Source organism: Streptomyces sp. JLBG701 (genome assembly GCF_058544905.1).
This window is the reverse complement of the sequence record NZ_CM178588.1, coordinates 2885413-3791535: the sequence shown is the minus strand read 5'-3', so window position 1 is coordinate 3791535 and position 906123 is coordinate 2885413. Positions and strand designations below refer to the sequence as shown.

816 protein-coding genes, 5 tRNA genes, 1 other RNA gene, 19 pseudogenes and 2 riboswitches (1 of these 843 only partly in view) are annotated in these 906123 nt (G+C 69.7%); of the genes and pseudogenes, 396 read left to right on the top strand and 445 right to left on the bottom strand.

Annotation, left to right across the window (positions count from 1 at the left end):
* Positions 1 to 44: 44 nt before the first annotated feature.
* Genes AC5DRG_RS17410 through AC5DRG_RS17400 form a run of 3 tightly spaced genes read left to right on the top strand, consistent with a single transcriptional unit; the run spans position 45 to position 3607 of the window.
* Positions 45 to 1571 (top strand): amino acid adenylation domain-containing protein, encoded by a 1527-nt coding sequence (locus AC5DRG_RS17410; RefSeq protein ID WP_491811433.1) that lies wholly within the window; start codon positions 45 to 47, stop codon positions 1569 to 1571.
* Complete coding sequence (locus AC5DRG_RS17405) at positions 1568 to 2815, top strand: ferredoxin reductase domain-containing protein (RefSeq protein WP_491811432.1); 1248 nt, start codon at positions 1568 to 1570, stop codon at positions 2813 to 2815. Before AC5DRG_RS17410 ends, AC5DRG_RS17405 begins: the two co-directional genes overlap by 4 nt.
* 24 nt (positions 2816 to 2839) lie before the next feature.
* Positions 2840 to 3607, top strand: coding sequence for an enoyl-CoA hydratase-related protein (locus AC5DRG_RS17400; RefSeq protein ID WP_491811431.1), 768 nt, complete (start codon positions 2840 to 2842; stop codon positions 3605 to 3607).
* Here AC5DRG_RS17400 and AC5DRG_RS17395 read toward each other — a convergent pair.
* A complete protein-coding gene (locus tag AC5DRG_RS17395; protein ID WP_491811430.1) occupies positions 3594 to 4298 on the bottom strand; it encodes a SanA/YdcF family protein in 705 nt (234 codons plus the stop codon). The genes AC5DRG_RS17400 and AC5DRG_RS17395 overlap by 14 nt on opposite strands.
* A 213-nt stretch (positions 4299 to 4511) precedes the next feature.
* Here AC5DRG_RS17395 and AC5DRG_RS17390 point away from each other — a divergent pair, with 213 nt between their 5' ends.
* From AC5DRG_RS17390 to AC5DRG_RS17370, 5 genes are all read left to right on the top strand, one after another.
* The gene (locus AC5DRG_RS17390) at positions 4512 to 5381 is read left to right on the top strand and encodes a sirohydrochlorin chelatase (RefSeq protein ID WP_491811429.1); all 870 of its coding nucleotides are present in this window, start codon (positions 4512 to 4514) and stop codon (positions 5379 to 5381) included.
* Between the two features lie 142 nt (positions 5382 to 5523).
* Entirely contained in the window at positions 5524 to 6798 is a 1275-nt protein-coding gene (locus AC5DRG_RS17385; RefSeq protein ID WP_491811428.1) for a deoxyguanosinetriphosphate triphosphohydrolase, read from the top strand.
* 176 nt (positions 6799 to 6974) lie between these two features.
* Positions 6975 to 8240 (top strand): NAD(P)/FAD-dependent oxidoreductase, encoded by a 1266-nt coding sequence (locus tag AC5DRG_RS17380; protein ID WP_491811427.1) that lies wholly within the window; start codon positions 6975 to 6977, stop codon positions 8238 to 8240.
* Between the two features lie 151 nt (positions 8241 to 8391).
* Positions 8392 to 10293, top strand: a complete 1902-nt coding sequence (gene dnaG / locus AC5DRG_RS17375; RefSeq protein ID WP_491811426.1) for a DNA primase — start codon at positions 8392 to 8394, stop codon at positions 10291 to 10293.
* Between the two features lie 104 nt (positions 10294 to 10397).
* Entirely contained in the window at positions 10398 to 11699 is a 1302-nt protein-coding gene (locus AC5DRG_RS17370) for an RNA polymerase sigma factor (RefSeq protein WP_491811425.1), read from the top strand.
* 74 nt (positions 11700 to 11773) lie between these two features.
* Here AC5DRG_RS17370 and AC5DRG_RS17365 read toward each other — a convergent pair whose 3' ends face one another.
* The 4 genes from AC5DRG_RS17365 to AC5DRG_RS17350 all read right to left on the bottom strand — a co-directional run bounded on the left by AC5DRG_RS17365 (position 11774) and on the right by AC5DRG_RS17350 (position 17411).
* Complete coding sequence (locus tag AC5DRG_RS17365; protein WP_491811424.1) at positions 11774 to 13729, bottom strand: ABC transporter ATP-binding protein; 1956 nt, start codon at positions 13727 to 13729, stop codon at positions 11774 to 11776.
* Positions 13729 to 15462, bottom strand: coding sequence for an ABC transporter ATP-binding protein (locus tag AC5DRG_RS17360; RefSeq protein WP_491811423.1), 1734 nt, complete (start codon positions 15460 to 15462; stop codon positions 13729 to 13731). The genes AC5DRG_RS17365 and AC5DRG_RS17360 overlap by 1 nt, the downstream gene beginning before the upstream one ends.
* Before the next feature lie 135 nt (positions 15463 to 15597).
* The gene (locus tag AC5DRG_RS17355; RefSeq protein ID WP_491811422.1) at positions 15598 to 17055 is read right to left on the bottom strand and encodes a xylulokinase; all 1458 of its coding nucleotides are present in this window, start codon (positions 17053 to 17055) and stop codon (positions 15598 to 15600) included.
* Positions 17056 to 17105: 50 nt separating this feature from the next.
* Complete coding sequence (locus AC5DRG_RS17350; protein WP_491811421.1) at positions 17106 to 17411, bottom strand: YtxH domain-containing protein; 306 nt, start codon at positions 17409 to 17411, stop codon at positions 17106 to 17108.
* A 136-nt stretch (positions 17412 to 17547) separates the two neighbouring features.
* On the opposite strand from AC5DRG_RS17350, the gene AC5DRG_RS17345 reads away from it, so the two are divergent.
* The 3 genes from AC5DRG_RS17345 (at position 17548) to AC5DRG_RS17335 (ending at position 17943) form a co-directional block, all read left to right on the top strand.
* Positions 17548 to 17620, top strand: a tRNA-Asn gene (locus AC5DRG_RS17345).
* Positions 17621 to 17626: 6 nt separating this feature from the next.
* Positions 17627 to 17699: transfer RNA gene (locus AC5DRG_RS17340), tRNA-Asn, on the top strand.
* Positions 17700 to 17866: 167 nt separating this feature from the next.
* Positions 17867 to 17943, top strand: a tRNA-Ile gene (locus tag AC5DRG_RS17335).
* A 219-nt stretch (positions 17944 to 18162) separates the two neighbouring features.
* On the opposite strand, the gene AC5DRG_RS17330 is transcribed toward AC5DRG_RS17335, so the two are convergent.
* Positions 18163 to 18366: a hypothetical protein gene (locus AC5DRG_RS17330; protein ID WP_491811420.1), complete on the bottom strand. Its 204-nt coding sequence runs from the start codon at positions 18364 to 18366 to the stop codon at positions 18163 to 18165.
* Positions 18363 to 18758 (bottom strand): DUF6415 family natural product biosynthesis protein, encoded by a 396-nt coding sequence (locus AC5DRG_RS17325; RefSeq protein WP_491811419.1) that lies wholly within the window; start codon positions 18756 to 18758, stop codon positions 18363 to 18365. Before AC5DRG_RS17325 ends, AC5DRG_RS17330 begins: the two co-directional genes overlap by 4 nt.
* 231 nt (positions 18759 to 18989) lie before the next feature.
* Between AC5DRG_RS17325 and AC5DRG_RS17320 the strand changes: the two genes are divergently transcribed.
* Genes AC5DRG_RS17320 through AC5DRG_RS17310 form a run of 3 tightly spaced genes read left to right on the top strand, consistent with a single transcriptional unit; the run spans position 18990 to position 20628 of the window.
* A complete protein-coding gene (locus tag AC5DRG_RS17320; RefSeq protein ID WP_491811418.1) occupies positions 18990 to 19250 on the top strand; it encodes a hypothetical protein in 261 nt (86 codons plus the stop codon).
* Entirely contained in the window at positions 19222 to 19749 is a 528-nt protein-coding gene (locus AC5DRG_RS17315) for a DUF6879 family protein (RefSeq protein WP_491811417.1), read from the top strand. The genes AC5DRG_RS17320 and AC5DRG_RS17315 overlap by 29 nt, the downstream gene beginning before the upstream one ends.
* Positions 19750 to 19773: 24 nt before the next feature.
* Positions 19774 to 20628: a helix-turn-helix domain-containing protein gene (locus AC5DRG_RS17310; protein WP_491811416.1), complete on the top strand. Its 855-nt coding sequence runs from the start codon at positions 19774 to 19776 to the stop codon at positions 20626 to 20628.
* A 69-nt stretch (positions 20629 to 20697) separates the two neighbouring features.
* On the opposite strand, the gene AC5DRG_RS17305 is transcribed toward AC5DRG_RS17310, so the two are convergent.
* The 23 genes from AC5DRG_RS17305 to AC5DRG_RS17195 form a co-directional block, all read right to left on the bottom strand.
* Complete coding sequence (locus tag AC5DRG_RS17305) at positions 20698 to 20904, bottom strand: hypothetical protein (RefSeq protein ID WP_491811415.1); 207 nt, start codon at positions 20902 to 20904, stop codon at positions 20698 to 20700.
* 11 nt (positions 20905 to 20915) lie between these two features.
* Positions 20916 to 22247 (bottom strand): hypothetical protein, encoded by a 1332-nt coding sequence (locus tag AC5DRG_RS17300; protein ID WP_491811414.1) that lies wholly within the window; start codon positions 22245 to 22247, stop codon positions 20916 to 20918.
* A gap of 12 nt (positions 22248 to 22259) precedes the next feature.
* Positions 22260 to 22523 carry a hypothetical protein gene (locus AC5DRG_RS17295; RefSeq protein ID WP_491811413.1) on the bottom strand — a complete coding sequence of 88 codons (264 nt, stop codon included), beginning with the start codon at positions 22521 to 22523 and terminating at the stop codon, positions 22260 to 22262.
* Positions 22520 to 22708, bottom strand: a complete 189-nt coding sequence (locus AC5DRG_RS17290) for a hypothetical protein (RefSeq protein WP_491811412.1) — start codon at positions 22706 to 22708, stop codon at positions 22520 to 22522. The genes AC5DRG_RS17295 and AC5DRG_RS17290 overlap by 4 nt, the downstream gene beginning before the upstream one ends.
* Positions 22709 to 22710: 2 nt before the next feature.
* On the bottom strand, positions 22711 to 23448 hold the full coding sequence (locus AC5DRG_RS17285; RefSeq protein ID WP_491811411.1) for a peptidoglycan recognition protein family protein: 738 nt from the start codon (positions 23446 to 23448) through the stop codon (positions 22711 to 22713).
* 90 nt (positions 23449 to 23538) lie between these two features.
* The gene (locus AC5DRG_RS17280; RefSeq protein WP_491811410.1) at positions 23539 to 23940 is read right to left on the bottom strand and encodes a hypothetical protein; all 402 of its coding nucleotides are present in this window, start codon (positions 23938 to 23940) and stop codon (positions 23539 to 23541) included.
* Positions 23941 to 23949: 9 nt separating this feature from the next.
* Positions 23950 to 27369, bottom strand: a complete 3420-nt coding sequence (locus AC5DRG_RS17275; protein ID WP_491811409.1) for a hypothetical protein — start codon at positions 27367 to 27369, stop codon at positions 23950 to 23952.
* Position 27370: 1 nt separating this feature from the next.
* Positions 27371 to 29479, bottom strand: coding sequence for a phage tail tape measure protein (locus AC5DRG_RS17270; protein WP_491811408.1), 2109 nt, complete (start codon positions 29477 to 29479; stop codon positions 27371 to 27373).
* 25 nt (positions 29480 to 29504) lie between these two features.
* On the bottom strand, positions 29505 to 29660 hold the full coding sequence (locus AC5DRG_RS17265) for a hypothetical protein (protein ID WP_491811407.1): 156 nt from the start codon (positions 29658 to 29660) through the stop codon (positions 29505 to 29507).
* Positions 29657 to 30067, bottom strand: a complete 411-nt coding sequence (locus AC5DRG_RS17260) for a hypothetical protein (RefSeq protein ID WP_491811406.1) — start codon at positions 30065 to 30067, stop codon at positions 29657 to 29659. Before AC5DRG_RS17260 ends, AC5DRG_RS17265 begins: the two co-directional genes overlap by 4 nt.
* 13 nt (positions 30068 to 30080) lie before the next feature.
* Positions 30081 to 30590, bottom strand: a complete 510-nt coding sequence (locus tag AC5DRG_RS17255; RefSeq protein WP_491811405.1) for a hypothetical protein — start codon at positions 30588 to 30590, stop codon at positions 30081 to 30083.
* Positions 30590 to 30991, bottom strand: coding sequence for a phage tail tube protein (locus AC5DRG_RS17250; protein WP_491813064.1), 402 nt, complete (start codon positions 30989 to 30991; stop codon positions 30590 to 30592). The genes AC5DRG_RS17255 and AC5DRG_RS17250 overlap by 1 nt, the downstream gene beginning before the upstream one ends.
* 72 nt (positions 30992 to 31063) lie before the next feature.
* The gene (locus tag AC5DRG_RS17245) at positions 31064 to 31801 is read right to left on the bottom strand and encodes a hypothetical protein (RefSeq protein ID WP_491811404.1); all 738 of its coding nucleotides are present in this window, start codon (positions 31799 to 31801) and stop codon (positions 31064 to 31066) included.
* Positions 31794 to 31991: a hypothetical protein gene (locus AC5DRG_RS17240; protein ID WP_491811403.1), complete on the bottom strand. Its 198-nt coding sequence runs from the start codon at positions 31989 to 31991 to the stop codon at positions 31794 to 31796. Before AC5DRG_RS17240 ends, AC5DRG_RS17245 begins: the two co-directional genes overlap by 8 nt.
* Positions 31991 to 32440 carry a hypothetical protein gene (locus AC5DRG_RS17235; RefSeq protein WP_491811402.1) on the bottom strand — a complete coding sequence of 150 codons (450 nt, stop codon included), beginning with the start codon at positions 32438 to 32440 and terminating at the stop codon, positions 31991 to 31993. Before AC5DRG_RS17235 ends, AC5DRG_RS17240 begins: the two co-directional genes overlap by 1 nt.
* Positions 32441 to 32449: 9 nt before the next feature.
* Positions 32450 to 33046, bottom strand: a complete 597-nt coding sequence (locus AC5DRG_RS17230) for a head-tail connector protein (RefSeq protein ID WP_491811401.1) — start codon at positions 33044 to 33046, stop codon at positions 32450 to 32452.
* A 1-nt stretch (position 33047) separates the two neighbouring features.
* The gene (locus AC5DRG_RS17225; RefSeq protein ID WP_491811400.1) at positions 33048 to 33254 is read right to left on the bottom strand and encodes a hypothetical protein; all 207 of its coding nucleotides are present in this window, start codon (positions 33252 to 33254) and stop codon (positions 33048 to 33050) included.
* Positions 33255 to 33264: 10 nt separating this feature from the next.
* Positions 33265 to 33459 carry a hypothetical protein gene (locus AC5DRG_RS17220; RefSeq protein ID WP_491811399.1) on the bottom strand — a complete coding sequence of 65 codons (195 nt, stop codon included), beginning with the start codon at positions 33457 to 33459 and terminating at the stop codon, positions 33265 to 33267.
* 69 nt (positions 33460 to 33528) lie between these two features.
* Entirely contained in the window at positions 33529 to 34917 is a 1389-nt protein-coding gene (locus AC5DRG_RS17215) for a hypothetical protein (protein WP_491811398.1), read from the bottom strand.
* A 137-nt stretch (positions 34918 to 35054) separates the two neighbouring features.
* On the bottom strand, positions 35055 to 35729 hold the full coding sequence (locus AC5DRG_RS17210) for an HK97 family phage prohead protease (protein ID WP_491811397.1): 675 nt from the start codon (positions 35727 to 35729) through the stop codon (positions 35055 to 35057).
* Positions 35726 to 36940 carry a phage portal protein gene (locus AC5DRG_RS17205; protein WP_491811396.1) on the bottom strand — a complete coding sequence of 405 codons (1215 nt, stop codon included), beginning with the start codon at positions 36938 to 36940 and terminating at the stop codon, positions 35726 to 35728. Before AC5DRG_RS17205 ends, AC5DRG_RS17210 begins: the two co-directional genes overlap by 4 nt.
* 12 nt (positions 36941 to 36952) lie before the next feature.
* Positions 36953 to 38515 carry a terminase large subunit domain-containing protein gene (locus AC5DRG_RS17200; RefSeq protein WP_491811395.1) on the bottom strand — a complete coding sequence of 521 codons (1563 nt, stop codon included), beginning with the start codon at positions 38513 to 38515 and terminating at the stop codon, positions 36953 to 36955.
* Complete coding sequence (locus tag AC5DRG_RS17195; protein WP_355212442.1) at positions 38478 to 38753, bottom strand: hypothetical protein; 276 nt, start codon at positions 38751 to 38753, stop codon at positions 38478 to 38480. Before AC5DRG_RS17195 ends, AC5DRG_RS17200 begins: the two co-directional genes overlap by 38 nt.
* Positions 38754 to 38932: 179 nt before the next feature.
* Here AC5DRG_RS17195 and AC5DRG_RS17190 point away from each other — a divergent pair, with 179 nt between their 5' ends.
* Entirely contained in the window at positions 38933 to 39229 is a 297-nt protein-coding gene (locus tag AC5DRG_RS17190) for a hypothetical protein (RefSeq protein WP_491811394.1), read from the top strand.
* 11 nt (positions 39230 to 39240) lie between these two features.
* On the opposite strand, the gene AC5DRG_RS17185 is transcribed toward AC5DRG_RS17190, so the two are convergent.
* From AC5DRG_RS17185 to AC5DRG_RS17095, 19 genes are all read right to left on the bottom strand, one after another.
* Positions 39241 to 39534 (bottom strand): HNH endonuclease, encoded by a 294-nt coding sequence (locus AC5DRG_RS17185; protein ID WP_491811393.1) that lies wholly within the window; start codon positions 39532 to 39534, stop codon positions 39241 to 39243.
* A 182-nt stretch (positions 39535 to 39716) separates the two neighbouring features.
* A complete protein-coding gene (locus AC5DRG_RS17180) occupies positions 39717 to 39917 on the bottom strand; it encodes a hypothetical protein (RefSeq protein WP_491811392.1) in 201 nt (66 codons plus the stop codon).
* 165 nt (positions 39918 to 40082) lie between these two features.
* The gene (locus AC5DRG_RS17175) at positions 40083 to 42155 is read right to left on the bottom strand and encodes a cell division protein FtsK (RefSeq protein ID WP_491811391.1); all 2073 of its coding nucleotides are present in this window, start codon (positions 42153 to 42155) and stop codon (positions 40083 to 40085) included.
* Positions 42152 to 42487, bottom strand: coding sequence for a hypothetical protein (locus AC5DRG_RS17170; protein WP_491811390.1), 336 nt, complete (start codon positions 42485 to 42487; stop codon positions 42152 to 42154). The genes AC5DRG_RS17175 and AC5DRG_RS17170 overlap by 4 nt, the downstream gene beginning before the upstream one ends.
* Entirely contained in the window at positions 42484 to 42642 is a 159-nt protein-coding gene (locus AC5DRG_RS17165; RefSeq protein ID WP_491811389.1) for a hypothetical protein, read from the bottom strand. The genes AC5DRG_RS17170 and AC5DRG_RS17165 overlap by 4 nt, the downstream gene beginning before the upstream one ends.
* Positions 42639 to 43298 (bottom strand): helix-turn-helix domain-containing protein, encoded by a 660-nt coding sequence (locus AC5DRG_RS17160; RefSeq protein WP_491811388.1) that lies wholly within the window; start codon positions 43296 to 43298, stop codon positions 42639 to 42641. The genes AC5DRG_RS17165 and AC5DRG_RS17160 overlap by 4 nt, the downstream gene beginning before the upstream one ends.
* Positions 43295 to 43654 carry a DUF6907 domain-containing protein gene (locus tag AC5DRG_RS17155; protein ID WP_491811387.1) on the bottom strand — a complete coding sequence of 120 codons (360 nt, stop codon included), beginning with the start codon at positions 43652 to 43654 and terminating at the stop codon, positions 43295 to 43297. The genes AC5DRG_RS17160 and AC5DRG_RS17155 overlap by 4 nt, the downstream gene beginning before the upstream one ends.
* Positions 43651 to 44010 carry a hypothetical protein gene (locus AC5DRG_RS17150; protein ID WP_491811386.1) on the bottom strand — a complete coding sequence of 120 codons (360 nt, stop codon included), beginning with the start codon at positions 44008 to 44010 and terminating at the stop codon, positions 43651 to 43653. The genes AC5DRG_RS17155 and AC5DRG_RS17150 overlap by 4 nt, the downstream gene beginning before the upstream one ends.
* Positions 44011 to 44098: 88 nt before the next feature.
* A complete protein-coding gene (locus tag AC5DRG_RS17145; protein WP_491811385.1) occupies positions 44099 to 44752 on the bottom strand; it encodes a hypothetical protein in 654 nt (217 codons plus the stop codon).
* Positions 44749 to 44994 (bottom strand): hypothetical protein, encoded by a 246-nt coding sequence (locus AC5DRG_RS17140; protein ID WP_491811384.1) that lies wholly within the window; start codon positions 44992 to 44994, stop codon positions 44749 to 44751. The genes AC5DRG_RS17145 and AC5DRG_RS17140 overlap by 4 nt, the downstream gene beginning before the upstream one ends.
* A 17-nt stretch (positions 44995 to 45011) precedes the next feature.
* Positions 45012 to 45533 (bottom strand): single-stranded DNA-binding protein, encoded by a 522-nt coding sequence (locus AC5DRG_RS17135; protein WP_491811383.1) that lies wholly within the window; start codon positions 45531 to 45533, stop codon positions 45012 to 45014.
* The gene (locus tag AC5DRG_RS17130) at positions 45526 to 45786 is read right to left on the bottom strand and encodes a hypothetical protein (protein ID WP_491811382.1); all 261 of its coding nucleotides are present in this window, start codon (positions 45784 to 45786) and stop codon (positions 45526 to 45528) included. Before AC5DRG_RS17130 ends, AC5DRG_RS17135 begins: the two co-directional genes overlap by 8 nt.
* Before the next feature lie 311 nt (positions 45787 to 46097).
* Positions 46098 to 47186 (bottom strand): AAA family ATPase, encoded by a 1089-nt coding sequence (locus AC5DRG_RS17125; protein WP_491811381.1) that lies wholly within the window; start codon positions 47184 to 47186, stop codon positions 46098 to 46100.
* 62 nt (positions 47187 to 47248) lie between these two features.
* Complete coding sequence (locus tag AC5DRG_RS17120) at positions 47249 to 48217, bottom strand: bifunctional DNA primase/polymerase (RefSeq protein ID WP_491811380.1); 969 nt, start codon at positions 48215 to 48217, stop codon at positions 47249 to 47251.
* A gap of 79 nt (positions 48218 to 48296) precedes the next feature.
* Positions 48297 to 48554, bottom strand: coding sequence for a hypothetical protein (locus tag AC5DRG_RS17115; RefSeq protein WP_491811379.1), 258 nt, complete (start codon positions 48552 to 48554; stop codon positions 48297 to 48299).
* Positions 48551 to 49048 carry a hypothetical protein gene (locus AC5DRG_RS17110; protein WP_491811378.1) on the bottom strand — a complete coding sequence of 166 codons (498 nt, stop codon included), beginning with the start codon at positions 49046 to 49048 and terminating at the stop codon, positions 48551 to 48553. The genes AC5DRG_RS17115 and AC5DRG_RS17110 overlap by 4 nt, the downstream gene beginning before the upstream one ends.
* A complete protein-coding gene (locus tag AC5DRG_RS17105; RefSeq protein ID WP_491811377.1) occupies positions 49045 to 49590 on the bottom strand; it encodes a DUF6907 domain-containing protein in 546 nt (181 codons plus the stop codon). The genes AC5DRG_RS17110 and AC5DRG_RS17105 overlap by 4 nt, the downstream gene beginning before the upstream one ends.
* 22 nt (positions 49591 to 49612) lie before the next feature.
* Positions 49613 to 49906 carry a helix-turn-helix domain-containing protein gene (locus AC5DRG_RS17100; protein WP_491811376.1) on the bottom strand — a complete coding sequence of 98 codons (294 nt, stop codon included), beginning with the start codon at positions 49904 to 49906 and terminating at the stop codon, positions 49613 to 49615.
* Positions 49903 to 50133, bottom strand: a complete 231-nt coding sequence (locus AC5DRG_RS17095) for a helix-turn-helix domain-containing protein (protein WP_491811375.1) — start codon at positions 50131 to 50133, stop codon at positions 49903 to 49905. The genes AC5DRG_RS17100 and AC5DRG_RS17095 overlap by 4 nt, the downstream gene beginning before the upstream one ends.
* Positions 50134 to 50285: 152 nt before the next feature.
* On the opposite strand from AC5DRG_RS17095, the gene AC5DRG_RS17090 reads away from it, so the two are divergent.
* The 3 genes from AC5DRG_RS17090 to AC5DRG_RS17080 all read left to right on the top strand — a co-directional run bounded on the left by AC5DRG_RS17090 (position 50286) and on the right by AC5DRG_RS17080 (position 53367).
* Complete coding sequence (locus AC5DRG_RS17090; RefSeq protein WP_491811374.1) at positions 50286 to 50720, top strand: helix-turn-helix domain-containing protein; 435 nt, start codon at positions 50286 to 50288, stop codon at positions 50718 to 50720.
* A 140-nt stretch (positions 50721 to 50860) separates the two neighbouring features.
* On the top strand, positions 50861 to 51274 hold the full coding sequence (locus AC5DRG_RS17085) for a hypothetical protein (RefSeq protein ID WP_491811373.1): 414 nt from the start codon (positions 50861 to 50863) through the stop codon (positions 51272 to 51274).
* A 533-nt stretch (positions 51275 to 51807) separates the two neighbouring features.
* The gene (locus tag AC5DRG_RS17080) at positions 51808 to 53367 is read left to right on the top strand and encodes a site-specific integrase (RefSeq protein WP_491811372.1); all 1560 of its coding nucleotides are present in this window, start codon (positions 51808 to 51810) and stop codon (positions 53365 to 53367) included.
* 1071 nt (positions 53368 to 54438) lie between these two features.
* On the opposite strand, the gene AC5DRG_RS17075 is transcribed toward AC5DRG_RS17080, so the two are convergent.
* The 3 genes from AC5DRG_RS17075 to AC5DRG_RS17065 form a co-directional block, all read right to left on the bottom strand.
* Positions 54439 to 59637, bottom strand: coding sequence for a tetratricopeptide repeat protein (locus tag AC5DRG_RS17075; RefSeq protein WP_491811371.1), 5199 nt, complete (start codon positions 59635 to 59637; stop codon positions 54439 to 54441).
* Positions 59634 to 61073, bottom strand: coding sequence for a lipase family alpha/beta hydrolase (locus tag AC5DRG_RS17070; protein WP_491811370.1), 1440 nt, complete (start codon positions 61071 to 61073; stop codon positions 59634 to 59636). Before AC5DRG_RS17070 ends, AC5DRG_RS17075 begins: the two co-directional genes overlap by 4 nt.
* 359 nt (positions 61074 to 61432) lie before the next feature.
* Positions 61433 to 61645 carry a hypothetical protein gene (locus AC5DRG_RS17065; protein ID WP_491811369.1) on the bottom strand — a complete coding sequence of 71 codons (213 nt, stop codon included), beginning with the start codon at positions 61643 to 61645 and terminating at the stop codon, positions 61433 to 61435.
* A 135-nt stretch (positions 61646 to 61780) separates the two neighbouring features.
* Between AC5DRG_RS17065 and AC5DRG_RS17060 the strand changes: the two genes are divergently transcribed.
* Together AC5DRG_RS17060 and AC5DRG_RS17055 are read left to right on the top strand one after the other, a co-directional pair.
* The gene (locus AC5DRG_RS17060) at positions 61781 to 64696 is read left to right on the top strand and encodes an NACHT domain-containing protein (RefSeq protein WP_491811368.1); all 2916 of its coding nucleotides are present in this window, start codon (positions 61781 to 61783) and stop codon (positions 64694 to 64696) included.
* A 723-nt stretch (positions 64697 to 65419) separates the two neighbouring features.
* A complete protein-coding gene (locus AC5DRG_RS17055) occupies positions 65420 to 65674 on the top strand; it encodes a hypothetical protein (RefSeq protein ID WP_491811367.1) in 255 nt (84 codons plus the stop codon).
* 309 nt (positions 65675 to 65983) lie between these two features.
* Here the strand turns inward: AC5DRG_RS17055 and AC5DRG_RS17050 are convergent, their stop codons facing one another.
* Complete coding sequence (locus tag AC5DRG_RS17050; protein WP_491811366.1) at positions 65984 to 66316, bottom strand: metal-sensitive transcriptional regulator; 333 nt, start codon at positions 66314 to 66316, stop codon at positions 65984 to 65986.
* Positions 66313 to 69153, bottom strand: a complete 2841-nt coding sequence (locus AC5DRG_RS17045; protein WP_491811365.1) for a heavy metal translocating P-type ATPase — start codon at positions 69151 to 69153, stop codon at positions 66313 to 66315. Before AC5DRG_RS17045 ends, AC5DRG_RS17050 begins: the two co-directional genes overlap by 4 nt.
* Before the next feature lie 200 nt (positions 69154 to 69353).
* Here AC5DRG_RS17045 and AC5DRG_RS17040 point away from each other — a divergent pair, with 200 nt between their 5' ends.
* From AC5DRG_RS17040 to AC5DRG_RS17025, 4 genes are read left to right on the top strand one after another with little or no spacing between them, the layout of a single operon-like run.
* The gene (locus tag AC5DRG_RS17040; protein ID WP_491811364.1) at positions 69354 to 69626 is read left to right on the top strand and encodes an SHOCT domain-containing protein; all 273 of its coding nucleotides are present in this window, start codon (positions 69354 to 69356) and stop codon (positions 69624 to 69626) included.
* Between the two features lie 52 nt (positions 69627 to 69678).
* Positions 69679 to 69924, top strand: coding sequence for a DUF2933 domain-containing protein (locus AC5DRG_RS17035; protein ID WP_491811363.1), 246 nt, complete (start codon positions 69679 to 69681; stop codon positions 69922 to 69924).
* Positions 69925 to 69954: 30 nt separating this feature from the next.
* Entirely contained in the window at positions 69955 to 70236 is a 282-nt protein-coding gene (locus tag AC5DRG_RS17030) for a hypothetical protein (RefSeq protein WP_491811362.1), read from the top strand.
* Between the two features lie 59 nt (positions 70237 to 70295).
* Positions 70296 to 70691, top strand: coding sequence for a methyltransferase family protein (locus AC5DRG_RS17025; protein WP_491811361.1), 396 nt, complete (start codon positions 70296 to 70298; stop codon positions 70689 to 70691).
* A gap of 219 nt (positions 70692 to 70910) precedes the next feature.
* On the opposite strand, the pseudogene AC5DRG_RS17020 reads toward AC5DRG_RS17025, so the two are convergent.
* The 5 genes and pseudogenes from AC5DRG_RS17020 to AC5DRG_RS17000 form a co-directional block, all read right to left on the bottom strand.
* A pseudogene (locus AC5DRG_RS17020) lies at positions 70911 to 71009 on the bottom strand (DUF4396 domain-containing protein); the annotation flags it as partial.
* A 475-nt stretch (positions 71010 to 71484) separates the two neighbouring features.
* On the bottom strand, positions 71485 to 72354 hold the full coding sequence (locus tag AC5DRG_RS17015) for a F510_1955 family glycosylhydrolase (RefSeq protein WP_491811360.1): 870 nt from the start codon (positions 72352 to 72354) through the stop codon (positions 71485 to 71487).
* A gap of 32 nt (positions 72355 to 72386) precedes the next feature.
* Positions 72387 to 73412, bottom strand: a complete 1026-nt coding sequence (locus AC5DRG_RS17010) for a C40 family peptidase (RefSeq protein WP_491811359.1) — start codon at positions 73410 to 73412, stop codon at positions 72387 to 72389.
* Between the two features lie 160 nt (positions 73413 to 73572).
* Positions 73573 to 74484: a M56 family metallopeptidase gene (locus AC5DRG_RS17005; RefSeq protein WP_491811358.1), complete on the bottom strand. Its 912-nt coding sequence runs from the start codon at positions 74482 to 74484 to the stop codon at positions 73573 to 73575.
* Positions 74481 to 74849, bottom strand: a complete 369-nt coding sequence (locus AC5DRG_RS17000) for a BlaI/MecI/CopY family transcriptional regulator (protein WP_491811357.1) — start codon at positions 74847 to 74849, stop codon at positions 74481 to 74483. The genes AC5DRG_RS17005 and AC5DRG_RS17000 overlap by 4 nt, the downstream gene beginning before the upstream one ends.
* 179 nt (positions 74850 to 75028) lie before the next feature.
* Here AC5DRG_RS17000 and AC5DRG_RS16995 point away from each other — a divergent pair, with 179 nt between their 5' ends.
* From AC5DRG_RS16995 to AC5DRG_RS16970, 6 genes are all read left to right on the top strand, one after another.
* Positions 75029 to 75451 (top strand): DUF6153 family protein, encoded by a 423-nt coding sequence (locus AC5DRG_RS16995; RefSeq protein ID WP_491811356.1) that lies wholly within the window; start codon positions 75029 to 75031, stop codon positions 75449 to 75451.
* 87 nt (positions 75452 to 75538) lie between these two features.
* A complete protein-coding gene (locus tag AC5DRG_RS16990) occupies positions 75539 to 76180 on the top strand; it encodes a DUF305 domain-containing protein (RefSeq protein ID WP_491811355.1) in 642 nt (213 codons plus the stop codon).
* A 223-nt stretch (positions 76181 to 76403) separates the two neighbouring features.
* Positions 76404 to 76883 (top strand): hypothetical protein, encoded by a 480-nt coding sequence (locus AC5DRG_RS16985; protein ID WP_491811354.1) that lies wholly within the window; start codon positions 76404 to 76406, stop codon positions 76881 to 76883.
* Positions 76884 to 77028: 145 nt separating this feature from the next.
* Positions 77029 to 77460, top strand: coding sequence for a hypothetical protein (locus AC5DRG_RS16980; RefSeq protein WP_491811353.1), 432 nt, complete (start codon positions 77029 to 77031; stop codon positions 77458 to 77460).
* A gap of 106 nt (positions 77461 to 77566) precedes the next feature.
* Complete coding sequence (locus AC5DRG_RS16975) at positions 77567 to 78679, top strand: PLP-dependent cysteine synthase family protein (RefSeq protein WP_491811352.1); 1113 nt, start codon at positions 77567 to 77569, stop codon at positions 78677 to 78679.
* Positions 78676 to 79974 carry an MDR family MFS transporter gene (locus AC5DRG_RS16970; protein ID WP_491811351.1) on the top strand — a complete coding sequence of 433 codons (1299 nt, stop codon included), beginning with the start codon at positions 78676 to 78678 and terminating at the stop codon, positions 79972 to 79974. Before AC5DRG_RS16975 ends, AC5DRG_RS16970 begins: the two co-directional genes overlap by 4 nt.
* A 33-nt stretch (positions 79975 to 80007) precedes the next feature.
* On the opposite strand, the gene AC5DRG_RS16965 is transcribed toward AC5DRG_RS16970, so the two are convergent.
* From AC5DRG_RS16965 to AC5DRG_RS16925, 9 genes are all read right to left on the bottom strand, one after another.
* A complete protein-coding gene (locus AC5DRG_RS16965; protein ID WP_491811350.1) occupies positions 80008 to 80307 on the bottom strand; it encodes a hypothetical protein in 300 nt (99 codons plus the stop codon).
* Positions 80308 to 80583: 276 nt separating this feature from the next.
* Positions 80584 to 81573, bottom strand: a complete 990-nt coding sequence (locus tag AC5DRG_RS16960) for a zinc-dependent alcohol dehydrogenase family protein (protein ID WP_491811349.1) — start codon at positions 81571 to 81573, stop codon at positions 80584 to 80586.
* Positions 81570 to 82457, bottom strand: a complete 888-nt coding sequence (locus tag AC5DRG_RS16955) for a carbohydrate ABC transporter permease (RefSeq protein ID WP_491811348.1) — start codon at positions 82455 to 82457, stop codon at positions 81570 to 81572. The genes AC5DRG_RS16960 and AC5DRG_RS16955 overlap by 4 nt, the downstream gene beginning before the upstream one ends.
* Positions 82454 to 83419, bottom strand: coding sequence for a carbohydrate ABC transporter permease (locus tag AC5DRG_RS16950; RefSeq protein WP_491811347.1), 966 nt, complete (start codon positions 83417 to 83419; stop codon positions 82454 to 82456). The genes AC5DRG_RS16955 and AC5DRG_RS16950 overlap by 4 nt, the downstream gene beginning before the upstream one ends.
* 86 nt (positions 83420 to 83505) lie before the next feature.
* The gene (locus AC5DRG_RS16945; protein ID WP_491811346.1) at positions 83506 to 84879 is read right to left on the bottom strand and encodes an ABC transporter substrate-binding protein; all 1374 of its coding nucleotides are present in this window, start codon (positions 84877 to 84879) and stop codon (positions 83506 to 83508) included.
* A gap of 97 nt (positions 84880 to 84976) precedes the next feature.
* Positions 84977 to 85738 carry a DeoR/GlpR family DNA-binding transcription regulator gene (locus AC5DRG_RS16940; RefSeq protein WP_491811345.1) on the bottom strand — a complete coding sequence of 254 codons (762 nt, stop codon included), beginning with the start codon at positions 85736 to 85738 and terminating at the stop codon, positions 84977 to 84979.
* Between the two features lie 726 nt (positions 85739 to 86464).
* A complete protein-coding gene (locus AC5DRG_RS16935) occupies positions 86465 to 86989 on the bottom strand; it encodes a hypothetical protein (RefSeq protein ID WP_491811344.1) in 525 nt (174 codons plus the stop codon).
* A gap of 178 nt (positions 86990 to 87167) precedes the next feature.
* Positions 87168 to 87575, bottom strand: coding sequence for a DUF1304 domain-containing protein (locus AC5DRG_RS16930; RefSeq protein WP_491811343.1), 408 nt, complete (start codon positions 87573 to 87575; stop codon positions 87168 to 87170).
* Positions 87572 to 88030, bottom strand: a complete 459-nt coding sequence (locus AC5DRG_RS16925; RefSeq protein ID WP_491811342.1) for a cupin domain-containing protein — start codon at positions 88028 to 88030, stop codon at positions 87572 to 87574. Before AC5DRG_RS16925 ends, AC5DRG_RS16930 begins: the two co-directional genes overlap by 4 nt.
* Positions 88031 to 88116: 86 nt before the next feature.
* Here AC5DRG_RS16925 and AC5DRG_RS16920 point away from each other — a divergent pair, with 86 nt between their 5' ends.
* A complete protein-coding gene (locus AC5DRG_RS16920; RefSeq protein ID WP_491811341.1) occupies positions 88117 to 89193 on the top strand; it encodes a helix-turn-helix transcriptional regulator in 1077 nt (358 codons plus the stop codon).
* A 390-nt stretch (positions 89194 to 89583) separates the two neighbouring features.
* Here AC5DRG_RS16920 and AC5DRG_RS16915 read toward each other — a convergent pair whose 3' ends face one another.
* Entirely contained in the window at positions 89584 to 89862 is a 279-nt protein-coding gene (locus tag AC5DRG_RS16915) for an Atu4866 domain-containing protein (RefSeq protein ID WP_491811340.1), read from the bottom strand.
* Positions 89863 to 90212: 350 nt separating this feature from the next.
* Between AC5DRG_RS16915 and AC5DRG_RS16910 the strand changes: the two genes are divergently transcribed.
* The 4 genes from AC5DRG_RS16910 to AC5DRG_RS16895 all read left to right on the top strand — a co-directional run bounded on the left by AC5DRG_RS16910 (position 90213) and on the right by AC5DRG_RS16895 (position 94397).
* Positions 90213 to 90971, top strand: a complete 759-nt coding sequence (locus AC5DRG_RS16910; protein WP_491811339.1) for an Atu4866 domain-containing protein — start codon at positions 90213 to 90215, stop codon at positions 90969 to 90971.
* Between the two features lie 136 nt (positions 90972 to 91107).
* Positions 91108 to 92499, top strand: coding sequence for an amidohydrolase family protein (locus tag AC5DRG_RS16905; RefSeq protein ID WP_491811338.1), 1392 nt, complete (start codon positions 91108 to 91110; stop codon positions 92497 to 92499).
* 134 nt (positions 92500 to 92633) lie between these two features.
* Positions 92634 to 93881, top strand: coding sequence for an MFS transporter (locus AC5DRG_RS16900; RefSeq protein ID WP_491811337.1), 1248 nt, complete (start codon positions 92634 to 92636; stop codon positions 93879 to 93881).
* Positions 93882 to 93962: 81 nt separating this feature from the next.
* Positions 93963 to 94397 carry a carboxymuconolactone decarboxylase family protein gene (locus tag AC5DRG_RS16895; protein ID WP_491811336.1) on the top strand — a complete coding sequence of 145 codons (435 nt, stop codon included), beginning with the start codon at positions 93963 to 93965 and terminating at the stop codon, positions 94395 to 94397.
* Between the two features lie 252 nt (positions 94398 to 94649).
* Here the strand turns inward: AC5DRG_RS16895 and AC5DRG_RS16890 are convergent, their stop codons facing one another.
* Positions 94650 to 94883 carry a hypothetical protein gene (locus AC5DRG_RS16890; RefSeq protein ID WP_491811335.1) on the bottom strand — a complete coding sequence of 78 codons (234 nt, stop codon included), beginning with the start codon at positions 94881 to 94883 and terminating at the stop codon, positions 94650 to 94652.
* Positions 94884 to 94967: 84 nt separating this feature from the next.
* Between AC5DRG_RS16890 and AC5DRG_RS16885 the strand changes: the two genes are divergently transcribed.
* Positions 94968 to 95228 (top strand): hypothetical protein, encoded by a 261-nt coding sequence (locus tag AC5DRG_RS16885; RefSeq protein WP_491811334.1) that lies wholly within the window; start codon positions 94968 to 94970, stop codon positions 95226 to 95228.
* Here AC5DRG_RS16885 and AC5DRG_RS16880 read toward each other — a convergent pair.
* Positions 95205 to 95258 carry a hypothetical protein gene (locus AC5DRG_RS16880; protein ID WP_491813063.1) on the bottom strand — a complete coding sequence of 18 codons (54 nt, stop codon included), beginning with the start codon at positions 95256 to 95258 and terminating at the stop codon, positions 95205 to 95207. The genes AC5DRG_RS16885 and AC5DRG_RS16880 overlap by 24 nt on opposite strands.
* On the opposite strand from AC5DRG_RS16880, the gene AC5DRG_RS16875 reads away from it, so the two are divergent.
* A complete protein-coding gene (locus AC5DRG_RS16875; protein WP_491811333.1) occupies positions 95244 to 95510 on the top strand; it encodes a hypothetical protein in 267 nt (88 codons plus the stop codon). The two genes, AC5DRG_RS16880 and AC5DRG_RS16875, sit on opposite strands and share 15 nt — an antisense overlap.
* Before the next feature lie 146 nt (positions 95511 to 95656).
* On the opposite strand, the gene AC5DRG_RS16870 is transcribed toward AC5DRG_RS16875, so the two are convergent.
* The 3 genes from AC5DRG_RS16870 to AC5DRG_RS16860 form a co-directional block, all read right to left on the bottom strand.
* The gene (locus AC5DRG_RS16870) at positions 95657 to 96439 is read right to left on the bottom strand and encodes an SDR family oxidoreductase (protein ID WP_491811332.1); all 783 of its coding nucleotides are present in this window, start codon (positions 96437 to 96439) and stop codon (positions 95657 to 95659) included.
* 143 nt (positions 96440 to 96582) lie between these two features.
* The gene (locus tag AC5DRG_RS16865; protein WP_491811331.1) at positions 96583 to 97422 is read right to left on the bottom strand and encodes an SDR family NAD(P)-dependent oxidoreductase; all 840 of its coding nucleotides are present in this window, start codon (positions 97420 to 97422) and stop codon (positions 96583 to 96585) included.
* A 282-nt stretch (positions 97423 to 97704) separates the two neighbouring features.
* On the bottom strand, positions 97705 to 98580 hold the full coding sequence (locus AC5DRG_RS16860) for a helix-turn-helix transcriptional regulator (protein WP_491811330.1): 876 nt from the start codon (positions 98578 to 98580) through the stop codon (positions 97705 to 97707).
* Between the two features lie 233 nt (positions 98581 to 98813).
* Between AC5DRG_RS16860 and AC5DRG_RS16855 the strand changes: the two genes are divergently transcribed.
* The 6 genes from AC5DRG_RS16855 (at position 98814) to AC5DRG_RS16830 (ending at position 104556) form a co-directional block, all read left to right on the top strand.
* Positions 98814 to 99686, top strand: coding sequence for a helix-turn-helix transcriptional regulator (locus AC5DRG_RS16855; protein ID WP_491811329.1), 873 nt, complete (start codon positions 98814 to 98816; stop codon positions 99684 to 99686).
* 33 nt (positions 99687 to 99719) lie between these two features.
* Positions 99720 to 100001 carry a DUF6907 domain-containing protein gene (locus AC5DRG_RS16850; RefSeq protein WP_491813062.1) on the top strand — a complete coding sequence of 94 codons (282 nt, stop codon included), beginning with the start codon at positions 99720 to 99722 and terminating at the stop codon, positions 99999 to 100001.
* Between the two features lie 146 nt (positions 100002 to 100147).
* Complete coding sequence (locus tag AC5DRG_RS16845) at positions 100148 to 100279, top strand: hypothetical protein (RefSeq protein WP_491811328.1); 132 nt, start codon at positions 100148 to 100150, stop codon at positions 100277 to 100279.
* A 435-nt stretch (positions 100280 to 100714) separates the two neighbouring features.
* Positions 100715 to 101356 (top strand): (2Fe-2S)-binding protein, encoded by a 642-nt coding sequence (locus tag AC5DRG_RS16840; RefSeq protein WP_491811327.1) that lies wholly within the window; start codon positions 100715 to 100717, stop codon positions 101354 to 101356.
* A gap of 6 nt (positions 101357 to 101362) precedes the next feature.
* Positions 101363 to 102346, top strand: coding sequence for an FAD binding domain-containing protein (locus tag AC5DRG_RS16835; protein ID WP_491811326.1), 984 nt, complete (start codon positions 101363 to 101365; stop codon positions 102344 to 102346).
* On the top strand, positions 102343 to 104556 hold the full coding sequence (locus tag AC5DRG_RS16830) for a xanthine dehydrogenase family protein molybdopterin-binding subunit (protein WP_491811325.1): 2214 nt from the start codon (positions 102343 to 102345) through the stop codon (positions 104554 to 104556). The genes AC5DRG_RS16835 and AC5DRG_RS16830 overlap by 4 nt, the downstream gene beginning before the upstream one ends.
* Here AC5DRG_RS16830 and AC5DRG_RS16825 read toward each other — a convergent pair.
* Entirely contained in the window at positions 104534 to 105937 is a 1404-nt protein-coding gene (locus AC5DRG_RS16825; protein WP_491811324.1) for an MFS transporter, read from the bottom strand. The two genes, AC5DRG_RS16830 and AC5DRG_RS16825, sit on opposite strands and share 23 nt — an antisense overlap.
* 201 nt (positions 105938 to 106138) lie before the next feature.
* On the opposite strand from AC5DRG_RS16825, the gene AC5DRG_RS16820 reads away from it, so the two are divergent.
* Together AC5DRG_RS16820 and AC5DRG_RS16815 are read left to right on the top strand one after the other, a co-directional pair.
* Positions 106139 to 107020, top strand: coding sequence for an aldo/keto reductase (locus tag AC5DRG_RS16820; protein WP_491811323.1), 882 nt, complete (start codon positions 106139 to 106141; stop codon positions 107018 to 107020).
* A 94-nt stretch (positions 107021 to 107114) separates the two neighbouring features.
* Positions 107115 to 107924 (top strand): SDR family oxidoreductase, encoded by an 810-nt coding sequence (locus AC5DRG_RS16815; RefSeq protein ID WP_491811322.1) that lies wholly within the window; start codon positions 107115 to 107117, stop codon positions 107922 to 107924.
* A 25-nt stretch (positions 107925 to 107949) separates the two neighbouring features.
* Here AC5DRG_RS16815 and AC5DRG_RS16810 read toward each other — a convergent pair whose 3' ends face one another.
* Both AC5DRG_RS16810 and AC5DRG_RS16805 read right to left on the bottom strand, forming a co-directional pair.
* Complete coding sequence (locus AC5DRG_RS16810; RefSeq protein WP_491811321.1) at positions 107950 to 108579, bottom strand: flavodoxin; 630 nt, start codon at positions 108577 to 108579, stop codon at positions 107950 to 107952.
* Positions 108580 to 108683: 104 nt separating this feature from the next.
* Positions 108684 to 109535, bottom strand: coding sequence for an aldo/keto reductase (locus AC5DRG_RS16805; RefSeq protein WP_491811320.1), 852 nt, complete (start codon positions 109533 to 109535; stop codon positions 108684 to 108686).
* A 232-nt stretch (positions 109536 to 109767) separates the two neighbouring features.
* Between AC5DRG_RS16805 and AC5DRG_RS16800 the strand changes: the two genes are divergently transcribed.
* Positions 109768 to 109947, top strand: coding sequence for a hypothetical protein (locus tag AC5DRG_RS16800; RefSeq protein ID WP_491811319.1), 180 nt, complete (start codon positions 109768 to 109770; stop codon positions 109945 to 109947).
* Positions 109948 to 109951: 4 nt separating this feature from the next.
* Entirely contained in the window at positions 109952 to 110893 is a 942-nt protein-coding gene (locus AC5DRG_RS16795; RefSeq protein ID WP_491811318.1) for a helix-turn-helix transcriptional regulator, read from the top strand.
* A 30-nt stretch (positions 110894 to 110923) separates the two neighbouring features.
* Here the strand turns inward: AC5DRG_RS16795 and AC5DRG_RS16790 are convergent, their stop codons facing one another.
* On the bottom strand, positions 110924 to 111961 hold the full coding sequence (locus AC5DRG_RS16790) for a LacI family DNA-binding transcriptional regulator (RefSeq protein ID WP_491811317.1): 1038 nt from the start codon (positions 111959 to 111961) through the stop codon (positions 110924 to 110926).
* Between the two features lie 290 nt (positions 111962 to 112251).
* Between AC5DRG_RS16790 and AC5DRG_RS16785 the strand changes: the two genes are divergently transcribed.
* The 4 genes from AC5DRG_RS16785 (at position 112252) to AC5DRG_RS16770 (ending at position 118461) form a co-directional block, all read left to right on the top strand.
* Entirely contained in the window at positions 112252 to 113148 is an 897-nt protein-coding gene (locus tag AC5DRG_RS16785) for a carbohydrate ABC transporter permease (protein ID WP_491811316.1), read from the top strand.
* Positions 113145 to 113966, top strand: coding sequence for a carbohydrate ABC transporter permease (locus AC5DRG_RS16780; RefSeq protein ID WP_491811315.1), 822 nt, complete (start codon positions 113145 to 113147; stop codon positions 113964 to 113966). Before AC5DRG_RS16785 ends, AC5DRG_RS16780 begins: the two co-directional genes overlap by 4 nt.
* 55 nt (positions 113967 to 114021) lie before the next feature.
* Positions 114022 to 115287: an ABC transporter substrate-binding protein gene (locus AC5DRG_RS16775; protein WP_491811314.1), complete on the top strand. Its 1266-nt coding sequence runs from the start codon at positions 114022 to 114024 to the stop codon at positions 115285 to 115287.
* Positions 115288 to 115377: 90 nt separating this feature from the next.
* Entirely contained in the window at positions 115378 to 118461 is a 3084-nt protein-coding gene (locus tag AC5DRG_RS16770; protein ID WP_491813061.1) for a family 78 glycoside hydrolase catalytic domain, read from the top strand.
* An 8-nt stretch (positions 118462 to 118469) separates the two neighbouring features.
* Here the strand turns inward: AC5DRG_RS16770 and AC5DRG_RS16765 are convergent, their stop codons facing one another.
* Entirely contained in the window at positions 118470 to 118721 is a 252-nt protein-coding gene (locus AC5DRG_RS16765; RefSeq protein ID WP_491811313.1) for a helix-turn-helix domain-containing protein, read from the bottom strand.
* A 37-nt stretch (positions 118722 to 118758) separates the two neighbouring features.
* Here AC5DRG_RS16765 and AC5DRG_RS16760 point away from each other — a divergent pair.
* Positions 118759 to 119352, top strand: a pseudogene (locus tag AC5DRG_RS16760) (acyl-CoA dehydrogenase family protein); the annotation flags it as partial.
* A 30-nt stretch (positions 119353 to 119382) separates the two neighbouring features.
* On the opposite strand, the gene AC5DRG_RS16755 reads toward AC5DRG_RS16760, so the two are convergent.
* The 4 genes from AC5DRG_RS16755 to AC5DRG_RS16740 form a co-directional block, all read right to left on the bottom strand.
* Positions 119383 to 119553 carry a hypothetical protein gene (locus AC5DRG_RS16755; protein ID WP_491811312.1) on the bottom strand — a complete coding sequence of 57 codons (171 nt, stop codon included), beginning with the start codon at positions 119551 to 119553 and terminating at the stop codon, positions 119383 to 119385.
* A gap of 33 nt (positions 119554 to 119586) precedes the next feature.
* Positions 119587 to 119943, bottom strand: a complete 357-nt coding sequence (locus AC5DRG_RS16750) for a PRC-barrel domain-containing protein (protein WP_491811310.1) — start codon at positions 119941 to 119943, stop codon at positions 119587 to 119589.
* Between the two features lie 121 nt (positions 119944 to 120064).
* Positions 120065 to 121183 carry a fatty acid desaturase family protein gene (locus AC5DRG_RS16745; protein WP_491811309.1) on the bottom strand — a complete coding sequence of 373 codons (1119 nt, stop codon included), beginning with the start codon at positions 121181 to 121183 and terminating at the stop codon, positions 120065 to 120067.
* A gap of 19 nt (positions 121184 to 121202) precedes the next feature.
* Positions 121203 to 122285: a ferredoxin reductase gene (locus AC5DRG_RS16740; protein WP_491811308.1), complete on the bottom strand. Its 1083-nt coding sequence runs from the start codon at positions 122283 to 122285 to the stop codon at positions 121203 to 121205.
* Positions 122286 to 122691: 406 nt separating this feature from the next.
* Between AC5DRG_RS16740 and AC5DRG_RS16735 the strand changes: the two genes are divergently transcribed.
* Entirely contained in the window at positions 122692 to 122970 is a 279-nt protein-coding gene (locus AC5DRG_RS16735) for a hypothetical protein (protein ID WP_491811307.1), read from the top strand.
* A gap of 17 nt (positions 122971 to 122987) precedes the next feature.
* Positions 122988 to 123320, top strand: coding sequence for an ANTAR domain-containing protein (locus AC5DRG_RS16730; RefSeq protein ID WP_491811306.1), 333 nt, complete (start codon positions 122988 to 122990; stop codon positions 123318 to 123320).
* Between the two features lie 157 nt (positions 123321 to 123477).
* Here the strand turns inward: AC5DRG_RS16730 and AC5DRG_RS16725 are convergent, their stop codons facing one another.
* Positions 123478 to 124077: a hypothetical protein gene (locus AC5DRG_RS16725; protein WP_491811305.1), complete on the bottom strand. Its 600-nt coding sequence runs from the start codon at positions 124075 to 124077 to the stop codon at positions 123478 to 123480.
* Between the two features lie 386 nt (positions 124078 to 124463).
* On the opposite strand from AC5DRG_RS16725, the gene AC5DRG_RS16720 reads away from it, so the two are divergent.
* Positions 124464 to 125288: a SigB/SigF/SigG family RNA polymerase sigma factor gene (locus AC5DRG_RS16720; protein ID WP_491811304.1), complete on the top strand. Its 825-nt coding sequence runs from the start codon at positions 124464 to 124466 to the stop codon at positions 125286 to 125288.
* A gap of 50 nt (positions 125289 to 125338) precedes the next feature.
* On the opposite strand, the gene AC5DRG_RS16715 is transcribed toward AC5DRG_RS16720, so the two are convergent.
* The 12 genes from AC5DRG_RS16715 to AC5DRG_RS16660 all read right to left on the bottom strand — a co-directional run bounded on the left by AC5DRG_RS16715 (position 125339) and on the right by AC5DRG_RS16660 (position 135822).
* The gene (locus AC5DRG_RS16715; RefSeq protein ID WP_491811303.1) at positions 125339 to 126055 is read right to left on the bottom strand and encodes a GAF and ANTAR domain-containing protein; all 717 of its coding nucleotides are present in this window, start codon (positions 126053 to 126055) and stop codon (positions 125339 to 125341) included.
* A gap of 78 nt (positions 126056 to 126133) precedes the next feature.
* Entirely contained in the window at positions 126134 to 126913 is a 780-nt protein-coding gene (locus tag AC5DRG_RS16710; RefSeq protein ID WP_491811302.1) for a GAF and ANTAR domain-containing protein, read from the bottom strand.
* Positions 126910 to 127491: a hypothetical protein gene (locus AC5DRG_RS16705; RefSeq protein ID WP_491811301.1), complete on the bottom strand. Its 582-nt coding sequence runs from the start codon at positions 127489 to 127491 to the stop codon at positions 126910 to 126912. The genes AC5DRG_RS16710 and AC5DRG_RS16705 overlap by 4 nt, the downstream gene beginning before the upstream one ends.
* Before the next feature lie 311 nt (positions 127492 to 127802).
* Positions 127803 to 129215 carry a dihydropyrimidinase gene (gene hydA, locus AC5DRG_RS16700; protein ID WP_491811300.1) on the bottom strand — a complete coding sequence of 471 codons (1413 nt, stop codon included), beginning with the start codon at positions 129213 to 129215 and terminating at the stop codon, positions 127803 to 127805.
* A gap of 41 nt (positions 129216 to 129256) precedes the next feature.
* Positions 129257 to 129640 carry an allophanate hydrolase-related protein gene (locus tag AC5DRG_RS16695; RefSeq protein WP_491811299.1) on the bottom strand — a complete coding sequence of 128 codons (384 nt, stop codon included), beginning with the start codon at positions 129638 to 129640 and terminating at the stop codon, positions 129257 to 129259.
* On the bottom strand, positions 129637 to 130812 hold the full coding sequence (locus AC5DRG_RS16690; RefSeq protein ID WP_491811298.1) for an NAD(P)/FAD-dependent oxidoreductase: 1176 nt from the start codon (positions 130810 to 130812) through the stop codon (positions 129637 to 129639). Before AC5DRG_RS16690 ends, AC5DRG_RS16695 begins: the two co-directional genes overlap by 4 nt.
* Complete coding sequence (locus AC5DRG_RS16685; protein ID WP_491811297.1) at positions 130809 to 132188, bottom strand: FAD-dependent oxidoreductase; 1380 nt, start codon at positions 132186 to 132188, stop codon at positions 130809 to 130811. Before AC5DRG_RS16685 ends, AC5DRG_RS16690 begins: the two co-directional genes overlap by 4 nt.
* Complete coding sequence (locus tag AC5DRG_RS16680; RefSeq protein ID WP_491811296.1) at positions 132181 to 132453, bottom strand: (2Fe-2S)-binding protein; 273 nt, start codon at positions 132451 to 132453, stop codon at positions 132181 to 132183. Before AC5DRG_RS16680 ends, AC5DRG_RS16685 begins: the two co-directional genes overlap by 8 nt.
* Positions 132454 to 132488: 35 nt before the next feature.
* Positions 132489 to 133244, bottom strand: coding sequence for an amino acid ABC transporter ATP-binding protein (locus AC5DRG_RS16675; RefSeq protein WP_491811295.1), 756 nt, complete (start codon positions 133242 to 133244; stop codon positions 132489 to 132491).
* Positions 133241 to 133969 (bottom strand): amino acid ABC transporter permease, encoded by a 729-nt coding sequence (locus AC5DRG_RS16670; RefSeq protein ID WP_491811294.1) that lies wholly within the window; start codon positions 133967 to 133969, stop codon positions 133241 to 133243. The genes AC5DRG_RS16675 and AC5DRG_RS16670 overlap by 4 nt, the downstream gene beginning before the upstream one ends.
* Positions 133970 to 133988: 19 nt before the next feature.
* Positions 133989 to 134864 (bottom strand): ABC transporter substrate-binding protein, encoded by an 876-nt coding sequence (locus AC5DRG_RS16665; protein ID WP_491811293.1) that lies wholly within the window; start codon positions 134862 to 134864, stop codon positions 133989 to 133991.
* A 7-nt stretch (positions 134865 to 134871) separates the two neighbouring features.
* On the bottom strand, positions 134872 to 135822 hold the full coding sequence (locus tag AC5DRG_RS16660) for a dihydrodipicolinate synthase family protein (protein WP_491811292.1): 951 nt from the start codon (positions 135820 to 135822) through the stop codon (positions 134872 to 134874).
* A gap of 212 nt (positions 135823 to 136034) precedes the next feature.
* Here AC5DRG_RS16660 and AC5DRG_RS16655 point away from each other — a divergent pair, with 212 nt between their 5' ends.
* On the top strand, positions 136035 to 137072 hold the full coding sequence (locus tag AC5DRG_RS16655; protein WP_491811291.1) for a LacI family DNA-binding transcriptional regulator: 1038 nt from the start codon (positions 136035 to 136037) through the stop codon (positions 137070 to 137072).
* A 44-nt stretch (positions 137073 to 137116) separates the two neighbouring features.
* Here AC5DRG_RS16655 and AC5DRG_RS16650 read toward each other — a convergent pair whose 3' ends face one another.
* From AC5DRG_RS16650 to AC5DRG_RS16620, 7 genes are all read right to left on the bottom strand, one after another.
* Entirely contained in the window at positions 137117 to 137854 is a 738-nt protein-coding gene (locus tag AC5DRG_RS16650) for an HAD family hydrolase (protein ID WP_491811290.1), read from the bottom strand.
* The gene (locus AC5DRG_RS16645; protein WP_491811289.1) at positions 137851 to 138702 is read right to left on the bottom strand and encodes a DeoR/GlpR family DNA-binding transcription regulator; all 852 of its coding nucleotides are present in this window, start codon (positions 138700 to 138702) and stop codon (positions 137851 to 137853) included. The genes AC5DRG_RS16650 and AC5DRG_RS16645 overlap by 4 nt, the downstream gene beginning before the upstream one ends.
* Positions 138703 to 138784: 82 nt before the next feature.
* Entirely contained in the window at positions 138785 to 139819 is a 1035-nt protein-coding gene (locus AC5DRG_RS16640; RefSeq protein WP_491811288.1) for a zinc-dependent alcohol dehydrogenase, read from the bottom strand.
* Positions 139820 to 139956: 137 nt separating this feature from the next.
* Complete coding sequence (locus AC5DRG_RS16635; RefSeq protein WP_491811287.1) at positions 139957 to 140844, bottom strand: carbohydrate ABC transporter permease; 888 nt, start codon at positions 140842 to 140844, stop codon at positions 139957 to 139959.
* Positions 140841 to 141800 (bottom strand): carbohydrate ABC transporter permease, encoded by a 960-nt coding sequence (locus tag AC5DRG_RS16630; RefSeq protein ID WP_491811286.1) that lies wholly within the window; start codon positions 141798 to 141800, stop codon positions 140841 to 140843. Before AC5DRG_RS16630 ends, AC5DRG_RS16635 begins: the two co-directional genes overlap by 4 nt.
* Positions 141801 to 141879: 79 nt before the next feature.
* Positions 141880 to 143232 (bottom strand): ABC transporter substrate-binding protein, encoded by a 1353-nt coding sequence (locus AC5DRG_RS16625; RefSeq protein ID WP_491811285.1) that lies wholly within the window; start codon positions 143230 to 143232, stop codon positions 141880 to 141882.
* A 164-nt stretch (positions 143233 to 143396) separates the two neighbouring features.
* A complete protein-coding gene (locus AC5DRG_RS16620; protein WP_491811284.1) occupies positions 143397 to 144908 on the bottom strand; it encodes an FGGY-family carbohydrate kinase in 1512 nt (503 codons plus the stop codon).
* A gap of 176 nt (positions 144909 to 145084) precedes the next feature.
* On the opposite strand from AC5DRG_RS16620, the gene AC5DRG_RS16615 reads away from it, so the two are divergent.
* A complete protein-coding gene (locus AC5DRG_RS16615) occupies positions 145085 to 146032 on the top strand; it encodes an NADP-dependent oxidoreductase (protein ID WP_491811283.1) in 948 nt (315 codons plus the stop codon).
* A gap of 38 nt (positions 146033 to 146070) precedes the next feature.
* A complete protein-coding gene (locus AC5DRG_RS16610) occupies positions 146071 to 146850 on the top strand; it encodes a dioxygenase family protein (RefSeq protein WP_491811282.1) in 780 nt (259 codons plus the stop codon).
* Positions 146851 to 146856: 6 nt separating this feature from the next.
* On the opposite strand, the gene AC5DRG_RS16605 is transcribed toward AC5DRG_RS16610, so the two are convergent.
* Positions 146857 to 147339 carry a MarR family winged helix-turn-helix transcriptional regulator gene (locus AC5DRG_RS16605; protein ID WP_491811281.1) on the bottom strand — a complete coding sequence of 161 codons (483 nt, stop codon included), beginning with the start codon at positions 147337 to 147339 and terminating at the stop codon, positions 146857 to 146859.
* 47 nt (positions 147340 to 147386) lie between these two features.
* On the opposite strand from AC5DRG_RS16605, the gene AC5DRG_RS16600 reads away from it, so the two are divergent.
* The 6 genes and pseudogenes from AC5DRG_RS16600 to AC5DRG_RS16575 all read left to right on the top strand — a co-directional run bounded on the left by AC5DRG_RS16600 (position 147387) and on the right by AC5DRG_RS16575 (position 152618).
* The gene (locus tag AC5DRG_RS16600; RefSeq protein WP_491811280.1) at positions 147387 to 148049 is read left to right on the top strand and encodes a hypothetical protein; all 663 of its coding nucleotides are present in this window, start codon (positions 147387 to 147389) and stop codon (positions 148047 to 148049) included.
* Positions 148050 to 148390: 341 nt separating this feature from the next.
* Positions 148391 to 148555 (top strand): hypothetical protein, encoded by a 165-nt coding sequence (locus AC5DRG_RS16595; RefSeq protein WP_491811278.1) that lies wholly within the window; start codon positions 148391 to 148393, stop codon positions 148553 to 148555.
* A 149-nt stretch (positions 148556 to 148704) separates the two neighbouring features.
* Positions 148705 to 148917: pseudogene (locus tag AC5DRG_RS16590) on the top strand (substrate-binding domain-containing protein); the annotation flags it as partial.
* Positions 148918 to 149146: 229 nt separating this feature from the next.
* Positions 149147 to 151291 (top strand): molybdopterin-containing oxidoreductase family protein, encoded by a 2145-nt coding sequence (locus AC5DRG_RS16585; protein WP_491811277.1) that lies wholly within the window; start codon positions 149147 to 149149, stop codon positions 151289 to 151291.
* A 3-nt stretch (positions 151292 to 151294) separates the two neighbouring features.
* Positions 151295 to 151621, top strand: a complete 327-nt coding sequence (fdxA, locus tag AC5DRG_RS16580; RefSeq protein ID WP_491811276.1) for a ferredoxin — start codon at positions 151295 to 151297, stop codon at positions 151619 to 151621.
* A complete protein-coding gene (locus tag AC5DRG_RS16575) occupies positions 151611 to 152618 on the top strand; it encodes an NAD(P)/FAD-dependent oxidoreductase (protein WP_491811275.1) in 1008 nt (335 codons plus the stop codon). Before fdxA ends, AC5DRG_RS16575 begins: the two co-directional genes overlap by 11 nt.
* A gap of 197 nt (positions 152619 to 152815) precedes the next feature.
* On the opposite strand, the gene AC5DRG_RS16570 is transcribed toward AC5DRG_RS16575, so the two are convergent.
* A complete protein-coding gene (locus tag AC5DRG_RS16570; RefSeq protein ID WP_491811274.1) occupies positions 152816 to 153775 on the bottom strand; it encodes a helix-turn-helix domain-containing protein in 960 nt (319 codons plus the stop codon).
* A gap of 252 nt (positions 153776 to 154027) precedes the next feature.
* Between AC5DRG_RS16570 and AC5DRG_RS16565 the strand changes: the two genes are divergently transcribed.
* Genes AC5DRG_RS16565 through AC5DRG_RS16550 form a run of 4 tightly spaced genes read left to right on the top strand, consistent with a single transcriptional unit; the run spans position 154028 to position 156331 of the window.
* The gene (locus AC5DRG_RS16565) at positions 154028 to 154522 is read left to right on the top strand and encodes a molybdenum cofactor biosynthesis protein MoaE (protein WP_491811273.1); all 495 of its coding nucleotides are present in this window, start codon (positions 154028 to 154030) and stop codon (positions 154520 to 154522) included.
* Positions 154522 to 155535, top strand: a complete 1014-nt coding sequence (gene moaA / locus AC5DRG_RS16560; RefSeq protein WP_491811272.1) for a GTP 3',8-cyclase MoaA — start codon at positions 154522 to 154524, stop codon at positions 155533 to 155535. Before AC5DRG_RS16565 ends, moaA begins: the two co-directional genes overlap by 1 nt.
* Positions 155536 to 155560: 25 nt before the next feature.
* Positions 155561 to 155806 carry a MoaD/ThiS family protein gene (locus AC5DRG_RS16555; protein ID WP_491811271.1) on the top strand — a complete coding sequence of 82 codons (246 nt, stop codon included), beginning with the start codon at positions 155561 to 155563 and terminating at the stop codon, positions 155804 to 155806.
* Positions 155807 to 155827: 21 nt separating this feature from the next.
* The gene (locus AC5DRG_RS16550) at positions 155828 to 156331 is read left to right on the top strand and encodes a CBS domain-containing protein (RefSeq protein WP_491811270.1); all 504 of its coding nucleotides are present in this window, start codon (positions 155828 to 155830) and stop codon (positions 156329 to 156331) included.
* On the opposite strand, the gene AC5DRG_RS16545 is transcribed toward AC5DRG_RS16550, so the two are convergent.
* Together AC5DRG_RS16545 and AC5DRG_RS16540 are read right to left on the bottom strand one after the other, a co-directional pair.
* Positions 156259 to 157095, bottom strand: a complete 837-nt coding sequence (locus AC5DRG_RS16545) for an SAM-dependent methyltransferase (RefSeq protein WP_491811269.1) — start codon at positions 157093 to 157095, stop codon at positions 156259 to 156261. The genes AC5DRG_RS16550 and AC5DRG_RS16545 overlap by 73 nt on opposite strands.
* Before the next feature lie 88 nt (positions 157096 to 157183).
* Entirely contained in the window at positions 157184 to 158032 is an 849-nt protein-coding gene (locus AC5DRG_RS16540; RefSeq protein WP_491811268.1) for a DUF1932 domain-containing protein, read from the bottom strand.
* A gap of 149 nt (positions 158033 to 158181) precedes the next feature.
* On the opposite strand from AC5DRG_RS16540, the gene AC5DRG_RS16535 reads away from it, so the two are divergent.
* The gene (locus tag AC5DRG_RS16535) at positions 158182 to 159084 is read left to right on the top strand and encodes a DUF6424 family protein (RefSeq protein WP_491811267.1); all 903 of its coding nucleotides are present in this window, start codon (positions 158182 to 158184) and stop codon (positions 159082 to 159084) included.
* 55 nt (positions 159085 to 159139) lie between these two features.
* Positions 159140 to 160026, top strand: a pseudogene (locus tag AC5DRG_RS16530) (phospholipase effector Tle1 domain-containing protein).
* Between the two features lie 267 nt (positions 160027 to 160293).
* Here AC5DRG_RS16530 and AC5DRG_RS16525 read toward each other — a convergent pair.
* A complete protein-coding gene (locus tag AC5DRG_RS16525; RefSeq protein WP_491811266.1) occupies positions 160294 to 161028 on the bottom strand; it encodes an ANTAR domain-containing response regulator in 735 nt (244 codons plus the stop codon).
* Between the two features lie 134 nt (positions 161029 to 161162).
* On the opposite strand from AC5DRG_RS16525, the gene AC5DRG_RS16520 reads away from it, so the two are divergent.
* From AC5DRG_RS16520 to AC5DRG_RS16505, 4 genes are all read left to right on the top strand, one after another.
* A complete protein-coding gene (locus AC5DRG_RS16520; RefSeq protein WP_491811265.1) occupies positions 161163 to 161633 on the top strand; it encodes a DUF5990 family protein in 471 nt (156 codons plus the stop codon).
* Between the two features lie 55 nt (positions 161634 to 161688).
* Positions 161689 to 162366 carry a response regulator transcription factor gene (locus AC5DRG_RS16515; protein WP_491811264.1) on the top strand — a complete coding sequence of 226 codons (678 nt, stop codon included), beginning with the start codon at positions 161689 to 161691 and terminating at the stop codon, positions 162364 to 162366.
* Positions 162356 to 163603, top strand: a complete 1248-nt coding sequence (locus tag AC5DRG_RS16510) for a sensor histidine kinase (RefSeq protein WP_491811263.1) — start codon at positions 162356 to 162358, stop codon at positions 163601 to 163603. Before AC5DRG_RS16515 ends, AC5DRG_RS16510 begins: the two co-directional genes overlap by 11 nt.
* A 92-nt stretch (positions 163604 to 163695) precedes the next feature.
* Entirely contained in the window at positions 163696 to 165024 is a 1329-nt protein-coding gene (locus AC5DRG_RS16505; protein WP_491811262.1) for a hypothetical protein, read from the top strand.
* Between the two features lie 11 nt (positions 165025 to 165035).
* Here the strand turns inward: AC5DRG_RS16505 and AC5DRG_RS16500 are convergent.
* The 10 genes and pseudogenes from AC5DRG_RS16500 to AC5DRG_RS16455 all read right to left on the bottom strand — a co-directional run.
* Positions 165036 to 165270, bottom strand: a pseudogene (locus tag AC5DRG_RS16500) (histidine kinase); the annotation flags it as partial.
* A gap of 42 nt (positions 165271 to 165312) precedes the next feature.
* Positions 165313 to 166350 carry a rod shape-determining protein gene (locus AC5DRG_RS16495; protein ID WP_491811261.1) on the bottom strand — a complete coding sequence of 346 codons (1038 nt, stop codon included), beginning with the start codon at positions 166348 to 166350 and terminating at the stop codon, positions 165313 to 165315.
* A 191-nt stretch (positions 166351 to 166541) separates the two neighbouring features.
* Positions 166542 to 171248, bottom strand: a complete 4707-nt coding sequence (locus AC5DRG_RS16490) for an SAV_2336 N-terminal domain-related protein (protein ID WP_491811260.1) — start codon at positions 171246 to 171248, stop codon at positions 166542 to 166544.
* Positions 171238 to 172290, bottom strand: coding sequence for an AAA family ATPase (locus tag AC5DRG_RS16485; protein ID WP_491811259.1), 1053 nt, complete (start codon positions 172288 to 172290; stop codon positions 171238 to 171240). Before AC5DRG_RS16485 ends, AC5DRG_RS16490 begins: the two co-directional genes overlap by 11 nt.
* A 49-nt stretch (positions 172291 to 172339) precedes the next feature.
* On the bottom strand, positions 172340 to 174052 hold the full coding sequence (locus AC5DRG_RS16480; RefSeq protein WP_491811258.1) for a VMAP-C domain-containing protein: 1713 nt from the start codon (positions 174050 to 174052) through the stop codon (positions 172340 to 172342).
* Positions 174049 to 174402 carry a CU044_2847 family protein gene (locus AC5DRG_RS16475; RefSeq protein WP_491811257.1) on the bottom strand — a complete coding sequence of 118 codons (354 nt, stop codon included), beginning with the start codon at positions 174400 to 174402 and terminating at the stop codon, positions 174049 to 174051. Before AC5DRG_RS16475 ends, AC5DRG_RS16480 begins: the two co-directional genes overlap by 4 nt.
* Before the next feature lie 144 nt (positions 174403 to 174546).
* Positions 174547 to 175911 carry a carboxyl transferase domain-containing protein gene (locus tag AC5DRG_RS16470; RefSeq protein ID WP_491811256.1) on the bottom strand — a complete coding sequence of 455 codons (1365 nt, stop codon included), beginning with the start codon at positions 175909 to 175911 and terminating at the stop codon, positions 174547 to 174549.
* Entirely contained in the window at positions 175904 to 177367 is a 1464-nt protein-coding gene (locus AC5DRG_RS16465; protein ID WP_491811255.1) for an acyl-CoA synthetase, read from the bottom strand. Before AC5DRG_RS16465 ends, AC5DRG_RS16470 begins: the two co-directional genes overlap by 8 nt.
* Before the next feature lie 84 nt (positions 177368 to 177451).
* Positions 177452 to 178819, bottom strand: a complete 1368-nt coding sequence (locus AC5DRG_RS16460; RefSeq protein WP_491811254.1) for an SLC13 family permease — start codon at positions 178817 to 178819, stop codon at positions 177452 to 177454.
* Positions 178820 to 178964: 145 nt separating this feature from the next.
* On the bottom strand, positions 178965 to 180032 hold the full coding sequence (locus AC5DRG_RS16455; RefSeq protein ID WP_491811253.1) for a MerR family transcriptional regulator: 1068 nt from the start codon (positions 180030 to 180032) through the stop codon (positions 178965 to 178967).
* Positions 180033 to 180180: 148 nt separating this feature from the next.
* Between AC5DRG_RS16455 and AC5DRG_RS16450 the strand changes: the two genes are divergently transcribed.
* Positions 180181 to 181053, top strand: a complete 873-nt coding sequence (locus tag AC5DRG_RS16450) for an ATP-grasp domain-containing protein (RefSeq protein ID WP_491811252.1) — start codon at positions 180181 to 180183, stop codon at positions 181051 to 181053.
* A gap of 6 nt (positions 181054 to 181059) precedes the next feature.
* Here AC5DRG_RS16450 and AC5DRG_RS16445 read toward each other — a convergent pair whose 3' ends face one another.
* On the bottom strand, positions 181060 to 181791 hold the full coding sequence (locus AC5DRG_RS16445) for a MerR family transcriptional regulator (protein ID WP_491811251.1): 732 nt from the start codon (positions 181789 to 181791) through the stop codon (positions 181060 to 181062).
* Positions 181792 to 181845: 54 nt separating this feature from the next.
* Here AC5DRG_RS16445 and AC5DRG_RS16440 point away from each other — a divergent pair, with 54 nt between their 5' ends.
* The gene (locus AC5DRG_RS16440) at positions 181846 to 182130 is read left to right on the top strand and encodes a hypothetical protein (protein WP_491811250.1); all 285 of its coding nucleotides are present in this window, start codon (positions 181846 to 181848) and stop codon (positions 182128 to 182130) included.
* 129 nt (positions 182131 to 182259) lie between these two features.
* Here the strand turns inward: AC5DRG_RS16440 and AC5DRG_RS16435 are convergent, their stop codons facing one another.
* The 8 genes from AC5DRG_RS16435 to pgfA (AC5DRG_RS16400) all read right to left on the bottom strand — a co-directional run bounded on the left by AC5DRG_RS16435 (position 182260) and on the right by pgfA (AC5DRG_RS16400) (position 192938).
* Positions 182260 to 182826: a hypothetical protein gene (locus AC5DRG_RS16435; protein ID WP_491811249.1), complete on the bottom strand. Its 567-nt coding sequence runs from the start codon at positions 182824 to 182826 to the stop codon at positions 182260 to 182262.
* Positions 182827 to 182874: 48 nt separating this feature from the next.
* Positions 182875 to 183114, bottom strand: coding sequence for a Trm112 family protein (locus tag AC5DRG_RS16430; protein WP_491811248.1), 240 nt, complete (start codon positions 183112 to 183114; stop codon positions 182875 to 182877).
* The gene (locus AC5DRG_RS16425) at positions 183111 to 184028 is read right to left on the bottom strand and encodes a DMT family transporter (protein ID WP_491811247.1); all 918 of its coding nucleotides are present in this window, start codon (positions 184026 to 184028) and stop codon (positions 183111 to 183113) included. The genes AC5DRG_RS16430 and AC5DRG_RS16425 overlap by 4 nt, the downstream gene beginning before the upstream one ends.
* A 44-nt stretch (positions 184029 to 184072) precedes the next feature.
* Positions 184073 to 185401 carry a condensation protein gene (locus AC5DRG_RS16420; protein ID WP_491811246.1) on the bottom strand — a complete coding sequence of 443 codons (1329 nt, stop codon included), beginning with the start codon at positions 185399 to 185401 and terminating at the stop codon, positions 184073 to 184075.
* Complete coding sequence (locus AC5DRG_RS16415; protein WP_491813060.1) at positions 185398 to 189858, bottom strand: DUF3367 domain-containing protein; 4461 nt, start codon at positions 189856 to 189858, stop codon at positions 185398 to 185400. The genes AC5DRG_RS16420 and AC5DRG_RS16415 overlap by 4 nt, the downstream gene beginning before the upstream one ends.
* Positions 189855 to 190604: a class I SAM-dependent methyltransferase gene (locus AC5DRG_RS16410; protein ID WP_491811245.1), complete on the bottom strand. Its 750-nt coding sequence runs from the start codon at positions 190602 to 190604 to the stop codon at positions 189855 to 189857. The genes AC5DRG_RS16415 and AC5DRG_RS16410 overlap by 4 nt, the downstream gene beginning before the upstream one ends.
* On the bottom strand, positions 190601 to 191755 hold the full coding sequence (locus AC5DRG_RS16405) for a glycosyltransferase family 4 protein (RefSeq protein ID WP_491811244.1): 1155 nt from the start codon (positions 191753 to 191755) through the stop codon (positions 190601 to 190603). The genes AC5DRG_RS16410 and AC5DRG_RS16405 overlap by 4 nt, the downstream gene beginning before the upstream one ends.
* Positions 191756 to 191948: 193 nt before the next feature.
* The gene (gene pgfA, locus AC5DRG_RS16400) at positions 191949 to 192938 is read right to left on the bottom strand and encodes a cell envelope lipid trafficking protein PgfA (RefSeq protein WP_491811243.1); all 990 of its coding nucleotides are present in this window, start codon (positions 192936 to 192938) and stop codon (positions 191949 to 191951) included.
* A gap of 183 nt (positions 192939 to 193121) precedes the next feature.
* On the opposite strand from pgfA (AC5DRG_RS16400), the gene AC5DRG_RS16395 reads away from it, so the two are divergent.
* Entirely contained in the window at positions 193122 to 193274 is a 153-nt protein-coding gene (locus tag AC5DRG_RS16395; RefSeq protein ID WP_491811242.1) for a hypothetical protein, read from the top strand.
* A 3-nt stretch (positions 193275 to 193277) separates the two neighbouring features.
* Positions 193278 to 194519 (top strand): PucR-like N-terminal domain-containing protein, encoded by a 1242-nt coding sequence (locus tag AC5DRG_RS16390; RefSeq protein WP_491811241.1) that lies wholly within the window; start codon positions 193278 to 193280, stop codon positions 194517 to 194519.
* A gap of 77 nt (positions 194520 to 194596) precedes the next feature.
* Here the strand turns inward: AC5DRG_RS16390 and AC5DRG_RS16385 are convergent, their stop codons facing one another.
* The 5 genes from AC5DRG_RS16385 to AC5DRG_RS16365 all read right to left on the bottom strand — a co-directional run bounded on the left by AC5DRG_RS16385 (position 194597) and on the right by AC5DRG_RS16365 (position 204074).
* A complete protein-coding gene (locus tag AC5DRG_RS16385; RefSeq protein WP_491811240.1) occupies positions 194597 to 194791 on the bottom strand; it encodes an amidohydrolase family protein in 195 nt (64 codons plus the stop codon).
* On the bottom strand, positions 194788 to 195507 hold the full coding sequence (locus AC5DRG_RS16380; RefSeq protein ID WP_491811239.1) for an Lrp/AsnC family transcriptional regulator: 720 nt from the start codon (positions 195505 to 195507) through the stop codon (positions 194788 to 194790). Before AC5DRG_RS16380 ends, AC5DRG_RS16385 begins: the two co-directional genes overlap by 4 nt.
* A gap of 45 nt (positions 195508 to 195552) precedes the next feature.
* Complete coding sequence (locus tag AC5DRG_RS16375; protein WP_491811238.1) at positions 195553 to 196743, bottom strand: esterase/lipase family protein; 1191 nt, start codon at positions 196741 to 196743, stop codon at positions 195553 to 195555.
* A 187-nt stretch (positions 196744 to 196930) separates the two neighbouring features.
* Positions 196931 to 201907, bottom strand: a complete 4977-nt coding sequence (locus AC5DRG_RS16370; protein WP_491811237.1) for a tetratricopeptide repeat protein — start codon at positions 201905 to 201907, stop codon at positions 196931 to 196933.
* Between the two features lie 118 nt (positions 201908 to 202025).
* A complete protein-coding gene (locus AC5DRG_RS16365; RefSeq protein WP_491811236.1) occupies positions 202026 to 204074 on the bottom strand; it encodes a TerD family protein in 2049 nt (682 codons plus the stop codon).
* 296 nt (positions 204075 to 204370) lie between these two features.
* Here AC5DRG_RS16365 and AC5DRG_RS16360 point away from each other — a divergent pair, with 296 nt between their 5' ends.
* Entirely contained in the window at positions 204371 to 205144 is a 774-nt protein-coding gene (locus AC5DRG_RS16360) for an IclR family transcriptional regulator (protein WP_491811235.1), read from the top strand.
* On the top strand, positions 205141 to 205998 hold the full coding sequence (locus tag AC5DRG_RS16355) for an SMP-30/gluconolactonase/LRE family protein (RefSeq protein ID WP_491811234.1): 858 nt from the start codon (positions 205141 to 205143) through the stop codon (positions 205996 to 205998). Before AC5DRG_RS16360 ends, AC5DRG_RS16355 begins: the two co-directional genes overlap by 4 nt.
* 9 nt (positions 205999 to 206007) lie before the next feature.
* On the opposite strand, the gene AC5DRG_RS16350 is transcribed toward AC5DRG_RS16355, so the two are convergent.
* The 4 genes from AC5DRG_RS16350 to AC5DRG_RS16335 form a co-directional block, all read right to left on the bottom strand.
* Entirely contained in the window at positions 206008 to 207438 is a 1431-nt protein-coding gene (locus tag AC5DRG_RS16350) for an FAD-dependent oxidoreductase (RefSeq protein WP_491811233.1), read from the bottom strand.
* Between the two features lie 80 nt (positions 207439 to 207518).
* Complete coding sequence (locus AC5DRG_RS16345; RefSeq protein WP_491811232.1) at positions 207519 to 208694, bottom strand: MAB_1171c family putative transporter; 1176 nt, start codon at positions 208692 to 208694, stop codon at positions 207519 to 207521.
* A complete protein-coding gene (locus tag AC5DRG_RS16340; RefSeq protein WP_491811231.1) occupies positions 208691 to 209881 on the bottom strand; it encodes an MAB_1171c family putative transporter in 1191 nt (396 codons plus the stop codon). The genes AC5DRG_RS16345 and AC5DRG_RS16340 overlap by 4 nt, the downstream gene beginning before the upstream one ends.
* The gene (locus AC5DRG_RS16335; RefSeq protein WP_491813059.1) at positions 209878 to 210396 is read right to left on the bottom strand and encodes a toxin; all 519 of its coding nucleotides are present in this window, start codon (positions 210394 to 210396) and stop codon (positions 209878 to 209880) included. Before AC5DRG_RS16335 ends, AC5DRG_RS16340 begins: the two co-directional genes overlap by 4 nt.
* A 303-nt stretch (positions 210397 to 210699) precedes the next feature.
* Here AC5DRG_RS16335 and AC5DRG_RS16330 point away from each other — a divergent pair, with 303 nt between their 5' ends.
* From AC5DRG_RS16330 to arfA, 5 genes are all read left to right on the top strand, one after another.
* Positions 210700 to 212055: an extracellular solute-binding protein gene (locus AC5DRG_RS16330; RefSeq protein ID WP_491811230.1), complete on the top strand. Its 1356-nt coding sequence runs from the start codon at positions 210700 to 210702 to the stop codon at positions 212053 to 212055.
* Positions 212052 to 212990, top strand: a complete 939-nt coding sequence (locus AC5DRG_RS16325) for a carbohydrate ABC transporter permease (RefSeq protein ID WP_491811229.1) — start codon at positions 212052 to 212054, stop codon at positions 212988 to 212990. Before AC5DRG_RS16330 ends, AC5DRG_RS16325 begins: the two co-directional genes overlap by 4 nt.
* Complete coding sequence (locus AC5DRG_RS16320; RefSeq protein WP_491811228.1) at positions 212987 to 213859, top strand: carbohydrate ABC transporter permease; 873 nt, start codon at positions 212987 to 212989, stop codon at positions 213857 to 213859. Before AC5DRG_RS16325 ends, AC5DRG_RS16320 begins: the two co-directional genes overlap by 4 nt.
* On the top strand, positions 213856 to 214827 hold the full coding sequence (locus tag AC5DRG_RS16315) for an arabinan endo-1,5-alpha-L-arabinosidase (RefSeq protein WP_491811227.1): 972 nt from the start codon (positions 213856 to 213858) through the stop codon (positions 214825 to 214827). The genes AC5DRG_RS16320 and AC5DRG_RS16315 overlap by 4 nt, the downstream gene beginning before the upstream one ends.
* Positions 214828 to 214918: 91 nt before the next feature.
* Positions 214919 to 216436 (top strand): arabinosylfuranosidase ArfA, encoded by a 1518-nt coding sequence (gene arfA / locus AC5DRG_RS16310; protein WP_491811226.1) that lies wholly within the window; start codon positions 214919 to 214921, stop codon positions 216434 to 216436.
* A 10-nt stretch (positions 216437 to 216446) separates the two neighbouring features.
* Here the strand turns inward: arfA and AC5DRG_RS16305 are convergent, their stop codons facing one another.
* Positions 216447 to 219425, bottom strand: a complete 2979-nt coding sequence (locus AC5DRG_RS16305) for a beta-galactosidase (RefSeq protein ID WP_491811225.1) — start codon at positions 219423 to 219425, stop codon at positions 216447 to 216449.
* Positions 219426 to 219512: 87 nt separating this feature from the next.
* Between AC5DRG_RS16305 and AC5DRG_RS16300 the strand changes: the two genes are divergently transcribed.
* Positions 219513 to 219971: an RrF2 family transcriptional regulator gene (locus tag AC5DRG_RS16300; protein ID WP_491811224.1), complete on the top strand. Its 459-nt coding sequence runs from the start codon at positions 219513 to 219515 to the stop codon at positions 219969 to 219971.
* Positions 219972 to 219995: 24 nt separating this feature from the next.
* On the opposite strand, the gene AC5DRG_RS16295 is transcribed toward AC5DRG_RS16300, so the two are convergent.
* Positions 219996 to 220517, bottom strand: coding sequence for a toxin (locus AC5DRG_RS16295; RefSeq protein WP_491811223.1), 522 nt, complete (start codon positions 220515 to 220517; stop codon positions 219996 to 219998).
* Between the two features lie 235 nt (positions 220518 to 220752).
* Here AC5DRG_RS16295 and AC5DRG_RS16290 point away from each other — a divergent pair, with 235 nt between their 5' ends.
* Positions 220753 to 221673: a sulfite exporter TauE/SafE family protein gene (locus tag AC5DRG_RS16290; protein ID WP_491811222.1), complete on the top strand. Its 921-nt coding sequence runs from the start codon at positions 220753 to 220755 to the stop codon at positions 221671 to 221673.
* A gap of 185 nt (positions 221674 to 221858) precedes the next feature.
* Here AC5DRG_RS16290 and AC5DRG_RS16285 read toward each other — a convergent pair whose 3' ends face one another.
* The 3 genes from AC5DRG_RS16285 to AC5DRG_RS16275 all read right to left on the bottom strand — a co-directional run bounded on the left by AC5DRG_RS16285 (position 221859) and on the right by AC5DRG_RS16275 (position 227454).
* A complete protein-coding gene (locus AC5DRG_RS16285; protein ID WP_491811221.1) occupies positions 221859 to 222725 on the bottom strand; it encodes an intradiol ring-cleavage dioxygenase in 867 nt (288 codons plus the stop codon).
* Between the two features lie 920 nt (positions 222726 to 223645).
* A complete protein-coding gene (locus tag AC5DRG_RS16280) occupies positions 223646 to 224200 on the bottom strand; it encodes an RICIN domain-containing protein (protein WP_491811220.1) in 555 nt (184 codons plus the stop codon).
* A 335-nt stretch (positions 224201 to 224535) separates the two neighbouring features.
* Complete coding sequence (locus AC5DRG_RS16275) at positions 224536 to 227454, bottom strand: AAA family ATPase (protein ID WP_491811219.1); 2919 nt, start codon at positions 227452 to 227454, stop codon at positions 224536 to 224538.
* Positions 227455 to 227595: 141 nt separating this feature from the next.
* On the opposite strand from AC5DRG_RS16275, the gene AC5DRG_RS16270 reads away from it, so the two are divergent.
* Positions 227596 to 230361: a helix-turn-helix transcriptional regulator gene (locus tag AC5DRG_RS16270; RefSeq protein WP_491811218.1), complete on the top strand. Its 2766-nt coding sequence runs from the start codon at positions 227596 to 227598 to the stop codon at positions 230359 to 230361.
* A 228-nt stretch (positions 230362 to 230589) separates the two neighbouring features.
* Here the strand turns inward: AC5DRG_RS16270 and AC5DRG_RS16265 are convergent, their stop codons facing one another.
* Together AC5DRG_RS16265 and AC5DRG_RS16260 are read right to left on the bottom strand one after the other, a co-directional pair.
* Positions 230590 to 230775: a DUF397 domain-containing protein gene (locus AC5DRG_RS16265; protein ID WP_491811217.1), complete on the bottom strand. Its 186-nt coding sequence runs from the start codon at positions 230773 to 230775 to the stop codon at positions 230590 to 230592.
* On the bottom strand, positions 230772 to 231608 hold the full coding sequence (locus AC5DRG_RS16260; RefSeq protein ID WP_491813058.1) for a helix-turn-helix domain-containing protein: 837 nt from the start codon (positions 231606 to 231608) through the stop codon (positions 230772 to 230774). Before AC5DRG_RS16260 ends, AC5DRG_RS16265 begins: the two co-directional genes overlap by 4 nt.
* Positions 231609 to 231737: 129 nt before the next feature.
* On the opposite strand from AC5DRG_RS16260, the gene AC5DRG_RS16255 reads away from it, so the two are divergent.
* Entirely contained in the window at positions 231738 to 232235 is a 498-nt protein-coding gene (locus AC5DRG_RS16255) for an ATP-binding protein (protein ID WP_491811216.1), read from the top strand.
* Here the strand turns inward: AC5DRG_RS16255 and AC5DRG_RS16250 are convergent.
* The 3 genes from AC5DRG_RS16250 to AC5DRG_RS16240 form a co-directional block, all read right to left on the bottom strand.
* Complete coding sequence (locus tag AC5DRG_RS16250) at positions 232208 to 234064, bottom strand: caspase, EACC1-associated type (RefSeq protein ID WP_491811215.1); 1857 nt, start codon at positions 234062 to 234064, stop codon at positions 232208 to 232210. The two genes, AC5DRG_RS16255 and AC5DRG_RS16250, sit on opposite strands and share 28 nt — an antisense overlap.
* On the bottom strand, positions 234061 to 234486 hold the full coding sequence (locus AC5DRG_RS16245; RefSeq protein ID WP_491811214.1) for an effector-associated constant component EACC1: 426 nt from the start codon (positions 234484 to 234486) through the stop codon (positions 234061 to 234063). Before AC5DRG_RS16245 ends, AC5DRG_RS16250 begins: the two co-directional genes overlap by 4 nt.
* A 153-nt stretch (positions 234487 to 234639) precedes the next feature.
* Entirely contained in the window at positions 234640 to 235434 is a 795-nt protein-coding gene (locus tag AC5DRG_RS16240; protein WP_491811213.1) for an intradiol ring-cleavage dioxygenase, read from the bottom strand.
* Positions 235435 to 235624: 190 nt separating this feature from the next.
* Between AC5DRG_RS16240 and AC5DRG_RS16235 the strand changes: the two genes are divergently transcribed.
* The 3 genes from AC5DRG_RS16235 (at position 235625) to AC5DRG_RS16225 (ending at position 239583) form a co-directional block, all read left to right on the top strand.
* Entirely contained in the window at positions 235625 to 237001 is a 1377-nt protein-coding gene (locus AC5DRG_RS16235) for a DUF3500 domain-containing protein (protein WP_491811212.1), read from the top strand.
* Positions 237002 to 237190: 189 nt separating this feature from the next.
* A complete protein-coding gene (locus tag AC5DRG_RS16230; protein ID WP_491811211.1) occupies positions 237191 to 238177 on the top strand; it encodes an arabinan endo-1,5-alpha-L-arabinosidase in 987 nt (328 codons plus the stop codon).
* Positions 238159 to 239583, top strand: a complete 1425-nt coding sequence (locus AC5DRG_RS16225) for a family 43 glycosylhydrolase (protein WP_491811210.1) — start codon at positions 238159 to 238161, stop codon at positions 239581 to 239583. Before AC5DRG_RS16230 ends, AC5DRG_RS16225 begins: the two co-directional genes overlap by 19 nt.
* Before the next feature lie 86 nt (positions 239584 to 239669).
* Here the strand turns inward: AC5DRG_RS16225 and AC5DRG_RS16220 are convergent, their stop codons facing one another.
* The 8 genes from AC5DRG_RS16220 to AC5DRG_RS16185 form a co-directional block, all read right to left on the bottom strand.
* The gene (locus AC5DRG_RS16220; RefSeq protein WP_491811209.1) at positions 239670 to 241223 is read right to left on the bottom strand and encodes a pyridoxal phosphate-dependent aminotransferase; all 1554 of its coding nucleotides are present in this window, start codon (positions 241221 to 241223) and stop codon (positions 239670 to 239672) included.
* Between the two features lie 197 nt (positions 241224 to 241420).
* Positions 241421 to 242569, bottom strand: a complete 1149-nt coding sequence (locus AC5DRG_RS16215) for an aldose epimerase family protein (RefSeq protein ID WP_491811208.1) — start codon at positions 242567 to 242569, stop codon at positions 241421 to 241423.
* Positions 242570 to 242704: 135 nt separating this feature from the next.
* Positions 242705 to 243952 carry a multiple monosaccharide ABC transporter permease gene (gene mmsB, locus AC5DRG_RS16210; protein WP_491811207.1) on the bottom strand — a complete coding sequence of 416 codons (1248 nt, stop codon included), beginning with the start codon at positions 243950 to 243952 and terminating at the stop codon, positions 242705 to 242707.
* Positions 243949 to 245499, bottom strand: coding sequence for a multiple monosaccharide ABC transporter ATP-binding protein (gene mmsA / locus AC5DRG_RS16205; RefSeq protein ID WP_491811206.1), 1551 nt, complete (start codon positions 245497 to 245499; stop codon positions 243949 to 243951). Before mmsA ends, mmsB begins: the two co-directional genes overlap by 4 nt.
* Before the next feature lie 42 nt (positions 245500 to 245541).
* Positions 245542 to 246651, bottom strand: a complete 1110-nt coding sequence (chvE, locus tag AC5DRG_RS16200) for a multiple monosaccharide ABC transporter substrate-binding protein (RefSeq protein ID WP_491811205.1) — start codon at positions 246649 to 246651, stop codon at positions 245542 to 245544.
* A 59-nt stretch (positions 246652 to 246710) separates the two neighbouring features.
* Positions 246711 to 247688, bottom strand: coding sequence for a hypothetical protein (locus tag AC5DRG_RS16195; RefSeq protein WP_491811204.1), 978 nt, complete (start codon positions 247686 to 247688; stop codon positions 246711 to 246713).
* 120 nt (positions 247689 to 247808) lie between these two features.
* The gene (locus AC5DRG_RS16190) at positions 247809 to 248813 is read right to left on the bottom strand and encodes a zinc-dependent alcohol dehydrogenase (protein WP_491811203.1); all 1005 of its coding nucleotides are present in this window, start codon (positions 248811 to 248813) and stop codon (positions 247809 to 247811) included.
* On the bottom strand, positions 248810 to 249967 hold the full coding sequence (locus AC5DRG_RS16185) for a mandelate racemase/muconate lactonizing enzyme family protein (RefSeq protein ID WP_491811202.1): 1158 nt from the start codon (positions 249965 to 249967) through the stop codon (positions 248810 to 248812). The genes AC5DRG_RS16190 and AC5DRG_RS16185 overlap by 4 nt, the downstream gene beginning before the upstream one ends.
* A gap of 269 nt (positions 249968 to 250236) precedes the next feature.
* Between AC5DRG_RS16185 and AC5DRG_RS16180 the strand changes: the two genes are divergently transcribed.
* Positions 250237 to 251028 carry an SCO2400 family protein gene (locus AC5DRG_RS16180; protein WP_491811201.1) on the top strand — a complete coding sequence of 264 codons (792 nt, stop codon included), beginning with the start codon at positions 250237 to 250239 and terminating at the stop codon, positions 251026 to 251028.
* A 65-nt stretch (positions 251029 to 251093) separates the two neighbouring features.
* The gene (locus AC5DRG_RS16175) at positions 251094 to 251483 is read left to right on the top strand and encodes a DUF6281 family protein (RefSeq protein WP_491811200.1); all 390 of its coding nucleotides are present in this window, start codon (positions 251094 to 251096) and stop codon (positions 251481 to 251483) included.
* A 42-nt stretch (positions 251484 to 251525) separates the two neighbouring features.
* Here the strand turns inward: AC5DRG_RS16175 and AC5DRG_RS16170 are convergent, their stop codons facing one another.
* Positions 251526 to 251969 (bottom strand): MarR family winged helix-turn-helix transcriptional regulator, encoded by a 444-nt coding sequence (locus tag AC5DRG_RS16170; RefSeq protein WP_491811199.1) that lies wholly within the window; start codon positions 251967 to 251969, stop codon positions 251526 to 251528.
* Positions 251970 to 252089: 120 nt separating this feature from the next.
* On the opposite strand from AC5DRG_RS16170, the gene AC5DRG_RS16165 reads away from it, so the two are divergent.
* A complete protein-coding gene (locus AC5DRG_RS16165; RefSeq protein WP_491811198.1) occupies positions 252090 to 253088 on the top strand; it encodes an NADP-dependent oxidoreductase in 999 nt (332 codons plus the stop codon).
* A 269-nt stretch (positions 253089 to 253357) separates the two neighbouring features.
* Here the strand turns inward: AC5DRG_RS16165 and AC5DRG_RS16160 are convergent, their stop codons facing one another.
* Positions 253358 to 254512 (bottom strand): serine hydrolase domain-containing protein, encoded by a 1155-nt coding sequence (locus AC5DRG_RS16160; RefSeq protein ID WP_491811197.1) that lies wholly within the window; start codon positions 254510 to 254512, stop codon positions 253358 to 253360.
* Positions 254513 to 254522: 10 nt separating this feature from the next.
* Positions 254523 to 257117: a M14 family zinc carboxypeptidase gene (locus AC5DRG_RS16155; RefSeq protein ID WP_491811196.1), complete on the bottom strand. Its 2595-nt coding sequence runs from the start codon at positions 257115 to 257117 to the stop codon at positions 254523 to 254525.
* 183 nt (positions 257118 to 257300) lie between these two features.
* Here AC5DRG_RS16155 and AC5DRG_RS16150 point away from each other — a divergent pair, with 183 nt between their 5' ends.
* Positions 257301 to 258164, top strand: coding sequence for a hypothetical protein (locus AC5DRG_RS16150; protein ID WP_491811195.1), 864 nt, complete (start codon positions 257301 to 257303; stop codon positions 258162 to 258164).
* Between the two features lie 23 nt (positions 258165 to 258187).
* Positions 258188 to 258985: an EI24 domain-containing protein gene (locus tag AC5DRG_RS16145; protein ID WP_491811194.1), complete on the top strand. Its 798-nt coding sequence runs from the start codon at positions 258188 to 258190 to the stop codon at positions 258983 to 258985.
* 69 nt (positions 258986 to 259054) lie between these two features.
* On the opposite strand, the gene AC5DRG_RS16140 is transcribed toward AC5DRG_RS16145, so the two are convergent.
* Complete coding sequence (locus AC5DRG_RS16140) at positions 259055 to 260311, bottom strand: pyroglutamyl-peptidase I (protein ID WP_491811193.1); 1257 nt, start codon at positions 260309 to 260311, stop codon at positions 259055 to 259057.
* Between the two features lie 200 nt (positions 260312 to 260511).
* Positions 260512 to 261120 carry a TetR/AcrR family transcriptional regulator gene (locus tag AC5DRG_RS16135; RefSeq protein ID WP_491811192.1) on the bottom strand — a complete coding sequence of 203 codons (609 nt, stop codon included), beginning with the start codon at positions 261118 to 261120 and terminating at the stop codon, positions 260512 to 260514.
* Between the two features lie 125 nt (positions 261121 to 261245).
* Between AC5DRG_RS16135 and AC5DRG_RS16130 the strand changes: the two genes are divergently transcribed.
* Positions 261246 to 263666: a beta-glucosidase family protein gene (locus AC5DRG_RS16130; RefSeq protein ID WP_491811191.1), complete on the top strand. Its 2421-nt coding sequence runs from the start codon at positions 261246 to 261248 to the stop codon at positions 263664 to 263666.
* An 83-nt stretch (positions 263667 to 263749) separates the two neighbouring features.
* Here AC5DRG_RS16130 and AC5DRG_RS16125 read toward each other — a convergent pair whose 3' ends face one another.
* Together AC5DRG_RS16125 and AC5DRG_RS16120 are read right to left on the bottom strand one after the other, a co-directional pair.
* Entirely contained in the window at positions 263750 to 264727 is a 978-nt protein-coding gene (locus AC5DRG_RS16125; protein ID WP_491811190.1) for an aldose epimerase family protein, read from the bottom strand.
* Between the two features lie 15 nt (positions 264728 to 264742).
* Positions 264743 to 265642 (bottom strand): SGNH/GDSL hydrolase family protein, encoded by a 900-nt coding sequence (locus AC5DRG_RS16120; protein ID WP_491811189.1) that lies wholly within the window; start codon positions 265640 to 265642, stop codon positions 264743 to 264745.
* A gap of 212 nt (positions 265643 to 265854) precedes the next feature.
* Between AC5DRG_RS16120 and AC5DRG_RS16115 the strand changes: the two genes are divergently transcribed.
* Positions 265855 to 266349, top strand: a complete 495-nt coding sequence (locus tag AC5DRG_RS16115) for a DUF3145 domain-containing protein (RefSeq protein WP_491811188.1) — start codon at positions 265855 to 265857, stop codon at positions 266347 to 266349.
* A gap of 127 nt (positions 266350 to 266476) precedes the next feature.
* Here AC5DRG_RS16115 and AC5DRG_RS16110 read toward each other — a convergent pair whose 3' ends face one another.
* The 5 genes from AC5DRG_RS16110 to AC5DRG_RS16090 form a co-directional block, all read right to left on the bottom strand.
* The gene (locus tag AC5DRG_RS16110) at positions 266477 to 267748 is read right to left on the bottom strand and encodes a beta-ketoacyl-[acyl-carrier-protein] synthase family protein (RefSeq protein WP_491811187.1); all 1272 of its coding nucleotides are present in this window, start codon (positions 267746 to 267748) and stop codon (positions 266477 to 266479) included.
* 113 nt (positions 267749 to 267861) lie between these two features.
* Positions 267862 to 268110, bottom strand: coding sequence for an acyl carrier protein (locus AC5DRG_RS16105; RefSeq protein ID WP_019067091.1), 249 nt, complete (start codon positions 268108 to 268110; stop codon positions 267862 to 267864).
* A gap of 80 nt (positions 268111 to 268190) precedes the next feature.
* The gene (locus AC5DRG_RS16100) at positions 268191 to 269222 is read right to left on the bottom strand and encodes a ketoacyl-ACP synthase III (protein ID WP_491811186.1); all 1032 of its coding nucleotides are present in this window, start codon (positions 269220 to 269222) and stop codon (positions 268191 to 268193) included.
* Between the two features lie 22 nt (positions 269223 to 269244).
* Positions 269245 to 270171: an ACP S-malonyltransferase gene (locus AC5DRG_RS16095; protein ID WP_491811185.1), complete on the bottom strand. Its 927-nt coding sequence runs from the start codon at positions 270169 to 270171 to the stop codon at positions 269245 to 269247.
* An 89-nt stretch (positions 270172 to 270260) separates the two neighbouring features.
* Entirely contained in the window at positions 270261 to 271466 is a 1206-nt protein-coding gene (locus AC5DRG_RS16090) for a PucR family transcriptional regulator (RefSeq protein WP_491811184.1), read from the bottom strand.
* Positions 271467 to 271837: 371 nt separating this feature from the next.
* On the opposite strand from AC5DRG_RS16090, the gene AC5DRG_RS16085 reads away from it, so the two are divergent.
* Positions 271838 to 272488, top strand: a complete 651-nt coding sequence (locus AC5DRG_RS16085) for a pirin family protein (protein ID WP_491813057.1) — start codon at positions 271838 to 271840, stop codon at positions 272486 to 272488.
* On the opposite strand, the gene AC5DRG_RS16080 is transcribed toward AC5DRG_RS16085, so the two are convergent.
* Together AC5DRG_RS16080 and AC5DRG_RS16075 are read right to left on the bottom strand one after the other, a co-directional pair.
* Positions 272485 to 273306 carry a serine hydrolase domain-containing protein gene (locus tag AC5DRG_RS16080; RefSeq protein WP_491813056.1) on the bottom strand — a complete coding sequence of 274 codons (822 nt, stop codon included), beginning with the start codon at positions 273304 to 273306 and terminating at the stop codon, positions 272485 to 272487. The genes AC5DRG_RS16085 and AC5DRG_RS16080 overlap by 4 nt on opposite strands.
* A gap of 25 nt (positions 273307 to 273331) precedes the next feature.
* Positions 273332 to 273802 carry a GNAT family N-acetyltransferase gene (locus AC5DRG_RS16075; RefSeq protein WP_491811183.1) on the bottom strand — a complete coding sequence of 157 codons (471 nt, stop codon included), beginning with the start codon at positions 273800 to 273802 and terminating at the stop codon, positions 273332 to 273334.
* A gap of 97 nt (positions 273803 to 273899) precedes the next feature.
* On the opposite strand from AC5DRG_RS16075, the gene AC5DRG_RS16070 reads away from it, so the two are divergent.
* Positions 273900 to 274367: a MerR family transcriptional regulator gene (locus AC5DRG_RS16070; RefSeq protein ID WP_491813055.1), complete on the top strand. Its 468-nt coding sequence runs from the start codon at positions 273900 to 273902 to the stop codon at positions 274365 to 274367.
* Positions 274368 to 274449: 82 nt separating this feature from the next.
* Here AC5DRG_RS16070 and AC5DRG_RS16065 read toward each other — a convergent pair whose 3' ends face one another.
* The 3 genes from AC5DRG_RS16065 to AC5DRG_RS16055 all read right to left on the bottom strand — a co-directional run bounded on the left by AC5DRG_RS16065 (position 274450) and on the right by AC5DRG_RS16055 (position 277295).
* Positions 274450 to 275310, bottom strand: a complete 861-nt coding sequence (locus tag AC5DRG_RS16065) for a DUF4429 domain-containing protein (RefSeq protein WP_491811182.1) — start codon at positions 275308 to 275310, stop codon at positions 274450 to 274452.
* Between the two features lie 58 nt (positions 275311 to 275368).
* On the bottom strand, positions 275369 to 276586 hold the full coding sequence (locus AC5DRG_RS16060) for an alpha/beta hydrolase (protein ID WP_491811181.1): 1218 nt from the start codon (positions 276584 to 276586) through the stop codon (positions 275369 to 275371).
* An 82-nt stretch (positions 276587 to 276668) separates the two neighbouring features.
* Complete coding sequence (locus AC5DRG_RS16055) at positions 276669 to 277295, bottom strand: TetR family transcriptional regulator (RefSeq protein ID WP_491811180.1); 627 nt, start codon at positions 277293 to 277295, stop codon at positions 276669 to 276671.
* Between the two features lie 67 nt (positions 277296 to 277362).
* On the opposite strand from AC5DRG_RS16055, the gene AC5DRG_RS16050 reads away from it, so the two are divergent.
* Positions 277363 to 278979 carry an MFS transporter gene (locus AC5DRG_RS16050; protein WP_491811179.1) on the top strand — a complete coding sequence of 539 codons (1617 nt, stop codon included), beginning with the start codon at positions 277363 to 277365 and terminating at the stop codon, positions 278977 to 278979.
* Between the two features lie 286 nt (positions 278980 to 279265).
* The gene (locus AC5DRG_RS16045; protein ID WP_491811178.1) at positions 279266 to 279532 is read left to right on the top strand and encodes a small hydrophobic protein; all 267 of its coding nucleotides are present in this window, start codon (positions 279266 to 279268) and stop codon (positions 279530 to 279532) included.
* A gap of 6 nt (positions 279533 to 279538) precedes the next feature.
* Here the strand turns inward: AC5DRG_RS16045 and AC5DRG_RS16040 are convergent, their stop codons facing one another.
* The gene (locus tag AC5DRG_RS16040) at positions 279539 to 280309 is read right to left on the bottom strand and encodes a potassium channel family protein (RefSeq protein WP_491811177.1); all 771 of its coding nucleotides are present in this window, start codon (positions 280307 to 280309) and stop codon (positions 279539 to 279541) included.
* 162 nt (positions 280310 to 280471) lie between these two features.
* Entirely contained in the window at positions 280472 to 283204 is a 2733-nt protein-coding gene (gene aceE, locus AC5DRG_RS16035; RefSeq protein ID WP_491811176.1) for a pyruvate dehydrogenase (acetyl-transferring), homodimeric type, read from the bottom strand.
* Positions 283205 to 283594: 390 nt separating this feature from the next.
* Here aceE (AC5DRG_RS16035) and AC5DRG_RS16030 point away from each other — a divergent pair, with 390 nt between their 5' ends.
* From AC5DRG_RS16030 to AC5DRG_RS16005, 6 genes are all read left to right on the top strand, one after another.
* Positions 283595 to 284032, top strand: coding sequence for a DUF3052 domain-containing protein (locus AC5DRG_RS16030; RefSeq protein WP_491811175.1), 438 nt, complete (start codon positions 283595 to 283597; stop codon positions 284030 to 284032).
* Positions 284033 to 284149: 117 nt separating this feature from the next.
* The gene (locus tag AC5DRG_RS16025) at positions 284150 to 284608 is read left to right on the top strand and encodes a peroxiredoxin (RefSeq protein WP_491811174.1); all 459 of its coding nucleotides are present in this window, start codon (positions 284150 to 284152) and stop codon (positions 284606 to 284608) included.
* Between the two features lie 113 nt (positions 284609 to 284721).
* Positions 284722 to 285297, top strand: coding sequence for a calcium homeostasis/redox stress adaptation protein (locus AC5DRG_RS16020; RefSeq protein WP_491811173.1), 576 nt, complete (start codon positions 284722 to 284724; stop codon positions 285295 to 285297).
* A 105-nt stretch (positions 285298 to 285402) separates the two neighbouring features.
* Positions 285403 to 285978, top strand: a complete 576-nt coding sequence (locus tag AC5DRG_RS16015; protein WP_491811172.1) for a TerD family protein — start codon at positions 285403 to 285405, stop codon at positions 285976 to 285978.
* A 145-nt stretch (positions 285979 to 286123) separates the two neighbouring features.
* Positions 286124 to 287266: a DUF475 domain-containing protein gene (locus AC5DRG_RS16010; protein WP_491811171.1), complete on the top strand. Its 1143-nt coding sequence runs from the start codon at positions 286124 to 286126 to the stop codon at positions 287264 to 287266.
* A gap of 104 nt (positions 287267 to 287370) precedes the next feature.
* Entirely contained in the window at positions 287371 to 288108 is a 738-nt protein-coding gene (locus tag AC5DRG_RS16005; RefSeq protein ID WP_491813054.1) for a TerD family protein, read from the top strand.
* A 44-nt stretch (positions 288109 to 288152) separates the two neighbouring features.
* Here the strand turns inward: AC5DRG_RS16005 and AC5DRG_RS16000 are convergent, their stop codons facing one another.
* The gene (locus AC5DRG_RS16000) at positions 288153 to 288959 is read right to left on the bottom strand and encodes a TerD family protein (RefSeq protein WP_491811170.1); all 807 of its coding nucleotides are present in this window, start codon (positions 288957 to 288959) and stop codon (positions 288153 to 288155) included.
* Positions 288960 to 289178: 219 nt separating this feature from the next.
* Between AC5DRG_RS16000 and AC5DRG_RS15995 the strand changes: the two genes are divergently transcribed.
* Genes AC5DRG_RS15995 through AC5DRG_RS15985 form a run of 3 tightly spaced genes read left to right on the top strand, consistent with a single transcriptional unit; the run spans position 289179 to position 293702 of the window.
* Complete coding sequence (locus tag AC5DRG_RS15995; protein ID WP_491811169.1) at positions 289179 to 290345, top strand: HpcH/HpaI aldolase/citrate lyase family protein; 1167 nt, start codon at positions 289179 to 289181, stop codon at positions 290343 to 290345.
* A gap of 40 nt (positions 290346 to 290385) precedes the next feature.
* Positions 290386 to 292890, top strand: a complete 2505-nt coding sequence (locus tag AC5DRG_RS15990) for a phosphoribosyltransferase (RefSeq protein WP_491811168.1) — start codon at positions 290386 to 290388, stop codon at positions 292888 to 292890.
* A complete protein-coding gene (locus AC5DRG_RS15985) occupies positions 292890 to 293702 on the top strand; it encodes an HAD family hydrolase (RefSeq protein WP_491811167.1) in 813 nt (270 codons plus the stop codon). Before AC5DRG_RS15990 ends, AC5DRG_RS15985 begins: the two co-directional genes overlap by 1 nt.
* 82 nt (positions 293703 to 293784) lie before the next feature.
* On the opposite strand, the gene AC5DRG_RS15980 is transcribed toward AC5DRG_RS15985, so the two are convergent.
* From AC5DRG_RS15980 to AC5DRG_RS15970, 3 genes are all read right to left on the bottom strand, one after another.
* The gene (locus AC5DRG_RS15980) at positions 293785 to 294012 is read right to left on the bottom strand and encodes an FmdB family zinc ribbon protein (RefSeq protein WP_491811166.1); all 228 of its coding nucleotides are present in this window, start codon (positions 294010 to 294012) and stop codon (positions 293785 to 293787) included.
* A gap of 60 nt (positions 294013 to 294072) precedes the next feature.
* On the bottom strand, positions 294073 to 295485 hold the full coding sequence (locus tag AC5DRG_RS15975) for a hypothetical protein (RefSeq protein ID WP_491811165.1): 1413 nt from the start codon (positions 295483 to 295485) through the stop codon (positions 294073 to 294075).
* A 75-nt stretch (positions 295486 to 295560) separates the two neighbouring features.
* Positions 295561 to 296337: a DUF4097 family beta strand repeat-containing protein gene (locus AC5DRG_RS15970; protein ID WP_491811164.1), complete on the bottom strand. Its 777-nt coding sequence runs from the start codon at positions 296335 to 296337 to the stop codon at positions 295561 to 295563.
* Positions 296338 to 296528: 191 nt separating this feature from the next.
* Between AC5DRG_RS15970 and AC5DRG_RS15965 the strand changes: the two genes are divergently transcribed.
* Positions 296529 to 296603 (top strand) — tRNA-Val (locus AC5DRG_RS15965).
* Between the two features lie 66 nt (positions 296604 to 296669).
* Here AC5DRG_RS15965 and kilB read toward each other — a convergent pair.
* The 6 genes and pseudogenes from kilB to AC5DRG_RS15935 form a co-directional block, all read right to left on the bottom strand.
* A complete protein-coding gene (kilB, locus tag AC5DRG_RS15960) occupies positions 296670 to 297146 on the bottom strand; it encodes a plasmid transfer protein KilB (RefSeq protein ID WP_491811163.1) in 477 nt (158 codons plus the stop codon).
* Between the two features lie 81 nt (positions 297147 to 297227).
* Positions 297228 to 297623 (bottom strand): nuclear transport factor 2 family protein, encoded by a 396-nt coding sequence (locus tag AC5DRG_RS15955; protein WP_491813053.1) that lies wholly within the window; start codon positions 297621 to 297623, stop codon positions 297228 to 297230.
* 60 nt (positions 297624 to 297683) lie between these two features.
* The gene (locus tag AC5DRG_RS15950; protein WP_491811162.1) at positions 297684 to 298028 is read right to left on the bottom strand and encodes a DUF8825 domain-containing protein; all 345 of its coding nucleotides are present in this window, start codon (positions 298026 to 298028) and stop codon (positions 297684 to 297686) included.
* Positions 298029 to 298134: 106 nt separating this feature from the next.
* On the bottom strand, positions 298135 to 298575 hold the full coding sequence (locus AC5DRG_RS15945; protein ID WP_491811161.1) for a VOC family protein: 441 nt from the start codon (positions 298573 to 298575) through the stop codon (positions 298135 to 298137).
* Between the two features lie 16 nt (positions 298576 to 298591).
* Positions 298592 to 298945: pseudogene (locus tag AC5DRG_RS15940) on the bottom strand (beta-eliminating lyase-related protein); the annotation flags it as partial.
* A gap of 53 nt (positions 298946 to 298998) precedes the next feature.
* Complete coding sequence (locus tag AC5DRG_RS15935; RefSeq protein WP_491811160.1) at positions 298999 to 299574, bottom strand: helix-turn-helix domain-containing protein; 576 nt, start codon at positions 299572 to 299574, stop codon at positions 298999 to 299001.
* Positions 299575 to 299709: 135 nt separating this feature from the next.
* Between AC5DRG_RS15935 and AC5DRG_RS15930 the strand changes: the two genes are divergently transcribed.
* Entirely contained in the window at positions 299710 to 300543 is an 834-nt protein-coding gene (locus tag AC5DRG_RS15930; protein ID WP_491811159.1) for a chitosanase, read from the top strand.
* A gap of 70 nt (positions 300544 to 300613) precedes the next feature.
* Here AC5DRG_RS15930 and AC5DRG_RS15925 read toward each other — a convergent pair whose 3' ends face one another.
* Both AC5DRG_RS15925 and AC5DRG_RS15920 read right to left on the bottom strand, forming a co-directional pair.
* Entirely contained in the window at positions 300614 to 301366 is a 753-nt protein-coding gene (locus AC5DRG_RS15925) for a YqjF family protein (RefSeq protein WP_491811158.1), read from the bottom strand.
* Positions 301367 to 301431: 65 nt separating this feature from the next.
* Positions 301432 to 302361 carry a ketopantoate reductase family protein gene (locus AC5DRG_RS15920; protein ID WP_491811157.1) on the bottom strand — a complete coding sequence of 310 codons (930 nt, stop codon included), beginning with the start codon at positions 302359 to 302361 and terminating at the stop codon, positions 301432 to 301434.
* A gap of 90 nt (positions 302362 to 302451) precedes the next feature.
* On the opposite strand from AC5DRG_RS15920, the gene AC5DRG_RS15915 reads away from it, so the two are divergent.
* Positions 302452 to 302676: a DUF2277 domain-containing protein gene (locus tag AC5DRG_RS15915; RefSeq protein ID WP_491811156.1), complete on the top strand. Its 225-nt coding sequence runs from the start codon at positions 302452 to 302454 to the stop codon at positions 302674 to 302676.
* 86 nt (positions 302677 to 302762) lie between these two features.
* Here the strand turns inward: AC5DRG_RS15915 and AC5DRG_RS15910 are convergent, their stop codons facing one another.
* The 5 genes from AC5DRG_RS15910 to AC5DRG_RS15890 all read right to left on the bottom strand — a co-directional run bounded on the left by AC5DRG_RS15910 (position 302763) and on the right by AC5DRG_RS15890 (position 308671).
* On the bottom strand, positions 302763 to 303374 hold the full coding sequence (locus tag AC5DRG_RS15910) for a DedA family protein (protein ID WP_491811155.1): 612 nt from the start codon (positions 303372 to 303374) through the stop codon (positions 302763 to 302765).
* A gap of 295 nt (positions 303375 to 303669) precedes the next feature.
* Positions 303670 to 304125, bottom strand: a complete 456-nt coding sequence (locus tag AC5DRG_RS15905) for a DoxX family protein (RefSeq protein ID WP_491811154.1) — start codon at positions 304123 to 304125, stop codon at positions 303670 to 303672.
* A gap of 85 nt (positions 304126 to 304210) precedes the next feature.
* Positions 304211 to 306217, bottom strand: a complete 2007-nt coding sequence (locus tag AC5DRG_RS15900) for an FAD/NAD(P)-binding protein (RefSeq protein ID WP_491811153.1) — start codon at positions 306215 to 306217, stop codon at positions 304211 to 304213.
* Between the two features lie 63 nt (positions 306218 to 306280).
* Positions 306281 to 307921, bottom strand: a complete 1641-nt coding sequence (locus AC5DRG_RS15895) for a DUF7800 domain-containing protein (RefSeq protein WP_491811152.1) — start codon at positions 307919 to 307921, stop codon at positions 306281 to 306283.
* A 105-nt stretch (positions 307922 to 308026) separates the two neighbouring features.
* Positions 308027 to 308671: an HNH endonuclease family protein gene (locus tag AC5DRG_RS15890; RefSeq protein ID WP_491811151.1), complete on the bottom strand. Its 645-nt coding sequence runs from the start codon at positions 308669 to 308671 to the stop codon at positions 308027 to 308029.
* A gap of 344 nt (positions 308672 to 309015) precedes the next feature.
* On the opposite strand from AC5DRG_RS15890, the gene AC5DRG_RS15885 reads away from it, so the two are divergent.
* Both AC5DRG_RS15885 and AC5DRG_RS15880 read left to right on the top strand, forming a co-directional pair.
* Positions 309016 to 309603, top strand: a complete 588-nt coding sequence (locus AC5DRG_RS15885) for a TMEM165/GDT1 family protein (RefSeq protein WP_491811150.1) — start codon at positions 309016 to 309018, stop codon at positions 309601 to 309603.
* 162 nt (positions 309604 to 309765) lie between these two features.
* The gene (locus AC5DRG_RS15880; RefSeq protein ID WP_491811149.1) at positions 309766 to 310425 is read left to right on the top strand and encodes an HAD family hydrolase; all 660 of its coding nucleotides are present in this window, start codon (positions 309766 to 309768) and stop codon (positions 310423 to 310425) included.
* A 99-nt stretch (positions 310426 to 310524) separates the two neighbouring features.
* Here the strand turns inward: AC5DRG_RS15880 and AC5DRG_RS15875 are convergent, their stop codons facing one another.
* Entirely contained in the window at positions 310525 to 311457 is a 933-nt protein-coding gene (locus tag AC5DRG_RS15875; RefSeq protein WP_491811148.1) for a peptidoglycan-binding domain-containing protein, read from the bottom strand.
* Between the two features lie 169 nt (positions 311458 to 311626).
* Between AC5DRG_RS15875 and AC5DRG_RS15870 the strand changes: the two genes are divergently transcribed.
* The gene (locus AC5DRG_RS15870) at positions 311627 to 313696 is read left to right on the top strand and encodes an MDR family MFS transporter (RefSeq protein ID WP_491811147.1); all 2070 of its coding nucleotides are present in this window, start codon (positions 311627 to 311629) and stop codon (positions 313694 to 313696) included.
* Here AC5DRG_RS15870 and AC5DRG_RS15865 read toward each other — a convergent pair.
* Positions 313689 to 314180, bottom strand: a complete 492-nt coding sequence (locus AC5DRG_RS15865; RefSeq protein WP_491811146.1) for a GNAT family N-acetyltransferase — start codon at positions 314178 to 314180, stop codon at positions 313689 to 313691. The two genes, AC5DRG_RS15870 and AC5DRG_RS15865, sit on opposite strands and share 8 nt — an antisense overlap.
* Before the next feature lie 134 nt (positions 314181 to 314314).
* Between AC5DRG_RS15865 and AC5DRG_RS15860 the strand changes: the two genes are divergently transcribed.
* Positions 314315 to 315079, top strand: coding sequence for a hypothetical protein (locus tag AC5DRG_RS15860; protein WP_491811145.1), 765 nt, complete (start codon positions 314315 to 314317; stop codon positions 315077 to 315079).
* 5 nt (positions 315080 to 315084) lie between these two features.
* A complete protein-coding gene (locus AC5DRG_RS15855) occupies positions 315085 to 315429 on the top strand; it encodes a hypothetical protein (protein ID WP_491811144.1) in 345 nt (114 codons plus the stop codon).
* A 15-nt stretch (positions 315430 to 315444) separates the two neighbouring features.
* Here AC5DRG_RS15855 and AC5DRG_RS15850 read toward each other — a convergent pair whose 3' ends face one another.
* Positions 315445 to 315858, bottom strand: a complete 414-nt coding sequence (locus tag AC5DRG_RS15850) for a DnaJ family domain-containing protein (protein WP_491811143.1) — start codon at positions 315856 to 315858, stop codon at positions 315445 to 315447.
* 99 nt (positions 315859 to 315957) lie between these two features.
* On the opposite strand from AC5DRG_RS15850, the gene AC5DRG_RS15845 reads away from it, so the two are divergent.
* Complete coding sequence (locus tag AC5DRG_RS15845; RefSeq protein WP_491811142.1) at positions 315958 to 316350, top strand: hypothetical protein; 393 nt, start codon at positions 315958 to 315960, stop codon at positions 316348 to 316350.
* Between the two features lie 34 nt (positions 316351 to 316384).
* Here the strand turns inward: AC5DRG_RS15845 and AC5DRG_RS15840 are convergent, their stop codons facing one another.
* Both AC5DRG_RS15840 and AC5DRG_RS15835 read right to left on the bottom strand, forming a co-directional pair.
* Positions 316385 to 317056, bottom strand: coding sequence for an O-methyltransferase (locus AC5DRG_RS15840; protein ID WP_491811141.1), 672 nt, complete (start codon positions 317054 to 317056; stop codon positions 316385 to 316387).
* Between the two features lie 112 nt (positions 317057 to 317168).
* Complete coding sequence (locus AC5DRG_RS15835; protein ID WP_491811140.1) at positions 317169 to 318308, bottom strand: DUF2330 domain-containing protein; 1140 nt, start codon at positions 318306 to 318308, stop codon at positions 317169 to 317171.
* A 349-nt stretch (positions 318309 to 318657) separates the two neighbouring features.
* On the opposite strand from AC5DRG_RS15835, the gene AC5DRG_RS15830 reads away from it, so the two are divergent.
* The 5 genes from AC5DRG_RS15830 (at position 318658) to AC5DRG_RS15810 (ending at position 325797) form a co-directional block, all read left to right on the top strand.
* Positions 318658 to 320712 (top strand): bifunctional glycosyltransferase 87/phosphatase PAP2 family protein, encoded by a 2055-nt coding sequence (locus tag AC5DRG_RS15830; protein ID WP_491811139.1) that lies wholly within the window; start codon positions 318658 to 318660, stop codon positions 320710 to 320712.
* Positions 320713 to 320836: 124 nt separating this feature from the next.
* Entirely contained in the window at positions 320837 to 321637 is an 801-nt protein-coding gene (locus AC5DRG_RS15825) for a hemerythrin domain-containing protein (RefSeq protein WP_491811138.1), read from the top strand.
* A gap of 68 nt (positions 321638 to 321705) precedes the next feature.
* On the top strand, positions 321706 to 324264 hold the full coding sequence (locus tag AC5DRG_RS15820) for an AfsR/SARP family transcriptional regulator (RefSeq protein ID WP_491811137.1): 2559 nt from the start codon (positions 321706 to 321708) through the stop codon (positions 324262 to 324264).
* Positions 324265 to 324403: 139 nt separating this feature from the next.
* On the top strand, positions 324404 to 325261 hold the full coding sequence (locus AC5DRG_RS15815; RefSeq protein WP_491811136.1) for an LLM class flavin-dependent oxidoreductase: 858 nt from the start codon (positions 324404 to 324406) through the stop codon (positions 325259 to 325261).
* Between the two features lie 110 nt (positions 325262 to 325371).
* The gene (locus tag AC5DRG_RS15810; protein ID WP_491811135.1) at positions 325372 to 325797 is read left to right on the top strand and encodes a nuclear transport factor 2 family protein; all 426 of its coding nucleotides are present in this window, start codon (positions 325372 to 325374) and stop codon (positions 325795 to 325797) included.
* A gap of 43 nt (positions 325798 to 325840) precedes the next feature.
* Here AC5DRG_RS15810 and AC5DRG_RS15805 read toward each other — a convergent pair whose 3' ends face one another.
* Positions 325841 to 326317 carry a hypothetical protein gene (locus AC5DRG_RS15805; RefSeq protein WP_491811134.1) on the bottom strand — a complete coding sequence of 159 codons (477 nt, stop codon included), beginning with the start codon at positions 326315 to 326317 and terminating at the stop codon, positions 325841 to 325843.
* Between the two features lie 275 nt (positions 326318 to 326592).
* On the opposite strand from AC5DRG_RS15805, the gene AC5DRG_RS15800 reads away from it, so the two are divergent.
* Positions 326593 to 327249, top strand: a complete 657-nt coding sequence (locus tag AC5DRG_RS15800; protein WP_491811133.1) for a DUF1707 SHOCT-like domain-containing protein — start codon at positions 326593 to 326595, stop codon at positions 327247 to 327249.
* A 68-nt stretch (positions 327250 to 327317) separates the two neighbouring features.
* Here AC5DRG_RS15800 and AC5DRG_RS15795 read toward each other — a convergent pair whose 3' ends face one another.
* Entirely contained in the window at positions 327318 to 328361 is a 1044-nt protein-coding gene (locus AC5DRG_RS15795) for a S66 family peptidase (RefSeq protein WP_491811132.1), read from the bottom strand.
* Between the two features lie 121 nt (positions 328362 to 328482).
* On the opposite strand from AC5DRG_RS15795, the gene AC5DRG_RS15790 reads away from it, so the two are divergent.
* Positions 328483 to 328665, top strand: coding sequence for a DUF397 domain-containing protein (locus AC5DRG_RS15790; protein WP_491811131.1), 183 nt, complete (start codon positions 328483 to 328485; stop codon positions 328663 to 328665).
* Here AC5DRG_RS15790 and AC5DRG_RS15785 read toward each other — a convergent pair.
* Both AC5DRG_RS15785 and AC5DRG_RS15780 read right to left on the bottom strand, forming a co-directional pair.
* Positions 328649 to 328897 carry a hypothetical protein gene (locus AC5DRG_RS15785; protein ID WP_491811130.1) on the bottom strand — a complete coding sequence of 83 codons (249 nt, stop codon included), beginning with the start codon at positions 328895 to 328897 and terminating at the stop codon, positions 328649 to 328651. The genes AC5DRG_RS15790 and AC5DRG_RS15785 overlap by 17 nt on opposite strands.
* A gap of 79 nt (positions 328898 to 328976) precedes the next feature.
* Positions 328977 to 330146, bottom strand: a complete 1170-nt coding sequence (locus tag AC5DRG_RS15780; RefSeq protein ID WP_491811129.1) for a steroid 3-ketoacyl-CoA thiolase — start codon at positions 330144 to 330146, stop codon at positions 328977 to 328979.
* Between the two features lie 294 nt (positions 330147 to 330440).
* On the opposite strand from AC5DRG_RS15780, the gene AC5DRG_RS15775 reads away from it, so the two are divergent.
* Positions 330441 to 331676, top strand: coding sequence for a cytochrome P450 (locus AC5DRG_RS15775; protein WP_491811128.1), 1236 nt, complete (start codon positions 330441 to 330443; stop codon positions 331674 to 331676).
* 127 nt (positions 331677 to 331803) lie between these two features.
* Here AC5DRG_RS15775 and AC5DRG_RS15770 read toward each other — a convergent pair whose 3' ends face one another.
* The 8 genes from AC5DRG_RS15770 to AC5DRG_RS15735 form a co-directional block, all read right to left on the bottom strand.
* Positions 331804 to 332835: a medium chain dehydrogenase/reductase family protein gene (locus tag AC5DRG_RS15770; protein WP_491811127.1), complete on the bottom strand. Its 1032-nt coding sequence runs from the start codon at positions 332833 to 332835 to the stop codon at positions 331804 to 331806.
* A gap of 146 nt (positions 332836 to 332981) precedes the next feature.
* Positions 332982 to 333665, bottom strand: a complete 684-nt coding sequence (locus tag AC5DRG_RS15765; protein WP_491811126.1) for a YoaK family protein — start codon at positions 333663 to 333665, stop codon at positions 332982 to 332984.
* A gap of 92 nt (positions 333666 to 333757) precedes the next feature.
* Positions 333758 to 334180, bottom strand: a complete 423-nt coding sequence (locus AC5DRG_RS15760; RefSeq protein ID WP_491811125.1) for an aggregation-promoting factor C-terminal-like domain-containing protein — start codon at positions 334178 to 334180, stop codon at positions 333758 to 333760.
* Between the two features lie 316 nt (positions 334181 to 334496).
* Positions 334497 to 335306 (bottom strand): ECF transporter S component, encoded by an 810-nt coding sequence (locus tag AC5DRG_RS15755; RefSeq protein WP_491811124.1) that lies wholly within the window; start codon positions 335304 to 335306, stop codon positions 334497 to 334499.
* Positions 335303 to 336907, bottom strand: coding sequence for an ABC transporter ATP-binding protein (locus AC5DRG_RS15750; RefSeq protein ID WP_491811123.1), 1605 nt, complete (start codon positions 336905 to 336907; stop codon positions 335303 to 335305). The genes AC5DRG_RS15755 and AC5DRG_RS15750 overlap by 4 nt, the downstream gene beginning before the upstream one ends.
* Positions 336904 to 337980 (bottom strand): CbiQ family ECF transporter T component, encoded by a 1077-nt coding sequence (locus AC5DRG_RS15745; RefSeq protein ID WP_491811122.1) that lies wholly within the window; start codon positions 337978 to 337980, stop codon positions 336904 to 336906. Before AC5DRG_RS15745 ends, AC5DRG_RS15750 begins: the two co-directional genes overlap by 4 nt.
* On the bottom strand, positions 337970 to 338596 hold the full coding sequence (locus AC5DRG_RS15740; RefSeq protein WP_491813052.1) for an SCO2322 family protein: 627 nt from the start codon (positions 338594 to 338596) through the stop codon (positions 337970 to 337972). Before AC5DRG_RS15740 ends, AC5DRG_RS15745 begins: the two co-directional genes overlap by 11 nt.
* Positions 338596 to 339801, bottom strand: coding sequence for an SCO2321 family membrane protein (locus tag AC5DRG_RS15735; RefSeq protein WP_491811121.1), 1206 nt, complete (start codon positions 339799 to 339801; stop codon positions 338596 to 338598). The genes AC5DRG_RS15740 and AC5DRG_RS15735 overlap by 1 nt, the downstream gene beginning before the upstream one ends.
* A gap of 295 nt (positions 339802 to 340096) precedes the next feature.
* Here AC5DRG_RS15735 and AC5DRG_RS15730 point away from each other — a divergent pair, with 295 nt between their 5' ends.
* Positions 340097 to 340768, top strand: a complete 672-nt coding sequence (locus AC5DRG_RS15730) for a phosphotransferase (RefSeq protein ID WP_491811120.1) — start codon at positions 340097 to 340099, stop codon at positions 340766 to 340768.
* Between the two features lie 64 nt (positions 340769 to 340832).
* Here AC5DRG_RS15730 and AC5DRG_RS15725 read toward each other — a convergent pair whose 3' ends face one another.
* The gene (locus AC5DRG_RS15725) at positions 340833 to 341861 is read right to left on the bottom strand and encodes a Strvi_7410 family MBL fold metallo-hydrolase (RefSeq protein WP_491811119.1); all 1029 of its coding nucleotides are present in this window, start codon (positions 341859 to 341861) and stop codon (positions 340833 to 340835) included.
* A gap of 201 nt (positions 341862 to 342062) precedes the next feature.
* On the opposite strand from AC5DRG_RS15725, the gene AC5DRG_RS15720 reads away from it, so the two are divergent.
* Both AC5DRG_RS15720 and AC5DRG_RS15715 read left to right on the top strand, forming a co-directional pair.
* Positions 342063 to 343520, top strand: coding sequence for an aldehyde dehydrogenase (locus AC5DRG_RS15720; RefSeq protein ID WP_491811118.1), 1458 nt, complete (start codon positions 342063 to 342065; stop codon positions 343518 to 343520).
* 3 nt (positions 343521 to 343523) lie between these two features.
* Positions 343524 to 343757 carry a ferredoxin gene (locus tag AC5DRG_RS15715; protein WP_491811117.1) on the top strand — a complete coding sequence of 78 codons (234 nt, stop codon included), beginning with the start codon at positions 343524 to 343526 and terminating at the stop codon, positions 343755 to 343757.
* Between the two features lie 276 nt (positions 343758 to 344033).
* Here the strand turns inward: AC5DRG_RS15715 and AC5DRG_RS15710 are convergent, their stop codons facing one another.
* Positions 344034 to 344663 carry a TetR family transcriptional regulator gene (locus tag AC5DRG_RS15710; RefSeq protein ID WP_491811116.1) on the bottom strand — a complete coding sequence of 210 codons (630 nt, stop codon included), beginning with the start codon at positions 344661 to 344663 and terminating at the stop codon, positions 344034 to 344036.
* Between the two features lie 216 nt (positions 344664 to 344879).
* Here AC5DRG_RS15710 and AC5DRG_RS15705 point away from each other — a divergent pair, with 216 nt between their 5' ends.
* The 3 genes from AC5DRG_RS15705 to AC5DRG_RS15695 are packed head-to-tail and all read left to right on the top strand — an operon-like array spanning position 344880 to position 348117.
* Positions 344880 to 346304, top strand: coding sequence for a glycosyltransferase family 4 protein (locus tag AC5DRG_RS15705; RefSeq protein ID WP_491811115.1), 1425 nt, complete (start codon positions 344880 to 344882; stop codon positions 346302 to 346304).
* The gene (locus AC5DRG_RS15700) at positions 346298 to 347050 is read left to right on the top strand and encodes a class I SAM-dependent methyltransferase (protein ID WP_491811114.1); all 753 of its coding nucleotides are present in this window, start codon (positions 346298 to 346300) and stop codon (positions 347048 to 347050) included. The genes AC5DRG_RS15705 and AC5DRG_RS15700 overlap by 7 nt, the downstream gene beginning before the upstream one ends.
* Positions 347047 to 348117, top strand: a complete 1071-nt coding sequence (locus tag AC5DRG_RS15695) for a prenyltransferase/squalene oxidase repeat-containing protein (protein ID WP_491811113.1) — start codon at positions 347047 to 347049, stop codon at positions 348115 to 348117. Before AC5DRG_RS15700 ends, AC5DRG_RS15695 begins: the two co-directional genes overlap by 4 nt.
* A gap of 37 nt (positions 348118 to 348154) precedes the next feature.
* Here the strand turns inward: AC5DRG_RS15695 and AC5DRG_RS15690 are convergent, their stop codons facing one another.
* The 6 genes from AC5DRG_RS15690 to AC5DRG_RS15665 all read right to left on the bottom strand — a co-directional run bounded on the left by AC5DRG_RS15690 (position 348155) and on the right by AC5DRG_RS15665 (position 354280).
* On the bottom strand, positions 348155 to 348442 hold the full coding sequence (locus AC5DRG_RS15690; RefSeq protein WP_491811112.1) for a hypothetical protein: 288 nt from the start codon (positions 348440 to 348442) through the stop codon (positions 348155 to 348157).
* A gap of 45 nt (positions 348443 to 348487) precedes the next feature.
* On the bottom strand, positions 348488 to 349498 hold the full coding sequence (locus tag AC5DRG_RS15685) for an LLM class F420-dependent oxidoreductase (RefSeq protein WP_491811111.1): 1011 nt from the start codon (positions 349496 to 349498) through the stop codon (positions 348488 to 348490).
* Positions 349499 to 349605: 107 nt separating this feature from the next.
* Positions 349606 to 350415 carry a hypothetical protein gene (locus AC5DRG_RS15680; protein ID WP_491811110.1) on the bottom strand — a complete coding sequence of 270 codons (810 nt, stop codon included), beginning with the start codon at positions 350413 to 350415 and terminating at the stop codon, positions 349606 to 349608.
* A 155-nt stretch (positions 350416 to 350570) separates the two neighbouring features.
* Positions 350571 to 351527, bottom strand: coding sequence for an N-acetylmuramoyl-L-alanine amidase (locus AC5DRG_RS15675; protein ID WP_491811109.1), 957 nt, complete (start codon positions 351525 to 351527; stop codon positions 350571 to 350573).
* A gap of 209 nt (positions 351528 to 351736) precedes the next feature.
* Complete coding sequence (locus tag AC5DRG_RS15670; RefSeq protein WP_491811108.1) at positions 351737 to 352390, bottom strand: class I SAM-dependent methyltransferase; 654 nt, start codon at positions 352388 to 352390, stop codon at positions 351737 to 351739.
* Between the two features lie 150 nt (positions 352391 to 352540).
* Positions 352541 to 354280, bottom strand: a complete 1740-nt coding sequence (locus AC5DRG_RS15665) for an MFS transporter (RefSeq protein WP_491811107.1) — start codon at positions 354278 to 354280, stop codon at positions 352541 to 352543.
* A 184-nt stretch (positions 354281 to 354464) separates the two neighbouring features.
* On the opposite strand from AC5DRG_RS15665, the gene AC5DRG_RS15660 reads away from it, so the two are divergent.
* The 4 genes from AC5DRG_RS15660 (at position 354465) to AC5DRG_RS15645 (ending at position 358376) form a co-directional block, all read left to right on the top strand.
* Positions 354465 to 355670 carry a lipid-transfer protein gene (locus tag AC5DRG_RS15660; RefSeq protein ID WP_491811106.1) on the top strand — a complete coding sequence of 402 codons (1206 nt, stop codon included), beginning with the start codon at positions 354465 to 354467 and terminating at the stop codon, positions 355668 to 355670.
* A 180-nt stretch (positions 355671 to 355850) separates the two neighbouring features.
* Entirely contained in the window at positions 355851 to 356618 is a 768-nt protein-coding gene (locus AC5DRG_RS15655; RefSeq protein WP_491811105.1) for an SDR family oxidoreductase, read from the top strand.
* A 213-nt stretch (positions 356619 to 356831) separates the two neighbouring features.
* On the top strand, positions 356832 to 357584 hold the full coding sequence (locus tag AC5DRG_RS15650) for a class I SAM-dependent methyltransferase (protein WP_491811104.1): 753 nt from the start codon (positions 356832 to 356834) through the stop codon (positions 357582 to 357584).
* Between the two features lie 9 nt (positions 357585 to 357593).
* Positions 357594 to 358376 carry an SDR family NAD(P)-dependent oxidoreductase gene (locus AC5DRG_RS15645; RefSeq protein ID WP_491811103.1) on the top strand — a complete coding sequence of 261 codons (783 nt, stop codon included), beginning with the start codon at positions 357594 to 357596 and terminating at the stop codon, positions 358374 to 358376.
* Between the two features lie 20 nt (positions 358377 to 358396).
* On the opposite strand, the gene AC5DRG_RS15640 is transcribed toward AC5DRG_RS15645, so the two are convergent.
* Both AC5DRG_RS15640 and AC5DRG_RS15635 read right to left on the bottom strand, forming a co-directional pair.
* Positions 358397 to 359029 carry a response regulator gene (locus AC5DRG_RS15640; RefSeq protein ID WP_491813051.1) on the bottom strand — a complete coding sequence of 211 codons (633 nt, stop codon included), beginning with the start codon at positions 359027 to 359029 and terminating at the stop codon, positions 358397 to 358399.
* Positions 359030 to 359177: 148 nt separating this feature from the next.
* A complete protein-coding gene (locus tag AC5DRG_RS15635; RefSeq protein WP_491811102.1) occupies positions 359178 to 360425 on the bottom strand; it encodes a sensor histidine kinase in 1248 nt (415 codons plus the stop codon).
* 287 nt (positions 360426 to 360712) lie between these two features.
* On the opposite strand from AC5DRG_RS15635, the gene AC5DRG_RS15630 reads away from it, so the two are divergent.
* From AC5DRG_RS15630 to AC5DRG_RS15620, 3 genes are read left to right on the top strand one after another with little or no spacing between them, the layout of a single operon-like run.
* Entirely contained in the window at positions 360713 to 361612 is a 900-nt protein-coding gene (locus tag AC5DRG_RS15630) for a MaoC/PaaZ C-terminal domain-containing protein (protein ID WP_491811101.1), read from the top strand.
* A 36-nt stretch (positions 361613 to 361648) separates the two neighbouring features.
* On the top strand, positions 361649 to 362725 hold the full coding sequence (locus tag AC5DRG_RS15625; protein ID WP_491811100.1) for a Zn-dependent alcohol dehydrogenase: 1077 nt from the start codon (positions 361649 to 361651) through the stop codon (positions 362723 to 362725).
* Between the two features lie 45 nt (positions 362726 to 362770).
* The gene (locus tag AC5DRG_RS15620) at positions 362771 to 363715 is read left to right on the top strand and encodes a 3-oxoacyl-ACP reductase (RefSeq protein ID WP_491811099.1); all 945 of its coding nucleotides are present in this window, start codon (positions 362771 to 362773) and stop codon (positions 363713 to 363715) included.
* 112 nt (positions 363716 to 363827) lie between these two features.
* On the opposite strand, the gene AC5DRG_RS15615 is transcribed toward AC5DRG_RS15620, so the two are convergent.
* Together AC5DRG_RS15615 and AC5DRG_RS15610 are read right to left on the bottom strand one after the other, a co-directional pair.
* The gene (locus tag AC5DRG_RS15615) at positions 363828 to 363992 is read right to left on the bottom strand and encodes a hypothetical protein (RefSeq protein WP_491811098.1); all 165 of its coding nucleotides are present in this window, start codon (positions 363990 to 363992) and stop codon (positions 363828 to 363830) included.
* Between the two features lie 131 nt (positions 363993 to 364123).
* Positions 364124 to 365515, bottom strand: coding sequence for a hypothetical protein (locus AC5DRG_RS15610; RefSeq protein ID WP_491811097.1), 1392 nt, complete (start codon positions 365513 to 365515; stop codon positions 364124 to 364126).
* 199 nt (positions 365516 to 365714) lie between these two features.
* Between AC5DRG_RS15610 and AC5DRG_RS15605 the strand changes: the two genes are divergently transcribed.
* From AC5DRG_RS15605 to AC5DRG_RS15595, 3 genes are read left to right on the top strand one after another with little or no spacing between them, the layout of a single operon-like run.
* Positions 365715 to 366584: a Nif3-like dinuclear metal center hexameric protein gene (locus AC5DRG_RS15605; protein ID WP_491811096.1), complete on the top strand. Its 870-nt coding sequence runs from the start codon at positions 365715 to 365717 to the stop codon at positions 366582 to 366584.
* Positions 366581 to 367324, top strand: a complete 744-nt coding sequence (locus AC5DRG_RS15600) for a zinc ribbon domain-containing protein (RefSeq protein WP_491813050.1) — start codon at positions 366581 to 366583, stop codon at positions 367322 to 367324. The genes AC5DRG_RS15605 and AC5DRG_RS15600 overlap by 4 nt, the downstream gene beginning before the upstream one ends.
* Positions 367325 to 367336: 12 nt before the next feature.
* Positions 367337 to 368536, top strand: coding sequence for a bifunctional RNase H/acid phosphatase (locus AC5DRG_RS15595; protein ID WP_491811095.1), 1200 nt, complete (start codon positions 367337 to 367339; stop codon positions 368534 to 368536).
* Here the strand turns inward: AC5DRG_RS15595 and eda are convergent.
* Positions 368511 to 369152, bottom strand: coding sequence for a bifunctional 4-hydroxy-2-oxoglutarate aldolase/2-dehydro-3-deoxy-phosphogluconate aldolase (gene eda, locus AC5DRG_RS15590; RefSeq protein WP_491811094.1), 642 nt, complete (start codon positions 369150 to 369152; stop codon positions 368511 to 368513). The genes AC5DRG_RS15595 and eda overlap by 26 nt on opposite strands.
* A gap of 75 nt (positions 369153 to 369227) precedes the next feature.
* The gene (gene yaaA / locus AC5DRG_RS15585; RefSeq protein ID WP_491811093.1) at positions 369228 to 370010 is read right to left on the bottom strand and encodes a peroxide stress protein YaaA; all 783 of its coding nucleotides are present in this window, start codon (positions 370008 to 370010) and stop codon (positions 369228 to 369230) included.
* A gap of 163 nt (positions 370011 to 370173) precedes the next feature.
* Here yaaA and AC5DRG_RS15580 point away from each other — a divergent pair, with 163 nt between their 5' ends.
* Positions 370174 to 371604 (top strand): RNB domain-containing ribonuclease, encoded by a 1431-nt coding sequence (locus tag AC5DRG_RS15580; RefSeq protein ID WP_491811092.1) that lies wholly within the window; start codon positions 370174 to 370176, stop codon positions 371602 to 371604.
* Here the strand turns inward: AC5DRG_RS15580 and AC5DRG_RS15575 are convergent.
* Complete coding sequence (locus AC5DRG_RS15575) at positions 371555 to 372178, bottom strand: hypothetical protein (RefSeq protein WP_491811091.1); 624 nt, start codon at positions 372176 to 372178, stop codon at positions 371555 to 371557. The two genes, AC5DRG_RS15580 and AC5DRG_RS15575, sit on opposite strands and share 50 nt — an antisense overlap.
* Positions 372175 to 372942: a MerR family transcriptional regulator gene (locus tag AC5DRG_RS15570; protein WP_491811090.1), complete on the bottom strand. Its 768-nt coding sequence runs from the start codon at positions 372940 to 372942 to the stop codon at positions 372175 to 372177. The genes AC5DRG_RS15575 and AC5DRG_RS15570 overlap by 4 nt, the downstream gene beginning before the upstream one ends.
* Before the next feature lie 98 nt (positions 372943 to 373040).
* Between AC5DRG_RS15570 and AC5DRG_RS15565 the strand changes: the two genes are divergently transcribed.
* The 5 genes and pseudogenes from AC5DRG_RS15565 (at position 373041) to rnpB (ending at position 376158) form a co-directional block, all read left to right on the top strand.
* On the top strand, positions 373041 to 373454 hold the full coding sequence (locus tag AC5DRG_RS15565; RefSeq protein ID WP_491811089.1) for a DUF4260 family protein: 414 nt from the start codon (positions 373041 to 373043) through the stop codon (positions 373452 to 373454).
* The gene (locus tag AC5DRG_RS15560; protein WP_491811088.1) at positions 373447 to 373971 is read left to right on the top strand and encodes a TetR/AcrR family transcriptional regulator; all 525 of its coding nucleotides are present in this window, start codon (positions 373447 to 373449) and stop codon (positions 373969 to 373971) included. The genes AC5DRG_RS15565 and AC5DRG_RS15560 overlap by 8 nt, the downstream gene beginning before the upstream one ends.
* A gap of 22 nt (positions 373972 to 373993) precedes the next feature.
* Positions 373994 to 374821 carry an AraC family transcriptional regulator gene (locus AC5DRG_RS15555; protein WP_491811087.1) on the top strand — a complete coding sequence of 276 codons (828 nt, stop codon included), beginning with the start codon at positions 373994 to 373996 and terminating at the stop codon, positions 374819 to 374821.
* A gap of 19 nt (positions 374822 to 374840) precedes the next feature.
* A pseudogene (locus AC5DRG_RS15550) lies at positions 374841 to 375623 on the top strand (DMT family transporter); the annotation flags it as partial.
* Between the two features lie 133 nt (positions 375624 to 375756).
* An RNA gene (gene rnpB / locus AC5DRG_RS15545) (RNase P RNA component class A) lies at positions 375757 to 376158 on the top strand.
* A 414-nt stretch (positions 376159 to 376572) separates the two neighbouring features.
* On the opposite strand, the gene AC5DRG_RS15540 is transcribed toward rnpB, so the two are convergent.
* Positions 376573 to 376827 carry a hypothetical protein gene (locus AC5DRG_RS15540; RefSeq protein ID WP_491811086.1) on the bottom strand — a complete coding sequence of 85 codons (255 nt, stop codon included), beginning with the start codon at positions 376825 to 376827 and terminating at the stop codon, positions 376573 to 376575.
* A 595-nt stretch (positions 376828 to 377422) separates the two neighbouring features.
* Between AC5DRG_RS15540 and AC5DRG_RS15535 the strand changes: the two genes are divergently transcribed.
* Positions 377423 to 379642, top strand: a complete 2220-nt coding sequence (locus AC5DRG_RS15535) for a hypothetical protein (protein ID WP_491811085.1) — start codon at positions 377423 to 377425, stop codon at positions 379640 to 379642.
* 252 nt (positions 379643 to 379894) lie between these two features.
* On the opposite strand, the gene AC5DRG_RS15530 is transcribed toward AC5DRG_RS15535, so the two are convergent.
* The 12 genes and pseudogenes from AC5DRG_RS15530 to AC5DRG_RS15475 all read right to left on the bottom strand — a co-directional run bounded on the left by AC5DRG_RS15530 (position 379895) and on the right by AC5DRG_RS15475 (position 396904).
* Positions 379895 to 380239, bottom strand: coding sequence for a restriction endonuclease (locus tag AC5DRG_RS15530; RefSeq protein WP_491811084.1), 345 nt, complete (start codon positions 380237 to 380239; stop codon positions 379895 to 379897).
* A gap of 530 nt (positions 380240 to 380769) precedes the next feature.
* Positions 380770 to 380979: a hypothetical protein gene (locus tag AC5DRG_RS15525; RefSeq protein WP_491811083.1), complete on the bottom strand. Its 210-nt coding sequence runs from the start codon at positions 380977 to 380979 to the stop codon at positions 380770 to 380772.
* A 64-nt stretch (positions 380980 to 381043) separates the two neighbouring features.
* Positions 381044 to 381523 (bottom strand): annotated as a pseudogene (locus tag AC5DRG_RS15520) (transposase); the annotation flags it as partial.
* Positions 381524 to 381530: 7 nt separating this feature from the next.
* Positions 381531 to 383615 (bottom strand): ISAzo13 family transposase, encoded by a 2085-nt coding sequence (locus tag AC5DRG_RS15515; protein WP_491811082.1) that lies wholly within the window; start codon positions 383613 to 383615, stop codon positions 381531 to 381533.
* A 55-nt stretch (positions 383616 to 383670) separates the two neighbouring features.
* A pseudogene (locus AC5DRG_RS15510) lies at positions 383671 to 384438 on the bottom strand (IS256 family transposase); the annotation flags it as partial.
* A 303-nt stretch (positions 384439 to 384741) separates the two neighbouring features.
* Positions 384742 to 386679, bottom strand: coding sequence for a DUF2357 domain-containing protein (locus AC5DRG_RS15505; RefSeq protein ID WP_491811081.1), 1938 nt, complete (start codon positions 386677 to 386679; stop codon positions 384742 to 384744).
* A complete protein-coding gene (locus tag AC5DRG_RS15500) occupies positions 386676 to 388889 on the bottom strand; it encodes a hypothetical protein (protein ID WP_491811080.1) in 2214 nt (737 codons plus the stop codon). The genes AC5DRG_RS15505 and AC5DRG_RS15500 overlap by 4 nt, the downstream gene beginning before the upstream one ends.
* 162 nt (positions 388890 to 389051) lie before the next feature.
* Positions 389052 to 390398: a hypothetical protein gene (locus tag AC5DRG_RS15495; protein WP_491811079.1), complete on the bottom strand. Its 1347-nt coding sequence runs from the start codon at positions 390396 to 390398 to the stop codon at positions 389052 to 389054.
* A 76-nt stretch (positions 390399 to 390474) separates the two neighbouring features.
* Positions 390475 to 393852, bottom strand: coding sequence for a DEAD/DEAH box helicase (locus AC5DRG_RS15490; RefSeq protein WP_491811078.1), 3378 nt, complete (start codon positions 393850 to 393852; stop codon positions 390475 to 390477).
* Between the two features lie 27 nt (positions 393853 to 393879).
* Positions 393880 to 395298, bottom strand: a complete 1419-nt coding sequence (locus tag AC5DRG_RS15485; protein WP_491811077.1) for a protein kinase domain-containing protein — start codon at positions 395296 to 395298, stop codon at positions 393880 to 393882.
* Positions 395299 to 395330: 32 nt separating this feature from the next.
* Positions 395331 to 395987 (bottom strand): vWA domain-containing protein, encoded by a 657-nt coding sequence (locus AC5DRG_RS15480; protein WP_491811076.1) that lies wholly within the window; start codon positions 395985 to 395987, stop codon positions 395331 to 395333.
* 178 nt (positions 395988 to 396165) lie between these two features.
* Positions 396166 to 396904, bottom strand: a pseudogene (locus AC5DRG_RS15475) (transposase).
* 253 nt (positions 396905 to 397157) lie between these two features.
* Between AC5DRG_RS15475 and AC5DRG_RS15470 the strand changes: the two are divergent.
* The 4 genes from AC5DRG_RS15470 (at position 397158) to AC5DRG_RS15455 (ending at position 403520) form a co-directional block, all read left to right on the top strand.
* Complete coding sequence (locus AC5DRG_RS15470) at positions 397158 to 398651, top strand: IS110 family RNA-guided transposase (protein WP_491813049.1); 1494 nt, start codon at positions 397158 to 397160, stop codon at positions 398649 to 398651.
* 45 nt (positions 398652 to 398696) lie between these two features.
* The gene (locus tag AC5DRG_RS15465) at positions 398697 to 398966 is read left to right on the top strand and encodes a hypothetical protein (protein WP_491811075.1); all 270 of its coding nucleotides are present in this window, start codon (positions 398697 to 398699) and stop codon (positions 398964 to 398966) included.
* A 348-nt stretch (positions 398967 to 399314) separates the two neighbouring features.
* Positions 399315 to 401225, top strand: coding sequence for a DNA/RNA helicase domain-containing protein (locus tag AC5DRG_RS15460; protein ID WP_491811074.1), 1911 nt, complete (start codon positions 399315 to 399317; stop codon positions 401223 to 401225).
* Between the two features lie 177 nt (positions 401226 to 401402).
* A complete protein-coding gene (locus tag AC5DRG_RS15455) occupies positions 401403 to 403520 on the top strand; it encodes a DUF2075 domain-containing protein (RefSeq protein WP_491813048.1) in 2118 nt (705 codons plus the stop codon).
* A 52-nt stretch (positions 403521 to 403572) separates the two neighbouring features.
* Here AC5DRG_RS15455 and AC5DRG_RS15450 read toward each other — a convergent pair whose 3' ends face one another.
* Positions 403573 to 403701 carry a DUF6408 family protein gene (locus tag AC5DRG_RS15450; protein ID WP_406267034.1) on the bottom strand — a complete coding sequence of 43 codons (129 nt, stop codon included), beginning with the start codon at positions 403699 to 403701 and terminating at the stop codon, positions 403573 to 403575.
* A 506-nt stretch (positions 403702 to 404207) separates the two neighbouring features.
* Between AC5DRG_RS15450 and pglW the strand changes: the two genes are divergently transcribed.
* Positions 404208 to 408917, top strand: coding sequence for a BREX system serine/threonine kinase PglW (gene pglW / locus AC5DRG_RS15445; RefSeq protein ID WP_491811073.1), 4710 nt, complete (start codon positions 404208 to 404210; stop codon positions 408915 to 408917).
* Positions 408914 to 412519 carry a BREX-2 system adenine-specific DNA-methyltransferase PglX gene (pglX, locus tag AC5DRG_RS15440; protein WP_491811072.1) on the top strand — a complete coding sequence of 1202 codons (3606 nt, stop codon included), beginning with the start codon at positions 408914 to 408916 and terminating at the stop codon, positions 412517 to 412519. Before pglW ends, pglX begins: the two co-directional genes overlap by 4 nt.
* On the opposite strand, the gene AC5DRG_RS15435 is transcribed toward pglX, so the two are convergent.
* Positions 412446 to 413030, bottom strand: coding sequence for an ATP-binding protein (locus AC5DRG_RS15435; protein ID WP_491813047.1), 585 nt, complete (start codon positions 413028 to 413030; stop codon positions 412446 to 412448). The two genes, pglX and AC5DRG_RS15435, sit on opposite strands and share 74 nt — an antisense overlap.
* Before the next feature lie 206 nt (positions 413031 to 413236).
* On the opposite strand from AC5DRG_RS15435, the gene AC5DRG_RS15430 reads away from it, so the two are divergent.
* From AC5DRG_RS15430 to AC5DRG_RS15420, 3 genes are all read left to right on the top strand, one after another.
* Entirely contained in the window at positions 413237 to 414067 is an 831-nt protein-coding gene (locus AC5DRG_RS15430) for a helix-turn-helix domain-containing protein (protein WP_491811071.1), read from the top strand.
* Positions 414064 to 414267 (top strand): DUF397 domain-containing protein, encoded by a 204-nt coding sequence (locus tag AC5DRG_RS15425; RefSeq protein ID WP_491811070.1) that lies wholly within the window; start codon positions 414064 to 414066, stop codon positions 414265 to 414267. The genes AC5DRG_RS15430 and AC5DRG_RS15425 overlap by 4 nt, the downstream gene beginning before the upstream one ends.
* A gap of 307 nt (positions 414268 to 414574) precedes the next feature.
* Positions 414575 to 415450: a hypothetical protein gene (locus AC5DRG_RS15420; protein WP_491811069.1), complete on the top strand. Its 876-nt coding sequence runs from the start codon at positions 414575 to 414577 to the stop codon at positions 415448 to 415450.
* A gap of 116 nt (positions 415451 to 415566) precedes the next feature.
* Here the strand turns inward: AC5DRG_RS15420 and AC5DRG_RS15415 are convergent, their stop codons facing one another.
* Complete coding sequence (locus tag AC5DRG_RS15415) at positions 415567 to 416205, bottom strand: DUF6879 family protein (RefSeq protein ID WP_491811068.1); 639 nt, start codon at positions 416203 to 416205, stop codon at positions 415567 to 415569.
* Positions 416198 to 416467 carry a hypothetical protein gene (locus tag AC5DRG_RS15410; protein ID WP_491811067.1) on the bottom strand — a complete coding sequence of 90 codons (270 nt, stop codon included), beginning with the start codon at positions 416465 to 416467 and terminating at the stop codon, positions 416198 to 416200. Before AC5DRG_RS15410 ends, AC5DRG_RS15415 begins: the two co-directional genes overlap by 8 nt.
* 228 nt (positions 416468 to 416695) lie before the next feature.
* Between AC5DRG_RS15410 and AC5DRG_RS15405 the strand changes: the two genes are divergently transcribed.
* The 4 genes from AC5DRG_RS15405 to pglZ all read left to right on the top strand — a co-directional run bounded on the left by AC5DRG_RS15405 (position 416696) and on the right by pglZ (position 426405).
* Positions 416696 to 417109: a hypothetical protein gene (locus tag AC5DRG_RS15405; protein ID WP_491813046.1), complete on the top strand. Its 414-nt coding sequence runs from the start codon at positions 416696 to 416698 to the stop codon at positions 417107 to 417109.
* A complete protein-coding gene (locus AC5DRG_RS15400; protein ID WP_491811066.1) occupies positions 417106 to 419244 on the top strand; it encodes a tetratricopeptide repeat protein in 2139 nt (712 codons plus the stop codon). Before AC5DRG_RS15405 ends, AC5DRG_RS15400 begins: the two co-directional genes overlap by 4 nt.
* Before the next feature lie 379 nt (positions 419245 to 419623).
* Positions 419624 to 423502: a BREX-2 system ATPase PglY gene (gene pglY / locus AC5DRG_RS15395; RefSeq protein WP_491811065.1), complete on the top strand. Its 3879-nt coding sequence runs from the start codon at positions 419624 to 419626 to the stop codon at positions 423500 to 423502.
* Positions 423499 to 426405 (top strand): BREX-2 system phosphatase PglZ, encoded by a 2907-nt coding sequence (gene pglZ / locus AC5DRG_RS15390; RefSeq protein WP_491811064.1) that lies wholly within the window; start codon positions 423499 to 423501, stop codon positions 426403 to 426405. The genes pglY and pglZ overlap by 4 nt, the downstream gene beginning before the upstream one ends.
* Before the next feature lie 47 nt (positions 426406 to 426452).
* On the opposite strand, the gene AC5DRG_RS15385 is transcribed toward pglZ, so the two are convergent.
* Complete coding sequence (locus AC5DRG_RS15385; RefSeq protein ID WP_491811063.1) at positions 426453 to 427499, bottom strand: CBS domain-containing protein; 1047 nt, start codon at positions 427497 to 427499, stop codon at positions 426453 to 426455.
* On the bottom strand, positions 427496 to 429313 hold the full coding sequence (locus AC5DRG_RS15380; RefSeq protein ID WP_491811062.1) for a GmrSD restriction endonuclease domain-containing protein: 1818 nt from the start codon (positions 429311 to 429313) through the stop codon (positions 427496 to 427498). The genes AC5DRG_RS15385 and AC5DRG_RS15380 overlap by 4 nt, the downstream gene beginning before the upstream one ends.
* Positions 429314 to 429450: 137 nt before the next feature.
* Here AC5DRG_RS15380 and brxD point away from each other — a divergent pair, with 137 nt between their 5' ends.
* The 3 genes from brxD (at position 429451) to AC5DRG_RS15365 (ending at position 434414) form a co-directional block, all read left to right on the top strand.
* Positions 429451 to 430800 (top strand): BREX system ATP-binding protein BrxD, encoded by a 1350-nt coding sequence (brxD, locus tag AC5DRG_RS15375; RefSeq protein ID WP_491811061.1) that lies wholly within the window; start codon positions 429451 to 429453, stop codon positions 430798 to 430800.
* Positions 430800 to 432998, top strand: a complete 2199-nt coding sequence (locus tag AC5DRG_RS15370) for a DEAD/DEAH box helicase (protein ID WP_491811060.1) — start codon at positions 430800 to 430802, stop codon at positions 432996 to 432998. Before brxD ends, AC5DRG_RS15370 begins: the two co-directional genes overlap by 1 nt.
* A 786-nt stretch (positions 432999 to 433784) precedes the next feature.
* Positions 433785 to 434414 (top strand): hypothetical protein, encoded by a 630-nt coding sequence (locus AC5DRG_RS15365; RefSeq protein ID WP_491811059.1) that lies wholly within the window; start codon positions 433785 to 433787, stop codon positions 434412 to 434414.
* On the opposite strand, the gene AC5DRG_RS15360 is transcribed toward AC5DRG_RS15365, so the two are convergent.
* Positions 434390 to 435544, bottom strand: coding sequence for a hypothetical protein (locus AC5DRG_RS15360; protein ID WP_491811058.1), 1155 nt, complete (start codon positions 435542 to 435544; stop codon positions 434390 to 434392). The genes AC5DRG_RS15365 and AC5DRG_RS15360 overlap by 25 nt on opposite strands.
* Positions 435545 to 436153: 609 nt before the next feature.
* Between AC5DRG_RS15360 and AC5DRG_RS15355 the strand changes: the two genes are divergently transcribed.
* The gene (locus AC5DRG_RS15355) at positions 436154 to 436909 is read left to right on the top strand and encodes an SDR family NAD(P)-dependent oxidoreductase (protein WP_491811057.1); all 756 of its coding nucleotides are present in this window, start codon (positions 436154 to 436156) and stop codon (positions 436907 to 436909) included.
* Between the two features lie 41 nt (positions 436910 to 436950).
* On the opposite strand, the gene AC5DRG_RS15350 is transcribed toward AC5DRG_RS15355, so the two are convergent.
* Entirely contained in the window at positions 436951 to 437787 is an 837-nt protein-coding gene (locus AC5DRG_RS15350; protein ID WP_491811056.1) for an IclR family transcriptional regulator, read from the bottom strand.
* A 130-nt stretch (positions 437788 to 437917) separates the two neighbouring features.
* Between AC5DRG_RS15350 and AC5DRG_RS15345 the strand changes: the two genes are divergently transcribed.
* The 3 genes from AC5DRG_RS15345 to AC5DRG_RS15335 are packed head-to-tail and all read left to right on the top strand — an operon-like array spanning position 437918 to position 440294.
* Positions 437918 to 438583 (top strand): carboxymuconolactone decarboxylase family protein, encoded by a 666-nt coding sequence (locus tag AC5DRG_RS15345; RefSeq protein ID WP_491811055.1) that lies wholly within the window; start codon positions 437918 to 437920, stop codon positions 438581 to 438583.
* The gene (locus AC5DRG_RS15340) at positions 438580 to 439452 is read left to right on the top strand and encodes a fumarylacetoacetate hydrolase family protein (RefSeq protein WP_491811054.1); all 873 of its coding nucleotides are present in this window, start codon (positions 438580 to 438582) and stop codon (positions 439450 to 439452) included. The genes AC5DRG_RS15345 and AC5DRG_RS15340 overlap by 4 nt, the downstream gene beginning before the upstream one ends.
* Positions 439449 to 440294: a fumarylacetoacetate hydrolase family protein gene (locus tag AC5DRG_RS15335; protein ID WP_491811053.1), complete on the top strand. Its 846-nt coding sequence runs from the start codon at positions 439449 to 439451 to the stop codon at positions 440292 to 440294. Before AC5DRG_RS15340 ends, AC5DRG_RS15335 begins: the two co-directional genes overlap by 4 nt.
* 107 nt (positions 440295 to 440401) lie before the next feature.
* Here AC5DRG_RS15335 and AC5DRG_RS15330 read toward each other — a convergent pair whose 3' ends face one another.
* Entirely contained in the window at positions 440402 to 441199 is a 798-nt protein-coding gene (locus AC5DRG_RS15330) for an SDR family NAD(P)-dependent oxidoreductase (RefSeq protein WP_491811052.1), read from the bottom strand.
* Positions 441200 to 441388: 189 nt separating this feature from the next.
* On the opposite strand from AC5DRG_RS15330, the gene AC5DRG_RS15325 reads away from it, so the two are divergent.
* From AC5DRG_RS15325 to AC5DRG_RS15315, 3 genes are all read left to right on the top strand, one after another.
* The gene (locus tag AC5DRG_RS15325; RefSeq protein WP_491811051.1) at positions 441389 to 442687 is read left to right on the top strand and encodes an MFS transporter; all 1299 of its coding nucleotides are present in this window, start codon (positions 441389 to 441391) and stop codon (positions 442685 to 442687) included.
* Positions 442688 to 442879: 192 nt separating this feature from the next.
* Positions 442880 to 444154: a DUF3500 domain-containing protein gene (locus AC5DRG_RS15320; RefSeq protein ID WP_491811050.1), complete on the top strand. Its 1275-nt coding sequence runs from the start codon at positions 442880 to 442882 to the stop codon at positions 444152 to 444154.
* Entirely contained in the window at positions 444151 to 445554 is a 1404-nt protein-coding gene (locus tag AC5DRG_RS15315) for a HupE/UreJ family protein (protein ID WP_491811049.1), read from the top strand. The genes AC5DRG_RS15320 and AC5DRG_RS15315 overlap by 4 nt, the downstream gene beginning before the upstream one ends.
* Positions 445555 to 445578: 24 nt before the next feature.
* Here AC5DRG_RS15315 and cysC read toward each other — a convergent pair whose 3' ends face one another.
* The 4 genes from cysC to AC5DRG_RS15295 all read right to left on the bottom strand — a co-directional run bounded on the left by cysC (position 445579) and on the right by AC5DRG_RS15295 (position 447966).
* Complete coding sequence (gene cysC, locus AC5DRG_RS15310; protein ID WP_491811048.1) at positions 445579 to 446139, bottom strand: adenylyl-sulfate kinase; 561 nt, start codon at positions 446137 to 446139, stop codon at positions 445579 to 445581.
* A gap of 194 nt (positions 446140 to 446333) precedes the next feature.
* On the bottom strand, positions 446334 to 446966 hold the full coding sequence (locus tag AC5DRG_RS15305; RefSeq protein WP_491811047.1) for an NAD(P)-dependent oxidoreductase: 633 nt from the start codon (positions 446964 to 446966) through the stop codon (positions 446334 to 446336).
* Between the two features lie 15 nt (positions 446967 to 446981).
* Entirely contained in the window at positions 446982 to 447350 is a 369-nt protein-coding gene (locus AC5DRG_RS15300; protein ID WP_491811046.1) for a MazG-like family protein, read from the bottom strand.
* 40 nt (positions 447351 to 447390) lie between these two features.
* On the bottom strand, positions 447391 to 447966 hold the full coding sequence (locus tag AC5DRG_RS15295; RefSeq protein WP_491811045.1) for a DoxX family protein: 576 nt from the start codon (positions 447964 to 447966) through the stop codon (positions 447391 to 447393).
* 152 nt (positions 447967 to 448118) lie between these two features.
* Between AC5DRG_RS15295 and AC5DRG_RS15290 the strand changes: the two genes are divergently transcribed.
* The gene (locus AC5DRG_RS15290) at positions 448119 to 448445 is read left to right on the top strand and encodes a nuclear transport factor 2 family protein (protein ID WP_491811044.1); all 327 of its coding nucleotides are present in this window, start codon (positions 448119 to 448121) and stop codon (positions 448443 to 448445) included.
* An 87-nt stretch (positions 448446 to 448532) separates the two neighbouring features.
* Positions 448533 to 449522, top strand: a complete 990-nt coding sequence (locus AC5DRG_RS15285; protein WP_491811043.1) for an aldo/keto reductase — start codon at positions 448533 to 448535, stop codon at positions 449520 to 449522.
* Between the two features lie 64 nt (positions 449523 to 449586).
* On the opposite strand, the gene AC5DRG_RS15280 is transcribed toward AC5DRG_RS15285, so the two are convergent.
* Both AC5DRG_RS15280 and AC5DRG_RS15275 read right to left on the bottom strand, forming a co-directional pair.
* Positions 449587 to 450306, bottom strand: coding sequence for an ABC transporter ATP-binding protein (locus AC5DRG_RS15280; protein ID WP_491811042.1), 720 nt, complete (start codon positions 450304 to 450306; stop codon positions 449587 to 449589).
* A gap of 88 nt (positions 450307 to 450394) precedes the next feature.
* Positions 450395 to 451864, bottom strand: coding sequence for an ABC transporter permease (locus tag AC5DRG_RS15275; RefSeq protein ID WP_491811041.1), 1470 nt, complete (start codon positions 451862 to 451864; stop codon positions 450395 to 450397).
* A gap of 319 nt (positions 451865 to 452183) precedes the next feature.
* On the opposite strand from AC5DRG_RS15275, the gene AC5DRG_RS15270 reads away from it, so the two are divergent.
* Positions 452184 to 453320 carry a D-alanyl-D-alanine carboxypeptidase family protein gene (locus AC5DRG_RS15270; RefSeq protein WP_491811040.1) on the top strand — a complete coding sequence of 379 codons (1137 nt, stop codon included), beginning with the start codon at positions 452184 to 452186 and terminating at the stop codon, positions 453318 to 453320.
* A gap of 245 nt (positions 453321 to 453565) precedes the next feature.
* Here AC5DRG_RS15270 and AC5DRG_RS15265 read toward each other — a convergent pair whose 3' ends face one another.
* From AC5DRG_RS15265 to AC5DRG_RS15250, 4 genes are all read right to left on the bottom strand, one after another.
* The gene (locus tag AC5DRG_RS15265) at positions 453566 to 454345 is read right to left on the bottom strand and encodes an SDR family oxidoreductase (protein ID WP_491811039.1); all 780 of its coding nucleotides are present in this window, start codon (positions 454343 to 454345) and stop codon (positions 453566 to 453568) included.
* A 49-nt stretch (positions 454346 to 454394) separates the two neighbouring features.
* Positions 454395 to 454943 carry a GNAT family N-acetyltransferase gene (locus AC5DRG_RS15260; RefSeq protein WP_491811038.1) on the bottom strand — a complete coding sequence of 183 codons (549 nt, stop codon included), beginning with the start codon at positions 454941 to 454943 and terminating at the stop codon, positions 454395 to 454397.
* 287 nt (positions 454944 to 455230) lie between these two features.
* Positions 455231 to 455476, bottom strand: a complete 246-nt coding sequence (locus AC5DRG_RS15255; protein ID WP_491811037.1) for a hypothetical protein — start codon at positions 455474 to 455476, stop codon at positions 455231 to 455233.
* On the bottom strand, positions 455431 to 455667 hold the full coding sequence (locus tag AC5DRG_RS15250) for a hypothetical protein (RefSeq protein ID WP_491811036.1): 237 nt from the start codon (positions 455665 to 455667) through the stop codon (positions 455431 to 455433). The genes AC5DRG_RS15255 and AC5DRG_RS15250 overlap by 46 nt, the downstream gene beginning before the upstream one ends.
* A 154-nt stretch (positions 455668 to 455821) precedes the next feature.
* On the opposite strand from AC5DRG_RS15250, the gene AC5DRG_RS15245 reads away from it, so the two are divergent.
* Entirely contained in the window at positions 455822 to 456991 is a 1170-nt protein-coding gene (locus AC5DRG_RS15245) for a helix-turn-helix domain-containing protein (RefSeq protein WP_491811035.1), read from the top strand.
* Between the two features lie 66 nt (positions 456992 to 457057).
* Here the strand turns inward: AC5DRG_RS15245 and AC5DRG_RS15240 are convergent, their stop codons facing one another.
* Positions 457058 to 457291 (bottom strand): hypothetical protein, encoded by a 234-nt coding sequence (locus AC5DRG_RS15240; protein ID WP_491811034.1) that lies wholly within the window; start codon positions 457289 to 457291, stop codon positions 457058 to 457060.
* A gap of 494 nt (positions 457292 to 457785) precedes the next feature.
* On the opposite strand from AC5DRG_RS15240, the gene AC5DRG_RS15235 reads away from it, so the two are divergent.
* Positions 457786 to 458847: a DUF6777 domain-containing protein gene (locus tag AC5DRG_RS15235; RefSeq protein ID WP_491811033.1), complete on the top strand. Its 1062-nt coding sequence runs from the start codon at positions 457786 to 457788 to the stop codon at positions 458845 to 458847.
* 24 nt (positions 458848 to 458871) lie between these two features.
* Here AC5DRG_RS15235 and AC5DRG_RS15230 read toward each other — a convergent pair whose 3' ends face one another.
* Positions 458872 to 459399, bottom strand: coding sequence for a GNAT family N-acetyltransferase (locus tag AC5DRG_RS15230; protein WP_491813045.1), 528 nt, complete (start codon positions 459397 to 459399; stop codon positions 458872 to 458874).
* 88 nt (positions 459400 to 459487) lie between these two features.
* Here AC5DRG_RS15230 and AC5DRG_RS15225 point away from each other — a divergent pair.
* The 3 genes and pseudogenes from AC5DRG_RS15225 to AC5DRG_RS15215 all read left to right on the top strand — a co-directional run.
* Positions 459488 to 459637: pseudogene (locus AC5DRG_RS15225) on the top strand (IS5/IS1182 family transposase); the annotation flags it as partial.
* Between the two features lie 160 nt (positions 459638 to 459797).
* Positions 459798 to 461489 (top strand): ISAzo13 family transposase, encoded by a 1692-nt coding sequence (locus AC5DRG_RS15220; protein WP_491811032.1) that lies wholly within the window; start codon positions 459798 to 459800, stop codon positions 461487 to 461489.
* Positions 461490 to 461578: 89 nt separating this feature from the next.
* The gene (locus AC5DRG_RS15215; RefSeq protein ID WP_491813044.1) at positions 461579 to 462391 is read left to right on the top strand and encodes an IS5 family transposase; all 813 of its coding nucleotides are present in this window, start codon (positions 461579 to 461581) and stop codon (positions 462389 to 462391) included.
* Here the strand turns inward: AC5DRG_RS15215 and AC5DRG_RS15210 are convergent.
* Positions 462388 to 462768, bottom strand: a complete 381-nt coding sequence (locus AC5DRG_RS15210; RefSeq protein WP_491811031.1) for a VOC family protein — start codon at positions 462766 to 462768, stop codon at positions 462388 to 462390. The genes AC5DRG_RS15215 and AC5DRG_RS15210 overlap by 4 nt on opposite strands.
* A gap of 203 nt (positions 462769 to 462971) precedes the next feature.
* Positions 462972 to 463970: a Gfo/Idh/MocA family protein gene (locus AC5DRG_RS15205; protein ID WP_491811030.1), complete on the bottom strand. Its 999-nt coding sequence runs from the start codon at positions 463968 to 463970 to the stop codon at positions 462972 to 462974.
* Positions 463971 to 464058: 88 nt separating this feature from the next.
* Between AC5DRG_RS15205 and AC5DRG_RS15200 the strand changes: the two genes are divergently transcribed.
* The 4 genes from AC5DRG_RS15200 to AC5DRG_RS15185 all read left to right on the top strand — a co-directional run bounded on the left by AC5DRG_RS15200 (position 464059) and on the right by AC5DRG_RS15185 (position 468642).
* Complete coding sequence (locus tag AC5DRG_RS15200) at positions 464059 to 465369, top strand: multidrug effflux MFS transporter (RefSeq protein WP_491811029.1); 1311 nt, start codon at positions 464059 to 464061, stop codon at positions 465367 to 465369.
* Positions 465321 to 466508, top strand: coding sequence for a serine hydrolase domain-containing protein (locus AC5DRG_RS15195; protein WP_491811028.1), 1188 nt, complete (start codon positions 465321 to 465323; stop codon positions 466506 to 466508). Before AC5DRG_RS15200 ends, AC5DRG_RS15195 begins: the two co-directional genes overlap by 49 nt.
* A 253-nt stretch (positions 466509 to 466761) precedes the next feature.
* Positions 466762 to 467760 carry a small ribosomal subunit Rsm22 family protein gene (locus AC5DRG_RS15190; protein WP_491811027.1) on the top strand — a complete coding sequence of 333 codons (999 nt, stop codon included), beginning with the start codon at positions 466762 to 466764 and terminating at the stop codon, positions 467758 to 467760.
* Between the two features lie 144 nt (positions 467761 to 467904).
* Positions 467905 to 468642, top strand: coding sequence for a bifunctional DNA primase/polymerase (locus AC5DRG_RS15185; protein WP_491811026.1), 738 nt, complete (start codon positions 467905 to 467907; stop codon positions 468640 to 468642).
* A 30-nt stretch (positions 468643 to 468672) separates the two neighbouring features.
* On the opposite strand, the gene AC5DRG_RS15180 is transcribed toward AC5DRG_RS15185, so the two are convergent.
* From AC5DRG_RS15180 to AC5DRG_RS15150, 7 genes are all read right to left on the bottom strand, one after another.
* Complete coding sequence (locus tag AC5DRG_RS15180; RefSeq protein ID WP_491811025.1) at positions 468673 to 469680, bottom strand: SCO2278 family lipoprotein; 1008 nt, start codon at positions 469678 to 469680, stop codon at positions 468673 to 468675.
* The gene (gene efeU / locus AC5DRG_RS15175) at positions 469631 to 470512 is read right to left on the bottom strand and encodes an iron uptake transporter permease EfeU (protein ID WP_491811024.1); all 882 of its coding nucleotides are present in this window, start codon (positions 470510 to 470512) and stop codon (positions 469631 to 469633) included. The genes AC5DRG_RS15180 and efeU overlap by 50 nt, the downstream gene beginning before the upstream one ends.
* 4 nt (positions 470513 to 470516) lie before the next feature.
* Positions 470517 to 471791: an iron uptake transporter deferrochelatase/peroxidase subunit gene (efeB, locus tag AC5DRG_RS15170; protein ID WP_491811023.1), complete on the bottom strand. Its 1275-nt coding sequence runs from the start codon at positions 471789 to 471791 to the stop codon at positions 470517 to 470519.
* 12 nt (positions 471792 to 471803) lie between these two features.
* A complete protein-coding gene (gene efeO / locus AC5DRG_RS15165) occupies positions 471804 to 472943 on the bottom strand; it encodes an iron uptake system protein EfeO (protein ID WP_491811022.1) in 1140 nt (379 codons plus the stop codon).
* 218 nt (positions 472944 to 473161) lie between these two features.
* Positions 473162 to 473980 (bottom strand): heme ABC transporter ATP-binding protein, encoded by an 819-nt coding sequence (locus AC5DRG_RS15160; protein WP_491811021.1) that lies wholly within the window; start codon positions 473978 to 473980, stop codon positions 473162 to 473164.
* Between the two features lie 101 nt (positions 473981 to 474081).
* The gene (locus AC5DRG_RS15155) at positions 474082 to 475170 is read right to left on the bottom strand and encodes a FecCD family ABC transporter permease (RefSeq protein WP_491811020.1); all 1089 of its coding nucleotides are present in this window, start codon (positions 475168 to 475170) and stop codon (positions 474082 to 474084) included.
* Entirely contained in the window at positions 475167 to 476171 is a 1005-nt protein-coding gene (locus tag AC5DRG_RS15150; protein WP_491811019.1) for a heme/hemin ABC transporter substrate-binding protein, read from the bottom strand. Before AC5DRG_RS15150 ends, AC5DRG_RS15155 begins: the two co-directional genes overlap by 4 nt.
* A gap of 111 nt (positions 476172 to 476282) precedes the next feature.
* On the opposite strand from AC5DRG_RS15150, the gene AC5DRG_RS15145 reads away from it, so the two are divergent.
* From AC5DRG_RS15145 to AC5DRG_RS15135, 3 genes are read left to right on the top strand one after another with little or no spacing between them, the layout of a single operon-like run.
* Positions 476283 to 477692, top strand: coding sequence for an HtaA domain-containing protein (locus AC5DRG_RS15145; protein WP_491811018.1), 1410 nt, complete (start codon positions 476283 to 476285; stop codon positions 477690 to 477692).
* Positions 477693 to 477722: 30 nt separating this feature from the next.
* Positions 477723 to 479222: an HtaA domain-containing protein gene (locus AC5DRG_RS15140; RefSeq protein ID WP_491811017.1), complete on the top strand. Its 1500-nt coding sequence runs from the start codon at positions 477723 to 477725 to the stop codon at positions 479220 to 479222.
* Positions 479223 to 479252: 30 nt separating this feature from the next.
* Positions 479253 to 479897 carry a PhzF family phenazine biosynthesis protein gene (locus AC5DRG_RS15135; RefSeq protein ID WP_491811016.1) on the top strand — a complete coding sequence of 215 codons (645 nt, stop codon included), beginning with the start codon at positions 479253 to 479255 and terminating at the stop codon, positions 479895 to 479897.
* A gap of 145 nt (positions 479898 to 480042) precedes the next feature.
* Here the strand turns inward: AC5DRG_RS15135 and AC5DRG_RS15130 are convergent, their stop codons facing one another.
* Together AC5DRG_RS15130 and map are read right to left on the bottom strand one after the other, a co-directional pair.
* Entirely contained in the window at positions 480043 to 480690 is a 648-nt protein-coding gene (locus AC5DRG_RS15130) for a biliverdin-producing heme oxygenase (protein WP_491811015.1), read from the bottom strand.
* 151 nt (positions 480691 to 480841) lie between these two features.
* The gene (map, locus tag AC5DRG_RS15125; protein ID WP_491811014.1) at positions 480842 to 481699 is read right to left on the bottom strand and encodes a type I methionyl aminopeptidase; all 858 of its coding nucleotides are present in this window, start codon (positions 481697 to 481699) and stop codon (positions 480842 to 480844) included.
* Positions 481700 to 481759: 60 nt separating this feature from the next.
* Here map and AC5DRG_RS15120 point away from each other — a divergent pair, with 60 nt between their 5' ends.
* A complete protein-coding gene (locus AC5DRG_RS15120; RefSeq protein ID WP_491811013.1) occupies positions 481760 to 481990 on the top strand; it encodes a hypothetical protein in 231 nt (76 codons plus the stop codon).
* Position 481991: 1 nt separating this feature from the next.
* On the opposite strand, the gene AC5DRG_RS15115 is transcribed toward AC5DRG_RS15120, so the two are convergent.
* Both AC5DRG_RS15115 and AC5DRG_RS15110 read right to left on the bottom strand, forming a co-directional pair.
* The gene (locus AC5DRG_RS15115) at positions 481992 to 483299 is read right to left on the bottom strand and encodes an MFS transporter (protein ID WP_491811012.1); all 1308 of its coding nucleotides are present in this window, start codon (positions 483297 to 483299) and stop codon (positions 481992 to 481994) included.
* Positions 483300 to 483372: 73 nt separating this feature from the next.
* Positions 483373 to 483975: a hypothetical protein gene (locus AC5DRG_RS15110; RefSeq protein ID WP_491811011.1), complete on the bottom strand. Its 603-nt coding sequence runs from the start codon at positions 483973 to 483975 to the stop codon at positions 483373 to 483375.
* Positions 483976 to 484055: 80 nt separating this feature from the next.
* Between AC5DRG_RS15110 and AC5DRG_RS15105 the strand changes: the two genes are divergently transcribed.
* The 3 genes from AC5DRG_RS15105 (at position 484056) to AC5DRG_RS15095 (ending at position 486154) form a co-directional block, all read left to right on the top strand.
* Positions 484056 to 485129: a sialidase family protein gene (locus AC5DRG_RS15105; protein WP_491811010.1), complete on the top strand. Its 1074-nt coding sequence runs from the start codon at positions 484056 to 484058 to the stop codon at positions 485127 to 485129.
* Between the two features lie 38 nt (positions 485130 to 485167).
* Complete coding sequence (gene npdG, locus AC5DRG_RS15100) at positions 485168 to 485881, top strand: NADPH-dependent F420 reductase (RefSeq protein ID WP_491811009.1); 714 nt, start codon at positions 485168 to 485170, stop codon at positions 485879 to 485881.
* Positions 485882 to 485950: 69 nt separating this feature from the next.
* A complete protein-coding gene (locus AC5DRG_RS15095; protein WP_491811008.1) occupies positions 485951 to 486154 on the top strand; it encodes a hypothetical protein in 204 nt (67 codons plus the stop codon).
* On the opposite strand, the gene AC5DRG_RS15090 is transcribed toward AC5DRG_RS15095, so the two are convergent.
* A complete protein-coding gene (locus AC5DRG_RS15090; protein WP_491811007.1) occupies positions 486139 to 486906 on the bottom strand; it encodes a site-2 protease family protein in 768 nt (255 codons plus the stop codon). The two genes, AC5DRG_RS15095 and AC5DRG_RS15090, sit on opposite strands and share 16 nt — an antisense overlap.
* 167 nt (positions 486907 to 487073) lie before the next feature.
* Between AC5DRG_RS15090 and AC5DRG_RS15085 the strand changes: the two genes are divergently transcribed.
* Positions 487074 to 490367 (top strand): ATP-binding protein, encoded by a 3294-nt coding sequence (locus AC5DRG_RS15085; RefSeq protein WP_491811006.1) that lies wholly within the window; start codon positions 487074 to 487076, stop codon positions 490365 to 490367.
* 24 nt (positions 490368 to 490391) lie between these two features.
* Here AC5DRG_RS15085 and AC5DRG_RS15080 read toward each other — a convergent pair whose 3' ends face one another.
* The 3 genes from AC5DRG_RS15080 to AC5DRG_RS15070 all read right to left on the bottom strand — a co-directional run bounded on the left by AC5DRG_RS15080 (position 490392) and on the right by AC5DRG_RS15070 (position 493398).
* Positions 490392 to 491219 (bottom strand): ABC transporter permease, encoded by an 828-nt coding sequence (locus AC5DRG_RS15080; protein WP_491811005.1) that lies wholly within the window; start codon positions 491217 to 491219, stop codon positions 490392 to 490394.
* On the bottom strand, positions 491216 to 492235 hold the full coding sequence (locus AC5DRG_RS15075; RefSeq protein ID WP_491811004.1) for an ATP-binding cassette domain-containing protein: 1020 nt from the start codon (positions 492233 to 492235) through the stop codon (positions 491216 to 491218). Before AC5DRG_RS15075 ends, AC5DRG_RS15080 begins: the two co-directional genes overlap by 4 nt.
* 353 nt (positions 492236 to 492588) lie before the next feature.
* Positions 492589 to 493398: an alpha/beta fold hydrolase gene (locus tag AC5DRG_RS15070; RefSeq protein ID WP_491811003.1), complete on the bottom strand. Its 810-nt coding sequence runs from the start codon at positions 493396 to 493398 to the stop codon at positions 492589 to 492591.
* A gap of 363 nt (positions 493399 to 493761) precedes the next feature.
* Here AC5DRG_RS15070 and AC5DRG_RS15065 point away from each other — a divergent pair, with 363 nt between their 5' ends.
* The 5 genes from AC5DRG_RS15065 to AC5DRG_RS15045 all read left to right on the top strand — a co-directional run bounded on the left by AC5DRG_RS15065 (position 493762) and on the right by AC5DRG_RS15045 (position 499148).
* Positions 493762 to 494016 (top strand): SPASM domain-containing protein, encoded by a 255-nt coding sequence (locus tag AC5DRG_RS15065; protein WP_491811002.1) that lies wholly within the window; start codon positions 493762 to 493764, stop codon positions 494014 to 494016.
* Positions 494017 to 494074: 58 nt separating this feature from the next.
* Positions 494075 to 494710, top strand: coding sequence for a protein kinase (locus tag AC5DRG_RS15060; RefSeq protein WP_491811001.1), 636 nt, complete (start codon positions 494075 to 494077; stop codon positions 494708 to 494710).
* Positions 494711 to 494896: 186 nt separating this feature from the next.
* Positions 494897 to 497113: an MMPL family transporter gene (locus AC5DRG_RS15055; RefSeq protein WP_491811000.1), complete on the top strand. Its 2217-nt coding sequence runs from the start codon at positions 494897 to 494899 to the stop codon at positions 497111 to 497113.
* A 116-nt stretch (positions 497114 to 497229) separates the two neighbouring features.
* The gene (locus AC5DRG_RS15050) at positions 497230 to 498408 is read left to right on the top strand and encodes a sensor histidine kinase (protein WP_491810999.1); all 1179 of its coding nucleotides are present in this window, start codon (positions 497230 to 497232) and stop codon (positions 498406 to 498408) included.
* A 47-nt stretch (positions 498409 to 498455) separates the two neighbouring features.
* A complete protein-coding gene (locus tag AC5DRG_RS15045) occupies positions 498456 to 499148 on the top strand; it encodes a response regulator transcription factor (protein ID WP_491810998.1) in 693 nt (230 codons plus the stop codon).
* Between the two features lie 67 nt (positions 499149 to 499215).
* On the opposite strand, the gene AC5DRG_RS15040 is transcribed toward AC5DRG_RS15045, so the two are convergent.
* The 5 genes from AC5DRG_RS15040 to AC5DRG_RS15020 form a co-directional block, all read right to left on the bottom strand.
* The gene (locus AC5DRG_RS15040; protein ID WP_491810997.1) at positions 499216 to 500553 is read right to left on the bottom strand and encodes a sialidase family protein; all 1338 of its coding nucleotides are present in this window, start codon (positions 500551 to 500553) and stop codon (positions 499216 to 499218) included.
* 238 nt (positions 500554 to 500791) lie between these two features.
* A complete protein-coding gene (locus AC5DRG_RS15035) occupies positions 500792 to 502015 on the bottom strand; it encodes an MFS transporter (protein ID WP_491810996.1) in 1224 nt (407 codons plus the stop codon).
* A 112-nt stretch (positions 502016 to 502127) separates the two neighbouring features.
* Positions 502128 to 503180, bottom strand: coding sequence for an endonuclease/exonuclease/phosphatase family protein (locus AC5DRG_RS15030; RefSeq protein ID WP_491810995.1), 1053 nt, complete (start codon positions 503178 to 503180; stop codon positions 502128 to 502130).
* Positions 503181 to 503360: 180 nt separating this feature from the next.
* Entirely contained in the window at positions 503361 to 503990 is a 630-nt protein-coding gene (locus tag AC5DRG_RS15025) for a TetR/AcrR family transcriptional regulator (RefSeq protein WP_491810994.1), read from the bottom strand.
* Positions 503991 to 504056: 66 nt separating this feature from the next.
* Positions 504057 to 505640, bottom strand: a complete 1584-nt coding sequence (locus AC5DRG_RS15020; RefSeq protein ID WP_491810993.1) for an MFS transporter — start codon at positions 505638 to 505640, stop codon at positions 504057 to 504059.
* 208 nt (positions 505641 to 505848) lie between these two features.
* On the opposite strand from AC5DRG_RS15020, the gene panB reads away from it, so the two are divergent.
* Positions 505849 to 506718 (top strand): 3-methyl-2-oxobutanoate hydroxymethyltransferase, encoded by an 870-nt coding sequence (panB, locus tag AC5DRG_RS15015; RefSeq protein WP_491810992.1) that lies wholly within the window; start codon positions 505849 to 505851, stop codon positions 506716 to 506718.
* A gap of 102 nt (positions 506719 to 506820) precedes the next feature.
* On the opposite strand, the gene AC5DRG_RS15010 is transcribed toward panB, so the two are convergent.
* The 6 genes and pseudogenes from AC5DRG_RS15010 to AC5DRG_RS14985 all read right to left on the bottom strand — a co-directional run bounded on the left by AC5DRG_RS15010 (position 506821) and on the right by AC5DRG_RS14985 (position 513454).
* A complete protein-coding gene (locus tag AC5DRG_RS15010; protein WP_491813043.1) occupies positions 506821 to 507690 on the bottom strand; it encodes a hypothetical protein in 870 nt (289 codons plus the stop codon).
* A gap of 27 nt (positions 507691 to 507717) precedes the next feature.
* Positions 507718 to 508032 (bottom strand): annotated as a pseudogene (locus AC5DRG_RS15005) (cellulose binding domain-containing protein); the annotation flags it as partial.
* A gap of 182 nt (positions 508033 to 508214) precedes the next feature.
* Positions 508215 to 509969 carry an NAD+ synthase gene (locus AC5DRG_RS15000; RefSeq protein WP_491810991.1) on the bottom strand — a complete coding sequence of 585 codons (1755 nt, stop codon included), beginning with the start codon at positions 509967 to 509969 and terminating at the stop codon, positions 508215 to 508217.
* 79 nt (positions 509970 to 510048) lie between these two features.
* The gene (locus tag AC5DRG_RS14995; RefSeq protein WP_491810990.1) at positions 510049 to 511989 is read right to left on the bottom strand and encodes a S53 family peptidase; all 1941 of its coding nucleotides are present in this window, start codon (positions 511987 to 511989) and stop codon (positions 510049 to 510051) included.
* Positions 511990 to 512171: 182 nt separating this feature from the next.
* Positions 512172 to 512795, bottom strand: coding sequence for a DUF305 domain-containing protein (locus AC5DRG_RS14990; RefSeq protein ID WP_491810989.1), 624 nt, complete (start codon positions 512793 to 512795; stop codon positions 512172 to 512174).
* Complete coding sequence (locus AC5DRG_RS14985) at positions 512792 to 513454, bottom strand: thioredoxin-like domain-containing protein (protein ID WP_491810988.1); 663 nt, start codon at positions 513452 to 513454, stop codon at positions 512792 to 512794. Before AC5DRG_RS14985 ends, AC5DRG_RS14990 begins: the two co-directional genes overlap by 4 nt.
* 335 nt (positions 513455 to 513789) lie before the next feature.
* On the opposite strand from AC5DRG_RS14985, the gene AC5DRG_RS14980 reads away from it, so the two are divergent.
* Entirely contained in the window at positions 513790 to 515151 is a 1362-nt protein-coding gene (locus AC5DRG_RS14980) for a glutamine synthetase family protein (RefSeq protein WP_491810987.1), read from the top strand.
* Between the two features lie 52 nt (positions 515152 to 515203).
* Here the strand turns inward: AC5DRG_RS14980 and AC5DRG_RS14975 are convergent, their stop codons facing one another.
* Together AC5DRG_RS14975 and AC5DRG_RS14970 are read right to left on the bottom strand one after the other, a co-directional pair.
* Positions 515204 to 515644, bottom strand: a complete 441-nt coding sequence (locus AC5DRG_RS14975) for a VOC family protein (RefSeq protein WP_491810986.1) — start codon at positions 515642 to 515644, stop codon at positions 515204 to 515206.
* A gap of 34 nt (positions 515645 to 515678) precedes the next feature.
* Complete coding sequence (locus AC5DRG_RS14970; RefSeq protein WP_491810985.1) at positions 515679 to 516194, bottom strand: pyridoxamine 5'-phosphate oxidase family protein; 516 nt, start codon at positions 516192 to 516194, stop codon at positions 515679 to 515681.
* 146 nt (positions 516195 to 516340) lie between these two features.
* Between AC5DRG_RS14970 and AC5DRG_RS14965 the strand changes: the two genes are divergently transcribed.
* Positions 516341 to 519337 carry a bifunctional [glutamine synthetase] adenylyltransferase/[glutamine synthetase]-adenylyl-L-tyrosine phosphorylase gene (locus AC5DRG_RS14965; RefSeq protein WP_491810984.1) on the top strand — a complete coding sequence of 999 codons (2997 nt, stop codon included), beginning with the start codon at positions 516341 to 516343 and terminating at the stop codon, positions 519335 to 519337.
* Here the strand turns inward: AC5DRG_RS14965 and AC5DRG_RS14960 are convergent.
* Positions 519288 to 520238 (bottom strand): phosphatase PAP2 family protein, encoded by a 951-nt coding sequence (locus AC5DRG_RS14960; protein WP_491810983.1) that lies wholly within the window; start codon positions 520236 to 520238, stop codon positions 519288 to 519290. The two genes, AC5DRG_RS14965 and AC5DRG_RS14960, sit on opposite strands and share 50 nt — an antisense overlap.
* Positions 520239 to 520368: 130 nt before the next feature.
* Positions 520369 to 521403, bottom strand: a complete 1035-nt coding sequence (locus tag AC5DRG_RS14955; RefSeq protein ID WP_491810982.1) for a LacI family DNA-binding transcriptional regulator — start codon at positions 521401 to 521403, stop codon at positions 520369 to 520371.
* Between the two features lie 398 nt (positions 521404 to 521801).
* Between AC5DRG_RS14955 and AC5DRG_RS14950 the strand changes: the two genes are divergently transcribed.
* From AC5DRG_RS14950 to AC5DRG_RS14915, 8 genes and pseudogenes are all read left to right on the top strand, one after another.
* Positions 521802 to 523070: an extracellular solute-binding protein gene (locus AC5DRG_RS14950; protein ID WP_491810981.1), complete on the top strand. Its 1269-nt coding sequence runs from the start codon at positions 521802 to 521804 to the stop codon at positions 523068 to 523070.
* 140 nt (positions 523071 to 523210) lie between these two features.
* A complete protein-coding gene (locus AC5DRG_RS14945) occupies positions 523211 to 524215 on the top strand; it encodes a carbohydrate ABC transporter permease (RefSeq protein ID WP_491810980.1) in 1005 nt (334 codons plus the stop codon).
* A 13-nt stretch (positions 524216 to 524228) separates the two neighbouring features.
* A complete protein-coding gene (locus AC5DRG_RS14940; RefSeq protein WP_491810979.1) occupies positions 524229 to 525137 on the top strand; it encodes a sugar ABC transporter permease in 909 nt (302 codons plus the stop codon).
* Positions 525138 to 525308: 171 nt separating this feature from the next.
* Positions 525309 to 526997, top strand: a complete 1689-nt coding sequence (locus AC5DRG_RS14935) for a glycoside hydrolase family 13 protein (RefSeq protein ID WP_491810978.1) — start codon at positions 525309 to 525311, stop codon at positions 526995 to 526997.
* Positions 526998 to 527131: 134 nt separating this feature from the next.
* The gene (locus tag AC5DRG_RS14930; RefSeq protein ID WP_491810977.1) at positions 527132 to 527512 is read left to right on the top strand and encodes a hypothetical protein; all 381 of its coding nucleotides are present in this window, start codon (positions 527132 to 527134) and stop codon (positions 527510 to 527512) included.
* 343 nt (positions 527513 to 527855) lie between these two features.
* A pseudogene (locus AC5DRG_RS14925) lies at positions 527856 to 528131 on the top strand (Imm21 family immunity protein); the annotation flags it as partial.
* Complete coding sequence (locus AC5DRG_RS14920) at positions 528115 to 528480, top strand: Imm21 family immunity protein (protein WP_491810976.1); 366 nt, start codon at positions 528115 to 528117, stop codon at positions 528478 to 528480. The pseudogene AC5DRG_RS14925 and the gene AC5DRG_RS14920, both read left to right, overlap by 17 nt.
* Positions 528481 to 528713: 233 nt before the next feature.
* Positions 528714 to 529559, top strand: coding sequence for a tetratricopeptide repeat protein (locus AC5DRG_RS14915; RefSeq protein ID WP_491813042.1), 846 nt, complete (start codon positions 528714 to 528716; stop codon positions 529557 to 529559).
* A 134-nt stretch (positions 529560 to 529693) separates the two neighbouring features.
* Here AC5DRG_RS14915 and AC5DRG_RS14910 read toward each other — a convergent pair whose 3' ends face one another.
* Positions 529694 to 530971 carry an RNA-guided endonuclease InsQ/TnpB family protein gene (locus tag AC5DRG_RS14910; RefSeq protein WP_491810975.1) on the bottom strand — a complete coding sequence of 426 codons (1278 nt, stop codon included), beginning with the start codon at positions 530969 to 530971 and terminating at the stop codon, positions 529694 to 529696.
* A 132-nt stretch (positions 530972 to 531103) separates the two neighbouring features.
* The gene (locus AC5DRG_RS14905; RefSeq protein ID WP_491810974.1) at positions 531104 to 533173 is read right to left on the bottom strand and encodes a carbohydrate-binding module family 20 domain-containing protein; all 2070 of its coding nucleotides are present in this window, start codon (positions 533171 to 533173) and stop codon (positions 531104 to 531106) included.
* Positions 533174 to 533375: 202 nt separating this feature from the next.
* Here AC5DRG_RS14905 and AC5DRG_RS14900 point away from each other — a divergent pair, with 202 nt between their 5' ends.
* The 4 genes from AC5DRG_RS14900 to AC5DRG_RS14885 all read left to right on the top strand — a co-directional run bounded on the left by AC5DRG_RS14900 (position 533376) and on the right by AC5DRG_RS14885 (position 542442).
* Positions 533376 to 534761, top strand: a complete 1386-nt coding sequence (locus AC5DRG_RS14900; protein WP_491810973.1) for an alpha-amylase — start codon at positions 533376 to 533378, stop codon at positions 534759 to 534761.
* A gap of 182 nt (positions 534762 to 534943) precedes the next feature.
* Positions 534944 to 540358, top strand: coding sequence for a pullulanase-type alpha-1,6-glucosidase (gene pulA / locus AC5DRG_RS14895; protein WP_491810972.1), 5415 nt, complete (start codon positions 534944 to 534946; stop codon positions 540356 to 540358).
* 70 nt (positions 540359 to 540428) lie between these two features.
* Entirely contained in the window at positions 540429 to 542051 is a 1623-nt protein-coding gene (locus AC5DRG_RS14890; protein ID WP_491813041.1) for a SpoIIE family protein phosphatase, read from the top strand.
* A 34-nt stretch (positions 542052 to 542085) separates the two neighbouring features.
* Positions 542086 to 542442, top strand: coding sequence for a 5-carboxymethyl-2-hydroxymuconate Delta-isomerase (locus tag AC5DRG_RS14885; RefSeq protein ID WP_491810971.1), 357 nt, complete (start codon positions 542086 to 542088; stop codon positions 542440 to 542442).
* Between the two features lie 12 nt (positions 542443 to 542454).
* On the opposite strand, the gene AC5DRG_RS14880 is transcribed toward AC5DRG_RS14885, so the two are convergent.
* From AC5DRG_RS14880 to AC5DRG_RS14870, 3 genes are all read right to left on the bottom strand, one after another.
* A complete protein-coding gene (locus tag AC5DRG_RS14880; RefSeq protein ID WP_491810970.1) occupies positions 542455 to 543186 on the bottom strand; it encodes a TetR/AcrR family transcriptional regulator in 732 nt (243 codons plus the stop codon).
* 69 nt (positions 543187 to 543255) lie between these two features.
* Positions 543256 to 545178 (bottom strand): hypothetical protein, encoded by a 1923-nt coding sequence (locus AC5DRG_RS14875; RefSeq protein WP_491810969.1) that lies wholly within the window; start codon positions 545176 to 545178, stop codon positions 543256 to 543258.
* Positions 545179 to 545227: 49 nt separating this feature from the next.
* Positions 545228 to 545758, bottom strand: a complete 531-nt coding sequence (locus tag AC5DRG_RS14870; protein ID WP_491810968.1) for a tetratricopeptide repeat protein — start codon at positions 545756 to 545758, stop codon at positions 545228 to 545230.
* Between the two features lie 126 nt (positions 545759 to 545884).
* Between AC5DRG_RS14870 and AC5DRG_RS14865 the strand changes: the two genes are divergently transcribed.
* A complete protein-coding gene (locus AC5DRG_RS14865) occupies positions 545885 to 546313 on the top strand; it encodes a hypothetical protein (RefSeq protein ID WP_491810967.1) in 429 nt (142 codons plus the stop codon).
* A 77-nt stretch (positions 546314 to 546390) separates the two neighbouring features.
* Here the strand turns inward: AC5DRG_RS14865 and AC5DRG_RS14860 are convergent, their stop codons facing one another.
* The 8 genes from AC5DRG_RS14860 to AC5DRG_RS14825 form a co-directional block, all read right to left on the bottom strand.
* Positions 546391 to 547935: a DUF1996 domain-containing protein gene (locus AC5DRG_RS14860; RefSeq protein ID WP_491810966.1), complete on the bottom strand. Its 1545-nt coding sequence runs from the start codon at positions 547933 to 547935 to the stop codon at positions 546391 to 546393.
* Positions 547936 to 548150: 215 nt separating this feature from the next.
* Positions 548151 to 548789 carry a sensor domain-containing protein gene (locus AC5DRG_RS14855; protein ID WP_491810965.1) on the bottom strand — a complete coding sequence of 213 codons (639 nt, stop codon included), beginning with the start codon at positions 548787 to 548789 and terminating at the stop codon, positions 548151 to 548153.
* Positions 548790 to 548922: 133 nt separating this feature from the next.
* Entirely contained in the window at positions 548923 to 549501 is a 579-nt protein-coding gene (locus AC5DRG_RS14850) for a winged helix-turn-helix domain-containing protein (RefSeq protein ID WP_491810964.1), read from the bottom strand.
* A gap of 78 nt (positions 549502 to 549579) precedes the next feature.
* Positions 549580 to 549702, bottom strand: a complete 123-nt coding sequence (locus tag AC5DRG_RS14845) for a hypothetical protein (RefSeq protein ID WP_401663465.1) — start codon at positions 549700 to 549702, stop codon at positions 549580 to 549582.
* Positions 549703 to 549858: 156 nt separating this feature from the next.
* Entirely contained in the window at positions 549859 to 550887 is a 1029-nt protein-coding gene (gene glnII, locus AC5DRG_RS14840; protein ID WP_491810963.1) for a glutamine synthetase, read from the bottom strand.
* Between the two features lie 479 nt (positions 550888 to 551366).
* Complete coding sequence (locus AC5DRG_RS14835) at positions 551367 to 552014, bottom strand: RlpA-like double-psi beta-barrel domain-containing protein (protein WP_491810962.1); 648 nt, start codon at positions 552012 to 552014, stop codon at positions 551367 to 551369.
* A 97-nt stretch (positions 552015 to 552111) separates the two neighbouring features.
* Complete coding sequence (locus AC5DRG_RS14830; RefSeq protein ID WP_491810961.1) at positions 552112 to 552894, bottom strand: hypothetical protein; 783 nt, start codon at positions 552892 to 552894, stop codon at positions 552112 to 552114.
* A 58-nt stretch (positions 552895 to 552952) separates the two neighbouring features.
* Positions 552953 to 553312 carry an arsenate reductase family protein gene (locus tag AC5DRG_RS14825; RefSeq protein WP_491810960.1) on the bottom strand — a complete coding sequence of 120 codons (360 nt, stop codon included), beginning with the start codon at positions 553310 to 553312 and terminating at the stop codon, positions 552953 to 552955.
* A 169-nt stretch (positions 553313 to 553481) separates the two neighbouring features.
* Between AC5DRG_RS14825 and AC5DRG_RS14820 the strand changes: the two genes are divergently transcribed.
* Positions 553482 to 553796, top strand: coding sequence for a hypothetical protein (locus AC5DRG_RS14820; protein WP_491810959.1), 315 nt, complete (start codon positions 553482 to 553484; stop codon positions 553794 to 553796).
* 162 nt (positions 553797 to 553958) lie between these two features.
* On the opposite strand, the gene AC5DRG_RS14815 is transcribed toward AC5DRG_RS14820, so the two are convergent.
* Complete coding sequence (locus AC5DRG_RS14815; RefSeq protein WP_491810958.1) at positions 553959 to 555149, bottom strand: winged helix DNA-binding domain-containing protein; 1191 nt, start codon at positions 555147 to 555149, stop codon at positions 553959 to 553961.
* Between the two features lie 353 nt (positions 555150 to 555502).
* Between AC5DRG_RS14815 and AC5DRG_RS14810 the strand changes: the two genes are divergently transcribed.
* Entirely contained in the window at positions 555503 to 556843 is a 1341-nt protein-coding gene (locus tag AC5DRG_RS14810; protein WP_491810957.1) for a DUF2252 domain-containing protein, read from the top strand.
* A 318-nt stretch (positions 556844 to 557161) separates the two neighbouring features.
* Positions 557162 to 557455 (top strand): hypothetical protein, encoded by a 294-nt coding sequence (locus AC5DRG_RS14805; protein ID WP_491810956.1) that lies wholly within the window; start codon positions 557162 to 557164, stop codon positions 557453 to 557455.
* Positions 557456 to 557477: 22 nt separating this feature from the next.
* Here the strand turns inward: AC5DRG_RS14805 and pspAB are convergent, their stop codons facing one another.
* The 4 genes from pspAB to glnA all read right to left on the bottom strand — a co-directional run bounded on the left by pspAB (position 557478) and on the right by glnA (position 560895).
* Positions 557478 to 558062: a PspA-associated protein PspAB gene (pspAB, locus tag AC5DRG_RS14800; RefSeq protein WP_491810955.1), complete on the bottom strand. Its 585-nt coding sequence runs from the start codon at positions 558060 to 558062 to the stop codon at positions 557478 to 557480.
* A 2-nt stretch (positions 558063 to 558064) separates the two neighbouring features.
* The gene (htpX, locus tag AC5DRG_RS14795) at positions 558065 to 558985 is read right to left on the bottom strand and encodes a zinc metalloprotease HtpX (protein ID WP_491810954.1); all 921 of its coding nucleotides are present in this window, start codon (positions 558983 to 558985) and stop codon (positions 558065 to 558067) included.
* A 117-nt stretch (positions 558986 to 559102) separates the two neighbouring features.
* Positions 559103 to 559360: an SCO2583/SCO2584 N-terminal domain-containing protein gene (locus tag AC5DRG_RS14790; RefSeq protein WP_491810953.1), complete on the bottom strand. Its 258-nt coding sequence runs from the start codon at positions 559358 to 559360 to the stop codon at positions 559103 to 559105.
* Between the two features lie 125 nt (positions 559361 to 559485).
* Positions 559486 to 560895 (bottom strand): type I glutamate--ammonia ligase, encoded by a 1410-nt coding sequence (gene glnA / locus AC5DRG_RS14785; protein ID WP_491810952.1) that lies wholly within the window; start codon positions 560893 to 560895, stop codon positions 559486 to 559488.
* A 210-nt stretch (positions 560896 to 561105) separates the two neighbouring features.
* On the opposite strand from glnA, the gene AC5DRG_RS14780 reads away from it, so the two are divergent.
* From AC5DRG_RS14780 to AC5DRG_RS14770, 3 genes are all read left to right on the top strand, one after another.
* On the top strand, positions 561106 to 561573 hold the full coding sequence (locus AC5DRG_RS14780; RefSeq protein WP_491810951.1) for an RDD family protein: 468 nt from the start codon (positions 561106 to 561108) through the stop codon (positions 561571 to 561573).
* 451 nt (positions 561574 to 562024) lie between these two features.
* On the top strand, positions 562025 to 563086 hold the full coding sequence (locus tag AC5DRG_RS14775; RefSeq protein WP_491810950.1) for a right-handed parallel beta-helix repeat-containing protein: 1062 nt from the start codon (positions 562025 to 562027) through the stop codon (positions 563084 to 563086).
* A gap of 50 nt (positions 563087 to 563136) precedes the next feature.
* Entirely contained in the window at positions 563137 to 564171 is a 1035-nt protein-coding gene (locus tag AC5DRG_RS14770; protein ID WP_491810949.1) for a methyltransferase, read from the top strand.
* 91 nt (positions 564172 to 564262) lie between these two features.
* Here AC5DRG_RS14770 and AC5DRG_RS14765 read toward each other — a convergent pair whose 3' ends face one another.
* From AC5DRG_RS14765 to AC5DRG_RS14735, 7 genes are all read right to left on the bottom strand, one after another.
* Positions 564263 to 564595 (bottom strand): TcmI family type II polyketide cyclase, encoded by a 333-nt coding sequence (locus AC5DRG_RS14765; protein ID WP_491810948.1) that lies wholly within the window; start codon positions 564593 to 564595, stop codon positions 564263 to 564265.
* A gap of 24 nt (positions 564596 to 564619) precedes the next feature.
* On the bottom strand, positions 564620 to 565099 hold the full coding sequence (locus AC5DRG_RS14760; RefSeq protein WP_491810947.1) for an SRPBCC family protein: 480 nt from the start codon (positions 565097 to 565099) through the stop codon (positions 564620 to 564622).
* A 1-nt stretch (position 565100) separates the two neighbouring features.
* Positions 565101 to 565358 carry a phosphopantetheine-binding protein gene (locus AC5DRG_RS14755; RefSeq protein ID WP_491810946.1) on the bottom strand — a complete coding sequence of 86 codons (258 nt, stop codon included), beginning with the start codon at positions 565356 to 565358 and terminating at the stop codon, positions 565101 to 565103.
* Positions 565359 to 565384: 26 nt separating this feature from the next.
* Positions 565385 to 566635 carry a beta-ketoacyl synthase N-terminal-like domain-containing protein gene (locus tag AC5DRG_RS14750; RefSeq protein ID WP_491810945.1) on the bottom strand — a complete coding sequence of 417 codons (1251 nt, stop codon included), beginning with the start codon at positions 566633 to 566635 and terminating at the stop codon, positions 565385 to 565387.
* Positions 566632 to 567900, bottom strand: a complete 1269-nt coding sequence (locus AC5DRG_RS14745) for a beta-ketoacyl-[acyl-carrier-protein] synthase family protein (protein ID WP_491810944.1) — start codon at positions 567898 to 567900, stop codon at positions 566632 to 566634. Before AC5DRG_RS14745 ends, AC5DRG_RS14750 begins: the two co-directional genes overlap by 4 nt.
* Positions 567897 to 568379, bottom strand: a complete 483-nt coding sequence (locus AC5DRG_RS14740; RefSeq protein ID WP_491810943.1) for a cupin domain-containing protein — start codon at positions 568377 to 568379, stop codon at positions 567897 to 567899. The genes AC5DRG_RS14745 and AC5DRG_RS14740 overlap by 4 nt, the downstream gene beginning before the upstream one ends.
* A 67-nt stretch (positions 568380 to 568446) precedes the next feature.
* Positions 568447 to 569562 (bottom strand): SchA/CurD-like domain-containing protein, encoded by a 1116-nt coding sequence (locus AC5DRG_RS14735; protein WP_491810942.1) that lies wholly within the window; start codon positions 569560 to 569562, stop codon positions 568447 to 568449.
* 234 nt (positions 569563 to 569796) lie between these two features.
* On the opposite strand from AC5DRG_RS14735, the gene AC5DRG_RS14730 reads away from it, so the two are divergent.
* The 3 genes from AC5DRG_RS14730 (at position 569797) to AC5DRG_RS14720 (ending at position 573616) form a co-directional block, all read left to right on the top strand.
* Positions 569797 to 571455: an FAD-dependent oxidoreductase gene (locus tag AC5DRG_RS14730; protein WP_491810941.1), complete on the top strand. Its 1659-nt coding sequence runs from the start codon at positions 569797 to 569799 to the stop codon at positions 571453 to 571455.
* A 727-nt stretch (positions 571456 to 572182) separates the two neighbouring features.
* Positions 572183 to 572824 (top strand): hypothetical protein, encoded by a 642-nt coding sequence (locus tag AC5DRG_RS14725; RefSeq protein ID WP_491810940.1) that lies wholly within the window; start codon positions 572183 to 572185, stop codon positions 572822 to 572824.
* A 111-nt stretch (positions 572825 to 572935) separates the two neighbouring features.
* The gene (locus tag AC5DRG_RS14720) at positions 572936 to 573616 is read left to right on the top strand and encodes a class F sortase (RefSeq protein WP_491810939.1); all 681 of its coding nucleotides are present in this window, start codon (positions 572936 to 572938) and stop codon (positions 573614 to 573616) included.
* A gap of 85 nt (positions 573617 to 573701) precedes the next feature.
* Here the strand turns inward: AC5DRG_RS14720 and AC5DRG_RS14715 are convergent, their stop codons facing one another.
* From AC5DRG_RS14715 to lipB, 4 genes are all read right to left on the bottom strand, one after another.
* Positions 573702 to 574409, bottom strand: a complete 708-nt coding sequence (locus tag AC5DRG_RS14715) for a DUF4191 domain-containing protein (RefSeq protein ID WP_491810938.1) — start codon at positions 574407 to 574409, stop codon at positions 573702 to 573704.
* Between the two features lie 68 nt (positions 574410 to 574477).
* Complete coding sequence (locus AC5DRG_RS14710; protein WP_491810937.1) at positions 574478 to 574678, bottom strand: SCO2195 family GlnR-regulated protein; 201 nt, start codon at positions 574676 to 574678, stop codon at positions 574478 to 574480.
* Between the two features lie 282 nt (positions 574679 to 574960).
* Entirely contained in the window at positions 574961 to 575926 is a 966-nt protein-coding gene (gene lipA, locus AC5DRG_RS14705; RefSeq protein WP_491810936.1) for a lipoyl synthase, read from the bottom strand.
* A gap of 117 nt (positions 575927 to 576043) precedes the next feature.
* Positions 576044 to 576841, bottom strand: a complete 798-nt coding sequence (gene lipB / locus AC5DRG_RS14700) for a lipoyl(octanoyl) transferase LipB (protein WP_491810935.1) — start codon at positions 576839 to 576841, stop codon at positions 576044 to 576046.
* A 239-nt stretch (positions 576842 to 577080) separates the two neighbouring features.
* On the opposite strand from lipB, the gene AC5DRG_RS14695 reads away from it, so the two are divergent.
* Complete coding sequence (locus AC5DRG_RS14695) at positions 577081 to 578517, top strand: NsdA family TPR-like regulatory protein (protein ID WP_491810934.1); 1437 nt, start codon at positions 577081 to 577083, stop codon at positions 578515 to 578517.
* 6 nt (positions 578518 to 578523) lie between these two features.
* Here AC5DRG_RS14695 and AC5DRG_RS14690 read toward each other — a convergent pair whose 3' ends face one another.
* The gene (locus AC5DRG_RS14690; RefSeq protein WP_491810933.1) at positions 578524 to 579894 is read right to left on the bottom strand and encodes an NAD(P)/FAD-dependent oxidoreductase; all 1371 of its coding nucleotides are present in this window, start codon (positions 579892 to 579894) and stop codon (positions 578524 to 578526) included.
* A gap of 159 nt (positions 579895 to 580053) precedes the next feature.
* A complete protein-coding gene (locus tag AC5DRG_RS14685; protein ID WP_491810932.1) occupies positions 580054 to 580950 on the bottom strand; it encodes a TIGR01777 family oxidoreductase in 897 nt (298 codons plus the stop codon).
* A gap of 59 nt (positions 580951 to 581009) precedes the next feature.
* On the opposite strand from AC5DRG_RS14685, the gene AC5DRG_RS14680 reads away from it, so the two are divergent.
* Positions 581010 to 581510 carry a GNAT family N-acetyltransferase gene (locus tag AC5DRG_RS14680; protein WP_491810931.1) on the top strand — a complete coding sequence of 167 codons (501 nt, stop codon included), beginning with the start codon at positions 581010 to 581012 and terminating at the stop codon, positions 581508 to 581510.
* Positions 581511 to 581535: 25 nt separating this feature from the next.
* On the opposite strand, the gene AC5DRG_RS14675 is transcribed toward AC5DRG_RS14680, so the two are convergent.
* A complete protein-coding gene (locus AC5DRG_RS14675; protein WP_491810930.1) occupies positions 581536 to 582729 on the bottom strand; it encodes a MarP family serine protease in 1194 nt (397 codons plus the stop codon).
* A 279-nt stretch (positions 582730 to 583008) separates the two neighbouring features.
* On the opposite strand from AC5DRG_RS14675, the gene AC5DRG_RS14670 reads away from it, so the two are divergent.
* Entirely contained in the window at positions 583009 to 583746 is a 738-nt protein-coding gene (locus AC5DRG_RS14670) for a peptidoglycan recognition protein family protein (RefSeq protein WP_491813040.1), read from the top strand.
* A gap of 18 nt (positions 583747 to 583764) precedes the next feature.
* Here the strand turns inward: AC5DRG_RS14670 and AC5DRG_RS14665 are convergent, their stop codons facing one another.
* Both AC5DRG_RS14665 and AC5DRG_RS14660 read right to left on the bottom strand, forming a co-directional pair.
* Positions 583765 to 584901, bottom strand: coding sequence for a lipid II:glycine glycyltransferase FemX (locus AC5DRG_RS14665; RefSeq protein WP_491810929.1), 1137 nt, complete (start codon positions 584899 to 584901; stop codon positions 583765 to 583767).
* A gap of 55 nt (positions 584902 to 584956) precedes the next feature.
* Positions 584957 to 585358, bottom strand: coding sequence for an ATP-binding protein (locus AC5DRG_RS14660; protein WP_491810928.1), 402 nt, complete (start codon positions 585356 to 585358; stop codon positions 584957 to 584959).
* A gap of 83 nt (positions 585359 to 585441) precedes the next feature.
* On the opposite strand from AC5DRG_RS14660, the gene AC5DRG_RS14655 reads away from it, so the two are divergent.
* Genes AC5DRG_RS14655 through AC5DRG_RS14645 form a run of 3 tightly spaced genes read left to right on the top strand, consistent with a single transcriptional unit; the run spans position 585442 to position 586742 of the window.
* Entirely contained in the window at positions 585442 to 586254 is an 813-nt protein-coding gene (locus AC5DRG_RS14655; RefSeq protein WP_491810927.1) for a helix-turn-helix domain-containing protein, read from the top strand.
* Positions 586251 to 586466, top strand: a complete 216-nt coding sequence (locus tag AC5DRG_RS14650) for a DUF397 domain-containing protein (RefSeq protein WP_491810926.1) — start codon at positions 586251 to 586253, stop codon at positions 586464 to 586466. The genes AC5DRG_RS14655 and AC5DRG_RS14650 overlap by 4 nt, the downstream gene beginning before the upstream one ends.
* Before the next feature lie 57 nt (positions 586467 to 586523).
* Positions 586524 to 586742, top strand: a complete 219-nt coding sequence (locus AC5DRG_RS14645) for a hypothetical protein (RefSeq protein WP_491810925.1) — start codon at positions 586524 to 586526, stop codon at positions 586740 to 586742.
* A 3-nt stretch (positions 586743 to 586745) separates the two neighbouring features.
* On the opposite strand, the gene AC5DRG_RS14640 is transcribed toward AC5DRG_RS14645, so the two are convergent.
* From AC5DRG_RS14640 to AC5DRG_RS14625, 4 genes are all read right to left on the bottom strand, one after another.
* Positions 586746 to 587264, bottom strand: a complete 519-nt coding sequence (locus AC5DRG_RS14640; protein WP_491813039.1) for a DUF4240 domain-containing protein — start codon at positions 587262 to 587264, stop codon at positions 586746 to 586748.
* A gap of 107 nt (positions 587265 to 587371) precedes the next feature.
* The gene (locus AC5DRG_RS14635; protein WP_491810924.1) at positions 587372 to 588346 is read right to left on the bottom strand and encodes a helix-turn-helix transcriptional regulator; all 975 of its coding nucleotides are present in this window, start codon (positions 588344 to 588346) and stop codon (positions 587372 to 587374) included.
* A 147-nt stretch (positions 588347 to 588493) separates the two neighbouring features.
* On the bottom strand, positions 588494 to 591196 hold the full coding sequence (gene aceE / locus AC5DRG_RS14630) for a pyruvate dehydrogenase (acetyl-transferring), homodimeric type (protein ID WP_491810923.1): 2703 nt from the start codon (positions 591194 to 591196) through the stop codon (positions 588494 to 588496).
* Positions 591197 to 591453: 257 nt separating this feature from the next.
* Positions 591454 to 592077, bottom strand: coding sequence for a GntR family transcriptional regulator (locus tag AC5DRG_RS14625; protein WP_491810922.1), 624 nt, complete (start codon positions 592075 to 592077; stop codon positions 591454 to 591456).
* A gap of 256 nt (positions 592078 to 592333) precedes the next feature.
* On the opposite strand from AC5DRG_RS14625, the gene AC5DRG_RS14620 reads away from it, so the two are divergent.
* Complete coding sequence (locus AC5DRG_RS14620) at positions 592334 to 593056, top strand: hypothetical protein (protein ID WP_491810921.1); 723 nt, start codon at positions 592334 to 592336, stop codon at positions 593054 to 593056.
* A 73-nt stretch (positions 593057 to 593129) separates the two neighbouring features.
* On the opposite strand, the gene sucB is transcribed toward AC5DRG_RS14620, so the two are convergent.
* The 4 genes from sucB to AC5DRG_RS14600 all read right to left on the bottom strand — a co-directional run bounded on the left by sucB (position 593130) and on the right by AC5DRG_RS14600 (position 599484).
* A complete protein-coding gene (gene sucB / locus AC5DRG_RS14615) occupies positions 593130 to 594908 on the bottom strand; it encodes a 2-oxoglutarate dehydrogenase, E2 component, dihydrolipoamide succinyltransferase (RefSeq protein ID WP_491810920.1) in 1779 nt (592 codons plus the stop codon).
* Positions 594909 to 594968: 60 nt separating this feature from the next.
* Positions 594969 to 596357 (bottom strand): dihydrolipoyl dehydrogenase, encoded by a 1389-nt coding sequence (gene lpdA / locus AC5DRG_RS14610; protein WP_491810919.1) that lies wholly within the window; start codon positions 596355 to 596357, stop codon positions 594969 to 594971.
* 312 nt (positions 596358 to 596669) lie between these two features.
* The gene (locus AC5DRG_RS14605; protein ID WP_491810918.1) at positions 596670 to 598199 is read right to left on the bottom strand and encodes a leucyl aminopeptidase; all 1530 of its coding nucleotides are present in this window, start codon (positions 598197 to 598199) and stop codon (positions 596670 to 596672) included.
* Between the two features lie 502 nt (positions 598200 to 598701).
* A complete protein-coding gene (locus tag AC5DRG_RS14600; protein WP_491810917.1) occupies positions 598702 to 599484 on the bottom strand; it encodes an adenosylcobinamide-GDP ribazoletransferase in 783 nt (260 codons plus the stop codon).
* A gap of 60 nt (positions 599485 to 599544) precedes the next feature.
* On the opposite strand from AC5DRG_RS14600, the gene AC5DRG_RS14595 reads away from it, so the two are divergent.
* On the top strand, positions 599545 to 600282 hold the full coding sequence (locus AC5DRG_RS14595; RefSeq protein ID WP_491810916.1) for a hypothetical protein: 738 nt from the start codon (positions 599545 to 599547) through the stop codon (positions 600280 to 600282).
* On the opposite strand, the gene AC5DRG_RS14590 is transcribed toward AC5DRG_RS14595, so the two are convergent.
* The 3 genes from AC5DRG_RS14590 to cobT all read right to left on the bottom strand — a co-directional run bounded on the left by AC5DRG_RS14590 (position 600279) and on the right by cobT (position 603891).
* Positions 600279 to 600950, bottom strand: a complete 672-nt coding sequence (locus AC5DRG_RS14590) for a hypothetical protein (RefSeq protein ID WP_491810915.1) — start codon at positions 600948 to 600950, stop codon at positions 600279 to 600281. The genes AC5DRG_RS14595 and AC5DRG_RS14590 overlap by 4 nt on opposite strands.
* Positions 600947 to 602713 (bottom strand): phosphatidylglycerol lysyltransferase domain-containing protein, encoded by a 1767-nt coding sequence (locus tag AC5DRG_RS14585; RefSeq protein WP_491810914.1) that lies wholly within the window; start codon positions 602711 to 602713, stop codon positions 600947 to 600949. The genes AC5DRG_RS14590 and AC5DRG_RS14585 overlap by 4 nt, the downstream gene beginning before the upstream one ends.
* 68 nt (positions 602714 to 602781) lie before the next feature.
* Positions 602782 to 603891, bottom strand: coding sequence for a nicotinate-nucleotide--dimethylbenzimidazole phosphoribosyltransferase (gene cobT / locus AC5DRG_RS14580; protein WP_491810912.1), 1110 nt, complete (start codon positions 603889 to 603891; stop codon positions 602782 to 602784).
* A 138-nt stretch (positions 603892 to 604029) separates the two neighbouring features.
* Here cobT and AC5DRG_RS14575 point away from each other — a divergent pair, with 138 nt between their 5' ends.
* The gene (locus AC5DRG_RS14575; RefSeq protein WP_491810911.1) at positions 604030 to 604605 is read left to right on the top strand and encodes a methyltransferase domain-containing protein; all 576 of its coding nucleotides are present in this window, start codon (positions 604030 to 604032) and stop codon (positions 604603 to 604605) included.
* Between the two features lie 22 nt (positions 604606 to 604627).
* On the opposite strand, the gene AC5DRG_RS14570 is transcribed toward AC5DRG_RS14575, so the two are convergent.
* On the bottom strand, positions 604628 to 605830 hold the full coding sequence (locus tag AC5DRG_RS14570; RefSeq protein ID WP_491810909.1) for a bifunctional adenosylcobinamide kinase/adenosylcobinamide-phosphate guanylyltransferase: 1203 nt from the start codon (positions 605828 to 605830) through the stop codon (positions 604628 to 604630).
* Between the two features lie 113 nt (positions 605831 to 605943).
* Between AC5DRG_RS14570 and AC5DRG_RS14565 the strand changes: the two genes are divergently transcribed.
* Positions 605944 to 606174, top strand: a complete 231-nt coding sequence (locus AC5DRG_RS14565; RefSeq protein ID WP_491810907.1) for a hypothetical protein — start codon at positions 605944 to 605946, stop codon at positions 606172 to 606174.
* Between the two features lie 105 nt (positions 606175 to 606279).
* Here AC5DRG_RS14565 and AC5DRG_RS14560 read toward each other — a convergent pair whose 3' ends face one another.
* On the bottom strand, positions 606280 to 606981 hold the full coding sequence (locus AC5DRG_RS14560; RefSeq protein ID WP_491810905.1) for a class I SAM-dependent methyltransferase: 702 nt from the start codon (positions 606979 to 606981) through the stop codon (positions 606280 to 606282).
* Positions 606982 to 607064: 83 nt separating this feature from the next.
* Positions 607065 to 607736, bottom strand: coding sequence for a DUF3043 domain-containing protein (locus AC5DRG_RS14555; RefSeq protein ID WP_491810903.1), 672 nt, complete (start codon positions 607734 to 607736; stop codon positions 607065 to 607067).
* Positions 607737 to 607959: 223 nt separating this feature from the next.
* Here AC5DRG_RS14555 and AC5DRG_RS14550 point away from each other — a divergent pair, with 223 nt between their 5' ends.
* The 6 genes from AC5DRG_RS14550 (at position 607960) to AC5DRG_RS14525 (ending at position 616756) form a co-directional block, all read left to right on the top strand.
* Complete coding sequence (locus AC5DRG_RS14550) at positions 607960 to 608763, top strand: PspA/IM30 family protein (protein WP_491810901.1); 804 nt, start codon at positions 607960 to 607962, stop codon at positions 608761 to 608763.
* Between the two features lie 21 nt (positions 608764 to 608784).
* Positions 608785 to 609063: a PspA-associated protein PspAA gene (gene pspAA / locus AC5DRG_RS14545; RefSeq protein WP_491810899.1), complete on the top strand. Its 279-nt coding sequence runs from the start codon at positions 608785 to 608787 to the stop codon at positions 609061 to 609063.
* A 198-nt stretch (positions 609064 to 609261) separates the two neighbouring features.
* Positions 609262 to 610485 (top strand): sensor histidine kinase, encoded by a 1224-nt coding sequence (locus AC5DRG_RS14540; protein ID WP_491810898.1) that lies wholly within the window; start codon positions 609262 to 609264, stop codon positions 610483 to 610485.
* A complete protein-coding gene (locus AC5DRG_RS14535; protein ID WP_491810896.1) occupies positions 610482 to 611165 on the top strand; it encodes a response regulator in 684 nt (227 codons plus the stop codon). Before AC5DRG_RS14540 ends, AC5DRG_RS14535 begins: the two co-directional genes overlap by 4 nt.
* Before the next feature lie 289 nt (positions 611166 to 611454).
* Positions 611455 to 614382, top strand: a complete 2928-nt coding sequence (locus AC5DRG_RS14530) for an efflux RND transporter permease subunit (protein ID WP_491810893.1) — start codon at positions 611455 to 611457, stop codon at positions 614380 to 614382.
* Positions 614383 to 614500: 118 nt separating this feature from the next.
* The gene (locus tag AC5DRG_RS14525; protein ID WP_491810891.1) at positions 614501 to 616756 is read left to right on the top strand and encodes a protein kinase domain-containing protein; all 2256 of its coding nucleotides are present in this window, start codon (positions 614501 to 614503) and stop codon (positions 616754 to 616756) included.
* A 16-nt stretch (positions 616757 to 616772) separates the two neighbouring features.
* Here the strand turns inward: AC5DRG_RS14525 and nadA are convergent, their stop codons facing one another.
* Complete coding sequence (gene nadA, locus AC5DRG_RS14520) at positions 616773 to 617957, bottom strand: quinolinate synthase NadA (protein WP_491810890.1); 1185 nt, start codon at positions 617955 to 617957, stop codon at positions 616773 to 616775.
* A 284-nt stretch (positions 617958 to 618241) separates the two neighbouring features.
* On the opposite strand from nadA, the gene erpA reads away from it, so the two are divergent.
* On the top strand, positions 618242 to 618598 hold the full coding sequence (gene erpA, locus AC5DRG_RS14515; RefSeq protein WP_491810888.1) for an iron-sulfur cluster insertion protein ErpA: 357 nt from the start codon (positions 618242 to 618244) through the stop codon (positions 618596 to 618598).
* An 87-nt stretch (positions 618599 to 618685) separates the two neighbouring features.
* Here erpA and AC5DRG_RS14510 read toward each other — a convergent pair whose 3' ends face one another.
* Together AC5DRG_RS14510 and AC5DRG_RS14505 are read right to left on the bottom strand one after the other, a co-directional pair.
* Positions 618686 to 620554 (bottom strand): hypothetical protein, encoded by a 1869-nt coding sequence (locus tag AC5DRG_RS14510; RefSeq protein WP_491810886.1) that lies wholly within the window; start codon positions 620552 to 620554, stop codon positions 618686 to 618688.
* A 145-nt stretch (positions 620555 to 620699) separates the two neighbouring features.
* Complete coding sequence (locus AC5DRG_RS14505; protein ID WP_491810884.1) at positions 620700 to 620909, bottom strand: hypothetical protein; 210 nt, start codon at positions 620907 to 620909, stop codon at positions 620700 to 620702.
* Positions 620910 to 621048: 139 nt separating this feature from the next.
* Here AC5DRG_RS14505 and AC5DRG_RS14500 point away from each other — a divergent pair, with 139 nt between their 5' ends.
* Complete coding sequence (locus AC5DRG_RS14500) at positions 621049 to 622023, top strand: carbohydrate kinase family protein (protein ID WP_491810882.1); 975 nt, start codon at positions 621049 to 621051, stop codon at positions 622021 to 622023.
* An 84-nt stretch (positions 622024 to 622107) separates the two neighbouring features.
* Here AC5DRG_RS14500 and AC5DRG_RS14495 read toward each other — a convergent pair whose 3' ends face one another.
* Entirely contained in the window at positions 622108 to 623484 is a 1377-nt protein-coding gene (locus AC5DRG_RS14495) for a cysteine desulfurase/sulfurtransferase TusA family protein (RefSeq protein ID WP_491810880.1), read from the bottom strand.
* Between the two features lie 286 nt (positions 623485 to 623770).
* Here AC5DRG_RS14495 and ctaC point away from each other — a divergent pair, with 286 nt between their 5' ends.
* From ctaC to AC5DRG_RS14475, 4 genes are all read left to right on the top strand, one after another.
* Positions 623771 to 624730, top strand: coding sequence for an aa3-type cytochrome oxidase subunit II (gene ctaC, locus AC5DRG_RS14490; RefSeq protein WP_491810879.1), 960 nt, complete (start codon positions 623771 to 623773; stop codon positions 624728 to 624730).
* Positions 624727 to 626463, top strand: a complete 1737-nt coding sequence (gene ctaD / locus AC5DRG_RS14485) for an aa3-type cytochrome oxidase subunit I (protein WP_491810877.1) — start codon at positions 624727 to 624729, stop codon at positions 626461 to 626463. Before ctaC ends, ctaD begins: the two co-directional genes overlap by 4 nt.
* Entirely contained in the window at positions 626460 to 626858 is a 399-nt protein-coding gene (locus AC5DRG_RS14480; protein ID WP_491810875.1) for a cytochrome c oxidase subunit 4, read from the top strand. Before ctaD ends, AC5DRG_RS14480 begins: the two co-directional genes overlap by 4 nt.
* A 130-nt stretch (positions 626859 to 626988) precedes the next feature.
* Complete coding sequence (locus AC5DRG_RS14475; protein WP_491810873.1) at positions 626989 to 628344, top strand: L,D-transpeptidase; 1356 nt, start codon at positions 626989 to 626991, stop codon at positions 628342 to 628344.
* 19 nt (positions 628345 to 628363) lie between these two features.
* On the opposite strand, the gene AC5DRG_RS14470 is transcribed toward AC5DRG_RS14475, so the two are convergent.
* Positions 628364 to 628768, bottom strand: a complete 405-nt coding sequence (locus tag AC5DRG_RS14470; protein WP_491810871.1) for a response regulator — start codon at positions 628766 to 628768, stop codon at positions 628364 to 628366.
* A 190-nt stretch (positions 628769 to 628958) separates the two neighbouring features.
* Between AC5DRG_RS14470 and ctaE the strand changes: the two genes are divergently transcribed.
* From ctaE to AC5DRG_RS14440, 6 genes are all read left to right on the top strand, one after another.
* A complete protein-coding gene (gene ctaE / locus AC5DRG_RS14465; protein WP_491810869.1) occupies positions 628959 to 629579 on the top strand; it encodes an aa3-type cytochrome oxidase subunit III in 621 nt (206 codons plus the stop codon).
* Between the two features lie 67 nt (positions 629580 to 629646).
* Positions 629647 to 630459, top strand: coding sequence for a cytochrome bc1 complex diheme cytochrome c subunit (gene qcrC, locus AC5DRG_RS14460; protein WP_491810867.1), 813 nt, complete (start codon positions 629647 to 629649; stop codon positions 630457 to 630459).
* On the top strand, positions 630456 to 631511 hold the full coding sequence (gene qcrA / locus AC5DRG_RS14455) for a cytochrome bc1 complex Rieske iron-sulfur subunit (protein WP_491810865.1): 1056 nt from the start codon (positions 630456 to 630458) through the stop codon (positions 631509 to 631511). The genes qcrC and qcrA overlap by 4 nt, the downstream gene beginning before the upstream one ends.
* A complete protein-coding gene (qcrB, locus tag AC5DRG_RS14450) occupies positions 631508 to 633145 on the top strand; it encodes a cytochrome bc1 complex cytochrome b subunit (RefSeq protein ID WP_491810863.1) in 1638 nt (545 codons plus the stop codon). The genes qcrA and qcrB (AC5DRG_RS14450) overlap by 4 nt, the downstream gene beginning before the upstream one ends.
* Before the next feature lie 124 nt (positions 633146 to 633269).
* Entirely contained in the window at positions 633270 to 634334 is a 1065-nt protein-coding gene (trpD, locus tag AC5DRG_RS14445) for an anthranilate phosphoribosyltransferase (protein WP_491810861.1), read from the top strand.
* 76 nt (positions 634335 to 634410) lie between these two features.
* Positions 634411 to 634527: riboswitch (SAM riboswitch) on the top strand.
* Positions 634528 to 634654: 127 nt separating this feature from the next.
* The gene (locus AC5DRG_RS14440) at positions 634655 to 636016 is read left to right on the top strand and encodes an aminotransferase class V-fold PLP-dependent enzyme (RefSeq protein ID WP_491810859.1); all 1362 of its coding nucleotides are present in this window, start codon (positions 634655 to 634657) and stop codon (positions 636014 to 636016) included.
* Between the two features lie 49 nt (positions 636017 to 636065).
* Here the strand turns inward: AC5DRG_RS14440 and AC5DRG_RS14435 are convergent, their stop codons facing one another.
* Positions 636066 to 636347 carry an Lrp/AsnC family transcriptional regulator gene (locus AC5DRG_RS14435; protein WP_491810858.1) on the bottom strand — a complete coding sequence of 94 codons (282 nt, stop codon included), beginning with the start codon at positions 636345 to 636347 and terminating at the stop codon, positions 636066 to 636068.
* A 159-nt stretch (positions 636348 to 636506) separates the two neighbouring features.
* Positions 636507 to 637247 (bottom strand): rhomboid family intramembrane serine protease, encoded by a 741-nt coding sequence (locus tag AC5DRG_RS14430; protein WP_491810856.1) that lies wholly within the window; start codon positions 637245 to 637247, stop codon positions 636507 to 636509.
* A gap of 165 nt (positions 637248 to 637412) precedes the next feature.
* Between AC5DRG_RS14430 and AC5DRG_RS14425 the strand changes: the two genes are divergently transcribed.
* From AC5DRG_RS14425 to AC5DRG_RS14405, 5 genes are all read left to right on the top strand, one after another.
* The gene (locus AC5DRG_RS14425) at positions 637413 to 637652 is read left to right on the top strand and encodes a hypothetical protein (RefSeq protein WP_123988646.1); all 240 of its coding nucleotides are present in this window, start codon (positions 637413 to 637415) and stop codon (positions 637650 to 637652) included.
* Between the two features lie 33 nt (positions 637653 to 637685).
* Positions 637686 to 639029, top strand: coding sequence for an NYN domain-containing protein (locus AC5DRG_RS14420; protein ID WP_491810854.1), 1344 nt, complete (start codon positions 637686 to 637688; stop codon positions 639027 to 639029).
* 209 nt (positions 639030 to 639238) lie between these two features.
* On the top strand, positions 639239 to 640267 hold the full coding sequence (locus AC5DRG_RS14415; protein WP_491813038.1) for a C40 family peptidase: 1029 nt from the start codon (positions 639239 to 639241) through the stop codon (positions 640265 to 640267).
* 234 nt (positions 640268 to 640501) lie between these two features.
* A complete protein-coding gene (locus tag AC5DRG_RS14410; RefSeq protein WP_491810852.1) occupies positions 640502 to 641512 on the top strand; it encodes a C40 family peptidase in 1011 nt (336 codons plus the stop codon).
* 33 nt (positions 641513 to 641545) lie between these two features.
* Complete coding sequence (locus AC5DRG_RS14405) at positions 641546 to 642736, top strand: hypothetical protein (protein ID WP_491810850.1); 1191 nt, start codon at positions 641546 to 641548, stop codon at positions 642734 to 642736.
* 39 nt (positions 642737 to 642775) lie between these two features.
* Here AC5DRG_RS14405 and AC5DRG_RS14400 read toward each other — a convergent pair whose 3' ends face one another.
* A complete protein-coding gene (locus AC5DRG_RS14400; RefSeq protein ID WP_491810848.1) occupies positions 642776 to 644008 on the bottom strand; it encodes a glycosyltransferase 87 family protein in 1233 nt (410 codons plus the stop codon).
* Positions 644009 to 644219: 211 nt separating this feature from the next.
* Here AC5DRG_RS14400 and AC5DRG_RS14395 point away from each other — a divergent pair, with 211 nt between their 5' ends.
* Entirely contained in the window at positions 644220 to 645362 is a 1143-nt protein-coding gene (locus tag AC5DRG_RS14395) for a glycosyltransferase family 4 protein (protein ID WP_491810846.1), read from the top strand.
* Between the two features lie 110 nt (positions 645363 to 645472).
* On the opposite strand, the gene AC5DRG_RS14390 is transcribed toward AC5DRG_RS14395, so the two are convergent.
* Positions 645473 to 647269 (bottom strand): AMP-dependent synthetase/ligase, encoded by a 1797-nt coding sequence (locus AC5DRG_RS14390; RefSeq protein ID WP_491810845.1) that lies wholly within the window; start codon positions 647267 to 647269, stop codon positions 645473 to 645475.
* 338 nt (positions 647270 to 647607) lie between these two features.
* Here AC5DRG_RS14390 and AC5DRG_RS14385 point away from each other — a divergent pair, with 338 nt between their 5' ends.
* The 6 genes from AC5DRG_RS14385 (at position 647608) to AC5DRG_RS14360 (ending at position 652733) form a co-directional block, all read left to right on the top strand.
* Entirely contained in the window at positions 647608 to 648363 is a 756-nt protein-coding gene (locus tag AC5DRG_RS14385) for a metallophosphoesterase family protein (RefSeq protein ID WP_491813037.1), read from the top strand.
* A gap of 127 nt (positions 648364 to 648490) precedes the next feature.
* Positions 648491 to 648934 carry an SRPBCC family protein gene (locus AC5DRG_RS14380; RefSeq protein WP_491810843.1) on the top strand — a complete coding sequence of 148 codons (444 nt, stop codon included), beginning with the start codon at positions 648491 to 648493 and terminating at the stop codon, positions 648932 to 648934.
* A gap of 174 nt (positions 648935 to 649108) precedes the next feature.
* Positions 649109 to 650278 (top strand): ArsA family ATPase, encoded by a 1170-nt coding sequence (locus tag AC5DRG_RS14375; protein WP_491810842.1) that lies wholly within the window; start codon positions 649109 to 649111, stop codon positions 650276 to 650278.
* 57 nt (positions 650279 to 650335) lie between these two features.
* The gene (locus AC5DRG_RS14370; protein ID WP_491810840.1) at positions 650336 to 650833 is read left to right on the top strand and encodes a DUF5304 domain-containing protein; all 498 of its coding nucleotides are present in this window, start codon (positions 650336 to 650338) and stop codon (positions 650831 to 650833) included.
* A gap of 114 nt (positions 650834 to 650947) precedes the next feature.
* Complete coding sequence (locus AC5DRG_RS14365; protein ID WP_491810838.1) at positions 650948 to 651901, top strand: ROK family glucokinase; 954 nt, start codon at positions 650948 to 650950, stop codon at positions 651899 to 651901.
* Positions 651902 to 651977: 76 nt separating this feature from the next.
* Positions 651978 to 652733 carry an endonuclease/exonuclease/phosphatase family protein gene (locus AC5DRG_RS14360; RefSeq protein ID WP_491810836.1) on the top strand — a complete coding sequence of 252 codons (756 nt, stop codon included), beginning with the start codon at positions 651978 to 651980 and terminating at the stop codon, positions 652731 to 652733.
* Between the two features lie 13 nt (positions 652734 to 652746).
* On the opposite strand, the gene AC5DRG_RS14355 is transcribed toward AC5DRG_RS14360, so the two are convergent.
* Together AC5DRG_RS14355 and AC5DRG_RS14350 are read right to left on the bottom strand one after the other, a co-directional pair.
* Entirely contained in the window at positions 652747 to 653379 is a 633-nt protein-coding gene (locus AC5DRG_RS14355; RefSeq protein ID WP_491810834.1) for a hypothetical protein, read from the bottom strand.
* Positions 653372 to 654151, bottom strand: a complete 780-nt coding sequence (locus tag AC5DRG_RS14350; RefSeq protein WP_491810833.1) for an alpha/beta hydrolase — start codon at positions 654149 to 654151, stop codon at positions 653372 to 653374. The genes AC5DRG_RS14355 and AC5DRG_RS14350 overlap by 8 nt, the downstream gene beginning before the upstream one ends.
* 133 nt (positions 654152 to 654284) lie before the next feature.
* Here AC5DRG_RS14350 and AC5DRG_RS14345 point away from each other — a divergent pair, with 133 nt between their 5' ends.
* From AC5DRG_RS14345 to AC5DRG_RS14325, 5 genes are all read left to right on the top strand, one after another.
* Positions 654285 to 655031, top strand: a complete 747-nt coding sequence (locus tag AC5DRG_RS14345; protein WP_491810831.1) for a lysophospholipid acyltransferase family protein — start codon at positions 654285 to 654287, stop codon at positions 655029 to 655031.
* Between the two features lie 156 nt (positions 655032 to 655187).
* A complete protein-coding gene (gene macS, locus AC5DRG_RS14340; protein ID WP_491810829.1) occupies positions 655188 to 656411 on the top strand; it encodes a MacS family sensor histidine kinase in 1224 nt (407 codons plus the stop codon).
* The gene (locus tag AC5DRG_RS14335; protein WP_491810827.1) at positions 656408 to 657085 is read left to right on the top strand and encodes a response regulator; all 678 of its coding nucleotides are present in this window, start codon (positions 656408 to 656410) and stop codon (positions 657083 to 657085) included. Before macS ends, AC5DRG_RS14335 begins: the two co-directional genes overlap by 4 nt.
* A gap of 109 nt (positions 657086 to 657194) precedes the next feature.
* Positions 657195 to 658223, top strand: a complete 1029-nt coding sequence (locus tag AC5DRG_RS14330) for a 6-phosphofructokinase (protein ID WP_491810825.1) — start codon at positions 657195 to 657197, stop codon at positions 658221 to 658223.
* 175 nt (positions 658224 to 658398) lie between these two features.
* Positions 658399 to 659394: a 2-hydroxyacid dehydrogenase gene (locus AC5DRG_RS14325; RefSeq protein WP_491810824.1), complete on the top strand. Its 996-nt coding sequence runs from the start codon at positions 658399 to 658401 to the stop codon at positions 659392 to 659394.
* Here the strand turns inward: AC5DRG_RS14325 and AC5DRG_RS14320 are convergent.
* Together AC5DRG_RS14320 and AC5DRG_RS14315 are read right to left on the bottom strand one after the other, a co-directional pair.
* Complete coding sequence (locus AC5DRG_RS14320; protein ID WP_491810822.1) at positions 659346 to 661289, bottom strand: anthranilate synthase family protein; 1944 nt, start codon at positions 661287 to 661289, stop codon at positions 659346 to 659348. The two genes, AC5DRG_RS14325 and AC5DRG_RS14320, sit on opposite strands and share 49 nt — an antisense overlap.
* Before the next feature lie 94 nt (positions 661290 to 661383).
* A complete protein-coding gene (locus tag AC5DRG_RS14315) occupies positions 661384 to 661440 on the bottom strand; it encodes a trp operon leader peptide (protein WP_071528813.1) in 57 nt (18 codons plus the stop codon).
* Between the two features lie 96 nt (positions 661441 to 661536).
* Here AC5DRG_RS14315 and AC5DRG_RS14310 point away from each other — a divergent pair, with 96 nt between their 5' ends.
* Both AC5DRG_RS14310 and AC5DRG_RS14305 read left to right on the top strand, forming a co-directional pair.
* Positions 661537 to 662889: a class II 3-deoxy-7-phosphoheptulonate synthase gene (locus AC5DRG_RS14310; RefSeq protein WP_491810820.1), complete on the top strand. Its 1353-nt coding sequence runs from the start codon at positions 661537 to 661539 to the stop codon at positions 662887 to 662889.
* Between the two features lie 152 nt (positions 662890 to 663041).
* A complete protein-coding gene (locus AC5DRG_RS14305) occupies positions 663042 to 663284 on the top strand; it encodes a (2Fe-2S)-binding protein (protein WP_491810818.1) in 243 nt (80 codons plus the stop codon).
* Between the two features lie 18 nt (positions 663285 to 663302).
* Here the strand turns inward: AC5DRG_RS14305 and bfr are convergent, their stop codons facing one another.
* Positions 663303 to 663779 carry a bacterioferritin gene (bfr, locus tag AC5DRG_RS14300; protein ID WP_491810816.1) on the bottom strand — a complete coding sequence of 159 codons (477 nt, stop codon included), beginning with the start codon at positions 663777 to 663779 and terminating at the stop codon, positions 663303 to 663305.
* A 174-nt stretch (positions 663780 to 663953) separates the two neighbouring features.
* Between bfr and AC5DRG_RS14295 the strand changes: the two genes are divergently transcribed.
* The gene (locus tag AC5DRG_RS14295) at positions 663954 to 664586 is read left to right on the top strand and encodes a sulfite oxidase-like oxidoreductase (protein ID WP_491810815.1); all 633 of its coding nucleotides are present in this window, start codon (positions 663954 to 663956) and stop codon (positions 664584 to 664586) included.
* A gap of 15 nt (positions 664587 to 664601) precedes the next feature.
* Here AC5DRG_RS14295 and AC5DRG_RS14290 read toward each other — a convergent pair whose 3' ends face one another.
* The 6 genes from AC5DRG_RS14290 to thiO form a co-directional block, all read right to left on the bottom strand.
* Positions 664602 to 665081, bottom strand: coding sequence for a DUF4396 domain-containing protein (locus AC5DRG_RS14290; protein ID WP_491810813.1), 480 nt, complete (start codon positions 665079 to 665081; stop codon positions 664602 to 664604).
* Positions 665082 to 665177: 96 nt separating this feature from the next.
* A complete protein-coding gene (locus AC5DRG_RS14285) occupies positions 665178 to 666047 on the bottom strand; it encodes a deoxyribonuclease IV (RefSeq protein ID WP_491810811.1) in 870 nt (289 codons plus the stop codon).
* An 86-nt stretch (positions 666048 to 666133) separates the two neighbouring features.
* Positions 666134 to 668065 (bottom strand): Stk1 family PASTA domain-containing Ser/Thr kinase, encoded by a 1932-nt coding sequence (gene pknB, locus AC5DRG_RS14280; protein WP_491810809.1) that lies wholly within the window; start codon positions 668063 to 668065, stop codon positions 666134 to 666136.
* Between the two features lie 220 nt (positions 668066 to 668285).
* Positions 668286 to 669080: a thiazole synthase gene (locus AC5DRG_RS14275; protein WP_491810807.1), complete on the bottom strand. Its 795-nt coding sequence runs from the start codon at positions 669078 to 669080 to the stop codon at positions 668286 to 668288.
* A gap of 3 nt (positions 669081 to 669083) precedes the next feature.
* Positions 669084 to 669284, bottom strand: coding sequence for a sulfur carrier protein ThiS (gene thiS, locus AC5DRG_RS14270; RefSeq protein WP_491810805.1), 201 nt, complete (start codon positions 669282 to 669284; stop codon positions 669084 to 669086).
* Positions 669281 to 670438 carry a glycine oxidase ThiO gene (thiO, locus tag AC5DRG_RS14265; RefSeq protein ID WP_491810804.1) on the bottom strand — a complete coding sequence of 386 codons (1158 nt, stop codon included), beginning with the start codon at positions 670436 to 670438 and terminating at the stop codon, positions 669281 to 669283. Before thiO ends, thiS begins: the two co-directional genes overlap by 4 nt.
* A riboswitch (TPP riboswitch) is annotated at positions 670436 to 670547 on the bottom strand. Its footprint overlaps the gene before it by 3 nt.
* A 52-nt stretch (positions 670548 to 670599) precedes the next feature.
* Between thiO and AC5DRG_RS14260 the strand changes: the two genes are divergently transcribed.
* From AC5DRG_RS14260 to AC5DRG_RS14235, 6 genes are all read left to right on the top strand, one after another.
* Entirely contained in the window at positions 670600 to 670941 is a 342-nt protein-coding gene (locus AC5DRG_RS14260) for an avidin-fold protein (RefSeq protein WP_491810802.1), read from the top strand.
* A gap of 77 nt (positions 670942 to 671018) precedes the next feature.
* Entirely contained in the window at positions 671019 to 672251 is a 1233-nt protein-coding gene (locus tag AC5DRG_RS14255) for an NAD(P)/FAD-dependent oxidoreductase (RefSeq protein WP_491810801.1), read from the top strand.
* Between the two features lie 65 nt (positions 672252 to 672316).
* The gene (locus tag AC5DRG_RS14250) at positions 672317 to 672688 is read left to right on the top strand and encodes an Rv2175c family DNA-binding protein (RefSeq protein ID WP_491810799.1); all 372 of its coding nucleotides are present in this window, start codon (positions 672317 to 672319) and stop codon (positions 672686 to 672688) included.
* An 83-nt stretch (positions 672689 to 672771) separates the two neighbouring features.
* On the top strand, positions 672772 to 673425 hold the full coding sequence (gene thiE, locus AC5DRG_RS14245; protein WP_491810798.1) for a thiamine phosphate synthase: 654 nt from the start codon (positions 672772 to 672774) through the stop codon (positions 673423 to 673425).
* Positions 673426 to 673535: 110 nt separating this feature from the next.
* Entirely contained in the window at positions 673536 to 674459 is a 924-nt protein-coding gene (gene metF, locus AC5DRG_RS14240) for a methylenetetrahydrofolate reductase [NAD(P)H] (protein WP_491810797.1), read from the top strand.
* A gap of 56 nt (positions 674460 to 674515) precedes the next feature.
* Positions 674516 to 675517 carry an SCO2102 family sporulation regulator gene (locus tag AC5DRG_RS14235; protein WP_491810795.1) on the top strand — a complete coding sequence of 334 codons (1002 nt, stop codon included), beginning with the start codon at positions 674516 to 674518 and terminating at the stop codon, positions 675515 to 675517.
* 23 nt (positions 675518 to 675540) lie between these two features.
* Here the strand turns inward: AC5DRG_RS14235 and AC5DRG_RS14230 are convergent, their stop codons facing one another.
* The 5 genes from AC5DRG_RS14230 to AC5DRG_RS14210 all read right to left on the bottom strand — a co-directional run bounded on the left by AC5DRG_RS14230 (position 675541) and on the right by AC5DRG_RS14210 (position 681548).
* Positions 675541 to 677052, bottom strand: a complete 1512-nt coding sequence (locus tag AC5DRG_RS14230; RefSeq protein ID WP_491810793.1) for a phytoene desaturase family protein — start codon at positions 677050 to 677052, stop codon at positions 675541 to 675543.
* A 45-nt stretch (positions 677053 to 677097) separates the two neighbouring features.
* The gene (locus tag AC5DRG_RS14225) at positions 677098 to 677712 is read right to left on the bottom strand and encodes a DUF4126 domain-containing protein (RefSeq protein WP_491810791.1); all 615 of its coding nucleotides are present in this window, start codon (positions 677710 to 677712) and stop codon (positions 677098 to 677100) included.
* A gap of 395 nt (positions 677713 to 678107) precedes the next feature.
* The gene (locus AC5DRG_RS14220; RefSeq protein ID WP_491810789.1) at positions 678108 to 678737 is read right to left on the bottom strand and encodes a TetR/AcrR family transcriptional regulator; all 630 of its coding nucleotides are present in this window, start codon (positions 678735 to 678737) and stop codon (positions 678108 to 678110) included.
* A 62-nt stretch (positions 678738 to 678799) separates the two neighbouring features.
* Positions 678800 to 680884, bottom strand: a complete 2085-nt coding sequence (locus AC5DRG_RS14215; protein ID WP_491810787.1) for a YhgE/Pip family protein — start codon at positions 680882 to 680884, stop codon at positions 678800 to 678802.
* The gene (locus AC5DRG_RS14210; RefSeq protein WP_491810786.1) at positions 680856 to 681548 is read right to left on the bottom strand and encodes an ATP-binding cassette domain-containing protein; all 693 of its coding nucleotides are present in this window, start codon (positions 681546 to 681548) and stop codon (positions 680856 to 680858) included. Before AC5DRG_RS14210 ends, AC5DRG_RS14215 begins: the two co-directional genes overlap by 29 nt.
* 170 nt (positions 681549 to 681718) lie before the next feature.
* On the opposite strand from AC5DRG_RS14210, the gene AC5DRG_RS14205 reads away from it, so the two are divergent.
* From AC5DRG_RS14205 to AC5DRG_RS14195, 3 genes are all read left to right on the top strand, one after another.
* Positions 681719 to 682282 carry an SAV_6107 family HEPN domain-containing protein gene (locus AC5DRG_RS14205; RefSeq protein WP_491810784.1) on the top strand — a complete coding sequence of 188 codons (564 nt, stop codon included), beginning with the start codon at positions 681719 to 681721 and terminating at the stop codon, positions 682280 to 682282.
* 196 nt (positions 682283 to 682478) lie between these two features.
* Complete coding sequence (locus AC5DRG_RS14200) at positions 682479 to 683249, top strand: methyltransferase (protein WP_491810783.1); 771 nt, start codon at positions 682479 to 682481, stop codon at positions 683247 to 683249.
* A 276-nt stretch (positions 683250 to 683525) separates the two neighbouring features.
* The gene (locus tag AC5DRG_RS14195; protein WP_491810781.1) at positions 683526 to 683930 is read left to right on the top strand and encodes an SCO2097 family morphological protein; all 405 of its coding nucleotides are present in this window, start codon (positions 683526 to 683528) and stop codon (positions 683928 to 683930) included.
* Between the two features lie 120 nt (positions 683931 to 684050).
* On the opposite strand, the gene AC5DRG_RS14190 is transcribed toward AC5DRG_RS14195, so the two are convergent.
* The 4 genes from AC5DRG_RS14190 to AC5DRG_RS14175 all read right to left on the bottom strand — a co-directional run bounded on the left by AC5DRG_RS14190 (position 684051) and on the right by AC5DRG_RS14175 (position 689621).
* Positions 684051 to 686432 carry a transglutaminase TgpA family protein gene (locus AC5DRG_RS14190; protein WP_491810779.1) on the bottom strand — a complete coding sequence of 794 codons (2382 nt, stop codon included), beginning with the start codon at positions 686430 to 686432 and terminating at the stop codon, positions 684051 to 684053.
* The gene (locus AC5DRG_RS14185) at positions 686429 to 687793 is read right to left on the bottom strand and encodes a DUF58 domain-containing protein (RefSeq protein ID WP_491810777.1); all 1365 of its coding nucleotides are present in this window, start codon (positions 687791 to 687793) and stop codon (positions 686429 to 686431) included. Before AC5DRG_RS14185 ends, AC5DRG_RS14190 begins: the two co-directional genes overlap by 4 nt.
* Positions 687793 to 688836, bottom strand: coding sequence for an AAA family ATPase (locus AC5DRG_RS14180; protein ID WP_491810775.1), 1044 nt, complete (start codon positions 688834 to 688836; stop codon positions 687793 to 687795). Before AC5DRG_RS14180 ends, AC5DRG_RS14185 begins: the two co-directional genes overlap by 1 nt.
* Before the next feature lie 236 nt (positions 688837 to 689072).
* Complete coding sequence (locus tag AC5DRG_RS14175; protein WP_491810773.1) at positions 689073 to 689621, bottom strand: beta-class carbonic anhydrase; 549 nt, start codon at positions 689619 to 689621, stop codon at positions 689073 to 689075.
* Between the two features lie 345 nt (positions 689622 to 689966).
* Between AC5DRG_RS14175 and rsmH the strand changes: the two genes are divergently transcribed.
* From rsmH to AC5DRG_RS14095, 16 genes are all read left to right on the top strand, one after another.
* Positions 689967 to 690923 carry a 16S rRNA (cytosine(1402)-N(4))-methyltransferase RsmH gene (gene rsmH, locus AC5DRG_RS14170; RefSeq protein ID WP_491810771.1) on the top strand — a complete coding sequence of 319 codons (957 nt, stop codon included), beginning with the start codon at positions 689967 to 689969 and terminating at the stop codon, positions 690921 to 690923.
* Positions 690924 to 691092: 169 nt separating this feature from the next.
* Positions 691093 to 691668 (top strand): cell division protein FtsL, encoded by a 576-nt coding sequence (ftsL, locus tag AC5DRG_RS14165; protein ID WP_491810769.1) that lies wholly within the window; start codon positions 691093 to 691095, stop codon positions 691666 to 691668.
* A 5-nt stretch (positions 691669 to 691673) separates the two neighbouring features.
* Positions 691674 to 693623: a peptidoglycan D,D-transpeptidase FtsI family protein gene (locus AC5DRG_RS14160; RefSeq protein WP_491810768.1), complete on the top strand. Its 1950-nt coding sequence runs from the start codon at positions 691674 to 691676 to the stop codon at positions 693621 to 693623.
* Positions 693624 to 693798: 175 nt separating this feature from the next.
* Positions 693799 to 695319, top strand: coding sequence for a UDP-N-acetylmuramoyl-L-alanyl-D-glutamate--2,6-diaminopimelate ligase (locus tag AC5DRG_RS14155; protein ID WP_491813036.1), 1521 nt, complete (start codon positions 693799 to 693801; stop codon positions 695317 to 695319).
* A 4-nt stretch (positions 695320 to 695323) separates the two neighbouring features.
* Positions 695324 to 696730, top strand: a complete 1407-nt coding sequence (locus AC5DRG_RS14150) for a UDP-N-acetylmuramoyl-tripeptide--D-alanyl-D-alanine ligase (protein ID WP_491810766.1) — start codon at positions 695324 to 695326, stop codon at positions 696728 to 696730.
* Entirely contained in the window at positions 696730 to 697800 is a 1071-nt protein-coding gene (mraY, locus tag AC5DRG_RS14145) for a phospho-N-acetylmuramoyl-pentapeptide-transferase (protein WP_491813035.1), read from the top strand. The genes AC5DRG_RS14150 and mraY overlap by 1 nt, the downstream gene beginning before the upstream one ends.
* Complete coding sequence (gene murD, locus AC5DRG_RS14140; protein ID WP_491810764.1) at positions 697782 to 699206, top strand: UDP-N-acetylmuramoyl-L-alanine--D-glutamate ligase; 1425 nt, start codon at positions 697782 to 697784, stop codon at positions 699204 to 699206. Before mraY ends, murD begins: the two co-directional genes overlap by 19 nt.
* 190 nt (positions 699207 to 699396) lie before the next feature.
* Positions 699397 to 700752: a putative lipid II flippase FtsW gene (ftsW, locus tag AC5DRG_RS14135; RefSeq protein ID WP_491810762.1), complete on the top strand. Its 1356-nt coding sequence runs from the start codon at positions 699397 to 699399 to the stop codon at positions 700750 to 700752.
* A 6-nt stretch (positions 700753 to 700758) separates the two neighbouring features.
* Positions 700759 to 701856: an undecaprenyldiphospho-muramoylpentapeptide beta-N-acetylglucosaminyltransferase gene (gene murG / locus AC5DRG_RS14130; RefSeq protein ID WP_491810760.1), complete on the top strand. Its 1098-nt coding sequence runs from the start codon at positions 700759 to 700761 to the stop codon at positions 701854 to 701856.
* A gap of 25 nt (positions 701857 to 701881) precedes the next feature.
* Positions 701882 to 702682 carry a cell division protein FtsQ/DivIB gene (locus AC5DRG_RS14125; RefSeq protein WP_491810758.1) on the top strand — a complete coding sequence of 267 codons (801 nt, stop codon included), beginning with the start codon at positions 701882 to 701884 and terminating at the stop codon, positions 702680 to 702682.
* Positions 702683 to 702960: 278 nt separating this feature from the next.
* Positions 702961 to 704148, top strand: a complete 1188-nt coding sequence (gene ftsZ, locus AC5DRG_RS14120) for a cell division protein FtsZ (RefSeq protein WP_491810756.1) — start codon at positions 702961 to 702963, stop codon at positions 704146 to 704148.
* Positions 704145 to 704876: a peptidoglycan editing factor PgeF gene (gene pgeF, locus AC5DRG_RS14115; RefSeq protein ID WP_491810754.1), complete on the top strand. Its 732-nt coding sequence runs from the start codon at positions 704145 to 704147 to the stop codon at positions 704874 to 704876. The genes ftsZ and pgeF overlap by 4 nt, the downstream gene beginning before the upstream one ends.
* A 6-nt stretch (positions 704877 to 704882) precedes the next feature.
* Positions 704883 to 705602, top strand: a complete 720-nt coding sequence (locus AC5DRG_RS14110) for a YggS family pyridoxal phosphate-dependent enzyme (protein ID WP_491810753.1) — start codon at positions 704883 to 704885, stop codon at positions 705600 to 705602.
* 129 nt (positions 705603 to 705731) lie between these two features.
* Positions 705732 to 706373: a cell division protein SepF gene (locus AC5DRG_RS14105; protein WP_491810751.1), complete on the top strand. Its 642-nt coding sequence runs from the start codon at positions 705732 to 705734 to the stop codon at positions 706371 to 706373.
* A gap of 72 nt (positions 706374 to 706445) precedes the next feature.
* Positions 706446 to 706730 carry a YggT family protein gene (locus AC5DRG_RS14100; protein ID WP_030596379.1) on the top strand — a complete coding sequence of 95 codons (285 nt, stop codon included), beginning with the start codon at positions 706446 to 706448 and terminating at the stop codon, positions 706728 to 706730.
* 46 nt (positions 706731 to 706776) lie between these two features.
* A complete protein-coding gene (locus AC5DRG_RS14095) occupies positions 706777 to 707964 on the top strand; it encodes a DivIVA domain-containing protein (protein ID WP_491810748.1) in 1188 nt (395 codons plus the stop codon).
* 159 nt (positions 707965 to 708123) lie between these two features.
* On the opposite strand, the gene ileS is transcribed toward AC5DRG_RS14095, so the two are convergent.
* Complete coding sequence (gene ileS, locus AC5DRG_RS14090; RefSeq protein ID WP_491810746.1) at positions 708124 to 711270, bottom strand: isoleucine--tRNA ligase; 3147 nt, start codon at positions 711268 to 711270, stop codon at positions 708124 to 708126.
* A gap of 604 nt (positions 711271 to 711874) precedes the next feature.
* Here ileS and AC5DRG_RS14085 point away from each other — a divergent pair.
* The 5 genes from AC5DRG_RS14085 to AC5DRG_RS14065 all read left to right on the top strand — a co-directional run bounded on the left by AC5DRG_RS14085 (position 711875) and on the right by AC5DRG_RS14065 (position 716614).
* On the top strand, positions 711875 to 712834 hold the full coding sequence (locus tag AC5DRG_RS14085; protein ID WP_491810745.1) for a TraR/DksA family transcriptional regulator: 960 nt from the start codon (positions 711875 to 711877) through the stop codon (positions 712832 to 712834).
* 60 nt (positions 712835 to 712894) lie between these two features.
* On the top strand, positions 712895 to 713467 hold the full coding sequence (lspA, locus tag AC5DRG_RS14080) for a signal peptidase II (RefSeq protein ID WP_491810743.1): 573 nt from the start codon (positions 712895 to 712897) through the stop codon (positions 713465 to 713467).
* 61 nt (positions 713468 to 713528) lie between these two features.
* Positions 713529 to 714473, top strand: coding sequence for an RluA family pseudouridine synthase (locus tag AC5DRG_RS14075; protein ID WP_491810742.1), 945 nt, complete (start codon positions 713529 to 713531; stop codon positions 714471 to 714473).
* Positions 714470 to 714937: a GNAT family N-acetyltransferase gene (locus AC5DRG_RS14070; RefSeq protein ID WP_491810740.1), complete on the top strand. Its 468-nt coding sequence runs from the start codon at positions 714470 to 714472 to the stop codon at positions 714935 to 714937. Before AC5DRG_RS14075 ends, AC5DRG_RS14070 begins: the two co-directional genes overlap by 4 nt.
* Positions 714938 to 715027: 90 nt before the next feature.
* The gene (locus tag AC5DRG_RS14065; RefSeq protein ID WP_491810739.1) at positions 715028 to 716614 is read left to right on the top strand and encodes a Na+/H+ antiporter; all 1587 of its coding nucleotides are present in this window, start codon (positions 715028 to 715030) and stop codon (positions 716612 to 716614) included.
* 128 nt (positions 716615 to 716742) lie between these two features.
* On the opposite strand, the gene AC5DRG_RS14060 is transcribed toward AC5DRG_RS14065, so the two are convergent.
* Positions 716743 to 717849 carry a mechanosensitive ion channel family protein gene (locus AC5DRG_RS14060; RefSeq protein ID WP_491813034.1) on the bottom strand — a complete coding sequence of 369 codons (1107 nt, stop codon included), beginning with the start codon at positions 717847 to 717849 and terminating at the stop codon, positions 716743 to 716745.
* Between the two features lie 100 nt (positions 717850 to 717949).
* On the opposite strand from AC5DRG_RS14060, the gene AC5DRG_RS14055 reads away from it, so the two are divergent.
* Positions 717950 to 718519, top strand: coding sequence for a dienelactone hydrolase family protein (locus AC5DRG_RS14055; RefSeq protein WP_491810737.1), 570 nt, complete (start codon positions 717950 to 717952; stop codon positions 718517 to 718519).
* Between the two features lie 20 nt (positions 718520 to 718539).
* Here AC5DRG_RS14055 and AC5DRG_RS14050 read toward each other — a convergent pair whose 3' ends face one another.
* From AC5DRG_RS14050 to AC5DRG_RS14035, 4 genes are all read right to left on the bottom strand, one after another.
* Positions 718540 to 720198 (bottom strand): alkaline phosphatase D family protein, encoded by a 1659-nt coding sequence (locus tag AC5DRG_RS14050; protein WP_491810735.1) that lies wholly within the window; start codon positions 720196 to 720198, stop codon positions 718540 to 718542.
* A 170-nt stretch (positions 720199 to 720368) separates the two neighbouring features.
* The gene (locus AC5DRG_RS14045) at positions 720369 to 721181 is read right to left on the bottom strand and encodes a thioredoxin domain-containing protein (RefSeq protein WP_491810733.1); all 813 of its coding nucleotides are present in this window, start codon (positions 721179 to 721181) and stop codon (positions 720369 to 720371) included.
* Between the two features lie 90 nt (positions 721182 to 721271).
* A complete protein-coding gene (locus AC5DRG_RS14040; protein WP_491810731.1) occupies positions 721272 to 721964 on the bottom strand; it encodes a hypothetical protein in 693 nt (230 codons plus the stop codon).
* A gap of 67 nt (positions 721965 to 722031) precedes the next feature.
* On the bottom strand, positions 722032 to 723357 hold the full coding sequence (locus AC5DRG_RS14035) for a DUF2252 domain-containing protein (protein ID WP_491810729.1): 1326 nt from the start codon (positions 723355 to 723357) through the stop codon (positions 722032 to 722034).
* 254 nt (positions 723358 to 723611) lie between these two features.
* Between AC5DRG_RS14035 and dnaE the strand changes: the two genes are divergently transcribed.
* Positions 723612 to 727151 carry a DNA polymerase III subunit alpha gene (dnaE, locus tag AC5DRG_RS14030; RefSeq protein WP_491810727.1) on the top strand — a complete coding sequence of 1180 codons (3540 nt, stop codon included), beginning with the start codon at positions 723612 to 723614 and terminating at the stop codon, positions 727149 to 727151.
* Between the two features lie 99 nt (positions 727152 to 727250).
* On the opposite strand, the gene AC5DRG_RS14025 is transcribed toward dnaE, so the two are convergent.
* Positions 727251 to 727430, bottom strand: a complete 180-nt coding sequence (locus tag AC5DRG_RS14025) for a hypothetical protein (RefSeq protein ID WP_491810725.1) — start codon at positions 727428 to 727430, stop codon at positions 727251 to 727253.
* A 223-nt stretch (positions 727431 to 727653) separates the two neighbouring features.
* Between AC5DRG_RS14025 and AC5DRG_RS14020 the strand changes: the two genes are divergently transcribed.
* From AC5DRG_RS14020 to AC5DRG_RS14005, 4 genes are all read left to right on the top strand, one after another.
* Positions 727654 to 728868, top strand: a complete 1215-nt coding sequence (locus AC5DRG_RS14020) for an NYN domain-containing protein (RefSeq protein ID WP_491810723.1) — start codon at positions 727654 to 727656, stop codon at positions 728866 to 728868.
* A gap of 190 nt (positions 728869 to 729058) precedes the next feature.
* On the top strand, positions 729059 to 730030 hold the full coding sequence (locus AC5DRG_RS14015) for an ABC transporter ATP-binding protein (protein ID WP_491810721.1): 972 nt from the start codon (positions 729059 to 729061) through the stop codon (positions 730028 to 730030).
* Between the two features lie 73 nt (positions 730031 to 730103).
* Positions 730104 to 730925: an ABC transporter permease gene (locus AC5DRG_RS14010; RefSeq protein ID WP_491810719.1), complete on the top strand. Its 822-nt coding sequence runs from the start codon at positions 730104 to 730106 to the stop codon at positions 730923 to 730925.
* Between the two features lie 34 nt (positions 730926 to 730959).
* Positions 730960 to 731670 (top strand): AAA family ATPase, encoded by a 711-nt coding sequence (locus tag AC5DRG_RS14005; RefSeq protein ID WP_491810717.1) that lies wholly within the window; start codon positions 730960 to 730962, stop codon positions 731668 to 731670.
* 250 nt (positions 731671 to 731920) lie between these two features.
* On the opposite strand, the gene ybaK is transcribed toward AC5DRG_RS14005, so the two are convergent.
* The 4 genes from ybaK to AC5DRG_RS13985 all read right to left on the bottom strand — a co-directional run bounded on the left by ybaK (position 731921) and on the right by AC5DRG_RS13985 (position 735938).
* Entirely contained in the window at positions 731921 to 732421 is a 501-nt protein-coding gene (ybaK, locus tag AC5DRG_RS14000; protein ID WP_491810715.1) for a Cys-tRNA(Pro) deacylase, read from the bottom strand.
* 20 nt (positions 732422 to 732441) lie between these two features.
* Complete coding sequence (locus AC5DRG_RS13995) at positions 732442 to 733182, bottom strand: LON peptidase substrate-binding domain-containing protein (protein ID WP_491810714.1); 741 nt, start codon at positions 733180 to 733182, stop codon at positions 732442 to 732444.
* 11 nt (positions 733183 to 733193) lie between these two features.
* Positions 733194 to 734228, bottom strand: a complete 1035-nt coding sequence (locus AC5DRG_RS13990; RefSeq protein WP_491810712.1) for a hypothetical protein — start codon at positions 734226 to 734228, stop codon at positions 733194 to 733196.
* 129 nt (positions 734229 to 734357) lie between these two features.
* Entirely contained in the window at positions 734358 to 735938 is a 1581-nt protein-coding gene (locus tag AC5DRG_RS13985; RefSeq protein ID WP_491810710.1) for an oxidoreductase, read from the bottom strand.
* A 186-nt stretch (positions 735939 to 736124) separates the two neighbouring features.
* Between AC5DRG_RS13985 and hisD the strand changes: the two genes are divergently transcribed.
* The 10 genes from hisD (at position 736125) to AC5DRG_RS13935 (ending at position 743866) form a co-directional block, all read left to right on the top strand.
* Entirely contained in the window at positions 736125 to 737471 is a 1347-nt protein-coding gene (hisD, locus tag AC5DRG_RS13980; RefSeq protein WP_491810708.1) for a histidinol dehydrogenase, read from the top strand.
* Entirely contained in the window at positions 737468 to 738589 is a 1122-nt protein-coding gene (locus AC5DRG_RS13975) for a histidinol-phosphate transaminase (RefSeq protein WP_491810706.1), read from the top strand. Before hisD ends, AC5DRG_RS13975 begins: the two co-directional genes overlap by 4 nt.
* Positions 738586 to 739179: an imidazoleglycerol-phosphate dehydratase HisB gene (hisB, locus tag AC5DRG_RS13970; RefSeq protein WP_491810704.1), complete on the top strand. Its 594-nt coding sequence runs from the start codon at positions 738586 to 738588 to the stop codon at positions 739177 to 739179. The genes AC5DRG_RS13975 and hisB overlap by 4 nt, the downstream gene beginning before the upstream one ends.
* Before the next feature lie 2 nt (positions 739180 to 739181).
* Positions 739182 to 739346 carry a hypothetical protein gene (locus AC5DRG_RS13965; RefSeq protein WP_491810702.1) on the top strand — a complete coding sequence of 55 codons (165 nt, stop codon included), beginning with the start codon at positions 739182 to 739184 and terminating at the stop codon, positions 739344 to 739346.
* Complete coding sequence (hisH, locus tag AC5DRG_RS13960; RefSeq protein ID WP_491810700.1) at positions 739337 to 739984, top strand: imidazole glycerol phosphate synthase subunit HisH; 648 nt, start codon at positions 739337 to 739339, stop codon at positions 739982 to 739984. Before AC5DRG_RS13965 ends, hisH begins: the two co-directional genes overlap by 10 nt.
* On the top strand, positions 739981 to 740706 hold the full coding sequence (priA, locus tag AC5DRG_RS13955) for a bifunctional 1-(5-phosphoribosyl)-5-((5-phosphoribosylamino)methylideneamino)imidazole-4-carboxamide isomerase/phosphoribosylanthranilate isomerase PriA (protein ID WP_491810698.1): 726 nt from the start codon (positions 739981 to 739983) through the stop codon (positions 740704 to 740706). The genes hisH and priA overlap by 4 nt, the downstream gene beginning before the upstream one ends.
* Positions 740703 to 741095, top strand: coding sequence for a RidA family protein (locus AC5DRG_RS13950; protein ID WP_491810697.1), 393 nt, complete (start codon positions 740703 to 740705; stop codon positions 741093 to 741095). The genes priA and AC5DRG_RS13950 overlap by 4 nt, the downstream gene beginning before the upstream one ends.
* Before the next feature lie 41 nt (positions 741096 to 741136).
* The gene (gene hisF, locus AC5DRG_RS13945) at positions 741137 to 741892 is read left to right on the top strand and encodes an imidazole glycerol phosphate synthase subunit HisF (RefSeq protein WP_491810695.1); all 756 of its coding nucleotides are present in this window, start codon (positions 741137 to 741139) and stop codon (positions 741890 to 741892) included.
* 122 nt (positions 741893 to 742014) lie between these two features.
* On the top strand, positions 742015 to 742602 hold the full coding sequence (locus AC5DRG_RS13940; RefSeq protein ID WP_491810693.1) for an ArsR/SmtB family transcription factor: 588 nt from the start codon (positions 742015 to 742017) through the stop codon (positions 742600 to 742602).
* Positions 742603 to 742615: 13 nt separating this feature from the next.
* Positions 742616 to 743866: an MFS transporter gene (locus tag AC5DRG_RS13935; RefSeq protein ID WP_491810691.1), complete on the top strand. Its 1251-nt coding sequence runs from the start codon at positions 742616 to 742618 to the stop codon at positions 743864 to 743866.
* 27 nt (positions 743867 to 743893) lie between these two features.
* On the opposite strand, the gene AC5DRG_RS13930 is transcribed toward AC5DRG_RS13935, so the two are convergent.
* A complete protein-coding gene (locus AC5DRG_RS13930) occupies positions 743894 to 744529 on the bottom strand; it encodes a TIGR03085 family metal-binding protein (protein WP_491810689.1) in 636 nt (211 codons plus the stop codon).
* Positions 744530 to 744612: 83 nt separating this feature from the next.
* Between AC5DRG_RS13930 and hisI the strand changes: the two genes are divergently transcribed.
* The 11 genes from hisI (at position 744613) to lgt (ending at position 753398) form a co-directional block, all read left to right on the top strand.
* Positions 744613 to 745005, top strand: a complete 393-nt coding sequence (gene hisI / locus AC5DRG_RS13925; protein ID WP_491810687.1) for a phosphoribosyl-AMP cyclohydrolase — start codon at positions 744613 to 744615, stop codon at positions 745003 to 745005.
* Positions 745006 to 745016: 11 nt separating this feature from the next.
* Positions 745017 to 746495, top strand: a complete 1479-nt coding sequence (locus AC5DRG_RS13920) for an anthranilate synthase component I (RefSeq protein WP_491810685.1) — start codon at positions 745017 to 745019, stop codon at positions 746493 to 746495.
* Positions 746496 to 746566: 71 nt separating this feature from the next.
* Entirely contained in the window at positions 746567 to 747205 is a 639-nt protein-coding gene (locus tag AC5DRG_RS13915) for a TIGR02234 family membrane protein (protein WP_491810683.1), read from the top strand.
* A 107-nt stretch (positions 747206 to 747312) separates the two neighbouring features.
* A complete protein-coding gene (locus AC5DRG_RS13910; protein WP_491810681.1) occupies positions 747313 to 747555 on the top strand; it encodes an HGxxPAAW family protein in 243 nt (80 codons plus the stop codon).
* Between the two features lie 87 nt (positions 747556 to 747642).
* Complete coding sequence (locus AC5DRG_RS13905) at positions 747643 to 748080, top strand: DUF2752 domain-containing protein (RefSeq protein WP_491810679.1); 438 nt, start codon at positions 747643 to 747645, stop codon at positions 748078 to 748080.
* Positions 748081 to 748218: 138 nt separating this feature from the next.
* Positions 748219 to 749028: an indole-3-glycerol phosphate synthase TrpC gene (trpC, locus tag AC5DRG_RS13900; RefSeq protein WP_491810677.1), complete on the top strand. Its 810-nt coding sequence runs from the start codon at positions 748219 to 748221 to the stop codon at positions 749026 to 749028.
* Between the two features lie 22 nt (positions 749029 to 749050).
* Positions 749051 to 749284: a tryptophan biosynthesis modulator TrpM gene (trpM, locus tag AC5DRG_RS13895; RefSeq protein WP_491810675.1), complete on the top strand. Its 234-nt coding sequence runs from the start codon at positions 749051 to 749053 to the stop codon at positions 749282 to 749284.
* Between the two features lie 84 nt (positions 749285 to 749368).
* Entirely contained in the window at positions 749369 to 750661 is a 1293-nt protein-coding gene (gene trpB, locus AC5DRG_RS13890) for a tryptophan synthase subunit beta (RefSeq protein WP_491810674.1), read from the top strand.
* Positions 750658 to 751476, top strand: coding sequence for a tryptophan synthase subunit alpha (gene trpA, locus AC5DRG_RS13885; protein ID WP_491810672.1), 819 nt, complete (start codon positions 750658 to 750660; stop codon positions 751474 to 751476). The genes trpB and trpA overlap by 4 nt, the downstream gene beginning before the upstream one ends.
* 100 nt (positions 751477 to 751576) lie before the next feature.
* The gene (locus AC5DRG_RS13880; protein ID WP_491810671.1) at positions 751577 to 752353 is read left to right on the top strand and encodes a DsbA family protein; all 777 of its coding nucleotides are present in this window, start codon (positions 751577 to 751579) and stop codon (positions 752351 to 752353) included.
* Between the two features lie 76 nt (positions 752354 to 752429).
* Complete coding sequence (gene lgt / locus AC5DRG_RS13875; RefSeq protein ID WP_491810669.1) at positions 752430 to 753398, top strand: prolipoprotein diacylglyceryl transferase; 969 nt, start codon at positions 752430 to 752432, stop codon at positions 753396 to 753398.
* A 154-nt stretch (positions 753399 to 753552) separates the two neighbouring features.
* On the opposite strand, the gene AC5DRG_RS13870 is transcribed toward lgt, so the two are convergent.
* The 7 genes from AC5DRG_RS13870 to AC5DRG_RS13840 are packed head-to-tail and all read right to left on the bottom strand — an operon-like array spanning position 753553 to position 761601.
* On the bottom strand, positions 753553 to 754362 hold the full coding sequence (locus tag AC5DRG_RS13870; RefSeq protein WP_491810668.1) for an HpcH/HpaI aldolase/citrate lyase family protein: 810 nt from the start codon (positions 754360 to 754362) through the stop codon (positions 753553 to 753555).
* Complete coding sequence (locus AC5DRG_RS13865; RefSeq protein ID WP_491810667.1) at positions 754359 to 755585, bottom strand: CaiB/BaiF CoA transferase family protein; 1227 nt, start codon at positions 755583 to 755585, stop codon at positions 754359 to 754361. The genes AC5DRG_RS13870 and AC5DRG_RS13865 overlap by 4 nt, the downstream gene beginning before the upstream one ends.
* Positions 755582 to 756475, bottom strand: coding sequence for a ribokinase (gene rbsK / locus AC5DRG_RS13860; protein WP_491810666.1), 894 nt, complete (start codon positions 756473 to 756475; stop codon positions 755582 to 755584). Before rbsK ends, AC5DRG_RS13865 begins: the two co-directional genes overlap by 4 nt.
* Positions 756472 to 757866, bottom strand: coding sequence for an ADP-ribosylglycohydrolase family protein (locus tag AC5DRG_RS13855; protein ID WP_491810665.1), 1395 nt, complete (start codon positions 757864 to 757866; stop codon positions 756472 to 756474). The genes rbsK and AC5DRG_RS13855 overlap by 4 nt, the downstream gene beginning before the upstream one ends.
* Complete coding sequence (locus AC5DRG_RS13850; RefSeq protein WP_491810663.1) at positions 757854 to 759029, bottom strand: ADP-ribosylglycohydrolase family protein; 1176 nt, start codon at positions 759027 to 759029, stop codon at positions 757854 to 757856. Before AC5DRG_RS13850 ends, AC5DRG_RS13855 begins: the two co-directional genes overlap by 13 nt.
* A gap of 8 nt (positions 759030 to 759037) precedes the next feature.
* Positions 759038 to 760498 carry an ADP-ribosylglycohydrolase family protein gene (locus AC5DRG_RS13845; RefSeq protein WP_491810662.1) on the bottom strand — a complete coding sequence of 487 codons (1461 nt, stop codon included), beginning with the start codon at positions 760496 to 760498 and terminating at the stop codon, positions 759038 to 759040.
* Positions 760495 to 761601, bottom strand: a complete 1107-nt coding sequence (locus AC5DRG_RS13840) for an ADP-ribosylglycohydrolase family protein (protein ID WP_491810660.1) — start codon at positions 761599 to 761601, stop codon at positions 760495 to 760497. The genes AC5DRG_RS13845 and AC5DRG_RS13840 overlap by 4 nt, the downstream gene beginning before the upstream one ends.
* A 273-nt stretch (positions 761602 to 761874) precedes the next feature.
* Here AC5DRG_RS13840 and AC5DRG_RS13835 point away from each other — a divergent pair, with 273 nt between their 5' ends.
* From AC5DRG_RS13835 to AC5DRG_RS13825, 3 genes are all read left to right on the top strand, one after another.
* Positions 761875 to 762606: a VIT1/CCC1 transporter family protein gene (locus AC5DRG_RS13835; RefSeq protein WP_491810658.1), complete on the top strand. Its 732-nt coding sequence runs from the start codon at positions 761875 to 761877 to the stop codon at positions 762604 to 762606.
* 368 nt (positions 762607 to 762974) lie between these two features.
* Positions 762975 to 767567 (top strand): glutamate synthase large subunit, encoded by a 4593-nt coding sequence (gltB, locus tag AC5DRG_RS13830; RefSeq protein ID WP_491810656.1) that lies wholly within the window; start codon positions 762975 to 762977, stop codon positions 767565 to 767567.
* The gene (locus AC5DRG_RS13825) at positions 767560 to 769020 is read left to right on the top strand and encodes a glutamate synthase subunit beta (RefSeq protein WP_491810654.1); all 1461 of its coding nucleotides are present in this window, start codon (positions 767560 to 767562) and stop codon (positions 769018 to 769020) included. The genes gltB and AC5DRG_RS13825 overlap by 8 nt, the downstream gene beginning before the upstream one ends.
* Positions 769021 to 769139: 119 nt before the next feature.
* Here AC5DRG_RS13825 and AC5DRG_RS13820 read toward each other — a convergent pair whose 3' ends face one another.
* Genes AC5DRG_RS13820 through AC5DRG_RS13810 form a run of 3 tightly spaced genes read right to left on the bottom strand, consistent with a single transcriptional unit; the run spans position 769140 to position 776363 of the window.
* Positions 769140 to 770180 carry an ABC transporter ATP-binding protein gene (locus AC5DRG_RS13820; RefSeq protein ID WP_491810652.1) on the bottom strand — a complete coding sequence of 347 codons (1041 nt, stop codon included), beginning with the start codon at positions 770178 to 770180 and terminating at the stop codon, positions 769140 to 769142.
* Positions 770177 to 772951: an ABC transporter permease gene (locus AC5DRG_RS13815; RefSeq protein WP_491810650.1), complete on the bottom strand. Its 2775-nt coding sequence runs from the start codon at positions 772949 to 772951 to the stop codon at positions 770177 to 770179. Before AC5DRG_RS13815 ends, AC5DRG_RS13820 begins: the two co-directional genes overlap by 4 nt.
* Position 772952: 1 nt before the next feature.
* On the bottom strand, positions 772953 to 776363 hold the full coding sequence (locus AC5DRG_RS13810) for an FtsX-like permease family protein (RefSeq protein ID WP_491810649.1): 3411 nt from the start codon (positions 776361 to 776363) through the stop codon (positions 772953 to 772955).
* Between the two features lie 154 nt (positions 776364 to 776517).
* Between AC5DRG_RS13810 and AC5DRG_RS13805 the strand changes: the two genes are divergently transcribed.
* On the top strand, positions 776518 to 777249 hold the full coding sequence (locus AC5DRG_RS13805) for an ABC transporter ATP-binding protein (RefSeq protein ID WP_491810647.1): 732 nt from the start codon (positions 776518 to 776520) through the stop codon (positions 777247 to 777249).
* 21 nt (positions 777250 to 777270) lie between these two features.
* On the opposite strand, the pseudogene AC5DRG_RS13800 reads toward AC5DRG_RS13805, so the two are convergent.
* A pseudogene (locus tag AC5DRG_RS13800) lies at positions 777271 to 778177 on the bottom strand (rhomboid family intramembrane serine protease).
* Positions 778178 to 778394: 217 nt separating this feature from the next.
* Here AC5DRG_RS13800 and qcrB (AC5DRG_RS13795) point away from each other — a divergent pair.
* A complete protein-coding gene (gene qcrB / locus AC5DRG_RS13795; RefSeq protein ID WP_491810645.1) occupies positions 778395 to 780056 on the top strand; it encodes a cytochrome bc1 complex cytochrome b subunit in 1662 nt (553 codons plus the stop codon).
* On the opposite strand, the gene AC5DRG_RS13790 is transcribed toward qcrB (AC5DRG_RS13795), so the two are convergent.
* Together AC5DRG_RS13790 and AC5DRG_RS13785 are read right to left on the bottom strand one after the other, a co-directional pair.
* Positions 780034 to 780993: an acyl-CoA dehydrogenase family protein gene (locus tag AC5DRG_RS13790; RefSeq protein ID WP_491810643.1), complete on the bottom strand. Its 960-nt coding sequence runs from the start codon at positions 780991 to 780993 to the stop codon at positions 780034 to 780036. The genes qcrB (AC5DRG_RS13795) and AC5DRG_RS13790 overlap by 23 nt on opposite strands.
* On the bottom strand, positions 780993 to 782135 hold the full coding sequence (locus AC5DRG_RS13785; protein WP_491813033.1) for an acyl-CoA dehydrogenase family protein: 1143 nt from the start codon (positions 782133 to 782135) through the stop codon (positions 780993 to 780995). The genes AC5DRG_RS13790 and AC5DRG_RS13785 overlap by 1 nt, the downstream gene beginning before the upstream one ends.
* 61 nt (positions 782136 to 782196) lie before the next feature.
* Here AC5DRG_RS13785 and AC5DRG_RS13780 point away from each other — a divergent pair, with 61 nt between their 5' ends.
* From AC5DRG_RS13780 to AC5DRG_RS13770, 3 genes are read left to right on the top strand one after another with little or no spacing between them, the layout of a single operon-like run.
* Positions 782197 to 782988: an SDR family oxidoreductase gene (locus tag AC5DRG_RS13780; RefSeq protein WP_491810641.1), complete on the top strand. Its 792-nt coding sequence runs from the start codon at positions 782197 to 782199 to the stop codon at positions 782986 to 782988.
* A 22-nt stretch (positions 782989 to 783010) separates the two neighbouring features.
* Positions 783011 to 783622, top strand: a complete 612-nt coding sequence (locus AC5DRG_RS13775) for a TetR/AcrR family transcriptional regulator (protein ID WP_491810639.1) — start codon at positions 783011 to 783013, stop codon at positions 783620 to 783622.
* A 40-nt stretch (positions 783623 to 783662) separates the two neighbouring features.
* Entirely contained in the window at positions 783663 to 784820 is a 1158-nt protein-coding gene (locus AC5DRG_RS13770; RefSeq protein WP_491810637.1) for an acetyl-CoA C-acetyltransferase, read from the top strand.
* 21 nt (positions 784821 to 784841) lie between these two features.
* On the opposite strand, the gene AC5DRG_RS13765 is transcribed toward AC5DRG_RS13770, so the two are convergent.
* From AC5DRG_RS13765 to AC5DRG_RS13750, 4 genes are read right to left on the bottom strand one after another with little or no spacing between them, the layout of a single operon-like run.
* Positions 784842 to 785900 (bottom strand): NAD(P)H-dependent flavin oxidoreductase, encoded by a 1059-nt coding sequence (locus AC5DRG_RS13765; protein ID WP_491810635.1) that lies wholly within the window; start codon positions 785898 to 785900, stop codon positions 784842 to 784844.
* On the bottom strand, positions 785900 to 786703 hold the full coding sequence (locus AC5DRG_RS13760) for a CoA-transferase subunit beta (protein WP_491810633.1): 804 nt from the start codon (positions 786701 to 786703) through the stop codon (positions 785900 to 785902). The genes AC5DRG_RS13765 and AC5DRG_RS13760 overlap by 1 nt, the downstream gene beginning before the upstream one ends.
* The gene (locus AC5DRG_RS13755) at positions 786700 to 787551 is read right to left on the bottom strand and encodes a CoA transferase subunit A (RefSeq protein WP_491810631.1); all 852 of its coding nucleotides are present in this window, start codon (positions 787549 to 787551) and stop codon (positions 786700 to 786702) included. The genes AC5DRG_RS13760 and AC5DRG_RS13755 overlap by 4 nt, the downstream gene beginning before the upstream one ends.
* Positions 787552 to 788325: an enoyl-CoA hydratase family protein gene (locus tag AC5DRG_RS13750; RefSeq protein ID WP_491810629.1), complete on the bottom strand. Its 774-nt coding sequence runs from the start codon at positions 788323 to 788325 to the stop codon at positions 787552 to 787554.
* Positions 788326 to 788449: 124 nt separating this feature from the next.
* Between AC5DRG_RS13750 and AC5DRG_RS13745 the strand changes: the two genes are divergently transcribed.
* On the top strand, positions 788450 to 789229 hold the full coding sequence (locus AC5DRG_RS13745) for an SDR family oxidoreductase (protein WP_491810627.1): 780 nt from the start codon (positions 788450 to 788452) through the stop codon (positions 789227 to 789229).
* A gap of 13 nt (positions 789230 to 789242) precedes the next feature.
* Positions 789243 to 790160 (top strand): SDR family oxidoreductase, encoded by a 918-nt coding sequence (locus AC5DRG_RS13740; protein ID WP_491810625.1) that lies wholly within the window; start codon positions 789243 to 789245, stop codon positions 790158 to 790160.
* A gap of 169 nt (positions 790161 to 790329) precedes the next feature.
* Here AC5DRG_RS13740 and AC5DRG_RS13735 read toward each other — a convergent pair whose 3' ends face one another.
* A complete protein-coding gene (locus AC5DRG_RS13735) occupies positions 790330 to 791217 on the bottom strand; it encodes a hypothetical protein (protein WP_491810623.1) in 888 nt (295 codons plus the stop codon).
* 174 nt (positions 791218 to 791391) lie between these two features.
* Here AC5DRG_RS13735 and AC5DRG_RS13730 point away from each other — a divergent pair, with 174 nt between their 5' ends.
* Positions 791392 to 792186 (top strand): S1 family peptidase, encoded by a 795-nt coding sequence (locus tag AC5DRG_RS13730; RefSeq protein ID WP_491810622.1) that lies wholly within the window; start codon positions 791392 to 791394, stop codon positions 792184 to 792186.
* Between the two features lie 80 nt (positions 792187 to 792266).
* Here the strand turns inward: AC5DRG_RS13730 and AC5DRG_RS13725 are convergent, their stop codons facing one another.
* Positions 792267 to 794024, bottom strand: a complete 1758-nt coding sequence (locus AC5DRG_RS13725) for a glycoside hydrolase family 35 protein (RefSeq protein ID WP_491810620.1) — start codon at positions 794022 to 794024, stop codon at positions 792267 to 792269.
* Positions 794025 to 794113: 89 nt separating this feature from the next.
* On the opposite strand from AC5DRG_RS13725, the gene AC5DRG_RS13720 reads away from it, so the two are divergent.
* From AC5DRG_RS13720 to AC5DRG_RS13695, 6 genes are all read left to right on the top strand, one after another.
* A complete protein-coding gene (locus AC5DRG_RS13720) occupies positions 794114 to 795001 on the top strand; it encodes a helix-turn-helix domain-containing protein (RefSeq protein ID WP_491810618.1) in 888 nt (295 codons plus the stop codon).
* Positions 795002 to 795068: 67 nt separating this feature from the next.
* Positions 795069 to 795419: a chorismate mutase gene (locus tag AC5DRG_RS13715; RefSeq protein ID WP_491810616.1), complete on the top strand. Its 351-nt coding sequence runs from the start codon at positions 795069 to 795071 to the stop codon at positions 795417 to 795419.
* A 140-nt stretch (positions 795420 to 795559) separates the two neighbouring features.
* On the top strand, positions 795560 to 796129 hold the full coding sequence (locus AC5DRG_RS13710; RefSeq protein WP_491810614.1) for a response regulator: 570 nt from the start codon (positions 795560 to 795562) through the stop codon (positions 796127 to 796129).
* A gap of 62 nt (positions 796130 to 796191) precedes the next feature.
* Complete coding sequence (gene pepN / locus AC5DRG_RS13705) at positions 796192 to 798708, top strand: aminopeptidase N (RefSeq protein WP_491810612.1); 2517 nt, start codon at positions 796192 to 796194, stop codon at positions 798706 to 798708.
* A gap of 316 nt (positions 798709 to 799024) precedes the next feature.
* The gene (locus AC5DRG_RS13700; RefSeq protein ID WP_491810610.1) at positions 799025 to 800380 is read left to right on the top strand and encodes a pyridoxal phosphate-dependent decarboxylase family protein; all 1356 of its coding nucleotides are present in this window, start codon (positions 799025 to 799027) and stop codon (positions 800378 to 800380) included.
* The gene (locus AC5DRG_RS13695; RefSeq protein WP_491810608.1) at positions 800377 to 801831 is read left to right on the top strand and encodes a lysine N(6)-hydroxylase/L-ornithine N(5)-oxygenase family protein; all 1455 of its coding nucleotides are present in this window, start codon (positions 800377 to 800379) and stop codon (positions 801829 to 801831) included. The genes AC5DRG_RS13700 and AC5DRG_RS13695 overlap by 4 nt, the downstream gene beginning before the upstream one ends.
* A gap of 97 nt (positions 801832 to 801928) precedes the next feature.
* Here the strand turns inward: AC5DRG_RS13695 and AC5DRG_RS13690 are convergent, their stop codons facing one another.
* Positions 801929 to 803734, bottom strand: coding sequence for a bifunctional metallophosphatase/5'-nucleotidase (locus tag AC5DRG_RS13690; RefSeq protein ID WP_491810606.1), 1806 nt, complete (start codon positions 803732 to 803734; stop codon positions 801929 to 801931).
* Between the two features lie 138 nt (positions 803735 to 803872).
* On the opposite strand from AC5DRG_RS13690, the gene AC5DRG_RS13685 reads away from it, so the two are divergent.
* Both AC5DRG_RS13685 and pyk read left to right on the top strand, forming a co-directional pair.
* Entirely contained in the window at positions 803873 to 804580 is a 708-nt protein-coding gene (locus tag AC5DRG_RS13685; protein WP_491810604.1) for an SIMPL domain-containing protein, read from the top strand.
* A gap of 133 nt (positions 804581 to 804713) precedes the next feature.
* Entirely contained in the window at positions 804714 to 806150 is a 1437-nt protein-coding gene (gene pyk, locus AC5DRG_RS13680) for a pyruvate kinase (protein ID WP_491810602.1), read from the top strand.
* 1 nt (position 806151) lies between these two features.
* Here the strand turns inward: pyk and AC5DRG_RS13675 are convergent, their stop codons facing one another.
* The 5 genes and pseudogenes from AC5DRG_RS13675 to AC5DRG_RS13655 form a co-directional block, all read right to left on the bottom strand.
* Positions 806152 to 806793: an alkyl sulfatase dimerization domain-containing protein gene (locus tag AC5DRG_RS13675; RefSeq protein WP_491810600.1), complete on the bottom strand. Its 642-nt coding sequence runs from the start codon at positions 806791 to 806793 to the stop codon at positions 806152 to 806154.
* Between the two features lie 472 nt (positions 806794 to 807265).
* Positions 807266 to 807313 (bottom strand): annotated as a pseudogene (locus tag AC5DRG_RS13670) (hypothetical protein); the annotation flags it as partial.
* 200 nt (positions 807314 to 807513) lie between these two features.
* Positions 807514 to 807648, bottom strand: coding sequence for a hypothetical protein (locus AC5DRG_RS13665; protein ID WP_491810598.1), 135 nt, complete (start codon positions 807646 to 807648; stop codon positions 807514 to 807516).
* A gap of 106 nt (positions 807649 to 807754) precedes the next feature.
* Positions 807755 to 808534, bottom strand: a complete 780-nt coding sequence (locus AC5DRG_RS13660) for a helix-turn-helix domain-containing protein (protein ID WP_491810596.1) — start codon at positions 808532 to 808534, stop codon at positions 807755 to 807757.
* 87 nt (positions 808535 to 808621) lie between these two features.
* A tRNA-Leu gene (locus AC5DRG_RS13655) sits at positions 808622 to 808705 on the bottom strand.
* A 103-nt stretch (positions 808706 to 808808) separates the two neighbouring features.
* Between AC5DRG_RS13655 and AC5DRG_RS13650 the strand changes: the two genes are divergently transcribed.
* Positions 808809 to 809465, top strand: a complete 657-nt coding sequence (locus AC5DRG_RS13650) for an ANTAR domain-containing response regulator (RefSeq protein ID WP_491810594.1) — start codon at positions 808809 to 808811, stop codon at positions 809463 to 809465.
* Between the two features lie 83 nt (positions 809466 to 809548).
* Here AC5DRG_RS13650 and AC5DRG_RS13645 read toward each other — a convergent pair whose 3' ends face one another.
* From AC5DRG_RS13645 to AC5DRG_RS13610, 8 genes are all read right to left on the bottom strand, one after another.
* Positions 809549 to 810265, bottom strand: coding sequence for an ABC transporter ATP-binding protein (locus AC5DRG_RS13645; RefSeq protein ID WP_491810592.1), 717 nt, complete (start codon positions 810263 to 810265; stop codon positions 809549 to 809551).
* Positions 810262 to 811137: an ABC transporter ATP-binding protein gene (locus tag AC5DRG_RS13640; protein WP_491810590.1), complete on the bottom strand. Its 876-nt coding sequence runs from the start codon at positions 811135 to 811137 to the stop codon at positions 810262 to 810264. The genes AC5DRG_RS13645 and AC5DRG_RS13640 overlap by 4 nt, the downstream gene beginning before the upstream one ends.
* A gap of 5 nt (positions 811138 to 811142) precedes the next feature.
* Positions 811143 to 813011, bottom strand: coding sequence for a branched-chain amino acid ABC transporter permease (locus AC5DRG_RS13635; RefSeq protein ID WP_491813031.1), 1869 nt, complete (start codon positions 813009 to 813011; stop codon positions 811143 to 811145).
* Positions 813012 to 813016: 5 nt separating this feature from the next.
* On the bottom strand, positions 813017 to 813946 hold the full coding sequence (locus tag AC5DRG_RS13630) for a branched-chain amino acid ABC transporter permease (protein WP_491810588.1): 930 nt from the start codon (positions 813944 to 813946) through the stop codon (positions 813017 to 813019).
* Positions 813947 to 814109: 163 nt separating this feature from the next.
* The gene (locus tag AC5DRG_RS13625; RefSeq protein ID WP_491810586.1) at positions 814110 to 815330 is read right to left on the bottom strand and encodes a branched-chain amino acid ABC transporter substrate-binding protein; all 1221 of its coding nucleotides are present in this window, start codon (positions 815328 to 815330) and stop codon (positions 814110 to 814112) included.
* 275 nt (positions 815331 to 815605) lie between these two features.
* The gene (locus AC5DRG_RS13620; RefSeq protein ID WP_491810584.1) at positions 815606 to 816223 is read right to left on the bottom strand and encodes a hypothetical protein; all 618 of its coding nucleotides are present in this window, start codon (positions 816221 to 816223) and stop codon (positions 815606 to 815608) included.
* 58 nt (positions 816224 to 816281) lie between these two features.
* The gene (locus tag AC5DRG_RS13615) at positions 816282 to 816770 is read right to left on the bottom strand and encodes a PaaI family thioesterase (RefSeq protein ID WP_491810583.1); all 489 of its coding nucleotides are present in this window, start codon (positions 816768 to 816770) and stop codon (positions 816282 to 816284) included.
* A gap of 57 nt (positions 816771 to 816827) precedes the next feature.
* Positions 816828 to 819107, bottom strand: a complete 2280-nt coding sequence (locus AC5DRG_RS13610) for an FdhF/YdeP family oxidoreductase (RefSeq protein WP_491810581.1) — start codon at positions 819105 to 819107, stop codon at positions 816828 to 816830.
* Positions 819108 to 819396: 289 nt separating this feature from the next.
* On the opposite strand from AC5DRG_RS13610, the gene polA reads away from it, so the two are divergent.
* Complete coding sequence (gene polA / locus AC5DRG_RS13605) at positions 819397 to 822123, top strand: DNA polymerase I (RefSeq protein WP_491810579.1); 2727 nt, start codon at positions 819397 to 819399, stop codon at positions 822121 to 822123.
* A 494-nt stretch (positions 822124 to 822617) separates the two neighbouring features.
* Positions 822618 to 823046 (top strand): hypothetical protein, encoded by a 429-nt coding sequence (locus AC5DRG_RS13600; RefSeq protein WP_491810577.1) that lies wholly within the window; start codon positions 822618 to 822620, stop codon positions 823044 to 823046.
* Here the strand turns inward: AC5DRG_RS13600 and AC5DRG_RS13595 are convergent.
* Positions 822952 to 823821, bottom strand: a complete 870-nt coding sequence (locus tag AC5DRG_RS13595) for a DUF4184 family protein (RefSeq protein WP_491810575.1) — start codon at positions 823819 to 823821, stop codon at positions 822952 to 822954. The genes AC5DRG_RS13600 and AC5DRG_RS13595 overlap by 95 nt on opposite strands.
* A gap of 259 nt (positions 823822 to 824080) precedes the next feature.
* Here AC5DRG_RS13595 and AC5DRG_RS13590 point away from each other — a divergent pair, with 259 nt between their 5' ends.
* The 3 genes from AC5DRG_RS13590 to pgfA (AC5DRG_RS13580) all read left to right on the top strand — a co-directional run bounded on the left by AC5DRG_RS13590 (position 824081) and on the right by pgfA (AC5DRG_RS13580) (position 827091).
* Positions 824081 to 825790, top strand: coding sequence for a lytic transglycosylase domain-containing protein (locus AC5DRG_RS13590; RefSeq protein WP_491810573.1), 1710 nt, complete (start codon positions 824081 to 824083; stop codon positions 825788 to 825790).
* A 144-nt stretch (positions 825791 to 825934) separates the two neighbouring features.
* The gene (locus AC5DRG_RS13585; RefSeq protein ID WP_491810571.1) at positions 825935 to 826069 is read left to right on the top strand and encodes an SPW_0924 family protein; all 135 of its coding nucleotides are present in this window, start codon (positions 825935 to 825937) and stop codon (positions 826067 to 826069) included.
* A 32-nt stretch (positions 826070 to 826101) separates the two neighbouring features.
* Positions 826102 to 827091: a cell envelope lipid trafficking protein PgfA gene (gene pgfA, locus AC5DRG_RS13580; RefSeq protein WP_491810569.1), complete on the top strand. Its 990-nt coding sequence runs from the start codon at positions 826102 to 826104 to the stop codon at positions 827089 to 827091.
* Here the strand turns inward: pgfA (AC5DRG_RS13580) and hrpB are convergent.
* Together hrpB and AC5DRG_RS13570 are read right to left on the bottom strand one after the other, a co-directional pair.
* A complete protein-coding gene (gene hrpB, locus AC5DRG_RS13575) occupies positions 827081 to 829618 on the bottom strand; it encodes an ATP-dependent helicase HrpB (protein WP_491810567.1) in 2538 nt (845 codons plus the stop codon). The two genes, pgfA (AC5DRG_RS13580) and hrpB, sit on opposite strands and share 11 nt — an antisense overlap.
* 40 nt (positions 829619 to 829658) lie before the next feature.
* A complete protein-coding gene (locus AC5DRG_RS13570) occupies positions 829659 to 830537 on the bottom strand; it encodes a class I SAM-dependent methyltransferase (protein WP_491810566.1) in 879 nt (292 codons plus the stop codon).
* 337 nt (positions 830538 to 830874) lie between these two features.
* On the opposite strand from AC5DRG_RS13570, the gene rpsA reads away from it, so the two are divergent.
* The 5 genes from rpsA (at position 830875) to AC5DRG_RS13545 (ending at position 836464) form a co-directional block, all read left to right on the top strand.
* Entirely contained in the window at positions 830875 to 832374 is a 1500-nt protein-coding gene (gene rpsA / locus AC5DRG_RS13565; RefSeq protein WP_491810564.1) for a 30S ribosomal protein S1, read from the top strand.
* 338 nt (positions 832375 to 832712) lie between these two features.
* A complete protein-coding gene (locus tag AC5DRG_RS13560) occupies positions 832713 to 834239 on the top strand; it encodes a flavin monoamine oxidase family protein (protein WP_491813030.1) in 1527 nt (508 codons plus the stop codon).
* Positions 834240 to 834366: 127 nt separating this feature from the next.
* Entirely contained in the window at positions 834367 to 835305 is a 939-nt protein-coding gene (locus AC5DRG_RS13555; protein ID WP_491810562.1) for a PAC2 family protein, read from the top strand.
* A gap of 90 nt (positions 835306 to 835395) precedes the next feature.
* A complete protein-coding gene (coaE, locus tag AC5DRG_RS13550; protein ID WP_491810561.1) occupies positions 835396 to 836001 on the top strand; it encodes a dephospho-CoA kinase in 606 nt (201 codons plus the stop codon).
* 82 nt (positions 836002 to 836083) lie between these two features.
* On the top strand, positions 836084 to 836464 hold the full coding sequence (locus AC5DRG_RS13545; protein WP_491810559.1) for a tetratricopeptide repeat protein: 381 nt from the start codon (positions 836084 to 836086) through the stop codon (positions 836462 to 836464).
* Between the two features lie 45 nt (positions 836465 to 836509).
* Here AC5DRG_RS13545 and AC5DRG_RS13540 read toward each other — a convergent pair whose 3' ends face one another.
* Positions 836510 to 836785, bottom strand: a complete 276-nt coding sequence (locus AC5DRG_RS13540; RefSeq protein WP_491810557.1) for a DUF6343 family protein — start codon at positions 836783 to 836785, stop codon at positions 836510 to 836512.
* 112 nt (positions 836786 to 836897) lie between these two features.
* On the opposite strand from AC5DRG_RS13540, the gene AC5DRG_RS13535 reads away from it, so the two are divergent.
* The gene (locus AC5DRG_RS13535; protein WP_491810555.1) at positions 836898 to 837815 is read left to right on the top strand and encodes an acyltransferase domain-containing protein; all 918 of its coding nucleotides are present in this window, start codon (positions 836898 to 836900) and stop codon (positions 837813 to 837815) included.
* A 134-nt stretch (positions 837816 to 837949) separates the two neighbouring features.
* Positions 837950 to 838381: a DoxX family protein gene (locus tag AC5DRG_RS13530; RefSeq protein WP_491810554.1), complete on the top strand. Its 432-nt coding sequence runs from the start codon at positions 837950 to 837952 to the stop codon at positions 838379 to 838381.
* 76 nt (positions 838382 to 838457) lie between these two features.
* Here the strand turns inward: AC5DRG_RS13530 and AC5DRG_RS13525 are convergent, their stop codons facing one another.
* Positions 838458 to 838976, bottom strand: a complete 519-nt coding sequence (locus AC5DRG_RS13525; RefSeq protein WP_491810552.1) for an RNA-binding S4 domain-containing protein — start codon at positions 838974 to 838976, stop codon at positions 838458 to 838460.
* Between the two features lie 79 nt (positions 838977 to 839055).
* Between AC5DRG_RS13525 and AC5DRG_RS13520 the strand changes: the two genes are divergently transcribed.
* The 3 genes from AC5DRG_RS13520 (at position 839056) to AC5DRG_RS13510 (ending at position 842055) form a co-directional block, all read left to right on the top strand.
* On the top strand, positions 839056 to 839751 hold the full coding sequence (locus AC5DRG_RS13520; protein ID WP_491810550.1) for a uracil-DNA glycosylase: 696 nt from the start codon (positions 839056 to 839058) through the stop codon (positions 839749 to 839751).
* A gap of 18 nt (positions 839752 to 839769) precedes the next feature.
* On the top strand, positions 839770 to 840732 hold the full coding sequence (gene pip / locus AC5DRG_RS13515; protein WP_491810548.1) for a prolyl aminopeptidase: 963 nt from the start codon (positions 839770 to 839772) through the stop codon (positions 840730 to 840732).
* 327 nt (positions 840733 to 841059) lie between these two features.
* Complete coding sequence (locus AC5DRG_RS13510) at positions 841060 to 842055, top strand: glycoside hydrolase family 6 protein (RefSeq protein WP_491810546.1); 996 nt, start codon at positions 841060 to 841062, stop codon at positions 842053 to 842055.
* A 2-nt stretch (positions 842056 to 842057) separates the two neighbouring features.
* Here AC5DRG_RS13510 and AC5DRG_RS13505 read toward each other — a convergent pair whose 3' ends face one another.
* Entirely contained in the window at positions 842058 to 842480 is a 423-nt protein-coding gene (locus AC5DRG_RS13505; protein WP_491810545.1) for a RidA family protein, read from the bottom strand.
* Positions 842481 to 842520: 40 nt separating this feature from the next.
* Positions 842521 to 843468, bottom strand: coding sequence for a GNAT family N-acetyltransferase (locus AC5DRG_RS13500; RefSeq protein ID WP_491810543.1), 948 nt, complete (start codon positions 843466 to 843468; stop codon positions 842521 to 842523).
* 129 nt (positions 843469 to 843597) lie between these two features.
* On the opposite strand from AC5DRG_RS13500, the gene AC5DRG_RS13495 reads away from it, so the two are divergent.
* Positions 843598 to 844359 (top strand): nucleotidyltransferase domain-containing protein, encoded by a 762-nt coding sequence (locus AC5DRG_RS13495; protein WP_491810541.1) that lies wholly within the window; start codon positions 843598 to 843600, stop codon positions 844357 to 844359.
* A 35-nt stretch (positions 844360 to 844394) separates the two neighbouring features.
* On the opposite strand, the gene AC5DRG_RS13490 is transcribed toward AC5DRG_RS13495, so the two are convergent.
* Positions 844395 to 844607 (bottom strand): hypothetical protein, encoded by a 213-nt coding sequence (locus AC5DRG_RS13490; protein ID WP_491810539.1) that lies wholly within the window; start codon positions 844605 to 844607, stop codon positions 844395 to 844397.
* A gap of 177 nt (positions 844608 to 844784) precedes the next feature.
* On the opposite strand from AC5DRG_RS13490, the gene AC5DRG_RS13485 reads away from it, so the two are divergent.
* Both AC5DRG_RS13485 and AC5DRG_RS13480 read left to right on the top strand, forming a co-directional pair.
* Positions 844785 to 845516, top strand: coding sequence for a DUF7873 family protein (locus AC5DRG_RS13485; RefSeq protein ID WP_491810538.1), 732 nt, complete (start codon positions 844785 to 844787; stop codon positions 845514 to 845516).
* A 511-nt stretch (positions 845517 to 846027) separates the two neighbouring features.
* Positions 846028 to 847887: an FUSC family protein gene (locus AC5DRG_RS13480; protein WP_491810536.1), complete on the top strand. Its 1860-nt coding sequence runs from the start codon at positions 846028 to 846030 to the stop codon at positions 847885 to 847887.
* 44 nt (positions 847888 to 847931) lie between these two features.
* Here the strand turns inward: AC5DRG_RS13480 and AC5DRG_RS13475 are convergent, their stop codons facing one another.
* Complete coding sequence (locus AC5DRG_RS13475; protein ID WP_491810535.1) at positions 847932 to 848882, bottom strand: endonuclease/exonuclease/phosphatase family protein; 951 nt, start codon at positions 848880 to 848882, stop codon at positions 847932 to 847934.
* A gap of 132 nt (positions 848883 to 849014) precedes the next feature.
* Between AC5DRG_RS13475 and AC5DRG_RS13470 the strand changes: the two genes are divergently transcribed.
* From AC5DRG_RS13470 to AC5DRG_RS13460, 3 genes are all read left to right on the top strand, one after another.
* Positions 849015 to 850394 (top strand): amidohydrolase, encoded by a 1380-nt coding sequence (locus AC5DRG_RS13470; RefSeq protein ID WP_491810533.1) that lies wholly within the window; start codon positions 849015 to 849017, stop codon positions 850392 to 850394.
* Positions 850395 to 850491: 97 nt separating this feature from the next.
* Complete coding sequence (locus tag AC5DRG_RS13465; protein ID WP_491810531.1) at positions 850492 to 851181, top strand: DUF899 domain-containing protein; 690 nt, start codon at positions 850492 to 850494, stop codon at positions 851179 to 851181.
* Positions 851182 to 851336: 155 nt separating this feature from the next.
* Positions 851337 to 851519, top strand: coding sequence for a DUF8839 family protein (locus tag AC5DRG_RS13460; protein ID WP_491810530.1), 183 nt, complete (start codon positions 851337 to 851339; stop codon positions 851517 to 851519).
* Positions 851520 to 851521: 2 nt separating this feature from the next.
* Here AC5DRG_RS13460 and AC5DRG_RS13455 read toward each other — a convergent pair.
* From AC5DRG_RS13455 to AC5DRG_RS13445, 3 genes and pseudogenes are all read right to left on the bottom strand, one after another.
* Positions 851522 to 853382, bottom strand: a pseudogene (locus AC5DRG_RS13455) (ABC transporter ATP-binding protein).
* Between the two features lie 306 nt (positions 853383 to 853688).
* Complete coding sequence (locus AC5DRG_RS13450) at positions 853689 to 854123, bottom strand: hypothetical protein (RefSeq protein ID WP_491810528.1); 435 nt, start codon at positions 854121 to 854123, stop codon at positions 853689 to 853691.
* On the bottom strand, positions 854120 to 854773 hold the full coding sequence (locus tag AC5DRG_RS13445; RefSeq protein WP_491810526.1) for an ATP-binding protein: 654 nt from the start codon (positions 854771 to 854773) through the stop codon (positions 854120 to 854122). Before AC5DRG_RS13445 ends, AC5DRG_RS13450 begins: the two co-directional genes overlap by 4 nt.
* A gap of 255 nt (positions 854774 to 855028) precedes the next feature.
* Here AC5DRG_RS13445 and AC5DRG_RS13440 point away from each other — a divergent pair, with 255 nt between their 5' ends.
* The 3 genes from AC5DRG_RS13440 to AC5DRG_RS13430 all read left to right on the top strand — a co-directional run bounded on the left by AC5DRG_RS13440 (position 855029) and on the right by AC5DRG_RS13430 (position 857045).
* The gene (locus AC5DRG_RS13440; protein WP_491810524.1) at positions 855029 to 855889 is read left to right on the top strand and encodes a Sco1979 family transcriptional regulator; all 861 of its coding nucleotides are present in this window, start codon (positions 855029 to 855031) and stop codon (positions 855887 to 855889) included.
* Positions 855890 to 856144: a DUF397 domain-containing protein gene (locus AC5DRG_RS13435; protein ID WP_491810522.1), complete on the top strand. Its 255-nt coding sequence runs from the start codon at positions 855890 to 855892 to the stop codon at positions 856142 to 856144.
* Positions 856145 to 856241: 97 nt separating this feature from the next.
* Entirely contained in the window at positions 856242 to 857045 is an 804-nt protein-coding gene (locus AC5DRG_RS13430) for an SAM-dependent methyltransferase (protein WP_491810521.1), read from the top strand.
* 39 nt (positions 857046 to 857084) lie between these two features.
* Here AC5DRG_RS13430 and AC5DRG_RS13425 read toward each other — a convergent pair whose 3' ends face one another.
* From AC5DRG_RS13425 to AC5DRG_RS13410, 4 genes and pseudogenes are all read right to left on the bottom strand, one after another.
* Complete coding sequence (locus AC5DRG_RS13425; RefSeq protein ID WP_491810519.1) at positions 857085 to 857789, bottom strand: protein-tyrosine phosphatase family protein; 705 nt, start codon at positions 857787 to 857789, stop codon at positions 857085 to 857087.
* A gap of 113 nt (positions 857790 to 857902) precedes the next feature.
* Positions 857903 to 858814 carry a hypothetical protein gene (locus tag AC5DRG_RS13420; protein WP_491810517.1) on the bottom strand — a complete coding sequence of 304 codons (912 nt, stop codon included), beginning with the start codon at positions 858812 to 858814 and terminating at the stop codon, positions 857903 to 857905.
* Positions 858811 to 860967: a PEP/pyruvate-binding domain-containing protein gene (locus tag AC5DRG_RS13415; protein WP_491810516.1), complete on the bottom strand. Its 2157-nt coding sequence runs from the start codon at positions 860965 to 860967 to the stop codon at positions 858811 to 858813. The genes AC5DRG_RS13420 and AC5DRG_RS13415 overlap by 4 nt, the downstream gene beginning before the upstream one ends.
* A gap of 271 nt (positions 860968 to 861238) precedes the next feature.
* Positions 861239 to 862492, bottom strand: a pseudogene (locus AC5DRG_RS13410) (aminotransferase-like domain-containing protein).
* 83 nt (positions 862493 to 862575) lie between these two features.
* Between AC5DRG_RS13410 and AC5DRG_RS13405 the strand changes: the two are divergent.
* Positions 862576 to 862707 (top strand): annotated as a pseudogene (locus tag AC5DRG_RS13405) (carboxymuconolactone decarboxylase family protein); the annotation flags it as partial.
* Positions 862708 to 862729: 22 nt separating this feature from the next.
* Here AC5DRG_RS13405 and AC5DRG_RS13400 read toward each other — a convergent pair.
* The 3 genes from AC5DRG_RS13400 to AC5DRG_RS13390 all read right to left on the bottom strand — a co-directional run bounded on the left by AC5DRG_RS13400 (position 862730) and on the right by AC5DRG_RS13390 (position 865708).
* Complete coding sequence (locus AC5DRG_RS13400) at positions 862730 to 864217, bottom strand: glutamate synthase subunit beta (protein ID WP_491810514.1); 1488 nt, start codon at positions 864215 to 864217, stop codon at positions 862730 to 862732.
* A 102-nt stretch (positions 864218 to 864319) separates the two neighbouring features.
* On the bottom strand, positions 864320 to 864799 hold the full coding sequence (locus tag AC5DRG_RS13395) for an anthrone oxygenase family protein (protein WP_491810512.1): 480 nt from the start codon (positions 864797 to 864799) through the stop codon (positions 864320 to 864322).
* Between the two features lie 213 nt (positions 864800 to 865012).
* A complete protein-coding gene (locus AC5DRG_RS13390; RefSeq protein WP_491810511.1) occupies positions 865013 to 865708 on the bottom strand; it encodes a DUF2293 domain-containing protein in 696 nt (231 codons plus the stop codon).
* A gap of 76 nt (positions 865709 to 865784) precedes the next feature.
* Between AC5DRG_RS13390 and AC5DRG_RS13385 the strand changes: the two genes are divergently transcribed.
* The 3 genes from AC5DRG_RS13385 to AC5DRG_RS13375 all read left to right on the top strand — a co-directional run bounded on the left by AC5DRG_RS13385 (position 865785) and on the right by AC5DRG_RS13375 (position 867501).
* The gene (locus AC5DRG_RS13385; protein WP_491810510.1) at positions 865785 to 866426 is read left to right on the top strand and encodes a nucleoside/nucleotide kinase family protein; all 642 of its coding nucleotides are present in this window, start codon (positions 865785 to 865787) and stop codon (positions 866424 to 866426) included.
* A gap of 153 nt (positions 866427 to 866579) precedes the next feature.
* Positions 866580 to 866951, top strand: coding sequence for a PPOX class F420-dependent oxidoreductase (locus AC5DRG_RS13380; RefSeq protein ID WP_491810508.1), 372 nt, complete (start codon positions 866580 to 866582; stop codon positions 866949 to 866951).
* A gap of 121 nt (positions 866952 to 867072) precedes the next feature.
* Positions 867073 to 867501, top strand: coding sequence for a CBS domain-containing protein (locus AC5DRG_RS13375; RefSeq protein WP_491810507.1), 429 nt, complete (start codon positions 867073 to 867075; stop codon positions 867499 to 867501).
* A gap of 93 nt (positions 867502 to 867594) precedes the next feature.
* On the opposite strand, the gene AC5DRG_RS13370 is transcribed toward AC5DRG_RS13375, so the two are convergent.
* Positions 867595 to 868722 carry a magnesium and cobalt transport protein CorA gene (locus tag AC5DRG_RS13370; protein WP_491810505.1) on the bottom strand — a complete coding sequence of 376 codons (1128 nt, stop codon included), beginning with the start codon at positions 868720 to 868722 and terminating at the stop codon, positions 867595 to 867597.
* A 268-nt stretch (positions 868723 to 868990) separates the two neighbouring features.
* Between AC5DRG_RS13370 and AC5DRG_RS13365 the strand changes: the two genes are divergently transcribed.
* The gene (locus AC5DRG_RS13365; RefSeq protein WP_491810503.1) at positions 868991 to 869785 is read left to right on the top strand and encodes a methyltransferase; all 795 of its coding nucleotides are present in this window, start codon (positions 868991 to 868993) and stop codon (positions 869783 to 869785) included.
* A gap of 34 nt (positions 869786 to 869819) precedes the next feature.
* On the opposite strand, the gene AC5DRG_RS13360 is transcribed toward AC5DRG_RS13365, so the two are convergent.
* Positions 869820 to 870734: a carbohydrate kinase family protein gene (locus tag AC5DRG_RS13360; protein WP_491810502.1), complete on the bottom strand. Its 915-nt coding sequence runs from the start codon at positions 870732 to 870734 to the stop codon at positions 869820 to 869822.
* Positions 870731 to 871639, bottom strand: a complete 909-nt coding sequence (locus AC5DRG_RS13355) for a pseudouridine-5'-phosphate glycosidase (RefSeq protein WP_491810501.1) — start codon at positions 871637 to 871639, stop codon at positions 870731 to 870733. Before AC5DRG_RS13355 ends, AC5DRG_RS13360 begins: the two co-directional genes overlap by 4 nt.
* Positions 871640 to 871738: 99 nt before the next feature.
* On the opposite strand from AC5DRG_RS13355, the gene AC5DRG_RS13350 reads away from it, so the two are divergent.
* Complete coding sequence (locus AC5DRG_RS13350; RefSeq protein ID WP_491810499.1) at positions 871739 to 872167, top strand: VOC family protein; 429 nt, start codon at positions 871739 to 871741, stop codon at positions 872165 to 872167.
* Positions 872168 to 872236: 69 nt separating this feature from the next.
* Here AC5DRG_RS13350 and fdhA read toward each other — a convergent pair whose 3' ends face one another.
* Complete coding sequence (gene fdhA / locus AC5DRG_RS13345) at positions 872237 to 873469, bottom strand: formaldehyde dehydrogenase, glutathione-independent (protein WP_491810497.1); 1233 nt, start codon at positions 873467 to 873469, stop codon at positions 872237 to 872239.
* A gap of 341 nt (positions 873470 to 873810) precedes the next feature.
* Positions 873811 to 874371, bottom strand: coding sequence for a methylated-DNA--[protein]-cysteine S-methyltransferase (locus AC5DRG_RS13340; RefSeq protein WP_491810495.1), 561 nt, complete (start codon positions 874369 to 874371; stop codon positions 873811 to 873813).
* 343 nt (positions 874372 to 874714) lie between these two features.
* Here AC5DRG_RS13340 and AC5DRG_RS13335 point away from each other — a divergent pair, with 343 nt between their 5' ends.
* The 7 genes and pseudogenes from AC5DRG_RS13335 to AC5DRG_RS13305 all read left to right on the top strand — a co-directional run bounded on the left by AC5DRG_RS13335 (position 874715) and on the right by AC5DRG_RS13305 (position 883218).
* Positions 874715 to 875584, top strand: coding sequence for an MHYT domain-containing protein (locus AC5DRG_RS13335; protein ID WP_491810493.1), 870 nt, complete (start codon positions 874715 to 874717; stop codon positions 875582 to 875584).
* A gap of 40 nt (positions 875585 to 875624) precedes the next feature.
* Complete coding sequence (gene uvrB / locus AC5DRG_RS13330; protein ID WP_491810491.1) at positions 875625 to 877754, top strand: excinuclease ABC subunit UvrB; 2130 nt, start codon at positions 875625 to 875627, stop codon at positions 877752 to 877754.
* A gap of 160 nt (positions 877755 to 877914) precedes the next feature.
* Complete coding sequence (locus AC5DRG_RS13325; RefSeq protein WP_491810489.1) at positions 877915 to 878493, top strand: TerD family protein; 579 nt, start codon at positions 877915 to 877917, stop codon at positions 878491 to 878493.
* A 50-nt stretch (positions 878494 to 878543) separates the two neighbouring features.
* Positions 878544 to 880598: a TerD family protein gene (locus AC5DRG_RS13320; protein WP_491810487.1), complete on the top strand. Its 2055-nt coding sequence runs from the start codon at positions 878544 to 878546 to the stop codon at positions 880596 to 880598.
* 222 nt (positions 880599 to 880820) lie between these two features.
* Entirely contained in the window at positions 880821 to 881822 is a 1002-nt protein-coding gene (locus AC5DRG_RS13315) for a TerC/Alx family metal homeostasis membrane protein (RefSeq protein WP_491810485.1), read from the top strand.
* A gap of 131 nt (positions 881823 to 881953) precedes the next feature.
* Entirely contained in the window at positions 881954 to 882256 is a 303-nt protein-coding gene (locus tag AC5DRG_RS13310) for a hypothetical protein (RefSeq protein WP_491810484.1), read from the top strand.
* A gap of 70 nt (positions 882257 to 882326) precedes the next feature.
* Positions 882327 to 883218 (top strand): annotated as a pseudogene (locus AC5DRG_RS13305) (calcium:cation antiporter).
* Positions 883219 to 883292: 74 nt separating this feature from the next.
* Here AC5DRG_RS13305 and AC5DRG_RS13300 read toward each other — a convergent pair.
* Positions 883293 to 884564, bottom strand: coding sequence for an MFS transporter (locus AC5DRG_RS13300; protein ID WP_491810482.1), 1272 nt, complete (start codon positions 884562 to 884564; stop codon positions 883293 to 883295).
* Between the two features lie 174 nt (positions 884565 to 884738).
* Between AC5DRG_RS13300 and aroQ the strand changes: the two genes are divergently transcribed.
* Entirely contained in the window at positions 884739 to 885212 is a 474-nt protein-coding gene (gene aroQ / locus AC5DRG_RS13295) for a type II 3-dehydroquinate dehydratase (protein WP_491810480.1), read from the top strand.
* Between the two features lie 25 nt (positions 885213 to 885237).
* On the opposite strand, the gene AC5DRG_RS13290 is transcribed toward aroQ, so the two are convergent.
* The 5 genes from AC5DRG_RS13290 to AC5DRG_RS13270 all read right to left on the bottom strand — a co-directional run bounded on the left by AC5DRG_RS13290 (position 885238) and on the right by AC5DRG_RS13270 (position 889626).
* Positions 885238 to 886005, bottom strand: a complete 768-nt coding sequence (locus AC5DRG_RS13290; protein ID WP_491810478.1) for an amino acid ABC transporter ATP-binding protein — start codon at positions 886003 to 886005, stop codon at positions 885238 to 885240.
* Positions 886002 to 886919: an amino acid ABC transporter permease gene (locus tag AC5DRG_RS13285; RefSeq protein ID WP_491810476.1), complete on the bottom strand. Its 918-nt coding sequence runs from the start codon at positions 886917 to 886919 to the stop codon at positions 886002 to 886004. Before AC5DRG_RS13285 ends, AC5DRG_RS13290 begins: the two co-directional genes overlap by 4 nt.
* On the bottom strand, positions 886916 to 887800 hold the full coding sequence (locus tag AC5DRG_RS13280; RefSeq protein WP_491810474.1) for an ABC transporter substrate-binding protein: 885 nt from the start codon (positions 887798 to 887800) through the stop codon (positions 886916 to 886918). The genes AC5DRG_RS13285 and AC5DRG_RS13280 overlap by 4 nt, the downstream gene beginning before the upstream one ends.
* A gap of 418 nt (positions 887801 to 888218) precedes the next feature.
* Positions 888219 to 888875 carry an MBL fold metallo-hydrolase gene (locus AC5DRG_RS13275; protein ID WP_491810472.1) on the bottom strand — a complete coding sequence of 219 codons (657 nt, stop codon included), beginning with the start codon at positions 888873 to 888875 and terminating at the stop codon, positions 888219 to 888221.
* A 64-nt stretch (positions 888876 to 888939) separates the two neighbouring features.
* Positions 888940 to 889626 (bottom strand): maleylpyruvate isomerase family mycothiol-dependent enzyme, encoded by a 687-nt coding sequence (locus tag AC5DRG_RS13270; protein ID WP_491810470.1) that lies wholly within the window; start codon positions 889624 to 889626, stop codon positions 888940 to 888942.
* Between the two features lie 224 nt (positions 889627 to 889850).
* Here AC5DRG_RS13270 and uvrA point away from each other — a divergent pair, with 224 nt between their 5' ends.
* The gene (gene uvrA / locus AC5DRG_RS13265; protein ID WP_491810468.1) at positions 889851 to 892859 is read left to right on the top strand and encodes an excinuclease ABC subunit UvrA; all 3009 of its coding nucleotides are present in this window, start codon (positions 889851 to 889853) and stop codon (positions 892857 to 892859) included.
* A gap of 168 nt (positions 892860 to 893027) precedes the next feature.
* On the opposite strand, the gene AC5DRG_RS13260 is transcribed toward uvrA, so the two are convergent.
* The 4 genes from AC5DRG_RS13260 to AC5DRG_RS13245 form a co-directional block, all read right to left on the bottom strand.
* Positions 893028 to 893939, bottom strand: a complete 912-nt coding sequence (locus AC5DRG_RS13260; RefSeq protein ID WP_491810466.1) for a carbohydrate kinase family protein — start codon at positions 893937 to 893939, stop codon at positions 893028 to 893030.
* Entirely contained in the window at positions 893936 to 895012 is a 1077-nt protein-coding gene (locus AC5DRG_RS13255; protein ID WP_491810465.1) for a LacI family DNA-binding transcriptional regulator, read from the bottom strand. Before AC5DRG_RS13255 ends, AC5DRG_RS13260 begins: the two co-directional genes overlap by 4 nt.
* A gap of 127 nt (positions 895013 to 895139) precedes the next feature.
* The gene (locus AC5DRG_RS13250; protein ID WP_491810463.1) at positions 895140 to 896093 is read right to left on the bottom strand and encodes a hypothetical protein; all 954 of its coding nucleotides are present in this window, start codon (positions 896091 to 896093) and stop codon (positions 895140 to 895142) included.
* 310 nt (positions 896094 to 896403) lie between these two features.
* Positions 896404 to 896778, bottom strand: a complete 375-nt coding sequence (locus AC5DRG_RS13245) for a response regulator (protein WP_491810461.1) — start codon at positions 896776 to 896778, stop codon at positions 896404 to 896406.
* 85 nt (positions 896779 to 896863) lie between these two features.
* Here AC5DRG_RS13245 and AC5DRG_RS13240 point away from each other — a divergent pair, with 85 nt between their 5' ends.
* The 7 genes from AC5DRG_RS13240 to gap all read left to right on the top strand — a co-directional run.
* The gene (locus tag AC5DRG_RS13240; RefSeq protein WP_491810459.1) at positions 896864 to 897268 is read left to right on the top strand and encodes a hypothetical protein; all 405 of its coding nucleotides are present in this window, start codon (positions 896864 to 896866) and stop codon (positions 897266 to 897268) included.
* A complete protein-coding gene (gene uvrC / locus AC5DRG_RS13235; protein WP_491810457.1) occupies positions 897178 to 899223 on the top strand; it encodes an excinuclease ABC subunit UvrC in 2046 nt (681 codons plus the stop codon). The genes AC5DRG_RS13240 and uvrC overlap by 91 nt, the downstream gene beginning before the upstream one ends.
* A complete protein-coding gene (rapZ, locus tag AC5DRG_RS13230) occupies positions 899220 to 900224 on the top strand; it encodes an RNase adapter RapZ (RefSeq protein WP_491810455.1) in 1005 nt (334 codons plus the stop codon). The genes uvrC and rapZ overlap by 4 nt, the downstream gene beginning before the upstream one ends.
* Positions 900221 to 901288: a gluconeogenesis factor YvcK family protein gene (locus AC5DRG_RS13225; RefSeq protein WP_491810453.1), complete on the top strand. Its 1068-nt coding sequence runs from the start codon at positions 900221 to 900223 to the stop codon at positions 901286 to 901288. Before rapZ ends, AC5DRG_RS13225 begins: the two co-directional genes overlap by 4 nt.
* Positions 901279 to 902265, top strand: coding sequence for a DNA-binding protein WhiA (whiA, locus tag AC5DRG_RS13220; RefSeq protein ID WP_491810451.1), 987 nt, complete (start codon positions 901279 to 901281; stop codon positions 902263 to 902265). Before AC5DRG_RS13225 ends, whiA begins: the two co-directional genes overlap by 10 nt.
* Positions 902266 to 902419: 154 nt before the next feature.
* Positions 902420 to 905374, top strand: coding sequence for a M14 family metallopeptidase (locus AC5DRG_RS13215; RefSeq protein WP_491810449.1), 2955 nt, complete (start codon positions 902420 to 902422; stop codon positions 905372 to 905374).
* A gap of 225 nt (positions 905375 to 905599) precedes the next feature.
* Positions 905600 to 906123, top strand: the 5' portion of a protein-coding gene (gene gap / locus AC5DRG_RS13210; RefSeq protein ID WP_491810447.1) for a type I glyceraldehyde-3-phosphate dehydrogenase. Its footprint extends 487 nt past the window's final position; only the first 524 of its 1011 coding nucleotides appear in the window; the start codon lies at positions 905600 to 905602; its stop codon lies beyond the right edge, outside the window.

Sequence of the window (906123 nt, the reverse complement as noted above, 5' to 3'; positions counted from 1 at the left end):
ACCAGGCAAACCGTCATTCGAAACAGCCAGGAGGACCCCCCACCATGCCCCTGCGCCACTTAACCCCACGTGACCAGCGCCTTTTCTGGCAGTACGGCCGCGGCCCGACCGTCCCCGTCCCGGATCCGCTCGTCCACCGCGCCGTCGAACGGCGCGCCACGGCCACCCCGCATGCCATCGCCGCCGAACACCGGGGTGCGAAGATCACCTACGGCGAGCTCAACCGCTACGCCGACGCCCTCGCCGCCCGCCTCGTCCGGGAGGGCGTACGCCCCGGCGACCACGTCGGTCTCTTCGTCCGCCGCTCGATCCCGATGCTCGTCGGCCTCCTCGGCACCCTGAAGGCGGGCGCCGCCTACGTCCCCCAGGACATCGGCCTCGCTCCCCGCACCCAGCTCGCGCACGTCGTCCACACTGCCCGGACCCGGGTGATCCTGACCCAGCGCGAGTACGCGTCCCGCGTCCCCCTGCCCAAGGGCCACCGGCTGATCGCGCTGGACGAGCCGATGCCGATGCCGTACGGGCGGCACCCGGCGTTCGGCGTCGGCCCCGACGACGGCTGCTACGTCCTGTTCACCTCCGGCACCACCGGCCGCCCCAACGGCGTGAAGGTCACCCACCGCAACGTCGCCAACATCCTGCTCACCGAACCCGGCGCCCTCGGCATCCGGCCCGGCGACCGGGTGGCCCAACTCCTCAACATCGCCTTCGACATGGCCGCCTGGGAGATCCTCGGCTGCCTCGCCCACGGCGGCACCCTCGTCATCCGCGGCAAGGACATCACCGCCGCGGCCCGCACCGTCGACGTCCTGATCGCCACCCCGACCGTCCTGTCCGCGATCGACCCGGCCGCCTGCCCGCACGTACGGACCGTGGCCGTGGCCGGCGAGCCCTGCCCGCGCCCGCTCGCCGACCGGTGGGCGCGCCGGGCCGCCTTCCACAACTGCTGCGGCCCGACCGAGACGACGATCGTCAACACGATGCGCCGCCATGATCCGAGCGACCCACTGCTGACCATCGGCCGCCCGACCCCCAACAACACCGTCTACGTCCTGGACGCCGATCGCCGTCCGCTCCCCATCGGCGAGGTCGGCGAGATGTGGGCGGGCGGCGACTGCGTCTCGGCCGGCTACCTCGCCAACGCGCCCCTGAACAACGAGCGTTACGCCCCCGACCCCTTCCTCGGCGACGGCCACCGCATGTTCCGCACCCGCGACCTCGGCCGCTGGACCCCGGACGGCGAACTCGAACACCTCGGCCGCACCGACGACCAGGTCAAGGTGCGCGGCTTCCGCGTCGAACTCGACTCCGTCTCCTCGGTGTTGGAGTCCGTCGAGGGCTGCGCGCGTGCCGTTACGCTCAAGCGGGACGCGCGTAGCCTCGTGTCCTTCGTCTGCCCGGCGGACGTCGACCCGCAGCGGGCGCGCGACGCGGTGGCGGCCGTACTGCCGTACTACTGCGTCCCCGAGGACGTCCTGCCGCTGACAACTCTCCCCGAGACGGACCGCGGCAAGATAGACAAGGCGGCGCTGCTGCGGCTGGCCGAGGAGCGCGTGGCGGTGGCCCGATGACGACGGCACCCGCGCGGCGGACGACCGACCTCCCGCCGCTCATGTCCCCGGCGCGACGACTCCTGAAGCACCCGCGGCTGATGCACCACAACCGGCTGGCGGCGCTCGTGATCGTCGCCAACCTGCTCTTCCTGTACGTCAGTTGGTGGCCGTCCGCGCCCACGCTCGCGCACGCGTCCCTGGCCAACCTCGCCCTCGCCGTCCTGGTCCGCCAGCAGTACGTGATCAACCTCTTCTTCCGGCTGGCGACTTCGGCGCCGACGAGCTGGCCGCTGAAGCTCCGCTGGACGCTCGGCAAGGTCTACCACTTCGGTGGACTGCACGTGGGCGGGGCGCTGGCGGGGTCGGCGTGGTTCCTGGCACTCACGCTCACCGGGGCCAACGGGCTCCTGGCCGTGGTGAGTTGGACCCTGGTCGCGCTCCTCGCCCTCATCGTCGTCACCGCCCTGCCCCTCTTCCGCTCCCGCCACCACGACCACTTCGAGAAGATCCACCGTTTCGGCGGCTGGAGCGCTCTCGCCCTCTTCTGGGCGCACACCCTGCTGTCCGCCCCGGGCCCGGTCCCGATCGCGGTGCTCGCGACCGTCACCTTCAGCGTGGCCCTTCCCTGGCTACGACTCCGCAAGGTCGACGTCCGCGTCGAACGCCCGTCCCCGCACGTGGTGTTGGCCCGCTTCAACCACGGCGAGACCCCCTTCGCGGGTTCCTCGACCGCGATCAGCCGCAGCCCACTGAAGGAATGGCACTCCTTCGCCAACGTCCCCTCCCCGGGCGAGCCGGGCTTCCGCCTCACCATCTCCCGAGCGGGCGACTGGACGGGCGAGTTCATCGACGACCTGCCCCGGCAGGTCTGGGTGAAGGGCATCACGACAGCGGGAGTCGCCAACATCGAGACCCTCTTCAAGAAGGTGGTCTACGTCGCGACAGGCAGCGGCATCGGCCCCTGCCTGCCCCATCTCCTGGCCGCAGAGGTCCCGTCCCGCCTGGTCTGGGCCACCAGGGACCCCCGTACGACCTACGGCGACGCGCTCGTCGACGAGATCCTCGCCGTCCAGCCGCACGCCCTGGTCTGGGACACCTCCCGCGACGGCAAGCCCGACATGGTGCGGCTCGCGTATGACGCGTACCGCGACTTCGGGGCCGAGGCGGTGATCTGCATCTCCAACAAGAAGCTGACCTGGCAGGTGGTGCACGGCCTGGAACGACGCGGGATTCCGGCGTACGGCGCGATCTGGGACTCGTAACTCTCCGGACTGGAAGGGAAGTCGATGAACACCATCAAGATGGAACGCCACGGCGGCGTGGTGACGGTCCGACTGCACCGCCCGCACGTCCTGAACGCGTTGAGCGGGGAGCTACTGACCGAACTCCTCGACGCTCTGCGCCCGTTGGACGCTGACCCCGAGGTCGGCTGCTTCGTCGTCACGGGCTCGGACAAGGTCTTCGCGGCCGGTGCCGACATCAAGGAGATGAGGGGGAGGACGGCCGCCGAGATGGCGGCGGAGGACTACTTCTCGGCTTGGGAGGAGTTCGCCGATCTCCGCACCCCGAAGATCGCGGCCGTCAACGGCCATGCCCTGGGCGGCGGTTGCGAGCTGGCGATGATGTGCGACCTCGTCATCGCGGGGGAGTCGGCGGTCTTCGGCCAGCCGGAGATCAAGCTGGGCGTGATCCCCGGCATAGGCGGCACCCAGCGTCTGCCCCGCCTGGTAGGCCGGGCCAAGGCGATGGACCTCGTCCTCACCGGCCGCACGATGGACGCACGGGAGGCGGAGAGCGCCGGCCTGGTCTCCCGGGTGGTCCCCGACGAACGGGTCCTGGGAGAGGCCCTGGAGGCGGCCCAGACGATCGCCTCGTACGGCCGCGCGGCAATACGGGCGGCCCGCGAGTGCGTCGACCACGCCCTGGAAACGGGCCTGCGGGACGGCATCCGCTTCGAACGCCGCGTGTTCCACGCCCTGTTCGCGACGGAGGACCAGAAGGAGGGCATGACGGCGTTCCTGGAGAAACGAAAGCCCCGCTTCACCGGCCGCTAGCGAGAGCCCGGGTCACCCCCGGTTCCTTCGGCCCCAGGAACCGGGGGTCCGGCTCGAACACCGCGTCCAGTGCCGCCTTGCCGGCCGCGAAGATCTCCCGGACGCCGCCGTAGTACCAGGTGACGTCATGCCGGGCGTCCACGCCGACGCCGTACGACTCCACCCCCGCCGCCTGACACAGCGCGACCGCTCGCCGGATGTGGAAGCCCTGGCTGATCAGCACGGCCCGGTCCACACCGAAGATCTTCTTGGCGCGGACGCAGGAGTCCCAGGTGTCGAACCCGGCGTAGTCGCTGACGATCCGCCCGTCGGGGACGCCCCGTTCGGTCAGGTAGGCGCGCATCGCGTCGGGCTCGTCGTAGTCCTCGCGGCTGTTGTCGCCGGTGACGAGGACGACCTGGATACGCCCGTCCCGATACAACTCGGCCGCCGCGTCGAGCCGGTTCGCGAGATACGGGGACGGCTCGTCGTTCCACAGGCCCGCGCCGAAGACGACGGCGACCTCGGTGCGGGGAGCGTCCGCCGTGGTGCGCAGCCGGTCGCCCGTGACGGCGTACATCCAGGTCGCCGGAAGCAGCGCCAGCACGCACCCGGCCATCACGGCCTGCACCAGCCGCCGCTGCCCGGCACGCGTGCGTGGCGGATGCGGCATCCGTGACAGACACGGTCTGCGGAGTATCGGGTGACGCATCTGGACGGGCCCTCCCCGGTCGGCGTTCGACAAGCAGAGACGTATTGTCAGGCCGCCCGGTTCGCCGCGAGCCACGTGACCAGCTTCACCCCGCATCACGAAACCGCAGGTCACAACACCTCACACACCCCTGGTACCCCACCGTGAACCCCCCGAAAAGACCCGTCATTCCTGTGCAATGGGACGGCAACGTCCCGCGGCGACCATCGGTGCATGACGGCGTCGAACCCTCTTCGCGACGAGTCCCAGACCGACCTCGACAGTACGGCGCACATCATGAACCGGATCAGCACCCAGCTCTCCAGCCAGCTCAGCCTGGTCTCGCGCAACGGCACGCGGCGCCCCGAGCCGCCCGCGCTGGTCCTCGTGGCGCACGGCAGCCGCGACCCGCGCACCCTGCGCACGGTCCGCACGCTCGTGGAGCGCGTCCGCGAGCTGCGCCCCGGCCTGCCCGTGCACCTGGGCCACATCGAGCTGAACGCGCCCCTGCTGCCGGACACGCTCGCCTCCCTGGGAGACCGCGAGGTGATCCTCGTCCCGCTGCTCCTCAGTCGCGGCTACCACGTCAAGCGCGACATCCCCGAGATGGCCGCCGCGACCCGGGTACGCGCACGAGTGGCCGCTCCACTGGGCCCCCACCCCCTCCTCGTGGAGACCCTGTACGCCCGACTGGTCGAGGCCGGCTGGCGCACCCGTATGGACGAGGCGACGCGCAGGAAGAGCGCGGTGGTCCTGGCGGCGGCGGGCTCCCGCGACCCGGCATCGAAGGTCGACACCGGCCGCACGGCCCACCTCCTCTCGGAGCGCCTCGGCGTCCCGGTGGTCCCCGCCTACGCGACAACGGCGGCCCCGACGGTCCCGGACGCCATCCACGCCCTGACCGAGAGGGGCCGCACAAGGGTGGCCGTAGCCTCCTACTTCACAGCCCCCGGCCGCTTCGCCACGGAGTGCGCGGAGGCGGCCCCGTGGATCGCCTCGGCCCCCTTGGGCACCCACCCGGCAATGGCAAGCCTGGTACTACACCGCTACGACCAGACCCTGGCAACCCCGGCGAGCATGGAGCCCACACTGGCCTCGGCATAAAAATCGCAGGCAAGGGCCGACATACCCAGGGGCGCGGGGAACTGCGCGACCAGTCCCCACCGGCCCGCAGTCGCCAAATCACAGAACCCAGCAGACACATAGGCGCACCCCAAATGTCAGTACCTGCGCTTACTGTCGTGACATGGAAGGCACCGCACCCCTCACCAGCTACACCCCGACGTCAGTCGAACGCTGGGCGACAGAGCCAGACAAACGCCCAGGCCGCACAGCCTTCCAACGCGACCGCGCACGCGTACTGCATTCATCAGCCCTACGCAGACTCGCCGGCAAGACCCAAGTAGTAACCCCCGGCACCCGCAGCCACGCCTGGGACGCCAGCCCCCGCACCCGCCTCACCCACTCCCTGGAATGCGCCCAGGTAGGCCGAGAACTCGGCGCAGCCCTCGGCTGCGACCCCGACCTGGTGGAGGCGGCCTGCCTCTCCCACGACCTCGGTCACCCCCCCTTTGGTCACAACGGCGAACAGGCACTGAACGAATTCGCCCAGGACTGCGGCGGCTTCGAGGGCAACGCCCAGTCCCTGAGGCTCCTCACCCGCATCGAACCCAAACGGTTCACCCCGGAGGGTTCGGTCGGCCTCAACCTCACCCGAGCCACCCTCGACGCCGCCACCAAGTACCCCTGGCCAAGAGGAGCCCACCCCACCAACCCGGAGTCGAAGAAGTTCGGGGTCTACGACGACGACCGCCCGGTCTTCGACTGGGTCCGCGAGGGCGCCCCCGGCACACGCACGTGCTTCGAGGCCCAGGTCATGGACTGGTCCGACGACGTGGCGTACTCGGTGCACGACGTGGAGGACGGCCTGCACGCCGGCCACATCGACCCCAACTACCTGCACGCCGAGCCGGAGCGCCAGGAGATCTTCAAGGTCGCCATCGGCCGCTACGTCCCCGCGGACACGGCCCCCGACGAACTCGCCGAGGCTCTCGACCGGCTCCAGAACCAGCCGTGGTGGCCGCACGGCTACGACGGCTCGGCCGTCGCCCAGGCCCGCCTCAAGGACGCCACCAGCCAGCTCATCGGCCGCTTCTGCCTGGCCGCGGAGGCCGCCACGCGCGAGGCGTACGGCACCGGCCGCCTCACCCTGTACGCGGCCGAACTGGTCGTCCCGCGCGAGGCCCGCATGGAGTGCGCGGTCCTCAAGGCGGTCGCCGACCGGTACGTCATGCAGCGCGCCGAGCAGGAGCGGATCCGCGCCGACCAACGGATCGTCGTCGCCGAACTCGCCGAGGCGTTCACGACCCGCGCCCCGGACGGCCTCGACCCCCAGTTCCGCGCCCTGTTCGACAAGGCCCCCGACGACCGCGCCCGCAAGCGCGTGATCGTCGACCAGATCGCATCGCTCACGGACGCCTCGGCACGCTCGCTGCACGACCGGCTGACGGGACGCTCGTGAAACTGACACGGCACATATGACACTGGCGGTGGCACGAATGGAGCTGACGGTGCGCTAGTGAACATGGGTCAGCTCGAATGTGACCCTCCGTGGCCTGATCGGGCCACACCCTCTTCCCGCATCACGCTGCGTGCGGGACGCTCCAATGTGGCGGCACCCTTACGAGGAGGCATCAAGTGGTCGACGCGGACCAGACATTCGTCATCGTGGGAGGCGGACTCGCCGGCGCGAAGGCGGCCGAGACGCTCCGGACGGAGGGCTTCACCGGGCGCGTGATACTGATCTGCGACGAACGCGACCACCCGTACGAGCGCCCGCCCCTCTCCAAGGGCTATCTGCTGGGCAAGGAGGAACGCGACAGCGTCTTCGTGCACGAGCCCGCCTGGTACGCGCGCAACGACATCGAGCTGCACCTCGGCCAGACCGTCGACGCGCTCGACCGCACGGCCAAGACGGTCCGCTTCGGCGACGACGGCACCCTCGTCCACTACGACAAGCTGCTGATCGCGACCGGCGCCGAACCCCGCCGCCTCGACATCCCCGGCACCGACCTCGCAGGCGTCCACCACCTGCGCCGCCTCGCTCACGCCGAGCGCCTCAAGGGCGTGCTGGCCGCCCTGGGCCGCGACAACGGCCACCTCGTGATCGCCGGCGCCGGCTGGATCGGCCTGGAGGTCGCGGCGGCGGCCCGCGAGTACGGCGCCGAGGTCACGGTCGTAGAACCGGAACCGACGCCGCTGCACGGGGTCCTCGGTCCCGAGCTCGGCAACATCTTCGCGGAACTCCACCGTGAGCACGGTGTCCGCTTCCACTTCGGCGGCCGGCTGACCGAGATCGTCGGCCAGGACGGCATGGTCCTCGCCGCCCGCACGGACGACGGCGAGGAACACCCCGCGCACGACGTCCTCGCCGCGATCGGCGCCGCCCCGCGCACGGGGCTCGCCGAGGCGGCCGGCCTGGAGCTCGCCGACCGCGCCCACGGCGGCGGCATCGCGGTGGACGTCCAGTTGCGCACCTCCGACCCGGACATCTACGCCGCCGGAGACGTGGCCGCCTTCCCGCACCCCCTCTACGGCACCCGGCTGCGCGTCGAACACTGGGCGAACGCCCTCAACGGCGGCCCGGCGGCGGCCCGCGCCATGCTCGGCAAGGACGTCACCTACGACCGCGTGCCCTACTTCTTCTCCGACCAGTACGACATGGGGATGGAGTACTCCGGCTGGGCGCCCCCGGGGTCGTACGACGAAGTGGTGATCCGGGGTGATGCCGGCAAGCGGGAGTTCATCGCCTTCTGGGTGAAGGAGGGCCGGGTGCTGGCCGGGATGAATGTGAATGTGTGGGACGTCACAGAGCCCATCCAGCAGCTGATCCGCTCCAAGGCACAGGTGGACACGGAGGCACTTGCGGACCCGCACGTTCCGCTGGACAGCCTGGTCCCGTGACCCGACGAGGGCGATCGACTGTCACCCCGTCCCCGGCCGCAATTCCCGGGGACGCTGTATCCCATTGCCGCTGCGCGGCGGGCCGGACCCCCGGCAGAGGGGTCGGTCACCTCGCCCCATGACTGTCAGTCCTGCCCCGTAGAATCACCGCGTGGCAGGACGGATCAACGACGAGGACGTGAAGGCGGTACGGGACGCGGTCCCGATCGACGCCGTGGTGTCCGAGTACCTCCAGCTGCGCAACGCGGGCGGCGGAAACCTGAAAGGTCTCTGTCCCTTCCACGACGAGAAGTCGCCGTCCTTCCAGGTCAGCCCCAGCAAGGGTCTCTTCCACTGCTTCGGCTGCCAGGAGGGCGGCGACACCATCACGTTCGTGATGAAGGTCGACCACCTCACGTTCTCGGAGTCGGTCGAGCGCCTGGCCGCCCAGGCCGGCATCACCCTGCGGTACGAGGAGGGCGGGTACAACCCGGCCCACCAGCGCGGCGAGCGCATCCGCCTGGTCGAGGCCCACAAGATCGCCGCCGACTGGTACGTCGAGCAGCTCGCCACCAGCCCCGAGGCCGACGCGGGCCGCAAGTTCCTGGCCGAGCGCGGCTTCGACCAGTCCGCCGCCGAGCACTTCTCCGTCGGCTACAGCCCCCAGGGCTGGGACCACCTCACCCGCTACCTCCGCGGCAAGGGCTTCACCGACAAGGAGCTGCTCCTCTCCGGCATCTCCCAGGAGGGCCGCCGCGGCCCCATCGACCGCTTCCGCGGCCGCCTGATGTGGCCGATCCGCGACATCGGCGGCGAGGTCGTCGGCTTCGGCGCCCGCAAGCTGTACGAGTCGGACAACGGCCCGAAGTACCTCAACACGCCCGAGACGGCGATCTACAAGAAGTCCCAGGTCCTCTACGGCATCGACCTCGCGAAGAAGGACATCGCCAAGTCGAGCCGCGCGGTCGTCGTCGAGGGCTACACGGACGTCATGGCCTGCCACCTCGCCGGTGTGACGACCGCGATCGCCACCTGCGGCACGGCCTTCGGCGGCGATCACATCAAGATCCTCCGCCGCCTGCTGATGGACAACGGCTCGGCCCGTGTGATCTTCACCTTCGACGGCGACGCGGCCGGCCAGAAGGCGGCCCTGCGCGCCTTCGAAGACGACCAGAAGTTCGCCGCCGAGACGTACATCGCGATCGCCCCCGACAACATGGACCCCTGCGACCTGCGCCTCGCCCAGGGCGACGAGGCGGTCGCCGACCTGGTCCAACCCCGCACCCCGCTCTTCGAGTTCGCGCTCCGTCAGATCGTCGCGCGCTACGACCTGGAGACCCCGGCGGGCCGCGCGTCCGCCCTCGACGAGGCCGCCCCGGTCGTCGCCCGCATCAAGAACAGCGGCGCCCAGCACGAGGTCGCCGTCCAGCTCGCGGGCATGCTCGGCATCCTCGACACCCAGTTCGTGGTCAAGCGGGTGGCCCAGCTGGCCCGTTGGGCCCGCGACCGCGGCGGCCAGGGCCCGGCCCCCGCGCGCGGCGCCCAGCAGTACGACAGCGCCCCCCGCGCCACCGCACCGGGCGGCCCGGCGCTGAACCTCCGCAACCCCGTCTACGCCACTGAGCGCGAACTCCTCAAACTCGCCCTCCAGCGCCCCGAGTTGGTCTCCCCGGCCTTCGACGCGTACGGCGTCGACGAGTTCACCGCCGCGCCCTACGCCGCCGTCCGCCAGACGATCATGGACGCGGGCGGCGCCGAGTACGGCGTCCAGGACGGGCAGGAGTATCTGGTCAGGGTCCGTGAGGCGGCCCCCGACAACACGGTCCGCGCGATGGTCACCGAGCTGGCCGTCGAGGCGATCATGCGCCGCACGGTCGACGAGGTCTACGCGGGCGATCAGCTCGTCATGGTCCGCCGCCGCGCGGTCGACCGCCGCATCCAGGAGGTCCAGGGCACCCTCGCCCGCGCGGGCGCCCAGGGAGACCCGGCTCAGCTGGCCGCCGTACAGAACGAGTTGTGGGTACTCCAGCAGTACGGGCAGGCGCTGCGGGAGCGCGGAGCCGCAGCTCTGTAGGCGTGTCGGGTCCGTCAGGGTAACCACCCGGTCACGGACCGGACTCAAAAAGTCACCGCACGCCCCTCGTGGCGGCTATGTGTCGTACTCCACACTGGGTTCCGGTGCCTGAGTCCTCGGAGCGCGGCCGATCCGTCCCCAGCGGGTCCCACACCCCCGCGGTTCCGCTCATCGCGTACGGGACGGACAGCGGCGAGGCCGTCGACTCCGCTCCCGAAACAGCGCTGCCGCTCACTTCAGCAGCGATCATCCTGGAGGTCGCCCCCGTGCAGACCCAGACCCTCAACAAAACCGACATCGGTACGGACACGACGGAGCCGGACGCGGAGACCGACGTTCTCGCGGCCGTGCCCCCACAGAGCCGCGCCGCGCGCCACCCCGAGACGGCGGAGCCGGACAGCCCGCCCGACCTCGACGAACCGCCGGCCGAAGCGGTCGACACCGTGGAGGCCCCCGAGCCCGTGGCACTGCCCCGCAGCCGCACCGACTCCGGCGCCCCGTCCTCGGACCTGTTCCGCCAGTACCTGCGTGAGATCGGCCGCATCCCCCTGCTCACGGCGGCCGAGGAGGTCGAACTCGCCCGCCGCGTCGAGGCCGGCCTGTTCGCAGAAGAGAAGCTCAGCGGCGCCACCGACCTGGACAGCCAACTCGCCCTGGACCTGGACAAACTGGTCGTCATGGGCCGCATGGCCAAGCGCCGCCTCATCGAGGCCAACCTGCGGCTCGTCGTCTCGGTCGCCAAGAGGTACGTCGGCCGCGGCCTGACCATGCTCGATCTCGTCCAGGAGGGAAACCTGGGCCTGATCAGGGCCGTCGAGAAGTTCGACTACGCCCGCGGCTACAAGTTCTCCACGTACGCCACCTGGTGGATCCGCCAGGCCATGTCCCGCGCCCTCGCCGACCAGGCCCGCACGATCCGAGTCCCGGTCCACGTGGTCGAGTTGATCAACCGCGTCGTCCGGGTCCAGCGCCGCATGCTCCAGGAGCGCGGCTACGAGCCCACCCCGGAAGAGGTGGCCGCCCATCTCGACCTCGCGCCAGAGCGCGTCAGCGAGGTCCTGCGCCTCGCCCAGGAGCCCGTCTCCCTGCACGCCCCGGTGGGCGAGGAGGACGACGTGGCCCTCGGCGACCTCATAGAGGACGGCGACGCGACGAGCCCGGTGGAATCGGCGGCGTTCCTGCTCCTCAGGGAACACCTGGAGGCGGTCCTGTCGACACTGGGGGAGCGGGAGCGGAAGGTCGTACAACTGCGTTACGGCCTGGCCGACGGCCGCCCCCGCACGCTGGAGGAGATAGGCCGCATCTTCGGGGTGACGCGGGAACGGATCCGCCAGATCGAGTCGAAGACCCTGAACAAGCTGCGGGATCACGCATTCGCGGATCAGCTCAGGGGCTATTTGGATTGACGTCGGCCGCGGCTGAGTGGGGGCTGGTCGCGCAGTTCCCCGCGCCCCTAGGTGGGCTCAGCCGCGGCAACTTCTCAGTCCACCTCGGCTACCGCCTGCGCGAACTGCGCCTTGTACAGCCGCGCGTACGCCCCGTCGGCAGCCAACAGCTCGGCGTGCGCGCCCTGTTCGACGATCGACCCGTTCTCCATTACCAGAATCGTGTCCGCATCCCGAATCGTCGACAGCCGGTGTGCGATCACGAACGACGTACGCCCGTGCGCCAGTTTCGCCATCGCCTTCTGAATGAGCACCTCGGTCCGCGTGTCCACGGAACTCGTCGCCTCGTCGAGGACCAGTATCACCGGGTCGGACAGGAACGCCCGAGCGATGGTGATGAGCTGCTTCTCACCGGCGGAGACACCTGTGCCCTCGTCGTCGATCACGGTGTCGTAGCCGTCGGGCAGCGTACGGACGAACCGGTCGGCGTGGGCGGCCCGTGCGGCCTCCTCGATCTCCCCCCGCGTGACCTCACGGGAGGCCCCGTACGCGATGTTCTCGGCGATCGTGCCGCCGAAGAGCCAGGTGTCCTGGAGCACCATGCCGATCCCGGAACGGAGTTCGTCCCGGGACATCTTCGCGATGTCGACGCCGTCGAGGGTGATGCGCCCGCCGGAGACCTCGTAGAACCGCATGAGGAGGTTGACCAGCGTGGTCTTGCCGGCGCCGGTCGGGCCGACGATCGCGACGGTGTGCCCGGGTTCGGCCTTCAGGGAGAGGTTCTCGATGAGCGGCTTCTCGGGGTCGTAGCGGAAGGAGATGTTCTCCAGCTCCACCCGCCCGCGCGGCTTCTCCAGTTGCACACCCCCCGCCGGCGCGTCCGCGCTCTCGCTCGGCAGGGGATCCGGCTCCTGCTCCTCCGCGTCCAGGAGTTCGAAGATCCGCTCGGCCGAGGCCACGCCCGACTGCACCAGGTTCGCCATCGACGCGACCTGCGTCAGCGGCATCGAGAACTGGCGCGAGTACTGGACGAAGGCCTGCACATCGCCGATGGACAGGGCGCCGGACGCGACGCGCAGTCCGCCGACGACCGCGACCAGCACGTAGTTGATGTTCGACACGAACATCATCAGCGGCTGCATGACCCCGCTGTTGAACTGGGCCTTGAACCCGGCCTCGTACAGCGCGTCGTTCTGCTCGGCGAACAGCTTCGCCGACTCCTCCTGCCGCCCGAACACCTTCACCAGCGTGTGCCCGGTGTACATCTCCTCGACGTGCGCGTTGAGCTTGCCGGTCGAGCGCCACTGCTGCACGAAGTGCGGCTGCGACCGCTTGCCGACGCGCTTGGCGACGCCGAAGGAGAGCGGCACGGTCACCAGCGCCACGAGCGCCAGCACCCACGACACCCAGAACATCATCGCCAGGACACCGATGATGGTGAGGAGCGAGTTGATGAGCTGCCCCATCGACTGCTGGAGCGTCTGCCCGATGTTGTCGATGTCGTTGGTGGCGCGGCTGAGCACTTCCCCTCGCTGCCGCTTGTCGAAGTACGACAGGGGCAGGCGCGACAGCTTCGTCTGGAGGTCCTCCCGCATCCGGAACATGGTCCGGTTGACGGCCCGGTTGACCAGCCGGGTCGCGATCCCCATCAGCAGCCCCGCCACCAGGAACACGACGAGCGCGAGTAGCAGGATGTTCCCGACGGCGCCGAAGTCGACACCCTGGCCCGGGGTGAAGTCCGTGCTGCGGAGCATGTCGGCGATTGAGCCGTCGCCCCGCTCCCGCATGGACGCGAGCGCCTCTTCCTTGGTGACCCCGGCCGGCAGCTGCCGCCCGATGATGCCCGCGAACACCAGGTCGGTGGCGTTGCCGAGGATCTTCGGCCCTACGACGTTGAGGCCGACGCTCACGACGACGCAGGCCAGCAGCAGACCGAGGGTGAGGCGCTCGGGCCTGAACTGTGCGAGCAGTCGCTTGCCCGACACCTTGAAGTCCATCGAATGATGGTCGGGGCCGGTCCCGGCCATCATCCGCCCCATGGGCCCGGCCATCAGGCAGCCTCCGCTTCTGTGAGTTGGGAGAGCACGATCTCCCGATAGGTCTCGTTGTCCGCCATCAACTCGTGATGGCGGCCGGTCCCCACGACCCGCCCCTCGTCGAGTACGACGATCCGGTCGGCGTCCCTGATGGTCGCCACCCGCTGGGCGACGATCACGACGGTCGCCTCGGCGGTCTCCAGGGTGAGCGCCGCACGCAGGGCCGCGTCGGTCGCGTAGTCCAGCGCGGAGAAGGAGTCGTCGAAGAGATAGATCTCCGGGCGCTGGACGAGCGTACGGGCGATGGCGAGCCGCTGCCGCTGACCGCCGGAGACGTTGGTGCCGCCCTGGGAGATGGGGGAGTCGAGGCCGTTCTCCAGCCCCTCCACGAAGCCCTTGGCCTGCGCCACCTCCAGCGCGTGCCACAGCTCCTCGTCGCTCGCGTCCGGATTGCCGTACCGCAGATTGGTCGCCACCGTCCCGGCGAACAGGTACGGCTTCTGCGGGACGAGCCCGACGGTCTTCGCGAGCAGCGTCGGTTCGATGGTCGCGACGTCGATCCCGTCGACGAGCACCTCGCCCTCGGTGGTGTCGAACAGCCTCGGCACCAGCCCCAGCAGGGTGGACTTGCCGCTGCCGGTCGATCCGATGACAGCGGTGGTCTCGCCGGGCCGGGCCACCAGGTCGATGGTCCTGAGCACCGGTTCCTCGGCACCCGGGTAGCGGAACCCGGCGCCCCGGATCTCCAGATGACCGTGCCGGCGCAGCTCCACGACGGGCGCCGTCGGCGGCACGACACTGCTCTCGGTGTCCAGGACCTCCTGGATGCGCTCGGCGCACACCTCCGCGCGCGGCACCATCATGAACATGAAGGTGGCCATCATCACGGACATCACGATCTGCATCAGATAGGCGAGGAACGCGGTCAGATCGCCGATCTGCATCTGGCCGCTGTCGATGCGATGGGCGCCGAACCACACCACCGCGATCGATGACAGGTTCACCACCGTCATCACCATCGGGAACATCAGCGCGAGCAGCCGCCCGGTGGCCAGCGACATGTCGGTGAGCTCGGTGTTCGACTTCCGGAAGCGTGTCTGCTCGTACTCGTCCCGGACGAACGCGCGGATCACCCGGTTGCCGGTGATCTGCTCGCGCAGCACCCGGTTCACCGTGTCGAGCCGCACCTGCATCGTCCGGAACAGCGGCCGCAGCCGCCGGATGATCCAGGTCACGCAGATGCCCATCACCGGCACCACGGCGACCAGCACCCCGGACAGCGGCACGTCCAGGCCGAGGGCCAGGATGATGCCGCCCACACACATGATCGGCGCCGACACCAGCAGGGTGAACGTCATCAGGGCCAGCATCTGGACCTGCTGGACGTCATTGGTGGTGCGGGTGATCAGCGAGGGCGCGCCGAACTGGCCGACCTCCCGCGCCGAGAAGGACTGCACCCGGTCGAAGACGTCGGCCCGGATGTCCCGCCCGAGCGCCGCCGCGGTCCGTGCGCCGTAGTAGACGGCACCGATGTTGCAGACGACCTGGGCCAGCGAGATCCCGACCATCAGGGCGCCGAAACTGAGGATGTATCCGGTGTCACCCTTCACGACACCGTTGTCGATGATGTGCGCGTTGAGAGTGGGCAGGTAGAGGGTGGCGCAGGTCTGCAGGAACTGCAGCAGCACCAGCAACGCGATGGGTTTTCGGTAGGGCCTGAGGTAGGCCCTCAGAAGTCGTATGAGCACGCGGGATCTCTCGGTGTCGGCGACAAGGGTGGGTGCACCACCCCCCATCGTCGAACACTCCCCCCGCGTTACCTCAACCGATTAACCCAAGAGCGGTCCAAGAAAGGACGAGTTGTCCGTCGTTGGCCCTAAGACTCAGCCCCGAAACGCCCCCGGATGGGTCTGCTCCCGCACCGACACGTACTGCTGGCGCACCGCCTGCCCCATCGCCAGTTCCTCGCCGGGCTCCAGGACCTGGGCGACCGGGCCCTGCCAGGCCGGCGGGATGCGCGGGTCGAGCGTGCCCTGGGTCACGCCCAGCGCCCAGGCGGCCTGCCGGGCGGCGCCGATGGCCGCGTAGTCGGCGGGCTGGGGTACGACGACCTGCACCCCGAAGATCGCGGGCGCGGCGGCCTGCACGGCGGGCAGCTCGGCGGCCGGCCCGAGCAGGAAGAGCCGCCGTACGTCGACGCCCCGCCCGCGCAGCACGTCCAGCGCGTCGGCGAGCCCGCACAGCATGCCCTCGAACGAGGCCCGCGCCAGATGCTCGGCCCTCATCGACTCCCGCCGCAGCCCCGACAGGGTCCCGGCGGTGTGCGGCAGGTTCGGCGTCCGCTCACCCTCCAAATAGGGCAGGAACACGAGCCCGTGGGCCCCCGGCGTCGACTTCATCGCCAGCTCGGACAGGCTCTCCAGATCGGGCAGCCCGAGCAGCTCGGTGGCGCCGCGCAGGGTCCGTACGGCATTGAGTGTGGTGACGACGGGCAGGTGCATGCCCGTCGCATCGGCGAGGGAGGTGATCATCCCGGTCTGGTCGACCAGTGCCTCGGTGTGTACGGCCATCACGGACCCGGAGGCGCCGAGCGACACGACCGCGTCACCGAGCCCGATCCCAAGGCCGAAGGCCGCGGCCATGGTCTCGCCGGTCCCGGCGGAGATCAGCAGCCCCTCCGGTGTCGTACCGGCCGCGTCGGACGGTCCGATCACCTCGGGCAGCATGGCCTGGTGGCCGAGCGCGAGCTCGACGAGCTCGGGCCGGTAGCCGCCGGTGGCGGCGGACCAGTACCCGGTCCCGGAGGCCCCGCCCCGGTCCGTGGTCCGGCGCACCGGCCGCCCGAGGAGCTGCCACACCAGCCAGTCGTGCGCCTGCATGAGGACGGCGGCGCGCTGGGCGTTGTCGGGCTCGGTCTTGGCGAGCCAGCGGAGCTTGGCGACGGGCTGCGGGGCCTGCGGTACGCACCCCACGGCCTGCGCCCACGCCTCACGCCCGCCGAGCGCGTCGATCAGATCGGCCGCCGCGACCTGCGCCCGCTTGTCACCGCCGACCATCGCGGGCCGCACGGTGTTGCCCTGCGAGTCCAGCGGCACGACCGAGTTCTGCTGCGCGGACACCCCGATGGCCTGCACACCTTCGAGCAGCCCCCCGCCGGCGGCTTCCCCCAGCGACAGCAGCCAGGCCTGTGGATCGACATCGGAAGGCCGTCCCCCGCCACCCTCGGAGCCCTCCATCGGATGCGGCGCATAACCCTGCCGCAGCACGGCTCCCGTGTCCGCGTCGCAGACAACGATTCGAGTGAAATCGGGCGAACTGTCCAACCCGGCGACTATCCCCATGGCGAAAATTCTGCCGTACGCGGGAAGGTGGGCGCGCCGGTCCGCATCCGCTAGGTGTTGCTGGTGCCCCAGTCGTCCTCGCCGGAGCCGTTGGTGTTGCGCTCGCGCAGGGACCTCACGCGGTCCGCGACCGAGTCCGGCATCCGGTCGCCGACCTTCTCACTGACCACGTGATACGCCTTGCCGGCGAACTGGCGCCCCTGCTGTGCCGCGGACTCCGCGGTGTTGCGGACGGCCGGGTTCTGCGCGACCTGACGAGCGGACTTCTTCAACTGCTCGTAGCGCTCGCGTCCGGCCCGTGTGCCCAGCACGTAACCCAGAGCGAGTCCGACGACGAACGTGAGCCGGTAGCGCATGGCGGCCACCCTTCCTGGTCGGGCACGGGGGAACCGATTGGCGGAGCACCCCCCTGCTTGCGCTAATGTATGTGTCGCAGCGAACGAGCGCCCCCTGGCGAATACCCAGGTAGGTACGATCGATGCAACGAGGCATTCCTCCGTAGCTCAATTGGCAGAGCAGCCGGCTGTTAACCGGCAGGTTACTGGTTCGAGTCCAGTCGGGGGAGCTTCGATCTTCCGTAGCTCAATTGGCAGAGCAGCCGGCTGTTAACCGGCAGGTTACTGGTTCGAGTCCAGTCGGGAGAGCAGGCTGAAGAGGACCCCGATGGGGTCCTTTTTCATGCCCCGAGGAACCGCCCCGCCCACGGCGTAGTCCTCAAGGTCATGCGAGGCCGACCACTCGAAGCAGGAGATCGTATGAGCGGCTATGCTGCGGCAGACGGCGCGCACACATGTACGCGACACGCCGCTATGGGGCGGTAGCTCAGCCGGTTAGAGCAGCGGACTCATAATCCGTCGGCCGTGGGTTCGAGTCCCACCCGCCCCACCATTCCGGCTTTGGTGCAGGAACGTTTTCACCTGCGGAAGCATGCCAGCCCCTCACGTCAGCGAGGGGCTGTTGTCGTCTCCGGTGATCGTTAGCTCAGTCGAAGCTCAACCGAAGTGCAGACGATCAAGACATGGAGCGGCCCCGGTCGCGACGCGCTACGACCGGGGCCAAGAGGCCGCCCGCCCCCAGGAGTTCACGGGGTGCGAGGGCGGGCGGGGTTCAGGAGGTACGGCGCGCCGCTCGGACGCGGGCGAGGATGCGCAGCGGGGTGACATCCGGCAGCACCAGGTCGGCGTGCTCGCGGTGCGCGTACACCGTCCAGCCGGGGCCGCTCATGCTTTCCTCGCGCCACAGGGCGACCGCGTCGCCCGGGTCGGTGATCAGCCCGTCGCAGTAGCGGCACACGTGCAGGGCCGAGGTCACGACGTGGCCCCGACGAGGCCCTCGTGGTGGTCGCACAGGGCACCCAGGACACGGGCGAGTCTGCGCGCGTGGGCTACGCGCCCGCCCAGCCCGGAGCGGGGTTCCTCCGTCAGCTTCCGCCGCGCCTCTCCTACGCACGCGAGCGCGCAGAAGCGCGGGATGCTGCTCTTGGGAAGCTTCAGCGTCGTCCGCGAGACCTCGATGACCATCAGCTCGATGTGCCCTCGCATCTGGAGGGTGAGCGTGTCGAGCTCGTCGCCGGAGGGCGGCAGGGCTTCCGGGGCGTCGTCCGGTCCGATCAGGCACCCCACGGCCGCGCGCATCACCTCGATGTCGGGCGGGGCCTGATCCTGCTCTTCGGTGGCCGGCGGATGGGTGGTATTTGTTGCCATGTCGGCGCTCCTCAGCAGCGTTGGCCACGCCCCGGGAGGCTGTCACCTCGCCGGGGTCTTGTCGTAACTGCCGACGCTAGGAGCGTGACGTGCGGCACAGCTAGCAATGTGCAGAACTGTGCAACGCACCCACCCTGTAGAGGAGCGTTGGCGGATTCGCACCCTTGACCCTGAGGTCGCTGGGCGTGACGGTATTGCAGAAGACTGCACAACACATCGAGGGAGACAGCCGTGGCACTGCAGTTCATCGGTATCGACCCGAACACCGGCGACGACGAGAGCCCTACAGTCTGGGTCGACCAAGAGAAGCAGGAACTCGTACTCCAGGGCTGGAAGCCCGCCGCCGAACTCGAAGCGGAGTGCGCAGAGTTCACCGTCCCAGGCCACGCGGTGGGCATCCCGGAGCACGAGGCCGTGATCCGTATCCCCGCCAGGATGGTGCCGATGATCAGGGAGGCGTGCGATGCCGTCGAGCGTGCCGACGTTCGCTGAACTCATCGCAGGCTGTACCCACTCGGCGGTGCACCTGGAGATGCGCGACGTCTACTCGGTCGACAAAGAGCGGCAGCAGTTCGACGCGTGGCGCCAGGGATTCCGCCACGACCCGGCGGACCGGGCGTCCTGGTGGCGGCCGTGGCTCGACATGGTCCAGGAGACCGTTGCCCGCGGCGTTGCTGTACGGCGTGCCCGGATCGTGTCCGAGCCCGTCAGCGAATACATCCGCTTCGAGCACTCCGGCACCTTCACGAACGTCGCCGCGGGCGAAGAGGTGCGGTGGCTGCCCCGTCGGCGCGCATCCGACATCCCGCTGCCGGGCAACGACTTCTGGCTCTTCGACAACCGCCTGATCCGGTGGAATCACTTCACTGGCGACGGCGGGTCTGCAGGCCAGGAGCTTTCCGACGATCCTGCCGCCGCCAAGCTGTGTGCCACCGCATTCGACGAGGTGTGGGCCAGGGCCGTCCCTCACGACCAGTACGAGATCCACTAGCAGGAAGCGCCGGTAAGCCAGCTCATGCCCGTCTCCCCATCCTCGTCCGCCCAGGCCGCGCGCGCAGCTGTCGCCGAGCGGCTGCGCGGCCTCCGCAAAGAGGCAGGACTGACGATTACCGAGCTGGCAGACCGGTGCGGCTGGCACCACTCCAAGACGTCCCGCATCGAGAACTCGATCACCGCCCCCACCACCAACGACATCCGCCAGTGGTGCGCTGCCACCGGAGCAAAGTCCCAGGCGCAGGACATCGTCGTGCAGTCGGTGAACGCCGAGTCGATGTACAGGGAGTGGCGCCATCAAACCCGCAGGGGCCTGACCGAGCTGCAGCAGAACACCGGCAAGCTCTTCCGCACCACCGACCTGTTCCGCGTGTACTCGTCCACGCTCGTCCCCGGTCTCCTGCAGACCGAGGGCTACGCGGCCGGTGTCCTCGGCGCGGCGGCCCGTTTCCGTCAGCTCCCTGACGACGACAGCACCGAAGCCGCGCGCGCCCGGGTCGAGCGCTCGCGCATCATCCACGACCCCGGCCGCCGCTTCGTCCTGCTCATCGAAGAGCCGGTTCTGTACTGCCAGATTGCCGACGTCGACGCCATGGCGGCGCAGCTCGGCTACCTCCTCACCGCTGGCGCGATCTCCACGGTGTCCCTCGGCATCATCCCGGCAGCCGCGAGCCTGCGTTCTCAGTGGCCGCGCGAGACCTTCCACGTGTACGACGACAAGCTCGTGTCCGTCGAGTTGGTCTCCGCCAGGGTGCGGATCAATCAGCCCTCCGAAATCGAGCTGTACATCCGGGCGTTCGAGGAACTCCGCAGCATGGCCGTGTACGGGGCTGAGGCGCGCGCCCTGATCCTCAAGGCCATCGAGGCGCTGCACTGATCGCGGGCATGACGAAACGCCCCCAACCACGGCCGTGGTGGCCGTGGTTGGGGGCGTCGCCGTTGGTGGTCAGGCGGGGATGAGGCTGATCTGCGCTGGCGTGACCTCCAACCGCATCCCGTGCTTGTCGAGGACCTGCTGCAGCTCGGCCGCACAGGCCTCCATGCGGGCCTGCTGCTCCTGCGCGATGAGCGCACGAGCCGCCGACAGCGGGTCTCCCGGTGCCGAGGCGGACGGGCCACCCTCGACGAGTTGCTCCGGGTCGTGATTGTGCATTGGGTCCCCTCTCAGGCCAGTCCGATCGTGGTGATTGCGCCCGACGGGCCGCGCCATTTCAGCGCCCCGCCCTCGGCGTACAGCACGCCGCCGCCCGTCGGGTTGGATGCCGGAACGGTGTTGGCGTTACCGACCGCGATGACGCCCACGCCGCCGCCCAGGGACGTGCTGTTGAGACTGAGGCTGGACACGGTCGACGAGGAACGCCGGGCCACCAGGCCGGGCCCGAGGGTGACGTTGCCGGTGGACCGAGAGATGACCACCGGGGAATCGATGTACGTCCCCGTGTCGTCGTACCGGCGGATGTGGAAGTTCGTGCCGGCGTTCGCCCCGGCCTCGGTCTCGTTCGTGGCCCGCAGGATCCACCGCTGACCGGACGTGGCCCGGTCCGAGCTGATGGACAGCAGGACGTCCTTGTTGAAGGTGTCGTTGCCGCCGACCCGCAGCACGCCGGACGAGGCGCGCACCGAGAAGTCCGCCAGGTTCGTGCGGATGTTGGTGACCGCCACACCGATGGTGCCGGGGCTGTTCTCCTGGTCTATGAACGGGATCTCAAGGCGGCCCTGCAGCGCGCCGGTTACATCCGGGACCTCGACTTCCCAGTGCCCGTGAATCGACCCGTGGTCGTTGGCCTCGTAGTGCGCGCCGGTCCAGCACCATGGCTTCGCGCTGGAGCCGGCCGTCCAGTCGCGGTTGCCGTCGTAGTTCGCTGCCGTACCGGACTGCGGTCCGTACCAGGCCGTCATGGCCTTGGCGTCCTTCCGCATCAGGAAGTTGCGGATGGTCTCCCCGAACCCGTAGGTACTGGCCCGCTGGTACGAGTACAGGGCGAGCCGGCCGGTGGAGTCGGTGCCGGTGCCGTTGTCCTCGCCGCCGCCGAACGACGAACCCAGCAGCAGGGCCGCGTTGTTCGAGCCGACGAGGTTGCCCTTGGGCAGGTCGTCGTAGGAGGCTGCGCCGGTGGTGTTGATGACGAGCGGCGCGCCCTGGACGCCCTCGATCGGGTCGGGCACCACGATGTCCGCAAGAACGACGGACGGCGCTGCCTTGGGCAGGCTGATGTATCGCACCCAGTGCGGCGCGTTGGAGAACGACGCAGTGACCGTGTACGTCCAGCCGGTTGGTGACATGCCGGTTGCGTCGGTCGCGACCAGCGTCACGGAGAAGTCGCCGTCGACGACCTGGGTTTCAGCCCTGCCGCCGAGGATGACGTCGTCCTCGCCGATCGTCACCAGGTCGGGGCCGGTGAAGATGAGCCGCCCCTGGATCGGTGTCCCATCGGGCAAGGTCAGGGGCTCTCCGGCCGTGACCGTGACGGTCTCCACGCCTGCGGGCAGAGGCATGCCGTCCTCCTCTCAGCGGGCGAACAGGGCGATCGCGCCCGTCGCGGCGCCAGCCACACCGGCGAGGACGCCGATCGTGGGCATGGGCCAGCGGGCGCGTTCGAGGGTGCGGATCCTGAGCTCGTGGTCCTGGAGATCGCCGCGGATGTCCTTCGCCTCGTCGAGGAAGCTGTCCACCTTGGACTCGATGCGGCCGACCGTCTGAGCCAGGTCCCTCACCTCCTGGTACATCTGGGCCGTACTGATGTACACCCCGGGGTCCGGCGGCGTCGTCATCTACCTGCCTCGCCCGCCTGCCGGTTGGGGACGGCGTAGGTGATGCCCCAGGCGCCGAGCACGGCGAGCACGATGGTGACGCCCTCACCGGTGGTCAGGACGCTGTCCTGTACGGCCGTGACGGCGGCGGTGGCGCCGGCCGCGAGCCCGGCGACGATGGACTTGGCGATGCTGGAGATGCGCATGGTCAGGACTCCTTGGTGTTCGCGGCGAGCAGCTGGTTGACGAGGTCGGTGAGCGCGTCGACCTTCTTCTCGACGCGGCCCAGCGCGATGTGCGGGGCACGGATCTGCGCGGCGGCAGTCCACGTCTCGTTGGTGTCGCCCTTCTGGACCGGGTGCTTCCACACCTGCTCGGCGGCGAGCTCAGCGATCTCTGCGGCAGTCACGGCCACGGGGAGTTCCTCCTTGGGCGGGGTGGGCTTGGCCGTGGCGCGGGCGACGATGCCCGGGAACACGACCGTCGTGAACTGGGTGATGCGCGCGGGCCCGGGGCAGGCGTGCGCGTTGGGGTTCCACGCGTCGAACTGCTTGTGCCAGCCGAACCCGGGATCGTCCGCCGTCCGGCACAGGCGCAACGGGATGCCGTGCGTCTGGTGCAGCCACACGCCGAGCTTGATGAGCTGCTCGACCTGCGCGTCCGTCCACGCGTCGGAGGCCGCCGTGTTCGACGCGGTCTCGATGGACACGGCGCCGGTACCGTCCGCGCGCCGGTTGGCGGCGGCGTTGGCGTCGGCGCGGGTCTCGGTGCCGATGAACTGGGCGAGGTCGCCCTCATAGCCGAGCCCGAAGTGGGATTCCAGGTTGGTGGAGTCGCGCCAGTACTCGTAGGCGCGCTTCGCCGTCCACGGCGCGGCGAGCGAGTGGACGATGAACTGCGTCGGCTTGATGGCCGGCTGGGAGTCGGACTCCGGCTGCAGTTCCATGCGTGTAGCGCCGGGATACCAGGCCATCGGGCCTCCAGACATGAGAAAGGCCCCGGCCGGCAGGCACGGGGCTGGCGGGGGTGGGGCGGGTCAGGCGTTCTCGCTGATCCAGACCGCGGTCACCCGCAGGTTCCGCCCGTTGGTCAGGTCGTCGAGGATGGAACGCAGGGTGATCTGCCCAGACGTTCCGATGGTGCATTCACCGTCGATCGTCCCGTCGCCGAAGACTTCGTTGATGACCTCCGGTGGACGCCATCCGGACGGCAGCGTGCACATGGCGGTGTCGGCGAGATTGCCGCCCGGTGTGATGGCCACCGTGGTCCCGGTGTACGTACACACCACGTGGATGGTGGTGATCCCGTTGACCTTGCGGCCGGAGAAGGAGCTCACGCTGAAGTCGGTGGCAGCCGTCAGACCGGACGAGGTCGAGTCGTCCAGCGAGTTGTCGTTGAGCCGGTCGGCCGTGACCGTCATGCCCGCGAGAAAGCGCACCGGTCCTCCTCACATCGCCACGTAGGCGGGGTTGGCCAGGCTGATGGGCTGGCCGGTCGAATGTGTCTTGCTCACGCCGTTGACGCTGCGGGTCACGGTGAAGGTCTGCGGGTTGAGCATGGCGAGGTTGTCGTAGGACACCGTGACGGGCAGCGTGTTCGTGTTCGCCGAGCCAAGGATGGAACGCGTCCCGATCGACCCGGCGGCCGTCAGGGAGGTGTCGGTGACCGAGGCCTGCCACGCCACCGGCTCCGGTCCGCCCGTGTCCCACACCTTGGCGCGCAGCGTGGAGCCGATGACCTGGAAACGGATGCGGTTGTACGTGCCGGCCGCATGCGTGTAGGGCACGGTGACCGACGCGAGGTCGGTCTGTGCGCCGGCCACCCGCTTCTGGAGGACGAGCGTGATCGTCTGGTTGGTGTTGAGGGCGGCCCGGGCGTAGTAGAGGTTGTTGGTGTCCGTGTAGCGGGCGAGCAGGCCCACGTACTCCGGGTTGCCCAATGCCAGGGCGCTGGTGGCCACGTCCACGATCACGTCGACGTCCGCCGACGGGGCTGGGATCACGGTGTGCCGTGAGGCGTTGACCGAGGTCAGACTGTGCGTGCCCACACTGCCGTTCACGGCATACTCCGAGGCCGTCCCGCCCGCGGTGGTCCACGTCCCGCCGACGGTTGCCGTCCCCCAGCCGTTCGACACGGTCCGGGTGAAGGTGTCCCGCACGGCGCTGTCGCAGGCGGTCACCCGCATGATCTCCCCGCCGGTGCGGACGTCGAAGGGGAAGTCGCTCGGGTAGGTGGGTGAGTCGACCCACCGGTACAGGCCGGTGGTGAACACGTCCACCCCGGTCTCCGAGGCGTCCAGGGCCTCCGCGAGCCGGCAGCCGCCGGTGTCGGCCTTGCTGCTGCCGACCACCAGGGCCGTCCACGGCTCGCCGGGCACGCAGTTGAAGGTGATCAGCCAGGCGTCCGGTCCGGCCTCCTCTGTGTAGCCGACCACCAGGACGTCGACGTCGTCGGGCCCGTGGTCCGCCGGCAGATCAGTCAGGCGGATCTTGTCTCCGACGTCGACGCGCAGGATGTCGTCGATCAGCGCGTAGACGCGCGCGTTGGCCAGGTTCAGCGTGATGCGGGCGTAGCGCACCCCGGCATACGTGCCCAGGTGTACCCGCATTCCGGCCACCTGGCGGGCCTGGTCGTCCGTGTGAAGGCTGTAGGTGTAGGCGCGGTCGTAGCGGCCCACCCCGCCGTCCTCAGGGGCCAGGACGGACAGCTCGCCTTCCTCCAGTACTTCCCGGGCCGGGACTGAGCCGTACTCGCGCTGCACCGTGACGTCGTTCTCGGTGAGCTTGTCGTCGTCGACGGGCTTGAAGGGCGGCGAGATGAGCCCGGCTGAGAAGTCCAGGGTGAGCCCGGGCGTCTGGTTCCACAGCGTGGACTGGCCCCGGTGGATCACCTCGGCGCCGTCGCGCCGGTCCAACAGGTAGCCAAAGTTGGTCCGGTTGGCCTCGTTCAGCAGCTCCAGAAGCTTCTTCGGCCCCTGGATGCCCATCGGCCGCTGGAACTCGCCCTCGCCGGCCACAGATGCCGTGTAGCCCGCCTCGGCGGCCAGGCGCACGATGCGGTCCCCGGCCAGCTCGCCCTGGAAGCCGGTGGCCGCGTCCCAGAACTCAGCCGCGGTGGGCCCGGTGCCGTCCCAGTAGGTGACGTAGCCGAGCTGCTGGTCGCCGCCCGGGATGCCGCCACCGGTGAGGAGAGCCCAGTTGTAGGTCACGTGGTGCAGTGCCTTGACCACGATGCTGGTCAGCGTGCCGGTGGCCTTCTGGACGCCGTCCACGTAGATCGTCCACACGGAGTCTGTGGCCCCGGGGTCGACCGAGAAGCGGACGTGGTGCATGGCCCCGTCGTAGATCCCGACGTTCGTCACCGAGGTCAGCAGCGAGGACGAGGACGAGCTGTCGCCCTTGGACACACGGAAGATCGTGATGTCGTTGTCCGGGGTGGACAGCGACAGCTGGAAGTAGACCTGCGGGTCGGCGTCGTCGCCGCGGCCGCGGTCGCGGATCTCGAACACGCCGGTGTTGCCGGGGGCCTGGCTGCGGTACAGGAAGTCCACCGACCAGGCATCCGCCGCGGACGTGCTGTTCGCCATGCCGCCCGTGATGACACCGCCGGTCTCTCCCTTGAAGGTGATGACCGGTTCCATCCAGTCGACCAGGGTCCCGCTTCCCCACGCGGGCAGGTCGGTGCCCAGGGACAGCGGAAGGGACACGGTCATCGACTGCCGCCCGAACAGGGGCCTCCCCTCGGCTGCCTCCTGGCTGTCGGTGAGCGGCCAGCAGGCCAGGGGGGAGGCGACCTTGAGGAACCTGAGCAGGGCCGAATCCTGCGGTTTGTTGCCCGCGTCCATGCGGCGCATGATCCCCGAGGGGGTGACGCTGACGTAGTTGTCGTTGAGGGAGAGGTCCCGGGTGGGCGGCCAGGCGGGCACCTCCCCGGACAGGCGGATGTGCTTGTTGCTGAAGACGGCGCTGCCCTGCTTCGTCCACGTCAGGCCCGTAGCGTCGACGAACGATGTGCCGCCCGCGACGGCCGCGCTGGTCTTCATGTTGACCTTGGTGGTGGTGCCGTCCAGCAGCTTCAGCGCGTAGACGTTGCCACGCAGCCGGTTCAGCACGCCGCCGGACGGCAGCGCGTTGAACGAGGTACCGTGCCCGATCTCCAGCGCGGCGGTGCCGGCGAACACGCTGGTGGTTCCCGTCCCGACGATGGGGTTCCCGAGCAGGTGCCATTCGGTGTCGTCAACCGTGCGCCCGGTGTAGAAGCGCAACTCGTAGCCGCCCGCCCCGTTGTTGATGTCCAAGGTCACGCGCAGCGTGAGGCGTTGGCCGTGGTACGCCTTCAGTTCCTCGGTGCACGTCTGGTTGATGCGGCTGGCCAGGGTGCCGTCCGGCGACCAGATGAGCAGGGGGAAACCGTTCTCGATCTCCAGGGCCCAGCAGTCGTTGGCGCTGGGCACGTACCGCAGGGCCAGCATCTGCGACTCGGACCAGTCCTCAAGGGCCACATCGAGGCGCAGGTCGAAGTCCCCGCTCACGTCCAGCGCGGCCGCGTCCGGAGTTTCCAGGGCGTCGCTGCCCAGCCCGCCGGCCATGACCGCCCACGGCGAGCCGACCGTGTACCCGTACCGCATCGGCGTGTTGCGGCCGATCAGGTTGTACAGGGGCGAGGTGGGGTTGCGCGGGGCGTACCGGTTGTCGCGGCTGTCCAGGTCGCATGAGCCTGCTGTCGGCTCCGCGGCCGACGAGGACTCGGAGCTGAGTCCCCGGGTGATCGTCACCGCGGACGTGGCGACCCGCATGTCGTCGGTGACGGTGCTCCAGGCGCCGCTGTAGAACAGCTCGCCCCACACCGGCGGCGGCAGGTTCGGCATGTCATCCCTCCGCGAACTTGATCACGTCACCGCCCGCTTGCGTGCGGACCATCCCTTGGAACCACTCCCGGAACCCCCGGTCGTTCCCGTTGATCTGGAGCACCAGGGGCGGTTGGCTGCGCGTCGCGCCGAGGGCGGCAGCCGCCCCTGCGAACGGGCTCAGGCCCGTGCTGATGGGGCCGGTGGGCCGGTAGGCGGCCGGGTTGATGAGGCCGCGGACGGCGTCGTCGACGACGCTCGCGTTGTCCTCGACGCCCATGGCGATACCGGCGGGGAACCAGTGGCCGATCTCGTCCGCGGCGAGCTTGGACGGGGATCCGATGTGCAGGAAGTCCTTGACCGGGTCGACGATGTTGTTGCTGGCGAAGTTGGAGATCTGCGACCACAGCCAGCCGCCGGCCGCCGAGATGCCGTCCCACAGGCCGTACACGAAGTCCAGGCCCATGTTGTAGAAGCGGTAGGCCTGCCCGCCGATGGCGTCGATCAGACGGCCGGGCAGGCCGGCCATCCACACGGTCAGGGAGACAGCCCGGTTGACGGCGGCGTCCTTCATGGACTGGAAGGCGTCCCAGGCGAGTTTCGCCACGGCGACGTGCAGCCCGATCAGGGCGTCCCACGCCCGCCCGGGCAGACCGCCCAGCCAGGTCACCATCTCCGTCAGCTTCGTGACCGCCCAGTCCTTGGCGGCCCCGAACCAGCCCGCGAACTTCCCCGGCAGTGTGCCGAACCAGCCGAACGCGTCGGACAGCCACGCCACGGTGGCAGAGAACGCGGTGGTGATGGCGCCCCACACGGTTGACCAAATGGTCTGGAACCAGGTGGTCTTCGTGGCGATGATCACGATGGCGGCGACCAGGGCGACGATGCCAACGATGATCCACGTCACCGGGGAGGCGGCGAGGGCGGCGTTCCACAGCCATTGCACGCCGGTGGCGATCGTCGTAGCCGCGGACCATGCGGTCTGCGCGGCGGTCCACACGATCATGCCGCCCTTGATCAGCATCACGGCGGCGGCGACCCCGGCGAGGGTGTAGGCGAGCGGCTCGAACACACCCGCGTTGTCCGTGGCGAACCCCACCAGGACGCCGGAGACGTCGGCCAGCTTCTGGACGGCCGTGCGCTTGAACGACTCCAGGGCGGCGGCCGGGTTGTCGCCGACGGTCTCGGCCATCTTGTCGGCGGCCCCGCCGACCTCGCCCAGCGCGGCCACGGCATTGGAGGGATCCAATGCGAAGAGGGCTTGACCAAGGTCTTCTGCCTGGGTCCCGAACAGGGCGACCGCGGCGGCCTCCCGCTCAACGGGGTCTTCGATTGCCCGCAGCTTGTCGAGCGTCAGGTCAAGGGCATCGGTCGCCGAGGCACCACCCTTGCCGATCTTCGCGGCCATGTCGCCGGCGGACAGGCCGATCGCGTCGAACCCGGCCTTAGTCGTCTCCGAGCCGTCGATCGCCCGGATAGAGAACTCCTTGATCGAGTCCGCGACGATGTCGGCGTCGCGGGCGCCCGCCTTGAGGCCCTGGGTGAGCAGGCCCGTGGCCGTCTGCCCGTCCAAGCCGAACTTGCGGAACTGGGTGCCGTACTCGCCCATCGTGTCCAGCAGGTCATCGGCCTTGTTGGCGCCGGTCTGGAATCCCCGGGTGAGGATGTCGAACGCCTCGTCGGCATCCTTGGCCAGGCCGGTTCGGATCATCTGCCCGACCGCCGCGGTGGTGGGCCCGACCTCCTGCCCGAACGTCTCCGAGAGCGCGAGGGCCTTGGTGGTGACGCCCTCCAGGCCGCCCTCGGCATCGGAGACGTCACCGATGTTCTGGTACACGCCTGTGATGGCGGCGTTCACGGTCTCAGTCGAGTCGCCCCACGCGGCCGCGTACACGGCGGCGGACACCTTGGACAGCTGCGCCGCCTCGGCAGGACCGACACCGAGCTGGGCAGCCATCTTGTCCGAGGCCGCCGACATGTCCAGCGACGCCGCCACGCCCACCCCGAGGCCGGCGGCGACGCCCGCACTGATGCCCGCGGCCGCGGTGTCGAACTTCTCGCGGACGTTTTGCAGGGTCTCGGTGGCCCGGTCGCGGGCGACCAGGTTGAACACGAGTGAGGTATCGCTCATCCCGCCCCCTGTGATCAGGGGGCGGTCAACGCCCCTGCTTCAACTTCTCGTTGGCTTCCTGCTGCGCCTTGATGTAGCCGTCCACCCAGTTCAGGTAGGCGTCCGTCTCTTCGACGGTGAGGGTGTCCCAGTCCCTGCCGACGATGCCGAGCAGGTGGGCCGCGTCACCGAGTCGCCTCATCCGGCGATCGGCAGACTCGCTTTTCCCTCCTCCTCCGGATCCTCGAAGGCTTCAGCGATCTCCTCGTCGAGCTTCTCCAGCACGGCCGCCAACTGGTCGGCGGGGACCGTCTCGACAACCTTCTCCCGCATCAGCAACAGCTCGCCCCTGGAGTGCTCCAGGGTCAGCTCATCCCACGCGAAGGCGACGTCGTCGTAGCGGGTCTTGGGGTGCTCGCGCTTCAGGAAGACGTACAGCAGCGCACGACGGCACAGGCTGTTGCCCTTGAGGACGCGGGTGGTGAACTCGGCGAAGTCGTAGCCCGTGCGGCGCTCGATGTCCTCCCGCTCGGGGGTCAGCAGTTTCTTCGGGTTGTACTTCCACCGCTGCGGCTCGTCGCTGCCCTCGGGCTTGTAGACCAGGTACACGGCTGCTCGCTTCCTATCCGGCCCGGGACGCGATGCGCCGGGCCATGTCTTCCATGGCCTGTTCAGCGGCCTGCCTGTAGATCCCCTCGCGCCCCTGGAAGGCTCGGTCGAACCACTCCAGCTTTCCGCGCTGGTGGACCCAGTTCTCCCGGTCGCCCCACACGGGGTGACGCCAGCCGGACGCGCGGTTCGTGCGCTTGGGCGCGTTGGGGAAACCCCTGATGTTCTTGGTCTTGAACGCCTTCACGCGGGCCCCGGACCAGCGGCCGCCCAGCTTGACCTCGGGCCGGATCTTCCGGGCGATCGAGGTACGCAGTGCCGGCGTCGCGCCGTGCAGCGACACCATGGCCATGATGGAGCTCTTGGCCTGCACCGCCCCGGGCTTGAGCGCCTCGCGCATGTTCTTCGCGAGGTCCTTGCGCAGGGCCTTGCCGTCCTCCTCGGCGCGGATGGCGCGCACCAGGGCGTCCAGTCCCTCGATGCTTTCTACGCCGAGGGAGAACGGCGGCCCGCCGCCGGCCATCAGGCCGTCGCTCGGGTCACGGCTCCCGAGGTGGGGAAGCCCAGCGACACGGTGGCCTCGTCGCCGACCGACCCGGTGATCGGGTTCCAGCCGTTGATCAGGATGCTCCCGGTGTACTTCGGGTTGGAGGTGCCGACCGCGGCCTGGTCGGCGCGCACCTCGAACGGCACGACCGTGCCCAGCAGCGGCCACATGATGGCGTCCAGCTGGGCGGCGGCGAAGTCCTGGAGGAACTCGCAGCCGAGCTCGGCGGACTTCAGGCCGCCGATGACTTCCTTCCAGCCCAGCGAGGTGTAGACCGTGACGTCTTTCTCCTCTACCTCGACCGCAAGTTCGGCCTTCTTGGTGAAGGCGTTCAGGACGTTGGCGTTGATCGACAGGTACTCGGCAAGCAGAACCATCTTGGGCACGGCGGGCCCCCTTTCAGGCAAGCCGGAGGGCCCGCGGACGGGCCGTTGGGGTGGTGGGTGGTGCTACTGGATGCCGAGCGTGGCGACGAACATGAACGACGGCGTGGTGCCGGAGATCGTCCAGTTCACCTTGAACCACGAGTCGGTGATGGCCGTGCCATCGGTGCGCAGGATCTGCGCGCCCATCGCTGTCGCAGCGTTGAACGTCAGCCGAGTCGTCGGCGAGGAGAACGTGTTGTCCGGGCTGGAGTTCACCACGACCGTGAGACTCGGGGTCGTCCCTGCCACGGACAGCACGTGCAGCGCGGCGTATAGCCGCTTACCTGCGGGCACGGCCCCGAGCTGCAGCCCAGACCCGTTACCGGAGGCAGTACGGGCCGTGCCGGGCGGGTGCGCGAACTGGCCGCGCACCAGAGGCCACGACGACTTCGCGCTGCCCGTCCAGGGGGCGACCTCGCCGACCTCGCCGAACAGCTTGTAGTCCGAGCGCATGGCGTTCGTCAGGTACGCCAGGCTGCCCACGGCCGCACTGTTGTTGGCGCTGATGGACCAGGGGCCCACCCCGCCCAGCTGGGACCAGGACCCGTCATCGACCTTCGACGGGTCGCCGGCCTCCCACTGCCCCTCGCCGGAGATCTCGGCCTTCGCGATGCCGCCCACGACCTCCTTGTAGCCGGAGGAGCCGTAGTTCGTGGCCGCCTTGGCTTCGACCTCGGAGGACAGCTCGATCTTGTTGGAGTTGCCGGTGAGGTCGACGGCGACCGCGAACGCGCGGACGTTGAGCAGGACGGACTTAGCCATCGTCGCCTCCCTTCGGCCGGGTCTTACGGGTGGGCTTGGGCGGGGTGTCGACGACTTCCTCGGCGACGCCGGAGGCGACCAGGTGCGCGGCCTGAGCGGTCGGCAGGTCGATCTCGTCCCCCTCGGCAGGCCACGGCTCGCCGCACAACAGGGCACCCTCGGGGGCCCCTTGCAGGATGCGCAGTCTCATCAGGTGCTCCCACTTCCGATGACCTTGATGGCGAACTCGGCGCCCAGGTACGTGGATCCCGCATGCTCGAACCAGCGGTAGCTCTGAACACGGACAACATGAAGATCGTCCGCGAGGCCACCAAGCGCGAGTTCGCCAGGCGCGCCGCGGGCCACCTCGATGGCTTGCTTCAGCGACGCCTGCCCGGCCCCTGAAACCAGCATGTCCACCAGGCGTTGCGACGCCTTGTCATCGGACCGGCTGGCCATGACGCGAGCCGTCACCATCAGCTCGTCCAGCCCACGGCCCATGACTCGGTCGTAGGTGACATCGACTTCACCCACGTAGAAACACGGCGTCGTGATGGCGTCGGGAAGGTACCCCGTACACACGAGCTTCCCGATGCCAGCGGGCAGCACGACCGCGCGGGCGGCATCGGCGATGGCCTCGCGTACCAGGGAGATCTGCACGGCAGCCTCCTATCCGAAGCCGGGAAGGATGTACGGCTCGATCAGCGCCCACACGTCAGGGTCCCGGCGGGACAGATTCCGCACGCCCCACTCGGCCGAGCCGATGATCCCCTCGGGGGAGTCCTTGCGCTTGTACAGCCGTGAGGCCTGGATCATCGCGGCTTCGGCGATGTCGTCCGGGACGGCCGGCCAGCCGAACCGGGCGGTCACCCGCAGGCGCGTTGTCGCGATGCCCCACGTTCCGAGAGGGCGCAACAGGCCGGTGATCGGCTTGCCGTCGACCAGGGCGTTGTCGGGGTTCGTCTCGTAGCCGGTGACGGCCGCCCAGGACGTGCCTGATCCGGTCTCGACGACCAGGCCGGTCGTGCTGCCGATGTCGTCGACGAGGAACAGATCGCCGTCGTCCTCACGCACGATGCGGCCGCGCGGGTTGAACGTCCGCTGCACGGCCGTCGCGTCGAGCCAGAAACGGCGGCCGGTGGTCTTGTCGATACTCCTGGACGCGGACCGGCGAGCCCGGTCCAGCAGCGCATCCCGGGTGGTGTCGTCGGCCTGGATGCCGAGCTGGACCTTCAGGTCCTCAAGGGTGACGTACTCGTTGGCCACGTCACGCCTTCTCTGTGCTCCGCGTCCGGCGGCCCTTCGGCGGCGTCGAACGCGACACGGGCGCGCTGGTCTTCTCGTCGGCTGGCGGCTCGTAGCCGCGCAGCTTCAGCTGCTCGTCGACTTGGGCGACACGGTCGTCCATGCCGCGCCCGACGTAGCCCGCGCGCTCGCGCAGCAGGGCAGCGACCATCAGGTCCTCGGTAGTCATTGGGGCTCCCCTACGTGAGTCGCTGGATGTCGATGACGTTGGACCAAGGCATCAGGACGCCGTCCCACGCCACACCCTGCGGAAGCAGTTCCACGTCGGCTCGGTTCAAGGAGCCGCTGTTTCCGCCAGAGACCAGGCCCACCTGCACTGTGCTGGTCGCCGCCCACCAGGACGGATAGGCCACTGTTTCGATGACGCACGCCATGGGCGTGTCCCTCCTCGTGGGGTGTCCGCGCGGACATCCGGCCTCCGCGCGGACACCAGGTGATCCGGCTTACAGGCCGGTGAACGTCGGCGCGATCAGCCCGGTGCCCGCGATCTTCCGGGCGTGGGCGTAGCGGGCGTGGGTGTACGCGAAGTAGCCGTACACGACCATCAGGACACCGAGGCTTGCGACCTTGGTCTGCTCCGCCCGGATGTACATCGGGGCGTTCGGGTCCTCCCACAGGTGGCACTCCTGGCGGTCCACGAGGTAGATCTCGTCCTCCGTGCCGGCGCCGAGCGTCGTGGCGATGTTGTTGTCGACGATGACCGGGGTGCCGTTGGGCAGGACACCGCGCACGCCGCTGCCGTACACCGTCGCGTAGTTGGCGCCCAGGGTCTGCGCCACGATGCCCGGCTGGGTGATCACGGGCCAGGTGGACGCCATCGCGTTCTGCATCCAGTACCAGCGGCGCGAGTGCATGACCGCGATGTTGTCGCCGGTCGCCATGTCGAGCAGTGCCGCCTCGACACCCGACAGACCCTCGATGACCTTCGGGTACAGCTCCGCGACGGTCGGCGTGGCGTCGGTGTAGGCGACGGCGGTGGCCACGTTGGTCAGGCCGTTGGTGGCCTGGTTGAGCAGCGTGGAGTCCAGGGTCGTCGCGTACCGCCGGAACAGGTCGTCCAGGACCACCGGCTCGACGCCGGCGCCGCGCTCGATGGCCTGCCGGGACAGCGTCTGCTGGCCCGCGTTGGTCTGCACGGAGACGGGCAGCAGCGTGTCGTCGATGTCCGTCTCGGAGACGGCGGTGTTCTCCGACGCCTGCAGCGCCACGCTCGTCGAGGTGGTGATGCGGGAGATGTTGACCGTCATGCCCTGCGCGGGCAGGTCGTGCGGGCGGCACGAGTCCGCGAACGGGCGCCGCGCGGCCGCGGCCGGGGCGTACAGGTCGGTCAGGTACTGCGGCACGACCAGGCCGGAGAATGCGCCCGTTCCGGCCGCGCGCTCCAGCTGGTCGCCGCGCTCGACGCGCTCCTCCTGCATGTGCCGGCCGAGCCGCTCGCGCGCGTCGTAGTCGCCCATGAAGGCGGCCGCGACGTCCCGCTCGAACGCGGCGCCGCGCCGGTCCTGGTCGGGCCGGTAGGTGCGCTCCTCGGCGCCCACGCGGTGTACCCGGTCGTAGGCCGGGGCGCGGTTGGCGGCAGGGGTGTTGCGCGCGGACAGGGCGGCGATCTCGTCCTCGCGGGCCTGCTCGGCGAGCAGCTCATCGAGGGCGCCCTGGCGGCGGGTGACTTCGGCGTCGGCGGCGTCGCGGGTGGAGACCCGCGCGGTGACGGCCTCCTCGGTCAGGTCGGGGTCGGAGCGGAGCGCGACCAGCGCGTCCTGCTCCTGCTGTCGGGTGGTGATCGCCGTGTCCAGCGCGGTGCGCGCCTGGGCGATCAGTTCGGCGAGCGTCAAGGCTCGGCCCTCCTTGGTCGGTTGAGTCCAGACGCCCCGGTCCAGGACAGACGGCCACCCGAGGCATGGCGCCGGGCGGGCTCGTGCGCGCAGAGCGCAGGGCAGATATCCCGCCGGACGGCGGGAAGTTCAGGGGGTCAGCGGGCGAGCGCGATCTCAAGCAGCGCCCGGGCCCGGCTGTTCACCGGCGCGGCCGCGGGCTGCCGCAGGCTCGCGCCGGTGTGAGGGTTCGCGCCGTAGCCGACGATGGCGACGTCGCCGCGGTGGATGTCGTAGCGGTTGATGCGGTACTCGGTGTAGTCCGGGGACCACTGGCCCGCCTCGATGCGGAACGCGAACGACATCTCGTCGACCAGCCCGGAGCGCAGCTTCGGCGCGATGTACGCGACGTCGTAGTCCGCCGGGTCCAATTGCGGGGCGCGCACCGACAGGCCGTTCGCGTCCTCGGTGAGGAACAGCGTGCCGGTGGTCGTGCGGGCCAGGCGACGCAGCTGGTCGTGACCGAGGACGAGGGGCACGTCGAGGTCGGCGCGGGCGAGCGAGTCGGCACCCGCGCCCTCGGAGACGATCTCCGTGTACGGGCCGAACATGTCCCACATCTCGTAGGCCTGCTCGTACACGGTGGCGTGCCCGAGGAACTCCAGGCCGCCGCCGTCCCCGGCCTCGCGGACCTCGACGCCGGACAGCGTGGCGCGCACCGTGGCCCGGGAGCCGGTCTGCTCGGCGCACCTGCGCTGCGAGGGGCGGTCGGCGCGCTGGCGTACCTGCTGGGCTCGGGCCGCCGCGGCGGCGGCGAGCGCGGGTGTGGTCATGACGTAGCTCCCGGTACGGCGGTCGTGGGCTGGGCGGGGACGGACCGTGAGCCGAAGAGCCGGTCGAACTCACCGAGCTGGTCCTCGGTGAAGGGCGGCAGGTTGTCCAGCGCCCGGGCCTCGGACGGGGCGAGGGTCCGGTTGGTGATGCGCGCGCCGATCGTGCGGGCGCGGGCCTCGGGATCCATGCGCAGCAGCGCATCGGTGTTCAGCTTCACGAACCGCGGACCGGACACCAGCTTCCGGCTGAACGCGTCCTCGCGGCGGCCCACGGCCGGACCCAAATTCATAATCAGAAACTGAAGGTTGCGCTGCGTCATGTTGGCGTAGGTGATGCTGCTGCCCGACACGGCGGCGTCGATCAGGTCGCCCGGGCAACCGAAGAAACGGGCGATGTCACTGGCCCCGAACTGGCGGGCCTCCAGGAACGAGGACTGCGAAGCGACAGCCTGGATCGGCTTGTACTCCCAGTCCACGCCGTGCACGAACAAGCCACTGGACTCGACGGCCGCCTGGAACTGCTCCCGGGCGATACGCGCCTGCTCCTTGTCCACGGTCTTGGACGTGTTCTTCAGCTCGGCCATCGGCACGGCGCCGGCGGCGAACCAGTCGCGGGCGAACTGCTGCGCGGACAGCGTCTCTTCGATCGTCCACGCGGCATAGGCGACGGGGGACAGACCGAGGGGGAAACCGGCGACGGTGTACTGCTTCTCGTGCCAGACCTCCCACGGCTCGTACTCCTTGCCGTTGATGATGAACTTCGTGATCGTCGGCCCGTTCCCGCGGATCGTGACCGCCCCCAGCTCGACGAGGTCGATCCGCCCGGGCAGGCCGCGCCCGTCCGGCCCGATGACCCCGGACCGTTCGGTGATCAGGCCGAAGCAGTTCCCGCCGCGGTCCAGGTCGAACTCGGTGGAGTACATCCACTCCTTGATGCCGACCTCCATGCCGCCGGGCGCGACCAGGACGGGAGGCTTGGGCACCTCGACCTGGATGCCGGTGACGTACCGGTAGACGTCGATCGGGAACGTGGACATCAGGTCGGCCCGCAGCCGCAGGCACGCCCACACCGCGGAGTTCCGCAGCGCCGTGTCGTTGGTGACGTGCACCCGACTGCTGCGCCGCTCGCGCGCCTGGACGAGCAGATCCTCAGCAGACGTGATCTGCGCGTCCCGGGTGAACATCCGCCTCAGCCGCGACCCGACACCCACGGTGGCCCCCTCTCACGCGAACGAGTCCGCGATGTCGTAGTCGTCGATCACGTGAGGGCCCCGGATCAGCAGCGCCCACCGGGCGAACGTCGCCGCGCAGAACGGGCTGATCTCGGTCAGGGAGTTGGTGCGGTCCAGCGTCCAGGCGTCGCCGTTGCGGCGCGTCCTGGCCCCGTTGACGGCGGCCGTGAACGGCACCTGGTCAAGGTGCCGGACCGTGCCCTGGTTCATCGCGTCGGCCATCTGCCCGCACGCCTCGATGATGTCGCCGCTCCGCATCACGGCCAGGTCGCCGCGCTCCGGATGCTCCTTGTCCTTGGGCACGTCGATGCCCGCGGCAACGAGGTCGTCGATGAGGGAACTTGCCGGCGCCCCGTGCGCGGCGATCGCCACGGCCACCGGATTCCACAGCTTGTGCAGCCGTGCCACCGCGGGCACCACCCAGTCCGTACCGGGCCGGTACGCCACGACCTCCAAGTGCACCCGGCCGTCCGGGCGCAGCGAGGCGGCGCTGATCGCTGCACGCTTCCGGTCCTGCGACACGTCGATAGCCAGGGCCACGCTCGACGCCACCGGCTTACTGGCCTTGTCGACCAGCCCGGGCCACTTGCCCTTCGGCACGTTCGGGTCCGTCGGCGGCGTGGGCTTCCGGGTGCGGTTCAGGTACGCCCGGTCGAACTCGGCCGGGTCCATCTTCTCCAGCTCGGCGGCGATGATCTCCTCGGTCACCGTGTAGCCGAGCGCGGGCAGCGTCGCCCGCCACGTCGCCGGATCCGCTCGGTCCATGTATTCCGGGGCGAACCACTCGAAGTACGCAGCCCGCGGCCGGGGAGCGTTCGGGTCCTCGGCGAGCGCGGCGAACAGGGCCTCGATCAGGGCACGTCCCCGCTCGCGCTTCTTGTTCAGCCACACCGACTTCGTGGTGCCGCCGGCCGACGCCCACCACAGCTGAGCCATCGGACGCGTCAGCATGGCCGGGCTGAACGCCTGCTCCAGCCGGTCATCCTCATGGGCGAACGCCTCGTCGATGAGGCCCATGTCCAGCGGCGGACCGTGCCCGGCTTTCTCTGTGTTCGCGGTGATACCCATACGCGATCGGGTGCGGCCCCACAGGATGGCTTCGTTGCCGTTCGACTTCCGGATGCGCGCCATACGGGCCAGCTGGGAAGTGACGATCTTCTCCCAGAACTCGTCTTCCCACCGCTGCCGCGCCATGCCCCGGGTCTGCGCGGCGTAGACGATGTTCTGCCGGGGCCAGGCGTTCGCTCGGTGCACCTGGGCGCCGAGGTACAGCTCCGTTTTGCCCTGCTGGCGGGAGACGCTGACGCCGTTCTCCCGGTGCGCCAGGAAGCCGGTGTCGGGGTCGATCTCCAGCGCCACGTCGCTCACGTACTTCTGCCACGGCATCGGCGGCGCGCCGAGCTTAGTCATCACCTTCCACAGCTTCGGCCCCAGCGACGGCCGGTCCGGATGCCGCGGCGTCCCCCAGCGCGGCGGGCAGGTGAGCCCGTACCGCTCGTACAGATCCTCGGCGAACTCAGTCGGGGGAAGCCAGATCTCCGAGGTCGTCGTCATCGTCAGCGGCCCGCCCCTCCAGCAACTGGGCGAGCGTCTGCCGCAACTCGCGGGTCAACTGGGGGAGCAGCCGGTCCTCCTGGGACACTGGCTCTCCGCACGTCTCGCACTGAGCGGTCGCCGCAGCGTCGATCCGGCCGGCCAGCGTGTACGCCAGCTCGGACAGCGACGGCTCGACACCGACCAGGTCGCCGAGCTGCTCGACGTCGCTGCGCACGGCGTCCTCGACCGAGCCCATGGCGCCCCCCTTCCATGATCATCTGGGCGCCATTGGCCCGGAGGGAGAAAAATAAAAGCTGGGCGCGGGGTTGCGATATGTCCGATTTCTAAAAACCCCAGGAGATCCCGGGTCGGATCGGCCGATTCCCTGGGTCGTGAGGGCTTGTGCGCCTGCCGCGTTGCTCTACCGTCCGGACCATGGAGCAGAGCGACGAGGGCGCGCGGTCCACCCCGATACGGGACGAGGCCGAGTTGGCGCAGGAGGTCCGAGCCACTCTCTTGGAGTCGGTCAGGAAGGCCGCGGAGGCGGGTGACGGGCCGACTGCCCACCAGCTCGCGTGCGCATACGAGGCTTTGGCACGGCGTCGGCCAGCCGAAGGTCACTGCCATCCCGTCAACTCGCAGGAGAACGAGCTCGACGTCACTGTGGATCCGGAGGATCCCGACTTCGTCGCGAGTGAGTTGGAGGACCTCTCTGAGGCCGCTCGCCCGTAGACGCATCCTCCCTACGGGCCGGCGAACCAGTCGACTGACGTGACGAGTTGGACGACCTCAGACAGTGGTCTGTTGCCCTTCTCGCTGTTGCACTTGCGGAGGCAGACGGGGCAGCCGTTCACGCCGTGGATGGGTGCCGCGTTGTCGGGGTCGAGGCGGGCGCCGCCCTTGCTGACGGGGATGACGTGGTCGGCGGTGTCGGCTGCGCCGTGGCCGCAGACGATGCAGACGTCGGATGTGGCGAGGGTGCGGGCGCGTAGTTGTCGCCATTGGTAGCTGGTGAGTTCGCTGCGGTCGGTTGCCACGTCACCCCCTGGACACGGCGAAGCCCCCGGCCGGGGGGATGTGGCCGAGGGCTTCGTCGTGCGTTTGAGGGCGGCGACCGTCACTGTCGAGTGTCACGGATGTGTTCCGTGGAGCATGCCGCCCGTGCCCGTCTGGGGGCACAGTTGTTCACCGAGATCGTGACATGCGCCCTGACCTGCGGTCAAGCCGCCTTGGTGGTGCGCCTGTCGGCGGCGAGCGCGGCGACGGCCTGGACGGCGTACCAGGGTTGCCGTGGGCTGCCACCGGAGCGGGTGAGGTGGCCGCGTTGGACGAGCTTGCGGACGCCGTCGAGGGTGATGCCGAGCTGCTGCGCGGTCTGGTGGGCGGTGAGGTGGCCGGGGCGGATGTTGAGCGACTCCATGGCCCCATGATGCGGTAGGGAGGGAGGCGGCGCGGGGGAGGCACAAGCGCCGTTTGCGGGGTCCTGACGAGACCTGGCAACTTGCCTCCCTTGCCTCCCTGACTGGCCATTTGCGCAGGTCATGTACAGGGAGGCAGGGTAGGGAGGCGGGTAGGGAGAACTCCCTCAGTCTTCGGTGCCTCCCTCGTCGTCGAGGTCGTCGTCGCGGGCGGCGATGGCGTCGAGGATGCGGTCGAGGCTGACGTGCATCTTGCCGCCGGTCTTGTAGTCGCCGTGCCCGGCGTCGTCGAGGACGCTCTTGAGGTCCCGGAACGACCAGCTGCCGTAGACGACCGGGTTGCGGTCCTGAAGCCCGTGCAGGACATCCTGCGTCCGCATCCGGGGCTCGTGTCCGAGGACGGCCGCGATGTCGGCGAGCGGGTCGACCACATCGAACGTCGGGGCGTCCGCGGGCCCGGTGCCCTCGTACAGGGCCATCGCCCGCTCGACGACCGGGGTCACCTCGTCGATGCCCTTCTCGGGGTCACGCTGGACGTAGTGGGCTCGGATGATCTCGAACGGCTTGCTGGTGAACCCGTAGGTGACCGCGGTACCGACGTCCTGCCCGGGAACGAGCTCGGTGGCCCGGATGCCGGCCTTGTACTTGCCGGAGCCGAGCAGGCCGTCGTTGGCGACCTGGTCGCCGACCGCGAACGCGACACGGTGCGAGGTGTTGCGGGTGACGTCGCGCGGGATGCTGTCGGCGGTCGGGGAGACGGTGACCCAGATGAGGGTGATGCCCACCTTGCGGGCCTTCTTCATGACGCGGATGGCCAGCTCAGCGGCTTCCTTGCCGTACTCCTTGCTCATGAACAGTTCGTGGCACTCGTCGAACACGACGACCTTCGGTCGCATCCGCGGGTCCTTCATGGCCAGTTCGCGGGTGAGCTTGGTCGACTCGCCGCCCAGTTCTTCCAGCAGCTTGCCTCGGGTGGTGACCTCGGTGGCCAGGCTGCGCAGGGCGTCGAGGGCGTCCCGCAGTTCCTCGGGGTCGTCGCCCTTGACCAGGTGCCGCAGGCGCGGCCGCAGCGGGTCGTAGTCGACGTTCGCGGCCATCACGTACACCTCGGCGATGACGAGCGGGTCGAGGATCGCGCCGAGCAGCAGCGAGACGACGATGGACGTCTTGCCGGAGCCCATGATGCCGCCGACGATCCAGTTCGCGGCCATGAGCTTGCCGATGATGGGGTCGCCGCGCTGGGAGACGGCGACGGGTACGCCCTTGAAGTAGTCGGTGGTGCCCTCGTGGAGCAGGGGCCAGTCGGGCACGACGCCGTTCAGTGAGCCTTGGTCGGCGACCCACAGGTCGAGGACGCCGGGCTGGTTGGGTGGTTCGGTGGGCCAGGTTTCGACGGGCTTGCGCATGAGGTTGTGGGCGAGGACGTTCTTCTTGGCGTTGACCATTTCGACGGTGACGCCGAGCGGCAGCTGGAGCTGTGTGTGGTAGCCGTTGCCGAGGCGCACGGTGGGCTGCACCCAACGGGGCTGCCAGCCTTCCTTGATGGCCGCGTTGAGCTGCGGGATCGACAGTTTGCCCAGGGCTCGGAGGATGGCGTTCTCGTCGGGCAGTACGTCCAGGTCGCCCGTGTCTGCGGGCAGTGCCCAGGTGGGGGCGGTCTTCTGGTTCTTGCCGACCGCCCAGGCGCCGGCCAGGGCGAGCAGGGGCAGCGAGTACAGGAGCGGGTCCCAGATGACGCTGATCAGGAACGCCAGCCATGCCACCAGCTGGATCACGGCGTCGAGTGGGGCGAGGACGTCGGAGACGTCGTGGTTGTGCCAGGCGATCAGGATGCCCAGTACGAGCAGCGCGGCGGTGCTGGCCACGATGGTCGTGAACAGGGCCTTCGGGAGGTTGATGGCCATCTGGAGGAGGTCCATGCGGCGCTTGTGGCGGGCGAAGCGGTAGGCGTACTGGCGCTGCTCCCACTTCTGCACCATCTCCTCGTTGCCGGACGCTTCGGCGATGCGCATCATCCGGGCGTGCAGCGCTGTGGTGCGGGCCTCCCACGCGCGGCGGGTGAGGATGCGGGTGCCGCCCCAGATGTAGGCGCCGTGGCGGACGAGGACGCGGTAGGCGGGGTTCTGGCGGGCGTCGACGACGATGCGGCGGATCCCTTGGAGACGCGTGGACGCTCCGGCGTCGTCGGCGGGACGGGGCGCGTCCTGGGCGTCCTTGGTGAGGTTGACGGTGTCGCTCATCGGCGGCCTCCGCGGAAGTCGCGCCACATGGAGCGCAGGATGAGCAGGCAGGCGGTGGCGCACACGCCGCCGATGGCGACGGCGGTCATGGCCACGGCGAACGCCAACGCGAGGGCGCAGGCGACGCAGCCGCCGACGATGGCGAGGCCGCCGATGGTGAGCCACTTCCGCGCGTCGAACTGCTGTGGCGGCGTGTGCTGGCAGGCCTGGGGCTGCGGCTGGGTGGCGGTGAGCTTGGCGAGTTCGACGGCTGCGAGCGCGACCTGGACGGCGGCGCTGTTGGTCGCGGCCTCTCTCGCCGCGGCCTCCGCTTTGTCGAGGGCGTCGCTCATGCCGTCCACCCCCGGATGCGGCGGGCGATGGCCGGACGGAGTGCGACTCCGGCGGCGAACGCGACGACAACCGGGTTGGCGGTCAGGCCGAGGACGAGGGCGGGGCACAGCACCCACAGCAGGCCGAGGAGCGCGCCGGTCAGGATCCACTTCATCGGGCCACCCCCTCGGGGAGGGCGTCCGGGTGGAAGAGGTTGTGTCCGCGGGGTGTCTTGCCGTGGACTTCGAGCGTCCCGTTGGCGACCCAGCTGCGGATGGTGGATGGGTCGACGCCGTACCGCTCGGCGACGTCCTTGGACGTGAGGAGACGCGGGGCGTCCTCGTCGTCCTGGCCCGTCCCGGGCGGGAGTTCGGGCGTCTCGGGGGCGTCCTGCTCGTCGACGCGGTCGAGGCTGACCTCGGCGGCCGGCTGGACGGTCGGCGTCTGCTCGGGGACGGGCGGGACGTTATTCGTCTGCATAACGTCCCGTGGCGTGTGCCGGGCGAGCGCGTGCGTCCTCCACAGCGCCACGGGGACGAGCAGCGAGACGACGGCGACGAGGTTGAGGGACACCTTGACGACACCCGCGTCGAGGGCGTGCGCGCAGACCTGGGCGGCGCCCATGAGGGCGAGGGACAGGAACACGTCGAGCGGCCGGAACCACTTCAACGCGGCGACGACGTAGCAGTCGATCGAGATCGGCAGCATGACGGCGATGGGCGGCGCGCCGCCGAGGCGGCGGGCGAGCTCGTACTCGGCGATGGCCGTGTAGCTGAGGCCGGCGGCGGTGGAGGCGCGGCGGATCCACACGCGGGAGTTGTCGGTGCTCACTGGCCACCTCCGGCCAGGAGCGCGGTCAGCTGGTCGGCGAGGTCGCGGAGCCGGTCGGCGTGCGTGTCGAGGGCCGCCGCGAGGTCGTACAGGCCCACGGGGTCGAGGGTCTGGCCGAGCAGGCTGACCGAGACGCCGATACCGCCTCCGGGGAGTTCGGCGTACGGGGACTGTACGAGGCTGGCGTCGCCGATGGTGTGGCCGTGGAAGGCGAGGGTGATGTCGGGGCCGCTGTGGAGGATGTCGGCGCGGTAGCCGTTCGGCTCGTGGTCGCTGCGGCACCAGGTGGGGCAGGTGACGGTGACGTCGCCGTGGTCGAGGGTGCGGACCGTGACGGTGCGGGGCTCGGTGCTCACTTGCCCTCACCTCGCTCGTCGGCGAGGAATGCGGCGACTGCGGGGAACTGGGCGTCGACGGACCGGCGTACGGCTTCCTGCTCGTCGACAGGCTCGGCGCCGAGGGCGCGCAGCAGGATCCGCAGGGACTCGGCGAGGCCGCCGTGGGCCTGGGCGTAGGCGTAGATGTCGTAGCCGCTGGGGTCGCCGTAGGTGGTGAGCATGTACTGGCCGACGCGGATCGCGACGGCGAGGTCGCTGGGCTCGGCGAGCACGGAACTTGCGGGCGCGTCAGGGCGCGCGAAATGATCGGCCACAGCCGTCTCCTTGGTGATGTCAGGGAGTTCGGTCAGGCCCTCGTTCGGTGTTACCAGCACCGGCGGGGGCCGTTTTTTATGCGGTTGTACGGGCTAGCTTGACACAAGATCTGATGGTTCGTATAGGTCTGTTACGGAATCAGCGCGTTCAACTCGCTTGCGTCTGGGGCGCGTTGTGAGAGTCCTGGTCCGTCCAGGTGTCGGACGCGAGCGCGAGCCACGACTCGGGCGGGTAGGCGGTGTTGCACCACCGGCACTCGACCTTGGCGGTGCCCTGCGGGACGCGCAGGACGGCGCCGCACACGGTGCCGTCCTCGAAGACGGCCGGGCACGTCCCGAGCCGCAGCGACGGGACGGGCGGGTTCACGATCGAGGCGACGTCACGTTCGAGGCCGCGGATCTCTTCGGCGAACGCGCCGGCCATCGGCCAACTCGCCGCGATCCAGTCGAGGTTGATGGACAGGGCGCGCGCAGCGACGGCTACGCGTCGATCGGTGTTGCCCGCGATGGCCGGCTGTCCCCATCCGCGGTCTGCCTGCATGGCGCTGCGCCAGTCCTCCAGGACGCCGACGATGCCGCCAGGCCCGCGGAGGTTGAACGCGGGCTCGGCGATCGGCATCGGTGCCACGGCGGGCCGTGTGCGGCCGAGTTCGGGGCGGCGGCCGCCGGGGTGGAGGAACGCGGCGAGAGCGTCGTACAGGCGCGGGACACGGTCGAGACGCTGGGCGGTGCCGAGCGTGCAGCCGGGGCAGAGGTAGCCGTGTTCCAGGTCGCGCTCGCACAGGCCACAGGACGCGGTCACGACGCCGTCTTTGTTTCCGTCAGGCTGACGGACGCAACCGTGTCCGTCTCGGTCACGGCTGCGGGGGACACGTTGTCCCTCTCAACGCGGGCTCGTGCGGCTTCGAGCATGGCTTCGGCGGCGCGTGCGGCCTTGCGGTCGCGGCGGTCGTCGAGGAGTCCGAAGAGGATCTGGAGGAGCAGCATGAAGTACATGCCGATCGCGGCGCCGATGGCCAGCAGCTGGATTTCCTTGTCGGTCATGGCCGTGTCCTTCCGGGTCAGAACGGGGGCTGCTCGGGGTGGCCGGCCGGGGCTGCGGCGGGCTGCTGCTGTCCGCCGCCCCATCCGCCGCCCTGGGGCTGGCCGTTGGCGGGCTGCGCGGTGGCCCACGGGTCCTCATTACCCGTCTGGGTATTGGCGCGCTGTCCGCCGCCCGCCGGGTTCTTCTCGACCTTCGCCGTGGCCCGGGCCAGGCTCGGGCCGACTTCGTCGACGTCGAGCTCGTACACCGTGCGCTTGACGCCCTCGCGGTCCTCGTAGCTGCGCTGCTTCAGGCGGCCTTGGACGATGACGCGGACACCCTTGGCGAGGGACTCGGCGACGTTCTCGCCGAGCTTGCGCCACACCGAGCAGGTGAGGAACAGGCTCTCGCCGTCCTTCCACTCGTTGGTCTGCTTGTCGAAGGTGCGCGGGGTGGAGGCGATACGGAACTTGGCGACAGCGACGCCGGACGGGGTGAAGCGGAGTTCAGGGTCGTCGACCAAATTCCCCACCACAGTGATCACGGTCTCGTTAGCCACGGGTCGTCTCCTTCTGCTGGCTGGTCTGCGTGATGCGGATGTCCGACTCGTCGTCGGTGAGTTCGAGCCGGATGTCTCCGGCGGCGAAGAGGCTGTAGAGGCCGGCCGAGACCTTCCATTCGCGGACGTGGTCGGCGACCAGTTCGGCGCGTCGGATGGCCTCGGCCTTCGGGAGGCCGTCGGGTCCGGCCTGCTCGACGACCGAGCGAAGGACGAGGGCGAGGTCTTCGGTGGTGAGGATGTCGTCGTCCACGGGGGCTCCCTGTGGTTTGTGTGGTCTGTGCGGCGTCCGTCCCACCCCCTAAAGGGGGTGTGGGACGCACACTGACGGGTGAGTCCCGGGATGCACTGGGACTCACTGGGACGCACTGAGGTTTTTGGGTGTTCGCGCAGGTCAGAGCGATATCTAGTGCGTCCCGGGTTTTCTCCTGACGGGCCATCAGGTAGCGGTAGGTGCATCCCAAGATCGTGGACGCACTGAAAACCGGCCCTGAGCTGGGCAGATGTGCGAGCCCCGTATTGCCCACCGTGCCGCTCGGGACGCACTGGGACTCACTGACCGCACTATTCATCTGAGGCCCCATCAGGAATCCGGTGGAGCGTCGCTCGCGCAGGACCGGGCTCGGTCACCAGGCGTCCGGCGTCCACGAGCGCGGCCATGGCCCGCCGGACCTCCGCCTGCTTGCCCGGCACCCGCTCGATGATTTCCCGACCCGACAGAGGGTGCTTGGCGCCCTTGATGGCGCGCAGGATCCGCGGCTTCAGCGCATCGACGCGGGCCTGCTCCTCCGCCTCCCTCTGTGCCTCCGGGTCTACGTCCTCCGGCCGCTGAATCGGCGCGTACAGGCGCCCCTCGGCGAAGTCCTCGCCGTGGGACACGAGCACGAGGTCTGCGTACCAGTGCAACGCGCCCTTCGACCCCGGCAGGGCGTGCCGCCGGATCTGGCCGGGGCGGTCCTTGGCGATCCGGATCCGGGACCGCCCGGTGACACCGATCCCGAATGGAGTGATCGGCTCGACCATGTACATCACGCCGGACAAGCCGTTGAGCTTGTGGACGCCGCCAAGGCTGTATCGGCCGCGGGCCTCGTTGTTCTTGACGACATGGTCCAGCGTCACCGCGGCCGCGTTCAGCTTGGTGAAGGGCCGCAGCAGGCGCTGCCCGAACTTCGCGATGTCGGTGTTGTCCTTCAGCTCCAGGCCGAACATCGACATGCCCTCGGTCACGCCGTCCGCGATCGCCAGGGTCGGCTTGACCTGAGCCACGGCGGCCATGAACGTCGCCCTGTCAGCGGCGTCCGGTGCGGCCTCCGGGCGCACGTAGTGGAACTTCTCCCGGATGTCGTCCGGGGTGGCGCCCAACAGCAGGAGACGGCTCACCACGCCGCCGGCGTCGTCCTCGAAGTCCATGTAGACGACGTGGTTGCCGCGCGTCATCTCGACCGCGCAGCCGAGCAGGGCGAGCCACGTCTTGCCGCCCTCGGACTCGCCCGCGACGCTGTTCATCTTGCCGGGGTAAAAGAGGCCGACGCCGTCATCCCGGCAGCCGACGGTCGGCTGCGCGGGCTTGTACGTGCCGTCGAGGACCGATTCGAGGTCGGTGAACTTCCAACCGGTGCTCTCCTTCTCCTCCTTCTGTTCCTCGTCGGGCATGGGCGGCACGGTCTCCGCCCACGGATCCTCATCTGCCGATGTTCCCGGCTCGGCGTAGGTCGTCACGCCGCGCCCCGCCGGGCGACGTAGTCGAAGGCGGTCTGGATGGCGTCGCGGATCTCGTATTCGCCGCGGTCGGCAGCGCGGCCGGCGGGCTCGATCGCCGCGTACACCTCGGCTTCGCTGCACAGTCCCTCGGCGACGAGGTGGGCGGCGGCCGTCGTCACGGTGCACAGCACCTTGTGCCGCTGCCCCGTCTCGGCGTGCGCCAGTTCGGCGGCGAGGTCGTCGAGGCTCTTCCTTCGCCCGTTGCTATCCCGCTTGGGTCCGCGGTAGATGGGGCGGGGCGCGGGCGGCTTGGGCATGTGCCCGGTGCCTTCGAGGTGGTGCAGCAGCCAGGCCGGGGCGGGCGCGGGATCGACGATGTCGCCGAGGCGCCGGTACTCTCCGGTCTTCGTGGCGCTGGTCGGAGCGATGATGTAGCTCCCGGCGGCGCGGATGTCGATGTTCCAGCCGAACTCGCCCTCCGACTTGTTCACCGTGACCCCATCGGGCAGCTGCCAGTACAGGTGCACGCCCCCGGACGGGGTGAGCACGGAGAGGGTGTCGCCCGGGAACGGCTGCTCGTACCGCTCCAGGCAGACAGCGAAGACGTCACGGCCGTCGTTGACTCCGGGCAGGTTGTACGGGGCCGGGACGGCATCCCCGTCCTTGTTCGTGTCGAGGTCGACGACGACCAGCCGCGCGAGCTCGGTGTTGATCCCGAGGTTCATCTCGGGGAAGCGGCGGAACCAGTCGCGCACCCGGTCCTCGTCGGTGGTGGCGCTGTAGAAGCTGTGGCAGTAGTCCGCGGGGTGCGGGCAGTCGTCGACGCCTTGGTGCGACACGTAGTCGGGTGACTTCCTGCTGCACAGACCGCAGTGCCGCAGCGGCTCCTTGGCGCCGGGGCTGAGGGGGAAGATGGGCCAGCCGCGAGTGATGAACGCGCGTGCGGCGCGCATTCTGCGGATGGCTCCGGTGTTGCTGTTCACGAACGGCTCTCTTCTACGAGCAGCGGCCAGTTGGTTCGTGGCGGGGCGGGCGCACCCCCAGCGCGCCCGCCCCGAGGGGCTATGCCGTACTTCGCTTCGTGCGGGCGACCTTCTCGGCCTCGGCGGTGATGCGCGTGCACCAGTTGCGGGCCGCGGTGAAGACGCACACCGGGCTCGGCTGCTGCTCCAAGTCGTGCCGGATGGAGTCGAGGACCATCTCGTGCAGGGCCCGCTCCGTGGCGCGCTGTACGTACTGCTCGGCGTCGTCGCCAGTTCGCGCGGCGGCGTCAGGGTCGACGGGGCCCACTGGCCACTGGCCGGGGCGGCGCTCGGTCACAGCCGTCCCCCGTCCGTATGGAGCGGAGCGCCTCCGCGGGCGATCCACGCGACCTCCTGCTCGTCGGTCCGGTCCGGGAGCGTGAGCCAGGTACGGGCCCAGTTCCCATCAGGGAGACGGACAGGCGGTGGGTAGCCCCATGAGGCGGCCAGCGCTTCGACCGGGACCATGGTGGCGTTCCACTTCCCGAGGGCGTCGGTGAAGACCCACAGGTCCGTGACTTCCTGGATCGCGGTGGCGGCGTCCCTGTAGACCTCGCGGTGCTTGCGGCTGAGGTGAGCGACTCCGGCGAGTGACTCGATGGCGAGGCAGGCGTCGCCCCAGTGGCGGCCGCGGGCGTCTTCGAAGAACGCCTTCACGCGGACGTCGCCGAGGAGATAGGTGGGGCCGTCGAGGCCGAGCCACCGCGTGCCGGTTTCGGCGACGAACTGGGCGCGCTCGGCCTGGTTGAAGGCGTGCAGGGCGGCGTCGAGCTTCTGCTTGTGGTCGCTCATGCTCGCGCTCCCGCCCTCTCGGCGCGGGCCTGCTGCATGAGAGTGAGGACCTGGTCCATGACCTCCTGCGGGTCGGAGCCATCTCCGATCTGGTCGAGGACGATGTCGAGGATCTCCGCCCACGGCCCGTCAGCGTTGGCGCGGGCCTCCCGGATCCGGTACAGCGCGAGGGCGGCCGCCGTCTGGTCGGCGAGGTCATCCAGGTCGTCGGCGAACTTCCGCAGCTGTGCCGCCTTCTCGTGAGCCTGGTCCGGGGTGAGCGACTCGCTCATGAACCCGATGTGCGGTGTGCTCGCGGAGCAGTGCGTGAACTCGGCCCAGATCTCCGGGTCTTCCGGGAAGGAGTCGCTGGGGACGGTGATGGCGTCGCCGCCGTGGTCGAAGTGGCGGCCGTTCTCGTCGGCCTGGTCGCCGTCCTCGCCGTCCTGGGTGGTGCACAGGTCCGGGTACAGGTGGCACGGGGTGGGCTCGTCGTGCTCGCGGGCGCCGTCGGCGCGCTGGTCTCTCGGGTCCGGCGTCGCCTCTGGGATTACGCTGGTCATGAGCGTGCTCTCTTCTACTTGATCAGGTGGTTGCGGTAGTGCGCTCGGCAAGCGGCGTCGGTGTTCCAGCACCGGCGCCGTCGCCGTTCTCCTCGGTCAGGCCGAGGTAGTTCAGGACGTCGATCTTGCGGACGCGGAGCTGGCGGCCCACGGGGATTACGGGGATCGGCGTGGCCCCTTCCTTGATCATCTGGGCGACGGTGGTCTTACCGACGTCGCAGAGGCGCATCAAGGTCTCGTAGGCCGGGGACATCGCGGGCAGCGCCCGCACGTCCTCGTGGGAGAACGCCGGCAGACGGGACTGGATCGTGGTCATGCCGCCCCGCTCTCGATGTCGCGGTCGATCAGTTCGTCGATGCTCAGCTCGTAGGCCGTAGCCAGAGTGAGCAGGGTGTCGGCGGCGGGCTTGGCGATACCGCGACGCAGGCGGGACAGGGTGGACTGTGCGACCCCGGTGCGCTTCCAGATGGCGTAGCTGGTGTGGTCGCCCTTCGCCGCCGCCGCTGAGTGCAGGCGGTCCACGCGAAGGCGGTAGTCGGACATGGGACATCTCCTTGCTCGGTAGGTAGTACCTGCCGATGTAGAAAACGTACGCCTTCTACTGCCCCTGGCGCAAGTAACTGCCTGCCTCGGTAGCTAAGACGGTCTTGCTGCCGGGGTAGGCGCATCCTTACTTGCGCGCTAGCATGTAAGGCATGCCTGACCATGACGAACTGAGGACGGAGCAGTTCGCTGCGTATGTCCGAGAAGCTGCTCGCCGGGCCGGCTATGACATCGACTCACCGCGCGGCGGTGGGAAGACCGCCCTGGCCCGCGATACCGGCATGTCCCCGTCATCGGTGGGACGCATGATCGCCGGTAAAGCCATGCCGGATCCCGGATACCTAGAGCCGCTTGCGCAAGCCCTGCGGGTGCCACTGCCCGAGCTGTTGGTGCTGTCGGGTCTGATCTCCCGGGATGTCCTCACCGAGCAGCAGCCGCCGCGGGCGTTGTCGCCCAGGGAGGCTGCTGCCGACTTGGGTATCAAGGACCCGGCGAAGGTGGAACTCTTCGAGACGATGGTGCGTGCGCTACTAACGGATCAGAACCTCGGGTCAGGTGGCCACGGCAGTGAAAGTGGGGTCGCGTGAGTAGGGGGCGCCATCGGGGCCGTGCGTATTGGGGGGTCTTCCCGCCTACGGGTCGGAACTTTGCCTTCCTGGCATACGACATAGCTGCCATTGCGTTCCGTTGCTTCGCCACAGGAATCTTTATTCTCGGCCTGGTCGGCGTGGTATTGATCGCAGTCGACATTCCGGATGGCCTGTGGCACGCAGTTTGGGCGGCTTTCTCTATGGCGGGCACCCTGTTCGCCGTAGGTCTCGGGATTGCGCGCTACCACAGGTCAGCCCTTCAGTACTCCAAGGCCCATCAGGCCAACGAATGGCTCCGGGTAGTGCACGAGCTCCGTATCGAGCGGCTGGTCCAGCGCGAGCAGTTCCTCATGAGCAGCATCACCCAACTTCATGATCACTTTGAAGAAGAGAAGGCCGCATTGCAGGAGATCCGCGAAGAGCGGATAGCCCAGGAGAGGATGGTGGGATTCGTTGACGGCATCCAGAAGTCTCCTGAGATGATGGCCTATCTAGCGAATCCTCGAAATCGGCTGCGCGTAGTGCCAAGCCCTGACGAGGAATCTGCCTGACTGGGGAGGCATAGGTGCCCGCATCTCGCCGCGCTGGCGGCATCAGCAAACGGTGTGAGTGCCGCAGCTCAGCGGGTAGGTGCTTCCGCCCCGGAAGCGTAAGCCCGAGATTCCGGCAGACCCGCGAGGCGAAGCGCCCGGCCTCGCGTATCCCGCTCGGCACGAGCAAGGTCAGAGAAACGAAAGAGCTGTCGTCTCTTCTCGTCGAGGCCTGCGGGGGCGAGGTGCCCGCGGGCTACCCACGAGCGGATCGTACGGACGCTGACAGGTGGCGCGTCTGGCAGCCACAGGCTGCGCCACCACGCGACAAGCTCTGCCGCCTCCGCCACCGTGTACCAGTCTTGGACCACTCTGCTCTCTGCCATGGAACCCTCCCAGGAACGACGAAACCCCCCGGCGTCGCCGAGGGGTTGAGTGAACACACGTGTGGTGCTGGCAAGCAGTATGCGCTAGCCAATCAATTCCGTCCAGTGCCGGACTGTGACGCTGGATAGCAGGCAGGGCCTCTCGGGCCCGAACGAGAGAGGTACGTCATGCCCACGTCTCGTCGAGCTGGTGGTATCTCGAAGCGGTGTGAGTGCCGCGGTACGGACGGGAAGCGGCTCGGGACGGCATGCCCACAACTGTCGAAGCGCAGCCACGGCAAGCACCGCGTCAGCCAGGAACTACCCGAGGACGCCAACGGGCATCGCCGCCGCTTCCAGCGCACCGGCTACGCCGACTCCAAGGACGCGACGAAGGACCTCGACCGCATCCGCGCCATCCTCGACCTCGCCGGGGACGACGAGGACGGGCTACGCCGCGTCGGCGACCTGCTCGCCGAACTCCAGCAGACGCGCGGCCCGATCCCCGAACCGACCGAGGTGTCCCGCAAGCTCGGCGTCGGCGTGCCCCTCGACGGGAAGATGACCCTCACCGAGTGGCTCGACACCTGGGTCGCGTCGAAGAAGACCAAGGGCACCACCACCGACGGCTACAAGAGCCACATCCGGGTCCACCTCAAGCCGGGCCTCGGCCACTACCGGCTCGACAAGCTCACCGTGGCCCACTGCCAGGAGTTCTTCGACGCCTTCGACGAGGCCAACGAGACGATCGCCGCGGAGAACCAGGCCCGGCGCGAGCAGGAAGCCCGAGCGAAGTGGGGCAAGAACTCCCGCCCGCCGGCCGCTGAGTCAGCCCGGCTCGCGGTCGAGCGGGAGAAGCTGGCCGCGATGCCCCCGTACCGGCTTGTCACCGGCCCCGCGACGAAGCAGCGCATACGGGCGACGCTGCGCACCGCGTTGAACGCGGCGATCCGGCGGCAGCTCATTACCTTCAACCCGGCCTCCCACCTGGAGCTCGCATCCGGTAAGCGGCCCAAGGCGGTGCTGTGGTCGGAGCAGCATGTCGAGCACTGGCGGATGACGGGGGAGAAGCCGTCGGCGGTGATGGTGTGGACGCCGCCGCAGATCGGAGCGTTCCTCGACGAGGCTGAGAACAGCAGGCTGTACGCGCTGTTCCACCTGGTCGCGTTCCGGGGCCTGCGTCGCGGCGAGGCAGTCGGCCAGGACTGGCGGGACGTCGATCTCGACGGGCACGCCATCACGATCGCCAAGTCCATCGTCGTGCGGCAGTGGACGCCGGAGGAAGGTGTCCCGAAGACGGACGGCAGCGCGGCCACGATCGCCCTCGACAGTCTCAACGTGGCCGTCCTGCGAGAGCACAAGGCCCGCCAGCCGGCGGAGCGGGACGCCTGGAACGAGCACGCGGCCCGGGAGCGCGCCAAGGGTAAAAAGGTCGCCGACTGGACGGGCACCGGCAAGGCGTTCGTCGACGAGGACGGCACCTGGCTGCACCCCGAAAAGGTGTCCGACGAGTTCCGCCGCATCTGCCGTCGGGCAGACCTGCCGCCGATCAACCTGCGGGACCTGAGGCACTGTGCGGCGACGCTGATCCATGCGGGCGGGGGAGACCTGCATGCGATCAAGGAGACGCTGCGGCACGACGACATCCGGCTGACGTCCAACACGTACACGAGCCTGTTGAAGGAAGTCGACCTGGAGATCGCGGAGAAGGCCGCGCTTGTCGTGCCGCGGGCGCGGAAGGCGGGGTGAGGGCCGGGCCCGCGCTGCCGGGTCCGGCCCTCGTGAGTCCGCTCCACGCGCAGCCAGCAGCATGGGTTAGGGACGCCTCCACGGTACGGTCCGGGACTGACAACGGGCCGTCGGGGGCGTACCGTTGAGGAGACGAGACAAGGCCTCCGACCTGCGGGTCGGGGGCCTTTCTGCTCAGCCGCTGCTCAACCGAATGCCCCGGAAGTAGCCGATCGAAGACGGCACGGGACGGCACGACGGAGGGGTCGGGGCGCTTGAGGCTGGCCGCATGACCAGCAGTTATCGGCAGTGCCCGTCAGGGGGCGACATAGGGCGGAATTAGGCGTATCAATACCGCCGTAGACTCATAATCCGTCGGCCGTGGGTTCGAGTCCCACCCGCCCCACTTGTGCAGAGCTGTGACCTGCGGAAACGTTCATTTTTGGGTGTCGGATCGTCAACTTTGCTTGAACGGACTGGATCCGCTGCTCGCGAGTTTGAGGCGCGGTGCAGCTCGGGGAGCAGGGGACTTCTCTGACCTGCGACGATGCGAGCGATTGTGGCTGTCGTCGACTGTCTGCGCCGCGTCTCTCGGGCTTCATTTCAAGATCGTGAGGCCATGTTGAGGCCGAAGGGTCTCGGTAAAGGCGTGTAACTGACTCCGCTGCGCCCGTTCTGGGGTGCTCTGGCAGCAGGTTCCGTGTGTGGGGTTCGGCGCTGCTGAACCGAGCAAGATCTCGTTCGAGACGCTGCTCGTCGAAGGACCGGTATGCAACGGTCATCTGACGGGAGTGCTGCACCGGAAACGGCCCGTACTGAAAAACGGCCCCGATGGAGCACCGTGACCTTGTAGTGCTCCGCCGGCTGGAGACCGAGGCCGGGGGTACTGGGTGATGCACCCTCTGATCCAACCGAGCGTGCGGTGGCTCCGTGTACCCCAGGGCGTCATCTCGCGGGTGGCTGCCGGAGCTGGGCTGTGTATGTTCGGCCAGACCTGCCATCGCCCAGCGTGCGCTATCCGCCGGCGGAAGGGCGAGCCGCGCTCAGCTGCGGGTCGGTACGGGGTTGGGGCTGCGGGGTGTGGGTGCCTTGTCAGGAGTTGTCGTCGGGGTCGATGAGGGCGGCGAGCTCAGTTGCGGAAGCGAGTTCGTGATCGTGCTCGGCCAGGGTGCGCAGGCGGATGGCGTAGGCGCGGCGCTGGATGGGCGTGCCGCGCTGGGCGATCAGGTCTGCGAGACGGCGGGCTTGGCCGCTGTGGCCGTCAGCCGTGCTTATGACCGTTGCGAAGAGTGCTCCAGTGATGCCTGTCAGCGGGCGTTCGTGGGCATACAGGATGCTGCGCAGACGCGGGATGTCTCCTTGGTCCATGGCGTGGAAAGCCTGTTCGGTGGATGTCTCTTGGTCGGTGACGATCTCATACACCTCGTCAAGGGGCAGTTGCTCAGCGAGCTGGAGAATGGCCAGGTGTCGGCGTGCCTCAGGGGCGTCGCTGCCGACGAGGAGGGCCTGGATCTCTTGTGTGCGTAGGGCGCACTCATGCCGATCGATGAAGTTCTTGGAGTCCGTCCACGTCGGGGTGTTGACCCATGTTTCGAGGAGAAGGCGTGCTTCGTGCTCACGCTGGCCACGCTCGAGGACGGTGATAAAACTCTGTGCCTCGGCTTCAGCCAGGAAATCGATGAGGGTGTTGATGTGCGGGTCGTCCGGAAATAGGGCTGCCGTCAAGTGGAGGTAGTGCCGGAAGTCAGAGTGTTGGAGTTTGCCACTATGCGCGTCTAGAAATGCTTTGATTCTGGGCCAGTCGGAAGCTTGGGCCCACTGATTAAGCAGTTCTAGGAAGTCGTCGGGTAGAGGATGGGTGGCCCAGTTGGGAAGTTGTGGGTCGTTGATGCTGTAGCGGATCACGATGTTGCGGATTTGGTGCCGTGTGCGGCGTAGCAGATGCGGGCTACCGGTCTGGGCCGCCCGGCTTGCCTGGATGAGTTGCCTGAGGGCGCAATCGGTACCAACATTTTCGGCCAGATACTCGGCGTAATGGGAGCGGAGTTCCGCCTGCGCGAGGACATTTTCCTCCAAGGTGGCTGCGGCGTCTTCCCAAGCGGCAGTGATCGCGCTCGCATCGCTCTGTCGGCTTGCGAGGTTGTTGAGGGAGGCGGCGAGGTGGGGGAGGAAGCTGGTGGGGTTGTTTTTGACGAGGGTGCGGTAGTGGTTGACGGCTTCGGTGTTGGAGGCGAGTGCAGCGGTCAGGTTTCCGGTTTCGCTCTGTCGGCTTGCGAGGTTGTTGAGGGAGGCGGCGAGGTGGGGGAGGAAGCTGGTGGGGTTGTTTTTGACGAGGGTGCGGTAGTGGTTGACGGCTTCGGTGCTGGAGGCGAGTGCAGCGGTCAGGTTTCCGGTTTCGCTCTGTCGGCTTGCGAGATTGTTGAGGGAGCTGGCCAGCGCGGGGAGATGGACGGCAGCATTTTCCTCGGACAAGGCGCGTCGAATCTCGACGGCCTTGGTAATGGAGGCGAGTGCTCCCTCAGAATCCTTCCTGTGGGTCAGTAGGGTTGCGAAGTCATGTAGGGAGCTTGCCAGGTTGGGGAGATGGGCGCCGGAGTTGGTCTTGGCGAGTGCCTGGTCGATCGTCAGAGCTTCCATGGCGGAATCCATTGCGCTGTCCAAGTCTCCAATTTCGCTTTGACGGTTGGAGAGGTTGCTTAGCGAGCTGGCCAGGCTGGGAAGATAGGCCCCTGGGTAGGTTCGAGCTAGCGTGCGGTTGATGTGGACGGCCTCGACGATGGGCGCGACTGAACCAGCAAGATCGCCGTTCATGGCCTGCATGACCGAGAGATTGTTGAGGGACATGGCTAGGTCGGCAAGGAACGCCTTGGGATTTGCTGTCGCAAGATCCCTGCGGATTGCTACAGCCTCAGTGATAGAGGCCAAGGCCTCCGCGTGAATTCCGGCGTTGTCTTGAAATGCGGCAAGACTGTTGAGCGACATCGCGAGGTCTGGGAGAAAGGTTGCGGACTGTGTTTCGATCAGCAGTCGGTAATAGTCGACGGCCTGCATTATTGAAGTGAGAGCCCCTGAGTGATCTCCGGTTTCGTTTTGGCAGCGCGCATAGTTGGCCAGTGCCATGGCGAGGTCGGGGAGGAAGGCTTCTGGGTGCGCCTTGGCCAGTAGCTGATAGTGGTGGACGGCTTGATTTGCTGAGATGAGTGCACCCGTGCTGTCGCCAACCTGGCTCTGCCGATTTGACAGGTTGTTTAGGGAAGATGCAAGGCCAGGAAGGAACGCTTTTTGGTTAGTTTCAGCGAGTTCGCGTCGGATATCGACGGCTTCTTCTGCGCTAGATAGTGCCCCCGCAGCGTTCCCAAACTGGCTCTGACACTCGGAAAGCCTCTTGAGGGAACTGGCGAGTTCGGGCAAGTGTGCGACCGGATTTATTTCCGCCAATTCGCGCTGTATTCTCGCGCTCTGATCAGCCGATGCGAGTGCACCTTCGTGATCTCCTACGTTTCCCTGCAGGGTCGATAGGTTATTGAGGGTGGAAGCGAAGCGGGGAAGGAAGGTAGCGGGGTTAATTACGGAGAGATCCCAGAAGTGATCGACGGCTTCTGTGATGGAAGCGAGGGCCCCGCCGGGGTCTCCAGTTTTACTTTGTTGAGCCGAGAGGTTGTTGAGGGAGGCTGCCAGGTCGGGGAGAATCTCAGTCGGACTATTTTTAAACAGTTTGCGATAGATCTCCACTGCTTCTGCGCTGGAGGCCAGTGCTCTCTTGTGGTCTCCAAGGTCGCTCTGTGACCCGCCCAAGTTGTTGAGAGTGGTTGCCAGTCCGGCGAGATGCATGCCTGAATCGGCCTGAGCCAAGGTTCGACGGATCTCTACCGCTTCTTCAACAGTGGCCAGCGACCTCTCACGCTCGCCGAGCGTACGTTGCAGCACGGAGAGGTTACTGAGAACCATGGCGAGGTCGGGTAGGTGCGTGCCTGGGTCGGCCTGGGCCAATGTTCGACGGATTTCTACCGCCTCCTTAACGGAGGCCAGTGCTCCCTTGTGGTCTCCGAGATCGCTCTGCGCCCCGCAAAGGATGTTGAGCGACGCTGCGAGTTCGGGGAGATGCGTAACCGGGTCGGCCTTGACCAAGGCTCGGCGGATCTCCACCGCTTCTCTTACAGTGGCTATCGCCCTGTCATAATCTCCGATGTTGGCCTGGCGTTGACCGAGACGCTGGAGCAGTTCCGCGAGGTCTGCGGGCGCGGGGTTGACGGAGGAACGGAGTTCGGTCAGACGTCGAGACTCTGCCTGCAGTCCGAGTTGGGGCAGTCCCACTGACATGAAAGGGATGGCCTGGGAGAGGCCATCGAGCCATGCCGGTGCCGGATTAGCGTCGATCAGTTGGCAGAGCGCGGCCAGAGCACTGCCGCTCTGTTCGCTCGCGACTCGGAGAACATGTAGCCAGCGGTCCGGCTCGCCCTCAATCCAGGCGGCTATCAGATTGGCGGCTGTGCCGGGGTTGGCCGAAGCGGCGCGGTTAAGCTGGCGCAGCGCCTCCAGCAGTGGCTCCGGTTCCAGACCGTCCAAGGCACGGTTGAGGAGGTTGGGGTCATCATGCAATTCACGCAGGGCCAGATGATCCGCGATCGGGTCCGGGCGCAGAACGAGTGCTTCGCCTGGGCCTGGCTGCAGACACGCAGTGAGCGTGGCGCGGATGGCCTCGCGCCACTGGGCGGCGTCGGCGAGTTCTTCTACCGCGCGGAGTGCGGCGATCGTCTGAATATGGGTCGTTGGGGCACGCAGTGTCAGGCAGGCCACAGCACGGCTGAGTACTTTTATGGGAGCGTCCGCCGTGTTACCGATCACCTGCTGATAGGTCTGCGCCCAGTAGCCGCGTTCATGGTCGAGGACTTCCTCATACAACTCCTCTCGGCTGTTGGGGAGTTTGCCGGAGCTGCGGGAGGCGAGGTAGGCCAGCAGGATGTAGTCCAGGGTGGTCCACTCCACAGGTGTTGCCCTCTCGGCTGCCGATACATCGACAGAGCCGGGTTCCTCGACGAATGCCTCGACGGCCCGGCGGAAGAGCGCGGAGCCGTCGGGGTGCTCGGGCGGTAGTTCCAAGGGGGCTAGTTCGCGGCAGAGGTGTCCGTCGCGCTCCCAGGCCCGGCGCAGGTTGGTGAGCCATTGGCCGGCGGCGGAGCGGGCGGTCATCACCAAGACGGCGGGGGTGGCGCCGCGTTCGGTGCGGCGTTTGAGGATGGTCAGCAGGCGCTGGGCGTCGGCGGGGCGGGCTTCGGCGTAGTCGAGGACGATGAGGGTGGGGGAGACAACGGCTCCGAGCCAGTCGTCTCCGTCGGTGCTCTCGCGCAGGTAGCCGGTGTACCAGCCCTCGCAGGTGTCCAGTTGGTGTGCGAGTTCGAGGGCGAGGCGGGTCTTGCCGGCGCCGCCGACGCCGTGGATGAGCGTGATGCCGGTGTAGGGTCCCTCGGCGATCGTGCGGCAGAAGTGGGTGAGGACGGTCAGTTCGTCGCGGGCCTGGAAGGGCACCACTGCGTGCTCGGCCTTGAGGACTTCCAGCGGCCGGTGCACGCGTGGATCCAGTTCCACGTATGGGCTGCGCAGCGGTTCATCTTGGGGCCTGTTGGCGGGTGTGTGAGTGTCCTGGGCGCGCCAGACGCGGCCTATATCAACCGCTAGACGCCAGTTCCACGTAGTGGCGTAGTCGGCCCCGGCGCGGACTGTATCGGCAAAAGACGCTCGGGCGCCCAGGATTGGGCTGGTGGGCAGAGGGTGGGCGATACCGACTGGGTCCAGCAGCAGCAAGGGGCGTGGGCGTCCGCCGATGTCCTGCTGGACCAGGTCCAGCCAGTCCTCCGGCGGGGCGGACCACACATCCGCGTCCGGCACCTGGGGACCGTCGGGAGGCGGATCGCCGACCCACACGCCCAGGAGAGCGTGGGCGGCTCTCCCGGTCTCGGGTGGGTCGAGAATCAGGACGAGTGGGTGCAGGCCGGCGTGGAGGCAGGCTCCGGCCATGATCAGGGTCAGGTCCAGGCAGGTGGCGTGCTTGGGGGACCAGAGGACTTCGCCGGGGTCCCGGATGACCTGGCGGTCGGGTTCGTCGGAGGGTGCCTCGTGGGAGTAGGTGATCCCGGCAGCGGCCAGGGCCTCGTACACGGTCCGGACTTGAGCGATCCGGCTGCTGGCAGGCGGCCCGGGTAGGCGCACCAGTGCGGCGACCTCGTCGGGTAGAACGTACTTGGCGAGCGCGGCGGGCTCGCCCTCCATCGACCAGCGGGGCCAGATACTCACGGGGCAACCACCGCCACCGTGTCGGAGGCGTTCAGTTCGCCGATGCCGGGCACTTCCTGCACCGCCACCTCGATGTCGTATAACCCGGCTGGTTTCCCGGGGAGTTGGGTGACGTAACTGCCTGAGGCCTCGTCCCAGTCCAGCCGGACCTCTGCGACCGGTGTGCGACGGCCTTCCGTCGGGCGGAGGGTTGCCCACAGGGCGAGGGAGGCCGGGGTAGCGGACACCTCGTCGGGCAGGTGGTCGCCCCGCAGCCGTACCCGCAGCGGAACGGGCTCTCCCGTGGCGTGGAGTTCGTCCAGGTCCAGGCCGAGTGCGGTGTCCCGTTCGTTGCCGCGAGCGGCCATCAACGTCTTCCTGGTCTCATAGTCCTGGGCGAGACCGGGGATCCACTTGGCGGAGGCGATCGGCCCGTGCCGGTCGCGGGTCCGCCAGTCGCGGGTGGTGTCGTGCCCACTCATCTCCACCGGGACGGCCGAGAGCGCCGGGACCGTGCCGTCTCCGTGGTCCTCATCCCATCCCTCAAGGTCCAGCCAGGTGGGGAGATCCTTGTTGACGGTGAGTTTGTGGCCGTCCCAGGTGGCGGAGCCTGCGGTGCCGTGGCTCCAGCCCAGCCGCGGTACGACCTGCGGCTCCGCCCCCGTGCGGGGCATTGTCTTCCAGGCCTGCTCGATGTCCTGATGCAACGCGAAGCCCGCCTCCGCCAACTTGCCCACTTCCGGCAGAGGTAGGTCGTGGGGGTAGCGGGCCGTGTCGGCTGTGGTGTCCCAGATCATGGGGTAGCGGGGCAGCAGCTCCGCCACCGACGGCCACGTCCGCAGCAGGTCGCTCGCCCCGTCCAGCCGCATGCCCGCCACGCGGACGCCGTTGGCCAGCAGTTGCAGGGCTTTGGGGGCGCCGCGATGCGGGGTGCCCAGGGTCACCAGCGCGCGGCACAGCGGCCAGCCTCCCAGCGGGCCCAGCCAGTACCGGGCCACCAGCCCGCCCATCGAATGGGCCAGCACCACCACCCGGCCGGCCCGTTCGGAGGGGCTGAGGTCCTTCAGCCGCTCGTGGACGTCCGCAGCCAGAAGCTTCGCGGCATGTCCGATGCCGAGACGGAAGTCGTAGGGAAACAGGACCACGTTCGCCTGCGGGTTGCGGTGATCGGGGTGCCCCATATCCGTCACCACACCCGGCAGGGCCTGCAGCCCCGCCCACAGACGTTCGTAACCCGGGACCACCGTCCAGCCCGGCAGCAGCCGCTTCGAACGGATCAGGCCTGTCGGCCTGAGCGGCTCATCCACAGCCAGTCGATCCGAACGCCACAGCAGGCCTGCGATGTCACCGAACCCCGCATCCCACACCGTCTTGGCGGCCTTCCCGCCCGCCTCCGGCCGCTCCAGCACGCTGCCACCGATCCCCGGCAGCACATACACCAGATGCTTGCGTTCCATCCCCCGCCCCCCGCTCTTCCGCTCGGACACCCCGAGCCCATCCCACACCCCGGCTTCATCCACCAAGGTTCATTCCGCGCTCTCATCACGACTGCGGTCGATCGCAGTGGGCTGTCAATGGGGAACGGACCGAACAGCAAGGGGAGTTCAGGGCTTATCACGCATCTGAGCGACGCAGGAACACTCTGTGGATAATTAGCCCAAATGGGTGGCGCTCCAGTGCGGTGTAGGGCGACCACGAGCTGTCCGCGACGGTTCCGCCTCACGCGCTAGCTTCGTACCGAGTCAGCGTCCAAGCTACGGCGGCCGTTGTCCCTCCGTGGCCTCTCTCGGAGAGGTGGCCAGCGTATGCGGCTCGGCTAGGTCAGAGTGCTGACCACCAGCGCGAGCAGGGCTGCGAGCAGAGTGAGTGTGCTGCCGAAGGCAACTCCGGAACGCAACAGCGCGGCTGGGAGGGAAGCGCCGTCCCATCGGGCGAGAAGGGCGGCAGTGACGGCGGCCAGGAGGGCAAGAAGGGCGGCGGCGAACAGTGCGAGAGCCAGTAGCACGAGGTGTATCGGCGAGGCAGGCATGAGGGTTCTTCCGTTTCCGTCTATTGGGTGGGTGACGTAAAGGGAAGATGGTCGAAGTCGCGTACAGCGGCGTTCGGTTGGACAAACATGAACGGGCCTGAACAACAGCGACGGCGCTGTGTGGGGGAGGGGCCGGTGGCGAGTGAGGACCAGCGGGAGGCGCTGGCGGAGTTGAAGGAGCGGCTGCGGCGCCTGCGGGTGCAGCGGCGGTTGTCGATGACCGCGCTGCCCAGACGGGCCGGTCTGGGGCGTACCACAGTCAGCCAGGCGCTGAACGGGGCGAGCGTACCCAGCGATGCAACCGTAGCCGCGCTCGCCTCGGCGCTGGGCGCCGACCCCGAACCGCTGCTGCGCCTTCGGACCCGTGCTCTGCCGCCTAGCGAGCCTGCGCCGACAGTGGGGGATACGGGCGCCAGACCGGGAGCTGACGGGCAGTTTGAGGGCTGGTACCGGCAGTATGTGGAGCGCCAGTACGGGAAGTTGTCAGTGATCGGGCTGGATCTGTCGCGGCCGGACCGCGCCTGCTGGCCGCTGGATGCCGCCTATCTCAGCTTGGAGCTCGCCACACCCGCTCATGGCCTCGTCTCGATCGTGAACCAGAGCACGATGGGCGCGGGCCCTGATGGCGGGGTGGAGGTGCGGGTGGAGCGGGCCGAGCAGGCCCTGGCGGGACGTGGGCGGATCCTGGTGCGGGGGCTGGCCGGCAGTGGCAAGACCACTCTGCTGCAGTGGCTCGCGGTCTCCACCGCCCGCCGCAGCCTGCCGCCCGAGCTCGCCCACCTTGAGAACTGCCTGCCATTCGTCCTGCCCCTGCGGACACTGGTACGTCGCGGCGAACTTCCCTCCCCGGACGAATACCTGACCGCGACCAGCTGCCCGCGCGCAAGCGCCCAATCGCCCGGCTGGGCCGACCGCGTTCTGCTTGACGGCCGCGGTCTGCTGCTTATCGACGGCTTGGACGAAGTACCGCAGGCGCAGCGGGCGCAGACCCGGCAGTGGCTGCGCGACCTGCTCGCCGCCTACCCGCACGCCGCTTACCTGGTTACCACCCGGCCTTCAGCGGTGCCCGAGGGCTGGCTTGCCGACAGCGACTTCACCGAACTCACCGTACGTCCGATGAACACCAAGGATGTGGCGGTGTTCGTCACCCGCTGGCACACCGCAGCCGCTGCCAACAACACCAGCATGCAGGAAAGCGCGGGCCTGGCAGTCCTGGAAGAGGAACTGAAGGACACGGTGCGCTCCCAGCGCGACCTGGCACGCTTGACCACCACCCCGCTGTTGTGTGCCCTGGTCTGTGCCCTGCACCGCGACCGGCGCGGCCATCTGCCCCACGGTCGCATGGAGTTGTACGAGGCCGCCCTGTCGATGTTGCTGCACCGGCGCGACCGCGAACGAGACATCGACGCCCCTGAAGGCATCTCCCTCACCGAGCACCAGAGCATTCAGCTCCTGCAGCGCCTGGCCTACTGGCTCATCCGTAACGGGCAGACCGAGCTCGACCACGACACCGCCCGTGCCCAGATCGACGATGCCCTGCCGCACATGCCCCGTATCGCCCAGCAGGCCAACGCCGACGAAGTCCTCACCCACCTCCTCGCCCGCTCGGGACTGCTGCGCCAGCCCACCGCCGACACCATCGACTTCGTCCACCGCACCTTCCAGGACTACCTTGGAGCCAAAGCCGCCATCGAAGCCCGCGACATCCCCCTCCTGGTTCGCCACGCCCACGACGACCAGTGGGAAGACGTCCTGCGTATGGCCGTCGCCCATGCCCGCCCCCACGAACGCACCAGCCTGCTCCGCCGTTTGATCGCCCGCGGCGACCGCACCCTGAAATACCGCACCCGGCTGCACCTGCTGGCCACCGCCTGCCTCGAACACGCCACCGAACTCGACCCTGCCATTCGCCAAGATGTCCAGCAGCGCACCGCTGCCCTCCTGCCGCCTCGCAGCTTTGATGAAGCCCAGGCCCTGGCTGCTGTCGGCCCGGTAATCCTTGACCTCCTTCCTGGCCCTGAGGGTCTTGAAGACGACGAAGCCGAGGCAGTTGTACGCACCGCCGGCTGCATCGGCGGTGACGCTGCCCTCACCGTCATGAAGAAGTTCCGCACCAGTACCAGCAACAACGTGAAGATGGCATTGGAAGGAAACTGGGACAACTTCGACGCTGAGGACTACGCCCGCGAAGTCCTCACCCACATCCCCAGCCTCCGGCATGTGAGAGTGCACTCAACTGAACAACTCAGTGCACTACGAACCCTGCCCACTCCAGAGAGTTTCGGATTCGACGGCGATTTCACGAGCCGTGACATCGCAGACTCAGTCCCGCCGGAAAAAATTCAGAGCCTACAGATCTCGAACAACTCAGTGCTACGAAACCTGGACTTCCTTCGGTCCTACACGTCCCTGACGTACTTCAGCCTCAACAACTGCCCCAACAGCACAGACCTCACCCCCCTCGCCGACACAGCCGTCACGAGCCTCTACCTCTTCGACGGGACAGAGCGTGTCGAGAGCCTCCATGCCTTGACCAAGCTGCAGCACCTGGGCCTCAACATGAAACTCGCGCACAGCGGACTTCAAACGCTGCCCGTCACCGCAGATCTCCACAGTCTGATGCTTGGACATGCAGCATGCAGCGACGTGAGTACTCTGGCAGGGGTCACCCGCTGGCCCAGCCTTACCACCCTGAACCTGTGCGGGCCCTTGGATCTTTCTCACGCATCTTCGTTAGCTGAGCTCAATTACCTCATGCTTCAAGGTGATGCTGGCCTGTACATGCTCGATCAACTTCCTGCTAACCCACAGATCCAGCGCCTGTTCCTGGGGACGTGGAAAGAAGATGACGACCTCACCATCGTGCCCAGGACGCTCCCCAATCTCACGAAGCTAGAAATCATGTGTCAAGGCACGCACCGACAGGTCGATCTAGCCCCCTTACGCGGTCTGGCAGACCTCGCCATCAACGTCATCGATGCACGCGAAGTCCTCGGCGCAGAACACTTCCCACCCGGCACCGTCACTCGCAGACCCCGTCCCCGCAGTTGAGAGGGTGCCGTGGACGCAGGGGGAGTCGATACCTCTGACAGCGGCCTCGGCATCGAGGCCAGGTCCGTGCCGCTGGGGATGCCCATTCCCCCGCATTGAACTGGGCCATGCAATTTGCCCTGGTGTAGTCAGTCGCCAGTCGGTAGCTTGTTCGAAGATTCCTGGCTGATGACAACGGACACAGAGGCTCCTCCCTGACGTCAGGGGCGGAGCCTCTGCACGTCGGAAGGGGAATCCGCTGCGCGTGGGTTCGATTTCCGTCCTTGAGCTGGCGCGATCGTCCGCTATCTCGTCGGCGCGATCTTGCCGGGCCTCATTGAGGCCGAGTTGAGGCCGCAAGGACAGGAACAGACTGACAAGGGCTGAGGAGCACCCACATGGATAGCCCCATCTGACCTGCGAAAACGTCAAGGATGAGCGTTGATCGGCAAGGACCGCCAAGATCCTCAAAGGACTCATAATCCGTCGGCCGTGGGTTCGAGTCCCACCCGCCCCACCAGCCACGCCATCTGACCTGCGGAAACGTCACTTCGGTGGCCCTGAGTGAGGCTCAGCTGTTGGAGGTTACGCAGCGGAGCCGAAAAGCAAGATCCAGTGGACGCTCAGTGGACGCGAGGAAACGGAGACGGGTCGCAGGAAGTCGCGCGGCCTGACCGGAGGCTCGTCGGGCGCCCATCTCGCAATACAACGCAGGCGGCTGTCGTTTGGTTGTGGACGACGGCCGTGCCCCGGTCGGTGAGGCCGGGCTTCCTTGCTGTGGCGCTGAGTTGGCCGAGCGCGGTGGTGCTGAAGTCGGTGGCGTGCACGGTGAAGCCATTGCGGGCGAAGAACAGCGTGCCCTTGCTGCCCGGCGCCGAGTTCGAGGACCGTGTGGGCGTCGGCGGCGCCCTTGACCCGCATGGCGGCGGCGGCCACGGCCAGTTGGTGCCCGCATCGGCAGATCCCCCGGTGAGCGCCCGCAGGAGCTCTGCTACTTGAGCTCGGGCGCCCGGCGTGCCGGTATGGCCGGAGGCCGGGGTCGCGGCGTAAGGCATGGATGTTCGTGTTCTTCTTCATCTTGCTCACCGCCCCGTAAGCCCACGGTCTGCGCCGGCCGTCGAAGTTCCTGTTTCTGCCACCCTCCCTCCGTCGTGAGCGGTAGGACACGGGCCGGTCGTACCCGATGGGCGGGTCGACCGGCCTCGCCTTGGGGCGAAGGGGGGCGGACGTCCGGTCGTATGAGGAGGGCCAAAGAGGCGTGGCAGGCGCCAGACCGCCATCGTTCTGTGGGGAGCAGAGGTCGGCACGTCACACACGCAGTGTGTGACGCAGGATGTCGGCGAGTTCGTCGAACTTCTCCTCGGCCGTGCCGGGGCCGCTGCGTGCGGCGTCGGTGACGCAGCCTCGTATGTGGTCGTCGAGGAGACCGAGGGCGACTTCTTGGAGCGCGTGTGTGGCGGCGCTGATCTGGGTGATGACGTCCATGCAGTAGCGGTCGTCGGTGATCATGCGGGAGATGCCGCGGATCTGGCCTTCGATCTTGTCCAGGCGGGCCAGGTGGTCGGCCTTGTGGTCGGCGTAACCGGGTGCCTGAGGTGGCCGGCCTCGGGTGTGGCTGTTTCGGGCCGGGGCGGTGGTCACCGGGGTTCGCCTCCTTCGTGATGACGGCCGGGAGCGTGGGTGCGGTAGCGGTCGGGGGCCGCATCGAACGCGGCGGCGCACTGGGCTGAGCAGAAGTAGCGGGTGCCGGTGTCGGTCCGGCGCTGTTCGGGGGCGGTGGCCTCGTCGACGGGCATACCGCACACCGGATCCACGGCCTGATCATCCTGATCATCGCTGTCGCGCCGAAGCTCATGGGCTGCGGATGCGGCGTGGTGGTGCGGCTGGGGCCCGGCGGCTGCCGTGTCGCCGGCCCGGTCGGCTGCGGACTCGACACGGGGCTGGACGCGTGCGGGGTGGACGGGCGGCAGCGGCCGGGTGTGCCAGCGGCGCAGCCGGGAGGCGTTGGTGACGACGGACAGCGAGGACAGCGCCATCGCGGCGGCGGCAATGATGGGGCTCAGCCGGATGCCCCACAGCGGGTAGAGGGCGCCGGCGGCCAGGGGGATGCCGACGGCGTTGTAGACCAGGGCGAAGAACAGATTCTGGCGGATGTTGCGCATCGTGGCGCGGGAGAGCCGGATGGCGGTGACGACGCCGCCGAGGGAACCGGAGATGAGGGTGATGTCGGCGGCCTCGATGGCGACGTCGGTGCCGGTGCCGATCGCGAGGCCGACATCGGCGGCGGCCAGGGCGGGGGCGTCGTTGATGCCGTCACCGACCATGCCGACGGTGCGACCCTCGCCCTGCAGACGACGGACCTCGTCGGCCTTGTGCTCGGGCAGCACCTCGGCCAGCACCCGGTCCACGCCGACCTGGGCGGCGATCGCCGCGGCCGTGCGGGCGTTGTCGCCGGTGATGATGACGACCTCGATGCCCAGGTGCTGCAGGGCGGCGATGGCGGCGGCGGAGTCGTCCTTGACGGTGTCGGCGACGGCCAGCACACCGGAGGGACGTCCGTCGACGGCGACGAGCACGGGGGTCTTGCCCTCACCCGAGCAGGCGGCCGCCACGGGGACGAGGGCGGTGGTGTCGATGCCGACGTCGCCGAGGAGCCGGGTGGTGCCGATCAGGACGGCGTGTCCGTCGACGGTGGCCTGGACGCCCTTGCCGGTGACCGAGGCGAAGCCGGTCGCGGTGGGCCAGGTCAGACCTCGTTCGCGGATGCCCGCGATGATGGCCCGGGCGAGCGGGTGTTCGCTGTCGGCCTCGGCGGCCGCCACCAGCCGCAGCATCTCCGCTTCGTCGATGCCGTCGGTCGTGTGGACGTCGGTCGTGTGGACGTCGGTCAGGACCGGTTTGCCCTCGGTGACGGTGCCGGTCTTGTCCAGCACCACGGTGTCGAGCTTGTCCGCGGTCTCCAGGGCTTCGGCGGAGCGGATCAGGATGCCGGCCTGGGCGCCCTTGCCCGTACCCACCATCACCGACAGCGGAGTGGCCAGCCCGAGCGCGCACGGGCAGGCGATGATCAGTACCGCGACCGCGGAGACCAGCGCGAGGGTCAGCGCGGGGGACGGGCCGACGGTGAACCAGAGGGCGAAGGTGCCGATCGCGATCGCGATGACCGCGGGCACGAAGTAGGCGGAGACCGCGTCGGCGAGCCGCTGGATGGGGGCCTTGGAGGCCTGGGCCTGCTGCACGAGGCGGATGATCTGGGCCAGCATCGTGTCGGCGCCGACCTTGGCCGCCCGTACCCGCAGGGATCCGGTGCCGTTGACGGTGGCGCCGATGACCGTGTCCCCGGCGTGCTTGGTGACCGGCATCGGCTCGCCGGTGACCATCGACTCGTCGACCGCGGAGGAGCCGGAGAGAACCTCGGCGTCGACGGGGATCTTCTCGCCGGGCCGGATGACCAGTTCGTCGCCGACCACGACGTCCTCGATGGGGATCTCGGTCTCGGTGCCGTGGCGCACCACGCGGGCGGTGCGGGCCTGCAGTCCCAGCAGGGCGCGGATGGCCTCGCCGGTGCCGGCCTTCGCGCGCGCTTCCAGCAGCCGTCCGAGCAGGATCAGGGTCAGGATGACGCCGACGGCCTCGAAGTAGACCTCGCGCACGTTCTCGGGCAGCAGACCGGGGGCGAGGGTGACCAGCAGGCTGTAGCCGTAGGCGGCACTCGTACCCAGGGTGATCAAGGAGTTCATGTCGGCCGCGCGGTGGCGCAGGGTCAGCCACCCCGTCACATGGATCGGCCACCCCGTGTAGAACATCACCGGCGTGATCAGCGCCAGCTGCAGCCAGTGATTCAGCATCCAACCGGGCACCCAGTCGGCCCCGAACAGTTCGTGCGCCATCACCACGAACAGCACTGGGGCGGTGAGCACCGCGCCCACCAGCACCCTGCGGGTGAGGTCCTTGATCTCCGCCTGCCGCTCGGAGGCGTCCGCAGCCTCCGCGTCGGCCGCGGTCCGCTCCTCCCCGGCTGCCGGTCCGCCCGTCGCCTGTGCCGCGGTCGCGGCGGTGGTGCCGTGGTCGTCGGGGGAGGGCGGGGCCGTCGTGGATCCGTCAGCGGGCTCGACCAGCAGCGTGCCATGGATCATGTTCATGCCGCAGGCGAAGCCGTAGGAGCCCGGCCGTTCGGGGGCGAGCCGTACCGTGGTGCGGGTGTGGGCGGGCAGGCCCGCGCCGACCCTGAGATCGGGGAAGACCACGCGGGAGGTGCACTCCCCGGACTCCTGCCGGTCGAAGACCAACTCCACCGGCGTGCCCTGGCGGACCTTGATCAGATCGGGGCGGTAGCCGCCCCGCACCGTGACTTCCACCCGCTGCACTCCGCCCACCACGCGGGCGGCACCGGCACGGCGCGGTCCGAAGAAGAACCATCCCAGCGCGGCGATCAAGCCTGCGGCGACCAGGACGACGACGACATCGATGGCACCCATGAGTTGCTCGCCTCCTTGCTGCGTGCTCCTCCAGCCTCCGTCCCGACTACCCCCACCCGGTAGGGGCTTAATGGCCCACCCGTCAGGACCGTCCGGCCCCAGACCACCGCACCCAGGCAGGGGCACGATGCACGTAAGGAGAAAGCTCCTCCGGGCGCGACCTCAGGGTCCGCCCCGATCACCGAGGCAGGTGAGTGGCGATGCTCTGGTACGACCACGACCTCACCGGGTGGGGCTGGTTCGCAATGTCAACCAGCATGATCCTCTTCTGGGCGCTGATCATCACCGCGGCCGTTCTGCTCTTCCGCGCGGCGAACCGGCCCCACGAGCACACCCACACCCCCGCCGCGCCGGCACCTCTGCCCACACCCGAGCAGATCCTCGGTGACCGGTTCGCCCGCGGGGAGATCGACGAAGACGAGTACGGGCGCCGTCTGAACGCTCTGCGCACCGGCCCTGTCACCAAACCCTGAACTGCCGACCGCACCTGGTTGCGGTCCATCCCTCCGCTGAAGGAGGCGTGTGATGAACACGCGCAACTACGGCCAGTACGCGATTGCCGTCGCGATCGTCTTGGTCGGTGTCCTGGCTCTCGGCATGCCGCTGGCCACTCTCATCTGGCTCGCCCTCGTGGCCGCCTGCCCGCTGATGATGTTCTTCATGATGCGCGGCATGCACGGCCAGGACATGCACGGCGGTCACGACCGTGAGACCCGGGACGAGGATCCACTGCACAAGCACGACCACCACACCGGGCCCGGGCGGGCCTGACCGCCCAGGCCCGGGCAGGGGGTGCGTGCCGTGGCCGCTGTCATCGCCTCGCTGGCCGGGGTGCTGATCCTGGCGGGCATCGTCTACGACACTGCCCGCCTGATCACCCCCGACGAGCCACGCTGCCCGTCTCTTGCCCGCCTTCGGGGGCGACGCGCCGCCCTCCAAGTCGCGGAGAACTGGTGCGTGGGCCTACGCCTGCACCACCGCATCGACGCGGTCACCTACCAGCACCGCATGAGTGCCATCGCCCACGGACGGCGGCGCGCCGAAGCCCGATCCGGTACCCGTATGGGAGGACGTCATGACTGACGCGGCATACGGCCTGTGGCCGCTGGTGGTACTCAACACCCCAACGGGACTGGCGCGCGATGGGCGCCTACAGTGCGTTTTTGGTCGCGTTGTTCACCGAGATGTACGGCATTCCGCTGACCGTCTACCTGCTGGGCAGCTGGCTCGGCTCCCCGTTCCCGCTGCTGCGTGACACGCACGCCGGCGGCCCTTACGCCTGGGTGCGCCACCCGCGGTACGACGGCTTCCTGCTCATCATGGTCGGGTTCCTCCTGCAGTGGCCCACCATCCCCACCCTGGTCATGTTCCCGATCCTGGTGTACGTGTACGCCCGGCCGGCCCGCAGCGAGGAACACGAGGTCGCCGCACGGTTCGGTGAGCAGTGGGCTGCCTACGCCCGACTCACCCCGGCGTTCTGGCCCCGGTTGCGCCACTGGGCGGAGCGCGCGGCCCGGCCGCCCGAAGGCGACCGGTGATGACGGCCTGCCGGTTCAGGCCGGGCTCGTCAGAACGTCCGTGTCCACCATGAGGGTCGGGCTCGATCTCGTCATGCGCCGCGTGCTCGGCCCGCTGACCATCTCCACCGTGCTCGTGACGGCCGTCGTGCTTCTCACTCGAAGCATGGCTCGCCCGGCCGCACAGTACGGAACGTGGGGCCCCGGGGCCATTAGAGCGCGCGCAGGTCGGATCGGCTGTCAGTGACAGGCGTGGACGACGGCGTGGCCCTTGCCCCGGCCGATCATCCACTTGTTCACGGGCGTGGTGATCAGGAACGCGAACAGCGCACCGCCCACGCCCAGTGAGGGACCCGCCGCCGGTCAACGGCCCGATCCTGCGGTGCATCCCGGCATGCCGCGCTGGGCCGAGATCCTCTCGATAGCCGCCGCCCTCCTCGTGGCGTTGGTGCTCATGCACGCGCTCGGCTGCGGCATGGGTAACCACTGATCGCGATGGCCATGAACCCTCGTCTCCGCAAGATCGCGCTCACCGCGCACGTCACCTCGTCTCGCGGTGGAGCCGCTTGTTCAGCGCTGGGGACATCGCGGGGGCTGTTCCGGCACGACTGGGTCCGGTTCAAGCTGCTGATCGACATCGTCGCTAGCGCTACGGGTGGCGCAAGCAGCAGGAGTCGCGAGCGGGGAGCGTTCGGCGGTCCGGGACGACCGGGCGGCCGGTGTGGGTGTCGGGCCTGTGTCTTCGCCTGACCGTCCGACTGTCCGGTGACTGCCCTTCACGCAAGGGCAGTTGACCCTCTCCCGATTGCCGCCTTCACGAGGCGAGGGGCGCGAGCTCGGTGAAGGTCTTTCCGCCGTCGACGGATTCGTACACGCCGTCCTGCGTCGCGGCGAGAACGTGCTCGGCGTCCACCGCGGTCAACGCCTGGGGCTGTCCGCCGGGCACGGTCGTGAGCTGCTTCCACGTCCTGCCGCCGTCCGCGCTGCCGCTCAGCTTCCCGGACGGGTCGATGCCGAACAGGGACTTCTCCGCGGGCCAGGACAGGAAGGCCTGGACCTGCCCGGATCCCTTGCCGAAGCTGCGGCCGCCGTCGGTGCTGGTCGCGACGCCGTCGGCCGTGGTGGCCAGCAGCTTGTCCCCGGCCGGGCTCACCGCGAGGTCGAGCGCCTCCAGCGTCGCCCGGTCCTCCCAGCTCTTCAGATCGCTGCTCACCCTGATGCGTCCGCCCTCGTATCCGTAGACGGTTCCCTTGGCCGAGTCCAGTGAATGGAAGTCGGCCTCTCCGGACAGCGACCGGGACGTCCATGTGCGACCCGCGTCCTTGGTCTCGATGAGGCCGACGTTCCCGGGACGGTCGCTGCCCTCGGCGCCGTGCCCGCTGGCGACGAAAGTGTTCTCGCCGGTCACGGTGAACCCCATGAAGTCGTCTCGGCTGTCGCCGACGAGCTTCGGCTTCTCGCCCTTGGCCACGGTGTGGACGCCGGTATGGGTGGCGACGTACACGCGTCCGTCGGCGGGATCGACACCCAGACCGTGCACATGGGAGAGCATCCCCGACGAGTCCGAAGCATCTGCCGCCATGTCCGTGCCCGCGGAGCCTCCACCGCAGGCGGCGAGGGACAGGGACGCGATCGAGGCGCCCACGACGGCGAGCAGCTTACGGACGGCCGAACGTGCGGTCACTGAAGTTCCTTGAGTGATACGGGTGTTGGTGCTCAGGGCCGGGACGCGGCGAAGAACGGCATGGAGTCCAGCGGGACGATCTCGATGTTCTTGCCGGTGCGCGGCGCGTGGATGGCCTTGCCGTCGCCGACGTACATGCCGTTGTGCTGGTTGTCGTTGTACCAGTAGATGATGTCGCCCGGCTGCAGGTCCGACTTGGACACCTTGCGGCCCGCGTCGTACATCTGCTTGACGGTACGGGGCAGGGAGACGCCCGCCGAGCGCCAGGCGGCTCCGACGAGTCCTGAGCAGTCGTAGGAGTTGGGGCCGGTCGAACCCCACTCGTAGGGCTTGCCGAGCTGGGCGTACGCGAACTCGATGGCGGTCTTGGCGCGACCGCTGGCGGGGCCGTTGTAGGAGGCGGGGGAGTCGCTGGCGCCCGAGGAGGCGTCGTCCTGCTCCTGGGCGGCCTCCATCCTGGCGCGCTGCTCGGCGGTCAGGCTGTTGAGGAGCTTGCGGGCCTTGGTGAGCTTGCCCTGGACCTCGTCCTTCTTCGCGGCGGCCTGGGCGCGCGTCTCCTCCAGGGACTCCAGACGTTTCTGGGCGTCCTCCCGCTCCTGGGTGAGTTCGCGCTGCTTGGCCTGCATCGCGCGCAGGGCGTCGGCCTGCCGGCTGCTCGTGCGGTCGAGCATCTCGGCCTGGTCGAGATAATCGTCCGGGTCGCCGGAAAGAAAGAGCTCCACGCTCGGGTCGATGCCGCCGCTGCGGTACTGCGCGGCCGCCAACGGGCCTATCTTCTCCCGCAGTTCGTTGACCTCCTGCTGCTTGCGGGCCAGCCGGTCCCGCGCGGCGTCGACCTCGCCCTGCAGCTTCTTCTGCTGCTCGCTGATGGCGTTGAACTCCTCGGTGGGAGCCTCGGCCTCCTCGTAGAGCTGCTCGACCTGCTTGCGCACCTCGTCCACCGTGGGCTCGGGGGCCGCCTGGCTCTGCGTCGGCAGGAGGCTGACGGCGCCGGCGGCCATCCCGAGGGTGGCTATCCGGGCTCGGCTGGGCGGCTTCGGCCGACGGTGGGTTCCCATCGTGGGGTGAACTCCTCTGCGCGGTCTGTGTAGCAGGCGACGGGCTCTGGCGGCCGTCGTACCGGCGCCAGGGCGCCGACCATCAAGCACGTTAGAACTTAGTAGCTTCGTAGTTCGTGTCGCAAGCGAGTCCGAGTCACGGGCGTCTCACACGAATCGCTCAGCCGAGCCCGGGCGGGCAGGCGACCAGCAGCGGCAGCAGCGGAACCGCCACGGCCAGGGCGGCGACGGAACCCCACAGGGCGGGGTGGGGTGCCTTGCGCGGACCCAGGACTCGCTGCAGCCGGATGAGGACGGTGTGGCCGCCCGCGGCGAACGCACCCTTCGGGGTGCGGGCCGCGGCCATCTCGTACATGGCGGTGGCCAGCACCTGGTCGGAGTGCCGGCGCAGGGCGCGGTCGTCCGCGATCATCTCCAGCAGCAGTGCCGTCTGCTCCCGGGCGTGGCGGGCCAGCGGGAGGCGGCGGAACACCGAGTGGAAGGCCTCCACGGCGGCCAGGACCAGGTGGTGGCGGCCCGCGATGTGGGCCTGCTCGTGCTCCAGTACGGCACCGAGCTGCCCCGGTGTCAGCTCGCGCACGGCCGCGTCGCTGACCACGACCCTGGGCCGGCGGCCGGGCAGACAGTACGCGGCGGGGACGGCGTACGGCAGGACGGTGGCGCTCAGCCGGGCCGAGTGGCGGCCCACCAGGTCGAGCGTCTCCCGGTGTTCCGTCCGCGCCCGGCGGGCGCGCGTCACGTGGAAGGCGAAACTGGCCGCCAGGGCGATCGCGATGGCGGCGGGCACGCCGACGGCCAGCCGGTCCGCTGTGCTGGGGTCGGGCCTGCCCTCACCCACATCGAGCCCACAGGAGTGCAGCAGGCCCACCAGCCCCGCGTGCAGGTGCTCGGTCGGCATGGCCAGGTTGTACGCGGTGAGCGCGACCCCGATCGAGAAGGAGACCGCGAGGGCGTGCCACACGGCGACGGCCAGGGCGGGCGCCCGGTGCGGCCATCGAGCCCGCAGTATCACGTGCGGGGCGACGACACCCACCATGGCCGTGTAGCCGACCAGGGCGGGGGCCGCGTTCACGGCTTCGCCTGTCGTCCGACGCTCCGCAGGGCCTTGCGCAAGGCTGCCACCTCTGCCTCGGACATGTTCTCGACGAAGTGGACCAGCGCGGCCGGCCGGTCCTTGCTCTCTCCCAGGCCGTCCTCCATGAGCGTGGCGGCGTACGCCTCTCGGCTGCGTACGGGGGAGTAGAGCCAGGCTCGCCCCTGCTTGCCGCGCAGCAGCCAGCCCTTGCCGTACAGGATGTTGGTGACGGTCATCACCGTGGTGTACGCGACCGGTCGGGTCTTGTTTATGTCGTCGACGACCTCGCGCACCGTGGCCGGACGGTTCCACGTCCAGAAGCGGTCCATGATCTCCGCCTCGAGATCCCCCAGCCGTCGCATGGGCCTGACTCCTTTTTCGCCACCGAATGCGCAAGCGAATACGCAAGGCCATAGTAGACGGCTGGTCTGCTCGGACTTCCTTGGCGGCGGACGCTCACCCGCCCACCCTGCCGGTTTGCGGCCCATCTCGCGTACGGCCGAGATGCAAGGGGTCGACGGCCTGCACCTACGATGGCGCTGTGACGCGCCCCGTACAGCTCGCCCCTCGACCGCAGTCGGTACTGCGGTCCTGTGGGTTGCTCGTGGGCGCTCTGCTGCTCGGCCTGCTCGCCATGCACGGTCTCGGACCGGTGCCAAAGGCCGCGACCGCTCACGGACGCGACCGGACGGTGGAGGCCGCGGGCATGGGCATGGGCGCCACCGCGGCCAAGCCCACGACGTGCGATCACGGCGGTGGCGACTGCCAGGGGCACGCGAAGCACGCGGATCCGACCTGCGCCTCCGCGTCGGTGACCGGGACTCCCGGCGTGGTGCCCGCGCTGCTGCCCGATGTGGTGGCCTGCGCCGGAGCGCCGCTCGCGCGCACCTCTCCGGACGGCAGCGGACCCGACGGCGGCAGGGCGCCGCCCTCACTCTCCGAACTCCAGCTCCTGCGGATCTAGAGCGACCCGCGTGACCCCGCATGCCCATCAGGGCGCGGCGCCGCGCATCGGCATGCCCTTCGCAGATCCGATCCCAGGAGTTCCACCATGACCGCACGCCGCAAGCTCATCCGCCGTACCGCCCTCGCCGCCGCCGCGGGAGTGGCCGCCCTCGTGCTCGCCGCCTGTGGCGGCGACAGCGACAGTGGCGGACACGACATGGGCTCGATGGAGTCCGACTCCGGCCCGTCCGCCTCCGCCTCGGCCAAGGCCGGCGGCCACGGCGACGCGGACGTCGACTTCGCCACGGAGATGATCCAGCACCACCGTCAGGCCGTCGGCATGGCCGAGCTGGCCGCCGACCGTGCCTCCTCGCAGGAGGTCAAGGACCTCGCCACGAAGATCAAGGGAGCGCAGGACCCGGAGATCAAGACGATGTCCGGCTGGCTCACCTCGTGGGGCGAGGAGGTCCCCGCGGACATGTCGGGTATGGAGGGCCATGACATGTCCTCCGGGATGCCCGGCATGATGAGCAGCGAGGACATGGATGAGCTGGAGAAGGCCTCCGGTGCCGAGTTCGACAAGATGTTCCTCAAGATGATGGTCGAGCATCACGAGGGCGCCGTCGAGATGGCCAAGACCGAGAAGTCCGACGGCGAGTACGGCCCCGCGACGAAGCTCGCGGGCGACGTCATCACGGCCCAGACCGCCGAGATCGAGCAGATGAACAAGATGCTCGACAAGAGCTGACGCAGCGCCAGGAAACGGTGGGCCGTCGGGGCGAGACCCTGGCGGCCCACCGTCGCCGTGGCATCACGAGGTGCCGAGCCGATCGTTTGCAGTCAGCGAAGTGTCCATCCCTCTCGTTCGATTGGTCCCCCTGGGTGGCGGGCTCACCCGCAGATGGCTTGTTCACGCAGTGTTCTCGGCACTCGATACGCAAGGGGCTCCTGGGGCGGGTTAGGATCACGGCGTGATTACGGCCTGGTCGCTTTCCGGTATGCAGCGGAGCCGCTCGACAGCGGCTTCGTGGCGCGTGCTGGGCCTGGGCCTGTTCCTCTTCGGTCTGCTGTATACGCACGCCGTCAGCCCCGATGCCACGGTGCGTCACCTCGCTTCCGGCGAAGGCGTCACCGTGTCCGACGTTCATTTCGAGCCCGTCGCAGACCATGAGAAGGTTGCGACTGCCACGTCGGCAGTGCGCCCGAGCGAGGCGCCCGACGCTCCGTTGGACGACCACCACGACGGACACGGGCAGCACCACGCCGGCGGGGAGTGCGCGCTGGGGCAGCCTCCGCAGGGGCCCGACCTTGCCGTGCCCTGTCTGTCCGCGCTGAGTTCGGAGAGCGTTGACAGCGGCGTGCCCCAATCGGTGTACGCCGGTCACGCCGCGGCCCGGGACATGGTGGCCCCGATAGCGCATGCAGCGGACTCCGCGGTTCTGCGTATCTAGGTCAGCGCCGTTCTGGCGTCTGACCTCCTCCGCCTGGCGTTCTTCCGGTGCGGTGCGGGGATGGTCGACGACCCTTTCCACCCCCCACTGATCCCTGTCCCTGCCGTGCCCCTCTCCGGCCAGGGCAGCGCCGCGCGGAGGACTTGTGCCCCCCACCTTTGCAACCGTCACCACCCATGCCCCAAGGGCGAGTTCGCATCAGAAGAACCGTTTCATCCGGACCACGCTGTACGTCCTGCTGCTCGCGCTGCTGACGTGCCTCAGCGAGCAGCTCCACGCGGCGGAGCCGCCGTACGGTCACTTAGCCGCCGAGTCGAGTGAAGTCCCGCTGCCCCCGGACAACTCCGAGGGCGAGATCCTCGACGTATCGGACACTCCCGATCGTTGCCACGACGCAGGTTCCAGGGCAGCCACCTTCTCGAAGTCCTCGGCTCGCGTCTCATCACCTGCGACCGCCGCCGCGTCGCTGAACGACGCGGCGGACCGCCTCTCGCACGATCCCCGTGGTGCCGTGCGAAGACTCCCGCCGAGCGGCGGCCGTCCCGCGCTCATCTCCCTCTGCCAGTGGCGCATATAGGCGCTGCCCCGGCAGGTCGGCCCCGGCCGGACCGCCGCGCGCCGCGCATCCGCAGGCGCGCGAGATGAGCATCCGCACGCGTCCGCATCGAACGAGAGCGAAACAGATGCACTCCCTGACCACGAGTGACTTCACCCCCGCCGGCTCCACCCTCCCCGGGCTGGTCGGCAACACCCCTGTTCTGCGCGTATCCCAGCCCTTCTCCCCGCCCGACCGTGGCTTCTGGGCCAAGCTGGAGGGCTTCAACCCCGGCGGCATCAAGGACCGTCCCGCACTGCACATGGTCGAACGGGCCCGAGCCCGCGGTGACTTGAGCCCGGGACGTCCGATCATCGAGTCGACCAGCGGCACCCTGGGCCTCGGCCTCGCCCTGGCCGGAATGGTCTACGGCCATCCCGTCACCCTGGTCACCGACCCGGGCCTCGAACCGTCCATGACCCGACTGCTCACGGCCTACGGCGCCACCGTCGACATGGTCCCCGAGCCGCACCCCACCGGCGGCTGGCAACAGGCCCGCCGCGACCGAGTGGCCGGACTGCTGACGCGGACCCCCGGAGCCTGGTGCCCCGACCAGTACAGCAACCCGGACAACGTCTCGGCCTACACCCCGCTGGCCCTCGAACTCGCCTCGCAGATGGGCCACATCGACATACTGGTCTGCAGCGTCGGGACAGGCGGCCACTCGGCCGGCATCTCACGCGTCCTGCGCCAGCTGTACCCCGAGATGCGACTGGTGGGCGTGGACACCATCGGCTCGACCATCTTCGGCCAGCCCGCCCGCCCCCGCCTCATGCGCGGCCTCGGCTCCAGCATCTACCCACGCAACGTCGCCTACGAGAACTTCGGCGAGGTGCACTGGGTGGCACCGGGCGAATCCGTCTGGGCCTGCAGGCAGTTGGCCACCTCGCACTACGCCACGGGGGGCTGGAGCGTCGGCGCGGTCGCGCTCGTGGCCGGCTGGCTCGCCCGTACGACACCTGCGAGCACCCGCATCGTGGCGATCTTCCCTGACGGGCCCCAGCGGTACCTGGAGACGGTCTACGACGACGAATACTGCGCCAAGCAAGGGCTGTTGGGTGTCACTCCCGCGCCCGAACCGGAGGTCGTCGGACGTCCCGACGAGAAGGAGGTCACCCGCTGGACCCGCTGCGCGAGGGTCGGCGATCCCCTCTCCCTGACGGCCGAGGCGGCCGGTGCCGAAGGCGGGGTGGCGCGGTGAAGACGATGCTCACGCAGGTCCGCTCCTACGAGCGGAGTGTCCAACTGCTCATGGTGAACCAGTTCACCATCAACCTCGGCTTCTACATGCTGATGCCGTACCTGGCCGCCCACTTGTCAGGCTCCCTCGGCCTGGCCGGCTGGCTGGTCGGACTCATCCTGGGCGTGCGGAACTTCAGCCAGCAGGGCATGTTCCTCATCGGTGGCACATTGGCGGATCGTTTCGGTTACAAGCCACTGATCGTCGCCGGATGTGTGCTGCGTACGGTGGGCTTCGCCACGCTCGGTCTGGTCGACTCGGTTCCGGCACTACTCGCCGCCTCGGCGGCCACCGGCTTCGCGGGGGCACTGTTCAACCCGGCGGTGCGTGCCTATCTCGCGGCCGACGCGGGGGAGCGCCGCGTCGAGGCGTTCGCCCTCTTCAACGTCTTCTACCAGGCGGGCATCCTGCTCGGCCCGCTGGTGGGGATGCTGCTGACCGGCTTCGACTTCCGGATCACCTGCCTCGTCTCGGCGGCGGTCTTCGCGGTGCTGAGCGTCGTACAGATCCGCTCGTTGCCCGCTCGCCGGGCGGACGACGCGTCGAACGCGAAGTCCGGCGGGCGAGAGCGTGTGCTGTCCCAGTGGGGCGGGATCCTGCGCAACCGAGCGTTCCTGCTCTTCTCGACGGCCATGATCGGCTCGTACGTCCTGTCCTTCCAGGTCTATCTGGCGCTGCCACTGGAGGTACGACGCCTTGGCGGCGACGGCGAGTTCGGGACCGCGGCCGTCGCAGTGCTGTTCGCGGCCTCGGGTCTGGCCACGATCTTCGGCCAGACCCGGGTGACCGCGTGGTGCAGGGAGCGGCTGGAGCCCGGACAGGCCCTGGCCTGGGGGCTGTTGAGCATGGGTGTGGCGTTCGTGCCGCTGCTCGCGGCGGCGGCCGTGCCGGTGCCGGACGAGGGGTTGGGGCGTCGGCTGCTCGCCGCCGTCCCGCCGACGCTGGCCGCGCTGCTGCTGGCGCTGGGCACGATGATCGCGTACCCCTTCGAGATGGACACGATCGTCCGACTGTCGGGCGACCGCCTCGTCGCCACGCACTACGGCCTCTACAACACCATCTGCGGCGTCGGCATCACCTTGGGCAACCTGCTCACCGGGGCGGCCCTCGACGCCGCGCGGTCGGCGGGCATGTCCGCGCTGCCCTGGCTGGCGTTGCTCTCTCTGGGGCTGGTGTGTGCAGGGTCCCTTTACGGGCTGCACAGGGCCGGCCGCCTGACACGCGAGGCTCCTGAGCCTCAGCCGGCAGCGGTCTGACGCAGAACCTGTCCTCGGGGCGAGGCGAGGGGCTCAACGCCGCTCGTCTCGCCCCACAACTGCTTCTGCGGTGCGTACCCCTCTCAGCTCACCGGTCGTACTGCGCCGGGGCCACGATCGTCGGTCCTTCGACGTCTTGGCGGTCGGCGGATCCGACGGGTCCTCCCCGGTGGACCAGGGGCGGACGCTGCCGTCGGTGCCGCCGGCCCAGGGCTGGAGCACGGCGTTCACGGTCGAGGCCGGATTGTCGTCGTGAACGCCGTAGACCTGTTCCGGGTCGAGCCGCCAGGCATGGCCCGGCGCGTTCTGCCAACGGGCCCACAACCGGTCCACGTTGGAGTGGATCAGGAAGACGAACGCGTCGTGGAAGGTGGAAGGAGAAATGCGGGTTCGCGATCGTGCCGCGGATGTAGCCGCTGTGGATGTGGTTGTGCGAGCCCTGCAGGGCCCCGTCCATCGCCGCGTACTGGAGCTCCTGGGGGAGGTGGCCATCAGTCGTGACGGCGCGAGCCTGCGCCGGCCAGGTACAGCACCCCGATGTGTCAGCTCGGCCATGGCCCGGTGGGTGCAGCCGCGACGGGCGGGAAACCCGAACCTGGCCCGCCTGGGTCAGGGCACTATGACGATCTTCCGGCCCTGGCCCGCCGCGAACTGGGCTAGTGCCTGCGGGTAGTTGTCCAGCGGGAGGCGGTGGCTGATGAACACCTGGGGGTCGAGCACTCCGGTGGCGAAGAGGTCTGCCGCGCGTTCGAAGCTGTGCAGGACGGCCATGGATCCGGTGATCGTGATTTCCTGGTTGTAGATGCGGTACGGCGAGATGGTGGCCGTTGTCGCGTAGTCCGCGACGCCGAACTGCAGGAAAGTCCCCGCCCTCGCGACGCGGTCCAGGCCATCCTGGATGGCCGCGGCGTTGCCGGTCGCGTCGATCACCACCTCCCAGCCGCCGGGCTGCTGGAACTCCTCCGCTGAGGCGGCCGCCCTTGAGCAGCCCAGTTTCTCGGCTGTGGCGAGGCGTTCGGGGTTGAGGTCGATGACGTCCACCGAGGCGGCACCGGTGCGCTTGGCCAGCTCCAGCATCATCAGGCCCATGGTGCCGCTGCCGTAGATGAGGACGTTCGCCCCCAGCCTGGCCTTGAGCACGTCGTATCCCCGTACCGCGCAGGACAGCGGCTCGATGAGGGCGGCGTCCGCCATGTCGACGTGTTCGGGCAGCCGGACGCAGTTGGCTACGGGGGCCACGGCGTATTCCGCCGCGCCGCCGGAGACGGTGACGCCGATCGCTGCCCACCGGTCGCAGAGGTTGTTGCGGCCGTTGCGGCAGTAGCGGCACTCGTTGCAGTACAGCGAGGGGTCGACGGCGACGCGGTCGCCGATCGCGAGTTCGGTGACCTCGCTGCCGAGGCCCACGACCTCCCCGGCGAACTCGTGGCCCGGCACGACCGGGAGGGTTGGCGCGAACTCGCCCTGGAGGATGTGCAGGTCCGTGCCGCACAGCCCGCAGGCCGCCACGTCGACGACGACCTCGCGCGGTCCGGGGGTGGGATCGGGCACCGTGGTGACGGTGACCTTGCCGGGGGCTTCGATGACGGCGGCTTTCACTTGACTGCTCCTAGGGACAGGCCGCGCACCAGCTTGTCCTGAGCAGCCCAGCCGGCGATGAGGACCGGCAGGGACACCAGGGTGGCGGCGGCGCACAGACGGGCAAGGAAGAGGCCCTCGTTGGTGATGAAGCCGACGAGGAACACCGGGGCGGTGGAGGCTGTGGTGGCGGTGAGGTTGACGGCGAAGAGGAACTCGTTCCAGCTGAAGATGAAGCAGATCAGCGAGGTGGCGGCGAGTCCGGGCATGGCGACAGGGCCGACTATGCGCAACAGCACGGTGGGCAGGCCGGCGCCGTCGACCTCGGCGGCCTCCAGGATCTCCTTGGGGACCTCGGCGAGGAACGAGCGCATCATCCACACCGCGATCGGGAGGTTCATGGCGGTGTAGAGGACGATCAGCGTCCACACGTTGTCCAGCATCCCGGCGTCCTTGACGATCAGGTAGATCGGCAGCAGCGCCGCGATGGCCGGGAGGAACTTCGTGGACAGGAAGAAGAACATCACGTCGGTCCACTTCTCGACCGGCTTGATGGACAGCGCGTAGGCCGCAGGCACCGCGAAGGCGAGGACGAGCAGCGTCGAAATCACGCTGGCCATGGCCGAGTTGAGAAGGTACGGGGTGATGTCCCGGCCCAGCAGCAGCTCGTACTGGTCCAGGGTCAGGGGCGCGAGCAGGCTGGGCGGGTTGGTGGCGGCGTCGGCCTCCTGGTGGAAGGAGGTCAGCACCATCCACGCCACCGGCGCGAAGAACGCCAGGGTGGCGAGCCAGGCGACAAAGGTCCACACCGGTGTCAGCCGCGGCGGGCCGCCGTGGTCGTCCTTACGGCGGAGAACCTTCCTGAGCCCGGTCCTTGGGGCGGCGACTGCCGCGTGCGTGGTCATCGGGAGACCTCCTCGCGGAACAGCGACGCGATGGTGCGCAGCGCGAAGGTCGCGATCACGATCGAGCCGAGGACGACGACGACACCGGCGGCGGCCGCCTCGCCGTACTCGTACTTGCGGAACATGGTCAGGTAGATCTCGTAGGGCAGGTTGGTCGTCTGCGAGCCCGGACCGCCCTGGGTGATGGTGAAGACCGCGTCGAAGGTCTGCACGACGTAGATCGTGCCGAGCAGGACACCCAGCTCGATGTACTGGCGCAGGTGCGGCAGCGTGATGAAGCGGAAGGTCTGCAGTGCCGAGGCGCCGTCGACCCGGGAGGCCTCCAGCACGTCTCCGGGCTGGGCCTGTAGGCCGGCCAGCAGGATGAGCATCATGAACGGTGTCCACTGCCAGACCAGTGCGACGACGACGGCCGGCATCGCCGAGTTCGACACCCAGTCGATGGTGGGGCCGTTCTCGGCTCCGAAGAGGCGGTATACGGCGTTCAGAGTGCCGTTGAGGAGGCCGTAGTCGGGGTTGTAGATGGCGTGCTTCCACAGCAGCGCGGCTGCGACGGGCATCACCAGGAACGGCGTGATGAGCAGGGTTCGGGCCAGGCCTCGGCCGGGGAAGCGGCGGTCGAGGAGGAGCGCCAGACCCAGTCCGAGGACCACGCTGATGACCACCACCGACGCGGTGAGCACGACGGTGTTCAGTACCGCCGTGCGCAGCCTTTCGTCGGTGAAGACGAAGGCGTAGTTGGACAGGCCGGTGAAGTGCCGCTGGCCCGGCTTGAGGATGTTCCACTGGAAGGTGGAGATGATCAGCGTGGCCACGAAGGGCAGCTGCGTCACGACGACCGTGAAGATCAGCGCCGGCAGCAGCGGGAAGCGCCGACGCCACTTGTGCACCGTTTCGCGCTTGCCTGGTCGGTGTGGTGGGGGTGTGCGCACCGCTTTGGGTGCGGGAGTGAGCGTGGTCATGAGGGGGTCCTTGAACCGGCCGGTGACGGCCGAGGGATGGGGAAGCGGTGCCCGGCCGGCGTCGGCGGCCGACCGGGCGGTGAGGGTCACTTCTGGTAGGTCTTGGCGACTTCCTCGGCGAGCTCCTGGCCCTTGTCCAGAGCCTTGTCCACGCTGGTCTTGCCGGCGATGGCGGCCGAGATCTCCTGGGTCACCTTGGTGCCCAGGTCCTGGAACTCGGGGACGGCCACGAACTGGACGCCCACCGTGGGCCGCGGCTGCACACCCGGGTTGGTCGGGTTCGCCTGCTCGATGGACTTCAGGGTGATGTCACCGAAGGCCGCGGCCGCCTTCTTGTACTCGGGGATCTCGTAGGTGCTGGTCCGCTTTCCGGCCGGAACGCGCGACCAGCCGAGCTTCTCGCCGACGAGCTTCTCGTAGTCCTTGCCGGACGCCCAGAGCATGAACTTCGAGGCGGCGTCGGCCTTCTTGGTGGTCTTCGGCATCGCCCACGCCCAGGTCCACAGCCAGCCCGAGCTCTCCGTCTTGTCCACCGGCGCGTACGAGTAGCCGACCTTGCCGGCGATCTTGCTGGACTTGGGGTCTTCCAGCGATCCGGCCGCGCTGGTCGCGTCGTACCACATCGCGACCTTGCCCTGGCTCAGTGCGTTCAGGCACTCGGTGAACCCGGCCTGCGGGGCACCCACTTCACCGTGCTTCCTGACCAGGTCGACGTAGAAGTTGGTCGCCTTCTTGAACTCCGCGCTGTTGACCTCGGCCTTCCAGTCCTTGGTGAACCAGGTGCCGCCGAAGGTGTTGACCACGGTCGTCAGTGGCGCGCCGAGCTCACCCCAACCGGCCAGACCGCGCAGACAGATGCCCTTCATACCGGGCTCGGCGCCGTCGACCTTGGCCGCGATGTCGGCGACCTGCTGCCAGGTCGGCTTCTCGGGCACCGTGATGCCCTTCGCCTCCATGACCTCCTTGTTGTACATGAGCATCGAGGACTCGCCGTAGAACGGCAGCGCGTACAGCTTCCCGTCGTCGCCGGAGAGCGACTGGACCATCGGCTTGAGCAGGTCGGCCTCGTCGAAGGCGGAGTCTTTCTCGGCGTAGGAGCCGAGCTCGTGCAGCCAGCCGTTCTTGTGCCAGATGGGCACCTCGTAGGCGCCGATGGTGGCGACGTCGTACTGGCCGGCCTGGGTGGCGATGTCCTGGGTGACTTTGTCGCGCAGCTCGTTCTCGGGAAGGATCGTGAAGTTGACCTTGATACCGGTGTCCTTCGTGAACGTGTCCTTCGTCAGCTTCGCGATGTCCTCCATCTGCGGGTTGCCGACCATCAGCACATTGATGCTCTCGCCCCCGCCTCCGGAGCTCGACCCGCCGGCCCCGCTGCACGCGGCCAGCATCGAGCCCGCGGCCACAGCGACGAGCACAGCGCGAGTGCTTCTCCGGACACGGGTGACTTTTCGGATGGACATGACGACTCCAGAGGTGTTCGAGGGCATGGGAGGCCCAGGCCCGGTCGTGCGAGTGCTTGGCGGGTCCGAGAAAAGACGCGTTGGGAAACGAAGCAGGTCAAACCCGGATGACCTGCGGCCCCAGGAGGAAGTAGCGATGGGCTTCGGAGGCGGGAAGCCCGGTGTCGGTGACGATCGCCTCGAAGTCGGCGATCTCAGCGAAACGACAGAAGCTGGTCGCTCCGAACTTGCTGTGGACGCCCGAGAACACCCGGCGTCGGGAAACAGCCATGACCTGCGCCTTCACATCGCTCACCGCGGGGTCCGGAGTGGTGAGCCCCCGTTGGCGGGAGATGCCGTTCGCTCCGACGTATGCCAGGTCGATGACGAGGCCGGACAGCATGTGAGTCGCCCAGTGATCGACTGTCCCCAGCGTGGCGCCTCGGACGCGACCACCGAGCAGTAGCACGGTGATGTTCTCGACGGCGGCCAGGGTGCCGGCCGCGGCAAGGGAGGAGGTGATGACGGTCAGTGGCCGGTCGCGAGGCAGAGCAGCGGCGATGAGCTGTGGGGTGTAGCCCTCGTCGATGTACACCGTCTCCGCGTCACCGAGCAGTTCCACGGCGGCGGCAGCGATCCGCGACTTCTCCCCGACCTGGCTGGTGGTGCGGTAGGAGAGTGTCGTCTCGAAGCCGGCGCTCTCGACGGGGTAGGCGCCGCCGTGAGTTCGTCGCACCAGCCCGTGAGTATCCAGCAGGTTCAGGTCGCGCCGCACGGTTTCCTTGGAGATGCCCAGGTCGGCGGCGGTCTTGGCCACGTCCACAGAGCCGGCGTGGCGCGCCGCCTCCAGAATGGCGCGTCGGCGTTCTTCGGCGTCCACGGCGACACCTCCACTCCGCGACTCCGGCCCGACACTCGGTCCGGCGGTTTCCGGTCTGGCGCGTTTGCGCCTCCGCATGAGCCCGGCCCGTTCGGGCTCATGCGGACCATTTAGAAGCACGCCCAGCTTTATGAACAGGCTAAACGTCATGAATTCCGTGACCGGATGTGCCCGCTTCGAATGCGGCATTCCCGCAGACAGGAGCCTTATTTAGCCAAGAGCAGGGCATGATCCCCACCCGGATGGGCTCCGAACGTGCCCGTTTGCTGCCTGCCGAAGCAGCGGACGTCCGCACACCTCATCGGTATCGCATCTCTGGTAACGGCGGCGTGGACTGACCGAGTCCTACCTCAAGCTTCGCGGTGGGGTTCAGCCCGGACGGGCGGCTGCCGGCGTCCGGAAGCAGCGACCGGACCGTGAACCTCTGGGACGTCACCGACCCGGCACACTCGACTCGGTGCGCCGCTGTCACCCACCAACGGCACGTCTGGCTGTCATGTGCCGTCCCCATCACCGCGACACCCCTGTCTGCACCGAGTGCTCACGCCGTGTCTGCGTGTCTTCAGATCGCGGGAGCCTCGTTCGTCGGCAACACCGACGGCTGGGGCTCCGGGCCGACCGCAAGGCTCGGAAGCCCGTCGCGCAGGACGGCCACCGCGCAAGCAGCGAAGCTCACCAGCAGCAGTGCGTTAGCCGCGACGAACGGGACCGCGCCGGCGTCCGCGGTCAGGACGTTGGCAGGTTCGTACGCGATGAGCGCCGCGGCCGCCCAGCGCGGGCGCGCCACAGGGCGACGCCGAGGCACACCATGGCTACGAAACCTCCGAGCAGCGCAAGGACCAGGAACGGCACGAACTGCGGGGTGGAGGTGATGTTGTCCAGCAGCTTGCCTGCGGCCTTGCGGTCGACGCCCACGGCCGCGTTCGTGGTGAAGTCGAGGCTGACCAGGAAGGTCATGGCACCGCCGGAGATCATGCCCAGCCAGCTGGCGACCCCGGCCAGTTTCGGTGAGCGCCGCCACGCCAGCAGCGCGGCGAGCACGGTGGCCGCGCCGAGAAGCACGACGAAGACATCGGCGGTGAGCGCGGCGCCGACGCGCCCCGAGTGAGCGGCGAAGGCGTCGATCCTTGCCTCCGACGAGCTGGTGGTGTTCGGGGTCAGGACACTCGAGAGGACGGCGGAGGCACCGGTGGCCGCAAAGCAGACCGCGGCGAGACCGCGGGCGACGGGTGACGTGGACGTGGAGACCACCCCTACTTCCGTTGGCTTCCGTGGGGCCGGGAAGGAACAGGCCACCACGGCAGGGGAATCGTGCGGGCGCAGCCGTCCCGTCGGCATGAGTGCGCATCCCGGTCCGGGCGGCATTGCTGAGTGGGGCCCTGGAGCCCACGGGGCTTCCCGGTCCTGGGTCTCTCGCCGACGGCACTGCTCACAACGGCACTGCTACGGCGACGAGCGCGATGAGCGGCGGCGAGATCTGTGCCACGGTGCCGCCCACTCCGGATCCCTTGGCGCGGCCGAGACCCATACGGTCCGCAACACCGAGCGTGACCCCCGCGAGCACCATGTAAGCGCAGGTGTAGAACACCAGAGTGCGGCCGACGGTTTCGATTCCGCTGTGCAACGCGATCAGGCCGATGACGGTGCCCAGGCCCAGGAACAGGTTGTAGAAGCCCTGGCAGAACGACCACAGCTTGACTGCCGGCGCGTCCTTACTCGGGATGTGGAAGATCCCCTGGTGCACGCCTGGACGGTCGAACACGATGGTCTCCCACACGAACACCATGACGTGGATCGCCGCGGCCAGGCCCGCGAACAGTTGCGTGACCGCGTTCACGGCAGCTGCTCCGACAGCCGGATGCCGTGTCGGCCGACGACCTCCTGGAGCAGCGGGAACGCCTCCTCAATCGGTGTGCCGGCGGGCACCGTCCGGTCGATGTCGCGGAAGAACCTGCCCATCGCGTCGGTGAGGCTGATGGCGAGGAACCGCACCGACGGGGTGTGGACGGTGAAGGTGTGCATGGCGTTCGGCGGGATGGTGATCGACGCGCCCGGTCCCACGTCGTGGAGCTCGCCGTCCACGAACACGGTCATCCGGCCGTGGAGCACGTAGTACGTCTTGGCCCACGGGGTGCCGTGCGGGGGCACGGTCGGACCTCTGGGGGCGTCGACCTCGAACAGTTCGTAGGCGCCGTCGGTGTGCTCGGCGTCCACCTTCACGATGATCCTGGCGTCCGGCGAGTCCAGTTCGAGGCCCTCGCCCACGTTGCTGAGGTGTGTCTTGTGTGCCATGAGCCGAAGCTAGGCCCGGGGCGCGGCGCGTTCCATCCCGGAAATCTGGGATATCGGACCGTCAGAAGGAGGCGCATACTTCCGACATGTGGGAAGGACGGGCGCACAGCGTGCGCCGCGATATCGCCGCACTCGCGACAGCGGGCCTTGGGGTCACCGAACTGCACACGGCCGCGATGGAGCTGGTGGGCCGGGTCGTTTCCGCCGAACTGTCCTGCTGGGCCTCCCTGGACCCGGACACCGCAGTGATCAGCTCGATGACCAGTGGCGCCAGCCGCATCCCGCAGCAGTACGAGCCACTGCTGGCAACGTACGAGTACAACGGCACCGAACCGCACAGCTTCGCCGAACTGGGCCGGCGCCCGGTGCCGGTGGCCAGATCGTCGGACCTCCCGCACCGCGACATCGTCCGCAGCGGCCGGGCCAACGAGGTCTGGCAGCCTCTGGGCCTCGTTCATGAACTGCGCGCCGTGTTCCGCGTCGACGGCGCGTGCTGGGGTGCGGCGGGCATGGTGCGGTCCGGCGACTTCAGCGACCGCGAGGTCGAGTTCGTCACGGCCGTGGCACCGGCGCTCGCCACCGCGACCCGCCTGGCGGCACGGTCCGGCGGCCGTCGTGGACCCGGTGAGGCCGCGATCGTCGTGGTCGGCCCGGACGGCAAACCCCGGGCAGCCACGGCAGCGGCCCATTCCTGGCGAGGCGAGCTGGACGAGATTGCACCCGGCCGGTTCGCGGTGATGCTACGCGCGGTCGTGGTCGGCGCGCGATCGGCCGCCTCCGGGACGTTCCGGGCACGGGTCCGCGACACCTCGGGCGGCTGGATTCTGCTGGAGGCCAGCAGGTTGATCTCCGGGGAGGACGACGACGAGACCGTGGTGACCTTCAAACGGGCTTCCGGCGCCGAACTCCTCGGGCTGCTGTTCGCGGCGTACTCGCTGACCACCCGCGAGCGCGACGTCTGTCGGGAGGTGATCGCCGGCCGGTCCACTTCGGACATCGCGACCAGGCTCGGGATCTCCCCGCACACCGTGCAGGATCACCTCAAGTCCATCTTCGGCAAGGCCGACGTATGCAGCCGAGGAGAGCTGGTCGCCAAGCTCCAGCCGGAGAACCACACCGTCCGCAGGAACGTGTCCCCGGGCTCCCGGTCGGCTGCTGAGTGACCACGGCCGACGCCCTTCACAGCGTCGCACGACAGCAGCCGCAGAGGCTCTGCCTCGACAAAGAGGGGCGAAATCTCTGCGCGTTGGAAGGGGAATCCGCTGCGTGACGGCGCCACGCCCTTGGTCGGACTGGCGAACACCGTTGTCGGGGTTGCAGGTGCCTCCCTCGCAAACGCCCAGGGGCCATTGAGGGGCCACAAGGAGAGGAACAGATCGACAAGGACCCTGCAGGGCTGACATTGATCGACTTGTTTGACCTGCGGAAACGTTCATTTTTGGGTGTCGGAGCATCAACTTTGCCTGAATGGACTCAATCCGCTGCTCGTGGGTTCGACAGTGTTGCCGCGAAAGACCGTCCGACCGGCCGGTGAACCTTGGCCGTAGCCAGGCTCACTGCCGGGTGTGCTCGTCGCCCTCGCGGTAAAGCACCAGGTGCTCGTGGAAGAGGATGCCGTCGCGGACGTCGCCGGTGGCGGTGAAGCCGGTGTCGTCGACGTAGTCGATGTGGTTGCCGGTGACGGTGTAGCTGCCAGTGTAGGCGCTCTGGCGGGTGCCGCGGGCTTCGTCGTAGCGGCCGTCGGGGAGGAGTTCCTGGCGGATGTGTCCGTCTGCGGTCACCCACATGCCGACGTAGGGGTGTGGGTCGCGGGGTGTGTCGTTGCTGGTCATGGCTCTACGATCGGCCCGGCGGCCGGGGGTGACCAGGCCGCCGTCTCCCCAGGTGGGGGCTTCCTGGGTGCCGTGCACCCAGCATCGCGAGCGACGGGGCCCTTCGTGTCGTGTGGCAGCGAGGCGGGCTGTCCGGGACCTTCCCCATGGCTCGCGCCGGCGTCGGCGCCGGGACGGATCGTGGGTGTCGGACACCTGGGATAACGGCGGCCTGGTTCCGATTCCGCCGCGCGACGAACCTGGTGGTCAGGCAGCCGCTGTAGCTGCTGGACTCTCGCCTCGAACCTGCACCGGCGCTCATTTCGCGCAGCGGGGACCCCGATGAGGCGACCCCACCGAGGAGCACGCACATGAGCATCACCGACACCACCGGCACCGCGGGCTGGAACCCCGAGGCCCTCGAAGCGATCCTTGCGAACGACGAGGGGCGGCCGATCCTGTTCACCAACGCCCGCATTCTGACGATGGACCCGCTGATCGGGACCATGACCGGCGCCGACCTCCTGTTCGTCGGCTCCCTGCTCGTGGGCGTCGGCCCGGGCATCATCACCGCCGCGGGGGACGACAACGCCATCGTCGTCGACTGCACCGGACTGACCATCGCTCCCGCCGTCGTGGACACCGTCGCCCTGGCCGGCGGCCGTGGCCACCGCTCGGAGTATGTCGCGACGCTGACCCCGGGCAACACCACCGACTTCCTGGTGGTACCCGACGCGCGCGCCGCCGACGCGCCGAGCGCCGTGGCCGCTCTGATGACCTCGCCGGAGCAGGTCCGTGCGCTCGTCGCGGCAGGCAGGCCGGTCCTGTGGGCCGGTGCGGACGTCCCTGGCCGGGTCACCGCTCCCGAGGCCGGCAGCCCGGCCGCAGCGGACCTGACCGGCAGCCCGCGCGTCGGCGTCTGGATCGACCGGCACGACTTCCTGCACCAGGAGCTCACCGCCGACGGCCGCTACGACGAGACCCGGGGCGGGCGCCCGCACGCCTACCAGGGCCGCTACTGGATCGACGGCGACCGCATCGACTACCTGGACGACCTGGGCTTCTGGGCCTACGGAGAGTTCCAGGGCGACGAGCTGCACCACGCGGGTTACGTCATGAAGCTCGGCTGACCTTCCCTCCGGTCAGCGGCTCCCCGGTTCCGATCCTGGGTGCCCTCCCTCGCGGCCCACTTCTCCTCTCTCCCAGCCTCGCCAGCGGACGGCCCTTCCTCCCGGCCCTGTCCGCCGTATCGAAGGAAGACCTCTCATGAACGTCAACGACACCACCGGTCCCGCCGTCCTCGAAGAGCTCCGGCGTCGACCCGGCGACCTGCGGCGCATCCTGTTTACCGGCGCGACCATCGTCACCATGGACTCCGATCTCGGTGTCATCGACGACGGCGACCTCCTCGTCGAGGGCGACACGATCACCGCCGTCGGCCGCGACCTCGACGCGGGCGATGCGGTGGTCGTCGACGCCACCGGCACCATCCTCGCCCCCGGCTTCGTCGACACCCACCGGCACGCCTGGGAGGCCCAGTTGCGCCGGATCATGCCGGACGTCGACGACCTCGGCGGCTACGTCATGGCCACCCTGGCCGGCTACGCCACGGTCTACCGACCCCAGGACATGTACATCGGCACCAGACTGGCCGCGCTGACCGCGATCGACAGCGGCATCACGACGATGCTCGACTTCTCCCACAACTCCCGCACCCGTGAACACTCCGACGCCGCGATCGAGGCCCTCGTCGACACCGGCATCCGTGGCGTGCACGCCTCCATGGGCCCGCACTTCGGTGAGTGGGACCGGCAGTGGCCCAGCGACCTGACCCGTCTCAAGGGCCAGTACTTCAGCAGTGACGACCAGTTGCTCACGCTGCGTCTGGCGACCCTGGCCACCGACGAGATCGCCGGGCCGGCGCTCGCCTACGGCCCCGAACTCGCCCGTGCCGCAGGGGAGTTGGGTATCGGAGTGAGCGTGGACGCAGTGTTCGGCACGTCGGGGTCCGAGGCGGTCCTGCGCTGGGCCAAGGACGGCATCCTCAGCCCCGAGGTCACCCTCATCCACTCCACCGGGCTGACCTCCGAGGCGTGGAAGGCGATGGGGGAGACCGGCACCACCGTGGCCCTCGCCCCGACGTCCGACGCGCAGATCGGTCTGGAGACCGCGATCCCCGCCGTCGACGAGGCCCTGTCCGTCGGCATCCGCCCCGGACTGAGCATCGACGTCGAAGTCGCTCTGGCCAGCGACATGTTCACGCAGATGCGGGCGCTGCACGCCATCCAGCGGATGCGCGCGGTCAACGCCGCCTACGGCACCGACCAGCAGCCCTCCCGTATCACCACCCATGACGTCCTGGACTTCGCCACCCTTCAGGGCGCCCGCACCAACGGCCTGGCCGGTGTCACCGGTTCACTCACCGTGGGCAAGAAGGCCGACCTGCTGGTCATCCAGGCAGAAGACCTCAACAACATGCCGCTCAACGACCCGATCGGCACCGTCGTGCTGGGCTCCGACGCCCGCAACATCAGCGCCGTCCTCATCAACGGCGAGCCCCGCAAGTGGGACGGCCGCGTTCTCGACGTCGACCTGGCCGCCCTGCGCAGCGAGGTGCACGCCTCACGCGAGTACGTGCTCAACACCCCGGCTGCCTGACCAGCCCCTCCTCGGCCCCCGGCCGTCCCTCCACGGCCGGGGGCACCCACCGCATCTCCGTGGAGCCCACCGGCAGATCGGGCCGCGCGCAGACACACGGGGCGACGACCAAGCGCCCCTCTCCTGGAGTTCCCATGTCCCACCCCGCTCCCACAACCACTCCATCCCGGCACGTAGCAGCCGAGTCCAGCACTCCGGGCCAGCAGTCCTCCTGGGCTCCTGCCGCGCTGACCATCGCGCTGCTGACCGCACTCGGCGTCCTGATGGTCGGCCAGATGTACACCGTCCTGGCCCTGCTGCACCCCATGGCCACCGCGCTGGGCACCACACCGGAGCAGGTCACCTGGACCGCGACGGCGTTCGGCTTCGCCTACGCCGGCGGATTTCTCCTCGCGGGCCCTCTCTCGGACCGCTACGGATCGCGCGCCGTGATCACCGCCGGGCTGGTGGCTGCCACCGCGGCCACCTTGGCGGTCAGCGCCGCCCCCAACCTCACCTGGGCCGTCGCCCTGCGCAGCGTGCAGGGACTCGCCACCGCGACCTTCGCGCCGTCCGCGCTCTCCTACGCCGTCCGCCACATCGCGCCACAGCGCCGCGGCACCGCCCTGACCTGCATCACCAGCGGCATGTTCGCCGCCGCCGTGCTCCTGCAGATCGGCGCCCAGGCCGTCGCGGCCGGGCTCGGCTGGCGCGCGGTCTTCTGGATCAGTGCCGCCCTCATGGCCCTGAGCCTTATACCGGTGCGCCGGGTACTGCGGCCCACCCTCCGCCACGACACACACACCGGCGGCGGCCTGCGGCAGGCGTTCGCGGCGATGCCGCGGCTCCTGCGCCGGCCGCGCCTGGTCGCCCTGTACCTGTCGACTGTGGTCCTGATGTCGGCCTTCGTCGCCGTCTACACGGCGGTGGCCATCGCCGGACCGGCCGGCATCGCCGGGAACTCCTCCGCGATCCTCGCCCTCAGGGCGAGCGCGCTGCCCGCCCTGATCGCCGTCCCCGTGCTCGCCCCCGTGCTCCAGCGACTGACCGCACCCCTGCGTACGGTCCTCGCTTTCACGTTGGCCGCCCTCGCCGTCGCCGTCGGCTCCGTCCTCGGCGGCCACCCCGTGGCGCTGGCCATCCCTCTGTTGCTGTTCGTGGCAGCCGTCGCAGCAGCGGCGCCCGCCGTCGTCGAGACCATCAACGCCGCCGCCCCGTACGCCCGCGGCGCGGCCGTCGCCCTGTACGGATGCAGCATGTTCATCGGCGCAAGCCTGGGCCCACAGCTCACCGGTGCGCTGACCGGCCTGGGCTTCGGCGGCATCCTCCGCGTCGTTGCCGCCGCGCTCGTGCTGGGCGTCCTCCTGGCCCTGCCCGCGCTCCGCCACCGCCACGCCGAATGACCGCGCGCCCCTCCCGAGGGGACACCACGACCCGAACATCAACGCACAGGCCGCCTGGCGGCAGGAAGAGGAAGTGGAGCCATGAGCACCCATGACCGCGCGAAGGACCGGCAGGAGCGTTTCGACCACGGCATGGCCGTACTGTCGAGCATCGACGGCGAGAGCGGACAGAAGGTCATCGACTCGCTGGCCGACATTTCCCCCGAGCTGGGCCACCAGGTGGTCGCCTGGGCATTCGGCGAGATGTACAACCGTCCGCAACTGGCCCCGAGGGACCGCCAACTGGTCACCCTGGGCATGCTGACGGCCCTGGGCGGCTGTGAGCCGCAGCTTGACGTCCACATCAACGCCTCGCTCAACGTCGGCCTGGAGCCCGATGAGATCGTCGAGGCTCTGCTGCACGCTGCCGTCTACTGCGGCATGCCCAAGGCCCTCAACGCCACCTTCGTCGCAAAGAAGGTCTTCGCCGAGCGAGGTGTCTCGGCCCACCCGGACTCCGAGGAACGCAGCTCCTGAGACTGACACCGTCCTTCGCCTCGTTCGCGCTGTCCCCGACGTCGTCCAGTTCCTCTTTCTGCCCGCCCTGCTGGCCGTGACCATCGAGGTCGTCACAGACGAACGGCTATCTCCTGGTCCGCCCGCCGAACTCCTGCACGTGTCCGGGGTCCTCGCCGTCGTCACCTGTGGCCTGGTGACCACCCGGTTCGGCCCTCGCGTCATCGGTTCCGACGACCGCGTCCAGGCCACCGCCTTCTGGGAAGTGACGAGCTATCGGCTCAACAGCGCCCTGTTCCTCCTCGTCGGCATCCAACTCCCCGCTGTCGTCCGGGCCTTGACCTCGGTCACCTTGGTGCAGGCGGCCTGGGCGGGGATGCGCGGTGCCATCCATCTGGCCGCGGCGCTGACCGTGCCCGCCACGCCGTCGTGTTCATCACGACCGTCGTCATCGTCGTCACCCTCGCGCTCCTGGCCCCACGCTGCCGGCCGTCGTCCGCCGCGCACGCTTCCCTCCGGACGAGGACAAGACCGCGGAACTCGCCCTTGCCCGCTGTCACATGAGCAGTGCCGCGCTGCGCGCTGCCGGAGTTGGCAAAGCGGTTCGAGGTCTCGGAAGCGGACACCCTGCGCATGGCCAAGGACAGCGAGGACCGTACGGCCCTCGCGCCCAGCATCGCGCGCCGCCGCGAGCGCATGCGACGCCTCGAACTCGCCCTGCTCCAGGTCAAGCGCAAGACGCTGACCGACCTGCGCGACACCGACCGTATCGACGACATCGTCCTGCGCACCGTTCAGGACGTGCTCGATGCGGAGGAGCTGGTGACGTCACCGGACGACCCCAACTCCTAGAAGAGCGAGGGTGGTATGCGGCTCGGGGATCAGTCCTTTCCCGCGCTCAGCCGCCTACGCTCGCAGCTTCAGCTGATCCGCTCCCGCCGCCTGAAAGGTGCGTCGCCGACTACGGCCCCGCGCCTTGGCGACAAGGACACGGGACTCGCCGACAGCACCGCCGGCACCAGCAAGTACCGCGTCTACGCGGACCAGACCGACGACCAGACCCCGAGCAACATGCCCCAATCCCGCCTGCGCACCTTGTACCCGCAGTGCCCGAAGGCTGGTAGCAAGGGCTGAACTGTTGCCTGTTGAGGGCATGCACGCGGGTCCGTGGCCCGTTTCTCAGGGCTCGGTGAGTGGTAGCCCTTCCGTCTCCGCCAACGCGTCATGGCGGGGGAGGAACAGCGACACGCTGTTCCTCCCCCGCCATGACGGGACGGATTTCAGATGGCCTGGGCGGTGGGCATGATGGTGATCTCGGTGAGGTTGACGTGGCGCGGGACGGCGGCCATGAAGGCGACGGTCTCGGCGATGTCGGTGGACTGCAGGCAGTCGATGTCGTGGATGAGGTCCGCCATCAGCTTGGAGGCGTCGGGGTCGGTGACGTGGTCGGGCAGTTCCGTCTCGACCATGCCGGGCTCGATGGTGGCCACACGGACCATCTTCGGGCCGAGTTCGACGCGGAGCAGCCGGGTGAGGTGGCTGATGTACGCCTTGGTGCCGGAGTAGATGGAGAACTTCGCCAGGATGCGGGTGGCCGCGATGGACGAGGTGTTGATCAGGTCGGCGGGCTTGCCCTGGGCGGCGGAGTCCGTCAAGTGCGGGAGGAACGCGGCGATCACGTTCATCAGGCCGCTGATGTTGAGGTCGATCTGGCGCTGCCATTCGTCGACCTTGAGCTCCTCGATGCCGGAGATCAGCTGCACGCCGGCGTTGTTGAACACGAGGTCGGCCTTGCCGAAACGGTCGGCGACCTGATCAGCGGCGCTCTGGACAGCGGCGCGATCGGTGACGTCGACGGCCAGGGCGAGAGCGGTGCCGCCGTTGGCCTCGATGGTCTTGACGACACCGTCCAGCTTGTCCTTGCGGCGGGCGAGCACGACCACGGTGGCGCCGAGTTCGGCCAGACGCTGGGCGGTGACGGCACCCATGCCGCTGGAGGCGCCGGAGACGACGGCCACACGGCCGGCGAGCGGGGTACCGGTGAGCAGAGCAGCAGACATCACAAGACCTCAATCTCTTCGATCGGAAGGCTCGGAGGTGGGGAGAGCTGGGGTGGTGGGGTGCCCGGCCGGTCAGGTCTGTGCGACCGGCCGGGCTGCTGAAGAGGGGGCTGGGACGCCAGAAGGCGAGGGCGCCCGGAGGTGTGTCAGGCGGCGTCGTCGTGGGCGGTGGCGGCGGACTTCACGCGCCACGGGGCGAGGTCGTCCTGCACCTGCTGGTACTTGACGTCCAGCCGCTCCAGAGTGTCGCGCCCGAGGTAGAGGTGCCTGGGCAACTTCTCGTCGGCGGCGACCTCGACGATGAGCGCGGCGCCCTTGACGGGGTCGCCGAGCTGGGCGTGGTTGGCCCGGTCGATCCAGTCCAGCGTCACGTGCGCGGGGGTGTCGTCGTAGTCGGCGATGCGGTCCGTGGCGACCGACAGGGAACTGGCGTCGAGGAAGTCGGTGCGGAAGACGCCCGGCTCGACGACCATCGACTGGATGCCGAACGGGGCCATCTCGGCGGAGAGCGCCTCGCTGATGCCGGCGACGGCGAACTTCGACGCGCAGTACAGGCTGACTCCGGGCTCGCCCTCGAAACCGGAGCGGGAACCGATGTGCACCAGTCGGCCCGAGCCTTGCTTGCGCATGACGGGCAGCACGGCACGGGTGACGTTGATCAGACCGAACACGTTGAGGTCGAACAGCGACCGGGCCTCCGCGTCGGTGATCTCCTCCAGCGCGCCGAGCAGGCCGCGGCCGGCGTTGTTCACCAGCACGTCGATGCCGCCGAACCGGTCCACGGCGGCCTCGACCGCCTGCGGGATGCTGTCGTTGTCCGTGACGTCCAGGGCGACCGCGAAGATCTTGTCCGAATTCTTCAGATCGTCGGGCACGCGCTCCGGGTTCCGTACGGCGACCACGACGTTGTTGCCTTCTGCCAGAGCGGCGCGGGCGATTTCCGCACCGATTCCACGGGAGGCGCCGGTGACAAACCACGTAGCCATGGGGAAGACCTCTTTCGTCGTTTCCCCGTTTTCGGGGATTTCCTGTTGACGTATTCGAGGGTGCCCCTTGGCTGCATAGCTATGAAGGCTGCGCTTTTCCTGGGTGTCCCACACCTAGGAAGAGAAGACGTACGTCCGGGCGAAGCAGCGAAGGCGGAGCAGCGACTCCGGCGAGCGGCCAAGGACCACCCGTCGCAGCGGTATACACAGGATGTGATTCTCGATGCCGCCGAGAGGAATGCTCAAAAGAGCCCGGGGCCGATTCTCCGGCGGTCTCCCGGTTCAGGAGCCGTGCGCGGGATCCTGCTGGTGAGGCACTTCGGGTGCGCTGAGGGAGCCCAGTAGGGCCAGTCCGTCGGCGGACGGGGAGTCCGGCTCGGCCTGCAGGATGATGAGCTGCTGCCCTGGCACGCTGCGGATGTTGAGGGCCTCGTGCCGCAACTCCAGGTCTCCCACGACGGAGTGGTGAATCTGCTTGACCTCATAGGGCGGGACCCGGGTGTACTCGCGGGCCCACAGGGCGCGGAACTCGCTGCTGCGCACGGACAGTTCACCGACGAGCTCCAGGATGCGGGGATCCTGCGGAGTGCTGGCCGCGGTCTGCTGAAGGTCGGCGACCGCACGATCGCGGGCCCGCTCCGGGCTTCGGTAGAAGGACTTCGCCGCGGGGTCGAGGAAGAGCATGCGCAGCACGTTGTCGTGCTGCGCGAAGTCACGGTAGAGGGCGTCGGCCAGCGCGTTGGTGGCCAGCAGGTCCTGGGCGTGGCCGATGATGAAGGCCGGCGTCCGGGTCCAGCTCTCGATCAGCTGCCGCAGGTGCGGGCGGACCCGCTCGACCCGGGAGGGGGACTTCGTGCGGCGGGCTGTCGGCCGTGCCAGCCGGAAGAGCTCCCCCTTGTCCTCGTCCCCGAGTTGCAGTGCGCGGGCAAGGGCCTCCAACACCCGGGGCGAGGGGCCGAGTTCACGGCCCTGCTCAAGTCGGCTGTAGTAGCTGAGGCTGACACCTGAGAGTGTCGCGACCTCGTCGCGCCGCAGGCCGGGTACCTTTCGGCGGCCTGTACCGGGCAATCCTGCTGCTGCGGGGCTGAGGCGTTCTCTTCGGGAGCGGAGGAACTGGCCCAGCCCTCCAACCGGGTCAGTGTGTGTGTCGTTGTCCATGCTTGCCAAGGTAGGCGGAAATCGCCGTGCGCGGTTCCGGAGACGGTGGGTGCATCACACCCAGGAATACGAGTCCCCCGGAAGGAGAGCACGTGACGGGCCGCGCCGAGTCATCACGGGAAAACCTCGCCGAACAGGGCACACACGGCTACTCTTGGTGAAGGGTGTGCTACGTGGTGGCATAGTGTGCGACCGAAAGTTCCCGTCGGCTGAAATGCATCTAGTCTTGCCGCATGAGCAATGGGACCCCTTTGGGTGATTTCCTCCGAGCCCGCCGAGAAGCCCTGAAACCACAGGACGTCGGTCTGCCCGAACACGGACGGCGCCGGGTCCCGGGACTGCGCAGAGAAGAAGTCGCCATGCTCGCCGGAGTGAGCTCCGACTACTACATCAGGTTGGAGCAGGGACGTGAGAACAGCCCTTCCCCACAGGTCCTCGACGCCGTGGCACAGGCGCTGAAACTCGACGCGGAGTCCACCGACCACCTCAACCGCCTCTGCCTCACCGCCTCACAGCGCCCGCGCGACCGGGGCGAGACGGACGTCAGCCAGCAGTTGTTGCAGCTGATGGACGGGTGGGACCACACTCCGGCCTTCGTCGTCGGCCCGGCCCTCGACATCATGGCGGGCAACTCCCTCGCCACGGCCCTCCACAACGGGTTCGAGGAGTTCGACAACCTCGCCCGCATGGTGTTCGTCGACCCCGCCGGGCGCGAGTTCTACCAGGAATGGGAGCGCGCCGCGCACTCCTGCGTCGCCGAAATCAGGGCCGCCTACGGACACGACCCCCAATCGGCCCGCATCGCCGAAGTCGTCGCCGCACTGTCCGCCCAGAGCGAGGAGTTCGCCGAAATCTGGCAACTGCACGACGTGAAGAGCAAGTCCCAAGAGGGCAAGCACCTCAAACACCCCCAGGTCGGAGACCTGCACATCAAATTCGCGGCGTTCACCGTCAACGGCGCCCCGCACCAACAACTGGTGGTCTACCAAGCCGAACCGGCCAGCCCGACGGCCGCCGCCTTCGAGACGCTGAGATCCATGGCCACCCAGCCCAAGCACGCCCAGACGGCCGCTCCCGTGGCCGACCTCGCCGTAGGCGAGGAGTAATAGCGAACTTGACCACGTGAGCCGGGGTGGAGGCTGGTCCTGCCGGCCTCCGAGCGCGACTGCCCCGCATGGTGCGCGCAAGACCCGCACGTCGAGGCGACCGGCAGCCACGTCAGCGCACCCGTCCGACCCGCGGCTCCGGAAGGGGTGAGCCCTGGCGTCGAAGTGCCGCTGCTGTCCGTGCAGATCGGACTCGGCCACGACGAGGAGGCCCGGGGTGAACCGCCCCGGCTGTGGCTGGCGGCCGTCGACGGTACCGCCGAACTCGACAGCACCGCCCTGGGCTCGTTCGTCGACGGCCTGGAGCACTTCTGAGCCTGCGCGGCCTGCGGCACCGCTACGACACCGTCATCCCGCCCTGGTGCCAGTACCGGAACGGGGGCGAACACACCCTGGGCGGGCTGCTGGTTGACCACTTCCACGCCTCCCAAGCGCACGAGATGGAGTTGACGCTTCAGCCCGTGACGCGGACCAAGGACGGCCCGCAGCCGGAGATCCTCGAACTCGCCCTCGTGCACGTCGGGCACGCCCGGCAGCCGCAGGTCGACCTCACGCGGTCGGTGACACCCGGCAGGGCGGCCCGGTCTGGGTGACCGTGCCCAGGGACACCACCGGACCGCGCCTGGAGGAACACGTGACCGCTCTCCTCGCGGAACTCCATGAGGGGGAGCCGGAGCCGAAGCTGATCGCTCACGACGGAACCGAGGTCCGCCAGGCCGGACGGGCACCTGGCGTGCCGGTATGGCCGGAGACTCGGGCCGCGGCATAAGACCGGGGCGGCAGGGTGCGGGCCGTACGCCCATCGGGGCGCCCGCACCCTGCTCGCTCGGTGCGGGTGGGAGAGGGGCCCTCTCGTTCCCCCCGTTGGCCAGCCCCTGGCACAACACGGCCTGTCACGCGGTCAGTTGGACCACCAGTCTGGGCGGAAGCCCGACATGCCACATGCCATGAGGCGTAGGGCGGCACTCCGTCGTGGGCTCACGTCGATCAGCAAGTCCCCCACCTTCCTTGTGCAGAGAGAAGTGAGCATGTTCAACGAAGCTCCCGAGTCAGGCACGTCTCCCCCCACCCGGGCCGCGTCCGCACCGTCGCGTCGTGCCTTCATCGCGACGACCTCCGTGGCAGGCGGTGTCATCGCGGCGGGCGGTCTGGTCTCGGGGGCGTCGCTGATCGGTGCGGAGGAGGCCGCTGCTGCCGAGACTTCGCCCAGCAGCCGCGTCTCGTTGACCGTCAACGGCGAGCGGTACACCGTGACGGTCGACAACCGCACCTCGCTGCTCGACCTGCTGCGCGAGCATCTTGGCCTGACCGGCTCGAAGAAGGGGTGCAACGCCGGGGCCTGCGGGGCGTGCACGGTGTTGGTCGACGGGCGCCGGGTCAACTCCTGTCTGACGTTGGCGGTTCGGCTGGAGGGTGCCGACGTCACCACCGTCGAGGGGCTGGCCGGAGGGGATCAACTGCATTCGCTCCAGCAGGCGTTCATCGACCAGGACGCGTTCCAGTGCGGCTACTGCACCCCCGGCCAGATCGTCTCCGGTGTCGGCTGCATCAAGGAGGGCCACACCGGCTCCCCTGAGGAGATCCGGGAGTGGATGAGCGGCAACATCTGCCGATGCGGCTGCTACGTCAAGATCGTGCGCGCGGTCGAGCAGGCCACGGGCCGGAAGTGAGTGGCCATGTATCCCTTCTCCTTCACCAAGGCGCCCAGCACGCATGAGGCCCTCAACGCCGGTCTGCGCGGCGGACGTTACATCGCCGGCGGCACCACGTTGGTCGACCTGATGCGCAAGACCGTCGAACGCCCCGAAGCCCTGGTCGACATCAGCGGGCTACCGCTGGACAAGGTCACCGTCACCGAGCGCGGCGGGCTGCGCATCGGTGCGCTGGTGACCATGAGCGAGGCCGCCGCCCATCGCACGGTGCGCGCCCTCTACCCGGTCGTCTCGCAGGCACTGGAGCTGAGTGCCTCGGCCCAGTTGCGGAACATGGCCACCATCGGCGGCAACATCATGCAGCGCACCCGCTGCACCTACTTCCGTGACGTGACGACCATCGCCTGCAACAAGCGTGAACCCGGCTCGGGTTGCGCCGCGCTGCACGGCTTCAACCGCAGCCACGCCATCCTGGGCACCTCCGACGCCTGCGTGGCCACCCACCCCTCCGACGTGGCCGTCGCCTTCGCCGCACTGGAGGCACGGGTGCACGTGCTCGGCCCCGACGGGGAACGCACCGTCCCCTTCGCCGACTTCCTGCTGCGGCCCGGCAGCACCCCGAACCGCGAACAGGCCCTCCGCAAGGGCGAGTTGATCACCGCCGTGGAGATCCCGGCATCTCCGCGCCCGCTGAAGTCCGGCTACCTGAAAGTCCGTGACCGGCAGTCCTACGAGTTCGCGCTCACCTCCGCCGCTGTCGCCCTGCACGTCCGCGCCGGCGTGATCCGCGAGGCCAAGGTCGCCGCCGGAGGCGTGGGCACCGTGCCCTGGAAGCTGCCCGCCGTAGAGCGAGCACTTGTCGGCGAGCGCCCCTCGGACCGGCTCTGGGCCGAGGCCGCCGAGCACGCGGCGGACGGGGCCCGTCCCCTCCGACACAACCGTTTCAAGGTCGAGTTGCTCCAGCGGACCATCGAACGCCAGCTGCGCATCGTAGGAGAGAGCCGATGAGCCCCCAGCCGCAGGCAGCCGTCGGCGCGTCGCTCTCCCGTGTGGACGGCCGCCTGAAAGTGACCGGTCAGGCCAAGTACGCCGCCGACCACGAACCCGACGGGGTCGTGCACGCGGTCGTGGTCGACAGCGACATCGGACGGGGGCGGATCACCGGCATCGACACCCGCGCCGCCGAAGCCCAACCCGGCGTCCTGAAGGTCATCCACCATCGCAACGCCCCCGAGCTGCCCTACGGGCCCAACCCCGGGTCGCTCAACCTGCCGGGTGAGCGGCTGCGCGTCTTCCAGGACGACCAGGTCCGCTTCCACGGCCAGCCGGTCGCCGTCGTCGTGGCCCTCACCCTGGAGGCCGCCCAGCATGCGGCGAGCCTGGTGAAGGTCGACTACGACACCGAGCAGCCCGCCACCGACCTGGCCGACGCCCCGGCGGCGGGCGAGCCCCGCACCTACGCGCGCGGCGACGCGGAGGCGGCCCTGCGCGACGCCCCCGTACGGCTGGAGATGACGTACCGGACCGCCCGCACCCACCACAACGCGATGGAACTCCACGCCACCGTCGCCCAATGGGACGGCGACCGACTGACGTTGTGGGACAAGACCCAGTGGGTGCAGAGCCCACGGGCCGAACTCGCCGCCAACTTCGGCATCCCGGCCGAGAACATCCGCGTCATCTCACCCTTCGTCGGCGGCGCGTTCGGCAACGCCGCGCGGGCCTGGCCGCACATCACCATCGCGGCCCTCGCCGCCCGCGAGACGGGCCGCCCGGTCAAGCTCGTCCTGACGCGCAGGCAGCTCTCCTTCGGGGTGGGCTACCGGCCGTCGTACGAGTACCAGGTGCGTCTGGGCAGCGACCGCAACGGGCGGCTGACGGCCATGACCCACGACCTGCGCGCCGAGACGTCCAGGTACGAGACGTTCGCGGAGCGCGGCGTCCTCGCCCCCGGGCAGATGCTCTACACCACCCCCAACGTCAGCCAGACGCACCGGACGGTGCCGCTGGACGTCAACACCCCCACCCCGATGCGCGGCCCGGGCTACTCCAGCGCCGCCTTCCCCATCGAGTGCGCGATGGACGAACTCGCCCACGAACTCGGCATCGACCCCATCGAGCTGCGGCAGCGCAACGAACCCGACAACGACCAGTCCAGCGGGCGTCCGTTCTCCACCCGGCGGCTGCGCGAGTGCTACACCGTCGGCGCCCGCGAGTTCGGCTGGGACCGCCGCGACCCCAGGCCCCGCTCCACCCGCGACGGCGACTGGCTGATCGGCACCGGCATGGCCACCGCCGTCTACGACACCCTGCGGGCCCCCGCCCAGGCCCGGGTACGGCTCGACGCCGACGGCACCGCCCTCGTCGAGTCCTCGACCAGCGACATGGGCCCCGGCACCTACACCTCGCAGACCCAGGTCGCCGCCGACGCTCTCGGCCTCGCGGTCCGCAACGTCACCTTCCGGCTCGGCGACACGAACATGCCCACGGCTCCGCTCCATGGCGGCTCGCTGACCATGGCGAGTGTCGGTTCCACCGTCCAGGACGGCTGCGACAAGCTGCGGCGGCAGGCGATCGAACTCGCCGTGGGGGACGAGGACTCACCGCTGTACGGCGCCGACGCCGACGACATCGTCGTACGGAACGGCCGACTGCACCTGACGGACAACCCCGCGCGCGGGGAGACGTATCGGCAACTCCTCGTCCGCAACAAGCGTGCGTATCTGGAGGCGATGGGCTCCTGGGCACCCGGCCAGTCACGGTCGTCCATGTACGCCTACGGTGCGGTGTTCGCCGAGGTCGGTGTGGACGCCCGGCTGGGGCTGGTTCGTGTGCGGCGGATGCTCGGTGTCTTCGACGCGGGCCGGATCATCAGCCCCAAGCTCGCCGACAGTCAGGCCATCGGCGCCATGGTCGGTGGGATCGGCGCGGCCCTGCTGGAGCACACGGTCACCGATCACCGTGACGGCCGGATCGTCAACGCCAACCTCGCCGACTATCTCGTCCCGGTCAACGCCGACGTCCCCGACCTCGAAGCGATCTACGTCGACGGACGGGACGACGAGGCCGACCCCCTCGGTGTCAAGGGCCTGGGCGAGGTCGTCCTGGTCGGCGTGGCACCCGCGATCGCCAACGCCGTCTTCCACGCCACGGGTCGGCGAGTGCGGGAGCTGCCCATCACCGCCGAGTCCCTGCTCACCGGCTCGCCGTCGGCCTGAGCAGCAGTCCGCCGGTCATGGCGGTCGCCACCAGCAGTGCCGCGCCGATGAGCAGGCTGACGCGCATGCCGTGCAGGAAGGTCGTCTGGTTCGCGACGAGGGCGCCGAAGACGGCGACGGCGAGGGCCCCGCCGAACTGGCGGGAGGTGTTGAGGACGCCGCTGGCCAGGCCCGCCTGTTCCGGCCGCACGCTCTCCAGCATCAGTCCGGTCATCGCGGGCACGGCGAGGGCGCCGCCGATAGAGACCGGGATCATCAGGACCGCGACCAGCCAGACGGGGGTGGTCCCGGGCAGGAAGAACAGAAGCAGCAGGCCCGCGGCCATGGCCCACAGTCCGGCGGTCATGACGAGCCGGGCGCCGAATTTGCCTACCAGTCGGGCGGTTTGGAGGGCCACGACGCCGGTCAGCAGCGTCATCGGCAGGAAGGCGATGCCGGTGGCGAGCGCGGAGAGGCCGCGCAGCTGCTGGAAGTAGAGGCTGAGCAGGAACGTCAGACCGTAGAAGCCGATGTTGAGGGTGAACCCGGCCAGCAGGGTGACGGTCACCGGGCGGGAGCGGAAGAAGGTGAGCGGCAGCATCGGGTGGTGGCCGCGGGCCTGGGATCGTAGGAACACCGCGAGCGACAGTGCCGCCACCGCAAAGGCGGCGATCACGGGGGTGTGGCGGAAGCCGTATTCGCCGCCCTCGATCAGCGCGTACGTCACACCGCCCATCGCCAGGATCGCGCTGAACTGCCCGGTCCAGTCGAAGGGCACCGGTCGCCGTGGGGAGCGGGCGGCGCGGGTGAGCAGTGCCAGGGCTACGGCGCCGACCGGCAGGTTGATGAAGAAGATCCACCGCCAGTCCACGGCGCTCAGCGCGCCGCCCAGCAGCGGTCCCGCGGCCGAGCCGACCGAGCCGCCCAGCGCCCAGAACCCGAGGGCGCGGGCGCGGTGGGCGGCGTCCGGGTACGCCTCGCGGATCAGGGCGAGGGTGGCGGGCATCATGACCGCCGCGCCCGCGCCCTGCACCAGGCGGGACGCGACCAGAACGGGCAGCGTGGGCGCCAGGCCGCAGGCCGCGGAGGCGACCAGGAACAGCCCCATGCCCATGCCGAACGCCTGCCGGGCGCCGATCCGGTCCGAGACGGACCCGGCGGACAGCAGCAGCGCGGCGAGCACCAGGGTGTAGCCGTCAACCACCCACTGCAGCCCGGTCATACCGCCACCGAGGTCGGCGCCGATGGTGGGCAGAGCCACACTGACGATCAGCGCGTCCAGGGTGATGACGAAGAAGCCGAGCAGCGCGGCACCGAGCGCAAAGGCCGGGCGGCCGGCGGTCCTGCCGCCGCCTGCCGGAGTGGTGGCGCTGCGCGGAGTGGGCGCCTGTGTGCTGGTCATCGAGCCTCTCCTGGTCTCCCCGGGATCCCCCGGCTGACGGCCGGGGCACCGGAGACGGACGTGATCCTTCGAGCTCTCTCAGCGTGCGATCCGGCCGTCGGGTGTTCCAGGCCGGGTTGTGCGGGGGTGTGGGATGCGGGGTAGTGACAGGGCCCCTCAGATGAGATGCGGCGGCGTCGGACGCCTGCCTATCTTCGAAGCATGTCCCCCCTCACGATCACTCTGAGCAATGGTGTGGAGATGCCCGCTCTCGGGCTCGGCGTCTTCCAGACCCCGCCCGATGTCACGACCGCCTCGGTCGAGGAGGCCCTGCGCGTCGGCTACCGCCACATCGACACGGCCGCCGCCTACGGCAACGAGCGGGAGGTCGGCGACGGCATCCGCCGCTCCGGCCTCGCCCGCGACGAGGTGTTCATCGAGACGAAGCTGTGGATCAGCGACTACGGCTACGACAGCGCGCTGCACGCCTTCGACAAGAGCGCGGGCAAACTCGGCGTCGACCAGCTCGACCTGCTGCTGCTCCACCAGCCCCTGCCCTCCGCCTTCGACCGCACCCTCGACGCCTACCGGGCGCTGGAGAAGCTGCTCGCCGACGGCCGGGTACGGGCCATCGGCGTCAGCAACTTCATGCCCGAGCACCTGGAGCGCCTGCTGGCCGAGACGTCCGCCGTGCCCGCGGTCAACCAGATCGAAGTCCATCCCTACTTCCAGCAGACCGCGCTGCAGCGCCTGCACGCCCGGCACGGCATCCTGACCCAGGCCTGGTCGCCCATCGGCGGCATCACCTCCTACCGCGGCGGCGAGAAGCGGACCTTCGACGACCCGGTCCTGCTGGAGATCGCCGGGCAGCACGGCAAGTCGGCCGCGCAGGTGATGCTGCGCTGGCATCTGCAGGAGGACCGCTCCGCGATCCCGAAGTCGGTCAAGCCCGCCCGCATCGCCGAGAACTTCGACGTCTTCGACTTCGAGCTGACCGCCGAGCAGCTCGCCGCGATCGACGCGCTCGACACCGGCGTACGCGGCGGACCGGAGCCGGCCGACATCACGCTTGAGGACTACGGCATCGAGATCCCCGAGGCGTGAAGTCGCCGTGCCGGCGGTGCGGTTCGCCGACGCCTCCCCTCAGCACATCGCGTACCGCTGACCCCCTTCCTCACGTCACGGAAGAGTCTCCGCCATGACCCGCACCACCCCTCTGACCGTCCTGGTCGTCGGTGCCACCGGCAGCATCGGCACCCTCGTCGCCGCCGAAGCCCTCCGGCAGGGCCACCAGGTGAAGGCCCTCGTCCGCGATCCCGGGCGCGCCCGGACCGTGCTGCCGCAGGCCGTTCGGCTCGTCACCGGGGACCTCACCGATGCCGACTCGCTCAAGGAGGCCGTGGACGGCATCGACGCCGTGGTCTTCACCCACGGCTCCCACGGCGGGCCCGGCCAGGCGGAACTCATCGACTACGGGGCCGTCCGCAACACCCTGGCGGCCCTGGGCGACCAGCCGGCGCGGATCTCACTGATGACCGCGATCGGCGTCACCGGCCGCCCCAGGAACGCCGACGGCACCGTCCGCGACGACATGATCACCGACGCCCACGCGTGGAAGCGCCGCGGGGAACGCCTGGTTCGGGCCAGCGGGCGGCCGTACACCATCGTCCGTCCGGGCTGGTTCGACTACAACGCTCCCGGCCAGCTCGCCCTGACGATGCTGCAGGGCGACACCCGGCACGCCGGCGACCCCGGCGACGGTGTCATCTCCCGTCGGCAGATCGCCCAGGTCCTCGTCTCCGCGCTCACCTCGCCCGAGGCCGACCACAAGACCCTCGAACTCGTCGCCGAGCACGGGCCCGCCCCCTCCGACCTCGACCCGCTGTTCGCCGATCTCACCGCCGATGTGACCGGCTCCCTCGACGCCGCCCTGGACTCTGCCAACATGCCGCTCGACGCCGAACCGGCCTCCGTACGGCAGGACCTCGAAGCGGTCCGGCGCGGCTGACCGCCTGGCCGCGAACGCTGCCTGGTCAGGAGGTGGGCAGTCCGATGCGCCTCAGCCAGGTGTCTACGGCGGCACCGGCGTCCCGGACCTCCTCGCCGCGTACCGCGAGGCCCTCGGCGATCGTCGCTCCGGGGCAGGAGGCGGCGTAGTCGCGTGCGGTGGTGCCCAGGCCGCTCATGGCGTGGGTGGTGAACGGGACGACGGTCCTGCCGCGGAAGTCGAGGGGTTCGGTGAACGTCGTCATGATCATGGGAGCGCGGACGTTCCAGACGGGGCTGCCGAGCAGGATCGTGTCGTAACGGTCGATGGAGGCAAGCGGGTTGGCTACGGCCGGGCGTGCGTCGGTGTCCTGCTCGCGGACGTTGCGCCGGACGGTCGCGTCGTAGCCGGCCGGGTAGGGGTCCGCGGCCTGGATGCGGTGGACGTCGCAGTCGATCCGGTCGGCGATCATGCGGGCCAGGACCTCGGTGTTGCCGACCTCGATGGTCCGGCGTCCACCGTTGTAGTAGTTCTCGCCCGGCCGGGAGAAGTAGGCCAGCAGGACGGTGCGGGCGCCCGGGGCGGGCGTGCCGGGCCGCTGATCGGACTCGGATTCATCCGGGCGGGGTGAGCCAGGGGAGGTGGAACACGCGCTGATCGCGGCACCGGTTGTCATGATCGCCGTTCCTGCGAGCAGGCCGCGGAGCACTGTGCGGCGCCGCGGTGCGGTGGGTAGGGCGTACTCATACGTGAGACCTTGTTGCACGTGTGCGTCCCGGCTCAGCCGTCCGCGCGTCGCGCGCTGAGCCACTGGACCATCGCCGGGTCGCGGTGGTCGAAGAACAGTGACGCCCCGGTGTCCAGGGTGGCGATGGCCGCCATCTGCTCGTCGGTGAGCTCGAAGCCGAAGACGTCGAGGTTCTCCGCCATGCGCTCGGGCCGGACCGACTTGGGGATCGCGACGACGCCCCGCTGGACCAGCCAGCGCAGCACCACCTGGGCCACGGACTTGCCGTGCTTCTCGCCGATGTCGCTCAGCAGCGGGTTGGTGAACAGGTTGTTCTTGCCCTCGGCGAAACCGCCCCAGGACTGGATCTGCACCCCGTGCTCGCGCATCAGGTCCTGGTAGTCGGCGCGCTGGAAGAACGGGTGGGTCTCGATCTGGTTGACCGCCGGGGTGATCTCGTTGTTGATGATCAGGTCCAGGAGCCGGTCCGGGTAGAAGTTGGCGACGCCGATCGCCTTGGCCCGGCCCTCCCTGTTCAGCGCCTCCATGGCACGCCACTGGCCGTACACGTCACCGTAGGGCTGGTGCATCAGGTACAGGTCGACGTGGTCCAGGCCCAGCTTGGCGAGCGACGTCCCGAAAGCCTGCTTGGTGTTCTCCTCGCCGGGCGCGTCCTGGACCCACAGCTTGGTGGTGACGAAGAGGTCCTCGCGCGGGATCCCGCTGTTCTTGATGGCGCGGCCGACGGCCTCCTCGTTCTCGTAGGAGGCGGCCGTGTCGAGCAGCCGGTAGCCGGCCGCGAGGGCCTCGGTGACGGCCTGTTCGGTCTGTTCCGCCGGGATCTGGAAGACGCCGAAGCCGAGGATCGGCATCTCGACACCGTTGTTCAGGGTGACGCTGTGCATGAGGGTTGCCTTTCGAGCGGGATGCGGGTGTGGAGCACGGGCCGGACGCCGGCCGACGCTCGAACACAGGCGGGAGGCCCGTACGCGGACGGTGCGAAGCCCGCCAGAATCACCTTCGCGCTCTTTCGCCACCGGTGGCAGGCCGAGCCGTGCCAGGGGGTGACGAGCGGGGGAGTGACAGGGCCCCTCACATCCCTGCCACGCAGGTCAGAGCGGTGTGACACTGAAGGGCATGGCATCCGAGCAGAGCGGGGACGACGGCGCCGAGCTGGGTCACACCCTCGTCCTGCGCCGCGAGGAGCCGGCCACCCTCACCGGGATCAGCATCACCCTGATCCAGAACGGGGACCTCGCAGGCCCCGCCGGGACGCACACCCACCGATGCGTGCCTTTGGAAAGACGGGCAAAGTAGACGCATGGAGCGCGCAGCGGAGAAGGCGAAGGGCCACACGACGGGCGCCGCGAGTGACCTCGGCGCCTATCTGCGCGCCCGCCGTGCGCAGGTGACCCCCGAGCAGGCCGGGCTGACCGCCGCCCCCGGCCCGCGCCGCACGCCGGGCCTGCGCCGGGAGGAACTCGCCACGCTCGCCGGGATCAGCATCGACTACTACGTACGCCTGGAACGCGGCAAGGAGACCCACCCCGGCCCCACGGTCGTCGACGCCCTCGCCCGAGCCCTGCTCCTCGACGCGTCCGAGCACCGCCATCTGCGCGAGTTGGCTTCCCGTGCCGCCTACGCCCCCGAAGCGCCGCCCGCACCCGGCCACACCCTGAGACCACAACTGACGGTGCTCCTCGAGTCCGTGCGCCCGAACGCCGCCTACGTCGTCAGCCGCACCCTGGACCTGCTCGCCTTCAACCCCGGCGCGCTCCGGCTCTTCGCCGGGCTGGCCGACTGGCCGCCGCCGCGGCGGAACTTCGCCCGCTACGCCTTCCTCCACCCCCTCGCCCGCGACGTACTCGACGACTGGGACGAGCAGGCCCGCGCCTGCGTCGGCCGGCTGCGCGCCCTGGCCGGCACCGAACCGGACGCCCCGGACCTGGCCGACCTGGTCGACGAACTCCTGGCGAAGAGCCCGGACTTCGCCGACCTGTGGAACCGCTTCGACGTCAAACCGCACGCCCCGGACCCCAAGACCTTCCACCACCCCGACGTCGGCGACCTCCACCTCGGCTACGAGTCGATGCCGCTGGAGCACAGCCAGAAGCAGCGGTTCGTGGTGTTCTTCGCCGAGCCGGGTACCGCCGACCACGACAAGCTGATCCTTCTCGACGCGGAACACGAACATACGGCTGTTGCCCGCCCGGATGGGCAACGTTCCCCAAAGACTCAATCCAACGTTCGATCCAACGATTGAACGCCCACTGCACGGTTCGGTGTCGACGCCTCACTCCGCCGGTCGCGCGGTCGACCGGCGCGGCACGAGCGTGGGGGAGAGGGTGACCTGGGCCGACGGGCGGTCACGCTTGGCGATCCGTTCCAGGAGAAGACGTACGGCGTTTCTGCCCAGCTCGCGGCCGGCCTGGTCGACGCTGGTGAGTGAGATCGGGCCGAACGCGGCGAACGTGGTGTTGTCGTATCCGGCCACCGAGAGGTCGCCGGGAACCGACAGCCCGGCCTCGGCGACCGCTTCGAGTACGCCCATCGCGACGATGTCCGCTCCGGCGAAGACCGCCGTGGGTCGGACAGGCCGGGCCAGCAGCTCCTTCGTGCCCCGGTAGCCGCCGTCCTGGGTGTAGTTGGTGGAGACGACGTCGATCCACTCCTCCAGTCCGTGCTTCCGCATGGCCTGGCGGTAACCGTCGGCGCGGCGGGCGTTGGGCATCTCCGTGAGACGTGTCGGGTCGGTCTCGTGATGCTCGATGTGGGCGATCCGGCGATGCCCGAGGGCGGCGAGATGGCCGACGACCAGGGCGGCGCCCTCGATGTCGTCGTCGGCCACGGTGTCGTACGCCGGGGACGAGCCGTGGCGGCCGACGACGACGGTCGGCACCGCGGCGCCGACGCGCTCCATGTGGGCGCGTGACGAGATCGGTGCGACCAGGATGATGCCGTCCATGCCGCGGTCGATCATCGCCTCGGTGACGCGGGCCTCCTCCTTCTCCCCGTTGCAGCCCGGCCCGAGGAACACCTGGTACTCGGTGTCCGCCAGTGAAGCGGTGATGCCGTCGAGGATCTCGGGGAAGAAGGGGTTGCGGATGTCGGGCAGCATCACGCCGATGGTGTACGTCTGTCCGCGCAGGCCCCTGGCGCCGGCGTTCGGCCGGTAACCCAGCTCGTCGATCGCGCGGCGCACCTTGGCGCGCATCTCGGGGCTGGCCCCGTACGCGTTGCGCAGCACCTTGGAGACGGCTGTCGTGGACACCTGCGCGTGACGGGCGACGTCGACGATGGTGACGCGTCGAGGCCGGGCCTGCGGCTCCATCCGGTTCCTTGTCCCTTCGGGAAACGTTGTCGGCGAGTGTAGGACGGAATGCGCGAATCGGTGGGGCCGTCGCAGAGGCTGGGCTGCGCAGCCACCGTAACAATCGCGCAGCTTGCGCGGCATCTTGACGTCACGCGGGACGCTCTCTAGGGTCTGGCAACATCTTTGGGGAACGTTACCCACTGGCAGCCGGGGCATCCGGCCCTGCATGGACTGTCGGGCCATCCGACCTGGACCGCATCCTCGATCCAGCGCCCGGTTTGAAACGTTTCAAGAGAGGAGGTCCGTCGATGACCCTGGTGCCGAAGGCCCGGCGGGCCCGCACCACCCCGCCCTGGTGGTTCGCGCTGCCCGCGCTGCTGCTGTTCGCCTTCGTGGTCCTGGTGCCGAGTGCCCGCGGTGTGTACTACGCGTTCACCGACTGGGACGGTCTCGATCCCGACTTCTCCTTCATCGGCCTGGACAACTTCGCCGACATGCTCGACGACCCCGATGCGGTGCAGGCCATCTGGCACACCCTGCTGATCGCCGTGTCGATCACGGTCGTCCAGAACGCGCTGGGCCTGTTGCTGGCCCTCGGCGTCAACTCGGCCATCAAGTCCCGGAACGTGCTGAGGGTGTTCCTGTTCGCCCCGGCCGTGATCACCCCGATCGTCACGGCCTACCTCTGGCGCAACCTGCTCGGCCCGGACGGCGCGGTCAACAGCCTGTTCGGCGCCGTGGGGTTGGACGGTTGGCGGCAGGACTGGCTGGGCAGTCCGCAGGTCGCGCTGTGGTCGGTGATCGGGGTGATCGTCTGGCAGTACGCGGGCTACTCGATGGTCATCTTTCTGGCCGGACTCCAGTCGGTGCCCAAGGAGATCCACGAGGCGGCGGCCATCGACGGCGCGGGTCCCGTGCGCCGCTTCTGGTCGGTCACGCGCCCGCTGCTGGCCCCGGCCCTCACCATCAACCTGATGCTGTCGATCATCGGCGGGATCAAACTCTTCGACCAGGTCTACGCGTTGACGGGCGGCGGCCCCGGCCACGCCACCGACACGCTCTCCACGCTGATCTACAAGGACGCGTTCACGCTCGGCGAGTTCGGCTACAGCATCGCGCTCGCGGTCGTCCTCACGATCATCGTGGCGGTCGTCTCGACCGGACAGTTCGCCGTGCTGTCCCGCAACGAGAGGGCCGTCTCGTGAACCGCTACCGCCGCCGCACCCTCGCCCTGGAACTGGCGATGATCGCCGCCGCCCTGGTCGTGGGCTTCCCGGTGTACGTCCTGGTCAACCTGGCCGTCCGTCCGGCGTCGGACACCTCGTCGCCGATCAGCCCGACCACCTCGCCCACCCTGGACAACTTCTCGCAGGCCTGGCAACAGGGCTCACTCGGCGGGGCGTTGGGCAACAGCGTGCTGGTGACGGCGTGCAGCGTCGCCATCGTGCTGGCCGTCTCGTCGCTCGCGGCGTATCCGCTGGCCCGGGTGGCGGCCCGCTGGTCGAGGGGCACGTACCTGATGTTCCTCCTGGGCCTGGTCCTGCCCTTCCAACTGGCCGCTCTGCCGCTGTACCAGACCATGCGCGACATGGGGCTCCTAGGCACCCCCTGGGCGCTGGTCCTCTTCTACTCCGGCCTGCAGGTGCCCTTCACCGTCTTCCTCTACGTCGGCTTCCTGCGCGCCCTGCCCCGCGACTTCGAGGACGCCGCCCTGATCGACGGCTGCACCCCGCTGCAGGGCTTTCGCCACATCGTGCTGCCGATGCTCAAACCGATCACGGTGACCGCCCTGGTGCTCAACGCGGTCGCCGTCTGGAACGACTTCTTCACCCCGCTGCTGTACCTCAGCGGCAGCGCCCAGCAGACCATGCCGGTCGCGATCGCCGGGTTCGTCGGTCAGTACGTCACCGACTGGAACCTCATCTTCGCCGCACTGGTGATCAGCATCCTGCCCGTCCTGCTCGTCTACTTCCTGCTCCAGCGCAGCATCATCAACGGCTTCGCGGGAGGGCTGCGCGGATGACATCCGAGGACCGCCCGTCACCGACGCCCGGTGGCTCTTCCCCGAGGGGGACATCATGAAGACACGCAAACTGCCGGTCCTGATCGCCGCGTTGACGGCCGGTGCCGTGCTGGCCGCCTGTAGCGGCGGGACCAAGGCAGGAGACTCCGGCGGGGGTTCGAAGACCCTGACGCTCGCCTCGGTCGACCAGGGCTCCGTCGAGGACGTCGTCAAGGCCTTCGAGAAGGCCAACCCGGGCGTCAAGGTCCGCTACACCACCAGCGGCGCCGACCAGTACCAGCAGCAGATCCGCACCCAGTTGTCCTCGGGCACCGCACCCGACGTGATGTCGGTCTGGCCCGGCAACGGCAATCCGGGCGCCACGGTCGTCCTGGCCAAGCCCGGCTATCTGCGCGACCTTTCGGACCAGCCGTGGGCCGCCAAGATGCCCGATGCGATCAAGTCCGTCGCGCAGTACGAGGGCAAGACGTACAACGCGATCTTCGGGCAGAACGGCATCGGTGCCGTCTACAACCAGCAGGCCATGGCGAAGGCGGGACTGACCCCACCCGACACCTGGACCGACCTGCTGGCCTTCTGCAAGGCGGCGAAGGCCAAGGGAACCCCCGCCTTCGCGCTCGGCAACCAGGACAACTGGGTGACCCAGCTCGTCCTGTACGCGCTGGTCGCCACGACCGTCTACGGACCCGACCGCGACTTCGACCAGAAGATGCAGGCGGGCCAGGCCACCTTCGCCCGGTCGCCGTGGGCCACCGCCCTGGACAAGTACCTGACGATGGAGAAGACCGGCTGCTTCCAGAAGAACCCGCTGGGCACCAACTACGAAGCCAGCCAGGCCCTCGCCGCCTCCGGCAAGACCCTCGGCATCGTCCAGGGCAACTGGGTGATCGCCCTCCTGAAGGGCAAGAACCCGCAGGGCACGTTCACGCTACGGGCGCTCCCCGCCACCGACGACCCGTCCCAGACCCTCATTCCGGCGGCGGCGGGCGCCGGCTACGGCGTCAACGCCAAGGCGAAGAACAACGAACTCGCCCTGAAGTTCGTGAACTTCGTGATGTCGCCCGAGGGCATGAACCTGTTCGTCAAGAAGCAGGGCGGCCTGCCCTCCCTGCCCGACACGGGCTACTCCGTGGACCCGTCGCTGGCCGAACTGTCCAAGTTCATCGGCTCGGACCGCACGGTGCCGTTCATGGACCAGCTGTGGCCCAACGCCAAGGTCCAGCAGACCATGCTCAGCGGCCTCCAGGAGATCTTCAGCGGCCAGTCCACGCCCGAAAAGCTCCTCGACGAGATGGACACCGACTACAAGGCCGGCTCCTGACCACCCCCCAACACCCGAAGGGATGACGGTGTGAGCAATGCACCCCACCATGCGGACGGCACGGACCGTGAGGGAATCCGCCGTAGAACCATGCTCGTGGCGACGGCCGGCGCGGTGCCGGTAGTGGCCGGCGTCGTGGGCGGCTCGGCCGCCGCGCAGGCGGCACCGCGCCGCCGTCCGGATGCCCCGGTGTCCGGACTGACCGTGGAACACCGCACCGACCCTCTCGGCGTGGACGCCGAACTGCCGCGCTTCGGCTGGCGTATGCGTTCCGAGGCGCGCGGGCGCAGCCAGGGGTCGTACCAGATCCTGGCGGCGAGCTCGCCGGACCGGCTGACCGCCGGTCGCGCGGACGTCTGGGACAGCGGCCGCGTCCGCTCCGCCGATTCTGTGGCCGTCCGCTACGCGGGCAAGGCACTGAACGCCTCGATCCGCTACCACTGGACCGTCACCGTCTGGGACGCCGAAGGCCGTCCGGTCGGTACGGCACCCCCCGCCTTCTTCGAGACCGGCCTCATGAGCACCGACGGCTTCGGCGGATGGGAGGGCGCGCAGTGGATCGGGATGAAGGGGAAGGCCCCCAACTCGGCCGGGGCACCGATGCTGCGGAAGGAAGCAACCCTGAAGGACCGGCCCAGGGTTCGCGAAGCGCGGCTGTACGTCTCGGCCCTCGGCGTGTACGAGGCCTACGTCAACGGACGCCACGTGACCGTCCCGCAGGACGGCGGCACCACGACCGAACTGCTGCCCCCGGGCTCGACGAACTACGACGCGCGCGTCAACTACATGACGTACGACGTCACCGACCTCGTGACACGGGAGCCGGACGTCACCCTCGCGGTCGTCCTGGGCAACGGCTGGTACAACGGCCGTATATCCGACGGCAGTACCTACTACTCGGCGGACGGCAACGCCCTGGCCGTCAAGGTCAAACTCCTGATCCGGTATGCCGACGGCTCGACGCAGACCGTGGTGACCGCACCCGGCGACAACTGGAGGGCCACCGACACCGGCCCTTACCGCGCCGACGACATCTACGACGGCCAGACCTACGACGCCCGGATGGAGCTGCCGGGCTGGACGGCGCACGGATTCGACGACGCCGCCTGGTCGGACGTGGAGCGAGTCGCCTTCGACGACAAGTTCCCGGACGCGCAACTCCTCGCCTACCCGGGCGAAACCGCGCGCTTCATGCACCGCTGGGACCGGCGACCGCAGTCGATCACCGTCGTCACCGGGGTGACCGGGCGGGACGGCAGCCCCAACGGCAGGGGCCGCATCGTCGTGGATCCCGACCGGACGGTGACCGATCCCGCGAAGGCGGCCTCCACCCCGGTCACGATCGGCAGTGGTGAGACGGCCGTCTTCGACCTCGGGCAGAACATGGTCGGCGTGGCCCGCTACAACCTGCGCGGACCGGCCGGAGCCAAGGTCGAGTTCAGGTTCGGCGAGATGCTCAACGACGACAGCGCCGGCGCGGACGGTCCCGAGGGCTCCCTCTACCGGGCCAACCTCCGCAGCGCCAAGGCCACCAGCACGTACATCCTCAAGGGCGACCGGAACGGCGAGAACCACCAGGACTCCCTGACTTTCTACGGCTTCCGCTATGTGTCCGTCACGGCGACGGACACCGTCACGATCACAGGCCTGACCGGGAAGGTCGCCACGTCCGCGATCCGCGAGATCGGCACCGTCACGACCAACGATCCGGACATCAACCAGCTGGCGGGCAACATCCGTTGGGGCCAGCGCGGCAACTACCTCTGGGTGCCCACCGACTGCCCGCAACGCGACGAACGCCTCGGCTGGACCGGCGACACCCAGGTCTTCTCCACCACCGGTCTGTACAACGCCGACGCCGGTGTCTTCCTCAGCCACTTCCAGGACACGGTCGTCGACTCCCAGGTCATCTACGGCATGGACAAGGCTCAGTTCACCGGGGTCGCCCCCACGGGACGTTTCAACTTCCCGGGCGGCGGCAGCGGTTGGGCGGACGCCGGCGTCATCGTGCCGTGGACCGTGTGGCAGATGACCGGGGACGCGACCATCGTCAAGGACAACTGGCCCGCGATGACCCGCTACCTGGACTGGATCCAGGAGCAGACCGGCGACACCTACGCCGGACAGGGCTCCCTCACCGGCGACTGGCTGGCGCCGCAGAAGACCAGCGCCCAGCTGATGAGCGACGTCTACTACGGCTACAGCACCCGGCTGATGGCACAGATGGCCCGCGCGATCGGCAGGACGGCCGAAGGGGCGGCGTACGACCGGCTCTTCGGGCGCATCAAGCAGGCGTTCATCACCAAGTATCTGAGCACCGAGGGCGGCACGGCCACGGTCAAGTCCAGCCTCGGTGACGCCTCCCCGATCGAACCGGGCTCCGACCCCAACCAGAAGACGGAGGACAACAGCCAGACGGCCCTGCTCTGGGTCCTCAAGCTCGGCTTCTACGAGACGGAGGCCCAACGCCGCACGCTCGTCGGCCATCTCGCCGACAACATCGGCAACGACGACGCCTACAAGGCCGCGCACCCGAACAGCAGCCGGGTCAGGTACGCCGAGAGCACGCTGTCCGTCGGCTTCCTCGGCGTCAACGTCCTCGCCCCCGTCCTCACCGACGAGGGCCGCGCGGACCTGGCGTACAAGCTGCTCCACCAACACGCCCTGCCGTCCTGGCTGTTCTCGGTGGAGAACGGGGCGACGACGGTCTGGGAGCGCTGGAACTCGTACTCGAAGGAGGACGGGTTCGGCCCGGTCAGCATGAACTCCTTCAACCACTACGCCTATGGCGCGATCATGGAGTGGATGTACGCCTACATGGCGGGCATCGCCCGCGACCCGGACAGCCCCGGCTTCAAGCACTTCGTCCTGCGACCCCACATCGATCCCACCGGCAGGATCACGCAGGTGTCGGGCTCGCACGAGTCGCCGTACGGCGAGATCAGGAGCGAGTGGAAGGTGGAGGACGGAGGCAGGGGTCTTGTGTACGACGCGGTCGTCCCCGCCAACAGTGAGGCGACGCTGCGACTTTCAGCCGTCTCCGCCGATGCCGTCCGCGAAGGACGGACTCCGCTGGCCCGAGTGGACGGGGTGCGTCTCCTCGGTCATCACGACGGCGTGGCCTCGTACCGGCTGCCCTCGGGGCGCTACCACCTGACCGCCCGGCTCCGCTGACCTGGTGGTCATCGGTCGGGGCGCGGGTTGCGGGCGGAAGCCGCTCCAGGCCCGTCGTCCTCGTCCCGGTCGCCTCGGTGCGGCTCCGCCAACCGGTCGTGGAGGGCGAGGTAGAGATTGGCGACGATCACCGGCGAGGCGATCGGCGCGCCGAGCAGTTCCTCGACGCGGTGCAGCCGGTAGCGCACGGAGTTGGGGTGCAGGAACATGGCCTGCGCGGTGGCGCGTACGTCCTGGTTGCAGGTCAGGTAGGCGGCCACCGTCGCGGTCAGGTCCTCCCGGGCGAGCAGGTCGCCCGCCGACTCGGGCTTCCGCAGCTTCGTCTCCGTACAGGGCTCGCTGTCGATGTACTCGATCTGGAAGTGGGGCTCGGAGGAGCAGAAGCAGGAGTGGCTGCCCGACTCGGCCCGGCTCCCCCTCGCTCAGGGCCTGCGCGGCCCGCTGTCCTGCCTGAACGAGGCCCGCTTCGGCATCCTCTTCGGCGCGGTCGGCGCGGCCCGCGACTGCATCCAGACGGCCATCGAGTACGCCGACTCCCGCGTCCAGTTCGACAAGCCCATCAGCGCCTTCCAGCTCACCCAGAAGAAGCTCGCCGACATGAGCGTGTCCGTGGGCATGGCCGCGCTGCTCGCCGTGCACCTGGGCCGGCTCAAGGACCAGCACCGCATCCGCCCCGAACAGATCAGCGTCGGCAAGCTCAACAACGTCCGCGAGGCCATCGCCATCGCCCGCGAGTGCCGCACGATCCTCGGCGCCAACGGCATCTCCCTGGAGTACTCACCCCTGCGCCACGCCAACAACCTGGAGTCCGTCCTCACCTACGAAGGCACCAGCGAGATGCACACCCTGGTCGTCGGCCAGGCCCTCACCGGTCAGGCGGCGTTCCGCTGAGCGGCGCCGGCATCCGCCATGTCGGCGTCGTCAGCGGAGAGGACGCCGCCGAGCGCGCTGGGACAGTCGTACGGCCGCCACGGAAACGTCGGCCACGAGAACCACGATGCCGATGATCAGCAGATAGCCCAGACCTCCGGCTGTCGCGCCGATGATTCCCAGGACGACGGCGACGAGGGCGAGCAGGAGGAAGATCGCCACGACTCGGACACCTCCTTCGGGCCGTGCCGTCGCTCAGCGGCGCGCGAGCTTTCGTTCGCCGTTCGCGCCCGGCTTGTAGGGCATGCCGTAGTACTGGAAGATCGCTTCCTCCTGATCGGCGGGCAGGATGTCGTCCGTGCCGATGGAGGGGGCCTTCTTCACGAGGCTCCTGGGGTGGGAGATCTTGACGTAGTCCGGTCCCAGGAGTGCGTCGTCGAGGGGTACGAAGACCAGGCGCCGGCGAGTCGGGAGCCCGGTCAGTACGGTGGCCACGGCCGGTTCGTCGGTGGCGGTGTCGACGTAGACCGCTTCGAGCACGCCGATCTTGTGCCCCTTCGGGTCCACGACGTCAAAGGTGCGCCACTCGCGGATGTCGGCTGCCTCGATCATGCGCTGTCCCTCCTGATCGGGACACCCGTCGATACGGCTGTGCCAACGACTCCGGCGCGAACACGCCGGAGTCGCCCTTCCGGGCGGCTGCACGTGAGCGTGAGCCAACCCACGATCCATGTTACTGCTGCCAGTCGGCCCAGGCCCGGTGGCGACGGGACCCGTCCGGCACCGAGTGCCGCAGTACCCGGCCCCACATGGACGTGTACTGCCGCCACAGCGGCCCGCTCACGTACGGGATCCCGTGCCGGGCGCAGATCTCGCGCATCCGCGGGGCGATCTCGGCGTAGCGGTTGCTGGGCAGGTCGGGGAAGACGTGGTGTTCGATCTGGTGGCTCAGGTTGCCGGTGAGGACGTGGAGGAGGGGACCGCCCTCGATGTTCGCCGAGCCCTGGATCTGGCGCAGGTACCACTGGCCCCGCGTCTCGCCCTCCAGCTGCTCCTCCTCGTACGAGAAGGTCTGGACGTCGCCCGGGAAGTGGCCGCAGAAGATCACGGTGTGCGCCCAGATGTTGCGGAGCCCGTTCGCGGTGACGTTGCCCAGCAGACAGGGCAGCGCGGACGGGCCCGCGAGGAGGGGGAACAGGACGTAGTCCTTGGCCGCCTGGCGCACGGCCTTGCGGGCCAGGCCGGCCACGTCGCCGAGGAGGGCCCGCACGCTCTTGCGGCCGGACGTGACGGAGTCCGTCTCCAGGTCGTAGAGGGCGATGCCCCACTCGAAGACGGGGGCGAGCAGCGCGTTGTACAGCGGCTGGAGGAGGTGGACCGGGTGCCAGGGCTGGTCCGGGCTCATGCGCAGGATCGTGTAGCCGAGGTCCCGGTCGAGGCCGACGACGTTGGTGTAGGTGTGGTGCAGGTGGTTGTGGGTGTGCTTCCAGGCGTCGGCGGGGGTGAGGAAGTCCCACTCCCAGGTGGTGGAGTGGATCGCCGGGTCGCCCATCCAGTCCCACTGGCCGTGCAGGATGTTGTGGCCCAGCTCCATGTTCTCCAGGATCTTGGCGGTGGTCAGCATCGTGGTGCCCGCGACCCAGGCGGGCGGGAACAGGGATACGGCCAGGGCGGCACGGCCGCCGGTCTCCAGGCCGCGCTGCACGGCGATCACCGTACGGATGTAGTGGGCATCCTCGGCACCACGCGCGGCGACGATCTCGGCGCGGAGGCGGTCCAACTCCTCGCCGAGCAGTGCCGTTTGATCATCGGACGACTCAAGAGGGGGGAGGGGTACGGCAGTTGATGTCATCGCAGGCTCCTTGAGGGGCCTAGAGAGCGAGGGCGAGCGGACCTGCCGCACCGTTGACGCAGGTCTGGATCAACTCGCCGGGTTCACCGTGCAGTTCACCGGTCCGCAGATCGCGGACCCGGCCGTGGACCAGTGGGACGAGGCAGCCGAAGCAGAGCCCCCGGCGGCAGCCGTACGGCATCGCCACACCCGCCGCCTCCCCGGTCTCCAGCAGGGGCACGGACGCGGGCGCGTCGGCCTCGACGCCGCTGTGCTCGAACCTGACCCGGCCGCCCAACGCCTCGGAGTCCTGTGGCCGCACGGGCGTCAGCCGGAAACGCTCCACCCTCAGTCGCTCGCCGGCCCCGGCCCCCGCCCAGTGCCGCTCCAGCGCGTCGAGCAGTCCGTCCGGACCGCAGGCCCAGGTCTCCCGGTCGTACCAGTCGGGGCAGAGCACGCCGATGTGCTCTGGGGCCAGCCGGCCCGCCGTACGGGTGTACCGAGCGTGGACGCTCAGCCAGGGCAACCGGGCCTCCAGCGCGGCCAGTTCGGCACGGAACAGGAACTCGTCCGGGCCGGATGCGCTGTGCAGGAGTACGACGTCGAGGGCGGGCCCGGGGAAGCGGCGGCCCGCGAGGGTGCGCAGCATCCCCGCCACCGGGGTGATGCCGCTGCCCGCCGTCACCATCAGCATCCGCGCCGACGGATCCTCCGGCAGCGTGAACTCGCCCTGTGCCGGGCCGAGTCGGAGCACCGTGCCGGGGTGGGTGTGGTGCACGAGGTGCGGGGAGACCCGGCCGCCGGGTTGCTCCTTGACCGTGATCGTCAGTGTCCGGGCCGGGGGTTCGGGGGGTGAGGTGATCGAGTACGTGCGCCAGTGCCGTACGCCGTCGATCTCCACCCCCACCGGCAGGTACTGTCCGGCCCGGTGCCTGGCCCAGCCGCGCCCGGGACGGATCTCCAGCGTGGCCGCACCGGCGCACTCCGGCCGTATCGCGACCACTCGGCCCGCGGGATGGCGGGCGGACAGCAGCGGGTCGAGCAGGCCGAGGTAGTCGTCCGGAGCGAGGGGACTCGCGAGCGGGCTCAGGAGAGCGTTGGTCAGTGCGCGCAGAACCGGCATGGGAGGGAACCCTTCTCTCACCACAGGGCACACGCTGGGGCCGGGCGCGTCGGTCACGTCACGTACGTCGGCCCCCGGGTGGAGGGCCGCGCCGGTGTCCCGCCAGAGAACCACAGCGACACGGCCCGTGACGGACGCGGAACCAGATTCCGCCACCCCATCCGTCCCTCCTCCCACTCACGCAGTGCGGCACGCGTGATCCCGTCCGACGCACGCGGAACGACCTCGGAAGCAAGGCGTACGCATTCCGCGCCACTCCACCGCACCATGGCCGAATTCGCCCTGCTACCGGGGGTACGAGACCGTTACACGGGGCGCTATCCGCAACCTCTGGGCAGGACTAGGCTGTTCACACAGGCCCCGGCCCCCGGCAGTGACGCTTTGTTCCGCACCGGGGAGGCCCGTCGTGTTCGTTCTGCTTCTCATCCTCATCGTGGTCATGTTCGGCCTCGGCTTCGTCAGCCCCGTCTGGTGGGTGGCCGCGGCCGTGTTGGTCTTCGGTGCCACCCGCTACGGCCGCGATCGTGGCGGGGGCCGGGGCCGTGGCGGCAGTTCCGGACTCGGGGAGTACCGGGACTACGAGAAGCGCCGGGATCGTCAGGAGCGATGGGACCGTCGCTACAGCCGTCAGCACCGGGCGCGCTGGAGGCGCGAGGACCGCCGAGACAGCGAGCGCCTCAAGTGACCTGCGAGGAACAGCTGTTGTTGGATGCTGTGCCGTCGGCCGATGACGCCGACGACATGGCTCTGCTGGCCGAGGTCGTCGAACTGCGCGTAAGGAACGAGCAGTTGGAGCGGGCGCTGGTGAGCCGTGCGGTGATCGACCAGGCACGCGGCATGGTGATGGCGCTGGCACCGTGTTCCGGTGAGCGGGCCTGGGATGTGCTGGTGGACGTGTCGCAGCACTGCAATGTCAAGCTCCGGGACGTGGCCGCGGCCCTGGTCGCCACGACGACGGACGAGGCGCTCCCGGAACCCATACGGCGGGAGCTGCGCCGGGCTATGCGCCGCCTTCACACGACGGCCCGGGGGTGACGCGGCGCGCCTGCGCCGGACGGCACCGGGAGCTGTGGGTCCAACTCCCCGGTGCCTTCGTCCAGGACGGCCGTCGGACGCCCCTGTTGGGTAGCCCGCCTCGTGGAGGCTAAACACCCACCGGAAAAGGGCACGCTCGTGTGCGCGGTGTCCGAGGTTATTCGGGCCGTTGGGTCCGGGCGTTGTGGGCGAGGCCGTCCGGATGTTCCGCCGTGCGTTCTCCGAGGGGAAGAACCATGAGCCGTAGGGCTGTTGGTTCGGGTGGGCGCTTGATCCGGCCCGCCTCCTGCCAGCCCCATGCCTTCAGGGCGGCACCCACCTGGCGGTCGGAGTGCTCCACCAGGGTGACGCCGAGCGAGGCCTGGTGGTCGGCGAGCAGGCGCTCCTGCATCCGACGGGCCAGTCCCTGGGCGTGCCGGTGCGGATGTACGACGGTTTCGAGAATCGCGAAGACATGGCCGGACGCGGTCAGTTGCTCCAGGTTCTGTGGCAGTGGACCTTCGAACCCGTGCCACCAGGAGCCGTCGCGCGGCACCGGGATTCCGAGGACACAGCCGGTCAGGGCCCGCGCCTCGGCGACCAGCATGTCGAATCCCGGCAGCTGTACATCACGTTCCAGGCGACTCAGGAAGTCCTGCCGGCCGCTGAACTCCTCGCCGGGCTCGGTGGTGGAGGACTCCACATACAGATCCGCCAGGTCCTCCCGCATTCCTTCCGCCTGCCAGCGGTTCAGCCGGCGCAGCCGCACCGTGTCCATGGCGGACGGCTCCGGGCCTTCGGGTTCGTGTGGTTGCCGCGAAGTGCGCATGAGGCGCCTCGGTTCAGGAGACCGGCAGATGTGCGGGACTGCCATCGTGGCCGATGAGTGGTACGGCGCCTGGGTCCGGGACGTCTGTATGCAGCATAGCTCCGGATCGGCGCCGCGCCGGGGCCTGTTGGGGGCACGGGGCCACTGGGGCGCCGATGGACGAACGGTGAACGCGTCGACCGGAACCCCGTTTGAACACGTGCTGTCCGGGAACCCGTCGGGTGTGCTTCGGACCGGAGGCACCCCCGTGCGAGCGGCAACCGCTGCTCCCCTGTGTGCCGCGGTCCGCCCGCTCCCACGGTGAGTGACGCCACCGATCGGGGAGACACGCGCCCATGCCGGACGTACGCATGCTGAGCCCAAGAAGCACACGCCCTCACGACCACGCCGACGCGCCGGACACCGACGCCGCGTTCCGCCGTATCGCCGCCCTGCCGGACGGCCCGGAGAGGTCCGCGCTGCGGCAGGAGGTGGTGTGCGCCTGGATGCCGATGGCCACCCGGCTCGCCCGGCGCTTCCGCCACCGCGGCGCGACCCTCGAAGACCTCGACCAGGTCGCCCAACTGGGCCTGGTCAAGGCGGTGTCCCGCTTCGACCCCGCTCTCGGCACCGCCTTCCCGAGCTATGCCATACCGACGATCCTCGGCGAGGTGAGACGGCACTTCCGTGACGACCTCTGGGGCGTGCATGTGCCCCGGCGCGTACAGGAGTTGCGCGGCCGGGTCCGCGCCGCCGGCCATGAGCTCGGCTCCTCGCCGGGCGGCGACCCCTCCGTCCCCGAGATCGCCGCGCACACCGGCCTGACCGAGGCCGACGTACAACTGGGCCAGGGCGCGATGGAGAGCTTCACCGTCCTGTCCATGGACACCGTGGACGGCCGTCTCGAGAACAGCCGTCCCCTGACCGACACCCTCGGCGCGGTGGAACCCGGCTTCGACCTGATCGTCGACCGTGAGGCGCTACGACCACTGCTGCGGGCCCTGCCCGAACGCGAGCGCCAGATCCTGTACATGAGGTTCTTCGGCGAGATGACCCAGGCCCGCATCGGCCTGCAGCTCGGCATCTCGCAGATGCACGTCTCCCGTCTGATCACCCGTACCTGCGCACGCCTGCGTCTCCAGGCGATGGCCGACGTGCACGGTCCGAGAAGGGCGGCGTGACGACGTACCGGATGCATCCCCCAGGTCCCGGGCGCATCTCCCGGAGCGGGTCAGGACAACAGGCCGGGGAGGGGCTCGGAGCCGTCGATGAAGGCTCGCGCCAGGTCGGACAGGCGGCGGTTGTGGGCGCGGGCGTAGCCGCGCAGGGCCGTGAAGGCCTGTTCCATGTCGATGCCCTGGCGTTCGGCGAGTTTGCCCTTGGCCTGTTCGATCAGCACCCGGCTGTTGAGCGCGGTCTGCAGCTGCTCGTTGAGGACTGTGCTGCGATGCGCGGAGCGCTGTTGGAGCAGGCTGATGGTGGCGACGTCGGCCAGGGCCTGGGCGAGGGGCCGGGCGGCCGGGTCGAAGGGGCCCGGGGCGGCGCGGAAGAGGTTCAGGGCGCCGACGACCTCGTCCCGCAGCCGCATCGGCAGGGCCTGGACCGCCCCGTACCCGCTGCGCCGGGCCGCCACCGCGAAACGCGGCCAGCGGGCGGTCTCCGTACCGAGGTCTGCGACGATCACCGGTGTGCCGGTGCGGAAGCAGTCGAGGCAGGGGCCTTCGTCGTTCTGCAGCTGGAAGAGTTCCAGCAACCGTACGCGTTCGTCGGAGGCGGCCATCACGCGCAGTTCGCCGTCGCGGTCGGCGAGCAGCACGCCGGCGGCGCTCACGCCGAGCAGTCCCACGCAGCGGTCGGTGAGCAGGCGCAGGAAGTCGAAGAGGTCGAAGTCGGCGACCAGGTTGTCCGCCAGCTCGACGAAGGTCTTGGCCAGGAGCTGCTGATTCATCGTGTCACCCTCGATGGAGACTAGTCCCGCCTGGAAGGGGCGGGAAGCACGGCACGTTCGTCGGATGGCACCGGTGCGTCAGGTTTCCCCGTCGGTCTGGTCGGTCTGGTCGGTCTGGTCCGGCTCCGGAGAGAAACGGAGCCGGCCGGCCACCACGTCGGCGGCCACGTCGGCGAGTCGGCGTCCCTCCACGAAAGCGTAGGCACGCAGCCGGACGAATGCCTCGTCGATGCCGATATCGGCGCCGAGTTGGACGGTGAGGATGCCGGTGGCCTGGTCGATCTCCGCGCGGTATCCGCCCAGGTCCTCGATGCCGTGCTCCAGCACGGGTGCGCCGGCCGGTGCGCCCGTCTCCTCGATCCGCACGTCGAGCAGGAGCAGCGTCGCGAGGTCGGCGAACGCCAGCGCGTCGGCCAGTTCCTCCGCGTCCAGCACGGTCGGCACGTTGGCGTACAGGTCCAGAACTCCCGGGCTGATCGCCCCCAGCTGCAAGGGGAGCGCGAACACCGCGCGCGCTCCGGCCTCCAGGGCCGCATCCGCGAACACGGCCCAGCGTTCCTGTACTTCAGCGGCCAGCAGATCAGGCGCCAGGACCGCACGGCCCTGTGTGAAGGCGTCCACGCAGGGTCCCTCGCCCAGGGTGAGCTGGAGCTCCTCCAACTGTTCGCTGACGGAGTCGGTGCTGCACAGCGGATGGCTCGCGACGTCCCTGGACATCGCGGACAGCCCGGCCCCGCCGACCGGGAGCGCGACCACGGCCGCCGTACACACGTCCACCACACCGACCCCGGCACCCCGCAGGGCCGCCTGCTCGGCCACCAGCACCTGGATCCTGGCCGACCTGCTCTCGGGCCTCACCCGGCCCACCCGGTCCAGGCATCACGGGCAAGTCCCTCCGGCAGTACGGCAGTTCGTTCCCGCGCAGGCAGTACCAGTACGCGGTCCACCGTGGCGCTGCCCGGCCTCCAGAGGTCTCCGGCGTCCAGCCATCCCCAGGCGCGGAGGGCGGTGAGGGTCGGGCGATCGGCCCGGTCCACCAGGGTGGCGCCGAGCGACGCATGATGGTCGGACAGCAGCCGCTCCTGCAACCGGCGGGCCACGTCCTTGTCCTGCGCGTGCGGGCGGACCAGGATGTCGGAGATCGCGAAGACGCTGCCGGACTCGGTGAGTTGATCGAAGCCGTGCGGCAGCACTCCGTCGAAATCGCGCGACCAGAAGCCGGTGCCGCGCATCGGGGAGCCGAAGGCACATCCCGCCAGGCCGCCCATGTCCGCGACCACCATGGCGAAGCCCGGCCGGCGGATATCGCCGGTGAGCCGGTTCAGGAAGTCCTGGCGGCCGGGAGGGCGGTACCCCCTACGGGCAGACGCCTCGCGGGAGTCCACGTACAGATCCGCCAGATCCCCGCTCAGATCCTGCGCCTGCCAACGGTTCACCCGACGCAACAGGACCGCGTCCTTGGTGGCCGACTCGCTCCGACGAGGGTCTCGGGGCTGCCCCTGCCTGGGCCGGGCCGTCACCGCGCATCCCCCGAGTGCGGTCGCAGGGTCCCGCGGGCCTCGGTGATCAGTGTTCGTTGCCTGCGGTCATGGCGGTACACGGTGAGCTGTGGGAGGGACATGACGCCTCGGTTCTGAGGTTCATCCGGCAGCGGAAGCGGAGCAACGGCAAGCCGCCGGGGTCCGGGACGTCCTGACAGCAGCATAGTCCTCCACCTGGCCCGACGGACGGCCCGAAGCCCGCGGGATCAGCAGACCAGGGACCGGCTCAGCGGGCCCGAGCGCAGATGACGGCCGCGGGGTTCGGCGTCCGTCAGCCGGCCGGCCTCGACGACGGGACGGCCGCCCACCACGACGGTCTCCGGCCAGCCGGTGACCGGCATGCCCTCGTACGGCGTGTAGTCCGTGGCCATGTGCAGGCCGGTGCTGCGGACGGTCCGGGTGGCCGCGGGGTCCCAGATCGCCAGGTCCGCGTCCGAGCCGGGCGCGATGACTCCCTTACGGGGGTAAAGGCCGTTGAGCCTGGCCGGGTTGGCGCACATCAACTCGACGAAGCGGCCCGCCGGCAGGCCGCCCTTGACCACCAACTCGCTGAAGATCACCGGCATACGGGTCTCCACTCCCGGCAGACCGTTGGGCATCGCCCGTACGTCGTGGCTCACCGACTCCTTCTGGGCCATGTCGTAGCAGCAGTGGTCGCTGCCGATGGTGGCGACCTGACCCATCAGCGCGCGTGAGCGCAGCCCGGTGACGGTGTCGGCGGCGCGCAGCGGGGGACAGCACACGAACCGCTCCGGATGCGGACCCTCGTACGCCGTGTCGTCCAGGACGAGATGGTGGGCGACGGTCTCGGTGAAGGCGCGCACCCCACGGCCGCGGGCGCGCGCCACCAGGTCGACGGCCTCGGGCGTGGACTGGTGGACGAAGTACACGGGGGCAGAGACCGACTCGGCGATGGCGAGGATCTCGGCGACCGAGGCGTTCTCGGCCAACTCCGGCCTGGTGTCGGCGTGGTGGCAGGCGCTGATCGCCCCGGCCGCCTCACCGCGCTCCTGTGTGTCCGCGATGATGTGGTCGGCCTCGCAGTGGATGACCACCATGCCGCCCAGGTCCCGCAGCGTGGTCATCACGTTGAGGATGGTCTTCTCGTCGGCCATGGTCTCGCCGCGGTAGGTGGTGAACATCTTCACCGTGACGATGCCGTCGGACGTCAGCGAGCGCAGCTGCTCCGGCACGGTGTCGTCCCACTCGACCACGCAGGCGTGCAGCGCGCTGTCGCACAACCCCTGTGCCGCCTTGGCGCGTTGGGTCGCGGCGACGTCGGCCGGGTTCTCGCCGGGGCGCGGGATGGCGAAGTCCACGATCGTGGTCGTACCGCCGAACACGGCCGCCGTGGTGGCCTGGCGGTAGTCGTCGAGGGAGGTGAAGTCCCCCGAGGTGAAGCCGACATGGCAGTGCGGGTCCACGCCGCCGGGCAGGACGAGGCGGCCGACGGCGTCTATCTCGGTGATGCCGGGTGGCTGCGCGGCACGGTACGCGCCCGGTTCCACCACCCCCAGGACCTTTCCGCCGCCCACCAGGACGTCCGCGGGGCCCTGCCAGTCGGCGTTGACCACGGTGCCGCCTCGGACGACGAGGTCGATCGGTTCGGGGTGGGACATGGTTGCCTCCAACAGATCGGTACAGAGCAGGAGTTGGGGTGTCAGAGGGTGGCGAGGTAGGCGTGCCAGCCGCCGTGGGCGGTGATGTCGACGACGCCGGGGGCCGTCAGCGCGGAGGCGCGCATGCGCATCGAGAAGGAGCCCGTGCCGTCCGCCAGGGCGATGACGCCCAGTTCGAGCTCCGGCGGCTCCTCGGGCAGCAGCTTCTCGCGGAGCACCTCGTAACTGACCTCGTACACCTCGCCGTTGATCGCCGCGCCGCCCTCCGCGACCGGGTGCAGGCCGGGGAACTCGTCGCGCACGGAGAAGAAGCGGTACGTGGATGCCGTGCGGGCGGGGCCGAGCAGGCGGGCGTCGCTCAGGGCGTGGTTGAGGGTGCCTCCGGACATCGCCTGGCCGTTGACGAACATCTTCAGAGTGGTCATGGTGCGGGGGCCTTTCGAGGAGCGGGAATGGTGACGTGGTGCAGCAGGCGCCCGGGGCCCAGGTCGTCCACCGGGTCGGCCGGGGGTTCACCTGCGATCTGGCGGGCCAGCGTGTCGCCCCACACCGGGGCGAGGGTGAACGCGTAGGTGCCGCCCGCGACGAAGAACCCGGGGTGGCCGGGGACCTCGCCGACCACCGGCATCTCGTCCGGGGTCGCGGCCAGCGGTCCGGCCCACATGCGCAGCAGCCGCAGATCCCCGAGGAACGGCAGGATGCGCCCGGCCTGGGCGAGGTTGCCGGCCATGCTGGGCACACTGACGGTGCTGCGGCCCGCCATGTCCAGCTCGCCGGCCGGCCAGCCGCCGCCGATCAGCAGGTTGCCGGCGCTGACCTGCTTGACCGACATGCCCTCGCCGATGTGCTGGACCAGGTGGTGCATGACCGGCGGGACCCGCACGGTCACATGCATCTGGATCGCGACCGGGGACATCTGTATCCCCACCCCGGCGAGTGCGGAGATCTCGGTGATCCACGGTCCGGCCACATTGACGACGACGGGCGCGGTCCAACTCCGGTCGCCCGAGAGCACCTTGTAGTCATCGCCGACCCGCTGGATGCCGGTCACCGGGGTGAAGGCGTGCAGTTCGGCGCCGAGACGGCGGGCGGCGGCCAGATAGGCGGGGGTGATCAGCAGCGGGTTGGCGTAGCCGTCGAGGGGGCACCAACTGGCGGCGCGTACACGGTCGGACAGCAACGGCAGCTGCTTGCGGGCCTCGTCGCCGGTGAGCACCTCGGTGGGGATGCCCGCCCGCCGCTCCCACCCGTGCTTCTCCCTCAACTCCTCTTCCTGTACGGCGGTTTCGGCGACCATGAAGCCACCGCCGCGCCGCAACTCCACATCGGCGCCGAGCCGTTCCTCGATCTGCGCCCAGTGGTCCGACGCCCGCCGTTGCAGCGGCAGCAGACGGGCGCTGTCGACCGGGACCTCCTGACCGGGGCGGCGGGTGTGGATGGCCTGGATGTGGAGGTTGCCCGCGGTGGTGCCGGAGCCTTCCCTGTTGGGGGCGCCGCGCTCCAACACCACTACGCGATAACCGCGTTCGGCGAGATGGAAGGCGGTACTGGCGCCGAGGATGCCGGCGCCGATGACGATGACATCTGGCTGGGTCACCGGACCTCCTGCCCTTGGACTCCTTCGACCGTGGTGGCCATGGGCAGCGGCCGTATCGGCATACGGGCCGCGAAGCACTCCGCCTCACCCCGCCCGGCCAACGCCGCGACGATGTGGCCGCATTCGCGCCCCTGGCAGGGGCCCATGCCGGCGCGGGTGGCGGCCTTTGTGCCGTGCAGGTCGTTCCAGCCGGTGTCGACGGCCTCACGGACCTCTCCGGCGGTGACGCCCTCGCAGCGGCAGACCTGGGTGGTGTCGGGGATGTCGGCCAGGGACGGGAGCGGGTAGAGGCGGTCGGCCAGTGCCGCGAAACGGTCCAGGGCGCGGGCCCGGCGGCGCAGTGCCGCCACCCGAGAGGGCTCCCTGCGGCCGGGTGTCAGGCGGCGCAGGATCGCGTGGGCGGCGAGCTCTCCCCGTACGCCTGCCGCGTGCACGCCCGCGATACCGGCGCAGTCCCCGGCGACGTACAGCCCGTCCACCGAGGTCGCGCCGTCCACGTCCACGACCGGGAGTTGCTCCGTGCCTGTCGGATCCGCCCGGGTACGGCAGCCCAACAGCCGGGGTAGTTCGGTGCTGGGGCGGAAGCCGAAGCCCACGCACAGGGCGTCGGTCTCGACTCGGCGGACGCTGCCGTCAGCGCCGGCGATGTCCACGGCGGTGACCTGGGTGTCTCCGTATGCCTCCACCACGCGCGCGCCCTGTTCGACGCGCACGCCGTGCCGGGCGAGGGTGAGCAGATAGCGGGCGGCCTCCGCGAGCCGCGCCGGCTGCCGCAGCGCGCCGCCGATCGAGGAAACCCCGGGCCGGTACGGGTGGTTCAGCTCGACCAGCGCCTCGATCCGGGCGCCCACCTCAAGCAGCGCGCAGGCGACCGGGAGCAGGAACGGGCCGGTCCCGGCCAGGACGACCCGGCTGCCCACGGGAACCCGGTCCATGGTGGCCAGGTGCAGGGCGAACCCGGGGGTGACCACGCCAGGCAGTGTCCAGCCGGGGAAGGGCAGGGAGCGTTCGTACGCGCCCGTGGCGGCGAGTGTGGCCCGGGTGTTGATGCGGCCGAGGGCACCCGTGTGGACGTCGGAGGTGAAGAGGGTGCGGCCGGCGTTCTCGGCGCCCCAGACCAGGGTGCCGGTGCGGCAGTCGACCCCGGCGGCCCGCACCTGGCGGATCAGTTCGGTGCCGCGCGGGCGGAAGTCGCCGAAGGCGGCGGCGAGTTGCTCGGCCCGGCGCTTGTAGTACTGGCCGCCCAGGGCGTCGGACTCGTCGAGCAGTACGACGCTCAGCCCGCCCCGGGCCAGGACCAGCGCCGCGTGCAGTCCGGCGGGCCCGCCGCCGACCACCGCGACGTCCGCCTCCGACTCCTCGATGACGTCAGCCATCTGTCGCCGTCCGGATGTCCATGCCGTCGGTGACGTGCGCGGTGCAACTCCGGGAGCCAGGGCGGCCGTTGATGGTCACCTCGCACTCCATGCAGACGCCCATCCCGCAGAACGGGCCGCGCAGCTGACCGTTGACCGGGTTGCGGCGCAGCGGCCAGATACCGGCCGCGACCAGCACGGCGGTCACGGACTGGCCCGCCCAGGCCTGGCCGGCGGTGCCGTCGATGGTCACCGTGACTGTCTCCGGTGGGGGGTTGGTGCTCATGGCTGTGCTCACAGGGCTCAAGAGGGGTGGGGGGTTCAGAGGATCCGGTCCAGGAACTGGCGGGTGCGTTCGTGTTCCGGTGCGGAGAAGAAGAGGTCCGGGGACTTGTCCTCCACCACCTGGCCGTCGGCGATGAACACCACCCGGTCGGCCGCCGCTCGGGCGAAGCCCATCTCATGGCTGACGACGATCATGGTCATGCCCTCCTCGCGGAGCCGGATCATGACGTCGAGGACCTCTCCGACCATCTCCGGGTCGAGTGCCGAGGTGGGTTCGTCGAAGAGCAGCAGTTCCGGGCGCATGGCCAGGGCGCGGGCGATGGCCACCCGTTGCTGCTGGCCGCCGGAGAGCTGGGCGGGGTAGGAGCCGGTCTTGTCGGCGAGGCCCACCATCGCCAGCAACTCGCTTGCCGCGAGGCGTGCTTCGGCCTTGGAGACGCCGTTCACGTGCACGGGGCCGGATGCCACGTTGTCCTGCGCGGTCATGTTCGGGAACAGGTTGAACTGCTGGAACACCATGCCGGTACGCCGCCGTTGGACGGCGATCCGCCGTTCCCGCAGGGCGCCCCGATCGCCGTAGCCGATCCGCTCGCCGCAGATGCTGACGGTGCCCGAGTCGGGGGTCTCCAGGTGGTTGAGGGTGCGCAGGAAGGTGCTCTTGCCGCCGCCCGACGGGCCCAGGACGAGGACGACTTCCCCCCGCCGGACGGTCAGGTCGATGCCCTTGAGGACCTCGACGTCGCCGTACGACTTGCGGACCTGGCGCGCTTCGACGACCGTCTCGATGCTCATCGGGTCTCCATTTCGAGGGCCGGTACGGCAGCGCTCTTGATACGGCGGCCGGCGCTCGGCCCGGTCTGGTGGCCGCGGCCGACCCGGATCTCCAGCCACCGCTGGACCAGGCCCCACAGGGTGGTCATCGCGAGGTAGTACAGGGCCGCCGCGGTGAGGCCCTCCAGGACCCGGAAGTTGGTCTGGACGGCGAACTGGGTGCGGCGCAGCAGCTCTTCGACGGAGATCACTGAGACGAGCGTGGTCGTCTTGAGCAGGCCGTTGAAGCTGTTGCCGAGCGGCGGGACCATCACCCGCAGCGCCTGCGGCATGACCACCACCCGGAACACCTTCCAGGGCGGCATGCCCAGCGCGCGGGCGGCCTCGGACTGGCCGCGCGGGACCGACAGCACCCCGGCGCGGACGATCTCCGAGAGGTACGCCGCCTCGTTGAGGACCAGACCGGTCAGGGCCGCGCTGATCACGCCGAGGCGCAGGCCCAGCTGGGGCAACCCCGTGTAGATGATGACCAGTTGGACCAGCAGGGGGGTGCCGCGCATCAGCCACACGTAGAAGCCCGTGACCGCCCGGACCGGTGCGAGGCGGGACGCTCTGCCGAGCGCCACGAGCACGGCGAGCGGAAGGGCGAGCGCCATGCTGACCGTGGTCAGCCAGATCGTCGTCCAGGCTCCCTGAACGAGCTGGGGGTTGCTGAGGAAGGAGAAGAAGGCATCCCAGGACCACATGGCTCTCGCCCTTCGATCGCTACTTCGCGCTGATCGCGCCGGTGGTCACCTTGAGGTCGCCGGTGTAGGCCGTGACGCCGTACTTCTTGAACAACGTGGCCAAGTAGCCGTTGTCCCGAAGGGTGTTGAGCGCGTCCGCGACCGCCTCGGCGGGCTTGTCCTTGCCGAAGCCGAGGGCGAGCGGGGCGGGGTTCATGCCCTTGACCGCCGTCTCGAAGCGGCCGTCCTTCTGGTAGTAGCTCGTCACCGACTCGACGATGGCCACTCCCTCGACCTGGCCCGCGGACAGTGCCTGGTAGGCGTCGGCGGTGGTCGTGAAGGAGCGGATGGTGATCTGCGACTTCCCGGCGGCCTTCAGTTCCTTGTTCAGCGCGGTGAGGGTGTCGAACTCGTAGCCCGGGGCCTCCACGGCGATGGTCTTGCCGGACAGGTCGTCCTCGGAGGTGATCTTCTTCGGGTTGCCCTTGGCGACGGAGACGGAGACGCCCTGGATCTCGTACGGGACGAGCTTGATGGTCTCGGCGCGCTCCGGGGTGTAGAACATGCCGGTGTCGATCATGTCCCAGCGGCCCGACTGGACGCCGGGGATCTGCGCGTCGAAGGGGATGTTGACGAACTTCGGGGTGAGACAGAGCAGTTGGGCTATCTCGTTGCCGAGGTCCACCCGCATGCCGACGATCTTGTTGGAGTCGTCCAGGTACTGCATGGGAGGCAGGGTCGCGTTGGTCGAGATCGTCAACGTGCCCGCCGTGACCAGGTCCGACTTGGCCACCTTGGGCGTGCAGCCGGTCGGGGACGCGGCGGCGGACGACGAGGACGAGTCCTCGCTGCCGCAGGCCGTCACCGTCAGAAGCAGGGCGGCGGCGGAGGAGGCCGCGATGAGAAGTCTGCGCACGGTCGGTTCACCTTTTTCCGGTGCTGGTGGAACAGGGGTGCAGCCCGGCCTCGTCGAGCGACTCGGACAGACCGAGCAGCGCGGACGGGTCCTCCAGGGGGAGCAGTGGGGGGCGTACATGCCCTCCGGGCTGCCCGAGCAGCCGCATGGCGGCTTTGAGCTGCGAGGTGGGTGAGGCGAACCGTGAGCTGTAGTCGTCGTTGACGAGCAGGTTCACAAGCCGTTCGTAGCGTGCGGACCATTCCCGGGCCCGGTCGAGGTCACCGGCCCAGTAGGCCTCGTAGAAGGGGACGGCGAACGGCGCGCCGAGGCCGCCGCCGTCGATGTTTCCGGCGCCGCCGAACTCGGCCATGACGGCCATGCCCCGGCGGTGGATGAAGCGGCCGAAGACCTGGACCTTCCCGGCCAGGGCGGCGCAGGTGTCCGCGACCTTCAACTCGTCGCCGGAGCTGTCCTTGACGGCCACCACGGTGTCCAGTTCGGCCAGCCTGGCCAGGGTGTCGACGCTGATGTCGACGGCGGTGCCACGCGGCCAGTTGTAAACCATGAGCGGCAGGTCGACCGCCCCGGCGAGGGAGGCGTAGAAAGCGTGGATCTCGTCCTGGCTCGGATGGACGTAGGGCGGCGGGGTGGTGAGGATGCCGTCCGCGCCGATCGAGCGGGCGTGTTCGCCGTACCGGGCGGACTCGGCCGCGGTGTACGCGCCGCAGCCGATCACCACCGGTATCTGTCCGGAGAGTTCGGCGACCGCGATCTCGGCGACCCGGTGGCGCTCCTCGGGGGTCTGGGAGAACCACTCGCCGGTCGTGCCGTTCACCAGGACCCCGTGGACGCCGTGTTCGGCGTACAGCGCGAGCAGTGCCCGCCAGGCGTCCTCGTCGAGGGAGCCGTCGGCGGCGAAGGGGGTGGGGGCGGCGGGCCAGTAGCCGCGCCAGGGGACGGCACTCGAAGTCGTCATGCTGTGCTCCGTGTGGGATCGATTGCACAGCACGGTGGCAGCGGAAATGGGCGGAGGTCAATGTCGTTCTGGCTGGAAACTGCTTGTGAAACGCATTGTTTACGCCACTGACTTCACCGGATCTGCCATCATGGCGATCTCGACTCCGCGTGTGAGCAGGGTCGTATGGGATCGATTTCATGATCGGATCAGATCGGATCGGGGGTGGGCCGGTGGCAGTCACCTTGGACGAGGTGGCCGAGGCGGCGGGGGTCTCGAAGAGCACGGCCTCGCGGGTGCTCAGCGGGTCGAGCCGGGTCAGCGACCGGACGAAGCGGGCGGTGCAGTCGGCGGCGGAACGGCTCGGGTACCGGCCGAACCGGATCGCCAGCGGACTGCGCACGCGGCGCAGCAACCTGGTCGGGCTGGTGATAACCAACCTGGTCAACGCCTCGTTCCACGTCATCACCGAGGTGCTTCAGCAGCGACTGGACGAGCGCGGCTACCAGGTGCTGCTGTGCGTCACGGACGCGGATCCGGCGCGCGAGGCCCGTTACCTGGACATGCTGCTCGACCACCGGGTCGACGGGCTGATCATCGTGGGCACCGGGGACAACACCGAGATGGTCCGGCAGGTGGGGGCGGCCGGCATCCCGGTGGTCAACCTGATGCGCACACCCGAGAACGTGCCCGGCGACTCCGTGATGGCCGCCGACCGGGAGGGCGCCGAGCTGGCCGTCCAGCATCTGCTCGGGCTAGGCCACCGGCGCATCGCCTTCATCGGCGGGCCCGCGCACATCGACTCCGGACGCGACCGTTACGCCGGGTTCGCCGCGGCCCTCGCCGCCGCCGGGCTCGAACCCGATCCCGACCTGTGCGCGCGGGGGCCGTACACCATGGCGTTCGGTGCGGAGGCGGCCCGGCGGGTGATGGGCGCGGAGCGCCCGCCCACCGCGCTGTACAGCGCCAACCACGAGGCGACGTTCGGGACCCTCGGGGCGCTGGTCCAACTCGGGGTCCGGGTGCCGGAGCAGCTCTCCCTCGTGTGCCACGAGGAGGCCCCCTGGTTCTCGTACTGGCACCCGCCGATCACCGTCGTCGACAACGGCGCCCGCGACCTCGGAGAGCTCGCCGCGGAGCAACTGCTGCGCCGCATCGACAGCCGGCCCGACAACGACGGGCCCGGTCCAGAGAGCGCCGGGCGGCTCATCCGCGTCGGCTCCCGGCTGGTGGTACGCAGCTCGACGGCGGCCCCGGGTCGGCCGGGGTGATGGCCGGTTCCTCCGGAGACCGTGGTCTTCGCCGGCCATCACTGTCAGGGCAGGAGCCCCAGCACGTCCGCCAAGCCGCGCTCACCGGTGCGGTGTTCCGCCGGGAGGATGTAGGTGCGTAGACCGCAGGCGGCCGCGCCGCCGTCGCGGAGTGGGTTGTCGCCGACCATGAGGGTGGCGCGGGGGTCGGCGCCGAGGTCCGCGCAGGCTTTGAGGAACAGCTGGGGGTCCGGCTTTTCGCGGCCCTGCTCGTAGGAGATGACGGACGTGTCGATCAAGGCGTCCAGCCCGTGGTGGGCGAGGTGGATGCGCAGGTCCCAGGCGAAGTCGCTGACGATCGCGATGCGCAGTCCGCGTTCGCGCAGGGCGCCCAGGACCGGCTCGGTGTCGGGGTAGGGGATCCACGCGTCCGGGGCGGTGAGCTCCCCGTAGGCCTCCTCCTCCGCGCCACGCAGGAAGTCCACCTGCTCCCACCAGGCCTGCATGGCGCGGCGGTGCCGGCCGGAGGAGAGATCCCGGCCCTCCTGCTCGGCGACCACGGAGGGCAGCCGGAAGGCGGCCCTCAACTGGTCGGAGATCTCGGCCACCGCGCCGGGCTCGTCCAGCAGGGCAAGGCGGCCGGCGGCGGCGCCGACCCGGCGCAGCCAGGTCTCCAGGTCGATCATCTGGAAGAGGGTGTTGCTGAAGTCGAACAGGACGGCCTGGACCGGGGGCACGGGCGCGGCCATCTCGACGTCGCTGGGGCGGTAGGTGCTCGGTGTCTCGAACAGGGTGTGGATCACGGGGAGGACTCTTCGGATTCGACCGACTCGACCGACTCGACCGACTCGGCGGGCTCGATGGTCTCTACGGTTTCGACGGGGACTCCGAGGCCGCGTATGGCCGCGAGTTCCGCGTCGGAGATGCCAGTGTCGGTGATGACGGCGTGGTAGTCGGCCACGGTGCCGTAGGCATACGTGGCGGTCTTGCCGAACTTCGTGTGGTCCGCGAGGAGCAGCGCTTGTTCGGCGGAGGCGAGCATGGCCAGCTTCACCTCGACGTAGTCGTTCAGGGGGTGGAAGAGGCGGCCTTCCAGGACGGCGGTGGCCGACATCAGGGCGAGGTCGGCGCGGATCCGGGACAGGGCGCGGGTGACGGTGGGGCCGGTGCAGGAGTTGAAGTCGCCCCGGTAGTGGCCGCCCAGCAGCGTGACGCTCACGCCGGGCGCGGAACCCAGGCGCTGCGCGAGGCCTACGGAGTTCGTGACGACGTGCAGCTGATCCAGCTCGGCCAGCGCCGGGACCAGGGGGAACAGGGTCGTCGAGTCGTCCATGAGCACCGTGCTGCCCGGCCTGATCCGACCGGCGACGGCCGCGCACAGCGCGTGCTTGGCCGCGAGGGCGCTGTTCTCACGGAAGCGGGTGGCCGTCTCCATGGTGAGGGCGGGGAAGGCGACGGCCCGCCCGCGCTCCTTGCGCAGCAGGTGGCGCCCGGCGAGGTCGTCCAGGTCCCGGTGCATGGTCATCAGGCTGACGTCGAAGTGCCGGGCGAGGTCGTCGATGCGGGTCTCGCCGTGTTCGGCGACGTACCGCAGCACGGCCTGGCGCCGATCCTCGACGGCAGCCTGTGACAGTCGCGTACGGGCGGTCACAGCGCCCTCCCTTCCCGGTCGCTCCGGTCTCGAAGTTTCCCACACGGGCCGGTGGGGGCAGGGCGCTGTCCGGCGCGCGGGCCTACGGAGCGCCCACGGTGACCAGCACCTTGACCTGCTCGGGGTCGACGGATGCGGCGAAGGCCTTGGCGGCGTCCTCCAGCGGATAGGTGGCGGTGACGATCTCGGCCGTGTTGATGGCGCCCGAAGCGATCAGGGACATCGCGATGCGGTAGTCGTCCCCGGTGTACATCAGGGTTCCCTCGATGCGGATCTCCCGGTCCTGGACCAGGTCGAGGCGGACGGGGGTGGTCCCCGCGGCTCCCACGCCGACGACGATGACCGTGCCGCCCTTGGCGACCAGGTCGATGGCCTGGGCCATGGACCGCTCGCGTGCCACGCAGTCGAAGACCACGTCGACCGGACCGCCGAGCGCCGCATGCGCCTGCTCGACCAGGTCGCCGGCGTCGGCGGGCAGAGCCGCGTCGGCGCCGAGGCGCAGAGCGCGGTCCCGCTTGGCGTCCAGCAGGTCGGTGACGGCGATCTTCGCGGCGCCCGCGTGCCGGGCGGCGGCGAGGACGAGCAGTCCGATGGGCCCGGCGCCGAGGACGACGACCGTACGTCCGGTGAGGTCCCCGGCCTTCGCCACGGCGTGCACCGGGGTGGCCAGGGGCTCGACGAGGGCGGCCTCGATGTCGGTCATGCCCTCGGGGACACGGTGGACGCGGTCGGCCGGGATGGTGAACAGGTCGGTCATCGCGCCGGGCGTCTGGCAGCCGAAGACCTTCAGTTCCTGGCAGATGTTGTAGCGGCCGGAGAGGCACTGGGGGCAGTGGCCGCAGTACAGGTTGGGTTCGATGATCACCCGGTCGCCGGCCGCGAAGTCCTCGGCCCCCTTCCCGGCAGCGGCGACGACGCCGACCGCCTCGTGACCGGGACGGTAGGGCAGGTCGATGAAGGGATGGTGCCCGGCCGCCGCATGCGTGTCGGAGCCGCACACGCCAACGACCGTGGTGCGTATGAGGAGTTCGTCGTCCCCGGGGACGGGGGCGGACACCTCCTCAAGGGTGATGTCGTCGAGGGAGCGGACGAGAACGCGGCGAATCTGCTCGGTCATGGTGACGGGTTCCGTTCGGTGGGGGGGTGTTCACGCGGTGGTGGCGCGGCTGGGCTGGATCTTGCGACTGATACCGGCCAACGGGTCAGGGCTGCCCACACGGGCGGACGTTGCGGGCCGTCCCAGGAGGCCCGCCCTCACTTCACCGCCCCCAACGACAGCCCCCGCACCAACTTGTCCTGCGCCGCGAACCCGGCGATCAGCACCGGCAGCGACACCAACGTGGCCGCCGCGCACAACCGCGCAAGGAACAGCCCCTCGTTGGTGATGAACCCGACCAGGAACACCGGCGCGGTGGACGCCTGGGTCGCGGTGAGGTTCACGGCGAACATGAACTCGTTCCAGCTGAAGATGAAGCAGATCAGCGAGGTGGCAGCGAGTCCGGGCATGGCGACGGGTGCGACGACCCGCCACAGCACGGTGAACAGGTTGGCGCCGTCGACCTCGGCCGCCTCCAGGATCTCTTTCGGGACCTCGGCGAGGAAGGAGCGCATCATCCACACCGCGATCGGGAGGTTCATGGCGGTGTAGAGGACGATCAGCGTCCACACGTTGTCCAGCATCCCGGCGTCCTTGACGATCAGGTACACCGGCAGCAGGGCCGCGATGGCCGGGAGGAACTTCGTCGACAGGAAGAAGAACATCACGTCGGTCCACTTCTCGACCGGCTTGATGGACAGCGCGTACGCCGCCGGTACCGCGAGGGCGAGCACCAGGATCGTCGAGATGATGCTGGCCATGGCCGAGTTGAGGAGGAAGGGGGTGATGTCCCGGCTGAACAGCAGCTTGTACTGGTCGAACGTGACGGGGGCGAAGGGGGTCGGCGGGTTGGTGGCCGCGTCGGCCTCCTGGTGGAAGGAGGTGAGGACCATCCACGCCACCGGCGCGAAGAACGCCAGCGTGGCCAGCCAGGCGACGAACGTCCACAGCGGCGACAGCTTGGGCGCACCGCCCTGGTCGTCGGGGCGGCGGCGCAGGAGCTTCCCGAGCCTCGACCCGGGAGCGGCGATGGTTGCGTGAGTCATCGGGAAACCTCCTCGCGGAACAGCGACGCGATGGTGCGCAGCGCGAAGGTCGCGATCACGATCGAGCCGAGGACGACGACGACACCGGCGGCGGCCGCCTCGCCGTACTCGTACTTGCGGAACATGGTCAGGTAGATCTCGTAGGGCAGGTTGGTCGTCTGTGAGCCGGGGCCGCCCTGGGTGATGGTGTAGACCGCGTCGAAGGTCTGCACGACGTAGATCGTGCCGAGCAGGACGCCCAGCTCGATGTACTGGCGCAGGTGCGGAAGCGTGATGAAACGGAAAGTCGCCATCGCCGACGCCCCGTCCATGCGGGCCGCCTCCAGGACGTCACCGGGCTGCGCCTGCAGGCCGGCCAGGAGGATAAGCATCATGAACGGGGTCCACTGCCAGACCAGCGAGATGACGACGGCGGGCATCGGGTACGACGAGATCCAGTCGACCGTGGGGCCGTTCTCCGCGCCGAAGAACCTGTATACGGCGTTGAGGGTGCCGTTGAGCAGGCCGTAGTCGGGGTTGTAGATGGCGTGCTTCCACAGCAGCGCCGCCGCGACCGGCATGACCAGGAACGGTGCGATGAGCATCGTCCGCGCGAGGCCGCGGCCGACGAACCGGCGGTCGAGCAGCATGGCCAGGCCGAGGCCGAGGATCACGCTGATGAGCACCACCGACGCGGTGAGTACGACGGTGTTGAGCACCGCCGTGCGCAGCCGCTCGTCGGTGAAGACGAACTTGAAGTTGGACAGGCCGACGAAGTGGCGGTCGCCCGGCTTGAGGATGTTCCACTGGAAGGTGGAGATCACCAGCGTTGCCACGAAGGGCAGTTGGGTGACGATGATGGTGAAGATCAGCGCCGGCAGCAGCGGGATACGGCGCCGCCATTTGCTGATGCCCGAGGGCATGCGGTGGCGGGCGGGCGGTGGTGCGGTCTTGGGGGGTGCGGTGAGCGTGGTCATGGATGGTTCCTCTGCCGGTGACAACCGGAGTCGGGGAAGCGGTGCCCGGCCGGCGTCGCGGCCGGCCGGGCACTGAAGGTCACTTCTGGTAGGTCTTGGCGACTTCCTCGGCGAGCTTCTGGCCGTCGTCGAGTGCCTTGTCCACGCTGGTCTTGCCGGCGATGGCGGCGGAGATCTCCTGGGTGACCTTGGTGCCCAGGTCCTGGAACTCGGGGATGGCCACGTACTGGATGCCCACGGTCGGCCTCGGCTGGACGCCCGGGTTGGCCGGGTCGGCTCCCTCGATGGACTTCAGGGTGATGTCACCGAAGGAAGCGGCGGCCTTCTTGTACTCCGGGAGCTCGTAGGTGCTGGCCCGCTTGCCGGCCGGGACGCGCGACCAGCCGAGCTTCTCGCCGACGAGGCTCTCGTACTTCTTGCTGGAGGCCCACAGCATGAACTGCGAGGCGGCGTCGGCGTTCTTCGTGGTCTTCGGCATGGCCCACGACCAGGCCCACAGCCAGCCGCTGCTGTCCGTCTCGACGGTCGGGGCGTACGCGTAGCCGACGTCACCGGCGATCTTGCTGGAGGCGGGGTCCTCCAGGGATCCGGCGGCGCTGGTCGCGTCGTACCACATCGCGACCTTCTTCTGGCTCAGCGCGTTCAGACACTCGGTGAACCCGGCCTGCGGGGCGCCGGACTCGCCGTGCTCCTTGACGAGGTTGACGTAGAACTCGGTGGCCTTCTTGAAGCCGCCGGTGTTGACCTGCGCCTTCCAGTCCTTGGTGAACCAGGTGCCGCCGAAGGTGTTGACCATGGAGGTCAGCGGCGCACCCAGCTCGCCCCAGCCGGCCAGACCGCGCAGGCAGATGCCCTTCATGCCGGGCTCGGCGCCGTCGACCTTGGCCGCGATGTCGGCGATCTGCTGCCAGGTCGGGTGCTCGGGCACGGTGATGCCCTTCGCCTTCATGACGCTCTTGTTGTACATGAGCATCGAGGACTCGCCGTAGAACGGCAGGGCGTAGAGCTTGCCGTCCGAGCCGGTTAGCGACTGGACCATCGGCTTGAGCAGGTCGGCCTTGTCGAAGCTGGTGTCCTTGTCGGCGTAGGAGCCGAGCTCGTGCAGCCAGCCGTTCTTCTCCCAGATCGGCACCTCGTAGGCGCCGATGGTGGCCACGTCGTACTGGCCGGCCTGGGTGGCGATGTCCTGGGTGACTTTGTCGCGCAGCTCGTTCTCGGGAAGGATCGTGAAGTTGACCTTGATACCGGTGTCCTTCGTGAACGTGCTCTTGGTCAGCTTCGCGATGTCCTCCATCTGCGGGTTGCCGACCATCAGGACGTTGATGCTCTTGCCCCCGTCCGAGGACCCGCCGGCTCCGGCTCCGGAACAGGCGGTGGCGAGGAGGGCGGTGGCGGCGGCGCCGGCTATGAGGGCGTATCTGGTCGATCGCATGTGACGGGGGACCTCTCGTGCGGGATGCGTCCCTGGGGGGTCGGGCGCGTTTCGATGGCCGAATTATTATCAGGAGAGTGCGCCGTTGTTAACACATCTTGCGAGAAAAGTTCTCAGAAGTTATCGCTAAGTCGTCTCGTCAAGCGTGATCCGCCGTACGAGCCTCAGGCCTCCGGCGCGTCCAGCCGGGCCCAGACCGGTCCGAGCGCCTCCAGCGCCTCCCGGTACACCTCGTACGCCTCGTCGAGTACGGCGACCCGGTCGGGGCGGGGTTCGTGGCGTCTGAGCACGGCGGCTTCGGCCCGCGGGTCCGTCACGTCGTCGAGCAGACCCACGGCGGTGGCGGCGAGCAGAGCCGCGCCCCGGGCGGCGCTCTGCTCCACGTCGGTCACCACCACCGGCCGCCGCAGGGCGTCGGCGAACATCTGGCTCCACACCTCGCTGTGCGCGGCGCCGCCGGTCAGCCGGGCCGCCGCCTCGCTGACCGGCAGCTTCGAGCAGAGCGCGTCGACGTGCCAGCGGTGATTGAGTACGACGCCCTCCATCAGGGCCCGCAGCAGATGGCCGCGGCCGTGCCAGCCGCGCAGACCGAGGAACGTCCCGGAGGTGGGATGCGGGTGCGGGGAGCCGTAGACGAAGGGGTGGAACAGCACCTCCGACGGACCGTGCAGATGCGCCTCGACCTCGCGGCCGATCGCCTTGTGTATGCCGTCCCGCTGCTCGGCCGGTGCGCCCGTGACCCGCAGGAACCACTCCAGGTTCGCCACCGACGCCGGTGAGGTGGACATGGTCATCCACTGTCCCGGGCGGACGAAGTGCCGGACCTGCCAGCGCGGATCGACGACGGGGCGTTCGCTGACCACCTGGTTGATGCTGAACGACCCGGCGATCAGGCACAGTTCGCCCGGCGTCGTACCGCCGATCCCGAGCGCGGCGGCGTCGACGTCATGGGCGCCGGTGACGACCGGCGTGCCGGGGGTGAGCCCGGTGAGCGCCGCGGCCTCGGGGGTGACGGTGCCGCTCACCGCGTCGCAGGCCAGGACGGGCGGTAGCAGGTCGGCGAGCGCGCCGAGGCCGTAGAGGTCGAGCAGTTCGGGTGAGTAGCCGCCCCGCCGCATGTCGGCGAAGGAGGCGCTGGCGTCCGTGGGATCGGTGGCGACCGCGCCCGTCAGCTTCAAACGCAGCCAGTCCTTGCAGGACAGCAGCCAACGGGCCTGTCGCAGCACCCCCGGCTCGTGGCGGGCGAGCCAGGCCAGCAGGGTGGCCGGGGAACCCGCGAAGGGCACCGTGCCCGACAACTCCAGGGCGCGGGACCAGACTTGAGTGCCCCGCCACTCCTCCAGCACCGGTTCGGCGCGCGAGTCCATCGCCACGATCGCGGCCCGTACCGGCCGGCCCCGCCCGTCGACGGCGTACAGCCCGTCGCCGTGCCCGGCCAGCCCCACCGCGGCGACGGACCGCCCCGCGTCCGGACCCGCCTGGGCGAGGCAGGCGGCGATGGCCTGGTGCGCCGTCCGCCATACGTCGTCCATGTCCCGCTCGACCCAGTGGGGGTGAGGGGTGTCCAGCGGCAGCGTGCCGCTGCCCCGCGCCACCGGTCGGCCGGTGGCGTCGAACAGCACGGCCTTGGTCACGGTGTGTCCCGCGTCGACACCGAGCACCAGTTCACGCGCCACCGCTCACACCCACCCCGCTTCGAGGTCGTAGTCGATCGTCCCACGGGGCAGGTTGACGCGCCCGGACAGCCGAGGGTACAGAAGTCTCCGTTACTTGATCCTTCAAGTCATATCGCTTGACCTTTCAAGTTATCGAGCCTACGTTTAACTTGAATCGTCAACTTGAGGAGCAGGAAATGCGCGCACTCAGCGTTCCCGCCGCCGGGCAGCCGCCGGAGATCTCCGACCAGCCCGTCCCCTCTGCCACCGAGGGAACCGTCCTGGTCAAGGTCAAGGCCGCCGGCCTCAACGCCCTCGACAACGGCCTCGCCATCGGCGCCATGGCCGAGATGCTGCCCCACCTGTACCCGCTCGTGCTCGGCCGCGACGCCGCCGGCGTGGTCGAGGCGGTCGGCGAGGGCGTCGACCACGTCAAGCCCGGCGACGAGGTCTTCGGACACATCCTGCTGGCCCCTCCCATCCAGGCCGGAACCATCGCCGAGTACGCGGTGCTGCCCGCCGCCGCGGTCGCCGCCAAACCCTCCGCGCTGGACTTCGTGACCGCCGCCGCCCTGCCCCTGTCCGGCGCCGCGGCCCTGGGCACGGTCGACGGCATCGACCCCCAGCCCGGGCAGACCGTTCTCGTCGTCGGCGCCGGCGGAGGAGTCGGCTCCTACGCGGTCCAGCTCATCGCGGCCCGTGGGGCCACCGTCATCGCCACCGCGACCGCCGACGACGCCGAGCGCCTCAAGGGTCTCGGGGCCACCATGGTCGTCGACTACACGGCCGGTTCCGTGGCCGACCAGGTCCGTGCCGCCCATCCCGACGGCATCGACGCCCTCATCGATCTCGTTTCCTACTCCGCCGAGTCCCTGCCCCTGGACCTGCTGACCAAGGGCGGCAAGGTCGCGAGCACACTCGGCGCCGCCGACGAGCAGGCCCTGGCCGCCCTCGGCCTCACGGGAACCAACGTCATGGCCGCACCCACCCGCGAGGTCATCGCCCCGCTGGCCCGACAGGTCGCCGACGGCACCCTGACCGTCGACGTCACCACCACCCTGCCCCTCGCCCAGGCCGCCGAAGGCCTCGCCACGATCGCCTCCGGCGCCGCCCGCGGCAAGATCGTCGTCACCTTCGACAGCTGACCGCACGCTCGCAGTTGACAGTGTCACAAGGATCCGCGATGACCGGCACAGCCGAACGAATGCCCACGCTCTACGTCTCCCACGGCGCCCCGCTGCTGGCCGACGACCCGATCTGGCCCGCCCAACTGGCCGCGTGGTCCGCCGAGTTGCCCAAGCCGAAGGCCATTCTGATGATCTCGGCACACTGGGAGGACGCGCCGCTCGCGATCGGCGCCACCACCACCGTCCCGTTGATCTACGACTTCTACGGCTTCCCGGCGCACTACTACGAGGTCACCTATCCCACGCCCGGTGCCCCGGAACTGGCGGACAGGGTCCGCAAGTTGCTGCGCACCACGAACACGCCGACCCAGGACTTTCCCGACCGCGGAATGGATCACGGCGCATACGTGCCGCTGAGGGAGATGTACCCCGACGCCGACATCCCGGTCCTGCAGATCTCCCTGCCCACTCTCGATCCGCGCCGACTCATGGACATGGGCCGCAAGCTCGCCCCGCTGCGTGACGAGGGCGTGCTCATCATGGGCAGCGGATTCTTCACCCACAACTTCCAAGCCATGAACATGGAGAACCGAGTCCACCCCGCGCTGGCCGAGTTCGACCACTGGGGCAGCGAGGTCCTGGACGCACAGGACTTCGACGCCCTGCTGGACTTCGAGCGCAAGGCCCCGTCCAGCCGGCTCGCCCATCCGCGCAGCGACCACCTGGCCCCCCTGTTCGTCACCCTCGGCGCCGCACTCGACGAACTGGCAACCCAGCGCAGCGTCATCGAAGGCTTCTGGCTCGGCATGGCGAAACGATCGGTCCAGTTCGGCTGATCGGTCCTACTGGTTGGGGCAGGGGTCCTCAAGGGTGATCGCGTTGTTGATACGACGACCGATGTCCCGCAGCTGCTTCTGCTGGGCCTTGGTCAACGGGTCGAAGACCAGGCGGCGTACCTCGGCGACATGGCCGGGTGCGGCCTCGACGACCTTCTCCCAGCCCTTGTCGGTGAGGATCGCGCGGGTATAGCGCCCGTCGGCCGGATCCGGGACGCGGTAGACCCACTCCCGCTGCTCCAGCCGCTTGACCACATGGGACAGACGGGAGAGTGACCCGTCCGCGAACAGGGCCAGTTCACTCATCCGCAGGTTGCGCTCCGGCGACATGGAGAGCCCGGCCAGCACCTGGTACTCGAAGTGGCTGATGCCCTCGTCCCGCTGGAGCTGTGTGTCCAGCGCGGCAGGGAGCCGCATGAGTGTCCGGGCGAGGGCCATCCAGGCCTCGCTCTCGTCGGTGTTCAGCCAGCGTGGCTCATCGTCGCTCATACACCCAAAGATAACTTGAAACGTCAAGTCAGCGGAGGTTGGTAAAAATGGCAGATCTCACCCGCAGAGGGATACTCGGGGCCGCAGCGGTCGGTGTCCCGGCGCTGGCCGTCCCGGCACTCGCCACACCGGCGGCCGCGTCGCCCGCGTCGTGGCGACGCGAGAGCAGGTTCCAGCAGGAACTGGAGAACACGAAGGACTTCCACGTCGCGGACTTCGTCGCCTGGAACAACAAGGACATGGACATGCAGCGGCACTTCCACGCCGCCGATGTCGTCGTGGAGTGGGGCGGGGTACGCACCGAGGGCGTCGAGCCGCACATCGAGGCCATGCACCGGTTCCAGGTGGAGGCCCCCGACGCCCTCGTCGCCACCCACCAGCCCAATGTGGCGCGGGGCGACTGGACGGCCACCATCGGCGGCATCCCCACCATGGGCGTCCGGATGGCGACCGTGGCGCAGTGGCGGGGCGGCCAGATCATCCGCGAAATCCTCTTCATGCGGGAACTGCCCGCCGAGGAGACACCCCGCCCGACCGAGCGCCCCTCGCTCACCCTCACCAACCCCGACAACGAGGACCTCAGGCGCATCGTCGGCGTGTACCCGGGCTGGAGCTGCGCGATCCACGGCTCCGCCCTCGGCAGCCGGACGGTCACCTTCACGAAACGGGAGAAGGGGCTGATCGTCGAGCAGTACGTCTTCGCCGAGTGAGGGTCCAAGCCAACGCTCAAGGAGCTGCTGTGAAGTCCACCCGCAGGGCATGGATCTGAGCCCTCACACTCGGCGTACTGGCCGCGAGCGGTACTGGGCACCAGTGAGGAAGCCCAGTTGCAGAAGCTGTACCGGCAGGCCGTGGCCGAGGGCGGAGCTCTCACGACGAGCATCACGTCGTCGCGGACGTCGCCCACCTCCAGACCCCCGTCCTCTACTACTGGAAGCAGCTCACCGACACATACGGCTTCGGCTACGTCAAGAAACTGCTGGCCCAGAACCCCAGGTTCGTCCGCGACTCCGCCCACCTGATAGGCACCGGCGACTTCGACTACAAGAACATGAACCCGCTCGGCCTCAGCGAGTTCATGAGCGACCGCACCGCACTCGACCGCTACAAGAGGCGCATCACCCTGTACGTCGGTGAGGTTCAAGGCGTGCGCCCGGCCGACCCCGAGGACAGGCTCGGCCTCTACCCCGTCGACCAGAACGGCACCCAGGGCTGACGCGCCGTCCGCCGCCTCAAGGGGACCCGCGGGATCAGCAGACCAGGAACCGGCTCAGCAGGCCCGAGCGCAGATGGCGGCCGTGGTTGAGCCTGGCCGGGTTGGTGCACATCAGCCCGATCCCGGCCTGTGCGCGGGGGCCGTACACCATGGCGTTCGGTGCGGAGGCGGCCCGGCGGGTGATGGGCGCGGAGCGCACGCCCACCGCGCTGTACAGCGCCAACCACGAGGCGACGTTCGGGACCCTCGGGGCGCTGGTCCAGTTCGGGGGCCGGGTGCCGGAGCAGCTCTCCCTCGTGTGCCACGAGGAGGCCCCCTGGTTCTCGTACTGGCACCCGCCGATCACCGTCGTCGACAACGGCGCCCGCGACCTCGGAGAGCTCGCCGCGGAGCAACTGCTGCGCCGCATCGACACTGAACACCTCGGGAAACACGGCCCGGGCGCGGCGATGCCGCCCGGGGACAGACCGTCGGCGCACAGACGCGTGACCCGGGTCTGTCGCGCTTGGTCAAGAGCCTGTCGCCTGATGCCCACCCGCCGGCTGCCGGTACTCCGACGATCGAGGCAGACTCGATCCGAGGGGAAGACAGATGAGCGCAACAGCGGCGACCGGCACTGTCCAGGTGCGGGGTGCGTGTCCGCACGACTGCCCCGACACCTGCGCGATGAGGATCACCGTCACGGACGGCAAGGCCGTGAGCGTGGCCGGTGACCGGGAGCATCCGTATACCAGCGGTGGCCTGTGTGTGAAGGTCGACAACTACCTGGACCGGGTGTACAGCCCGGACCGTGTGCTGTACCCGATGCGGCGCACGGGGCCGAAGGGCAGCGGCCGGTTCGAGCGGATCACCTGGGACCAGGCACTGGACGAGATCGCGGACCGGTTCCGGGCGATCTCCGCGGAGTTCGGCCCCGAGGCCGTCATGCCGTGCAGCTACCTGGGCACCCAGGGAATCCTGAACGGGCTCAACGTCGGCGACCCCTTCTTCGCCAAGCTCGGCGCCACCGTCACCGAGCGCACCTACTGCGACTCCGGCTCGTGCACGGCGTACACGATGACGATCGGCGACTGCGCCGGGGTGGATCCGGAGAGCCTGGTCCACTCGAAGTTCATCCTGATCTGGGCCTGCAACGTGATGAGCACCAACCTTCACCTGTGGCCGTTCATCGCCGAGGCCCGTAAGCGGGGCGCCACGGTCGTCGTGGTGGACCCGGTGAAGACCCGTACCGCGAGGGCCGCCGACTGGCACATCCCGATCCGGCCGGGCACCGACGGAGCTCTCGCGCTGGCGATGATGAACGTGATCATCGAGGAGGGACTCACCGACGACGCCTACATCGCCGACCACACGGTCGGCTACGGCGAACTCGCCGAACGAGTACGGCAGTACACCCCCGAGTGGGCCGCCGAGGAGACCGGGGTGCCCGCCGAGGACATCCGCCGGCTTGCCCGCGGCTACGCCACCGCCCAGCCGTCGGTGATCCGTATCGGGGTGGCGGTGGAGCGGCATGCCGGCGGTGGCCAGGCCGTCCGGGCGCTGGCCTGTCTGCCCGCGCTGGTCGGTGCGTGGCGCAACCCCGGTGGCGGGATTCTGCAGTTGCCGCTGTGGGCGTTCCCGGTCAACTGGGGCGCGATGATGCATCCGGAGATGCTCGAACCCGGTAAGCGGGTCGTGAACCAGTACCTGCTGGGGCAGGCGCTCACGGGTGGCCTCGAACTGGACCCGCCGATCAAGGCGTTGATGGTCTACAACTCCAACCCCGTGGTCGTCTGCCCCGATCAGGAAAGGCTGATCGAGGGCCTCAAGCGGGACGACCTGTTCACCGTGGTCAGTGAGCAGTTCATGACCGACACCGCCCAGTTCGCCGACATCGTGCTGCCCGCCACCACCCAGCTGGAGCAGGACGACATCATGTTCTCCTGGGGCCACCTCTACGTCACCTACAACCACCGCTCGATCGAGCCCCTCGGCGAAGCGGTGCCCAACACGGAGATGTTCCGGCGGCTGGCGGCGCGGATGGGCTTCACCGACCCGGTGTTCCGGCGCACGGACGACGAGATGATCGCGGAGGCGTTCGACTGGTCGGCGCCCGCCATGCGGGGCATCACCGTCGAGTCGCTGAAGGAGAAGGGCTGGCAGCGGCTGAACCTGCCGCCCGCGGACCAGTACGCCCCGTACGCGCACGGCGACTTCCCCACCCCGTCCGGGAAGGTGGAGTTCAAGTCCTCCATCGCCGAGACAGTCGGGAACTTCGTGGTGCCGCTGTTCCGGCAGGGCTCAAACGACCACCAGCCGGGCACCCCGGTCGATCCGCTGCCGCACTACGTGCAGCCTCGCGAATCGGTGCGCACCAACCCCGAGCTGGCCGCGCGGCACCCGCTCAGCCTGATCACCCCGAAGCCGCACGCCTACCTGAACTCCAGCAGCGCCAACCTGCCGTTGCACCGGCGCGTGCAGGGGGAGCCCACCGTCCTCGTCCATCCCGACGACGCCGCCGAGCGCTCCATCGCCACCGGCGACGACGTGCGGGTGTTCAACGACCGCGGCTCGTTCGTGGTCAAGGCAAAGGTGGACAAGTCCGTCCTGGCGGGCGTCGCGGTGTCGGCGTACGGCGGCTGGCGCATGCACACGAAGTCGCTGTCCACGATGGCGTCCCTGAATCCCACGGTCTTCGCCGACCTGGGCAACGCGCCCACGTTCTCCGACACACTCGTCCAGATTGAGAAGGTCTGACCGATGGCCTACGTCGTGACCGACGCCTGCGCGGACATCCTCGACCAGTCCTGTGTCGAGGAATGCCCGGTGGACTGCATCTACCAGGGGGACCGGATGATGTACATCCACCCCGACGAATGCGTCGACTGCGGAAAGTGCATGACCGTCTGCCCGAGCGACGCCATCCACTGGGAACACAGGATCCCCGTGGAACTGACCCCGTTCACCACGGCCGCCGTCGAGTTCTTCGAAGAGCACGAGGACGCGGCCGGTGGCGCGTCCTCGCGCGGACCGGTCGGTGTCGACCACCCGATCCTGCGGGAACGGCGTGGCACCGGTGAGGGCTGAGCACAAGACCGGGTCCGGCGGCGACGCGCACTGCAGCGACCTGCTGATCGTCGGCGCCGGGCCGGTTGGTCTCTACGCGGCCTACTACGCCGGGTTCCGCGGCATGTCGGTCACGGTCATCGACGCTCTCGACGAGCCCGGCGGCCAGATGGCGGCGCTGTATCCCGAGAAGAAGGTCTACGACGTCGCCGGATTCCCCGCGGTGAAGGCGCAGGACCTCATCGACGCCCTGGTCGAGCAGGCGTCGCGGGCCAAGCCCCGGTATCTGCTCGGCCACACCGCGCGGACCCTTGAGGACGCGGTGGGCGGCGTCGCCGTCACCACCCACCGGGGCACGGTGGTCACGGCGAAAGCCGTGCTGGTCACCGGCGGGATCGGCAGTTTCACACCACGCCCGCTGCCCGCGGGCTCCGAGTACGAGAACCGCGGCCTGCGCTACTTCGTGCCGAAGCCGGCCGAACTCACGGGCGCCGACGTGGTGGTCGTCGGCGGCGGGGACTCCGCCGTGGACTGGGCGCTGACGCTCGAACCGCTCGCCCGCACGGTCTCGCTCGTCCACCGCCGGCCCCGGTTCCGCGCGCACGAACAGAGCGTCCGGCTGCTGCGCGCGTCGTCCGTGCGGCTGTACACCCCGCACGAGGTACACCGGATCAGCGGCGAGAACCGCGTCGAACACGTGGAGTTGCGCGACCTCGGAACCGGTGCGACCGAGAGCCTGCGGGCGGACGCCGTAGTGGCCGCGCTCGGCTTCGTCGCCAACCTCGGCCCGCTCGCGACGTGGGGGCTCGACATGCGGGGCCGGCACATCGCGGCCGACCGGAGCATGCGCACGAGCCGACCGCGCGTGTACGCCGCGGGCGACATCGCCGACTACGACGGCAAGGTCGCGCTGATCTCGGTCGGCTTCGGCGAGGCCGCACTCGCGGTGAACAACCTCGCCCCCCTGGTCGATCCCGCGCTGGGCACGGCGCCGGGGCACTCCAGCGATGGCGGGTGACAGCCCTAAGTGGACCTGGCTAAATCGGGTGCGGTTCGGCGGCGCCCTTAAGGGGCGCGGGGCTGTATCGATATGCGGCTCCGCCGCGATGGGGGTCCCCCCCCGGGTTCGAGCGAAGCCGAGAACTTGGGGGAGCGACCAGCCACGATGGCGCCGCAGACGATCGACGGCACATCGCGGCACTTCCAGCGGAGCGCTTAGGCCCGGGCCAGAGCGCGGTAGGCGGTGGGCGATGTGCCGAAGGCCTCGCGGAACGCCCGGCTGAACACGGCGAGATCGGTGAACCCCCAGCGGAGACAGATCTCGGTGAGTGTGGCTTCGCCACCCCGGCGAGTCAGCAGGTCACGTCGGCACCGCTCCAGCCGCTGACGCCGGATCACCTGGGACACCGTCTGTCCCCGGTGGGCGAACATCCGCTGGAGCTGGCGCGTCGACACGAAGTGCGCCTGCGCGATGCGTTCCGGGGACAGTTCCGGATCACCGAGATGCTCTGCGATGTAGGTGTCGATCCGTCGCAGCAGGCTCGCGTGGCGGTCGGTGCCGACGCCGAGACCGTGCGCCTCCGTCGCGATGGTCGCCACCAGGTCGCCGATCTCGTCGGCGATCCGGACGGCGCCACCCTCGCTGACGGTCGGCGTGGCGACGAGCAGGTCGGTCAGCATCCTGCTCAACACTCCGGTGATGCCGCTGCCGCCGTCCAGAGCCCGGCAGGTGAGCGAGGCCGACTCGCTGTCGCTCAGCCGGATCGTGTCGCGTGGCCAGGTGAAGACGGCGAGGTCCCAGTAGGGGGAGGTGACATCCGAACGAAGCCACCACTGGAAGGGGCGTTCCGTCTCGTAGATGACGAAGTCACCGGGGCGAAGCGTCGCCTCGTGCCCGTCCTGAGCGGCACGCGCCTCACCACGCCGGACCAGACAGACCTGGAAGTAGCGCTCGCGGTCGCGCCGCAGCAACTCCTCTGTGCGGATGATCTCCTGGTCCACCGAGCGAACTCCCGACACCCGGAGGTGGCCGAGGAAGCCGCTGCGCACGGCACCGTCGAACGTGTCGCGGTCCCGTTCGACGTCCACGTCGAGGCTGACGAAATGATCCCGGAGGAGGTCCCGCCAGACCTCATGTCGGCTGGTGTTCGTCTCGTTCGGTGTCGCCGCTGTCATGGCGGAATACTCGGCCCCGTCCATAGGCGGGTCATTGTCGCCATGTAAACAGCCGGAAAATCCCGCTTCAGCCGCGCTTTCCCGTCGCCGCCGGTCAAAAGCCTGTCGCGCGGAGTCCTGTGCGGGCGACCCAGGCCGGTGAAGATGAACGCCCTGCCAATCCATAACCCAGGGGAACGCATCGTGATAGCCGTCGTGAATGATCGAATTCGCTGTCCGGAGGAATCGGAGGAATCGGCCGAGGACATCCGAGTGGGCCTGACTCGGGACGGTGTCCCGGTCGCCGAGGCGATCGAGTGGGCGACTGTGCCGCACTGTGGCGCGGTCGTCACTTTCACCGGCACGGTGCGCGACGACAACGACGACCTGGCGGGGCACCATACCGGGATCGTCGGAATCGACTACGAGGCGTTCGACCGGCACGTCGAGCCACGGCTTCGGCAGATCGCCCTCGCCGCCCGGGACCGGTGGCCCGCTCTCGGGCGCGTGGCGTTGTTCCACCGCATCGGGCCGGTGCGGGTCACCGAGGCGAGCGTCCTGGTCGTGGTCTCGGCACCCCACCGCGGCGAGGCGTTCACCGCGGCCCGCTTCTGCATCGACGTCCTCAAGGAGTCCGTTCCGGTGTGGAAACGCGAACACGGTGGGGACGGTACGAGCGGCTGGGTGGCGACCGGGAACCGGATCGACGACGTCACCGCCGCGGCGCACCGCTGGTGCCCCGCCCGCAACCCGGAACCGGCGGCGTGATGACGACTCCGATCGCCGACCGCCGGTACCGCCACCTCCGCGACCTGCGGATCTCCATCACCGACCGGTGCAACCTCCGATGCCGGTACTGCATGCCGCGTGAGCATTTCGGCCCGGGGCACCACTACCTCGAACCCGCCGACCTGCTGACCTTCGACGAGATCGCGCGCCTGGCGCGGGTGTTCGCCTCCCTCGGGGCGCGCAAGATCAGGCTCACCGGGGGCGAGCCGCTGCTGCGTCGCGGTGTCGTGGACCTCGTGGCGCTGCTCGCCGCGATACCCGGGCTCGATCTCGCGATGACGACGAACGGACTGCTGCTGCCGGCCTTCGCGAAACGCCTTGCCGAGGCCGGGCTGCGCCGGGTGACGGTGAGCCTGGACGCGCTCGACGACGTCGTGTTCCGGGCACTCGCCGACACGGCGGTTCCGGTGCGCCGGGTCCTCGACGGGATCGACGCCGCCGCACGCGCCGGCCTCACGCCCGTCAAGGTGAACATGGTGGTGAAGCGGGGAGTCAACGACGGGTGCGTGCTGCCGATGGTCGAGCGATTCCGGGGCAGCGGCCACATCCTCCGCTTCATCGAATACATGGACGTAGGGGCCACGAACGAGTGGCAGCTCGGTGAGGTGCTGCCCGCCGCCGAGATCGTGCGCCTGATCGACGACCGTCACCCGCTCGAACCGCTCGGCGCGACCGACGCCGGCGAGGTGGCCACCCGCTACCGCTTCCGGGACGGCGCCGGGGAGATCGGTGTCATCGGCTCGGTGACGCGGCCGTTCTGCGGGGACTGCACGCGAGCCCGCCTGTCCGCCGAAGGGAAGGTGCACACGTGCCTGTTCTCCTCGGGCGGGACCGACCTGCGGGCGTTGCTGCGAGCGGGCGCCTCCGACGGGGAACTGCGCTCCGCCGTCCGCGCACTCTGGGGTGCCCGGGAGGACCGCTATTCGGAGTTGCGCGGACGCCGCACACCCTCGCGCGGCGCTCGGGTGGAGATGTCCTACATCGGTGGCTGACCTGGAACGAAAGGCAGATCGACGCATGCCCACAATGCTGCTGTTCGCGGCCGCGCGGGAGGCGGCGGGCCGAGCGCGCGACGTCCTTCCCGGCAGCACCCTCGGTGAGGTGCTCGACGAGGCACGCCGGCGCTACGGCGCTGAGTTCGCCCATGTACTGGCGAACTCACGGGTGTGGCTCAACGGAGAGATGCTCTACGACGAGGTGAGCGGCGCCCGATGCGAGGCCGGCGACGAGATCGCGGTGCTGCCACCGATCAGCGGCGGATGATCACTGGTGACGGGCAGATCCATGACGTATGAATCCACTGTGCGGAATCGCGTTGCAGACGTAGTTGCGGATGTAATGGTCACCTGTCCCAAGACCCTGGGACCGCTCTCCAGTGCGGACGAACTCCGAGCTCTTTTCAGGGACGATCACGTCCACATGGCCCTGGTCGTCGATCCGGACGGACGGCTCATCACGACGATCGAGCGACCGGATATTCCCCAAGCCGCCTCGAATTCCGCGGCCGTCACCGAGTTCGGGACTCTCGTCGGCAGAACGGTGCGGGAATCGCACCCACTTGATGCCGCTACGACAGCGATGAAATTCGAGGCGCGACGTCGACTGGCGGTGGTCGACGACTCCGGTCGACTGCTCGGGCTGCTGTGCCTGAAGCGATCAGGCAGCGGCTTCTGCTCGAATGAAGGGATCCGCGCCCGCGCTGAGGAAACCGCCCCTCACTCCCGCCGTCCCGTGATCCGCACCCCTCCGACCCCGCCGCCCGCGAGCAGTGCGCTCACCGCGCCGTAGAACCGCATCAGTCGCTCGGCGAGCGGCTCACCGTGCAGCCGTACCCGATCCTGGTATCCGCGCCGGAAGGCGTCGGCACGGTCACGTACCCAGGGCAGCCACAGGGTGGTGGCGTCCGTCCACGTCACGTCCGTGAAGCCCGCCTGTGCGAGGTCCTCGCGGTATCGGGCCTCGTCCGGGAGGTAGGGGCAGGCGACGAGGTCGGCGAGGTCGGCCTGTTCCTCGGCGGTGAGGGGGCGACGGGTGTAGAAGTCCTCGATGTAGAAGGTGCCGCCGGGACGGAGCAACTGTCGGCAGACGCCGAAGAGTTCGTCCCGGCGCGGAATGTGCAGGATCGCCAGGAGCGAGATCAGGTGGTCGTACCGCTGCGACCAGCTCGCGCCGCCCAGGGTCAGGGCATCGGCCCGGACGGCCCGGACGCGCTCCGAAAGCCCGCACAGCGAGGTGAGTTCCTCGCTCAACTGGTGCAGGTCCGGCTGGAGTTCGACGGCCGTGAGGTGGCACTCGTACCGCTCGGCGAGATAGCGGGCCGGGCCGCCGAGCCCGGCGCCGATGTCCACGACAGCCGCGCCGGGGACGACACCCAGCCGCGCGGCGGCATGGTCGAGAGCGTGGTGACCGAGGTAGTGCAGTTGGTCGTACGGTTCGAGATCGCCGGGTGTGAGGGGGCCGGGGCGGCTCAGCAGGGGAGTCAGGGCGTTGCGGACGTGCTGGAGGTCGTACAGGGCCATGCCGTCGAAGCGGCTGCTGTGTTCTTCCGTCACGTCGGCATTCTTCCCACGGAGGTGTTTCTCCGACGTTCCAATGACGTCAGGAAGTCGGCGGACGGTGCTGTTCTGGAGATCGCCGCCGTCAGCCTCGATCGTCGGGTGTGTGGAGGTGGGCCAGTACGTCCTCCAGGGGGAGGTCGAAGCGGTCCTTGTCGGGGGTCCAGCGCCGCATGACCGCGGCACTGGCCTCCGCCAGGTCGGGTGGGAGGCCGGTGGAGCGCAGGGTGGCGGCGATCTCCTCCATCTCCGGGGCCCAGCGCCAGGCGCGGGCCGCGACGCTGGGCAGGTGGTCCACCTCGGCGAGGATCTTCGCGGTGAACGACTCGGCCTCCAGGGCCAGTTCGGCCCCTACTCCGTGGCTCGTGGCGAGTGCGTGCGAGACGGCGGCGAGAGCGCGGGCGGACTTCTGGAAGGAGGCGAAGGACATCTTCAGGGCCGACGCGGCACCGACGCCGGCGTCGAGTTGCCTGGCGAGCACCTCCGTACCCTTGAACAGTGAGGCGACCCGGCCGGCAGCTTCCGCGTCGCCGCTCAGGTAGAGCCGGGGGGAGCTGTTCGCTCCCGGGGGAGCGCCGATGATCGAGCCGTCGACCATGACGATGCCGCGTTCGTGGCAGGCGGCGGCGATGCGAAGCGCGCGCTCGGGGCTGATGGCGTTCGCGTCCACGTAGATACCGCGGAAGGCGTGCCCGAGGACTTCGTACGCGACGTCCTCCGCCGCGTGGGGCGGGCAGATCGACAGGACCAGGTCACTGACGGCCAGGGCGGATTCGAGCGACTCGGCCGCCTCCAGGCCAGCTTCCCGGGCCCGTTCGATACTGGCGGGGCCGCGGCCGGCGGGGACATGGAGCACCCGCGTCCCGGTGCGGCGTGCCTCGGCGCCGACCTTGGCACCCATGGCGCCGGGGTGCAGGAGCGTCACTGTCGTCATGGGCGGTCCTTGTGTAGTCGGGGGTGTCGGGGATGGCGGCGGCCAGGCGTCAGGAGTCGACGTCGTAGGGGTGGCGCGGGACGATGGAGACAGCGGCGCTCGGAGACGCACGCGGCGCACGGGGCCGTGGTCAGCAGAGGGAGGCCGCCATGGCCCGTGCCCGATCTGGAACAGTGAGCGGGACTCCAGCCGTCATCGAGGAGGGCGGCACCTTCTCGGGCAACCATCCCTGGAAGATACGACTGGTCAAGCATCCCAAGCGGGACGAGTCCGCGAACTTCCGCGCGGCGAAGACGACGGCGCGGAAGATCCTCCTGGAGATGGCCACGACCGGGGCCGACCTGCCGTACGGGACCGGGCCGTGGGAGATGCACCACGGCGGGAGCCTGTGGGTCAAGGCGGCGGGTGGCTGGCGGATGTACCGGGCCCGGGTCGGCATCGAGTGGAGCATGCAGTTCTGCGCCGACCCCGCGAAGGTCGACCGGCTGCGGCGGGAGGCCGCCGATCTCGTCGGCGCCTTCCCGTTCACGCTCCCGGCCCTGGAGGCCATGGGATACAAGCGTGCCGCTGTCCTCCTGCGCACCCCGATCACGGACGCGGCCGGTGTCGCCGCGTGGACCGACTCCCTCTTCAACGCGTGTGTACCGCTGAGCAAGGCGAATCACCAGGGGATCCTGCCCAAGGCGGCAGGCGAGCATCACTACCCCTGGCCGATCAAGGGTGCGGAATTCATCAAGGTCGACGACTTCCAGCTGTGGGTGACCCTGCCCGACGGCACGCACGCCGGCGTCGTTCCGATGGGGCGGCGGGGCTCCGGTGACGGGCGACTGCGCATCGTCCACGCCCGGCACGGGACGCCTGCGGGAGACGCCCTGGCGGAGGCGCAGGGGAAGCGCGAGATGGCGGTTCTCCCGGCGGACAGCGACATCGCTCTCAAGGCGTTCGAGCAGCAGATCCCGCCCGGGGCGGAAACCGCGGAAGGCCCGCTGGTCACCGGCGGTGCGCGACGCGTCGCGGCCTCGCGGCGGAGAAGCAACCGGCGCCCCGGTTAGCCACCGGCTCCCCGGTCCTTTCAGACACCGGCGTTCCGGGGGGGGAGGAGTGACCATGCCACGCAAGATCGTCATGTGCCTCGACGGGACCATGTCGGTGGCCTCCGCACGCGGCCCGCTCGGCCGCGGGATCTCCCGGACGAGCGGACTCGCGTTCGGTACGGGGCTGAGGACCAACCTCGTCGAGGCCTACACGTACCTGATGCGGCACTGGCGGCCGGGGGACTCGGTGTACGTCTTCGGGTTCAGCCGGGGCGCCTACACGGCCCGCGCCCTCGTCGGCATGCTGAACAAGCCCGGACTCATGCGCCCCGGCTCGGAGAACCTCGGCAACACGTCTCGCACTACGCCCTGCCCATCGCCTACCTCGGCCTCTGGGACACCGTGAAGGCGGCCGGTATCCTCCGCCTCGGCAACCTCCACTGGCCCTACACCCGCCAACTCCCCAACGCCGCCCGCATCCGCCACGCCGTGTCCCTCGACGAAAAGCGGCGCCCCTACCGGGAGTTCCTCGTCACACCGCGACCGGAGCCGGTCAGCGACACGCTGGAGGAGGTGTGGTTCGCGGGCGTGCACTCCGATGTCGGCGGGACGTTCGACCACGAGGAGCACGCGCCGCTGCTCTCCACGATCACCCTGAAGTGGATCACCGACGGTGTGTGCGGGCGCAGGGGCGAGGTCGAGGGCCTGGACTTCCGGCCCGGCGCCTACGCCGAAGCGACCGCGCTGAACGAGGACTTCGCCTCCGCGCCCGTCCACGACAACGGCCCGCTGTGGATCCTCGTAGGCCGGCGGTCGCGCGCCGTGCCCGACGACGCGGTGTTCCACGCGAGCGTCGGACTCCGGCACGAACAGGACCCGACGTACCGCCCGGACCTGCCCGCCCCGGACGCCCCCGGCCGCTGGGCGGACCCCGACTGGCTGAAGCCGGCCTGCGACTGACGTCCTAGGGGCGGATGTCCTCCCCGGGGAGTAGCCCGTGCCTCTTTACTCCTGCCTCGGAGGCATGACAAGTGCCTCCGTGGGCACGATGTGATCGAGCCTCGGACCCAGCAGGCTGGTCGTATCGGATGCATCAGGCCCAGGCCCGAGGAGGGCGTCATGAACCGTCAGATTCGAGTTCGCGTCGTCCGTCGGCCTGCCGCTCCGCGTGACGACACGATCGACCGAAGGACACCCTCGGGGCGGATCCTGCCCTACTGAATGTGCTCAGCGGTGGCGCGCCAGGACCGCGCGCAGCGCTGTGCGCACCTCGTCCGGGAAGGCGGGGCCGTCGGTCGAGGTGCTCGCGGTGACCGCCGCGGCCACGGTGTGCAGCTTGGTGTTGGAGCGCTGGGAGGTCTCCCGCAGGATGTCCCAGGCCTGGCGGGACGTGCAGGCGTGGGTGGCCATGAGGATGCCGCGTGCCTGGTCGATGACCGGGCGGGAGGCGATCGCCCTGCGCAGCTGTTCGATCTCCTGGCGTAAGAGGTTCAGCTGCTCGGCGCGCTCCAGGGCCACCGCCGAGGGGAGCGGAGGAGGCCTCCGTCCGGGCGCCGGGTCTCGCTGGTGGGCCGTGGAGTGCAGCGGATCCGTGGTGTCGAGTCCCGCGAGTTCCAGGATCCGGCGCGGCTGGCCGTTCCAGTGGGTGGCCGTGACGGGGACCCGGTGCTGTCGGCCGTAGTCGCCGAGGAGGTCCAGGAACTGCAGCCCGGCCGTGTCCATGAAGACCACGCCGGTCATGTGCAGGTCCACCCGCCGGGTGGTGGCCGGCAGCAGGGTCAGAGCCTCGGACAGGGTGTCCGCGCAGCCGTGGACGAGCTCGCCGCGAGGTGAGAGCACCGCTCGTCCCGACTCCAGCCGGCCGCCGATGACCAACGGGTTCAGCCGCCCCGTGAGAGCCAGCCGCCTGGAGAGAGGTTGTCGCGTCCCTGAGGTCGCCCCTGAGGTCGTCGCTGAGGTCATGTCCCCGCCTTGTCGATTGCCGACAGTCGTCACGACGTTGTGTGTGAATTGTGTGAAGTCGATCCCTTCGATGCGCCTGCCCCCTCGACCCCGGCCTACACACCGGCGCCGGCACTGAGGGGATGATGGCTCGTATGCGCATCCGTATCGACGCCGTCGACCTGCCCGGCCGCACCTGCCCCGCGCCCGCCGGCGCCGGCGTCCCGGTGTACGGCAACATCCATGTCGCCGTACAGCGGCGGGACCGTCCGGCCGAACTCCTCGAACCGCAGCCCGGCGACGCCGCGTCCGCGACCTGGACCCTGGAATGCACCGTGGTCGCCTCACCGGAAGGCGCGGGCGGCACGGAAGTCAGCGGTCCTTATGTGCAGAACCGGCTGGGCCGCCGGTTCATCTACCTGTCGTGGGGCACGGTCGACGAGTCCGGCGTCTTCAGCATGTTCCGCCGCGCCAAGCTCATGCTCGACGTCCTGCCCGCCGAGATCCTGGACGCCGCCGCACGCACGGGCCTGCTGGTCGGCCGCCTCGGTCTGACCGACCCGTGCGGTGGCCCGCTGTGCGCGCGGGTGGAGCCCCCGGTCATCGCCTGGACCGCCGCGGAATAGCGTGCGGCTCCGCCGCTACCTCGCGACCTGCGGGCGGCGTGCGTAGCGTGAGGGCATGCGCGTGCTGGTCGTCGAGGACGAGGAGCGGTTCGCGGCCGGGCTCAGGGACGGGCTGGAGGCCGAGGGCTTCGCCGTCGACGTGGCGCCCGACGGCGTGGACGGCCTGTGGCTGGCCCGCGAGAACACCTACGACGCGATCGTCCTCGACCTGATGCTGCCCAAACTCAACGGCTACCGCGTCTGCCGCGAACTGCGCGGCGCGGGCGACTGGACGCCGATCCTCATGCTCACCGCGAAGGACGGCGAGTGGGACGAGATCGAGGGCCTCGACACCGGCGCCGACGACTATCTCGTCAAGCCCGTCTCCTACGGCGTACTCCTCGCGCATCTACGGGCGTTGCTGCGGCGCGACGCGAGGGAGCGGCCCGCCGTGCTCGCGGCCGGGGACCTCAGGCTCGACCCGGCGACCCGGACCGTCACCCGAGCTGGCCGCGAAGTCGAGGTCACGGCAAGGGAGTTGGCGGTTCTGGAGTTCCTGCTGAGGCGGGCCGACGAGGCGGTCTCCAAGCGGACCATCCTCGACCATGTGTGGGGCGACGACTTCGAGGGCGACCCGAACATCGTCGAGGTGTACGTACGGCGGCTGCGGAACAAGGTCGACCGGCCCTTCGGCAGACAGTCGCTCACGACGGTGCGGGGGCACGGGTATCGGCTGGTGCCCGATGACGGGTGAGCGGCTGAGAGCGGGTGACCGGCTGCGGGCGGTGCGCGTCCGCGCCACGCTCATCGCCGTCCTGGCCGTGGCGATCGCCCTCATCGCGGGCAGTGCCGCGCTCGTGCTCGGGCTGCGGGTCGAGCTCAGCAACGACGTACGCGACGCGGCCCGCACCCGAGCGGGCGAGGTGGCCCAGGTGATCGAGGCGGGGCGCGGGGTGCCCGCGCCGACCGTGGCCGACCCCGACGAGGAGTTCCTCCAGGTCGTCACCGCCGCCGGAGATGTGATCGCGTCCAGCGGCAACGTCGAGGGCCTGCCCGCGCTGGCGAGCCTGTCGCCCGGCGGGACCACGTCCGTCGACACCCCGCTCGACGAGGACGCCTTCCTGGTCGTCGCGGTCGGCGCGCGGGAGGGGGACCGGGAGCTGATCGTCCTCGACGGCCGGGCACCCTCCGGCGTCACCGAGGCGACGAAGACCGTCACCCGCCTCCTCCTCATCGGCCTGCCGGTACTCCTGCTCCTCGCGGCCGCCGCGACCTGGGCCGCCGTCGGCCGGGCCCTTCGCCGCGTCGCCCGCGCCGAGGCGGCCCAGCGCCGCTTCGTCTCCGACGCCTCGCACGAACTGCGCTCACCCGTCGCCACCGTCCGCCAACACGCCGAGGTCGCCCTCGCCCACCCCGAACGCGCCGACACCGGCACCCTGGCGGGCACGGTGCTCGAAGAGGCCGTACGCATGCAACGCCTCGTCGACGACCTGCTGCTCCTGGCCCGCGCCGACGAGAACGCGCCACCCCGGGCCGCGCGACGGCCGGTGGACCTCGACGACCTTGTCCTGGAGGAGGTGCGAAGGCTGAAGTCCTCCTCCTCTGCGCGCGTCGACAGCACAGGTGTCGGCGCGGCCCGCGTGACCGGCGACGAGGACGCGCTACGGCGCCTGGTGCGCAACCTCGGCGATAACGCCGCCCGGCACGCGCGCTCGCGGGTCGCTTTCACGCTGGCCGACGGCGGCGACGGGCGTGTACGGCTGATCGTCGAGGACGACGGTCCGGGCATCCCGGCCGCCGACCGGAGCCGGGTCTTCGACCGTTTCGTACGGCTGGACGAGTCCCGTTCCCGAGGCGCGGGCGGGGCGGGGCTGGGCCTCGCGATCGTCGCGGAGGTGACGGCGGCGCACCGGGGGACGGTGACGGTGGGGGTGGCGGAGGGCCTGGGCGGGGCGCGGTTCACGGTGACGCTGCCGGCGGGGGAGGGATAGGGGCGGCGGAGACCTGACGGCGCGTTCAGGTCGGTTCAGCCTCTGTTCAGCGGGGGTGCGCGAGGCTCTGAGCATCAGCTCGGGAGGTCGTCATGAGGCACAAGATCCTGTTGCCCGCGCTAGGAGCCGCAGCCCTGCTGGCCGGCGCCTGCTCCGGGAACGCCGAGAACTCGGGGGCCAAGGGGAGCGACTGCGTACACGTCGTCGACGAGGAGGGCAGGACGGGCGCGGACTGTCTGTCCCTCGCCCCCGAAAGCGCCCGCGTCGACCTCACCGCACCCGACTTCACCGACCCGACGCGGATCACCAACCGCCTCCACCCCACCGCCGAGCTCGACCAGACGATCTACGGCGGCCAGGTGGACGGCAAGCCCTTCCGCACCGAGGTCACCACGCTGCCCGGCACCAAGACCATCACCTGGGACGGCCGCACCATCCACGCCCTGACCTCGCAGTACGTCGCCTTCTCCGACGGACGCGTCAACGAGGTCGCCCTCGACTGGTACGCGCAGGCCGACGACGGCTCCGTCTGGTACCTCGGCGAGGACGTCTTCAACTACGAGGACGGGGTCGTCGCCGACACCGAGGGAACCTGGCAGGCGGGAAAGGGCGAAGCGGGGAAGGACAAGGCACCCGGCGCGATGATCATGCCCGCGGATCCCGCGAAGGGCGACGTCTACCGCACCGAGAACCTGCCCGGGGTCGTCTTCGAGGAGGTCACGGTGAAGGCGGTGGACCAGACCGTCGACGGGCCCTACGGCCGGATCGAGGGCGCGATGACCGTGCGCGAGCTGCACATGGACGGCAGCACCGAGGACAAGGTCTTCGCCCCGGGGTACGGGGAGTTCTCCACATCCGAGGGCGCCGACCTGGAGGCGGTGTCGCTTGCGGTGCCGACGGACGCGAAGCAGGGGGCGGTGCCGGAACGGCTGGCCGCGCTCGACCGGGTGACCGCTGCGGCCCACGAGAACCCCACCGCCGCCACGGTCGCCGCGGTACGGGACGCCTGGGAGGCGTACCGCGCCTCCGACGCCGTACCGGATCTGCTGGAGCGGCAGATGACCCGTGACGTGAATGCTCTCCGCAAGGCCCCCGAGGACCGTTCGGCGGCGCTGCGGGTCGCGCAGAACGTCACGGACCTGCGGCTGCGCTACGAGCCTCTCCGGACGGTCGATCTCGACCGACTGGAGCTGTGGACAGGGCAGTTGGGGATCGACGCGGAGGCCGGTGACACGGGGTCGGTGGCCGGGGACGTGACCGGTCTGGAGCTGGTGTGGCAGCGGCTGGGGGAGACCGGCGACAAGTCCGATGCCGTCGCGGCCGACTTGAAGCAGGCGCGCGAGGCGGCGGACGGGAAGGACACGGCGGCGGTGACGCGGCTGGTGCCGCAACTGGGCGCGGACATTGCCGAGTTGAGGTGAGTGGCTGTTCAGGTCAGGGGCGACTGCCGGGAGGCGGTGGCGAGGGCGCGGCGCAGGGGCGGTGAGGAGGTGGGCGGCCGTGCGGTCGGGGATGCGGTGGTCGACCGGGCCCGTGAACTGGGCGGACGGCTGGAAGCCGAGCAGGGCCGCGGCGTCGGCGGTCTCGCGAAGTACCTTGCCGCGGAAGGTGGTTGGGGCGTCGGCGGGGAGTTGCTGGAGGGCGAAGATCGCCGTGCGGACCTCCTGGGGGAAGGGGGGCGTCGGTCACGGCCGGGGGCTTGGGCCGGCTCAGGAGGCCAGCGGGTCCAGGACCAGCGGCTCGATCTTGCCCTCCAGCATGTAACCCAGCCCCTGTACGGCACACACGTCGGGCCGTTCCGCGATGTGCGCCGGCATGCCCGTCGCGTGCCGCAGCATCTGGTCGAGCCCGGGGAGGAGTGCGCTCCCGCCGACCATCATGATCCCGCGGTCGGCGAGGTCGGCCACCAGGTCGGGCGGGCAGGCCCGGAGCACCTTGCCGATGCCGTCGAGGACGGCCGTCAGCGGGGTCTGGATCGCCTCGCGTACGGCGGCGGTGTCGACCTGCACACTGCGGGCGAGGCCGGTGGCCACGTCCCGGCCGTGGATCTCGGTGGAGGTGGGGCCGTGCGGGGTGAGCCCGTTGCCGGAGAGGGCGAGCTGCAGGGGTCGTACGGACTGACTCGGCAGCATCAGCTCGTGCTGGTGGCGCAGGTGCTGCACGATCGCGTGGTCGACGGCCTCGCCGCCGACGGGGATGCGCTCGGCGGTCACGATGGAGCCCAGGGAGAGGACCGCGACCTGGGTGGCGGCGGCGCCGCAGACCAGCACCATGGTGGCCTCGGGCTGCTCGACGGGCAGCCCGCAGCCGACCGCGGCGGCGATGAGCGTGTCGACGAGCTCGACGCGGCGGGCGCCGAGCCCGACGAGCGTCTCGATCGTCGCCCGCTGGGCCAGCGGATCGGCGTCGTGCGGGGTGCAGGCGGCGGCACGCAGCCGGGGCTTGCGGCGAAGGGTGCGGCGGATCTTGTCGCCGAGCAGGTGCCGCAGCATGCGCTGCGCCATCTCGATGTCGACGACGGTGCCGCCGGAGACGGGCCGCACGACGCGGATGTAGTGGGGCGTACGCCCCGTCATCTTCTCGGCGAACTCGCCGACCGCGATCAGCGCACCCGTCTTCGTGTTCACGGCGGCGACGGACGGCTGGTCGACGACGAGTCCGGCCCCCTTCACGTACACGCGGGTACGGGCCGCCCCCAGATCGACGGCGAAATGGCAGCGGCGCAACTGCTCCAGACTGTCGGTCATGGCAGATCCTCCCGAGAGCGCAGACCGTGGCTGCCGCCGGGTGGCGGGCCTCACTCGCATCGTGCGGGGGTGGGGGAGCGGGCGCCCTTTGTGGGGGGCCGGGTGGGGTGCGGCTGAACGGGGGTATTTGCGGCTTATCTATGTTGTAAAGATGAGTTAAAGGTGGCGTTGGGGGTGGGGGTGAGGGTGGGTCAGAGGGAGCGGGCGGCGTTGAGGACGGGTTCCAGGGAAGAGACGGTCACGTCGCAGCCGGCCTCGCGGAGAAGGCGGTTGGCGGTCGGCGCACTCGCGTAGCCGATGAAGCGCAGGCCGAGCTGCCGGGCGGCGGTCATCTCGGCGACCGAGGACGCGATCACTGCACCTGTGGGGGCGGGGAGGCCGGGGGAGCGCAGGGCGCGGAGGAGGCAGTCGGGGTGGGGCATGAGGCGCGCGAGGTCGTCCCCGCGGCCGTGGACGGACGCCAGTGGGAGGCGGAGAGGGTCCAGATAGCGTTCGGCGGCCGGCTCGGAGACGTCCGTCACGACGGACACGCGGCGGCCGGAGTCGTGCAGGGCGTGGATGAGGGCGGTGGCGTGGCGGGGTGAGTGGGCGATGCGGGCGGCCTGCAGTTCGAGTTGGTCGAGGCGGCTGCGCAGCAGGGGCCCGAGGGGGCTGTGGGCGAACGCGCGCAGGACGGCCAGCGGGTGTACCAACTCGCTCTGCCCGGCGGTCGGGTCGCCGTCCGCACCCGTGAGGGGGCGGCCCGCCAACGCGTCCTCGGGGTCGCGGTGTTCGGCCACGAGGGAGAGGAGTTCGAGGGCGGCCTCGCGTGCCTTCTGTGCGGAGAACAGCGTGGTCAGGGGGCCGTCGAAGCCGACCAGGACGGTTTCGGCACCGGCGAGGAGGTCGCGGAGGGGCCGGGGCCCGGGGGCCGCGGTCCGCTGCGGTGCGGGCGGCGGGTCTACCGGCGTCAGCCTTACCGAGCAGCTCACCGAAAGCCCCGGCACCGGCCACGAACGCAGTCCGTCGCGCACGGCGCGCTGGGCGGCGCCTCCGCGCGCAAGCGGGTAGCGGTGGGTGATGCGGGCCGCCTCCTTGAGGAGGTGGTCGAGCAGTACCTCGGACACGCGGGTGACCTCGGAGCGGACGAAGGCGACCGGATCGTCGACGTGCCAGGCGAGGTCGACCGAGGAGACGAAGGCGCGGCCCCGGGAACTCGGCAGGGACACCTCGTGGGAGGCCTGGTGGGTGGTGACGTCCACTTCGTAGTACGTCGTCAGCCTCGGCGGCCGTTTGCCGTACGGCCGGGCGGGGTTGAGGAGGGTCAACGGGCCGTCCGTCTGGGTGTGCACGATGGCCGTGCCGGCGTCCGGGGCGGTGAGCCCGGCGACGTTGTTGGTGGTGAAGGGGCCGCGCACCAGGTCACGATCCTCCGGCTCCGGCTGCTGCGGCGGCGTCGACAGGTACAGGGGGCAGTACCAGACGACGGGCGCGCTGCCTGAGGAGCTCGCGCGCAGCGCCTGGAAGCGGGCCGTGCTGTCGTCGAAGGCGGAGCTGTTCGCGAACCTCTCGTACACGGCGGGGGAGACGACCACCAGGATGTCCCCGGGCGTACGATCCAGGGCCGCGCGCGCCTCGGGCTGCTCGACGGGATGGTCCGCATCGGCGAACCACGGCGTGTGCCAGAACGTCACCCGGAACCGGGGCGGGTCGTCCAGACCGGCGAGGGCGGTACGGAAACCCCGGAGCACCGCGACCAGCACAGGCAGCACGTCGGCATCGGGTTCGGTGACGATGGCGAAGCCGTTGTCGCGGGTGAGTATCTCGTACTGGTCGGCGGCCAGATCCCCGCGTGTCAGGAGCCTGGTCACCTCTCTGCGGAGGGTGAAGCGGGCCTCCGGCTGCTCGCTCAGGCCGTCCGCCTCGAAGACGATCGTGGACCGGTCCCGCTCCGGCGCGGCGCGCAGCTCGCGGTAGAGCTCCAGGAGGGTCGGGTTCGGGTCGCTGCGCTGCCTCCGGCAGCGCTCCTCGTAGGCCTCGTACGACTCGATGGCCGCGGTGATGTTGCCCAGGCCCTTCAGCGCCAGCATGTGCAGGCGACGGAACTCCGCGTGATCCGGGTGCTCTCGGAGGAGGGCGGAGAGGTCGGCTGCGGCACGTCCGAAGTCGCCGAGTTCCAGGTCGAGTTCCGATCGGGTGGCACGGACGGTGAGTCGGAGGGTGCGGAGGTCGACGCGGGCGGCTTTGGCGGCGGGGCCTGGAATGTCGTCAAGGGGGACGCCGCGCCAGAGGTTCAGGGCGGTCTCGACCCGGTTGCGGCGAGCGGCGGGGTCCAGGCCAGGGGCGTGGCCACTGGCGAGTTCCTCGCACTCGACCACATCGACGTACGCGTCGGCGGTGTGCAGCGCGTACCCGTCGGGGAGGGCGGCGAGGGTGCCGGGGCCCAGGAAGTCGCCGAGCTCCGAGGCGAGTTCGTGGATGTGGGCGATCGCCCGGCGTTCCGGGGCCGGGTCTTCCCAGATGCCCCGCATCAGCTCGGTGAAGGTCACACGCCGTCCGTTCCTGAGGAGCAGCATGCTCAGCAGGGCTTTGCTCGCGGGGGAGAGGTCGGGCAGGGGCTTGTCCCGGTGCCAGATGCGCAGCGGGCCGAGCAGTCGGAAGGTGATGTGGCTCGCGATGTCGGCCCCGGCGAACTGCATGGCCGCGTACCGGGCCGCCTCGGGGTGGTGATCGATCAGCGTGAGCGCTTCTTGGTACGGCGGCGGAGCTGTCGTGATGCGCCGCGCCAACTCCTTGAGCAGCAGCCCGAAGTCGTTGAGATCCGTCGACGCGTCCCTGCCCCTGGACTCATCGCCCAGCGCGAACCGGCTGATCAGGACGGTGCCGTCAGGCCGTAGCAACAGCCCTACCCCGCCGGCCTGGCCGCGTACCAGACCACGTGAGTGCAGGGCCTCAAGGCCCGCCACGCCCTGACACGCCAGCCGCGCGAACATCCGGAGGGAGACCCCCGGACCGCTGCCCTGCAACAGTTCCGCCAGTGTCACGCCGTGCACGAACTCCGAGACCAGATAGGGAGTTTCGCCCTCGAACCCGAAGTCCAGCACAGGCACCACATGCGGATCCCTGACCTCGGCCAGCACACCCGCCTCGCGCAGAAACCGCTCCTGCACCGCAGCCTGCTCCGGATACAGATGCACCACCACGGGCCGCTCAGTCTCCTCGTCCACCGCCTCCCACATCCGCCGCCCCGGCCCCCGAGGTCCGACCAGCCGATACCGCCCCCCGATCAGCTCCGACCGTTCCTCACCCCCACCACCCAGCCGCTCTACGGTCTCCTCGCTCACCGTCGCGAACGCCTGCGCCGCATCCCCCCGCCCCCGCGTCTCCGCCTGGAACTCCCCGGCCGTGAGCCCGGCCCGGTCGTCGATCAACTTGCCGATCCGCACCAGGAGTTCACGGGTCCGCCCCCGCGCCGAACGCGGCAGTGACCGCAGCAGCAACTCCCGTACGCCACCCCGGAAGCCGTAGGAGCCAGGCGGCCCGGGGACGGTCGTGAGCATGCCGCTGAGGATGATCTCGGCCAGGTGCTGGGGGCGCGGGTGGGGTTCCAGGACGCGTTGGACGAGGCGCATCACCGGCAGGGACGGGACGGCGAGTGCCAGGTGCCCGGCGAGGCGGAACGCCTCCGGGGACGCGGTCGCGCGGAAGCGCAGGACCAGGTCCTCCGGCGCCAACGAGGCGATGTCCGGGGCCGGTTCGGGGGGCGGGACGGGCGTTGGTGTCAGCCAGGCCGCCGCACCCGGCAGCCGGCCTCCGCCGGGCGCGGCGAGCAACGCGGCCCAGTTCGCAAGCCACGCCGGACCCGGTTCGAGGACGGGGAGGGGGACCGCGGCCGGGGGCGGCGGCGGGGTGTCCGGGTCGTACGGGGTGAAGGCGAGCGCGGTCGTGGGGGCCGCGGCGGCCGGGGTCGTGAACAGGCCGGGCTCGGCGGGCAGGGCCGTGGTGTGCCAGAGGTGTTCGGGCAGTGGCTGTACGACGGCCAGCGGCATGTGGGCCGCCCAGTGCCGCAGGGTCCGGTACCAGCGCTCGCCCGCCGGGCCCGGGCGCCACTGCGGGCCCATGCAGTCGCTGACGATCAGCGTGACGCTGCGGCCGTCGGCGGGGGCGGGGAGGTGGCGGACCCGGCCGTCGGGGCCGGCCCGGTGCAGGGCGACCGTGCGGAAGATGCCCGACTGGGCGAGCACGGTGTGCAGTTCGCGGACCAGGGGCCGCCATACGGGCATCGTGGGCCCGGCGTCGTACACGAGGTCGAGGCGCAGCCAGCGGTCGCGGGCCGGGCGCAGTACGGGGAGCCAGACGGAGGGGTGCGCGCCGAGCCGGGCGATCCGGTCGACGGTCGCCCGCTCGTCCAGGACCCGGCCGGTCGCCGACGGCACCCGCCGCTTGAGCGGGCGCAGGGCGCGTTGCAGGGCGAGCGGGTGGAGGAGCATCGCGGGCGCGGGGGCGAGCAGAGGGGCACCGCCGCCACCCCGGTCGCCCTGGTGGTCGTCCGCCGGGGCGGCCGGTGGCGAGGGCAGGTGCAGGGGGACACGGCCGTCGTCATCGGACGGATCGGGATCGGTCTCGGGCTCCGGAGCGGGTGGGGAGGGAGGGGGCTGCGGTTCTACGTCGATGGCGGCGGCCGGGGACAGGGGAGCGTCGCCGGTATCGGGGTCCTTTTGCCCCGGAGGCCCCAACTGCCCAGCCAACCAAAGAAGTTCGGCGAGTTCGCGCGAGGTAGGCCCGGCGTCCGGCGACGCGTCGGCTCCCGCGGCGGCGGCCAGAACCGCGGCGAGGCGGGCTACCGGGGACGGCGCATCGCGGCCTGCCGCCCCCGCTTTCGGCTCGCCGCCCCGCGGGCCCTCCGGGTCAGAAGCCATCGCCGTCCGCCGAAGCGCTGAGGTAGGGCATCAGTTGTTCCGCCAGTTCGTCGCGGGAGGCGGCGTCCAGGCCGGCGATGCCGGTGAGGTAGATGGCGTTGAGGAGTTGGTCGGTGGCGAGTTCGCCGCTGCCGGCGCGTTCCAGGAAGCGGGTGATGAGGGGCAGGGCCTGGTCGTCGGGGGTGCCGAGGTGGGCGCGGACGATCTCCGTGAGCTGGGCGCGGTCGGGGCGGCGCAGCTTCAGGCGGACACAGCGGCGAAGGAAGGCAGGGGGAAACTCCCGTTCGCCGTTGCTGGTCAGGACGACGAACGGAAAGGCCCGGCACCGGATCCGGCCACGCTCGACGGTCACCGGGCTGTCCGTGCCGTCGGCGAGGACCTTGGCGGTGGCATCCGGCGCGTCGCGGGCGGCGCGGACCAGCTCCGGGATCTCGTACTGGCCCTCTTCCAGGATGTTCAGCAGGTCGTTGGGAAGGTCGAGGTCGCTCTTGTCGATCTCGTCCACGAGCAGGGCGCGGGGACGGTCGTAGGGGAGGAGTGCCGTGCCCAGCGGGCCGAGGCGCAGGTGGTCCTCCACACCGCCGCCCGCCTCCGGACGGTGGCCGCCGGGCTGCTCGCCGGCCCGCTCCTCGCGACGGGCGGCCTGCCGGGCCGCGTACAGGCGGGACAGCGGGTCGTACTGGTAGAGGCCGTCGGAGAGGGCGCTGCGGCTGGTGATGTTCCAGCGCAGCACGGGGCCGAGGCGCAGCTCGCGCGCCACCGCGTACGCCAGGGACGACTTGCCGGTGCCGGGCGGCCCGGTGACCAGCAGCGGGCGGCGCAGACAGAGCGCGGCGTTGACGAGCTGCACGCTTTCCGGCGTGGCCACATACGTCTCGGCGCGGTGCACGCGGTCCGGGGAGACGGCGGCGTCGTCGTCGGCGTCGCCCGGCGACGGCACCAGGGGCGAGCCGTCGAACGCCCGCCACGGCGGCGGGGCCGGCAACTCGGCGATGCCGTCGTGGGGTTCGCGGTTCCCGGTGTAGACGGACCAGTGCGGCATGTGCGGTCTCCGGTTCCGTGTCCTGGGTCGGTGGGCGTTCGGCGTCGGGTCATGCCACGGGTGATCTGACGTGGGCGGCGGTGTCGTAGTGCGGGTCGGTGAAGCAGCGCGGGTCGTCCCACAGCAGCTGGATCTCACGCGCCCAGTGGCCGTCCGGGTCCTCCGCGTCGGCCTCCTCGCGCAACGCCAGGATGCGGCGCGGGAGTTGGGCGGGGGCGACGTCCGAGACGTACGCGTCGAGCTCGTCGAGGAACGCCTTGCCTGTGCAGCCGTCCACGCCCGCGCAGCCCACCCCTTCCCCTTCTCGCACGCCTTCGCAGCCGCCGCGCGACCACACGATCACCGGGGCGGGTGCGGTGAGCGACATCTCGAAGTGCGGGCGGGTGCGGGTGGCGCGCGGCGCGGCGGCGAAACCCGCGAGGCAGGCGTCGGACCGCCGCAGCGTCAGCCGCAGCTTCCTGGGATCCTCGGAGCCACCGCACTCGACGCGGTGCACACGCGCGCCGGCGCTGGAGTCGAGCCGGTTCCAGGCACGGGTCAGGAGATGGCGGGTGCCGGCCTTGCGGCGTGCGTGGTCGGTGACGACGACGGGATACACGCAGCCCAGGGGCGTGTCGTCGTCGGGGGCGATCCCCCAGCGGTCGACCGGCCAGTCGAGCCAGTCGCGAGGCAGCGAGAAGGCGATCAACTCGTCGCCGCCGGGCGTCAGATGAGGGAAGGCCTCCTCTATCCGGTCCTGGACGAACGCGCGCAGCCTTTCGCGCGGGACCGTGCCCGAGCCGACCGGATGACGACGGCCCGCGCTGTACGCCGACACCTCGACGCGGACCATGTCCGCACCCGCGCCACTGTGCCCGAGCTCGACGAGAATGGGCGCCCACTCGGGCTCGGCCGCCGCCCGGCCCGCGGGGGCGGTGAGCAGGGCCTCCAGACGGTCGGCGAACCGCGTCACCGTGTCCGCGGCCTCCGGCCCGGAGATGTCGCACAGCACGAACAACGCGGCCGACCACAGCGAGTCGAACCCCTCCGGCGGAGTCGGCGGATCGTACGAACCGGCCGCCGCCGAGTACAGCCGTACGGGATCGCAGTCCACGCCCGCCCGTACCGCTCGCTCGACCAGCCCGCGCAGCCGTGTCCGGTCGGCGGCCGGGTGGTCCCGCGTGGGGATCATCCCCTCCAGGTCCTGCCAGTACCGGGCCATGACGTGGGTGGGCATCATCCGCCCGTTGCGCACATCGCGGTCGCCGCTCGCCGCCGTGACCATGCCGACGACCTCGCCGGTGTCGGCCAGGGTGACCGCCGCGCCGCTGAACCCGGCGGCCAGCGGCTGGCCGCCGACCGTCCACGCCTCCAGCTGGACCCACTCTCCCTTGAGCAACCGGCGGCTCGTGGTGCGGCATTCGGCGAAGACGCCCTCGTCGAGGTATCCGGACGGGAACCCGTGCACGACGAGCTTGCGGGGCGGTTCGCCGTACGCGGCGTCGGCGGGTGCCAGCGCGGCCGGGGTGATCGCGACCTCCTCGTCCAGTTCCAGGACGGCCAGGTCACCCGAGGCGGTGACATGACCGGCCCAGCCGCCGTGGGCGGCGACCCGGGCGGTGACGGAGGGCGAGCCGGCGTGCTCCGTGAAGGTCACGGTGACCCGGTCGTTGTCCCGGATGACATGGGCGCAGGTCACGACCTTGCGCGGGGTCACCAGGAAGCCGGTCCCGACCACCCTGCCCCCGTATTCGATACGGGCCTGCCACTCGGCGCTGTTCATGAGGTGCTGCCGGCCTCCGGGGCGGTCGGGGCCGCCGAGGACGGAGACCAGGTCAGCTTGACCACGAGGTGCCCCTCGGCCGTGCCCTTGGCGATGAACGCGCCCGCTTCGGCGGACATCTTCACCCCGAACTCGATCTCGATCCCGTCCGGCCTGAGCGAGCCGCTCCGGAACACCTGGAGCGCGGACTCCGCCGCCGCGCGCACCCCGTCCAGGGCGCCCTCGAAGGTTCGCGTGGCCTGAACCGTGCCGTCGCCGCGCGAGACGAGCCGGGACCCGGGCCCCTCGTCGACGGCCTCCACCGCGATCACGGCACCGTCACCCGTCTTGAACTCCACCAGGCCATCCATGACGTCCCCCGTCGTAGTGACTCCAGCCCATACCCATTGTTACGGACGGTGCTTGGGACTGTCCCGGTTTCCGCGCCCGGAGCATGAACTGCCCTGACTGCCCTGACTGCCCTGACTGCCCTGACTGACAGGACGAGGCGCCGCCTACGCCGTTCCGACGATGCCCCGGATCACCCCCAACTCCACCAAGTCCTGCGGCCGGATGCGGAGTTGGTCGGCCGTCGTCTCCGCCTCCTCCGCCGGTCGCTTCAGGATGGCCGCCGCCAGCTCCGGCGCGATGACGGAGAAGTAACTGTCCGGCGTGGCCCAGGTGTTGCCGGGTGCGGCCAGGGCGAGGGCTCCGCCGGAGCCGCCCTCGCCGATCACCAGCGTCGTCACCGGAGTGCGTGCGGCGGCCACCGCGACGAACAGGTCGGCGATCGCGGCGCCGGCCCCCTGCCGCTCGGCCTCCGCGTCGTTGGCCGCGCCCGGGGTGTCCACCAGGGTCAGCACCGGGATCCCGAGCCGGTCAGCGAGGCGGATCAGGCGGGCGGCGGTGCGGTAGCCGGCGGGGCGGGTCGCGGCCCCGGTCTGGGCGGCGTACGCGACCGTACGGCCTTCACGCTCGCCGAACCCGCACAGCATGCCGTCGGGATCGGTGCCGCCGCAGCGGTCGCCGCTGATGGTGACGCGGTGGGTGAAGTAGGTGTCCAAGTAGCCTTCGGCGTGCGGGCGTTGGGGCGAGCGGGCCCGATGGACGGCCTCCCATCCGGTGACGGGTAGGTCGACGGTGCCGAGGGGTCGGGGTGGCGGTGCCGCCTCGCCGGACGTCCCCGTCAGCAGCCGCAGCCACACCCCCAGCGTCTCCCTCAGCTCCTCCGGCCGTACGATCGCGTCGGCCGCGCCCGCCGCCACCTGCGCCTGAGCCGTGTACGCCGTCGGATCCGCGTCGGGCGGCCGGACCCGTGAACCGGCGAAGCCGACCTGGGCGCCGGGCAGGGCGAGGATCACGTCGGCGCCCGCGCCCAGGGTGGCCCAGCCGCCGCCCGTCGTCGGATCGCGGAGCACCGCGATCTGGGCGAGCCCCGCCTCCCGGGTGAGCGCCGACTGCCGTGCAACGCGTTGGAGTTGGGTGAGGGCGAGCATGCCCTCCTGCATGCGGCTGCCGCCGGTCGCGATGAGCGGGACGACCGGCAGACGGTGCTCGCGCGCATACGTGTACGCCGCCTCCAGCCGGTCCCCGGTGCGCTCGCCCAGCGAGCCGCCGAGGAAGCCGAACTCGAAGGCGATCAGCACGGCCGGGATACCGCCGACGGTCGCGTGCCCGCAGACGACGGACTCCTCCTCGCCGGTGCGCGCGGCGGCGCGGGCGCGCGAGGCGTCGTAGCCCTGCCAGGAGAGGGGCCCGTCGGGCTTCGACCGACTATGGGAATCCCCCTGGGACTCCCTTGTGGGGGTGGGCAGTTGGCGGAATTCGTCGGCGACGAGGGCTATGGTCTCGCGGGCGGACAGGCGGCGCGGCTCAGGCACGGCTGTCGCTGCCCAGCGCCCGCTTCATGATCTTCCCCATGTCGTTGCGGGGGAGGGAGTCGAGGTGGTGGACGACGCGTGGCCGCTTGTGCGGGGCGAGCCGCCGGGCCACGTGATCGGCCAACTCCTCGACCCCCGGCGGTGATTGGGGATCCGCCGGGACGATCCAGGCGACGATCCGCTCGCCCAGATCGGCGTCGGGCTCCCCGGTGACGGCGGCTTCGCGCACCCCCGGGTGTTCGAGGAGCGCGTTCTCGATCTCACCGGCCCCGATCTTGTAACCCCCGCTCTTGATCAGGTCGGTTGCCTTGCGGCCGACGATGCGGACGTACCCGTCGGGATCGCGCACGGCCATGTCCCCGGTGCGGAACCAGCCGTCGGCGGTGAAGGCGGCGGCTGTGGCGTCGGGCCGGTTGAGGTACTCGGTGAACAGGTTGGCGCCGCGCACCTGGATCTCGCCCACGCTCTCACCGTCGTACGACGTGATCGGCGTCCCGTCCTCCTCGACAAGGCGCAACTCGACGCCCGGCAACGGAAGTCCGACGGTCCCGGCCCTGGCCTCACCGTCCACGCGCACGCTCGTGTTCATGAGCGTCTCCGTCATGCCGTACCGCTCGATCACCCGCCGCCCGGTCGCGGCCGCGATCCGCTCGTGGTCGTGCACGGGCAGCGCGGCGGAACCGGAGACCAACAGCCGCGCCCGGCCGAGCGCCTTGGCCAGCCCGGGGTCGTCGGGCAGTGCCTCCGCGATGCGGTGGTACATCGTCGGCACCCCGAACAGCATGGTCGCGCCGTCGTTCAGCTCCCGCGTCACGCCCTCGGTGTCGAACCGGCCCAGGTGGCGCACCGATCCGCCGCGCCGCAGCGGGCCGAGCACGCCCAGCACCAGCCCGTGCACATGGAACAGCGGCAACCCGTGCACGAGCACGTCGTCGCCGGTCCACTGCCAGGCGTCGGCCAGCGCGTCCAGGGTCGCGGCGACGGCCCGGCGCGGGAGGACGGCACCCTTGGGTGGGCCGGTGGTGCCGGAGGTGTAGACGACGAGGGCGGGGGCCTCGTCGCCCGCACGGGAGGCATCGGCATCGGCTACTGGTCCGGCGGCGCGTACGTCGACGTCGATGCGCTCCAAATCCCGTACGGCAGCAGGTAGTTCATCACCGGGAGCCGCCAGCACCACCGACGGCGCACTGTCGGACAGGATGTGCCCGAGCTCCTTCTCGCCCGACTTCGGATTCAGCGGTACGGCGGCCACGCCCGCCTGGAGCGCGGCCACAACGGCGACGGCGGTCTCCAGCGCCGGTGTCGCCCACACCGCCACCCGGCCCGCACCGCCGATACGGTCCGCCAGTGAACCGGCCGCGGCGGCCAGCTCCGCGTACGTCAGGGAACGGGCGCCGAACCGCAGGGCGATGCGCTCGCCCGGACCGTCGGTGAGGGCCGGAAAGAGAGAAGGCACGCGTCGTACTCCTTGTCGTCCGTCAGCAGGTCCAGCGGGTCCAGGTGGTGCGGGTGACTCGACGAGTGTCACCCGCCCGGGACGTCACCCCCAACCGGGGACGACCAGCACCAGCCACACCACCGCCGGCACCACCGCGACCACCATCCCTCCGTACATCATCAACTGCCGGAAGAAACGCTCACGATCGACGTCCGGAGCGGCGGCCAGCACCAGCGCCCCGTTCGTCGAGAAGGGGCTCACGTCCACGACCGTCGCTGACACCGCGAGCGCCGCCACCATGCCGACCGCCCCGATCTCGCCCTGCGCCAGGAACGGCACCGCGAGCGGGATCAGCGCGCCCATGATCCCCACGGAGGAGGCGAACGCCGAGATGATGCCGCCGATGTAGCAGAGCAGCAGCGCGGCCAGGAGCGGGACGCCGATATCGCTGACGCCCTCGCCCGCCCAGGTGATGGTGCCCATCTCCTCCAGGACACCGACGTAGGTGAGGACACCGCAGATCAACAGCACCGTCGACCAGGCGATCTGGCCGACCGCCTTGCGGCTGTCCTCCGGCCAGGCCGTGCTGAGCAGTACGGCGAGGGTGATCGCGGTGAGCCCGGTGTCGAGGTCGAACGCGAGCACGGCGACGACGAGCGCGACCAGGGCAGTGAGGGTGGCGATGCGGGCGGGGGTCAGACGGGTGCCGGGTTCGGTGGGGGTGCGGGTGGCTACGGCGGTGGTGGTGGGGGTGGCACCTGACGTACCGCCGGTGTCCGGGTGAGTACCCGGACCCTCGCCCTTGGAGGACGTGCCCTGGGATGAGGAAGACCCGCCGTCCCCGTCCGTCGATACCGAACCCTGCGCCCACAGCTTGAGCCCGCCCAAGGCGACGAACAGGATGCTCGCGATGACGAGGTTGACGACCAGGGAGGCCAGGAACAGGGCGATCTCGTTGCCGGGGAGCTTCTCGCGCTCGACGATGCCGTTCACGATCGAGCCGTAGATGCTGATCGGGGAGAAACCCCCGCCCTGGGCGCCGTGCACGACCATCGCGCCCATCAGCAACGGGCTGATCCCGTACCGCGCGGCGAAGCTCAGCGCGATCGGCGCGACGATCGCGACCGCGGCCGGACTGACCGCGCCGATCGCCGTGAGCGTGCCGGTGAGCGCGAACATCACCCAGGGGATCAGCGCCACCCGCCCGCGAACGAGCCGTATCGAGGCGTGCACCAGCCAGTCGGTCGTGCCGTTGGCGCGGGCGATGGCGAAGAGGTACGTGACGCCGACGAGGACGACGAAGAGATCGCCGGGAAACCCGGCGAAGATGCCGTCCGCGTCGAGATCGGCGACGAGCTCACCGACCGCGAAGGCGGCGGCGAAAGCGAGCGCGCCCATGTTGACGGAGCGGGTGGTGGCGATGACGAACACCACGGCGAGGACGAGGATCGAGATGAGTTCGGGGGACATACGGGCTCCCGTCGTTGGGTCCCGGAGCGGTTGAGTGGGGCTAGCGTGGGCATGACAGGCTGGGGCGTCAAGGGTGCCGTCGAGAGCCGATCGGGCGCCGGTTCAGACGAGGCGCCTCGTCCTCACCGGCGTCGCGAGAAGTCCCCTACGCGGCCGCCTCCACCACGTCCGCGACCACACAGCTGACGTTGTCCGGGCCGCCGGCGGCGTTCGCCTCGGCGACGAGTGCGCGGACCGTTTCGTCCGGGGCGGGGGTCGAGACCAGGAGCCGGCGGAGGTGGTCCTCGGGGACGACTGTCGACAGGCCGTCCGAGCAGAGGAGGTAGCGGTCCCCGGGACGGGCGTCGTGGAGGCGGAGGTCCGGAGGCGTGGGGGATCCGGCGGTCAGGGCTTTCAGGAGGAGGGCGCGCTGGGGGTGGGACATCGCTTCCTCGGGGGTCAGCCGGCCCTCGTCGACCATCGACTGGACGAGGGTGTGGTCGTCGGTGATCCGGAACAGGCCGCCGCCGCGCAGCAGATACGCGCGGGAGTCGCCGATGTGCACCAGCGCCAGCCGGGAGCCCGTCCAGATGAGGGCGGTCAGTGTCGTGCCGGCCTCCTCGTCGTCCCGCGCCGCGTCCCGGACCGCCTCCGTCGCACCCCGCACCGCCTCGTCCAGGAGGTTGAGGACGTTGCCCGCGGGGAGCTCGTCGGTGTCCAGGAACCGCAGCGCCTCCACAGCGGCGCCGCTCGCGGGCGCGCCCGCCGCTCCGAAGCCGTCCGCGACCGCGAGCAGCCGGGTGCCCGCGTACGCCGTGTCCTGGTTCTGGGCGCGGACCCGGCCGGGGTCCGAGTGGGCGGAGTAACGCAGTTCGAGCATGGTGGTGTCCTTCCTCGGTGCAGTCGTAGTCGTCAGCTGGTCGATCAGGAACGCGGCCAGGTCCCGCCGTACGGCCGTCTCCGCCTCGACCCGCGCCCAGTAGACGCGGATCTCCCGGGCGGCGGCCGTGGGTTCGAGGGCGCACACCTCGCGGATGCGGGCCAGCGGCATTGCCAGCCGTCGCAGCCACGCCACCAGCCGGGCCTGCTCAAGCTGGCCGATCGCGTAGTACCGGTATCCGGTGTCCGGGTCGACCCGTGCCGGACGCAGCAGTTCCAGCTCGTCGTACAGCCGTAGCGCCTTCGGTGACAGTCGGCACGCCTTCGAGAAGGCGCCGATGGTCAGCCACTCCATGTGAGCTCCTCGTTCGTTCCCTGCCACCGATGCTGGGGCTTCCCCGAAGGTGAAGGTCAATTCGGTTGCCGCGGTTGCGGTGGAAGTGCGTAACCTGCGACCGGATCGATCACCCGCAGCCACCCGCCGTACGAACCTGGAGTCCGCCGTGCCTCGCATCGCCCTCGTCACCTACGACCCCGGAACGGAACCGCACAAGGACGTCGACCTCCCGGTGCTGGTGGCGGCGTTGCGGGAGGCGGGTGCCGATGCTGTCGCCGTGTGCTGGGACGACCAGGACGTGGACTGGAGTGGGTTCGATCTCGCTGTCATCCGGTCGACCTGGGACTACAGCTGGCGGGCGGAGGAGTTCGTGGCGTGGGCCGAGCGGTGCGGGAAGGCGACGCGGCTGGCCAATCCCGTCGGCGTCGTGCGCTGGAGCACCGACAAGCGGTATCTCGGGGAGCTGGCGGCGGCCGGCGTGCCCGTCGTGCCGACGCGGTATGTCGCTCCCGGGGACGCGGTCGACCTGCCCGAAGACCGCGAGTACGTCATCAAGCCCACCTCCGGAGCCGGCTCCCGTCTCGCCGCCCGCCACACACCCGACCAGCCCGAGACGGCCGTACGACACCTCGCGCGCATGCACAGCGAGGGGCTCACCGCGATGATCCAGCCGTACGTCTCCGGAATCGACGTCAGTGGCGAGCGTGCCCTCCTGTTCGTCGGCGGGAGCTTCCTGCACGCCAGCCGGAAGGGCGCGGTACTGGCGCCGGGGACGGCCTACGACGACGCCCGGGTGGCCCACCCGAACCTGGAGCCCTGGACCCCGACCCCGGCCGAACTCTCCGTCGCCGAACGCGCGTTGGCCGCCGTACCGGATGCGCCCGAGCTGCTGTACGCGCGCGTGGACCTCGTCGACGGAGAGGACGGGGAGCCGCGGGTCATGGAACTGGAGCTGGTCGAGCCGAACTTCTTTCTCTTCCTGCATCCTGGGTCGGTGCGGGGAGCGAGCGAGGCGATTTTGGCGGCGGCGAGCCGTTAGGCCGGTTCACGCCTCCAGTTGTGCGCGGATGAGTGTGTCGAGTCGCTGCCATGCCGGGGACGAGGCGTTGACCGTGCTCTGGATGAGGGCGGGGATCTCGGAGCCGGTGTTCGGTTGGGGCGGTTCGTCGGGGCCGTAGCGTGTTCGATGTGCCTCGGCGATTCGGCGGGCGAGGTCGTCGATGGCGGGGTCGTCGGGGTTGAGGTCGTGTGCGTGGTCGTAGGCGAGGAAGAGTCGGCGTAGAGCTGGGTCCGACAGGATCTCGGTCTGGTCGTGGAACGCGGCGCTCGCATGGTCGGGGTGGGTGGCGAACACGAGGATCCACAGGTCGCGTTGCAGGTTCACCCAGCGCGGGGTGAAGCCCCAGCCGGCCAGGTCCTCCAAGTGGGCGCCGACCTCGGCGGGCAGCGGCGACAGCTGTCCGGCGGCGAGTCGGCGCAGACGCCCCTGCGTTGCCCGCAGGCCGCGGATGCGGGCGGTGAGCTCGTCGTCGATCTCGCGCAGCGCCTGCTGGAACTCCTCGTTGGTCCCTGATCTCAGTTCCCGGATACGTGCCAGCGGGACGCCGGCTTCGGCGAGCGTCCGGATCTTGATCAGGTCGATTGCGTCGTTCGCGCCGTACCGGCGGTAGCCGGACGCGTCACGGTCGGGCTCAGGGAGCAGCCCCTTGTCGTGATAGACGCGGATGGTCTTGATCGACACTCCGACGTAGCCGGCCAGCTGCCCGATGGTGATCACCTGGCGATCCTTCCACTTGACCCTTCCCCAGGGGCAGGGTTGCAGCATGGCGTCATGGCGAACATGAACTTCGATCGGGAGACTCTGCGCGAGCTGGCAGACGAGGGCAACGAGACGGCTCTGGACCGGCTGGCCGACCTCGCCGACGCGGCCGCCGACCTCGGGGAGCTGAGCGAGCTGCTGGACGAGGGATCCATGCACGCCGGCTTCCTGCTCACCCGACGCGCGACCGCGACCGCCGACCTGCGCGAGCTGCAACGGATCTCCGACGCAGGGTACGAGGAGGCCGGGAAGGAGCTGGACCGGCTGCTGAAGGCAACGACCGACGAGCATCGTTAGCGGCGCCGGTAGCCGGGGTGATCGGAGCGTTTGGACCACGTCGGCGGCGGCCGACCTGCGGCTTTCCCCTCGCAGCCTGGCCCAAAGGGGCCAATCGCCGGGACTGAACCCCACGGGCGGGCCCAGCCGCTAGCCGTCGACCGCCGTCCTCTGCAACAACCCCCACGTGAACTCGGCCACGACCTTCCGCCGCACCCCCTGCCCGTCCGGAGCCGTGAACGCCAGCCCCCAACGGGTCGGGGCCGTGCCCTCCAGTGGGCGGGCGGGGGCGAAGGCGTGGGCCGTTTCGTCGACCGTGCAGGACCAGGGGGTCAGGTCATCGAGGGTGCGCAGGTCAGGGCCCTTGGCGCCTGGGGCTCGGACGAGCCATTCGTTCCAGGCCTGGCCGTTGGGGGCGACCAGCACCTCGAAGCGGAGGTCGGGCCAGAGGGGGAGTGGCCAGTGCCAGGCCTCGCACTCCAGGTCGCCGATCTTGCGAGGGGTCACCGACTCCGGGGTGCCCAGGATCGAGCGGTACCGGGAGGCCGCGGCACGGGCCCGTGGGGAGTGGAGCATGGCCTGCCAACGCTTGTTGGCCTCGCGCATGTCCGCGATGGAGACACCGAGCTCGTGGCGGGCGTCCTCCACCAGATCGGGGTTGTGGTCGGCCATACGGCGCAGCAGCACCAGCTGGAAGTCGTTGGTGTTGAAGGGCATGGGGCCATCATCGTCGCCCGGCCGCTCTCTCGCCTTCCCGTCCTTCCGTCACGGCGTCATCCGTTTTACGAACTCCTCGTGCTCGTCCTCAGACACCTGCACCCCCGACGACGGCAGCAACTGCGGAATCCCGTCCACGATCGGGTAACGGCGACGCAGTCTCGGGTTGTACAGCGCCTCCCGCGCCGACACCGACTCGTCCGCCACCGGCACAGGTGCGAGCAGGTGCAGTCTCCCCTTGTCCAGCGGGCACGCCAGGATCTTCAGCAGGGGGTCGTCGGGGTTCATGGGGTGGTCAACTCCTTGGCGGCGATGGGCTGTTGGGGGGTCGCATCATGCTTCGGCATGGTCAGCAGCACGGCCACCGCCAGCACCGTGCCCGCCAGGCGAAGGGCGAGGCGCAGGGGGTCCTGGGGGAGTGCCTCGCCGAACGACATCGTGCCGAGCACCGCCGTGAACAGGCAGGTCACCGTCGTACAGACCGGCACGATCAGGGAGGCCCGGCAGCGTTGCAGCGCCGCCTGCGACATGACCAGGCCGAACGCGCCCGTGAACAGCAGAAGATATGGGTACGGGGAGCGCAGTAGTCCAACTAGAGCGTCTGCCAGGCCACTTGTCGTCAGGTAGCTCGACACGCCCTTGATGGCCAGCGAGCTCACCCCGTACAACAGGCCGACCGCCACGCCGTATTCGACGCCCGTCGTCGGCAGGCGGTGGCGGTGGCGGGTGCGGCGTTCGGCGGATCCGTAGAGCCATACGCCGGCCGCCAGGGACGGCACGCAGACCAGGAGGATCAGGGGGTAGGGGGCCTCGCGGCTTACCGTTTCCGCGCCCTCCTTCAGGGACAGTACGACCATCAGCAGGGCGGCGAGGATCGCGCCGAGGGCGTAGCGTTCGCGGCCGGTGGTCTCCTCGCCCAGGAGGCGGGTGGAGAGCAGGACCAGCAGGACCAGGCCGGACACGAAGATGCCCTGTGCGGCGGCGATCGGCAGGGTGCGGTAGACGGCGAGCTGTGCGGCGAAGCCCGCCGCCAGGGACAGTGAGCCCGCTATCCACAGCGGGCTGCCGAGCACCAGCCGTACCAGGCGGGCCGGGCGGTGGATGTCGACCTCCGGGAGAGCCGCCAACGCCCGTTTCTCCAGGACGAATCCGGTGCTGTACAGGACGTTGGCCATCAGGGCCGCCGCGACTCCCCACCACATGTCCTGCCTCCCTCACTCACGTACAGACGTCCAAGGGAACGCGGTCATGTCCCCTCCTCCGTCGCGTGCAGGTAGTGCTCGAAGAGGTCCCGCAGATGTGCGCCGTCGCCGGGGCCGAGCAGGGTGCGGGACCAGCGCAGGGCCACGTGCAGCCGGCCCGCGGTGGAGGTGGTCGTGACGGTGAGGCCGCGCGGCATCCGGACCGGCGCCGAGAACCACACCGCGTGCGCACGGCCCGCCTCCTCGCCGAAGTCCAGGGGGTACGCGATCCGGCCGATGTTGCTGAGCAGCGTCGTCGACGTCCACGGGGCGGCCGCTCTTCGCAGCCCCCGGGTGAACGCCGCTCGCCAGGTCACGGGGACGACCGGGGTGGTCAACAGGGCCGCACCGTGGCCGAGTTGAGGGCTGGGCACGGCCTTGCGGGCGCGGGTGCGGACGGCCGTACGACGGAGCAGTTCCGGCATCGCCGACGGGTCCAACTCGGCCGGTGCGAAGGGGACGCTGACGAGCCGCGTGCCGTTGCCGATCGGCATGCTGGCGTCCCGGGGGCGGTCGTCGACGGGCATGGTGATGCGCAGGGGGCGGGGACGGGCGCCGTGTTCCCTGTTCCAGTGGGCGATCATCAGGGCCGTGGTGACCATGAGTTGGTCGTTCACGGTGTAGGGGGAATCCTTGGGACGGTGGGGGAGGGAGAGTTCGGTGACGAGCATGCCGTTGCCGGGCGACGGTTCCGGGGTGCCGGGGGCCACACGGGCCGGTGGCGACCAGTTGGAGGGGGTGTTGTTCGGGTCGCGGGGTGCCTCGGGGGGACGTACGGGCGAGGTCGTGGGGGCGTTCTCGCGGCCGCCGTAGAGTTCCGCCGCGGTGGCCAGGACGCGGAGGCACGCCGGGCCGTCCAGGGCGGTGTGGTTGATGGTGAGGAACAGGACCGTGCCGGTCGGCTCGCCGGTCTCCGTGGCCGTCTTGATGCCCCTGCCCTCGTTCACCACCTCGACGCGGATCGGCGGGGACAGAGACAGGGGCGGTGCGAAGCCCAGGGCCCGGTCGCGGGCGTGCTTGAGGGCGTCGCGGTCCGGCGCCGGGAAGCTCACCACCTCCACGTCCGGCTCCGGCGTCAGCTCCCACTCGTAGTGCCGCCGGTACCAGCGGCCCGGGGCCTCCCGCATGAGGACGCGGGGATGCCGGCGCAGGGCCTCGTTGAAGGCGGTGCGCAGCCGGGCCGGGTCCAGGTGCCCGGGCAGATGGACCTCGATGTGCACCGTCTCCGGCTCCTCGTCCTGGAGACAGTGCCGGGCGATCTCGTCCACGACGGGGAACGGGATGCGCACGGGAGGCCGGATGGGGTGTTCGGCGCGGTGGTCCAGCGCGGTCATGTGCGGTCCCCCCTTGGGTTTTCCCTGGTGTCGTCCCTTGGGTCTTCGGGTTCCGGTCTGGCTTCGGATTCCTCCGCGGCGGCGGGTTCCTCGGGCGGCGTCGCCCTGAACCTCGATTTGCGGAGCGGGATGCGCGCGGTGGGCGGGTCGGGCTCGGGCTGTCCGGGGCCGCGCGCGGAGACGGTCGGCCCGGACGCGCCCTCCGTCCAGGTCCTGGGCAGCCCCGGCACCTCACCCAGCGGGCTGGCGCCCCGCTGCCGGCGCGGCAACTGCTGTGTGGGCGCCTCGGATTGGGACGGGTCCCCGGCGAGGGCCGACCCCGCCACCCGGCCGTCGCCGCCCGCACCCGGCTCCCGCACACTCACCAGTCCCGCGAACAACCCGATCAGCGCCAGCAGTTGAGCCGCGGGACCGAACGCCCCCGCCTCCGCCGCGACCGGCTCCCCGGCCCCGATCGCCGCCGCGACCCCCGCCCCGGCCAGGGCGAGGAACGCGATCGGTACGAGCAACGCGCGCCGCCGGTATGCGAGCAGGGCCAGCGCCGGGACCAGGAGCGCGAAGAACCCGGCGATCACGACGGCCACCAGGGTGAGCGCGACCGTGCCGAGCCACAGGCCGGGCGGCGCCGGGAGCGGCTGTGGCTCGTCGGGGTTGGGTGCGCGCCGCCGCCACAGGGTGAGCGCGATCAGGCCCGCGATCGCGACGCCGCCGCCGATCAGCCCGGCGTCGTACGTCACCGCCGGCTCGTACGACAGCTTGACCGTGCCGCCCGCTCCGGCCGGGATCCGCCAGCCCTGCTGCCAGCCGTCCAGCCGCAGTGGGGTCAACTCCTTGCCGTTCAGGGTGGCTTTCCAGCCGTCGTTGTAGTTCTCGTACGTCGTCAGATAGGTCGCCGCGCCCGAGCCGACGCTCACCTCGCGGCGATCGCCCAGCCAGTCCCGTATCGTCAACTCGCGGTCGAGTGGGGTGGGTTCCGTGATCGTGCCGCGCGTCAGTGTCACGTCCGTGAGGGTGAGCGGTCCGGCGTCACCGGCGTCGACGTCGTGCCTGCCCGAGGTCAGCTCCAACTCGGTGTTGTCGGCCGATTCCTGACAGAGGGTCACCTCGACGGCCCGGCGCTCGGTGAGATCCCGTACGGTCCCCTTCGCGCTCGTCTGGTACAGCTGCCCGTCGACCGTCAGCTCGGGGCCCTCCCCGCACGGCAGCGAGAACTCGCGGGAGGCGGCCGGCTGCGGGGTGCGGTACTGGTCGAGCGCCGGGATGTACGCCTCCGACAGGCCGACCGGGAGCTGCAGGTCGTCGTCGGCGAGGGGGTTGAACAGGGTGAGCGGGGCGGTCTCCGTGATGGTGATGTCCAGCTGGTCCGTGGTGATCGGGTCGAAGCGGACGATGCCGAACTCGTCGACGCCCGCGATCGCCGCGCCGTTCGGGGAGCTGATCTGCACCTGCGTGGCCCGGCTGGACAGGCCGCCGGACGGCGCCAACACCACTTCCCCGATGGGCTGTTGGCCGTTCCACCGCAGATGGATGGTCGGCCGGTCGCCCGCGACCCAGCCCGTCGTCAGGTCGCCGTCGGTGAGGTTGCGCGGGGACAGGCCCGCACCGAGCCGTGCCGTCGAGTCGGCGGTCGCGGTGATGCGGTTATGCTGGTCGGGGGCGACCGCGTAGAGCAGCTTGTCGAGTTCCTCGCCCGGCACCGCGACCGCGCTCGCCTTCACCTCGTACGTCCCCGCCGTCCCGGTGTCGAACCGGCGGTGCAGCCCCACCTCCGTGCCCGTCGCCGACATCCCTGTCGGGTCGGCCGTGCGGTGCAGCGAGACGATCTCGGCGGCGGCCTCGGAGTTGTCGGCGTCGGTCGGCAGCCGGAGCATCCGGGTCACCCGCACGTCGGGCAGGCTGATCTCGGAGAAGCCCGCGCCGGTCAGTCCGGTGCGGCGGGATTCCGAGTCGACGATGGTGAGCTTCATCCAACTCGTGTCCCCGGCCGGGGCCTTGACGCTCTGCGTCGTGCCGTTCGGCTCCAGGTAGCTGGTCACCGACCCCTTCTCCGTCTCCACCCGCACCCGGGTCGCCGCCGGCCGCACGCTCTCCTCCGGCAGCGGGGTGACCTCGAAGGACGACGGCATGGTGTAGGTGCCGGTGAAGGCGATCCGCAGCCACTGCCCGTCCGGCGTGCCGACCGTGCCCTCCGCCCAGGCGGTGTCCGGGTCGCCGTCGAAGGCGTTCACCGGGTCGTACTGCGGCAGGTGGAACAGCCAGTTGCCGCTGGAGGACGCCGACACCGAGCGGGCGCCGCGCAGTTCGGCCACCGTCTGATGGGCGATGCCCTCGGTGGGGAGGATCTCCAGCGGTTCCTCGCCGGCGTCCTGGGCGGCGTCGGGCGCGTTGCGTTCGTTTCGGGTGTACGTGTACGAGGTGTTGGCGTTGACCAGCCCGAACCGGGTGTCCGCGCGCCGCAGTCCGTCGCCGACCACCTGCACCTGCGGGGTGCCGAGGCCGGGGTGGTTGTCGCCGGTGAGGACGGCCGCCCGGCCGCGCAGTTCGGTGGCGAGCGGCAGCAGCGCCTCGGGCCCGCCGGAGACTACGGCCGTGTCGGCGACCGGGGTCAGCCCGGCCTGCCCCGGTCGGATCACGTCCTCGCTCGCCGGCCGGTAGATCTCCACGGCCCGCTGCCGCGGAACCAGCCCCTCGACCTGGAGCGGGGTGTCGTGGGCGATCCGCCCGCCGGTCATGACGGGGCCGAGGCCGATCACCCGCTCATAGCCGGACTGTTCGAGGGTGCGCCTGACGGTCGTCGTCGGCAGGTAGCCGATCTGGTCGGGGTCGAGGTCGTTGCGTACGACCACGTAGTAGATCCCCGCCCGGCTCAAGTAGTCGGCCAGGCCCGGGACTTCACCGCCACTCGCCAGGGCTTGCTGGACCGCGTCCATCGCGCGCCGGTTGCCGTGCTCGCCGAAGGGGACGAAGTCCCGTTGTGCCCAGCGGGAGTCGGCGAGGACGTCGAGGGGCTGGTCGATGGGGGAGCCCCAGGTGTAGATGCCGTGTGTGGTGGCGGGGACGACGAGGGCGCGGGAGTCGGGGGAGTACTTCTCCAGCCAGTCGGCCGTGGACTGCCAGTACTTGGGGAGCTCCTGGAACGAACCCGGGTTGAGAATCGACCCGTTGAGATACGGCCACGCGAGCCCCGGCAGGACGAGCACCGCGGCGACGAGCGGGGCGAAACGCCGGCCGCGCACCCGCCGCGCCCCCCGCGCGTCGGTGGCCACGCCGACGATATGGGCGAACCCGAGGACCAGCGCGAGGGCCAAGCCGGTCTGGAACTTGTAGATGTTGCGGAAGGGCACCAGCCAGCCGCCCAGCCAGTCCTGCACGACCCCGTGGAAGGGCGCGCCGAACGCGCCGCCGTACCCCGCGAACAGGAACAGCGCGACGATCAGCACGGTCAGCACCAGCCAGCGCCGCTCGGGCATGTCCCGCCGGGCCAGGCCCGCGAGGCCGAGCCCGGCCGCGAGCGTCGAGCAGACGATGACGACGACGGAGGCCGCGACAGTCCAGCCGGCCGGCAGCCAGGCCTCCCCGAAGTGCAGATACGCGACCCAGTTCCCGGCGCCGCGCAGCCCCTCGGTCGCCGACATGGTGGCGGTGGTGGTCTGTGAAGTCTCCACGTAGGGCAGGAAGTTCGAGCCGTAGGCGTTGAGCAGCAGCAGGGGAACCCACCACCAGGCCGTCACCAGGATCAGCCCCGGCGCCCACCAGGCGATCAGCTTGCGCTGCCGTGGTCCGGGCGGGCGTGAGAGCAGATACAGCCCGACGGGGAGCAGCGAGGCGAGGGTCGAGGCCGCGTTGACACCGCCCATGAACGGGACGACCAGCACCGAGCGCAGGGCCGCGACGCGGGCGCTGTAGCGCTCGTTGACGAGAGGCAGCAGCACCCACGGCAGAAACGCGCCGGGCAGCGCGGCGGCCGAGGTGGAGCCGACGACGATGGTGAACACCGGCCACAGCGCGTATACGACGGCCGCGAGCAGCCGCGATCTGCCGCTGCCCACGCGCAGCCGCTCGGCCAGCCGCAACGCACCCCAGAAGGCCACGGACACGACGAGCGACAGCCACAGCCGCTCCGCCAGCCACACGGGCAGCCGTACGGCATCGGCCAGCCAGTAGAACGGCAGCATCGGCCACAGATAGCCGACGTACTGGTCCTGAAGCCCGCCGAAGGAACCCCGGTCATGCCACAACTGGCCCAGATCGGCGAGGAATTGACCGGGGTCGACGGTGACCCCGAGCTTGGTGTCGAAGGTCTGCCGGCCCGGATGGACGGCGAGCAGCAGCACGAACACCACGGCCCAGAACCCCAGCAGCCAGCGCCGCGACCGAGGACGCTCCGGCGGGCCCGCCGTGGCCGCCGTGGTCGGCACTGTCGCCGGAGGTGGAGCCTGGACCGTGGACGTCGTCATGGTGGACACCGCCGGAGGATGAGGAGGAGGTTCCAGGTGGCCAACTCGCGTATCCCGGGCGCCTTCACGACGGTCTCCGCGAGGAACGGCCAGTAGCGGGAGCGGGCCGAGACGACACTCACGTCGTCCCGGGCGCGCACCTGCCGCAGGGTGGCTCCGATGTGCACGGCGAACAGGTTCTCGCCCAGGGTGTGCTTGGCGGGCTTCCCGGTACGGCGCCGGTAGCGGGCGCGGGCCCGCTCGGCACCGAGGTAGTGCCAAGGGGCCCACTCGTGACCGCCCCACGGGGACAGCCAGTTGGTGAACGACAGATAGATCAGCCCGCCGGGCCGCGTCACCCGCGCCAGCTCGCTGAGGAACGTCTGCGGATCCGCCACGTGCTCAAGGACGTTGGAGGAGAAGGTGACGTCCGCGACCCCGTCGTAGAGGGGCAGCAGATACCCGTCCGCGATCACGGCCCCGGCGGGCGGCTTGGCCCCCAACTCCCTTACGTCCGGCTCGAAGAGGTAGGCGTGGGCGCCCCGCCGCCGGAACTCCTCGGTGAAGTACCCGCTGCCGCCCCCGACGTCCACGACGGTACGGCCGGCGACGAGGCCGTCGTACGCCTCGACCTGATCGGCGGCGTCGCGGGCGAGCAGGGCGTAGCAGGAGGAGGGGTCGTCCTGCTCGTGGAGGAAGGCGCGGAAGAGGGTGAGCGAGCGACGTATGGACGGATCCTTGAGACCCGTGCCGTTGGGGTGGGTCATGGCGCCCAGCCCTTCACCGCCTCGGCGGCAACTGCCCGGAACTGTCTCACTGTTCGATCCCAGCGATAGCGCGCCGCCCGGTCCCGGGCCTCCTTGCCCATGAGTTCGCGCCGATGCCCGGAGAGGGCAAGCGTGCACCAGGCCGCCGCGAAGGAGGACTCGCCGCGGGCGAGGACGCCGGTCTCGCCGTCGACCACGGAGTCCCGGAGCCCGGGTACGTCGAAGGCGACCGTCGGGGTCTCGCGGGCGGCCGCCTCGGTCACCACCAGCCCCCAGCCCTCCAGGGCGGACGGGTGGACCAGGAGCCAGGCCGCGCACAGCAGCCGGTGCTTCTCCGCCTCCGAGACACGTCCCGTGAACTCCACGTCGGCGCCGGCGAGTTGCTGGAGCTTCTCCCGCTCCGGCCCGTCACCGACGATCACCAGCCGGCCTCCGGTCACCGGCCGCACCCGCTCCCACAGGCGCAGCAGCAGATCGATCCGCTTGTACTCGACGAGCCTGCCCACCGCCAGGAACAGCGGCTCGGGCGAACGGTCGGCGAGGGGGCCTGGCTCCTCGACGCCGTTGTGGACGACACGGATGCGGTCCCGCCGCACACCGATACCGCGCAGGTCGTGGGCCGTCGAGGGGGAGACGGCGACCAGCAGACTCCGGTGCTGGGCACCGGTCAGCGCCAGGTGTTCGAGTCTTCGCCCGAGCCCGGCGGCCGGGGCCAGCGGGGTGCCGCCGAAGCGGATCCGCCACATGTCGGTGTGGACGTGGTTGACCAGGCACAGGGTGGGGCCGCGGTGCCAGTAGGGCGCGAAGTACGGCATGCCGTTGTGCACCTCGACCAGCAGGTCGCAGTCGCCGATCTGCCGGGTGAAGACGGAGCGGGCCCGTACGAAGTGATCGAGCGGGCCGCCCGCCGACACGACCCGGTAGTCGCGGTAGGACGCGGGGCCGCCGCACAGGAGGGTGACCTGGTGGCCGAGGCGGGTCAGTCCGTCGGCGAGCCGGTCGACGAGGATCTCGGAGCCGCCGGCGGCCGGGTTGTCGAGATCCCGATGGGACAGGAAAACGATTCGGCGCGGTTGTGGGGGGAGCGCCGAGGGGTGCTGCGACGCCCGGGGGAAGGCGGCGTGCAGCGAATACGGCACGTGCTGGGGCATGGGTGCTCCAACTCGTCTCAGGGTGCGGAACTCAGCGTGTGGTGTTGGCCAGTTCTGTGCGTTTCTGAGCTCTTCCTGCGAGCAGGATGTGGACAGGCTGTGCTCGGGGTGGGGTGGACAGTTTTCGCCCAGTCGTCCGTCACGGCTACTCACGGAAGTGACAATTTCCGGCCTTATTAGAGCTGACGTCACGTCACATCGTGAGCGCGGGTTGGGGCGTCTCGGACGAATCGGGGCGCGGACGGCGTTCTCGCCCTCGTGCCACGAAAACGCCCCCCAGCACCGTCAGCACGAATCCGGCCACAGCGGCCCCCACCGGCAGCGTCCGACCCACCATGCGCAGCTGACCGCTCTCCTTCTTCGCCAGTTTCACCGCCGTCTTCTGCGTCTCGGTGGTGAACGCCAGCTTCCGGCTGTCCAGCAGCACCACCGCGTCCGTCTCCGACCCGGGAGCACGCAGCGTCCGACGCGGTCCGACCTGGGCGTACACCACTCGGCCGGTGGCCTGGTCGACGACCAGCTCGATGCCGTGGTTGGAGTACCACTCCTCGGCCAGCACCTGGGGCCGGTCGGGCTCGTCGACGATGGTGCCCGGCACGAGCCGGGTGCCGACCCGGACGGGATCGACCGTGCCCGTGAACCGATAACCCGTGTACCCCTGAACCTTCTTCGTACCCCGATAACTCAACGTGACAACGGTCCCACCGGAGTTGTCCCACCACCGGTAGGCGCGTTTCTGCACGTCGAACGGGAACTTCAGATAGGCCTCGCCCTCGATGTACGGGGTTTCCCCGCAGCAGTGCACCGGCTTGGTGGTCCTGCGGTCCATCACCCAGCGGTGCGGGGTGAAGTCCAGCGCGTCGTGCGGATCGGCCGCCGGCAGCGACTCGTCCGTGTCGACCGTCGTCGTCACGTCCCACACCGCCGCCCGTCCACTGCGCTCACTGTCCTCGACATCGCCGCGCACCCGCTGGGTGACCGTGATCCGCTTGTCGTCCACGGTCTCGATCTCGCCGGTGTCGAAGTAACTGCCCGTGCCCGTGTAGACGGCGGTCTGATCGATGTCGATCGGGTTCACGGCGGCACGGGGCTCCACGTACCAGGCGAGCAGCGGGGCCAGCACCAGCAGGAAGACACCCAGGCCCAGAACGACCAGGGAGAAAGGTGAGGTTGTACGGCGCATCCGGCACTCCAAGCGGGCGTGAGATGACGCGAGGGAAGGTGCATATGCGGTATGGGGCGGGAACGGTAGGCGCCCCTTGACGGAGTGTCAATGTCTGCCGACACTGACTCCGACAGGCAGGGGTGGGACGCCGGGGGTCGGGACGACCGCCGGACAGGCTCTGACAGAGAGGCCGACCCTGCGATGTCCAGACTGCTCGCAGCCGCACTGACCGTCGTACTCGCCGCAGCCCTCGCCGTGGGCGCCGCGCTCGGCATCGTCGCGCTGCTCGAAGCCAGGCCCGAGCAGCCCAACACACCACTGATCACGTACGAGCAAGCCGGCCAAGGGAGTTGACCCGTGACAGCCGCCCGGTCGTCGCCGGCCGTCGCAGGCCGCTCGGCCTGGCTCGACGTACCCCGGCTCCAGGTGCGCCGGTTCGCGGCGATCGCCATGGCCGAGGCGCCCGAACTCGCCGAGGAGATCCTGCGCGAGATCCGCCGCGAGTACCCCCATCTGCCGGTCGTCCTCGACGAGTCGGGCGAACCGATGGCCCTGGTCGGCATCCGCCGCGCCATCGAGGTCTTCGTCCAGCACCTGGAGACGGCGGAGGGCCGCCTGACCGTACCGCCGGGCGTCTTCCAGGACTTCGGACGCGGCGAGGGCCTCAACGGCCGCAGCCTGGACTCCCTCCAGGCGATCTACCGGATGGGCGTACGACTGGCCTGGCGCCGTTTCGCCGAGATCGGCCAGCGCGTTGAGATCCCGCCCCCGGCGATGTACGAACTCGTCGACGCTGGCTACGAGTACCTGGACGGGTTGGTCGACCAGTCCGTGCGCGGGTACGCGGAGGCGGCGGCCCGGCAGGCCGGCGAGCGATTGCGTTTGCAGCGCCGCCTGATGGAACTGCTGCTCGCCGAACACCACGGCCGCGGCGGCGACTTGGCCGACGCACTCGCCGAACGCGCCGCCCGGATCGGCTGGCCACTGCCCGAGAAGGTCGCGGTGGGAGTGCTGCTCCGCCCCGCACGGGAAGCGGTGCCGCCCGCGGTGGGGGAAGGGGTGCTGCTCGACATGGAGTACGAGCAGCCCCGGATGGTCGTGCCCGAACCGGACGCCGCCGGCCGACCCGAGCTGCTGCACCGGGCGTTGAGCGGATGGGCGGGGGCGATCGGTCCGCCGGTGCCGTTGGCCGACGCGGTGAAGTCCCTCAACTGGGCTGAAGCGGCAGTGCGGTTGATGGAACGGCGACTGTTGCCCGTAGGAGAGGTCCTGTACTGCACCGAGCACACGGAGGCGCTCGTACTGTTGCAGCCGGAGGAGTTGATCGACGACCTCGCGCTGCGGTGCCTGGCGCCGTTGGCTCATTGCGGGCCCACGCATGGGCGACGGCTTGCGGAGACGTTGCTTGCCTGGCTGGAGACGCGGGGCGGGGCGCCGGAGGTGGCGGCGAGGCTGGGGGTGCATCCGCAGACGGTGCGGTATCGGCTGCGGCAGATCCGGGAGTTGTGGGGGGACGAGATCGATGACCCGGATCGGCGGTTCGAGCTGGAGCTGGTGTTGCGGGCGCAGAGGTTGAGGGGGCGGGCGGGGGAGATGTGAGGGACGGGGGGGAGAGAGAGGGGGGAGGGGGCGCTGCCCCGTGGCGCCCCCACCCCTCAGGTCTTTCCGGTCACGGCTCAGCCCCGCACCCGCCGCCCCGCCTGATACACGGCGCGGATGCGCTCGGGCAGGGACGCCAGATCGTACGGATCCCCGTCCACGACCACGATGTCGGCGAGCAGCCCTGGCCGCAGCCGCCCCGTGACCTCGCCCATGCCCAGCAGGTCTGCCGCCGAGGAGGTGGTCGCCGCGAGCACCTGGGCCGGGCTCACGCCGCGCTTCTCCATGAGGGGCAGTTCGCCGAGATTCTCGCCGTGCGGCCGACGCCGCTGTCCGTGCCCATGGCGACGCGCACACCGGCGGCGACCGCGCGGGCGAAGGAGTCACCGTGGGCGGCGGCCGCCTCCCAGAACCAGGGCTGCCGACAGACGTCACCGGCATCGGCCGGCCGGCTGGTGCCTTCCGCCCGCACGGCGTGGGCCTCGCTGCGATCGAGAGCCCGCAGCCGCCACTTCCCGCCCTCGGCAGTGCTGCTCACCATCAGATGGATCCGCACGGACACGACCCCCGGCAGTACGGCCACCCGATCCAGAACGTATCCGGTCAGGCTGCGCTCGTCAGCGGCCCGCACCGAGAGCATCAGATTCCGCTCGCCGGAGGTGATGTCGAGCGATACGCACTCCGGGTCTCCGGCCAGCACCCGAGCGACTTCGTCGAGCCGCCCCGCCTCACACACCAGGTCCACACACGCCCCGGGCACCCCGGTGAGCATGCCGGGATAAACGGCCGTCCAGGCAAGCCCCCGCTCCCGCAACCGCTCCCACCTCCGCGCGACGGTCGCCGGATCGGCACCCACCCCACGGGCGAGAACGCTCCAAGGCGCCCGAGGCGCGACCTGCAATGCGTTGACCACCCGCAGATCCATCTCGTCCAACGGGCCACCCGCCGCCCCATTCCGGCCGTCGGGGATCGCCTCCATGTCCGTCATGGCGTCATCCTGCACGACGGAACTGAAAGGGAGGGCGCGTGCCGGTTAGTCCCACACGAGGGTGTCGGTACTGACCGGGGCTATGCGCGAGCCGGGCGTGGTGCCCGTTGCGTTGACCGTATAGGCGCCGGGGGGAAGGCCGTCGAAGGCTGCTTCTACGGGGTCAGCTCCCGCCATGACGACACGGGCCTCTTCGAGTCGGCCGGCCTCACTGGAGATGGTGATCCGCACGGCTGCCTTCGCGCCGTCGACTGTTGTCAGCCGGATGGGCAGGTCCTGCCCGGCGGTGATGAGTTCGGGGACGTCCAGGCGCAGGTGGGCGGTTTCCGGGGCGCGGACCACGATGTCGGTGGCCGTGAGGATGCCTTCGAGTTCGTCGAGTGCGGCCGGGTTGCGCTGAAGGTTGCCGTGCTGGTCGGGGATGCGGCGGAGGGCGGGGCTGTCCATGGGGACGTCACTGCGGCAGGCGCCGACGATGGGGACGGTGCCGTCTCCGAAGAGGGCTTTCGTGGTGTAGGTGGTGAGGGGGGTGATGCGGCCGTCTTTGATCTGGGCGGTGGTGGGGGTGTTCTGGTGGATGCCGACCAGGGCGTGGGTGGAGGTCAGGGAGGCGGGGCGGGCGGCTTCGGCTTCGCAGAGGGCTGTGTGGAAGCGCATGGCGTCGGCGGCTTGGGCGGTGTTCAGTTCCGGGACGGCCATTTCGGTGGTTTTGGCGAGGGCGGTTCCTGGATTTGTCGGGTTCTCGATGCAGGCGTATTCGGGGAGGAGTTGGTGGAGGGAGGGCATGCTGCGGGCGAAGGCGGTCAGGTCGACGGAGAGGGGGCCGATTTTCTGCTGGACCCCGTTGACCAGTTGTTCCAGGGCTTTGGCCGCGCCTCGGTAGGGGGTGCCGAAGGTGATGAGTTTGTGGGTGAGTTCGGCGCCGCCGCATTTCTCGATGTACCAGCGGGCGATGAGGCCGCCCATTGAGTGGCATACGAAGGTCAGGCGGGCGTCGGAGTAGGGGCCGCCTTGGGCGCGCCAGCGGGCCAGTGCCGGTTCGACGGTGGTGGCTAGGCGGCGGGCGTTGTAGCGGTTGGAGAGGCGCCAGTCGTAGGGGAAAGGGAGGAGGTTGGCGGGGGGTGCGTCGGGGTGGGCTGTGCTTTCGCGGTAGCCGAGGGTGCGGAGGCGGGCCAGGAGGACGTCGTAGCCCTTTACAGGGGTCCAGATGCCGGGGATTAGGTGGAGGTCCGGCATTAGGGCTACCGGTTCGACGCCGTCGTTTGGGTGGTCGTCGCCTATTCCGGGTGGGAGTTGGAGGCGGGTTAGGGAGCGGCCGAGGGTTTTGATTGCGGTGAGGAGGGCGCCGGGGGTGGGGGACCAGACCAGGCCTTCGGGGGTGCGGAGGGTGGTGCCGGTTATGCCGGGGAGGACTACTACTAGGTCAGTTGGGGGTGTTGGGGGCTGTGTCATAGGGCTCCTCGGGGGGCGCGGCGGAGAGGCGGGCGGTCAGGTGGGGGATGAGGGTTAGGGCGGCGGGGTGGTGGGGGGCGATTTCTGCCAGGTCGTCTATCCAGGCCCTGATGTTTTCGGGGGTGCGGTCGCAGGCGGAGTTCAGCGCGGCTTCGGCGCGGTCGTGGTCGGCGTCGATGGCTGAGGCTATGGCCAGGTGGAATTCGGCTGTGGCTGCGAGAGGGGCATCTGCGCCAGCACTCAGTGCGAGGTATGCGGTTGCTTCCAGTACGGCGGGGTTGGGTTGGCGTGCCGAATCGTGGAGTAGTGCGGGGAATTGGGAAGGGTCGTCCAGAGCTTCGAAGGCGTGGGCTTGGGCGTGGAATTGTGCGAGCTGAAGCAGGCTTTGAGCCCGAACGAACAGATAGGCATTTTCAGGGTCGTCGGCACCGTCAGACAGAGCTGCCCAGACGATCTCCCCAAGCAGGTCGTCGCGACGCTGTTCGAGAAGTGCCCGCTGGTCCGTTGGAGCGGCGGCGGCGAACTCGTAGGCGAGGACCGACTGCAGGAGTGGACGGTATGCCGCATCAACACCCTCGCTCTGGGCTTGTTGGCGCAGGTCACGGTAGCGATCAGCCTCGTCTTCCCTGATGTCGAGGAAGGCTTCGGCCACGCCGTTGTCGGCTTCCGGCGAGAGGAGTTCCGGGTGCGCTGCGAGGTAGTCGCGCTCGGCGTCGTAGCTCTCGGTGTCGACCCAGGTTTGAGCCTTGGTCAGCAAGTCAAGATCGACGGTGAGCCAGGCAGGGGGTTCGGTGCCGGCGAGCTGGTGCCAGGAGCTGTCGAACGCTGCCTGGTTGGCGCTGCGGTGTCGGCGGCCTTCCGCGTGCAAGACACTGACAAACTCAGGGTCCGCTGCAGCAGCTGCTAGTTGTTCGACCCTTACGAGCCATGCCGTCGCACTCGTGTCGCCTGGCTGCGCGTCGGCTGAGCGGGACAGCAGGAGGAACGCGGCGGTGTACGGCGTAGCTTCGCTGAGGATGTTTGTCCAGAGCTGCTCGGCTGATCGTCCAGCGTCGCTGTAGCGGGTGCCGAGGTTGTTCAGGGTCGTGGCGAGGTTGGGGAGGTGGGCGGGGTTTTCTTTGGCGAGGGTTCGGTAAAGGTCTAGGGCTTCTTCGGTGGGAGGTAGCGCGTCGTCTCGTCGCCCGATGTTGCTGTAGCAGGTGCCGATGTTGTCTAGGACCGCAGCGAGGTCGGGGAGGTGGGCGGGGTTTTCTTTGGCGAGGGTTCGGTATAGGCCTAGGGCTTCTTCGGTGGGAGGCAGTGCGTCGTCTCGTCGTCCGATGTTGCTGTAGCGGGTGCCGAGGTTGTTAAGGGTCATCGCGAGGTTGGGGAGGTGGGCGGGGTTTTCTTTGGCGAGGGTTCGGTATAGGCCTAGGGCTTCTTCGGTGGGAGGCAGTGCGTCGTTCAGGCGTCCAACGCTGTTGTAGTGGATGCCGAGGTTGTTCAGGGCGCCGGCGAGGTTGGGCAGGTAGGCGCGGTTTTCGTTGGCCAGGGCGCGTCGTAGTTGAACGGCTTCTTCGGTGAGGGACAGTGCGTCGTTCCGTCGTCCGACGTTGCTGTAGCAGGTGCCGAGGATGTTCAGGGCCGTGGCGAGGTCGGGGAGGTAAGCGCGGTTTTCGTCGGCGAGGGTTCGGTATAGGTCTACGGCTTCTTCGGTGGGGGGCAGCGCGTCATTCCGTCGTCCGATGTTGCTGTAGCAGGCGCCGAGGTTGTTCAGGGCACTGGCCAGGCCGGGAAGGTAGGCGCGGTTTTCGTTGGCCAGGGCGCGTCGTAGTTGAACGGCTTCTTCGGTGGGGGGTAGTGCGTCGTTCAGGCGTCCAACGTCGCCGTAGCAAGCGCCGAGGTTGTTCAGCGTGCTGGCGAGGTCGGGGAGATAGGCGCGGTTTTCGTTGGCCAGGGCGCGTCGTAGTTGAACGGCTTCTTCGGTGGGGGGTAGTGCGTCCTTCCGGCGTCCAACGTCGCTGTAGCAGGCGCCGAGGTTATGCAGGGCGCTGGCGAGGTCGGGGAGGTAGGCGCGGTTTTCGTTGGCCAGGGCGCGTCGTAGTTGAACGGCTTCTTCGGTGGGGGGGAGTGCGTCCTTCCGGCGTCCAACGTCGCTGTAGCGGGTGCCGAGGTTGTTCAGGGTCATGGCGAGGTCGGGGAGGTGGGCGGGGTTTTCGTTGGCCAGGGTTCGGTATAGGCCTAGGGCTTCTTCGGCGGGGGCCAGTGCGTCGTTCCGGCGTCCAACGTTGCTGTAGCGGGTGCCGAGGTTGTTCAGGGCCATGGCGAGGTCGGGGAGGTGGGCGAGGTTTTCGTTAGCCAGGGTGCGCCAGAGGTGAACGGCTTCTCCGGAAGGGGCCAGTGCGTCGTTCCGGCGTCCAACGCTGTTGTAGCGGATACCGAGGTTGTTCAGGGCGCCGGCGAGGTTAGGGAGGTAGGCGGGGTTTTCGTTAGCCAGGGTGCGCCAGAGGCGAACGGCTTCTCTGGTGAGGGCCAGTGCGTCGTCCCGTCGTCCAACGTCGCTGTAGCGGTTTCCGAGATTGTTCAGGGCGCCGGCGAGGTTGGGTAGGTAGGCGGGGTTCTCGTTGGTGAGGGCGCGCCAGAGGCGAACGGATTCTTCGGTGGGGGGCACTGCCTCCTTTCGGCGGCCCACGTCGCTGTAGCAGGTGCCGAGGTCGTTCAGAGCACCGGCGAGGTTAGGGAGGTAGACGCGGTTTGCGTTGGCCACGGCACGTGACAGGGTGACCGCTTCTTCGGCGGGAGGCAGGGCTTCGGCCAGGCGCCCCCAATACTGAAACCGATCGGCGACGAGCGTTGCTGTCATGACAACGTCGGGAAGGAGAGCGGCGCTTTCCTCTGTCAGCCCCCGCAACAGACCGAGACCGTCGGGTCCGGCATCCGCGGCATGACGCCACCCATAGAGCCACAGGTAGACGGACTCCTCGGCCGGAATCCCCGCCTCCAGGTGTGCTCGATACGTACCCAGCAACGCCTGAGCCACAACCACCGACCGCGGATTGAACGGCTGCTCAGCCGACCCCCGATACGCAGGACGCAAATGATCGGCAAGACTCTGATGAGCCATCCGATAGACCGCGGTTCCCCCCTCGCCGTCCTGCACGATATGACGCCCGAGCTGGTCAAGCACCCAGCTGATGTCATCCCGAGTCACCTCAACGCCGTCCGGCGCCTCCGCGTTGGCGACGCTGAGCCACTCCTCCTCCGGGAAGCCGGCTCCGTACGCCCAAGTCAAGGCGCGCAGAATTATCTCGGCCAGCACCGCTGGTTCCGGCGCCTCTCCAACCACCCGACCTGTCGCCGGAACAACTGCCGCCAGATCCGTGTCGAGCGCATCCTCAACAGAGTGGCTGACTCTCTCCTCCCACCCCTCGTCCGACGTGTCCACCGGAGCCGCGGATAGCTGGTCCGCCACCAACCTGGCAAGCAGGAACGTGTGTTGAACCTCGGCCGAGTCCTCCCCGAACAGATGGGCCGCGACCGCAGCCTCATCCATACGAGGGTCGACTTCGCTCAGCCGCAGCCGCACGTACTTCGCCAGATCCGACCGGCCCCGCTGCCGGACAGCAGGATCATCAAGGCTGAGGGCCGGGCCCCCAGGCGCCAGGGTCCCCACCAGTGAGGACTGCCCGTCACCACGCTGCATCTCCCGCGTGGACACGATCACCACAGCGTGCGCGGCCAGACGCGTCAACAGGTCTTCGGCGATCTCGAAGGCCTTACCCCGCGCTTCGTCCAGCCCGTCGACAACGAGAACCGGTGGCTCTGCGCCATCCTCGACCGCCCGCTGGACCTCACCCACCAACTCGCTGGCGTTGCGCCGAGCATCCTGCGCGGTCAGCACGCCCTGCTGCACCAGCTGCCCGGCAAGATGATCAGCCGCCAAGTCCGCCGTCAGCCCACGCGCATGCACATGCGCGGAAACCGACCGCTCCTCGGGCAACACGTGGCTCCGAGGATGGCCGTCGCCAAGAAGCCGCTCCCTCTCCTCAGGGTTGGACAGACTCACAACCCGCCCCAGAATCGCCGACTTACCGGTCCCCGCCGATCCACTCACGACGTACAGACCGGGCTGACGCCGCTGCACCCAATCCACGACCGTGTTCACTTCTTCGGTGCGTCCGGTGAACCACGATCGCTCGTTCAACTCAGCGCCGCTTCGCGCGGCCCGCAGCAGATGCTCGACCACTTGCTCAGGTGCCCCCGGCCGATACAGGGGGTTCCGGAACATCCACCATGCGCTGCCCGTGGACCGGAAGACCGGTGACTGTCCACCCCTGCCCCACTCCTTCAGCACGGCATCGCATACGTCGTCCCCGCGCACGTACTCGTTATGGACCGACCACCGCACCCGCAGCTCGGGCATGTCCGGACCCAACTCCAGGACCTTGCGCAGACGTTGCCCGAACAGCCCGTCGCGGGCCGTCTCCACAGTCAGGCACGACGTGACCACCCCCACCCAAACCTGCGACGCATCCTGCGTCTCCCGCATGATCAGCGTCGCCAGGTCGGCCGCCGAGACCGCATCGCCCGAGAAACAGGTGTCGAAGACGAACAGGAGTTGATTCGCCCCGGACAGTGCGGAGGGGAGGACGACGTCGGTCAGGCCGACGCCGTCGTCCGCGTACGTGCCACTGTCCTTGGCCAGGAGCCGCAGGCCGCCCGCCGCAGGGAGGACACCATGGCCGCTCCACATCACGACCAACGGGCTGTCGGCGGACAGGGAGCCCCGGAGCGACTTGAAGAAGGCGCGCACCTCTGCCTCAGTGGGGTTCTCCAGCGCCTCCCCGCCGAAGGAATCCCCCAACAGGGCGGTCAAGGCGACGACATCACCAACCGCATGCGCCAGCGGCTGATGATCCTCCACTGTGTAATCGCCGACCCCAACGCCGGCAAGACGCCCCTTGAACACCTACGTTCCCCCGTTCACACCACATCCGCGCGCCCCCGCGACGCCGATGCCCTACCAAGTATCCGCCGCCCCGTCGCCCGACGTACCTGGAATGCAACGGACAGCGACAGTCAGCCAGTTAGCTCATCCCAACCGGCTCCTTCGACGATGCTCGCGTCGATGCGGGTCGATCCAGATGGACCACCACCCCAGCGAAGAACCGCTGCACAGCGTCATCAACACTGCGAATGAACCCGGACTCGGCGTTCCCCCGTCCACTCCCCATGCTCTTGAACAGCGACAGCCGGAATCCCGTGATCTGGACGCCGTTGCCTTTCGGAAGCATGTCCCCAGGCTCAGGCCGGAGCCGTTCCAACGTGCCCCGCGGCCCCCCTCCCTCACCCTCCACCAGGGTCTCGACATGGAGATCCGCCGGCGCCTCGGCCAGCCTGCGGACGAGCCGTTTCGCCCAGGTCAACGGATACCCCTGCTCCGGCGCCGGGATGTCGATCGCCGTGCGCAGCTTGCCGGTTCGCAGATCGGCGTTGATAGCCAGCAAACCCGGAGTCCCCTCAACCCGCAGTTCCGCCTGAAGCCGTCCATCCAGGCAGAGTTGGTCGGCCAGACGGGCTCGGCGGGCCCCAGGATCGGTGCCGCGCTTGGTGCGGTGGGCGGGGAGTACCTTCTGGCCGAGTTCGCCGCCGAGCCGTAGGCACACCTGGCGGATGAGCCGTTCCCAGCTCTCGACCACCTCAAGGGCGCGCGGGTCGCCCTGGCACAGGGTCTCGTCGCCGATGCCGTTGCGTACCGGCACCCATGCCGAGCCCATGCTCTGGAAGCCGTGGCAACCGGAGTTCTCGTGCTGGAGATAGTGCAGCAGTTCCTGGAGCAGCCAGGTGCGCGCCGCGTTGCCGACTCCCTCGTGCCGGATCAACAGCTGTGCCTGGTGGGCCACTTCGGCCCACGACAGGTGCCAGAGAGCGACCTTGTGCTTGCGGCGTCCGTCGATCTTCACGTCGACCAGTGGGCTGCCCTCCAGCGCGACGTCGTTCGACAGTGTGATCACGGCCTCGTAGCCGCGCCGGGCGGCGATGTCCATGTAGGCCTGCACCTGGTCGGCTTTGAGGGCGTTGCCGTTGGTCTTCGCCTCGACGAGTGCCGTCCACAGCTTGCCGGCACGCTCGATACGGATCACTCCGTCAGGGCGTCGGGGCGTGTCGCCGTGCGGCAGGGACACCTCGGTGAATGTCTCCATGCGGCCGGACGGTGCACCGAAGGCGGCGGTGAGTCGTCTGCCGAACCGTGGCACCTGGGCCATCACCGACAACAGCACCGAGGTCGCGCGCATCTCCCGGTCCCGGTCGCTCTTGAGCGCCGAGACGGGAAAGAGCCTGGCGGCCTTCCAGGAATCGTTCTCCGCCAGGGACTTCTGCGGCGTGCTGGGCAGCGAGACCTTCCTCTTCGCGGTGCGGGGACGCGCGGCCGTCTTCCTCGGACCGGCCTCGCCTTCGGCCCGACGAGGAGTCGGGATGGCCCCCAGCGATGCCAGCGGCGCCGGCGACGCTTGCGGGGCGGGCTCGACGAGGTCCTCGGAGAGCGCCGTATCCGCCGCCAATTCACCGCTCTCCGCTTCGCCGCTCTCCGCATCGTCCTCGGCGTCGACATCGACCCCGAAGTCCGTTGCCAGCCCCGCCAGCCCAGTGTCGTAGCCCTGCCCCACCGCCCGGAACTTCCACTCCTCTTCCCGCCGATACAACTCACCGAAGATGATCGCGCCCACCGCGCCCGCGTCGTCGATGCCGAACCGAAGGAGGTTCTCGCCGACCGCGTCGGCCATTGTCACCCTCAGGTCTTCCAGCTCTCCGAAGACAGCCCCCTCGTACCGGCTCGCCGCCACGACGATCCGGTCGACGTCCGCCGGGACCGCCGTCAGGTCGAAGCTGATCCGGTCCTCGTTGCCGTCCTCCGTGGGCGTCTTGCCCAGCAGCTGCACGCTTCCGTCGGCGGCCACCGGGTTGTTGTAGAAGTAGAAGTCGGCGTCGCTGCGGACCTTGCCGTTCGTGTCCAGCAGGAGGACGGACACATCCGCGTCGCCCTCACCGGTCGGGCTGCCCCAGCCCAGACTGACGATCACCGAACCGACGTCCTCGCTCAGAGCCGTCAGCGCCACATTCGAGCCCTTGACCATTTCGCGCACAATGCCCCCCAAATCGTGCTCCCCCAGGACAGAGGCATCTCCTGCCTCGGCCGCATACTGCGCGACAAGATGTGACGTGTCGCACATGGGAAACGGTAGTACCGGTGGGGCGCGGTCGTAAGGAAAACGGAAATGGAGCAGGGTGGCTGCGGAGGTGGTTGACGCAGGCCCATTGCCGGGGCAAACGCACTATGGCTAGCCTGTGTTCGTCATGCCGATCGTCTGTTGAAATTTCGAACACAGGGGTCTTGGGAACAAGGCGCCGCAACACAAGGGAGGGGCCGCACGTGGGACGCCTCGTACCTGCCGTGACCCGGGCTCTCGACATACTGGAGCTCTTCCTCGACGGAGACGGGACTCTCTCCGCCCCCGACATCGTGCGCAGGCTCCAGCTGCCCCGCACCACCGTGCACGAGCTGGTCACCACGCTCGCCGCTCGGTCGTACATCGTCCAGGTGCCGGGCCAGCCCGGACGCTACCGGCTCGGAGTACGTCCGTACCAGCTCGGCAGCCGCTACGCCGAGCAGCTCGACCTCGCCGCCGAGGGCCAGCAGGTCGCCCGGTCCGTCGCCGAGACCTGTGACGAGACCGTGCACGTGGCCATCCTCGAAGGCACCGACGTCATCTACATCGCCAAGGTCGACTCCACGCACGCCGTGCGCATGGTGTCCGCCGCCGGCCGTCGGCTGCCCGCCCACTGCACCTCCGTCGGCAAGATGCTGCTCGCCTCCCTCCCCGCGCCCGAGCTCACCGCGCGGATCCCCGACGGGGCCGAGCTGGTCGCCATGACCCCCAACAGCATCACCGAGCCCGGCGCCCTGCGCGAGGCCCTCGACGAGATCCGGCAGCGCGGCATCGCCGTCGAGAGCCGCGAGTCCAACCCGGACGTCTCCTGCGTGGCCGCCCCGGTCCGCGACCGCACCGGGCAGGTCGTCGCCGCGCTCTCCATCTCCGTGCCGATGATCCGCTGGAGCGACGAGCGCCGCGTCGAGCTGGAGCAACTCGCCGCGAAGGGCGCCGCCGAGCTGTCCGAGCGCCTCGGCCACCGGAGCGTGGGATGACGGCCTACGAGACCGAGGTCGCCGTACGGGCTGAAGCGGCCCTCGGCGAAGGGCCGACCTGGGACGCCGACGCCGGGCGGCTCATCTGGATCGACATTCTCGGCGCCCGGGTCCACACCTACGACCCCGCCTCCGGACGACGCACCGTCCGCGTCACCGACCAGCACGTCGGCGCCGCCAAGCCGCGAGCCGGCGGCGGGCTGGTGCTCAACCTGCGCGACGGGGTCGGGCTGGTCGACACGGACGAGGCGGGCGGAGGGTTCCGGTGGCTGCACCACGCCCCCGTCCCCGGCCGCCGCGCCAACGACGCCGCCGTCGCACCCGACGGCTCCCTCTGGGCGGGCACCATGCGCTACGACGAGGCAGCGGGCGGCGGCACGCTGTCCCGTATCACCGGTGACGGGACCCACCGCACCGTCCTCGACGACGTCGCCGTCAGCAACGGCACCGGGTGGAGCCCCGACGGGCGGCTGATGTACTACATCGACTCGCCCACCCGCCGCATCGACGTCTTCGACTACGACGGTCAGGTCACCAACCGGCGGCCACTCGCCGTGATCGAGGACGGCGCCGGCTTCCCCGACGGCCTCACCGTCGACGCCGACGGCTGCGTCTGGGTGGCCCTGTGGGACGGCGGGGCGGTCCGCCGCTACACGCCGTCCGGCGAGCTGGACCGCGTGATCCCGCTCCCGGTGCCCCGCCCGACGGCCTGCGCTTTCGGCGGCCCCGACCTCACTGACCTGTACATCACGACGGCCCGTACGGGACTCCCGGTGCCCCCTCCGCTCGCCGGGTCCCTCCTCGTCGTACCGGGAGCGGGCAAGGGTCTGCCCCAGCCGGCGTTCGCGGGCTGACCCCGGTTCCTAGTCCGGCACCGAACCCGCCCCCGACGCCGCGGCTCGGGCGTCCAGCACCCGGAGGATCTCCCGTTCGCCCGCCGTCAGCGGTGGCCCCGCCAGCCTCGGCAGCGGGGGACCGCTCAGCGCGGCCAGTGCGACATCCGGGCGCAGGAGCCGACTCGCGTCGGCCGTCAGGCTGGTCACCTCCCACAGCGCGGAGGCCGCCGTATAGGACCCGGTGGCCGCCCGCGTCAGCCGCCGCGAGTAGCCGGCGATGAGCCGGTCGGCGGCGGTCGGGGGCCCGCCCACCGCCCCCGGGTACCAGACGTCCTGGCCGACGGCCGTGGCCCAGGCCGCCTCCACCGACTTGGCGGCCCCGCGCTGCACCCGGCGGGACAGCCCGGGCGCGGTGGGGCCGGAGTCCCGTACCTCATGGGCCAGGACGCGCGCGCCGAGCGCGGCCACCGACATGCCCTGGCCGTAGGCCGGGTTGAACGTGGCGAGCGCGTCGCCGAGAACGACGAAACCCTCGGGCCACTGCCGGGCCTTCTCCACGTACCGCCGGACGTTGCTGCTGCTGCGGCTGGTGTGCACGTCGGTGAGGGGTTCGGCGCCGGCGATCAGTCGGCCGACGATGGGGTCGGGCAGATCGAGGGTGTAGCGCAGGAAGCCGTCCGGGTCCGTCGGCGGCTCGCCGCCCCGCGTGCCGGCGAGGCTGACCATCCAGCGGTCGCCCTCGATGGGCAGGACCATCGCGCTACGGCCGGGCCGCGACGCGTACGGATCGGCGTACACGACCGTCAGGGGGAAGCCGGCGGCTCCCGCGGGCGTGCGGTAGATCCGTGTCGCGTTGACGAGCCCGGAGTCGACGGCCCGCTCCCCGATCCCGCTCACCCCGAGCCCGTCCAGCCACTTCATGACCCGCGACCCGCGTCCACTCGCGTCGACGACGATCTCGGCGTCAAGTGACGTATCGCCGCCGCCAGTTGAGGAGCTCACCAATACCCCGGTGACGCGCTGCGACGTTCCCCTGAGTTCGAGCGCCTGGGCCTTGCGTATCTCCACCCCGGTTCCGGACAGGACAGCCGCCCGCACCGTCCAGTCCAGCAACGCCCGGGTACAGGTGATCATTTGGGGCCCCTGATGCCGCCAACGCCGGAACCAGCCCTCGGGCGTGAGCCCCAACATGCCCTGCCCGAGGGAGATTTCATGCGCACCGGCCGCGAGCAGGTCCTTGCGCAGCCGGGCGCCCGGCACGATCTCCTCCATGGCGGCCAGACCCCCGGCCATCAGGAGATGGGCATGGCGCCCCTGCGGAAGCCCCTTGCGGTGCTCGGGCCCTTCGGGCAGATCGTCGCGTTCGAGCACGACCACCTCGTCGACGACGCTCGACAGCGCGGCCGTGGCAAGCATGCCGGCCAGACCGGCACCGATGACGACAGCTCTACGCGACATGGAACTCCTCGAACGCACCCAAAGAAACCAAAGAGACAACTGCGGCTGACAAGGCCAACTCGGCCGACACCGCACCCATTTCAGCCATGTGAAGCACTCACCGTCCCCTCGCGCACAGCCGCCACGACCGGCGACCTCACCAGCGCCTGCGCCAGCTCCACCAGCCCGCTGGAGTCGGAGACCTCGGTGGCGTAGAGGCGATATGTGCTCGGCCGGTCCAGGGGCTGCTCGCGGGCCGCCGCACGGCGCGCGGCGTCGGTGAGCATGGCCGCCTCCGCGACGACCCGGGCCTCGTGCTCGGACGGGCTCTGCCGTGCGGCGGCGTCCCGGGCCCGCTCACGCACCCCGTCGTCGAAGTACGGGGCCAGCGCCAACAGCGCGTCGTGGATGGACACTTCACGCCAGTGCAGCCGCTCCCGCGGCAGTTGCCACCAACTGCTGGGCGGCTTGGGCGCGGTGGACGCGAACCGCACCTGGGACCACAGCGGACGCAGCCTGCGGTAGTCGTTCAGGGTGTGCCAGTGCGCGGTGGCCGCCGGCAGCACCCTGGGCAGGACGAAGCCCGCGGACCAGATCAGTCCGGCGAGCGAGACCAGTGGCGGGGCCACGTCGGTGGACAGGAAGTCGAGATCGCCGCCCGCCCAACGCGCCGCCACCGCCGTGTACTTGGTCAGCTGAAAACCCACCACGTCCAGCGCCGCCCCGACGAAGATCAGCCGCAGTCCGACCCTGAGCAGCCCGGTCACCTCACGGCCCCACTTGACGCACAGCGCGCACATCGCGAGGGTCGCGGCGCTGTGCCCGAGCAGGTAGAGCACGGTCATCTCGCGCATGTACGGCGTGTTGGCGTAGTACGTGTCGAGGTCGCGAAGCCGCTCGGTGTCCGCGTCGGCGAGCACGAACAGCACGACGATGGCGACGATCACACAGCCGTACGCGGTGACACTGCGCACGACCATCCGCCGGACGTGTTCGCGCGGGCCGCCCCTCCAGTGGATCAGCAGGATGAGCAGGGAGCAGCTGTACGCGGAGATCAGTCCGTACGTCAGCGGCGCACCGAAGTTGGGCACGCCCGTGAGGTCGTTGACGGCCTCCAGGGTCAGCGGCGCCGAGCACACGAACACGAACGCGCCGAGGGCGATCGCCGCGCAGGTGGACACGGTCAGCGGATTCCGTAAGGCCGTACGCGGGCCGCGGAGCAGCACGACGAAGGACATGCCCAGCAGGCCGGCCGCCAGGTACACGACGAGGCTCACGGTCGAGAACTCCGTTCCGGTGCGGGTGCGGCAGGCATGACGCCCGGGACAAGCGGCGGGGAGGCGGTCAGGGCCTCGGCGATGGGGACCAGCAGCGCCGGTCCGGGCGCCCCGTCGGCCAGCAGGTCGGCTCCGTCCGCCGCCGAGCCGGGGTTCGGTCTCCCGTCCCGCTCAGCCCGCACCGCCGCTGAGATCACCGCCGCCCACGCGAGCGCCTCGGCCCGCTCCGGCCGGCCCGTGGACCGCAGTGCCGCGTCGCGGACCCGCTCGTACAACTCCCGGTCGAAGAAGGCGTCCAGGTAGCTGAGCGCGTTGTGGACGCTCGTCTGGCGCCACACCAGGAGCGTGGCGGGGGAGGCATAGCGCGGCCGGGGCAAGCGCAGCGAGCGGCGGGTCAGGACGTCGTCCAGTTCGCGCTCCAGCGGTGCGAGACGGGCGTACGTCCGCCAGGACCGCACCCAGTGCGTGAGCCGGGGGCCGGCCAGCGGAATCAGCACGCCGGCAGCGGTGAGGAGGGCGCCGAGGCCGGCGGCCGCGACCGAGATGTTCGTGTTGAGCGCCGACCAGTCCTGCCCGAACCAGCGGGCGCTCACCGCGATGAGCTTCGAGACGCTGTAGCCCCCGCTGCACAGGGTTCCCACGCCCATGGCGACCAGGCCCGCGCGCAGCCAGCCGTGCACCTCGCGGGCCCAGCGCAGGGACGACACGGTGGTGAACGTGACGGCTGTGAGATGCCCGACCAGGTACAGCACGATCATCTCGGCGATGAACGGCGTCTTCGCGTAGTAGGTGTCCAGGTCGACGCGGCGCTCCACGGGCGCGTCACCCAGGGCGAACATCGTCACGATGCCGATGACCACGAACGCGTAGGCCAGCATCCAGCGGCGCGCGGTCCGCCGCACATGCGGCCCGCCCCGCCAGCAGACGATCAGCACCTGGGCGGCGGCGCTGTACGCGGTGATCGACGCGTACGTCAGCGGCGCGGCGAGGTTCGGGACGCCGCTGACCCGGTTGATGGCGCCCACGGTGGGCGGGGCCCCGAGGAGGAAGCACAGGCCGGCCAGGCCCAGCACCGCGCAGATGGCGCGCAGGTAGGGATCGCGGGGGTGGCGTCCGAGGTCGGGGGCCTTCACCGCGAGACCGAGCCACAGGACGGCGCAGCTGATGTAGTTGATCAGGCCGCTCATCCGCGTGTCCCACGGTAGTTGAGCGCGGCCCCGATACGCCCGGCGACGCCCTCGGACCCGGTGCCCCCGGACTCCGCGGGCGCCTCGAGGAGGGTGCGCAGCCGCTGCCCCATCAACATGCCGAACCGGTCGGCCTCCTGCTCGTCGGCGAGGCTGAAGTCGGTGCGGGCGGCGGTGGGTTGGGCGGCAGCGGGTTGGGCGGAGTCCACGACCCCGTGCCCATGGGCCGGCCCCTGACTCATGTGCCACACCTCGTGGCAGAGGATCACGATCTGGTGCCACACGGCGGCACGCCGGTCGATGACGATGATGTCGTATGTCCCCCGGTCCAGCCACAGTCCGCTGGCGGTGTGCGGCGGGAACACCTCGCGGCGGACGACGACCTCGCGCCCCCGCCACGCGCTGACGGACTCGACGAGCGCGGCGAACACGGCCTCTGGGTCCGCCGGTTCGGGAACCCGCACGGACCCGATGAGGGCGTCGGCGAGCCGCCGCATCTCCTTCTTCCTGCGCACCATGCTTCCCTGTGGTCGGGTCCAGGGCGTTCTCACCGCCGTTCGGCGGTCCGTCCGAGGTTACGCGGCCCGAAGTGTCCGCGTCATGTGATCCGGCGACCGTTGTTCGACGGTGAACGACCAGCGCTGTCCGAAACTCTCGCCTGCGGTTCCTGTCCAACCCATTGACGCGAAAGCGCTTCCTATTTACGGTCCCGTTCGAAGTTACGAGCGCAATCCGAGATACCGAACGAAAGCGGACGGTTATCGAATCGATCGAATCACCCGAATCAGTCGCTCTCCACAACTTGGAACGGGGCAGGAATGGGACGACCTGACCTGAATCGCAGGCAACTTCTGGCCACCGCGGGCGGATTGACCGTCGCGGGCAGCTTCGCCTTCGCGGCCCTCGGCACCGGGGCCGACGCACTCGCCTCCAGCGCGGACACCCGCGTGCGCTACTGGAACCTCTTCAGCGGCGGCGACGGCTACAACATGATCGCCATGCTGGACGCCTTCCGTAAGGCGAACCCCGCCATCGACGTCAAGGACTCGACGCTCCAGTGGGGCAACCCCTTCTACACCAAGCTCGCCATGGCCGCCGCGGGCAACCGCGCACCCGACCTCGGCGTCATGCACCTCGGCCGGGTCACCGGCTTCTCGCCCGGCCGCCTCCTGGACGCCTGGGACGTGGATCTGCTCGCCAAGTACGGCGTACGTGAAGAGGACTTCAACCCGGACCTCTGGAAACGCGCCGTCATCGACGGCAAGCTCTACGCCCTCCCGCTCGACATCCACGTCCAGCTCTGCTTCTACCGCAAGGATGTCCTGAAGAAGGCGGGCCTTCTCGGCGACGACGGCCGGATCGTGCCGGTCACCTCGACCGACGAGTGGTTCGACGTGCTCAAGGAGGCCAAGAAGGCCACCAAGAAGGGGCTGCAGACCATCGGTCTGTGGGTCAACGACCAGAACTTCCAGTGGTGGTTCTTCGTCGCCTTCTACACCCAGCTCGGCGGCACCTGGTTCAACGACGCCAACACCGAAGTCACCTTCGACACCGACAAGGCCGTCCAGGTCCTGGAGTTCCTGCGCCGCCACATCACCGACGGATACGCCGACCCGGGCCTCGGCTCCGTCGGCGCCGAACAGTTCATCAACGGCGCGCCCTTCGCCTGGGAGGGCAACTGGTCGGTGCCGGTCTACTCCGGAGCGAAGCTCGACTACGGCGCCACCCCGCTGCCGCCCGTCTTCGGCAAGCAGGCCACCCACGCCGAGTCGCACGCCTTCGTCCTCCCGCACCAGTCCGACCGGGGCGGCGCCGCCAACGAGGGTGCCCACCAACTCGCCGCCTACGTCGTCCAGCACGCCCAGCAGTGGGCGGCCGGCGGCCACATCCCCGCCTACACGCCGACCCTGTCCACGGCCGCGTACAAGAAGCTGAGCCCGCAGAACGAGTACGTGTCGGCCATGGACCACCAGGCCACCGAGCCGAAGGTGTGGTTCGCGGGCTCCACCGGCATCCTCGCCCAGCGCGTGGGCCCGATCGTCGTCTCCTCGACGATGGGCTCGGCCAAGCCCGAAGCCGTGGCCGACCGCATGAAGGGCGCGCTCACCCAACTCCTGGCCATGAAGAACCCCATGGACGGCAGGACCGCCGCACAGGGAGGTACGGCCGCATGACGACCAGCGCTCAAACAGTGATCGCACCAGCACGCGCGCGTACCGTCGCGCAGAGCGCCACCCTCCGCCGCAAGCAGGGCTTCCAGCAGGGCGGTTGGTTCATCGCCCCGTTCCTCGTCCTCTTCACGCTCTTCGTGATCTGGCCCCTCCTCCGGGGCGTCTACCTCAGCTTCACGGACGCCAACATCACGGGTGACGCCGCCCACTTCGTCGGCCTGGACAACTACCGCGAGGCCCTCAAGGACCCGCTGATGTGGGACGCGCTCGGCCACAGCGCGTACTTCACGCTCCTGGTAGTCCCCTGCATCACGGTGCTGGCCTTCCTCCTCGCGATGCTCGCCCACCACATAGAGCGCGGCAAATGGCTGTGGCGCCTGTGCTTCTTCGCCCCGTTCCTGCTGCCCTCCACCGTCGCCGGCAACCTCTGGCAGTGGCTCTTCAACCCCGGCACAGGAATGATCAACCACGTCTTCGGCATCGAGACACCGTGGCTGACCGACAAGTCGTACGCGATGCTCGCCATCGTCATCACCACCCTGTGGTGGACGGTCGGCTTCAGCTTCCTGCTCTACCTCGCCGCGCTCCAGGGCATCCCCGACCACCTCTACGAGGCCGCCAAACTGGACGGCGCGAACGCCTGGCACCGCATGGTCCACATCACCCTGCCGCTGCTGCGCAACATCACCGGCCTGGTCATCGCCCTGCAGATCCTCGCGTCACTCCAGATCTTCGACCAGGCGGTCGTGATGATGGACTTCAGCCCCGGCCCGGAGGAATCGACCCGCACCTTCGTGCAGTACACCCTCGAAGAGGGCTTCACCGCCTACCGCGTGGGCTACGCCTCCGCCATCTCCATCATCTTCTTCGTGATCATCGCGGCCGTAGCCCTGGCCCGAATGTGGCTGCTGCGCAACCGAGAGGAGAGCGCCCGATGACCACAGCAGTGCAGCCTCGCAAAGGTGGGACCAAGGGCTGGACCAGGGGTTGGACCCCCAGCCAGATCATCCTCACCCTCCTCGGAGCGGCCGTCTCGGTCGTCTTCCTCGCCCCCTTCGCCTGGGGCCTGTTCACGTCCCTCAAGTCGGAGACCGAAGCCGTAGAAGTGCCCCCGCACTGGCTGCCGAAGGACTGGACGGGCCAGGCCTGGAAGGCCCTCTTCGAGAGCGGCAACATCACCAACTGGTTCGTGAACTCCCTGGTCGTCTCGGTGTGCGTGACGTCCGTGGTCCTTCTCGTCAGCGCGCTGGCCGGTTACGGCTTCGCCCGCACCGAGTTCCGCGGCAAGGGCGCCCTGATGGCCGTGGTCATGGCGGGCCTGATGATCTCCCCGGCGGTCCTCGGCGTCCCCCTCTTCACCACGGTCCAGCAGATGGGGATGGTCGACACGTACTGGGGCATGATCCTCCCGCAGTGCGCGCCCGCAGCGATGGTCTACATCCTCTACAAGTTCTTCCAGGGCATCCCGCGCGAACTGGAGGAAGCGGCGTTCATCGACGGCGCCGGCCGCTGGCGGGTCTTCTTCACGATCGTCGTCCCGCTGGCCCGCCCCTCCCTGGCGGCGGTAGGCATCTTCACCTTCATCGCCTCCTGGAACAACTTCCTCTGGCCGTACATGGTCACCAACAACCCCGACCTGATGACCATGCCGAACGGCATCGCGACCGTCATGAACTCCTACGGCATCCAGTGGGCCCAACTCATGGCAGGCGGCCTGATGGCGGGCCTCCCGCTGATCATCGTCTTCGTCTTCTTCCAGAGGCAGATCGTGGCGGGCGTGGCCCACACGGGATTGGCGGGCCAGTGACCCTGAGAAGCGGCCTCGCCGCGGCGACCCTGGCAACAGTCCTGGCCCTGCTCCCCAACACGGCCCAGGCGGCGGAGAGTTACCCCGACCCCCAACCGATCACCGGCCAACAGATCATCCACGACCCAACCATCATCAAGCTGAAGTCCGGCGGCTACGTGGCCTATTCGACCGGCGGCATCATCGGAGCCCGCACGTCGAAGGACAGAGTCCAATGGGACGACGCGGGCAACGCCTTCGCCGAGCCCCCGAGTTGGTGGTACGAGTACAACTCGACCGGCGACCCGTGGGCCCCGGACATCTCCTACCGGTCCGGCAAGTACTGGCTGTATTACGCCGTCTCGTCCTGGGGCACCAACCACTCCGCGATAGGCGTGGCGACGTCCAGCACCGGCCTCCCCGGCACCTGGACGGACCAGGGCAAGGTCTTCACGTCGGAGACGACCGACACCTGGAACGCCATAGACCCGGCCCTGATCCGGGCCGACGGCAAGCTGTGGATGTCGTTCGGCTCGTACTGGACGGGCATCCGCATGGTGGAGGTGGACCCGAGGACCGGCAAGGCAGCCGAGGGCACCCCGGTCCACCACCTGGCAACCCGCCCGGACGCCCCGTACGCGGTGGAGGGCCCGTACATCGTGAAGCACGGCCGCTACTACTACCTCTTCGCGAGCTACGACGCCTGCTGCGCGGGCGTGAACTCCACGTACAAGATCAGGGTGGGTAGGTCGACGTCGGTGACGGGCCCGTACGAGGACAGCACGGGCAAGCCGATGCTGGAGGGCGGCGGCGATCTGCTGCTGGCCGGCCACGGAAGGTATGTGGGCACGGGCGGCGAGTCGATCTTCAAGGACGGGGGCAAGGATGTCCTGGCGTACCACTACTACGACGCAGAGGACGGCGGCACGCCAAAGCTGGGGCTGAACCCCCTGAGCTGGAAAAAGAACGGCTGGCCAGTCGTGCGTTAGGGGCGCGGGGCTGTATCGATTTGCGGCTCCGCCGCGTGGGCGCGACCAGCCCCCACAAACCCGCAGACAAGACACAACCCGAAAGGAAAAGATGAGCACCGCCCGCTTCACCCTCGACCCAGCCTTCACCATCGGCGAGGTCAACCCCCGCCTCTTCGGCTCCTTCGTGGAACACCTCGGCCGCTGCGTCTACACGGGCATCTTCGAGCCGGACCACCCATCGGCCGACGGACAGGGCCTCCGTACGGACGTCCTCGACCTCGTCCGGGAACTGGGCGTAACAGCCATCCGCTACCCCGGCGGCAACTTCGTATCGGGCTACAAGTGGGAGGACTCGGTAGGCCCCGCAGGGGACCGCCCCCGCCGCCTCGACCTGGCCTGGCACTCGACGGAGTCCAACCGCTTCGGCCTCTCCGAGTACATCGCCTTCCTCCGCAAGATCGGCCCCCAGGCCGAACCCATGATGGCGGTGAACCTCGGCACGCGAGGTGTCGCGGAAGCCCTGGAACTCCAGGAGTACGCCAACCACTCCGAGGGCACCGCCCTGTCCGACCTCCGCGTCAGCCACGGCGACAAGGACCCCTTCGGCATCAGACTCTGGTGCCTCGGCAACGAGATGGACGGCCCCTGGCAGACCGGCCACAAGACGGCCGAGGAGTACGGCCGTGTCGCCGCCGAGACCGCACGGGCGATGCGCCAGATCGACCCGAGCGTGGAACTCGTCGCCTGCGGCTCCTCCAGCCAGTCCATGCCGACCTTCGCCGAGTGGGAGGCGACGGTCCTGAAGGAGACGTACGACCTCGTCGACTACATCTCTCTCCACGCCTACTACTGGCCGGAGGACGGTGACATCGACTCCTTCCTGGCCTCGGCCGTCGACATGGAGTCGTTCATCGAGAACGTCGTCGCGACCGCCGACCACGTGGGCGCGAGGGTCAAGTCGAAGAAGCGGATCAACCTCTCCTTCGACGAGTGGAACGTCTGGTACCTGCCCGAATGGGAGGCGAAGGCGAAGACGTTCGAGCAGGAGGACTGGCCGGAGGCCCCGCGTCTCCTGGAGGACAACTACAGCGTCCTGGACGCCGTCGTCTTCGGCTCGCTCCTCATCGCGCTGCTCCGGCACGCGGACCGCGTCACCGTCGCCTGTCTCGCCCAGCTCGTCAACGTCATCGCGCCGATCATGACGGAACCGGGCGGCCCGGCCTGGCGTCAGACGACGTTCTTCCCGTTCGCGCAGGCGGCGAAGTACGGCCGCGGCCAGGTCCTGGACGTACGGGTCGACTCACCGACGTACGAGACGAAGAAGTTCGGCGAGACCGACCTCCTGCACGCGACCGCCGTCCGCGCCGAGGACGGCACCGTCACCGTGTTCGCGGTCAACCGCAGCCGCACCGAAGCGCTTCCGCTCGAAGTCGCCCTGAACGGCCTGGAGTTGACGTCGCTGGTCGAGCACAGCGCACTCGCCGACGCCGACCCGGACGCCCGGAACACACTGGACGAGCCGGAGCGGGTCGCCCCGCACACGGTCGAGGGCACGGCCCTCCAGGACGACGGCACCCTGACCGCCGTACTGGAGCCACTGTCCTGGAACGTGATCCGCCTGGCGTAACGCCCGAAGATCACCGGCCGGGGGAGTCGACGGCAGTCACCGGCACTCCTCCGGCCGCGCTGCCCAGCAGCGTCAGCCGTACGGCCCCCGGGCCCGACGGTGTGGTCCCGTCGGACAGGACGGCCAGGGCCAGTGTGTTGGTGCCACGTGTGCGGAGGATCCCGTTCGGCAGGACGAAGGTGTGCTGCGGACCCACGTCGTTGATGTACTGGCCCATGTTCCAGCCGTTCAGGAAGATCTGGGCGCGGTAGGCGCGGGTGGCGTCGTCCTCCAGGGTGAGCCCGACCGAGGCGTCGATGCCGTGGTCGACGCCCAGCCGGAAGGTGGTCCGGTACCAGGTCACGCCCTGCCGCCGGTCCGCGCGCGGCAGTTCGGCCAGTTCCCAGTCGCTGTCGGCGAACCCGGGCAGGTGCCAGCCCTCCCGCTCCCCGTACAGCCCGCCGTTGTTCAGCGGCCCGCGCACGGGGTCGGCCGCCGCCTCGCCCTGGAGCCGCCAACTCACCACCGGCGAGGCACCGTTGAAGGTGACCTCGGTCAGACCGCGGGCCGCCTTGTGGGTGTCGAGGGACTTGCCGTCCATGTCGTGCTGCATCCGCCGGACGAGCACGGACAGCACGTGCGAGTCGCCCTCCCCGAGCTTCTCCCGCAGCGTCTCCGGCACGTCGAAGGCGGCCGTGGCCGTCCAACTGCCCTGCCGGACGGTCGTCTTGTCCGGCACCGGCATCCGATGGGACCCGAGCGGCTCCCCGTCCAGCCAGGCCATCAGCATCCCCTGCGTGCCCGTGCTGTAGGACAGGGCCACGGACTCGACACCCTCCGAGCCCGTCAGGGAGCCCCGGTACCAGACGTCCCCGTAGTGGAAGCCGTAGTCGTCCGCGAACAGCACGGGCTGCCCGGCCGGTACCGAAGTCGTGCTGTACGAGGAGGACTTGTCGGCGACCTTCCACGTCGAGTCGTCGAACGCGGGCGCGGACTCGGGGTTCTCGGTCCGCTGGCGCCAGCCGCCCAGCGCGGGCAGCGCCACCGGGGCGACCCCGGGCACGAGCTCCTCGGCCAGCAGGCTTCCGGCGGCGCTGGTCCGCGTCCGCAACAGGCCGTCGTTCCAGGTGACTTCACCGATACCGCGCGGCCCCCACACCTCAAGTCCCGTCGCCCCGGTCGTGTCCCCGGTGAGCTGGACGATGGCACCGCTCACGGCGGCCTTCCGCAGCAGCGCCGGGCCGTACACGAGCACCGAGCCCGCCGGCGTCCGGTGCGGCCACAGCCGTAGCGAGGTCTCGTCGTCGGCGAGGAGGATCAGCAACGGCCTGCTGCCGTCGAGCTGGTTGACCAGTACCCGGGTCAGCCCGCCCTCACCGAGCCGGGCGGACACGCGCAGCAGACCGCGGTCGTACGTCCATGCCGCCTCCGCGTCCAGCCGGAAGACCTCCGGTTCGCTCGGGCACTCAAGGACGAGGTGCGCCATGTCGCCCCGGCGGCCAGTGAACACAGCGATGTCCTGCCGCCCCGCGGCGAGGGTGAGCATGGGCTGTACGTCGGCGTTCCTCAACTTCACCCAGCCCAGGGCCAGTCCACTCGCCAGCAGCTGGGCATCGCGGGCCGGCACGGTGACGGGCAGGTCCTCCCCGCCGACCGGGAGGCTCGTGGAGACGGGCTCGGCGGTGTCGTTGCGCAGGACGTACACATGGGCGCCGGTGTCGTTGTTGGTCAGGTGGTACACCTTGACCCGCTTGTCGGCGGCCTCGACGTCCGCCGCCCGGTCCAGCTTGGCGAAGTCGGGTACGTGGTACAGCAGTTGGCCGAGCTGGTGCATCGGGGCCAGCTTTGCGGTGGCGTTGCGTGCCTCGTCGAAGGCGGCCCCGTAGTCGTACGAGGTGTAGACGACGGGCGCGGGCAGCCACCCCCACGACGTCCCGCCGAAGGCCATGTAGACGTTGTGCAGGGTGATGCCGTTGGCGAGATTGGTCAGGTAGAAGCGTCGCTCGTAGGCCGCGTCACGCGTCCGCCGCGACTCCGCGTACCCCTTCCCCTTGAACTCCACCCCGCCCCACGGATCGAACCAGCCGCCCCCGAACTCGGGGACGAACCCGGGAGTGCGCGGACTGGCGGTGGCACCACCCGTCGCTCCTCCCGACCCGAAGTGCCCCCAGTCGGGCGGGGTCTTGGAAGGCGAGGGATAGCCGTCGAACCCGTACAGCCAACCCCCCTTCTCCCCGCCCATGTCGAACGACCCGGGCGTCCAATACCCGTTCCGCCCCTTGTCGTTGTGGAACAGGGGTACGTCGATCCCGTCGGTGCGCACCTTCTCGTACAGGTGGGCCATGTAGTCGAGGCCTTCGGGCCGGCCGACGTGGGAGTCGTACTCGTTCTCGATCTGGTAGAGCAGGACCGTGCCGTTGCCCTCGGTGTAGAGGTGCTTGGCGACGATCGCGTTGACGGCGGTCAGCCACTCGTCGACGTACGACAGGTAGGTCGGGTCGGAGGTCCTGGCGGTGCCCTTGGTGGCGGTCAGCCAGCCGGGGAAGCCGCCCGCGTCGACCTCGGCGTTGATGTAGGGGCCCGGGCGCAGGATGACGTAGAGGCCCGTCTCGGCGGCCGTCCGCAGGAACAGGTCGAGGTCCCGGACGCCGGTGAAGTCGTACTGGCCGGGGGCGGGGGAGTGGTAGTTCCAGGCGACGTAGACGCTGACGGTGTTGTAGCCGTGCGCCCGCATCTTCTCCAGCATGTCGCGCCACAGGGACGGGCTCGGCAGCCGGAAGGGGTGCAGCTCGCCCGACCACACGACCAGGCGCTTGCCGTCGATGAGCAGCGAGTAGCGGTCGAAGCCGATCGTGTGCCGGCGCCGGTCCGCGCTCGGCGGGGCGGGGGCCGGTCCCGTGGGCGCGTAGCGGGCGGCGTACGCATCCGGCGTCCCGGCGCTCCCGCTCAGCGCGAAACCGAGCGCGGCGGTGCCGGCGAGGGCGCTGAAGGTACGTCTGCTGAGCGCCAAGGGGACCTCCTGTTTACCTCTGTTTACCTGTGTGACGGCTGGGTGTGCTGAGACATTCTCCATCGCCGGAGACGGGACAATGGACGCATGAGGATCTCGGCACGGGCGGATTATGCGGTACGGGCGGTACTGGAGCTCGCCGTACGCCAGGACGGCGGCCCGGTGAAGGCGGAGGCCATCGCCACCGCGCAAGACATCCCCCACAAGTTCCTGGAGGGGATTCTCGGCGACCTCCGGCGCGGCGGCATCGTCGACAGCCGGCGTGGTGGCAACGGAGGTTACCGCCTGGCGCGCGAGGCCGCGACGATCACCGTCGCGGACGTCATCCGGACGGTCGACGGCCCGATCGTCTCGGTGCGCGGCGAGCGGCCGACCGGGCTCGAATACACCGGTACCGCGGAACCGCTCCTACCCCTGTGGATCGCGCTGCGCGCCAATGTGCGGAAGATCCTGGAGGGCGTCTCGATCGCCGACATCGCGGCGGACGCGCTCCCGGATCCGGTACGCAAGCTGGCGGCGGAACCGGCGGCTTGGGAGAACCCGTAGCCGGTTCCCGTCCCGCTGCAGGGGTCAGGCGCGCGGGCCTCGGTGGGAGAGGACGGCCTCGATGCGGGCGGCGATGTCGGAACCGGCGGTGGAAGCCTGGGAGCGTGGGCCGTCCGTCGTCTCCTGGAGCCAGGTGCGCAGTCGGCCTCCCATCAGCAGGCCGAAGCGTTCCGCCTCCTGCTCGGCGTGGGTGCTGAAGGCGGTGCGGGCGGCGACGTGCAGGTCGCAGTCGTCCTTGAGCATGTGCCAGACCTCGTGGAAGAAGATCACGAGCTGGTGCCAGGAGGCCGCGCGTCTCTCGACGACGATGACGTCGTGCGTCTCCAGGTCCAGCCACAGCCCGCTCGCGGTGTGCGGAGGGAAGACCTCCCGGCACAGGACGACCCTGCGCCCGCGCTTCTCGCTCACGATCTCGACGAGCGAGGCGAACAGGTCGTCGTAGGAGGGAGTGGAGGAGGTTCTGGGGGAGGCGCTCGAAGAGGTGACGGGGGAGACACGGGACATGATGTCGTCGGCGAGCCGACGCATCTCCTTGCCTTTGCTCACCGTCGCAATATGCCAAGCGCGGGGTGATGTCGGCCACTGCCCTTTTGCCCTCGTGGCTGGAAAAAGAGGTACCGGAAACCGGTCGAAAACGGTGCATTCGGCGGGCGTGTCAGGCGGTCAGCCGGGGCCGGTCCTCGTCGCGCGCTAACCGCGTCCTCAGATTCAGCGCCTATCGTCGCCACCCGTTCATCCCTACCTATCAGGTGGGAAACATCGGAGACGACGGGACGCACCAATGCGCACGCTGATACTGCTCGCCCTCGCGGGCCTTGGGGCCCAGCTCGTGGACGGCAGCCTCGGCATGGCCTACGGGGTCACCTCGACCACGCTGCTGCTGGCCATGGGCACCAACCCGGCCATGGCGTCGGCCACGGTCCACCTCGCCGAGATCGGCACGACGCTGATGTCGGGCGCCTCGCACTGGCGCTTCGGGAACGTCGACTGGAAGGTCGTAGCGAAGATCGGCGTGCCGGGAGCGGTGGGTTCCTTCCTCGGCGCGACGGTCCTGTCGAAGCTGTCGACCGAGGTCGCCGAGCCGGTGATGTCCCTGATCCTCCTGGGCCTCGGCCTGTACGTCATGTCCCGCTTCACCTTCCGAGGCCTCCCCAAGGACAAGCTCGGCAAGCCGCTCGGGAAGCGTTTCCTGACCCCGCTCGGCCTGGTCGCCGGCTTCCTGGACGCCACGGGCGGGGGCGGCTGGGGCCCGGTCGGTACGCCCGCCCTGCTGGCGAGCGGCCGCATGGAGCCCCGCAAGGTGATCGGCTCGATCGACACGAGCGAGTTCCTGGTGGCGATCGCGGCAAGCCTGGGCTTCCTGTTCTCGCTCGGCTCCCAAGGCCTGAACTGGACCTGGGTCCTCGCCTTCCTCATCGGCGGCCTCGTCGCGGCCCCCGTCGCCGCCTGGCTGGTCCGCCTGGTCCCGCCGCGCGTCCTCGGCTCCGCGGTCGGCGGCGTCATCATCGTGACCAACGTCCGTACCCTCCTGAAGAGCGACTGGATCGGTGCGTCGAGCGCCTTGAGCACTCCGGTGTACGTCGCCTTGTACGGGGTGTGGGCTGCGGCTCTGACGTACTCGATCCGGGCTTATCGCAAGGAGAAGGTGGCGGAGGAGGCGGCGGCAGGGCTGGTGGGGGAGCGGGAGCGGGTGAGCGCGTAGGGGGTTGGGGCTTGGGGTTCGGGGCCTTAACGACGTGGGCTGCCGCCCCTCATGGTCGAGGGGCGGCAGCCCATAGATGTGTATGCGGGTCGGGCGCGCCCTGAAGGGGCGCGGGGAACTGCGCGACCAGCCACGACGGCGCCGCAGACGAACGACGGCACATCGCGGCTCTTCCAGCAGAGCGCTTAGCTGCTGACGCCCACGGTCAGGGTCGCCGTGTAGCCGTCCGAGACGCTGGAGCCCAGGGCGGTGAGGGTGAGGAGGCCGGAGGCAGCGCCGCCGTCGTCGTAGATGGAGTCGTCGGCGAGGGCGGTCTCCGAGGTCGTGTTCTCCGAGTACGGGGAGGTCGCCTGGATCTCCTCGTTGATGTCCGGGTCGAAGAACAGCTGGCCGGTGTGGATGATCTCGCCGCCGGTGTACGAGGTGTCGGTCAGCGTCACTTCCGTGTGCACACGCATATGTACGTGGACGGCGCGCGAGACGTAGTGGCCGGGCCAGATGGAGATGATGCTGCACTGGCCGTTCTCGTCGGTCATCTGACCGCCGCGCAGGAACGTCCCGTTGTCGTCCTCGGTGTGGCCGTTGCCGCCGACGAAGCCGGAGTACTCGCCGAGGTGGTCGCAGTGCCAGATCTCGACGAGCGCGTCCGCGAGGGGTGCGCAGTCGTTGGCGGTGTCGACGACGGTGAAGGTGTACTGGACCTCGAAGCCCTCCTTCTCCTCCCGGATGTCCTCACGCACCAGGGCACCGTCGAGGGAGTACGGCCCCTCGGTGACCTCGGCGTTCAGCACGCAGACCCCGCTTGAACTGGACGCGGAGGCGTTGGTGGAGGCGGACGCCGACGTGGCGGACTTGGCCGTCTTGGTCTTGCTCTTGCCGGTGTCGGCCGCAGCGAGTCCGGCGGCAGCGAGCCCGCCCACGACGGCGACCGAACCGCCACCGATGAGGACGCGCCGACGCTGAACGCTCTTGTCGAGCCGGTGCTTACCGGGCTCGGCGCTGTTGTCGGATTGGTTGTCGAACTGCTCGTTGTGCTCTGTGTTTCCCGTCATGCGGAGGAAGCTAGGGGCGTACCTGAGGAGAGCCTTAATGTGCGGCTGTGAACAGCCTGGGGATGTACTTGTCAACGCCGCCTTATTTAAGGAGAGTTCGGGCATCGGGGCCACTCGCTTCTTTGTCAGTGTCGTGCTTCCACGGCCCGCCTCAAGGGCGCTGCGCTCCGCGTCGGCTGCGCCGATCGGCCTGCGGCCGCCCCTTGACCCGGTCCGTTCCAGCACGGGCGAGAAGCGAGCGAGCGCCCCAGGAAAGTGGGGGTCCCGGGCCGGCCGACGACACCCGTTGGCTATGCGGCTGACCGGAGTTGGCGGGCGCGGTCGCTTCTCGCCTGCACGCCGAGCTGGCTTAGCGGCGAGCGGCCGGTGGGGGTGCGCACCAGATGGGTGGCGGCACGCCGGGTGGGCTTAGCGGCGAGCGGTGGGTGGTGGGCGCGCGGCGGGTGAATGGGGGGACTCCGGGCGGGCTTGGCGGCCTGCGGTGCGTGGGCGGTGCGCCTTAGCCGAGCGGCGGGGGAGAGGGAAGGGGAGAGGGAGGGTGCGGGGATCGGGATGCAGTGATTGGCCCCTTTGGGCAAGACCGTGAGAGAGAAACCGCAGCTCGACTCTCCCCGTCGTGGCCCAAACGCTCCAATCAGGTGTTCGGCGCTGGACCGCTTCACATCGAGCACCGCGGTACATGTGACACGGTTCGACACGTGAGGCCCCTCGGTCAGAACAATCCGTCGCAAGATCGTTCCTACCAGGGGCCTTACGCCTGCCCGCACTTGAGGACCGCACTGGCGGCAGCGACAGCATCGCGATCACAGCGAGCAACGGGCGGTTACTGGGAAAGGCTCAATACGCTCCTCGCGAATTGACAGAATCACCATCGGGGGAGGTCCGCATATAGCCGCCCTCCCCCGGGGTGAGGATGTGCGTCAGTAACCCGATTTCCACATCTGATAGCCACCACCGTTAAGGCTATTCGGGTAGACGTCCCCGTTGTAATTGCTGTCGAGGATGTCCCCATTATGGTAGAGGCTGCCAAGAATAACCTTGTCCCAGCTCGTACCAAAAGCAGACCACGTGGTTTCCGCTGCGGTGCAGCTGCCCAAGGAGATGTCGTCGTTCCACTGCAGGCAACTGTTGGTACCGGACTGCCTGATCCACACCCAGTCGCTACCCTGGTGCTGCCAGTAGACAATGTCCCACTGCTGGAAAGCCCAGAGGTTCCCGCCGCAGGGCTGGGTGGTGATGCCGCGGTAGGCCGTCAGGCAACGGCCGGTCTCCCAGTTGCGCAGGTAGTCCGTGCGGATCACGTCGCCCGTGCTGAGAGCGGACGCTGAACCGGCATTCAGGAACACGAACCCCATGGACGCGGCCAGAGCGAGCACCATCGTCCACGCGCGGCGCGTGAAGCGCCCCGAAGTCCGAGGCTGCGCCGGCTGATCCCGCTTATCATGCCCCGTGCCGGGTCTCTTCGGGTATGTCATGTCAACTTCCTTCGCCTGGACGACCTTTGGGGTGCCGTGTTCGATCCCAACTGAGGCCGGCGGCACGCTGAAAGAGCTCAGTTCCGGACTTGCACGTCCGGTAGCCGCCGCCGTTGTGCGCATGCAGGTAGGCACTCCCGCGTAGTTGTCCGAACTCACGGGGTGTGCCGCTGGGTTGAGATCGTGGCAGATGGGAGTAGCCGCTTCGGCCGTCTCGGCCGGTGATGGGCTAAGTACAGGGAAACAGGACGCTGACCGTCGTGTCCTCGTCAAACCTGTCGGAGGGCTGTCCGGTGGGCGGACGGGGCAGCTCGGGGGGGGCGTTCAGTGCTGTGTCAGAGAGAGCCGGTGAGTACGGCGGTGACGACTTCGGCGCGGGAGCGTTTTCCGGTGCGGGCGATCAGCCGGGACACGCGCCGGCCGGCCGCGTCTTCGGTGAGTCGCAGCACGGTGGCGATCTGGCGGGTGGTGAGCCGTTCGGCGAGCAGGGTGGCGAGCAGGTGGTCGTTCTCGGCGGTGGTGGCCCGCTTGCGGCCGGGAACAGTGAGCCCGGCCTCGCGCAGCGCGGTCCTGGTGTGGAAGCGCCACAGGGCTGCGCCGGTCGTGCCGAAGAGTTCGTACGCCTCGTGCAGCAGCACGGTCGGGACCGCCTCCGCGGTGGCGGCTGCGAGCAGGGTGGTCGCCGTCTCGAAGGGCAGTCCGCAGGCGCGGGCGAGGTGCACAGCCTCGCGCAGGTGGTCGCGGGCGGTGTCAGGGGCGTCAGTCCGGAGGATGCGGGCCGAGGCCATCAGCCGCAAGAGGTGGGAACGGTCGGTGCCGGTCCGGGCCGCGATCCGTTCCAGGTGGCCCAGGCAGGCCGTCGCCTCACCGGTGCGTCCCGCCCGGACTGTCACCTCTGCCAGCAGGGCCCACAACTCGTCCGTGCCGTAGATCTGGGCGTGCTCCTGTGCCGTGGCGAGCGCTCTGCGCAGAGTCTTTTCGGCCCCGTCCAGATCTCCCAAGGTCATGAGCAGTTCTGCTTCTGACGCGTTCAGTGCGCACTGCGGCGGGCTACCGTCGGGACCGCGCATGTCCTCGATCATCTGGAGAGCGGTGGTCAGGCGCCCCCGGGCCAGGAGGATGGCTGCTGTCCGCGCCGGGAGCAGCGAGCTGTCGAACACCGGGGTGGAGCGGATTTCGTTGTGGGCCAGCATTCGGCGGGCTGATTCCAGTGCCTGATCCCACCGGCCCGTGGCGTGGTCGAAAAGGAACCGCCCCAGTGGAGGCAGCACGTGCACGTTCAGGCCGGCGGTCTCCAGCAGGGCGTTGGCCGCGTTGAGGTCGTAGCCGGTGAGCAGGGTGTCGAACATGCCGCCGGCCAGCGAGTACACCTTGCCCGGAGGCAGCTCGGAGGCGTCGTACATGGTCACTTCGTGCCGGTAGGGCTGGGGCCGCCCCCTTGCCAGGTCGGCGTTGGCCTTGAACCGGGCGGGCGCGGCACGCGCGTGTGGACCGGTGTTCCACACCGTCTCGCTGTGCTGGAGCAGCTCCACTGCCTCCCGCCATCGCGAGAGGTAGCACAGGGCCATGGCCCGGCCGGTCACCTTCGCCAGCTCGGGCACCGGCAGTACATCCCACCAGTAGGCGGTCGCCAGCCGGGACATCGCCTGCCAGTCCTGTTCGTTGGCCGTGAGTGCCACGACGAGGCAGGCTGCCTCCTGGAGGTCGAGTCCGGTCAGTGTCGGCCCTGGGTTGCGCAGCAAGGACTCCCCGCCGGCCCGGCCGGTTTGGTGGTCACACGCCAGGTGGGCGGCCAGGATGTAGCGCTGCAGGGCGAGATCGCGGGCGTCGGCATGCTCGGTCAGGTCGTGGGCGGCTCGCAGCCACCGGAGCACCGCCTGGTCATCGGTACCAGGCGGGATCCGCCGGGCGGCGTCCGTCAGTTCGGCCACCGCGCGCTCCCGGTCGACCAGGCTGCCCGCGTCCGCGACCCGGTCCGCCCGGTACGCCACCGCAGTGGTGTCGTCGAGCGGGACCGATGTCGGCGGCATCGTTCCTCCGGCTCGCCGGGAGTGCTCGCCGGTCCATAACGCCTCGGTCGCGAGGGCGGACAGCCGGCTGCGTTCCATGGGTCTTAGCCGCTCCCGGATCGTGTGCTCCGTCAGCGGGAGCCGGAAGGTCCAGCCCTGTGCCGTGGTGACGTCCGGGCCGGGGCCAGGCTCCTCATGGACGATGCCCGCCTCGACCAGGCCGCCGACACCGTCGTCGACGGCGTCGATGGACAGGCCGGTCCACGCCGCGGTCAGTTGCAGGGCCGGCCGGCCGAGCGGCCCCAGGATGCTCAGCGCTGCGGCCACCGCACGGCACGGCTCACCCAGCGCATCCAGTGCTGCAACGAACCGGTCGTCGTCGGCCAGCACCGGTACCGGTGTCCGCGCGCCGATAAAGGAGTGGCCGTCGGCGACCCGGATCTCGCTTCGGCGGGTCCAGCCGGCGAGCAGGGCGTCGATCGCTCCCGGTATGCCGCAGGTCAGCTCGCACGTCTGCCGGGCGAGGGCGGCGTCGGGTGTCGCCTGCAGCCAGCGCGCGGCCAGCGCGGTGACGTCATCCTGTCCCAGCGCAGACAGAGCCACCGTACGGCCCCCTTCGACACCGGCCAGCCGGTGCAGGAGCCCGGCCGGACGGTCCCGGCCCGGCCCTCGGGCGTCCGTGGCCGACACCACGAGCCGTACGCCGGGCGCACAGCGCGAAAAATCCATCCGGCACAGCACGGTCAGAGACTCGGGATCGGCATGCTGGATGTCGTCGACCAGGACGGCCAGCGGCCCGGCCTGGGTGAGGGAAGAGCGCAGCAATGTCTCCATCGCCGTCCGGTCGCGCCGGTCGACAGCGGCCAGCGCCTCGGTAATCAGTTTCTTGCCGGCCGCCCGCTGCCGTGTCGGGACGGGTCGGTGCTCTTCGAGTGCCATGACCAGCCGCAGCGCCAGCAGCAGCGGCCGATCACTGTCACCTGGCACACAATCCACCGTGTGCAGGGCGGTCCCTTCTGCGCGCAGCTGCTCGCCGACCGCGTTGAGGAAAGCGGTCCGGCCCACGCCGAGTTCGCCGCGCACGAGCACCAGGCGAGGGCCGTCGGGGTCGCTCAGGTAATCGTGGACCTGCTTCAACTCGCGCTTGCGGCCGAGCAGACCACCATCAGTACGGTGCAGGCGCGCGGCCGTACCCCAGCGGATCAGTTCGTTGGTGTCCGACCACGCAGCCACGGTGCAGTACATCCCTTTTTCGTAGGTGGGCCATCGCCGGTGCGATGACATTGTGAACCGCTAGGGCCATTCGCGTCCGTCCGGTCATGGGAACGGGAAAAGGCCAGGTGCCGTCTCTCCTCGGAGTGTGGGCAGAGCGAGCGAGGTGGCACCGTGCGGCAACAGCGTGAAGCAGTCATCGGCAGAGACAGCGCCGTCCACGATGTGGTGGAGGCACTGCGCGCCACCGGTGATTCGGCTCGTGTTCTGCTGATCACCGCGCAGACCGGAATGGGCAAGACCGCTGTCGTGGAGCAGGCGCGGCAGGTGGCGGCCGATGACGGCGCCACGGTGCTGCGTCTGGGCTGGGAAGGCACCGGCGACCCTGATGACGCGACCGTTGTCGAGGTGGGGTGCCGTCTGGTCGTCGAGGATCCCGACGGCTGTCTGCCGTCCGTCTCCGCCCAACGCCGGGCGCTGTCGCATGCCGCCGTGAGGGAGGGCGAGGTGAGCGCGCTGTCCGCTTTCTCCGAGCTGCTGACGGAGGCCTCCCGCCAGACCCCGTTCGCGCTGGTCGTCGATGGCATCGAGCAGATGCCGCAACACAGCGCCGCCACTCTGGCGCTGCTCCTGCGGGTCTTCCGACCACGAGGCGTACCCGTGGTGATGGCCGGTCGGCCTTGGCCCGCGGCGGACCTCGGCGGCCACCAGCTGAGGGCCGCTGCCGACTGGGTGCTCGAACTGCCCCCGCTGCGGCCCGTCGACATCGCCGCGCTCGTGAACGTCCATATGGTCAGGCGGTTCGGCCGCCCGGCCGAACCCGAGCTGGCGGACGCGGTGTCACGGGCGCTGGGCCCACTCGCGGGCAACCCGCGAGCCGTGCTGTCGGTCCTCGACGCGCTGGACGAGCAGGACCTGGTGGAACTCGACGGCCTGATGTGCCTCACGCTTCTGGAGAAACGGCTGCGCATGACCACGGGGCCGGCCGCGCTGCTCCCCTTGGACTGGCCCGGCTCGCCCCCCTACTCCGGCATAGTCGAGGCAGCCATCGTCACCGCCCTGGTGTTGGACCACGCTGAAGTGCATGTTGACGACGCATTCAGGATGACGTCATCGGCCGACGCACGAGCAATCGAGCAGGCTCTGGATCGCCTGATCATGGACCGGATCCTGACCGCGGACCCGCAGGGCCGCCTGTCGTTCGCTGTCCCGGCGCTCGCGGCGGCCTTACGGACCCTGCCCATCCAGCGTGACGTGCAGGGCAACTCCGCCCGGTACGTCATGCGGCTGACGGACGAGATCGGTGCCGAGGCGGTGGGCCGCGGCTACCCCAGGCTCGCCGACCGTGTCGCGGCGGCCGGTCAGAGGCTGGACGACGACCTCGCGGTGCCGCTGCTGCTGGCCGCGGCCCGCGAGGAGGCCAGGACTAACTGGCGCCGCTCGGCCCGCGCCTACGCGGCCGCGCTCCACCGGCTCACACCGCAGGACGAGCGCACCCCGGGGGCGCTTCACGAGGCAAGCAGCCTGAGCCTACGACACGGCGACCACGCCGGGCTCCTGGCGCTCGGCGAGCCCCTGTTCGCCCTCGACGCACCACACACCGAACACACCGAGGACGTCGCCGCCGCATGGGCATGGGCGGCACTCCACGAACACCGCTCCCCCCACACCGACCGGTTTCCCGCCGCGGCCGGGCCGCCAACGGCACTTGGCGGCTTATACGGCATCGGCCCGATCGCACCCCGGGCGACAACATCCGACCGGCACGTCCCGGACACCGAGCCCGGAGATCACCCCACCCAGGTGCCCTCACCCGCCGAACTGCACCTGATCGCCGCCGCGGTGGGCAGCCACGCCGAACTGCTCTGGGCACGGCACCGCATGCCCGCCGACGCCATCGACAACGAGTCCCTGGACCGGCTGCGCCAGGCCGCCGCCTACGCGGACCTGGCCGGCGCGTGCGCCGCCGTCCTCGGCGACCGGTACACCGCGGACCCCGACGGCATCGCCGCCCAGTACCACGAGATGGTCCGCAACTACCTGACGGGAAACTGGGACACCGCGCTGGCAGCGGCCCGCCGCATCGAAATACGCAGCCGGACCCACCCTGCAGTCGGCTTCCCGCACCTGCCACGGGCGCTGGCCGCGGAGATCCACGCCGCCCGCGGGAACATCACACACGCCCGCGCATGGCTCGACCTGATCCCCGACGCCCCCACCCACCCCCTGACAGCCCGCGCCCGCCTGGCCCTGCGGTACCAGTCCGGCCATACACAAGAAGCATTCGAAGGAGCCGGGCACGACGCGCGGCAGGCCCGCAAGAACGGGCAACTCGCCGGCGTCGAACGGCTGCTGCTACGCGCTCTGTCTCTCGCCGCGCTTCACGACCGGCACCACAAGACAGTCCGGCAGGCTCTGGAGGAGCTGGAAACTCTGCACGACGAATCCGCCGCGACCATGACCCACGAGGCTCTCCTCCTCGCACGCGGCATCGCCTACCACGACAGAGACAGCGCGCTGACCGCCCACCACCTGATCAACGGCCGAGGCGACGTCCACCTGAGCATTACCTCCAGCATTTGCCTGGCGGACATCGGGGACGACCCCCGCAGCCGTCTGGCCGAGGCCCTGCGCCATGCCCATCGCCTCAGCCTCGGCGGCCCGTTCCGCGCCGCCATCACTCGCGTCGCACAGCGGCGCAACATCCCCGTCCCCAGACTCCGACAAGCCCACGAGACGCTGACCGAATCCGACATCGCCCTGGTACGCATGGTCAGCGACGGCGCGACCAACCGGCAGATCGCCGCCGAACTCGCGTGCAGCCCCAAGACCGTCGAACAGCGCCTGACCCGACTGTTCCAGCGCACTGGCACACGCTCCCGGACAGAACTCACCGCGACCTGGCTGAACGGAACCCTCCCCCAGCCCCACACCGCCTGACCACCAGCTCGCTTGCCCCAGATAACCCGCCCCAGCCTCGAACGTGCATTCAGGAGCCAGCAGACCTCTCCTCCAGGAACCAGGTCGGCGTGATCGAGAACTGCTCAGCCACGGACAACAGGCAAACCCTGTCCATAACGGCTGCTCGCTCGCCGGAGGCGACGCGTAGCGCCCTTGAGGCGGGCCGTGGAAGCACGACACTGACAAAGAAGCGGGCGGCCCCGACGGTCACTTCGTGACGTGGGTGAGGAAGTCGGACCAGGCGGTGGGGGAGAGGGCGAGTTGGTGGCCGGCCTGTTTGTCCTTGGAGTCGCGGACGTGGATGGTGCCGGGGCAGGTGGCTATCTCGACGCAGTCCCCGTCGCCGCCGCTGCTGTAGCTCGACTTGAACCACGACAGTTCGCTGCTGCTCATAAGTCTCCTCGCATGCGCCGCAACAGGCTCACGGAGTCATCAAGAGTGAGAGCCTGTGAACGCATCCTGGCATACCGCCTCTGGAGGACGCTGACCTCCTTCGAGTCGGAGATCAACAGGCCCCCGCGCTGTCCCTCACAGTAGGCGAACCAGTTGTTCTCCGGGGTCTCCAGCAACTGCATGGGACCGTCGAGCCCAGCATGCGTCTCCCGTACCTGCGGCATGACTTGGAGCTCTACGTTCCGCAGCTCGGCGATCTCCAGGACGTGGTCGATGAGTTCCCGCGTCACCTCCAACCCGCCCGTGCGCCGCAGGAACAGCCCCTCCTCCAGGATGAAGCCGAACGCCGTGTTCGGCCGGTCCCGCAGTAGCTGTTGTCGCTCCGCCCGTGCCAACCACTGAGCCTCGATCTGCTCGTCATCCAGTGGGGGCAACTGGTTCGTGAACAGCGCCCGTGCGTACGCCTCCGTCTGCAACAACCCCGGAATCAACCGGCATTCGTACGTGTACAGCGTGATGGCCGTCGTCTCCAGCCCCGCCCACCGCCGAAACCAAGCCGCCAACCCAGGCTGCCGCCCCAAACACTTCGCCGCTTTCCGCAACGCCCCCGTGTTCCCCAACACCGGCTCGGCCCGCTCCACAAGCACCGGATCAGGCATCCTTCGTCCCTGCTCCACCGAAGCAATCGTGTGCTTCGAGAACCGCACCCGCTCCGCGAACTCCTCCCGGCTCAGCCCCGCATGCTCCCGCAGCGCCTGCAGAACCGCCCCGAACGTCCGCAGACTGTCCGACGACTCCGGTTCCCCGCCCGTCCCCACCACGCCATCGACCACTGCGGTCACCTCCCGTGCACATGGTCACGGTTGGTGACGAGTACTGTCCACCCCGTCACTGCGTACGCTGCCGCAGCGTACGCGGCGTCGACCTGGGCAACCGCCCCTCCCGCCCGCCACATTGGGCACATGACCGCACCCTTCGCCCCCCAACCCTCCGTCACCGTACGTGCGTTCGCCCAGCGCCTCAGCTCCACCCCGCGCGGCGCCCGCCTCGCCCGCCACCTCGCCCTCAACCAGCTGCACGCCTGGGGCATCCCGCGCGGGACGGACGTATCCGATGCCGTCGCAGTGATCGTCGCCGAGCTGGCTGCCAATGCCGTGACCCATGCCCGCGTCCCCGGACGGGACTTCGAACTGCGGCTCGCTCTTGTCACCGGCAGCGTGCGCGTTGAAGTGAGTGACACCTGTACGTCTCCGCGTCCGCCGGGACCCAGGGACGTACAACCACCCGCGACGCTCGACGAGTCAGGGCGTGGGCTCGTGCTCGTCGACGCGTTGGCCGATCGGTGGGAGGTCGTCGACCGCGTGCCACCGCCCGGGAAGACCGTGCGGGCCGAAGTGGACCTTCCTGGGTGGTGGTCGGCGCGGCTCAACGCTCACAAGCCGTCGACCGCCAGCGCGTAGAACCGCGTCAGCTGCACCGGGTTGTTGTTGTCGTCCGTGACCAGGTACAGCGGGCGCCGGCCCTTGTGTGGGCCCTCCGTCAGACGGGGGCCGAGGGCCATGCCCTCCGCGTTGTCGAGGAGGGGGTTGCTCTGGGGTTGTCTGGCCTTCGCGCCGAAGGTCGGGCAGTCGCCCATGTCGACCACTTCCCTCTTGGGGATGAAGAGGGCGGGGTCCACGTCCGCCAGCGAGCCGATCCGCCTTAGGTCGGGCAGGTCGGTGAACGAGATCTCGTAGACGAGGACGCTGTTGCCCTGGCGTTCGGCGTAGCCGCGTTCCAGGGCGAGGAAACGGTCGCCGTTCCCCGTCGGAACGAGGTCCGCCAGGCGCAGGCCCGCCTCCGTCTCGTAGGCGAACTCGGCGTCGGGGACGTAGCGGCCGCCCGGTGTTCCCGTGTAGCGGAGGATGCGGATCAGGTATCTGCCCTGGCGGGCGCCGTCGGCGCCGAGGGGTTCCTCCAGGCCGACGTAGAGGTGGCGGGCGTCCGGGGTGAGGGCCAGCGACTCGAAGATCGCGTTCGTCACCGCGCTGCCTGTGGGTGGGGTTCGGTAGCGGTCCGGTATGGGGAGGTCGTAGAGGCGTCGGCCGGTCGAGAGGTCGAAGCGGCTGATCGAGGGGGCGGCCTCGGAGGCCACCAGGACCGTTTTTCCGCCCTTCTCCAGGGCTATGGCCTCCCCGTCGAAGCCCTCGTCGCCTGTGAGTAGCCGTCTCATCGCCGTGATCCGGACGTCCGGCCGGCCGCCCGGCTCGCCCAGGGACAGGCTGTAGAGGAAGGGCGGTGAGTTGTCGGCCAGTGTCAGTGCCGTGGAAGGGCCCGACATCGCCAGCGAGGACAGGCCGATGACGCCCTGCCCCCGGTACGTCGCCTTGTCCAGGGCGTCGGAGAAGCCGATCAGGGAAGCCTGGGGCGAGCAGATGTCGGACGGGGCTCCGGCGCTGTCGGCGGCCAGTGTCAGCGCCGGGACCAGGAGTGCGGCCGCCGCGATCGTCAGGGGGCGTCTCCAGACCGGGGGCGGGGGAGGCGGCGGGGGTGTCGGGCGGGCCAGGTTGCGTACGAAGGGGAGTCTGCCGAGTTGGCCGTTGTCCTGCTGCTGGGGTCTGGGGCGGCCTCTTTCCGACAGGGAGTCGCGGACCCTCTCGTAGATCATGTCCAGGGTGAGGTAGGGCGGTGTCTCCTTGCCGTCCTCGCCCTGTATGCCGTTCTGCAGGACCTTTACCAACTCGCCCGTGAACGCCGTGCACTCCTCGTCGCGCGGAGCCAGCGCCTTGACGTTCTCGGCGGCGGAGGTCAGCAGGTAGCTGTCCTTCACGCCCGCCGCCGTCCGCAGGGAGGTCACCTTGCCCGCCATGTTTCCGAGGGCGCGGCCGCTGTAGCAGCAGTCGAGGACGATGACGAGGCGACGGGCCCGGTTGTGTTCCAGGAGGGCCTCGCGGAGTTCGCTGTACAGGACCGCCGTGTGCGGCCGGTCCTCCCTCGAACCGACCACGGTGAGACGGAGCGAGCCGTTCTTGTCGACGAAGCCGTGCCCGGCGTAGTAGACGATCAGGATGTCCCGGGCCAGCCCGGCCGCCTCGACCACCGGGGTGATCATGTCGTCCGACGCCGTCGGATCCGGGACGGTGACACATCGGTCGGCCGGCAGACCCCAGATCCGGGCGTTGGTCAGCGCCTCGTCGAGGCGGGTGAGGTTGTTCGCCACCGTCGGCAGTTTGGGCATGCGCCGGTACGCGCCGACACCGATGAGTACGGCCGCCGAGTCGCCGGGGTCGCGCAGCCCCCCGTCGTTCACCGGTCGTCGCCCTCCCCGTCCGGCTCCGGTGAGCCCTCCGGGTTCCGCCCGCCGGCCACGTCCCCCAGGGCCCGCCGGAAACGCGCCACATCCTCCGGGGATGCGTCCTGCGGCAGGATCACCCGCGTGTCTCCGTACTCCAGGATCACGGACGACCGGGGGCGCCGGGCCCTGCGCCAGGCGACGACCGCGATGCCCAGCGAGGCCAGCTGGAATCCGGCGTCGAGGACGAGTTGTACGACGTCCAGGGCGTCGCCCATGTCCGCGCCCGGGGCCGTGCCCGTGTCCGCGTCGTGGACTGGATAGGTGGCCAACGAGATGTCGGCGTCGCGATGGAGTTCCCGGTCCCTGAGCAACCAGTCGTAGAGCTGCTTCAGTTCGATGCCGTCCGGATCGTCCGGCAGTCGAAGTCGCACGTCCATGCCCTGCCTACGCCCCCTGCCGAGTCGGGCTGCTGGAGTCCGCGTCGTCGGCGTCAACATCCGTCGAAATCCCGGAGGTTGACCTAGTCACCAGCATACGCACCGCCCGCCCGGCGTGGGGACCGGGCGGGCGGCGAAGGGGCGTTGCGCGGGTCAGCTCTGTTCGACTCCCAACGTCAGCGTTCCGGCATAGCCGGCGGACGTCGAGCTGCCCAGGGCGGTGAGGGTGAGGAGGCCGGACGCGGCGCCTCCGTCGTCGTAGATCGAGTCCTGGGCGAGGGTGGTGCGGGTGACCGTGTTGGCCGCGTACGTCGAGAGTGCGGCGACCTTGGTCGTGATCGCCTCGTCGAAGAAGAGCTGGCCGGTGTGCAGCTCCGTGCCGCCGGTGAAGGAGCCGTCGGAGGTGAGCGTGACGCCGGTGTGCACCTTGATGTGGATGTGCACGCAGCGGCCTCTGTACCAGCCGGGGTAGACCGTGGTGATGGCGGCGACTCCGCTGGAGTTCGTGAGGACTCCGCCGCGCAGGAAGGTGCCGTCGTCCGGTTCGGTGTGGCCGTTGTTGCCGACGAAGCCGGAGTACTCGCCGAGCGCGTCACAGTGCCAGATCTCGACGAGGGCGTTGCTCAGGAGCGCGCAGGTGTCGTCGTCGACGACGGTGAGGGTCAGTTTGAGGGGGATGCCTGTCTTGTCCTCGCGGATGTCGGCGCGGACGTACTGTCCGTCGAGGTAGTAGGGGCCTTCGGTCATCTCCTTCGTGAGGGTGCAGACGGCCGCTGCGGCGACGGGCGCGGTGTCGGTGTCCGTCGCGTTCGTGGCTGTGGGGGCTTCAGTCGCGGCTGCGGCACCGACGGCCAGGGTGGCGGCCGTGGCGCCCGTGGCGATCAGTACGGTGCGGCGCCCGATCGGGGTGGGGGTTGCCTCTGCTGTGCCGTGTGAAGTGTCTGTCATGGACACGGCACCGTAGGAGTGGTTCCTGTCGGGTTGCTGTCAGTTTGGCAAAGTGACGATGTGTCAAGTTTCCTGCCGGTCAAGGTCATCGGGGTGTGCGCATTCGCTCACAGAGAGCGCACAGGCCGCACCTCGCGGGGCCTCAGGCCGGCTTCAGGTTTGCTTCAGGTCCGTCCAGAACCTTGAGCGCATGCATGGACACGATCACGGGCACAAGCCCCGCACCCCCGAAGCCGAGCGCAGCCGTCGCTGGTTCATGAACAAGGCCCTGCTCGCCGGCGGTGTCGCCGCCGTGGCGACGATGACCGGCTGCTCCAACGGCTCCTCCGACACGGCGAGCTCCTCGTCGTCCTCCGCCGCCGCCAGCGGCATGCCTTCCGGCGGGCCCGGCGCAGGTGGTGGCGGCGGCATGGGCCCCGGCGCCACCCAGATCAAGTACGCGGACGTCGTGGGCGTCACCACCGACGGCAACGTCGTCGAGGACCTCTACACCATCCACTCCACCGACGTCTCCACGGACGGGCTGGTCAAGGCCGCGCAGGCGTTCCTGGACGGGCTCTCCGCCACGGAGCGCAAGTCCTGCGTCTTCGACATCGACGCCGACGAATGGACGGCCTGGAGCAACGTCGACGGCTACGACCGCAAGGGCGTCCGCATGGGCGACATGACGGAGAAGAAGCAGAACCTCGGCTACGCGCTCCTCGGCAAGGCCCTCTCCGCCGACGGTCTCACCCAGACCCGCGGCATCATGAAGCTCAACGCGTTCCTGGGCGACTCCAACGGCGGCAACCAGAAGACCCTCACCGAGGGCCACTACTTCTTCACCTTCATGGGCACCCCCTCGACCACGAAGCCGTGGGGCTTCCAGTACGAGGGTCACCACGTCGCCATCAACTACTTCGTCCTGGGTGACCAGGTCGTGATGACGCCGACCTTCATGGGCTCGGAGCCCACGACGGGTACGTACAAGGGCGAGAAGATCACCCTCTTCAAGCCGGAGACCACGGCCGGCCTGGCCATGATCCGCTCCCTCACCTCGGCGCAGCTCAAGAAGGCCGTCTCCTCGCAGTCGAACGGCAACGAGGACATGAAGGCCGGTGCGGGCCAGGACAACCTGAAGCTCGCCTACGAGGGCCTTCAGTGCTCCGCGCTCACCTCCGCGCAGAGGAAGAAGCTGCTCGCCCTGGCCGGGGTCTACATCGGCTACATGAACGAGGGACACGCCGAGGTCAAGCTGGCCGAGGTGGAGAAGCACCTGGACGACACGTACTTCTTCTGGATGGGCGAGACGGAGGACGACTCCGCCTTCTACTACCGGATTCACAGCCCGGTCGTCCTCATCGAGTACGACGCCCAGGCTCCCCTCTTCTACAAGGGGGACTCCACGGCCAGCGCCAGCGCGAGCGCCAGTGCCAGCGCCAGCTCCAACGGCGGAGGCCCCGGCGGCGGCATGGGCATGGGCGGCGGCACGCCGTCCCAGGAGCACATCCACACCATCATCCGCACCCCCAACGGCGGCGACTACGGCATCGACCTGCTGAAGCTGCACCTGGAGAACGACCACTGATCACCTGACGCCTCGCCATTCCCGCCAACAGCGTTCTGTTGGCGGGTACTTGGCGTTCGAGGGTGGGGCTGCGCGGACCATTGACGCGCAAGGGGTTCGATTCTACGTTCCGTCCGAAGCTGCGATCGACGTTCGATATTTCGGACTTACTCGTACGGTCGCACACTCGACCCCAGAAGGAGGACCCGCGTGAGCCGCACCTCCCGTACCTCCCGTATCCCCCGCAGAACCGCACTCCTCGCCCTCCCCGCCGCCGTTCTGCTCGCCCTGATCCCGTCCAGCGCGTCGGCGTACCCCAACCCCGGCACGGTCACGGGCTCCGTCGTCGTCCACGACCCGACGATGATCCGCACCTCGGCCGGCCGCTATCTGCTCTACTCCACCGGCGGCGGTCTCGCCTACAAGACCTCCACCGACCGGACCGCGTTCAGCGCCGGCAGCGACGCCTTCACCACCAAGCCCGGCTGGTGGTCGACGTATGCCACCGAGGCCTGGGCGCCCGACATCTCGTACCACGGCGGCAAGTACCTGATGTACTACGCGGTTTCGACCTTCGGGTCGAACACCTCCGCCATCGGTCTCGCCGGTTCGACGACCGGTCTTCCCGGCTCCTGGAGCGACTACGGGATCGTCTACACCTCCACCTCCTCCAGCGACTACAACGCCATCGACCCGAACCTCTTCGTCGACGACGACGGCAAGTGGTGGCTGTCCTTCGGGAGTTGGTGGACCGGGCTGAAGATGATCCAGATCGATCCGGCGAGTGGTAAGCAGCTCTCGTCCAACACCACTCGGTACTCCATCGCCTCCCGCCCGACCGGGACCAAGGCCGTCGAGGCGCCGTACATCGTCAAACGCAACGGCTACTACTACCTCTTCGCCTCGTACGACACCTGCTGCGCCGGCACCAGTTCGACGTACAAGGTCAAGGTCGGCCGGGCGACGAGCGTCACCGGGCCGTACTACGACAAGAGCGGCGTCGCGATGACGAACAACGGCGGTACGCCGGTGCTGGAGTCGCACGGCCGCTACATCGGGCCCGGCGGGCAGTCGATCATGAACGACTCCGACGGGGACCTGATCGTCTACCACTACTACGACGGCAACGACAGCGGTACGCCCAAGCTCGGCATCAACCTCCTGGACTGGAGCACCGGATGGCCCGTCGCCTACTGACCCTGCTGGCCGCGCTGCTCTGCGTCTTCGCGCTGGGGCAGTCCTCCGCGAGCGCGGCCTCGTTCGCCAACCCGATCAAGACCCAGAAGGGCGCCGACCCCTGGATCTCGTACTACAGCGGCAACTACTACCTGGTGACGACGAGTTGGACCGACGTCATCACCATCCGCAAGTCCACCACCCTCGCCGGCCTCGCCACCGCCCCGAGCGTCCAGGTGTGGCAGGGCGACGCCGCCTCCCGGTGCTGCAACATCTGGGCGCCCGAGCTGCACTATGCCAACGGCCACTGGTATCTGTACTACGTCGCCGGGCAGAACGTCTCCGACTACATCCCGACGCAGCGCACCCATGTGCTGGAGAGCGCGGGTACGGATCCCATGGGGCCGTACACCTACAAGAACCAGCTCAACTCCGCCTGGATGCTTGACCCGACGGTCGCCACCATCAACGGCAGCATGTACTTGTTCGGGAGTGCCAGCGGTGGCACGCAGAACCTCGTCGCCGCCCGGATGTCCAACCCGTACACCCTCGCCACCTCCTTCTCCACCATCTCCACTCCCACCTACTCCTGGGAGACCTCCGGGGGTTCGGTGAACGAGGGGCCCGAAGTGCTCCAGCACAACGGGACGACCCGGATCATCTACTCCGCCAGCGGCTGCTGGACACCCGACTACAAGCTCGGCCAGCTCACCCTGACCGGCTCCGATCCGCTGGCCGCGTCCTCCTGGACGAAGAAGTCCACGGCCGTCTTCCAGCGCAACGACTCGGCGGGGGTGTACGGGCCTGGGCACAACGGGTTCTTCAACTCACCGGACGGCAGCGAGAGTTGGATCGTCTACCACGCCAACGACAGCGCGAGCGACGGCTGTGACAACGGGCGTACGACCCGGGCGCAGAAGTTCACCTGGAACTCGGACGGGTCGCCGAACTTCGGTACGCCCGTCGCGCTCGGCAGCAGTCTCGCCGGGCCCTCCGGTGAGCCGTCGGCCGCCTCGACGACGTACGCCATCACCAATCGCAACAGCGGCAAGTGCCTTGATGTCGCCGGGAGTTCGACCGCCGACGGGGCCAATGTGCAGCAGTACAGCTGTAGCGGCGGCAACAACCAGCGGTGGCGGATCGAGGACCAGGGCGACGACACCAGCAGGCTGGTGAACGTCGCCACCGGGAAGGTCCTCGACACCGCCAACTGCTCCACCGCCGACGGGGCCGACCTGCGGCAGTGGAGCTGGCTGAACAACACCTGCCAGCGGTTCCGGTTCCTGACCACGAGCGACGGCTACGTCAGGATCGTCAACCAGGCCACGGGCAAGGTCGCGGACGTAGCGAATTGTTCGACGGCGGACGTACGTCAGTGGTCATGGCTGGCCAACACCTGCCAACAGTGGAAACTAAACCCGGTCTAGCGCAACCCCCCAGGGGCGCGGGGCTGTGTCGATTTGCGGCTCCGCCGCGTGGGCGCGACCAGCCCCCACGCACCCGCAGCCGCCAATCAGCCGGTCTGCCCCATACCAGCCGCGTTAGGCCAGCTCTGGGCATTGGGCCAGCCGGCCGGCTGGGCAGGGGCGAGATCCGGCATCCCGTTCGTCCCCCGAACCTGCGCCGCGGTGAGCCCTCCACGCGCGGGAACGCCGGTCGGCGTGGGGCCGGTCGGCTGGGCCTGCGCGGCGACAGGCTGGGGGTAGGCCTGCGGGGCCGGCATGGGCATCGGCATCCCGGCCCCGCCGGTCTGCGCCTGCGCCATGGCCGGCATCGGCATCTGCTGGGGCGCCGGGGCGGCCGCCAGCCCCGGGAAGCCACCGACCCCGAGAGCCTGCGCAGCAAGTGGCATGCCCGCCCCTCCGCTGGTCTGGCCGATCAGCCGGTCCACCGCCGCCGTACCCGAGCTGTAGCTGGTCCCTGTACCCAGCTCGGGCACGGCGGCTCCCCTCCTGGTCCCGTAGAGCACCTGTTCCAGGCCGGACACCAGGCGACGCACGTCTACCTGGGGGCGCACCACGAGCCGCAGGAAGCGGCTGGACGAGCCGATCTTGTTACCGCACTCGCGGACCAGGATCCGGTGCTCGGTGAGCATTCGGTCCCGGACCACGGTGCCTTCGGCGCCCACGGGGAGGCGCACGAAGAGGAAGTTGCCCTGCGACGGGTAGACCGTAAGGCCGGGCAGGTTGGCGAGTTGGCTGGCCATGTCCAGTCGGTCGCGGCGGACCTGCTGGAGGCTCTGCATGTACTCCTGGCCGTGCTCCTTGAGCATGAACACCACGTACTCGGCGAAGGAGTTGAGGTTCCACTTGGGCAGCATCGAGCGGACGCGGCCGGCGAGCGAGGGGTTGGCGACCAGGTAGCCGAAGCGGATGCCGTGCAGGCCGAAGTTCTTGCCGAGGCTGCGCAGCACGATCACGTTGGGCCGCAGCATGGCCTCCTGGACGACGCTGGATTCGGCCTCGGCGTCGGCGAACTCCAGGAACGACTCGTCGATGACGACCAGGTCCCGGTCCGCCATGGCGTCCATGAACTGGACGATGGCGTGGCGGTGCAGGTAGCCGCCGTCGGGGTTGTTCGGGTTGCACAGGACGGCGACACGGGTGCCGCGGGCCCGTATGAACTCGGCGTACTGCGCGAGGTCCAGGGCGAATCCGCTGGACTCCTGGAGCGGGAACATGTCGACCCGCTTGCCGGTCTCCATCGGCTGGTCGGTCCAGCGGCCGAAGGTCGGGACGGGGATCGCGAGCGACTCGCGGACCAGGAGGTGGTCGATCCAGGTGATGAGCTCGGTGGAGCCGTTGCCCATCGCCACGGCCTGCGGCGGGAGTTGGAGCAGGTTGCACAGCTCGGCCGTGATGGTGTCCGCGCCGCTGGGGTAGTACGTGATGATGTCGCGCAGCCGGGCCGCCATGGTGTCGAACATGGCCGGCGTGGGGAAGTACGGGTTGCACGGGATGCAGAAGTCGACCGGACCGGCCCCGTCCCCGCCCTCGCGCGTCAGCGCCGCCATCGACGGGCTGTGCGCAGCGGTGCTGCGGAACAACGAGGTGACGTTGTCGGCCATGGAACCTCCGTATGAGGGCGGGCCCGGCGGGGACGACCGGGCCCGTCGTCTTGGGTGGCCCGCGCGGGGGAGCACGGGCCGCCCTTACATACGGATAGCTGTGAGGCGCTGTTCAACCTCTGTGGAAATGGTGGGAACTTGTGAAACCTCTGTGAAACGTGATCACGGTCGGAATCACACCCGATTCATACCCTGGCTCACGCGCTGAACGAGTGAATGGTCGTCGTCCGGTACGTCTCACCGGGCCGGAGCACGGTCGACGGGAACGACGGCTTGTTCGGCGAGTCCGGGAAGTGCTGCGTCTCCAGGCAGAGGGCGTCGCCCTGGCGGTAGGTGTGTCCGCTGGGGCCGACGAGGGTGCCGTCGAGGAAGTTGCCGGAGTAGAACTGCAGGCCGGGCTCGTTGGTGGCCATCTTCAGGGTGCGGCCGGAGGCCGGGTCCCGCAGCGTCGCGACGTGCTCGGGCTTCGCGGTGATCCCCTTGTCGAGAACCCAGTTGTGGTCGAAGCCCTTGGCGGTGACCAGCTGCGGGTGCCCGACGCGGATGTCCCGGCCGATCGGCTTGCCCTTGCTGAAGTCGAAGGGGGTGCCGGCGACCTTCGCGAGCTCACCGGTGGGGATCAGACCCGAGTCGGTGGGCGTGTAGCGGGAGGCGGCGATCTTGAGCTCGTGGTCCTCGATCGTGCCGGTGCCCTCGCCACCGAGGTTCCAGTAGACGTGGCTGGTGAGGTTGACGACGGTGGCCTTGTCGGTGGTGGCTTCGTAGTCGATGCGCCAGTCGCCGTGCCGGGTGAGGGTATACGTCACCTTCACCTTGAGCGTTCCCGGGTAGCCCATCTCCCCGTCGACGCTCGTGTAGTACAGGTAGAGGCCGACGTCGGAGCCCTTGGTGAACGGCTCGATGTCCCACACGCGCTTGTCGAAGCCCGCGGTGCCGCCGTGCAGGCTGTTGACGCCGTCGTTGACAGAGAGCTGGTAGCTCTTGCCGTCGAGGGTGAACTGGCCCTTGCCGATGCGGTTGCCGTAACGCCCGATCAGCGCGCCGAAGTACGGGGTCTTGGCGACGTAGTCCTCGATGTTGTCGAACCCGAGGGACACGTTCGCGTACTTGCCGTGCCGGTCGGGGATCTCCAGGGACTGGACTATGCCGCCCCAGGTGAGGACCTTGAGCTTGGTCCCGCCGTTCTGCAGGGCCCAGCTGTAGATCTTGGTGCCGTCGGCGAGCTTGCCGAAGAGGGACTTCACGGGCGTCCTGCTGCCCGTGGCGTGAGCGGTGCCTCCGAGGGTGGTCGCGGCGATACCCGCGGCCGCGGCCCCTGCGATGACGGTGCGTCTGTTCAGTTCCATGTAGCGGCTCCCGAGAAGTGGGTTGGTAGACGCCCGCTGGGCCCGCGCCCCCAAAGGGGCGCGGGGAACTGCGCGACCAGCCACGCACGGCCCGCAGCTTCAGAACGGCCTTCCCAGCGGAGCGTCTTCGCTGAATTACGAACCGGACTTGCGCTTGTTCCACACGTCGAAGCCGACCGCGGCCAGCAGGGCGAAGCCCTTGATGACCTGCTGCCAGTCGGAGCCGACGCTGAGGAGGTTCATGCCGTTGTTCAGCACACCGAGGACGAGACCGCCGATGATCGCGCCGAGGACGGTGCCGACACCGCCGCTCATGGACGCGCCACCGATGAACGCCGAGGCGATCGCCTCGAGTTCGTAGTTCAGGCCCGCCTTCGGTGAGGCCGCGTTCAGACGGGCGGCGATCGCCAGACCCGCCAGGGCCGCGAGCACGCCCATGTTCAGGAAGACCAGGAAGCTGACCTTCTTGTCCTTCACACCGGACAGCTTGGCCGCCGGCAGGTTGCCGCCGATCGCGTAGATGTGCCGGCCGAACACCGCGTTGCGCATGACGTAGCCGTAGCCGACCACCAGCGCGCCCAGGATCAGCAGGATGATCGGCGCGCCCTTGTAGCTGGCGAGCAGCATCGTGACGACGAGGACCGCGGCGACGATGGCGACGAGCTTGAGCAGGAAGATGTTCCGCGGCGCCACGTCAAGCGCGAACTCCTGTTGACGCTTCCTGTCCCGGACCTCCTGCAGCACCACGAAGACGATCAGTACGAGGCCCAACAGCAGCGTGATGTTGTGGTAGTTGGTCTCCGGGCCGGTCTCCGGCAGGAAGCCGTTGCCCATCTTCTGCAGCCCGTCCGGGAACGGGCCGAGGGTCTGGCCCTCCAGCAGGATCTCCGTGAAACCACGGAAGATCAGCATCCCGGCGAGGGTGACGATGAACGACGGTATCCCCAGATACGCGATGAAGAAGCCCTGCGCGGCACCCGCCGCCCCGCCGGCCACCAGGCACAGCACCACGGCGACCGGCCACGCCACGTCGTGCTGCACGGTCAGCACGGCCGCGAACGCGCCCACGAACGCCGTCAGCGAGCCGACCGAGAGGTCGATGTGGCCCGCGATGATGACCATCATCATGCCGATGGCGAGGATCAGGACGTAGCTGTTCTGCAGGACCAGGTTGGAGACGTTGCGCGGCTGGAGCAGGACGCCGTCGGTCCACACCGCGAACAGGGCGACGATCAGACCCAGCGCGATCAGCATTCCGTACTGGCGCATGTTGCGCCGCAGGCCGTCCAGCATCAGCTGTAGCAGGCCGCCTCCCGCGGCCGCACCCCCGCTCTTCCCGGGCGGCGCCGGGGCCGGGGACTTGGCGGTCACATCCGTGCTCATCGCGTTACCTCTTTGTCCTTCGTCATCTGGCGCATCAGCACTTCCTGCGAGGCCTCGGCCCGCGAGACCTCACCGGTGAGCCGCCCGGCGGCCATGGTGTAGATGCGGTCGCACATGCCGAGCAGTTCGGGCAGCTCGGAGGAGATGAAGACGACCGCCTTGCCCTCGGCGGCCAGCTGGTCGATGACCGTGTAGATCTCGTACTTGGCGCCCACGTCGATGCCGCGCGTCGGCTCGTCCAGGATCAGCACCTCGGGACCCGCGAAGATCCACTTGCTGAGGACGACCTTCTGCTGGTTGCCGCCGGACAACTTGCCCACCGGCTCGAAGACGGTCGGCGCCTTGATGTTCATGGACTTGCGGAAGCGCTCGGCGACCTGCCGTTCCTCGTGCTCGTCGACCACACCGCGCTTGGTGACCTTGTCGAGCGCGGTCAGCGAGATGTTGCGGTTGATGGTGTCGATGAGGTTGAGGCCGTAGTGCTTGCGGTCCTCGGTGACATACGCGATGCCGTGCTTGACCGCCTCGGCGACGGTCTTCGTACGGATCTCCCTGCCGTCCTTGTGAACAGTGCCGCCCGCGTGCCGGCCGTAGGTACGCCCGAAGACGCTCATCGCGAGCTCGGTACGCCCCGCGCCCATCAGGCCCGCGATGCCGACGATCTCCCCGCGCTTGACGTTGATCGACACGTCGTCGACCACCTTGCGCTGCTGGTCGATCGGGTGGTGCACGGTCCAGTTGCGGATCTCCAGTGCCGGAGCCGCGTCCAACTCCCCTTCGTACGCGGTGCGTTCGGGGAAGCGGTGGTCGAGGTCGCGGCCGACCATGCCGGAGATGATCCGGTCCTCGGTGGTCTCCTTGGCCTTCACGTCGAGCGTCTCGATGGTCTGCCCGTCGCGCAGGATCGTCACCGAGTCGGCGACCTTGCGGATCTCGTTGAGCTTGTGGGAGATGATGATCGCGGTGATGCCCTGCTTCTTCAACTCCAGGATGAGATCGAGGAGTTTGCCGCTGTCCTCGTCGTTCAGAGCCGCGGTCGGCTCGTCGAGGATGAGCAGCTTCACCTTCTTGGAGAGCGCCTTGGCGATCTCCACGAGCTGCTGCTTGCCCACACCGATGTCGGCGACACGGGTCTCCGGGTGGTCGCTGAGACCGACCCGGCGCAGCAGCTCACTGGCGTGCCGCAGGGTCTCGCGCCAGTCGATGAGCCCGCCCTTGGCGTGCTCGTTGCCGAGGAAGATGTTCTCCGCGAGGGAGAGGTACGGCACCAGCGCCAGCTCCTGGTGGATGATGACGATGCCGTGCCGCTCGCTCGCGCGGATGTCCCTGAACTCGCAGGCCTCTCCCTCGAAGAGGATGTCGCCCTCGTACGTGCCGTGCGGATGGACGCCGGAGAGCACCTTCATCAAGGTGGACTTTCCGGCGCCGTTCTCACCGCAGATGGCGTGGACCTCGCCCTGCCGGACGGTCAGTGTGACGTCCGAGAGCGCTTTGACACCGGGAAAGGTCTTGACGATCGAGCGCATTTCCAGGACGGGTCCCGCCATGGTCGTGCCTTCCAATCTGTGTCTGTTGCGGGCGCCGACGGATTACTTGAGGTCAGCCGCGGTGTAGTAGCCACCGTCGATCAGGACCTGCTCGTAGTTGGTCTTGTCGACGCTCACCGGCTCCAGCAGGTAGGCCGGGATGACCTTCGAGCCGTTGTCGTACGTCTTGTCGTCGTTGATCTCCGGCTTCTTGCCGTTGAGGGCCGCGTCCACCATGTTCCCGGCGACCTTGGCCAGTTCACGGGTGTCCTTGTAGACGGTCTGCGTCTGACCGCCCGCGATGATCGACTTCACCGAGGCCAGCTCGGCGTCCTGGCCGGTGAGGACCGGCAGCGGCTTGCTGCTGGTGCCGTAGCCGTCGGACTTCAGCGCGGACAGGATGCCGATCGAGATGCCGTCGTACGGCGAGAGCACCGCGTCGACCCGGCCGCTCGTGTAGGAGCCGGTCAGGATGTCGTCCATGCGCCGCTGGGCGGTGGCGCCGTCCCAGCGCAGGGTGGTGACCTGGGTGAGCTCGGTCTGGCCGGACTTGACGACGAGCTTCTTGCTGTCGATGTACGGCTGCAGGACGCTCATCGCGCCGTTGAAGAAGTACTTGGTGTTGTTGTCGTCGTTGGAGCCGGCGAACAGCTCGATGTTGAAGGGGCCCTTGCCGTCCTCCAGGCCCAGCTTCTCGACGATGTAGTTGGCCTGGAGCTCGCCGACCTTGGTGTTGTCGAAGGACGCGTAGTAGTCGACGTTCTCGGTGCCGAGGATCAGCCGGTCGTAGGCGATGACCGGGATGTTGGCGTCGGCGGCCTGCTGGAGCACGCCGTTCAGCGACTTGTTGTCGATCGCCGCGACGATCAGCGCCTTGACGTTCTGGGTGATCAGGTTCTCGATCTGCGAGACCTGGTTCTCGGGGTCGTCCTCGCCGAAGACCAGCTTGGTCTTGTAGCCCTTGGCCTCCAGGTCCTTGACGACGTTGTTGCCGTCGGCGATCCAGCGCTCGGACGACTTGGTCGGCATCGCGATGCCGATGGTGCCGCCCTTGGCGCTGCCCGTGGTCTCCTCCTCACTGCCACCCTCGCTGCTCTGCCCGCAGGCGGACAGAGTGAGGGCGAGGGAGGCGGCTGAGGCTATGAGGGCGAGGGCGCTTCTACGAGTACGCATGATGGTCGTCCCTGTTCTTCTCTTCGTTGAGATGTTGACGAGGTCGGTTGAAGCGTTGGTCAGCCAGTGGCAGCTTCGGAGGGGAACCGGTTCAAAGAACCCGGCAACCGGGAACCGAGCGGCGCCATGTCGCCGTCCGCACCGTGCCGGGCGAGCAGGTCGAGAGCGAGACGGCCGCGCCGCACCCGCTCCCGGGCGGTGTCCAGGGTCAGGTCCCGCATGTGGGTGCCCCACGGGTAGATGCCGGGAGCCTTGGACAGACCGAACTTCAGGTAGAGCGGTGCGCCGCGCCGGATGAGCTCGGCGACCTCGTACATCCGGACGTACCCGCCTAGGTCGTCGGGGGCCTCGATGTACATGTCCATGGGGGCGGCGGACAGCCGCCGGATCTCGGTGAGGTGATCGAGAGTCAGATCGCTTGGCACGTTGAGCGAGTCGGCGCCAAGGCGCTCGTACACGGCGTACGAGGCCGGGTTGACGGGCCCGATCAGTGCCGAGACCTTCAGCGTCGTGTCGGCCGGGATGATGCCGGCCACACGCGCCCGGTGCAGCGTCCACAGCACGCCCTCGTCGGCGACGAGCAGGCACTTGACGCCCAACTCCGTTGCCCGGACCGCGTCTTCGACACAGCCGGCGACGGCGTCATGACCGCGGGCGCGCAGTCCGCCGCCCCGCGAGTCGCTGCGGGTCGAGCCGCCGATGTCCCACGTGCCTCGCGGGCCGGTGAACAGGCAGAGCTCGATGTTGTTCTCGTCGGTGGCCTGGACCATCTCGGTGATCTCGGCGTCGGTCAGCATCCACACGCCGCTGCCCTGGCTGATCCGGTGGATCGGCACGTCGAGCCGCGAGGACTCCTTGAGGATCACGGCCAGCGCCTCGGGACCCTCGCACGAGGGGATCTCGGTGCGCCAGCGACCGCCGCCCGGGAAGGTGTGCGGCGAGGCGTCGGCGGGGGAGAGGTCGGGCGCGCCCAGGCCGAGCGCGGCGAGCGCCTGCTCACCGGGTCGACGGGCTGCCGTGGCGGTAGCGTCGTTCACAAGCTGTCCTTCGCGTTCGATATTTCGGACAAGGTTCGCGGCTCGGGGTGGAGAAGGCTGGAGTGGTACGCCGGTACGGGGCTCGTCAGGTAACCCCGCACCGGCGTACGCCTTAGGGGGTCACGGCCGCAGAAGCACCTTGCCGACCTTCGGATCACCGGACCCCACCAGCTCGATCGCCTGCGCGAACTCGGCGAGCGGCAGCTCATGGGTCACCAGCGGAAGCGGATCGAGCAACCCGGCCCCGAACACGCGCACCGTGTGCGCCCAGGCCTCCGGCGGTGCCCCGAAGACGGTGTGCACCTCCAGCTGCCGTACGACGAGCTCGGTGGGGTCCAGACCCTCGGCGCCCGGCGCCGGGATGCCCGTAAGGACCAGGCGTCCGCCGCGCCTGAGCAGGGAGGCGGCGGTGCGGGCCGCATCCGCGGAGCCGGCGGTTTCGATGACCAGGTCGAAGTCGTCCGGGAGGGGCTGGTTCTTGGTGCGGAAGTCCGTGGCGCCGAACTGTTTCGAGAGGGCCGCGCGGTCCGGGCGTGACCCCACGACGAGGAGTTCGGAGGGGGAGTTCGCCTTGAGGAACTGGATCGCGAACATGCCGAGGGTTCCGGTGCCGACGACGGCTGCTTTCTCGCCCGGCCGTGCGTTCGCCTTCAGGGCGGCAGCGGCGATGCAGGCCGCGGGCTCCAAGAGGGCGGCGGCGGTGAGGTCCGCATTGTCCGGCAGGACATGCAGCAGCCGGGCCGGGAGCGTGAGCGTGGTCGCCATCGCGCCCGGCTGGGTGAAGCCGGTCTCCTCGTAGCCCGCCGTGCACAGCGTCGCCTCGCCCGCGTGGCAGCGGTCGCAGACCTGGCAGTTGCGGAAACCCTCACCGACGACCTTGCGGCCGACCAGGCTCGCGGGCACCCCGGCGCCGACCGCGCGGACCGTGCCGGACCACTCGTGGCCCGGCGTCAGCGGGTAACGGACGTACCCCTCGGGCCGGTTGCCCTGGTAGACCTCGCGGTCGCTGCCGCAGATGCCGACCGCGTGGACGGCGACGAGGGCCTGGCCGGGGCCGGGCTCGGCGGGCTCGTGGGCGATGAGGCTGTGCTCGCCCGGCGCGTTGACGACGACCGCGGTGCTCACTGGGATCCCTTCGGCTTGCGCTGCTCCCAGCCCTCGGCCCACAGGTCGAACCGGGCCTGCTGCTGCGGGAATTCGGCCGCCGCGTCGACGTCCAGCTCGACGCCGAGACCGGGCGCTTCCGAGAGGTGGAAGTAGCCGTCGACCACCTGCGGGGCGCCCTTGACGACCTTCTTGATGTCGGCGTCCGCGAAGTCGTTGAAGTGTTCCAGGATCTTGAAGTTCGGGGAGGAGAAGCCGACTTGGAGAGAGGCGGCGGTGAGGACCGGCCCGCCGACGTTGTGCGGCGCGACGAGCACGTAGTGCGCCTCGGCGGTCGCGGCCAGCTTCCGGGTCTCCCAGATACCGCCGATGTGGCCGACGTCGGGCTGGATGATGTCGACAGCCTGGCTCTCGAAGAGCTCCCGGAACTCGATGCGATCGTGAATACGCTCACCGGTGGCGACCGGGATGTCGACCTTGGCGGCGACCTTCTCCAGGGCTTTGAGGTTCTCCGGCGGGACCGGCTCCTCCAGCCAGGCCGGCTTGAAGGGCGCGAGTTCACGGGCGAGCCGGACGGCGGTGGAGGGGGAGAAGCGGCCGTGCATCTCCAGCATCAGCTCGGCGTCGGGGCCGATCGCGTCCCGCACGGCCTCGATCAGGGAGACGGAGTAGAGGGTCTCGTCGTGGTCGAGCTCGAAGTGGCCCGTACCGAAGGGATCGATCTTCAGCGCCTTGTAGCCGCGCTCGACGACCGCCTGGGCGGCCTTGTGATAGGCCTCCGGGGTCCGCTCCGTGGTGTACCAGCCGTTGGCGTACGCCTTGACCTTGTCGGTCACCTTGCCGCCAAGGAGCTGCCACACGGGGACGCCGAGCGCCTTGCCCTTGATGTCCCAGCAGGCCATCTCGACGACCGCGATACCGGACATCACGATCTCGCCGGCCCGGCCGTAGTCGCCGTACTTCATCCGGCGCACGAGGTCTTCCGCCGCGAAGGGGTCGGAGCCGAGAATGTGGTTGGCCTCAGCTTCGCGCAGATAGCCGATCAGCGCGTCGGTGTGGCCCAGCATCCGGGTCTCGCCGACTCCTGTGATCCCCTCGTCGGTGTGCACCTGGACGTAGGTCAGGTTGCGCCAAGGCGTCCCGACCACGTGTGTGCTGATTCCGGTGATGCGCACGGCAGTTGCCCCTCAGTGAACGTCGGCTCTGTTCGAAATTTCGTCACACGTTCGAAATGCTGGCGTGACAGTAAGGACGGGGTGGCGGGGGTGTCAATGGGTCGAACACATAACGGTTTCGATAGTTTCGGGGGAGTGTTTCGACGGGTCGGTGGTGGGTGGCCGACACGCTGTCCTCAACTCGCCGCGCCGGAACGGGTAGTTCCCCACACAACTTTCACAGCTGTGACTATGAACGTTACCTGTGAGGAACTTAGTCTTCCCGCGTCATGGACTACTGCCACCCCTGCCGACGACACCTGAATGGCGCTCTCGCCTGCCCGGGCTGCGGCGCAACAGCCGAACCGCCGCGCGCGACGACGCCCGCGTACCCGGATGAGACCGACGCGCGCCCTGAAGGGGGCGCGGACGACTCGTACGAGGGCGAGGACGACGGCGAGGCCGGGTACGACGATGAGGCCGGGTACGACGATGAGGGCGAGGATGAGCCTCAGGGACGTGCCGCCCGGCGGCGGAACAAGGGCCGCGGGGGACGGGCCGCCGTCGAGGAGACCGGCCCGGTCGGCCCGGCGGCGAGCCGTCGCGACCGCAAGGCCGCCGCACACCGACGCCGCCGACGCCGGATCCTGCTCATCACGGCCGCCGCCCTGCTCGCGGCGGGCGGTCTGAGCCTGGCGGAACTGGGCATAGACGCGCCCGGCTCGGATTCCAAGCCCGCGGTGGCCGGGGACGCGTCGGCGGAGGGCGGGGCCTCGGAGGAGGCCGGCGGGACGGCGGAACCCCTGGAGGACGCCTCGGACGCGGCCACGGCATCGAGCTCGGCCTCGCCGTCCGCCTCGGATTCCCCCTCGCCTTCGGAGTCCTCGAAGGAGACGGGGGACGAGAAGGACGACAGGGACAAGGACAGCCAGTCGGGCACGATCAGCACGGCGCCGGGCACGTCCACGTCGACGGCGAGCTCGGGGGCGTCCAGCACGCCGTCTTCGGACCCGACCTCGGAACCTACGGCTGATCCGACGCCGTCGGAGACTTGCACGCGGTTCCTGTGGTGGTGCAGCTGATCGAACGAATGCGGCCTCTGCTCCGTCGGTGTCATGAGACCGGCGATGGATGAGGGGACGTATCGATGAAGACTGCACGGGTGCTGCTGATGGCTGCCACCGCCATGGTGTCCAGCGGCTGCGGGCTGCTGAGCGCGGGCGGTGAGAGCTCGGCGTCCTGTGCGTTCGTGGTCGAGTACGAGGACCGCAGATACCACGACGTCAGCGTCACCGATTTCACGGTCGGGGAAGAGCTCGGCACCGCCGTCCGTCCGGCGTGTGACGACACGGGCGACTCCGTCGACAACGGCATGCCGGAGACCACGACGACCGTCTACGCGGTCGAGGGGCTGGACCCCGACATCGCTGTCGCGGTGGGGGACGCGCCCGCTGACGCGATCTTCGTCTCCGTCGACGGTTCCGGTGGCGGGTTGCCGCCCGAGGTGCAGGAGCTGAAGGCCGCCGACGGCTCGTGACGGAGGGGCGTCCGGGGGTGTTCCTGGGGTGTTCCGGGGGTGCTACGCCCCCGGTTCCAGCATCCGCGTCAGCAAATCCCGCAAAGCCAGTCGCTCCGCGTCCGACAGCCCCGCGAGGGGCTCGCGGGCGAAGCGGAGTGACTCTCGTAGGCTGCGGGCCACCCGTCGGCCGTCGTCTGTCGCCGCCGCCAGTTTCACCCGTCGGTCGGTGGGGTCCGGGCGGCGCTCCACGAGTCCTCGGGACTCCAGGCGGTCCACGATCCCGGTCACGTTCGACGGCTCGCACTTCAGCTTCTGCGCCAGCTTCCGCATCGGCAGCGGCTCCAGCGACAGCAGGCTCAGCAGCCGCGCCTGCGCGCCGGTGAGCGTGTGCTCGGCGGCGGCGTCCTCGTAGTCCTCGTAGAAACGGGCCACGACGTCGCCGATCAGCTCGACCACTTCCATGGTCAGGGCGTCGGGGTGGCGGGTCTTCTGTGGAGTGGCCATGGGCTCCAGCGTACCCCTTTACTTGACAACATGAAATATTCAGGAGCATTGTTGTTTCAGGTAGTGAAGTAAAAACGCCTGAAGTTAAAGACGCCTGAAGTAAATGCGAGAGGTTCTGTCATGATCAACCGCGAGTGGCACCTGCTCAGCCGTCCCGTCGGCTGGCCCAAGCCCGAGGACTTCGCCCTGGTCGAGGCCGAGGTGAAGCAGCCGGCCGAGGGTCAGGTGCTCGTGCGGAACCTGTACCTGTCCGTGGACCCGTACATGCGCGGCCGGATGAGCGCCGCCAAGTCGTACGTCGCCCCCTTCGAGCTCGGCAAGGCCATGCAGGGCGGTGCCGTCGGCGAGGTCGTCGCCTCCAACGCCGAGGGCCTTTCCGTCGGCGACCACGTACTGCACTTCGGTGGCTGGCGCGAGTACGCCACCTTCGACGCCGCGCAGGCCGTCAAGGTCGATGCCTCGGCCGCGCCCCTGTCGACTTACCTCGGCGTACTCGGCATGACCGGCCTCACCGCCTATGCCGGCCTCCTCCGCACCGCCTCCTTCAAGGAAGGCGACTCCGTCTTCGTGTCCGGCGCCGCCGGTGCCGTCGGCAGCCAGGTCGGCCAGATCGCCAAGCTCAAGGGCGCCTCGCGGGTCATCGGCTCCGCCGGGTCCGACGAGAAGGTCAAGCTGCTTGTCGAGGAGTACGGGTTCAACGCGGCGTTCAACTACAAGAACGGGTCGGTGAGTTCGCAGCTGCGTGAGGCTGCGCCGGATGGGGTTGACGTCTACTTCGACAACGTCGGTGGTGATCACCTGGAGGCGGCTATCGGCTCGCTCAATCTTCACGGGCGCATTGCGATCTGCGGCATGATCTCCGTCTACAACAGCACCGAGCCGGTGCCCGGGCCGAAGAACCTTGCCCGTCTTATTGCGACGCGGGGTCGGATTGAGGGCCTTCTGGTTGGCGACCACTACGACCTGCAGTCGCAGTTCGTTCAGGAGGTCGGGCCGTGGGTTGCTTCCGGGGAGCTGAAGTACCGGGAGACCGTTGTCGAGGGGATTGAGAACAACCTGGAGGCGTTCTTCGGGGTGCTGCGGGGGGACAACGTTGGGAAGATGATCGTCAAGTTGTAGTTTGGGGGGCTTTGTTGGGGGATGGGTGTAGTGCGCCGGGGTTGTGGGGTGCTGGGTGCAGTGTGCCGGTGCTGAGTAGGCGCCCTCGCGCGCACCTCCTTTGGTTCGGTCGCCTTCGGGGCGCTTCAAGCCGGTGTCGAGAGCACGACCGTGCTCGGCGCTGCGCGCCTCCGCGCTCGCACTCTCGACACCGGCGCGCCCCTACGGCTCCCTCTCGGCCGACGCGTGGGGACAGTGGGCCTTGGTGGGCCCTTGCCCTCTCTTGAGGGTCAACTCGCCAGCGCTGCCCTGTGTACGGCCCTGACCAACTGGTCGTTCTCCTTTGCCGCCCCGCCCGGGAAGGCGAAACGGCGTCGGGTGTAGCCGTAGGCCAGGCCGCTGCGGGGGTCGGCGAAGGCCTGGCAGCCGCCGGCGCCGCTGTGGCCGAACGAACCGGCGCCCAGGAACGGGTAGTGGGTGTCGGCGACCGCCTGGAAGCCGAGGCCGAACGACTTGTGCTCCCGGGCCACCAGGTCGTAGCCGACGGAATGGAACTGGCCGAACTCCGCCACCGTGTCCGGCTTCAGCAGCGGCGCCTTGTCGTCCACCTCGCTGATCGCCGCCGCGTACATCCCGGCGAGCCCGCGCGCCGATGCCACCCCGCCGATCGACGCCTGACCCTTGGCACGGATCGCGCGCACGTTGGGAATCGTTTCGAGGTCGGTCGGATCCGCTGTGTGGCGGTTGAAGGCGATCGAGGCGAGGCTGTGGGGTCCCCGGGGAAGCGCGTCGAGCAGGGCCTGCTCGTCCGGGGTCGGGGCCATCGGCTGGGCCGTCCGGAAGAGGTGCTCCAGGGCGTCGGACAGGCCCAGGTGGAAGCCCAGGCCGTACGGGGCGCGGATTCGCTCCTCGTACACCTCCTGGAGCGTACGGCCGGTTGCGCGTCTTACGACCTCGCCGGTGAGCGCGCCGATGACGTAGGCGTGATAGCCGAACGCCGTGCCGGGGCGCCAGAACGGGCGCTGGTCGGCGAGGCGTTCGGCGACCAGACGGTCGTCGGCGAGTTCGTCGAGTGTGAAGCCGGAGTCCGTCCCGATCAGGCCCGCCCGGTGCGCGATCAGCTCGCGCAGGGTCAGCGCGCCCTTGCCCTCGGCCGCGAACTCCGGCCAGTAGTACGTCACTTTGCGGTCGAGTTCGAGCGTGCCGTCCTGGACGAGGAGAGCGACCACCAGATGGGCGGCGCCCTTCGTGGACGAGTACACGCCGTAGAGGGAGTCGGCGTCGCCGCCGCCCGCCCACAGGTCGACGACCCGGCGGCCGTGGACGTACGCGCTCAACTGGCCCTCGTAGTCGGGGTTTTCGCCCGCCACAAACGTGGCGAACTCCTCACGCACCTCCTCGAATCCCTCGGCGACCGTGCCGTGGACGGTGATCTCCTGCGTCATCCGCTCTCCCTCAGCTTGCGTGTGCCATTGTGAACAACGCCCGTCCGACCTGCGGGAATTCACCCTTCGGGTGATCCCTGAAGAGGGGCTCGGTGCCGAACAGAACGGCGTGCGGGCCGCTCACCACCGCGGCCTGACCGGCGGCTGCCGTGGGGCCCCCGGTGCCGTCCTCCAGGGCCCGCCAATGTCCGGAGACCAGTGGGTTCCCGGTTGCGTACGACTGGTCCACCCGGACGTCCGGTCCGAGGTCCGTGAACCAGACCGGCGCGTAGACGAAGCTGTGGTTCGGGGTGGCGGGGCCGGTGACGGTGCCATTCCAATTCACCACACTCACCACGCCGTTGGCGTCCCCGTTGCCCTCGACCGGCTTGGCGGTCAGCAGCCCGGCCGCCGAGTTGAGAGCCGCGCCGGTCGCTCCTCGGCCGACCAGGCCCCGGTCGGCGAGGAACGTGTCGAGGGTGGTGCGGGCGGTGGGGGTGAGGTCGGTGTAGTCCAGGCCTGCCGACACGAACAGTGCGTCGGCCGTCGACCAGTCGAAGCCCGCGTTGAGAATCGCCGTCGAGACCGGCGTGACCTCGAAGTTCATTTCACGGAGTGCGAACAGCTCGCCGGCCGTGGCTGCCGCCGCCACGCGAACGCGGTGCAGTGCTGTCGTGCCGGTGAGGGTTGTCGCGTCGAACGACACGTCGTACGTCCGCGCGGCCGTGGCCGCTTTCGCCCGCGCCGACGCCGGCACGATCGCACTGCCGTCTGCGGCCTGTCGTACCGAAACTCCTTGCTGGAGCAGTGAGTTGAGCGCCGCGATTTCCTGCGGGTCGTCCAGGCGGAGGCGCAGGGTGCCGTGCGGGGCTACGTAGCCGACGTCGGCGGCCGCGTGGATGGTGCGCAGGGGTAGCCCGGCGAGTCCTCCGCCGGTCGTCGTCACGGGCTCGACCTCGGCTCCCCAGAGGCGACCCAGGCTCCAGCCCGAGATGTCGTACATCACCGAGACCTTGTCGCTGATGTCGGTCCCGTCGGCGAGCAGCACGTTCGCCAGGCCCCGCTTGGACTGGTGCATGTCGATGACGTACGAGCCCTTCGCGTACGACCGTCCGCCGAGCCGGAATGCCGCGCCTGCGCGGGTGACTTGGACGTCGTTGGCGAGGAGGTGGTCGACAAGGCGGGCGGCGGCCGTGGCGGTGGAGGTGGAGCGGTGGGCGGCCGGGATGACGTAGGCGCGGGGGAAGGTGGTGGTGTAGACGTCCTCCGGGCCGATGCCCGGGACCCCAGGGACGGTCTCCTCCGAGACCGGTACCTGCTCGGCGCCCGCCGCCCCGCGTCGGAAGACCTCGATCTGGTCGGCGATGAGTGAAGTGCGGTTCGTCTGGACGTAGTTGAGGGTGGCGGTGAGGGCGGCCCCGGCTACATCCACGTTGATGGCTGAGCGGCGGCGCAGCTCGGTCTCCGGCAGGGTGTTGTACGCGGCGTTGTTCACCGTCATCGGGATCTCGACGGTGTGCGCGGCGACCGTGCCGTGGAAGGCGGCGTACTGCGGGGTGAAGATCGGGGGCCAGTCGTCCCAGCCCTCGTCGGTGTCGCGGAAGGGGATCTGGGCGGGCTCGACGCCGTCCTTCTCGGGGGTGTAGCCGAGGCCGTTGACGGCGGCCTCCATGCCGAGGGCGTTGGCGTAGGTGTTCTTGAGGAAGAGGTCGTACTCGTAGTTCTCGCCGTGCGGCGGGGTCGTCGGCTCGATGAGGGTGCCGTTGACGTAGCCGTGCAGGTCGAGCATGACCGCCGGCTGCTTGTCGATCATGATCTGTCGCATCGCGCGCACCTCGGGCTGCGAGGCGGTGACGAAGTCCCGGTTCATGTCGAAGCCGTTGGCGTTGGTGCGGGTACCGGCGATACGGCCGTCGGGATTGGCGGTGACGTTGAAGTAGAGGCGGGAGTGCGCGAGGAGGTCCTTGGTCTTTCCGTCCTTCGCGGTCGCGAGCCGCTCGATCAGCTTCAGGGAGGCGTCGGTGCCCTCCCACTCGTTGCCGTGGATGTTGTTGTTGAAGAAGACGGGTGCTTTGTAACTGCTTTTGATTTCAGGGGACTTGGCGGCCACGGCGGGTGCGCTCTCGATCAGCTTCCGCATCCGCTCCTGGGCGCGGGTCTGGCGGGCGCTCTCCGGGGCGGTGACGGTGACGAGGTAGAGCCGGTGCCCGCCGGCGGAGGTGCCTGCGACCTCGACGCTCACCCGGTCGCCAAGGGCCTGGAGGGCGTTGAGCTTCGGCGCGATCGCGTAGTACGGGGTGAGGCCGAGCTTGATGGACTTGTCGGCCGGGTTCTCCGGTTCGGGGGTCAGGACCTGCTCGCGGGGATAGCCGCGGCTGGAGTCGGCGGCCGAGAGGTCGGTGACGGGGGCGGTGAGGGAGCGTTGGGCTGCACTGCCGGGAGTCCTTGCGGCCGTCCGTTGGTCGAGGGCGGAGCCTTCCCGGGTGACGGGCTTCGAGTCCGCGCCGGCGGTGTGTGGTCCGGCGAGGAGCAGTGAACCTGCCGTGGACAGGGCGAGGGCGGCGATCAGTACAGGTCTCGCAGGTTTCGCAGGTTTCGCAGGGACGGTTCTCGTGATGCGACGCACGCGTACCTCCTCGGGCTTCCAGAGATCGGTACGGCGAGGTGTACCTGTTCGACTCAACAGCAACAAGAGGGCGTTGGTGTCGCCGATGCCCCGGATGGCCCATGCGGACGGGCGGGACGGGGCATGCTGAAGTCGGGTCCGGCAGCGGTGCGCGCAGGGCAGGCCCTGAGTCGAGGAGAGCCCATGGCAACGATTCCTTCACTCCCCAGCAGGGACGACATGCTGCGCATGGCACGCAGCACGACCGACATCACCGGCCAACTTCTGGACACGGCCGGGAACATCACCAAGATCGCGATCAATACCTTTGATCCAAGGGACGGTTCGGGGGCGGAGGTGCTTCGCGTCCTTCGTGAGACGACTGCTGAGCTGGCGGAGGCAAGTGCGTCGCCGCAGGCCCAGGAGGCCTTCTATCGCATCGTCGACACCCTCACCCGGCTCGGCACCAGCGGGGCCCCGCTGGCGGTGCACCCGGTGAGCGAACCGGCGCAGGTGCTGCTCGCGGCGCTGAGCGACAGCCTGCTTCCGGTGCTGGACGCGGTGGAGCCGGCGGTGGAGGAATTCGCGGAGGCGCTCGGGGAGTTGGTGGATGCGACGTCGCCGTTGTTGCCGGCGGGCGCCGGTGTGGCGGCGGGTGTGCTGCTTGCCCTGACCCCCGTGATCAGGGTCGCCGCGGAGGTGTTGCGTGACGCGTCCCCGGAGCTGCGCCGCATCGCCGACGCGCTGACGGCCGCGCTGGCACCCCTGATGCCCCTCCAAGTGGCCCTGGCGGAACGCGCCGCCGCCGCGGGCGCGGGCCTGGTCCGGGCGACCCTGCCCCCGCTGGCCGACCTCACGGAGGCGGCAGCGGCGGCGACGAAGGCCGCCCGGCCGATGCTCATCGCGGGGGAGGAGATGCTGGTGGCGGGCCTGGAACACCTCCAACCCCTGCTGCTGGCGGCCGCGTTCCGTGCGGGGCGTGTGGCGCGTGGGGCGGCGGTACGGGTGTCGGCGGCGGTGAATCCGGCGGCGGACCGGGGAGTGGTGGTGGCGGTGACACCGGCGTAGCGACCCCCGGTAAAGTTCCGGCCATGGGCGATCTTGGCAAGGGTTTCGGCTACCTCCTGCAGGGCCAACGCTGGGTGACCCGGCACGGCAAGCAGTACGGCTTCGGCCTGCTGCCCGGCGTCATCACCCTCGTGCTGTACGCGGCGGCGCTGACGGCTCTGGCCCTCTGGGGCACGGACGTCGTGGCCTGGGCAACGCCCTTCGCCGACAACTGGTCGAGCCCTTGGCCGGGCCTGTTCCGCGGCTTCCTCGCGGCCGTACTGTTCGCGCTCGCTCTGCTCCTCTCGGTGGTGACCTTCACGGCGGTAACGCTCCTGATAGGCCAACCCTTCTACGAGAACCTCTCGGAGAAGGTCGACCGTGACGTCTCCGCCGACGGCACGGCCCCCGAGTCCGGCCTCCCCCTCTGGCGCGAACTGCTGATCTCGGCCCGCGACAGCCTCCGCATCGTCATCCGCGCCGCCTTGTGGGGCGTACTCCTCTTCGCCTGCGGCTTCATCCCCGTCGCCGGCCAGACGGTCGTCCCGGCGATCGGCTTCCTCGTCACTGGCTTCTTCCTCACCGAGGAACTCACGGCGGTGGCCCTGCAGCGCCGCCGAGTCGAACTCCGCGACCGTCTCACGCTCCTCCGCTCCCGCAAGCCCCTGATCTGGGGCTTCGGCACCCCGCTGGCACTGGCCTTCGTGGTCCCGTTCGTCGCGGTGTTCCTGATGCCGGGGGCGGTGGCGGGGGCGACGCTGATGGCGCGGGATCTGTTGGGTGAGGGGACGGCGGGGGACGAGGACGAGGATGAGGACGAGCGGGCAGTGGCCTCTGAGTGAGGTGGGGCCTCTTGACGCCGGTCCAGGTAACTTCAGCCCGTCTGGGGGCACAGCCCCCAGAGGCGACGGCTACCCCAACTCCGGGCTCGCATCGACGGCCACCGTCAGAATCGCCCTCACCTGCCCGATGATGTCCAGCCGGTTCTGCACGAACGCGGGATCGGTCACCGCCCCCGTAGCCGGATCGGTGTTCCCGGCCCCGAACTGCAGCACAGGCGTATGCACATGCCCACCCGGCAGGGTGTCCCGCAGCCCCAGCCGATCCCGCAACAGCGTCGCCCGATAGGCGATCTCGTTGGAGAGGTAGTTCCCGCCACCCCCCGCCCGAGCCGTAGACCCGTCGGTAGGCCCGTCCGCCCGCACCACGGCCTCCGTACCGCCCGCCGGAATCTCGGTCACGGCGGTGTTGTCGTACACGGGGAACCGCCCGGTACCAGCCGCGACAATCTCCTTGTACGGCAAGGTCGTCGACGTCCACTGCGGCTGCGAGGCCGGATCGGCGACCGGGATCGTCTCCGTCCTGCCGATGTTGTCGTTGTCCGGGAACCCGCCCCGCCAGGCCCCGTTGGTCCGCTCGACGTCGAACCGGCCCACCCGCCCCTGACTCACGGTCGCGAACAGATCGACCCGCGGCAGATACGGCCGCAACGTCCGCTCCACCGTCCCCTCCGCGAAGTCCTGCCAACGCACAGGGAAAACAGCCGTCTCGACACGCGCCGGCCCCTCCGCCGTCTCGATCACCGTGCCGTCGAGCGCGAGCGCGGTCGCCCCGGACGGGTTGGAGATCCGAATGTCCCGATCGAGAGTGAACGGATCGAACCCGGTGACGAGAATCCGCTTGACCCCCTTCTCATGCCGATACCGAATATCGGTCTGCCCACGAGAGGTCCGCTCCAACTCGCCGATCAGCGAGGCCCGTTGCGCATCACCAAGCCCGAACCCCGGCTCCCATCCCCGCACTTCCCGAGTCATCCCCAGCCGAGCCCAGTACAACGGCCGATCATCATCCCGACTCAGATCCCCAACATCCGGCCCCCGCCCCTGCGCCCGAGCCACAGCCCGCCGCCACAACGCCGCCCCCTCCCGTACGACGACCCGCCGGGCCTGCGCATAGGACCGCGCCGCCCCGAGCGCTCGCGCGAACTCCGGTGCCACGGCGTCGAATCCGGACCGCCGAAGAATCTCCTGCGGCACGGCTTTGTCGAGCCGCAGCTCCTCGACGGTCGGAGCGGGTGCCGCCTCGGCGGCGGTCGCGGTCGTCGGGGCCGTGAGGCTCGTCAGCAGGGCCAGTCCGAGGAGGCCGATGTGAACACGTATGGATTTCAAGGAAGTTCAGGTCCTTCCGTCGCCGTGGGGAGCGTGCTGCGGACGGCGGCAGTATCGCGTGACGGGAGTGGTCTACGCCATAGGGTGTGACTCCTGAGAGATCCGCACGGCCGCGCCCCGCAAAGGGCGCGGGGCTGTGTCGATATACGGCTCCGCCGCGTGGGCGCGGCCGGCCCCCACCGGGCCCGCAGACGAACCGCCTATCCAGCGGAGCGCTTGCGCTTCCCGGGGTCCTCGCCCAGCAGTGCCAGAAAGTCCCGGAACGCCCCCGGCATGTCCACCGACTCCGGGTCCAGGAGCCACTGGTACTGCAAGCCGTCCATCACCGCCACCAGCAGGGGAGCGGTGCGTTCGGGGGTGAGCCCGTTCGGGAGGTGTTCGCCGTACTCGGCGCGCAGGACAGCCGCCATGCTCGCCCGCACGCGCGCGTACCGCTCCGTGAAGTACCCGCGCGCGGGATGCCCCTCCGTGACGCTCTCCCCGAGCAGGGCGGAGAAGGTCTGGATGATGCCGGGCCGCATGGCGTTGTACTCGACGAGCGAGGCGAGCAGGTCCACCCGCCAGGTCGTGCCGGCCGGCACCGCGTCCCACTGGTCGCGCTCCTCCAGCACGGCCACGAGCAGCGCGTCCTTCGTCGGGAAGTAGTGCAGCAGCCCCTGCTGGGTCAGCCCGACCCGCTCGGCGACCGCGGCCAGACTCGCACCCCGGTAACCGCGCTCGGCGATCACCTCCAGGGCGGCCCGCACGATCTCCCCGCGGCGTTCCTCGCTCCTGGTGGTCCTGGTCGTCATGCCGTCACCGTACGACACCCCAGAACTATCCGATCACCTCAAATATTACGGCCATATAACGAAACCTACCGCCCTACAGGCAATCCATGCAGGATGGAGGCACCGAACGGAATCAGTAACGGTCTCAATGAGGAGGCACCGCGATGGCGGGAACCCATGAAGCAGTCGTCGAGGCCGCCCTCGGCAAGCTCGACCTGGACGCCAAGGCGCGGCTGCTCGCCGGGCAGGACATGTGGTCCCTGCCCGCGCTGCCCGAGATCGGTCTGAAGTCCCTCGTCATGTCCGACGGCCCGATCGGTGTCCGCGGTGTGCACTGGACCGCCGACGACCCCTCCATCGCCCTGCCGTCCCCGACCGCGCTCGCCGCCACCTGGGACCCGGCCCTCGCCCGCCGCGCCGGCACGCTCCTCGCCCAGGAGGCCCGCCGCAAGGGCGTCCACGTCCTGCTCGCGCCCACCGTCAACCTGCACCGTTCCCCGCTCGGCGGCCGCCACTTCGAGGCCTACAGCGAGGACCCGTACCTCACCGGACAGATCGGCTCCGGTTATGTGAGCGGCGTACAGGAAGGCGGCGTCGGTACCACCGTCAAGCACTTCGTCGCCAACGACGCCGAGACCGACCGCTTCACGGTGGACAACCTGGTCTCCGAACGCGCCCTGCGCGAGCTGTACTTGGCCCCCTTCGAGATCATCGTCGAGAACGCCCACCCCTGGGGCATCATGACCGCCTACAACACGGTCAACGGCACGACGATGACCGAGCACCACTACCTGGTGAACGAGATCCTGCGCGGCGAATGGGGCTTCGACGGCTACAACGTCTCCGACTGGATGGCCGCCCGCTCCACCAAGGGCGCCATCGAGGGCGGCCTCGACGTCGCCATGCCCGGCCCCAAGACCGTGTACGGCGAGGACCTCGCCGCCGCCGTACGGGCCGGTGAAGTCGCCGAGTCCACGGTCGACGACGCCGTACGCAACGTCCTGCGCCTCGCCGCCCGCGTCGGCATCCTGGAGGGCGCCGAGCCCGCCGTCACCGACCTCCCCGCCACCGTCGACGGCGAGGCCCTGGCCCGCGAGATCGCCCGCCGCGCCTTCGTGCTGGTCCGCAACCAGGGCACCCTTCCCCTGCCCCCGAACCGCACGGTCGCCCTCATCGGCGCCGCCGCCCGCGACGCCCGTGTCCTCGGCGGCGGCTCCGCGACCGTCTTCCCGTCCCGCGTCGTCTCCCCGCTGGACGGCCTCACCGCCGCCCTCCCCGAGGGCACCCTCACCTACGCCGTCGGCGCCGACCCGAACACCGAACTCGCCGTCGCCGACAAGGGATTCGAGCTGCGAGCCGTCTGCCGCGACGCCGACGGCACCGTCATCGGCACCGCCTCCGCACCCAACGGCCAGATCCAGTGGATGGGTTCGGACCTCCCCGAGGGCGTCACCCACGACAACCTCCACACCGTCGAACTGACCGGCACCTTCACCCCGCGCGACACCGGCCCGCACACCTTCGGCATCAAGGGCCTCGGCGCCTTCGAGCTGACGGTCGGCGGCACGACGTACTTCGACGACGTCCAGCGCAGCGAGAAGGACGACCCCTTCGTCTCCTTCTTCGGCGCCCCCGTGCCCCGCGCCCAGGCCGAACTGACCGCCGGCGAACCGGTCGACGTCTCCCTCACCTACGTCGTCGTCCTCCCCGAGGACGTCCCGATGAAGGTCGTGGGGTTCTCCCTCGCCCACCAGGAGCCGCAGCGCGACCCCGACGAACTCATCGCCGAGGCCGTCGAGGCTGCCCGCGCCGCCGACACCGCGGTCGTCGTGGTCGCCACCACCGACCGCGTCGAGTCGGAGGGCTTCGACCGCGAGGACCTACTACTGCCAGGCCGCCAGGACGAACTGGTCCACGCCGTCGCCGCCGCCAACCCGAACACCGTCGTGATCGTCAACTCCGGCTCCCCGGTCGAACTCCCGTGGCGCGACGAGGTCGCGGCCGTGCTGCTGAGCTGGTTCCCCGGCCAGGAGGGGGGCGCGGCCCTCGCCGACGTCCTCACCGGCGCCCACGAGCCCGGCGGCCGCCTCCCCACCACCTGGGGCTCCCTCACCGACGCCCCGGTCACCCAGGTCGTCCCGGCCGACGGCGAACTCCCGTACACCGAGGACGTGTTCATCGGCTACCGCGCCTGGGAGAAGGAGGGCCGCAGCCCGTCGTACGCCTTCGGACACGGCCTCGGCTACACCGACTGGACGTACGAGTCGATCGACGTCGAAAGTGATGGGGCGACCGTCACCGTGCGGCTCCGCAACTCCGGTGAGCGCGCCGGCCGCGAGGTCGTCCAGGTCTACCTGGCGCCGACCGAGGCCGACCCGGTCCGCCCCGCCCGCCGGCTGGCCGCCTTCGCCGGCGTCGAGGCCGGTCCCGGTGAGAGCGTCGCCGTCACCGTCGAACTCCCGCGCCGCGCTTTCGAGGTCTGGGACGAGACGACGAGCGGCTGGGTATTTGTGAAGGGTTCGTACGAGATCGAGGCGGGGCGCTCTATCGCCGACCGCCGCGTCACCGCGACGATTAACGTCTGATCAGGGCCAAGCCCTCATGAGCAGCCCCGGTCCGGGCCCTGACACCCGGACCGGGGCTATATCTCTGTCTGGCGGCTACATCGCTACCTGGCGGAGAAGCCGTACACCGTCTCCGACCGGTACACCCCGCCGGGACCCAGCTCCGTCGTCGGGAACTCCGGCCGGTTCGGGGAGTCCGGGAAGTGCTGTGTCTCCAGCGCGATGCCGTCGCCCGGTGCGAACGGGGCGCTCAGATGGTCGGCGGTGTAGAGCTGGATGCCGGGCTCGGTCGTCGACACCGTCAGTACCCGCCCGGACGCCGGGTCGTGCAGCTCGGCGATCTCCACGGGGTCCGGCGTCACGCCCTTGTCGAGCACGAAGTTGTGGTCGTAACCGGAACCGATCTTCCGCCCCGCCCGGAAGTCGAAGCGCGTGTCCGCCACCTCGTCCACCACCCCGGTGGGAATCAGCTCGGCGTCGACCGGCGTGAACCGGGAGGCGGCCAGCCGCAGTTCATGACCGCCCGCGCTGCCGCTGCCGACACCGCTCAGATTGAAGTAGCTGTGGTTCGTCAGGTTCACCACGGTCGGCGCGTCTGTCACCGCCTCGTACGCGATCCGCAGCGCCCCGCCCTCGTCCAGCGTGTAGGTCGCGGAGACCTCAAGGCGGCCCGGGAACCCCTCCTCGCCGTGCGGGCTGACCCTGCTGAGCCGCACACCGTGCGCGACCGGCTCCACGTCCCACACCTGCTTGTCGAAGCCGCGCTCGCCCCCGTGCAGGGAGTTCGGCCCGTTGTTCCGCGCCAGCGCGTACGTCCGCCCGTCCAGTGGGAACCGGCCGCCCGCGATCCGGTTCGCGTACCGCCCCACCAGCGCCCCCAGGTACGGCTCGGGATGCGCGAGATAGCCGTCGAGATCCGCGAACCCCAGCACCACGTTCACGGCATGCCCGGCACGGTCCGGGACCTCGACGGACTGCACGATCCCGCCGTACGACAGGATCCGCACCCGCAGGCCCGACCGCTCCAGCGTCCAGCGGTGGACCGGCGTGCCGTCGGAAACTGTCCCGAAAAGTTCGCTCATGATCGAAACTCTAGATCACGGCTTCTTCCCCGCAACCGCCCGATAGGCGATCTCCGCCAGCCGCGCCTGACCGTTCTTGCTCGGATGGAACCAGTCCCAGTGACTCAACTGGTCGGTCCCGAACCGGTACTCGTACACCGCGCCCCCGTCGAAGCGGCACCACCGGTCCTTCGCGCAGACCTCTTCCAGCACGTCGTTGTACGCCCGCACCCGGTCCTGCACCGTGTCACGCCGCAGGTTGGCCGCCGTGTCCATGGCGTCCGGGTCGCTCAGCATCGACGGGCAGATGCCCAGCTTCCACACTTCCTTGCTCATCCGGTTCGTGCGCCCCTGCGACCACAGCCGCTTCAGATCGGGCACGCTCGCGACGTACACCTGCGTCTTCGGCGAAGCCTCCCGCAGCGTGCTCATCGCGTCCTCGAACCCGGCCCGGAAGTCCGCGACGGAGGTCATCGCGTCGGTCGTCTTCCGGCACGCGTCGTTCGCCCCCGCCATCACCGTCACCAGCGCCGGCTTCCGCATCGCGGCCTGTGCCATCTGACCGGCCAGATCCGCCATCCGCGCCCCGGTCACCGCGTAGTTCCAGCTCCGCGTCGCCGCCTTCGCCGTCCCCAGCAGCCGTACGGCGAGACTGTCGACCTGCGTGCTGCTGCCCGTAGCCCAGGACACCTCGGGGCAGTCGGCCAGGACGGTGCAAGCGTCGAAGCCGCGTGTAATGGAGTCGCCCACCGCAGCAATGGAGGCCGGACTGGTGTCCCACGCCGCTGTGGGTGTCGCGGACGGCGTCGCCTTCGGCGCCCCGGCGCCCGACGGCGCGGGGGAATCGCCCCCCACGGCGTCACAGCCGGCGGCGCCCAGAACGGCCGCGATGACGACGGCGACAACGGCCCGCGAACGGTGGCTTCGCTTCCGCATCCCCTGGAGATCCCCTCGATCGTCGATCAGATGCAACGGTTCACACCCGTACTAGCGTCCTGCTGGGTGAATGGCGGGCGTTTCATGGCAGTGGGACCGACGGTACGTCACACTCCTTGCGCCGCCGCACGGTAGCCTCGCCATCAACGTGGCTGCCCTGCAACCGCCGCCCAGCCCGTAAGCAAGATGTCCCGCTCTGTCCGGAGGTTCCGGTGACGACACGTGGAGTTCTGTACGTGCACTCCGCGCCGCGCGCGCTGTGCCCGCATGTCGAGTGGGCCGTCGCCGGGGTGCTCGGCACACGCGTCAACCTCGACTGGATCCGACAGCCCGCGGCCCCCGGCACCTGGCGCTCCGAGTTCTCCTTCAAGGGCGAGGTCGGCACCGCCTCCAAACTGGCGTCGGCACTGCGGGGCTGGCACCTCCTCCGCTTCGAGGTAACGGCGGAACCCTGCCCCACAGCCGAGGGCGAACGCTACAGCTGCACCCCCGACCTGGGCATCTTCCACGCGGTAACCGGAATCCACGGCGACATCCTGATCCCGGAGGACCGCCTCAGGGCCGCCCTGATCCGCTCCCAGCGAGGAGAAACGGACCTGGAGGCGGAATTGTCCAAACTCCTGGGCAAGCCATGGGACGACGAGCTGGAACCTTTCAGGTACGCGGGAGAAGGCGCACCGGTGCGCTGGCTCCACCAGGTGGTCTGAAACGCCCTGAGGGGCAACTCCCTAAGGGGCGCGGGGAACTGCGCGACCAGCCCCCACCGCCCCGCAGACGACAAACGACGTGTGGCCCGCCCCCAACCCGGGGTGCGGGCCACACGCCGTTCAAAAATCAGACCGTACGGAACGCCAGCACCACGTTGTGCCCACCAAACCCGAACGAGTCGTTCAGAGCAGCGATCCGCCCCTCGACCGGCAGCTTGCGAGCCTCCCCGCGAACAACATCCGCGTTGGCCTCGGCCTCAGGGTCGAGGTTCTCGACGTTGATGGTCGGCGGCGCCACCCGGTGATACAGGGCAAGCACGGTGGCGACGGACTCGACACCACCCGCACCACCCAGCAGATGCCCGGTCATCGACTTCGTACCGGACACCGCGAAGTGATCCGTGTCGTCGCCGAACACCTTCCGCAGAGCCTTCAGCTCGGCCACGTCACCGGCCGGCGTAGACGTCGCGTGCGCGTTGACGTGCATGATCTCCGCCGGGTCCAGGTCGGTGTTGTCGAGCAGGTTCTGCAGGGCGTGCGCGATGCCACGCCCCTCCGGCTCCGGCTGCACGATGTCGTGGCCGTCGGCGGAGATACCCTGCCCGACCGCCTCGGCGTACACCCGCGCACCGCGCGCCGCGGCGTGCTCGGCGGACTCCAGGACGACGACGCCGGCGCCCTCGCCGAGGACGAAGCCGTCCCGGGCGGTGTCGTAGGGACGCGAGGCACCCTGCGGGTTCTCGTTGTTCTTGGACATCGCCATCATGTTGCCGAACGCGGCGATGGGCAGCGGATGGATCGCCGCCTCCGTACCACCGGCGACGACGACGTCGGCGCGACCGGTGCGGATCATCTCGATGGCGTAGCCGATGGCCTCGGCGCCCGAGGCGCACGCGGAGACCGGCGTGTGCACGCCCGCGCGGGCGCCCACGAGCAGACCCACGTTGGCGGACGGGCCGTTCGGCATGAGCATGGGGACGGTGTGCGGGGAGACGCGGCGTACGCCCTTCTCCTTGAGCACGTCGTACTGGTCGAGCAGGGTCGTCACGCCGCCGATGCCGGAGGCGATGACCGCGCCGAGCCGGTCGGGGTCGACGGACTCGTCCTCGCCCGCCCTGCCGGTGTAACCGGCGTCCGCCCAGGCCTCCTTGGCCGCGATCAGCGCGAACTGCGCCGAGCGGTCGAGGCGGCGGGCCTGCGGCCGAGGAATGACCTCGCTCGGCTCCACGGCGACCGGCGCCGCGATACGGACGGCCTGTTCGGCCGCCCACTCCTGCTCCAGGGGCTTGACACCGGAACGTCCGGCGATCAGACCCTCCCAGGTAGAGGCTGCGTCGCCACCCAGCGGTGTGGTTGCGCCGATACCGGTGACGACCACGGTGCGATTGGTCGAGTTCACGGGAATTCTTTCTCCAACGGATACGAGGAGGACAACCCCCGCGTAGGCGGGGACAACGGCGCCACCGCCGGGTGGCGGGGCCTTGCAGTGGGGTTGAGTGCCTAGGCGGCGGCTCAGCCCTGGTTCTTGAGGATGTAGTCGGTCGCGTCGCCGACCGTCTTGAGGTTCTTGACGTCCTCGTCGGGGATCTTGACGTCGAAGCGCTCTTCGGCGGCGACGACGACCTCGACCATGGACAGGGAGTCGACGTCCAGGTCGTCGGTGAAGGACTTGTCCAGCTGGACGTCCTCGACCGGGATGCCGGCGATCTCGTTGACGATGTCGGCGAGACCGGCGACGATCTCTTCCTGAGTGGCGGCCATGTCAGGCGCTCCTTCTTAGTGATCCAGAGGGTGTGGCGGTTGAATCCCGCACCGGACCGTGTGGATCCGGCACGGAGTGCCTAGGGGAGGGTAACGACCGTCGCGGCGTAGACGAGACCCGCCCCGAAGCCGATGACGAGCGCGGTGTCGCCGCTCTTCGCCTCGCCGGTCGCCAGGAGCCGCTCCATAGCAAGCGGAATCGAGGCGGCCGAGGTGTTGCCGGTGGTGCGTACGTCACGCGCGACCGTGACGTGCTCCGGCAGTTTCAGCGTCTTCACCATCGAGTCGATGATCCGCTCGTTGGCCTGGTGCGGAATGAAGACGTCCAGGTCGTTCGCGGTGATCCCGGCCGCTTCCAGCGCCTGCTGGGCGACCTTCGCCATCTCGAACACGGCCCAGCGGAACACCGCCTGGCCCTCCTGCGTGATCGCAGGGAACTTGACGTTGCCCTCGCTGTCGAGCGGGAGCGTCGTAGCGTCTCCGGCGTGCAGCTCGTCCCACGGCACGGTCTGCTTGATCGTCTCGGACTTGTCGCCCTCGGAACCCCACACGGTCGGGCCGATGTGCGGCTCCTGCGAGGGGCCGACCACGACGGCGCCGGCGCCGTCACCGAAGAGGAAGGCCGTCGCGCGGTCCTCCAGGTCGGTCAGGTCGGACAGTCGCTCGACGCCGATGACGAGGACGTACTCCGCGCTGCCCTCGACGATCATGCCCTTGGCGAGGGTGAGGCCGTAGCCGAAGCCCGCGCAGCCGGCCGAGATGTCGAAGGCGGCGGCCTTGTTCGTGCCGAGCTTGTCGGCGATCTCGGTCGCGACGGCCGGGGTCTGCTTGAAGTGCGAGACCGTCGAGACGATGACGCCGCCGATCTGCTCGGCGGAGATCCCCGCGTCGGCGATCGCCTTGCCGGACGCCTCGATCGACATCGCGGCCACGGTCTCCTCGTCGGAGGCCCAGTGCCTGGTCTCGATGCCGGAGCGCGAACGGATCCACTCGTCGGACGAGTCGATCTTCTCGAGGATCACCTCGTTCGGCACGACCCGGACGGGGCGGTAACCGCCCACGCCGAGGATGCGTGCGTACGGGGCGCCCTTGCTGGGCTTGATCTTCGACATGTTCGTACGGCTCCTTAAGGCGTCAGGCTTGAGCGTGCTCGGCGATGAGCGCGCGGGCCGCGTCGAGGTCGTCGGGGGTCTTCAGGGCCAGCGTCTTGACACCGGGCAGCGCGCGCTTGGCGAGGCCGGTCAGCGTGCCGCCGGGGCAGACCTCCAGGAGGGCGGTGACGCCGAGCTCCTTGAAGGTCTCCATGCACAGGTCCCAGCGGACCGGGTTGGCGACCTGGCCGACGAGCCGCTCCAGCACCTCGGCGCCGGTCGCGACGGCCTTGCCGTCCTTGTTCGAGACATACGTCAGCGTGGGGTCGGCCGGCGTCAGACCGGAGGCCGCCTTGGCCAGGGTGTCGACCGCGGGAGCCATGTGGTGCGTGTGGAAGGCACCGGCCACCTTCAGCGGGACGACCTTGCGGACACCCTCGGGCTTGTCCTCGTTCAGGACGGCGAGCTGCTCCATGGTGCCGGCGGCCACGATCTGGCCCGCGCCGTTCACGTTCGCCGCGGTCAGCCCCAGCTTCGCCAGATGTGCGACGGACACCTCGGGGTCGCCGCCCAGCAGCGCCGACATCCCGGTCTCGGTCACGGCGGCGGCCTCGGCCATGGCCAGGCCACGGGTGCGTACGAGGGTCAGCGCGGCCGTGTCGTCGAGGACACCGGCGAAGGTCGCGGCGGTGATCTCACCGACGCTGTGGCCCGCGACGGCGCCGGGCGCGACATCAGCGATGTCACCGAGTGCCGCGGCCGACAGGATTCCGGCCGCGACCAGCAGCGGCTGGGCGACAGCGGTGTCCCGGATCGCGTCCGCGTCGGCCTGGGTGCCGTAGTGGGCGAGGTCCAGGCCGATGGCGTCGGACCACGCGGCGACGCGGTCCGCGGCACCGGAGAGTTCGAGCCAGGGGGTCAGGAAGCCGGGCGTCTGGGCGCCCTGGCCGGGAGCGACGAGTACGAGCACTCTCACACTCTCTCTTGGGGACGGCCACGGCCGCCCGTGGGGACAGGGACGAAGAACACGAAGGGGTTTTGTGGGGCCCCGACAAAAGACTAGGTCTGGAGATCTCCATCGGCCAGACGCCCCAGGATCAGCGCGATGCGCAACGTGAACGCCGAACGTACATCAGAGGGCGACCAACCGGTGACGTCAGTCACACGTCGCAGCCGGTAGCGCACGGTGTTGGGATGGACGAACAGCATCCGGGCGGCGCCTTCGAGACTGCTCGCCTGTTCGAGATAGACGGAGAGCGTCTCCAGAAGCGCGGACCCGGCCTCCTCCAGCGGTCTGTAGATCTCCTCCACCAGCTGCTCACGCGCGTTCGGATCACCGGCGATCGCGCGCTCCGGCAGCACATCGTCCGCCAGCACCGGCCGCGGGGCGTCCTGCCAGGCAGAACACGCCTTCATCCCGGCCGCGGCGGCCTGCGCGGAACGGGTCGCGGCAAGCAGATCCGGCACGATCGGTCCGGCTACGACCGGCCCCGCCGCGTACGGCCCGATCAGCGACTTGGCCACGGCGAGGGGATTGTCGCTGCCGCCCGCGATGACGACGAGCCGGTCCCCGAGCACCCCCGTGAGCACCTGGAGCTTGGCGTGCCGGGCGGCCCGCCGGATCGCCTCCACCGTCAACTCGGAGTCACCGTCCGGCGCGGTTCCCAACACCACGCACACATGCTCGGGCGAACTCCAGCCAAGAGCGGCGGCCCGGCTCACGGCACCCTCGTCGGCCTCCCCGCTGAGCACGGCGTTCACGACCAGGGACTCAAGGCGCGCGTCCCAGGCACCGCGTGCCTCGGCGGCCTGCGCGTACACCTGGGCGGTCGCGAAGGCGATCTCACGGGCGTAGACGAGAAGGGCCTCGCGCAGCACGTTCTCGTCACCGGGCGCCGCGACCTCGTCGATCGCGCTCTCCATCACCTCGATGGTGGTCCGCACCATCTCGACGGTCTGGCGGAGGGTGATCGCCCTGGTCAGCTCACGGGGAGCGGTCCCGAAGACGTCCGTGGAGATGGCCTGGGGCGCGTCGGGGTGCCGGAACCACTCGGTGAACGCGGCGATACCGGCCTGCGCGACCAGCCCGATCCAGGAACGGTTCTCCGGGGGCATGGCCCGGTACCACGGCAACGTCTCGTCCATGCGCGCGATGGCCTGGGCGGCGAGACTGCCGGAGGACTTCTCCAGCCGCTTCAGGGTCGCGATGTGCGCGTGCGGGGTTTGCGCTGCTGGTTTTGTGTTGCTGGGTTCGGGTTCGGGCACAGGGACAAGACTGCCTTATTGGGTGGGGCGGGCGCCTCTAGGGGTTGTGCCGAGTGCAGTGTGCCGGTGTTGAGGGGTGCTGGGTGCAGTGTGCCGGGGTTGTGGGGTGCTGGGTGCAGTGTGCCGGTGCTGAGTAGGCGCCCTCGCGCGCGCACCTCCTTTGGTTCGGTCGCCTTCGGGGCGCTTCAAGCCGGTGTCGAGAGCACGACCGTGCTCGGCGCTGCGCGCCTCCGCGCGCTCGCACTCTCGACACCGGCGCGCCCCTACGGCTCCCTCTCGGCCGGCGCGTGGGGACAGTGGGGGTTGGTGGGCCCGCAACCCCCGCCGGTGGGGGCGGGTTGGTGTCCGGCAGGGCTACCGTGGGGTTTGTGATGGACGTACGGCGTGCCGAAGCTCGCTATCGCGGAGGGGACCCGGGCAGCGGGATCGAGTCCTGGCATGCCTTCTCCTTCGGGCCGCATTACGACCCGGACAACCTGCGCTTCGGTGCGGTCATCGCCTGTAACGAGGAGCGGCTTGCTCCCGGTGCCGGCTTTGACGAGCACCCCCACAGCCACACCGAGATCGTCACCTGGGTGGTCGACGGGGAGCTGACCCACCGGGACTCCACGGGGCAGGAGACGGTGGTGCGCGCCGGTGATGTGCAGCGGCTCAGTTCGGCGGCCGGTGTCCGGCACGTCGAGCGCAACGACGGCGAGAGTCCTCTCACCTTCGTCCAGACGTGGCTGGCCCCCCTCGAACCCGGCGGCGAACCGGCGTACGAGATCGTCCACGGCATCGCCGACTCCACCCCGTACGCCGTTCCGGAGGCCGGCGCGATGCTCCATGTGCGGCGGCTGGCGGCGGGGGAGCGGACTGCGGTGCCGGATGCGTCGAATGTGTACGTCCATGTCGTGCGGGGTGAAGTGCGGCTGGGCGCCGAGAAGTTGGGGCCGGGTGACGCGGCGAGGATCACGGCCGCGAAGGACGTGGAGGCGGTAGGAGTGACGGAGGCTGAGCTGCTGATCTGGGAGATGGCCTAGCCGCGGACCTCGGCCAGCACCGCGTCCGTGAAGGGCGGCCATGCCTCCGCCGCCCACGGCCCGAACGCCCGGTCCGTCAGGGCGACGCACGCGAGCCCCGCGTCGGGGTCGATCCACACGAACGTACCCGACTGCCCGAAGTGTCCGAACGTCCGAGGTGAGGACGAACTCCCCGTCCAGTGCGGGGACTTGGAGTCGCGGATCTCGAAGCCGAGGCCCCAGTCGTTGGGGTTCTGGTGGCCGTAGCCCGGCAGGACGCCCTTCGTGCCCGGGTACTGGACGGTCATCGCCTCCGCGACCGTACGGGGGTCGAGGAGGCGGGGGGCCTGGACCTCGGCCGCGAACCGCAGCAGGTCCTCGACCGTCGAGACGCCGTCCTTCGCCGGGGAGCCCTCAAGGGTCGTCGACGTCATCCCCAGCGGCTCCAGCACCGCCTGCCGCAGATACTCGGCGAAGGGGATCTCCGTGGCCTTCGCGATGTGGTCCCCGAGTTGCTCGAAACCCGCGTTGGAGTACAGCCGCCGCTCGCCGGGCGCCGCCGTGACGCGGTGTTCGTCGAAGGCCAGGCCGGAGGTGTGGGCGAGTAGATGACGGACCGTCGACCCGGGCGGCCCGGCCGGCTCGTCGAACTCGATCGCCCCCTCCTCGTACGCGACGAGGGCGGCGTACGCCGTGAGCGGCTTGGTGACCGAGGCCAGCGGGAAGCGCCGCCCGACCGGCCCGTGGGTCCCCAGGACCGTGCCGTCGGCCCGCACGACACCCGCCGCGGCGGTGGGAACCGGCCAGTTCTCGATCAACACCAAGCTCTTCAAGGACAAGGACATGCCGTCGAGACTATGTGGCTCAGAGCTGCAGCCGCATCGAGGGGTCCGGCTTTCGGACGAAGCCCAGGGACGCGTACAGCGGCTCGGCCTCGGCGGACGCGTTGAGGTCGACCTGGGCCGCGCCCCGCTCCCGGAACCACTCCAGGAGCGATTCCATGCACGCGCGTGCGTACCCGCGACGCCGGGCGCCCGGATCCGTCGCGACGCTGAAGACGTACCCGATCCGCCCGTGCGGATTCCCGGCCCGCCCGATCCGGTAGTCCAGCGTCCCGGCCACGAGCGCGGCGAGGTCTCCCGGCCGCTCAGGATGATCGACGACGAACGCGACGAAGTCCCCGTCCGGGTCGGACAGCCTCTTGCGTACGGTGGGCAGCGACTCGGAGTGCCACCGGTCCGAGGTGTCCGCCCCGGCCATGGAGTCGATCATCACCTGGCGCAGGCGCAGCACTTCTTGGGCGTCATCGGGAGTGGCACGGCGTACGAGACTCATGGCCCGCACGCTAATCAGCCGGGGCGTCTCGCGTCCTGCCTATTTCTTACCGGTTCCGCTTGCCTGGAGTGCACTCCAAGGTCATAGCGTGGAGACCATGACGGTGATGGAGACCACGGCCGAGACCACCGAGACCAACAGCTGCGCCGCACCGCGCCAGGGGGCCAGGCGTCCGGACGGCCAGGACCAGTACACGATCAGCGAGGTCGTCGCCCTCACCGGCCTGACCGCGCACACCCTGCGCTGGTACGAGCGCATCGGCCTGATGCCACACATCGACCGCTCCCACACCGGCCAGCGCCGCTACAGCAACCGTGATCTGGACTGGCTGGGCCTGGTCGGCAAGCTCCGCCTCACGGGCATGCCGGTAGCCGACATGGTCCGCTACGCGGAGCTGGTGCGGGAGGGCGACAACACCTACACGGAGCGCTTCGAGCTGTTGGAGGCAACCCGCCGAGACGTACGAGCCCGCATCGCAGAACTCCAGGACACGCTGGCGGTACTAGACGGCAAGATCGCCTTCTACGCGGACGCGGGAAGGGCCTTGGCATCAGAGCGGCACTGATAGCGGGCAGTAGGGCAGCTGACCTTAGGGGCGCGGGGAACTGCGCGACCAGCCCCCACCGGCCTGCACCCGACGAACAACCTCAAAGCTCCGCCAACAACTCGGCCTTCTTCACAGAGAACTCCTCATCAGTCACCAGCCCAGCCTGATGCAGTTCCCCAAGATGCCGAATCCGCTCGGCGATATCGGCAGGATCCCGCCGAGCCCCGCCGGCAGGCACGGCGGCTACCGGCCCGCTGGCCCGAACCGCCGCCAGCACAGCCGCCGCGAACGGCAACGACTCATGCACCGGCCCATATCCGAGCCCGAACACAACGGCCGCAGGATCCTGATCCGCCTGAGCCGGCTGCTCGACAGAAGACTCGCGACGCAACAGCCGTAGATGCCCCTCAAAGACCTCGGGCGACCGCCACTCGACCCCACTCAGATCGGCGACCGGAAAGTTCTGGTCGCCGGCCTTCCACTTCGCCGAAGACGCCCCCGTCCAGAACCACCGGAACGACACGGCACGCCCGTCGAAGGACGCCTTCGCGTCGTACGCCTTGAAGGCCCGGGGCGCCTCGGGCGCGGCCACGAGATATTGCTCGGCGGGCCCGGACTCGGTGAGCAGGGGCCGTAGTTCGTCGGCGTAGTACTCGGCGAGGGTCTCCTTGTCGGCGGGCAGCACCAGCCGGTACGGGTCGGACCCGTCCTTGAGCTGCCCGGCGGCGGCTTCCATGAGCGGATCGGCACCCGGCCTCGGCACGGCGTGCAGGACGACGGTCCCGCGCTTGCCCGGCGTCAGCGTCACACCCTCGATCGCCGCCAGCGGCACCCGGCGTTCGCCGAGTACCTGGAACAGCTTGGGTGTTCGAATGCCACGTTCGTAGCGGATGAGCACGGAGTCGGACTCGAACTCCCAGGCAGCATGAAATCCGGCCAGTACGTCACCCATGCGGCTCATCGTATGCGGCACGAGCTTCTACGTCCCCTCCTCGCGCAGACCGCGATTTTCGCGGTCTCTACGCGCGTCCGTCTGTCACCGTGCCGGACAAACCCTCCCGGCACGCTTTGTCTTGGTCCGCGCAGTGCACCGCGCGGTACGCGCCAATGCCGATCTCGGCGAAGTTGGCCAGGCTCTCCGTGCCCGGCTCGAAATAGCCGCTGTGTCCTTCCGCGCCCTTCGCCGACAGCACGCGCGCGCCGAACGCCGCGGACACCGGATCCTGGCCGTGGCCGAGCCCGGCGAGCTCCAGGTAGGGCACGTCCTGCACCCAGTCGTCGGCGTCCCGCATCGCCCACACCTGCGCGGAGGTGTGCAGGCTCGCGGCCTTCGCGACCCGCATACCGGGGCTGGCGGCCACCGCTATGTCGGCCACCCGATCCGGCAGCGTGTGCGCGGCGACTCCGCACACCACGGAGCCGTAGCTGTGGCAGAACAGGGAGACGGGTGAGCTGCCGGGCAGCGCCCGCACCAGCGCGTTCAGTCGTACGGCACCGTCCTCGGCGCGCATCGCGGTGGCCGCGTCGATGCCGAGGCCGGTGGGCGAGGTGTAGTCGGCCCAGGCGATCACGGCCGTACGCGTCGTGGGGCTCTGTGCGCGCTCGGCCTTGTACAGGGCCTGGGCCATGCCGACGGGGGCCGTGTACTTCTTGTCGGTCTTCTGGAAGGTGAGCAGGTTGGTGTCGACACCGGGGACGACGACCGAGACGCGCTCGGCGTTCGTCAGGTCGCCGAACACCTCTGCGGCGCGGCCCGCGCCCTCGGGGTCGAAGGCGAGGATCTTGCGCTTCGTACCCAGCATCGACTCGAAGCGGTGCATACGGCGGCCCGCCTCCTGTTGCCCGGCGGGCGTGAGGCGGCTGTCGTGCATGCGTCTGCGCTCGGCCTCGTGTGCCTGTCCGAGCGCGATGTGGTTGGCGCGGTAGCGCAGTTGGACTGGGGCGCCGTTCATGTTGCCGACCGCCAGCGGATAGCGCTCGGCGAGACGTATGCGCTGATGTGCGGTGAGCGAGGCGAAGAACCGGGCCAGCAGGGCCGGGGCGGTGTCCGGGTCCGGCAGCCGGAGCCCGTTGACCTCGCCGTGCTCCCACGCCGTGCGTGAGGCCTGGAGTTCGGTCGAGCTCCGTTGGTGGCGCACCGCGGTCCAGCCGGTGGTCGCCAGCATCAGGAACACCACGGCCAGCGCGAGCAGTGCGCGCCAGACGTTGAGCTGGGGGGAGGTGTCGAAGGAGGTCACTGAAAGGACACACTAGGAGAACGGGAGGGTCTCGCGTTAACCAAGTGATGGGGATCACGTTTCGGTGAACGTGACGTTGAGCTCAGCCTTCGCGCCAGTGGCCGACGAGTGCCGGACCCACCTGGTCGAGGTATGACGCGGTCAGCTGTCGCATTGCCTCAAGGCTGTAGTCGTTCCCCTCGGACCACATCCGCTCCGTCGCCCGGATCACCCCGCCGAAGAGGGCGACCACGAGACGCGGCCTGGGGTCCACGTCCGGGTCGAGCCCCTCACGCGCCGCGATGACGCCTACGACCTCGTCCTCCAGCTCCGTCGCGCGGCGCAGGTGGGTGGCGAGCAGCGCCGGGGTCGACTCGATCACCCGGTAGGTGCGCATGTGCAGTTCGATCGGGACCACCTGCTCGATGGCCTGGCCGATGCTGTCCCAGCCCTCCAGGACGGCCCGGCTCAGCGCCTCCAGCGGGGCCTCGTGGGGCGGGCGCCGGCGCACGGCCTCGGCAAACTGCGCCTCCGCGAGACCCGGCGCGAAGAACACCACCTCCTCCTTGCTCGCGAAGTAGCGGAAGAAGGTGCGCTGCGAGACATCGACGGCCGCGGCGATGTCGTCGACGGTCGTCTCCTCGTATCCGCGCGTGGTGAACAGTTCGAGGGCGGCCCGCACCAGGGCCTCGCGGGTGCGCTGTTTCTTGCGTTCGCGCAGGGTTTCCATGTTGTGTCAGTTACCGACTTGTGAACTCGTTTGTCAATTGTCAGAGGCTGTCACTAGCCTCGAACGCATGACTAGTCAGACCATCCTCGACAAGACGGGGCCGGGGGACGAAGAGGCCGCTCCGTCCGAGCGGTCGCCGGCCTCCGGGCTGCGCGGCCACCCGTGGTTCACCCTCATCACCGTCGCCGTCGGCGTCATGATGGTGGCCCTCGACGGCACCATCGTGGCGATCGCCAACCCGGCCATCGCCACCGACCTGGGCGCCACCTTCGCCCAGGTGCAGTGGATCACCAACGCGTACTTCCTCGCCCTCGCGGTCTCCCTGATCACCGCGGGCAAGCTCGGTGACCGCTTCGGCCACCGTCAGACCTTCCTCATCGGCGTCGTCGGCTTCGCCGCCGCCTCGGGTGCCATCGGTCTGTCCGACAGCATCGGACTGGTCGTCACCTTCCGCGTCTTCCAGGGCCTGTTCGGCGCCCTGCTGATGCCGGCCGCGCTCGGCCTGCTGCGCGCCACCTTCCCGGCCGAGAAGCTCAACACGGCCATCGGCATCTGGGGCATGGTCATCGGCGCCTCCACCGCGGGCGGCCCGATCCTCGGCGGCGTGCTGGTCGAGCACGTCAACTGGCAGTCGGTGTTCTTCATCAACGTGCCCGTCGGTCTCCTCGCCCTCGCCCTGGGCGTGGTGATCCTGCTCGACCACCGCGCCGAGAACGCGCCGCGCTCCTTCGACATCCTCGGCATCGCCCTGCTCTCCGGCGCGATGTTCTGCCTCGTGTGGGCCCTGATCAAGGCCCCGGAGTGGGGCTGGGGCGCCGGAAAGACGTGGACCTTCATAGCCGCGTCCGTCATCGGCTTCGCTCTCTTCTCCTTCTGGGAGACGAAGGTGAAGGAGCCGCTGATCCCGCTGGCACTGTTCCGCTCGGTGCCGCTGTCGGCGGGCGTGGTGCTCATGGTCCTGATGGCCATCGCCTTCATGGGCGGCCTGTTCTTCGTGACGTTCTATCTGCAGAACGTGCACGGGATGAGCCCCATCGACGCCGGTCTGCACCTGCTGCCCCTCACCGGCATGATGATCGTCGGCTCCCCGCTCGCGGGCGTGCTGATCACCAAGCTCGGCCCGCGCATCCCGCTGGCCGGCGGCATGGCCTGCGTCGCGATCGCCATGTTCGGCATGTCCACGCTGGATGCGAACACGGGCAGCGCCGTCATGTCGCTCTGGTTCGCAGGCCTGGGCCTCGGCCTCGCGCCGGTCATGGTCGGTGCCACGGAGGTCATCGTCGGCAACGCCCCCATGGAGCTGTCCGGCGTGGCCGGCGGTCTCCAGCAGGCGGCGATGCAGATCGGCGGCAGCCTCGGTACGGCCGTCCTGGGCGCCGTGATGGCCTCCAAGGTCGACAACGACCTGGCCGGCAACTGGGCGGACGCGGGTCTCCCGCAGCTCACGGCGGAGCAGCAGGCCCAGGCCACGGAGGTCGTCCAGCAGGGCGCCGCCCCGGTGGCGCAGGGCACCCCGGCGGAGATCGCCGCGAAGATCACGGACGTGGCCCACGACACCTTCATCTCCGGCATGAGCCTGGCGTCCCTCGTGGCAGCAGGCGTGGCCACGGTGGCGGTCCTGGTCGCGCTGCTCACCAAGCGCGGCGAGAACGCGGAGGCGGGTGCGGGCGCGGCCCACATCTGACCGTGCTGGTCAGCGAGTTGCCCTGACAGCCGAACTCGCCGAAGCCTCCGAACTTCGCCTATCAGGGTGACTCCGCTAAAGATTCCTCGCCCTCGGTACGCGCCGCAGGTCACAGTTGGTCAAGTCCTCCGCAGGGCAGGGAGGACGGCCGGGCTGCTTGCGCGCTGCCGGAGGGGGGCGGCGCGCAAACAGCCCGGAAACCGCGGGACTCACCGCCGAAATCGGGGGTACCCGCGTCATCAGGACCCGAACTGAACCCGAACTCACCAAGGGATTCCGGGAGTTGATGATGCCGGGCTTCGGAAACGAAACACGCAGGAACCTCCGCGCCCGCATGGGCACCGGGCCGGACCGAGCCACGCTCGGCATCATCGGCACGGTCTGCGCGATCGCCGGCTTCTTCACCCTGGGCATCCTCCTCGGCCCGCTGGCGATCATCTGCGGCTGGCTGGCGATGGGCCGCACCTGGGCGGGCGGCCACCGCATCCCGGCTCTGGTCGCCGTGGTCCTGGGCGCGATCGACACCCTGGCGGCGGTGATGTGGCTCGTGTAGCGACAGCTACAGGGCCTTCTCTTTCTCGTTCTCGGCCAGGTGCGGCACGACAACAACCCCTGACAACGCCGCCACCTCGGCCCGCAACGCCCGTACTTCCTCCGTGAGCGCGGTGATCGCCTCGGTCTGCCGCCGCTCCTCCACGTCGTCCTTCTCGAACCGCGCGATGAACCAGGCGGCGATGTTCGCGGTGACCACACCGAGCAGGGCGATCCCGGACAGCATCAGCCCCACGGCGATAATCCGCCCGAGTCCGGTGGTCGGCGCGTGATCCCCGTACCCCACGGTCGTCATCGTCGTGAACGACCACCACACCGCGTCACCCAGCGTCTTGATGTTCCCCTTGGGTGAGTCCCGCTCCACCGACAACACGGCGAGCGACCCGAACATCAGCAACCCCACCACGGCCCCACCGACATACGTGGTCAGCCGAATCTGCGAGGCCATCCGAGCCCGCCGACCGACGAGCAGCAAGGTCGACACCAGCCGCAGAATCCGCAACGGCTGCAACAACGGCAACAGGACAGCACACAGATCCATCCAATGCCGCCGCACAAACGACCGCCGATCCCGAGCAAGCCCGAGCCGCACGACATAGTCGAGAGCAAAGGCCCCCCACACCACCCACTCGACAAGGGTGCAGACAGAGGTCAAAGACCGCCCGGCGGAACTGTCCACAATGGGCACGGCATAGGCAACGGCGAACACCACGGCAAGGGCCAACAACGGCCGCTGCGTCAGCCGCTCCCACCGCTCTTGGGCAGAAATCCCGGTCATGCTCGGCATCGTAGGTCCCCTGCAGCGCCGGTTAGGGGCGCGGGGAACTGCGCGACAAGCCCCCACCGAACCGCAGACAACAACGGACCTTTTAAGGGGCGCGGGGAACTGCGCAACCAGCCCCCACGCCCCGCAGACAACAACTAACCCCAAGCGGAACGCTTACGCGTCCCCACCGGCCGCCCCAGGATCCGCAGCCCCCACATCAAGCAACTGATACCGATCGATGGCCTGCTTCAACACCGACCGATCAACCTTCCCCTCCTTGGCCAACTCGGTCAGCACCCCCACCACCACCGACTGAGCGTCGATGTGGAAGAACCGCCGAGCAGCCCCCCGCGTATCGGCGAACCCGAACCCGTCCGCGCCCAGGGACTGGTACGTCCCCGGCACCCACCGCGAGATCTGATCCGGCACCGACCGCATCCAGTCCGACACAGCCACGAACGGCCCCTCGGCCCCGGACAGCTTCCGCGTCACATAGGGAACGAGCTGCTCCTCCTCCGGGTGCAGCAGATTGTGCCGCTCCACCTCGACCGCCTCGCGCCGCAGCTCGTTCCAGGAGGTCGCCGACCAGACATCAGCCCGTACGTTCCACTCCTCGGCCAGAATCTTCTGCGCCTCCAGAGCCCACGGCACAGCGACCCCCGAAGCCATGATCTGCGCGGGAATGGACCCCGAAGTCCCGGTCGACAGGCGGTGGATGCCCTTGAGGATGCCCTCGACGTCGACGTCCTCCGGCTCGGCCGGGTGCTGGATCGGCTCGTTGTAGACGGTGAGGTAGTAGAAGACGTTCTCACTGTCCGGCCCGTACATCCGACGGAGCCCGTCCTGCACGATGTGCGCGATCTCGTACGAGTACGCCGGGTCGTAGGCGACACAGCCCGGGTTCGTCGAGGCGAGCAGCTGCGAGTGACCGTCCGCGTGCTGCAGCCCCTCGCCGGTCAGAGTCGTACGGCCCGCGGTCGCACCCAGCACAAAACCGCGCGCCAGCTGGTCGGCCATCTGCCAGAACTGGTCACCGGTGCGCTGGAAACCGAACATCGAGTAGAAGACGTAGACCGGGATGAGCGGCTCGCCGTGCGTCGCGTACGCGGAACCCGCCGCGATCAGCGAGGCCGTGCAGCCCGCCTCGGAGATGCCGTCGTGCAGCATCTGCCCGGTCGGCGACTCCTTGTAGGCGAGGAGCAGATCGCGGTCCACGGACTCGTACTGCTGACCCAGCGGGTTGTAGATCTTCGCGCTCGGGAAGAAGGAGTCCATGCCGAACGTGCGGTACTCGTCCGGCGCGATCAGCACGAACCGCTTGCCGATCTCCTTGTCCCGCATGAGGTCCTTGAGGAGCCGGACGAAGGCCATCGTCGTCGCGATCGACTGCTGGCCCGAGCCCTTCTTCACACTCGCGTACGTCTTGTCGTCGGGCAGCGTCAGCGGCTGCGCGCGCACGACGCGGGTGGGGACGTAACCGCCGAGCGAGCTGCGGCGGTCGTGCATGTACTGGATCTCCTCCGAGTCGCGGCCCGGGTGGTAGTACGGTGGCGCGCCGGACTCCAGCTCCTGGTCGGTGATCGGCAGGTGGAGGCGGTCGCGGAAGCCCTTGAGGTCGGCGACCGTCAGCTTCTTCATCTGGTGCGTGGCGTTGCGGCCCTCGAAGTTGGGGCCCAGCGTCCAGCCCTTGACGGTCTGGGCGAGGACGACGGTCGGCTGGCCCTTGTGCGCCTTGGCCGCCGCGAAGGCCGCGTACACCTTCTTGTGGTCGTGACCGCCGCGCCCCAGGTGCAGGATCTGGTCGTCGGTCATGTTCTCGACCATCGCTCGCAGCCGGTGGTCGTGGCCGAAGAAGTGCTCGCGGATGTACGCGCCGGTCTCGGTGGCGTACGTCTGGAACTGGCCGTCCGGCGTGGTGTTGAGCTGGTTGACCAGGACGCCGTCGCGGTCCTGGGCGAGCAGCGGGTCCCAGGTGCGGTCCCAGACGAGCTTGATGACGTTCCAGCCGGCGCCCCGGAACTGCGACTCCAGCTCCTGGATGATCTTTCCGTTGCCGCGCACCGGGCCGTCGAGTCGCTGGAGGTTGCAGTTGACGACGAAGGTCAGGTTGTCCAGGCCCTCGCGCGCCGCGATCGACAGCTGGCCAAGCGACTCCGGCTCGTCCATCTCGCCGTCCCCGAGGAACGCCCATACGTGTGACTTGGAGGTGTCGGCGATCCCGCGCGCCTCCATGTAGCGGTTCATCCGCGCCTGGAAGATCGCGCCGAGCGGGCCAAGGCCCATGGAGACGGTCGGGAACTCCCAGAAGTCCGGCATCAGGCGCGGGTGCGGGTACGAGGACAGGCCGTACGGCGCCTTCGACTTCTCCTGGCGGAACGCGTCGAGCTGCTGCTCGCTCAGCCGGTCGAGCAGGAACGCGCGGGCGTAGATGCCGGGGGAGGCGTGTCCCTGGAAGAAGATCTGGTCGCCGCCGTCGCCCTCGTCCTTGCCGCGGAAGAAGTGGTTGAAGCCGACGTCGTAGAGCGAGGCGGAGGAGGCGAAGGTGGCGATGTGGCCGCCGACGCCGATGCCCGGGCGCTGGGCCCGCGACACCATGACCGCGGCGTTCCACCGGGTCGCGTTGAGGATGCGGCGCTCGATCTCCTCGTTGCCGGGGAAGAAGGGCTCGTCCTTCGTCGCGATCGTGTTGACGTAGTCCGTGCTGCGCATCTCGGGCACGGCCACGCGCTTCTCACGCGCCCGCTCGATCAGCCGGAGCATCAGATAGCGGGCCCGCTCGCGGCCTCGCTCGTCGACCGCCGCGTCGAGCGAGTCGAGCCACTCCTGGGTCTCTTCGGGATCGAAGTCAGGAACCTGACTAGGAAGGCCGCCAATGATGATCGGGTTGCGATCGGATCCGGAAGCCACGCTGTTCCTTACCTGTCGTAGGGCCGTCTTTTGCCCTTGTTCTGGGGGCTGCACCGCTCCCCATCGTGTACCTCGGGGAGACAAACGTCATCTCTACTGAGAGGTAACCGAGACCTGCGTCAGCTTGGGGTGCGTTGAGCAAACTCATTCGAGTCTCGTACCCGAAGGCGGTTCCCAAACGCGCAAAGCGGGCAGAACGGTGTGGTGTGTGTCACTTGCGGCTGCAACGACGTGCCTGGAGTTGCGGCGACACGGCCAGGATCGTCACCGTTTCGGCGGTCTGAACGGCCGGGTACTTGCGCGATCCGCCCCGCCCGTGTGGACTACGGCCAATGCTTCGCGCACGCGCGTGGCTGAGTTATTCCCCAAAACATGATCAGGAGGCAACCCGTGAGCGCGACCGCGGACCACGCGGAGGAACGGACGAACCCTGCCGCAAGGCTGGGGTTCCAGCCCGAGCAGGTGGTCCAGGAGATCGGCTACGACGAAGACGTAGACCAGGAGCTCCGCGAGGCCATTGAAGAAATTATCGGCAGCGACCTCGTGGACGAGGACTACGACGATGTGGCCGATGCCGTGGTGCTGTGGTTCCGCGACGACGACGGCGACCTGACCGATGTGCTGGTGGACGCCACCACGTACATCGAGGAAGGCGGTTCCATCCTGCTGCTGACACCCAAGACCGGCCGCGACGGATACGTCGAGCCGAGCGACATCTCCGAAGCCGCCACGACGGCCGGACTGTCGGCGTCCAAGAGCGTCAGCGTGGGCAAGGACTGGAGCGGTAGCCGGCTGGTGACGCCTAAGGCGGCCAAGTCCAAGAAGTAGCCTCGACCCACCGGACGGGCCGACTCGCTCAGGCGTGCTCGGCCCGTCCGACGGCCCACGGTGATCGCTGCGTAGGGTGTTCTCACCCGAACAGCCCACCGAAGGGAATGCAGGACGATGGCGATCCAGGTCGGCGAAAAGGCCCCTGACTTCGAGCTCAAGGACAACCACGGTGCGACCGTGAAGCTGTCCGACTTCCGCGGCGACAAGAACGTCGTGCTGCTCTTCTACCCCTTCGCCTTCACCGGCGTCTGCACGGGTGAACTGTGCGAGCTGCGTGACAACCTGCCGCAGTTCTCCGACCGCGACACCCAGCTGCTCGCCGTCTCCAACGACTCCATCCACACGCTGCGCGTCTTCGCCGAGCAGGAGAGCCTGGAGTACCCGCTGCTGTCCGACTTCTGGCCGCACGGCAACACTTCGCGCGCGTACGGCGTCTTCGACGAGGACAAGGGCTGCGCGGTGCGCGGGACCTTCGTCATCGACAAGGAAGGCGTGGTGCGGTGGACCGTGGTGAACGCTCTGCCGGACGCGCGCGATCTCACCGAGTACGTGAAGGCGCTCGACACCCTGTGATTGTTCGGTCCCAAGCCCTGCAGGGGGCGGGAACCCGTCACTAGGATCGAGACGTTGATCCGATAGCAACGCACTACGGGGCGCCCCGCCCCTTGGACACCAATGGAGGACTCGTGGGAGTCAGCCTCAGCAAGGGCGGCAACGTATCGCTGACCAAGGAGGCCCCGGGCCTGACCGCGGTCATCGTCGGTCTCGGGTGGGACGTCCGCACCACGACCGGCACGGACTTCGACCTGGACGCCAGTGCCCTGCTGGTGAACTCGGCCGGCAAGGTCGCCAGCGACGCGAACTTCGTCTTCTTCAACAACCTCAAGAGCGCCGACGGCTCGGTCGAGCACACCGGCGACAACATCACCGGTGAGGGCGAGGGCGACGACGAGCAGATCAAGGTCAACCTCGCGACGGTCCCGGCCGACGTCGACAAGATCGTCTTCCCGGTCTCGATCTACGACGCCGAGAACCGCCAGCAGTCCTTCGGCCAGGTGCGCAACGCGTTCATCCGCGTCGTCAACCAGGCCGGCGAGGCGGAGATCGCGCGCTACGACCTCTCCGAGGACGCCTCCACCGAGACCGCCATGGTCTTCGGCGAGCTGTACCGCCACGGCGCGGAGTGGAAGTTCCGCGCCATCGGCCAGGGCTACGCGTCGGGCCTGCGCGGCATCGCGCAGGACTTCGGCGTCAACGTCTGAGCCGGACCGCCTGACCGCTTCACCGTCCGGCGCCGCACGGTTCGCGTGCGGCGCCGGACGCGCAGGACAACCGAAGACAGAAACACCTCGGGGAGGACCAGCATCATGGGCGTCACGCTCGCCAAGGGGGGCAATGTCTCCCTGTCCAAGGCCGCACCCAACCTCACGCAGGTGATGGTCGGGCTCGGCTGGGACGCACGCTCCACCACCGGAGCCGACTTCGACCTCGATGCCAGCGCGCTGATGTGCAACGCGGGCCGGGTGATGGGCGACGAGTGGTTCATCTTCTACAACCAGCTCAAGAGCCCGGACGGCTCGGTGGAGCACACCGGGGACAACCTCACCGGTGAGGGCGAGGGCGACGACGAGTCGCTCCTGGTCGATCTGTCCAAGGTGCCGGCCGCCTGCGACAAGATCATCTTTCCGGTCTCCATCCATGACGCCGACAACCGCGGCCAGACCTTCGGCCAGGTCAGCAACGCCTTCATCCGCGTGGTCAACCAGGCCGACGGCCAGGAGCTCGCCCGCTACGACCTCAGCGAGGACGCCTCGACGGAGACCGCGATGATCTTCGGCGAGCTCTACCGGCACCAGACCGAGTGGAAGTTCAGGGCTGTCGGCCAGGGGTACGCGTCGGGTCTGCGAGGAATCGCCCTGGACTTCGGAGTGAACGTCTCGTAGCGCTGCAAACCCCCCGACCTGCGACTCTTCGACCGGGTGGGCCCGCGTGTCCCACCCCGGGGGCGAGCCCTCTAGAATTCGGTCAACGTTGAGTAAAGCCGAGTACGGCGCGGGGGAGACCCGTACAAACGAGATTGGGTAGCCAGTGCTTCTGAAAACCTTCGGCTGGTCGTTCGCGGTAACCGCGGTCGGCCTGGTCGCGGCGGTCTTCTACGGGGGGTGGACCGCCTTCGGAATCGTGGCCATCCTCTCCATCCTTGAGATTTCCCTCTCCTTCGACAACGCGGTGGTCAACGCCGGGATCCTGAAGAAGATGAGTGCCTTCTGGCAGCGAATCTTCCTCACGGTCGGCGTGCTCATCGCCGTATTCGGCATGCGGCTGGTCTTCCCTGTCGTGATCGTCGCGATCAGCGCGAAGATGGGCCCGATCGAGGCCGTCGACCTCGCGCTGAACAACAAGGACCGCTACGAACAGCTGGTGACCGACGCCCACCCGTCGATCGCCGCCTTCGGTGGCATGTTCCTGCTGATGATCTTCCTTGACTTCATCTTCGAGGAGCGCGACATCCAGTGGCTGCGCTGGATCGAGCGCCCGCTGTCCAAGCTCGGCAAGGTCGACATGCTGTCGGTCTGCATCGCGCTGGTCGTCCTGCTCGTCTCCTCGATGACCTTCGCGACCAACGCCCACCTGCACGCCGGCCACGCGGACAAGGCGCAGACGGTGCTGATCTCCGGCGTCCTCGGCCTCATCACGTACATGGTCGTCGGCGGTCTCTCCGGCTACTTCGAGGACAGACTCGAAGCTGAGGAGGAGCGGGAGCACGAGCAGGAGGAGGAAGCCGAGCGGACCGGCAAGAAGAAGCCGCCCATCGTCCTCGCAGGCCAGGCCGCGTTCTTCATGTTCCTCTACCTTGAGGTCCTCGACGCGTCCTTCTCCTTCGACGGTGTCATCGGCGCCTTCGCCATCACCAACGACATCGTTCTCATGGCGCTCGGCCTCGGTATCGGCGCCATGTACGTCCGGTCGCTCACCGTCTATCTGGTCCGCCAGGGGACCCTCGACGACTACGTCTACCTGGAGCACGGCGCCCACTACGCGATCGGCGCCCTCGCCATGATCCTGCTGGTCACCATCCAGTACCAGATCAGCGAGATCATCACCGGCCTCGTCGGCGTCGTCCTGATCGCCGCCTCCTTCTGGTCCTCGGTACGTCGCAACAACGCACTGGCGGAAGCCGAGGGAAAAGCGGGCTCGGACGAGAAGACTGAGGTCTCGTCCGGGGTGTGACAAGCTCCCTGGTAAGGGAACGCTCTGTTCGGGGCGGCCGTCGAGGACGTGTCCTCCAGTCGGCCGCCCCTTCGGTTTCGTGATGTGTGGACGTGGGGGCGGGAATGGGCTTCTTCGACGGGCTGTGGCGTGGGCGTGAGGCCGACTTCGACTCGGGGAGCGCCGCCACCAACTCGATCCAGCTGACCAAACGGCACAGCCAGGTCTCGCTGAAGAAACAGGGCGCGGACACCGGCAACCTCCGGGTCAACCTGACCTGGAGCATGCGGACCTCTGACGTGGGCGGCAACCAGCGGGAAAGCCTGCTCCGGCACCCCTTCAAGGCGCTCAAGCCCCCGGAGGTCATCGGCCACAGCCAGAGCATGGTCAACGTCGACCTCGACCTCGGGTGCCTATATGAGCTGATGGACGGCACCAAGGGGGTCGTACAGCCGCTCGGTGGCTTCCTGGGTGACGTCAACTCGCCGCCGTACGTGAAGCTCAGCGGTGACGACCGGTTCGGGTCGGCCTCCGGCGAGACGATCTACGTCAACCTCGATCACCGCGAGAGCATCAAGCGGCTTCTGGTGTTCGTCTACATCTACGACCAGACGCCCGCGTTCGACCGTACGCACGCCATCGTCACGCTGTACCCCAGCAACGGCCCCCGCATAGAGATAGGCCTCGACGAACGGCACCCCCAGGCTCGCTCCTGTGCCGTCGTGATGATCGAGAACGTCAAGGGCGAGCTGGTGGTGCGGCGGGAAGTGAAGTTCGTTTACGGGTTCCAGGCGGAGCTGGATCGGTTGTACGGGTGGGGATTGCAGTGGGGGCGGGGTTACAAGGCGAATGCGGAACGCTAGCGCTGGGCTTGGACGGGGCGCCTATTGACTCGGGTGGCGCTGTCCTACCGGCCGATGAATTGTGGGCCCTGTGGAGGCAGTCTGAAGTCCGGGTCCGGGACCGTCGTGCCCACCGGTTGCGGATAGCCGTACGCTCCCGCCGTGGCCGCCGGCTGGGCCGGTGCCGCGGTCTGCGGTTGGGGGTAGCCGTAGGCGGGCTGGCTGGTCGGGTGGGGGTAGCCGTAGGCCGGCTGGGCCGTCTGTTGGGGGACCGCCGTCGGTTGTTCCGGGGGCAGGGGGGCGGAGAGCTCGGGGTCGGCCGCCGCCTCCGATTCGTCCACCGAGATGCCGTAGTCCGTCGCGAGGCCCTGGAGGCCGTTCGAGTAGCCCTCGCCGAGTGCGCGGAATTTCCAGCCCTCGCCTCGGCGGTACAGCTCGCCACAGATCAGGGCGGTCTCCTCGCCGGTCTCCGGCTTCACGTCGAAGTACGCCAGCGGGTCGCCGTCGGGCGCGGTGGCGTCGTACAGCAGGATGCGCAGCCCCCGTACGCGGTCGAAGGTGAGGCCGTCGGCCGAAGCGACCAGCAGAATCTGTCCGACAGCGGCCTCGACACCGGCGAGATCTGTCTGGATCGTGTCGGTGAGACCTTCGGCGACGCGTTTCTTGCCGAGCCGCCAGATCTTCCCGGAGGGGTGCCGGGGCTGGTTGTAGAAGACGAAGTCCTCGTCGGAGCGCACACGACCGTCGAGGCCGAGGAGCAGCGCCGAGGCGTCGACATCCGAGACCTCCTGCCCGGGCGTCCAGCGCAGCACGGCACGTACCGTCGTGGCTTCCAGCGGGACGTTCGACCCCTTCAGCATCGCGTGCGTCATGCGGTCATCCTGCCCTCTCGGTCCTGATCACGACAATGTGGGGGTACATGATCCCAGTGGTGAGCCGTACTCGGCTCTGCTCGGCCATGCTTGTCTGCGTTACCTGAAATTCATGCCCGACGGGAACCCCTGACATGGGCCTATACGTACTATTACCGGCCACCTGTCGACGCTTCACAGGTTACTCAGCCATCACACCAACCATCGCGGGGGAGTCTTATGCGTCATTTCGGGCACATCGCCCCTGAGGTGCGCCAGCGCCTCTTCCACCAGGAGCCGTGCGAGTTCAACGCGGACTCCCCGGCCCGGCTGCTCTCCGTGGCCCTGGGCGCCACGCTCTACAGCCCGGCCACCCGGCCGAGGCTCGCGGACGACATCCTCAAGCAGGTCGCCCGCGGCGTGGTCTCGATGGTGCTGTGCCTGGAGGACTCGATCGGCGACGACGACGTGGAGGAGGGCGAGGAGAACCTGGTCCGGCAGTTCACGGACCTGGCAGGCCGCGATGACGTGGACCTGCCGCTGCTGTTCATCCGCGTCCGCGCCCCCGAACAGATCCCCGATCTCGTACGACGCCTCGGTCCCGCCGCCCGGCTGCTGTCCGGGTTCGTGATGCCCAAGTTCACCGAGGAACGCGGCATGCCCTTCCTGGAGGCGCTCACCGCCGCCGAGGTCGCGAGCGGGCAGCGCCTGTTCGCCATGCCGGTCCTGGAGTCGCCCGAGCTGCTGTACCGCGAGTCCCGCGTGGAGACCCTGGAGGGCATCTCCCGCGCCGTCGACAAGTACCGCGACCGCGTCCTCGCCCTGCGCCTCGGCGTCACCGACTTCTGCTCCTCGTACGCGCTCCGCCGAGCCCCCGACATGACCGCCTACGACGTCCAGGTCGTCGCCTCCGTGATCTCCGACGTGGTGAACATGCTGGGGCGGGCCGACGGCACCGGATTCACCGTGACCGGGCCGGTGTGGGAGTACTTCCGGGTCCAGGAGCGCATGTTCAAGCCGCAGCTGCGCCGCAGCCCCTTCTCGGAGGGACAGGCCGAGGAACTGCGCGAGGCGCTCATCGAGCACGCCATGGACGGACTGCTGCGCGAGATCGCCCTCGACCGGGCCAACGGTCTGACGGGCAAGACCTGCATCCACCCCACGCACGTACTGCCCGTGCACGCACTCTCCGTGGTCAGCCACGAGGAGTTCAGTGACGCGGCGGACATCCTGCGACCCGAGCGGGGCGGCGGGGGTGTACTGAGGTCGGCGTACACGAACAAAATGAATGAGGTGAAGCCGCACCGGGCCTGGGCCGAGCGCACCATGCTGCGCGCCGAGGTCTTCGGTGTCGCCAACGAGGACATCGGCTTCGTGGAGCTGCTCGCCGCCGGACTCCCCGGCTGACCGGGCCTCCACCCGATTTCCGCTGAATACCAAGGGACGCATGAAAAAGGCAGTGAACAACGGGGTCTGGTCGGGCAGCTGGGTCGCCGAGCGACTCGGGCTCGAACTCGTCGGCGACGACGAACTGAGCGACCTGCTCGGGCTCGCGCTGCGGCGCAACCCCAAGCGGGCGCACCTGCTCGTGTCCAACGTGCTCGGCAAGCACGTACCGCAGTCACCGTCCGTCGTGTACGGCCACGGCTTCGCCCTGGGCCGGCGGGTGCGCGCCCTGCTGGGCACCGACGAGGCCCGCAGGGCGGTCGTCCTCGGCTACGCGGAGACGGCCACCGGCCTCGGCCACTCCGTAGCCGACGGCGTAGGCCTGGCCCCCTACCTCCACTCCACCCGCCGCCCCGTACCCGGCGTAGCCCCCGCAGGAGGCTTCGAGGAGTCCCACTCCCACGCCACGTCCCACCTCCTCCTCCCCGAGGACCCGGCCCTCCTGGTGGGCGACGGCCCGCTGGTCCTGGTCGACGACGAGTTCTCGACGGGCAACACGGTCCTCAACACGATCCGGGACCTCCACGAGCGCTATCCGCGGCGACGGTACGTAGTGGTGGCCCTGGTAGACATGCGCTCACCGACGGACACGGGCCGCCTGGAGGACTTCGCGAGGGAGATAGACGCGAGGGTGGACTTGGTGACGGCGGCGTCGGGGACGGTAAAGCTGCCGGAGGGAGTGCTGGAGAAAGGCCAGGACCTTGTAGAAAGGCATGAGGTCACTGACGTAGGGGCGCGGGGCTGTGTTGAATCTGCGGCTACCGCCGCGTGGGCGCGACCAGCCCCCACAAACCCGCACCCGACACACAACATCACGCGAGTAGACCTGCGCTGGCCCCGCGGCCTCCCTGACGGCGGCAGACACGGCTTCACCCCCTCGCATCGAATACGCCTGGAGAACGCCCTCCCGGCGATGGCGGCACGCCTTGCTGAAGCACTGCCGCAAGACGCAAGCCGCGTACACATCCTCGGCTTCGAAGAGCTGATGTACGCCCCCCTCCGCCTGGCCCGCGAGCTGGAACAGATCGTCGACGCCGAGGTCCGCACCTCCACCACCACCCGCTCACCGGTCCTCGCGGTGGACGACCCCGGCTACGCGATACGCAGCCGCCTGATATTCCCCGCACACGACGACCCCGCCGACGGCCCAGGCGACCGCTACGTCTACAACGTCGCCGGCGCCGGCTTCGACGTCGTGGTCGCGGTCATCGACTCGCACGCGGACACACCGCAACTGCACGCCCCGGGCGGCCTGCTCGCGCAGCTCTCCGAACACACCCCGCACGTCCTGCTCGCGGTCGTCCCCAGCTACGTCCCCGAGCCCCTGTACGTACCCGAAAGGCCCGCCATGCTTCCGGAGCCCCTCCGCGGACCCGCCTTCTCCTCCTACCCACCGGAAGAGGTCGGCTGGCTGCTCCAGGATCTCTCGGACGTGACGCTGGAGGCGCCGACGGAGGAGCGCGAGGAGGCCATCCAGAGCGGCGGCGCGCACTACGCGGAGTCGCTGCCGGTGGAGTACCAGCCGAGCGAGCAGTACCAGGAGCTGTTCCAGACGGCGCTGGAGGAGTCCGCGGCGCGCCTCGCACTGGCGGTCGGCGCGGTGACCGAGCTCGTCCTGACCGAGCGCTCGCCGAGGCCCGTCCTGGTGTCGCTGGCCCGCGCGGGCACGCCCGTCGGCGTCCTGATGCGCCGCTGGGCCCAGTACCGGCACGGCCTCGACCTGCCGCACTACGCCGTGTCGATCGTGCGCGGCCGGGGCATCGACGCGAACGCGCTGCGCTGGCTGGCCGCCCACCACGACCCCGCCGACGTCGTGTTCGTCGACGGCTGGACCGGCAAGGGCGCCATCACCCGCGAACTCGCCGAGGCCCTGCGGGAGTTCGAGGAATCCGACGGGGTGTCCGGCTTCAACCCGGAGATCGCGGTGCTGGCCGACCCGGGCTCCTGCGTGCGGACGTACGGCACCCGCGAGGACTTCCTCATCCCCTCCGCCTGCCTCAACTCGACCGTGTCGGGCCTGATATCGCGCACCGTGCTGCGTGCGGACCTCGTGGGCCCGCACGACTTCCACGGCGCGAAGTTCTACCGCGAACTCGCCGGCGCCGATGTCTCGGTGGACTTCCTCGACGCGGTCGCCGCGCGCTTCCCCGAGGTGATGGAGGCCGTGGACGCGCTCGCCAAGGAGCTCCTGGCCGCCGACCGGACGCCAACCTGGGAGGGCTGGGCGGCAGTTGAGCGGATCAGCGAGGAGTACGGCATCCACGACGTGAACCTCGTCAAGCCCGGCGTCGGCGAGACCACCCGCGTGCTGCTGCGCCGGGTGCCCTGGAAGATCCTGGCGCACGCCGGGGCGGGGGCCGACCTCGACCACGTACGGCTGCTGGCCGAGCAGCGAGGCGTCCCGGTGGAGGAGGTCGACGAACTCCCGTACACCTGCGTGGGGTTGATCCACCCCAAGTACACGCGCGGCGCGACCGGTGCCGACGGCAAGGCGGTGACGGTCTGATGCCGGTACTGGTGGCGAGCGACCTCGACCGTACGCTCATCTACTCCGCGGCGGCCCTCGCGCTGACCATGCCGGACGCGCGGGCGCCGCGGCTGCTCTGCGTCGAGGTGCACGAGAGCAAGCCGCTGTCGTACATGACGGAGACGTCGGCCGAGCTGCTGACCGAGCTGGGCGACGAGGCGGTCTTCGTGCCGACGACGACCCGGACCCGTAAGCAGTACCAGCGCATCAACCTGCCCGGCCCGCCGCCTAAGTACGCGATCTGCGCGAACGGCGGACACCTGCTGGTGGACGGCGTGTCCGACGCGGACTGGCACGCGCGGGTGACGGCCAAACTGGCCGAGGAGTGCGCGCCGTTGGAGGAGGTCCGGGAGTATCTGGCGGACACCGCGGACCCGTTGTGGGTACGCAAGCACCGCATCGCCGAGGACTTCTTCGCCTACCTCGTCGTAGAGCGCGAACTGCTCCCCGAGGAGTGGGTGAAGGAACTCGCGGTGTGGGCGGAGAACCGCGGCTGGACGGTGTCGCTCCAGGGCCGCAAGATCTACGCCGTGCCCAAGCCGCTCACCAAGAGCGCGGCCATGCGCGAGGTCGCCCGCCGCACCGGCGCCGCCCTCACACTCGCGGCCGGCGACTCCCTCCTCGACGCCGACCTGCTCCTCGCCGCGGACCAGGGCTGGCGCCCCGGCCACGGCGAACTGGCCGACGCCGACTGGACGGCCCCGGCGATCAGCGCACTGCCGGAGCGGGGCGTGCTGGCGGGGGAGCGGATCATGCGCGAGTTCTTGCGGGCGGTGCGGACGCCTCGGTGACGGTGGGCGGGGCCAACGGCGGTTGGCCTACGGGTGTTGGCCCACGCTCGTAGGCCCACGCCTGTAGGCCAACAACCGTTGATCAGCCGCAGCAGCCCCCGCCGCAACACCCGCCGCCACCGCCACCGCCGCCCGCGCGGGGCGCCGCCGCCGGTGCGGAGGCCGAGCCGCCCACCGCCACCGTCGACAGGAGCTTGACCGTGTCGTCGTGGCCCTCGGGGCAGGCCGCCGGGGCGGAGGACTCCGCCATCGGGCGGCTCAGTTCGAAGGTGTCGCCGCAGGTCCGGCAGCGGTACTCATAGCGAGGCATGCGCACAGGTTAACCGGCGTCCCCCGGCTGGCCCAGGGGACCTGGACCAGCCGGGCGAGGTCAGTGCCCCGCCCCACGCTCCTCACGGATCTGCGAGACCACCCGGGCCACCGTCTGCCGTACCGCTTCCGTCTCGGTCAGGAAGTGCCAGTAGTCGGGGTGCCGCCCCTCCAGCGTGCCGATCGCGCGCTCCAGCCGGGCGACCGCGTCGTCCAGGGGGCGCGCGTCCCGTGGGTCGGGCGTGCTCCGGCCGCTCATCGCCAGGCGCTGCGCGTCCCGGATGGCGAAGCGCGTACGGTCGATCTCCTGCTGCGGGTCCTTCTGCACGGCGTTCAGCCGCCGCAGCCGGTCGCCGGCGGCGGAGACGGCCTCGTCGGTCGTGTTCAGCAGCGCGCGCACCGTCGACAGCAGCGCGGTGGCGTCCGGCCAGCGCTGCTCGTCGCGCGCGGCCTGAGCCTCCTTCAGCTTCAGCTCGGCCTGGCGTACGTTCTCCTCGGCCCCCTCCGGCACATGCTGGAGGTCCTGCCAGCAGGCGGCCGAGAAACGCCGCCGCAGCTCGCTCAGCACCGGCTCCACCTGCCCGGCCCGCGTGGTGAGCGCCTGCGCGCGCGTGCGCAACGAGACGAGCCGGTGGTCGAGCTCGGCGGCGCGCTCCGGGAGCCGCTCGGCCTCGGCCCGCACCCCCTCGGCCTCCCGCGCGACCCGCTCCGCCCGCTCCAGCGTCTGCGGTACGCCGTGCTGCCCCGCGCCCTGGTTCAGCTTGGTCAGCTCGGGGGCGAGGGCGGCGAGACGGGCGGCGAGGTCGTCCGCCTTCAGCCCTGATCCTCGTACGGCATCCAGGGCGTTCGAGGCGGCCAGCAGGGACTGGCGGGCCCGCTCCACGGCGGGGGCCAGTCGGGCCAGCTGGGTCTCGGCCTTGCCGAGGAGCGGGCCGAGGCCGTCGGTGAACCGGTCCAGGTCCTGCTTGACGCGCCCCAGCTCGTCCTTGGCGGCCGTCAGCTTGGTGCGCGCCTGCGCGGCGACCGAGGCCTCCAGGTCGTCGCGGTCCAGGTCGTGGGCGTCGACGGCGCTGATGTACTGGCCGCTGGCCTCGTCGATGCGCCGGCCCAGCGCCTGGAAGTCGGAGACGGCGCGCTTGGCGGCCGGTGAGTCGTCGACGGCCGTGATCGTCTCTATCGAGATCCGCAGGTCGCGCTGGGCCGTGTCCAGCTCGTAGAACGCGGCCGCGGCGGCGTCCTTCGCGGCCTGCGCCTCCGCCCGCTGGCCCTCGGCCCGCCCGCCGAACCATCGACGGGTGCCGCCACCGGCGAACGCGAGGGGCAGTACGACGGGGAGTGCGAGGGCGGCGAGCAGCGGCAGGCCCATCAGAGTGAGCGCGCCCCGGATCTGGGCCGGGGCCCGCCAGGGGCGACGACGTGCGCGCTGCGCGCGCGGCACCGACGGCGAATACGGCTGCGCAGGTGTCGCCGTCACATCCCTCTCCCGTGCTGATTTCCGCCCTTGCCCGGTGTCATTCTCCCACCGGTTAAGGACGAACACACGGGCCGGTTAGTTCGCGGTTCGCACAGTGACTTTTCCGTCGTTCGTGTGGGCCGACACCACATGAGAACTGGACTCGTCCCGGGGCACGGACACATGCACCGAGCCGTCGCCCGTCGCGGTCGTCACACGGTACGAGGCCTGGGGCAGCGTGATGGTGACGGATCCGTCGCCGGTGCGGGAGTCCACCAGGTCGGGTACGACGCCGAGTTCGAGGTGGACCGAGCCGTCACCGGTGCTCGCGCGCACCTGCCGGGAGTCCACGTCCGCGTGCACGGATCCGTCGCCGGTGCGCAGGTCCAGCGGGCCGGTGGAGTCGCTGATGTGGACGGAGCCGTCACCGGTGCGCACGCCGAGTGCCTCCTTGAGCCCCCGCACCCGCACGCTGCCGTCCCCGTCCTCGACCTTGACGGCGACCCCGCGCGGCACCTCGATGCGATGCCTGGCCGCGCAGTCGGCGACCACGCCGGAGCAGTTCACGCGCAGCACCAGCCGGTCGTCCTTCATCGACCAGGTCACCTCGGGATCCTCGCCGATCGCCACCGAACCCTGGAACCAGCGGGTGACCTCGACCTCGCCCGCCGGATTCGCGTCCGTGGCGACGATGTCGAGCGCCGAGTCGTCGGAGTCGACGGTGAGCGTACGGCCCTCCAGGGCGAAGGACCGGTGATCGGGATCCTTGTCGTCCCCGGCGGAGGCACCGCAGGCGGTGGCGGCGGCGAGAACGGCTACGACGGCGCCGGTGAGGGCGAGGGCACGGACGGGAACGCGAACGGTGCGGGCCATGATGGTCTCCCCCTGGGGTGGACGTGCGGGTCCTTTCCACCGACGGTAGGGAGCGGCGGCCCGGCGCGGGATCCGGCGTGCTCCCGGATCCGCCGGGGGGATAACCCCCGCCCACCTCCGCATCTGGCCTCGCGATACGGGTTTGCGGACCAGTGCCCCGGGCAATGTAGGCTGTCGACTCGTCTCGTCCTGGGCGCGTAGCTCAGTGGTAGAGCGCCGCCCTTACAAGGCGGATGTCGGCGGTTCGAAACCGTCCGCGCCCACCAGGATCAGGTAGCAGGTCAGAGGCCCTCCGGAGTGACTCCGGGGGGCCTTCGCCATTGCTGGGGTCATTACCGGACGCGTTGGGCGGCAGCGTCGAGGAAGGCGCGCACCGCCTGCTCGAACTCCGCCTCGATGGCGACGAGTTCGTCCCGGGTCTCCGCCTTGTCGAGCTTGCCGATCTTCGAGGACACCGTGTCCATCAGCTGTCGTAGGGCCGGGTCGTCCGCCACGAGGTGGAGGCGGAAGGCGGCGGTCTCGGCGGCGGCACCGAGCCGGTCGCTCTCGACCTGGGCGTCCCGGTAGCCGTCGTAGGTGCCGTCACGCTGCGATCGTCGGCGGACGAACCAGAGCGTGATGACGCCTCGCTTGAGTTCCGTGACCGCGCCCGCGTATCCGCTGTACGCGGTCAGGCGCTCCTGGCGCAGGCGTTCCTCGCGGGCCAGGGCGCTGGTGCGCTCGGCCGTGCGCTGCTGGAAGAGATAGGTGCTCAGTGAGCCGATCAGCGTGCCCGCGACAGCCACCACGCTCGCCAAAACCGTGTCCACGGCGGTGAGTTGACCACAGTCGGTGCTGATTGACCAAGGGGAAGAGGCCTTCGGAAGGGCTTCCGGAGGCCTCTTGTCACGTCAGGCCCAGAACTCGTTGCTCTTCTCGATGTCCTCGACGCACTCGTCGAGGTCGGTGATCTTCTCGCCGACGACGCGGAACACGATGGCTCCGGTCTCGTCGATGCGCTTGCCGTTGCGCTCGGCGGCGAAGTGGTGGACGGAGACCGCGTGGCCACGGCCGTCCACGAGGATGTTGCGCAGGTTGACCTGGATGGTGCCGTTGGTGCGCTCGAAGAGCTGCTCGTACATGCCGATGATCGCGTCCTGGCCCTTGAAGTCGCCCGAGAGCGGGTGACTGCCGGGGACGTGGTGCGTGGCGTCGGCCGCCATCAGTGAGCGCAGGGTGTCCATGTCCCCGCGTATGAAGGCGTCGTAGCCTTTGCGGACGAGTGCTGCGTGCGGGTGTTCTGCCACTGTGATCGCCACCTCTCGATTGACTGGCGATATGCGGCTTGCATCCCTCATTCTCCGCTCTTACGGCTGGCTTCGCGCGGGGCTCTCATGCACGTGCTTGAGCCCCATACGGGCGTCCACGCGCTCCCCGCCCGTGACCTCCGTCCAGAAGCGGTGGCAGCTCACGAACACCGCGAGCTCGTGCTCCCGCTGCCTGAGCTTCTCCACCTCGGCCTGCTCGTCGTCCGTCCAGCCCGGGGATGCGGGCCGCTCCACCTTGCGCCAGCCGTGGTCGTCGCTGAAGCCGTCCAGGGGCACGACCGACCAGGGGAGTCGCTTGAGCAGGGCCGACAGCTCGGCCCGGACCTGATGCAGCTCCTCCTGACCGGCGAGGAGGTCACTCGGAAAGTCATAGGTCTTAGCCACAGCGGCAATGGTACGCCTGTTCGATTTTGAGTTGCGAGTTCCTTTGGGCGGTTCATGCGAACGGGTGGGGTCTCCCCGGTGCCGGCCAAGCCCCCTTCGGCAGCCTTCAGCCCAGCTGCTCCGCCAGTCCGACGACGATGCCCTCGGGGCCGCGGACGTAACAGAGCAGGTAGACGTCCTCGTACCGCACGATCTCGCCGACGAGTTCGGCACCGTGGGCCCGCAGGCGGGCGACATCGGCCTCGATGTCGTCGACGGCGAACATGATGCGACGGAGGCCCAGCGTGTTCGCCGGCGCGTCCTTCGGCTCGGTGTGGATGGCGCTCGGCCTGTGGAACTTCGCCAGCTCGACTCGCCCGTGGCCGTCCGGGGTCCGCAGCATCGCGATGTCCTGCCGGACGTCATGGAGCCCGATGACACGCTCCGCCCAGCTTCCTTCGAGTGGCCCCTTGCCCTCCAGCTCCATGCCGAGTTCGACGAAGAACGAGATCACGGCCTCAAGGTCGTCGACGACGATGAGGACGTTGTCCATCCGCTGGATCGCCATGCTGGGCCTCCTTGGCGAGCTTGGCGCCGTTGGTGAAGAACTCCGGAGCTCCGCATTCGTCCGTGTTGATGTGGCTGTCGGGGTGCGCGAGCACACTGCCCCACGGCGGGGTGAGGGCGGCCAGGCTCAGGCCGTTGGCGGCCGACCCGGTGGAGACCGGGAAGACGTCGACGTCCCGCTCGAAGATCTCGCCGAGCCTGCGGCGGGCGCTGTCGGTGAAGGGGTCGTTGCCGTACGGCAGGACCTGCCCGGCGGCCGCGTCGGCGACGGCCTGGGCTATCCGCGGGGATGCCCCGGCCATGTTGTCGCTGATGAAGGCATGGCTGGAGGGGGTGGTGGCGGTGCTGGCGGTGGTGGCGGTCGTGGTCATGCTCGGGGGTTCCTTGGTCTCAGGTGCCGACGAGCCTTGGGCGCCGGCAGGTCTCAGCTGCTGATGGGGGACGCGAAGACGACCGTGATGTCCACTTCCTCGGCGCCGGTGCGGTAGAAGTGCGGGGCGTCTCCGGCGAAGGCGAGCATGTCGCCGGGGCCCAGGTCCTGCGGGGCGTCGACGGGGCCGGCGGTGACGTGCCCGGTGGCGATGAGCAGGTGCTCGATCGTGCCCGTGGCGTGCGGGACGCCGGGCAGTTCCGTCTCGGGCGGGATGCGCAGCCGCCAGATCTCCAGGCTGTTGCCGCTGCTGATACGGCGTAGCAGTTCCCGGGATACCTCGCCGGGCTCGGCGTCCGTGCCGGGGCGGAAGACCGGCCCGGTGTCGGCGTCCCGCGCCAGCAGGTCGGCGATCGGGATGCGCAGGGCGATCGCGATCGCGTCCAGGGTGTCGATCGTCGGATTGCCGTTGCCGGCCTCCAGCTGCGACAGCGTGGCCTTGCTCAGTCCGGCGCGTCGGGCCATCTCCGCCGCGCTCATGCCGCGCTGCTGGCGACGGAGGCGGATCTTCGCGCCGACCGCGGCCGCGGTGCTGCTCACCGGCTGGCGGCCGGAGGGCGGGGGCGTCATCAAAGGGCTCCAGTTGAATGAACCATACGTTCACTATATCGAACGCCCTGCTTGATGGGTATGCGTCATCTTCGAATTCTGATAGGAAACATTCCTAACAGAAAGCGTGAACCACCGAACCCCTTCGGAGGCATCGTGCACACCCCCCACGTCCACACCTCACGCCGCACTCTGCTCACCCTGATCGGAGCCTCACTCGTAGCAGGCCCCCTCATCGCGACCCAGTCCGCCAGCGCCTGCGCCACCTCACCCGCCGCGGCCGTCGGTCTCGACGACCCGGCGAAGAAGGAGATCGCCATGAAGCTCGTGTCCAGCGCGGAGAACTCCTCGCTGGACTGGCAGGCGCAGTACAAGTACATCGAGGACATCGGCGACGGCCGCGGCTACACCGCCGGGATCATCGGCTTCTGCTCCGGCACCGGCGACATGCTCGACCTCGTGGAGCTCTACGCCCAGCGCCGGCCCGGGAACGTCCTGGCCGGCTACCTGCCCGCGCTGCGCGAGGTCAACGGCACCGACTCGCACGAGGGCCTGGACCCGGGCTTCCCCGACGACTGGCGGCGCGCGGCCGAGGACTCGGCGTTCCGGCAGGCGCAGAACGACGAACGCGACCGTGTCTACTTCAACCCGTCCGTCCGGCAGGGCAAGGAGGACGGTATCGGTGTGCTCGGCCAGTTCACGTACTACGACGCCATCGTCATGCACGGCGACGGCGGCGACAGCACCAGCTTCGGCAACATCCGCAGGCGGGCCCTGGCCAACGCCAACCCGCCGGCCTGGGGCGGCGACGAGGTGACGTATCTGAACGCGTTCCTCGACGCCCGGGTCTGGGCGATGCAACAGGAGGAGGCCCACTCGGACACGAGTCGCGTCGACACCGCCCAGCGGGTATTCCTCAGGGCGGGGAACCTGAACCTGGATCCGCCGCTGGACTGGAAGGTCTACGGGGACAGCTACCACATCGGCTGACACCCGGCGCCGGAGCCGGTGTCGACGCCTGAACGGCGGCGGCAGCGGCTCCGGCAGCCACCATCGCCGTTCAAGGCGTGGGGATACCCGCCGGGCGGGACGGGCGGCCGAGGCGGACCGGGACGCCGGGGGAGTACAGGACGCTGACCGGGGGACCGTCCGGGGCGGGGAGACCGGCCGCCGTGAGGAGGTTCTCCTCGCACGTGAGCAGTTCGGCGCGGTACAGGGGCCAGCGGGGGTGGTCGTTGGCCAGGTAGGCCGCTCCGCCGAAGAACGCGTTGTGCATGCCCCAGCGGGCGGTGAGGAAGTGCTCCAACTCCGTTGGCTCCGCTATCCGGTCACCCCTGCGCACGGCCAGCCGGCTGTACGCGCCGCGCGGGCCCGGCCAGCGGCGGGAGCTGGTGTAGGTGACGGTGTCGCCGTCGGGGCGGACGGTCATCCGGGACCAGAGGTACGGCAGTCGGAAGCCGACGCGTCCCATCACCACCGGAATCAGCCGTGACGCGTCCATCGACCGGAAGACGACACCACGGCGCCCGTTCGCGTCGACCGAGTACAGGCGCACATTGGTCTCCGGGAAGGACCCGAGATACGGCACCCCGGGCAGCCGAAGCCACCCGACCTTGTGCATCCGGAAGGCGACGAGACCGACGTACGTGACCCCGTCGTGCGTGTCGGGCACGGTCCCCCTCGGCAACAGGCCCGCGACGACGCCCGGTTCGACGGCCCAGTGGACGAACGTGAGGTCGAGCCACTGCTGGGTGAGGAGCGGGGTGCGTATGGGGGCGGGGGCGTCGGGGGTGACCGAGGTGGGCTGCTGCACGGCGTAAGGATGACAGGGGCCGTCCTCGGGCGGGTCGCCCGGCCCGAGGGTGGCGTGCGCTGCGGTCAGTGGCCCGCGGTCCGCAACTCCCTTACCAGCCTTGCCGTTACGGGCACGGGCACCCCGTGTCGGTCGGCCGCGCGGAGCAACGCGCCCCCGATCGCGTCCAGTTCGAGCGGGCGGTGTGCCTCCGCGTCCCGCTGCATGGAGGACTTGGTGGCGGGCGGGAAGGAGTCGTAGCGGGCGAGGGCCTGGGCGGGATCGGACGGGGCGCCGCAGGCTCGGGCGACCGCGGCCGTCTCCGCGACCAGGGACGTCAACTCGTCGCGGTGCAGGGTGCGTACGTCGCCCAGGGGGAGGCCGTAGCGAGTGGTCAGGAGGGCGAACGGGGCCAGGAACGACATCTTCGCCCAGAGCGCCTCCGCCTCACCGTCGAGCACCCGGGTGGTGAGGCCCGCGGCGTCGAAGGCCTTGGCCATGCCGTCGAGGAGGTCGCGCGGCACCGGGTCGCCGGTCAGGTCGATCTCCACGAAGGGGCTGGCGTGCTCGATCTCGCCGGGGGACAGGCGGGTGGACTCGACGCGGATGACGGCGGGGGCGACGCGGTCGGGACGGTAGCCGTGGGCGGAGGAGCGCAGGGTCTGCGGGTGTTCGACGCCGTTCAGGAATGGTATGAGCAGGGCGTCGCCGAGCGTCTCGGCCGGGATGCGCGCGAGGGCCGGCTCCAGGGCCGTGGCCTTGACCGCGATCAGACAGGCGTCCACCGGTTCGCGGAGGAGGGTGTCCGCCTCGACGCGTGCGGTGAAGTCGCCGAACACAGCGCTGCGGACACGCAGGCCGTCGGCGTCGATGGCGCGGGCCGTGTCCGCGCCGGACAGGCAGATCACGCGGTGACCGGTGCGGGCCAGCAGGGCGGCGAGCAGGCCACCGATGCCGCCGGGGCCGAGTACGGCCACGGTGAGTTCTTCGTGCGTGCCATTCGCGCCGGGCGCCATGGACGGGTCCTCTCGTCGGTCGGCCCCGGAATGGTGGCCGCCTCGGAGGTGATCATCCCAGTCCGGAGACCGATGCGGGAGACTGGGTTCATGTGCCGCAGCATCAAGACGCTTCGCCCGCCCGTACTGCCCGAGGAGGCGACGGAGGAGGAAATCCGCGCCGCCGCCCTCCAGTACGTCCGCAAGGTCTCCGGCTTCCGCGCTCCAGCGGCCCACAACCAGGAGGTCTTCGACCGCGCAGTGGAGGTGATCGCGGAGGCGACGGCCGAGCTGCTGGCGGGCCTTGAGGTGAGGGGGGCAAAAGCAGGGGCGTAGCCCCGCTTTTGTCTTCAGGGGCGCGGGGAACTGCGCGACCAGCCCCCACCGGCCCGCGCTGAACGAACCACCTACCCGCGAAACGCTTACGCGGGCTGCCGTTTCATCACGTAAGCCGCCCCCGCCCCCGCCCCGAACAACGCCACCAGCGAAACACCCGTCGCCAGCCAAGTCGCCCCCAGCCACTGCCCACCGAAGTAGCCAAGAGCCACGCTGTACGCCGCCCAAGTGAGGCCCGCCAGAGCCGACCAGGGAAGGAAGTCGCGAGCCCGGCGATGGGCAGCACCGGCGCCGAGGGAGACGACCGACCGGCCGGCCGGGGCGAACCGGGCGAGGACGACCAGCGCCCCACCGCCGGAGGCAAGCGCCGCGCCGAGACGTTCCTGCGCAGTCGTCAGGCGGCGCGAGCGGGCGATGGCCCGGTCAAGACGGTCCCCGCCACGCCAGGCCAGCCGATACGCCACCAGGTCACCGAGCACCGACGCGGTCGCCGCGCACAGAATCAGCGCCAGGATGTCGGGCACGTCGTCCGGCACCGTCCCGGTCGCCGCCCCCGAGCCCGCGGCAGCCGCCGTGGCAGCCGCGATGACGAGGACACCGCTCGGCAGGACCGGGAGGAAGACATCGAGTAGGACGGACAGAGCCACCCACGCGTAAATCCCTGGGCTGCCGGTCAGCGAACCCACACTCTCCAACACCAAGACTCCCCGTGACTCCCCCGTAGCCAACCGTGCCGCAGCGTCGCGGGGGAGCGGCAGGGGCGGCCAGTACAGCCATACAGCGTACGCCGGGGCTGTGACAGGAGGTTCACGGGGGGCGCGTGTGTTGCGCACAGGAGGTTCACCTGGCTGCCACCGCCCAGCGGGCGGGCCGTCCCGCCTGCTTCACCGTGCCGTTCGGCTGGGTCACGGGAACCGCGTGACCACACGAGAGACGGCGCCCTTCCCCTCGTAGAAGAGGAAGGGCGCCGTCATCGGTTCGGGCGGGCTTCGGTCAGGCGGCGACCGGGGTCTGCTCCGCCGCGCGCTTGCCCTCCGGCGTCGAGCGCTTGGCGAAGAGCTGGTCAAGGCCGAGGGCGCCGGAGCCGGTGAAGATCAGCAGGAAGAAGGCCCAGCAGAACATCGCCGAGGCCTCGCCGCCGTTCTCCATCGGCCACAGGGCCATGGACTGGTGCACGTCGAAGTAGGCGTACGCCATGGAGCCCGAGGCGATGAACGCGGCGCCGCGCGTGCCGAGGCCGAGCAGGACCAGGGTGCCGGCGACCAGCTGGATCACGGCCGCGTACCAGCCGGGCCAGGTGCCGGCGTCGACGGTGCCGCCCTCGGTGCCCGCGGCGCCGCCGAGGACGCCGAAGAGGGACGCGGCGCCGTGGCAGGCGAAGAGCAGGCCGACGACGATGCGGTACAGGCCGATCGCGTACGGCTGCGTGGTGTTGAGACGGTCGAACATGTGGGGGGTTACTCCTTCGGTCGGGCCGGGCCTGGATGGACCGGTCTGGGGACTGAACGAAAGGAGTGATCTACGTTAGGTGACCCTAATCAATGCTTGCAAGTTCAACATTTGGCCACGGCTCGGCTTCCGTTTCCGGTTCCGTTTCGGCCACGGCCGTCCGTAGAACCGCCCTCGCCACCGCGTCGGCGTCCGAGAGCGTGACCGAATCCACCCCGGGCCTGGCCCCCGCCGCGGTCACCCAGTGCACGCCCTCCGTGGGCACCCCGAACCCGAACCGCCGTGCGTGCGCCCGCCCCTGACGGTCGATCAGACGGTAGGGACGCGGTGTTACGTCCAGCCCTCCGGTTTCGTAACCGTCCACCGCGTGCGGACGGCACCGCCCCGTCTTCAGGAGCCGGGCGAGAAGGTCGTCGGCGGTGCGTCGCAGATCCGGTTCCGGAAGACGCGCCTCTATGAGAGTCGTCACACGTACGGCCGACCCCGGCACGTCGGGGGAGTGCGCCACCCACGCCCCGCCCCGCGCTCCGCTCTCCTCCCGCACCTCCAGACGTGGCCCCAGCACCCGCACCACACCCGCCTCCACCAGCGCGGCCAACTCCTCCACGCGCCGCCTCGGCGGACCGATGGACAGAAAGGCGTTGAGCGGGGTGTACCAGCGGTCCAGGTGCTCCCGGCGGGAGGTGCCCGCGAGGCCGCCGTGGTCGACGATCAGCCGCAACTCGTTGCGCAGGTCGCGCAGCACATCCAGGGCCGCCTTCAGCGGGCCGGCGACATTGCCCAGGCCGGCCTGCTCGGCATCGTCGCGAAGGTATACGAGCAGCCAGTCCCGCCAGTCGTCCTGACTCGCGAAGACGCGGCCCGCGTACGGCCGTGAAATCCGGTCCCAGGACCAGCGGTCGGCCTCCGGGACACCGAACTCGTCGAGAACGGCGGCCTCTTGGGAGGTGCGGTGGGTGGTTTCCAGGAAGCGGTCCCTGAAGTCCCGTACGAGCGAAGGTTTTTCGCCCGGCGAGTCTTCGTGCGGGAGGGTTTCCCGCGCCCCGAGCAGTGTCTCGTAATAGACCGTCTCCACCTCCTTCGCCACCAGCGGCCATATCTCCGCGAGGAAGTCCGGTGCCTCGCCGGAGTCCGCGCGCTTGCGGAAACCGGCGATCACCTCCGGGGTCAGGACGAGCGGGGTGTGACGGCCGTAGGGGCCCTTCGCGTTGTCGCCGCGGGCCTGGTAGGGGAGGCCGCGACGGGAGCCGGCGTAGAGGCGTGGCTCGCGGCCGGAGGGTAGGTAGCGCAGCCCTCCCTGGTCGCCGCGCACGAAACGGCCGCCGCGGCCCGTCGTCAACAGGGCTGTGTGGTCGAAGAAGTTGAGGCCGAGGCCGCGCAGCAGCACCGGTTCGCCTGGGCTGAGGAGGGAGAGGTCTACGTCGGCCGGGTTGGCGGGTGGGATGTGGCGCAGGCCGTGCTGTTCGGCGTAGGCGGCGAGGCGCTGCTGGGCGGCGTCCGCGATCACCGGCAGATGGCCCTGGGCCAGCACCACGGCGGACAGGCCGAACAGGACCCGCCCGTCGTCGAGCGTCAGCACCTGCCGGCCGTCGGCCGCGTCGTCGAGCCGCACGGCACGGGCCGCGTGCACCTCGACGCGCACGGCGGGTGGCGCCTCGCGCACGGTCCTCGCGAACACCCACTCCAGGTAACGGCCGTACTCGGCCCGGGTCGGATAGTCGTCCGGACCGAGCGGATCGAGAGCGTCACCATCCGCCGGGCCGCGCGCCTCGCCGTCCGCCCACTCGTACAGGCTCGGCCCCGGTCGCACCGGCCCCGCGCAGTCCACGCTCTCGTCCGTGAACAGGGTCACCTGCGAGGCCACCGTGTTCATCAGCAGCTCGGGCGACTGGGCGGTGTGCCAGACGCGGCCCGGGCCGGGCGGGGCCGGGTCGATGACGTGGACCGTGAGTCGGATGCCGGGTGGGAGGAGTTCCGGCACGGAGGCGCACATACGTTCCAGCATGCTGGTGCCGCGTGGTCCGGCACCAACGAGGGCGACGGAGACCTCGGTTGCAGACAAAGGGGTGACTCCCGGGCGTGTGGGGCGCATGGCAGCAAACCGCCCACTGGAAGCGGACGGTCCGCCTCATCATGCCTTCCCCGCCTCTTCGAGTCAGGTGAGGGTGGACTCCTCCACGGTCTTCAGCACCCCGCCCGGCCGCGCCTGCTCAAGGCGCAGCCGGGCCGAACGCCCGTGCAGGGTCAGCGTCATGAGCTGGTTGCCGAACCAAGGCCCGCCCGTCTTACGCCAGTTGACCGGCGGCCGCGGCAGACCGCCGTGCCCGGCGAAACGGCGGCCGAGGGCACGGGCGACCGCGCTCCAGCCGAAGCGGAAGCCGAGGCGTATGGAGAGGGGGATGGAGTTGTGGACGGGGGAACAGGTGAGCTGGAGGACGCGGGCGTCGGGGGCGCGGGAGGGCCACCGCGGCTCGGCGACGTACGCGTGATGCACGTCCCCCGACAGCACGCACACCGTCGCCGGCGCCTCGGCCCCCGTGCCCGCCTCCGCAATCAGCTCGGTCAGCGCCGCGAACGACGACGGGAACGCCGCCCAGTGCTCCAGATCGGCCCGCCGCCGCAGATCCTCCCCGAACCGCGCCCAGCGCGCGCCCTTCTCGCCCCGGCACAGGGCCGCGTTCCATCCCTCGGCGTCGTGCACCAGGTGCGGCAGCAGCCAGGGCAGCGAGGTGCCGATGAGGAGATGGTCGTAGGAACCGGGTTCCTCCAGGGCCTGTTCGCGCAGCCAGCGTTCCTCGCCCGGGTCGAGCATCGCGCGGCTCTCCTCGTCGAGGACCCGGGCCGCGCGGGTGTCCACCATCAGCAGGCGTACGCGGCCGAAGTCGCGCCGGTAGCTCCAGCGGACCGAGCACGGGTCGGCGTCGGCCTTGGCGGCGAAGGCGCGCAGCGCGTCCGTGCCGTCGGGTGTCTCGCGTACGGCGGCATAGAGGGGGTCGGTGGCGAGTTCGTCGGGGGAGAGGTTGCCGAGGTGCTGGTGCACCCAGTACGACATCAGCCCGCTCAGCAGCCGCTCGCGCCACCACGACGTGGCACGCATGTCCTCCAGCCAGGCGGCGGAGGTGTTCCAGTCGTCGATGATGTCGTGGTCGTCGAAGATCATGCAGCTGGGCACGGTCGACAGCAGCCAGCGGATCTCGGGGTCCAGCCACGACTCGTAATAGAGGCGCGTGTACTCCTCGTAGTCCGCGACCTCGCTGCCCGGGGGCTCGCGCAGATCGCGGCGGGCGGCGAGCCAGCGGCGGGTGGAGCCGGAGACCTCGTCGGCGTAGACCTGGTCGCCCAACAGGAGGAGTACGTCCGGCCGTTCGCCGTTCGGGTCGGCGGCCATGCGTGCGGCCAGAGTGTCCAGGGCGTCCGGGCCCACCGGGTCGTGCTCGTCGGCGGGCGGGGCGGCCCAGCGGCAGGAGCCGAAGGCGACGCGGACGGTATCGGCGTCCTCATCTCCTTCTCCGTCGTCGGCGGTGCGGATGACGGAGGGAGGGAAACGGGAGCCGACGAGCGGCCACACGCGCGTGTCGTCCAGGAACACCTCGTACGACGGTGAAGTGCCAGGTGAGAGGCCGGTCACCGGGACTAGGGCATAGTGATGGCCCGCCACCTGGAAGGTGCGGGCCGTGCCGCCGGCGCCGTCCGCGCAGCGCACCTCGGCGGCGCACGGACGGCTCGTCTCGACCCATATGGTCGCGGACGAGCCGTCGGCGTACCTCAGCAGTGGTCCCAGGCGCAGTTCCGCCACGTGATCGCCCTCCTCCGTCGCCCCGTACGGTACGGAACGACGGAGGTCAGTGGCGAGGTTCCTTCACAGAAACCGGCGGATCTTCCTGGAGCCGACTGAAGTTGATCAGCAGCTGGCGAGGTAGCTCGTGAGCGCGCTCTTCTCGGCGGAGTCGACCGAGAGGTCGTAGTAGTACTTCACCTGGACCCAGGCGCGGACGTACGTGCAGGTGTACGCGGTGCGCGAGGGCATCCACTCGGCCGGGTCCTGGTCGCTCTTCTGCTGGTTCACGTTGTCCGTGACGGCGATGAGCTGGGGCCGGGTGAGGTCGTTGGCGAACGCCTGGCGGGTGGCGCTGCTCCAGGAGTCGGCGCCGGAGTCCCAGGCCTCGGCCAGCGGGACCAGGTGGTCGATGTCGAGGTCGGAGGCGGCGGTCCAGGTGGCGCCGTCGTAGACGGAGTACCAGGTGCCGCTGGTGGCGGCGCAGGCGGAGCTGGTGACGACGTTCGTACCGTCCCGCTTCAGGACCGTCTCACGGGTGTTGCAGGTGCCGGAGATGGTGATCCAGTGGTTGAACAGGTCGCGGTCGTAGCCGGTGCGGTCCTCGGTCGCCACGGTGAGCGAGGCGAGGTAGGTGCGCGCGGTGGCGGCGCTGACCGGGGTGGGGAGAGCGGCGGACGCGGACGGACCGTTGAAAAGTCCGACCGAGGCTATGAGTCCGGTAAGAGCGACGAGTATGCTGAGCCGTCGACGCGCGTAGAACTTCGGCATGCTAACTCCCTCGGGGGGTGGGGGTGTTGAGCGCGAGCGAGGAAATGCTCGCGGCCCTGTGTTGCCGGGAGGTATGCGTTCGGTAAGAAGTTAGTGACGTGGACATGACATAACAAGGTTTACTACGAAACGATCTCGTATGATTGGCGGCGTTGAAGGGGAGTAGCTCTTCGCCGGACCGTCGACATACTGCTCAGCTCGTCTGAGCCGGCGCCCGGAGGCAGGTCACATGTGACCGGCCAGCGAGACCTTCGGCCAGCAGTGCACTGACTGTGTGCTGCCGTGCCGAGGTGTCGTTTCGCGGTAACACTCTCGGTGGGGCAGCCCCGACCGATTGAGGAACCTTGATCAGCTTCACCGTCATGGCGGTCGTCTTCGGCGTCGTCTTCCTTGCCGAACTGCCGGACAAGACCGCCCTCGCGGGCCTCGTCCTCGGCACCCGCTATCGCGCCTCCTACGTCTTCGCCGGCGTCGCCGCCGCCTTCGCGCTGCATGTCGCGCTCGCCGTCGCGGCCGGCAGTGTGCTGACCCTCCTGCCGCAGCAGATCGTGCACGCGCTGACGGGCGTGCTGTTCCTGGGCGGCGCGGCGGTGCTGCTCATGCAGAAGGGCGGGGCCGATGGTGACGCAGAGGTCCGGCGGCCCGAGAACCAGTCCTTCTGGAAGGTCTCCGGGGCGGGATTCATGCTCATCCTGGTCGCCGAGTTCGGTGATCTCACGCAGATCATGACGGCGAACCTCGCGGCCCGGTACGACGACCCGCTCTCCGTCGGTCTCGGTGCGGTACTCGCGCTGTGGGCGGTGGCCGGACTCGGCATCGTCGGCGGAAAGGCCCTGATGAAGCGGGTGCCGCTGCGGCTCATCACGCAGGTCGCGGCCGTGCTGATGCTGGGCCTCGGCGTGTGGAGCCTCTGGGAAGCCGTGACCGGGTGAGCTGAACGGTGGGTGAACTGTTACCGGAGGTGGTGGCGGGAAGCCTCGCTCATTTTGTACCGTTGAGAAACAAAGTGGCTCCCGCCCGTTTTCCCTGACCGGCGGGCGGGGCCGCCTTGTTTCTTCTCCCGCGTTTTCGTTTCTCGCGCCCTGGAGCTGCTGATGACGGCCACGACCGTGCTGACCGCCCGCGCCCTCCTGCTCGACATGGACGGCACCCTCGTCAACTCCGACGCCGTGGTCGAGCGGATCTGGCGTCGCTGGGCCGAACGGCACGGGCTCGACGCGGACGAGATCCTGAAGGTCGTCCACGGGCGCCAGGGCCACGCCACGATGGCGCTGCTGCTGCCCGACCGGCCCACGGAGCAGAACCACGCCGAGAACGCGCGCATGCTCGCCGAGGAGACCGCCGACATGGACGGCGTCGTCGAGATCGCCGGCGCGCACGAGTTCCTCGCGTCACTCACCGGGGTCCCGCACGCCCTGGTGACCTCCGCCGACGTCGCCCTCTCAACGGCCCGCATGACCGCCGCCGGCCTCGCCCTCCCCGACGTCCGCATCACCGCCGAGTCCGTCGGCGCCAGCAAGCCCGACCCCGAGGGCTTCCTCAAGGGCGCCGCCGAACTGGGCGTGGCCCCCGCCGACTGCATCGTCTTCGAGGACTCGGGCGCGGGGATTGAGGCGGGGCGCTCCGCGGGGATGCGCGTGGTCGGGGTGGGCCCGAGGGCCGGCTTCTACGGTCCGGATGTGGTGGTACGGGATCTGACGCAGGTGCGGGTGGAGGTTGTGGGGGACGGGACGATTCGAGTGCACGTCGGCTGAGGCGCGCCCCTTCAGGGGCGCGGGGCTGTGTCGATATGCGGCTCCGCCGCGTGGACGCGACCAGCCCCCACCGGCCCGCGGCCAAACGCCAACGCACCCCTACGGCTCAGTAGTCTCCGCTTCCAGCTTCTCCCGCGAAGGCGCGTCATAGACCCCAAGGTCGTCCGTATCGACGGACCGCGACCACTGATAGTTACGCAGCGCGTCCTCCACCTCGGTGGTGAACTTCCCGTCGGCCTCGCCGTTGTACAGATACACCTGCTTCAGCCGCAACTGGAGCTCGACGACTTCGTCGCCACGGTCCCCCTCGCGCAGGACGAGGTCCTCGCTCTCCCGCCCGTTACCCGGCTCCACCGTGCCGGTGGCGGACGCGGTCGTCGGGGACGCGGTGGGGGACGTGGACCGGGACGGAGTCGAGGACGCGCTCGACGCCGGCGCGGAGGGCGACACGCTGCGCGACGGTGCGGGCTGCGCGGACGCCGTCCGGGCGGACGTACGGCTGCTGGACGGTGACACGGACACCGCGCTGGTCGACGCCTCCGGGACCGCGGCCCGTACGTCCTTCGGCGGGGCGGCGGCGCGTGACGGCGTCTCGTACGTGAACAGCCCGCTGGCGAACCCGGCCGCGGCCACCACCGCGACGAGGCCGCCGCCGACACCGAGAACGACGGTACGGCGACGCGGGAGACGCGACGCCCCCTCTTCGTCCTCGTCGCCGGAGGCCGAGGCGTCGGCCTCGAACATGCGCAGGTCGTCGGTGCTGGGTGCGGGTGCCTGCGGTGCAACAGGGTGCAGCGCCATCGTGACCTCGACGGCCGGCAACTGCTCGGTCTCGTCGCCGACGGCCTCCGCGTCCAGGTCGACGTACGGCCGTATGCGCAGCGGATCGAAGTCCTCGGCCGCGGCCGCCTCCGCCGTACGGGCGTCACGCAGGGCGTCGGAGGCGCGCTGGGTGCAGGCGCACGACGGGGTGTTGTCCGGTCCGCGGGGCGCCCCGCACTCCGGACACATGTGCCCCTTCGCCTCGTCCACGCGTTCGTCCCCTCCCCAGGTTCTTCACAACGAAACCAGAGACTATGCGGGTCCCACCCGCCTCGTCTCCCCCAACCCTCCGGAATACCGGGTTCCACCAGGACTCAACAGGCCATAACCGGTCACACCGATCACGATGTATGTGTAACGAGAGCCCCTGGAGGTCTTCATGGCCGCGGATGCGCACGGTAGGACGGGAAATGTGCGAGACGCACAGCCTCCCCGGCGGGGGTCGAGCGCCCAGGAACACGTGCCCGGCGACGTTCTCGTCCCGATCGGCGCCCTGCTTCTGGGCATGCTGCTCGCCGCCCTCGACCAGACGATCGTGTCGACCGCGCTGCCCACCATCGTCAGCGAGCTGGGTGGCCTGGAGCACCTGTCCTGGGTGGTCACCGCGTATCTGCTCGCCTCGACCGCCGCGACCCCGCTGTGGGGAAAACTCGGCGACCAGTACGGCCGCAAGAAGCTCTTCCAGACCGCGATCGTGATCTTCCTGATCGGCTCGGCGCTGTGCGGAATGGCGCAGAACATGCCCCAGCTGATCGCCTTCCGCGCCCTGCAGGGCCTGGGCGGCGGTGGCCTGATGGTGCTGTCGATGGCGATCGTCGGCGACCTCGTCCCACCCCGCGAACGCGGCCGCTACCAGGGCCTGTTCGGCGCGGTCTTCGGCGCGACGAGCGTACTGGGCCCCCTGTTGGGCGGCCTGTTCACCCAACACCTCAGCTGGCGTTGGGTGTTCTACGTCAACCTGCCGATCGGCGTAGTAGCCCTCGCCGTGATCGCGGCGGCCCTGCACATCCCGCACCGGGCCGCCCGGCACGTCATCGACTACCTCGGCACCTTCCTCATCGCCTCCGTCGCCACCTGCCTGGTCCTCGTCGCCTCCCTCGGCGGCACCACCTGGGGCTGGGGCTCGCCGCAGATCGTGGGCCTCGCGGTGCTGGGTGTCGTGCTGGCCGTGGCCTTCGTCCGGGTCGAGCGGCGGGCCGCCGAACCCGTCCTCCCGCTCAAGCTCTTTCGTATCCGCACCTTCACCCTCGCCGCCGTGATCAGCTTCGTCGTCGGCTTCGCGATGTTCGGCGCGATGACCTACCTGCCGACCTTCCTCCAGGTCGTCCAGGGCGTCACGCCCACCATGTCCGGCGTGCACATGCTGCCGATGGTCCTCGGCCTGCTGATCGCCTCGACCGCCTCCGGGCAGATCGTCAGCCGCACCGGGCGCTGGAAGGTCTTTCCGATCGCGGGGACAGGTGTCACGGCCCTCGGCCTGCTCCTCCTCCACCAACTCGACGAACACAGCTCCACGGCAGAGATGAGTGGCTACTTCTTCGTCTTCGGGCTCGGTCTCGGCCTGGTCATGCAGGTCCTGGTCCTGATCGTCCAGAACGCCGTCTCCTACGAGGATCTCGGCGTCGCCACCTCCGGCGCGACCTTCTTCCGGTCCATCGGGGCCTCGTTCGGCGTCGCCATCTTCGGAACGGTCTTCGCCGGCCGCCTCGGGGACAAACTCACCGACGCCTTCCGCGGCACCCAACTCCCGCCCGGCGTCTCGGCCGACACCCTGAAGGCCGACCCACGCGGGATCGCCGAACTCCCGGCCGCCCTGCGCCCGCCCGCGCTGGACGCCTACGCGTCGTCCATCACCGACGTCTTCCTCTACGCCGCCCCCGTCGCCCTCCTCGGCTTCGTCCTGGCCTGGTTCCTCAAGGAGGACAGACTGCGCGCCTCGGTGACCGCACCCGACGTCACCGAGACCCTCGCCAGCAACCCGGTCCAGCGGTCCTCCTACGACGAGGTGTGCCGGTCCCTGTCGGTGCTCGGCAGCCGTGAGGGGCGGCGTGAGATCTATCGGACGATCACGGAGAAGGCTGGGTATGACTTGTTGCCTGCGGCGAGTTGGCTGCTGTTGCGGACCAGGAAGTACGGCTGGACGGAACCGGCCGTCCTCGCCGAGCGCACCGACATTCCCCTGACCGTCATCATCGCGGCCGCACGGCAGGTCGAGGAACGTCGGCTTGCTGTGCGGGAGGGGTTGGACCTTGTTCTCACGGAGCAGGGGCGTGAGGTTGCCGAACAGTTGTCGCGGGCACGGGAGGAGTCCCTGAGCGAGTTGCTGGGCGACTGGTGGGGGGCGGAGCGGCCTACGGACCTGGTGCAGTTGGTGAAGGAGCTGAACGACGAGCTTTGTGGGTCGGATGGGGAGCAGCCGCGCAATGGGGCAGTGGCGCGGTTTAGTTGAGGGTTTTGCGGAACCAGTGTTCGGCGTAGGGGTCGGTGTTGTGGCGGGCGGATTCCTTGTAGCCGAGGCGGGTGTAGAGGGTGCGGGCCTCTATTAGGTCGGAGCGGGTGTCCAGGATCATGTGGGTGGCGCCCAGGGCTCGGGCCTCGTCCTCCGCTGCGGATACCAGGAGGGGTGCGCCGCCCTTGCCTCGCATCTCCTCGTAGAGGTACACCCGGGTCAGTTCGGCTGTCGTCGCGTCCAGTAGGCGTACGCCCGCGCTGCCGGCCGGGGCGCCGTCGTAGCGTGCGATCAGCAACTGGCCGCTGGGCGGGGTGAGTTCGGCGCCCGTCTTCGCGGCGATCTCGCGTTCCAGTTCGGCCGGGTCCGTGCGGTGGCCCTCGTGGAGGAGGTACCAGCGGTCGCTGACCTCCGTGTAGTACGCCCGCCAGAGCGCGGCGGCTACGGGGGAGTCGAAGGGCTCCGGGGCGATGGTCCAGGGCATGAACGACATTCTCGGGAGTCCGGCCACCTCGTCCGCAACTGGATATGCCGTTTGAGGTCGGGCTTTCGGGCAACCCGGATTTCTAACCGACCCTGCACGAGGGTTGGTTGGGTCGAGAACCCCGGAAGGCATTCATGTCCACAGGCGTGATCATCGTTTTGATCCTGATCGTGATCGGGGCAGCCGTTGTCGTTGTCGCGGCCGTTCCGACCCTGCGTGCCCGCGTCCCCCGTGTTCCGCAGGGCGGCGCGGGTCTGAAGAGGCGCTTCGGGCCCGAGTACGAACGGGCCGTGGCCCGGCACGACGGCGACGCGAAGGCGGCGGAGCGTGAACTCGCCGAGCGCGTCGAACGCCACGGTGCCCTGCGCGAACGGCCGTTGGAGCCCGCCGAGCGCCGCCGCTTCGAGGCCCGCTGGACCGCGGCCCAGGAGCACTTCGTCGAGTCGCCCAGGGAGGCCGTCTCCGAGGCGGACCGACTCCTCGCCGAGCTGGCCGGGGTGCGCGGCTTCCCGGACGGCGGACAGTACGACGAGCAGCTCGCCGCGCTTTCCGTGCACCACGCGGACCACGTGCACGGCTACCGGCGCGTGCACCGCGTCGCACGCGCGCGTGTCGGCAGCGCCCAGGAGGGAGCCAAGGCCGCGCCCGGCACGGAGGAGATGCGGACGGCCATGGTCGAGGCCCGCGCCCTCTTCCTGGACCTGGTGGGCACCGCCCCCAAGACCTTTGCCAAGGCAGCCCCGGCAACCGCTCCCAAGGCAGCCCCAGAGGCCGCCCCCAAGGAAAACGGCCGTCGGCCCGCTCGGACGGCCGGCGACGACAGCGAGCAACCCGCCCGTACCGACGGCGCCGGCCGGCTGCCGTGGGCGTTCACCAGGCGTCAGACGAAGGGGAATTGACCGGCATGGGCATCGACACAGCGCTTCTCCCCAGCGAGGAGCACGACAAGCTCTCGCAGCGGCTTCAGCACGCGGTCAGTGGATTCGTGGACGGGCCCCGCGCCGCCGTGGAGGAGGCCGACCAAGTACTTCAGGAGGTCACCGCACGTTTCTCCGACGCGGTCAACCGGCGCCGCAGTGTCCTGCGCGGGTCCTGGCGGCCCACCGACGGGACCAATGCCGAGGGCGACGGCGAGGGCGAGGGCGACAGCCGGGGCGAGACTGCGGCCTCCGCCGGCGGCGACACGGAACAGCTCCGCCTGGCCCTGCGGGACTACCGCGAGCTGACCGAGCGACTTCTGCGCCTCTGACCCCCGGTACGCGCCCTACCCGGCCGCCGTCCTGCGCTCCCGCCACTCGCGTACGACCTCTTCGACGTCGTACGGCTTCTTGCCCAGCGGGGGGCCGGGCGGCGGTTTGAACATCATCTCGCTGATCTTCGCGTTGATCTCGGTGATGATCCGCCGGACGATCCGCTCCGAGGGGGCCGCGTACGCCGCGGTCAGGGCGTCCTCGGCCTCCTTGCGCAGGGCCAGCGCCGGGGGCAGGACGGACAGGCCCTCGCGGGCCATCTTCCGCTTGATCCACCAGAGTTCGTCGTACGTCGTCGTGTCGGCGTCGGCCGGCAGCGGCTTGCCCGCGCCGGGCAGGTGCTCGAACTCGCCGCGTGCCTCCGCGTCGCGGATCTGCTTGTCGACCCAGGACTCGAACGGGACACCAGGTGGCTTTCGCTCGGTCATGAACCCATTGTGCCGGACGCGATAACGCCGGGCGATTTAGGATGCCGCCCGGTGGCGCCAACCGGGCCGCCGGGCAAGGACCTTGCAGAAGGAGCGCACGTGCTCGAACTCACCATGGCTACCGTCTCCGGGACGGAAGCAGGCGCCACGGCCGGGATGCTCATGGCCGACGCGCCCAGCGACCCGGGAGCCGTGCTCAGGGTGGGCCGGGACAAGGCCGTGTGCCGTCTCGCGTCACCCGACGACTGGCTGTTCGTCTCGCGGGTCCACCTGGAGTTCCTGTGCGGACCGGACGGCATCTGGCAGGTGACCTGGCTGCGCGGCTCGCTGCCCGAGCCGTCCTCCGAGGTCCGGCTGGTGGTGGGCGAGTACGCCCAGCCCGTGCCCTACGGCGGCACGGTGCGGCTGCCCAGGGGCGGCGCCGGCGAACTCGTCATCCAGGACCGCACCGGCCCGCGCAGCGTCAACGTCGGCTTCTACCACGAGGAGTAGTGCCCAGGAGTAGCGCCTTCGGCGTCCGGTGGCCCTACGCCAGCACTCGCGCCAGCGCGAAACCGTCGTAGCCCTTGCTGCCCACCGTCTGGATCGCCGTGCCGCTCAGGCGCGGGTGCTCGGCGATCAGTTCGAGCGCGGCCCGGGTGCCGCGCACGCTCGGGTCGGTGCTCGTGGGGTCGGTCACCCGGCCGCCGCGTACGACGTTGTCGACGACGATCAGGCTGCCCACGCGGGTGAGCTTGAGGGCCCATTCCACGTAGTGCGGGTTGTTGACCTTGTCGGCGTCGATGAAGACCAGGTCGAAGGGGGCCGGGTTCTCGTCGGCCAGCTTGGGCAGCGACTCCAGGGCCGGGCCGACGCGCACCTCGGTGATGCGGTCGAGGCCGGCGCGGGCGAGGTTGCGGCGGGCGACCTCGGCGTGGGTGGCGTCGTACTCCAGCGAGATGAGGCGGCCGTCCTCGGGGAGGGCGCGGCCCAGCCAGATGGTGCTGTATCCGGCGAGCGTGCCGATCTCCAGGATCGTGCGGGCGCCCTGGATCTGGGCGAGGAGCTGGAGCAGCTTGCCCTGGTTCGCCGCGACGTTGATGTGGGGCATGCCGACCGCGTCGGCGTCGCGCAGCGAGGCTTCGAGCGCCTCGTCTTCCGGGGAGAGCAGGGCGGTGAAGTAGTCGTCGACGTCGTCCCAGAGCTGCGACTCGCTCATCGAGGCTATGCCTTTCGTATGCCTAGTTAGTGCTTCTAACTAGTTCCGCTAACGAATATAGTCGCGTGCCGGTTCCCATGTCAGCTTCCATTCTCCCCCTCGTCGGCGGTTTTCAGCCGATCGGAGGAGGCGGCTGGGTCGGTCGTGGAGGGAAGCGCGTGCGCTTGGCGTGTGCGGCCCGCCGCCGTCGCCGTACGACCAGCAGGGCGGTGGCCGTCGCGAACGCGGCCGGTCCGCCGGCGACCGTCAGCATCCATGCCGGGATGCCCATCGCCTTGGTCAGCCGGTCCTCGTAGATCACCTGCTGGAAGGGCGTGTCCTGGGCGGCCTGAACCAGTTCGTGGTCGGCGGAGATGTTCCCGGGGGACGGGAACTCCTGGAGGACGGACGTCAGGAACGGTGTGCCCTCCGCCAGCTCGGCCAGCGCGCCCGAGGTCGCGGTGACCCGGCCCGCGAAGGCGACCCGGGGGCGCTCGCCGCCGATCGCGGAGCTCGGCTCCATGCGGTGGGCGGCCAGGATGTACAGGCCGAGCGACTGCGGTGTGGCGGCCGGCCGGGACAGGCGCATCGGGTAGACGGGCGTGTCGGCGGCGAAGGTGAGGTGGAGCGGGTCGAGGGTGCCGCTCAGGGCGGTGCCGGCGGTCTCGGGGGCGAGGCGCAGGGCGACGTACTCCCAGCGCTGGGCGACGTAGGGCCGTAGCGCCACCGTCAGGCGGGACGGGAGGGTGAAGCCGTTGGTGTTGAGCCAGTCGCGGAGGGCGCCCGGGTCGGTGGCGGTCAGCTGGGCCACGTCGAAGGGGCCCAGGCGCTGGCGGCCGACGACGTCCACGCCACCCTGCGGGGGCCGTGGTGGCGCGTCGGCGTTGTCGCCCGTGACGAGCGGCCAGTCCCCGTCCTGGGGCCAGAAGTGGTACCGCTCGCGGTGTACGGGCGCGGTGGCGGCGGCGAGCTCGTCGAAGAGTGCCGGATCGCCCAGCCGTACGGTCGCGCGGCTCGGCACCGGCATGACCCACGCGGCCCGCTCGGCGTCCCCCTCGACGGTCAGGCTCGTCACGATCTGCTCCTGCCGGCCGTCCCAGCGGACGACGGACACCTCGCGGTCCACCCCGACCCGCTGCCCGGTGTCGGGCACCAGCGCCCCGCAGCCGCACGCGTAGGCGGGCGCCACCAGCGAGCCGAGCTGGAGGGCGAGCAGGGTCAGGACGACGATCGCGGTACGCGCGCGTGCCCATCTCCGCAGTAACCGGACCATTCTTGTGAAGCCCCTTTCATGGCGCGTCGACAGGCACTCAGACGGTACGGCGGAACGGGAGGTTCCGTTGCCCTGTCACCGTGGAGATACGGAGCGTCGCGAGGGGCGTGCGAGCAGGTATGGCCGTCACTGAGCGGAATCTCCTCATCGCGATGTGATCCAAGTCGCGTCCAACGGAGGCGAGGCAACCTCTTGCGCACTATCGTCATCCGGACAAAAGGAGAGAGGACGTCAGGTGAACCGGGGGTTGCCTGCGTCTCTCCCGGGGGTGGTGCGGGCCGCATAGGCTTCGCAAAGGGACCTCGCGCGCGTGACGCGTGGGACGAACGGGGCGGGAGGCCGACGAGGCGTGGCGAACGTGGAGCACAGCGGACGACCGGCGGGAGTCTTCGGAACGACCGGAGCGACGGCCGCCGGCACGGCCAGGGCACGCCTGCGCGCGGCACGCGTCGCCCTGTGGGCCGTCGCCGCGATCCTCGCCGTACGACAGGTGACCGTCGTCCTCAGCACCCCGCGCGGGGAGCGGCTGACCGATCTGGAGACCTGGGTCGGTCCCAACGGCGTCCTGCACGTCAAGGGCTCGCTGTACGACTCGACGCGGTTCACCGGCACCCCCTTCGGCGGGCTCGTCCTCAAGCCGCTCACCAGGTCCGCGGAACAGGCCCTCGGCTGGGGCTGGACCTTCGGCACCCTGCTCCTGGTCGTCGCGCTCGGCCTCGTGGCCGCCCGTGCCCTGCCCAAGCCCGTGACCCGCCGCGCCTCGCTGCTCGCCGCGCCCGTCGCGATCAGCCTGCTCATGCTGTCGCTGCCGGTCCGCAACACGCTCTGGCTCGGCCAGACCAGCATCATCCCGGTCCTGCTCGTCCTCCTGGGCTGTTTCACGGTACGAGGGGAGCGGACGAGCGGCCTGCTGATCGGCGTCGCGGCGGCCCTCCAGCCGACCGTGCTGCTCTTCGCCCCCCTCCTCTGGTTCACCGGCCGCCACCGGGCCGCCGCCTCCACCGGCCTCACCTTCGCCGCGTGCACGGTGCTCGCCTGGGCCGCGATGCCGCACGACTCGTACACCTACTGGGTCCACCACATGGCGGGCGTGGGGCTGGGCGGCAAGGCCGACGACCTGGCCAACCAGTCCCTGCACGGTGCGCTGCTGCGGCTGGGCCTCGAAGGCCCTCTGGAGATCGGCCTGTTCTTCGTCCTGGGGGCGGCCGTGGCGACGCTCGGCGTGCGCCGGGCGGTGCGTTACGCGCGCGACGGACAACTGCTCCTCGCGGTCGCGATCACCGGCTGCGCCGCGATCGTGGTCTCCCCGACGACCTGGCAGCACCAGTTGCTGTGGATCCTGCTCGCGGTCGTGGGCCGGGTCGGCAAGCGAGCCTCGGACCGGATGGTGTGGCCGGTCGCCGTCGTCATCGTGATGACCCTGCCGGCGAAGATGATGCTGCCGAACATGGCGGCGGTGTACCCGCTCAGGGACAACGTGGTGCTCCTCGCGGCGCTGCTGGCCGCCACAGTCGTACCGTTCCTGCCACGCGAGTCGCCCTACTACCGGTCACCGATCCCGACCGAGTACGCCGAACCGGTCCCGGCACGCTGGAAGCGAGTCCCGCTCCTCCCGTTCCTGCGCAGGGTCCTGACCCGCCCGAACCTCCTCCTGGAACTGCTGCTGATCCGCGTGACGTACGCCGCGTACCAGAAGGTCAGACTCGCGGCGACCGGCGGCAGCAGCGCGGAGGGCCGGGCCACCGCCGAACGCCACGGCGACCAGATCCTGGACCTGGAGCGGTGGCTGCACATGGACATCGAGCAGTGGGCCAACCACGCGGTGGTGAAGGTCGACTGGCTCCGGAACTTCTTCGACTTCTACTACGAGTCCTTCCACTTCGTGGTCCCGCTGAGCGTGCTGGCGGTGCTGTATGTGCGCCGCCCGGTGGACTACCGCTGGGCGCGGGCGTCCCTCGGCCTGACGACACTCCTCGCCCTGGTCGGCTTCTGGCTCTACCCGCTCGCGCCGCCGCGCCTGATGCCGGGCCTGGGAGTCATCGACACCGTGCACGGCGTCCAGGACTTCACCAAGCCGGACTACGGCACGCTCACGGCCCTGACCAACCAGTACGCGGCGATGCCGTCGCTGCACTTCGGCTGGTCGCTGTGGTGCGGGGTCGTGATCGCGATCATCGCGCCCAAGTGGTGGATGAAGGCCCTGGGCCTGCTGCACCCCCTCTTCACGGCCTCGGCGATCGTGGCGACCGGCAACCACTGGGTGCTCGACGCGGTGGGCGGGGCGGTGGTGGTCGGCGCGGGCTTCGGGCTGGCGTATCTGTTCCAGGGGCCGCGCGCGAAGGGTGTGGTGGGGGTTGCGGTCAGTGGGGAGCGGGAGCCGGTGAAGGCCTCCGCTCCGGGCTGACCGGCCCGTCCATCGTCCATCGGGTGAGGTCTGTGATGGGAGCCTTTGGGCCGGCGAGCGAGAAGGAAACCGCAGGTCGGGGTGGACGGGGCGTGGCCCAGAGGTTCCAGTCACCCCCACTGGCATGACGGATGGGGAACCCGTCGACCGGCTGTCGATCGGCGATTCAACCCGCGTCGATCGGCAGCGCTCACTGTTGTCGTCGCCGGGCCCTGGTTCCCGGCGAGGACCCGTCGAACACAAGGAATGCGCGACCGTGACTGGTGTAGTGAGCTCGAAGCCGGATGTCCACGACATGGTGGTGGTGCACCGCAGTTTCCGTCAATCGTGTGCGGAATTGCCGGATTTGGTGCGTGGATTGCCGACCGGTGACACCGCGCGGGCCGCGCTGGTCGTCGACTCGGTGCGGCTCATGCTCAGTGGCCTGGACGCCCACCACCGCAGCGAGGACGAATTCCTCTGGCCCCGGCTCGAAAAGCGGATGGCGGAGGAGGCCGAGGTGATCGCGCGCATGGAGGCGCAACACCATCGGATCGAGGAGCTGGTCGCGCAGGTGACGGGCGTGCTGGACGAGCTGGCCGTCAATCCCCGGCGGGCCCTCTGTGAGCAGGTGGCAGTACAACTCACCGAACTGGGATCGGTGTTGAACGCGCACATGGACGAGGAGGAGAACCTCATTCTGCCGTTGGCCGCCGAGCATCTGACCATCGCGGAATGGGAGGAGCTCGGGCAGCTCAGCCTGGCGAAGATGGACAAGCAGTATCTGCTGCGCGCCTTCAGCGCGTTGCTGGCGGTGGCGACTCCCGAAGAGCGGCGAACGCTTCTCGCCAAGGCGCCGCTGCCCGCGCGTCTCATGTGGAGCCTGTTCGGGCGGCGCTCGTACGCCCGCCTGCGGGTTCGCCTGTATGGAGCGTCAGCGGGATGACCGGCGGAACCGTATAGCTCGACAAGCGTCCGCCGAGCCCGTTCGGACGGCCAGTTAAACTCTGCCGCGTGGTGACAGCGGTGGAAGGGTTCGGGTTTCGGCTGCTGGGGCCGCTGAGTGGCCGGCATGACGGGCTTGAGCTGGAGCTGGGCAGCCCGTTGCAGCGTGCGGTACTGGTGCGGCTGCTGCTCGGGGAAGGACGCCAGTGCGGGCTCGACCACTTCATCGACGCGCTGTGGGAACAGCCACCCGGTAACGCGGTGCGCTCTGTGCAGACGTACGTCTATCGCATCCGAATCATGCTGGGCGATGATCGTTCCCGGCTGGAATCCACGCCGGGCGGATACCGGCTCGATATTCCGGAGCAGGCGGTCGACGCCCTGCGTTTCGAGCGACTCGTACGTGAGGGCGAGGAACTGCGCGCCGCGCGGGAGACCGGCCCCGCCCTGCGTGCGTTCGACGCCGCGCTGGCGTTGTGGTCCGGGGAGCCGCTGTCCGGAGTGCCTGGCCCCTATGCGCACCGGCATCGCCGACGGTTCGCCGATCTGCGACTTAATGCCCAGGTGGCGCAGTTGGAGTGTGCCAATGAACTGGGTGAGCACGCGCGCGTGGCGACGGAACTGTCCGCGCTGATCGCCGACCATCCGCTGCGGGAGGACTTGTACTCACTGCGTATGCGCGCGTTGCAGAACGCCGGGCGGGCGGCGGAAGCGCTGGCGGTCTACGCCGTGGCCCGCGAGACCATGGCGGCCGAACTGGGCATGGATCCGGGGCCGGAGCTGCGTGAGTTGCAGGCACGGATCCTCCGCGGCGACGAGCCTGTTCCTGTTCCTGACCCCGTTTCCGTCCCTGTCGACTCGCATCCAGGTGAATCGGTATCAGCGGCAATCGGCGCTCGCCCGCAGCAACTCCCCCCGGCACCGGGCGACTTCGTCGGCCGGGAACGGCTGCAGGAGCGTGTCCACATCGCGCTGCGGCCCAGTACGGAAGCGGTCGCGCTCGCCGTGCTCAGCGGTATCGGCGGCGTGGGGAAGACCGCGCTCGCGTTGCGCGTCGCCCACCGGATCCGTGGCGACTATCCGGACGGGCAGCTCTATGTGGACCTGCGGGGTGACGGCGACCAACCCGCCGATCCCGCAGACGTGTTGGTCGATTTCCTGCTCGCACTCGGCATGCCCGCCGCCGAGATCCCCGCGACCCGCACCGCCCGCGCCGGGGCGTATCGAACCTTGACCGCTGATCGCCGGATTCTGGTGCTCCTGGACAACGCGTTCGACACCGCTCAGGTGACGCCGCTGCTCCCGGGCACACCGGGCAACGCCGCGCTGATCACGAGTCGGCACCGGTCGCTCGTACCGCCGGGCGCACCGCGTTTCGAGGTGCCGGTGCCCGACAAGGGGGAGGCGGTGGTCATGCTGGGCCGGTTCACCGGCGATGCCCAGATCGCCGCCGCCCCGGAACTCGCGCTCGAACTGGTCAGCGCTTGCGGGCAGTTGCCGTTGGCGTTGCGCATCATCGGTGCCCGTGCGGCGGCTCGTCCCGGACGGGGGCTCGGTGCGCAGTTGCAGCGACTGCGCACCGAGGAGCACCGGCTCGACGAGTTGCGTGCCGGAGGCGTGTCGGTGGAGGCCACCTTCCAGGTCGGATACCGGGCTCTCGCCCCCGCGCAGGCACGGGCCATGCGCCTGTGCGCGCTGCTCGATGCCGCCGATTTCCCGGTCGCGGTCGCGGCCGTACTGCTCGAACAGCCCGAGCACGAAACCGAGGACCAGCTTGAGTATCTGGTGGAAGCCGGTCTGCTCGAACCGCATTCGGCCGACCGTTACCGCTTCCACGATCTGGTACGGGCGTTCGCCGCCCGTCGTGCCGAGCGCGAGGATCCCGTCGCGGAGCGCGAGGCGGCGCTGCTGCGGTTGGCGGTGTTCCTCCGTGCCACCCTGCTGCAGGCCATGAGTGCGACCGAGCAAGCCGGCTCGCTGGGCACGCACATGCCCGCCGCGCATCAGCCCGGACTGCGGTTCGCCGACGCCGACGCGGCGCGTACCTGGCTGCTGGCCGAGCACACACTGTTGATCTCGGTGCTCGCCCGGGTGCTGCGCGACATCCCCGACGCTTCGGAGATCGTCGTCAATTCACTGTCGGTGATCGCGTTGAGCGGACTCTTCGCCGGGCCCGCGCATCAGCGGGAACTGGAACGGATCACGGATCAGGCGGTCGCGATGGCCGGCCTGGGCGACGACTCGGCGTGGCGGGCGCATGCCTGGCATGTGCGTGCCTGGCTCGCCTTCATCCGCGGTGATCTGACAGCGGCGGAATCCGACCTCCGCGAGGCGATCCGGCGTGAACGCGCCGGCGCCGACACGCTGGCACTTTTCATGTCCACTCGGCTGCTGGCGGTCGTACTGGCGGATCAGGGCCGGGATGCGGAGGCCGTCGAGTACTTCGCCGAGTCGGAAGCCGTCGCCGGCGCGGAGGACGATCCGAACAGTCCGGCCTACTTCCTCCACGAGGTGGGTCGCTTGTTCACCACGCTGAGCTCGGACCTGGCCGAGGTGAACATCGCCGCGGCACAGCATGTCTACGACGTGAGCGACCACCTGCGGGAGCACGCGGCGAAGCAGCACTGAGTCCGCACCGCCGCCGACAATGTATTGCCCTCACGCATCGCCTTCACGCGCCGTCGATCGGATGTCGATCAGCGCTCGGCACAGTGATCCGACTCGGCCGGTATCGAGCCGGCCCGCAGGAAGGACGCTGAGGACACTGATGCAGATCGGAATCGGACTCCCCAACCAGGTGCGCGACCTACACGCCCCCGTCCTCCCGAAATGGGCGGCGCGAGGGGAGGAACTGGGTTTCAGCAGCCTTGCGACGAACGGCCGTATCGCCTACCCCGGTGTCATGGACACCGTCGCACTGGCCGCGGCAGCCGGCGCGACGAGCAGAATCGGGTTGATCAGCACGGTGCTGCTGGGACCGGTATGGCCTGCGGCCCTGCTGGCCAAGGAGGCCGCGGGCATCGATGGCGTCTCCGGCGGCCGGCTCACCCTCGGCCTGGGCGTCGGCACCCCCGAGCGCACCGACGACTTCGTGGCCGACGGCCACGGTCACCGCGGCCGTGGACGCCGACTCGACGCCGACATCGAGATCTACCGCCAGGTCTGGAACGGCAAGCCCCTTGGCGGCGACAACCCCGCGGTGCCCGCCGGAACCCGCGAAATCCCGCTGCTGTTCGGCGCCTTCGCCCCCGCCGCGTACGCCCGCATGGCACGACTGGGACAGGGCTACGTCGGCCCCGCGATCCCGGCCCGGATGGCGGCCGGCGTCTTCCAACAGGCCCGCGACGCCTGGCAGCGCGCCGACCGCGCCGGCGCACCGCGACTGGTCGCGGTGTCCTACTTCGCCTTCGGCGACCCGGACGCGGCCCGGGCCAATGTGCACGACTACTACTCCAGTCTCGGCGCCGAAAACGCCGCCGCCATGGCCTCCGGGGTGGAGTCCACCGCCGAGTCGCTGCGCGAGACGGTGAAGATCTACGCCGATCTCGGCGTCGACGAGCTGATATTCAACCCGGCCACCGCCGACCTCGAAGAGGTCGATCGCCTTGCCGAGGCGGTGCTGTAGGCAGTGTTGTAGGCGGTGCTTTGGGGAGTGGGGGTCGTCTGTCGAGGGTCCCGGCACGGATCAGGCGATAATGATCGCTAGATCCTGTGTGTGTTGCTTGGGGAGGTCTTGTGAGTCCGAGTCCGCGCGAGGTGTTTCTCCGGCTTGTTCATGGGGTCGCCGGCGGGAACTTCGACGAGTTGCCTGACCTGTACGGCGAGTTCACCGATGTCCGGCATCCGATGGCGACGCCGGAGTCCAAGCCGTTGACGAGTCGGCGCGCCCTCCAGGAGCACTTCACCGTGCCGCCGGAAGTTCGGGAGTCCTTGCCGAAGAGGCGGGTCGTCGATGTCGTCGTGCACGAGACCGCCGATCCTGAAGTGATCGTCGCCGAGTTCGGCTATGAGTTCACTTTGCCGGACGACTCCATGGCCAAGGTGCCCTGCGTCTTCGTCATGCGTGTCCGGGACGGTCAGATCATCGACCCGATCCGCACGTACACGGCACGCGGAGACCTTGACCGCCTCATCGCGTCGTTGCGGAAGGACGCTCCCTAAGGTCCTGGCCTCTCGCTCTCACTCGCAGCAGCGACAAGGGCCGCTACGGCTGCGGAGTGATCGCCCGGTTCGCCCGGCCGGTCATGAGCTGTCGCCCGGCGACGCCGAAGACGTACCCCACGGCGAGCAGGGCGGCGAACTCCGCGAGCGGGAGCAGCACGAAGCCACCGCTCGCGTCGTCGACCAGGAACCCCGCGAGACAGAGCGCCGCGCCCGCCTGGAGCACGGTGACGGCGGCAAGGCTGGCCGCCGTCACCTGGCCCGGCAGCCGCTTCGTCACGCGGGTGGAAGCGAGTACGACGGCACACCAGGCCAGCCCTGTCACTGCCACGAACGCGACCGCGTAGAACACCCCGCCCGGGCCCGCGAGTCCGCAGTCGTCGTCGAGATTCCGACCGTCCGCCTGGTTGAACTGACACATCCCCCTCGCGAACTGGGTGACGAGCCAGGCGAGCGCGCAGATCGCGAGACACTCCAGGAGAATCACGGCTGCCGCGAGGCGACGGTGGACGATGCTCATGCGCGAACAGTGCCAGAGGTCGTGCCGATCATGGGAGGGGTGAGTCGCGGCATCCGGAGAAGGACCGACTGTGGCCCTGAGAACTGGCCCCTGGGATGCGGTTGTTGCCGCGACCGGGCCTCGGCATGATGGATGCCGCATGCCGTGAATCGACGCTGACCGTCGCCTCTCCGTGAGAGGCTCAGCCGGGATTCATGTCGCGATATAGCGTTGGTCTTCCACTCGCGCCGCTGCCCGCGTTGCGCGGAAACGTTCGACAGGACCAGGACGGAAGCATGTCGGGAGAGATTTCGCCCACCGGGAAGCGCTCCGGCCCCGGCTCGTCGCCCGAGCTGCGAGCCTCTCACGCGGACCGGGACCGGGTGGTGGATGTACTGCGTATCGCGGCGGGGGACGGCTTGCTGACCGCGGACGAGTTGGACGAACGTCTGGAGGCCGCCCTGACGGCGCGGACTCTGAGCGAACTGACCGTGCTCACCGCTGACCTGCCGCCCGTAGCCACGGTCGGCGGGACCGGAGCGGAGGCCAAGGACCTGGTTCGGATCGAACAGGTCCACAGCGGCGCGGTCGAACGCGTGGGGCGCTGGGTGGTACCGCGAAGGCTGGAGCTCGCGGTGACGTACTGCGAGGTGACGCTTGACTTCACCGACGCGGTGATCACGCACGACACCTTGCGGATCGACGTGGGCATGACGGGGAAGACCCTGACGCTGGTCACGAGGCCGGGCATCGTGGTCGATACCGATGGTCTGCAGCTGGTACACAGCAGGGTCAAGTACCGTCAGACTCCGACGAATCCAGATACGCCTGTCACCTTGCGAGTGGAGCTGGTCGGTCAGAAGGCCCACGGCCGCGTGGTGGTGCGGCCCCCGCGTCGGACATTCGCGCAATGGCTGCTGCGCAGGCCCACGTCCCTTTCTGCAGGCGCTTGATTCCGCGCCGCTAGCGGGCGATGGCCTTGCCCAGCTGTCTGTCGTCGGCGGCTTCGACCAGCTCGTTGTCAGTAGGTGACGATGATCCGGCGTGCCGGGCCGTCCACCCGGATTCGTCCTCCGACGGGGACGACGAGTTGCGGGTCGGTGTGGCCGAGGTCGACGTCGAACACCGCCATGGTGTCGGGGGCGTACTGCTGGAGAGCCCGTAGGACGGCCTCCCGCTGTTGCCGGCGGTAGTCCGCCTTCTCTTGGGTGCTGAGCGGGTTCTCGAACGACCAGCTCTTGGCCCTGCCCATCAGCAGCGCGGGGAACTGTTGCAGCAGCCCTCGTTCGCCCATGTTCCGAAGGATCCGGTAGACCTCTTCGGCGCGTGGCATTTCCTCGGAGGTCTCCAGGAACAACACGTTGTCGGCGTAGGCCTCAACCGGTTGCACGGCGCGGTCAGCCATCAGCAGCCAGGAGATGATCTCCAGGTTGCCGCCCCAGGTGATGCCTTCGACCACCCGGTCGCCGTTGTGCCAGGACCAGCCGTCGACGGGTTCCATTTCCGGTTCGGACTCGAAGGTGTGCGGGTCATCCCACGGGCGGTTGACGTCCCCGTAGGTGCTCGACGAGGTGAGCTCGTACTCACCTGAGGTGAACAACGCCGACCGGAGGGAGTCCTCGGTCATCGGGTGCATCGCGCCGGGCCGTCCGAGCTCGACCATCACTGAGCCGCCGTGATAGCTGACGATGCCCAGGTTCCGCAGGAACAGCAGCAGGTTGGTGTTGTCGCTGTAGCCGAAGAACGGCTTGGTGTTGGCGCGGAGGAGAGCCTGGTCGAGGTGCGGGAGGACGGTGATCTGGTCGTCGCCGCCGATGCTGGCGATCACCGCCTTGATGCCGGGGTCTGCAAAGGCCGCGTGGATGTCGGCGGCCCGTTCCTCGGGCGTGGCACCCATCTTCCGGGTCGTCGGATATTCGACTGCCTTCAGCCCAAAGTCTTCCAGGAGTCTGCGCAGCCCCAATTCGTAGGGCAGAGGGAAGAGACCGGGCAGACCGGAGGAGGGGGACAGCACCGCGACCCGGTCTCCGGGGCGGGGCTTGGCGGGATAGCGGGGATCAGCCATCTGATGATCGTAGGAGGCGGTGGCCTGACGCCCCAGGGAATATTCCGGTGCTCGTTGACGGCACAGAGCACCCCGCCACGCCAGCAACAGCCGTCCGAGACGGGACATCTGTCGAGTTCATGTGGGCTGTCCCGTGACCACGAACACCCCCATCGGCGCCCCGTGTTCCATCCGTGGCGAGGGCCGTGCCGGTCGATGCCTCGCCATCCGCGACTCCAAGAACCCCGCCGGGCCGGTGCTCTCCTTCCGGCCCGACGCGTTTCGTCGCTTCGTTGCCTGGAGCGGTGCTAGGCCTGCGCTCTGACACCCCCTGCCTTCGCCTCCCGGCGGGATCTCCATTCCCTCCACTCCTTGCGGAAGAAGTGGATGCGCAGGGCCGCGACCGCCAGGAACAGCAGGCCGATGCCGCCCCTTTGCCAGCCTCCTACCGTGGCGAACCAGTAGAGGCCCAGGCCGGCGAAGAAGAGGCTGACGGCGATGATCAGCGGGTCGCGGATGTAGAAGGGCAGGACGCGGAGGATTACGTTGATCAGCATCGGGCAAGTTGATCAGGCCGCGTCAACTTCCGCTGTGGCGGAGGCCATAGTTCCGGCCACTGTGCGAGCCCCGCAGGCTCTACAGCCGCTGGATGATCGTCCCCGTGGCCAGCCCGCCGCCCGCGCACATCGTCACCAGCGCGAACTCCTTGTCCGTGCGCTCCAGTTCGTGCAGTGCCGTCGTGATCAGGCGGGCGCCCGTCGAGCCCACCGGATGGCCGAGTGCGATCGCGCCGCCGTTGACGTTGACCTTCTCCAGGTCCTGTTCGAAGACCTGGGCCCAGCTCAACACCACGGATGCGAAGGCCTCGTTGATCTCGACGAGGTCGATGTCCTTCAGCGACATGCCCGCCTTGCCGAGCACCGCCCGCGTGGCGTCGATCGGGCCGTCGAGGTGGAAGTGGGGGTCCGCACCCACCAGCGCCTGGGCGACTATCCGTGCCCTCGGTCGTAGCTTCAGCGCTCGCGCCATCCGCTTCGACGCCCACATGATCGCCGCCGCGCCGTCGCTGATCTGCGACGAGTTGCCCGCCGTATGGATCGCCGTCGGCATCACCGGCTTCAGCTTCGCCAGTACCTCCATCGATGTGTCGCGCAGGCCCTCGTCGCGGTCGACGAGGCGCCACATGCCGTGGCCGGCGCGCTGTTCGTCCTCCGTCGTGGGGACCTGGACGGCGAACGTCTCCCTCTTGAACCGTTCCTCCGACCAGGCGATCGCGGCCCGTTCCTGCGAGATGAGGCCGAGGGAGTCGACGTTCTCGCGTGTCAGGCCCCGAAGTCGCGCGATGCGCTCCGCCGCCTCGAACTGGTTGGGAAGGTCCACGTTCGCCTCGTCGGGGAACGGCTTCCCCGGGCCGTGCTTCGACCCCGACCCCAGCGGCACCCGCGACATCGCCTCGACACCGCAGCTGATGCCCACGTCGATCACGCCCGCCGCGACCATGTTGGCCACCATGTGCGAGGCCTGCTGCGAGGAGCCGCACTGGCAGTCGACCGTCGTCGCCGCCGTCTCGTACGGCAGGCCCATGGTCAGCCAGGCCGTGCGCGCGGGGTTCATCGACTGCTCGCCGGCGTGGGTCACCGTGCCGCCGACGATCTGTTCGACCGCGTCGGCGGGCATGCCGGTGCGGCCGAGGAGTTCACGGTAGGTCTCGCCCAGGAGATAGGCGGGATGCAGGTTGGCGAGCGCTCCGCCGCGCTTGCCGATGGGGGTGCGCACGGCTTCGACGATCACGGGTTCCGCGGCCATGGGGGGATCCTCTCCTCCGGTACCCGCGCGGCGCGGGGGCGTCCCGGCCGGCCCCGCCACGCTGAACTAGTACGTGTTCTAGTTCTGTCTGCAGTCTGCTGACAGGGCGTCCGCAGGCGCAAGGGTCTTGCACGCCCGGAACTCGTGATCTGCACGAATCTCGCACGCAATTCGAGGCGCCGTACCCCTTGCGACTTATAGAACCCGTTACTACCTTCACGGCAACTCACGGTTCCTGATGGACCGTCAGATAGAGACTCTCGGATAGAGACATCAGACAGCTGGAGTCGCCGTATGCCCTGTCCAGCGCTGCCCGACGGGTTCGACTTCACCGACCCCGACCTGCTGCACCACCGTGTGCCCCTGCCGGAGTTCGCCGAACTCCGCCTGGTCGAACCGGTCCGCTGGATCCCCCAGCCGCTGAACATCGCCGGCTTCCAGGACGAGGGCTACTGGGCGGTCACCCGGCACGAGGACGTCAAGTACGTCTCCGTCCACCCGGAGTTGTACTCCTCCATGCTCAACACCGCCGTCATCCGCTTCAACGACCACATCGAGCGGGACGCGATCGACGCGCAACGCCTGATCCTGCTGAACATGGACCCGCCGGAACACACCCGCGTCCGCCAGATCATCCAACGCGGCTTCACGCCCCGCTCCATCCGCGCGCTGGAGGAGCGGCTGCGCACCCGCGCCCACGCGATCGTCGAGACGGCCCGCGCCCACGACGGCCCCTTCGACTTCGTCACCCAGGTCGCCAGCGAACTGCCCCTCCAGGCCATCGCCGAGCTCATCGGCATCCCGCAGGACGACCGGTCCAAGATCTTCGACTGGTCCAACAAGATGATCTCCTACGACGACCCGGAAGTCGCGATCACCGAAGAGGTCGGCCAGCAGTCGGCCGCCGAACTCATCGCCTACGCCATGAACATGGCCGCCGACCGCAAGCAGTGCCCGGCGAAGGACATCGTCAGCACGCTGGTCGCGGCGGAGGACGAAGGCAACCTGGGCTCCGACGAGTTCGGCTTCTTCGTGCTCATGCTGGCCGTCGCCGGCAACGAGACCACCCGCAACGCCATCACCCACGGCATGCACGCCTTCCTCACCCATCCCGAGCAGTGGGAGCTGTACAAGGCGGAGCGTCCCGCCACCGCCGCCGAGGAGATCGTGCGCTGGGCCACCCCGGTCAACTCCTTCCAGCGCACGGCCACTCAGGACACCGAACTGGGCGGCAAGCTCATCAGGAAGGGTGACCGGGTCGGTATCTTCTACGCCTCCGCGAATCACGATCCCGCGGTGTTCGACGACCCCGACACCTTCGACATCACCCGCGATCCCAACCCCCACCTCGGCTTCGGCGGGGGAGGCCCGCACTACTGCCTCGGCAAGTCCCTTGCCGTCCTGGAGATCGACCTGATCTTCAACGCCATCGCCGACGCGATGCCGTCCCTGCGACTGGTGGGTGAGCCCCGGCGCCTGCGTTCGGCGTGGATCAACGGAGTCAAGGAACTCCAGGTCACCGCCGACTAGTTGACCGGCATCCAGTTGCTCGGGCCGGCGGCCTCCCGGCGCCGCCGGCCCGTCCCGAGGGAGGCAGGAGCATCCCTCCTACGCCCCGTTCCTGCCTCCCCCGTGACGGACCTCGTCAGTGTCCGCGTCACGGGTTCAGTACGACCTTTCCGGCGACCGTGCCCGATTCGGCGAGCCGCATGGCCTCGGCGACGCGGGCGAGCGGCAGTTGGGCGGCGATCGCGGGCGTGACGTCGCCGCGCTGGAGGGCGGCGAAGAGCTGGGTCAGGTCGCTGCGCAGACGGGCCCGGAACCGGTCCTTGGCCAGGGCGCGGCCGGCCCAGACGTTGAAGAAGTAGGCGCGGCGGCGGTTGGGCAGGGCGTTCCACAGCCACATCCGGCCGAGGATCTTCAGCACGGGCAACTGCTTCGACCCCTCGTCGTCCCGGGTGGCTGCACTGCCGTACGAGACGAGGGTGCCGCCGGGTGCGAGCAGGCTCCAGGAGTCGACGACGCTGCGGCCGCCGACGTGGTCGAAGACGGCGTCCACCCCGCCGGGGGCGAGCTCGCGGACGCGGGCCGGGATGTCCTCGGTGCGGTAGTCGATCGGGGTGACGCCGAGTTCGCGCAGGGCGGCGTGGTGGCGGGCGGACGCCGTGCCGATGACCTTCACCCCGGCGGCGTGGGCGAGTTGGACCAGGACGGAGCCGACGCCGCCGTTGGCGCCGTGCACCAGGATCGTCTGGCCGGAGCGGATACGGGCCTTGCGGTGCAGCATCTGCCAGGCGGTGATGCCGTTGAGGACCACGGTCTCGGCCTCGGCCGCGCCGACCCCGGCGGGCACCTCCACCACGTCCGCCGCGTCGACGACGACGTGACTGGCCCAGCCGCCCACCTTGAGGAGCGCGGCCACCCGCTTGCCGGCCAGGCCCGCGTCGACGCCCTCGCCGGTTGTCAGCACCGTGCCGACCACGTCGTAGCCCGGAACGAACGGGAACGGCGGCTGGTCGTAGTAGCGCCCTCGCCGCATCTGCTGCTCGGCGAACGAGACGCCCGTCGCCTCCATGCGGACGACGACCTGGCCAGGTCCCGCGACGGGGACGGCTCCGTGCCGGATCTCCAGCCCGTCCGGCTCGACCTTGCCCGGCAGGACGATCTCGACGAGTGCTTCGGCGTTCATGACGGCCTCCATGAGAGTTATGTGCCTTCGTGTTCGTTAGAAGTTGTAACTCGCTCGCACTGTGACTGTCAATAACCTCAGTGAGAACCTCTAACTATCGTGAGTGAGGGCGACGAGGGTGCCGAGGAAGTGCGGAAGGGCGACCTTCACTCCCGGCCGGAGGCCGCCACGGCCAGCACCGCCACCATCGCCGCCGCGACCAGCAGCGGAACGCCCAGATTGACGTGCACCACCAGCAATGCGCCGATCAGGGCGCCCACCGCCATCGCCACCACGGAGGCCGAACGGCGGGGCGAGTGAAAGGCGGAGCCGCCGGCGAGGCGTGAGTCGGCGGCCAGGCCGGTCAGGGTCATCGTCAGGACGGTGGTCGTGAGGTCGGGCACGCCCAGCTTGCGGACGGTGGCGTTGCGCATGCCCATCGCGAAGGCGGTCACCGCGATCAGCGTGTACGTCGTGCCCCTGGCGCCCGGCGCCGCGAACGCCACGACCGCCGAGGCGCCCAGCAGAACCGCCTCGGCGGCGAGCGTGACCCGCGCCCAGGTCCGTCGCGAGCCACCTCCGAGCCGCACCGCGATCCGGCCGCCGACGACCGCGCCTGCCAGGAAGGACCCGAGGGACGTCAGTGTGTGCGTCACGGAGAAGCCGGGCGCCCCGGCGGCGGCGAAGCCCAGGACCACCACGTTGCCGGTCATGTTCGCGGTGAAGACATGACCGAGCCCCAGATAACTGACGGCGTCGATCAGCCCGCTGACCACGGTCAGCACGAGCAGAACGGGCACCAGCCGGAGTCCGCGCGCCTCGGGGTCGTAGGCCTGCGTCTTGGCGCTCATCGCCCCAGTCGACCACGGCCGGGACGCGGACACGACGAAGGCGGCGACCCCGGGGATCGGGGGTCGCCGCCTTCGCGTGTGTGGGGGCCGGATCAGTACCAGCCGTTGGCCTGCCAGAAGCTCCAGGCGCCGGTCGGGCTGCCGTAGCGGGAGTTCATGTAGTCGAGGCCCCACTCGATCTGGGTCTCGGCGCTGGTCTTCCAGTCCGAGCCGGCCGAGGCCATCTTCGAGCCGGGCAGGGCCTGGACGAGGCCGTAGGCGCCGGAGGAGGCGTTGGTGGCGTCGACGTCCCAGCCGCTCTCGTGCTCGACGATGTTGCTGAACGCCTTGTACTGGGCGGCGTCCGGGATCATCTTCTGCGCGATCGCCTTCGCCTCGGAGGCCGAGGCGACGGAGGTCGCGGCCTGGGCCGGGGCGGCCGTCAGGGCCATGCCGACGGCGGCGGTGGCCACGACGGCGGTGGTGAGGGCCTTCTTCGGGGAGGCGACGCTGCGGAGGATGGTGGAGACGGACACGGAGAACCTATTTCTTCGGGGACAGGGCGGTCGCCGTATGTCTGGGACATGCGGCGGCGCCGAGGCCCGTGGGGGCTCGTCGGCGCCGTGCGACTGCTCCAGAGAAACAAACCGGCGGCCCGTCCGCAATGACCCCTTTTACTAGTTGTGGTCGCATGAGGGGCAAAAGTCCCACGTGTGACGTGGCTCTCAAGCCGCAGGTCAGAGGCTGTTTAGTTGTGCACATGCCATGTGTTTGCGCTACTACTCCCCTTCGTAAGTGACTCACGTCATGTGGGGTGGTTCACGGCTCCAGTAACGGCCGGTGCGTCGCCCCTCACGCAGAGGGTGCGTCGAACGTGACCGGCGTCTCGAACGCCGCCCGCCGCGTGGCCCGGCGCAGCGCCTTCAGGACCGTCGGGCCGAGGAGGAGGGTGAGTACGACGGTCACCACGGCCCGGCCCAGGTCCCAGCCCAGCGAGGTCGCCAGGCAGTACGCGAGGAAGCGGGCCAGGTTGGCGGGGACCTCGGCGTGCGGGTCGAAGGCGATGTTCGAGGCGAGGGCGCCCATGAAGGGCCAGCCCGCCAGGTTCATCACCGTGCCGTAGGCGAAGGCGGCCAGAAATCCGTACGCGGCGAGGAGCGCGACCTCGGCGCGGCCGCGCAGCCTGTCCAGGCCCGGGAGCAGGCCCGCGCCCATCGTGAACCAGCCCATCGCCAGCATCTGGAACGGCAGCCAGGGCCCCACCCCGCCCGTCAGCAGCGCCGACGCGAACATCGTGACCGAGCCGAGCACGAAACCGAAGCCCGCGCCGAGCACGCGCCCGCTCAGGATCAGCAGGAAGAACATCGGCTCGATCCCCGCCGTCCCCGCGCCGAGCGGCCGCAGCGCCGCCCCCGTCGCGGCCAGCACGCCCAGCGTCGCGACCGCCTTGGGGCCCAGCCCCGACTCCGAGATCGTCGCCGCCACGACGGCCACCAGCAGGATTAGCAGACCCGCGAAGAGCCACGGGGCGTCTTGTGCGTGTGCGCTCACCGTGGAGGTGGGCGGCGCGAGGAAGGGCCAGCCGAGCGAGGCCACGCCGACCGTGCTCACCAGGGCGAGTGTCGCTATGGAGCGGGGGCCCAGGCGGACCGCGCGGGTCATGAGAGCGCCTGCCTCACCTGGGCGACCGTGAGCCACGGCAGCGGGGCCAGGATCTTGGCCACCTGCGGGGCGAAGGACGGTGACGAGACGACCACCTCGGCCGTCGGACCGTCGGCGATCACCTCACCCTCCGCGAGGAGGACGACCCGGTGGGCGAGCTCGGCGGCCAGCTCCACGTCGTGCGTGGCCAGGACCACGGCATGCCCCTCCGCCGCGAGGCCGCGCAGGACGGTGACCAGACGGGCCTTCGCCGCGTAGTCCAGGCCACGGGTCGGTTCGTCCAGGAGGAGCAGGGGAGGGCGTGCCGTCAGTACGACCGCCAGGGCGAGCGTGAGGCGCTGGCCCTCGGAGAGGTCGCGGGGGTGGATGCCGTCGGTGATGCCCGGGAGCAGCTCCGACACCAGCTCGCGGCAGCTGCCGGGGGCCGCGCCCGCGTCGTCGTCGGCTGCCGCGCACTCGGCGGCGACCGTGTCGGCGTACAGGAGATCGCGGGGTTCCTGCGGGACGAGACCGACACGGCGTACGAGGTCACGCGGGCGCGTCCTGTGGGGTGCGGCGCCGCCCACCCGGACGGTTCCGGCGGAGGGTTCGACGAGGCCGACCAGCGCGCCCAACAGGGTTGATTTTCCAGCGCCGTTGCGGCCCATCAGGGCGATCGTCTCGCCGGAGGAGACGGTGAGGTCGACGTGACGGAGCGCCTGGACGCGGTCGCGGCGGACGGCGAGGGAGCGGACTGCGGCTGTTTGTACGGGAGTTGGGGGCGGCCCGGCGATCGCCGGGGATTGCCGTGGCAGCCGTTCCCGCAGGTCCACCGCCCGTCGGCGCGCGTCCCGGACCGTCAGGGGCAGCGGGGACCAGCCCGCCAGCCGGCCCAGGCCCACCACCGGCGGATACACCGGCGATACGGCCATCACCTCGGCCGGCGTGCCCAGCACCGGTGCCGCTCCCGGGCCGGGGAGGAGGGCGACCTGGTCGGCGTACTGGATGACGCGTTCCAGGCGGTGTTCGGCCATGAGAACCGTCGTGCCGAGGTCGTGGACGAGGCGCTGGAGGACGGCGAGGACCTCCTCCGCCGCGGCCGGGTCGAGCGCGGAGGTGGGTTCGTCGAGGACCAGGACCCTGGGATGCGGGGTGAGGACCGAGCCGATCGCGACCCGCTGCTGCTGCCCGCCGGAGAGGGTGGCGATCGGGCGGTCACGCAGGTCGGCGAGGCCCAGGAGGTCGAGGGTCTCCTCCACGCGGCGCCGCATCACTTCGGGTGGCAGTCCCAACGACTCCATGCCGTAGGCGAGTTCGTCCTCGACGGTGTCCGTGACGAAGTGGGAGAGCGGATCCTGGCCCACCGTGCCCACCACGTCGGCCAGTTCACGCGGCTTGTGCGTACGGGTGTCCCGGCCGGCCACCGTGACGCGGCCGCGCAGGGTGCCGCCGGTGAAGTGCGGCACGAGCCCGCTCACCGCACCGAGAACGGTCGACTTGCCGACCCCCGACGGGCCGACCAGCAGCACGAGTTCACCCTCCGGGACGGTGAAGTCCACGCCCTGGACGGCGGGTTGAGCCGCTCCGTCGTACGTCACGGAGACATCCTCGAAGCGGATCACGACGGCTCCTTTGCGGGGGCGGGGACGACGAACGCGGGGAGCAGGCCCAGGAGTACGGCGGCCATGGGCCAGAGCGGGAGGGTGGGCGAAGTCGGGGGAACCACCCCGGGGTTCAGTGCCGCCGGGTCGGCGGACGCGGCGAGCGTGAGCAGCGCGGCGACGGCGGCGCCGGACGCCGTGACCAGCCAGGCGCGGACGTCCCAGGGGTCCGGACGGTAGCGCGTGCGCAGCGAACGGCGGCCTCCCAGCCGGAGTCCGGCCAGCGCCGCGACCACTCCGGCGAGCAGCAGCGGCAGGCCGTACGTGCCGCCTTCGGCTGTCAGCAGCCCGTACGTTCCCGCGCAGACGCCGAGCAGGCCGCCGAGCGTGAGGGCGGTGGTCGTACGGCGGACGGTGGCCGGGACATCGGCTGTACGGCCGTATCCGCGCGCGTCCATCGCGGCGGCGAGGGCGACCGAACGCTCCAACGCGCCCTCCAGGACCGGGAGTCCTACGTGCAGCAGACCCCGGATGCCCCGGTCGGGGCGGCCACGCAGACGGCGGGCGGCGCGCAGGCGCTGGACGTCGGCGATGAGATTCGGCGCGAAGGTGAGGGCCACGACCACCGCGACGCCGGTCTCGTACAGGGCTGCCGGGAGGGACTTGAGGAGACGGGCCGGGTTGGCGAGGGCGTTCGCGGCGCCCACGCAGATGAGGAGAGTGGCCAGTTTGAGGCCGTCGTAGAGGGACTTGAGGAGGCCCTCCGTGGTGACCTTGCCGCCCAGGCGGATGCCCTGGGCCCAGGTGGGGAGGGGGAGTTCGGGGAGGGTGACGATCACGTGGGTGCCGGGGATGGGGGAGCCGAGGACGACGGTGAAGAGGAGACGGATGGCGAGGACGGCGAGGGCGAGCTTGAAGAAGGCGGCGTAGGAGTGGGACCAGGGGGTGGGGGTGCGGTGGGTCGCCACGACATAGGCGGAAGTGGCGATGAGGAGGGTGAGGAGGAGGGGGTTGGTGGTGTGGGTGGCGGCGGTGCCCAGACCGAGGGACCAGAGCCACCAGGCGCCGGGGTGGAGGGCGGACCTAGGACGCATGTCGGCGCCGTCGGGTCTGCCATACGGCTGCCGCGCCCAGGAGAGCCACCACAACTGCTCCAGCGAGCAGGCCTATTGACGGACCGTCACTCATCGACTTCTTCTCCTGCTCCTCCGCCGTCACCTGCTCCCCGCAGCCCGACTCCGGGTACCCCGCGATCGCGCACAGCAGGGCGTTGGTGTCGTAGCGCAGTGGCTTCGCCACCGTGGCCAGGGCTTCTGCCGTAGTCGCGTCGGGTGGGACGAGGGCGCAGGCCGTACGACCGTCGGGTGGGGTTTCGCCGGACGGGGCGTCGGCCGTCGTACCGAAGTCGATGACCAGCGCCACCCGCTTCCTGCCGTCCCGCGCCGGAGTCTTCGCGCAGATCGTCGCGAAGTCCGCCGTGCCGCGTGGCTGCGCCGCGTCGCCGGAGTCCTCGCTCACCGAGAAGCGGAGGCCCTGGACGTCGCCGTCGGAGGGGCGGGCGGTCGACGGGCCCTGGGTGGCGTACGTCCAGGCGCTGCCGTCCCGCTCCCAGAAGGACCAGTAGCGGTAACCGGCGGCCTGAGCCTGGCCCGTGAACCCCACCAGGAGGGTCACCGCGGCCAGCAGCAGCGCGGCGGCACGGCGTCGGATCACGGCTGCTGCCTCTTGTTGCGGCCGCTGATCAGGAAGCCGACGCCGATACCGGCGACGAGACCGACGCCGACGATGTACCAGACGCTGTTGCCGGACTTCTCGCCGCTCTCCTCAGCGGCCACCGTCTGCGGGGTCGGCCCGGTCGCGTTGAGCTGCTGCACGAGGTCGGCGCCGCCGAAGTCGCGCGGGTCGGTGCCGGTGGCGTGGGCGGCGAAGATCAGCGCGGCGTAGGCGGCGGGGCCGCTCTGCTTCGCCCAGGCTGCGGAGTTCTTCTCCAGCCACGCCAGGGGTTTCTTCGCCTGCGCGGCCCCGCCCTGTGCGGCGAGCGCGACGACGGCGTCGGCGGTGTTGCCGTAGTCGGGCTGGTCGTCGGCCCCGGCGAGGGGCGCGACCACGTAGCCGTCCTTCGCGACCGCCTTCGCCAGATAGGAGGCACCGTTGGCGGCGGCCTGCTGCGGAGCCGGATAGCCACCGTCGACGCAGACCGCCGGGTCGGCCGCCTTACCGGGCTCCACGACCAGCCCCTCGCCGAGCGCGCCGACGACACCGGCCGCGGTGGCGTCCGCGTTCGCGTTGGGAGCGAGTTCGCCGTCCTTGTCCGGCTGGTAGGCGAAGGCGCCCGGGTCGTCGCCCTTGCAGGGGAGGACGAGCTTCTGCAGGGCGTCGTACGGAGACTGACCGTCCTTGAGGACCTCCCCCGCCTTCTCTCCTACGGCGGCCAGCGCCCCGATGACGACGGAAGTCGAGTTGGTGTCACTCGCCCCGCCCGCGTTGTAGCCCCAGCCGCCGTCCGTGTTCTGCACGGACTTCAGCCAGGCGACCGCCGTGCCGGTCTCGGTGTCGTGCCCGCCGAGCGCGGCGAGGGCCTGGACGGCGGCGCCCGTGCTGTTGGTGTCGACCATGAGCTTGGCGTCGCAGGCCGTGGTGGGGTCGGCGCGGAAGGCGGCGAACGCCCCGTTCTCGCACTGCTGCCCGGTCAGCCAGTCCACGGCCTCGGCGGCGGGCTTCACACCCACGGTGTCCTGCGCGAGCAGGGCCAGCGACTGGCGCCAGACGCCGTCGTACGTCGGGTCGGTGGTGCCGTACAACCCGGAGGGGATCGCGACGGACGGCGACGGTGACGGACTGGCGGCGACGGCGGGCGCGGCTGCCCCGATCACGACACTGGCGGCCAGAACCGCGGCGCTGCGGCGGACGTTCATGATCGGCGGATGCCTTCCCCTGCGGGGAGCCGGGCGCAGCACAGGGGACACCCCCGGGCGGCTCGGCTCCGTATGCCTCGACGGTGCCGCACACCGACGGACGGCCGATGTGCCTGAGCCGGTCACGTTCGCGCGGGGCAGTCCGGCTCACAGCGTGGGCTGCTCACGGTTGCGGGTCAGCGCCGGAATTACACCGGCTTCCCCCCGTACGGGTGTGATGACGACCTGGCCACTGTACCGGCCCGTAACTGGGAGCCTGAGGGCCGCCTGTGAAGTGACGGGTAGGTTCGGGCCCATGGGGATCACGGGGAGACTGATCGGCTCGGGCCGTGCGGCCGACGTGTACGAGATCGACGAGGCGTGGGTGCTGCGCCGCAACCGGGAGGACTGGGGGGACGCGCTCGCCGAGGGCGCGGTGATGGAGCACGTGCGCGGACACGGCTACCCCGTGCCCCAGGCGCGGCTCGACGACTCCTCGCGGACCGAGCTGGTGATGCGGCGGCTGACCGGATCGACGATGCTGTCGGCATTCGTCGCGGGCCGGATCGACGCGCGCGAGGCGGGGGAGGTGCTGGCCACTCTGCTACGACGGCTGCACGCGATCCCCGCCCGCAGCGGCACCGCCACCCATTCTGACCGGATCCTCCACCTGGACCTGCACCCGGACAACGTGATGCTGACGCCCGACGGCCCCTACGTGATCGACTGGTCCAACACGGAGGAGGGCGCCCCGGCCCTGGACTGGGGCATGTCGGCCGTGATCCTCGCCCAGGTCGCCGTCGCCGACGAACCGCTCGCCGACCCCGCCCACACCATGCTGACGGCCCTCCTCACCGACCCGTCCGACCTCACGGAGGAAGGCCTCGCGGAGGCACGACGCCGACGGGCCGCCCAGCCGACGATGACCCGCCGCGAGGTCGAACTCCTTGGTGATGCGGAGGAGTTGATCCGGTCGCTCGCGTTCTAGACAGTGGGCGTCGGTCCACCGAAGGCCAGGTGCAGGACCCGGGTTTCCAGCTGCCAGGTGCCGTTCACACCGCCACGTACGTCACCGGCTCGCTCCCCGTCACCGACTCCGCCCGCCCCAGCTTCACCAGCCGGCGCAGATGGGCCTCGGCCTCCGAGACGGCGATGTTCCTTGAGCCGTACGGGATTTCGGACCAGGGGCGGTTCCACTCCATGCGCTCGGCGACCTGCCAGGCGGTGAGCGGGGTGGTCAGCAGGGCGTGGAGTCCGGTGAGGCGCTCTTCGTGGTGGTCGAGCAACTCCCGTACGCGGCCGGGTGCGTCGGTGAACGTGTGCTTGTGGGCCGGCAGGACCTCGGCCGGGGTGAGCAGGGCGACGCGTTCCAGGGAGGCGAGGTAGTCGCCGAGGGGGTCGGCGACGGTGGCGTCGTCGGGATCCTCGTACAGTCCGATGTGCGGGGTGATGGAGGGGAGCAGGTGGTCGCCGGAGAACAGGCGGCCGTTGCCCGGGAGTTGGGCCGGGTGGGCTTCCTCCAGGTGGAGGCAGACGTGGCCGGGGGTGTGGCCGGGGGTCCAGATCGCGCGCAGGCGGCGGCCGGGGAGGTCGACGAGTTCGCCGGGGACGATCTCGCGGTCGGGGAGCGCGGGGGCGAGGCCGGGCAGGGTGCGGGGGCGGGCGTTGCGCATCGGGGCGATGTGCTCCTCGGGTGCGCCGGCGGCCTCCAACTTCGCCGTCATGAACGCGAACCAGCGGCTCGGTTCGGTGCTGCGGGCCCGCCGCACGATCGAGATGTCGGCCGCGTGCATGGCGATCCACGCGCCGGACGCGTCCCGCACCTTGGCGGACAGGCCGTGGTGGTCGGGGTGGTGGTGGGTGATGACGACGCCGTGGGTCTCGCCGACCGACGTACCGCACGCCGTCAGCCCTTCCGCGAGCGTGTCCCAGGAGGTCGGGTCGTCCCAGCCGGTGTCGATGAGCACCGGACCCCGGTCGGTGTCGACGACGTACACCAGCGTGTATCCAAGGGGGTTGTCCGGGATGGGGACCCTGATGGACCGTATGCCTCCGCCGTGATCGGACGTGTGCACCGCCATGGGCTCCCCAATCGCCGCAGTCCGGTCGCCACCGTCCGGCCACTATAACTAGAACGGGTTTCGACGGTAGCCCAAGTCACCTGTACGACGGGTGAGGGTGCGTTGAAGTGGTGTCAGGTCCGTGGACTCCTCCGAGTGGAACTGGTATCAGTTCCACTATCTGATGGTGCGTCAGTAAGTAGTTCCGGGGAGGCAGTCGCCATGACCGAGCTCGTGGAACACGGACAGCTGTTCATCGGCGGGGAGTTGACGGACCCCCTGGGCAAGGACGTCATCGAGGTGATCTCCCCGCACACCGAGGAGGTCATCGGACGCGTGCCGCACGCCTCGACGGCCGACGTGGACCGGGCCGTCGCCGCCGCCCGCAAGGCCTTCGACGAGGGACCCTGGCCGCGGATGACCCTCGACGAGCGGATCGAGGTGGTCACCCGGATCAAGGACGCGATCGCCGTACGCCACGAGGAGATCGCCCGCGTCATCTCCTCCGAGAACGGGTCGCCGTACTCCTGGAGCGTCCTCGCACAGGCCCTCGGCGCGATGATGGTGTGGGACGCGGCGATCACGGTCGCGCGGAACTTCACCTACGAGGAGACACGCGACGGAGTCCTCGGCAGGATCCTCGTGCGCCGCGAGCCGGTCGGGGTGGTAGCGGCCGTAGTCCCCTGGAACGTCCCCCAGTTCGTCGCCGCCGCCAAGCTCGCGCCCGCGCTGCTCACCGGCTGCACGGTCGTGCTCAAGCCGTCGCCCGAGTCGCCCCTCGACGCGTACATCCTCGCGGAGATCACCCGGGAGGCCGGGCTGCCCGAGGGCGTCCTGTCGATCCTCCCCGCCGACCGCGAGGTCAGCGAGTATCTCGTCGGGCACCCCGGCATCGACAAGGTCTCCTTCACCGGGTCCGTCGCGGCCGGCAAGCGCGTGATGGAGGTCGCCTCGCGCAATCTCACGCGCGTGACACTGGAGTTGGGCGGCAAGTCGGCGGCGGTCGTCCTGCCGGACGCGGACATCACGACCTCCGTCCCCGGCATCGTCTCCGCGGCCTGGATGAACAACGGGCAGGCGTGCGTGGCCCAGACCCGCATCCTGGTACCGCGCTCGCGCTACGACGAGTTCGCGGACGCGTTCGCGCAGGCCGCGAGTGCCCTCGTGGTGGGCGACCCGCTGGACGCCGCGACCCAGGTCGGCCCCCTGGTCGCCAAACGCCAGCAGCAGCGCAACCTCGACTACATCCGCATCGGCCAGGAGGAAGGCGCCAAAATCCTTACGGGAGGCGGGCGTCCGGCGGGCCTGGACCGAGGCTGGTACGTCGAACCGACCCTCTTCGGCGACGTGGACAACTCCATGCGGATAGCCAGGGAGGAGATCTTCGGCCCGGTGATCTGCCTGCTCCCCTACGGCGACGAGACCGAGGCCGTGAAGATCGCGAACGACTCCGACTACGGGCTCAGCGGCAGCGTGTGGACGGCCGACGTCGCCCACGGCATCGACATCGCACGCCAGGTCCGTACGGGCACGTACTCGGTCAACACCTTCAGTCTCGACATGCTCGGCCCGTTCGGCGGCTACAAGAACTCGGGTCTTGGCCGGGAGTTCGGGCCGGAGGGATACGGCGAGTTTCTGGAACACAAGATGATCCACCTCCCGGCGGGCTGGGAGGCGTAGAGCATGGGCGACCGCTGGCAGGTCGAGGTCGACCGCTCCATCTGCATCGGCTCCTCCCAGTGTGTCCACCGCGCCCCGGACGGCTTCCACCTGGACGCGGGCCGCCAGTCCCACCCGGTCGACCCGGAGACGGACGCCAACGAAAAGATCCTGGAGGCCGCGGAGAACTGCCCGGTCGAGGCCATCATGATCACGCTGCTGGGGAGCGGCGAGCCGGTTTTCCCGCCTGAGGAGTAAAAAAGTCCCCTTTCGGGGGTTCCATATTGCACTGGGCGTTCTATTCTGTTATTGGCCTACGGGACGAGTGAGGGAGTCCGACCGGAGTAGCCGACTTTGGCGAGACGCTTCGGCATCCGCCGGGGCCGACGTCGACGGTCGGGCTGAGAGGCCGGAAGGCAGTAGTCGGGCCGGAAGGCGACCCCCGTCACCTGATCCGGACCATGCCGGCGAAGGGAACCCGTCTCGTAGGTCTTCGTCATGCGCCCAGCCGCGCTGCCTCTATCGCGACTGCCTCTATCGCGCGTCCGGATCCGTCAGGTCGATCAACCGGCACACCGTCTCGATGTCGATCTTGACCTGGGCGATGGAGGCGCGGCCCGAGAGCCAGGTGATCAGGGCCGAGTGCCAGGTGTGCTCGATGACGCGGACCGCGGAGAGCTGCTCGGGGGTGGGGCGGTCCAGGCCCATCGCGTCGAGGATGATCACCGTCGTCTGGCGGGAGACCTGGTCGACCTCGGGGGAGACGCTGCGGTCCGCGAAGGTCAGGGCCCGGACCATCGCGTCGGCGAGGTGCGGCTCGCGCTGGAGGGCGCGGAAGGCCCGCATCAGGGTCTCCGCGACCCGATCGGCCGCCGAATCCCCGGTCGGCGGCTTCTTCCGCAGGGCGCCGTGCATGTGCTCCAGCTGGTCCTGCATCGTGGCGACCAACAGATGGATCTTGGACGGGAAGTAGCGGTAGAGGGTGCCGAGAGCGACCTGCGAGGACTCCGCGACCTCACGCATCTGCACCGCGTCGAAACCACCCCGGCTGGCCAGCTGCGCGCTCGCGTGCAGGATGCGCCGGCGGCGCGCCTCCTGCCGCTCCGTGAGGGGCGGAGTCGAGGCTCGCGCGGTACTGGCTTCCACCTTGGCTTCCGCAGGCATGGGTCCCGTTCCGTGGTCCGTGACAGTCGGTGAGGGCGAGTGATCAGACAGCATGGCAGGGCCTTCTGCCGTGGCGCGAATCACCTGATCCACCACTCACAGCACTGCTACCTGCCGGTAGATTCAGAGCCTCCTGAACGATCAAGTCTGAAACTTGTTCTAGATTACCGTGGCGGCGTAATGTCGCGGGAAAGTGAAGCGAGAAGGGGGCCCGGAGTGACCGCTGAGGCCAGCGAGGCGGGTCCCCAGGGGGAAACCGCCGCCGACGGCGGGCGACCGCTCGACATCGCGCTCCTCACCTATAAAGGGAACCCGTTCTGCGGCGGCCAGGGCGTCTACGTCCGCCACCTCTCCCGCGAACTCGTCCGCCTCGGCCACCGTGTCGAGGTCATCGGCTCCCAGCCCTACCCCGTCCTCGACGAGGGCTACGACGGCCTCACCCTCACCGAGCTGCCGAGCCTGGACCTCTACCGGCAGCCGGACCCCTTCCGCACCCCGGGCCGCGGCGAGTACCGCGACTGGATCGACGCCCTCGAAGTCGCGACGATGTGGACCGGCGGCTTCCCCGAGCCCCTGACCTTCTCGCTCCGCGCCCGCCGCCATCTCCGCGCCCGGCGCGGCCACTTCGACGTCGTGCACGACAACCAGACCCTGGGCTACGGCCTGTTGGGCGACGTCGGCGCGCCCCTGGTCACCACGATCCACCACCCCATCACCGTCGACCGGCAGTTGGAGCTGGACGCGGCCGAGGGCCTGCGCCGCAAGGCGTCCGTCCGCCGCTGGTACGGCTTCACCCGCATGCAGAAGCGAGTGGCCCGCCGCCTGCCGTCAGTCCTCACCGTCTCCGGCACCTCCCGCCAGGAGATCATCGACCACCTGGGCGTCCGCTCGGACCGCCTCCACGTCGTCCACATCGGCGCCGACACCGACCTCTTCTCACCGGATCCGTCGGTGCCGCGCGTACCGGGCCGCATCGTTACGACGTCCAGCGCGGACGTTCCGCTGAAGGGCCTCGTCCATCTCATCGAGGCGCTGGCGAAGGTACGTACCGAACACCCCGCCGCCCACCTCGTCGTCGTAGGAAAGCGCCCCGCCGAGGGCCCCGTCGCGCAGGCCGTCGAGCGCTACGAACTCTCCGGCGCCGTCGAGTTCGTCAAGGGCATCACCGACGCCGAACTGGTCGATCTGGTCCGCTCGGCGGAAGTCGCCTGCGTGCCCTCCCTGTACGAGGGCTTCTCCCTCCCGGCGGCCGAGGCGATGGCAACGCAGACCCCGCTGGTCGCCACGACAGGCGGCGCGATCCCCGAGGTCGCCGGCCGCGACGGAGAGACCTGCGTCGCCGTACCCCCGGGAGACGCGGGCGCGTTGGCCACCGGCCTCAGCCGCCTCCTCTCCGACCCGGAGCTGCGCCTCCGCCTCGGCACGGCGGGCCGCGAGCGAGTCCTACGCCACTTCACCTGGGCCCGAGCGGCCGAGGGAACGGTAGCCCACTACCGTGAGGCCATCGCCCGCTCCGCGGCAGCCCCGTTGAGCCGCTCCGCGCCCACGCCACCCGGCCGCTCCGCGGCCTCACAAGACGCAGGCCTCATCCCCGTGACCTCAGTAGAAACCCCCGATCGCGAAGGAAGGGCCACGTGCTGACCGTCGACTTCTCCCGGTTCCCGCTCGCCCCGGGCGACCGCGTCCTGGACCTCGGCTGCGGTGCCGGCCGGCACGCGTTCGAGTGCTACCGGCGCGGCGCCCAGGTCGTGGCGCTGGACCAGAACGGCGAGGAGATCCGCGAGGTCGCGAAGTGGTTCGCGGCGATGAAGGAGGCGGGGGAGGCCCCGGAGGGCGCGACCGCCACCGCGATGGAGGGCGACGCGCTCGCGCTGCCCTTCCCCGACGAGTCCTTCGATGTCGTCATCATCTCCGAGGTGATGGAGCACATCCCCGACGACAAGGGCGTACTCGCCGAGATGGTACGGGTGTTGAAGCCCGGCGGCCGGATCGCCATCACCGTCCCGCGCTACGGCCCCGAGAAGGTCTGCTGGAGCCTCTCCGACGCCTACCACGAGGTCGAGGGCGGCCACATCCGCATCTACAAGGCGGACGAACTGCTGGCGAAGATCAGGGAAGCCGGCCTCAAGCCCTACGGCACCCATCACGCCCACGCCCTGCACTCCCCGTACTGGTGGCTGAAGTGCGCGTTCGGCGTCGACAACGACAAGGCGCTGCCGGTGCGGGCGTACCACAAGCTCCTGGTCTGGGACATCATGAAGAAACCGCTGGCCACCCGGGTCGCCGAACAGGCGCTGAACCCGCTGATCGGCAAGAGCTTCGTGGCCTACGCGACCAAGCCGCATCTGCCCCAGCTCTCCAAGGACTCCGAGGTGGCCGCCAAGTGACCACCCCCCGGACAGAACACCTCGTCCTGCCCGGGGTCCTCACCGCCGAGCAGGCCGCCGCGACCGTCGCCGGCATCCTCGCCGTGCAGCGGGAGGACGGCGCGATCCCGTGGTTCCGGGGGCATCACCTCGACCCGTGGGACCACACCGAGGCCGCGATGGCCCTGGACGCGGCCGGCGAACACGAGGCCGCCGAGCGGGCGTACCTGTGGCTGGCGGCCCATCAGAACGAGGACGGGTCCTGGTACGCGGCCTACGCCGACGGCGACTTCGACGCCGTCACCGACCGGGGGCGCGAGACGAACTTCGTCGCCTACATAGCCGTAGGCGTGTGGCACCACTACCTGGCGACCGGGGACGACACCTTCCTGGACCGCATGTGGCCGACGGTCTACGCGGCGATCGAGTGCGTGCTGCTCCTGCAGCAGCCGGGCGGGCAGATCGGCTGGAAGCGGGAGGACGACGGCTCCCAGACCGCCGACGCGCTGCTCACCGGCTGCTCCTCGATCCACCACGCGCTGCGCTGTGCGCTCGCGATCGCCGAGCAGCGTGAAGAGCCGCAGCCGGACTGGGAGTTGGCGGTCGGTGCGCTTCGGCACGCGATACGCCGGCACCCCGAGCGGTTCCTCGACAAGGACCGCTACTCGATGGACTGGTACTACCCGGTGCTGGGCGGCGCGTTGACCGGCGCGGAGGCCAAGTCCCGGGTGGAGCAGGGCTGGAGCCGCTTCGTCGTGCCCGGTCTCGGGGTGCGCTGTGTCGTCCCCAACGCATGGGTGACGGGCGGCGAGTCGGCCGAACTCGCCCTGGCCCTGTGGGTGTTGGGCGAGTCCGACCGGGCGCTCGACATTCTCCAGTCGATCCAGCATCTGCGGGACGCGGAGAGCGGCCTGTACTGGACGGGCTATGTCTTCGACGACAAGGCCATCTGGCCTCGGGAGCTGACCACTTGGACGGCGGGCTCCCTGCTGCTGGCCGTGGCCGCGCTGGGCGGCGACGAGGCCACCTGCGCGGTCTTCGGCGGCGAACACCTCCCGAGGGGACTGGACACGGACTGCTGCGGCTGAGCGCGCCGGTGAGCTCAGGGCGGGCTTCAGAGTGTGCTCAGTGCTTGCCGATCCGGCCGGCGATGGCGTGCCCCACCAACAGGTACACGACCGCCGCGAGGCCGTACCCGCAGACGACCCGCGCCCATGCCTCGTCGAACGTGAACAGGTCATGGGACCAGCCGGCGAGCCAGAGGGCCGCGTCATGGATGAACTGCACGAATTCGTTCGCGCGGTTCGCGTCCAGCAAGTACATGAGGATCCACAGGCCGAGGATGCCGGCCATGATGTCCGCGATGATCGCGATGACCGACCCGGCCGAGTTCGAACCGCTGCTAGGAGACATACCTTGCGAATTGCCCTTGAACGCTGAATGAAACCCACCCCGCACCTACGTGTTGAGCTCGGCCAGTACGCGCAGGGTGTGCGGATCGGGGGCCAGGGCCAGCAGGTCGGTCACCGGCCCCTTTCGCCACGACTCCAGCCGCTCCGCGATGCGTTCACGCGGCCCGATGAGGGAGATCTCGTCGGCGAAGGCATCGGGAACGGCCAGTACGGCCTCCTCCCGCCGGCCCTCCAGGAACAGCGCCTGAATCCGCCGGGCCTCCTCCTCGTACCCCATGCGCCCCATGAGATCGGCGTGGAAGTTACGGGCGGCGTGCCCCATCCCGCCGATGTAGAAGCCGAGCATGGCCTTGACGGGCAACAGCCCTTCGGAGACGTCGTCGCAGACCTTGACGCGGGCCATGGGAGCGACGAGGAACCCGGCGGGAGCATCGGCGAGGGAGGCTTCATACACCTCACTCCGCGCGGGCGACCAGTACAGCGGCAGCCAGCCGTCCGCGATCCGGGTCGTCTGCGCGATGTTCTTCGGCCCCTCGGCGCCGAGCAGGACGGGGAGTTCGGCGCGCAGGGGATGGGTGATCGACTTGAGCGACTTGCCGAGACCGGTGCCGTCCGCGCCGCGATAGGGGTGGGAGTGGAAGCGGCCGTCGAGCTCAACGGGCCCTTCCCGCCTGAGGACTTGCCGTACGACATCGACGTACTCCCGGGTCGCGGTCAGCGGCGACTTCGGGAACGGACGCCCGTACCAGCCCTCGACGACCTGCGGCCCGGACAGCCCGAGCCCCAGCATCATGCGCCCGCCGGAGAGATGGTCGAGGGTGAGGGCGTGCATGGCGGTGGTGGTGGGTGACCGGGCCGCCATCTGCGCAACAGCCGTACCCAGCTTGATCCTTGAGGTCTGTGCGGCGATCCAGGTGAGCGGCGTGAAGGCGTCCGATCCCCAGGACTCTGCGGTCCACACGGAGTCGTAGCCGAGCCGTTCGGCCTCCTGGGCGAGGGGCACGTGATCGGGGGAGGGGCCGCGCCCCCAGTAACCGAGTGCGAGACCGAGCCGCATACCGGCGCTCCCATCTGACGGTGTGTCAGTTATGTGCGAGGGGCTGCGACTCTACGACAACGGCCCCTCACCCGGAAGGGAGAGGGGCCGCGGTCGGCGTCGGGGGATCAGCCTCGCTGAATGCCGCTCGTGTCCTGAAGGACGCCACGGCGACCGTCCTGCGTCTGGGCGACCAGAGCCGCACCACGCTGCTCGACGGCCAGGTACCAGGTGCCCGGCGCGAGTTCGGCGATCGGCGTCGGCGAACCGTCCTCGGAGAACAGGGGGCGCGGCACCGGCACGGCGAACCAGAACGGCGAGAAGTCCGGCGCGGGCGGCTGCGGGGCCTGCGCCTGCGGCTGCGGCGCCCCGAAGGGCTGACCGGCCTGCGGCTGACCACCGTAGGGCTGACCCGGCTGCGGGGCACCCGCGCCCGGGTAGCCGTAACCACCCTGGGGCGGCTGGGCGCCGTAGGGCTGGGGCTGCGGCGGCTTGGGGGCCGGGATGAGGGCGGCCTGGAGGGCGGGGACGAGGGGGGTCGCGACGGCTGCGCCCGCCAGCGCCAGGGCGCCGATCAGGCCGAGGATGAGGCCACTGCCGGCGCCGATGTCGGCTCCGGTGTCGCTGAACGCGCCCAGCGGGTCGATGATCGACCAGAGGGAGGTCCACGCCGCGAAGATCGTCAGTGCGACACCCAACTGCCCCAGGTCGAGTCCGGCGACCTTGCGCGGCTGCGGGAGCGCGCGGGATACGACGATCAGGGCCGCCCCGATGATGCCGCCGATGTACAGGCTCATCACCAGGCCGAGGTTCTCCCAGGCATTGGGGATGTCGCCGCCGGTCTCGCTGGAGTACGTGTCGAGGAACGACGCGATGAACAGCAATACCGCTGCTCCGATCACCACGCCGTCGCCTCGAGTGAGGGAGCGGATATTCACTTCAGTCGGTCCTTCGCAGGTCGTCTCGTCATCGGCATCGCTGTCACCATGTCGCCTTCAGGCCCCGGTGTGAAGCGCGGGGGTGGCCCCTCATCGTAAAGAGGACACTATCGTCCGCCCCATCAGGGTGTCCGCCCGGATCAGCCCGCCGAGTACTACCCGTGCAGGAAACTCACGATTCCATCAGAGATCCCTTGCGCGGCTTTCTGTCGCCAGGCTCCGCTGGTCAACAGCGCCGCGTCCTTGCTGTCGCGCATGTTGCCGCACTCGATGAACACCTTGGGGACCGTTGAGAGATTGAGACCGCCGAGGTCGGTCCGCGTGACGAGTCCGGTGCCGTCGCCGACGTAGTTGGAGGGCGTACTGCCCGTGTCCCGTACGAAGTTGCCCGCGATGCGCTCGCCGAGGTCGCGGGAGGAGGTGACGATCGGCCGGGTGTCGGCACCGCCCGCGTGCACGGAGCCCGGGAGGATCACGTGGAAGCCGCGGTTGCCGGTGCCCGCGCCGTCCGCGTGGACGGAGACGACGGCGTCGGCGTGCGCGTTGTTGCCGATGCGGGCCCGCTCGTCGATGCACGGCCCCCAGGAACGGTCGCCGTCCTGCGTGAACTTCACGGTGGCGCCCTGCTTCTCCAGAATCGTGCGAATCCGCCGGGCCACGTCCAGCGTGAACCGGGCCTCCGTGTAACCGGAGTTGGTGGAGGTGCCGGTGGTGTCGCACTCCTTCGAGCCGTTGCCGATCTGCACCTTGCTGTTGATCTCGGCCGTGTGCTGGAAGTTGTTCGGGTTGTGCCCCGGGTCGATGACGACGACCTTGCCCTTGAGAGGGCCGGTGGCGGCGGGCGCGGAGGAGGTCGGCGAGGGACTCGGCTTCTCGTCGTCACCGGAGGCAGAGGCGGTGGCGGTGCCGGAGGCGGAGGCCGTCGCCGAAACCGACGCCCGCGCGGCCGCCGTACCCGACCCGCCGGACCCGTCACCGGTCCCGCCCACCGAGTCATAGACAAGCCACCCGAGTAACGCCCCCGGCACCAGCGCGGCGACAGCGACGGTCAGGGGGCCGCGGCGGGAGCGGCGGGGGCGCGGAGGATCGAAGTCAGGCCCTACGTACGACACGTCTGCGACTTTAGGGCCTGTCCGGCGGATCAGCTCGCAGACGCGGGGTCTGGCGCGCACATCTGCGGCGTTGTCGTCGGTTGCCGACGCTCCGCGTCGACGCCCTCCTCCGCCTTGCAGCTGCACGCGCCAGACCCCGCTCACCTGCGCTTATGAGGCGCCGTTTCTTCCCTGCGACCTGATCCGCCGGGCAGGCCCTAACCGCGCCCTCAGATCCCCGCCCCCGTTCGCCGCAGCACACGCAGCGAGTCCGTAGCCGAGACCTCCGTGAAGGCGCCGGAAGCGAGGGCGCGGAGGTAGACCCGATACGGGGCCTGGCCGGTGAACTCGTCCTCCGGGTCCGGAAAGACGTCGTGGATGAGGAGGAGGCCGCCCTCGCTCACGTGGGGGGCCCAGCCCTCGTAGTCGGCGTTCGCGTGCTCGTCGGTGTGGCCGCCATCGATGAAGACGAGGGCGAGGGGGGAGTTCCAGAAGGCCGCGATCTGCGGGGAACGGCCGACCAGTGCGACCACGTGGTCCTCCAGCCCGGCGCGGTGGAGCGTGCGGCGGAAGGTGGGCAGCGTGTCCATCAGGCCGAGTTCGGGGTCGACGGTCTCCGGGTCGTGGTAGTCCCAGCCCGGCTGCTGCTCCTCGCTGCCCCGGTGGTGGTCGAGAGTGAGCGCCGTGACGCCGGCTTCCCGGGCCGCGTCGGCGAGCAGGATCGCGGACCGCCCGCAGTACGTCCCGACCTCAAGGAGAGGAAGCCCCAGCCGCCCGGCCTCGACGGCCGCCGCGTAGAGGGCCAGCCCCTCACCCAAGGGCATGAACCCCTTGGCGGCCTCGAAGGCGGCCAGGACGGAGTGCTTGGGCGCGGCCGGGGTCATGAGGGTCCCTTCGGAGATACGAGCGCACGGGCGCCCCATGCTGCCGTACCCCCGGCCGATGATTCGACGGAGGGTACGGACAGTGCCCCTTTAGGGGCGCGGGGAACTGCGCGACTAGCCCCCACACACCCGCAGACAACACACAACCGACTACGCGCTAACAGTCTCTCCGGGCAACGAAAGATCCAGGTCAACAGCAGTCTCGTCACCGGCATGCGTAGCAGACGAGGCAAGCGGCCCATGGCCGGAGGCCCGCGCAGCCAACACATACGCCCCCTGCCCCGGCACCGCCAGGACATAACTCCCGTCCTCCGAGGACAACGTGGCGCCGGCCTGCCGCCCACGCCGGTCGATCAACGTGACCTTGGCCCGAGCGACCGGCTCCCCGTCGGCGGCAAGAACCCGCCCCCGGAACCCACCGAGAACCTCCGCCGCCCGCTCAAGGTTGGCGTCCTCCTCACTGCTGGCACGCAGCTGCGGCTTGGTAGCCGGCCGATTGCGAGGCAGGAAGAGAGCCATGAGCAGCCCAACCGCGACCGCACCCGTCGCGATGAGGAAGGAGACACGGAACCCGTGCATGGTCGGGATGGCAACCCCGTTCACATTGTTCGCGGTGTTCGCCAGCACCATCCCGATCACGGCGCTGGACACGGACGTACCGATGGAACGCATCAGGGTGTTGAGCCCGTTGGCCGCACCCGTCTCCGAGGCCGGCACCGCACCGACGATCAGCGCGGGCAGCGAGGAGTACGCGAGCCCGATACCCGCGCCCAGGACGACGGCGATGACGAGGGACTGCCAGGCCGCGCTCATCAGGCCGAGGCCGGCACCGTAGCCGATCGCGATGATCACCATGCCGATGATCAGGGTGACCTTGGGGCCGTACTTGGCGGAGATACGGGCGTACACGGGAGCCGTGAACATCATCGTCAGCCCGAGCGGCGCCACCAGCAGACCGGCCACCACCATCGACTGGCCGAGGCCGTACCCGGTGGCCTTCGGCAGCTGGAGGAGCTGGGGAAGGACGAGGGAGACGACGTAGAAGGAGACACCGACCATGATCGAGGCGAGGTTGGTGAAGAGGACGGCCGGGCGGGCCGTGGTGCGCAGGTCCACCAGCGGGGCCTTGAGGCGCAGCTCCATCACGCCCCACAGGACGAGGACGACGGCGGACGCGGCGAACAGGCCGAGCGTGGTGCCGGAGGTCCAGCCCCAGTCGCTGCCCTTGGTGATGGGGAGGAGGAAGAGGACGAGCCCGGCGGAGAGGCCGATCGCGCCCAGGACGTCGAAGGTGCCCTCGGCGCGCGCGGGGGACTCCGGTACGACGAGGAGGGTGAGGACGATGGAGAGGGCGCCGAGGCCGGCCGCGCCGTAGAAGAGCGCGTGCCAGTCGGCGTGCTGGGCGATGAGTGCCGCGAGCGGCAGTGCGAGTCCGCCGCCGACGCCGATCGAGGAGCTCATCAGGGCCATGGCCGAGCCGAGCTTCTCGCGGGGCAGCATGTCGCGCATCAGGCCGATGCCGAGCGGGATCGCGCCCATCGCGAAGCCCTGGAGCGTACGGCCGGCGATCATCGTGAGCAGGTCGCTGGTGAGGGCGCTGATCAGCGCGCCGACCACCATCACGGACAGGCTGAGGATCAGCATGCGCCGCTTGCCGTACAGGTCACCGAGGCGTCCCATGATCGGGGTGGCCACGGCTCCCGAGAGGAGCGTCGATGTCAGGACCCAGGTGGCGTTGCTGGGCGCGGTGTCCAGCAGCTGCGGCAGATCCTTGATGACCGGGACGAGCAGGGTCTGCATCACCGCGACAACGATGCCCGCGAAGGCGAGCACCGGCACGATGGCGCCGGACGGCCTTCGAGCGGGCTGGTCGGTCGACGTGTGCGTCATTGAGTGAGGCCTCCAGGCCGGGAAGTGACGTAAGGGGAAGTCAGATAGGTGTCAGGTGAACCCCGTACGTCCAGGCAACTATTCCGATGCTTTGGCGTACTAACGAATTCTTGACCTGCCCATGGAGATCTGATCCCCCGTCAGGTCTGGCCCGTCAGTGGAACGTGTTCTAGTCTGACCCGCCATGAAGGCCTATGTAGCCGGTGTCGGGATGACGAGGTTCGAGAAGCCCGAGACCCGGGAGTGGCAGTACTGGGACATGGTGCGGGAGGCGGGGAACGCCGCCCTCGCGGACGCGGGAATCTCCTACGGCGATGTGGAACAGGTTCCTGTCGGCTACTGCTTCCAGCCCTCGACCGCCGGCCAGCGCGCCGCGTACGAGCTCGGCCTGACCGGCATCCCCGTCTACAACGTCAACAACAACTGCGCGACCGGCTCGACCGCGCTGATGCTGGCGCGACAGCTCGTCGAGGGCGGGGCGAGCGACTGCGTGCTGGCGCTGGGCTTCGAGAAGATGAAGCGAGGCGCGTTGGGGGGAGGGGCCGACGGCGGTGACTTCGCCACCTCCCCGGTCGCCCGGCACTACGGCATCATGGCCGCCCGGCACGGCTTCGAGATGACTCCGCCCACCGCGCAGATCTTCGGCGACGCGGCCCGCGAGCACATGGAGCGGTACGGGACGACCGAGGCGCAGCTCGCCGCCGTGGCCGCCAAGAATCACCGGCACTCCGCCCATAATCCGTACGCGCAGTTCCAGGACGTGTACGAGGTGGACGACATCCTTGCCGCGCGTACCGTGCACGCGCCGCTGACCAAGCTCCAGTGCTCGCCGACCTCCGACGGGGCCGCCGCCGCGGTCGTCGTGTCCGAACGGTTCGTGGAGCGGCGGGAGTTGGGGGAGAGGAAGGTCGTGGAGATCGTCGCGCAGGCGATGACCACGGATACGGAGGAGTCGTTCGCGTCGGGGTCGTGTATCGACGTCGTCGGGCAGCCCATGTCGAGGGAGGCGGCGCGGCAGGCGTACGAGCGTGCGGGGCTCGGCATCGAGGACGTGGATGTCGTAGAGCTGCATGACTGCTTCTCCGTCAATGAGTTGCTGACCTATGAGGCGCTCGGGATGTGCGGGGTGGGGGAGTCGGGGAAGCTCGTCGAGTCGGGGGCTACGACGTATGGGGGGCGGTGGGTGGTGAATCCGTCGGGCGGGCTGATCTCCAAGGGGCATCCGCTGGGGGCCACCGGGATTGCGCAGGTTGCCGAGTTGGTGTGGCAGTTGCGGGGGGAGGCGGGGGCGCGGCAGGTGGCGGGGGCTCGGGTGGGGCTTGCGCACAACATTGGGTTGGGCGGGGCTGCGGTGGTGACGGTGTTGCGGGCGCCGCTGGGAGCGTTGTGACTAGTCCGCGGGCCGGTGGGGGCTTGTCGCGCCCACGCGGCGGAGCCGCACATCGATACAGCCCCGCGCCCCTTCCCGGGGTGTCGGCCTCGCCTGTTTTGAATATGGCGTTCTCGAAATTTGAGAGGTAGCCTCTCATCGGCGGTCTCGGATCGTCCTGGTCTCGATGAGGAGGTCACCTTGGCCGGCAGTGTGGAGGGGAAGGTCGCCGTGGTCAGCGGCGGCTCGACCGGGGTTGGTCGAGCCGTGGCGAGGCTGCTGGCCGAGAAGGGCGCGGACGTCGTCCTGCTCGCCCGGCGCGCCGACCGACTTGAAGCGGCCGCCCGGGACATGGGCGGGCTGGCCGGGTCCGTGCTGACGATTCCGACGGACGTCAGCAGCGGCAGTGCCGTCCGGGCCGCCTTCGAGCAGATCGAGGCGCGGTTCGGGCGGGTGGACATCCTGCTCAACTGCGCCGGGGTCGCCCGTATTCGCGCCATCGAGGAGACCGAGGACGAGGACATCCAGGCCTGCGTCGGCACCAACCTCATGGGCCCGATCCACACGATCCGCTCGGCCGTGCCCCTGATGCGCGCGGCGGGCGGCGGCGACATCGTCAACCTCTCGTCCGAGATCACCCTCGACCACATGCCCCTGATGTCCATGTACGCGGCCAGCAAGCACGGCCTCAACGGCTTCACCGCCGCCATGCACAGAGAGCTGCGCGCCGACGGGATCCGCGTCACCCTCGTCATCCTCGGATCGGTCGCGGACAGCGCCTTCCACGAGAACTTCAGCGTTGAGGACCGGCAGCGTGCCCACCCGGTGTGGGAGGCCGACGGTTATCTGACGAGGGTGGGCGCCATGAAGCCGCTCCTCGCCGCGACCGTCGCGCAGAGCCTCCATCAGCTGCTCGGCGCGCCGCCCGAGGTCGCGCAGGACGTCGTGCACATACGCCCGGCGGGCTGACGCGGTGAGGCGGTCGGAAAGTGGGCCACGCGGGGGGCTGGTTGCCCGTCAGGTGGCCCTGGGCGGGGCGCGGAGGGAATTTCCCCCTGCCCCCGGATAGAGGGCCAACCCCATCTCCTCCCACCCCGCCACGCGCCGGACGACGGCCTCCGCCAAGCCCCACCAACACCCGCTGACCTGGGCTTACTTGCCGCCCGCGCCTACGATTCCCGGATGGACTCGACGCATCGGCACATACGCACAGTGGACGACGTACTCGACCTCCTGGACGGCCTGTTCGCGCCGGAGAGCGACCGTTGGACGGCCGGGGCCGCGGACTGGTGGGACGGCTTCTACGCGGACCGTTCGCGGCCGGTGCCGTTCTTTGTGGAGAAGCCGGACGAGAACCTGGTGTCGTACCTCGACCGGGGGTTGATCACCGGGGGCCGGGCCCTGGACCTGGGCTGCGGACCCGGCCGCAACGCCCTGCACCTCGCGGCGAACGGCTTCGAGGTGGACGCGGTCGATCTGTCCCCGGCGGCGGTCGCCTGGGCGGAGGAACGGGCGCGGGAGTCGGGGAGCCCGGTCCGTTTCCACTGCGGGGACGCTTTCGCCCTCGCCGGCGAGGAGCTGACCGGCCCCTACGACCTGATCCACGACTCGGGCTGCTTCCACCACCTGCCACCGCACCGCCGCATCAGCTACCTCGCCCTGCTGGACCAACTCCTCGCCCCAGGCGGCCACTTCAGCCTCACCTGCTTCGCGGCCGGAGGCATGGGTTCCGAACTCCCCGACGCCGACTTCTACTCCCGCCGGCCCGGCCTGCACGGCGGCCTCGCCTACACCCCCGAGTCCCTGCGCCGGATCTTCTCGGACCTGACGGAGGTGGAACTCCGCCGTATGCACGACGAACCGGCCGAGTCGCCGTACTTCGGGGAAGACTTCCTGTGGACGGGGCTGTTCAGGGCCCTGAACAGGGCTGTTTAGGGTTGGGGCATGACGACCTCGCAGACCTACCTCTCCGAACTGTTCTCGCTGGACGGCCGGGTCGCCGTGGTGACCGGCGGCAGTTCCGGCATCGGAAGGGCCATCGCCGGGGCCCTCGCGAGGGCGGGGGCGAGCGTGGTGGTCGTAGCGCGGAAGGAGGAGCAACTGGCCGCCACGGTCGGCGAGTTGTCGGCGGACGGTTGCCGGGCGGGCTGGGTCAGCGCCGACCTGGGCACCCGCGACGGGGTGCGCGCGGCGGCGGAGGCGGCGGCCGAGGTGTTCGGGGAACCCGACATCCTCGTCAACAGCGCCGGGATCAACCTGCGGCCGCCGATGGGCGAACTGAGCGACGAGGTGTGGGACACCACGCTGGCGGTCAACCTGGACGCGCCCCGACTGCTGGGCCGGCGGTTCGGGCCCGGCATGGCCGAGCGGGGCTTCGGGCGGATCATCCACATCACCTCCCAACAGGCGCACCGGGCGTTCGTCCAGAGCGGCGCCTACGGGGTGTCCAAGGGGGCGTTGGAGTCGCTGGCCCGCTCCCAGGCCGAGGCGTGGTCGCCGCACGGCGTCACCTGCAACACCCTCGTCCCGGGCTTCGTCATGACACCGCTCAACACCCGTTTGTCGTCCGACCCGGAGAAGGTGGCGGCGCTGGCCGCCCGCACGATGATCGGACGCAACGGTCTGGCCGACGACTTCGCGGGCGCGGCGGTGTTCCTGGCGAGCGGCGCCTCCGCGTATGTCACCGGGCAGTCGATCTTCGTGGACGGCGGGTTCTCGGTCCACTAGCCCACCCATGCGCTACGGCCTTACAGCCACCCCTGCTGCCGGGCCTCCCGCATCGCCTCCATGCGGTTGCGGGTGCCCGTCTTGCCGATGGCGGCGGAGAGGTAGTTGCGGACCGTGGACTCGGAGAGGTGGAGCCTGTCCGCGATGTCGGCGACCGTGGCGCCGTCCGCCGAGGCGCCCAGGACCTCGCACTCGCGGGCGGTGAGGGGGTTGGGGCCGGCGCTCAGGGCGGCTGCGGCGAGCGCGGGGTCGACGACCGTCTCGCCGGTCAGGACGCGACGGATCGCGGCGGCGAGCTCCTCCACGGGACCGTCCTTCACCAGGAAACCGGCGGCGCCCGCCTCCATGGCCCGGCGCAGATAACCGGGGCGGCCGAAGGTGGTCAGGATCAGCACCCGGCAGTCGGGAGCCTCGTCGCGGAGAACGGCGGCGGCGTCCAGGCCGCTCATGCCCGGCAGTTCGATGTCCAGGAGCGCCACGTCGGGCCGGTGGATCAGCGCCGCGTCCACGATCGCGTCCCCCGCCGACACCTGGGCGACCACCTCGATGTCCGCCTCCATCCCGAGCAACAGCGCGAGCGCCCCGCGCATCATCCCCTGATCCTCGGCGAGCAACACCCTGATGGACTTGGTCGGCCGGTGATCCCGGGGCATCTCGTTCACGGGCCAAGGGTAGGACGGGGGAAGTGTCCCGGGCGGGACCGGTGAAGTCGGGTGAGTGCAGCGCCCCGCAAGGGGCGCGGGGAACTGCGCGACCAGCCCCCACAGACCCGCAGTGAACGACCGTAAATCCAGTGGCCCGTCATCCGACCCGCCCGGCGGGTGCGGGCGCCTGCATCGGCGGCAACTCCTGCGATTCCACCGGAAGTTCAGCCGTCACAGTGAAACCGGTCTGGGGCCCCGACCCGGCCCGCAGGGAGCCCCCGGCAGCCGCCAGCCGTTCCGTGAGCCCCATGAGACCGGTGCCGGTGGCTGTCGCCGTTGACGCAGCCCCGCGGGCCCCCGTGCCGTTGTCGGAAACCCGCAGCCGAACGCGCTCCTGAGTACCGTCGACCTCGATCTCGCACCGCGAAGCGTCACTGTGCCGTACGACATTCGTGACCGCCTCTCGCACCACCCACCCCAGCAGCGCCTCGGTCTGCGGAGTGAGCGGTGGGCCGGAGCGCCGGATGACCGGGTCCATGTTCGCTGCAGTCAGTGCCGAATGGGCGCCCTCCAGTTCCGTGGCCAGGCTGCCCTGGCGGTAGCCCGTGACCGCCTCGCGGATTTCCGTGAGGGCCTGGCGGCCGACCGACTCGATGTCCGTGATCTGGAGCAGGGCCGCGTCCATGTCCCGCACCGCCAGCCTGCGGGCCGCCTCCGACTTCACGACGATCACCGAGAGGGTGTGGCCGAGCAGGTCGTGCAGGTCGCGGGAGAAGCGCAGGCGTTCCTCCTCGACGGCACGCCGGGCCAACTCCTCGCGGGCGGCACGCAGTTCACGTACGGCCTCGGAGAGGGACAGGATCGCCGCGGTCACCATCGTGGAGAGGAAGGTGCCGTACGCGATGTTGATCGCGTCCCAGCCCTCGCGGAGCCCGGCGACGAGCGCCGCGACCGCGGTCAGGGCGAGGCCCACCTTGCCGAGGAGCGGTCCGCGCACGATCGCCCCTGTCGCCAGGCCCAACAACGGGAAGAACAGGAGCCAGTTGCCGCCGTAGCCGACGGCGAGGCCGCAGGTCACCGCGGCCAGCAGGACGAGTGCCACCCGCGTCGATGTCGCCTCGCGGGCCTTCTTCACGAAGGCGCGGAACACGACGTAGATGTAGAGGGAGTTGAAGGTGAGCAGGCCGAGGCCGCCGATCCAGGGGTTCGGGGTCTCGCCCTGGAAGAGGTTGGAGAAGGCGCCCATTCCGAGGAGGAGCCAGGGGAGGAGGGAGAAGCCGGTGGGCGGCGGGCCGGGGTCCCGGAACGGTTCCTCCCCTGTCCCTTCGGCTGTCCCTTCGGCTGTCCCTTCGGCTGTCCGTTCGGCGTCTTTCATGTCGCACGAGGTCTTTCGCAACCAGGACATGTCTCTGCTCCCCCGTTCGGGTCCACGATGCTGCTTCGACGCTACGCAGGCCGGCGCCGGTCCGGCAGACGCAGATGTACGGAGTCGGGCGGGACAAATGTCATGGGCGCCGTTTCTGACATGCCGTCAGCAGTCTTCACAACTTCTGGGAGCTGGGCTATACAGGGGGTCGCCGTACTGGAACGCGTTCTAGAACAAACGGGTTCCGCGGCCCCGTGACGACCTCGGTGCGGCCGACGGTGCGGACGGCCGCACCGGGGTCTTACCCACCGGCTATCAGGAGCCCCATGCCCATCGACGCAGCCCTGGCGCTCGCCGCCGAACCGCGGACCGGCGAGATCGCCTGGGACCAGAAGGACGTTCAGCTCTATCACCTCGGCCTCGGTGCGGGCGCCAACCCCGACAAGGACAGCCCCGCCACCGACCCCGACGAGCTGCGCTACACCCTGGAATCACGGCTGCACGTCCTGCCGAGCTTCGCCACCGTCGCCGGCAACGGCTCACCCGGCGTGATCAGCGGCTTGTCCATGCCCGGCATCGACGTCGACCTCGCCCGCGTCCTGCACGGCGGTCAGAGCCTCGAAATCCACCGCCCGATCCCGGTCGAGGGCACGGCCACCGCGACCGGCCGCATCGCCGCCATCTACGACAAGGGCAAAGCCGCCGTCCTCGTCATGCGCACCGAGGTCGCCGACGCCGAGGGTCCGCTCTGGACCAGCGACGCGCAGATCTTCGTACGGGGGGAGGGGGGTTGGGGAGGCGATCGCGGGCCGTCCACTCGGCTCGAACCTCCCGCCGGCCCACCCGACCGGACCGTCGAGCGGCCCGTCCGAGCCGACCAGGCCCTCCTCTACCGCCTCTCCGGCGACTGGAACCCACTGCACGCCGACCCCGAGTTCGCCAAGGTCGCCGGGTTCGACCGGCCCATCCTGCACGGGCTCTGCACGTACGGGATGACGCTCAAGGCGGTCGTCGACACGCTCCTCGGCGGCGATGTCACCCGGGTCCGCGGGTACGGCACGCGCTTCGCCGGAGTTGTGTATCCGGGCGAGACCCTGCGCATCCGTATGTGGCGGCAGGATGCCGCGTCCTCAGCAGGGGCGACAGGTGCCGTCCGCGTCGCCGTCAGCGCCGTCGAGCGGGACGACGCGCCCGTCCTCGCCGACACCATCGTCCAGCACTCCTGAGCCACAAAGCCCTAGCCCTATGAGGGGAGCCGCACCATGCGCGCAGCCGTACTGCACGAGATCGGCCAGGACAAGCTCGAAGTCCTCGACGACGTCGAGGCGGTGGGGTTCGGCCCCGGCCGGGTGAGGATCCGGGTACGGGCCACGGGGCTGTGCCACTCGGACCTGTCCGCGATGAGCGGCGTACTGCCGCAGCCCGCGCCGTTCGTGCCGGGGCACGAGGGGGCGGGCGAGATAGTCGAAGTCGGGGACGGGGTAAGCAACTTGAGCGTCGGCGACCGGGTCGTCGTCTGCTGGCTGCCCGCCTGCGGAGTCTGTCCCGCCTGCAAGCGCGGCCAGAGCGAACTGTGTCTCGCCGGGTTCATGAACGCCGGCACCCCCAACTTCAGGCGCCCCGGCGGCGATGTCTTCGGCATGGCCGGCACCGGCACCTTCACCGAGGAGGTCGTCGTCGCCGCGGGCTGCGCCGTGCCCATTCCCGACGACGTGCCCTTCGACATCGCCGCGCTCATCGGGTGCGGGGTGACCACCGGCCTCGGCGCCGCCCTCAACACCGCTGATGTGGAGGCCGGTTCGTCGGTCGCCGTCATCGGCTGCGGCGGCGTCGGCATCTCCGCCATCCAGGGGGCCCGGGTCAAGGGCGCCGCCGAGATAGTCGCCGTCGACCCCGTCGCCTCGCGCCGCGAGTCCGCCCTCAAGTTCGGTGCCACGAAGGCGGTTTCGCCCGACGAGCTGCCCACCGTCAAGCAACAGGTCACCGGCGGCGAGGGCTTCGACTACGTCTTCGAGGTCGTCGGCAAGTCCGCCACCGCCCGCACCGCCTACGAGAACACCCGGCGCGGCGGCACCCTCGTCGTCGTCGGCGTGGGCGCCATGGACGACTTCCTCCAACTCAACATGTTCGAGCTGTTCTTCGACGAGAAGCGGATCCTGCCCTCGATGTACGGCGGCGGGGACGTCCTGCGCTCCTACGAGCGGACCATCGCCCTGTGGCGAGCGGGCCGCATCGACCTGGAGGGCCTCATCACCCACCGAGTGTCGCTGGCCGACATCAACGAGGCCCTCGACCAGATGCGCACGGGCACGGCTCTGCGTACCTGCATCGAGATCTGAACACCCCTGAACTCCCCTTTACCCGAGAGGACTTGAGAGGTCTTGATGTCACTGCCACTCGAAGGCCGGTCCGCGATCGTCACGGGCGCGGGCAGGGGGCTGGGCCGGGCCGAGGCGCGGGAGCTCGCCCGGCTCGGCGCGGCCGTCGTCGTCAACGACTACGGGCAACCCGGCCGGGACGGCTCCGGCGAGGCCTCGGCCGGGCCCGCCGAAGACGTCGCCGCCGAGATCCGCAAGGCGGGCGGACAGGCGATCGCCCACACCGGGGACGTCGCCGACTTCCAACAGGCGCGTGCGCTCGTCGAGTTGGCGGTCGCGGAGTTCGGCGGGCTCGACATCCTCGTCAACAACGCGGGCATCCTGCGCGACCGCATGGTCTTCTCCATGACGGAGGGGGAGTGGGACTCCGTCATACGGGTCCACCTCAAGGGGCACTTCAACACCACCCACTTCGCGGCCGCCTACTGGCGCGAGCGGTCAAAGGCGGCCGGCGCGCCGGTGTACGGGCGGATCGTGAACACCTCCTCGGAGGCGTTCCTCGCCGGTTCCGCCGGACAGCCCAACTACGCCGCCGCCAAAGGCGGAATCGTCGGCCTGACCACCTCCACGGCCCTCGCCCTCGCCAAGTACGGCGTCACCGCGAACGCCATCTGCCCCCGCGCCCGCACCCGGATGACCGAGGACGTCTTCACCGGCGCGGGCCTGGCCAAGCCGGACCAGGGCCTCGACCCCCTCGCCCCCGAACATGTCGCCCCGCTCGTCGGCTACCTGGCCTCACCGGCCGCCGGACGGATCAACGGCCAGCTCCTCGTCGTACACGGCGGCATGGTCGCCGTCGTCGAACGCCCGCGCGTGGCCGCCAAGTTCGACAGCGAACAGGACACCTTCACCTACGCCGAACTCGACGCGCTGCTCACCCGGTACTACGCGGACCGGCCGCAGGGGGAGACCTTCGCGGCGTCGGAGGTGCTCGGCCTCAAGCGCGGGTAGCCCGGAACGCGGATAACAGAACGGCCCCGCCCTTCGTGCGAAGGACGGGGCCTCGTGCCGCCTGGTTGGCCGAACCGCCTGTTGGCTGACTGACGTACTGACGTACCGTCAATCAGCTTGCCCAGGCCGCCTGTTCGTTCTGGTCGGCCGGCTTGCGGTGACGGCCGCGAGGGGCCGAGTCGCCGTCCTGGGCCGAGACCTGACCCCGGTGGCGGCCGTGAACCGTGGCCTCCTGGGCGTCAGCGGACATGGGCGGCGTGTTGTGTGCGTCGCTCATCGGAAGTTTCACCCCGTCAACATGATCTTTCTAACAGTCGCGATCTTAACCGGCGGCCCTCGGGGTGAAGCGAGGCGGCAGGCCGACCGGAATTACTTCGTTACCCGGTCGCAAACTTTGTTATCCGGCCTTCACCCGGCAGTCACCCGCCCGGTGAGTGGGGCCTGTTGCAAGGGCACCGGGCGGGCCGCGCCGGACTCGGCGGCGGAGCCTGTGGCAGGGTCGGCGGCGGACTCCGCGGCAGGATCCGCGAGGGAGTCCGCCGCGCTTTCCCCGACGGCTTCCGTCAAGCCTTCCGTCACGATATCCCCGGCGGCGGCAGGCCCCGGAGGATCCGTCGATTCCGGATCCTCCGGGCCCACGTCCCCCACGTCCCCCACGTCCCCCACGTCCCCCACGTCCCCCACGTCCCCCACGTCCCCCACGTCCCCCACGTCCCCCGAACCCCCGTCGTCCCCCGAACCCCCCGCTTCCCCCACCCCGTCGGGCACCCACCGAGCCAACCCGCACCCCACCACCCCCGCGACGTACGGCAGTTGGAGCACCCCGTCCTCGGTCCACAGTCCGGCCCCCGCCAACCATCCCTCGGGCGCCGGAAAGTGCCGTACCTGTCGATCCCGTGGCCGCCACAGCCCCACCCAGCTGCCGCCCGCCCCGTCGATCCGCAGAGCGACCCCGCATCCCTCCGGCATCAGCACCTGCCCCGGCTGGATCGCGAACGGTGTCACCACGCAGTCCGGCACTCGCAGGCACTCCGGGAAGCGCACCGGCAGGGTGGAGCCGAGGACGCCCCAGCCCAGCCGCCCGCCGTGCCCGGGGGCGGGCGCGTCCGAGTGGATCAGGAGAAGCCCGCTGTCCGGGTCGGCGAGCAGCAGCCGGTCGTCGCTGTCCGCGGCGATCTGGAGCAGCGGCGACACCTCGCCGCCCCGCTCCAGGTCGACCACGATCGCCTTGGTCCGGCCCCCGACCTCCCGGTCCAGGGCCAGCATCCGTCCCGTACGGTCCAGCCAGACCCCGCCCGAACAGCGGCCGGGGATCTCCGCGAGATGTTCGGGCCCGAACGCGCCGCCCACCACCAGCCACACCGCCGTCGAACGCCGGCCCACGGCGAGGGCGTACGCCCGCTCCCCGCCCGGAGCCGGCGGCAGCAGCCGCAGCCGGGTGTCGCCGTCGGGGCACTCGACCGCGCCGAGCAGCAGCTCACCGGTGCCGGGGCCGGTCGGGTACAGCAGCGAGAACGCGTGCCGCCCGTCCGCAAGCCGGCGAATGAGGACGCGTCCGTCGCCCATCGGCTGCACCTCGGTACCGGGTTCCTCCGGCTGGTTGCCGGGCAGCGGCACGGCGTACGGCTCCGGGCCGTCCAGCGTCCAGCGCTCCGGGAACAGGGAGTCGCCGTCCCGTGCGAGGCGGGCGCCGTAGGAACCGTCCACCGTGATCGCGCACGCCGCCCGAGGGGTCACCTCGTTCTCATCGCCGTCCGCGTCGCCGTCCTCCGCCGTGGGCTCGATCGCACAGGCCGTCATGGTTCGGTCACCTCCGGCCACGAAGCTAGTTTTCGCACGCGCGGGCGTGGGACCGGTCAGCAACCGCTTCACACATAAGGGTGGCCAAGTAACGATTCTCCTGAGGAAACGGGGGCCGGTGTGCTGGCCGGGGCCCTACGGACAGCGGCCGGGAGCCATGGCGGTACATCGCCACAGACCAGCCAGGTAGCCTTTCCCCGTGCCCCGTCTGTCTGAAGTCATCGCCGCGCTGGAGACCCTGTGGCCCGCCGAGCGGGCCGAGTCCTGGGACGCGGTCGGCACCGTCGTGGGCGACCCCGACCAGGAGGTCGGCCGGGTCCTGCTCGCGGTGGACCCCGTGCAGGACATCGTCGACGAGGCGGTGAAGCTGGACGCCGACCTGCTGGTCACCCACCACCCGCTCTACCTTCGCGGTACGACGACGGTCGCGGCCTCCCACTTCAAGGGCCGCGTGGTGCACACCCTGATCAAGAACGACATCGCGCTGCACGTCGCCCACACCAACGCCGACCGCGCCGCCCCCGGTGTCAGCGACGCGCTGGCCGGCGCCCTCGACCTGCGTGTCGTAGGGCCCCTCGTGCCGGACCCGACCGACAGCGAGGGCCGCCGCGGCCTGGGCAGGATCTGCGAGCTGGACCATCCGGTGACCGTCCGCGAGTTCGCGGCCCGTGCCGCCGAGCGCCTGCCCGCCACCGCGCAGGGCATCCGCGTGGCCGGCGACCCCGACGCCCTGGTCCGTACGGTCGCCGTCAGCGGCGGCTCCGGCGACAGCCTCTTCGACGACGTGCGCGCGGCCGGTGTCGACGCGTTCCTCACCGCGGACCTGCGCCACCACCCGGTCTCCGAAGCCCGGGCCCAGAGCCCTCTCGCGCTGCTCGACGCGGCGCACTGGGCCACCGAGTGGCCTTGGTGCGAGCTGGCCGCCGCCCAGCTCGACGAGATCTCCGACCGGAAGGGCTGGGGACTGCGCGTCCACGTCTCCGCCACGGTCACCGACCCCTGGACCGCCCACGCGGCGTCCACCCCTGATTCCTCTGGCCCTACCGATTCATCTGGAGCCCCCAACTGAACGCCGCGTCCGCCGACCAGATCCGCCTCCTCGACGTCCAGGCCCTCGACGTCCGCCGCCAGCAGCTCGCCCACAAGCGGCGGTCGCTGCCCGAGCACGCCGAGATCGACTCGCTGACCAAGGACCTCACCCAGGTGCGCGACCTGCTCGTGGCCGCGCAGACCGAGGAGAGCGACACCGCCCGCGAGCAGATCAAGGCCGAGCAGGACGTCGACCAGGTGCGCCAGCGCGCCGTCCGCGACCAGCAGCGCCTCGACTCGGGTGCCGTCACCTCCCCGAAGGACCTGGAGAACCTCCAGCGCGAGATCACCTCCCTCGCCAAGCGCCAGGGTGACCTGGAGGACGTCGTCCTGGAGATCATGGAGCGCCGCGAGTCCGCACAGGAGCGCGTCGCCGAGCTCCGCGTGCGTGACGGCTCCATCCAGTCGAAGGTCGACGACGCCACGGCCCGCCGTGACGCCGCATACGAGGAGATCGACGGCGAGGTCGCGACCGTCACCAAGGAGCGCGAGGTCATCGCGGGCTCCATCCCCGCCGACCTTCTCAAGCTCTACGACAAGCTGCGCGAGAAGCAGGGCGGCGTCGGTGCCGCGAAGCTCTACCAGCGCCGCTGCGAGGGCTGCCGTCTGGAGCTCAACATCACCGAGGTCAACGAGGTGAAGGCGGCCTCCCCCGACACGGTCCTGCGCTGCGGGAACTGCAGCCGCATCCTGGTCCGCACGTCCGAGTCCGGCCTGTAGGGAGAGTTCTCGGTGCGGGAGTTCATCGTCGAGGCCGACGGCGGGTCACGGGGCAACCCGGGACCCGCGGGCTACGGAGCCGTGGTGATCGACGCGGCGACGGGGGAGACGCTGGCGGAGCGCGCCGAGTACCTCGGCGTCGTCACCAACAACGTGGCGGAGTACCGGGGACTGGTGGCGGGCCTCCGCGCGGCCCACGAACTCGACCCGACCGCCTCGGTCCACGTCCGCATGGACTCCAAGCTGGTCGTCGAGCAGATGTCGGGCCGCTGGAAGATCAAACACCCGGACATGAAGCCCCTGGCGACGGAGGCGGCCCGGGTGTTTCCGGCGACGCAGGTGACGTACGAGTGGATCCCGAGAGAGAAGAACAAGCACGCGGACCGCTTGGCGAACGAGGCGATGGACGCTGGGAAGAGGGGCGACCAATGGATCGCAGGCTCAGGTCAGACACCTAAGGGGCGCGGGGAACTGCGCGACCAGCCCCCACTCGCCCGCACTATGACGACTACCGACAAGACCACCGCCGATACCCGCGCCGCGCGCAACGTAGCCACCCCCAGCGCAGGTTGGGCCCCCGCAGACATGGGCGCCCCCGCCACCTTCGTACTGCTCCGCCACGGCGAAACCCCCCTCACCCCCCAGAAGCGTTTCTCCGGCAGCGGCGGCACCAACCCCTCCCTCTCGGACGTGGGCCGGGACCAAGCCGAGCGAGCCGCCGCCGCGTTGGCCAAGCGCGGCACGATCCAGGACATCATCGCGTCCCCCCTGACTCGCACCAGGGAAACCGCCGCAGCCGTAGCGGAGCGCCTCAGCCTGGACGTGACGATCGAAGAGGGCCTGCGCGAGACGGACTTCGGTGCCTGGGAGGGCCTCACCTTCGGCGAGGTCCGCGAGCGCTACCCGGATGACCTGAACACCTGGCTGGCCGACCCGACGGCCGAACCGACCGGCGGCGGCGAGAGCTTCGCGGCGACGGCCACCCGTATCGCCGCCACCCGCGACAAGTTGGTCGCCGCGTACGCGGGCCGCACGGTCCTCCTCGTCACGCACGTCACCCCGATCAAGACGTTCGTCCAACTCGCCCTGGGCGCACCGCCCGAGTCCCTGTTCCGCATGGAACTCTCGGCGGCCTCACTCTCGGCCGTGGCGTACTACGCGGACGGCAACGCGAGCGTACGGCTGTTCAACGACACGTCCCACCTGCGCTGAGCGCGGCCGCCTCACGGGCCAGGGCCTCGACACGGCCCCAGTCCCGGGCCGCGATCGCGTCCGCCGGCAACATCCAAGTCCCGCCCACACAACAGACGTTGGGAAGCGCCAGATACTCCGGCGCGGAGGACAGCCCGATCCCGCCCGTCGGGCAGAAGCGCGCCTGCGGCAGCGGTCCCGCCAGCGACTTGAGATACGCCGTGCCGCCCGCCGCCTGAGCCGGGAAGAACTTCATCTCCCGCACCCCGCGCTCCAACAGCGCCACCACCTCCGACGTGGTCGACACCCCCGGCAGGAACGGCACCCCCGAAGCCCGCATCGCCTCCAGCAGTACGTCCGTCCAGCCCGGGCTGACCAGAAAACGCGCCCCGGCCGCCACCGACGCCGTCACCTGCTCCGGCGTGATGACGGTCCCCGCACCGACCACCGCGTCCGGCACCTCGCCGGCGATCGCCGAGATCGCGTCGAGCGCGGCGGGCGTCCGCAGCGTCACCTCGATCGCGAACAGCCCCCCGGCGACCAGCGCCCGCGCCAGCGGCACGGCATCGGCGGCGTCCTCCACGACGACCACGGGGAGGACGGGAGCGAGGTCGAGCACGGAGGCGGAGGCTGTCATGCGCCTCATCCTGCCCCCGGCAGGCAGCATGCGCAAAGGGCGTTGCGCATGCTGCAATGTATATATGTGTTGGGCTCAGTGAACCTCGTCCACCAGCACATCCAGCGCCCACGCCGTCCCCGCCTTCGCGGGCGCCTGCGCCTCCACCTCGTACCCGAGGTCCCGCAACCTCTCCACCAGCTCAGACGGACCCGAGGGCGCCGCACCGGCGGTCAGCAGACTCCGTACGATCCGCCCCTTCGTCGCCTTGTTGAAGTGGCTGACGACCTTCCGCGTCGGCGCGTGCAGCACCCGTACGTTCGCCGTCCGCCCGGCGATCTCGCCCTTCGGCTTCCAGGCGGTCGCGTACGCGGAGGAGCGCAGGTCAAGGACCAGCCCGGCCCCGGCCGCCTCCGGAAGCGCCGCCGCCATCGGCGTACGCCAGTGCGCGCCCAGCGCCCCAAGGCCCGGCAGCCTCACGCCCATCGAGCAGCGGTACGACGGGATCCGGTCCGTGACCCGGACAGCGCCCCACAACCCCGAGAAGACCAGCAGCGAACGCGCGGCGCGCTTCTTCGCGGCCGCGTCGAGAGAAGCCAGGTCGAGGGCGTCGTAGAGGACACCCGTGTAGATCTCCCCGGCGGGCCGTGCCCCGGCGGTCCGCAGCTCGACGTTCTTGCCGATCTCGCCCCGCAGTCCCTCGCTCAGCCCGAGCACCTCGCGCGCCTTCTCCTCGTCGCCGGCGCACAGCTCGACGAGTTCGCCGAGTACGGCCTCGCGGGCGGCGGTGAGCCCGGGCAGTGACAGCGACTCCAGCTTCAGCGGGGTGCCGCGACCGGAGGGGGCTTTGCCTTCGGAGGGGGGCAGCAGGACAAGCACGGGGCGTTCTCCAAACGGGCACGCGGGGATCGGCTCGCGCCAGATTACGGGGTGAACCGGGTCCGGTCCCGTCGCTGGGGGCGGCGCCCCCAGACCCCCGCTTCGGCCTGGACGGCCTCGTCCTCAATCGCCGGACGGGCTGATTGTGCCTAGGCTCGTTTCTATGCCCCGCCGCCACATCCGCGTGACCGGCGCCCCCGAAGCCCACCTCCGGGCCGCCCTCACCGCACTGCGCACCGAACTCGGCGTCTCCGAGAGCTTCCCGGCCGACGTCCTGGCCGAGGCCGAGCGGGCCGCGAAGGCCCCCACGCTGCCGGAGCACGACGCCACCGACATCCCCTTCTTCACCATCGACCCGCCCACCTCCACCGACCTGGACCAGGCGATGCACCTGTCCCGGCGGGGCTCCGGCCACCGCGTCCGGTACGCCATCGCCGACGTCGCCGCCTTCGTCGTACCCGGAGCGGCACTCGATGCCGAGGCCCACCGCCGGGTGACCACCCTGTACTTCCCCGACGAGAAGGTCCCGCTGCATCCGACGCGGCTCAGCGAGGGCGCCGCGAGTCTGCTGCCCGGCCAGACCTGCCCGGCCGTCCTGTGGACGATCGACCTCGACGCGGACGGCCGTGCGCTCGCCGTCGACGTCCGCCGCGCCCTCGTCCGCAGCCGGGCCAAGCTCGACTACGAGGGCGTACAGAAGCAGATCGACGCCAAGACGGCCGAGGTGCCGCTCGCGCTGCTCAAGGACATCGGGGAGGCCCGCGAACGCCTGGAGATCGAACGCGGCGGCATCTCCCTCAACGTCCCCGAGCAGGAGATCGGCGAGCGGGACGGGGCGTACGAGCTGACCTACCGCGCCCCGCTCGCCGCCGACGGCTGGAACGCCCAGATCTCCCTGCTCACGGGCATGGCCGCCGCCGAGCTGATGCTGGCCCACGGCACCGGCGTGCTCCGCACCCTCCCCGCCGCGCCCGACGGGGCAGTGGGCCGGCTCCGCCGTACCGCGCACGCCCTGCACATCGACTGGCCGCACCACATGTCGTACGCCCGGCTGATCCGCTCTCTCGATCCGCACCGCCCCGACCACGCGGCCTTCCTCCAGGAGTGCACGACGTTGCTGCGAGGCGCCGGCTACACGGTGTTCAGGGACGGCGCCCTCCCGGACATCACCACCCACTCCGCCGTAGCCGCCCCGTACGCCCACTGCACGGCCCCCCTCCGCCGCCTCGCCGACCGCTACGCCTCCGAACTCTGCCTCGCCCCCGACTCCCCACCGGACTGGGTCCTCGCCGGCCTCGACGCCCTCCCCAAGGAGATGGCCGACGGCACCCGCCGCGCGGGCCAGGTGGAGCGCGAGTGCGTCGACATCGTGGAGGCCGCGTTGCTGCGGGACCGGATCGGTGAGCTCTTCGACGGCTGCGTGGTCGACGTGGAGGAACGCCAACCCACCGTGGGAACCGTCCAGTTGGAGTCCCCGGCCATCGTCGCCCGCATCGAGGGCGGCCCGGATCCACTGCCCCTGGGGGAGCGGCTACGGGTCCGCCTCACCCGGGCGGACCCGGGAGCGGGGAAGGTGCGGTTCGCTCCTGCGTGAGCAGCCGTATCTCCTTTACGAGGGTGTCGGCGTCGTCGGCGTGGAGGCGGACGACGCGGATGTCCCGTCGGCGGCCGAAGAAGGTGAAGTGGGCGATGGGCTCGGTGAGTTCGAGGGTGAGGGAGGTCTTCGAGCCCACGGGGACGTCGAGTTCGCCCTCGGTGCGCTGGTGGGTCATGCGCAGTTCCCGGCGTACCGAGGCGACCCGCTCGACGGGGATGCGCAGATCGATGTGGGCGGCGTAACGGACGTGCAGCGAGCCCGGGTTGAGCACATGGGGTCTGACCGCCGAGGCCGCGTGCAGGCCGACGACGAAGACGATGGTGTACACGTCGAGGATCAGCACCACCCCGTGCAAGGTCGGCCAGTCGCGCAGCAGCACCGACATCGTCACCGACTCGATCACGCACACGAACGCGAATCCGAACATCATCGCGCCCTGCCCGCTCGCGTATCCGAAGGCCCGGCCGCGGTCGGTCTGATGCGTCCGCCGTGCCACCCACATCAACAGGCTGGCCAGGAGCCGGAGTTCATGGCGGAGGAGGGCGTACGCGGTCCTGTACGCGGTCCTCATGGCCGTCCCTCTTCCGTGCGGATGCGCAGCGCACGGCGGATCGCCTCCGCCTGGGCCGGGGCGAAGTCGGCGTAGAAGGCGCGCAGGAAGCTGTCGTCGCTGTTGTTGTCGTTGTCGATGGACCCCTCGGGCAGCAACGCCCGGGGCATGGAGTCTGCGAGGGCGCGCGCGGCCTCGTCCACGCGGGGGTCGGCCTGGTCGGCGTCGGCGAGGTCGTCGAGCCGGGCGTAGGCCGCGAGGGCGCGCTCGATCCCGCCCGGTGAGGCCAGGGTGGAGCGGAGGGCACTCACCAGCCGTTCCCGGACCTCAGGGGTGGCCGAGGTCTCGATCAAGGCGAGCATCTCGCGGTCCTTGGCGGCCATGGGGGAGTGGGCGACGTCCCCCATCGCGCCGAAGAGCGTGGCCAGTTGGGGCGAGACGGGCCCCTCGGCGGGCAGCCCGCCCTCGGTCTCCAGCAACGCCCGCAGCCGCTCGCGCCGCTCGTGGATGGCGGCCTCCTGACGGGCGAGATCCTCGTCGAGCTCGGTCAGCACCTCGACGAGGTCCTTCCCGGCGTCCTTGGCGAGCACGTCCCGCACCTCCGCAAGGCCGAGCCCCAGCTCGGTCAGCCGCCGGATCCGCGCCAGCACGACGGCGTGCCGCAGCGAGTAGTCCCGATAGCCGTTCCCGAGCCGCTCGGGCTCGGGCAACAGCCCCAGATGGTGGTAGTGCCGGACGGTCCGCGTGGTGACGCCGACGGTCGTGGCGAGTTCTCCGATCCGCATGGGACCAGTAGAAACTCTGACGTTGCGGCAGGGTCAAGCGACAGTCGTGAGAGGGCGTCTTCTTGACGGCTAACAGTGTTAGCCATACGGTCGGAGTCGTGGAATCCATCCAGCCACCACCCCGCCCGGTCCACACGATCGCCCGCCGGGCCGCCTGGCTGGCGAGCGCCCTGTTCTGGTCCGCGTTCGCGGTCCTGGAAGCCGTGAACCACGGCTGGCTCGCCGGCACCCTCGCCCTCGCCTTCTTCGTGCTGCCGGACCTGAGCTTCCTGATCGCCCTCGACGAGGCGCCCCGCATGGCCAAGGGCCAGCTCCCGCCCCGAGCGGTGCCTTACTACAACGCCCTGCACCGGGCGGTGGTCCCGCTGGCGCTGGTGGTCGTGTATGCCGTCGTCACACCGCTGACCTGGGCACCCGCCTTCGCGGCCCTGTGCGGCTGGCTCGCCCACATCTCGTACGACCGCGCCTTCGGCTACCGGCTGCGCGGCAAGGAGGGCTTCCAGCGTGGCTGAGCCGCGACTGACGCCGAGGGCGCGGGAGATCGCGGCCGCGGCCCGCAACATCCTGGAGGAGTCCGGCCCCGCAGTCCTCACCATGCGGGCCCTCGCCGACCGCCTCGGCATCAAGGCGCCCTCCCTCTACAAGCACTTCCCCGACAAACAGGCCGTCGAGGTGGAGCTGATCGCGCAGATGCTCGCGGAGTCGGCGGCGGCGATGGAGGCGGCGGAGGCGCGCGCCCCGGGTTCGCTGCCGGCACTGGCGGAGGCGTACCGCACGTACGCCCTCGCCCACCCCCACCTCTACCGCCTCGCCACCGAACGCCCGCTCCCGCGCGAGGCGTTGCCCCCCGGCCTGGAGGACCGTTCCGCCGGACCGCTGCTGCGGGTGTGCGGCGGCGACCTGGACCGGGCGCGGGCGGTCTGGGCGTTCGCGCACGGCATGGTGATCCTGGAGATCCACGACCGCTTTCCGCCGGACGCGGATCTGACGGCGGCATGGAACGGGGGCCTGAAGGCGTTGCACCCTTGAGATATCAGGGGGTGGGTGCCAGGTGGGCGCGAGGGAACAGGCGCTGTGGACCAGGGCGCGGCTCGGCCGTTGCGGGCCGCGGCTCGACCTGCTGACGGCCAGCTTCGACCGACACGTCTACGCCCCGCACGCCCACGACGAGTTCACGATCGGCGTCTCAGTCGGCGGCTCGGAGTTGATCGGCTACCGGGGCGGCCACATCCGTACGGGCCCGGGCTCCATCGTCGTACTGGAGCCCGGAGAAATGCACACGGGCGGCCCGGCATCCTCCGCCGGCTTCGCCTACCGAGCCCTGTACGCGGACCCGACACTCCTCACCGACGGCACCCAGGGCGGCTTCCCGCACTTCCGCGAGCCGCTCCTCGACGACCCCGAACTGGCCGCCGCCTTCCGCGCCGCCCACATGGACCTGAGCGCCTGCCCGGACCCGCTGGAGGCCGAGTCCCGCCTCCCGTGGCTCCTCACAGCCCTGGCCCACCGCCACTCCACGGCCCGGGCGGTGTCGGACACGGTCCCCGGCGCCGACGCCATCGCCGAGGCCGTACGCGACCGCCTGGCCGACGAGCTCGTCGAGCCCCCCTCCCTGTCCGACCTCGCCGCGGACCTGGGCCTGTCCCGCTACCAACTCCTGCGGGCCTTCCGTACGACGATGGGGATACCGCCGTACGCCTGGCTCGCCCAGTACCGGGTGGGCCGGGCGCGCGGACTGCTGGAGTCCGGTCTGAGGCCGGCGGAGGTGGCGGGTCTGGTGGGCTTCGCCGACCAGGCGCACCTGACCCGCTGGTTCCGGCGGGTGCTGGGGGTGACGCCGGCGGCGTACCGCAACAGCGTTCAAGACGGCGAGGGTTGAGGCGGCGGAAACTGCCCGCATGACTGCACGCGGCTGGTTTCTGTTCTCCCTGATGGGAGTGGTCTGGGGCATCCCCTACATGCTGATCAAGGTGGCGGTGGACGCGGACCTGTCCCCGACGATGGTGGTGTTCACGCGCTGCGCGCTGGGCGCCGTACTGCTGCTGCCTTTCGCGATACGGCAGGGCGGCCTGACAAGGAACGTGCGGGCTCATTGGCGCCCGATGCTGGCTTTCGCGGTCATCGAGATCATGGGCCCCTGGTACACGCTGACGGACGCCGAACGGCACCTGTCGAGCTCCACCGCAGGGCTGCTGATCGCGGGCGTACCGATCGTCGGAGTCGTCCTGGCCCGCTTCTTCGGCGACACGGAGAGGCTCGGAGTGCGGCGAGTGACCGGCTTGGGGCTGGGCCTGGCCGGCGTCGGAGTCCTCACGGCCCCGCACCTGACCGGCGGCGACGCGAAGTCACTGGCCGAGGTACTGGTGACGGTGCTGGGCTACGCGACGGCACCGCTGATAGCCGCCCGCCACCTGAAGGACGTCCCCTCGCTCCAGCTCACGGCGCCGTGCCTGGCACTGGCGGCGGTGGTGTACGCCCCGGCGGCCGCGGCGACCTGGCCTTCCGCGATCCCCTCGGCCGAGGTGTTGGCCGCCCTGGCCGCCCTGGGCGTCATCTGCACGGCGGTCGCCTTCGTCGCCTTCCTGGAGCTGATCAAGGAGATCGGCCCGACCCGGGCGACGGTCATCACGTACGTCAACCCGGCGGTAGCGGTGGCGGCGGGCGCGCTGCTCCTGGACGAATCGCTGACGGCAGGCATCTTGGGAGCCTTCGCCCTGATCCTGGCGGGTTCGGTGCTGGCGACGGCGGGGCCGGTACGGGCGAAGGCGGAACCGGCCTGCCCCGATTGCCCGGTAACATGGTCGACACGGCAGACGAGCCGGGCGGACGGCCGCGTGGAGGTTCCTGTGAACCTCCCCGAGGAACGTCCGGGCTCCACAGGGCAGGGTGATGGCTAACGGCCACCCGGGGTGACCCGCGGGACAGTGCCACAGAAAACAAACCGCCGAGGGCTCCGGCCCCCGGTAAGGGTGAAACGGTGGTGTAAGAGACCACCAGTGCCCAGGGCGACCTGGGCAGCTAGGTAAACCCCACCCGGAGCAAGGTCAAAAGGAAACACCCCGGTGTTTCTGCGCGGACGTCCGAGGGCTGCCCGCCCGAGTCCGCGGGTAGACCGCACGAGGCCGGTGGCAACACCGGCCCTAGATGGATGGCCGTCTCCCCGGCCGCCGCGAGGCGGGTGGGTGACAGAACCCGGCGTATAGCCCGACTCGTCTGCCGCTACCTGCGGCTTTGCCTGGGAAAGGGCCTCTGATCTGGGACGGAGGCCCTTTCCGATCTTTCACGGGCTTGCCGCGTTAGGCGGCGAAATGTCCCTCGGAAGTCCCTCGGACAGCGCTGAAAGTCCCTGAAAAGTCCCTGGAGCGGAGGGGCGGGCGGGGTCTCTGGGCTGGTTCGGATGACTGGGACATTGCGCTGTGCCCTGCGCTCGCGAGATCTGCTACTGCCGTGGGGCAGGACGCGGTCTGTACGGCCCCGGTTCCTTGGCATCGCTCCGGGCCGGGAGGCCGAACGTTGCAGTTACTAGCGCGGGAGGACTGGGTCGACGTTCCGTAGAGCGCTGAGGACTGCGTCCTCGGCGGAGTGCACTTCGGGATAGAGCTTCTCCGGGTCGGTGTGGAGTTGGTAGTCCTAGACGATGCCGTAGATGCCGAGCGTGATGTACGACAGGAAGAGCGACAGCCCAGCCTTGATCGGCTTGTGCTCGTCTTCGAGGCGCTCCTTGACGAAGCGCTGGAGGTTGTTCAAGTCGTTGTGGCTGGCGCCATACTGACCATGCTCCTCGTCGCTCACTCCCGTCGCATCCCCCAACGACCCGCCGCCGACGACCTCTGGTCGATCAATGCCTACGAAAATCTTGTATGAGCCGAGACTTGCACCCTTCATCGGTTCCGTCCTACCCGGGGTGCAAGTGCACCGCTATCGTCCCTATGTGAGCTCGGCGAGGCGAGGGATCGGGTGGATACTCCGCATACTGCGCGCGGGCCTCGTCGCGCAGTTGGCGGTAACCCCTTTGCTGTTGGGGCTCATTCTCGCGAGCACCCGCAGCGTCGATTCGGGAGGGTCGTGGCTCACATCCAAGCCGTGGCGCGCTGACTGGACCGATAAGGACTGGCAAAGGGTGGCCGTGGGCCCTCACCCTGTTCGCAGCATCCACTCGACCTTCGCCATCGAGCTGCACGGCCTCCTCCTGCGTACGCATGTCACGCACGACGTTTCATTACGCACGACCGATCCTCTGTGGAAGCAGCTCGCCCCATCACCAGACACACAGGGCACGGCCAACCTGATAGTCGCCCTGGTAGGCACACCCCCGGCCCCTCACGGCGACCCCTATCTCGACCGCCGAGAGCAGATCTCCGGTCTCTTCCTGAGAGCGGTCACTCCTGGGACGAAGATGGCCGTCGTGTCGGTCACATCGACGTCGTCCTGCCGGATCGAGAGGTGCAATCTGTCAGCTGGTTGGGACTTGGGACGGTATGTGAAATACCCCGACCGGCTCTACCGGCCCCATGACACGACCTGGACGGTCACTGCGGAGTGCGGACCAGGTTTCACCAGTTGGTTCTACTCCGGCCAGATCACCGCAGCCGACAAACGTCGTCTGGTTGCTCGCGTCGACTTCGCGGAAGAGGATGGGGGCGTCGGATGCACACCGGATCACACCACGCTCAAACGGCTCTCCAGCGCGCTCCTCAGCCCTGGCCGCCCCGGAACGCCCCGCCCCCACCTAAGCGAGGGGACGCTCCTCAAGACCTCGGTCGTTCTGATGCTGCTCACCGCCGCGCTCGTTGTTGCCGCCCGTCCCGTGCTGCGCTCCCGAAGCAGCCTCTGGTGGCACCGTTCGCCGTATATCGCGACGGTGTTGGTGGGTCTGTCGAGCATCGAGTTCTTCATTCTCCGGCGCATCGGCAAGTTGAACCTGTTCACGCTCCCCACAGGGGAACTCCTCGCCCTGCTGATGGCGTTCGCCACGCCTGTCGTGGCAACGCTGTGGCTCCAGGACCGCATGGATCTCCCCGAACCCTGGCAGCGAAGGTTGTCGGTCGCGCTGCCATGCCTGATCGCAACCGTTATAGGCGCCTTCATGCTCTGGGCGCCGTCGAGTGCCGAAGCCTGGCGCCACAAGGAGGGCATCACCGGATTGGTGCCCTCGTCCATGCTCCTCATCCCCGTCGTGATGCTCCTCGTAGTCCTGCTGCTCGGCATATACAGGGGACTGCGGCTGGCACGCTGGCTATCGCTGTGTGTGCTCGGCGGGGAACTGGCCTTCGTCGGCCTCCAGGGGATGAGTGCCGTCGTGGTCACCCTGGACCAGCATCCGTATGCGGAGTCGTTCGTCCTGGCCGCTGTCGGGCTGCTGTGGCTGCCATTCGCTGCTCTGGTGGGTGTCCTGCTGTTCGCACGCCCCGAGCAACGTGCGCATCGAGGATGGTGGCTGGTCGGCTCTGTCCTCGCCACCGCCGGGCTCTGCGTCCCCCTGCCGTGGCTGATGACCTTCGGGGCAGAGAGGGGCGAAAGCTGGTCGCCCGAAACCTCACCACTGGAACACTGGCCCCTCTGGGACACCTTTCCGGTAGCCCAGTGGCAAACGGCGTACTACCTGGTGCGTGACACCACCCCGCGTCTCGCCCTCGGATTCGCGTCCGTCGGCTCCGACGTCGCCGCAAGCGCCGCGCTCGGGGGCGCGGTTCTGCTCTTGCGGCGCCGTGGTGTGACACCCCGACTGGCCTACGACCGACCTCTCTACCTACTCGCTGTGACTGCGCTGCTTTTCTTCATCGAACCCGTTGTCGTTACCTTCAGCGCACCCCTCTGGTACTTCGCTGTCGTAGCGCTCGCCGTTGCTGCCGGATTCGGACCGCTCGTGCGAGGCAGCCCTTCGCTGGACTGTATGGCAGTGACCGTCGACGAACACACGCAGCGGCTGACTCGATTCGCGCGCGAGCAGCTGCTCGCCCAGGCCCGGGCTGCAATGAGCCGTACCGCGGCGTCGCGGCTCGGGTCCGGGGATGTAAGTCTGGAGAAGTTCGACCAGGAGTGGCAAAGCCTCGGCGGGGACGCTCACGGCTCCTTGTCAGGCGAGCAGCAAGCCCTGGGCACCGACGCCGGATTCGCGCCCTGGGTGAACGGGCGCTCGGCCGCAGCCACCGCATTCATCCTGTCGCTACCCATGGTCGTCTACGATTTCGTCGCCCTCCACAGCTGGCTCCCTTCCCTCGTCACCATTCAGCTCACCGATGTCGTACGACATTCGTTGCGGTGGGCGGCGTACGGCTTCGTATTCGGGTACTTCTATCCGCTGCTTCCCGGGAAGGCACCGCTCTCCAAGGCACGGGTCCTGATGGTTGCGATCGCCCTGCCGGAGGCGGTGCTGGTGTTGTTCCCACAGCCCGCCAGTGCCGGCGAAATCGGGCTCGCCCTGCTTCTGCGGGCGGGTGAGCTTGTCGCGTTCGGCCTCCTGCTGGGGCTGTGGTGGGAACGAAGGATCTCGATCGCCGGGCGGGTGCCATGGGGTGCCGTGCGCAATCTGCGGAGCGTGGGGGCACTTGGCGCACCGGCTACCGCAGTGATCGTCGCTGCGGCCACGGCTGCCGCGACGCTGCTGGCGGGCGCGGCCACGACCGGGCTTCTTCACTCCCCTACAGGGCAGGACCCAACACCTTCGCAGTCCCCTCCTGGGCCGGTCGAAAGCCCGTGAAGCCGGGGCCTAGAACACGGGCTTCGCCTGCAATGCACGGGCTATGAGCTTGACTCACCAATTGGGAGTCCTGGAGCGAGACTTCCGCATCCTGGTAGCTAGGCCCTCTGCCTTACCGCCCAACGGGCACCGCGGAGACGGAGAGTGTCGGGTTGGTACGCCGTCTGCGCCGGATTCCGCCCCCGGCGCCACTCAACGGTAGTAGTGAGGTGAGCGGGGCTCCACTGTTCCAGGATCCGAAGAGGTTTCGGTTCAAGGTGACGATGTTGTGCTTGGGGCAAGCTCGCGTGCGGCCTTTCCGTACTCGCAGGTGGCGACGAAGAGAGCGACATCCGCGTGATGCTCTGCAAACGCCATACCGACGAACTTCTGCATGTCGCCGCTGGGCGCGGTCCGATGAGCGGCGTAGTGCTTCACCTGCACTACGAGGCGCCGACCGTCCGGCATACGACCGAAGATGTCCGCAGCGAGGTCTCCTGAGCCGCCGACCACGGTCACGTCGGTGCAGCCGTCGCGTCGGCATAGTTCGGCTACGTAGTGCTCAAAGTCCTGCCAGCTCATGTCGTCGATAGCGGCCACGGAACGCTCCAGTTCCATACGGCGCTCCTTTGCGCGTCACGTCCTGTCGCCATCGCGTTCGCGTAGGTGTGCCCGCAGGGTGAGCCATCCGACGACGGCAACGGCCGCAACACCGAGGCCGCCGAGAATGAGTCACAACAGGTGGTCCTGCAGGACGAAGAGCGTGGCTGTCACGCCCGCGGCAGCCAGGCCTGCTTTCCGGCGGGCTTCACGTTGCCGCTGTCTACCGCTTGCCCTCAATCGGCTACGGGGGCGCGCGGCAGATCACGAACACACTCTCCAGACGTTCGGGGTCGACGACACGGGCGGCGGGGCTGGCGGTCTGTAGCTGGTCTACTACGCCAGGACGGGGCTGTGAGTAGCCGATCACCGCTGTTCCTTGCTGCCTGGGTATGGCCGTGCTCGTCTTGCCCAGCCCTCCTCGTGAACTCCTTGCTGTCCAGGTTCTGCTGGTGATGCGCACAGTCCGCGCCTGTCCAACCGTCACGGGGCATACAGTCGACCGGGGTGATGAACAGACACAGAACTGTTCGCCAGGCGGGGTGTGGTCAGTCACTGGTTGCGGAGTTGATGGCGCCGCGGATGGCCACGTCCACGGTGCGCTCCCGCGTCAGATCGGCGAAGTGCCCCGCGCTGTTGGGGTGTTCGCGCAGGACGGCGGCGAGGATCTGAGCGGCCTGCCCTCGCAGTCGGCGCAGCCATTCCCGGATAGCGTCGTGCTGGTCCCACTCGTTGGACGCCTCGTCCCAGGTGCACATACCGCGGGCCGCTTCCTCCAGCAGTTCCCATTGCTGATCGTGCCCCTTGTCGTGGTGTAGCCGATCAACTGGTCGGCTTGTTGGTGGTGTTGGGGAGTGCGGGGGCGCTTTCGGGGAGCTCGGGGTAGAGCTTGTCCATGCTGCCTTCAGGGAGATAGCGGCGGGGAAAGGCGATCCATTCGTCGTGCATCTCGCAGAGCACGGCGGTCGTCAGCCGTTCCAGGGCGGGCGGGTTGGGGAAGACCTGGACGACGTTGGTGCGACGCTTGATCTCCCGGTTGATCCGTTCCAGAGGGTTGGTGGACTGGATCTTCTTCCAGTGCCGTGGTGGGAAGTCCGCGAAGGCGGTCAGGTCTTCTTTGGCGTCCAGGAGCATGGCCCTGACCTTGGGGAACTGGCTGCCGAGCATGTCGGCGACGGTGTCCAGCTGGGTGCGCACGAGGTCCGCGGTCGGCTGGGTGAAGATCGTGCGGATCGTCGCGGCGACCATCTCGCCGGACTCCTTGTCGATCACGCTGAAGACGTTGCGCAGGAAATGAAGCCGTAAGGATTCAACATGGTGTTTCGCTGTCTTCTGTGACGGATGCGAGTACGTCGGTGGCGGTGGCGAAGCGTCGTTCGGCGGGCGTCGGGACGTGCGGGTCTTGTTCGAGGAGGGGACGGACGTCGTCGATGGCGTTGCGGATGGTGCCGCGGCTGACTCCGAACAAGTCAGCCAGGGTCTGCTGGTTGCATAGATCTCGCTGGGAAAGGACCGTCGCCAGGACCCGGTCAGCGTCGGTGATCTTTTGACGGAAGACGCCGCCACGGGTTCCCGGGCGTCGATCACCGCCGCGCTGGTGATGCCGGCGTTGTTCGAGCGCGGCCTGGTAGGGCACGGTGATCCGGTCGATCAGCGCCTGGAAGTCCGGACGGGACATGCCGGTGAGTGCGGGGTGAGACAGAGTCTGGGAGAGATCCATTTTGCTGGTGGTGGCGCCGCCCTGCGCCCAGTCGCGCAGTTCCTGGGCGGAGGAGAAGTAGTGCGCGGTCTGCGAGATGGTGATCTTCTGCGCGTCGATGAGGGTGCGGGTCTCGCCGATGGCCTGGCCGATCGTGACCGGGTTGATGGCGAGCAGGTCGACCAGGACCTTCTGGGAGCAGACGCGGCGCAGGTAGATCACGGTGATCAGGATGCGGTCGGCGTTCGAGAGCAGGGGTTTGCCGTGTGCTCCGGGGGCCTGCAGGCGCCGGCCGCCGCGCTGCTGGAACTTGCGCTGTTCGGCCCGGGCGGCCTGCGCGGGAGCCAACTGGGCGCACAGTGCGTCCAGTTCGGCTGAGGTCATGCCGCTCAGGCGCGGGTCGGCGAGCATCGCCAGGACCTGTGACCTGGTGTGGTCGCGGTCGCTGGTATTGATCGCGCAGTCGCCGGTGGTGCCGACTGGGGCGATCGTGTAGTTCCAGGATCCGTGCTGGTCATGGGGCGTGATCGATAGTGAGCGCAGGTGCTCGCGGCTAACGGAGATTCCCACCGGGTAGGTCCCGGTGTCCAGCTCGGCGTGAACGCGCAGGCCGGTGCGGGTGCGGGTCGCGGCGATGCTGTTGACCACGACTTCGTGGCTGGTCAGGGGCCTGCCACGCCAGTTCATGGAGATGTGGGAGAACAGCCGGTGCTCGATCTTGTTCCATTTTGAGGTGCCCGGCGGAAAGTGACAGACGCTCACCGTGAGGCCCGTCTGGGCGGCGAACGCGGCGAGTTCGGCCTTCCATAGCCGGTAGCGGTAGCTGTTGGACCCTCCGCAGTCCGCGGTGATCAGCAACCGGCCGGCATCCGGGTAGTCAACCCGGCCACGGGCCCGCCACCAGCGGCGGATCGACTCGACGGCGAACACCGAGGTGTCGTGATCGGTGCCGACGTTCACCCAGCCGCTGTCGCGGGCCAGATCGTAGATGCCGAAGGGTATCGCCACCTCGACGTCGGGACCGATGAAGTAGAAGCTGTGGTCCTCCACCTGCACCGGATCCCCGGCGGGGCGCCATTGCCGTCCGAGGTTCGGCAGCTGTCCCAGCTGCTCCTTCTTCTTGGCATCGATGCTGATCACCGGCTGACCGCCGGACTGGTACTCCTTGACCTGTTCGTTGATATAGCGGAACTGCGCGTCCCGATCGGGGTGTTGCTTGCCCTCCAGCGTCTTGGCGCTGACCTGCAGACTGAAACCCTGCCCCTTCAGCAGCCGGCCGACGGTAGGAGCGGAGACCCGATGCCCTTGCCCGGTCAGCTCCTCGGCGAGGTTGCGCAAGGACTTGGTCGTCCAGCGCAGCGGCGACATCGGATCGCCCCGCTCGTCCGGCTCCACCAGCTTCAGCAACGCCGGAACCAGAGAAGGATCCTGTTCCTCGACGGGCTTGCGGCCACCCCCGGGACGCCGAACACAGCCGTCCCGCAACGGATCCCCACCGGCCTCCAGCTCGAACACACCGTTGCGAACCGTCGTCTCGCTCACCCCGGCCAGCCGCGCCACGGCCCGTACCCCACCGTGGCCGAGCAATCGCGCCTCCTGCGCCAGCATCAGACGCCGCTGACGCTCATTCAGATGCGGCAACACGACCTGGAACCGCAGCGCGAGCTGGTCCAGAACATCGTCGGCGAAGCTCATACCAGAGCAACGGGCTTGTCCTATGAAAGCAACGGGTTGTTCCTTGACGGCTTCAATGAACCCTGCACCTTTGCCAGGCGGCTCCGAGCATCACCTTGCTGACTGCGGCGACCAGGCCGGAGTGCTGGTCGGTGATGACGAGGCGGACACCGCTGAGGCCGCGTTCGCGCAGAGAGCGCAGGAACTCCTTCCAGAACGCTTCGGTCTCGTTGTCGCCGACCATCAGCCCGAGGACCTCGCGTCCGCCGTCCTCGGTGATGCCGGTGGCGATGACCACGGCCTGCGAGACGATCTGGTGGTTCACCCGCACCTTGCAGTAGGTCGCGTCCAGATAGACGTAGGGGAAGCGGGTGTGGTCCAGGGGGCGGGTGCGGAAGGCGGTCAGCGGTTCGTCCAGGGCCGCGCAGATCCTCGAGACCTCGGACTTGGAGATACCGGTGTCCCCGCCCAGTGCTTTGACCAGGTCATCCACGCTGCGGGTGGATACCCCGTGCACGTACGCCTCCATGATGACGGCGTAGAGAGCCTGGTCGATGCGGCGCCGCCGTTCCAGCAGGGACGGGAAGAAGCTGCCGGTGCGGACCTTGGGGATCTCCAGGTCCAGGTCGCCGGCCAGCGTGGTCAGCACCTTGTCGCGGTGCCCGTTGCGCAGGGCCGTTCGTGAGGCGGTGTGCTCGTTCCACTCGGCGCCGATGTGCGCGGTGGCCTCGGCTTCGATCAGTTCTTGAAGCATCCGCTCGGCCACGCTGCGGACGAGCTCGATTCCGTCCGACGAGCGTAGTGACTCCAGCAGCCGTATCAGGTCAGACTGAGACAGGGCCATCGTGCACTCCTACCGCTTGAACTGGCGTTTTAGCAGGGAGAGTTGCACGGTGGCCCGCCTTTGGTCAGGGAGTGGCCACCCGCATCAGGTGTGCGCCCCGGGCAGACGCCCGCGCACTCCCACACCTTGATCGGCTACACCACGACAAGGGGCACGATCCTGTGTGCGGCCAGGGTCCGTACGCGCTCTTCTCTTGCCGAGTGTCGCGGGGCAGAACCTGGGGACATCGAAGCCGCCAAGGATGCCGCGGTGGGAATGCGATCGCTTCGGCCTCGATCAGCCAGGTCGGGATGCCTTGGTCGCTCAGGAAGGCGCTTGGGAGGAGCATCCACGTGGGCAGGAAGAGACTCGGTCCGCTCGGCCACAGGTGCCGCAAGCGGGGCAGATGGACTGGCCAGTGCGCTCCTCAGCCCAACAAGGTGACGACAGAAGGGAGCCGCCGAAGCGGCGGTCAAGATCCGATTCCGAGGCCCCGATGGTGGCGAGGCCGTCCGGATCGAGCAGAGGGAAGGTGTGGCCGCAAGCGAGGCAACGGCGGAGTTCCCACCGGGTGCTGCAGGAAGGGCAGAACACTGCGAACAGACCTTCATCACGGGCTTCGAGCGTAGGTCGACTCCTAGCGTCGGTTTTGGGGCACAGTGGACACACTTCGAGGAGCGCCGTCTTCGCCGCCGCGTCTTCAAGTGCCGCGCGCAAGTCCTGCAGCCGCTGTGCGTCATGCCTCCCCTCTCGGCCACCACCGGAGCGTGAGCGCGAACGGTTCAACAGCACGGGCAGTTGGTCGAGTTCGTTCGGCAGCGGAGCGCGTAGAACAACGACTCCGCTGGGGTACGGTTCGAGCCAATCGCACTCCGAAAGGACTGACCGTTCGGCTGCGGGCACAGACACCCTGTATGGATAACGGCGAGTGTCGGCGCCCAGGGTCGCCCAGCGTATTGCCCGCACTAGACGGCTGACGCTGAAGATGTCCAGCGGGGACAACGGGGCGACGTCGGCGCGCTGTTCCGGCGCATCACCGTCTCTGCGGCCAATGCGATAGGAGGCACGGAGGACGTCCGGTTCGGCGTCTTCCCGTGCTTGCAGCTGGCCTGGGTAGACGACGAGATCGTTCCCACATTCAGCAGGCGGTCGGCTCCGGAGGGCGTCGATGATTAAGGCAGCGACCGAGGCCGAGTCGGGAGCCGTGCACAGGTCAGTAGTTATGGGCAGCACGCGCAGAGCCTGCCGGTCTCGCCAGTGGACGGTGAAGTCGCCTGTCAGGGACCAGGTGATCGTCAACGGTGCGCCGCGCATACGGAAGCGAGTGGAGCGGCCACGGCCAGGAGCCGGTTGGTCGGCGACCGGAGTTGCCTGGAGAAGTCTGCAAGCGAGGAGTAGGAGAAGGCCGGTGAAACGTTCGAAGGCGACGCCGACTTCCTGCCGACGCCGGTCGGTCTCAGCCGCTCCGAGCTGCGGGGCCTCTATGGTGGTGCACGCCTCCCATAGCGCGGCTACCCTCCGGTAGCCGGGATCGCTGCGGAACAGGTTGGTGGGATGCAGTTCGCGGGGCGGCGCGGCACGGTGGTCGACTGAGCGTGCCAGAGGTGAGCCCAGCATGATTTCCACAGAGGCGAGGGCGGACTCAAGCTCCCGCAGGCGGATTCCCGCTGCTGCTTGGTGCCTGCTGGAGTCTTCGACATTCCTCAGAAGCCGGGTCAGGTCCTGTCGGGCCCGCCACGTGCTCTCTGCCGAGTGCATCAGAAGCCCATGCACATCGCCGACCATCCTGCTCAGGTCGCTCACCTTTGCGATCCGCTGCTGCAGATGCGTCCGCATCACGCTGAGCACGGCGACAGCAACCCGGTTCTCGTAGATGTCGGCGTCTTCCTCGCTGCGTCGGGCCAGCAGTCGGGCCGGTCTGACGCCGGCGAGCGTGTGCGAGGCCCACTCTTCCGGGCGGGCGGCCAGCCGCGCCGCCGCGCCGGGGGCAACGGAGCGCACTCGTGAAGTTGGCAGGATCTCCTCTACCGTGCGCAGCCGCGTGTACGGGCGATTACAAATCGCACGCAGAGCACCGGAATCGTGCTCGAAGGCATTCTCCACCGGCAGTGCTGAGGTCTCGTCGGAGACGTCGAGGATGATAGGTGGCATAGCCAGCCAACTGTCGAGCGTCGTGGTCCCCTCGCTGAGACGGGTTGACAACGCGAGGAGATGGCGGACGAGCAAGGAATCGAGAGCCAGCTCCTCTGCTTTCCTGTTCATCGCCGACCACGCGAACGGATCTCGTCATCCAGCAGTTGTTGCGTCGCCATGGGCTCGTGAGTGTCGTCGAATCCTCTCAGACTGTCCCCGAGGCCGGTGCGGAGTGCGTCGAGGGTGTCGGCGTGGATGTCGTACCGCCCTCGGACAGACCGCAGGATGCGGGTGGACAGGAGGTGGTCCAGAGCCTCACCCGGGCTGCCGCCTGTGGCGACCACGACGGGGGCGAACTCCTTGATCTGCAATTCCAGTCGGTTGCCCCAGCCGATACGCAATTCCTCGGCGAAGCGACGACGCCAGTTGTCGTCAAGGAAGTGAATGATGTCGGCGGCATGGGTGCCGTAGTTGGCTCGTGCTTCGCTGAAGGCCTGGGTGAGGCCTCGGTGGGCGACAGGCTCCGGAGGCGCGGTGGTGGTGTCTGGGAGCTCTGGGTGTTGCCAGGGCAGTTCAAGGACGAAAGCTCGGTCGTAGGTCTTGTCGGCGAAGCCGACAGTCGTCTCGTCGTGGTTGGCGGTTCCGATGAACCACACGTTGTCCGGAACGGCGATGTGCGTCCCGTCAATCAGCAATCGGGGAGGATTCTTGACGGGGGCTGTGGTTAGCGCCAGCCTGGCCCTGTCCTTGATGGACAGGGCCGAGAGTACTCCACTGAAGTACTGCTCAGGATGGGAGAGGTTCATCTCGTCGAGCACAATGAAGAACGGCCGATCCTTGAACGCGGGGCACTGCGCTTGGTACAAGGCCTTGGTGAATTCGGATTCGTAGAAGAGCCGGTCGAAGCTGTTGTAGTACCCCATAAGATCCTGCGGATCCCGCCAGCCAGCCTGCACCGGGACTACAGCCACGCTGCTCGGGCTGCCGAGAGCAGTCGCCAGCGCACGTGCCAGTCCCGTCTTACCGATGCCGCTGATGCCCTGGAAGAGATGAAGTCGGCTCATGGCCATGCCTGCCAGGACAAGGCGCAAATCCGAATCGCGATACGAGAGGCCGGCCCTTTGCTGGATGACCGCTTGCATCTGCTCCACGAGTGCGGGCAGTTCCGGAGCCTTGGGAACGGATGGCAGGGGTGTGCCGAAGTCATGGTCCATGCGTGAGCAGGCCGGGAAGGCGTGGCCTTCTTTGCCAGCTTGGGCAGTGGCGTTGAGCTTGGCGGCTTCCTCATTCAGTAGTTGTCGAAGCTGGCTGTTGGCGGCACTAAGCCAGTTATTGGCTTCCAGGTAGTTCTGGCGCTCGTTGACAGCGATGCGATCGCGTTGCAGAGCGGATTCCAGTTCGCCTCGTTCCCTCACCAGCTCTTCGTTGTCGGCGGCCAGCTGCATCACCTGCTGTTGCAGTTGTTCGAGCATGCGGGCATCGGCCCGAGGCGCGGTGGCGTTCTCCTCTGTCAGACGGGCATTCTCGGCACGAAGCTCGGCCAAGCGCTCGACGACCTGCTCCAGGGTTAGACCACCGAGGGAGGCCAACGCGGTCTCGTACTCAGTGAGGCAGGCCCTGAGACGTTCGTTGCTAGCAGTCAGAGCTGCCACCCGGCGTCGGCCCTCTTCCATCTGCTCCATCAGCTGGCCGGTGCGGTCTGCCACCTCACGCTCGAACCGTTCGGCACGGCCTGACTGTTGCTCCTTTAGCGCGATCCTGAGATGGGCAACGTCCTCGCGTTCCCCGTCTAACCGGGCCTGCTCGGATCGCAGGTCCCTCTCCCGCTGGGCGAGTTCGCTCTCCCGCTGGTCCAGGGCGGCTTGGGCGTCAGCAAGGCGACGCTGCGCCTCGCTCCACCTGGTCTGCCAAGCCTGGCGGTCCGTGTCGAGGGCTTCGACGGCCTCCCGGCGCCGGTCTGCCAGCCAGGATTCGAGTTCCTGGCCCGCCTCCATACGACGTTCGGCCAATCGGGCTTCGGCCGTAAACTCTCGATCAGAGAGCTCGCTCTCCTTGCGGTCGAGCAGAGCGGTTCGGGTGTCGAGCGTCTCCTGCTGCTCTTGCAGGGCTGCAGCTTGCTGAGTTTGTCGGGTGAAACGGGCATCGAACTCCGACCGCTCGGCACGGAGCCGTTCACCCTGCGCTATCAGCGCGTCTGTGGTTTCTGTCTGGCGCTTGGCGAGCGCACGGAAAAGCTGCCAGGCGTGCTCGAGTCCAGAGACTCCGCTGTCCGGCTCGTCACCGGCGGCGCTGACCAACTGAGCTTCGGTCGCCACCTGTTTGATTTCTTCAAGTAACACCGCAGTGCCGTCTGGCGCTATCGGAGGCCCCTCCGGGGCCGCTGCCGCGGATTGGCGGGTCTGGGTGGGAGCGGGACGTTGAGACGCCTGCGGCTGGCCTGGCCACACGGGTCCCTTCCCCTTACCGCGGCCCCGCGTCTGCTTTCTCCCCATGACGTTGGTTCACCCTCTTGCTGTCGGTCGGCCACCGCTCAGTCCGAGCAAGTGGCGGGCTGCTTCGTAGGTGAGAGTTCGGATGCGGTCCAGATCATCGGGGGACGGGGCGTCAGTCGGTCCGTGTGTTGCGTTGTTGCGCAGGATCCGTGACCGATCCAGGTCCTCCAGAAGCGTGGGACGCTGCCGGATGAATGCATTGAGGGGGTGCTGGTTGTTGTCTCCGGCTGCCCACACAGCCCTGATGATGTCCCCGGCCAAACTGGTCTTTGGGCTGGCGCAGTTCTTCTGCATTTCCGGGGGCACTGAGGTGGCGCCGAGCCGGAAGGCAGTCAGCACGAACGCGCGCTCTCGTACGGCTGGCACTCTTGACGTCGGCAGCTGCGCGGGGAACCTTTCGTTGAGCTCGGGAAGTATGCACTCAAAGACGCGGATCGCGTTGCGAGCCGCGTTCTCACGTTCCCGTGCGGTGTCCTTGATGAGGGCCAGCTCGATGTCCGCGAGATGGGTCAAGACCTCGGGGTGCTCACGTATCTCTTCGCCCAGAATCCGCACGACGTCAGCGCGGGCGTCTTCGGCGAGCTCCCGGTCGACCTTGCGGGCGGTGGCGGTCCGATCGCGGCGTTCCCGGCCGAGCAGGTCGTTGATCAGCCGACTCAACTCGTCATCTCGCTCGGCGCGGCCGGCCAGCAGGTCGGCGAAGACCCGCCCGTCGCCCACGGCGAACGGGTCGTGGACCGTCCACATGCGTCCAGATCCGTCATCGCCCTTGGCGGCATAGCAGACCAGGTAGGCAGGATTGGGGTCGCCATGGAATCCGATTCTGCGGGCTGCCACGGAAGCGTGGTCGGCGTTGCGGGACGCGCCGCGAAGGCCACGAGCCGCCATGTCGTGATCTCTGCAGGCTTCGAGCACAGCGCGTTCTGACGGGCGCATCGAAGAGCCGTTGCCATGCAACGCCAGTGCACTCACTTCCCGGGAGGCGCCGGCTGTGCCGAACTGGATGGTGACCCGGCGTCCGCGGTGCTCCCGCACGTCGGCGCGTACGGGGTCGGCGACCAGGATGCGTGGGAGCAGTGCCCCGCTGGCCGGGTCTTGGAAGACGCGTAGGAGCTGGGGATCGGTTTCCTTTACCTCTCCTTCGGCCACTGTCTGCCGTCCTGCCTCGGTCAGCGTGAGGCCAGGTTTCATCAGCCGGCCCTCCACCAGCCGGGCGACCACGGTGCGGCACAGGGTGGTGTCGAGTCCGATCAGCCGGGACAGGTCGCCGATGTCGCGGATTCCGGCGGCGCACAGGCGCAACACCACTGTCTGGAAGACATCAAGGGTCCGGGAGTAGCCGGTTGGTGCGGTCACTTGGTAGACCCATACCGGCAGGAGGACGGGCCGATAGTGTCCGTGGGGCGGGAAGGCGAGCTGGAATATGGGCGTCCTACGGTCGAATGACACGGCCGTCCACCCCCTTCTGGCACAGGGCGAGGAAAGCGGCCAGGGGTTTGACCTCGGAGGGCGAATCAGGGCCGAACATGTAGTCGTCGCCGACCACGACAAGCAGCCGCTGCTGACGGCTCATCGCCACGCACAGCCGGTTGGCGACGGTCAGGTGCCCATAGGCGCGCTTGGTGTCAGTCCGAGCGGCCGGAGCGCAGCTGCGTACCGTGGACAAGTAGGTGACAGAGAACTCCATTCCTTGGAAGGCGTCGACGGTACCTACCCGCAACCGGTCCAGCGGCGCGCCGTCCTCGTCCCGGCAGAGCCGGGGCACGGGGCGCCATCCATCTGCCTCAGTGAACTCGGCGAGCCCGGCCTTCTTCAGTTCCCTCCAGATCTCGGTGACCTGCGCGGCGTAGAAAGAGATGACCCCAAAGGTCAGCTGTCGGTGGCGTTCGATCAGGGCAGCGATCTCCGCTGCGATGCCCATGGCTTCAGCGTTACGGACCCGGCTGGTACCGCGTGACGTCTCGCCGCCGGACGACAGCGGTATGGGCAGCCACGCCGCGGGAACCTCTCCGTACCGGTCGATTCCGTGAGCGAACTCGGCTGCTGCACGGCCGTTGCGCAGCTTCCTGTCGTAGAAGTTGTCACTGACGAAGCTGCCGAGCACCGGATGCATCCGGAACTGGGTGTCGAGGCGGACGAACCGGGAGTGTCCATCCGGCGAGCCGTGCTCCCACTGTCTGGCCAAGCGCTGGAACAGACTCTCCTGCAACCGGTCGCGAACGTCGTCGCCCAGCGAACCCAGTTCCCGTTCCACATCGGGTTCCAGCATGTGGGGAAGCTGTTCATGGTCGCCGACCAGAACAATCCTGCGGCGGGCCTGGGCGAGTGGGATGAGCAGGTCGAGAGGGTTTGCCCGCGCCGCTTCATCGACGATGACCGACTCGAACACGCCATCTTGACCACCTGCGTCCGCCATGGCCTTGGACACCGCCTGCTGGCACGTGGAGGCGAGCGAAACGGTATAGGCACGCAGGGTGTCGTCGACCCCCTCGGGGTCGCTGCGCAGATCGTCCCGATAGTCGAGCAGCGCTGCTGCTACGGCATCGGGTGATCGGGTGACCGCCTCCGCGAGCTGTGCAGCCAGGCGGTCGAGGAGGGTCACGATCTCGGGGTCGGCGACGGTGACCTCCGGCAGCCGGATCCGCGCGGTGAGATTGTCGAGCAGCGTGTCGCGCAACTCGGTCAGCGGCTCCAGCAGTTCTGGCAGGGACGTGGTACCCCGGATCGCCGCCTGCAGAGGCTCGCGGTACGAGACGCCATCGAGCAGTGGGCTGTCGATGAGGTCGAGCCGGGTCAGCAGTGCGCGGGCCGTATGGGGGCCATCGTCCTCGAAGCCCGTCGTTGTGCAGCGCAGGGACCTTACGTACGGCAGCAGGTCCGCGCGGGTCTCAGGGTCGGCGGCGGCTCGGTGCCGGTGCCTCTCGGCTCTGTCCTTTTGCGTGCGTAGTTCCTCGACCAGTGACGGTTCGGCAATGTCGCCAAGCTCGGCCAGCACTTGGTCGAGGAATTGAGACAGAAACTCGGGCGGGACCGGTGCTGCCCGATACGTGGCGGCGAACTCCGCGGCAGCGCGTTGAGCAGCAAGATGGCGGCCTACGGGCCGCTCACGAAGCCGTAGATCGGCAGATCGAGCTGCCTCGATGCGCCAAGTGTCCAGCGCGACCGTACTGCCCCGGCCGCGGGAATCCACCTTCAGCGGAGGCAGGCCAAAGACCCAGCCCCGACTGACCAGATGGTCGACCGCTGCGTGCTGGAAACTCGTCAGCAGAGTGGTTCCGGCGATGTTTCCGCCCTCGGCGAGATCACCCAGCTGGTTCACCAAGGCGGCGATTACCTGAGTCTTGCCGGTACCCGGAGGCCCTTGAATGATTGCCACATCAGGCGTGTTGAGGGCGGTGAGCACGGCTTCCCGCTGAGCGGGTGTAGGCCCGTGCGGAGCGAAGCAGTCGAGTGCTGAGCGGGAGAGCTTCGTGATCCGCCGTTGCGCCGGCTGCGGCCAGGAGCCGCCCTCCAACAACGTCGGCAACGCGGGAATGTGCGTCCCGTCCGTGCGTAGCTTCTGCATCGCATTCTCGCGCCGGTCCAGTCGGCGCTGGTCACCGCGGTGTGCCAGATAGAGCCAGCCCGCGGGCGGCGGATCCTTCTGATCGTTGAAGGTCCCGGCAAGGCGCAGGGTCTCGGTGACGCTGTCGTATCCGGCCGGTTCACCGATCCAACCCCGGCCCTTCTGGGCGCGGGAGGCAACCAGCCATTCCCGATCCGTCATCACGGCATCGGTTGCGGAGGTCGGCACCTCCGTTGCTGCCTCGATCTCCACCCTCTCTGCCGTTGTGGAGTTCTCCAACGCGGCTCGAGTGCGAGGCAGCGCCCGGATCAGGTCCACGGTGAAGGCGCAGCGGCCGTCAGACTCGACCTTGACTGCGGTGTAGCGGATGGTCCCGAAGTCGCGGATACGTCCCCGAATGTGGCGGGCCTCCAGTTCCTGGTACCTGTCCCACATGGCCAGGTAGCCGTTCTGGTTGGCCACCAAGTCGAGCCCCTGCTGGATTCTCTCCCGGTCGCGCTGTCTGGCGGTCATGTCGCGGAACTCAAGGGCGCCGACCGCCAGGGCCTTCTGGCCAACGCCGCGGTCATGGACTGCGCTGAGCAGACGGATGATGCGGTAGCCCGCACTGTGCCTTTCGACGTCGGCCATGAGGCCGGGCCCGTGTACCCGGAAGCCGGCCTCAAAACCTCCCGCCAGTCCTGCCGAGACCACCATGCGCCAGGCGGCGCCCGAACCCCCGGGGCGGGGAGCGAGGAGAAGTTCGCGGGTCAGGAATGCCATGACGGCTGCGGCATTGGCGGCGTCGGCCCGGCCCGCGTACTTCACAGCGTCTTCCAGTACGGCATCGTTGATGTCGAGTTGCAGCCCGGAGCTGAGTGGTACGGCGAGCCCCATTGCCGGCGCGTAGATGTGGGCCCGCACGGTGAAGGGCTCGTCGGTGGCTGGCGCAGATGAACTCGCCCTGCCCGCGCGGGGCCGGTGTTGTGTGCTCGCGACGGGCGGTCTCGGCACGACCTCATGAGCAGTCACTGCTACGCAGTTGGCTCCGGCGGACCGCACTTGGTCAAGCTTGCGTTGGTCCTCGGGGCTTGCCGGTCGGACACCGTACGTGGCGGAGGCGGTGACCAAGTCGAGCTGACCGGTGGGCCGATGATAAAGGCGGATCTCCGTGCCGCGGGAGAGTTTCTGGTCGGGAAGCCCTTGTGGCACGCGGTGCCAGAGGAGCGACACGAAGATCGGTTCACCCGGCATGCGGGCCGGCATCGCTGCTTCCTTGGAGCGGACACTCACCTACCTGGCCTCCAAAGCCGTCAGACGTACCCAGCGGTGGATGGCGTCTCGCTCTCCGAAGTGCAGCGTCCAGGGTCGGCCGTCGACGGGAGCGGTTGCCTGACCTCCCAGGGCTATCTCCCGCCAGGGGCGCCCATCCTGGTGGTCGAGCCAGAGGCTGTTGCGCGAGAGGTTCAGTACGGTGGCATCCTGCCCGTCGAGTCGCACTTGAGCGATCACAGCGTCGGGGTGGTCGGGAGCAGGGGAGGCGTGACGTGCGGTGAGCACCGTCTCGGCGTCAGGGCGCAGCACGGTGAAATCCGGCAAAGGCACTTCGGATAGTCGGACGTCGGGTATGTCGTCGCCGGTCTCCGATCGGCCTTCCGACTCAGCACCCACCGGCCCGGTCAGTCCATGGTGCAGCACCCAGGCACGGTCTCGGGGTCGTCGGCACAAGAGGCATGAGGTTGCGGCAGCGCGGTAGGTCCAGCGGCACTCCGGGCACCGAATGGTTTGTGCCGCCGCGGAGTGCAGTGCTGCGGCCCACTGGGCGGCGGACGGGCGGACGAGAGGGTCGGTCACAGCGTCGATGAAGCACTGGGAAGCCAGTTCCCACAGCCGACGCGACAGCAGTTCTTGCCGAGGCGTGATGCCAACAGTGCACTCGTTGGTGCGGTCGGTGGGGTGATCGATCCACGGCAGGCGGAAGCGGTCGGCGTACTCCTGCTGGTAGTCGGGATCGGAATCCAGTACCTCGTCACCACGGAACGGATGGCTCGCTGTCAGAGTTTCGAAGACCAGCACACCAAGCGCATGGGCGTCTGCCAGGGTGGTTGCGCCGCTGGAGCCTGCAACAATCTCCGGAGCCCCGTATCCCGGGGTGTGCACCGGCGCGGAATCGACTGCCGAGACGAGACCGAGGTTGTCCACGTCGATGAGCCTGATCTCCTGCTGCTCAGGAGCGGCGGATACCAGGACGTTCGACGGAGACAGGTCTTGGTACACGATGGCTCGGGCGTGCAGGCGGGCGATGGCGTCTGCGAGTTTAGCCAGCAGACGCAGTCGGCGTTCCAGTCCGCCGGTACGCACGTACCAGGCCGCTAAATCCTCCTCATCCGAGACGCACAGAGTGTCCAAGGGCACCATCTCGTCAGCGAGTTCCATGACGTAGCCAAGCTTGGGAGGGGCAAGCAGGGCAAGTACGCCGGCCAGCGGGATATCGTCCAGCGGAAGACGCTGGATACGCCGCAGCCGAGCGTGTACGGCCTCGGCCGCTTCCTGAGTCGGAGCTGTGATCATCTTGACGGCGGTGCGTCCCCCTCGGGCCAGCCATACCTCGCCCTGGCCACCGGCTCCGATGGAATGAGACAGCGACCACAGTTGGTGATACTCGTCCTCGACTGGCCGCAGCAGACCGCCGAGGTCCCAGCGCGATGTCACCGGTTTTCCTCTCGCTGCGCGTTTCTGCTGGTTCAGGCGCCGAAGTCGGACAGGTCCTCGGGGTTCAACGCCGGTGTCCGGTCTGGGCGGGTGCTCTGGGCACGCTGAGTGACAGTGACCGTCACCCAACGGAAGTACTGCTGGATCCGACTGACATCCTGCGCCTCGAATACGCCGCTGGCCTCATCGCTGACGAACCGCCGCAGAACGGCCTTCGCCTGCTCGGTCATGTCGGGGCCGCCGATAGCGATCGCGAGTCGGGTGGCCTTTGAACCCTTGGGAGAGTCGAGCAAACGGTCGAGTGCTTCTTCCCAGTCGTCGTTGGGTTTCCCGTCGGATACGAGAATGAGGGTGGGGGAGAACGCGCGGGGTGGAAGCGTTGCCTCGTCACGCAGCAGTTCGTCGGCGAGTGTGAGAGCGGCTCCTAGTGGGGTGCCGCCCCGGGCTTGCATGTCGGTCCACGAAGCTTTGGCTGCGGGAACCAGCTCCTGGTGCAGAACGGCACCATCCTGACTGAAGGCGATCACTCCGACGTGAATGACGCCCCGCCCAACATCAGCCGTTGCGAAGTCGCTGAGCATACGGCGGATGCACTCATTGAGTACATCGATCTTCTCCTGCGGCTCCCCCATACTTCCACTTACGTCCGCCAGCACAAGGACTGGCAGCGGACGTGCCTTCGCAGCCATGAACCGCGGCGCGGTACCCACGACGCCCCCCCAACGTTCTCGACCAAGGTGATCGCTCCAGACCGGCACGCCGGTCGCGGCCAGGTCGTTCTTGGCACTGGGGCACACAAGGTACTACGAATCACGTTTGACGGTGCCTCACACGGCAAGCTTGGGTGGACATGGCCAGTGAGGTCTTTCAGCGTTTCCGCTCCAGAGTGAGGACCGCTGCTGCGATTGACGTCATTCGATTCGGGCTGCACCGCGCTCTGCGGAAGATTCGCCAGGACTTCAGACGGGCGATTCCACCCTCGACCGGGGCCCGCGCCCTCGACAGCGCCCGGTTGACGGTCTGCTGGGTGAGCGTCAGCTCGCCTCCCCGCAGGCCGTCTGGCCGGTGTGGTCACCCACGCGCTGGCATCGAGGTAGGCGAGATCGGCCAGGATCGGTCCCCCCCTGACGTTCGCAGATCCTGATGATCCGGTGGGTGCGGGCCGCGGTGAGGTCGTGACAGCGCCCGGGCAGGACCGAGGACAGCCACAACACCTCGCCATGGGGATCGGTGACCACCTGCAGGTTCACCCCATGCCGGCGGTGTTTGGCCGAGTAGTCGGCGCGGCCGTCGCACTTGGCCAGGGTGCCGTCGAGCAGGACAAACTCGGGGTCCGCCTCGCGCAGAGCGCGCAGCAGACCGGGGGCGCGGGCGGCCAGCAGATCGAGGACGTGCTGGTGTAGGCATGCGCCGTGCCGACCGAGATGCCGAACCCCGCGGCGATCTGCGCGAGGGGCTCGTGCTTGCGCAGGTACACCAGAGCGACCAGGGCACGCTGGTGCGGTGGGAGCTTGCAGCGGCGGTCACCCTCGCGGGTGACGATGAGCATGGTGACCCACTCGACCAGGGCATGAGGCAGGTCGAGTGCGGCAGGATGAGGGACCAACAGGGCTCCTGCGTCGATGGGTTGAGACTTCGAACACCTCCCTCAACGGCACGGGAGCCTTGTGCGTTGTGGCCAAGGTCGCCGTCACCCGATCGGTGGCCTGGGGCTTCCCCCAAGGCCGGGTAGTTAGCGTTTTCGCAGGTCACGCAAGGGAGTTGAAGGATTCCCGGCGCAGAGCAACGGAGCTCGTTGGTACAGGCAGTCGACCAAGACAGCTTGTCCCGAGGGAGCTCCGTTGCCCGATCATTGTGTCCTGCCGTCTGCGCTGACGGCCATCACCCGTACGGTCACGGTGGCCGCGGGCCGGTTCGCGCCCGGGCATCTGGGGGAGCTGACTGCTGTCGTGCCGTTCGAGCTGGTGGACGCGGTCCTTGCGGATACGAGGGCGGTACAGCGGCGGTTGCGTGATCTTCCGTCGCGGGTCGGGGTCTACTTCCTGCTGGCGATGTGCCTGTTCCCCGAGGCCGGCTACCGGCTGGTCTGGGACAAGCTGACCGCTGGTCTGTCCGGGATGCCGGTGGTCTGTCCGTCGGCGAAGGCGTTGCGTGACCTGCGCCGGCGGATCGGCAGCGTGCCGGTGCGGGCGTTGTTCGAGGTGCTGGCCGGGTTGCTGGCCCGGCCGACGACGCCAGGTGTGCGCTTCGGTTCGTACCGGATGGTGTCGTTCGACGGCTGCAGTTCGCTGGGGGTTCCCGATTCCGAACGGAACCGGGCCTGGCTGGGCAGGACTTCGCATCATGGCTATCCGACGCTGGAGCTGATGACGCTGGTCGAGACCGGCACCCGGGCCCTGGTCGGCGCGGTGTTCGGCCCCACCGCCGAGGGCGAGACAAGCTACGCCGGCCGGCTGCTGCATCTGCTGCGGCCGGACATGCTGGTGCTGTGGGACAAAGGATTCGACAGCAACGCCTTCCTCGCGCAGGTCACCCGTACCTTCGCGACCATGACCAACGCTCTGCTGGAGCTGCGGGACTGGCTGGTCGCCGAACAGGTCACCCTGGTGGTGATGGAGGCAACGGGCGATTACTGGCGGCCGGTGTTCTACCTGCTGGAGGACTGCCTGAACGTGATCCTGGTCAACGCCGCGCACGCCAAGGGCCTGCCCGGACGCAAGACCGACGTCGCCGACAGCCAGTGGCTGTGCCAGCTGGGTGAATGCAGCCTGCTCAAAGCCTCTTTCGTACCGCCGGAGCCCATTCGTCATCTGCGTGACCTCACCCGCTACCGCACCAGCCTCACCATGGAGCGGTCCCGGGAGGCCCAGCGGCTGGAGAAGGAGCTGGAGGACGCGCGCATCAAGCTCTCCAGCGTGGCCACCGAGATCCTCGGCGTCTCCGGACGGGCCATGCTCACCGCGCTCATCGACGGCGAACGCGACGTCCACACCCTGGCCCAGATGGCCAAGGCCCGTATGCGCCCCAAGATCCCTGTTCTGGTGGAGGCCCTGACCGGCAACTTCGGCGAACACCACGCCTTCCTGTGCCGACTGCACCTGGAGCGGATCGACCACCTCACCGAGACCATCGCAGAGTTGTCGGCACGGATTGAGGAGGAGATGCTCCCTTTCGCCCACCAGCTGGAGCTGCTTGAAACCATTCCCGGCGTCGGCCGGGCTACCGCAGAGGCTGTCATCGCCGAGACCGGCGGCGACATGGGCCGCTTCCGCACCGCCGGCCACCTCGCCTCGTGGGCCGGGGTCTGCCCCGGCCACCACGAATCCGCCGGGAAACACAAATCCGGCAGATGACGCCACGGCAACCGCTGGCTCAACGCCGCACTGGGAACCGCCTCGATGGCCGCCTCGCGCACCAAGGAGAAGACCTACCTCGGCGCCCGCTATCACCGGCTCGTACCCCGCCTCGGCAAGAAGAAAGCCCTGGTCGCCCTCGAACACTCCCTGTTGACCGCCGTCTGGCACATGCTCACCGACAACGTCCCCTACACCGACCTCGACGGCGACTCCTACGCCAAGTACGACCCCGAGCGCGCCATGCGCCGCCTCACCCGACAGGCCAACGCCCTCGGATACACCGTCCGCTTCGACCCCATCGAGGCCCCGTGAACACACCCCACCAGTCACCTCGTTGACCAGCACTCATCCTTCATTTTCGGACCAGAGGCCACACCTCCTGAGGTGCCACGAAGAGCCCGATGCCTCGGAACGGTGGGCTAGCACGGGGCCGGCACAAGCGCACCGCTGACCGCTGACGAGGGCGTCCGGCGTCGGCAGGGGAGACCAGGCACAGCGTCTGCTGCCGCCACTGCGACCTCCGGTACGACTGCCAGAACCGCCAGGTACCCTCAAACACATCGTCAACGCGGCCCGACGGGCTTCCGTTCCACTCCGGTGGAGTCTCGAAGGACATGCCCCCACCCGCACGAGTCTCTTCGTGCTGCCTGGGGGAAGTCCTTGCTGTTCCGTGCGTCCGCGAAAACGGTCGCCGTCATGGCACTCGACGGTTCGCTGTTCCTGCACCTCACCGAGCAGTTCGTTCACATGCACGGCTATCGGCCCGGAGCCTCGGAGATGCGTTCCTGGGAGCGCAGCATCCCGCTTCTGGCAGCCGCGCTCAACGACGCCGGCTTGGGCGACGTCGAGGTCATGCTGGAGTACGCGCTACCGCTGAACAGCAAGCGTGCCGACGCCGTCCTCGCAGGCCTGCACCCGGTCACGCAGGAGCCGTCCTACGTCGTGGTGGAGTTGAAGCAGTGGAGCCAGGCGGCTCCGCACGAGGACGACCCCACGCTGTGCCATGTCGACGCTTACGCGCACCCCGTGCTCAACCCGATCGAGCAGGTGCGGCGATACTGCGACTACCTGGTCAACTTCAACGGTGCGTTGGCCGAGCACAGCGAGCGGGTCCATGGAGTGGCCTTCCTGCACAACGCCACAGAGTTCGGGGTCGCGGGGCTGCGGGAGATCGAGCGCGACGGGCAGGGTCGGCTCTTTACCGGCGAGCGTCGTGGTGCGTTCCTGGACCACCTCCGGTCGAAGCTGAGCGACAAGCACCCCGGAGCTCGTGCGGCCGACGAACTGCTCGCGGGCGCCACCGTGCCGTCGAAGCAGTTGATGTCTGTGGCCGCCCAGGAAGTGCGGGAGCGACAGCAGTTCGTCCTCCTCGACGAGCAGCAGGTCGCCTACCGCATGGTGCTCAACGCGGTGGAGCGGGCGAAGCGCGCCGACCACAAGGAAGTCGTCATCGTCACCGGCGGCCCCGGTACCGGGAAGAGCGTGATCGCGCTCCAACTGCTCGGCGAGCTCTACCGGAGGGGCGTGGCAGCGGTCCACGCGACCGGCTCGCAGTCGTTCACCAAGACGATGCGCAAGGTGGCCGGTTCGCGGAAACGGGAAGTCCAGGATCTCTTCAAGTACTTCAACAGCTTCATGACCACGGAGAAGAACAGCCTGGGTGCTCTGATCTGTGACGAGGCGCACCGCATCCGGGAGACGTCTGCCAACCGCTACACCCGCGCGGCGCTGCGGACCGGTAGGGCACAGATCGACGAACTCATCGACGTCGCTCACGTACCGGTCTTCTTCCTCGATGAGCACCAAGTGGTGCGTCCCGGTGAGATGGGCACCGTGGGCGAAATCCGTGAAGCCGCGGCCAGACGCGGCATCGACTGCCATGTTGTCCCCCTGGACAGCCAGTTCCGCTGCGGAGGCAGCGACGCCTACCTGCGCTGGGTGGTTCGACTCCTCGGCCTTGAGCCCGGCGGGCCGGTCGTGTGGGAGCCCGACGACCGCATGCAGCTGCTGGTTGCCGACAGCCCTGAAGAACTTGAGGCGTTCCTCGACGCCCGCCGTGCCGAGAAATACGGCGCCCGGATGTCCGCGGGCTACTGCTGGCGGTGGTCCCCCGAGCCCAAGCCCGGCGAGCCACTGCCTCCCGACGTCGTCATCGGGGGCTGGGCCCGGCCTTGGAACCTGCGCGGGGACCGGTCGGTCTCCGGCGCGCCCCCGTCGGCGCTGTGGGCCACCGACCCGGCGGGCTTCGGGCAGATCGGCTGCGTCTACACCGCCCAGGGATTCGAGTACGACTGGTCCGGCGTCATCATCGGCCCGGACCTGGTCTGGCGAAGCGACCGCTGGGTCACCGACCGCTCCGCCTCCAAGGACCCGGTGTTCAAGAAGTCCACACCGGACACCGATGTGGACCGTCTCATCCGGAACACGTACAAGGTGCTGCTGACGCGGGGGATGGTCGGCACGATCGTGTACTCGACCGATCCGGAGACCCGGGAGAAGCTGCGGGAACTGGTGTCCAGCCGACCGAAGCCACGGCCTGCCGCGATCGAGGAGCCCCTTCTGCGGCGGTGAGCGCGTGATATCCGGCCATGATGTCGGTGCTTCCAGCCGACCGACGTGTCATATGCGCTGGGAGGGTGGTCACTTACCTAAGATCCCAGGGGTCATTGCGGCCCGACGGGCTTCCCCACGTGGACATGCCCCCATCCGCACGAGTCACTCGTGCCCTGGGGGATCCACCTCGTGTCCATGCTCCTGCTGAAACTGGCAGCGCGGGATCTGCTGAACCTGAACTCGAGACGCCGTATGGTGCCCCACCTCGCCGCGAGATGGAAGCACTTCCTCAGCACCGACGCCTCCTTGACCGAACGTTCCGCCTGGGCTGAGAGCCTGGTGCATCTCGCCGAGGATCTCGTCGCCGCCGACCGGGGAAACGTCGAGATGGTCGTCGAGTGCGCGGCCACGCTCGACGAGACCGACCGCGCTGGGGACCCGCGGCTCATCGACGTCGTCCTCGTGGGCCATCATCCCGAAGAGAACGGGCTGTCCGTCCAGCTTGTCGAGCTGAAGCGTTGGTCGACGGTGACCCGGGTGGAGCGAGCCACCGCGGAGCTGGTGCATGTCCCTGGCATGGGGGAGAAGAAGCATCCCGCGCTGCAACTGCGCGAATACTACGAGGCGTTCACCGGTGACAGAGGACCGCTGCACGGACTGGACTACGAGTGTGGCGGCTTCGCCTATCTGCACAACGCCACCGACGCCGCAGTGCTGCCACTGGTCGGCGTGGATGCGCCGACCGGTTCCTACGCCCGTGTCTACACCAGCGACCGCCGCGCCCAACTGATATCGGACCTGCGTACAGCCTTCGCCGCCGACGGTGCCGACTCGGCGGCCGAGATCCTTTTGCGGAGCATGGGCCTGCGCAACACCCCGTTGCTTGACGCCATGATCCGTTCCAGCGGCGAGGACACGGTCTTCACCCTGCGCGGCCGTCAGAAGAAGGTCGCGGACCAGATCCTCGAGGCTGCCGCCAAGGTGCTTCCCGATCCTCAGCGCCCCGCGCTCCTCCCTGACGAGCGGCGGGTGGTGTTCCTCGTCACGGGCGGCGCCGGCACGGGCAAGAGCGCCATCGGCCTCCAGCTCAAGGCCGAACTGGAGGCGGAGGGCCGCACGGTCAAGTACGCGAGCGGCAGCAGGGCCTTCAACGGCGCGCTGCAGGAGCATGTCGGCTACGGGGACCGGGAGTTCAAGGAGACCTTCACCTACTTCAGCAACTTCGTCACCCCGCCCGACCCACCGCTGGACGTGCTGATCTGCGACGAGGCCCACCGCCTGCGCGACCGCTCCACCAACCGCTTCTGGAAACCCGAGGACTGGGGTACCAAGCCGCAGGTGGACGAACTCCTCGACGCCTCCCGGTTGACGGTGTTCTTCCTGGACGAGGGTCAGTCCGTGCGCCCGCAGGAGGTCGGCACCGCTGCTCTCGTGGAGGACGCGGCACGGCGCTACGACGCCCACCTGGTCCGTGGCAGCCTGTGGGAACAGTTCCGGTGCGGCGGCAGCGACGGCTACATCCGCTGGGTGCGCGGCGCGCTGGGGGTGTCCGATGCGGAGCCGGAGCTGTGGACCCCGGACGGACTGATGCATGTCGAGGTCGTGGACAGCCCGGAGGAACTCGAGCGGATCATCCGTTCCGAGGCCGGGGCGGGAGCGTCAGCGCGCATGGTCGCCGGATACTGCTGGCCCTGGACGAAACCCCTGGGCAAGGAAAAGCGACTTGAGCCCGACGTCCGGATCGGTGACTGGCATCGGCCGTGGAACGCGGACAGCGAGTCCTTCTGTGAGAACAAGACCGTCCCGCCTTCCAAGATCTGGTCCGTGCACGAGAACGGCCTCGGCCAGATCGGCTGTGTGTACACCGCGCAGGGCCTGGAGTGGGACTGGTGCGGCGTGATCATGGGCGAGGACATGGTGCGCCGGGGCGACCGCTGGGTGTTCCGCCGGGGCAAGGACAGGGCGGACAAGGAGGCGGGCGTCAAGCGGGTAGCTGTTCCCGGGTCGTTCGATCCCAAGGTGAAGCCGAAGACAGTGGACGACGACGAGTTCGCCCGACTCGTCCGGCACGCGTACCACGTGCTGATGACCCGGGCGAGCCGTGCAACCGTGCTCTACTCCACGGACGAGGAGACCCGGGACTACCTGAAGAGTCTCGTCGGCGACGTCCAGATCCACGGTCTGCGCCCCACCTGGGAGAACCTTCCGGAGCAGGCGCGACAGCCACATCTGCCCCGTCCCAGCAGAGGACGACGCCGCCGCAGGAAGCGTCAGAAGAAGGACAGTCCGCCCGGAGAGATGTTTCTTTTCTGAAGCGGTGGACCGGTAGGTGGGGTGGCGGGCTCCCGGGCCCGCCACCTGCCGGTCAGAAGACCAGGCGCGCTACCACGGCAAGGGTCGTCACCAACAGATTGGTGATGACTCCCACCGTGACGTCGACCAGAATCTGACGAATCCGGTCACGACGTGCAAGCTTGTACTCAACGGGGTTCATCGGTTTCCACTCCTGAGCGTGAGCTGGGAATGGCAGGGATCGCCCTACCGGGCATCCGCAGTCACACCGCGTGTAGCACGCGGTGGAGACCACTCGTCGCTCATCGCCGGGGACCGGCACCTGGAACACCGCCGACGTACCCTCCGGGAAGGTGCGCAGCGGGTAACCACGTTAGTGCACGCGGCAGTTGGTGTAGATCAATTTTGGACGCCACGGTGTCTCCACCCGGGCGCCGGACGCTATGGCGCCGGGCTGGACGTCGTTGATCGCGATGACAATGGCTGTGTGGAGTTTGCGCATTTTCACCTGAGGAGGTGGGCGAGGCTCCAGGATATTGGTGGCCCGTGCACAACAAGTCACCAGAGTCGGGCGATAAGGGGGGAATGTCCCGTACTTCTGTCCTTCACCGTCTCTTTTCATGGCACGGCCAGCCATTAGGATCTGCGTCAAGGGTCTGACCACGGGGAACGGTCGCCCTTGCGGGACACGAGAAGCGGGGAACAGGCATGCGGGAAGGCCGGTGGGTCACGGTCACCGAGTCCGAGTTCGATCACGAACGCCGCGGCCTGGAGGCGATCCGCGAGCGACTCCCGGACTCCGACCCCTGGCGTGCCTGGTCGAACTTCACTTTCACCGCGAACACCGGTCACGTCCGCGAGGTCGACCTCCTGGTCGTCACTCCCGGCGGCGTCTGCATGATCGAACTGAAGGACTGGCACGGCTCGGTCACCTCCGAGAACGGCACCTGGGTACAGACCACACCCGGCGGTCGCCGCCGTACGCACGGCAACCCACTGCATCTGGTCAACCGCAAGGCCAAGGAACTGGCCGGCCTGCTCGCGCTGCCCGGCGGCAAGCGGGTCTGGGTCGCGGAGGCCGTCTGCTTCACGGACAACGGCCTTCGTGTACGCCTGCCCGCCCACGACCAGAACGGCGTGTACACCGTCCACCAGCTGGTCGAGATGCTCAAGCAGCCTCCGCGTGACGAGCGGCGCCGCATCACGGCGATCGGCTCGCGCGAGATCGAGGCTGCCCTCAAGAACATCGGCATCCGCAAGAGCGACGCGCAGTACAAGGTCGGCCCGTACGAGCTGGAGCGGAAGTCCTTCGACTCCGGGCCCACCTGGGCGGACTACCTCGCCCGTCACAGCGACCTGCCAGAGGCCGCCCGCGTCCGCATCTACCTCAGCGAGCGGGGCTCTGACGCCTCCCTGCGCCAGTCCGTCGAGAACGCGGCCCGGCGCGAGGCCGCGGTGCTGGGCCGTTTCAAGCACCCGGGCGTGGTCGAGCTCAAGCAGTACTTCCCCTCCGGGCACGCCGCCGGCCCCGCGCTGATCTTCGACTACCACCCGGACACCCTGAAGCTGGACGAGTACCTGGTCCAGTACGGCGAGAAGCTGGACATCCTCGGCCGGATGGCGCTGGTCCGCCAGATCGCCGAGACCATGCGCTCCGCGCACTCCAGCCGCATCCACCACCGGGCGCTCGCCGCCCGCTCAGTGCTGGTCGTCCCCCGGCCGCGCGGCGGGAAGGGCCGGGCCGTGGGGGAGGAGGCCGCCTGGCTCACCCCGCACCTCCAGATCTCCGACTGGCAGATCGCCACCCAGCGCAGTGGTGACTCCTCCCAGGGCATGACCCGCTTCGCGCCGACCGCCCTGTCCGCGATGCACCTGGCCGACGATGCCGACGCCTACCTCGCGCCCGAACTCACCGCTCTCAACCCCGACCCGGTCCACCTCGACGTGTACGGGCTCGGCGTCCTCACCTACCTGCTGGTCACCGGCAAGGCCCCGGCCGCCAGCCAGGCCGAGCTGCTGGCCCGACTGGAGGCGGGTGAGGGCCTGCGCCCCAGCTCCCTGGTGGACGGACTGTCGGAGGACGTGGACGAGCTGGTGCAGGCCGCCACCGCGTACCGGCCGGGCCAGCGGCTGTCCAGCGTGGACGAGTTCCTGGAGCTGCTGGAGGTCGTCGAGGACTCCCTCACCGCCCCGGCCCAGGCGGCCACCGCCACGGAGGGGCTGGGCGACGAGGACGACCAGACCGCCGCCGACAAGGACCCGCTGGAGGCCGTAGCCGGTGACGTGTTCGCCGGCCGGTGGGAGATCCGCCGCCGCCTCGGCACCGGCTCCACCAGCCGCGCCTTCCTCGTCCGCGACCTTCAGGCCGAAGCCCGCAGGACCCGCCCGCTGGCCGTGCTGAAGGTCGCCCTCTCCGACAGCCGCAGCGAGATCCTCGCCCGCGAGGCCGAGGCCATGGGACGCCTGCGCCCCCACTCCGGCATCATCCGCCTCGTCGAACCCGAGCCGCTGCACATCGGCGGCCGTACCGTCCTGGCCCTGGAGTACGTCGGCGACGAGCGCGACGACAACGGACAGGGCACCGAGGGCAGCGCACGTCCACGCCGCCGCGAGGAGACCGTCTCCCGCCAACTCCGCGAGAACGGCCGCCTCCAGGTCGACCAGCTGGAGGCGTACGGCGACTACCTCTTCGGAGCCGTCGACTTCCTGGAGGGCGAGGGCGTCTGGCACCGCGACATCAAGCCCGACAACATCGCCATCCGCATCCGCCCCAACCGCACCCGCGAACTCGTCCTCATCGACTTCTCCCTCGCCGGCTACCCGGCGAAGAGCACCAACGCGGGCACCGACGGCTACCTCGACCCCTTCGTCGACGTCATCACCCGCGGCTCGTACGACTCCCACGCCGAGCGGTACGCCGTCGCCGTCACCCTGCACCAGATGGCCTCCGGCGAGCTGCCCAAGTGGGGCGACGGCAGCGTCCTGCCCCGCATGACCGACGCCAAGGAGTGGCCGTACCCGACCATCGCGGCCGAGGCCTTCGACCCGGCCGTACGGGACGGTCTCGTCGCCTTCTTCCAGAAGGCCCTGCACCGCGACGCAGGCAAGCGGTTCCCCGAGCTGAAGCCGATGCGGGACGCCTGGCGCAAGGTCTTCCTCGACGCCTCCCAGACCGTCCCGTCCAGCCACCGTTCCCGCCACCCGGCCGCAACGACCACGGGGGAGGGGACACCCGCCGAGGGCGCCGCCGCAGTGGCGATCGCGGACGCCGAGCCGGAGACCGCGGAGCAGCAGCGCGACCGCCTCGCCGCCGAGGTCACGCGGGATACTCCGCTGACGGTCTCCGGCCTCACGCCCGCCGCCCAGTCGTTCTTGTACGGCCTGGGCATTACAACTGTCGGCGAACTGCTCGACTACAGCCGCCGCAAGCTCGTCAACGCCCCCGGACTGGGCGCCAAGACCCGCAACGAGGTTCAGCAGCGGCAGCGCGAGTGGGGCGAGCGGCTGCGCGAGATCCCCGTCTCGCCGCTCACGCCGAAGGGCCGCGCGGAGGCCAAGGAGGAGCTGGAACAGCTCACCGCCGCCGAGTCGGCCCTCGTCGGCGAACTCGCCACGGGCGCCTCGGCGGGCACGCTGTCCCCCCGCACCCTCCGCTCCGTCAGCCTCGACACCCTCGCCACCGTCTTCGTGCCCGCCGTCAACAACAACGGCTCCAACCGCAACAAGGCGGAGATGGTACGGCTGTTGCTGCGCCTGCCCGACGAGCACGGGGTCCTGCCGGACATCGGGGTCTGGCCGAAGCAGAAGGATGTCGCGGAGGGGCTTGGGCTGAGCCACGGCCGTATCCCGCAGATGCTCAAGGACGAGCGCAAGCGCTGGAAGGCGGAGCCCGCCGTCCAGGCACTGCGCGTGGAGATCATCGACCTCCTGGTGAGCATGGGACGGGTCGCTTCGGCGGTGGAGATCGCGGATGCCTTGGCGGTCCGGCGCGGCACGCATCTCGCGGGGCGCGAGCAGCGGCGCGCGATGGCGCTGGCGGCCGTACGGGCCGTGGTCGAGGTCGAGCAACTGCTGCCGCAGGAAGCCGAGTTCCAGCACCAGCCGAACCGCAAGGCGACGGACGAGTCCCTGGGCGCCGGCCTGCTCGCACTCGACGTACGGGAGAACGACGGCCCGGACACCCCGACCGCGCCGGGCCTACTGGAGTACGCGACCCGTCTCGGCAAGACGGCCGACCGGCTCGCCAGGCTGGACACCCTGCCGACGGCAGCGACCGTCCTGGCCGAGCTGGGCGCGTTGACGGTTCCGCCGGGTGCGGTGGAGTGGGACGAGCGGCGGATGGTGGAGCTGGCGGCTGCGGCGTCGGTGAATGCTGCGGCTACTCCGCGCCTGGAGATTTATCCGAGGGACCTTTCACTGGTCCGGGCGCTGCGCCTCACGCAGGCCGGGCTCGTCCGCTGGATCCCGGGTATGCCGGAGGGGCAGCAGCCGGGCCTGACCGGCGAGGCCGTGCACGAGCGGGTCCGTGCTCGCTTCCCGGAGATGGTCGTTCCTGACGGGCGTGGGGGCACGCACCACGAACTGCCGACGGGCGGCCCGCTCACCAAGGCGTTGCGCGACGCCGGCTTCGAACTGTCACTCAACATGCACGAACGCGAGGGCGTGCTGCGTTACTTGCCGACGCGGGTGGACGACGCGTCGAGCTATCTGACGACGGGTGCGTGGCGGCAGTCGACGCGTACGGGTGCGGTGACGCGGTACGCCGACGACCCGCAGCTCGCGGGCGCGGTACGTGCGGAGGAACGGCTGCTCGCGTCGGCCCGCAGGGACGGGTACCGGGTGCTGACCGTACGGCAGCAGCTGGTGCGGGACGCGGTGCGGGAACTGGGTGCCGGGCGGCTGGGCACGGATGCGGTGTCGGTGACTGAGCTGTTCCTGGAGGCCCTGCACGCGCAGGTCACGCCGGGCACCAAGCCGACCTGGGAGACCCTGCTCAAGGCTGACGCCGCCGAGCCGGGTTCGAAGGGCGCGGTGCGGTTCGCGGAGTACACGCGGACGGCGTGGGGCGCGGTGGAGCCCCGGATCGCGGAGATGCTGGGCAACGGTGGCGGCGGCGGGGCTGGTCCTGTTGGTCCTGTTCTGCTGACAGAGGCAGGGGTGTTCGCCCGGTACGACGCGATGGGCGTCCTGGACCGACTGGCGTCGGCGGCCCGTCGGGGCGGGCGGGGGCTGTGGCTCCTGGTCCCGCAGAGCGACCCGTCGCGTGAGCCCCGGCTCGGGCAGGTGGCGGTGCCGTACCAGGCCGGCCTGGGGGAGTGGATTCAGCTTCCGGACACGTGGGTGGGCAACGCCCATCGCGGGTCCGGCGAGGGCGTGGCAAGTGCTAGTGCCAGTGGTGTCGAGGGAGACGTCAAGTGATCGACCGCAAGGCTCTGTTGAACGACCTGAAGCAGCAGGTCAAGGCGGTCGAGACCGACCTCGGGCGCCAGGTGAAGGCGCTGGGGGATGTCGGCGCGCGGCTGAGGGCCGAGTACGACCAGGCGCGCAAGCTGGGGCGTACGGCGGCGACGTGGACCTTGTGGCTGGACGAGCGGGTCACGCAAGTCGCGGTGGCGTGGGTGCTGGGGTCTGTCTTCGTGCGGTTCTGCGAGGACAACCGGTTGATTCCGGAGCCGTATTTGACGGGACCGGACGGGGACCGGCGGGAGTTGGCGGAGTCTCGGTACGACGCGTATGTGGAGTCGGACGAGGATCCGACGTACCGGGGGTGGCTGGAGAAGGCGTTCGAGGAACTGGGGCAGGGGCAGGCGGGGCGGCTGCTTTTCGACCAGCGGCACAACCCGCTGTACCAGGTTCCGCTTTCGCATGACGGGGCACGGGAGCTGGTGGAGTTCTGGCGGGGGAGGGATGAGGGGGGTGTCCTCGTCCATGACTTCACCGACCCGCTGAACGAGGACGGTACGGAGGGGTGGGACACGCGGTTCCTGGGAGACCTGTACCAGGATCTGAGTGAGGCCGCGCGGAAGACGTACGCGCTGCTCCAGACGCCGGAGTTCGTGGAGGAGTTCATCCTCGACCGGACCATGAATCCGGCTGTGCGGGAGTTCGGGTACGAGGAACTGAAGATGATCGACCCCACGTGCGGGTCGGGGCACTTTGTGTTGGGGGCGTTTCGGCGGTTGGTGCGGCTGTGGGGGGAAGAGCAGCCGGGGCGGGATGTACACGAGCGGGTGCGGGCTGCGCTGGACTCGGTGCACGGTGTGGATATCAACCCGTTCGCGGTGGCTATCGCTCGGTTCCGGTTGTTGGTTGCGGCCATGGCAGCGAGTGGTGTGCGGACGCTCGCGAAGGCGGCGAAGCTTGACTTGCCGATTCACCTGGCGGTGGGTGACTCGCTCATCAAGGCTCGGCAGTTGGGGCTCTTTGACGGGCTAGAGGGTGAAGATGAGCTGGCGACCTTCTCATATTCCACAGAAGACATTCACGATGAGCATCCGGGGATTCTGCAGCAGGGGCGCTACCACGTGGTGGTCGGTAATCCTCCCTACATTCAAGTAGCGGACGCGAGCCTCAACAAGATTTATCGGGAGCTCTACAATGCCTGCGCTGGGGGATTTGCTCTCTCCGTTCCATTCGCGCAGCGATTCTTCGAGCTAGCTAAGCGGGGGTCTGCCGACGGTCGCGGGTTTGGCATGGTCGGACAGATCACGGCAAACTCGTTCATGAAGCGTGAGTTTGGGGCGAAGCTCGTCGAGAACTTCTTTCATGGCCGGGTTGAGCTAACAGAGGTAATTGACACCTCTGGGGCACATATTCCCGGTCATGGAACACCGACAGTGATCTTGATCGGCAAGTTCCGCAGCGATAGCGGGCGTTCGAATACTATCCGGACCGTGCGAAGCGTGCAGGGCGAGCCTGGGGAGCCTGAGAATGCTGAGCTTGGGCTTGTCTGGACCGCAATCGTTGAGCAGATTGATAAGCCTGGCTCAGTGAGCAGATGGGTCTCGGTGGATGATCTGGAACGCGGACGTTATTTCGCTTCCCACCCGTGGGTCTTGTCCGACGGGGGGCTTGAGATGCTTGAGGAGATCGGCCGGTCCTCGACTGCTCGTCTCCAGGTTTTGACGTCCAGTATCGGCCGGACTACGTCAACTGGAGCGGATGATCTTTTTCTGCTCCCTGGCGTGATCACGGCTAATAGGCTCCGTAGCGCGGATAGAGTGCGCCAAATGGTAGTTGGCGACGCAGTCCGCGATTATCGGTTTACCGATCTGGCCGCTGTTCTAAATCCGTACAATGACAGAGAGCAGCGAGTACTTCGGTCTGAGGATGACAAGTTGGTCGCGCGACTCCTGTGGCTTGACCGAACCCGCCTGGGGCGACGTAAGATTTTCGGCAAGACACTGAGTGCAAACGGTCGACCCTGGTACGTTCACTTGGAGAATTACAGTAGCAAGTTGACCACGGATGTTGGCATCAGTTTCGCCTTTGTCGCTACCCATAATCACTTTGTGCTCGACCGGAGTGGGATGCTATTTAACCGTAGTGCGCCCATCATTAGGTTGCGTGAAGAAGTGGCAGAGGGGGAGCATGTAAGTCTTGTCGGGCTGCTCAACAGTTCCACTGCATGTTTCTGGCTTAAGCAGGTAAGTCACGACAAAGGGAGCCAGTCGGGCTCTGGTGGCTTCATGCATGATGAATGGGAGAGGTTCTACGAGTTTACTGGAACGAAACTGGAGGAGTTTCCGCTCCCTATCGATTACCCAGCCAAGTCTGCCGCTTCCCTAGACGTACTCTCCCGACAGCTTTCCGGTGTCAATCCGTCTGCCGTGTTGGCGGAAGTGGCGCCAAGTGTATCGACTCTTCGGGATGCCCGAAAAGCTTGGACCGGCATTCGGTCGCAGATGATCGCTGCTCAGGAAGAGTTGGACTGGCAGGTATATGCCCTGTACAGTCTTCATTCTGAAGATCTAAGTGCCCCTGAACTTGTTGATGTGCCTGAGGTTGCTCTGGGTGAGCGTGCTTTTGAAATCGTGCTCGCGCGTCAGGTGGCCGAGGGTGCGAGGGAAACTGTCTGGTTTGATCGGCACAACTCCACCCCCATCACGGAGATCCCCGCCCACTGGCCAGCCCCCTACCGGGAGATCGTCCAGAAGCGGATCGACGCCATTGAGTCGAACCGTGCTATCGGCATGGTTGAGCGCCCCGAGTACAAGCGCCGCTGGGCCACCGAGGGCTGGGACGTCCTCCAGGAGAAGGCCCTCCGCTCTTGGTTGCTCGATCGCATGGAGAACCGCGACCACTGGTTCGACGAGAACAGTCAGCCCACCATTCTCACCCTCGCCCGCCTCACCGACGCCCTCTCCCGTGACGAGGACTTCGTTTCCGTTGCCAAGCTCTACGCACCCCGCAAGGAACTTGCGAAGGTCGTCGCCGAGCTGATCACCGACGAGCACGTGCCGTTCCTCTCCGCCCTGCGTTACAAGCCCTCCGGCATGAAGAAGCGCGCAGACTGGGAAGCGGTTTGGGACCTCCAGCGCAAGGAGGACGCCGCGCCCGACGAGCCCGCCAAGCGGAAAATCCGGGACTCCATCCCCGTGCCGCCCAAGTACACCTCGGCCGACTTTCTCCGCCCCTCCTATTGGAGGGCGCGCGGCAAGCTCGACGTACCCAAGGAACGGTTCGTCTCCTACGGGCAGACCAACGCCGCAACTCCCGAGCTGTACGGGTGGGCCGGCTGGGACCAGCGCGAGCAGGCGCAGGCCCTCGCCACGTACTTCACCAACACCGCGCTGTCCACCGAGGAGATCACGCCGTTCCTCGCCGGCCTGCTGGAACTCCAGCCGTGGCTGTCCCAGTGGCACAACGACTTCGACATGCTCTACAGCGGCTCCCCGGCGGACTTCTTCGCCGGCTACCGCCAGCAGAAGCAGGGCGAGCACGGACTCACGGACGACGATCTCCGTAACTGGCAGCCTCCGGCCGAAACCCGAGGCCGTCGCGCAGCAGTGAAGAAGTAGCCGGAAGCGACTCGGCGTCGTGCCCGTACGCCGATGCCGAGTCTGCCGGACGAGGGGCCACTTGGCGCATGCGCGGGTGGCCTCCGGTCGTTACGCGCAGCTTCGCCCATACGGTCTTGCCGGGGGCGGCCGGGCGAGGAGTGACGCCCCAGTCGTCCGCGAGGGCGGAGACGAGGTGGAGGCCGCGGCCGGACTCGGATGCGGAGTCGGGGGTCGGGGGAGTGGACGGGGGCTGCCTCTCGGCGCGGGTGTCGGTCACCTCGATGCGGAAAGTGCCCTCGGCCAGGGTGAGTTGGAGGTGGAAGTCCCGGCCGGGGACGTGGCCGTGGCGTACGGCGTTGGCGGTGAGTTCCGCCGTGATGAGGGTGAGCGTCTCGTTGGCCGGGGTCGTGTAGGGGTGGCCCCAGTCGTTCAGGCGATGCGAGACGAGTCGGCGGGCGAGGCGGGCACCGCGTGGGGTTGAGGTGAAGCGCATGGTGAACTCGCGTTCGGCTGCGGGGTGCTGTGGCATATGCCCGTTCGGGGGAGTTGGTGACTTCATGGGGTCAACGGTCGCGGACTCTGCGTAGCGTTGAACAGCAGTGATGCGCTGACGGGTGCGGGCTGTACACGTCGGTGGTGCGCTTGTACGTGGTGTCGGGCGTGACCGGTTTCCGGGCCGTGCGTTGGGCGGACGGCGTCCGGTGACTGTGATGGTCGTACGGGAGGAGTTGCGGCGTGGACGACGAGGTTCAGCAGCCGGAGTACGAGTTCGGGACGGGCATTCTGTGCGTGTTCGGGCGACAGCTGAAGCTGTTCCGGGAGCGGGCGGGGATGGACCGCGCGACGCTCGGGTCGCTGACCGGGTACTCGGCCTCGACGATCGCGTCGTTCGAGCAGGGGAGACGTATTCCGCCGCCGAAGTTCATCGACCGGGCCGATGAAGTGCTGGACGCGGGTGGGGTGTTGAGCGCGAGCAAGGAGGAGGTGGCTCGGGCGCAGTATCCGGCGTTCTTCCGGGATGCGGCCAAGTTGGAGGCCGAGGCGGTTGAGCTTCATGCGTATGACACTCAGTTGGTCAACGGCCTGTTGCAGACGGAGGAATACGCGCGAGCGGTGTTTGCCATGTGGCAGCCACTGCTGGACGAAGCGCTCATGGAGCAGCGAGTAGCCGCACGGCTGGCGCGGCAGGAGATCTTCTCCCGACGCCCGGCGCCGCATCTGAGCTTTGTGATCGAGGAGGCTGTCCTGCTCCGGCCGCTCGGCGGAGAGGCTGTCTGGCGAGGCCAGTTGGAGCACCTCATGCTGATGGCGGAGAAGCGCAACGTGGTGATCCAGGTGATGCCGTTGTCCCGCCAGGAACATGCGGGACTTGCTGGACCGTTCACCTTGATGGAGGCCAAGGATGGGCGCAGGATCGCGTACACGGAGGTACAAGGCGACAGCCATGTGCACACAGAGCGTCGGAAGGTGCGGGAGCTTGAGCGTACGTACGGGATCCTTCGCGCGCAGGCCCACACTCCGACAGAATCGCTGGCGTTGATCGAAAAGTTGCTGGGAGAGAGATGAGCGGGGAAAAGGCGGGGCCGGACACCGATGCCCTGGCATGGTTCAAGAGCAGTTACAGCGCTGGCGACGGGGGCCAGTGCGTTGAGGTCGTGGCTGGGATAGGCGCCGTGCACGTCCGCGACTCAAAGGACACAACCCGCGCCGCACTCGCCGTAGAACCCACGGCGTGGACTGCGTTCGTCGAGTTCGCGGCACTCTGACAGAGGTGGCACCGATGGCAGGGCCTCCCGGCGGGCATGTGCTTGCCGAGGGCCCTGCGCATGTCCGCCTCCGCAGCACTTTCAGCAGCCCTCGCGCCTTGCTCGCCGGGTGCCGCGCCGGCGCTGGCTGCCACGGCGATCAACGTCCGCCCGGAGAGGGTCGGTTCGCGACAGCGGTCGCCTTCCCGAGTGACGATCGGCATCGTGATGGACCCGGCCCGCACGCCACCGTCACTCACACAACCAGGCCCCAACTGAGCTGACACAGTACGGCCCTTGGAGCGCGGAGTTACTGTAAGTTCCTGCTATGAAACAGGGCAAAGGGATAGAGAACCCCGAGTCGCGCTTCTCCGCGATGCTGCTGGCGGCAGCAAAGCTTCCGGGTGTGCGTATCAACAGGGAGGCGTACCTCCGAAGTGCGCTGGCTCGCCATTGCTCCGAGGACGACATCCGAAGAGCGGTAGAAGAGTCCCCCGCTGCGGCGGGCATCACTGTCAAGGTTCTCGACAAGGTGGCCAACGACTCCATCCGCTACGAAACCGCCAAGGTCAGCGCTCTCTCCGCAGCTGCCGGGATACCCGGCATCCTCGCCCTTCCCGCCACTGTGCCCGCCGACGTGGCCCAGTACTTCGGCCACATGGTGCGTATCGCGCAGAAACTCGCGTACCTCTACAGCTGGCCAGATCTGTTCTCCGACGAGGGCGACGACGTCGATGACGCGACCATGGGGGTGCTCACGCTGTTCTTCGGCGTGATGTTCGGCACCCAGACGGCGAACGCCGCTGTGGGGAAGGTCGCCGGGATGATGGCGGAGCAGGTCGCCAAGAAGCTGCCCCAGAAGGCACTCACCAAGGGTGTCATCTACCCGATAGTGAAAAAGGTCGCGGCTTACCTCGGTGTTCAGATGACAAAGCAGTCCTTCGCGAAGAGCGTCTCGAAGGCCATCCCCCTCGTCGGGGCCGTTGTCTCTGGCGGGCTCACTCTTGCGACCTTCCTTCCGATGGCCAAGAGGCTCAAGAAGCACCTTGCCAGCCTGCCGCTGGCGGAGCCGTTGCACCGAGAGATGGATGGGGAAGTCCTGGACGGCGAAGTCGTGGAAGACCATGGGCCTTTCGCCACAGCACACGCTGAAGAGCGCGACGCAGACGCCGTAGCCATCAAGCTGGAGGAACCTCAGTCCTGACGCCGCAAGTGCACTCCCGAATGCCGAAAAGGTGGCCGACACTGCGGGCCCTCCCGTCATCGCCGGGGGCGATGATCCGTTGGCACGAGGGCTCGCTCGTCACCCCGCCTCGCTGATCACCGCGAACCGCGAAAACCCGTCGGGGCACCGGACACCTGGGGCGGGGCCAGGGTGAGGATCTCCCGGTCGAAGAAGTCGTGGAATCCCTCACCACGCTCGTAAAGCGCATCGAATCCGGCGTTCGTTTCCCGGATCAGTGAGCGGTCTGTGTAACGGTTGGCGCCGGCCGCGTTTCCGTCCTCGTCATATACGACCTCGTACATGACTACATCGTCGAGAATCACCACCTCTGGAACCGGGCGAATCCGCTCGATGTTCGAAATATCGTGAGCGTCGAGAACCTTGATGTCGTCGCCCAGGTCCACGCGTACGCGCAGGACGAACAACTCCCATTGCACATACGGCGTGACCGGGAATTCCACGACGCGAAGGCGGCGGTGTATGACGCCCAGTCGCGACGCCTCGCGGAGTTCCTGGGCGTAGTCCTCGCGCCTCTCGGCGGCCAGGGACAGAGCCCTCTCCCAGTCGCCGTCGGCGAAGGCCTCCCAGCTCGGGAAGCCGCGCTCCTTGAAGTGCTGGCCGCGCTCAAGCTTGTTGAGGAAGTCGATCCCGCTGCTGTAGACCCGGCCTAAGTCCGTGTGGTACCTGGGGCGGTCCAGGCGTTCGGAGGTGCCGCCGGGGAAGGAGTCAAACACTGGGGATGTCCGGCTTCGCCGCGATGAGCATGTTCCTGGGGATGACCACGAGGCGTTCGTCTGACCCGATCGAGACCCCGTCGGGCAGGTTCCTGCCGAGCGACTGGGTCAGGTCCCGGCCGATGACAGCGATGTCGCCGTTGACGAGTTCCCAGATGTCCGGGCAGTCAGGAGTTCCGGTTGTGTTTCCGAGTTCCTGGGGTGTTTTTCCCAGTCGCTGTTTGAAACCTGTGTCCGGATCCGCTTCCCATGGCCTGGCCATTTCCGTCGCCCCCTCGATCGGTCAGGATGCCTCACTGTAGCGTGCATCTTGCCCGCCTGACGATGTGTTGGAACCAGCCCACCGGGGTAATGGCGAGGATTGATTCCTCCTTGTCTCATGTCGCTCAGGGCTGGAATGATATTGATCGGAAAGAAAATCATGCCAACGCCTGGCAGGCGACACTTTCCATCTCTGCTGTCGGAAAATCGGGTGAACGGAGGGGTGGCTGTGGACCCAGAAGTGACCTTGCTCGCACAGAGTGCGGGGACCACCTTGGTCGCGTTGATGACGACCGATGCCTGGCATCGTGTGCGTGACGGGATCACACAGCTCTGGCACCGGACACAACCCGAGCGCGCCGGGACCGTCGCCGCCGAGTTGGAGGCCAGTCGTGAAAACGGGCTGGCCGCCGTGATGGCAGACGACCAGGAGACGCTGGACGAACTACGCATTCAGTGGCAGGGGTTGGTGCGGCGGCTGCTCGTCGCCCGGCCCGCCGCTGTCGCTGAACTGCGCGCGCTGCTGGACCAACTCGACCCTGGTGGCTCGGCTGACGCCCGGCAGATCACCCAGCACGCCACCGCGTCCGGTCAGGCCCGGGTTTACCAAGCGGGACGTGACCAGCACATCGCAGAGCGATGACGGGCGGGACGGACGGCCACGCCGAGGACCAGGGACGCGTCTACCAGTCACGGGGCGACCAGCACATCAGCGAACACCACCACCACTACGGCGGTGACGGGCCGGAGCACGGCGGACCGGACTCGGTGCGACGCCCGGCGGTCGGTCGGCCCCCCGTCGCGCTCCGCGACCGCAGCGAGGTGATGGAACACCTGCGGGCGAGCGTCGAGGCGGAGCGCGGCGGCCAGGTCTACGTGCTGTACGGCATGGGCGGTTCGGGCAAAACGGCGGTCGCCTGTGCCCTCTTCCAGGAGGTCACCGGAGAACAGGGACGGGTGGGTCTGTGGGTCAACGCCTCCGACCGTGCGAGCCTGCGCGCCGGCATGCTCGCCGTGGCCGCCGACCGAGGGGCGGGCGACGGTGAACTGCTCGCCGCACGCAACGGCCTCAGACCTGCCGCCGATCTCGTCTGGACGTATCTCGACCGTTCCGCCGAACCCTGGTTACTGGTCCTGGACAACACCGACGAGCCGGAGATCCTGCGGGACGGCAACTGGCTGCGCACCAGCCCGCGCGGCACCGTCCTGGTGACCACCCGCCGAGCGGCGGCCCGGTGGTGGCCGGGCGCCGAGCTGCAGCACATCGGCGTACTGCCCCGAGAGGACGCCGCGCTCGTACTGCGCGATCTCGCACCGCACAGCGGTACGACGGAGCAGGCGGCGCGGGTCGCGGACCGGCTCGGACGGCTGCCCCTCGCCCTCACCCTGGCGGGCGGCTTCCTCTCCCACCAGGTGATCGTCCCCTGGACGATGGACGCCTACGGGGACCAGCTCGACGGAGACGAACGGGTCCAGCTGATCGACCGGGGAGCCGACGCGCTGTCCGAAGCGGACCCCCGGCATCTCGTCGGCCTGACCTGGCAGCTGACCCTCGACGCGTTCGAAGCGCGCGGGCTGCCCGAAGCGGCGGCCCTGCTCAGACTGCTGGCCCGGTTCGCCGCCGAACCGCTGCCGCTGACTCTGCTCAACCACACCGACATCGGCGCCGTACTGCCTCGTGCCCGAACCGAGACAGCCCTCAGAGCCCTCCTCGACCAGTCGCTGTCCGAACTGGTCGACGCCGCCGGAGCGCGCTGCGTACAGAGTCACGGCATCCTGCTCGACAGCGTCTCCGCGGCGACCCCGGCGAACCTGGTGCCCGCCCTCGACACGACAGCCGTCCGGCTGCTCGACGCGGCCGTGCCCGGCGTACCCGACGCGGGTCCGCACGATCCGCGACTGGGCCTGCTGGTACCTCACGCGCTGGCCCTGCTGCGGCATATCGGCGGGCCGTCCGCCGCCGACGCGCTGGCCGTCGCGACGCGACTGTCGGTCGCCCTGCACCGGACCGGTGACTACCTCTCCGCCTGGGAGACCGCCCGAAGCGCGGCGGACCTCGCACAGCGACTCCTCGGCGCGGACCACCGTACGGTCCTCGCCGCCCGCTCCAGGGCAGGGCGGGCGCTGTTCCGGCTGGGCAGGTACGCCGAAGCCGAAGCGGCGCTCCGCGCGGTGCGGGACGCCCAGGAGCGCCTGTTCGGCGCCTCCGACCCCGACACCACGGACAGCGGCTACGGCCTCCAGCTCGTGCTGGCGAACCTCGGCCGACGCGAGGAATCCGTCGTGCTGCTCCGTGACACCGTCGCCGGGCGGCGCTCGTCGCTGGGCCCCGCGCATCCGCTGACCCTGCGGGCCCGCGCCAGCCTGCTGGAGATGCTGCCCGCCGACGAAGTGGTCACCGAGGAAGGCGGCACACTGCTCACGCTGCCGTCGGAATGCGATCGGTCCCTCGGCCCCGACCACACCGTGACACTGGGCGCCCGGCACAACCACGCATGGGCGCTGTACCTCCTGGGCCGCTTCGACGAGGCCGACCGTGAGATCCGGCGGGTCGCCGAGACGTATGTGCGGCGCTTCGGGCCCGAGTACCCGATCGTGCTCGCCGCCCGGCAACTCCTCTCCCGGACCCGGGCCGCGCTCGGTCACGTGGAGGAGGGGATCGCGCTGATGACCGACGTCGTCGAGCGGCGGGAACGCGGCCTGGGCCCCGAACACCCCTTCACGGTCGCGAGCCGACAACTGCTGGGCGCCTACCGGTCAGGGCGATGGCGGCCGTAGCGCTTGCGATGGGAAGGGAGCGGCTCGCGCGGACGGTGCGCGAGGGTGTACGGCACGGGGGCGATGGGAGTACGGATGTAGGGTGCTATGCGCAGGCCGTACGGGTGACGTTCAGTACGAGGGGGACGAAGAGTGCAGACGCTGCGAACCCGTCTACCTTGACCCGGCCGATGCCGTGAGCGTCGTTCCCGTCCGGTCACCACATGACCACTTCCGTCCTCGCCACCGGTCAGGACAGCCGGCCCGCCGCACCGGCCATCCATACTCCTGGGCCCCGCCCCACCCCTCGGACACCGGCCTCGGGCCTCGGCGGCGGACCCCGCACGACACCGAGTACGAGCAGCAGCACCGACCACCGTCAGGGAGAGCGAGACCCGCAATGGCCCAGCAGCCCCTTCTCCGCGATGTCATCGACATCAAGGAGAACATCTCCACCTCGGACTTCGTGCTGTCCCTCGCCGAGGCGACGACACCCGAGGGTGCTCAGAACGCGCTCCGGGACTACGTCGTCACCGAGCGGCTGCTGGAGAACTTCGACGAGTCGCTGGCGCTCATCAAGTCCTCGCTCGACGGGCACCGCTCCAAGGCGGCCTACCTGCACGGCTCGTTCGGTTCCGGTAAGTCGCACTTCATGGCCGTGCTGTACGCGCTGCTCAGTGGTGACCCGGCCGCCCGTGCACGTACCGAGTTCGACCCGGTGCTGACCAAGCACGAGTGGCTGACCACGGACGGCAAGAAGTTCCTCCTCGTGCCGTACCACATGCTCGGCGCGAAGGCCCTCGAACAGCGGGTGCTCGGCGGGTACGTCACGCACGTCAAGAAGCTGCACCCGGACGCGCCGACCCCGCAGGTGTACCGGACCGACTCCCTCTTCGCCGACATCCGCGCCAACCGCGACACCTACGGTGACGAGGCGGTCGTCCGTGGCCTGGGCGGAGGCGACGCGGGCGACGGCGAAACGGACGAGTGGGGTGAGGGCTTCGCGTGGACCCCGCAGCTCCTCGACACCGCCCTCGCCGCCGAGGAGAACCACGAGGGGGGCACCCCGCTCAACCTCCGTAATCCCTCCACCCCGGCCGAGCTGCGCGCCAAGCTGGTCAACGACGCCAGCACCAACCTCTTCCCCGGCTTCGCCAAGAACGCCGTCGAGAACGAGCACGGCTTCATCTCCCTGGACGCCGGTCTGTCGGTCATCGCCGAGCACGCCAAGTCGCTCGGCTACGACGGCCTGATCCTGTTCCTGGACGAGCTGATCCTCTGGCTCGCGACCCTCATCCACGAGCAGAAGTTCGTGGCCCGCGAGGCCAGCAAGATCACGAACTTCGTGGAGGGCGGCGACGCCCGACGCGCCATCCCCGTCGTGTCGTTCATCGCCCGCCAGCGTGACCTGCGTGAACTCGTCGGCGAAGAGGTGTCCGGCGCGGCGGAAGCATCCATCCAGGACACCCTGAACCTGGCCTCCGGCCGGTTCGACAAGATCACCCTGGAGGACCGCAACCTCCCGCAGATCGCTCACGCGCGCATCCTCAAGCCGAAGGACGCCGACGCGGAACGACTCATCGACGAGGCCTTCGAGCAGACCAAGCGGGTCGGCACCCAGGTCTGGGACACCCTCCTCGGTTCGGAGAAGGGCACGACCGGCGCGGACGCGGAGTCGTTCCGGCTGACGTACCCGTTCTCCCCGGCGTTCATGGACACCCTCGTCCACATCTCGTCCGCGCTGCAGCGCTCCCGTACCGGTCTGAAGCTGATGGGCGAACTCCTCGCCGACCACCGGGGCGAGATCCGGCTCGGGCAGCTCATCCCCGTCGGCGACCTCTACCCGGTGATCGCCAAGGGCGGCGACAAGCCGTTCACCGACAGCCTGAAGGTCGTCTTCGAGGCCGCCGACAAGCTGTACAAAACCAAGCTGCGGCCCTACCTCCTCAGTTCGTACGACATCACCGAGGACGACGTCGAGCAGTTCGTCAACCGGCCCGAGGCCATCACCGACCCGCAGCGTGCCAACCGCTGCCGCATGTTCGTCGGCGACAACCGGCTCGTGTGCACCCTGCTGCTGTCGGCGCTCGCGCCCAGCGTGCCCTCCCTGGCGGAGCTGACCGTCCGGCGGCTCGGCGCCCTCAACCACGGGTCGGTCCTCGCGCCCATCCCGGGCGCCGAGGTCGGCATCATCAAGAACAAGGTCGCCGAATGGGCGGCCAGGTTCCCCGAGATCAAGGAGACCGGCACCGACGCCAACCCCGGCGTACGGCTGGAGCTGTCCGGCGTCGACGTGGACTCCGTCATCGCCAACGCCCAGGTCAACGACAACCCCGGCAACCGGGTCGCCCTCGCCCGGCGTCTGCTGTCCGAGGAACTGGGCGTCGAGCACGGGCAGTTGAGCGACCAGCTCGGCTTCGTGTGGCGCGGTACCTCCCGCACCGCCGAGATCGTGTTCGGCAACGTCGCCGACGAGGACGAGCTGCCCGACCACGACCTGATGCCGCAGGAGGACGGTCGCTGGCGGATCGCCATAGACCTCCCCTTCGACGAGGGGGAGTGGGGCCCGGTCGAGGACGTCAACCGCATCCGGCGGCTCCGCGAGCGCCAGCAGGGCGAGCGGTCCCGTATCGTCGCCTGGCTGCCCGCCCATCTGTCCGCGCAGCGCTTCGCCGACTTCCGGCGGCTCGTCGTCATCGACAAGGCCCTCGCCGACGAGCACCGCTTCGACACCCAGTACGCCGGCCATCTCAACGCGGACAACCGCAGCCGTGCAAAGGGGCTCCTCGAAACCCAGCGCGAGGCGCTGCTCAAGCAGGTCAAGGGCGCCTTCAAACAGGCGTACGGGCTCGCCCAGAAGCAGCCCGCCGACGTCGTGCCCGACTTCGACGACCACCTCGTCGCGCTGCCCGACGTGGACGGCCTCACCCTGTCCTTCGGGCAGAGCCTGCACGACGGTATCCGGCATGTCGCGGGCAAGCTGCTCGTCCACCAGTACCCGGCGCACCCCGACCTCGACCCCGACGGCACCGGCACCGCCGTCAAGTCGATCGACACCAAGAAGGTGTTCACCCACGTCAGATCCGCCGCCGAAGCGCGTGACGGGCGGGTGGAGGTCCCGGCCGCCGACCGCAAGCTCATGCAGCGGATCGCCGGACCCCTGCGCCTCGGGCAGCAGAAGGAGGCGTACTTCGAGCTGTCCCGCTACTGGGCCGACCACTTCCGCCAGCTCGCCAGCGCCCAGGGCGTCACCGGGGACCTGTCCCTGATCACCCTGACCGACTGGACGGACAAACCCCACCCGCGCGGCCTGCCCGACTTCCTCGCCCGACTCGTCGTCGCATCCTTCGCCGAGATGGACGACCGGGTGTGGGTACGCGGCGGCACCGTCCTCGACCCCGCGCCCGAACTGTCCGCGATCAAGGACCTCGACGCGCTGCGCAACCAGCCACGGCCCGCCGAAAGCGACTGGGACACCGCACGGCAGCGCTTCGAGACGATCTTCGGCGCCAAGCCGCCCGCCCTGTGGCGCGGTCGCATGATCAACCAGTTCGCTCGCCAGATCATCGAGGCCGCCCGCGCCCACCGGGACCACGCGGCGGACCTGGTGCACCAGTTGGAGGCCCACACCTCCTTCCTCGGCCTCGACCAGACCGCCGACACCGGACGGCTCGCCCTCGCCCGCCGCTCCCTGCAACTGCTGGACGCGCTCACGGCGGAGGCCGGCAAGGGCGCGGCCGGGGCGAAGAAGACCGTGGAGGCCCTTGCCTCCTTCGACCTCGGCGAGACCAGCGCCGACCGGTACGGGACCTCCATCAAGCAGGCCCGCGCCGTCGCGGAGGCCGTGGCCTCCGCCCCTTGGAGCACCCTGGAACTCGCCACCGGACCTGAGGGCGAGGCGCTGCTCGAGTCGCTGCGCAATGTGGCACGGGACGACCAGCGCACCGCGGACCTGCGCGAGGCCCTCGCCCGTACCCAGCGCGAGGTCGTCGCCCTGCTGAAGCGGAACCAGGCCGCCGCCCAGCCACCCGCGCCCGTCGCGCCGCAGCCCACGGCCGACGACCTGTCCCTGAACACACCGACCAGCGACCCGCGCATCCCCTACGCCCCGCAGGAGACACCCACACCGGCTTCCTCCGGCAGCGGCTCCGCGCGGACGGCCGGTGGCCGCCGTACGACCGTGGCACGCGCCGCCGCCGACCTCCAGGCGGAACTGGCCGAACTGGCCGTCCGCCACCCCGACGCGACCATCGAGATCACCTGGAAGGTCGTCGAATGACGGACACCGTCGCCGCCGCACCGGGCGCCGTCCGGCTGAACACCGCGACCGTGACCCAGTACCTGTCCTCGCAGTCCTCCCTCGCCGCCTCCCTGACCGGAGACGGCGGGGGCAGGCACCGGGTCGTGCTGCTGCGGTCGGCGCTTCAGTGGGACGGGCCCACCGAACCCGCCTGGGGTGAGGGCCGGACGGCCGGCGTCGTGGTGGCGCCCTCACCGCTGGCCGTCCACGAACTCGTCCTCGACCACCTGACGGGCCGGCGCCCCGGCCCCGCTGTCCTGGTCGTCCTCACCGACCGTGAGCAGAACGAACTCGATCCGGCGATCGTCGCCCGCGTCCACAAGAAGCGCATCGACATGGTCGACAGCTGGGACGTCGTGCGGGAGGCGTTCGGCGCCCGGCAGATCGACCCTCGCCTGAAGGACGCCAACTGGGCCGCCGAAGCCCTGCTCGACGCCACCCCGCCCGGTGGCTGGCCGCCGGTGCCCGGCGGCTGGCTGTCCCGGCAGTACGCCCTCACCGCGCTCGCCCAGCGCCGCCTGCGCCTCGGCCGCTACGACACCGAGGGCGGTACGCGGCGCCCTGGCGAGGACCGGCTCGACGCGCAGACCCTGCTGCACTGGTCGACCCGGCCCGGAGCCCCCGAGCGGCTGCCGGCCCTGCGGGGTCCCGAGCGCGCCGGGCTGACCGCCTTCCTCGGCGAGGAGGACCAGGCCGGTCTCGCCGGACGCGCACTGCTCGCTCTCGTCGACGCCGAGCGCGGTACGGACGCCGCCGCCTTCGGCCTCGTATGCGAGGCCCTGTGGCAGCACGCCGAGCCCGCCCCCGAGACGTATCAGGCCCGGGGCCGTGCCGAACGCTACTTCGGCGACCAGCCCCCGGCCGTCGGCGAACAACTCGACGCCCTGGTGGGTGTCTTGGGACGGTCCGCCGAGGAGTACGTGAGCACGCTGCTGACGGCCGGACACCGGGGCGGCGGCGTCGACGCCGACCAGGCCCGCGAGGCGCGCCGCACCAGCGGCATCGTGCTCGACCGGGCCGCCGTGCTGGCCCGCCAGTTCGGCGCGGAGGCGGCCGTCGCGGCGAGCCCCGTCCTGCGCGGCGGACTGGAAGCCCGGTTCACCGCCGTCGGCCAGGCCCTCGCGGCGGGCGACACGGTCGCGGTCACGGAGGCCGTGCGACGGCTCGCGGACCACAGGCTCGCCGCCGACCCGGAGGAGTCCGCCCGCACCGAACGCGCCCGCATGGGGCAGCGCCTCGCCCTCTGGCTGGCCACCGACCCGTCAGCCGACGCCCCCACCGTCGCCGACGCCATACAGCGGCACGTCGCCGAGACCGGCTGGGCCGACCTCGCCCTGGAGCACATCGAGGCCGGCGGCGACCCGGACTCCGTTCTCAAGGCCGCCTACGACACCCTCGGCGCGCGCGTCCGGGACCGGCGGCGGCAGATCGACGCGTCCTTCGCGCGCTCGCTGGCCGGTTGGACGCAGGACGGTACCCGGCCCGGCGGCATGCTCACCGTCGAGACCTTTCTCGACCGGGTGGTCGGGCCCGTCGTCCGGCGCGGGGAGGAACGGCGGGTGCTGCTGCTCGTGCTCGACGGCATGAGCGCGGCCATAGCGAACGAACTCGGTGAGGAACTGCGCCGCTCCTGGGCGGAGTTCGACCCGCTGGCCGAGGACACCCCGCGTCGGCGGGCGATGGCCGCCGCCCTCCCCACGGTGACGGCCGTGTCCCGGACGTCTCTCTTCGCGGGCACCTTGATGAAGGGCACCCAGGCCGACGAGAAGAGGCTCTTCCCCGCGCTGAAGCTGTGGAGCGGGGCACCGGCCGCCGCCTTCCACAAGGACGACCTGCGCACTGAGACCGCGGGCGACACCTTCGGCCCGGCCCTCACGGAAGCGCTCACCGACGGCAGGACCCATGTCGCCGTCGTCCTCAACGCCATCGACGACCGCCTCGCCAAGGAACAGAAACTCGGCGACGGTACCTGGCGGGTCGACGACGTACCCGGCCTGCGCGACCTGCTCCGGGTGGCGGCGGCCCAGGGCATGGCGGTCATCGTCACCAGCGACCACGGCCACGTCGTCGACCGGCACGGAACGAAGGCCGACGCGGCCACCGAGCCCGCGTCCGCGCGCCACCGCCTGCCCGGTGGCGGCCCGATCGGCGAACGGGAGATCGCCCTCACCGGGCCGCGTGTGGTCTGGCCCGAGCCCGGCGCGTCCATCGTCGCGCTCTGGGACGCGGACTCCCGCTACACCGCCCTCAAGGCCGGCTACCACGGCGGAGCCTCCCTCGCGGAGTTCACCATCCCGGTGCTCGCCTTCCTGCCCTTCGGGGCGGAACCACCCAAGGGATGGCAGGAGTTGGGAGACCAGCGGCCACCTTGGTGGGCTTCGGAGGAGGCGGGCAGGCCGGTGTCGGGCGAGCGTTCGGCTCAGTCGGTCGGCGCGGCTCCGAGGAAGGGGGCGGCGAAACCCCGCAGGAAGCAGCCCGACCCCGAGTCGCTGCCCGACGCGCTGTTCGACGTGGCACTGACCGCCGGGGGAGAGGACACCCTGCTCACACCGACCCTCGTCTCCCGGACCGAGGTGCTCGTGAAGGCGCTGCTCGACTCGCAGACGTATCAGGTGCAGCTCGACGGTCTGGCCCGCAAGCCGCAGCAGGAGCAGGTCCACAAAGCCCTCGCCGCGCTGCTCGACGCGGGCGGCACCCTGCCCGTAACCGCGCTCGCCCAGCGCGCGGGCATGCCCACCACCCGTGGCGACGGTTTCGCGGCGGTCCTGCGGCAGCTCCTCAACTACGACGGCGTACAGGTACTGGAGACCCTGCCGGACGGACGCACGCTACGGCTCCATGAGGGGCTGCTGCGCGAACAGTTCGCACTCAGGGCAGGCTGACGGCGTTCGGGGTGCCTCTGGCGTTCGCATCAAGGCACCCCGCCGCCTCAGGCCACGAACGCCCGCAGCAGCGTCGCGAACGTCGTCAGTTCGTCGAGCAGCTCCTGCGGAAGCGGCTTCTCGTCGAAGTGTGCGATCCGGTTGCGGATGTCCTTCACTCGCTTCAGGCGGCCGATGAACTGCTCCCTGGGCATGTTGGGCCACTTGAGGGCTTCCCAGTTGGCGTCTGCGGCTTCGGCCAATGATGTCTTCGTCTGGTCGCCATCGAGGAGCTTCAGATAGTCGCCGAACATGAGGTCGGAGACCTGGCCGGTGCGGTGCTCGGCCTTCTTGTTCGTCTGAACGGCTTTGATGGTCTCTTCGTCCAGCGCCGCGCCCAGGCAGCGGCGCAGCAGGGACTCGATCTCCCCGACGATGAAGAAGGGCCGTGCCGCGCCCTCGAAGCGGTCTGTGACATCCGCAGCGGTGACGATGCCCGAGAGGCAGCCGTCGTCACCTCGGACCAGCAGGTAGCCGTGTACACGGATGACCGGCAGGGCGGAGAAGAACTCCTGGCGGGTGTCAGCGAGAGGAAAGGAATCCTTCTCCATCGCGTTGTCCAGGGTCGGCTCCTTGCCCGCCTCGTACATCTTGGCGACGGACCCCCAGGTGACCACCCCATGGACCTGCGCCATGCCGGTGGTCACCGGGACCTGCGCGAGGCCCTTCGTACGCATCAGGAACGTGGTCTGCGCCAGGGGCGTACCGGGACCGACGGACACCAGACCGCGCCGCGCCGACGGGATGTCGCCGAGCAATAGACGCTGCGGCAGGGCGGCCGAGGGCAGGGCCTCGTCGGTCTCGTCCTCCTCCGCGTCGGCAGGGGCGGCCTGCGCGGGGATGGACGCGAGCGGCACCACGTCGACATTGCTGCGCTGACCGCAGACGGCGAAGTCCGGCAGCGTCGTCAGCCCGGCGTCCGTGAGTGCCTGCGAGATGCGGTGCACCGTCCGGTGGTCACGGACCCTGACCTGGAACAGGTCGAGGATGTCCTGCACGGGCACGGTTCTGCCTTTGAGCGCCGCGAGGTCCTGCCCGCTCGGTGCGGTCGTCATCGGGCGTCGCCCTCCGCGAGGTCACGGAGCATGGTCCTCTTGCCCATGGCGGCGTGCACGAGATCCTGCAACTGCTTGGAACGGTCGTTGTAGAACCGTTCGTAGTCGTTGTCGCGGAGCGCTTCCGGATCGATGAGGTGGGTGGCGAGCACATCGTCGAACCACTCGGGGCGCATGTCGGAGGCGGCGACCATCGTGGACAGGTACGACGCCGGTGCCCCGGTCATGTCCATCGCCGCGCGGTAGGACAGAGGGGTCTTGTTCACGATGGAGTTCGTGGGCAGGTCCTGGCTGTTGCCCCGCCGGAACCAGGTCTTGGGGAAGATCTGCCGGACGTCCACGCTGTACTCGTCCAGCCTGCCCGGCTTGAGCGGGCTGTCCGTGTGGTGCCAGTCCACCGCCCCCTGCTTGATGAGCAGGGCGTAGATGCCCTTGTAGGCGGCGCTGTTGCGGGTGGTGAGGCTGTCGAGGCGGTCGGCGAAGAAGAACGCGTCCGTGACGGTGTCGGGTGCTCGGTCGTCCTGCGCGATCCACGGGACGAGCTGCTCGACGTCACGGGTGAAGCGGGTCTCGGTGGAGCCGCCGTACATCTCGCCGAGGACTCCGCACCAGAACCACTGCTCGGTCTTCTCCTCCGCTCCCAGGCCGTCCAGCGCCGTGTCGAGGATGGCACGGACGGCCGCGAGCGGGACGAGCTGCGTCTTGTACGGCAGGTCGCTCGGGCGGACGATGCACTGCCGTTCCAGGAAGTCGCCCACCCAGGCGAAGGCGTCGGCGAGTTTCGGCGCCAGCCGGACGAAGTCGGTCAGCGGGAGGTCCAGCAGATCCCGGCGCTTGCACGACACCGTCGCGCCGGTGCCGGCTTGCTTCCGCTCCCAGGTGCGTACCAGGGCGATGGCCTGCAGGAAGTCGATGCTGCTCAGCCCGTTCTCGATGCCGCCGTCCAGACGGCCGAAGACCGGGTACTTGGCCGCCAGCCCCTGCTTGATCTCCCGCCACACTTCGGGGAGTTGGTAGTAGTCCCCGCTCCGGTCCACGTGCTCGCGGTCCCCGGCGTAGGTCGCGGTGAGCAGTTCGAAGACGTTCAGAGGTACGCCGCCCGTGTTGACCCGCTCGAAGACCGCGCACACGGCGTCCATGGAGGTGGTGGCGGCCAGCCGGATCATCGGGACCTGGAAGGCGCGGACCTGCTGGAGGACCAACTCGTCGAACTGCCCCCACAAGTTCCAGTTCCGGCCCTCGTCCGCTTTGACGTACGACATCATCCACTGGTTCACACGCTGTGCGTCGAAGACGAGATGCAGAGGGAAGAGACCGGCCGCACACTCGTTCTCCGTCGTGCTGAGATCCAGCACCACCGTGCGATTGAAGTCGGTGCGGAGTACCTTGTCCGCCGGGACGGACAGGATGGCTTCGTCGCGGTCCGCGGACGGGCCGACGGCCTTCGCGATGTCGACGTAGTACCACCGCTCGATGGGCTTGTTACGGGCGTCCGCGGTCTCCACCGGGGCGTCGAGCCACAAGGCCTGGAAGAGGGAGGTGAGGCGTTGCTGCCCGTCCAGCAGGAGGAGGTCCGCGGCCGGATCCCCGTCCGGGCGTGCTCCGGTGAGTGTCCGGGAGCGGAAGCGGGTGGCGCCGCCGGTCTGCAGCGTCATCACCACACCGAGCGGATAGTCCAGCGTCACCGTCGCGATGATCGCGCGGATCCTGTCGTCGTCCCACTTCCAGTTGCGCTGGAAGTCGGGCAACTGTAAGGAGCCCGACGCCACATCCGCGAGTACGTCCTTCAGCTTCACATTGTCGAGTGCCGCCACGTTCGTCCCACTCCCACCCTGCCGTATGTACGGAGAGTGATTCCAGCAGTGTCCTCAGGTGACCGTCAACCGGTTCAGCGAAGAGGGCGTCTCGCCTCCCGTACGGGCGTGCCTTTGGAAATGGAAGACTGCTTCTTGTGAGCACCACCGGATCCCAGCGCCCCGCCCAGGTGAGCGCCGCCCGCCGCCGCACCGTCATCGACGCCCTGCGACGCGGTGCCGTGCCCGACAGCGGACTCGACCTGCTGGCCACCGGACTCGACCGGTTCGAAGCGGCCCTGGACGCGGAACTGGACGCCGTGGCATCTGGCGGGTCCGTGTTCAAGGCCGTGCGGGGCGAGTACGGGTCCGGCAAGACGTTCTTCACCCGCTGGCTGGGGGAGCGGGCCAAGCGCCGTAACTTCGCCGTGGCCGAGATCCAGATCTCGGAGAACGAGACACCACTGCACAGGCTGGAGACGGTCTACCGGCGGCTCACCGAGCGCCTCACCACGTCCAGCTTCCCTCCCAGTGCCCTCCGACCCGTCGTCGACGCCTGGTTCTACGCCCTGGAAGAGGACGCCCTCGCCGCCGGTGCGACCGAGGACGATCTTCCGGACGAGGTGGAGAAGCTGCTCGTCGCGCGGCTCGCGGAGGTCTCCCGGCACGCCCCGGCGTTCGCCACCGCGCTGCGCGGCTACCGCGCCGCCCTCGCGGACGGCGACGAGGCGACCGCGGCAGCCGTCCTGGCGTGGCTCGGCGGCCAGCCGCACGTGGCTGCCTCCGCCCGTCGATCTGCCGGGGTGCGCGGAGACCTCGACCACTTCGGTGCGCTCGGGTTCCTGCAGGGGCTCCTCACCGTGCTGCGCGACTCGGGACACACCGGGCTGTTCGTCGTCCTCGACGAGGTGGAGACGCTGCAGCGGGTTCGGTCGGACGCCCGCGACAAGGCACTCAACGCGCTGCGGCAGCTCATCGACGAGGTGCACTCGGGCCGCTTCCCCGGCCTCTATCTGGTCATCACGGGCACCCCGGCCTTCTACGACGGTCAGCAGGGCGTGCAGCGGCTGGCCCCGCTCGCTCAGCGGCTGGCCACCGACTTCACCACTGACCCGCGCTTCGACAACCCTCGCGCTGTGCAGATCAGGCTTCCCGGCTTCAACCAGGAGTCCCTGGTCGGACTCGGCCTCACCATCCGTGACCTGTACGCCGATGCCGCAGAAATGCCCGAGCGCGTGCGGAAGGTCGTCGACGACGCGTATGTCGCCGACCTCGCGGTGGCCGTCGGCGGGGCGTTGGGCGGGAAGGTCGGGGTGGCTCCCCGGCTGTTCTTGAAGAAACTCGTCGGGGACGTACTCGACCGCGTGGACCAGTTCGACGACTTCGACCCCCGGCAGCACTATCGGCTCACCGTCGCCGGCAGCGAACTCACCGACGTCGAGCGAAATCTGGCGGCCACGGTCTCCGGAGACTCTGCGTCGGCCGATGACATCCACCTGGAGCTGTGATGGCGGACGCGGGACTCTCGGCCGGGAAAGACCAGGGTGACGAGGATGTCGACGTACTGGACCGACTCGATCCCGTCGTCCTGCATCACATCGTCAACACCCTCGGCTGGCCCGATCTGCGCCCCCTGCAGCGGGCGGCGATCCCCCCGCTCATGGAGGGACAGGACGCCGTACTGCTGGCTCCGACGGCGGGGGGCAAGACCGAGGCGGCCTGCTTCCCCCTGCTGTCGGCGATGACCGAGCAGAGATGGACCGGCACATCCGTGCTGTACCTGTGCCCGCTCAAGGCACTCCTCAACAACCTGGTCGTCCGCGTCGACGCGTACGCCCAGTGGCTGGGGCGACGGGCTGCGCTCTGGCACGGCGACACTAAGGAATCGCAACGGCAGCGCATCCGGGCCGAGGCACCGGACATCCTGCTGACCACGCCCGAGTCGCTCGAGGCGATGCTGATCGGCGTCAAGACCGACCACGCCCGCATGTTGGGAAGCGTCCGGGCCGTGGTCATCGACGAAGTGCACGCGTTCGCAGGGGACGACCGGGGATGGCACCTGCTCGCCGTGCTCGAACGGTTGGAGCGGGTCACCGGACGGCCTATTCAGCGCGTCGGGCTCTCGGCGACCGTCGGCAACCCGGCCGAGTTGCTGCGCTGGCTGCAAGGCGCGGGCGTCGGCAGCCGCACTGGTCAGGTGGTCGCCCCTGGAGTGCAGTTGCCGGCCACCGACGGCAGCGGATACGGCGACAAACCGAGTCCTGAGCCGTCCAGCTGGCCTGCGGGCGAAGTGGAACTCGACTACGTCGGCTCCCTCGACAACGCGGCCAAACTCATCGCGGCGCTGCACAGGGGAGAGAAACGGCTCGTCTTCTGCGACTCACGCCGCCAGGTCGAGGAGTTGGGCGCGGCGCTCCGCGCACGCGAGGTGACCGTCTTCCTGTCCCACGCCTCCCTCTCCGTCGATGAACGCACCCGTTCCGAGCAGGCGTTCGCCGAGGCACGCGACTGCGTCATCGTCTCCACGTCAACTCTCGAACTCGGCATTGACGTCGGTGACCTGGACCGCGTCATCCAGATCGACTCACCGGCCTCCGTTGCCTCGTTCCTGCAGCGCATCGGCCGCACCGGTCGGCGGTCCGGCACCGTGCGGAACTGTCTGTTCCTCACCACCCGCAAGGACACACTGCTGCAGGCTGCGGGGCTGTTGCTGCTGTGGTCGCGCGGCTGGGTGGAACCGGTCGTCCCCCCGCCGGAGCCGCGCCACCTGGTGGCCCAGCAACTGCTCGCTGTGACCCTGCAACAGCACAAGCTCGGTGACCAGTTGTGGGATCGGCAGTGGAACGGCCTCGCCCCCTTCGACAAGTCGGCTGCCCCCATCCTGCGCTTCCTCGCGGAGGAGGGCTACCTCGACAGTGACGGTGGGATGCTGTTCATCGGTCCCGAGGCGGAACGCCGCTTCGGGAAACGGCACTTCATCGAACTCACCGCCTCCTTCACCGCACCTCCGCAGTTCACCGTCCTGTCCGGACGCACGGAGATCGGCCGCACCGACCCGAGCGTGCTCACGGAGGAACGCCCCGGCCCCAGACGGTTGCTGCTCGGTGGGCGCAGTTGGCAGGTCACGTACATCGACTGGCTGCGCAAACGCGTCTTCGTCGAGCCGGCCGACGGCGGCGGAATCGCCAAGTGGATGAACGGCGGCGTCGCCGGATTGTCGTACGCACTGACGCGCGCCATGCGCGAGGTACTGCTCGGCACGAACCCGCCCGTCTCCCTCACCCGGCGGGCGGAGGCGTGCCTGGCCGAGCAGCGCGAAACCGACGCACCTGACACCGTCCACCCGGGCGGCACGTTGATCACACGCATCGGCTCCGATGTCCGTTGGTGGACCTGGGCCGGCTACCGCGCCAACGCCACCCTGGCGGCCACCCTCCAGTCGGTCACCGACCCCCTGCAACGGCCCACCGACAGCTGGCTGCGCCTGCGCGAGAACCTCACCCCGGCCGACTGGCGTGTGGCCCGCGAGAACGTCGGCGAGAACCTCGTCCTGCCCGACGTGGACCGCCGGGCCGTACGCGGCCTGAAGTTCTCCGCCGCCCTCCCGGAACGCCTCGCCGTGGCCACGGTGGCGGCCCGCTTGGCCGACTTCGAGAGCGCCAGCTTGGTGCTTGGCGAGCCGGCGCGCTTTCAGTACGACGGTTGAAGCGGAAAACTAGCCAGGGCCGCTTCAAGCGGCCGTCAGACGTTACGCCCGCCCCAACAGCTCCACGGCCACCGACCTCCATCAGGTCGCAGACGTCATCAAGACGTATGCCGGCAGCATCCGGGCCTTCAACGATCCCGGGTTCGACGATGCGCTGCAGGAGGGGCTTGACCTCATTGCTGAGGTCAAGAAGGGCAATCAGGAGTGAGCTGAGCCATCGCCGTGATTACGACCTCGGCGGCGAAACGCCTCCAGATGCTCGGTCCGGTCGCCCAGCAGGCTGTCGAGGAGCTGCGACTAGAGCTGGAGGGTTAACCCCAGACTCGGAATCCGGCGCGGCTCGGTGCAGGGTAACGGTGGCACAGTCGTCTACCGGACCGGACTCGAACCACGCGAGGACATGCCGGGCCTGACCATCGTGTACGTGTACGCGCCACAGCCGCATCCGCCGGCGGTCGGGATCATCACAGTCACCCCTGACGACGTGGGCAACGAGCCGCAGGCCTGACGGAGGCCCGCGTGGTGAATGCGCTCGATACCTTTGCGCATCCGACAACCCCTGCACGGGAGCCCGGCCAGGAAGACCCTCAGTCGGTGCCGGAACCCGTACGGAGGGCCGCATAGCGGGGCGCATGGTAGTGGGCACGGCCACCGGGCGGCAGCATTCCGTCGGCGGATGTGCTCGGAGCGTGCGGGGGCTGATAGACAACAGTGGCGAACGGCCTCTGCTGCACCTCACGCCGTCCGACGAAACGCCACCGAGCTACCAGAACAAGGACACGAGACATGCTGCTGGCCGAGCAGACACTCGCTGAGCTGAGGCTGCGCGGACAGCAGGTGCGGGCCGCCGTCACCGTGTTCGCGGATGAGGCTCGCCGTCGTTCCGCAGTCGGCCTCGGAGCCGTCGACAGCCGGGCGCTGCTCACCGTCCTGCACAACCTTCCCGTGGACCTCCCCGTACCGCTGTCCTCTCTTGATGCCCATGCCCTGCGGACGCTGCGCACTGCTCCGCCCGGCGTCCTGGATCGGGAGAACGGGCAGGGCATCGTTGTACGGCGGCTGGTGTCCGCAGCCCGCGTCGAGCTGGTTCTCGTCCGGCCGCAAGGCGTCTCACCCCGCGAGTGGGACTCCGCGGTGCGGGACGCCTCGCAATTCGCTCCATTCTGCGCCCGGGGGGTCGTGGTATCGCACCAGGTGTCGGAACGAGCGCTGCACAACCCTGACTTGTCTCGCGACCCCGACTTCGACCTTCTCCTCCTCAAGGCACGCTTCTTTGGAGTCGGCGTCGCCACCCAGGGGCCATCAGGGCTGTGTTGGGTCCTGGAACCCGCCCCTTACCGCCCCCTGCGGCACTCAGCCGCACAGTGGCTCTTTCACGAGCAGGCCTGGCGTCAGCTCGGGCCGGACTGGTCCTGATTCCGGCGTTCCCCAGTCGCCGGCAGCGCGGGCGGACTCGGGAGGCGCCAGGCCTGAAGCACCTTCGGGAACCGGACCTCGGTGTCCGTCTGAGAAGCCAGTAGGCGGTGGTATTCCCAGGCGTCCGCGAGTTGCTGACGCCACCAGCCGATGCGCTCGTCGCCCGGCAGGGTCGCGTCCAACTCGTCATGCAGGCCGTAGAGTTCGCAAATAGTGTGCTGCAGTGCTGCAACGACGTCGGCTTGGCTGTCCGTGAAGCGGGTGAGAGCGGCGCCCTTGCAGACCGCGCAGTCGCAGGTCCACGGATCGATGTGGGCGAACCAGTCCTGGAGGGTGGCCACGCGGTGGTAGCGAAGCAGGCGTCGGACCAGGACCACTGGATATGCCTTGTGGCCGCCGCCCCCGTTGTCCGGCCGCGGAACCATCCCATGGCGGAGTACGGCCGCGGCTCCGACCGCCGCGCCCAGCGCCCCGTGCGCCATCGCGTCGAAGGCAGCGAGATCGGTGCGCCACAGAACGAGCCGCGGACAGGAACGGCATAACTGCCGCAGCCCCTCAGGGACTCCGACGCGTTCAAGTGGATCACCATCCGCCTGCAGGATCAGCCCCACGGGATGCCGGCAGGCTCGAATCTGCTCGGTGAGATGAGACAAGGAGGACCGTCGTAGCCACCGCCAGCTACACGGCAGCAGCACCACGGTGTCCTGGCGGCGCAGCAGGTTCGCCTGACGGACCACGGCCTTGAGCACTGACGTGTCTCCCGCCTGCTCGGCCGGGATGAAGCAGGTGGGTGTCACGGCGTAGGACGCCTTGTTGTCGCGCTGGCCGTCCAGAATCTCGTTGAGCCCGGCGAGGTCCAGGTCGCGCCAGCCGTAGCTGGTCTTGAGCCCGAAGGGTGCGTCAGCGGTAGCGACCTGCTGGGTGTGGCTGCCGTGGTCCATGGCGACGACCGTCTCCGGCAGGGCGTTGCGTACTTCCCTGCACCTGGCCGGTGCGGCAGCGCCTGTCAGCACCAGCCCGCCCGTTCGGGCCGGGATGTAAGGGAGTACGTCGATCGCCGACTGGTCGTTGACCATGATCAGCAGACGGTCCCGCAGCATTTCGTCGATTCCCTCGATCCCAGCCCCCACGAGATCGTCCCCTTCACGGTCGTCAGGCCGCCCCGCTGGTCCTCACTGTCAGAGCCGTGAAACGAGAGCCGCAAGACCGCCTGCCAGCGGCGGAGCCGTTCTCGGACAGCGGGTGATGTCGTCGGGAAAAGTCCGGCCTCGCCGCGAAGCACCCCCTTGTCACGTTGAGCGACAGTTCTGAGCTGAATCGTTGCCAAGCGTGATTGACGCGTCACGGAGTCTGTATCTGGCCTGGGCGCAAGGCATGCCGAGACTGGCGTGATTGGGCTGCGCGCGATCGGCATGCCCCGGCTGCCGTCGATCGAGCTGTTCGGCACGGACTCTGAGACCGGTGCTTCGGTCGCCGAGTATGTGGTCATGGACCAGCTCCAGGAGGCGTTCCGCAAGGCCCTCTGGCTCGTCGGGACGATGGACTCGGGGATCCGCCACCCGGCTACCCGGTCCGCATCGTCGTCACTCCCGGGACGTGAGCGACGGGCCCGCTCCGCATCGAATCCCCGCGCTTCGTGTCCCGTGCCCCGTACGCGACATGGACACCGCCCAAGGCGCTCGCTATGGTCTCATAGGGGCAGTGAAACCAGCTTTCGCCAAATGAAAACGGAGGCGCTCATGGATTGGCTGGGCCTGGAAGCCGGGCGGGCGCTCGTCCTCGGGGCGGGCGGTCTGGGCGCCGCCTGTGCGCGAGGGCTGGCGGAGGCGGGGGCGCGGCTCGTTGTCGTGGACGTGGACGAGAAGCGGCTCAAGGAGTTTCGCGACGACCCGCGAGTCGCCGGTGCCGACGTACGGACCCTTGCGGTGGACATGACCTCCTCCGAGGCCTGCGACGAGCTCGTCGGCACCGCCGCCGGACTGCTCGGCGGGCTGGACGTGCTGGTGCACGCGGTCGGGACGAACGACCGACGGCCCGTGGTCGATACCCCCGACGAGGTGTGGGACCGGATCCTGTTGCTGAATCTGTCCACCGCGTTCTGGATCGGCCGTGCCGCCGGGCGGATCATGCGCGAAGCCGGTGGTGGCCGGATGGTGTTCTACTCTTCGGTCTCCTCCCTGCTGGCGCATCGGCACCACGCGCCCTACGCGGCGAGCAAGGGCGGCCTCGACCAGCTGGTCAAGGTGATGGCCCGTGAGTGGGCCGCCGACGGTGTGACCGTGAACGCGGTCGCGCCCGGGTACACCGAGACCGAGCTGACCCAGGCGTACCTCGACAAGCCGGGGATGCGGGACGAGTTGACCGCCCTGGTCCCGGCCGGGCGGCTGGGTACGCCGGACGACGTGGTGGGCGCGACGCTGTTCCTGGCGTCGACGCGAGCGTCCTTCGTCACCGGCCAGGTGCTCTACGTCGACGGCGGCCGGACTCTGGTCTGACCCATTCGGTGATTCCCATGGACCGCCGCTGGACCGCCGCGTCAACTACCGCCCAGCAACCGCGAGATCTCCCCGCACGTCTCCTCCAGCCGCGGCCGCAGCTCGCCCAACAGCCGGGACATCGGGAACTCGCGGGCGGGGACCGCCATGTTGACGCCCGCGACCATGCGGCCGTCGGCGCCGCGGACCGGGGCCGCCACCGAGCGCAGCCCGTAGGCGAGTTCCTCGTCCTGTACGGCCCAGCCCTGCTCGCGGATCTCGGCCAGCCGGGGCTTCAGTGCGGCGAGCGTTCGGATGGCGTTGGGGCCGGCGGATCCGATGAAGGAGTCCGCTGTCAGGCGCCGGTCCAGGTCTGCCTCGTCCAGCTCGCTCAGCAGCAGCTTGCCCGTCGAGGTGCGGACCGCGGGGAGTCGCGAGCCCACCTGGATGTTGGCCGTGACCAGGTCGCTGTTGCGCAGTCGTACCAGGTAGAGGACCCGGTCGTCGGAGAGGGTGCACAGGTTGACCGTCTGCCCGGTGGAGGCCGCGAGTCGGTGCAGGGGGCCGTCGGCCAGCTGGACCAGGTCGAGGCCGCGCAGGGCGGAGAAGCCGAGGGTGAGGACCTTGGGGGCGGGGCGGTAGGAGCCGTCGGGGACCTGTTCCAGGAAGCCCTCGGTGACCAGCGTCGCGGCCATCCGGAAGGCGGTCGGCAGCGGTACGCCGGTCTCGGCCGCCATGTCGGAGAGCTTCATGGACGTCCGCTGCTCGGAGAACAGGCCCAGCAGGCGAAGCCCCTTGGCGAGCGACTCCACCTGGTAGCTGCGCTTGGCGGGCGCTTCGGTCCCGGCGGACTCGACCGACTCGGCGGACTCGGCGGGCGTGGAGCGGTTCGGCGGCAAGGTCGTCTCACTCTCTGAAGGGGCGTCCGCTTTCATTCTACGGAAGTCAGTCTCACCCGAATTCCCAGCCACCACTTTTGCTTGATGAAATCTACTTTCGTTCACCGAACTGAGTGGCTAGGGTGAACAGATGACGACCGTCCGACCCGTCCGACCCGCTCGACTCGCCGGACTCCTGCCCGCCGACCTCGACGAGCAGCAGACCCAGGTCTACGAGGCCATCGTCGGCGGCCCCCGAGCGGCCGGGCCGCAGGCCTTCCCGCTTGCCGACGAGCAGGGACGGCTGCGCGGCCCCTTCAACGCGATGCTGCTCAGCCCGCCGGTCGGCCACGCCGTCCAGGCGGTCGGCGCCGCGGTGCGCTACCGGAGCACCCTGAGCGACCGGACGCGGGAGATGGCCGTACTGGCCGTCGCCGCGTACTGGGGCAGCGCCTTCGAGCGCGAGGCCCACGAGGCCGTCGGCCGTGCCTGCGGTCTCACCGAGGAGGAACTCGCCGCACTTCGCGTCGGCGCGCTGCCCCCACTCACGGACCCCGCCGAGCGGACGGCACTGCGGATCACCGTCGCCCTCCTCCACTCCGGCGAACTGACCGACGAGGAGTACGACGACGCAGTCCTGGCCATCGGCGAGCGCGGCCTGTTCGAACTGACCACGCTGGTCGGCTACTACGGCATGCTCGCCCTCCAACTGCGGGTCTTCGCGGGAGAAGGCCACCCGGGCGACACCGTGCGACAAGACCACCCATGCGACACGGCCACTGACCACCACCCCGACACAGAAAGCGGGACACCATGAAGCTGGTCACCTACGACGACGGGCGCGTCGGCAGGCTGGAGTTGGAGGAGCGGCTGATCCTGCCGCTGGAGGTCGGCTCGACCCGCGAGTACTTCGAGCGGGACGGCCACGTCACCGAGACCGGCGAGCGCCTCGCCCTCGACGACGTGAAGCTGCGCGCGCCGATCGTGCCGAAGAAGTTCTTCCACACCTCCGGCAACTTCCGTGAGCACGAGGACGAGTCGAAGAACGTCGACTGGTCCCACCCCATGCACAAGGGCATCGTGTTCTTCCAGAACGTCGACGCGATCGTCGGCCCCGACGAGCCGGTCATCTACCCCGAGCACCTCACCAGCGAGCTGGACTACGAGCTGGAGATAGCCGTCGTCATCGGCAGGCCAGGCAAGTTCTTCGGCGTGGACGACGCCCCGGACCACATCGCCGGATACGTCGTCTTCAACGACATCACCGCCCGCGACATCCAGCGCCGCGAGATGGAGTCCGGCGTCTTCTCCTTCTGCAAGGCCATCGACACCTTCTGCCCCGTCGGCCCCTACATCGTCACCGCCGACGAGATACCCGACCCGCAGAACCTCGACATGGAACTGCGCGTCAACGGCGTGGTCCGGCAGAAGTCCAACACCAACCGCATGTCGGTCTCCATCCCGCACATCGTCGCCTACCACTCCCCGCAGGGCTACAGCGCCGGCGATCTGATCACCACCGGCACCGTTCAGGGCGTCGCCGGCTTCAGCGGTGACCCCGACATGTACCTCAAGCCCGGCGACCTCGTCGAGGCCGAGGTGGAGCGCCTGGGCGTGCTGCGCACCCCGATCGTCAGCTGGGAGCAGGGCCACGGGACCCCCGTACCGCAGAAGGTGGACTGGTGAGGCTCGGCGTCCTCGGCGGCCGTGCGGTCCTGGTCCGCGAGGGCCGGGCCGCCGACGTCCACGAGGCCTCCGCCGGGTCCCTGCCCGCCGACCCGATGGCCCTGCTGGAGCAGTGGGAACGGCTCCGCGACTTCGCCGGCGGCCTGTCCGAGGAGGCCTACGACATCGAGGTGGACGCGGCCGCCCTCCAAGCCCCGGTTCCCCGACCCCGCCAGGTGTTCGCCGTGGCCCTCAACTACCCGCCCCACGCGGCCGAGGCCGGTTTCACCCCGCCCGACGAGCCGCTGGTGTTCACCAAGTTCCCCACCTGTGTCACCGGCCCCCACACCACCATCGAGCTCCCCCCGGGCAAGGTCGACTGGGAGGTCGAACTGGTCGCCGTCATCGGCGGCCACGCCCACCGGATACCCGCCGACCGTGCCTGGGATTACGTCGCCGGCCTCACCGTCGGCCAGGACCTTTCCGAGCGGGTCTCCCAACTCCAGGGCAAGCCCGCCCAGTTCAGCCTGGGCAAGTCCTTCCCGGGCTTCGGTCCCACCGGCCCGCTCCTGGTCACCCCGGACGAGTTCGCCGACCCCGACGACCTGGAGATCACCGGGCTGCTGAACGGGAAGGCGGTCCAGCACGATCGTACGAAGTCCATGATCTTCCCCGTCTCCGAACTCGTCGCCCGCCTCTCGGCCGTAGTGCAACTCCTCCCCGGAGACCTGGTCTTCACCGGAACCCCGGCCGGCGTCGGCAACCGGATGACCCCGCCGCGCTACCTCACCGAGGGCGACGAACTGGTCAGCCGCATCGAGGGAATCGGGGAGATCCGGCAGCGTTTCGTGACCGTGCCCTGAAGGCAAAGCGGGGGGGCGCAGCCCCGCTTTGCCTTCAGGGGCGCGGGGAACTGCGCGACCAGCCCCCACCGGGCCCGCGGCCAAACAACCGCCTACCCAGCGGAGCGCTACGCGCCGATCATGTTGAAGCCGCCGTCGGCGTTCAAGTACACGCCCGTCATGTGTGCAGCGTCATCCGTGGCCAGGAAGAGGGCGGTGCCGGCGAGTTCGGCCGGGCCCGGGATGTGGCGCATGGGGGTTTTGGCGATCATGTCCTCGCGGCGGCCGGACTGCCAGTCCGCGCGGTTGAGGAGCGTCTCGGTCTCGATGAAGCCGGGGGCGAAGGTGTTGACCCGTACGGCGGGCGCGAAGGCCTGCGCGTAGGACTTGGTGATGCCGAGGATTCCGTATTTCGCCGCCGCGTACTGCGGCGCCCGCGCGCTGCCGCGCACGATCACTGTTGAGCCGATGTTGACGATCGCGCCGTGGCCCTGCTCCAGCATCCGCGAGCCGAACTCGTGCACGCACAGCATCGTGCCCTTGATGTCGACGGCGAGGACGTGGTCGATCGACTCCTCGGTGACGTCCCGCCAGGACATCTGGTCGCCCGCCACGTCACCGACGTTGTTGACCAGCACGTCCAGACCGCCGAAGCGGGTGAACACCTCCTCGGCCATGCGCCGGATGTCGGCGTGACGGGTGATGTCGGCCTGCGTGGTGAAGGCCTCGCCGCCTACGTCCTTGATCCGCGCCACCGTCCGGTCCGCCCCGGCGGCGGAGCTGCGGTAGTGGACGGCCACCCGGGCTCCCTCCCGCGCGGCGCGCACCGCGATCTCGGCGCCGAAGCCGGTTCCGGCACCGGTGACCAGCACGGTGCGGCCGTCGAAGCGGCGGGGGACGAAGGCGGGAGGGGGCTGCTGGGACACGGGTACCTTCTTCCGTCAGGTTTCGTCAGGGTATTTCGGTGAGTGAAAGCTGCTTTCACGTAATCGGATGAGGCTCAATCTAGACCCGGGCGCTCCGGCTGTCCACGGAGTAGTCCGCGTTCGCACTGTGCTGGCGCCATGTCCACACTGGGACTTCGCCACGAGGGCACGACGGGGAGACCAACCACCATGACGAACGAGAGCGACATACAGGCGGCGGCACCCGCTGTCCCAGGCACCACCTCCCCAGGCACCACCTCCCCAGGCGCCACCTCCCCAGGCGCCACCCCGCCCTCCGCGGACCGCGCCCTGCGCCGCCGTCGGCGGTCCCTGTTCCTCTTCTTCTTCCTCCCCGGCCTGTCGATCTCCTCCTGGGTGACCCGGACCCCCGACATACGCGACCAACTCGCCGTGTCCACCGCGCAGATGGGCCTGATCCTGTTCGGCCTCTCCGCCGGGTCCATGCTCGGAGTCCTCTCCTCCGGCGCCCTGGTGTCCAGGTTCGGCACCCGGCCCGTCATCGGCGCAGGCACCCTCCTCGTCGTGGCGAGTACGGCCCTCATCGGTCTCGGCGCTCTCAACTCCTCCGCCGCGCTGGTCACGTTGGGCCTGTTCGCCTTCGGGGCGGGCATGGGCGGGGGAGAGGTCGCCATCAACGTCGACGGGGTCGAGGTCGAGCGGGCCACCAACAGCACCGTCCTGCCGACCCTGCACGGCTTCTTCAGCCTGGGCACCGTCGTGGGCGCCTGCCTGGGACTCCTCGCCACCGCCCGCGACTTCCCGGTGCAGTGGCACCTCGCCGCGATCACGGTCGTATCCGCCGCGATGTTCGCCTACGCCATCAGGGCCGTCCCGTCAGGCACCGGGCTGCGCGAGAGCCGGGCCGAGCAGCCCGGGCGCGCGGCCGCACCGAGGGTGTGGAAGGACCCACGGCTCCTGCTGATCGGCGGGATCGTCCTGGCCATGGCACTGGCCGAGGGCGCCGCCAACGACTGGCTGCCGCTCCTCATGGTCGACGGACACGGACTCGACCCGGCAGCGGGGTCCCTCGTCTACGCGGGGTTCGCCGCCGCCATGTCCATCGGCCGCTTCAGCGGCGGCTTCTTCATCGACCGCTACGGCCGTACAGCCGTCGTCAGGGCCAGCGCACTCTCGGGCGCGCTGGGCCTCTCCTTCGTGATCTTCTCCGACAGCCCGGCACTGGCCGGCGCCGCCGTGCTCTTCTGGGGACTGGGCGCCGCCCTCGGCTTCCCCCTCGCCCTGTCGGCGGCAGGCGACTCCGGCCCCGCCCCCGAACAGACCGCCCGGGTCGGCCTGGTGGCCACCATCGGCTACGTCGCGTTCCTGGTCGGCCCTCCCTGCCTCGGCTTCCTCGGCGACCGCTACGGACTGCGCACCGCCATGATCGTCGTCCTCGCGTGCGTGATCGCGGCCGTGTTCATGGCGCCCGCCGTCAGGACGCCACCGCGCAAGACCGAGAACAAATAGACGGGAAACCTATTCGCGCAATAGGAGTTACCTGTCAAACCCATAAGTGAATTCTCTGAATTCACGCCGCTTTCCTGTGTGAACTGAAGCTTCTTTTATTCACCTGGTAATGCATTGAGATTTCGGTAAGACTCTCGATAATCTTGTCAACAATCGTGTCGACAAGACATTCCAGGTCAACAGGAGTGGTTCGTGAGCAGAGAAAGAACCCGTCGCGTACGCACGCGACGGACTTGGGTGCGTATAGCCGGTGCCGCCGCGACGGTCGCGCTGGTCGGTGGCGGTATCGCCGTGGCGAGTGCCTCGACGGACATCAAGGCGGACAAGGCAGCCGTAGGGGTCCAGCGCCCGGTCGACAAGAAGGCCACCGGCACCAAGGCCGTGGTCAGCGCCGCCAACGCGTTCCTGAACACCCTGGACTCCGACCAGCAGGCCGAGGTGCTGCTTGAGCTCACCGAGGCGAACGCCACGGCGTGGTCGAACCTGCCGTGCGGGTCGACCTGCCGTCCCGGCATCGAGCTCGGCTCCCTGAGCGACACCCAACTGGCCGCCGCCGTGCAGCTGTTGAAGGTGGCCACGGGCACCGGCAAGGGCAGCGGGTACGACCAGATCACGCAGATCATCAAGGCCGACGACGTGCTCGCCTCGGTGCAGGCCACCAGCTCCGCGGGGACGGGCCCCGCGCCCTCGGACACCGCGTCGAGCACCGCCTCCGCGGACCCGTCCGCCACGGCCGACCCGAGCTCCACGGCCACCGACGCCCCGACGGGCACCCCGCCCTCCGGCGGCACCGGCGGAGGCGGCTCCTTCGGCTACGGCAGCGGCCTCTACTACATGGCGTTCCTGGGCACCCCCTCGGCGGACGGCACCTGGCAGCTGCACTTCGGCGGCCACCACCTCGCCGTGAACCTCACCTACAAGAAGGGCAAGGTGGCAGGCGCCAGCCCCTTCTTCATCGGAGTCGAGCCCACCAGCTGGACCGCCGACGACGGCACCACGTACTCGCCGCTGGAGGAACAGCGCAACGGCATGCTCGCGCTGACCGGCAGCCTGAGCACCGAGCAGCTGGCCACGGCCAAGCTGTCCGGGACGTACAACGACGTGCTCCTCGGCCCGGGCGAGGACGGCCAGTTCCCGGAGACCAAGGAAGGCATCAAGGTCAGCGAGCTGTCGCCCAAGCAGCAGAAGCTGGTCCTGAAGGCCATCTACCCCTGGGTCTCCAACGTGGACGACGCCACCGCGAAGAAGCTCATGAAGACGTACGAGCGTGAGCTGAACGAGACCTACGTGGCCTACTCCGGCGGCACCGCCCTCGACACCCAGGGCGACTACGTGCGCATCGACGGTCCCGGCGTGTGGGTCGAGTTCGTCTGCCAGAACGGCCTCGTCATCCAGGGCAAGGTCCACTACCACACCGTGTACCGCGACCACACCCGCGACTACGGCAGCGAGTTCTCCTTCTCATGATCCGACCGCGAAACTGGCTGACCACAGCACTCCGCCTGGTGGCCGGGATCGCGATCGCGGTACCGGCGGCGCTCCTTCTCGGGGCGTCGCCGGCCGCCGCGCATCCGATGCCGCACTCGGTGGTCCAGCTCGACGTGTACAAGGACTCGGTCACCGCGCGCCTCGAACTGCCGGCCGGTGACCTCGCCACGGCCAGCGGCATCGACCTGACCACCATCAAGTCGGCCGCCCTGCCCACCAAGGCCGAGGCCGTCCGCACCTACCTCGCCCAGCACATCCGCCCGACCACGCTGAAGGGCGAGGCCTGGCAGGTCGGCATCGGCGCGCTGAGCCTCGGCCGCACCCAGCAGACCTCCACCGGCCCGTACCGCGAGCTGGTCGCCGAGGCCGTGTTCACCCCGCCGACGGGCGCCGATGTACGGCACTTCAAACTTGACTACGACGTGATCGTCCACCAGGTCGTCACCCACGTGGCGCTGGTGACCGTACGACAGGACTGGGCCGCCGGCCGGGTCGGCGAAGTGGGTACCACCCAGGTCGGCACCGTGCGTCTCGACACCCGGAAGATGACCGTCCCCGCCCTGACCGTCGACCTCGGCGACGGCAGCGCCTGGCGCGGTTTCCTCGCCATGCTCGAACTCGGCGGCGACCACATCCTCACCGGCACCGACCACCTGCTGTTCCTGCTCATCCTGCTGCTGCCGGCACCGCTGCTGGCCCGTGGCCGACACTGGGACGGACTGGTCGGCGCCCGTGCCGCGCTCGTGCGCATCGGCCGGATTACGCTCGCCTTCACCGTCGGCCACTCCATCGCGCTGGCCGCCACCGCCCTTGGCCGCCTGGAGATCCCCAGCTGGCCGGTCGAGGCGTTCATCGCCGCCAGCATCCTCGTCGGTGCCGTGCACGCGATCCGCCCACTGTTCCCCGGCCGGGAAGCGGTCGTGGCCGGCGTCTTCGGGCTCGGCCACGGCATGGCGTTCTCCTTCGTGCTCGCCGAGATGCAACTGTCCACCGGACAGCTCGTGTTCAGCCTCCTCGGCTTCAACCTGGGCATCGAACTGGTCCAACTCCTGCTGGTCTGCCTCGCGTTGCCCACGCTGCTGGTCGTCGCGCGGCTGCGGATTCAGTCCGCGGTCCGGGTCGGCGGCGCGGTCCTCACCGGAACGGCGGCCCTCGGCTGGCTGATCGACCGGCTCGGCCTGCCCAACCCGGTCGCCCGGGCGGCCGACAGCGCCGGCTCCCACACCACGTTGATGCTGGTCACCCTCACGGTGGCCGCGGTCATCGCCATCGGCTGGACCCTGGCCACCCGCCGACGCACGCTGCCCGAATCCTCGAAGGCGGCGGAGAAGACGGAGGTCACGCCCGAACTGGAGGACGCGAGATCCGGTGGTGAGTAGCCCTTCGCGGGACCGTCGTCCCGGTCACTCCACGAAGCGCTTCTTCACCAGCAGGTCCATCAGCATCGCGACGGAGTCATCGGCCGACTGGGTGTGGGCGGGGACGATCAGGTCCGGGGTCTCCGGTATCTCGTACGGGTCGTCCACCCCGGTCAGCCCCGAGAGCTCACCGGCCGCCTGTCTGGCGTAGAGCCCCTTCACGTCCCGCTCGGCGCAGACGTCGACCGGCGTAGCCACATGGACCTCCAGGAAAGCCGTGGCGCTCCTCGCGTGGCGCTCGCGCACCGCGTCGCGGCTCTCCGCGTAGGGGGCGATGACCGGCACCAGGACGATCACGCCGTTACGGGCCAGCACTTCGGCCACCAGGCCGATCCGCTGTACGTTCGCGTCGCGGTCGGCGCGAGAGAAGCCCAGCCCGGCCGTCAGCGACGTGCGCATTGCGTCGCCGTCCAGCACCTCCACCCGGTGGGCGGCCACGCGCAACCGCTCGGCGAGCAGCCGCGCGATCGTCGACTTCCCCGCGCTGGGCAGACCGGTCAGCAAGACGGTCACACCGCAACTACACGGTCTGTGATGTACCTCCATGATCAGGCAACCTCCGCGGCTCAGCTCCATGTCGAAGGCCCCGAAGCCCAGGGCCTGTCCGGCGGATCACGCCGCAGACGCGGGGTCTGGCCTGCGCCTGTAAGGGGCCGTTTCTTCCCTGCGACCTGCTCCGCCGGACAGACCCTAGCCCCACCATGTGAAGCCCCGTGTCCCGCGCGGTAACGCGGGCGCCCTCAGTGCGTGAGCACCGCCGTACGCCGTGACCACTCCTCGCTGCCCGCCTGGAGCAGCATGAAGTCCGCGACGTCGGCGCGGCTGATGCGACCGCCGACCGTGTCGGTGCCGGTGGGGACGTCCCGTACGGTGTACGTGCCCGTGTACGCGCCCTTGGTCAGCATCGTCGGGTAGACCAGGGTCCAGTCCAGGCCGCTCGCGCGGATCTCCCCGTCGGCGGCGGCCTTGTCCGCGAACTGGTCCTTCATCACGAGCATGACGCCCGCGCGCTGGACGACCTTGTAGTGCCGCAGCGTCTCACCCACACCGAACGCGGACAGTACGACGACCCGCCGCACCCCGGTCTCCTCGGCGGCCGGGATCAGCGCCCGCACGGAGCGGCTCGCGATGTCCGACTTGAACTTGCCGCCCGAGCCCAGCGCGGACAGCGCCGCCTGGCTGCCGGTCAGCGCCCGCTTGACGTCGTCGACCCGGGTGGCGTCGCCGGTGACGACGGTGACCCCGGACTGGTCGCGCTGCGGCAGCCGGGACGGGTCGCGGACCAGCACGGTGACCCGGTGTCCGGCCGCCAGGGCCTGTTCGAGGATCTGCTGTCCGGTGGGACCGGTGGCGCCCAGAAGGGTGATCTGCATGACGGGTCCTGGGTCCTAGGAGGCCCGGCCGGTGCCGAGCGAGCGTTCCGTCACCCGGGCGAGGTGGCGGGTGAAGACCTCGCGGGTGTCCGGGGTCAGTGTGCGCAGGGCGATCAGGGCCGTGATGACGACGTCGCACAGCTCGGACTGGACGTCGTCCCAGGTGTGGCTGGTGCCCTTGCGCGGGTTCTGCCCCGTCGCGCCGATTACCGCCTCGGCGACCTCGCCGACCTCCTCGGACAGCTTCAGCATGCACAGCGGCATGCCCTCCCGGCCGCCGAACGGACGGTTGGCGTCCAGCCAGGCCCACAGGTCGTCGATGGAGGCCCAGAGGTCCGCGGCCGTTTCCGCGGAAGCGGCAGGGGGCGTGCCCTGATCGGTCATGCGGGCAGCTTACGGCTACCCCACTTCGCAGCTTGCGGGGCTACCTATACTCCTCGAACGACTCCTCGAACAACGCCTCCTGCTCCCCCTCCTGCTCCCCCTCCTGCGCCCGCCGCATCCGCTTGCTCCGCGCCCCCACCACCAGCGCCGTGGCCGCCCCCGTCACCGCGAACGCGGCCGGCACCATCCAGCCCCGGTTGACGGTGTGGCCGAGCGCGTGGTCGAGGGAGAGGTGGCCGGGCCCCGTGACGGCGAGCCCGGCAGCGGTGAGACCGAGGGAGGCCGCGTACTCGTAACCGCCGCCCTGCGCGAAGAACCCGTTCGGCAGATGTACGGCGGCCGCTCCCGCCATCGCGCCGGCCGCCGCCGCTCCGGCCGCGGGGGTCGCGAGCCCCAGCGCCAGCAGTGCGCCGCCGCCCGTCTCCGCGAGGCCCGCCGCCGTCGCGCTCGCCTTGCCCGGCCGGAAACCGACGGCCTCCATGAACTGGCCGGTCCCCGCGATGCCGCCCCCGCCGAACCAGCCGAACAGCTTCTGCGCGCCGTGCGCGGCCAGCACGCCGCCGGTCCCCAGCCGCAGCAGCAACAGGCCCAGATCACGTCGGTCGTAACAGGTCACGATGACTCCCGGAACAGACATACGGGCAACGGACAACAGGCAGTGGGAACAGCTCCGCCCGCCTCCCACCGTCGCACCGACGACACCCGGTGGGCCCGTCCTGGGCGCCGTTCGGGTGGCGGCGTCGCGGGGGCGGTGCGAGTCTGGCCGTCATGACGATTCAGACAGCCAAGCTCAGCGATCCGGCCGTCCGGGCCTTCGTCAGCGCCGTCAACTCCCACGACCGCGACGCCTTCCAGGCCCTCCTCGCACCGGGCGCGACCATGTCCGACGACGGCTCCGACCGCGACCTCTCCGACTGGATCGACCGTGAGATCTTCTCCTCCCACGGTCACATGGAGGTCGACAACGAGTCGAAGGGCGGCCGCGCCCTCATCGCCCGCTACAGCAACGACACTTGGGGCGAGATGCGCACCCGCTGGAGCTTCGAGGTCGCGGACGACGGCAGGATCGCCCGCTTCGAGACCGGCCAGGCGTAGAAACAGGGCAGGCTTGGCAAGCCGTACCGCGCGAGTCCGTGAAACCGCTTGCCTTCGTGTGCGCTCCAACTCCTAACGTCCTGGGGCATGGAGACGTTTTCGCACAACAGGACGCTGGGCCGCACCGGCATCGAGGTCAGTGCTCTCGGCTTCGGCTGCTGGGCCATCGGCGGTGAGTGGCAGAACACCGACGGGCAGCCCCTGGGCTGGGGCAAGGTCGACGACGACGAGTCCGTACGGGCGATCCGGCGCGCCCTCGACCTCGGTGTCACCTTCTTCGACACCGCCGACACCTACGGCGCCGGACACAGCGAACGCGTCCTCGGCCGTGCCCTCGGCAAGCGCCGGGACGAGGTGGTCGTCGCCACCAAGTGGGGCAACGTCTTCGACGAGGAGACCCGCACCCTCACCGGCGGCGACGACTCCCCGGCGTACGCCCGCCGCGCGCTGACCGCCTCCCTGCGCCGCCTGGACACCGACCACGTCGACCTCTACCAACTCCACCTCTCCGACGCCGACCCCGAGCGGGCCGCCCAACTCCGGGACATCTGCGAGGAGTTCGTGCGCGAAGGGCTCATCCGGGCCTACGCGTGGAGCACCGACGACCCGGCCAGGGCACGGGTGTTCGCGGAGGGGGAGCACTGCGCGGCCGTACAGCACGCGATCAACGTGCTCCAGGACGCGCCCGAAATGATCGCGCTGTGCGAGGAGTTGGAGCTCGCGAGCATCAACCGCAGTCCGCTGGCAATGGGGTTGCTCGCGGGGAAGCGTGAAGGGGCTCTGGAGGCCGGGGACATCCGCAGCAGGCCGCCGGCCTGGTTGCAGGGTTTCCAGGAGGGCGCCGGTGCCGACGCGGACTGGCTCGCCCGGGTCGACGCGCTCAAGGAGATCCTCACCAGCGACGGCCGCACCCTCGCCCAGGGCGCCCTGGCCTGGCTGTGGGCACGCAGTCCATTGACCGTCCCGATCCCGGGGTTCCGCTCGGTCGAGCAGGCTGAGGCGAACGCGGGCGCGATCGCGAAAGGACCGCTCACCGCAGAGCAGCTGGCCGAGGTCGACCTCATACTCGGGCGGTGAGCGGTCCCACCTAAGGGGCGCGGGGAACTGCGCGACCAGCCCCCATGCACCCGCAGACGAACGACTAGTACCCCTGCCCGCCGTACTGGGCGAACGGCTGCTGCGCCTGCTGCTGCTCGGTGAGCGTGATCTGACCGGCCTTGATGGTGGCCAGGCGCGGCGCCCGCCGAGCGATCGACGAGTCATGGGTGACCATGATGAACGTCAGCCCGTACTCGTGCCACAGCCCTTCGAGCAGCGCCATGATGTCGTCACGGGTGCCCTCGTCGAGGTTGCCGGTGGGCTCGTCCGCGAGCAGCACCTTCGGCTTCTTGACCAGGGCGCGCGCGATGGCGACACGCTGCTGCTGGCCGCCGGACAGTTCCGACGGCGCGTGGCCCAGACGGTCGCCGAGACCGACCGAGCTCAGCGCCTCGGCGGCCCGCTCACGCCGCTCCTTGGGCTTCACACCGAGCGGTACGAGCGCCGTCTCGACGTTCTCCTGCGCGGTCAGCGTCGGGATGAGGTTGAACGACTGGAAGATGATGCCGATCTTTTCGGCGCGCAGCCGGGTCAGCTTGGCCTCGCTGATGGTCGCGAGGTTCACGCCGTCCAACTCGACGCTGCCGTCGGACGGACGGTCGAGGCCGCCGATCATCTGGAGCAGCGTCGACTTGCCGCCGCCGGTGGGGCCCTGGATGACGAGCTGGTCGCCGTCCTCGATCGTGAGGTCGACGCCGCGCAGCGCCTCCACCGTCTCCTTGCCCCGTGTGTATCTCTTGGTGACACCGGTGAGCTTGTACATGGGTTCTCCGTGGCTGAAGTGAAGAGGGGCGGGGCGCCGCCTCCCGGGGGGAGTGGAGGCGGCGCCCCTGTTCAAGGGGTGAGGCGGGTCAGGAGACGCTGCGCAGCGCGTCCGCCGGGCGCATCCGGGAGGCGCGCCAGCCGCCCATCGCGCCGGCGATCAGACCGCCGGTGACCGCGAGGCCGACCGCGAGGGCGATGGTGGTCAGCGAGACCGGGGCCGAGAGGGCGATCTCCATGGTGCTGGAGGTGGCCTGCTGGCCAGGGCCGCCACCGCCGGGGCCGCCGCCCATGCCGCCGCCCGTGGCGGTCGAGCCGAGCTCGGCCTGCAGGGTGGGGCTGATCAGCGTCACCGTGTACGCGGCGGCGAGGCCGAGCGCGATACCGAGGGCGCCGCCGATGAGACCGTTGACCATGGACTCGCCGACGACCTGCCGGGTGACCTTGCGGGACGGCCAGCCGAGCGCCTTCAGGGTGCCGAACTCACGCACCCGGCGGGAGACCGCGGAGGAGGTGAGCAGCGCGGCCACCAGGAACGCGGCGATCAGCACCGCGATGGACAGCCACTTGCCGACGCTGGTCGCCAGGTCGGAGGCGGTGGACAGTGAGCCGGAGACGGTGTCCGCGAGGTCCGCGGAGGTCGTGACGGTCGTACCGGAGATGTTCTTCTGGATCGTCGCCTTGACGGTGTCGATCTGCTTGGAGTCGGTCGCCTTGACGTAGATCGTGGTGACCTTGTTCTTCGAGTCGGCCAGCGTCTGCGCCTGCTTCAGCGGCAGGTAGACGTCGGTGGTGGACTCGCTGCTGTCGGGCGTCGCGATGCCGATGATCGTGTACTTGGTGCCGGAGATCTTGAAGGTCTTGCCGACCTTGTAGCTGTTCTCCTTGGCGTACGACTTGCTGACGACCGCGACCTTCGCGTTGGTCTGCGAGGTGGTGAACGCCTTGCCGGAGGTGATCTTCGACGTGGCCAGCGGACCGAGGTCCAGGTTGGAGACGTCGACGCCGGCGACCGAGTACGAGTTCACGTCGAAGGAGGCGCCGCCGCCCTGCACCTGCGGCTGGCCGGTGCTGGTGCCGCCCTGGCTGCCGCCGGGGCCGCCCTGCTGCGAGGAGGAGCTGGAGGAGTCCGACGACTGGGCCTTGCCCTGGGTGAAGGAGCCGTCGACCTTGGTGACGTTCAGGGTGATCGCGCCGACGGCGGTGGACACGCCCGTCTGTGAGGCGACCTTCTTGACCAGCGAGGCGCTCAGGGTCTGCCCGCCCGAGGCCATCACGCGGTCGGAACTCTGCGAGTCGTCCTCGTCGGAAGAGGCGTCGAATTCGAAGTTCGGTCTTCCCGAACTGTTCCCGGTGGGTGCCGTCGCCGCCTTGGTGACGGTCATGTCGGTGCCGAGGCCGTAGAGCGACTTCAGGACCTTGTCCTGAGCCTGCGTCATGCCGGCCGACACCGAGTTCACGGTGATGACCAGCGCGATTCCGAGCGCCAGACCCATGGCGATGACCAGCGCCGCCTTCTTGCGCCGGCCCAGCTCACGCTTGAGATAGATGCCAAACATCCCGTTCCTCAAAGGTTCTTGGCGCCCGCTGTGGGCGCGGCCACAAGCTATGGAGAAACCTTTGAGTACCGCTGAGTAAAGGATGTGTGAGGACTGAGAAAAAAGGGTTCGGAATCAGAATTCGGTAAGACAGCTGATTCCTAAGCTGCCAAGGGCTTCCTGCCAGGAAACCCCTGTTGAGTGGGTGGGTGGTGAAGAGACAGCGGGCCCTTCCGGTGCGCGCCTACCGACGGGACGGCGGGCCGGTTCACAGGGAGGGCCCGCACCTTTCCACGGCCCCCGTCGCCGCTCCCACAGACTGACTTTGTACGGTCCCCGGATGCACGACTCCATTCCGCGCACCCGGCGTGCCGCCCTGGGCCTGACCGCCGCATGCCTGCCCCTCATTGCGGCGACCCCCGCCTCTGCCGCCTCCGCCGCCACCGTGATCGGCGGTGAGCGACTGGCCCGGGACGGCATCCAGGTGCTTGGCGCGACCGGGCTCCCCAAGAAGATCACCGCCCGCGCCTGGCTCGTCGCCGACCACGAGAGCGGCGAGGTGCTCGCCTCGTATCGCGCGCACCAGCGCCTCGCACCCGCGTCCACACTGAAGATGCTCTTCGCCGACACGGTGCTGGAGAAGTTCGAGCGGACCGAGCGCTACAAGGTGACCGACGCCGACCTGGTCGGAATACCCTCGGGCTCCAGCCTCGTCGGCATCAAGCCCGGAATCACCTACACCGTCGAGCAGTTGTGGCAGGGCGTGTTCCTGCGCTCGGGCAACGACGCCGTGCATGTGCTCGCCCGCATGAACGGCGGGCTCCCCGAGACGGTCACCGAGATGCAGGCCAGGGCGGAGGACCTCCAGGCCCTGGACACTCACGTGGTCAGCCCCGACGGCTTCGACCACAAGGGTCAGCTGTCGTCGGCGTACGACCTCACGCTCTTCGCCCGGCACGGCCTGCGGGACGCCGACTTCCGCTCCTACTGCGCCACGAAGACCGCGAACTTCCCGGCCGGCGGCAAGAAGACCTTCCAGATCCAGAACACCGACCGCCTGCTCACCGGCGCCTGGGGCCTGGACACGTACAAGGGCCTGATCGGCGTGAAGAACGGCTACACCAGCGACGCCGGCAACACCTTCACCGGCGCGGCCACGCGCGACGGCCGGACCCTCCTCGTCACCGTGCTGCATCCCGCCAGCGGCAACAACGCCGTCTACGAGGAGACGGCCGCGCTGCTCGACTGGGGCTTCGCGAAGGCGAGTTCGGCGCAGGCGGTCGGCACGCTGGTCGAGCCGCTGAGCGAGGGCGGCGGGGCGAGTGCGAGTCCGACGCCCACGCAGAAGGCCGTACAGGCGGCCGCCGGTGCGCCGGGCGCGGCCGCGGACACGTCCTGGGGGCTGCTCGGCGGGGCCGGGGGAGTGGCGGCACTGCTGGCGGGCGGGGCGTACGCGCTGCGACGACGCCGGAGTTGACGTATACGGCAGCCGTCCCACGGCCCGGTGCGTACCTCGCGGTCCCACGCGAGGTCCACCCCCACCCGTGCCGTGGAACGACTGCCCCTTCCCCCCTCGGTGTGGTCAGCGGAAGTTCAGTGCTCCAAGTGTGAAGCTTTCGTGGAGAGAGAAATTGAGCATAGGTCAGCAACCGGCCCGAACGCTACGGAGGAATCAATTCCGGTTGTGCAAATTGAGTAGTTGACGAGGGGCGGCCCGACCCCTCAGCCGCGCCCCACATAGGGTATAGTCGTAGCCATTACGGTCGTGAACTGCACGTTCGCTTCAAGCGGCAGCTCAGCCATGTGCCGCACGGTCGTCGCCACATCCGCGACATCCATCACGGGCTCCACCGCCACCTCCCCGTTGGCCTGCAGCGCTCCCGTTTGCATCCGCGCGGTCATCTCGGTCGCCGCGTTCCCGATGTCGATCTGCCCCACCGCGATCCGGTACGGCCGCCCGTCCAGCGACAGCGACTTGGTCAGCCCGGTCAGCGCGTGCTTGGTGGCGGTGTAGGCGACGGAGTGCGGCCGAGGCGTATGGGCGGAGATGGACCCGTTGTTGATGATCCGCCCGCCCTGCGGATCCTGCTCCTTCATCTGCCGGTACGCCGCCTGCGCACACAGGAACGCCCCGTTGAGGTTGGTGTCCACCACGTGCCGCCACGCGTCATAGGGCAACTCCTCGACCGGCACCCCACCCGGCCCGAACGTCCCCGCGTTGTTGAACAGCAGGTCGAGCCGACCGAAGCGGTCGGTGGTCGCGGCGAAGAGTGCGGCCACATCATCCGGCCGCGACACATCCGTACGTACGACGATGGAGGCGCCCTCGGGCACCAGCGCCGCCGTCTCCTCCAGAGCCTCGGCGCGACGGCCGGCCAGCGCCACCGACCAGCCTGTGCGTAGGAGTTCTACGGCGACGGCGCGGCCGATACCGGAACCCGCGCCCGTCACGATCGCGATCTTCGACTGAGGGGCGGTGTGCGAGGCGTTCATGGCGTTCATGGGGCCGCAGCGTACGGGAGGGGGCCGGAACGGATGTTGTGTGCCGCTGTCAGTCTGCCGGGGTGTCGGAGTCCTTGATTGCCGCCATCAGCTCGGGCAGAGCCTCTGCCCTGCGGGCCATCAGGTAGGCGGTGCGGTCCCTGCGGCGGGGAGTGTGGACCAACCCCCAACCCTGCACGTCACGGTAGTAGGTCATGAGCCGTGCCGTGAAGGTCCCGCGGCGCACCCACTCGACGCCCTGATGGGCTGCCCGGTTCACAGCCCACCACGCCATCAGGCGACCGGGTCGGTCCCGTCGGTGGGCGGGGTGGGTGAACGACGTCGCCAGGAAGTAGGCGCTCTGGGCCAGTTCCTCGGTGGTCCAGCCCCATTCCGGAGTCGCGGTGAACACAGTGGTACAGCCGATGACCTGGCCGCCGTCGAAGAGAGCCCAGACGGGGAAGCTCGGGTCGGCGGCCTGAGAGGCGATGATGTTCACGTCTTCATCGGTCCGGGGCCAGTCGGGGACACCACGCTCCCGCATCCAGGCCATACGCGCTCGCACCATCGCGGCAATCGCTTCCTGATCCTCGGCGGCAACTGGACGCATCTCGTACACGGCGATCCTCCTGGCTTTCGTGGCTGGTGAGTTGCCCCGGCAAGTGGTTCGTCGGCGAGGGTGTCTGAAAGCGGAGATAGCGAGCCTTCGGCTGGCGAGCTCCTCCGGGAGCCGGATCTCCTCGCGGGTGAAGTACACCGTGCCCGCGTCCCTGGCGATGTCCGACCATGCGAGCGTGTCGTCCCCGGTCGGCCCTGTGGGTAGCCGTTTGGGTTGCGCAGGTACCTCGTAGCGCTGAACAGAATGAGGCCCCACCTCATCGAGTTGGGATGGGGCCTCGTTGCTGGTCAGGCGGGGTCTGGTTCTTCCAGGAGGAGTTCGTCCCCGGCGGGAAAGCGCGCCGTGCCGCCCTCCTCCCAGGTGACGACGACGGCTAACCCGCCCATCGGGCCCTGGGCGGTGGTCACCTCCTTGACGGTGCGCCACTCGCCCTCGTAGCCGATGACGTCGCCCGGGGTGACGAGGGCCGCGCGCTTGGTCGGGACGCCTAACGGTTCTCGACGGGCCGGATGGCGTCCAAAGGGACGTCCCATTCCATGCCACCCCCCTTGGGGCGGAGGTAAGCCGTACGGCTGAACAGCTTCCCCGTCTCCTTGATGCGTTCATCGATCACGCCGAGGAGTTCGCCGGTCCGCTGGTGCCTTGTGTCTTCGACGAGCGTTCCGGGCGGGTACGGCAGTTCGCCGTGGCTCAGCATCGTCGGTGGTTTCTCTGTCAGTGCCATGACCCCTCGTCCCACCTGGGCATATGTGTGTCACTCAAGAGAACTGCCGCCGTGCAAACCGAACTTGCACACCTCTTGCACAACACCAGGGCGCGTGAGTGGCCACGGTGAGACGATGGGACGTAACGGAAGTCGAGCAGGGAAGACGCACGGTATGAGCGCGACCACGGTTCCCGGACCCGGTACGAACGTTGCTGTCTGTCGCAAGGAACGCGGCCTCAGCCAGGTGGCGCTTGCCCGGCGGGCGGGTGTGTCGGTCTCGCTGCTCAGCAAGATCGAGGTGGGCGACCGCGCGCTGACGCAGGGCATCGCCGCATCCCTCGCCCAGGCCATGCGGATGACACTCGACGAGCTTCTCGGTACGGCCCCCGTCAACAAGGCCGACGAAACCAGCGTGACCGCCTTGAACTACGCCATCCGGCGGTTCGACATCCCTGACGCTCCACCGCCCCACCCCGAGGACCTGCCGCGCGAACTGGCCGAACTGAACGAGCACCGCTACCGGACCGAGCTGTCGGCGGTCCTGCAGAAGACCCCGGGCGTGCTCACCCGGATGACCAACTTCGCCCACGCCACCCAGTCGCCCGACGCCTGGACGCGCGTCGCCGACACATACTCGGCGGTCTACTGGCTCGCCGCCCGGCACAGGTGGATGCACCTCGCCGAGTTGGCCGTCCTGAAGCAGCGGTTGGCCGCCGAACGAGCAAACCCGATTGCCGCCACGGTGGCCGCCCGCGATGAGGCCGGCACGTTCCTCAACTCGGGTGACTTCGCGGGTGGACTGGCCATCGTCGACCGCGCGATCGTCGAGGCCGAGACGACCTTGCACGGTCGGGACCGCGCGTTCGGTTTGGGCATCCTGCACCTGCGGGGGCTGACGCTGGCCGGTCGTCTCAAGGACAAGGTCACCGCCCGGCAGCACATCGAGGCGGCGTGGTGGACGGCCGAGGGGTACGGCGTGGACGCCGACGAGCACGGTATCCACTTCGGGCCCGACCAGACGGCCACACACGTCATCTCGACTTACTCCGACATGGACCAACACCGCACCGCGCTGGATACCGCCGACGACCTGATCCGGGGCGGCACCTCGCTGCCGGCGACCCGCATTGGTCCCCTGCACATGAACCTCAGCCGGTCTCACCTCGCTCTGGGCGACCGTGATGCCGCCCTCGAATCGCTCGAAGAGGCGTGGGACGTCGCGCCGGAAATGGCCCGGGTCCACCCGACGTCCCAGGAGCTGATGCGCGTGCTGACCTCGCTCCACCGTCGGAGCAACCCACGTTTGACCCGGCTTGCCAAGCGCGCCGGTGTGCCCTTCTAAGTCACTCGCCGGGCGAACGTCGAAGGGGCACCCCACCCTGGGGTGCCCCTTTCGGTGTTGTGCCGTTTACTCAGCTTCAGCCACATGTACCACTGCGTAGACCACACTTGCAGCCGACATGAAAATTCGAAACTTACTCATGTCGACCACCGCCTTTCTTGAAATTACCATTTTCTCTTTGATGTTCTGGTTTACCTGGCGTGTTTTACGGTTTTCCCTGATGCGCTCGACCAGCTCGTACAGGTGCCAGAGTAGGAAGATGACCGCAAGTGTGACCGCTGCCGGAATCGAACCGTGCATTATGGCTATAGCTTAGCGAACGGACCAACTCTTCAAGTTTACCATAGGGTTGAAATTTGACATAGTGTCAGCTGTGGTCTTGGGATCCAACGTCGCCGTTTAGTTATAGATTCTTAAAGGTGCGGGTTGTGGGGTGCGGTGACGACTGGCGAGGGCCACGATATATCGAAGCTCTGAGGTATCCCGATGGTGGCAGGTTGAGGGCTGATGGGCGGGCTCGGCGTGGACAGGTCCGGCCGTTCCGAGTGGCGCGGGTGTCAGTGAATCGCTGGCGGCGGGCACTGCAGCAGTGACCAGTTGCTTCTCGTCGTTCCTGGTGAGGCCCAACAGCTCTGCGGAGCTGGAGCACCCATTCGGGCTACCCGCCTCGCCTCGGACCGTGAAAAGGATCAGGATACGGCTGAGGAAGGGACAGGAAGATGTGCTCGATCTCGTGGCTCACCTGGCGTCGTTCAGCACTGATCGGCGGACTATTAGTCGTTGTGGTAGTCGCCGTGACGGTGGCTCTCTACAATTCCCGATCAGACTCGGCAACCGAATATCACCTTGAACCAGTCGGGACGACATCGGTTCCGGCGTTCACTAAACCCGTCGGCAATGATCGGAAAAAGGTAAAGACGCCATCGAACGGAGGCCGCACCTTCGAGGGCAATACCCCCGGGCTCTACGCCGGGACCCCGAAGCAGCCGACTTGTGATCGCCAGGCCCTGATCAATAACCTGCAGGCTGACCCACAGAGAGCGGCCGCCTGGAGCCAGGTCCAGGGAATCCGGTCGGCTGACATTCCCTCCTATGTCAACCAACTGGGCAGTGTCATCCTGCGGTCAGACACTTATGCGACGAATTACGGCTACGGCGGTGAGGTGACGTCGAACGACGTCGTCCTCCAGGCCGGTACCGCAGCGTTCATCGACAAGCGCGGCGTTCCGGTCGTGAAGTGCGGCTGCGGCAACCCGGTGAAGGCGACGGCGCCGCCGAAGGGTGCGCGACTGACGTTCGTCGGACCTCAGTGGACCAGCTTTTCCCAGACTACGGTCACTGTCGTCAGGCAGGCCCCAACCGTGATCAACCAGATCATTATGGTGGAGATCAACAACGACGTGCTCTTCGAGCGTTACATCAGCCAGGTTAACATTGACATGGACGTTGATGTGATCATTTCACAAGATGACTATCCCTCTTATCTTGCGATGCCAGGCCAGCAAAACGCGCCGAACTTGCCTAACCCGCCAAGCGTGACCGGGGAGACGACCGCGCCGGGGTCCGGGACGACCGCGCCGGGGTCCGGGACGACCGCGCCGGGGTCCGGGACGACCGCGCCGGGGTCCGGGACGACCGCGCCGGGGTCCGGGACGACCGCGCCGGGGTCCGGGACGACCGCGCCGGGGTCCGGGACGACCGCGCCGGGGTCCGGGACGACCGCGCCGGGGTCCGGGACGACCGCGCCGGGGTCCGGGACGACCGCGCCGCCGCAGTCGTGCGTACCGCCGCCTGGAGGATTTGAGACGCTTCCTCCGGAATGCACAGGCACCCTGGGAGGTATTCCCCCTACCTAAGGGTTGTCCCGTAACTGCTGGTCGTCACTGGGGAGCAACGCGCAGGTCCCTGATGTACCAGTCGAACCGTGTGCAGTCCTTGCTGTGCGGCTGCTTGCCGGGGGTGAATCCTGCCCGCCGGGCGACTGCCGCGGATGCGGGATTCTCCGGCTCCACCTGGATCACCGCCTCCTCCCCGCCCTCACTGGCCGCGTACTGGGACGCCAAGTGGACCGCGCGGGTAGCCAGGCCACGCCCCCTCCATGACGGATAGAGGCCGTAGGCGACGTTTACTTGGCCGGGAGCCAAGCCCTCTCCTGCGAACCGCAAGTCGATCGTCCCCGCGAGCGCCTCGTCGGCGCCTACCCGAATGCCGAAAGCGCGGAGCGGCCCGGCCGTGTCCCACTGTTCCCAGCAGTGCCGGAAGTACGCTTCAACGCCCTCGCGCGTGCCGGGACCGCCGTTGAGCCAGCGAACCAGCAGTTCATCCTCCCCCGTGAGATGCGCCTCCACATCGTCCAGGCGCAGCGGCGACAGAGTGATGATCCCGTCGGACAGTTTCACTTCATCCATCCGCCGATTCTTGACGCCGAAGCTGCGTCGCACCATCAGATTCCGTGGGACGTCGCCCTGAGGCTCCACCGCAGAGGATGATCTTGGTGTGGCTGGTGTGATCACGGCGTCGGAGCCGTCTCGGATAGCCCCGTTCACCGGGCTGAGCCCGCGCTGTTTCAGGAAGCTGGTCACCGTGCTGCGGCGCGCGGGTGCGGCTGCGGTTCGCAAGGGCCGGCCGTGGAGCCTTCCGCTCAAGCGGTGCTTCGAGCCGACCCGGTCGACCGGCGACGGGCCCGTGTGCGGCCCCCTTAGAGCCTTGGCGTAGGAGGAGTCGACCACGCGGCGAGACCAATCGTGTGTTAGGGCGTGCAGATCTTTAACTCGTGGCTTTCCGTTCGGTGGTTCGTTGGTCTGACATGAGCGGGTTGGAAGAGCAACGGGCCATGCTGGCAGCCAAGTTGAGGGCGATTCTGCCGCACCTCGACGAGCGGCAGCGTCGCTTGGTGATAGGGGCGGAGGCCCAGTCTCTCGGCCACGGCGGGATCAGAGCGGTCGCCCGTGCCGCCGGTGTCCGTGAGGGCACTGTGTCTGCCGGAATACGCGAACTCGGCTCCGGTGAGGCCCCGTTGGGACGTATCCGTCGGCCCGGCGGTGGCCGCAAACGCGTCGCCGACCTGAACCCAGCTGTCCGGGAGGCTCTCCTCGCATTGGTCGAGCCCGACGTCCGCGGGGATCCCATGTCGCCGCTGCGCTGGACCACCAAATCCACCCGCAAGCTCGCCGAACAGCTGACCCGGCAGGGCCACCGGATCTGTGCGGACACGGTGGGCGACCTCCTGCGCGAGGAGGGCTTCAGTCTGCAGAGCAATGCCAAGACCCTCGAAGGCAAGCAGCACCCCGACCGGGACACACAGTTCCGCTACCTCAACGAACAGGCCTGCGACCACCAGGACTGCGAGGCACCGGTGATCAGTGTGGACACGAAGAAGAAGGAACTGGTCGGCCCGTTCAAGAACAACGGCCGTGAATGGGAGCCCAGAGGCGAGCCGGTGCGGGTCGACACCCACGACTTCCCCGATCGCAAGCTGGGCAGAGCGGTGCCCTACGGCATCTACGACGTCGCCGCGAACACCGGCTGGGTCAACGTGGGCACCGACCACGACACCGCCGCGTTCGCCGTCGAGTCGATCCGCCGCTGGTGGAACGGAGCCGGCCGGGCCACCTACCCGACGGCCGACCGACTGCTGATCACCGCCGATGCGGGCGGCTCCAACGGCTATCGCACCCGCACCTGGAAGACCGAACTCGCCCAGTTCGCCGCTGAGTCCGGCCTGACCATCACCGTCTGCCACCTGCCTCCCGGCACTTCAAAGTGGAACCGGATCGAGCACCGGCTGTTCTCCCACATCACCATGAACTGGCGAGGCAGGCCCCTGACCAGCCACGAAGTCATCATCGAGAGCATCGCGGCCACCACCACCAAGACCGGCCTGACGGTGCACGCCGAGCTCGACACCAACCCGTACCCCACCGGCATCCAGGTCAGCGACGACGAGATCGCCGCCCTGCCGATCACCCGGCACCGCTTCCACGGCGACTGGAACTACACCCTCCACCCACGGCATCCACTGGACGCGACGGCGATCAACAGCACGTCAGACCAGGCCCCGACGGACGGACCGGATCGCCTTACCCAGCAGTCGCTGCAGGACCCTGAACTGACCGGGATGACCCGCCAACAGCTCACCGACCTCATCGACGCTCTGACTCCCGCGCTGCAGGTTCAACACGAGCGAGTGCTCCACACCCGCCGTGGTCACGAGCGCATGGTCGCCCCTGGCGCGGGCGCCAAAGCCAAGCTGACCCCAGCCGACCGGATCCTGGCCACCGTGCTCCACCTGCGCAAACTCGCCACCATGGACCTCCTCGGCCAACTCTTCGGCGTCACCGCCATGACCATCAGCCGCGCGAAACAGGAGGTCAGCCCACTCCTGGAAGCACACGGCCACCACATCAACACCTCAACAGCCCGCCTCCGCACACCAGCCGACGTCACAACCTTCCTCGCTTCCGACCCGACCCAAACCAAGGTCAAAAAGACGAGTTAAAGATCTGCACGCCCTTAGAACGGCTAACACAATGAGGTGGATCGCCCCTGGTAGCCGTGCCTGACGGGCGAGTTGGGCGTTTCCTGACCGTGGGGACTTCACCGTGGACCGTGCCGGATGACTTGTGGGAGCGGATCGAGCCGCTGCTCCCGAAGAAGGAGCGGCGGTTCCGCTACCCCGGCCGCCTGCCCGTCCCGAACCGCCAGGTCCTGTGCGGGATCCTGTACGTACTGCACACAGACATCCAGTGGGAACATCTCCCCAAGGAGCTCGGCTTCGGCTCGGGCATGACCTGTTGGCGCCGGCTTCGGGACTGGAACGAGGCCGGAGTCTGGCAACGGCTGCACGAGGTCCTGCTGGCCGAGCTGAACGCGGCAGCACGGCTCGACTGGTCCCGCTGCGTGGTCGACTCCTCCCACGTCAGGGCCCTAAAAGGGGGGCTTCACACGGGCCCGTCGCCAGTCGACCGAGGCCGGGCCGGCTCCAAGCATCACCTGATCACTGACGGCCACGGCACCCCGCTCGCAGTAATTCTCACCGGCGGCAACCGCAACGATGTAACCCAGCTCATGCCGCTGCTGGATGCCATCCCGCCCATCCGTGGCCGTGTCGGCCACCCACGGCGCAAGCCGGACTCGCTGTTCGCCGACCGCGGCTACGACCACGACGTCTACCGTGACCAGGTCTGCGCCCGAGGCATCGTGCCAGCCATCGCCCGCCGAAACACCCGGCACGGCACCGGACTTGGCGTCTACCGGTGGGTGGTAGAGCGGAGCTTCGCCTGGCTGCACGGCTTCCGGCGACTGCGAGTCCGCTGGGAACGCCGGGCCGACATCCACGAAGCCTTCCTGAAACTGGCCTGCTGCCTCATCACCCACCGCCAACTTCGTTCACTCTGTTAGTTGCTGTCGTCATCCATATAGAGACAGAAGGGATGACCAGCAGGGTCGAGCATCACCCTGACGTTGTCCTGCGGCTGATACCCGGCCTCCCGCGCACCGAGTTCCAGCGCATGGGCTACGGCGGCCTGCAGATCGACGACTTCGAAGTCCAGGTGCATCGTGATCCGCTGGGCGTCCTCTTGAGCGGGCCAGACTGGAGGGACGTAGCCGTCCGAGAGCTGGAAGGCTATATAGCCCACACCCTCCGAGGGCGCGACAGCCGCCCCATCAGGCTCTTCCTTGGTGATCTCCCAGCCCAGCAGGTCCGAGTAGAAGTGGGCGAGCGCCCGCGGATCGGGCGCCTCAAGCACGACGCCCCACCAGTCGTGTCTCGACATGCGAGGAGTACCAGGCTCATGACTGGGTCGTCCACGCATGCCGCCAACTACCTCCGGATGCTCCGCCGCAGATCCTCTTCAAGGCTGACCTCTGGACCCTATCGACCGCCCGGGCAGGAGGACCAGGAGACCTCGCACAGAAGGCCGTGCATGCTCCCGGAGCTGATCGGCTTCATTGTGTAAGCCGTTCTTAGCCGTTGTGATCAGGCCTCCCCCGGATACCGCACCCCGATCCGCTCCCGCACCCCGTCCAGCGTCCGCATCACCGCGAGCGACCCGGCGAGCGGTACAAGAGGCGACTCGGTCTCGCCGGCGCGGAGGGCGCGCATGACCTCTCTGGCCTCGTGGCGGAAGCTGTTGCGGGGGCCGTCTGCCGGGTCGGCCGGGAACTCCTCGGGGTCGCGGCCGTCGCGGTGGAGGATGAAGCGGTCGGGGTGGAAGAAGCCGTCCGGGATGTCTATGCGGCCCAGCGAGCCGGTGACGGACGCGGAGACGGACGTACCGCCCACGAGGGAGCAGTGCACCGAAGCGAGAGCGCCGCTCTCCCAGGTGAGCAGTGCTCCCGTCTGGAGATCGACGCCCTCTTCGGAGAGCACCGCTCTCGCAGCGATGTCCGACGGCTCACCCAGCAGCAACTGCGCGAACGACACCGGATACACGCCCAGATCGAGAAGCGCGCCCCCGCCCTGCGCCGGGTCGCGGAGGCGGTGCGAGGGAGGGAAGGGGCCCGCCAGCCCGAAGTCGGCCTGCACGGTGCGCACTTCGCCGATCGCGCCGTCCTCGACGAGCGCCTTCAGTCGCCGGATCACCGGGTGGCAGTACATCCACATGGCCTCCATCAGGAAGCTCCCGCGCTCCGCCGCCAGCGCGACCAGTTCCTCCGCCTCGCGCGTGTTCAGCGTGAACGCCTTCTCGCACAGCACGTTCCGCCCGGCCTCCAGGCACAGACCGGCGGCCGCACGGTGTGCCGCGTGCGGGGTGGCGACGTACACGACATCGATGTCCTCGTCCTGGGCGAGGGAGGCCCAGTCGCCGTAGGCCCGCTCGATCCCGAACCGGTCCGCGAACGCCTTCGCCGAGGTCTCCGTCCGGGAGGCCACCGCCACCACCTCCGCGTCCGGCAGGTCGACCAGATCCGCCGTGAACGCGGCCGCGATCCCGCCCGTCGCGAGGATTCCCCACCGCACGCTCTCCGCCGTCATCCCGGACCTGCCCCTCGCTCCTGTGTCCCCGAACATCGTGTTCGAGCTGAGAGCATAGGTGCCGACCTACTCGGAGAGGGAGGGGCGCATGCCCGAGCGCGGGGCATCCACATCGGACGTGTCGAAGGCGGCCGAACCGACAACCAAGCCCGAGCCCGGACAACCGTCCGCCCGCTCGCTGAGCCGCACCAGCCTGCTCGTCACCCTGATCCTCGGCGGCCTCACGGCGACGCCTCCGCTCGCGATGGACATGTACCTCCCGGCGCTCCCGGAGGTCACCGACGCCCTGCACGCGCCTGCCGCCACCGTCCAGCTCACCCTCACCGCCTGCCTGGCCGGCATGGCGCTCGGACAGCTGGTGGTCGGCCCGATGAGCGACAGATGGGGCCGCAGGCGCCCGCTCCTCATCGGCCTGGTCGTCTACGTCGTAGCCACCGCCCTGTGTGCCGTGGCGCCGACCGTCGAGTTCCTGGTCGCCTTCCGGCTGCTCCAGGGGCTCGCGGGTGCGGCCGGGATCGTGATCGCCCGGGCCGTCGTACGCGACCTCCACGACGGTGTGGCCATGGCCCGCTTCTTCTCCACCCTGATGCTGATCGGCGGGGTCGCCCCGATCGTCGCGCCGCTCATCGGCGGGCAGGTCCTGCGGGTGACGGACTGGCGAGGCGTGTTCGTCGTACTGACAGCCGTCGGCGCGCTGCTGGCCGGTCTCGTCTGGGCCAGGCTCCCCGAGACCCTGCCGCCCGCCGAACGCCAGGCCGGCGGCGTCGGCGAGACCCTGCGCGCCATGCGCACCCTGCTCGCCGACCTCCCCTTCACCGGCTACATGCTCTCCGGCGGCTTCGCCTTCGCCGCGCTGTTCGCCTACATATCGGCGTCGCCGTTCGTGATCCAGGAGATCTACGGCGCCTCACCGCAGACGTTCAGTCTGCTGTTCGGCGTCAACTCGGTCGGCCTGGTCATCGTCGGCCAGATCAACGGGAAGGTGCTGGTCGGCCGGGTGAGCCTGGAGAAGGTACTGGGCGTGGGCCTGATCGTGGTGATCGCCGCGGCGGTCGCCCTCCTGCTGATGTCCACGGGGGTCTTCGGCGAGGTAGGGCTGTTCGCGGTGGCCGCCGCTCTCTTCGTCCTGATGTCCGCGATGGGAGTGACCCTCCCCAACACCCAGTCCCTCGCCCTGATGCGCACCAAGCACTCCGCCGGTTCCGCCTCCGCCCTGCTCGGCACGTCCTCCTTCCTGATCGGCGCGATCGCCTCCCCGCTCGTCGGCATCGCCGGTGAGGACACCGCCGTCCCGATGGCCGTCGTCCAACTGGCGGCAGCACTGGTGGCGCTGGCCTGCTTCGTGGGAATGTGCCGTCCCTGGAACAAACGTGCGGGTGCGGAGGGAGTCGAGAACTGAGCGCCCCGAGACTGCGCAGCGACACACCGGAACGGGCCGGCCTCGACCCCGCCGAACTACGCCTCCTCGTCGCCGAGGTCCGCGCCCTCACCACCGGCCGACGCCCCTGGGCGGCCGGCGTCGTCGTGGTCGCCGGGCGCGGCCCCGTGATCGCCGTGGAGGAGGCGGCGGGCTGGGCCGTCCGCTACGCGTCCTACGACCCGGAGGCCGACGCGGGCGTGGCGCTCCCGCCCGCCGAACGCGTCCCGATGACCGTCGACACCCCCTTCGACCTGGCCTCCCTCACCAAACTGTTCACGGCGGTCGCCGCGATGCAGCAGATCGAGCGGGGCACGCTGGGCGTCGACGCGCGCGTGGGGGCGTATCTCCCGGAGTTCCGGGCGGCTGCCGAGCACGGCATCACCGTGCGGCAGCTGCTCACCCACACCTCTGGCCTGCGGCCCGAACTTCCCCTGTACGACTGCGCGGACGGCGCGGAACGGCTGGCGATGCTGCGGGCGGAACTGCCGGTGGACGAGCCCGGGATGTACCGCTACTCGGACTTGAACCTCCTACTCCTCCAGCACGTCCTGGAACGCGTCAGTGGACGCCGCCTAGACGTCCTGATCCGCGACGGGATTACTCGCCCGCTGGGCATGACGTCGACGGGCTTCGGGCCGTGCCGGGGCGCGGCTGCCACGGAGGATCAGCGCCGGCCGTGGGCGAAGGCGGACCGGGGGATGCTGCGAGGTGAGGTCCACGACGAGAATGCGTGGGCGCTTGGCGGGGTTGCGGGCCACGCGGGCCTGTTCTCGACGGCCCGGGACCTGGCGATCTTCTGCCGAACGCTGCTGGCGGGTGGCTCCTACGGTCCCGCCCGCATCCTCGGGCCGGACATCGTGGAGCTGTTGCTGACCCCGCCGGGGCTCGGCTTCGCCCTCGACCAGTCGTGGTTCATGGGCGAGTTGGCGGGGAGGGGAGCGGCGGGGCATACGGGGTTCACTGGGACGTCGGTGGTGCTGGACCCGGCGACGGACACGTTCCTGGTGCTGCTGGCCAACACCGTGCACCCGAGGAGACGGGACCCGGACAGCAGGCCGAGGGCGAGGGCGGCGACGCATCTGGCGAGGGCGGCTTTCCCCAGCCCCTCAGGCATTTGAGCTCGCCCCCGCCGCCCCTACCCGTCCCATCCCTGGGGGCTGCGCCCCCAGACCCCCCTTTCGGCCCCGAAAGGGCCTCGTCCTCAAACGCCGGACGGGCTGAAAGATTCAAGCGCCGGCCGGCAAAATTCAGCCCCTCCGGCGTTTGAGGAGCGGGGTCTGGGGCGGAGCCCCAGGGATGGGACGGGTAGGGGCGGCGGGGGCGAAGAACACGCGAGGTCCGCACCCGCACCGCCGCACTTAGAATCGCCGGGTGAACGACCCCGTACCCCCGGCCGAAAGACTCCGTACCGCCCTGGCCACCCTGCTCGACGGGCTCCCGCCCAGGCAGGCCGCCGGTGCCGTGGAGCGGCTCATCGCCACCTACCGGGGCGCCACCCCGACCGCCGCCCCCATCCTCCGCGACCGCGCAGACGTGGCCGCCTACGCCGCATACCGCATGCCGGCGACCTTCGAGGCGGTACGGGCGGCCCTCGACGCCTTCGCGGACGCAGTCCCGGAGTGGACCCCGTCGAGCCACGTGGACATCGGCGGCGGCACCGGCGCCGCGACCTGGGCCGTCACGGCGACCTGGACCGGCACCCGCCCCGTCACCGTCCTCGACTGGGCCGACCCCGCACTCGCCCTCGGCAAGGAACTCGCCGCCACCAACCCGGCCCTCGGCGAAGCCACTTGGCAGCGCGCCCGAATCGGATCAGCGCTCAAAATCGAGAGCACCGATCTCGTCACCGTCTCCTACGTCCTCGGCGAGCTGACCGAGGCCGACCGCACCTCCGTCGTCGACGCCGCCGCGTCCGCCGCCCAGGCCGTAGTGATCATCGAACCCGGCACCCCCGACGGCTACGCCCGCGTCATCGCCGCCCGCGACCGCCTGATCGGCGCCGGATTCCGTATCGCCGCCCCCTGCCCGCACAGCGCCGCCTGCCCCATCGTCCCCGGCGAGGATTGGTGCCACTTCTCGGCCCGGGTCAGCCGCTCCTCCCTCCACCGCAAGGTCAAGGGCGGCTCCCTCGCCTACGAGGACGAGAAGTTCAGCTATGTAGCCGCCACCCGCTTCCCCGCGACGGCGGCCCCCTCCCGCGTGGTCCGGCGCCCGCAGATCCGCAAGGGCCAGGTCCTCCTGGACCTGTGCGAGGCCGACGAACAGCTGCGCCGCACGACGGTCAGCAAGCGCCACGGCGACCTGTACAAGGCGGCCCGCGACGCGGACTGGGGCGACTCGTGGCCGCCGGAACCACAACAGGAACCCTGACAAAGCGCCCCATGGATGCAGATATCTGCCCGGATGCACCTCGCCCCACCCACCCCGGTTGTGGCCCCCGGCACCCCGAAGCGCAGGATGGTGGGACCATGGGACATGCAGTCCGCACCACGGCGAGACGAGGCGAGGCGATAGATGAGCGCGACGTTCGGCGGCCGTAACGGCCGGCAGGGCAAAGTCTCCCAGTGGCTGCGAGGACGCCGCCCGAAGGAGGCCGCCGGCGACGGCGGCCGTGAGGCCCTGCTGCTCGCCGCCGCCGACGCGGGGCTGCCGCTGGCGCCCGCCGCGCACCCCGCCGCCGGCTACCGCTGCTCCTGCGACCGTGTGGGATGCCCCACACCCGCCCGGCACCCAGTCTCCTTCGCCTGGCAGACGCAGTCCACGACCGACCGCGCGCAGATCGAGCGCTGGGCCCGGTACCAGCCGCAGGCCAACTTCATCACCGCGACCGGCATGGTGCACGACGTCCTCGACCTGCCCCTGGAGGCCGGCCGCGAGGCGCTGGAGCGGCTGCTCGCCTCCGGTATCGAGGTCGGTCCCGTCGCCGAGAGCGACGACGGCCGGCTCCTCTTCTTCACCCTCACCCGCGGCACCCCCGAGGACGAGGACGAGTGGTGGCCGTGCGAGCTGGACTGCCACCCCGAGACGGCGGACGAGCACCCGGGCCTGCGCTGGCACTGTCGAGGCTCCTACGTCCTCGTCCCGCCCGCCCGGCTCCCCGGCGACGACGGCCGCTCCGTGCACTGGATACGCGGCCTCGAACACCCGCTGCCCGACCCGCTGAGCCTGCTGGAGATCCTCACGGACGCGTGCGCCCGTCACGCAGGCGAGGAGCCGGACCACGCGAGCGCGGCCTGGCCCCTCCGAGGCTGATCCCTCCCGAGTCGGTCCCCTCGGGGATCCCTACTCGCCCTTCGCGCCCGTCAGTCCCTCGATCCGGCCCAGCAGCGACACCTTCGCGTCCACCGAGCCCTTCTTCGGGTCCAGGGCGACCTGGTTGGAGACGTACTCCATGGTGAGCGACTGCTTGACCTCACCGGTCGTCAGGGCCTGCACGCTCGCGGTCTGTTCGGGGACCGACGCCCCCGCCGCGGCCGTCTGCTTCAGGTAGTGGTGCGTGGTGAAGAACACCAACGCCCCGCCGTCCGCCGTGCGCAGCGCCACCGGCGCGTAGTCGCCGCTGGTCAGCGGCTCGTCGATGTACTGCGTGGCGAGTCCGGGCTTGGTGGCCTCCGCCCGCTGCGCCCGCCACCCGCTGGTGTGCGCGCCGTCCGCGAAGTCGCCCTTGCCGCTGTTCAGGTAGGTCGTGTAGTCCTTGCTCAAGTCCTCGGGCGCGGCGGCCAGTTGGGTGGAGTCGACGGGTACGGCCTCGGCCCAGCCGTCCTTGTCCTTCTTGAACTCCGGTACGGCGTCCTCGGCGACCAGCGTCAGATACGCGACCTCCCACGGATCGCCCAGGGCGTCCCGGGTGAACACGAACAGCCAGCGGGCGGCGCCGCCCTTGTTGGCGGCGGTGTCGGCGAGGAACCAGCGTGGCCAGCCCGCCTTCTTGGGAATCGTGAACTCCGTGTCCGTCAGCTCCAGCGGCGTGTGCGCCGCGTTGCCGTCCGGGCTGGTCGTGTGGCCGGCCTTCAGCCGTGCCGCGTCGATGTCCCCCAGGGCGCCGGTGACGAAGTCGGCGTCCAGGGAACTGTCGTAGGCCTCATCGGCCTTGTTGTACGCGTTCGTGAACTCCTTGAGCGCGCTCGCGGCTTCGGCGCGGGTGGTGGCGGGGAGCACTTCGCGCTCGCCGTGCACCACCACGCATCCGCTCGCCGTCAGCGACAAAGCGGTCAGCGAGGCCGCTATCAGTGCGCTCCGGTCAATCCGTTGAAGACTGCGACGCCTTCGAAGGCTGCGATCCCTGCTCATCGGCTACCTTCACCTTCCCCTTCCCGGAGGCGAACCCTACCGGGGCGAAGAAGAGTGCGAGCGTCGGGATCAGGTACAGAGCCCACACCGTGACCTGGAGGACGGTCGGATCGGGCTGGAAGTTGAAGACGCCCTTGAGGAGGGTGCCGTACCAACTGTCCGGCGGGATCGTGGAACTGATGTCGAAGGCCTTGTCGTTGAGGCCCGGCAGCCAGTCGGCCTCCTGGAGGTCGTGGAAGCCGTACGCCAGCACGCCGGCGGCCACGACGACCAGCATGGCGCCGGTCCAGGTGAAGAACTTGGAGAGGTTGATCCTCAACGCCCCCCGGTAGAACAGCCAGCCCAGCAGGATCGCCGTGGCGATGCCGAGGGCGACGCCGATCAGCGGGCGCGGGGTGCCGTCGCTGGCCGCGTGGACCGACGCCCACACGAACAGGGCGGTCTCCAGGCCCTCCCGGCCCACCGCGAGGAACGCGGTCGCCACCAGCGCGCCCGTGCCCATGGCCAGGGCCGCGTCCAACTTGCCGTGCAGTTCGGCCTTGAGGTGGCGGGCGGTGCGCCGCATCCAGAAGACCATCCATGTCACCAGGACGACCGCGAGGATCGACAGGGAGCCGCCGAGCGCCTCCTGCGCCTCGAACGTCAGCTCCTGGGAGCCGAATTCGAGCGCGCAGCCGAAGCCGAGCGCGAGGGTGACGGCGACGCCGATGCCGATCCAGATCGGCTTCAGCGCGTCCCGGCGGTCCGTCTTCACCAGGTAGGCGATGAGGATGCAGACGACGAGGCTGGCCTCCAGGCCCTCGCGCAGACCGATCAGGTAGTTGGAGAACACAGGGTCAGGCCTCCTTGGAGAACAGCGTCCGGCCCCACCAGTCGTCCTTGTCGCGGACGCCGGGCGGGATCGCGAAGACCGCTGAACCCACGTGCTGGATGTACTCGTTGAGCGTGTCGGTGCCGAGATTGCGCTGGATCTGGATGAAGCCCTTGCGGACGTCGCGCTGGTAGGCGAGGAAGAACAGGCCTGCCTCAAGGCGGCCGAGGCCGTCCGTGCCGTCGGTGAAGGAGTAGCCGCGGCGCAGGATCGTCGCCCCGTGGTTGCTGTCCGGGTGCGCGAGCTTGACGTGCGCGTTGGGCAGCATGGCCTTGAGGAACGGCTCGTCGCGCTCCTTGGCCTTGCCGACCGGGGCGCCCTCGCCCTTGTCCCGGCCGATGATGTCCTCCTGCTCCTGCAGCGAGGTGCGGTCCCAGGTCTCGATGTGCATACGGATACGGCGGGCGACGAGATACGAGCCCCCGTCCATCCACCCGGGCCCGTCTTTCTCCTCCACCCACACGAACTTCTTCAGCCGGTCCGTCTCGGTGCCCGCGATGTTGCGGGTGCCGTCCTTGAATCCCATGAGGTTGCGCGGGGTCTGCGCGTCCGGGGTCGTGGACGACGTCTTGCCGAAGCCGAGCTGCGACCACTTGACGACGACCTTGCCGAAGCCGATCCGGGCGAGGTTGCGGATGGCGTGCACGGCGACCTGCGGGTCGTCGGAACAGGCCTGGACGCACAGGTCGCCGCCGCTGCGGTTCTTGTCGAGGTTGTCGCCGGCGAACTGCGGCAGATCGACGAGCGCCTCAGGCCGCAGCTCCGCCAGCCCGAACTTCTCGAACAGCGACGGCCCGAAGCCGATCGTCAGCGTCAGCCGGGAGGGCTTCAGCCCCAGCGCCTCACCGGTGTCGTCCGGCGGGGCCTCGGGGAGACCGCCGTACGCACCCTCGCCGACCGCCTGCCCGCCGGTCATCCGGCGGGCGGCCGCGGTCCAGTCCTTCAGCATCTGTACGAACTCGGCGCGGTCGTCCGTCTTCACGTCGAACGCGGCGAAGTGCAGCCGGTCCTGCACGGGCGTGGCGATGCCCGCCTGGTGCGTGCCGTGGAAGTCGATCGCGGCACCGGTCTCGGCGCCGGCCGGGTCCACATCGTCGCCGACCCGGCTCATCGCGACCGCGCCCCCGGCCACGACGGCACCGAGCGCGAGCCCGGCACCACCCCAGCCGATCAGCGAACGCCGGGAGGTTCCGGTCGCCTCCGTGCTGTCTGTCGTCTTCTCCGTCATTTTCTCCGTCATGGTGAGCTCCCCCTACTTCACGACGGCGGCGGCGAGCTTGGACAGGGGCTCGGCGAGCGCGTTGACCGCGTCCGACAGCTCCTTCTGATCGGCCTCGCCGACCTTGTCGTACGAGGTGAAGTCGTACGAGTTCTTGTCCGCGCGGTACTTGTCGAGCAGCGTGTTCAGCGCGGCGAACTGCTTGTCGAGCTCCGTCACCAGAGCCGCGTCGTTCTCCTTGGCGACCGGCTTGAGCAGCTCGTACGCCTTCTCCGCGCCCTCGACATTGGCCTTGAAGTCGACCAGGTCGGTGTGCGAGTAGCGCTCCTCCTCGCCGGTGACCTTGCCGGTGGCGACCTCGTCGAGGAGCTCCTTGGCGCCGTTGGCCATGGAGGTCGGGGTGATCTCGGCCTTGCCTACCCGCTTCTGCCAGTCCTTGAGGTCGGTGATCAGCTGGTCGGCGAGGGTCTTGTCCTCGTCGGTGATCTTCTTGTCCTGCCAGAGGGACTTCTCCAGGCGGTGCCAGCCGGTGAACTCCTGGCCGGGCTCCAGGCCGTCGGCGCGGACGTCGACCTTCGGGTCGATGTCGCCGAAGGACTCGGCGACCGGCTCGGTGCGCTCCCAGCCGATGCGGGAGGGCGCGTACGCGGCCTTCGCGGCCTCGATGTCGCCGGCCTTGACCGCCTTGGCGAAGGTCTCGGCGAGCGGCACGGTCTCGTCGGCCTGCTCCTGCGCGTACTGGCGGTAGGCGGCGACGGCCGAGTCCAGGCGAGCGTCCCGCTTGGCGACCGTGCCGCCGGTGACCTTGAGGTCCTGGCGGATGCCCTTGCCCGTCATGCCGGGCTTGCAGGCGATCTGGTAGTCGCCGGCCTTCACCTCGGCGGTGACCCGCTGCTTGGTGCCGGGGCCGATGTTCTCGCGCTCGGTGACGACCCGGTCGTCCGGGAAGAGGATGTAGACCTCGTTGACCTTGGAGCCCTTGTTCTCGATGGCGAGCTCCACGTGCCCGGCGGGGATCTCCTTCTTCGACGTCTCGCACTTGTCGTCCGTCGCGGTCACGTTGATCACGTGGTCGCCGCTGCCCGAACTGCCCTTCTCGGTGCAGCCGGTGACGGCGGTCAGAGCCGCCACGGTGGCGGCGGCGGTGACGACGGAGAGTCTGACGGCTCGCATGCGGGCTCCATGAGGGTGGCGAAAAATCGCTGACGGGGATCACATAGCTATGGGTAGGCTCGCCTAACTTATCTGAGCCTTACCTGCGTGATACCCAGGCATGCGGTGATCCACCTCTCATAGACGGTGTATGAGCACGAGCCGATCACGGTGGCTCAAACCGGACCCCATGGGATGGTAAAGAAAGGCAAAGAAATCACAGTAAGCCCATAGCAGGCTCACAGACTCCGTCGCGGCGTCACCAGCACCGCCCCCGTCCGCGGATGCGGCAGCACCTCGACCGGCTGGTCGTAGACCTCCGACAGCAGCCCCTCGGTGAAGACCTCGGCCGGCGGTCCGTCGGCCGCGACACGACCGGCGCGCAGAATCGCGACCCGGTGCGCGTAGGCGGCCGCGAGCCCCAGATCGTGCAACACCACGACCACCGCGTCCCCCGCGTCCGCCCTTTCCCGGCACAACCGCAGCACCAACTCCTGATGCCTGAGATCGAGCGCCGCGGTCGGCTCGTCGAGCAACAGCAGCGGCGCGTGCTGCGCCAACACCCGTGCCAGCGCGACCCGAGCCCGCTCACCCCCGCTGAGCGCCGAGAACGACCGCCCCGCGAACCCGGTCACCTCCGCCCGCGCCATCGCCCCCGCGACGGCCAGCTCATCCTCCTCGGGCGATCCGCCCCAGGGCGCCCGCCCCATCCGCACGACCTCCTCCACCGTGAAGGGAAAGGAGAGGGACGTCGACTGCGGCAACACGGCCCGCCGCAGGGCGAGTTCAGGCGCGGACCACTCGCTCGCCGGCCGACCATGAATGCGTACGACCCCCTCGGCGGCCGGAAGATCGGCGGCGAGGGCACCCAACAGGGTCGACTTCCCGGCGCCGTTGGGCCCGACGAGGGCGAGCACCTCGCCGGCGCGGACGGTTACGTCGACACCTTGGAGCACCTCGCGGGCGCCGAGACGGACGTGAAGGTTCTCGGCTGAGGCGAGGACGTCACCCGGCTCGGCGGGTGGAGGAGGGGTGGGCCGGGGTCGGAGGAGTCTCATGGCGGGGTCCTTTCGAATACAGGGCTGAGGTGGACTACCCAGGGGCGCGGGGAACTGCGCGACCAGCCCCCACTAGCCCGCAGACGACACACAACCCCTCCTTAGGCCCAACCCCCTTGCCTACGCCGCGTCCTCCGCAACAGCCAGAAGAAGAACGGACTGCCGAGCAGAGCCGTCAGCACACCGAGCGGAAGCTCGGCTGGCGCAGCGATGGTCCGGGCCGCCAGATCCGCAGCAAGCAAAACCACCGCACCGAGCAGCGCACTGGCCGGAATCAAGAACCGATGCCCAGGCCCCGCCACCATGCGAAGCAAATGCGGCACGACCAGCCCGACGAAGCTGATGATCCCGGAGACGCTCACCGCGGCCGCGGTCAGCAGCGCGATGACCAGGATCAGCAGGATCCGCAGCCGCTCGACGTCCACACCGAGGTGCCGGGCGGGCCGCTCACCGAGCGCCAGCAGGTCCAGCCGACGGGAGTACAGCGGGGCGACGGCGAGGCCCAGCGCAGCGCACGGCAGCACCGCCAGCACTTTCGGCCAGGTCGCCTGGGAAAGCGACCCCAGCTGCCAGAACGCGATCTGGTTCACCGCGGCGGTGTCCGCGAAGAACAGGAACAGCCCGATCAACGCCCCCGCGAAGGCGTTCACCGCGATCCCGGTGAGGATCAGAGTCACCACCTCCGACCGGCCCCCGGAACGCGACATCCCGTACACGAGCAGCACCGTGCCGAGCCCGGCGACGAACGCGAACGCCGACACCGTCCAGTTGCCCAGGAAGGTCAGCCCGAACGCGATCGCCCCGACCGCCCCCACCGCCGCCCCGGAGGAGACGCCGATGACACCCGGCTCGGCGAGCGGGTTGCCGAACACGCCCTGCATCAACGCGCCCGCGCACCCCAGCGAGGCGCCGACGAGCAGCGCGAGCACGATGCGCGGGAAGCGGACGTTCCACAGGACGGACTCGGGAACCCGGTCGAGCGCGGAGCCGCCCAGGCCGATGCGGTGTTGGACGGAGGAGAGCACGTCGCCGGTCGGGATCGGATACGCGCCGAGGCCGGCGGCGACCGGCACGAGGACGAGGAGGGCGACCACGAGCCCGGCGGTCAGCAGCCAAGTGGTGCCGCGCCGTTTGCGAGATGGTGTCGCCGCGTCGGGTGTGCCCTCAACGGCCTTTTCCAGAACGGTCACTTGGATTCGTCTCCGTACAACTGGTCGACGATGGACTGGAGTACCTGGTCGGTGCGCGGCCCGTAGTTGAGCAGAACCCCGTCCTCGACGGACACGACCCGGCGGTCCATCCCGGCCGGGGTCTGGGCGACACCGGGGATCTTCACGAGCCCGTCGACACCGCCGACCGACTCAAGTCCCTTGGACATGACGAGAATCGCGTCGGGCGCGGCCTGCGCGAGCGCCTCGGTGGTGATGGCGGTGAAGTCCTTCTCCAACCCGGACTCGGCCCCCGCGTCGACCGCGCCGGCCGCCTCCAGGAGCGAGGTGGCCCCCGACCCCCTGCCGCCGATGAGATAGACGGAGGCCGAGCCGCGCAGATAGAGGAAGGCCACGCGCGGCCTGTCGCTGTCCGAGTGCCGCGGAACTTCCTTCTGTACGGCGGCGATCCGCGCCTCGGACCGCTGGGTGAGCTCCTTGCCGGCGGCCGGTACGCCGAGCGCGTCGGCCACCGCCTGGATACGCGGGCCCACGTCGTCGAGGCCCTGGGCCGGGTCGACGACGAGGACGGGGATGCCGGCGTCCCGGATCTGCTGCATGGCTTCTGCGGGACCGGTCGTCGTCTCGGCGAGGACGAGGTCCGGCTTGAGGGAGAGCACGCTCTCGGCGGAGACGTCGTGATTGCGGGTGACGACCGGGAGCTTGGCCGCCTGCGCGAAGGTGGCGGTGATGTCGCGGGCGACGACTCTCTCGCCGAGCCCGAGCGTGAACACGATCTCGCTGAGGCTGCCGGACAGGGGCACGATGCGGTCGGCCTGTTCGACCGTCACCTTCTTGCCGTCGGCGGACCGGACGGTGACGGGCAGTTGGGGTGCCGGGGTGTCGGTGAGGGGCTCGACACGGTTGGCGGCGGGTTTACCTGAGGAGGCCGGTGAGGCCGCCTGTGTGGGGCCTCCGCAGCCGGTCGCGGTCAGGGCGAGGGCGAGTACGGACAGCACTGCTCCCGCCAGTCGGGTGCGCAAGCGTGGCACGGTTCCGTCCGATCCTCTCGGGCCTCTGTCGTTTCAGCTGATCAGAGCTTAGGTTAGCCTTACCTTCATTCGCTACCGGCAGTCGTATCCGGAGGACCTCCCATGCCCGCGCGCTTTCGAGCACTGGTCACTGTGCTGTGCACGCTCGTCCTGGTGGCCCTGCTCCCGGCCGTGACCGCGCACGCCGCGAGCCGCACCGTGCAGGGCGGTCGGCTCGACTGGGGCATCAAGGCGTCCTTCCAGAGCTATGTGACCGGCCCCATAGCGAACGGGAGTTACTCGCTGACCGGCGGCGCGGCGACCGTCGGCGCCAGCAGCTTCCGCTTCCACTCGGCGACGGGTTCCTACGACGGCGACACCGGCGCCTTCACCGCCTCCTTCTCCGGCGGAGTCCACTTCGTAGGCCACAAGACGGACGCGGGGACGTACCAGCTCGACCTCACGATCAGCCGCCCCACGGTCCGTATCGCAGGCGGCAGCGGCACGCTGTACGTCGACGTCATCAGCAAGGCGAAGGACACCGGGACGGTCACGACGTCCTCACAGGTGCCCTTCGCCTCCCTCTCCCTCGGTGGCATCAACATGAAGGGCGGCGGCGCCACCGTCGCCCTCAACAACCTTCCCGCGACGCTGACTTCACAGGGCGCGCAGTCCTTCGCCGGGTACTACACGGCCGGGACCGCACTGGACCCGGTGAGCCTGTCGGCGGACGTACAGGTGGCGGCGACGGCGTCGGCGACCCCGAAGCCGTCGGCCACCGCCACGAAGAAGGACACCTCCGGGGCGATCGAGGACGGCGCCGTCGACTGGGGTGTGCGCCGCACCTTCCGCGAGTACGTCACCGGCGACATCGCCCAGGGCAAGTGGGCACTGTCCTCCGGAGCCCAGGACGGCGGCGCCCTCTTCCGCTTCTCGAGCGGAAAGGGGACGTACGACAAGACCGACCGCTCGCTCACGGCCACCTTCAAGGGCGGCGTGCACTTCACCGGCGAGAACGGGCTCGACCTGGAGTTCGCCGATGTCCGGGTGACGGTGGCGGACGGCAAGGGCACGCTCTACGCCGACGTCACGAGCGCCGACTTCAAGGGCACCAAGGTCCCGCTCGTCACCTTCACCGCCAAGGACTTCACCCCGCACGACGGCCTCGTCGCTGTAACAGAGGCGCCCGCGAAACTCACCGCCAAGGGCGCGAAGGCCTTCGCCGGGATGTATCAGCCGGGCACCGAGATGGACCCGGTCACGCTCGCCGTCGCCCTCACCGACAACGCGGCCCTGCCCGCCCTGCCCGACCTGGGCAGCACGGTGACGGAGAGCGCGTCACCGGACGCGTCGAAGCAGGCGTCCGCCGAGCCCGCCGCCGCGGCGAGTACGTCCGACTCCGACGACACGTCCGTCGCCCTGCCCGTCGCGCTCGCGGCCGGCTCCCTGCTGCTGGTGGCCGCGGCCGTCGCACTGCTGGCCCTCCGCAGGCGCAGGGCGCGGCCCACCACCGAACCCTCCGAAGAGAACTAACCCCCGAGTCACGCCGAGGAGACCACAACCATGTCAGCGATACCCGCCAGATCCCGCCGCCCCTTCGCCCTCGCCGCCGCCGTGGCGACGGCCACCGCGCTGGGCGCCACCGCGCTCGCCACCCTCGGCGCGACCACCGCCTCGGCTGCCGAAGTACCGCTCAGCGGCTACGAGTTGACGTGGGGCATCAAGCAGTCGTACCGCACGTACGTGACCGGCGCCGCGGTCGGCACCTTCACCCCCGCGGACGGCGCGACGCAGGCCGCGGACAACGGCGCGTTCACCTTCGTGGACGGCACGGGCACCTACGACTCCACCGCCCACACCGTGGACCTCGCCTTCAAGGGCAGCCTGAACATCAAGTCGACGCTGCACGGCTTCGAGATCGGCCTGTCCGACGTCAAGTTCGACAGCTCGGCCGCCGAGATCACCGCCGACGTGACGAAGAGCGGAACGACGACGGACGACGTGCCGCTCGCCAAGGTCACCGTCACGCAGGCCATGACGGACATGACGACCACGCTCACGAAGGAGGCGGCGGACGTCTTCGGCAGCGCGAGCTACGAGGGCGCGGCGGGCGACCCGCTGACGGTGAAGCAGACGACGCCCCCGACCTCGACCACTCCGTCCACGACTCCGACGGCGACGCAGAGTGCGACCGAGTCGGCGACCCCGACTCCGACCCCGACACCCACCCAGACCACGACGGCGTCGCCGTCCCCCTCGGACAGCACGAGCAGCCCGTCGCCCTCCACCACGGACGCGGCGACGAAGGGCGACGTGGTCGACGGCACGCTCGGCTGGGGCGTCAAGGAGTCCTTCCGCTCGTATGTCGTGGGCAGCGTGGCCAACGGCGAGATCACGGTGTCGGACGGTGCGAGCCAGGCGGCGGACAACGGGGTCTTCACCTTCCCCGACGCGACGGGCGAGTACGACACCGACGCGGACACCCTCTCCGTGGCCTTCGCGGGCGCGGTCAACTTCAAGGGCCACGAGGGCCAGGGCGAGGACGGCGGCTACGGCCTCGACCTCACCCTCACTGACCTGAAGGCGACCCTCGACGGCGGCTCCGGCGAGCTGACGGCCGACGTGACGAGCCTCGGCGAGGAGTCGGCGGACGTGGTCCTGGCCGACCTGAAGGCCGACAGCGCCGACCTGACATCGCAGGACGACGTCATCACCCTGGACGACATCACCGCGACCCTGACCGACGCCGGCGCGAAGGCCTTCGGCGGTTTCTACGAGTCCGGCACCGAACTCGACCCGGTAGACCTGTCCGTGGCCCTGACGGAGGACGCGGAACTCCCGACGGACGACGAGTCGTCGTCGACCGGCGGCACCGATGACGACTCCGGTACGACGGGTTCGACCACCGGCGGCACGGGCTCGACCACGGGCAGCGTGACCGGCGGCCTCGCCGCGACCGGCTCCGACGTCCCGGTGGGCGCCCTGGGCACGGCGGCCGCGCTGACGGTGGCGGCGGGCGCGGGCGTGGTGTTCGCGATGCGCAGGCGGCGTACCGCCGAATAAGCGGTCACGGGGTGATGTTTCAATGCCGACGTGACTGATTACGACGTGCTGCGTGTCTTCTGCGGCCCGCGCGGTGGATACGGCAACGAACTCGGCGTCGTCCGAGAGGGCTCGGTCATGCCCGAGCGCAACGAGCGACAGGCGTTCGCGGCGAAACTCGGCTTCAGCGAGACCGTGTTCGTCGACGACCCCGAGCGCGGTGTCATCGACATCTACACACCCAGCGTGCGCCTGCCCTTCGCCGGTTACCCGTGCGTGGGAGCGGCCTGGCTCCTCGACGTCCCCGAGCTGGTCACGCCGGCCGGGGTCGTCGGTGCCCGCCTGGACGGCGAGTTCAGCTGGATAGAGGCCCGCCCGGAATGGCCCGAGCCGCGCACGCTGCGCCAATACGCCTCGGCCACCGAGGTGGACGAACTGCCCGTCCCGCCACCGGGGGAGTGGATCTACGCCTGGGCCTGGGAGGACGAGGCCGCGGGCCGAATCCGCTCCCGCGGCTTCCCCGGCCGAGGCGACGGCATCGACGAGGACGAGGCAACGGGCGCGGCGGCAATCCAACTGACAGCCCAACTGGGCCGCGCCCTGAACATCGTCCAGGGCGCGGGCTCACAACTACTGACGGCTCCCCAGCCGGGGGGTTGGGTGGAGGTCGGGGGCCGGGTCTTCCTCGAACGCTGACATCCACGGAGTTGACCGTGGCTTTTACAGCGCTGACCGTGGCATTTCAGCGCCGGTCCAGGCAATCCCAGCCCGTCCGGCGTTTGAGGACGAGGCCCCTTAAGGGCCGAAGCGGGGGTCTGGGGGCGGCAGCCCCCAGAGACGCTCACGCAGACAGCGAGAACTCTTCACCCAGGGCCCGGAACACCCCGGTGTTCAACGCAAACGCCCGCTTGCACTCGGCCACGATCCGCTGCTTCTCCAGATCGTCGGCCTGGACGGAGTCCAACAGCTCCCGGTACACCCGCTTGAACGCGGCCGGGTTGGCGATCTCCTCGAAGACGTAGAAGCGGACGCCGTCGCCCTTCTTCTCAAAACCCCAGGTCTTCTCCGCCTTGTCGCGGATGATCTGGCCGCCGGAGAGATCACCGAGGTAGCGCGTGTAGTGATGGGCGATGTAACCCCCCGGCCACTGCTCCGCACACTCCCGCACCCGGTTCGCGTACGCCTCGGTCGCGGGCAACGCGGACACCCCAGCCTGCCAGCCAGGCCCACGCAGATGCGCAAGGTCCCGCTTCAGCGCCGTCAGCCGAAACAACTCGGGCCGGATGAACGCCCCGGCCACCGAATCCGACGCCAACCGCTCGGCCCCGGCCTCCAACGCCTCGTAGACGAACCACAGTTGCTCGGTGTAGCGCGCGTACGCGTCCACGCCGAGCCGGCCACCGAGCAGGTCGCTCATGAACGTCGAGGTCTCCGCCTCCACGTGCTGCTCGTGGGACGCGGTGCGGATGAGTGTCGAGAACGAGTCCATGCCCCGGATTTTCTATGGTTAGGCTTACCTAAGTCAATGCTTTACTGACCTTCTGTCGGTAACGTTTCCGACAGGGCGTCGGTAAAACCCTACCCGGACAGAGAAATGCCCGCCCTCCGAAGAGAGCGGGCAGGGGAAAGCGTGCGTGGGGCTACGGCAGCGTGAGGATGTCGGCCCCGGTCTCGGTCACGACCAGCGTGTGCTCGAACTGAGCCGTCCGCCTGCGATCCTTCGTGACGACCGTCCACCCGTCGTCCCACATGTCGTACTCGTGCGTCCCCAGCGTCAGCATCGGCTCGATCGTGAAGGTCATCCCGGGCTGGATCACCGTCGTCGCGTGCGGACTGTCGTAGTGCGGAATGATCAGCCCGGAGTGGAATGACGAGTTGATCCCGTGGCCCGTGAAGTCACGGACCACGCCGTACCCGAAGCGCTTGGCGTACGACTCGATGACCCGGCCGATGATGTTGATCTGGCGGCCGGGCCTGACGGCCTTGATGGCGCGGGCCAGCGACTCCCGGGTCCGCTCCACCAGCAGGCGGCTCTCCTCGTCGACGTCCCCGACCAGGTACGTCGCGTTGTTGTCGCCGTGGACCCCGCCGATGTACGCCGTCACGTCGAGGTTGACGATGTCGCCGTCCCGCAGCACCGTCGAGTCCGGGATGCCGTGGCAGATGACCTCGTTGACCGAGGTACACAGGGACTTGGGGAAGCCGCGGTAGCCGAGCGTCGAGGGGTAGGCGCCGTGGTCGCACATGTACTCGTGCGCCACCCGGTCCAGCTCGTCCGTCGTCACGCCGGGGGAGATGAGCTTCGCCGCCTCGGCCATCGCCCGCGCGGCGATCCCCCCGGCGATCCGCATCGCCTCGACCGTCTCGGGCGTCTGCACCTCCGGTCCGGTGTACGGCGTAGGCGCCGGCTTGCCGACGTACTCGGGCCGGCGGATGTTTCCGGGCACCGAACGGATGGGAGAGAGCTCCCCTGGAACGAGCAGCGACTGGCCAGACATGCCAGCGAGTCTAACCAGCCGGTGTGGGGGAACATGTCCCTGGCGAAAGGAGCCCCAGCCATGGCCCTGTTCAAGAAGCGGACGGTCGGGAAGCCGGGCGAGTGGTACTACTGCCTCGAACACAAGAAGGTCGAGGAGGGGCCGGAGTGCCCCGCCAAGGACCGCTTCGGGCCGTATGCCACCCGCCAGGAGGCCGAGCACGCGATGGAGACGGCCCGCGAGCGCAACCTGGAGTGGGAGAACGACCCCAAGTGGCACGACGCGTCGGCGCGGAACGCGGAGGACGACTGACTCATCCCTGTACGGGTGTGGCTGTGGCGGCTGCGCGCTGTTCGCGCAGCCGCACCGCGTGCTCGTTCGTCCGCACGTCGTACGTCATCAGCCCCGGCAGACACAGGGCCAACAGCCCCACCCCGGCCGCGCACAGCAGCCCGCCGGACCAGACCGACGTCCGCACGCCCGTCCACGCCGCCATGCCGCCCGCCCGCACCTGACCCAGCTGCGGGCCCACCGAGTACGACAGCAGCTCGATCCCGGCGAGCCGGCCGCGCAGCTCGTCGGGGATCGTCTGGTTCCACATGGCCGCGCGGAAGATGCCGCTGACCATGTCGAACCCGCCGCCCAGGGTGAGGAACAGCAGCACCAGCCATACGTTGCCGGTGACGCCCGCGGCTGCCACGGACAGGCCCCACAGCGCCGCCGACAGCACCACCATCCGGCCGTGCCGATGGATGCGCGAGGTCCAGCCGCTGGTCAGGCTCACCAGCAGCGCCCCGGCCGGAAGCGCCGCGTACATCAATCCCAGCGACCACTCCGCGTCCAGCTCGTCCGCGAGAAACGGCAGGACAGCGATGGGCATCGCGAGGATCATCGCGGCGAGGTCGACGGCATACGTGCCCAGCAGCTCCTTACGGCTCCACGCGTACCGGGCGCCTTCCGCGATCGACCGGAGCGACGGCTTCGCGGCCTCGTGGGAGGCGGGGGAGGGCGCGACGCGGACGATGAAGGCGACGGAGACGACGAAGGTCGCGAGGTCCACGGCATACGCCCAGCCGAGCCCCGCGTACGCCACGACCACACCCGCAAGGGCCGGGCCCGCGACGCCGCCAACCGTCCAGCGCAGGGAGTTGAGGGAGCTCGCGGCCGGCATGTGCTCATGGGCCACGATCCGCGGGATCAGCGAGTCGAGCGCGGGGCGCTGGACCGAGCCGAGAGCGGAGGAGAGGGCGGCGACGACGTAGAGCGGCCAGACGGCCGGCCGGGGCAGCAGCGCGTTCCACAGCAGCGCCACACAGAGCAGGCCCTGCCCGGCCTCCGTCCACACGATCAGCTTCCGCTTGTCCCACGCGTCGGCGAGCGCACCGCCGTACAGCCCGAACACGATCAACGGCACGAGTTCTACGGCCCCGATCGCCCCCACCGCCGCGGCGGACCCGGTGAGCTCCTTCATCTGCACGGGAAGCGCGACGAAGGTGAGGAAGCTCCCGAAGTTGGTGACCAGCCCCGACACCCAGAGCCGCCGGAAGTCGACGGAGGCCCGCCAGGGGGCGAGGTCGGGGAGGAGGGCGCGTAGGCCGGAGGGAGGGGCTTCGTCGGTCACGAGGGGTCATGGTCGGCGGGGGTGGGGATGGGGGCAACCGCTTTTTGAAGGGGTGCTGCCGGGGATCCCTGCCTTACCAGCGGGCAGGAGGCGGCGCCGTCAGTTGGTCCGTCAGCCTTGAGAACCTGTCCCGGAGACGGCGGGGTCCCCTTGGGGCAGGCAGCGCGTTTTCCCCGGCCGCCGCGCTTACCAAGTGCTGCACCGTGTCCAGGTCCAGCTCCGGGCCGTCCGGTACCGCCAGCGACTCGTGGGACATCGCCGCCAACTCCCCCTCGGCCGCGCCCAACGCGAGGACCGTCGTGCCGGCCCGCCGGGCGTCGTGCACCCGCTCCAACAGCACCGCGTCCGGGCCCTCAGGCGACACCACCAGCAACGTCTCTCCTCGCCGAGCGGCCTCGATCCTGCCCAGGCCGACGGAGAGTTGCGCGGGGTCGGAAGGGCGCGCGGAATGTCGTACGAGAGTCGGGGCCAGCTCCGGGGTCCCGGACCACGCGGCCTCGTCCACGAGGTGGGCCGCCAGATGCCACGGCTCGTACTCCGCCGTACCGACCAGCAGCAACCCGCCCCCGTGCGACACCACGGACCCGCGCAGCACCCCCGCGAACCGCCGCGTGGCCCCCAACCACTCGGTCCCGGCGAGCACTTCACGCAGCAACGCGACCCTCACGGCATCCATGCGACCGCATCCTGCCTCAATCGACCACTCGTGACGCGGAGTTCACCACGAATTCGCCCGGCGTGAGGAAGGTTGTGCGCATGCCAGTAGTCAGTGTTCCCTTCCGCGCCGGCCGTGACGGATACGCGAGTTACCGGATCCCGGCGATCGTCGTCTCCCGCTCCGGCACCCTGCTCGCCTTCTGCGAGGGCCGGGTCAACTCGGCCCGCGATCACGGCCACATCGACATCGTGCTGAAGCGTTCGACGGACGGCGGCCGCACCTGGGGCCCCGTCAAGGCCGTCGCCGACAACGGCACCGGCCTCGCCGGCAACCCCGCCCCCGTCGTCCTCGACACCGGCCGCATTCTTCTCGTCCACTGCCGTTCGGCCGGTTCCTCGACGGAGTCCGAGATTCGGCTCGGTCAGGTGAAGGAAGCCGACGGGCGCCGGGTGTGGGTGCAGCACAGCGACGACGACGGGGTCACCTGGACCGGCCTCAAGGAGATCACCGAGTCGGTGAAGCAGACCGGCTGGCGCTGGTACGCCACCACCCCCGGCCACGCCCTCCAGCTGAGCACCGGCCGGGTCGTCGTCCCCGCCAACCACAGCCAGGCGCCCACCGGCACGGACACCGGCGGCGAGGGCAAGTACAACGGCGGCCACTGCCTGCTCAGCGACGACCACGGCGAGACCTGGTCGATCGGCTACCTCGACGACAACACCGACGGATACATCAACGTCAACGAGACCACCGCCGCCGAACTCCCCGACGGCCGCCTCTACTTCAACACCCGCAACGACTCCCCGGCCCCCGGCAACCGCGCAGACGCCCACTCCAAGGACGGCGGCAAGACCCTCGCCAACCCGTTCCGCCCGCAGGCCTGTCTGGACGGTCCCGTCTGCCAGGGCAGCGTCCTGCAGCTCCGCAAGCCGGACCTGCTGCTCTTCTCCGGCCCCGCGTTCCCGGGCGGCCGCGCCATGATGACCATCCGTGCCTCCGACAACAGCGGCACCACCTGGCAGCCCGTGTACACGGTCGACGGCCTGCCCGCCGCCTACTCCGACCTCGTACAGATCGACGACGACAACATCGGACTCCTCTACGAGACCGGGGACTTCGGAGCGTACGAGCGCATCGTCTTCCGGAGGGTCCCCGTGACGCGGCTCACCTGACCCCGTGACGGCGCCGGGGCGGACGTAAAGTCGGCCCCATGACCTCTACCGACAGTGCACAGACCCCTGCCAAGGCCCCCGCCAAGGACCCCTGGGACCTGCCCGATGTCTCCGGGCTCGTCGTCGGCGTGCTCGGCGGGACCGGGCCGCAGGGCAAGGGCCTCGCCTACCGGCTCGCCAGGGCCGGCCAGAAGGTGATCATCGGCTCGCGTGCCGCCGAGCGCGCCCAGGCCGCCGCCGACGAGCTCGGTCACGGCGTCGAGGGCGCCGACAACGCCGAGACCGCGCGCCGCAGCGACATCGTGATCGTCGCCGTGCCGTGGGACGGCCACGGCAAGACCCTTGAGTCCCTGCGCGAGGAACTGGCCGGCAAGCTCGTCGTCGACTGCGTGAACCCGCTCGGCTTCGACAAGAAGGGCGCCTACGCGCTGAAGCCCGAGGAGGGCAGCGCCGCCGAACAGGCCGCCGCCTTGCTGCCGGACTCCCGGGTCACCGCCGCCTTCCACCATCTGTCGGCCGTTCTGCTCCAGGACCCGGAGATCGACGAGATCGACACCGACGTCATGGTCCTCGGCGAGGAGCGGGCCGATGTCGAGATCACGCAGGCCCTGGCCGGACGTATCCCCGGCATGCGAGGCGTCTTCTCCGGCCGGCTGCGCAATGCCCACCAGGTCGAGTCCCTGGTGGCCAACCTGATCTCCGTGAACCGCCGCTACAAGGCGCACGCGGGGCTGCGCGTCACGGACGTATAGAGCCATGGGCCCCATGGGGGACACTGGTCGTCGCAAGCAAGCAGTGTCCCCCGACAGGAGCCCGTAGCCATGCCCCCCTTGCTCCCACCCGGCCCGGCCCGGCGACTCGCCCTCTACGCGCTCGCCGTCTGTCTCCTCGCCGTCGGCGCGGCGGTCGTCTCCTTCGCGCAGGGCAGCTGGCTGGGGATCGTGTGGGTGCTGCTGGCCGGGCTCTCCTCCAACATGTGCTGGTACTACTTCAAGCGCGGCAAAATCGCCTACCAGAAGCGGTAGAGGCTCCAGCCGTACGAGGCCTCCAGCTCGCTGACCCCGAGGCCGCGCAGGACCGCGTCGACCATGTCGAAGAACGCGCTGTTGACGGTCGGCAGCCACAGCAGCGCGAACACGAACAGCAGCCCGAAGGGGGCGAAGGGCTCCACCTGGCGCTTGAAGCCGGGGGACAGCCAAGGCTCGATGACGCCGTAGCCGTCCAGACCCGGGACCGGCAGGAAGTTCAGGATCGCGGCGGAGACCTGGAGCAGGGCGAGGAAGGCCAGCGCGAAGCGGAACTCAAGCGGCACGCCGTCCAACGCGTCCAGCCAGAACGGCGCCGTGCACACCGCCGCGAACAGCACGTTCGTCAGCGGCCCCGCCGCCGAGATCAGGCTGTGCTTCCAACGGCCCTGGATCCGCCCCCGCTCGATGAAGACCGCGCCACCCGGCAGACCGATCCCGCCCATGATCACGAAGAGCACGGGGAGCACGATGCTCAGCAGTGCATGAGTGTATTTGAGGGGATTGAGAGTCAAGTACCCTTTTGCGCCGACTGAGATGTCCCCGCTGTGCAGGGCCGTACGGGCATGCGCGTACTCGTGCAGACAGAGCGAGACGATCCACGCCGCAGTCACGAACAGGAACACGGCGACGCCCGGCTGCTCGGCGAAGCCGGTCCACGTGGCCCAGCCGGTCACCGCGGTGACGGCCAGGATCCCGAGGAAGACGGGACTGATCCGCCGGTCACTGCGGCGGGTGGTGGCGGTGGTCATGGGGCTCCCCGGACTCTCGTTCACGCACTGGGACTGCCCGACGGTACCGGGCCTACGCCGAAAACGTCTCGCGGACCCTGTGGGGTTCCGTGCGAGGGTGGGTCCGCGCCCGCACTCCGCGCCGCGCCGCCTGATCCCCGTGACCGGCCCCGACGTCACCAGAGACAATGGACCCCGTGCGCTATCGCATCCTCGGCACCACCCAGGCACTCCGCTCCGACGGCACGCCCGTCCCGGTCGGCGGGGCGCGGCTGCGCGCTCTGTTGACGGTGCTGGCCCTGCGGCCCGGCCGGACCGTGCCGGCGAGCCTCCTCGTCGACGAGGTGTGGGACGGCGACCCGCCCGCGGACGCGCCGGGCGCGCTGCAGGCGCTGGTGGGGCGGTTGCGCCGGGCCCTCGGCGCGGACACGATCGCTTCCGTGGAGGGCGGCTACCGGCTCGCCGCCGCGCCCGACGACATCGACCTGCACCGTTTCGAGCGGCTCGCGGGCGAGGGCACGCGCGCGCTCGCCGACGGCGACCCCGCCAAGGCGGCAGTCGTCCTCGACGACGCCCTCGCCCTGTGGCACGGCCCGGCCCTCGCCGACCTCCCCGACCGCACCGCAGAGGCGGCCCGCTGGGAGACCCGCCACCTGGACGCCCGCCGCGCCCGCCTCACCGCCGCCCTCGCCCTCGGCCAGACCGAACAGGCGCTGCCGGACCTGACCGCCCTGTGCGACACCCACCCCCTCGACGAACCCCTCCAGGCCCTACGGCTGCGCGCCCTGCGCGACGCGGGCCGCACCGCCGAAGCGCTGGCCGCCTACGAGGACGTACGACAACTCCTCGCGGACCGGCTCGGATCGGACCCGGGGCCCGAACTTCGGGCGCTGCACGGGGAGTTGCTGAGCCCCGACCCGATACCCGCGGTCGTACAGCCGGAGCCGGCGACGCCCGCCGAGGCGCCCGCCCCGCTGCCGCCGGGCAACCTCCGCGCCCGGCTCACCTCCTTCGTCGGGCGGGCCGCCGACATCGAGACCATCCGCGGTGATATCGCCGCCGCCCGGCTCGTCACGCTGCTCGGGCCCGGCGGGGCCGGGAAGACACGGCTGTCGCAGGAGGCCGCCGAGACCGTGCGGTACGCGGCCCGGGACGGGGTCTGGCTGGCCGAGCTCGCACCCGTCGACGACCCCGCCGCCGTACCGGAGGCCGTGCTCACCGCCGTCGGCGCCCGCGAGACCGTGCTGTACGGCGCCGGCGCCGAGGAGATGCGGGCCGTCCAGGAGCGGCACGACGAACCCCTGACCCGCCTCGCCGAGCACTGCGGCAGACGCCGCATGCTGCTCATCCTCGACAACTGCGAGCACGTCGTCGAGGCCGCCGCCCGGCTGGTGGAGCATCTGCTGGAGCGCTGCCCGGGGCTGACGGTGCTCGCCACCAGCCGCGAACCCCTCGGCGTACCGGGGGAGTTGCTGCGGCCGGTGGAGCCACTGCCCGAGCCGTTCGCGCTACGGCTGCTCGCGGACCGGGGGGCCGCGGCCAAGGCCGGTTTCCGCGTCGAGGACGACGCGGAGGCCGCCGCCGAGATCTGCCGGCGGCTCGACGGAATGCCCCTTGCCATCGAGCTAGCCGCCGCCCGGCTACGGATGTTGACGCCACGTCAGATAGCCGACCGGCTCGACGACCGCTTCCGGCTACTCACCTCCGGCAGCCGTACCGTCCTGCCCCGCCAGCAGACCCTGCGCGCCGTCGTCGACTGGTCCTGGGACCTGCTCGACGAGGACGAACGGGACGTACTGTGCCGCCTGTCGGTCTTCGCGGGCGGCTGCGACCTCGCCGCCGCCGAGGCCGTGTGCGGGCCCGCCGCCCTCGAGGCGCTCGGCTCCCTCGTCGACAAGTCCCTTGTCGTCGCCGCCCCTTCGGGCGACGGCGAGATGCGCTACCGGCTCCTGGAGACCGTCGCCGAGTACGCGGGCGAGCGCCTCGACGAGACCGGCGGACGCGGCACAGCCGAGCGCGCCCACCTCACCTACTTCCGCGAACTCGCCCGCACCACCGACCCGTTGCTGCGCGGCCCCGGCCAACTCGCCGCCATCCAGCGGTTCGAGCGCGAGTACGAGAACCTCCGCACCGCCCTGCGGCACGCCGTCGCCGACCGCGACGAGCAGGAGTCGATGTGCCTGGCCCTCTCGCTGGGCTGGTACTGGCAGATGCGCGACCTGCGCATCGAGGCCCGCAACTGGCTCCGCGAGATCATGCCACTCGGCCCCGCCCCCTTCACCACCCCCGCACGCCCCGCCGCTCCGGTGTGGGAGCGCTGCACGGCCACCCCGCCCCCGTGGAGCGGTGAACTCCTCGAAGAGGCCCGGCGCGGCATCCATCTCTCTCATCTCGCGTGCATGGACACGGAGTTGGACTCCTGGCAGAACCCGGTGGCCCAGGAGAAGCTGCGCTCCATCGCCACGACCTACGAGCCCGGCCTCCCGCAGACCTGCCGCAGCCCCGGAATATTCTGGTTCTTCGCCGTGATGCTCACCGGCGAGGTGGGCGACCTGCGCACGGTCATGGACGCCTCCGTCGCCACCTGCCGCGGTACGCCGGGCTACGAGTGGGAGCTCGCCGCCAGCCTCCAGCTGCGCGCGAACATCCTGGCCAACCGCACCGACTGGGCCGGAGACGCGGCCCGCGACGCCGACGAGTCGCTGGAGATCTTCCGGCGCCTGGGCGACGCCTGGGGCACGGCGGACGCGCTCTCCGCCCGCGCCGAGGCCCGCGAGCGCAGCGGCGACTACCTCGGCTCCGCCGCCGACTACGAGACGGCCATTGAACACGCCGAACGGCTCGGCGCCCACGCCCACAAGGCGGTGCTCCGGGCCCGGCTCGGCAGCGCGCTCCTGGAGGCGGGGCAAACCCAACGCGGCGAACGCCTGCTGCGCGAGGTGATCGCCGAGCAGACCGGCGGGCACAGCGAGGCCATGCCCGCCGCCCGGCTCTTCCTCGCGAGCTGGCTCGGCATGACCGGCCGGATCCCGGAGGCCCGCGAGCACATCCGGCGGCTGCGCGAGGAGTTCTCCATCGCCCACTTCGTCGTCTTCGACGCCTTCATCCTGGGGTCGGAGGCCTGGCTGGAGGCGGCCGACGGACGCTACGAGGAGTGTCTGGACAAGTCCCGGCAGGCGTTGGAACGGGGCGCGGACACGCTCTCCCAGGCCATCGCACCGAGCATGCGCTCCATGTATCTGACCGTCGCCGCGATCGCCCTCGCCGGTGTCGACGGCGGTCGCCGCGCCCGCGACGCCGCCCGCTGCCTCGGCGCCGCCGACGCGGCACTGCCGCCCCGCCACTTCGCCTCGTCCCTGGAACGCCATGCGCACGAGCGGGCCGAGACCCGGACCCGGGCCGCCCTCGGTGACGAGGCGTACGAGGCCGCGTACGCGGAAGGCGGCGGCCTCTCCGTGGAGGAGGCCGCCGCCCTGGTCTGACGCGGACCGAACCGATCCGGGCCGTCAGGCCTTGGTGCGGAACTTGTGGATCGCGATCGGCGCCATCACCGCGGTGAGGGCCACCGACCAGGCGAGCGTCACCATCAGGTCGTGGGCGACCGGGCCGCCCACCATCAGTCCGCGCGCCGCGTCCGCGAGCGCGGACAGCGGGTTGTAGTCGGTGAAGTTCTGCAGCCAGCCCGGCATCGAGGTGGTCGGCGCGAAGATCGACGAGCCGAACTGCAGCGGCATCAGCACCAGGAAGCCCATCGCCTGCACGGACTGCGCGCTCTTCATGACCACACCGAGGGTGAGGAACACCCACATCAGGGCCGACCCGAAGATCGTGGACAGTCCCACGGAGGCCAGCAGACCGGGCCAGTTGGTGATGTGGAAGCCGACCAGGACACCCACGACCATCAGCACGGCGGTCGCGAACAGCATCCGCATCAGCTCCACCGCGATCTTCGCGAACAGCACGGAGCCGCGGCCGATCGGCAGGGACCGGAAACGGTCCATGACACCGCTGTTGAAGTCCGTGTTGAAGCCGGTGCCGACGCCCTGGGCCATGTTCATGCCCATCATGGCCATCAGCCCGGGGACGACGTACTGCACGTACGCCTCCTGCCCGCCGCCCAGCGACTGGCCGATGGAGCCGCCGAAGACGAACACGAACAGCAGGGTGAAGATGACCGGGAACAGGATGGCGTCGAACATCGACTCCGGGTCCTGCCGGATCCACAGCAGGTTGCGGCGGATCAGCGCACCGGTGTGGCGCAGATGCCCGCGCAGCGAGATACGGGCGTCGCCGACCGAGGCCGAGGCCGGGACAGGAATGGTGGCGGCGCTCATACGGCGACCTCCTCGCGTGCGTCGGTGGGTACGGCGTCCTGCGGCGCGCTGGCGCGGTGGCCGGTGAGCGACAGGAACACCTCGTCCAGGCTGGGCAGTTCGGTGGTGATCGAGGCGATCGTGATGCCGCGCGCGACGACCGCGCCGGTCACGGCGGTGAGCTGCTCGTCGCTCAGGATCGGGACCAGGACACTGCCGCTCTCGGAGTCCACGGTCGTGGTGGCGAGGCCGGTGATGCCGAGCTCGTCGAGGTCTCGGGCGAGCGGGCGGAGCTCCAGCGGGTCCGCCGGGCGGATCCGCAGGGCGCGGCCGCCGACCTTCGCCTTCAGCTCCTCGATCCCGCCGTTCGCGATGACCTTGCCGCGGTCCACGACGGTCAGTTCGGAGGCGAGCTGCTCGGCCTCCTCCATGTACTGGGTGGTCAGCAGCACGGTCACCCCGTCACCGACCATGGCCTTGACCTCGGTCCACACCTCGTTACGGGTACGGGGGTCGAGCCCGGTGGTCGGCTCGTCGAGGAACAGGACGGCAGGCCGCCCGATCATCGATGCGGCGAGGTCGAGCCGCCGCCGCATACCGCCGGAGTACGTGGAGGTCGGCCGCTTCGCCGCGTCGGTCAGCGAGAACCGCTCCAGCAGCTCGTCGGCCCGTGCGCGGGCCTCCTTACGGGGCAGGTCGAGGAGCCGCCCGATCATGTAGAGGTTCTCCCAACCAGGGAGCTTCTCGTCGACGGAGGCGTACTGCCCGGTGAGCCCGATCACCCGGCGCAGCTGCCGGGGCTGCCGTACGACGTCGTAGCCGGCGACGGTCGCCTGCCCGGCGTCGGGGGCGAGAAGGGTGGACAGAATCCGCACGAGGGTGGTCTTCCCGGCCCCGTTCGGCCCGAGCACACCCATCACGGTGCCCTCACGCACGTCCAGGTCGACGCCGTCCAGCGCCTTGGTCTCGCCGTAGTGCTTGACCAGCCCCCGCACGGTGACAGCCGTGTTGCTGGGTTTGTTGTCGATTCGCGTCATGCCGAAGACAGTGCCAGGGCCCACCGACAAACCACCGACATCCCGCCTACAGCCACCTACAGCCCGCCTACAGGCGCTGCGACCGCCCTTGGGGGCCATGACAGCCCCGCACTCGGCAGGCCGCCACCAACCTGGCCTAGTACGTCGATTCCCCAACGCAAGGAGCGCGCCGGCATCCGCAGCGGGCAGGGCATCCGCTGGGGCGGGCGCCGCCTCGCACAGGCGGCCTGACCGGGACATCCGGCAATCAGGCTCAACCGGCGGGGACCGTCTCGCGCAGGAAGCCGGTCAGCAGGTCCGTCACTGCGGCAGGCCGCTCCAGACTGAAGAAGGGCACGCACGCTGTCGGGCGGTCAGGCCGGACCGTTGACCGCGGTGGTCGCCGCCGGGGAGCGCCGTATGGGAAGCATCGTGGGGATTGGATCATTGGCGAGGAAGTCGAGAATGATCCGGTTGACCTCTCCGGGTTTCTCCATCAGCAGCGCGTGAGACGTGCCGGGCACTACGGCCAACTCGGATCCGGGGATTGCGCGATACAGGGCAATCGTGTGTTCGAGCGTGATCAGGTCGTCGTCCCCGACCAGGACGAGCGTGGGTGCGGTGATGCGAGTCAGGTCCTCGGTGGGGATGGTCGGCTCGGTGCGAAACATGTCGACCAACTTGCCTACGACGACCGGCCAGTGGGCGGCGCCGTCAGGCGACCCGGCTTCGTACGCCTCTCGGAACATGGTCAGGTCGGGGGCATCGGGCGTCAGCTGATCGAGCATCTCCGGCGCCGCGCCGCTCTGTGGATTCGGGAGGGAGTTGGCACCCATGGCCACAACCTTTCGGACCAGGTCGGGACGGGCGATGGCGACGAGCAGGGCGATGACCCCGCCGTCGCTCCATCCGACGAGGTGAACGGGATCGTCGACAACCGACTCGATGAAGGCGATGGTGTCCTCGGCCATGTCCCGGTACGAAAGCGGCCCGTCGACGTCGGGCGTGTGCCCATGCCCGCGGCGCTCGGGGAGGAGCACTCGAAATCGCGCCGCGAAATCGGCGCGCTGAGCCCCCCACGTCTCGTTCGTGCAGAGGCCGCCATGGAGGAGAACCAACGGGTCACCGGCACCTTCGGTCTCGTACCACGTCCTGACGCCGGGGAGCTCCACATAGTCGCCCATCGCTCCAGGCCCTTCTGGGGTACCGCCGCTCAATATCAGTCTGCACCGCCAGCTGGATGACCTGCAATGCGAGTGGTGACCAACGGTGACCGCACCCGTCTCCGCACCCGCCCCGACCAACAAGGTCACGATCGCCGACCGCCTCACTCACGGGGCGAACCCCTCAACCCGGCGAACCTTCGCGGTCAGAGCACCAGCCGTAAGACGAGCCCCCGCACGCTTCATGGTGCGGGGGCTCGTCTTACGTTATCCGTCGTTTACACGCGCCCGCGGTTAGGCCGCAGCCTTGGAGGAGAGTCGCGCGTAGTCGTCGAGGAACTCCCCCCACGTCGCGCACGCGGCTTCGAGGTGCCCAATCTCAAGTTGCCTCTGGGCGCAGCGATCAGCCCGTCGGGCGACGTCTCCCCCTGCGTCTTCTCGGGGTGGCTGAGCATCGGAAACGTCAAGGAAACCCCGCTGGCCGAACTACTCGGCGGCCCCGCCATGGCGCGAACCAACGCGTCCATTCGGGCCGCGCGCGGCCTCGGCTCGCCCGGTAGCTTCGGTGCCTGCACACCCGACACCGACGACGAGTGCAGCCCCGGAAAGCCGGGTAGTGAGTGCACCCCGAAGAACTGAAGGACGCATGAGTAACTCCCTTCCCGCATCCGAGATTCGGGCCCTGATCCATCCGTACGTGGGCGACGTGACCAGCGTTGAGCGGACCGCGCGCGGATTCAGTTCCGATGTCACGGCCCTGGTCGACAGCGAGAAGGGAGCGTTCTTCATAAAGGCCGTCCGAAACCGGCCCGGTGGGCGGTTCGACTCGATCACGCGCGAGATGCTGATCAATCCGTTTGTCCGCCCCCTCTCCCCAGCCCTGCGTTGGTATGCGGAAGACGAACACTGGGTGGCTCTGGACTGGCCGGAGACCCGATGGGACCGGTTCGCTCGGAACCAGGACGAAGCCGAGCTGTTCAAGGGTGACGCGCTGCTTCACACCGACGTCAACCCGAGTAACTTCCTGATCGGCGTCCGGGACATGTGGGTCGTGGATTGGGCATGGCCGACTCGGGGAGCGGCGTTCATCGATCCGGCCATGTTCGTCGTTCAGCTGGTGGCCGCCGGACACAGCCCCGAGTCCGCCGAGTCGTGGGCGTCCCGTAGTCCGTCATGGACGAACGGGGACCCGAGGGCGGTCGACGCGTTCGCCGCGGCCTTCGTGCGTATGTACCGGGCGTTCGCCGCCCGGAAGCCTGAAGCGTCCTGGCTCGGGGCCATGGCCGAGGCCGCTCGGTCTTGGGCCGATCACCGTGGCGTGATGGTGGCCTGAGGCCGCTCCGCTCCCTGCCAGCCGTACAGTGCGCCGGCTTTCCACCCACACGGCCTGGTACTGCCAGTTCAGGAGGCCGGTACTGCCGTTTCAGTAGCCGAAGTGTCGGCGGGAGCAGGGAGACGGGCGCGGTCGTGGCGGAGAGCCTGGGGAGGTTCCCGAATCAGATGTGGAGACCTCCGTCCCATGGCCGCTCTTCTCTACCGACTGGGCCGTACGGCCTTTCGACGACGCTGGCTGGTGACCGCCCTGTGGGTGGTCGTGCTGGGCGCCGTCGGGTTCGCCTCGACCAAGGCGCCCGCGCCTCCCGATGACACCGCTTCGATGAACGGCATCGAGGCGCAGCGTGCCTATGACCTGCTGCAGCAGCGTTTCCCGGGCACCTCCGACAATGCCGACACCGCATCGGCCAGAATTGTCTTCGTCGCCCCGGCGGGACAGAAGGTCACCGCCTCCGACAACCGCGCCACGATCGAGAAGCTGGTCGATGAGGCCGGCGAGGGCGGTCAGGTCGAGGCCGCGGTCGGCCCCTTCCAGGCGGGCGCGGTCAACAAGAGCGGTTCCACCGCGTACGCGATCGTCACCTACAAGGCGAAGTCCAAGGACATCACCGACTCCACCAAGCAGCACCTGCAGGCGGCGGTGGATGACGCCCGCGAGGCGGGGCTGACCGTGGACGTCGGCGGTCCGGTGCTGGCCGCCGAGGCCGCGGCCGGCGGTTCGAGTGAGGCGATCGGTATCGGCATCGCCGCGCTGGTGCTGCTGGTGACCTTCGGTTCCATGGCGGCTGCCGGACTGCCGCTGCTGACGGCCGTCCTGGGGGTCGGCATCAGCATGGTGTCGATCATGGCGCTCGGCAGCACGTTCGGGCTGTCCACGACGAGCAGCAGCCTGGCGTCGATGCTGGGCCTGGCGGTCGGTATCGACTACGCGCTCTTCGTCGTGTCCCGGTACCGCGAGGAACGGGCCAAGGACCGCACCCCGCAGGAGGCCGCCGGCCTGGCCGTCGGAACCGCGGGCTCGGCGGTGGTGTTCGCCGGGCTCACGGTCGTGATCGCGTTGGCGGGGCTCTCCGTGGTCGGCGTTCCGACGCTGACGAAGATGGGGCTGTCCGCGGCCGGGGCCGTCGTGATCGCCGTCCTGGTCGCGCTGACCCTCGTACCCGCGCTGCTGGGCCTGTTCCCCAACGCCGTTCTGTCCCGCCGGATCAGGAAAGGCAAGGACAAGCGCGGCGGTACGACGACGAACGCCGGAACCCGGTGGGCTCGGTTTGTGCTGCGCCGTCCGGTGCCGGTGCTGCTCGCCTCGGTCGCGGTGCTGGGGGCGCTTGCCCTGCCGGCGATGGACATGCAGCTGGGCATGCCCGGGGACGAGTCGAAGTCGACCGCGACCACGGAACGGCGGGCCTACGACGAGCTCGCCGAGGGGTTCGGTCCGGGCTTCAACGGTCCGCTGACCGTCGTAGTGGACGCGAAGGGTGTGAAGGATCCGAAGGCTGCGCTCTCCACCATCCGGGAGAAGATCGCCGACACCGCGGGAGTCGTGTCCGTCTCGACCGCGACCTTTAACTCGGCCGGTGACACAGCCCTGTTCACCGCCACTCCCTCCACCGCGCCCACCAGTGAGGAGACCAAGGACCTGGTGCGGGCGATCCGCGCCGAGCGTGACGGTCTGCGGTCCGAAACCGGTGCGACGTTCCTGGTCTCCGGCACCACGGCGGTCAACATCGACGTCGCGCAGAAGATGCAGAGCGCGCTCGTCCCCTATCTCGCGGTCGTGGTGGGGCTGGCCTTCCTGCTGCTGCTCGTGATCTTCCGCTCCGTGCTCGTGCCGCTCAAGGCCGCCGTCGGGTTCCTGCTTTCCGTGCTCGCCGCCCTCGGCGCGGTCGTGGCCGTCTTCCAGTGGGGCTGGGCGGCCGATCTCATCGGTCTGCAGCAGACCGGACCGATCATGAGCACCATGCCGATCATCATGGTGGGCATCGTCTTCGGCCTGGCCATGGACTACGAGGTGTTCCTGGTCTCCCGGATGCGGGAGGCGTACGTCCACGGGGAGCGGCCCGCCGATTCCGTGGTCAGCGGGTTCAGGCACAGCGCCCGTGTCGTGGTGGCAGCCGCACTGATCATGATCGCCGTCTTCTCCGGGTTCGTCGGGGCCGGACTGGCCATGATCAAGATGATCGGTTTCAGCCTGGCCGTGGCCGTGCTGTTCGATGCCTTCCTGGTCCGGATGGTCTTCGTCCCGGCGGTGTTGGCCCTGCTCGGGCAGAAGGCCTGGTGGCTGCCGAAGTGGCTCGACCGGCGCTTGCCCCACGTGGACATCGAGGGTGAGGCTCTCACCGACGAGCGGTCGGGCACGCGGGAGCCGGTCTCCGGCAAGGCGCCGGCCTCGGCGCTGAACTGAGCCGGCCCTTCCGTGCGCGGCCTGTGGGGCTTCCCGTGGTGTCACGGGAAGCCCCACAGGTGTCGCCGCGCGGTGTGACCGATCATGGACGAGACACCCCCCGACCGGAGCACGTGATGACCAGCCGCTGGCAGGACTACGCGCAGAACCATCCCCATACCGTCGACGCGGTGCTCATCGGCGTGCTGTGCGTGCTGTCCGGGCCGGTGGCCCTCTACAGCAGCGACAGCTATACCGAGGGACTGGGCTGGTGGTCGGCCCTGCCGCTGGCCGTCGTGGCCTCCTTCGCCCTGCTGTGGCGCCGCACCCGTCCCCGGACCGTGCTCATGGTGACGGCGGTGTGCGCCGGCGCGGCCGGCGGACTCGGCTACCTGCTCACCCCCATGCTGCTGGCGCCGGTCATCGCGGCCCTGTACGAGCTGGCCGCGCAGATGCCGCGCGGGACCGCCTACGGGTGGTGCCTCGCCATGACGGCGGTGATTGTGCTGCCGGTGGTCCTCGGTGACCGCTACGGCCACCCCTGGCCCCTGGCGGTCGTCAATCCGATCGTGTGTCTGCTGCTGCCGGTGGCGCTGGGGACGGCGGCGCAGACCAGGCGCGCCTATCTCGAAGCGGTCAAGGCGCGCGCCGAGTACGCCGAACGCAGCCGTGAGGACGAGGCCCGTCACCGCGTCGCCGAAGAGCGTGTGCGGATCGCACGCGAGCTGCACGACGTCGTCGCCCACCACCTGGCGCTCGCCAACGCGCAGGCCGGCACCGCCACCTTCCTCGCGCAGACCAGCCCGCACAAAGTCGCCCCCATGGTCGCCCAGCTCGCCTCCACCACCTCCGCGGCACTGCGCGAGCTCAAGGCGGCGGTCGGACTTCTGCGCCGGCCGGAGGACCCCGACTCGCCTACGGAGCCGACCCCCGGCCTGCTCCAACTGCCCGCCCTCGTCGACTCCTTCGCCGCGGCCGGCCTGGGTGTCGAGGTCGTCGTCGACGGTGAACCACAGCAGCTGTCACCCGGAGTGGACCTGACCGCGTACCGGATCGTGCAGGAGGCCCTCTCCAATGTCACCAAGCACGCGCCGCGAAGCACCGCACAGGTCAGGCTGGCCTACGGCCGCGACAGGCTGACCGTCACCATCACCAACGAGCCCTCACTCCGCGAACCGGCCCCGGCCGGTCCCGGCGACGGGTTCGGCCTGATCGGCATGCGCGAACGCGCTCACTCCGCCGGCGGGCGCTTCGACGCCGGCCGACGGCCCGACGGCGGTTTCACCGTGACCACCGAACTGCCGATCCTCCACTGACTGTTGAGACCGACTGTCGAGACCGACTGCTGAGAAGGCAGACCTCCATGACCATCCGCATCCTGCTCGCCGACGACCAAGAGCTCCTGCGCACCACCTTCCGGATCCTCATCGAGGAGAATCCCGACATGGAGGTGGTCGGCGAGGCTTCAGACGGAGCGCAGGCCGTCTCCCTCACCCGTATCCACCGCCCCGACATCGTCCTGATGGACATCCGCATGCCCGGCACCGACGGCCTCGCCGCCACCACCGCCATCTGCCGGGACCCGAACCTCGCCGACACCCGCGTACTCATCCTCACCACCTTCGAGACCGACGAATATGTCGCCCGGGCGCTACGAGCCGGGGCCAGCGGCTTCCTCGGCAAGGACGTCTCCGCGTACACCCTGCTGGACGGCATCCGCACGGTCGCCTCCGGCGAGGCCCTTCTGTCTCCCACCGCCACCCGGACCCTCATCACCCGCTTCCTCACCACAGCCGACCCTCAGTCGGCCCCGCCGCCGGAACTGACCGCACTCACCACCCGGGAACGCGAAGTGATGGCGCTGGCCGCGGAAGGCAAGGCGAACGCGGAGATCGCCGACCATCTCGTCCTCAGCCCCCTGACCGTCCGCACCCACATCCAGCGGGCGATGAACAAACTCGGCGCCCGCGACCGCGCCCAACTCGTCGTGATCGCCTACCAGAGCGGCCTCGTACATCCCCGGCCCCGGACGGACGGCACCACCGACGACCGGTGACGACGATGGTCCGCCGAGGCGCCTCGGCGGACCATCGTCATGCGTAGGAGTGCTGTCAGTGGCTGCGTCAGTTCGTCGCCTTCGAGGCGGTGCGCTTCTTGTACAGCTTCAGCGGCACCCGGCTGATGACGGAGTCGAGGGAGGAGTTGTTCCGTCCGTCGGCCCAGGTGACGTACGCGTAGCCGTCGGCGAGGGTGATCCCCGACCAGCGGTCACCGGGAGGGCCCATCTCGCCGACCGGTTCGGTCACGTGGTTGACCTGCACCGGGGCGCTGAACGAGCGGCCGTGGTCGAACGAGACGACCGAGAACGCGTCGCCCGTGGTGGTCCGCCACATGGCACCCAGGTCACCATTGGCGCCGAAGTCGATCGCCGGACGCTGGGCGTTGGGGGTGGCGATCGTCGTCGGGCCGGTCCAGGTCTTGCCGGCGTCCGGAGTGATGTACACCTCCAGGGTGTTGGAGTCCCTGGGCACCATGACGGCGAACCGGCCTCGGTGGGAGGGATCGGCGGCCAGCCACGGGACGGGGTCGGCCGCCGCACCCCGTGCCGGAGTCGGCACCATCGAACCGGTGCCTGCCGCGACGGGCGATCCCTGCCCGTCGTTCACCGTCGTGTTCGTCCATGTCCTGCCGTCGTCGCGGCTGACGTGGAAGTTCACCGGCTTGCCCGCTTCCTGGGAGGCGGAGACGAGGATTCCGCCGTACACGGCGATCTCACGACCCGGATAGCCGCACACCAGCGGGATGCCCGGCGCCACCTGGATGCACGGCATCGGGCCCGGGATCACCCGTGAGTCGCTGCTGAACGTCTTTCCGCCATCGGCGCTGACGGAAACCGCGCTCGGGTACTCCCACACCGCCCCGGCGACGGCGTAGACCTTGCCGGTCGCGGCGTCCACCCGCATCTTCGGGGCACCCCCGAGCAGCAGCGGCGTGGACACCGGGTCGGTCCAAGTCCGGCCGCCGTCCGTGGACTTCGCGACCTGGTTGTGGTTGAGCAGGTTCGCCTCCAGGCCCGAGCTGACCTGGTTGTTGTCCACGTACACGGTGCCCTTCGCGTCGAACTGCACGCTCGGCTCACCGCACTTGGGCGCCGCGTCGCCCAGCGGCCACGCCACCCGGGTCCAGGTGTTGCCCCTGTCGTCGGAGTAGGCGAGGAAACACCCGCCGTCGACCGGTTCCAGGCCCGGCGACGGCGGGAAGATCGTCGAGACGAACACCAGGTTCTTCGGGTTCCTCGGGTTGACGGCGACCGTCGGCTGTCCCTCTTTGGTGGCCGGCATGTTGGTGACATCGACCTCGTGAACGGCCGCATGGCCGCCCGCGTCCCGCGATGCCGCCACCGCGCCGGGCGAGGCGCACAGCAGGAACAGCGCGGAGAATGCCGCGGAACTTAACTTCATGGACGAACTGCTGAACAGCACCATGTCGGTCCTTAGCTTTCACGTCTGGCAGAACGGGATTGCCCTGTGTGTCTGCTGGAGCCATCAGAGAATGGCAGGACCTCAGGAGGGTCGGCGTCGTGCAGATGCAGGCCGGTGAGTACTGCTCTGGCAAGCCGCGGAACGGGGCATCTCCTGCCACAGCAATATTGACGTGCCCACCGCACTCGGCTCGGCGTCCCCCCGTAGGGGCACCCCGTCAGTGGTGCACCGCCTCCGAAACCTCCGGCACATGCCCCGCGACAAGCCGTTCCCGGCCGCCCGTAGGAGCAACCCGCCGCCGGTCCACCACCGCGGCCACCCCCGCAACCCCCAGCCCGAGCACCGCCAGCGCCGCGCCCGCGAGCGCCGGAGACGTCACGCCGAAGCCCGCCGCCAGAGCGAGACCGCCGATCCACGCGCCGCCCGCATTCGCCAGGTTGAACGCGGCCTGGTTCGCAGAGGACGCCAGTGACGGGGCCGAGGACGCCTTCTCCATGACCATCAGGAGCAGGGGCGAGCTGGTGACGAAGGCCGCCGTGCCCAGCAGGACGACCGCCAGGGGCGCGCTCCACGCCGTGCTCATCAGGACCGGGAAGAGCGCCAGGACCGCCGTAAGAGAGACCAGCCCGCCGAACAGCGTGCCCCGCATCGAGCGGTCGGCCAGCCGTCCGCCCAGCAGGTTGCCGGCCGTCGCGCCGACGCCGAACAGCGCAAGGAGCAGCGTCACGCTGGAGTCGGCGTACCCGGCGGAGTCGGTGAGCATCGGCGTGATGTAGCTGTACGCGGCGAACAGCGCGCCGAAGCCCGCGACCGTCGTACCGAGGGCCAGCCAGACCGGGAGGGAGCGCAGGGCGGCCAGTTCGCCGCGCAGGCCCGCCGAGGGGGCCGCGTGGGCGTGGTCGCGGGGGATCAGCAGCGTCAGCGCCGTGATCGCGGCCAGGCCGATCACGCTGACGCCGAGGAACGTGGCCCGCCAGCCCAGCTGCTGGCCCATGAGGGTCGCGACCGGGACGCCCACGATGTTGGCGACGGTGAGGCCGAGGAACATCAGGGAGACGGAGCGGGCCTTGCGCTCGGGGGCGACCAGGTTGGTGGCGACGACCGCGCCCACGCCGAAGAACGCGCCGTGCGGCAGCCCGCTGAGGAAGCGGGCGGCGAGCAGCCAGTCGTAGGAAGGAGCGAGCGCGGAGAACGCGTTGCCCGCGACGAAGAGGACCATCAGGCCGATCAGGACCGTGCGGCGGGACATGCGCGCGGTGACGGCGGCGAGCAGCGGGGCGCCGATGACGACGCCGAGCGCGTACGCCGAGACGAGGTGGCCGGCGGTGGGGATCGAGATGTTCAGGTCGTCCGCGACGTCGGGCAGCAGTCCCATCATCACGAACTCGGTGGTACCAATGCCGAAGGCGCCCACGGCGAGGGCGAGCAGGGCCAGAGGCATGGAGGGCCTTTCAGAGGTTCAGGGGGAGTTCCGTACATCTTATGTTCAGGTACGGAACAAAGCCTCTCAGGCCAAGTATTCCAGCAGGTTAAAACGGGGTTGCCCTGGGGCTTTACGAGACTGGTGTGTCGACCTTCACACGCGCGGCCACCGGCAGATGGTCGCTGCCCGTCTGCGGCAGGGTCCACGAGCTCTCCGGCTCGACGCCCTTGACCATGATCTGGTCGATGCGCGCCATCGGGAACGACGCCGGCCAGCTGAACCCGAAGCCGCTGCCCGCCGCGCCCTGCGTGGAGCGCATCTGGGCGGTGACGGCGTTGAGCGCGCGGTCGTTCATGGTGCCGTTGAGGTCGCCGAGCAGGACGACCTTCGTGAGCTTCTCGTCGGCGATGGCCTCGCCGAGCGCGTCGGCGCTCTTGTCGCGCTGCCGGGCCGTGAACCCGGCCTCCAGCTTCACCCGCACCGACGGGAGGTGGGCGACGTAGAAGGCGACCTGCCCCTCCGGCGTGGCGGCCGTGGCCCGCATCGCGCGCGTCCAGCCGAGCTTGATGTCGACGGCCTTGACGCCGCTCAGCCGGTACTTGCTCCACAGTCCGACCGTGCCCTGCACCGAGTGGTACCTGTACGTCGACTCAAGGGCCTTCTCGTACGTCGGGACCGCGGTCGCCGTCAGTTCCTCCAGGGCCACCACGTCGGCGCCGGAGGCGGCCACGTCGCGGGCGGTGCCGGAGGGGTCGGTGTTGTCGGCGTTGACGTTGTGCGTGGCCACCGTGAGGTCGCCGCCGCTGCCGGCCTTGTCGGTGAGCAGCCCGCCGAACAGGTTCAGCCAGACGACGGACGGTAGCAGCACCGCGATCAGCGCGGTCGCGGACTTCCGGACCAGCGCGAGGACGAGCAGCACGGGGATGAGCAGCCCCACCCAGGGCAGGAAGGTCTCCGTGAGGCTGCCGAGGTTGCCGATCCGGTTCGGGATGCGCGAGTGGACCAGCATGACCAGGGCGAGCAGCACCGCGATCGCGGCCACGACCAGACCGCGCCGCCAGATCCGCGGATCGCCCCGCCAGCCGTCGAGAAGTCTGCCGAGCAGGCTCCGAAGCCGGGAGCCCCGGCGCTCGGGTCCCGAGCCTCCGTTGTCCGTCTCCGTCGCGTACGCCTGCTGCGCCATACCTTCGCCTCACTACCTGCCGTGCACACCATCGTCCCCGTGCCTACGACCCTAGGGGATGATCGGTTCCGTTCCCGCCCTCCCATGACGGGCGTACTCGGACGAGGACGAACAAGTCGCCGTCCGGAGTTCCGAACACCGAGCTCAACGCCGCCCCCTGTGACGAAACCCGCACAGTGGTTACGGAGGCGGTGAACTGACGGGCCGTAGGCCTTCGAGGAGCGTGTCGACGATCCGTTCCGCGAGGTCCTCGGGGAGGTCGGCGTCCGGGCGCATGACGGCGCGTACGAGCATGGGGCCCATGAAGATGTCGTTCAGCAGCTCGATGTCGAGGTCCGCGCGGAGTTCGCCGTTCTCCTGTCCGCGGCGCAGGACTTCGTTGCCGAGCCTGCGGCGCGGGGCGATGACGGTGTTGTCGTAGGCGGCCCAGATCTTCGGGCTGCTCTTCATCTGGACATGGACGTTGTGCAGGATCGCGGAGGAGCGGTTGACCAGGCCGCGCTGACGCATCGATTCGAGGAGGACGACGAGATCGTCGCGCATCGACGTGCCGGGCAGTTCGGGGTCGGGGGGCTCGGCGGCGCGCATGACGTCGACGAACAGCTCCTCCTTGCCGCTCCACCGGCGGTAGATGGTGGCCTTGCCCACGCCGGCGGTGCGGGCGATGCGCTCGATGGAGAGTTCGGCGAGCGGGACGCCGTCCTCCAGGAGCTTCATCACGCCCTCGATGATGGCGCGTTCCACGGCCTCGCTGCGGGGGCGCCCCCTGACCGGGCCCTCGTGCCGGTGCTGGCTGTCGGCGAGGCTCACGTGCGTCCTTCCCTTCGTTGCACTGGGAGGATTCTCCCTCGCGTACGTCTCGTAGGCGCCCGTGGCCTACGCGTTGGCCAGTTCCGTCTCCTCCTTGTCCGCCTGGGGCGCGGGCTGCTTCCCGGGCAGGAACAGCGCCACGACCACCGCGCCGATGACCGCGACCCCGGCGCCGCACAGGGCGGTGACGTGCATGGCGTGCAGGAAGGCGTCGTTGGCGGGGGTGACGAGGGCCTTGCCCTCGGGGCCGAGCTTGGCGGCCACGGCGAGCGTCGCCTCGATGGACTCGCCCGCGGTGTGGCGCAGGCCGGCGGGGACGAGGCCCAGCTTGCCCTCGATGCCGTCGCGGTAGGCGGTGGACAGGACCGAGCCGAGTACGGCGATCCCGAGGGCGCCGCCGACCTGGCGGAAGGTGTTGCTGAGGGCGGAGGCGGAGCCGGCCTTCTCGCGAGGCAGGGCCTGCATGATGACGACGCTGGTCGGCGTCATGATGTGCGCCATGCCGGTGCCCATGAGGAAGAAGATGACCTCCAGGATCCAGATCGGGGTGTCGGCGTCCAACGTGGCGAAGGCGGCGAGCATCGCGGCGATGAGGAGCAGGCCGCCCGTGGTGGTGGCCTTGTTGCCGAAGCGGTCGACGACCAGCCGGGCGCGCGGTGCGAAGAACAGCTGGGCGACGGCGAGCGGCAGCATCAGCAGACCGGTCTGCAGCGGCGAGTAGCCGCGCACGCTCTGCGTGTAGAAGACGGAGAAGAAGGTCACGCCCATCAGCGCGAAGAAGACCAGCGCGATGGCGGAGATCGCGGCCGAGAAGACCTTGTTCTTGAAGTAGCGCACGTCGACGGACGGATGGTCGCTGCGCGCCTCGAACACGACGAAGCCGATGAGTACGGCGAGGCCCGCGCCGATCGTCGCCAGGACCTGCGGGTCGGTGAAGTCGGCGAGCTGGCCGCCCTTGATGATGCCGTAGACGAGCAGGACGAGGCCCACGACGGACAGGACGACGCCGACGGGGTCCACGCGGCCGGGGTTCGGGTCGCGGGAGTCGGGCACCAGCCACACCATCAGGGCGATCGCGATGAGCACGATCGGCACGTTGATGAGGAAGACCGAGCCCCACCAGAAGTGGTCGAGGAGAACGCCGCCGGTGATCGGGCCGATGGCGATGGCGAGGCCGACGCCGCCGGCCCAGATGCCGATGGCCTTGGGCTGCTCGTCGCGCTCGAAGACGTTCATGAGGACGGCGAGGGTGGCGGGCATCACGAACGCGGCACCCAGGCCCATCACCGCGCGGAAGGCGATGAGTTCGGTGGGCGTGCCGGAGAAGGCGGCGAGGGCCGAGCCGATGCCGAAGAAGGCGAGACCGCCGAGCAGGACCCGCTTACGGCCCAGCCGGTCACCGAGGAGCCCGGCCGAGAAGAGCAGGCCGGCGAAGACGAGGGTGTAGGCGTTGATCGCCCACTCCAGCTCGCCCTGGGTGGCGCCCAGGCCGGTCGGGGCGGGGGTGGAGATCGTCTTGACGGCGACGTTCAGGATCGAGTTGTCGAGCACCACGATCAGCAGGCTCAGCATCAGCACGCCGAGGATTGCCCAGCGGCGTTTGTGCACCGCTTCGGGGATCCGGGTGGCGGGGGCAGGTCGAGTCGTCATGGGGACGAGCCTAGAGGAATTTCGATACGGCACCGTCTCGTATCGGAAATCCTTTACCGAGGCCTTACCCAGCACGCCGAAAACGGGTGCGGCTCACCGGATGTAGGTCACAGGGGGTCCCCTAGCCGTCCCCAGGCCGAGGTGCCACCATGGAGGTGATCCGGGGACGCCGTAAGGGTGCCTCGAGATGACGTAAGGAGCCGTTGCAATGACGCAGCTTTCGGCTGCCCAGAACAGTTCCTCCGGCGGCAGCGGCAATGCGCTGTACGGAGGCAAGGGCACACGCCGTATCACCGTTCGTGACATCGCCCTCGCCAAGGAGCGGGGCGAGAAGTGGCCCATGCTCACCGCCTACGACGCGATGACCGCGTCCGTCTTCGACGAGGCCGGGATCCCGGTCATGCTCGTCGGCGACTCGGCGGGAAACTGCCACCTCGGCTACGAGACCACCGTGCCCGTCACCCTCGACGAGATGACGATGCTGTCGGCCGCCGTCGTGCGGGGCACCTCCCGCGCCCTCATCGTGGGCGACCTGCCCTTCGGGTCCTACCAGGAGGGTCCGGTGCAGGCGCTGCGCTCGGCGACCCGGCTGGTGAAGGAGGCCGGCGTCGGGGCCGTCAAGCTGGAGGGCGGCGAGCGGTCGCACGGCCAGATCCGGCTGCTGGTGGAGTCCGGCATCCCGGTGATGGCCCACATCGGGCTGACGCCGCAGTCCGTCAACTCCATGGGCTATCGCGTGCAGGGGCGGGGCGAGGAGGCGGCCCAGCAGCTGCTGCGCGATGCGAAGTCCGTGCAGGACGCGGGCGCGTTCGCGGTGGTACTGGAGCTGGTTCCGGCGGAGCTGGCCGCCGAGGTGACTCGGGTACTGCACATTCCCACGGTCGGGATCGGGGCCGGGGCGGAGACCGACGCGCAGGTACTGGTGTGGACCGACATGCTCGGGCTTACGGGTGGGCGGGTCCCGAAGTTCGTCAAGCAGTACGCCAACCTGCGTGAGGTCATGGGGAACGCGGCGAAGGCGTTTGCGGAGGACGTGGTTGGCGGAACGTTCCCCTTGGAGGAGCACTCCGTCCACTGACCGATAGAGCCACTGTGGCACCAGGGCAGCCCGCCGAACTTCCCCCGTCGGCGGGCTGCCGCCTTTTTGCACCTGAACCGGCGCCGCTCTCGCGGAGGCGGTTCAGAATCCGTAACGGCTCTTGATGTGCCGCCAGAAGTCCCTGACCATCCACTTGTCGAACTCGGTGATCTCCGTCGCGCTGCCGGCGTTCATGATGAAGCCGCCGACGCCCGTCGGGGTCCAGTCGTAGAAGTCGTCGAGGCCGAACGTGTGGCCCACCTCGTGCAGGTAGATGTGCAGGTTCTCCTCGTCCAGGCCGTTCGTGAAGTACTCCTGGTCGACGCGCTGGCCCCAGTCACCGCCGGCGCCGCCGAAGCCCATGCCCTTGGTGAGCCAGAGGGACTGGTCGTAGTGGCGTTCCTCCTTGCCGGGGCACTGGGAGTAGTCGCCGTCCTGGTGGAAGAACCGGCCGCAGGGCGGGGCGCATTGGGGGGCGCCGCCCTCGTCCAGGTTGCCGGCGTAGATGTCGACGGAGTCGTCGGTCCACTTCAGGGTGGCGCGGTCCTTGACGGCCCAGCCGACGACCTTGACCGGGACCTTGGCGTAGGGCCAGTCGTTGTAGCCCGCGCCGTTCTCGGTGAGGGCGTCCATCCACTTGCCGAACTGCTTCTGCAGGGTCGATTCGATCCGGTCGCGGAGATCGGCGGTGACCGGGTTGTCGGAGTCCCAGCGGACGCAGTAGTTGACGCTGCCCTTGTTGGCCATGATCTGGTCGAAGCCGTAGTTCTTGAAGCCGTAGATGTCCGGGTACGTCGACGCCATGTGATCCCAGACCTCACCGAGCGGCTGCACGAGGCCGGACGGCGGGTTCCACTCGGCCGCGCTCACCGTCCCGGTCGCCGACGGCGTGGTTGTGGCCGTCGGGGTCGCCGTGGGGGAGCTGGACTCGCTGAAGGTGGGCGCGACGGTCGAACCGGAACTCGGGGTCACGTCCACGCCCGAGGCGCAGGTCTTGCCGTTGAGCTTGAACGAACCGGGTACCGAGGTGGCGCCGGACCGCGAGGCCGTGAAGCCGGCGCTGACTCTGCCTCCGGTGGCCAGCGAGCCGTTCCCGCTGATGCTCTTCACTCTCACGGTCGCGCCGGACTGGGTCCAGGTGCCGTTCCAGCCCTCGGTGACCTTCTCGCCACCGGTGAGTTTGAAGGTGAGCCGCCAACTGGTCACCGGCTTGCCCGAGTTGGTGATCTCGACGGCCCCCTGGAAGCCGTCAGCCCACTCGCCGGTGACCGCGTAGTCCACCGCGCAGGTGGGCTCGGCACCGTTGGCCAGCATGGGCACCAGGGCGCCGGTCGTCGCCACTAGTGCGGCGGCGAGCGCGAGAGGCACCGGACGCGTGAGGCGTCCGCGCAGGCGGTGGGTCGTACGGGGCGGTCTCATCAGGCGGATCCTTCGGGGCGGTTCGGCGATGTCAGACCTAAGTGGCCGCCCGGGGAAGGATGGTTGCCGTCATTCGGCTACGCCGTTTCGCGCCAGCCGTTCGTGATCGGCAGCCGCCTGTCCTTGCCGAACCCCTTCGCGGAGATCTTCGTGCCCGGCGGATACTGGCGCCGCTTGTACTCCGCCGTGTCGACCATCCGCAGCGTCTTGGTGACCAGGTCCCGGTCGAAACCGGCCGCGACGATCTCGTCCGCGCCCTGGTCCCGGTCGACGTAGAGGTCGAGGATCGCGTCCAGCACCGGATAGTCGGGCAGCGAGTCCGTGTCGATCTGGCCCGGGCGCAGCTCGGCGCTCGGCGGCTTGGTGAGGGAGTTCTCCGGGATCGGCGGGGTCTGGCCACGCTCGCGAGCCGCCCGGTTGCGCCATTCCGCCAAGCGGAAGATCGACGTCTTGTACACGTCCTTGATGGGGCCGTACGCGCCCACCGAGTCGCCGTAGAGCGTCGAATACCCCACCGCCAGCTCGGACTTGTTGCCCGGCGCCAGCACGATGTGGCCCTCCTGGTTGGAGATCGCCATCAGCAGGGTGCCGCGGAGGCGGGACTGGAGGTTCTCCTCCGCCAGCCCTGTCAGGCCCAGCGAGTCCATGTACGCGTCGAACATCGGCTCGATCGGGACCGTACGGAAGTTCAGGCCCGTGCGCCGGGCCAGTTCCGCCGCGTCGCCCTTCGAGTGGTCGGAGGAGTACTTCGACGGCATCGACACGCCGTACACGTTCGACGCGCCCACCGCGTCGCACGCGATCGCCGCCACCAGCGCCGAGTCGATACCGCCCGACAGACCGACCAGGACGGACTTGAGGCCGTTCTTCGTGACGTACGCCCGCAGGCCCACGACCAGCGCCGAGTAGACCTCCTCGTCGTCGTCGAGACGGTCCGCGTGGCTGCCGGTGTGCTCCGGCTCGTACGGCGGGAGCGGCGCCTCGGACAGCACCACTCGGTCGATGCGCAGACCGTCGTCCACCACGCCCGTCGGTGCGTCCGGCGAGGCCGCCGGCAGGTCGAGGTCGAGGACGACGCAGCCCTCGGAGAACTGCGGTGCCCGGGCGAGGACCTCGCCCTCGCGGTCCACCACGATCGAGTCGCCGTCGAAGACCAGCTCGTCCTGGCCGCCCGTCAGCGCCAGGTAGGCGGTGGTGCAGCCGGCCTCCTGGGCCCGCTTGCGGACCAGTTCGAGGCGGGTGTCGTCCTTGTCGCGCTCGTAGGGGGAGGCGTTGATCGAGATCAGCAGCCCGGCCTCGGCGCTGCGCGCGGCCGGTACGCGGCCGCCGTCCTGCCACAGGTCCTCGCAGATGGCGAGGGCGACATCGACACCGTGCACCCGGATCACCGGCATGGTGTCGCCGGGCACGAAGTAGCGGAACTCGTCGAAGACGCCGTAGTTCGGCAGGTGGTGCTTGGCGAAGGCCAGGACGACCTCGCCCCGGTGCAGCACCGCCGCCGCGTTCCTCGGCGCGCCCGCCGGCTGCCCGAACTTCGGCCGGCCGGACTCGGAACGGTCGAGGTAGCCGACGATCACCGGCAACTCCCCGAAGCCCTCGTCGGCCAGCCACGCGGCGAGCGAGAGCAGGGCAGCGCGGGAGGCTTCCACGAAGGACGACCGCAGCGCCAGGTCCTCGACGGGATACCCGGTCAGCACCATCTCAGGGAACGCGACGAGGTGCGCTCCCTGCCCGGCGGAGTGCCGGGTCCAGCGGACGATCGCCTCCGCGTTGCCGGCGATGTCGCCGACGCGCGAGTCGATCTGATTCAGAGCGAGTCGAAGCTGAGGCACAGGCCCAGTGTAATCGTCAGAACGACGCGATGGGGGTGGTGTGAGGTGGACGACACCTCACACCACCCCCATCAGATGACTACCGTCGGCGGTACGACTCCACGTATCCGCCCGTGGGCGTACCCACGCCGGTCACGTCGTCGTACCCCTTCACGGCCGACAGCGAGCTGTCCTTGCCGAGGCTGCGGACGGACGTGGTGATCCCGTCCGCCGCGTCGTAGCCGTTGACGAAGTCGAGGCGGGCCACGGCGAGTCCGGACCCCGTGGGGTTGTCCGTGACGTCGTGATACACCTTCGACCCGTACTTGGCGTAGATCGACGGGTTGGCGAACCCGATCGCCTTGCCGCCCCGCGCCTGCTGGGCCAGCGCCTGCACGGCCGCGATCACCGGCGCGGCGAGCGAGGTGCCGCCGATCCGGTACTCGCTGTAGGCCTGCCCGCCCTCGGGGAGGGTCTGGGTCTGGCCGACCTTGAAGCCGGTATTCGGGTCGGCGACCGCCGCGATGTCCGGCACGACTCGGTTGCCGGTGGCACTGTTGGCCTTGGCGAGCGCGTCCGGCACGACACCCTTCTGGTAGAAGGGCTCGGCGACGGTCTTGCTGGTGCCGCCGCCCGCACCGGAGGTGAACGCGCCCGGGAAGCCCGTCCAGCTCGTGCCGTCAGCCGACAGCACGGCCTTCTCGGTGCCCCAGCCGGTCTCCCACTGGTACCTGTCGCCCTTGCCGACGGCCAGCGAGGTGCCGCCGACCGCCGTCACCCACGCCGAGCTGGCCGGGATGTCGACCTGCTTCGTACCGGTGTTGGCGACCTCGTCGCCGCTGTCGCCGGAGGAGAAGTAGAAGCCGATGCCCTCGACCGCGCCGAACTGGAACACCTGGTCGTAGGCGGCCGCGAGGTCCGGCGTCTGGTTGGCCTCGATGTCGCCCCAGGAGTTGGAGACGATGTCGGCCAGGTGCTTGTCGACGATCTTGCTGAGCGAGTCGAGCAGGTCGTCGTCGTAGCAGGAGGCGCCGCCGACGTAGACGATGTCAGCGGCCGGCGCGACCGCGTGCACGGCCTCGACGTCGAGGGTCTCCTCGCCGTACCAGCCGGCCGCCCCGCACTCCTCGGTCTTCGTGTACTTCTTGGGCAGGACCTGGGTCAGCTGGCCGGTGGTGTAGGCCGCGTCGCCGTGCTTCTTCGCGTAGGTGGCCGCGTCGTAGGCGATGGTCGATGAGGCGTACGCGTCGGTGATGGCGACCCGCACCCCCTTGCCCGTCCAGCTGCCCGCGCCGTACGCGGCCCGCAGCTGCTTGCCCGTGTAGCCCTTGACGGCGTACGGGATCTTCGTGCCGTAGGCGTCCGGCAGCGTGGTCGCGATGTTCGAGCCGTAGTACGAGGAGAACGGCCCGGAGTTGCGGAACACGGTCTCCGGCTCCGGCAGCGTGTCGCTGTGGCTCGCCTTGTGCGGCGCGGTGTCCAGGCCGGTGACGGTCAGGACGGCACCGTTCAGCGCGTCCGGCACGGAGGCCGCCTTGGCCGGTGCGCGGTATGTCTTGGTGCCCTTGGTGTAGTTGTGCAGCTGGGTGCCGAACGCCTTCTCGGCGGCGGCCACGTCACCGGAGACGGTGACGTAGTGCTGCGTGACACCGGTGACCTCGAGCCCGGCGGACGTCAGCCACGACTTGACGGCGGCCACCTGGTCGGCGGTGGCGCCGAAGCGCGTCTGAGCCTGCGAGGCGCTCAGGTACTTGCCGTACGAGGCCGAGTCCGGGTCCGACACGGCCTTGGCGTACGCGGCCAGACCGGTGGCGTCCCGGCCGGCGAGATAGACCCGGGCGGAGAGAGCGGAGCCGTCGGACGTGGCTCCCTTGTCCGCCTTGGCGGTGGCCCACGTGGGCTTGGTGCCCGCGAGGGTGTCCCGGCCCGGGTCGTCCGCGGCGTGCGCGGCGGGTATGCCGAGCGCCAGCGCGCCCGCGAGCAGAGGCAGTGTCGCTGCCATGCTCACTGAGGCGCGCACCTTGGCGCGGTTGGATCTCATGGAACCCCCTGTTTGCGGTTCATCGCGAGTGATCACTCGACGGTGGCCACTCTTGCGATGAACCGTTCATGCCAGGGAATTCCGAAGGGAATGGGTGCCCCAAGAAGGCCCCAAGGAACCGTAACGGCAAGGGATTTGGGGCTTACGTCCGCATGAATCCCCGCGAACAAGGGGACGCGCGCCTACGAACGCGCCTTGGCGCCCCGCTCCTTCAACATGTCCGCCATCAACTGGATCTCGGACTCCTGCGCGTCGACCATCCCCTGCGCGAGGTTCTTCTCCACCCTGACCGCGCACTCGGCGACACAGGCCTCCGCCATGTGGATGCCGCCCTTGTGATGGTCCGTCATCAGCTGGAGGTAGAACACCTCGGCCTGCTCGCCGCTGAGCGTGTTCAGCTTCTCCAGCTCGGTGTTGGTCGCCATGCCGGGCATCAGCGAGCCGTCCTTGCCGGACGCCATGTCACCCATGCCCATCCAGGTCATCGGCCCGTCCGCCGACACCTTCGGCAGCCCCCACAGATCGAGCCAGCCCAGCAGCATGCCGCGCTGGTTGGCCTGCGTCTGCGCGATGTCGTAGGCGAGCCGCCGGACCTCTGTGTCCTTCGTGCGGTCGCGCACGATGTACGACATCTCCACGGCCTGCTGGTGATGCACCGCCATGTCGCGCGCGAAGCCCGCGTCGGCGGAGTCGGCGGCCGGAGTCTGTGTCGCGGAGCCGCCGTCCTCGGCGACCGCGTAGGTGATCGCACCGGCCGCGACCAGCACGCCCGCCGCGGCCGACGCGATCCATGCCACCTGCCTCACTGCGACAGACCACCCGTGCAGGCGGCGCCAGGCTCCGGCGTCTGCTTGCCCTGGACGTAGGTCTCGAAGAACTTGGCGACGTTCGGGTCGTCCGCGCCCGTCACCGTCCGCTGGTGCCCCCACGCCGACAGCATGATCGGGTCCGCCTGCTTCTCGTCCGGGCTCATCAGCGTGTACGGCGTCGCCTTCACCTTCGCCGCGAGCGCGTCGACATCCGACTTCGAGGCCTTGCTGGTGTACGTCACCCACACCGCGCCGTGCTCCAGCGAGTGCACGGCGTTCATGTTGTTGATCGCCTTGGTGTAGACATCGCCGTTGCAGTTCATCCACACCTGGTTGTGGTCACCGCCGACCGGGGGCTCCATCGGGTACTTCACGGTCTTGGTGACATGGGTCTGGCTCAGCTTCGCCGACCAGGTCTTCACGCCGTCCTTGCCGGTGGTGAAGTGCCCGGAGCCCTTGGAGTCGGACGCCGTGCTGCTGTCGTCGGACTGCGACCGCACGAGGACGACGGTGCCGACCGCGAGAGCGGCGACGACCACGACACTGGCCGTGATGATGAGCACCCGGTTGCGACGCTCGCGGGCACGCTCGGCGCGCCGCATCTCCTCTATGCGCGCCTTGCGCTCGGCGGAGCTGGTCTTGTTGGCGGAACCCATGAGGTGTGTGTCCTTCTGGGGAAAGGGACGGTTCGGGTCCGCTGATCGTAGTGGGGGAGGGTGTCGCCGGGGACAGTCAGGGCTCAGGAATGGCGGATCGGCGGGGCCGGGCATTACGGATGTCGGTGCGAGCAGGCAATATGGGCGGTGGAGCAGTTCACCGGCTCATTGAGCCGTACACCTGCCATACGCGAGGCGTTCACGCCGAGGTCGGCCGCACGATCATGGTCGGCAACGCGCATGAAATGGTGTTGTGGTGGGATGCTCAGGTGCCCGACCGCCTCCCGTGGTGCGGGAGACAGGCGGCCTGACCAGCAAGGATGGGGAAGCGGAAGATGGACAAGCAGCAGGAGTTCGTGCTCCGGACGTTGGAGGAGCGCGACATCCGTTTCGTACGGCTGTGGTTCACGGACGTGCTGGGCTTCCTCAAGTCCGTCGCCGTGGCCCCCGCCGAGCTGGAGCAGGCCTTCGACGAGGGCATCGGCTTCGACGGCTCCGCCATCGAGGGCTTCGCCCGCGTATACGAGTCGGACATGATCGCCAAGCCGGACCCGTCGACCTTCCAGGTCCTGCCGTGGCGCGCCGAGGCCCCCGGTACGGCCCGGATGTTCTGCGACATCCTCATGCCGGACGGCTCCCCGTCCTTCGCGGACCCGCGCTACGTCCTCAAGCGCGCCCTCGCGAAGACCTCCGACCTGGGCTTCACCTTCTACACCCACCCGGAGATCGAGTTCTTCCTCCTCAAGGAGAAGCCGACCGACGGCTCCCGCCCGACCCCCGCCGACAACTCCGGCTACTTCGACCACACCCCGCACAACGTGGGCATGGACTTCCGCCGCCAGGCGATCACCATGCTGGAGTCGATGGGCATCTCGGTCGAGTTCTCCCACCACGAGGGCGCCCCGGGCCAGCAGGAGATCGACCTGCGCTACGCCGACGCGCTCTCCACGGCGGACAACATCATGACGTTCCGCCTGGTCATGAAGCAGGTGGCGCTGGAGCAGGGCGTCCAGGCGACGTTCATGCCCAAGCCGTTCTCGGAACACCCCGGCAGCGGCATGCACACGCACCTCTCCCTCTTCGAGGGCGACCGCAACGCGTTCTACGAGTCCGGCTCGGAGTACCAGCTCTCCAAGGTCGGCCGCTCCTTCATCGCCGGCCTGCTGAAGCACTCGGCGGAGATCTCCGCCATCACCAACCAGTGGGTCAACTCCTACAAGCGCATCTGGGGCGGCTCCGAGCGCACCGCGGGCGCCGGCGGCGAGGCCCCCTCGTACATCTGCTGGGGCCACAACAACCGCTCGGCCCTGGTCCGCGTCCCGATGTACAAGCCCGGCAAGACCGGCTCCGCGCGCGTGGAGGTCCGCTCGCTGGACTCCGGCGCGAACCCGTACCTGGCGTACGCCGTCCTGCTGGCCGCCGGCCTCAAGGGCATCGAGGAGGGCTACGAGCTTCCGCCGGGCGCCGACGACGACGTCTGGGCCCTCTCCGACGCCGAGCGCCGCGCGATGGGCATCGAGCCCCTCCCGCAGAACCTCGGCGAGGCACTGGGCCTCATGGAGCGCAGCGAACTCGTCGCCGAAACCCTCGGCGAACACGTCTTCGACTTCTTCCTGCGCAACAAGCGCCAGGAGTGGGAGGAGTACCGCAGCGAGGTCACGGCCTTCGAGCTGCGGAAGAACCTGCCGGTTCTCTAGGCGTCGCCGTCCGACCCGGGGCCGCAGGCGCGGCCCCGGGTGATCCGGGCGTCTACCGACCGTCGGCGGCCAGCTCCGTCAGCAGCGCGTGCAGCGGCTTCGTCGCCCGCTGGCGGTACTCCTGGATCGCCCAGCCGTTGCCGTCCGGGTCCTTGAAGTACATGAAGGTGGCGCCGTCCTGCGGTGCGAACACCTGGGGCTCGGTCACGTCGAGGCCGCGGGCGGTCAGCTCGTCGTAGGCCGCCTTCGCGTCCGTGACACACAGCTGCATCCCGTGGTACGTCCCCGGTTTCGGCGTCCCCGTCGGGACCTGGAGGCCGTCGACCAGGGCGATGGAACAGCCGGAGCCGGGCGGCGTGAGCTGGACGATCCGTACTCCCTCCATGACCTCGCCGTCGAGGTCCACGTGGAAACCGACCTTGTCCCGGTAGAACTCCTTGGCCCGGTCCACGTCGGAGACCGGCAGCAGGATCACTTCGAGGGTCATGTCCATGGCGCGACTCCTTTGTCGGCATGTTGGTCGGACGTCATGCGAACCGCCAGCGGGTCTGGCTGAACGGCTCCCCCTTACCGAAGCCGAAAACCGTCTGTGGCGCCACCGTGTAGACAGCGGCGTGTCCAGCGCCGTGGTGGAAGAAACCGTCCCGCGCCTCGAAGTGCCAGAAGCTGCCGTATTTCGCCTCCCACGCCGCGGCCAGTTCCCGCAGCCGGTCGTCGTCGGACACCCGCACGGCCTCGCCCTCCACCACCAGGTCGTAACCCTTGTCCCAGGTGTTCGTGCCCGTCGTCAGCACCACGTGCGGGTTCCCCGCCAGGTTCCTCGCCTTGCGCTCCTCGGGGCCGGTGCAGAAGTGCAGCGCCCCGTGCGCCCACACCGCCGGCAGCGGTGTCACATGCGGCCGCCCGTCCGGCCGTACCGTCGAGATCCAGAACAGCTCGGCCTCCGCGAGCAGAGACTCGGCCTCCGCCCAGGGGCGTGCGGTGGCCGTCGTATCGCTGTAGCGGGAGTCGAGACGGGTCCGCGGTTCTCTGTTCGTCGTCATGGCGTGTCCTCCGGGCCGCCGGATGTCTTCTCAGAAGGGCAGACCCGGTACGGCGGCGCAACTCATCGCGCTCTGCCCCGGAGCTTCCCGCAGGTACTGCGGTTAGGCTCGGGCCAGTACGACCTTGATCCGACAGGAGGCCGAGGATGACGGCGCCGGGGCGCAGGAGCAGTACCTTCACGCGGCTGCTGCGGCACGGTTTCACCGATCCCTCGGGCGCCGAGCGGCTCCTGGACAGCACGGAACTCGCGCCCATAAGGAACGACCCGATCCTCCTCGACGCGCTCGGCGCCGTCGCCGACCCGGATCTGGCCCTGCGCGGACTCGTCAGGCTCCTCGAAGCGCAGCCCGGTCACACGGCCCGGCGTGAACTCCTCGACACGTTGATAGCGGCCAAGCCGCTGCGCGACCGCCTGCTCGGCGTCCTCGGCGCCTCCGCCGCCCTCGCCGACCATCTCGCCCGGCACCCCCGCGACTGGGAGGCGCTCGTCACGTACGAGCCGCGCGACCTCCATCCCGGGGTGGAGGAGTTCGAGCGGGGCCTCGCCGAGGCCACAGGCCCCGTCTCGCTGCGCGTCGCCTACCGGCGCTGCCTGCTGTCCATCGCCGCCCGCGACGTGTGCGGCACCACCGACCTCGCCCAGACCGCCGCCGAACTCGCCGATCTCGCCACCGCGACCCTGCGTGCCGCCCTCGCCATCGCACGGGCCGCCGCACCCGACGACGCCGCCGCGTGCCGGCTCGCGGTCATCGCGATGGGGAAGTGCGGGGGACACGAGCTGAACTACGTGTCGGACGTCGACGTCATCTTCGTCGGCGAGGCCGTCGAGGGCGCCGACGAGGGCAAGGCGCTGCGGTCCGCGACCAAGCTCGCCTCGCACATGATGCGGATCTGCTCCGAGACGACGATCGAGGGCTCGATCTGGCCCGTCGACGCCAACCTGCGGCCCGAGGGCAGAAACGGCCCGCTGGTGCGTACGCTCAGCAGCCATCTCGCCTACTACCAACGCTGGGCCAAGACCTGGGAGTTCCAGGCGCTCCTCAAGGCACGGCCGGTGGCCGGCGACCTCGGCCTCGGCGAGGACTACGTCGCCGCGCTCGAACCCCTGGTGTGGAAGGCCGCCGAGCGCGAGAACTTCGTCGCCGACGTGCAGAAGATGCGCCGCCGGGTCATCGAGAACATTCCGGTGGCGGAGGTCGAGCGGGAGCTGAAGCTCGGGCCCGGGGGACTGCGTGACGTCGAATTCGCCGTACAGCTCCTGCAGTTGGTGCACGGGCGGGCCGACGTGTCGCTGCGCAGCGGCACCACCCTGGACGCGCTGAGCGCGCTCGCGGCCGGCGGGTATGTCGGGCGGGACGACGCCGTTCAGCTGGACGACGCGTATCGCTTTCTGCGGTCCATGGAGCACCGGATCCAGCTCTACCGGCTGAGGCGTACGCATCTCGTGCCCGAGGACGACGCCGATCTGCGGCGTATCGGGCGGTCGTTGGGGCTGCGGGCCGACCCCGTCGTCGAACTGAACCGCGAGTGGAAGCGGCACGCCTCCGTGGTACGGCGGCTCCACGAGAAGCTGTTCTACCGGCCGCTGCTGGCCGCCGTCGCCCAACTCGCCCCCGGGGAAGCCCGGTTGAGCGTGGAGGCGGCACGGGAGCGGCTCGTCGCGCTGGGGTACGCGGATCCGGCCTCCGCACTGCGGCATCTGGAGGCGCTGGCGTCCGGCGTCACACGCAAGGCCGCCATTCAACGCACGCTGCTGCCGGTCCTGTTGGGGTGGTTCGCCGACTCGGCCGATCCGGACGCCGGGCTCCTCAACTTCCGCAAGGTGTCCGACGCGCTGGGGAAGACCCCTTGGTATCTACGGCTGTTGAGAGACGAGGGCGCCGCCGCCGAGAACCTCGCCCGGGTGCTCTCCGCCGGGCGGCTCGCCCCCGACCTGCTGATGCGGGCGCCGGAAGCCGTCGCGCTGCTGGGTGACGGTGACGGCGGGGGGCTGGAGCCGCGCGAGCGTGCCCATCTGGAGCAGGAGATCCTCGCGGCGGTCGGACGCGCGGAGGGCGGCGAACAGGCGGTCAGGGCGGCGCGCGGAGTGCGGCGCAGGGAACTGTTCCGTACGGCCGCCGCCGACATCGTCGGCTCGTACGGCACCGAGACCTCGCCCGTCGAGGCGGATCCCGGGGCGCTGGTCGACCGGGTCGGGGGTGCCGTCTCGGATCTGACGGCGGCCACCGTCGCCGGGACCCTGCGGGCCGTCGTACGGGACGGGTGGGGGGACACCCTGCCCACCCGGTTCGCGATCATCGGCATGGGGCGGTTCGGCGGGCACGAACTGGGCTACGGCTCGGACGCGGACGTGCTGTTCGTGCACGAGCCGCGGGACGGAGTGGGGGAGCGGGAGGCCTCCGAGGCCGCCAACCGGGTCGTCTCCGAGATGCGGCGGCTGCTGCAGGTGCCCAGCGCGGATCCGCCACTGCTGATCGACGCGGATCTCCGACCGGAGGGCAAGTCCGGGCCGCTCGTACGGACGTTGAACTCCTACGAGGCGTACTACCGGCGCTGGTCGTTGGTGTGGGAGTCGCAGGCCCTGCTGCGGGCCGAAGTCGTGGCCGGCGACCTGGACCTGGGGCGACGGTTCATCGAGCTCGTCGATCCGCTGCGGTACCCGGCGGAGGGGCTCGGGGACGACGCCGTACGGGAGATCCGGCGGCTCAAGGCACGGATGGAGACGGAGCGGATGCCGCGCGGCGCCGACCCCACGCTGCACGCCAAGCTGGGGCGTGGGGGGCTGTCCGACGTGGAGTGGACCGTGCAGCTGTTCCAGCTCCGGCACGGGTGGGTGGAGCCGGGGTTGCGCACGACGCGGACCCGGGAGGCGCTGGCCGCCGCGTGTGCGGCCGAGCTGATCTCCGGGGAGGATGCCGCGATCCTCGACGAGGCGTGGATACTGGCCTCGCGAGTGCGGAACGCCGTGATGCTGGTGCGAGGGCGGGCCGGGGACACGTTCCCGTCCGGCGGGCGTGAACTCGCCGCCGTGGGGCGGTACTTGGGGTATGGGCCGGGGCATGTGGGGGACATGCTCGATGACTATCGGCGTACTACTCGGAGGGCTCGCGCGCTGGTCGAGGTGCTGTTCTACGGGGCGTAGCGCTTTGTCGTTCCACCGTCACCGTGCAGGGGCCCGGCTCTGCCTTCGTCGGGAGGAGCGGGCGCCTCGGCTCCCGTGCCGGTACCAGCTTCGGCAGGGAGTACGGCAGGGCGCCGTACCAGAGGCGGGCGACCGTGAAGCCGAAGGCGAGGCAGAGGATGCCGCCGACCGCGTCCAGCCAGAAGTGGTTGGCCGTCGCGACGATCACGATCAGTGTCGTCGCCGGGTAGAGGAGGCCCAGGACGCGCACCCAGGGGACGGACGCCAGCGCGAAGATCGTCAGGCCGCACCACAGGGACCAGCCGATGTGCATGGACGGCATCGCGGCGTACTGGTTCGACACGTTCTTCAGGTCGCCGGAGGCCATCGAACCCCAGGTGTGGTGGACCATCACCGTGTCGACGAAGTCGCCGCCGTTCATGAGACGGGGCGGGGCGAGCGGATACAGGTAGTAACCGACCAGGGCCACGAGCGTAGTCGCGAACAGTGCCATGCGTGTTGCCGCGTAGCGGCCGGGGTGGCTACGGAACAGCCACGCCAGTACACCGAGCGTGATGATGAAGTGCAGGGTGGCGTAGTAGTAGTTCATGCCCACGATCAGCCAAGTCACCGAGTTCACAGCGTGGTTGACCGACTCCTCGACGGCGATCCCGAGATCGTGCTCGACCCGCCAGATCCAGTCGGCGTTGCGCAGGGCCTTGCCCCGCTGCTCCGGCGCGGCGTTACGGATCAGTGAGTAAGTCCAGTAACTCACCGCGATCAGCAGGATCTCGAACCACAACCGGGGTCGGCGCGGAGCGCGCAGCCGGTGCAGGAAACCCTGCTCCGTTTCGTCCGCGACGGGGTACGGAACGGCCTCTTCGCGGCCTTCCTCAATCGTCGTCACGGTCGTCTCACCCATGGGCATGAGTCTGCCAGAAAAGCCTTCGCCCCCCGATCATCCCCTGGTCTGGTTCAGGTCGCACGTTCTACGACGGCCAGACCCCCCTGACTACTACCAGCGCACTGCCGTGGGAAGGGAATTCTCCGCCTTAGGGACGATTACGGTCACCAGGCGCCGAAGCGGTCGAACCCCGCACCACCAGCTCCGGCATGAACACGAACTCGCTGTGCGGCGCGGGCGTCCCGCCGATCTCCTCAAGCAGCGTGCGCACCGCGGCCTGTCCCATCGCCGGGACCGGCTTGCGGATCGTCGTTAGCGGCGGATCCGTGAAGGCGATCAGGGGGGAGTCGTCGAAACCGACGACCGAGACGTCCTTCGGCACTTCCAGACCCCGCTGCCGCGCCGCCCGTATCGCGCCGAGCGCCATCATGTCGCTCGCGCACACCACCGCCGTACAGGAGCGGTCGAAGAGTGCTGTGGCCGCGGCCTGGCCGCCCTCCAGGGTGTACAGGGAGTGCTGGACGAGGTCCGTCTCGATGTCCTGCGCGTTCAGGCCCAGCTGGTCCTGCATCGAGCGTACGAAGCCCTCGATCTTGCGCTGTACCGGCACGAACCGCTTCGGGCCCAGCGCCAGACCGATCCTTGTGTGGCCCAGCGACACCAGGTGCGTCACCGCCAGCGTCATCGCCGCACGGTCGTCGGGGGAGATGAACGGCGCCTGCACCTTGGGGGAGAAGCCGTCGACGAGCACGAACGGCACGCCCTGCGCCCGCAACTGCTCGTAGCGCTGCATGTCGGCGGAGGTGTCCGCGTGCAGCCCGGAGACGAAGATGATGCCGGCCACGCCCCGGTCGACCAGCATCTCGGTCAGCTCGTCCTCCGTGGAACCGCCCGGGGTCTGGGTGGCGAGCACCGGCGTGTAGCCCTGCCGCGTCAGCGCCTGGCCGATGACCTGGGCCAACGCCGGGAATATCGGGTTCTCCAGCTCCGGCGTGATCAGGCCCACCAGACCCTCGCTGCGCTGCCGCAGGCGCACCGGACGCTCGTAGCCCAGCACGTCGAGGGCGGCCAGTACGGACTGGCGGGTGGTGGCGGCGACGCCCGGCTTGCCGTTGAGGACGCGGCTGACGGTCGCTTCGCTCACCCCCGCCTGAGCAGCGATGTCGGCAAGCCGTGTGGTCACGGGATTGGACTGTACCGGTCGGCCCTCACCCTGCACACCAAACGGACGCCGGGCGCGGCCGGTTGAACGGCCCGCTGCGGGTTGCTGCGTCATCGCGCTCCCTCATGTTCTGGTCGGCGTACGGCAAGAGCTTGCAGAGCTTGCAGAGTCTTGCACAAGTGTCCCACTGCCCGCTCAGCCGCCTCAATGCCTGGTTTCACGGGGGTCAGGAGAAGGTCACGCGGAGATAACTCTCGGGCCGTCTTGCAGTTTTTTGCTGCAAGGTCTTTCGCGCCGCTTACATCGCTGTTACGTTCGGCGACGCCCGGCGGCGGCAACGGCGCAGTCGGCAAGTCGACAGAAACGGCGGACGGGGCCGCTTCTGTGAGCACACGGGCTTTCACCCTCAAGGAGAACTCATGCGGCGTGGCATAGCGGCCACCGCGCTGGTGGCGTCCCTCGCCCTCGCGGCGACGGCCTGCGGCGGAAGCGACAGCGGCGACAGTGCCGACGGGCCGGTCACCATCACCTGGTGGGACACCTCCAACGCCACCAACGAGGCGCCGACGTACAAGGCCTTGGTCAAGGAGTTCGAGGCGGTCAACAAGGACATCAAGGTCAAGTACGTCAACGTCCAGTTCGACCAGGCGCAGAACAAGTTCGACACGGCCGCCGGTGCCTCCGGCGCCCCGGACATCCTGCGCTCCGAGGTCGGCTGGACCCCCGCCTTCGCGAAGAAGGGCTACTTCCTGCCGCTGGACGGCACCGAGGCCCTCGCGGACCAGAGCAAGTTCAAGTCGAACCTGATCACGCAGGCCCAGTACGACGGCAAGACGTACGGCGTGCCGCTGGTCACCGACACCCTCGCCCTGGTCTACAACAAGGAACTCTTCGAGAAGGCCGGCGTCGCCGCCCCCACCACCTGGGACGAACTGAAGACCGCCGCCGCCACGATCAAGGCCAAGACCGGCGTCGACGGCTACTGGGGCTCCACCCAGGCCTACTACGCCCAGTCCTTCCTCTACGGCGAGGGCACCGACACCGTCGACGCCGACGCCAAGAAGATCACCGTGAACTCGGCCGAGGCCAAGAAGGCGTACGGCACCTGGCTGGACCTCTTCGACGGCAAGGGCCTGCACAAGGCCGACACCACCGCCGACGCCTACGCCCACATCCAGGACGCGTTCATCAACGGCAAGGTCGCCGCGATCATCCAGGGCCCCTGGGAGATCACGAACTTCTACAAGGGCTCGGCGTTCACGGACAAGTCCAACCTCGGCATCGCGACCGTCCCGGCCGGTTCCTCCGGCACGGCGGGCGCCCCGACCGGCGGCCACAACCTCTCGGTCTACGCCGGCTCGGACTCCGCACACCAGAAGGCGGCCCTGAAGTTCGTCAACTTCATGACCTCCGCCAAGTCCCAGTCGACGATCGCGCTGAAGAACTCCACGCTCCCCACGCGCGACGACGCCTACACCGCCGAGGTCAAGGCCGACCCGGGCATCGCCGGCTACCAGGGCGTCCTCGCCGCCGCCCAGCCGCGCCCGGCTCTGCCCGAGTACAGCTCCCTGTGGGGCCCGCTGGACACCGAACTGCCCAAGATCGCGGGCGGCAAGGAGTCCCTCGACGAGGGTCTGAGCACCGCTGAGACCGCGATCGCCAAGCTGGTCCCGGACTTCAGCAAGTGAGCCAGCGTGGCCGCCGGATCTCCCGATGGGGGGAGAGATCCGGCGGCCACCGGCCTGTGCCCAGCCGCACTTCCCTGAGCCCGGCCACTGCCCAGTGCCGTAGAACCTCAAGGCCGTAGAACTTCCAGAAGGTGTCGAACATGACAGTCGCCATCGACCGCGCCACCGGCAAACGCCGCGGTGACCGCGCGCCGCGGCCCGGGCTGGGCCAACGCCTGAAGCACAGCTACCAGAAGCACTGGTACGCCTACGTGATGATCACCCCCGTGGCGGTCGTGCTCGGCGTCCTCGTGCTCTACCCCCTGGTGTACGGCGTCTACCTCACGCTCACCGACGCCAACAGCCTCAACACGGCCCGCACCATCGGCGTCAACCACATCGACGCCACCTACAAGTTCATCGGCCTGGACAACTACGCCGACATCCTGTGGGGCCCGACCGCGTACGACCGCTTCTGGTCGCACTTCATCTGGACGATCGTCTGGACCGCGGTCTGCGTCACCCTGCACTACTGCATCGGGCTCGGTCTCGCGTTGCTGCTCAACCAGAAGCTGCGCGGCCGCACGCTCTACCGGCTGATCCTGGTCCTGCCCTGGGCCGTGCCGACCTTCGTCACCGTCTTCGGCTGGCGCTTCATGCTCGCCGACGGCGGCATCATCAACACCTTCCTGGACACGCTCCATCTGCCCAGCCCGGCCTGGCTGGAGGACACCTTCTGGCAGCGGTTCGCCGCGATCATGGTCAACACCTGGTGCGGTGTGCCGTTCATGATGGTCTCGCTGCTCGGCGGACTGCAGTCCATCGACACCTCGCTGTACGAGGCCGCGGAGATGGACGGCGCCACGGCCTGGCAGCGGTTCCGGTACGTCACCCTGCCGGGCCTGAGGTCCGTCAGCTCCACCGTCGTACTCCTCGGCATCATCTGGACCTTCAACCAGTTCGCCGTCATCTTCCTGCTGTTCGGCAACACGGCCCCGGATGCCCAGATCCTCGTCACCTGGGCCTACTTCCTCGGCTTCGGCCAACAGCCGCGCGACTTCGCGCAGTCGGCCGCCTACGGCATCCTGCTGCTGGCCATCCTGATCGTCTTCACCTCCTTCTACCGCCGCTGGCTGAACCGCAATGACCAGCAGCTCGCGATCTGAGGCAGGAGTCCCCATGAGTACGACCACAGTTGAGACCCCCGCCGACGCGAGCGAGCAGCGCTCCTCGCTCGCCCCCCGCCGGGTCCGGCGCCGCGGCGAGAACAGCCTCGCCGGCTCCCTCGTCTCGCACGGCATCCTGATCTTCGCGTGCCTGATCGCGCTGTTCCCGATCGCCTGGCTGGTCTTCCTGTCCCTCGGCCCGGACAAGGACGACTACCTCCACCCCGGCGGCATCTGGGACAAGATGACGTTCGACAACTACTCGTTCGTCCTGCAGCACACGGCCTTCTTCGACTGGCTGAAGAGTTCGCTGATCGTGTCGCTCGGCACGACGGTGATCGGCGTGCTGATCGCCGCGACCACGGGTTACGCCGTCTCCCGCATGCGTTTTCCGGGGTACCGGAAGTTCATGTGGGTGCTACTGGTCACCCAGATGTTCCCGGTAGCCGTACTCATGGTGCCGATGTACCAGATGCTCTCGGACCTGCAGCTCGTCGACAGTTACCTTGGGCTCATCCTCGTGTACTGCACGACCGCGGTGCCGTACTGCGCCTGGCTGCTCAAGGGTTACTTCGACACCATCCCGTTCGAGATCGACGAGGCCGGACGCGTCGACGGGCTGACCCCCTTCGGCACGTTCGCCCGACTGATCCTGCCGCTCGCCAAGCCGGGGCTCGCGGTCGCCGCGTTCTACAGCTTCCTCACGGCGTTCGGTGAGGTCGCGTTCGCGTCGACGTTCATGTTGTCCGACACTAAGTACACGTTCGCGGTCGGGCTGCAGAGCTTCGTGAGTGAGCACGATGCGCAGCGCAACCTGATGGCTGCGACCGCGGTGTTGATCGCGATACCGGTGTCGGCGTTCTTCTACCTCGTGCAGAAGAACCTGGTGACCGGCCTGACGGCAGGCGGCACGAAGGGTTAAAACGCCGGCTACTGGCGCCCCCTGAGGGGCGCGGGGAACTGCGCGCCCAGCCCCCACTCAGCCGCACCCAAAACCCGAGGCGGCCGTGGTGTCCATCCGACCCCGCTGACACCACGGCCGCCTCGTCACCAACTCCCCATGACCAGAACCCCGTTACGTACCAAGGACGCCATGACCCAGCAGCACTCCGCTACTGCCCCGGCCCCGAACCCCGCCGAAGCCAAGCGCCGCGATTCGCGCAGTGACTGGTGGCGGGATGCGGTGATCTACCAGGTCTATCCGCGCAGTTTCGCCGACAGCAACGGCGACGGCATGGGTGACCTGGAGGGCGTACGTTCCAGACTCCCGTATCTGCGCGACCTCGGTGTGGACGCCGTGTGGCTCAGCCCGTTCTACGCCTCCCCGCAGGCCGACGCCGGCTACGACGTCGCCGACTACCGGGCCGTGGACCCCATGTTCGGCAACCTGCTGGACGCCGACGCGCTGATCCGCGACGCGCACGAGCTGGGGCTGCGGATCATCGTCGACCTGGTTCCGAACCACTCCTCCGACCAGTACGAGTGGTTCAAGCGGGCCCTGCGGGAAGGCCCCGGCTCGCCTCTGCGGGAGCGCTACCACTTCCGCCCCGGCAAGGGCAAGAACGGCGAACTCCCGCCCAACGACTGGGAGTCCATCTTCGGCGGCCCGGCGTGGACGCGGGTGACGGAACCGGACGGCTCCCTCGGCGAGTGGTACCTGCACCTCTTCGCGCCGGAGCAGCCGGACTTCAACTGGGAACACCCGGCGGTGGGCGACGAGTTCCGCTCGATCCTGCGCTTCTGGCTGGACATGGGCGTGGACGGCTTCCGCATCGACGTGGCTCATGGCCTGGTGAAGGCGGAGGGCCTGCCGGACCTGGGTTCGCACGAGCAGCTGAAGCTGCTGGGCAACGATGTCATGCCGTTCTTCGACCAGGACGGCGTGCATGAGGTGTACCGCCAGTGGCGCGTCATCCTCGACGAGTACTCGGGCGAGCGCATCTTCGTGGCGGAGGCCTGGACTCCGACGATCGAGCGTACGGCGAACTACGTCCGCCCGGACGAGCTGCACCAGGCCTTCAACTTCCAGTACCTGAGCACGCATTGGGACGCGGACGAGCTGCGCGGCTGCATCGACCGCACGCTGGAGGCGATGCGCCCGGTGGGCGCCCCGGCAACATGGGTCCTGTCGAACCACGACGTGACTCGCCACGCGACCCGCTTCGCCAACCCGCCCGGCCTGGGCACGCAGATCCGCGAGGCGGGCGACAGGGAGCTGGGCCTGCGTCGCGCCAGGGCAGCGACGCTGCTGATGCTGGCGCTCCCGGGATCGGCGTACGTCTACCAGGGCGAGGAACTCGGTCTCCCGGACGTGGTCGACCTCCCGGACGAGGTCCGCCAGGACCCCGCCTACTTCCGCGGCGCAGGCCAGGACGGCTTCCGCGACGGCTGCCGGGTGCCGATCCCCTGGACGCGCACGGGATCGTCGTACGGCTTCGGCACTGGCGGCAGCTGGCTCCCTCAGCCGGACAGCTGGGGCGAGTTGAGCGTCGAGGCGCAGGAGGGCGAGCCGGGCTCGACGCTTGAGCTGTACCGCTCGGCACTGAGCATCCGCCGCTCCCAGCCCGACCTCGGCACAGGCGACGCGGTGGAGTGGCTGCGCGCCCCCGAGGGCGTACTCGCCTTCCGCCGCGGCGAGTTCGTCTGCGTCGCCAACACGAGCGGCGAGTCGGTGACGACTCCGGCCTACGGCCGCGTCCTGCTGACGAGCGGCGAGGTGACGGAGGCGGACGACGAGACGAAGGTACCGGCGGACACGACGGTGTGGTGGACGACGGCCTGACCCCGGCCCCAACTCGCGGAGGCCCGTAGCCTGTTGAGGTGGCGGGCCTCCGGCGTACCCCTAGGGGCGCGACCAGGGCCGAGTGAGGGGCCGCCCCGATGGGTCTGAGACCGCCGACCTGCGAATTTACTGACATGACCTCAACACCCGCGGCAGTCCGCGTCCCGGCCCTCGTCGCCCCGGCCTTCTTGTTCCTCTATGGCGTCCTCAGACTGATCGACGGCGCCGACGGCTACCACGGCCCAGGCCTCGCCTGGAACCTGGGCCACTCCTTCTTCTTCGTCGCCTTCGCGCTCCTCGGTGTCCTGACCGCCGGCCTGCGCCACCTGATCCCGCCCCCCATCGCACGCACCCGCCTCGCCGCGAACGCGTCCGCCGCAGCAAGCCTGTTCGGCATCGCCTGCTTCCTCTGGGTGATCCTGGGCGACCTCTTCCAAGACTTCACAGCGCTCCCCGATGCCCTCCAACTGATCGGCCCCCTCGCCTTCCCCAGCTGGGCTGGCTCACCCTGCTGACCATCCTGGCGGTCGGCCGACCGCGTCGCCTCCCGGCTTGGAGCCCGCCCCTGGTACTCGCCGCCTTCGTAGTCCTCGCCCTCTCCCTCGACCTGATTCCGCTCTGCGCCCTGCTCCTGCTGGCGGCCTTGGCCCCCTTGACCGGGACGACGACACGCCGGAACACCGCCACCGTGTCCCGGTGACGGCGTTCCGCTCAGAGGCGGGGAGCAGTCGGCCGAAGACGAGCTCGACGTCCTTGTCCAGGCAGAGCCTCAGATGCAGGGACCAGGAGACGTCCGGGCCTGGTCACGTCACCATCTCCGGGGAAGAGCACAAGCTCCAGCCTGACTTCCTCGGAGGAATGCCCAGGGACGTAGTGGGAGGGCACACTGGCGGCATGTGCGCCGCTTCCGCTACCGCAGCTGATGCGTCCTCTGCCTCTCCTGTCTGGGTGGGGTCGATGGGCGGACCCCTGATCGTCGTCCCCGTCTCCGCGGTGGACGCCTGGGGTGGGTGTACGGAGACCGGGGTCATCGCGGGAGACGCCACCGCTCCGGACGACTACGACCGGGCCTGTGCCGTGGACGACCTGGCCGCGGTGATCGCCGTCGGCGACAACGGTGCGCAGGCACTGGTGCTGGCGGACGAGCCGGCCACCGGCTGCTACCTGCCCGAGCACCGAGCTTTCCTGCGGAGGGCTGGCCGCATACTCCGAGGCCGGGCTGAAGGCGGCAGCAGAGGTCGTCCTGGACGACCCCGCCACCGTGTGGGAGGAGTGCGGGACATGGGTGTCGGACGGCCCAGCCGTGCTCATGGACTCCGCCGAGGCAGGCTCCGACCTGAGCATCGAGTATCCCGGCGGCGGAATGCCCGCCCAGGCATTGGTCCAGCTGCCCGCAGGCCGCTGGAGGGTCCGGGCCACCCACACCAAAGCCGAGGAGGAAAACAGGGTCGGCCTGGTCCAGATCCTGCTCACCGAATCCTGAACGGGCGTCGCTGTCCCGCGCGATCGGTTGCGGCGGTCCGTAACAGCTCCAGCAGTTTGGCAGGCCGACGGCGAGACGAAGGTTCCGTCGGACACGACGATGTGGTGGACGACGGCCTGGTGGTCGTTCTCCCTGGAGAGGGCCCGCTGCCTGTTGAGATGGCGGGCCCTGTTCTGTCGGCGACACCGGCCGCAGCTGTGTTCGGCCCGAGTTCTCACGTAGCCTCATCGCCTGTGGAGATCACTTGGGCGAAATGGGGCCACGCGCGGGACGAGGCTGACATCGAGCGCCTCTACCAGCTCTGGGACGAAGACGCGTACGAGGCGGTCGAGACCGGGGCCCGGGCACTTGAGGCGAAAGCGGGGCGCTTGCACAGCCGTTCCCGGCGCCTCGCCCTGGGGCAGTACGCGAGGTTCATGGCCACGGCCGCAGCGTGTGCCCACGGGCGCGGGGCACAGGCGCTAAACGAGATGGACTCGCTCGCGGCAGAGCTGAACGAGACGGCGGGACCGTATCGGTTGCTCCTGCTGGGTGTGCGGAGGAACCGCATGGCCGTCCTCAACGACGAGCGGCGTTACGGCGAGGCCGAGGCGGAAGGGCTGGCCGTTCTGCGCGAACTGACCCGGCTCAAGCATCTGATGTCGGTGCAGAGTGTCGAGTTGTCCGTGCTCTCCAACCTCGTTGACGCGCTCTGCGGGCAGGCCCGCTACGAGGAGGCCGAGACCATCGCCCGGGGAAACCTGCCCCGCGCTGCACGACGTACGCTCGCGTCCCTGCACTGTGGCCTGGTCAACAGTCTGAACGGCCAAGGGCGTCAGGACGAAGCGCTCACCGAGGCGCGTCGATTCACCCCACACCGGGTTCGAGAGCAGAGCGGGCGACTGGACATGGCCACAGCCGCCGCGCTGCACGGCCTGGGACGCCGGAGCGAGGCGGAAACGGCAGCCCGTCAGGCGCTGGCTGATTGCGAACGGTCTCTGCATCCGGAGCACCCGCGTCTCCAACAAGCCCGCACCCTGCTGGCCGAGATCACCGCCGATGACACCCCGGAGCCGACAACCGAAGAGACCGTTTACTGATCGAGCGGCCTCCGTACGGAATAGCGACGAGGGTACGAACCGGGCCTCTGGCATGACCGCCAAGGCCGCTCGAACATGTCCTTCTTGATGAACTTTTGACGACACTCGTTGCCCGTCGCAGGCCACGATTCCCATCACTGTCCGGTGACAGTGGTCTGGGCTTCACGCAACCGCCCCCGGCCTTCACCGGGACTCGACGCTGTAGAGCGTCTGCGCGTGCTGTTGTTGACCGAGCCACCCGTCCGGCGGGCTCGGGCGTGAATCTCGACGGCGGCATTGTGGTCGGCGTCGTCCTCGAATCCGCAGTGCACGCAGACGAAGAGGCGGCCACAACCTGACCGTGACGCTGGATCGACCTTTCCGCAGTCGGGATTCCCGCAGGTGTTGGAGGTGTGGAAGGCAGGAACCGCCCGTACCTCCGACCCGAAAATCCTGCACTTGTACTCAAGTTGTCTGCGCCGCTCCCCAGGACAGTTGTCCAGGACCGACCGATTCAACGCGGCCTTGGCCTTCACCTTCACACCCGGACGTTCAGCAGTGCCCTTGGCGCTCTTGGTCATATTCATCACACGCAGGTCTTCGATACCGACATAGCCGTGGTTCTTGGCGAGGTCAGTGGTCAACTTGTGCGTGAAGTCTCTTCTCCGATTGGCCTGCCGGGCCTTGATCTTCGCGATCTGCGCGAGAGTGCGCCGGAGGCGCTTGCTGTAGCGACCCCCTTGATGCTTCGTTGCGTAGGCGGTCTGTCGGGCCTTCTTCTGCTCAAGGTGCCGGAGCCGGGACTCCTCCGCCTTGGTGAGCGTCGCGGGCATTCGTCTCGGCGCGTCTTCCGTGGACAAGAAGGCGGATGCAGCAACTCCGAAATCAACTCCGCACCCAGGCTTGTCGAGGCGAGGCCCCGGCTTGACCCCCGTGGCCACGCCGAACGAGACGTGCCAACCAGTGCCGTTCTTACTGATCGTGGTGTTGCGAAGCGTCCCACCCAACGCACGAGAGAGACGGAAGCGCACCCACCCAATCTTGGGTAGCCGCACCTCTGCCCAGTGGCGGCTCAGCTTGCGCACCCTGACCGTCTGTCCAGGGAACGACAGCTTCAGCGGACGGCCGCGTTTCTTGAACTGTGGATACCGGGCGGGATGGGAGGGGTTGAAGAAATTGTCGAATGCGGAGTCAAGGTGACGCAGTACCTGGTGCCCCGCAGTCGCCGGAAGCTCCGCGATCCAGTCGACTTCGGCTCTCGCAACCGTGAGATGCAGGCTCTGTTCCATGGACCGCAGCGTCGCGCCCCGTTGTTTGTAGACGTACTGGCGTTGCTCCAGTGCCAGATTCCACAAGGCGCGTGCTGAATGCCCCCACGCGGTGAGGACCTCCTCCTGCCCAGGGGTGGGGTACAGGCGGTACTTTCGTCCCATGTCGGCTTTCATACGACAGGATCAACGACACTCTTGGCGATCGGTCACGGCTTCGACTTACGTACGACGGAGCGGGCTGCCGCCGAGGAGACATCTTGGTGGCAGCCCGCTCGAAGGCATCGAGGTGCGTGACTACCTCCAGGTGTCGCCAGTGGTGTAGCCCGAGGAACTACCCGTGGTGTACGAGCGGTTCGTACCGGACTCCCACGTCACGTTTCCAGAGCTGTCCTTTTTTAGGAATTTATACTCGAACGTCGTACTCTTCGGCACGATCGCCAGCTTGTTCCATGTCGGGTACGAAGCCGACGACAGCGGAATCGCGTCGGACGTGTTCCAGGAGCCGAGGGAGGCGATGGAGCCGACGACGTAGACATTGGTGCCCCAGTCGGTCGTGGCGGTCACGTTAAAGGTGACGTCGGTGGCGTTCGCGCTCGCCACATTCCAGGAGTTGGTGAAGTTGACCGCCGAAGTGGTCGTGGACACCGTCCTGTTGGCGTTCGACTCCCAGGTCACATTGCCGGAACTGTCGCGCTTTATATATTTGTACTCGAACGACGTGTTGATCGGCACGCTCACCCCACCCGACCAGATCGGGTAGCCGGTCGAGGACAGCTTGATCGCGTTCGAGGTGTTCCAGGAACCCAGCGCCGCGATCGAGCCGACGACGTACACGTCCTGCCCGGTCGTCGTCGCCGCGTACTCGTTGAAGGTCGCCGTGACCGTCGACGTCGAGTCGTCGTCATCGTCCTCGCACGTCGTGCACGGCGTGAACTCGCCGTCGTAGAAGGCGATCGCGCTCTTCGCGGGGATCGTGAGCGTCGCGTTGCCGCCCGACACCGTCACCGTCGTCGCGCCGTTGTCGATGACGTTCGTGTACGTGCCGTCGGCCATCCCGGTCGTGAAGGTGTAAGTCGCCGCCGACGAACCGTTGTTCAGCGCGATGTAGCCGCCGGTGCCCCTGCCGAAGCCGATCACGCTCGACGACTTCGTCGACCAGTTGGACACCGCCTCCGAACCCACCGCGTTGTGCCACTTCACCATGCCGGTGATCGCGGTGTCGCGTTGCAGGCAGTACCAGCCGCTGGAGCAGTTGGTGTCGGTGACGAAGCCGTTGGAGTTCGGCGGGGCCTGGTCGGAGGACGACCATTCGAAGCCGGAGTAGATCGTCGGGGTCGCCCATTTGTAGGCGAGCTCGAAGACGTTGGCGAGGCGATAGGTGTCGCCGTCCTTGTAGCTCATGTGCAGGCCGTTGCGCTCGGTGTCGTGGTTGGTCACGAAGGACACCGAGTTGGCGGGGGTCAGCACACCCGACGACGACAGCGACTCAAGGTCGCTCACATTGCCCTGGAACGCCGACTTCAACTTGCTCGCGTATGTGAAGTCCAGGACGTCGCCGGTCGAGTAGTAGTCGCTCGCCGCCGGCGTCGAACCCGGGTACACCTCCTGGAAGATGTACGGCGTTCCGCCCGACGCCGTGGTGCTCAGCTTCGACCAGATCGCGTTCAGATCCGTGACCGGGATGTGCTTGGCCGCGTCGATGCGGAAGCCGTCCACGCCCAGTGCGATCTGCTTGTTGAGGAAGGCGGCGATGCCGGAGCGGATGTCGTCGTCCTCGGTCTCCAGGTCGGGCAGGCCCAGGAGTTCGCAGTTCTGGATCTCGGTGAGGTTGGACCAGTCGTCGATGATCAGGTCGGAGTCGGAGCACTCCGTGGACGTGTGGAAGTCGTCCGGATCCCAGTCGGCGGTGTCGTACTTGTTGGTGAGCGTCGTGCCGTTGTAGCCGGTGCCGGTCTGGGCGGCGGTGTGGTTGATCACCGCGTCCGTGTATACCTTCAGGCCCGCGTCGTGGCAGGCATCCACCATCGACGCGAACTGAGCCGCCGTACCGAAACGGCCGTTCAAGTCGTAGGAGTACGGCTGGTAGACGTCCCACCAGTAGTAGTTGGTCTGCTTCAACGACTCCGACGGCGGCGCGACCCACACCGCGCCGTAGCCGTTCGGGCCCAGGACGTCGGTGCACTCGCTCGCGACCGAATCCCAGTTGTACTCCCACAGGTTGGCGATCACATCGCCGGAGGTGGTGGCGTCCGCGTGGGCGGTGGCGGCGGGCAGGGCCATCGCGCCGGCCAGTGCGAGCGCGCCGGCGGCCGCGGCGGTCGCGGCGCGGCGCAGGACACCCGGCGGGTGGTGTCTGGTGGTCATATGCGGCTCCCGGAGCTGAAGTCGAGCGGACGTCAGGGATTCAACAAGTCGTGAGCGTGGGGTAGTTGAGAAGGGCACGTCAAGAGACCGTGTGAAAGTTCTTGCTGTGACTTTCAAGGCCCTTGCTGTAAAGCTTTCGTTAGCGGTACGTTCTCGCCGGCGCCGGGCAAAGACGCCTGGCCGTCACGCAAGGAGCCCCCACGTGATATCGAGATGGTCCGCAACCGCCAGTGCCGCGGCCACCGCGCTCGCCACCGCGGCCGCCGTCCTGGCCCCCACCGCCGCGTACGCCTCCCCGCCCGGCACCAAGGACGTCACCGCGGTGATGTTCGAGTGGAACTTCGCCTCGGTCGCCAAGGAGTGCACCAACACCCTCGGCCCCGCCGGCTACGGCTACGTCCAGGTCTCCCCGCCCGCCGAGCACATCCAGGGCTCGCAGTGGTGGACCTCCTACCAGCCCGTCAGCTACAAGATCGCCGGCCGGCTCGGTGACGCCACCGCCTTCCAGAACATGGTGACCATCTGTCACGCCGCCGGTGTGAAGGTCGTCGCCGACACCGTCATCAACCACATGTCCGCGGGCAGCGGCACCGGCACCGGCGGTTCGTCGTACACGAAGTACAACTACCCCGGCCTGTACTCCTCCTACGACTTCGACGACTGCACGGCGACGATCAGCGACTACACCAACCGCACCAACGTCCAGAACTGCGAACTCGTCGGCCTCGCCGACCTGGACACGGGCGAGGAGTACGTCCGCGCGACGATCGCCGGATACATGAACACCCTCCTCGGCTACGGCGTCGACGGCTTCCGCATCGACGCGGCCAAGCACATCCCGGCGACCGACCTCGCCAACATCAAGTCGCGTCTGTCCAACACCTCCGTCTACTGGAAGCAGGAGGTCATCTACGGCAGTGGAGAGGCCGTCCAGCCCACCGAGTACACGGGCAACGGGGATGTGCAGGAGTTCCGTTACGCGTACGACCTCAAGCGCGTCTTCAACAACGAGAACCTCGCCTACCTCACCAACTACGGTGAAGGCTGGGGCTACATGAGCAGCTCGGTCGCCGGTGTCTTCGTCGACAACCACGACACCGAGCGCAACGGCTCCACCCTCAACTACAAGGACGGTGCCAACTACACCCTGGCGAACGTCTTCATGCTCGCCTACCCGTACGGCGCCCCGGACATCAACTCCGGCTACGAGTGGTCCGACTCGGACGCCGGCCCGCCCAACGGCGGTACGGTCAACGCCTGTTGGTCGGACGGCTGGAAGTGCCAGCACGCCTGGCCGGAGATCCTCCGCATGGTCGCCTTCCGCAACGCCACGCGCGGCGAGTCGGTCACCAACTGGTGGGACAACGGCGCCGACGCCATCGCCTTCGGCCGCGGCAGCAAGGGCTACGTCACCATCAACCACGAGTCGAGCAGCCTGAGTCGGACCTACCAGACCTCCCTCGCGGCGGGCACGTACTGCAACGTGCAGAACAACACGACGGTGACCGTGAACTCCAGCGGCCAGTTCACCGCCACCCTGAGCTCCAACACCGCCCTGGCGATCTACGCCGGCAAGTCGAGCTGCTGAGCCACCACCCTCCGGCCCTCCCCGTGACCGCGCGTCGCCCCATCAGGCGGCGCGCGGCCGTATGGAGACGTACTGAAACTTCTTACCGGTTCTTTCAGGACTCTTGCTGTAAGCCTTACGGCGGCGATACGGTCGCGCGGGGTCGGACCCACGAGAGCCGCGATCGCAAGGAGTCCCCTTCAGTGATACCGAGATGGCCGGTGCCGTCGAGGCACCGTAAAGCCCATGCCGCACGGATCGCCGCGGTCACCGTGACCGCGCTGGCCGCAGCGCTCGTCCAGCCCCTCGCGGCCCGGGCCGACACCCCGCCCGCACCCCCGTCCGACGCGAAGCTCGCCGCCGAGCCCGCCCGGCACGACGACACCCGCGAGCAGTTCTACTTCGTGCTGCCGGACCGCTTCGCCAACGGCGACACCGCCAACGACGAGGGCGGGCTCACGGGTTCGCGCCTGAGCACCGGCTACGACCCCACCGACAAGGGCTTCTACCAGGGCGGCGACCTCAAGGGCCTGACCAAGCGCCTCGACTACATCAAGGGCCTGGGCACCACCTCCATCTGGATGGCCCCGATCTTCAAGAACCAGCCCGTGCAGGGGACGGGGAGCAACGCCTCCGCCGGCTACCACGGTTACTGGATCACCGACTTCACCCAGGTCGACCCGCACTTCGGCACCAACAAGGACCTGGAGACCCTCATCTCCAAGGCCCACGCCAAGGGCATGAAGGTCTTCTTCGACGTCATCACCAACCACACCGCCGATGTCGTCGACTATGAGGAGAAGTCCTACGACTACCTGTCCAAGGGTGCGTTCCCGTACCTGACCAAGGACGGCGAGCCCTTCGACGACGCCGACTACGCGGACGGGACATCCGACTTCCCCGCCGTCGACGCCGACACCTTCCCGCGCACGCCGACCGCCACGGCCGCGGGCACGAACGTCAAGGTCCCGTCGTGGCTCAACGACACGACGATGTACCACAACCGCGGCGACTCGACCTTCGCCGGCGAGAACTCCACCTACGGCGACTTCTCCGGCCTCGACGACCTGTGGACCGAGCGTCCCGAGGTCGTCAGCGGCATGGAGAAGATCTACCAGCGGTGGGTCAGGGACTTCGGCATCGACGGCTTCCGGATCGACACGGTGAAGCACGTCAACATGGAGTTCTGGACCCAGTGGGCCACGGCCCTCGACGCGTACGCGGCCAAGCAGGGCCGTGACGACTTCTTCATGTTCGGCGAGGTCTACTCCGCCGACACGTCGATCACTTCGCCGTACGTCACCCAGGGCCGCCTGGATGCCACGCTCGACTTCCCCTTCCAGGAGGCGGCCCGCCAGTACGCCTCCCAGGGCGGCAGTGCACAGCAGCTCGCGTCCGTATTCGGCGACGATTACAAGTACACGACCGACAAGGCGAACGCGTACGAGCAGGTCACCTTCCTCGGCAACCACGACATGGGCCGCATCGGGTACTTCCTCAACCAGGACAACCCTGACGCGACCGACGCCGAACTCCTCGCCAAGGACGAGTTCGCCAACGAGCTGATGTTCCTCAGCCGCGGCAACCCCGTCGTCTACTACGGCGACGAACAGGGCTTCACCGGCTCCGGCGGCGACAAGGACGCCCGCCAGACGATGTTCGCCTCCGAGGTCTCCGACTACCTCGACGACGACGAACTCGGCACCGACCGCACCCACGCCGCCGACGCCTACGACACAAGTGCACCGCTCTACAAGCAGATCAGTGCTCTCGCCAAGCTCCGCAAGGCCAACCCGGCCCTCACCGACGGCGTCCAGACCGAGCGCTACGCGGCCGACGGCGCCGGCGTCTACGCCTTCTCCCGCACGAGCACCGGCAAGGACAGGACCGAGTACGTCGTCGCCTTCAACAACGCCGACGAGGCGAAGACGGCCACCTTCGCGACCGGCTCGGCGAGCACCGACTTCCAGGGGATCTACGGCACTTCGGCCGCCGTCACCTCCAACGCCGACAAGAAGATCACCGTCACCGTCCCGGCCGGCTCCGCGATCGTCCTCAAGGCCACGGCCCCCCTCGGCAAGCCGGCCACCAAGCCGACCCTCACCCTCAAGGCCCCCGCCACCGGCGCCACCGGCACCGTCGAGCTCACCGCGGACGTCGACGGCGGACAGCTCAACCGCGTCGTCTTCGCCGCCCAGACCGGCAACGGCAAGTGGCAGACCCTCGGTTCCGCCGACCACGCCCCCTACAAGGTCACCCAGACCATCTCGGCGGATGTGGCGACCGGAACAGCCCTGCGCTACAAGGCCGTTGTCATCGACTCGGCAGGCCGGACCGCGGGCGCCACCGCCGAGAGCACCACCGGCACCCCGCCCGCCGAAGAGGTCCCCACCGCCTCCTCGCGCGACTACGCGATCGTCCACTACAAGCGCACCGACGGCGACTACGACGACTGGGGCGTGTACGCCTGGGGCGACCTCGCCGACGGCGAGTCGACGACCTGGCCGGACAGTCACCCCTTCATCGGCCGTGACGCGTACGGTGCCTTCGCCTACGTCAAGCTGAAGGCGGGCGCCTCCAACGTCGGGTTCCTCGTCATCGACAAGGACGGCAACAAGGACGTCTCCGCCGACCGCTCCATCGACGTCACCAAGACCGGCGAGGTCTGGGTCGAGCAGGGCAAGGAGGACGTCCTCACCGAGAAGCCCACGGCCGACTACCCGGACCAGGACAAGACCAAGGCGGTCGTCCACTACCACCGCGCCGACGGTGACTACGACGGCTGGGGCCTCCACGTCTGGACGGGCGCCGCGAACCCCACCGACTGGTCGAACCCCCTCCAGCCGGTGAAGACTGACGCCTATGGCGCGGTCTTCGAGGTACCGCTCACCGACGGTGCCACCAGCCTCAGTTACATCATCCACAACGGCGACGAGAAGGACCTTCCAGCCGACCAGTCCCTCGACCTCGCCGCCAGCGGCCACGAGGTGTGGCTCTTGAACGGCCAGGAGGACTACCTGCTGCCGCAGCCCGCGGGCAGCGCGGCCGCCCTCGACCTGACCACGTCCAAGGCGGTCTGGATCGACCGGAACACGGTCGCCTGGAACGGCTCCGACGCCGCCGCCTCCACCCAGCTGCTCTACTCCGCCGACGGCTCGATCGCGGTGCAGGACGGCACGCTGACGAGTGACGACGAGCGCTGGCTGCGGCTGTCCAAGACCAGCCTCACCGACGCCCAGAAGGCCAAGTTCCCGCATCTCAAGGACTACACGGCCTGGACCGTCGACCCCCGTGACCGCGACCGCGTCCGCGAGGCCCTCACCGGCCAGCTCGTCGCCTCCCAACGGGCCGCGAACGGCGCGGTGTTGGCGGCGACGGGCGTCCAGATCGCGGGCGTACTCGACGACGTGTACGGCGCTGCGACGAAGGCGGATCTCGGGCCGACGTTCCGCAACGGCCGTCCCACGCTGGCCGTTTGGGCGCCCACTGCTCAGTCGGTAAAGCTGGAACTCGACGGATCCACCGTCACCATGAAGAGGAACGACACCACCGGCGTCTGGTCCGTCAGCGGCCCCAAGTCCTGGAAGAACAAGCCCTACCGGTACGTCGTGAAGGTGTGGGCGCCGACCGTCCAGCTGGTCGTCACCAACAAGGTCACCGACCCCTACTCGGTCGCCCTCACCGCGAACTCCGAGCGCAGCCTCGTCGTCGACCTCGACGACAAGTCCCTTGCCCCCAGCGGCTGGTCGACCTACACCAAGCCCGAGGCGGCGGCGCTGAAGGACGCCCAGATCCAGGAACTGCACATCCGGGACTTCTCCGTCGGGGACGAGACGGCCGACAACCCCGGCACCTATCTCGCCTTCACCGACAAGACCAGCGACGGCTCGAAGCACCTCAAGCAGCTTGCGAAGTCCGGTACTTCATACGTCCATCTCCTCCCCGCCTTCGACATCGCCACCATCCCCGAGAAGAAGTCCGACCAGGCGACCACCGACTGCGACCTCGCCTCCTACGCCGCCGACTCCGACCAGCAGCAGGAGTGCGTCGCCGCGATCGCCGCACAGGACGCCTACAACTGGGGCTACGACCCCTACCACTACACGGTCCCCGAGGGCTCCTACGCCACCGACCCGGACGGCAGCGGTCGTACCGTCGAATTCCGGAAAATGGTCAAGTCGCTCAACGAGGACGGCCTCAGGGTCGTCATGGACGTGGTCTACAACCACACCGCGGCGAGCGGCCAGGCCGACACGTCCGTGCTCGACAAGGTCGTACCGGGCTACTACCAGCGGCTGCTGGCCGACGGGTCCGTCGCGAACAGCACCTGCTGCGCCAACACCGCCACCGAGAACGCCATGATGGGCAAGCTGGTCGTCGACTCGGTCGTCACCTGGGCCAAGGAGTACAAGGTCGACGGCTTCCGCTTCGACCTGATGGGCCACCACCCGAAGGCCAACATCCTGGCGGTCAGGAAGGCTCTGGACGAGCTGACCCTCGCCAAGGACGGCGTCGACGGCAAGAAGATCATCCTCTACGGCGAGGGCTGGAACTTCGGCGAGGTCGCCGACGACGCCCGCTTCGTGCAGGCCACGCAGCAGAACATGGCGGGCACCGGCGTCGCGACCTTCTCCGACCGTGCCCGGGACGCCGTACGCGGCGGCGGCCCCTTCGACGAGGACCCCGGCGTCCAGGGCTTCGCGTCCGGGCTCTACACCGACCCCAACTCCTCGACCAGCAACGGGAGTACGGCCGAGCAGAAGGCCCGTCTCCTGCACTACCAGGACCTGATCAAGGTGGGCCTGTCCGGCAACCTCAGGGCGTTCACCTTCACCGACACCGACGGCAAGGAGGTCACCGGCGCCGAGGTCGACTACAACGGCTCGCCCGCCGGCTACGCGGACGCGCCCGGCGACGCCCTCGCCTACGCCGACGCCCACGACAACGAGTCACTCTTCGACGCGCTGACGTACAAGCTGCCCGCCGGCACCTCCGCGTCCGACCGGGCCCGTATGCAGGTCCTCGCCATGGCCACGGCCACCCTCTCGCAGGGCCCGTCCCTCTCCCAGGCCGGCACCGACCTGCTGCGCTCCAAGTCCCTGGACCGCAACTCCTACGACAGCGGCGACTGGTTCAACGCCATCAACTGGAACTGCGCCGACGGCAACGGCTTCGCACGCGGACTGCCGATGGCGGCCGACAACGCCTCCAAGTGGTCATATGCCAAGCCCCTGTTGAGCACGGTCAAGGTCGGCTGCGCGCAGATCGAGGGCGCCTCCGCCGCGTACCAGGATCTGCTGAAGATCCGTACGACGGAGAGCGTCTTCTCCCTCGGCACGGCGGACCAGGTGCAGTCGAAGCTCTCCTTCCCGCTGTCCGGGAAGAACGAGACACCCGGCGTGATCACCATGGAGCTCGGTGATCTCGTGATCGTGTTCAACGCGACGCCTGAGCGGCAGGAGCAGACCGTCGCCGCCCTGGCCGGGAAGGGATTCCGGCTGCACCCGGTGCAGTCGGCGGGTGCGGACGCCACTGTCAGGTCCTCCGCGTACGAAATGGAATCGGGTACGTTCGCCGTTCCCGGCCGGACTGTGGCGGTATTCACCCGGTCCGCCTGATACAGGCATTACTCTCGTGGGGCAGACCCGAACCCCGGTCTGCCCCACCGGCGTGTCCAAGGACGGACAGATGGACGTCAATGGCAAGCGGACAGGCACGACCGTGATGGTCGTGGACGACGTGCAGGCCAGCCGGTACGCCATGGGCAGCGTGCTGAGCCGTGCCGGGCACCGGGTCGTCCCGGTCGCCAGTGGCCGTGAGGCTCTCGCCGAACTCGACGTACGACTGCTCAAAGGCACCCTGCCGGACGTGGCACTCGTCGACGTGGGCCTGCCGGACATGAGTGGGTTCGACCTGTGCCGCCTGTTCAGGGAACGGCCGCACACCGCCGGGCTGCCCGTCGTGCACTTCTCGGCCGCCGCCGTACCCCCGGCCGACTGCTGCCAGGGGTTGGCCGCCGGATCCGAGGCCTATCTGAAGATGCCCGCCGAGCCCCTGGAGATCGAGGCGGTGGTCCGGGCCGCCGTACGCAACGCCCGCCTGCGGGCCGACGACCGGGCACTGGTGCGACGGCTCACGCTGCTGTCGGAGATGATCGTCACCATTCAGGCGGCGCGCACCCTGCAGGAGCTCACCGACGCGGCCGCCGAAAGCGTCTCTCGCGTCACCGGCACCACCGCCGCCGTCTTCGTCGTCGACCAGGACGACCAGCCCTACCGCGGCCTGTCCCGGGACCGTATTCCCGTCGCCCTTCCGGACCGGAGTGCCGACCTTGCCGTGGCCGCCCTGCTGCGGCGGCTCACCCGGAGCCAGGCCGGCGTGCAGCTCACCACGGTGCCCGCGCCGCTGTGGCCCACCGGGTTCTTCCGGCCGGGCGTGGAGCAGGACGCCCGGCTGGCGCTGGTTCTCACGCAGGACAGCGGCGCGCCGGTGTGCCTGGCCGCTCCCGCGCGCGGGATGCGCCGGGTGGGCCTGGAGGGCGAGGCACTGCTGGCCCAGCTCGCCCAGGCCACCGCGCTCGCCGCCGAGCCGCTGCTCATGTACCAGGTCGAGCGGCATGTCGCCCTCACCCTCCAGCACAGCTTCCTGCCCCGCCCCGACCGGCTGCCCGAGCTGCCCGGCATCGACGTCGTGGTCCGCTATGTACCCGCGTCCCGGAAGGCCGAGATCGGCGGCGACTTCTACGCCGCGCTGCGCACCCGCGACGGCATGCTCACCGCGGTCGGCGACGTCGTCGGGCACTCGCTGGACGCGGCCACCGTCATGGTCGAGATCCGGCACGCGCTGCGCGCCCACGCCGTGCAGGAGAGCGATCCGGCCGTGCTCGCCGAGCACCTCGACCGGATGCTCCAGCACTACCACCCCGAGGTCACGGCAACCGTCTGCCTGGTCCTGATCGACCCCGCCACCGGGCGCACCCGCATAGCCAACGCGGGCCACATACCGCCGCTGATCATCCGCGACACCGGCAGCGCCGACTACGCCAAGGCCGCGGGACCGCTGCTCGGCGTGGGCCTGCCCCACCCGCCGCCCACCGAGCTGTTCCTCGACCCCACCGACCGCCTCCTCATGGTCACCGACGGCCTGATCGAGACCCGGGGCACGGACCTCGCGGCCTCGATGGAACACCTCCGCGCGGCCGCCTCCGGCTCCCTGCCCGGCCTGGACGCCCTGTGCGACACGCTCCTCTCCTCCTTCGGTCACGAACGCGAGGACGACATCGCGATGCTGGCGCTGCAGCTCACGAACTAGGGTGGGTCCTGTTGACCTAGAACTAGGAGTGCTCATGCCGCAGATCACCGTCGACTACTCCGCGGCCCTCACCGAGGGCTTCGACCGGCGTGGGTTCGCGCTGGCCGTGCACGAATCGGTGGTGGAGATCGCGGCCGCGAAGTACGAGGCATGCAAGACGCAGTTCCGGGCCACCGAGGACACGACGGTGGGGCGGGACGAGGTCGGCCACGCGATCGTCCACGTCACCCTCGGTCTGCTCGCCGGCCGCACCGACGAGACCAAGGCCCGACTCACGGAAGCCGTACTGGAGTTGCTGCGGCAATACGTGAAGTCCGGCGACGGACTCGCGCTCCACGCGTCCGCCGAGGTACGCGAACTCGACCCGTCCTACCGGAAGTTCGACGCGTAGCCCCGAGAGGGTCTACGTCGTCGGTGGGGTCGCCAGTGCGAGCAGTCGGACGACGAGGTCGGTGAACGGCCCGTCGCCCGGCTCGCCCTTGAGTGACTTGCGCAGCAGCGCGGCCAACTCCTCGTCGTGCGAGGCGCTCACCGCGGCCAGCGCCGCGAAGTCGTGCACGAGCTGCACCTCCAGCTCGACGCGCGGAATCCGCCGTCCGTCCAGCCAGATCAGCGCCGTCGACTCGACGAGCGAGATCCACGACCGGATCACCAACTCCAGCCGGGCGGGCGGGTCTTCGACCTTCATGTGCGAGAGCATCTGGACGTACGCGGCCTGCCGCACCGCTTCGACCAACGCGTTGGTCCTCGACAATGCCGCGGCCCTTGAGCGGACTCCGTCCACGGGGGCCGCTGGACCGCCCCGCATCAACGCCGAGAAACCGGGCCCGTGATCGTCCACGAAGTCGAAGAACCGGCGCATGACCCGCAGCAGCCGCGACCCCAGCGACCCCTCCTCGGGCACGACGAAACGCTCCGCCAGATCATCCGCGGCGCGCTGCAACGCCGCCTCGTACAGGCTGAGTTTGCCGGGGAAGTAGTGGTAGACCAACGGCCGCGAGATGCCCGCGGCCGCGGCTATCTCGTCGATGGAGACCTCGTCGGGCGAGCGGCTGCTGAACAGTTCGAGGGCGACGCCGATCAACTGCTGACGCCGTTCCTCGACTCCCATTCTTCGGCGTACCCCGGTACTCATGCGAACACCTTACCGATCGGATCCGGACCGGAACGGGCCTGTCCGGCCAGGGGTGTTCACAAGTGGCGCCTACCGCAGACCGCTGATCGACCGACCGTCCTCCAACGTCCCCTTCAGCCCGGCCTGTACCCCCTGCTTGGTCTTCACGGCCAGCAGGTTGCCCTGGGCGGATCCGCCGACCCCGCCGGTCGCGTTGATCGAGGACGTGTCCTTGCTGCCGGCGGCCAGCAGGTACCAGGAACCCGTCGCCGACTTCCACAGCACCCCGGCCAGCACATGCGGGTCGCGGGAGCCGCACGACGGCACGTTCTCGGCCTTCGCCGCCACCGCCCCGTACGTCCCGCCCGGCGTGTGGAACTGCGCCAGTACGCGTGTGCCGCCGCCCCGCCAGGTCTCGGCCCGCGTGCACACCCACTGGGCCGAGCCGCTCGCGTCGGGCAGTGACTGCTGGGCGTACTCCCAGGCGTTCACCGAGCGCACGCCCTGTGAGCGCACGGCGGCGAGCGAGCAGGCGTACGGCGACCAGGTGCGCAGCGCCTCGGCTCCGGACGCCTCGCGGGTGGAGCCGGGCCGGCCGGTGGTGAGGTGGGCGGGGACCAGTTCGGCGAGGTCCGTCATCAGGCGGGTGCCGGAGTCGTCGGTCAGCTGGAGCACGTTCCAGGAGGTGCACGAGCCGGTCGTCGTGGCGGGGCTGGCCAGCGGTGTGGTGATGCCGTCGGTGAGATCGAGGTCCATCGCCTGGGACCCCGGCTTCATCAGGTCCCGCGCCGCGACCTTCGTCACCCAAGGGGCCGTCAGATAGCGGACGTTGCCGTCGGCGCGGTCCAGGACGATCGCGTTCGCCTCGGAGCCTTCGGCGCCGTCGACCCGCGCGAAGTCGAGCGCGGCCCCCTTGGCGCTGCCCTTGGGCTCGGCGTAGCGGGCGATGCGCAGACCGTCGTAGAGGATCACCACGCGCGCGTTGCCGACGTCGCCCGCGTAGAGGAGTTGGGGTGGGCCGGCCGGGCCGCCGGAGAAGGTGCCGGGGGTCGCGGAGACCTGGACGGTCTCGCCGGGGCGGGCCCAGACGGCGAGGGCGCGGCGCAGGAGGGCCGTGTCGCCGGTGAGGGTGCCGCGCGCGGGCCAGACGGAGAAGTCGGTGCGGGCCGAGCTCTGCCAGGCGGTCGGGGCGACCCGGGTCAACTTGCCGGGGTCCAGGGCGGCTTCGGCGGCCGGGTTCTGCGCGTAGCGGGGCGCCGCGGCGCCGTCCGGGCCCCATCCGCCGCCGGGCATGGCGAGCAGCGCACCGCACACCGCGACGGCCGCCCCGGCGGCGAGCGCGGCCTTCGCGTGCTGACGGCGCCGCATCAGGTCGGTGGGCCGGGCGTGCAGCGAACAGGGGTCGAACTCGGGGGAGTCGAGCAGGGTGTACTTGGCTTCGACTCCGTCGGCGTCCTGCAGCGCCGCGTCAGGGGCTTCGACGCCGGCGGCGGACAGCACCTTCAGTACGGCAGGGTCCGGGAGCTTCTCCAGACCGCGCAGCATATAGGCGGCTCGGGCCGGCCCCGACAGGGCGGACAGCCGCTGGTCCAGGGCGAGTTCGTCGGCGCCGCCCGAGCGGGGGAAGAGCCGCAGACCCCACACCTGGGGGAGCAGCGGCGGCAGTTGGGACCGCTTGGGCCACGCCTTGCGCTTCAGCGGCAGGCCCGCCTCCAGCGCTTTACGCACGACCTGGAGGCGCACGAAGTTGTACCCCGGGTCGCCGTCCCGGCCGGTCGACTGTGCCGGGATCACGGACGCGGTCTTGCGTCCTCTGGGCAGCGCGCGCTGGGTGAGGGCGTGGGCGGTCAGGACGCGCCGGTTGCGGCCGAGGCTCGGCGGGAGCACCAGGTAGGCGATCCGGACGAGCCGCGGATAGTGCTCGACGAGCGCGGCCTCGGCCTGCTCGACGTCGATGACCGGGCCGGCGGAAGCGGAGGGGGCGGGGCGCGGGGCGACATCCTGTGACTGCACGTTCAGCAAAACGAGCGAATCAGTGGTTGGTCACCGCCACCCGGGGGACTCAGTCCTCCGGCTCCACCAGCAGCCGCGCGTAGTTGGCCATCGACCGCTGGTAGCGCGGCAGATGGGGTGCCAGGGCGCCGAGGACCAGGGAAAGACCCTCGCGGTCCCGGCCGAGGCTGGACAGGCACAGCGCCAGGCACGCGCGTACGGCGTCGTCCAACTCGTCGGACGGGGCGTCCAGTTCGGGCGTGAGCAGCTTGACGCCCTCCTCCGCGAGCCCCATGTTCCGCAGCGAGCTGGACAGCTGGATCTTGGCCCGGCGGCCCTTGTAGCTGTCGTACTCGCTGAGCCCGAGCTCCAGCGCCTCCCGGTACAGCGGCACGGCCTTGTCCGAGTGGCCCGTCGAGTCCCAGGCGGAGGCCTGCTCGAACGGGCCGAGCGGGCTGTCCTTGGGCAGTTCGGCGACGAGCGCGTCGATCACGGCGCGGAAGTCGCCCGCGTCCTCTTCGGCGTAGTGGGCGAAGGCGGCCCAGGCCCCGGCCACACGCGCTTCCCAGTTTCGGTTCACAGGGGTCACTTTCGCACGCATGTGCCTACAGTGACGGCAAAATTGAGCGCACCGGGCGCCCCGCCCGTATCGAAGGGGAGGAGTCCCCGCCGGGGCTCTTCGCGGCATGCGTCTGCTCCATGCCGCCGCACGGGACCGGAGGAACAGATGAGGTTGACCCGACCGAAGCTCGCGCTGACCGGCGCGGCCGCGGTGCTGGCACTGGCGGGCTGCGGATCCGGTGGTGACACGAAGACCGCCGCGGTGCCGGAGACGGCCACCGGCAGCCTGGAGCACCTGGCCGCCGAGGTGAAGTGCACGCCGAACATCCAGATCGACGCCGACGAACTCCGCCAGGCGGTGTGCAAGAAGGCCGGCAACACCACCGACAAGTTCATCCTCGCGACCTTCGCCACCGACCGCGGCCAGCGCGAGTGGATCAACGGGGCGAAGGACTACGGCGGTTACTACCTCGTCGGCCGCAAGTGGGTTGCCGTCGGCCCGGAGAAGACGGTCACGACGCTGCGCTCCACGCTCGGCGGGACCATGGAGGAGGGATCCGAGCACATGAACGGCCACTCCACCCACGAGGGCTGACCGCGTAGGACGTAGGACCGGGGCAAACGAAAGCCGGCGGTGGGAAATCCCACCGCCGGCTTCCTACTGGGTCAGGACTACTGGCAGTCCTGGCCGCTGTTGATGCAGCTGACCACCTGGTTCATCGTGTTCTCGTCGAAGAAGTTGATGAAGTCGTTGTGGTCGGTGATCGCCTTGTGCAGCTGGTCCGGGAAGGAGTCCACCGCGTAGGCGTTGATGACCTGCCCGTTCTGGATCTGCGGGGCGGGAACGTCGTAGACCATCCGGACCTGGAGCTGGGGGATGGCCACGAAGTTGTTCGCGCAGGTGCCGTCCGCCTGCACGAAGGCCACGTGCGTGCGGTGGTTGGCACTGTCGATGTTCTGACCGTCCCAGCAGCTCTGGAAGTTGGTCGTCCGCACCACGCTGCTGCCCTCGGGGCAGATCGGGAGCTTGTCGTGCAGCTGGACCTTGTCCTCGAAGCCGGTGCAGCTCCAGTTGGCGTTGGCGTTCGCGTTGCCGTTGACGAAGGCCTTGGCGTCACCGGTGATGATGCGCAGGGCCTGCGGCATCGCGACGACATCGCTCGTCTTGTTACCGACGAACTTCAGCGTTACGTCGCTGACCTGCTGGATCGTGCCGACGTTGCCGTCCTGGCCACCACCGGGCGCGTTCGCGTCGATGTCGTTCTGGCCGTCCTGCACACGCAGCACCGGCCAGAAGTACGAGGACCTGTCGCCCTGGTTCTGGCAGGTGGTGTCGCCGTTCGCCAGGTCCTGGTCGCTCGCGAAAGCGTTGTTGGCCTGGTTGCCGACGTAGTCGTGCTGGTGCTGCGCACCGTTGCTGACACCCGGAGCGACGATCACGTTGTCCGAGTTGCGGTTCTCGTTCTCGTTGGTGCCGCAGTCCGTGGTGAAGGTACCGGTGGAACCGCTGTCACCGTTCGCGGGAAGCCCGTTCGCGCCGACGCCCAGCTGCGCGTTGGCCTGGACCTGGGTGATGTCCACGAAGTCGGCCGCCGCCGGGCCGTTGCCGGCCTGACCGCCGTTGCCCTGATCCTGGCCCTGGTCCTGACCGTCGTCCTGGCCCTGATCCTGGCCGTCGTTGTTCTGGTCCTGGTCCTGACCGTCGTTGTTCTGGTCCTGACCGTTGCCGTCGTTCGTGTCCGGCTGCTCGGCCGGTACGCCCTGGCACTGGGCGAGCTGGTCCAGTCCCTGCGGAGACTTGCCGCCGGCCCGCTTGATGTTGATGGCGATCCGGTCGAGCGTGGCCGTCCGCTTGGACTTCAGCGGGCTGAGGATGGCGTTGTCGACGTAACTGGCGTCCCCTGCCTGGGCTTGGCGGGTACTCGCGAGACGCGTGTAGGCATCCGTGACCTGCCTGTCGAGCAGCGCGACCTCCTTCGCGACTCCCCGGCGCGCGCTCCTCGGAATCTTCGTCAGCTTCTGGCCGACGTCGGGGCAGTTGATCGTCGCGATCTGGGCGGCCGTGGCCTTGGTCTGGTTCTGAGCCGTGTTCGACTCGTGCGCCGAAGCGTAGAAGTTCGCCCAGATCAGCCCGCCCCCACCGAGCGCTAGGGCCGCCGACGCGGCTATGGCTTTGGTGGCCATCGACGAGCGGCGTTTACGTGTGTTGCGTCCCATGGAACTCCTCTGACTTCCTTTTTCGGGGGCTATCGAGGCGCCCGACAGGAGTGAAGCGGCTCCATCAGATACGGCTGTCGTCCCACGGGTGTTCAGCTGTCTCAGAGATTGATGAGAGGTTCGTACGACAATTCCGCCCCAACTGCCAAGGAAATACCAGGAGTTGTTGATCCCCTACCGCAAGTGTGCGGGCGGGGTGGGGATTCGGCGTGGTTTCAGCGATCCTGGTCCAGATAGGCGAGTACCGCCAGGACGCGACGGTTGTCGTCGTCCGAGACCTCCAGGCCCAGTTTGGCGAAGATGTTGGAGGTGTGCTTGGCAATCGCCCGTTCCGTCACCACGAGCTGCCCGGTGATCGCCGCGTTCGACCGCCCCTGCGCCATCAGCTCCAGCACCTCGACCTCACGCGGCGTGTGCCGCCCGGGCGGCCGTCCGTCACCCGTCTGGCGCGTGAGCACCAGGGCGAACCCCTCCAGGGGCTTGAAGACCAGCACGGCCGGGAATAGCGCGGTGACGAACCCCGCCGTCATGTCGACCGGCAGCCAGCGCAGATCCCGCCAGGTCGCCGGGTCGCGCAGCATGCCGACCGTGCGCGTCCACGGACTGGCGCCCTTGGGGACCGGCCGGTACGCCGACGGGATCCGCACCCCGCACCAACGGGCCGCCAGGGTCCGGCGCCGGTCCGTGAACGCCCGTACACCGGTCAGCACCCAGGGTGTGGGGACGACGCCCACCCCGACCGGAATGAGTGCGATGGACAGGACGGAGAGAACGAAGCAGGCAGCCGCCCCCGGCAGCGTCACCAGCGCCAGCCCGAGCCCCCGCACCGCCGCCAGGCCTGTTCCCCGGCCCACGCGAGACCGCTGCCGCACTTCGTGTCTGTGGTCATGGCGCCAGTCCCGCCGAGGGCGAGGCGGGGGTCACGGGGTCTGGACGGTCGCTCAGGGGGTGGTGCCGGCTACACCCCCGTACGAGCCGAGGGGACCGTCAACGTCCCGTCGGCGGCGCGTACTTGTACCCGACGCGCCGGACCGTCTGGATCGTCTGCCGGTACTGGGTGCCCAGCTTGCGGCGCAGCCGGGCGATGTGGACGTCGACGGTACGGCCGTCGCCCACGTGCCCGTAGCCCCACACGGTGGTGACCAACTGGTCACGCGTGTGCACCCGGTTGGGGTACGCGACCAGGTGGGCCAGCAGCTCGAACTCCAGGTAGGTGAGGTCGAGTTCCCGCCCGTCCACCGCGGCGGTGCGCTCCACGGTGTCGACGCGGACGAGCGGATCGTCCGCGCCGCTGTCCGGCTCCGGCTGGTCCGGCACCGCCACCGGGAGGAACGACGGCTGATGGTCGGCCGGTACGAGCACCAGGTAGCCGATCATCGGCGGCTGGCCGGGGAGCGTGGGCAGGGTGTGCTGGGGAGCGGGCAGCCAGGTGGCGCCCGGCGGCAGGAACTCCGAGACGTCGACCACCTCGTCCCGGTCGACGGCGCGCAGTCGGTGCCGCGAACCGTTCGAGGACGTGGCGGCGGAGGAGGCAGGGGCGGTGGAGAGTGAACGAGTGGTCGCCATGAGAGGTCAGCTCTTTCGCGCGAGAGGTTCGTCGGGGGACGTACGTCGTGCGCTGGCCGAAGGCCGAGGTGTACGGCTTTAGAGGGCCGGCGCGTTCATCGCGCGACAACACACCCGGTCGAAGTCGTGGTGCTGGCGGGAAGGCCAGAAGGGCTCCAGGTCATGGCGACCCGTCGCGGTGTCCTTCTGGAAGCTGGCCATGTGGTCCATTGAAGCAGACGAAGGGGCAGGACAGGGAGCCTCCTCTCACTGCTTGGACGATTCCTTGACGCGAAGTCGAGGAACGGGAAGTCGATGAACGCGAAGAGGGCGCCCACCACGACGGTGGACGCCCTCTCGGTCAGGCAGTGGGCCGGATCAGACCTGGCCGGCCTTCTCCAGGGCGGAGCAGCAGGTGTCCACGATCAGGCGGGTCACCAGGTACGGGTCGACGTTGGCGTTCGGACGGCGGTCCTCGATGTAACCCTTGCCGTCCTTCTCGACCTGCCACGGGATACGGACCGAGGCGCCACGGTTGGAGACGCCGTACGAGTACTCGTTCCACGGGGCGGTCTCGTGCAGACCGGTCAGACGGTCGTCGATGCCGGCGCCGTAGTGCTTGACGTGGTCGAGCGGCTTGGAGCCCTCACCGAGCGACTCGCACGCGGTGATGATCGCGTCGTAGCCCTCGCGCATCGCCTTCGTGGAGAAGTTGGTGTGCGCACCGGCGCCGTTCCAGTCGCCCTTCACCGGCTTCGGGTCCAGCGTCGCGGAGACACCGAAGTCCTCGGCGGTGCGGTAGAGCAGCCAGCGGGCGACCCACAGGTGGTCGGAGACCTCCAGCGGGGAGACCGGGCCGACCTGGAACTCCCACTGGCCGGGCATGACCTCGGCGTTGATGCCGGAGATGGCGAGACCGGCCTTGAGGCAGTTCTCCAGGTGGGCCTCGACGATCTCGCGACCGAAGATCTCGTCGGCGCCGACACCGCAGTAGTAGCCGCCCTGGGGGGCCGGGAAGCCGCCCTCGGGGAAGCCGAGCGGACGGGAGCCGTCGAAGAAGGTGTACTCCTGCTCGATGCCGAAGATCGGCTCCTGCGCGGCGAACTTCGCGGCGACCTCGGTCAGCGCGGCACGGGTGTTGGACTCGTGCGGCGTCATGTCGATCTCGAGGACCTCGCACAGGACGAGGATGTCGTCGCCACCGCGGATCGGGTCCGGGCAGGAGAAGACCGGCTTGAGCACGCGGTCCGAGGAGTGCCCCTCGGCCTGGTTCGTGGAGGACCCGTCGAAGCCCCAGATCGGCAGCTCGGCGCCCTTGGCGTCGTCGGCCATAATCTTCGTCTTGGAACGGAGCTTGGCCGTCGGCTGGGTGCCGTCGATCCAGATGTACTCAGCCTTGAAGGTCACGGGCCACATCCTTCGGGGGTGGGTCTAGGCGCACTTGCGGGTGCTGCGGCGCTGCGGCACTGAGGCGCCGCTCTTGTTGCCCGCGAGCCTGTCAACAGGCGATTTCCCGATCATTGCTCGAATGTGAACCCCGTGTTACCTGCTGGTCTTGTGTCCGAATTCACGCTGTGAAGCGGCGCGCGCGAGGGAGAGGGCCACTCTCGGAGGGCCCGTCCCACAGCTCGTATGCGATGGGGTTGAGGAGGCGGGGGAGGGGTACGAGCGGCTTCAGTCGCGCCCTGCCCACGCCCGCACGGGTACGCCGTCTGTTCCTCCTCGACCCGGCCCGTGCTTCACCGGATCAAGACGGCGTACCTCCTGTGCGCGCTCGCGTGCCCTGGACGTGCCGGTCCTGCTGCTCTTGGCCGAGAACAGCAGGACTCATGACACGTACGAGGTGGCGAAACCGCCGCCTCAGCGATTTCCTGGCCGCTTGAGCATCACCCCACCTTCTCGATCAGCGCCCGGCGGATCAGGAACTTGCCGGGCTCGCGGACCTGTTCGAAGGCCGCGTTGTTGAGCAGAGCGCAGCTGCCGGAGACCGAAGTGACCTTCACCGTGATGGACTTGTTGTTGTCCAGGTTGGTGACCTTCAGCGTCGTTCCGGCCGGGAACTGGTTGCTGGACGCGGCAGGGGCACCGCCCTCGCCGGACAGGGTGATCGTCGAGCCGTTGCAGACCTGCCGGGCGGAGGTCGCGGCACCGCCGCCCGCCGAAGCGGTCTGGGTCGGCTTGGCCGCCTGGGCCGGAGGTGTGGTCTTCGCCGGAGTCGTGGTCTGGGAGCCCTGAGCCGACTCCCCAACCACGCACCCCGACGCCTGCTGCTGGACCTTGATCTGTGCGATGACCGCCTCGCGGTTCGCGATCCGCGCCGCGGACTGGGCGTCGGGGGCGGCCCGTTGGTCGGCGATGAACTTCTGGTTGTTGCCGAGGGCGGTGGCGAGTCCCTGGCATACGGTCGAATCCGCGGCGGACTGTGCGGCGTTCGAGGTGCTCGCCATGACGAAGGCACCGCCTCCCGCCACCGCCGCGGCGCTGACCAGCAGCGCCACCTTCTTCCGCGTGCTGAGAGTTCTCCTACGCGACATGCGCGGCTCCTGTGAGGTCGGGGGAGCGTACGCAGCTAGGTACGAGATGCCGAACAACGTTACTCAGCGGTTACAGGAGTCACCGAAGTAACGTACGTCACACGCCGGTGTCCTCGTGCTTCACGACCCTGTCGTTGAAGTACTGAAGCAGGCTCTCGGTCTCCTCGGTGAGCTCCGCCTCGCCGGTCTCGGAGCCGTCGCCCCACTGCCCGTTGGCGAACACCACCGACCGCACGGTCGCGAGCCGCCGGAACACGCCCGCCGAACCGGGCGGCACCGTCGGCAGCCCCGCGCGCGGCGGCGGATCGAGCGAGACCACCTGATACGTCACCGGATCAGTGGACGCCATCCCGAACGCCAGCCACGCGTCCTCGGCCCGCCGGAAACTCACCACGGTCACCGTCACCTGCGAGCGCCGCTCGGCATCCGTGAACAGGGCCGACGTCAACCGGGCGCATCCCTCGCCCTGTTCGGCCAACGAGGCGAGCTCCGGGGACATGCCGCGGGCGCAGTCGGTGGTGGTGGCCACGTCGACGCGCTCGTACGTGGAGGTGCCCTTGCCGTCCTTGAGGTGGACCGTCTTCTCGCTCGCCGGGAACACCTGCTCGGGGCGTACGGCGGAGAGCGGGGTGACGGGGGTGGAGGCGGAGGTGGAGGGCGTCGTCGGGGCGGCCTCCGAGTCGCCGGCGTCGCCCACCGCCATCACCACGCCCACGGCGATGGCCGCGACGAGCACGATCCCCAGCGCGCCGCCGACTGTGAGCCCCGTGAGTCGCCTCCTGCGTATCCGCTCCTGCTCGGCCGCCCACTGGGCGTACGGGTCGGGTGTCCCGTAGGGGTCGGGCGGCCCGTACTGCATTCCTTGATCACCGAAGCTCATGGCCGCGGAGGGTAACAGCGTGGACGGCTCGAACTCCCGTCCGGCGACAAACCGTTGACTAACGGGACAGGGCATCCCGCACGGCCTCGTCGGTGCGGGCCACGATCGCCGTGCCGTCGTCCGCCGTGATGATCGGGCGCTGGATCAGCTTCGGGTGCTCGGCCAGCGCCTTGACCCACCGGGCGCGCGAAGTGTCGTCCCGCGCCCACTCCTTGAGGCCCAGCTCCTTGGCGGCGGCTTCCTGGGTGCGGGTGATGTCCCACGGTTCCAGGCCGAGACGGTCGAGTACGTCCCTGATCTCGTCCTCGCTCGGTACGTCCTCCAAATAGCGGCGGACGGTGTAGTCGGCGCCCTCCGCGTCGAGCAGGGTGAGGGCGCTGCGGCACTTCGAGCAGGCCGGGTTGATCCAGATCTCCATGCCGCCCACGGTAGCTCCACGGCCCCGAAAACTCGTTTTCCACGTGCGTCCCAGTGACCCCGAAAGCCCTTGTGGCCAGGGGCTTTTGTCAGTGGTGGGCGCTAAACTAGAAGCAGTGTTCGAGGGTGTCGCCGGGGGGTCCGGACGGCGCCCTGACCGCGACAGGAGGATGCCTGTGCCCGCTGCCGCATTCAAGCCGTTGCCCACCCAGTCGACCGCCAATCGGCCCGTCCTGCTCGACCTGCCGTACACGCCCGTGGAGAAGCGGCCGCTGCCGCCGGGGCGTCCGCGCGAGTGGTACGTCACGCACAACCGTCGCCTCAAGGCCATGCGGTTGGCGATCGCCCTGCTCGACTCGGGCGTCTACATGCCGAACCAGGCGCGCAACGAGACGATTCGGAGTACCGCGGAACTTATCGGCGTCCATCCGCCGTCGGACACGACGTGCCACATGGTGCGGGCGCTGATGCGGTACGCGCGCTAGCTGTGGCGCCGGGTGCCCTTCGTTTTTTGGGCGCCCGGCGCTGGTGCTCGCGTCACTGGGGGCGGCGCCCCCAGACCCCCGCTTCGGCCCTGAACGGGCCTTGTCCTCAAACGCCGGACGGGCTGAAATGCCCTGACCGGCGTCGAGAGGCGCACCCCTACCTCACCGCACCAACTCCTTCTCCACCGGCGTCCGAAACCGTGGCGTCACCCGTGTCGCGCCCAGCCACCCCCGCAACCGCTCCGCCTCCACCCCGATCGCCGTCTCCGCCTCCCGGCCCACCCCGTCCGTGTCGAGGATGCGCCACACCACCTCGCCGTCCGCCCGCTGGGCCCAGCCGCCCACCACTCGGCCGTTCCACCACACGGTCGGCCCGATGTTGCCGCTGTAGTCGAACAGCGGGGGGCGCAGTTTCGGGGGCAGGTACCAGTCCCGTTGCTGCCAGCCCATCGCCGTCGGATCCAGGCCGGGCAACAGCGCGGCCCATGGCTCGGCGGGCCCCGCCACCGGGTCGACGTCGTCGGCGACGACGTACCCCGTGCCCTCGTCCAGGGACACAGCCCGCGCCCCGATGGCGGACAGCGCCCGGCGGACGTCCGTCACCCGCCAGCCGGTCCACCACTTCAGGTCGGCCTCGGTGGCCGGCCCGCATGTGGTGAGCCAGCGGCGCAGCAGGTCCGCCTGGGCCTCGGCCGCGTCCAGTTCGGGATGTTCGGGTGCCACCGCCCACCGGAACTGCGTGGAGGTCCACGAGCCGAGCGGTCGGCCCCGGACCACCTTTCCCTCCACGCCAAGTACCTTCAGCAGCCGCGTCGAGACGGTGTGGATCCCCTCGTAGCTCTTCCCGGCCGCGTACACGAACTGTTGCCGCAACCTCGGCTCGTCCTCGGCGAGTTCCGTCGCCGTCGCCTGCCCGCGCCGGGCCAGCGCGGCCAGTGCCGACTCCTCGACCTCCTTCAGCCAGGCCGCGTCCGGCGCGCCCGCCTTCGCCATGTCCTTGAGCAGCGAGGCCCGCTCGCGCGCGGCGACGGTGAGGCCCGTCGACGCGTGGACGACCGCGGTGAGGCCGGCCGGGAAAGCGAAGACCGTGTGCCGCATGCCGTGCATACGGACCAGGGTTCTGTCCTCGTACAGCGCCCGCTCGGTCTCCGGCACCGTCTTCGCCGGTTCCCTGAGCCGTGCGCCCAGCGCCAGGTACACCGTCGTGGGGTCGCTGCCGTGCAGGGCGACCAGGGAGTCGGCCACCTCCTCCGGACTCCCCGCCCGCGCCTCCCCGGCCAGCCGGTGCCGCAGCGCGAGCCGCGCCCGCCGCTCCGCCACCCCGATGAACCGCTCCCCGTCAGCCACACCCATGCCGGCCTCCACCCGTCACATCCGTGAGTGCATCCTTGCGGACGCCACTGACAATCGGACGCGACCGCCCACCGGACCCCGCCCTCACCGCGATGCCGTACCCGGCGTGCGCGCTGCCCCTGCCCGTCCTTCACCCGGCCTCCGACCGCCCACCGGACTGCGCCCTCACCGCGATGCCGTGCCCGGCGTGCGCACCACCCCCACCCGCCCTTCACCCGGCCCCCGACCGCCCACCGGACCCCGCCCTCACCCGGTTGCCGTCCCCGGCATGCGCACCACCCCGCATCCGCTCTTCAATGCGAACAAACACAGGAGGTGCGGACGACCGGAGGCGGCATGCAGAGGCGCGGCAGATGACCACCCCCGCCGACCGGGGCGAGCGCGGCAGGGCCGCCCGCAAACGTGTCTCCCGTTCCGCGCACGCCGCGTGGATCCCGCCCGTGGACCGGGCCGACCCCGTGGCCGTACTGGAGCGCCAGGGCCGGGACCGGCTGCCCGAGCTGTTGCCGATCCGGTACGGGCGGATGGCCGCCTCCCCCTTCGCCTTCCTGCGCGGGGCCGCCGCCGTGATGGCCGCCGACCTGGCCTCCGCGCCGCACACAGCGCTCACCGTCCAGCTCTGCGGCGACGCCCATCTCCTCAACTTCGGGCTGTACGCCTCCCCGGAACGCGCGCTCCTCTTCGATCTCAACGACTTCGACGAGACGTTCCCCGGACCCTTCGAGTGGGACGTCAAACGGCTCGCCGCGAGTGTCGCCGTGGCCGCCCGCGAGAACGGTCACAGTGCCGCCAAGGAGCGGCTGGCCGCAGTCGAAGCGGCCGCCGCCTATCGCGCGGCCGTCCGCCGACTGGCCAGGCTCGGCGAGCTCGCCGTCTGGTACGAGCGGATCGACGCCGACAGCCTGCTGCCGCTTGTCCGCTCGGCCCGCCGCCGGCGCCGTGTCGAGTCCAGCCTCACCCGCGCCCGCCGCCGCACCAGCCTCCAGGCCGTCGGCAAACTGACGGAGGTCGTCGACGGCCGGCGCCGCCTCATCCAGGACCCGCCGCTCCTCGAACCCGCCGGCATCTCCGACATGGCCGCCCTGCGCAAGATCTTCAGCGACTACCGCTCCACCCTCTCCGACGAACGCCGCCTGCTCCTGGACCGCTACCGCTTCGTCGACGCCGCCCGCAAGGTCGTCGGCGTCGGCAGCGTCGGCAGCCGCTGCTTCATCGTGCTGCTCGCCGGGCGCGACGCGGACGACCCGCTGTTCCTGCAGATCAAGGAGGCGCGGAAGTCCGTACTGGAAGAACATCTCCCCAGCGGGCCCTACGACCATCCGGGGCACCGTGTCGTCGCAGGTCAGCGTCTGCTCCAGACCGCCAGCGACATCTTCCTCGGGTGGATGACCGGGCCGCAGGGGCGCGCCTTCTACTGGCGCCAGCTGCGCGACATGAAGGGCTCCGCCGACGTCGCCGGCATGAGCCCGGACGAGCTGCTGAGCTACGCCCGGCTGTGCGGGACCGCGCTGGCCCGCGCCCACGCCCGCTCGGGCGACCGCGTCGCGATCGCCGCCTACCTGGGCAGCTCCGACACCTTCGACCAGGCCGTCGCCGATTTCGCGGTCCACTACGCCGACCAGACCGCCGCCGACCACGCCGTTCTCGGCGCCGCGGTCGCGGCGGGGGTGGTGACGGCGGCGCCCGGTGTCTGACGGAGGGAACTGCCATACAAGGTCCGGGTGTTGGCGCCCTGTAAGGGGCGCGGGGAGCTGCGCGACCAGCCCCAACTGGCCGCCGTACGAGGCGATTTGGGGGATCACCTTTTAAAGGAGATGCACACCGAGTAACCGATTCCCTACGCTGGACACGCGTTGCGGAGCCGCTGACCACCGCTTTCAGCAGGACCGGCATCACCTTGCTGACTCGGCGCTACTCTCAGACGCACCGACGGACGGTCGCCCACCCCCAGCGCCCCGTCGGGGACACATGAACACCGCTCAGCCACCACCCACGCCCAACGGAGGCCCGTCATGGGCACCATCGTCATATCCGGGGCGGCCGTCCTGGTCGTCCTGGGATTCGGAAACCACATCTACTGGCTCGCAGCCGCCGCCGTGCTCTTCCTGTACATGCAGTACGGGCGAAGCTCGTCCTCGCCCTCGTCGGGCGGCGGGTCGGGGTCGGGGTCGGGGTCCTCAGGGTCCATGCCCATGGACTACCGCTCGTACCGCGATCGCCGTGACATGCAGGCCAAGTGGGAGCGCCGCTACCGCCGCGAGCGCCCCTTCCAGTCCCGCCGTCAGGAGAACGAGAAGAGCAACTGAGACCTCTGGCGGTAGCCCCCGGTCACAGGCCGGGGGCGCCCCAGAGCGGGAACCAGCGGCTCAGGTCCTGCTCGATGCGCAGATCGTCGGCCAGGGCCGCCTTCACCTGCAGTTCCAGTGCGTTGTCGCGCCGCTGTCCCGTGCCGGGCAGCGGCGCGAACGGGTAGAAGGCACCGCGCTTGTAGAGGTATACGAGTGCGAGGGAACGCCCGTCCTCGTCCTTGAATCCGGCCAGCGAGCACAGCAGTTGTGGCCCGAAGCCGTTGACCTCCATCGAACTGTTCACCGCGTGCAGGTCGTTGACCAGCTGCGGCAGCTGGTCGGGGGAGCGGCTGGAGACCAGCCAGGAGTAGCCGTAGTCGTCCCGGGTCAGCTCCACCGGGGGCCCGCTGCGGTCGGCGTCCGCGTCCAGCAGGGCCTGGACCTCGCGGTGCGTCTGCTCGAAGGCGCCGCCCTCGACCGTGGCGAAGCACACCGCGCCGCTTCCGGTCGGCCTGAACCCGGCCGCCGCCTCCAGCGTCACCGACGCCGACGGCAACGCGAACAGCTGGTCGAGATCAGGCGCGACCGGCTTCGTACGGCCGAGGATGATGTCCAGCAGCCCCATGCTCAGCCCGCCTTCCCCGGCTTGGCCGCCTCACCCAACTCGGCGGAGATCCGCCCCAGTTGTTCGATCCGCTGGTCCAGGCTCGGGTGGGTCGAGAAGAACCGGGCGATGCCGGGCTCCCGGCCGAGCGCCGGGGTGAAGTAGAAGGCGTTGAAGGCCTGCGCCGTCCGCAGGTCCTTGGTGGGGATCTTGGCGATGTCGCCCGACACCTTGGTCAGCGCGGACGCCAGCGCCGAGGGCCGCCCGGTGAGCAGCGCCGCCGCCCGGTCCGCCGCCAGCTCCCGGTACCGGGACAGCGCCCTGATCAGCAGGAAACTGATCGCGTAGACAGCCGCCGAGACACCCATCACGGCCGCGAAGACCACGGCGGTGTTCTGGTCCCGGCGCCCGCCGCCGAACAGCTGCGAGTAGAAGGCGAACCGCACGACGAGCCCCGCGATCACCCCGAGGAACGACGCGATGGTGATCACGGCGACGTCCTTGTGGGCCACATGGGACAGCTCGTGCGCCAGCACACCCTCCAGCTCCGCCGGCTCCAGGCGTCGTAGCAGCCCGGTGGTCACGCAGACGACGGCGTGATCGGCGTTCCGCCCGGTCGCGAAGGCGTTCGGCATGTCCATATCGGACACGGCGACCACGGGCTTGGGCATGTCCGCCACGGCACACAGCCGGTCGATCACCCCGTGCAGCCCCGGATACTCCTCCCGCTCCACGACCCGCCCGCGCATCGCGAACAGCGCGACCCGGTCGGAGAACCAGTACTGCGCACCCAGGAACGCCGCCGCGACCACCACGACCAGCACCCAGGACTTCAGCAGCACGATCAGCGCGGCGACAAAGGCCACGTACAGCAATCCGAGCAGAAAAAGTGTGACCGTCATCCGCACGGTCAGGCGCCGGTCACTCCGGAATCGGCTCTGCATCTGCATCACCCCGCAGTCAGGCACTCGTCCCACTGCCCAGTGTGCACCCGCCGCCGCCCATGAAGCGGTCCCGATCGGCCCTAGGAGCAGCAAAAGGTCCCTGTGAATCCAGGGCTGCTAAAAGGGCGCCCGGAAGTTCGCGTACCCAAGGAGCACGATGATCGCGGCGACGCTCCCGAGCACGACGACCGTCGATATCCACGACGACCGACGCGGTGCGCTCGGTTCGGGGTCGGCGCGGAACGGCTGAGGCTCGGGCGGGTTCTCTTTCCAGCGGGCGGAGAGCATCCGGGCCCGGGCCGAGGGCTCCTTGTGTTCGGCCCCGTCCGCCCACCTGATGTCGAACTCCCGCTCCTCGTCGTCCCGTTCGGACATCCCCGTAACCCCCGTCAGCACTCTCGAACAGTCGTGCCCGACACCATACGACGGCGCCCCCGCCCTGAGAAACAGGAACGGGGGCGCCGTCGAAGGGCCTACGGGCCTACGGGCCTACGGGTCGATCACACGTCGTAGTACAGCTCAAACTCGTGCGGGTGCGGACGCAGCTGGAGCGGGGCGATCTCGTTGGTGCGCTTGTAGTCGATCCACGTCTCGATCAGGTCGGACGTGAAGACGTCGCCCGCGAGCAGGAACTCGTGGTCGGACTCGAGGCGGTCGAGGACGGCCGGGAGGGAGGTCGGGACCTGGGCGACGCCCGCATGCTCCTCGGGGGCCAGCTCGTAGAGGTCCTTGTCGATCGGCTCGGCCGGCTCGATCTTGTTCTTGATGCCGTCCAGGCCCGCGAGCAGCAGGGCGGAGAACGCCAGGTACGGGTTGCCGGAGGAGTCGGGCGCGCGGAACTCGACGCGCTTGGCCTTCGGGTTGGAGCCCGTGATCGGGATACGCATCGCGGCGGAGCGGTTGCGCTGCGAGTACACCAGGTTGACCGGCGCCTCGAAGCCCGGGACCAGGCGGTGGTAGGAGTTCACCGTCGGGTTGGTGAAGGCGAGCAGCGACGGGGCGTGCTTGAGGATGCCGCCGATGTAGTAGCGGGCGGTGTCCGACAGACCCGCGTAGCCGGCCTCGTCGTAGAAGAGCGGGGAGCCGCCCTGCCACAGCGACTGGTGGACGTGCATGCCCGAGCCGTTGTCACCGAAGATCGGCTTCGGCATGAAGGTCGCGGTCTTGCCGTTGCGCCAGGCGACGTTCTTCACGATGTACTTGAAGAGCTGGAGGTCGTCGGCCGCGGCGAGCAGCGTGTTGAACTTGTAGTTGATCTCGGCCTGGCCGGCGGTGCCCACCTCGTGGTGCTGACGCTCGACCTGGAGGCCGGACGCGGCCAGCTCCAGGGAGATCTCGGCACGCAGGTCGGCGAAGTGGTCGACCGGCGGGGTCGGGAAGTAGCCACCCTTGTAGCGGACCTTGTAACCGCGGTTGTCCTCCAGCGCACCGGTGTTCCAGGCGCCCGCCTCGGAGTCGATGTGGTAGAAGGCCTCGTTCGACTTGGTGTCGAAGCGCACGCTGTCGAACACGTAGAACTCGGCCTCGGGGCCGAAGTACGCGGTGTCGGCGATACCGGTGGAGGCGAGGTAGGCCTCGGCCTTCTTCGCCACGTTGCGCGGGTCACGGGAGTACTGCTCGCCCGTGATCGGGTCGTGGATGAAGAAGTTGATGTTGACCGTCTTGTCGCGGCGGAAGGGGTCCACGCGCGCGGTCGACAGGTCGGCGCGCAGCGCCATGTCGGACTCGTGGATGGCCTGGAAGCCGCGGATCGAGGAGCCGTCGAAGGCGAGTTCCTCGTCCGGGTCGAAGGCCGTCGCCGGCAGCGTGAAGTGCTGCATCACACCCGGCAGGTCGCAGAAGCGGACATCGACGAACTTGACGTCCTCGTCCGCGATGAACTTCTTGGCCTCGTCGGCGTTCTGGAACATCCAGCTCCTCCTACTCCCGGCCGTCCGTGCCGGGGTGGTAGTTCGTTCGTGCGGCCAGTGCGGTGGCACACGTTGACCACGACCATAGGGACGCGTGATTTCTCTGGCATGACCCATTTGTTTCGTGCAAGTTAACCGGGCCGGTCTCCACCCTAGCCCTGTCGCACCCCGCCGTCCCCCGGGCATATGAGGGCGCAGTACCGTGGACGGGTGGACAACAGGCAAGCAATCGGATCGTGGCTTTCCGGCCCGCGCGCGGCCGCCGAAGAGGCCGGTGCCGACTTCGGCTACCGCGGTGAGCAGCTCGGTCTGCCCGAGGAGGGGCCCGGCTCGATCGCCCGCCCCGGCCGCCGCCTCGGCGCCCTCGCCGTCGACTGGGCCCTGTGCCTGTTGATCGCATACGGGCTGATCACTGACGGCTACGACCAGGCGACCGGCAACTGGGCCCTGCTCGTCTTCTTCGTCCTGGGCGCCCTCACCGTCGGCACCGTCGGCTTCACCCCGGGTAAGCGCCTCTTCGGCCTCCGGGTCGTCGCCCTGGACACCGGCCGGGTGAACCCCCTGCGCGCCCTGCTGCGCACGACCCTCCTCTGCATCGCCGTCCCCGCCCTCATCTGGGACCGCGACGGGCGGGGCCTCCACGACCGGCTGGCGCGCACGGTCGAGGTGCGGATCTAGAAGAAGTCGTACGACGAAGGGGGGCGCCCGGAGCCATCTGGGCGCCCCCCTTGTGATGCTCCCTTGTGACGCCGGGCCGGCGCGCTCATGCCGTCCGGCGAGATGGAGCCCCGTGGCCGGCGGCTGGCGGCTGGCGGTGAGTGGAAGTACATCAGCGGGGTGCACGCCGACTTCTCCATCGCGGACGGCTGGTTCACCGTGGGGATGCGCGGGACCGGCAGCGACACCCTGCTCCTCTCCGACGTCTTCGTGCCCGAGCACCGGACCCTGGCTCGGTCGGCGGTCCATGCCGGCCGGGCACCCGCGTCGGACGCGCGCTGCCACATCGTCTCGATTTCCCCGGGTCTGCGACTTCACCGATTGACACTCCTGCGCGCCGAGAGGCGACGAGGGCTGCCCACCTGGGTGATCAGCGGTGGCGAGCCGGAACACCCGCTCATAGCTTCGGCATATGACCAAACGACAGATGGCTTACCTCGCATGCACCGCGGCTGTCGTGGCGTCGGGGCTAGGTGCCGCCCCGTCGGCCGCCAACCTGACGGTGCACCGGGTAAAACCCGGCGAATCAATCCAGAACGCTGTGAACTCTGCGAAACCGGGGGACATCATTGTCCTCTCCCCCGGCACCTACCACGAGAGCGTCCGCATCACTGTGTCGGACCTGACCCTGCAGGGCTCTGGCGGCCAATCCACCGTCATCGTGCCTGGCGTGGCCTCCGCCGACGGAACGTGCGCCAAGGCCGGCAACGGCATCTGCGTGACCGGGACGGACAGCAATCCCGTCGCACGCGTCACCGTACGCTCACTGACTCTCAGAGGCTTCGCCAAGAACGGCCTGTGGGCGTCGGGGACCGATCGGCTGACGGTCCAGGGAGTGACCTCCGAGAAGAACGGTCAGTGGGGCTTCGCCCAGGAGAGATCCGTCCGCGGGGTGTTCCGCCACAACGTCGCCGAGGACAACGGCGACGCCGGCCTGATCCTGTCCAACACGGTCGACACCGAGGAGGGGGCCCGGGACGCGGAGGGGACGGTGGTCAGTCACAACCGTCTGCTCGGCAACCGGGTCGGCGTCACGGTAAGGCGTATGCGAAACCTGACCGTCGATCACAACGAAGCAACCGGCAACTGCACCGCGGTGTTCGTCGTGGGTGACGAGAACAAGCCGCGCACCGGAGCGCTGAGCGTGCGCCGGAACTACGTCCACGACAACAACAAGAACTGTCCCAAGACCGCCCGTCTGCCCTTCCTGCAGGGCTCGGGGATTGTCCTCACCGGCACCGAGGACATGCTGGTGGCGGAGAACCGGGTCGAGGACAACGTGGGCACATCCCCTCTGTCGGGCGGCATCGTGCTGTTCAAGAGCTTCGTAGGTGCCCTCAACCAGCGCAATGAGATCCGCGACAACGTGGTGCTGCGCAACAGCCCGGCCGATCTGGCCAACCGGGACACCGGCGAGGGCAACACATTCCACGACAACACGTGCGCGGTCTCCGAGCCCGCCGGGATGTGCTGACCGGTCCGCGCCCCCCCACATCCAGCACGACAGCAGAAGCGAGGCAATGGATGACGACCGTTGATCCGGCTCCCCCGCCGCCCATGCGGCTGCGGGAGCTCGTTTTCGGGGCGGCATGTGCCGCCGCCGTACGCGCGGCCGCCCGCCTGGGTGTGCCGGACGCCCTGGAAGACACACCCATGACCGTGGAGGACCTGGCGGCGGCGGTGAAGTCCCAGCCGCGGACACTGCGGCGGCTGTTGCGCGCACTGTCCTGCCAGGGGGTCTTCACGGAGCACCCCGACGGCACCTTCGCGCATACGGAGATGTCCCGGCTCCTGCGCGAGGACGATCCGCACAGCCTGCGGTACATCGCACTCTGGTGCACCGAGCCGTGGACGTGGAACGTGTGGCCGAAGCTCGACGAGGCGGTGCGCTCCGGCCGCAACGTCTTCGAGGATGTGTACGAGAGGGAGTTCTTCGCGTATCTCAACGAAGAGGCCCCCGAGTCCGCGTACGTGTTCAACCGGGCCATGACGACGTCCAGCGAGCAGTCGGCGCGGGACATCGCGAACCTTCTCGATCTGCGAGAGGTGTCCTCGGTGGCGGACATCGGGGGCGGTCAAGGGCAGGTCGTGGCCAGTCTGCTGGAGAAACACCCCGGGATGCACGGCACACTGCTCGACCTGCCGGGGGTGGTGGACAACGCCGATCCGCGCCTGCGAGACGGAGGCGCGCTGGCCGCGCGGGTCCGTATCGTGGCCGGAGACTGCCGCGAGGACATCCCCGTTCAGGCGGACGTGTACATCATCAAGAACATCCTGGAGTGGGACGACGACAGCACCCGTAGGGCGCTGGCGAACGTCCGGAAGGCGGCGCGGCCCGGTGGCGGTGCCAGAGTCATCGTCATCGAGAACCTCGTGGACGACACCCCGTCGATGAGGTTCACGACGGCCATGGACCTGCTGCTGCTCCTCAATGTCGGCGGCGCGAAGCACACCCGGCAGAGCATGGTCGAGCGACTGACGGACGCGGGTCTGGTCATCGGCGAGATCCGCCCGGTCAACGCGTATCTCCACGCCTTCGAGTGCACCATCCCCGACTGACATCTCTCCCCGGCCGACCCGGAGAAACCCGAGGCCGCCCGCTCCGCGACAGACGCGGAGCGGGCGGCCTCGGGTTTCTCCGGGCGCTCGCTCAGGAGCCGGCGTCCCGCTCCCAGCGGTAGAAGCAGTGCGCCATGGCGTCCTTGGGGCTGCGCCACGTCTGGGGGTCGTACGCGCTGACGTACGCCGACAGTTTCTCGCTGACGCTCCGGAACTCGGGGTGCCCGGCCACCTTCGCGATGGCGGGCGCCGGGTCCTGTTCGGCTTCGATGAGGTGCAGGTACACGTCGCCGAACTGGAAGAGGCTGCGCCGGGTGACGCCGACCAGGTGCGGGAGTTCACCCCGATCGGAGGCGGCGAACACGTCGGCGATGGCCGACGCCGAATTGGGCGCCATGCGGGCGACGAGCAGGGCGTGGTGCATCGAGTGTCCTTCCTGAGCCGGCGATCAGCCGGGCATGACGGGCGCGTTCCGGCGGTCGCGGGCGACCTGCTCGATCCGGTCCCGGATGAGGGCCATCTGCGTGCGGGAGTTGCGGTTGATGTTGTCCGTCATCCAGGCGTCGTCGACCGGAGCGTCGGGCTTCATCGCGAAGTCCTGCACCCAGCGCATGTGGATGCCGCCCGGCATCTCCGTGTACTCCCACAGGATGTTCATGTGCGCGAAGGGTCCCGTCTCGACGCGGCGGGCCCGGACGGTCCGCTGGCCGCGGTCCACGATCCGTTCCGAGACCCAGCTCCAGACCTTCCCGGACTCGTCCGGGTGCATGGTCAGGCGGAAGGTCGTCGTGTCCCCGTCGCGGGAGAGCACCTCGACGGACGCGTACTCGCTGAAGAGCTGCGGCCAGTGCTCGATGTCGTTGGTCATGTCCCAGACGAGGTCGAGAGGGGCGTCGATGGTGATGCTGTTCTCGGTGTGTCCTGCCACTTCAGGCTCCAGCCTTGAGGGTGCTGTTGACGAGGTCGAGGAACTCACGGGGCGTCTTGCAGCGCTCCGCGTCGGGGGGAAGCGGTCGGCTGTACCGGTTCTCCAACTCGCCGACGATGCCGAGCAGGCCGAGCGAGTCGAGGCCGAGGGAGCCGAAGGGGGTATCCGCCGCCTGCTCGAGCGCATGGGGGTCGACGGTGACTCCGGCCTTCTTCATCAGCGTGGCCAGTTCGTCGAAGGTCACTTCGGTGGTGATCATGCGTGTGTTCTCCTTCCCGCCCGGTCCTACCGGGCGGAGTCGCCGCCGCGGCGCACTACCAGCGCCGCGTTGGAGCCCATGAGTCCCCTGCCGAGGACCAGGGCCGTGCGCAGCTCGGCGGGGCGAGCGCGAGACATCACCAGGTCGAGGTCGTGGCAGATGTCGAACACGTTGGGGGTGGGGGGTACCTGGCCGTGTTCCATGGCGAGCACCGCGGCCGCGGTGTCCAGCACGGGCGCCGCGCAGTAGGCCCGGCCCATTCCGGATTTGGGTGCCGTGACGGGTACGCGGGTACCGTGCGCTCCCAGGGCGTCGGCGATGGCCAGCGCTTCGGCGCGGTCCGCCTCCGGTACGCCCAGGGCGTCGGCGAACACGACGTCGATCTCCTCCGGGGCGCAGTCGGCCTCGTCGAGGGCGCCACGGATCGCGTGGGCGAGCCCCTCCCTGGACCGCTCCCAGCGGGAGGCGCCGGTGAACGTGGCGGCATGTCCGGCCACGATGGCCCGGATGGCCGTTCCGCGGTCGCGGGCGCGGGTCTCGTCCTCCAGAAGGAGCATGGCGCCGCCCTCCGCGGGCACGAAGCCGCAGGCTCCCGCGGTGAAGGGGCGGTAGGCGCGGTCGGGGTCGTCGACGGTGCTGAGCTCGGGGTATCCGAGCTGGCAGACCATCGAGTAGGGGGCGAGGGGCGCCTCCGTGGCACCGACGACGACCGCGCCGGCGTCGCCGCGCTGTACAGCTCGGGCGGCGTGCGCGATGGCGTCCAGGCCGCCCGCCTCGTCGCTCGCGACCACTCCGCACGGTCCCTTGAAGCCGCTCCGGATGGAGATCTGGCCGGTGCTGGCGGCATAGAACCAGGCGATGGACTGGTACGGGCCGACGAACCGGGATCCCTGGCCCCACAGCTTCTGAAGTTCCCGCTGCCCGAACTCGCCGCCTCCGGACCCGGCAGCGGTGACCACGCCGATCGAGTGCGGCTCCGCGGGGTCACCGCTGCCGAGGCCGGCGTCGTCGAGGGCGAGTGCGGCCGCGGCCATGGCGAAGTGGCTGAACCGGTCGGTCTGGGCCAGGAAACGCTCCTCGATGAGTGCCGAGGCGTCGAAGGCCCGGACCTCGCCCGCGACGCGGAGCGGCAGGTGCTCGCACCCCTCGCGGGTGATCCGGTCCAGCACGCCGAGGCCTTCCCTGACGGACTTCCAGTACGCGTCGACACGTACTGCGTTGGGCGCGATCACACCGATCCCGGTGACGGCCGCGCGCCGGGGGCGCTGAGTGCTCATCGTGTCCTCCCACCCGGCCCGGTCAGGAGCACCGCGGACTGGAAGCCGCCGAATCCACTGCCGACGGAGAGCACGTTCTTCAGCTTCCGCGGGCGTGCGGTGCGCGGCACGTAGTCCAGATCGCACTCGGGGTCGGGGGTCTCGTAGTTCGCCGTCGGCGGCACCACCTGGTGCTTCAGGGCAAGGACGCAGGCAACCACCTCGATCGCGCCGATCGCGCCGAGTGAATGCCCCACCATGGATTTGATGGAGCTCATGGGCGTGTCGTAGGCGTGGGGGCCCAGGGACCGCTTCACCGCGGCGGTCTCGTGCCGGTCGTTCTGTCTGGTCCCCGAGCCGTGCGCGTTGACGTAGTCGATCTGCGAGGCGTCGAGGCGGGCATGATCGAGCGTGGTGTCGATTGCCCGGGCCATCTCCAGCCCCTCGCTGGTCAGACCGGTCATGTGGTAGGCGTTGCCGTAGGTGGCGTAGCCGCTGATCTCGCAGTACACGTGCGCGCCGCGGGCACGGGCGTGCTCGTATTCCTCCAGGACGAGCACGGCAGCGCCTTCGCCCATCACGAAGCCGTTGCGGTGGGCGTCGAAGGGCCGGGAGGCGTGTTCGGGGTCGTCGTTCGTGGGTGACGTCGCCTTGATGGCGTCGAAGCAGGCCATGGTGATCGGTGATATCGGCGAGTCCGAGGCCCCGGCGATGCAGACGTCGGCCCGGCCCTCCTGGATGGTGTGGAAGGCGTAGCCGACCGCGTCGAGTCCGGAAGTGCAGCCGGTGGAGACGGTCTGCACCGGGCCGTGGGAACCGAACTGCTCGGCGACGACCGAGGCGAGCGTGCTGGGCGAGAACGCCATGTGCAGTTTCGGGTCGGCCGCGCGGTGGTCCACGTCCCACCGCCGCCCTCCCTCGCTGACCAGGACGTAGTCGTGTTCCAGACGGGTGGTGCCGCCGACGGCGCTGCCCAGGGAGACTCCGATGCGCCAGGGGTCTTCCCTGCCGGTGTCGAGTCCGGAGTCGCGTACGGCTTCTCCGGCGGCGACCACGGCGAACTGGATGTACCGGTCGGCGTGTTCGATCAGCTCCGGGTCCAGGCCGTGCGCGAGCGGGTCGAAGTCGCATTCGGCGGCTATGCGCGAGCGCAGGCCCGCCGGATCGAACAGCGTGATGCCGCGGGTAGCGGTACGGCCGCCTGCGAGGAGGTCCCAGAACGCTGTCGCCCCGATACCGCCCGGAGCGACCACACCGATACCGGTGACAGCCACCCGCCGGGTCACTTTATGGCCCCACTTCGCTCGGACGGCTGTCCGTGGTCCGGCGCAGACGGGGCCGGCCCGGCGGCGGCGCACTCGGGGCTGTGTACGGTGCCGTCGGTCACCTCCGTGTCCACGTGGCCGAGGCTCGGATGTGGGGCGAGCGGGCCCAGGTGGAAGACCATGCGGGCTTCCACGTCGCCGACGTTGCGGAAACGGTGCCGCATGTTGATCGGGATCAACAGGCCCTGATCGGGCTGGAGCGCGTACGTGTCGCCGTCCAGGTCCACCGCGAGCGCGCCTGTGACGACGTAGACGAACTCCTCGGAGTACGGGTGGTAGTGCTCGCCGATGCGCTCGCCGGGCTGAACGATGGCGAGGCCCATGAAGCCGCTGGTCGAACCCACCGTGGCGGGTGTGAGCATGGCCCGCAGGTCACCTCCGCGCCTGCGGTTGGGTTCCGTCTCGCTCAGGTCCACGATGCGTGGACGTTGTTTGATCATGGTTGATACCTCCGGGTGTGGCAGTGACGGCCGGGGGAACGGCCGCGGACTCCGCCGCGGTTGTCCGTCAGGAATCCGCCGAGCTGCGGTCGGTGATGGGCATCATGTCGGCGTGCGTCAGGAGCCGGTTGATGTTGCGGTCCGTCTTCAGGGAGCCCTCGACCCCGATCGCGGCACCATCGAGGAGGTGCTCGAGCTCCGCGCCGTTCTTGAGGCCGAGGGAGGCGACGGGGTCGGTGTCGAGTTCGCCCGTGATGTCGATGAGGCGCACCACGATGTCGTCGCGCTGGAAGACGGTGCTGCCGTACACCGGGCTGTTCGGGTCGTCCGCCGCGGCCTCGTCCTGTTGGGCGAGCAACCGGGCCATCTCCATCCCGCGGCCTGCCTTGGCCGGGTAGTACAGCGCGTGACGCCGCAGGTGACCGGGTTCCGGCCGACCGGACACCACATGGTGCACGGCCGGGAGCGCGGCCCGGGTGAAGAAGACCCGCGCCGAATCGGGGTCGGTCAGGTCCCGGTCCTGTTCCAGATACGGGTTGATGGCCTCCTCGACCGCCCGCACCTCGGGCTGGCGTGCGATGTGGCGCAGTGCCGCGAGGAGATCGCCCTGTACTTCCACGGCCCGCACGACGCGGTTGCCGTGCATGAAGAGCGAGGTGCGGCGCAGCCGCGTGGTGTCGTCGACCTGGGCCTGCGGGGACTTGTACCCGGCCAGGAGCTCCGCGACCTTCGATTCGGAGCCCGGTTTGACGGTGAAGGTGAGGGCGTGGCGTGCGACACCGTCGCCCACGCGGGCCGCCACCTGCATGTCCGCTTTCGCCGACTCCGGCGTGAGCGGCTGAGCAGGGCTCGTCTCGCGGAGGATGCTGTAGCGCATCGACCGGGTGTCCCGGACGCAGCTGTGCATCGGCTTGACGGTTTCCACGTGCTCTTCGCTGTTCACCCACGCGAGGAAGGGCGGGGCGCTCTCCCATTCACTGGTGATGAGCCACTGCGAGGGGTTCTCGATCGACTGGCAGAGCTGGTCACTGAGGTGACCGGGGACGGACGCGACCTGCTTGCGCATGTGCTCGTATGCGTCGAGGAATTGCTGTTGGGCCCCTTCGTACAGATCGAGCAGCAGGATCACCCGCAGCCTGGAGCCGTCGAACACCGACTGCGATATACGTCCCGAGATGGTCATCCGGCGCACCTCTCCTCTTCTTCACGGAAGGTCTGGAACGACCGCCGTGTCCGAAAGGCCGGGGTCGCCATGAGCCGATCGTGAACGGCAGCCCCGGTGTGCGCGAGCCCCGCAGGGCGGACGAGTGAACCGCGTGCCATCCGGGTGCCCCGAGTGCACGGAACGGTCCGTACGGGGGATGGGATCTGCATCCCATCCCCCGACTCGCGTCGCAGGTGCCGCTGGAGGCAAACAATGAACCAATCGGAAGAGGCCGACGAGGTCGGTCACCACACGCCCGTCCTCATCGTCGGTGGCTCTTTGGTGGGCCTGTCCACCTCCCTGTTCCTGGGGCGTCTCGGCGTGCCGCACACACTCGTCGAGCGCCACGCGGGCACCTCGATTCATCCACGCGGGCGCGGCAACAACGTGCGCACGATGGAGTTGTTCCGGGTGGCCGGGGTGCAGCGGCGCATCGAGGAGGCCGCGTCGGTCCTGGCGGACAATCACGGCATCCTGCAGACGCCGACCCTGGTGGGCGATGCCGGCGAGTGGCTGTTCAAGGAGATCGACCCCGGCGGCGGGCTCGCCCGCTTCAGCCCCGGCGGGTGGTGCCTGTGCAGCCAGAACGACCTCGAGCCGGTGCTGCTGGAGAGCGCTCGGGAGCTGGGCGGAGACCTGCGGTACTCCACGGAGCTGATGTCGTTTGAGCGGGACCCCGAGGGGGTGACCGCGCGGGTCAAGAGCCGGGACACGGGCGAGCACACCACCATTCGAGCGGACTACCTCGTCGCGGCGGACGGTCCGCGCAGCCCTATCCGCGAGCAGCTCGGCTTCGGGCAGAGCGGCCCGGGCGACCTGTTCCACAACGTGAGCGTCACCTTCACCTCCCGCGGCCTCGCGGACGTCGTCGGTGACCGGCGCTTCATCGTCTGTTACCTGACCAGCCCGGATGCCGATGGGGCCCTCCTGCCGGTCGACAACCGGGAGCGCTGGGTGTTCCACGCCCCCTGGCACCCCGAACACGGCGAGACGCTGGAGGAGTTCACCGACGAGCGGTGCACGGAACACATCCGGCGGGCCACGGGGGTGCCGGATCTCGATGTGCAGATCACCGGCAGAGCCGCCTGGCACGCCGCCGAGAGGGTCGCCGAACGGTACGCGGACGGCCGGGTGTTCCTGGCCGGTGACGCGGCCCATGAGATGTCCCCCACCGGGGCGTTCGGCTCCAACACCGGTATTCAGGACGCGCACAACCTCGCATGGAAGCTGGCCGCCGTGCTGGGCGGCTGGGCCGGCCCCGGTCTCCTGAAGTCGTACGACGCGGAGCGCCGGCCGGTCGCGGAGGCGACGAGTGCCCGCGCCTCGTCGCGATCGGTCGAGCACAGCCACCCCGGGTACACCCCCGGCCCCGGAGCCGGTGGGCCCGCGGGCAAGAAGGGCGGAATCCTCAACGTGGCACTGGGCTACCGCTATCCGCACGGCGCGGTCCTGGGTGCCGATCCGGCGATGCCGGTGGTGCCCGACGGCCTGCGATTGACGGGCGAGCCCGGGAGCCGGGCGCCCCACATGTGGCTGAACCGCGCCGGCACCCGGATCTCCACCCTCGACCTCTACGAACGGTCCCTGGTGCTCCTGAGCTCCGGGGGCGACGCCGGCGGTTGGCACACCGCGGCGACGGGCGTCGCGGAACGGCTGTCCGTGCCGCTCGACTCGTACCGGATCGGCAGCGGGCCCGACTCGGAGCTGTCCCCCGCGAGCGACATGGACTGGGCAGAGGTCCACGGCGTCACCGCAGACGGTGCGGTGCTGGTCCGCCCTGACGGGTTCGTCGCGTGGCGTTCCGAAGGACCGTCAGCGGATCCCGAAACGGCGTTGCGGGAGGCCCTCGCGGCGGTCCTGGACCGGGACTGACAACTCCACTCGCCGCCCTCGGAGCGACAGTTGCTTGGGTTGGCGGCGTACTCTGCCGGCAGGGCGCCGGGGACGATGCCTTCGTCCTCGGCGCCCTGCCCTGTTCTCGCCGGCTCCGCGGCTCGAGCTTGGCGGTCAAGTAGTTTACGGCGAGCGTGAGTTGCCCGAGCGGACTGCTCGCCCTTCGCAAGATTCCCCGGGAGTTGGTGGAGCGCCTGTTGCGGGCGCCCGAGCGCGGCACCCACCGTCCTGGACAGGACTGCTGAGGTGCTGTCAGGGGATTGGCGCCGTGCGCGCGCATCCATGTTGTGCGGCCCTGGCGCCCGTGAGCGGCCGGGCGCCGCTCGCGGGGCAGGCGTTCATCGGACTGTTCGTCAGCTCTCCTGTGGCACCTCTCAGGGACGGTGACACCTTCTCTGATACGGGCGGACAGTTGGAGCGTTTGAGGGAGGGCGTGCGCAGTCGGGTTGCGGCCGATCGGGTTGTACGCACAGCGCGGTGCGGGCCGGGGGGTGACTGCTGTTCCATGGCGAAATGCCTGGTCAGGGATCTCTGGCTCGTCCTGGGGGAGCGGTTGGACGCTGGAGTGGTGTGGTCGCGGGTGGGGCCGGGTGGGCGGCTCGAGTGGTGCGTAGGGCAGGTCTGGCTGACGGTGGATCACGTCGGGGCCGGGTCTCCCGAGCTGACAAAGTGTCAGCTGCCTGGCTGCGGCGGAAGGACTTCTACGATGCGCTCTGCCCGCATTCTCCTCGCTACCGCGACGGCTACGGCCGCTCTCGCGATCGCTGCTCCCGGCGCCTATGCCGCCATCGGGGGCGACTGGGACAACGGTGACTCTTCTTACAGCAAGGAGCAGGACAAGGACGAGCACGGCAAGCCGCACGGCGGCGTGCACACCGGTGGCGGCGCGCTGACCGCGATCAGCGGAGACGACTGGACCAAGGACGAGAGCAAGAAGGACGGCGAGAAGGGCAAGGACGAGCACGGCAAGCCGCACGGCGGCGTGCACACCGGTGGCGGCGCGCTGACCGCGATCAGCGGAGACGACTGGACCAAGGACGAGAGCAAGAAGGACGGCGAGAAGGGCAAGGACGAGCACGGCAAGCCGCACGGCGGCGTGCACACCGGTGGCGGCGCGCTGACCGCGGTCAGCGGAGACGACTGGACCAAGGACGGGAGCAAGAAGGACGGCGAGAAGGGCAAGGACTCCTGGAGCTCCGAGCACGACAAGCCCAGCGGTGGCATGCACACCGGTGGCGGCGGGCTCGCGACGCCGGGTGTCACGGCCGGCGGGCTGGCGGTCCTGGCGGTCGGCGCCGCGGGTGCGTATGCGATGCGCCGCAAGAGTGTCGCCGACGGCGTGTCCTGACCGATGCCCGTCATAGCAGCCGCGGCCGCCGCCTGAGCACATTGCGGCGGCCCGGCTGTCTTTCCTTTGTGCTGTTCCCCGCTCTGCTGTGATCTAGTGAGGTGGTGCCCGATGGCAGCCCGGTTGCCTTCCCCTGCTGAGACTGAGTCCGTGCCGTCCGGGCAGCGCTACAGCCCAGGCGTGACGTTGATCGTGTGTTCCGTCGGAATCCTGGTCCTCCTGGCCCTGAGCCTGTTCGGCGGTCATGACGAGCCGTCCGATGCCTCCCCTGCGCCGCGGGCCGCAGCGGCGCTCGCGCCGCCGTCGCCGTCGTTGGCCGCGCCGCCGACGGGAAAGCATCTGCCGCGGGCCAGGCCGACGCGGCTGCTCATCCCGGAGATCTCGGTGAATGCCCCCTTCGTCGACCTCGCCATCGGCCCCTCGGGGCGGCTTGACCCCCCGCCCGCCGACAACGTGAACTTGGTCGGCTGGCAGGCCGACGGCGTGTCCCCGGGAGAGGCGGGTACCTCGATCATCGCCGGGCATGTCGACACGACAACGTCCCCCGCGGTGTTCGCAGGCCTCAGCGAGCTGAAGAAGGGGGACCGCTTCGCCGTCGAAAGGGCCGACGGGCGCACGGCCTCCTTCGTGGTCGACAGCGTCGAGACGTTCGCGAAGGACAACTTCCCCGACCGGCGCGTGTACGCCGACACCCCTCAGGCCCAGGTTCGGTTGATCACCTGCGCTGGTGAATACGACCGTGCCGTGAAGGACTACACCGACAACCTGGTGGTCTTCGCCCACCTCGTGTGAACCGCCGGCGTTCGCCCGCCTCATGGGAAGAACACCTCACCCCCTGACGCTCATGGAGATGAGCGCCAGGGGGTGAGGCCTGGTGTCATCCTCGCGGCGTCCGGGGGGGACGGCCGCCAAGGCCACGGCCGGGAATCGGACCCTTCGGCACCGGCATGTTGCTCATCAGGTCGCCCATCGCGCGCAGCCGGTCGTTGGTCGCGGTCACCTGGGGGCCGGCCAGTACGCGCGGCAGCTTCAGCATGGCCGTGCGGAGCTTCTTCAGCTCGACTTGGCCTTCGCCCGTGCCCACGAGAATGTCGTGCACCGGTACGTCCGCGACGATGCGGGCCATCTTCTTCTTCTCGGCGGCCAGCAGGGTCTTCACCCGGTTCGGGTTGCCCTCGGCGACCAGGACGATGCCGGCCTTGCCGACGGCGCGGTGCACCACGTCCTGGCTGCGGTTCATCGCCACCGCGGGGGTCGTCGTCCAGCCTCGGCCGATGTTGTCGAGCACGGCCGCGGCGGCGCCGGGCTGTCCCTCCATCTGCCCGAAGGCGGCCCGCTCGGCCCGGCGTCCGAAGACGATCGCCATCGCGAGGAAGGCGAGCAGGAGTCCGAGAATGCCCAGATAGATGGGGTGCCCGATCAAGAAGCCGATCGCGAGGAAGACACCAATGGTGACGATTCCGACAGCCGCGAGTACAAGACCGATCTTCTTGTCGGCCCTGCGGGTCATCTTGTAGGTCAGAGCGATCTGCTTGAGTCGCCCGGGGTTCGCAGCGTCGTCCGCTGCCGTGTCCTTCCTCGCCATGTCACGCAGTCTACGTGGCGCCGGGAGCGCCGACGACGGCAGTGCCCGGCGGAAGGGGAGAGACGGGGTCAGGGGCGGCCGACGAGGCTCTGCTCCAGGACGCGCTGCGCCTCGACCCGGTCCTTGGCGCGGCGGCGGTCCTCCAGGACGGAGGTCCAGGCGTTGCGGCGGGCGGTGCGCTGACCGCTGCTCATGAGCAGCGACTCGACGGCGCGGAGTGCGTCGGTGATGGACGGGATCGCGGTGGCGCTGACGGGTGCGGCCTGCATGGTGGAGGTCCCCCCTCGGAACGGCTGCGGGTCTACGTGGCGTGAGTCCAGGGTCACTGATTGGTGTTACCAGGGCGTGACCGACCGGTCAAACGCCAATGAAGCCTTGATGCGGAGGCCGAAAACACTGACGCGGCCCTGATGGGTGCCCTCACCTGCGAGGACGTTCAGGGCCGCGTCGGCAGCACTTACTACTCACGGGTAGCTGCTTGTGCGCGAATTCACACGTTTGCCCTCATGGCGTGGAGCCGTACGGGGCAAGGGAAGTGACGGTACGTCAGCTCAGACGGCCTGCGAGGCGACGTACGCACCGCGCTTCTCGACGGCCATCTGGTACAGCCGACCGGCGCGGTACGACGAACGTACCAGCGGACCGGACATGACACCGGAGAAACCGATCTGCTCGGCCTCCTCCTTCAGCTCAACGAACTCGTGCGGCTTGACCCAGCGCTCCACGGGGTGGTGGCGCACCGACGGGCGCAGGTACTGGGTGATCGTGATCAGCTCGCAGCCCGCCTCGTGCAGCTGGCGGAGTGCCTCACTGACCTCCTCGCGGGTCTCGCCCATGCCGAGGATCAGGTTCGACTTCGTGACCAGACCGTAGTCGCGGGCCTCGGTGATGACCTTGAGGGAGCGGTCGTAGCGGAAGCCGGGGCGGATGCGCTTGAAGATGCGGGGGACCGTCTCGACGTTGTGCGCGAAGACCTCGGGGCGGGAGGCGAAGACCTCCCGGAGCAGCTCCGGGACCGCGTTGAAGTCGGGGGCGAGGAGCTCGACCTTGGTGCGGCCGGCCTCGCGGGCGGCCGTCTGCTCGTGGATCTGGCGGACCGTCTCGGCGTACAGCCAGGCGCCGCCGTCCTCCAGGTCGTCGCGCGCGACACCCGTGATCGTGGCGTAGTTGAGGTCCATCGTGACCACGGACTCGCCCACGCGGCGCGGCTCGTCGCGGTCGAGCGCCTCGGGCTTGCCGGTGTCGATCTGGCAGAAGTCGCAGCGCCGGGTGCACTGGTCGCCGCCGATGAGGAAGGTCGCCTCGCGGTCCTCCCAGCACTCGTAGATGTTGGGGCAGCCGGCTTCCTGGCAGACCGTGTGCAGGCCCTCGCTTTTGACGAGGCCCTGCATCTTCGTGTACTCGGGACCCATTTTCGCCCGGGTCTTGATCCACTCGGGCTTGCGCTCGATGGGGGTCTGGGCGTTCCGGACCTCCAGGCGCAGCATCTTGCGTCCGTCGGGTGCGACTGCGGACACGATGGGCTCCCTGTAACTTCGATTCTTCGGCGTACACCAGGGTACGCCCGTGAGTTTTGGTCTCCGAGATGGGCCAACCCTGGGGAACAGGGGCCCATTCCCGTAGGGCTGCGAGGACTACGCCGACGCCCGCTCGATCTCCCGCGGCTTCAGTTCCGCATGCTCCAGTACGTCCTTCAGGTGCCGTTCGGCCACCGGCAGGACCTCGTCGATCGTGACGTCGCGGCCCAGCTCGGCCGCCAGCGAGGCGACGCCGGCGTCGCGGATGCCACACGGGATGATGCGGTCGAACCACTTGTTGTCGGGGTTCACGTTCAGCGCGAAGCCGTGCATCGTGACGCCCTTGGCGACGCGGATGCCGATCGCCGCGATCTTGCGGTCCTCGCGGCGCTGGCCGGCGTTGGAGGGGGCGTACTCGGGGCCGTTGAGACGGGGGTCGAACTCCTCGTCCTGCAGGCGTGGGTCGAAGTCCAGGGACAAGCCGCCGAGCAGCGGGCGCCGCTCCACCGGATCGCCGAGCACCCACACCCCGCTGCGGCCCTCGACCCGGGTGGTCTCCAGGCCGAACTCCGCGCACGTGCGGATCAGGGCGTCCTCCAGGCGTCGTACATGCGCCACCACGTCCACCGGGCGCGGGAGCTTCTGGATGGGGTAGCCCACCAGCTGGCCCGGACCGTGCCAGGTGATCTTGCCGCCGCGGTCCACGTCGATGACCGGGGTGCCGTCAAGGGGGCGCTCGTTGTCCGCGGTGCGCCGGCCCGCCGTGTAGACCGGGGGGTGCTCCAGGAGCAGGACCGTGTCGGGGACCTCGTCCGCGAACCGCGCCGCGTGCACCCGGCGCTGCTCGTCCCAGGCCTCCTGGTACTCGACGGCGTCCGCGCCGAATCCCATACGGACGAACCGCAACTCGCTCACGGCAAGTGCCTCCTCGCAGGTCGGTGTGTCAGGCACGTAATGGGCTCAAGCCACTGTACGTCCGCTCGATGCCCGTCAGCTCTGGGGCCAATCCTCACACGATCGGATGAATGGGCGGCGAAGCGTGCGACCGGGTGCTTACTCTCCGCTACATTCGCGCCGTTCACAGAGGCCATAAGGGCTGCTCACAGGCAATCCAGGCACGTCACGTGCCTGGAAGGCAGGAGACCGCACCGCAGATGACGGAACGACCCGCGCAGCGCACTCCCAATCGCCAGCTCGCCGCGCTCATCGCAGAAGCGGGGTTCTCCAACGCAGGTCTCGCCCGTCGCGTGGACCAGCTCGGCCTCGAACACGGACTCGATCTCAGATACGACAAGACATCGGTCACCCGCTGGCTGCGCGGGCAGCAGCCCAGAGGGACGACGCCCGCGCTCATCGCCGAGGTCTTCACCCGGCGGCTCGGGCGCCGCCTCACCGCCCAGGACCTCGGCCTCGACGCCTGCGCGCCCGTCTACGCGGGCCTCGAATTCGCGGGCACCCCGGAAGAGGCCGTCGACATCGTCAGCGGGCTGTGGCGCAAGGACTCCGGCAGTCATGCCGAGCTCCGCAAGATCGCGTTCACCGCGGCCGGCCTGGTCGTCCCCAGCCGGGACTGGCTGATCGGCCGCGCCGACGAGAAGGTGAGCCGCGGCGAACCCCCGGCCCGCGTACCCCCGCAGGGCCGCCCGGCCGTACCCCGCCAGCGGGGCCAGGCCGAACGCGGCCCCGGACAGAAGGTCACCGGCGGCGACATCGCCGCCCTGCGCTCCGTCGGCGAGCTCTTCCGCACCCTCGACAACGCCTACGGCGGCGGCCACGCCCGCCAGGCCCTCGTCCGCTACCTGGAACACGAGGCCGAGCCCATGCTGCGCGGCACCTACGGCGAACAGACGGGCCGCCGCCTCTTCGCCGCCGCCGCCGACCTGACCAGGCTCGCCGGCTGGACCTCGTACGACATCGCCGCGCACGGACTCGCGCAGCGGTACTTCGTGCAGGCGTTGCGGCTCGCGCAGGCGGCCGGGGACCGGGCGTACGGCTCCTATGTGCTCGTGACCATGAGCAGACAGGCCGTCTATCTCGGGCACGGGCGGGAGGCCGTGCAGCTCGCGCGTGTGGCGCAGCAGGGGGTCGGGACGACCGGGCCGCCCGTCGTGCAGGCGCTGCTGCATGCCGCCGAGGCGCGTGGGCACGGGGTGCTCGGTGAGGTGCGGGCCTGTACGGCGTCGCTCGTGCGGGCCGAGCGGTCCTTGGAGGCGGCCCGGCCCGGGGACGACGTGCCGTACTGGGCGCGGTTCTTCGACGAGGCGCAGATGGCCGACGAGTTCGGGCACGCGCATCGTGACCTTCAGCAGTTCCGGGCGGCCGCCCAGCATGCGGAGCGCTCCCTGCAGTTGCGTGCGCCCGCCTTCGCTCGCAGTCGGTTGTTCTGCCGGGTTGTGCTCGCCTCCGCCCGGTTGGGCCTTGGCGAGCTCGACCAGGCTTGCCAGTTGGGGGCGGAGGCGGCCGGCGCCGCCGCGGAGATGCGGTCCGTTCGTGCGGTCGAGTATGTGCGGGACTTCGAGCGGAGGTTGGAGCCGTACAAGGACGCGGCGCCTGTGCGGGGGTATCGGGACAAGGTCGCTGCGCTGGGGTAGGGGGTTTCAGGCGGCCCGTGCTGTGGGGAGCGGGTCCGCCCTGTGCATCGAGCCCGCCGCTCCCAGGTCCCGCAGGATCGCCGTCGACGCCCGGTGGGCCGAGTGCAGGGCGCCCTGGACCGTGCTGGTGTCGCGGTGGTCGCCGCAGACGTACAGGCCTGCCAGGAGGCGTACCGGGCGGCGCACGTCGTGCGGGGGGCGCATCGCCGGGACCGCCTCTCGTGTGTGGTGGACGGCGAGGGTTTCCCAGCGGGTGGTCGAGGTGGCGTAGAGGCGGGACAGGTGGGTGCGTACGGCGGTTTCGACGTCCGGTGGGGGAGGGCCCAGGACGGTCGAGGAGATCAGGGCGCGGCCTGCGGGGGCGCGGGTCGGGTCCACCCGGCTGATGACCGCCGTGTGCGCTACCGGGCCGCCGCGGTCCGCGTCGAGCAACAGCGACGCGCCGGTTGTGGTCGGGGGCTCGTCCGTCGTGTGGTGGACCACCGTCACCGGGTGGAAGTCCGGTACGCGCAGGCCGGGGAGGAGGTCGGCGGCGGCGCGGGCGTCGGTCGCGAGGAGGACTGCGCGGCAGGGGATCTCGCCGTGCTCGGCGGTGGTCACCGAGGTCGTGGAGACCGCGGTGACGCGGACGCCCGTGCGGACCGTGCCGGGCGGCAGGGAGCGGGCGAGCAGTTCCGGCAGCATCTCGGCGCCGCCCTCCGGCACGCACAGGTGGCCGCTCGCGAAGGCGCGCAGCGCCAGGTCGGCGCACCGGCTGGACGTGGTGAGTTCCGGGTCGCACAGCAGGGCGGCGAGCAGGGGGCGCAGGAACCCGGCGATCGTGCGGGCCGGGACTCCGCGTGCCGCGAGGGTCCGGCGGGCCGGTGACTCGGCGCGGGCCAGGAGGCGGTCGACGGGCGTGGCGGCGATGCGGGCGAGGGCCGCGGTGAGCCGGGCCTGGTCGACGGCGGTGCCCAGGGGGGCGCCCGAGGGCGTGGCCGTGATCCGGGGGGCGCTTGCCAGGGCGCGCACGGTGTGGAGTGCGCCCTTCGTGCTCCCTCCGGCCGCCGGGGCGCCCGCGCGATGGTGGCGCCCGTCGCTGTGCAGCAGGACGCCCGCCGCGAAGGGGCGCAGGACGAGCGCGTCGAGCCCTGGGGTCAGGGTCAGTTCGGGGTACGACGTGGAGAGGAGCTGGCCGATCCGGTCGAGTCGGAAGCCGTCGACCTTCTCGGTCGACATCCGGCCGCCGACGTAAGGGGCGGCCTCCAGGACCGCGGTCCTTACTCCGGCGCTGGTCAGCCGATGCGCTGCCGAGAGTCCGGCGACCCCGGCTCCCACGATGACGACTTCCGCTACGACATCGGCGACGACGTCCGCCTGATACGCGGGTTCAAGCACGTGCCCCTCCTCGACGTTGAGCGGCCGGTGGGGACGTCATGCCCCCAACGGACTTCGGGGATACCCGGGTTCTGGTCGAGGTTAGGGCCGTGATCGGTCAAGGGAGGTCGCGCATACGCAGGGCACGGTCGCACAGCGGTCGCATACGGTCGCAGTGTGTCACGTCGCCGCGCGGATCGCTCCCTCGATGTCCGGGAACGCGAACCGGAAGCCCGACTCCAACAGTCGCGTCGGCAGCACCCGTTGGCTGCCCAGCACGTCCCCCGACAGCTCGCCGAGCACCAGCCGCAGGGCCGGCGCCGGCACGGCGAAGAGCGTCGGCCGGCGCAGCACGCGCCCCATCGCCGCGGTGATCTCACGGTTGGTCAGCGGCTGCGGGGCGGTCAGGTTGAACGGCCCGGACAGACCGTCGGTGTCGATGAGATGCCGGATCGCGGCCACCTCGTCGTGCAGCGAGATGAACGACCAGTACTGCCGCCCGTTGCCCATCCGCCCGCCGAGCCCGGCCTTGAACAGCGGGAACAGCTTGCCCCAGGCCCCGCCCTCGCGGGCCACCACCAGCCCCGTCCGCGCGAACACCGTCCGTACGCCCGCCTCCTGCGCGGCGGCCGTCGCCTCCTCCCACTCCACGCACAGCGAGGGTAGGAAGCCGTCCCCGGGAGGCGCCTCCTCGTCGACCGCGCGCTCGCCGGTGTCGCCGTAGAAGCCGATCGCGCTGCCGTTCACGAAGACCCGTGGCGGCACGTCGAGCGAGGCGACGGCCTCCGCGAGCGCCGCCGTGCCGAGGACCCGGCTGTCGCGGATCTTCTTGCGGTACGCGTCCGTCCAGCGGTGGTCGCCGATCCCGGCCCCCGCCAGATTGACCACGGCGTCGCACCCGACGAGCCCGGCCGCGTCCACGTACTGGCCCTCCGGATCCCAGCAGACCTCGCCGCTGTCCCCGGCCGACCGGCGCACCAGCCGCACCACCTCATGCCCGTCCGCGGTCAGGGACCGCACCAGCGCACTGCCGACGAGACCGGACGCACCGGCCACCGCGATTCGCCTACGTTCCATGCGCCCATCCTCCGCCACCGCTCCGGGCGTTGTCGTATCCCCCTCGTACAGTGAATGTCATGCGTGAGCCGTACCAGCCCTACATACGCACTGCCCTGCCCGACGACGAGGAGGAACTCGGCCGGCTCGACCGGGACACCTGGTCACACCTGCACGCGGTCACCCCCCGGGCCGAGCCGCCCTACGCGCCCTTCTTCGACGAGCGTCACCCGGCCGGCGACTGTCTGGTCGCCGAGCGCCACGGGCGCCTGCTCGGTTATGTCCGGCTGGGCTTCCCCACGCCGCTCGCCGCCAACACGCATGTGCGGCAGGTGCAGGGGCTCGCCGTCGCCGAAGAGGCCCGCGGCAAGGGCGTCGGCCGGGCGCTGATCCGGGCCGTCGTCGACGAGGCGCGCAAGCGTGGTGCCCGCCGCATCACCCTGCGCGTCCTGGGCCACAACACCCCGGCCCGCAAGCTGTACGAGTCGGAGGGCTTCGTGGTGGAGGGGGTCCAGCCGGAGGAGTTCTGGCTGGACGGGGCGTATGTGGACGACGTGATGATGGGGCGCTTCCTGCAGTGAGCCTCAGTTGGAGATGCTGTGAGCCTCAGCTCGTGATGAGGTCGCCCGTGTCCACCGCCGCCGTGGCGTTCGCCGCGCTCTTCGCGTCGGGGGCGACCTCGGCCGCCGTCAGGACGTAGCCCGTCTCGTCGTCGGAGGTGGAGCGGGCGAAGACGACGCCGTAGACCTCGCCCTCGATGGTCAGGAGGGGGCCGCCGGAGTTGCCGGGGCGGACGGTCGAGCGGATCGAGTAGATCTCGCGGGTGACCGTGTCGTCGTTGTAGATGTTCTGGCCCGTCGCGTCGACCCGGTTCGCCACCGTCGCCGCCTGGAGATTCAGGTCGCCGTCCTGCGGATAGCCCGCGACCACGGCCGAGTCGCCGCGCGCGGCACTGTCGTCGAAGCGCAGGACGGGGGCTCGCAGATCGGGGACGTAGAGGACTGCCACGTCCTTGTCGGGGTCGAACAGCACCACCCGCGCGTCGTACGACCGTCCGACGCCGCCGACCCGGACGCTCGGGTTGTCGATGCCGGCCACCACGTGCGCGTTGGTCATCACATGCCGCGCCGCGTACACGAACCCGCTGCCCTCGCGGCCCTGGGTGCCCGAGGCGCCCTCGATCTTCACCGTGGAGAGCTTGGCCGCGTTCGTGGCGCTCGCCGTGACGCTGTCGCCGGAGGGCTTGGCCACCTCGGCCGTCGACTCGCTCTCGAACGGGTTGAAGACCTGCGGGAAGCCCGCCTCGGTGAGCGCCGAGGTGGCCCGCGAGAACCAGGTCGGCGTGGTGTCCGGCATCGTGTTCTGCACGGCGCCCAGCAGCCGGGATTCACGGATCGCCGTCGTCAGCAGCGGGGACGAGGACGCGCCCAGGACGCTCGCCGCCACCCACGCCACGATCAGCACCGCCGCCGTGTTCGCCACGGCCCCGCCGACCCCGTCGGCCAACCGCAGCGGACGGAGACTGGCACCGTCCAGCTCGCGCCGCAGCTTCAGCGCGAGGCGCCCCGCCAGCTCGTGCCCCACCACCGCCGGGACCAGCACCGTGAGCACCGCGGTGACCGTCGCCGTCGTCGTCCCCGGTGTCGCCAGGTCCATCATCCAGGGCAGCACCCACACACCGATGATCGCGCCGCCCACGAACCCGGCGAGCGAGACACAGCCGGCCACCAGACCGCGCCGGTAGCCGGAAGCCGCGTACAGGAGGATCACCAGCACAAGCAGGATGTCGAGCAGGTCCACGAGGCCGCCTTTCTCTCGGACCCGTTAATACGTGGGGAACGGGTCCAGTGATCAGTGGGGATGGCGCCGGTGATCAGCCGCGCACGCGTGACGTATGGGATCCGGCCACGCGCGCGTGTACCTCCAGAAACGCCCCGGACCAGGACGTTGGTTCCACCAGGTGGCACAACACACATCGCGGGCGGAGCGGATCCGTTCGACAGTGGGTCCATGCGTGTCTTCCGAAGAGCGCGGGGGGCACGGAGAGAGCGTCCGCTCCGCATACAGAGCGCCGCCTGGCTGCTGCTCGGCGCCGTGCCCGGGCTCGCCGCCGGCACCGCCCTCGCGCTGTGCGCGACCGGCGTCGACCGCACGGGCGCCGGCCCCCCGCCGCAGGCCGCGGCCCGCCCCGCCGTCCTGCACCCTGCCGCCAAGCCGCACATCGTGCCCAGATCGGTCTGGCTGGACGACATCTCACGCCACACCCAGCCGCCACCGCGCCACGACGACAAGGTCGTCGCGGTCTTCATCCACCACACCGACTCGCCCAACGGCTACGACTGCGCCGACGCGCCCCGCATCATCCGCTACCTCTACGCGGGCCAGACCGGCACCCGCCAGTGGGACGACATCGGCTACAACTTCCTCGTCGACCGCTGCGGCACCGTCTACGAGGGCCGCGCCGGCGGCGTCGCCCGCCCCGTCACCGGCGCCCACACCCAGGGCTTCAACCACCGCACCGCCGGCATCGCCGCCCTCGGCACCTTCACCGCGGGCGTGTCCGTGCCGCAGCCGATGGTCGACGCGATCGCCCGGCTCGCCGCCTGGAAACTCGCCCTCTCCGACACCGACCCGCGCACGCACGTGCGGCTCGTCTCCAGCAACGGCCTCAGCCGCTACGCCGCCGGCACCACCGCCGTCCTGCCCGCCCTCGCGGGCCACAAGGACGCCTTCATGACAAGCTGCCCCGGCGCCGCCCTCACCGCCCTCCTGCCGGCCATCAGGGAGGAGGCGGCGCGGCTGCAGGGCAGGAGATGACCTGCGGGTCAGTGCGGGTCAACTACCGCCCCTGCGCCCGAGGTACACCCCCAACGCCTTCTGCAGCACCTTGCCCTGGCTGCCCACCGCCAGTTCCCACTCCCCGAGGTACTCCACGGCCCGGCCGCCCGCCCCCGTCTTGAAGAGGAGCCGGCCCCGCAGGCGGTCCTCGGAGAGGGCGGGGGTGATGGAGCGCAGGTCGTACATCTCGGCGCCCGCCGCTCTCGCGTCGCACAGCATCCGCCACAACAGCAGGCTGCTGGGCCGCAGTTCGCGCCCCCGGCGGCCGGACGCGGCGTACGAGTGCCAGACCCGGGAGCCGACGTTGATCATGAGCGCGGCGGAGAGCACCTCGCCGTCGGACTCCGCGAGGTAGAGCCGTACCCGGTCCTTGTCCTCGGCGTTCAGGGCGTGCCACATGCGCCCGAAGTAGGCCGGTGGACGCGCCCGGAACCCGTCGCGCTCGGCGGTCGCGGTGTAGAGCCGGTAGAACTCGCGCAGGTCGGCGACCGTGCCCCAGCCGACGTGCACACCCGACCGCTCGGCCGTCCGCAGGGCATCCGCCCAGTGCGGTGCGAGGGCCTCGCGCAGGTCGTCCTCCGAGCGCCCCGCCAACGGGATCTGGCAGCCGTAGCGCGGCTGGCCGAGCCCGAAGCCGCTGCCGTCCTCCTCGTCGCACCGCCGCCACCCGAGCCGCCGCAAGCGCTCCGCGGCGTCCAGCGCGTACCCGTCGATGCCGGCCGGGGGCAGATCGTGCAGATGGCTTACGTCGGGGTCGGCGATGCCCGCCGTGACGGTGGGCGCGTCCCAGTGGCGTACGACGAGGGGCGGCCCCATCCGGACCGAGAACGCCCCGATCCGCTTCAGGTGGGCGATGAGCGGGTCCAGCCACCGCTCAAGCCGCGGGGACCGCCAGTCGATCGCGGGCCCGTCGGGAAGGTAGGCGAGATAACGCCGGGTCCGAGGCAGCGGCCGGTACAGGACGAGCGCCGCCGCGACCATGGTGTCGCCCTCGAACCAGCCGACGCTCTCCGGCAGCCAGTCGGACTTCACGTCGCCCCACTCGGGGATCTGGAGGTGACTCGCGTCGGGGTGCAGCCGCAGATGGGCCAGGTGCTCCTGGCGCGGGATCTCCCGCACGTACAGGCTGGTCATGGGCAGGGCACTCCTGTTCGGGGCGGCCACCGTAGGCAGGGGACCACGGGCCCGGTCAAGAGTTCACGGCAGTGAACTGCGCCCACACCTGCTTACCGCCCCTCCTGGGCGTGACGCCCCAGACATCTGCCACGGACGCGATCAGGAAGATGCCCCGCCCGCTCTCCGTATCCCAGTCGGGCTCGGTGTACCAGACGGGCAGTACAGGCGAACGATCGCCGACGCTCACCCGAACCCCACCTTCCGGAAGCGTGCTCAGCCGCAGCTCGCACGCCGGGGACTCCACGTGGCGATGGACGTTCGCCAGCATCTCGGTCACGCACAGCGCTGCCGCGTCGACGAGTTCGGCGTACCCCCAGTCCTCCAGCTGCGCCCGGACGACACGACGTACGGCGGCGAACCGCTCGGGTTCCGCGAGGAGTTGAAGCACCACTTCGGGTGGCGATTGCGTGTGCATGCCCTCACAGTGCGTGAGTAATGGCTGGCCTGACCAGGACTGTCGGTGGCACACAAGGGAGTGTGCGGGCAAGGGGGTTCGCTGTGCAGGACGGTGTCGAGGGCTCTTCGAGCATGCGGATGTTCGGGGCGGTGGTGCGTGCGCTGCGGGATGCACAGGGCGGTACGCGCGAGCAGTTGGGTGCGTTTGTGGGGTACTCGGCGTCGCAGGTGGCGATGGTGGAGCGCGGGGAGCGGATGCCGAGCGCGAAGTTCGTGGCCAGGTCGGCGGAGTTCCTTCGGCAGAAGGAGGCGATCGAGGCTGCGGCGGCGCATCTGGAGAGGCGGAGGTATCCGTCTTGGTTCGACGACTACGTGGAGAGGGAGGTGCAGGCCGTCAGTCTGTGGTCGTACGACACCCACGTGTTCAAGGGGCTCGTGCAGACCGAGGATTACGCGCGAGCCGTGCTCAGTGCCCGCGTTCCTGTTCTGGACGATGAGGAGATCGAACTCCGGGTGCAGGCCCGCATGGCTCGGCAGGCGCTCCTGACCCGCACACCGCCCGTGTCGCTGGCCCTGGTCATCGAGGAGTGGGTTCTCAGGCGTCCTGTGGGTGGACGGGCGGTCCTCCGGGGGCAGTTGGAGCGGCTGCTGGAGCTCGGCGAGAAGCGGAACATCTCGATCCAGGTCATGCCGACCGAGCTTGAGTCCCACGCCGGGTTCAACGGTGCGTGGACGTTGCTGGAGACACCCGAGCGGGAGTGGGTCGCGTACGTTGAGGGTCAGGCCGGAGGCCTGGTGATCGACGACCGCGAAGAAGTCAGCGCGATGTTCCAGCGGTTTGGCATGATCCGATCTCAGGCGCTCCCGCCGGGGGAGTCAGCGAAGTTGATCGAGGGGTTGGTGAACGAACTGTGAACACCGCAGATCTCGCGTGGTTCAAGTCCAGCTACAGCGGAGATGCGGGCGGCGATTGCCTTGAAGTCGCCGTCCAACACCCCGCCCCCGCCTCCACCATCCACATCCGCGATTCCAAGGCCAAGTCCGGCCCCACGCTCGCCCTTTCCTCCGACGCATGGACGACTTTCCTGAACTCCACGCTCACAGGTTTCTCGCAGGCAGCTCACTGAGTCCCCCGAGGCAGCCTCCCTATCGTCATGCACACGCACTGACTGGAGGTGGGGATCATGAAGAGCACTGACACCGGAACCCGCACATGGAGCGAGACCGCCCGCGGCCCCTGGGCCGTCGTCTGTGCGGTCGCGGCCGTCATCCTCGGCCCGGCCGCGGTCACCGCATCCGCGCTGGACCAGGCGAACGCGGCGCCGATGTACCACGCGGTGAGGGCGGACCAGACGCAGGCGTACATCCCGTCGGACACGAGCCGTCGCCGCACCACGGCGTGACGGTCAGGCCTTGAAGCGGTCCCACAGCTTGGGATACCGCTCGGCGAGCACCCGCTCGTTCTCGAAGTCGACCGGCGTGCCCTCGGGCTCGGAGGGCGCCGGCGGGATGCCCAGGTCGGGTGCCACCGTGCCGGTGAGCTGTTCGTAGGCCTCGTCCGCCGAGTAGCCCAGTTCCTCGCCGTCGCCGTCGATCTCCTCGTCGAAGTCGTCCAGGAGGTCGGCGAGGGAGTCCGGGTCGTGCATCGCGCCCTCGAAGACCTCACGGCCCTGGCCGATCAGCCAGCACCGGAAGAAGTCGAAGGCGTCGTCGCTGACCCCGTCGAGCAGTACCCACGCGGCGCCCCACAGGTCCCAGCGGTAGGCGCGGTTGTAGCGGGACTCGAAGTGACGGGCGAAGTCGAGGACCATCTCGGGGTCCAGCGTGAGAAGCCGCTCCACGAGCAGGTCGGCCTGTTCCTCGGGGTCGCCCTCGGCGGCCTCGCGGGTGGCGTCCACCAGCTCCCAGTACTCCGTCTCGTCCATCACGGGTCAAGCATCGGCCCTGACGGGGAGGGACGCACGTGGAGTGCGGCGGATTGTTATGGGCGGCGAGCCGCACGCGAAGAATGGCAAGACCGCATGTCATAGGCTCACGAGTCGTAAAGGCCCGCGAGGCGTACGGCATCGCTCGCGAACCGCGCCCGCAGGCTCTCCGGCGCCAGTACCTCGACCTCCGGCCCGAGCGCCGTGAGCTGCGAGTGGGCGACGTTCTCGGACTCCACCGGCAGGGTCACCGTCACCCATCCGTCCTCGTCCGGGGTGCCCGCGGCGGCCAGCGCCTCGCGGGCGGACAGGGGATCGACGGCGTACGGCAGTCTGCGCACACCGTCCACGGACAGCCGCACGACGACTTCGGCCCGCAGGATGGACCGCGCGAACTGCTCGGCCCGCTCCAGCCAGAAGGCGGGTAGATCGAACTCCTCGTCGCGGGAGAAGCGTTCCTCGCCCTCGTCCACGGCCGTGAACCGGTCGATCCGGTATACCCGGAAGGACCCGCCCCCGGCGACCCGCGCGCACAGGTACCAGACGCCCGCCTTGAGCACGAGCCCGTACGGCTCCAGCTCCCGCTCAACCTCGGCCGCGCCCTTGCGATAGCGGGCGCGGATCCGCCGGTCGTCCCACACCGCGTCCGCGACGGCGGGCAGCAACTCGGGTGCCTTCGGCTCGGTGAACCAGTTCGGCGCGTCCAGATGGAAACGCTGGGCGGCCGTCTTCGAGGCGTCCCGGAGAGAGGGCATCAGAGCCGCGGACACCTTCAGTCGGGCGGCGGAGGCGGCATCCTCCAGCCCCATCTCCCGCAGCGCCCCCGGTACACCGCTCAGAAACAGCGCCTCGGCCTCACCCCGGGCCAGCCCGGTCAGCCGCGTGCGATACCCACCGACCAGCCGATACCCCCCGGCCCGCCCCCGATCGGCGTATACCGGGACTCCGGCCTCCGAGAGCGCCTGCGCATCCCGCGTAACCGTCCGCTCGGACACCTCCAGCTCGCGGGCCAGCTCGGCGGCGGTCATGGAGGGGCGGGACTGCAGGAGCAGCACCATCTTGATGAGGCGGGCGGCACGCATACGGTCATGATGCCGGTGGTCGGGTGCAGGTTGTGGTGGGCTGGTCGCGCAGTTCCCCGCGCCCCTAAAGACAAAAGCAGGGGCGCAGCCCCGCTTTTTGGGGGCGCGGGGAACTGCGCGACCAGCCCCCACGCACCCGCGGCCGAACTACAACCCGTACCGCTCCCGCGCTTCCTTCACGGCAGTCGCCTTGACCTCGCCGCGCCGGGCGAGCTGGGCCAGCGCCGCCACGACGATCGACTCGGCGTCCACGCCGAAGTAACGGCGAGCCGCGTCACGGGTATCCGACAGACCGAAACCGTCGGCCCCCAGTGAGGAGTAGTCCTGCTCCACCCACTGCGCGATCTGGTCCGGCACCTGCCGCATGTAGTCGGAGACCGCAAGCACCGGCCCCTCGGCCCCATGCAGCGCCTGACGGACGTACGGAATGCGCTCCTCGCCCCGCAGCAGAGCCGCGTCCGCCTCCAGCGCGTCACGCCGCAGCTCCGTCCACGACGTAGCCGACCAGACGTCCGCCGCCACGCCCCACTCCTCGGCGAGCATCCGCTGAGCGCTGAGCGCCCAGTGGATGGCCGTACCGGAACCGAGCAGCTGGATGCGGGCGGCGTTGGCGGCCGGGGAGAGCCCCGCCGACTCGGCCGTGTTGAAGCGGTACAGCCCCTTGACGATGCCCTCGTCGATGCCCAGGCCGGCCGGCTTGGCGGGCTGCGGGATCGGCTCGTTGTAGACGGTGAGGTAGTAGAAGACGTTCGGGTCCTCGCCGGGTGCGGCTTCGCCGTACATCCGGCGGAGTCCATCCCGCACGATCGTCGCGACCTCGTACGCGAACGCCGGGTCGTACGACAGCGCGGCGGGGTTCGTCGCCGCGATCACCGGCGAGTGGCCGTCCGCGTGCTGGAGACCCTCGCCCGTCAGCGTCGTACGGCCGGCCGTCGCGCCGACGAGGAAGCCGCGGCCGAGCTGGTCGCCGAGCTGCCACATCTGGTCGGCCGTGCGCTGCCAGCCGAACATCGAGTAGAAGATGTAGAACGGGATCATCGCTTCGCCGTGCGTCGCGTACGACGTCGACGCGGCGATGAAGTCGGCCATCGAACCGGCCTCGGTGATCCCCTCGTTGAGGATCTGGCCGTTCTTGGCCTCCTTGTAGTACATCAGCTGGTCGCGGTCGACCGGCTCGTACGTCTGGCCCTTGGGGGAGTAGATCCCGAGCGACGGGAACAGCGACTCCATACCGAAGGTGCGCGCCTCGTCGGGGACGATCGGCACCCAGCGCTTGCCCGTCTCCTTGTCGCGGACAAGGTCCTTGACCAGGCGGACGAAGGCCATCGTCGTCGCCACGTTCTGCGAGCCGGAGCCCTTGTCGAAGGAGGCGAACGCCTTGTCGGCGGGGGCGGGCAGCGGGGCGAGTGCGTGCGTGCGGCGGGCCGGGGCGGGACCGCCGAGAGCGGCCCGGCGCTCCTGGAGGTACCGGACCTCGGGAGAGTCGGCGCCGGGATGGCCGTAGGGAACGACCCCGTCGACGAACTGGGCGTCGGAGATGGGCAGTTCGAGCAGATCACGCATCTGCTTGAACTCGTCCGTCGACAGCTTCTTCATCTGGTGGTTGGCGTTCTTCGACGCGAAGCCCTCGCCGAGGGTGTGGCCCTTGACCGTCTGGGCCAGGATGACCGTCGGCGCGCCCTTGTGCTCGACGGCCGCCTTGTAGGCCGCGTACACCTTGCGTGCCTCGTGACCGCCGCGCGAGAGATGGAAGATCTCCAGGATCTTGTCGTCGCTCAGCAGCTTCGCCATCTCGACGAGCGCCGGGTCGCCGCCGAAGAAGTCCTGGCGGATGTAGGCGGCGTCGCGGGTCTGGTACGTCTGCACCTGGGCGTCCGGTACCTGGCGCAGCCGGCGTACGAGCGCGCCCGTGGTGTCGAGCCGGAACAGCTCGTCCCAGGCCGAACCCCACAGCGTCTTGATGACGTTCCAGCCGGCGCCGCGGAACTGGGCCTCCAGCTCCTGCACGATCTTGAAGTTCGCGCGGACCGGGCCGTCGAGGCGCTGCAGGTTGCAGTTGATGACGAAGGTGAGGTTGTCCAACTCCTCACGCGAGGCCAGTGCGAGTGCCGCCGTCGACTCGGGCTCGTCCATCTCGCCGTCGCCGAGGAAGGCCCAGACGTGGGACTCGGAGACGTCCTTGATGCCGCGGTTGGTCAGGTAGCGGTTGAAGCGCGCCTGGTAGATCGCGGAGAGCGGGCCGAGGCCCATGGACACCGTCGGGAACTCCCACAGCCAGGGCAGGCGGCGGGGGTGCGGGTAGGACGGCAGGCCGCTGCCGCCCGACTCGCGGCGGAAGTTGTCGAGGTGGTGCTCGCCGAGCCTGCCGTCGAGGAAGGCGCGGGCGTAGATGCCGGGGGAGGCGTGGCCCTGGATGTAGAGCTGGTCGCCCGAGCCGTCGGCCTCCTTGCCCTTGAAGAAGTGGTTGAAGCCGGTCTCGTACAGCCAGGCGGCGGAGGCGAAGGTGGCGATGTGGCCGCCGACGCCGTATTTGCTGCCCCGGGAGACCATCGCGGCCGCGTTCCAGCGGTTCCACGCGGTGATCCGGGTCTCCATCGCCTCGTCACCCGGTACGGCGGGCTCGGCGGCGGTGGGGATGGTGTTGACGTAGTCCGTCTCCAGGAGCTTGGGCAGCGCGATGCCGTTGCCCTCCGCGCGCTCCAGTGTGCGGCGCATCAGATACGCGGCACGATGCGGCCCGGCAGCCTTGGTGACGGCGTCCAGGGAGGCCTGCCACTCGGCGGTCTCCTCGGGGTCGCGGTCCGGGAGCTGGTCGAGCTCGCTCGGCTGGATGGCGTAGGGGTCGGTCATGTCGCCGCCTTCCTCAGTCGAAGGGGGGTGCCCTTGAGTCTTTGGCAGGACAGGGCTTGGGCCTCGGTAGAAGCCCGTCGGTGACTGTAACCCCCTGATCGATGATCGATCAAAGGGTTGAAGGGCAAAACCTCTTGATCACGAGAAAGTCGGCACGGGGTGCCTTTGGCGAAGGCACCGGGTGCCGGGAAGTCTGTGAGTTTTCGCAGGTGGGGGAACGTTTGAGCGCCCCCACGCTCACCCGCTGAAGGGATGGCTCAGGCCCTCGGCGCGCACCCCAGCACATGTGCCTTCACGATGTCGGCGATCAGCGGATCCCGGCGCCGGAACGCCTCCACCAACTCCTGGTGCTCCTCCGCGTACGACTGCTGCACCGTCCCCAGCCAACGGATCGACAGCGCCGTGAACACCTCGATGCCGAGCCCCTCCCAGGTGTGCAGCAGCACCGAGTTCCCGGCCGCCCGCACCAGCTCCCGGTGGAACCCCACCGTGTGCCGGACCTGGCCCGTCCCGTCGGCCTCGCGGTCGGCCTCGTACAGCGCTGTGACATGCGGCTCCAGGGCCGAGCAGTCCACCGCCAGCTTCTCCGCCGCCAGCTCCGCCGCTATGGCCTCCAGACCGGCCCGGACCGGATAGCTCTCCTCCAGGTCGGCAGCGGTCAGATTCCGCACCCGTACGCCCTTGTTCGGCGCAGACTCGATCAGCCGCAGCGACTCCAGCTCGCGCAACGCCTCCCGCACCGGCGTCTGGCTGACCTCAAGCTCGGTCGCGATCCGTCGCTCCACGATCCGCTCACCCGGCTGCCAGCGCCCGCTGACGATTCCCTCCACGATGTGCTCGCGGATCTGTTCGCGCAGCGAGTGGACGACGGGCGCGGTCATGAGAGCTCCTTAAGGGCGTTTGACGTTTAGACAATAAGGCCGACGGCCCGTCCGGGAGGGGCGCACGGGGGCGCTTCCATGCAGGTGAGACGAGACTTACACGCTCCACAGCACACGGCTCCCTGTAAAGACCCGTACCGGCTACGGCCCGGAGGCGTCACCGCCGTGTCACCGAGGGAACCCCCGGGCGCGAAACCGTGTCGCGGTCGGCAGGAGTGCTCGCAAGGAGGCGCTCCTGGAACGGCAGGGGGATGACATGAACATCGGGGGATGGCAGGGAGAGCGGGTGCGGCGAGAGCTGGTCCGCTGGACGGCCGCGGCGGCCGTGATCGGCGCGATCGTCGGACTCACCGGCTGCCAGCAGGCGGCCACTCGGACGCAGGCGCAGCCGAGCACGAGCGGTACGGCCACGGAGGGCATCGTCGGGATGGCGGGCGCGGGCACGGGTGCGGGCGTGGCCCGGGGCGGCAGCGGCGGCGGTGCCTGCGTCTTCGTCAAGCCGGACGGGGCCCAGAAGTTCGGCCACGTCGGCTGGGGTTTCCGGGTCACCGGCACGGACCGCTGGGTGTACGGCGCCGTCGAGAACCCGACCAACAAGCTCTACACCCCGCCCGGCGGAGACATCGGCGCCTGGCACGCGGAGGGGACCTGGGCGCGCATGCTCAGCGAGATGTCACGGGACGCCCACTACCCGGGCAAGTCGGAGCACCCGTACAGCCGTTACCGCTGCATCAGCTCGTCGCGGAGCGACGTGAACTCGGCCTGGGCCATGATCCGCACCGTCGAGAGCCGCGGCTTCCTGGTCGGCGTCGACCCCAAGACCAAGAAACTCACGTCGTGGGACTGCCTCGACGCCACCTACGACGTCCTGAAGGCCTACCGGACGCGGCACCTGACCCCCGCGCCCAAGCTGTCCATCCCGAACGTGTGGGTGGAGGAGCTCTACGGCTGGTCGGACAAGAAGCTGACGCCGCGGTGACTTCCCCCGCAACAGACCGGCGCCCCCACCCTGAAGACTCCGGGTGAGGGCGCCGTACCAGCTGCTCTGTGAGTTACAGGCCGAGCTCGACCTCGAACTCGCCCGCCTCCAGGATCGCCTTGACCGCCGTCAGGTAGCGGGCGGCGTCGGCGCCGTCCACCAGACGGTGGTCGTAGGAGAGGGTCAGGTAGGTCATGTCACGGATGCCGATGACCTGGCCTTCCTCCGTCTCGATGACGGCCGGACGCTTGACCGTGGCACCGATGCCGAGGATCGCGACCTGGTTCGGCGGCACGATGATCGTGTCGAAGAGCGCGCCGCGCGAGCCGGTGTTGGAGATGGTGAAGGTCGCGCCGGACAGCTCGTCCGGGGTGATCTTGTTGGCGCGGACCTTGCCGGCCAGGTCGGCCGTGGCCTTGGAGATACCGGCGATGTTCAGGTCGCCCGCGTGCTTGATGACCGGGGTCATCAGGCCCTTCTCGGAGTCCACCGCGATGCCGATGTTCTCGGTGTCGAAGTAGGTGATCGTGCCCTCGTCGACGTTGATCCGGGCGTTGACGGCCGGGTGGGCCTTCAGCGCCTGGGCCGCCGCCTTCACGAAGAACGGCATCGGGGAGAGCTTGACGCCCTCGCGGGCCGCGAAGGAGTCCTTCGCCTGCGCGCGGAGCTTCATCAGACGCGTGATGTCGACCTCGACGACCGAGGACAGCTGCGCCTGCTCGTGCAGCGCCTTGACCATGTTGTCGCCGATGACCTTGCGGATGCGGGTCATCTTGACGGTCTGACCGCGGAGGGGAGAGGCCTCCAGGGTCGGCGCCTTCTTGGCGGCCGGAGCGGCAGCGGCGACGGGCGCCGGAGCGGCGGCGGCGGCCTTCGCGGCCTCGGCGGCGGCGATGACGTCCTGCTTGCGGATACGGCCGCCGACGCCGGTGCCCTTGACGGTGGCCAGGTCGACGCCGTTCTCGGCGGCGAGCTTGCGCACCAGCGGGGTCACGTACGCGCCCTCGTCGGTGTCCCGCGCGGCGACGGGAGCCGGAGCCGGGGTGACCGGGGCGGGCGCTACCGGCGCGGGCGCCGGGGGAGCGACGGGAGCCGCGGCCTGGACCGGAGCCGGAGCCACGGGGGCCGGGGGAGCGACCGGCGCGGCCGGGGCCACCGGCGCGGGCGCCGGGGCAGCGGCGACGGGCGCCGGAGCCGGGGCGGCCGGAGCAGCCGCCGGAGCGGCACCCGGGGCGCCGATGACGGCCAGCTTGGCGCCGACCTCGGCGGTCTCGTCCTCGCCGACCACGATCTCCAGGAGCACACCGGAGGTGGGCGCCGGGATCTCGGTGTCGACCTTGTCGGTGGAGACCTCAAGGAGCGGCTCGTCGGCCTCGACGCTGTCGCCGACCGACTTCAGCCAGCGGGTGACGGTGCCCTCGGTGACGGACTCGCCCAGTGCGGGCAGAACCACGTCGGTACCCGTGGCGCCACCGGCAGGGGCGGCGACGGGGGCCGGGGCGGCCGGCGCGGCCGGAGCCGCGGGGGCCTCGGCGACCGGGGCGGGAGCCGGAGCGGGTGCGGGCGCGGCGACCGGCTCGGCGGCCGGTGCCGGGGCGGCAGCGGGGGCGCCCGTGCCGTCGTCGATGAGGGCCAGCTCGGCGCCGACCTCAACGGTCTCGTCCTCGGCGACCTTGATGGACGCGAGGATGCCGGAGACGGGCGAGGGGATCTCGGTGTCGACCTTGTCGGTCGACACCTCCAGCAGCGGCTCGTCGGCCTCGACGCGCTCGCCCTCGGCCTTCAGCCAGCGGGTGACAGTGCCCTCGGTGACGCTCTCGCCGAGCGCCGGAAGGGTTACGGAAACCGCCATGGTTTCGGTTGCTCCTAACGAATTGCGGAAGTCTGTGTCGTCGCGTTCGTCGACCGAGGGTCAGTCGTGCGAGTGGAGGGGCTTGCCGGCCAGGGCCAGGTGGGCCTCGCCCATCGCCTCGTTCTGCGTCGGGTGGGCGTGGATGAGCTGGGCGACCTCGGCCGGCAGCGCCTCCCAGTTGTAGATCAGCTGGGCCTCGCCGACCTGTTCGCCCATACGGTCGCCGACCATGTGGACGCCGACCACGGCACCGTCCTTCACCTGGACGAGCTTGATCTCGCCCGCGGTGTTGAGGATCTTGCTCTTGCCGTTGCCCGCCAGGTTGTACTTCAGAGCGACGACCTTGTCCGCACCGTAGATCTCCTTGGCCTTGGCCTCGGTGATACCCACGGAGGCGACCTCGGGGTGGCAGTACGTCACCCGGGGCACGCCGTCGTAGTCGATCGGAACGGTCTTGAGACCGGCCAGACGCTCCGCCACCAGGATGCCCTCGGCGAAGCCGACGTGCGCGAGCTGGAGCGTCGGGACCAGGTCACCGACGGCGGAGATGGTCGGGACGTTCGTCCGCATGTACTCGTCGACCAGGACATAGCCGCGGTCCATCGCGACGCCCTGCTCCTCGTAGCCGAGACCGGCGGAGACGGGCCCGCGGCCGACGGCCACCAGCAGCAGCTCGGCCTCGAACTCCTTGCCGTCGGCGAGGGTGACCTTGACACCGTTCGCGGTGTACTCGGCCTTCGAGAAGAAGGTGCCCAGGTTGAACTTGATGCCGCGCTTGCGGAACGCGCGCTCAAGAAGCTTGGAGGAGTTCTCGTCCTCGACCGGGACGAGGTGCTTGAGGCCCTCGATGACGGTGATGTCGGAGCCGAAGGACTTCCAGGCGGAGGCGAACTCGACGCCGATGACACCGCCGCCGAGCACGATCGCCGACTGCGGCACCCGGTCCAGGACGAGGGCGTGGTCCGAGGAGATGATGCGGTTGCCGTCGATCTCCAGGCCCGGCAGCGACTTCGGCACGGAGCCGGTCGCCAGCAGGACGTGGCGGCCCTGGATGCGCTGGCCGTTCACATCGACGGAGGTCGGGGACGACAGACGGCCCGTGCCCTCGATGTACGTCACCTTGCGGGAGGCGATGAGTCCCTGCAGGCCCTTGTACAGGCCGGCGATGACGCCGTCCTTGTACTTGTGGACGGCCGGGACGTCGATGCCCTCGAAGGTGGCCTTGACGCCGAACTGCTCGCTCTCGCGGGCCTGGTCGGCGATCTCGCCCGCGTGCAGCAGGGCCTTGGTGGGGATGCAACCCCGGTGCAGGCAGGTACCGCCGACCTTGTCCTTCTCGATCAGGGCGACGTCCAGGCCCAGCTGCGCCCCGCGCAGGGCCGCGGCGTACCCACCGCTACCACCGCCGAGGATCACTAGGTCGAAAACGGTGCTGGCGTCGTTCGCCACGTCACGTCCTCCATGCATGTGCGCCGTACGCCGGTCTCCACTGACCGGTCGGCGGCTGGTGTCCGGCCGCATCTTCTTCGGCCCTGTGGTGGGGGCCCTGTCCTGCCGAGCCCCATCTTCGCACTTGTAGGAGCAGGACGAGACGCCGGGCCGGTGTGTGAGAAGCAGCACGCTCACTTGTGGCCCCAGGGGAGCAGACCCACCTCAGGGGCGCGGGGAACTGCGCGACCAGCCACAAATGACCCGCAGCCGGCACAAGACGGAACGGACCGAGTGATCAGGCGCACATTCCCCGCACCCCGAAGGAAGACGTCAGCCCAGGTCACCCGCCGCGGTCAGCTCGGCCAGCCGAACCAGCGTCCGCACAGCAGACCCCGTACCGCCCTTGGGCGTGTACCCGAAGGGCCCCTGCTCGTTGTAGGCAGGCCCCGCGATGTCGAGATGCGCCCAGGCGATCCCCTCACCCACGAACTCCTTCAGGAACAGACCGGCAACCAGCCCACCCCCGGCCCGCTCACCCATGTTGGCGATATCGGCGGTAGGAGAGTCCATCCCCTTGCGCAGGTGATCCGGCAGCGGCATGGGCCAAGCAGGCTCACCAACCTCTTCGGCAGCGTCGTGAACCGCGGAGCGAAACGCGTCGTCGTTCCCCATGATCCCGAACGTCCGGTTCCCCAGCGCCAGCATCATCGCCCCGGTCAGCGTCGCCACGTCGACGATCGCGTCCGGCTTCTCCGCCGACGCGGCCCACAGCGCGTCCGCGAGGACGAGCCGGCCCTCCGCGTCCGTGTTGAGCACCTCGACGGTCTTCCCGCTGAACATGCGCAGCACGTCACCGGGCCGGGTCGCGGATCCGGACGGCATGTTCTCGGCCAGCGCCAGCCAGCCGGTGACGTTGACCTCCAGGCCAAGCCGCGCGGCGGAGACCACCGCGGCGAACACGGCGGCCGCACCGCTCATGTCGCATTTCATCGTCTCGTTGTGCCCGGCCGGCTTGAGCGAGATGCCGCCCGAGTCGTAGGTGATCCCCTTGCCGACGAAGGCGAGGTGCTTCTTCGCCTTGGAGTTCGTGTACGACAGCTTCACCAGCCGGGGAGCCGCCGACGAGCCCGCGCCGACGCCGAGGATGCCGCCGTAGCCGCCCTTCTCCAGCGCCTTCTCGTCGAGCACCTGCACCTTGATGCCGTGCTCCTTGGCCGCGGTCTGCGCGACGACCGCGAACGCCTCCGGATCGAGGTCGTTCGGCGGGGTGTTGATCAGGTCACGGGCCCGGTTGAGCTCCTCGGAGACGGTCGTCGCCCGCTCGATCGCCGCCTTGTGGGCGCGGTCGCGGGGCTTGGCGCCGAGGAGGGTGACCTCGGCGACCGGTGCCTTGCCGTTGCTCTTGGCGCCCTCGGCCCGGCCGTTCTCCTTGTACGCGTCGAAGACGTACGCGCCGAGCAGCGCGCCCTCGCCGATCGCACCGGCGTCCGCCGCGTCCTCGATGGGCAGGGCGAAGGCGGCCTTCTTGGTGCCGGCGAGGGCGCGGGAGGCCGCACCGGCGGCGCGGCGCAGCGCCTCGGCGCCGTACGCGCCGTCCTTCTCGGGCTCGGGGCCCAGGCCCACCGCCACCACGAGCGGTGCCTTGAAGCCGGCCGGCGCGGGCAGCTTCGTCACCTCGCCCTCGGAACCGGAGGCACCGAGGGTCTCCAGGACATCGGCGAGCTTGCCGTCGTACGCCTTGTCCACGGCCTCGGCGCCCGGTGCGACGACCGGGCCCTTGGGTCCCTTGGCGACACCGACGACGATCGCGTCGGCACGCAGCCCGGGCGCCGCGGCGGTGCTGAGAGTGAGAGCAGTCACGGTGGTGAATTCTCGCTTCCGTTGAAAAGTGCAGGGGTCGAATGGGGTGGGTCGACCGGGCCCGACAGCCGACCCTAGATCCGACACGAGGCGGCGGTCTCGCTGGGGTCTTCACCGGGGCCTTCGCCCGGCGGCGAACACCATGGACGAGCCTACGCGCGTGGGCGGGTTCGCTCATTCCTGCGGGCGTTCACCTCTGGGTGGCGGCGTGGCCATTTCTCCATCCTCTCCCGCGGGGAGGTGGGCCACACTCGTGAAGTTCCGGTGAGCGAGTCGCTCACCGATTCGCGTGATTCGCGTGATTTCCACGGATCCTCGACGGATTGACCCATCCAGGCCATCACGGCCCAGCGGCGCGTTCGAGGACAACTCCCCGTCCGTACAGGAGAGTTACGCCTTCGTGGCCAGGCCCCGCACCGGCTTCACCAGCTATGTCGACGTCGCCGGGCCGGGCGGCGACGGCCCCCGCAGCCATGGCGCGGCGGCGGCACGTTGGCCCGCGTCACCCGAGTGACAGCACCACGAGCGCCGTCGTCGCCGCCGTCTCCGCGAGCCCGCCGAAGACATCGCCGGTGACCCCGCCGAAGCGGCGCGTGCAGTGGCGTAGGAGGACTTCGGCGACGGCGACGGCGGCGACCACCGCGATCGCCGTACGCACGACGTCGTCCGCCCCGAACAGCGCGCCCCCGCCCGCCGCCAGCGCGGTGACGGCGACGGCCGCGATCACCGCACCCCGTACCGGAACCACGCCCGCGACCGCCGCCCCCAGACCCTCCGGCCGGGCGGCCGGCACCCCGGTGCGCGCGGCCAGGGTCAGGGCCAGCCGCGCGGCGGTCGCCGAGACGATCGCCGCCAGGGCACCCCGGGCCCACGAGTCGCCGTAGGCCTGTGCCAGGGCGGCAACCTGGGCGAGCAGGACGAACAGCAGCGTGATCACCCCGAACGGCCCGATGTCCGACTGCTTCATGATGCGCAGCGCGTCCTCGGCGGGCTTGCCGCTGCCGAGGCCGTCGGCGGTGTCGGCGAGGCCGTCGAGGTGGAGGCCGCGAGTGAGGGCGGCCGGTACGGCGACGGAGGCGACGGCGGCGAGGAAGTCGCCCGCGCCCAGGAACAGCAGCAGCAGACCGAGCGCGGCGGCCACCCCGCCCACGACCAGCCCGGCCAGCGGGGCGCACAACATGCCGCCGCGCGCGGCCTCCCGGTCCCAGCGGGTCACCTTGACCGGCAGCACGGTCAACGTGCCGAAGGCGAAGCGGAGGCCGTCGGGCCACGAGGTCTTGGACATCGGCGCAGGTTACCCGGGGGGCTCAGAGGCGAGGGAGGGCGCCATGGATAAAGTGCGCGTATGGGACATTGGTTGCAGCGCAACATCGTGGAACCGGGCAAGCTGCCGCTGCTTCTCGCCCTGGTCGCCTTCGTCGTGACGTTCGTGGTCACCCGGGTCATCACCCGCCTCATCCGGGCCGGCAAGGGCCCGTTCGGCAACGTCAAGGCCGGCGGAATGCACATCCACCACGTCGTCCCCGGCGTCATTCTCAGCGTCCTCGGCGGGTTCGGGGCGGTCGCCAGCGCCCGGCACGGTGTCGGCGCGGGGGCGTTCGCGGTCGTCTTCGGGATCGGCGCCGGTCTCGTGCTGGACGAGTTCGCGCTGATCCTGCACCTCGACGACGTGTACTGGACCGAGGAGGGCCGCAAGAGCGTCGAGGTCGTCGTCCTCACCGCCGCCCTGGTCGGCCTCCTCCTCGCGGGCTTCTCACCCTTCGGGGTCAACGACCTGTCCCAGGACGAACTCCAGGGCCGAGGCACCGTCATCCTGAGCATCGCGGTGAACTTCCTCTTCGCCCTGATCGCCCTGACCAAGGGAAAGGCCCGCACCGCGATCTTCGGCGCGGTCATCCCGATCGTCGGCCTGGTCGGCGCGATCCGCCTGGCCCGCCCCGGCTCCGCCTGGTCCAGACGCTTCTACGCCCGGCGTCCCCGCACCCGCGCCCGCTCGACCCTCCGCGCCTACCGCCACGACCGCCGCTGGGCGGGCCCCCGCCGCAAGCTGGAGGACCTGATCGGCGGCAGGCCGGACGTCTAGGGATCCGGTACTCGGGCACGCCAGTTGCTTCGGACCACCGGCACCGCGCACAGCACCGCCACCGCCGCGATCGCCGCCAGGTGCTCCTTGCCCGCGAGGTTCTCCTTCAGCAGTACCTCGACCATCATCGCCAGGACCACCGCACCCGCCGTCACATACGCGCCGTAGCGCCAGCCGAGGAACACGGCCAGGCCCACCACGGCGGCCGACGGGCCCGTGTCCACGACCTGCGCGTCCGCCCCGGGCAGCCCCAGCAGACCGGCCGGACCCACGGCGATGCCCACGCGCGCGTACAGCGTGCCGGTGAGGGTGGCGACGTAGGCGATGGTGAGGGTCCGCCACCAGCCGAGGCAGATCTCGGCGATCCCGAACACGAACAGGACCTGCGCGAGCGCACCCCACACCGGCAGATCCAGGGCCGGGACGAAGAGGGAGAGCGGGGTGCGGAGAAGGGCGAGCCACAGGGGGTCCTCGGCGCGCACGGCGCCCACGTTCTGCACGAACTGGTAGCCCCACGACTGGTTCTGCACGAACTGCAGGACGGCCGTCAGGCACACCGCCCCGATCGTCATCGGGATCGCCCGCCAACGCCGCTTCAGCAGCGGCTCGCGCACGGTGACGTAGAGCAGTCCCCATTCGGCGCGGGCCCAGCGGGCGAGCGTTTTCATCGACGTGTCTCCAGATGCTTGCGGTGCAACCACTTCGGCAGCCCCGGCGCTTCCAAGAACCCCTCCGCGCGGGCGGCCGCGAGGCCGATGCGCAGCAGGTCCGCGCTCTTCTCGAAGAGCAGGAACCGCGGTTCCCAGATGGGCCGGTACTTGGCGTTCGCGCGGTACAGCGACTCGATCTGCCACCAGCGCGAGAAGAAGCTGAGCAGCGACCGCCACAGCCTCAGCACCGGCCCGGCACCAAGACGTGCGCCACGTTCGAAGACCGAACGGAACATCGCGAAGTTGAGCGAAACCTGCGTGACCTGGATCTCCCGGGCACGGTTGAGGAACTCGATCACCATGAACTCCATGAGCCCGTTCTCGGACTCCCGGTCCCGCCGCATGAGGTCGAGGGAGAGCCCGTGCGGCCCCCAGGGCACGAAGGAGAGCACCGCCCTCAACTCGCCCTCCCCGTCCGCGCATTCGAGCATCACGCACCGCCCGTCGTCCGGATCCCCGAGCCGCCCGAGCGCCATGCTGAACCCGCGCTCGGTGGCCCCGTCTCGCCAGTCGTCCGAACGCCCGATCAGATACGTCATCTCGTCGGCCGGAATGTCCTCGTGCCGCCGGATGCGCACCTCGTAGCCCGCCCGCTTGACCCGGTTGTAGGCCTGCCGGACGGTCCGCATGGCCCGCCCCTCCAGGGTGAACTCGGCGACCTCCACGATGGCCTCGTCGCCGAGTTCGAGGGCGTCGAGCCCGTGCCGCGCGTACACCGTCCCGGCCTCCTCGCCGGCCCCCATCACCGCCGGGATCCACCCGTGCACGCGTGCCTCGGCGAGCCAGGGCTCGATGGCGCCGGGCCACGCCTCCGGATCGCCGATCGGATCCCCGGAAGCCAGCGACACCCCGCCGAGGACGCGATAGGCGACGGCCGCCTTGCCGGTCGGCGACCAGACGAGGCTCTTCTCCGGGCGCAGCGCGAAGTACCCGAGCGAGTCACGCTCCCCGTGCTTCTCCAGCAGCGCCCGCAGTCGCGTCTCGTCGTCCTCGGTGAGCGGGTCTACCGCACGCCGGGAGCGGAAGGCGGCGTAGAAGACGGCCAGGACGAGGATCGTGCTGAGCACGTTGATGGTGACGTTGACCCAGTTGGGGGCCGTGATCCCGGGGAAGTGGGAGTCGTCGGCGGCGACCGAGATGAGGCGCAGGACGCCGTAGAGCCAGCGGTCGAGGAACGTCGAACGGTAGTCGTCGTGCGCCTCGTTGGTGACCGTCACCAGCAGGGCCGCGAGCAGCGAGCTGACCAGCAGCCCGCCGACCGCGACGGCGGCGGCGAGCTTCGGGTTGGACCGGTCGCCCTTCGCGTAGAACTCCCGCCGCCCCACGAGCAGCGAGGCGACGAAGGCGGCGGTGAGGGCGACGGAGATCCAGTTCTGCGGGTGGCGCCGGATCTCCGGGAACACCATGGCGAACAGCAACAGCAGCAGGAACAGCCCGCTGAGCACGAGGTTCAGGATCCACGCGGCCCGTTTGCGGCGCCGCATCGTGATCGCGAGGAACGCCGTGAACACGCCGGAGGCGAAGCCGGCGGTCAGCAGGTACGGCGTGAAGTAGTTCTCCTGGTTGTGCCGCCGCACGTCCTGCCCCAGGGAGACCCACACCGCACTGAGGAAGTTGACGAACGCGACAACCCGCAAGTACCAGACGGCGAACGCGGCGGCCCGCCGAGCAGCGGCGGTACTGGGTCGATCCTGGACGGGCGCGGCGCGGACATCTCCCATAAGGCGGGATCATATGGGGGTTGTTGCGGCAAACGTCCCTTTTGTCTACCGCAACAGCGCGGCTACCCTCACAACTCCGTCTCGGGCTCTTCCGCTTCCTCGACCAGTTCCTCGGTCGGCTCTTCGACCTTCTCGGTCTTCTCCGGCAGTTCCGCCGCCAATGCCGCCGCGGCCTGCACCAGAGGCAGTGCGAGCAGCGCCCCCGCGCCCTCCCCGACCGACACATCCTGGTCGAGCACCGGCTCCAGGGCCATCCGATCCAACGCCTTCGCCTGGCCGGGCTCCCCGCTGTTGTGCCCGGCCAGCCACCAGTCCGGCGCCCGGAACGCGATCCGCTGCCCCACCAGCGCACAGGCCGCCGACACGACCCCGTCCAGAATCACCGGCATCTTCCGCACGGCACTCTGCAACAGGAATCCCGTGATCGCCGCGAGGTCGGCGCCGCCCACGGTCGCCAGCAGCTGCAGCTGATCCCCGAGCACCGGCCGGGCCCGCCGCAACGCGTCCCGGATCGCGGCGCACTTCCGCATCCACGCGAGGTCGTCGATGGCCTGTCCGCCCCGCCCGGTGACGACGGACGCGTCCGTCCCGCACAGCGCCGCGACCAGCACGGCCGCCACGGTGGTCCCGCCCACGCTCACATCGCCGAGCACGACCAGATCGGTACCGGAGTCGGCCTCTTCGTCGGCCACGGCGACGCCCGCGAGAAACGCGGCCTCGGCCTCCTCAAGTGTCAGCGCGTCCTCGACGTCGATGCGTCCACTGCCCCGCCGTACCCGATGCTTGACGACCTCCTCGGGCAGCGTGTCCGCCTCGCAGTCCAGCGCCATGTCGACGACCCGCACCGGGACGCCGTGCTGCCGCGCGAGCACGGACACGGGGCTGACGCCCTCCAGGACCCCCCGCACCAACCGGTCGGCGCTGCCGGCGAGCCGGGCCGAGACCCCGAGTTCGGCGATCCCGTGGTCGCCGGCGAACAGCACCACCCGCGGCCGTTCGATCGGCCGTACCGGTACGACGCCCTGCGCCGCCGCCAGCCACTCACCCAGGTCGTCCAGTCGCCCCAGCGACCCGGGCGGCACGATCTGACGTTCCCGGCGCGCCTCGGCGTCGCGGCGTACACCACCGTCGGGGCGCTCGATCAGATCGGTGAAGTCGTCGAGATTAAGCGAGCTCATTCGCCGAACAGTACCGGCAGCGATCCAACGAGGAGGAGGCCCGGGGCCACCACGCGCGCGTGACGTCATTGCACCCAAGATCGCGATCCCATACGTTCCGCTTTGCACCGCATTGTCGTACGTCCCCGGGAGCCGCTCATGACCACCCTGCGCACCCGCGTCAACGCCCTCGACGAGCGACGCCGCCACCGCGGCGCGGCCCGCGCGATCCTGCGGCTCCTTCCCGAACCGGAGAGCTGGCTGGACGTGGGCACGGGCGACGGCCAATTCCCGGAAACGGCGAAGGAGTTCTTCCCGTACACGTCCTTCGACGGCCTGGACCCCACGGACCGTGTGACGCGGGCCCAAGAGGCCGACCGCATCGAGGAGGCGTACACCGGTCACCTGACGGACCCGCACATCGCGTCGCTCCTGCGTGGCCGCTACGACGTAGTCACCCTGCTCCGGCACAGGTCACCGGCCCCGGATCCCGATGCGGAACTGGGCGCCGCCCTGACAGCTCTCCGCCCCGACGGCCTCCTCCTAGTAGAGGCGCCCCATCCACAGTCGGACGACGTCAGCACGGCACTGGAGTCCCAGGGCTGCACGATCACCACGGTGAGAACCCGCGTCCCCGACCGCTTCCCGACCGCGCGCTTGATCATCGCGCGCAAGGCGGCACCCCGCCAGGGGCGCGGGGAACTGCGCGACCAGCCCCCACCGAACCCGCAGTGAACGACCCGCCTGGCCAGCGGAGCTAGCCGCGCAACGAAATCGCCTGCCCGGCGACGACAAGCAGCACATGCTCGCACTCACCCGCGATCGCCGCGTTGAGCCGTCCGAGCTCATCCCGGTACCGCCGGCCGGAGGCACTCGCGGGCACGATCCCGGACCCCACCTCGTTGGATACGAGGACGACGGTCCGCCGAGTCGCCCGCACCGCCGCCGTCAACTCCCGTACCCGCTCCCGCAGGGCCCGCTCACCGCCATCGGCCCACACCGCGTCGTCCCAGGCCCCGACGGAGTCCATCGCGTCGGTCAGCCACAGCGACAGACAGTCGATGAGCAGCGGCGTCCCGTCCACCCCCAGCAACGGCACGAGATCGCACGTCTCCACGGTCCGCCACGACCCCGGCCGCCGCTCCCGGTGCAGCGCGACCCGCGCCGCCCACTCCCCGTCCCCGTTCCGCGAACCGCCCGTCGCCACATACAGCACATCGGGAAAGGCCTCCAGCCGCCGCTCGGCCTCCACGGACTTCCCCGACCGCGCCCCGCCCAGCACCAGCGTCCGCCGCGGCAGATCCGGTACGTCCTCGTAGGCGCCCACGACCAGCGACGTCCCGTCAGGCACGGCCCGCGCCCCTGCCGCGGCGAGCTGCCGCCGCATCTCGACCCCCGGCGGCACATCGTGATCCAGATGTACGGCGATGACATCCGTCGTAGGACCCATCGCCCCGACCGCCCGCAGCCGGGCCAGCGCGTCGGGCCGCCCCACGACATCGGCGACGACCATGTCGTACCGCTCGACGGACTCCTCCTCAAGACCGGCAGGCGCGCCCCCCGGCGGCAGATACAGCAACCGCTGCCCGTCCGGCCCGGTCACCGCGTACCCCGTACCGCCCGCGTCCATCGCCAGCGCCCGCACCCGGTGCCCCGTCAGCAGCGCCAACTCCCGCCCGTCCGGCACCCGTCCGGCCTGTGGCAGCCCGGCCGGCACCTCGACGGCCGGCCCGTTGTGCGGATGCGACAGCAGCACCTGCCGTACGCCGCCCAGCGAACGCCCCGCCCGCGCCGCCGCGAGCGCCGCGCCCGGCGTGAGGTCGAGCAGCAGCGCCCCGTCCACGAGCAGCGCGGTGGCAGCCCGCGCGTCCACGCCGAGCGAGGTCGCGCAGGCCGCGCAGGGACAGCTGGGGCGGGGGAGGCCCGCGGGGGCGCCGGTGCCGAGCAGAGTCAGTTCCACGGACCCGATTTTCCCGTGTCGCCGCAGGTCTTGCGCGTCCGGCTAGGCTCAGGGCAGGAGCCGGACCAAGATCCGGCTTCTGCTCTGCATGTGCTCATACGTTGGAGGCGTACATGGCGGCATGGACGTGGCGGTTCGAGAAGGCCGACGGGACGGAGGTCCAGCCGGCGGTGCAGCCCGAGGAGTTCACCACGCAGGGGGACGCCGAGTCCTGGCTCGGGGAGCACTGGAAGGACCTGCTGGCCGGGGGCGCGGACCAGGTGCGGCTGTTCGAGGACTCCACGGAGATCTACGGGCCGATGAGCCTGCACGCCGAGGAGCCCAAGGAGTCGAAGGAGTCCTAGGACCGACTCCTGGGACCCGCAGGCGCAGCCGCAGGGGCGAGGGCCATACGGCTCTCGCCCGCCCCTTCTCCATCCCATTGCCTCGCTCGTCGTACGAAACGGGGCTCAGCCCCGCACCCCGCACAGGTGCAGCAACGCCGCCACCCCGCGATACGGATCCGTCCGCCCGGCCCGCTCCTCGACCGCCAGCAGCGCGTCCAGGTCGGCCGGGATCTCCGCCTCGTCCGCGGCGGTGTCGGTGAAGACGCGCACGCCGTACCAGGCGTGCAGCGGTGCCCCGATCCCGGCGAGCGTCGAGGTCAGGGTGGACAGCCGGTCCGCCCGTACGTCGAGTCCGAGCCGGTTCCGGTAGGCGGTCGAGTCGAAGGCGCCCAGCGCACCGGCCCAGTCCCCGGACAAGCCCGGCCGCATGGCCAAGGCATCCCCGTTCCGCACCAGGAGGGACAGCAGTCCGCCGGGCGCGAGCATCCGGGCCAGCCCGGCGAGCAGCGGATCTGGCTCCTGGACGTACATGAGCACGCCGTGACACAGCACGACGTCGAAACTGCCCGGCAGGAAGTGCACACCCGTGTCCCGGCCGTCGCCCTGGACGATCCGCACCCGCTCCCGGATCCCCTCCGGTTCGGCGGCGAGCGCCTCGCGACAGGCGGAGATCATCTTCGGATCCTGCTCGACCCCGGTGACCTGATGCCCGGCACGGGCCAGCCGCAGCGCCTGCGTGCCCTGTCCCATCCCCACGTCGAGCACCCGCAGCCGCTGCCCGACCGGGAACCGCCCGGCTATCTGCTCGTCGAGCTGCCGGGCCACCAGCTCCTGTCGTACGACATCACGCAGCCCGCCCAGCTTGTTCAGCCAGGCATCCGCCGCACCCCCGGAGAAGGAAGCCGCGCTCAGGGCTTCTCTCCGCGCTTGACCTGCGGCTTCGGCAGCCGGAGGCGACGCATCTGGAGGGAGCGCATCAGGGCGTAGGCGACGGCGCCCTTCTTGTTCTGATCGGGGAAGCGCTCGCCCAGCCGCTTCTTCAGCCGGACCGCCGTATTGATCGAATCAAGAACGATGAGCACGATCACGACGAGCCACAGCAGCAGCGCGATGCTCTGCAGCGCGCCCACGCGCACCATGCTCAGCACGAGGATGACCACGGCCATCGGCAGGAAGAACTCGGCGACGTTGAAGCGCGAGTCGATGTAGTCACGGGCGAACCTGCGGACCGGCCCCTTGTCACGGGCGGGCAGGTAGCGCTCGTCGCCGCTCGCCAGCGCCTGGCGCTGCCGCTCCATGGCGGCACGGCGCTCGTCGCGCTGCCGCTTGGCGCCCTCCTTGCGCGTCGACGGCGTGTTGGCGACGCTGCGGCGCTGGGTCTGGGCCTCACTGCGCTTGGGCGTGGGCCGACCCTTCGGGGCCTGCGGGTCGCGGGTCTGCTTGGAGTCGGTCAGCGACGACTTGTCGGCGGCTGCCTTCTCATCCTTGGCACGGCTACGGAACACAAAACCCAAGGGTACGGGGTGCACGCGCATGGACCCCACCCCGGTGGGGAACGATCCGGCAACACCGATCGTCATGTAGGGGACAGAGAGGGACGTCACGTCGCGTTTCCTGGGGATCACCCGGGTGTCACCTACTGGTGTCACCTACTCCCTACGCCGGACCTGGAACGAACGCAGTCGTCCTTGGGGATGAGCGCATCCGTCCCCGAACAGTGCGGTAATGGATGCAGGGCCCGTACTGTGGGTTCTGTTGCAGTCGCTGGAGCTGGAGTCCGTCAGAAGGGGGCGCGCGAAGCCCATGAGCGGTGTCATGAAGCGTATGGGGATGATCTTCCGCGCGAAGGCGAACAAGGCCCTTGACCGGGCCGAGGACCCGCGCGAAACCCTCGATTACTCGTACCAGAAGCAGCTGGAGCTGCTCCAGAAGGTGCGCCGCGGCGTCGCGGACGTGGCGACGTCCCGCAAGCGCCTGGAACTGCAGCTGGCCCAGCTGAACAAGCAGTCCACCACGCTGGAGGACCAGGGCCGCAAGGCGCTCGCGCTGGGCCGTGAGGACCTGGCCCGCGAGGCGCTGTCCCGCCGTGCCGCGCTGCAGCAGCAGGTGACGGATCTGGAGACCCAGCACCAGACCCTCCAAGGCGAGGAGGAGAAGCTCACCCTGGCGGCCCAGCGTCTCCAGGCCAAGGTCGACGCCTTCCGCACCAAGAAGGAGACGATCAAGGCCACGTACACGGCGGCCCAGGCCCAGACCCGGATCGGCGAGGCGTTCACCGGCATCTCCGAGGAGATGGGCGACGTGGGCCTGGCGATCCAGCGCGCGGAGGACAAGACGGCCCAGCTCCAGGCGCGAGCGGGCGCGATCGACGAACTCCTCGCCTCGGGCGCCCTGAACGACCCCACGGGCATGGCCAAGGACGACCTCCAGGCCGAGCTGGACCGGCTCTCCGGTGGTACGGATGTAGAGCTGGAACTGCAGCGCATGAAGGCGGAGCTGGCGGGCGGTTCGTCGTCCGGCCAGCAGGCCATCGAGGGCGGCAAGGACCAGGCGCAGTCCCAGTCCCAGCAGCAGTCCCAGGACACGCCACGCTTCGACAAGCAGTAGCCCACGCCTGAGGAGGGCGACATGATCGTACGGATCATGGGGGAGGGGCAGGTGAGGCTGGCCGACAGCCACCTCACCGAACTCGACAAGCTCGACGACGAACTCCTACGGGAAATGGAGAACGGCGACGGCCCAGGCTTCCGCCGCACCCTCCAAGCACTCCTCGCCAAGGTCCGAGAACTGGGCGACCCTTTGCCGGACGACTCCTTGGAACCCTCGGAACTGATCCTCCCGGCGTCCGACGCGACGCTGGAGGAGGTCCGGGACCTGCTGAGTGACGATGGTCTGATCCCGGGCTGAGGGATTTCTTGGGCGAGCGCCGGCAGGCTGCCGCCTTTCAGCGCCGGTCCAGGCAATCTCAGCCCGTCCGGCGTTTGAGGACGAGGCCCTTCGGGCCGAAGGGGGGTCTGGGGGCACAGCCCCCAGGGACGGCGCCCTGGACAAGGGGCACCGCCGGCACCGTTCCGGCCACCACAAGCCCCCCGTACTGTAAAAACCGTGAGCACCCTGGAACGCGTAACCCGCGGAGCGAAAGCTCACCCCCTCGCGCTGGACGCGGCCCTCGCGGCGGGCGTCCTCGGATGCATGGTGGCCGGCTCCTTCGTGGACCCGCACGGAGAGAACGGCGTCGGCTGGGGTGCCCGCACCGGCCCCAACGCCCTCAGCCTGATCCTCATGGCCCTCGGCGCCACCGCCCTCGTCTTCCGCCGAAACGCCCCGATCACGGTCCTCGCCCTCACCGGCACCCTCACCGTCATCGAGTCCATCACCGGCGACCCCCGAGCCCCCGTGGCCATGTCCGCCGTCATCGCGCTCTACACGGTCGCCGCCTCCACCGACCGCCCCACCACGTGGCGCGTGGGCCTGCTCACGATGACCGTGCTCACCGGCGCCGCCATGCTCGCCGGCCCCCTCCCCTGGTACGCCCAGGAGAACCTCGCCATCTTCGCCTGGACAGGCATGGCGGCCACGGCCGGCGACGCGGTCCGCAGCCGCCGCGCCTTCGTCCACGCCATACGCGAACGCGCCGACCGTGCCGAACGCACCCGCGAGGAGGAGGCCCGCCGCCGAGTCGCCGAGGAACGCCTCCGGATCGCCCGCGACCTGCACGACGTCGTCGCCCACCACATCGCCCTGGTCAACGTCCAGGCCGGAGTCGCCGCCCACGTCATGGACAAGCGCCCCGACCAGGCCAAGGAGGCCCTCGCGCACGTACGGGAGGCCAGCCGCTCCGCGCTCAACGAACTCCGCGCCACCGTCGGCCTGTTGCGCCAGTCCGGCGACCCCGAGGCCCCGACCGAACCGGCCCCCGGCCTGGACCGCCTCGACGAACTCGTCGGCACCTTCCGCAGCGCGGGCCTCCAGGTCGAGGTCGCCCGCGCCGACCACGGCACCACCTTGCCCGCCGCCGTCGGCCTGGCCGCCTACCGCGTCATCCAGGAGGCCCTGACCAATGTGCAGAAGCACGCCGGCATGGAGGCGAAGGCCGAGGTCAGCGTCGTACGGGTAGGACCGAACGTCGAGATCACCGTGCTCGACAACGGCTCCGGCGAGGACGAGGACCCCGATTCGGGCGGCGGCCACGGACTGCTCGGCATGCGCGAGCGGGTCAGCGCCCTGCGCGGCACCCTCACCACCGGTCCCCGGTACGGCGGCGGTTTCCGCGTCCATGCGATCCTGCCCGTCAAGACCCGTACCCGCCCCGCGGAGGACCCCGTATGACGATCCGTGTCCTGCTCGCCGACGACCAGGCACTCCTGCGCAGCGCGTTTCGGGTGCTCGTCGACTCGGAGCCGGACATGGAGGTCGTGGGCGAGGCGTCCGACGGCGCGGAGGCGGTGCGGCTGGCGAAGGAACACCGTGCGGACGTCGTGCTGATGGACATCCGTATGCCGGGCACGGACGGTCTCGCGGCCACTCGGCTGATCAGTGCCGATGCCACCCTCGCCCATGTCCGGGTGGTGATCCTGACGACCTTCGAGGTCGACGACTACGTCGTGCAGTCGCTGCGCGCCGGCGCCTCCGGCTTCCTCGGCAAGGGCTCCGAGCCCGACGAACTGCTCAACGCGATCCGGGTCGCGGCCGGCGGCGAGGCGCTGCTGTCCCCGGCGGCCACCAAGGGCCTGATCGCCCGCTTCCTCGCGCAGGGCGGCGCGCTGGACGACGACCGCGACCCGGCCCGCGCGCAGCGCCTCGACGCGCTGACCGTGCGGGAGCGCGAGGTGCTGGTCCAGGTCGCCGGCGGCCATTCCAACGACGAGATCGCCGAGCGCCTCGAAGTCAGCCCGCTGACGGTGAAGACGCACGTCAACCGGGCCATGGCCAAGCTGGGCGCCCGGGACCGGGCCCAGCTCGTGGTGATCGCGTACGAGTCGGGGCTGGTACGCCCGAGGGTGGAGTGAGCTCGACCCTCCTGTACTGCGGCTGGTGTATACGCCGTATAAGGAATTGGACCGAGGGCGCGGGATCGGCCCCGCGCACGGCCGAGGGCGTAGGGCGGGCCCCACGTGCATGTACGAGGTGGCCCGCTCCTGCCGCGTATGCCACAGTCTGTGGCTGTCCAGATTCAGCGTCGCTGACGAGCTGAGGTGTTCCTGGGCCGACTTGGGATTTCGGGCCTGCCCGTGGTGCGGGCTGGACTCCTGCCCCGAGTCGGTGCCCGCGCGGTTGGCTGCCGCGTGGGTGCTCATCGTGTGCAGTACCTGCCGCCTCGCTCGCCGCTGGCCGCGGCGGTTCGGTGACTCCGGTATCCGCCCCGCCGGACGCTTTCCGCCCGGTGTGGACCCGGGCGGGGCGGGGACCCCGCGTCGCTTTCCTGGGCACGGGGCGCTTTCTCAGTCGATCAGCTTCGGAGGGCTGACCGCTGCTTCGTACAACGACGCCGTCCCACTCAGGACACGGCTGAAAGTCACACAACCGGATCGCCTGCTCGCCGTCACCTCGGGCCAGGACCAGCAGGCCCTCGCCGACCGGCTCGACCGGACCGTCGTACCGGACCTGAAGGACATCGACGGCGTCGGCCAGGTCACCGTCGACGGTGTGCGCGACCTCCAGGTCACCGTAACCCCCGACGACAATAAGCTCGCGTCGGCGGGCCTCACCTCCGCCGCCCTCGCCCAGGCCCTCCAGGCGGGCGGCGCGACCGTCGCGGCCGGCTCCTTCGACGAGGGCGGCAACAACCGCACCGTCCAGGTCGGCGGCGGCTTCACCTCGCTGCAGCAGATCCAGGACCTGATGGTCACGGGGGAGACCGGCAAGAAGCCGGTGCGCCTCGCCGACGTGGCCACGGTCGAGCAGGAGCAGTCCACGGCCGACTCCATCACGCGCACGGACGGCAAGCCGAGCCTCGCCGTGATGGTCACCATGGACAACGACGGCAGCGCCGTCGCGATCTCCGACGCGGTCCAGGACAAGCTGTCGGACATGCGGGCGGACGTCGGTTCCGGCGCCACGGTCACGGTCGTCAGCGACCAGGGCCCGGCGGTCAAGAAGTCCATCGACGGCCTGACGACGGAGGGCGCGCTCGGCCTGCTCTTCGCGGTCCTGATCATCCTGGTCTTCCTGGCGTCGATCCGCTCGACCCTCGTCACCGCGGTCTCGATCCCCCTGTCTGTGGTCCTGGCCCTGATCGTCCTGTGGACGAGGGACCTGTCCCTCAACATGCTGACGCTCGGCGCGCTGACGATCGCCATCGGCCGGGTGGTCGACGACTCGATCGTGGTCCTGGAGAACATCAAGCGCCACCTCGGCTACGGCGAGGAGCGCGAGGAGGCCATCCTCAAGGCGGTCCGCGAGGTCGCGGGCGCGGTGACGTCCTCGACGCTCACCACGGTCGCCGTCTTCCTCCCGATCGGCCTGGTCGGCGGCATGGTGGGCCAGCTGTTCGGCGCGTTCTCCCTCACGGTGACGGCGGCCCTGCTGGCATCGCTCCTGGTGTCGCTGACGGTCGTACCGGTCCTGTCGTACTGGTTCCTGCGCGCCCCCAAGGGCACCCCCGAGGACGCGGACGAGGCCCGCAGACTGGCGGAGGAGAAGGAGTCGAAGAGCAGGCTCCAGCGCGTCTACGTCCCCGTCCTGCGCTTCGCCACCAGGCGCCGTCTGACGAGCCTGGCGCTCGCGGCCGTGATCCTGGTCGGCACCTTCGGCATGGCGCCGCTCCTGAAGACGAACTTCTTCGACCAGGGCGAGCAGGAAGTCCTCACCGTCAACCAGGAGTTGAAGCCGGGCACCAGCCTGGCGGCGACCGATGAGTCGGCCAAGAAGGTCGAGAAGATGCTCGCCGGCGTGAAGGGCATCAAGGACTACCAGGTGACGGTCGGCTCGTCCGGCTTCATGGCCGCCTTCGGCGGCAGCACCGACACCAACCACGCCTCGTACTCGGTGATGCTGGAGGACTCGGCCTCCTCCGACGACGTCCAGGACCGTATCGAGGAGGGCCTCGGCAAGCTCTCCGGCATCGGTACGACCACGATCGCGGCCGGTGACGGCTTCGGCAGCCAGGACCTCAGCGTGGTCGTGAAGGCGGCCGACGGTGACGTGCTGCGCACGGCCGCCGAGGAGGTCCGGGACGCGGTGGCGGACCTGGACGACGTCAAGGACGTGACCAGCGACCTGGCGCAGAGCGTGCCGCGCATCTCGGTCAAGGCCAACTCCCGTGCCGCCGCGGCCGGTTTCAACGACCAGACCCTCGGCGCGGCCGTCACCCAGGCCGTCAAGGGCACCACCGCCGCCAAGGCGATCCTGGACGACACCGAGCGCGACGTCGTCATCAGGTCGGCCGAGCCGGCCGAGACGCTGGCCCAGTTGAAGGCGCTTCAGCTCGGCCCGGTGAAGCTCGGTGACATCGCCACGGTGGAGCTCGTCGACGGCCCGGTCTCCATGACCCGCATCGACGGCCAGCGCGCGGCGACCATCACGGCGAAGCCGACCGGCGACAACACGGGCGCGGTGAGCGCGGACCTCACGTCCAAGCTCGACGCCCTGAAGCTCCCGGCGGGCGCCACGGCCGAGATCGGCGGTGTCTCCCAGGACCAGGACGACGCGTTCAAGAACCTGGGCCTGGCGATGCTGGCGGCGATCGCGATCGTCTTCATGCTCCTGGTGGCGACGTTCCGCTCGCTCGCCCAGCCGCTGATCCTGCTCGTCTCGATCCCGTTCGCGGCGACGGGCGCGATCGGCCTCCTGATCATCACGGGCACCCCGATGGGCGTCCCCGCGATGATCGGCATGCTGATGCTGATCGGCATCGTGGTGACGAACGCGATCGTGCTGATCGACCTGATCAACCAGTACAGGAAGCAGGGTTACGGCGTCGTCGAGGCCGTGGTGGAGGGCGGCCGTCACCGACTCCGCCCCATCCTGATGACGGCACTGGCGACGATCTTCGCGCTGCTCCCGATGGCACTCGGCGTCACGGGCGAGGGCGGCTTCATAGCCCAGCCGCTCGCGGTGGTCGTCATCGGCGGCCTCATCACGTCAACTCTGCTGACCCTGCTGCTCGTTCCGACGCTGTACGCGATGCTGGAGCTCCGCAAGGAGCGCCGCGCGAAGAAGCGGGCGGCGAAAAAGGCGGGGAAGACGGACACGCCGGTGCAGGAGCCGGAGCCCGCGGGCGTGTGACGGCCTGACCTCACGGCGGCCGGGTTCTGGACGACGACAGTCCGGAACCCGGCCGCCGGCGTTTCGGCGTTATGTATCTTGTGGCTCGAACTGCTTTACGGTGAAGGGGATCCCGGTCGTGCCACTGCACAAGGACGACCCGAAATCGGTCGGCGGGTACAAGCTGGTCGACCGGCTCGGCGCCGGCGGCATGGGTGTCGTCTACTGGGGCAGATCGCGCTCGGGCCGTGAGGTCGCCGTCAAGGTGGTGCACGCCCAGTACGCGGAGGACAAGGTCTTCCGCGCCCGCTTCCGGCAGGAGATCGAGTCCGTCCGCAAGGTCAGCGGCGCCTTCACCGCGCCCGTGGTGGACGCCGACCCGGAGGCGGTACGGCCTTGGATGGCGACCCAGTACGTCCCCGGCAGCTCCCTCGCCGAACGGATCCGCGACCACGGCGCCCTCAGGGGTACCGAACTGCGGCGCCTGGCCCTGGGGTTGGTCGAGGCGCTGCAGGACATCCACCGGGCCGGAGTCGTCCACCGGGACCTCAAGCCCGCCAACGTCCTGATGGCCGAGGACGGGCCCCGCGTCATCGACTTCGGCATATCCCGCGCCGCCGAGAACCACCAGACCCTCACCGAGACCGGCCAGATGATCGGCACCCCGCCCTTCATGTCACCGGAACAGTTCACGGACGCCCGCAAGGTCGGACCCGCCTCGGACGTCTTCTCGCTCGCCGCGCTGCTGGTCTTCTCGGCCACCGGACGCGGCCCCTTCGACGCCGACAGCCCGTACATGACCGCCTTCCGGGTCGTCCACGAGCCGCCCGGACTGGACGGCGTACCGCAGCCGTTGCGCACGGTCCTGGAGCGCTGCCTGGTCAAGGAGGCCGCCGACCGGCCCCAACTGGACGTACTTGCCAAGGAGTTCGCCGAGGCGCTGCCCGAGCCCGACCCCATGGACCCGGACACCACGACCCTGCGTCTGTCCGACCTGAGGACTCTTGAGGAGACCTACGGCGGCGCCGACCCGGCGGCGCCCACCCGGGGTACCCGCTCGCCGGGACCGTCCCGGCGAGCGCGGGGCCGCCGGGTGCGACCACTGCTGGTGGCGGCCGGCACGGTCGGCGCGCTGAGCCTGGGGGCGGTGGGGTACGTGCAGTTCGGGCTCTCGGACAGCCCAGCGGCGAGTGCCGCCCCGGGCTCCCGATGGGCGGCGCTCCCCACCGGCTGGCAGGCCTGGCAGACGACGGTGCTCAAGCCGGCCCAGTGGGGCGAGGTCCAGCCCCTGGGGGACGAGAACGGCAACCGGGGTGACGCCACCTGCCAACGCTACGAAGCCGCCGTCTATTGTGCGGGCGCCAGCATCCTCCCGGTCCGCCTGGACGCCCGTGGCGGCGACACCGTCTGGCGCTCCTCCCTCGCGTCCTCCGCCGAGGGCGCGGACAGCGGGCGGAACGACTTCGCGCTCCTCGGGGTGCGGGACGGCGCGATGCTCGTCCGGTATGCCGCGTACCAGGACGAGAACTCCTTGGAGGCGACGACCCGCGTGGTCGCCCTCGACACGGAGAGCGGCGATGAGCTCTGGTCCCGCAAGGTGAACGACGACAACGTGGACCTGACTCTGACCGGCGACCTGGTCCTGACGACCGACGCCGGCGGCCGGCTGGTGACGGCCCGTTCCCCGCGCACCGGCGCCGACCGCTGGACCATGCAACTGCCCGCCGACAGGTACTGCACCTTCCTCGCCGCCGGCAGCGACCTGTACGCGCACTGCGTGTCGACGGATGATCAGCAGGTCGCCGAGATCCTCCGGCTGGACAAGTCCGACGGCTCGGTGGTCCGGCGGATCGAGGTCCCGTTCCAGAGCCTCTTGCTCGGTGCCGCCGACGGCAGGCTGGTCGTCCTGGTGGCGGGAACCGATGGCAAGGCGTCCGCCGAGGACGGGACGTCCGGCAAGATCCTGCTGGTCGACCCGGACACCGGGGCGAGCACCGCGACCAAGCTGACGAAGACCTACACGGGCTCGGTGACGCTGGCCGCCGACACCCTGTGGACCACCGGGGCCGACGGCCAGGTGAGCGCCGTGTCCCCGCTGACCGGCGAGCAGCTGTGGACGACCCGGACCGGCGTCGAGCACGCGGGCCCGCCCACCTACGACGCCAAGTCCCGCACCCTGTACGCGGTCAGCCCCAGTGGCCGGGTCGCGGCGCTCGACGCCCGCAAGGGCACGCTGCTGTGGGAGACGGCCGCGCGGGTCGCGCAGGTCTCGAACGGCGACGCGATCGAGCCCGCGGTGTTCCCGTACGGCGGCGCGCTGATCGCGGCCACCCCGGACGGCACCGTCTTCAGCCTCGACCCCGCGCACCCCGAGGAGAAACCCGCCTCGGGGTGACAAGCGGGGCGGACGGCTACGGCAGCGCCAGCATCCGCTCCAGCGCCAGCTTCGCGAACGCCTCTGTCTCCTTGTCGACCTCGATGCGGTTGACCAGGTTGCCCTCGGCGAGGGACTCCAGGGTCCACACCAGGTGGGGGAGGTCGATGCGGTTCATGGTCGAGCAGAAGCAGACCGTCTTGTCGAGGAAGACGATCTCCTTGCCCTCGGGCGCGAAACGGTTCGCGAGCCGTCGGACCAGGTTCAGCTCGGTGCCGATGGCCCACTTGGAGCCGGCGGGAGCGGCCTCCAGGGCCTTGATGATGTACTCGGTCGAACCGACGTAGTCCGCCGCGGCCACGACCTCGTTCTTGCACTCGGGGTGCACCAGGACGTTCACACCGGGGATCCGTGCGCGCACGTCCTCGACCGACTCCAGGCTGAAGCGCCCGTGGACCGAGCAGTGGCCGCGCCACAGGATCATCTTCGCGTCCCGCAGCTGCTGGGCGGTCAGCCCGCCGTTGGGCTTGTGCGGGTTGTAGAGGACGCAGTCCTCCAGCGTCATCCCCATGTCCCGCACCGCCGTGTTGCGGCCGAGGTGCTGGTCGGGGAGGAACAGCACCTTCTCGCCCTGTTCGAAGGCCCACTCAAGGGCCTTCTTGGCGTTGGACGAGGTGCAGATCGTGCCGCCGTGCTTGCCCGTGAACGCCTTGATGTCCGCGGACGAGTTCATGTACGAGACGGGCACGACCTGCTCGGCTATCCCGGCCTCGGTCAGCACGTCCCAGCACTCGGCGACCTGCTCGGCGGTGGCCATGTCGGCCATGGAGCAGCCGGCCGCCAGGTCCGGCAGGACGACCTTCTGGTCGTCGGACGTCAGGATGTCCGCCGACTCCGCCATGAAGTGCACACCGCAGAACACGATGTACTCGGCCTCCGGGCGCGCGGCCGCGTCCCGGGCCAGCTTGAAGGAGTCGCCCGTGACGTCGGCGAACTGGATGACCTCGTCGCGCTGGTAGTGGTGGCCGAGCACGAAGACCTTGCTGCCGAGCTTCTCCTTGGCCACGCGGGCACGCTCGACCAGGTTCGGGTCGGACGGCGAGGGCAGGTCGCCGGGACACTCGACACCACGCTCGCTCCTCGGGTCGGCCTCACGGCCGAGAAGCAACAGGGCGAGGGGCGTCGGCTGTACGTCGAGCTCCTGGGTTTGGGCGGTGGTCACGACACGCACCCTTTCTGTTCTGCGGGCTGTTCTGATGAAAGACGTGCCTTTTCGTCGATCTGACGTTATCTATCATAACCCGGTTCACGTCACCTTGACGATGGTCATAACGTCGATGTGACATGAATCCCGGTGAGGCCCTAGGGCCGCTGTTCGCTTCGTCGCGGGTGTGCGAGCATGAAAGAACAGGCGAACAGACAAGTTGCCCGGCCCGGAATGAATCCGCGGCCCAGGTGGTTGCAAACGTCGGCAAGCAGTCTCCGTACAACCCGGGAGAGATGTAGATGTCCGTATCGGACGAGACCAGCACCGTCACCGACGGCATCATCCTGTCCGACGCCGCCGCGGCGAAGGTCAAGGCCCTGCTCGACCAGGAAGGCCGTGAAGACCTGGCCCTGCGCGTCGCCGTCCAGCCCGGCGGCTGCTCCGGCCTGCGCTACCAGCTCTTCTTCGACGAGCGCTCCCTCGACGGCGATGTCCTCAAGGACTTCGACGGCGTCAAGGTCGTCACCGACCGCATGAGCGCCCCGTACCTGGGCGGCGCGTCCATCGACTACGTCGACACCATCGAGAAGCAGGGCTTCACGATCGACAACCCGAACGCGACGGGCTCCTGCGCCTGCGGCGACTCCTTCAGCTAAGCCACACGCTCAGCTGAGCCACACGCTGTACGACGAAGGCGGCGGCCCCCTCCGACGGGGCCGCCGCCTTCGCGTCTGTGTGGACGGCTATCGCGCGACCGAGTTCTCCGGCAGCGGGGTCGCCGTCCCCTTCGAGATCCCCTCGCCGTCCGACCCGACGACCTGCCGGTCACCGAGCGCCTCGTCCAGCTGCACGGTCTGGTGGTAGGTCTTGGCGATCAGGATGCAGACCTTGTCCGGCCAGGGCGTCTCGGTCACCGTGACAGTCACCGTGTCGGGCGTCTCACTCGCCGACGCCTCGTAGTCCGCGCACACCCCGCCCGTGAAGCTCACGGTCAGCTCCTGCCCGTCGGCCGAGTAGCCCTCCACCTTCACATCACGCGTGGTCGGCGCCGAGGTCGGCTCGTCGCTCGGCCCCGTCGGAGCCGGACTGGGCTGCCCGGTCGTCGTCCCCGCGGAAGGCGTGGACGAGACCAGGTACTCCGGCTCGATCGCCGGATACGTCACCGTGAAGCTGTCCTCGGCACCCTCGGCCCGCACCTCGAACAGCCAGGACGGCACCAGCGTCTGCCGCGCCTCGACGGTGTGCGAGGCCAGCCCGAACACCGCCTTCTCGACCGTGACCGACTGCTGCTCGGGAACGGTGGTCGACGATCCGCAGGGCGCCTCAAGCCGGTCCTTCAGCGGTACGGGACTGGCGCACCCCCCGATGCCCATCCGAGGCTCGGGCGTGCCCTGCCCGGAACCGCCCACGTTCGCGTTCAGCAGGTCCAGCGTCTTCTTCGCGTTCAGGACGGGATACGTGTCCCCCTCCACCGGCGCCTTCAACTGCCCGTTGCCGCTGACCACTTCGCCCTGGGCGCCGACACTGATCCCGGTCGACCAGCCGTAGGTCGGCAGCCCGCCGACCACCGGAGCGGCGTTCACGACCCGCTGGGCGCCCATGACCTGGCTCGCGTCCAGCTTCGCGTCGTCCTGGCCCACCGCCTTGAGGACCGGCGCGGCCGCCTTCTCCGCCGCCGCCACGCTCACGGGATCGACCGCCGGAGAAGCGGGGTCGTTCGCGCACACGGTGGTGCTCTGGCAGTCGTCGGTGCCGGGCGCGTACCGGGAGAAGGTCCAGGCCCCCGGCGCCTTCGTGTTCACCTGGAGACTGGGCCCCGAACCGTCCTTGCCCCCGATCCGCCAGACCTCGCCCTGGACGGCGGGCGTCCCGTCGACCCCGAGGGCCTCGGCCAGCCGGACCACCTCGTCCTTGCTGACCTCGCCCTTCGCCCAGTACACGGCCGCCGAGCCGGGGCCGTCCGCGAGTGTGCCGGCAGCCTCGTAGGTGACGCCGTTCGGGTCGGGCTCGCCGGGCGCGATGCCACTCGTGCCGCCGGCGGAGTAGCCGTCGAGGGCTAGCGGCGAGGGCGTGCCGTCGCCACCGGGGGCCCCGGAGCCCGTACGACCGCCGGAGCCGCTGGACGCGTTGGTGGCGAGGAAGGCCCCACCGCCGCCGACGAGCAGTACGGCGGCGGCGACGGAGGCGATGATCACGGGGGAGCGCCGGCGGCCGGGGTGACCGAGGGGGGACTCCTGCACGCCCTCTGACTCCTGCGCGCTCTCGATTTCCTGCGGGGCCTCGGACTCCTGCGCGCCCTCGTTTTCCTGCGGGGCCTCGGTTTCCGCCGCGCCCTCGGGTTCCTGGACGCCCTGGGGCTCTGCCGCGCTCCCGGTTTCCTGCCCGACCGCGCTCTCCTGCCCGGCCGGGCTTTCCTCCGCGTGCTCGATCTCCTCGGGTGCCTCGGTCTCTTCCTCCGGCGATACCTGCTCCGGCGTCACCTGCTCCGGTGTTTCCTGCTCCTCCGGAGCGCCGGCTGCGGTGTCATCGGCGTCCCGCGTGGTGCCCGAGGCCTCGTCGGCGCCGGCGGCCTCGTCCGCGGCGTCGTCGTTGTCGGGTCGCTCGGTGTTCACCGCATCGCTCCTTCGCACGCACTGCTGTCCCAGGTGACCCGGCCCTGCCAAGAAGGGCTTCTGGTGGGTCGTATCCCGTATCCCCCTTACAGGGGACGGCGATGGGACGCAGCGGGGGAGTGCACGGTTCCCTGCGGGCGCTCTTTCAGTCTCCGTAGTCCGACATGGCGTCCAGCAGATGGGCCGACCGCGCCGGCACGGTCACGCCGTGGATGAGTGACGGAGAGACCGGAAGGGCAGTGATCCGGTCGGGAGCGGACCAGTGCGCGGCCATCCGCGCGCAGTCGCTGTGCAGCGACTCCAGATCGCCTTCCAGATCGACCGGACCGGGGGTGTGGACCTCAAGGTTCGTCATAACGGCACCGTAGGCACGGGCACGCTCGCGAAGAAAGATCTACTATCGGGTAGTTTTGGCAGCTTGCAGGGGTGGCGCGTAGACCGGGTAGCGTGAACTGTCAAAGCACACTCCCCGCAGCCGCAGGAGATTCCCCGCCGTGCGCATCGCAGTCACCGGCTCCATCGCCACCGACCACCTCATGACCTTCCCCGGCCGTTTCGCCGACCAGCTCGTCGCGGACCAGCTGCACACGGTCTCGCTCTCCTTCCTGGTCGACAACCTCGACGTACGCCGGGGTGGGGTGGGCGCGAACATCGCCTTCGGCATGGGCCAGCTCGGCACCACGCCGATCCTGGTCGGGGCCGCCGGCTCCGACTTCGACGAGTACCGGGCCTGGCTGGACCGGCACGGCGTCGACACCGCCTCGGTACGTATCTCCGAGACGCTGCACACCGCCCGCTTCGTCTGCACCACCGACGCCGACCACAACCAGATCGGCTCCTTCTACACGGGCGCGATGAGCGAGGCCCGCCTCATCGAGCTGAAGACCGTCGCGGACCGCGTGGGCGGTCTCGACCTGGTGCTGATCGGCGCCGACGACCCGGAGGCGATGCTTCGCCACACCGAGGAGTGCCGGTCCCGCGGTATCCCCTTCTCCGCCGACTTCTCGCAGCAGATCGCCCGGATGAACGGCGACGAGATCCGCATACTGCTCGACGGGGCTACGTATCTCTTCTCGAACGAGTACGAGAAGGGGCTCATCGAGTCCAAGACCGGCTGGTCGGACGAGGAGATCCTGTCCAAGGTCGGGCACCGGGTGACCACGCTCGGCGCGCAGGGCGTACGCATCGAGAGCGTCGGCGAGAAGCCGATCGAGGTCGGCTGCGCCGAGGAAGAGCGCAAGGCCGACCCGACGGGTGTCGGCGACGCCTTCCGGGCGGGGTTCCTGTCGGGGCTGGCCTGGGGGGTCTCGCTTGAGCGTGCGGCTCAGGTCGGCTGCATGCTGGCGACTCTCGTCATCGAGACCGTGGGTACGCAGGAGTACCAGCTGCGGCGGGCTCACTTCATGGACCGGTTCACCAAGGCGTACGGGCATGACGCCGCGGCCGAGGTTCAGGGGCATCTGGGGTAGTTCGCCGGGCGCGGGGCGTGGGGGCTGGTCGCGCACACGCGGCGGTAGCCGCATATCGACACAGCCCCGCGCCCCTGACGTCAGTCAGGTCGTCCGGCGTACTACGTATGCCGTTCCGCTTTGTGCTGCCTCCTCGCCTACGTACTCCTGGCCCCGCATCTCGCACCACGCCGGGATGTCCAGGCGGGCCGCCTCGTCGTCCGACAGGACCCTGACGGTGCCGCCCACCGGGACGTCGCCGATGACCTTCGCCAGTTCGATCACCGGGATCGGGCAGCGCTTGCCGAGGGCGTCGACGACCAGTACGTCTTCCTGGACGACGGTCGCCGGTGCGGGCGCTCCCAGCGTCTCCCGCACCCTGGCCACCACCCCCGGCAGTACCTCCAGGAACCGGTCGACATCCTCGGCCGGGGTCCCCATGGGCAACGACACCCGCACGTTTCCCTCGCTCAGCACCCCCATCGCCTTCAGCACATGGCTGGGCGTCAGTGTGCTGCTCGTACAGGATGATCCGGACGATACGGAGAAACTGGCGCGGTCGAGTTCGTGCAGCAGTGTCTCTCCATCGACATAGAGACAGGAGAAGGTGACGATCCCCGGGAGCCGTCGTTCCGGATCGCCCACCACCTCCACATCCGGCACCAGCCGCGGCACCCGGTCCCGGATCCGCTCCGTCAGCTCCCGCAGCCGTACCGCCTCCTGAGCCGCCTCGGCCCGTACCGCCCGCAGCGACGCCGCCGCGGCCACGATCGCCGGGATGTTCTCGAACCCGGCGGCCCGCCCCGACTCCCGCTCGTCCACGGGCCCTTGGGCAGCGAACCGCACCCCTTTCCGCACGACGAGCAGCCCCACCCCCGACGGTCCGCCCCACTTATGGGCACTCGCCGTCAACAACGACCACCCACCCGCCACCCGCCCCCACCCCAACGACTGAGCGGCATCCACCAGCAACGGCACCCCGGCCTCCCGGCAGACCTCGGCCACTTCGGCCACCGGCTGCTCGGTCCCCACCTCGTGGTTGGCCGACTGAAGACAGGCCAGCGCGGTTTCGGGCCGCAGGGCGGCGGCGTACGACTCCGCAGTCACCGCCCCCGCACGGTCCACCGCGACCTGGGTGACCTCGCCACCCTCGGCCTCGTGCGCATCGGCGGAATGGAGCACCGAGGAGTGTTCGACAGCGGACACGATCAGGTGACGCCCAACCCGCCGACGACCGGCCAGCGCACCCGCGATCCCGGCGTGCACGGCCCGAGTCCCGGAGGAGGTGAACACCAACTCGTCCGGTCGACACCCCACCGCCTCGGCGGCCGCCTCCCGCGCCGCGTCCAGCAACATCCGGGCCCGCCGCCCCTCCTTGTACAAACGTGCGGGATCGGCCCACCCCTCATCGAGCGAGGCCAACAGAGCCTGCCGGGCAACGGGATGAAGGGGAGCGGAGGAAGCGGCATCAAAGTAGGACACACGGCAACGCTAAGGCCTTTAGGGGCGCGGGGAACTGCGCGAGAAACCACAACGCACCCGCACCCGCCAACAAAGCCGCAGACCCGAGCTATTAGGCCCTGAACCCACCCCATCAGGGTGACCCGCGACGCGTATGCCACCCTCCCCGCGAACCCCCGGAGGGCGTCGGCTAGGGTTTGGTCCGCATAAACATCCAAACCCCTGCCCGACGCAGGGCGGCGACCGACCACCGAGTGAGGCAGGCCGCAGCCAATCCGCGCGGGCGAGACTCTCGGGAAGGCGCTACGTGAGTCCCAACGGCTCCGACCGCTCGCCGCGGCGCCCGATGCGGCGGAAGCTGCTGCAGGCACTGACTGCGGGCCTGGTCCTGGCGACCGCCACCGGTTGCACATACAAGGACTTCCCCCGCCTTGGTATGCCGACCCCGACCACGGAAGAGGCTCCGCGGATCCTCTCCCTGTGGCAGGGCTCGTGGGCTGCCGCGCTCGCCGTTGGCGTGCTGGTGTGGGGCCTGATCGTGTGGAGTGCAATCTTCCATCGGCGCAGCCGCACCAAGGTCGAGGTTCCTCCGCAGACTCGGTACAACATGCCGATCGAGACGCTGTACACGGTGGTCCCGCTGGTCATCGTCTCGGTGCTCTTCTACTTCACGGCCCGCGACGAGTCGAAGCTCCTCAGCCTCGACAAGAAGCCCGACGTCACGGTCAACGTGGTCGGCTACCAGTGGAGCTGGGGCTTCAACTACATCGAGAACGTCGACGGTTCCACCGGTGACGCGGCGACCGACGCGAACCTGGACGCCATTCCGGACCGGTTCAAGAACCAGTTCCCGGCGAACGCAGGCGGTGTCTACGACGTCGGCACGCCCGGCACGAGGAACCCGCAGACCAACAACCCGGGTCCGACCCTCTGGCTCCCCAAGGGCAAGACGGTCCGCTTCATCCTCACCTCGCGTGACGTCATCCACTCCTTCTGGGTGGTGCCGTTCCTGATGAAGATGGACGTCATCCCGGGGCACACCAACTCCTTCCAGGTGACCCCCAACAAGGAGGGCACCTTCCTCGGCAAGTGCGCCGAGCTCTGCGGCGTCGACCACTCCCGGATGCTGTTCAACGTGAAGGTCGTCTCCCCCGAGCGCTACGAGCAGCACCTCAAGGACCTCGCGAAGAAGGGGCAGACCGGTTACGTTCCCGCCGGCATCGCGCAGACGAGCCACGAGAAGAACCGGGAGACGAACAACCTGTGAGCATCCTCAACGAACCCCAGGGTGCCGCGGCGGCGGAGTCCCACTACGCGGACGAGCTGCCGGTAAGGCGCAAGCAGCCCGGCAACGTGGTCATCAAGTGGCTGACGACCACTGACCACAAGACGATCGGCACGCTGTATCTGGTCACGTCGTTCGCGTTCTTCTGCATCGGTGGCGTGATGGCGCTGTTCATGCGCGCCGAGCTGGCCCGGCCGGGTCTGCAGATCATGTCGAACGAGCAGTTCAACCAGGCGTTCACGATGCACGGCACGATCATGCTGCTGATGTTCGCGACGCCGCTGTTCGCCGGCTTCACGAACTGGATCATGCCGCTGCAGATCGGCGCACCGGACGTGGCCTTCCCCCGGCTGAACATGTTCGCCTACTGGCTGTACCTGTTCGGCTCGACCATCGCGGTCGGCGGCTTCCTCACCCCGCAGGGCGCGGCCGACTTCGGCTGGTTCGCCTACTCCCCGCTCTCCGACGCGGTCCGCTCCCCGGGCATCGGCGCCGACCTGTGGATCATGGGCCTGGCCTTCTCCGGCTTCGGCACCATCCTGGGCGCGGTCAACTTCATCACCACCATCATCTGCATGCGCGCTCCGGGCATGACCATGTTCCGCATGCCGATCTTCGTGTGGAACGTGCTGCTGACCGCCGTCCTGGTCCTGCTCGCCTTCCCCGTCCTGGCCGCCGCGCTGTTCGCCCTGGAGGCCGACCGGAAGTTCGGGGCGCACGTCTTCGACGCGGCCAACGGCGGCGCGCTGCTGTGGCAGCACCTCTTCTGGTTCTTCGGCCATCCCGAGGTGTACATCATCGCGCTGCCGTTCTTCGGCATCATCTCCGAGGTCATCCCGGTCTTCTCCCGCAAGCCGATGTTCGGCTACATGGGCCTGATCGCCGCGACCGTCTCCATCGCCGGCCTGTCCGTGACCGTGTGGGCCCACCACATGTACGTCACCGGCGGCGTGCTGCTGCCGTTCTTCTCCTTCATGACGTTCCTCATCGCCGTGCCGACCGGCGTGAAGTTCTTCAACTGGATCGGCACCATGTGGAAGGGCTCCCTGTCCTTCGAGACCCCGATGCTCTGGGCCACCGGCTTCCTCATCACCTTCACCTTCGGTGGTCTGACCGGTGTCATCCTGGCCTCGCCGCCGATGGACTTCCACGTCTCCGACTCGTACTTCGTGGTGGCGCACTTCCACTACGTCGTGTTCGGCACCGTCGTCTTCGCGATGTTCTCCGGCTTCCACTTCTGGTGGCCGAAGATGACCGGCAAGATGCTCGACGAGCGCCTCGGCAAGATCACCTTCTGGACGCTGTTCATCGGCTTCCACGGCACCTTCCTGGTCCAGCACTGGCTGGGTGCCGAGGGCATGCCCCGTCGTTACGCGGACTACCTCGCGGCCGACGGCTTCACCGCCCTGAACACGATCTCGACGATCAGCTCCTTCCTGCTCGGCCTGTCGATCCTGCCGTTCTTCTACAACGTCTGGAAGACGGCCAAGTACGGCAAGAAGGTCGAGGTCGACGACCCCTGGGGCTACGGCCGCTCGCTGGAGTGGGCGACCTCGTGCCCGCCCCCGCGGCACAACTTCCTCACCCTGCCGCGGATCCGCAGCGAATCCCCGGCGTTCGACCTGCACCACCCGGAGATCGCCGCGCTCGACCAGCTGGAGAACACCGGTCACGGCGCTGCGGCACTGGCTGGTAGCAAGGAGGCCGGCAAGTGAAGATCCAGGGCAAGATGTTCATGTGGCTGAGCGTCTTCCTCCTCGCCATGGCGGTCGTCTATGGCGTGTGGTCGAAGGAGCCTGCCGGTACCACGGCCCTCTTCCTCTCCTTCGCCCTGAGCATCATGATCGGCTTCTACCTGGGCTTCACGGCCCGGCGGGTCGACGCGGGCGCCCAGGACAACAAGGAGGCGGACGTCGCGGACGACGCCGGCGAGGTCGGGTTCTTCAGCCCGCACAGCTGGCAGCCGCTCTCGCTGGCCTTCGGCGGCGCGCTCGCCTTCCTGTCGGTCGCGATCGGCTGGTGGCTGCTGTACTTCTCGCTGCCGCTGATGCTGATCGGCCTGTGGGGCTGGGTCTTCGAGTACTACCGCGGCGAGAACCGCACCCAGTAACACGCGCTGAGCGCTCCGGAACCCGGACACTCCGTCAGGAGGGTCCGGGTTCCTGCTTTTGGCCTACGGATCGTCCCTCGTCCGAGTTACCCACCGCGCCGCCGCTGACGACCCTCCATAGCGTGAACGCATGAGCCAATCAGTGTTCTTTCGGGGCGCAAAAGCCGGTGTCGAGAGGGCGACCGTGCTCAGCCCTTCGGGCCTCCGCGCGCTCGCCCTCTCGACACCGCCACGCCCGCGCACCCGCACCGTCGTCAGCTGCACGTTGCTGGTGGTCGCCCTCGGCGCGGGCGTCACCGCCTGCGGCTCGGACGGCCATCCCCTGTCGGCCGAGCCGTACGACGCGGCCGACCAGATCTCCTTCAACGGCCCCTCGGACGGCGGGAAGAAGGCCGACCCCGACAAGCCCTTGGAGGTCACCGCCGAGGACTCCGACGGGCGCATCACGGACGTCACGGCCATAGACGCCACAGGACGCTACGTGGTGGGCGAACTCTCCGCCGACGGCTCCCGCTGGCACAGCACCTCGCCGCTCGCCGCCAACGCCCACTACACGCTGCGGGTGAGCACCGAGGACGAGGACGGGGCACCCGGTCGCAAGGTCCTCGCCTTCGACACCAGCAAGCCCACCACCAAGAAGCGCCTGACCGTGAAGTTCGGGCCCGACGCGGGCAAGTACGGCGTCGGCCAGCCCATCACCGCCAAACTGAGCCAGGCCGTCAAGGACGAGGCACAGCGGGCCGTGGTCGAGCGCGCCCTCAAGGTGGACTCCACGCCCGCCGTGGCGGGCGCCTGGCACTGGGTGGACGACAAGGAACTCCACTACCGCCCCAAGGAGTACTGGCCCACCCACGCCACCGTCCAGGCGCACAGCAACCTGGAAGGCGTCAAGATCAGCGACCGCCTCTGGGGCGGCAAGGCGAAGCCGCTCAAGCTCACCATCGGCGACAGCGTCATCGCCGTCACCGACGCCTCGTCACACTCGATGACGGTCTACCGGAACGGCAAGGAGCTCAAGAAGATCCCCGTCACCACGGGCAAGGCCGGCTTCGAGACCCGCAACGGCGTCAAGGTCGTACTGGGCAAGGAGTACTTCGTACGTATGCGCGGCACCAGCATCGGCATCGCCGAGGGCTCCGCGGAGTCGTACGACCTGCCCGTCTACTACGCGACCCGCGTGACCTGGAGCGGCGAGTACGTACACGCCGCTCCCTGGTCCACCGGCTCCCAGGGCTACGCGAACGTCAGCCACGGCTGCACCGGCATGAGCACCAGCAACGCCGAGTGGTTCTACGACACCGTGCGCGCGGGCGATGTGGTCAAGGTCATCAACTCGTACGGCAACACGATGGAGTCGTTCGGCAACGGCTTCGGCGACTGGAACCTCGACTGGAAGAACTGGCGCAAGGGCAGCGCCCTGGTAGGCGGCACCCCGGAGGCCCCAAGCCCGGAACAGGTGGCCCGCCTACGCCCCGAGAGCGTCTAGACCGAGCCGAACCGAGCTCCTAGGCGCTCTGCTGAAGCCTCTTCTGCCGCAACAGAGAGGCCAGCGCGGACGCGAACTCCACCGGATCCACCGGCAGCGTCACAGCCGCCTCCGCCCGGCTCCACGTGGCCAGCCACGCATCCTGAGGCCGCCCGATCAGCAACAGCACCGGCGGACAGTTGAACACCTCGTCCTTGATCTGCCGGCACACCCCCATGCCGCCCATCGGCACGGCCTCACCGTCCAGCACACAGACGTCGATCCCGCCCCGGTCCAGTTCCTTGAGGACGGCCGCCGGAGTCGCACACTCCAGGAACTCCACAACGGGAACGTCCGGCGCAGGCCGGCGCCCGGTCGCGAGCCGCACGGACTCCCGGGTGTTGGAGTCGTCGCTGTAGACCAGCACCGTGGCGGTCGGCTGCATGCTTCCTCCGTTGACATCAGCGTCGTACGGCCAAAGACGGGCGGAGCCCGATGCGGCGGATGCTACCCCCTTGAACACCCCGTCAACACCGGTTCGGACAGCACTTCGATGGGCCATACGGGCAGTACGCGAGCTGCGAACACTCCGAACGGCACCCCCCGGAGTGAGCGCGAGATAAGCGACCGACATAATGTCGGTCGTGGCGACAGCAACGACAGTAGAAACCGGGCACGCGCACCCGTCGGTCAACCGGCCGAACCTCACCAGCGTCGGAACCATCATCTGGCTGAGTTCCGAGCTGATGTTCTTCGCGGCCCTCTTCGCGATGTACTTCACCCTGCGATCGGTGACCGGGCCGGATCACTGGAAGGAAATGGCCGAGAGCCTGAACTTCCCGTTCTCGGCGACGAACACCACGATCCTGGTGCTCTCCTCCCTCACCTGCCAGCTCGGCGTCTTCGCCGCCGAGCGCGGTGACGTGAAGAAGCTCCGGGGCTGGTTCATCGTCACCTTCATCATGGGTGCGATCTTCATCGGCGGTCAGATCTTCGAGTACACGGAGCTGGTGAAGAAGGACGGGCTCTCGCTCTCCTCCGACCCGTACGGCTCGGTGTTCTACCTGACCACCGGCTTCCACGGCATGCACGTGACGGGAGGTCTCATCGCCTTCCTGTTCGTCCTCGGGCGCACCTACGCGGCCAAGAGGTTCACTCACGAGCAGGCGACCGCTGCCATCGTCGTGTCCTACTACTGGCACTTCGTCGACGTCGTCTGGATCGGCCTCTTCGCCACGATCTACATGATCAAGTAGCCCGGGCCCCGTTCCCGCGCACATTCCAGAAGCATCGACGCAGAAGATCCTGACACCGGGGTAATCCGTGAAAAAGCTCTCCGCACGACGACGCCATCCGCTGGCGGCGGTCGTCGTCCTACTCCTCGCGCTGGCGGCCACCGGGGGGCTGTACGCCGTGTTCGCGCCCGCGAGCAAGGCACAGGCCGATGACACCGCCCAGTCCCTCGCCATCGACGAGGGCAAGAAGCTCTACGCCGTAGGCTGCGCCAGTTGCCACGGCACCGGCGGTCAGGGCAGCTCCGACGGCCCGAGCCTCGTGGGTGTGGGCGCCGCGGCCGTGGACTTCCAGGTCGGCACCGGCCGTATGCCGGCCGCCACCTCGCAGGGGGCACAGGTCCCGGCCAAGAAGGTCGTCTACTCGCAGGCCGAGATCGACCAGCTCGCCGCGTACATCGCCTCGCTGGGCGCCGGTCCCGTCATCCCGACGGAGAACGAGTACAGCCCGGACGGTTCGGACATCGCCAAGGGTGGCGAGCTGTTCCGCACCAACTGCGCGCAGTGCCACAACTTCACCGGCAAGGGTGGCGCGCTGACGCACGGCAAGTTCGCGCCGGGCCTTGAGGGCGTCGACCCGAAGCACATCTACGAGGCCATGCAGACCGGCCCGCAGAACATGCCGTCCTTCCCCGACACCACACTGTCGGAGGAGAACAAGCAGGACATCATCGCGTACCTCGACGCGGTCAACGGCGACAACACCGAGAGCCCCGGTGGCCTTGAGCTCGGCGGCCTCGGTCCGGTCAGCGAAGGCCTGTTCGGCTGGGTCTTCGGTCTCGGCGCTCTGATCGCCGTCGCCGTCTGGGTTGCCGCTCGGACCGCAAAGGCCAAGAAGTCATGAGTAGCCAAGAAATTCCAGAAGAGAACCTGCCGGTTGAGCAGGGCGCGCACGGCGCGGTAGGCATCGCGGACGAGAAGGACCCCTTCGCGGACCCGGGCCTGCCGCCCCACGAGCACCGTGTCCAGGACATCGACGAGCGGGCCGCCAGGCGGTCCGAGCGTACGGTCGCCATGCTGTTCACGCTCTCGATGCTGGCCACCGTCGGCTTCATCGCCTCGTATGTGGCGATCCCGCACGACAAGGCGGTCTACATCTTCCCGCTGGGTCACATCAGCGCGCTGAACTTCGCGCTGGGCATGACCCTCGGTGTGGCGCTGTTCAGCATCGGCGCGGGCGCGGTCCACTGGGCCCGCACCCTGATGTCCGACGAGGAGATCGCCGACGAGCGCCACCCGATCGAGGCGCCCCCCGAGGTCCGCGAGAAGGTCCACGCGGACTTCAAGCAGGGCGCCAAGGAGTCGGCGCTCGGCCGCCGCAAGCTGATCCGCAACACGATGTTCGGCGCGCTGGCCCTGTTCCCGCTCTCCGGCGTCATGCTGTTGCGCGACCTCGGCCCGCTGCCCGGCACCAAGCTCCGCCACACCCTGTGGGGCAAGGGCAAGCTCCTCGTCAACATGAACACGAACGAGCCGCTGCGTCCCTCGGACGTCGCCGTCGGTTCGCTCACCTTCGCCAAGCCCGAGGGCCTGGAGGAGCACGACGAGGAGTTCCAGACCGAGATCGCCAAGGCCGCCCTGATGATCGTCCGGATCCAGCCGGACAACATCAAGGACAAGCGCGAGCTCGAGTGGTCGCACGAGGGCATCGTCGCGTACTCGAAGATCTGCACCCACGTCGGTTGCCCGATCTCCCTGTACGAGCAGCAGACGCACCACGTGCTCTGCCCCTGCCACCAGTCCACCTTCGACCTCTCCGACGGTGCCCGAGTGATCTTCGGTCCCGCCGGTCACGCCCTGCCGCAGCTGCGCATCGGCGTGAACGACGATGGCTACCTCCAGGCGCTCGGCGACTTCGAGGAGCCCGTCGGTCCTGCATTCTGGGAGCGCGGATGAGCACTACAGAGACGACTGAGTCCCGCTCTCGCGGGAAGGCACCGGCCGGCGAGCGCGTCGCCGACTGGGCCGACGGCCGACTGGGGATCTACTCCCTGGCCAAGTCCAACATGCGCAAGATCTTCCCCGACCACTGGTCGTTCATGTTGGGTGAGGTCTGCCTCTACAGCTTCATCATCATCATCCTCACGGGTGTGTATCTGACGCTGTTCTTCCACCCGTCGATGAACGAGGTGGAGTACCACGGCAGCTACGTCCCGCTGCAGGGCCAGCTGATGTCCGAGGCGTTCAACTCGACCATGCACATCTCCTTCGATGTGCGCGGTGGTCTGCTGATCCGGCAGATCCACCACTGGGCGGCGCTGATCTTCCTCGCCGGCATGTTCGTGCACATGATGCGTGTGTTCTTCACGGGCGCGTTCCGCAAGCCGCGTGAGGTCAACTGGCTGTTCGGCTTCCTGCTGTTCGTCCTGGGCATGTTCACCGGCTTCACCGGTTACTCGCTCCCGGACGACCTGCTCTCCGGCACCGGTGTCCGCTTCATGGAGGGCGCGGTCCTGTCCGTGCCGATCGTCGGCACGTACCTGTCGTTCTTCCTCTTCGGCGGGGAGTTCCCGGGCGGCGACTTCGTGGCCCGCTTCTACTCGGTCCACATCCTGCTGCTGCCGGGCATCATGCTCGGCCTGGTGGTCGGCCACCTGATCCTGGTCTTCTACCACAAGCACACGCAGTTCGCGGGCCCCGGAAAGACGAACAACAACGTCGTCGGCATGCCGCTGCTGCCGGTCTACATGGCCAAGGCCGGGGGCTTCTTCTTCCTGGTCTTCGGTGTCATCGCGGCCATCTCGGCGATCGCCTCGATCAACCCGATCTGGTCCATGGGCCCCTACCGTCCGGACCAGGTGTCCACCGGCGCCCAGCCCGACTGGTACATGGGCTTCTCCGAGGGCCTGATCCGTGTCATGCCGGGCTGGGAGATCAACTTCTGGGGTCACACGCTCGTCCTGGGCGTGTTCATCCCGCTGATCATCTTCCCGCTGGTCCTGGTCGCGATCGCGGTCTACCCGTTCATCGAGTCCTGGGTCACCGGCGACAACCGCGAGCACCACATCCTGGACCGCCCGCGCAACGCGCCGACGCGCACGGCCTTCGGTGTCGCGTGGATCACCTGGTACATGGTGCTGCTGATCGGTGGTGGAAACGACCTCTGGGCCACTCACTTCCACCTGTCGATCAACGCCATCACCTGGTTCGTCCGGGTCTCGTTCTTCGTCGCCCCGGTCATCGCGTTCGTCATCACCAAGCGGATCTGCCTCGGCCTTCAGCGCCGCGACAAGGACAAGGTGCTGCACGGCCGCGAGTCGGGCATCATCAAGCGCCTGCCGCACGGTGAGTTCATCGAGGTGCACGAGCCGCTCAGCCAGGACGCGCTGCACACGCTGACCGCGCACGAGCAGTACGTGCCGGCCGCGATCGGCGCGACGGTCGACGAGAACGGTGTCGAGCGCAAGGTGAAGGGCACCGAGAAGCTGCGCGCCAAGCTCAGCGAGGCCTACTACGGCGAGGAGAGCCAGATCTCCAAGCCCACCGTTGAGGAGTACAAGGAGATCACGAGCGGCCACGGCCACCACTGATCGCTGCGCACGCCACGCGCCACCCGAAGGGCCCCGTCCGCAGACCGGACGGGGCCCTTCGCCGTGCCCCCGGGCTGGATAGGGTGGGGCTCACACTTCTTCTACGACATTCAGGAGCGGCTTTATGAGCGCTGTGACCCCCGCTGGAGGCGACACCGCGGCGGGCCGTTCCTGGCCCGAGGTACTGAACGGTCTGCTGGAGGGCCGTGACCAGAGTGCCGAGGACACCGCCTGGGCGATGGACCGGATCCTGCGCGGTGAGGCGACCGACGCGCAGATCGCCGGGTTCGTGGTGGCGCTGCGGGCCAAGGGCGAGACGGTCGAGGAGATCACCGGCCTCGTCCGGACGATGTACGAGCACGCGAACGTTATCGAGGTGCCGGGGCGCACGGTCGACATCGTCGGCACGGGCGGCGACGGCGCGAAGACCGTGAACATCTCCACGATGTCGTCGATCGTGGTGGCCGGTACGGGCGCGAAGGTCGTCAAGCACGGCAACCGTGCCGCGTCCTCCGCCTCCGGATCCTCGGACGTCCTGGAGAAGCTGGGCGTCAATCTGCAGCTGACGCCGCAGCGGGTCGCCGAGGTCGCGGAGGAGGCCGGGATCACCTTCTGCTTCGCGGTGAAGTTCCACCCGGCGCTGCGTCATGTGGCCGCCGCGCGCGGCCAGTTGGGGATCCGGACGACGTTCAACGTCCTCGGCCCGCTGACCAACCCGGCGAAGGTGAAGGCCCAGGCGGTGGGCGTCGCCGACCCGCGGATGGCGCCGATCGTGGCGGGCGTCTTCGCGGAGCGCGGCAACTCGGCCCTGGTGTTCCGCGGCGACGACGGCCTCGACGAGCTGACGACCACGGCCACGTCCCATGTGTGGGTCGTCCGGGACGGCAAGGTCACCGAGGAGTCCTTCGACCCACGCGACGTCGGCATCGAGCTGGTCCCCGTGGAGGCGCTGCGGGGCGCGGACGCGTCGTACAACGCGGACGTGGCCCAGCGCTTGCTGAACGGCGAGACCGGACCGGTGCGCGACGCGGTGCTGCTGAACTCGGCGGCAGCGCTGGTCGCCCTGGACCCGGGCGACGGACCCCTGGCGGACCAGCTCCGGGCCGCCATGGAGAAGGCCGCGGAGTCGATCGACTCGGGGGCGGCGAAGCGCACCCTTGAGCGCTGGGTGGCGGCCAGCAACAGGTAGTTCCTGGCCGAGGGATGTCCCGCGATCCGGACACGGGTTGCGGGACATCGTTTTTTTCGCGTAGGTTTTTGGACCAGGTCATGAGTGACAGTCATGAGGCCCCGGCCGACTGTCCGGCAACCCTCCGTCCGTGGCGGGGTGCCCCGGGTGAAGACCAGGCTGTGGACAGCTAGGTCCACGGCAAGCGCGGACCCCTCGCACGCCAGGGGTCCTGGTCGTCGAGGAGTCTCTCGTGAGCAACCGAATGCGATAGGGCCGCAGAGCCCCGCTTCCGCATCCCTCTTTGCGTCTTCGTTCTTTCCTCTCACGGGAGTTTCGCCATGTCTGTCTCCACCGTTGCCGCCAACACTTCGGTTTGTGCCCCGCTGCCCGTTCTGGGCCGGGATGTCACCGTCCCGCTCGTCACGGGTGGCGAAGTCACCTACGCCGCACTCGACTACGCGGCCAGCGCGCCCGCGCTCCAGCGTGTCTGGGACGACGTGGCGGCCTACGCCCCGTACTACGGAAGCGTCCACCGCGGGGCCGGCTACCTCTCCCAGCTCTCCACCGACCTCTTCGAGGACGCCCGGAAGACGGTCGCCGAGTTCCTGGACTGCCGCGCCGACGACCAGCTGGTCTTCACCCGGTCCACCACCGACTCCCTCAACCTCCTCGCCGCCGCCCTCCCCGCCGACTGCCAGGTCTTCGTCTTCGAGACCGAGCACCACGCCTCGCTGCTGCCGTGGAAGGACGCGAAGGTCACCTACCTCAACGCGCCGCGCACCCCGCAGCAGGCCGTACGGACCCTGGAGCGGGCCCTCGCCGAGCGTGACCCCCAGGGCACGGCCCTCGTCTGCGTCACCGGCGCCTCCAACGTCACCGGCGAGCTGTGGCCCGTACGCGAGCTCGCCGCCGTGGCCCACGCCCACGGTGCCCGGATCGTCCTGGACGCCGCCCAGCTGGCCCCGCACCACCCGGTCTCCGTCCAGGATCTCGACGTCGACTGGGTCGCCTTCTCCGGGCACAAGCTGTACGCCCCCTTCGGCTCCGGCGTGCTGGCCGGACGGGCCGACTGGCTGCGGGCGGCCGACCCCTACCTCGCGGGCGGCGGCGCCAGCCGCAAGGTCACGCGGCGCGAGGACGGGGGAGTGGACGTGGAGTGGCACGAGAGCGCGGCGCGGCATGAGGCGGGCTCGCCCAACGTCATCGGCGTCTACTCCATCGCCTCCGCCTGCAAGGCGCTGACCGAGGCCGGCTTCGACACGCTGGTCGCGCGCGAGCAGCACCTGATCGACACCGTCCGCGCGGGCCTCGCCGAGGTGCCCGAGGTCAGGATCCTCTCCCTCTTCGGGGACGACGCGCCGCGCGTCGGCGTCATCTCCTTCGTCGTCGAGGGCTGGAACAGCTCGCACTTCGCCGCGGCCCTCTCCGCCGAGTACGGCATCGGCGTACGCGACGGCCTGTTCTGCGCCCACCCGCTGGTGCGCACCCTGCTCGGCAGCGACCCGCAGACCCAGGGCGAGTGCGGCGCCCCCGAGGCGGCCCCCGGCGAGAAGTCCCTCAACGCCATCCGCGTGAGCTTCGGCGCGGGCACGCCGGACGAGCACGTCGAGCGTTTCGTTGGCGCAGTGAAGGAACTGGTCAGGGACGGCGCGAAGTGGAACTACCGTACGGAGGAGGGGCGTTGCGTCCCTGCCGTCTGACCCTTGTCACCCACAGAGGTGAGTCAAGAGGGCCTTGCGGCAACGGAGTTCAGTTGTCCAGCCCGATCGCGAACGCCGCCTCAAGGTCGTGCTGGGAGTAGGTACGGAACGCGACGTGCGTGTCCGTGGCCTCCACGCCGGGGATCCTGCTGATCCGGCCCGGGATGACGTCCGCGAGGTCCTCGTGCTGCTTGACGCGGACCATGGCGATCAGGTCGTAGGTGCCGGTGACGGAGAAGACCTCGCTGACGGACTCCAGTGCGGCGATCGACTCGGCGATCTCGGGGATCCGGTCCACGCTGGTCTTGATGAGGACGATCGCGGTGATCACGGTTGGTTCTCTCCTGGGGTCCGTCGTCGCTTTGTTTCGCTGGGATGGCCTTCACTCTAAGACTTGATCCGTATATCACCAGAGGGTGAGCTGCGGACTGCAGCCAGGGCGGTGTCCGGATGGCCAGGTGGAGGCCGGACCGGCTTGAGGGGCAAGGCGTTACTCGGTGCCATCGCTCAGGGGCGGCCTGATTCGCCTGGAAGACCCGGCCCCACGCCGGAATCGGACCCACGCGTAACAGAAGCCGAGGCCGAAGCCCACCAGGTGCGCCAGATATGCCACCCCCGGGCCGCCCGAGGCCTGTCCCGCCGCCAGCCACTGCAGGGCCGCCCAGAACGGCAGGACCACCCAGGCGGGGAAGCGCAGGGGCAGGAAGAAGAGGAAGGGCAGGAGGCTGGTCACCCGGGCTCCGGGGAACAAGTACAGAAACGCGCCCAGGACCGCCGAGATCGCCCCGGACGCGCCGACCAGGGACTGCTGGGAGTCGGCGTTGGCGGCCGCGTAGCCCAGCAGGGCCAGATAGCCGCAGCCGACGTAGAAGAGGGTGAACTCGACGCGGCCCATCCGTTCCTCGGTCATCGCCCCGAAGACATAGAGGAAGAGCATGTTGCCGAGCAGATGCACCCAGCTGCCGTGGATGAAGAGGGCCGTGGCGGGGGTGAGGGCCTCCCGGGGGGCGCCCTCGAAGAGTTCGGCGGGGACCACGCCCCAGCGGCGGAAGTAGGCGCTCTGGGCGGCGAGGAGCTCGTCGCTTGAGCCGTAGGCCGGATTGAGACCCGAGGCGGGGCCGATCAGGAAGAGCAGACAGCAGACCGCGATCAGTCCGTACGTCATCGCTGCCGACGATCCGCGAAGGGATCTCCTCGTCCTGCGGATCGTCGTGCTCCAGTCGCTGATCATGGACACAGAGCATGACGTAACAGGACCAAGCTGCACAGAGTGCCTCGCCGCCGTGAGCGGGTAAGCGGCGAGTACCCGCCAGGCCTTAGGGTTACGAGCCACGCGTACCGGGGACCTGGTGCGTCACGGACAATTGAAGGCCACGAAGGAAAGAGCACAGTCACGATGACGGTTCCCCTGCCCACCGCCTCGACGCGCTGGCGCTGCACCCTCTGCGGCAACCTCACGCGTTTCGACGTGACCCGCTCGTCGAAGGTCGTGGAGTACGTCCACCTCGACCTGGCCGGTGAGCCGAACGTCGAGGAGCGCGAGGTGGTCAGTGAGACCATCGAGTCAGTGCGCTGTCGCTGGTGCAACGCGGTGGATCAGGTGGAACTCGTGGACAGGCCGGGCGCCGGCTCCTGACGGGAGCAGGCCCCAGAGACATTGGGGTGACGGATGGTGGAGACCACAGGCGGGGGGCCGGCCGACGGCGCCGCCGAGGTGCTCGACCGTCCGCTGCCCGACGGTGTGCGCCGCAGGGTCGTACAGATCGTCTCCGACGGTTTCGGCGGGCTGACCGTGGCCGAATTGCCACCCCAGCTGCGACAGTACGCCCGTTTCGCCCCCAACCGGCGTGCCAAGTTCGCCGGCAACGCCATGGCCGCCGCCCTGGAGACCGATCCGCTGTTCAGACAGCGCATCGGGGAGAAGCTCAGAGAGGCGCAGTCGGAGCTGGCCGGCGCCCTCGACTCCGGCTCGCCCCCTCCGGCCGCGGACCCGCTCGATGTGGCGGCCGCGGCCTATGTGCTGCGCCCCACGGGCTGGGTGAAGCTCGTGACCGCGGCCGGGGAGGAGGCCCTGCGGGCCGACGCCGAGCGGGCCGACGAGGAGAGCCGGGCCGAGCTGGAGCGGCTGCGCGAGGAGCTGGCCGCCGCCCGTGACCACACCCGGGCCGAGACCGAGCGGCTGCGCACCGAGCTCGACGCCGCCAAGAAGGAAGCCGAATCGCTTCACCGCAAACTGCGTGCCGCCCACAGTGACGTCAAGCGCGGCGAGGCCGCCCTGCGCAAGCTGCTGGGCGAGACCGAGGCCGCGCGGGCCGAGGGACAGGCGCAGGTGTCCGCAGCCGAGAGCGAGTCTCGGCGGCTCAAGACGCGGCTCGGCGAGGCGGAGGCGGCCCTGGAGGCGACGCGGAGAGCGGCCCGGGAGGGGCGCAGCGTCGAGGACATGCGCGTACGGCTGCTGCTCGACACGGTGCTCGACGCGGCCCAGGGGCTGCGGCGGGAGCTGGCGCTGCCGCCGATCTCGGTGCGGCCGGCGGAGACCGTGGATGCCGTCGAACCGGGACGAATGACCCCGAAAGACATCGCCGCGCGGGCCCTGTCCGAAAACGACCCCGCCATCCTCGATCAACTTCTCGCCCTGCCGCAGGCGCATCTGGTCGTCGACGGCTACAACGTGACCAAGACCGGCTATCCCCAGATGCCCCTGGAGAAGCAGCGGTTGAGGCTGCTCGGGCAGCTCTCGCAGCTCGCCGCGCAGACCGGCGCCGAGGTGACGTGTGTCTTCGACGGGGCCGAGCTTGCGGCGCCGGTGCTGCTCGCGCCGCCGCGCGGGGTGCGGGTGCTGTTCTCCAAGCCGGGCGTCACCGCAGACGAGTTGATCCGCCAGCTGGTGCGTGCCGAGCCGCCGGGGCGGCCGGTCATCGTCGCCTCCACCGACCGCGAGGTCGCCGACGGGATCGCCAAGGCGGGCGCGCGGCCCGTCGCTTCTGCGGTACTCCTCAAGCGACTGTCGTGACTGTCAATGTACAGGTTTAATGCCCGAATTGACGGTTCCGTCACGCAACGTAGCGTCAATCGCGCATCACTGCTCGTGAGTTGTTGTGAAGAATGCGCTCCGTGACAAACATTTTTCACGTGAGGATTTGAACTGATCACAGGAAGGTCACTAGGGTCTGCCTTCGAACCTCCGCACGAGTGATCACCCACAAGAAGGAGATCGCCTCCGTGGCGTCCCACCGTCGACCTAAGCAGCCGAGCCGCATGCGCGTGAGCGTGCTCACCACCGCCGCCGCTGCCGCCGTAGCCCTCAGCGCCAACGCGGCCAATGCCGCGCCGAGCGAGAAGCCGAGCAAGGACGAGGTGCAGGCCAAGGTCGACAAGCTCTACGAGGAGGCGGAGCAGGCCACCGAGAAGCTCAACGGGGCCGAGGCGAAGCAGGAGAAGCTCCAGAAGGAGATCTCCACCATCCAGGACAACGTCGCCCGCGGCCAGGAAGAGCTCAACGAGCTGCGCGACGGCCTCGGTTCGATGGCGAGCGCCCAGTACCGCACCGGCGGCATCGACCCCTCGGTACAGCTCTTCCTCTCCTCCGACCCGGACGACTACCTGGACAAGGCGTCCACGATGGACCAGCTGACCAGTCAGCAGGTCGACACGCTGAAGAAGGTCCAGGAGAAGCAGCGTTCGCTCGCCCAGGAGCGCGCCGAGGCCACCGAGAAGCTCAAGGACCTCGCCAGCACCCGCACCGAGCTGAAGAAGAACAAGAAGGAAGTCCAGACCAAGCTCGCCGCGGCGCAGAAGATCCTCAACACCCTGACGGCCGCCGAGAAGCAGGCCCTCGCCGAGGAGCAGGCCCGCGCCAGCCGCGACAGCTCCCGCACCGCCCTCGGCTCCGGCGGCGCCGCCACCGGCCGTGCCGCCGCGGCCTACTCGGCTGCCCAGAGCAAGATCGGCTCGCCCTACGTCTACAGCGCCTCCGGCCCCTCCTCCTTCGACTGCTCGGGCCTGACCTACTGGGCCTACGCCCAGGCCGGCGTCTCCATACCCCGCACCTCCCAGGCCCAGGCCAACGCCGGCACGCGCATCTCGCTGAGCAATCTCCAGGTCGGCGACCTCGTCATCTTCTACAGCGACTACCACCACGTCGGCTTCTACGCCGGCAACGGCCAGGTGCTGCACGCCCCGCGCACCGGCACCGTCGTGCGCTACGAGTCGATCGACAACATGCCGGCCCAGTTCGGCGTCCGGATCTGATCCGCACCGGAATCCGGCCCGCCCGGCCCCCCGAACGGGCGAATTACGACAACTGCAGCTGACCCCGCGCCCCGCCGATGACCTGCGTCATAGGCGGGGCGTCACGTTGTGTGCGCGTGGAGGGCTTTGGCCGGGGCCCGGTGGCGGGGCTACTGTCTGGCGCGTTTCCCCCAACGCCGGGGTCCGGCACCGGGGGAGCGGTCCATGTCCGCCAGCGGAAGGAGCGCGGCTCCTGTGGGGTCCCATCGTCGCCTTGTACCGTCCGGGTTCGACCGGGGCGCGGTCGCCCTGTGCGTCATGTCCGCCGCGGCAGCGGCCCTCGGAGCCGTACCGGCCCATGCCGCGCCGCACGAGGACACCCGTGCCGAGGTGGACCGCCTCTACGAGGAGGCGGAGAAGGCGACCGAGTCCTACAACAGGGCCGACGAGCGCGCCGACACGCTGCGCCGGCAGGTGACCGACGCCCAGGACCGGATCGCCCGGCAGCAGGAGCGCGTCAACGCCATGCGGGAGGAGCTCGGTTCGCTCGCCGGCGCCCAGTACCGCTCCGGCGGCATCGACCCCTCGCTGGCCCTGCTGTTCTCCGACGACCCGGACGACTACCTCGACAAGGCCGCCGCGCTCGACCGGATCGGCGCCCACCAGGCCGGGGAGCTGAAGGACCTCCAGGACGCCATGCGCGAGCTCGCCCAGGAGCGGGCCGAGGCCTCGCGGAAACTCGGCGAGCTGGAGCAGAGCCGCGAGGCCGTCGCCTCCCACAAACGCACCGTCGAGCGGAAACTCGCCAAGGCGCGGCAGCTGCTCAGCTCCCTGCCGCCCGCCGAGCGCGCCGCCTACGACCGCGCCTCCCGCTCGGGCCGCGACGACATGCCCGACCTCGGGGGCACCGTCCCCGCCTCGGGACGTGCCGCGGCCGCCGTCGCCGCCGCCCGTTCCGCCCTCGGCCGCCCCTACGTCTGGGGCGCCAACGGGCCCTCCGGCTTCGACTGTTCGGGTCTGATGCAGTGGTCGTACGGACAGGCCGGCGTCTCTCTGCCGCGCACCTCGCAGGCCCAGCGCAGCGCCGGGCGGCAGGTCCCGCTGTCCCAGGCCCAGCCCGGCGACCTGGTCACCTACCGGTCCGACGCCAGCCATGTCGGGATGTACATGGGCAACGGCCAGGTCATCCACGCGCCCTACCCCGGAGCCCCCGTGCGCTACGACCCGGTGGGCATGATGCCGGGCGCGACGGTCACCAGGGTCTGACCTGCTCCGATCAGGGGCCGTACGATCGGGAAGATGGCTGGTCGTAGACGTGCGTCGGGATCCGGAGTCGTGGCGCTCTGTCTGCTGCTCGTCTCCCTCGTCGGCTGCGGTGGGCAGCCCGCCACGAGCAGCGCGCGGGCCGAGGTGCAGAGTCTGCTCGACCAGCGGGCGGCGGCCCTTCTCGACCGCGACGAGACGGCGTACGCCGCCACGGGCGCGCGGACCGCGTTCGTCAATCTCCGGTCGGTCCCCCTCGCGGCCTGGTCGTACCGCCTGACCGGCCTGCACCGCACCGGGGAGACGGCCACCGCCGACGCCGAGTTGCGTTACCGCGTCAAGGGCGTGGACAAGGCCCCCGTCACCGTCGCCCGCACGCTGAAGCTCACCCTCGACGCCGGGGGGCAGTGGTACGTCGCCTCCGACGGGCCGAAGAAGAAGACCGGCGAGCAGCTGTGGGACCAGGGGGCGGTCACGGTCGTCCGGGGCGAGCACAGTCTCGTCCTGGGGGTCGGACAGTCCGGCGAGGCGCTGCGCCGGTACACGGATCTGGCGGACCGGGCCGTCCCGGCCGTGTCCCGGGCGTGGGGCACGGACTGGACCCGGCGGGTCGTGGTCCTCGTACCGAAGTCGCTGGAGGGGATGGCGGGGCTGCTCGGGTCGCCTGCCTCCTCGTACCGGGGGATCGCGGCGGTCACCACCGGCGAGGCGGGCGGGCCGGCGAAGGCGCCCGCGGACCGGATCATCGTCAACCCCGACGCGTACGGGCTGCTCGGCAGCGTCGGCAGACAGGTCGTGCTCACCCACGAGACGATCCATGTCGCCTCCCGTACCCACACGACCGCCGCGACCCCGCTCTGGCTCTCCGAGGGGTACGCGGACTGGGTCGGCTACCTCGGTACCGGTCGAACCCCCGCCCAGGTCGCGCCTGAGCTGTGGCGGGCGGTGCAGGAGGGGCACTTGCCGGCCGCGCTGCCCGCCGACGCGGACTTCGGCTTCAGCGGGGACGCGACATTGCTGGCGCGGGCCTATGAGGGCGGCTGGATGGCTTGCCGGATGATTGCTGAACGCTGGGGCGAGGAGCGGCTCGGTGCGTTCTATCGGGCCGTGGGGACGCATCAGAAGCGGGCGGGGGCGGTGGAGGAGGCTATGGCGGATGTGCTTGGGACGACGCCGGAGGACTTTACGGCGGACTGGCGGGACTACTTGAAGGTTCAGCTCGGTTGAGTGTGAGCCGGGTTGGCCGTTGTCGGGTGCGGGTTCCGCTCAGGAGGCTGACGTTGCCTTCGTGCGGGTCGCTTGTGTCGGCAAGGGTGGGGCCGTTGGGTCCGTCACCGTGGACTGCCATAGCTCCAGGGCCGCGAGCAGGGCCGCGATGACCAGGAGGCCGTTGCGGAGGAAGAGGAGGGTGGTGCCGAGGGCGTCGCTCACGACCACGTGTGAGAACCAGATCGGGAACTCCAGGACCGTCACAAAGGACGCCGCCAGGACCAGGCCGACGGGCAGGCTCATCCGGCTGGAGCGGAAGCACAGGCAGACGGCGCCGATGCCGACCAGCCACACCATGTACTGCGGGCTGATCACCCGGCTGGTGGCCGTGAACATCAGCACCGCCACGAACGCCGCGTCCGCGAGCGTGTACGGCAGGAAGCGGGTCGCCATCAGCCGCCACAGCAGCAGCCAGCCGAAGGCGATGCCGGTGAGGGCCAGGGCCGCGGTGCTGACGACGTTGACCCATGGGCCCAGGAACTCCACCGAGCCGTAGTTGAGCAGTACTTGGCCGTTCCAGCCGAACTGCCGGGCCACGTGGAAGACGAGGGAGCCCAGCGACTCCACCTCGGTGCCGCGGTTGCGCTGGAAGGTCAGGAAGGCGAAGGCGCCGGGCATCGCCACCGCGAACAGCGACGCCAGCGCCACGACGGTGACCGCCGCCGCACCCCAGGCCCGCCGCTTGACGGCACCCACAAGCAGCAGCGCCGGCCACACCTTGAGCATCGCGCCGAAGCCGACCAGGGTGCCCATCACGCGGGGATGCCGGGCGCCGGCGAGGAGCGCGGCCATCGCCACGGCCGTGACCATGACGTCGTAGCGGGCGTACACGGTCGGGCCGAGCAGCGGCAGGCCCGCCACCCACACCCAGGCGCCGCGCAGCGTCTTGCCGGGGCGCAGGCCGGCGTAGAGGAGCAGTGAGACGACCAGCAGGTCGGCCAGGAAGGCGAGGACGAGGAAGGCGCTCGCGTAGTCCAGGAAGGGCAGCAGCGCGGGGGAGAGGATCGCCAGGGCGGCGGCGGGCGGGTACTGCCAGGTGACGTCGTCGAGCGGGAAGGTGCCGGTGCGCAGCACCTCGTACCAGCCCTGGTAGATCACCGACACGTCGCTGGTGACGTCCGGACCCGGGAAGACGTACACCTTGAAGACGAAGAGCAGCAGCAACAGCCTGGTCAGGCCCCAGGTTCCCAGCAGCCCTGCCAGCGGCCACCTTCTGCCCGCAATGTCCACCGGAGCCCCTGTTCGTCCGCTTCCCGGGTGAGGGCCACATGATCTCCCGCAGGCCTGTGCGAGAGCCATGAAGCGCGGCCGGTCCTCCGGGCCTGGCCGGCGGATCCTGTCGGAGACGCGGGGCTTGGCACGCACATCTGCGGCGTTGTCGTCGACGTGATCCGCCGGCCAGGCCCGAGCTGTGAGCAGGCGTTGGATAGGCTCGGCCGCGATGCATAAGACGCTCATCGTGACGAACGACTTTCCGCCTCGCCCGGGCGGTATTCAGGCGTTCCTGCACAACATGGCGCTCCGGCTCGATCCCGAGCGGCTCGTCGTCTACGCCTCGACGTGGAAGCGGAGCCGGGAGGGCGTCGAGGCCACGGCCGCCTTCGATGCCGAGCAGCCCTTCACCGTCGTACGGGACCGTACGACGATGCTGTTGCCGACGCCGGCGGCTACCAGGAAGGCCGTCGGGCTGCTGCGGGAGCACGGGTGTACGTCCGTGTGGTTCGGGGCGGCGGCGCCGCTCGGGCTGATGGCGCCGGCGCTGCGGAAGGCGGGGGCGGAGCGGTTGGTCGCCACGACCCACGGGCACGAGGCCGGGTGGGCCCAGTTGCCCGCCGCGCGCCAACTGCTGCGCCGGATCGGGGAGTCGACGGACACGATCACCTACCTCGGGGAGTACACGCGCTCGCGGATCGCGACCGCGCTGACTTCGGAGGCGGCCGGGCGAATGGTGCAACTGCCGCCGGGGGTCGACGAGAAGACCTTCCATCCGGGGTCCGGGGGCGACGAGATCCGCGCCCACCTCGGGCTCACCGACCGGCCCGTGGTCGTCTGCGTCTCGCGGCTCGTGCCGCGCAAGGGGCAGGACACGCTCATCCTCGCCATGCCGCGGATCCTGGCCGCCGAGCCCGAGGCCGTGCTGCTGATCGTCGGCGGCGGGCCGTACGAGAAGGACCTGCGCAGGCTCGCGCGGGAGACCGGCGTCACCGACTCCGTCCGCTTCACCGGGGCCGTGCCCTGGTCCGAACTGCCCGCCCACTACGGCGCCGGGGACGTGTTCGCGATGCCCTGCCGGACCCGGCGCGGCGGCCTGGACGTCGAGGGGCTCGGGATCGTCTACCTGGAGGCGTCCGCGACCGGCCTGCCCGTCGTCGCCGGCGACTCCGGCGGGGCCCCCGACGCCGTACTCGACGGCGAGACCGGCTGGGTCGTGCGGGGCAGCTCGGTGGAGGAGGCGGCCGACCGGATCGTCACGCTCCTCGGCGACGCGGAGTTGCGCCGCAGGATGGGCGAGCGGGGGCGGCAGTGGGTCGAGGAAAGATGGCGGTGGGACCTGCTCGCCGAGAAGCTAAGAGAGCTTCTTTAGTCTTTGGGGGCGCGGGGCTGTATCGATTTGCGGCTCCGCCGCGTGGGCGCGATCAGCCACACACAACCCGCAGCCGCCCGCCCGCGCACCCTGCACCCCGGATGGCGCCCCTACTTCTGGTAGATCGCCTCGATCTCGTCCGCGAAGTCCTTCGCGACCACGTTGCGCTTGAGCTTCAGGGACGGCGTCAGGTGGCCCGACTCCTCCGTGAACTGGGCGGACAGAATGCGGAACTTCCGCACCGATTCCGCCTTCGACACCGCCGCGTTGCCGTCGTCGATCGCGGCCTGGATGGCCGCGTTCAGGTCGGCGTCCGCGCGCAGTGACGCCGCGGTGGAGCCCGCCGGCTTGCCGTGCTCGGCGGCCCAACGGCCCAGGAACTCCTCGTCGATGGTGATCAGCGCGCCCACGAACGGCCGCCCGTCACCGACGACCATGCACTCCCCGACCAGCGCGTGCGCGCGGATGCGGTCCTCGATCACGGCCGGGGCGACGTTCTTGCCGCCCGCGGTGACGATGATCTCCTTCTTGCGGCCGGTGATCCTGAGGTAGCCGTCCTCGTCGAGGGTGCCGATGTCACCCGTGTGGAACCAGCCGTCAGCCAGCGCCTCGGCGGTCGCGGCCTCGTTGTTCCAGTACCCCGTGAACAGGTGCTCGCCGTGCAGCAGCACCTCCCCGTCGTCCGCGATGCGGATCACCGAGCCGGGCAGCGGCTGGCCGACCGTGCCGATCTTCTGGCGGTCCCAGGGGTTGAAGGCGGTGGCGGCACAGGACTCGGTCAGGCCGTAGCCCTCCAGGACCGTGAAGCCGATGCCGCGGAAGAAGTGGCCAAGGCGCTCGCCCAGCGGGGCGCCGCCGGAGATCGCGAACTCGCCCTTGCCGCCGAGCACCGCGCGCAGCTTGCTGTAGACGAGTTTGTCGAACGTCTTGTACTTGATCTTCAGGCCGATGGACGGGCCCGCCGGGGTGTCCAGCGCGCGGCTGTACGCGATCGCGGTGTCGGCCGCCTTGTCGAAGATCTTGCCCTTGCCGTCCGCCTGCGCCTTGGCGCGCGCCGAGTTGTAGACCTTCTCGAAGACGCGGGGCACACCGAGGATCAGCGTCGGCCGGAACGAGGCCAGCTCGTCCGTGAGGTTCTTGATGTCGGGGACAAGCCCCAGCTTGATCGGCGCCATCATCGGCGCGACCTGCACGAGCCGCCCGAAGACGTGCGCGAGCGGCAGGAAGAGCAGGACCGAGCACTCACCGGTGCGGAACAGCGGCCGCAGCCGCTCCACGATGTTCCCGCACTCGGCGAAGAAGCTGCGGTGGGTGAGCACACAGCCCTTGGGCCGCCCGGTGGTGCCGCTCGTGTACACGATGGTCGCCGGGTCGTCGGCCTTGGCGAGCGAGCTGCGCTCCTCGACCGCCTCGTCGGTGAAGTCCTGCCCGACGCGTCCCAGCTCCTCCAGCGCGCCGGCCTCGATCTGCCAGACGTGCTTGAGGGCGGGCAGCCGGTCGCGCACCGACTCGACGGCCGCGGTGTGCGTGTCCAGCTCCACGACGCAGGCGGTCGCGCCCGAGTCGCTGAGGATCCACTGCACCTGCTCGGGCGAGCTGGTCTCGTACACCGGCACGGTGATCGCGCCCGCGCTCCAGATCGCGAAGTCGAGCAGCGTCCACTCGTAGCGCGTACGGGACATCAGCGCGACCCGGTCGCCCGGCTGGACACCGGAGGCGATGAGCCCCTTGGCCGCCGCCTGCACCTCCGCGAGGAAGGTGGTGGCGGTGACGTCCTGCCACGCACCGCCCGCCTTGCGGGCGATGACGGCGACATCAGGATGCTGCGCGGCGTTTCTGCGGACGATGTCTGTCAGATTGCCGTCCGCAGGGACCTCGTACAAAGCCGGAAGGCTGAACTCGCGCAAGACTGCTGCTCCTCATAGGGCGCCGGCGCCACGACGTTGTGTGATGCGACGGTCCGGTCCAAGACTCGGGCGGGCACCCAGAGAGATCGTTGTTGAAATCCTGAGTACGACTGGACTGCCCGGACGTTACCCGCCGGTATGGCCTCTTCGACAGGGGGGTCCGGCGAGATGTTCGCTGCGTCACACAGATTGGTGTTCCTCGCCGCACAGTAGTCCACCCATTTGACGACGTGCCAGTAACCGCAGGTCCGGCCGCCACTGTTCACGTACACCGCACACGCCTACCCTTGATCGTCATGGCACCCACACCGGCCGGTAACCGCCGGCAGCGCATTCATGTGGTCAGTGACGTGCACGGCAACGCGCGTGACCTGGCCAAAGCCGGCGAGGGCGCGGACGCGCTGATCTGCCTGGGCGACCTGGTTCTCTTCCTCGACTACGCCGACCACTCGCGCGGCATCTTCCCCGAGCTGTTCGGCGTCGAGAACGCCGACCGCATCGTCGAACTGCGCACCGCCCGCCGCTTCGAGGAGGCACGCGAGTTCGGGGCCCGGCTGTGGGCGGGCATCGGCTCGGACCGCGGGGCCGCGATCGAGAAGGCCGTGCGCAAGCAGTACGCCGAGATGTTCGCCGCGTTCCCGACACCGACGTACGCGACCTACGGCAATGTCGACATGCCGCCCTTGTGGCCGGAGTACGCCGCCCCCGGCACGACCGTCCTCGACGGCGAGCGCGTGGAGATCGGCGGCCGGGTCTTCGGCTTCGTCGGCGGCGGCCTGAAGACGCCGATGAGCACCCCGTACGAGATCAGCGACGAGGAGTACGCCGCGAAGATCGAGGCGGTCGGCGAGGTCGACGTGCTGTGCACGCACATTCCGCCGGAGGTCCCGGAGCTGGTCTACGACACGGTGGCCCGCCGCTTCGAGCGAGGCAGCCGCGCCCTCCTGGACGCGATCCGCCGCACGAAGCCCCGCTACTCGCTCTTCGGCCACGTCCACCAGCCGTTGGTGAACCGCATGCGGATCGGGGCGACGGAGTGCGTGAACGTGGGGCACTTCGCGGGCAGCGGGAAGCCGTGGGCGCTGGAGTGGTGAGCCCGATCGTCGAGAGACGCAGGTAGGGGGTGAAGTCGGCCGGACACGTGCGCGGTAGCCTTCACATCGCACCCACGTACACGTGACGCAGACCTCACACCGGCCCGCATCTGGAGGAGCCACCGCGATGGCGGAACACACCAGCTCGAGCATCACGATCGAGGCGGCACCGGCCGACGTCATGGCGGTGATCGCCGACTTCGCCCGCTACCCGGACTGGACGGGCGAGGTGAAGGAGGCGGAGGTCCTCAAGACGGACGCCCAGGGCCGCGCCGAACACGTCCGCCTCGTCATGGACGCCGGCGCCATCAAGGACGACCAGACCCTGGGCTACACCTGGACCGGCGACAACGAGGTCTCCTGGACCCTGGTCAAGTCCCAGATGCTGCGCTCCCTGGACGGCTCCTACATCCTCAAGCCGACGGGCACGGGAGCGACCGAGGTCACCTACCTGCTGACGGTCGACGTCAAGATCCCCATGCTGGGCATGATCAAGCGCAAGGCGGAGAAGGTCATCATCGACCGGGCGCTGGCGGGCTTGAAGAAGCGGGTGGAATCGGGCGAGAAGTAGGTGGCGCAGGAGGTACCTCTCCACGCCGGTCCAGACAACTCAGCCCGTCCGGCGTTTGAGGACGAGGCCCTTCGGGCCGAAAGCGGGGGTCTGGGGGCGCAGCCCCCAGGGACGGGACGGGAAGGGGCGGCGGGGGCGAAAATCGCAGTGCCCCGGCACAGGTACCGTCACCTCATGCGCACCATCCTGATCACGGGCCCGGGCGGCTCCGGCCGTACGACCGTCGCGGCGGCCACCGCACTGAAGGCGGCCGGAGAAGGCACCCGCACGTTGGTGATCACAGCCGACCGCACGGACACCCTGGGCACCGCCCTCGGGGTACGGACGGGCGCGACCCCGGTGCCGGCCTCCCCCAACCTCACCGCCTGGCGCCCCGACGCGGCCGAGTCATTCCGCGCGGACCTCACCGCCTTCCAGGGCCGAGCCTCATCCACCCTCGACTTCCTCGGCGCCTCCCGCCTGGACCCCGAGGAACTCACCCCCCTCCCCGGCGCCGAGGAACTCACCCTCCTGCGTGCCCTGCGCGACGCGGCCCTCTCGGAGAGGTACGACCTCCTCGTCGTAGACCTCCCGCCCACCCCGCAGGCCCTCGCCCTCCTCGCCCTCCCCGAGGAACTCCGCCGCTACCTCCGCCGCCTTCTCCCACCGGAGCGCCAGGCGGCGCGCGCCCTGCGCCCCGTCCTCGGCCGGCTCGCCGGCGTCCCCATGCCCGCGGAGTGGCTGTACGAGACGGCGGCCCGCTGGGACACGGAGCTGGCCGCGGTCGAGGCGGTCCTCGCCGATCGGAACACCTCCGTACGACTGGTCGCCGAGCCCGGCCCGGCCGGCGCCGAAGCCGTCGCCGTCGCCACTCTCGCCCTCGCCGTCCGCGGCCTGCGCCCCGACGTACTGGTCGCCAACCGGGTCCTGCCCGAGGCGGCCGACGACCCCTGGCTCGCGGGCCTCAACGCCCAGCAGCGCAAGACGCTCGACGAATGGCGCGAGGCCCACGACGTCCGCCCGGTCGCCCACCTCGGCCGCGATCCACACGGCCCCGACGACCTGGCCACGCTCGACGTGCCCGTCGTCAACGCGCCCCCTTCCACGGTCGAGTGGCCCGTCACCGACCGGCTCGCCGAGGACGGCGTGCTTGTCTGGCACATTCCGCTGCCCGGCGCGATACGGGACGACCTCGACCTCGTCCGCCGCGGCGACGAACTCGTCGTCACGGCGGGAGCGTTCCGCCGCATCGTGCCCTTGCCTTCCGCCCTGCGCCGTTGCACCGTGGACGGGGCGGCTCTGCGCGAGGGCGAGCTGCGTGTCCGCTTCGCGCCCGACCCGGATCTATGGCCGGAGACCCGGTGAAGCACCTGCGGCCGTTCGGGTAACGTCGTAGAGACGAACCGTAGTCAGGAGTCCGTCATGAGCGAAGAGCTCCCCCCGTCCGACGCCCCCGCCGAGCGCGAGGCGATCGACGAGGTGCGGGCCACCGACGCCGACGCCTGGGCCAAGGCCTGTGCCGAGGATCTGGAGGCCGAGAAGGCCCGCCGCCGCGCCGAGTACGGCCCGCCGCAGACCTCGGCCGCCGAGGAGCTGCGCAAGCTCGTCGACGCCGTCGCCGACAAGCTGTCGACGATCCAGTCGCCGCTGCTCGGTGCCGTCGCCCAGGGTGCCGCACAGCAGATGGTGCAGCAGGTCGTCCAGCAGGCCAAGGCCGCCGTCGAGCCCGTCATAGAGCGCAACCCGGACGTCTTCGACCACCTGGCGGCGGCCGGCAACGAACTCCTCGCCGCCTACCGCTCGGCCGTCCAGGCCCAGGAGCAGCGCTGGACGACCCGGACGACCGGCGAACACGACCTCAGGAACCTCGACGACCGGGGCGACGACTCCGGCCCCGGGGAACGCATCGACTTGGACTGACGGCCCGGTCCCATGAGGCCGCAGGGCCCGCCCACAGGCCGGACGACGGGAACCTGACGGCAGGGCCTCGGGTACGGTTGGCCGTAGCGGGGCTCGACCGAAACTGAGGGATTCATGGGACTCACCATCGGCGTCGATATCGGCGGCACGAAGATCGCGGCCGGTGTGGTCGACGAGGAAGGCAACATCCTCTCGACGCACAAGGTGCCGACCCCGGGCACGCCCGAGGGCATCGTGGACGCCATCGCCGCTGCAGTCGACGGAGCACGCGCCGGGCACGAGATCGTCGGCGTGGGCATCGGTGCCGCCGGATACGTCAACCGTCAGCGCTCCACGGTCTACTTCGCGCCCAACATCGACTGGCGCCAGGAGCCGCTGAAGGAGAAGGTCGAGGCCCGCGTGGGCCTGCCCGTGGTCGTGGAGAACGACGCCAACGCCGCGGCGTGGGGCGAGTACAAGTTCGGCGCCGGCAAGGGCCACCGCAACGTCATCTGCATCACGCTCGGCACCGGCCTGGGCGGCGGCATCATCATCGGCAACAAGCTGCGCCGCGGCCACTTCGGGGTGGCCGCCGAGTTCGGCCACATCCGCATGGTCCCGGACGGCCTCCTGTGCGGCTGCGGCTCGCAGGGCTGCTGGGAGCAGTACGCGTCCGGCCGTGCCCTCGTCCGCTACGCCAAGCAGCGTGCCAACGCCACCCCCGAGGCCGCCGAGGTGCTGCTCTCCCTCGGCGACGGCACCCCCGACGGCATCGAGGGCAAGCACATCTCCATGGCCGCCCGCCAGGGCGACCCGGTCGCCGTCGACTCCTACCGCGAGCTGGCCCGCTGGGCCGGCGCCGGCCTCGCCGACCTGGCCTCCCTCTTCGACCCGTCCGCCTTCATCGTCGGCGGCGGCCTCTCGGACGAGGGCGAGCTGGTCCTCGACCCGATCCGCAAGTCGTACAAGCGCTGGCTGGTGGGCGGCAACTGGCGCCCGGTCGCCGACGTGATCGCCGCCCAGCTGGGCAACAAGGCGGGCTTGGTGGGCGCGGCGGACCTGGCGAGGGAGCCGGACCCGATCATGTGACCCGCCGTACGGCTGGATGTGATGAGCCCGCCGCGCCCCACCCCGGGGTGGCGGGCTTCGTCATATCTTGATCGGTATGGAGACGAGCCGGCTGCTGCCCAACTCCCAGACCGAATCCGACGGTTCAGCCGTCATCCGCGTCCTGAGCTACAACATCCGCTCGATGCGCGACGACACGGACGCCCTGGCCCGGGTGATCAGGGCCTGCGCCCCGGATCTCGTCCTAGTCCAGGAGGCGCCGCGTTTCTTCCGCTGGCGCAAGAAACTGGCCCGGCTCGCCGCCGCGTCCGAGCTGGTGATCCTCACCGGCGGGGCCACGGCCGCAGGCCCCGCGCTGCTGTGCTCGCTGCGGGCGACGGTCGAACGCACGGAGGACATCCTGCTGCCGCTGACGCCCGGCGAGCACCGGCGCGGATTCGCGACCGCGGTCGTACGGTTCGGGGGCGCCCGGCTGGGCGTCCTCAGCTGTCATCTGAGCCTGCGGCAGGACGAGCGGTACGAGCAGGGCGGCATGCTGCTCGACCGGCTGGCCGGCATGGGCGTCGAGCACGCGATCGCGGGCGGCGACCTCAACGACCGCCCCGACGGCCGCACCTTCAAACGCCTGGCCGCCGACCTCCAGGACTGCTGGGCCACGGCCCCCTGGGGCAGCGAGCACACCTGGACGCCCGGCAACCCCTTCCAGCGCATCGACGCGATCTTCGCGACACCGGGCGTCGAGGTACTCGGCTGTGGGGTGCCGCTCGGCCACCCCGGCGTGAGCGAGACAGATTTGAGGGCGGCCACGGACCACTTTCCGGTCCTGGCCGCCCTCAAGGTGCCCGCGAACTAAAGGTGCCCGCGAACTAGACGACCGCTCCCCGTCCCGGATCCCCGTCGTCCTCGTCATCCGTGCGCATCCGCATCACCAGCGTGGCGAAGCCGCCCAGGAAGCCGCCGACGCCGACCGTGGCCAGCCACCACGTCATGTCCCAGCCGAGCACGATGGCGAGCAGCAGCAGGATCGGGCCGCCGATCACCGCGAGCCAGGCGAACTTGGCGGTCGCGTCGGCGGTGGGCAGCGGTGGCGGCTCCGGCGGGACGAAGTGGCCCTCGTCGTCCTCGTCGAAGTCGTCTTCGGTCGCGTCGGCGGTGGAGTAGTCGCGGGGGCCGACGCCGGGCGCGAAGGAGACCGAACCGCCCAGCGGCTTGGCCGGGGCGGCCTTCTCCTTGGTGTCACCCTTGTCCGGCGGCGCCTCGGTCTTGTCGTCCTTGACGGTCTCCTCTGTCTTGTCCGGCTGCTTGCCGTCGGGCTTGTCGTTGGTCTCCGGTTCCAGCAGCGCCAGGTCCTCGACCGACTTGAACGGCTTGGCGCCTGGCGGGTCCGGCGGCTCCTCGCCGTAACCGGCGACGATCGCCGCCCAGGCGGCCTCCTCGTCGAAGGGGACGCCCTGCTCTTCCGGCTCGCGGTCCTCGCGGTCGGAGTCGTGCTCAGCCACCTGCGGCCGTCCCTTCCTTGCCGACACTGGGTGCGAGCCGGCCGATGAAGGCGTAGCTCTCCTCGAAGATCCGGTCCGCGTCGTGGTCCAACGTCGCGACGTGGTAGCTCTGTTCCAGCACGACCTCTGTTACGTCCCGCGAGGAGACCCGGCTCAGCACTCGCGCCGAATCGGCCGGCGGCACCACATGGTCCTGCGCGCTGTGCAGAAGCAGCAGCGGCTGTGTCACTTGCGGCAGTTCGCCGTCGACGGTGCGGAAGAAGATCCGCAGGGAGTGCGCGGCGTGCAGCGGCACCCTGTCGTATCCGACCTCCTCCGCGCCCTCCTTGGCGATGTCGCTGGTGATCCCCTTCGTCGTGGGGACGATGTGCCGGAGCACCGGAAGGGCGGACGCCGCGAGGCCGTGCACCTTGTTGCCCGGGTTGACGAGCAGGACGCCGGCGACCGCGTCCCCGTGCTTGGCGGCCAGCCGCAGGGCGAGTGCGCCGCCCATCGACAGGCCGGCCACGAACACCTGTGAACAGCGCTCGCTCAGGGCGCGCAGCTCCCGGTCCACCTCCGCGTACCAGTCCTGCCAGCCGGTGAGCCGCATGTCCTCCCAGCGGGTGCCGTGCCCCGGCAGCAGCGGCAGTGAGACGGTCAGACCGCGATCGGCGAGATACCGCGCCCAGGGACGCAGCGACTGCGGGGAACCGGTGAAGCCGTGACAGAGGAGGATGCCGACCTCCCCGCCCTCATGGCGGAACGGCTCGGCTCCAGGAAGGACCGGCACCACGGTCTCCTGTTCATGAGGTCGATTGCAGGTACTTCACGGTACGCGACCGCACTGACACCGACCAGGGTCGTCGGGGTCTTTGACGGTGCTCCGGGTTAAGGTCTGATCTACATACACGGGAGGCAGTCGGTTGTTGTACGGCGCGATGAAGGTTGCTGTCGGGGGGCCGTTGAAGGTCGCCTTCAGGCCCTGGGTGGAGGGCCTGGAGAACATCCCCGCCGAGGGCCCCGCGATCCTGGCGAGCAATCACCTCTCCTTCTCCGACTCGTTCTTCCTGCCCGCGGTCCTGGACCGCAAGGTCACCTTCATCGCGAAGGCCGAGTACTTCACGACCCCCGGCATCAAGGGCCGTATGACCGCCGCCTTCTTCAAGGGCGTCGGCCAGCTCCCCGTGGACCGCTCCGGCGGGCGCGGCGCCGGTGAGGCCGCCATCAAGAGCGGTGTCGACGTCATCGAGCGCGGTGAGCTGTTCGGCATCTATCCGGAGGGCACCCGCTCGCCCGACGGCCGCCTCTACCGCGGCAAACCCGGCGGCCTCGCACGCGTGGCGCTCGCCACCGGAGCGCCGGTCATCCCGGTCGCCATGATCGACACCGAGAAGATCCAGCCGCCGGGGAAGGTGATGCCGAAGCTGATGCGCCCCGGCATCCGGATCGGCAAGCCGCTGGACTTCAGCCGGTACAACGGCATGGAACACGACCGTTTCGTGCTCCGAGCGGTGACCGACGAGGTCATGTACGAAATCATGAAGCTCTCCGGCCAGGAGTACGTCGATATCTACGCGACCGCCGCCAAGCGGCAGATCGCCGACGCGGCGAAGGCCGAGAAGCAGGCGCTCAAGCAGGCCGAGAAGGCAAAGGAAGGGTCCGGCTCCTAGACACGGGGCCGGGGGGTGCGTGAGTGAGCCGGAGGGGCGCGCCGGTGTCGAGAGGTCGAGCGCGCGGAGGCCCGAAGGGCTGAGCACGGTCGGGCTCTCGACACCGGCTGGAGCGCCCCGGAGGCGAACGAGCCAGAAAAGAGGGGGATGGGGGAAATGGCCAAGCGGGAACGCGTCATGCGGATGTCCGTCGAGCAGCCGCTGTGGCGTGCGCTCAGCGCCTACCGCGTGCTGACCATGCTGTACGCGATCGGTCTGTTCGCCACGGCCTACGACGAGTTCGTCCGCCCCTGGGTCGCCATCGCGTACTACGTCGTCCTGTTCGTCTGGACGCTCGCCACCCTCCCCAGGGTCGCGAGCGCGGCGGCCTGCACGAAGCGTTTCCTCGCGGTGGACCTGACCATCGCCCTCGTCGGCATCCTGCTCACCAGGTTCGCCGACTCACCGGAGCGGATCGACGCCGGCGGTCCGACGCTGCCGTCGATATGGACCGCGGGCGTGGCGCTGGCGTTCGCCATCAAGGGCGGCTGGCGCTGGGCGATCTTCGCCTCCACACCGGTCGCCGTCGCCAACCTGATCCACCGCGGCTCCCCGGCCCGCGACACCGTCCACAACGTGATCCTCGTCTGGGTCGCCTCCATCGCCATCGGCTACGTCGTCGAGGTCGCCCGCGCCTCCGAGCGCACCCTCGCCCGCGCCCTGGAGATCGAGGCCGCCACCCGCGAACGGGAGCGGCTCGCCCGGGACATCCACGACGGTGTCCTCCAGGTGCTGGCGATGGTGCAGCGGCGCAGCGTCCTGTTGGGCGGCGAGGCGGCCGAGTTGGGCCGGATGGCCGGCGAGCAGGAGGTCGCGCTGCGCATGCTGGTCTCCGGCGGCCTCGTCCCGCTGTCCCGGGTGTCGGAGGACGCCGCCGAGGGAGCGGTCGTACGCGCTGTCGAGGAGCCCGACGACGACGGGCCCCTGGATCTGCGCGCCCTTCTCGCCCCGTACGCCGCCGCGAAGGTCAGCTTCGCCGAGCCCGGCGCCCCGGTGCCGCTGCCGGCGCCCGCGGCGAAAGAGCTGGCCGCGGCTGTCGGGGCGGCCCTGGACAACGTGCGCAGACATGCCGGCGAGGGCGCCCGGGCCTGGATCCTGGTCGAGGACGAACCGGACGAGATCATCGTGACCGTACGGGACGACGGGCCCGGCATCCCCGAGGGGCGGCTCGCTCAGGCCGAGGGCGAGGGGCGGCTCGGGGTGGCCCTGTCGATCAGGGGCCGGCTGCGTGAGATCGGCGGCAGCGCCGAGGTGATCTCGGTGCCGGGGCAGGGCACGGAGGTCGAACTGAAGGTGCCGAAGGACGCGAAGAACGCGCGGGGGAAGGCGGAGAAGCGATGAGTGAGCAGCAGGGCGCGATCAAGGTCATGGTGGTCGACGACCACCCCATGTGGCGCGATGCCGTCGCCCGTGACCTGGCCGCCTCCGGCTTCGAGGTGGTCGCCACCGCCGGTGACGGGGAGCAGGCCGTGCGCCGGGCCAAGGCGGCCGCGCCGGACGTCCTCGTGCTCGACCTCAACCTCCCCGCGAAGCCCGGCGTCCAGGTCTGCAAGGAGCTCGTCGGTGCCAACCCGGCACTGCGCGTCCTGGTCCTGTCGGCGAGCGGCGAGCACGCCGACGTACTGGAAGCCGTGAAGTCCGGTGCGACCGGCTATCTGCTGAAGTCGGCGTCGACCGAGGAGCTGCTGGACGCGGTGCGTCGTACGGCGGTGGGCGACCCGGTGTTCACGCCCGGCCTCGCCGGGCTCGTCCTCGGCGAGTACCGCCGCCTCGCCTCCGACCCGGCGCCCGCCGCGGACGGCGACGGGCCCAAGGCCCCGCAGCTCACCGACCGCGAGACCGAGGTGCTACGGCTGGTCGCCAAGGGCCTGAGCTACAAGCAGATCGCCGAGCGCCTCGTCATCTCGCACCGCACGGTCCAGAACCACGTCCAGAACACCCTGGGCAAGCTCCAGCTGCACAACAGGGTGGAACTCGTGCGGTACGCGATAGAGCGCGGGCTTGACGACGAGTAAACCAACCGCCCGACGATTCACCGGAATTGCCCTTCCCGCCCATCCCTGAGTGACCTGGATCACTATTAGCGTGACCCTCACCAGGCATCCGCGGTGAAGGGACATTTCCATGCGAGTCGGAGTACTGACCGGAGGCGGTGACTGCCCCGGGCTCAACGCCGTCATCCGGGGCATCGTCCGCAAGGGCGTGCAGGAGTACGGCTACGACTTCGTCGGCTACCGGGACGGCTGGCGCGGGCCGCTCGAAGGGGACACGGTCCGCCTCGACATCCCGGCGGTACGCGGCATCCTGCCCCGCGGCGGCACCATCCTCGGCTCCTCGCGCACCAACCCCCTGAAGCAGGAGAACGGCATCCGCCGTATCAAGGAGAACCTCGCCAAGCAGGAGGTCGACGCGCTCATCGTGATCGGCGGCGAGGACACGCTGGGCGTGGCGGCGAAGCTCTCGGACGAGTACGGCGTGCCGTGCGTCGGCGTCCCGAAGACCATCGACAACGACCTGTCCGCCACCGACTACACCTTCGGCTTCGACACCGCCGTCGGCATCGCGACCGAGGCGATCGACCGCCTGCACACCACCGCCGAATCGCATATGCGCGTCCTCGTCTGCGAGGTCATGGGCCGGCACGCGGGCTGGATCGCCCTCCACTCCGGACTGGCCGGCGGCGCCAACGTCATCCTCATCCCCGAGCAGCGCTTCGACGTCGACCAGGTGTGCGCCTGGGTGACGTCCCGCTTCAAGGCGTCGTACGCGCCGATCGTGGTCGTCGCCGAAGGGGCGATGCCCAAGGAGGGCGACATGGTCCTCAAGGACGAGTCCCTCGACTCCTTCGGGCACGTGCGCCTGTCCGGGGTCGGCGAATGGCTGGCCAAGGAGATCGAGAAGCGCACCGGCAAGGAGGCCCGCACCACGGTCCTGGGCCACATCCAGCGCGGCGGCACGCCCAGCGCCTTCGACCGCTGGCTCGCCACCCGCTTCGGACTGCACGCCATCGACGCCGTCCGCGACCGCGACTTCGGCAAGATGGTCTCCCTGCGCGGCACGGACATCGTCCGCGTCCCGATCTCGGAGGCCACGGCCAAGCTGAAGACGGTGGAGCCGAAGCTGTACGAGGAGATCGGCGTCTTCTTCGGCTGACGGCTGGCTCTTCGGCGCCGGTCGGGCAATCTCAGCCCGTCCGGCGTTTGAGGACGAGGCCGTTCAGGCCGAAGCGGGGGTCTGGGGGCGGCAGCCCCCAGGGGGCGCGGGCGGCGCGGTGCGGTCGTATATTCGGCCTTGACCGGATAATTCCGGCACACCCCCGGAGGGTTCCGTGGAGATTCTCGCCTTCGGCGTGCAGGCCGACGAACGCCCCCTGATCGAGAAGGCCTTCGCCGACCACCACGAGGTCCGCTGCCTGGGCGTCTTCCTGAACGAGGACACCGCCCCCATCGCGGCCGGCTACGAGATCATCTCCACCAGCGTCAACTGCGGACTCGGAAACCGTGTCCTCCAGACCCTCACGGCCGGCGGCACGCAGCTGATCGCCCAGCGCTCCACCGGCTTCAACAACATCGACCTCCAGGTCGCCGAACGCCTCGGTATGACGGTCGCCCGGGTGTCGTACTACTCGCCGTACTCGGTCGCGGAGTTCGCCTGGACCCTCGGCATGGCCGTCAACCGCCGTATCGTCCGCGCCTCCAACCGGACCCGCGACTTCGACTTCCGCCTCGACGGTCTGATGGGCCGCGACATGCACGGCCGCACCGTCGGCATCCTCGGCACCGGCAAGATCGGCGAGGCGTTCGCCCGGATCGCCCACGGCTTCGGCATGCGGCTGCTCGGCTGGGACGTCGCCGAGAACCAGGCCTGCGTGGACCTCGGCATGCGCTACGTCCCCAAGGACACGCTCCTCGCCGAATCCGACCTGGTCAGCCTGCACGTCCCGCTCATGCCGGAGACCCAGCACCTCATCGACGCAGGCGCCCTCAAGGCGATGAAGGACGAAGCGATCCTGGTCAACTCCAGTCGCGGCGGCCTCATCGACACCGCGGCCCTCGTCGCCGAACTGCGCGAGGGCCGCTTCACGGGCGTGGGACTGGATGTGTACGAGGCGGAGGCCGGCCTGTTCTTCCTCGACAAGTCCCTGGAGGCCATCGAGGACGACACCCTGGCCCGCCTGGTCACCTTCCCGAACGTCCTGGTCACCTCCCACCAGGCGTACTACACCGAGGACGCCGTCGGCCAGATCATCGACGCCACGGTCCAGAACGTCCTCGACTACAGGGCCGGCCGCCGCTCCGAGAACGTACTCGTGCCGCTCAGCTGACCGACCAGGTCCCGTACGACGCCGGGGCCGTCCAGCGTCAGCACCGACTCCGGGTGGAACTGAACGCCGGCGAACCCGGGTCCCCGTACGGCATGCACCTCACCCGAGGAACTCCGGCTCACCTCGACGTCGTGCGCGGCCAGCTCGGCCGCCGCCTCGTCGTCGCAGCGGGCGACGAAGCTGTTGTAGAAGCCGACGGTCTCCCGTTTCCCGAACAACTCGATCTCCGTCTGCGCCCCCTGGTACGGCACTTCCTTCCGTACGATCTCCAGCCCCAGCTCGGCCGCGATCAGCTCGTTCCCGAGACAGACGCCGAGGACGCCGTGCCGGTGCTCACGGATCACCCGGGCGGTCAGCTCCCGCAGGAACCGCATCTTGGGATCGGCGAGGTCGCACGGGTCACCGGGGCCGGGCCCCAGGACCACCGGTCCCTCGTGCGCGAGCACGGCCTCCCGCAGCCCCGGCTCGTCGTAGCGCCGGACGGTGACGTCCAGACCGCTGGACCGCAGCACATGCGCGAGCATCGCCGTGAAGGTGTCCTCCGCGTCCACGACCAGGGCGTGCCCGGAGAGCTCCGCTCCCTTTTTGGGGGCTTCCTGCATCCGCAGCCAGAAAGGGGCGAGGGAAGCCCGACGCCCGTCGAGTGCGGCACGCACGCGTGCGTCGTCGGCGAGACGCACGCGCGCGTGCTCCTCACGCGGCCGTGACGGTCGTACGCCCAAAGCCGCGAGCACCCCCGCCGCCTTCGCGTGCGTCTCAGCCACCTCGCTCGCCGGATCCGAACCGCGGACGAGGGTCGCGCCGACCGGGACGCGCAGGTGTCCCTCGGAGGAGATGTCGGCGGTGCGGATGAGGATGGGGGAGTCGAGGGTCTGGGCCCCGCCGCAGTCGCGGCCGATCAGCGCCAGCGCACCGGCGTAGTACCCGCGTCCGCCGACCTCGTGCCGCTCGATGACCCGGCAGGCGTTCTGCACGGGCGAGCCGGTGACGGTCGCCGCGAACATCGTCTCCTTCAGGACCTCCCGCACATCCAGCGAGGAACGGCCGCGCAACTCGTACTCGGTGTGCGCGAGATGGGCCATCTCCTTCAGCCGGGGGCCGACGACCACCCCGCCCATGTCGCCGACGGTGCACATCATCTTGAGCTCCTCGTCGACGACCATCGACAGCTCCTCGATCTCCTTGCCGTCGGCGAGGAAGTCCAGCAGGTGCTCGGGGGTGGGCCCTTCGGCCGGATAGCGGTACGTCCCGCTGATCGGGTTCATGACGACCGTGCCGCCGGACATACGGACGTGCACCTCGGGGCTGGCGCCGACCAGGGTCCGCCCGCCCGTCTCCCGCCCCCGCCCTTCCAAGGAAGGCCCTTCGGGCCCTTTCTGATTTCCGGTGTGGACGACGAACGTCCAGTACGCGCCCCGCTCCCCGGTCAGCAGCCGCCGGAACAGTGCGAGCGCGTCGGCCCGTCCGAACCCCGGGAGCTCACCCTCGTACGTCCGCCGGATCACGAAGTTGGCGCCCTCGCCCGCGCCGATCTCCTCCCGCAGCACCCGCCCGACGATCCCGGCGTACTCCTCGTCCGCCACGTCGAAGCCACCGCCCTCGACCCGCACCTCGTGCGCCGGGAGCTGGGCGAGGGCCTGCTCCAGGGGGAGGGTGTGGGTCTCCTCGGGGATGAGCGCGGCCAGCGGTGTGCCGTCGTCGCGGACGTCGAAGCCGCGCTCACGGATCTGGCGGAAGGGGATGAGGGCGAGACTCTCGTCGGGGAGGTCGGCGAGGCGGTCGTACGGGGTGACCGGGCCGATCAGCACCTCGATCAGGTCGTGGTCGTGACCGGGGGTGCGGCGGCGCAGCAGGGCGAACGGGCGGGGATCGTCCAGCAGGTCGAGCAGGTTCATCGGTCCTGTTCCTTCTCACTGAAGGAGGAACGGACCCCGGAAACACCGAAGGCCGCCCCTCGGGCGGCCTTCGCGAAGTCTTGCGTACGCGCAGTCAGTGGGCCGCCGGATGAGCGGTCCACCACCAGTTCTGGGTCGAGTGCGCGAACATGCGACGCACCTTACCCCACGCCCACCTGAGCGTGCGTGCGTCTCACCTGTCGAGCCGTGCGAAAACGACTCGACACGACCCCGTAATGTTGAGGGCGTGACCGTGAACGCTAAGACCAGCGCGAGCGCTGGCAACACCTGGCGAGACCTGCCCGCGGCGCAGCAGCCCGAGTACCCCGACACCGAGGCTCTGCGCGCAGTCGTTGCGGAGCTGGAGTCGTATCCGCCGCTCGTCTTCGCGGGCGAGTGCGACCAGCTGCGCGCCCGGATGGCGGCCGTCGCCAAGGGAGAGGCGTTCCTGCTCCAGGGCGGCGACTGCGCCGAGGCCTTCGACGCGGTGTCCGCCGACCACATCCGCAACAAGCTGAAGACCCTGCTGCAGATGGGCGCCGTCCTCACGTACGCCGCCTCGGTGCCGGTCGTGAAGGTCGGCCGGATCGCCGGCCAGTACTCCAAGCCGCGCTCCAAGGGCACCGAGACCCGCGACGGCGTGACCCTGCCGACCTACCGCGGCGACTCGGTCAACGGCTTCGACTTCGACGAGAAGTCCCGCGTCCCGGACCCCGAGCGCCTGAAGCGGATGTACAACGCCTCCGCCTCCACGCTCAACCTGGTGCGTGCCTTCACCACCGGCGGCTACGCCGACCTGCGTCAGGTGCACGCCTGGAACCAGGACTTCGTCCGCTCGTCCCCCTCCGGCCAGCGCTACGAGCAGCTCGCCCGCGAGATCGACCAGGCGCTGAACTTCATGCACGCCTGCGGAGCCGATCCGGAGGAGTTCAAGACCGTCGAGTTCTACTCCTCGCACGAGGCGCTGCTGCTCGACTACGAGTCCGCCCTGACCAGGGTCGACTCCCGCACCGGGCACCTGTACGACGTCTCCGCGCACATGGTGTGGATCGGCGAGCGCACCCGGCAGCTGGACCACGCGCACATCGAGTTCGCCTCGAAGATCCGCAACCCGATCGGCATCAAGCTCGGCCCGACGACCACGGCCGAGGAGGCGCTGCAGTACATCGAGCGCCTCGACCCCGAGCGCGAGCCGGGCCGGCTGACCTTCATCGTGCGGATGGGCGCGGACAAGGTCCGCGACAAGCTGCCCGAGCTGGTCGAGAAGGTCTCCGCCTCCGGCGCGACCGTCGCCTGGATCACCGACCCGATGCACGGCAACACCTACGAGGCGGCCTCCGGCCACAAGACCCGCCGCTTCGACGACGTGCTGGACGAGGTCAAGGGCTTCTTCGAGGTCCACAAGGGCCTGGGCACCCACCCGGGCGGCATCCACGTCGAGCTCACCGGCGACGACGTCACCGAGTGCGTGGGCGGCGGCGACGAGATCTTCGTCGACGATCTGCACCAGCGCTACGAGACGGCCTGCGACCCGCGTCTGAATCGCAGCCAGTCGCTTGACCTGGCCTTCCTCGTCGCGGAGATGTACAGGGACCAGTAACCGGTTCACCTGTTACAGGAGCGTTTAGTGGGGCGCGGATCACATACGATCCGCGCCCCGCAGCACTTTTACAGCACCTGCGCGGCGGGTAAGGTTAGGTTAGCCTCACCGATCCATCGGGATGGCACGACTTCTTCGATCCCGCTCGGGAGGTGACCCGCGTGTACGTCTGCAACTGCTTCGGCGTGACCGAGGCGCAGGTCATGAAACACGCGGACGGCGGTGCCTGCACCCCTCGCCAGATCGCGTCGGCCTGCAAGGCGGGCACGGACTGCGGCTCGTGCGTACGCCGTATCCAGGCGCTGCTGGGCAGAGATGCCTGCCCGCGCCGTGAGCTGGCCGACCGGGGTAAGCCGGTGCTCGCCGAACTGGCGGAACTGGAAGACGCCGCCTGACCGTCGACCGGCCGTCGCCTAGCTGGGCTGCTCGATCTGCTGTGCGAGGTAGAGCGCCTCGCCGAGACTCTCGATGAGCTCCAACTGCGTGTCCAGATAGTCGATGTGGTGCTCCTCGTCCTCAAGGATCTCCTCGAAGATGTTGGCCGACGTGACGTCGCTCTTCGCGCGCATCACTTCGATACCCCGCTTGAGCCGGTCGATCGCCTCGACCTCCACCTGCCGGTCCGCCTGGAACATCTCGGTGACCGTCTGGCCGACCCGCACATGGAACAGCCGCTGGTAGTTGGGCAGACCGTCCAGCATGAGGATGCGCTCGGTGAGCTTGTCCGCGTGCTTCATCTCGTCGATGGATTCTTCACGCGTGTACTTGGCGAGCTTCGTCCAACCCTTGTTGTCCTGGATGCGGTAGTGCAGCCAGTACTGGTTGATCGCTGTCAGCTCACCGGTGAGCTGCTCATTGAGAAACTCGAGGACCTCGGGGTCGCCCTGCATCGCAGAGGCTCCTTCCAAGCAGAGGGAAAGGCGGGATGCGCCGCATCCTTGCACCGGCTCCGAAGATCGTCCAGTAAGTGCATGCTTAGTAAGTAAGTACAGCCTTAGTGGTAGTTGCCCGAATTCGGACAGGCCTGGTCAGATGCACCGTCCGGGGTCTGTCAGGATGGAGGCATGGGTCAGCCGGTGGAGCGTGAAGAGGGAGAAGCAGCGCCGTCCGAGCTTCCGCCGGGGCAGCGAGTGCAGCGTGGTTGGCCGGTCACGCACTACGGGCCGGTGCCCAAGTTCCGGCCCGAGCGCTGGGAGTTCAGGGTCTTCGGCGCCACCGCCGACGGTGAGAAACACTGTTGGAACCACGAGGAGTTCACGGCCCTGCCGTACGACTCCGTGGTGGCTGATTTGCACTGTGTGACGAAGTTCAGCATGCTCGGCGCCGAGTGGGGCGGCATCCCCGCCCGGACCATCCTGGAGATCGCCCCGCCCGCACCCGCCGTCACCCATGTGATGGTGTGGGCGGAGTACGGCTTCAGCTCCAACCTGCGCCTCGATGACTTCGCGTCCGAGCACACGATCTTCGCCACCCACAAGGACGGCGAACTCCTCACCGCCGAGCACGGCTTCCCGCTCCGCCTCGTCGTCCCCCATCTGTACGCCTGGAAGGGGCCCAAATGGGTCCGTGGCGTCGAGTACATGACCGCCGATCGCCGCGGCTTCTGGGAGGAGCGCGGCTACCACAACGTCGGGGACCCCTGGCGGGAGCAGCGCTACTCGTACCAGGAAGAGCCCGGGGACGGCCCCGAGCTCTGACTCCCGGCGCCTGCCTCAGTGGTACTGGTGCACCACCGCGTGACCCTTGCCACGGCCGATCGTCCACTTGTTGACGGGCGTCGTGATCACGAAGGCGGCCGCGAGGGAGATCGCGAGTGCCGCCCAGAACAGCAGGTCGCCGAGTTCCGCGTCCATCGCGTCCGGCCACAGCGCGATCACGCTGTTGTCGATCAGCTCCATCACGGCGATCGACAGGGTGTCCGCGGCCAGCGCGACCCGGACGGCGGTGCGCAGGCCGACGCCCGCCTTCAGCACTCCCCGCAGGGTGAGCAGGTAGCCGAAGAAGAAGGCGAGCACGATCGCCAGGACCAGCGTCGGAACGTTGCCCCAGCCGAACGCGGTGCCGATCACCATGCCGAGCACCTCGCCGATGGCACATCCGGTGAGGCAGTGAAGGGTGGCCTGGACGGCCGTAGCCCAGGTCGCGGCGGGCTGGTGGTGGTGCGCGTGTGCCGCGTGCGCCTCGTGCTGCATGAGTACCCCCAAAGTCAGGTCACGGTTGCTGCACCCAGCAGGAACCGTATACCCCCATGGGGTATTCCCTCACGCGTTTTGGAGGGTCGGCCTGGGTCAGATGTCCCGCAGCTTCTTCAGCCGCTCCACATCCGCGGCATTCCCCTCCTTGCCGCCGGGCGTCTCGATGACCAGCGGTACGCCCTTTGTCGCGGGGTGGGTCATCAGCGCCCGGAACGGGTCCTCGCCGATGTGCCCGGAGCCGATGTTCTCGTGCCGGTCCTTGTGGGCGCCGACCACGTCCTTGGAGTCGTTGGCGTGGACCAGCTTCAGCCGGCCCTCGCCGACCGTGTCCACCAACAGATCGAGCATCTGGTGCATTCCGCTCGGCCCGGTCAGATCGTGTCCGGCGGCGAAGATGTGGCAGGTGTCCAGGCACACGCCCAGCTTCGGATGGGCGTCCAACGCCTCGAAGTACGGCCCGAAGTCCCAGGTGCGGGAGCACAGGGAGGCACCCTGACCGGCGGTCGACTCCAGCAGCAGGAACGGGTCGTCGTCATGGGTGAGCTCGTCGAGCAGCGGCAGCATGAACTCCCGTACCTGCGCGAGCGCGACGGACCGCTCCCGCCCGCCCGTCGCACTCCCGGTGTGCACGACCACGCCAAGCGCACCGATCTCCCGCCCGCGTCGCAGCGAGTGCCGCAGCGACTCCACCGACTTCTCGACGGTCGCCTCGGTGTGCGAACCGAAGTTGATCAGATACGGGGCATGGACGTACGCCGGGATCGACGCCTCCGCACAAGCCGCCCGGAACTCCTCGTCCTGCCGCGGATTCCCGGCGGGCGTCGCCCAGCCACGCGGGTTGGCGACGAAGACCTGCACGGTCTCGGCCTTCAGCTCACGGGCGTACGACAGCCCTACGGAGTTGAGGCCACCGGCCACGGGGACATGGCCGCCGACGGGGTTGCGGAGCTGCGTACTGGTCACATGACCAGGGTGTCATGCGGCGCGGGGGACCCGGTCGGCGGATCCCGTACGGGCTCCCGTCGGCGGATCTCGTACGGGCTTCCGCGTCAGCGGATCTCGATCGTGATCGTCGATCCCTTGGGGGCGGTCTTCCCGCCCTTCACGGACTGCTTCTTCACGGTGTCGCCGAACAGTCCGAGCAGACCGCGGTCCTCGTCGACCTCGAAGCCGGCGGCCTCCAGCGTGGCCTTCGCGTCGTCGACGCTGTAACCCACGACGTCCGGGACCTCGACCAGCTCGGGGCCCTTGGAGAGCGTCAGCGTCACGGTGTCGCCCTCGCCGGCCTCGCTGCCGGCCTCCGGGGTCTGTCGCGCGACCTGGCCCTTGTCGAACTCCGAGTTGATCTGCTCGGTGGCGACCTTCACCGTGAAGCCGGCTTCCTCCAGCTCGGCCCGCGCGTCCTCCAGGCTCGCGCCGGTGACGTCGGCCACCTCCACCGGGCTGCCCTTGCTGACGGTGAGGGCGATGGCCGAGCCCGCGTGCCGTGTGGTGCCGCCCTGCGGGTCGGTGCTGATCACGAAGCCCTTGGGGACGTCCTCGCTGAACTCCCGGGTGACCATGCCCGGTGCGAGGCCCTCCCGCTTCAGCACGACCTTGGCCTTGCTGAGCAGATAGCCGTCCACGTCGGGCACCTGCACGGTCTCCGGCCCGTCGGAGATGGTCAGGGTGACGGAGTCGTTGCTGCGGATCCGGGCGCCGACCTCGGGGTCGACATCGCTCACCGTGCCGCGCTTCACGGTGTCGCTGTACACGTGCTTGACCGACCCGACTTCGAGCCCTGCCGCCTCCAGTTGCTGCTCCGCCTGCGCCTCGGTCTTGGTCAGCACGGCCGGGACCTTGGTGAACTGGCCCGAGTTGATGTACCAGACGCCCGCGCCGACTCCGAGGACCAGCAGCACGGCGGCGACGACGGTGAACAGCCCACGCCGGGACCGGCGCGCCCGCCGCCGCTCCCGGGCCAGCGGCGGCGGGGTCTCCAGCAGGCTGGTCCGATGCACCCCCGCAGGCTCGTCGTCCTCGTTCACCGGCAGCGGCCTAGGCACCCTCAACGCGCGCGGGATCACGCTCGTGAGGTCCTCGGCGTTGGGGTGCTCGGAGGCGACGGCCTGCGGCGGTACGGCGTCCAGCTGGTCCACGCTGAGCGCGCCGCGCACCTCGCGTGCGTGGCCGAGCAGCGCCACGGCGTCGTAGGGCCGGATGTCGGGCGTCCGCGCGGTGGCCACCGCCACCAGCTCGTCCAGCTCGTACGGCAGCCCCGGCACGACGGCCGAGGGCGGCGGGACGTCCTCGTGGAGGTGCTTGTAGAGCACCACGGCGGGGGAGTCGGACTGGTGCGGACGATCACCGGTCAGCATCTCGTAGAGCACGACCCCGCACGCGTACACGTCGACCCGGGGATCGGCGGTGCCGTGCTCGATCTGCTCGGGAGCGAGATAGGAGACGGTCCCGAGGACGGCACCGGTCGTATTGGTGACGGTGTCGACGGACCGGACGAGTCCGAAATCGGCGACCTTGACACGACCGTCGTCGCCTATCAGCACGTTCTCGGGCTTCATGTCCCGGTGCACGAACCCGGCGCGGTGCGCGGCGCCCAGCGCGGCGAGCACCGGCTCCAGGATGTCCAGGGCGGCACGCGGCTGCAGCGCCCCGCGCTCGCGCAGCACGTCACGCAGGGTGCACCCGGCGACGTACTCCATGGCGAGATAGACGTACGCCCCGTCGGCCCCCTGGTCGAAGACCTGCACCACGTTCGGATGCGCGAGCCGCGCCACCGACTTGGCCTCCCGGATGAACCGCTCGACGAAGGAACGGTCGGCCGCGAGCGTCGGGTGCATCACCTTGAGCGCGAGAACGCGGTCGAGGCGGGTGTCCACGGCCCGGTAGACCGTGGCCATCCCGCCGACCGCGATCCGCGCGTCAACGCGATAACGGCCGTCGAGCAGCTGCCCGACGAGCGGGTCCTGAAGGGTCGTGTCCACGCAGGTGAGTGTACGAGCCGAGACTGACACGAGGCCCGGTTCGAGGAGGATCGGGGCGGGACTGCAGCGGAGCTGTGACGGGGCTAACACGGCGGGGTGGGGCGGAGGAGGAGGCCGGGAGCCGCCGACGAGGAGGAGCCCGACGGGCGAGGCCCACCTCTTCCGCGACAGTAAACGGGTGGTGCGTGGGTGGGAGACGAGGCGGGAGGGCAGCGCAGGTTCAGAAGGCAGGACGCTCGGGGTCGAGAGAGGCGAGTCCTTCCGCAGGGGACGACGCCGATGCGAAGTGACGTCGGGGTATACGCCCAGCCAGCCGAGCCAACCGCCCCGCCTCGACCCCGCTCCGCATGGCGGCAGCCATCAGCACGGGCTCCTGAGCGCGAGTAACCGCCGAGGCGAGCATCACACCCGCACACCCCAACTCCATGGCCAACGCGACATCGGAAGCCGTACCGGCCCCCGCGTCGAGAATCACCGGCACGCGCGCGTGCTCGACGATCAGCTGAAAGTTGTGCGGATTGCGAATCCCGAGCCCCGACCCGATAGGCGACCCGAGCGGCATGACCGCCGCACACCCGACATCCTCCAGCTTCCGCGCCAGAACAGGATCGTCGTTCGTGTACGGCAGCACAGTGAACCCGTCGTCCACCAACGTCTCCGCCGCGTCCAGCAACTCGATCGGATCCGGCAACAACGTGCGCTCGTCGGCGATGACCTCCAGCTTGACCAGCGACGTACCGAGCGCCTCCCGCGCAAGGCGAGCCGTCAGCACGGCCTCGCCCGCCGTGAAACAGCCGGCCGTGTTCGGCAGCACCCGAATCCCGAGCCGCTCCAGAACGGACAGCACCGAACCATGCACCGAAGGGTTCACACGCCGCATCGCGACCGTCGTCAGCTCCGTCCCGGAGGCCACCAACGCCCGCTCCAGCACATCGAGGCTGGGCGCACCCCCCGTACCCATGATCAACCGGGACGAGAAGGACGTATCACCGATGACAAAGGGATCGTCGGCCATGGGTCAGCCTCCTTGGACGGCGGTGAGGACTTCGACGCGGTCTCCCTCGGAGAGAGATGTGGACGACCACTGCCCGCGCGGGACGACAGTTTCGTTGAGGGCGGCGGCCACCCCGGAGGGCGCCGGGGTGAGGGTCCGTACGAGGGAGTCGAGAGCCGTACCGGGCGCGACCTCCTGGAACTCGCCATTGACCAGGAGTTTCATGCGGACTGCTCCATGAGCGCGAACCGCTTGGGCGTGAACGGCCGGGCTTCGTCCGGGAGTTCACCGGTGGTCAGGGCATGCGCCAGGGCGTCACCGGTGACCGGCGTGAGCAGCACGCCGTTGCGGTAGTGACCGGTGGCGAGCAGCAGCCCGTCCAGCTCCGTCGGCCCGAGCAGAGGCGCGTTGTCGGGGGACCCGGGACGCAGCCCGGCCCGCGTCTCCGTGAGCGGCAGTTCCGTAATGCCCGGCACCAGCTCATGCGCGTCGCGCAGCAGCTCGTACACCCCGCCCGCGGTCACCGTCGTGTCCCAGCCCAGCTCCTCGCTCGTCGCGCCGACGACCAGCTCGCCGTTCTCGCGCGGCACCAGGTAGACATGGCTGCCGCGCACCACGGCACGCACGGTCCGGCTCAGGAACGGCGCGTGCCGCTTCGGCACGGTCAGCCGCAACACCTGCCCCTTCACCGGCCGTACGGGCGGCAGCACGGCGTCCGGCACCCCCGCCAGCCGCCCGCTGAGGCTGCCCGCGGCGAGCACCACCTGCCCGGCGCCCAGCGCGGTCCCGTCGCCCGTGACGATGCCCGCGGCCCGATCCCGTACGACGGTGAGCCGCTCGGCCCACACGCGGTGGAAGACCACGCCGGCCCGCTCGCACGCGGCGACCAGCGCGCGGGCCAGCCGCCGCGGGTCGATCTGGTGGTCGCCGTCGACGCGCAGCCCGCCGCGCACACCCGGCGCGAGCATCGGCTCAAGGCGTCGGCACTCCCGCCCGGACAGCCACTCCGACTCCAGGCCCGACTGGTGCTGCAGGGCGTGCAGTTCGCGCAGATGGGCGCGGTCGTCGGCGTCCAGCGCGACGGCGAGCGTGCCGCAGCGGCGGTAGCCGAGGTCGAGGCCGGTGAGGTCGGCGAGTTCGGCCGTGAAGTCCGGATAGCGGCGGGCGGATTCGAGGTTGAGACCGAGCAGGGTCTGCTCGCCGTAGTGCAGTTCGGTGACGGCGGCCAGCATCCCGGCCGCCACCTGCGCGGCCCCGCCGCCCGGTTCGGGGTCCACGAGGGCCGTCGTGAACCCGCGTTGCGCGGCCCGCCAGGCCGTCACCAGGCCGATGATTCCGCCCCCGACGACGAGGACGTCAGATGTGTGTGTACGCGACATGGGCGTCCAGCCCCTCCCTTCGCCGGCATGACCCGGATCAGGTTCGTACGGTCGGAGGCCGCCAGCCTCCCTCTCAGCCCGGTGCGTCCGGGCTCCCGCGAGTGCTCTACGTTGGCCACCCTAGCCCTTGGTTCCGCGCCTCTGTAAGGGAGCCTCCCGCCATGCCCCGCTCGCTCGACGGCCTCGTCCTCGCCCCGGTCGCGGACCTGGCCCCAGGTCAAGTGGGTACGCGCACCCGGTTCACCTACCACGAGAAGGACGGCCAGATCTGGGCCGAGTACGCGGGCGGCGACGTCGTACGCGGCCATCTGGTGGGCACCCGGGACGGCGACCGGCTGGACTTCCGGTACGTCCAGCTGAGGCACGACGGAACCACCGCCTCCGGGCACTGCGTGTCGACGGTCGTCGAACTGCCCGACGGACGCGTGCGCCTGGAGGAGACCTGGGAGTGGGAGTCGCGGGCGGGCAGCGGGACGAGTGTGGTGGAACAGGTCGACCAATGATGTGCATCAGGTGATGTGCAGCAGGTCACTGCACGCGCCCCCTGACTGACAAATTGTCAGTTGTCTATGGTGATCGGGTGAGCGAGCAGACGCAGGAACCGGGCCCGTCGCAGCCGCGACGCGTGGTCGTCGTGGGTGCGGGAATGGCCGGGGTGCAGACCGCGGTCGCCCTGCGGGAACAGGGCTTCACCGGCACCGTGACGCTGATCGGCGCCGAACCCCATCAGCCCTACGACCGGCCCCCACTGTCCAAGGCCGTGCTGCTCGGCAAGGCCGAGGGTTCCGCCTTCGACGTCGATTTCGAGGCCCTCGGCATCGAACTGCGGCTGGGGCGCGAGGTCCTTGGCGTGCGCCCCGGCGAACACGAACTGGACACCGCCGAGGGACCGGTGCCGTACGACGTCCTGGTCCTCGCGACCGGTGCCGAACCGATCCGGCTGTCGGGCGCGGAAGGCGTGCCCGGCGTGCATCTGCTGCGCACCCTGGACGACGCCGAGCGACTGCGGCCTGTTCTCGTGCGGCAGCACGACATCGTGGTCGTCGGCGCCGGCTGGATCGGCGCGGAGTTCGCCACGGCCGCGCGCGAGGCGGGTTGCGCGGTGACCGTTGTGGAGGCCGCCGACCGGCCGCTCGCGGGCGCGCTGCCCGCCGAGGTGGCCGCACCGATGGCGGCCTGGTACGCCGACAGCGGCGCCACACTGCGCACCCACGCGCGCGTGGAGCACATCGAGCCCGGCGCGGTCGTCCTCGACGACGGCTCCCGGCTGCCCGCGGGCGCCGTCGTGGTCGGCATCGGCGCCCGTCCCGCCACCGGCTGGCTGGCCGGCTCCGGCATCGAGCTCGGCGCCCACCGCGAGGTCCTCGCCGACGACCACCTGCGCACCTCGGCACCGGACGTCTACGCGGTCGGCGACTGCGCCTCCTTCCCTTCGGGGAGGTACGGCGAGCGGCTGCTGGTCCACCACTGGGACAACGCCCTCCAGGGACCTCGTACGGTCGCCTCGAACATCATCGGAGAGACTCCCGCCGTCTACGACCCGGTGCCGTACTTCTGGTCGGAGCAGTTCGGTCGCTTCGTCCAGTACGTCGGCCACCACGCGTCCGCCGACACGACCCTGTGGCGCGGCGACCCCTCCGGCCCCTCCTGGACGGTCTGCTGGCTGCGGGAGGACCGCCTGGTCGCCCTGCTGGCGGTGGGCCGCCCGAGGGACCTGGCCCAGGGACGGCGGCTCATCGAGGCGGGTGTGGCGATGAACCCCGAGCTGCTGACGGATTCCGCGCTACCGCTGAAGGCGGCTGTCGTGGAGTAGTGCGAAAGCCCAGGTCGGGCGGGCTCGACTTCCGACTGTCAGTCCGGGATGGCAGGCTTGTTCCTGTGACCGAGATTGACGCAAAGATCGATGCTCTAGTCCCCGCCTGGCTCACCCTCCCCGACATCGCAGAGATGCTCGATATCGAGGTGACGCGTGTGCGGCAGCTGGTCAAGGAGGGCCAGGTCATCGCCGTACGCCGTGGTGAGAACCGGGCGCTGCACGTGCCCGCCGCCTTCATCGACAAGGCCGAGCAGAAGGTCGTCAAGGGCCTGACCGGGACCCTGACGCTCCTGAGGGACGACGGCTTCTCCGACGAAGAGATGCTCGAGTGGCTCTTCACCCCCGACCCGAGCCTGCCCGGCACCCCCGCGCAGGCTCTCAGCGAGAATCGCGGCACGGAGGTGAAGCGCCGCGCCCAGGCGCTCGCCGTCTGATCCGAACACCTTCCGGCGTAGGGGCCGGGCACTCCCTCGGCCCCTACGCCACAGACAAGCACCGACAACGGGGGGACACACGTATGCCCGACGCCGCCACCGCGCGTGACCGGCTCGCCGACGCCCGCGTCTACCTCTGCACGGACGCCCGCAAGCGCCAGGGCGACCTCGCCGAGTTCCTGGACGCCGTCCTGGCCGGCGGTGTCGACATCGTGCAGCTGCGCGACAAGGGCATGGAGGCGGCCGAGGAGCTGGAGCACCTCCGGGTGTTCGCCGACGCCTGCGCCCGGCACGGCAAGCTCCTCGCGGTCAACGACCGCGCGGACGTCGCCCACGCCGCCGGCGCCGACGTACTCCATCTGGGACAGGGCGACCTTCCGGTCCCCGCCGCGCGCGCGATCCTCGGCGACGACGTCCTGATAGGCCGCTCCACGCACGCCGAGGCCGAGGCCGAGGCCGCCGCCGAGCAGCAGGGCGTGGACTACTTCTGCACCGGCCCGTGCTGGCCGACCCCCACCAAGCCCGGCCGGCACGCTCCCGGCCTCGACCTGGTCCGCCACACCGCCTCCCTCGGCACCGACCGCCCCTGGTTCGCCATCGGCGGCATCGACCTCGGCAACCTCGACGAGGTGCTGGAGGCGGGCGCCCGCCGGGTCGTCGTCGTCCGGGCCATCACGGAGGCCGAGGACCCGGGCGCCGCGGCGGCGGAGTTCGCGAAGCGGCTCCGGCAGGTCTGACGAACGTCGAGGGGTCTCGACGCTGTCCGAGGGATGGACAATGAGGCGACAAACCGGGCAAATATCCGGTTCCGGTTGGGTGACCGGCGCCCCCTGACTAACCTGCGGGTATGGCCCTTGGAACCGCATCCACCAGGACTGACCGCGCACGGACAGTGCGCGCCATGCTCGCGACCGGCAAGAGGACGTACTCCTTCGAGTTCTCCGCGCCGAAGACTCCCAAGGGCGAGCGGAACCTGTGGAGCGCGCTCAGGAGGGTCGAGGCGGTCGCCCCCGACTTCGTCTCGGTGACCTACGGCGCCGGCGGCTCGACCCGTGCGGGCACCGTCAAGGAGACCGAGCAGATCGTCGCCGACACCACACTCACCCCGGTCGCCCACCTCACCGCGGTCGACCACTCCGTCGCCGAACTGCGCAACATCATCGGCCAGTACGCCGACGCCGGCATCCGCAACATCCTCGCCGTGCGCGGCGACCCGCCCGGCGACCCCATGGCCGACTGGGTGGCACACCCGAAGGGCCTGACGTACGCCGCCGAACTGGTCCGGCTCATCAAGGAGTCGGGCGACTTCTGCGTCGGCGTCGCCGCCTTCCCGGAGATGCACCCGCGCTCCGCCGACTGGGACTCGGACGTCGCGCACTTCGTCGACAAGTGCCGGGCCGGCGCCGACTACGCGATCACCCAGATGTTCTTCCAGCCGGAGTCGTATCTTCGGCTCCGTGACCGTGTCGCGGCCGCGAGCTGCGACACCCCGGTCATCCCCGAAGTCATGCCCGTGACCAGCGTGCGGATGCTGGAGCGGTTGCCGCAGCTCAGCAACGCCGCCATCCCCGACGGTCTGAAAGAGCGGATCCTCACAGCAAAAGATGATCCGGCCGCTGTACGCTCCATTGGAATCGAGTTCGCCACGGAGTTCTGCGCACGGCTGCTGGCCGAGGGAGTGCCAGGTCTGCACTTCATCACGCTCAACAACTCCACGGCGACACTGGAAATCTACGAAAACCTGGGTCTGCACCACCCGCCGCAGGCCTAGACCGGCTGCACCGGTATACGACACACTGCGTAGCGGCCACTGGGAGAGGGGCGTACATGGGCTGGACGGTCCTCTACATCGCGTTCGGCGTCGTCGCGCTGTGGCTGCTCGGCGAGGTGCTGCTGCAGTACAAGGCGCGGCTGCGCTGGCGGCTGCTCGCCTTCGTCGGCTTCCTCGGCGTCGTGCTCGGCGTGCTGATGCCGTCGGTCGTCGTCATCGGACTGGGCGCGGCCGCCTTCGCGGTCGGTCAGACCTACGTCACCCTGTCTTTCCGGCGTGGCTTCGAGGCCGGCTGGGCGGTCGCCGGCCGCCCCAGCCTCGGCGGCAGCAGCAAGCGCCGGCGCGGCGAGCCCGAGAACCACGAGCCGAGCCTGGAGGTCTCCGACCTGCAGGCGGCCGAGGCCGCGGCAGCCTACGGCGACGACAAGTACAGTCAGGGCAGCCAGAACACCGGTACGTTCGGCCGCGACGACGACTACGACCGCGACGACGTGTTCACCCCCGCCCGCCCCGGCGACACCGCGGCGGCCGCCGAGTCCACCGCCGTCTACGAGCCGCAGCCCCTGCCCGACGACACGGGCTCCTACGGCGTATACAGCGACGCCGCGTACGCGGCCGCCACCGGCCAGGGCCAGGACCAGTACGCGACAACCGGCCAGGACCAGGCCTACGCGACGGCCGCCCAGGGCGCCGACCAGAGCTACGCGTACGACGGCTACTCCGGCTACGACCAGCAGCAGTACGGCTACGACGCCACCGGCCAGCAGCAGTACGCCGCCTACTCCGACCCGTACATCGGCACCCAGACCTACGGCGGTGTCCCGTACGACGCCGGCTACGGCGACCAGCAGCAGTACGGCCAGCAGGGCTACACCCAGGACCAGTACGCCACCGGCGGCTACGGCGGCGAGACTCCGGCCGGCGGGGTGTGGGTCCCGCAGCAGCGCACCGACGAGTACGGCGGCGAACTCCCGCCGGAGCAGCCGTACCCGTACCAGGGCGAGGGTCAGCAACAGCAGCAGGGCGGCACGGGGTACGACGAGCAGTACCGTTTCTGACGGTTACTGAGACCCGCTGACGGCTACTGAGACCCTCTGAACTCCGGTCCTTCCACGATCAGTCCGGCGACCAGCGCACCCGACATGCCGGCGTGGGGGAGACCTCCACCGGGGTGCGACCAGCCACCGACGCTGAACAGGCCCGGTATCCGGGTGCTGTTCGACGGATGCAGCATCGTCCCCTCGGCGGCGGCCAGCGAAGGCGCGGGCACACCGCCGCCCTTGGCCCCCGTCTCCTGCCAGGTGTGCACGGGCGTACGGACCTCGCGCCACAGCGTCCGGCCGCGCAGCCCCGGTATCGCCCGCTCGGCCTCGGCGACCATACGGTCCGCGAAGGTGTCGGCGGCCCCGGCCGCGTTCCAGTCGTACAGATTCGCGGACGGCACGGTCGCCGTGAGCACCACCGACTCGTGCCCGTCGTCGGGGCGCAGCGCCGGGTCGCCCGGGCGGTCGATGCGGACGGTGGGCCGCGCGGGCGGCTCACCGAGCCCGAAGGCGCTCAACTCGGCCTCGCGGTCCGGGGTGTGCACCACTGTGCGGTGGACGGCACCCGGCTCCCGCGCGCCGCGCAGGGCGAGGCAGACCACGACCCGGCCCGGGGACATGCCCTCGGGGTTCGGCTCGACGTCCTCCGCCCCGTACAGCTCGCGGCCCGGCAGCATGGCGCCCAGCTGCCAAGGCCCGCCCCCGACGACCATGTCCGCCTCCGCGACGCTGCCGTCCTCGAACTCCACCCCCGCCGCCCGGCCGTCCTTCTCCAGGACCCCGGTGACCTCGGCGCCGAAGACGAACTCGACCCTTCGCGCCACGCACCGCTCGTACACCGCGCGCGCCAACTCCCGCATGCCGCCCCGCACATACCAGATGCCGAAGGCGTGCTCCATGTACGGCAGGACGGCGGCGCTCGCCGGAGCGACGCCGGGATCGAGGCCGTACGCGAGCGCGTGGCTCTCCAGGAGGGCGGCGAGGCGCGGGTCGCGCAGCTCCCAGGCGCCGATCTCGGCCAGGGTGCCGGCCCTGCGCGTGCGCAGCAGCCGCTTGTGCGGCACCGACGGATAGGGCTCGCGGTCGGCCAGCACCGACCAGTTCGGCCACAGGGGCTCCTCCAGGAGCGGCCTGCGGGTGCGGTCCCAGGCCTCGCGGGCCCGCACCAGGAAGTCGCCCCAGCGCTGCCCCGCGCCGGCGCCCAGCGCCCCGTCCAGGGCCGTGACGACGCCCGCGCGCGACGCGTTCGGCAGGGACACCTGCGTGCCGTCCGCGAAGACGTGCCGTGAGGACGGGTCGACCTGGACCAGCTCGACGCAGTCCTCCAGTGGCTCCTTGCCGGTCTTGAGGAACAGGTCGCGGTGGACCGCGGGCAGCGTCAGCAGCCCGGGGCCGGTGTCGAAGGAGAAGCCGTCCCGCTCGAAACGGCGCACCGCTCCGCCGTACGTCTCCGTACGCTCGTACACCGCCACCCGGTGGCCCGCGACGGCCAGCCGGGCAGCGGCCGCCATCGCGCCCATCCCGGCGCCGATCACCGCAATCCGTGCCATGCCAGGGACTTTATCGGCCGCCACTGACAATCCCGCCGCGGGCGGTCAGCCCGGTGGCCCTCCCACCTGCGCGGCGAGCCGTTTCTCGTCGCGCCGCTGCGCCCTGCGGCGCAGGAACCGCCGGATCCGCGAGGCGACGAAGAACAGCACGGTGAGTCCCGCGAGCAGCAGCGCACCCGCGATGACGGCCGCCGCCTCCGGATGGAAGACGGCGAACGTGACGATCGCGCCGACCCCGAGATCCTCGGCCAGGCTCACGATCACGTTGCTGAAGGGCTCCGGCGAGGTGTTGATCGCCATCCGTGTCCCGGCCTTGACCGCATGACTGGCCAACGCCGTCGAACCGCCGATCGTGCCCGCCGCCAGGTCGGACATCGAACCGCTCTGCCCGGCGAGCAGCGCCCCGACCCAGGCCCCCGCGGTCGGCCGGATCACGGTGTGCACGGAGTCCCACACCGAGTCGACGTACGGGATCTTGTCGGCGACCGCCTCGCACAGGAACAGCACGCCCGCTGTGACGAGGACCTCAGGCCGCTGGAGCGCCTCCGGGATGTCGTCGCTCACCCCGGTCGCGCCGAAGAGGCCGAGGAGCAGCACCACCGCGTACGCGTTGACGCCGCTGGCCCAGCCGCTGGTGAAGACCAGAGGGAGTACGGACACGGAGGCGATAGTAACCAGTCCGCAACAGTGCGTCCTGGGGCTGAGTGCGTACGGCTGAGTATCCGTACCTAGTGGGTGAGTTGAGTACGCGCGCGGATGGGGCCCGACCTGCGCGAACGAGAGAGTGGAGTCACGGAAAGGGGCGCGACTCCGGAACCGCCGACACGGGGCGGCGGAACGAAGTTCGCGCCCTTGGCCGCTCCTTCCGCCGACACGATCGGCGGGAGCGAGGCCGGGGGACCCGGGGGAGCGACCGAACGGGGGTCCAACGGGGGGAACGGGGGATACGGGGGACTACGGGGGAGCAAGAGGGAAGCGCCGGTTCGAGTGGCCCGCGGGGGACGCGGCCACATCGGACCGGCGCTTTCGTCTGTGCCTTCCACGCGCGCGTGCGCCTACCGCCTGCCGCTCACGCGTCCCTGGAGCAGTCGGGACAGTGCCGCGTGTACGTCGTCCAGTGACCGTTCCGGCTGGAACGCCTGCCAGTCCAGGGCGGCCACCAGCACCATGCCGACGAGTGCGGCCGCGGTCAGCTGGACGTCGATCTCGTCGCTGAACTCGCCGTTCTCGATGCCCTCGCGCAGGACACCCTCGACGACCGCCACCGCCTGCTGCCTGACGACCATCAGGGTGGACTGCCAGGCCCGGTTGGTGCGCCACAGCTCGGCCACGTACAGCTGGGTGAAGGACGGATAGCGGGCGATGAAACCGAGGCCCGCGCGGATCATCGCGTCCAAGGCGTCGACCTTGGTGCCGCCGTCCCGGGCCGTCTGCTCCTCGGCCTCCCGGAGGGAGGCGGTGAGGAGGCCCACGCCGTGCCGCAGCAGCTCCTCGAAGAGGACGGACTTGCTCGCGAAGTTGTAATAGACCGTGCCCTTGGCGACTCCGGCCCGCTCGGCGATCTCGTCCACCGTGGTGGCGGAGAAGCCCTGCTCGGCGATGAGGGTGACGGCGGCCTCGTAGAGCTTCTGCCGGGTGGCCTCGCGGCGCGTGCTGCCGCCCGACGGGGCGCTGCTGCTTTCCATGGCCCTGATTGTCACAGGCCCGGCCCCGGGAGGCCGCACGGGCCGGGAGGTCCTGGGCGGGGTCACAGGCTCAGCTCCGGGTGCAGCCGGGCCGGCGTCCACACCTGCCGGCGCCGGGCCGATACGGCGGTCAGCGCGAGGGCGCCCGCGGTGAAGGCCGTCAGCACCACGCACGCGTGCCACACCGGTCCCAGACCGCCGCCCGTGATGAGCCTGCGCAGGGCCTCGACGATGTAACTCATCGGCAGAAAGGGGTGCAGTGCGTTGAAGAATTCCGGGCTGGTCTGCACGGGGTACGTGCCGCCCGCGGACGTCAACTGCAGCATCAGCAGGGCCAGGACGAGGATTCGGCCGGCCGCTCCGAAGCGGGCGTTCAGCCACTGCACGATCGCCGCGAAGCACGCCGTCACCAGGAACAGGAAGCCCACCGTCCCGGCCGCCCGCGCCATCTCCAGGCCGATCGCCCAGTGCAGCACCGCCATCAGCGCCACCGTCTGCAGCATGCCTATCGCCACCACCGGCAGCCAGCCCGCCAACGCGATCCGCCAGGCCGAGGCGCCCGTGGCGAGCGCACGCCGGTTGAGCGGTGCGATCAGCATGTAGGCCACCATCGCGCCCACCCACAGGGACAGCGGGATGAAGTACGGGGCGAAACCGGTGCCGTAGTTGGGTGCCTTGTGCAGGTCCCTGGAGGCCAGCTGGACCGGGTCCGCCATGACCTCGGTGCGCTGGTCGCGGGCCTGCTCGTCGTAGTCGGGGATCTGTTCCGCGCCGTCGTGCAGACCGCCGGCCAGCTCCCCGGAGCCGTCGACGAGCCTGTACATGCCGCCGTTGAGGTCCTCGGCACCCGTCTTCAGCTCGCCGACGCCCTCGTCGAGGTCCGACGCACCGGTCCTGGCCGTGCCGAGCCCGGTGTGCAACCGCTGCGCGCCCGCGGCGACCTTCCCGGCCCCCTCGTTCAGTTCGTTGACCTTGGCGACGGCGGTGGCGAGGTCCTCGGAGAGGCGCGGTGCGCGGTCGGCGAGTGCCTGCGCCTGCGTCTGGAGCGTGGCCAGGTTCTTGTCGAGCTTCCTCAGGTCGCCGTCCTGGTCCGCGACCAGCGTGTCGACGTCGCCGGCGATCGTCGCCACGTCGGCGGCCGCGTTCCTGGCCTTCTTCAGGTCCGAGCAGGCCGCATCGGGCAGTACGGCGGTCCCGCAGCGCCTGTTGTAGACCGCGTCCAGTGTGTCGGAGGCCGCTCGGGCGCCCTTGGCGGCGACCGGGGCCGCCTTCACCAGCGTGTCCAGGTTGTCGCGGATCGCTCCAGCCGAGTCGGCGACCAGCCGGGCCGTGTCACCGATGGCCTTCTCGTTCTCCGCGATGAAGGGGCCCACCTTCCCCGCGACCCCGTTGACCTGGTCGGCGAGAGTCTGCGTGCCCTGCGCGACCTGCTGCGAACCGTCCTCCAGGTCACCCGCGCCCGCGTCGAGCTTCTTCAGCCCGCTGGACAGCCGGCCGCTGCCCTCCTTGGCGTCCGCCAGCCCGTCGACGAGGTCCTTCGAGCCCTGCTCGGCCTTCCCGATGCCGCTCTCCAACTGGTCGGCACCCTTGGCGGCCTTGACGGTCGAATCGTGAATGTCGGAGAACGAGATGAAGATCTTGTCGAGGAAGAACCGCGACGCCTTCGTGGACGCGGCCGTACGCACCTCGCTGAAGACCGTCCGCGAGATCTGGCCGACGATGTAGTTGTTCGCGTCGTTCGTCCGCACCTGGAGCGCGCCGGTCTCCGGGGAGTCACCCGCACTGGACGCGATCCGCTCGCTGAGGTCGGCCGGCATGGTCAGCGACAGGTAGTACGTGCCGTCCTCCACGCCCGCGCGTGCCTCGGCGGCACTCACCTCGTGCCAGTCGAAGACGTCGCTGTCGCGCAGCCCGGCGGTGATGTCGTCGCCGGCCGTGACCTTCTTCCCGTCGGCGCTCGCGCCCTTGTCGGCGTTCACGAGCGCCACCGGGATGCGGTCAAGGCGGCCGTACGGGTCCCAGAAGGACCACAGGTACAGGGCGCCGTACAGGAGCGGCAGCAGCAGAAGCGCGACGAGGGCGGCGCGCGGCAGCTTCCCCCTGCCGAAGCGCCTGAGCTCAAGCGCGGCCAGTCTGGGCGCGTGCATCGGCCTTCTCCGTCCCCTCGGTGGACACGGCCACAACTGTCGTTCCGGCCTCGGCGAGCGACTTCAACAGGCCCCACACTTCCGCGCGTTCGGAATCCGAGAGCTTGAGGTCGATGTCGTCCACGCCGAGCAGCGCCGGCCGTCCGATGAGCGCCAGAGCGATGGACAGCCGCAGCTCCTGAGGCCGTTCCAGATCCCGTACGGCGGTCCGGGAACCCTTGGGGAGGGCCTCGCGGTCGAGACCGGCGGCGGTCAGCGCGCGCTCGATCCGCAGCCTCGCCTCGGCCGAACGCTCGGCCCGAGGCCGCAGCGACTCACGAACCGAGTCCCCGAACCGCCGCTGCAGCAGCGCCCGTTCGCGCAGGTGCTCCCCGACGGTCAGGGCCGGATCGAGGTCGGTGACCCCGGCGACGTTGGCCAGCGCACTGACGCGGCGTACGGCGGCCGACTGCTTGGGCAGCCCGAACCCGCCCGCGGACGCGGTGCCCTCCGACGCCTTCATCCGCCCGGTCAGCGCGAGCAGCAGGCTCGTACGCCCCGACCCGGACGGTCCCTCGACGGAGATCAACGAGCCGGGCCCGGCCTCCAGGGAAACCTCCCGGAACGCCCAGCCACGCGGCCCCTTGAGCCCGAAACCCTCGGCTGTGACACCGACCCCACCCACGGTTCCCCGCCCCCTGAATTTGAACTGACTGGTCAGTGCAAAAACTAACCCGAACCTTCGATCGAAGCAAAAGCGCAGGTCAGAACGGATTGTCAGTGGCATACCGCACGATGGGCACATACGGCACCACTTGACAGGGCGTGCCGTCACACGACGACAGGAGGTTCGTCATGGCCAACTCGTCCGCAGCCGCCGCCCGTCGGCGCCGCGCCACCGGCCCTGCCCCCTCACTGACCGGCCCGGCGAGCGACGTGCACCCCGTGCTCCGCCGGGCCACGGCCCCGCCCGCAGCCCTCGACCTGCTCGCCCAGGCCCGCGCCGGACTCGACGAGGCCGCCGTCCTCGAAACGCCCAACGAGCGTTATGCGACGGCCCACCTCGCCGCCCTGCGCACCGCGGCCGCCGTGCTCGCCGCCCGGGGGCGCCCGGAACCCACCACCCGACGCCGGGCCCGCATCAGGAGCGCCTGGGAAGTGCTCCCCGAGATAGCGCCCGAACTCGCCGAGTGGAGCGCGCTGTTCGCGTCCGGGGCCCGGCGCCGTGCCCGGGCCGAGGCGGGCATCCAGGGCGCGGCCGGCCGCCGGGACGCCGACGACCTGATCCGCGACGTGGCGATGTTCCTGCGCCTCGTCGAGCGGATGCTCGTACTCCAGCCGGTCCTGCCACAGCCACGCCAGGACACCGACCGGCCGGCCGCCCCGGGCCCCGAGCATGACATCCCGGACGCGGGCTGACCGGGGCGGCGGCGGGCCGGCGGTCCGCCGTACGAGACGCGGCGCGGAGCACGCCCTCGCGGTGGCCGGGTACGGCGGCGGAGGCAATAGGGTGGAGGGCGCCTGAAGCCTTCCCTCCGCCCGTACTCCGGGCCGGGTGGGCACCCCGTTCGCTCCGCCGCACCAGAGGCGGTGCCGCGCAGAGGAGTCAACTGCAGTGCCGGACCCGATGCGACCCCGCGCCTCCCTCCGCACCGCCGTGGTCTGGGAGGTCCTCCAGGACGCCCTCGACCGGCGGGTCAAGGCCACGGGCCGGGAGTCGCTGGACGTCCTCGACACCGGAGGCGGCAGCGGCAACTTCGCCGTGCCCGTCGCCCGCCTCGGCCACCGCGTCACCGTCGTCGACCCCAGCCCCAACGCGCTGTTCGCGCTGGAGCGCCGCGCCGCCGAGGCCGGCGTCGCCGACCGCGTCCGGGGCGTCCAGGGCGACGCCCACGGCCTCTTCGACGTGGTCGAGCGCGGCGGCTACGACGCGGTGCTGTGCCACGGCGTCCTGGAGTACGTGGACGACCCCGCCGAGGGCGTCCGCAACGTGGTCGCCGCCCTGCGCTCCGAGGGCGTCCTCAGCCTGCTCGCCGCCGGACTCGGCGGCGCCGTCCTCGCGCGTGCCCTCGCCGGCCACTTCAAGGAGGCCAAGCAGGCCCTGGAGGACCCGAACGGCCGCTGGGGCGCCGGTGATCCCGTGCCGCGCCGCTTCACCGCCGAACAGCTCACCGATCTGGTCGAGGGAGCGGGCCTCACGATCGGTGCCGTGCACGGCGTGCGGGTCTTCGCCGACCTGGTCCCCGGCGTCCTCGTGGACACCGAGCCCGGAGCCCTGGAGGCGCTGCTCAAGCTGGAGGCCGCCGCGGCCGAGTTCGCCGCCTTCCACTCCGTGGCCACGCAGCTTCATGTGCTCGGTGAGACTTCGGGTGCCGCCGAGGCCTGAGCGGCCTCCCGAGGCGCGGCGCTGATCAGGGCCTTGGCTGCGCATGGAGTACGCCACAGGCCCCCCGATCGGGCGCCCCGCGCCGTATGATCGAGGGAGACCGCCCGGCATGACGGGTCGGCTCCTGGGGAATGGAAGCCTCAGCGAGCCGAGACGGCCATGACGGATTCCGGTTGGCAATTGGCGTAGAGGGGCGGGTTTCACGGGGGCGATTCCCTGCCTATCCTGAAGGGACCCCCCGGGTCGCCCCGGCGACTGCACGATGAGGAGGACTCCGTGCCGCTCTCGGAGCACGAGCAGCGCATGCTCGAGCAGATGGAGCGAGCGCTGTACGCCGAAGATCCCAAGTTCGCGACAGCGCTTGAGGGAAGCGGGCTGCGCACGTACACCCGGCGACGGGTCTACCAGGCGGTCGCGGGCTTCCTTGTAGGTATCGCGCTCCTCATGGCCGGAATGGTCACCAAGCAGGTCTGGCTCAGCGTGGTGGGCTTCCTCGTCATGCTTGGCTGTGCCGTGCTGGCCGTGACCGGCTGGCGCAAGGCCCCCAAGCCGGGCGAACAGCCCGCAGCGGGTGCCCCCGGAGCTCCGCCCGCCCGACGTCAGGGACGGCAGCGGCGCTCCATGATGGACCGCATCGAGCAGCGCTGGCAGAAGCGCCGTGACGAACAGGGCGGTCAGTAGATCTACGAGCAGCACCCCGAGGCAGACGCCTGAGGGGGTGACCACCCAGCCGGGCGGTCACCCCCTCACGCATGCCCGGGCCCCTCACGGGGTCCGGGACGATTCCCTCGTCCTCCCGGCTCAGCTCTGCTGGCCGGACGGCTTGCGCAGCGTCGGTCGTGCCGCGGCCGCGCGGGTCTTGACCCCGGCCCACCACGCCGACGCCGCCCACACCACCCGTACGGTCGAGCGCGGGGCGAACATCGCGCGCAGTTCTGTGCCTCGGCTTGCCGTGGTCTGCAGGCCGCCGATCACATGGCGGGCATCGTCCGCGAGGCCGGCCGTCGGGCGGGGCCTCGGCGCGTAGAGGACCTGCTCGACCGCGTCCGCGACCCGGTGCACCGCGGCCGCGGCCGGCGGGTCGAGGTGGCCGAGCCGGACGATCCGGGCGGCCGCCTTGCGCGGGGTCTGCGACTCGTCCGGCGCGATCCCGAAGTCCCATGCCGTATCGGTCAGTTCCTGCCAGACCGCGAGGGTGTGGACCGCCGCGTCCTCCTCGGTGCGGCCGTGCGCTCCCAGCCGTACGCCCCGTATCCGTAGCCGCAGCAGCATCGGCAACAGGGGAACGGCCGCCGCGGCGAGTCCGGCGAGCGTCCACCAGAAGATCGCCCAGTTGTCGGGGCCACCGCCACTTGTGCCGGTGAGGGCGCCGGTCGACGGGCTCGCGCATCCTTCCAGCTTCCGCTGTGCCGCCGAGCAGCTCTCGCTGGCCGAGGGCGAGGCGGAGGCCGAGGTGGACGCGGCCGCGGACGGCTGAGTCGGGTCCGGGACGGTGCTGCCCGGAGTGTCCGTCACGGTGTACGAGGGGACGGTGCCGCGGGTCGGGGTCGGCTCGAAGCGGGTCCAGCCCACGCCCTCGAAGTACAGCTCGGGCCAGGCGTGCGCATCCCTCAGCGTCACCGACACCGAACCGTCGCCCTGCTGGGCGCCCGGCGCGAAGCCCACCGCGACCCGGGCCGGTATGCCCAGGGTGCGGGCCATCGCGGCCATGGCGAAGGAGAAGTGGACGCAGAAGCCCTGCCTGTCCTTGAGGAACTTCGCGATCGCGTTGGGGCCGGTGCCGACCTGCACCTGGGTGTCGTACTGGAAGCCGCCGGTCACCGCGAAGTAGTCCTGGAGCTTGACCGCCTGCTCGTAGGCGTTCGTCGCGCCCGCGGTCACCTCGTCGGCGGTCTTGGCCACCACCGCCGGCAGCGACTCGGGGACATCGGTGTACTCGCGGGTCAGGGCCACCGGCGCGGCCGGCGCGTTGGCCAGTTGCTCCGCCGTCGGCTGCACGTCCAGGCTGGACACCTCGTAAGTGGCGCCGCTCGTGTTCTGGCCCTTGTCGCCTACGACGGTCATGCCCTCGGGCTCGTAGCGCCACCTGCCCTCGATGTCCACGCCGCTCGGCGGGTACGGCATCGGCAGCCAGTTCTGTTCGTACCCGTCAGCCGCGGTGATCCGGGTCTTGATCTCCCCGCGCCGGATGTCGGCGCCGAGGCCGATCGGTGTGGGGAACTCGTCCGGCACCGCCTCGATGTGCCGCTGGGACGGTTTCCAGGTGGTGCCGTCGAAGTCGTCCAGGGACACGATCCGCAGATACTGGTCGGAGGCGTCACTCGGGTTGGAACGCAGGGTCAGGACCTCGCGGTCGTCCTCCACGTTCAGGTTGTCGCGCAGTGACACCAGGGGGTTCACCGCGGAGATCGTCCCGCCGCTCCCGTCGCCGCCCACGCCGGTCCCGGCGCCGTCCAGCAGACCGCCGGTCATCGAGGGCAGGGCCAGCGGCACCACGAGGGCGATGCCCAGCGCGACCACGCCGATGCGCCGTCCGGTGCGCACGGGTGCCACCGCGCCGCCGGACTGGTCGCCCGGAGTGCGCGAGGCCCCGGCGAAGACGCGGCCCCACTGGGCGAGCCGGTCCCGCCCCTCGGCCAGCAACAGCGTCAGATAACCGGCGGCCGCGACCAGGAACCACACCCAGTCGGTGTCGCCCTCGGACAGTCCCGCGGCGATGGAGTACAGGGCGAGCAGCGGCAGGCCGGCCGGGGCCGCGCTGCGGAAGGTCACCGCGAGGGCGTCCACCGCGAGGCCGATGACCAGGACCCCGCCGATGAGCATCAGCCGGATGCCGTCGTGCAGCGGAGCCGGGATCGAGTACCGGCTGATGTCGTCCGCGCCCTCCTGCAGCAGGACGCCGAACTGCCGGAAGGCGTCCGGTCCGGGGATCAGCCCGGCGACGGCCTGCTCCCGGACGAAGGCCAGGGTGAGCAGCATCAGCGTGACGAGCGCCTGCGCCGCCACGGTCAGTGCCCGGGCCAGCGGCACCCGCCGGGCGAGTGCGCCCACGCCCGTCTGGATCGCCAGGAGGAAGGCAGCCTGCAGGATCCACGTGTCCGGATCGACCAGTGGCATCAGGGCGCAGGACGCCGCCAGCGTGGCCAGCGCGGCACACAGCGCCATTCGGGCCCGCCCGCTCATGACCGGGGCTCCCCACTGAGCGTCGCGCCGATGCCGGTGCGCTCTCGGTCGGCCTGGCGCCACAGCTCGGTCAGCGCGGCGCCGCGGGTCACGCCGATGGCGGTCCAGCCCGCCTCGCGCAGCAGCCGCAGCCGTTCGTCGATGGTGCTCGCAGGTCCGGACACGTCGGTCGGTTCACGCATCCATTCGTCGCTGTCCAGGAGGAACGCGACCGCGCCGCCACTGCGCTGCCGCATTCTGGCGACCACCGCGGCCTGCTCCTCGTCGAGGTCCCCGAAGAAGGCCACCAGCAGCCCTTCGTTCCCGCCGCGCAGCACGTCGTAGGCCCGGGACAGGCCCGCGCCGTCCGAGTGGTCGATCACCGCGAGGGTGTCCATCATCAGTCCGGCCGCGTCCGCCGACTCCTGGTTGGCGCCCGCGAACCCGTCCGCGCCCTCGCCGGGTACGGAGTTGCCGGTGTCCGTCAACAGTCGTACGGAAAAGCCCCGTTCGAGCATGTGTACCAGCACGGATGCCGAGCCCGCGACGGCCCACTCGAAGGCGGAGTCCGGGCCCGCGCCCGCGAAGGCGATGCCCCGGGTGTCGAGCAGGACCGTGCAGCGGGAGCGCTGGGGCTGTTCCTCGCGGCGCACCATCAGCTCGCCGTAGCGCGCGGTGGAGCGCCAGTGCACGCGGCGCAGATCGTCGCCGTAGCGGTATCCGCGCGGGATCACGTCGTCCTCGCCGGCCAGCGCCAGGGAGCGCTGCCGCCCGTCGCCGTACCCCTTCGCCTCGCCGCTGAAGCGCACCGGCGGCAGCGCCTCCACGCGCGGGATGACGGTCAGGGTGTCGTACGCCGAGAAGGAGCGGGTCAGTTCGCACATGCCGAACGGGTCGGTCAGGCGCAGCTGGAGCGGGCCAAGGGGATAGCGGCCGCGCAGGTCGGAGCGGACGCGGTAGGACACCTCGCGGCGGCCGCCCGCCTCGACCCGGTCCAGGACGAAGCGGGGGCGCGGGCCGAGGACGTAGGGCACCCGGTCCTGGAGCATCAGCAGGCCCGTGGGCAGGCGCGAGACGTTGTCCATCCGCAGATGGACCCGCGCCTCGGAGCCGGCCGGTACGCGCGCGGGGGAGAGGCGGCGGCTGCCGGCCACCCGGTAGCGGGTGCGGTAGAGCACGCTCGCGCACACCAGCGGCAGTGCGGCGAGCAGCAGGCCGACCCGGAGCAGATCGCTCTGCCCCAGGACGTAGGCGCAGATGGCGGCCGCGATGCCGGCCGCCAGGAAGGAGCGTCCGCGGGTGGTCAGACCGGCCAGGGCGGTGCGCACGCCGCCCTGCTCGCCCCGGTCGTTCTCCGCGTGCCCCGTCCCCCCGGAGGTCATCACAGCCTCCGCGGCGGCTGCGAGGGGTACACCGGCGGTGTGCCGCGGCCCAGACCGCCGAAGCCGCTCTGCTGCTGGGGTGCCGCCGGCACCGCGGTGCGCTGGAGGATCTCCTCGACGACCTGCTCCGCCGTACGGCGGTTCAGCTGGGCCTGGGCCGTGGGCAGCAGGCGGTGGGCCAGCACCGCCACGGCGAGGGCCTGTACGTCGTCCGGCAGCGCGTACTCACGGCCGCTCAGGGCCGCAGACGCCTTCGCCGCGCGCAGCAGGTGCAGCGTCGCGCGCGGGGAGGCGCCGAGTCTGAGGTCGGGGTGGGTGCGCGTGGCGGCGACCAGTTCCACGGCGTACCGCCGGACCGGGTCGGCGACGTGGACGCCGCGGACGGCGTCGATCAGTTTCACGACGTCGTGCGCGTGCGCCACCGGCTGGAGGTCGTCCAGCGGGCTCGCCCCGCCGTGGATGTCCAGCATCTGCAGCTCGGCCTCCGCGCTCGGATAACCGATGGAGACCCGGGCCATGAAGCGGTCGCGCTGGGCCTCCGGCAGCGGGTAGGTGCCCTCCATCTCGACCGGGTTCTGCGTGGCCACCACCATGAAGGGGCTGGGCAGTTCGTAGGTCGTCCCGTCGATGGTGACCTGGCGCTCCTCCATGGACTCCAGGAGCGCGGACTGCGTCTTGGGCGACGCGCGGTTGATCTCGTCGCCGATCACGATCTGCGCGAAGATCGCACCCGGCTTGAACTCGAAGTCTCTGCGCTGCTGGTCCCAGATGGACACGCCGGTGATGTCCGACGGCAGCAGGTCGGGCGTGAACTGAATACGCCGCACCGAACAGTCGATCGACCGTGCCAGCGCCTTGGCCAGCATTGTCTTGCCCACGCCCGGCACATCCTCGATCAGAAGATGGCCCTCGGCGAGCAGCACGGTCAGCGAAAGCCGTACGACCTCGGGCTTGCCCTCGATCACTCCTTCCACCGAACTGCGGACACGCTCCACAGTGGCGGTCAGATCTGTAAGGCTCGCTCGATCGTCATAGGTCGTCACCCGGCCCTCCTCGGCCCGTTCTTACTCGGGCCGACGCACACGATGCGGACCGGCCCACCCCTGGAACACGGACACCACGCGTGAAAAGTTCCGCGCGGCACCACACCCGCATTCTTGCTGCCGTTACCGATTCGTGTCACTCGACTGTGGACAACTGGCCGCGATATGTCTGCTCTACGGCCTTATGGGCGCCGAGGAGCCCAAGTTTTTCGTGAAACGACCGTCCCGGAAGCCGGTTACGCCGGGTCGATCTCGCGCAGCAGGCCCGTCTTCACGTCGAAGACGAAACCCCGCACATCGTCGGTATGCACCAGAAACGGCGAGGTCCGCACGCGCTGCATCGACTGCCGTACGTCCTGTTCGACGTCCCGGAAGGCCTCGACCGCCCAGGCGGGGCGCTGGCCGACCTCCATCTCCAGCTCGTGCCGGAAGTCCTCGGTGAGGGACTCCAGGCCGCAGCCGGTGTGGTGGATGAGGACGATGCTGCGGGTCCCGAGCGCCCGCTGGCTGATCGTCAGGGAGCGGATCACGTCGTCGGTGACGACCCCGCCCGCGTTGCGGATGGTGTGGCAGTCGCCCAGCTCCAGGCCGAGCGCCGCGTGCAGGTCGAGACGGGCGTCCATGCAGGCCACGATGGCGACGTGCAGCACGGGGTGGGCGTCCATCCCCGGGTCGCTGAACGCGGCGGCGTACTGGCCGTTCGCCTCGACGAGGCGGTCGGTGACAGTGTCGCCGCCGGATATGGCGCTTTCGGAGCCGGCGGGTACCGATGCGGAAGTCGTCATACCGATGACGTTACTGGTCACGTGTGGTCCGGTCCTGCTGTGAGAAGGGAAAAAGAGAGTCATAGGGGCGCCATGTGAGGTAACCCACATGAGTGGAGAGTCTAAGGCCAAACGGGTGATTTGCCTCTTTTTCGTTGTTTCCTCGCTCGGATCGAGGCGGGGTCCGCGACGCGCAGGCCGGTTGATTGACCGAGAGTCACCGTGGACTAAAGTGACGCGAAGCGGGAGGCGAGGCTCTCCCTGCTGGACTGAATCTTCCCGCGTACGCGGCGCGTACGTACGGCTCGGCCTCCTCCCGCTCCCGGCTGGCTGACGCTTCGGGCGCGCCGGAACTGAGAGGGCCCCTTGAGCAACAGTCGACACGTCCCGGTGATGCTCCAGCGGTGCCTGGACCTGTTGGCCCCCGCCCTGGAGGAACCGGGAGCGGTGGTCGTCGACTGCACCCTCGGCCTCGGCGGCCACAGCGAGGCGCTGCTCTCCCGGTTCCCCGAGGCCCGGCTCGTCGCCCTCGACCGCGACAAGGAGGCCCTGCGCCTGTCCGGCGAGCGGCTGGCACCGTACGGGGAGCGGGCCACCCTGGTGCATGCGGTCTACGACGAGCTCCCGGACGTACTGGAACGGCTCGGCATCGCGCGCGTGCAGGGCGTCCTGTTCGACCTCGGTGTCTCCTCCATGCAGCTCGACGAGGCCGACCGCGGCTTCGCCTACGCCCAGGACGCCCCGCTCGACATGCGCATGGACCAGACGACCGGCATCAGCGCCGCCGAGGTCCTCAACACCTACCCGCCGGGCGAACTCGTCCGGATCCTGCGCGCGTACGGCGAGGAGAAGCAGGCCAAGCGCATCGTGGGCGCGGTCGTGCGCGAGCGCGCGAAGGAGCCGTTCTCCAACAGCGCGCGGCTGGTCGAGCTCATCAGGGACTCGCTGCCGCAGGCCGCCAAGCGCACCGGTGGCAACCCGGCCAAGCGCACGTTCCAGGCTCTGCGGATCGAGGTCAACGGCGAACTCTCCGTCCTGGAGCGGGCGATCCCGGCCGCGGTGGAGGCGCTCGCCGTGGGCGGACGCATCGCCGTGCTGTCGTACCACTCTCTCGAAGACCGGCTGGTCAAGCAGGTGTTCGCGGCCGGGGCCGCCAACACCGCGCCACCCGGGCTGCCCGTCGTCCCCGAGCGCTACCAGCCGAGGCTCAAGCTGCTCACGCGCGGTGCCGAACTTCCCACCGAGGAAGAGGTCGCCGAGAACAAGCGGGCGGCACCGGCACGACTGCGCGGGGCCCAGCGCGTCAGGGAGTCCGTCGAATGAGGCGAGCGAGGCAGACGAAGGGGGCGCGTGTGCGGGTTGGAAAAGCGGACTCACCGAACTCACCGAACTCAGCGAACTCAGCGAACTCAGCGAACTCACCGAACTCAGCGAACTCACCGAACTTGGGGACGGATGCGCGGGTTTGGAATCCGGACCCGGGGGAGGGCGAGTGAGTAGGAAACCCGAACTGAGGGGGCGGGCCGCCCGGCTCACGCGGCTGCTCCCCGCGGGCTCCGGACAGGCGGCCCGCACACCGTTCGTCCTCCTCGTCGTCCTCCTTCTCGGCGGTGGCCTGATCGGGCTGCTGGTGCTGAACTCCGCACTCAGCGAAGGCTCCTTCAAGCTTGACGACCTTCAGAAGGACACCAAGGCCCTCACCGACGAGGAGCAGTCCCTCCAGCGGGACGTGGACGCCTACTCCGCCCCGGACGCCCTCCAGCGCCGGGCCCGCGAACTCGGCATGGTCCCCGGCGGCACCCCGGCCTTCCTCGACCCCGACGGCACCGTGAAGGGCGTACCCGGCATCGCCACTGCCCTCCGCCGGCCCGCCGCGAGCGTGCCCCTGGTCCTGGCCCCCGAGGCGTTGACCGCCGGCACCGCCGCGCCGACCACGCCCCCCACCGCGACCCCCACGCCCACCTCCTCCGCGCCTCAGCCCTCCACACCCCAGCCCTCCACACCCCAGCCCTCCACACCCCAGGCCTCCACCCCCGAGCCCTCCACGACCACGACCGACGGCAGGTGACGGAAGTGTCCGACAGGGAACCGCCGCGCCGCCGTGTGCCCGGACCCGCCCGGCCCGACCGCCCCGGCGGTCAGCGGCGCCCGGGCCCCGGCGCCCGCCCCGCCCGCCGCCCGGCCGCGCCCCGCCCCACGGGCCCGCGCATCATCAGGCTCGGCAGTCCGCGGCCCCGGCTGCGCATGGTCAGCCTCGCCCTGACCCTGGTGCTGATCGCCTTCGTCGTACGGCTGCTCCAGGTACAGGCCGTCGACGCCAGCACGTACGCCGCGAAGGCCGAGCAGAACCGGTACGTCGGCTACACCCTGGCCGCCGAGCGCGGCGGGATCACCGACCGCAACGGCGTGGCCCTCGCGGCCAGCGTGGACGCCTACGACATCACGGCCGACCCCACCCTCTTCAGCCGCAAGCAGCTGGAGATCGACGACGGGCCCGAGCAGGCGGCCGCCCTCCTGGCGCCGATCCTCGGCCAGGACCAGGCCGCGCTCACCAAGAAGCTGAAGACGAAGGGCCAGTACGTCATGCTGGCCCGCCGCCAGACCCCGCAGGTCTGGAAGCAGATCAAGGACCTGCGGACCGCGCTTGTCGCCAAGGCGAAGGACGACCCGTCCACCGTCAACGTCCTGGCCGGCGTCTTCGCGGTCTCCAGCAGCAAGCGCGTCTATCCGAACGCCGACCTTGCCGCCGGGATACTGGGCTGGGTCAACGCCGACGGCAAGGGGGGCGGCGGCCTCGAACAGCAGCTGAACGGGGAGCTGTCCGGCAAGGACGGCAAGATCCGCTACGCCCAGTCCGGCGGCCGCCAGGTGCCCACGGCGGGCTCCACCGAGACGCCCGCAGTGCCCGGTTCGGACGTCGAGCTGACCATCGACCGCGACATCCAGTGGGCCGCGCAGAACGCCATCACCGAGCAGGTCGCCAAGTCCAAGGCGGACCGCGGGTACGTGATAGTGCAGGACACCCGGACCGGCGAGATCCTGGCCATGGCCAACTCGCCCGGCTTCGACCCCAACGACCTCACCCAGGCCGACCCGAACTCCCTGCACAACTGGAGCCTCGAAGACGCCTACGAGCCCGGCTCCACCGCCAAGGTCATGTCGATGGCCGCGGTGCTGGAGGAGAACGTCGCCACGCCCGAGACCCATGTCGTCGTGCCCAACCGGCTGCACCGCGGCGACCGGCTCTTCCAGGACGACATCGACCACGAGACCTGGTACCTGACGCTCAACGGCGTCCTCGCCAAGTCCAGCAACATCGGCACCATCCTGGCGGTCGGCCAGCTCGGCAAGACACAGGCGCAGAGCAACCAGACCCTCTACTCCTACCTGCGCAAGTTCGGCATCGGCAGCTACACCGGGCTCGGCTTCCCCGGCGAGACCAAGGGCATCCTCGCGGCGCCCCAGGACTGGTCGACCTCGCAGCAGTACACGATTCCTTTCGGCCAGGGCGTCTCCATCAACGCCATGCAGGCGGCGTCCGTCTACTCGACGATCGCCAACGGCGGCGTACGCGTCGAGCCGACCCTGGTGCGCGGTACGACGGGGCCCGACGGCCGCTTCACGCCCGCCGCGACGCCCAAGAAGACAAGGGTCGTGAGCGAGAAGACGGCGAAGACCCTCGCCAAGATGCTGGAGTCGGTCGTGGACGACCAGGAGGGTACGGGCGCCAAGGCGCGTATCCCCGGCTACCGGGTCGCGGGCAAGACGGGTACGGCCAACCGCGTGGATCCGGCCACCGGCAAGTACAACGGCTACACCTCGTCGTTCGCCGGCTTCGCGCCCGCCGACAACCCCCGTATCACCGTCTACTGCGCCATCCAGAACGCCACCAAGGGCAGTTACTTCGGCGGCCAGATCTGCGGACCCATCTACAAGCAGGTGATGGAGTTCGCGCTCAAGACCCTCCAGGTCCCGCCGACCGGAACCGCCGCCGCCAACCTCCCCGTCTCCTACAAACCCTGATCAGCACCTGTTCAGCACGGAACCAGCCAGGAACGAGCCCGTGACAACGATCACTCCCGATCCCGGGAACCAAGCCCCGCCCGCGCCCTCGCTTCGCTCCGGAGCGGGTGCGCCCGGTACGCTCACCGCCGTGTCAACCGCTGATCAGCCCCAAACCACCCAGAAGGGCGTCCCCGTGACATATCCGGGACCGCCGCGACCGGTACAGGTCTCCGCCACACCCCTCGCGGAGCTCGCCGATCAGCTGGGTGTCGTCCTGCCGGACAGCGCCCCCGAGATCACGGGCATCACCCATGACTCCCGGGCCGTCCGCCCCGGCGACCTGTACGCCGCTCTCCCCGGCGCCCGTCTGCACGGCGCCGACTTCGTCACGCAGGCGGCCGGCCTCGGCGCCGCCGCCGTACTGACCGACCCGACCGGCGCCGAGCGGGCCGCCGCGACGGGCCTGCCCGTCCTGGTCGTCGACGACCCGCGCGGGCGGATGGGCGAGCTGGCGGCCACGATCTACGGCCACCCAGGCCGCGACCTCCTCCAGATCGGGATCACCGGTACCTCCGGCAAGACCACGACGGCCTATCTCGTCGAGGGCGGTCTGAAGACGGTCCGCTCCACCGGACTCATCGGCACGGTCGAGACGCGCATCGGCGACGAGCGCATGAAGTCCGAGCGCACCACCCCCGAAGCCACCGACCTCCAGGCCCTGTTCGCCGTCATGCGCGAGCGCGGCGTGGACGCGGTCGCCATGGAGGTCTCCAGCCACGCGCTGGTCCTCGGCCGGGTCGACGGCTGCGTCTTCGACATCGCGGTCTTCAACAACCTCAGCCCGGAACACATGGAGTTCCACTCCGGCATGGAGGACTACTTCCGGGCCAAGGCACAGCTGTTCACGCCGGAACGCAGCCGCCGCGGTGTGGTCAACCTCGACGACGAGTACGGCCGCAGGCTCACCGAGGAGGCCGGCGTGCCGGTCGTCTCCTTCTCCGCCGAGGGCCACCCCGACGCCGACTGGCGCGCCGAGGACGTCAAAGTCGGCCCGATGGACTCGACGTTCACGGCCGTCGGCCCCAAGGGCGAGCGGATCAGCGCCAGATCGCCGCTGCCGGGCCCCTTCAACGTCGCCAACACCCTCGCCGCGATCGTCGCCCTCGCCGAGGCCGGGCTCGACCCGCAGGCCGCCGCCGACGGCGTCGCCGCGGTGCCGGGTGTGCCGGGGCGCCTGGAGCGGGTGGACGCCGGACAGCCGTACCTCGCGGTCGTCGACTACGCCCACAAGACCGACGCCGTCGAATCGGTCCTGCGCGCGCTGCGCAAGGTCACCGAGGGCAGGCTGCACGTCGTGCTCGGCTGCGGCGGTGACCGCGACAGGACGAAGCGTGCGCCGATGGGCGCCGCGGCGGCCAGGCTCGCCGACACGGCCGTACTGACCTCCGACAACCCCCGCTCCGAGGACCCGCTCGCGATCCTCGCAACCATGCTGGAGGGCGCGGCGTCCGTGCCAGTACACGAGCGCGGTGAGGTGCAGGTCTTCGAGGACCGGGCCGCGGCCATCGCCGCCGCCGTCGCCCGCGCGCAGCCCGGGGACACCGTGCTGGTCGCGGGCAAGGGCCACGAACAGGGCCAGGACATCGCCGGGGTGGTCCGTCCCTTCGACGACCGCCAGGTGCTTCGCGAAGCTATCCAGAAGACCCAGGGATGAACTTGTGATCGCCCTTTCTCTCGCCGAGATCGCTGAAGTCGTCGGCGGGCAGACGCACGACATACCGGATCCGTCCGTCCAGGTCACCGGTCCGGTCGTCCGGGACTCCCGCGAGGTGGTCCCCGGCAGCCTCTTCGTCGCCTTCGTCGGCGAACACGTGGACGGCCACGACTTCGCCGGGCAGGTCGTCGAAGCGGGCGCGGTCGCCGTACTGGCGTCGCGCCCCGTCGGCGTGCCCGCGATCGTGGTCGAGGACGTGCAGACGGCCATCGGCGCGCTCGCCCGCCATGTCGTACGACGCCTCGGCGCGACCCTCGTGGCCCTCACCGGGTCCGCGGGCAAGACCAGCACCAAGGACCTCATCGCCCAGGTGCTCCGCACCAAGGCGCCGACCGTCTTCACGCCCGGCTCGCTCAACAACGAGATCGGGCTGCCGCTCACCGCGCTCAGCGCCACCGAGGAGACCAGGTTCCTCGTGCTGGAGATGGGCGCCCGCGGCCTCGGCCACATCCGCTACCTCACGGATCTGACGCCTCCGAAGATCGGCCTCGTCCTCAACGTCGGAACCGCCCACATCGGCGAGTTCGGCGGACGCGAGCAGATCGCACAGGCGAAGGGCGAACTCGTCGAGGGTCTGCCGGAAGACGGTGCGGCGATTCTCAACGCCGACGATCCCCTCGTACGGGCCATGGCATCCCGTACGAAGGCGAAAGTGATCCTTTTCGGAGAGTCCGGCGAAGCGGACGTACGCGCCGAGAACGTCCAACTCACGGACAGTGGACAGCCTGCCTTCAGGCTTCACACACCCTCCGGGTGCAGCGAAGTGACCATGCGCCTGTACGGTGAGCACCACGTGTCGAACGCGCTCGCCGCGGCCGCCGTCGCCCATGAGCTGGGCATGTCCGCGGAAGAGATCGCCACCGCGCTTTCCCAGGCGGGCTCCCTCTCCCGCTGGCGGATGGAGGTCACCGAGCGCCCGGACGGCGTGACGATCGTCAACGACGCCTACAACGCGAACCCCGAGTCCATGCGAGCCGCTTTGCGCGCGCTCGCGGCCATGGGCAAGGGGCGGCGGACCTGGGCGGTGCTCGGCAAGATGGCCGAGCTCGGGGACGAGGCGCTCGCCGAGCACGACGCGGTCGGACGGCTCGCCGTCCGGCTCAATGTCGGCAAGCTCGTCGCGGTCGGGGACCGAGAGGCCTCCTGGCTGCAACTGGGCGCATATAACGAGGGTTCGTGGGGTGAGGAGTCGGTGCACGTGTCCGACGCACAGGCGGCGGTCGACCTGTTGCGCAGCGAGTTGCGCCCGGGAGACGTCGTACTCGTGAAGGCGTCCCGGTCGGTCGGTCTGGAGAGCGTGGCGCAGGCGCTCGTCGCGGCCGGTGCCGAGGGCGGGGTCGATGCCCGATGATGAAGCAGATCCTGTTCTCGGGCGTCATCGGCCTCTTCCTGACGCTGGTCGGCACGCCGCTGCTGATCAAGCTGCTGGCCCGCAAGGGCTACGGCCAGTACATCCGCGACGACGGCCCGCGCGAGCACGCCAGCAAGCGCGGTACGCCGACGATGGGCGGCATCGCCTTCATCTTCGCGACCATCGCCGCCTACTTCCTCAGCAAGCTGATCACCGGCTACCAGCCCACCTTCTCCGGGGTGTTGGTGCTGGGGCTGATGGCGGGCATGGGCCTGGTCGGCTTCCTCGACGACTACATCAAGATCGTCAAGCGGCGTTCGCTCGGTCTGCGGGCCAAGGCGAAGATGGCCGGCCAGCTGACCGTCGGTATCGCCTTCGCGGTGCTGTCGCTGCAGTTCGCGGACTCGCGCGGCAACACCCCGGCGTCCACGAAGCTGTCGTTCATCACGGACTTCGGCTGGACGATCGGCCCGGTGCTGTTCGTGGTCTGGGCGCTGTTCATGATCCTGGCGATGTCCAACGGCGTGAACCTCACCGACGGTCTGGACGGCCTCGCCACCGGCGCCTCCGTGCTGGTCTTCGGCGCCTACACGTTCATCGGCGTCTGGCAGTTCCAGGAGTCGTGCGCCAACGCGCTGGATCTGACCAACCCGGGCGCCTGTTACGAGGTCCGCGACCCGCTCGACCTCGCGGTCGTCTCCTCCGCGCTGATGGGTGCCTGTCTCGGCTTCCTGTGGTGGAACACCTCGCCGGCCAAAGTCTTCATGGGGGACACCGGTTCGCTCGCCCTCGGCGGTGTCGTCACGGGCCTGGCCATCCTCTCCCGCACGGAGCTGCTGGTGGCCATCATGGGCGGCCTGTTCGTCCTCATCACCATGTCGGTGGTCATCCAGGTCGGCTCCTTCAAGCTCACCGGTAAGCGGGTCTTCCGGATGGCGCCACTCCAGCACCACTTCGAGCTCAAGGGCTGGTCCGAAGTGCTCATCGTGGTCCGCTTCTGGATCATCCAGGGCATCTGTGTGATCGTCGGCCTGGGGCTCTTCTACGCGGGATGGGCAGCAGACAAGTGACCGACTGGCAGGGCAAGCACGTCACCGTCGCCGGGCTCGGCGTCTCCGGGATCCCGGCGGCCAAGGTCCTCCACGGCCTCGGCGCGCACGTCACGGTCGTCAACGACGGCGACGACGCACGCGCGCGTGAACAGGCCGCGGAACTGGAGGCGCTCGGCATCACCGTGCGCCTCGGTGACGGCGCGACCCTGCCGACCGGCACCGAACTGATCGTCACCGCGCCGGGCTGGAAGCCCGACAAGCCGCTGTTCGCCGCGGCGGCGGAGGCGGGCGTCCCGGTCTGGGGCGACGTCGAGCTGGCGTGGCGCCTGCGCGGCCCCGACGCGGCCCCCTGGCTGGCCGTCACCGGCACCAACGGCAAGACCACGACCGTCCAGATGCTCGCCTCGATCCTGAAGGCGGCGGGTCTGCGCACGGCAGCCGTCGGCAACATCGGAGTCTCGCTGCTGGACGCGGTGCTCGGCGAGGAGCAGTACGACGTCCTGGCAGTCGAATTGTCGAGTTATCAGCTCCACTGGGCGCCTTCCTTGCGCGCCCACTCCGCCGCCGTACTGAACCTGGCACCCGACCACCTCGACTGGCACGGCTCCATGGAGGCGTACGCCGCCGACAAGGGCCGTATTTACGAGGGCAATCGCGTCGCCTGTGTCTACAACGTCGCCGACAAGGCCACCGAGGACCTGGTCCGCGAGGCCGATGTCGAAGAGGGCTGCCGGGCCGTCGGGTTCACCCTCGGTGCCCCCGCGCCGTCCCAACTCGGCGTCGTCGACGGCATCCTGATCGACCGAGCCTTCGTCGAGAACCGGCAGAAGAACGCCCAGGAGCTGGCGGAGGTCTCGGACGTCAATCCGCCGGCCCCGCACAACATCGCCAACGCCCTTGCCGCGGCGGCCCTCGCCCGCGCCTTCGGGGTGCCCGCCAAGGCCGTACGGGACGGGCTGCGGGCCTTCACCCCGGACGCGCACCGCATCGCGCACGTCGCCGACGTGGCCGGGGTCGCGTACATCGACGACTCCAAGGCCACCAACACGCATGCGGCGGAAGCCTCGTTGGCGGCGTACGAGTCGATCGTGTGGATCGCCGGCGGACTGGCGAAGGGGGCGACCTTCGACGAGCTGGTCGCCAAGTCGGCAAAGCGACTTCGCGGTGCCGTCCTCATCGGTGCGGATCGTGCGCTGATCCGAGAAGCCCTTGCGCGACACGCCCCGGAAGTACCTGTCGTCGACCTCGACCGGACCGACACTGGGGCGATGCTCGCGGCTGTCCAGGAGGCTCAGCGACTCGCCGCCGCAGGCGACACGGTGCTGCTGGCCCCGGCCTGCGCCTCCATGGACATGTTCGCCAACTACAACAAGCGCGGTGACGCGTTCGCGGAGGCGGTTCGCGAACTCGGAGCGGGTGCCTGACGGCGGGTCTCAGCCGCGGCGGGTGCTTCGGGACGCTTGGAGGGACGGGTGACTCGGATGTGGCTCGGGTGTGGTCGGTGGACGGCCGCCGACGGTACGGCGCTGTGCGGGCCCGTCCCGTGGCCGGTGCCGGAACGGCCTGGTGGGACCGCCGACGGGACGCACTTCCACCGCCCGGCAGGAGCCAGGGATGCCCAGTAGCCGCACCGGGCGTCCGCCGGTTCAGCGGGCCCCGAGACGACCCGCGGCCCCCCGGCCGCCCCGCGACAACCCGCTGCGCCGCCTCTACGGCAACGCCCGCCGCGCCTGGGACCGGCCGCTGACCGCCTACTACCTGATCCTCGGCGGCAGTCTGCTGATCACCGGGCTCGGCCTTGTGATGGTCTACTCGGCCTCCCAGATCACGGCGTTGCAGATGTCGCTGCCGGGCTCGTACTTCTTCCGCAAGCAGCTGCTGGCCGCGTCGATCGGCGCCGGCCTGCTCATCGCCGCCTCGCGGATGCCGGTGAAGCTGCACCGGGCGCTGGCCTACCCGATCCTCGCCGGCTCCGTCTTCCTGATGATCCTCGTGCAGGTGCCGGGGATAGGGATGGCGGTCAACGGCAACCAGAACTGGATCTCGCTCGGCGGCTCCTTCCAGATCCAGCCCAGCGAGTTCGGCAAGCTCGCCCTGGTGCTGTGGGGCGCCGACCTGATGGCCCGCAAGCAGGACAAGAAGCTGCTGACCCAGTGGAAGCACATGCTGGTGCCGCTGGTCCCGGTCGCCTTCATGCTGCTCGGTCTGATCATGCTCGGCGGCGACATGGGTACGGCGATCATCCTGACGGCGATCCTGTTCGGCATGCTGTGGCTGGCGGGGGCGCCGACGCGGCTGTTCGTGGGCGTGCTGTCCGTCGCCGGTCTCATCGGGCTGATCCTCATCAAGACCAGCCCGAACCGCATGGCCCGGTTCGCCTGCATCGGCGCCACCGAGCCCGGCACCGGCGCCGCCGACTGCTGGCAGGCCGTGCACGGCATCTACGCGCTGGCCTCCGGCGGACTCTTCGGTTCCGGGCTCGGCGCGAGTGTGGAAAAATGGGGTCAACTCCCCGAAGCGCACACGGACTTCATCTTCGCCGTCACCGGTGAGGAACTGGGCCTGGCGGGGACGCTGTCGGTGCTCGCCCTCTTCGCGGCTCTAGGCTATGCGGGTATCCGCGTGGCCGGACGCACGGAGGACCCCTTCGTGAGGTATGCCGCGGGAGGCGTGACCACCTGGATCACCGCTCAGGCGGTGATCAACATCGGTGCGGTGCTCGGCCTGCTGCCGATCGCCGGCGTCCCGCTCCCGCTGTTCTCCTACGGGGGTTCCGCCCTGCTGCCGACCATGTTCGCCATCGGGTTGCTGATCGCCTTCGCACGCGACGAACCCGCTGCGCGGGCGGCGCTTGCGATGCGGCAACCCCGCTTTGGTAGAAAGCGGGGGGCCGGGGGACCTTCGGGGCCCCGGAGATGGAACACGATGCGACGGCGTGCCTCGGCGGCGCGTGCGTCCGGAGAGCGGTGAATTTCGGTGCATGTCGTACTCGCTGGTGGGGGGACCGCCGGCCACATCGAGCCCGCGCTCGCCCTCGCGGACGCCCTGCGCAGGCAGGACCCCACGGTGGGGATCACGGCCCTGGGCACGGAGCGCGGCCTGGAGACCCGGCTCGTACCGGAGCGGGGCTACGACCTCGCACTGATCCCGGCGGTACCGCTGCCGCGCAAGCCCACCCCTGAGCTGATCACCGTCCCGGGCCGGCTGCGCGGCACGATCAAGGCCGCCGAGCAGATCCTGGAGCGCACCAAGGCGGACGCGGTCGTCGGCTTCGGCGGCTATGTGGCGCTGCCCGGCTACCTCGCCGCCAAGCGCCTCGGCGTGCCGATCGTGATCCACGAGGCCAACGCCCGCCCCGGCCTCGCCAACAAGATCGGCTCGCGGTACGCCGCCCAGGTCGCCGTCTCCACCCCCGACAGCAAGCTGCGCGGGGCCCGCTACATCGGCATCCCGCTGCGCCGCTCCATCGCCACCCTCGACCGGGCCGCCGTCCGCCCCGAGGCCCGCGCCGCCTTCGGCCTCGACCCGAACCTGCCCACGCTGCTGGTCTCCGGCGGCTCCCAGGGCGCCCGGCACCTCAACGAGGTGGTCGAGCGGGTCGCGCCCTACCTCCAGCAGGCGGGCATCCAGATCCTGCACGCGGTCGGCCCGAAGAACGAACTGCCCCAGGTCCACCAGATGCCGGGAATGCCCCCGTACATCCCGGTACCGTACGTGGACCGGATGGACCTCGCGTACGCCGCGGCCGACATGATGCTCTGCCGCGCGGGCGCGATGACCGTCGCCGAGCTCTCCGCCGTCGGACTCCCGGCCGCCTACGTCCCGCTGCCCATCGGCAACGGCGAACAGCGGCTCAACGCCCAGCCGGTGGTCAAGGCGGGCGGCGGTCTCCTGGTCGACGACGCGGAACTCACCCCCGAGTGGGTCCAGCGCAACGTCCTGCCCGTGCTCGCCGACCCGCACCGGCTGTACGAGATGTCCCGCGCGGCGGGCGAGTTCGGCCGCCGGGATGCCGACGACCTGCTCGTCGGCATGGTGTACGAGGCGATCGCCGCGCACCGGGCACGGCACTAGGAACGTTTGAGGGAAGGCAGGAAGCGTGGCCGGAGCGACGACCGCCGAACGCGGTGAACGCCAGGAGGAGTCGTCCGGCCCGCCCCGGCTCAGGCGGCGACCGCCCCGCCTCCGTACGATCATCATCTCGGCCGCCGCTCTGGCGGTCCTCGGCGCCGGTGCGGTCTGGGTGCTGTACGGCTCACAGTGGCTGCGCGTGGAGCGGGTATCCGTCTCCGGGACCGGAGTTCTGACGCCCGAGCAGGTGCGCGAGGCCGCCGACGTACCGGTCGGAGCGCCGCTGATTTCCGTCGACACCGATGCGATGGAAGCCCGACTGCGCCGGAAATTGCCCCGAATTGACTCGGTTGACGTCGTTCGCTCATGGCCTCATGGAATCGGGCTGAAAGTGGTCGAGCGCACCCCGGTCCTGATTCTGAAAAACCCAGATAATGCGGGCAAGTACGTCGAAGTGGACGACGAAGGTGTCCGATTCGCCACGGTTTCCCAGGCCCCGAAAGGCGTTCCCGCACTGGAATTGACGGTTTCCCGGTCGGGTTCGAGCGCCGCGAGCCTGCGCCGGTTCGGCGAGGACCGGCTCGTGCGCGAGGCGGTACGGGTCGCCGGTCGGATTCCGGCCGCGGTCGCGCGGGACACCCGGACCGTCAAGGTCCGTTCGTACGACGACATCTCGCTGGAGTTGAGCGGCGGCCGGGTCGTCTCCTGGGGGAGCGCCGAGAGCGGTCGCGCGAAGGCTCGCACACTTCTCGCCCTCATGAAAGCCGCGCCGGATGCCCGGCACTTCGATGTCAGCGTTCCCACGGCCCCTGCGTCATCAGGGAGTTGACGCACATCAGCGCAGGCCAGCACCCTGGTTGGGCACTGCTACGGCTGATCACATAGGGTGAAAAGAAAAACGGGAGGTTCGGCGTGTTCGTTGAACGTGCGCCACTTGTCGACTTAGTGTCCTGTTCGGAAGAGTCCAAGGAACAGACACACTGGTAACCCTAAACTTCAACGTTAGGGTTCGGGTCGGCGTTCGGACCGTCCCATTCGGCATCAGTCGGCGGATCGCGGCAAGCTCGCGAAGCGTCGACACGTAACTCGAGGCGAGAGGCCTTCGACGTGGCAGCACCGCAGAACTACCTCGCAGTCATCAAAGTCATCGGTGTCGGCGGCGGTGGTGTCAATGCCATCAACCGGATGATCGAGGTCGGTCTCAAGGGCGTCGAGTTCATCGCCATCAACACCGACGCGCAGGCGCTGTTGATGAGCGACGCCGACGTCAAACTCGACGTCGGCCGCGAACTCACCCGCGGACTCGGCGCCGGCGCCAACCCGGCCGTCGGACGCAAGGCCGCCGAGGACCACCGCGAGGAGATCGAGGAGGTCCTCAAGGGGGCCGACATGGTCTTCGTGACGGCCGGTGAAGGCGGCGGCACCGGCACCGGCGGCGCGCCCGTCGTGGCCAACATCGCCCGGTCCCTCGGCGCCCTCACCATCGGCGTGGTCACGCGCCCGTTCACCTTCGAGGGACGGCGCCGCGCCAACCAGGCCGAGGACGGCATCGCCGAACTCCGCGAAGAGGTCGACACCCTCATCGTCATCCCGAACGACCGGCTGCTGTCCATCTCGGACCGCCAGGTCTCGGTCCTGGATGCGTTCAAGTCGGCCGACCAGGTCCTGCTCTCCGGTGTCCAGGGCATCACCGACCTGATCACCACGCCGGGTCTGATCAACCTCGACTTCGCCGACGTCAAGTCGGTCATGTCCGAGGCCGGTTCGGCCCTCATGGGCATCGGCTCGGCCCGCGGCGACGACCGCGCGGTGGCCGCCGCCGAGATGGCGATCTCCTCGCCGCTCCTGGAGGCCTCCATCGACGGCGCCCGCGGCGTCCTGCTCTCCATCTCCGGCGGTTCCGACCTCGGCCTGTTCGAGATCAACGAGGCCGCCCAGCTGGTCAGCGAGGCCGCGCACCCCGAGGCCAACATCATCTTCGGTGCGGTCATCGACGACGCCCTCGGCGACGAGGTGCGGGTCACCGTGATCGCGGCCGGCTTCGATGGAGGCCAGCCGCCGACCCGGCGCGACAACATCCTCGGCTCGGCCGGAGCCAAGCGCGACGAGCCCACCCCGGTACGGCAGACCGAGAGCCGCCCGTCCTTCGGCTCGCTCGGCAGCGTCACGCCGAAGGAGGAGGCGCCCGCTCCGGAGCCGGCGAACGAGATCCCGGTCTCCCCGCCGGTCCCGCCGTCGCGGAGCTACTCCGACAGCGCGGCCGAGGAGCTGGACGTGCCGGACTTCCTCAAGTGATAAGTCCTCGCGACACCGTGAGCGGCGCGCACTTCGCCTTCACCGACAGGTGGGGCGGGGTGAGCGCCGTTCCGTACGAGGAGCTCAACCTCGGCGGAGCGGTCGGCGACGACCCCGACTCCGTGCGCACCAATCGCGAACTGGCGGCGAAGTCGCTGGGGCTTGAGCCGGACCGGGTGGTCTGGATGAACCAGGTGCACGGCGACGACGTGGCGGTGGTGGACGGGCCCTGGGGCTCCGCCGCCGAGATCCCGTCCGTCGACGCGATCGTCACCGCCCGCCGCGGACTCGCCCTCGCCGTGCTCACCGCCGACTGCACACCGGTGCTGCTCGCCGACCCCGTCGCCAAGGTCGCCGCCGCGGCCCACGCGGGACGGCCCGGGATGGTCGCGGGGGTCGTCCCCGCCGCCGTAGCGGCCATGGTGGAACTCGGCGCCGAGCCCGCCCGGATCGTCGCCCGCACCGGGCCCGCCGTCTGCGCCCGGTGCTACGAAGTGCCGGAAGCCATGCGGGCCGAGGTCGCCGCGGTCGAACCGGCGGCGTACGCCGAGACGAGTTGGGGCACACCGTCGGTCGATGTGACCGCCGGAGTGCACGCGCAGCTCGAAAGGCTCGGGGTGCACGACCGGGAGCAGTCGCCGGTGTGCACCCGGGAATCGGGCGACCACTTCTCGTACCGCCGCGATCGCACGACAGGGCGACTCGCGGGATATGTCTGGTTGGACTGATGGTGCATGACGGACCGTAGGGACGAACTCGCCGCGAATCTGGCGAAAGTCGAGGAGCGCATCTCCGCCGCCTGTGCGGCCGCCGGGCGGAAGCGCGAAGAGGTGACCCTGATCGTGGTCACCAAGACCTACCCCGCGAGCGATGTGCGGATCCTGTCGGAACTCGGTGTGCGCCATGTCGCCGAGAACCGGGACCAGGACGCGGCCCCCAAGGCCGCCGAGTGCTCCGATCTGCCGCTTATTTGGCACTTTGTCGGTCAGTTGCAGACCAACAAGGTTCGATCTGTGGTCGGTTACGCGGATCTCGTGCAGTCTGTTGATCGTTCGAGGCTGGTGACGGCACTCTCTACGGAGGCCGTGCGGGCCGGGCGTGAACTGGGCTGCCTCGTTCAGGTCGCGCTGGATGCCGAGGAGGGCGCGCGAGGGGAGCGAGGTGGCGTGGGGCCGGGCGGAATCGGGGAGTTGGCCGGTCTGGTCGCGGAAGCACCGGGGCTGCGGCTCGACGGGCTGATGACCGTCGCACCGCTGAGCGGACCGTACGCGGAACGTGAACTGGCGGCGTTCGAGCGGTTGATGGATTTGTCGACCGACCTGCGCCGAGCCCATCCGGCTGCGAACATGGTGTCGGCAGGGATGAGTGCGGACCTCGAACAGGCCGTGGCGGCCGGAGCGACACATGTGCGCGTCGGCAGTGCGGTACTCGGAGTCCGCCCCAGGCTCGGGTAACGTCGCCAAGAAGTCGGACCACAGCAGAAAATATGGTCATTACCGCCGAAGGGCGGGTGTAACGACCTCGTGGATCGCGGGCACTTGGCAGTCGTCAGCTGATCCACCACAGAGCGGAGGACTCAGAGCATGGCCGGCGCGATGCGCAAGATGGCGGTCTACCTCGGCCTCGTGGAGGACGATGGGTACGACGGCCGGGGTTTCGACCCCGACGACGACTTCGAGCCCGAACTGGACCCGGAGCCCGAGCGCGACCGCCGACGGCACGAGCCGTCGCACCAGTCGCACAGCCCTCATCAGCTCCAAAGGGACGAATCGGTACGAGTGGTGCAGCCTCCGGCGCCGCGTGATCCGGTGCCCCATTCCGCTTCGCTGGGTGCGGAATCCGGACGGCCGGCGCGCATCGCACCCGTGTCGTCCATCACACAAGAACGTCAAAGTCTAGAGAAGAACGCACCGGTGATCATGCCCAAGGTCGTGTCGGAACGAGAGCCGTACCGGATCACCACGCTTCACCCACGGACGTACAACGAGGCCCGTACTATCGGGGAACACTTCCGTGAGGGCACCCCGGTGATCATGAATCTGACTGAGATGGATGACACAGACGCCAAGCGACTTGTCGACTTTGCGGCCGGTTTGGTGTTTGGTCTTCACGGCAGCATCGAGCGGGTGACGCAGAAGGTGTTTCTGTTGTCGCCTGCTAACGTCGATGTCACGGCGGAGGACAAGGCCCGCATCGCAGAGGGCGGGTTCTTCAACCAGAGCTGAGACGCACCACCGGAAACAGCAGTAACGAGCAGTACCCGGCAGCACGAAACAGGGGAGAGGGAAGCGCAGGTCATGAGCGTGGTTCTGGACGTGATCTACATCGCTCTGATGTGTTTCCTCATCGTGCTCATCTTCCGGTTGGTCATGGACTATGTCTTCCAGTTCGCCCGCTCGTGGCAACCCGGCAAGGCAATGGTGGTCGTTCTTGAGGCCACTTACACTGTCACTGATCCACCGCTCAAGCTTCTGCGGCGGTTCATCCCGCCGTTGCGTCTCGGGGGCGTGGCGCTCGACCTGTCCTTCTTCGTACTGATGATCATCGTCTACATCCTGATCTCCGTCGTGAGCCGGCTGTGAACGATACGGTCTTGCCGAATGCCGACGACTACGTTGAGGTGAAGAGATGCCGTTGACCCCCGAGGACGTGCGGAACAAGCAGTTCACGACCGTCCGCCTCCGAGAAGGCTATGACGAGGACGAGGTCGATGCCTTCCTCGATGAGGTCGAAGCCGAACTGACCCGCCTGCTCCGCGAGAACGAGGACCTGCGCGCCAAGCTGGCCGCGGCCACGCGTGCTGCTGCCCAGAACCAGCAGAACATGCGCAAGCCCCCGGAGCCGCAGGACCAGGGCGGTATGGGCGGAATGCAGCCTGGCATGCCCCAGCAGGGGATGCCTCAGCAAGGTATGCCGCAGCAGGGCATGCGTGGGCCTGGCGGCCCCGTGCCCGCCGGCATATCGGGCCCGCCGCAGCAGCAGATGGGCGGCCCCATGGGTGGTCCGCCCCAGCTGCCGAGCGGTGCGCCGCAGCTGCCCGCCGGTCCCGGTGGTCAGCAGGGTCCCGGCCCGATGGGCCAGGGTCCGATGGGCCAGGGCCCCATGGGCCAGGGCCAGATGCAGCAGATGGGGCAGCCCCCCATGCAGCAGCAGATGGGTGGCCCGATGGGCGGCCCCATGGGCGGACACGGTCCGCAGATGGGTGGCCCCGGTCAGGGTCCCGGTGGCGACAGCGCCGCGCGTGTCCTCTCGCTGGCCCAGCAGACCGCCGACCAGGCGATCGCCGAGGCCCGCTCCGAGGCCAACAAGATCGTCGGCGAGGCCCGCAGCCGTGCCGAGGGTCTTGAGCGTGACGCCCGAGCCAAGGCCGACGCCCTGGAGCGGGACGCGCAGGAGAAGCACCGCGTCGCGATGGGCTCCCTGGAGTCCGCCCGCGCCACGCTGGAGCGCAAGGTCGAGGATCTGCGTGGCTTCGAGCGCGAGTACCGCACGCGCCTGAAGTCCTACCTGGAGTCCCAGCTGCGTCAGCTGGAGACCCAGGCCGACGACTCGCTGGCTCCGCCGCGCACTCCGGCCACGGCTTCTCTGCCGCCGTCCCCGGCGCCCTCGATGGCTCCGGCCGGCGCGAGCGCCCCGTCGTACGGTGGCCAGCCCATGGGTGGTCCGGCTCCGGCCGCTCCGTCCTACGGCGGTCAGCAGCAGATGTCCCCGGCGATGACCCAGCCCATGGCTCCGGTCCGGCCGCAGGGTCCCGGCCCGATGGGCCAGGCTCCCTCGCCGATGCGCGGTTTCCTCATCGACGAGGACGACAACTGACGGCCTGTAGTACGCCATAGGCGTCGGCAGCGTTCAGGGCGGGGCCCCGGATTTTTGATCCGGGGCCCCGCCCTTTTGCGTCGGATGTTCGCACGTACACAACGCCGAAGGCCCGGGCCCGCCAGGAATCCTGGCGGGCCCGGGCCTTCGGGCGTGCTGTTACGCCTTGCGCAGGCGGAACGTCAGGGACAGTCCCTCGTCCGTGAACGGCTCGCCGTATGTGGCGTCCGCCTCACCCTGCTCGAAGTCCGTGGCGAGGACCTCGTCGGCGATCAGGCCGGCGTGTTCCGTCAGAGCCGCGATGACCGCCGGGTCCGTGGACGTCCAGCGCAGCGCGATGCGGTCGGCGACGTCGAGGCCGCTGTTCTTGCGGGCCTCCTGGATCAGGCGGATCGCGTCACGGGCCAGGCCCGCCTGGCGCAGCTCCTCCGTGATCTCCAGGTCCAGTGCCACCGTCGCGCCGGAGTCGGAGGCCACCGACCAGCCCTCGCGCGGGGTCTCTGTGATGATGACCTCGTCCGGAGCCAGGGTGACCGTCTCGCCGTCGACCTCCACCGACGCCGTGCCCTCGCGCAGGGCCAGGGACAGCGCCGCCGCGTCGGCGTTCGCCACGGCCTTCGCCACGTCCTGTACGCGCTTGCCGAACCGCTTGCCCAGCGCGCGGAAGTTGGCCTTCGCCGTCGTGTCGACCAGCGAGCCGCCCACCTCGGAGAGGGACGCGAGCGCGCTCACGTTCAGCTCCTCCGTGATCTGCGCGTGCAGCTCGCGGTCCAGGGTCTCGAAGCCCGCGACCGCCACCAGCGCGCGGGACAGCGGCTGGCGGGTCTTGACACCCGACTCCGCGCGCGTGGCCCGCCCCAGCTCCACGAGACGGCGCACGAGCACCATCTGCTTCGACAGCTCCGGCTCGATCGCGGACAGGTCAGCCTCCGGCCAGGACGCCAGGTGCACCGACTCGGGGGCGCCCGGCGTGACGGGCACGACCAGGTCCTGCCAGACCCGCTCCGTGATGAACGGGGTCAGCGGGGCCATCAGCTTCGTGACCGTCTCGACGACCTCGTGCAGCGTGCGCAGCGCGGACTTGTCGCCCTGCCAGAAGCGGCGACGGGACCGCCGTACGTACCAGTTGGACAGATCGTCGACGAACGCCGACAGGAGCTTGCCGGCGCGCTGGGTGTCGTACGCCTCCAGAGCCTGTGTCACCTGGTCGGTGAGCGCGTGGAGTTCGGACAGCAGCCAGCGGTCCAGGACCGGGCGGTCCGCCGGGGCCGGATCGGCCGCGCTGGGCGCCCAGTTGGACGTACGGGCGTACAGGGCCTGGAAGGCGACCGTGTTCCAGTACGTGAGGAGCGTCTTGCGGACGACCTCCTGGATGGTGCCGTGGCCCACGCGGCGTGCCGCCCACGGGGAGCCGCCCGCCGCCATGAACCAGCGGACGGCGTCGGCGCCGTGCTGGTCCATCAGCGGGATCGGCTGCAGGGTGTTGCCCAGGTGCTTGGACATCTTGCGGCCGTCCTCGGCGAGGATGTGGCCCAGGCACACCACGTTCTCGTACGACGACTTGTCGAAGACCAGCGTGCCGACCGCCATCAGGGTGTAGAACCAGCCGCGGGTCTGGTCGATGGCCTCGGAGATGAACTGCGCCGGGTAGCGGCTCTCGAACAACTCCTTGTTCTTGTACGGGTATCCCCACTGCGCGAACGGCATCGAACCGGAGTCGTACCAGGCGTCGATGACCTCCGGCACGCGCGTGGACGGCTGCGCGCACTGGGGGCAGGGGAACGTGACGTCGTCGATGAACGGGCGGTGCGGGTCGAGCTCCGACTGGTCGGTGCCCGTCAGTTCGGTGAGCTCCGCGCGGGAGCCGACGACCGTGAGGTGGTTGTCCTCACAGCGCCAGATCGGCAGCGGGGTGCCCCAGTAGCGGTTGCGGGACAGCGCCCAGTCGATGTTGTTGTTCAGCCAGTCGCCGTACCGGCCGTGCTTGACCGTCTCCGGGAACCAGTTGGTCTTCTCGTTCTCCTGGAGGAGGCGGTCCTTGACGGCGGTGGTGCGGATGTACCAGGACGGCTGCGCGTAGTAGAGGAGCGCGGTGTGGCAGCGCCAGCAGTGCGGGTAGCTGTGCTCGTACGGGATGTGTTTGAAGAGGAGACCGCGATTGTGGAGGTCTTCCGTGAGCTTTTCGTCCGCCTTCTTGAAGAAGACGCCGCCGACCAGCGGGACGTCCTCCTCGAAGGTGCCGTCGGGGCGGACGGGGTTCACGACGGGCAGGCCGTACGCGCGGCAGACCTTGAGGTCCTCCTCACCGAAGGCGGGGGACTGGTGGACCAGACCCGTACCGTCCTCGGTCGTGACGTACTCGGCGTTTACGACGAAATGTGCCTCGGCCGGGAACTCCACGAGCTCGAACGGTCGTTGATAGGTCCAGCGCTCCATTTCGGCGCCGGTGAAGGTCTGGCCGGTGGTCTCCCAGCCCTCGCCGAGCGACTTGGCGACGAGCTGCTCGGCCACGACGAGCTTCTCTGCGCCGTCTGTGCCCTTCGTCGCGACGACGTACGTGACGTCGGGGTGTGCGGCGACGGCGGTGTTGGAGACCAGGGTCCAGGGGGTCGTCGTCCAGACGAGGAGCGCGGCTTCGCCGGCGAGTGGACCGGAGGTGAGGGGGAAACGGACGTACACGGACGGGTCGACGACCGTCTCGTAGCCCTGCGCCAGCTCGTGGTCCGAGAGGCCGGTGCCGCAGCGCGGGCACCAGGGGGCGACGCGGTGGTCCTGGACCAGCAGGCCCTTGTTGAAGATCTCCTTGAGCGACCACCAGACCGACTCGATGTACGCGGGGTCCATCGTGCGGTACGGGTCGTCGAGGTCGGTCCAGTAGCCCATGCGGGTCGTGAGCTCGGCGAAGGCGTCGGTGTGGCGGGTCACCGACTCGCGGCACTTGGCGTTGAACTCGGCGATGCCGTACGCCTCGATGTCCTTCTTGCCGCTGAAGCCGAGCTCCTTCTCCACCGCCAGCTCGACGGGGAGGCCATGGCAGTCCCAGCCGGCCTTGCGGGCCACGTGGTAGCCGCGCATGGTGCGGAAGCGGGGGAAGACGTCCTTGAAGACGCGCGCCTCGATGTGGTGGGCGCCCGGCATGCCGTTGGCGGTGGGCGGGCCCTCGTAGAACACCCACTCGGGGCGGCCCTCGGACTGCTCCAGGGTCTTGGCGAAGATCTTCTGCTCGCGCCAGAGTTCGAGCACGGCGTGCTCGAGCGCGGGCAGGTCGACCTGGGCGGGCACCTGGCGGTACGTCGGCGATGTCATCAGCGGGCTTCCTCCGGCGGACTTGCTGCCTTCCGTCCGGAGGGACGAGAGCTACGGCTTTCCGTACGCCGCTTTCGGCGCGCTCCCGCGGTACCACCCTCCTTGGCTCCCCGGTGCGTCCTGTGCGCCGGTGAGCCCCCTCATTGGGGTCGCGATGCCGGTTCTACTCGCCGTCGCCCTTCGGCTGCGGCTTTCTTCCGGCGGCTCCGGGGTGATCTTCACGTCGCGCTGGCCCCCGGGCTTCCACCGTCCCCGGGTCGCTCTGGGCTGCGTACGCCGCTACTCGTCCCCATCCACGCTTCTCGCTCCGCCCAGTGTACGGCGCCGGGACGACAGCGGCCGACCGGATTTCAGGGACCCCGGGGCCGGGCTTCCGTGCGGGGTGGGGTGACCCGAATGCCGAGGTGCGGGTGTTCGCATTCCGGGACGGCCCGCTCGGCGGATTACCCGGCGGGGAGCTGGGCACAACGCTTGCAGGCTTGTCGCGCGGGGGTCGCGGGGCGGGCGGATCGGGCGGCGTGCCCCGTTGCCGCGGGACGGAAGTCGATTTATCGTCCCAGCACGATTCGCGTGCAAGATCACAATATGTGAAGGGGCCGCGGCCATGGTGGCGAAGAAGACCGCCGTACAGCGTTCGGCGTCCGGCAGGGCCACACATGCCTCCGGCGGTGCGGCCAAGGACGTGAACGGCAAGAAGAGCGCCCAGGCCGAGTCAGGCAAGGGCGGGGCGAAGCCCGTGAAGAAGGTCGCGGCCGAGAAGGCGGCAGCATCGAAAACGGTGGCCAAGAAGGCACCCGCCAAGAGAGCCCCCGCCAAGAAGGCGGCTGCCAAGAAGTCCGCCGCGCGGAAGGCGACGGCTGGGCCCGAGAGACCGGCGGCCGGAGCGAAGAAGGCGGTTGCGAAGAGGGCGGTTGCGAAGAAGGCGGTCGCGAAGAAGACCGTCGTAGCGAAGGAGGCCGCCGGGCAGGGTGATGTGGCGGCGGGCACCTCCAAGCGTGCGGCCAAGAAGAGTGGCGCGGCCAAGAAGAGCATGGCCAAGAAGGCGGGCGCGGCGCAGGCCGCGGAGCAGACGGGAGCCACGACGGTGGTTGCGAAGAAGACTCCTGGCACGGCCACGGCGGCCAAGACCGCCGTTCCCAAGGCTCGGCTCGCCGCGGCGGCGGAGCCGGGCGAACTCGCGGTGCGCCCCGGCGAGGACCCCTGGACTCCGCAGGAGGTCGCGGAGGCGCGCACCGAGCTGCTGTCCGAAGGACAGCGGCTGCGTGCCGAGATCAGCTCGTCCGAGGCGGCCGTCGTCGGCCTGATGCGGGACTCCGGGGACGGCGCGGGCGACGACCAGGCCGACACCGGCACCAAGAACATCACGCGCGAGCACGAGCTGGCGCTCGCGGCCAACGCGCGCGAGATGCTCACCCAGATCGAGCACGCCCTGGAGAAGCTGGACGCGGGCACCTACGGCCTGTGCGAGAACTGCGGCAATCCCATCGGCAAGGCGCGTATGCAGGCCTTCCCGCGGGCCACGCTGTGCGTCGAGTGCAAGCAGAAGCAGGAACGCCGGTACTGATCGAAGCCGACCGACCCGTTACCCTCGTCCTCAGTCAGGCACCTAGGTTGAGGGACTCACGTGGCAGAGGCGGAGCGCATCATCGGTACGCCGGACATCCCCGAGGGGGCGAAGGCCGACCAGGAGGGTACGGCCGAGCGGCCCAGGGGCAAGCGCCGGGTCGCCGTCCTGTTCGTGGTCGCGGCGATCGCGTACGCCCTCGACCTGGTCAGCAAGATGGTCGTGGTCGCCAAGCTGGAGCACCACGACCCGATCCAGATCATCGGTGACTGGCTGGAGTTCAACGCGATCCGGAACCCGGGTGCGGCCTTCGGCTTCGGACAGGCTTTCACGATCATCTTCACGGTGATCGCGGCGGCCGTGATCGTGGTCATCGTCCGCCTGGCGCGCAAGCTCTACAGCGTCCCGTGGGCGATCGCGCTCGGGCTGCTGCTCGGCGGTGCGCTCGGCAACCTCACCGACCGGATCTTCCGCTCGCCGGGGATCTTCCAGGGCGAGGTCGTCGACTTCATCGCGCCCAAGCACTTCGCGGTCTTCAACCTCGCCGACTCGGCGATCGTGTGCGGCGGCATCCTGATCGTGCTGCTGTCGTTCCGGGGGCTCGACCCGGACGGCACCGTCCACAAGGACTGAGCCGGGGCGTGATCCACCGGCTCTGGTCGGGGCTGTCGGACCCGTCCGGCATACTCGACGGGTGAGCACCGTTCCCGAGATCCGCAACCTGCCCGTGCCCGACGGCCTGGAGGGCGAGCGCGTCGACGCCGCCATCTCCCGCATGTTCGGCTTCTCCCGTACGAAGGCCGCCGAGCTGGCCGCCGCGGGGAAGGTCACGGTCGACGGCTCGGTGGTCGGCAAGTCCGAGCGGGTGCACGGCGGGGCCTGGCTGGAAGTCGAGATGCCGCAGGCGCCCGCGCCGGTGCAGATCGTCGCCGAGCCGGTCGAGGGCATGGAGATCGTGCACGACGACGACGACATCGTCGTGATCGTCAAGCCGGTCGGTGTGGCCGCCCACCCGAGCCCCGGCTGGAGCGGTACGACGGTGATCGGCGGGCTCGCGGCGGCCGGGTACCGGATCTCGACCTCGGGTGCCGCGGAGCGCCAGGGCATCGTGCACCGGCTGGATGTCGGCACCTCCGGGCTGATGGTCGTGGCCAAGTCGGAGCGTGCCTACACCTCGCTGAAGCGCCAGTTCAAGGAGCGCACCGTCGACAAGCGCTACAACGCGCTGGTCCAGGGACACCCGGACCCGATGAGCGGCACCATCGACGCGCCCATCGGACGGCACCCGAACCACGACTACAAGTGGGCGGTGACGGCCGAGGGCAAGCCGTCCGTCACGCACTACGACCTGATTGAGGCGTTCCGCGCGGCCTCGCTGCTCGACATCAAGCTGGAGACCGGGCGCACCCACCAGATCCGCGTCCACATGGCGGCCCACCGGCACCCCTGCGTGGGCGACCTGACGTACGGCGCCGATCCCACACTCGCCAAGCGGCTCGGACTCACCCGGCAGTGGCTGCACGCCGTGCGGCTCGGCTTCGAGCACCCCGGTGACGGGCAGTGGGTGGAGTTCGAGAGCGACTACCCCGAGGACCTCCAGCAGGCGCTGGACAAGGTGCGGGAGGAAAGCTACGCATGAGCCCCTCCTACGTGCTGCGGGTCGCCGAGGACGCCGCCGACCGCGAGGCGTGCTTCGCGGTGCGCAAGGAGGTCTTCGTCGTCGAGCAGGGCGTCTCCGAGGACATCGAGTACGACGCCTACGACCCCGACGCCCTGCATGTGCTGGCGGTACGGGACGACGGGGTGCCCCTGGGAACCGGGCGGCTGCTGTACGGGCCGGCGGCCGCGGCGAAGACCGGCGGTGACCTCGCCGTCGGGTCCCTCGGGCGGCTCGCCGTGACGCGGGAGGCGCGCGGGCTCGGCGTCGGCGTCGCGCTGGTGCGGGCGATCGAGGACGCGGCACGCACGCGTGGGCTCGCCGCGGTGGATCTGCACGCGCAGACGCATGCGCTGGGGTTCTACGAGCGGCTGGGGTACGAGGCGTACGGGCCGGAGTTCCAGGACGCCGGGATCCCGCACCGGGCGATGCGGCGCGCTCTGTAGCCGAGAGCTTCGAACGGGCTGGTGAGATGCGTGACATGGCAGGCTTGAGATCCGCTGTGTGAACGCCTAGATCTCACCGGAGCGCTGACCGTGGATCAGTTGGCCCTGTTGTTCGTGCTGTTGGTCGGGGCCGTGCTCAGTGTCCCGGTGGGGGACCGGCTGGGGCTGCCGGCGCCGGTGCTGATGACGCTCCTCGGGATCGTCCTCGCGGTGCTCGACTTCGTGCCGAACGTCGACATCCCCCCGGATCTGATCCTGCCCCTGCTGCTGCCACCCCTGCTGTACGCGGCCGTACGACGCACCTCCTGGCGGCAGTTCACGGCCAATCTGCGGCCGATCTTCCTGCTCGCCGTGGCGCTGGTGTTCGTCACGACCGTGTGCGTGGCCGTCGTCGCGAACGCGATCGTGCCCGGGCTGCCCGTCGCCGCAGCCGTCGCGCTAGGTGCGCTGGTCGCGCCGCCCGATCCGGTCGCCGCGACCGCCGTGGCCGGCCAACTGGGGCTGCCGCGGCGGCTGGTGTCCATTCTGGCGGGCGAGGGGCTGTTCAACGACGTGACGGCCATCGTGCTGTATAACGTCGCGATCGCCGCCGTGGTGACCGGGAGCTTCTCGCCGTGGAGTGCCGGGTTCGATCTGGTGCTGTCCGCGGTGGTCGCGGTCGTCGTGGGGATCGTGCTGGGGTGGGGCGCCAACAAGCTGATGGATCTGCTCGGGGACGCGACCCTGCAGATCGGGCTGACGCTGCTGGTGCCGTTCGCCTCGTACGTCCTGGCCGAGCAGTTGCACGGATCCGGGGTGCTCGCGGTGCTCACCACCGCGTTGTTCCTCGCCGAGTACGCCACCGACGCCGACGACGTGCTGACCCGGCTGGCCGGGCACACGTTCTGGGACATCGTCGACACGCTGGTCACGGGGGTGGCGTTCGGGCTGATCGGCCTTGAGCTGCACAACGCGATCCGTACGGCGTCCGGGCGGTGGGGCGAGATGCTCGGGTGGGCCGGGGCGGTCGTGGGGGTGGTGGTGTTCGTACGGCTCGCTTGGCTGCTGCCTGCCACCTGGCTCACCAAACGGTTGCATGCCCGGCGGGACTACGACGAGGACATTCCGACCAGTTGGCGGGAGACCGTCGTCATGTGGTGGTCGGGGATGCGGGGGGTGGCCTCGGTGGCGCTGGCGTTGGCCGTGCCGTTGAAGACCGATGACGGGTCGGCGTTTCCGGACCGGGACGAGATCGTGTTCATCGCGTTCGGGGTCATCATGGCGACGCTCGTGTTGCAGGGGCTGACGTTGCCTTGGCTGGTGAAACGGTTGGGGGTGCGGGCCGATACGGAGCGGGAGGAGGCGTTCGAGAGGGAGCTTGCCGTTCGGGCGGCCAAGGCTGCGAAGAGGCGGCTGAAGGAGATCGAGGCCGTGGAGGAGTTGCCGGAGGAGTTGTCCGAGCAGATGTTGCGGCGTGCCTATGACATCGGGGCGCGGATCAATCCGGGGGTGGGGGGTGAGGAGCGGCGGGCGGCGCAGGAGCAGCGGGTGCGGCGGCTTAAGCGGGTTCGGCGGATTCAGGGGGAGATGTTGAGCGCGGCTCGGCATGAGGTGTTGGCGGCGCGGAGTGAAGCGGGGGCGGATCCGGAGGTGGTGGATCGGGTGCTTCGGCATTTGGACGTGCGTAGTTTGCGGTGACGGGTCGGTGGGGGTGCGCGTTGCAGATGTCTCCCACCCGCGCACCACCCGTTTCCAGTTGGATGGAGAGGGGGCGTCTCCCGTGGGGGTTCTCGTCGTTGGCGGCTGACCCTGAGTGGGGCGCCGCCTTAGCCTCGGCCCGTTCTCGGCGTTTCGTGTGCTCGGCGCCTTGTCACCTCGCCGTCCGGGGGCGTGCGGCCCGGGGGGAGGGTCGCGTCCGCCGTGTTCACACGGGGGAGTGCGTACGGGTGTGTCTCCGTCAGCCAGCGGATCATTCGCTCGCGGACCGTTACGCGTACCTTCCAGATGTCGTCCGCGTCCTTCGCGGTCACCAGGGCCCGTACCTCGATGGTGCTCGCGGTGGCGTCCGTGACCGACAGGTCGCAGGCTCGGCCGTCCCAGGCCTCGCAGTCGCGCAGGATGTCGCGGAGCCTTACGCGCATCGCCTCGATCGGTGCCGAGTGGTCGAGCTGCCAGTAGACGATGCCGGTCATCTGGGCGCCGCCGCGCGACCAGTTCTCGAAGGGCTTGGACGTGAAGTACGAGACGGGCATCGTGATGCGGCGCTCGTCCCAGGTACGGACCGTCAGGAAGGTGAGGGTGATCTCGTCGACTGTGCCCCACTCGCCGTCCACCACCACCGTGTCACCGATGCGCACCATGTCGCCGAAGGCGATCTGCAGCCCGGCGAACATGTTGCTGAGCGTGGACTGGGCGGCGACGCCGGCGACGATGCCCAGGATGCCGGCCGAGGCCAGCAGCGAGGCGCCGGCCGCCCGCATCGCCGGGAACGTCAGCAGCATCGCGGCGGCGGCCATCACACCGACGATCGCCGCCACCACCCGCGTGATCAGCGACACCTGGGTACGGACGCGGCGGACCCGGGCCGGATCGGGGTGCACGCGCGCGTAGCGGGTGTAGGAGGTCTCGACGATCGCCGCCGCGATCCGGACCACCAGCCAGGCGGCCGACCCGATCAGGATCAGCGTGAGGGCCTGTCCGAGTCCGATCCGGTAGTCCTGCAGCAGTTTCGCCGTGTCGTACGAGCCTCTGAGCATGGCCGCGAACAGGACCAGCTGGTACGGGACTCGGGCGCGGCGCAGCAGACCCCACAGCGGGTTCTCGTTGTCCCGGCTGTCGGCCTTGCGCAGCAGACGGTCCGTGGCCCAGCCGATGAGCAGCGTGAGCACGACTGAGCCGCCCACGACGATCAGCGGTCGGAGTATGTTCTCCATCTCCATGCCCCGAACCTAACCGGCCGAAGGGGGTCCTGAACATGCGGCCCCGGTATGGAGCCGCGCGGGCGTTGTCGTACCCGGCTGGCACCATGGGCTCATGAACATCATGCTCTTTCACTCGACTTATGGCCTCAGGCCGGCGGTGCGCCAAGCCACGGACCGGCTTCGTGCCGCCGGGCACGAGGTGTGGACGCCGGACCTCTTCGAGGGGCGTACGTTCGAGACGGTCGAGGAGGGCATGGCCTTCAAGGACCAGGTCGGCAAGGACGAGCTGCTCAAGCGGGCCGTGCTGGCCGCCGCGCCGTATTCCGAGCGGGGGTTGGTGTACGCCGGGTTCTCCTTCGGAGCCGCGACCGCGCAGACCCTCGCGCTCGGCGACGAGAAGGCCCGCGGGCTGCTCCTGCTGCACGGCACGTCGGACATCGCGGAGAGCGCCTCGGTGGACGAACTGCCGGTCCAGCTGCACGTGGCGGAGCCGGACCCGTTCGAGACCGACGACTGGCTGGGCGCCTGGTATCTCCAGATGGGCAAGGCCGGGGCGGACGTGGAGATCTACAGATACGCCGGGGCCGGCCACCTGTACACCGACCCGGACCTGCCGGACTACGACGAGGAGGCCGCCGAGGCCACCTGGCGGGTGGCGCTCGGCTTCCTCGACAGTCTGTAGGGCCGGTCGATGAGCGGCGGCTACACGGGGTCGTACGTCCGCTCGACGGTCTGGGTGCCGGTGCGGGTGCGGTACGAACGCCACCAGGTCGAGGTCGCGTTCGCCTTCGTGCGGTCGGACAGGACGTAGTAGTCCATCTGTGCGCGGGCGGCGGTGATGTCCAGGACGCCGTAGCCGTGGCGGTCGGTGTCGACCCAGTGGACGTGCCGGTTGGCGGCGCGGATGATCGGCGAGGCGATCGCGGTGAGGGTGCCCTCGGGGAAGCCCGCGAGGTCGTCGAGGTTGTCCGAGGTGACCGACGTGACGACGAACTCCGTGGCGGCCGAGGCGGACAGCGGGTAGGTGCCGGCGTCCACGGGCACGTCGTTGGCCCACGCCATGTGGATGTCGCCGGTGAGGAAGACCGTGTTGCGGATGGCGTTCGAGCGCAGGTGGGCGAGGAGTTCGCGGCGGTCGTCCGTGTAGCCGTCCCACTGGTCGGTGTTGAGGGCCAGGCCCTCCTGCGGCAGACCCAGCAGCTTGGCGAGCGGCTTCAGCAGGTCCGCCGAGAGCGAGCCCACCGCGAACGGCGAGATCATCACCGAGTTGCCGACCAGCCGCCAGGTGGTGTCGGACGCCTTGAGTCCCGACTTCAGCCAGTCGAGTTGGGCGCGACCCGTGATCGTACGGTCCGGGTCGTCGACGTCGCCGCTGCCGGTGGAGACCTGCTGCGAGCGGAAGGACCGCAGGTCGAGCAGGGAGAGGTCGGCGAGCTTGCCGAAGCGCAGCCGGCGGTAGGTGGTGCCGGCGATCGCGGTGCGGACCGGCATCCACTCGAAGTACGCCTGCTTCGCGGCCGCCTGGCGCGCGGCCCAGGTGCCCTCGGTCCCCTCGGTGTGGTTCTCGGCGCCGCCGGACCAGGTGTCGTTGGCGAACTCGTGGTCGTCCCAGATCGCGACGACGGGAGCCGTCGCGTGCAGGGACTGCAGGTCCGGGTCGGTCTTGTACTTGCCGTGCCGGGTGCGGTAGTCGGCGAGCGTGAGGATCTCGTGGGTCGGCGCGTGCTGTCGTACGACCGTGTTCCGCGTCCCGTACTCGCCGGTGCCGTACTCGTAGATGTAGTCGCCGAGGTGCAGCCAGGCGTCCAGGTCGCCGCGGGCCGCGAGATGACGGTACGAGGAGAAGTAGCCGGCCTCCCAGTTGGCGCAGGAGACCACGCCGAAGCGCAGGCCCGACACGGCCGCGTCGGTGGCGGGCGCGGTGCGGGTGCGGGCGGCGGGGGAGTCGGTGCCGCCGGCGGAGAAGCGGAACCAGTAGTCGGTGGCAGGCTCCAGGCCGCGGATGTCCGCCTTGACGGTGTGGTCGGAGGCGGCGGTCGCCGTGAGGGAGCCCTTGGCGACGACGGTGCCGAACGTCTTGTCCTTGGCGACGGTCCAGCTGACCTCGGTATTCGGGCCGAGCCCGGAACCGGGCACCGCCTCGGCGGTGGGCGTCACGCGGGTCCACAGCAGGATGCCGTCCGGCAGCGGGTCGCCGGAGGCGACACCGTGCAGGAAGGCGGGCGCCTCGGCGGCGCGGGCCGGTATCGCGGCGACGAGCGGGCCGGCCAGAACGGCGGTGGCGGCCGCGGCTTTGACGACCGTACGGCGGTGCGGTGTGCGCCAGTTGGCGCTCGCGGGTGCTTTGAAGTCACTGGTCACGAGCGCTTAGGTTACTGACCAGTATGACCAAGAGCGGGCGAACGCGTAAAAGTTCGCCCGCTCTTTGGTGTGCCGTTGCCTGAGGCCGCGGGCCGCTCGCGCCGTGCGGGGGAGCGCGTCCGGCCCGGTGCGCTCCCCCTCCTGGAACTGAAGGGGAATGCGGCAGCCTGTCAGGCCTTGAGCGCCGCCTCGATCGCCGTGTTGAAGTCGGCCACCGTCATCGGCGCGTTCTCGCTGTTCGGGGCGGTGAGTGCCTTCCCGTCCATCTTCAGCGTCGGCGTGCCGGTGACACCGCTGTCGTCGAACGTCGCGGACATCTCCAGCGCCCACTTGTCGTAGGTGCCGTTCTTCACGGCGTTCTGGAACTTGGCGTTGTCCTTGAGGGCGTCGACCGTGTCCGCCACCTTGATCAGGTAGGAGTCGTCCTTGAACTTGTCGTCCGACTCCTCCGGGTGCCACTTCGTCGAGTACAGCGCGGTCTTGTACTCAAGGAAGGCCTCGGGGCTGACGTTCAGGGCGGCGCCCAGCGCGCTCAGCGCGTTCTTGGAGCCCTCGCCGCTGAGGCTGTTGTCGAGGAACGTGGCACCGACGTACTGGATCTTGAACTTGCCTGCGTCGAGGTCCTTCTTCACGGTCGCGCCGACGGTCTGCTCGAACGAGGCGCAGATCGGGCAGCGCGGGTCCTCGTACATCACCAGGGTCTTCTTGGCGCTGCTCTCGCCGACGACGACCGTGGTGCCGTTCTTGCCGGTCGTGTTGGCCGGCTTGACGAGCTTGTCGTCCTTCGCGGCCTCCCAGTAGCTGGGCTTGTTGCCCTGGACGACCGCGTAGCTGATGCCGCCGGCTATCGCGAGGACGCCGACTATGGAGGCGGCGACGATGACCTGCCGCTTGACCTTGTTGCGCTTGGCCTGGCGCTCGCGCTCCTGACGCAGCCGCTCACGGGCGGCGGTCTTCGCGGCCTGGCTGTTCCGCTTGCTCATGGTGGAGATCTCCATAGGGGATGCGCACACGGTGTGCGCGGAATACGTATGGGGGACTACGGGTGCTCAGTGCTTTTTCGTGGTGGCTTTTCACACGAAGGCGACTGCGCACGGCGGTCCACGCCGGCCCAGGGAGTGCACGAGGAGGCGGTCGCGGGCGGTGGCCGTACGGCGGACCGCGCGCCACGGCGGACGGGCCGCCGGGGCCGGGGCCACCCGCACCGCGGCGACCGCGAGCAGCAGCGGGCGGAAGGTGGTCGCCGCCACCGCCCGCAGCAGCTGGTCCAACGCCCGCTCGCCGCGCCGCAGATAGGCGGCGGCGAGGAGCCCCACGCCGACATGCGCGCCCAGCAGCAGCCAGGCGGTCGCCGGGTCGGCGTGGGCGAGGAGGGCCGATACCCGGTCGGTGCCGGTGCCGGTGACCCGGGCCAGCGGGGTGCCGACCTCGGCGCCGTCCCCGCACAGCACGTCGAAACCGACGGAGCGCAGCGGGCCCGTGACCGGGCCGCCCGCGGCGCCGTAGCAGACGTGCTGGCCCGTGGTGAACACCGTGTCGGCGGCCAGTTCCAGCGGGATGAGAAGGGCGGCGATACGGCCGAAGCCGCGCTCCTTGCCCGCCAGGGCGAAGGCGACGACGAACACGCCGGCGGCGACCGCGGCCACCGTGTTGAGCGGGAGCGGGACCCGGGACAGCAGTACGTGCGACGCGGTGCTGAGCGTCACGACCAGTGCCGTGAACAGCGCCGCGCGCACGGCTCTGAGCTGGGTCCCGGATATGTCCATAGCGGGGAGAGTGTGTCATGGACTCCTGTAGGAGACCCCTAAAGGATCCCTGTGAGTGCCCCGACGGTTACAGACCCGGAATCCGGCCGTTGCGGAAGAGGTCGACGAAGATCTGGTGGTCGGCACGCGCGCGTGTGCCGTAGCTGTGCGCGAAGTCGACCAGCAGGTCCGCGAAGCTGTCCTCATCGGCAGCCAGCGCCGCGTCGATGGCCCGCTCCGTGGAGAAGGGCACCAGGGACTCGCCGGACTGGTCGTCCGCCGCCGAGTGCATCGTGGCGGTGGCCCGGCCCAGGTCGGCGACCACGGCCGCGATCTCCTCCGGGTCGTCGATGTCGCCCCAGTCCAGATCGACCGCGTACGGCGACACCTCGGCGACCAGCTGGCCGATACCACCCAGCTCGGTCCAGCCCAGCCACGGGTCGGCATGGGCCTGCAGGGCGCGCTGGGAGATCACCGTGCGGTGGCCCTCGTGCTGGAAGTAGTCGCGGATCGCCGAGTCGGTGATGTGCCGGGAGACGGCCGGGGTCTGGGCCTGCTTGATGTAGATCACGACGTCGTTCTCCAGGGCGTCGGTGGCGCCCTCCAGGAGGATGTTGTACGACGGCAGACCGGCCGAACCGATGCCGATGCCACGGCGGCCGACGACATCCTTCACCCGGTAGGAGTCGGGGCGGGCCAGGGACGACTCCGGCAGCGTCTCCAGGTAGCCGTCGAAGGCCGCGAGCACCTTGTAGCGCGTGGCCGCGTCCAGCTCGATGGAGCCGCCGCCGGGCGCGAAGCGGCGCTCGAAGTCACGGATCTCGGTCATCGAGTCGAGCAGCCCGAAGCGGGTCAGCGAGCGGGCGTCCCGCAGCGCGTCCAGGAGCGGGCCCTCGGCGGTGTCCAGGGTGAACGGGGGCACCTCGTCGCGCTTGGCGCCGGTGGCCAGGGCGTGGATCCGCTCGCGATACGCCCCCGCGTACACCTTCACCAGCTCGGCGATCTGCTCGTCGCTGAGCGCCTTCGCGTACCCGATGAGGGCGATCGAGGCGGAGAAGCGCTTGAGGTCCCAGGTGAAGGGGCCGACGTACGCCTCGTCGAAGTCGTTGACGTTGAAGATCAGCCGGCCCGTGGAGTCCATGTACGTGCCGAAGTTCTCCGCGTGCAGGTCGCCGTGGATCCACACGCGCGAGGTGCGCTCGTCAAGGAACGGGCCGCCCCGCTTCTCCGCGTCGAGGTCGTGGTAGAAGAGGCACGCCGTGCCCCGGTAGAAGGCGAACGCCGAAGCCGCCATCTTGCGGAACTTCACGCGGAACGCGGCCGGGTCGGCGGCCAGGAGCTCGCCGAAGGCGGTGTCGAAGACGGCGAGGATCTCCTCGCCGCGCTGCTCGCCGTTGAGCTGGGGTACCGACATCGCTGGGTGCCTCCTGGTGCGGGTGGTGCGTGACGTGTGGTGCGGATGTGCCGTCTTCCCCGGACGGCTGTCCGTCTTCTTGCAACGCTCGAAGGTACCCGGGAGTGCCCGCCGACTGTCAGTGCCGAGGCATAGGATTCGGAGCTGTCCCCCCAGACTGTCCGCAGCCTGTCGCCGAGTGCCCACCCGTCACCCGACCACCGCCCCTCAACGAGGCGCTTCGCGCCGCTGCACTGCCCCATGGAGGCCACGCCGTGTCAAAGCCGCCGTTCACGCACCTGCACGTCCACACCCAGTACTCGCTGCTGGACGGTGCCGCGCGGCTCAAGGACATGTTCAACGCGTGCAACGAGATGGGCATGACCCATATCGCGATGTCCGACCACGGCAACCTGCACGGGGCGTACGACTTCTTCCACTCCGCCAAGAAGGCGGGCGTGACGCCGATCATCGGCATCGAGGCGTACGTCGCTCCGGAGTCCCGGCGCAACAAGCGCAAGATCCAGTGGGGCCAGCCGCATCAGAAGCGGGACGACGTCTCCGGTTCGGGTGGCTACACCCACAAGACGATCTGGGCGGCCAACGCGACGGGCCTGCACAACCTCTTCCGGCTCTCCTCGGACGCGTACGCCGAGGGCTGGCTGCAGAAGTGGCCCCGGATGGACAAGGAGACCATCTCCCAGTGGTCCGAGGGGCTCATCGCCTCCACCGGCTGCCCCTCCGGCGAACTCCAGACCCGGCTGCGCCTCGGCCAGTACGACGAGGCCCTCAAGGCGGCCTCCGAGTACCAGGACATCTTCGGCAAGGACCGCTACTTCCTGGAGCTGATGGACCACGGTATCGAGATCGAGCGCCGGGTCCGCGACGGCCTTCTCGACATCGGCCGGAAGCTCGGCATCCCGCCCCTGGTGACGAACGACTCGCACTACACGTACGCGCACGAGGCGACCGCCCACGACGCCCTGCTGTGCATCCAGACCGGCAAGAACCTCTCCGACCCGGACCGCTTCAAGTTCGACGGCACCGGCTACTACCTGAAGTCCACGGACGAGATGTACGCCGTCGACTCCTCGGACGCCTGGCAGGAGGGCTGCGCCAACACCCTCCTGGTCGCCGAGCAGATCGACACCTCCGGCATGTTCGAGGCCAAGAACCTCATGCCGAAGTTCGACATCCCCGACGGCTACACCGAGGTCACCTGGTTCAAGGAGGAGGTCCGCCTCGGCATGGACCGCCGCTTCCCCGGCGGCGTCCCCGAGGACCGCCAGAAGCAGGTCGAGTACGAGATGGACGTCATCATCCAGATGGGGTTCCCGGGCTACTTCCTCGTGGTCGCCGACTTCATCATGTGGGCCAAGAAGAACGGCATCGCGGTCGGCCCAGGGCGAGGCTCCGCGGCCGGCTCGATCGTCGCGTACGCCATGGGCATCACCGACCTCGACCCGATCCCGCACGGTCTGATCTTCGAGCGGTTCCTCAACCCCGAGCGCGTCTCCATGCCCGACGTCGACATCGACTTCGACGAGCGTAGGCGCGTCGAAGTGATCAGGTACGTGACGGAGAAATACGGCGCCGACAAGGTCGCCATGATCGGCACCTACGGCAAGATCAAGGCCAAGAACGCGATCAAGGACTCCGCGCGCGTGCTGGGCTACCCGTACGCCATGGGCGACCGCCTCACCAAGGCGATGCCCGCCGACGTCCTTGGCAAGGGCATCGACCTCAACGGCATCACCGACCCCTCGCACCCGCGCTACAGCGAGGCCGGCGAGATCCGCTCGATGTACGAGAACGAACCGGACGTGAAGAAGGTCATCGACACCGCCAAGGGCGTCGAGGGCCTGGTCCGGCAGATGGGTGTGCACGCGGCCGGCGTGATCATGTCCAGCGAGCCCATCGTCGACCACGCCCCGATCTGGGTGCGGCACACGGACGGCGTGACCATCACGCAGTGGGACTACCCGCAGTGCGAGTCGCTCGGCCTGCTGAAGATGGACTTCCTCGGCCTGCGCAACCTGACGATCATGGACGACGCCGTCAAGATGGTGAAGTCCAACAAGGGCATCGACCTCGACCTGCTGGCCCTCCCGCTCGACGATCCGACGACCTTCGAACTCCTCCAGCGTGGCGAGACCCTCGGCGTCTTCCAGTTCGACGGCGGCCCCATGCGCTCGCTGCTGCGCCTGATGAAGCCCGACAACTTCGAAGACATCTCCGCCGTCTCGGCGCTCTACCGTCCCGGCCCGATGGGCATGGACTCGCACACCAACTACGCGCTGCGCAAGAACAAGCTCCAGGAGATCACCCCGATCCACAAGGAGCTGGAGGCGCCCCTCGAAGAGGTCCTGGCCGTCACCTACGGCCTGATCGTCTATCAGGAGCAGGTGCAGAAGGCCGCCCAGATCATCGCCGGGTACTCGCTCGGCGAGGCCGACATCCTGCGCCGCGTGATGGGCAAGAAGAAGCCCGACGAGCTGGCGAAGAACTTCACCATCTTCCAGGCCGGCGCCAAGAACAACGGCTACAGCGACGAGGCCATCCAGGCCCTGTGGGACGTCCTGGTCCCCTTCGCCGGGTACGCGTTCAACAAGGCGCACTCCGCCGCGTACGGCCTGGTCTCGTACTGGACCGCCTATCTGAAGGCGAACCACCCCGCCGAGTACATGGCCGGACTGCTCACCTCGGTCAAGGACGACAAGGACAAGTCGGCCGTCTACCTCAACGAGTGCCGGCGCATGGGCATCAAGGTGCTCCCGCCGAACGTCAACGAGTCGGTGCACAACTTCGCGGCCCAGGGCGACGACGTGATCCTCTTCGGCCTGGAGGCCGTGCGCAACGTCGGTACGAACGTGGTCGAGTCGATCATCCGGTCCCGCAGGGCCAAGGGGAAGTACGCCTCCTTCCCCGACTACCTGGACAAGGTCGAGGCCGCCGCCTGCAACAAGCGCACCACCGAATCGCTGATCAAGGCCGGTGCGTTCGACACCCTGGGGCACACCCGCAAGGGCCTCACCGCGCACTTCGAGCCGATGATCGACAACGTGGTCGCGGTCAAGCGCAAGGAGGCCGAGGGGCAGTTCGACCTCTTCGGCGGCATGGGCGAGGAGGACACCAGCGAGCCCGGCTTCGGACTCGACGTGGAGTTCACGACCGACGAGTGGGACAAGGCCTATCTGCTCGCCCAGGAGCGGGAGATGCTCGGTCTGTACGTCTCCGACCACCCGCTCTTCGGCCTGGAGCACGTGCTGTCCGACAAGGCCGACGCGGGCATCTCCCAGCTCACCGGCGGTGAGCACGCGGACGGCGCGGTCGTCACCATCGGCGGCATCATCTCGGGCCTCCAGCGCAAGATGACCAAGCAGGGCAACGCCTGGGCGATCGCCACCGTCGAGGACCTCGCGGGCTCCATCGAGTGCATGTTCTTCCCGGCGACCTACCAGCTCGTGTCGACCCAACTCGTCGAGGACGCCGTCGTGTTCGTCAAGGGCCGCCTCGACAAGCGCGAGGACGTGCCGCGTCTGGTCGCGATGGAACTCCAGGTCCCGGACCTGTCGAACGCGGGCGCCAACGCGCCCGTGATCCTCACCATCCCGGCGCTCAAGGTCACTCCGCCGATGGTCACGCGCCTCGGTGAGATCCTCAGCCACCACAAGGGCGAGAGCGAGGTGCGGATCAGGCTCCAGGGCCCGCGCAAGACGACGGTCCTGCGGCTCGACAGGCACCGGGTGAAGCCCGACCCCGCGCTGTTCGGCGACCTGAAGGTGCTGCTGGGCCCGGCCTGTCTGGCCGGCTGAGCAACTGACCAACCTGAGTAACTGACGTACATAAGGGGCGCACCTGCCAACAGGTGCGCCCCTTATGTGTGCCTGGGCTCAACAGCCCCCGCGCCCGACTCAGTTGTGGCCGAAGCGCTTCTGGTGCTTACGGGCAACATCCGCCGGGCTGCCCTGGGGCATCGACATCGGCGACTGCTGCGCCTCCGACGAGCTCCGCTGTGCCTGCTCCTGTGCCTGCTCGGCCTGGGAGGAGCGGTTCTGCTGGCTGCCCTGCTTGCGGTTCTTGTTCTTGGCCATGGTGATCTGCCTCCTACGGGGGATCTAGGGGCCAGGGCCGGGACCAGATTCACATAGCCTAACAAAGAACGCATTTCGGATAATTACCGTATGTTACAGGGTTGTCGGAGATCGTTGCCCCGAAACGCCACGCCGAAGATCGAGTTCGGGCCGTTAACCCCCGCGTGGTCGGGCAGACTCGAAGGAAGCCCGAAGCAAACCTCCCGGAAAGAGGGTGGATCGCGTGGACCGCTGCATCGTCCTGGTGGACGCCGGGTATCTGCTGGGGGCCGCCGCGTCTCTCCTCGCCGGAGAGCCATCCCGCTCCCGCATCACCGTCGATCACGCCGCCCTCATCCAGGGCCTGCGTGAACGCGCCGAGCACGACACGGAACGGCCCCTGCTGCGCATCTACTGGTTCGACGGCGCCCCCGACCGCGTCCCGCAGCCCGAGCACCGCAGACTGCGCGTGATGCCCCGCGTCACCGTCCGGCTCGGTGCGCTGACCCGCAGCGACGGACGCTGGGCCCAGAAGGGCGTCGACGCCGCCATGCACGCCGAGCTGACCGAGCTGGCCCGCAACCGCGCCTGCTCCGATGTCGTCCTCGTCACCGGCGACGGCGATCTGCTGCCGGGCATGATGGCGGCCAAGGAGCACGGGGTCGCCGTACACCTGTGGGCCGTGCAGGCCGCTGACGGCGACTACAACCAGTCCGAGGACCTGGTCGCCGAGGCGGACGAGCGGCGCGTCCTGGACCGTACGTGGATCACCAAGGCCGTACGGGCCAAGGACCTCGGCGGGATCTGTGCGCCGCAGCCCGTGCCCCGGCCCGAGATCGCCGCGATCCTCTCCGCGCCGCTGCCGGAGTCCGCGCCGGCCCCTGCGGCCGAGCGGCCCGCCGACGAGGGGGAGCACGCGGCGGTCGCCGGCTCCGAGAACGGCACGCAGGAGCGGGTGCCCGCGCCCAAGGGCGTACCCACCCCCAAGGACCTGGCCGCGCTGCGCGCCCCCGGTGTCCCGGCCGCGCAGCCCGCGAGCGCGACCCTGCGCTGGTCGTCCGACAAGGGCTGGGTCGACCGGCCCGGCGTGGCCGCCGAACCTCCGGACGTCGCGTCGATGCCGACGCTGGCGCAGGTGACGACGGCCGAGCAGCGGTGGGCCGACCGGGAGGAGGACATCACCACGGTCGGCGGGGACCCCTACGAGGTGGGGCAGGTCTTCGCGCGCCGGTGGATGGAGCGGCTGGGCGAGCAGACCCACCTCCAGAAGCTGTCCGGCATGTACCCGCGCATCCCGCACCGCATCGACGGCGAGCTGCTGCGCTACGCGGCCCGCTTCGGGCTGCTGGCCCACAAGGACGACCAGATCGACGAACACGACCGGTACGCCATCCGGGCCGGGTTCTGGCGGGAGATCGACGTACGGACGGCGGCGGAGCACGCGCCGGTCGGCGAGTAGGGCCTGTCTTTCGGATCAGGTCGCTTCGATGCCCGGTGCCTCGCGACCCAGGCGTGATCCGAAAGACAAACCCTCGGCCGGTTGGGGTGGGTTTGAGCGCCCCCGGGAGCGGCCTGGGGTTCGCGACCCCGTAGTCTCGTCCCTTGTGAGTACGCGCGTGGCACCGGCACTTCGACGTAGTGGTGATGTCGTGTGCGCGGTGCGCGGGCTGACCAAGACCTATCCGGCGACCCGGGGCCGGCGCGGTACCCCCGCGACACCCGAGGTCAGGGCCACCGACGACGTGTGCCTGGACATCCGGCGCGGTGAGATCTTCGGGCTGCTCGGGCCGAACGGGGCCGGCAAGACCACCCTCGTGCGGCAGCTGACCGGGCTGATGCGGCCGGACGCCGGCAGCGTCGAGATCCTCGGGCACGACATTGTGCGCCACCCGGAGCGGGCCGCGCGGATCCTCGCCTACCTCGGCCAGGAGTCCACCGCCCTCGACGAGCTGACCGTGTCGCTCGCCGCCGAGACGACGGCGCGTCTGCGCGGGCTGGATCTGCGGGCGGCACGGGCCGAGCGGGACGCCGTACTCGACGAACTCGGCCTTACGTCGCTTGCCGGGCGCCCATTGAAGAAACTGTCCGGGGGGCAGCGGCGGCTGGCGTGTGTCGCCTCCGCGCTGGTCGGGGAGCGGTCGCTGCTCGTGCTCGACGAGCCGACCACCGCCATGGACCCCGTTTCACGGCGTGCCGTGTGGTCCGCCGTCGACCGGCGCCGGGCCGAGCGCGGCGCGACCGTCCTGCTCGTCACCCACAACGTCATCGAGGCCGAGACCGTCCTCGACCGGGTCGCCGTCCTCGACCAGGGGCGGGTGATCGCCTGCGACACCCCCGCCGGGCTCAAGGAACAGGTCGCCGGCGAGGTGCGGGTCGACCTGGTGTGGCGGGAGCGGGCGCCGCTGGAGGTGCCCGAGGTCGCCGCGCTGCGTGACCGGGCCGTCGAGTCCGGGCGCCGCTGGACGCTGCGGCTCGCGCCCGAGGAGGCCCGCGCGGTCGTCGCCACCGTCACCGGCGGCGCCGCCTTCACCGCCCTCGACGACTTCACGCTCGCCACGCCCAGCCTGGAGGACGTCTATCTGGCGCTGGGCGGGAACGGGCAGGGGCTGGTGAAAGCGTGAGCGCGCGAGCCGTCGTATCCGTATGGGACAGGGTTACCGCTGGAGTCCGCCGCACGAAGGGGAGCAGCTCGACGTGAGTGTCGTGTCCGCCGATGTTCTGCCGGGCGGTGCCCTGGCCGTGGGGGAGGCCGCCGACGGCGCCGCCGAGCTCGGGCCGCCCGCGCGGTTCTGGCCCTGCCTCGCCGCCGTGTACCGGGCACAGCTGTCCCGGGCGCGGGTCGCGCGGATCCCGCTGCTGTTCGTGGCGACCTTCCAGTCGGTCGGGATCATGATCCTGATGCGGGGGGTCGTGGACGGCGGGGGCGAGGCCCGGGCCGTCGTGGCCGGGTCCGCGGTGCTCGTCGTCGCCTACGTCGCGCTGAACCTGCTCGCCCAGTACTTCGGGCAGCTGCGGGCCAGCGGCGGGCTCGACCACTACGCGACCCTGCCGGTGCCGCCCGCGGCCGTCGTGCTCGGGGCGGCGGGCGCGTACGCCTCCTTCACCTTGCCGGGGACCGTCGTGACCGCCGTCACCGGGTGCGTGCTGTTCGGGCTGCCCCTTACGCATCTGTGGGTTCTGATCGCCGTGATCCCGCTCGCCGGAGCCGCGCTCGCCGGGCTCGGCGCCGCGCTGGGGCTGCTCGCGCCGCGGCCCGAACTGGCCACCGTGCTCGGGCAGTTGGGGATGTCGGCGGCGCTGCTGCTGGGCGTGCTGCCGGCTGACCGGATGCCCGAGGCTGTGCGGTTCACCCGGGATCTGCTGCCGTCGACGTACGGTGTCGAGGCCTTCGCCCGGACCTTCGGGCCCAACCCCGACTGGGCCTTCGTGCTCGGTGACCTGGCCGTGTGCGCGGGTGTCGGGGTCGTTTCGCTGGGCGTCGCCACCTGGGCGTACCGCCGGGCGGCCGTCCGGTGACGCGCCGCACAGGCGGGCCTGGCACGATGTCAGGGTGACCGCACCGTTGACTCCGCCTCCGCCGCCGCATGAACAGTCTCCGCACGATGCGTGGCCGCCGCATTCGCCGGGCGGGTACGGGGGCGGTGCGGCTTCTTACGCCTCGCCTCATGACGCCGTGCACGGCGGTTCGTACGGACAGGACGGGCCCGGGATGAAGACCGAAGTGCGGGAGGCCGCCGTCGTCACGGTGGCTGTGGCGCTCGGTGGGGTGTTGCTCGGGGTGCTGTGGTGGTGGCTGGCGCCGCACGTGCCGTTGGTCGGGGATGTCGTCGACAAGAGCTGGGTCGTCTATCTCTCGGACACCGAGGGGGAGCAGGCGGTCGGGGTCGACGGAACGTTCACTCTGCTGGCGTTGGCGTTCGGGGCGGTCAGTGCGGGCGTGGTGTTTCTTGTGCGGCGGCGTGGGGGGATTCCGCTGGTCGTCGCGCTGGGTGTGGGGGGTGTGCTCGGGTCGTTGCTGGCCTGGCGGGTCGGGGTGTGGCTCGGGCCTGCGCAGGATGTGATCGCGCATGCGAAGGATGTGGGTAAGGGGGTTACGTTCTCGGCGCCGTTGAAGTTGGCGGCGAAGGGGGCGTTGCTGGCGTGGTCGTTGGCCGCGCTGATCGTGCATCTTGGGCTGACCGCGTTGTTCGGGCCTCGGGATCCTGATCCCTATCAGCAGGCGCCGTATCAGCAGGAGTCCTACGGGGCGCCGCCGGCGTAGTTTTTCTCGCCCCCGCCGCCCCTACCCGTCCCATCCCTGGGGGCTGCGCCCCCAGACCCCCGCTTCGGCCCTGAACGGGCCTCGTCCTCAAACGCCGGACGGGCTGAGATGCCTGGCCAGCGCTGAAAGAACACCTACGCCGGGCGCCTGCCGTGGTTTGCTCGGTGCTTCCTGATCCGCCATTTGCGTTTCCGGGTTTTCTTCGACATGTCTCTCGTACTTAACCGAGTACGGGAGGCTCGTCGAGGGGTTACGCACGGCCGATCGGGGCCAGGGTTGCTTTCGTCAAGGCCGCCAGGTCGGTGGGGGAGAGTTCTACCTCCAGGCCTCTGCGGCCCGCCGAGACGCAGATCGTGGCGTGGGTGGAGGCTGAGGCGTCGATCACTGTGGGGAGTTGTTTGCGCTGGCCCAGGGGGCTGATTCCCCCTCGGACGTAGCCTGTCGTGCGTTCTGCCAGGGTGGGGTCCGCCATGGACGCTCGTTTGCCGCCCACCGCCGTTGCCAGGGCCTTCAGGTCCAGCTGGCCCGCCACCGGGACCACCGCCACCGTCAGGGCGCCGTCCACTTCCGCCAGGAGGGTCTTGAAGACTCGGGCCGGGGAGACGCCCGTCGCCTCGGCCGCCTCCTCGCCGTAGGACGGGTGGGAGGGGTCGTGGTCGTAGGCGTGGATCGTGTACGCGACGCCTGCGGCCGTCAGCGCCACCGTTGCAGGGGTGCCGCCCTGTTGCTGCTTCTTTGACTTCTTCGCCATCTCAGGTCTTCCGCGATACGTCAGTTGAGGCTCGTCGGGCCCCGCGTCAGGTCCGACGCCGGCAGTGACGGCAGGTTACGGATGATCGCCGTCTCGGCGCGAAGGAGTTTGAGTTCGTCGCGGAGGCGGGAGGCCGTGTCCGGGGCCTGGAGGAGGCGTTGCTTGGCCGGGGTGTCCAGCATCATCGCCGCTGCCACCAGGTAGGAGACCACCGCCGGGTCGTCCGGCAGTTCCGCACCTGTGGTCAGCGATCGCTCCCGTGCTCCCGCCAGGCGCTTCTGGTACTGGCGGAAGGCGCGGAGGACGCCCTCGGCCAGTGCGCCCGCCTCGTCTCCCGGGGCCTCCGGCAGCTCCTCCAGTTCCGCCGTCAGGAACTGGCCCGAGGTGTCCACCGAGACCAGGCGCACCCTCGTCGTTCCCGTCGCCAGTACCTCGAACGTGCCGTCCGCCCGCTCGCGGATCGTCGCCGCGTCCGCGATGCAGCCCACCCCGTGGAACGCCTTGAGCGGCTCCGTGCCGAACCCGGCCGCCGGCCCGCGCTCGGGCACGGACGTCTGGTCCGGCATGCCCGGGGCGCTCGTCGCCACCTCGTGGCCGTCGCGGATCGCCACGACGGCGAACCGGCGTGGTTCGTCCTCGGGGGTCTTCAGCAGTTCGCGCATCATGGCGCGGTAGCGCTCCTCGAAGATGTTCAGAGGAAGCACGAGCCCCGGGAACAGAACGGTGTTCAGGGGGAAGAGCGGAAGCCGGACGGTGGTCACGGTGCGAGAGCCTAATGGTCGCCGGAGCTCGCGCGTCCGCCGCGCCCACTCCGTGGATGCCGGGAGCCCCCCAGCGGCAGCTCCGAGGCCACCGCGAGCCGGATGCCGTCGCGTACCTCCAGGAACTGGCCGAGCGGGTCGTCCGAGACCCTGTCCCAGGGGAAGGACGTCGCGTACGGGCCGATCAGGCGCAGCTGTTCCAACGCGTCCTTCCAGCGGTCCAGGCGTACCAGGACGTAGGTCAGCAGGTTGCGGACCTCGGCCGGCCACGGGTCGGCGGGCGCGTATGCCGATGACAGCTCTATCGCCCGGTCGGCCGCCGCCTCCGCCCGCTCCCGCAGCAACGCCGTCGTGCCGCCGTCCCCGGCCAGGTAGGCGAAGGCCGCACGGACCGGGAGTGCCTGGACCAGTGAGCCGGGAAGCGTGTCCTCCGCCGCGCGCTCGGCGAAGTCGAAGCACTCGCGGTGCGAGCCGTACCAGGCCGCCGAGAAGTACTTCACGGCGGCGACGTGGCAGCCGTAGTGGTGCGGGGAGCGGCGCACCGCCTCCGCCCACAGCTGTTCGAACTCCGTGTGGCCCGCGTTCGTGCCGCGCGCGTGGTCCAGCGCGAGCCGCCACGGCACCGGGTCGCGCGGGTCGCCCTCGGCCGCCGCCGCGATCAGCGGGCCGACCTCGCGCAGCAGCTCGGACCGGGCCGGCGAGTCCCAGTTGCGGTGCACGGCCAGCTGGGCCTTGACCAGTAGCGTGTCCGGGTCGTGCGGGGCGGCGGCGCACCAGTCCTCGAACCACTCGGCGCGGGAGCGGGCGAAGGCGGCGAGCCGGGTCGCGTAGCGGTCGCGGTTCTCCCACTCGGCGGCCTCGCGGGTGGTGGCCAGCAGCTTGGCGGCGGGCTCGTACTCGCCCCGCCCGGCCGCCACCAGCACGGGTGCCAGGCGGTCGTCGGGCGCGTCGAGCAGTACCTCGTCGTCGGCGGGGAGCCCGGCGGCGAGGCGCGAGGCGTGGGTCGCCATCCGTGCCGTACGGATGAACGCGCGCAGCAGAGCCATGGTGGGCCTCCTTTGCGCCTAAACCGGCGCCGCTCTCGCGGTCCTGGTTGCTCGCCGTCGTGGTTGCTCAATTGATGGTTGCGGTGAGGAGACGGCTGACAAGCGGCGATGGTTGTGGACTCAGACGGGTCAGTTTCTGCGCAGCAGCCTCGTCGCCCCCGCCGCCACCGTCGTCGCCAGGATCCAGCCCAGCAGGATGATCACCGCGGCCAGCCACTGCCAGCCGCCGCGCAGCCGCCAGAAGCCGACCTGGCCCAGATCGATGACCGGGAGCAGCAGGTCCAGGGCGAACAGGGCCGGGTCCCACGGCGGATGCTCGTCGCCCTTGATCGGCGGATGGTCGGCGTGCGCGAAGGCGAAGGAGCTCGCCGCCCACAGCACCGCCATCCACACCGCGGCGCGGCCCGGCCGGTAGCCGTAGGCGACCGTCCAGTCCTGGACGTATCCCCAGAGCTTCGCCGCCAGCGGCAGGCTCTCGCGTCGGCGGCGCTGCTTGGCGAGCAGCACCTCGCGGGCGTCCTCGTCCTCACCGCTGTTGCGCAGCACCGCCGCGAGCCGCTCGTACGGCTCCGGGTTGTACTCCGGGGTCGCCGCCGCCACCCACTCCAGGCGTTCGGCCAGCGGGAACGGGCCCTGCGGCACGAGGTTCTCGTACGCGAAACCGCCCATGTGCAGATTGCCCGGCCCCGGCCAGCTGCCCGCCCCGTCGATCAGGTTGACGATCCGCGCACCCGACAGCACCACCTTGCCGCGCTGAGGCTTCTCGCTGAGGAAGCGCAGCTCGGGTGTCTGGATCCGGCGCAGGGACAACTCCTGCTCGTCGGTGAAGGTGAACCGGGCCCGCGCCAGGTCGACCGAGTCCCCGAACCGCCCGTCGTCCAGGCGCACTCCGCCCCCGCACTCGAACCGCTGGATCCGTGTTCCGCGTGCCGGTGTCGTGCCGCTGGTCCAGCGCGGATTCCCGACGCCCGCCGGGGTCAGGTACAGCGTCCGCCCCACGGTCAGCTGGGGTGCGTTCAGCGCGAGCCGCGTGTACGGGTTGGCCAGCCGCGCGCCCCGCAGGCTCAGCGAGACGCCGATGGTGGCGCTGCGCAGGCTCAGCTCGCCGTGCGACTCCAGCAGCTCGGCCTGCAGATCCTGTCCTACGGTCACGCCGTCCCCGGCGATCGAGCGGCCGGTGCGGTCGCGGTACACGATCGCCTGGTTGAGCAGCAGATCCGTACCGATGTGCGCGTCGGTCAGCCGCACCCCGTTGTGGAAGCGGCAGCGGGGGAGGTGCAGGTCGCCCTCGGTGTGCACCCGGGCCGCCTCAAGCCGTGGGATCGAGCAGTCCACGAACCGTACGGTCGTGAAGCGGGCCTCCGGCAGCAGGACCTCCTGCTCGAAACGGCAGCCCCGCAGTTCGACGTACGGCGTGACCGTGCCGCCCGCGAGGTCCAGGCTGCCGCTGATCTGCACCCCGGTGAGTTTGAGTGACGCGACACGGCCCGCGAGCGCGGGCGGTCCGTCGAGGAGCAGCCAGCACACGATGCGGGCCCGGACGGTCCGCCCGGGTCCCCAGGGGTGCCCGCCGTGCGGATCGTCGACGACCGTGTCGCCGCTGCTCAGGTCGTACACGCTGCCGTTGCGGAAGGCCTGCCACATGCCTGCCTCGGCGGCGGTGAGATCGTCCGGCAGGTCTCCGGCGCGGATGCCGGCACCCTCGGTCACCAGTCTTCCTTCCTCCCCGGTAGTGGTTTCGTGCAACTGTTCATGCCCGGTGCGTGACGCCCCGAACGCTAGACGTGCTGTGCCTTGTGGGGGGACACCCCCCACACCCCCCTGATCTTCCGGGTTGCGTATCAGCCACTGGAATGCCTGAACGACGCGCGACAGGCGTCTGAGAGAATTGGCCCCGTGATCTCCCGAATCGATCTGCGCGGCGACGCCCTTCCCGAGGGACCCGCCCTGCGCGACCTGCTGCCCCGAGCCGACTTCGACGTTCAGGCCGCCCTGGAGAAGGTGCGTCCGATCTGCGAGGCCGTGCATCATCGGGGCGACGCGGCGCTGATCGACTTCGCCGAGAAGTTCGACGGGGTGCGGCTGGAATCCGTACGGGTGCCGGTGCAGGCGATCGCGGACGCACTGGAAGCCCTCGACCCGGCCGTGCGCGCGGCCCTTGAGGAGTCCATCCGGCGCGCCCGTCTCGTCCACCGCGAGCAGCGCCGGACCACCCACACCACCCAGGTCGTTCCCGGCGGCTCGGTCACCGAGAAATGGGTGCCGGTCGACCGGGTCGGGCTCTACGCGCCCGGCGGGCGGTCCGTCTACCCGTCCTCCGTGATCATGAACGTGGTGCCCGCGCAGGAGGCCGGCGTCGAGTCGATCGCCCTCGCCTCCCCGGCGCAGGCCGAGTTCGACGGGCTCCCGCACCCGACGATCCTCGCCGCGTGCGCGCTGCTCGGCGTCGACGAGGTGTACGCGGCGGGTGGCGCCACCGCCGTCGCGATGTTCGCGTACGGCACCGAGTCCTGCCCGCCCGCCAACATGGTCACAGGGCCCGGCAACATCTGGGTCGCCGCCGCCAAGCGCTACTTCACCGGCAAGATCGGCATCGACGCCGAGGCCGGCCCGACCGAGATCGCGGTCCTCGCCGACGACACCGCCGACCCGGTGCACGTCGCCTCCGACCTGATCAGCCAGGCCGAGCACGACCCGCTCGCGGCCGCCGTCCTCGTCACGGACTCCGTGGCCCTCGCGGACGCGGTCGAGAAGGAGCTGGAGCCCCAGGTCGCGGCCACCAAGCACGTCGAGGACCGGATCCGCCCGGCCCTCGCAGGGCGGCAGTCCGCGATCGTCCTCGTCGACGGCATCGACGAGGGCCTGCGGGTCGTCGACGCGTACGGGGCCGAGCACCTGGAGATCCAGACCGCCGACGCCGCTGCCGTGGCCGATCGGGTCCGCAACGCGGGCGCGATCTTCATCGGGCCCTGGGCGCCGGTCTCGCTCGGCGACTACGCCGCCGGGTCCAACCACGTCCTGCCTACCGGCGGTTGCGCCTGCCACTCCTCCGGGCTGTCCGTCCAGTCCTTCCTGCGCGGCATCCACATCGTCGACTACACGAAGGACGCGCTGGCGGACGTAGCGCATCACGTGGTGACGCTGGCGGAGGCGGAGGATCTGCCCGCGCACGGCGCGGCGATCAAGGCTCGTTTTGGCGGAGCCGAACAGTGGACACGTGGTTGGAAGGTACCCGGCAAGTGACTTTCGGAATTGACGACCTCCCCGTACGGGACGAGCTGCGCGGCAAGTCCCCCTATGGCGCGCCCCAACTCGACGTCCCCGTACGGCTGAACACCAACGAGAACCCCTACCCGCTGCCCGAGCCGCTCGTCGAGCGGATCGCCGAGCGGGTGCGCGAGGCGGCCCGGAACCTCAACCGCTACCCGGACCGGGACGCGGTCGAGCTGCGCACGGAACTTGCCAAGTACCTGACGAAGACCGGCAAGTACCCGGTCGGCCTCGCGAACGTCTGGGCCGCCAACGGCTCCAACGAGGTCCTTCAGCAGTTGCTCCAGACCTTCGGCGGACCGGGCCGTACGGCGATCGGCTTCGAGCCGTCGTACTCGATGCACGCGCTCATCGCGCGGGGCACGGGGACGGGCTGGATCTCCGGGCCCCGGAACGAGGACTTCACGATCGATCTCGCGGCGGCCGAGCAGGCCATCGCCGAGAACCGGCCGGACGTCGTCTTCATCACCACCCCCAACAACCCCACGGGTACCGCGGTCCCGCCCGAGACGGTCCTCGCGCTGTACGAGGCCGCGCAGGCGGCGAAGGCTGCGACTGCCGGGGCGATCGTCGTCGTCGACGAGGCGTACATCGAGTTCAGCCACGGCGACTCGCTGCTGCCGCTGCTCGAACGTCGGCCGAATCTCGTCGTCTCGCGGACGATGTCGAAGGCCTTCGGGGCGGCGGGGCTCCGCCTCGGCTATCTCGCCGCGCACCCGGCCGTCGTCGACGCCGTCCAGCTCGTACGGCTGCCGTACCACCTGTCGGCCGTCACCCAGGCGACCGCGCTGGCCGCCCTGGAGCACACCGACACGCTGCTGAAGTACGTCGAGCAGCTGAAGGCGGAGCGGGACCGGCTGGTCGGCGAGCTGCTCGCGATCGGCTACGAGGTGACCGCGTCGGACGCGAACTTCGTGCAGTTCGGGCGGTTCGACGATGCCCACGAGGTGTGGCAGCGGATCCTCGACCGGGGCGTCCTGGTCCGGGACAACGGCGTACCGGGGTGGCTGCGGGTCACCGCCGGAACCCCGGCCGAAAACGACGCGTTCCTCGACGCGGTACGTGAACTGAAGAAGGAGCAGAGCGCATGAGCCGCGTTGGACGTGTGGAGCGGGTGACCAAGGAGACCTCGGTCCTCGTCGAGATCGACCTCGACGGGACCGGCAAGGTCGATGTGTCGACAGGCGTCGGCTTCTACGACCACATGCTCGACCAGCTCGGCCGGCACGGTCTGTTCGACCTCACCGTGAAGACCGAGGGCGACCTGCACATCGACTCGCACCACACCATCGAGGACTCCGCCCTCGCGCTCGGCGCCGCCTTCAAGCAGGCGCTCGGCGACAAGGTGGGTATTTATCGATTCGGCAACTGCACGGTCCCGCTGGACGAGTCCCTCGCCCAGGTGACCGTCGACCTGTCCGGCCGCCCGTACCTCGTGCACAGCGAGCCCGAGAACATGGCGCCGATGATCGGCGAGTACGACACGACGATGACCCGGCACATCCTGGAGTCCTTCGTCGCCCAGGCCCAGATCGCGCTGCACGTGCACGTGCCGTACGGTCGGAATGCCCACCACATCGTGGAGTGCCAGTTCAAGGCGCTCGCGCGGGCCCTGCGGTACGCGAGCGAGTTCGACCCGCGCGCGGCCGGCATCCTTCCCTCCACGAAGGGTGCGCTCTAGCCATGAACGGTCTCAACACGATCCTGATCGTCGTCGGCCTCTTCCTGGCCGGCGGGGTCTACTCCTTCATCAAGCAGGAGATGCCCAAGAGCCTCATCGTGCTCCTCTCGATCGGCGCCGCGATGTGTCTCGTCGCGGGCATCCTGAGGCTGGAGGTGTGGAATTGAGTGCCGCAAAGAGTGTCGTCGTCTTCGACTACGGCTTCGGCAACGTCCGCTCCGCCGAGCGTGCCCTCGCGCGCGCGGGTGCCGACGTCGAGATAACGCGTGACTTCGACAAGGCCATGAACGCCGACGGGCTGCTCGTCCCCGGTGTCGGTGCCTTCGCCGCCTGTATGAAGGGCCTGAAGGACGCCCGCGGCGACTGGATCGTCGGCCGCCGGCTGGCCGGCGGGCGCCCGGTCATGGGCATCTGCGTCGGCATGCAGATCCTCTTCGCGCGCGGCATCGAGCACGGCGTCGAGACCGACGGCCTCGACGAGTGGCCCGGCTCGGTCGAGCCGCTCCAGGCCGACATCGTGCCGCACATGGGCTGGAACACCGTGGAAGCACCGGCGGGCTCACAGCTCTTCGCCGGCCTGGACGCGGACGCGCGCTTCTACTTCGTGCACTCCTACGCCGTCCACGACTGGTCCCTGGAAGTCGCGAACCCGGCGATGCGCGCCCCTCTGGTCACCTGGTCGACGCACGGCAAGCCCTTCGTGGCCGCCGTGGAGAACGGCGCCCTGTGGGCCACGCAGTTCCACCCCGAGAAGTCCGGCGACGCCGGCGCCCAGCTCCTCACCAACTGGATCGGAACACTGTGAGCAAGCTCGAACTCCTCCCCGCCGTCGACGTCCGCGACGGCCAGGCCGTCCGCCTCGTACACGGCGAGTCCGGGAGCGAGACCTCCTACGGCTCCCCTCTGGAGGCCGCCCTCGCCTGGCAGCGGTCCGGCGCCGAGTGGCTGCACCTCGTCGACCTGGACGCCGCGTTCGGGACCGGCGACAACCGCGCGCTGATCGCCGAGGTCGCGGGCGCGATGGACATCAAGGTCGAGCTGTCCGGCGGCATCCGGGACGACGCCTCCCTCGCCGCCGCCCTGGCCACCGGCTGCACCCGGGTGAATCTGGGCACGGCCGCCCTGGAGACCCCGGAGTGGGTAGCCAAGGTCATCGCCGAGTTCGGCGACAAGATCGCGGTCGGTCTCGACGTACGCGGTACGACCCTGCGCGGACGGGGCTGGACCCGCGACGGCGGCGACCTCTACGAGACGCTGGAGCGCCTCAACTCCGAGGGCTGCGCGCGTTATGTGGTGACGGACATCGCGAAGGACGGCACGCTCCAGGGCCCGAACCTGGAGCTGCTGAAGAACGTCTGCGCGGCCACCGACCGGCCCGTCGTGGCCTCCGGTGGCGTGTCGTCGCTGGACGACCTGCGGGCCATCGCGGAGCTGGTACCCCTCGGTGTCGAGGGCTCGATCGTCGGGAAGGCCCTCTACGCGAAGGCGTTCACTTTGGAAGAAGCACTGGAGGCTGTGTCTTCATGACGTCCGATGCCGTGCGGCGCGTGCAGAGCGGGAGTCCCTGGGAAGAGTCCTTCGGTTTCGCACGTGCCGTCGCGGCGGGCGACCGCGTCCTGGTGGCGGGCACGACGTCCTTCAAGGGCAGCGTGCTCTACGGGGAGGGCGACCCCTACACACAGGCCAGGACGGCCTTCGGCACCGCTCTGGACGCGCTCGGCGAGTTCGGGCTCGGCGTCGACGCCGTGATCCGTACGCGGATGTATCTGACCCATGCGCGGGACGTGGACGACGTCGGCCGCGCGCACAGGGAGCTTTTCGACGCGGTGCGCCCGGTCTCGACCCTGGTGGTCGTGGAGGGCTTCGTCGATCCGCGCATCCTGGTCGAAGTGGAACTGGAAGCCTTCAGAGGCTGAAGCAGCCAGAGGCTATAGGCATACAGAGGAGCCGTGGATTCATGACCCTGGCGGTCCGAGTCATCCCCTGCCTGGACGTGGACAACGGCCGGGTCGTCAAGGGCGTCAACTTCCAGAACCTGCGCGACGCGGGCGACCCCGTCGAGATGGCGAAGGTGTACGACGCCGAGGGCGCCGACGAGCTGACGTTCCTGGACATCACCGCGTCGTCGGGCAACCGCGAGACGACGTACGACGTGGTGCGCCGCACCGCCGAGCAGGTGTTCATCCCGCTGACGGTCGGCGGCGGAGTACGCACAGCCGAGGACGTCGACAAGCTGCTGCGGGCCGGCGCCGACAAGGTGGGCGTCAACACCGCCGCCATCGCCCGTCCCGACCTGATCCGTGAGATCGCGGAGCGGTTCGGGCGGCAGGTCTTGGTGCTGTCCGTGGACGCGCGGCGGACGCCGTCCGGGACCTTCGAGGTGACGACCCACGGCGGCCGCAAGGGCACCGGCATCGACGCGATCGAGTGGGCGCACCGGGCCGCCGAGCTGGGCGCGGGGGAGATCCTGCTCAACTCGATGGACGCGGACGGTACGAAGGACGGCTACGACCTGGAGATGATCGCGGCCGTACGCAAGCACGTGACAGTCCCGGTGATCGCGTCGGGCGGCGCGGGCAAGCTCGCGGACTTCCCGCCGGCCGTGGCGGCGGGCGCGGACGCGGTGCTGGCGGCGTCCGTCTTCCACTTCGGCGATCTGCGGATCGGAGAGGTGAAGGACGCGCTGCGGGCGGCGGGGCATCCGGTGCGGTGACGCTGCGCTTGGCTTGAGCCCCGGTTGCCTGATGGCGGCCGGGGCTTTCTGTCGGGTAGATGAGAAAGAGAACTTGCGCAAAATATGTTGTGCAATTTTTCTTTCGTACCTACGGTAGGGGCATGGCAAGCAAGGAGAACCGTCGGATCACGGACTTGGGCACGCTCAAGGCTCTCGCCCATCCGCTGCGCATGAGGCTCTACCGGCTGCTGTTCGTCGCCGAGGTGGCGACGGCCTCCCAGCTCGCCGAGCAGGTCGACGAGGCCGTCTCCCTGGTCAGCTACCACCTGCGCAAGCTCGCCGACCACGGACTGATCGAGGAGGCGGAGCCGCAGAGCGGGGACGGGCGCGAGCGCTGGTGGCGTCCCGCCTCGGAGGGCGTCAGCGTCCGCGACGAGGACTTCCAGGACGCCCCGGAGAAGGTGGCGGCACACCTGGCGGCATCCCGGCTCTTCCAGGAGCAGCGCTCCGAGATGTACCGCACCTACCTCGACGAGCGCGCCCACTGGGGGCGGGAGTGGAACGAGGCCGCGCACGACTCGGAGTCGCTGCTCCGCCTGACGGCCGCCGAGCTGGCGGAGCTGAAGAAGGAAGTGCACGACGTGCTCAAGAAGTACGACGAGCAGGGGCGCGCCCGTGAGGCCGCCGGCGAGACCGAAGGGCGCGAGAACGTCGCGCTGCACCTGTACGGCTTCCCCTTCCGTGTCTGAGAGGACATCCTTCGTGCCCGCCACGCTCATAGCCGCGGCCGCCGGTACCGACCGGCCGGCCCACCGCGACGGCAACGTCCTGCGCTGGCTCGCCGCCTACACCAGCTCGATGGTCGGCGACAACGTGTACTACATCGCCCTGTCCTGGGCCGCCGTACAGGCCGGGACGCCATCGCAGGCCGGAGTGGTCATGGCGGTGAGCGCCGTGCCGCGGGCGCTGCTGATGCTCGGCGGGGGAGTGATCGCCGACCGGCTCGGGCCGCGCAAGGTCGTCGTCGGCAGCGACGCGGTGCGCTGCGCGGCCGTGCTCGCGGTGGCCGCGCTGCTGTTCCTCACCAGCCCCGGCCTGTGGCCGCTGGCCCTGCTCGCCCTGGTCTTCGGCACCGTCGACGCCGTGTTCATGCCGGCCGTGGGAGCCCTCCCCGCGCGCGTGACGAGCCGCGACCAGCTCGCGCGCGTGCAGGGCATGAGGGGCCTGGGGATCCGGTTCGCGAGTGTCGTCGGCGGCCCGCTCGGCGGGCTCGGGGTGGCGGTCGGCGGGGCCGCGGCCGCGTTCGGGCTTGCAGGGCTGCTGATCGCGGTGTCGGTGCCGCTGCTGATGTCCGTACGGATGCGGGAGCTGTCCGCCGACGACAAGGCGGCCGCTCAGGGCGGTACCGCCTGGCGCGATCTGGTGGCCGGGCTGCGCTACATCCGCCGCCACCGCGTCCTGGCCCCCCTGATGCTGACCATCGCCCTCGGCGACCTCGGCTTCGTCGGCCCGCTCAACGTGGGCCTCACCCTGCTCGCCGACGAGCGCGGCTGGGGTGCCGCCGGGATGGGCTGGATCCTCTCCGGGTTCGGCATCGGCGCGGGTGCCGCGTCCCTGCTGCTGACCGTGCGCGGGCGCCTGCCGCACGCCGGGCAGGTCGCGGCGTACGCGATCATCTCGGGGGCGGTCGCGATCGGCTCGCTCGCCTACGCCCGGAACGTCGGCACGGCCGTCGTCGTGGCCCTGTTCATCGGGCTGCTCGCCGGGCTCAGCGGCGCGATGTGCGGCGCCCTGCTGCAGACCCAGGCCGACCCCGCCTACCTGGGCCGCGTCACCGCCGTCTCCAGCCTGGTCAGCCTCGGATTCGCGCCGCTGAGCATGCCGCTGGCCGCCGCCGCGATCGGCGCCTGGGGCACCGGTCCGGTCTTCGTCGTCAGCGCGGCGGTCTGCGCGCTCGGCGGGGTCGTCGCCCTGTGCGTCAGGGACCTCCGCCGCGCCGAGCTGCCCCGCTGAGGGCTCCGCCGGAAGAGCCGGTTCCGCTCAGATGCCCAGCTGCTTCGACCCGTGCAGCTTGGTGATCGCGTCCTCGTCGCCGTCCAGCTCGACCTTGGCCGCGCTCTGCCGGCCGTACGCGAACAGCAGCAGCTCGGACGGCTCGCCGGTCACCGTCACGACCGGCGTGCCCCGGTTCGCGACCGCCGTACGGCCGTCCGGGCGGCGCAGCACCAGGCCCGTCGGCACGCTCCGGCCCATCATCCGGGCGGTGCGCTCAAGGCGGGTCCACAGGGCGTCCTGGAAGACCGTGTCGAGCTCGCGCGGCGTCCACTCGGGCTGGGCGCGGCGGACGTCCTCGGTGTGGACGTAGAACTCGATCGTGTTCGACGCCTCGTCGATCTGCTTGAGGGAGAAGGGCGAGAAGCGCGGCGGGCCGGTACGGATGAGCTGGATCAGCTCCTCGTACGGCTTGTCGCCGAACTCCTCCATCACCCGGTCCAGGCGGGACGCGAGCTGCTTGATCAGGATGCCGCCGGCGGCATCGGGGCGGCGCTCGCGCACCACCACGTGCGCGGCGAGGTCACGGGTCTGCCAGCCCTCGCAGAGAGTGGGGGCGTCCGGGCCCTCGGTCTCCAAGAGGTCGGCCAGGAGGAGTCGTTCACGCTTGGCGAAAGTCGACATGCAGTCAGCCTACGACCGTCCCACAAGTCCGCCCAATGGACAGAGCATCTGGACTGTCAGTGGGGCGCGGCACAATGGGCCCCATGACCAGCACGCCTCCGCCCAACAACCTCGACCCGGAGATCGCCGCGCGCCTCAAGCGCGGTGCCGACGGGCTCGTCCCCGCGATCGCCCAGCAGTACGACACCGGTGAGGTGCTCATGCTCGGCTGGATGGATGACGAGGCACTGCACCGCACCCTGACGACCGGCCGCTGCACGTACTGGTCGCGCAGCCGCCAGGAGTACTGGGTGAAGGGCGACACCTCCGGCCACTTCCAGTGGGTCAAGTCCGTCGCCCTCGACTGCGACGCCGACACCGTGCTGGTCAAGGTCGACCAGGTGGGCGCCGCCTGCCACACCGGCGCGCGCACCTGTTTCGACGTGGATGTGCTGCTCAAGGACGCCGATTCCGGCGTACGGGCGCAGGATCAGTAGGGTCACCAGCCATGGACCTCGAGACCTTCCGCAAGCTCGCCACCGACCGGCGCGTCATCCCGGTCACGCGCAAGCTCCTCGCCGACGGCGACACCCCGGTCGCGCTCTACCGCAAGCTCGCCGCCGAGCGCCCCGGCACCTTCCTGCTGGAGTCCGCGGAGAACGGCCGCTCCTGGTCCCGGTACTCCTTCGTGGGTGTCCGCAGCGACGCCACGCTGACCGCGCGCGACGGCCAGGCCCACTGGCAGGGCGCCCCGCCCGTCGGCGTCCCCGTCGACGGTGACCCCCTCGCCGCCCTGCGCGCCACCATCGAGGCCCTCCACACCCCGCACCAGGAGGGCATGCCGCCCTTCACCGGCGGCATGGTCGGCTACCTCGGCTACGACATCGTGCGCCGCCTGGAGAAGATCGGCCCCGGCGAGCGGGACGACCTCAAGCTGCCCGAGCTGACCATGCTGCTCACCAGCGACCTCGCGGTCATGGACCACTGGCAGGGCTCGGTCCTGCTGATCGCCAACGCGATCAACCACAACGACCTCGACACCGGTGTCGACGAGGCCTACGCCGACGCCGTGGCCCGCCTCGACGCCATGGAGGCCGACCTCTCCCGCGCGGTGGCCCAGCCGCCCGCCCAGCTCCCGCCCTCCGAACTCCCCGAGTACACGGCCCTGTGGGGCGGCCCCGACTTCCAGGTAGCCGTCGAGGACATCAAGGAGCGCATCCGGGCCGGCGAGGCCTTCCAGGTGGTCCCCTCCCAGCGCTTCGAAACACCGTGCACGGCAAGCGCGTTGGACGTGTACCGGGTGCTGCGGGCGACCAACCCGTCGCCGTACATGTACCTGTTCCGCTTCGACGGATTCGACGTCGTCGGCTCGTCCCCCGAGGCCCTCGTCAAGGTCGAGGACGGACAGGCGATGGTCCACCCCATCGCCGGCACCCGGCACCGCGGCGCGACCCCGCAGGAGGACCAGGCCCTCGCCGACGAGCTGCTCGCCGACCCCAAGGAGCGCGCCGAGCACCTCATGCTCGTCGACCTGGGACGCAACGACCTGGGACGCGTCTGCGAGCCCGGCTCGGTCGAGGTCGTCGACTTCATGTCCATCGAGCGCTACTCGCACGTCATGCACATCGTCTCGACGGTGACCGGCCGAGTCGCGGCGGGCCGCACCGCCTTCGACGTCCTGACGGCCTGCTTCCCGGCCGGCACGCTCTCCGGCGCGCCCAAGCCCCGCGCGATGCAGATCATCGACGAACTGGAGCCGTCCAGGCGGGGGTTGTACGGCGGCTGCGTCGGCTACCTCGACTTCGCGGGCGACTCCGACACCGCCATCGCCATCCGCACGGCCCTGCTCCGGGACGGCACCGCGTACGTCCAGGCGGGCGCCGGCATCGTCGCCGACTCGGACCCGGTCGCCGAGGACAACGAGTGCCGCAACAAGGCGGCGGCGGTGCTGCGCGCGGTCCACACGGCGAACAGACTCGGACAGTAGGGGCTAGTAGGACGCACTGGGACGCTTCTCACTGAACCCCGGGTGACGGTTCGCCCGGGGTTCAGGCGATAGTGGGGTACGTGACTGCTGTTCCTCACCCCCGTTCCGAAGCCGCAGGACCCGCCCGGGCCGGCCGCCGCAGCCTCGCCGTCGCCCTGCTGGCCGGTGCGCTCGGCGCGGCCGTCGTGCTGCTGGCCACCCGCCAGGAGTGGTCGCGGGGCACCGCGACGGTGGCCGGCGGCGACCTCCCGCTGACCGTCACGGGCAGCGACGTCACGGGCGTGCCGGCAGCGCTCGCCATAGTGGGCCTCGCCGCACTCGTCGCCGTCTTCGCCGTCCGCCGCTTCGGCCGGGTCTTCGTCGCAGCCCTGCTCACCCTCTCCGGCGCCGGATCGGTCGCAGCGGCCCTGCTCGGCGCCTCCGACAGCTCCGCGCTCGACGAGCTGGCCGCCCAGGCCAGCGGCGACACCTCCGCCACCGTCGAGGCGTTCAGCCACACGGCCTGGCCCTACGTCACCGCCGTCGGCGGCGCGCTGATCCTGATCGCCGGCCTGCTCGCGCTGCGCTACGCACCCCTGTGGCCGGCGATGTCCGGCCGTTACGAGCGCAACGGGGCCCCCCGGCCCCGTAAGGCGACGGTCGTCGACCCCGACCGGCCCGAGGACGTCTGGAAGGCGCTCGACCGCGGCGAGGACCCCACCGGGGCCTGACCGCACCACGCAGGGTGACCCCCGATCACGCCGTACGCGCGCGTGCGGAACAATGGACGCGGAGCGTCCGGCTCACACAGGCACACAGCAACAACGAGGAGCAAGTCATGGCGGGCAACAGCCACGGTCACACCCCGGCCGCCTGGACGGGATCCATCATCGTCCTCATCGGATTCTGCGTCTCGGGCGCCTTCATGGTGCTGGCCAACGTGCCGGGCTTCTGGGCGGGCATGGCGATCGCGGTCCTCGGCGGTGTCGTCGGCCTGATCATGCGCTCGATGGGCCTGGGGCAGCCCAAGGACCAGCCCAAGGCGATCAAGATGGTCGAGACGGCCGGCGCCGACGTCTGATTCCAGCCTTCATTCCAGCCTTCTGAGGGGCGGCCGGCGCGATGCCGGGCCGCCCCTCAGGCGCGTGTGCGGTCCGCACGGGGCACAATGCGAGGCGTGAACGCCGACACTCAGCGCCTCTCCCGCGCCTCCCTGCCGGGCCGCCTGGCCGTCCCCGCGGGCATGCTCGCGGCCGTCGTCGGGGCGTTCGCGTACGTCGGGACCGTGGACCCCAACGAGCCCGGTCACTACCCCGTCTGCCCCCTGCTGCGCTACACCGGCGTCTACTGCCCGGGCTGCGGCGGACTGCGCAGCGCGCACGCCGTCGTCCACGGGGACTTCCTGGCGGCGTTCCAGGACAACGCGCTGGCCGTACTGGGCTATCTGGCCTTCGCCGTGCTGTGGACTGTCTGGGTGGTCCGCGCGGCCCGCGGACGCCCCCTGCGGATCGAGCTCGGGCCGGTGCACCTGTGGAGCCTGGGCGCGTTGCTGCTGGTCTTCATGGTTGTCCGGAACCTGCCGTTCGGTGGCTGGCTGCATCCTTGATCAAATGGCGAACGTCCAGGTAATGGGACTGGCGTCAACCGGATGCGAGGCCTACGCCTTCCTCCGGATACCATCGAAGTGACCATCCGTTCCCGCTGGTCGCTGGAACTGTCAACCGTCTGGAAGGGGGCCTCTCGCGTGAGTGTGCTCGACGAGATCATCGACGGAGTCCGTGCCGACCTCGCGGAGCGGCAGGCGCGCGTCAGCCTCGACGAGCTCAAGGAACGCGCGGCGAAGGCTCCCGCGGCCAAGGACGGAATCGCCGCACTGCGGGGCGAAGGCGTCAAGGTCATCTGCGAGGTCAAGCGCTCCAGCCCCTCCAAGGGCGCGCTGGCCGCGATCGCCGACCCGGCCGGCCTGGCCGCGGACTACGAGGCGGGCGGCGCGGCCGTCATCTCCGTCCTCACCGAACAGCGCCGCTTCGGCGGCTCGCTCGCCGACCTGGAGGCGGTCCGCGCGCGCGTGGACATCCCGGTCCTCCGCAAGGACTTCATCGTCACGTCGTACCAGCTGTGGGAGGCCCGGGCGTACGGCGCCGACCTCGCGCTGCTGATCGTCGCCGCCCTCGACCAGCCCGCTCTGGAATCCCTGATCGAGCGCGCCGAGTCCATCGGCCTCACCCCGATCGTCGAGGTCCACGACGAGGACGAGGTCGACCGCGCGGTCGACGCGGGCGCCAAGGTGATCGGCGTCAACGCCCGCAACCTCAAGACCCTGGAGGTCGACCGCTCGACGTTCGAGCGACTCGCCCCCGAGATCCCCGCGCACATCGTCAAGATCGCCGAATCCGGCGTCCGCGGCCCCCACGACCTCATCGCCTACGCCAATGCCGGCGCCGACGCGGTCCTGGTCGGCGAGTCCCTGGTAACGGGCAAGGACCCGAAGACGGCAGTCGCCGACCTGGTGGCAGCGGGCGAACACCCGGCACTGCGACACGGCCGTAGCTGACGGCTGGGTAGAGTTGGCTCCGATGACGCTCACGACCGCCATGACGCCCATGGACCGCTACGCCCGCCTCGCGCGCGGCTGTCGGCCCCGTGGCTGCCGCGCGCCCGCGCGGCGGGTGCATGGAAGGCGCGTGCGTTACGTCATCGGAGACGAGCCGGGCCAAGTGAACGGCATGCGATGGCACCAGCCGACCTTTAGGGGCGCGGGGCTCTATTTGATTTGCGGCTACCGCCGCGTGGGCGCGACCAGCCACTGACGGCCGGCAGCCAACCAACAAATCCCCGCCCCCACGGCGCTCAGTGCACACAACAACTCACCGCACTCACCGTGAGGTATCGGCATGCCCAGCGAGTTCTTCATCCCCGACCCCGAGGGTCAAATCCCCAGCACCGAAGGCTACTTCGGCGCATTCGGCGGCAAGTTCATCCCGGAGGCCCTCGTCGCCGCCGTGGACGAGGTGGCCGTCGAGTACGACAAGGCCAAGCACGACCCGGAGTTCGCCCGAGAACTGGACGACCTCCTCGTCAACTACACCGGCAGGCCAAGCGCGTTCACCGAGGTCCCCCGTTTCGCCGCGGAAGCGGGCGGCGCACGCATCTTCCTCAAGCGCGAGGACCTGAACCACACCGGCTCCCACAAGATCAACAACGTGCTCGGTCAGGCCCTGCTCACCAAGCGCATGGGCAAGACCCGCGTCATCGCCGAGACCGGCGCCGGCCAGCACGGCGTCGCCACGGCCACCGCCTGCGCACTGTTCGGCCTCGAATGCACCATCTACATGGGCGAGATCGACACCCAGCGCCAGGCCCTCAACGTGGCCCGGATGCGCATGCTCGGCGCCGAGGTCATCGCCGTGAAGTCCGGCAGCCGCACCCTCAAGGACGCCATCAACGAGGCGTTCCGCGACTGGGTCGCCAACGTCGACCACACGCACTACCTCTTCGGCACCGTCGCGGGCCCGCACCCCTTCCCGGCCATGGTCCGCGACTTCCACCGCGTCATCGGCGTCGAGGCCCGCCGCCAGATCCTGGAGCGTGCCGGCCGTCTCCCCGACGCGGCCGTCGCCTGTGTCGGCGGCGGCTCCAACGCCATCGGCCTCTTCCACGCCTTCATCCCGGACGCGGACGTACGCCTCATCGGCTGCGAGCCCGCCGGACACGGCGTCGAGACCGGTGAGCACGCCGCCACGCTCACCGCCGGCGAGCCCGGCATCCTGCACGGGTCGCGGTCCTATGTCCTCCAGGACGAGGAGGGCCAGATCACCGAGCCCTACTCGATCTCGGCGGGCCTCGACTACCCCGGCATCGGACCCGAGCACTCCTACCTCAAGGACAGCGGCCGCGCCGAGTACCGCGCGGTCACCGACGACGAAGCCATGCAGGCTCTGCGTCTGCTGTCGCGGACCGAGGGCATCATCCCGGCCATCGAGAGCGCGCACGCGCTGGCCGGTGCCCTGGAGGTCGGCAAGGAACTCGGCAAGGACGGGCTGATCATCGTCAACCTGTCGGGCCGCGGCGACAAGGACATGGACACCGCCGCACGCTACTTCGGCTTGTACGACACGGACGCCGACGCCTCCGTCGCGGCCGACGCCGACAGCGCCATCGCGGAGATCGAGGGGGACGCCAAGTGAGCGGCAACATCCAGCTGTTGAGCGACACCCTCGCCGGCGCGAAGGCGGAGGGGCGGTCCGCGCTCATCGCGTATCTGCCGGCCGGGTTCCCGACCGTCGACGGCGGCATCGCGGCGATCAAGGCCGCCTTCGACGGCGGCGCGGACATCGTCGAGGTCGGACTGCCGCACAGCGACCCCGTCCTCGACGGCCCCGTCATCCAGACCGCCGACGACATCGCCCTGCGCGGCGGCGTGAAGATCGCCGACGTGATGCGGACGGTGCGCGAGACGTACGCGGCGACCGGGAAGCCCGTGCTCGTCATGACGTACTGGAATCCCATCGACCGCTACGGCGTCGAGCGCTTCACGGCCGAGCTGGCGGAGGCGGGCGGGGCCGGGTGCATCCTGCCCGACCTTCCCGTCCAGGAGTCGGCGCTGTGGAGGGAGCACGCCGAGAAGCACGGGCTCGCCACGGTCTTCGTGGTCGCGCCGAGCAGCAAGGACGAGCGGCTCGCCACGATCACCGGGGCGGGCAGCGGCTTCGTCTACGCCGCCTCCCTGATGGGCGTCACCGGCACCCGCGCGTCGGTCGGCGCGCAGGCCCAGGACCTGGTCCGGCGCACCCGGGCCACCGGCACCGACCTGCCGGTCTGCGTCGGGCTCGGTGTCTCCAACGCCGAGCAGGCCGCCGAGGTGGCCGGCTTCGCCGACGGCGTGATCGTCGGCTCGGCCTTCGTCAAGCGGATGCTGGACGCGCCGGACGACGCGGCCGGCGTCGAGGCCGTGCGGGCGCTCGCGGGCGACCTGGCGAAGGGCGTGCGCGGCACGCCGTAGCGGATCGTAAGCATGTAGTCATGCGGATATTTCGGTCACTCGAACGGGTGGACCTGGGGCCGGGGAGGCGCGCTGCGCCTCCCCGGTTCGTTCTGCGGGTGTGAGCGAGAAGAACCGTGAGGGAAAGCGCACCGCTCGTGAGCGGCTGGCGGTCGAGCGTGAGAAGCACAAGGCCGCGGAGAAGCGACGGCGTGCGCTGATCGTGGGCGCGAGCGTCGTGTGCGTGCTGGGGCTTGCCGCGGTGATCGGCGTCGTCGCCGCGAACGCCGGCAAGGACAGCGGCAGCGAGAAGTCGGGCCCGGTCGTCGCCCCCTCGGGGGCTCAGGGCAAGGACAGCCTCGCGATCCCGGTCGGCAAGGACGGCGCCAAGGCGACGCTCACGGTGTGGGAGGACTTCCGCTGCCCGGCCTGCCAGGCCTTCGAGACGACGTACCGCTCGACGATCCACGAGCTGACCGACGCCGGACAGCTCCGGGTGGACTACCACCTGGCGACGATCATCGACGGCAACCTCGGCGGCAGCGGCTCCCGGCACGCGGCCAACGCGGCGGCCTGCGCCCAGGACGCCGGAAAGTTCACGGCGTACCACGACGTGCTCTACGAGAACCAGCCCCAGGAGACCGACGACGCCTTCGCCAAGGACAGCAAGCTCATCGAGCTGGCGGGCAAGGTCGACGGCCTCGACACGGCCACGTTCCGCACCTGTGTCGAGCAGGGCACGCACAACAGCTGGGTCGAGAAGTCCAACGCGGCCTTCAAGAGCGGCGGCTTCACCGGCACCCCCACCGTGCTGCTCGACGGCAAGAACATCTACCAGGACCAGACGATGACGCCCGCGAAGCTGAAGCAGCTGGTGGAGGCCGCGAACAAGGCATGAGTGGCCTCCCGTTATGGACCCGTAGCCGGGCTGCCTTGTCCTGCGGGTGGCCCGGCAGGGTAGCGTCGACCCTGCCATGGAATTTGCCTACATCCCCAGCCCGTCGCGCGGAGTGCTGTATCTCGGCCCCATTCCGCTGCGCGGCTACGCGTTCTGCATCATCATCGGCGTCTTCGTCGCGGTCTGGCTCGGCAACAGGCGCTGGCTAGCCCGCGGCGGGCAGGCCGGCACGGTGGCCGACATCGCTGTCTGGGCGGTGCCGTTCGGCCTCGTCGGCGGCCGGCTCTACCACGTGATCACGGACTACGAGCTGTACTTCAGCGAGGGCCGTGACTGGGTGGACGCCTTCAAGGTGTGGGAGGGCGGCCTCGGCATCTGGGGCGCGATCGCGATCGGCGCGCTGGGCGCGTGGATCGGCTGCCGCCGCCGGGGCATCCCGCTGCCCGCCTGGGCCGACGCCGTCGCACCCGGTATCGCCCTCGCGCAGGCGATCGGGCGCTGGGGCAACTGGTTCAACCAGGAGCTGTACGGGCGGGAGACGGACCTGCCGTGGGCCCTGCACATCACGTCCTCGACGGACGGCCGGGTGCCGGGCTACTACCACCCGACGTTCCTCTACGAGTCCCTGTGGTGCATCGGCGTCGCCCTCCTGGTCATCTGGGCGGACCGCCGCTTCAAGCTCGGCCACGGCCGCGCCTTCGCGCTCTACGTCGCCGCGTACTGTGTCGGCCGCTTCTGGATCGAGTACCTGCGCGTCGACGACGCCCACCACTTCCTCGGCCTGCGGCTCAACAACTGGACCGCCATGGTCGTGTTCCTGCTCGCGGTGATCTACATCGTGCTGTCGGCGCGGAAGCGGCCGGGGCGCGAGGCGGTAGTCGAGCCGCTTGCCTCCGGCGGTGAAGCCGATGGTGAATCCGAGGCCGACGAAAAGTCCGAGGCCGAGGGCGAGGCTGACGCCGAGGGGAAGTCCGAGTCCGACGAGGACGTCGAGGCGGACTCCTCGGACGTGAAGAACGAGGCGGAGTCGGCGAAGAAGAGCTGACGGCCGGTCGTACGACGATGAGGGCGCCCCGAGTGGTCGGGGCGCCCTCAGCGCGTGTGGGCGAGAGGTTCCGGTGAGCTCGGCACCGCCGGATCGCGCCGCGGGGGTTCTCGCCGTTGCGGCGGGAAAAAATTGAGCAGCGAAGGTTCTTGCTTCAGGTTCGGCGGGCCAGGGACAAGGTTCTCTGCGCCTCCGCCACCGCCGCCGCGTCGATGAAGCGGCCGTCCGGGAGGGCCTGGGCGCCCTCGTTCGTCGTTGCCGCCTTGACGATCGTCTCCGCTCTCTCGATCTCCTCCTCCGTCGGGAGATAGGCCCGCTCGATCACCGGGAGCTGCCGGGGGTGGATGGCCGCGCGGCCCAGGAAGCCCAGGGCGCGGCCGTGGGCGCAGGTGGTGGCCAGGCCGGTCAGGTCGCGGGTGTCCGGGTGGACCGACTGGGGCGGGGGTGGCAGGTTGGCCGCTCTCGCGGCCACGATGACGCGGCCGCGGGACCAGTCGAGGCCCGCGTCCTCCCGTACGCCCAGGTCGGCCCGTAGGTCCGCCTCGCCCAGGGCGATGCCGCGCAGGGACGGGTGGGCGGTCGCGATCGTGAGGGCGTGTTCGATGCCCAGGGCCGATTCCAGGAGGGCGTAGAGCGGTGGTCCGCCTTCTTCGGCGATGGTGACGATCTGCCGCGGCGACGTCACCTTCGGGAGTCGTAGGCCGGACACGCCGGGGAGGGGTGCCAGCGTCTTGAGGTCGGCCGTCGCCAGCGGGCCGTCCAGGGCGTTCACGCGGACGTGGACCGGGAGGGGCTGGGAGTCGGAGAGGAGTTCGGCTGTGGCGGCGCGGGCGTAGTCCTTGCGGTCCGGGGCGACCGCGTCCTCCAGGTCGATCACGACGACGTCGGCGCCGGCGGCCAGGGCCTTCGCCACCACATGTGGGCGGTCGCCGGGGGCGTAGAGCCAGGTCAGTGGGTAGGTCATCGTAGGGGGCCCTCCGTGCGCAGGGCGGCCAACTCGGCCGGGGTCAGGCCCAGTTCGGTGAGGACGGTGTCCGTGTCCGCGCCGTGCGGGCGGCCCGCCCAGCGGATCGCGCCGGGGGTTTCCGAGAGGCGGAAGAGGACGTTCTGCATGCGGAGGGGGCCCAGTTCGGGGTCGTCGACGGTGGTGACGGTGTCGAGGGCCTGGTACTGGGGGTCCGTCATGACGTCCCGTACGTCCTGGATCGGGGCCACCGCCGCCTCCGCCTTCTCGAAGGCCGCCATGACCTCCGTCCGGCTGCGCTCGGCGATCCAGCCGCCCACCGCCTCGTCCAGGACGTCCGCGTGGGCGGCCCGGTCCGCGCCCGTCGCGAACCACGGCTCGTCGATCAGGTCGGGGCGGCCCACAAGACGCATCACGCGTTCCGCGATCGACTGGGCCGAGGTGGACACGGCGACCCAACTGCCGTCCGCCGTGCGGTAGGCGTTGCGCGGGGCGTTGTTGGCGGATCGGTTGCCGGTGCGCTCCTGGACGTATCCCAGCTGGTCGTACCAGGTCGGCTGCGGGCCGAGGACGGTCAGGATCGGCTCGATGATCGCCATGTCCACGACCTGGCCCTCGCCCGTGCGGTCGCGGGCCGCCAGAGCCGTCATCACCGCGTACGCCGTCGCCAGGCCGGCGATCGAGTCGGCCAGGCCGAACGGGGGCAGCGTCGGGGGCGAGTCCGGATCGCCCGTGATGGCCGCGAAGCCGCTCATCGCCTCGGCGAGGGTGCCGAAGCCGGGGCGATGAGCGGACGGGCCGAACTGGCCGAAGCCGGTGACCCGGGTGAGGACCAGGCGGGGGTTGACGGCCGACAGCTCAGGCCAGCCCAGGTCCCATTTCTCCAGGGTGCCGGGGCGGAAGTTCTCGATGATCACGTCCGCGGTCTCGGCGAGCCGAAGGAGGGTTGCCCGGCCGCCGGGCTTGGAGAGGTTCAGGGTGATCGTGCGCTTGTTGCGGCCCAGGAGCTTCCACCACAGGCCGATGCCGTCCTTCGAGGGGCCGTGGCCGCGGGACGGGTCGGGTTTGGTGGGGTGCTCGATCTTGATGACCTCCGCACCGAAGTCGCCGAGCATGGTGGCGGCGAGGGGGCCGGCGAAGAGGGTGGCGAGGTCGAGGACGCGGAGGCCGGTCAGGGGCGGGGTGTTGGGCGGCAGAGCGTGGGGCGGCGGGGTGTGGTTCATGACGTGAACTGCGTCTCGATCTCCGGGCGGTACGGCATCGACGCCGACGCCCCGGCCCGCTGAACGGAGATGGCCGCCGCCGCGGACGCCCAGGCGAGCGCCTCCCGCATCGGGCGGGCCTCGGCCAGTGCCACGGCGAGGGTGCCGACGAACGTGTCGCCCGCGCCGGTCGAGTCCACGGCGGTGACCTGGGGAGCGGGGACGGTGAGCGGCTCGGCGCCGCGGGTCGCGTAGAGGCTGCCCGCCGAGCCGAGCGTGACGATCACCTCCGGGACCTGGCTGAGCAGGGCGGTGGCGGCGGCGCGCGGGTCGGTGATGCCGGTGAGCGTGGCGGCCTCGTGCTCGTTGGGGATCAACAGGTCGGTGGCGGCGAGGAGTTCGGGTGGGAGGGGTCTTGCCGGTGCGGGTGTGAGGATCGTACGGACGCCGTGGCCGCGGGCCGATTCCGCGCCCGCGAGGACCGCGGCCAGCGGGATCTCCAGCTGGAGGAGCAGGGCGTCGGCGGAGGCGATGAGGCCGTCGTCGCCGGGGGCGAGGTGGTCGACGGTGCCGTTCGCGGCGGGGATCACCACGATCGCGTTGCCGCCTGCATCGTCCACGACGATGTGGGCGGTGCCGGAGGGGCCCTCGACTGTGCGGAGGTGGTCGGTGTCCACGCCGGAGTGTTCGAGTGTGGAGCGCAGTTGGGCGCCGAACGCGTCGTTGCCGACGGCGCCGATCATCGAGACGGAGGCGCCCGCGCGGGCCGCGGCGATCGCCTGGTTGGCGCCCTTGCCGCCGGGGATCGTACGGAACTCCCGTCCCGTCACTGTCTCTCCGCGCGCCGGGGCCTTCTCGACGTAGGCGACCAGGTCCATGTTCGTGCTGCCCAGCACGGCGATGTGGGTCATGGGTGAGATGCCTCCAGGGACGTGAGGGGCGTGAGGGTGAGTGCGTGGGTGAGGTGGGCGAGGGTGTCGAAGCCGGTGCCGTTGAAGTCGCCTACGGAGGTGGACAGGCGGTTCTTCAGCGGGAGCGTCCAGCGGTCGGGGAGGGCGGTGGGGGTGCCGGTGAGGAGGGCGGCGATGCTGCCTGCCGTGGCGCCGTTGGAGTCCGTGTCCCAACCGCCGGACACGGCACGGCAGATGGACGCGGTGAAGTCGCCGTTCGCGTGGGTGAGGGCGGCGGCGATCAACGCCGTGTTGGGGATGGCGTGGACCCAGTGGTGGGTGGCGGCGTGGGTGGCGTGGAGTTCGTCCACCACGTCGTCGAAGTCCTGGTGGGATTCGGCTAGTTGGATGGCGTGGTGGACGGCCTTCGCCAGGCGGGAGTGCGGGGGGATCACCGTGAGGCCCGTGCGCAGGCAGGTGTGGATGTCGGCGGTGCCGGTCGTTGCCATCGCGATGGTCGAGGCCGTGAACATCGCCGCGTAGACGCCGTTGGCGGTGTGGGTGAGGGTGGCGTCCCGGTGGGCCTGTTCGGCTGCGGCCGCTGGGTTGCCGGGGTTGGTCCAGCCGTGGACGTCGGCGCGGATCAGGGCGCCGATCCATTCGCGGAACGGGTTGCGGTGGCGGGCCGTGTGCGGGGGTTCCAGGCCGGTGAGGAGGTTGCGGTAGGCGATGCGTTCCGCTGTGAAGGCGCGGCCGGCTGGGAGTTCGTCCAGCCAGAGCTTCGCTACGTCCGTGGTGGTGAAGTCCCTGCCGTGGCGTTGGAGCAGGAGGAGGTTGAGGAGGGGGTAGTTGAGGTCGTCGTCCTCGGGCATGCCATCGATGTTCTCGGCGAGGGAGGTGGGTGCGGAGCGGCGGTTCCAGGGGTGGGTGTCGAGGAGTTCTTGGGGGACGCCTTGGGCTGTGAAGTAGGTGTTCAGGGGCCAGTTGCCGGTGGCTTGGGCTAGTTGGCGGATGGCGTGGAGGGGGAGTTTCTCGACGGGCTTGCCGAGTAGGCAGCCGACGGCTCGGCCTAGCCAGGCGGCTTCCAGGTGGAGCGGGGTGGGGGCTGGGGGGTGGGTGGGGTGCTGTGACGGCCAGTTCGGGCACAGGGTCTTGATGCTTGCCAGGTTCGTTGGTTCGACCTCCTTCAACTTGCTTGGTAGGTCTGCTAGTTCATCCAGCAAGTCCTCCGCCAGTTGCCTCAGGTAGCGCGATGCCCTGTTTGGCGAGGCTCCCGCTCGTAGTGGGGCCTCCGTGCCGCCCGCCGATTTCCATCTCGCCGCGATTGCAGATGGTTCGCGGCCGTCCTGGGTTGCCTGGTGGAGTTCGTGGCCCAGTAGGTCCTCCGGCTGGACCCACGTCAGTCGGAGCACCGTGGGCCTCCGAGCGCGGTGAACGCCGTTTCGTGGGCTCGGCGTTGGGCTGTGTCCCGTTCGAAGATCTCTCGGGTGACCTGCGTCAGCGATTGCGCCGGGGTCCACAGGTCCAGGCGGCTTGCCTCCGCTACCTGCTTCGCCCAGTCCTCCGGGGGCGGGGAACCCAGGGCGCCGGACAGGGCGCCTGCCATCGTGGCGATCGAGTCGCAGTCGCGGCCGTAGTTCACCGAACCCAGGACCGCGTGGCGGTAGTTGCCGCCGGACACGATCAACATGCCCAAGGCCACCGGGAGTTCCTCGATGGTGTGGAGGCGGGACGGGCGGCGGGCGGCCAGGGAAGGGGAGCGGTAGTCCGGGCCCACCGTGTCGTAGGGGGCCACCGCTTCTCGGAGGGGGGTCAGTGCCGACTCGAAGTCCGTGTAGCCGCTTGCTACTTCGCAGACCCGCTCGATCGCCGTCCTCGTGCCGTCCTTCGCCAGTGACAGGCACGTCGTCACCACGGAGTCCGGTGTCGCGCCCGGGGCGCAGGCCGCCGCGACCGCCGCCGCGAAGACTCCGGCCGCCTCACGGCCGTACGACGACTGGTGGGCGCCCGCGATGTCGAGGGCCTCGGCGTACGCGGCGGGCGGGTTGGCCGCGTTGACCAGGCCGACCGGGGCCATGTACATCGCCGCGCCGCAGTTGACGATGTTGCCGACGCCTGCCTCGCGGGGGTCGACATGGCCGTAGTGGAGGCGGGTCACCAGCCACTTCTCCGCGAGGAACACGCGGTGCAGCGGGAGTGCCTCCGCCTCCAACTCCGGGATCCAGCGCGGGTTCGTCATCAGATCGGGGACGAGGTGGTCCGCGATCGCGTACGCGTCCAGGTGGTCGCGGACCTGGGCGTAGACCCGGATCAGCGCGTGCGTCAGCAAGGTGTCGTCGGTGACGTGGCCGTCGCCCTTGTGGTACGGGGCGATGGGGCGGGCGGTGCGCCAGGCGTCGCCGTTCCAGGGGCCGACGATGCCGTGGACGCGGCCGCCGTGCCGTTCGAGGATCTGCTCGGGGGAGTAGCCCTCGACCGGGCCGCCGAGCGCGTCGCCGACGGCCGCGCCCACGAGTGCGGCGGTGATCCGGTCGTCCAGACTCTCTGTTCGGCTTTCTTCTCCTTTGGGCGTCATGCCCCGAATCATCCTCCTGTGGGGGCCGGTTGCGTGGCTTCCAGGAGTTCGGCGAGTTCCACCAGGTCCGTGCCGGTGAGGCGGGGGAGTGCGCAGCCGGAGAGGGTGCGGCAGGCGTCCCGCCAGGTGGCCGGGATCGCGGCGCCGCCGCCGAGCGCTCCGGTCAGGGCACCCGCCAGTGCCGGGGCCGAGTCCGCGACCCGGGAGAGACAGGCAGCCGCCGGGACCGCCTCCGCGATGCGGCCCTGGGCGGCGGTGGCCAGGGCCAGGGCTACCGGGACCGTCTCGGCGGCGGCGATTCCGTAGCTGTAGACGTGGTCCACGATCTGGTGTTCCAGGAGGGGGACGAGGGCGAAGCAGCTCTCGGCGTCGTGGGCCAGTTTCAGTGCGTGGCGGGCGTTGCGGCCGATCTCCGTTCCGTCCGGCAGCTCGGCCAGTGCGGCCCGTACGCAGGTTTCGATTTCGGTACCGGTCAGTGCGAGTGACACCGCTGCCGCCATTGCCCTCGCTCCGTGTACGCCGTCGCCGTCCTGGGTGTAGCGGGCGTCGAACTCGGCCAGTTCGGCGGCGAGTTGGGGGTTGCCGGGGTGGGCTACCGCCAGTACGCAGGCCCGTACGCAGGCCGCGTCGTCGAAGTAGTGCGGGTTGTCGTGGCCGGTGGCGGGTGGGCGTAGGCCTGTGGCCAGGTTGCCCAGGCCGGCTCGTACGGAGATGCGGGCGCGGAGGGGGAGGACCGCGGACTCGACTTCGGGGGCGCGGTCTGCTGCCGCGGCTACCTCGCTGGCGATGGCGTTCCAGGTGAGGTCGATTGCGGCGCGGGTTCTTCGTTCGCGGCTGAGGTCGCCGAGCGCGGTGTCGTCGCCGGCGCGTAGTACGGCCTCTGCGGCGAAGGCCGCCCATTCCGCGTCGTCGGAGGGGCCCAGGCGGAGGGGCTCGGGGGGTTGGTTCAGGGCGATGGGGACGGGGAGGGTTGTCGTCGCGTTCTGTTCCGCGAAGGTGTCCAGTTCGCGGGTGAGGCGGCGGGTCCATTCCGGCATGCGGGCGGCTCGGTGTCTTGCGGCGGGCCAGCCGGCGGCGTCGCCTGCGGCCAGGCCCAGGAGTAGGCCTTCGATCCGGCGGGGGTTCTGTGCGGCCTCGGCTTCGCCTTCGGCCTTTTTGTTCCCACCCGCACCACCCGTACAACTTTCGTCGTCGGGTGCGGGTGGCTCCTGTGGGGCCTTCTCGCCGTCGGCGGCTGCGGGTGGTCTCTGGGGAGTGGGTTCAGCGTTGGTGGCTGCGGGGTTGGTTGGGCTGGTGTGGTTTGTGGGGGCTGCGGTGTTGTCGGGTGTGGGTGGCTCCTGTGGGACGGGCTCGTCGTTGGCGGCTGCCGCCGCCGGTCTCTGTGGAGGCTCCTCGCTGCCTGCGGCTGCGGGTGGTCTTCGTGGGGGCTCCTCGCCTCCTGCGGCTGGCCGTGTTTCGTGTGCTCTCACGGTTCCACCTCGTCCTCGTCCGCAGCCAGTACGTACGCCGTTGCGTCCGGCACTGGCCAGTCGGCGCCTTGTGCGAGATTCGCTACTCCCTCGCCCCACTTGCCGCTCTCCCCCGGGATCAGCAACTCCGCGATGTCCAGTACGTGGTGGCCCGCCATCGCCGGTAGGCAGCTGCCCCGCGCCGGGCCGATCGCCGTCGCCCACTCCGCCGGGATCGACGAGGCCCCCTGTGTCGCGCCCGCCAGGGCTCCCGCCACCGCCGCTGTCGTGTCGGCGTCGCGGCCCATGTTGACCGCGGTGAGGACCGCTTCCTCGAAGTCGCCGTCGGCTGCCGCGTACGCGCCGAAAGCCAGGGCCACCGCCTCGGGGGCCAGGTCGGTCCAGGGGTAGCCGCCGATGACCACCGCCGAGCGGACCGCTCGTCCGCCTCGGTGGGCGACCGCCACCGCCCGGCGCAGGGAGCGGGCCGTCCAGGAGTCGTCCGGGACTACCGCCAGGGCTGAGGCGACCACCGCGATCGTGGGGGCGCCCGCCATCGCCGCCGCCACGCCCGCCGCTACCGCCTGGCCGCCGTAGATGCCCTCGCCGTCGTGGCTCACCGAACCGTCGATCGCCACCAGGCGGGCCGCCTCGGCCGGGCGGCCCGCCGCGAAGACGCCGAAGGGGGCCGCCCGCATGGCCAGGCCGTCGCTCCAGGCGTGGCGGTGCTGGGCCGAGATGGGGGCCGCGAGGCCTCTGCGGAGGTTCTCCAGGGTGCCGCGTTCGCTGAAGCCGGCGCCTCGGAACGGGCCCTCGTCGCGGTCCGCGATCCACTCGTGCCAGGCCGCCTCGACATGAGCGGGGGTGAGTGCGCTGCCGTGGCGGGCCAGCAGCAGGCCCGAGAAGATCGCATACTCCGTGTCGTCCGTGCCGGAGGGATTTTCGACCACATAGCCCGTGATACGGCCCCAGCGGGCGCGGATCTCCGACGGCTTCATGTTTTCCGCGGGGGCACCGAGGGCGTCCCCGACGGCGAGGCCGAGCAGCGCGCCGCGTGCTCGTTCGCGGAGTCGGGCGGCGTCCCCCGGCGCCGGAACCGAGGGCATGCAGGCGATCGATGCCATACGCGGCGGCCTCTCCTCCGGGGGTTCCGCCCAGGGCACGGAACCTTTGCGGATGTGTCCCACGGGAGGGGTTCGGCAGAGCCTCGGGCGCCCCAGCGTCACCCGGTCGACATCTGTGCAGATGCAACTACGGATGAGCGATTGGCGGTAAACCCGCAGGTTAGCCCAGCCTTTCCTTGCTGGCAGAGGTGGAATTCCGGGCGTATGTTGGGTGTTGTCGAAGAGTAGAACTTGTCTAATCTGCTGCCTTGCTCAACACCCCTGGGGGCCCGCATGTCCATCATCGAAACCGAGGCCGCGCTGCACGAAGCGCACCGCGACAACCACACCCACCGGGACGTCAACGGTGGTTGGCTGCGCCCCGCCGTCTTCGGTGCGATGGACGGGCTGGTCTCCAATCTCGCCCTGATGACCGGAGTCGCGGGTGGGGCCGTGGGGAACCGGATCATCGTCGTCACCGGGCTCGCCGGGCTTGCCGCCGGGGCCTTCTCCATGGCGGCCGGCGAGTACACGTCCGTGGCCTCGCAGCGTGAGCTCGTCGAGGCCGAGTTGGAGGTCGAGCGGAGGGAATTGCGCAGACATCCCAAGGACGAGGAAGCCGAGCTCGCCGCGCTCTATGAAACCCGGGGTGTCGAGCCGAAACTTGCCCGTGACGTGGCGAAACAGCTTTCGCGTGATCCCGAGCAGGCGCTGGAGATACATGCGCGGGAGGAGCTGGGGATCGATCCCGGCGATCTGCCTTCGCCGCTGGTCGCCGCCGTTTCGTCCTTCGGGGCCTTCGCGCTGGGGGCGCTGCTCCCCGTACTGCCCTATCTGCTTGGTGCGACCTCGCTGTGGCCCGCCTTGCTGCTCGCGCTTTTCGGGCTCTTCGGGTGTGGGGCCGTGGTGGCCAAGGTGACCGCGCGGACCTGGTGGTTCAGCGGGTTGCGGCAGCTCGCGCTCGGGGGTGCGGCGGCCGGTGTGACGTACGTCCTGGGCAGCCTGTTCGGAACGGCCGTACGATAGTGGGGCGTGCACTTATGCGTCGGGCCGCATAAGTAGCCGTTACTCGCTGGTTTCGAACGCTTAACCACGGGGCATGAGCCGTAAGCGCTGTGGGCGATGAAGCCAACCGCGCGCTTGCGAGGTGGGCGACGGCGTCTGCTTCGTTGCGGGTCGACGGACATCGATCTGTCCGATTCGATCCCCTTACTTCCACCGCTGAGCGCGGTACCCCCACCGCGACCCCGCGGTGTCCGCATGTTGGAACGGAGTATCCGGTTCCCGAGAACCGCTCCATCATGTAACCTGCACGAAATTTTGCATCCAGCAGAGGGCCAACGTCGTCCCTCGGCAATCTGCATATGCCACTTGAGACGACGACGGGAGAGCCGATGCGTACGCCGCGCCAGCCGTCCCAGCATTCCGAGAATGGCCAGAACTGGTCCTTCATGGATGCTCGCCCTGCTGCGCAGGGTATGTACGACCCCCGCAACGAGCGCGACGCCTGTGGCGTCGGCTTCGTGGCCACCCTCACCGGCGAGGCGAGCCACGCGCTGGTCGAGCAGGCGCTCACCGTTCTGCGCAACCTGGAGCATCGAGGTGCCACCGGCGCCGAGCCCGACTCGGGTGACGGCGCGGGCATCCTGTCCCAGGTCCCGGACTCCTTCTTCCGTGAGGTGGCCGGCTTCGAACTGCCCGCCGCCGGTGGATACGCCGTCGGTATCGCCTTCCTGCCCGAGGACGGCATCGACGCGGCCGTCTCGCGCATCGAGGCGATCGCCGCCGACGAGAGCCTCACGGTGCTCGGCTGGCGCGAGGTCCCGGTCGCCCCCGAACTCCTCGGCGCCACCGCCCGTTCGACGATGCCCGCCTTCCGGCAGATCTTCGTGACCGACGGCACCAGCGAGGGCATCGAGCTGGACCGCAAGGCGTTCGCGCTGCGCAAGCGCGCCGAGCGCGAGGCCGGCGTCTACTTCCCCTCGCTGTCCGCGCGGACCATCGTCTACAAGGGCATGCTGACCACGGGTCAGCTGGAGCCCTTCTTCCCGGACCTGTCCGACCGCCGCTTCGCCTCCGCGATCGCGCTCGTGCACTCCCGCTTCTCCACGAACACCTTCCCGTCCTGGCCGCTCGCCCACCCGTACCGCTTCGTCGCGCACAACGGCGAGATCAACACGGTCAAGGGCAACCGGAACTGGATGCGGGCACGTGAGTCCCAGCTCGTCTCCGACCTGTTCGGCGACAAGGGCCTGGAGCGCGTCTTCCCGATCTGTACGCCGGACGCCTCCGACTCGGCGTCCTTCGACGAGGTGCTCGAACTGCTCCACCTCGGTGGGCGTTCGCTGCCGCACTCCGTGCTGATGATGATCCCGGAGGCGTGGGAGAACCACGACTCCATGGACCCGTCCCGGCGTGCCTTCTACCAGTTCCACTCCACGATGATGGAGCCCTGGGACGGCCCGGCCTGTGTCACCTTCACCGACGGCACCCAGGTCGGCGCGGTCCTCGACCGCAACGGTCTGCGCCCCGGCCGCTACTGGGTCACCGACGAGGGCCTCGTCGTCCTCGGCTCCGAGGTCGGCGTCCTCGACATCGACCCCGCCAAGGTCGTCCGCAAGGGCCGCCTCCAGCCCGGCAAGATGTTCCTCGTCGACACCGCCGAGCACCGCATCATCGAGGACGACGAGATCAAGGCCGAGCTCGCCGCCGAGAAGCCGTACGCGGAGTGGCTCGAAGCCGGCGAGATCGAGCTGTCCGACCTGCCCGAGCGCGAGCACATCGTGCACACCCACGCCTCGGTCACCCGCCGCCAGCAGACCTTCGGTTACACCGAGGAGGAGCTGCGCGTCATCCTCGCGCCGATGGCCAAGAGCGGTGGCGAGCCGCTCGGTTCGATGGGTACGGACTCGCCGATCGCCGCCCTGTCCGCGCGCCCCCGGCTGCTGTTCGACTACTTCACCCAGCTGTTCGCGCAGGTCACCAACCCGCCGCTGGACGCGATCCGCGAGGAGCTCGTGACCTCGCTGCGCTCGTCCCTGGGTCCCGCGAGCAACCTGCTTGAGCCGACGGCCGCGTCCTGTCGCTCGGTCACCCTGCCCTTCCCGGTGATCGACAACGACGAGCTGGCCAAGCTCATCCACATCAACGCCGACGGCGACATGCCCGGCATGAAGGCCGCGACCCTCTCCGGCCTGTACCGGGTCTCCGGCGGCGGCGACGCCCTCGCCGCGCGTATCGCGGAGATCTGCGCCGAGGTCGACGCCGCCATCGACAACGGGGCCCGGCTGATCGTCCTGTCGGACCGCCACTCCGACGCCGAGCACGCGCCGATCCCGTCGCTGCTGCTCACCTCGGCCGTCCACCACCACCTCATCCGCACCAAGGAGCGCACCCAGGTGGGCCTCCTCGTCGAGGCCGGTGACGTCCGCGAGGTCCACCACGTCGCCCTGCTCATCGGCTTCGGCGCCGCCGCGGTCAACCCGTACCTGGCCATGGAGTCGGTCGAGGACCTGGTCCGCGCGGGCACCTTCCTGTCGGACATCGAGCCCGAGCAGGCCATCCGCAACCTGATCTACGCGCTCGGCAAGGGCGTCCTGAAGGTCATGTCCAAGATGGGCATCTCGACCGTCGCCTCCTACCGCGGCGCCCAGGTCTTCGAGGCCGTCGGTCTCGACACGGCCTTCGTCGAGACGTACTTCAACGGCACGGCCACCAAGATCGGCGGCGTCGGCATCGACGTCATCGCCAAGGAGGTCGCCGCCCGGCACGCGAAGGCGTACCCGGCGAGCGGTATCGCCCCGGCGCACCGCGCCCTCGAGATAGGCGGCGAGTACCAGTGGCGCCGCGAGGGCGAGCCGCACCTGTTCGACCCGGAGACGGTCTTCCGCCTCCAGCACTCGACGCGTGCCAACCGCTACGACATCTTCAAGAAGTACACGGACCGCGTGAACGAGCAGTCCGAGCGGCTCATGACGCTCCGCGGGCTCTTCGGCTTCAAGTCCGACCGCCCGTCGATCTCCGTCGACGAGGTCGAGCCGGTCTCCGAGATCGTCAAGCGGTTCTCGACCGGCGCCATGTCGTACGGCTCGATCTCCCGCGAGGCGCACGAGACGCTCGCCATCGCCATGAACCAGCTGGGCGGCAAGTCCAACACCGGTGAGGGTGGCGAGGACTCGGACCGGCTGTACGACCCGGCCCGCCGCTCCAGCATCAAGCAGGTCGCCTCCGGCCGCTTCGGTGTGACCAGCGAGTACCTCGTCAACGCGGACGACATCCAGATCAAGATGGCCCAGGGCGCCAAGCCCGGCGAGGGCGGCCAGCTGCCCGGCCACAAGGTCTACCCGTGGGTCGCCAAGACCCGGCACAGCACCCCCGGTGTCGGCCTGATCTCCCCGCCGCCGCACCACGACATCTACTCCATCGAGGACCTGGCCCAGCTGATCCACGACCTGAAGAACGCGAACCCGCAGGCGCGGATTCACGTGAAGCTGGTCTCGGAGGTCGGCGTCGGCACGGTCGCCGCCGGTGTGTCCAAGGCGCACGCGGACGTCGTGCTCATCTCGGGCCACGACGGCGGTACGGGTGCCTCGCCCCTCACCTCCCTCAAGCACGCCGGTGGTCCCTGGGAGCTCGGTCTCGCCGAGACCCAGCAGACCCTGCTGCTCAACGGCCTGCGCGACCGCATCGTCGTACAGACCGACGGCCAGCTGAAGACCGGCCGTGACGTCGTCATCGCCGCGCTGCTCGGCGCCGAGGAGTTCGGTTTCGCGACCGCGCCGCTCGTCGTCTCCGGCTGCGTCATGATGCGCGTCTGCCACCTGGACACCTGCCCGGTCGGCATCGCCACCCAGAACCCGGTGCTGCGCGACCGGTTCGCCGGCAAGGCCGAGTACGTCGTGAACTTCTTCAGGTTCATCGCCGAAGAGGTCCGCGAGATCCTCGCCGAGCTGGGCTTCCGCACCATCGAGGAGGCCGTCGGCCACGCCGAGAACCTCGACGTGGAGCGGGCGATCACCCACTGGAAGGCGCAGGGCCTGGACCTGGCCCCGCTGTTCTACGTGCCCGAACTGCCCGAGGGTGCCGCGCTGCACCAGGTCATCGAGCAGGACCACGGCCTGGAGAAGGCGCTCGACAACGAGCTCATCAAGCTCGCCGCCGACGCCCTGGCCGCGGACTCCGCGAACGACGCCGGTCCGGTCCGCGCCCAGGTCGCGATCCGCAACATCAACCGCACGGTCGGCACCATGCTCGGCCACGAGGTGACGAAGAAGTTCGGCGGTGCGGGCCTGCCCGAGGACACCATCGACATCACCTTCACCGGTAGTGCAGGGCAGTCCTTCGGTGCCTTCCTGCCGCGCGGTGTCACGCTGCGCCTGGAGGGCGACGCCAACGACTACGTCGGCAAGGGTCTCTCCGGCGGCCGCGTGATCGTGCGTCCCGACCGGGGCGCCGACCACCTCGCCGAGTTCTCCACCATCGCGGGCAACACCATCGCGTACGGCGCGACCGGCGGCGAGCTGTTCCTGCGCGGTCGCACGGGCGAGCGCTTCTGCGTCCGCAACTCCGGCGCGACGGTGGTCTCGGAGGGCGTGGGCGACCACGGCTGCGAGTATATGACCGGCGGTCACGCGGTCGTCCTCGGCGAGACGGGCCGCAACTTCGCGGCCGGCATGTCCGGCGGTATCGCCTACGTCGTCGATCTCGACCGCGACAACGTCAACGTCGGCAACCTGGACGCCGTAGAGGCTCTGTCGGACGACGACAAGCTGTGGCTGCACGATGTGGTGCGCCGGCATCAGGAGGAGACGGGGTCGACCGTCGCCGAGAAGCTGCTGGCCGAGTGGGACACCGCGGTGGAGCGCTTCAGCAAGATCATCCCCAGCACGTACAAGGCAGTGCTCGCCGCCAAGGCCGCCGCCGAGCAGGCCGGGCTCTCCGAGTCCGAGATCACCGAGAAGATGATGGAGGCGGCGACCAATGGCTGATCCCAAGGGCTTTCTGAACCACGGCCGTGAGGTCGCCCAGTCCCGCCCGGTGGATGTGCGTCTCAAGGACTGGAACGAGGTCTACGTTCCCGGTTCCCTGCTGCCGATCATCAGCAAGCAGGCCAGCCGCTGCATGGACTGCGGTATCCCGTTCTGTCACAACGGCTGTCCGCTGGGGAACCTGATCCCCGAGTGGAACGACTTCGCCTACCGCGAGGACTGGGGCGCCGCCTCCGAGCGCCTGCACGCCACGAACAACTTCCCGGAGTTCACGGGCCGGCTGTGCCCGGCTCCTTGCGAGTCGGCGTGTGTGCTGGGCATCAACCAGCCCGCCGTGACCATCAAGAACGTCGAGGTCTCCATCATCGACAAGGCCTGGGAGACGGGCGATGTCGCCCCGCAGGCCCCGGAGCGCCTGTCCGGCAAGACGGTCGCGGTCATCGGCTCGGGCCCGGCTGGCCTCGCCGCCGCGCAGCAGCTGACCCGGGCGGGTCACACGGTCGCCGTCTACGAGCGCGCGGACCGCATCGGAGGCCTTCTCCGGTACGGCATCCCCGAGTTCAAGATGGAGAAGCGGCACATCAACCGCCGTATCGAGCAGATGCGCGCGGAGGGCACCCGCTTCCGTACGGGCATCGAGATCGGCCGCGACCTCAAGGCGACGGACCTGCGCAAGCGCTACGACGCCGTCGTCATCGCCGCCGGTGCGACGACCGCCCGTGATCTCCCCGTCCCCGGGCGGGAGTTGAAGGGCGTCTACCAGGCCATGGAGTACCTGCCCCTGGCCAACAAGGTCCAGGAAGGCGACTTCGTGGCGCCCCCGGTCTCGGCCGAGGGCAAGCACGTCGTGGTCATCGGCGGCGGCGACACCGGCGCCGACTGCGTGGGCACCGCCCACCGCCAGGGCGCGGCCTCGGTCACGCAGCTGGAGATCATGCCGCGGCCGAGCGAGGAGCGGAACCCGGGGCAGCCCTGGCCGACCTTCCCGATGCTCTACAAGGTCACGTCCGCGCACGAGGAGGGCGGCGAGCGGGTCTACTCCGTCTCCACTACCCACTTCGAGGGCGACGAGGACGGCAACGTCCAGTGGCTGCACCTCACCGAGGTCGAGTTCATCGACGGCAAGCTGACCCAGAAGCCGGGCACGGAGCGCAAGATCCCCGCCCAGCTGGTCACCCTCGCCATGGGCTTCACCGGTACCGACCGGGAGAACGGCCTGGTCGACCAGTTCGGCCTGGACCTCGACGAGCGCGGCAACATCGCCCGCGACGCCGACTTCCAGACCAACGTGCCGGGTGTGTTCGTCGCCGGTGACGCGGGCCGTGGTCAGTCGTTGATCGTCTGGGCGATCGCGGAGGGCCGTTCGGCCGCCCGTGGTTGCGACCGCTTCCTGACCGGCGTGAGCGAACTGCCCGCCCCGATTCGTCCGACGGACCGTTCGCTGATGGTCTGACGGTCACTTAAAAAAGCGTCCCGTACAAAGGCGTACGGAACACTAGACGGCGCCTGCCTACCAGTCCCCGACCGGACGACCTGGCAGGCGCCGCCGCATGTCCTCAGGCGCTCAGGCTGTCAGCCGTTCTCATCGGGCCACACTCCGATGTGGTCCTCTTCCAGCTCAAGCAGCACCCGGTCCTCCATGCCCAGGGCCGCCGTGTACTCGGCGGGGAGCTGCAGGCGGCCGGCGCGGTCGAGCATCGCGTACTCCCGTGCCACCAGGGACTCCTGGCCCTCCGCGTCGACCTCCGTGCGGCGCAGTACCTCGGCCGAGGTGCGGCCGTCGCGGATCGCGACCGTGCGGCGGACTTCGTCGGCCACCGTCTGGTCGTGGGTGACGATCACGATGGTCGTGCCCAGTTCCTCGTTGGCCCGGCGGAACGCCGCGAAGACCTGCTGGCCGGTCGCCGAGTCCAGTTCGCCGGTGGGCTCGTCGGCGAGCAGCACGGACGGGGAGTTGGCGAGGGCGACGGCGATCGCGACGCGCTGCTGCTGGCCGCCGGACATCTGCTGCGGGCGGCGGTCACGGCAGTCGGCTACGCCGAGCATCCCGAGCAACTCGACCGCACGCTCTGCCCGTTGGGTCCGCTTGCCTCCGCGACCCCGGCCGCCGCCCCACAACTGCATCGGCAGCGCCACGTTCTGAGCTGCCGTCAGATAGGGGAGCAGGTTGCGCGAGGTCTGCTGCCAGACGAACCCGACGACCTCGCGGCGGTAGAGCAGCCGGGCCTTCGCGTCCATCGTGAGCAGATCGCGGCCCGCGACCTTCGCGGCGCCCGCGGTGGGGACGTCCAGGCCGGCGAGGATGTTCATCAGGGTCGACTTGCCGCTGCCGGACGCGCCGACCAGGGCCATCAACTCGCCCTCCTGGACCAGGAGATCGAGCCCCTGGAGCGCCTGAACCTCCACGCTGTCGGCGGCGCCGCGCTTGCCCCGGGAGGCGCCCGCGGACTCCCGGCTGGAGAAGATACGGACCAGCCGGTCGCAGGCGATCAGGGCGTCGTGCCCGTACGCGGGCCGGTCGCGGTGTGCCGCCGCCCGCTGCTCCAGCTCCGCCAGGGTCGTCCGCGAGTCCGCCGGTTCGGTGGATTCCATCGATTCCGTCGTACCGGTCATCGCACATCTCCTGCCCTGAGTCGGTCGATCGGTGCCCGGCGCCCCGCCCACCAGGCCTGCGCCGCGGCCACCGCTCCGGCCAGCAGCACCGTGCCCGCCGCGGGCAGCGCCAGCGACCACACGTCGGCCCGCAGCGACGCCCCGTCCACCGCGGTGAGGCCCGGTGCGGAGGCCAGGGCGAGTCGGTCCAAGTCGATGCCGGGGGCGAGCAGTTGGACGGTGACCCAGCCGACGGCCACGCCCCCGCCGGCCGCGAGCAACGCCTGCGGCAGCGCCTCCAGGCCGAGCAGCTGACGGCCCTGCCGGGTGGTCAGGCCCAGGGTACGGAGCCGGGCGAGCAGCGCGGCCCGTTCCGGCGCGGACCGCAGGAGGGAGAGCACCAGGGCGAGTACGGCGTACCCCGCGCCGGCGACGACGGCCCAGGCGTAGATCCGCCCGGCCCCCGACTGCAACGGCGAGTCGGAGAGCGCCGCGCGTTCCTCACTGCGCAGTGTCAGGGAGAGGTCCTGCCCGGTGCCCCGCATGATCGCCCGCAGCGTCCCCGCGTCGAGTCCCGCACCGGTGGCCAGCAGCGTCGTCGCGCCGGAGCGCTCCAGTCCCGCGGCGTTCACCAACAGGAAGTCGGAGTCGGGAACGGCGGGCGTACGGGGGCGTACGGCAGCGATCCGCACGGTGACGTCACCGGCCGAGGACGTGATCAGGCGCGGGGCGCTACCGAGCCGCCGGGCCAGCCCGGGGGAGGCGATGGCGTTCAGGACATCGCCCCGGCCCTTCAGCACGTCGGCCGGAAAGCCCCCGAGACCCACTGTCCGGGCCAGCTGGGAGTATGTGTCCGGATCGACCGCGACCAGGGTCAGTGGCTGCTCGACCCCGGTGTCGGCCGCGTCGGACGCGAGTGTCGCGTCGAGGTCGATTCGTACGCTCGTCACCTCACGCACGCCCGGGACGTCCCGCACCGTCCGTTCCACCCCCGCCGCGAGCTCGCTCCCGTCGGGCGTGGAGATCCGGGCGTCCGCGCCCGTCGCCAGAAGTGCGGCCCGGTCGCGGGCGTCCGCCACCCCCGCGAGCACGGAGCCGCCGAACGCCGCCGTCGTCAGGGCCATCAGCAGGGCCAGCAGGGGCAGGGCGGCGACCGTCGCCGGGGAGCGGCCGGCGCGGGCCAGCGACAGGAAACCGACCGCCCCGCGCAGACGTGCGGCCGGGCCGGCGGCCCAGCGCAGGGGGAGCGGATACAGCCGTACGAGCACGATGGCCGCGACCAGTCCGACGAGGACCGGGGCGGCGCTCACCAGCAGGTCACCCGGGCCGGCGACGCCGCGTCGGCGCAGGGCGGCGACCGAGCCGACGGCCAGGACCAGCGTGGTCAGTTCGGCGACCGTGCGGCGCCCGCCGGGCCTGGCGTTGGCGAGGTCGTCGCGCTCCTCGTGCGCCCGCGGTCTGCGGTGCGCCACGACCGCGCGCACCGGAAGCGCGGCGCAGGCGAGCAGCGCCACGGCCGCCGCGGCTAGCAGGGAGGGCAGCAACCTGGTCCCGTCCGCGGCGAGCAGGGCGAGCAGCAGGCCGGCCGCTGTGGCGGGCAGTGCCACCACCGCGGTCTCGGCGAGGAGCCGGCCGGCGATGCCGCGCAGGGAGCCGCCCCGCGCGCGCAGCAGGGCGAGTTCGGTGGTGCGGCGGGCGGCGGCCAGCCCGCCCGTCATGACCAGGACGACGGCGGCGACCGCCCCGACGCCGAAAGCCGCGACGGCGACGACGGGCGTGATCGCGTCCCGCGCCTGCGTGTAGGAGTCGACGACCTTCTCCAGCTCGGTGGCGAGCGCCGCGGTGGGGCCGGCGACCTCGCGCATCCTCAGCAGGTCGGGCCCGCCTTCGAGGGACGCGATCCCGGCGGTGAGCTCCGGGACGTCCTGTGCGGTGAGCTGTTCGGTGGCGGGGGCGAGCCGCCAGTACTTCTCCGGACCCCCTTGGCTGGCAAGGAGCGCCGGGGCGGTGTCGGGCGCCAGCAGGAGGGCCGCCTGCCAGTAGAACTGTACTGGGACGCTGCCCGGCAACACGTTCAGGCCAGGGGTGCGGAGGATCCGTTCCACGGACCAGTAACTGCCTTGCGGATTCCGGGGTTCGACGATTCCGGTGATCCGCACGGCCAGCGGCCCGGCCGGGAAGCCGGTCACGTGGATGACTGAGCCGACCCGTAGGCGTAGGGCCCGGGCGGTCTCGGCGGTGACCGCGGCCTCGACCTCGCTGGTGTCCTGCGTGACCGGCTCGGTGGTGGTGGGCAGCCGTCCGTCCCGTACGACGGTGTGGGCGGCGAGTCCCGATTGGGCGGCCAGGGTGAACTGGGGCGGTACCCCGTCGGGCTTCGGCAGCCAGGAGTCCTGTGCGGGAAGGCTCTCGGAGGTCTGTACCCCGTACGCCGACTCGGCGGCATCCGCCCGCAGCGGCTCGGGCAGCAGGTCCAGCGCCTTGTGCTCGACCGCCTCCAGCGCGGCGGGCCGCATCGCCTCCTCCCGGAACTTCTGCGCGATCTCCAGGCCGGGCTGCGGCGCGGTCAACTCCAGCACGGTGGAGGCGGGGGATGCTGCGGCGATGGTCTGGCGCAGGCCGCGCGTCTCGTAGGCGTCGACTGCCCGGGGCAGTGCGGCCGCGAGGAACGCCGTGATCAGCACGAGCACACCGAGGACGGCGGCGGTTGCGGGGGCGGTCCGCAGACGCGTCCGCACCCAGGGCGCTACAGCGCGCTGCGGTGGCTTGGGCGGCCGTGAGGACGGGGTCATCTCAGTCCTCCCCCTGGTGGCGGAGTGTGACCGCCGGTTCCGCTCGGCGGGCGGCTGACGCGGCGGTGATCAGGAGGAGCGGGGCGGCTACCCCTGCGAGGAGCAAGGCCACCTGGGAGAGGGGGAGTTCGACCAGGACGCCGGGGACAGGGCGGGCCGCCTGTGAGGTCAGCACGATCAGGGGGACGACGGCCCGGGTCAGGACGGTGCCGAGGCCGAGACCGGCGAGCAGTCCGGCGCCGATCAGCAGGCTCTGCTCGGTCGCGACCAGTCTGGCGAGATCCCGGCGCGGCGCGCCCAGGGCACGCAGCACGGCGAACTCCGCGGACCGCTCCCGCCGGGAACCGGCCGCGCTCACCGCGAAACCCCCGGCGGCGAGCACCGCGGCGGCCACCGCCACCGCCGTCAACGCCGAACGCGGCCCGGCACCGAGCGGATCCCCCAGCAGCTCGGCCGCGACCTCGTCCCGCACCAGCACCTGGTCCGGCTCCAGGTCGGGACGTGCCCGCAGCTCGGCGGCGACCTGCGCGGCCTTGCCGGGGGCGGTGCTCAGCCACCATTCGGTGGGCGTGAGCGGGGCGCTCGCACGCTGGGCAAGGACCGCGTTGACGGCACGCAGATCGAGCAACAGCGCACCGCCGTCGGCGGTTTCGGACCCGGTGTCGGACGCGGCTTCGGTCCCGGCTTCGGATCCGGTTGTGGAATCCGCCCCGGACCCGGCCGCATTCGCGCCGGTGCCGGTCGTCGGCAGCTCCTTCGCCGACCGTACGATCCGCACCCGCAGTTGCTCCCCGGCCAGCGTCACGTCGATGCTGTCGCCGGGCTCGGCCCCCGCCGCGCGCAGGAAGCTGTCGGTGGCGACGGCCGGGATCGCCGACGGAGCCGTTGCCCCGGCGGCGGCGACGCGGACGCTGAACGTCGGCGTGCCCAGGCCGAATTGCGAGGCTCCGGCGGCCGTACCCGTCTCGTACGCGACGGTCAGCGGCATCGTCTGCGACGCGGACGCCTTCAACTCCTCACTCGGCCCTGCCTCCCCGTTCTGCGTCCCGGTCCAACTGCCCTGCCAGCGCGTCCCGTTGGGCACCAGGACCGGCCGCTCGGCTCCGTCGCGGTCCAGGGACAGCAGCCGCTCGATGGTGAGCCGGTGATGTTCGGACTCGCCGGTGGGGACCGTGGCGTCGAGTTGCAGTCCGGTCAGGTGGAGCGGGCCGACCGGGGCGGCACGGTTGCCGGTGGCCGTCAGGTCCAGGTCGAGGGTGATCCGGTGGACCCGGCCGTCCACGGGGACTGTTCCGGCGCTCATCCGGTACGCGATGCCGTAGGCGTCCTCGACGACCACGGTGAGCAGCGGCGCGAGGCCGGACGGGGAGCGTCCCGAGCCCGCGTCCTCGTCGGTGATCCGCACGTCGAGGGCGAGTCGACGGGTGCCGTCGGGCAGCGGCACCGCACGGCTCGTCGCCTTTTGCACCGGGGTGACCGACCGCAGCAGCTTGTCCACGGGCTCGTCGGCGAGGTCGCCGCGCATCAGCATCCGGTCCCCGGCATGTGCCGTGTCCAGCGCGAGGACCGTCGCCGTACGGCTGCCGGAGAGGTCGATCGTGGTGCGGTGCGCGGGGGCGGCGTCCCGGGTTCCGGGCAGGGAGGTGTACTGGCCGGTCTGGCCGGGGCTGCCCGGCCTGGTGTCCAGGACCCGCACGTCGGCGCCCGTCCCGAAGTCCGCCTGATCGTCCTGCGACCGGTCCCAGGACGCGCCGTGCCCGATCGCCAGCATCCCGGTCGTCACCGCGACGACCAGCAGCAGCACCGGCCCCGCCCCGCGCAGCGGGCGCCGGCTGAACTGCCAGCCCGCCAGCGCCGCGGGCAACCCCCGGCCGCTCGCCGACCGCCGCTCCGCGAGCCGGGCCGCGAACGGCAGCAGACGCAGCGTCAGCACCGTGCCGGCCAGCAGCGCCAGGGCGGGCGCGGCGACCAGCAGCGGATCGATCCCCAGGTCCCCCGACTGGTCGCGGCTGAGGGCGCCGCCACCGGACGCGTCGGTCTGCCGGTCCAGCTGCCAGTAGGCCACCCCCGCGATCAGGAGCAGCCCGACATCGGCCCCGGCGCGCACGGGCGCCGCCGAAGTGGCGGCACGGATGCGCCGCAGCCGTACGGGCGCACTCGCCGTCGCGGCCAGCGCGGGCGCTACTACCGCCACCGCGCAGCACACGGCGACTCCGGCCGCGACCAGCCACACCTGGGCCGTCGGGGCGGTATCGAACCGTAGCCCGATCCGGTCGAGCGAGGACCAGCGGGCGAGCAGCCGGGCCAGCGGGCCGGACAGCAGCGCGGCACAGGCCGCGGCCGGTACGGCCAGCAGCAGCGCCTCCACCGCGGCGAGAGCGGCGATCCGGCGGCGCGAACCGCCCCGGGCCCGCAACAGGTCTGTCTCGCCCGCCCGTTCGGTGTCCAGGAGCCGGGCCACCAGCAGCAGCGCGTACCCGGCGAGCAGCACCAGCTGGACGGAGACGATCATCAGGGTGGACCGGGACACGAGCAGCGCGCGCGAGGTCCGGTCGAGCACGTCGGGCAGCGTCGACTTCACCGACGCGTAGCCGCCGAGCGCCGGGTCCTTGCGCAGGGCCGCGGCCCCGTGCACGGCCGCCTCGCGCAGGGCGCCGATCCCGTCGGTGGTGAGCGTCCGGTAGTCGGCCGTCGCCACCCAGCCGGTGTCGCCCTCGGAGACACGGCCGGCGGTGAACACGGACGGGTCGGCGAGCAGCGGGCCGTAGGTGGTGAAGACGACGGTGCGGACCCCGTGGCCGCCGAGAGCGTCCGCCTGCCAGTACGGGTCGGAGCTGTCGGCCGCCCGGTACACACCGGTGACCTCGACCGTGCGGGGCTCGCCGCCCAGCCGGTCTATGAGGTCGATCCGGTCGCCGGGCCCGAGCCTCAGCCGGCCGGCGGCCGCTTCGGGCAGGGCGACGGGTATCGCGGCGCTGATGTCCGCCGGGGCGGGCCCGGGCAGCGCGCCGGAGACGAGCGTGATCCGGGACCGGTCGAGGGCGGCGAGGTGGGTGAGGTCGGGCTCCCCGGCGCGGGCGTCGGCGTCCTGGAGGGAGCGGGGCAGCGCGTACGGTCCCGAACCCTCCAGCCTCCGCACGGTCACCGGCAGCCCGGCGAACACCTCCCGAGCACCGCCGACCACGGCCTTCTGCGCGGCGTCCCGCTCCTCCCCGGGCACGTCCGCGCCGACGACGAGCGAGGCGGATATCGCGGCCCGTTCACCCAGGGTGTTGCGGAGCGCGGCGTTCCCGATGGCACCGGAGAACGCGGCGAGAGCGGCCAGGACCGACGTGGTCAACAGCACCGCGAGCAGAGCCGCCGCGAGCAGCAGCCGATGCGCACGCACGCGCAACAGCAAGAAGCCCGTCACTCTTCCCCCACCCGATCGCCGAGCCGCCGTCCGGTCAATCCGGTATGCATATCACGGAGTTCGCTGTCCGGTACATGCGTTCGAGCCGCGGCATCGGTTCCTTCCGCAGGTTCCCCTCTTGACGGTCCGGGCCGATTCTGTGTGAGATGCACCGATGACGGAGAACGCCAGCCCCCAGTCCGGTGCCGCCCTCGCGGACGATCCGCCCGGCGAGCCGATGCTGAGCGTGGCCGACCTGCGGCACTCCTACGGCAAGGGCGCCGCGGCCGTGCACGCGCTGCGCGGCGCCTCCTTCGACGTGCGGCGCGGTGAACTCGTGGCCCTCAAAGGCCGTTCGGGATCCGGCAAGACGACGCTGCTCCAGCTGATCGGCGGGCTGGACCGCACACAGAGCGGTCGCATCGTCCTCGACGGCACCGACCTGTCCACGCTCGGGGAGCGCGAACTCCTCGAACTGCGCCGGGACCGGATCGGCTTCGTCTTCCAGTCCTTCGGGCTCATCCCGATCCTCACCGCCGCCGAGAACGTGGGCGTCCCGCTGCGGCTGCGCCGGGCCGAGCCACGCGAACGCGACGAACGGGTCGCCCTGTTGCTCGCCCTGGTGGGGCTCGCCGGGCACGAGGCCCAGCGCCCGGCGGAGCTCTCCGGCGGGCAGCAGCAGCGGGTCGCCATCGCCCGGGCCCTCGCCAACCGCCCGGCCTTGCTGCTCGCCGACGAGCCGACGGGGCAACTGGACGCCCGTACCGGTCTGGCGGTGATGGAACTGCTGCGGGCCGTGGTCCGCAGCGAGGGCGTCACGGCCCTGGTCGCCACCCACGACCCCCAACTCCTGGGCCTGGCCGACCGGGTGTTGGAACTGAGCGATGGAGAGGTCGTCGAGCACTGACGCAGCGCCTGTCGGCATGCTTCAGCTCAGCCCCGTCACCTTCCCGACGGCCAGGGCCACCAGCAGCGCCAGCAGCGCCACGCACGCCCCCGCCTGGATCAGCGAACGGCGTCGGTCCCGGGGCGCGTAGGCGTACGCCAGTGTCACCACGCCGCCCGCCAGCAGGCCGCCGAGGTGACCCTGCCAGGAGGTCAGGCCGGCGGAGATCAGCAGCCACAGCAGCAGGCCCGCCATGAAACGGTTGACCGCCTGCATGTCGGCGCCGAGGCGCCGGGCCATGACGTAGTACGCGGCGCCGAGCCCGAAGATGGCGCCGGAAGCGCCGACCGTCGGGTCGTACGGCGCGAGCAGCAGCACCAGCACCGAGCCGCCGAGCGCCGACAGGAGATAGAGGGCCGTGAAGCGGACGCGGCCCAGTTGCCCTTCCACCACCCGCCCCAGATTCCACAGCGACGCCATGTTCATCACGATGTGCAGGATCCCGAACGTGCCCTCGGTGGGCGGGAGATGGAGAAACGCCCCGGTCAGCAGGCGGTACCACTCACCGTCCACGACCCCCTCCGGCCGGAAGCCCGAGGGGTAGGTCGCCTGCCACAGATAGTGCCCGCCGTCCGGTCCAAGCAGCCCGGCGCCCAGCATCTGGAACCGGTCCACGATCGCCGGGCGTACCAACTCGCCGAGGTAGGCGAGGACGTTGAGACCGATGAGTACGTACGTCACCACGGGCGCCGTCGTGATCCGGCCGCCGAACGCGGTCCGGGCCTGGCGCACCGACCGCGCGCCCTCCCTCACACACTCCGGGCACTGGTGGCCCACGGCCGCCTCGCGCATGCAGTCCGGGCAGATGTACCGGTCGCAGCGGGTGCAGCGGACATGACTCCACCTTGGGATGGCGATAGCAGGTGGTGACGGTGGACTCGGATTCCACGGCCGGCTCCTCGGCTCTGCAAATGGGGTGGGACAGGGGTGGGTCGGGCGTGCGAGCCGGTGGGGGCGGCGGCGAACAAAATAGCGAATGCCGGGGGGTGAGGGAGGGGCGGGGCTGCTGTGGCCAGTCCGGGACGCGGAGCGGCTGTCGGCACCGTTGGCTGGAGCGGGCCGTCGTGCCACCCTGTGGTTGATCCGGCGGGGAGGCGACGCAAGTCATGGACGACGGCGCACGATCGGTGAACGGGGCGGCCGGCAGGGCGGGTTCGGCACGCCGTGCCCCGGCGGGCAGCGGCGAGAAACTCGCGGACTGGGCGGACGGACGGCTCGGCCTGTATGCGCTGGCCAAGGCCAACATGCGCAAGGTCTTTCCGGACCACTGGTCCTTCATGCTGGGCGAGGTCTGCCTCTACAGCTTCCTCATCCTGATCCTCACCGGCGTCTACCTCACCCTGTTCTTCGAGCCCAGCGGCGTCGAGGTCGTCTACAACGGCTCGTACACGCCCCTCAACGGCGTCATCATGACCAGGGCGTACGAGTCCACCCTCGACATCAGCTTCGACGTACGCGGCGGACTGCTGATCCGGCAGATCCACCACTGGGCGGCGCTGGTCTTCGTCGCCGGGATGCTCATCCACATGATGCGGGTGTTCTTCACCGGCGCGTTCCGCAAGCCGCGCGAGCTCAACTGGGTGTTCGGCTGGACCCTGTTGTTCCTCGGCATCATCACCGGCCTGACCGGCTACTCGCTCCCCGACGACCTGCTGTCCGGCACCGGCATCCGCTTCTCGCAGGGCGCCATCCTGTCCGTCCCGATCGTCGGAACGTACCTGTCCTTCTTCCTCTTCGGCGGCGAGTTCCCCGGGCACGACATCATCCCGCGGCTCTTCCCGGTCCACGTCCTGCTGCTGCCCGGGATCATGCTCGGCCTGGTCGTCGCCCATCTGATCCTGGTCTTCTACCACAAGCACACCCAGTACCCCGGCCCCGGCCGCGACCAGAAGACGGTCGTCGGCATGCCCTTCCTGCCGGTCTACATGGCGAAGGCGGGCGGTTTCTTCTTCCTGGTCTTCGGCGTGCTGGCGGTGATGGGCGGGATCGCCAGCATCAACCCGGTGTGGGCCTTCGGCCCCTACCGAGCAGACCTGGTGACGACGGGTGCTCAACCCGACTGGTACCTCGGCTTCTCCGAGGGACTGATCCGGGTGATGCCGGGATGGGAGATCAACGCCTGGGGCCACACACTCCAGTTGGGCGTCTTCATCCCCTTCTCCCTCTTCCCGCTGATCCTGGTCGCCCTCGGCGTCTACCCGTTCATCGAGGCGTGGATCACCGGCGACAAACGCGAGCACCACATCCTGGACCGACCGCGAAACATGCCCGTCCGGACCGGCCTCGGTGTGGCCTGGCTGACTCTGTACGCCGTTCTGCTGATCGGCGGCGGCAACGACATCGTCGCCACCCATCTCCATCTCTCCATCAACGCGATCACCTGGTTCGTGCGGATCTCCTTCTTCGTGGCACCTGTTGTCGCGTTCATCATCACCAAGCGCGTCTGCCTGGGCCTGCAGCGCCGGGACCGGGACAAGGTGCTGCACGGCAGGGAGTCCGGCATCATCAAGCGGCTCCCGCACGGCGAGTTCGTCGAGATCCACGAACCGCTCTCGCAGGAGCAGCTGCACACTCTCACCCAGCATGAGCAGGACCCGCCGTACGAGCTTGGTCCCCTCGTCGACGCGAATGGCGTCCGGCGTCCGGTCAAGCCGTCGCAGCGGGTGCGGGCGCGGCTGGCGCGGGCCATGTTCGGGCCGGAGACGCGGATCGTGAAGCCAACGGTGGAGGAGTATCGCGAGGTCACTAGCGGCGATCACCACCACTGACGACGAGGGCCCGGCACTCCTCCGGGCTGCCCCAAGCCGTTCGCAGGGCACGGGCCTTGGTCAGCCACAGGGAGAGGTCGTACTCCGCCGTGTAGCCGATCGCGCCGTGCAGTTGGAGTGCGGTACGGGCCGTCCTGTACGCCGCCTCGCATGCCGTGACCTTGGCGGCGGCCACGTCAAACGGGGTCATGGTGAGGGCGGCGCCGAAGAGCAGCGGGCGGGCGAACTCCAGGGCTGTCTTCGCGTCGGCCAGTTGGTGCTTGACCGCCTGGAACGAGCCTATGGGGACGCCGAATTGGGTTCGCTGCTTGACGTGCGCCACCGTTTTGTCGAGGAGTGCCAGGCCGACGCCGAGGGCCTGGGCGGCGGTGGCTAGGCGGGCCCAGGTGAGGGCCTCGGCAACGGGTGGGTCGGCGGTGAGGAGTTCGCCGCCCGGGGTGAGTCGGGCGAGGCGGCGGGCGGGGTCGAGGGAGGCACGGACCGGGCCGTGGCCGGGGGCGAGGTGGAGGCCGTCGGGGGTCAGTGACAGGCGGGCGGTCGCCACGTCGCCGTCCAGGGCGTACGACCCTTCAGTCGCCACCGTCGCCATGACCTCGCCCGTTGCCAGCCGGGGCAGGAGGAGCTTGGCGGCGGGGCCGGAATCGCCGAGCAGGACCGCGCCGGTGACCGTCTCCACCAGCGGGCCGGGTACCGCATGCCGCCCCAACTCCAGGAAAGCGACGGCGAGTTCGACGGGCCGGGGGCCCATCCCCTCGTACGCCTCCGGAACCGCCAGCGCGAACACCCCCGCCTCCGCGATACGGGACCACAGCGCGCGCCCGCTGCCATGCTCGCCGCGACTCCACTCCCGTATCGCCGAAGGTGTGTCGGCGGCAGTCAGCATCGCGTCCAACGAGGCGGCGAACGCCCGCTGTTCGGTGTCCAGGAGGAAGCGCATCAGCGGTGGCGTCCCTTCGGCAGGCCGAGCAGGCGTTCGGCGATGATGTCGCGCTGGATCTCGTTCGTGCCGGCGTAGATGGGGCCGGCCAGGGCGAAGACGTAGCCCTCGGACCAGTCGGTGTCCGCGAACTCGCCTTCTGTGCCCAGGAGTTCGAGAGCCGTCTCGTGCAGCGCGATGTCGTACTCCGACCAGAAGACCTTGTTCAGGCTGGACTCGGGGCCGAGCGGCTCGCCGTCCAGGAAGCGGGAGGCGCCGGCGTAGGTGAAGAGTTGGTAGGCGCGGGCGCCGATGAGGGCGTCGGCGACCCGGTCGCGTGTTCCCGCCGGGCTGCCCTGGGTGTGCCACAGGTCGCGTAGGCGGTCGGCGGCGGCGAGGAAGCGGCCGGGGGAGCGGAGGGTCAGCCCGCGTTCGTTGCCCGCCGTCGACATCGCGATACGCCAGCCCTGTCCGGGCTCGCCGATCACGTCCTCGTCCGGCACGAACACCTCGTCCAGGAACAGCTCGGCGAACGCCGGCTTCCCGTCGAGCCGGCCGATCGGGCGGACCGTGACGCCGGGGGCTCGAAGGTCGAACATCAGGTAGGTCAGGCCCTGGTGGGGTCTCGGGGTGTCCGGCTCGCTGCGGAACAGGCCGAACGCGCGGTCCGCGAAGGCCGCCCGCGACGACCACGTCTTCTGCCCGCTCAGCAGCCAGCCGCCGTCCGCGCGAACCGCTCTCGCCCGGAGGGACGCGAGGTCGGAACCCGCCTCCGGCTCCGACCATGCCTGCGCCCAGATCACTTCGCCGGTGGCCATCGGGGGCAGCACGCGCGCGCGTTGCTCCTCGGTGCCGTGGTCGAAGAGGGTGGGGGCGAGGAGGTTGATGCCGTTCTGTCCGACGCGGCCCGGCGCGCCCGCCGCGTAGTACTCCTCCTCGAAGACCAGCCAGCGGAGCAGACCGGCGTCCTGACCGCCATAGCGCGCGGGCCAGTTCACCACCGACCAGCGGTCCGCGGCCAGTTCGGCCTCCCAGGCCCGGTGTGCGGCGAAGCCGTCCGCGGTCTCCAGGGAGGGGAGCGGGACGGCGGGCACGTGCGCGTCGAGCCAGGCGCGGGCCTCGGCGCGGAAGGCCTCGTCGGCGGGGGAGTGGGTGAGGTCCACTGACAGCATCCTTCCCTCATCATCCTTCCCTAACAAGTGTTTGGTAGGTTAGCGTGGGGCTATGACAGGCGTCGAGAGCCCGGAGTACGTCCCCGGGCACGGGCTGCTGAAGGGGCGCACCGCCGTCATCACGGCAGCGGCGGGAGCCGGGATCGGCGGAGCGACCGCGCGCCGCTTCCTGGAGGAGGGCGCACGTGTGCTGATCAGCGACGCGCACACGCGCCGGCTCAAGGAGTACGAGGCCGAGCTGGCCGGGGAGTTCGGCGAGGCATCCGTCGCCGCGCTGCCGTGCGACGTCACCGACGAGACACAGGTGCGGGCGCTCTTCGACACGGCCGCGCGGGTGCACGGGCGGGTGGACGTGGTCGTCAACAATGCGGGCCTGGGCGGCACTTCGACCCTCGTCGACATGACCGACGAGCAGTGGTCGAAGGTGCTCGACGTGACGCTGAACGGGACCTTCCGGTGCACACGGGCGGCGATGCGGTCCTTCCGCGAGCACGGGCAGGGCGGGGTGATCGTCAACAACGCGTCCGTCGTCGGCTGGCGTGCCCAGGCCGGGCAGGCGCACTACGCGGCGGCCAAGGCGGGCGTGATGGCGCTGACGAGATGCGCGGCGATCGAGGCCGCCGAGTACGGGGTCCGGGTCAACGCCGTCTCGCCGAGCCTCGCCATGCATCCGCACCTGGTGAAGGTGACGAGCCCGGAGCTGCTGGAGGAGCTGACCGCGCGGGAGGCTTTCGGGCGGTACGCCGAGCCCTGGGAGGTGGCCAACGTGATCGTGTTCCTGGCGTCCGGCTACTCCTCGTACATGACCGGCGAGGTCGTGTCGGTCAGCAGTCGGCACCCATGAGCGCGGGGGTGAGAATGTGCGCGTGCCTACCAAGAAGAAGCCCCAGGTGACCGCGGCCCCGGCCCGCCGCAGCGAACTCCTCGGCACCGCCGCCGAGGTCTTCGCCGAGCAGGGCTACAAGGCCACCACCGTACGCAAGATCGCGGACCACGCGGGCATGCTCGCGGGCAGCCTCTACTACCACTTCGACTCCAAGGAATCGATGCTGGAGGAGATCCTGCGCACCTTCCTCGACGAGCTCTGGGACGGCTACGACACCGTCCTGGACGCCCGCTTGGAGCCGCGCGAGACGCTGGAGGCCCTGGTCACCGAGTCGTTCCGGGAGATCGACCGGCACCGCGCCGCCGTCGCGATCTACCAGAAGGAGTCCAAGCAACTCGTCGCGCAGGAGCGGTTCGCGTTTCTCGCCGAGTCGCAGCGCAAGTTCGAGAAGGCGTGGCTGTCCACGCTGGAGCGCGGGGTCGCCGCCCAGGTCTTCCGGGCCGACCTCGACGTCCGGCTCACCTACCGGTTCGTCCGCGACACGGTGTGGGTCGCCGCGTCCTGGTACCGGCCCGGCGGACAGCACAGCCCGGAGGAGATCGCCCGGCAGTACCTGTCGATGGTGCTGGACGGGATCGCCGTACGCACATAACCGCACATAACTCAAAGGCGAGTTCGGGGAGTTGGTCGCCATGGCCGAGGCATACATCGTCGAAGCGGTCCGTACGCCCGTCGGGCGGCGCCGGGGAGGGCTCAGCGGGGTCCATCCGGCCGACCTGGGCGCGCATGTGCTCAAGGCGCTGGTCGGGCGCTCGGGCGTCGATCCCGCCGCCGTCGAGGACGTCGTCTTCGGCTGCCTGGACGCGGTCGGGCCGCAGGCCGGGGACATCGCCCGGACCTGCTGGCTGGCGGCCGGGCTGCCCGAGGAGGTGCCGGGCGTGACGGTGGACCGGCAGTGCGGATCCTCCCAGCAGGCCGTGCACTTCGCGGCACAGGCCGTACTGTCCGGCACCCAGGACCTCGTCGTCGCGGGCGGCGTGCAGAACATGTCCCAGATCCCCATCGCCTTCGCCTCCCGCCAGGCCGCCGAGCCACTCGGGCTGCGGGAGGGACCGTTCGCCGGCAGCGAGGGCTGGCGGGCACGCTACGGCGACCGGCCCGTGAACCAGTTCGCCGGCGCCGAGATGATCGCCGCGAAGTGGGGGATCAGCCGGCAGGACCAGGAGGAGTTCGCCCTCCGCTCGCACCAACGGGCCCTGCGCGCCATCGACGAGGGCCGCTTCGAGAGGGAGACCGTCCCGCACGGGGACGTGACCGTCGACGAGGGCCCGCGCCGGGACACCTCCCTGGAGAAGATGGCCGGACTGAAACCGGTCCTCGACGGCGGCACCATCACCGCCGCCTGCTCCTCGCAGGTCTCCGACGGCGCGGCGGCGATGCTGCTCGCCTCCGAACGCGCGGTCCGTGAACACGGGCTGACCCCCCGCGCCCGTGTGCACCATCTCTCCGTGCGGGGCGAAGACCCGATCCGCATGCTGTCCGCCCCGATACCGGCCACCGCCCACGCCCTGAAGAAGACCGGCCTGTCCATCGACGCCATCGACCTCGTCGAGATCAACGAGGCCTTCGCACCGGTCGTCCTGGCCTGGCTGAAGGAGACGGGCGCGGACCCGGAGAAGGTCAACGTCAACGGCGGCGCCATCGCCCTGGGACACCCGCTCGGCGCGACAGGCGTGAAGCTGATGACGACCCTCCTGCACGAACTGGAGCGCACGGGCGGGCGGTTCGGCCTCCAGACGATGTGCGAGGGCGGGGGACAGGCCAACGTGACGATCATCGAGCGGCTTTGAGCAGTCGGGGTGGTCAGCCGGTCAGCCGTCGGTCCTGAGTGACTCCAGGGACTTCAGCACCTCCTCCGCCTCCGCCATGATCCGGCCCACCAGTTCCGTGCACGATGGCAGGTCGTCGATGACCCCGGCGACCTGTCCGGATGCCATCACCCCGAGATCGGTACGTCCGTCCACCATCGACGCCTTGAGCAGCATCGGCGTGTTCGCCGCGAGCAGGACCTGGCTCCAGGTCAGGTCCTTGCCGTGCCGCAGCGCCAGGCCGTCGCGGATCATCCGCCGCCAGGTCAGCCCGGACAGTCTTCGGAAGCCGGCCGCCCGACGCACGGCCTGGGACAGGGCTCGCGCGCGGCCGGAGTTCTCCAGAGCGTCGACGAGTTCCGTGCGCAGCATGCGGTGCGGCAGCCCGTCGACCGCCTTCGTGACCGTGACGTCCTTGACCGTCGCTGCCAGATACCTGGCCTTCACCGCGTCCGGGACCGTCGAGTCCGACGTGAGCAGGAACCGCGTGCCCATCGCGACACCCGCCGCACCGTACGCCAGCGCCGCGACCAGCCCCCGCCCGTCGAAGAAGCCACCCGCCGCGACGACCGGTATGTCGACGGCGTCCACCACCTGGGGCAACAGCACGGTCGTCGCCACCTCGCCGGTATGCCCGCCGCCCTCCCCGCCCTGCACGATCACCGCGTCCGCGCCCCACGCCGCGACCTTCTCGGCATGGCGCCGCGCCCCGATGGAGGGGACGACGACCACGCCCGCCTCCTTGAGCTCGGCGATCAGTTCACGCGAGGGGGCCAGCGCGAAGGAGGCGACGCGGACACCCTCGTCGACGATGATCCGCACCCGGTCACCGGCGTCGCCCGCGTCCGCGCGGAGGTTGACCCCGAACGGCGCGTCCGTACGGGACCTGACCTCCCGTATCGCCTCGCGCAGCCGGTCGAGGGTCATCGTGGCGGAGGCCAGGATGCCGAGCGCCCCCGCGTTCGCCGTCGCCGAGACCAGACGCGGGCCCGCCACCCACCCCATCCCGGTCTGCACGATCGGGTGGCGGACCCCGACCAGCCGGGTGAATGCCGTCTCCATCAGGCCCTCGCCCCCTCTCCCGCTCCCTCCGGAACCTCGCGCGCGCGGGCGTTCGCCGGGTCGATCACCTCGCGGATCAGCCGCAGTTCCTCGGGAGTGGGCTCCCGGGTCGGCGGCACCTCGTCCGGCACGGTGAGTTCGAAGCCCGTCGCCCGCCGCACCTCCTCGACGGTGACCCCCGGGTGCAGCGAGGCCAGCCGCATCGAGTGGTCGGGGGTCGCGAAGTCGAAGACACCCAGGTCGGACACGACACGGGGGATGCGGTGGTGGCGGGCGCCGGCCGCGTGGTCGTATCCGACCCCGCACACCATGTCGACCTTCTCGACGAAGACCCGCCGGGAGTGTCTCGGTACCCAGTAACTCGTCGGATTGTTCAGCGTGTTGACCGGCGCTCCCCGCACCCCCAGCAACTGCCGCTTGGGCTTGGCCCAGTCGCCGATGCAGGAGATGTTCTGGTTGCCGTACCGGTCGATCTGGCTCGCGCCCATCATCACGTGCCGTCGGCCGCTCGTGACGAGGGTGAGGTGCTGTCGGTACGGCAGCCAGCCCTCCGGTGTCCCGTCGAGGCCGACGAGCATCGCCTCGCCGTCGGTGAGCAGCAACTCCGGCGAGAAGGTACGCCGGGCGAGCCGCGCACCGACGGACGGGATCAGGCCCATCGGACTGGCGAGGATCTCACCGGCATCGCGCCAGGCCTCGGCGCAGGCGATGACGCAGTACTCGGCGCGGGCGGGTGGGAGAAGAAGGGGGCGGGTGGTTGGGCGGAGAGGCGCGCCGGTGGGTGGGTCGTGAGCGTCGGTCATTTCTCCTGCTCCCTGTGCCAGTCCTGGACGGCCGACCGGTACGCCTGTTCGTCCCCGGCGGCGAACCGCTCCTCGAACTCCTCCCAGGGGGTGGTCGCGTACTGCTTCTGGAAGGCCTCGTCCCTGCCGTAGTCGGGCGCGCAGGAGGTGAAGTGCGCGCCGTTCGGGGCCTCGACCACGCCCGTCACCGTGTGCCGTTTGATCAGCAGGGTCTGCGGTGCGGCCTCCTTCGTCAGCTCGGCCGTGTCCACGACGCGTTCGCAGGAGACGTAAGCCGCGTCCGCCGCCTCGCAGAACAGGTCGTCGAAGTAGGGGTCGGGGCCCAGATACTGGCCGTTGCCCTGCCGGTCCGCCCGGTTCACATGGACGAGGGCCGCGTCCAGGCGCAGGGCGGGCATGGCCACGAACGTCTCCCCGTCCTCGTACGGCGAAGTCACCGTCCGCAGATCGGGGTTGACCCGCATGACGTCCGAGCCGATGCCCGCCCGCACGGGCAGGAAGGGCAGCCGGTTCGCGGCGGCGTGCAGCCCCCACATGAACATCGCCTCGTCGACCTCCGTCAGCTCGAAGGCTCCGCGCTCGCGTGCCGCCCGGTAGTGGGGTTCGAGGGGGATCGAGTCGAGGGTGACGAAGGCGGTGACCAGCTTGCGGATACGTCCGGCGGCGGCGAGCATGCCGACGTCCGGGCCGCCGTACGAGACGACGGTGAGATCGGTGATCTGGGACCGGAGCACCGCTCTCACCAGGGCCATCGGTTTGCGGCGCGAGCCCCAGCCGCCGATGCCGAGGGTCATGCCGCTCTCCAGCCGGGAAACGGCCTCGTCGGCGGTCATCGTCTTGTCGCTCACCTAGTCACCGTCCTTTCCCAAGGTGTCCTTGCCAAAGGTGTCGCGGACCCGGTCGGCCACCCCGCTGACGCTCGCCTCGAAGGTGAAGCCCTGCTCGAAGCGGTAGCTGCGGCGGACGTCGACCGGATCGATGCCGTTGATCGCAGCCTTGGCCAGGCGGATCAGCTCCCCGTCCTTGGCGGCTATCTCGCGGGCCACCTCCAGGGCCGCGGTGGGCAGTTCGGCCCGCTCCACCACCCGCCACACCGAGCCGTGCGCGTGCAGCTCGGCCGCGCTCGCCGTGCGCGAGGTGTAGTACAGGGCGCGCATCAGGTGCTGGGGGACCAGCCGGGCCAGATGCGTGGCGGCGCCCAGGGCTCCCCGGTCGAGCTCGGGCAGCCCGAAGGTGGCGTCATCGCTCGCCACGATCAGGTCCGCGTTCCCGGCCAGCCCTATCCCCCCGCCCAGGCAGAAGCCCTGCACCGCCGCCACCACCGGGACCTCACACTCGTAGACCGCCGAAAACGCCTCGAAGCAGCCGCGGTTGGCGCCGACCAGCGCACTCTGCCCCTGCGCCTGTATCTCCTTGATGTCCACGCCCGCGTTGAAGCCGCGCCCCTCGGCGGCCAGCACGACACACCGGATTCCGGGGTCGCGGCCGGCCGCGCGCACGGCGTCGGCCAGGGCGAACCAGCCGCGCACCGGCAGAGCGTTCACCGGCGGGTAGTCGACCGTGACGACGGCGATTCCATTTTTTTCGGGCCCCTTTTCCGGGAACGAGGTGGAGACACCCATGGACGCATCAGCTACCTTCCACTCAGCTACCTTTCCACCAAACATTTGTTAGGTGCGAGACTTCGAAGCTAGCAGCAGGCCGATCGCAGCGGGAGGCCCTGTGGATAACTCTCACTCCGCGCCCATGAGCGGCCGGACCGTCGTCGTCACCGGTGGCACCCGTGGCGTCGGCGCCGGCATCGCCAGGTCCTTCGTCGAGGCCGGCGCGCAGGTCGTCACCTGTGCCCGCAGATCACCCGAACTCCCTGTCGAGGGAACGGAGTTCGTGCCCGTCGACCTCCGTGATCCCGGCGCCGTACGGGCCTTCTTCGGCGCCCTGCCCCGGCTCGACGTCCTCGTCAACAACGCGGGCGGCGCCCCTTACCGCCGCTTGACCGACACATCGATAGAGCGACACATCCGGGTCATCGAGCTCAACCTCACCGCCGCGCTGACGGCCTCCCTCGCCGCGTACGAGCACCTCAAACGGGCCAGGGGCGCCGTCGTGATGATCGGCAGCGTCAGCGGCAGCCGCCCCTCGCCCGGCTCGGCGGCGTACGGGGCGGCCAAGGCCGGCCTGGAGAACCTCGCCCGTTCCATGGCGGTCGAGTGGGCGCCGGAGATCCGCGTCAACACCCTCGTCGTCGGCATGGTCCGCACCGAGCTGGCCCACCTCCACTACGGCGGCGACGACGGAATCGACGCGGTCTCCCGAACCGTCCCTCTCGGTCGCCTCGCCGACCCCTCCGACGTGGGCGCGGCCGCGGTCTTCCTCGCCTCCGACGCCGCCGCCTACATCAGTGGGGCGAGCCTGCTGGTCCACGGAGGCGGGGAGCGGCCCGCCTTCCTCGACGCCGCGACCGCCAACAAAGACGACAAGGACAACAAGAGCAACAAGGGCAACAAGGGCAACAAGGAGAAGTGAAAGGAGACGTGGGATGAGCAGTGGGATCTGCGACGGGCGGGTCGTCGTCGTCACCGGCGCGGGCCGTGGACTGGGGCGGGCCCACGCCCTCGCGTTCGCGGCCGAGGGGGCGCGGGTCGTCGTCAACGACCTCGGGGTCGGCCTCGACGGCACACCCGGCATCGACGGGCCGGACAGTCCTGCCGGGCAGGTCGTCGAGGAGATCCGTGCGGCAGGGGGTGAGGCGGTCGCGCATGGCGGGGACATCGCCACGAGCTGGGGTGCCGCGTCCCTGATCCGGACCGCCCTGGAGACGTACGGGCGGCTCGACACCCTTGTCAACAACGCCGGGTTCCTGCGTGACCGGATGCTCGTCAATCTCGACGAGGACGACTGGGACGTCGTGCTGCGTGTTCATCTCAAGGGGCACTTTCTGCCGCTGAAGCAGGCCGCCGCGTACTGGCGGGCGGAGGCCAAGGCCGGCCGTATGCCGGTGGGCCGGATCGTCAACACCAGTAGCGGGGCCGGGTTGTTGGGCTCTGTCGGGCAGGGCAACTACAGCGCCGCGAAGGCCGGGATCGTCGCCTTGACGCTGGTCGCCGCCGCCGAACTGGGGCGATACGGCGTTCAGGCCAACGCCATCGCGCCCGCGGCCCGGACCCGTATGACGGAACGTACCTTCGCCGAGACGATGGCCGCGCCCGGTGCGGGTTTTGACGCGATGGCTCCGGAGAATGTCTCCCCGCTCGTCGTGTGGCTCGGGTCCGCCGCGAGCGTGGGGGTGACCGGGCGGGTGTTCGAGGCGGAGGGGGGTCGGATCACCGTGATGGAGGGGTGGAGGGCGGGGCCCAGTGCGGACAAGGGGGCGCGGTGGAGTCCGGCGGAGGCGGGGGAGACGGCCCTGAAACTGCTGGCGGCGGCGGAGGTGCCGGGGGAGGTGTACGGGGCTTGAAGGTACGGGGCTTTCCTCGCCCCCGCCGCCCCTACCCGTCCCATCTCCAGGGGCGCTGCCCCTTCGACCCCGCCCCCAGGGGGCTCTGCCCCCTGGACCCCCGCTCCTCAAACGCCGGAGGGGCTGAATTTTTGCCGGTCTGGGGGCGGCAGCCCCCAGGGGCCGCCACCTATGTGTCACATTCCAGCACCGTCCCGCACAGCGCGCAGCGTGCCCGCACTCGCCCCCTCACCGGCACCCTGATCCGCTGATGGCACGTCGGGCAGGGGAACGAGACGCGGAGGTGGCCGCCGCCGTCCGGGGTGAAGGTGTAGGGGACGCCGGGCTGGGGGCCGGGGCCCCGGCGATGGTCGCGGTCGCGGGCGTAGCGGCGGCGGCCCGCCCAGCCGGCCGCCGTGAGCGGGGGCTGTTGTTCGTCGCGGCGGGCCTGGGCCATGCCCTTCACGTACGCGGTGTAGGCCTGCGGGCTGGTGAACCAGACCGACGGATCCTCGCCGAATACCAGGGCACGTTTCGCCAGGACGTAGCCGAACTCCTCCGGCGTCAGATAGCCCAGTTTCTGCGAGGACGCCGCGTCCTCCCGGTACGCGTCCAGCAGCAGCCACCCGGCGCCCAGGTACGTCGCCGCCGTGTCCGTGAGGATCTCGTTGTCCCGGGTGCCGGGGAAGGACAGGTCGAGGCGGTGGAGGTAGACGTGCATCACCTCGTGGGCCAAGGCGGCGCCGATATCGCGTCGGTGGGTGCGGAAGCGGTCGTTCAGTTCGACGAAGTACTCGGGTCCGGCGGCCAGTTCGACGTTGGCCGCGTGTGTCATCTCGCGGAAGCTGACGATCATGCGGGCGTCCGGGAGGTGGTAGTGCCGGACCAGTTCACGGGCCACCCGCTGCACCCCGAGATACAGGTCGTCGGCGTCGGCGAACGCCACGTCGGCGGGGGCCACGCTGGCCGAGAACGTCTGGATGGTGTCGTACGACAGTCGTTTGTAGAGCGCGGTGATGGCGGCCCGCACCGTCTCCAGATGTGGGTAGCCGTGCTCGACAGGCCCGCCGTCCGTCACGTCCGTACCCCCAAAGACGCCCTGAACTCGTCTCCACTCTATGCGGATGTGAGCGGATTTTCTCGGGCCGGGTTCCACGGTTACCGCGTGAGATCGGTCCTTGTCATGCAGGCTGTTTCGTGATCATCCTGCATCATCCCGCGTTGCGCCCAACCTCCCTCGAAAGGACGTCTGTTGATCCCCCACACGCCCAAGAGAAACCTCCTCGCCCTGGCGAAGAGAGCCTCGGCGGTCGGTGCCGTCGCCCTCGCGGTGGCCAGCCTCCAGCCCCTCGACGCGCAGGCCGCACCCGCGCCCGTCGTCGGTGGAACGCCCGCCGCGCAGAACGAGTTCCCGTTCATGGTCCACCTCTCCATGGGCTGCGGCGGTGCGCTCTACAAGAAGGACGTCGTACTGACCGCCGCGCACTGCGTGGACGGTTCCGGCAACACCACCGCCATCACCGCCACCGCCGGTGTCACCAACCTCGGCTCCTCCTCCGCGATCAAGGTCAAGTCGACCAAGGTCAAGCAGGCCACCGGCTACAACGGCAACGGCAAGGACTGGGCGCTCATCAAGCTCGCCCGGCCCATCGACCTGCCCACCCTGAAGATCGCCGCGGTCCCGAAGTACAACCGCGGCACCTTCACCATCGTCGGCTGGGGCGACACCGCGGAGAACTCCGGAACCGGCTCCACCAAGCTCCTCAAGGCCACCGTCCCGTTCGTCAGCGACAGCATGTGCCGCTGGGCCTACGGCGACCAGCTGATCGAGAAGGAGGAGATCTGCGCCGGCTACCAGAGCGGCGGCGTCGACACCTGCCAGGGTGACTCCGGCGGCCCCATGTTCCGCAAGGACGACGCCGGCAAGTGGATCCAGGTCGGCATCGTCAGCTGGGGCGACGGCTGCGCCCGCCCCGGCATCCCGGGTGTCTACACGCAGGTCTCCACGTTCGCCGCTGACATAGCGAAGGCGGCGGCCGCACTGTAGGTCCGCCGTCGGCGGAGCCGCACCCCCTGGGGATCCCCCTGCGGCTCCGCCGGACGTCCACTCCACTCACCCCGGCAGCGTCACGGGCTCCTGAGCCCCGGCTCCGGCGAGCCCTCCGGCGCCTGTTCGAACTCCAGCACCCACACCTCGTTGTCGCCCTCACGCAGCACAGGACCGGGCACATACAGCGCCGACTGCGGCCCAACGGACCAGTAGCGGCCCAGGTTGAACCCGTTGACCCACACGAAACCGCGCGTCCAGCCCGGCAGTTCGAGATACGCGTCCCCGGCGCCCTCCACCGTCACCGTGCCCCGGTACAACCCGCGCGAGCCATCCCCCGGCAGCCCCACGAAGGGCACCGCACCCACACCGGCGTCGAAGGCGTCCAGGCGCAGTCCACGCGCGCGTACCCCGTGCAGATACTGCCGCTCGTGCAGCAGCCCCCCGGTGACGCCCTTCGTCTCGCCGCTGCGCGGCCCGTAGTTGACCCTCCCCAGGGACTCCACCCACAGCTCCACACGCGCGTGCCCGGCGACGGGCTCCTTGAGCTGCTCGTCGCCCTCCATGAGCACGCCGGCCCGCTCTCCGTCGACGTACACCACCGCCAGATCCCGCAGCCCCCGCGCGGTCAGCGGGTACGGCTGCCGCGGCCCCGGCACGGTCACCTCGTAGCGCACCAGTCCGCGATCCACGTCGAGTTCCTCGAAGGTGGGCGGGACGGGGCCCTCGGTCTGTGGTCCGCCGAGCGCGTCCAGTACGGCCGTCAGGGGCGCCCAGCCGGTCAGGCGCACGCCGGCCGGTGTGGCCAGCGGCGCGGGTGCGGGCGGCGGTTCGGGCAGCGGGCCCTCCGCGTACTCGGCGAGCACCTCACGCAGGCGCCAGAACTTCTCCGTGGGGTGCCCGAACTCGTCGATCGGGGCGTCGTAGTCGTACGACGTCACGTCCGGCTCCAGCGGGCCCTCGTGCAGGTCGCCGCCGCCCCGGTTGGCGCCCGCCCAGCCGGCGAAGTTGGTGCCGCCGTGCGCCATGTAGACATTGACCGAGGCACCGCACTCCAAAATCTCCCGCAGCGCCGCGGCGGCGTCCTCAGGATCGCGTACGACGTGGTCCGCACCCCAGTGGTCGAACCAGCCGCACCAGAACTCCATGCACATCAGCGGGCCCTCGGGGCGGTGCCGGCGCAGTGTCTCGAAGGCCACGCGCGCGTGGGAGCCGAAATTCGCGGTCGCCAGGACGCCCGGGACGGACCCGCCGGTGAGCATGTGGTCCTCGGGGCCGTCCGAGGTGAACAGGGGCACGGTGACGCCCTCGTCCCGCAGCAGGTCGGCGAGGCGGCTCAGGTAGAGCGCGTCCGAGCCGTAGCTGCCGTACTCGTTCTCGACCTGCACCATGATCACCGGGCCGCCGCGGTCCACCTGCCGGGGCACGACTTCGCCCAGCAGCCGGCGAAACCAGCGCTCCACATGTCCCAGGTACCGCTCGTCGCGGGTACGCGCGCGCGTGCCGAGCTCGCCCGTCAGCCAGTGCGGCAGACCGCCGTTCTCCCACTCCGCGCAGATGTACGGCCCCGGCCGCACGATCGCCCACAGCCCCGCCTCCCGGGCCGCGTCCAGGAAGCGGCCCAGCGCCCCGACGTCCCGGAACTCGCCGGGGTGAGGCTCGTGGAGATTCCACGGGACGTACGTCTCCACACAGTTGAGGCCCATCGCCCGCAGCATCGCCAGCCGGTGCCCCCACTGCTCCTCGTGCACCCGGAAGTAGTGCAGCGCGCCGGACAGCACCCGCACCGGCCGCCCGTCCAGCAGGAAATCCGTGTCGCCCACAGTGAACTCGCTCATGCACCCAGCCTCACCACTGGCGGCGATCACGTCCATGGACAAAGATCGGCGCTGTTTGGACGAACCGACGCCGGTGAGGAGGAGCGGGGATGTACCAGACCTGGATGCGGTTCTTCAGCCCCGGCCCCGCCCACCACCGCCTCGGCCTCGTCTGCCTCGGCGTGGGCCTCCAGTTCGGTGTGCTGCCCACGGTCGGCCCCCGCACCCTCGACCACCACGTCGCCGTCGTGATCAACACGGGCCGCGGCTGGTACCTGAGCCCCGACGGAACCCGTACGACCGTCACCGCACCCGCCCTCCTGTGGCTCACGCCCGGCGTGCCCCACCACTACGCGCCCGACCCCGACACCGGCTGGGACGAGGGCTTCGTCGACTTCGCCGGGCCCGCCACCGCGACGTACACCGAACTCGGCTACATCGAGCCGGACAACCCCGTCGTGCCCCTCTCGGACGCCACAGGCCCGCGCGCGGTCGTCGGCCGCATCGCACGTGCCGCCCGCCGCGGCAACCCCCTCCTGGAGGTGGAGACCGGCGCCGCCGTCCACGAACTCCTCGTCGCGCTGCGCCGCGCCCGCGCCGGCCTGTCCCCCGACGGCGAGCAGGTACTCCAGGCCCTCGCCCGCGACGCGTGCCTGCCCATGACGGTCGCCGACCACGCGGCCCGCCAGGGCATGACCCCGGCCGAACTGCGCACCGCCGTCCGACGCGGCGCCGGCTGCAGCCCCAAGGACTACCTGCTCGGCATCCGCCTCGGCCGCGCCAAGGACCTCCTGGCCGCCACCGAACTCCCGGTCGCCGCCGTCGCCCGCCGCGTGGGCTACGACGATCCGGCCTACTTCTCCCGCCTGTTCACCCGCCGTGTCGGCATGGCACCCGTCCGCTTCCGCGCCCAGCAGGGCCGCGCCGTCCCCGGCGGCTGGAGCGACCAGGTCCCCGACCCCGACGACCCGCCGATGCTGCACTCGCCCGAGGCCTGACCGGAACGCACCCCACCCGGGCAGCCCGCGCGGCCAGGCCCCCGCCCGCCACGTAGGGTGGACGCCCATGACCACCAGCAACACCGGCACCGGTGACGTCGACCCCGCCGTCCGTGAGGAGCTCGCCCGGCTGCGCGAGAGCATCGACAACATCGACGCGGCCGTCGTGCACATGCTCGCCGAACGCTTCAAATGCACCCAGCAGGTAGGCCACCTCAAAGCGGCCCACCAGCTGCCGCCCGCCGACCCGGCCCGCGAGGCCCGCCAGATCGCCCGCCTGCGCTCCCTCGCCGAAAACGCCCGGCTGGACCCGGCGTTCGCCGAGAAGTTCCTCAACTTCATCATCGCCGAGGTGATCAGGCACCACGAGAGCATCGCCGACGGCGCGGTGAACGGAGGTTCATCCGTGGCGAATTGACCACGGGTCAACCCGACGGGGGAGTGACACGGGAGCCGCGCAGGGGCATGCTGCGCTGTGCACTCCTTGTCAGCTGACGAGCACTCCCCGTCAGTTCTCCGGACGTAAACTGGTTGTCCCACGCGGGAGGGACCGGGGCCATGCCTTCGGACGCGAAGATCCTCATCGTCGACGACCACGAGGACACGCTGTACGCGCTGGAGAGCGCCCTGGCCCCGCTGGGCTACCGGCTCAGCCGCGCCACCAGCGGCGACGAGGCGCTCAAGCAGGTCCTGCGCGGCCACGTCGGCCTCCTCCTGCTCGACGTGCGCATGCCCGGCGTCAGCGGCCTCGACGTGGTCCGCTACATGCGCCGCCTGGAACAGACCCAGCACATCCCCGTCGTCCTGGTCACCGGCTTCGGCCCCGACCACGAACTGACCTCCACCGCCTTCGGATTGGGCGTCGCCGACCTCGTCATGAAACCCATCGACCCCTGGGCGCTGCGCACCAAGGTCCGCTACCTCTACGACTCCCACCAGCGCCACCTCGCCCTCGAACAGGAACTCCGCGAACTGCGCGCCCTGGTCAAGGACCACACCGACGCCGAGGAACCCGCCCCCCGCCCCGCACTGCCCCACCCGGACGCCCGCGTCCCCGTCCAACGGGCCCAGCGCGGCCGGCGGACCGAGGGGGCACGCACCGGGGAACTGGAACAGGACCGGACATAGAGCGACCGGACAAAAGCCGTGTACCGGTCGGCCACTGTGCCATGTCAGTGGCATCAGGCAGCATGTCCTGCATGTCCGTACTGACGCGCGACGAAGCGCAGACCCGTGCCAGGCTCCTCGACGTCCACCGCTACACGATCGAACTCGATCTGACGACCGGGGACGAGACCTTCGACTCCCGCACCGTCATCCGGTTCACCGTGCGCGGCGACCAGACGGCCCAGGACACCTTCGTCGAGCTCAAGCCCGCCGAACTGCGCGACGCCACCCTGGACGGACACCCCCTCGACCCCGAAACCCTCGACGAGAACAGGCTCCCCCTCAAGGGCCTGACCCCCGGCGAGCACGAACTGCGCGTCGACGCCAGCATGCGCTACTCCCGCACCGGCGAGGGCATGCACCGCTTCACCGACCCCACCGACGGCGAGACCTACCTCTACACCCAGCTGTTCATGGAAGACGTCCAGCGCGTCTTCGCCGCCTTCGACCAGCCCGACCTCAAGTCCGTCTTCGACCTCACCGTGAAGGCCCCCGAAGGCTGGACCGTCCTCGCCAACAGCATCACCGACCACCTCGGCGAGGGCCGCTGGCAGGCCGCACCCACGCCGCTGATCTCCACCTACCTCGTCGCCGTCGCCGCCGGCCCCTGGCACTCCGTGCGCACTGAACACCACGGCCTGCCCTTCGGTATCCACTGCCGCCGCTCCCTGGCCCCCTACCTCGATGCGGACACCGAAGAACTCTTCGAGATCACCAAGCAGTGCTACGACCGCTACCACGAGAAGTTCGAGGAGCCCTACCCCTTCGACTCCTACGACCAGGCGTTCGTCCCCGAGTTCAACGCCGGCGCCATGGAGAACCCCGGCCTGGTCACCTTCCGCGACGAGTTCGTCTACCGCTCCGCCGTCACCGACACCGAGCGCCAGACCCGCGCCATGGTCATCGCCCACGAAATGGCCCACATGTGGTTCGGCGACCTCGTCACCCTCAAGTGGTGGGACGACATCTGGCTCAACGAGTCCTTCGCCGAGTACATGGGCTACCAGACCCTCACCGAAGCCACCCGCTTCACCGACACCTGGACCGACTTCGGCGTCGCCCGCAAGTCCTGGGGCTACGACGCCGACCAGCGCCCCTCCACGCACCCCGTGGCGCCCGACCCCGACGCCGTCCCCGACACCGCGTCCGCCATGCTCAACTTCGACGGCATCTCCTACGCCAAGGGCGCCTCCGCCCTGCGCCAACTCGTCGCCTGGCTCGGCGAGAAGGACTTCCTGGCCGGCATCAACACCCACTTCGCCCGCCACAAGTTCGCCAACGCCACCCTCGCCGACTTCATCGACTCCCTCGCCTCCGGCACCGACCGCGACGTCCACGCCTGGGCCGACGCCTGGCTGCGCACCACCGGCGTCGACACCCTCACCCCGAGCCTCAACCCCACCGACGACGGCACCAGCACCCTCACCCTCACCCACGAAGGCACCCGCCCCCACCGCATCACCATCGGCCTCTACGACCACGCCCCCGGCGACGACAACCAGCTCACCCTGCGCGAGCGCATCGACCTCGACGTCCCGCAGCCCACCCCCGAACCCATCGGCAAGCGCCCGGCCCTGCTCCTCCTCAACGACGGCGACCTGACCTACGCCAAGGTCCGCTTCGACCCCGACTCTTTCCAGGCCGTCCGCACCGGCCTGTCCGGCCTGCCCGACCCCCTCACCCGCGCGGTCGTGTGGAACGCCCTCAGGGACTCCGTCCGCGACGGCCAACTCCCCGCCTCCGCCTACCTGGAGGCCGCCCGCGCCCACCTCCCGCACGAAACGGACCTCGCCCTCCTCCAAGGCGTCCTCGCCTTCGCCACCACCCAGGTCACCGACCGCTTCCTGGCCCCCGAGGACCGCCCCGCCGCCCTCACCACCCTCACCGCCCTGTGCCGCGACCTCATCCGCCGCACCGAGGACGGCGACAACCCCGGCCTGCGCCTCATCGCCGTACGCCACTTCATCCAGGTCGCCGCCCACCCCGAAACCATCGCCGCCTGGCTCGCCGAAGGCACCGTCCCCGGCGGCCCCGAACTCGACCCCGAACTGCGCTGGCGCGTCCTGGGGCGACTCGCCGTCCTCGGCGCCACCGACGAGACCGCGATCGCAGCCGAGCTGGAGCGGGACCCCAGTGCCGCCGGCCAGGAGGGCGCCGCGCGTTGCCGTGCCGCCCTGCCCACGCCTGAGGCCAAGCGCACGGCGTGGGAGGCGATGTTCGCCCACGACGAGAGCGCCGACCTCTCCAACTACCTGTTCACCGCCACCGCCCAGGGCTTCTGGCAGCCCGAACAGGCCGACCTGGTACGGGACTTCGTCCCCCGCTACTACGAGGACGCCGTAGCCGTAGCCGCCCGCCGAGGCCCCGCCATCGCCGACGCCGCCGGCCGCTACGCCTTCCCGGCCCACGCCGTCGACCCCGAAACCCTCCGCCTCGGCGAGACCTGCCTCCGCGACGCCGACCCCATCCCGGCCCTCCGCCGCAAACTGGCCGACCAACTGGACGACCTGGGGAGGGCGTTGAGGGTCAGGCAGGCCTAGCCCACCGGAAGCAGAGCACGCCCCCATCCACGAGAAGGGGGTGTGCTCCTTTCAGCGCCGGTCCAGGCACCTTCAGCCCGTCCGGCGTTTGAGGACAAGGCCCGTTCAGGGCCGAAGCGGGGGCCTGGGGGCGGCAGCCCCCAGCGAGGCCCACACCAACACCCCGCACACGAACCCGGCGCTCACAAACCCCGGCCAAAGCCCCGCAGGGCCATACACCCTTTCGGGTCTGGATCATCGGACTTTCCGGGCGCGTCCACCTCCGCGCGTACAAGCTGGAACTCCCCCTGCCCCGCGCCCCGGAGGAGACACGCCCATGAGCACGCCGCACCTCGCCTCAGGTCCCGAAGGCCCCGGCGCCCTGCGGCCGCTGCTGACCGTCGTCCTCGACGCGCTCCAGGACGGCGCACAGGCACGCGGGGGACCACTGCCCGCCGGCGGACCCGACGCCGTCGCCGAACGCATACGGGACACCCTGGGCGACGTACTGCCCGACGAAGGCGACCCGGACGCCCTGCGCGCCCTCGTGCACGCCTTCGCCGAAGGCGCCGCAGACCCCGCCGACCCCCTGTGCGCCGCACACCTGCACTGCCCGCCCCTCGCCGTAGCCACCGCCGCCGACCTCGCAGCCAGCGCCCTCAACCCCTCCCTCGACTCCTGGGACCAGGCCCCCGCCGCCTCCGCACTGGAAGCCATCGTCGCCCGCGCCCTCGCCCAGGAGGTGGGCGCCGCCGACGCCCTCGTCACCACCGGCGGCACCGAATCCAACCAGCTCGCCCTGCTCCTGGCCCGCGAGAAACACGGCAGCGTCCAACTCGTCCACGGCGCCAACGCCCACCACTCACTACCCCGCGCCGCCTGGCTGCTGGGCCTCCCCGACCCCGTCGTCGTCCCCGCACCCGCCGGCACCCTCGATCCCGCCGCCCTCGACGAAGCCCTCACCGACCTCACCGGCCCCCTGCTCGTCGCCGCCACCGCCGGCACCACCGACGCCGGCCTCATCGACCCCCTCCCCGAGATCGCCGGCCTCTGCGCCGCCCACGGCGCCCGCCTCCACATCGACGCCGCCTACGGGGGCGGGCTCACCTTCAGTGACCGCCACCGCGACAAACTCACCGGCCTCAAAGCCGCCCACACCATCACCCTCGACCTGCACAAACTCGGCTGGCAACCGGTCGCCGCCGGCCTCCTCACCGTCCGCCACCCCCGTGACCTCGCCGCCCTCACCCACCAAGCCGACTACCTCAACGCCGACGACGACACCGAAGCAGGCCTCCCCGACCTCCTCGGACGATCCCTGCGCACCACCCGCCGCCCCGACATCCTCAAAATCGCCGTCACGCTCAAAACCCTCGGCCGCACCGGCCTCGGCAACCTCGTCGACCAGGTCTGCGCCCGCGCCCGCGAGTTCGCCGCCCTCATCCAGAACCACCCCGGCTTCGAGCTCTACGACCCACCCACCATCAGCACCGTCCTGTTCCGGCCCGCCGAAGCCACCGACGAAGCCGTCGCCGCCGTACGCCGAAAACTCCTCCACGACGGCCGAGCCGTCCTCGGCCGCGCCAACCTCGACGGCCGGCTCTGGCTCAAAGCCACCCTCCTCAACCCCCACACCCGGCCCGACGACCTGGCCGCACTCCTGAAACTGGTGGAAGGAAACACCCCCCGATGAGCCAGCCCCCGACCAGCACAGCCCCCACACCGCCCAACCCCCCACGGCGCGAACCCGAAGCACCCCGCGACCTGGTCGGCATCGGCATCGGCCCCTTCAACCTCTCCCTCGCCGCCCTCGCCCACCCCCTCGCCGAACTCGACACCGCCTTCTACGAACAACGCCCCGGCTTCGACTGGCACCCCGGCCTCCTCATCGACGGCACCACCATCCAAGTCCCCTTCCTCGCCGACCTGGTGACCCTCGCCGACCCCGCCAACCCCTGGACGTTCCTCAACTACCTCAAGGCCCGCGACCGCCTCTTCCCCTTCTACTTCGCCGAGCGCTTCCACATCCAGCGCGCCGAATACGACGCCTACTGCCGCTGGGTCTGCGAAAACCTCCCCGGCCTCCACTTCGGCCACCAGGTCGACGCCATCCACTGGAACCCCGAACGCGACATCTTCGAAGTCGACTTCACCCAACTCGACACCGACGGAGAAGCCGAAGCCCTCGGCCGCACTTACACCAAGAACATCGTCCTCGGCGTCGGCACCACCCCCTACGTCCCCGACGCCCTCAAACCCCTCGTCGACGCGCCCACCGTCCCCGTCATCCACGCCGCCGACTACCTCGCACACCGCGACGCGTTCCTCGCCGCCGACCACATCACCGTCATCGGCTCGGGCCAGTCAGGCGCCGAAGTCTTCCTGGACCTCCTCCGCAACCGCCCCGCAGGCCGCGAGAAGATCCACTGGCTGGGCCGCAGCGAGGCCTTCGCCCCCATGGAGTACTCCAAACTCGGCCTCGAACACTTCACCCCCGACTACACCCGCTACTTCCACGCCCTCACCGAGCCCGTCCGCGACAAACTCGTCGCCGCCCAATGGCAGCTCCACAAAGGCATCGACGCCGACACCATCGCCGCCATCCACGACGAGCTCTACCGCCGCACCCTGCACGGCGGCTGGCCCGACACCGTCCTCACCCCCGGCGTCCACGTCCGCACCGCAGGACGCGTCGCCACCACCAAAGTCGAACTCCACCTCGAACACATCCAGCAGGGCACCCGCTCCCGCCTCACCACCGACGCCGTCATCCTCGCCACCGGCCACCGCGAACGCCCCCTCGGCCGCATCCTCGCCGGCCTCGACCCCTACCTACGCCGCGACAGCAGCGAACGCCCCCGCATCGACGAGCAGTTCCGCCTCGTCCTCGACCCCTCCATCACCGGCTCCGGCTGCAACATCTACGTCCAGAACGCCGAACTCCACACCCATGGCGTCGGCAGCCCCGACCTCGGCCTCGCCGCCTGGCGCAGCGCCACCATCCTCAACACCCTCACCGGCAAAGACCCCTACCCGCTGCCCACCCGCACCGCCTTCACCACCTTCGGCCTCGAACCACAACCCCACATCCCACCCGCCCGCCAGGCAACCCAGGTACTCACCCCGCTCGGCGAGGGACGCTGAAGCCGTCGCAGGTCAGGCAGCAGACATGCCAATGGCGTCGGCGCGAAAACCATCGCCGACGCCATCGAACTCAACCCACCGCTAGCCCACCGCGGTTCTAGAACACCGGCGTACCCTCACGCGTCAGCTTCCAGTCCACCGACGCGAACTCCGCCGGGTCCAGCACACCCTTCGCCGTCACCCACTCCGCGATCCGCGTCCGGATCTCCGTCGACTCCGCCCACACCTCGGTCGCCGACGCCACATGCGGGAACGCGCCACCACCGTTCGCACGGTAGTTGTTCACCGCGAACACGAACTGCTGCGCGTCATCCAGCGCCGCACCGTTGTACGTCAGGTTCTTGATCCGCGAACCCGCCGCCTGCGCGATGTCGATGTCGTAGACCAGCCCCGACACATAGTCGTAGTTGTAGTCCGGACGGCTGTTCGCGTTCGTCAGCGCCGCCGTGTCGATCACCGCGTCCGCCGCCGTCCGCACGAAGTACTCCGCCGAGTACTCCAGGTACGCCCGCACCTGCGCACCCGTCATCAACTTCGCGACCAGCGTGTTGTCGTACACATACAGCGACGACAAGTCCCGGATCGTCACCTCGCCCGCCGGGATCTCCGACGTCCGCGAGAACGGCGACGCCTGCGCGATCACCGGCAGCGACGCGTACTCCGTGCTCGCCAGCGCCGCCTTGACCACATCCTCCTGGACCTTCGTGATCAGGTCGATGATCGGAGCGTCCTTGTACCGCGCCTCGACCGTCGTCAGCGTCTCCGTCGCCGTACCGACCACCTGGTTGACGTACGCCACGACAATGTCGTGCTCGTCCTTCAGCAGCTTGGTGATCCTCGGGTCGTCGGCGACCGAGTTCGAGTTCAGCACCGACGCCGCCACCGACTCGACCGTCCACTTGCCCTTCTCCAGGACCAGCTCGAAGTCGAACAGCGACAACCGCTCCGCATACGCCAATGGCTCCGACAGGACAACCGTCTTGCCCGTCTCCGTGTTGGTGACCTTCAGCTCCGGGATCTCCACATGCGCGTGCCCGACCAGAATCGCGTCGATCCCCGGCACCTGCTGCGCCACCAACGCCGCCGAGTTCTCGACGTACGGCAGCTGGTCACCGTACGACGAAGTACCCGACGAACCCGAGTGCGCCGACACCACGACCACGTCCGCACCCATCGACCGCAGCTTCGGCACCCACTTCGCCGCCTGCTCCTCAAGCCCCGGGAACACCAGCTTGCCCTGCACATACGCCTTGTCCCAGATCGCGATACCCGGGTTCGTCAGACCCAGCACCGCCACCTTCACCGGCGGCGCACCCGCCACATGGAACTTCTTGATGAAGTAGGGCGGGAAGGCCGGCTTCAGCGTCTTCGCGTCCAGCGCGTTCGCACCGAGCAGGGGGAAGCGGCACTGCTCCTCGAACTTCCGCAGCGTCTCGATGCCGTAGTTGAACTCGTGGTTGCCCAGCGCCACCGCGTCATACCCGATCGCGTTCATCGCCTGCGCCATCGGGTGCACCGGACCACCCTTGGCCGTGATCGGGTCGACCTTCGCGTAGTAGTACGTCAGCGGGGTGCCCTGAATCGTGTCGCCGGCGTCGAGAAGCAGCGTGTTGCAACGCCCCTTCTCCGCACGCACCTGGTCCACCAGCGTCGAGATACGGGCCAGACCCTGCGCGTTGCCCTTGGAGTCGGTGTACTCCGCGTCCTTGAAGTAGTCCCAGTTGAAGATGTGCCCGTGCAGGTCCGTCGTCCCCATCACGGTGAACGAGTACCGCTTCACGGGCTTGCCCGGCTTCTTCGCCTCCGCAGCCTCCGCCGCCGGAGCACCCACCGCACCGGCGATCGCCACCCCGGCCCCGGTCACAGCGGACTTCTTCAGGAACTTCCGGCGGTTCAACGGCATGTCTGGCTCTCCTCGGGGAATGGTCAACGACGCGCGTAGATTCTGACCCGGGCATGCCGAACGGCAACAGCCCCCGCAGGTTTCGATCTGATGACCTGGCAGGCCCTTAACCAGGTAAGTAGTGACAGAGTGGGACGTATGACCGAGCCTTCACAGGAAGCCCCAGTCCCCTACGGCACCCCCGACGCCCCCCGCATCGCCGTACGCGGCGAAGCCCGCCTCGAAGTCGACCCCGAGATCGCCCGCATCGGCATCACCGTCGCCTCCCGAGGCAAGGACCGCCGAACCGCCCTCGACGACCTCACCCGCCGCAACACCACCGTCCTCGACCTCGTCAAGACCTACGGCGACGCAGTCGAACACCTCGAAACCGGCTCCTTCTCCATCACCCCCGAACTCAAGGAACGCGGCCGAGGCGAACGCATCCACGCCCACCACGGACGCGTCCACATCACCGCCGAACTCACCGACTTCACCGCCCTCGGCGAACTCACCACCCGCCTCGCCGACCTCGAACTCACCCGAGTCGACGGCCCCTGGTGGGCCCTGCGCCCCGACTCCCCGGCCTACCGCGAAGCACGCCAACAAGCCGTACGCGAAGCCGTCCAACGAGCACGGGAGTACGCGGAAGCGCTCGGCACGACGCTGGCAGCCCTCGTCGAATTGGCGGACATCGGCGCCGAGAACCCCGAGCCCCGCTTCGCCTCCGCCCAAGGCCGCATGCGCTCCATGGCCCACGCCGAAGCCGCCGAGGACACCGTCGCCGCACTCGACCTCGAACCCCAACGACAACACATCCACGCACAGGTCAACGCCCGCTTCACCATGCGACCGCCGCAGCTGTAGAAACAGTGATCGCATGCTCATCGGAGCACCCCTGCGCACAATTCAACAGTTGTCAATAACCCTTCACGCAAAGGTTGTTGGGTAGTCATGCACGGCCAATTCCCTACCCACCGGTAAGGCCTACGCTCGAAACATGCGCCGAGCAAAGATCGTCTGCACCCTGGGCCCCGCCACCGACTCGTACGACCAGATCAAAGCACTCGTCGAAGCCGGAATGGACGTCGCCCGATTCAACCTCAGCCACGGCACCTACGCCGAACACGAGGAGCGCTACCAGCGCGTGCGAAAGGCCTCCGACGAGACCGGCCGCAGCGTCGGCATGCTCGCCGACCTTCAAGGCCCGAAGATCCGACTCGGCCGATTCACCGAAGGCCCCGTACTCCTTGAACGCGGCGACACCTTCACCATCACCGTCGAAGAAGGCGCCGAAGGCGACCGCAACACCTGCGGCACCACCTACGACGGCCTCGCCACCGACGTCACCCCCGGCGAACGCATCCTCGTCGACGACGGCAAAGTCTGCCTCGAAGTCACCGCCGTCGACGGACCCCGCGTCCACACCACGGTCATCGAAGGCGGCATGGTCTCCGACCACAAAGGCCTGAACCTCCCCGGCGTCGCCGTCTCCGTCCCCGCCCTCTCCGACAAGGACCAGGCAGACCTCCGCTGGGCCCTGCGCACCGGCTTCGACGTCATCGCCCTCTCCTTCGTCCGCAGCGGCCGCGACATCGAAGACGTCCACCGCATCATGGACGAAGAACACCGCCGCCTCCCCGTCATCGCCAAGGTCGAGAAGCCCCAAGCAGTCGACGCCATCGACGACATCGTCGCCGCCTTCGACGGCATCATGGTCGCCCGCGGAGACCTCGGCGTAGAAATGCCCCTGGAGCAAGTCCCGATCGTCCAGAAGCGCGCGATCAAACTCGCCAAACGCAACGCCAAGCCCGTCATCGTCGCCACCCAGATGCTCGACTCGATGATCGACAACTCCCGCCCCACCAGGGCGGAAGCGAGCGACGTCGCCAACGCGGTGATCGACGGCACGGACGCGGTCATGCTCTCCGGCGAAACGAGCGTGGGCAAATACCCGATCGAGACCGTCCGCACGATGGCGAAGATCGTCGAGGCCGCGGAGGAGGACATCCTCGCCAAGGGCCTCCCACCCCTCACCGAACGCAACAAGCCCCGCACCCAAGGCGGCGCGGTCGCACGAGCGGCGGCAGAGATGGGCGACTTCCTCGGAGCGAAGTTCCTGGTCGCCTTCACCAAGTCCGGAGACACGGCACGCCGCCTCTCCCGCTACCGCTCGCCCATTCCCCTCCTCGCCTTCACCCCCGACCCGGCCACCCGTTCCCAGCTCAACCTGACATGGGGCATCGAGACCTTCCTCGGCCCCCACGTCGAGTCGACGGACGCGATGGTCGACCAGGTGGACGAACTGCTCCTGAAGTACGGCCGCTGCCAGAAGGGCGACATCGTCGTCATCACGGCAGGCTCGCCGCCCGGAGTCTCCGGATCCACGAACCTCGTCCGCGTCCACCACATCGGCGAGGACGACAGCCCCAAGTAACCTACGGCGTCACGATGTTGGAGTCGGCCGCAGGAGACACGATCACCGAGAACAACTCGGCGAGCAGCCCGACATCACCCGACGTCTCGATGGAGCCGAGCCCCTTCCCCGCCAACAGCTGAAGCAACTGCACCTTGTTCATGGTCAGCGTCAGCCCGGCGGAGGAGCTCGGCACGGCATCCACGGTATGCGTCAACACACCGTGCCTCAGCCGCGGCTTCACCCCCTCCCGCAGCTCCATCGCACCCGTGAGATAGAAGTTCCGCCAGACCGCGTTCTCCGTCGCGTACGCCAACTTTTCGTATACCTGGGCGAGCAGTTGCCGGGGCTTGTCATAGTCCGGCTCGGCGAAGACACAGTGATTGAGAAGGGTGGCGGCAAAACGAAGGTCGCCGTCCCGGATGAATCCACGGGCTTTCGAGATTGCCGAAGCCATACCGCCCAAGGCCTTGAGATAATGCTTGGCTTCGGCGACGGGCGGATGCTCCCACAGGTGTGCCGGATTGGCATCGAACCAGCCCATGTAACGCTGGTAAATGCTCTTCACGTTGTGACTGAGCGACCCGTAATACCCGCGATTCGCCCAGACTTCGGTGAGAGCCGGAGGGAGAACGAACTCCTCCGCGACTTCCCGCCCCGTCATACCAGGAGCGCGACGGTTTTGTCGTCCCCCACGGGGGCCAGTGATGCGAGGCGAAAGCGACATCGGCCTGGCCCCCGTACAGGCCGACAGCCTCAGTCAGATACGCGGCCCATTGCTTGGCGTCCCGGAAGTTCATCTCGGCGGGCGCCTCCGTCCCGGGCGTCATCTGGAACTCGATGACAACACCGTCGAGAGTCTCGCGCTGCCCGGTCTCGGAGACGTACCTGGTGGGTTCGAGCAGCCAGATGGTCCCGGTGGAGATGTTCTGCCCGAGCCCACAACCGATCTGCCCGGCGGGCCCCTTGTCGAGCTGAGCGCCGTACATGTAGATGGAACGTCGGGTCATCGCCGTCCCCGCGAAGACGTTCTCGGAGACGGCGTGCTCCATGAAGCCCTCGGGGGCCAGGATGGGCACGTCGCCGGCACCGTCCGGGAGGACGCCTCGGCAGCCGCCGTAGTGGTCGACGTGCGGGTGGGTGTAGATGAGACCGGTGACCGGCTTGTCGGCGGCGCCGGCCACGTTGTCGCGGACAGCTTGAGCGCGGCGGCCGCGGTCTCGGCCGAGATGAGGGGGTCGATGACGATGACGCCGGTGTCGCCCTCGACGATCGTCATGTTGGAGAGGTCGAGTCCACGGACCTGATAGATCCGGTCGGTGACCTTGTAGAGCCCCTGCTTCTGCACGAGCCGGGACTGCCGCCAGAGACTGGCGTTCGCGGTCTAGGGCGCGTTCCCTTCGAGGAAAGCGTAGGCGTCGTTGTCCCCGACGACATCACCGGCGGCAACGGATTCCGGGCCCACGGCAACGGCGGCAGCGGCTGCGACGACGAAGCCTCGTCGGTTGAGGGGGGTCATGCCGCCGAAGATCTCCGGCGGGGTTTGGCAGGCCAACCTCTGTGGCGGGATTTGGGGGAGGTCCCAGTGGGGGTGGGGGTGGTTTGTGATGCGTCATATTGCGGGGTCAGTACTTTGGGCCTACGTGGGTGTCGAGGAGAGCGACGGAGGCCTTCTTGGCGACGGAGATGTTGTACGGGTTGCCGTTTCGGGTGCAGTGCGTCCACTCGATGCCGAGCTTGTCGAAGGTGTCGGTGCAGAGGCGGCGGATGTCGTCGGAGACGTTCGTGAAGAAGTACCGGGGGTATTCGTAGCGCTTGCTCTCACCGGCGACGATACGAGTCGTCCAGTTGGTGATGCGGCACCCGTCGGAGTGGATGAGCCCGCGGATGAATTCCCAGGGGTGGGCATCGACGACTTCCTGCTGCCAGGGCTCAAGGGCGATTCGCCGATCGTGCTTCTTGCCGGGACCGTGCTGGGGGAACATGCAGGTCCAGTGCTTGGTGTACGACTTCACCTCGACGCAGCCCGGCTTGTAGCGCTGTCTCACGCTGGGTAGGGGCATCACCTTGCGCATCGCGTCCTCGGCGGCTTCGATCAGGCCGGTCTGCGTGGCGTTGCAGAAGATGGACAAGTGGTGCTGCTTGGGCTTCGAGATGATGTGGCCGTCGCCGAGATAGAGGCCCAGGAGGTACGCGTACGCGGCGTTGTCGAATTCGCGGCCGGTGCACTGGGGGCAGTCGGTGGGCTGCTCGTAGGTCTCGCCGCGGACTTTGCGGTCCTCGCTGCGCCACCAGCCGACAGTCCCCCGTGGGACGTTGAGGCGAGCCGCGACTGTCCCGTTCGGGACGCCTTGGCGCATGAGTGCGACAGCTTGTGCGCGAATCGAAGGACTGTGCTGTTCCATGCGGCCACTCTGTGTCACGGATCATGGCCGCACGTAGCAAAAAGCGGAGAATCACGCGAACGTGATCCTCCGCTTTCGTTTCCTGAGTGCCCGGTGTGGGATTCGAACCCACATGCCCGAAGGCACGGTGGTTTGAGCACCGCGAGTCTGACCAGATTCCTCCAACCGGGCAGGTTGTGGATCTGGAGGGAAGTGTACCGGGTCACCGCAGCTGGCTGCAGCTAGGTAGGCTCTTGGGCAGCAGCACATGCCCGGCCCGTAATGAGGAGCCCCCGTGACCGCCCCCGAGTCGCCCCAGCCCGTAGACGCGCCCGACGACGACAAGTCGCACGTGCCTCCGCTGACGACCCGTGTCGTCATCGCCGAGGACGAGGCGCTGATCCGCCTCGACCTCAAAGAGATGCTGGAGGAGGAGGGCTACACCGTAGTCGGCGAGGCCGGTGACGGTGAGCAGGCCGTCGAGCTTGCCCGTGAGCACCAGCCGGACCTCGTGATCCTCGACGTGAAGATGCCCAAGTTGGACGGCATCTCGGCGGCGGAGCAGATCGCCGCGGAGAGCATTGCGCCCGTTCTCATGCTCACCGCCTTCTCTCAGCGCGACCTCGTGGAGCGCGCTCGGGATGCCGGTGCGATGGCGTATCTCGTGAAGCCGTTCAGCAAGAGCGATGTCGTGCCGGCGATCGAGATGGCGGTGTCGCGCTTCAACGAGTTGCGCCAGTTGGAGAAGGAGGTCGCGGACCTCACGCTGCGTCTGGAGACCCGCAAGCTGGTGGACCGGGCGAAGTCGATTCTGCAGACGGAGTACGGCCTGACGGAGCCGGCCGCGTTCCGTTGGATTCAGAAGACGTCGATGGACCGGCGTATGTCGATGCAGCAGGTCGCGGAGGCCGTGATCCTGGACGCCGACGAGAAGAAGGCCAACAAGGGCTGACCCCTCCAGGTCAAGCGAAGAGGCCCGCGTCCCCCCAGCAGGGGGCGCGGGCCTCTTCGTATAGCCACAAAGGCAGGAAGACCTCAGTCCTCGCCCAGGTACGCCTTCCGTACCGACTCATCCGTGAGCAGGTCGGAGCCTGCGCCGGAGAGGACGATGCTGCCGACCTCCATGACGTGGCCCTGGTCGGCCAGCGACAGTGCTGCCTGGGCGTTCTGTTCGACGAGGAGGATCGTCGTGCCCTGGGACTTGAGCTCGGAGATGGTCGCCATGATCTTCTGCATCATGATCGGCGAGAGGCCCATGGAGGGTTCGTCGAGCATGAGGAGCTTGGGCTGGGACATCAGGGCCCTGCCCATGGCCAGCATCTGCTGCTCGCCGCCCGAGAGGGTTCCTGCGGCCTGCTTGCGACGCTCGCCCAGGATCGGGAAGAGGTCGTAGGCGCGCTGGATGTCCTTCTCGATGCCTTCCTTGTCCTTCCTCAGGAAGGCGCCGAGTTGGAGGTTCTCGGCGATGGTGAGGCGGGGGAAGATGTGCCGGCCCTCGGGGGAGTGGGCGAGGCCCAGGGCGACGATCTTGTGGGCGGCGACGCCGGTGAGGGGCTTGCCGTCGAACATGATCTTGCCGCTTGTGGGGGTCAGGAGGCCCGAGAGGGTGCGCAGGGTGGTGGTCTTACCGGCGCCGTTGGTGCCGATGAGGGTGACGACCTGGCCGGCTTCGACGCTGAAGGAGATGCCCTTGACGGCTTCGATCTTGCCGTAGGAGACCCTGAGGTCCTCGACCTCTAGCAGTGCGGTCACTGGGCGTCTCCCTTGGTGCTGGCGGTGCTCTCCGCGTCGGCGGGGGTGGCGTCGGCGGCTGCTTCCGCCGCTTCGACCTCCGCGACCTCGGCCTCTCCGGGGTCGCCTTCGAAGGGTTCGCCGAGGTAGGCGGCGATGACGCGTTCGTCGGCCTGGACGACCTCGGAGGTGCCTTCGACGAGTTTTTCGCCTTGGACGAGGACGGCTACGCGGTCGCAGAGGTTGAAGATGAAGCGCATGTCGTGCTCGATGACGAGTACGGCTACGCCCTTGTCGCGGATGGCGAAGACCAACTCTTCGGCGGCGCGCGTCTCCTGGGGGTTCATGCCGGCTGTCGGCTCGTCCAAGAGCAGCAGGCCCGGCTCCGACGCCAGTGCGCGCGCGATCTCCAGCTTGCGCTGTTCGCCGTAGGGGAGGTTGCGTGCCAGGTGGTCGCGCTTGTTCGCCAGGCCGATGAACTCCAGGAGTTCCATGGCCCGTTCTTCGCTCGCCCTTTCGGCCTTCTTGAAGCCGGGGCCGCGGAGGAGGGCCGAGAGGAGGCCTTCCTTGGTGCGGGTGTGGCGGCCTACGAGGACGTTTTCCAGGACCGTCATGTTGGCGAACAGGCGGATGTTCTGGAAGGTGCGGGCGATGCCTGCCTGGGTCACCAGGTGGGGCTTGGGCGGGAGCACCGTGCCCTTGTAGGAGACCTTGCCCTCGGTGGGGACGTAGAGGCCGGTCAGGCAGTTGAAGAAGGTTGTCTTGCCTGCGCCGTTGGGGCCGATGAGGCCGACGATTTCGCCGGCGTTGACCGTGAAGTCGACGCTGCGGACGGCGGTGAGGCCGCCGAAGCGCATGGTGACGTCGCGGGCTTCGAGTACTGGTGTCGTCATGTTGGTCACGCCCCCGCCTTGGTGACGGCCGGTTCGTCGGTCAGCGTCGCTTGTTCTGGTACGTCGAGTTGGCCGGTCTCGTGGAATTCGAGCTGGCGGCGACGGTTGGCGATGATGCCTTCGGGGCGGAAGCGCATCAGGAGGATGAGCGCGATGCCGAAGGCGAGGAGCGACTTGTCCTGGAGGAAGACGAGCTTTTCCGGGAGTAGGTAGAGCAGGGCTGCGCCGAGGAGGGGGCCTGCGACTGTGCCCATGCCGCCGAGGACCACCGCGGCCAGCAGGAACGCCGAGTTGGGGGGCGTGGAGCCTGCGAACTGGTACGGGGTGGGGACCACGCTGTACGTCACGTGGGCGCTGACCGTGCCTGCCAGGCCTGCGAGGGAGGCGCCGAGTGCGAAGGCGGTGAGCTTGACGCGGAAGCCGTTGATGCCCATGGCGGTGGCGGCGGTTTCGTCCTCGCGGATGGCGATCCAGGAGCGGCCGATGCGGGAGTCGGCGGCGCGGGTGTAGACGAGGACGACGATGGCCATGATCAGGACCATCAGGAGGTAGTAGTTGGCGAATCGGCCGAGGGTGAATCCGGCGACGTCGTGGGGTTCCCCGAGGTTGAAGCCGAGGAGGTTCAGGTCGGGGATGGAGGGGATGCCGTTGGGGCCGTTGGTGATGTCGGGGCCGGAGACGCCGTCCATGTTGTTGACGGCGATGCGGAAGATTTCTCCGAAGCCGAGGGTGACGATGGCGAGGTAGTCGCCGCGCAGTCGCAGGGTGGGGGCGCCGATGAGGACGCCGAAGACGAGGCTGGCGGCTGCGCCGGTGAGGGCGGCGGCCCAGAAGGGGAACTGGACGCCGGCGAAGCGGGAGAACTCGGAGCCGGAGACGAGGGCGGCGGTGTAGGCGCCGACGCCGAGGAAGGCGACGTATCCGAGGTCGAGGAGTCCGGCGAGGCCGACGACGATGTTGAGGCCCAGGGCGACGGTGCCGAAGATGAGGATGTTGACGCCGATGTTGGCGTAGTGGTCGTCGGTCTGGGTGAAGGGGAAGGCGATGGCCGCGACGAAGCCCATGGCGAGCGTGAAGCTGCGGTTGTGGGCGACGAGGCGGGAGAAGCGGTCCATGAGGCCGGCGGTGTGGGCGGCCCAGGCGGCGAAGACCACGAGGATCAGGTAGCCGATGAAGAGTTCGCCGTATTCGGTGTCGATGCCGTAGGTGAAGACGCCGAGGCCGATCGCGGTGACGATCGTGATGATGAGGCGTTCGAGCCACGGGGTGACGGGCTGGGCGGCCGGGATGGTGTCGGGCTTGTGGAGGTAGGCGATGAGGCCCTTCAAGCCGGCGATGACGATCCGGGCGGGGGAGCCCTTGCGGGCGGCGGTGAAGGCTTCCTTGGCGGCGGCGGTTTCCTCGGCTTCGGCGGGGAGCGCGAAGGCGCCGATGACGGCGGCGAGGGAGGCCACTGCGGCGATGTATGCGCCTGGTTCGAGGTTGACGACTCCGCCGAGTTTGGTGGAGATCGCGATGACGGTGTACCAGGTGGTGCCGAGGGCGCCGAGTGCGGCGAGGAGCGTGGGCGTGTTGTTGCCCGCGGGGGTGAGCCAGCGCAGGCCGCGGATGCCCTGTCCGGAGAGGGCCAGGAGGGCGACCAGGATGCCACCGGTGAAGGTGAGCCACTGGAGGCCGCCGGGGTATCCGGTGATGGTGAGGTCGCCGGGGAACTCGGAGGTCCAGGTCCAGGCGAGGAACGCGGAGGCGGCCGTGGCGATGCCGCCGGCGAGGGTGAGGATGCGGGCGGCGCCGGGGGCCATGGGTATGAGGCCGGGGGCGGGGGTCGCCGTGGGCGTGCCGCTGGTTTCGGGGGTCTGCTGGATGTCGGTCATCTTGATCACGCCCTGTCCGCGACACGTTCGCCGAGCAGGCCTTGTGGCCTGACAAGCAGCACGATGATGAGGAGGGCGAAGGCCCAGACGTCGGCCCAGCCCTGGCCGCCGAGCTGCTGCATGCCGGGGACGCCGTCGATGTAGGCGGAGGCGAGGGTCTCGGCGACGCCGAGGACGAGTCCGCCGAGCATGGCGCCGTAGATGTTGCCGATGCCGCCGAGGACGGCCGCGGTGAAGGCCTTGAGGCCCATGAGGAAGCCCATGCGGTAGTCGACGTTGCCGTACTTCATGCCGTAGGCGACGGCTGCTACGGCGGCGAAGAAGCCGCCGATGGCGAAGGCGATGACGATGATGCGGTTGGTGTCGATGCCCATGAGCTGTGCGGTGTCCGGGTCCTGGGCGGTGGCCTGCATGGCGCGGCCGGTGCGGGACTTGCGGACGAAGTAGGCGAGGGCCGACATGCAGATGATGGCGGCGGCCACGAGGAAGATGTCGGCGTCCTTGATGGTGACGGAGCCGATGTCGTGGGTGGTGTCGAGGCCGGGGAACGCGCGGGCGCGGTCGGCGTCGGGGTAGAAGTTGCGGACGACTTCCTGGAGGGCCAGGGAGAGGCCGATCGCGGTGATGAGCGGTGCCAGGCGTGGTGCTCCGCGCAGTGGTCGGTAGGCGAACCGTTCCGCTCCGACGGCGATGAGGATGGCGACGAGGCCGCCGCCTATCAGCATCAGGGGGACGGCTACGGCCATGGGGGTGCCGTCGGGGAGGATGTAGAAGTAGACCGTGAGGGCTCCGAAGCCGCCGGTCATGAAGATCTCGCCGTGCGCGAAGTTGATGAGCTGGACGATGCCGTACACCATCGTGTAGCCGATGGCGATGAGCCCGTACATCGAGCCTAGGAGCAGCCCGTTGGCCAGCTGCTGCGGCAGGGTGTTCACCGCGTGGCCTCCATTGTCGCTGGTGGTCGTGTGCACTGGTCGCGTGCAAGGTCGTGGATGCACTTGTCGCGTGCGGGGTGTGGGGGTGTGGAAACGGGCCGCGCGGTCGGGGTCCTTCCTTCCGCGCGGCCCGTGATGCGGTGTGTCTTGGTGCTGCTGTGGGTCAGCCGGCGGTGCCGGTCTTCACAGCCTTCCACGCGCCGTTTTCGACCTGGTAAACCGTGAGCTGCTTGTTCGTGGTGTCGCCGTACTCGTCGAAGGAGACGTTGCCGGTGATGCCTTCGAAGTTGGACTTCTGGACGGCGTCGACGACCGAGGAGCGCAGGGCGTTGATGTCGGTGGGGACCTTGCCGTCGTTGGCGTCGACGGCGACCTTCACGGCCTTGATGATGGCGCTGGCGGCGTCGTAGGAGTAGGCGCCGTAGGCGCCGTAGTCGCCCTTGTAACCCTTGCTCTTGTAGGTGCTGACGAAGGTCTTGGCGGCCGGCAGGGTGTCGGCGGGGACACCGATGGCGGTGGCGAAGTCGCCTTCGGCGGCGTCGCCGGCGGTCTCGATGTAGGTGGAGGCGAACATGCCGTCACCACCGAACAGCGGGATGTCGACGCCGGCGTCCTTCATCTGCTTGGTGAGCAGGGAGGACTCGTCGTACTGGCCGCCGTAGTAGAGCAGGTCGGCGCCGGAGTTCTTGATCTTGGTGACGAGGGAGCCGAAGTCCTTGGCGCCGGTGTTGACGTGGTCGGTGGCCACGACGGTGCCGCCGAGTTCCTTGAACTGGTCGTTGAAGATCGCTGCCAGACCGGCGCCGTAGGTCTGCTTGTCGTCGACGACGAAGGCCTTCTTCTTCTTGATCCCGTTGAAGGCGTAGTCGGCGGCGAAGCTGCCCTGGAGCTCGTCGGTGGTGGCGGTGCGGAAGTACGTGTCGTACGGCCGCTTCTTGTCCGTCTGCCAGTTCTTGCCCTGGGTCAGCTCGGGGTTGGTGTTCGAGGGGGAGATCTCGACCATGTCGGCCTGGGCGAAGACCTGCTGCATCGACTGGGCGACGCCGGAGTTCAGGGGGCCGACGGCGCCGACGGCGGTCTTGTCGCCGACGATTGACGTGGCGTTGGACTGGCCGGTGGCGGGCTGCGCCTTGTCGTCCAGGGCGGTGAGCTTGAACTTCACGCCGGGGACCCAGTTGTTCTTGTTGGCGTCGTCGACGGCGATCTGGGCGCCGTACTGGATGCCGAGGCCGGTGGTGGAGTTCTCACCGGACAGGGGGGCGTCGACTGCGATGGTCAGGGTGGTGCTGCCACTGTCACCGCTGCTGTCGTCGCTGTCGTCGCGGGATCCGCAGGCCGTGAGGGTCAGGGCTCCCGTGGTGAGTACGGCGGTAACTATCAGCAAGGAACGCTGTCGCACAATCAGTCCTTTCCGCAGGCACGTCCGCCCCTGTTGGGTACGGCTGGTGCCGCGTGGGTACCGAACTCCCGGTGGAGCGGTGACTGGCCGTGACTCTAAGCCCGGTCTGTAGGCAAGGGCATCGTCGTGCGCTGGCTTGTGACTTTCTTGTTATGACGTGCATGTTGGTGAACATGTTTGAAGGGCGCTCTCAGCCGGTTTGGCTCAAATTCCGCTCAGTCCACATTTTGAGAACCCGCACTTCCGGTTGGCAGTGGGCCCTACTGGGCGTTTCCGGGGTCGCAGGCCTTGTGGAGGAGTTCGGAAAGGTCCCGGGAGAATGCCCCGCCGAAGATGAAACTGTGGTGTTGTATTGCGCGCGTGTTACGCAGCGTTACGTCTAGGAACGGAAGATCAGCGTTCAGGGGCAGGCCGTAACAATTGGATACAGAGATCTCGACCGTGATCCGGCGGGTGGTTCCGGCCTGCACGGTGAAGGCGGGGTCGGGGGTGGCGTGGGCGGTGAGTCCGTCGAAGGCGGTGCCGGTGACGCGCAGGGTGACGGGGGTTCCGCTGTGCACGGTGACGGCGAAGCGGAAGTAGCCGCTGGTGGTGGGGGAGTCGGTGGTCTGGGCGAGGCCGAGGTAGCGCCAGCCGGTGGCGTTGGCGGGCCAGGGCACCTGGGCGGTCTCGTCGGTGGCGGCGCGGTTGGAGGGCGGGAACAGGACGACTCCGGTCGCCGCGAAGGCGATCACGCCTGCCGCCGCGGCGGCTTTGCGCGTTCGCGGCGACAGAGCGTTCCAACGGTCGGTCAGGCGTGGTGCGTCGGTGCCGATGACGTCGTAACTGCCGTCCGTCTCCGACGAGTCGATGGGCTCGACGGGGCCGATTCCACTCATGGCCGCAGCCTCATGGGGCAACCGTACCCACCGGTTCGCAGTGGTGCACGGGAGTCTTTCAGCGGGCGTTGTTCAGTCGCTGTGCGTCGCTGGGGTTGACGTCCCGCAGCATGCAGGTGAGCCGTGCGCTGCACACGCGCTTGCCGTCCTCGTCGCTGATGACGATCTCGTACGTCGCCGTGGAGCGCCCTCGGTGCAGGGGTGTGGCCACGCCGGTGACGAGGCCGGAGCGGGCGCCGCGGTGGTGGGTGCAGTTGAGGTCGACGCCGACGGCGATCTTGGAGCTGCCGGCGTGCAGCATGGAGCCGACGGAGCCGAGCGTTTCGGCGAGGACGGCGGAGGCGCCGCCGTGGAGGAGTCCGTAGGGCTGGGTGTTGCCCTCCACGGGCATGGTGCCGACGACGCGGTCCGCGGAGGCCTCGACGATCTGTACGCCCATGCGGTTGCCGAGGTGTCCGGCGGAGAACATGGCGACGAGGTCGACGCCGAGTGCGGCGTACTCGTCGATGACCTCCTGCGGGAACTTCGCGTGCTGCTGTTCGCCCATGGGGCCCGGCTCCGTTTCGTCGTGTTCCGCGCGGCTGGCTGCCGGCTGAGCAAACGCTCAGTCGGTTGCCGATTGTTCCAGACGGACGACGACGGACTTGCTGGCAGGGGTGTTGCTGGTGTCGGCGGTGGCGTCGAGCGGGACGAGGACGTTGGTCTCCGGGTAGTAGGCGGCGGCGCAGCCACGGGCGGTCGGGTAGTGCACGACGCGGAAGCCGGGGGCGCGGCGCTCCACGCCGTCCTTCCACTCGCTGACGAGGTCGACGTAGGAGCCGTCGGCGAGGTGGAGGGTGGCGGCGTCCTCGGGGTTCACGAGCACGACCCGGCGGCCGTTCTTGATGCCGCGGTAGCGGTCGTCGAGGCCGTAGATCGTGGTGTTGTACTGGTCGTGCGAGCGCAGGGTCTGCAGCAGCAGGCGGCCCTCGGGGAGCGCCGGGTACTCGACCGGGGCGGCGGTGAAGTTGGCCTTGCCGGTGGCGGTGGGGAAGCGGCGCTCGTCGCGCGGGGCGTGCGGCAGCGTGAAGCCGGCCGGGTCGGCCACGCGCGCGTTGAAGTCCTCGAAGCCGGGGATGACGCGCGCGATGCGGTCGCGGACGGCTCCGTAGTCCTTCTCGAACTCCTCCCAGGGCGTCCTGCTGTCCTCGCCGAGCACCCTGCGGGCCAGCCGGGCCACGATGGCCGGCTCGGACAGCAGGTGGCCGCTGGCGGGCTCCAGGCGGCCGCGGGAGGCGTGCACCATGCCCATGGAGTCCTCGACGGTCACGAACTGCTCGCCGCTGCCCTGGAGATCACGCTCCGTCCTGCCCAGGGTGGGCAGGATGAGGGCACGCGCGCCCGTGACGGCGTGTGAGCGGTTGAGCTTCGTCGACACGTGCACGGTCAGCCGGGCGCGCCGCATGGCCGCCTCGGTGACCTCGGTGTCGGGGGACGCGGAGACGAAGTTGCCGCCCATCGCGAAGAAGATCTTCGCCTTGTCGTCACGCATCGCGCCGATGGCCCGTACGACGTCGTAGCCGTGCCCGCGCGGAGGGGCGAAGCCGAACTCCTTCTCCAGGGCGTCCAGGAAGGCCGGCGCGGGCCGCTCGAAGATGCCCATGGTGCGGTCGCCCTGCACGTTGGAGTGGCCGCGCACCGGGCACACGCCCGCGCCCGGGCGGCCGATGTTGCCGCGCAGGAGAAGGAAGTTGACGACCTCGCGGATGGTGGGGACGGAGTGCTTGTGCTGGGTGAGGCCCATGGCCCAGCAGACGATGGTGCGCTCGGAGGCGAGGACCATGCGCAGGGCCGCCTCGATCTCCTTCCGGGTCAGTCCGGTGGCCGTGAGCGTCTCGTCCCAGTCGGCGGCGTGGGCGGCCTCGGCGAACTCCTCGTAGCCGTGGGTGTGTTCGCGGACGAAGTCCTCGTCGACGGCACCCTCTGTGTCGAGGATCAGCTTGTTGAGAAGGCGGAAGAGGGCCTGGTCGCCGCCGATGCGGATCTGCAGGAACAGGTCGGTGAGCGCGGCGCCCCTGAGCATGCCCTGCGGGGTCTGCGGGTTCTTGAACCGCTCAAGGCCCGCCTCGGGCAGCGGGTTCACGCTGATGATCTTCGCGCCGTTGGCCTTGGCCTTCTCCAGGGCGGAGAGCATCCGGGGGTGGTTGGTGCCCGGGTTCTGACCTGCGACGACGATCAGGTCGGCTTTGTAGAGGTCTTCGAGCAGGACGCTGCCCTTGCCGATACCGATCGTCTCGGTGAGCGCCGAACCGGACGACTCGTGGCACATGTTGGAGCAGTCCGGCAGGTTGTTGGTGCCGAACTCGCGGGCGAACAGCTGGTAGAGGAACGCGGCCTCGTTGCTGGTGCGGCCCGAGGTGTAGAAGAGGGCCTCGTCGGGGGAGGCGAGGGCCTTCAGCTCCTCCGCGATGATGTCGAAGGCGCGCTCCCAGGTGACCGGTTCGTAGCGCTCGCCCCCTTCGGGGAGGTACATGGGATGCGTGAGGCGGCCCTGCTGGCCCAGCCAGTAGCCGCTGCGGGTCGCGAGGTCGGCGACCGTGTGCGCGGCGAAGAAGTCCGGGGTGACCCGGCGCAGGGTGGCCTCCTCGGCGACCGCCTTCGCGCCGTTCTCACAGAACTCCGCCGCGTGCCGGTGCTCCGGCTCCGGCCAGGCGCAGCCCGGGCAGTCGAAACCGTCCTTCTGGTTCACCCGCAGCAGCGTCAGCGCGGTGCGCTTCACGCCCATCTGCTGCTGGGCGATACGCAGGGTGTGCCCGATCGCCGGGAGTCCCGCCGCCGTGTGCTTCGGCTCTGCGACCTGCGGAGCGTCCTGGACCGGATCACTCGTGGGCGGCTTCGTGGCCATCGCGGCGCTCTCCTTCGGTGATGCGTGTGCGGTACATCTCCGATCCTCGCACGCGGCGCTGACAACGACCGAGGCCGGGCGGACGCCAGGACGGGAGCAAAGCTTGCGGGGCACAAGGCGTCTCCCGTAACCGCTCGTCGCGTCGGACCGACCTGCCCGGCACGAGGGCTGCTCGGTCCGACGCGAAGATCGCCCCGGCCCGGCACAAGGGCCGCCCCAGCCCGGCACAAAGGTCTCCCCAGCCCCGGCACGGGGCCGACTGTCAGTGCGGCGTGGCAGGATCGGGGTCGTGGCAGAGACAGCATCGAAGAAGACCGACAGCACCCCCGGCGGCAGCCGTCCCAGGCTGATGCTCATGGACGGGCACTCGCTGGCCTATCGCGCGTTCTTCGCGCTGCCCGCGGAGAACTTCACGACCGCGCAGGGGCAGCCGACGAACGCGATCTACGGCTTCGCGTCGATGCTCGCCAACACCCTGCGCGACGAGTCGCCCACGCACTTCGCGGTGGCCTTCGACGTCTCCCGCAAGACGTGGCGCTCCGAGGAGTTCACCGAGTACAAGGCCAACCGTTCCAAGACGCCGGACGAGTTCAAGGGCCAGGTCGAGCTGATCGGCGAGGTGCTCGACACGATGCACGCCGTGCGGTTCGCCGTCGACGGCTTCGAGGCGGACGACATCATCGCCACGCTCGCCACCCAGGCCGAGGCCGAGGGCTTCGAGGTGCTGATCGTCACCGGCGACCGCGACTCCTTCCAGCTGGTCACCGAGAACACCACGGTGCTCTATCCGACGAAGGGCGTCTCCGAGCTGACCCGGTTCACTCCGGAGAAGGTCTTCGAGAAGTACGGGTTGACGCCCGCGCAGTACCCCGACTTCGCCGCCCTGCGCGGCGACCCGTCCGACAACCTGCCAGGCATTCCGGGCGTCGGCGAGAAGACCGCCGCGAAGTGGATCAACCAGTTCGGGTCGTTCGCGGAACTGGTCGAGCGCGTCGACGAGGTCAAGGGCAAGGCCGGGCAGAACCTGCGCGACCACCTGGAGGCCGTCAAGCTCAACCGCCGGCTCACCGAGATGGTCCGCACCGTGGAGCTGCCCAAGTCGGTCACCGACCTGGAGCGCGCGCCCTACGACCGCAAGGCCCTCGCCCTGGTCCTGGACACCCTGGAGATCCGCAACCCCTCGCTGCGGGAGCGGCTCCTGGCCGTCGACCCGGGCGCCGAGGAGGCCGACGCCGGCCCGGTCGCCGAGGCGGGCGTGGCGGTGGACGGCACGGTGCTCGACACCGGCGAACTGACCCCGTGGCTCACCGAGCACGGCACCGGGACGCTGGGCGTCGCCACCGTCGACACCTGGGCGCTGGGCACCGGCTCGGTCGCCGAGGTCGCCCTCGCCGCGGCCGACGGAGCGGCAGCCTGGTTCGACCCGGCCCAGCTGGACGAGGCCGACGAGAACGCGTTCGCGGCCTGGCTGGCCGATGAGAACAGGCCAAAGGTCTTCCACAACGCCAAGGGCGCCATGCGCGTCTTCGCCGAGCACGGCTGGAGCGTCGCCGGCGTCCATATGGACACCGCGCTCGCCGCCTACCTGGTCAAGCCGGGCCGCCGCTCCTTCGACCTGGACGCGCTGTCCCTGGAGTACCTCGGCCGCGAGCTGGCCCCCGCCGCCACGGCCGACGGACAGCTGGCCTTCGGCGCGGACGACGGCGCCGAGGCCGAGGCTCTGATGGTGCAGGCCCGCGCGATCCTCGACCTCGGCGAAGCCTTCGGCGAGCGGCTCCAGGAAGTCGGCGCCGCCGACCTCCTGGGCGACATGGAGCTGCCCACCTCCGCACTGCTGGCCCGCATGGAGCGCAACGGCATCGCGGCCGACAAGGCCCACCTGGAGGCCATGGAGCAGATGTTCGCGGGCGCCGTCCAGCAGGCGGTGAAGGAGGCGCACGCGGCCGCCGGACACGAGTTCAACCTGGGCTCGCCCAAGCAGCTCCAGGAGGTCCTCTTCGGCGAACTGGGCCTGCCCAAGACGAAGAAGACGAAGACCGGCTACACGACCGACGCGGACGCACTGGCCTGGCTGGCCACCCAGACCGACAACGAACTGCCGGTGATCATGCTCCGCCACCGCGAGCAGGCCAAGCTGCGCGTCACGGTCGAGGGCCTCATCAAGACGGTCGCCGCGGACGGCCGTATCCACACCACGTTCAACCAGACGGTCGCCGCGACGGGCCGGCTGTCCTCCACGGACCCCAACCTCCAGAACATCCCGGTCCGCACCGACGAGGGCCGCGCGATCCGCCGCGGCTTCGTCGTCGGCGAGGGCTTCGAGTCCCTCATGACCGCGGACTACAGCCAGATCGAACTGCGCGTGATGGCCCACCTCTCCGAGGACGAGGGCCTCCTGGAGGCGTTCACCTCCGGCGAGGACCTGCACACCACGGTCGCCTCCCAGGTCTTCGCGGTCGAGGGCTCGGCGGTCGACGCGGAGATGCGGCGCAAGATCAAGGCGATGTCGTACGGCCTGGCGTACGGCCTGTCGGCCTTCGGCCTCTCCGGGCAGCTCAACATCGACGCGGGCGAGGCCCGTGTCCTGATGGACACCTACTTCGAGCGTTTCGGCGGCGTACGGGACTATCTGCGCCGGGCGGTCGACGAGGCACGCGCTACGGGCTACACCGCGACCCTCTTCGGACGTCGCCGCTACCTGCCCGACCTCAACAGCGACAACCGCCAGCGCCGCGAGGCGGCCGAGCGGATGGCCCTCAACGCCCCGATCCAGGGTACGGCCGCGGACATCGTCAAGATCGCCATGCTCCATGTGGACAAGGCCCTGCGGGAAGCCGAGCTCAACTCCCGCATGCTCCTCCAGGTCCACGACGAAATCGTCCTGGAGATCGCCCCCGGCGAGCGGGCGGCGGTCGAGGAGATCGTCCGCCGCGAGATGGCGGGCGCGGTCCACCTCCGGGCACCACTGGACGTGTCGGTGGGCGTGGGCCCGGACTGGGAATCGGCGGCGCACTAGCCTCCGGCGGCTGGGCGGAAGGGTTCGTGCTTGCCGGTGGGCGGGGCAGCGAACCCCTCCGCTGCGGGGGCAGGGCTTTTCGGCGCCGGTGCGGGAGAGGGGCCCGGCTCGCGCGGGAGGGCCGGCTCGCATGGAAGGTGCCGGCTCGCGTTGAAGGCACCGGGCCGTATGGAAGGCAGCGGGTCGCGCAGAAGGCGCAAGCCGGAGGGGAAGCACCCGCTTGCTAGCAGGTGCCAGCCGCACAGGATGCGCGCGCTCGCTTTAGAAGGCGCCAGTCCCCACAGCAGAGGCCCGCCAGGGCGGAAGACGCCGGTCCGCACAAAGATCTCCGCCGCAACGGCGAGCAACCACCACGGTGCCCTCCGGCGGTGCCGAACTACCCGGACCCTCGACACACCACCCGCACAACCCCGGCCCCACCCCCGGAGGGACCCGTCACCCGCGTGGCCCCCGCGAAAAGGCCCCCCACCACCCCCGCCCGTAAGGATGCGGGCATGGGTATACGCAGGCTCTCCCGCCGGACGGCCAAGGCACAGGCCCAGGCGGACGCGAAAGCGAAGGACGGCGCGGCCATATCCGTGCCGCCCCCACCGGTACCGCCCTACGCGGCCACCGCGAGCACCGCCCGCATCCCCACCGACCTCACCGAGGACCTGCCCCGGGTCGCCGCAGACCTCCGGCGCCGCATCACCCACCACCGGGAGGCCGCCGTACGGGCCGCCAGTGACACAGCCGTCTGGCGCCAGTGGAGCGACCTGGGCCGCGGCTACCTGGCCCTCGGCCTCACCCGGCTGCTCAGGACACGCCCGGTCCGCACCATGACGATCTTCATCGCGACGACCGCCAGTGAGGGCCCGAACCCCTCGACGGCACTTCGACCCGCCCCCGACCGCCGACCACCGGGACCGGACGCCACACCCTGACCCCCACGGCGTACAGCAGCAGCCCCACGCACAGTCCCGCGCCCGCGCCGAAGCACACCGTTGGGATCACTTCCCAGGGCTTGGCGCTCGACCCCCAGTAGGCCCACCACCGGGCCACTCGCTGCACGGCCCCGACCACCGCGCATCCGCCGAGCACGGCACCGGCCCACCACCGGTCCCGTACGGACAACAGCGCGACCCCCGCCGTCTCGCCGCCGGGCGCCCTGCGGAGCGCGACCACGAGGAACACCGCGATCACCACCGCGGCCACCGCCGAACCGCCGTACTGCAGGTACCAGTACAGCGGCCAGCCGGCCACCTCCCGCCCCAGGACGGGCAGCAGCCGCATCCCCCAGCGGTCGAGGTGCGTGAACGCGTCCCACACGACGTGTGTCAGCGCGCCGACGACAGCGGAGACGTACCACCACGCCACCAGAGACGGCCGGACACGCGCGCGTGGCACCCCGCAGCGCAGCAGCGAGGCCACTCGCCCCTGCCGGGCCCGGGGCAGCAGTGCCACCAGCGGCTCGCGCACGAGCAGCCACAGCCCCACCAGCGCCCAGGCGATGAGGACATCGACCGTCAAGACGCCCACGAAGGAGTGCGTGAACTCACCGAACTCCATCGCCTCGGGCAGGACACTCGCCGCGTAGTAGGTCATGTCGGGGCAGAAGGAGCCCGCCACGAGAACGGCCGGAACCAGTCGGCCCCGGCCGGTACCGTCGGTACGCACGGCGGGCAGCACGGCCGCCGCATGACTCAGGGTGAACGGCAACAGGGCTCCCGGCTGCGGACGTTGGCGGGACGCGGCGGCCCCGGCGATCACTGGAGCCCAGTATGCGTGAAGCGGTATGTCGCAACCACGCCACAACGGAGCATGGCCAACCGGTGAAAACCGGGCACGAACCGGTGCCCACGTAAGGGAAGTTGTCGTAGGGTCACCTGGGTCGCCGTGCCGGGGAGCGCGGACGGAACAGACGACAAAAGTCGGCGGACGGACGGGCGGCCGGGCGTCCATGGGAGGGGTTCTTTTTATGGCGGCGCAATTCGGCAGGCGGCTGCGCAAGGGAGCGGCGAATACAGCTGTGGCCGCGCTCGCGGTCGCGGCTCTGGCCGCGTCCCAGGCTCCGGGGCTGACGGGGGGTGACGGCGACACCGGCAGACAGAGCGCCGGCGACACCCAGTCCACGCCCGACGCGAGCACCGACGACAGCGCCACCGGCAACTCGCCGTACTACACGGACCTGCCGCCCCTCAACAGCCCGAGCCCCTCGCCGACCATCGGCACCCCTGTCTCCGTGGGCGCGGCCGAGGCGGGCATACCCGCGACCGTCCTCGACGCCTACAAGAAGGCGGCCGCCGCACTCGGCGAGGCGAAGCCCGGCTGCAACCTGCCCTGGGAACTCCTCGCCGCCATCGGCAAGGTCGAGTCGGGCCAGGCCCGCGGCGGCCGCGTCGACGCGAACGGCACCACGATCTCGCCGATCCTCGGCCCCGAGCTCGACGGCAACGGCTTCGCGCTCATCAGGGACACCGACAACGGCGAGTACGACGGCAACAGCGCGTACGACCAGGCCGTCGGCCCCATGCAGTTCATCCCCTCCACCTGGGCGTGGGCGGGCCGGGACGGCAACGGCGACGGCAAGAAGGACCCCAACAACGTCTACGACGCCGCGCTCGCGGCCGGCCACTACCTGTGCCGGTACGGCTGGGACCTGTCCACGGAGACCGACCTCAGCAGCGCGATCCTCAGCTACAACAACTCGACGGACTACCTGAACACGGTCCTGTCGTGGCTGGAGTACTACCGCAAGGGCACCCACGAGGTCCCCGACGGCACGGGCACCCTGCCGGACAACCGCAGCGACGACAACGACGGGGCGACCACCTCGCCGTCGCCCACCGACCCGGCCACGAGCTCGCCGAGCCCCGAGCCGGGCGAGACCGGCGGTTCCACCAGCCCGAGCCCGAGCCCGACTCCGCCGAGCACCTCGACGCCCACCGACACGGTGAACCACCTGGAGGACGCGGGCACGGCGAAGCTCACCGCGATGGCGGGCGACGCGTTCACGAAGAAGATCAGCACCCGTGCCGAGACCGCGGCCGGTACGGCGGTCGGCAAGGTCAGGATCCGGTTCACGATCGTCGGCGACACCGACGCCACCTTCACCGGCGGCGAGTCCGTCGCCACGGTCGTCACCAACACCGCCGGCATCGCCGTCGCGCCCACGCTGCAGGCGGGCGAGACGACGGGCGACTTCACCGTCCGCGCCACCGTCGTGGGCCGCACGGTCACCGGCCTCGACTACGCCGCCACCGTCACCGCGCGCGCCGCCGACACCCTCGCCCGCACCAGCGACACCGCGCTGACCTGCACCCCGGGCGGCGAGTTCGCGGACCAGGTCGAGGTGAAGGCGACGTACGGCGGAGCCGTCGCCGACAAGGTCGCCGCCACCGCGACCCTCATCAAGTCGGCGGACGACGCGACCGAGAACGACAAGGGCCCCTACTTCAAGGACGCGGACGGCAACACCGTACGCACCCTGACCGGCCTCGTGACGGACGAGAACGGCCTGCTCAAGCTGCCGAAGCTGTACGCGGACGACACCACCGGCACGTTCCTGCTCCGCATCGACACCGCGGGCGGCGCGACCATCACGGTCGAGCTGACCGTGGCGGCCGCGGCGGACTCCTCGGCGAGCCCGTCGCCCAGCGCCAGCACCTCGGAGAGCGCCACCCCCTAGGTACCGCAGCGTCAGGGGCGCTCTTTTCGCTACGGCGGAAAGGGCGCCCCTCGTCTGTGCGTGCAACGTGTTCTCATCTCGCCCACCCGTTGCTACGGTGCCGGATCTGATGACCTATCAGTTTCACTCCGTCGGGAGGCAGGCATGCGCGCCCTCATCGCCGCCGCGATCGGCCTCGCCGTCGCGCTCGCCCTGGTCCTCACGATCACCGCGATGGGGTCGACGACGGGCAAGACGTCCCCCAAGCCCCTGCTGACGACGGTGCCCGCACACCCGTAGACCGCTCTGTAGACCGCTCTGGGGAGGCCGAGATGCGCCGCAAGGCCAGTCTGATCCTGCTCGCCCTCGCCGTGTTCTTCGCGGCGCTGTCCCCCATGCTGCGCTGGTACGCCTTCCCGCGCCTCGCCAAGATCCCGGCGAACCAGTACCAGGACATGGTCCTGGAGGCGAAGGACGCCACCCTCATGGACAACTCGATGCAGGTCAAGAAGGTCTCCAAGGTCACCATCGTGCAGACCCTCAAGGGCAACGTCGAGGCCTCCGAGAAGATCGAGAAGACGCTGGGCCGGGACGTCGTCGTCTGGGACGGCCTGTCCTACGCCCAGGGCCCCGACGGCGAGCAGGTCGCCTACATCCCCGAGCGCTACATCTTCGACGCCCACACCCAGGAACCGATCCACGCCACAGGCGAGATGGTCGACGGCGACCCGGTGAAACGCGAGGGCCTCGAATTCAAGTGGCCCTTCCTGACCGAGAAACGGGACTACGAGTACTTCGACGCCCAGGCCCGCACCACCGCCCCCATCCACTACAAGGGCACCCAGAACTTCCGTGGCCTGGAGGTCTACTACTTCGAGCAGACCATCCCCTGGACGCAGGTGAAGTGGCCCAAGAAGCTGCCCATCGCGGGCGTCACCCCCGAGCAACTGGCCAAGACCGGCACCACCCGCTGGTACACGACGGTCCGCAAGTTCTGGGTCGAACCCGTCACCGGAGCCCCCGTCTACGGCGAGGAGATCCACAAGGAGGAACTCCGCGGCGGCACTCTGCTCGGTGACCGCGACAAGGTGACGGCGTTCGCCGGCCACGTGAAGATGCGCGAGGACTACATCGAGCACACCGTCGACCTGGTCAAGTCCAACCGCACCCTCGTCCTCATGCTGACGTCGTACCTCCCCTGGGGCTTCGCGACCCTGGGCATCCTGCTGCTGTCGCTCTCCCTCTACCTGGAGGCACGCAGCCGCCGCCCCGGCGAACCCCGACCCGTCGAGAACTCCGCGCCCGAGCCGGTCAGCGCCTGAGCCGCGCGTTGGTGTGCCGGGTGGGCTCGGCGGTGGCGGGATCCTCGGGCCACGGATGCTTCGGATACCGACCGCGCAGCTCCGCCCGTACGCCCTTGTAGCCGTCCTTCCAGAAGGAGGCGAGGTCGGCGGTGACGGCGGCGGGCCGCCCGGCGGGTGAGAGCAGATGCACGAGAACCGGCACCCCGCACACGACGGGCGACTCCTGGAGCCCGAACATCTCCTGCAACTTCACCGCCAGCACCGGCTGTTCGGGGTTGGCGTAGTCGATCCGGATTCTGGACCCACTCGGCACGGCGATCCGCTCCGGCGCGAGTTCGTCGAGCCGCGCGGCCTCCCCGGAGGCCCAGGGCAGCAGCCGGCCGAGCGCCTCCCCGGCCTGGATCCGCCCGAGATCGGCCCGCCGCCGCGCCCGCCCGAACTCCGGCTCCAACCACTCGTCCACGCGCGCGAGGAGAGCGTCGTCAGAGACATCGGGCCAGGGCGCACCAATTTGCAGCCACAAAAAGGCCAACCGCTGCCGCAGTAGGTCGGCCTCGGCCGACCAGCGCAACACCCCGACCCCTTCCTGCCGCAGCCCTTCAAGAAGCGCTTCCCGTACGAGGTTGGGGGCGGCGTCCCGCAAGGGCCGTACCGCCAGCTCAACAGCCCCCAACCGCTCCACCCGCCGCGCGACAACATCCCCGTCGGCCCAGTGCACCTCCTGCCCCTCGGAGTACAGCGAGGCAGCGGCGAGCCGAGCCAGCTCCTCGTCGACAACGGCGGCGAGCTGCACACGCGCGTGCCCTTTACCGACGGGCCGATCGGCAACGGCAACGGCAATCCAGGGCGCCCCACGCAGGGCCGAGCCATCTCGCAGCTCGGCCCGAGTCCCGGAGACCATGAGGTAAGAACCACCGTCAGCTTTGGCAAGCCGCTCGGGAAAGGCGAGAGCGGCAACCAGCCCAACAAGCCTGTCCTCCCCGGAGCTCGCGGCGCGCGCAGCTTCGGTGTTCACCTCCACCGGATCAGAGCCACCGGCGGGTGGGTGGGAAAAGTCTGTCGCGGCGGCCCGCAGACGCCGTACCTCCGCTCGCCACCGCCCCGCATAGGCGTCACCCCCACGCCGAGCACCCCGCAAAGCAGCCCCGAGATCATCCCCGTACTCCCGCGGCGCCTCCTCACTCAACAGCGCCACCACCTCGGCAGCCCGGTCCGCGCCGGCATCCAGCAACGCCCGGCCCAATCGCGGGTGCAACCCCAGCCGAGCAAGACGCAAACCCCGTTCCGTGGCCCGACCGACGGAGTCCACCGCGCCGATCGCCGACAACACCGACCGCGCCGCCGCCATCGCTCCCCCCGGCGGAGCATCCAGCAGCGCCAGCCCGGACGCGTCAGGATCCCCCCAGCAAGCCGTCTGCAGGGCGAACGCCGTCAGGTCGGCCACCTTTATCTCCGGCGACGGAAAACGCGGCAGACGCGCGTCCTCGGCCTCCGCCCAGCACCGGTACACCGCACCCGGCGCCTCGCGCCCGGCCCGCCCCGCCCGCTGCCGCCCCGCCGCCTGCGAGGCCCGTACCGTCGCCAGCGCGCTCAGCCCGCGCGCGTGGTCGACCCGCGGCTCCCGCGCCAGCCCGGAGTCGACGACCACCCGCACACCCGGCACCGTCAGCGAGGACTCGGCCACGGATGTCGCCAGGACCACCCGGCGCCCAGCAGCGGGGGACAGCACCGCGTCCTGGACGGCCGCCGGCGCCCGCCCGTGCACCTGGAGCACCTCCACCTCGCCGAGCGACCCCAACTGACCGGCCACGCGCGCGATTTCCCCCACCCCGGGCAGAAAGCACAGGACGTCCCCCGCCCGTTCGCTCAGCGCCCGCCGCACCACCGACGCCACATGCGCCAGCTGCGCCGGGTCCACGCGCATGCCGTGCGGCGGCCGTACGGGACGTACCGGCGGCGCCCACACCACCTCGACCGGGTACGAGACACCCGCCGCCTCGACCACCGGCGCCCCGCCCAGCAGCCGCGCCCACCCCTGCGCGTCCGTCGTCGCGGACGCGGCCACCAGCCGCAGCTCCGGCCGCAGGGTCTCCCGTACGTCCCACAGGAACGCCGCCACCGTGTCCGCGTCCAGATGCCGCTCATGGCACTCGTCGAGCACCACCACGTCCACGCCCGCGAGCTCCTGGTCCCGCTGCAGCCGTTGGAGCAGCACGCCGGTCGTGACGACCTCCACGCGTGCGTGCCGCCCCACGACCCGCTCGCCGCGCACGGTGTACCCGACGCTCCCGCCGACCTTCTCGCCCAGCAGCCACGCCATCCGCCGGGCCGCCGCCCGCGCCGCGATCCGCCGTGGCTCGGCCACGACCACGCGCCGCGCGGGTCCGTCCCCGAGCAGCCCGGCGAGGGCGAGCGGCACGAGGGTCGTCTTGCCCGTTCCGGGCGGCGCCACCAGGACCGCGGTGCCGTGCGAGGTCAGGGCGTCGCTCAGAGCGGGCAGGGCGGCACGAACGGGCAGGGCGTCCAGGGCGTCGTAGCGGATCACGACCCCAGTGTCGTACGCGCGCGTGCAGCCCCGTCGCGACTCAGTCGCGCTCGCACACGAAGATCGCCGTCCCCGGGATCAGGCCGCCGCGCAGCGGCGACCAGCCGCCCCACTCGGCGCTGTTCCAGGCCGGCCACTCCGGCTCGACCAGGTCCACCAGCCGAAGGTCCGCCGCGACGATGTCCCGGACGCGGTCCCCGAGCGTCCTGTGGTGCTCGACGTACACCGCCCGGCCGTCGTCGTCCTGCTCGACGTACGGCGTGCGGTCGAAGTAGGAGGCCGAGACGCTCAGCCCCTCGGGCCCGGGTTCGTCCGGGAACGACCAGCGGATCGGGTGGGTCGTGGAGAAGACGAAACGCCCGCCCCGGCGCAGCACCCGGCGCACCTCGCGCAGCACCAGCACCGGGTCGGCCACGAAGGGCAGCGCCCCGTACGCCGAGCACGCCAGGTCGAAGGAGCCGTCCGCGAAGGGGAGGGCGCCGGCGTCCGCCTGGACGAGGGGGAAGGAGCCGCCGATGCGCAGGGCGTGCTGGAGCTGGCGGTGGGAGAGGTCCAGGGCCACCGGACGGGCGCCCTGCGCGGTCAGCCAGCGCGAGCACTGGGCCGCGCCGGCGCCGATCTCCAGGACGTCCTTGCCCTTGAGGTCCTCCACGGGGCCGAGCAGCTCGGCCTCCACCTCGTCGAGGCCCTCGGGACCCCACACGAACCGGTCGTCGCCGAGGAACGTGCCGTGCTCGACCTGGTACTCGTCCGCGTTCCGGTCCCACCAGCCCCGGTTGGCCCGGGAACTCTCCGTGACACCGGCCGCACGCCGGGTGGCTTCCGGCTCGTCGGACTCGTCGTGCTCGTCGGGCTCGACCGTTTCGATCTCTACGGGCTCTTGGATGATCGGCTCCCTCGTCGTACTCTTCCGTCTCAACCCGTCTCGGGGGCGTCACGAAAGAGGCGTCCTACGGCCTGCGTGGCCTCATGAGACAGGTTTTGTGCCGGGTATGCGGCGATCCGCCCCGGGTGTGCGCCTTCGCGCATTGACCCTGCCTGGCTGCCCCCGTATGCTACAAGTTGCGCTGCGAGCCTGCGCACCTCAGACGTAGCAGGCTGCGCTCGCATCTGTCGTATGTCCCCTCGGTTGTCGAGGCGCCACCGGAATTTCCTGGTGTGGCGCTTCCTTGGCTGTCCGGCTTCTTCAGAGCGATCACGGGTTCCCGGCGTAGCAGTACCTACGACTCAATGTCCGTACCGGAGCCCTTTCCCACATGACGAGCAGCACCGAGACCACCGCCACCACCCCGCAGGTTGCGGTCAACGACATCGGTAACGAGGAAGCATTCCTCGCCGCTATCGACGAGACGATCAAGTACTTCAACGATGGCGACATCGTCGACGGCGTCATCGTCAAGGTTGACCGGGACGAGGTTCTCCTCGACATCGGTTACAAGACCGAAGGTGTCATCCCGAGCCGTGAGCTCTCGATCAAGCACGACGTCGACCCGAACGAGGTCGTCAAGGTCGGCGACGAGATCGAGGCCCTTGTTCTCCAGAAGGAGGACAAGGAAGGCCGCCTGATCCTCTCGAAGAAGCGCGCCCAGTACGAGCGTGCTTGGGGCACCATCGAGAAGATCAAGGAAGAGGACGGCATCGTCACCGGTACCGTCATCGAGGTCGTCAAGGGTGGTCTCATCCTCGACATCGGCCTCCGCGGCTTCCTCCCGGCCTCCCTGGTCGAGATGCGCCGTGTTCGCGACCTCCAGCCCTACGTGGGCAAGGAGCTCGAGGCCAAGATCATCGAGCTGGACAAGAACCGCAACAACGTGGTCCTGTCCCGCCGTGCCTGGCTGGAGCAGACCCAGTCCGAGGTCCGCCAGACGTTCCTCACGACCCTCCAGAAGGGTCAGGTCCGTTCCGGCGTCGTCTCCTCGATCGTCAACTTCGGTGCGTTCGTGGACCTGGGTGGCGTCGACGGTCTGGTTCACGTCTCCGAGCTGTCCTGGAAGCACATCGACCACCCGTCCGAGGTTGTCGAGGTCGGCCAGGAAGTCACCGTCGAGGTCCTCGACGTCGACATGGACCGCGAGCGTGTCTCCCTGTCGCTGAAGGCGACGCAGGAAGACCCGTGGCAGCAGTTCGCCCGGACCCACCAGATCGGCCAGGTCGTGCCCGGCAAGGTCACGAAGCTGGTTCCGTTCGGTGCGTTCGTCCGCGTCGACGAGGGCATCGAGGGTCTGGTCCACATCTCCGAGCTGGCCGAGCGCCACGTGGAGATCCCGGAGCAGGTCGTCCAGGTCAACGACGAGATCTTCGTCAAGGTCATCGACATCGACCTCGAGCGTCGCCGGATCTCGCTGTCCCTCAAGCAGGCCAACGAGTCCTTCGGTGCCGACCCGGCCTCGGTCGAGTTCGACCCGACGCTGTACGGCATGGCCGCGTCGTACGACGACCAGGGCAACTACATCTACCCGGAGGGCTTCGACCCCGAGACCAACGACTGGCTCGAGGGCTACGAGACCCAGCGCGAGGCCTGGGAGCACCAGTACGCCGAGGCGCAGCAGCGCTTCGAGCAGCACCAGGCTCAGGTCATCAAGTCCCGCGAGGCGGACGCCGCTGCTGCCGCCGAGGGCGGCGACGCGGCGGGTGCGGCTCCGGTCGTGTCCGGTGGCGGGTCGTACTCCTCCGAGGGTGCGGACACCTCCGGTGCGCTGGCCTCTGACGAGGCGCTGGCCGCGCTGCGAGAGAAGCTTGCTGGTGGCCAGAGCTGACGCGGAACGCTAACCGCTGAGGCTTAGCAGTTTGCTGAGGGCCCGTACCTTTCGAGGCGCGGGCCCTCACACTTGTGTGCTTCGGTCGTCGGTTCACTGCAGGCCGTCTGTGGCTTGTCGCGCAGTTCCCCGCGCCCCTTTGGGAGTTGGTCTTGCCCCCGTTGTAGAAACTTGTGGGATACACCAGTAACCAGGCTGCCGTAACTCGGCGTTGGGAGGCTTCCTCGGTCGTTCATGATCGAAAGGGGAGTCCAGTCATGGTGCAACCTCAAACCGGGTCGGGGACGAGTCGGCGGGCGTTTTTGCGGAATGTGGGGGTGGCCAGTGGGGCGGGCACGATGTTCGCCACCATGGGGGCGCTCGGGCTCGCCCCGACCGCGCAGGCGGCCCAGCGGGAGCAGTCCTTCCGGGCGCTCAGTGCCGGCGATTTCACGCTCACCGGGCGCGGTGCCGCGAAGGTCGTCATCGTCGGGGGCGGGATCGCGGGACTCGCGGCCGCGTACGAACTCGGCAAGGCCGGCTACGACTGTACGGTCCTGGAGGCCAGGGATCGCACCGGCGGACGCAACTTCACCGTGCGGGGCGGGGATTCGACCACCGACCTGTACGGCAACAAGCAGACCGCCCGTTTCGCCGACGGCCACTACATGAACGCCGGGCCCGCCCGTATCCCGCAGTGGATGGTCACCCTCGACTACTGTCGTGAACTCGGCGTCCCCATCGAGGTGTTCACCAACGTCAACGCCGATGCCTACATCTACAACGAGTCGGCCGGCATGACGAAGCCGGTGCGGTACCGCACCGCCAAAGCCGATGTCTACGGATACGTCTCGGAGTTGCTCGCCAAGGCCACCGACAAGGGCGCCTTGGACAAGGAGTTGACGGCCGCCGACCAGGAGCGGCTCGTCGAGTTCCTCAAGGACTGGGGCGAACTCGGGGACACGCTGGCGTACGAGGGTGGGGAGCGCCGCGGATACTCCGTGGTGCCGGCCGCCGCCGGGACCCCGGGTGTGCTGCTCGGTGATGTCCCCAGCGCCTCCGACGTGTTCGCCAGCGGCGTCGGCCGGTACTTCTCCTTCGAGTTCGGCTTCGACCAGGCCATGCTGATGTTCCAGCCCGTCGGCGGCATGGACCAGATACCCAAGGCGCTCACCAAGGCGATCGGCGCCCACCGGGTCCGTACCGGGGCCGTCGTCTCCGACATCACCGACACCGGCAGCGGTGTCACCGTCACCTACACCCAGGGCGGCCGTACGAAGGTCGTCGACGCCGACTACTGCATCGGCGCCCTCCCGCCCAACATCCTCGCCAAGATCCCGCACAATCTCGGCACCGGCGTACAGACCGCGCTGGAGGCGATCACCCCGTCCTCCGCCGCCAAGATCGGCCTGGAGTACAAGTCCCGCTGGTGGGAGCTCGACCACGACATCTACGGCGGCATCACCGAGACCGATCAGGACGTCGTCCACATCTGGCACCCCTCCTACGGCTTCCACGCCGAGCGCGGTGTCCTCATCGGCTACTACAACTACGGCGACGGCGCGGACGCGTACGCCAAGCTCACCCCCAAGCAGCGCGAGGCGCGGGCGGTGGCCGCCGGTGTGAAGATCTACGGCGAGAAGTACCGCACCGAGCTCGCCTCCTCCTTCTCCCACCACTGGCGGCAGACCCCGCACCTGGAGGCCGCCTGGCACGACACCCCCGGCGGCCCCGACGACGCGCGCTACAAGCCGCTCAACGAACCGACGGGACGCGTCTACTTCGCGGGTGACTGGCTCAGCTACACCGACGCCTGGCAGCACGGCGCCTTCGCGTCCGCGCGCAAGGCGGTGACCGCCCTCCACGCGCGTGTGCTGTCGGCGTAACCCACGAGGTAACCGACGACGTCACCCATGAGAACGCGGTAAAAGACGGCTGATCAGGGCGCGGGCTGGGAATGCTTGCGCCCTGTACCGCGTTGTGGAGTACGAACACGAGGAGGAGCGGTCACCGATGCTTGATCCGCAGGGTTTGTACACGTGGGAGCCGAAAGGCCTGGCAGTCGTCGACATGGCGCTCGCCCAGGAGTCGGCCGGCCTTGTCATGCTCTACCACTTCGACGGATACATCGACGCGGGAGAGACGGGCGACCAGATCGTCGACGCCCTTCTCGACTCGCTGCCCCACCAACTCGTGGCCACCTTCGACCACGACCGGCTCGTGGACTACCGCGCCCGCCGCCCGCTGCTCACCTTCAAGCGCGACGAGTGGACGGACTACGAGGAGCCCACGATCGACGTGCGGCTCGTCCAGGACGCCACCGGAGCGCCCTTCCTGCTGCTGTCCGGGCCCGAGCCGGACGTGGAGTGGGAGCGCTTCGCCCAGGCCGTCCAGCAGGTCGTGGAGCGGCTCGGCGTCCGGCTGTCCGTGAACTTCCACGGCATCCCCATGGGCGTCCCGCACACCCGCCCCGTGGGCCTCACCCCGCACGGCAACCGCGCCGACCTGGTGCCCGGCCACCGCAGCCCCTTCGACGAGGCGCAGGTCCCCGGCAGCGCCGAGTCGCTCGTCGAGTTCCGCCTCATCGAGGGCGGGCACGACGTCCTGGGCGTCGCGGCCCACGTCCCGCACTACATCGCCCGCTCCGCCTACCCGGACGCGGCGCTGACGGTCCTGGAGTCCATCACGGCCGCGACCGGCCTGGTCCTCCCCGCCATCGCACACACCCTGCGCACGGACGCACACCGTACGCAGACGGAGATCGACCGCCAGATCCAGGAGGGCGACGAGGAGCTCGTCGCGCTCGTCCAGGGCCTTGAGCACCAGTACGACGCCGCCGCGGGCGCCGAGTCCCGGGGCAACATGCTCGCCGAGCCCGTCGACATCCCGTCGGCGGACGAGATCGGCCGCGAGTTCGAACGCTTCCTGGCGGAACGCGAGGGCGACAACTGACTGAGGCAACTCCGGCCCGCTGTCGGGTCGGACGCGCTGCCGTGTGCCCTCTTGGGCGCGCTGTCAGCGGCAGGCCCTAAGCTGCGGCACATGCTGAAAGTGGGCCTGACCGGTGGGATCGGCGCCGGCAAGAGCGAAGTGTCGCGGCTGCTCGTCGAGCGCGGTGCCGTTCTCATCGACGCGGACCGCATCGCGCGCGAGGTCGTCGCGCCGGGGACTCCCGGGCTCGCGGCGGTCGTCGAGGCCTTCGGCGCGGACGTGCTCGCGCCGGACGGCAGCCTGGACCGGCCCAAGCTGGGCTCCATCGTCTTCGCCGACCCCGAGAAGCTGGCCCTGCTGAACTCGATCGTCCACCCCCTGGTCGGCGCCCGCTCCCGCGAGCTGGAGGACACCGCTGCCGAGGACGCCGTCGTCATCCACGACGTCCCCCTCCTCGCCGAGAACTCCCTGACGCCCCTCTACGACCTCGTGATCGTCGTCGACGCCAGTCCCGAGACCCAGCTCGACCGGCTCGTCCGGCTGCGCGGCATGACCGAGGAGGACGCACGCGCGCGCATGGCCGCCCAGGCCACCCGCGAGCAACGCCTGAAGATCGCGGACGTCGTCATCGACAACGACGTACCGCTGACGGAGCTGCAGCGGCGGGTGGAGGAGGTGTGGGCGGATCTTGTACTGCGGGCGCACGGGGCGGGGTAGGAGCCGATCCAAGTCCGCGGTGACCGGGAATCCCTGCCGCCCGCCGGGCGTTGAAGCTGTGGAGTGAGGGAAGGACTTTGCCGTGCCCGAGACCAGCGGATCGACCGGACGTACTCCGGAGACGCATGTCATTGACTTCCGCGCCGCGGAGCATCTGCTCGCCGCGCGGGACCCGCGGGGCGCGGTGAAGCTGCTCGACGGAGTGATAGCCGCGCATCCGGACAACACGGCGGCCCGGCTGCTGCGCGCCCGCGCCTTCTTCGCCGCCGCGCAACTGCGGCCCGCCGAGCTGGAGTTCACCCTCGTCCTGGAGCGTGAGCCGGCCAACGCGTTCGCGCACTTCGCGCTGGCCCGCACCTATGAGCGCCAGGGGCGGCCGGACCAGGCCAAGCGGCACTTCCGGCTGGCGGCGGCACTCGATCCGAAGCCGGAGTTCCTGGAAGCGGCGCGCTTCGACTCGTAGGCCCTCGTAAACCTCGTAGGGCTCGTAGCCAAGGACCCGCGTGCCTTACGTGCCGTGGTGGTCCGGCGGTCGATATGGCGGGATGTCTCGGCCCGGCTGGTAGTGCGGGCCCTGGCGGATGTGCCTGAGGATCATGGCCAGGTCGACGGTGACGACCAGCCACAGCACCCCGCAGGCGACCGCCCACCCCGGCCGCCCGGCGAGGGCGAACGCGACCGTGCCGAAAGCCGCCCAGATCAGCCCCCACACGCTCAGCCAGAAGCGCAGCCGCAGTGCACTGCGCGCTGTCGTCGGCTCACTGCCCGTACGCATCCGGATCATCACTCCTACTTGCAACGTACTCTCGGTGCGGACGCTCGCCAAAGGCTCGACGAGGCCTCGACCAGACCTCGACCAGACCTCGACAAGGCTCGACACGGGGAGGGATCGCGCTGTGCTTCCGCACGCCGACGAACTGCCGGAGGTTCTTCTCGACCTCGCCGTACCCCACGAGGACATCAACGAACTCGTCCGGCTGCGAGGGGTGTTGGTACAGGACCCCGGTGCCCTGCGGCTCCTGGAGGAGTGCGTCGCGGACCTGGTGCGGGACATCGGCGAGGTCGGGGACACCGCCGGCCGGGGAGCGCGGCTCGGTGAGCAGCTCGCCGGGGCCCCGGCGGCGCTGGGCCGCTACTTCTCCGTCTACGTGTTCCTCGCGGCGCTCCCGCACACGCGCGCGTACCACCGCGAGCGGGGCATCCCGGCCGACGTCTCCCGCCGTACCCTCGCCGACCTGGGACGCAACATGGCGGTGCACCGCAGGCGGCACGGCACGGGCGGGGTGCTCGTGCCGTGGTGGCTGGTCCGCCACTTCCGCGGCGAGCTGTACCAGCTGGGCCGGCTGCAGTTCGAGCGGGCGCGGCTCGGGCAGCATACGGCGCGGGTGCTCGCGGCGGCCGGGCAGGATGTGGCCCCGGACACGCCCTGCCTGAGCCTGCACATTCCCGACTTCCTCGGGCCGCTGTCACCGGCCGCCTGCGACCGTTCCCTCGCGCTGGCCCGGGAGTTCTTCGCCCTGTACTACCCGGAGGAGCGCAACGCGGCCGCGGTCTGTCATTCCTGGCTGCTGGACCCGCAGTTGAAGCAGTACCTCGCGGCGGACTCGAACATCGTCCGCTTCCAGGAACGCTTCCGGCTCGACCACGAGGACGAGGAGCCCGCCGACACCGAACCCGTCAGGTTCGTCTTCGGCGACGCGGACCGGCCGGTGAACGACCTGCCACGCCGCACCTCCGTCGAGCGGGCGGTCGGCGACCATCTGCGGGCGGGCGGCCACTGGTACGTCGGGCACGGCTGGTTCCCGTTGTCGTAGCGGGCTGGTTGAGCGTGGGGTTGTGCGAAAACCCGCCGAGCGGCGATGAGTTCGGGGACACGGTCCGGTCTACCTCTGTGACAGCAACAGAGACAACAGACAGCAACACCGACCGCTTCCCACAGGAGACCCCCATGTCCGAGATCGCCGCTCCCGTCATCGCCGAGTCCGCGACCCCCCGAGGCCGCCGCGCCCGTATCTCCCTGCTCGGCCTTCAGGTCCTGCTGGCCCTCTTCTACGCCTTCGCGAGCGCCCTGCCCAAGCTGATCGCCCACCCGACGGCCGCCGAGGCCTTCGACAGGATCGGCTGGGGCAGTGCGGGCATGTACATCATCGGATCGCTCGAACTCGCCGGAGCCGTCGCCCTGTTGATCCCGATGCTCCAGTCGGTGTCGGCGATCGCGCTCAGCGGGCTGATGGTGGGCGCGTCCGTCGTCCAGTTCACCGTCTTCGACGGGGAGAACGCGCTGACCCCGCTCATCCTGATCGTGCCCCTCGCCCTCATCGCCTGGGCGCGGCGCGCACACAACACGGATCTGCTGAATCTCGTACGACGAAGGGTGTGACCCGAGCCGTACGTGCGGCGAGGGACGGCGGTGTCGGGCGGCCACAGGGGAGCCGCCCGGCACCGCCCTCGCACGCTTACGGGCTCTCGGGCGGAAGCCCGCCGATCCCTCGCAGCCGTTCCATCTCACGGCGGTCCCGTTTGGTCGGGCGGCCCGTGCCGCGGTCGCGGATGCCGGCCGGGGCGATGATCTGGCGGGGCGGGGGCGGCGGGCTGTTGTCGACGTAGCACTGGGCCGCCACCGGGGCGCCGACGCGCTTGCGGATCAGCCGCTTCACGACGACGACCCGCTCCCAGCCCTCCTGCCGTACGCGTACCTCGTCGCCGACGCGCACGGTGTACGCGGGCTTCACGCGCTCATCGTTCACGCGGACGTGCCCGCCGCGGCAGGCGGCGGCGGCCGCCGAGCGGGTCTTGGCCAGACGGACGGACCAGATCCAGCTGTCGAGACGCACGCTCTCGCCGTTCGAGACGGTGGCCGCTTCGGCGGCGGCTACGGCGGCGGCGATCTGCGGGTCCGCAGGCGCGGCCTCGGCCGGGCCCTGAGTGTTGGGCTCGCCCACCTTCTTGTCGTCGTCCGTGTCTTCGGAAGCCATGCCTCCGACTTTAGTCCCCCGGGCTGGGCGGAATGGCCGGGTTTTCCATGCCTCAGGGCCCAGGTCTACGGTGGGCGGTATGGACAGCCTGGCCGATCTCGACGCCCGCGTCAGCCGGTGCGCCGCCTGTCCTCGGCTGGTGGCCTGGCGCGAGGAGGTCGCCCGGACCAAGCGCGCCGCCTTCGCCGACTGGACCTACTGGGGCCGGCCGGTCCCGGGGTTCGGGCCGCCCGACGCCCGGCTGCTGATCGTAGGACTCGCGCCGGCCGCCCACGGCGGGAACCGCACCGGCCGTATGTTCACGGGCGACCGTTCAGGCGATGTGCTGTACCGGGCGCTGTACGACGTCGGGCTGGCGTCGCAGCCCACCTCGGTGTCCGTCGATGACGGCCTGGAGCTCTACGGCGTGCGCGTCACCTCTCCCGTGCACTGCGCCCCGCCCGAGAACAAGCCGACGCCGGGGGAGCGGGACGCCTGCCGACCGTGGCTCGTGGAGGAGTTGACGCTGCTGCGGCCGACACTGCGGGCCGTGGTCGTGCTTGGCGCCTTCGGCTGGCAGGCCGCCCTGCCCGCGTTCGCGGCGGCGGGCTGGACCGTGCCCCGGCCGCGACCGGCGTTCGCCCATGGGGCGCGGGTGACGCTCGACGGCCTTGAGCTCTTCGGCTGCTTCCATGTCAGCCAGCGCAACACCTTCACCGGCAAGCTGACCCCCGCGATGCTGCGGGATGTGCTGCGTACGGCGGGGGAAACGGCGGGGCTGAAGGTGAAGTCGTAGCAGGGGTAGGGTCGTCCGATGCCCCTCTACCCCGAGATCGAACCGTACGCCCACGGCATGCTCGACGTCGGTGACGGCAACCATGTGTACTGGGAGACCTGCGGAAACCCGCACGGCAAGCCCGCGCTGGTGCTCCACGGCGGGCCCGGTTCCGGCTGCACCCCGTACTTCCGGCGTCTCTTCGACCCGGCCGCGTACCGGATCGTGCTGCTGGACCAGCGGGGCGCGGGGCGTTCGACACCGTCCGCCGCCGCGTACGACACCGACATGAGTGTCAATACGACGGCTCACCTCATCGCCGACCTGGAGCTGCTGCGGCGGCAGCTGGGGATCGGGCGGTGGCTGGTGTGGGGCGTGTCGTGGGGGTCGGTGCTCGGGCTGCGGTATGCGCAGATGTATCCGGGGGTGGTGTCCGAGCTGGTGCTGACGGGGATCGCCACCGGCTCCGATGCCGAAGTGGCGTTGCTGACCAGGGGGCTTGGGCGGATTTTCCCGGAGGCGTTCGAGCAGTTCGTGGGGGAGCTGGGGGTCGCGGAGCGCGGCGGGAATCTGGCCGCCGCGTACAACCGGCTGATCGAGGACCCCGATCCGGCGCTGCGGGCGCGGGCCGCGCGGGCCTGGACCGACTGGGAGACGGCGATCCTCCCGGCACCGCCGCGGTCGGTGGGGCGGTACGAGAACCCGGAGTTCCGGATGGGCTTCGCGCGCACGGTCACGCACTACTTCGGCAACGGTCACTTTCTCGGTGACGGGGGTGAGGAGGGCGTCGTCCTGCGTGACGCGCACCTGCTGAAGGGCATCCCCGGCACGCTGGTGCAGGGCAGCCTCGACTTCGGGAACCTGCTCGGGATCGTATGGCGGCTCCATCACGCCTGGCCCGCCAGCGAGTTGGTGATCGTGGACGAGGTCGGGCATGATGCCGGGGCTCCGGGGGTGGCGGAGGCGATGGTGGCGGCGACGGACAAGTACGCGAGGTCTTAGGGAACGAGAAGGGGTGCGGGACGGTGGGGGCTGAGGGCAGCGCCCCAAAGGGGCGCGGGGGACTGCGCGACCAGCCACGATGGCGCCGCAGCCGCCCGACGACACATCGCGGCATCCCCCATCGCGGCGCTTCCCGCGCAGCACCACCACCCCTCCGTCGGGGTGATCTTCTCGCGACCTGGCCGGTGGTACGCCGAGGCATGCGCGGGCGGCCCGCAAACTCCCGAGAGGACAAGTCGCCGCCCGGCTGTCGCTGATCCCGGTCCTTCATGGCGCTTGCCGGCGGCGGGAACGGAGTCAGCCGTGCTGCCCAGGTCGCTCAGGTCGGTGCCGCGAACGCTTCTCGTCGCGCTGCTCGCGGGGCTGTGCTGCACGGCGGCGTCCGGTGGCGCGCCCGAGCCGGGGGCGGGCTCAGGGCCCGTGCCGTTCTGGACCGACCCGGAGTCCCACGCGGCGCGGCAGGCCGCCGATTGGCGCGCGGTGGGCCGGACCGCGGACGCCGAGCTGATGGACCGCATCGCCGCCCGCCCCCAGGCCGAGTGGCTGAACGGTCCCGACCCCGGCCCCGTCGTCCGGGCCCGCACCACCGCCGCGGCCCGCGCCGGACAGATCGCCGTCCTCGTCGCCTACTACATCCCGAACCGTGACTGCGGCCAGTACTCGCTCGGCGGTGCACCTCACGCGGCCGACTACCGCGTCTGGGTGGACGAGTTCGCGGCGGCCCTCGCCGACCGCGGCGCCTACGTGATCGTCGAACCGGACGCCGTGGCCCAGGTGGTGGCCGGCTGCACACAGGTGGCCGCGAAGGAACGGTACGCACTGCTCGCCTACGCCGTCGACCGCCTCAAACGACAGCCGCACACCCACGTCTACCTCGACGCGGGCAACTCCGGCTGGATCCCCGAGGCATGGCGCCTGGTCGACGCCCTGAAGGCATCAGGAGTCGCCCGCGCCGACGGGGTCGCCCTGAACGTCTCCAACTTCCAGACGAACAAGGCGAGTTCCGCCTACGGCGACTGGCTGTCGAAGGACCTGGGCGGCAAGCACTACGTCATCGACACCAGCCGCAACGGCAACGGACCGTACACCGTCGCGACCGACACGACCGACGCGACTGGCACGACCACTGCGGACACGTGGTGCAATCCACCGGGCCGGGCCCTGGGCACGCCGCCGACGACGCGTACGGACACCCCCCTCCTCGATGCCTACCTCTGGATCAAACGCCCCGGCGAGTCCGACGGAACGTGCCGGGGCGGCCCGGCGGCGGGGCAGTGGTGGCCGTGGTACGCCTTGGAGCTGGCCCGCAACGCGCACGAGTGACGTCAGAGGCGTGACTCCTCAGGGACCTCAGGGACGACAGCCGTCGCCGTGATCTCCACCAGTTGGCCCGTGTACCCGAGACACGCCACCCCGATGAGCGTGGACGAGTGCGGGCCGTCGCTGAGACCGGACGCCTCGACCACCTCCCACACGGCGGAGAGCACCGCGGGTTCACTGCTCACGACGTACACATCGGTCGACAGCACATGCACCAAGTCACTGCCGACCGACTGCAGTTGCTCGCGGAGATTCGCGATGACCTGCTCTGCCTGCCGTACGGGATCCCCATCACCGACCAGCTTCCCGTCGGCGTCGAGAGGAACCGACCCGGCGAGAAAGGCGAGCTTCGTGCCGGCCTCGACGACGGAGGCGTGCGAGTAGGTGGGCGGCGGGAAGAGACCGGGGACGGTGACGCGCTGGATCAAGAGGCCTCCTGGGCCGGGCGGGCGGTGGACAACCCACCGATCATCCGGGCCCTCGACCGAGAACGCACCCGAATTTCCCCGGGTCCCCCTCACCGTACGGACTCTCCACCCGCCAGCCTCCGTCTCGCGCCACGCTCTCAAAGACCCCGATCTTGTACGCGAGCCCCTCCGGCTCTCCGATGTCGCACCAGCGGTGCGCCTTGGCCCACTCCTCCTCCCCTCGCACCAACGGCCGCCCCCGCACGGCCAGATGCAGCGCCAGCGTCGATCGCGCATAGAGACGCACGGCATCGCGCTTGTCCGGCATACGCCGGTACTGCTCGGTCTCCCGCAGGCGCAGCCGCCCCTCGTCGCTGCCGGCCACGAGCAGCGGAACCATGTCTCCCTCGGGGCCGGTCACCAGGAAGACCAACTCGCTTTCCAATTCGCGCACTTCGTACCGAGGCAGATAGGACAACCGCGCAAACCCCAGTGAGTGCTTCCACGAGGTGAGCCACAACCCGCGGTCGAGGTAGTAGCGGACGGTCTTCTGCCAGGTCCAGTGGGTGTCCAGCCGGAACCCGTACAGCCCTTCGGCGCGGCACGACTCGTACACCGTGTCGAGTACGGCCGAGGCGAGCCCCCGCCGCCGGGCGACGGGATGGACGTAGAGCGAGGTGACGCGCAGCGCACCCGCGCCGACGGGCCAGGTGTCGACGGCGACGGTGCCCATGGGGCCGCGCCTGTCGCCGGCCGGACAGATCCAGTACCTCCGGCTGAAGTCGTCGGCGTACCCGTCCTCGCGTCCGTCCGCGCCCAGCCGGAGACGCCACCGCTTCTCGCTCGACACGGTGAGCGAGTCCGGGTCGACGCACTCGCCGAGGGCGCCCTCGGCGAGTGAAGCGAGGTCCCAGAGGCCGAAGCGGCGGCCCTCGCCGAAGGTGACGGGGCGCAACTCGGGGTGGGCGGCGAGGCGTTCGTGCACGCGCAGGGCTTGATCGTCCTTCATGGGCCCGGAGCGTAGGGACGCGGCCGCCTGCCGGACGGGCGTTGCCGATGCCTCACCCCCACGCGCGTCCTCGTACAGAGGCACGGAATTGCGTGGAGGCGCGGCACCAGCGCTACGTACGCTGCGCCCATGTCCTCCTCCCTCACCGACTCCGCCTTCCTCGACACCACCGCCGAACGCCTCGCCGCCCTGCCTGCGGTCCACGCGGTCGCCCTCGGCGGATCCCGCGCCCAGGGCGCCGAACGGCCGGACAGCGACTGGGACTTGGCCGTCTACTACCGAGGCGACTTCGACCCCGCCGACCTCCGCGCCCTCGGCTGGGAGGGCGAGGTGTCCGAGGTCGGGGGCTGGGGTGGCGGGGTGTTCAACGGGGGTGCGTGGCTGACGATCGACGGGCGGCGGGTCGATGTGCACTACCGCGATCTCGACGTCGTAGAGCGGGAATTGGCGGAGGCGGAGGAGGGGCGGTTCCGGGTGGAGCCGCTGCTCTTCCATCTAGCCGGTATTCCCAGCTACCTGATCGTCGCCGAACTGGCGATCAATCAGGTGCTGAGGGGTGAGTTGCCGAGGCCGGCGGCGTATCCGGAGAAGCTGCGGCTCACGGCGGCGGAGCGCTGGCATGGCACCGGAGACGCCACCCTCATGTACGCCAAGGCCAACCACGCTCCCCACGGCCGTCTCACCGAGGTCGCGGGCGCGCTGGCCACGGCAGCCGCGCAGAACGGGCACGCCGTGCTGGCGGCGCGGGGGGAGTGGGTGACGAACGAGAAGCGGCTGTTGGAGCGGGCCGGGTTGCGAGCCGTTGACGACATCATCGGCGAGTTGCGCGCGGATCCCGAGGCGCTGTTTCAGGCGATCGCCGACGCGGAGGCGCTCTTCGCCGGGGCGTGACCGGCGGCCTTACGCCCTCGCAGCCGGGCCTGCTCTTACGCGCTCCCGTTCCCCAACACCGCCAACACCATGGTCGTAAGAGTGCACACCAGCGCGACGATGGCCCGGAGGCCGGCCAGCCCCGTCTTGTGGTCGGGGAACAGCTCACGTCCCGTCCGGCGGAGTCCCGGGCGTACGGCGAGGGTGCGTACGCGCTGCCACTTGAGCTGCTCGTAGCGGCAACCGCGCAGGATGCCGCGGCTGTTCATGCGGCAGGTCTTACCCTGTTTGCGGGTTGGGGCGCTGCAGGGGACCGGGGCCTGGAACAGGAACCACAAGAAGCTCAGCGCGAGGAGGGCGCACAGGAGCATGTCCGGCTCCGTGACGTGCTGAGCCCGGCAATAACCCATCGAACAACACCTGTTGCCGCTGTTAACGTCATCGACGTGGCGAAACTCAATCAGATCATCGCAGTCGAGAAGGGCATCAAGTCCAAGTCCCACCAGGACCTGACGGCCGCTCATCACGGGCTCCAGAAGCCCGCGTTGCTGGCCGGTATCTCGCGTACCTACCAGCCGAAGGACGAGGAGGGTGAGCAGTTGCCGCCCGAGTCGACTCGGGTCCAGGTGCAGGCCGAGGACGTGTTGCGGGAGACCGCGGCTACGCTCACCCGGCTGTTCGACGTGACCGCCACCAAGGACTGGGCCAACTGTGCCGCCCGCGCCGATGTGAAGGTGGACGGGCGGGTGCTCGTCGCCGACGTTCCCGTGTCCTATCTGCTCTTCCTGGAGAAGCAGCTCGTCGATCTCAACACCTTCGTGCGGAAGTTGCCCGTTCTCGACGCCTCCGAGTTCTGGGTGCAGGACCCCTCCACCGACGCGTGGAAGACCGAGCCGGTACGGACGCTGCGGACCAAGAAGGTGCCCCGCAACCATGTCAAGGCGGAGGCCACCGACAAGCATCCGGCTCAGGTCGAGGTCTACTACGAGGACATTCCGGTCGGGTACTGGACGACCGTGAAGTTCTCGGGTGCGCTGCCGGCCCGCCGAGTCAACGAACTTCTCGACCGTGTCGAGAAGTTGCAGCAGGCCGTGAAGTTCGCGCGCGAGGAAGCGAACGGTGTCGACGTCGTCGACCAGCGGGTCGGTGATGCCGTGTTCGGCTACCTGTTCGGGTAGCCTCCAATACTCCCCGGCCACCACGCAACACGGCCGGGGTGCGCGAGGAGCGCAAGCTGAAGCTGAAGTTTGTCGTGATGGGGCGGTCCGGACTCCGATCCGGCCGCGATCAATCTCAGACTCTCGCTCCAGACTCAGCATTCGCCGCCGATCGCCGGATCGACCGGGCCCAGGCCCCGGACGTCGAAATGCCGGTTCAAGTCCGGCCCGCACAGCTCGATGTGCGGTGGTCCAAAGGCAGGACGCGGCGACATAACGACTGACCTGGGTCCTCAAGCGTGCCGGCGTGCGATGAGGCGGCATCACAGGGCCCGGGGGCCGGCTACGCCCTCGGGTCCGCTCCCGTTTCCCGTTTGTGTTCATAAAGAACGCGGGTTCCGCAGGGGCTGTCACGTCCCCGAAACGTGTACGTTCCATTTTCTCCGGGAACCCGATCTACGGTAGTCACCACAGCCCACAGCCCGGCCACCGTCGCCCGAAGGCCCATCCCGCCTCGCCCGACAGGAGCCCCGTGCCGCCCCGCCCCGCGTTCGCCCTGCCCCCCTGGTTCGCTCACGCCCTGCGCGCCCAGCGTGGGCCCGTGCCCTGGAACGCGGTCGCGCGTGGGGCCCTCGCCGCCGGGCCAATTCTTCTCGGCGCCGTTCTTCTCGGCCGGACTCACCTCGGTGTCATCGCCGCCATCGCCGCCATGCTCGCCGGGATCAACGACCGTCCCGGCAGCCGGCGGGCCTCCGTCAAGCGGCTCGGGGTGCCGGCGTTCGCGGGTGCGATGGGGATCGTCGTGGGTACCTACGCAGGGCAGAACCTCGGAGCGGTCTTACTCACCCTCCTCCTCACCGTCACCGGGCTGTTCGCCGGCGGCATCAGTGCCATCGGGCCGGTCGCTTCCGGCGCCGGTACACAGCTGCTCGTCGCCTCCGCCATCGGGGCCGGGATGCCTTTGCCGGAGGAGGGGTGGCAGCGGGGGCTCGCCTACGTCGCCGGGGCCGGGTGGCTGCTCGCGCTGCGGCTGATCCTCCCCACGCCCGGGGCCACCTCCGGTGACTACCGGTTCGACGGCGAGCGGGACGCCGTAGCAGCCGTGTACGACGCCATCGCCGGGTTGCTCGATGCCGTCGGTACGGAGGATGCCGGCGGTCGGCGTGTCTCCCTCACCGCCGCTCTCGACCACGCGCAGGACGCCCTCACCGGGCCACGCCTGCGGCGGTACGCCAGTTCCGCGGCCGAGCGGCGGCTGCACGCGCAGTACGCCGCCGCGTTGCCCCTCGCCGAGGCCGCGACCGCGCTCGCCTGGGGCGGGGAGACCGTGTCCAGCCGGGCCTCCGAGGGGCCGAGGCGGCTTGCCGCCGCCGTGCGCGGCAACGCCCACACCGGGCCGCTGCCCGCGCCCAACCGCTCGGCGCCAGCCCTGCGCGCCCTCGACGACGCTCTTCTCCGTGCCGCCGAAACCTTCGACCGCAGCGACGGTCACCAGCACCTGCACACCCGGCGCCACACCGCCAAGGACCTGTTCCGCACCGCCTTCGGGGCCGGCGGGCGGGAGTACGGGCTGCGGGTCGCCCTCTGCTTCGGGGCCAGCGCGGCCGTGGCCCAGGCGCTCTACCACTCCCACTGGTACGGGCAGCACTCGCACTGGTACTGGCTGCCCGCCACCGCCGTGTTCCTGGTCAAGCCCGACCTCGGGCCGCTCGCGTCCAGGGTGCTGTGCCGGGCCGCGGGGACCGTCCTCGGCGCGCTCGTCTTCGCCGCCTTCGCCGCCGTACTGCCCCGCCCTGAAGGGCTCATCGCCCTCGTCGCCGTCAGCGGTGCCCTCATTCCCGTCGCCACCCGGCACTTCGCCGCGCAGACCGCCGTCGTCACCGTCCTCGTCCTCGCCCTCGTGATGGTCGGCGGCGAACCGCAGGCCTCCGCGAGTCGGATCGGCGAGACGCTGCTGGCCTGCGCGATCGTGCTGATCGTCGGGCACCTGCCGATGCCGGGGGAGCGGGGCGGGGCCGTACGGGCCCGGCTCGCGGCGGCCGGCGGCGCCGCGCACGCCTACCTCGCCCACGTCCTGAGCGAATCCGACGACCGCGCCGAACGCTGGAAGCTGCGCCGCGAGGCCTATCGCGCCCTCGCCGAAGCCCGTGCCGCCATCGCCCTCGCGGCCGCCGAACTGCCCTCCCTCGCCCGGCACTCGGAGGGCACGGACGCCGTCGCCGAAACCCTCGAACGGCTCGTCGACACGACCACCGCGTGCGCCGTGCACCTCGACGACACGGGCCGCCTCACCCCACGCCACACCGAACAGCTCACCGACCTCCTCGACGAACTCGCCGGGCAGGGAGAGGACGTGGGGCTACGGCCGTCCGAGGTTCCCCTCGCCGGGTAGCGCTAGTAGCGGTAGCGGCAAGCCGTACGTCCTCATCGATCCGTCTAGTCGATCCGCACCCACACCGGCGCGTGGTCCGACCCCGGCGCGCCCCGCCGCTCCGCCGGATCCGCGCCCACCGACGCCAGACGCGGCGCGGCCTCACTCGGCAGGCCGGTTCCCGCGGACGTCACGCGGTGGACCAGGTGGTGGCTCACCAGGATGTGGTCGATGAGTTCGCGGCGCCCGGAGTTGATGCGGGAGTAGCGCTGGTCGGCGGGGATGAGCGGGGCCACGTCCCACAGGCGGACCGCGTCGCCCTTGTCGGGCACGTCGAAGCCGGGTGTGTCGATCTCCGAGCCGGGCGGGCCGAGCAGGATCTGGGTGGTCGCCGCCTGCACCTCGTCGTTCATGTCGCCGAGGATCGCCACATCACGGGTGCGGCCCTCGCCGGCCAGCAGTTCGTCCGCCAGCGCGCGCAGCGCGGCCGCCTCGGCGGCCCGCCGGTAGAGGGCGTAGGCGCCGACGCGGGCCCGCTCGCCCTCGTCGCGCGGCTGGAAGCGGCCGTTCGGGTACGACAGCAGCTTCGACTTCAGATGGGCCACGGCCGCCCGCAGCGGACCGTGCTCGGTGGCGGCCTCCACCGCCAGGAAGCCGCGGCCCGTCTGCGACACCTCCAGGCCCGCGTCGTCCGCCTGCACCGGACGCAGCTTCGCCGGGAACGCGTTCGTGTCGGAGAGGACCTCGAAGGACGTACGGCCGATGAAGCCGACGCGGATGCCCCGGCTGTCCGCGAGCCGGGAGGTCGCGATGGACCAGCCGCTGCCCAGCATCCCCACCAGATCCCGCAGGGCCTCGGGGTCCCCGACCTCCTGCACGCCCAGCAGCGTCGGGTCGAGCTCGGTGATCACGGCGGCGAGGGCCGCGAGTTTCGTCTCGTAGTCGGCCTGGTTCTTGGGGCCGAATTCTCCGCCGGGGCGGTAGAGGTTCTCCAGGTTCCAGGTACCGACGAGCATGCCGGGCTCCTTCCAGAAGCCGTCAGGGCGTGTGGGGCAAGCGTGCTGGTGCGGGCCGCCGGGCGACAGAGGCGCGGCCGAGATGCGCGGTTCGGCTCACACGGGGCGAGGACACCGTCGTACGTTGGCGTGATGACCGACTCTCCGGCCGAGCTGATCATCACCGACTCTCCGGCCCAACTCGTCATCACCGGCTGCACCGTCCTCGTGCACGACGACCAGGAGCGGATCGGATTCGCCGAGGACGCCGCCATCGTCGTACGGGACGGGGTCGTCGACGCCGTGACCAGCGCCGCCGCCGCGGCGGACCTCGACGCCGTCGAGCGCGTCGACGCGCGCGGGCAGGTCGCCATGCCCGGGCTCGTCAACTGCCACACCCACGCCCCGATGGTCATGCTGCGCGGGGTCGCCGAGGACCTGCCCACCGAGGAGTGGTTCAACGACGTCGTCTGGCCGATGGAGTCCAACCTCACCGAAAAGGACGTGGAGTTGGGCGCGCGGCTGGCCTGCGCGGAGATGATCCGCGGTGGCGTCACCTGCTTCGCCGACCACTACTTCTCGATGGACGCGGTCGCCGCCGCCGTCGCCGAGTGCGGAATCCGCGCGCACCTCGGCGAGGCCTACTTCTCCTCGCAGGGTGCCCAAGGCCGGGAGAAATCCCTGGAGTTCGCGCTACGGCACCGGGGCAGCGCCGACGGCCGCATCACCACCACCCTCGCCCCGCACGCCCCCTACACCGTCGACGACGCCGACCTCACGGCCACCGCCGAACTCGCCCACTCCCACGGCCTCCCCGTCCACATCCACGCCGCCGAGAACCGCGACCAGTCCGACACCAGCCTCGCCCGCTACGGCCGTACGCCCATCGAAGTCCTGGAGCGCACCGGGCTCCTCGCCACCGACCTGCTCATCGCCCACGGCACCGGCATCGTCGAGCGCGACCTGCCCGTCCTGGAGCGCGCGACCGGACGTATCGGCGTCGCCACCGCACCCCGCGGCTATCTGAAGTTCGCCTGGCCCACCACCACACCGGTACGGGCCCTGCGCGACATCGGTGTCCCGGTCGGACTCGCGACGGACGGCGCCGCCTCCAACAACTCCCTGGACGTGTGGGAGTCGATGGCGCTCACCTCGCTGGTCCAGAAGTCGACCGAGGGCGACCCGCGCTGGCTGACGTCCCGTCAAGCCCTGCACCACGCCACGCTCCAGAGCGCGCGGGTCGTCGGGCTGGGCGGCGAGATCGGCAGCATCGCACCCGGCCGCCGGGCCGACATCATCCTCGTCGACCTCACAGGGCCGCACACCCAGCCGGTCCACGACCTGGCCGCGACCCTCGTGCACAGCGCCCGCGCCGGCGACGTACGCACGACGATCGTCGACGGGCGGATCCTGATGCGCGACCGTGAGCTGCTCACCCTCGACGTGCCCTCCGTCGTACGGGAGTTGGGGGAGCGGCTGCCGGCACTCGTCGACCGGAGTCACGGCAAGCGCATCCAGGACTACGACACCTGAGGCTCGTAAGGACGCACCAAAAAACTTCTGGGCACAGCGATGAGTTCCGCTCCCCCCACCGGTCCACCCCCAGACGGACCGCTGCACAGGAGGAGCCATGTCGCTTCCGGAGATCGTCTCGCGTGCCGAGTGGCGTGCGGCGCGCGAGGAACTGCTCGTCAAGGAGAAGGCGGCCACACGCGCGCGTGACGCGCTGAACGCCGAGCGGCGCGCGCTGCCGATGGTCGAGATCGACGCGGAGTACGTGTTCGAGGGCGGTGACGGCAAGGCGACCCTGCTCGACCTCTTCGAGGGGCGCGGCCAACTCGTCGTCTACCACTTCATGTTCGCCCCGGAGTGGGAGGCGGGCTGCCGTAGCTGCTCGGCGTTCCTCGACCAGATCGGGCACCTGGCGCATCTGAAGGCACGCGGCACGTCGTTCGCCGCCGTGTCCCGGGCGCCGTACACCAAGATCCTGCCGTTCAAGGCGCGCATGGGGTGGACGCTGCCCTGGTACTCCTCCTACGGCAGCGACTTCAACCGTGACTTCGAGGCGAGCCTGGAGCACGAGGGGGAGCTTGTCGAGCGGCCCGGCATCAGCTGCTTCCTGCGGGACCGCGACCGTGTCTTCCACACCTACTCGACCTATGAGCGCGGGCTCGACGGGCTCGGCTCGACCACGATGTTCCTCGACCTCACCGCGCTGGGGAGGCAGGAGGCGTGGGAGGAGCCCAAGGGGCGCGCGTCGGCTCTCGGGGCGCCTGCGGGCAGTGAGCGCATTCGTTATCACGACGAGTACGACGATTAACACGGAGTGTGACCGAAAACCCCGAAAGACTGAGAGAGTCCTCACACCGTGCGGTGGACGAGTGTCAACTACGTCTCAGTACCGTCACTTTGCGAGGCGTTCACCCCATCTTTGGCGTTTAACTCATTGAGTACAGCGCGACATGGAGGTGCAGGGTGAACGGGCGAACAGTGCTTGAGCGCTTTCCCGCAGGCGGGCCGCGTGGCTCGTGGCCGGCGGAGGAGTTCGCACAGGCGCGGCGTCGGGAGGGCCAGGCCGCGGAGGTCGTCATGGACCTCGCCACCGACACGTTCCTGGTGATCGTGCGCAGCGACGCCGCGATGGGCGTGGCCGCGTGACCTCAGCCCGCCTTCGGGGCGGGCAGCTTGGTCGTGAACTGTTCCGCCTGGAGCGAGTACAGCTCCGCGTAGATGCCGCCGGAGGCCAGGAGTTCGTCGGGGGTCCCGGACTCCACGAGCCGGCCCTCGTCCAGTACGTGCACCAGGTCCGCGTGCCGGACGGACGCCAGCCGGTGGGTGATGAGGATGACCGTCTGGCCGGTGCCGGCCAACGCGCGGATCTTCTCGAAGACTTCGAGCTCCGCGCGCGCGTCCAGGGCCGCCGTCGGCTCGTCCACGATCAGGATGCGGCCACGCCGGTAGGCCGCCCTGGCGATACCGAGCCGCTGCCACTGGCCCCCTGACAGCTCGTGCCCGCCGCTGAAGTTGCGGGCCAGCAGCGTGTCCAGGCCGCGCGGCAGATCAGCGATCACCTCCTGGGCGCCCGCCTCCGCGACCGACGCGGCCAGCCGCTCCTCGGTCAGGGGCGCCGAGGAGCGGCCGACGGCGACGTTCACGCGCGCGGTGAACGGCCACCGCTTGAAGTCCTGCGCCACCATCGCGATGCGTTCGGCCAGCTGGTGCCGGTCCGCGGTCGCCGCGTCGACGTCGTCCCACAGGATCCGGCCCCGGTCCGGCTTGTACAGACCGGCGAGCAGTTTCACCAGGGTCGTCTTGCCCGACCCGTTCTCCCCGACGAGCGCCACGATCCGGCCCAGGGGGAGTGTGAGCGTGACATCTCGCAGCGCGGGCCGGGGCGACTCACCCGGGTAGCCGAAGGTGACGTTCTCGAAGCGGATCTCCCGCGGCTCCTCCGGAAGGGCCTCGCCGCCCACCGGGATCGCCCGTTCGGCCGCCTCGGTACAGCTTCTGCAGGTCGCCCACGAACAGGGCCTCCTCGTGGAGCGCGTTGACCTCCAGGACGAGACTGTCGAGGCTGGACGATCCGGTGCGGATCGCGATCACGGCCGTAGCCGCCACCGACAGTGCCATCGCACCGGCCAGCAGCAGCCCGCCGAGCGTCGCGTACGTCGCCGCCGTCGCGAGGCCCGTCCAGGCCGCCGCGAACAGTCCGGTACGCGCCGCGAGCCGGGCCAGCCGCGTCTGTTCCGCCTCCGCGGTCTCCGACATCGCGTGGAAGTGGCGCAGCAGGAAGGGCCCGACGCCGTGCAGGCGGATCTCCGGCGCGGCCTCCGGTTCCGTGAGCAGGCCGCTGATCAGGTGTCCCGCGCGCGCGTGCTGCACCCAGATGTGGAAGGACTCGTACCGGCGCCGCGCGTTGGTCAGCGCACTCCACGCGCTCGGCAGCGTCATCGTCACCAGTAGCGGCAACAGAGCCGGATGCAGCACGGTGAGGACACTCGCCGCCGCGATCAACGAGATCATCGCGTTGATCACACGTGTGCTGTACGAGATCATCCGGCGGGCGGACGAGGCACCGTACTGCGCGGTGTCCAGCAGCTTGTGGAAGGCGTGGTCCTCGATCGCGGCCAGCTCCACCGCCGCCGCCCGCTCCAGATACAGCTCAGTCGCGACCCGCTCGACCTTGGGCTCAAGCCGGCCCGTGGCATACGTCGACGCGGCCCGCAGCAGCGCCGACACCAGCATCACGACGGCCATGGTCACCAGCGCGGGGGCCGCGCCACGCAGCCGCTCCTGGATCGGCCCGTCACCGATCAGCCGCCCCAGCACACTGTTCACCGCCAGCAGACTCACCGCCTGCGCCAGCCCCCGCACCGCCTCGGCGACCAGCACGGTCTTCGCGGCCCCCCGGTCGGCCTGCCAGGCCAGCCGAAAACTGGAGCCCAGCATCGAGGGCAGCCGCGTCACCATGGCCCGGAAGCTCAGCTCCAGAAACGCCTCACGATGCCGGTTCCACCCCATGTCGTACCGCAAGGGCCCCCCGAAGAGCAGCCGCTCAGACTCGGACACCTCGGCCTGCTCCGAGCCCCGCCGTTTCCTCACCGTCAACCTCCCCCGATCGTGAACGGACGCCACTATCGCGGGAGGGGTGGTGTCAGGGGCAGGGCGCACGGAAAGGCAGGAGAAACGCGCGGGCGCACGCTACGGGAGAGGCTTTGGCGGGACTGGTGAACCCCGGTCGGGTCCAGCGCACGTAAGGGGCGCGGGGAACTGCGCGACAAGCCCCCACCGGACCTGCGGCGCATAACCGGCCCAACCAGCAGAGCGCTACGCGCTGATGGGCCGAGACCAGGCCGGCGCAGTCCCCGTAAGCCGACAAAGCGCAAGGTAGAGCGGAATAGGCGAGGTGTAGGGAAGCGTGCCATCCGGCCGGTGGATAAGCCCCGCCCGACCGTCGGAGACAACCGCGCCGGTGACATAGGACGCCGGTGCCGGCCACTCCAACGCGTAGTCGGAGTCCGACGGCACGATCCACCACCACCGCGCCTCGTCGCCGTACACGCATCCCACGCGCGGCAGCCGAGGCAGGAGCAGTGGACCGAAGCGAGCCGGCATGGCCACCGCGTCACAGCCCAGCGGCGTCGTCATGCCCTCGGGCACAGGCAGCTGACGGGGCCCTTCCGGGGTACGCAGCCCGCGCTTCAGACGTACCAGCGTGTCCAGACTGAGCACCTGGCCACCGACCCGAGAAGCCGCGCTCACGCGATTTCCCGCTCTGGGCCCGGCTCACGAGGGGGGAACAACGTGGCGGCGCCCGCCCGCCAAAACGACTCGGGCTCGTCGTCGCCGCCCGGGGCGCCAGGCGGGCCCGGCTTGGGGCGGGCGCCCCAGCCCAGGTCGCCGCGGGGTTCCTCGGCGGAGCGCTCGGCCTCGCGCGGGAGCTCCGCCCAGACCAGCAGCCCGGGGCCGTGCTCCTGGGCGCCCCAGGCCCGGCACAGGGCGCCGACGAGGAGCAATCCCCTCCCGTGCTCCTCCTCGGGCCGCTGTGCGGACGGGCGTGGCTCGCCCGGGGAGCAGCCCTCGTCACGCACGGCTATGCGCACCAGTTCGTCGCCGTCGTGCAGTTCGCAGACGATGTGGCTGCTCGCTGTGTGCACGATGGCGTTGGTGACCAGCTCGGATATGACCAGGACCGCCGAGTCGCACGTGTCCGCGCACACCGACCAGCCGTCAAGGCGGGCTCGCGTCAGGCGTCTCGCCTGTGCGGGCGAACCCGGATGTGCGGCCAGCTCGAAGCGGAACCGGCGCTCGGCAACGGCCCTGCCAGGGCCGATGTCCGTGGCGGCACCGAGACCGAGAGGGCCTGCGGCGGCGTCTGTTCCTAAGGGCGCGGACGGAATCACGCTTGCCACTATCGCCCCGCCGTGAACACTTGGCAAGTGTCACTCTGAAAAATGCAGAGTGCCATATGACGCGGTGGGTTGCCGTGGCACACTGCTCGCAACAGCACGTCGAGCGGCGCCAGTTGGGATCAGCGAAGATCTGCGGGGATCTTCGAATGGGTCTTCGAATGGCGCCGCCCGGCTGTCAGCATGCTTTTCGTGGAGCTTGGGCGCTTCATGGGGCTTCGTAGAGTTCGTGCTTCGTAGAGTTCGTGGAGGTGGGGTGTGAGCGAACCGCGGTCCGCGCCGACGGTCGGCCAGGTCGTCCTCGGCCGACGCCTGCTGGACCTGCGGGAGCGTGCCGGCCTCAAGCGTGAGGAGGCCGCCCGCATCCTCCGTGTCGCCCCCGCCACCGTCCGCCGTATGGAGATGGCGGAGGTCTCGCTCAAGATCCCGTACCTCCAACTGCTGCTGAAGTCCTACGGAGTTACCGACGAGGAGGCCGAGGCCTTCGTCCAACTGGCCGAGGACGCCAACAAACCCGGCTGGTGGCAGCGGTTCCACGACGTCCTGCCCGGCTGGTTCTCGATGCACGTCAGCCTGGAGGGCGCGGCCAGTCTCATCCGCCAGTACGAGCCCCACTTCGTCCCCGGGCTGCTCCAGACCGAGGACTACGCGCGTGGGGTGCTGCGCTCGGGTGCCATCGGGCAGACCCAGCCCGCGGACATCGAGCGCCATGTCGCCCTGCGCATGCAACGCCAGGATCTGCTCACCCGTCAGGGCGCGCCCCGGCTGTGGGTCGTGATGGACGAGACCGTGCTGTGCCGCCCCGTCGGCGGCCCGGAGGTGATGCGTGATCAGATCGACAAACTGCTCGAAGCCACGAAGCTGCCCAACGTGACCCTGCAGGTCGCCCCGTTCTCCTCGGGGCCGCACCCGGGCACGTACGGGCCCTTCGTGCTTTTCCGATTTGCCATGTCAGAACTCCCGGACATGGTCTACAGCGAGTACCTGACCGGCGCCGTCTATCTCGACGCGCGTCCAGAGGTGGCGACCCACCTCGAGGTCATGGACCGCATGGCGGCGCAAGCCGCTACAGCACATCGCACGAAGGAGATCCTCCGGGATCTCCGCAAGGAGTTGTGAATGAATCGCATCAAGCCGCGCATACCCGTCTACAACGGAATGCCCGCGCGGGAACTGGGCAGCGAAGGCTGGCACAAGCCGTGGAGCGGCGGCAACGGTGGCAACTGCCTGGAGGCCATGAAGCTCGCCGACGGCCGGATCGCCGTCCGCCAGTCCACCGACCCGGACGGTCCGGCCCTGATCTACACCAGCGACGAGATGACGGCCTTCATCGAGGGCGCGAAGGCGGGAGCGGCCGACTTCCTGTTGTCGTAGGGCTTGTTTCCGATCCTTTGATGTTCCGTCAATTCCCTTACCTTGGCATTAAGTTGAAGATGATCACTGACTGCGCCAGAGCCTTATGGAGTCCGAGATGACCGGGCAGCACCCCGTCGAGATCGACACCAGCAAGCCGCATCCCGCGCGGATGTACGACTGGTATCTCGGCGGCAAGGACAATTACCCCGTGGACGAGCAGATGGGTCTCCAGATGCTCGCCCTCGACCCGCGCGTGCCGGTGATGGCGCGGGTCAACCGCGCCTTCATGCACCGGGCCACCCGTTGGCTCGCCGAGAACGGCGTACGGCAGTTCCTGGACATCGGCACCGGTATCCCGACCGAGCCCAACCTGCACCAGATCGCCCAGGGGATCGCACCCGAGTCGCGCGTCGTCTACTGCGACAACGACCCGATCGTGCTGGCCCACGCGGCGGCCCTGCTGCGCGGCACGCCCGAGGGTGTGACCGAGTATCTGCAGGCCGACGTGCGGGAGCCCGGCGCCATCATCGAGGGCGCCAAGGAGATCCTGGACTTCAGCCGGCCCGTGGCGCTCTCCCTCGTCGCGCTGCTGCACTTCGTCTCCGACGAGGACGGCGCGCACGAGCTGGTGGCCCGGCTGCTGTCCGAACTGCCCTCCGGCAGCTACCTGATGATGACCCACGCCAGCGCCGACTTCAGCCCGGAGGAGTCGGCGGCGGCGATCGCCAAGCTCAAGGCGGTCGGCGTCACCCTGGCCCTGCGCTCACGCGAGGAGTTCGCCCGCTTCTTCGACGGCCTCGACCTGGTCGAGCCCGGCGTCGCGGTGGTCGACAAGTGGCATCCGGAGCTGGGCGAGCCGGTCCCCGGTCAGGACGACGGGGTCATTCCGGGGTATGGGGCGGTGGGGCGCAAGCCGTAGGGCCGTAGAGCCGTAGGGCCGGGTTCGCCGGGGCTCGGCTCACAGCCAGGACAGCATGCGTCGTGGCGCGTCCACCACGCGGCTGACGGCCACCACCGCGAGCGGGGGCTGCTCCGCCTTGGTGGTGCTGAGGTTCATCCCGTAGTAGATCTGCTCGATCGACGGCGGTCCGACCGCGAGGTTGCGCCGGACCGCCTGCGCGGACGACTCCTCGCCGGTCTGCACCAGGTAGGCGGCCGCCATCGTTCCCGTACGGCCGACGCCCGCGCCGCAGTGGACGAACACCGGTCCGGACGCGTGGGCGACGATGTCGAGAAGACGCCGCACCTGCTCGGGCTTGGGCGTCTGCCCGTCGCGGATGGCCAGATGTACGACGTTCAGGCCGGCCTCGCCGGGTTCGGCGAGCTGGGCCGCGCTCAGGTCCTCGGCGCGCAGGTCGACGACCGTGGTGAAGCCCATGCCGGCCAGCGCCCGGTATCCGGCGGGGGAGGGGGCGGCGCCACGCCACAGCCGTCCCTCGGTGTCCACCGGCTGGAAGTTGTGGACGCCCTGGACGGTGCGGGTTCCGGCGGGCGCGGGGGTCTCCTCGCGCACCCAGTACGACACGGCGAGGATGCCCAGCGCGCCGGTGGCCCAGAGGACGACGTAGCCGACCGTGAGGGCGAGGAGGATCCGCAGACCGCGCCGATGGAGCGGGCGCTTGGGGAGGGCAGGGCGGGGCAGGGTGGCGGTGAGAACGGCCATGTGGGGCGACCCGGGGGACTAGGGGACGAGGGCGCTTTCGCATCGTAACCCGGGGCCCGTGATCATCTGTGAGCTATGGCCATAGATGTGCGTTATGTCTCATTTGTCATGTTTCAGTCCTCGTCGGCGTCCCCGATGCCGACCACTGTGAGGTGGGCGCGGTCGAGGGTGGCGTCCTCCAGGCAGCCCCGCAGCCGCATCCGGTCGTGCTCGGCGAGCGCGGGACGCACCGCTCCGGCGAACAGACCGTCGCCGAGGTCACCGAGGGTGGCGTGGTTCAGCGGCACGGACGTGGAGTCCCGGCACCGCTCCCAGACCTGTTGCGCGGCGAGGGAACGCCGCTGCGGTGTCATGTCCGTGCCTCGCGTGTCGACCTGGAACAGCACGGAGGTCGCCTCGCGGGTGTTCTCGTGCTCCTCCCGGGTCTGGGTGAGATCGGCGAGGGCGACGACGAGCGCGGCGAGCAGGGCGGCGCCGACCACGGCGACCGTGACCACGCGCGCGGTGCCGCCCTGGGGACGCCGGGTGCCCGGCGGCGGCAGGTCCTCCAGATCGTCGTCGAGGGCCGGGTCGGGCGCGGCCAGGACGGCCGCGCGCCCGGCCAGCCGCCGCTCGGCGGGGCGGGCCGTCGCCGTCGCGATCCGCTGCACCGCCCAGGCGAGCCCGGACAGCAGCACCCCGGTGAACATGAGGACCGGCACGAAGACGTACGTCCGTTCCGCCGGGTCCTCCAGCCAGCGGAACCCGCCGCCGCCCTCGGGCTCGGGCGCGGTGCGCAGCCGGGCCAGCACGTCCTCCTGCCGCGCGTTCAGCTCCCGCTGCCGCCGGTCGGTGTCGCGCAGCCGTTCCTCGATCCGGGTGAGCCGCCCCAGCATCACGATGCCGAGCAGCATCACCTCGACGACCAGCAGCAGCACCCCGCAGATGATCGCCCGCTGCCACTGCCACCGGTACAGGTAGACGATCAGGTAGGTCCCCGCGCCGGCGGCGGCCAGGGCTCCGAAGAAGAACGCGACCCGTCTCATGGCCCCTCCTCGGCGCGTACGTCGCCGGTGGTCCCGTCGACGGTGAGGCGCGAGCCCACGGGGAAGCGGCGTACGGCGTCCGTGGCGCCGACGACCGTGGGCAGCCCGAACTCCCGTGCCAGCACGGCCAGATGGGACAAGGGGCTGCCGGTCTGTGCGACCAGGCCCGCCAGGCCGGGCAGCAGCGGGGCGAGCCCGGGGTCGAGGGTGCGCACGACGAGCACCGCGTCCGACGGCCGGACACCTGTCCCGTCCCAGACCGTCCCGACCGCACGCCCTCCGGAAACCCCCTGCCCGCCCTCGCTGCCGGCGGTGCGCTCGGCGACGACGACTCCACCGTCCGCGAGCCGGAACGCGTCCGGCAACGGGGGCGACTCGGGCCGCGGCACTCGTGAGTCGAGGTCGGCGGGCAGCGCCCCGCCCTCCAGTACGGCGGCCAGCTCCCGCCAGCGCAACAGCCCGACCCGCTCCACGTCCAGGCCCAGCCGCCACGCCGCCTCCCGCACGAGCCGCACCTGGAGCTCCTGCACCCAGCGGATGCGGAGGCGGAGGGATTCGCGGGGGGAGAGGAAGGGGGGTGCGGGGGGTTGGCGGGTCGATGTGGTTCTGCCGCGGATGGTTCCGGCTGTCGCGAGGGTCGCCGTCCCACCGATGTCGGCTGCCACAGAGCCGACACCTCGCGCGCCCCCTGTGTCCGCCCCACCCGGCAGCCGCACCTGCCCCCGCAGACTAGGCGCCGTCAGGGCCAGCACCACCGGGTCCGTCACCGGCACCTGGTCGTCCGGTACGCCTCGCGCGCGTGCCGCGGCCAGGGCGGTCAGGGCCGCGCCCGCGGCCGTACGGCCCTTGGACGTTTCGCGTACGAGGGCGCCTATGAGGGTCTCCTGGGCGTGCAGGGAGACCAGGACCACGCGGGTCCAGCGGAGCGTGGCGGAGAGGTCGGGGCCGGGCAGCCTGGCGGGTGCCGGGGTCTCGGCCAGCCTGCGGTCCACGTCGGCCACGAGATCCGTCGCCAGGCCGGGCAATGCCGAGGTGAGGCGGCCCACCCGCCAGGCCGAGGCGAGTCTGCGCGCCCCCGGTGCCGGATTGAGCAGCGCGAGCCACGGGTGTTTCGGCGGGACGGCGCCCAGCAGGCGCAGATCGGCCGCGGCCCGTCCGCCGACCGTCCTGACCAGCGGTGTCCTCCGCAGCAGCCGGCGCGGCGCGCTGCCCCCGATGTCGAGCGCGGCGGCGAGACCACGGGCCATGGGCGCAACCCACAGGTCCTCCTCCAGCGGCCCCAGCTGCCCCGGCAGGGTCTCCGCGACGGGACCGGGCCCGAGCAGCCGTGCCCCGCGCACCGGCCGTGCCGCCATCGCCGTGATCGGGCGGCTCTGGAACAGCCACAGCCGCCCGTCCTCGTCGAACCCGAACTCGATGTCCTGCGGCCCGCCGAACACCTGCCGGGCCCGCCGCGCGAGACGCGCCAGCCGGAACAGTTCGGCGCGGGTGAGCGGCGAGTCGGCGTCCGCAGGCTCCGTGCGCAGGACTCGCCCGCGCGCGCTGAGCCAGTGGCTGGTGCCGGTCTGCTCGCCGCTGACCAGGCTGTCGGGGCCGCCGCGCACCGCGCTCACCAGCATCCGGTCGGCCCGCCCCTCGACGGGATCGGCGCCGAACACCACCCCGCCGACCCGCGCCGCCAGCATCGGCTGGACGAGCACCGCCATGGGCGCCGTGGACCCGTCGGGCCGGTGCGCCGACTCGCGCACGGTCCCTACGGCCGCGAGGAAGCCGCGCCAGCCGCGCACATCGAGCACGGAGTCGAACTGGCCCGCCAAGGAGGACCCCTGAGTGTCCTCCTGCGGCGACGAGGACCGCACGACTAGCGGACGCGCACCGCCGTCGGAGAGGTCCCGCCAGGCCTGTCGGAGGGCGATCGGGTCGTCGGCCCCTCCGAGGGGGATCACGAATCCGGGGAGCACGGGCAGTCCCGCACGGGCCGCGAGCGCGAGGTTGGCGGCCTTGGAACCGGCGAGTCGGGGGAGTGCGGCGGTGGGCTGCTCCAGCGGGACCGCGGTCGGGCCGGGAGCCTGGACCGGGCCGGGGGCGACCTCGCCCCGGGGCCCGTCCCCGTCGCGAGCGCCTTCTCCGTAACGTTCGTCGAGCGTCGTCATCGTGCACCCTCCAGGACCGGCCGCCAACAGGGGGGACGCGCTGGGGTGGCCCTGCGCCTGACGGCGGAACGAAGGATGGGACGAATCGCCACCGGGACCGAGACCGGGGTCCGGTTACGGCAGTGACACGTCTCCTGGGATCAAGGATCCCACTTCTGTTGTCCAACATGTCAGGTAGTGGTCATATTCCGGCCAGATGCGATTCGCCCCGGATACGGCTCGGATTCAGCCCGGATTCGTCCCTGATACGACTCGGCTGTTCGTACGGCGTTCAGCCTGGCGGCAGCACCCCGCACAACGCGTCCACTGCCGCGCCGTACGCGGCTTCCGAGGGCGTCGCGTACCCGACGACGAGTCCGTCGGGCGCGCTCATGTCCGTCTCCGGGGGCCGGAACTCGGCGAGCCCGTCCAGGGCGATGCCCTGCCAGGCGGCCGCCTTGACCGTGGACCGCTCGGTGCCGGGCGGCAGCCGCAGCACCGCGACGAGACGGTCACGGCGGCGCCGGTAACGCTGCCGCATGCGCCGTACGTGACGGTCGTAGGATCCGCAGTCCACGAAGTCGGCGAGGCTCAGCTGATCCAGGACGCTCGCCCATCCCTCGCGCTCGCCCTTGACCGCGAGCACGTCGTCGACGTACCGCTCGGGGAGGACCATCCACCCCAGCCGCAGCGCGGGCGACAGGCTCTTGCTGACCGAGCCGATGTGTCAGTCGATCACGGCGGTCCGCCGGTCGGGAACTGGTGCGCCGGCGTGAGCAGTACGCCCCGCTCGCGCCCCAACCGGTCTACGTGCGCCCCGTGTTCGTCGAGCAGTTGGGGTACGGTCCGCGCGCCGGCCTCCGTCAGTAGCCCCCGGTGGAAGCCCAGCCCGTACGCCTCCACGGCCAGCGGGCCGCGCAGCACACCGCCTCCGAAGAGCAGCCGCAGGGCGTGCGCGAAGCCGGAGCAGATGACGATCCGGCCCGGCTCGGTGCGCACGCCACGCGCGCGCGAGGTATTCGGCGAGTGCCTCGCGTAGCTCGACGCGGCCGGCCGGATCGCCGGGCCCGAACACCTCGTCGGGCGCCCGCTGAAGGGCCCGCCGATATGAGGCCGCCCAGGCCGCGCGCGGGAACGCCGACGCGTCCGGAGTGCCCTGCCGCAGGTCGTGCCGAGGCCCACGCGCGCGTGGAGGTGCCTTTACGGGCGCTCGCGCGGCGTGTCGCAGGGGCTCGGCCCTCCCCCACTGCCTTAAGGGCGTGGGAGGTACCCCCACCGCCACCCGGGTCCCCGAACCCTGGCGCGCGGTGAGCCAGCCCTCCGCGACCAGCTCCGCGTACGCGTCGGCCACCGTGTTGCGGGCCACGCCCAGGTCGGCGGCGAGCGAGCGGTAAGGCGGCAGCCGGGTGCCCGGAGCGAGCCGCCCGCCGCGCACGGCCTCGCGCAGGGCGCGGATGAGCGCGGCGCGCCGCCCGCCCGTCCCGGACAGCTCCAGATGCAGGTCGGCGCCGATGCGCTCCGCTGAATTGACCCATGATTCCGCCATGGGCATGCACACGACAGCCAGTCTTCCCTATGCGGTGCGAGGCCGCCCGCCTCCAATGAGTAAGGGGCAGGCGGCCCTCGCCCCTGACGGAAGCGATCACGCTGGTGGCCGACGGAGGCGTCCCGGACGACGTCTACGCCCAGGTCCTCACGATCAACACCTGGAACCGGGTGGCCCTGGCGAGGGGGAAGGTGGCGGGGACGGACGAGCGGCGTTGGGTAGCCGGTTCGGCGTGGGTCATACGGCCATGGGGCGGTCGTACGGACCGATCGGCGACGGGAGTCGCGAACTCCCCGTCAGGTAGCGGTCGACGGCCGCCGCCACCGCTCGCCCCTCCGCGATCGCCCACACGATCAGCGACTGTCCGCGCGCGGCGTCCCCGGCCGCGAACACGCCCCGTGCGCTGGTCGCGAAGTCGGCGTCCCGGGTGATCGTGCCGCGTGGCTCCAGCGCCAGCCCCAGCTGGTCGATGAGCCCGTCCTCCCGGTCCGGCCCGGAGAAGCCGAGGGCGAGCAGTACGAGGTCGGCGGGGAGTGCCCGCCCGGTGCCGGGGAGTGGGCGGCGCTCCGTGTCGACCTCGACGAGATGCAGCGAGCGCACATGCCCGTCCGCGTCGCCGGTGAAGCGCAGGGTCGAGGCCGCGAACAGGCGTGCGTCCGCGTCGGCGGCGGGCGCCGTCTCCAGGTCGCGGGCCTCCTCGTGCGCGGCGGACAGCCGGTAGACCTTCGGGTACGTCGGCCAGGGCTCCGTGTCCTCGTCGCGGTCGGCGCCGGGCAGCGCGTAGATGTCCAACTGCGTGACGGACGCGGCTCCTTCACGCACCGCGGTGCCCAGACAGTCCGCCCCCGTGTCACCGCCGCCCACGATGACGACATGCTTGCCGGCGGCGGACATGGGGGAGACCTCCAGGTCCCCCTCGCACACCCGGTCGGCCAGCGGCAGGTACTCCATCGCCTGATGGATGCCGGTCAACTCGCGCCCGGGCACGGGCAGTTCACGCCACGCCGTCGCGCCGGTGGCGACCACCACGGCGTCGTAGCGCGAGCGCAGTTCGGCGGCGCGGATGTCCCGGCCGACCGCCGTGGACGTACGGAACTTGGTTCCCTCGGCCCGCATCTGGTCCAGCCGCCGCTCCAGATGCCGCTTCTCCATCTTGAACGCGGGGATTCCGTACCGCATCAGCCCGCCGAGCCGGTCGTCCTTCTCGTACACGGCGACCGTGTGCCCCGCCCGGGTCAACTGCTGTGCCGCGGCGAGCCCGGTGGGCCCGGAGCCGATCACCGCGACGGTCCGCCCGGACAGCCGGTCGGGCGGCCGTGGGGGTGTGAACCCGTCCGCCCAGGCCCGGTCGGCGATGGCCACCTCGACGTTCTTGATGGTGACCGCGGGCTGGTTGATCGCGAGCACACAGCCCGCCTCGCACGGCGCCGGACACAACCGGCCCGTGAACTCGGGGAAGTTGTTCGTGGCGTGCAACCGGTCGGCCGCCGCCCGCCAGTCGTCCCGCGAGACCAGGTCGTTCCACTCGGGGATCAGATTGCCGAGCGGACAGGCGTCGTGGCAGAACGGGACACCGCAGTCCATACAGCGGTCGGCCTGCTTGTTGATGATGGGCAACAGTGCCCCGGGGACGTACACCTCGTCCCAGTCCCGCACCCGCTCAGCCACAGGTCTGCGGGGCCACTCCTGGCGGGGCGTGGTCATGAAACCCTTGGGATCGGCCATGGCCGTCTTCCTTGCGTCCGCATGCGACAGGCCGTGCGTCATCGGGCGGCACTCTTCCGGCCACGATACGTCCCATCGGCCACTCGCGCAGGTCCCGGACGGTCAGGTCAGGGCCAGTACATACGCCACCGAGGCGGCGGCCGAGGCGACCATGCGGACGTGGTTCCACTGCGTCCACTCCCGCACATACGTCGGCCAGTACGCGGCGGCCTCCGGCGTGCCCGGGTCCATCTTCACCAGATTCTCGTTGCGCGGGACGTTCGCGACCATCGTCACCCCGAACGAGCCGAACAGATACAGCGCGCTACCCAGCAGCAACTCCACCGTCCCCTCGTCCGGAAACAGCACGAACGTCACCACCGCGAGCACCGCGCACAGCACCGCCGTCCCGAGGAACACGAGCATGAAGGCCGGCGTCAGCGCGGTCACGTTGATCGCACTCATCGCCGCGACACCCTGCGCGGGCGGCAGCGCGGCGAGCCCCCGCATCACGAAGGTGGAGAAGGCGCAGAAGACCCCGGCCACCAGCCCGGTCCCGAGCACGCCAAGCACCGTCAGCACGAAGTACGGTCCATCGATCATCTCAACATCAACTCCCCCATCGGGCCGGGATCCTGCCCGGCACTGTCCGCCACCACAAGTGAATTCCTGACGCGAGCGCGGCGACCATGGCCGAAGGGCGCGGGAGCATACGTGAGCGTCCAGGAACAGGCTCGCAGGCATGGCATGCCCCTACCCCCGGGCCGTCCGTCTCCGGCCCCCGCACCCGGGCCGTCTCCGGCCCCCGCACCGGTGTCAGCCGACCCCGGCATCGGCCTCCCGCCACCCCCGCAACACGCTCTCCACACCCGCCGCGATCCGCCGCCGCGCCTCGTGCCTCGCCACCCCGCTCATCAACAACTGGTCGTACCGCGTGTCCACATGCCGTACGGACGCCACGACCGCCGACGTCACGGCCCCCTCGGACAGCGCACGCCCCGCCGCGCTCCGCCCCACCCGCCCACTGCCCCGCACCGAGGCATGCGAGGCGATCTCCCACGCCCGGTCGGCCGGGCACCCCGGAAACAGCCGCCGGATCTCCGCCGCGAACGCCTCCGCGAACCGCAGATCCCACGCCGCCCGCCGCGCCGCGTCCCGCACCCGCCGGCGACGCCTCGCCTCCGCGTCCGCCAGACACCGCTGCTCGGCCCGGACCAGCCCCGACTCCTCGACGAGGACGCCCTGCCGCTCGTACCGCCCCCTGGGCCGGTTGAACCGCACGACCACCGCCGACAGCGCGCTTTCCTCCCGCGACCTTCGCGTCAGCGCCGTGTCGCCGCGCGGCAGGAACACCAGATGCCCGAGGTCGGCACAGTCGAGACACCGCGGCGCACCGTCCTCCATCACGAGCATGGCGAGCGGCCCGCCCCGGCACTCGGCGCAGTGCCTCTTCTTGATCGGCTGGATGACGAGAAGCCCGGTGAGGGGCGCGGGAGTTGCGAACGGTGCCATAGGTGGTTCATTCCCCCCGACGGGACCTGGTACGACGAGAACCCATGCCATGTCGAAAGCCGTGGCCTGACGCATCATGGGCCTTGTGCGACTCGAAGCGATCACCTGGGACCGGCTCGGCGACCTCATCGCCGAGCGGCTGCTCGACCTGAAGCCGGCCGACGGCGGCCCCTGGCCCCGCGTCGCCTTCGACGGCGCCCCGGCAGCCCGCCCCGGAGACCTCGCGGAGCGCGTCGCCGAGGCACTGCGCATACGCGGCCGCCCATCCCTGGTCGTCGGCACCGAGGGCTTCCTGCGCCCCGCCTCGCTCCGTCTGGAGTACGGCCACCAGGACGTGGAGGCCTACTACGACGGCTGGTTCGACACCGGCGCCCTGTGGCGCGAGGTCTTCGGCCCCCTCGAACCCGGCGGCGACGGCCGTGTCCTGCCCGACCTGTGGGACCCGGCCACCGACCGAGCCACCCGCAGCCCGCGCGTCCAACTCCCGCCAGGCGGCCTCCTGTTGCTGCACGGCCCCCTTCTCCTACGACACTGGTTCCCCTTCGACCTGACCGTCCACGTCCTCCTCTCACCCGGCGCCCTCCGCCGTCGCACCCCCGAGACCGACCACTGGACCCTCCCCGCCTACGAGCGCTACGAGCAGGAGACCGCCCCCGCCGCCACGGCCGACGTCCTGGTCCGCGCCGACGACCCACGGCATCCGGCGTGGAAGGGCTGAGTGGGATCCGGCAAACCGCTTTTATATGCGTGCGCATCTAATTACTGTGGTGCCATGGCGACCTCCTCAAGTGATCCCGCGTCCACTGATTCCGTTTCCGTTTCCGTTTCCGCTTCCGCTTCCGCTTCTGCTTCCGTCTCCTTCGACGACTCCGTGCGCACCCTCCTCGACGGCAAGAACTTCGCCAGCGTCGCCACCCTCGGCCCCGAGGGCGCCCCGCAGAACTCGGTGGTCTGGATCAAGCGCGAGGGCGACACCGTGCTCTTCTCCTCCACCGAAGGACGCCAGAAGGTGCGCAACCTCCGACGCGACCCCCGCATCAGCGTCTCCGTCTTCGACCTGGCCAACCCCTACACCTCGGTCGAGATCCGCGGCACCGCCGAGATCCTCCCCGACGAGGACAAGCGGCTCCCCTACGAGCTCTCGCACAAGTACCTCGGCATCGACCCGCCCGCCGAGAAGGACGACGAGGTCCGCGTGATCATCCGAGTCGTCCCGCGGAAACTCGTGGGCTTCTCGGTCTGACCCCGTACTTCCGGGTGCGCTTCCGGGTGCGCGGGCCGGGTTACGCGGCGAGAATATAGGGCGCCGGGACTAGCGGTGCCCGCCCGCGCCGCGCCGGCCGTCCGGCACCGGGAGGTACTTCATGACCACCGCCGGAGACATCATGCACCGCGGCGCCCAGTGGATCCCCGCCCACGAAACCCTTGACCGCGCCGCCCAGCTGATGCGCGAACTGGGCGTCGGAGCCCTGCCCATCAGCGACGAGAACGAACGGCTCTGCGGCATCCTCACCGACCGGGACATCGTCGTCGGCTGCGTGGCCATGGGCCACGACCCGGCACGGGTCACCGCGGGCGAGATGGCCCAGGGCACACCGCGCTGGATCGACTCGGGCGCCGATGTCAGCGAAGTGCTCCAGGAGATGCAGGGCCACCAGATCCGCCGGCTGCCCGTCATCGAGAACAAGCGCCTCGTCGGCATGATCAGCGAGGCCGACCTGGCCCGGCATCTGACGGAGGACCAGATCGCCGCCTGGGCCGGGAGCGTCTACGCCACGAGTACGACGCGCTGACCCTGCCCCTGTCCCTGGCCCTGTTCCGCAGGCGCCTGCCTCGGCTCGCCCCTCGCTCGTCCCAGCCCGTCTCCGCCCGGGGGCGGGCTCGGGTCAGAGCCAGCCGTTGCGCCGGAAGCCGCGGTACAACGCCAGACAGGCGAGGGATATCACTCCGACGACCAGTCCGTAGCCGAACCTCCAGCGGAGTTCCGGCATGTAGTCGAAGTTCATGCCGTACAGACCGCACACCATCGTCGGCACGGCGACGATCGCGGCCCACGCCGTGATCTTCCGCATGTCCTCGTTCTGCGCGACGGTCACCTGCGCGAGGTGTGCCTGCAGGATCGAGTTGAGGAGTTCGTCGAAGGCGGCGATCTGTTCCTTGGCCCGCAGCAGGTGGTCGGAGACATCGCGGAAGTAGGCCTGTATCTCCGGTTCGATCACCCGTATCGACCGGGTCGCGAGATCCTCCAGCGGCCGGCTGAGCGGCACCACGGCCCGCTTCAGCTCCAGGAGTTCGCGCTTGAGCTGGTAGATGCGTCCCGGGTCCGCACGCGCGCCGTTCGCCGCGAACACGTCCGTCTCGACCTGGTCGATGTCCGCCTGCATCGAGTCGGTGACGCTCAGATAGTCGTCGACCACATGGTCCGCGATCGCGTGCAGCACCGCGGCCGGTCCCTTGGCGAGTTGGCGGGCGTCGGACTCCAGCTCCTCGCGCAACGGGCCCAGCGAGCCGTGCCGCCCGTGCCGCACCGTGATGACGAACTCGCGGCCGACGAACACCATGATCTCGCCGGTGTTCACCACCTCGCTCGTCGCCGTCAGCTCCTCGTGCTCGACGTAGCAGACCGTCTTGAACACCGCGAACAACGTGTCGTCGTACCGCTCCAGCTTCGGGCGCTGGTGGGCCTCGACCGCGTCCTCGACGGCCAGCGGGTGCAGATCGAAGAGCTCGGCGATGCCGGCGAACTCCTGATTCGTCGGCTCATGGAGTCCCAGCCAGACGAAACCGTGGCCGCTCTTGCGTACCCGTTCCACCTCGTCGACCAGATCGGCGCCCGTGGGAACCCGCACGCCGTCCCGGTACGTCACGCAGTTCACCACCGAGGAACCCAGCGGTGACCGGGCGTGGTGGCTGAGGTCGACCCGGGGGTGTCGCCGCGCCAGCCGTGCCACCTTGCGGAGGCCGCCGACCCTGCCCAGGCCCGTGACTTTCCGCAGATTCCCTGCCATCGACATGTGGGTCTCCTCGCGTGGATCTCCTCGCACCGCATTCCTGCGTCCTGGCGCGCCAGTTTGCCAGTCCTGGCCGAACTGCGGGGAACCCTGTGGGAACGGAACATTCCGCTCCGTCATCCGCCTGTGGACAAACGGCATTCGGCCGCCTCGCAGGGAGGGTGCGGCCCTTTCGCCGTACGGAATTCCCGCCCCGCGCCGGCGTCGGACATCTCGTCGTACCGGAGCGTCGACCCATCGGTACAAGCCGGTCAACTGGGATGATCGCGGCATGACGCGAACCGACGGGTATCTCCTCGACAACCGGCAGACCGAGGCGGGACGGCGTTTCGACGCCTTCGCCACCCTCTTCGACCCCACGACCTTCCGGCATCTCGAAGGGTTCGGCATCGGATCCGGCTGGCGCTGCTGGGAGGTCGGCGCGGGGGGCACCTCCGTGGTGTCCTGGCTGGCCAAGAAGGTCGGCCCGACCGGAAAGGTCGTCGCGACCGACATCGACACCTCACTGGTCGCCCCGGCCGCCCGCCCGCCGGTCGAGGTCCGGGTCCACGACGTGGGTGCGGAAGAGCCGCCGGGGGAGGGCTTCGACCTCGTGCACGCCCGGCTCGTCCTCGTTCATGTCCCGGACCGGGAGCGGGCGTTGCGGTCCATGGTCGAGGCCCTGCGCCCCGGCGGACGCCTCCTGGTCGAGGACGCCGACCCCGCCCTCCAGCCCCTTGTCTGCCCCGACGAGTACGGCCCCGAGCAGCAGCTGGCGAACCGGCTCCGGCACGGCTTCCGCAAGCTCCTCGCCGACCGGGGCGCTGACCTGGCCTACGGTCGCAAGCTTCCGCGCCTGCTCCGCGAGGCCGGTCTGCACAGCGTGGCGGCAGACGCCTACTTCCCCGTCACCTCGCCCGCCTGCGCGGCCCTGGAGACCGCCACGATCCACCAGGTACGCGACCAGCTCGTCACCGCGGGCCTGGCCACGGACCAGGACATCGAACGGCACCTGGCCAACATCGCGTCCGGCGGCATGGACCTGGCCACGGCACCGATGATCTCGGCGTGGGGGCGCAAGGCGTAGGGCGGGGCGAGGAGTTGAGGCCGGGTGGCGGTCGTCACCCGGGCGTGGGCGGCCTCCCGCCCACCCGCTCCACGGCCAGCGCCCCCGCCCGGCACCCCTCCCGCGCCGCCTCCTCGGGATCGGTGCCCCTGAGCAGGGCGGCGAGGAAGGCGCCCGTGAAGGCGTCGCCGGCGCCCGTGGTGTCCCGGGGTGTCGCGGGGGCGGCGGGCACGCGGGCGTGCACCGTGCCGGAGTGGGCCACCAGCGCACCGTCGGCACCCTGCTTGGCGACCACCAGCGGGACATGGCGGCTCAGCTTGGCCGCCGCGTCCGCCGCATCGGGCAACCCCGTGAGCAGACACGCCTCGTCACGGCTGGGCAGCAGGACGTCCACCCCTTCGACGAGCGCGAGGAAGCGGTCCACACCCAGCTCCCGGAGGAAGCCGGCCGATGCCGGATCCAGACTCACCGGCACTCCACGCGCGCGTGCCGACGCCAGCGCCACCGCCATCAGGGCACGGCTCGGCTCGGAGAACAGCAGATAGCCCGACAGATGCAGCCGCGCCACCCCGTCGAGCAACGCGTCCGACCAGTCGGCCGGTTCGAACCGCAGGGCCGCCCCGCTGTCCGTGAGGAAAGTGCGCTCGGCCGAAGCACCCGCATCGACGAGGCAGATCACCGTCCCGGTCGGCGCCCGCGGATCGACGACGAGCCGGGGCCGTACCCCACTGGCCTTCAGCTCCCGCTCGTGCCACGTGGCGGCGTCCGCGCCGACGCGCCCGAGCAGCCGTACGTTCGCGCAGCCCGAGTGGGCCGCCCAGCACGCCACGTTGGCGCCCGCGCCACCCGGCACCGTGCGGATCACGGCGGCCGTGTCCGTGCCCGGGGCCAGCGGACCCCGGTGCCGGGCGACGACGTCCGTGACGACGTCCCCGACCACCAGCAGGGCCCCGCCGCGTCCTGCGGTCACACCCGGGTCCAGGCCGCCGCGATCCGCCCCGCCAGCCGTACGTTGCCGCGCACCGCCGCGAGATTGGCGCTCAGCGAGGCGCCGTCGGTGTGCCGCACCAGGTAGTCGAGCAGGAACGGCGTGACCGCCTGACCGGTGACGCCCTCCTCCTCGCACGCGTGCAGCGCCTCGGCGAGCACACGCGCGTGCAGCTCGGGATCCAGCTGCTCCGCCTCGGGGACCGGGTTGGCGACGATCAGCGCCGACTCCTGGACGTCGAGCGCGTCCTGCGCCCGCATGACGTCCGCCACCTGCTCCGGGCTGTCCAGCGTCCACTCCACGGGATGTCCGGAGTCGGACAGATAGAAGCCGGGGAAGCGGTCCGTGCCGTATCCGGCCACCGCCACACCCAGCGTCTCCAGCCGCTGCAGCGTCGCCGGCACGTCCAGGATCGACTTCACCCCCGCGCACACCACCGTGATCCGGGTGCTGGCGAGCAGGCCCAGGTCGGCCGACTCGTCCTGCGTCACCGTCCACTCCCGGTGCACCCCGCCGAGCCCGCCCGTCGCGAACACCCGTACGCCCGCGAGAGCCGCCAGCAGCGCCGTCGCCGACACCGTCGTCGCGCCGCTCGCCCCGGCCGCCACCGCGAGCGGCAGGTCACGGTGGCCGAGCTTGCGGATCCCGTCCTCGTTCGCGACCCGCTCCAACTGCTCCTTGTCCAGGCCGACATGGGCCCGCCCGTCCAGCACGGCGACCGTCGCGGGGACGGCGCGCTCCTGCCGTACGACGTCCTCCAGTTCCAGCGCCACCTGCAGATTGCGCGGGCGCGGCAGCCCGTGCGCGATGATCGTGGACTCCAGGGCCACCACGGGTCGACGCGCGTCGATCGCCTCCCGCACTTCTTCGGACACCACCAGCACCACGCGCCTGCCTCCTGTTGTTCGGTCTTCCCTCATCTCTGGCGGGCACCACGCCCGGTCAAACCCTTGCGGCCTGTGGTGGACGACACCAGCCTGGGGTTCATGACGGACAACACCGCGCGTCTCGACCATGTCGTCCTCTGGGTACGCGACCCGATCGGCTCGGCCGACTTCTACGAGAAGACCCTCGGAATGGAGCCCGTGAGGCTCACCGAGTTCGCCGCGGGCCAGGCGCCCTTCCCCTCCGTACGCCTCAACGACGAGACCATCTTCGACCTCATGCCGCAGACCATGGCCGAACGCATGAAGATGCTCCCCGGCGCCGCGGACAGCGCCGGACACCCGGTCAACCACGTCTGCCTCGCCCTGCCGACGGACGACTTCGACGCACTCCGCGCCCGCCTGGAGGAACGCGCCGTCCCCATGTCGGACCTCTCGTACGACTCCTTCGGCGCCCGTGGCATGGCCAGGCGCAGCTTCTACTTCCGCGACCCGGACGGGAACGTCTTCGAGGCCCGGCACTACGGGTAGGGCACGCGCGTACCGGGCGGGGCGTGAAAAGGGGTGCCCACGCGCGCGTGGGCACCCCTTTCAGCGGGTTCAGACCGGACGTACGCCGTCCAGTGCCCCATGCGGATCGAGCACGTACTTGCGGCTGGCGCCCTGGTCGAACTCGGCGTAGCCGCGCGGTGCGTCCTCCAGGCCGATCACCGTCGCGTTGACGGCCTTGGCGATGTGCACGCGCCCGTGCAGGATCGCCTGCATCAAACCCCGGTGGTACGTCATCACCGGGCACTGTCCCGTCGTGAAGCGGTGGCTCTTGGCCCAGCCGAGGCCGAGCCGCACCTTCAGGGTCCCGGTCCTCGCGTCCTCGTCGACCCCGCCGGGGTCCTCGGTGACATACAGCCCGGGGATGCCCAGGGCACCGCCCGCGCGCGTGACACCCATCAGGGAGTTGAGGACGGTCGCCGGCGCCTCCGGGGCGTTCGGGCCGTGGGCCCGTGCCTCGAAGCCGACCGCGTCGACCGCTGCGTCCACCTCGGGTTCGCCGAGGATCTCGGCGACCTGGTCCTCGACGCTGCCGCGCGAGATGTCGACGGTCTCGCAGCCGAAGCTCCGCGCCTGGCCGAGGCGTTCGGCGTTGAGATCCCCGACGATGACGACCGCGGCGCCCAGGAGCTGCGCCGAAGCCGCCGCCGCGAGGCCCACGGGGCCCGCCCCGGCGACGTACACAGTGGAGCCGACTCCGACGCCCGCGGAGACCGCGCCGTGGAAGCCGGTCGGGAAGATGTCCGACAGCATGGTCAGGTCGAGCAGCTTCTCGCGCGCCTCGTCCCGGTCGGGGAACTTCAGCAGGTTGAAGTCCGCGTACGGGACCATGGTGTACTCGGCCTGGCCGCCGACCCAGCCGCCCATGTCGACATAGCCGTAAGCCGCCCCGGGGCGGGCCGGGTTGACGTTGAGGCAGATGCCGGTCTTGCGTTCCTTGCAGTTGCGGCACCGTCCGCAGGCGATGTTGAACGGTACGGAGACGATGTCACCGACGTCGATGAACTCGACGTCCGGACCCCGTTCGACGACCTCTCCGGTGATCTCGTGTCCCAGGACCAGCCCCTCGGGCGCGGTCGTCCGCCCGCGCACCATGTGCTGGTCACTTCCACAGATATTGCTGGCGAGGACCTTGAGGATCACACCGTGCCGGCACTTGCGGCCGACGTTCTTGGGTGCGACTCCCGGCCCGTCCTGGAGTTCAAGCGTCGGGTGGTCGATGGTCCTGACTTCCACCGCGCCCGGCTTGAGATACGCGACTGCCCTGTTTCCGCCTCGGCTCATACGTGATCGCCGTCCCTTCGGCTCCGTGATCTCGGATGCCAGCGGCTGTGCGCATGGCGGAGTCTGCTACCGCCTCCGCCTCCCGGCCACCCTTCGCGCGGATCCGGATGAGCGGGTTCACCGGAGCGATGGTTCAGGGCCTCCCCCTCGTCTCTGGCCGTGCCCATTCGTCCAAGTCGTGACGGACTCGGCGACCTGCCGCTCGACGGCGGTCACGGCGCGCACACGTGCGCGTGACTGAAGGATGTGGTCACCGGCGCAGTCTCCCCCTAGCTCACCTCACGCCCCTACCTCAGTCACGCACCCCCGATCCGATGGAGGCGACGACCGTCCCCGGTCCCTCAGAACAGCGGCTCGGGCAGCACTCCCTCCAGCGCGAGCAGCTTCCGCTTGGTCTCCAGTCCGCCCCCGAACCCGCCGATGCCGCCGTCGCTTTCGACGACCCGGTGGCAGGGCACGACGACGGGCAGCGGATTGGAGCCCATCGCCACCCCCACCGCCTGGGCCGCGCCCGGCTGACCCACCCGCCCGGCGAGATCGCCGTAGCCGACGACAGCGCCGTACGGGACACCGGACGCCAGCTCGCGCAACACCTGCCGGTTGAACCCCGAGATCAGCGACCAGTCCAGCGGCAGCTCGAAGTCCCGCCGCTCACCCGCGAAGTACGCCCCGACCTGGCGTATCGCCTCGGCCAGCAGCGGGGAGTCGGGCGCCTCGACGGGCTCCACGCCCAGCCGCGACGCGAGTCGTTCGATCGCCTTGTCGCGCACCGCGTCCGTCGCGTGGAACACGACGTTGACCAGTCCGTCGCGGGTCGCGGCCAGCAGCAGCGGCCCGATGCCGGTCCCGACAACAGCCCACACGACCTGCTGCTCGTGCCGATCCTGCCCATCGCTGTCCATGCGACCCACCGTACGACCCACCACTGACAACGCCTTCGGGCAGCCGCAACTGCGCGCGCGTGCACACGTACTCCTCGTGACGAGATGTCACGGACGGCTCGCAAGGGGCGGCGGAGCGTCAGCGGGTGAGGGGTGCAGGATGCCCACAGATGGCATAGAGATGCCCAAGTCCCCTCACCGGTGCCGCACAACTGGGGTAAGGGCGTGTTTCTTTGCCGGAAAATCGTTCGACCATTCCGGTGGGAGTCATACTCTCTGCGTCAACCTTGACCGCTCGGGCGGTCCTGGGACGGGGGCACAATCAGGGAATTCCGGGACGTAACAGGCGGAAGGGCAGCCGCGCATGCAAGGCACGGTCGACGGTTTCAGCTACGGACTCGTCACACCGCTTGTGGCCTACGTCATGGCCTGCCTCGGCGGCGCCCTCGGCCTGCGCTGCACCACCAGATCCATGCTGGTCGCCCACGCCTGGCGCCCCGGCTGGCTGGCCCTCGGCTCGGCGGCGATCGGCTCCGGCATATGGACCATGCACTTCATCGCGATGATGGGCTTCAGGGTCCAGGAGACGCCGATCCGCTACGACATGCCGACGACCTTCGCGAGCCTGGGCGTCGCCATCCTCATGGTGGGCATCGGGATCTTCATCGTCGGGTACAGAGGCGCCTCCGGAACCGCGTTGTTCACCGGAGGCACCATCACCGGCCTGGGCATCGCCTCGATGCACTACCTGGGTATGGCGGGCATGCGCCTCAACGGAAGGCTGGAGTACAACACCCTCACCGTCTCCGCCTCCGTCGTCATAGCGGTCGTCGCGGCGATCGCCGCCCTGTGGGCGGCCGGGCAGGTCAGAGGATTCATGTGGAGTGTGGGTGCGAGCCTCGTCATGGGGCTCGCCGTCAGCGGCATGCACTACACGGGCATGGCCGCCCTCCGCGTCCACCTGCACGGCACGGCCGCCACCACCGCCGGTGAATCTCCCGCGGGCCTGCTCGCCCCCCTGATGATCGGCCCGCTCGCCTTCCTCTGCCTCGCCGGCGTCGTCGTCCTGTTCGACCCGCTGATGGTCATGGGGAAGCCCGACTGGACCCCCGTCGAGAACAAACCGGGCGTCCCGGCCCACACCGAGACGGTCACGCACTCCCGCCGCCGCACCCCGCTCCGCCTCGGCCAGCGCGACGGGCAGCGAAGCTCCCGCACCCCGCAGAGCTGGTGATCGGGCCCCGTTGTCAGTGGTGGGTCGTACGGTTGATTCCATGCGGCCCGTTTCCAGCATCGAACGCACGGTGGCGCCCTTCGAGGTCGTCAGCCCCTACCAGCCCAGCGGCGACCAGCCGGCGGCCATCGCCGAGCTGACTCGGCGCATCGAGGCAGGTGAGAAGGACGTCGTCCTCCTGGGCGCGACCGGCACCGGCAAGTCCGCCACCACCGCGTGGATGATCGAGAAGCTCCAGCGCCCCACCTTGGTGATGGCGCCGAACAAGACCCTGGCCGCTCAGCTGGCCAACGAGTTCCGCGAGCTCCTGCCGAACAACGCCGTCGAGTACTTCGTCTCGTACTACGACTACTACCAGCCAGAGGCCTACGTCCCGCAGTCGGACACCTACATCGAGAAGGACTCCTCGGTCAACGAGGAGGTCGAGCGCCTGCGCCACTCCGCGACCAACTCGCTCCTCACCCGCCGCGACGTCATCGTGGTCGCCTCGGTCTCCTGCATCTACGGCCTCGGTACTCCACAGGAGTACGTGGACCGGATGGTCCCCCTCAAGGTCGGCGACGAGATCGACCGGGACCAACTGCTGCGCCGCTTCGTCGACATCCAGTACACGCGCAACGACCTGGCCTTCACCCGCGGCACCTTCCGCGTCCGCGGCGACACCATCGAGATCTTCCCGGTCTACGAGGAGCTCGCCGTCCGCATCGAGATGTTCGGCGACGAGATCGAGGCCCTCTCCACGCTCCACCCGCTCACCGGCGAGATCATCACCGACGACGAGCACCTCTACGTCTTCCCGGCCTCCCACTACATCGCGGGACCCGAGCGCTTGGAGCGGGCCGCCAACGACATCGAGAAGGAGCTCGGGGAGCGCCTCGCCGAGCTGGAGAAGCAGGGCAAGCTCCTGGAGGCGCAGCGCCTGAGGATGCGTACGACGTACGACCTGGAGATGCTCCGCCAGATCGGCTCCTGCTCCGGCGTCGAGAACTACTCGATGCACTTCGACGGCCGTGGGCCCGGCTCCCCGCCGAACACGCTGATCGACTACTTCCCGGACGACTTCCTGCTCGTCATCGACGAGTCGCACAACACCGTCCCGCAGATCGGCGCGATGTACGAGGGCGACGCCTCCCGCAAGCGCACCCTTGTCGACCACGGTTTCCGCCTGCCCTCCGCCCTGGACAACCGCCCCCTGAAGTGGGAGGAGTTCCAGCAGCGCATCGACCAGACGGTCTACCTGTCGGCCACGCCGGGCAAGTACGAGCTCTCCCGAGCGGACGGCGCCGTCGAGCAGATCATCCGCCCCACCGGCCTGATCGACCCGGAGGTCGTCGTCAAGCCCACCGAGGGCCAGATCGACGACCTGGTCCACGAGATCCGGCAGCGCACCGAGAAGGACGAGCGCGTCCTGGTCACCACGCTCACCAAGAAGATGGCCGAGGACCTCACGGACTACTTCCTGGAGCTCGGCATCCAGGTTCGCTATCTGCACAGCGACGTCGACACCCTGCGCCGCGTGGAGCTGCTGCGCGAGCTGCGCTCGGGCGAGTTCGACGTCCTGGTCGGCATCAACCTCCTCCGTGAGGGCCTCGACCTGCCCGAGGTGTCCCTGGTGGCGATCCTCGACGCCGACAAGGAGGGCTTCCTGCGCTCCGGGACCTCCCTGATCCAGACCATCGGCCGCGCGGCGCGCAATGTCTCCGGCCAGGTCCACATGTACGCCGACAAGATCACCCCGGCGATGGAGAAGGCCATCGAGGAGACCAACCGCCGCCGGGAGAAGCAGGTCGCCTACAACAAGGCCAAGGGCATCGACCCGCAGCCGCTCCGCAAGAAGATCAACGACATCGTCGCCCAGATCGCCCGCGAGGACGTCGACACGGAGCAGCTGCTCGGCTCGGGTTACCGCAAGCAGAAGGACGGCAAGGGTGCCAAGGCCCCCGTGCCCGCGCTCGGCGGCAAGGCGGCCAAGTCCGCCAAGGGCAAGGCCAAGGAGACGGTGCCCACGGACCGTCCCGCGGCCGAACTCGCCGAACAGATCGAGGAGATGACCGCACGCATGCGTGCGGCCGCCGCGGACCTCCAGTTCGAGATCGCGGCACGGCTGCGCGACGAGGTCTCCGAAATGAAGAAGGAGCTGCGTCAGATGAGGGAGGCGGGACTGGCCTGACGGTCCCGCAGCCCCGCCGGACCTCGGCATATGCGCGCAGTGTTGCAAGACCGACACAAAGTGCGAACCGGGGTTCGGCACTGTCAGTGCCGCTGCGTAGGGTTCTCGTCATCCGCGGACTCCGCGGCAACAGGGGACAGTTCGAGAGGGGAAACAGCGCGTGACCGTCAACATGACCAAGGGTCAGGCCATCAGTCTGCAGAAGAGTGACGGAGGCAGCCTGACCGCGGTTCGCATGGGTCTCGGCTGGCAGGCGGCTCCCCGTCGCGGCCTGTTCGGCTCGCGTACGCGGGAGATCGACCTCGACGCCTCCGCCGTGCTGTTCGCCGACAAGCAGCCCGTCGACGTGGTGTTCTTCCGCCACCTGGTGAGCGACGACGGCTCGGTGCGCCACACCGGTGACAACCTCGTGGGCGGCGTCGGGCAGGGCGGCGACGACGAGGCGATCCTCGTGGACCTGCAGCGCATCCCGGTCCACATCGACCAGATCGTCTTCACCGTCAACTCCTTCACGGGCCAGACCTTCCAGGAGGTGCAGAACGCGTTCTGCCGCCTGGTCGACGAGACCAACGGCCAGGAGCTCGCCCGCTACACACTGGCGGGCGGCGGCGCCTACACGGCCCAGATCATGGCGAAGGTGCACCGGACGGGCCCGGGCTGGACCATGACGGCCCTGGGTACGCCGGCCAACGGCCGTACCTTCCAGGACCTGATGCCTGCGATCCTGCCGCACCTGTAAGGCGCGCCCGCGAGCGGCACACGACACAGCGACACAGGGGGACGAACGCGATGACGGCCGAGCTGGTGCGGGGGCAGAACCACCCGCTCTCGCAGTCCCGTCTGGAGATCCGGATCTCGGCCGGCAAGCCGATCGTGGCCGCGGCCACGATCGGCGACGAGCACGGCAGGGTTCCGGGAGTCGAGTGGGTGGCGCACCCCGGTGCGCCCACCCTGCCCGGCATCGAGGTCTCCAAGCAGGCGGCAGCCGACCACCGTCTCGCGGTGGACCTGGGTGCCATGCCGGCGGCCGTGCACCGCGTCAGTGTGCTGCTCGCATTGCCCGCCGGGGGCGCGGGCCCGGTCCGGTTCGGTGTCCTGCCGGCTCCCTTCGTCGCCGTCACCGGCCTCGACGGCACCGAGGTCGCCGGCTACACCATCACCGGTCTGGACGCCGAGTCGGCCGTCGTCGCCCTGGAGCTCTACCGCAGACAGGGCGCTTGGAAGGTGCGAGCCGTCGGCCAGGGCTACGCGGGCGGCCTTTCCGAACTCCTCACCGACCAGGGCATGCCCGAGGCCCGTCAGCTCGCGGGCAGCATCAACGACGCGGTGGCCCGGGGCCTCGCCCGCTCGGTGGCGGCGCCTCCATCGCGTACGGCCGACGGCGACCGCTCCCGACAGACGGCCGCACCGGCCCTCGGCCCCGACCAGGGCACCTCCGGCCATGCGGACCAGGGCGCCCCCGGGCACGTACCCCCGCAGCCGGGGTCTCCGTACGGGCCCCAGTCCCCGCAGGGCACTCCGGCGACCGGAGTGCCGGGCCATCCGGCGCCGCAGCAGGGATACGCCCAAGGAGCCGCACCCGCGGACCCTTCAGCCGTCTCGCAGCCTTCGGCGCCCACCGCGGGCGGCCCCATCGACTACAGCCACCCACGCCGTCGGAACGCGGCTCCGCCGCCCCCTCCGACCGCGCCCCCGGCCCCGTCCGGGCAGCCCGCGCCGCCTGTCGCGGGTGACGCGACCGGCTGGTCCATGGACGAGCGGCTCTACAACCAGGTGTGGGGCATGTTCGAGGACCTGGCCCGTTCCACGGCCGCCTACCGCAGCGCCGTCGACTTTGCCGACTCGCGCATGGAGAAGGAACTCGACGAGGTCCTGTCCGACCCGCGCAGTCGGATCGGCGGCCAGGGCGACGCCGCACGCGAGGCAGCCCGGGCCAAGCACGCCCAACTCGCGGACCAGGCCAGGGCGGCCCTCGACCGGGACCTCGCCCAGCTCACCGCCGAGTCCGACGTGGTGGAACCCGCGCTGCCGCCCGCGTTCGCCCGCTGGGACAGCCCGGTCTGGCACGGCTACCGCGTACCGATGGAGACCCCCATGGCCCTGCGCCTGGGCGATCTCCATCTGCCCGAGAACGCGGAACTGCGCATCCCGATGCTGGTCCGGCTGCCCCTGGAGCGCGGCCTGTGGATCGACAGCGGACGTGCGGGATCGCCCGACGGGTCCTTCGCCGACTCCCACGACCTGCGACGCCTCGCGATGGAGACGGCGGTCGCGCACGCGGCCCGACTGCTCGCCGTCCATCCGGCAGGCGACTTCAGCGTCCATGTCATCGACCCGGCCGGCTCGGGAGCCCAGGCCCTGGCGCCCCTGGTGCGGGCCGGCGTGCTCGCGGCCCCGCCGGCGGCCGGCGCCGCGGGGGTGGCGGATGTCCTGGCCCGGCTCACCCAGCGGGTCGACCTGGTGCAGATGGCGGTGCGCGGCGGAGCCGCCGACTCGCTGCCGCCGGGCTTCGACACGGCCGAGCAGCTGCTGATCGTCAATGACTTCCCGCACGGTTTCGACGACCGGGCGGTGACCCAGCTCCGCTACCTCGCGGACGAGGGACCAGCCGTCGGAGTCCACCTGATGATGGTCGCGGACCGCGAGGACGCCACCGCCTACGGCCCGTTGCTCGACCCGCTCTGGCGTTCGCTGCTGCGACTGACCCCCGTGCCTGACGACCACCTCGCCGACCCGTGGGTGGGACATGCCTGGACGTACGACCCCGCACCCGTGCCGCCCGGCAGCCAGGTGCTCCAGCAGGTGCTCGCCCAGGTCGCGGAGGCTCGAACCAAGTACAGGTAAAGAGTTCTGACCAGCGTCTTTTAAGTTTCCTTTGCCAACTGCTTTACCTTTCCTTGGTGATTGGAGTACTGTCTTCCTTGCGGAGGGGAGTACTCCCTAATTACTGCGACGTACCCGTCAATACGGATCAGGCCAGATCCCGGGGCGTCGGCCCATCTGGGTGGAAGAGACCTCCGGCAGCGACGACGCTGACATTTGCCGTTACGTACTGCCGGAGGCGCAGTGGATGTTTCCCCGACCCTGTGGGTCCTGACCATCGTGGGCCTTGCCGCCCTCATCGCGATCGACTTCTTCATCGGCCGCAAGCCCCATGACGTGTCCATCAAGGAAGCCGGAATCTGGACGGTCGTCTGGATCGCCCTGGCCGGCCTCTTCGGGCTCGGCCTGCTCGTCTTCGGCGGCGGCCAGCCGTCCGGAGAGTTCTTCGCCGGCTTCATCACCGAGAAGTCGCTGAGCGTCGACAACCTCTTCGTCTTCGTCCTGATCATGGCGAAGTTCGCCGTGCCCTCGCAGTACCAGCAGCGGGTCCTGCTCGTCGGCGTCCTCATAGCCCTGGTCCTGCGGGCGATCTTCATCGCCGCGGGCGCCGCGATCCTCGCCAGCTTCGCCTGGGTCTTCTACATCTTCGGCGCGTTCCTCATCTACACCGCCTGGAAGCTCATCCAGGAAGCCCGGTCCGAGGAGGAGGACGAGGAGTTCGAGGAGAACAAGCTGCTCAAGGCCGCCGAGCGCCGCTTCGGCGTGGCCGACCGCTACCACGGCACCAAGCTGTGGATCCAGCAGAACGGCAAGCGGGTCATGACGCCGATGCTGGTCGTGATGCTCGCGATCGGTACCACCGACGTCCTGTTCGCCCTGGACTCGATCCCCGCGATCTTCGGCCTGACCCAGGATCCGTACATCGTGTTCACCGCCAACGCCTTCGCGCTGATGGGCCTCAGGCAGCTGTACTTCCTCATCGGCGGCCTGCTCAGGAAGCTGGTCCACCTCAGCTACGGCCTGTCGGTCATCCTCGGCTTCATCGGCGTCAAGCTGGTGCTGCACGCACTGCACGAGTCGGGGGTCCACGTCCCGGAGATCAGCATCCCGGTCTCGCTCGGCGTGATCTGCGCGGTCCTGATCGTCACTACGATCACCAGTCTGATGGCCTCCAAGAAGCAGGCGGCGGCCGAGGCGGCGCAGGCGCAGAGCGAAGGCGCTCCGAAGGACAGCATCGAGGCCTGACCGCTTCGGGCGTAGAAACAACCATCACCGGTAGGGGTGCTCGGCGAATTGCCGAGCACCCCTACCGGTGCTTGCTTTGATCCTGAGCGCGTTTCCCGGCCAGGGGGCGCAGCGGCCGGGTGGAGGCACCCATGAAGTTCGTGCAGATCATCGATTTCGAGACCGAACGCATGGAGGAGATGGAGCAGGTGCTCCAGGAAGCCATGCAGGGCAACACGGGCAGCACCGGCGGCCCCACGCGCCGAACCCTCCTGAAGGACCGTGACAACCCACGCCGTTACCTCGCCCTCATCGAGTTCGACTCCTATGACGAGGCCATGCGCAACAGCGAGGCTCCCGAGACGGGCAAGCTGGCCGAGCAACTGGGCGCGCTGTGCATCGGCGATCGCGTCTTCACCAACTGCGACCTGCTGGACATGCGCGAACTCAAGTAGCCGGGCGCCCTGCGGACGGGCCCCGCGTGACCGGAGTGCGGGGCCCGTTCACCTCTGCGACGATCGCTGCGTGATCGCCAGAATCCGGTGGCTCGCCACACGGTGGACGTTCCTCGTGCGGGTCTCGCGGTCGTCCTGCTGATCTTCACCTGGCGGCGCGACCTGCCCGGCGCGGTCGTCGTGCTGGTGACCCTGGTCCTCGCCGGAGCCGTCCTGGCCGCCGTGCACCACGCGGAAGTGGTTGCCCACCGGGTCGGTGAACCGTTCGGCTCACTAGTTCTCGCCGTGGCGGTCACGATCACCGAGGTCGCCCTGATCGTGACCTTGATGGCCGCCGGCAGGGACAAGAGCTCGACCCTGGCCAGGGACACGGTCTTCGCGGCCGTGATGATCACCTGCAACGGCATCGTCGGCATCTGCCTTCTGGTCGCCTCGCTGCGCCACGGCACAGCCGTCTTCAACTCCGAGGGCACCGGCGCCGCCCTCGCGACTGTGGCGACCCTGGCCACGCTCAGCCTCGTACTGGCCCACCTTCACCACCAGCAGGCCCGGCCCGGAGTTCTCCACCACACAGCTGACCTTCGCCGCGCTCTCCTCGCTCATCCTCTACGGCCTGTTCGTGGCGACCCAGACAGTGCGGCACCGCGACTACTTCCTGCCGATCACCCGGCAGGGCGAGGTGATCACCGCGGACCACCACGCCGACGCGCCGACCTCCCGTACCGCCTGGATCAGCGTGGGGCTGCTCGGCCTCGCCCTGGTCGGAGTGGTCGGTCTGGCCAAGGGGGCGTCGCCCACGATCGAGTCCGGGGTCGAGGCCGCCGGTCTGCCCCACGCGTCGTCTGCGTGATCATCGCGCCGCTCGTGCTGCTCCCCGAGACCATGGCCGGGCCACGCCGCTCCAAGGGGGCGTTCATCTGGTGTTGTTCGCGGTGTACTTGGAGCTGGCGATCAATCCATAAGGCGATTCATCGATGGGCGTGCCGGACGGTGCCGGACGGCTCGTAAACGCTTACGCAAGCGATTACGCGGGCCGTCATCCGGTGACCGGCTCCACCGCGGCCACCGGCACGGGGCGCGTCTCGGGCAGCAGCGCGAAGCACCCCAGACTGAGCAGCGCGATGCCCGTCAGATACGCGGCCACGCTCCAGGGCACCCGGCCACCGTGCTCGGCGAGCGCCGTGGCCACGATCGGCGTGAGCGCACCCCCGAGGACCCCGCCGAGGTTGTAGCCGACCGCGGCGCCCGTGCAGCGCACCCTGGGTTCGTACAACTCCGGCAGATACGCGGCGATCACGGCGAACATCGTGACGAACGCGAGCAGCGCCACCAGGAAACCGAGGAACATCAGCAGCGGCTCGCCGGTCGCCAGGAGCGCCACCATCGGGAACATCCACAGCGCGGTCGCCGCGCAGCCCGCCATACACAGGGGCTTCCGACCGTAGCGGTCGCCGAGCACTGCCACGAGCGGCGTCAGCGAACCCTTCACCACCACCGCGGCCATGATGCAGGCCAGTATGACGGTACGGCTCACCCCGAGCCGCTCCGTCGCATACGCGAGGGACCAGGTCGTCACGGCGTAGAAGACCGCGTATCCGACCGCGAGCGCTCCCGCGGTGAGCAGCACGAGCCGCCAGTGCTCGCGCACGACCTCCGAGAGCGGCACGCGCGCGTGGTCGTCGATTTCGAGGAACCGCGGACTCTCGGCGAGCGAGGAGCGCAGCCACAGCCCCGCCACGGCCAGCACCCCGGCCGCCCAGAACGGCACCCGCCACCCCCACGCCGCGAACTGCGCGTCGGACAGCGTCGCCGACAGCACCAGCATCACGCCGTTGGCGAGCACGAAGCCCACCGCCGGCCCGACCTGCGGGAAGCTCGACCACAGCCCGCGCCGGTCGGCGGGCGCGTGCTCCGCGGTCAGCAGCACCGCCCCGCCCCACTCCCCGCCGAGCCCGAGCCCCTGCAGAAACCGCAGGACGAGCAGCAGCACCGGAGCGGCAACTCCGAGCGTGTCGTACGTCGGCACACAGCCGACCGCCACCGTCGAGGCGCCGGTCAGCAGCAGCGAGGCGACGAGCACCGGCCGTCTCCCGCGCCGGTCCCCGATGTGCCCGAACAGCACCGAACCCAACGGCCGGGCGACGAACCCCACGCCGAAGGTCCCGAAGGCGGCCAGTGTCCCCGCCACCGGCGAGAACGTCGGAAAGAACAGCGGCCCCAGGACCAGTGCCGCGGCGGTCCCGTAGACGAAGAAGTCGTAGAACTCGATGGCCGTCCCGGCGAGCGAGGCGGCCGCGAGTCGCAGCATGGAAGGTGCCTTTGTGGTGCGTGCGTCGTGCATGCCGCGTCAACTACCCACGGTGACCAGTGGTTACGGGACGTGGGTTTGATACGGGCCGTCACCAGGGTCGTGCACCGTGATAAACCGGGTCCGAGCAGCGGTCTTCGATCGACCGCCCCCTTTGAACGGACCGGAGGAACCGTGCCCCGCACCCTGGCCAACGCCCCGATCATGATCCTCAACGGCCCCAACCTGAACCTCCTGGGCCAGCGCCAGCCGGAGATCTACGGCTCCGACACACTCGCCGACGTCGAGGCACTGTGCGTCAAGGCGGCGGCCGCGCACGGTGGCACGGTGGACTTCCGACAGTCCAACCACGAGGGGGAGTTGGTGGACTGGATCCACGAGGCGCGGCTGAACCACGCCGGCATCGTGATCAACCCGGGCGCCTACTCGCACACCTCCGTCGCGATCCTGGACGCGCTCAACACCTGCGACGGCATGCCGGTGCTGGAGGTCCACATCTCCAACATCCACCAGCGTGAATCGTTCCGGCACCACTCGTACGTCTCGCTGCGTGCCGACGGAGTCATCGCGGGATGCGGTGTGCAGGGGTACGTGTTCGGCGTGGAGCGGGTCGCGGCGCTGGCGGGGGCAGGCAAGGCCGACGCGTAAGCACCGGCCTCCGGGCGTGCGCCCCTTACAGGCGTCCCGCCTCCACGATCCGTCGCAGGAATTGCTGCGTGCGCTCCTGCTGCGGTTCGCCGAAGATCTGTTCCGAGGTGCCGCGCTCCAGGACCACGCCTCCGTCCAGAAAACAAACCTGATCGGCGACCTCGCGCGCGAAGGCCATCTCGTGTGTGGCCAGCACCATGGTCATGCCGTCGTCCTTCAGGTCGCGGACGACGCTGAGGACCTCGCCCACGAGCTCGGGGTCGAGCGCCGCGGTGATCTCGTCGAACAGCAGCAGCCGGGGACGTACGGCCAGAGCGCGCACGATCGCCACCCGCTGCTGCTGGCCGCCGCTCAGCCGGTCCGGGTACTCGCCCGCCCTCCCACCGAGCCCGAGCCGCTCCAGGAGCTCCCTGGCACGTTCCTCGGCCTCCTCGCGGGACACGCCGTGCACCCGTCGCGGGGCGAGCGTGATGTTCTCCAGCACCGTCATGTGCGGAAAGAGGTTGTACGCCTGGAAGACCACGCCGATACGGCGGCGCACGGCGTCCTGGTCGACGCGCGGGTCGGTGATCTCCTCACCGTCGAGCCAGATCGCGCCGTCGTCGATGTCCTCCAGGAGGTTCGCGCAGCGCAGGAGCGTGGACTTGCCGGAGCCGGAGGCGCCGATCAGCGCGGTCACCGTGTGCGGGGCGACCTCCAGGTCGACGTCCCGCAGTACGACCGACTCGCCGAACGTCTTGCGGACGGACTCCATGCGCAGAACCGGAGAACCTTCGGTGGGCGTGCTGCTCATATCGTGCCTCCCTGGGCCCGCTGACGGTCCATCCGGGCCGTCACCCAGTCCGTGAAGCGGGTCATCGGGATGGTCAGCGCCACGAAGACCAGCCCCGCGACGATGTACGGCGTGTAGTTGAGGCTGCGGCCCACGATGATGTCGGCGGCCCGTACGGCGTCCACCGCGCCGCCGATGGAGACGAGACCGGTGTCCTTCTGGAGCGACACCAGGTCGTTCAGCAGGGGCGGCACCTGACGGCGTACCGCCTGCGGCAGCACCACGAAGCGCAGCGCCTGCCGGTTGCTGAGGCCCAGCGAACGGGCCGCGGCGCGCTGCGAGGGGTGGACGGACTCGATGCCGGCGCGGAACACCTCGGCGACGTACGCCGAGTACGTCAGGGTCAGCGCCGTACCGCCGAGCAGCACCGGGTCGACGGTCACGCCCTGCAGCCGCAGCGCCGGGACACCCAGGACCACGATCATCAGGTTGATGATCAGCGGGAGCCCGCGGAAGAAGTCGGTGTAGGCGGCGGCCAGCACCCGCAGCGGGAAGAACACCGGACCGCGCAGCGTACGGGCGATGGCGATCAGCATGCCCAGAACGAGTACCGCGACGCCGCAGATCAGCAGCAGCCGCACGTTGAGCCACAGCCCTTCGAGGACCTTCGGGAACGCCTCGCGCGCGTACCCCCAGTCGAAGAACGTCTCCTTGGTGCGCGGCCAGCCGGGCGCGCTGACGACGACCAGGTACAGGACGACGCCCGTGACGAGGGTCGAGGCCGCGGCCAGCGCGGTCGCGCGGCGGGCGCGGGTGCGCTTGAAGCGCTCGCGGTCCAGCCGTCGCTGCGACGGGACGTACCCGTCCCCCGCGCCGGGCATGTCACCCTTGCCGTCCGCGCCCTCCGGGCCGGACTCCGCCTTCGCGATCGTCACTTGAGCACCGGGGCGTCGACGGCGTCCGAGAGCCACTCCTGCTCGATCTTCGCCAGCGTGCCGTCCTTGCGCAGCGTGTCCACCGCGTCCGTGACGCACGAGGTGAGGGAGCTGCCCTTGTCGAGGACGAGGCCGAACTGCTCCGGCGTGCCGCCCTGGTTCTCGAACTGCCCGACGATCTTCGCGTCCGTCACCTCGGCCGCGGTGATGTAGAAGGCGGTCGGCAGGTCGGTGACGATGGCGTCGACCTGGCCGTTCTTGAGCGCCGACTTGGCCTGGTCGTTCTTGGCGTACACGGCGGGGTCCTGCGTCGGCTTCACCACGTCGTTGATGTAGTCCAGGCTCGTGGTGCCGACCTGGGCGCCCAGCTTGAGGCCCTTGAGATCCGCGAGGCTGGTCGCCTTCGCGGCCTTGCTGTCCTTCAGCGCGATGACGGCCTGGCGCACGTCGTAGTAGCCGGACGAGAAGTCGACGGCCTTCTTGCGCTCGGCGCTGATCGACACCTGGTTGATGTCGAAGTCGAAGGTCTTCACCCCGGGCGCGAAGGCCTTGTTGAAGGGGACGCTCTGCCAGACGACGGCGCTCTTGTCGTACCCGAGCTCATCGGCCACGGCGTACGCGACCGCCGATTCGAAGCCCTCGCCGTTGGCGGGCTTGTCGTCCTTGAACCACGGCTCGTACGCGGGCTCGTCGGTCGCGATCGTCAGCTTGCCGGAGGTCTTGGTGGCCAACTTGCCCTTGGCGCAGGTGCTTCCGGCCGACCCGGAAGACGTGTCGCTCGCCTTCTCCTCCGGCTGCGGAGCACAACCGACGGCTGTGGCGAGCAGGGCTATCGTCGCGGCGGCGACTGCGCGGCGCAGAGCGCGAGAGGCGAGGTGCATGGCGGGAGAGTGACAGTCCATCGTCCCGTTTGTCCAGGTCACAGCGGCAACTGTCCGCATAGTGGGAACGGGTGTTGCCGTCTTGTGAACGGTCGCTGTGGACGGCTCGCCGGGGCCGCCGGTCGAGGGCGGGGATCGAAAGACCGGCGGCCCATACCGCGCAGGAGCCGTCTTCCTGTGCGGGGCTGCCTCCAGTTGACTCCGCAACCAGGTGCGCCGGGAGTGCGCGTTCGCCACCGGCGTGTGTGAAGGCTTCACACGGGGCGCGTGCGGCGGGCACGCGCGCAGCGCGCGAATTGAGGCTCACGCGGGGCGCACGCGCCGGGCGTGCGCTACGTGTTCACGCCGGGGCACGCGCCCATTGCGGTCGCGCCCCGCGTGGGCTCGCACCTCGTACGCCGGTGCGTACCGCCCGCGTTCACCACCCCCGCGCGTGCCACTCCGGCAGATGCGGCCGCTCCGCGCCCAGCGTGGTGTCGTTGCCGTGGCCCGGATAGACCCAGGTCTCGTCCGGGAGCACCGCGAAGATCTTCGTCTCGACGTCATGGATCAGACTGGCGAACGCCTTCGGATCCTTACGGGTGTTGCCCACACCGCCCGGGAAGAGGCAGTCCCCGGTGAACACATGGGGGTGCCCGTGCGGGTCGTCGTAGACGAGGGCGATCGAGCCCGGCGTGTGCCCGATGAGATGGCGCGCGGTCAGCTCCACGCGCCCCACCCGGATGGTGTCGCCGTCGTCGACCAGGACGTCGGTCGGCACGGGAATGCCGGTGGCGTCGTCCCGGCCCGCGTAGGTCCGGGCGCCGGTGGCCGCCACGACCTCGGCGAGTGCCTGCCAGTGGTCGCCGTGCTGGTGCGTGGTGACGAGGGACGCGATGCCGTCGTCACCGATCGTGCCGAGCAGCGTGTCCGCGTCGTTGGCCGCGTCGATCAGCAACTGCTCGTCCGTGGCCCGACAGCGCAGCAGATAGGCGTTGTTGTCCATCGGACCGACCGCGATCTTCGTGATGATCAGGTCCTGCAACTCATGCACGTCGGCCGGTCCGCCGACCTTCACCGCTCCGCTGTACGTCATGGCGGTCAGCCTATAGCGGGGGAGCGGAGGAGGAACCCGCGCCGAGGTCGACCCGGCACCATGACTACAGAGGGGGAAGCGTCGGCAGAGATCCGCCCCTGACGGTCAGCGCGGATCCGTCGCGGCGGCCGGCGAGCCAGCCGAGCAGATCGGCCGGGCCGCCGCTGACCGTGACCTCGGGCTCGGACGTCTCCCGGCCCGTGCTCCACGCGCGCGTGCCGTCCGTGAGACGGGTGGGCGGGACATCGGGGTGCCCGGTGAACCGCTCGGCCAGGAAGTCGGTCTCCCGCTGCGTGAACTCCGCCGGAAGATCCTCCAGCTCGTACCCGGCCCCGAGATCCACATGGTGCAGCTCGACCTCGACCCACCGCCGGAACGGCACCCGGGACGCGGAGTCGGTGACCCCGCCCCGCAGCTCCACCGTGCGCGACCAGTCCGCGGGCGCGGTACCCGCCTCCTGGAAGCGGGCCGCGCTCTCGCGCACGTCGGCGAGCTGGATGTCGAGGGCGCGCGGGGCGTCACGCTCGATGTCGGCGTCCCTGGCGTCCACGGAGACGTACATGGGACGTCCCTCCAGGACGTTCACGAGAGCGTCGGCGTTGCGGGCCAGGTGGGCGAGGACGTGGCCACGGGTCCAGCCGGGGAGCCGTGACGGCTCGGCCACGGAAGCGTTGTCCAGTTTGGCGGCTGCGGTGAGCAGTCGTTCCGTCGCGTCACGTACAGATCCCAGGTCGCGCGCGTGATCAATCATGGATCCGACCCTAGCCCCGCCACACGTTTGGGTGAAGGTGGTCGACTGCCCCCGCAAATCGAATGCGCGTGCTATATGGTCGGACGCGGCGTCGGGCATGCTGGATGGTCGGGGATTGTTAAGCAACCGGGAATCCGACCGGCGTTGTCAGTGGCTCCCCCTAGTCTGAGAAATCGATGGGGGCCCCGCCCCTGTCACTTCTCTCAAGAAAGGTGCGGACCGGCGTGGCCGACCGTCTCATCGTCCGTGGCGCGCGCGAGCACAATCTGAAGAATGTCTCGCTCGACCTGCCACGCGACTCGCTCATCGTCTTCACGGGCCTGTCGGGGTCGGGCAAGTCCTCGCTGGCCTTCGACACCATCTTCGCCGAGGGACAGCGGCGCTACGTGGAGTCGCTGTCCTCGTACGCCCGCCAGTTCCTCGGGCAGATGGACAAGCCGGATGTCGACTTCATCGAGGGCCTCTCCCCGGCTGTCTCCATCGACCAGAAGTCGACCTCGCGCAACCCGCGCTCCACGGTCGGCACCATCACCGAGGTCTACGACTACCTGCGACTGCTCTTCGCGCGCATCGGCAAGCCGCACTGCCCCGAGTGCCGCCGCCCGATCTCGCGCCAGTCGCCGCAGGCCATCGTCGACAGGGTCCTGGAACTGCCGGAGGGGAGCCGCTTCCAGGTGCTGTCGCCGCTGGTGCGCGAGCGCAAGGGCGAGTTCGTCGACCTCTTCGCCGACCTCCAGACCAAGGGCTACAGCCGCGCGCGCGTGGACGGCGAGACCATCCAGCTCTCCAACCCGCCCACGCTGAAGAAGCAGGAGAAGCACACCATCGAGGTGGTCATCGACCGCCTCACGGTGAAGGAGTCTGCCAAGCGCCGCCTCACCGACTCCGTCGAGACGGCCCTCGGTCTGGCCGGCGGCATGGTCGTGCTCGACTTCGTCGACCTCCCCGAGGGCGACCCCGAGCGCGAGCGCATGTACTCCGAGCACCTGTACTGCCCGTACGACGACCTGTCCTTCGAGGAGCTGGAGCCGCGCTCCTTCTCCTTCAACTCGCCCTTCGGCGCCTGCCCCGAGTGCTCCGGCATCGGCACGCGCATGGAGGTCGACGCCGAACTGATCGTCCCCGACGAGGACAAGTCCCTCGACGAGGGCGCCATCCACCCCTGGTCGCACGGTCACACCAAGGACTACTTCGGCCGCCTCATCGGCGCTCTCGCGGACGCGCTGGGATTCCGGACCGACATCCCCTTCGCGGGTCTGCCACAGCGCGCCAAGAAGGCCCTGCTCTACGGGCACAAGACGCAGATCGAGGTCCGCTACCGCAACCGGTACGGGCGCGAGCGCGTGTACACCACGCCCTTCGAAGGCGCCGTCCCCTTCGTCAAGCGGCGGCACGGCGAAGCTGAGAGCGACGCCAGCCGCGAGCGCTTCGAGGGCTATATGCGGGAGGTGCCCTGCCCCACCTGTGAGGGCACACGCCTCAAGCCGATCGTCCTCGCGGTCACGATCATGGACAGGTCGATCGCCGAGGTCTCCGCGATGTCGATCAGCGACTGCGCGGAATTCCTGGGCAAGCTGAAGCTCGACGCCCGCGACAAGAAGATCGCGGAGCGCGTGCTGAAGGAGGTCAACGAGCGACTGCGGTTCCTGGTCGACGTCGGCCTGGACTATCTCTCGCTCAACCGCGCGGCCGGCACGCTCTCCGGCGGCGAGGCCCAGCGCATCCGCCTGGCCACCCAGATCGGCTCCGGCCTCGTCGGCGTCCTGTACGTCCTCGACGAGCCGTCCATCGGCCTGCACCAGCGCGACAACCACCGGCTCATCGAGACCCTGGTCAGGCTGCGCGACATGGGCAACACGCTCATCGTCGTGGAGCACGACGAGGACACCATCAAGGTCGCCGACTGGATCGTCGACATCGGTCCGGGCGCGGGCGAGCACGGCGGCAAGGTCGTGCACAGCGGCTCTCTGAAGGAGTTGCTCGCCAACGCCGAGTCGCAGACCGGGCAGTACCTGTCCGGCAAGAAGTCCATCCCGCTGCCCGACATCCGTCGCCCGCGCGATCCGTCCCGGCAGCTCACGGTGCACGGCGCCCGCGAGAACAACCTCCAGGACATCGACGTCTCGTTCCCGCTGGGTGTGTTCACCGCGGTCACCGGCGTGTCCGGCTCCGGCAAGTCGACCCTGGTCAACGACATCCTGTACACGCACCTGGCCCGGGAGCTGAACGGCGCGAGGAGCGTGCCCGGGCGGCACACGCGTGTGGACGGCGACGACCTCGTCGACAAGGTCGTCCACGTCGACCAGTCGCCCATCGGCCGTACCCCCCGGTCGAACCCGGCGACGTACACCGGCGTCTTCGACCACGTCCGCAAGCTGTTCGCGGAGACGACCGAGGCGAAGGTCCGCGGCTATCTGCCGGGCCGCTTCTCCTTCAACGTCAAGGGCGGCCGCTGCGAGAACTGCGCGGGCGACGGCACCATCAAGATCGAGATGAACTTCCTGCCGGACGTGTACGTCCCGTGCGAGGTCTGCCACGGTGCCCGCTACAACCGGGAGACCCTGGAGGTCCACTACAAGGCCAAGTCCATCGCCGACGTCCTGAACATGCCGATCGAGGAAGGCATGCACTTCTTCGAGGCGGTCCCCGCGATCGCCCGTCACCTCAGAACGCTGAACGACGTGGGTCTCGGCTATGTCCGGCTCGGTCAGTCCGCGACCACCCTGTCCGGCGGCGAGGCTCAGCGTGTGAAGCTGGCCAGCGAGCTGCAGAAGCGGTCCACCGGACGCACGGTCTACGTCCTGGACGAGCCGACCACCGGTCTGCACTTCGAGGACATCAGCAAGTTGCTGAAGGTGCTGGCCGGCCTGGTCGACAAGGGCAACACGGTCATCGTCATCGAGCACAACCTCGACGTGATCAAGACCGCCGACTGGGTCGTCGACATGGGCCCCGAGGGCGGCGCCGGCGGTGGTCTCGTCATCGCCGAGGGCACCCCCGAGCAGGTCGCCGGAGCCCCCGCCAGCCACACCGGCAAGTTCCTGCGCGAGATCCTCGTCCCCGACCGCATCAGCGACGCGGCCCCGGTGAAGGCCCCGCGCAAGACGGCGGCCAAGAAGACGGTCGCGGCCAAATCGTCGGCGACGAAGACGGCCACGGCCAAGACCGCCAACAACACGGCCACGAAGAAGGCGGCGCCCGCGAAGAAGACGACGCGGGCACGAAAGGCCTGATCCCGTCCGAGCGGGCCGGCCCGACAAGTCCGGAAAAAGTGCGGCGCCCCGCGGGAACTCCCCGCGGGGCGCCGCTCGTTCCACAATCAGCCACCCTGGCCCTGCGGTTCGACGAACTGCATGTCCAGCTGAACCTTGACAACATCACGCCCAGCGGGGCAATACCGCCTACAAGTCGCCCAGTTCAGACGCGTACGGCGGCTCCGCTCCCGCTCGTGAGCAGGTGATCGCCGCCGCGCGTGCCGCGAATCGCAGCAGCCGTGTCCAGCCGTCGGGGCCCAGGCCGGCGAGTGCCTCCGGGGACAGGGCGTCCTGGGCGGCCAGGCCGTGCAGCAGGGCCGCGTTCACCGTGTCGCCGGCGCCGATCGTGTCCACGACGTCGACCTTCTCGCCCGGCACGGAGTGCACCGCGCCGTCCCGGGTGAAGGCGGTCAGTCCGTCGCCGCCCAGGGTGATCACGACGGCCGAGGGCCCGGCGGCCAGCCACTCACGCGGCGTGCCGCCCAGCCACTGGGCGTCCTCTTCGGAGAGTTTGAGCAGCGACACCGACGGCAGCCAGCTCTTGAACCGTGCCCGGTAGGCGTCGGCGTCGGGGATCAAGCCGGCCCTGATGTTCGGGTCGAGCACGGTGAACACGCCCTGCGCTGCCGCGGTCCGCATCAGCTCCTCGTAGGCGCTCGCACCCGGCTCCAGGACGAGCGAACAGGTGCCGAAGCACACCGCGCGTGTGGCGGCGGGGAGTTCGGAGGGTTCCGTGAACAGCCGGTCGGCGGTGCCCTCGACATAGAAGGAGTAGGCGGCGGACCCGTTCCCGTCGATCGTGGCGACCGCGAGCGTGGTCGGCTCCCCGCCGCGCTGCACCGCCGAGACGTCCACACCCGCCACGCGCAGCCCGTCGAGCAGGGCCTCACCGAAGGCGTCGTACGACGTGCGGGAGCAGAAGGCGGCGGGGGAGCCGAGACGGCCGAGCGCCACGGCGGTGTTGTACGGGCCGCCGCCGAGTGCCGGCTGCAGCCCCGCGAGGGCGCCTGTGCCCTGCGGTACCAGGTCGATCAGGGCCTCACCGGCGACGACGATCACGAGACGGTTCCTTTCGCGGGCTGTGCGGGGCGAGCCGGTCGGTCCGGCTGTTGGGGCTGTTCGGGACAGCCGCACGAGGTGCGGTGGACGAAGGCGCAGGGGAGCCGCAGGGTGCGGGTGGGGCGGTCGGGCGTGGCGAGGCGCTCAAGCAGCAACCGGACGGCCTGCGCGCCGATGTCCCTGCTGGGCTGGGCGATCGCGGTGAGCCGGGGCGAGAACAGGTCCGCCCAGGCGAAGTCGTCGAAACAGCACAGGGCGATGTCGTCGGGCACCGACAGCCCGTGCTCGCGCAGGGCACGCAGCGCGCCGATGGTCATCGCGTTGTTGGCGGTGATGAGTGCCGTGGGCCGGGCGCCGAGGGAGAGGAGGGTGTCGGTGGCCTGTTGGGCGCGCGCAGACTCGGAGTCGCCGTGCGCCAGGAGCCGTTCGTCGTAGGGGAGTCCGGCGGCGGCGAGGCCGTGGCGGTAACCGGCGATGCGTTCGCCGGTGGTGCTGAGGCCGGGCAGGCCCGCGATGAAGGCGATCCGGCGGTGGCCCAGTCCGGCGAGATGGGTGACCAGCCGGGCCGTCGGTTCCGCGCCGTCGGCGCAGACCTGGTCGAAGCGCGGCTCGCCGGCCCAGGAGGCGTCGGGCACGCGGTCGAGGAACACGGTGGGAACGTCGTGGCGCGCGAGGTAGGAAAGAAGCTCGCGCGGGTCCGCGGAGGGGGCGACGATCATGCCGTCCACCCGACGCTCGTGGAGGAGTTGGACGACCTTGATCTCGTGCCCGGGGTCGTCGTGCGGGTCGGCGATGAGCAGGCTGTAGCCCCGCTCCAGGGCACCGGCCTCGACGCCCTGGAGGATCTCCGTGAAGTAGGGGTTGCTGATCGCGGACACCGCGAGCCCGATGGACCGGGTGCGGGAGGTCACCAGGGAGCGGGCGAGGGTGTTCGGGGTGTAGCCGAGCTCGTCTATGGCGTCCAGTACGGCCTGGCGGGTGCGGGGGAGTACCGGCCGGGTGTCATTGAGTACGTGCGAGACGGTCGCCACGGACACACCGGCGCTCCGGGCGACGTCGGCCATCGTCGGCATCGCGTTCCCCTTCCTGGACCGAGGCATGCCTCCTGGCCGGGAACGTATCCCATTCGGCGGCGCACGTAAACGCTTGCGCAAGCGTTTACGTCCACTCAAGCAGCACGAACTGCCACCAAACCACCGATCACTCCCAGTCCCAGCCGATCCCCACGATCCCCGAGCGCACCCGCGGCTCGACGAGGTGCACGGAGTGATGCAGGCCGCTGAGCCTCAGCTCCTGACGTCCGCTGCGCGGGGCCGCCGCCGAGTGCTGGGCGAACCGGTGGCAGCGCACCGGCAGCGCGTTCTCGTCGAAGCGCACCTGGAGCGCGTACTGGCCGCCCGCGAGGCCGAATCCCCGGACGTACTCGCGGGACACGCCGGCCGTGCCGTCCTCGACGGCGTAGCGGAAGAGGTAGGTGTCACCGGCCCGCAGCCGGGTGCCGAAGAGCAGTTCCGTCACGAGCACACCGGTGTCGTGGTCCCAGCGGGCCCGTCCCGTACGGCAGTTCTCCAGGGCGTGCACCGTGATGCGCTCCGGCGTGCATCCCGGGTCGCCGTGGTGGACGGCCACGAAGCGGTCGACGCCGTCCCGGTGCACGCGCACGATGTGGTGCGACTCGCGCCCCGCGAGCTCACGGTGTGCCCCGATGCGTACCCGCTCGTGATGGCCCAGCGTGTGCAGCCCGCCGTCGAGCGGCGACTCCAGCTCTTCCAGCAGCCGTTCCAGGACGCCCGAGGCCTCGACGAGGGAGCGGTAGGAGCGCCCTTCCGGGTGCCGGGGGTCGTCGGCCTCGGCGAGCAGCCGGATCAGCGACTCCTCCGGCAGCTGGAGTATCTCCTCCAGTGCCCGCACGGCGCGCAGCGACTCGGGGCGCTGCGGGCGCCGGGCGCCCTGCTGCCAGTAGCTCAGGCTCGTGACGCCGACCTTGACGCCGTAGCGCGACAGGTGGTGCTGCACGCGCTGCAACGGCAGCCCACGGGCGGCTATCGCGGCGCGCAGGGCGACATGGAAGGGGCCGCCTCGCAGGGCCGTGTCCAGTTCCGCGGCGGCGACGTCGGTGGCGGCGACGTCCGCGTGCTGTGTGGCGTGCGGCATGCAGGGGCCTTTCTGTGAATGTTCACAACGGCTGGTCAGGCCGTTCGCGCTGGTTGGTCGGGGCCACCCCCGTCGGCGCCGGGGAGCCTTCACATCCGTACGCCGCCGTTCAAGGCCTGTCGTCGGATTCCCTCCGCCGCTGCCTCAAGGGCGTGGGAGGTTCCCCCAGCCGTGCTCCGGGCGGACGGCGGGAATCTGGCGACAGGGCCTTGGCCCCGAGCTCCCACGCATTGAAGCGTGTTGACCAAGTCCCGACAACACCTCGGAGGCAACCGCGATGTACCCCTGGCCGATGTGTGACCCCGTCGAGTCAAGGCGGCGCGCCCGTTCCTTCGCTGCCCAGCACCTCTCGGATGGCCCATGCGGACAGGGCGGACTTGTGCAGGAACCCGCGGGAAGGGCTGGCGGCGACCAGCTCCTCGAAGTCGTCCAGGGAGTGCGTGGAGATCAGGATGATGACCGAGGAGACGCTCTCGGCGAGCTCGGCCGCGAGCTCGAAGCCGTCCTCGCCGTTGAGATCGAGATTCACCAGGACGATGTCCGGGGCCAGTTCAGCGGCCCGCGCGATAGCTTCCGAGCCTGACATGGCGACGCCGACGACGGGTATGCCGTCGCGTTCCAGCAGAGTGCGCGCGGCCTCCAGGAACCGGATGCTGTCATCGACCAGAAGACAGCGCATGGACATGCGGAAAGGGTGTCAGCCAGCAGGTGATTGCGCTTTCCGGCTAGCCGGAAAGAGTCGACGCGCATAGCTTCCGGGCAGCTGGAATGTGCTGAAGTCCTTTGCCGAGGTGCGGCGGTTCAACGCGTCCCAGGACGAGGTCGAGGTCCGCCTCGTGGACCTCTCGGTGGCCGACTACGACGCCGAGGTCCGCGCCGCCGCGGCCGACGGCCAACTGCCGGACCTGCTCGACTTCGACGCCCCGAAGGTCTTCGGCTACGCCTGGGCTGGCCGGCTCCCGGAGGCCTCCGACGACCACCGCCGTGTCCTGGCCGTCCTCACGTTCCTGGAGTCCCGGCAGCCCCTGGGGGCGTTATCCACAGGCCCACCGCGCTGTCACCCCTCGCCAGTAGGGTGTGAAACATGGCCGACCCCTCCAGCTACCGCCCCAAGCCGGGACAGATCCCGGACTCCCCAGGGGTGTACAGATTCCGCGACGAGCACCGCCGGGTGATCTACGTCGGGAAGGCGAAGAGCCTGCGCCAGCGCCTGGCGAGCTACTTCCAGGACCTGGCGAACCTCCACCCGCGCACCCGCACCATGGTCACCACGGCCGCGTCGGTGGAGTGGACGGTGGTGTCCACGGAGGTCGAGGCACTTCAGCTGGAGTACTCCTGGATCAAGGAGTACGACCCCCGGTTCAACGTCAAGTACCGCGACGACAAGAGCTACCCGTATCTCGCGGTGACGATGAACGAGGAGTTCCCGCGCGTGCAGGTGATGCGCGGCCACAAGCGCAAGGGCGTGCGCTACTTCGGGCCGTACGGGCACGCGTGGGCGATCCGCGACACCGTCGACCTGCTGCTGCGCGTCTTCCCGGTCCGCACCTGCTCGGCCGGCGTCTTCAAGAACGCCGAGCGCACCGGCCGCCCCTGCCTCCTCGGCTACATCGGCAAGTGCTCCGCGCCCTGCGTGGAGCGGGTCTCCGCCGAGGAACACCGCGAACTGGCCGAGGAGTTCTGCGACTTCATGGCCGGCCGTACAGGGACGTACATCCGCCGTCTGGAGAAGCGGATGACGGACGCTGCCGAGGACATGGAGTACGAGCGGGCGGCCCGCCTGCGCGACGACATCGAGGCACTGAAAAAGGCCATGGAGAAGAACGCGGTCGTGCTCGCCGACGCGACCGACGCCGACCTGATCGCGGTCGCCGAGGACGAACTGGAAGCGGCCGTGCAGATCTTCCACGTGCGCGGCGGTCGCGTGCGCGGCCAGCGTGGCTGGGTGACCGACAAGGTCGAGGACATCACCACCGGCGCCCTCGTCGAGCACGCCCTCCAGCAGCTGTACGGCGAGGAGAAGGGCGACTCCGTGCCCAAGGAGGTCCTCGTCCCCGCCCTGCCCGACCTGGTGGAGCCGGTCCAGGAGTGGCTAGCCGAGCGCCGTGGGTCGGGTGTCTCCCTGCGCATCCCGCAGCGCGGCGACAAGAAGGCCCTGATGGAGACCGTGCAGCGCAACGCCCAGCACTCGCTCGCCCTCCACAAGACCAAGCGCGCCTCCGACCTGACCACGCGCTCGCGTGCCCTGGAGGAGATCGCCGAGGCCCTCGACCTGGACAGCGCCCCGCTGCGGATCGAGTGCTACGACATCTCGCACCTCCAGGGCGACGACGTGGTGGCCTCCATGGTCGTCTTCGAGGACGGCCTGCAGCGCAAGGGCGAGTACCGCCGCTTCCAGATCAAGGGCTTCGCGGGCCAGGACGACGTCCGCTCCATGCACGAGGTGATCACCCGCCGCTTTAGGCGCTACCTCGCCGAGAAGGAGAAGACGGGGGAGTGGACCGATGGCGAGGACTCCCTCACCGAGGACGACGGCCGCCCCAAGAAGTTCGCCTACCCGCCCCAGCTCGTCGTCGTCGACGGCGGCCGGCCGCAGGTCGCCGCCGCCAGGAAGGCCCTCGACGAGCTCGGCATCGACGACATCGCCGTCTGCGGGCTTGCCAAGCGGCTGGAGGAGGTCTGGCTGCCGGACGAGGACGACCCGGTGGTCCTGCCCCGCACCAGCGAGGGCCTCTACCTGCTGCAACGCGTCCGCGACGAGGCCCACCGCTTCGCGATCACCTACCAGCGCGCCAAGCGCGCCAAGCGCTTCCGCGCGGGCCCCCTGGATGACGTACCCGGCCTCGGCGAGAGCCGCAAGCAGGCGCTGATCAAGCACTTCGGTTCGGTGAAGAAGCTTCGAGCGGCGACAATCGATCAGATCTGCGAGGTACCGGGCATAGGTCGCAAGACGGCCGAGACCATCGCCGTGGCCCTCGCACAGGCGGCCCCGGCCGCACCCGCCGTGAACACGGCGACTGGAGAGATCATGGAAGACGAGACGGACGGGGCGCCCGAGACGACGGCGGGCACCCCGGGGGAGCCCGTGTCCGCGGGCACCCGGGACGAACGACGGGGGCAGGAGACATGAGCGAGCAGGACAAGAAGTCCACAGCCGAGCGAGATCAGTCGCGCAAGGAAACCGGCGATGATCACACTCCGCAGGAGTCAGGCCAGGAAAACGGAGCACAGGTGGGTACGGGTATCGAAGCAGCCGGGGTCCCCGAGGCGGCCATCCCCGAGCTGGTGATCATCTCCGGCATGTCCGGGGCCGGGCGGTCCACGGCCGCCAAATGTCTGGAGGACCTCGGCTGGTTCGTCGTCGACAACCTTCCGCCCGCACTGATACCCACCATGGTGGAGCTCGGCGCCCGCTCCCAGGGCAACGTGGCGCGGATCGCGGTCGTCGTCGACGTACGCGGCCGACGCTTCTTCGACAACCTCCGCGAGTCCCTCGCCGACCTGGAGTCCAAGCACGTCACCCGGCGGATCGTCTTCCTTGAGTCCTCCGACGACGCCCTGGTGCGCCGCTTCGAGTCCGTGCGCCGTCCGCACCCCCTCCAGGGCGACGGCCGCATCGTCGACGGCATCGCCGCCGAGCGCGAGCTGCTGCGCGAGCTGCGCGGCGACGCCGACCTGGTGATCGACACCTCCAGCCTCAACGTGCACGAGCTGCGCGCCAAGATGGACGCCCAGTTCGCGGGCGACGAGGAGCCCGAACTGCGGGCCACCGTCATGTCCTTCGGCTTCAAGTACGGCCTCCCGGTCGACGCCGACCTGGTCGTGGACATGCGCTTCCTGCCCAACCCGCACTGGGTCCCGGAGCTGCGCCCCTTCACCGGCCTCAACGAGGAGGTGTCGGCGTACGTCTTCAACCAGCCCGGCGCCAAGGAGTTCATCGACCGGTACGCCGAACTGCTCCAGCTCATCGCCGCCGGCTACCGCCGCGAGGGCAAGCGCTATGTGACCATCGCGGTCGGCTGCACCGGCGGCAAGCACCGTTCGGTCGCCACCTCCGAGAAGCTCGCCGCCCGCCTCGCCTCCCAGGGCGTGGAGACCGTGGTCGTGCACCGGGACATGGGACGGGAATGACAGCACGTACTCCGCGGCTGAGCAGGCTGCGCCGGACCGTTCCCGAGGGGCGCGCCGGCCGGCCCGTCGAGGCCAGGGGCGCCCGGCCGCGCCGCCGTGGCGCCCAGCCGAAGGTCGTCGCGCTCGGCGGCGGCATGGGCCTGTCCGCCTCGCTCGCCGCACTGCGCCGGATCACCGGCGACCTCACCGCCGTCGTCACCGTGGCCGACGACGGCGGCTCCAGCGGACGCCTGCGCGACGAGCTGGGCGTGCTGCCGCCCGGCGACCTGCGCAAGGCCCTGGCCGCGCTGTGCGGCGACGACGACTGGGGCCAGACCTGGGCCCGCGTCATCCAGCACCGCTTCCAGTCCAAGGGCGACCTGCACGAGCACGCGGTCGGCAATCTGCTGATCGTCGCCCTCTGGGAGCAGCTCGGCGACCACGTGCAGGCCCTGGACCTGGTCGGCAAGCTCCTGGGAGCGCACGGGCGCGTGCTGCCCATGTCCGCCGTACCCCTGGAGCTCCAGGCCCTGGTCAAGGGGCACGACCCGGACCGGCCCGACGACATCGACACCGTCCGCGGACAGGCGACCGTCGCGCTCACCCCCGGCGAGGTGCAGTCCGTGCACGTCGTGCCGCACGACCCGCCCGCCGTCCCCGAGGCCGTCGCCGCGGTGCTGGACGCGGACTGGGTGGTGCTCGGCCCCGGCTCCTGGTTCTCCTCGGTCATCCCGCACCTGCTCGTCCCCGAACTCCTGGACGCGCTGACGGAGACGAAGGCGCGCCGGGTACTCTCCCTGAACCTCGCGCCGCAGCCGGGAGAAACCGATGGCTTCTCCCCGCAGCGTCATTTGGAGGTTTTGGGACGACACGCCCCTAAACTCGCCCTGGACGTGGTGCTGGCCGACGAGGCCGCTGTGCCCGACCGTGACTCCCTGAGCGATGCCGCCAAGCGGTTCGGGGCGGCGGTCGAGCTGGCGCCGGTGGCCCGGACCGACGGAACTCCACGGCATGACACGGAGCTCCTCGCCGCCGCGTACGACCGTATTTTTCGGATGCATGGAAGGATCGGCCCATGGCGATGACGGCAGCGGTGAAGGACGAGATCTCCCGGCTCCCCGTCACCCGGACCTGCTGCAGGAAGGCGGAGGTCTCCGCCATTCTGCGGTTCGCCGGCGGCCTCCACCTGGTGAGCGGGCGCATCGTGATCGAGGCGGAGCTGGACACGGCGATGGCGGCCCGCCGGCTCAAGCGGGACATCCTGGAGATCTTCGGCCACAGCTCCGAGCTGATCGTGATGGCACCCGGCGGACTGCGCCGCGGTTCGCGCTACGTCGTGCGGGTCGTCGCCGGCGGTGACCAGCTGGCCCGGCAGACCGGCCTGGTGGACGGCCGTGGCCGCCCGATCCGGGGCCTGCCCCCGCAGGTGGTCTCCGGGGCGACCTGCGACGCGGAGGCGGCCTGGCGCGGGGCGTTCCTGGCGCACGGGTCGCTCACCGAGCCGGGCCGGTCATCGTCCCTGGAGGTGACCTGCCCGGGCCCCGAGGCCGCGCTCGCCCTCGTCGGCGCCGCCCGCCGCCTGTCGATCGCGGCGAAGGCCCGCGAGGTGCGCGGTGTGGACCGGGTCGTCGTCCGCGACGGCGACGCCATCGGCGCCCTGCTCACCCGGCTCGGCGCGCACGAGTCCGTGCTGGCCTGGGAGGAGCGGCGGATGCGCCGCGAGGTCCGCGCCACCGCCAACCGGCTCGCCAACTTCGACGACGCCAACCTGCGCCGCTCGGCCCGCGCCGCCGTCGCCGCCGGTGCCCGCGTCCAGCGCGCGCTGGAGATCCTCGCCGACGACGTTCCCGAGCACCTCGCGGCGGCCGGCCGGCTGCGCATGGACCACAAGCAGGCCTCCCTGGAGGAGCTGGGCGCGCTCGCCGACCCGCCGCTGACCAAGGACGCCGTGGCGGGCCGTATCCGCCGTCTGCTGGCGATGGCCGACAAGCGGGCCCAGGACCTGGGCATCCCGGGGACGGAGTCCAACCTCAGCGAGGAGATGGCCGACAACCTCGTCTAGTGACGCGGAAGATTCTCAACACGCCGGTGCCGACGCCCACTTGGGTGAGCGGCACCGGCGTTTGTCCGTCTTTGAGGCTCCCTTGACATGATCATGAACTGTCATGAGCCTGGCACTTGTCCACCGTTGTGGTGGATCACTGCTAGGGGGGTTCATGAGACGAAGAGCGAGATCGATCCTCGCTGTCGGCGCGCTCCTGCTCGGCGGGGCGGCCATCGCGCCCATCGCCCAGGCGCAGCCCGGAAGTTCACCAGGGTCCGACACGGACGAGGTGAAGGTCTTCCGGGCCGAGGTCACCAAGAAACAGATTCCCCTGCTGCTGCAGGCCGGACAGGACGGCCATGAACTCAGTGAGCAGGCGCCCGAGAAGGGCACGGCCACCGTCGAGGTCTATCTGACCGACAAGCAGGCCGAGAAGCTGGAGAAGCAGGGCGTCGACCTCACGGAGCACACCCTCTCGGCCAAGGCCGAGAATCGCGTCGAGGCCGCCGCCGAGGGCGTGTACCGCCCGTACAGCGGAACCGGCGGTCTCCAGGAGGAGATCCTCAAGGCGGGCCAGGACAACCCCGGCCTCACCAAGGTCGTCTCCATCGGCAAGACCGTCAACGGCCAGGACATCCTGGCGCTCAAACTGACCAAGGGCGCCAAGAGGACCAAGGACGGCGCCAAGCCGTCCGTGCTGTACGTGTCCAACCAGCACGCGCGCGAGTGGATCACGCCGGAAATGACCCGCCGGATGATGCACTACTACCTGGACAACTACGCGACGAACAAGCGCGTCAAGAAGATCGTCGACTCGACCGAGTTGTGGTTCGTCCTCTCGGCCAACCCGGACGGCTACGACTACACCTTCCAGGACTCCGACACCCGCCTGTGGCGCAAGAACCTGCGGGACGTCAACGCCGACGGTGTCATCAGCACCGGCGACGGCGTCGACCTCAACCGCAACTTCTCCTACAAGTGGGGCTACGACGACGAGGGTTCGTCCCCGAACCCGACCAGCCAGACCTACCGCGGCGCGAGCCCGGGCTCCGAGCCCGAGACGCAGGCGCTGGACGCCTTCGAGCGGCGGATCGGCTTCGACTACGGCATCAACTACCACTCCGCCGCCGAACTCCTCCTCTACGGAGTCGGCTGGCAGGTGGCCACGCCGAGCCCGGACGACGTCATCTACAAGGCCCTCGCCGGCACCCCCGACAACTCCGCGATCCCCGGGTACCACCCGCAGGTCTCCTCGGAGCTCTACACCACCAACGGCGAGGCGGACGGCCACGCGTCGAACGTCAACGGCATGGCGATGTTCACCCCCGAGATGTCCACCTGCCAGACCGCGTCGGACATCAACCCGGATGACCAGTGGAACGCCGCCGACTGCCAGTCGGTCTTCAACTTCCCGGACGACGAGACGCTGATCGAGCAGGAGTTCGAGAAGAACATCTCGTTCGCGCTCTCGGTCGCCGAGACGGCCGCCCACCCCGACCAGCCGGCCTCCTCGGTCGGCCTGAGCGCCGCCGACTTCACCCCATCGAGCTTCTCCACGTCGTACTCCCGCGGCGCCGACCAGGAAGTCTCGGTCGTCGTACGGAAGTCCGTGCGCGACAAGGAGCTCAAGTACCGTGTCAACGGCGGCCGTACGTGGGACAACGCGCTCAAGCCCTGGAAGGGCGGCGAGACCTTCGGCGGCGGTGACAACATCTTCTTCGACGAGTACCGGGCCAAGGTGCAGGACGGCGAACCGGGCGACAAGGTCGAGGTGTGGTTCACCGGCGAGACCAAGGCCGGGAAGCGCACCTCCAGCGAGCACTTCACCTACACCATCGCCGCACGGCCCAAGGCGGGCACACTCGTCGTGGCCGAGGAGGGCGCGGCCGCCACACAGGCGCAGGCCTACGTCGACGCGCTGAAGGCCAACGGCCGCAAGGCGATCGTCTGGGACGTCGCCACCCTGGGCGCACCCGACGCGCTCGGCGTGCTGGACCACTTCGACACGGTCGTCCACTACACGGGCGCATCCGTCCCCGGCAACCCCACCCAGCTCCAGCTGCGCGCCTTCCTCAACGAGGGCGGCAAGCTGATCGAGGCGGGCGAACGGGCCGGCGGCAGCGTCGACCTCGGCGACGGCACCCCGTCGAACGACTTCAGCCAGTACTACCTGGGCGCCTACTCCCGTACGTCCCTGCCCGGCGCCACCTCCTTCGAGGGCTCGGGCAAGCTCGCGGGCTTCACCGGGGCCCTGGCCGCAGCGGCCGGCAACCCGCTGGACACGGCCGGGTCCTACAGCGTCACCTCGGAGAACCTGTCCGTGGAGGACTACCCGCAGTTCGCCAGCGCGGGAGCGGGCCAGTACCCCGGGACCGTCAACCCGTACGGCCCCTACGAGGGCTCCTCCATGGCGGCCGTCACGCACACCGACTACGCCTGGAACCGCCTCACCCGCACCATCGACCTCACCGGAGTGACCGCCGCCCAGGCGCCCGCATTGCGCACGCAGCTGCTGTGGGACACGGAGGAGGGCTACGACCACGCAGTCCTCGAAGCTCACACGGCAGGGGCCGACGACTGGACCACGCTCCCGGAGGCGGGCGGCGCGACCAGCACGGTGGTACCCACCGAGTGCGGGGCCGGGTACTTCATCGCGGCGCACCCCGCGCTCAAGCGGTACCTGACGCTCACCGACGGCGCCTGCACGGGCACCGGCACCAGCGGCTCCTGGAACAGCCTCACCGGGGCGTCGACCGGCTGGCAGCGGGTGAGCTTCGACCTCTCGGCGTACGCCGGGAAGACGGTCGAGATCTCGCTCAGCTACATCACCGACCCCGGCTCCGGCGGCCACGGCGTCCTCGCGGACAACGCGTCCGTCGTCATCGGCGGCAACGCCGTCGAGACCGAGGGCTTCGAGACGTCGCTGGGCGCCTGGAGCGTCCCCGGACCGCCCGCGGGCAGCCCCGCGGTCATCAAGGACTGGGGGATCGCCGGCCAGCTGTTCAGCACCTACGGCGCGGTCACCACGGACGACACCGTGCTGCTGGGCTTCGGCCTGGAGCACGTCGCCCTGGCGGCCGACCGGACGGCGCTGATCGGCAAGGCGCTCGCCGCGCTCGACGGGTGACGCGCCGGTCAACAAGGACTGACTCCTCGTAGTCGGATCGAGTGATCGGGTCTTCGGGCCCGGGCGGTCCGTACCCCTACTGACGGGTACGGACCGCCCTGCCGTGTATGGGCCGTCTCGATGTCACTCCCGAGGTCTCAGGGAGGTAGGGTCGTAGGCGGTCGGGGACATCCCATACAACTCGCCGGCGTCGAAAACCGGCGTACCTAACGAGGAGATCGGTTCGTGACGATCCGCGTAGGCATCAACGGCTTTGGCCGCATCGGGCGCAACTACTTCCGCGCGCTGCTGGAGCAGGGTGCTGACATCGAGATCGTGGCTGTCAACGACCTGGGTGACACCGCGACTACCGCCCATCTGCTCAAGTACGACACCATCCTGGGCCGCCTCAAGGCCGAGGTGTCGCACACCGCCGACACGATCACCGTCGACGGTCACACCATCAAGGTGCTGTCCGAGCGCAACCCCGCCGACATCCCGTGGGGCGACCTGGGTGTCGACATCGTCATCGAGTCGACCGGCATCTTCACCAAGAAGGCCGACGCCGAGAAGCACATCGCGGGCGGCGCCAAGAAGGTCCTCATCTCGGCTCCGGCCAAGGACGAGGACATCACCATCGTGATGGGCGTCAACCAGGACAAGTACGACGCGGCCAACCACCACGTCATCTCCAACGCCTCCTGCACCACCAACTGTGTGGCGCCGATGGCCAAGGTTCTCGACGAGAACTTCGGCATCGTCAAGGGCCT

Excerpts from the sequence above, each read along its gene's own strand:
- AC5DRG_RS17410 (WP_491811433.1), top strand. The coding sequence starts at position 45 with ATGCCCCTGCGCCACTTAACCCCACGTGACCAGCGCCTTTTCTGGCAG.
- AC5DRG_RS17405 (WP_491811432.1), top strand. The coding sequence starts at position 1,568 with ATGACGACGGCACCCGCGCGGCGGACGACCGACCTCCCGCCGCTCATG.
- AC5DRG_RS17400 (WP_491811431.1), top strand. The coding sequence starts at position 2,840 with ATGAACACCATCAAGATGGAACGCCACGGCGGCGTGGTGACGGTCCGA.
- AC5DRG_RS17395 (WP_491811430.1), bottom strand. The coding sequence starts at position 4,298 with ATGCGTCACCCGATACTCCGCAGACCGTGTCTGTCACGGATGCCGCAT.
- AC5DRG_RS17390 (WP_491811429.1), top strand. The coding sequence starts at position 4,512 with ATGACGGCGTCGAACCCTCTTCGCGACGAGTCCCAGACCGACCTCGAC.
- AC5DRG_RS17385 (WP_491811428.1), top strand. The coding sequence starts at position 5,524 with ATGGAAGGCACCGCACCCCTCACCAGCTACACCCCGACGTCAGTCGAA.
- AC5DRG_RS17365 (WP_491811424.1), bottom strand. The coding sequence starts at position 13,729 with ATGGCCGGGCCCATGGGGCGGATGATGGCCGGGACCGGCCCCGACCAT.
- AC5DRG_RS17355 (WP_491811422.1), bottom strand. The coding sequence starts at position 17,055 with ATGGGGATAGTCGCCGGGTTGGACAGTTCGCCCGATTTCACTCGAATC.
- AC5DRG_RS17350 (WP_491811421.1), bottom strand. The coding sequence starts at position 17,411 with ATGCGCTACCGGCTCACGTTCGTCGTCGGACTCGCTCTGGGTTACGTG.
- AC5DRG_RS17325 (WP_491811419.1), bottom strand. The coding sequence starts at position 18,758 with ATGGCAACAAATACCACCCATCCGCCGGCCACCGAAGAGCAGGATCAG.
- AC5DRG_RS17315 (WP_491811417.1), top strand. The coding sequence starts at position 19,222 with ATGCCGTCGAGCGTGCCGACGTTCGCTGAACTCATCGCAGGCTGTACC.
- AC5DRG_RS17310 (WP_491811416.1), top strand. The coding sequence starts at position 19,774 with ATGCCCGTCTCCCCATCCTCGTCCGCCCAGGCCGCGCGCGCAGCTGTC.
- AC5DRG_RS17305 (WP_491811415.1), bottom strand. The coding sequence starts at position 20,904 with ATGCACAATCACGACCCGGAGCAACTCGTCGAGGGTGGCCCGTCCGCC.
- AC5DRG_RS17300 (WP_491811414.1), bottom strand. The coding sequence starts at position 22,247 with ATGCCTCTGCCCGCAGGCGTGGAGACCGTCACGGTCACGGCCGGAGAG.
- AC5DRG_RS17295 (WP_491811413.1), bottom strand. The coding sequence starts at position 22,523 with ATGACGACGCCGCCGGACCCCGGGGTGTACATCAGTACGGCCCAGATG.
- AC5DRG_RS17290 (WP_491811412.1), bottom strand. The coding sequence starts at position 22,708 with ATGCGCATCTCCAGCATCGCCAAGTCCATCGTCGCCGGGCTCGCGGCC.
- AC5DRG_RS17285 (WP_491811411.1), bottom strand. The coding sequence starts at position 23,448 with ATGGAACTGCAGCCGGAGTCCGACTCCCAGCCGGCCATCAAGCCGACG.
- AC5DRG_RS17275 (WP_491811409.1), bottom strand. The coding sequence starts at position 27,369 with ATGCCGAACCTGCCGCCGCCGGTGTGGGGCGAGCTGTTCTACAGCGGC.
- AC5DRG_RS17270 (WP_491811408.1), bottom strand. The coding sequence starts at position 29,479 with ATGAGCGATACCTCACTCGTGTTCAACCTGGTCGCCCGCGACCGGGCC.
- AC5DRG_RS17265 (WP_491811407.1), bottom strand. The coding sequence starts at position 29,660 with ATGAGGCGACTCGGTGACGCGGCCCACCTGCTCGGCATCGTCGGCAGG.
- AC5DRG_RS17255 (WP_491811405.1), bottom strand. The coding sequence starts at position 30,590 with ATGGCCGGCGGCGGGCCGCCGTTCTCCCTCGGCGTAGAAAGCATCGAG.
- AC5DRG_RS17250 (WP_491813064.1), bottom strand. The coding sequence starts at position 30,991 with ATGGTTCTGCTTGCCGAGTACCTGTCGATCAACGCCAACGTCCTGAAC.
- AC5DRG_RS17245 (WP_491811404.1), bottom strand. The coding sequence starts at position 31,801 with ATGGCTAAGTCCGTCCTGCTCAACGTCCGCGCGTTCGCGGTCGCCGTC.
- AC5DRG_RS17240 (WP_491811403.1), bottom strand. The coding sequence starts at position 31,991 with ATGAGACTGCGCATCCTGCAAGGGGCCCCCGAGGGTGCCCTGTTGTGC.
- AC5DRG_RS17225 (WP_491811400.1), bottom strand. The coding sequence starts at position 33,254 with ATGACTACCGAGGACCTGATGGTCGCTGCCCTGCTGCGCGAGCGCGCG.
- AC5DRG_RS17220 (WP_491811399.1), bottom strand. The coding sequence starts at position 33,459 with ATGGCGTGCGTCATCGAAACAGTGGCCTATCCGTCCTGGTGGGCGGCG.
- AC5DRG_RS17210 (WP_491811397.1), bottom strand. The coding sequence starts at position 35,729 with ATGACCACACCCGCGCTCGCCGCCGCCGCGGCGGCCCGAGCCCAGCAG.
- AC5DRG_RS17200 (WP_491811395.1), bottom strand. The coding sequence starts at position 38,515 with ATGACGACGACCTCGGAGATCTGGCTTCCCCCGACTGAGTTCGCCGAG.
- AC5DRG_RS17195 (WP_355212442.1), bottom strand. The coding sequence starts at position 38,753 with ATGGGCTCGGTCGAGGACGCCGTGCGCAGCGACGTCGAGCAGCTCGGC.
- AC5DRG_RS17190 (WP_491811394.1), top strand. The coding sequence starts at position 38,933 with ATGGAGCAGAGCGACGAGGGCGCGCGGTCCACCCCGATACGGGACGAG.
- AC5DRG_RS17180 (WP_491811392.1), bottom strand. The coding sequence starts at position 39,917 with ATGGAGTCGCTCAACATCCGCCCCGGCCACCTCACCGCCCACCAGACC.
- AC5DRG_RS17175 (WP_491811391.1), bottom strand. The coding sequence starts at position 42,155 with ATGAGCGACACCGTCAACCTCACCAAGGACGCCCAGGACGCGCCCCGT.
- AC5DRG_RS17170 (WP_491811390.1), bottom strand. The coding sequence starts at position 42,487 with ATGAGCGACGCCCTCGACAAAGCGGAGGCCGCGGCGAGAGAGGCCGCG.
- AC5DRG_RS17165 (WP_491811389.1), bottom strand. The coding sequence starts at position 42,642 with ATGAAGTGGATCCTGACCGGCGCGCTCCTCGGCCTGCTGTGGGTGCTG.
- AC5DRG_RS17140 (WP_491811384.1), bottom strand. The coding sequence starts at position 44,994 with ATGACCGACAAGGAAATCCAGCTGCTGGCCATCGGCGCCGCGATCGGC.
- AC5DRG_RS17125 (WP_491811381.1), bottom strand. The coding sequence starts at position 47,186 with ATGCCCGACGAGGAACAGAAGGAGGAGAAGGAGAGCACCGGTTGGAAG.
- AC5DRG_RS17110 (WP_491811378.1), bottom strand. The coding sequence starts at position 49,048 with ATGAGCGACCACAAGCAGAAGCTCGACGCCGCCCTGCACGCCTTCAAC.
- AC5DRG_RS17105 (WP_491811377.1), bottom strand. The coding sequence starts at position 49,590 with ATGACCAGCGTAATCCCAGAGGCGACGCCGGACCCGAGAGACCAGCGC.
- AC5DRG_RS17100 (WP_491811376.1), bottom strand. The coding sequence starts at position 49,906 with ATGACCACGATCCAGTCCCGTCTGCCGGCGTTCTCCCACGAGGACGTG.
- AC5DRG_RS17095 (WP_491811375.1), bottom strand. The coding sequence starts at position 50,133 with ATGTCCGACTACCGCCTTCGCGTGGACCGCCTGCACTCAGCGGCGGCG.
- AC5DRG_RS17090 (WP_491811374.1), top strand. The coding sequence starts at position 50,286 with ATGCCTGACCATGACGAACTGAGGACGGAGCAGTTCGCTGCGTATGTC.
- AC5DRG_RS17080 (WP_491811372.1), top strand. The coding sequence starts at position 51,808 with ATGCCCACGTCTCGTCGAGCTGGTGGTATCTCGAAGCGGTGTGAGTGC.
- AC5DRG_RS17070 (WP_491811370.1), bottom strand. The coding sequence starts at position 61,073 with ATGGAACGCAAGCATCTGGTGTATGTGCTGCCGGGGATCGGTGGCAGC.
- AC5DRG_RS17065 (WP_491811369.1), bottom strand. The coding sequence starts at position 61,645 with ATGCCTGCCTCGCCGATACACCTCGTGCTACTGGCTCTCGCACTGTTC.
- AC5DRG_RS17045 (WP_491811365.1), bottom strand. The coding sequence starts at position 69,153 with ATGGGTGCCATCGATGTCGTCGTCGTCCTGGTCGCCGCAGGCTTGATC.
- AC5DRG_RS17040 (WP_491811364.1), top strand. The coding sequence starts at position 69,354 with ATGCTCTGGTACGACCACGACCTCACCGGGTGGGGCTGGTTCGCAATG.
- AC5DRG_RS17035 (WP_491811363.1), top strand. The coding sequence starts at position 69,679 with ATGAACACGCGCAACTACGGCCAGTACGCGATTGCCGTCGCGATCGTC.
- AC5DRG_RS17025 (WP_491811361.1), top strand. The coding sequence starts at position 70,296 with ATGGGCGCCTACAGTGCGTTTTTGGTCGCGTTGTTCACCGAGATGTAC.
- AC5DRG_RS17010 (WP_491811359.1), bottom strand. The coding sequence starts at position 73,412 with ATGGGAACCCACCGTCGGCCGAAGCCGCCCAGCCGAGCCCGGATAGCC.
- AC5DRG_RS17000 (WP_491811357.1), bottom strand. The coding sequence starts at position 74,849 with ATGCGACGGCTGGGGGATCTCGAGGCGGAGATCATGGACCGCTTCTGG.
- AC5DRG_RS16990 (WP_491811355.1), top strand. The coding sequence starts at position 75,539 with ATGACCGCACGCCGCAAGCTCATCCGCCGTACCGCCCTCGCCGCCGCC.
- AC5DRG_RS16975 (WP_491811352.1), top strand. The coding sequence starts at position 77,567 with ATGCACTCCCTGACCACGAGTGACTTCACCCCCGCCGGCTCCACCCTC.
- AC5DRG_RS16955 (WP_491811348.1), bottom strand. The coding sequence starts at position 82,457 with ATGACCACGCACGCGGCAGTCGCCGCCCCAAGGACCGGGCTCAGGAAG.
- AC5DRG_RS16950 (WP_491811347.1), bottom strand. The coding sequence starts at position 83,419 with ATGACCACGCTCACTCCCGCACCCAAAGCGGTGCGCACACCCCCACCA.
- AC5DRG_RS16945 (WP_491811346.1), bottom strand. The coding sequence starts at position 84,879 with ATGTCCATCCGAAAAGTCACCCGTGTCCGGAGAAGCACTCGCGCTGTG.
- AC5DRG_RS16925 (WP_491811342.1), bottom strand. The coding sequence starts at position 88,030 with ATGGCACACAAGACACACCTCAGCAACGTGGGCGAGGGCCTCGAACTG.
- AC5DRG_RS16920 (WP_491811341.1), top strand. The coding sequence starts at position 88,117 with ATGTGGGAAGGACGGGCGCACAGCGTGCGCCGCGATATCGCCGCACTC.
- AC5DRG_RS16915 (WP_491811340.1), bottom strand. The coding sequence starts at position 89,862 with ATGACCAGCAACGACACACCCCGCGACCCACACCCCTACGTCGGCATG.
- AC5DRG_RS16910 (WP_491811339.1), top strand. The coding sequence starts at position 90,213 with ATGAGCATCACCGACACCACCGGCACCGCGGGCTGGAACCCCGAGGCC.
- AC5DRG_RS16905 (WP_491811338.1), top strand. The coding sequence starts at position 91,108 with ATGAACGTCAACGACACCACCGGTCCCGCCGTCCTCGAAGAGCTCCGG.
- AC5DRG_RS16900 (WP_491811337.1), top strand. The coding sequence starts at position 92,634 with ATGTCCCACCCCGCTCCCACAACCACTCCATCCCGGCACGTAGCAGCC.
- AC5DRG_RS16895 (WP_491811336.1), top strand. The coding sequence starts at position 93,963 with ATGAGCACCCATGACCGCGCGAAGGACCGGCAGGAGCGTTTCGACCAC.
- AC5DRG_RS16875 (WP_491811333.1), top strand. The coding sequence starts at position 95,244 with ATGCGGCTCGGGGATCAGTCCTTTCCCGCGCTCAGCCGCCTACGCTCG.
- AC5DRG_RS16865 (WP_491811331.1), bottom strand. The coding sequence starts at position 97,422 with ATGGCTACGTGGTTTGTCACCGGCGCCTCCCGTGGAATCGGTGCGGAA.
- AC5DRG_RS16860 (WP_491811330.1), bottom strand. The coding sequence starts at position 98,580 with ATGGACAACGACACACACACTGACCCGGTTGGAGGGCTGGGCCAGTTC.
- AC5DRG_RS16855 (WP_491811329.1), top strand. The coding sequence starts at position 98,814 with ATGAGCAATGGGACCCCTTTGGGTGATTTCCTCCGAGCCCGCCGAGAA.
- AC5DRG_RS16840 (WP_491811327.1), top strand. The coding sequence starts at position 100,715 with ATGTTCAACGAAGCTCCCGAGTCAGGCACGTCTCCCCCCACCCGGGCC.
- AC5DRG_RS16835 (WP_491811326.1), top strand. The coding sequence starts at position 101,363 with ATGTATCCCTTCTCCTTCACCAAGGCGCCCAGCACGCATGAGGCCCTC.
- AC5DRG_RS16830 (WP_491811325.1), top strand. The coding sequence starts at position 102,343 with ATGAGCCCCCAGCCGCAGGCAGCCGTCGGCGCGTCGCTCTCCCGTGTG.
- AC5DRG_RS16825 (WP_491811324.1), bottom strand. The coding sequence starts at position 105,937 with ATGACCAGCACACAGGCGCCCACTCCGCGCAGCGCCACCACTCCGGCA.
- AC5DRG_RS16820 (WP_491811323.1), top strand. The coding sequence starts at position 106,139 with ATGTCCCCCCTCACGATCACTCTGAGCAATGGTGTGGAGATGCCCGCT.
- AC5DRG_RS16815 (WP_491811322.1), top strand. The coding sequence starts at position 107,115 with ATGACCCGCACCACCCCTCTGACCGTCCTGGTCGTCGGTGCCACCGGC.
- AC5DRG_RS16810 (WP_491811321.1), bottom strand. The coding sequence starts at position 108,579 with ATGACAACCGGTGCCGCGATCAGCGCGTGTTCCACCTCCCCTGGCTCA.
- AC5DRG_RS16805 (WP_491811320.1), bottom strand. The coding sequence starts at position 109,535 with ATGCACAGCGTCACCCTGAACAACGGTGTCGAGATGCCGATCCTCGGC.
- AC5DRG_RS16800 (WP_491811319.1), top strand. The coding sequence starts at position 109,768 with ATGGCATCCGAGCAGAGCGGGGACGACGGCGCCGAGCTGGGTCACACC.
- AC5DRG_RS16795 (WP_491811318.1), top strand. The coding sequence starts at position 109,952 with ATGGAGCGCGCAGCGGAGAAGGCGAAGGGCCACACGACGGGCGCCGCG.
- AC5DRG_RS16790 (WP_491811317.1), bottom strand. The coding sequence starts at position 111,961 with ATGGAGCCGCAGGCCCGGCCTCGACGCGTCACCATCGTCGACGTCGCC.
- AC5DRG_RS16785 (WP_491811316.1), top strand. The coding sequence starts at position 112,252 with ATGACCCTGGTGCCGAAGGCCCGGCGGGCCCGCACCACCCCGCCCTGG.
- AC5DRG_RS16775 (WP_491811314.1), top strand. The coding sequence starts at position 114,022 with ATGAAGACACGCAAACTGCCGGTCCTGATCGCCGCGTTGACGGCCGGT.
- AC5DRG_RS16770 (WP_491813061.1), top strand. The coding sequence starts at position 115,378 with ATGCTCGTGGCGACGGCCGGCGCGGTGCCGGTAGTGGCCGGCGTCGTG.
- AC5DRG_RS16750 (WP_491811310.1), bottom strand. The coding sequence starts at position 119,943 with ATGATCGAGGCAGCCGACATCCGCGAGTGGCGCACCTTTGACGTCGTG.
- AC5DRG_RS16745 (WP_491811309.1), bottom strand. The coding sequence starts at position 121,183 with ATGACATCAACTGCCGTACCCCTCCCCCCTCTTGAGTCGTCCGATGAT.
- AC5DRG_RS16740 (WP_491811308.1), bottom strand. The coding sequence starts at position 122,285 with ATGCCGGTTCTGCGCGCACTGACCAACGCTCTCCTGAGCCCGCTCGCG.
- AC5DRG_RS16725 (WP_491811305.1), bottom strand. The coding sequence starts at position 124,077 with ATGGACACGGTGCGGCTGCGCCGGCTGAACCGCTGGCAGGCGGAAGGA.
- AC5DRG_RS16720 (WP_491811304.1), top strand. The coding sequence starts at position 124,464 with ATGCCGGACGTACGCATGCTGAGCCCAAGAAGCACACGCCCTCACGAC.
- AC5DRG_RS16715 (WP_491811303.1), bottom strand. The coding sequence starts at position 126,055 with ATGAATCAGCAGCTCCTGGCCAAGACCTTCGTCGAGCTGGCGGACAAC.
- hydA (WP_491811300.1), bottom strand. The coding sequence starts at position 129,215 with ATGTCCCACCCCGAACCGATCGACCTCGTCGTCCGAGGCGGCACCGTG.
- AC5DRG_RS16695 (WP_491811299.1), bottom strand. The coding sequence starts at position 129,640 with ATGACCACTCTGAAGATGTTCGTCAACGGCCAGGCGATGTCCGGAGGC.
- AC5DRG_RS16685 (WP_491811297.1), bottom strand. The coding sequence starts at position 132,188 with ATGGCTGACGTCATCGAGGAGTCGGAGGCGGACGTCGCGGTGGTCGGC.
- AC5DRG_RS16680 (WP_491811296.1), bottom strand. The coding sequence starts at position 132,453 with ATGAGCACCAACCCCCCACCGGAGACAGTCACGGTGACCATCGACGGC.
- AC5DRG_RS16675 (WP_491811295.1), bottom strand. The coding sequence starts at position 133,244 with ATGAGCATCGAGACGGTCGTCGAAGCGCGCCAGGTCCGCAAGTCGTAC.
- AC5DRG_RS16670 (WP_491811294.1), bottom strand. The coding sequence starts at position 133,969 with ATGTGGTCCTGGGATGCCTTCTTCTCCTTCCTCAGCAACCCCCAGCTC.
- AC5DRG_RS16660 (WP_491811292.1), bottom strand. The coding sequence starts at position 135,822 with ATGACGACTTCGAGTGCCGTCCCCTGGCGCGGCTACTGGCCCGCCGCC.
- AC5DRG_RS16640 (WP_491811288.1), bottom strand. The coding sequence starts at position 139,819 with ATGACCGAGCAGATTCGCCGCGTTCTCGTCCGCTCCCTCGACGACATC.
- AC5DRG_RS16635 (WP_491811287.1), bottom strand. The coding sequence starts at position 140,844 with ATGACTCACGCAACCATCGCCGCTCCCGGGTCGAGGCTCGGGAAGCTC.
- AC5DRG_RS16630 (WP_491811286.1), bottom strand. The coding sequence starts at position 141,800 with ATGACCACGCTCACCGCACCCCCCAAGACCGCACCACCGCCCGCCCGC.
- AC5DRG_RS16625 (WP_491811285.1), bottom strand. The coding sequence starts at position 143,232 with ATGCGATCGACCAGATACGCCCTCATAGCCGGCGCCGCCGCCACCGCC.
- AC5DRG_RS16615 (WP_491811283.1), top strand. The coding sequence starts at position 145,085 with ATGCGCGCACTCAGCGTTCCCGCCGCCGGGCAGCCGCCGGAGATCTCC.
- AC5DRG_RS16610 (WP_491811282.1), top strand. The coding sequence starts at position 146,071 with ATGACCGGCACAGCCGAACGAATGCCCACGCTCTACGTCTCCCACGGC.
- AC5DRG_RS16605 (WP_491811281.1), bottom strand. The coding sequence starts at position 147,339 with ATGAGCGACGATGAGCCACGCTGGCTGAACACCGACGAGAGCGAGGCC.
- AC5DRG_RS16600 (WP_491811280.1), top strand. The coding sequence starts at position 147,387 with ATGGCAGATCTCACCCGCAGAGGGATACTCGGGGCCGCAGCGGTCGGT.
- AC5DRG_RS16595 (WP_491811278.1), top strand. The coding sequence starts at position 148,391 with ATGAACCCGCTCGGCCTCAGCGAGTTCATGAGCGACCGCACCGCACTC.
- AC5DRG_RS16585 (WP_491811277.1), top strand. The coding sequence starts at position 149,147 with ATGAGCGCAACAGCGGCGACCGGCACTGTCCAGGTGCGGGGTGCGTGT.
- fdxA (WP_491811276.1), top strand. The coding sequence starts at position 151,295 with ATGGCCTACGTCGTGACCGACGCCTGCGCGGACATCCTCGACCAGTCC.
- AC5DRG_RS16570 (WP_491811274.1), bottom strand. The coding sequence starts at position 153,775 with ATGACAGCGGCGACACCGAACGAGACGAACACCAGCCGACATGAGGTC.
- moaA (WP_491811272.1), top strand. The coding sequence starts at position 154,522 with ATGACGACTCCGATCGCCGACCGCCGGTACCGCCACCTCCGCGACCTG.
- AC5DRG_RS16555 (WP_491811271.1), top strand. The coding sequence starts at position 155,561 with ATGCCCACAATGCTGCTGTTCGCGGCCGCGCGGGAGGCGGCGGGCCGA.
- AC5DRG_RS16550 (WP_491811270.1), top strand. The coding sequence starts at position 155,828 with ATGACGTATGAATCCACTGTGCGGAATCGCGTTGCAGACGTAGTTGCG.
- AC5DRG_RS16540 (WP_491811268.1), bottom strand. The coding sequence starts at position 158,032 with ATGACGACAGTGACGCTCCTGCACCCCGGCGCCATGGGTGCCAAGGTC.
- AC5DRG_RS16535 (WP_491811267.1), top strand. The coding sequence starts at position 158,182 with ATGGCCCGTGCCCGATCTGGAACAGTGAGCGGGACTCCAGCCGTCATC.
- AC5DRG_RS16525 (WP_491811266.1), bottom strand. The coding sequence starts at position 161,028 with ATGACCTCAGCGACGACCTCAGGGGCGACCTCAGGGACGCGACAACCT.
- AC5DRG_RS16520 (WP_491811265.1), top strand. The coding sequence starts at position 161,163 with ATGCGCATCCGTATCGACGCCGTCGACCTGCCCGGCCGCACCTGCCCC.
- AC5DRG_RS16515 (WP_491811264.1), top strand. The coding sequence starts at position 161,689 with ATGCGCGTGCTGGTCGTCGAGGACGAGGAGCGGTTCGCGGCCGGGCTC.
- AC5DRG_RS16510 (WP_491811263.1), top strand. The coding sequence starts at position 162,356 with ATGACGGGTGAGCGGCTGAGAGCGGGTGACCGGCTGCGGGCGGTGCGC.
- AC5DRG_RS16505 (WP_491811262.1), top strand. The coding sequence starts at position 163,696 with ATGAGGCACAAGATCCTGTTGCCCGCGCTAGGAGCCGCAGCCCTGCTG.
- AC5DRG_RS16495 (WP_491811261.1), bottom strand. The coding sequence starts at position 166,350 with ATGACCGACAGTCTGGAGCAGTTGCGCCGCTGCCATTTCGCCGTCGAT.
- AC5DRG_RS16490 (WP_491811260.1), bottom strand. The coding sequence starts at position 171,248 with ATGGCTTCTGACCCGGAGGGCCCGCGGGGCGGCGAGCCGAAAGCGGGG.
- AC5DRG_RS16485 (WP_491811259.1), bottom strand. The coding sequence starts at position 172,290 with ATGCCGCACTGGTCCGTCTACACCGGGAACCGCGAACCCCACGACGGC.
- AC5DRG_RS16480 (WP_491811258.1), bottom strand. The coding sequence starts at position 174,052 with ATGAACAGCGCCGAGTGGCAGGCCCGTATCGAATACGGGGGCAGGGTG.
- AC5DRG_RS16475 (WP_491811257.1), bottom strand. The coding sequence starts at position 174,402 with ATGGATGGCCTGGTGGAGTTCAAGACGGGTGACGGTGCCGTGATCGCG.
- AC5DRG_RS16460 (WP_491811254.1), bottom strand. The coding sequence starts at position 178,819 with ATGTCCCCCGAACTCATCTCGATCCTCGTCCTCGCCGTGGTGTTCGTC.
- AC5DRG_RS16455 (WP_491811253.1), bottom strand. The coding sequence starts at position 180,032 with ATGGAGTGGCTGACCATCGGCGCCTTCTCGAAGGCGTGCCGACTGTCA.
- AC5DRG_RS16440 (WP_491811250.1), top strand. The coding sequence starts at position 181,846 with ATGGCGAACATGAACTTCGATCGGGAGACTCTGCGCGAGCTGGCAGAC.
- AC5DRG_RS16435 (WP_491811249.1), bottom strand. The coding sequence starts at position 182,826 with ATGCCCTTCAACACCAACGACTTCCAGCTGGTGCTGCTGCGCCGTATG.
- AC5DRG_RS16430 (WP_491811248.1), bottom strand. The coding sequence starts at position 183,114 with ATGAACCCCGACGACCCCCTGCTGAAGATCCTGGCGTGCCCGCTGGAC.
- AC5DRG_RS16425 (WP_491811247.1), bottom strand. The coding sequence starts at position 184,028 with ATGTGGTGGGGAGTCGCGGCGGCCCTGATGGCCAACGTCCTGTACAGC.
- AC5DRG_RS16420 (WP_491811246.1), bottom strand. The coding sequence starts at position 185,401 with ATGACCGCGCTGGACCACCGCGCCGAACACCCCATCCGGCCTCCCGTG.
- AC5DRG_RS16415 (WP_491813060.1), bottom strand. The coding sequence starts at position 189,858 with ATGACGACGTCCACGGTCCAGGCTCCACCTCCGGCGACAGTGCCGACC.
- AC5DRG_RS16410 (WP_491811245.1), bottom strand. The coding sequence starts at position 190,604 with ATGACCCACCCCAACGGCACGGGTCTCAAGGATCCGTCCATACGTCGC.
- AC5DRG_RS16405 (WP_491811244.1), bottom strand. The coding sequence starts at position 191,755 with ATGCCCCAGCACGTGCCGTATTCGCTGCACGCCGCCTTCCCCCGGGCG.
- pgfA (WP_491811243.1), bottom strand. The coding sequence starts at position 192,938 with ATGCGCCGTACAACCTCACCTTTCTCCCTGGTCGTTCTGGGCCTGGGT.
- AC5DRG_RS16395 (WP_491811242.1), top strand. The coding sequence starts at position 193,122 with ATGTCCAGACTGCTCGCAGCCGCACTGACCGTCGTACTCGCCGCAGCC.
- AC5DRG_RS16380 (WP_491811239.1), bottom strand. The coding sequence starts at position 195,507 with ATGACGGACATGGAGGCGATCCCCGACGGCCGGAATGGGGCGGCGGGT.
- AC5DRG_RS16375 (WP_491811238.1), bottom strand. The coding sequence starts at position 196,743 with ATGCCGGACCTCCACCTAATCCCCGGCATCTGGACCCCTGTAAAGGGC.
- AC5DRG_RS16365 (WP_491811236.1), bottom strand. The coding sequence starts at position 204,074 with ATGGTCAAGGGCTCGAATGTGGCGCTGACGGCTCTGAGCGAGGACGTC.
- AC5DRG_RS16355 (WP_491811234.1), top strand. The coding sequence starts at position 205,141 with ATGACGGCCTACGAGACCGAGGTCGCCGTACGGGCTGAAGCGGCCCTC.
- AC5DRG_RS16350 (WP_491811233.1), bottom strand. The coding sequence starts at position 207,438 with ATGTCGCGTAGAGCTGTCGTCATCGGTGCCGGTCTGGCCGGCATGCTT.
- AC5DRG_RS16340 (WP_491811231.1), bottom strand. The coding sequence starts at position 209,881 with ATGAGCGGCCTGATCAACTACATCAGCTGCGCCGTCCTGTGGCTCGGT.
- AC5DRG_RS16330 (WP_491811230.1), top strand. The coding sequence starts at position 210,700 with ATGGGACGACCTGACCTGAATCGCAGGCAACTTCTGGCCACCGCGGGC.
- AC5DRG_RS16325 (WP_491811229.1), top strand. The coding sequence starts at position 212,052 with ATGACGACCAGCGCTCAAACAGTGATCGCACCAGCACGCGCGCGTACC.
- AC5DRG_RS16320 (WP_491811228.1), top strand. The coding sequence starts at position 212,987 with ATGACCACAGCAGTGCAGCCTCGCAAAGGTGGGACCAAGGGCTGGACC.
- arfA (WP_491811226.1), top strand. The coding sequence starts at position 214,919 with ATGAGCACCGCCCGCTTCACCCTCGACCCAGCCTTCACCATCGGCGAG.
- AC5DRG_RS16300 (WP_491811224.1), top strand. The coding sequence starts at position 219,513 with ATGAGGATCTCGGCACGGGCGGATTATGCGGTACGGGCGGTACTGGAG.
- AC5DRG_RS16290 (WP_491811222.1), top strand. The coding sequence starts at position 220,753 with ATGCGCACGCTGATACTGCTCGCCCTCGCGGGCCTTGGGGCCCAGCTC.
- AC5DRG_RS16285 (WP_491811221.1), bottom strand. The coding sequence starts at position 222,725 with ATGACGGGAAACACAGAGCACAACGAGCAGTTCGACAACCAATCCGAC.
- AC5DRG_RS16280 (WP_491811220.1), bottom strand. The coding sequence starts at position 224,200 with ATGACATACCCGAAGAGACCCGGCACGGGGCATGATAAGCGGGATCAG.
- AC5DRG_RS16275 (WP_491811219.1), bottom strand. The coding sequence starts at position 227,454 with ATGTACTGCACCGTGGCTGCGTGGTCGGACACCAACGAACTGATCCGC.
- AC5DRG_RS16265 (WP_491811217.1), bottom strand. The coding sequence starts at position 230,775 with ATGAGCAGCAGCGAACTGTCGTGGTTCAAGTCGAGCTACAGCAGCGGC.
- AC5DRG_RS16255 (WP_491811216.1), top strand. The coding sequence starts at position 231,738 with ATGACCGCACCCTTCGCCCCCCAACCCTCCGTCACCGTACGTGCGTTC.
- AC5DRG_RS16245 (WP_491811214.1), bottom strand. The coding sequence starts at position 234,486 with ATGGACGTGCGACTTCGACTGCCGGACGATCCGGACGGCATCGAACTG.
- AC5DRG_RS16240 (WP_491811213.1), bottom strand. The coding sequence starts at position 235,434 with ATGACAGACACTTCACACGGCACAGCAGAGGCAACCCCCACCCCGATC.
- AC5DRG_RS16235 (WP_491811212.1), top strand. The coding sequence starts at position 235,625 with ATGCATGGACACGATCACGGGCACAAGCCCCGCACCCCCGAAGCCGAG.
- AC5DRG_RS16225 (WP_491811210.1), top strand. The coding sequence starts at position 238,159 with ATGGCCCGTCGCCTACTGACCCTGCTGGCCGCGCTGCTCTGCGTCTTC.
- AC5DRG_RS16220 (WP_491811209.1), bottom strand. The coding sequence starts at position 241,223 with ATGGCCGACAACGTCACCTCGTTGTTCCGCAGCACCGCTGCGCACAGC.
- AC5DRG_RS16215 (WP_491811208.1), bottom strand. The coding sequence starts at position 242,569 with ATGGAACTGAACAGACGCACCGTCATCGCAGGGGCCGCGGCCGCGGGT.
- mmsB (WP_491811207.1), bottom strand. The coding sequence starts at position 243,952 with ATGAGCACGGATGTGACCGCCAAGTCCCCGGCCCCGGCGCCGCCCGGG.
- mmsA (WP_491811206.1), bottom strand. The coding sequence starts at position 245,499 with ATGGCGGGACCCGTCCTGGAAATGCGCTCGATCGTCAAGACCTTTCCC.
- chvE (WP_491811205.1), bottom strand. The coding sequence starts at position 246,651 with ATGCGTACTCGTAGAAGCGCCCTCGCCCTCATAGCCTCAGCCGCCTCC.
- AC5DRG_RS16180 (WP_491811201.1), top strand. The coding sequence starts at position 250,237 with ATGGACTACTGCCACCCCTGCCGACGACACCTGAATGGCGCTCTCGCC.
- AC5DRG_RS16175 (WP_491811200.1), top strand. The coding sequence starts at position 251,094 with ATGAAGACTGCACGGGTGCTGCTGATGGCTGCCACCGCCATGGTGTCC.
- AC5DRG_RS16170 (WP_491811199.1), bottom strand. The coding sequence starts at position 251,969 with ATGGCCACTCCACAGAAGACCCGCCACCCCGACGCCCTGACCATGGAA.
- AC5DRG_RS16165 (WP_491811198.1), top strand. The coding sequence starts at position 252,090 with ATGATCAACCGCGAGTGGCACCTGCTCAGCCGTCCCGTCGGCTGGCCC.
- AC5DRG_RS16160 (WP_491811197.1), bottom strand. The coding sequence starts at position 254,512 with ATGACGCAGGAGATCACCGTCCACGGCACGGTCGCCGAGGGATTCGAG.
- AC5DRG_RS16150 (WP_491811195.1), top strand. The coding sequence starts at position 257,301 with ATGGCAACGATTCCTTCACTCCCCAGCAGGGACGACATGCTGCGCATG.
- AC5DRG_RS16145 (WP_491811194.1), top strand. The coding sequence starts at position 258,188 with ATGGGCGATCTTGGCAAGGGTTTCGGCTACCTCCTGCAGGGCCAACGC.
- AC5DRG_RS16130 (WP_491811191.1), top strand. The coding sequence starts at position 261,246 with ATGGCGGGAACCCATGAAGCAGTCGTCGAGGCCGCCCTCGGCAAGCTC.
- AC5DRG_RS16125 (WP_491811190.1), bottom strand. The coding sequence starts at position 264,727 with ATGAGCGAACTTTTCGGGACAGTTTCCGACGGCACGCCGGTCCACCGC.
- AC5DRG_RS16120 (WP_491811189.1), bottom strand. The coding sequence starts at position 265,642 with ATGCGGAAGCGAAGCCACCGTTCGCGGGCCGTTGTCGCCGTCGTCATC.
- AC5DRG_RS16105 (WP_019067091.1), bottom strand. The coding sequence starts at position 268,110 with ATGGCCGCCACTCAGGAAGAGATCGTCGCCGGTCTCGCCGACATCGTC.
- AC5DRG_RS16100 (WP_491811186.1), bottom strand. The coding sequence starts at position 269,222 with ATGTCGAAGATCAAGCCCAGCAAGGGCGCCCCGTACGCACGCATCCTC.
- AC5DRG_RS16085 (WP_491813057.1), top strand. The coding sequence starts at position 271,838 with ATGGACGTACGGCGTGCCGAAGCTCGCTATCGCGGAGGGGACCCGGGC.
- AC5DRG_RS16075 (WP_491811183.1), bottom strand. The coding sequence starts at position 273,802 with ATGAGTCTCGTACGCCGTGCCACTCCCGATGACGCCCAAGAAGTGCTG.
- AC5DRG_RS16070 (WP_491813055.1), top strand. The coding sequence starts at position 273,900 with ATGACGGTGATGGAGACCACGGCCGAGACCACCGAGACCAACAGCTGC.
- AC5DRG_RS16065 (WP_491811182.1), bottom strand. The coding sequence starts at position 275,310 with ATGAGCCGCATGGGTGACGTACTGGCCGGATTTCATGCTGCCTGGGAG.
- AC5DRG_RS16055 (WP_491811180.1), bottom strand. The coding sequence starts at position 277,295 with ATGGAAACCCTGCGCGAACGCAAGAAACAGCGCACCCGCGAGGCCCTG.
- AC5DRG_RS16050 (WP_491811179.1), top strand. The coding sequence starts at position 277,363 with ATGACTAGTCAGACCATCCTCGACAAGACGGGGCCGGGGGACGAAGAG.
- AC5DRG_RS16045 (WP_491811178.1), top strand. The coding sequence starts at position 279,266 with ATGATGCCGGGCTTCGGAAACGAAACACGCAGGAACCTCCGCGCCCGC.
- AC5DRG_RS16040 (WP_491811177.1), bottom strand. The coding sequence starts at position 280,309 with ATGACCGGGATTTCTGCCCAAGAGCGGTGGGAGCGGCTGACGCAGCGG.
- AC5DRG_RS16025 (WP_491811174.1), top strand. The coding sequence starts at position 284,150 with ATGGCGATCCAGGTCGGCGAAAAGGCCCCTGACTTCGAGCTCAAGGAC.
- AC5DRG_RS16015 (WP_491811172.1), top strand. The coding sequence starts at position 285,403 with ATGGGCGTCACGCTCGCCAAGGGGGGCAATGTCTCCCTGTCCAAGGCC.
- AC5DRG_RS16005 (WP_491813054.1), top strand. The coding sequence starts at position 287,371 with ATGGGCTTCTTCGACGGGCTGTGGCGTGGGCGTGAGGCCGACTTCGAC.
- AC5DRG_RS16000 (WP_491811170.1), bottom strand. The coding sequence starts at position 288,959 with ATGACGCACGCGATGCTGAAGGGGTCGAACGTCCCGCTGGAAGCCACG.
- AC5DRG_RS15995 (WP_491811169.1), top strand. The coding sequence starts at position 289,179 with ATGCGTCATTTCGGGCACATCGCCCCTGAGGTGCGCCAGCGCCTCTTC.
- AC5DRG_RS15990 (WP_491811168.1), top strand. The coding sequence starts at position 290,386 with ATGAAAAAGGCAGTGAACAACGGGGTCTGGTCGGGCAGCTGGGTCGCC.
- AC5DRG_RS15985 (WP_491811167.1), top strand. The coding sequence starts at position 292,890 with ATGCCGGTACTGGTGGCGAGCGACCTCGACCGTACGCTCATCTACTCC.
- AC5DRG_RS15980 (WP_491811166.1), bottom strand. The coding sequence starts at position 294,012 with ATGCCTCGCTATGAGTACCGCTGCCGGACCTGCGGCGACACCTTCGAA.
- AC5DRG_RS15970 (WP_491811164.1), bottom strand. The coding sequence starts at position 296,337 with ATGGCCCGCACCGTTCGCGTTCCCGTCCGTGCCCTCGCCCTCACCGGC.
- AC5DRG_RS15945 (WP_491811161.1), bottom strand. The coding sequence starts at position 298,575 with ATGGCGATCCAGCGGATGGACAACGTCCTCATCGTCGTCGACGACCTT.
- AC5DRG_RS15935 (WP_491811160.1), bottom strand. The coding sequence starts at position 299,574 with ATGACGCCCCCGCCCTCCGGCCGCCAGCCGGTGAGCAGCACCGCGGCC.
- AC5DRG_RS15920 (WP_491811157.1), bottom strand. The coding sequence starts at position 302,361 with ATGGCGCCCGGCGCGAATGGCACGCACGAAGAACTCACCGTGGCCGTA.
- AC5DRG_RS15915 (WP_491811156.1), top strand. The coding sequence starts at position 302,452 with ATGTGCCGCAGCATCAAGACGCTTCGCCCGCCCGTACTGCCCGAGGAG.
- AC5DRG_RS15905 (WP_491811154.1), bottom strand. The coding sequence starts at position 304,125 with ATGTTCGACCGTCTCAACACCACGCAGCCGTACGCGATCGGCCTGTAC.
- AC5DRG_RS15900 (WP_491811153.1), bottom strand. The coding sequence starts at position 306,217 with ATGCGCCCCACACGCCCGGGAGTCACCCCTTTGTCTGCAACCGAGGTC.
- AC5DRG_RS15890 (WP_491811151.1), bottom strand. The coding sequence starts at position 308,671 with ATGCCGAAGTTCTACGCGCGTCGACGGCTCAGCATACTCGTCGCTCTT.
- AC5DRG_RS15880 (WP_491811149.1), top strand. The coding sequence starts at position 309,766 with ATGACGGCCACGACCGTGCTGACCGCCCGCGCCCTCCTGCTCGACATG.
- AC5DRG_RS15870 (WP_491811147.1), top strand. The coding sequence starts at position 311,627 with ATGGCCGCGGATGCGCACGGTAGGACGGGAAATGTGCGAGACGCACAG.
- AC5DRG_RS15865 (WP_491811146.1), bottom strand. The coding sequence starts at position 314,180 with ATGCCCTGGACCATCGCCCCGGAGCCCTTCGACTCCCCCGTAGCCGCC.
- AC5DRG_RS15860 (WP_491811145.1), top strand. The coding sequence starts at position 314,315 with ATGTCCACAGGCGTGATCATCGTTTTGATCCTGATCGTGATCGGGGCA.
- AC5DRG_RS15855 (WP_491811144.1), top strand. The coding sequence starts at position 315,085 with ATGGGCATCGACACAGCGCTTCTCCCCAGCGAGGAGCACGACAAGCTC.
- AC5DRG_RS15850 (WP_491811143.1), bottom strand. The coding sequence starts at position 315,858 with ATGACCGAGCGAAAGCCACCTGGTGTCCCGTTCGAGTCCTGGGTCGAC.
- AC5DRG_RS15840 (WP_491811141.1), bottom strand. The coding sequence starts at position 317,056 with ATGAGCGAGTCGCAGCTCTGGGACGACGTCGACGACTACTTCACCGCC.
- AC5DRG_RS15835 (WP_491811140.1), bottom strand. The coding sequence starts at position 318,308 with ATGGTCCGGTTACTGCGGAGATGGGCACGCGCGCGTACCGCGATCGTC.
- AC5DRG_RS15825 (WP_491811138.1), top strand. The coding sequence starts at position 320,837 with ATGACGGATGGGGAACCCGTCGACCGGCTGTCGATCGGCGATTCAACC.
- AC5DRG_RS15815 (WP_491811136.1), top strand. The coding sequence starts at position 324,404 with ATGCAGATCGGAATCGGACTCCCCAACCAGGTGCGCGACCTACACGCC.
- AC5DRG_RS15805 (WP_491811134.1), bottom strand. The coding sequence starts at position 326,317 with ATGAGCATCGTCCACCGTCGCCTCGCGGCAGCCGTGATTCTCCTGGAG.
- AC5DRG_RS15800 (WP_491811133.1), top strand. The coding sequence starts at position 326,593 with ATGTCGGGAGAGATTTCGCCCACCGGGAAGCGCTCCGGCCCCGGCTCG.
- AC5DRG_RS15795 (WP_491811132.1), bottom strand. The coding sequence starts at position 328,361 with ATGGCTGATCCCCGCTATCCCGCCAAGCCCCGCCCCGGAGACCGGGTC.
- AC5DRG_RS15785 (WP_491811130.1), bottom strand. The coding sequence starts at position 328,897 with ATGCTGATCAACGTAATCCTCCGCGTCCTGCCCTTCTACATCCGCGAC.
- AC5DRG_RS15780 (WP_491811129.1), bottom strand. The coding sequence starts at position 330,146 with ATGGCCGCGGAACCCGTGATCGTCGAAGCCGTGCGCACCCCCATCGGC.
- AC5DRG_RS15775 (WP_491811128.1), top strand. The coding sequence starts at position 330,441 with ATGCCCTGTCCAGCGCTGCCCGACGGGTTCGACTTCACCGACCCCGAC.
- AC5DRG_RS15770 (WP_491811127.1), bottom strand. The coding sequence starts at position 332,835 with ATGAACGCCGAAGCACTCGTCGAGATCGTCCTGCCGGGCAAGGTCGAG.
- AC5DRG_RS15765 (WP_491811126.1), bottom strand. The coding sequence starts at position 333,665 with ATGAGCGCCAAGACGCAGGCCTACGACCCCGAGGCGCGCGGACTCCGG.
- AC5DRG_RS15755 (WP_491811124.1), bottom strand. The coding sequence starts at position 335,306 with ATGACCCGCGCGGTCCGCCTGGGCCCCCGCTCCATAGCGACACTCGCC.
- AC5DRG_RS15745 (WP_491811122.1), bottom strand. The coding sequence starts at position 337,980 with ATGCGTCCTAGGTCCGCCCTCCACCCCGGCGCCTGGTGGCTCTGGTCC.
- AC5DRG_RS15735 (WP_491811121.1), bottom strand. The coding sequence starts at position 339,801 with ATGAACGTCCGCCGCAGCGCCGCGGTTCTGGCCGCCAGTGTCGTGATC.
- AC5DRG_RS15730 (WP_491811120.1), top strand. The coding sequence starts at position 340,097 with ATGGGGATCACGGGGAGACTGATCGGCTCGGGCCGTGCGGCCGACGTG.
- AC5DRG_RS15725 (WP_491811119.1), bottom strand. The coding sequence starts at position 341,861 with ATGGCGGTGCACACGTCCGATCACGGCGGAGGCATACGGTCCATCAGG.
- AC5DRG_RS15720 (WP_491811118.1), top strand. The coding sequence starts at position 342,063 with ATGACCGAGCTCGTGGAACACGGACAGCTGTTCATCGGCGGGGAGTTG.
- AC5DRG_RS15715 (WP_491811117.1), top strand. The coding sequence starts at position 343,524 with ATGGGCGACCGCTGGCAGGTCGAGGTCGACCGCTCCATCTGCATCGGC.
- AC5DRG_RS15710 (WP_491811116.1), bottom strand. The coding sequence starts at position 344,663 with ATGCCTGCGGAAGCCAAGGTGGAAGCCAGTACCGCGCGAGCCTCGACT.
- AC5DRG_RS15690 (WP_491811112.1), bottom strand. The coding sequence starts at position 348,442 with ATGTCTCCTAGCAGCGGTTCGAACTCGGCCGGGTCGGTCATCGCGATC.
- AC5DRG_RS15685 (WP_491811111.1), bottom strand. The coding sequence starts at position 349,498 with ATGCGGCTCGGTCTCGCACTCGGTTACTGGGGGCGCGGCCCCTCCCCC.
- AC5DRG_RS15670 (WP_491811108.1), bottom strand. The coding sequence starts at position 352,390 with ATGACCCCGGCCGCGCCCAAGCACTCCGTCCTGGCCGCCTTCGAGGCC.
- AC5DRG_RS15665 (WP_491811107.1), bottom strand. The coding sequence starts at position 354,280 with ATGACGCACACGTCGACCGACCAGCCCGCTCGAAGGCCGTCCGGCGCC.
- AC5DRG_RS15660 (WP_491811106.1), top strand. The coding sequence starts at position 354,465 with ATGAAGGCCTATGTAGCCGGTGTCGGGATGACGAGGTTCGAGAAGCCC.
- AC5DRG_RS15650 (WP_491811104.1), top strand. The coding sequence starts at position 356,832 with ATGGACTCGACGCATCGGCACATACGCACAGTGGACGACGTACTCGAC.
- AC5DRG_RS15645 (WP_491811103.1), top strand. The coding sequence starts at position 357,594 with ATGACGACCTCGCAGACCTACCTCTCCGAACTGTTCTCGCTGGACGGC.
- AC5DRG_RS15640 (WP_491813051.1), bottom strand. The coding sequence starts at position 359,029 with ATGCCCCGGGATCACCGGCCGACCAAGTCCATCAGGGTGTTGCTCGCC.
- AC5DRG_RS15635 (WP_491811102.1), bottom strand. The coding sequence starts at position 360,425 with ATGTCCTGGTTGCGAAAGACCTCGTGCGACATGAAAGACGCCGAACGG.
- AC5DRG_RS15630 (WP_491811101.1), top strand. The coding sequence starts at position 360,713 with ATGCCCATCGACGCAGCCCTGGCGCTCGCCGCCGAACCGCGGACCGGC.
- AC5DRG_RS15625 (WP_491811100.1), top strand. The coding sequence starts at position 361,649 with ATGCGCGCAGCCGTACTGCACGAGATCGGCCAGGACAAGCTCGAAGTC.
- AC5DRG_RS15620 (WP_491811099.1), top strand. The coding sequence starts at position 362,771 with ATGTCACTGCCACTCGAAGGCCGGTCCGCGATCGTCACGGGCGCGGGC.
- AC5DRG_RS15615 (WP_491811098.1), bottom strand. The coding sequence starts at position 363,992 with ATGAGCGACGCACACAACACGCCGCCCATGTCCGCTGACGCCCAGGAG.
- AC5DRG_RS15610 (WP_491811097.1), bottom strand. The coding sequence starts at position 365,515 with ATGACGGCCTGTGCGATCGAGCCCACGGCGGAGGACGGCGACGCGGAC.
- eda (WP_491811094.1), bottom strand. The coding sequence starts at position 369,152 with ATGACAGCCTCCGCCTCCGTGCTCGACCTCGCTCCCGTCCTCCCCGTG.
- AC5DRG_RS15580 (WP_491811092.1), top strand. The coding sequence starts at position 370,174 with ATGCCCCGCCGCCACATCCGCGTGACCGGCGCCCCCGAAGCCCACCTC.
- AC5DRG_RS15575 (WP_491811091.1), bottom strand. The coding sequence starts at position 372,178 with ATGAGGACCGCGTACAGGACCGCGTACGCCCTCCTCCGCCATGAACTC.
- AC5DRG_RS15570 (WP_491811090.1), bottom strand. The coding sequence starts at position 372,942 with ATGCGGATCGGAGAACTCGCCACGACCGTCGGCGTCACCACGCGGACC.
- AC5DRG_RS15540 (WP_491811086.1), bottom strand. The coding sequence starts at position 376,827 with ATGAAGGGTGCAAGTCTCGGCTCATACAAGATTTTCGTAGGCATTGAT.
- AC5DRG_RS15530 (WP_491811084.1), bottom strand. The coding sequence starts at position 380,239 with ATGGAACTGGAGCGTTCCGTGGCCGCTATCGACGACATGAGCTGGCAG.
- AC5DRG_RS15525 (WP_491811083.1), bottom strand. The coding sequence starts at position 380,979 with ATGTGCACCTGGGACGAGGCGTCCAACGAGTGGGACCAGCACGACGCT.
- AC5DRG_RS15515 (WP_491811082.1), bottom strand. The coding sequence starts at position 383,615 with ATGAGCTTCGCCGACGATGTTCTGGACCAGCTCGCGCTGCGGTTCCAG.
- AC5DRG_RS15505 (WP_491811081.1), bottom strand. The coding sequence starts at position 386,679 with ATGAACAGGAAAGCAGAGGAGCTGGCTCTCGATTCCTTGCTCGTCCGC.
- AC5DRG_RS15490 (WP_491811078.1), bottom strand. The coding sequence starts at position 393,852 with ATGCCGGCCCGCATGCCGGGTGAACCGATCTTCGTGTCGCTCCTCTGG.
- AC5DRG_RS15480 (WP_491811076.1), bottom strand. The coding sequence starts at position 395,987 with ATGGCTGCGAAGGCACGTCCGCTGCCAGTCCTTGTGCTGGCGGACGTA.
- AC5DRG_RS15465 (WP_491811075.1), top strand. The coding sequence starts at position 398,697 with ATGGCCGCCTCGCGCACCAAGGAGAAGACCTACCTCGGCGCCCGCTAT.
- AC5DRG_RS15455 (WP_491813048.1), top strand. The coding sequence starts at position 401,403 with ATGCTCCTGCTGAAACTGGCAGCGCGGGATCTGCTGAACCTGAACTCG.
- AC5DRG_RS15450 (WP_406267034.1), bottom strand. The coding sequence starts at position 403,701 with ATGAACCCCGTTGAGTACAAGCTTGCACGTCGTGACCGGATTCGTCAG.
- pglW (WP_491811073.1), top strand. The coding sequence starts at position 404,208 with ATGCGGGAAGGCCGGTGGGTCACGGTCACCGAGTCCGAGTTCGATCAC.
- AC5DRG_RS15435 (WP_491813047.1), bottom strand. The coding sequence starts at position 413,030 with ATGCCACAGCACCCCGCAGCCGAACGCGAGTTCACCATGCGCTTCACC.
- AC5DRG_RS15425 (WP_491811070.1), top strand. The coding sequence starts at position 414,064 with ATGAGCGGGGAAAAGGCGGGGCCGGACACCGATGCCCTGGCATGGTTC.
- AC5DRG_RS15420 (WP_491811069.1), top strand. The coding sequence starts at position 414,575 with ATGAAACAGGGCAAAGGGATAGAGAACCCCGAGTCGCGCTTCTCCGCG.
- AC5DRG_RS15410 (WP_491811067.1), bottom strand. The coding sequence starts at position 416,467 with ATGGCCAGGCCATGGGAAGCGGATCCGGACACAGGTTTCAAACAGCGA.
- AC5DRG_RS15400 (WP_491811066.1), top strand. The coding sequence starts at position 417,106 with ATGACGGGCGGGACGGACGGCCACGCCGAGGACCAGGGACGCGTCTAC.
- pglY (WP_491811065.1), top strand. The coding sequence starts at position 419,624 with ATGGCCCAGCAGCCCCTTCTCCGCGATGTCATCGACATCAAGGAGAAC.
- pglZ (WP_491811064.1), top strand. The coding sequence starts at position 423,499 with ATGACGGACACCGTCGCCGCCGCACCGGGCGCCGTCCGGCTGAACACC.
- AC5DRG_RS15385 (WP_491811063.1), bottom strand. The coding sequence starts at position 427,499 with ATGACGACCGCACCGAGCGGGCAGGACCTCGCGGCGCTCAAAGGCAGA.
- AC5DRG_RS15370 (WP_491811060.1), top strand. The coding sequence starts at position 430,800 with ATGGCGGACGCGGGACTCTCGGCCGGGAAAGACCAGGGTGACGAGGAT.
- AC5DRG_RS15365 (WP_491811059.1), top strand. The coding sequence starts at position 433,785 with ATGCTGCTGGCCGAGCAGACACTCGCTGAGCTGAGGCTGCGCGGACAG.
- AC5DRG_RS15355 (WP_491811057.1), top strand. The coding sequence starts at position 436,154 with ATGGATTGGCTGGGCCTGGAAGCCGGGCGGGCGCTCGTCCTCGGGGCG.
- AC5DRG_RS15345 (WP_491811055.1), top strand. The coding sequence starts at position 437,918 with ATGACGACCGTCCGACCCGTCCGACCCGCTCGACTCGCCGGACTCCTG.
- AC5DRG_RS15340 (WP_491811054.1), top strand. The coding sequence starts at position 438,580 with ATGAAGCTGGTCACCTACGACGACGGGCGCGTCGGCAGGCTGGAGTTG.
- AC5DRG_RS15325 (WP_491811051.1), top strand. The coding sequence starts at position 441,389 with ATGACGAACGAGAGCGACATACAGGCGGCGGCACCCGCTGTCCCAGGC.
- AC5DRG_RS15315 (WP_491811049.1), top strand. The coding sequence starts at position 444,151 with ATGATCCGACCGCGAAACTGGCTGACCACAGCACTCCGCCTGGTGGCC.
- cysC (WP_491811048.1), bottom strand. The coding sequence starts at position 446,139 with ATGGAGGTACATCACAGACCGTGTAGTTGCGGTGTGACCGTCTTGCTG.
- AC5DRG_RS15305 (WP_491811047.1), bottom strand. The coding sequence starts at position 446,966 with ATGCAGATCACCCTTCTGGGCGCCACCGGTCCCACCGGACAGCAGATC.
- AC5DRG_RS15300 (WP_491811046.1), bottom strand. The coding sequence starts at position 447,350 with ATGACCGATCAGGGCACGCCCCCTGCCGCTTCCGCGGAAACGGCCGCG.
- AC5DRG_RS15290 (WP_491811044.1), top strand. The coding sequence starts at position 448,119 with ATGACGATTCAGACAGCCAAGCTCAGCGATCCGGCCGTCCGGGCCTTC.
- AC5DRG_RS15285 (WP_491811043.1), top strand. The coding sequence starts at position 448,533 with ATGGAGACGTTTTCGCACAACAGGACGCTGGGCCGCACCGGCATCGAG.
- AC5DRG_RS15280 (WP_491811042.1), bottom strand. The coding sequence starts at position 450,306 with ATGTACAAGCTCACCGGTGTCACCAAGAGATACACACGGGGCAAGGAG.
- AC5DRG_RS15275 (WP_491811041.1), bottom strand. The coding sequence starts at position 451,864 with ATGTTTGGCATCTATCTCAAGCGTGAGCTGGGCCGGCGCAAGAAGGCG.
- AC5DRG_RS15270 (WP_491811040.1), top strand. The coding sequence starts at position 452,184 with ATGCACGACTCCATTCCGCGCACCCGGCGTGCCGCCCTGGGCCTGACC.
- AC5DRG_RS15265 (WP_491811039.1), bottom strand. The coding sequence starts at position 454,345 with ATGAACGCCATGAACGCCTCGCACACCGCCCCTCAGTCGAAGATCGCG.
- AC5DRG_RS15255 (WP_491811037.1), bottom strand. The coding sequence starts at position 455,476 with ATGGGACGTCCCTTTGGACGCCATCCGGCCCGTCGAGAACCGTTAGGC.
- AC5DRG_RS15250 (WP_491811036.1), bottom strand. The coding sequence starts at position 455,667 with ATGGCACTGACAGAGAAACCACCGACGATGCTGAGCCACGGCGAACTG.
- AC5DRG_RS15245 (WP_491811035.1), top strand. The coding sequence starts at position 455,822 with ATGAGCGCGACCACGGTTCCCGGACCCGGTACGAACGTTGCTGTCTGT.
- AC5DRG_RS15240 (WP_491811034.1), bottom strand. The coding sequence starts at position 457,291 with ATGCACGGTTCGATTCCGGCAGCGGTCACACTTGCGGTCATCTTCCTA.
- AC5DRG_RS15230 (WP_491813045.1), bottom strand. The coding sequence starts at position 459,399 with ATGGATGAAGTGAAACTGTCCGACGGGATCATCACTCTGTCGCCGCTG.
- AC5DRG_RS15220 (WP_491811032.1), top strand. The coding sequence starts at position 459,798 with ATGAGCGGGTTGGAAGAGCAACGGGCCATGCTGGCAGCCAAGTTGAGG.
- AC5DRG_RS15210 (WP_491811031.1), bottom strand. The coding sequence starts at position 462,768 with ATGTCGAGACACGACTGGTGGGGCGTCGTGCTTGAGGCGCCCGATCCG.
- AC5DRG_RS15205 (WP_491811030.1), bottom strand. The coding sequence starts at position 463,970 with ATGACGGCGGAGAGCGTGCGGTGGGGAATCCTCGCGACGGGCGGGATC.
- AC5DRG_RS15200 (WP_491811029.1), top strand. The coding sequence starts at position 464,059 with ATGCCCGAGCGCGGGGCATCCACATCGGACGTGTCGAAGGCGGCCGAA.
- AC5DRG_RS15185 (WP_491811026.1), top strand. The coding sequence starts at position 467,905 with ATGAGCGCGACGTTCGGCGGCCGTAACGGCCGGCAGGGCAAAGTCTCC.
- AC5DRG_RS15180 (WP_491811025.1), bottom strand. The coding sequence starts at position 469,680 with ATGAGCAGGGATCGCAGCCTTCGAAGGCGTCGCAGTCTTCAACGGATT.
- efeB (WP_491811023.1), bottom strand. The coding sequence starts at position 471,791 with ATGACGGAGAAAATGACGGAGAAGACGACAGACAGCACGGAGGCGACC.
- efeO (WP_491811022.1), bottom strand. The coding sequence starts at position 472,943 with ATGCGAGCCGTCAGACTCTCCGTCGTCACCGCCGCCGCCACCGTGGCG.
- AC5DRG_RS15160 (WP_491811021.1), bottom strand. The coding sequence starts at position 473,980 with ATGAGACTCCTCCGACCCCGGCCCACCCCTCCTCCACCCGCCGAGCCG.
- AC5DRG_RS15145 (WP_491811018.1), top strand. The coding sequence starts at position 476,283 with ATGCCCGCGCGCTTTCGAGCACTGGTCACTGTGCTGTGCACGCTCGTC.
- AC5DRG_RS15140 (WP_491811017.1), top strand. The coding sequence starts at position 477,723 with ATGTCAGCGATACCCGCCAGATCCCGCCGCCCCTTCGCCCTCGCCGCC.
- AC5DRG_RS15130 (WP_491811015.1), bottom strand. The coding sequence starts at position 480,690 with ATGGACTCGTTCTCGACACTCATCCGCACCGCGTCCCACGAGCAGCAC.
- map (WP_491811014.1), bottom strand. The coding sequence starts at position 481,699 with ATGTCTGGCCAGTCGCTGCTCGTTCCAGGGGAGCTCTCTCCCATCCGT.
- AC5DRG_RS15120 (WP_491811013.1), top strand. The coding sequence starts at position 481,760 with ATGGCCCTGTTCAAGAAGCGGACGGTCGGGAAGCCGGGCGAGTGGTAC.
- AC5DRG_RS15110 (WP_491811011.1), bottom strand. The coding sequence starts at position 483,975 with ATGGATGCCGTGAGGGTCGCGTTGCTGCGTGAAGTGCTCGCCGGGACC.
- AC5DRG_RS15105 (WP_491811010.1), top strand. The coding sequence starts at position 484,056 with ATGCCAGTAGTCAGTGTTCCCTTCCGCGCCGGCCGTGACGGATACGCG.
- npdG (WP_491811009.1), top strand. The coding sequence starts at position 485,168 with ATGACCTCTACCGACAGTGCACAGACCCCTGCCAAGGCCCCCGCCAAG.
- AC5DRG_RS15095 (WP_491811008.1), top strand. The coding sequence starts at position 485,951 with ATGCCCCCCTTGCTCCCACCCGGCCCGGCCCGGCGACTCGCCCTCTAC.
- AC5DRG_RS15090 (WP_491811007.1), bottom strand. The coding sequence starts at position 486,906 with ATGACCACCGCCACCACCCGCCGCAGTGACCGGCGGATCAGTCCCGTC.
- AC5DRG_RS15085 (WP_491811006.1), top strand. The coding sequence starts at position 487,074 with ATGGACCCCGTGCGCTATCGCATCCTCGGCACCACCCAGGCACTCCGC.
- AC5DRG_RS15080 (WP_491811005.1), bottom strand. The coding sequence starts at position 491,219 with ATGAGCGCCGCCACCATTCCTGTCCCGGCCTCGGCCTCGGTCGGCGAC.
- AC5DRG_RS15075 (WP_491811004.1), bottom strand. The coding sequence starts at position 492,235 with ATGACGCGAATCGACAACAAACCCAGCAACACGGCTGTCACCGTGCGG.
- AC5DRG_RS15070 (WP_491811003.1), bottom strand. The coding sequence starts at position 493,398 with ATGGGCGACTATGTGGAGCTCCCCGGCGTCAGGACGTGGTACGAGACC.
- AC5DRG_RS15055 (WP_491811000.1), top strand. The coding sequence starts at position 494,897 with ATGGCCGCTCTTCTCTACCGACTGGGCCGTACGGCCTTTCGACGACGC.
- AC5DRG_RS15050 (WP_491810999.1), top strand. The coding sequence starts at position 497,230 with ATGACCAGCCGCTGGCAGGACTACGCGCAGAACCATCCCCATACCGTC.
- AC5DRG_RS15045 (WP_491810998.1), top strand. The coding sequence starts at position 498,456 with ATGACCATCCGCATCCTGCTCGCCGACGACCAAGAGCTCCTGCGCACC.
- AC5DRG_RS15040 (WP_491810997.1), bottom strand. The coding sequence starts at position 500,553 with ATGAAGTTAAGTTCCGCGGCATTCTCCGCGCTGTTCCTGCTGTGCGCC.
- AC5DRG_RS15035 (WP_491810996.1), bottom strand. The coding sequence starts at position 502,015 with ATGCCTCTGGCCCTGCTCGCCCTCGCCGTGGGCGCCTTCGGCATTGGT.
- AC5DRG_RS15030 (WP_491810995.1), bottom strand. The coding sequence starts at position 503,180 with ATGGCGCAGCAGGCGTACGCGACGGAGACGGACAACGGAGGCTCGGGA.
- AC5DRG_RS15020 (WP_491810993.1), bottom strand. The coding sequence starts at position 505,640 with ATGACGACTCGACCTGCCCCCGCCACCCGGATCCCCGAAGCGGTGCAC.
- panB (WP_491810992.1), top strand. The coding sequence starts at position 505,849 with ATGACGCAGCTTTCGGCTGCCCAGAACAGTTCCTCCGGCGGCAGCGGC.
- AC5DRG_RS14995 (WP_491810990.1), bottom strand. The coding sequence starts at position 511,989 with ATGAGATCCAACCGCGCCAAGGTGCGCGCCTCAGTGAGCATGGCAGCG.
- AC5DRG_RS14985 (WP_491810988.1), bottom strand. The coding sequence starts at position 513,454 with ATGGGTTCCGCCAACAAGACCAGCTCCGCCGAGCGCAAGGCGCGCATA.
- AC5DRG_RS14980 (WP_491810987.1), top strand. The coding sequence starts at position 513,790 with ATGGACAAGCAGCAGGAGTTCGTGCTCCGGACGTTGGAGGAGCGCGAC.
- AC5DRG_RS14975 (WP_491810986.1), bottom strand. The coding sequence starts at position 515,644 with ATGGACATGACCCTCGAAGTGATCCTGCTGCCGGTCTCCGACGTGGAC.
- AC5DRG_RS14970 (WP_491810985.1), bottom strand. The coding sequence starts at position 516,194 with ATGACGACGAACAGAGAACCGCGGACCCGTCTCGACTCCCGCTACAGC.
- AC5DRG_RS14965 (WP_491810984.1), top strand. The coding sequence starts at position 516,341 with ATGACGGCGCCGGGGCGCAGGAGCAGTACCTTCACGCGGCTGCTGCGG.
- AC5DRG_RS14960 (WP_491810983.1), bottom strand. The coding sequence starts at position 520,238 with ATGGGTGAGACGACCGTGACGACGATTGAGGAAGGCCGCGAAGAGGCC.
- AC5DRG_RS14950 (WP_491810981.1), top strand. The coding sequence starts at position 521,802 with ATGCGGCGTGGCATAGCGGCCACCGCGCTGGTGGCGTCCCTCGCCCTC.
- AC5DRG_RS14945 (WP_491810980.1), top strand. The coding sequence starts at position 523,211 with ATGACAGTCGCCATCGACCGCGCCACCGGCAAACGCCGCGGTGACCGC.
- AC5DRG_RS14940 (WP_491810979.1), top strand. The coding sequence starts at position 524,229 with ATGAGTACGACCACAGTTGAGACCCCCGCCGACGCGAGCGAGCAGCGC.
- AC5DRG_RS14935 (WP_491810978.1), top strand. The coding sequence starts at position 525,309 with ATGACCCAGCAGCACTCCGCTACTGCCCCGGCCCCGAACCCCGCCGAA.
- AC5DRG_RS14930 (WP_491810977.1), top strand. The coding sequence starts at position 527,132 with ATGACCTCAACACCCGCGGCAGTCCGCGTCCCGGCCCTCGTCGCCCCG.
- AC5DRG_RS14910 (WP_491810975.1), bottom strand. The coding sequence starts at position 530,971 with ATGGGACGAAAGTACCGCCTGTACCCCACCCCTGGGCAGGAGGAGGTC.
- AC5DRG_RS14905 (WP_491810974.1), bottom strand. The coding sequence starts at position 533,173 with ATGACCACCAGACACCACCCGCCGGGTGTCCTGCGCCGCGCCGCGACC.
- AC5DRG_RS14890 (WP_491813041.1), top strand. The coding sequence starts at position 540,429 with ATGGACGTCAATGGCAAGCGGACAGGCACGACCGTGATGGTCGTGGAC.
- AC5DRG_RS14885 (WP_491810971.1), top strand. The coding sequence starts at position 542,086 with ATGCCGCAGATCACCGTCGACTACTCCGCGGCCCTCACCGAGGGCTTC.
- AC5DRG_RS14880 (WP_491810970.1), bottom strand. The coding sequence starts at position 543,186 with ATGAGTACCGGGGTACGCCGAAGAATGGGAGTCGAGGAACGGCGTCAG.
- AC5DRG_RS14870 (WP_491810968.1), bottom strand. The coding sequence starts at position 545,758 with ATGCGTGCGAAAGTGACCCCTGTGAACCGAAACTGGGAAGCGCGTGTG.
- AC5DRG_RS14865 (WP_491810967.1), top strand. The coding sequence starts at position 545,885 with ATGAGGTTGACCCGACCGAAGCTCGCGCTGACCGGCGCGGCCGCGGTG.
- AC5DRG_RS14860 (WP_491810966.1), bottom strand. The coding sequence starts at position 547,935 with ATGGGACGCAACACACGTAAACGCCGCTCGTCGATGGCCACCAAAGCC.
- AC5DRG_RS14850 (WP_491810964.1), bottom strand. The coding sequence starts at position 549,501 with ATGGCGACCACTCGTTCACTCTCCACCGCCCCTGCCTCCTCCGCCGCC.
- AC5DRG_RS14845 (WP_401663465.1), bottom strand. The coding sequence starts at position 549,702 with ATGGCCAGCTTCCAGAAGGACACCGCGACGGGTCGCCATGACCTGGAG.
- AC5DRG_RS14835 (WP_491810962.1), bottom strand. The coding sequence starts at position 552,014 with ATGTCGCGTAGGAGAACTCTCAGCACGCGGAAGAAGGTGGCGCTGCTG.
- AC5DRG_RS14830 (WP_491810961.1), bottom strand. The coding sequence starts at position 552,894 with ATGAGCTTCGGTGATCAAGGAATGCAGTACGGGCCGCCCGACCCCTAC.
- AC5DRG_RS14825 (WP_491810960.1), bottom strand. The coding sequence starts at position 553,312 with ATGGAGATCTGGATCAACCCGGCCTGCTCGAAGTGCCGCAGCGCCCTC.
- AC5DRG_RS14820 (WP_491810959.1), top strand. The coding sequence starts at position 553,482 with ATGCCTGTGCCCGCTGCCGCATTCAAGCCGTTGCCCACCCAGTCGACC.
- AC5DRG_RS14815 (WP_491810958.1), bottom strand. The coding sequence starts at position 555,149 with ATGGGTGTGGCTGACGGGGAGCGGTTCATCGGGGTGGCGGAGCGGCGG.
- AC5DRG_RS14810 (WP_491810957.1), top strand. The coding sequence starts at position 555,503 with ATGACCACCCCCGCCGACCGGGGCGAGCGCGGCAGGGCCGCCCGCAAA.
- AC5DRG_RS14805 (WP_491810956.1), top strand. The coding sequence starts at position 557,162 with ATGGGCACCATCGTCATATCCGGGGCGGCCGTCCTGGTCGTCCTGGGA.
- pspAB (WP_491810955.1), bottom strand. The coding sequence starts at position 558,062 with ATGGGGCTGCTGGACATCATCCTCGGCCGTACGAAGCCGGTCGCGCCT.
- htpX (WP_491810954.1), bottom strand. The coding sequence starts at position 558,985 with ATGCAGAGCCGATTCCGGAGTGACCGGCGCCTGACCGTGCGGATGACG.
- AC5DRG_RS14790 (WP_491810953.1), bottom strand. The coding sequence starts at position 559,360 with ATGTCCGAACGGGACGACGAGGAGCGGGAGTTCGACATCAGGTGGGCG.
- glnA (WP_491810952.1), bottom strand. The coding sequence starts at position 560,895 with ATGTTCCAGAACGCCGACGAGGCCAAGAAGTTCATCGCGGACGAGGAC.
- AC5DRG_RS14775 (WP_491810950.1), top strand. The coding sequence starts at position 562,025 with ATGACCAAACGACAGATGGCTTACCTCGCATGCACCGCGGCTGTCGTG.
- AC5DRG_RS14770 (WP_491810949.1), top strand. The coding sequence starts at position 563,137 with ATGACGACCGTTGATCCGGCTCCCCCGCCGCCCATGCGGCTGCGGGAG.
- AC5DRG_RS14765 (WP_491810948.1), bottom strand. The coding sequence starts at position 564,595 with ATGCACCACGCCCTGCTCGTCGCCCGCATGGCGCCCAATTCGGCGTCG.
- AC5DRG_RS14755 (WP_491810946.1), bottom strand. The coding sequence starts at position 565,358 with ATGATCACCACCGAAGTGACCTTCGACGAACTGGCCACGCTGATGAAG.
- AC5DRG_RS14750 (WP_491810945.1), bottom strand. The coding sequence starts at position 566,635 with ATGAGCACTCAGCGCCCCCGGCGCGCGGCCGTCACCGGGATCGGTGTG.
- AC5DRG_RS14740 (WP_491810943.1), bottom strand. The coding sequence starts at position 568,379 with ATGATCAAACAACGTCCACGCATCGTGGACCTGAGCGAGACGGAACCC.
- AC5DRG_RS14735 (WP_491810942.1), bottom strand. The coding sequence starts at position 569,562 with ATGACCATCTCGGGACGTATATCGCAGTCGGTGTTCGACGGCTCCAGG.
- AC5DRG_RS14730 (WP_491810941.1), top strand. The coding sequence starts at position 569,797 with ATGAACCAATCGGAAGAGGCCGACGAGGTCGGTCACCACACGCCCGTC.
- AC5DRG_RS14725 (WP_491810940.1), top strand. The coding sequence starts at position 572,183 with ATGCGCTCTGCCCGCATTCTCCTCGCTACCGCGACGGCTACGGCCGCT.
- AC5DRG_RS14720 (WP_491810939.1), top strand. The coding sequence starts at position 572,936 with ATGGCAGCCCGGTTGCCTTCCCCTGCTGAGACTGAGTCCGTGCCGTCC.
- AC5DRG_RS14715 (WP_491810938.1), bottom strand. The coding sequence starts at position 574,409 with ATGGCGAGGAAGGACACGGCAGCGGACGACGCTGCGAACCCCGGGCGA.
- AC5DRG_RS14710 (WP_491810937.1), bottom strand. The coding sequence starts at position 574,678 with ATGCAGGCCGCACCCGTCAGCGCCACCGCGATCCCGTCCATCACCGAC.
- AC5DRG_RS14695 (WP_491810934.1), top strand. The coding sequence starts at position 577,081 with ATGACGGAACGACCCGCGCAGCGCACTCCCAATCGCCAGCTCGCCGCG.
- AC5DRG_RS14685 (WP_491810932.1), bottom strand. The coding sequence starts at position 580,950 with ATGGAACGTAGGCGAATCGCGGTGGCCGGTGCGTCCGGTCTCGTCGGC.
- AC5DRG_RS14680 (WP_491810931.1), top strand. The coding sequence starts at position 581,010 with ATGCGTGAGCCGTACCAGCCCTACATACGCACTGCCCTGCCCGACGAC.
- AC5DRG_RS14665 (WP_491810929.1), bottom strand. The coding sequence starts at position 584,901 with ATGACCAGCCTGTACGTGCGGGAGATCCCGCGCCAGGAGCACCTGGCC.
- AC5DRG_RS14660 (WP_491810928.1), bottom strand. The coding sequence starts at position 585,358 with ATGCACACGCAATCGCCACCCGAAGTGGTGCTTCAACTCCTCGCGGAA.
- AC5DRG_RS14645 (WP_491810925.1), top strand. The coding sequence starts at position 586,524 with ATGAAGAGCACTGACACCGGAACCCGCACATGGAGCGAGACCGCCCGC.
- AC5DRG_RS14640 (WP_491813039.1), bottom strand. The coding sequence starts at position 587,264 with ATGGACGAGACGGAGTACTGGGAGCTGGTGGACGCCACCCGCGAGGCC.
- AC5DRG_RS14635 (WP_491810924.1), bottom strand. The coding sequence starts at position 588,346 with ATGCGTGCCGCCCGCCTCATCAAGATGGTGCTGCTCCTGCAGTCCCGC.
- aceE (WP_491810923.1), bottom strand. The coding sequence starts at position 591,196 with ATGACCGACCCCTACGCCATCCAGCCGAGCGAGCTCGACCAGCTCCCG.
- AC5DRG_RS14625 (WP_491810922.1), bottom strand. The coding sequence starts at position 592,077 with ATGACCGCGCCCGTCGTCCACTCGCTGCGCGAACAGATCCGCGAGCAC.
- AC5DRG_RS14620 (WP_491810921.1), top strand. The coding sequence starts at position 592,334 with ATGAACATCGGGGGATGGCAGGGAGAGCGGGTGCGGCGAGAGCTGGTC.
- sucB (WP_491810920.1), bottom strand. The coding sequence starts at position 594,908 with ATGGCGGTTTCCGTAACCCTTCCGGCGCTCGGCGAGAGCGTCACCGAG.
- AC5DRG_RS14600 (WP_491810917.1), bottom strand. The coding sequence starts at position 599,484 with ATGTCCAAGACCTCGTGGCCCGACGGCCTCCGCTTCGCCTTCGGCACG.
- AC5DRG_RS14595 (WP_491810916.1), top strand. The coding sequence starts at position 599,545 with ATGGGACATTGGTTGCAGCGCAACATCGTGGAACCGGGCAAGCTGCCG.
- AC5DRG_RS14590 (WP_491810915.1), bottom strand. The coding sequence starts at position 600,950 with ATGAAAACGCTCGCCCGCTGGGCCCGCGCCGAATGGGGACTGCTCTAC.
- AC5DRG_RS14585 (WP_491810914.1), bottom strand. The coding sequence starts at position 602,713 with ATGGGAGATGTCCGCGCCGCGCCCGTCCAGGATCGACCCAGTACCGCC.
- cobT (WP_491810912.1), bottom strand. The coding sequence starts at position 603,891 with ATGAGCTCGCTTAATCTCGACGACTTCACCGATCTGATCGAGCGCCCC.
- AC5DRG_RS14575 (WP_491810911.1), top strand. The coding sequence starts at position 604,030 with ATGACCACCCTGCGCACCCGCGTCAACGCCCTCGACGAGCGACGCCGC.
- AC5DRG_RS14565 (WP_491810907.1), top strand. The coding sequence starts at position 605,944 with ATGGCGGCATGGACGTGGCGGTTCGAGAAGGCCGACGGGACGGAGGTC.
- AC5DRG_RS14555 (WP_491810903.1), bottom strand. The coding sequence starts at position 607,736 with ATGACGATCGGTGTTGCCGGATCGTTCCCCACCGGGGTGGGGTCCATG.
- AC5DRG_RS14550 (WP_491810901.1), top strand. The coding sequence starts at position 607,960 with ATGAGCGGTGTCATGAAGCGTATGGGGATGATCTTCCGCGCGAAGGCG.
- pspAA (WP_491810899.1), top strand. The coding sequence starts at position 608,785 with ATGATCGTACGGATCATGGGGGAGGGGCAGGTGAGGCTGGCCGACAGC.
- AC5DRG_RS14535 (WP_491810896.1), top strand. The coding sequence starts at position 610,482 with ATGACGATCCGTGTCCTGCTCGCCGACGACCAGGCACTCCTGCGCAGC.
- erpA (WP_491810888.1), top strand. The coding sequence starts at position 618,242 with ATGTCCGTATCGGACGAGACCAGCACCGTCACCGACGGCATCATCCTG.
- AC5DRG_RS14505 (WP_491810884.1), bottom strand. The coding sequence starts at position 620,909 with ATGACGAACCTTGAGGTCCACACCCCCGGTCCGGTCGATCTGGAAGGC.
- AC5DRG_RS14475 (WP_491810873.1), top strand. The coding sequence starts at position 626,989 with ATGAGCCAATCAGTGTTCTTTCGGGGCGCAAAAGCCGGTGTCGAGAGG.
- AC5DRG_RS14470 (WP_491810871.1), bottom strand. The coding sequence starts at position 628,768 with ATGCAGCCGACCGCCACGGTGCTGGTCTACAGCGACGACTCCAACACC.
- ctaE (WP_491810869.1), top strand. The coding sequence starts at position 628,959 with ATGTCGGTCGTGGCGACAGCAACGACAGTAGAAACCGGGCACGCGCAC.
- qcrA (WP_491810865.1), top strand. The coding sequence starts at position 630,456 with ATGAGTAGCCAAGAAATTCCAGAAGAGAACCTGCCGGTTGAGCAGGGC.
- qcrB (WP_491810863.1), top strand. The coding sequence starts at position 631,508 with ATGAGCACTACAGAGACGACTGAGTCCCGCTCTCGCGGGAAGGCACCG.
- trpD (WP_491810861.1), top strand. The coding sequence starts at position 633,270 with ATGAGCGCTGTGACCCCCGCTGGAGGCGACACCGCGGCGGGCCGTTCC.
- AC5DRG_RS14440 (WP_491810859.1), top strand. The coding sequence starts at position 634,655 with ATGTCTGTCTCCACCGTTGCCGCCAACACTTCGGTTTGTGCCCCGCTG.
- AC5DRG_RS14430 (WP_491810856.1), bottom strand. The coding sequence starts at position 637,247 with ATGATCAGCGACTGGAGCACGACGATCCGCAGGACGAGGAGATCCCTT.
- AC5DRG_RS14425 (WP_123988646.1), top strand. The coding sequence starts at position 637,413 with ATGACGGTTCCCCTGCCCACCGCCTCGACGCGCTGGCGCTGCACCCTC.
- AC5DRG_RS14420 (WP_491810854.1), top strand. The coding sequence starts at position 637,686 with ATGGTGGAGACCACAGGCGGGGGGCCGGCCGACGGCGCCGCCGAGGTG.
- AC5DRG_RS14405 (WP_491810850.1), top strand. The coding sequence starts at position 641,546 with ATGGCTGGTCGTAGACGTGCGTCGGGATCCGGAGTCGTGGCGCTCTGT.
- AC5DRG_RS14395 (WP_491810846.1), top strand. The coding sequence starts at position 644,220 with ATGCATAAGACGCTCATCGTGACGAACGACTTTCCGCCTCGCCCGGGC.
- AC5DRG_RS14380 (WP_491810843.1), top strand. The coding sequence starts at position 648,491 with ATGGCGGAACACACCAGCTCGAGCATCACGATCGAGGCGGCACCGGCC.
- AC5DRG_RS14375 (WP_491810842.1), top strand. The coding sequence starts at position 649,109 with ATGCGCACCATCCTGATCACGGGCCCGGGCGGCTCCGGCCGTACGACC.
- AC5DRG_RS14370 (WP_491810840.1), top strand. The coding sequence starts at position 650,336 with ATGAGCGAAGAGCTCCCCCCGTCCGACGCCCCCGCCGAGCGCGAGGCG.
- AC5DRG_RS14365 (WP_491810838.1), top strand. The coding sequence starts at position 650,948 with ATGGGACTCACCATCGGCGTCGATATCGGCGGCACGAAGATCGCGGCC.
- AC5DRG_RS14360 (WP_491810836.1), top strand. The coding sequence starts at position 651,978 with ATGGAGACGAGCCGGCTGCTGCCCAACTCCCAGACCGAATCCGACGGT.
- macS (WP_491810829.1), top strand. The coding sequence starts at position 655,188 with ATGGCCAAGCGGGAACGCGTCATGCGGATGTCCGTCGAGCAGCCGCTG.
- AC5DRG_RS14335 (WP_491810827.1), top strand. The coding sequence starts at position 656,408 with ATGAGTGAGCAGCAGGGCGCGATCAAGGTCATGGTGGTCGACGACCAC.
- AC5DRG_RS14330 (WP_491810825.1), top strand. The coding sequence starts at position 657,195 with ATGCGAGTCGGAGTACTGACCGGAGGCGGTGACTGCCCCGGGCTCAAC.
- AC5DRG_RS14320 (WP_491810822.1), bottom strand. The coding sequence starts at position 661,289 with ATGAACCTGCTCGACCTGCTGGACGATCCCCGCCCGTTCGCCCTGCTG.
- bfr (WP_491810816.1), bottom strand. The coding sequence starts at position 663,779 with ATGCAGGGCGACCCCGAGGTCCTCGAGTTTCTCAATGAGCAGCTCACC.
- AC5DRG_RS14295 (WP_491810815.1), top strand. The coding sequence starts at position 663,954 with ATGGGTCAGCCGGTGGAGCGTGAAGAGGGAGAAGCAGCGCCGTCCGAG.
- AC5DRG_RS14290 (WP_491810813.1), bottom strand. The coding sequence starts at position 665,081 with ATGCAGCACGAGGCGCACGCGGCACACGCGCACCACCACCAGCCCGCC.
- AC5DRG_RS14275 (WP_491810807.1), bottom strand. The coding sequence starts at position 669,080 with ATGGCCGACGATCCCTTTGTCATCGGTGATACGTCCTTCTCGTCCCGG.
- thiS (WP_491810805.1), bottom strand. The coding sequence starts at position 669,284 with ATGAAACTCCTGGTCAATGGCGAGTTCCAGGAGGTCGCGCCCGGTACG.
- thiO (WP_491810804.1), bottom strand. The coding sequence starts at position 670,438 with ATGTCGCGTACACACACATCTGACGTCCTCGTCGTCGGGGGCGGAATC.
- AC5DRG_RS14260 (WP_491810802.1), top strand. The coding sequence starts at position 670,600 with ATGCCCCGCTCGCTCGACGGCCTCGTCCTCGCCCCGGTCGCGGACCTG.
- thiE (WP_491810798.1), top strand. The coding sequence starts at position 672,772 with ATGCCCGACGCCGCCACCGCGCGTGACCGGCTCGCCGACGCCCGCGTC.
- metF (WP_491810797.1), top strand. The coding sequence starts at position 673,536 with ATGGCCCTTGGAACCGCATCCACCAGGACTGACCGCGCACGGACAGTG.
- AC5DRG_RS14235 (WP_491810795.1), top strand. The coding sequence starts at position 674,516 with ATGGGCTGGACGGTCCTCTACATCGCGTTCGGCGTCGTCGCGCTGTGG.
- AC5DRG_RS14230 (WP_491810793.1), bottom strand. The coding sequence starts at position 677,052 with ATGGCACGGATTGCGGTGATCGGCGCCGGGATGGGCGCGATGGCGGCC.
- AC5DRG_RS14220 (WP_491810789.1), bottom strand. The coding sequence starts at position 678,737 with ATGGAAAGCAGCAGCGCCCCGTCGGGCGGCAGCACGCGCCGCGAGGCC.
- AC5DRG_RS14215 (WP_491810787.1), bottom strand. The coding sequence starts at position 680,884 with ATGCACGCGCCCAGACTGGCCGCGCTTGAGCTCAGGCGCTTCGGCAGG.
- AC5DRG_RS14205 (WP_491810784.1), top strand. The coding sequence starts at position 681,719 with ATGGCCAACTCGTCCGCAGCCGCCGCCCGTCGGCGCCGCGCCACCGGC.
- AC5DRG_RS14190 (WP_491810779.1), bottom strand. The coding sequence starts at position 686,432 with ATGAGCGGGCGGGCCCGAATGGCGCTGTGTGCCGCGCTGGCCACGCTG.
- AC5DRG_RS14185 (WP_491810777.1), bottom strand. The coding sequence starts at position 687,793 with ATGACCTCCGGGGGGACGGGGCACGCGGAGAACGACCGGGGCGAGCAG.
- AC5DRG_RS14175 (WP_491810773.1), bottom strand. The coding sequence starts at position 689,621 with ATGACGACTTCCGCATCGGTACCCGCCGGCTCCGAAAGCGCCATATCC.
- mraY (WP_491813035.1), top strand. The coding sequence starts at position 696,730 with ATGAAGCAGATCCTGTTCTCGGGCGTCATCGGCCTCTTCCTGACGCTG.
- murD (WP_491810764.1), top strand. The coding sequence starts at position 697,782 with ATGGGCAGCAGACAAGTGACCGACTGGCAGGGCAAGCACGTCACCGTC.
- ftsW (WP_491810762.1), top strand. The coding sequence starts at position 699,397 with ATGCCCAGTAGCCGCACCGGGCGTCCGCCGGTTCAGCGGGCCCCGAGA.
- AC5DRG_RS14110 (WP_491810753.1), top strand. The coding sequence starts at position 704,883 with ATGACGGACCGTAGGGACGAACTCGCCGCGAATCTGGCGAAAGTCGAG.
- AC5DRG_RS14105 (WP_491810751.1), top strand. The coding sequence starts at position 705,732 with ATGGCCGGCGCGATGCGCAAGATGGCGGTCTACCTCGGCCTCGTGGAG.
- AC5DRG_RS14100 (WP_030596379.1), top strand. The coding sequence starts at position 706,446 with ATGAGCGTGGTTCTGGACGTGATCTACATCGCTCTGATGTGTTTCCTC.
- AC5DRG_RS14095 (WP_491810748.1), top strand. The coding sequence starts at position 706,777 with ATGCCGTTGACCCCCGAGGACGTGCGGAACAAGCAGTTCACGACCGTC.
- ileS (WP_491810746.1), bottom strand. The coding sequence starts at position 711,270 with ATGACATCGCCGACGTACCGCCAGGTGCCCGCCCAGGTCGACCTGCCC.
- AC5DRG_RS14085 (WP_491810745.1), top strand. The coding sequence starts at position 711,875 with ATGGTGGCGAAGAAGACCGCCGTACAGCGTTCGGCGTCCGGCAGGGCC.
- AC5DRG_RS14070 (WP_491810740.1), top strand. The coding sequence starts at position 714,470 with ATGAGCCCCTCCTACGTGCTGCGGGTCGCCGAGGACGCCGCCGACCGC.
- AC5DRG_RS14060 (WP_491813034.1), bottom strand. The coding sequence starts at position 717,849 with ATGGAGAACATACTCCGACCGCTGATCGTCGTGGGCGGCTCAGTCGTG.
- AC5DRG_RS14055 (WP_491810737.1), top strand. The coding sequence starts at position 717,950 with ATGAACATCATGCTCTTTCACTCGACTTATGGCCTCAGGCCGGCGGTG.
- AC5DRG_RS14045 (WP_491810733.1), bottom strand. The coding sequence starts at position 721,181 with ATGAGCAAGCGGAACAGCCAGGCCGCGAAGACCGCCGCCCGTGAGCGG.
- AC5DRG_RS14040 (WP_491810731.1), bottom strand. The coding sequence starts at position 721,964 with ATGGACATATCCGGGACCCAGCTCAGAGCCGTGCGCGCGGCGCTGTTC.
- AC5DRG_RS14035 (WP_491810729.1), bottom strand. The coding sequence starts at position 723,357 with ATGTCGGTACCCCAGCTCAACGGCGAGCAGCGCGGCGAGGAGATCCTC.
- AC5DRG_RS14025 (WP_491810725.1), bottom strand. The coding sequence starts at position 727,430 with ATGGCCAAGAACAAGAACCGCAAGCAGGGCAGCCAGCAGAACCGCTCC.
- ybaK (WP_491810715.1), bottom strand. The coding sequence starts at position 732,421 with ATGGCGAAGAAGTCAAAGAAGCAGCAACAGGGCGGCACCCCTGCAACG.
- AC5DRG_RS13990 (WP_491810712.1), bottom strand. The coding sequence starts at position 734,228 with ATGGCTCTGCTGCGCGCGTTCATCCGTACGGCACGGATGGCGACCCAC.
- hisB (WP_491810704.1), top strand. The coding sequence starts at position 738,586 with ATGAGCCGCGTTGGACGTGTGGAGCGGGTGACCAAGGAGACCTCGGTC.
- AC5DRG_RS13965 (WP_491810702.1), top strand. The coding sequence starts at position 739,182 with ATGAACGGTCTCAACACGATCCTGATCGTCGTCGGCCTCTTCCTGGCC.
- AC5DRG_RS13950 (WP_491810697.1), top strand. The coding sequence starts at position 740,703 with ATGACGTCCGATGCCGTGCGGCGCGTGCAGAGCGGGAGTCCCTGGGAA.
- hisF (WP_491810695.1), top strand. The coding sequence starts at position 741,137 with ATGACCCTGGCGGTCCGAGTCATCCCCTGCCTGGACGTGGACAACGGC.
- AC5DRG_RS13940 (WP_491810693.1), top strand. The coding sequence starts at position 742,015 with ATGGCAAGCAAGGAGAACCGTCGGATCACGGACTTGGGCACGCTCAAG.
- AC5DRG_RS13930 (WP_491810689.1), bottom strand. The coding sequence starts at position 744,529 with ATGTCGACTTTCGCCAAGCGTGAACGACTCCTCCTGGCCGACCTCTTG.
- hisI (WP_491810687.1), top strand. The coding sequence starts at position 744,613 with ATGACCAGCACGCCTCCGCCCAACAACCTCGACCCGGAGATCGCCGCG.
- AC5DRG_RS13920 (WP_491810685.1), top strand. The coding sequence starts at position 745,017 with ATGGACCTCGAGACCTTCCGCAAGCTCGCCACCGACCGGCGCGTCATC.
- AC5DRG_RS13910 (WP_491810681.1), top strand. The coding sequence starts at position 747,313 with ATGGCGGGCAACAGCCACGGTCACACCCCGGCCGCCTGGACGGGATCC.
- AC5DRG_RS13905 (WP_491810679.1), top strand. The coding sequence starts at position 747,643 with ATGCGAGGCGTGAACGCCGACACTCAGCGCCTCTCCCGCGCCTCCCTG.
- trpM (WP_491810675.1), top strand. The coding sequence starts at position 749,051 with ATGACGCTCACGACCGCCATGACGCCCATGGACCGCTACGCCCGCCTC.
- trpB (WP_491810674.1), top strand. The coding sequence starts at position 749,369 with ATGCCCAGCGAGTTCTTCATCCCCGACCCCGAGGGTCAAATCCCCAGC.
- lgt (WP_491810669.1), top strand. The coding sequence starts at position 752,430 with ATGGAATTTGCCTACATCCCCAGCCCGTCGCGCGGAGTGCTGTATCTC.
- AC5DRG_RS13870 (WP_491810668.1), bottom strand. The coding sequence starts at position 754,362 with ATGACCTACCCACTGACCTGGCTCTACGCCCCCGGCGACCGCCCACAT.
- AC5DRG_RS13865 (WP_491810667.1), bottom strand. The coding sequence starts at position 755,585 with ATGAACCACACCCCGCCGCCCCACGCTCTGCCGCCCAACACCCCGCCC.
- rbsK (WP_491810666.1), bottom strand. The coding sequence starts at position 756,475 with ATGACCCACATCGCCGTGCTGGGCAGCACGAACATGGACCTGGTCGCC.
- AC5DRG_RS13850 (WP_491810663.1), bottom strand. The coding sequence starts at position 759,029 with ATGACGCCCAAAGGAGAAGAAAGCCGAACAGAGAGTCTGGACGACCGG.
- AC5DRG_RS13840 (WP_491810660.1), bottom strand. The coding sequence starts at position 761,601 with ATGGCATCGATCGCCTGCATGCCCTCGGTTCCGGCGCCGGGGGACGCC.
- AC5DRG_RS13835 (WP_491810658.1), top strand. The coding sequence starts at position 761,875 with ATGTCCATCATCGAAACCGAGGCCGCGCTGCACGAAGCGCACCGCGAC.
- gltB (WP_491810656.1), top strand. The coding sequence starts at position 762,975 with ATGCGTACGCCGCGCCAGCCGTCCCAGCATTCCGAGAATGGCCAGAAC.
- AC5DRG_RS13825 (WP_491810654.1), top strand. The coding sequence starts at position 767,560 with ATGGCTGATCCCAAGGGCTTTCTGAACCACGGCCGTGAGGTCGCCCAG.
- AC5DRG_RS13820 (WP_491810652.1), bottom strand. The coding sequence starts at position 770,180 with ATGACCGGTACGACGGAATCGATGGAATCCACCGAACCGGCGGACTCG.
- AC5DRG_RS13815 (WP_491810650.1), bottom strand. The coding sequence starts at position 772,951 with ATGACCCCGTCCTCACGGCCGCCCAAGCCACCGCAGCGCGCTGTAGCG.
- AC5DRG_RS13805 (WP_491810647.1), top strand. The coding sequence starts at position 776,518 with ATGACGGAGAACGCCAGCCCCCAGTCCGGTGCCGCCCTCGCGGACGAT.
- qcrB (WP_491810645.1), top strand. The coding sequence starts at position 778,395 with ATGGACGACGGCGCACGATCGGTGAACGGGGCGGCCGGCAGGGCGGGT.
- AC5DRG_RS13790 (WP_491810643.1), bottom strand. The coding sequence starts at position 780,993 with ATGCGCTTCCTCCTGGACACCGAACAGCGGGCGTTCGCCGCCTCGTTG.
- AC5DRG_RS13780 (WP_491810641.1), top strand. The coding sequence starts at position 782,197 with ATGACAGGCGTCGAGAGCCCGGAGTACGTCCCCGGGCACGGGCTGCTG.
- AC5DRG_RS13770 (WP_491810637.1), top strand. The coding sequence starts at position 783,663 with ATGGCCGAGGCATACATCGTCGAAGCGGTCCGTACGCCCGTCGGGCGG.
- AC5DRG_RS13765 (WP_491810635.1), bottom strand. The coding sequence starts at position 785,900 with ATGGAGACGGCATTCACCCGGCTGGTCGGGGTCCGCCACCCGATCGTG.
- AC5DRG_RS13760 (WP_491810633.1), bottom strand. The coding sequence starts at position 786,703 with ATGACCGACGCTCACGACCCACCCACCGGCGCGCCTCTCCGCCCAACC.
- AC5DRG_RS13750 (WP_491810629.1), bottom strand. The coding sequence starts at position 788,325 with ATGGGTGTCTCCACCTCGTTCCCGGAAAAGGGGCCCGAAAAAAATGGA.
- AC5DRG_RS13745 (WP_491810627.1), top strand. The coding sequence starts at position 788,450 with ATGAGCGGCCGGACCGTCGTCGTCACCGGTGGCACCCGTGGCGTCGGC.
- AC5DRG_RS13740 (WP_491810625.1), top strand. The coding sequence starts at position 789,243 with ATGAGCAGTGGGATCTGCGACGGGCGGGTCGTCGTCGTCACCGGCGCG.
- AC5DRG_RS13725 (WP_491810620.1), bottom strand. The coding sequence starts at position 794,024 with ATGAGCGAGTTCACTGTGGGCGACACGGATTTCCTGCTGGACGGGCGG.
- AC5DRG_RS13720 (WP_491810618.1), top strand. The coding sequence starts at position 794,114 with ATGTACCAGACCTGGATGCGGTTCTTCAGCCCCGGCCCCGCCCACCAC.
- AC5DRG_RS13715 (WP_491810616.1), top strand. The coding sequence starts at position 795,069 with ATGACCACCAGCAACACCGGCACCGGTGACGTCGACCCCGCCGTCCGT.
- AC5DRG_RS13710 (WP_491810614.1), top strand. The coding sequence starts at position 795,560 with ATGCCTTCGGACGCGAAGATCCTCATCGTCGACGACCACGAGGACACG.
- pepN (WP_491810612.1), top strand. The coding sequence starts at position 796,192 with ATGTCCTGCATGTCCGTACTGACGCGCGACGAAGCGCAGACCCGTGCC.
- AC5DRG_RS13700 (WP_491810610.1), top strand. The coding sequence starts at position 799,025 with ATGAGCACGCCGCACCTCGCCTCAGGTCCCGAAGGCCCCGGCGCCCTG.
- AC5DRG_RS13695 (WP_491810608.1), top strand. The coding sequence starts at position 800,377 with ATGAGCCAGCCCCCGACCAGCACAGCCCCCACACCGCCCAACCCCCCA.
- AC5DRG_RS13690 (WP_491810606.1), bottom strand. The coding sequence starts at position 803,734 with ATGCCGTTGAACCGCCGGAAGTTCCTGAAGAAGTCCGCTGTGACCGGG.
- AC5DRG_RS13685 (WP_491810604.1), top strand. The coding sequence starts at position 803,873 with ATGACCGAGCCTTCACAGGAAGCCCCAGTCCCCTACGGCACCCCCGAC.
- pyk (WP_491810602.1), top strand. The coding sequence starts at position 804,714 with ATGCGCCGAGCAAAGATCGTCTGCACCCTGGGCCCCGCCACCGACTCG.
- AC5DRG_RS13675 (WP_491810600.1), bottom strand. The coding sequence starts at position 806,793 with ATGACGGGGCGGGAAGTCGCGGAGGAGTTCGTTCTCCCTCCGGCTCTC.
- AC5DRG_RS13665 (WP_491810598.1), bottom strand. The coding sequence starts at position 807,648 with ATGACCCCCCTCAACCGACGAGGCTTCGTCGTCGCAGCCGCTGCCGCC.
- AC5DRG_RS13660 (WP_491810596.1), bottom strand. The coding sequence starts at position 808,534 with ATGGAACAGCACAGTCCTTCGATTCGCGCACAAGCTGTCGCACTCATG.
- AC5DRG_RS13640 (WP_491810590.1), bottom strand. The coding sequence starts at position 811,137 with ATGACGACACCAGTACTCGAAGCCCGCGACGTCACCATGCGCTTCGGC.
- AC5DRG_RS13635 (WP_491813031.1), bottom strand. The coding sequence starts at position 813,011 with ATGACCGACATCCAGCAGACCCCCGAAACCAGCGGCACGCCCACGGCG.
- AC5DRG_RS13620 (WP_491810584.1), bottom strand. The coding sequence starts at position 816,223 with ATGAGTGGAATCGGCCCCGTCGAGCCCATCGACTCGTCGGAGACGGAC.
- AC5DRG_RS13615 (WP_491810583.1), bottom strand. The coding sequence starts at position 816,770 with ATGGGCGAACAGCAGCACGCGAAGTTCCCGCAGGAGGTCATCGACGAG.
- AC5DRG_RS13610 (WP_491810581.1), bottom strand. The coding sequence starts at position 819,107 with ATGGCCACGAAGCCGCCCACGAGTGATCCGGTCCAGGACGCTCCGCAG.
- AC5DRG_RS13600 (WP_491810577.1), top strand. The coding sequence starts at position 822,618 with ATGGGTATACGCAGGCTCTCCCGCCGGACGGCCAAGGCACAGGCCCAG.
- AC5DRG_RS13590 (WP_491810573.1), top strand. The coding sequence starts at position 824,081 with ATGGCGGCGCAATTCGGCAGGCGGCTGCGCAAGGGAGCGGCGAATACA.
- AC5DRG_RS13585 (WP_491810571.1), top strand. The coding sequence starts at position 825,935 with ATGCGCGCCCTCATCGCCGCCGCGATCGGCCTCGCCGTCGCGCTCGCC.
- pgfA (WP_491810569.1), top strand. The coding sequence starts at position 826,102 with ATGCGCCGCAAGGCCAGTCTGATCCTGCTCGCCCTCGCCGTGTTCTTC.
- rpsA (WP_491810564.1), top strand. The coding sequence starts at position 830,875 with ATGACGAGCAGCACCGAGACCACCGCCACCACCCCGCAGGTTGCGGTC.
- AC5DRG_RS13560 (WP_491813030.1), top strand. The coding sequence starts at position 832,713 with ATGTTCGCCACCATGGGGGCGCTCGGGCTCGCCCCGACCGCGCAGGCG.
- AC5DRG_RS13555 (WP_491810562.1), top strand. The coding sequence starts at position 834,367 with ATGCTTGATCCGCAGGGTTTGTACACGTGGGAGCCGAAAGGCCTGGCA.
- coaE (WP_491810561.1), top strand. The coding sequence starts at position 835,396 with ATGCTGAAAGTGGGCCTGACCGGTGGGATCGGCGCCGGCAAGAGCGAA.
- AC5DRG_RS13540 (WP_491810557.1), bottom strand. The coding sequence starts at position 836,785 with ATGATCCGGATGCGTACGGGCAGTGAGCCGACGACAGCGCGCAGTGCA.
- AC5DRG_RS13530 (WP_491810554.1), top strand. The coding sequence starts at position 837,950 with ATGTCCGAGATCGCCGCTCCCGTCATCGCCGAGTCCGCGACCCCCCGA.
- AC5DRG_RS13525 (WP_491810552.1), bottom strand. The coding sequence starts at position 838,976 with ATGGCTTCCGAAGACACGGACGACGACAAGAAGGTGGGCGAGCCCAAC.
- AC5DRG_RS13520 (WP_491810550.1), top strand. The coding sequence starts at position 839,056 with ATGGACAGCCTGGCCGATCTCGACGCCCGCGTCAGCCGGTGCGCCGCC.
- pip (WP_491810548.1), top strand. The coding sequence starts at position 839,770 with ATGCCCCTCTACCCCGAGATCGAACCGTACGCCCACGGCATGCTCGAC.
- AC5DRG_RS13500 (WP_491810543.1), bottom strand. The coding sequence starts at position 843,468 with ATGAAGGACGATCAAGCCCTGCGCGTGCACGAACGCCTCGCCGCCCAC.
- AC5DRG_RS13495 (WP_491810541.1), top strand. The coding sequence starts at position 843,598 with ATGTCCTCCTCCCTCACCGACTCCGCCTTCCTCGACACCACCGCCGAA.
- AC5DRG_RS13490 (WP_491810539.1), bottom strand. The coding sequence starts at position 844,607 with ATGAACAGCCGCGGCATCCTGCGCGGTTGCCGCTACGAGCAGCTCAAG.
- AC5DRG_RS13475 (WP_491810535.1), bottom strand. The coding sequence starts at position 848,882 with ATGCTCGTCGGTACCTGGAACCTGGAGAACCTCTACCGCCCCGGCGGA.
- AC5DRG_RS13470 (WP_491810533.1), top strand. The coding sequence starts at position 849,015 with ATGACCGACTCTCCGGCCGAGCTGATCATCACCGACTCTCCGGCCCAA.
- AC5DRG_RS13465 (WP_491810531.1), top strand. The coding sequence starts at position 850,492 with ATGTCGCTTCCGGAGATCGTCTCGCGTGCCGAGTGGCGTGCGGCGCGC.
- AC5DRG_RS13435 (WP_491810522.1), top strand. The coding sequence starts at position 855,890 with ATGAATCGCATCAAGCCGCGCATACCCGTCTACAACGGAATGCCCGCG.
- AC5DRG_RS13430 (WP_491810521.1), top strand. The coding sequence starts at position 856,242 with ATGACCGGGCAGCACCCCGTCGAGATCGACACCAGCAAGCCGCATCCC.
- AC5DRG_RS13425 (WP_491810519.1), bottom strand. The coding sequence starts at position 857,789 with ATGGCCGTTCTCACCGCCACCCTGCCCCGCCCTGCCCTCCCCAAGCGC.
- AC5DRG_RS13420 (WP_491810517.1), bottom strand. The coding sequence starts at position 858,814 with ATGAGACGGGTCGCGTTCTTCTTCGGAGCCCTGGCCGCCGCCGGCGCG.
- AC5DRG_RS13415 (WP_491810516.1), bottom strand. The coding sequence starts at position 860,967 with ATGACGACGCTCGACGAACGTTACGGAGAAGGCGCTCGCGACGGGGAC.
- AC5DRG_RS13400 (WP_491810514.1), bottom strand. The coding sequence starts at position 864,217 with ATGGCCGATCCCAAGGGTTTCATGACCACGCCCCGCCAGGAGTGGCCC.
- AC5DRG_RS13395 (WP_491810512.1), bottom strand. The coding sequence starts at position 864,799 with ATGATCGATGGACCGTACTTCGTGCTGACGGTGCTTGGCGTGCTCGGG.
- AC5DRG_RS13390 (WP_491810511.1), bottom strand. The coding sequence starts at position 865,708 with ATGGCACCGTTCGCAACTCCCGCGCCCCTCACCGGGCTTCTCGTCATC.
- AC5DRG_RS13385 (WP_491810510.1), top strand. The coding sequence starts at position 865,785 with ATGGGCCTTGTGCGACTCGAAGCGATCACCTGGGACCGGCTCGGCGAC.
- AC5DRG_RS13375 (WP_491810507.1), top strand. The coding sequence starts at position 867,073 with ATGACCACCGCCGGAGACATCATGCACCGCGGCGCCCAGTGGATCCCC.
- AC5DRG_RS13370 (WP_491810505.1), bottom strand. The coding sequence starts at position 868,722 with ATGTCGATGGCAGGGAATCTGCGGAAAGTCACGGGCCTGGGCAGGGTC.
- AC5DRG_RS13365 (WP_491810503.1), top strand. The coding sequence starts at position 868,991 with ATGACGCGAACCGACGGGTATCTCCTCGACAACCGGCAGACCGAGGCG.
- AC5DRG_RS13350 (WP_491810499.1), top strand. The coding sequence starts at position 871,739 with ATGACGGACAACACCGCGCGTCTCGACCATGTCGTCCTCTGGGTACGC.
- fdhA (WP_491810497.1), bottom strand. The coding sequence starts at position 873,469 with ATGAGCCGAGGCGGAAACAGGGCAGTCGCGTATCTCAAGCCGGGCGCG.
- AC5DRG_RS13340 (WP_491810495.1), bottom strand. The coding sequence starts at position 874,371 with ATGGACAGCGATGGGCAGGATCGGCACGAGCAGCAGGTCGTGTGGGCT.
- AC5DRG_RS13335 (WP_491810493.1), top strand. The coding sequence starts at position 874,715 with ATGCAAGGCACGGTCGACGGTTTCAGCTACGGACTCGTCACACCGCTT.
- uvrB (WP_491810491.1), top strand. The coding sequence starts at position 875,625 with ATGCGGCCCGTTTCCAGCATCGAACGCACGGTGGCGCCCTTCGAGGTC.
- AC5DRG_RS13320 (WP_491810487.1), top strand. The coding sequence starts at position 878,544 with ATGACGGCCGAGCTGGTGCGGGGGCAGAACCACCCGCTCTCGCAGTCC.
- AC5DRG_RS13310 (WP_491810484.1), top strand. The coding sequence starts at position 881,954 with ATGAAGTTCGTGCAGATCATCGATTTCGAGACCGAACGCATGGAGGAG.
- AC5DRG_RS13300 (WP_491810482.1), bottom strand. The coding sequence starts at position 884,564 with ATGCTGCGACTCGCGGCCGCCTCGCTCGCCGGGACGGCCATCGAGTTC.
- AC5DRG_RS13290 (WP_491810478.1), bottom strand. The coding sequence starts at position 886,005 with ATGAGCAGCACGCCCACCGAAGGTTCTCCGGTTCTGCGCATGGAGTCC.
- AC5DRG_RS13280 (WP_491810474.1), bottom strand. The coding sequence starts at position 887,800 with ATGCACCTCGCCTCTCGCGCTCTGCGCCGCGCAGTCGCCGCCGCGACG.
- AC5DRG_RS13275 (WP_491810472.1), bottom strand. The coding sequence starts at position 888,875 with ATGACGTACAGCGGAGCGGTGAAGGTCGGCGGACCGGCCGACGTGCAT.
- AC5DRG_RS13270 (WP_491810470.1), bottom strand. The coding sequence starts at position 889,626 with ATGATTGATCACGCGCGCGACCTGGGATCTGTACGTGACGCGACGGAA.
- AC5DRG_RS13255 (WP_491810465.1), bottom strand. The coding sequence starts at position 895,012 with ATGCCGACGATGGCCGACGTCGCCCGGAGCGCCGGTGTGTCCGTGGCG.
- AC5DRG_RS13250 (WP_491810463.1), bottom strand. The coding sequence starts at position 896,093 with ATGCCGCACGCCACACAGCACGCGGACGTCGCCGCCACCGACGTCGCC.
- AC5DRG_RS13245 (WP_491810461.1), bottom strand. The coding sequence starts at position 896,778 with ATGTCCATGCGCTGTCTTCTGGTCGATGACAGCATCCGGTTCCTGGAG.
- uvrC (WP_491810457.1), top strand. The coding sequence starts at position 897,178 with ATGGCCGACCCCTCCAGCTACCGCCCCAAGCCGGGACAGATCCCGGAC.
- rapZ (WP_491810455.1), top strand. The coding sequence starts at position 899,220 with ATGAGCGAGCAGGACAAGAAGTCCACAGCCGAGCGAGATCAGTCGCGC.
- AC5DRG_RS13225 (WP_491810453.1), top strand. The coding sequence starts at position 900,221 with ATGACAGCACGTACTCCGCGGCTGAGCAGGCTGCGCCGGACCGTTCCC.
- whiA (WP_491810451.1), top strand. The coding sequence starts at position 901,279 with ATGGCGATGACGGCAGCGGTGAAGGACGAGATCTCCCGGCTCCCCGTC.
- AC5DRG_RS13215 (WP_491810449.1), top strand. The coding sequence starts at position 902,420 with ATGAGACGAAGAGCGAGATCGATCCTCGCTGTCGGCGCGCTCCTGCTC.